This window comes from Micromonospora sp. LA-10 (assembly GCF_051853095.1).
Lineage (GTDB): Bacteria > Actinomycetota > Actinomycetes > Mycobacteriales > Micromonosporaceae > Micromonospora > Micromonospora echinospora_A.
Genome location: NZ_CP195710.1, coordinates 3,539,256 through 4,441,736, shown reverse-complemented (window position 1 = coordinate 4,441,736; position 902,481 = coordinate 3,539,256). Strand labels below are relative to the sequence as shown.

The window sequence follows — 902,481 nt, the reverse complement described above, 5'->3', positions numbered from 1 at the left end:
GAAGTTGCGGATGTCGAGAAGGTCGGCCTCGGTACGCCCGATGAGCTCACCAACGGAGTTGATGCCCTCGCGCTTGAGGCAGTTGTAGGAGCGGACGGTCAGGTCCAGCTCCTCGATCGGCAGGGCCAGGTCGGCCGCCAGCTGGGCGTCCTGCGGGGACGGCCCGATGTCGATGCCCTCGGCGGTCTCGTCCAGCTCACGGGCGAGCCCGAACAGCTCCACCAGCGTCGAGCCGGCCGAGGCCAGCGCGGTACGCGGGCCCATCGACGGCTTGGTCTCGACGTCGATGATCAGCCGGTCGAAGTCGGTCCGCTGCTCGACACGCGTCGCCTCGACCCGGTACGTCACCTTGAGCACCGGCGAGTAGATCGAGTCGACCGGGATCCGGCCGATCTCGGCGCCCGCCTGCTTGTTCTGCGCCGCGGTGACGTAGCCGCGACCCCGCTCGACGGTCAGCTCCATGTCGAGCCGGCCCTTGCCGTTGAGGGTGGCGAGCTTCAGGTCCGGGTTGTGCACCGAGACACCGGCCGGGGGCTGGATGTCACCGGCGGTCACGTCGCCCGGGCCCTGCTTGCGCAGGTACATGCTGACCGGCTCGTCGTGCTCGGAGCTGACGCACAGCTCCTTGATGTTCATGACGAGCTCGACCACGTCCTCCTTGACCCCGGGGATCGTGGTGAACTCGTGCAGCACACCGTCGATCTTGATCGAGGTGACCGCCGCGCCCGGGATGGAGGACAGCAGCGTACGCCGAAGCGAGTTGCCCAGCGTGTAGCCGAAGCCGGGCTCCAGCGGCTCGATGGTGAACCGGGAGCGGGTCTCGTTGATCGACTCTTCGGAGAGAGACGGTCGCTGGCTGATGAGCATCTTTTCTCTTCTCTTCCGGGGCGCCCGCTATTTGACGCCCACGACACAACTGTTCCGGTGGCCCGCCCCGCAGGACGGGCCACCGCAACGAGCCCTTACTTGGAGTAGAGCTCGACGATCAGCTGCTCCTGGACCTGGGTGTCGATCACCTGACGGGCCGGGAGCGAGTGCACGAGGATCTTCATCTGGCTCGGGATCGCCTCCAGCCACGCCGGAACGGTCCGCGAGCCGGCCTCACCCTGCGCCACGAGGAACGGGGTGAGCTCCTTGCTCTTCGCACGCACCTCGACGATGTCGTGCTCCTTGACGCGGTACGACGGGATGTCGACCTTCTTGCCGTTCACCGTGAAGTGGCCGTGCTTGACCAGCTGACGGGCCATGTCCCGGGACTTGGCGTAGCCGGCCCGGTAGACCACGTTGTCCAGCCGCGACTCGAGGATCTGCAGCAGGACCTCACCGGTCTTGGCTTCCTTGCTCACGGCCTCTTCGTAGTAGCCGCGGAACTGCTTCTCCAGCACGCCGTAGACACGACGGGCCTTCTGCTTCTCACGGAGCTGGAGCAGGTACTCCGTCTCCTTCGTGCGGCCGCGGCCGTGCTGCCCGGGCGGGAACGGCCGGGACTCGAACGGGCACTTCGGGCCATCGCACTTGCTGCCCTTGAGGAACAGCTTCATCTTCTCCCGCCGGCAACGGCGGCAGTCAGCACCGGTGTAACGAGCCATCTCTCTCTAACCTCTCAGACCCGGCGACGCTTCGGCGGACGGCAACCGTTGTGCGGCTGCGGCGTGACGTCGGAGATCTGCCCGACCTCGAGGCCCACTGCCTGCAGCGAACGGATGGCGGTCTCCCGGCCGGAGCCGGGACCCTTGACGAACACGTCGACCTTGCGCATGCCGTGCTCCATCGCGCGGCGCGCGGCGGCCTCGGCGGCGAGCTGCGCGGCGAACGGAGTCGACTTGCGGGAGCCCTTGAAGCCCACCTGGCCGGACGAGGCCCAGGAGATGACCGCACCGGTCGGGTCCGTGATGGACACGATGGTGTTGTTGAAGGTGCTCTTGATGTGCGCCTGCCCGTGGGCGACGTTCTTGCGTTCCTTGCGCCGGACCTTCTTGACGGCGGCTCCGGCACGAGCCTTCGGTGGCATAAGTCTGTGCGCTCCTAGTTACTTCTTGCCGGGCTTCTTCTTGCCGGCCACGGTCCGCTTCGGGCCCTTCCGGGTCCGCGCGTTGGTCTTGGTGCGCTGACCACGCACGGGCAGACCACGGCGGTGCCGGATGCCGGCGTAGCAGCCGATCTCGACCTTGCGGCGGATGTCAGCGGCGACCTCGCGGCGCAGGTCGCCTTCAACCTTGTAGTTGCCCTCGATGTGGTTCCGGAGCTCGACGAGCTCCTCGTCCGTGAGGTCCCGAACGCGCTTGTCCGGCGAGATGCCGGTCGCGGCGAGCGTCTCCAGGGCGCGGGTGCGACCGACCCCGAAGATGTAGGTGAGCGCGATCTCCATCCGCTTCTCGCGGGGGAGATCCACGCCGACTAGACGTGCCATGTGCGGGCGTACTCCTCGTGATGTGTGGCGGAGGTGTGGACCCGTCCCACCCCGCTACCGACCGTCCCTGTCCTTCCGGCGACGAACGCCGGCGACCGGGATGGGTCGCTGCCCGAGCGGGCCCCGGCCTCCGACCGGGGGTCAACCACGAGGGGTACGCGTTGCGCACCGACCGCGGCTGGGACGAGTTGGTGATGTGTGGGGCGTCAGCCCTGGCGCTGCTTGTGGCGCGGGTCGGTGCAGATGACCATGACCCGGCCGTGCCGGCGGATCACCCGGCACTTGTTGCAGATCCTCTTGACGCTCGGCTTGACCTTCACGGTTGCCTTACTTCCCATCTGGCCCGGAGGCGCGACGCAGCGCGACCCGGACGTCGAAGACGGACACGGAAACGTCCCGGCCGCCGTCAGGCTTACTTGTAGCGGTAGACGATGCGCCCGCGGGTCAGGTCGTACGGCGAGAGTTCGACGACGACCCGGTCCTCCGGCAGGATGCGGATGTAGTGCTGCCGCATCTTGCCGCTGATGTGAGCCAGCACCTTGTGACCGTTCGCGAGCTCCACCCGGAACATGGCGTTCGGCAGGGGCTCGATGACCCGACCCTCGATCTCGATGGCTCCGTCTTTTTTCGGCATGTCCTCCGCTGTCCTGACGTCGGTTACTCCGGACGGCCCACAACGTCTTACACGGGAGAACTGACCAAGATCAGGAAACCCGCGCCAGCCGCGGCTCCGACTCCCACCGAAGCGCAGGGTGGGCATGGCGGAGTGGACGCTGTGCGCCGATCTGAAAGTGTACGCCGACCCGCACGCGCTCGCCAAACCGACCGGCGCAACCGTCACCCGCAGGACACGGATATGACGCAGCTCACGTCTCCGGCAGCTCCCGCTTCGCCCGGCGGCGCGCCTCGCGCTCGACCTGCTTGTGCCGCCGGCGCTCGGCGTCCTTCTCCGGCGCCCCGTGAGCCAGCCCCTGGATCGTCTGGTAGAGCACCACGGCGCCCCACGGGCCGAGCACCCAGACCGGCCAGTAGTCGTCGACCTCGAACTCGCCCTCACCCAACTGGGAGACGAACCAGATCGCGGTGAGGATCAGGGCCACCTTCAGCCACGGCCCCCACACCCCCAGCAGCCAGGCGTTGCGCGCGCTCACGGCCGGCCGGTCCCGATCGGCGATCCGGCTCTTCCCGGCCGCGCGCGGAGCCGGCAGCGAGCTCTCCGCCGGCCGGGGACCGGGCAGGTCCGTCAGCAGCTCGTCCAGCTCGCCGTAGGTCTTCGCCCCGTACGCCTGACGTAGCCGATCGTCGTACTCACCCAGGTCGAGCCGACCCTCGGCCAGCGCGGCCCGAAGCCGCTCCGCGGTGGCCTCCCGGTCCGCGTCGGCCGCCCGCATCCGGTTGCGCTCATCCATGGGAACCAGCATGGCACCCGATCGCCAAGGCGGCACGACGTGTGCCGGTCATCCGGACGGGTCGAGGCACCGGCTCAGAGCGCCGGAGAGTCCACAGACGCCTGCCGGGCGGTCACCAGGTCGCCCAGGCGGCCCCGTCCGCCGTCCTCGGCGGTGAGCACCCATACGCCGTCGTCCAGCAGCGCCATCGAGTGCTCCACGTGCACCGCCATCGAGCCGTCCCGGGTCACCACGGTCCAGCCGTCGGCCATCTCGACGGTACGCGGTGAACCCATGGTGATCATCGGCTCGATGGCGAGCGCCAGACCGGGAACCAGCCGCGGGCCCTTGCCGGGGCGACCGTGGTTGAGCACGTGCGGGTCCTGGTGCATCTCGGTGCCGATGCCGTGACCGCCGTAGCCGTCGACGATGCCGTACCGGCCGCCCTTGCGGACCGCGCTCTCGACCGCGTGGGAGATGTCGGTGAGCCGGCCCTTGCCCGAGGCCGCCCCGCGCGCCGCCGCCGCGATCCCGGCCCACATCGCGTCCTCGGCCACCGCAGTCATCCGCAGCAGCGCCGGGTCGACCTCGCCGACCGGCACCGTGACGGCCGCGTCGCCGTGCCAGCCGTCCAGCACCGCGCCACAGTCGATCGAGATCAGGTCGCCCTCGCGCAGCACCTGCTGGGGCGACGGGATGGCGTGCACCACCTGCTGGTTCACCGAGGAGCAGATCGACGCCGGGAAGCCGTGGTAGCCCTTGAAGGACGGCACCGCACCGGCCTCGCGGATCGTCGACTCGGCGATCGCGTCCAGGTCGGCCGTCGACACGCCCGGCGCCACCGCCTCGCGCATCCGGCGCAGGGCACGGGCCACGACCAGACCGGCGGCCCGCATCAGCTCGATCTGCTCGGGGGTCTTCAGCTGGATGTCCAGCTGGGGACGGCGCATGGTGGCGTTACCTTTCGTCGCGCGTACGCGGAGCAGCGGGGCACGTCGCACGTACCCCGCTGTTCGCACTCTATCCGCCGGGTGGCGGGTGGGACCTCAGCCGCCGTACGACCGCAGCGCGTCTATGGCGCGGACGGTGACGTCCTCCACCGGGCCGGTCGCGTCGATGCCGACCAGCTTGCCCTGGGCGCCGTAGTAGTCGACCAGCGGCGCGGTCTTCTCGGCGTACTCGCGCAGCCGGGCGGCGATGGTCTCCGGCTTGTCGTCGTCCCGCTGGAACAGCTCCGCGCCGCAGCGGTCGCAGATGCCCTCCCGACTGGTCGCGTCGAACTCGACGTGCCAGATCTTGCCGCAGCCCCGGCAGGTGCGCCGGCCGGACAGTCGCCGGATCACCTCGTCGTCGTCGACGACCAGCTCCAGGACCAGGTCCAGCGCGGTGCCGAGGTCGGCGAGGAGCTTGTCCAGCGCGGCGGCCTGCGGAGTGGTCCGCGGGAAGCCGTCGAGCAGGAAGCCCTCGCTCGCGTCCGGCTCGGCGAGCCGGTCGCGCACCATGTTGATGGTGACCTCGTCCGGGACCAGCTTGCCGGCGTCCATGTACCGCTTGGCCTCGACTCCCAGGGGCGTGCCCTGGGAGACGTTCGCCCGGAAGATGTCACCGGTCGAGATCTTCGGCACCGAGAGGTGCGCGGCGATGAACTCCGCCTGTGTGCCCTTGCCCGCGCCCGGCGGGCCAACCAGAACGAGTCGCATCTACCGCAGGAACCCTTCGTAGTTCCGCTGCATGAGTTGGCTTTCGATCTGCTTCACGGTCTCCAGACCGACGCCGACCATGATCAGCACAGCGGTGCCGCCGAACGGGAAGTTCTGGAACTGCTGGTTGTCCAGCCAGATGAAGAAGAAGTTCGGCAGGATCGCGACGATGCCCAGGTAGAGCGCGCCCGGCAGGGTGATCCGGCTGAGGATGAAGTCGAGGTACTCGGCGGTCGGCTTGCCGGGGCGGATGCCCGGCACGAAGCCGCCGTACTTCTTCATGTTGTCCGCGACCTCGGTCGGGTTGAACGTGATCGACACGTAGAAGTACGTGAAGAAGATGATCAGCAGGAAGTAGATCGCGATGTGCTCCGGCGCGCTCGCCTTCACGATGTGGTTCTGGATCCACGCCTGGACCTTGCCCGGGTCGTTCTGATCGAAGAACTGGAGCGCGAGCTGCGGCAGGTAGAGCAGCGACGAGGCGAAGATGACCGGGATGACGCCGGCCTGGTTCACCTTGAGCGGGATGTAGGTCGAGGTGCCCCCGTACATCCGCCGGCCGATCATGCGCTTGGCGTACTGCACCGGGATGCGGCGCTGCGCCTGCTCAATGAACGTGACAGCGGTGATGACCACGAGCACCAGGGCGATGACGAGGAGGAACATCCCCCAGCCCTTGGTGGTCTTGATCTTCCAGCCCTCGCTGGGGAGGCGAGCCGCGATCGAGGTGAAGATCAGCACGGACATGCCGTTGCCGACGCCCCGGTCGGTGATCAGCTCACCGAGCCACATCACCACGCCGGTGCCGGCGGTCATGGTCATGACCAGGATGGTCAGCGTCAGCCAGTCCGGGATGCCGGTGCCCTGGGGCACGATCGGGAACTGGTCGCACTGGTTGTTGAACAGCTGCCCGGAGCGGGCCAGCGCCACGAAGGCCGAGGCCTGCAGGACGCCCAGGCCCAGCGTCAGGTAGCGGGTGTACTGCGTGATCTTGGCCTGACCGGCCTGGCCCTCCTTGCGGAGCTGCTCCAGGCGCGGGATCACCACCGTCAGCAGCTGCAGGATGATCGACGCGGTGATGTAGGGCATGATGCCCAGCGCGAAGACCGAGAGCTGGAGCAGCGCGCCACCGGAGAAAAGATCCAGCAGGTTGAGCACGCCGGTGCTGCCACCCTGGATGGTGTCGAGACACTTCTGCACGTTGCCGTACGAGACGCCCGGGCTGGGCAGCGTGGCGCCCAGCCGGTAGACCGCGATGATGCCTACTGTGAACAGCAGCTTCTTGCGCAGGTCAGGCGTACGGAACGCACTGAGAAAGGCGGACAGCAACTTCTTCCTCCTGCGCGACGCGGGCCGCCGGTGACGAATCCTGGCGGGGCGGGGTGGTGTGCCGGGCGGCGTGCCCGGAATCCATGGCTGGGAACGGACTCTAACAGTCCGATCCCGGTCCGGGCAGATGTGCCCGGCTACATAAAACGAATCCGATGTTACCCGGCGCACACGTGGCCGGTAGACCATGGCGCCCGCCCAGTTGCGAACAACTGAGCGGGCGCCATGAACATCGCCTTACAGCTCCGTGACCGAGCCACCGGCGGCGGTGATCTTCTCCTTGGCCGACGCGCTGAACGCGTGCGCCGAGACCTGGAGAGACACGCCACCGAGATCGCCGGTGCCGAGCACCTTGACCGGGTGACCCTTGCGGACCGCGCCGGCCTCGACCAGCTCGACCGGGCCGACCTGGCCGCCGTTGGGGAACAGCTCGGCCAGCCGGTCCAGGTTGACCACCTGGAACACGACCTTGAACTTGTTCTTGAAGCCCTTCATCTTCGGCAGGCGCATGTGGATGGGCATCTGCCCACCCTCGAACGCCGGCGAGATGTTCTTCCGGGCCTTCGAACCCTTGGTACCGCGACCGGCGGTCTTGCCCTTCGAGCCCTCACCGCGACCCACGCGGGTCTTGTCGGTCTTGGCACCAGGAGCCGGACGCAGGTGATGCACCTTGATCGTCATTACTCGACCTCCTCGACCTTCACGAGGTGGTTGACCGTGAAGATCATGCCGCGGATCTCCGGCCGGTCCTCCTTGACCACCACGTCGTTGATCCGCTTGAGACCGAGCGAACGCAGCGAATCACGCTGGTTCTTCTTGGTCCCGATCACGGACCGGAGCTGGGTGACCTTCAGGCGTGCCATCAGGACGCCACCCCCGCCCGCGACGCCAGCATGGCGGCCGGCGCGACGTCCTCGACCGGCAGACCACGACGGGCCGCGACCTGCTCCGGGGACTCGAGTCCCTTCAGGGCAGCCACCGTGGCGTGCACGATGTTGATCGGGTTGGACGAGCCGAGGCTCTTGGAGAGCACGTCGTGGATGCCCGCGCACTCCAGCACGGCACGCACCGGGCCACCGGCGATGACACCCGTACCGGCGGAAGCCGGCTTGAGCAGCACCACACCGGCGGCGTCCTCGCCCGTGACCGGGTGCGGGATCGACTGACCGATCCGCGGCACCTTGAAGAAGTGCTTCTTGGCCTCCTCGACACCCTTGGCGATCGCCGCGGGCACCTCCTTGGCCTTTCCGTAGCCCACACCGACGGTGCCGTCGCCGTCGCCCACGATCACGAGGGCGGTGAAGCTGAAGCGACGACCACCCTTCACGACCTTGGCGACGCGGTTGATCGCGACGACCCGCTCGAGGTGCGGGGTCTTCTCGACGGGCGCGTTTCCGCGGCCGCCCTCACGGCGGTTGTCGCGGCGACCACCCTCGTTGCCACCGGACCCGCCGCCACGGCGCTGTTGACCTGGCATCAGCAGCCTTCCTTCTCTCTCGTGACGGGGTTTCTAGAACTCGAGCCCGGCTTCGCGGGCGGCGTCGGCAAGCGCGGCGACACGCCCCGCGTACCGGTTGCCACCGCGGTCGAAGACGACCTTCGAGACGCCGGCGGCCTTGGCGCGCTCGGCGAGCAGGGCGCCGACCTTGCCGGCCAGGGCGCGCTTGTCGCCCTCGGCGCCGCGCAGCGAGGCGTCCATGGTCGAGGCCGACGCCAGGGTGTGACCCTTGGCGTCGTCCACGACCTGGGCCACCATGTGCCGCAGGGAGCGGGTGACGACGAGGCGGGGACGCTCGGCGGTGCCGCTGATGTTCTTGCGGACCCGGAAGTGCCGACGCGCACGCCCGACGGCACGCTTGGCGGCGACGCCGCGGCGGCGCTTGAGCAGCGTGGCGCTCACTTCTTACCTGCCTTTCCAGCCTTGCGGCGGATGACCTCGCCCTGGTACTTCACGCCCTTGCCCTTGTAGGGCTCCGGCGGGCGGATCTTCCGGATGTTGGCGGCGACCTCGCCGACCTGCTGCTTGTCGATGCCGGCCACGTGGAACAGCGTCGGCTTCTCGACCGTGAAGGTGATGCCGTCCGGCGCCGGCACCAGGACCGGGTGCGAGAACCCGAGCGCGAACTCCAGGTCCTTGCCCTTGGCGGTCACGCGGTAACCGGTACCGGCGATCTCCAGGCTCTTGCGGTAGCCCTCGGTCACACCGACGATCATGTTGGCCACCAGCGTCCGGCTCAGGCCGTGCAGCTCCTTGGCCTTGCGCTCGTCGTTGGGCCGGTTGACGTGCAGCTCGCCGTCCTCGCCCCGCTCCGCCGTGATCGGCTCGGCCAGCACGTGGCTCAGCTCGCCCTTGGGGCCCTTGACCTTGACGGTCCGGCCGTCGATCGTGATGTCGACGCCGGCAGGCACCGGGATCGACTTACGTCCAATACGCGACATTTCTACCTGTCTCCCGTTACCAGACGAAGGCGAGGACTTCCCCGCCAACGCTCCGCTTGCGGGCCTGCCGGTCGGTGAGCAGCCCCTGGGACGTCGAAATGATCGCCACGCCCAGCCCGCCGAGCACCCGCGGGAGCCCGTCCGACTTGGCGTACACCCGGAGACCGGGCTTGGACACGCGCTTGATGCCGGCCAGGCTCCGCTCGCGGTTCTGGCCGTACTTCAGCTCGACGACCAGTCGCTTGCCGACGGCACCCTCTTCGGGCTCCTCGACCGACCAGGTGGCGATGTAACCCTCGGCCTTGAGGACCTCGGCGATGTTCGCCTTGATCTTCGAGTAGGGCATCGTCACCTGGTCGTGGTACGCCTGGTTGGCGTTACGCAGACGCGTGAGCATGTCTGCGATCGGGTCGGTCATCGTCATGAAAACTCGTCAACCTTTCTCGCCGGGGTTCCCCGGGCCAGGCCCGGGGCCTACGGCGAAGAGACAGTTCAGCTGACGCGCCGGAGCGCGCCGGGCTATTACCAGGAAGCCTTGGACACGCCGGGCAGCTCACCGCGGTGGGCCATCTCCCGGATGCACACCCGGCAGAGACCGAACTTGCGGTAGACCGCCTTCGGACGCCCGCACCGCTGGCAGCGGGTGTACGCGCGAACCGAGAACTTCGGCTTCGCGGCCGCCTTGATGATCAGCGCCTTCTTGGCCATCTCAGTTCTCCTTGAACGGGAAGCCCAGGAGCTTGAGCAGCGCCCGGCCCTCGTCGTCGGTCGTGGCGGTCGTGACCACCGTGATGTCCATGCCCCGCTGGCGATCGATCTTGTCCTGATCGATCTCGTGGAACACCGACTGCTCGGTCAGACCGAACGTGTAGTTGCCGTGCCCGTCGAGCTTGCGCCCGTCCAGGCCGCGGAAGTCGCGGATACGCGGCAGCGCGATCGAGAGCAGCCGGTCCAGGAACTCCCACATCCGGTCGCCGCGCAGGGTGACCTTCGCGCCGATCGGCATGCCCTCGCGGAGCTTGAACTGCGCGATGGACTTGGTGGCCCGCCGGACCTGCGGCTTCTGGCCGGTGATGGTGGCCAGGTCGCGGACGGCGCCGTCGATCAGCTTGGCGTCGCGAGCGGCCTCGCCGACACCCATGTTGACGACGATCTTGACCAGCCGCGGCACCTGCATCGGGTTGGCGAACTCGAACTGCTTCTGCAGATCGGCCACCACCTCGTTGCGGTACCGCTCCTTGAGGCGCGGCAGGGTCTTGGTTTCGGTAGCCGTGGTCATCAGAGGTCCTTACCGGTGCTACGCGCGATGCGGACCTTCTGGCCGTTGTCGTCGATCCGGTAGCCGACGCGAGTCGGCTTGCCGTCGGAGTCCAGGACCATCACGTTCGAGACGTGGATCGGGGCCTCCTGGGTGACGATGCCACCGGTCTTGGCGCCACGCTGGGTGGTGCTGATACGGGTGTGCTTCTTGACCCGGTTCACGCCCTCGACCAGGACCTTGTCCTGCCGCGGGTAGGCCGCGATGACCTTGCCCTTGGCACCCTTGTCCTTGCCGGCGATGACGACGACCGTGTCGCCCTTCTTGACCTTCACGGTCACAACACCTCCGGCGCGAGAGAGATGATCTTCATGAACCGCTTGTCCCGCAGCTCCCGGCCCACCGGGCCGAAGATGCGGGTACCGCGCGGGTCCCCGCCGTCCTTGATGATGACGGCGGCGTTCTCGTCGAAGCGGATGTACGACCCGTCCGGCCGCCGCCTCTCCTTGGCGGTCCGAACGACGACAGCCTTGACGACGTCGCCCTTCTTCACACCGGCACCGGGGATCGCGTCCTTGACGGTGGCCACGATGACGTCGCCGATGCTCGCGTAGCGCCGACCGGAGCCGCCGAGCACCCGGATGCACAGGATCTCCCGGGCACCCGTGTTGTCGGCGACGCGCAGTCGCGACTCCTGCTGAATCACGTCTATCTCCTATGTCTGCCGGTTCTCCGGCCGCTCGGGGCGGCCGGAGCCTGGCGGAACCTGCGCCCGACCGAGACCGGCCGAGCTCGAGCCTTCGCTACTTGGCCTTCTCGAGGATCTCCACGAGCCGCCAGCGCTTGGTGGCGGACAGCGGCCGGGTCTCCATGATCACGACCCGGTCGCCGATGCCGGCCGAGTTCTGCTCGTCGTGGACCTTCAGCTTGCGCGTACGGCGCATGATCTTGCCGTACAGCGCGTGCTTGACCCGGTCCTCGACCTCGACCACGACGGTCTTGTCCATCTTGTCGCTGACCACGAGGCCCTCGCGGACCTTGCGGCGGGACCGCGCGGGGGCGGTGGTGTTCTCACTCATGATGCAGTCACCTCAGTCGGCGCGGCCGAGAGACCCAGCTCACGCTCACGCATGATCGTGTAGATCCGGGCGATCTCCCGACGGATGACCTGCAGCCGCCGGTTGTTGTCCAGCTGCCCGGTTGCGGCCTGCACGCGGAGGTTGAACAGCTCCGCCTTGGCCTCCCGCAGCTTCGTGACCAGCTCCTCCTCGGAGAGCTCACGCAGCTCGGTCGCCTTAACGCCCGCTGCCATCAGGATTCACCCACTTCGCGCGTAACAATGCGGCACTTCATCGGGAGCTTGTGGATCGCGCGACGCATCGCCTCTCGCGCGATCTGCTCGTTGGGGAAGGACATCTCGAACAGGACCCGCCCCGGCTTGACGTTCGCGACCCACCACTCGGGCGAACCCTTACCGGAACCCATCCGGGTCTCGGCCGGCTTCTTGGTGAGGGCCTGGTCCGGGAAGATCGTGATCCAGACCTTGCCGCCACGCTTGATGTGACGGGTCATCGCGATACGCGCCGACTCGATCTGGCGGTTGGTCACGTACGCCGGCTCGAGAGCCTGGATCCCGAACTCGCCGAACACCACCCGGTTACCACCCTTGGACGCGCCACTGCGGTCCGGGTGGTGCGGCTTGCGGAAGCCCTTCGGGGGCTTGCGCGGCATCAGCATCTGTCAGCCCTCCTGCTGCGTTTCTGCCGGCTGGTTACCGACCGGAGCCGAGGCGGCCGCGGCGACAGCGCTGCTGTCAACCGGCTCACCGGCCGGCGTCTCCGCCTGCTGCGCGATGGTCGTCGCGGCAGCCCGGCCGGCCTCGGTGCCACCGGCGGTCGTACCGGACGAGCCCGAGCGGCCACGGCGCGGCCGGTCCGGCCGGTCGCCACGGTCGCGGCGCGGACCGCGCGACGGGGCGGCCTCGGCCGGGGCCTCACGGCCCGGGACGGCGTCGCCCTTGTAGATCCAGACCTTCACGCCGATCCGGCCGAAGGTGGTACGGGCCTCGAAGAAGCCGTACTCGATGTTGGCCCGCAGCGTGTGCAGCGGAACCCGGCCCTCGCGGTAGAACTCGGTCCGGCTCATCTCGGCGCCGCCGAGACGGCCCGAGACCTGAACCCGGATGCCCTTGCAGGCGGGGTTCTTCATCGCGGACTGCATCGCCTTGCGCATGGCCCGACGGAAGCTGACCCGGCTGGACAGCTGCTCGGCAACACCCTGGGCGACCAGCTGCGCGTCCGACTCGGGGTTCTTGACCTCGATGATGTTCAGCTGGACCTGCTTGCCGGTGAGCTTCTCCAGCTCGCCGCGGATCCGGTCGGCCTCCGCACCCTTACGGCCGATGACGATGCCCGGCCGGGCGGTGTGGATGTCGACGCGGACCCGGTCGCGGGTGCGCTCGATGTCGACCTTGGAGATGCCGGCGCGCTCGAGGCCCTTGGACATCATGCGGCGGATCTTGACGTCCTCGCCGATGTAGTCCTTGTAGAGCTTGTCCGCGAACCAGCGGGACTTCCAGTCGGTCGAGATGCCGAGCCGGAACCCGGTCGGGTGAACCTTCTGACCCATTACTCGGCACCCTCCGTCGTGCTCTGCTCCTCAGCCGCCGGCTTGGCCGGAGCGGCCTTCTTCGCCGACTTCTTCGGCGTGGCCGCCGCAACCGCCTCGACCGCCACGGTGATGTGGCAGGTGCGCTTGCGGATCCGGTACGCCCGGCCCTGCGCACGCGGCCGGAACCGCTTCATGGTCGGGCCCTCGTCGACGAACGCCTCACTGACGAGCAGCGCGTCGGGGTCCAGCCGCTCGTTGTTCTCCGCGTTGGCGATCGCGCTCGCGAGCACCTTGTACACCTGCTCGCTCGCAGCCTGCGGCGCGAACTGCAGCACCGTGAGCGCCTCCTTCGCGGGCAGGCCGCGGACGAGGTTGACCACCCGGCGCGCCTTCATCGGCGAGATGCGCACGTGCCGCGCAACCGCCCGCGCGCCCGGAAGCACCGGAGCGTCGCCCTTTCCTGGCATCGCTGTAACCCCTTGTTCCTCTATCCGTATGCCCGCGGCGTCAGCGCCGGCGGCTCTTCCGGTCGTCCTTCTCGTGACCCTTGAACGTGCGGGTCAGCGCGAACTCGCCGAGCTTGTGCCCGACCATGGCCTCGGTCACGAAGACCGGGACGTGCTTGCGTCCGTCGTGCACGGCGATCGTGTGACCCAGCATCTCCGGGATGATCGTCGAGCGGCGCGACCAGGTCTTGATCACGTTCTTCGAGCCCTTGTCGTTCTGCGTCTCCACCTTCTTGAGCAGGTGGTCGTCGACGAACGGGCCCTTCTTCAGGCTGCGAGGCATGTCTTATCTCCCTCAGCCGCGCTTACGCGTGGCGTAGCGGCGGCGGACGATCAGCCGGTCGCTCGGCTGGCCCTTACGACGGGTGCGGCCCTCGGGCTTACCCTGCGGGTTGACCGGGTGGCGACCACCGGAGGTCTTACCCTCACCACCACCGTGCGGGTGGTCGACCGGGTTCATCGCGACACCACGGACGGTCGGGCGCTTGCCCTTCCACCGCATACGGCCGGCCTTACCCCAGTTGATGTTCGACTGGTCGGCGTTGCCGATCTCGCCGATGCTGGCGCGGCAGCGCACGTCCACGCGCCGGATCTCACCGGACGGCATGCGGAGGGTCGCGTACGCGCCCTCACGGCCGAGCAGCTGGATGCCGACGCCGGCCGAACGGGCCAGCTTGGCGCCGCCGCCCGGACGCAGCTCCACGTTGTGGATGGTGGTACCGACCGGGATGTTGCGCAGCGGCAGGTTGTTGCCCGGCTTGATGTCGGCGCCCGGACCGGACTCGACGCGGTCGCCCTGCTTCATGTCCTTCGGCGCGAGGATGTAGCGCTTCTCGCCGTCGGCGTAGTGCAGCAGCGCGATGCGCGCGGTGCGGTTCGGGTCGTACTCGATGTGGGCGACCTTCGCCGGCACGCCGTCCTTGTCGACCCGCTTGAAGTCGATCAGACGGTACTGGCGCTTGTGACCGCCACCGTGGTGCCGCGTGGTGATCCGGCCGTGGGCGTTGCGTCCGCCCTTCTTCGGCAGCGGAGCCAGCAGCGACTTCTCGGGCGTCGACCGGGTGATCTCGGCGAAGTCGGCAACGCTCGAGCCACGCCGGCCCGGCGTCGTCGGCTTGTACTTACGGATAGCCATTGTCTACACCCCTCAGCTGACCGGGCCGCCGAAGGCCTCGATACGGTCACCGTCAGCCAGCTTCACCATCGCGCGCTTGGTGTCCTTGCGCTTGCCGAACCCGGTACGGGTCCGCTTGCGCTTGCCCTCGCGGTTGAGCGTGTTGACCGTCAGGACGCGGACGTTGAAGATCTGCTGGATAGCGATCTTGATCTCGGTCTTGTTTGCGTCCGGGTGCACCAGGAAGGTGTACCAGTTGCGGTTCAGCTCGCTGTAGCTCTTCTCCGAGACGACCGGCGCGACGATGACGTCACGCGGATCGGCGATCGTGCTCACTTGCCATCCTCCTCGGTGGTCTCGGCGGGAACGCCCAGGAACTCGTCCAGGGCCTCCTTGGTGAAGACCACGTCGTCGGCCACCAGCACGTCGTAGGTGTTGAGCTGGCCGGCCTCGATCAGGTGCACCCGGCCGTCCTGCGTGTTGCGCAGGTTCCGCAGCGACACCCAGTTCAGCTCGTCGGTGCTGCTCAGCACGACCAGGACCCGACGGGCCTGGGTCAGCTTGGTCAGCGTGGCCAGGGCCGCCTTGGTGGACGGCTTCTCACCCGAGACGAACGCCTCGACGACGTGCACCTGGCCGGCGCGGGCCCGGTCGGAGAGGGCGCCACGCAGAGCGGCGGCCTTCATCTTCTTCGGGGTGCGCTGGCTGTAGTCGCGCGGCACCGGGCCGTGGACCACGCCACCGCCGGCGAACTGCGGCGCGCGGGTCGAGCCCTGGCGGGCACGACCGGTGCCCTTCTGCTTGTACGGCTTCCTGCCTCCACCGGAGACCTCGCCGCGGGTCTTCGTCTTGTGCGTACCCTGGCGGGCCGCCGCAAGCTGGGCCACCACGACCTGGTGCATCAGGGCGATGTTGGCCTGCGCGTCGAAGATGTCGGCCGGCAGCTCGACGGAGCCGCTCTTGGCGCCTTCGACGTTGATTACGTCAACGGTGGTCACTTGGCCGCACCGCCCTTCTTGACCTTCGTCTTGGCCGCGGTGCGGACCAGGACCAGCGCGCCCTTCGGGCCAGGGATGGCGCCGCGGACGAGCAGGAGGTTGTTCTCGGTGTCGACCGCCTGGACGGTCAGGTTCTGGACGGTGTAGCGCACGCCACCCATCCGGCCCGCCATCCGGGTGCCCTTGAAGACGCGACCCGGGGTCGCGCAGGCGCCGATCGAGCCGGGCGAGCGGTGCTTGCGCTCGACACCGTGGCTGGCTCGCAGGCCGTGGAAGCCGTGCCGCTTCATCGGGCCGGCGTAGCCCTTGCCCTTGGTCTTGCCGGTCACGTCGATCACGACGCCGGCCGGGAACTCCTCGACCGTGACCTCCTGGCCCGGCGCGTAGTCCGCGGCGTCGGAGGTGCGCAGCTCGACGATGTGCCGGCGCGGCGCGACGTCCGCCTTGGCGTAGTGCCCGGCGACCGGCTTCTTGACCTTGCGCGGGTCGATGACCCCGTACGCCAGCTGGACCGCGGAGTAGCCGTCCTTGTCGGCGCTACGAACCTGGCTCACGACGCACGGGCCGGCCTGAACCACGGTCACGGGCACAACCTTGTTGTTGTCCCAGACCTGGGTCATGCCGAGCTTGGCGCCCAGGATCCCCTTGACTTGCCTGTCCATTTGTCCGGTCCCTACAGCTTGATCTCGATGTCGACGCCAGCCGGCAGGTCGAGGCGCATGAGCGAGTCGACCGTCTTCGGGGTCGGGTCGATGATGTCGATCAGACGCTTGTGCGTACGCATCTCGAAGTGCTCGCGCGAGTCCTTGTACTTGTGCGGCGAGCGGATGACGCAGAAACGGTTGATCTCCGTGGGCAGCGGCACCGGGCCAGCGACCTGCGCCCCGGTACGCGTCACCGTCTCGACGATCTTCCGAGCCGAGGAGTCGACGACCTCGTGGTCATAGGCCTTGAGCCGGATGCGGATCTTCTGTCCCGCCATGGTGGCTTCTGTTCCTTCTCTCGATGCCGCTGTGTTGCGGGCGCCTGCACCGGCTGGCACAGGCCCACTTCCGCCGACCCCCGCGGTCGGGCGTGTCGCGCCCGTGGGCCAGGCTCCGCCCCGGGACTCCGGAGCGATTCTCTGACCACGCGGTGGGTCATGGCGCCGATCGCGTGAACCGCGACCTGAACGCCGCGCGAGGGTGGTTGACCGCCGATGGCAGCCAACCACCCTACGCGAGACAGTCTGACTCCCGGAGGTCCAGCGTTAACCGGACGCAGGCGACCGACTGTCGTTACGCAACCTGACTAGTATGCCGCACGACCGGCGGCGACGCTAATCGGGGTTACCCAGCTCACTTGATGATCTTGGTGACGCGACCAGCGCCGACCGTACGACCACCCTCGCGGATCGCGAACTTCAGGTTCTCCTCCATGGCGATGGGCTGGATCAGCTTCACCGACATCGAGGTGTTGTCGCCCGGCATGACCATCTCGGTGCCCTCGGGCAGCGTGACGACGCCGGTGACGTCCGTGGTCCGGAAGTAGAACTGCGGGCGGTAGTTCTGGAAGAACGGGGTGTGCCGGCCGCCCTCCTCCTTGGAGAGGATGTAGACCGTCGCCTCGAACTCCGTGTGCGGGGTCGTGGTGCCCGGCTTGATGACCACCATGCCGCGCTCGACGTCCTCGCGCTTGGTGCCACGCAGCAGCAGGCCGACGTTCTCGCCTGCGCGGGCGTCGTCCAGGGTCTTCCGGAACATCTCGATCGCGGTGACCTTGGTCTTGAAGCCCTTCTCGCGGATGCCGACGACCTCGACGTCCTCGTTCGGGAGCAGCACGCCACGCTCGACACGACCGGTGACGACGGTACCACGACCGGTGATCGTGAACACGTCCTCGACGGGCATGAGGAACGGCTTCTCGGTCTCGCGCTCGGGCTGCGGGATCGCGGTGTCGACCGCGCTCATCAGCTCGAGCAGCTTCTCGGTCCACACCGGGTCGCCCTCGAGCGCCTTCAGCGCGGAGACCTGGACGACCGGCAGGTCGTCACCCGGGTACTCCTGCGAGGAGAGCAGCTCGCGCACCTCGAGCTCGACGAGCTCCAGGAGCTCCTCGTCGTCGACCATGTCGCTCTTGTTGAGCGCCACGACGATGTACGGCACACCGACCTGACGGGCCAGCAGCACGTGCTCGCGGGTCTGCGGCATCGGGCCGTCGGTCGCCGCCACCACCAGGATCGCGCCGTCCATCTGCGCGGCACCGGTGATCATGTTCTTGATGTAGTCGGCGTGACCGGGGCAGTCGACGTGCGCGTAGTGACGCGCCTCGGTCTGGTACTCGACGTGCGCGATGGAGATCGTGATGCCGCGGGCCTTCTCCTCCGGCGCCTTGTCGATCTCGTCGAACGGCGTGTACGGGTTCAGGTCCGGGTACTGGTCGTGCAGGACCTTGGTGATGGCCGCCGTCAGCGTCGTCTTACCGTGGTCGATGTGACCAATGGTGCCGATGTTGACGTGCGGCTTAGTCCGCTCGAACTTCGCCTTCGCCACTGGGTCCTCCTGTGGACTTTCTTGGTTCGTTCGCCCCGGCGCGCGGTTCGGCGCTTAGGACTCTGTCGACAGCCTTTCCGGCCGGAAGGCCGGAGAGCTTTTGTGGGTTCTGCGGCGATGAAGCCTACAGGCCCGGTCTCACGCAATCCGATCGAGGTGGCCGCGGGCGGGAGAACCCTCCCGCGACCGCCCCCGTGTCATCGGATCAGCCGAGGGTGAGCGTCACTCACCCGTCGCCTTGGCGATGATCTCCTTGGCCACCGAGTTCGGAACCTCGGCGTAGGAGTCGAACTGCATGCTGTAGCTAGCCCGGCCCTGGGTCTTCGACCGCAGGTCGCCGACGTAGCCGAACATCTCCGACAGCGGCACCAGGGCCCGGACGACGCGAGCGCCGCTGCGCTCCTCCATCGCCTGGATGATGCCACGCCGGGAGTTGAGGTCGCCGATGACGTCACCCATGTTCTCCTCAGGAGTGGTGACTTCAACGGCCATCATCGGCTCGAGGAGAGCGGGGTCGGCCTTGCGGGCCGCCTCCTTCATCGCCATCGAGCCGGCGATCTTGAACGCCATTTCCGACGAGTCGACCTCGTGGTACTGGCCGTCCACCAGGGTGAGCTTGACGCCCACCAGGGGGAAGCCGGCGAGGATGCCGTACTGCATGGCGTCCTGCGCGCCCGCGTCCACCGAGGGGATGAACTCCCGGGGGATGCGGCCACCGGTCACGGCGTTGGCGAACTCGTAGGTCGGCGCGTCGTTGCCCAGCGGCAGCGGCTCCACGCTGATGATCACGCGGGCGTACTGGCCGGAACCACCGGTCTGCTTCTTGTGGGTGTACTCGATCTTCTCCACCTTGCGGCGGATCGTCTCGCGGTACGCCACCTGCGGCTTGCCGATGTTCGCCTCGACGTTGAACTCGCGGCGCATCCGGTCGACCAGGATGTCCAGGTGCAGCTCGCCCATGCCGGAGATGACCGTCTGACCGGTCTGGTCGTCCAGCTTGACGCGGAAGGTCGGGTCCTCCTCGGCCAGCCGCTGGATGGCGGTGCTGAGCTTCTCCTGGTCGGCCTTGGTCTTCGGCTCGATGGCCACCTCGATGACCGGCTCCGGGAAGGTCATCGACTCCAGGATGACCGGGTTCGCCGGGTCGCACAGGGTGTCACCGGTGGTGGTCTGCTTCAGACCCTGCACCGCGATGATGTCGCCGGCCTGGGCGGAGCTGCGCTCCTCCCGCTTGTTGGCGTGCATCTGGTAGATCTTGCCGATCCGCTCCTTGCGGTCCTTGGTGGAGTTGATCACCTGAGAACCGGACTCGAGCGTGCCGGAGTAGATCCGGACGTACGTCAGCTTGCCGAGGTGCTTGTCGGTCTGGATCTTGAAGGCCAGACCGGAGAACGGCTCGGAGACCGCCGGCTTCCGCTGCAGCGGGGTCTCGCCGTCGGTGGCCGTACCCTCGATCGCCGGGATGTCCAGCGGCGAGGGCAGGTACGCGACGACCGCGTCCAGCATCGGCTGGATGCCCTTGTTCTTGAAGGCGGTACCGGTGAGGACCGGGTTGGCCTTGCCGGCGATGGTGGCCCGGCGGATGGCGGCCTTGATCTCGTCGGCCGAGATCTCCTCGCCCTCGAGGTACTTCTCCATCACCGAGTCGTCGACGTCGGCGAGGGTCTCCATCAGCTTCTCGCGCCACTCCGCGGCGGAGTCGGCGAGGTCGGCCGGGATGTCCTCGACCGCGTAGTCCTCACCCTTCTGGGTCTCGCCGCGCCACGTGAGCGCACGCATCTCCACCAGGTCGACCACGCCGATGAAGTCGGACTCGGCGCCGATCGGGATCTGGAGCACCAGCGGGGTGGCGTTGAGCCGGTCGATCATCATCTGCACGCAGCGGAAGAAGTCGGCGCCGGTCCGGTCGAGCTTGTTGACGAAGCACATCCGGGGGACGTTGTACTTGTCCGCCTGCCGCCAGACGTTCTCCGTCTGGGGCTCCACGCCGGCCACGCCGTCGTAGACCGCGACCGCACCGTCCAGGACACGCAGCGACCGCTCGACCTCGACCGTGAAGTCGACGTGGCCGGGCGTGTCGATGATCTGGATCGTGTGGCCCTTCCACTCGCACTTCGTGGCGGCGGAAGTGATGGTGATACCGCGCTCCTGCTCCTGCTCCATCCAGTCCATGACGGCGGCGCCCTCGTGGACCTCACCGATCTTGTACGTGATGCCGGTGTAGAACAGGATTCGCTCGGTGGTAGTGGTCTTACCGGCATCGATGTGGGCCATGATGCCGATGTTGCGTACGTTGGCGAGCGCGTCTGCGGCGGCCACTTCAATCCCTACTTATCGTCGTCTCGACACAACTGGTGGCGGTTCCGGCGCCGGCAGGCGCCGGAACCTCAGGTGTTACCAGCGGTAGTGCGCGAAGGCCTTGTTGGACTCGGCCATCTTGTGCGTGTCCTCACGCCGCTTGACGGCGGCGCCGAGGCCGTTGCTCGCGTCCAGCAGCTCGTTCATCAGCCGCTCGACCATGGTCTTCTCACGCCGGGCCCGGGAGTAGGTCACCAGCCAGCGCAGACCGAGCGTGGTCGCACGGGACGGCCGGACCTCGACCGGAACCTGGTAGGTGGCGCCACCGACACGGCGGCTGCGCACCTCGAGGGTCGGCTTGACGTTGTCCATCGCGCGCTTGAGCGTGACGACCGGGTCGGTGCCGGACTTCTCGCGGCAGCCCTCCAGGGCGGCGTACACGATGCGCTCGGCGAGCTGACGCTTGCCGCGCATCAGGATCTTGTTCACCAGCTGGGTGACCAGGGGCGAGTTGTACACCGGGTCAGCGACCAGCGGCTTCCGCGGAGCGGGTCCCTTACGCGGCATGTCAGCTCTTCTCCTTCTTCGCGCCGTAGCGGCTGCGAGCCTGCTTGCGGTTGCGGACACCCTGGGTGTCCAGCGAACCGCGCACGATCTTGTACCGCACGCCCGGGAGGTCCTTCACACGGCCGCCACGCACGAGCACGATCGAGTGCTCCTGCAGGTTGTGGCCGACGCCCGGGATGTAGGCGGTCACCTCGATCTGGCTGCTGAGCTTGACACGAGCGACCTTGCGCAGCGCCGAGTTCGGCTTCTTCGGGGTGGTGGTGTACACGCGGGTGCACACGCCGCGCCGCTGGGGAGACCCCTTGAGCGCCGGGGTCTTCGTCTTGGTCGTCTTGGCCTGACGGCCCTTTCGGACCAACTGCTGAATGGTGGGCACCGGGTTTCTCCGCTCCCTTCGGCCGCTGCGAGGCGACCGCGCCGTCTGCTCCAGCCGTCCCGGATGGGCGGCTCTCTTACATTCCAACCAGGGCCGCCTGACGGCACCCCAGCACCCGCGGTCGGGCGTGTCGCCCAAGTCACGGTCCCGGTGCCGGCCGCTCGCGCGTCGTACCGGGTCTTTGGTCTTGATGGTGCGACCGCGCCGTTCACCGGCTGACCGGTTCCAGCGCACGCACGCATTGCCCGGGCAAGCCCGGGCACAAGGGGAAAGAGTACCTACCACAGCCGCGCCGGTCAAAACGGATGGGTCGGAAGGACCGCTCTGCGCGGTCCGCCGGCCGATCTGTGGGTTGCCGACGCGCCCATGATGGGCACCTACAGTGACAAGTGTACCGGCTCGTCCGCCGGGCGGCCGGGCGGCCCCGGCACCGCCCACCGTCCGGGCACCCGGACATACCGGTCGCGGCAGGTCACCGGCCGCACCGGCCCCACCGAGGGCCTCACGTGATCTGCACCACCAGGGCCAGCCCGAGCCCGACCAGGCTGAACAGCAGCCCCACGCCGCCGCAGGAGAGCCCGGCCACGGCCAGGCCGGCGCCGGTGAACCGGACCGCCGGCGGCGGCGCAGGCCGGCGGATCTGCCGACGGGCGAGCAGCCCGGCCACCACCGCGCCGACACCGATCAGCGCGCCGAGCACTGTGAACGCGCCGGCCGCCCAGGCGCCACCGTAGTCCGGCCCGGCGATCCCGAAGCAGAAGACCAGAAGAGAAATCAGGATCGCGGCGATCCCGGCGATCAACGACCCGATGGCGAGCCCGGAGGTGACCGGCGGCACGTCGAGGTGGACCACGCCGAACGGCGTACCCGGCACCGCGTCGACCCGCTTCGGCGGCCGCGGCGCCTCGGCCGGCGGCGGCGGGAACGCCGGTCCCCAGCCCCCGTGGCCCGGCGCGCTCGCCGGAGCCGGCCACCCGCCGCCGTGGCCCGGCGGATTCCCCGGGTACGCCCCGTGCGGGTGGTACGCCGGCGCGGACGCGGAACCCGGCGGGTACGGCCCGGGGCGGTTCGGGTCGCCTCCCGGCGCGGCCGGCTCCGTCACGGTTCCTCCTGTCCACACTCGCCCGCCACCCGGCGGACACCGGCCAGGCTACCGTCGCGGGTCACGGCCGGGTGGACGGGCGCGGTCCGCTCCCCCGCCCGGTCAGTCGAAGTTCGGCGCGAAGTCGTGGCCGAAGGAGCCGTCGGCGTACCGCACCACGCCGATCACCACCGCCGCGACCACCGCGGCCGCGGTCAGCACCAGCCCGGTCCGCGCCATCTGCTCGCCGCGCCGCAGCCAGTCGCCGCCGGTGAGATAACCACCCGACGCGTACGCCTCGCGGCGCGCCTGCCGGGCCAGCATGAGCGCGATCGTGGCCGGCACCGCGCCGCCGACGAACAGGCCGGTGAGCGCGCCGATCAGGCCGAGCGCGAAGACGGCCCGGGCCTTCGTGGAGCGGACCGGCTCCGGGTCGTGCGGATGGCGGTGCGCCTGCGGCACGACGGGCGCCGGCCCGGGCACTGTCGTCATGCCTCCATCATGCCCCGAACCGGTTCCCCGGTCCCGGCAAGCCGGCCCGGACGCGACGAGGCCCCCGGCTGCTGCCGGGGGCCTCGTCGTTTCCTACTGCTTAGCGGTACGACCCGAAGTCGAAGTCGTCCAGCGGAACCGCCTGGCCGCTGGCCGGCCCGAAGCCGTAGTCGGTCTCCGGGTAGCCGGTCATCGAGTAGACCTTGGCCTTCGCCTCCTCGGTCGGCTCGACCCGGACGTTGCGGTACTTGCTGATGCCCGTACCGGCCGGGATGAGCTTACCGATGATCACGTTCTCCTTGAGGCCGATCAGCGAGTCGCTGCGGGCGTGGATCGCCGCGTCCGTCAGCACCCGGGTGGTCTCCTGGAAGGAGGCCGCCGACAGCCAGGAGTCAGTGGCCAGCGAGGCCTTGGTGATACCCATCAGCACCGGGCGACCGGCGGCGGGCTCGCCACCCTCGCCGACGAGCCGGCGGTTCTCCGACTCGAACAGCGCCCGGTCGACCAGCACGCCCGGCAGGAACTCGGTCGAGCCGGAGTCGATCACGGTCACCCGCTTGAGCATCTGGCGGATGATGATCTCGATGTGCTTGTCGTGGATGAGCACACCCTGCGAGCGGTAGACCTCCTGGACCTCCTGGGTCAGGTGGACCTGGACCGCGCGCGGGCCGAGGATGCGCAGCAGCTCGTGCGGGTCGATGGTGCCCTCGGTGAGCTTCTCGCCGACCTCGACGTGGTCGCCGTCGTGCGCCCGCAGCCGGACCCGCTTCGAGATCTTGTCGTAGACGATCTCGTCGCTGCCGTCGTCCGGGATGACCACGATCTTGCGGGACCGCTCGCCGTCCTCGATCCGGATGCGACCCGGGGTGTCGGCGATGGGCGCCTTGCCCTTCGGCACCCGGGCCTCGAAGATCTCCTGAACACGGGGCAGACCCTGGGTGATGTCCTCACCCGCGACACCACCGGTGTGGAAGGTACGCATCGTCAGCTGCGTACCCGGCTCACCGATCGACTGGGCGGCGATGATGCCGACCGCCTCGCCGACGTCCACGGTCTTGCCGGTCGGCAGCGAGCGGCCGTAGCACGCACCGCAGACGCCCAGCTTCGACTCGCAGGTGAGCACGCTGCGCACCCGCACCGTCTCCGTGCCGGCCGCGACGATCGCGTCCACCAGGATCGAGTTGATGTCCTGGCCGCGGTGGGCCACCACGGTGCCGTCCGGCCCCTTGATGTCGTCGGCCAGCGTCCGGGCGTGCACGCTGGTCTCGGCGTGCTCGTGCACGACCAGCTTGCCGTCGATGCGCTCGCCGATCTGCATCGGGATGGCGCGGTCGGTGCCGCAGTCCTCCTCGCGGATGATGACGTCCTGCGAGACGTCCACCAGACGCCGGGTCAGGTAACCCGAGTCGGCGGTACGCAGGGCGGTGTCCGCGAGACCCTTGCGGGCGCCGTGCGTGGAGATGAAGTACTCCAGTACGGACAGACCCTCCCGGTAGCTGGCCTTGATCGGCCGCGGGATGATCTCACCCTTCGGGTTGGCCACCAGACCACGGATCGCCGCGATCTGCCGGAGCTGGAGCAGGTTACCGCGGGCGCCCGAGTGGATCATCTTCCACAGCGGGTTCTCCTGCGGCAGCGCGGTGTCCATCTCCTTGGCGACCTCGTTCGTCGCCTTGGTCCAGATCTCGATGAGCTCGCCGCGGCGCTCCTCGGCGGTCATCAGACCACGCTGGTACTGCTTGTCGATCCGGTCGGCTTCCTTCTCGTACCGCTCCAGGATCTCCCGCTTGCGCGGCGGAGCGATGACGTCCTCCATGCCGATGGTGACGCCGGACCAGGTGGCCCAGTGGAAGCCGGCCTCCTTGAGCCCGTCCAGGGTGGCCGCCAGGGCCACCTTCGGGAACCGCTCGGCGAGGTCGTTGACGATCGCGGAGAGCTGGCCCTTGCGGATCTCGTAGTTCACGAAGCGGTAGCCCGGGGGCAGCGTCTCGTTGAACAGGACCCGGCCCAGGGTGGTCTCCACGGTCACCGGCTCGCCCTCGGTCCAGCCCTCGGGGGCGGTCCAGGGCTCGGCGCCGGCGCCGTTGTCCACGCCGACGACGTCGCGCAGCCGGATCCGGACCGGCGTCTGCAGGTGCAGCTCGCCGTTGTCGTACGCCATCCGCGCCTCGGCGTCCGAGCTGAACACCCGGCCCTCGCCCTTGCCCCCCGCAGTGAGGTGGGTGAGGTGGTAGAGACCGATGACCATGTCCTGCGTGGGCATGGTGACCGGCTTGCCGTCGGCCGGCTTGAGGATGTTGTTCGACGACAGCATCAGGATCCGCGCCTCGGCCTGGGCCTCGGCGGACAGCGGCACGTGGACCGCCATCTGGTCACCGTCGAAGTCGGCGTTGAACGCGGTGCAGACCAGCGGGTGGATCTGGATGGCCTTGCCCTCGACCAGCTGCGGCTCGAAGGCCTGGATGCCCAGACGGTGCAGCGTCGGCGCGCGGTTCAGCAGCACCGGGTGCTCGCCGATGACCTCTTCCAGCACGTCCCACACGACCGGCCGCTGCCGCTCGACCATCCGCTTGGCGGACTTGATGTTCTGCGCGTGGTTGAGGTCGACCAGCCGCTTCATCACGAACGGCTTGAACAGCTCCAGCGCCATCTGCTTGGGCAGGCCGCACTGGTGCAGCTTGAGCTTCGGGCCGACCACGATGACCGAACGGCCGGAGTAGTCGACGCGCTTGCCCAGCAGGTTCTGGCGGAACCGGCCCTGCTTGCCCTTGAGCATGTCGGACAGCGACTTCAGCGGCCGGTTACCCGGGCCGGTGACCGGACGACCACGGCGGCCGTTGTCGAACAGCGCGTCGACGGCCTCCTGGAGCATCCGCTTCTCGTTGTTGACGATGATCTCGGGCGCGCCGAGGTCGATCAGCCGCTTGAGGCGGTTGTTCCGGTTGATCACACGCCGGTACAGGTCGTTCAGGTCGGAGGTCGCGAAGCGGCCACCGTCGAGCTGCACCATCGGGCGCAGGTCCGGCGGGATGACCGGGACGCAGTCCAGCACCATGCCGAGCGGCGAGTTCCGGGTGTTCTGGAACGCGGCGACGACCTTGAGGCGCTTGAGCGCGCGGATCTTCCGCTGGCCCTTGCCGGAGCGGATGGTCTCGCGGAGGTTCTCCGCCTCGGCCTCCAGGTCCATGTTCTGGACCAGGGCCTTGATCGCCTCGGCGCCCATGCTGCCGGTGAAGTACTCACCGAAGCGGTCGCGCAGCTCGCGGTAGAGCAGCTCGTCGGTGACCAGCTGCTTCGGCTCCAGCTTGCGGAAGGTGTCGAGGACCTCGTCGAGGCGGTCGATCTCGCGCTGGGCCCGGTCGCGGATCTGGCGCATCTCGCGCTCTCCGCCCTCCTTGACCTTGCGCCGGACGTCCGCCTTCGCGCCCTCGGCCTCCAGCTCGGCCAGGTCGGCCTCCAGCTTGGCGGCCCGCTTCTCGATCTCCGAGTCGCGGCTGTTCTCGGCCTGCCGCTTCTCGGCCAGGATCTCGTTCTCGATGGTCGAGAGGTCGCGGTGACGCGCTTCGGCGTCCACGCTCGTCACGACGTACGAGGCGAAGTAGATGATCTTTTCGAGGTCCTTCGGGGCGAGGTCCAGCAGGTAGCCCAGCCGGCTCGGCACGCCCTTGAAGTACCAGATGTGGGTCACCGGAGCAGCCAGCTCGATGTGACCCATCCGCTCCCGGCGAACCTTGGAGCGGGTCACCTCGACGCCGCAGCGCTCGCAGATGATGCCCTTGAAGCGGACCCGCTTGTACTTACCGCAGTAGCACTCCCAGTCCCGCTGCGGACCGAAGATCTTCTCGCAGAAGAGCCCGTCCTTCTCCGGCTTGAGGGTGCGGTAGTTGATGGTCTCAGGCTTCTTGACCTCGCCGTGGGACCACTGACGGATGTCGTCAGCGGTGGCGAGGCCGATGCGCAGCTCGTCGAAGAAGTTGACGTCGAGCACTATGTCCCCTATGTCGTCGTCTGTACTGCTAGCTAACGAGTGGGATCCGGGGCAGGGTGACCCTGCCCCGGATCACCACCTCAGACCTCTTCGACCGAGCTCGGCTCGCGCCGGGACAGGTCGATGCCCAGCTCCTCCGCCGCCCGGAACACCTCGTCGTCGGTCTCGCGCATCTCCAGGGCCACGCCGTCGCTGGAGAGCACCTCGACGTTGAGGCACAGCGACTGCAGCTCCTTGAGCAGCACCTTGAACGACTCCGGGATGCCCGGCTCGGGGATGTTCTCGCCCTTGACGATCGCCTCGTAGACCTTGACCCGGCCCAGGACGTCGTCGGACTTGATGGTCAGCAGCTCCTGCAGGGCGTAGGCGGCGCCGTACGCCTGCATGGCCCAGCACTCCATCTCACCGAAGCGCTGGCCACCGAACTGCGCCTTACCACCCAGCGGCTGCTGCGTGATCATCGAGTACGGGCCGGTCGACCGAGCGTGGATCTTGTCGTCGACCAGGTGGTTGAGCTTCAGGATGTAGACGTAGCCGACCGCGATCGGGTCGGGCAGCGGCTCGCCGGAGCGACCGTCGAACAGCTGCGCCTTGCCGGTGCGCCCGATCAGCTGCTTGCCGTCCCGGTTGGGCAGGGTCGACGCCAGCAGGCCGGAGATCTCCTCCTCGCGGGCACCGTCGAAGACCGGAGTGGCCACGTTGGTGTCCGGCTCGGACTCGTGCGCCTCGATCGAGCGGAGCTGGCGCTTCCACTCCTCGTCGTCGCCGTCCACGCTCCAGCCGGTCTTGGCCACCCACCCGAGGTGGGTCTCCAGGACCTGGCCGATGTTCATCCGGGACGGCACACCGAGCGGGTTCAGCACGATGTCGACCGGGGTGCCGTCCTCCAGGAACGGCATGTCCTCGATCGGCAGGATCTTGGAGATGACGCCCTTGTTGCCGTGGCGGCCCGCGAGCTTGTCACCGTCCTGGATCTTGCGCTTCTGGGCCACGTAGACCCGCACCAGCTCGTTCACGCCCGGGGGCAGCTCGTCGCCGTCCTCGCGGGAGAAGGTACGCACACCGATGACCGTGCCGGTCTCGCCGTGCGGCACCTTCAGCGAGGTGTCACGGACCTCGCGCGCCTTCTCGCCGAAGATCGCGCGGAGCAGCCGCTCCTCGGGGGTCAGCTCGGTCTCGCCCTTCGGCGTGACCTTGCCGACCAGGATGTCGCCGGGGACGACCTCGGCACCGATCCGGATGATGCCGCGCTCGTCGAGGTCGGCGAGCATTTCCTCGCTGACGTTCGGGATGTCGCGGGTGATCTCCTCCGGGCCGAGCTTGGTGTCCCGGGCGTCGACCTCGTGCTCCTCGATGTGGATCGAGGTGAGCACGTCCTGCTGCACGAGGCGCTGCGACAGGATGATCGCGTCCTCGTAGTTGTGGCCCTCCCAGCACATGAACGCCACCAGCAGGTTGCGTCCGAGCGCCATCTCGCCCTCGTCGGTGCACGGACCGTCGGCGATGACCTGGCCGGCCTCGACGCGGTCGCCCTCGAAGACGACCGGCTTCTGGTTGACGCAGGAGCCGGCGTTGGAGCGGCGGAACTTGTGCAGCAGGTACGTACGACGGTGGCCGTCGTCCTGGTGGACCGTGATGTAGTCCGCGCAGAGGTCCTCGACCACGCCGCCGACCTCGGCGACGACCACGTCACCGGCGTCCACAGCGGCGCGGTACTCCATGCCCGTACCGACGAGCGGGGCCTCGGCCTTGACCAGCGGCACCGCCTGACGCTGCATGTTCGCGCCCATGAGCGCGCGGTTGGCGTCGTCGTGCTCCAGGAACGGGATCATCGCGGTGGCGACCGAGGTCATCTGCCGCGGCGACACGTCCATGTAGTCCACGGAGCCCGGCGGGACGTCCTCGGTCTCGCCGCCCTTACGGCGGACCAGGACGCGGTCCTCGGCGAAGGTGCCGTCCGACTTCAGCGGGGCGTTGGCCTGCGCCTTGACGAACCGGTCCTCCTCGTCCGCGGTCAGGTAGTCGATCTGGTCGGTGACCCGGCCGTCGATGACCTTCCGGTACGGCGTCTCGATGAAGCCGAACGGGTTGACCCGGGCGAACGTGGAGAGCGCGCCGATCAGGCCGATGTTCGGGCCTTCCGGCGTCTCGATCGGGCACATCCGGCCGTAGTGGGACGGGTGCACGTCCCGGACCTCGAAGCCGGCCCGCTCACGGGACAGACCACCCGGGCCGAGCGCGCTCAGCCGGCGCCGGTGGGTCAGGCCCGCCAGCGGGTTGGTCTGGTCCATGAACTGGGACAGCTGCGACGTGCCGAAGAACTCCTTGATCGCCGCCACCACCGGGCGGATGTTGATCAGGGTCTGCGGCGTGATCGCCTCGACGTCCTGGGTGGTCATCCGCTCGCGGACGACCCGCTCCATCCGGGAGAGACCCACCCGGACCTGGTTCTGGATCAGCTCGCCCACGGTACGCAGGCGACGGTTGCCGAAGTGGTCGATGTCGTCGGCCTCGTAGCCCTCCTCACCGGCGTGCAGCCGGCAGAGGTATTCCACGGTGGCGACGATGTCGTCCTCGGTGAGCGTGCCGGTGGTGATCGGCACGCTCAGCTCGAGCTTCTTGTTGAACTTGTAGCGCCCGACCTTGGCGACGTCGTACCGCTTCGGGTTGAAGAAGAGGTTGTCGAGCAGGGTCTGGGCGTTCTCACGGGTCGGCGGCTCGCCAGGGCGGAGCTTCCGGTAGATGTCGAGCAGCGCCTCGTCCTGCCCGGCGATGTGGTCCTTCTCGAGCGTGGTCATCATCAGCTCGGACCAGCCGAACTTCTCGCGGATGCGCTCCGCGGACCACCCGATGGCCTTGAGCAGGACGGTGACGGCCTGCCGGCGCTTGCGGTCGATACGAACGCCGACCGTGTCGCGCTTGTCGATGTCGAACTCCAGCCAGGCACCCCGGCTCGGGATGACCTTGACGCTGGAGAGGTCGCGGTCGGAGGTCTTGTCCGGCTGCTTGTCGAAGTAGACGCCAGGCGAGCGGACGAGCTGGCTGACCACGACGCGCTCGGTGCCGTTGATGATGAAGGTGCCCTTCGGCGTCATCATCGGGAAGTCACCCATGAACACGGTCTGGCTCTTGATCTCGCCAGTGGTGTTGTTGGTGAACTCCGCGGTCACGAACAGCGGCGCGCAGTAGGTGAGGTCCTTCTCCTTGCACTCCTCGATCGAGGCCTTGACCTCGTCGAAGCGCGGAGCCGAGAAGGAGAGAGACATGGTGCCGGAGAAGTCCTCAATGGGACTGATCTCGTCGAGGATCTCCGCGAGACCCGAGCGTGCGTGCGGGTCGTCCGCCGACCGGCCCTGCCAAGCCTCGTTGCCGACGAGCCAGTCGAAGGACTCGTTCTGGATGGCGAGGAGGTTGGGGACCTCGAGGTGTTCGGTGATCCGACCGAAAGAAACTCGGCGGGGCGCGAAAGCGCTCGACGTACGACTGGTCTTCGCAGGGCGGGAAGCTGCCAAGATGCGTCCTTCCGAGGACCGGTGCTGCAGAACGGCTGGTACGCGTGCACTCCAATGACCCCACCAGAAATATCCGTAAACGGACATTTCCGAGCAGGGGTCAAGTCGGAAGGCAGCGCAAACTAGCAGTGTAGCCGAGAGGCTAACCGCTGTCCAGCCCACCCCGCAGGTCGTCGCGGAACAAGCCCTGGGACCTCGGAAAACCGGGTCGTCCGGGCCGCTCGGAACGCGACGCTCCTGCCGGTCCGCTCGGGTGTCGCGGCGGCGGTGCTGCCGTGGCACTTACCCGAGTGGCGGCCGTTGCAAGCGCGGAAAGTCTTGCTGATGTCAGCGTGCCTGGCAGGTCGGTGCCGCGTCAAGGCCCGGTTACCGGTCGGGGTGTCTTTCCCACAGACGGGCTACCGACAGACGTCACTGACCGGCCGGCACACGGGCCGTCGTACGCCCTGCTCACACCGCTGCCGTCCGGGACCACCAACACGGCGGGCGGCGATCCGATTCCGGATCACCGCCCGCCGCGACGCGGTGTGCCCCGGCTCACGTGAGCCGGACGCGCGTCAGGTGGAGCAAGGTCACTTCATGGTGACCTTGGCGCCCTCACCCTCGAGCTTGGCCTTGGCCTTCTCGGCGGTCTCCTTGTTGACCTTCTCCAGGACGGCCTTCGGCGCGGCCTCGACCAGGTCCTTGGCCTCCTTGAGGCCCAGGCCGGTCAGCTCACGCACGACCTTGATGACCTGGATCTTCTTGCCACCGTCGGCGTCGAGGACGACGTCGAACTCGTCCTTCTCCTCCTCGGCCGGGGCGGCAGCGCCGCCGGCGGCCGGGGCACCCGCGGCCACGGCGACCGGAGCGGCGGCGGTGACCTCGAAGGTCTCCTCGAACTGCTTCACGAACTCGGAGAGCTCGATCAGCGTCATCTCCTTGAACGCGTCGAGCAGCTCGTCAGTGCTGAGCTTCGCCATGTCTGGCGTCCTTTCTAAACGTGAAAACTAAGAATGTGGTGCGCCGGGAGGGCCTCAGGCCGCCTCGGCGCCCTCCTGCTCGCGCTTCTTGTCCGCCAGGGCGGCCGCCGCGCGGGCGGCCTTGGAGAGCGGCGCCTGGAACAGGGCCGCGGCCTTGCTCAGGTTGCCCTTCATCGCGCCGGCCAGCTTGGCCAGCAGCACCTCGCGGGACTCCAGGTCGGCGAGCTTCGTGACCTCGGCCGCGGAAATGGCCTTGCCCTCGAAGACACCGCCCTTGATGACGAGCTTCGGGTTGGCCTTCGCGAAGTCGCGAAGCCCCTTCGCCGCCTCGACGACGTCGCCCGAAACGAAAGTCAGCGCGGTAGGACCGGAGAACAGCTCGTCGAGGCCGGAGATGCCCGCATCGGCCGCGGCACGCTTGGCCAGCGTGTTCTTCGCGACCGTGTAGCTGGTCTCCTTGCCGAGCGTGCGCCGCAGCTGGGTGAGCTGCGAAACCGTGAGCCCGCGGTACTCGGTCAGCACGGTCGCTCCCGCGTTGCGGAAGCTCTCGGTCAGCTCGGCGACGGCCGTGGCCTTGTCGGCCCGGATCGGCTTGTCCGCCATGTCCCTCCTCTCTCGTTACTCGGAGCTGGTACCCCGCGACGAGCCGAGGCTCGACGACGGCGGCGGAGGCGTCGCGACAACGAAAAAGCCCCGGCGCAGGGCGCGCGGGGCGAGGGGCCGGGGACACGGGCACAGTCGGCGGACCGTGCGTGAACACCGAATTTCGCTTACCGCCCTGCGCGGGTCGCCCGTCGTCGCGGAACCTTCGACCGTGCCGGAGCACGGTGACCAGCGGTCTCTGGGTGGAACTACCGCACCAGGTTACGCGACCGGGCCCGCAGCGCCAAATCGCCCTCTGTGCTCCCGGTCACCGCGGCTCAGGCCCGGGTGCGGCGGGCCCAGGCGTAGCCGGTGAGCGCCGCCGCCGTCCAGAGCGCCGCCCAGCCGGTGAGCAGCAGACCGGCGCCGGTGGCGACCGGCCCGGTGACCGCCCGCGCAGTCGCCATGACCGGCGGGGCCAACCACGGCGCGACCGAGCCGGAGAGCCCCAGCACCACCACCCCGACCGCGCCGGTGACCAGCACCGCCACGCCGTAGCCGGCGCTGCGGGTCACGGCCCGGCTGGCCAGCGCGCCGAGCGCCACCGCCACGGGCAGAGCGAGCAGGTGCGCCCAGAGCCCGAGCGCCACCCCCACCAGAGCCGGTCGCTCCCCCGGCCCGGCGACCGCGGTCACCCCGCCGAGCGGCCACGGCAGCGCCAGCGCGACCACCACCACGGCGAGCCCGGCCACCAGCGCGGCGAGCAGCCCGGCAACCCGCTCCCGGGCCGGCCCGGCCACCACCCGGGCCAGCCGGCGCTGCACGTCGGGCTCGACGTCCAGCAGGATCTTGGTCTGCCAGGCCAGCACCGGGAACAGGACGACGGCGGAGACGCCGTAGGCCTCGGCCGGCCGGGCCTGGCCGCCGCCGTAGAGGACGCCCAGGACGAGCAGGCCGGCCAGCACCGGCGCCAGCGCCCGTCCGGTACGCAGGAACCCGGCCAGCCGCAGCCGGACCAGCGCGATCACCGGGCCACCTCCGGCGCCGGCCCGGATCGGCCGGAGTCCCCGGCCCCGGCGCTGGCGTCGACGTCGCCCATGGGACCGGACCGGGCCTCCTCGTCCGGGGCGGCGGCCTCGGACCCGGCGTCGGACGGACCCTGCGGCAGGACGCTGCCGGACACGCCGCCCGGGGCCGCCGCGCCGCCCGTCTGGTCGGCGCCGGGCGGGCCGGCGGAGGCCGGTGCCGGGGGCGTGGCCGGGGGCGGGACGGCGTGGTCGCGTACCCGGAGGATCTGGTGGCCGTCGGCGCGCAGGCGGGCGACGGCGGCGGCCAGCCCGGCGGCCGGCACCGCCAGCTCGACCACGGCGACGGCCGCGCCGCCGGACGGCGCCTGCTCGGTCACCGTGCCGTCCGTGACCGACCAGTGCCGGGCGCCGGGCAGCCGGACGGTCTCGCCCCGGTGGTCGCTGACGAGTACGGCGCCACCGCCGGCCAGCACCTCGCCGATGATCTCGGGGACCGACTCGCGGGCGGCGGCGTCCAGCCCCTCCCAGGGTTCGTCGAGCACCAGCAGGCCGGGCGGGCGCAGCAGCGCCTGCGCCAGGCCGACCTTCTGGGCGGTGCCCTTGGACAGCCGGGGCAGCCGGACGTCGTGGAACCGGGTCAGGCCGAGGCGCTCGACCCAGTGGCGCACCGCCCGGTCGGCGGCCGGGGCGCGGAGACCCGCGACGCGGCCCATGGCGGTCAGGTAGGCCCCGACGGTGAACGGCTGGTCGGCGGGGAAGCGCTCCGGCACCCAGCCGACGACCGGCGGCCGGTCGGCGACCCGGCCCCGGGTCGGGCGCAGCACCCCGGCGGCGAGCTGGAGCAACGTGGACTTGCCGGCCCCGTTGCGGCCGAGCACGACGGCGACCTCGCCCGGGTCGATGGCGACGTCGACCTGCCGCAGCACCCATGGGCCGTGCCGGTGATAGCGGAACCACGCGCCGTCGAGCCGCATGGGCCGAGACTGCCACAACGGGCAGACGAACGGGGCCCCGCCACGACCTGGTGGCGGAGCCCCGTTCGGGACGTGCTGGTGCTCAGGCCTCGGTCGAGGCCTCCTGCAGGTTCTTCACGATCTTCGGGTCGACCGGGACGCCCGGGCCCATGGTGGTGGTGAGGACGACCTTCCTGAGGTACGTGCCCTTGGCCGCGGACGGCTTGGCGCGCAGCACCTCGTCCAGCACCGCGGCGTAGTTGTCGACCAGCTGGGCCTCGGAGAAGGAGGCCTTGCCGATGATCAGGTGCAGGTTGGAGTGCTTGTCCACCCGGAAGGTGATCTTGCCGCCCTTGATGTCCGCGACCGCCTTGGTGACGTCCATGGTCACGGTGCCGGTCTTCGGGTTCGGCATCAGGCCGCGCGGGCCCAGGATCCGCGCGATCCGGCCGATCTTGGCCATCTGGTCGGGCGTGGCGATCGCCGCGTCGAAGTCCAGCCAACCGCCCTGGATACGGGCGACCAGCTCGTCGGTGCCCACCTCGTCCGCACCCGCGGCGACGGCCTCCTCGGCCTTCGCGCCGGCGGCGAAGACGATCACGCGGGCGGTCTTACCGGTGCCGTGCGGCAGGTTGACCGTGCCGCGAACCATCTGGTCCGCCTTGCGGGGGTCGACGCCGAGGCGCATCGCGACCTCGACCGTGGCGTCGAACTTGACGTTGGTGGTCTCCTTGGCCAGCTTGACGGCCTCGACCGGGGTGTAGAGCTTCGACCGGTCGATGACGTCCGCGGCCTTGCGGTAGCTCTTGCTGCGCTGCATTTCTGGTGACTCCTGTGGTCTCTGGCGGGCGCGCGGCGATCGCGGCCCTCCCACGAACAGATCGGGTGGAGCGGGTGCCGAGGTCAGTCGGCGACGGTCAGGCCCATCGACCGGGCGGTGCCGGCGATGATCTTCTCGGCCTGGTCGATGTCGTTGGCGTTGAGGTCAGCCATCTTCTTCTCGGCGATCTCACGCAGCTGGGCGCGGGTGACCGAGCCGACCTTCTCCTTGTGCGGGACGCCCGAGCCCTTCTGCACGCCGGCGGCCTTGATCAGCAGCCGGGCGGCGGGCGGGGTCTTCAGCACGAAGGTGAACGAGCGGTCCTCGTAGACGCTGATCTCGGCGGGGACGACGTCGCCCCGCTGAGATTCGGTCTGCGCGTTGTAGGACTTGCAGAACTCCATGATGTTCACGCCGTGCTGGCCGAGCGCGGGGCCGACCGGCGGCGCCGGGGTGGCCTGGCCCGCCGGCAGCTGAAGCGTGAACGTCTTGACGAGCTTCTTCTTCGGAGGCATGTCTCTTCCTGGGGCTTGAAACTGGGATTCTCGCCGGTCCGCGGGCGCGCACGGTCAGCACGGTGCGGACAGCCGACGTTCTAGGGTAGCGCAGCCGTCGGCCACCCTCCACGCCGAGGTCGGCGGGCGGCGAAACGGCGCACCGGCGGCCACCCCGAGAGGGCGGGCCGCCGGTGCCGACGTACGTCAGATCTTGGCGACCTGGTTGAAGTTCAGCTCGACCGGCGTCTCCCGGCCGAAGATCGACACCAGCACCTTGAGCTTCTGCTGATCGGCGTTGATCTCGCTGATCGTCGCCGGCAGCGACGCGAACGCGCCGTCGGTGACGGTGACGGAGTCGCCGACCTCGAAGTCGAGGACCTTGATCTCGGGCTTGGCCTTCTTCTGCTCGGTCTCGACCGCCGGGGCCAGCCACTTGAGCACCTCGTCGAGGCTCAGCGGCGCCGGCCGGTCGGCCCGGTCGGTCGCGCCGACGAAGCCGGTGACCCCCGGGGTGTTCCGGACGCAGGAGTAGGACTCGGCGGTCAGCTCCATCCGGACCAGGATGTAGCCCGGGAAGACCTTCGCCTGCACCTGCGACCGCTTGCCGTTCTTGACCTCGACCTCTTCCCGGGTCGGCACCTCGACCTGGTAGATGAAGTCCTCCATGTCGAGGGAGGTGATCCGGGTCTCGAGGTTGGTCTTGACCTTGTTCTCGTAGCCGGCGTACGAGTGCACCACGTACCAGTCGCCGGGCGCGTAGCGCAGCTTCTGGCGCAGCTCGGCGACCGGGTCGAAGTCCTCGTCCGGGGCCGGCTCGGTGGTCGGGAACTCCGGCTCGCTGGCGGCCTCGACCGACTCGTTGTTGGCCGCCGTCGCCACCGTGGACTGCTCGTCCGGGGTTCCGGCGGTCTCGTCGTACTCAGGCACGCTCGCTCACTTCCGTCAGTATCGCTGTCCGCAGGTCAGCTGGACTCGCCGAAGACCCACAGCACCGCCTTGGCGAAGCCGTAGTCCAGGCCGGCCACGATCGCCAGCATCACCGCGACGAAGGTGACCACCACGGCGGTGTAGGTCAGCAGCTCCTTGCGGGTCGGCCAGATGACCTTACGCAGCTCTGCCACGACCTCGCGGAAGAACCGCGCGATGCGGGCGAACAGCCCGATCCGCTCGGTGTCCTTACGGGTCTTCCGGCCCTCGGCCGGCTCGGCCTGCGCCCGCTTACGGGTCGCGGTACCGCCCCGGGAGACCGGCTCATCCGCGTCGGTGGCGTCGTCGTCGGCCACGCCGTCGACGGTCGCGTCGTCGTTCAGACGCTCGTCGCCGTCGTCCTCGCCGCGGCGCTTGCTCTTGGCCACTTCGCCCTCCGTGCGGGATATGGGGTCGCACGCCGAGCGGCGTGCGCGGCGTGTTGGTCACGCCGGCCGGACCAACCGTCCCGCGACGGGCCGCGGCCGGCGGACCGGCCAGGAGGGCCCGAGCGCCTCGGAACCACCCCACCGGTGCCACCACCACGGGCCGGACGCCGCCGGTGAGGGCGACGCGACCCACGGAACGGTCAGGCCTGAGGCGCAGGGGTGACAGGACTTGAACCTGCAGCCTGCGGTTTTGGAGACCGCTGCTCTGCCAATTGAGCTACACCCCTGTGCGGCAACTCACCTCCACCCGGACACGCTGTGCCGAGCGGGGGTCACTTGCCCCACGGCGGACCAGTGTACGGGTAGTCGTGCGACTTTCCCAACCGGTCTGCCCCTCGCGCGTCGGGCAGACCCTCAGCGCTTCGTGCGGATCAGGGCCCGGGCCTGCGACAGCACCTTCTCACCCTGGCAGGTGGCGGTGATGTCGAGCCTGGTCAGGCCCTCTTCGGTGATCTCCTTGACCACCGCGGACACCTCGATCTCGGTGCCCTCGTCGGTGTCCGGGACGACCACCGGGCGAGTGAACCGGACGCCGAAGTCGACCACCGCGTCCGGCGCGCCGGCCCAGCCGGTCACCGCCCGGCCGACCAGGGCCATGGTGAACATGCCGTGGGCGATGACGCCCGGCAGCCCCACGGCGGTGGCGACGCGGTCGCTCCAGTGGATCCGGTTGAAGTCGCCCGAGGCGCCCGCGTAGCGGACCAGGTCCGCGCGGGTCACCCGGTACGTCTGGGTGGGCAGCTCCATGTCCTCAGGCCTCCCCGCGTACGACGATCTTGGACCAGACGGCGACCACCGGCTCGCCGTCCACAGTGCTCACATCCGTGCGGGTGGTCAGGAAGCCGTGCCCGCCCCGGCTGGTGACCTCCTCGATGGTGCTCACGCACACCAGCTCGTCCCCGGCCACCACCGGCCGGGTGTACGCGAACCGCTGGTCGCCGTGCACCACACGGCTGTAGTCGACGCCGAGCGCCGGGTCCTCGACGATCTGCCGGCTCGCGGCCATCGTGACGACCACCGGGAACGTCGGCGGGGCCACCACGTCGGGGTGGCCGAGCGACCGGGCCGCCTCCGGGTCGTGGTGGGCCGGGTCGGTCGCGCCGATTGCGGTGGCGAACTCGCGGATCTTTTCTCGGCCCACCTGGTAGGGGGCGGTCGGCGGGTACGTCCGGCCGACGAAGGACGGGTCCAGGGACATGCCGCCGAACCTACACGCAAAACACGAACGCCGATCCGCCCGGTCGGGCGGCCCGGAGGCCACCCGTCAGGTGGATCGGCGTTCGAGAAAGCTGGTGCGGACCGGCAGCGCCGGTCGCGGTCAGCGGGTCTCGCGGTGGATGGTGTGCTTGCCGTCCCGGGGGCAGAACTTCTTCAGCTCGATGCGGTCCGGGTCGTTACGGCGGTTCTTGCGCGTGATGTAGTTGCGCTCCTTGCACTCCACACACGCCAAAGTGATCTTCGGCCGAACATCGGTCGCCTTCGCCACGGCGGAGTGCCTTCCTCGCTCACGGAACAACTACGGCGTGCCAGCCTACGCGCTGACGACGCGGACATGCAAAGCGGGCGCCCTGTGGCGCCCGTCCCACCGACCACCGGGGTGTACCCGGAGGACGAGAGTAGCGGTGGCCGGACTTGAACCGGCGACACAGCGATTATGAGCCGCTTGCTCTACCATCTGAGCTACACCGCCGTGGCGGGTCCAGCCGGACCCTCTGAGCCCCCTTACGGAATCGAACCGTAGACCTTCTCCTTACCATGGAGACGCTCTGCCGACTGAGCTAAGGGGGCCTACCCGATCACCCCGGGGGGTGTCGCGCAGAGGAAACAGTACACGACCGCGTCGCCGAGGTGAAATCGGATCCCCCACCTAGGCGTCGGCCCTGCTCAGGGCACCACACGCAGCCGCGGCAGCTCCCCCGCGACCACCGTCTCCGGGTCGACCTGGGCACCGAACCAGGCCTCCAGCCGCTCGTACGGCAGCGGGCGGCTGAACAGGAAGCCCTGGCCGATCTCACAGCCGATGTCCTGGAGCAGTTCCAGCGTCAGCTCGCTCTCCACACCCTCGGCAACCACCGCCAGGCCGAACTGCTGCGAGAGCGTCACCACCGCGTTGACGATCGCCAGGTCGCCCGGGTCGGTCGCCATGCCCTGCACGAACGACCGGTCCACCTTCACCTCGTGCACCGGCAGCCGGCGCAGTTGCGCCAGGGACGAGTTACCGGTGCCGAAGTCGTCCACCGAGAGGCGGACACCGAGGTCACGGAGACTGCGCAGGGTGGGTATGGGACGTTCGGTGCCGTCCAGGACGCCCGCCTCGGTGACCTCCAGGGTCAGCCGCTGCGGCGGTACGCCGTACTCGGCCAGCAGATCGCGTACGAGTGCCGGGAAGTGCTGGTCGGTGAGCGTCCGCGCGGCGAGGTTGACCGCGACGGACAGCGGCTGTTCGCCGTGGCTCCAGTCGCGGCTGCGTCGCAGGCTCTCCCGGAGCACGAACTCGGTGAGCCGGCCGAGCTGGCCGGTGTGTTCGGCCACCGCCACGAAGTCGTCCGGCGCGACAGTGCCGTGCGCCGGGTGCTCCCATCGGGCCAGGCACTCCACGCCCACCAGGCGCCGGTCCCGGAGCGTGACCTTGGGCTGGAAGTAGACCTCCAGCTCGCCCTCGTCCAGCGCCCGTTGCAGGTCGCCGGCGAGGCCGAGCCGACGCAGCGACCGCGACTCCAGCGCCGGGCTGTAGAGCTGCACGCTGCCCGGCACCGACTTGGCCGCGGTGGCGGCCAGATCGACGCGTTGCAGAAGCGCCACCGCGTCGCTGCCGTGGTCGGGATGGATGGCCACCCCGACCACCGTGTCCACGTCCACGGTGAGCGCGTCGAAGACCATCTCGTCGCGGATCTGCTCCCGGAGCTGGGCCGCCAACTCCAGGGCCGCCTCGGTGCTCTCCAGCCGGAGCGTCACCAGGAACTCGTCACCACCGGCCCGGCCGACGAGCGCCGAGGAGGGCGCGCAGGCGCGCAGCCGCTCGGCCACCTCGACGAGCACCTTGTCCCCGGCGGCGTGACCGAGCGACTCGTTGACCTGGCGGAGCCGGTCGACGTCGAACAGGAGCAACGCGACCACCTCGCCCGGCGCGCCGATCTTCACGGCCTCGGCCACCGCGGCGGTCAGCCGTCGCCGGTTGGGCAGCTTGGTGAGCGTGTCGTGGTCGGCGTCGTGCCGCAGCCGGTCGACCAGGCGCGAGTTCTCCAGGGCGACAGCGGCGTGCGCCGCCACCGTCTCCAGGAGCGCGATGTCGGCGGAGGTGAAGTGGTTGCCGTCGCCCAGGCGGTTCGCGACCTCCAGGGTGCCGATCACCACCGGGCCGGACCGCAGCGGCACGACCACCGCGTCCTTGACCCGGCGCTCCCCCAGCTCGGCCCGGAACTCGCCGTCGGTCGTGACACCGTGGCCGACCGCCACCGTACGCCGGCTGTCCCGCACCTTCTCCCGCAGCCGGTTCGGGGTCGGGGCCACATCCAGCAGCCCGGAGTCGTCGACCCGGGCGGTGAGGAGCGTCTCCGGGTGCCGGCCCTGCGCCGGCAGCCACAGCGTGGCGTATTCGGCCTGCATCAACGCACGCGCCCGGCCCAGCAGGGCGTCGGCGAGCGTCCCGCTCTGACCGCTCTCCACCACCGCGCGTGTCAGCTCGTACAGGTCGGTCAAGGTGCGGTGCTGGCGGAAGAACAGCGCGTACGAGCGGTAGACGAACGCCAGCCCCGCGCCGAGCACGGCGAGCAGGAGCAGGGACCACCAGGTGCTGCGGACCAGGATCAGCACGATGAGGCCGACGGACACGTTGATCGCCGCGGTGAGCAGCGCAGTCCGCGCGCTGCGGATCACGCCCCGCCCGGTCTGCCACCCGTGCAGCAGGATGTGCACCGCCATCACGCTCGCGATGCTGACCACCATGACGACGCTGACGGCGGCGAAGATGCTGAGCCAGGTGCGCGGGCCGACGGTGGTCATCGGCGGCATCGCCTGGAGCAGGAGCACCGCGAGCGAGGTGCCGGCGGCGGCCCGGGCGACGTTGAACCAGACCTTCGGCGCCGAGAACCGGTGCCGGATGTGCGTCACGAGCGTGGCGAGCGTGTAGATGAGCACCACGGTCAGCGGCGGCAGGAAGAACAGCGCCAGCACGAGGGGCAGCTCGGTGAGCGTGACGCCGACCGACTGCCGGCGGACGACCAGGCTCAGCAACGGCAGGCCGGCCAGGATCATCAGGACGAGCAGGAGCGCCGCCTGCGGCCACTTGCCTATCGGGTCGTCCGCGATCAGGCCGGTCACCACCGTGCAGGCGACCGCGATCAACGCCACCGGAGCCGTGATGATCCAGGCGTCCTCCGACGAACGCCGCCGGGACGGGTCGCGACCGGTCATCCCGCTCCTCCGGGTAGGGCGCGTCGCCTCGTCACCGAAGCGACCTCTCGGTCAGCCGGCGCGAAGCGCGCCGGCCGACCGAGCCGAATGCGTGCGGGCCGGGAAACCGGGTTACCCCGTCACTGCCACACGAAGTCCGCAGTGCGCACCCCTGTATCGATACCGAAGTCGACACCGCTGGCGCCGCCGACGAGCGCGGCGAGAACGAGAAGCGAGCCAAGCAGCCGGCCCAACCTTCGACCAGACATGATTGCTCCCGTCGAGAGAATTTCAGAGATGCTGGAGGTTCCACGATCGTGCCACACGGCGCGCACGCACAAAAGGCGTGCGCACGGCACCCGGGGGCGCTGAACAGAGGAATCATCCGTTCGTCATCCCGCCCCCGGCCCTCCGGCCCAGTATGAGGTCACGATCAGCCTCGACGCCGCCACGGAAGGCGCGCACAGCGACTTCAGTCGTATACCTCACGTATCGCCTGATTCCCCCATCAGGGCTCGACACCACTCGCGCGCGGCCGCTGCGGCCGACTCGCCCGCCTCGGCCATCTACTCCCGGGACAGCCTCCACCATCATCGATGCCTGAGACAAGGTTTCACGTCGCGAGAACCGAGTCAATCATCAGTCAGGCATCCCCGTGCCCGGCGGACCAGCTTTCGCGCGAGCAGCCGCTCGCCCCATACGTCGATCATCTGCTCGAGGCGACAGCGCAGGAACGGCGCCAGACAACGACAACGGCCCTCGATCAGCATTCCTGCTGGTCAGGGGCCGCATCTGCACCTGGTGGCGGGTAGAGGATTCGAACCTCTGTAGCTTTCGCGACGGATTTACAGGGCATCGGCGATCTCGCCAGGGGCAGCCCTCCTGAGCTGCCTTTTCTCCGCGTCGGCCCACCCTCTCACGCTCGACCGCCCACCATCTGCCCACGCCCACGCGGGCGGGCAGCTCAGTCGTCCGCTGGCATCGGCCAGACGTCCCGCGAGTCGTTGAACGCCTGTCCCTGCGGCCGCTCGACCGTCAGTGACCTCATCCGGTGCGGCAGAGATGTGACCCCACCCCTCAGAGATGCGACCGCGCGTGGCACCGACCACCAGAGCCAAGCCGCCAGGTACCAGACAGCGGCGACCGCCGCCAGGCCCAGCGCCATCAGCACCAAACACGCGAACGCCAGTTTGAAGATCACTCAAGCATTCTCGCCCAGCGTGGCCGGGCAGGCTATCGATGAAAACGCGGTGAATCATCCGAGCGCGCTGCCGATCTTGTCGTTCATAGTGTCGTCGCCGCCGTCGATGCAGTTGGCGTAGACGCGGAGCAGGACGGCGACGCCGTGGCCCAGGCGCCGGGCGACCTCGGTCGGCGGGACGCCGGCATTCAGCCAGAGCGAGGCCGCCGCGTGCCGCAGGTCGTAGGGACGCCGGACCAGCGGCGAGGCGACCTGCGAGTCCGTCAGAGCCTCCTCCCGGGCGAGTTTCCACCACCGGTCGTAGACCGACTCGGACAGCGGACCACCGTGCAGGCCCCGGAAGAACCGACCGTCCGGGCCGACCCCGTGATTCTCGACGTGCGCGCACAGCAGCTCGACGAGCCGGGGCGGGATCGGGACGGTCCGAGTCTCGGCTCTCCCCCGGTGCTTGAGTCCGCGCCGCTCGTGGGAGCCGCCGTCATCGGTCCAGTGCGACCCGGCGCGCGGCGAGGTGCCGGCGAGCACCAGGCGGCCCCAGCGATGTTCGATCTTCTCGTGGTCGCAGGACCGGGAAGGCTTGACCGCCGCCAGGTCGTCGAAGTCGGCCCCGCAGTCGGCACACCGGCCGGCAAGGTCGCAGTCTTCCCGCCGTAGGTCTGCGGCTTCCGAGGGACGCATGCCCGCGTAGTAGAGGCAGCCGAAGAACGCGGTGACCTTGTCGGCCCGTTTGCCGAGAGATTTCACCGCCTCCAGCAGGGTGGCGACCTGCGCCGGGTTTGCCACCACCCGCCGGTCGATGGACTGCGCGACCTCGGGAGCCGTCCACTGCACCCGGTCGACCGGGTTGGAGTCGATCAGCTCCAGCTCGACGGCGTACCCGAGCACGTTGTAGAAGGTGGCCCGCTTCCGCTGGACGGTGGAGGCAGCCGCGGGCTTGCCGTCGAGGCGTACGCAGAGGCTGTCGAGGACTCGGCGGACCATCGCGGGTGAGTCCAGCTCGACGACCGGCAGGGACGCGGTTTCCAGCCAGGCGAGGGCCGCCGCGTGCTCGGTGGGGATCTCATCGGACCAGCGGCGCGGGTTGAGGCCGTAGAGGTACAGCGCCTCGCGGAGCAGGGCGTCAGCCGGTCTGCCCCGCTTGGCCGGGCGGGTCAGGGTCACCGTGATCGAGGTCAGCGCCTCGACGATCGACCGCCGGGTCTTGGCCGCCGCCCGGGGCCACTTCATCTCGACGTACGCGCGGCTGTGCGCGTACCAGGTGGTGGGGTTCTTGGTTCTGGCCTCGGAGACCGGGCGGCCGGTGGCCGGGTCGAAGGGCTCCCCCGCGTTGGCCGCCTGGACCAGCTCGGCGCGGAACGAGTGCGCCAGGGCTTTGGTACGGAACATGTCCTCAAAGCGCTGGCCGCTCACCGCCCAGCGGACCCGCCAGGGCCGAGCCTTCCGGTCGGCGCGCTTGCCGATCTCCCAGATCTGGACCTCGTAGCTCTTCATGCGGCGTCCTGCTCCAGCTCACCGAGCCACCGACCGAGCGCCGACCGGCGGACCCGAAGCTGCCCGTTCGGGAGCTTGATGACCCGTGGCCCCTTGCCGGTCTGCCGCCAGTAGAACCAGGTCGAGCGCGGTACGCGCAGCTCGGCGAGCACTTCCGGCACGGTCAACAACTCCTCGTTCACTGCGTCCCCTCCCCGTCGTGCTGTGCGCTGTGCTGAGTTGCCGAGAGATCTGTGGACCCCTGCGCGGCGCGGTCCTTGGCGGCGAGCAGTTCGGCTCGCCAGCGGGCGCGTTCGCTGATGGAGCGCATGAGCCGGTGGGTCAGCGGGCCCACGTCGGGGTCGTCGGGTCGGGCGAGTTCCCAGGCGTGCCGGATCCGTTCGGCGGTGGCGCCCTGGTCGTCGACGAGCTGCCCGGCTGCGCCGCTGTCGGTGGTGGCACCGAGCAGGGCCCGCACCCAGGCCCGCGCGTCGTGCTTGTGGTCGGCGAGGGTCTTGCCGGACCAGTCGCGGGAGATGAGGATGCGCCGGCCGCCGATGCCGAGGGTGTCGCGCTGGTGGACCTTGCCCTTGCAGCGGCCCGGCTTGAGCTTGGCGTGTGCCTTCTTGGGCTGGACGCCGTAGAGCAGCCAGTTGGCGCATCGCTCGGTGCAGGGTGTGAGCTGAAGTTGCTGCCAGAGCCGGTCGAGGTGCTTGCGTTGCCGGTCGGTGGTCGCCTTGTGGCAGTCGCCGGTGTGCTTGGTGATGTACTTCGTGACGTACCGGATGGTCCGTTCGGCGTCCTCGGTGCCGGGCATGACGCCGCGGGCGTCGACCTGGGCGCCGAAGCGGAGGACGTGCACCGGTTCGGCGTCCGGGTCGTCGTCGATGGCGTCGAGGGCTTCCGTCCAGGTGGTCAGCGGCTCCCGGGTGTCCGGGTCGACCCACGCTGACGTCTGCTCGTCCCAGACGGGAAGCCGGTCGAGGGTGTAGCGCTGGACGTTGACCGTCGGCCACCACACCTGGTGATAGGTGGCCGCCGCGACGGTGCGCAGGACGTCTCGGGGGATGGTGCCCCGGATGGCGAAGTGGGCGTGTGGGGCGAGCCGGCGTTGCGGCTCGACGCAGCCGGCGTACTGGACGTTCCAGCCCTCGCAGCGGCGCAGGTTCTGCCAGAACCGGTCGAGCAGCCGCGGGAAGTGCACGGCGTCCCAGGCTGCTCGGCGGTAGTCGTACCGATCGGGGCTGACCGGGGTGCCGTCGGGGCGGACCGGGCCGTACGAGTCGAGGGTGAGCGTAAGCCACATCGATGGCCGGTAGGTCGAGCCGTCCGGGGCGGTGTAGGTCTTACCAACGGTGCGCCGCTCGACCTTGCGCCGGGGCAGCTCGGGCGCGTCCTGACGCCGCTTGGTGGAGCGCTTACGCCGGCGGCCGGGCTCCTCGTCCTGGTCCTCGTCGACGCTGGCGTGGGGTGGACCGACGCGCCCGCGCAGGCCCTCGGCGGCGATGGCTTCCTCTACCTCGCGGATCGCCTCGTCGAGGTCGGTCACCTGGTCCCACTGTGCGGCGCGCACGGCCTCGTCGCGGGAGAACTCCAGGTGTGCGCGGAAGAGGATCAGGGACTTCTGTGCCTCGGTCGCGGGTTCGGGGCCGGGTAGCGGTTCGTCGTCGCGGTGCCAGCCCTCGCGGATCTGGGCTTGGCGTAGCCGGCGGTTCTTCTTGGCGCAGGGCGCGCACCTGTCTTCCCGGGTCGCGCCGCAGGGCAGGTCGATGACTTCGGTCAGGCCGGTGTCGAGATCCGTGCGGCGCATGGCGAGAGGGCGCACGCAGACGCCGTACTCGGCGGCGATTTCCTTGAGCACGTCGACCGAGCGGGGCAGCGCCATGCGGGCCGCCCGCGACCCCGGCCGAGGAGCAGCAGCCGGGGTCGGGGCGGCGGAAGCGAGGCCGGGCAGGGTGGGAGCGGTCATCGGATGATCCCGACGACCTGGGGTCGGTTGGGCTGGACGACGCCGAGCGGAGGCAGCACCGCGGCCGGTGCCGGGCGGACCGCCGGAGCGGGCGCGGTCGGCTGCTGGGGCTCGGGCTCGGTGACGACTTGCTCGGGAACCTCGTAGGTCCAGTCGACCGGCGGTTGATCCGGTTCGGGTGCCGGGGCGGGTGCGCTGGACAGGACGACCTTGACCAGGGCGAGGAACGCCAGCGACGGCACGGCGGCCACGATCCAGCCCCACACGGACGGTTCGGCTTCCGCGACCTGGGCGGCGAGGGAGAGCAGGGCGAACGCGACCAGGAGCACGCCGACCAGGCCGACCGGGCGACCGGCGCGACGGCGGGCGCGGATCTCCAGGCCGAGGTAGATCGCCATCAGCTCGACGGCTACCGCGTTGGCCCAGCCGATCCAGTCGGGCTGGCCGTGGGCCACGGTCAGGTCGTGGACGTGGGTGAAGGCGGCGGCACCGGCCATGGTCCCGATGGCGATCAGGATCAGCACCCGGACGCCGGACTCGGCTCGATGGCGGATCATTCGAAGTCGCCCTCCGGGATGCGGATGGTGACGGTGATGCGGATGCGCTGCCCGTCGAGGTCGTCCCGACGGCGGACCATGTGCGCCAGGCCGTGCAGCGCGGCGGCGAGCCGGTCCGGGGAGCCGTCCAGGTCGATGTTCAGCGGCTTGATGCGGTGTGTGCCGAGGAAGAAGCGCTTGAGGGACATCGGGACTACCTCCGGTCCGGGGTGACGCGAGTACGGATGTGGTCGGGCGGGTCGCCGAGGGAGGCGACCGCTTCGGAGAGGCAGCGCCACAGCGCCCACGCCTCGTCGGGGGTCAGGTGCATGCGGCGCCGGCCACCGCCGACGGCGAGATAGACCGGGTACGGGTCGGGCCGGTCGGGGTCGACGCGGACGGATACCGCCGTGCTGCTCGCGCCGTCCGGGTTCGGTGCGCGGAGCCGGTAGAAGGTCGGGGCGGTCACCGCGACTCACCCCCGTCGGCGTCGAGGATGTTGCGCAACGCGTCGGGCAGCAGTGGCCCGCGACGCTGCCGGGGCAGGGCCGGCCGGACCGGTTCCGGTGTCGACTCGCGGCCGACCTGGGCGAGGATGTCCGCAGCGTCGGCCGGAGCCGGGTATTCGCGGGCGAGATCGCGGATGTGGTCGTCGGTGACGTACGAGAAGCGGACCCGCATCGGTTCTGGGGTGCCGTCGAGGATCACGTACCCGACGCCCTTGGCCCAGCGGGGCATCTGGTCGGCCAGGGCCCCGCGGTTGCGGGCGCCGTCGCCCAACACGAGGTCGACCTGTGACGCCTCGGTCAGGCCGAGCGCGATGCGAGTCGGGAACAGGTCCCGGAACGGCAGCACCTCCTTGCGGGGGTCCTGCAACGCGGCCACCACCAAGACGCCGACACCGGCACCCTGCGACAGCAGCAGCCCGAGCGAGCCGGCGATGCGCTTACGCAGCTCGACGTCTTGCAGGTACGCGGTCAGCGCAGCCATTTCGTCGATGACGACCACGACCAGGGGGTCAGCCTCGGTCGGGGTATGCACCCGGACCCTGCCAGCGAGCCGGGTCTGTCGCTCCCGCATTACGGCCACGGCCTCGTCGAGGAGATCTGCCATTGCCTCAAAGGACTTGCAGGCGAACCGGGCGAACAGCGGCCGGCCCATTGCGAACTCCATCCCGCCCTTGGGGTCGATCACCCAGAGCCGGACCAGGCCGGAGGTGATGCCGCCGGCCAACGCGCGGACCAGCGACCAGAGCACCGAGCCCTTGCCGGACCGGGTGGCTCCGCCGATGAGGACGTGCGTGGCGAGCAGGTGCAGGGACCAGGTGCCCAGGTCTTCCCGCCGGGCCAGCGGCAGCGCGGTGAAGTCGGGGACGGCCGCGGCGTCGAACGGTGCCACCACCGGTCGCAGAGCGTCGGTGCGGACGAGGACCAGGTAGACCACGGTCGGCCGGTCCCGGAGCCGCACCCGGTCCACCAGCCGCAGCAGCAGCGCCAAGTAGCCGCTACGGGTCGGCGGGTCGTCGGGCCGCTCGGAGTAGACACGGGCGTGCCTCCGGCCGAAGGCGTACGCGAGGTTCGCTGTGACCTGTTGGAAGTCGGCCGGGGTCTGCCCGCGGACCATGCGGATGGTCAGCACATCGAGGGCCTGATCCGAGCGCACGCGCAGCAGCTCGGGCAGGACGGCGCGACGGTCGTACGTCTCGGCCAGGCCGCAGAGGGTCATGGCCTCGTGCCACGCCCGCCGGTAGACGAAAACCTGACGGAACCGGCCGAGCAACGGCCCGCCACACCACCGCCACCAGGACGCCTCATTGCGCCACCGCCACAGAGCCGCGACCGCCGACGCCAGGACCAGCGGCACGACCAGGCCCGCCCAGCCGTAGTCGGCGTAGAGGACGACGGCGAGCACGACCAAGCCGACGGTGACCGGGTGGCGCAGGCACCACCAGCAGCCCCGGGCGAGCCAGCGCAGCACCATGCCGAGCACGACCGCCCACATCGGCAGGACGAACCGCTTCGGCCGGATCACCAGCAGATCCCCGGCGGTCGTCAGCACTACCTCGCCACGCGGCCGGCGCATCATCGCGCACCCCGCAGCGACACGAACCGACCCGACGAATCCCGGACCGAAGGGAACGAAAGAACGAGCTGCCCGACGCAAAGCGGGCAGCGGTCAGCCGCCCCGCCGGAAGGGTCGAACCGGGACTGACACACGCCGCACCGAGGCTGAGCCGGGGCAGGCGAACGCCTACGCTTGGACACGTCACTACCTCTCTCGACAGAGCAGGGGGAAGAGACAGAGGGCGGGGCTGCCGTCCGCCAAGACCTGACAGCCCCGCCCCCACCTGATGCGGCTACGCCGCCGCCTTCTTGGTCACGCCCGCCGGAGCGCGCATGCCGGTCGCGCGCAGCGAGTACGCCATCCGGTTGTTGTTGGTCACGTACGGCGTGACCGTCATGCCGTCGAACTCCACCGCCTCGAACGGGGCACCCGTCGGGGGCACCGGCTGGTAGTCGGCCGAGATCTTGACCGTCGTCTCCCGAGACCGCTTGCCGAGCTCCGGGTCCAGGTCCATCACGCGGACCTGCCACACCCGCTGGCCGGTCAGTTTGTCCTTCGCCGGGCTACGCCGGCCGGTCTTCTCGTCGTAGTCCTCGACCTCACCCAGGGACTCGGGGACCAGGGCGCATCCCGCCGGGAACACGTCCTCACAACGCACGGCGAACCTCGTACCGCCACGCAGAGCCATTGCTCAACCTCCAGGTTGTTGGCATGTCTGCCAAGTTGAGACTCCAAGGTAGACGTCACTTGGCAGACAAGTCAACAACCCCCTCACCCACGCCCGTTTCACGCCAGAAGTGGCCTATGCCCCGCTTGCAATGACGGGCTGAAATTAGGAGATGGACACCAGAGGCGCCGTGGATCTAGGGCTTCGCATTAGCGAGGACCAAGCTCAAGCCCATACCCGCCGCTCCAGAAATTTTCCACTACAAGCAATTGCAGGACTTGCTGCCCTCCTGCTCGGCGGCGCAATAACCCTTTACGCTTGGAATGAATATTCCAGATCCACCAGGAACCCTCCGCCACTACAGGTGAACGGCTTTGCCATTTTTTACGTACCTCGCGATTCGGAAGACGTAAACCTGAAAATTCTACGGAGGGACGACTCTGAAATGGGCGAATTAGTCACCTATCGAGTGAACTTCCGCACCCCCTCCAAGTCTCGCTGCGCTCCATTTCGACTGCTGCTATCAGCGGACGCTCAACTAGACCTGTCTAGCCAAACAGGAATTGATCTCGCCGTCGGCACAGTCCCCCTGCGCCGAACCGTGGCAGGGGTGCGCGAGGCATACTCTTTGCCGGCACAGGCAGTTAGAGGCAATGCATGCAAAGAGGGCAGCCCGGGGGCCCCCGAGGAATTTATGGGACAAGTCTCCGGCCGACCCCTGACCCCATGGGTAACAAGGTCAGACGCCCTTACCACCGTCAAGGCACCCGCCCTATATCCCGCAGAAGCAGACCGCACTAGACGCTCTCTCGGAGATCTTGCCTCCCGCCGACCCAGCCTTGGGCTAAGCATAAAAGGAAGCCTTCAAGAAGTCGAACTTACGCGAATACCACCTGGGTACAGGGTAGACGCAGCCTCAGCCAATTTGTCAACGTCAGAGAACGGTCTCGAATGGCGCTCGTCGTCCGCAAGGGCTCTAGAAGTATGGGCTACGCTCGCATCCTCATCCGAGGATCGAATACGTGAGTCTCGCCTATTCATAGCGGGTGCACTGATAGGCCTAGCCGCCAGTCTAGCATTTTGGGGCATTGACTACCTAATTCCCACTCTCGCCAATTTTCCGACCCGCAGACGACGCCGATTGATGAGGCACGAGCATTCACGGGATTAGCTGATCCACGCCTGGGTACATGCAACTCATGGCAGTGGGTCGAAGGGAAAGCCTTGATAAGGATCATTCACGCCCACCTGGCGTGGACGACAGGACGGTTGAAGCGTTAGGTGAGTTGAGCAAGGCCCTGGAGACGGTCCACCGCGTACGAGGCCACCTGTATTCGGCGCACCAGCTCGTAGGCGGCGCGGACCTCACCCTCGACCGGGTGGTGAAGCTGCTCCGGGAGGCCGGTCACGACGAGACGGCCGACCGGGTCGAGCATGAGCTCTTGGGACGCAACCTGCTACCTGGCCGTTGGACCTTCCAGATCATGGAGGAGTTCGATGATGGCTACTACGCCGCGTTCCAGGAGATCGAGCGGGACGCACGGGAGAAGCTAGCCGACGGTCGGCGGCACATCTACGAAGCGGAAATGAAGGAGCGGCGACGTACCCACGGCATGCCGGGGCACGAGGCTAAGCCAGAGGAGTGAGGGGGAGACCGTTCGGCAGCATCGAGGCCAGGGCGTTGGCTCTGGCCTCGATGATCCTCATTCGAGCCTGATACTCGGCCGGTTCGCGATGCGCGGCCTGGCTGGTCACCTGACCGGGCCATTTGCGGTAGAGCAGGCCGTACTCCCGGGTGAAGTAGCCGGCGCTGACGGCGCTGGCAGCGAGCAGCAGGCCCGTGTCCTCGGAGGCGGGGAGCGCCATCCAGCCGCCCAGGGCGAAGACGAGATCCCGCCGTAGGCACAGAGTCGCCGGGTGCACTGATGCGCGGTAGTCGTTGGCTTGCCAGAACGACAGGACCTCACCGCGGTCGACGACTCCGCCATCTGGGTCCTTGTCCCATCCGGCGGTCGATCCGTCGGGCAGCAGGTCGAGTACCCGCGAGGTGGTCCAGCCGATGTGCGGGTGCGCGTCGAACGCGGCGATGTCTCGGGCGAGCGCGCCGGGTGCCAACTGGTCGTCAGCGTCCAGGACCTTGATGAGGTCACCGGAGACCCGGGAAAGGGCGAGGGTACGGGCGACGCCAGGCCCACCGGGACGGCCGGTCCCGAGACTGATCCGGGGATCGTCGGGCAGCACGTCAACCAGGGCGCCGGTCTGCCCGTCCTCCTGGACGAGCCATTGCCAGGCCCACCCGGCCGGCATTTCCTGCTTGGCCAACGACTCGTAGGCGCCAGCAAGGTGCTCGATGCTGGGCGCGTGGACCGGAGTGATGACCGAGACGAGCTGCGTCAAGTCTTCCACCGCTGGAGCTTGTGGGAGTAGAAAAGCTCCGTCCGGTCACCCGGCATCACCACGTCGGCAACCTCGACGACCCGGCCCGTGGTGTCGACCGAGGTCTTCCGCACGGTGAGCACGGAGACGCCCGGGTCGATGTCCAGAAGTTCGGCCTCATCCGGGGACGGCGGACGCGCCCGGATCTCGTCATCGATCCGGTCCAGCTCGATGCCGAGCGTGTAGAGCTGGTGCTGCGTGCCGCCGGGCCACGGTTCCTTGCTCTCGTCGAGCAGCTCCGGGTTCGCAGCCACCAGGTCGTACGGCAGATAGGAGTACGACACGGTCAGCGGCGCGCTCTCGCGGCGGGAGGACGTCCAGTAGACGCGGCGCAGCAGCGGCGTACCCGGCTCAACCTGCAAGGCCGCCGCCATCTCCGCATCCGCCTCCACCCGCGAGTACTCGGCGTGGAACTTCAGGTCGTCAACGGTCAGGCCGGTGTCGTGCTCGGTGGCGCCGGTCTTCAACCGCTCGGCCTCGTCGAGCAGAACCCGGTCCTTCTCCCACTGATACCGCTCGCTGTTGCGACGGCGTACCCGCTGCCGAGGTGCCCGGACGTAGGTCCCGCGCCCCTGTTCGGCCCGGACAAGGCCCCATTCTCGGAGCTGCCGGATGGCGTTGCGCACGCTGGTACGGGAAAGGCCGGACGACTCGGCCAACTCAGTCTCGCTCGGCATGAGGGTGCCCGGGGCCATCTCTCCGGCCATGATCTTTACCCGCAACTCCTCCGCGAGTTGCAGGTAGCGAGGGCGCCAGTCCCGGCCATGCACACCGGTCACCGTACCCCCTAGACGTTCCAACGTCTGCCAGGTGGTCCCGCCGGCGGGCCGCTCGGGAACCGGTGGGACCGTTACCGCTGCTCGCGGCGGCTGCCCACGACGTGGGCCAGGAGTACGGGGAACGGCCACGCGCCGACGGCTGCCCGGGTTCATCACGCCTCCCCCGTCCAAGGACGCCGGCTGACCGGTGCCCCCATCACCTCACGGGCACCCGTCAACTCGTCGATCAACCGGTCGAGTTGCGCCGCCGAGAGAAGCACGGTCTGCGTCGCGCCGTAGCGGGTCGCGTCCAGCTTGACGGCCAAGTCGCGACGCGCGAACCGGTCGATGAGTAGCTGAAGGCTGACCCAGCCGGTTCGCTCCCGGCCGATGGTGGCGATGAAGCCACGGTGCATCGGATCGTTCGGTCCGCAGCCCCGGCACCATCCCGGACATGTGACCGACGGGACCGACCGCGGGGCGCTCTCGGTCATGGACAGGCCCTCACTCATCGCCAGCTCCCCGGTCGCCGCCGGCTTGCTTCAGGAGACCGCGCAGATGCTCGACCAGTTGGGCCACCTGGGGTAGCGACAACTCCGCCCAGCCGTTCCCCGCCCGGCACGTGGCGTGCACGGCGACCAACGGCGCCAGGGCGTCAGCACCGATGAGGTAAGTGACGACGGCTCCGCTCGACCGGATGTCACCAACCCGGAGCATTGGGCCTCGGTGACGCCGGGCCATGTGTGCCATCAACGGCGGCACCAGATGGCCGCAGCGATCCGGAACGCACCAGCTCGGGTGACTCGTGATCTCGGTCGCCTTGTTCGTCCGCCTCATCGCCACCGCCCACCATTGCCTCGGTAGGACTGCGCCAGCGTCATCAACGGCGCGTAGCGCAACGTAGGCAACTCCCGAGTCGGTACCCCAGCCCACCAGTACGTCGGCGCGGCATTGGTTGGCGTGCGCCGCATTGGCGAGACGTGGCTGTCTGCGACAACAGCCCGCGAACGCCTTGAGGACCACCAGGACGAGAACCAACCGCGCCGACGATGAGAGCCGGACATCGCACCTCCACAGGTAGGCGGGGACCGGTGGCCAGCTACGGGGGAATGCAGCCGGCCACCGGCCCGGATGAAGGCACGGCGCACCGTCCGACACAGACGGGTCGGGTATCGCCGAGCCAACTTGTACGCGCGGCTACCGCAACCGGTCCGACAGGACGCCGCGCATCAGGTGCGACCAGGGCCGGCACGACACCACCCCTGATACGAACCGTCACCCTGGCCGCACACCGGGAAACGTACCTACAAGTGGACGTGTTGTCTATACGTCGAACCGGGTTACTTGGTTGACACTTGGTAAGACAAGTGCCAGGTACCGTGAGCGGGTGCCCACCCCGCACTATGGCCAGCCCCGCTACCGCGTCATCGCCAACGAGCTGAGACGACGCATCGAGAGCGGAGCTATCCCGTCGGGCAGCCTCTTGCCGGCGGAGAGCGCGCTTACCGCCGAGTTTCGGGCAAGTCGCGGAACAATCCGCCAGGCCATCGCCGTCTTGCGGGATGAGCGCATGGTCGCGACCGAACACGGCCGCGGCACATACGCCAACCCATATCGCCCAGAGGACGGACCAGCCAAAGGACCCGAGGTTGAGACACGAGAGCGCCAGGTAGCGGCGGATCCGGAACTTGCGGCGCTTTTCGCTGTCGAGGTAGGTGCGCCCCTGGTCGAACAGCAGAATGTCACTCTGATGAATGGAGCTATCGGAGCCGTCGTCAGGATCTACCGGCTACCAGGAGCGACGCGGTAGGTCCCTCACGAACCGTCGATACCTCTTCAAGGCGGCCCGACAAGCGGGCCGCGCCGCCGCCACGACGCGCGGCCCGGCCCCTTTGCGTTGCGCCAGGGCCCGGACCACGTCAAACGCCCGTCGGCTGGCGCCGAAAGCGGGGAGCCCGACCGGGCCGCAGAAGAACGACAGCCCATTGACGGGTGAGGGTGGGCCGGCAGCCGGCCGGGCCGCGCGGCCACGAGCCCGCGCGGCGCACGGGAGCGCACGCCGGGTCCCGTCGGCGAACTGGCTGCGGTCACGGGGTTTCGGTTAGTGCGCCTCCGGCGGGGGCGCAACGACTACAGGATGACCCACGCACCGTCCACGCGCTGCGGTCCGTGGGTGGTTGCGCAGGCCATCCCGCCAGCCGTCGACCCAGGCGACCACCGCCCGACCCGCCAGCGTCCGCACAAGCCGTCAAGGCCCGCTTGACGTGGCGGGCTGGCGGCCCGCTTCCTAGCCGGGCGGGTCGGCGGCAGACAGCGAGGATGGCGCCTTATCGGTCAAATACCTCATGTGGCGGCGAAGGTCATCTGATCAGAGTGACCATGCCCGCTCGCCGAGTGAGATCGTCCTGGTGGAGTCAAGTACGGCCCCTCGGTGACCCGACGTCCTCGTCCTCGACGACTACGGTGTACAGGTCGACTCGCGGCAGGTCGGCCTAGTGACCGAGGCAGGGGATGCATGAATGAGTAGTAGGTTGGCGCTGACCTGGATGAATCAGGACCAAGCGCTGTTGCCCGATGGCAAGGGCGGTTACGACTGGGTGAAGCGAGACGACCCACGGGTAACTGAGGTGCGACTCCTTGAGGAGACCGCCGCAGTAGGGGACGTCGCGGGAACTCCGGCCGACAACCTATTAATCATCGGCGATGCACACGATGCCCTTCGCGCTCTGAACCGGACGCCCGAATACGCCGCAGAGTACAAGGGCAAGATCAAGCTTGTCTACATTGATCCGCCGTTTAACACGCGACAAGCCTTCGAGCAGTACGACGACAACTTCGAACACAGTGTATGGCTCACGATGTTCCGCGACCGAGTCCGCGAGATCGCTCGGCTAATGGCAGACGATGGGATCATCTGGGTTCATCTCGATGACGCCGAGGTTCACCGCGCCCGTCAAGTGCTGGATGACGAACTAGGCATCGGCTCGTATCTAGGGACTGTCGTTTGGCAGAAGGCCGATGGCCCCCGGAACGATCTGCCCAATTTCTCGACCGACCATGACACTCTGCTCGTGTACGGCAAAACTGCGAAAGCCAAACTGAACCGGAGCGCTCGCGACGAAGCCCTTAACTCAATATATAAGTCTCCGGACGGCGATCCGCAACCATGGTACGACGGCGATCCAACGGCGCCTTCGGCTCACCGTAACCAGACCTGGGTCTATGCCATCCAGTCGCCCATCACTGGCGAGCTTCTGTACCCCACGAACGGCCGATGCTGGGCGACCAAGCAGGAAACGGTGTTCGCCGCGATGTCCGAGTATGCGTCCTACGAGCTGCGGCTACTAGATGACGACGTGAAGCGTGCGAGGATCTGCGGCGTAACAGTGGACGAAGTCAGAAAGGGCGTTCCGGCCCTCATGCTTACTGTCCCGCTGGACGAAGCCCGAAGGAGCGCCGAAAAGCGCAAGGCGTCGGGAATCTGGCCGGAATATATCTTACGCCCCAAGGGCACCCTGGGACGTAAGCGACCTCAGCCAAACACGGGATCTAACACCCGCACAATGTGGTTCAACAATGAGGTGGGCCATAACCGGGAAGCAAAAGCTGAAATCAAGGCACTGTTCCCTGGGGTCAGCCCGTTCGCGACCCCGAAACCCGAGAGGCTGCTGAGGAAGATCATAGAGGTATCGACTCAGCCGGGTGAGATCGTGCTTGATTGCTTCGCTGGTTCCGGTACGACCGCAGCTGTCGCCCACAAGCTTGGTCGCCGCTGGGTAGCAGTCGAGGGCATTGAGTCGACAGTTCGCGATTTCACATTTCCACGGCTCACCAAGGTCATTGACGGTTCAGACCAAGGCGGCATCTCCGTGTCCAAGTCGCGTATCCCCTTGGTCGAGCTACCTACAGACGTAACCGTGGCGGCCCTCGACGACGCGCGGAAGGTAGTACAGAAGCTACTGGATGCGGGCATCATGGATGTGGATCGCGATGCCGTCCTCGAACTTGTGCGGCAGATGCGAACGAAGCCAGTCCGCAACCAGATCTGGGCGGGCGGTGGTGGGTTCCGAGTTCTCAGCGTGGCACCCCCACGCCTATCCGTCGAAGGTGAACTCGTTTTCCTCGCCAGCCTTTCTCCCGAGGAGCTTAGCCGGTATGTGGCCGCCCAGCTCGGCTACACGCTGACTCCAGACCGGAGGGGAGTCGCTGGCGTCAAAGGCCGCGATGCGCTCATCGTTGTGGCCGGGGTGATCGACGAGGAGATCGTGCACTACGCGGTTTCACTGACCAACGCTGACGAGACGGTCACCATCGGAGGCACAGCTCTGCACCCGCGGTCAACTCTGACCCTTGCCGCGCTTCGTCCCGGCTCGCGGGCCTTCAAGGTGCCGGACGGAATCATTAAGCGATCGAAGGTGACCCGATGAGCTGGATTGAGTACGACGTTCAGTTGGTTGAAGCCATCAGTGCACGTCTAGATCTTCGCAGCCCGAACCGTCGTGCATTACACGTGGTGGCTAAAAAGCTGTCACCGGGCGACGGTCAAGAATGGATCTGCGACTTGGCCACAGGGGTCGGCAAAACTTACCTCGCCGCCGGCCTGTTGGAGTACCTGGCTGAAAGCGGAGTGCGCAATGTTGTAATCGTCGTACCGCTGGACGCTATCTATGAAAAGACGATCGCAAACTTCACGCCGGGCGCAAGGAAGCACATCCCTGGCGCGGACTGGGAACCCGCCGTGGTTACGGTCGAGAACTTCAAGAACTCAGCCGAGGTGATGGCTGACCCGAATGTTCTCAAGTTGTACGTGTTCAAGGTTCAGACGCTTTTGAAGCCTACCGAGGATGTAAGGCGCCGGGTGCACGGCGTTAACGAGAATATCGGCGACAGCCTGTACGCCCATCTGCAGTCGCTTGATGACCTGGTCGTGATCGCTGATGAGCATCACGTATATTCCGGTGATGCCGAGAAGTACGGGGCGGCGATCCGCGATCTCGGCGCCCGAGCAGTGATCGGGCTAACCGCGACGCCGAATGGACGGGACGTCACCGCAGGTCGGGTCATCTTTCGTTACTCATTGGCTGAGGCCATCGCTGACCAGCTCGTTAAGATTCCCGTCGTTGTATACCGGGGCGACGGTATAAAGGATGAGCGGTCCCAGCTTGCGGATGCCTGCCACCTCCGAGACGTTAAGGAGACTGCTTGGCGGGCCTATGCCCGTGCCATAGGACGTGGGCCAGTCATTCCCGTCTTGTTTGTAGTGTGCCAGACGGTTGCTGATGCAGAACGCGCTGCAGAGAAGCTCTCCGCTGATTTTCTTCCTGGTGAGGGTCAGGTTCTGCTAATCACTGGTGGTTCCAGTGATGCGGCGCTCCGAGCCTTGAAGGGGGTTGAAGAGCCTGAGTCGCCTGTACGTGCGGTGGTAAGCGTCAACAAGTTGAAGGAAGGCTGGGACGTCAGGAACATCGGTGTGATTGTCGGCCTGAGGGCTCTAGCTTCGGAAACACTCACTGAGCAGGTTCTCGGGCGAGGTCTTCGCCTTCCGTTCGGCACCCGCACGGGCATCGAAGCGGTCGATACGGTCGATATCGTTGCACACGATTCATACCGGGAACTCCTCGCCAATAAAAAGGCGCTACTTCAGCAAGTGTTGGAGGAACGTGCCCAAGCCGCACAGGAATTAGCTGCCGCTCCAACCGTTGAAATTGACAAAAGTGGCGCTCGGTCGGACGAGGCGACGGCTGCTGGTCCACCGAGTACGCAACTCGGGCTGAACTTTGTGTTCGGCGGGGATGGCGACCAGGGCCTGCCAGCCGATCCATCTCTGCTGCTTAAGCTGCAAGAGTACGACCAAGTTGTGGCAGAACACGAGTCGGGCGCGGCTGCGACTGTCAAATACGTCGAACCTGTAGCCGGCGCGCCACGTATACGGTTCCCTCGGCTCGAACGACAGGCGATTCCGCAGAAGTTCAGTCTTCGACTTGTTACCGAGCAGCACGCGAGGAACTTGGGAAGAAAGTACCTAACCGATGAGACGGTTTACATGTCTCGGGTAGCCCTCGACGCCCAACGCGGAATCGATGGTGAGGTCGTGTTGGGCACTCGCTTCCTGGAAGAGGAGAAGGCTTACCTGGAGTACGTCCCCATCAGCGCCGTGAAGTCCCAGCTTGAGGCTCGAATTCTCGGTCTCGGCATGGTCGAGTCGACCATCACTGAATACGCGGCAACCAGGGACGTCATCGGTTGGTTCCTTGAGGGGGCTGGCGTCGCAGGTGATGGGAAGGCGGCTTGGAGCGTCAAGCGGACGGCGTTAGCAACCAAGGCGTTGGAGGCCGCGATCATAAGCGCCTACGATTTGCGTGCCAGCAGCCCCACTTGGCAATTCAACGTGGTCGAGATTCCAGTGCTGCCGCCGACACGCATTCTTCCGTCGCCCATCTATTCCCGATGGCAGGAATTTCTGAAAGGCGCCTGGTACGGCGAATGGGTGCACAGCGTCGAGCCCGTTGCATCCTTCGATGCCAAATCCACTGAGTGGGTCCTAGCGTCTATCCTGGAGCAGGCGTCTCAAATCAAGTGGTGGCTGCGGGTATACACCAATGGCCCTGTGTGGATTGAGCATGAAGGCGGCAAATACTTTGCAGACTTTATCGCCATCGATGTCAGTGGTGATCATTGGCTGATTGAGGGTAAGGCTGACGACGACGCGAGTGACGCAGAAGTCGTTGCTAAGCGTCAGGCCGCCATGGCGTGGGCGCAACAGGTGAATAGCGCCGGAACCTATGGCAAGTGGCATTATCTTTTCGCAACTGAAAGCGATATTCGTGCTGCGAAGGGGCGCTGGCTAGACCTCGCCAAGGGTATCTCGACGTAGAACCACTAGCAGAGGTGGCACGGCGCGGGTCGGGGCATCAGGACTCTTGCCCCGACCCGCAAGGCCGCCTGCTCGTCAACTCTTAGGTGATCTTCGCCCGATCACGGCTCCCACCGCTGCGATGGCCCCCGATGTCGTCGCGCTGATAGCGGCGATGGCAACTGTGGCCACGTTCCCTGCAGCCTCGCGGGTGAGCACGACGATGCCGAAGGTGGCGACAACGGCCAGGACGTTGGCCAGGATCACGCTTGTCAAGGCACCTCGTTCGGCCTCAACTTCGGCGTTTTGCTGGCGTCGCCTCGTTCGTCTGGCTACTCTTTGCACGTTCCTACCTCGTTACAAGTCGTTACGGACGAAGTTGCGGCAGGCGGGAACCTGCGGCGGCCCTAGGGGTGCCACCCTGGGGCCGCCACTTCTGACGGTCTTGCTGCCGTCCGTGACTGTAGTGGCTCTGTCGCGCGTTTGCGGCAAGTCCGTTACACAAGACGGAAGTATTTCTCCGATGAGAGATGAGCCTGGCACGGACCGGGCTGAGGGCCTCTCACCGACCGACAGCAGCGGTGACAGCGACAGGCCCGGACGAGGGCATGCACTGACGCAGGGGTGTGGAGAATCGCCCGAGCTCGCGAACGCGGACAGACGGCCAGAACGATCTGCACAGAGCTTGTAAGCGAGACGTGTCCGTTCCCACATCTCTCAGTTGCCTACCGCCATTCCTCACACTGCTGCCGATTTCTTCTGTTCTGGATCAAGGCGCCGCGCTCCGCGCGGCGCCGGGCGGTAACCCGGCCGGCGGCAAGCCGCCCCGGCCGCCTCCGGCGCCGGGGCGGAGAGCCACCGACTGCGCCGGACCGCCGCCCCGACTCTGCTCATCCGGCCGGCGGCACGACCACGGCCAGGCGGTACGGAAGCCAAACCGGTCGGACTCGTCGCCGGTCAGGGCTTCCGACTGCCGCGCCAGTCCAACCCCGGGACTGGCTTGCCCCCGGTCCCTCTCCCGCAGCCGGCGACACCTCACCGCGGACCCCTCAGCCGATCACCACACGCACGGACTCCGGCAGGCACGGACCGAGACACCAACCGCAGCGTTCACGGTCCCGGAAGAGCCCTCAGCGGGCAAGATCGACCTGCCCACCATCTGCCCACAACCAGTCGTAGACGGCTGGACTCAGCCGGACCAGGCCGGACAGACGACAACGGCCCCCGATCAGCATTCCTGCTGGTCAGGGGCCGCATCTGCACCTGGTGGCGGGTAGAGGATTCGAACCTCTGTAGCTTTCGCGACGGATTTACAGTCCGCTCCCATTGGCCGCTCGGGCAACCCGCCAGGGCACACCACCGCGTCGCAACGCGGCGGCGGAAGCAAGGATAGCGGTTGCCCCCGGCACTACCGCAACCGGGTACCGTCAGGAGGTCCCACGCTGGTCAGTGCGGGACGGACCAGGACAGACCGCCGGACAGCAGGAGCATGAGCATGGCAGCGAACCCGTCGTTCGACATCGTGAGCAAGGTCGACCGGCAGGAGGTCGACAACGCCGTCCGCCAGTCGGAGAAGGAGCTTTCGACGCGGTTCGACTTCCGCGGCACCGGCGCCGAGATCTCCTGGTCGGGCGAGGAGGCGATCAGCCTCCAGGCGGAGACCGAGGAGCGGGTACGGGCCGCGCTGGAGGTCTTCAAGGAGAAGCTGATCAAGCGGAACATCTCGCTGAAGTCGCTCGACGCCGGCGAGCCCCGGCCGTCGGGCAAGATCTTCAAGATCGACGCCAAGGTGGTTCAGGGCATCGACTCGGACAAGGCCAAGGCGATCAGCAAGAAGATCCGCGACGAGGGCCCGAAGGGCGTGCAGGCGCAGATCCAGGGCGACCAACTCCGGGTCACCGGCAAGAAGAAGGACGACCTCCAGGCCGTCATCACGCTGCTCAAGGGCGAGGACTTCGGGCTGGCGCTCCAGTTCACCAACTACCGGTAGTACCGGCCGCCGGCCGTCCACGCGGCGGCCGGCGTTCTGCCGTCAGGCAACTTCCTTGGGGTACGGGCCAGGCATGAGGTCGGGTGGGGGTCATGTCCCCCGCGATACTCCTCCCCTACCGGCCGGTGCTCGGTCATCCGGTGCTGCGCCGGCTGCTGCCCGGCCTCGCGACCTCCGCCCTCGGTGACGGGCTCGCCCTGGTCGCGGTGACGTGGCTGGCGCTGCAACTCGCCCCGGACGGGCAGCGCGGCACCTGGACGGCGTTCGCGGTGGCGGCGTACACGCTGCCGGGGGCGGCCGGCGCGGCGCTGCTCGGCCGGTGGCTGGGTGGGCGTAGCGGGGCGCAGCTCGCGGGCTGGGACGCCGGCGTGCGGGCGGCGGCACTGGGCGCGATTCCGGTCGCGCACCTCGCCGGGGTGCTGGACGTCGGCCTGTACATCGCTCTGCTCGCGGTGTCCTCGCTGCTGCACCCGTGGGGGTCGGCCGGTCGCTTCACGCTTGTGGCAGAGCTTCTGCCGCAGCGGCACCACCTGGCCGCGAACGCGCTGCTCGGGGTTTTCGGCCAGGCGGCGACCATCGTCGGCCCGCCGCTGGCCGGTCTCCTCATCGCCTGGGTCGGCCCGGTGTGGGTGATCGCGATCGACGCCGTCAGCTTCGCCGTGCTGGCCGTCAGCTACCGCCTCGTCGGCCCGGCCGCCCGCCACGCAGACAAAGGCCGCCACGCACTCAAAGACCGCCACGCGGGCGAAGACCGCCACGAAGACGAACCGACGTCTGGGTTCCGGATCATCGCGCGGGACCGGTCGCTGCTCGGACTCCTGTCGCTGTCCTTCGCGTTCTTCTTCCTCTTCGGCCCGTTCTACGTGGCCATGCCGGTGCACGTCACCGACGACATGCACGCCTCAGCCGGGACGCTCGCCGCCTACTACACCGCGTTCGGCGTCGGCTCGCTGCTGGGCGGCCTGCTCACCGGTCACCTGCGCGGCTGGCGGCTGCGGACCGCGCTTGCCGGCATCGTCACCCTGTTCGGCGCCGCGCTGCTGCCGCTCGGCCTGGGCGCGCCGGTGCTGCTGTCGCTACCTGCGTTCGCGCTCGCCGGCCTGGTCTGGGCGCCCTACCAGCCGACCGCGACGGCGCTGTTCCAGCGCCGGGCCGGCACCGCCGACCTGCCTCGCGTACTCGCGGCGAACGGGGCGTTCGCCGTGCTGGCGGTGCCCCTGGGCACCATGCTCGGCGGTCCGGCGACCGCGCTGCTCGGTGCGCGGCCGACGCTGCTGGGGTGTGCGGTAGCGATCCTCGCGCTGGGCCTGCTCGCGGCCGGGCTCACCGTACGCTCGGGCCGGGGAGCCGCCGGAAGGAGGCGGGACCGCCGTCCGAAGCCACCCGACGCCACAGGTAAGCCCCCGGACCCCGCAGGTCAGCCCTCGGACGCCACCGGTCAGGCGGCCAGTGACTGCTCGGCGCGTACCGCTGTGGCCTCCGCCCGGGCGATCGGGCCGGCGGGCAGCGCGGCGACCGCGGCCCCGACGGCGACCGCCACCCCGGCGAAGATGAACGCCCAGGACACGCCGCCGGCGTGGTCGATGATCAGGCCGGCGATCGAGCCGCCCGCGGCGCTCGCCGCGACCGACATGGTCACCACCCAGGTGTACGCCTCGTTCAGCATGCCGGCCGGGGCGATCCGCCCGACGAGTGTGTTCTCCAGGGTGAGCGCGGGGGCGATGGCCGCGCCGCCGAGCACCAGCGCGACGCCGAGCGCGGCCGGGCCGGGCATCACCGCGAAGACGGCGAAGCTGGATGCCACGGCGCCGAGCAGCCAGGCGAACTGGCGGGTCATGTTGGCAGCGGGCTTGCGTACGCCGAACCAGAAACCACCGATGGCGCTGCCGATGCCCCAGACGGCGAGCAGCACACCGGCCAGGCTCTCCGGGTCGTCGGCGCCGGAGTTCCCGGCGAAGGCCGGGACGATGACGCCGGAGGCGCCGAACGCGATGCCGAGGCTGGCCACGCAGAGCAGCAGCGCGGGGAAGCCGCCGATCCGCAGCGGGCCGAGGCCCCGGGCGTGATGCTCGCGCGAGTGCGGGCGCCAGCCGCGCATGACCTGGCCGAACGCGACGGCGCCGGTGCCGACCAGGGTGACCACGGCGGCGCCGACGAGCGCGGCGGAGGCGTCGGCGAACAGCACGAACCCGGCCACCAGCAGCGGGCCGATCACGAAGACGACTTCGAAGAGGGTGGTCTCGGCGGCGAGCGCGGTGTTGCGCAGGTGCGCCCGGCCGGTGGCGGGGGCGGTGAGGTCGTTCCAGGCGCCCCGGATCGCGGCGGTGAGCGGCGGGTACGTGGCACCGGCCAGGCCCGCCGTCAGGTAGATCAGCGCGAGGTTGCCGGTGCCGGCGCGGGTGGCGACGAGCAGCCCGATCAGGGCGAACGGGTGGGCCAGCGCGGTGGCCAGCAGGACGGGTCTGGGCCCGACCCGGTCGGCGATCCGGCCGGCGATCGGGCTGAGCGCGGCGCCGGAGAGCGCGTAGATGCCGCCGGCCACTGCGGCGAGGGAGTACCGGCCGGTGACCTGCTCGACGACGAGCAGCAGCGCCAGCGGGGTCATGCCGATCCCGAGCCGCCCGATGATGCCGAGGACCAGCAGCATCGGTGCGCCGGGGATCCGCCAGACGCCCTGGTACTGGCGCAGTGCGGCCACTGTCGGACCTCCAGAGGGTAATGAGTGGGAGACGTTTCGACCCTAACGGCGTGAGATGACCGGGGGAAACGCATTGTGCCCGGACACACCACCGCGCCCGCGTCCTGGGGACGCGGGCGCGGTGGGACGTACGGCGGGTCAGCGCTGGAACTGCACCGGCCCGGAGTTGCGGGCCATCTGCTCCAGGCGGGCCACCCGCTGCTCCATCGGCGGGTGGGTGGCGAACATCGCGGCGATGCCGCCGCCCCGCTTGAACGGGTTGTCGATCATCAGGTGCGCGGTGCTGGCGAGCTGGCCCTGCGGTGCCAGCGGGCGCGCCTGCGTACCCATGTGGATCTTGCGGAGCGCGCTGGCCAGTGCGAGCGGGTCGCGGCTCAGCTCGGCGCCGGACTTGTCGGCCTGGAACTCGCGGCTCCGGCTGATCGCGAGCTGGATCACCGTGGCGGCGATCGGACCGAGGATCAGCGTGAGGAGCAGCACTGCCGGGTTCGGGCCGTCCTCGTCGTCGGACGAGCCCAGCGGGATGAACCAGGCCAGGTTCGCCAGCATGGTGATGATGCCGGCCAGGCCGGCCGCCACGCTGGAGATCAGGATGTCCCGGTTGTAGACGTGCGACAGCTCGTGGCCGATCACGCCACGCAGCTCCCGGTAGTCCAGGACCTCCACGATGCCCTGGGTGACGCAGACCGCCGCGTTCTGCGGGTTACGGCCGGTGGCGAACGCGTTGGGCTGCGAGGTCGGGCTCACGTAGAGCCGGGGCATCGGCTTGCCGGCGAGCGTGGAGAGCTCCCGCACCATCTGGTACAGCTCGGGGAACTGTGCCTCGCTGACCGGTTGCGCCTTCATCGAGCGCAGTGCGAGCTTGTCGGAGAAGAAGTAGGTGACGCCGTTCATCAGCAACGACACGACGACGGCGATGACGAGACCGCTGCTACCGCCGAACCAGTAGCCGAACGCGAGGATCAGCGAGGTCAACAGGCCGAGCAGCGCTGCGGTCTTGAGACGGTTGTGATGCACGATCTCTCCTTCGGTGCACGGGCCCTTGCGGGAGGCCCGCTGACCGGTTCAACACACCGGTACCCGTCAACCATCCGGCTCATGGCTGAAAGTTGGCTGGATGTTGCTGTGCACACGCTGAAGCGGTCGCCCACCAGGGCACGAACCGGTCAGCGTGCCGCCACGTCCAGCACCAGCTGCGGTGCGAAACCGATCACCACCGCCGCCACGGTGGCCACGCCGAGCGCCAGCGCCACGGTCCGCGCCGGGCGGACCGTCGCCGCGCCGGTCGACGGCGCGTAGAGCGAGGCGGTGACCCGCAGGTAGTACGCCAGGCCGATCACCGCGTTCAGCGCCACCACGAGCGCCAGCCATCCCGCGTGCCCGGCCAGCAGCGCGCGTACCACTGTCACCTTGGCGAACAGCCCGGCCAGACCCGGGGGCAGCCCGGCCAGCCCGATCAGCGCCAGCGCGAACGCGCCGCCCACCCACGGGTGCCGCCGCGCCGCGCCGCGCAGGTCGGCGAGCGTGCCGCCGTCACCGTCCGCCGGACGCAACGCCACCACCGCGGCGAACGCGGCCAGCTCCAGCAGCACGAAGAAGATCGTGTACGCGACGGCGGCCGCGTACGCGGCCGCCCGCGCGTCGCCGGTGCGGCCCGCGGCCAGCGCCAACGCGCCCAGCGGAGCGAGAATGTACCCCGCCTGGGCCACCGACGACCAGGCCAGCAACCGCACGGTACGCCGCTGACGCAGCGCCACCAGGTTGCCGACTGTCATGGTCAGCACCGCCAGCGCCGCCAGCACCGGGCCGGTCATGTCCCCCGGCAGCGCGCGCTGCACCACCGCCAGCAGCGCCACCACGCCACCGAGCTTCGAGGCGGTCGACAGGTACGCGGCCACCGGCAGCGGCGCGCCGTCGTACGTGGCGGGGGCCCAGGCGTGGAACGGCACGGCGGCGACCTTGAACGCCAGCCCGGCCACCACCAGCGCCACCGCGACGCCGGTCAACGGCAGGCCGGTCAGGTCGTCGCGGACGGCCAGTGTGGCGCCGAGCCGGTCCAGGTGCAGCGTGCCGGTGACCGCGTAGAGCAGCGCCGCGCCGAGCAGCGTCACAGTGGTGGCGACCACGCTCACCACGAAGAACGTCACCGCCGCCTCGGCGCCGGCGAGGCTGCCCCGGCGCAGGCCGACGAGCACGTACAGCGGCAGCGTCAGCGTCTCCAGCGCCACGATCAGCGTGATCAGGTCACCGGCCGCGCCGAGCACCACGCCGCCGGTCATCGCGCAGGCGAGCAGGAAGCAGTACTCGCCGACCGGGGTACGCCCGGCGCGCAGCAGCGGGCCGGACAGCGCCAGCACACCCAGCGTGAGCAGGGCGATGACCGCCCCCACCAGGGCGGCCCGGCCGTTCCACACCCAGGAGCAGTCGTCACCGACGCAGAACGTGCGCCGGGTGCCGGATGCGCCGACGAGCGCCGCGCCGACAGCCGTACCGGTCGCGCCGAGCGCCGCCACGGCGACCGTGACGGCGGGCCGCGCCACCAGCAGGTCGACCAGCAGCACCAGCACGGCCGTGCCGGCGGCCAGGTACGCAGGCAGCATCGCCAGGTTGTCGACAGGCTGCACCAGGCTCATGGGACGACCCCCAGCAGCGCCTCCACCGGGCCGGAGGCGTACGACAGGACCAGCGCCGGGGCCAGGCCGACCGCGAGCGCGAGCAGCACCAGCGGCGCCCACGCTGTCAGTTCCGCCCCGGCCAGGCCGGGTGCGAGACCGGCGACCGCCGGGCTGGGCCGCCCGTGCGAAACCCGGCGCAGCAGCCGCAGGAAGTACGCGGCTGTGAGCGCCCCGCCCAGCGCGGCCAGCACGGCGAGCGTCAGCCAGAGCGGGCCGCCCCGCTGCACGGCGGCGACCACGGCGAACGCCTCACCCCAGAACCCGGCCAGGCCGGGCAGCCCCAGCGAGGCGACAGCCGCGAAGCCGAGCAGCCCGGCCAGCCGGGGCGCGGTCTCCCGCAGCCCGGACAGGTCGGTCAGCGAGCCGGTGTGCGCACGGTCCTTGACCGCGCCGGCCAGGAAGAACAGCAGGGCGGTGATGACGCCGTGGGCGATGTTGCCGATCAGCGCGGCCTGGAGCCCGGTGGCGGTGAGCGTGGCGATCCCGAGCAGGACGAAGCCCATGTGGCCGACGCTGGAGTACGCGATCAGCCGCTTCAGGTCGTCCTGCGCCAGGCAGACCAGGCCGCCGATCAGGATGGCGGCGACGGCGAGCACGCCGAGCACCGGCGCGGCCCAGCGGGCGCCCTCGGGGGCCACCCCGACGGCGACCCGGATCATGCCGTACGTGCCCATCTTGAGCAGCACCCCGGCAAGGATCACGCTGCCGACGGTGGGCGCCTGGGTGTGCGCGTCGGGCAGCCACGAGTGCAGCGGCCAGAGCGGGCTCTTCACCGCGAACGCGAGCGCCAGCAGCGTGAACGCGGCCAACTGGGTGCCCCGGGACAGCCCGGCGCCGCCGGTCAGCGCGACGAGGTCGGCGGTGCCCGCGGCGGCCACCACCACGTAGACGCCGACCAGCAGCAGCACCGAGCCGAACAGCGTGTAGAGCGCGAACTTGCGGGCCGCCCGGCGACGGTCCGCGCCGCCCCAGCCGGCGATCACCGCGTACATCGGCAGCAGGACGACCTCGAAGAACAGGAAGAACAACACCAGGTCGAGCGCGAGGAACGTGCCGAGGATGCCGACCTCGACCACCAGCAGCAACGCCACCAGCGCCCGCCCGCTGCCGCCGCCGGGCGGCACCCGCCACAGCGTGTACGCGCAGCACAGCAGCGTGAGCAGCGCGGTCAGCACCACGAGCGGCCAGGAGATGCCGTCCACCCCGAGGTGGAAGCGCAGGTCGAGCCCGGGCACCCACGGCAGGTCGACCTGATGCCAGGGCTGCACCGCCGGGCGGGGACCGTACCCGAACCAGCCGTGGTCGCCGCCGACCAGCGGCAGCGTCGCCAGCAGCGTCAGCGCGGCGGCCACGGTGCCGACCACCCGGCCGGCCCGGTCGCCCGGCACGACCGCTGTGGCCAGCGCGCCGAGCGTCGGGACCGCCACCACGGCGACCAGCAGGACCTGCCCGAACGTCATGACGTGACTCCGATCAGGGCGACCGCGAGGCCGATCAGCAGCGCGCCGGCGAGCACCCCGGCCGCCGCGCGTGGCAGCGCCGCCCGGTGCAGCGCGGCCAGGCCGCCGCCGACCTCGACCGCCGCCCGGCCGCTGCCCTCGACCAGGCCGTCCACGCCCAGCTCGTCACCGGTACGCACGACCCGTGCGAGCGCGCCCGCCGGGCGTACGACGAGGGTGTGCTGGACGTCGTCGAGCCGGAACGCGCGGGCGAACACCGGCCGCAGCGGACCCAGGAAGCGGGCCGGGTCGGCGGCCGGGTCGCGGCGCCAGCCCGCCCACGCGACGCCCGCGCCGACGAGCAGCAGCAGGAACGGCAGGATCAGGTTCGGCGCGAGGTGCACCAGCTCGACCGCCTCGCCGGTGTCGTCGCCGGGCACGCGCAGGCGGTCGGCGAACCAGGGCGCGAACGCGGCCAGGCCCAGCAGCGCGGCTGGGACCGTGAGCAGCAGCACCGGCCAGCGCAGCAGGCCCGGCGGGTCGTGCGGCCGCAGCAGCGGCGTGCGGGTGGCGCCGAGGAACGTGCGCAGCAGCAGGCGGGTCGCGTACCAGGCGGTCACCGCCACGCCGACCAACCCGGCCAGCCAGACCAGCCAGCCCACCCAGGCCGCCGTCGGCCCGGCGCCGTCGAGCGCGGCCGCCTCGGCGGCGGCGAGCACGCCGTCCTTGCTCCAGAAACCCGAGAGCGGGGGTACGCCTGCGAGCGCCCCGAGGCCGACCACAGTGCACCAGAACGTCACCGGCATGGCGGTACGCAGGCCGCCCATCCGGGACATCAGCGTGGTGCCGACCGCGTGGATCACCGCACCGGCGGCGAGGAACAGCAGCGCCTTGAACGCGGCGTGGGTGAGCAGGTGGAACAGCGCCGCAGCGGGTGCGCCGACCGCCAGCGCGCCGGTCATGTAACCGATCTGGGAGACCGTGGACCAGGCGAGCACCCGCTTGATGTCGTCCTGGGCGGTGGCGGCGAACGCGCCGAGCAGCATGGTGATCGCGGCCATCACGCCCAGCACGGCGAGCGCGGCAGGGGCGCGTTCGAACAGCGGGAACAGCCGGGCCACCGCGTACACGCCGGCGGCGACCATGGTGGCGGCGTGGATCAGCGCGGACACCGGCGTGGGACCGGCCATGGCGTCGGGCAGCCAGGTGTGCAGCGGGAACTGGGCGCTCTTGCCGGCCACCCCGGCGAGCAGCAGCAGGCAGGCGGCGGTGAGCGTGCCGGCGCCGTAGTCGTGGGCGAGCACGTCGGTGATCCGGAAGCTGCCCGCGCCCACGCCGAGCAGCGCGATGCCGAGCAGGAAGCCGACGTCACCCACCCGGGTGACCAGGAACGCCTTCACCGCCGCGCCCGGTGCCTCGGGCAGTCGCCGGTCGTGGGCGATGAGCAGGTACGAGCAGACGCCCATCACCTCCCAGCCGACCAGCAACATGATCAGGTCACCGGACACCACCACGGTGAGCATGGCGGCGGTGAAGAGGCTCAACTGGGCCGCGTACGGCGGGTAGCGGTGGTCGACGTCCACGTCGTCGTGCGGGCCCCGGCGCAGGTAGCCGATCGAGTAGACCTGCACGGCCAGCGCCACCGCCGCGACAGCCGTCGCGACGAGCACCGCCACGCCGTCCAGCCGCAGGCCCAGCGTCACCCGCAGCCCGCCCAGGTCGACCCAGGTGGTGGACGCCTCGACCGGGGCGTCCACGCGGACCAGCAGCGCCAGCGCCGCAAGCAGCGACACGGCCGCCCCGGCCACGCCCAGCGCGACCGCCAGCCGCCGGGCCGACGCCCGGTCCTGGCGCGGGGCGGGCGGCAGCAGCAGACCGAGCAGCCCGGCGACGAGCGGGGCGGCCGGCAGCACCGCCGCGAGCCACAGCGTCGGCGTGCTCACCGGGTCGCTCCTTCCGCGTCCAACGGCCCGCCCGGGGTCACCGCGACCGCGGGCGCCGGCTCGGCCAGCGGCACGTCGTCGACTGTGACGCTGGCGCGCAGCCGGTAGAGCTGGAGCACGATGGCCAGCCCGACACCGATCTCGGCGGCGGCGAGCACGATCACGAACAGCGCGAACACCTGCCCGGAGTGCGGCAGCACGGCCTTGACTGTGGTGTCGGCGGTGACCAGCACCAGGTTCACCGCGTTCAGCATCAGCTCCACAGCCATCAGCACCAGGACGGCGTTGCGGCGGCGCAGCACGCCGTACACGCCGAGGCCGAACAGCAGCGCGGCGGTGACGTACGGGATGACCGGCCTCACGGGCGCCCGCCCTCGTCGGCGGGCTGCACGGCGCCGGTGTCGGCGGGCCGGCGGCCGATGTCGGGACGGGAGAGCACGATCGCGCCGACCAGCGCGGCCAGCAGCAGCACCGACAGCACCTCGAACGGCAGCACCCAGGAGCGGAACACCTGCTCGCCGATGCGTTCGGCGGTGCCGGCGGCGGGCAGGTCCACCCGGGACCAGCGGAACGCGTCGATCAGCAGCACCGCCAGGCCGAGTCCGCTGCCGCCGCCGACGAGCGCGGCGGCCCAGCCGGGCCGGTCCAGGTCGTCCGACGGGCCGATCGGCGCGCGGGTCAGCATCACCGCGAACAACAGCAGCACCACCACCGCGCCGACGTAGATGAGCACCTGCACCCAGGCCACCATCTCGGCCGTGAGCACCAGGTAGTCACCCGCGAGCGCACCCAGGCAGACCACCAGCCACAACCCGGCCCGGACCAGGTGCCGGGTCGCGACCACCAGCGCGCCGGCGCCCACCGCCACCGCGCCCAGCGCGAGCAGCAGCACGTCCGCACCGGTCATGAGGCAGCGCCTCCGCCCGGATCGGTGGCGGCGTCGGGGCGTACCCGGGAAGGAGCCGGCCGGGCCGACGGACCCGCCGCCTTCCGGGCGGCGGTGGTCTCCTCCTTGGAGGGGTCGCCGAGCGGGTCGTGGGCCGGCGGCGGCGGCACGGTGGCCATCCACTCGCCCAGGTGGTCCTTGTCGTGCAGCAGGTTCTTGATGTCGTACTCGGCGTACTCGAACTCGGGCGACCAGTAGAGCGCGTCGAACGGGCAGACCTCGACGCAGATGCCGCAGTACATGCAGAGCGAGAAGTCGATGTCGAACTTGTCGAGCACGTTGCGCTGCCGGGGACGGGCGGCGCCGGGCACCGCCACCTCCTCCTTGTGCGAGTCGATGTAGATGCACCAGTCCGGGCATTCGCGCGCGCAGAGCATGCAGACCGTGCAGTTCTCCTCCAGCAGCGCGATCACGCCGCGGGAGCGGGGCGGCAGCTCGGGCGCCACATCCGGGTACTGCTGGGTGGTCGAGCGGCGGGTCATCGTCTTCAACGTGACCGCCAGGCCCTTCACCAGACCGCCGCCGGGCACTCCACCGTGCTCGCTCATGCCGCCCATCCTGCCCTGTGGCCCGGGCGCGCGCGACCACCACCCGGCGCTTTGGCCCGGGCGTGCGGCCGGATCACGCCTCGCCGGGTGTGAGCGGAGGCAGCATCTCCACGCCGAGCTGCTGGAGCACCTGGAACAGCTCGTTGACGCTCCACACGTCCACGATCCGCCCGTCGGCGTCGAAGCGCAGGAACGTCGCGCCCGAGTAGCTGACCACCCGGCCCGTCGGCGGCACCGGGCCGAACTGGCCCGCCTGGGTGCCGGCGGCCCGCCAGCGCACCGCCACCCGCGTACCGGTCGCCACCACCTCGACGATCTTGTAGCGCAGGTCGGGGAACGACGCCCGCCGGTCCCGGTGCCAGGCCAGCATCGCCGCCGGACCGGTGCCGCCCAGGCCCGGGCAGTCCGCCGCCACCAGCTCGTACGCGCTCTCCTCGCGCCCGGCGTTCCACACGTCGGCGACGAAGCGCCGGGCCGCCGTCTCCACATCGGTCACGGCCGGCAGCCTATGCCCCTTTGTGACGCGCTCGACCTGCCGGGAGTCGCCGGAGCGACCATGATGGGAACGAAAAGCGAACTCGGAGGTAGAGCGTGGGCGGCAGCGACGACGAGGTCCTGGACCGAACCGGCGGCAAGTACGTGGAACCGGGTGGCGAATTCACCCGGGACCAGCGCTACATCGCCACCCGGATCACCGCCGACGGGCGGGACGGCTGGCCGGTGGAGCCGGGCCGCTACCGGCTCGCGGTCAGCCGGGCCTGCCCCTGGGCGAACCGGCTGATCATCGTCCGGCGGCTGCTCGGACTGGAGGACGCCATCTCGATGGCAGTGGCCGGGCCCACCCACGACAAGCGCAGCTGGACGTTCGACCTGGACCCGGACGGCAAGGACCCGGTACTCGGCATCGAGCGGCTGGCCGACGCGTACTTCGCCCGCTTCCCCGGCTACGAGCGCGGCATCACCGTCCCGGCACTCGTCGACGTGCCCACCGGACAGGTGGTGACGAACGACTACGCGCAGATGAGCCTGGACCTCACGACCGAGTGGACGGAACACCACCGGCCGGGCGCGCCGGACCTCTACCCCGAACCGCTGCGTGCCGAGATCGACGAGGTGAACGGCGTCGTCTTCGCCGACGTCAACAACGGCGTCTACCGGTGCGGCTTCGCCGGCAGCCAGGAGGCGTACGACAAGGCGTACCACCGGCTCTTCGACCGGCTGGACTGGCTGAGCGAGCGGCTCGCCGGGCAGCGCTACCTGGTCGGCGACACGATCACCGAGGCGGACGTACGGCTGTTCACCACGCTCGTCCGCTTCGACCCGGTCTACCACGGGCACTTCAAGTGCAACCGGCAGAAGCTCAGCGAGATGCCGGTGCTGTGGGCGTACGCGCGTGACCTGTTCACCACGCCCGGGTTCGGTGACACCATCGACTTCGACCACATCAAGCGGCACTACTACGAGGTCCACCTGGACATCAACCCGACGGGCATCGTGCCGCTCGGCCCCGACCTGAGCAACTGGCTCACCCCGCACGGCCGGGAGGAGCTGGGCGGCCGCCCCTTCGGCGACGGCACCCCACCCCCGCCCCCACCCCCGTCCGAGCGAGTAGACCCGTCCCACACCCCCTTGCGCTGACGCGCTCCCTCCCTTCCCGCCCTCGCCGCGCCCCCTCGCCGCGTCGATCTTGCAGTTCGCGCCCCGGACCTGCGCGCTATGCCCCTTTCGCCGGGGCAGAAAGTGCAAGATCGACGAGGGCGGGGCGGGGCGGGAGGCGGCTCGGGGGGCTACAGGGCCAGGCGGACTGCGGCGGTCAGGACGAGCTGGGCCAGGGCCAGGGGGACCAGGACCAGCCAGCAGAGGCGCTGGAGCTGGTCCTCGCGCAGCCTCGGGTAGCTCACCCGCAGCCAGATGATCACGAAGGCGACGGCGAACACCTTCAGCAGCGTCCACAGCCAGCCGAGCTGGGCGTCGGCGAACGGGCCCTGCCAGCCGCCGAGGAACAGCACAGTGGTCAGCGCCGCGATCACCACGATGCCGACGTACTCGGCGAGCAGAAAGAACGCGAACCGCAGACCGGTGTACTCGGTCATGTAGCCGAAGACCAGCTCGGAGTCGGCCACCGGCATGTCGAACGGGGGACGGCGGATCTCCGCCAGGCCCGCCACGAAGAAGATCACCATGGCCGGCGCCTGCCACAGCAGCCACCAGGGCTGCCACGCCTCGACGATGCCGGACAGGCTGAGCGTGCCCGCCGCCATCGCCACCGAAGCGGCGGCCAGCACCAGCGGCAGCTCGTAGCCGAGCAGCTGGGCCGCGCCGCGCAGCCCGCCGAGCAGGCTGTACTTGTTGGCCGACGCCCACGCGGACATGAGCACGGCGAGCACCCCGACGCCCACCACTGCGAGCACGAAGAACAGGCCGATGTCCAGCGGCTGGGCGACCAGGTCACCCGGCCCGAGCGGGATGACGAGCAGCACCAGCAGGTACGGCACCAGCGCCACAGCGGGCGCCAGCCGGAACACCTGCCGGTCCGCGTCGCGCGGGGTGACGTCCTCCTTCTGCACGAACTTGATGCCGTCGGCCACCAGTTGTGCCCAACCGTGGAAGCCGCCCGCGTACATCGGGCCCAGCCGGCCCTGCATGTGGGCCATCACCTTGTGTTCGGCCTGACCGACGATCAGCGGCAGCGTGAGGAACGCGACGAGCACCCCTGCCACGCGCAGGACCAGCTCCAACCAGTCCGGCATCAGCTCTCCCCCGCCGCGTCGGGGTCCGGCTGCTGACGGGGCGGACCGGTCGGCCGCTCCCCTGGCAGCGGCCGCCCGAGCGGACCCGCCTCGTCGGCCGTCGGAGCAGCAGCGGACCCGGGCCCGGCCTCCCCGCCGACGGGCGTCTCCGGGGCCTCCCCGGAAACCGGCCCGGCCGCCCCCTCCCCGGCAGCCGGCCGAGCCGGGCGCTCGCCGGAAGCGGAACCCGCCGGGCTCTCACCGGCCGAAGGACGGGCAGCACGTGCCGGACGCTCCCCCGGAGCGGGTTGCGCCGGACGTTCCCGGGCCGGACGCGCCGGCGTACCCCCGCGTGGGCCCTCACCGGCACCAGCCGCACCCGCCGGCGTGGGTGTCGTGCCCCACTCACCCGGCGCGGGCACGCCCGGCGGCCGGACCGGCCGGCGGCCGCCGCCGGCCTCCGACTCGCCCGGCTCCTTGGCGCCGGGCCACGGCTTGGCGACGCGGGAGGCGAGGACGAACTCCTTGCGCAGCGGGTGCCCCTCGAACTCCGGCGGCAGCAGCAGCGGCCGCAACTCGCCGTGGCCGGCGAAGTCGATGCCGAACATCTCGTGGGTCTCCCGCTCGTGCCAGGCCGCGCCGGGGAACAGGTCGACCACCGAGGCGACGACGGGCGTGTCGCGGGGTACCCGGGTGCGCAGCAGCAGCCCGTGCCGGTGCGCGACCGACCAGAGGTGCAGCACCACGTCGAAGCCGTCGGCCAGCTCGTCCACCGCGGAGAGCCAGTCGAGGAAGTCGAAACCCAGCTCGGCGTCGTCGCGCGCCGCACGCACCGCGTCCGCCCAGCTCGCCGGGGGTACGTCGACGGTGGCGCGGGCGTACCCCTGACCGCCGGAGACCGACGCGGTGGCCTCCACGGGCGCGAGCAGCTCGACCACCCGCCGGCCGACCTCTTCCGGAGTCATGCGCTGATCCTATGGCCGACGGCTGCGGACCGGGTCGGGCCGCCCGTGCGGGATCGTCGCTTTGCCGGACGGGCGGCGGGAACGCGCGGAAAGATGAGGTACGTGCGCGCTGTGACTGTGTCCCCCGGTGTCCCGGACTCGCTGCGGCTGGTCGAGGACTGGCCCGAGCCGGCGCCCGAGGAGGGCGCGATCCTGGTGGAGGCGCTGGCGGTGGGCGTCTGCGGCACCGACCACGAGATCGTCGCGGGCGAGTACGGCGAGGCGCCGCCGGGCCAGGAGCGGCTGGTGCTCGGGCACGAGTCGCTGGGCCGCGTGCTGGAGGACCCGACCGGCACGCTGCGGGCCGGCGACCTGGTCGCGGGCGTGGTCCGCCATCCCGATCCGGTGCCCTGCGCGAACTGCGCGGTGGACGAGTGGGACATGTGCCGCAACGGGCGGTACACCGAGCACGGCATCAAGGGCCTGCCCGGTTTCGCCCGGGAACGCTGGCGGCTGCAGCCCAAGTTCGCTGTCGGCCTGGACCCGGCCCTCGCGTCGGTGGGCATGCTGCTGGAGCCGGCCAGCGTGGTGGCGAAGGCGTGGGACCACATCGAGCGGATCGGGCTTCGCGCCGAGTGGAAGCCGAAGAGCGTGCTGATCACCGGCGCCGGGCCGATCGGCCTGCTCGCGGCGCTGCTCGGCAGCCAGCGTGAGCTGTCGGTGCACGTGCTGGACCGCAACACCACGGGCCCGAAGCCGGACCTGGTCCGGGCGCTGGGCGCCACGTACCACACGTCGTCGGTGACCGAGCTGGACCTGAGCCCGGACGTGGTGATCGAGTGCACCGGCGCGCCCACGGTGGTGCTGGACGCCATGTGCAAGGCCGCACCCACCGGGATCGTCTGCCTGACCGGCGTGTCCAGCGGCGGCCGGACCATCAACTTCGACGCCGGGGCGCTCAACCGGGAGCTGGTGCTGGAGAACAACGTGGTGTTCGGTTCGGTGAACGCCGGCCGGCGGCACTGGGACCTGGCCGCCGAGGCGCTCGCCCAGGCCGACCAGTCCTGGCTGACGTCACTGATCACCCGCCGCGTACCGGTCTCGAACTACCGGGAGGCGTACGCCCGCACCGGCGACGACATCAAGGCGGTGCTGAACTTCACGCAGTGAGGCGGGGCGCCGCAGCCGGCGCCCCGCGCCCTCAGATGCCGGGGAGCCGGCCGTTGCGGAACAGGTCCACGAAGAGCTGGTGGTCCTCGCGCGCCCGGATCCCGTACCGGTGCGCGAAGTCGACCAGGTAGCCGACGAACCCGTCCGGGTCGGCGTCGACGGCAGCGACGATCGCCTCCTCGGTGGAGTAGTCGACCAGGTCGTGGCTGGACTCGTCGTCGGCCACCGAGTGCATCCGGGCCACCGCGCGGCCCAGGTCGGCGAGCACGCCGGCGAGTTCCTCCGGCTCGTTCACGTCGGCCCAGTCGAGGTCCGCCGCGTACGGGGACACCTCGGCGACGAGCTGGCCGACGCCGTCCAGCTCGGTGAAGCCCAGCCACGGGTCGGCGTGCGCCTGCAACGCGCGCTGCGACTCGGCGGTGCGGTGCCCCTGGTGCCGGAAGTACGAGCGGACCCGCTCGTCGTCGACGTACCGCGCCACGGCCGGCACCTGCGCCTGCTTCATGTAGATGACGACGTCGTTCTCCAGCGCCTGGGTGTGCCCCTCCAGCAGCAGGTTGTACGACGGCAGGCCGGCCGAGCCGATGCCGACGCCCTTGCGCAGCACCACGTCCTTGATGCCGGTGGCCACCGGGCGCATCCGGGTGGTCGAGTCCGGCAGCGTGTGCAGGTAGTCGGCGAACGCGGCGCACACCTTCTCCCGGGTCGCGTCGTCGATCTCGTACACGCCGTCGCCGAGGGAGAACCGGCGCTCGTAGTTGTCGACGGTGGTCTGCCCGGCGAGCAGGTCCACCCGGGTGTTCAGCCGCGCCTGCTGGAGCACCCGGCGCAGCACGCCGTCGGCGTTGTCCAGCGTGATCGAGCCGATCGCGTCGTCCCCGCCGGCCGCGATGGCCCGCAGCTCGGCCAGGTACGACCGGGCGAAGCCGGTCACCAGTTCGCCGATCACCCGGTCGGAGAGGGCCTTGGCGTAGCCGATCAGCGCCACGCTCGCCGCGAGGCGCTTCAGGTCCCAGGTGAACGGCCCGACGTACGCCTCGTCGAAGTCGTTGACGTTGAACACGAGCTGCCCGGAGGCGTTCATGTAGGTGCCGAAGTTCTCGGCGTGCAGGTCGCCGTGGATCCACACCCGGCTGGTCCGCTCGTCGAGGAACCGGTCGCTGCCGAAGTCGCCGCGCTGGTCGGCGTAGAACAGCGCCGCGCTGCCCCGGTAGAACGCGAACGGTGAGGCCGCCATCTTGCGGAACTTGCGGCGGAACGCCGCCGGGTCGATCGCCATGGACGCGCCGAACTCCTCGGTCAGCACGCCGATGATGAATGCGGAGCGCTTCTCCGCGAAGTCGGTCATGAGCCGCAGGCTAGCCCCGTGGCGCCACCTGGCGGTTCAGCCGAGCGGCGGACGTACCGGTGGCGCGGTCAGCGCCTCGACCGGCCGGGGGGTGACGTCCGCCGGGGAGGCGAGCGCGTCGGGGCGGGGCACGCCGCCGGGGCCCGACTGCTCGGCGGCGATCTTCTCCTGGAGGCGCAGGATGCCGTGCAGCAGCGCCTCCGGGCGGGGCGGGCAGCCGGGCACGTAGACGTCGACCGGGATGAGCTGGTCGACGCCCTTCGTCACCGAGTAGGAGTCCCAGTACGGGCCGCCGCAGTTGGAGCAGGCGCCGAACGAGATCACGTACTTCGGTTCGGGCATCTGGTCGTAGAGCCGCTTGATGGCCGGGGCCATCTTGTCGGTGACGGTGCCGCTGACCACCATCAGGTCGGCCTGCCGGGGTCCGTGGGCGAACGGGATCACGCCGAGGCGCATGAAGTCGTGCCGGCCCATGCTGGTCGCGATGAACTCGATGGCGCAGCAGGCCAGGCCGAAGTTGAACACCCAGAGCGAGTAGCGGCGGCCCCAGTTCAGCACGAACCGGATCGGCTCGCCGAGCACGCCCGGCAGCTGCATCTCCGACCTCCCGCTGTCCGTCAACCCCGAGCAGACAGTCAACCACAGCGTGCCGGTGTCGTACCCACGACAGGGAACGCACGCAACGGTCCCCGACCCCGGCGAACCGGGGCGGGCCGCGCCCGCGTCACCAGGCCGGGCGCTGGAGCAACCCGACGAACTCGGCGAGCAGCCGCTCCCGCAACCGGGCCGGCGCGGCGTCGAGCAGCGTGTTGACCACCGCCATCCGGTCCGGCACACCGGTGCCGCCGGCCAGGCCGAGCCCGCCCGCCAGCCCGGCCACCAGATCCGGGGTGAGCGCCTCCGGGGTGAGGGTGCCGGCCAGCGCCAGCAGCTCCGGCGGCAGCACGACCGGTCCGGCGGCACGCGCCGCCGCGACCGCCTCGGCCAGCGCCGGGCCGAACTCGGCCACCCGGGGCGCCACCGCCGCGGTCACCGTGAGGTGCACGCTGGCCGGCAGACCGGCGTACGTGAGCTGGGGCTGGGTGTGCCAGCCACGCGCGGTCAGCTCGTCGACCAGCACGAACAGGTCGAGCCCCGGGTCGTCGCTGGTGAAGCAGACGACGGTGGTCTCCGGCTCGGCCATCAGCCGCAGCCCGCCGGTGGCCCGGATCGCGTCGGCGAGCCCGGCGACCGCGTCCCGCGTCGCGGCGGCCAGCCGCAGGTAGCCGTCCTCGCCGAGGTGGCGCAGCGTGGCGTACGCGGCGGCGATCGGCCCGCCGGAGCGGGTGGACGCGATCACCGGGTTGACCATCGTGTACCCGGGCCAGTCCGCGTACGCGAAGAACTGCGGGGCGCGCAGCGCCGGATCGCGGTGCAGCAGCACCGAGACGCCCTTCGGCGCGTACGCGTACTTGTGCAGGTCCACCGAGATCGAGGTGACCCCCGGCACGGCGAAGTCGAACGGCGGTACCGGCGCGCCGAGCCGCCGCAGCCAGGGCAGCGCCCAGCCGCCGAAGCAGGCGTCCACGTGGCACCGCACCCCGGCCGCCTCGGCGACGGCGGCGATCTCCGCGACCGGGTCGACCACCCCGTGCGCGTACGACGGGGCGGACGCCACCACCAGCACGGTCTCCGGGCGGATCGCGGCGGCCACCGCTGCGACGTCCGGCCGCAGCGTCACCGGGTCGAGCGGCACCGTGTCGAGCGCGACCCGCAGGTAGTGCGCCGCCTTGGCGAACGCGGCGTGCGCGCTGGCCGGCGCCACGATCCGTGGCTCGGTCAGGTCGGGGCGGGCGTCCCGGGCCGCCTTGACGGCGAGCAGCAGCGACTCGGTGCCGCCGCCGGTGACGCTGCCGACCACGTCCGGTGCGCCGGTGCCGGGGCCACCGCCGAGCAGCCGGGCGGCGGCGCCGACGAGCGCGTTCTCCATCGCCAGCAGCGACGGGAACGCGGTCGGGTCGAGGCCGTTGACGTGAGCGCTCTGCGCGTACGCGGCCTGCGCCAGCTCGTCCAGACCGGCCACGCCCGGGTCGTAGACGTACGCGAACAGCCGCCCGCCGTGCGTGGGCCGGTCGGCGTCCCGCAGCGCGCGGATCTCGTCGAGTACGTCCGCCGCGGGTATCCCCTGGGCGGGCAGCGCGCCGGCGCCTGCCGTGTCGGTCATCGGGTGGTTCCTCTCCTGGACGGGCGGGGCGGACGGTGCGGTGCTCACGCCCGCGCGGCCGGGGCGGCACCGTCGGCCCCGGCCGCGGTGGCCTCGGGCGCGGCGGAGTCCGGTGTGGTGGCGTCGGGCGCGGCGGAGTCCGGCGTGCTGCCTGCGGGCGCGGCGACCAGCTGGGCCGGGGTCAGTGTGTAGCCGCGCAGCAGCACCAGCGGCGCCGCGACCAGCAGCGCGGGCAGCACGGTGAAGCCGAGCAGCACGCCGAGACGTGCCGTGTCGGACTGGGCGGCGGCGGTACCGGTGGACGAGGAGACGTAGCCGGAAAGCTGGAGCACAAGCCCGTAGATGCCCGGCCCCAGTGCCAGCCCGAACGTCTCCCCGGCGGTCCACAGCCCGGTGAACACCCCGGCCTGCCGCCGCCCGGTCCGCACCGTGTCGTACGCGATGCAGTCCGGCAGCATGGCCAGCGCGAACACCTGCTGGCCCGCGTACCCGACGCCGATCACCGCGACCACCGCGTAGGCCGCGGCGGCGGGCAGCGCGGGCGCGGCGACCAGCGTGAGCGCGCCCACCGCGAAGATCAGCGACGCGGCGACGAGCGATGCCCGCTTGCCCAGGCGGGCGCCGGCCCGCGACCACAGCGGCATGACCAGCAGCGCGGGCGCGACGAAGCAGGCGAACAGCAGCGTGGGGCCGCTGTCCGGCTCGCGCAGCACCTGACCGGCGAAGTACTTCACCCCGGCCAGCACGGTGGCCACCCCGGCGGACTGGATCACGAAGCAGATCAGCAGCACCCGGAACGGCCGGTTGCGGGTGGCGACAACGAGCTGGGCGCGCAGGCTCGGCTCGCTCTCCCCCACCGTCCCCGACGGCGCGGACCGGGTGCCGAGGAAGACGCCGACAGTGCCGGCGACGATGAGCGCGGCGACGAACAGGCCCATCCACCGGTGACCGGGCACGCCGTCGCCACCGGCGGTCACCACCGCCGGGGCCACCGCGCCGGAGACCAGGATGGCCAGCGCCAGCACCGCGATCCGCCAGGTCATCAGCCGGGTACGCTCCGCCGGGTCGGCGGTCAGCTCGGCCGGCATGGCCACGTACGGCACCTGGAAGAACGCGAACGCGGTGGCGGTGGCCAGGAACGCCAGCGCCACGTACGCGGCCGCGCCCGGACCGCTGCCGAACGGCGCGGCGAAGATCGACGCGAACAGCACGGCGAGCGCCAGTCCGCCGACGAGCAGGTACGGGCGGCGCGCGCCCCAGCGGGAGCGGGTCCGGTCGGAGATCCGCCCGGCGACCGGGTTGACCAGCACGTCCCACGCCTTCGGCAGGAGCACCAGCAGCGCGGCCAGCCCGGCGGCGACGCCGAGCGTGTCGGTGAGGTACGGCAGCAGGAGCAGCCCGGGCACGGTGCCGAACGCGCCGGTGACCAGGGAACCCAGCGCGTAACCGAGGTGCACCCGGCGGGGCAGGCCCGAAGCTGTCATGGAGCCGAATGCTACTCACGTTATGGCCCGCGTCACATCCCCTACTCCGGGCGACGATATCGGCGGCCGACGCTCCCGAACCATGCCCGTCCGTCGATCAGGTGCTTGATCAATCGACCCTATGCTGATGACGTGAGTCACCCTCGCCGATACGCTGCCGCCGGCCTCGTCGTGCTCGTGGGCGCGGGCCTGATCCTGACGACGATCGGCTGGCGATGGGGCCACCTCGCGTACGGAATCGGTGTCGCCGCCGTGGTGGGCGGTGTCGTCTGGGTCGTCACGCTGATGGCGCGCGGCACCGTGACGAGGCTCGCGCTGAGTGCGGGGGCGGCCGTCGTCCTCGTCGCCGGTGCTGTCGTGCCCGTCACCGGGCTGCCCCAGTCGCCGCCGCAGTGGAAGATCCCCGCTGCCGCGCAGAGGCCGAACGGCGAGTCGGCCAGGACAGGCGACCTGATCATCATCGGCGGCACCGCCCGACACGCCAGGACCGGGGCTGTCGCCTGGGCACATGAAGGACCCGATGCGAAGCCGCTACTCGTCGAGGACAGCCTGGTCGTCATCGGCACGGAGGACGGCTCAATCGGCGTCGACCCGCCCACGGGTCGTGAGATCTGGCGGTCGACGGTGACGGGCCGTGGCATCGCGCACGACAGGAAGGTCCTGGTCGTCGCGGCCAGGGACGGCACCGGGGCGACGGCCCTCGACCTCACCACCGGAGCGACGCTCTGGCGGCAGAGCGGCCGGCCGGTGATGGAGTGCGACCTCGGCCCCGTCGACCGCTTCTCACCGGCACGCGAGCAGTCGCATGTGCTTCTCGTCCGCGACGAGGGGCGCAAGGGGAACGCCGAGCTGATCGACCTGGCCGGAGGGCGTACGACCATCGCCGACGTGGACTGCTCGGTGGCGGCCCGGCTCGTGGGTGAGGTGCTGCTGCAAGCGGACGGCAAGAAGCTCGCCGGGCGCTCGCCGGCCGACGGTCGGCCCCTCTGGTCGACGCCGGTGGAGCAGCCCTGGCACGTCGACGGCAGCGGCTCGACGGTCTTCACTCCCACTGATCGCGCCGAGGTCGTCGGAATCGACGTCACGACGGGGCGCAGCCGCCGCATCGCACCTCCACCGGGCACCCGCACGGTACGGCTGGTCAGCGGGGAGCAACGGACGCCCGACGTGTGGGCCCTGCTCGACGTCGACTCCGGAGCCGCTCTGTGGAACCCCGGAACCGGCCGGACCGTCAAGGTCCCCGATGCCGTTGCGATCCGTGTCGGAAACGTCGACGTGTCCTCCGGCTGGATAGGCCTCTCGGGTACGACCCGCGACTTCACCGGAGCGACGACCAGGACGTGCTGGGCGTTCTCCCCGGACGGACGGCTGTCCGCCCCGTTCCCCGGCGCGGTCTGCCTCGTCGAGGACGGGCTCCTGGAGACCAGCGGAGACGTCTACCCCATCCGCTAGCTTCCGACCGTTGCGGCCGGCTGCCTCCGACGCGTTCGGGTCACCCCTCGTCCGGCGACCACGAGGCCGCCGCCAGGTCCACCCGGTCCCCGCGCAGCGGGCACCCCTCGGCGAGCAGCCGCTCCCGGGCCTTGCGCTCGTGCCCCGGCGGCATCCGGCCGGCCGAGTTCACCACCCGGTGCCAGGGCACGCCGCCTCCGTGCCGCGCCATGATCGAGCCGACCAGCCGCGGCGACGCCCGCCCTGAGCGGTCGGCGAGCGCGTCGGCCACCGCCCCGTACGACATCACCCGCCCCGGCGGGATCCGCTCGACAAGTGCCAGCACCGCCTCGACGTACTCGTCAGGTGTCACGAGCTGCCACGATATGGGAACGCGCCGCGGCGTCACAGACCGCAGCGCGCAGAATGGTCGGGTGCGTGAAGCAGTCACCTCGGCCCGCCGGATCGTCGTCAAGATCGGTTCGTCCTCGCTGACCACCGCGACCGGCGGCCTGGACGACGCCCGTGTCGACGCGCTCGTCGACACGCTCGGCGAGCTGGCCGCCGCCGGACGCGAGGTGGTGCTGGTCTCCTCCGGCGCGATCGCCGCCGGGCTCGCCCCGCTGCGGCTGCCCCGGCGCCCGCGCGACCTGGCCACCCAGCAGGCCGCCGCCAGCGTCGGTCAGGGCCTGCTCATCGGGCGGTACGCGGCCGCGTTCGCCCGGCACGGCCGCACCGTCGGACAGGTGCTGCTCACCGTCGACGACGTGACCCGGCGCGCGCACTACCGCAACGCGTACCGGACGCTGCGCAAACTGCTCGACCTGCGGGCCGTGCCGATCGTCAACGAGAACGACACGGTGGCGACCGAGGAGATCCGGTTCGGTGACAACGACCGCCTGGCCGCGCTCGTCGCCGCGCTCGTCGACGCCGACCTGCTGGTGCTGCTCTCCGACGTCGACGCGCTCTGGACCGGCAACCCGGCCCGTCCCGGCAGCACCCGCATCGCCGAGGTGCACGGCGAGGGCGACCTCGCGGGCGTCGACATCGGCGGGGCCGGCCGGGCCGGGGTGGGCACCGGCGGCATGGTGACGAAGGTCGAGGCGGCCCGGATCGCCACCGGCTTCGGCATCCCGGTGGTGCTCACCGCCGCGCCGCTCGCCGCATCGGCGCTGGCCGGGGAGCCGGTCGGCACGTACTTCCACCCGAGCAGCCGCCGACCCGCCGCGCGCCTGTTCTGGCTCGCGCACGCCACCGCGCCCCGGGGCCGCCTGCACCTCGACCCGGGCGCGGTGCAGGCTGTGGTCGGCCGCCGCAAGTCGCTACTGCCCGCCGGCATCACCGCCGTCGACGGCGCGTTCACCGCCGGGGACCCGGTCGACCTGGTCGACACCGCGGGCGCCCCGGTGGCCCGCGGTCTGGTCAACTACGACGCGGTGGAGCTGCCCGGCCTGCTCGGCCGTTCCACCTCCGAACTCGCCGCGGCGCTCGGCCCGGCGTACGAACGTGAGGTCGTCCACCGCGACGACCTGGTCCTGCTGTAAGCAAGGGCCCCTTATTAACACCCGTCTGTTAATAAGGGGCCCCTCCTTAAAACACCTCCGAAGGAGTACGCACGATGAGCGTCGTCGAGCAGGCCCGGCGAGCCCGGGACGCGGCGGAAGCACTGGCCACCGCCACCCGTACCGTCAAGGACGCCGCGCTGCACGCGATGGCCGACGCGCTCGTGGCGCGTACCCCGGAGATCCTGACCGCGAACGCGGCGGACCTGGCGGCCGGGCGCGACGCTGGACTGTCCGCGGCCGTGCTGGACCGGCTCGCGCTCGACGAAGGGCGCGTCGCCGCCATCGCCGACGCGCTGCGCCAGATGGCCGCGCTGCCCGACCCGGTCGGCGAGGTGGTACGCGGCTCGACGCTGCCCAACGGCCTGGAGCTGCGCCAGATCCGGGTGCCGTTCGGGGTCGTCGGCATCGTCTACGAGGGCCGGCCCAACGTGACAGTCGACGCCGCCGGGATCTGCCTGAAGTCCGGCAACGCGGCGCTGCTGCGCGGCTCCTCGTCGGCCGCGCACTCCAACGCGGCGCTGGTCGCGGTGCTGCGCGACGCGGTCGCCGGCGCCGGCCTGCCCGCGGACGCGGTGCAGCTGCTCGACTCCAGCACGCGCGACTCGGTCAAGGAGCTGATGCGCGCCCGCGGCCTGGTCGACGTGCTGATCCCCCGCGGCGGTGCGTCGCTGATCCGCGCCGTGGTCGAGGAGTCGACGGTGCCGGTGATCGAGACCGGCGTGGGCAACTGCCACGTGTACGTCGACGCCGCCGCCGACCTCGGCAAGGCCCTCGCGGTCACGCTGAACGCCAAGACCCAGCGCCTGTCCACCTGCAACACCGCCGAGTCGCTGCTGGTCCACCGCGACGTCGCGGACGCCTTCCTGCCGGCGGTGCTCGCCGCGTTCGCAGACGCCGGGGTGACAGTCCACGGCACGCCCGAGGTCGCCGCCCACTCCGACGCCGTGGTCCCGGCCACCGAGGAGGACTTCGGCACCGAATACCTCTCCGCCGACATCTCGGTCGCCGTGGTCGACTCGCTGGACGCGGCGGTCGCGCACATCCGCCGGTACGGCACCGGGCACACCGAGGCGATCGTCACCGACTCACAGCGCGCGGCCCGGGAGTTCGTGGCCCGGGTGGACTCGGCCGCGGTCATGGTCAACGCGTCCACCCGGTTCACCGACGGCGGCGAGTTCGGGTTCGGCGCGGAGATCGGCATCTCCACGCAGAAGCTGCACGCGCGCGGCCCGATGGGCCTGCCGGAGTTGACCAGCACCAAGTACGTGGTGACCGGGGACGGTCACGTGCGCTGATCAGCTGGCTTCTGATGCCACGATCTCGCGGTACTGGTGGGGGCGCTGCCGGTTCGGGGAGGTGGTGGCATCCCAGGGCCTCTGATACCGCCACCTCGGCGTACTGGTCGAGCGGCCGCCAGCTCGGCGGAGTGGCGGCATCCCGGTGCTTCCGGTGCCGCCACTTCGCCGTACTGGTCGGGGCCGCCGCCAGGTCGGGGAAGTGGTGCCATCCCAGCACCTCTGATGCCACCACCTCCCCGTACTGGTCGAGCGGCCGCCAGCTCGGCGAAGTGGCGGCGTCCCGGCGCCTCCGATAGCGCCACCTCGCCGTACTGGTCAAGCCGCCGCCAGCACGGCGAAGTGGCGGTATCCCGGGGGCTCTGATGCCGCCACCTCCCCGAACTGGTGTTGATCATCGGCTGGCCGGGCTACGCGAGCTGGAGTGGATCACCGTCTGTCGGTGCGGCGGGGTCTACCGGCGGGGTGGTGCCGGGCTGCGGCGGTACCGCGGTCGCCGGGGCCGAGGGCTCCGGTGGCGGCATGACGAGCGGAGGCAGCCCTGGGGACACCGGGGCGGCCGGTGGCACCGCAACCGCCGGAGGCAGGCCGGGCAGCACCGGGTCGGGCGGCACGTCCGGCACCGGCTGCGCAGCAGGCCCCGTGCCCTCGTCGGGGAGCAGATCGGGCGTGACGATCCAGGCGGACCACGGAGCCGGCCCCTTGTCCGGGCCGGCCGACACCACGAAGCCGGCCGACGGATCAGGCTCTGCCCCCGAACCGGACGCGGCATCCGACTCGACGTCCGGGCGGAGCCACGTGTCAGGACCGAGACCCGTAAACGAGTCCGGCGCGCCGTCCAGACCGACCGACAGCGCGGACGCGTCCCCTGGTCCGGCCGACGGGTCATTGCCGAGACCGGGCAACAGGTCAGGGCCGAAGCCCGCCGAAGATTCGGGGCCGCGGCCGGACGAAGGCTCCGGGTCTCGGCGGGACGACGGGCCGGAATCGGGACTCGCCGATGCAGCCGATGACCCAGCCGGGCCCGTCAGCGGGTGAGCCGGGGCGGGCAGCGGAGGCACGGGCGGCGCAGGCGTGGGAGCGGGCGCGGACGGCGCAGGCATGGAGGCGAACGGAGGAAACCCGGGCGCGGCTGGCGGAGGCATGGAGGCGGACAGCGGAGGCACGGGCGCGGGCGGCGTAGGCGTGAGGGCGGGCACGGCCGACGGAGGCGCGGCGGCGAACGGCGGAGACGCGGACGCGGGCGGCAGAGGCATGGAGGTGGACAGCGGAGACGCGGCCGGCGGAGGCACGGCGGCGGGCGGCGCAGGTGAGGACGCCGGCGGCGGAGGCGCTGACGCGGGGAGCCGGCGCGGGCGCGGGGCCGGCACTGCGGGCGGCGGGGGCAGCTCGGCGGGCCGCGGCGCCACGAACGGCGCGCCGGACACCGGGGCCTCGGGCGCGTTGGGGCGGCACGCCCGGATCGCCCGCAGCGTGGTGTGCACGTCGAACTGGTGGCCGTCGTCGCTGTCCCAGCCGCCGTCGCTGCGCTGGGTCTCGGCGAGCCGCCTGCGCGCGGAGACCAGCAGCCACTGTTCCTCGCCCACGTCGACGCGCCGCAGCGTGGCGGCGAGCCAGGCCACGTCGGCCGGGGACATCTGCGGGATCCGGTCGGCCAGCACCGCCTGGATGCGCGCCGACTCGTAGTACATCTGCTGGCGGTGCAGCACCGCGGCGGCGAGCCAGCCGGCGGGCAGGAAGGACGGCCAGCTCCCGTCCGGCGCGAGCTGGGCGGCGAGCGCCTGGGCGGCCGCCTGCACCACACCGGCGTACGCGCCGCCGACCCGGTGGTCCAGCGGCCCGGCGGCCCGGGCGTCCAGCCCGGCCACTGTGAGCCAGAATCCGGCGTTCGCGGTCTGGTAGAGCCGGGCCTCCGGATCGCCCGGGGTGGCCCATTCGGGGGCGAGCCCGGCCAGTGACGGGTCCTCGTCCCAGCCGCCGTCGGGCAGTTGCCGGGCAGCCAGCCAGTCCAGCGCGTGCCGGGCCGCCGGCCGGCCGAGCGCGCCGAGGTCGTCCAGTTCGGCCAGGCGGAAGCAGGTCGCGTCGATCGAGGCGACTTCGCCGTCGAGCACTGCGGGCCAGCCGCCGCCCGGCGCCTGCCCGGACTCGGCGGCGTCGAGCAGGTCGGGCGGCACCGGAGCGCCGGTGCGCAGCCGGGAGAGACGGGCGCGGTCCACCGCGTCTCCGTGAGCGACGACGAATCCGATCGCCGCGTCCAAGTCCACCACGGCCCTGACGGTACTGGCGCGGCCGAGGTTACGCCTCGGTAGCTCGGTCAGGGCCGGTACCGCCCACCGGTCGCCGAGGACATCCACCTGCGGGTCGGGCTACCAGGCATTTGTCCACGCCACGGGGCACGGAAAGCACGATGGGCCCGCCCGGGGAACCGGGCGGGCCCATCGACGTGACTCAGTACGACGGCAGGGCCGGGTCGATCTGCTTGACCCAGGAGAGCACACCGCCCTGGACGTGCACGGCGTCGGTGAAGCCGGCCGCCTTCAGCGCGGCGAGCGCCTCGGCCGAGCGGACGCCGGACTTGCAGTGCAGCACGATCTGCCGGTCCTGCGGGAACTTCGCCAGCGCCTCGCCGGAGAGGATCTCGCCCTTGGGGATGAGCGTCGAGCCGGGGATGCGGACGATCTCGTACTCGGCGGGCTCGCGGACGTCGACGAGGAAGATGTCCTTGCCGGAGTCCTGCCAGTCCTTCAGCTCCAGCGCGGTGATGGTCGAGTCGACCACCGCTTCCTGCGCCTCGTCGGAGACGGCGCCGCAGAAGTCCTCGTAGTCCTCCATGAGGTCGGTGAGGGTCGCGTTCTCGCCGCAGAGCACGCAGTTCGGGTCCTTGCGGACCTTGATCTTGCGGTAGCTCATCTCCAGGGCGTCGTAGACCATCAGCCGGCCGACCAGCGGCTCACCGATGCCGGCGAGCAGCTTGATCGCCTCGTTGACCTGGATCGACCCGATGGACGCGCAGAGCACGCCGAGCACGCCGCCCTCGGCGCAGGAGGGGACCATGCCGGGCGGCGGGGGCTCCGGGTAGAGGCAGCGGTAGCAGGGGCCGTGCTCGGCCCAGAACACCGACGCCTGGCCGTCGAAGCGGTAGATCGAACCCCAGACGTACGGCTTGCCGAGCAGCACCGCGGCGTCGTTGACCATGTACCGGGTGGCGAAGTTGTCGGTGCCGTCGACGATCAGGTCGTACCGGGAGAAGATGTCCCGGACGTTCTCCCGGTCCAGCGCGGTGTTGTGGATCTCCACGTTGACCAGCGGGTTGATCTCGCGGATCGACGCGGCGGCGGACTCGGCCTTGGAGCGGCCCACGTCGGAGACGCCGTGGATGACCTGGCGCTGGAGGTTCGACTCGTCGACGGTGTCGAAGTCGATGATGCCGAGCGTGCCGACACCGGCCGCGGCGAGGTAGAGCAGGGCCGGCGAGCCGAGGCCGCCGGCGCCGACACAGAGCACCCGGGCGTTCTTCAGCCGCTTCTGCCCCTCCACCCCGACGTCCGGGATGATCAGGTGGCGCGAGTAGCGGCGGATCTCGTCAACGGTCAGCTCGGCGGCGGGTTCGACGAGCGGGGGCAACGACACGGTGGACTCCCCGGGATCGGCGGTGTGACCGCGCCATTGTCGCTCGCCGGGACGGGGATCGGCCATGATGAGGGACACTCGGCCCGAACTGCGGGACCGGGAATAACTCAGACGCCTTCGGTGGGCTCGCCGGAGTAGCGGGTTCCGTCGACGTACGGCCAGGCGTTCGGCAGGCAGCCGTCCAGCCCATACGTCTGCTGCTGCATCACCGGCGCGGGCGCGCCGGGCGCGGGGCACGCCTGGTGCAGCTCACCGAATTCGTGCCCGACCTCGTGGTTGATCACGTACGTCCGGTAGACGTCCAGCGGGGCGCCGTAGTCGGGTACCGCCGTCATCCAGCGGGCCAGGTTGAGCACGACCCGGCCGGGCAGGCGGCAGGAGGTGTACCGGTCGGTGCGCAGGCCGCCTTCGGCGCACATCCGCTCGGAGGTGACCGGGGTGGCGAGGTACATGGTGAAGTCGGCGGCGGCCGCCTCGGGCACCCGCTGCACCCGCAGTTCTCCCGACGCGATCCAGCTGCGCGGGTCGCCGAGCACCGCGTCCACGGTGCCGGCGAACCGGTCGGCGTCCTGCCCCGTACCGTGCTCGACCTCGACCCGGTAGCGGCGCAGCGGACCCTCCTGTCCGCGTACCGGGGATCGGCCCTGGGCCACGGCGAACGTGCCAGGGCCGGCGGTGGGGTAGCCGGTCGGCGGCGCGGCCGGGACGTCGGCCTCGGCGGCGCCGCGGGCGAGCGACGGCTCGGCCGCGAGTGACGTCCCGCCGGGCCCGGGTGCGTTCAGCCGGGTGACGCCTACCGCTCCGCTGCCGGCGGCCAGCAGCATCGCCAGCAGCAGCACCGAGCGGCGGCGGCGACGTCGCATGCGGCGCAGGGTGGGACGCTCGGACGGGTGACCGGGCGGCGGCCGGCGGCGCGGCTCGGCAGGCATGTCGTAAGGGGACGACGACGTCATGACACCAGCGTGCCATGACGTTCGGGCATTTAGCTGCTTTTGCCGCCTATGCCGCGAATCTTCTTCACAAACGGCGCGTCACAGGCTCGGCCCGGCGTACCGCTTCCCGCCCACGTAGGGCCAGGGGTTCGGGCGGCAGCCGTTGAGGAAGAGCGTCTGCTGCTGCATCACCGGCGCGGCCCGCCCCGCCCTCGGACACCCCTCGTGCCGGTGCCCGAGCTGGTGGCCCACCTCGTGATTGATCACGTAGAGCCGGTAGTCGTCGAGCGTCATCCCGGCGGCGACCAGATGCGGCGCGGAGGTCCGCCACCGGTCCAGGTTGATCACCACCTTGCCCGGAACCCGGCAGGAGGTGTACGGCACGCCGCCCACGCGGATGTCGATCCCGCCCGCGCCGCACAACCGCCGCGCGGTCTCCCGGGTGGCCAGGTAGATCGTGAAGTCGTACCCGCTGCCCGACCCCACCTGCCGCAACCGCAGCCGGCCCCCGTCCACCCAGCTCCCCGGGCCGGCCAGGGCCCGCCGCACCGCCTCGCCGAAGTCGACGGCCTGCTCCCCCGAGCCGTTCTCGGCCGCCACCCGGTACCGCTGCACCGGCCCGGAGCGGCCCAGCACGCCGCCGGTCCGGTCGTCGTAGCCGAAGCTGCCCCGCCCCTTCGCCGGCCCCGGGTCGGACAGCGTCAGCACCGGCGGAGCCGGGGAACTGGGCGTCACCGGGGGCGGCGGGGCGACGCTCGGCGCCGACGACGACGGCACCCTTGTCGGCGCCGGAGGCTGGGCGACGAACCCGTCGGTGACCCGCGTCCCCGCCCCCGCCGACGGCAGTTGCAGCGCCGCGCCGACGCCCACAGCGGCGACGGCGAGGAAGGCGCACACCACGAGGGCCGAGCGCCAGGCAGGACGAGCGGCAGCCCGGGACCGGGCGGTACGGGGAGGGCGTGAGCTGGGCATCCGGCTCAGCCTGCCATGTCGCGCCCCGTTCCGCTCTCCCCCGCACCGGCGTCCGGCGACGACGGTGTCTCGCCGAGCAGTCCCAGCACCGCCCGCGCCACCGTCCGCGGGACCTCCAGCTGCGCCACGTGCCCGACGCCGTCGAGCATCAGCAGCCGGCTGTCCGGGATCACGCGGGCCGCCTGCGGCGCCACCCGGACGTCGACCAGGCGGTCCTGCCGTCCGCCCACCACCAGCGTCGGCGCCCGCACCGCCGCCGCCTGCCGCCAGAGCGCGCCCTCCCCCGGCAGGTACGAGCGCAGGAAACTGCCGACCAGACCCCGGAAGGTACGCACGTACGCGGCGGCGTAGTGCGCGGCCTCGTACCGGACCCGGATCTCGTCGATCGCCTCCTGCCGGCGCTGCTCGCTGATCCGGGTCAGGTCCGCCACGCACGCCTCCATCACCTGCTGCGCCGTCACCTCGGGGGTGAACTGGGCCAGCCGCCAGGCGGCCAGCCGCTCGCCCCGGGGGATCGCCAGCAGCGGAAGCATCCGCCCCTGCAACGAGCGCCGGAAGTCCAGGAACGGCAGGGCTGGCGAGATCAGCGTGAGCGTGCGGACCAGGTCCGGGCGCAGCGCCGCCACCCGGACCGAGATCGCGCCGCCGAGCGAGTTGCCGAACAGGTGCACCGGCCCCCGGTCGGTGTGCTCGATCCAGCGGATCACCCGGTCGGCGAAGGCCGGGATGGTGTAGCGCGGGCCGGGCTCGCTGCGCCCGAAGCCGGGCAGGTCGATCGCCTGGCCGTCGAGGCGGCCGGCGAGCAGGCCGGCCAGGTCGGTCCAGTTCTGCGCGGACCCGCCGAGGCCGTGCACGTACAGCGCCGGCTCCGCGCCGGGGCCGGTGGCCGGGGTTTCCCGGACGTGCACGAGCGTGCCGTCGATCCGGACGTGCCGGCCGGGCCAGGGCGGCGGGAGTTCGTGCGCGGGAAGGCTGTGCTCCGGCCAGAGTGCGGCGCGTTTCATGTCTCCAGTTTTCCCCGCCCGCGCCGTATCGCACACCGTTCAGGCGAGCAGCGCCTCCAGCCGCCGGTTCACCGCCGCCAGCGTGGCCCGCACGACCGCCTGCCGGGGATCCCCGGCGACCAGGGCCGAACCGGCCAGTTGCTCCACCCAGCCGTCGCAGACCAGCAACACGACCACCGTCGCCACCTCGCAGTTGCCGAACGGCACCACGGCGGCGTGCTCCACGAAGCACCGGCCGTGCTCGCCGGCCGGGACGGCCCGGCCGAGCAGCTCGTCCACCGCGGCGGCCGCGGCCACGGCGCACAGCCGCAGCACGTACCCGTCGACAGCAGGCCCGGTCGCGTGGCCCTCGGCCGTCCGGTCGCCCGCGAGCAGGCGGACCTCCGTGGTGGCGTCCAGGCCGAACGTGCTCACCAGGACGTGCTCGATCACCACCCGGGGGCCCGGCGCGCCGCCGGTGTCGAGCGGTCGCGACGGCGCGGTCTCCGTCGTGGTCATCTGCCCGCCGGAGTACGAGGTGCCGAGCGTCACCGGGCTGCCGGTGGACATGCCGGTCGGCGCGGCGGCCAGCGACGTCTCGTCGACAGCGGCCCGGCCCCGGTGGGTGGCCTGCCGGCGGCGGCGCGGCGGCTCGTCGCCCTCGGCCGGGGCGTCGGCCGGACGCGCGGCGCGGTCCGTCCCGCCGAACCGTCCCTCACCGGAGCGGTTCGCGGCCGGGCGCACCACACCGGTACGCGTCGGCGTCTCGTCCCCGGCCGGTCCGGGCTCGTCACCGTTGCGCGGCGCGGGCACCGCCGTCCGCGTCTCGTCCGGCAGGGCGCGGGCATGAATCGACCCGGGCAACCGGCCCTCGCCCGCGCGTGCCTCACCGGCGCGGTCCAGCCGGGCCGATCGGCGGCGCAGCGGGGCCGGCGACGGCCCGACGGGCGCTCCGGGCAGGTTCTGCGGGGCCGCGGCCAGGCCCATCCGTTCCTGGAGCAGCCGGGCCACCAGGCGGCTGACCTCGGCCGGGTCCGCGCCGTCGGCCAGGTCGAGCCGGAGGCTGTGCGCGCCGGCCGGGGTACGGCGCAGCGCGGCGTCCCGTACGCCGGCCACCTCGCGGACCGCGTCCAGGATCGCGTTGACGTCGAAGCCCTCCGGACGCTCACGCAGCGGCGCGGGCTCGTCGTCGCGGCGCAGGTGGGTGGCGATGCGGGCGAGTTCGGGGGTCTCGGCGGACGGTTCCACTGCCGGCGGCTCCGGCACGACTGGCACGTCCGGCTCGGCGGGGACGCGCTGCGGCAGCACCACGGGGGCCGGCTCCTCCGGTCGGGGCTCGGCGGCCGCGTCGGCGGCCGGTACCGGTTCCGGCGCGGACCGGCGGGCGGCGTAGGGAGGCGCGCTCGCCGGCTGGGGCGCGGACGTGGGGTCGGCGTGCGCCGCGCCGCTCACGGCGGGGACGCTGGACGTCGGCCGGGCGGGCACGCTGGAGATCGGCCGAGCCGGTGCACCGGACGTCGGCTGGGCCGGCACGCCCGAGGTCGGCTGCGCCGGCACGCCGGACGTCGGCCGGGCCGGGACGCCCGAGGTCGGCTGCGCCGGGACGCCCGAGGCCGGCTGCGCCGGGACGCCGGAGATCGGCCGGGCGGGGGCGGCCGGTGGCTGCCGGGGACCGTCGGCGGGCTCGCCGGTGGCCCGGGGCGCGGGGTTGGCGACGGGGGCGGCGGTGGGCGGCGGCCCGGCCGGTGCGGTGGGGTACCCGGGGAACGTCGGGGTGTACCCGCCGGCCGGCGTGGGTGGGGCGCCCGCCGGCTCGGGACCGGTGCCCGGGTTCACCGGCGGGACCGGCACCGGCGGTCCCGCCCAGGAGGGCCGCTCGTATCCGTGCGGCGGCTCGGCGTCACCCCGGGCCAGCCGGAACGGCCGGGTCGCCTCACGCGCCTGCTCCGGACCGGCGTCCGGCTCGGGCTCGTACGGGCGCGCCGGCTCCGGCTCGTACGGCCGGGTCGGTTCCGGTCCGGCGGCCGGCTCGGCGCGCAGCGGCTCGTACGGCCGTACCGGCTCGGGCCGGGGCGGTTCGTAGCCGGACGGCGGCTCGACGCGGGCCGGCATGTACGGCCGCACCGGCTCTGGCGCCCACTCGGCGGCGCGCTCGTCGCGGGCCGCACGGTCGTCCCAGCCCGCCCGGTCGTCCCAGCTCGCGTGGCCGTCATGGCCCGCCCGGTCGTCGTGGCCAGCCCGCTCATCGTGGCCAGCCCGGTCGTCGCGGGCGGCGCGGCGGCCGGTGCCGTCGTCCTCCCGCTCGTGCCGGTCGGCGGGCTCCGCGGCCCGGCGGGCCGGCGGCTCGTCGGTGCGGGCCCACGGGGGGGCCCAGCCGTCGCCCCAGCTCGGACGGTTCCAGGACGGTCCGGACCAGTCCGGTTCACCGGCGCCGGGATCGTCCGCGACCGGCTCCCGGGAGTCGGCGGCGGCGCGGGGCTCGGCGGGGTTCGGCGGCCCGTCCGGTGGGCGGACGTCGCCCACCTGCTGCGTGCGGCCGGCCGTGTCGGTGGACGGCTCGGCCGGTGGCCGGTCGGCCCAGCCACGGGAGAGCGACGGGGTGGACTCGGTGTTCGGCGCGTGGAAACCCGGCGGCACCTCGAAGCCGGAGGCGGCGGCGCCGACCGGCGGCACCTGCAGGGCCGGGGGCGCGGAGGCGGGACGACCGCTCTCGGCCCAGCGCGGCGTGGCGGCCTGGTCGTCGGCGGCGTGCCGGGACCCGGCGGCGTCGGCCGGGCTGACCTGCTGCTCGACCGCGGGCGCCGGTCGCGGGGCCGGCACGGCCAGCCGCTCGCCGTCGCTCTGCCGGGGCGGCTCGTCCGCCGGCGGGGCACTGACCGGCGACTGGCGGGTCACGCGCGACTCCTCCCCGGCGTGATGCACGCCGTTGACGTGGCGGCCGTTCACCGGGCTCGGCTCCGGTTGGCCGGGTAGCGGAGCCGGAAGGTCACCGTGCCGGGGCGAGGAGGCGGCCCAGCCGCCGAGATCGCCGTAGGGCCAGCCGCCGGGCGCCGGAGCGCCACGGGACCAGCCGTTCGGCGGGGGCGCCCAACCGCCGCCGGTACGGGCTGGTTCGTCCTGCTGGCCCGTCCCGTCGCCGTGCTCTCCCGGGGTGGCGGCTCCGGGTTGCCCTGTTTCACTCACCGCGCGCTCCTTGGTCGCCCCCGCTGAGGCTACCGTGTGGTGACAGTGGCGATAAGTTACAGCGGCGGGCCAATTCCGCGACGGGTTCACGAACCCGCACCGGTTCGGGTGATACGTGCCGGCTCGTACGCAGATACTCGGAGGATCCCATGACCGCAGTGGGGAACGGTGCACAGACCGCCGGTCGGCCCACCCGCCTGCCCCGCTCGGCACGCCGTAAGCAGCTGCTCGCCGCTGCTCAGGAGGTGTTCGTCGCGCAGGGCTACCACGCCGCCGCGATGGACGACATCGCTGAGCGGGCCGGGGTTTCCAAGCCGGTGCTCTACCAACACTTCCCCGGGAAGATGGAGCTGTACCTGGCGCTGTTGGACACGCACTGTGACGCGATAGTGGCCAAGGTGCAGGACGCGATGAGCGGCACGAACGACAACAAGGAGCGGGTGAGCGCCGCGGTCCGCGCGTACTTCGACTTCGTCGACCACGAGAGCGAGGCGTTCCGGCTGGTCTTCGAGTCCGACCTGCGCAACGACCCGGCGGTGCGGCAGCGGGTGGAGCGGGTCGAGCAGGGCTGCATCGCGGCCATCACCGACACGATCATCTCGGACACCGGGGTCAGCCGGTCGCACGCCGAACTGCTCGCCTCGGGCCTGGTCGGCGCCGCCGAGACGGCCGCCCAGTTCTGGCTCGCCGGCGGCCGGCAGGTGCCCAAGGCGGAGGCCGAGGCACTGGTCGCGGCCCTGTCCTGGCGTGGCATCGCCAGCTTCCCGCTGCAAGGTGAGTCAGCCTGAACATCGGGCCACCGGATCGGATAGCCTTCCCACGGTGGCTTTTTCGCCCCAGTTGAGGAGGCACAGTGGAGGTCAAGATCGGCGTGCAGTACGCGCCGCGGGAGCTGGTCCTGGAGAGCGCGCAGTCGCCGGCCGAGATCGAGCAGATCGTGACCGACGCCTTCGCCAGGAGCGAGGGCACGCTCTCACTGACCGACGAGAAGGGCCGGCGGGTCATCGTGCCGGTCGGCAAGGTCGCCTACGTCGAGATCGCCGAGGCCTCGCCTCGCGCGGTCGGGTTCACCGTTCGCTGATCTCCCGCGGCACCGGCCGCCGTGGCGGGCCTCCCGCCACGGCGGCTCAGTTGTTCAGCCCGACCGCCGTCATCCGCGCGGTGTGCGCCTCGGTCAGCCGGCGCAGCAGCCCCGGCACGTCCCCGCCGGTCCGGCCGATCAACGCGCCGAGCGCGCCCCGATCGGCGGCGGCGACCCGTCCGGCCTGGGAGAGCGCCTCCCCCAGCAGCCGCCGGGCCCACATGGAGAGCCGGCCTGCGGCCCGTGGATCGGCCTCGATCGCGGCCCGGATCTCGCCGGCGGCGAACTCGGCGTACCGGGAGTCGTGCAGCACGTCGAGCAGCAGCGCGCGCTCCGGCCCGGCCAGGCCGTCGGCGATTCCGCGCAGGAAGTCGTCGGTGATCGCGTCACCCACGTACGCCTTCGTCACCGCCTCCGCCCAGTCCCGCGGCTCGGTCGAGTCGTGGTACGCCCGCAGCGCCTCGACGTAGGGGGCCATCGCCTCCTCCGGGGTGACGCCCCACACGGCGAGGCGGTCGGTCAGCCAGCGGTAGTGCGCGATCTCCGCGGCGGCCATCTCGCTGAGCGCGGCGCGGCGGCCCAGGTCGGGCGCGAGGCGGGCGTCGGCGGCGAGGCGGTCGAAGGCGAGCAGTTCGCCGTACGCGACGAGCCCGAACAGGTCGGTCGCGGCGGGATCGGGGGCGGTGGGGTCGGCGGCGGCGGAGCCGGTCGCGGCGGGGTCGGGGGCGGCCACGAGCGCAGGCTACCGGCGCCAGGGCTGTGACTCAAGTCACAGCAAGCCGCCCCGCGCGCACGGCCACCACCTGGGAATCGGGACGACTCAGGGGCCGTTCAGGTAGGATGAGACAGTTGCCGTGGGCACCGATTCGGTCAGCTTCGCTGATCAAGGCCGGTCCCCGACGCGCGTGCGGCCCGGTCCGGCTCGGCGAAACGCCCCCGACCGCGTGGCCCGCGCCACACCGATCGCGCCCTGAGGATCTGAGGGGCGCACCACGAGAGGGCACCCCCAAATCCATATGAGCGAGCAGATTTCCGGCCAGCCACTGGCCCCCACCGCTCCGGTCCCCCCGGAGGCACCCACGTTCGCCGCGCTCGGCGCGCGGCAGGAGACCGTCGAGGCGCTGGCCGCCGCCGGCATCACCCGCGCCTTCGCCATCCAGGAGTACGCGCTGCCGATCGCGCTGCGCGGCGTCGACCTGATCGGGCAGGCCCCGACCGGCACCGGCAAGACGCTCGGCTTCGGCATCCCGCTGCTGGAGCGGGTGTTCGCCCCGTCCGAGGGCAGCGACGGCGTCCCGCAGGCGCTCGTCGTCGTACCTACCCGCGAGCTGGGCATCCAGGTCGCCAAGGACCTCGACGCCGCCGGCCGTACCCGGGGTGTCCGGGTGCTGCCGATCTACGGCGGCGTGGCGTACGAGCCGCAGATCGAGGCGCTGCGCAAGGGCGTCGAGATCCTGGTCGGCACTCCCGGCCGCCTGATGGACCTGCAGAAGCAGAAGCACCTGCGGCTCGACCGGGTCCGCGCGCTGGTCCTCGACGAGGCCGACCGCATGCTCGACCTGGGCTTCCTCGACGACGTCGAGAAGATCCTGGCGATGCTGCCGGAGGACCGGCAGACCATGCTGTTCTCGGCCACCATGCCGGACCCGATCGTCGCGCTGTCGCGGCGGTTCCTGCGCCGGCCGGTGACGATCCACGCCGGGCACACCGCCGAGACCGGCCCGTCCCCGCAGACCACGCAGCTCGCGTACCGCACGCACTCGCTGAACAAGGTCGAGATCGTGGCGCGCATCCTCCAGGCGGAGGGCCGCGGCCTGACCATGATCTTCACCCGCACCAAGCGGGCCGCCGACCGGGTCGCCGAGGATCTCGACTTCCGTGGCTTCGCCGTGGCCGCCGTGCACGGCGACCTGGGCCAGGGCGCGCGGGAGCGGGCGCTGCGGGCGTTCCGCGCGGGCAAGATCGACACGTTGGTCGCCACCGACGTGGCGGCCCGGGGCATCGACGTCACCGGCGTCACGCACGTGATCAACTACGACTGCCCCGAGGACCAGGACACCTACACCCACCGCATCGGCCGTACCGGCCGGGCCGGGGCCACCGGTGTCGCTGTGACGTTCGTCGACTGGGACGACATGCCCCGCTGGCGGATCGTCGACAAGACGCTCGGGCTGGACATGCCCGAGCCGCCGGAGACGTACCACACCTCCGCGCACCTCTACACCGATCTGGACATCCCGACGGACGTCAGCGGCACGCTGCCGACCGCCGAGCGCACCCGCGCCGGTCTGTCCGCCGAGGTCGAGGAGGACCTGGGTGGCGGCGGCCGGTTGCGCCGGGGCGCGCGGCGCGGCGACAGCCGGGGCCGCGAGCGGGGTGACCGTGACCGTGGCGACCGCGGTGACCGTGGTGACCGCGGTCGGGGCCGCGCGAGCGAGGGCGGGGACGCGCCCGCCGGGCAGGCCGAGGCCGGAGACGGCGAGGCGACCCGTACGCCGCGTCGGCGGCGTCGTCGCCGGGCCGGCGAGCCGGTGGCCGGTGAGCCGACCGCGGTGATCGGCACCGAGGGCGCGGCCGAGACCGCCGCCGCACCGGCGACCGGGGAAGGCGAGGCGTCCACCAAGCCGCGTCGCCGTCGTCGCCGCCGTGGCGGCAGCGCCGGCGCGCCCGCCGAGGCCAGCAACGCCGACTGACCCACACCGACGGAAACGGCCTCCCGGACCACGGTCCCGGAGGCCGTCCCCGTCCCACGACCGCCGAACCCACGCGGTGATCATGAAGTTGACGGCGCGACACGCCGTGCTCGCGTACGGCCAACCTCATGATCAACCAGGTCGGTGAGGTGGGAGAACTGGAGAGGTAGGTAGGGATGCCGGAGCCGTTGGACTCGGCGCTGTCGGAGGTACGGGCGCTGCTGCTCGCACCGGGACTGACCCGTGCGGTGGCCGCCGGGCGGCGTCGTGGGCAGCGTCCCTCGGTGGTACGCGCGGAACTGCGCCCGGTCGCGCTCAAGGGCGGCCCCCGGTTGCAGATCGCCACCTCCGACGGGTCCCGGCCGCACACCCGCAACGTGGCGCCGGGAACCGAGGCCGACGCCGCAGTGGACGAACTGCTCGCCGAGCCGTTCGGCAACTGGCACGTCGAGACCACCGACGCCACGCTCCAGCTGCGGGTGACGAAGTCCGGTGAGGCGCAGGTGCACCGTGCCGCGGCCAGCCGTACCGGTGGCGAGCCGGAGCGGCACGACCGGGCCAAGGAGTGGCTGCTCGACCCGGGTGATCCCCTCTTCCGGGAGATCGGCGGCTCGGCGGCCAAGCGCCGGCAGGTCGACGCGTTCCTGCGCACGCTGGCCGCGACACTGCCCGACGACCTCACCGGCCCGCTGCGGGTGGTGGACCTGGGCTGCGGCAACGCGTACCTGACCTTCGCCGCCTACCGCTACCTGGTCCGGCGCGGGCTGGACGTGACGCTCGTCGGGGTGGACGTACGCGAGGACCAGCGCCGCCGCAACACCGAGCTGGCCGAGCGGCTGGGCTGGGCCGACCGGGTCAGCTTCGTGGCCGGCACCATCGCCGAGGCGTCCGTCGAACCGGCGCCGGACCTGGTGCTCGCGCTGCACGCCTGCGACACCGCCACCGACGAGGCGCTGGCCCGCGCGGTGCGCTGGGACGCCCGCTGGGTGCTCGCCGCGCCCTGCTGCCACCACGACCTGGCCGCCCAGCTCCGGGCGCGCCCGGCCCCGGGGCCGTACGAGCTGCTGACCCGGCAGGGCATCCTGCGGGAGCGGTTCGCCGACGTGCTGACCGACGCGCTGCGGGCCGGGCTGCTGCGCCTGCACGGGTACCGCGCCGAGGTGGTGGAGTTCGTCGACTCCCAGCACACGCCGCGCAACCTGCTCATCCGGGCACGCCGGACGGCCGGCGCGCCGACCGACGACCAGCGTTCCGAGTATCGCGAGCTGGTCGGCCAGTGGGGCGTGACGCCCCGGCTGGAGACGCTGCTGGCCGAGCGGGCCTGAGGGCCGCGCTACCGCCCCCGGTCACCCCGGTTGCGGTCGCCCCGGTCCAGCACCGACACGCGCTCACCCGGGCCGCGGTTGGCGGGCCGCTCGCCCTCCTCCGCCGCGGCCGGGAACGGCACCACCTTTCCGCCGGGCTGGCCGGCGTTGCCGGCGGCGGCGAAGGCGTTCCAGGAGATGTCGACGAGCAGCCGCTTCAGCTCGGCGTGCCGGGCGGCGGCGTTGCGCTGCAGCGCCATCCGCGCGCCGAGGACCACCCCGGCGAGCGTGGTGCAGACCGCGCCGGTCGCGGCGATCAGGTGCACGCCTGTCGCCTCGCTTCCCCGTACCGCCAGGACCAGCAGCCAGATCCAGAAGCCCAGCGCGAACACGCCGGCCTTCGCTACGAAGAAGAGGCTCACCGCACCGGGGCGGTGCGGGACGGGACGATCCGGCTGGGCCATGCTGCTCCTCCGACGACTCTCAGGATTCACGCAGCTTAATTGACTTTCGGCAACTTTCTGTAGTCGGCCGGTCTCGCCAGCGGGACCTTCCGACCGATCAGTCAGTTACTTCTGCGGCCCGGCGTACTAGGCTCGATCGGCAGAGCCGGGCCACCGGCGGAAGGGGACAGATCCGGAGGGATGGGTTCGGCAGACGTTTCGCCGCAGATGGCCTTCGCACGCTTCGTACGCCGGGCCATCGACGACGCGCGCGAGGAACGTGGCTGGACGGTCACCGATCTGGCCACCCACACCGGAGTCGGCCGCTCGACTGTGTTCCGCTGGCTGGCCGGCGACTGGCAGGACTACCCCGAACTCGCCAAGGTGCGCGGCTTCTGTGCCGCTCTCGACCTGCCCGTGGCGGCCGCGTTCCGCGCGCTTGGCCTGCCCGACGCCGGGCCGGTGCCGCGCCGCCGGGGCGCCGAGGACGGCCCGGTGGAGGCCGACGTGCGGGTGATCCTGGACCGGCTGGCCGACCCGAGCGTGCCCGCCGAGGAGAAGCACCACATCCGCGACCTGCTCCGCTACCTGGCCCGCCGCCCGGTCCGCCGCGCCGGCTAGGCCACCGTCAGCGTGAACTCGGCGGTCCGCACCACGCCGCCCACCTGGAAGTCCAGGAACATCCGGTAGTTTCCCGGCCCCGGCGCGGTCAGCCAGAACGTCACCTCGTCGCCGTCACGCACCGGCTCCGGGTGTACGTGCAGGTAGCCGAGGTCACCTTCGCGCAGCGCGACCAGGTGCCCGTACGCGCCGAGGTACGGCTCCAGCGGCGCTGTCGCGCCGTCCGCGCCGGTGACCCGGAACCGCAGCGGCACCGAGCGTCCCACCTCCGGCGTGCCCGTGTACGCGGCGGTGAACCCGTCGACTGTGGCCGACGTGGCGGCGGCGGGCAACGGCCGGGGCCGGTACGCGCCGGGCGCGGCCAGGTCGGCGCCGAGCACCACAGCGACCTGTCCGCCGTCGTCGGCGACAGCGGTGAAGTCCGCGTACATCCGCCAGGAGCCCGGGTCGAGCGGCCCGAGCGGCACCGACCAGGTGCCGTCGGCGGCCATCGTGGGGTGCAGGTGCAGGTAACCGCTCAGGTCACGGCGCACCACGATCACGTGCATCGGCTTGTCGTGCACCACGGCGAACCGGGTGACCGCGCGGCGCTTGTCGTCGCGGATCTGGAAGCGCAGCTCGCCGGCGCGACCGGCGGTCAGCTCGGCGTTCGACGGGACCAGCGTGTAGCCGGCCGAGGTGACGGACAGCCCGGCCGCGCCGTCGCCGCCACCCTGGGTGACAGAGGCGCCGTCGTGGGTGTGCGCGCCGGTGCCGGGCGCGTGGGCGTGCATGCCGCCGTCGCCCGCGGTGGCCCCGCTCGCCGTGGCGGCGGGCCGCGCCGGGTCGGCGGGCGCGTTGATCCGGCCGAGCCCGAACCCGAGCAGCACGGCGAGCACGAGGCCGCCCACCACCAGGGCCAGCCGCAGCGTCTCCCGATCCACAGCGACCGGGCCGCCCGCAGCCGCCCCGGCACTGTCACCCGCTCCGGACCGCGCCGCGCCCCCGGAAGGCGCCGCGCCCCCGGACCGCGCCTCGTCCCCGTCCCGCGCCGCGCCTTCGGACCGCGCCGCATCCCCAGGCCGCGCGGCATCCCCGGACCGGGCACCGTCGCCGGAACTCGCGGCATCCCCGGGCGGTGTCGCGCCGGCCACGGAGTCGTCGGGGACGACGCCGGTGCCGGACGTGCCGGACGACAACTCAGGCACCGCCGCCGACCAGCTCGTAACCCGCCTCGTCCACGGCGGCGCGGACCGACTCGACCGGCAGCGGGGCGTCACTGGTGACGGTGGCGGTGCCACCGGCCAGATCGATCCGGACCTCCTCGACGCCGGGCAGCGCGGACAGCTCCTCGGTCACCGCCCGGACGCAGTGTTCGCAGGTCATCCCGGTCACGGTGTACGTCTGGACGACGGGTAGCTGCTCGGTCATGACCCCACGGTACCGCCGGTCACGGGCCGCTCCGCCGACGGTCCGCCGACGGTGGCGACGCTCGCATTCCGGCCGCGCCGGGAACTATCCGACGACCGGGACTGCCCGCGACGCGACCGGCCGGAACAAGCCGCGCCACGACCGCCGAGACTTGTCCAGCGACGCGACGGCCGGAACTGTCCGCGCCGCGACCGCCGGGACTTGTCCGCGACACGTCCGCCCGGACCTGCCGCGCGGACGCGACGGGTCAGCCGGCCACCGCGAGCGCCAGCGGCAGCACGTCCGGCGCACCCGCCCGGCGCAGCAGCCGCGCCACCATGGCCATGGTCCAGCCCGAGTCGACCAGGTCGTCCACCAGCAGCACCGGACCGTCCAGCCCCGGCAGCGCGTCGGCCAGCTCGTCCGGCAGGCGGAAGGCGTCGTGCAGCGTGCGTACCCGCTGGGCGCTGTTGCCGCGCGGACCACCACCGCCGGACGGACCGGCCGGGACGACGTGGCCGAGCAGCGGCAGCCGGCCCACGGCGGCGATCCGCTCGGCCAGCGAGCCGACCAGCAGCGGTCGCATCCGGGAGCCGACGGCGACCACGCCCACCGGCCGCCGGGGCCACGGGTCGTCGCCGTGCGCCCACGCCTTCAGCACCTCGACCACGGCCGCCACCACGTCGTCGGGCACCGGGCCGTCGGGCGCCTCCGGCCCGACCAGCCCGCGCAACCGCCCGCCCCACCCCAGGTCGGAGAGGCGTCCCACGGCCCGGCCCGGCAGCGCCTGCTCCGCCGGGGGGATGCGGCCTTTCAGGGGTACGCCCACCGCCTCCAACCCGGTGGGCCAGAGCTTCTTGGGCGGGATCGGCACGCCGGGGCGCCCGAGGAACGTCTGCGCGGCGGTCAGCGCCTGCTCGGAGACGGCGGCGTCGAACAGCGGGCCGGCGCAGTTGTCGCACCGCCCGCAGTCGGCCGCCCCGCTGTCGTCCAGCCCTTCCCGCAGGTAGCGCATGCGACAGCCGGACGTCGAGGCGTACTCCCGCATGGCCCGCTGCTCGGCGGCGCGCGCGTCGGCGACGCGCCGCAACCGGGCCTCGTCGTAGACCCAGGGCTCGCCGGTGGCGAGCCAGCCGCCGCGCACCCGGCGGACCGCGCCGTCCACGTCGAGCACCTTGAGCATCAGTTCCAGCCGGGCCCGGCGCAGGTCGACCACCGGTTCCAGGGCCTGGGTGGAGATCGGCCGTTCGGTGTCCAGCGCGGCGAGCACGGCGCGGACCTGTTCCTCGGGCGGGAAGGCGAGCGAGGCGAAGTACCGCCAGATGGCCGCGTCCTCCACGCCGGGCAGGAGCAGCACCTCGGCGTGCTCGACGGCCCGGCCCGCGCGGCCGACCTGCTGGTAGTAGGCGATCGGCGAGGGCGGCGCGCCCAGGTGCACGACGAAGCCGAGGTCGGGTTTGTCGAAGCCCATGCCGAGCGCGCTGGTGGCGACCAGTGCCTTGATCTTGTTGTCGAGCAGGTCCTGTTCGGCGGCCCGCCGGTCGGCGTCCTCGGCCTGCCCGGTGTAGGAGGCGACCGACCAGCCCCGGCCGCGCAGGAAGTCGGCCGTCTCGGTGGCCGCCGCGACGGTGAGCGTGTAAATGATCCCCGAGCCGGGCAGCCGGTCCAGGTGGTCGGCCAGCCAGGCCAGGCGGTGGGCCGGGCTCGGCAGATCGAGTACGCCGAGGCGCAGCGACTCCCGGTCGAGCGTGCCGCGCAGCACCAGCGCGTCGCCCAGTTGCTCGGCCACGTCCTGCGTCACCCGGGCGTTGGCGGTGGCGGTGGTGGCCAGCACCGGCGTGCGCTCGGGCAGGTTCGCCAGGAACATGCGCAGCCGCCGGTAGTCGGGCCGGAAGTCGTGCCCCCAGTCGGAGACGCAGTGTGCCTCGTCCACCACCAGCAGCCCGGTGGTGGCGGCGAGCTTCGGCAGTACGCCGTCGCGGAAGTCCGGGTTGTTGAGCCGCTCCGGGCTGATCAGCAGCACGTCGACGGCCCCGGCGTGGATCTCGGCGGTGATCTCGTCCCACTCGTCCAGGTTCGCCGAGTTGATGGTGCGCGCCCGGATGCCGGCCCGGGCGGCCGACTCGACCTGGTTGCGCATCAGCGCCAGCAGCGGCGAGACGATCACCGTCGGCCCGTGCTGGTTGCCCTCGCGCAGCAGCGCTGTGGCCACGAAGTAGACGGCCGACTTGCCCCAACCGGTGCGCTGCACGCAGAGCACCCGCCGCCGGTCGACCACGAGCGCCTCGATGGCCCGCCACTGGTCCTCGCGCAGCCGGGCGTGGTCACCCGCCAGCCGTCGCAGTACCGCTTCGGCGCGTTCCCGTACGGCCGTCCGATCCTCGCTCATCCGGCATTTCTACCAGGGGCGGCGGACACCAGGAGCGGACCGGGCGGCGGGTGGCCTCTCGTCAGCGGCCGAGGACGGAACCGCCGTTGACGCCGAGCACCTGCCCGGTGACGTACCCGGCGGACGGGCCCACCAGGTAGCTGACCGCAGCCGCGATGTCGTCCGGCACGCCGGCCCGGCCGACGAGCGTGGCGGCGACCCGCTTGGCGTGCCCCTCGGGCGTCATCCGGTCGCCGAAGAACTCGGTCTCGGCCACGTAGCCGGGGCTGACCACGTTCACGGTGATCTGATCGGGGCCGAGCTGGGCGGCCAGGTCGTACGCCCAGCCGTGCAGCGCGGCCTTCGCGGCCGAGTACGGGCCGCCACCACCGCGCTGCGCGGCGATCGAGCTGAGCAGGACCACACGGCCGCCGGGTCGGCGCAGGGCGGGCAGCAGCGCCTCGGTGAGCAGTACTGCGGTGAGCACGTTGGCGTCCAGGTTGGCCCGCCACCAGTCCGCCACCCCGGCGAGCGAGTCGGTCGACCCGCCCAGGTAGCCACCGGCGTTGTTCACGACCGCGTCCACGGCGCGCTCGCCCACGGCGTCCACCACCGCGCCGACCTGCCCCGGATCGGTCAGGTCGGCAACGACAGGCGTGACCGCCCCGTCCCGCCCGCTCTCGGCACAGATCCGCCGAGCGGCGGCTTCGAGCACGTCACCCCGCCGCCCCACCACGATCACGTCGAACCCGTCGTCCACGAGCCCCCGTGCCACGGCCGCCCCGATCCCGGTCCCACCCCCACTGACCACAGCCAGCCGTCGCTGCTCCCCCATGCCCACTCCCCTTCCGCGTCCTGCCCGGTGCCGGCGATTCCGGCCCGGCGCGATTCCGGCCCGGCGATCATGAAGTTAGCGTGGCCGGACACGGCGTGTCGTGCCGTTAACTTCATGATCGCCGAGGCGTGGGGCGGGGGCAGGGGTCAGCGGGGGCGGCGGAGGGCCGCCAGGACGGGAGCCAGGCGGGAGCGCAGGCTGGCCAGGCCGCCGGGGAAGAAGTAGACGGCCAGGATGAACACGGTGCCCAGGACGAACAGGGGCTGACTCAGCGGGTGGCTGAGGAACGCGGGCAGGCTGTTCACCGCCTCGCTGCTGCCGAACGCGGTGAGCCGGTGGTCCAGGTACATGTAGAGGACGCCGCCCAGCACCGGCCCCCACCGCGTACCGGGGCCGCCGAGCACCACCATGACCAGCAGCGACAGCGTCAGCTCCGACGAGGTGATGTGCGGGCTCGCGCCGCCGACGATCAGCACGTAGACCACCCCGCCGGCCGACGCGAGACCACCGGCCAGCGTGAACGCGACCAGCTTGAACCGGTACGGGTCGAGCCCCAGCACCCCGATGCGCCGCTCGTCGTCGCGCAGCCCGGCGAGCACCCGCCCGGTCGGCGAGGCGCTGACCCGGTGCACGACCAGGACCACTATGGCCAGGTACGCCAGCGCCAGCCAGTACAGGTTCACCGTGTTCGTGACGCCCACCAGCGCTGACGGCAGCCCGGACACGTCCAGCGGCAGCCCCTCCTCACCGCCGGTGAGGCCACCGAAGTCGCGGGCCACCAGGATCGCCCCGACCTGCGCGAACGCCAGCGTCACCATGGCGAACGCGATGCCCACCGTACGCAGCGCCACCGCGCCGAGCAGCGCGGCGAGCGTCGTACCGCCGATCACCGTCAGCACGGCGGCCTGCCACAGCGGCAACCCGGCCTTGGTGACCAGGATGTCGGTGCCGTACACGCCGGCGGCGAAGTAGAGGGCGTGGCCGAAGGAGAGCATTCCGGTACGCCCGAACAGCAGGTCGTAGCCGGCCGCGAGCCCGCCGAACACCAGGCAGATGGCGAGCAGTTGCAGCGTGCCCGGCGAGTTCAGCGGCCCCTCGAAGATCCCGGGCAGGTGCAGTGTGGAGTACGGCAGGACCGCCGCCACCACCAGCGCCACCAGCGGCAGGTACGGGCGCAGTCCGTGCCAGCGGGCGCGGCCGGGGGTCAGCTCGTCCGGCACCTGCGCCGGAGGCGCGTCGACCACCGAGTTGGTCATGCGTGAGCCACCTTTCCGGCCAGGCCCTGCGGACGCAGCAGCAGCACCACGGCGAGCAGACCGACCACGCACAGGTCGCCCAGCCCGGACGTGCCGTAGTAGTTGACGAACTGTTGCAGCAGCCCCACCGCGACCGCCGCGTACGCGGACCCGACCACCGAGCCCATCCCGCCGATCACCACCACGATGAAGGCGAAGATCAGCAGCGAGCCGCCCTGCCCCGGCGAGACGGTGCCGAAGTAGACGCCGCCGAGCGCGCCGGCCAACGCGGCGGCGGCCCCGCCGATCGCGAAGACCAGCGTGAACGCCTTGCGTACGTCGATGCCGAGCGCCGTCACCATCTCCCGGTTCTCCACCCCGGCCCGGATGATCAGGCCGTACCGGGTCCAGCGCAGGAACGCCAGCAGCGCGCCGAGCACCACAGCGGCGGCGACGATCAGCAGCAGCCCGGCGTTCGGCACCTGAGCGCCGAGCACCGAGGTCACGTTCCGGCTCCAGTCCGGGCGCGGGAACGGCCGCGGGTCGGCGCCCCAGGTGGCCTGGAGCAGCGCCACCCCGGCGAGCGACAGGCCGACGGTGACGAGCACCTGCTCGATGGTGCGGGAGTAGAGCGGCCGGATCAGCACCAGCTCCACGAGCACCGCGACGAGCGAACCGGCCAGCACGCCGAAGACGACTGCCAGCACGAAGCCGAACCCGTCCGGTCCGGCGCCGGGCAGGTTGCCCGACGCCCACCAGGTCGCGTACGCGCCGACGCCGAGGAACAGCCCGTGCGCGAAGTTGAGCACGTCGGCGAGGCCGAAGACGAGGGACAGGCCGGAGGCGACGAGGAAGTACAGCGCCGCCAGGCCCAGCCCGGTCAGCGTCAGCAGGACCACTGTGTTCATGAGTGCACCTCCGCCGAACCCACGCCGAGCAGCGACTTGGTCAGCGCGGTCTCCAGCAGCAACTCCTGGGCGTCGCCGGTCCACGCGACCTTCCCGGCGGAGAGCACCACCGCGTCGGTCGCCAGCCGCCGTACCACCGCCAGGTTCTGCTCGACCAGCAGCACCGGCACGGATTCCGCGACCCGTTCCAGCACCTCGGCCACCTCGGTCACCACCTTCGGCGCCAGCCCTTTCGTCGGCTCGTCGACCAGCAGCAGCCGGTTGTCGTTCAGCAGCACCCGGCCGATCGAGAGCATCTGCTGCTGCCCGCCGGACAGCGAGCCGGCCCGTTGCCGTCCGCGCCGCTCCAGCTCTGGGAAAAGTGCGAAGACCTTGTCGTACGCGGGCGCGACGCCGCGTCGTTCGGCGAGCCGCAGGTTCTCCGCGACGGTGAGCCCGGCGAAGACGCAGCGGTCCTCCGGCACGTAGCCGAGGCCGTCGCGGACCAGCCGGTGGGTGGGGCGGGCGAGCAGGCTGCGTGCCCCCATGCGTACGCTGCCGCGCACCTCGCCGCCGCGCGGCGTCAGCCCGACGATCGCGCGCAGCGTGGTGGTCTTGCCGACGCCGTTGCGCCCGAGCAGCACCGTCACGCCGGTCGGCGCGACCTCGAACGACACACCCTGGAGGATGTGCAGTCCGGCGATCCGCACGGACAGGTCCGCCACGGACAGGACAGGTTCGGTCATTTAGAGCGCCTCCCCCAGGTACGCCTCCTGCACGGTGGCGTTCGCCATCACGGTCTCCGGGGTGTCGCACGCCAGCAGCGCGCCGTGGTGCATCACGGCGATCCGGTCGGCCAGCTCCAGGATCACGTCCATGTGGTGTTCCACCATGAGCACCGCCCGGTCGCTGTCGCCGGTCAACGACTTGATCACGCTGACCAGTTCGGGCACGTCCTCGGCGCTCACCCCGGCCATCGGCTCGTCCAGCAGCATCACGCGGGGTTCCCCGGCGAGCAGCAGCGCGATCTCCAGCTTGCGCTTCTCGCCGTGGGCCAGGGTGCCGGCGAGCGCCGTACCCCTGTGGTGCAGGCCGACCCGGTCGAGCGCCGCGTCGGCGGCGGCGGCCACCTCCCGGTCGGCCGCCGCCCGCCGCCACAGCTTCATCGAGCCACCCCGGTGAGCCTGTACGGCCAGCCGGACGTTCTCCCGCACGGTCAGCGAGCCGAAGACCGAGGACGCCTGGAAGGTACGCCCCAGTCCGAGCCGGGCACGCCGGTGCGGCGGAAGCGCGGTGATGTCCGCGCCGTCCAGCAGGACCGTGCCCTCGGTGGGCCGGCGCAGGCCGGTGATCAGGTTGAACAGGGAGGTCTTGCCGGCGCCGTTGGGCCCGATCACGCCGAGGAACTCCCCCGGCGCCAGATCGAGGTAGACGGAGTCGACGATGGCGACCTCACCGATCCGCCAGGTCAGACCGCGGGTGGCGAGCACGGGTCAGCCCTTCATCTGCGCGACCGGCGGCGCGCTCTCGTCACCGGTGAGCGACTTCTGCGCGGTCGCCGTGAAGGTGGTGCCGCTGCCGGAGAGCTTCGCCTGGTACATCGGCTGGAGCAGGGCGTGGTCCTCGGCGCGGATCTTCATGGTGCCCTTGACGCCTTCGAACTCCCAGCCCTCCAGCGCGGTGACCATCTTCTCCACGTCGTCGCCGCCCTCCTGCACGGCACGGACGACCATCTGCGCGGCGGCGAACCCGTCCGGGTGGAACAGGTCGAGCGTGCCGCCCGGCACCTTCGCCTTCGCGGCCTTCGCGGCCTCGGTGTCGCTGGCGCCGTCGAAGTAGTGCGACAGGAACGAGATCTTGCTGCCGGCCGCGCCGAACGTCGGCCAGGAGGCGCGGATGTCCAGCCCGGTGACAACGGTGGTGGAGGCGAGGACGCCCTGCTGGTCGAGCGTCTGCCACATGGCGCCGGCGGTGGTGCCGGCCCAGGCGACGAAGAGCAGGTCCGGCTTGGCGGCCTTGATCTGGCTGGCGAACGGCGTGAACTCGGTGGCGCTGGCCGGAGCCCGGACGCTGCTCACGTTCGCGCCGGCGCCCCCGATGACGGCCTTGACGGCGGCCTCGTTGGCGTCGCCGAACGCGCCGTCCTGCGCGAACACGACGACCTTCTTGCCGCCCGCGTCGCCGATGAACGACCGGGCGGTCACCACGTCCTGCCAGGACTGCCGGCCGGAGCGGAACGTGTACTTGTTCGCGCCGGTCACCGCGTCGGTGGCGGCCGGGCCGGAGATGAACAGCACCTTGTTCTGCGCGGCGATCGGCGCGACCTGGAGCGCCACCCCGGAGGAGGTGGACCCGGCGATGATCTTCGTACCCTTGCCGATCAGGTCCTTCGCGGCGGACACGGCCTTGGCCGGGTCGCCCGCTTCGTCGGCCTCGGTGACCTCGATCGTGCGGTCACCGACCTTGCCGGTGCCCTTGGTGGCGAAGTCGAGGCCCGCCTTGAAGCCCTCGATGTACTGCTTGCCGTAGCTGGCGAGCGGGCCGGACTGGGAGTAGACCAGACCGACCTTGACCGGGGCGGCGTCGTCGCCGCCGCCGCCGGATGCGGTGTCCTGCGGGCTGCCACAGGCCGTGGCGGCCAGAGCGACCGCCACCGAGGTGGCGGCGGTAAGGAACACCCGTCGCGTGTGCCGGATCGTCATTGCGACTCCAGGTGAGGACAGGGGGAATGTCAGTTGTCGGCTCACGCTAGAAGTGACGTCACCCACGGGCTATGTGGTCGGCGCACACAAGTGCCCGGGACGGGGTGGCCACTCGTTACAACGCCGGACATCGACACGTAACCGCGCCGACCCCGGATGGCCGCACCCACCACGCGCACGTCACCGGGAATGTCGGCCCGCGCCATCGCGCGCCGGTCACCGCCCGCCGCAGTCCCCGTCGTGGTCGGCCGCTCGTGCGCATCGCCGGCCACCGTCGCGCGACCGGTCGCACCAGACCCAGTGGCGTACGGACTGCTCGTCCTCCCGTGACACGGTGGTCCCGGCGCGCTCCACGTCGGCCAGGAACCCGAGCGCCCGGCAGATCGCCCGCGCGAACCCCCGCGCGGCGTCGAGGTCGGCCGCGAGCACCGGCAGGTGTACGACGAACCGCTCCCGGCTCACCGCTGCGCACCTGGCGTGAACCGGGACTGCCAGCTCTTGAGCGCCGCCTTGATGCGCGTGTTCTCCTCGGCGTACCGGGACGCGTCGCGCCGGGCCAGCGCCAGGTCACCGGCCACCCGGTAGAGGAAGGCGTGCACCTCCGTCGGGTCGAGCCCGTGCCGCACGGTGCGGAACCTCCGCTCGCGGATCTGCCCGACGCTCAGCGGCCGGCACGAGTCCGAGCGGTACCAGCCCTGGTTGGGCGACCCGCCCTTGCCACGTCGCCGGGTTGGCTGGAACAGGTTGAGCACGTTACGCACGCCGATCCTCCTCACCGAGCCGTGGAGGCGGCCCGCCCGCAGACAGGGGACGCGGGCGGGCCGCCGACCCCGAGACCGCAGCCCGTTCGGCAGTACGACCCCGGAGCCCAATCCAGGTCCGACTCCCGAGGTTTGCCGAACCAACCGGAGCCGGACGCGACTCAACCTACACCAGTATCTGGTTATGCACGAGCCTCCACTCTCGACGTGCTGGGCAACTTGTTGCAGTTACTTGTGCAGGTAGGGCAGGATCGGATTCGCCGAACCAACCGGAGTCCCCACCATGCCCACAGCAGAAGCACCGTTCCGCCGTATCGCCAACGACATCGCCGCGAAGATCAAAAGTGGCGAGCTGAAGCCCGGCGACAGGCTGCCCTCCACCCGCGAGTTGGCCGAGACCTACGGCGTCCACATGAACACGGCCTACCGCGCGATGTCGCTGCTGCACGATCGCGAGCTGATCACCGGCCAGCCCGGCCGAGGCACCTACGTAGCCGAACCCCCGAGCTGATCAACTCCACTACGCCGAAGTGGCGGCATCATCGCGCCCGGAAGCAGCCACTTCCCCGAAGTGGCGCCCGCCCCGCGCGACAACCCCCGCCCACCACCGCCGATCTTGGAGTTGTGGCGCCCAGGATGTCGGAATAAGGACGGTACGTGAGGTGCCACAACTCCAAGATCGCTGAAGTGGGGGAGATCTTGGTACGGAATGGCCCTCGGAGGGGCCGTTTCCTACCAAGATCTCGGGGGCGGCCGAGCGCGACGGACCCGGGGGAAGCGCGGACGGGGTGCCCGCCGCTTGCGGCGGGCACCCCGTCACAGGGAGCGTGCGTCAGCGGCCGGCTCGGGCGGCCACTGCCGTGTCCGGGTGGTCGCTGAACACGCCGTCCAGACCCAGGTCGAAGAACAGCTCGTACTCGGACGTGATGTCACCACGCGCGTTCGGGTCGGCGCCGATGCGGAAGTCCACCGGCAGGAACTGGTTCTCGGCCCGGAACGTCCACGCGTGCACCACCAGCTTCTGCCGGTGCGCGTCCCGGATCACCGAGGTCGGCGCGAGCAGCCGGCCGGCGGAGTCCCGGGGCACGATCAGGTTCTTGTTGAGGCCGACGCCGTCGGCGTACCGGGAGATCCAGGCCAATCCGGCGGGCGTGGCCAGGTCCGCGTAGGTCCGCTTGTCGCCGCCCGCGACGAAGTCGTACGGCGCGCCGCTCGCGTCCATGAGCTGCACCAGCCGCACGTCGATCATCTTGTCGAGCTTGCGCAGGTTGGCGGTCTCGAAGCTCTGGACGAACACCGGGTCGGCGCGGTGGGTGAGCCGGTTGCGGCGCAGCACCGAGACCAGCGGCTCCTCCAGCGGGCGGCCGATCGAGGCGAAGTAGGTGGGGTGCTTGGTCTCCGGGTAAACGCCGATGGTCCGGCCCCGGGCCTTCGACTCGGTCCGCGCCAGGTCGATGACTTCCTGGAACGTCGGGATCTCGAACTTGCCGTCGAACGCGGTGTTCGCGACCCGCTCCTGGGGCAGCCGCTCCTTGGCCCGCAGCGTCTTCAGCTCGGCGAGCGTGAAGTCCTCGGTGAACCAGCCGGTGACGGTGACCCCGTCGATGGTCTTCGTCGCCTTGCGGGCGGCGAACTCGGGGTGGGCGGCCACGTCGGTCGTACCGGAGATCTCGTTCTCGTGCCGCGCGACCAGGACGCCGTCCTTCGTCGAGACCAGGTCCGGCTCGATGAAGTCGGCGCCCTGCCGGATGGCGAGCCGGTAGGCCTCCAGGGTGTGCTCCGGGCGGTAGCCGCTCGCGCCGCGGTGGCCGATCACGATCGGCCGCTGGGGCGCGCGGGCCTGCTCGGCGCGGTGGTCCGGGCCGGCCTGGGCGGCCACGGCCGGCGCCACCACAGCGGCCGCCGCGAGCAGCGCGCCGGCCACGCCGAGGGCGGAAAGGGTACGTCGCAACGCCGTCTCCTGTCGTCGATGGGTACGCACAGCAGACCGGGCGTGGTTGACCGCCAGTTGGTCTGTTCCTGACCTGCCGGTGAATCTCCGGACGGAAGATGACGGGGTGCGCCGTCTGCTCCGGAAGCCCGTACGGCTGGTGCCGTTGGGGTTCCTGGCGGTGATCCTGGTCGGCACCGGTCTGCTGATGCTGCCCTGGGCCACCAGCGAACAGCGGTACACCCCGTTCGTCACCGCGCTGTTCACGTCGACGTCGGCGGTGTCGGTGACCGGGATGGCGATCACTGACACGCCGAACTACTGGAACGGCTTCGGGCTCGTGATGATCACCGTGCTGACGCAGCTCGGCGGTCTGGGCATCCTGACCGGGGCGTCGCTGGTGATCCTGGCGGTCTCCCGCCAGCTGGGCCTGCGTAACCGGCTGCTCGTGCAGGCGGAGACCGCCGAGTTCGGCCTCGGCGACGTACGCCGGCTGCTGTTGCGCATCGCGGCGACCGTCTTCGTCACCGAGGCGCTGATGACGGCGGTGATCGCCGCGCGCCTGTTCCTGGCGTACGACTACCGGCCGGGCCGGGCGCTCTGGTCGGCGGTGTTCCACTCGGTGCAGGCGTTCAACAACGGCGGGTTCGCGCTCTACTCCGACGGCCTGATCGCGTTCTCCCGCGACGGCTGGGTGGCGCTGCCGCTGAGCATCGGCGCGATCATCGGCGGGCTGGGTTTCCCGGCGCTGTTCGAGGCGGTACGCGAGTGGCGGCAGCCGGCGCGCTGGGCGGTCGCCACGAAGCTGACCGTCTGGGGCAGCGTGGTGCTGACCGTCTTCGGCGTCGCCTACCTGCTGATGGCGGAGTGGACCAATCCGTTCACGATCGGGACGTACGACGTGCCGGGCAAGCTGCTGGCGTCGTTCACCCAGATCGCGTTGAGCCGTACCGGCGGCTTCGACGTCGTCAACGTCGGGCGGCTCACCGACGAGAGCTACCCGATGCTGATCGGCCTGATGTTCATCGGCGGCGGCAGCGCCAGCACCGCGGGCGGCATCAAGGTCTCCACGTTCTTCCTGCTCGGCTTCGCCATCTGGGCCGAGCTGCGGGGCGAGCCGGACACCACCGTCGGGCGGCGCCGGGTGGCGGCGGCGAGCCAGCGGCAGGCGCTGACGGTGGCGCTGCTGAGCGTGGCGCTGGTGGCCGGCGGGACGGTCAGCCTGATCGCGATGACCTCGCAGGTGTCGTTCGCCGCCGCGTTGTTCGAGGTCACCTCCGCGTTCAGCACCACCGGCCTGACCGTCGGGGTGTCCGGGCAGCTCTCCCCGCCGGGCCAGTACGTGCTGACCGCGCTCATGTACATCGGCCGGATCGGGCCGCTCACGCTCGGCTCGGCCATCGCGTTGAACACCCGTCGACGGCTGTACCGCTACCCGGAGGAGCAACCCATTGTCGGCTAGACATCCGGAGGAGACCGGCATCGCGGTGATCGGCCTGGGCCGGTTCGGCTCGCGCCTGGCGGAGTCCCTGTCCCGGCTCGGTTACGAGGTGCTGGCGATCGACCACGACCCGAACCGGGTCCAGCACTGGTCGGCCGACCTGGATCGGGTGGTGCAGGCGGACACCACCGAGGAGGTGGTGCTGCGCCAGCTCGGGCTGGCGGACTTCGGCCGGGTGGTGGTCGCGATCGGGGCGTCGCTGGAGGCGAGCGTGCTCACCGTACTGGCCCTGGCCGAGCTGGGGATCGCGCAGATCTGGGCGCGGGCCACCTCGGAGAAGCACGCGAAGATCCTGCACTCGGTCGGCGCGCACCACGTGGTCTTCCCCGAGCAGGAGACCGGCGAGCGGGTGGCGCACCTGATCGTCAGCCGGATGCTCGACTTCATCGAGTTCGACGACGACTTCGCCATCGCCAAGATCAAGGTGCCGGCGCCGCTGGTCGGGCGGGCGCTGCGCGACATCGCGCCGCAGGACCGGTACGGCGTGATGGTGGTGGGCGAGAAGCAGGCCGGGGAACCGTTCCGGTACGTCGGACCGGACACGGTGCTGAAGGCGGACAGCGTGCTCATCGTGGAGGGCGGCATCTCCCAGGTGCAGCGCTTCTCCGCGCTGACGTGACGGCTGTGCTGACGTGACGGCCGTGCTGACCTGACGGCCGCGCCGGCCTGAAACGGTCAGCCCTTCTTCGGGCCCTTGCCCTTGCCGTGCTCACCCCCCTTCGGCCGGTCTACTGCGCTTTTCCCTTGGGACCCTCCTTGCCCTTCGGCTTCGGCGCGGCCTTGGGCTTCGACTTCGGCGGCGCCGGCTTCGCCTTCGCCGGCCCGCTCTTGGCGGTGGACTTGGTGGCCGGCTTGACCGGCGTCTTCACCGGCGGCGCGGTGGCGGGCGCCGAGCCGGCGATGCCGGACACCTGCACGTCGCAGCTCTTGCCGCCGATGGTGAACGCCACCGGCAGCGTGTTGCTCCCGGTGTAGCGCCCGGCCAGGGTGAGCTTCGCCGACGCGCCCGGGGCCAGCGCCGGGGTCGCGGTGGGCGCGGGAATCGACACCGTACGCCCCTCCTGCCGGGCCGGCGGCTGGGCCGTGGTGACCGTCTGCTTGCCGGGGAACGTGAAGCTCATGGTCCAGCCGCGCAGCTCCTGGTCGCTGGTGTTGGTCAGCGTCAGCTCGGCGGAGAAGTCCTTGCCGGTGTCGCGGCGCAGCGAGTAGTCGACAGCGCAGAGCGTCGGCTCGGGCAGGCTCATCCGCGCCTCGGTCGGCTCGACACCGCCGCTGGCCGGGCTCCGCGACGTCAGCCCCCACAGCGTGGCGGTGACCGCGACCAGCCCGACGGCGGCCACCCCGGCCTCCACCTTGCGTCGCCGCGCCACGGCCCGCCGGGTGCGGGTGCGGACCGCCGAGAACGGCAGCGCGTCGGTCTCCGCCGACCAGGGCAGGATCGTGGTGCCCGCGTTCTCGGCGAGCGCCGGGTCCATCCGGCCGAACGCCGGTGACACCGGCACGATGGCCGCGATCCCGGCGGCCTCGGCGAGCGTACGGGCCACCTCGGCGGTCGCCGGGCGGTCCTCGGGACGCTTGGCCATGCACCGCTGCACCAGCGCGGTGACCGGCTCGGGCAGCCCCGGCACCGGCGGCATCGGGTCCGGGTCTCGGTACATGTGGGCGCGCAGCATCTCGGTGGTGGTGCTGGCCTGCCACGGCAGGCGGCCGGTGAGCATCCGGTACAGCAGCAGCCCGACCGCGTACACGTCGGTGGCGGGCGAGACGTGACCGTTGTCCAGCCGTTCCGGCGCCAGGTACGCGGGCGTGCCGAGCAGCGCGCCGTCCGGCCCCTTGTCGCTCTCCCCCACCAGCGCCGAGATGCCGAAGTCGACGACCTTCACGCCGGTCGGGGTGAGCATCACGTTGCCCGGTGTGACGTCCCGGTGCACCACGCCCCGGGCGTGCGCGGCGGCGAGCGCCGAGGCGACCTCCGCGCCGATGGTCATGGCCTCCCGCCAGGGAAGCTGCCCGTCGCGGCCGAGCCGGCCGCTGAGCGGACCGCCGTCGACCAGCTCCATGACCACGTACGGCACTGTCAGCCCGACCTGGACCGACTCGCCGTAGTCGTACACGTTGGTGATGTTGGGGTGGCACAGCCGCGCGGCGGCCTGCGCCTCCACCCGGATCCGGTGCCGGAACGCCTTGTCGCTGGCCAGCCGCGAGGCCAGCACCTTGACCGCCACCTGCCGGCCCAGCACCTCGTCGTATCCGCGCCAGACGACCGACATGCCGCCCGCACCCAACTGCTCGACGAGCCGATATCGCTCGCCGAGCAGTTGCACGCCGTTCCTGACCGGTCCACCCATGGTCGGTCCTGTTGCCCGAAGTGGGCCCCGGTACACCTCAGCGGTCGGAATCGGTCAGGAAAGTCACCCGTTCAGGCGGTCGCGAGGAGTTGGTCCACCGGCGCGTAGTCGTCGGTGAGCACCATCGCGTCGCCGACCCATTCGGTCACCTGCGCCTCGTTCATCAGCTCGGCCCGCTCCGGCAGCAGCTTCAGCCCGGGCGGGATCGCGTCCAGCGGCAGCGGCGCGTCCGAGGCGACGATCACGAAGTTGGCGCCCTGCTCCCCGTCGATCGCGCCGGGCGGCGCGATCAGCGCGACGTGCGCGAACTCGGCCTTCACAGTGGCCAGCTCGGCCCGGATGAACCGGCCCGGCGGGTAGTCGATGACGTTCTGCACGTAGATCCCGTCCGGGCGCAGCACCCGCCGGATGTCGGCGGCCATCTCCCGGGTGGCCAGGTGCCACGGCACCACCAGGTGCCCGAACGCGTCGCCGACGATGAAGTCGCGGCTGTCGGTCGGCTCGTCACGCAGCAGCACCCGCGCGTCGCCCACCTCGGCGCGCATCCGCGGGCCGGTGCGCAGGCCCAGCTCCCGCCGGTCCAGCTCGACCAGCCCGCCGTCCAGCTCGAACACCAGGTTGTCGGTGCCGGGCCGGGTCGCGGCCAGGTAGTTCGGCACGGTGAAGCCACCGCCGCCCAGGTGCAGCGCGTCCATCGGCTGCTTCGCCGGCCGCGCCACGTCCGCGACCAGGCCGATCCACTGCGTGTATGCATACTTCAGGTGGTTCGGCTCGTTCAGGTCGACGTAGGAGTGCTCGGCCGAGTTGAGGTAGAGCGTGCGCCCCTGCGGCCACGACGGGTCCACCTCGACCCGGGCGCAGTGGTACGCGGTCTCCACGTCGCACGGGTTCGGGGCCGCCGCGGTGAGCCCGGCCGCGGCGAGACCGAGCAACGCCAGCGCGGCCTTGACCCGGCCGGGCGTGGACGGCCCGCCGGCGCCGGCCTGCCGTCGCAGCCAGACGCCGAGCGCCAGCCCGGTCACCCCGAGCGCGGCGGCGAGCCCCAGCACGATGACGGAGCTGGACAGCGCGGCCACCAGCACGAAGCCGGTGCCGAGCGTGGCGGTGATGCCGCCGAGCGTGCCGATGCTGGACAGCTTGCCCACCACCTGGCCGGTGCGGCGCAGGTCGGCGAGCTGAAGCTTCACCACGAGCGGGGTGATGCCGGCCAGCAGCGCCGCCGGCAGGACCACAGTCAGCGCGGTCAGCAGGAGCACCGCGCTCGCGGCGCCGCCGCGCAGAATCTCACCGGCGTACCTGACGATCGGCAGGGTGACGGCGGTGGCGATGCCCGCCAGCACCAGCGCCGGGGCGAGAAGGGTGCGCGGGTCACGCCGGTCGGCGAGCCACCCGCCGAACCACGCCCCGTACGCGATGGCGGCCAGCGCCATGCCGATGACCGAGCTGGTCACCTGGAGCGTCACCCCGACGTACGGGCCGACCAGGCGCAACGAGACGGTCTCCAGCACCAGCACGGCGCCGCTGGAGAAGAAGACGAGGAACGCGGCGAGCCCGTTGGGCAGGGCCCGCGGCGGAACCGGGGCGTCGGCCGCCGGTTCCGCCATGACGTCGGATGTGCTGCTCACCGTGGCGATGGTACGCAGCGCCGACGGCGGGCCGCGTCAATACATCGAGATGTGAACATGGTTTGTGTGGTCCGCGGCCGGGCTGCCGCCGCCGCTGTACGCCCGCCAGCCGGTGTTCGGCATCCAGATCTGCCGATACCAGATGACGTACATGATGCCGAGCCGGTTCGCGTTGTTCTTCGCCCAGGCGGCGAGGCTGTCGCCGTACGCCTTGTCGCCGCCGGTGGCGGTCTTGTCCTCGAACCCGCCGCTGGCGGCGGAGAAGTCGCAGGCCCGGCCCTTGGGGTGCTCGCCGCCGCCACCGCTGCGGTGACACGAGGCGTAGCGCTTGTAACCGGCCGCCTTGGCCTGCTGGAGCATGTGCAGCGTGCGCGGCGTGATGCAGCCGGACGCGGGCGTCGGGTCGTCCACCGAGCACGACTCCGACGGCCACGAGCCGTCCGAGTTGCGCGGCGCGGGCTTCGCCGACGAGGAGGTGCCGTTGAACCCGGACCCGGCGCCGGAGCTGACCTTCGCCAGCGCCACCTCGGCGTCCTTCTTCTTGCGGGCCTGCACCGCGACCTGCTTGGCCTGCTCCCGCACCTCGGCGTCGATGGCGAGCTTCGCCTCGGCCGCCTCGGCCTTCGCGTCGGCCAGCTCACGCAGTCGCTTGCTGTCCCGCTGGGCCATCACGTCCAGCTCGGCGGCCCGCTTGAGGAAGTCGTTCGGGTCGGCGCTGGCCAGCAGCATCGACGTCGCGGTCAGCCGGCCCATCCGGTACGACTGCGCGGCCACCTCGCCGGCCTGCGCGGTGAGCCCGACGAGGCGTACCTCGATGTCCTTGAGCTGGGTGTCGAGCGCCTTCTGCCGGCGCTTGGAGTTCTCCAGCTTGTTCTGGGCCTCGATGTGGCCCTTCGCCGCCGCTTCCAGCGCAGCCCGCAACTGCTTGCTGCCGCCCTCGTTCGGGGCGTTCGGGCTGGGTACGGCGGCGGCCGGTCCGGCGGCCACGCCGGAGCCGAGAAGCACGGCCAGCGCGGCGAACGCGGCGAGCAGCGACCGCCGGGCGCGCCGGCCGGTAGGGCTGGTCCTGGGCACGTGTTGGTCCTTCCGTCGACCGCCGGCCCCCGCACACCGAGCGGCGTCTCCGCCGGCGCCGGGCGGCGGCCTGCTGGCGGAGACCGCCGGTCACGATACCGGAACACGCGCGACTCGCCAGGCCGGCGACCGCGTACGGCGGCTGACGTCGACGCAGCGTGCCGTGGCCGTCGCGCAGCGCCGCTCAACCGCCCAACAGGGCGGCGCTCACCTCGTCCCAGACCTCCGGGCTGGCCGCCACGAGCAGTCCCTTGCCCTCGTCGGCCGGGTGGTAGTCGGTGCCGTCGAACCGGCGGGCCACGCCGCCGGCCTCGCGCACCAGCAGCGCGCCGGGCGTGTGGTCCCACGGCAGGGTGCGCCAGAACAACACGAACTGCTGCGCGCCGGTGAGGATGTCCAGGTATTCGCGGCCGGCGCAGTGCTGGCCGGGCAGCAGCTCACCGATCCGGCGTCCGCCCTCCTCCACGCGGCGGCGGAAGTCCGGCGGCAGGAACTTCGTCGCCGCGGTGCCCCGCAACGCGCCCACCCGCGGCTCCGCCTGCGGCGACCGCAGCGTCGCCCCGTCCAGCCGGGTGCCCGCGCCGAGCCGGCCCGCCGCCATCGTGCCGTCCAGCGGGTCGTACACCCAGGAGGCCACCGGCACGCCGTCGGTGAGCAGCGCCGCCATCAGCGCGAACGGCCGCCGCCCGGCGGCGAAGTTGGAGGTGCCGTCGACCGGGTCGACGAGCCAGACGTCACCGCTGCCGCGCAGGTGCCGCAGCAGGTCCGGGTCCTCGGCGACGGCTTCCTCGCCGACCACCACCGAGCCGGGAAGCAACTGACGCAGACCTTCGGAGATGAGCGCCTCGGCGTCGCGGTCGGCGACCGTCACCACCTCGCCGGGCGCCTTCTCGGAGATGTCGGATGCGTCGAGCCGGCGGAACAACGGCACGACGACCTTGGCCGCCGCCTCCCGCAGCAGCGTGCCGACGTCGTCCAGCAGCGGGTCAGCCACGCGGAGGCAGCTTGACCACGCTGACGAAGAACTCGTCGATCTGGCGGACCACCGAGATGAAGCGCTCGAAGTCCACCGGCTTGGTCACGTAGGCGTTGGCGTGCAGCTGGTAGCTGCGCAGGATGTCCTCGTCGGCCTGCGAGGTGGTGAGCACCACCACCGGGATGCGGCAGAGCTGCGCGTCCTTCTTGATCTCCTTCAGCACCTCCCGGCCGTCGCGCCGGGGCAGGTTCAGGTCGAGCAGGATCAGGTCGGGCGTCACCGCGTCCGCGTACTGACCCTCGCGGCGCAGGTACGCGAGCGCCTCGGCGCCGTCGGAGACGACGGTGAGGCGGTTGCGGAGCTTGTGCTCCTCGAACGCCTCCTGGGTCATCAGCACGTCGCCCGGATCGTCCTCGACGAGCAGGACCTCGATCGGGCTCTTGCCGTCCGCGGGCGCGGTCATCCCACCGTCTCCTTCATGCCACCGTTTGTACCGGGTCGGTCCGCCTCCGCGGGCGGCTCTTCGCGTGCCTCGCCGTCCGGCTGCCGCCCGACGGCCGCCGGGTCACCCTCGGCGTCCGGCGCCTCGGCCGGCTCCGCGGCGTCCGCCGCGTCCTGCGTGTCCTCGTCCGCCGCCGCCTGCGCCGCCTTGGCGGCCTCGATGTCCGCCTCCAGCGCGGGCAGCGTGAACCGGATCGTGGTGCCCTCGCCGGCCTCGGTGTCCACCCAGACCCGGCCGCCGTGATACTCCACGATCTTCTTGACGATCGCCAGTCCGATGCCGGTGCCCGGGTACGCGTCCTTCGAGTGCAGCCGCTGGAAGATCACAAAGATCTTGTCGGCGAACTCCGGCTCGATCCCGATGCCGTTGTCCCGGCAGCTGATCTCCCACTCGTCATCGACCAGCCGCGCCGACACGTGCACCTTCGGCGGCAGGTCGGGGCGGCGGAACTTCACCGAGTTGCTGACCAGGTTGACCAGCAGGTTGGTCAGCAGCGGCTCCTCGCCGCGGATGGTCGGCATCTCGCCCCAGGTCAGCTCCGCGTCGGCGTACTGCACGGCCGCCTCGGTCTGCCCCGCCACGTCGCCCATCACCTTGTTCAGGTCGACCTCGGTGAAGCCGGTGGTCAGCCGGCCGATCCGGGAGAACGCCAACAGGTCGTTGATCAGCCTCTGCATACGCTGCGCGCCGTCCACCGCGAACGCGATGTACTGGTCGGCGCGCTCGTCGAGCTGCCCGGCGTAGCGCCGCTGGAGGAGCTGGCAGAAGCTGGCCACCTTGCGCAGCGGCTCCTGCAGGTCGTGCGACGCGACGTAGGCGAACTGCTCCAGGTCACGGTTGGAGCGGGTCAGCTCCTCGGCCTGCTTCTGCAGCTGGCTGTTGACCCACTCGATCCGCTCCCGCGCCTCGCGTACCTCGTCCAGCTCGCGGGCGATCTTCATCCGCATCTGGTCGATGTCCTCGGCGAGGCGGCGGAACTCCGGCGGCCCGGACCCCTCGATGTGGTGCCGGTAGTCGCCGTCGGCCACCTCGCGCACCTGGCTGACCAGGGCGGCCAGCGGGCGGATCAGGATCCGGTCCAGCGAGAGCAGCATGACCACGCCGGCCGTCGTCACCACCAGCGCGGCGATGATGAGCAGCACCACGAGCGTGTTGCTGGTCGCGTTGACCCGGTCGGCGGTCTCCTGCCGGACGGTGAGGATCTCGTCCTGGAGCGTGTTCACCGACGAACGGATGCCGTCGAACTGCTGCCGCGTCGCATCAGTGATCAGCGCCTGGCCCGCCTCGGCGCCGTCCCGCTCGACGGTGGCGATCACCGGCTCGGCCACCTGGCTCCGCCACTGGGCGGTCTGCTGCTCCACCACGTCCAGCGTCCGGCGCACGTCCGGGTAGTCGGCGGAGAGTCCCCGGATCGAGGTGACGAGGCTCTGCTCCCGCCGCACACCCTCCTGGTACGGCTCCAGGTCGCTGCGGTCGCCGTTCACCGCGTACCCGCGCACCGAGGTCTCCTGGTCGAGCAGCGCGCTCATCAGCTCCTGCGCCTGCACCCGCAGCGGACCGGTCTTGAGCAGCACCGCGTCGATGTTCTGGCGGTTCTGCGCGGCGACCGCCGCCTCCGCGGCGGCCAGCCCGAGCAGCAGCACCACGACCACGCCGAGCATCGCGCCCACCCGCCGCCGCAGGGTCCACCCCTGCTGGTACGCCTTCACCGGTTCCTCCCCGTTACCCTTCGCGCTCGCACTCACCGGCCGCTGCCCCGCGTGACCAGCAACATCGCCACGTCGTCGGCGAGCGGACCACCGTTTATCTGCTCGGCCCGCCCCACCAGCCAGGCGGGCAGCTCGGACAGCGGCACCGCCCGGTTCGCCGGGTCGGCGAGCAGGTCGGTCAGCCCGGGTACGTCGAGCCGTTCGTCACCGCCGTTCACCCGGCCCTCGATGAGGCCGTCGGTGTACATCAGCAGGGACCAGTCGTCGGTGTCGAACTCCAGGTCGAAGGCGATCGGGCGGCGCGGGCGTACGCCCAGCAGCAGCCCGCCCTTGGCCGGCACCGGCGCGACCTTGCCGCCGCTGAGCAGCAGCGGCGGCGGGTGACCGGCGAGGCGTACGGTGGCCCGCGCCGACGCCAGGTCGAGCCGGGTGGTGGCCACCGTCGCGAAGATCTCCTGGAGGCGGCGCTCGCTCATCAGCACCTGCTCCAGCGCGGGCAGCACCTCGTCGTCCGGCACCCCGGCCAGCACCAGCGCCCGCCAGGCCACGCGCAGCTCGACGCCGAGCGCCGCCTCGTCCACGCCGTGCCCGCAGACGTCGCCGACGATCAGGTCGATCCGGTCCGGCTGGGTCTGCACCACGTCGTAGAAGTCGCCGCCGATGAGCGCGGCGTGCCGGCCGGGCCGGTAGAACGTGTGCACCGCCACCTCGTCGGTGGTCATCAGCGGCTGCGGCAGCAGGCCGCGTTCCAGGCGGGCGGACTCGGCCTGGCGCAGCTCCACCTCGCGCAGCCGGCGGGCGTTCTCGTCGGCCCGCTTGCGCTCGACCGCGTACCGCAGCGCCCGGGTCAGCAGGACCCCGTCGACCTGGCCCTTGACCAGGTAGTCCTGGGCCCCTTCGGCGACCGCGACGATGCCCAGGTGCTCGTCGGAGCGGCCGGTCAGCACGCAGACCGCCGCGCCGCTGGCCATCTCCAGCACCCGGCGCAGCCCGTCCAGGCCCTGCGCGTCGGGCAGGCCCAGGTCGAGCAGGACGCAGTCGACGCCCATCACCCGCTGCCGGGCCTCGCTGAGACTGGTGGCCACCAGCAGATCGATCATCGAGTTGGTCTCGGCGAGCAGTTCGCCGACCAGGAAGGCGTCGCCTTCGTCGTCCTCGACCAGCAGCACCCGTAGCCGCTCACCCGGTGGCACGCCGCCGTGCAGCCCCGCCCCGGCCGACGGCACGTGGACGGCGCCCGACGCGCCGGAACCCCGCTGCGGTCGGGTAACCGCCGCGAGTCGCGGGAGTTCGCTGGTGATGTCGGGCTCCTTCCGAATGCCCTGCTGATCCTGACTCAGACAACAGTCGCACACAACGCGGCCGACACCGGCGCGGCGGAGCGGACGACCGGTCCACTTCCACAGCGGCGCGGTCGACCCACGATGTTACGCCGGGAGCGCTGTCACGCCCGCAGCGCACCGACCGAGGGCTGCCGCCGCAGCTCTCGGGGGTGCAGGATGATGCCCACCCCATTGATCCACCCCGAGGAGTCCCCGTGGGCGCACCCCCCACCCGCCCCGCCGACCGGGCGCTCGCCCGGCCCCGCCGCCGGCTGACCAGCGCCGTCGCCTCGCTGGTCGTGCTGCTCGCCGTCGGGGCGGGCGTCCTGGTCGGCCTCTCCACCCCCGCGCCGGCACCGGCGGACGCGCCCGAGCGCGAGTTCAGCGCCGCCCGGGCGTACCGGAACGTCGAGGTGATCGCGGCCGAGCCGCACGTAGCAGGCAGCGCCGCCAACGACCGGGTACGCGAGCACCTGGTCGGGACGCTGCGCGGGCTGGGCCTGGAGACCGAGGTGCAGGACGCGGTGGCGCCCGAGGCCGGGCAGCTCAGTGGCGCGGCCGGCGGGGCGACGCTGGCCCGGGTCCGCAACGTGGTGGCCCGCCTGCCCGGCACCGACCCGACCGGAAAGGTGTTCCTGGTCTCCCACTACGACTCGGTGCAGACCGGGCCGGGCGGCAACGACGACGCGGCCGGCACCGCCGCGATCCTGGAGGTGGCCCGGGCGCTCACCACCGGCCCGCGTCCCCGAAACGACATCGTCTTCGTGCTCACCGACGCGGAGGAGGCGTGCCTGTGCGGGGCCGCCGGATTCGCCGCCGACCACCCGCTCGCCCGCGACGGCGGCGTGGTGCTCAACCTGGAGGCGCGCGGCTCCACCGGCCCGGTGATCATGTTCGAGACGTCCCGGAACAACGCGAAGCTGGTGGAGGTGTTCGGCAAGGCCGCGCCGCACCCGGTGGGCACCTCGTTCGCGGTGGAGATCTACCGCGCGCTGCCGAACGACACCGACTTCACCGCGTTCCTGGACCGCAAATTCGTGGGCCTGAACTCGGCGTACATCGACGGCGGCGCGATCTACCACACCCCGCTGGACGTGCCGGCCCGGGTGGACCGGGGCAGCCTCCAGATGCACGGCGACAACGCGCTCGGCCTGGCCCGCGAGTTCGGCCGCACCGACCTGGGTGACCTGCGCGCAGGCCACGACGACACCTACTTCCCGGTGCTCGGCGGCCTGGTGAGCTACCCCGGCTGGCTGACACTGCCGCTCGCAGTGGCCGCGCTGCTCGCCGTCGGCGCGCTCGGCTGGCTCCTGCGCCGCCGGGGCCGGGCCACCGCCGGCACGCTCGCCGCCGGCTTCGGCCTGACCCTGGTGCCGGTCGTCGTGGCGCCGCTCGGCGCGTGGCTGCTCTGGGCCGCGATCACCACGATCCGCCCCGGGTACGCCGAGCTGCTCGACCCGTACCGCCCGGTCTGGTACCGGCTCGCCGTGGTGGCGCTCTCCGCCGCGGTGCTGTTCTGCTGGTACGCGCTGCTGCGCCGCCGGGTCGGCCCGGCCGCGCTGGCGTTCGGCGGGCTGGCCTGGCTCGCCGTGTTCGGGGTGCTGCTCGCCGTGGCGGTGCCCGGCGGGGCGTACCTGACGACACTGCCCGCCCTGGCCGGCGCGCTCGCCGGTTTCGCGGCGCTCGCCACCCGGCGCGACGGACCCTGGCCGGTGGTCGCGGTGACGCTCGCCGCCGCGGTGGCGGTGGTGATCCTGCTGCCGCCGGTGGTGCTGCTGTTCCCCGCGCTCGGCATGGGCATGGGCGCTGTTGCCGCGCTCGTCGCGGTGCTGCTCGGCCTCGCCGTACTCCCGGTGGTGGACCTGCTGCACCCCCGGGCCGGCGGCCAGCGCGGCCTGCTCGCGCTGCGCGCACGCCGGCTGGGCGCGCTGCCCGCCGCGGCCGCCGCGCTGGCGGCGGTGGTGCTCGCCGGGGTCGGCCTCGCGGTGGACCGCTTCGACGCCGCGCACCCCGTGCCGACCCACCTGATGTACGCGCTGGACGCGGGCACCGGCAAGGCGACCTGGCTCACCCGTGAGGAGAAGCCGCAGCCCTGGACCGACGGCTACGTCGACGGCACGATCTCGGTGGCCGACGACTTCCCCGGGCTGGGCGCCACCGAACTGCGCGGCGGACCGGCCACCGCCGCGCCGCTGCCCGCGCCGAAGGTGGATGTGCTCTCCGACACCCGCACCGGTGACCAGCGTGTGCTGCGACTCCGGGTGGTGCCGCAGCGGCAGGTACGCCTGCTCACGCTGCACGTCGACACCAGCACCGCGACAGTGCGGTCCGCCTCGGTGGCCGGGCGGGACGTGCTGGTCGAGCCGGGCGACGGCAAGTGGGGCTTCGGGATCGTGTTCCACGCCCCGCCGCCGGAGGGCGTCGAAGTGACGCTGACGCTCGTTCCCGGCTCCGGGGCCGTGTCGGTGCGGGCCATGGACGCCAGTGACGGGCTGTCCGGAGTGCCCGGGTTCCGGCCCCGGCCGCCGGGTGTGGGCGTGGTCGGCTCGCACAGCTCGGAGATGCTGGCGGTGGCGCGCACGTACCCAATCTGAGCGGTCTGCTTGATCGACACCACCGCTTGATCGACACCACCTCGCCGAAGTGGCGGTATCCGCACGCCGGGATACCGCCACTTCGGCGTACCGGATGTGGGTCAGCGCCGCCCCAGGACCTCGGCGACCCGCAGGAACCCGTCTGCGCCATGGCCCAGTCCGACGGCGCGACGGGCCATGCCCTCGGCCGCTCGCATCACCCCGGCGTCGATGCCGTGCGCCTCGGACGTGTGGACGATGTGGGCCATGGATGACACGGCGGACGTGATCGGATTGCCGTCGCCGGGGAAGTTTCCCGTGTCCATCTCCGCCGCGCCCTCCTCGAAGATGGGCGGCAGGATCGCCGCGATGCCGGTGGCGAACGGCGCCAGCTCCCGGGCCGTGATGGCCTCCGCCTTCGCCACGGCCAGCGCGTGCGCGTAACCCGCCATCGCGGTCCAGAAGATGTCGAGCAGCGCGATGTCGTACGCCGCCACGCGCCCGATGTCCTCGCCGAGGTGGGTGTGGGTGCCGCCCAGCGCGTCGAGCACCGGCTGGTGCTCCTGGTAGAGGCTCGCCGGACCGCTGTAGATGAGCACCGCGTCCGCGGTGCCGATGGTGGTGGTCGGCGTCATGATCGCGCCGTCCAGATATCGGATGCCGTGTCCGGCCGCCCAACCTGCGGTGTCCCGGGCCCGGTCCGGGGTGTCGGCCGTCAGGCTGACGACGGTGCGCCCGTGGAGCGCGGCGGCGACCGCGTCGCGGCGCAGGATCGCATCCGAGGCGTCGTAGTTCACCACGCAGACCACCGTCAGCGCGCTCGCGGCGACCGCCTCCTCGGCGGTCGGTGCGCTCGTCGCGCCCCGCTCGACCAACTCGCGATCCCTGCCGGGCGTGCGATTCCAGACCGTCGTGGGCACTCCGGCGTCCAGGAAGGCGCCGGCCAGCGCGCGACCCATCGGGCCCAGGCCGAGCACCGTGACAGACTTGTCGGGATTCGTGTTCACGCAGACTCCTCTTGTCGAATGGGACGCAGATGACGCGCAGTCGGGCCCAGGATCTGAACGTCTGTGGAGTGACGGCCGCGATCGCCGTGATCGACGGCAAGTGGAAGACAGCCCTGCTCTGGCTGCTGGAATCCGGCCCGCGCCGCCCCGGTGAGCTGCGCCGGGAGCTTCCCGGCCTCACCGAGAAGGTGCTGACTCAGGCGTTACGCGAGATGGAGAGCGACGGGCTGGTGCACCGGGAGGCGTACGAGGTGCTGCCGTTGAAGACCGAGTACTCGCTTACTACGTTCGGCCGCGAACTCGCCGAGGCGCTGGCCCCCCTCTCCGACTGGGGTCACCGCCGCCTGGACAAACTCGCCGCGACCCGCACCGCCTCCTGACGCCGCCTCCACCCACAACCAGGTTCGTCGCGGTCGCGCACGGCGACAAGTACCCACAAAAAAGTGGCTACGTCTGTTGATCGACCGCGAGACTCGGGTCATGGAATTCCTCTGCTACCACCGCGATCGGCTCGGTTCGGCAACTCTGCGTCAGGAGCTGATCGAGGAGCACTGGTCCTACATGGACCGGTATGCGGAGCAGATGATCGCGCGCGGCCCGACGCTCGCCGCCGACGGTTCACCGACCGGCAGCGTGCACATCCTGAGCCTGCCCGATCCCGCCGCCGCCCGGGCGTTCGCCTTCGACGAGCCGAACTACCAGGCCGGCGCGTACCGGGACGTGATGCTGCGCCGGTGGCGGAACATGCTGGGGCGCACCATGTGGGAGTTCCCCGGCGGCCGGACCGGCGGCAACCGCTACCTGGTGCTCGGCCTCGGTCCGGAGCAGGGCGACGGCCCGGTGCTGCCGCAGCGGCAGGACGAGTTGGTCGCGTACGGGCCGCTGCTGTCCGACGACGGCGCGACGTGGCTCGGTACGGCGGCGCTGGTGCGGGCGACCGGGCCGGACGAGGCACGCGCCGTTCTGGCCGCCGACCGGTACGCCGAGGTGGAGGTGCACAACTGGGTGTTCGGCGGGCGCCCGGCGTAACCGGCTACTCGTGGTCTGCCAACCGCAGCAGCCACTCGTCACCCAGAGATGCGACGAGCAGGCTGCAATGATCGAACCGCAGCAGGAGACCTTCGGGCTGCGTCGTGCCGCCGTGGATGGGCGCGGCGTTCAGCAGCCGATGCCCCGGCAGCAGCGCCAGCAGATCAGGACGCTGCGCCGGTCCGACGCGCGTCTCACCAAATTCCCCCATGTCGTAGGCGGCGTACGGCTCGGCGAACTGAAGACGCAGCAACTCGCCGGATCCATGGGCCATGAGGACTGGCACGCCCTGAAAATGCAGCCAGAAGTGCAACAGGCTCTCCGCGTCGCCACTACGCCGGCCGCCGGACCAGTGGCGGGCCTCGGTGACCGCGACGAGGTTCCGGCCGATGACCTGACGCAGCACCGCTTCGGTGGCCTGAAGCGAATCACGCACGGCCACCTCCAGCGGTATCGATGCGGCGGGAGCGGGTCGCCGGCTGGGACACCCCGACAAGTATCCACAGGTGGCTAGGCTGGCGACATGCCCATCGATGTGGAGCGTGCGCGGCAGGCGCTGGCGCTCTGGGACGACTTCCCCGTCCACCGCGAGCCGCGCCCGATCGTGCTGACGGAGATGGGCGTCGCAGCACTCGATCGGCTGAACGCGGACACCGAGTGGCGAGCGTTGTTCGATGGCCCGGGCGTCTCAGAGGCTGACCTGCCGCCGGAGATCGCGCCAGACGCCATCAACTACTGCCGGGACGTGCAGAGCGGGGCGCAGCGACCGTTGGCGCGCATCATCCGGGCGCACGGACCGTTCGCCACCGACCGGGGCGTACGCGAACTCCCGGCGTGGATGATGTACCCGGACGACCGGCGATGGCCGTTCATCGCCATGGACCCGGACGTGAAGCGTCGGATGACATGGCGGCCATCCGGCCTGGCAGCCGTTCATCACGAGGAAGCCGTGCTCGCAGACGACGGGCGCACGCTGACCTACCGGTTCACCGGGACGCCCAGGCAGTACGCCGACTACCCCCACGCCGAGGTGTTCGAGACGGACACGGCGGTGCTCGTCACGCCGGTAGAGGTCGATCTGGACGGGGACGGCATCCGGCTGGACTACGCCGAGGAGCGTGAGGTGGTGGTGCGCCTGGCCGCTCCGCTCGGCAACCGGGTCCTGATCCACACCGGCCACGGTCCCGGAACACCCACCTTCGGCTCCCCCATAACGGTGCTGACCCCGACTGACCGGGGAGCATGAGCGAGCCGGGCTACTTCCAGCGGAAGTGCACGAACAGCCGGCCGAAGTTCTTCGAGTCCTTCTCGACCCGGTGGTAGAGCTGCTTCACGTCCTTCTGGTCGAGGAAGCGCAGCACCTTCTTCTTCAGCGCGCCCGACCCCTTGCCCGGGATGATCTCCACGAGCGTGGCCTTCTTCGCCACCGCCTCGTCCATGATCCCGCGCAGCGCACGATCGATGTCGTGGCCCTTGTTGTAGATGTCGTGGAGGTCGAGCTTGAGCTTCACGGTCCCATCCTAGATACGCCGAAGGGCAGCCCAGGCGGGCTGCCCTTCCGCGTGATCCGTCAACGAGAGACCTTGCCCTCCACCCGGCGCAGGGCGGTGGCGTAGTCGGTGTTCGTCGAGTACATCGCTGCAGCGATGCGCAGGTGCCGCAGCGCGTCCACGTGCCGGTTCATCCGCTCCAGCGTGCGACCGAGCACGTGGTGCGCGTAGTGATCGCTCGGGTCCCGGTCGACCAGCGCGCGCAACTGCTCCTCGGCCCGGTTGAGCTGGGCCGACTGGAAGTAGGCGCGGGCCAGCAGCTGCCGGACCGAGGAGTTGTCCGGCTCGGCCTCGATGATCGGTTCGAGCAGCCGGGCCGCTCCGGTCGGGTCACCCGCTTCGAAGAACATGGTCGCCCGCCGGTACTCCGCCAGAAGATCCACTCGACCCACCTCCTCGTGTCGCGCCAGACCTTGGTCCGACGCTGACACAACACCGGCGCGAGCGCGAGTGTTCCTGCAACGCGAAGATCAGGTGGTCGGGTCGTACCGGCCGCCGACCAGGTCCCAGGCCCGGACACCGCCGACGATTCCGGCAGTGTTCGGGACGATCACCACGTCGTCGCCCATCCGGGCCACCTGCTCGGGCCGGATCAGCCGGGAGTTGCCGCCGCCGAGATACAGCCGGTCCCAGCGGAACACCGGCCGCAGGCCGTCCACCACCTGCCGGATCCGCCGGGACCAGAACGCGTCGCCGAGGCGCCGCCGTTCCGGCTCCCCCACGTACGTGTCGTAGGTGGTGTTCCACCGCACCGGCGCGTGCGACAGCTCCAGGTGCGGCGCGAGCACCCCGCCGTCGAACAGCGCGCTGCCCAGCCCGGTGCCGAGCGTCAGCACCAGCTCGCAGCCGGCCCCGGCGACCACGCCCGCGCCGTGCACCTCGGCGTCGTTGAGCACCAGCGCCGGTACGCCGAACGCCTCGGACAGCGCGGTGCGCGCGTCGTACCCGGACCACTCAGCCAGCAACTCGGGGTCGACGCGGCTGCGCGGCCCGGAGCGCGTCACGTAGTGCGGCGTGGCCACCACGACGCCGTGCCGGATCATGCCGGGCATGCCGACGGTGAGCCGGTCCGCCGTGGGCAGGCGGGCGCCGAGATCCAGCAGCGTCTTGACGAACAGGCCGGGCGGCAGCGGGTACGGCGTGGGCACGCGCAGCGGCCGGGCGCGCATGGTCCCGGCGGCGTCCAGCACGGAGGCCTTGATCCCGCCGCCACCGCAGTCGATCGCCAGTGTGGTCACCACGGCTGTGAGTCTCCCTCAGATCGGTGCCGCCGCACGCGCGGGTCACGGTAATCCGGATGCGCGCGCCGGTAGGCTCGGTGCCCTGATGAGCGCCACGTTGATCGCCAAGGACCTCACCGCCGGCCACGGTGACCGCCTCCTCTTCGAAGACCTCGACCTGGTCGTCGCGCCCGGCGACGTGGTGGGTCTGGTCGGGGTCAACGGCGCGGGCAAGTCCACGCTGCTGCGTACCCTCGCCGGCCTGGCCCCACGCGAGCAGGGCACGGTGGCGTTGAGCCCGCCCACGGCGACCGTCGGCTACCTGCCGCAGGAGCCGGAGCGCCGGCCCGGCGAGACGGTCCGCGAGTTCCTGGCCCGGCGCACCGGGGTGAGCGCCGCGCAGGCCGCGCTGGACGCCGCCACCGAGGCGCTCACCGCCGGGGCGGCGGGCGCCGACGACGCGTACGCGAACGCTTTGGAACGCTGGCTCGACCTCGGCGGCGCGGACCTGGACGAGCGGGCCGCGCAGGTCGCCGCGGAACTGGGTCTCGACGTCGGCCTGGACCACCCGATGACCGGCCTGTCCGGCGGGCAGGCCGCCCGCGCCGGGCTCGCGTCGCTGCTGCTCAGCCGGTACGACATCTTCCTGCTCGACGAGCCCACGAACGACCTGGACCTGGCCGGGCTGGACCGGCTGGAACGTTTCGTCACCGGCCTGCGCGCCGGGACCGTGCTGGTCAGCCACGACCGGGAGTTCCTCACCCGCACCGTGAACCGAATCGTGGAGCTGGATCTGCACCAGCGGCAGGTCAAGCACTACGGCGGTGGCTACGCGGCCTACCTGGAGGAGCGGGAGGTGGCGCGCCGGCACGCCCGCGAGGAGTACGAGGAGTTCGCCGACACGAAGGCCGACCTGGAGGCGCGCGCCCGCACCCAGCGGGCGTGGATGGAGAAGGGCGTCAAGAACGCCCGCCGCAAGGCCACCGACAACGACAAGGTCGGGCGCAAGTTCCGCGCCGAGTCGACCGAGAAGCAGGCCGCGAAGGCCAAGCAGACCGCCCGGCTGATCGAGCGCCTGGAGGTGGTCGAGGAGCCGCGCAAGGAGTGGGAGCTGCGCATGGAGATCGCCGCCGCGCCCCGCGCCGGCGCCGTCGTGGCCTCGCTCCGAGGAGCAGTGGTACGCCGTGGCGGCTTCACGCTCGGCCCGGTGGACCTGCAGATCGACTGGGCCGACCGGGTGGCGATCACCGGGGCGAACGGCTCCGGCAAGAGCACCCTGCTCGCGGCGCTGCTCGGCCGGCTGCCACTGGACGAGGGGCACGCCGCGCTCGGCCCCGGCGTGGTGGTCGGCGAGGTCGACCAGGCCCGGGGACTGTTCCTCGGCGACCAGCCGCTGCTCGACGCGTTCGGCGCCGCCGTACCCGATCTCGCCCCGGCGGACGTGCGGACGCTGCTCGCCAAGTTCGGGCTGCGCGCCGAGCATGTGCTGCGGCCGGCGGCGACGCTGTCCCCCGGCGAGCGGACCCGGGCCGCGCTGGCCCTGCTCCAGGGCCGCGGCGTGAACCTGCTGGTGCTCGACGAGCCGACCAACCACCTCGACCTCGCAGCCATCGAACAGCTCGAATCGGCCCTGGCCAGCTACCCCGGCACGCTGCTGCTGGTCACCCACGACCGGCGGATGCTCGACGCGGTGAGCGTGAACCGGCGGCTGGGTGTCGCGGACGGAAGGATCGCCGAACACTGATCCGTGCCGAGTCGCCCGCGCGGGTCCACAATGAGCGCATGCTCAAGTGGGAGTACGCGCTGCTGGTCCGCCGCCGCCAGGCCGCCACCACCGACGCCGGGTGGGAGGTCGTCTTCATCTGGTACGGCCCGGACGGCTCCATGATCGACGTCACGCCGTACGGCGACACCGCGCTGGCCCACCTGAACCGGGCCGGTGACCAGGGCTGGGAACTGGTCGCGATGAGCGAGGACCCGTCGCTGCCTGGCAACAACGAGCTGCACCGCTACCACCTCAAGCGCCCGAAGACGGCCGCCACCCAGCCGCGCCAGCGAATGCGCACCTCCCGCACCGTCCGCCGAACCCTCTCCGGCTGACCCCACCCGCGCTTACCCACGCCCCGCCCGCCCCGGCGCGTCGATCTTGCAGTTGAGGCCCTCCGCCCGCCCCTTTTCCGAGCTTTGTCCGGGCTGCAACTCCATGATCGCCGGGGCGCACCCGGGCGCCCGGCATCGGTGCAGACCACCCCGGCCAACACCTCGTTGATCAAGGAGTTTGTGTCAATTCCGCCCTCGGAACAGGACACAAACTCCTTGATCAACGGGGTGGGCGCGGGGGCTCCAAGCCCTCGCCTGGCGATCAAGGAGTTTGTGTCGGCGGGCGGCGGTTGGCGTGACACGAACTCCTTGATCAACGCCGCGTAGGGGACGGGGCGCGGGCGGGCGGGACGGGCAGGGCGCTCCGCCCCGCGCCCCAACCCACCCAGCCCGGTCCGCCCTCATCCCGTCCCGGCGCGCATATTGGGGCGAAATGGGGGTAACGGGCCGCCGGAGGTGGCGCATGGTGGCGATGGGGCAGACCGCGCTCTCGGGTGAGCGACTCCGGCAGACCGACGACTTCCTCGCCGAGGCGTGGGCCGATCTGGTCCGGCACGACGAGCGGCTGCGCGGGACGACCGTCGAGGTGCGCTTCGACCGGGGGGTGGCGCACCTGACCGGCGCGGTCGCCGACCCGGCGCAGTTGCGGCTGGTACGGGAGTTGATCGGCCGGCTGTCGGGCGTACTCGGGGTCTGGTGCCGGGTCGCCGTGGCCGGGCGAGCGCCGGTGGTGGTCGACCTGGGCTGCGGCGCGACCAAGCAGTGGCCGGGCAACCTGGGGCTGGACATCTATCCGGCGCCGGGGGTGAACGCGGTCGCCAACCTCGCCGGCTCGCTGCCGCTGCGCGACGACTCGGTGGACGTGTTCTTCGCGGTGCACATCGTGGAGCACCTGATCGACTTCCTGCCGCTGTTCGACGAGTGCCACCGGGTGCTGCGGCCGGGCGGGGTGCTCCACGTGATGAGTCCCTGGTGGCGGCACGTCAACGCGGTGGCCGACCCGACCCACGTACGCCTGCTGGACGTGCAGACGTTCAAGGGCATCTGCGGTCAGCGCCCACCGGGTACGCCGCGCTGGTATCCGCTGCACGTCGGCTGCGACGGCGCGTCGATCTTCGCCGACCTCACTCCCCTGCCGCCGGACGCGCCGCCCCCGCCCGCGTCCCACCTGGCCCGCTTCTTCGACTGACCACCCGAACCCCGCGCCCAAGGAAACCCCTCGGCCACCCCGCTGATCATGAAGTTGACGGCACTTTTGGAGATCGACTTCGCCGTCAACTTCATGATCAACGCGGTCAAGGAAAGGGGCGCGAGGCAAGCGCGGTCAGCGGGGTGGGGCGGACTCTCTCAGGGCCACGTGGTGGGGGGCCACCAGCTCTCGGGGTGGGGAGTCGCGGTCGGGGCCGAGGCGGCCGGCCAGCAACTCGACCGCCAGTCGGGCGATGCGCTCCTTGTCGGGGGCGACTGTGGTCAGTGTCGGGATTGAGAAGCGGCCGTCCTCGATGTCGTCGAAGCCGGCCACCGCGACGTCCTCGGGCACGCGCAGGCCCACCTCGTGCAGGGCGCGCAGCGCGCCGAGCGCGAGCGTGTCGTTGAAGCAGAAGACGGCGTCGGGGCGTACCCCGGTGGTGAGCAGGTTGCGCATGGCGGCGGCGCCGTCCGCGCGGTGCCAGGCCGGCGCGGGCGCCACCAGGCGGTCGTCGTACGCGATGCCGGCCTCGCTCAGCGCGGCGGTGTAGCCGGCCAGGCGGAGCCGCGCGCTGGCGCCCTCGGGGGTCCGCTGGGAACCGATCGCGGCGATCCGGCGGCGGCCGAGCCCGATCAGGTGGGCGGTGATCTCCCGGGCGGCGGCCACATTGTCGATCATCACGTGGTCGGCGGGGCCGTGGTCGACGCGTTCGCCGAGCAGCACCATGGGCAGGCCGTGCAGGGCGGCGAGGTCGTCGGAGGTGAGCGCGAGCGGGCTCAGGATCAGGCCGTCGATCATGTGGTCGCCGATGCCGCTGGCGGCCTTGCGCTCCTGCTCGGAGCCGCCGCCGGTCTGGTCGATGAGCACCGTCCAGTCGTGGTCGGCGGCGGCGGTGACGACATGCCGGGCCAACTCGGCGAAGTAGGGGATGTCGAGCTCGGGCACGGCCAGGGCGATCACCCCGGTACGCCCTTTGCGCAGGTTGCGGGCCGACAGGTTGGGCCGGTAGTTGAGCGCGGCGATGGCCTCCTCGACCCGGGCCCGGGTGTCGGCGCGTACGTGTTGGTAGCCGTTGACGACGTTGGAGACGGTCTTCACCGACACTCCGGCCCGCTCCGCGACGTCCTTGAGCCTGTGCCGCACTGAACTGTCCTCCCGGTGAACGCTGGCCGCACTGTACCGCGTCACGACGATGTAACGACCTCTTTACACGAGCACTTACAACGTTGTAGAAACCACTGACAGGGGGGTGACCGCGGTCACCGGCAACACCAGTGAGAAAGAGGTTGGCATCGTGCCGAACGCGCAGCTCACGATCGATCCGGCGTTCCGGGTCGCGCCAGCGGACCGCCGGATCTTCGGTTCCTTCGTCGAGCACATGGGGCGCTGCGTCTACGGCGGGGTGTACGAACCGGGGCACCCCAACGCCGACCGGCGGGGTCTGCGGCGCGACGTGCTGGACCTGACCCGTGAGCTGGGCGTCTCGGTCGTCCGGTACCCGGGCGGCAACTTCGTCTCCAGCTACCGCTGGGAGGACGGCATCGGCCCGGTCGGCGACCGCCCGCGCCGGCTCGACCTGGCCTGGAAGACGATCGAGACCAACGAGTTCGGCCTGGACGAATTCATGACCTGGGCCGCCGAGGCCGGGGTCGAGCCGATGATGGCCGTCAACCTCGGCACCCGCGGCGTGACCGAGGCGCTCGACCTGCTGGAGTACACCAACCACCCGGGCGGCACCCAACTGTCCGACCTGCGCCGCAAGCACGGCGCCGAGCAGCCGTACGGGGTGCGGCTGTGGTGCCTCGGCAACGAGATGGACGGGCCGTGGCAGGTCGGGCACAAGACCGCCGACGAGTACGGCCGCCTCGCCGCCGAGACCGCGCGCGCCATGAAGATGATCGACCCGTCGATCAGCCTGGTCGCCTGCGGAAGCTCCAACCGGGGCATGCCCACGTTCGCCGCGTGGGAGGCCACCGTGCTGGAGCACACCTACGAGCACGTCGACTACATCTCCGCCCACACCTACTACGACCCCTCCGACGGCGACCGGGCCAGCGTGCTCGCCTCCGCCGTCGACATGGACGCCTTCATCACCGAGGTCGTCGCCACCGCCGACCACGTGGGCGCCAAGCTGCGGCAGAAGCGCAAGCTGAAGGTCTCCTTCGACGAGTGGAACGTCTGGTACCAGTCCCGCCTCCAGGCCGACCTGGACCGGCGCGGCTGGGTCGAGGCGCCCGCGCTGATCGAGGACGACTACACGGCCGTCGACGCGGTGGTCGTCGGCGACCTGCTGATCACGCTGCTCCGGCACGCCGACCGCGTCGGCGTGGCCTGCCAGGCGCAGCTCGCCAACGTGATCGCCCCGATCCGTACCCGCAACGGCGGCCCGGCCTGGCGGCAGAGCATCTTCCACCCGTTCGCCCTGACCGCCCGGTACGCACGCGGCACCGTGCTGCGGACCGAGCCCACCGGCCCCACCTACGAGACCCGCCGGTACGGCGACGTGCCGGCGCTGGACACCGTCGCCGTGCACGACGAGGAGACCGGCGAGCTGGCCGTCTTCGCCGTCAACCGCAGCCCGCAGGACCTTCCGCTCGACCTGGACCTGCGCGGCCTGCCCGGCCTGCGGGCCGAGGCGCACACCACGGTGGCGGCCGGAACCGAACCGGACGCCACGAACACCGAAGCGGACCCGGAGCGGGTCACGCCCCGGGACCTCACCACTCCCACGATCGACGGCGGCCGTGCCTCCGTACTGCTGCCGGCCACTTCCTGGAACCTGCTGCGCTTCGTGCCAGCGCCGTGACCAGTCAATACTTCATCCCGTCCCCCAAGGAGCACCCATGATCCAGAACGAGATGAGCCGACGGCGGCTGCTCGGGCTCGGCCTCGGACTCGGCGCGGCGGCCACGCTGACGCTCAGCGGCTGCGGCGGCGGCAGCAGCTCCGACAGCTCCGGCGCGGCCGGCAACGGCGGCAAGGACTACACCGGCCCGAAGGTGGACCTGAAGCTGTGGAACGGCTTCACCGGCGGCGACGGCGACATCTTCAAGACGCTGGTCCAGCAGTTCAACAGCGAGCACGAGAACATCGCGGTCAGCGTGATCACGTACCAGTGGGAGGACTACTACAGCAAGCTCCCCGGCGCGGTCTCCAGCGGCAACGGCCCGGACATCGCTGTCATGCACATGGACCAGCTCGCCACGTTCGCCGCCCGCGGCGTGATCAACGAGCTGGACGACGTGGCCAAGGCCCTGGAGCTGAGCGAGGGCGACTTCGCCCCGACCGTCTGGAAGGGCGGCCTCTACAACGACAAGCGGTACGGCATCCCGCTGGACATGCACCCGCTGGGCTTCTACTACAACAAGACGGTCATGCAGAAGGCCGGCCTGGACCCGGAGAAGCCCCCGGCCACCCGGGACGAGTACACCGCCGCGCTCACCGAGCTGAAGAAGTCGGGCGTGCAGGGGTTCTGGGTCAGCCCGTTCCAGTTCACCGGCGGAATGACCTTCTACAGCCTGCTGCACCAGTGGGGCGGCACCGTCTTCGACGCCGAGGTGGCGAAGGCGACGTTCAACGCCGACCCGGCGGTCGAGGCGTGCACCTGGCTGGTCGACCTGATCAAGCAGGGCCACTCCCCCGCCAACGTCGGCCAGGACGCCGACTACCTGGCGTTCAAGAGCGGCAAGAACGCGTTCAACTGGAACGGCATCTGGCAGATCAACGACCTGAAGAAGAGCTCGAACGTGCAGTGGGGCGTCGCGCCGCTGCCGCAGATCGGCAGCCAGAAGGCCGCCTGGGCGAACTCGCACAACTTCACCATCGTCAAGCAGCGGTCGGCGAACGCCAACAAGACCGCCGGCGCGAAGGTGTTCATCAACTGGCTGAGCCAGCACTCGCTGGACTGGGCCAAGGGCGGCCAGGTGCCGGCCCGCAAGGCGGTCCGCGAGAGCAGCGAGTTCACCGCGCTCACCGAGGTCAACGCGCTCGCACCGGAGCTGGAGTACGCCGCGTTCCCGCCCGCCGCGCCCGGCCTGGGCGAGGTCATCCTGACCTTCTACAGCGCGTTCAACGAGGCGGCGCTGGGCAAGAAGTCGCCGAAGCAGGCGCTCGACGACGGCGTGGCGAAGGCGAACAAGCAGCTCGAGGACAACCGCAAGAAGTACGGGAGCTGATCCGCGGTGGCGGACGTGATCGAGGCCGGGGCGGCGCGTGACGGCGCGCCGCCCGCGGCGGCGCGCACCCGCCGCCGGGGCGCGACGGAACGCGGCAACCGGACGACGCCGTACCTCTTCCTCGCGCCGTACCTGATCCTGTTCGGCGTCTTCGGCCTGGCGCCGATCCTGTTCGGCGTCTGGATCAGCCTGCACCAGTGGGACCTGCAACTGCCCAACCGGCCCTTCGTCGGGCTCGGCAACTACCGGGACCTGTTCTCCAGCGACTCGGCGATCTTCGGTGACTGGTGGTCCAGCGTCCGGGCCACCGGGATCTTCACGCTGTTCTCCGTACCGTTGCTGGTGGTCGTCCCGCTCGGGCTGGCGCTGCTGCTCAACCGCTCGTTCCCCGGCCGGACGTTCTTCCGGGCCGCCTTCTTCGCGCCGTACGTGCTGGGCGTGGCGGTGATCGGCCTGCTCTGGCGGTTCCTGCTGGACGCCAACCTGGGCCTGGTCAACGCGCTGCTCGGCGTGCTCGGGCTGCCCTCGGACACGCCGTGGGTCACAGATGTGCCGTGGGCGTGGGTGTCGCTGGTCGGCGTGACCGTGTGGTGGACCTGCGGCTTCAACGCGGTGATCTACCTGGCCGGCCTCCAGGACATCCCGGCCGAGCTGTACGAAGCGGCCAAGGTGGACGGCGCGGGCGCCTGGGCCAGGTTCCGCCACGTCACGATCCCCGGGCTGCGCCCGGTAATGCTGTTCGTCTTCACCACCACGATCCTCGCCTCGGCGAACGTGTTCGGGCAGGCGTTCCTGATCACCCAGGGCGCGCCCGGCGAGCAGACCCGGACCGTGGTCTGGCGGATCGTCGACGAGGGACTGCGGGACTACGACGCCGGGCGGGCCGCCGCGATGAGCGTGTTCTTCGCGCTGATGCTGGCCGTGGTGAGCGTCGCCAACTTCCGGCTGTTCCGCTACCGGGAAGACTGAGGGGACGACCATGAGGAACGTACGCGCGGTGGCGCGCTACGGCGTGCTGCTCCTGATCACCGCGATCTTCGTGACCCCCCTGGTGTGGATGCTGCTGACGTCGGTGAAGACGTACGACGACGCGCAGCAGGTGCCGCCGGGCTGGCTGCCGAACCCGTTCTCCAGCTACGGCTACGAGCAGATCATCGACAACACGGCGAACCCGGTGCTGCGCTGGTTCGTCAACAGCATGCTCGCGGCCACCCTGCACACGCTGCTGGTGCTGGTGACCGCGTCGATGGCCGCGTACGCGCTGGCCCGGATGCGGTTCCGCGGCCGCAAGCTGCTGTTCGCGCTGATCGTGGGCACCCTGTTCCTGCCGCCCACCTCGCTGATCATCCCGAACTTCATCATCGCCGAGCGGCTGAGCTGGATCGACACGCTCACAGTGGTGATCGTGCCGGGCGCGGCCAGCGCGTTCGGGGTGTTCTTCCTGCGCCAGTTCTTCCTCTCCATCCCGGCTGAGCTGGAGGAGGCGGCGGTGCTGGACGGGGCGAACCACTGGCAGATCTTCCGTCAGGTGCTGCTGCCGCTGTCGAAACCGGCACTGGCCACGCTCGCGGTGCTGTCGTTCCTGACCAACTGGAACGACTTCCTCTGGCCCGTGTACGTGCTGTTCAGCCCGGAACGGCTGACGCTGCCGGCGGGCCTGGGCCTGCTCCAGGGCGCGTACGTGACCGACTACCCCGTCATCATGGCCGGCGCGGTACTGGCCAGCGTGCCGGTGCTGATCCTGTTCGTGCTCGCCCAGCGGCACGTCATCCAGGGCGTGTCCCGCAGCGGCCTCAAGGGATGAGCATCGGACGGACGAGGCGACGCGGCGCGGCGGCACTTGCCGCCGCGCTGCTCGTCGCCGGTTGCGGCAGCACACCAACGTCGAGTACGCCGGAGGACGCGCGCGTGTTCACCAACCCGGTCGTCCGCAGTGACGCCCCCGACCCGCAGGCGATCCGGGTCGGCGACACCTGGTACCTGTTCCACACCAACGCCGGCGGGCGGAACGTGCCGGTTCTCACCTCACCCGACCTGGTCGACTGGACGCCGGCCGGCGACGCGCTGCCGACGCTGCCCGACTGGGCGGACGCCGGGAAGACGTGGGCGCCCGAGGTGATCCAACTGGCCCCGGACCGGTTCGTCCTCTACTACACGGTGGCCGACCGGGCCTCCGGCCGGCAGTGCCTGAGCCGGGCGGTCGCGAGCACCCCGCTCGGCCCGTACGCGGACGACTCGGACCGGCCGCTGGTCTGCCAGGCGGACCTGGGCGGCTCGATCGACGCCAGCCCGTTCCGGGACACCGACGGCAGCCTGTGGCTGCTGTGGAAGAACGACGGCAACGCGATCGGGGTGGACACCTGGCTCTGGTCGCAGCGACTGTCCCCGGACGGGCTGCGGCTGACCGGCCCGGCGGCGAGGCTGCTGCGGCAGACCGAGCCGTGGGAGGGCACGCTGATCGAAGGGCCGTTCCTGCACCGGCACGACGGGAAGCTGTTCCTGTTCTTCGCCGCGAACGCGTACGACAAGGACACCTACGCCGAGGGGTACGCGGTCTGCGAGAGCCCGGCCGGGCCGTGCGTGAAGGCGCCGGAGAATCCGATCCTGCGCGGCAACGACGTGGCCTCCGGGCCGGGGCACGCCTCGATCGTCGAGCACGACGGGCGCACCTGGCTGCTTTACCACGCCTGGCCGCCGGGTCTGGAGGGCGCGACCGACCCGGGCCGGCAGGTGTGGCTGGACGAGATCGTCTGGGAGAACGGCAAGCCGGTGGTGAAGGGTCCGACGGGGTCCGCGCAGCCCCGCCCGTAAGGAAGGGCCCGCCTCAGGGGGTGGGGGCGGGCTCGGGGGTGTCCGAGTGCTCGCGCCGGGCGAGCCGGTTCTTGCGGTGGCCGTACCCGAAGTAGATGACCGCGCCGATCAGCATCCAGGCGAGGAACCGCAGCCACGTCTCGACCGACAGGTTCAAGCTCAAATAGAGGCACGCCACGGCCGTGACGATCGGCAGCACCGGCGAGAACGGCACCTTGAACGGCCGCTCCAGGTCGGGACGGCGCTTGCGCAGGATCGGCACCGCGATCGCGACCAGCGTGAACGCGCAGAGCGCGCCGATGCTGACCAGGTCGGCCAGCGCGGACAGCGGCAGGAAACCGGCGAGCAGCGCCACCGCGACGGTCATGATCCCGGCGATCCGGTACGGGGTGCCCCAGCGCGGGTGCACCTTGGCGATGGCCGGCGGGATGAGCCCGTCGCGGGCGATGGCGAAGCCGATCCGGCCCATGGCCACCAGGTCGACCAGGATCACGCTGGTGAGCCCGGCGACGGCGGCGATGGAGACGAGCACCGCGGCCCAGCCGGCGCCGACCGCCCGGAACGCGGACGCGATCGGCGCGCCCTCGTCGATCTCGGTGTACTTGACCATGCCGACCACGACGAGCGAGACGCCGATGTAGAGCACCGTGGAGATGAGCAGCGTGCCGAGCAGGCCCAGCGGCAGGTCCCGCTTGGGCTTGCGGGTCTCCTCACCCAGGTTCGCCACGGCCTCGAAACCGGTGTACGCGAAGAACACCACTGCGGCGGCGGTGAGCACCCCGACGAAGCCGAAGACTGAGGGTTCCAGCCCGAGGACGGCCTGGGTGACCGGTTGCTTGATGCCGTCGTCCCCGGAGCCGGCCGGCTCGGCGGACGGGATGAACGGGCTGAGGTTGGCGGCCTTGACGAAGAACAGCCCGGCGATGATGACGAAGGCGCAGATCGCCACCTTGACCAGCACCAGCACGTTGGTGACCCGGGCGGACTCGCGGATGCCGACGATGGCGACCACGCCGAGGACCAGCACGATCCCGATCGCGCCGAGGTTGACGACGCTGCCCTCCTCGGCGAACCAGGCGCTGGGCAGGCCGAACAGGTCGGCGAGGTAGCCGGACCAGCCGCGGGCCACCACCGCCGCACCGAGCGCGAACTCCAGCAGCAGGTCCCAGCCGATGATCCAGGCGACGATCTCGCCCATCGTCGCGTACGCGTAGGTGTAGGCGCTGCCGGCGGTCGGCACGCTGCTGGCCAGTTCGGCGTAGCAGAGCGCGGCGAGCAGCGCGACCAGGCCGGCGATGCCGAACGAGATCACCACGCCCGGCCCGGCGCTGTTGCGCGCCTCGACACCGGTGAGCGTGAAGATGCCGGTGCCGATCACGATGCCGATGCCGAAGCCCATCAGGTCGACCGCGCCGAGCCGCCGCCGCAGGCCCGGTTTGCCGTCCTCGCCGTCGGCGTCGCCCTGGGCGAGCACGTCCCCGATCGGCTTGGTACGCAGGACCGACATCTGATCACCTCCCCGCCGTGCGGCCGCCACGGTGGCGGTCTGCGACCGGCTAGCTACCCAGCCGTTTTCCGCTCCAATCCCACACCGCAGGTCTCGGAATCGTCACGATCCGGCCGAGTCGGACGGCGCGGGACATCGATCACCGGCCAAGGTCTTGCGCCGGACACTGATAGATGAAAGTTTCCTACCGGAGGCATGGACAGTGCGGCGAATCTTGCCGCACCCCGCCGCCGATCGTCCCCCCGGACCCGACGAAGGGACCGCACCGCATGAAGGCAACTCGGCTCGGAGCAGCCGCGCTGGCCGCGGCGCTGCTCAGCGCGCTGGTCGCCGGCACGCCGGCGCAGGCCGCACCCGACGACACCAGCACCGCCACTTCCCCCTCCACCGACTGCGTCACCGACCCGGCCACCCCCAAGCGCCAGTTCCGGGCCATGTGGATCGCCTCGGTGACGAACATCGACTGGCCCACAAAGGACTCCTGGACCGCGCCGGACCAGGTGGCCAAGCAGAAGGCCGAATACCTGGCCTGGCTCGACCTGGCCCAGAAGCTCAACCACAACGCCGTCGTGGTCCAGGTCCGCCCGACCGCCGACGCGTTCTGGCCCTCGCCGTACGAGCCGTGGTCGGAGTACCTGACCGGCGTACGCGGCAAGAACCCCGGCTGGGACCCGCTGGCCTTCCTGGTCGCCGAATCGCACAAGCGCAACCTGGAGTTCCACGCCTGGTTCAACCCGTACCGCGTCTCCATGCCCGCGCCCGGCGGCGCCGGCGCCGACCTGTCACAACTGGCCCCGGACAGCCCGGCCCGCCAGCACCCCGACTGGGTCTTCGCCTACCCGCCCGCCGGCGTCGCCGGCAGCCGGCTCTACTACAACCCCGGCATCCCCGAGGTCCGCGAGTTCGTCCAGACCGCGATGATGGACGCGGTCAACCGGTACGACATCGACGGCGTGCACTTCGACGACTACTTCTACCCGTACCCGAGCGGCACCCACCAGGTGCCCGACGACGCCACGTTCGCGGCGTACAACAGGGGCTTCACCGACAAGGCCGACTGGCGGCGGGACAACATCAACCTGCTGATCCAGGAGATGAACGCCAAGATCAAGGCGGTGAAGCCGTATGTGAAGTTCGGCGTCAGCCCGTTCGGCATCTGGCGCAACGCGTCGGCCGACCCGAACGGCTCGGACACCACCGGCTCGCAGTCGTACGACATCATCTCCGCCGACTCCCGCAAGTGGGTCAAGGAGGAGTGGATCGACTACATCGTGCCGCAGCTCTACTGGTACATCGGCCAGTACCCGGCCGCCGACTACGCCCGGCTGGTGCCGTGGTGGGCCGAGCAGGTGCGCGGCACGCGGGTCCAGCTCTACATCGGCCAGGCCGACTACAAGAGCGGTGACCCGGCATACGGGTCGTTCTGGATGAACCCGCAGGAGCTGTCGAACCACCTGACGCTCAACCGGTCGTACCCGGAGGTGCTCGGCAACGTGCACTTCTCCGCGGTGCAGGTCCGGGCGAACCGGCTCGGCGCCACCGACATCTACGCCGCCGAGCACTACTCCCGCCCGGCGCTGGTGCCCACCATGACGCACCTGCCGCGCAAGCCGCTGCTGTTCCCGGTGGTCACCAAGGCCCAGCGGGAGGCGGACGGGGTACGCCTGAGCTGGCGGCAGCCGGCCGACGGCAAGGGTCCGCTCGGCACCGCCGCGTCGTACGCGATCTACCGGTTCGACGGGCACGGCCTGGCCGGGCGCTGCGACTTCGCGGACGCCTCGCACCTGGTCGGCACCGTACGGGCCACCGACGGCGCGGTGCAGTCCTGGGTGGACACCACCGCGGCCGACGGCGCCCGGTACACCTACTACGTGACGGCGCTGGACCGGCTGGCGAACGAGAGCCCGGCAAGCCCGCCGCGCTTCGTACGCTGATTCACCCCGAATGCCCCCGGGCCGCCTCGCCGGTCCGGGGGCATTCGTCTGTTTGGGCGGATGTCAGCGAGCGGTCACCCGCAGCATCGCCCCAGCTCACCCCCTTGATCGACACTTGTCGACATCCGGAGATCCCGGCCACCACCCCCGCGGAGGTTCCCGTGTCCCGTCGCCTCGCCACCACCCTCGCCGCCGGAACACTCGCCCTGCTCACACTGCTCGGCCTGGCCACACCGGCCACCGCCGCGGTGAGCACCCAGCAGAAGCTGTCCGTCCTGACCAGCTGGACGCAGACCAGCGCGTCCAGCTACAACGCCTGGAACAGCGCCCGGCAGAACCGGGCCCCCTGGACCGAGTACGGCTTCGACTGGTCCACCGACTACTGCTCGTCCAGCCCGGACAACCCGATCGGCTTCAACTTCAAGCTCTCCTGCTACCGGCACGACTTCGGCTACCGCAACCACAAGGCGATGGGCGTCTTCTCCGCCAGCAAGTCCCGGCTGGACAACGCGTTCTACGCCGACCTGAAGCGGGTCTGCGCCACGTACAACGCGGTGGTCCGGCCCGCCTGCTACAGCCTCGCCTGGACGTACTACCAGGCGGTGAGCGTCTTCGGTTCGGTCGCCGCCGTGTCCCAGGCCGACCTCGACCGCGCCGCCCGGATGAAGGCCGACGCGGAACGCCGCGCCGCCGCACGCGCCTGACGCGCCACGCGGGGAGTCCGCCGCACGGCGGGCTCCCCGCCGCCCTCGGGGAGGCCGGCGGGCTCGCCCGCCTCAGCCCGCCGTGCTGCGCGGCTGGAACGCCGGCCAGGAGCCCTGCGCGGTGAAGCCGAACCGGGGTGAGTCGGCGGCCAGGTCCGGGTGCTCGACGTGCAGCGCCAGCGCCGCCACCTCGTCCAGCCGCAGCCCCGCCCCGGCGCCATAGGCGGCGTCGAACGCCTCGTCGCCGAGCACGCGGCGCAGCTCCGTCTGCCGGGCTGCCCAGTACGGGCCGTATATCCCCGGCGTGGCCCGCAGGTTCGACCGGGTGGCCTGCGCCGCGCCGAACAGCCGGGCCGCGGAGAGCGCGTCCCCGGCCAGCGCGCAGCGCACCGCTATCGCGTTGATCGTGTCGCAGGCCCGGCCCAGGTAGCCGTGGCTCATCCGCGACCGCAACGCCACCAGCAGGTGCTCGTGCGCCGCGACCAGATCACCCCGGGCCAGCGCCACCATCCCGAGCAGCATGTCCACCGAACGACCGCCCCGCTCCGCCGGCCGGGACGCCTCGACCGGGCGGGCCGCGGCGAGCACGTCGGCGGCCTCGTCCAGCGCGCCCCGGCGCCAGAGCAGCTCGGCCAGGTTGTAGACGGCGAGCAGCGCGTCCCCGACCACGTCCTGCGCGTACGCCCAGTCGATCACCTCACGGCAGATCCGCTCCGCCTCGGCGAACTGGCCCATGTCGACAAGCGGCGCGGCGCGCCCGGCCAGCACCCGGGCCAGCAGGCCCCGGTCGCCGGACTGCCGGGCCGCCGCCTCGGCCCGCTGCGAGTACCGCAACTCCTCGCCGAACTCACCGTCCGCGCCGGCGTGCAGCGAATGCATGTGGTACGCGGCGGCCAGCTCGGCCTCCGGCATCACCTCACCGGTCTCGGCGAGCCGGCCGTAGAGCCGGAACAGCCAGAGCCGCCCCTCCCGGGCCAGCCCGCGCTCCCGCCACCACTGGTCCAGGTCCCCGGCCAGGCGCAGCCCCGCCCGGGCGCTGCCGCCGGTGGCGCACCAGCGCAGCGCGGCCCGCAACTCGCCGGCCAGCGGGTCCAGCGCGTACAGGGAGAGCGTCACCGGGCGGCCGTCGGGCCCGAGGCATGCCCGGTCCAGCGCGTGCCGGCACCAGTCCACGTGCCGGTGCCGGGCGCTCTGCTCCTCGCCCGCCTCGACCAGCCGCCGGGCCGCGTACGCCCGGATCGGGTCGAGCATCCGGTACGTGCTGCCCGAGGCGTGCGGCTCGGCCAGCACCATCGACTTGTCCACGAGCACCGAGAGCGGGTCGAGCGGGTCCTCGCCGAGCAGCCACTGCACGGTGGGCAGGTCCACCGGCCCGGCGAACACCGCCATCCAGCGCAGCAGCCGGGCCGACCGCGCGCCGAGCGTCCGGTACGACCAGGTGACGGTGGCCTGGATGGTCAGGTGCCGCTCGCTGGCCGAGCGCTGCACCGCGCGGCTCGCCGGGGTGGGCGGCGCGGCGCCGGTGGCCGCGGCCACCAGGTCCACAGTGTCCTGCTGGTTGCCGCTCCAGCCCGCCTCCACCGGTGGCGGCTCCGCCGTCTCCCGTCCCGCGTCGAGCGTGCCCAGCATGTCGTCCAGCCGCTCCGCCAACTGCCCGGCGGAGAGCACCCGCAGCCGGGCCGCGGCCAGCTCTATGGCCAGCGGCAGCCCATCCAGGCGGCGCACCACCCGGTGCAGGTCGGCCTGCTCGGCCGCCTCCGGCGCCCGCCCGCCCCGCGCCACGGCCGTGCGGTCCAGCAGCAACGCCACCGCGTCGCTGCCGCCGTCGGGACCCTCGTCCACGGACAGCGGCGGGATCCGCCACACCACCTCACCGGGTACGCCGAACGACTCCCGGCTGGTCGCCAGCACCCGTACCCCCCGGCCCCCGGCCAGCAGACGGCTGATCACCTCGGCCGACGCCGCGGTCTGGGCGTCGCAGGTGTCCAGCAGCACGAGCATCCGGCGCGGCGCCGCGTACTCGACGAGGGTGTCGAGCATCGGCCGGCCGGGCTCCGGGCGGAGGCCGAGCACGGCGGCGATCTCGAACGCCACGAGCCCTGGGTCGGTCACCGCGGCGATGTCGACGAACCAGACCCCGTCCGGGTAGTCCTCGACGATCCTGGAGGCCAGCTCCACGGCCAGCCGGGTCTTGCCGGCGCCGCCCGCGCCGAGCACCGTCACCAGGCGGTACGCCTCGACCAGCCGGCCCAGCTCGGCGCGCTCGGCCTGCCGGCCGACGAACGAGGTCACCTGGGTGGGCAGGTTGTGGGCCGTCGCGTCGGCGGTACGCGGACGCGGGAAGCGCCGCTCCAGCCCGGGCGCGACGAGCTGGAACAGCCGCTCCCGGTCGTCGAAGCCGCGCAGCCGGTGCAGGCCGAGGTCCAGCAGGGACACGCCGTCCGGCAGTGGCTCGGCGTGCCGGGCGGTGGCGGCCGAGCAGAGCACCTGCCCGCCGTGCGCGGCGGCGGCCACCCGGGCGGCCCGGTGCACCTCGGGGCTGGCGTACTCGCCGTCGCGCGGTTCGGCGTAGCCGGTGTGCAGTCCCATCCGGACCCGGGGCGTGGCGTCCGGGTTGGGCCACTCGTGACCGGCGAGCGCGCGCTGCGCGGTCAGGCAGGCGTGGACCGCGGTGGCGGCGTCCGGGAACGCCAGGAAGAACGAGTCGCCCTCGGTCAGCAGCTCCGCCCCGTCGGTGCCGGCGAGGGTGTCCCGCAGCAGCCGGCGATGCTCGTGCAGCACCGGCCGGTAGACCGGACCCAGCATCCGGGCCAGCCGGGTCGAACCTTCGATGTCGGTGAACACGAAGGTCACCCACCCGCTGGGGAGGTGGTGTCCTGGCGACATACGTCGAACCTCCGCCCGCTGACGTCGGGTCCATGCTGCCCTATGATCGCGCCGTCACGCATCGTGAGAACGGTTGGGCGGATTCCGACCCAAGGTGCCAAAAGATCACACGGGCGGCAAGAGCCGGTTCGACCCGCGGGACGAGCGGCGGAAACTCAGCAGCCGCAGGACCCGCCGCAGCAACCTCCACCGCTGGGAATCCCACCGGTCGGACCGGATCCACCACGCCCCGTGACGGCGACAGCGGACAGCAGCTTCACCGTGTCGGCGTGACCCTGCGGGCAGGTGGCCGGCTCTGCGGCCTCGGCCATCGGACGGTTGACCTCGAAGGTGTCGCCGCAGGCGCGGCAACGGAACTCGTACCGGGGCATGGCATCAGCGTACGGCCGGGCCTGACGTCGTCACACGGATGGGTGATACTCGACGGGTGGTGGACGGCGAACGGCGAGCGACGGCCCGGCCCCTGCGACCCGCCGCGCCGCCCGACGGCGACGCCCGGCCCGTCCCGCGTCCCCGTCGCGACCCCCTCCCTCCGGAGCGCCCCGCCGACTCGGACGCCACAGCCGGCAAGCCGAGCACGGACGCAGGCGCGTACCCGAAGCCCGGAGCCGACGCGGGCGCGAAGCCCGGGGCCGACGCGAAGCCGGACGCAGACTCCAAGCCCGACGCGGCCACAGGCGCGAAGCTCACCGCGGGCGCAGACGCCAAGCCGGACGCGGACTCCAAGCCCGACGCGGGCGCCAAGTCGCAGCCTGAGCAGGACGCGAAGTCGGAGCGCGCGCCGGATGCCGGAGCCGACGCGGGTGCCCCGTCCGGTGAGAAGGCCGAACCGAAGGCGAAGGCCGAGGCGGCAGGCGACGCGCAGGCGGGCGGCGGGCGGCGTCGGCGCGTGCCGTTCGCGCACGCCGTCCGCACCCGGCCGCGGCAGCTCGCCGTCGGCGCGGCCAGCGCCACCCGCGCCTGGTCCCGCCGCCCCGCCGGGCGGACCGCGCTGCCGGCGCTGTTCCTGCTCGCCCTGGTCGGCGTCGCCACGACGGCCGGCGCGGTGATCGTGCCGGCCGCCGTCGGCAGGCCGGCGTCGGTCGACGAGGCCCTGCCGGAGCCGAGCGTGGCGCGGACCGCCGCGCCCGCCGCGACGCCCCTGTTCCCGGACCCGTCCGGACTGCCCGGCACCGCCGCGCCGACCGGAACGCCGCTGCCCGGCGGCGCGACCGTCGCCCCGCCCACCGGTCGCCCCGCCGACGCGCTGGCCGACTGGGCGAGGCGGGTCAGCGCGGTCACCGCCATCCCGGTGGTGGCGCTCCAGGCATACGCCTACGCCGAGTTGGTGCTCGCCCAGACCAACCGCGCCTGCCAGCTGAGCTGGACCACGCTCGCCGCCATCGGGCACGTCGAGTCCGGGCACGGCTCGGCCAACGGCGCCACGCTCGGTCCCGACGGCCGGGCGCTGCCGGAGATCAAGGGGCAGCCGCTCGACGGGCAGGGCGGCCGGTCCCGGATCCTCGACACCGACCAGGGGCAGCTCGACGGCGACCGCGTCTACGACCGGGCGCTCGGCCCGATGCAGTTCATCCCGACGACCTGGCAGGAGATCGGCGCCGATGCGGACAACGACGGCGTGAAGAACCCGCACGACATCGACGACGCGGCGCTGGCCGCAGGCCAGTACCTGTGCAAGGGCGGCCGGAACATGACCATCCCGGGCGACTGGTGGGGGGCCATCCTCTCGTACAACGATGTGCGCCGCTATGCCCAGGCCGTCTTCGACAAGGCCGACGAGTACGGCAGGCTCAGCCGCAACGTGAGGTGACCGCTCGCGTACATTCGCGGACTGAACCCTTCCCCCCGGCAGCCGTTGACGGCAAGCTAGACGGGTGATGGTGCGCGAGTGGAACCCTCGGACCGCCTCGTCCGCCGAGATCGCGTCCCTGCTGGACACGCTGAACGCGGTCCTGGCGGCCGACCTGCCGCAGGACCCGCCCTGGCGGGAGAGCTCCATGCGGGAGTACCTGTCCGAGGTGATGCCCGGCGAGCGGCGGATCTCCTGGGTGGCGCAGGAGGACGACGCTCCGGACGGCACGCCCGGAGCGATCGTCGGGCACGTGCACGTGCTGCTGCTGGGCGGCATCGGCGTACTGGAGGTTCTGGTGCACCCGGCGCTCCGGCGCACCGGGCTCGGCCGTGACCTGGTCCGGGTGGCCGCCCGGCGGGTGTGGGACGAGGGCTTCCAGTCGATCGGCGTGGAGGTGGTCGGCGACACCCCGGCCGTGGCGTTCTACGAGTCGCTGGGCTTCACCCGCGACTATGTGGAGACGCGCAGCGTGCTCGACCTGCGTACGGTGGACTGGCCGGCGCTGACCGAGATGGCCGCCGAGGTGGGCGCGGGCTACCGCGTGGAGTTCTGGCCGGGCGGGCCGCCGGACGAGTTGATCGAGGCGTACGCGCGGGCCAAGGCCGAGGTGCGCGACTCCGACGACGTGGAACTGCGGCCCAGCTCCTACGACCCGGACCGGCTACGCGACAGTCTCGCGACGTTGCACCGGCGCGGCATGAAGCCGTACATCGTGCTGGCGCTGCACGAGCAGACCGGGGACGTGGCCGGGCTGACCGAGGTGGTGGTGCCGGCGCAGCACCCGACCCGGGCGGACCAGTACGACACGATCGTCGTCCACGACCACCGTGGTTACGGCATCGACCGGGCCATCAAGGCGCGGATGCTGCTGGAGCTGCGCTCGGCCGAGCCGGAGGTGGTCGAGGTGCAGACCTGGAACGCGCAGGACAACGAGTCGATGCTGAAGGTCAACGCCGAGCTGGGCTACCGCCCCGACCGTGACTGGTGCGAGTACGGAGTGGACGTCGCCGAGCTGGTGCACCGGCTGGACAGTCACCGCTGACCGTTCACCGGACGGCCATCGAAGGGGCTGGACGGTGGACCCACGAGACCCTTAACGTTCGTTAGTTCCTGTCCACCCACCGTGGAGGCCCCATGCGCCCGCGCCGCACCCTCGCCGCGCTCGCGACCACCGCCGCCGTCACCCTCACGGCGATCGCTGTCGCACCCCCCGCGGCCAGCGCCGCGCCAACCGACCTGCTCATCTCCGAGTACGTCGAGGGGTCGTCCAACAACAAGGCCGTCGAGCTGTACAACGGCACCGGCGCCCCGATCGACCTGACCGCCGGCGGCTACCAGCTCCGGCTCTACTTCAACGGCTCCAGCACGTCGACGAACGTGGCGCTGACCGGCACCGTCGCCGCCGGGGACGTGTTCGTCTTCGCCGCCGCGTCGGCCGCGCCCGCGATCCTCGCGCAGGCCGACCAGACGTTCGGCGGGTCGTTGTTCAACGGCGACGACGCGATCGTGCTGCACAAGGGTGACACGGTGGTCGACTCCATCGGCCAGGTCGGCGTCGACCCGGGCACCGAGTGGGGCAGCGGGCTCACCAGCACCGCCGACAACACGTTGCGCCGGCTGCCCTCGGTGACCGCCGGCGACACCGACCCGACGGACCCGTTCGACCCGGCCGCACAGTGGGCCGGATTCGCCACCGACACGTTCGACGGGCTGGGCAGCCACACCGTCGGCGGAGGCGGCCCGGTCGACCAGCCGCCGACGCTCGCCTGCGGCGGCGCGCTGACGCTGTCGGCGGGCGCCACCGCGACCCGCGAGGTGACCGCCACCGACGCCGACGACACGATCACCGACCTCGCGGTCACCGCCGTCGCGCCGGCGCCGACGAGCGGCTCGATCAGCCGTACCGCGTTCACCCCGGCCGCCGCGGACGGCGGCACGGCCACCGCCACGCTGACCGCCACCGGCCTGCCGGCCGGCAGCTACGCGGTCACGGTGACCGCCACCGACGACGACGGCGACACCGCCACCTGCACGCTCAGCGTGCAGGCCACCAGCGTGCTGTCGATCGGCGAGGTGCAGGGCCGCACCGGCGACGACGAGGACGGCCGCGCCGACCGGTCGCCGCTCGCCCCGGCCAGCGGCAACGGCACCAGCTCCACGTTGTACGACGTGCGCGGCGTCATCACCGGCATGTCGCTGACCCGCAGCTCGGCCGGCGCCGACCAGTGGGGCTTCTACCTGCAGAGCCGGCTCGGCACCGAGGACGGCGACCCGCTCACCTCCGACGGTCTCTTCGTCTTCATGGGCTCGTTCACCACGCTGATCGGCGGGTACGCCCCCACCGTCGGCGACGAGGTCGTGCTGCGCGGCCGGGTCTCCGAGTACTTCAACCAGACCCAGCTCTCCAGCGCCTCGCTGGTCCGCAAGCTCGACTCCGGCCTCGACGTGGACACGGTGGTCCGGGTCGACGACGCGATCCCGCCGGCCGAGGCGGCCGCCGCCGACCTGTTCTGGGAGCGGCACGAGGGCGAGCGGATGCGGGTACGCGCCGGTAGCGGCGTCTCCGCGCCCCGGCACATCTACTCCTCCACCGCCGACTCCGAGATCTACGTGCTGGACCGGGAGGACCCGGTCATGAAGCGGTCCGACCCGTACGCCCGGCGGGTGTTCCGGGACGCGCACCCGCTCGACGACATCCCTGGCACGCTCTTCGACAACGGCAACAACCAGCGCATCCTGCTGGGCGCCGGCGGCGTGAAGGCGACCGCCGGTGACTCCCACGCGCTGCTGCCCGAGGCGCGGACGTTCGACACGCTGACCGAGGACGCGTACGGCTCCGTGTCGTACGCGTTCAGCAAGTACAGCGTGCAGCCCGAGCAGCTCACCCTGACCGGTGGCGCGGACCCGGCCGCGAACCACCCGCCGCAGCCGGCCGACCGCGGCAGCGAGGTCGCGATCGCCACCTACAACGTGGAGAACCTGTACGACTACCGGGACGACCCGTTCGACGGCTGCGACTTCGCCGGCAACACCGGATGCACGGGGGTCAGCCCGCCGTTCGACTACGTGCCGGCGAGCCAGGAGGCGTACGCCGCCAAGCTGGCCGCGCAGGCCCGGCAGATCGTCAACTCGCTGCACAGCCCGGACCTGATCCTGGTGCAGGAGGCCGAGGACCAGGACATCTGCTCGGTGGTCGACGGCGCTCTGGCGTGCGGTGACACGAACAACGCCGACGGCGCTCCGGACACCGTGCAGGAGCTGGCGCTGGCCATCGCGGCCAGCGGCGGCCCCGCCTACGCCGCCGCGTACGACCGCACGGGCGCGGACGCCCGGGGCATCGCCTCGGCGTTCCTCTACCGCACCGACCGGCTCACGCTGGCCGAGGCGACTGCCACGGACCCGCTGCTGGGATCCGCGCCGACCGTCCAGTACCGCTCGGCGGCGCTTGCGTCCAACACGGACGTGCAGAACCCGAAGGCGTTCAACGCGGTGCTGCCCGCCGACGTGGACCGGTCGACCGGCGTGGACGGCAGCAACGTCTACACCCGCGCCGCCCAGCTGGCCCGGTTCACCGTCAAGGCGGCGCCCGGCTCGACCGAGCGGTTCACGCTCTGGGCGGTCGCCAACCACTTCTCGTCCGGGCCGGACAGCCGGGTCGGGCAGCGCCGCGAGCAGGCCGCGTACGGTGCCGCGATCGTCCAGGCCGTCGAGGCGAGCGACCCGAACGCCCGGGTGGTCTACGGCGGCGACCTGAACGTCTTCCCCCGCCCGGACGACCCGATCGCCACCGCCCAGCACCCGACCCCGTCGGACCAGCTCGCCCCGCTGTACGAGGCCGGGCTGCACAACCTCTGGGACGACCTGGTGGCGGACGCGCCGGCGTCGGCGTACTCGTACACCTTCAGCGGCCAGGCACAGACGCTGGACAACCTGTTCGTGAACGCCCCGATGCACGACGACCTGGTGCAGGTACGGACGGCACACATCAACGCCGACTACCCGACCGACGCGCCGGAGCTGGGTGACCGGGGCGCCAGCGACCACGATCCGCAGGTGGCGAGGTTCCGGTCGCGCGCCTCGCTGCGCGTGGCCGACACCTCGGTGGCCGAGGGCGACAAGGGCACCCGCGCGATGACCTTCACGGTCACCGTGTCCCGCCCGCTCTCCGAGCCGGCCCTGATCTGCGCGACCACCTACGGCACGACCGCCCAGGCCGGGTCGGACTACGACCCGTACGTGGGCTGCAAGCTGCTCCCCGCGGGCCAGACGTCGCTGACGTTCCCGGTCACCGTGCGCGGCGACCGCAAGCGCGAGGCGGACGAGAAGCTCACGCTGTACGTGGCGGGTGTGCCGGGCCTGCGGCTGGCCGACCCGTCCGGCGTCGGGACGATCCTGAACGACGACTGACAGGTGTTGCGCGGGGCGGCCCGTCGATTCGCTCACGGGCGGATCGGCGGGCCGCCGCGGTATCCGCACCGCTGCGGATCCGGCGGGGACGGCACGTTCCGGTACTTGGCCACCCGCACCTCCCACTGGCTGCGGCGGCGCAGCGCGTCCCTGACCGCCCGGTCGCGGTAGAAGGTCTCCGGCGGACGGGCCAGCCCGTACCGGTCGGCCCACCACTCCCCCGGTTCCGGGTCGGTGACAACGTCGAGGTGGGACGGGTACCGCCGCTCCGCGCCGTCACGCAGGTCAGCCCGGTCCCGCATCGGTTTGAGCACCATGCCGGCCTCGTCGACGACCACGAGCCGGAAACCGGCTGTGCCGATGATGCGCGACAGCATGGCCAGGCTCGGGGTCAGACTGCCCGCCTCGATGCGACCGATCGTGCTCGGATGCACGTTGGCGAACCGGGCCAGCTCACGTTGGCTGGCGTCGGCCCGACGACGCACCGCCCGGACGATCCCCGCCGCCGGGAACGGGACGTCGAACGGCTCGGTGAGCAGCGCCGGCCCGCCCTCCTCTCCGTCGACGGAAGTTGCTTCCGGCGCGGCGCGGGCGCGGGCACCTGTGTCGGCGGCCGCCTCCGGCCCGGTGTCGGCGATGTCTGTCACGCCGCCCACGGTCCCGCCCGGCGCATCGGCCCGGCAACCCCGCTCCCCGCCCTTGTGGAAAACCCGGCATCCGGCGTCCAACCAAGCTGCGCCGCACGCCGACCGCGCCACCCAAGGCACACGGAGCGTGACATCACTGCGCGTTAACGGACACCGCCGAAGCAAGATGGAACAAAGGGCACCGGACCCGACATAAACATCCAGGAAAGCATGACCAAGGAGGACCACCTCGGCGGACTTTGCTCTGCAGCCATCGAGGCAACACTCACGCTTCGTGACAGTTGCGCCCATGGCTGCAGAGCAAAGTCGACCGGAGGCAATGTCGCGGTCCACCCCAAGAACTACCGAGAGTCACCGTGCCCCGCTGTGGACGACGCGGGGCACCGCAGCCACCAGCGGCGAACCACGCATCTCGCCGACGCACGGCGCGGGGCCGTTCAGGCCCGACGACAGGCCGGGCGAGGGTCAGTAGCGTTCGCGCAGCAACTGGGCCGCCTCGACCGCCCAGTAGGTGAGGATGATCTGCGCGCCGGCCCGGCGGATCGAGGTGAGCGTCTCCAGCATCACCCGCTCCCGGTCGATCCAGCCGTTCGCGGCGGCCGCCTCGACCATCGCGTACTCGCCGGAGACCTGGTAGGCGGCGACCGGGACGTCCACCGCGGCCCGGACCGCCGACACCACGTCGAGGTAGGGCAGCGCGGGCTTGACCATCACCATGTCGGCGCCCTCGGCCACGTCCAGCTCGACCTCGCGCAGCGACTCGCGCAGGTTCGCCGGGTCCTGCTGGTAGGTACGCCGGTCGCCCTCCAGCGCCGACTCCACGGCGTCGCGGAACGGGCCGTAGAAGGCGGAGGCGTACTTGACCGCGTACGCGAGCACCGAGACGTCCCGGTGCCCGGCGGCGTCGAGCGCCTTGCGGACCACGCCGACCTGGCCGTCCATCATCCCGGACGGGCCGACCACGTGGACCCCGGCGGCGGCCTGGGCGACCGCCATGTCGGCGTACGCGGCGAGCGTGGCGTCGTTGTCCACCCCGCCGTCCGGGGTGAGCAGGCCGCAGTGCCCGTGCGAGGTGAACTCGTCCAGGCAGAGGTCGCTCATCACCACAGTCGCGTCACCGACCTCGGCGATCACGTCCCGGATCGCCACGTTCAGGATGCCCGCCGGGTCGACACCGCCGGAGCCGGTCTCGTCGCGCGTCGCCGGCACCCCGAACAGCATGATCCCGCCGACCCCGGCCTGGACCGCTTCGACGGCGGCCTTGCGCAGCGAGTCCCGGGAGTGCTGGAGCACTCCCGGGAGCGACGCGATCGCCCTCGGCTCGGTCAGCCCCTCCTTGACGAACATCGGCACGACCAGCTCGGCCGGGTCGACGCGGGTCTCGGAGACCAGCCGCCGCACGGCCGCGTTGCGGCGCAGCCGGCGGGGCCGGATCTCGGGGTACGGCATGGGAGCCTCCTGTCAGCGGAACCTCAGGGCGGTCGGGCCCTGCACCTTGGAGCCGCGGCGCTGCTTCGCCGGCATGGCGGCGAGCTTCTCCCGCAGCTCGACGGCGTAGGCGGCGAGCGCCTCCACCAGGTCGGGCACCGAGGCGTGCGGCGGCTGCACGTCGACCCGCAGGCCGAACTCGGTGGCGGTCTCCGCGGTCTTGGGCCCGATCACTGCAACAACCGTGCGGGCGTGCGGCTTCCCGGCGATACCGACGAGGTTCCGCACCGTGGACGACGACGTGAACAGCACCGCGTCGAACCCGCCGGACTTGATCGCGTCGCGGATCTCGGCCGGCGGCGGCGCCGCGCGCACCGTCCGGTACGCGGTCACGTCGTCGACCTCCCAGCCCCGCTCGGTGAGCCCGGCGGCGAGGGTCTCGGTCGCGATGTCGGCGCGCGGCAGCAGCACCCGGCCGACCGGGTCGAGGACCTCGTCGTGCGGCGAGAACTCGGCCAGCAGGCCCTCGGAGGACTGCTCCCCGGAGGGGATCAGCTCCGGCTGGATGCCGAACGCGCGGACCGCCTCGGCGGTGGCGTCCCCGATACAGGCGATCTTGACGCCGCCGAAGTGGCGGGCGTCGAGACCGTGCTCGGCGAACTTCTCCCACACCGCCCGGACCGCGTTGACCGAGGTGAAGATGACCCAGGCGTACCGGCCGTCGACCAGGCCCTTTACCGCCCGCTCCATCTGCGCCGGGGTACGCGGCGGCTCGACCGCGATGGTCGGCACCTCGCACGGGATCGCCCCGTACGCGCGCAGCCGCGCGCTCATCACGCCGGCCTGCTCCTTGGTGCGGGGCACCAGCACCTTCCAGCCGTACAGCGGGCGGTTCTCCCACCAGCTCAGCTTGTCGCGGTCGGTGACGGCCGCGCCGACGGTGAGCACCACCCGGCCGGTGAAGCCGAGCGCCGCCGCGACGAAGGAGTCGACTGTCGACGTGGTGGTGTACTGCGTCTCGCCGGTGCCGTCGCCGGTCACCCCGACCGCTGTGGTGCCGTCGACCCCGGCGGCCAGCAGACCGTCCCGGACGGCGGCCAGGTCACCGGCGTCCACGGCGAGCGCCAGCGAACCCCGGCGCACTGCGGTGGCGAGCGCGTCGAAGTCGAGCGCGGTGACGTCCTCGACGTCGGCGGCGGTGCGTACGCCCGGCAGCGGGACGCCCGCGTAGGTGGCGACGCCCTCGGCCTGGCCGACGCCCGGCACCACCTCGAAGTGCGCGGCGGTACGCGCGACCGCCTGCACCTCCTTGACGACCGAGTCGTGGCCGAACGGGTCACCGGAGACGAGGTGCACGGCGTTCTGCCCGGCCCGGGCCGCGGAGATCAGCACCTTCGCCACGTCCCCCGGTACGCCCTCGGCGGGGCTGAACTCGGCGTCGGGCCGGGCCTGGACGCGGACGTGCGCCAGGAGCGACTCGGGTACGCCCCGGTCGTAGACCACCTGGTCGGCCTCGACCAGGGCGTCCAGCGCCCGGCGGGTCAGCAGGCCGGGGTCGCCGGGACCGGCCCCGACGAAAGCGATCTGGCCTACGGGCTTACGGGTGCGGGTCATTCTGTGCTCCCAAGTTGCTGGGTCCCCGGGCCGGCCTGTACGTCCTGGCCGAGGATCGAGTCGGCGCCGAGTTCGAGGAGTTCGGCGGCGAGTGCCTTGCCGATCTCCGCCGCGTCGGCGGGCGTTCCGGTGCGGGACAGTCGGAGGTCACGGGTACCGTCCGGGCTGATCACCGCACCGCGCAGGTAGATCTCGTGAATCACGTCGCCCTCGTCGGTGGGCTCGCCTTCGGCGAGGACGGCGTACGCGGCCACGGGTGCGCTGCATCCGGCCTCCAGGGTGGCCAGCAGCGCCCGTTCCGCGGTGATCGCGGCGCGGGACGGCTCGTGGTCGAGCAGCGCGAGCATCTCGATCACGTCCTGGTCGTCGGCCCGGCACTCGACGGCCAGCGCGCCCTGAGCGGGCGCGGGCAGCATGAGCATCGGGTCGAGCGTCTCGGTGATGGCGTCGGCGCGTCCGATCCGGTTGAGCCCGGCGCGGGCCAGCACGACGGCGTCGAGGTCGGCGTCCGGGCCGAGCACCCGGCTGAGCCGGGTGTCGATGTTGCCCCGGATCGGGGTGACCTCCAACTGCATGCCCAGCGCGTGCAGCTGGGCGATCCGGCGCAGCGCGCCGGTGCCGACGCGGGCGCCGGGCGGCAGCTCCGCGAGGGTACGACCGTCCGTCGCGACCAGCGCGTCGCGCGGGTCCTGCCGGGGCGGGACGGCCGCGACGTGCAGGCCGGGCGCCGTCGCGGTGGGCAGGTCCTTGTACGAGTGCACGGCGAAGTCGATCTCACCGGCGGTCAGCGCGTCGCGCAGCGCGGACACGAACACGCCGACGCCGAGTCGCTGCACCGGGGCGGTGGACTTGTCGCCTGCGGTCACCACCTCGACCAGCTCGACCGGGCGGCCGGTGGCCGCGGTGAGGGCTTCGGCCACGTGGCCGGACTGGGCCATCGCCAGGGCGCTGCCCCGGGTGCCGAGGCGCAGTGGGGCGGTCATCGCGCACCTCCGGTGGGCGGGATGTCGGCGGCGTCGAACGACGGCCGCCCGTCGAGATCGGTGGCGACCACGTCGGGAACGGTGTCGACCGGGGACGTCTGCGGGACGTCCAGGTCGAACAGCTCGCGCAGCAGCGCCGCGTACTGGTCGCCGCCGGGCTCGGCGGCGAGCTGGCGGACCCGTACGGTCGGCTGGTGCAGCAGCCGCTGCACGACCCGGTGCACGGTGCGGGCCACCTCGGCCCGCTGGTCGTCGCTGAGGTCGGGTCGGCGCTGGCCCAGCCGGCGCAGCTCGGTGGTGACGACGTCGTCGGCCCGGCCGCGCAGGGCGGCCACTGTCGGCGCGACGTCGGCGCCGCGCAGCCAGCTCAGGAACGACTCGACCTCACCGGCCACGATCCGGGCCACCTCGGCGGCGTCGGCGGCGGCGGGCCCGTCGGCGAGCACGGTGGCCATCCGGTCGATGTCGATCACCTCGACGCCGGGCAGCTCGGCGACGCCCGCCTCGACGTCGCGCGGGACGGCCAGGTCGAGCAGGACAAGCGGGCCCCGGTCGGCGTCGCGGCGGGCCAGCGCCCGGGTCACCACGTCGCGGGTGAGCACCGGCTCGGTGGCGGCGGTGGCGGCTACCACGACGTCGACGTCGGCGAGCGCGGTGATCAGCTCGGCCATCGGGACGGCGGACGCGCCGTACGACTCGGCGAGCCGGACGGCGCGGGCGGCGCCCCGGTTGGTGACGGTGAGCGGGCCGGCGCCCAGCCGGGACAGCGTGGCCACGCCCAGCGAGCCCATCGCGCCGGCGCCGACGATCATCGCGGGCCGCCCGGCCAGATCGCCGTCGAGCAGGTCGGCGGCGAGGTCGAGGGCGGCGGTGACGACGCTCTGCCCGGCCCGGTCGATGTTGGTCTCGGCGTGCGCGCGCTTGCCGACCCGCAGCGCCTGCTGCATCAGCTCGTGCAGCAGGCGGCCGGCCGAGTCGGCGCCACCGGCGGAGTGGTAGGCGTCGCGGAGCTGGCCGAGGATCTGCGCCTCGCCCACCACCATCGAGTCGAGCCCGGCGGCGACCCGGAAGACGTGGTCCACGGCGGCGGCGTCGTAGTGCACGTAGAGGTGCGGGGCGAGCGCCGCCGGCTGGCAGCCGGCCTGGTCGGCCAGGACCGCGCAGATGTCGCCGAGTCCGCCGTGGAACCCGGAGACGGCCGCGTAGACCTCCACCCGGTTGCAGGTGGAGACCAGGACGGCCTCGGCGACGTACGGCTGGGCGATCAGGCGGTCCAGCGTCCGGGTGAGGTCTGCGGGCGGGACGGCGAGCTGTTCCAGGGTGGCGACCGGTGCGGTGCGGTAGGACGCGCCGACGACGAGCAGTTTCACGTGCCGATCGCCTCCTGGGTGTCGGTGGCCGCGAGCCCGCCGGGCAGAGCGGTGAGGGCGGACCCGCCGGTGGCGGGAAGCGCGGTCAGCGATGCCTTGCGGTGCTCGTGGAAGGACAGGATCTGCAGCTCGATGGCGAGGTCGACCTTGCGCACGTCGACCCCGTCCGGGACCGAGAGTACGCAGGGAGCGAAGTTGAGGATGCTCGTCACGCCGACGGCGACCAGCTGATCGGCGACCGCCTGGGCGGCCGGCGCGGGCGTGGCGATGACGCCGATCGAGATCGACTCCTCGGCGACCACCTGGGACAGCTCGTCGATGTGCTGGACGACGAGCCCGTTGATCAGCTCGCCGACCCGGGACCGGTCGGCGTCGAGGAGAGCGGCGATGCGGAAGCCGCGGTTGGCGAAGCCGTCGTAGCCGGCCAGCGCGTGACCGAGGTTACCGACGCCGACGAGCGCGACGGCCCGGCACTGGGTGAGGCCGAGCACCGAGGAGATCTGGTCGACCAGCAGCGCCACGTCGTATCCGACGCCGCGGGTGCCGTACGAGCCGAGGTGGGACAGGTCCTTGCGGAGCTTCGCGGAGTTGACGCCGACGGCGTTCGCGAGCCCTTCGCTGGACACCGTCTCGTGGCCGGAGTCGGCCAGCGCGTGCAGCGCACGCAGGTATTCCGGGAGCCGTGACACGGTCGCCTCGGGCAGGTCCGGAAGCGCCGGTACGGCACCGGTGCGACCGGGCGCGCCTGGTTGACGGTGCTGACTCATGAGACTCCGTGCGGTGCGATCCTCGACCAGCGACGAGGGCCGGTCGTTTCGGGACTCCCGCTGGCGACCGATGTTGCCGGCTGTGCTAGCAGGGCGCGTCGGAACTACAGAGTAGGCGCTTGTGAAGAGGTGCACAAATCGCGATCTTGAAAGCTCGCGACGCGCCTTCACCTGCCCCTCCATTCTCGCAAGATCGATCGACCGCATCCCTTGGCGGCGCGTGGCGATTATTGCTCAATCCCGACTTCCCTGACCAATCGCGCGCGGTCCGTAGCGCTCCGTCACCGGTGCGGCGAGGCGAGGCTCACGTTTTGCAGTAGGGAGAACCCCACCGCCAAGAGGCCAGCGTGCGGGATGGGTCGGCAGGTCGTACGCCCATAGCCTCGAACCATGACCGCCGCGCCACTGGCCACCGCGCCCGCCCCGATGTCACCCGTTCTCGGCCTCCTGCGCCGCCTCGGACGGGACTCCGCCTACGTGATCCTCGGCCTTCCGCTGGCGATCGTCGGCTTCGTCCTCGCCGTGGTCGGGATCTCACTGAGCGCCGGGCTGCTGGTGACCACGCTCGGCCTGCCGATCCTCGCCGGCTTCCTGTACGCCACCCGCGGGCTTGCCGACATCGAGCGGCTCCGGCTCGCCGGGGTGCTGGACCGGCCCCGGGTACGCCCGGTCTACCGCAGGCCGGAGCCGGGCGCCGGGTTCTGGCGGCGGGTGTTCACCCCGATCCGGGACGCGCAGTCGTGGCTCGACCTGCTGCACGCGTTCGTCCGGCTGCTCGTGGCGGTGCCCACGTTCGTGCTGCTGGTGGTCTGGTGGGTGCTGGCCCTGGGCGGCACGCTCTACGTCGTCTACGACTGGGCCATCCCACGCGGCGTCGACGACCAGGACCTGAGCCAGCTCCTCGGGATGGGTGACGGCGCGGGCGCGCGGATCGCCCTGAACACCGCTATCGGGCTGTTCGCCCTGTTCACCCTCCCGCTGATGGCGCGCGGCTGCGCCCGGCTCCAGGCCGGGCTGGCGTACTCGCTGCTCACCGGCGTGGCCGAGATGCGACAGCGGATCATCACGCTGGAGGAGCAGAAGCGGGCCGCCGCCTCGGCCGAGGCGGTCGCCCTGCGCCGGCTGGAGCGCGACATCCACGACGGCCCGCAGCAGCGGCTGGTCCGGCTCGCCATGGACCTCGGCCGGGCCCGCCACCAGCTCGCCACCGACCCGGAGGCGGCCCGGCAGACGCTCGACGAGGCCGTGGCCCAGACCCGGGAGACGCTGGACGAGCTGCGCGCCCTGTCCCGCGGCATCGCGCCGCCGATCCTGGTCGACCGGGGCCTGCCCAGCGCGCTCGCCGCGCTCGCCGCCCGCGCGCTGGTGCCGACCGAACTGGTGGTGGACGACGATCTGGGCACCGCCGCCGGCCGGCTCGACCCCGGGATGGAGAGCACCGCGTACTTCGTGGTGGCCGAGGCGCTGACGAACGTGTCGAAGCACAGCCGGGCCGGCGCCTGCCGGGTCGAGGTGACCCGGAAGGTGGGCCGGCTGGAGATCACTGTCACCGACGACGGCGTCGGCGGCGCCCACCTGGCGAAGGGACACGGGCTCAGCGGCATCGCCGACCGGGTCCGGGCGGCCGGCGGCACGCTGGACGTGACCAGCCCGGAGGGCGGGCCGACCCGGATCCACGCGGAACTGCCGAGGTGATCGCGGTCCCGGGCCGCCGCGCGGTGACGCGGCGCGCCCGGAATGCGGGCCGCCGGGCGGGACCCGGGTCCGGGCGTGATAGACACCGGACCCATGCGTGTGGTGATCGCGGACGACGCCGTACTGCTCCGGGAGGGGCTGATCCGGCTGCTGACGGAGTACGGGCACGAGGTGGTGGCCGCCGTCGGTGACGGTCCGGCCCTGGTCGAGGCGGTGGTGGCACACCGCCCGGACGTCTCGGTGGTGGACGTGCGGATGCCGCCGTCACACACCGACGAGGGACTGCGTGCCGCGGTGGAGGCCCGCCGCCGGGTGCCGGGCACTCCGATCCTGGTGCTGTCCCAGTACGTCGAGGTGTCGTACGCCGACGACCTGCTGGACACCGCGGGCGGGGCCGGCGGCGGGATCGGCTACCTGCTCAAGGACCGGGTGGCGGCGATCGACGAGTTCCTGGACGGCCTGGCCCGGGTGGCCGCCGGCGGCACCGTGCTCGACCCGGAGGTGATCAGCCAGTTGCTGGTCCGGCGGCGGCGCGACGACCCGCTGGGCTCGCTGACCCCGCGCGAGCGCGAGGTGCTGGCGCTGATGGCCGAGGGCCGCTCGAACACCGCGATCGCCCGCGCGCTGGTGGTGAGCGACGGGGCGGTCGAGAAGCACGTCCGCAACATCTTCACCAAGCTCGACCTGCCGCCGGACGCCACCACCCACCACCGGCGGGTCCTGGCCGTCCTGGCCCACCTGCGCGCCTGACCCCGGTCAGGGCAGCGTGCGGGCCACTGTCACGGCGTCGGTGAGCGTGTCGGCGGCCGGGTGGCCGCTGGCGCGCAGCTGGTCCGGGTCGGAGAGGCCCCCGGTGTAGAGGACGCAGCGGGCGCCGACCGAGGCGGCCGCGTCGGCGTCGTCGAGCGAGTCGCCGATCAGCACCACCTCGTGCCCGCCCAGCCCCAGCTCCGCCAGGTGCTTCTCCAGCCACTCGGCCTTGCGCCCGCCGCCGACGGTGGCGCGCAGCCCGTCGACCCGGCGGAAGTGCGGGGTCAGCCCGTACGTGTGCACCGTCGGCACCAGCTCGTCGTGGAACCACATGGACAGCAGCGACTGGCTGCCGTGCCAGGACTCGATCGCGGTGGTGGCGTCGGCGGCCAGCGCGCAGGTGGTCAGCCCGGCCCGGTACGCGTCGTGGAAGACGCGGTCGAGCGTGCCGAACGCGTCGGCATCCACGGCCCGGCCGAGCATCTCGGCGTAGTAGTCGGCGATCGGCCGCCGGAACCGCACCCGGTGCTCGGCGGCGGTGACCGCCGGCCCGCCGGCGCTGGCGAAGGCGACGTTCGTGGCCTGGACCACCAGGTCGAGGTCGTCGAGGAGCGTTCCGTTCCAGTCCCACACGAGGTGGCGTCGCATACCCGTCACCCGAGCACTCTAAGGCTAGAGCTGCGGCGTGGTCAGATCGCGCAGCAGCCGGTCCTCCTCGACCCGCCAGTACCCGTGTTCCTTGCCGTCGAGCAGCACCACCGGCAGCCGGTCGCCGTAGTCGCGCTCCATCTCCAGGTCGCCGGTGACGTCCCGCTCCACCCAGCGGTCACCGGTGACCGCCACCACCCGGTCGAGCGCGGCCTTCGCGTCGTCGCACAGGTGGCAGCCGGCCCGGGTGATCAGGATGAGCCTCGGGTCACTGGACATCGGAAACCTCCGTGCGGGTCTCGGTCGGCGGCGACGGCGACGGCACCGCGGGCGCCGGGCGCAGCTCGGTCTTGCGTACCTTCCCGATCGCCGAGTACGGCAGGCTGTCGACGAACTCGACGGCGGTCGGGCACTTGAACCGGGCCAGGTTACGCGCGCAGTGGGCGAGCAGATCGTCCGCCGTCACCGGCGGGCCGGCCGCCCGCACCACGTACGCCCGCACAGTCTCGCCGGTCCGCGGATGCGGCACGCCGAGGACCGCCGACTCGGCCACCCCGGGGTGCGCCTGGAGCACCAGCTCCACCTCGTGCGGGTAGACGTTGAAGCCGTTGACGAGGATCAGCTCGCCGAGCCGGTCGACCAGGAACAGGTCGCCGTCGCCGTCGGCGTACGCGACGTCGCCGGTGGCCCACCAGCCGTCCGGGTCCGGCCCGCCCCGCCCGTCCGGCCAGTAACCGGCGAACAGGTTCGGACCGCGTACCACGATCTGCCCGGGGTCGGTGCCGGCCAGCTCGTCGGAGAGGTCCATCTCGTCGTCGTCGGGCTCGTCGGCGGGGACCCCGTCGCGCCACAGCTCGGCGCCGTCGGCGCCGGTCAGGCGCAGCTCGACGCCGGGCAGCGGGCGGCCGATCGAGCCGGGCTTCGGCTCACCGCCGACGAGCGTCGAGGTGAGCACGGGCGCGGTCTCGGTGAGCCCGTAGCCGACGTGCACCGGGTGCCCGGTCAGCTCGGTGAAACGCGCGCCGACGGCCGGCGGCAGCGGCGCCGCGCCGCACACCGCGACGCGCACCGAGGTCAGCGCCGCGGCCGGGTCACGCTCCGCCTCGGCCCAGGTCAGGAACATCGACGGTACGCCGACGAGCACCGTGACGCGGTGCCGCGCGATCTCGTCCAGCGTCCCCGCGGCGGGCTCGTCGACGAGTACCCCGGTCGCGCCGTGCCGCACCACGGCGCCGAGCGCGGTGTTGAGCCCGTACGCGTGGAACAGCGGGAGCGCGAGCAGCACGACGTCGTCGGGGCCGACCACCGGCGGCTCGATCCGGTCGGTCTGGTCGTGGTTGGCGGCGAGCGCGCGGTGCGACAGCATCGCGCCCTTGGGCCGCCCCTCGGTGCCGGAGGTGTAGAGCAGGACGGCGAGGTCGTCGCCGGAGCGGGCCGGGAACCGGACCGGCCCGGCGTCGCCGCCCACCGGCGGCGCGGTGTGCACGGCGCGCAGCGCGGGCAGTTCGGCGCGGTCCACCCGGCCGGTCACCTCGGGCGCACCGACCAGCACCGCGGCGCCGGAGTCGGCGAGCACGTGCCGCAGCTCGCGGGCGGTGAGCGCGGGGTTGACCGGTACGGCGACCAGGCCGGCCCGCAGCGCGGCGAGGTAGGTGACCACGAAGTCCGGGGTGTTACCGAACGCGACAGCCACCCGGGGTGGATGCCCCGGTCCGGCGGCCGGCGCGTCGGCGAGCAGCGCGCGGGCGGTGTCGGTGACCGCGTCGTCCAGCTCGGACCAGGTGAGCGTCCGCTCGCGCCAGTGCAGCGCGGCCCGGTCGCCCCGTTCGGTGGCGGCCCGGCGGACCCGGTCGGCGAGGTTCGGCGCGGAGCTTTCGGCGGCGTCCTGCACGGTGGCTGAGTCTGGCACAGCCGCGTCCGCCGGACCATGCCCGGACACGGCGCCGGGTCCGCCACACGGGACTGGGAATGCAGTACGGTGGGATTCCCCAGCACGGGATAACGATCTCCAACGGCGTGCGCCGCGCAGCCCGGGGCGACCCGCGCGAGCCACTTTCGCGACACGCCGAGCGGAAAGAAAATCTGCTCCGACCAGGACTTTCCACTGCGGACCACGATCCGGTGCGAAAGTCAACCACACGCGACGGACAACGGGTCCGCCATCCGTGCGATCCGGCGGGAAATACTTCCGCTCTGTGTAACGGACTTGCCACGCGTGGGTGACGTTGGCCCTATCATCACTCGGGTCGGCTCACCCCATTTGCCGTGAGTCGACACCCCTCAGCCCGAGGAGGCCCCCGTGCCCGTCAGCGCATTGGACCAGCACCTCAAGGGGATCTGCCGCCCGTCGGCACGTCCCGACCCGGCCACGCCCGGCCGGGTTCCACCCGGTCCCCCGGCGCCACAGTGGCGCCCGGCGCAGTCGCTCCCGACTCGGACCGGGGAGGCGCGGTGACCACCTTCGGTTACGCCGAACGGCCGGCCGGCGTCACCGGCCCGACCCAGCGCAACCCGCTCAACGAGCGCGCCGACCCACCTCCCCGCGGCACCGACGGCCAGATCGCGGTACGCGGCGAGGGGCGGCGCGTACGCAGCCGCGCGCACCACACGAACGAGGCGCCGGCACGCCCCGCGACGCCCGGCGGCAACGCGAAGCCCGCGGCCAACCGGCTCGGCAGCCCGGCCCGCCCCACCATGCCGGCCCAGGCACGGCGCGGCGACGCGGCGACCGGCGCAGAGCCCTCCGCCGCGGAGACCGCGGTCCTGCCGGCGGTGACCACCGGCGACACCGCAGTCCTGCCCGCCGTGCCGGCCGCCACGACCGCCACCGGTTTCCCCAGCCGCCCCGACCCGTCCGACCCGGCCACCGAGGTGTGGACGCTCGTCGAACGCGCGCAGGCAGGCGAGTCCGAGGCGTTCGGGCTGATCTACGACAGGTACGTCGACACGGTGTTCCGGTTCGTCTACTTCCGGGTCGGCAACCGCCAGCTCGCCGAGGACCTCACCTCCGACACGTTCCTGCGCGCGCTCAAGCGGATCGGCAGCTTCACCTGGCAGGGGCGCGACCTCGGCGCCTGGCTGGTCACCATCGCCCGCAACCTGGTCGCCGACCACTTCAAGTCGGGGCGCTACCGGCTGGAGGTGACCACCGGCGACGTCCTCGACGCCGACCGGGAGGACCGCGGGCCGGAGGGCAGCCCGGAGGCCGCGGTGGTGGAGCACATCACCAACGTCGCCCTGCTCAGCGCCGTCAAGCAGCTCAACCCGGAGCAGCAGGAGTGCATCGTGCTGCGGTTCCTGCAGGGCTTCTCGGTGGCCGAGACGGCCCGGGCCATGGGCAAGAACGAGGGCGCCATCAAGGCCCTCCAGTACCGGGCGGTGCGGGCCCTGGCCCGGCTACTGCCCGACGGCTTCCACTCCTGAGCGACAGCCCCACATCCGTCCCCTCACCGGCGCTGTCGCCGGGCGCTGTCGCGTGCCCGACGCGCCACGCAGGCCGATCACTCTTGGTGATTTCGCCGCCGCCCCAGCCGTAACCGTCCACCGGCGCGGTCCGTTTCTCCGGGTGCGACCAGTGGTTGTCCCGGCGTCCCCCGGGCCACCCGGTCCGGCGGGTCAGGTCGGCCGTCCCGGTCGGCTCTGCGCCACACGCTGCCACCGGTCGCTGGTGACGACGACGGCCGCCCGGCCGTGACCAGCGAGAGGGGGTGCCGCCGTGGACAGCGACCTCTTCTCCCGTCGGCGGGCCGAGCGCTTCGCGCAACTCCTCGACGAGGCCAACGGCGGACGCCGGCACCACGTCCGGTCCAAGGCGGACGGTGAACTCACCGCGCTCGTCGAGGTGAGCCGCCGGCTCACCGCCGAAGGGCCCGACGCCGAGCCGCGCGCCGAGTTCCGCACCGGACTGCGGGCGATGCTCGTGGCCACCGCCGAACGCGAGGGCATCGGCGCTCCGGCCAAGCCCGCCCCCACCGGGGTACGCGGCACGCTGCTGCCCGCGATCACCGGGCGCCGGGCGCGGGCCCGGGGCGCGATCCTGGTCGGCGTGGCCGCCGGCGCGATCGCCCTCTCCGGGATCTCCGCAGCCAGCGAGAACGCGCTGCCCGGTGACGCCCTGTACGGGATGAAGCGCTCCACCGAGCGCGCCCAGCTCGCGCTCGCCAGCTCGGACATCAGCCGCGGCCAGCTCTTCCTCGACTTCGCCCGCACCCGGCTCGACGAAGCCGCCTCGGTGCGCGACGACCGGCTCGGCTTCAGCGCCGTCCTCGACGACATGGACGCGGACACCCGCCAGGGCGTACGCCTGCTGACCACCGTCGCCGCGCAGCGCTCCGACCCGGCGGCGCTGGACGCGGTGGACACGTTCCTCGCCGGCCAGCGCCGGGTGGTCAGCGGCCTGCTGGACCGTCCCGACCACGCCGACCGGGAGCGCACCCGGCGCTCGCTGGCGCTGCTCGACGCGGCCGGCAAACGCGCCGACGCGCTGCGCGAGGCGATCGCCTGCGGGCTGCCCGCGCCGCAGGCCAGCGACGCGCTCGGGCCCGCCCCGGCCGCCTGCCCGGCCGACCGCTGAGCGCGGACGCCGACCGCACCACACTTCTCCCGGCGGACACGCACCCGTCACACCCTGCCGGATACGCTCGACGCGGAGGGCGTACGCGGTCGTCGAGGCAGGGAGGTCACCGTGGCCGGCACCCGGAAGGTGACCGTCAGCACCGACGCGCACGGGCACACCGCGGGCTGGTCCGAGACCTCGTCGGCGCCCGCGACCACGGTTCCGCCCGACCCGACGGCTGCCGCCTTCTTCGACGTGGACAACACGATGATGCAGGGCGCCTCGATCTACTGGTTCGCCCGTGGGCTGGCCGCCCGGAAGTACTTCACCACCGGAGACCTGGCCCGCTTCGCCTGGCAGCAGGCCCGGTTCCGGCTGCTCGCCACCGAGCACGCGGGTGACATGTCCCAGGCCAAGGAGGCCGCGCTCGCCTTCGTCCAGGGCTGGCGGGTGGACGACATCGAGCGCCTCGCCGACGAGATCTTCGACGAGCTGATGGCCCCGCGCATCTGGGCCGGCACCCGCCGCCTAGCCCAGCGTCACCTCGACGCGGGTGAGCGGGTCTGGCTGGTCAGCGCCGCCCCGGTCGAGATCGGCCGGGTGATCGCCGCCCGGCTCGGCCTGACCGGCGCGATCGGCACGGTGGCCGAGGTGGTCGACGGCGCGTACACCGGACGGCTGGTCGGCGACCTGATGCACGGTCCGGCGAAGGCCGAGGCGGTGACCCAGCTCGCCGCCGTCGAAGGGCTGGACCTCGACCGGTGCGCCGCCTACAGCGACTCGGCAAACGACCTGCCGATGCTCTCTGCCGTCGGCCGCGCGGTGGCGGTGAACCCCGATCCGGCGCTGCTGCGGCAGGCCCGCGAGCAGGGCTGGGACGTGCGCGACTTCCGCACCGGGCGGCGGGCCGTACGCATCGCTGTGCCCTCCACCGCCGCCGCCGGGCTGCTCGCCGGCGCGGTCACGGCCGGCCTGGCGCTGCACCGGCGCCGGCACCGCGAGGTCTGAGCCCGCACCGACCGCTCAGGGCCCGAACGGGTCGGGGCGGCGTTCGAGCAGCTTGTGCAGCGTCTGCTGGATCGTCTCCCGCACCTGGTCGGCGAGGTTGAACACCACCAGCGGGTCGTCCGCGGAGTCACGCAGGTGCGCGGTCGGGATCGGCGGGCAGAACTCGATCAGCCACTTGCTCGGCAGCGGCACCATGCCCAGCGGCCCGAGCCAGGGGAACGTCGGCGTGACCGGGAAGTACGGCAGTTTGAGCAGCCGGGCCAGCGGCTTGATGTCGGCGAGCATCGGATAGATCTCCTCGCCGCCGACGATCGCCACCGGCACGATCGGCTTACCGGTGCGCAGCGCGGCGGAGACGAACCCGCCCCGGCCGAAGCGCTGGAGCTTGTAACGGTCGGAGTAGAGCTTGCCGACCCCCTTGAAGCCCTCCGGGAACACGCCCACCAGTTCCCCGTTGCCGAGCAGCCGCTCCGCGTCCGGGCTGCACGCCACGGTGCCGCCGGTCTTGCGGGCTATCTCGGACACGACGGGCATCCGGAACACCAGGTCGGCGCCGAGCAGCCGCAGGTAGCGGCGCGCCGGGTGCTGGTCGTGCAGCGCGGTGGAGAGGATCAGCGCGTCGAGCGCCACGGTGCCGGAGTGGTTGCCCACGACCAGGCCCGCGCCCTCGGCCGGTACGTGCTCGATGCCGCTGACCTCGGTGCGGAACCAGTCCCGGTAGAGCAGCCGCACGAGCGGGTGGACGACCGCGTCGGTCAGGTCGGGGTCGAAGCCGAACTCGTCGACCTCGTAGTCACCGGCGAGCCGCCGCCGCAGGAACGCCAGGCCCTGGGCCACCTTGCGGTCCCAGTGGTCGCCCGGCCGGTCGGCCACCGCCGGTGCGGGCGGCGTGTCACCGGCCGGCTCGTCACTCACCGGGGCCGGCTTCGCGACGGCCTTCTTCGCCACGGCCTTCTTGGCCACCGTCTTCTTCGCCACGGCCTTCTTCGCGACCGTCTTCTTGGCCACGGTCTTCTCGGCCGCCGGGCGGTGCGCCGCCGGGCCCGGGGCGACCGTCCCGGCGCCGGGCTCGTCGGCGGAGGTGTCCGGCTCGTCGGCCGGGTCCACCGGCGCGGCCGGGCGGGCGGACGGCGCGGTCACCCGGCGGTGTCCGTTGCGCCGCGCCGGCTCCGCGCCCGGTCCGGGCACGTCCAGCGGTACGTCGTAGCGCGCGTCGCGCCGCTCCTCCGGGCTGCTCACGAACGCTCCCGTACGGTCGAGCGGACCTGCCGGATGCTCTCCAGCACCAACTGCTCGGCCGCGGCCAACTGGTCCCGGGTCACCACGACGCCGCCGTGGTGGGCGCGGATGAAGTCGTCGAAAGCGGCGGCGGTCGAGCGGGGCGTGAAGCCGAACTCCCGCTCCAGCCGGCTGGTGTCCACCACCCGGCCGTGCACGAACAGGTCCACCTGGTCCAGGCCGTACCGGCCAAAGCCCAGGCTGCGGGCGATCGCGGCGACCCCGGCCAGGCCCGGCTCCAGCACCGGCACCGCCACCCGGCCGGCCCGGCGGATCGCCTGCGACAGCGACAGCACGCCCGGCCCGGCGACGTTGTACGTGCCCGGGTGGTCCTCGGCGACCGACCGGTGCAGCACCTCCAGCGCGTCGTCGAAGTGCACGAACTGCAGGCGCGGGTCACGGCCGAAGACGGTGGGCACCACCGGCTGGGAGAAGTATCGGGTGAGCGTGGTGTCGGCGGCGTACCCGATGAACGGCGCGAAGCGCAGCACTGTCGCGGTGACGTCGGGCCGGCGGCGGCGGAACCCGCGCACGTACCCCTCGATGTCGAGTATGTCGCGGCCGAAACCGCCGCGCGGCACCTCGCGGGGCTCGGTCTCCTCGGTGAAGACGGCCGGATCGCGGAACGACACCCCGTACGCGGCGGTGGACGAGCGGACCACGAGCTTCCGCAGCCGGGGCGCGCGCTGCGCGGCGGCGAGCATCTGCATCGTGCCGATGACGTTCTGTTCCTTCATCCCCGACCGGCCGCCCTGCTGCGGGTCGGGGGAGGTGACGAGCGCGAGGTGCACCACGGCGTCGACGTCGAGGTCGGCCAGGAGGCCGCCGAGCGAGTCCAGGTCGAGACGGACCCGTTCCACGTCGGTGAGCAGGTCGGCCAGCTCGGGGTTGGGCGGGGTCGGATCGACCCCGATGACCCGCTCGATCCGCGGGTCGGCGGCGAGCCGTGCGGCGACGTGCGCGCCGAGCCAGCGACCGACTCCGGTGACGACGACGACCCCCGGGGCACCGGAGGTGTCACCGGGGGTCATGTCGTGCGCCTTGCGCGGCAGGCAGGATCGAGCCGGGACGTCCGCGGCCTGATCACCTGAGCCTCCGAGGGTCGACAGTTGGCAAGTGGTGCCGGGAGCCGGGCCAGTGCCCGGCCCCGGTCACTTGCCGAGACGGCGACGCTGGACGCGGGTCTTGCGCAGCAGCTTGCGGTGCTTCTTCTTAGCCATGCGCTTGCGGCGCTTCTTGACCACCGAGCCCATACGACAGCCTTTCGATGCAACGTTCGGGGCGGACCGGAAGACACCACCGCCGGTGGCGCCTTGACCGCTTGCGGACAACGGACCGGACCAGCGTGGTGGGCAGGGCACACCAGAGGGCGATCACGGTCGTGGTCCAGCCTAACCGGAGTGCGTCAGCAGGACCAACGCGCCCCCGTCGATGCCCCTTTTCGTCGCACTCGGCGGACCGGCCCGCTGAGTGGTCAGGCGGACTCCTGGAAGGCGCCCCGGAGGTATTCGTGCACGGCGTGCTCGGGCACCCGGAACGAGCGGCCGACCCGCACCGCGGTCAGCTCACCGCTGTGCACGAGACGGTAGACCGTCATCTTGGAGACCCGCATGACCGTCGCCACCTCGGCGACGGTCAGGAACCTGACATCCGACAGCCGTGCGTCGGACTGCGACCCGGCCATGGCTCACCGACCCATTCCCGTGCCCGGCGCGTGTCACCGGGCAGGTGCTCCCGCCTCGACGAGCGACGCGCGTGTAACCAGTACGGTAGCGGGACGGCTGTGACCTGCGCGATCCCTTCCACCCTTTGATCATGGCGAGGCGGCCGTTCACCCGATGTCCACCAGGGGTTTTTCGCCCGGACGGGTGTCTCGTCCGATCCGGGGTGACCCGGCTACTCGGCGCGCAGCGCCACCACCGGGTCGAGCCGGCCCGCCCGCTGCGCCGGCACCACGCCGAAGACGATGCCGACCGCCGCGGAGACGCCGAACGCCAGCGCCAGCGACCACCAGGTGATCGCCGCCGGGATCGGGGAGACCGCGTCCACGAGCAGGGCGGTGCCCACGCCCAGCGCCATCCCGGTCAGGCCGCCGACCGAGGTGAGCAGCACCGCCTCCAGCAGGAACTGCACCCCGATGTCCCGGGGGCGGGCGCCGACCGCCTTGCGCAGGCCGATCTCGCGGGTCCGTTCGCGTACCGAGACCAGCATGATGTTGGAGACGCCGACGCCGCCCACCAGCAGCGAGATGCCCGCGATGGCTGCCAGTACGCCGGTGAGCACACCCAGGATGTCGCCGAGCACGCCGAGGATCTGCCGCTGCGTGACGGCGCTGAACTCGGTGTCCGGGTGCCGGCGGGACAACTCCGCGACGATCCGCTCGCCGAGTTCGTCGATCCGCTCCCGGTCCGGCGCCTTGACCGCGATGCCGTCGATGCGCTGGGTGCCCCAGAGCCGTTGCGCCGCCGTCACCGGCACGTGCACCTCGTCGTCCCGGTCCACGCCGAGGCTCTGCCCGAGCGGCGCGAAGACGCCGATCACCCGGAACCGCACCCCGGCCAGCGTGACCTGCTGACCGAGCGGGTCGCGGTCGGGAAAGAGCGCCCGGGCCACCGAGTCGCCGAGCACCGCCACCCGGCGGCTGGTGTCCACGTCCGCCCCGGTCAGGTAGCGGCCCCGCGACAGCGACCTGGTGAACACCGACGGGGTGGTCTCCAGCACGCCCTGCACGGTGGTGAAGTCGGACCGGTTGCCGGCCCGCGCGGTCGCCCCGGAGGCCACGGTCACCGCCACCCGCCCGGGGTCGCCGACCACCCGGGAGACGGCGTCTGCGTCGCTGAGGTCCAGCGGCGAGACCACCGGCGCGTTGCCCACCTCGATCCGGCCCGGCACCACCAGCAGCAGGTTCGAGCCGAGCCCTTCGACCTGCTGCTCGACCTGCTGTTTGGTGCCGGTGCCGATGGCCACCAGGATCACCACCGAGGCCACCCCGATGATCACCCCGAGCATGGTCAGCACGCTGCGCAGCCGGTTGGCCCGCAGCGCGTCCCACGCCACCCGCCACGCCTCGGCCAGCCTCATCCGGCGTCTCCCCGCGGAAGGCGCCCGGTGGCACCGGCGGCGCCACCGGAGCCACCGGGCGGGTGCCCCGGACCGTTTCCGGACACGGACCGGGGCTCCGCGCTGGGAGCGGGGTCCAGTGTCGCAGGTGCGCCGGAACCCTCCGACGGCGGTCGATCATGAGCGCTGTCCGAGCGGATCAGTCCGTCCCGCACCGCGATCCGCCGGCGCGCCCGGGCGGCCACCTCCTGGTCGTGGGTCACCATCACCAGCGCCACCCCGGACTCGGCGTTCAACTGTTCCAGCAACTCCAGCACCGCCTCGCCGGTGGCACTGTCCAGATTGCCGGTCGGCTCGTCGGCGAGCAGCACCGCCGGTTCGGTGACCAGCGCCCGGGCGATCGCCACCCGCTGCTGCTCGCCGCCGGAGAGCTGGTTGGGCCGGTGGTGCAGCCGGTGGCCGAGCCCCACCCGGCCCAGCATCGCCGCCGCCCGCTCCCGCCGCTGCCGCGCCCCGACACCCCGGTAGACCAGCGGCAACGCCACGTTGTCCACAGCCGACGTACGGGCCAGCAGGTGGAACGCCTGGAACACGAAACCGATCGTCTCGTTGCGCAGCGTCGCCAGTTCCGGGGCGGTGAGCGTGGTGACGTCCCGGCCACCGATCACCAGCCGGCCGCCGCTGGGCCGGTCCAGCCCGCCGAGCAGGTGCATGAGCGTCGACTTGCCCGAGCCGGACGGGCCGATCACCGCCACGTACTCGCCCTGGTCGATGGTGAGCGACACCCCGCGCAGCGCGGACACCGAGACGCCGTCCAACTCGTACGTGCGCCAGACGTCGACAGCCTCGATCGCCGGGCCCGTCACCGCAGTTCCTGGCCGTCGCGCACCTGGTCGGCGCCGCGTACCACCACCCGGTCGCCGGCCCGTACGCCGTCGACGATCTGCACCAGATCCTGCCCCTGCACGCCGACGGTCACCGGCACCCGGTCGGCCCGGCCGTCCCGCAGCACCCAGACCGCGTCCCGCCCGTCGGCGGAGAAGACCGCCGAGGCCGGCACCGCCACCGCGTCGGCGGCCTCCCGCACCCGCAGCCGCACCACCGCGTTCATGCCGGGACGGGGCGCCGGGGCGGCCTCGGTCTCACCGAGGCGGCCGGCGCCCAGGTCGAGCCGGACCCGGTAGGTGACGCCGCCGCGCGCCGAACTGCTCGGCAGCACGTCGACCGACCGCACAGTGGCGTCGTACGTCGCGCCGGTCACCGCGTCCAGCTCGACCGACGCGGGCACGCCCGCCCGGACCAGCAGCACGTCGGTCTCGTCCACCTCGGCGAGCAGGCCGAGCCGGCCGGTGTCCACCACTGTGAGCACCGGTGTGCCGGCGGTGACCCGGCCACCGGCCGGAATCGCGTCGTCCACCCCGGGCGGCGGGCCGCCCTGCCCGCCCGCACCAAGCGCCGACGGGTCGAGACCGGGCACCGCCGTGCCACCGGCCGCCCCGAGCAGCCCGGCCAGATCGGCCGACGCCGCCGCCCGGGTGCCGCCCGGCTGCACCACACCGGAGATCGGCGCGCGCAGCGTCAACGCGTCCACTGTCGCCTTCGCCAGGTCGTACGCCTGCTGGGCCTGGAGTCGCTGCGCGGCCGACAGCGCGCCGACGGCGCTGTTCAGGCCGGCCACGCCGCGCTGCACCTGGGCGACCGCCCGGTCGGCGGCGCGGGCGGCCGACTCGTACTGCCGCTGCGCCGATTGGACCTGGAGCAGCAGCGCGGCGCGTACCTGCGGGTCGCCGACCTTGCCCGCGGCGGCGCGGGCGGCGGCGAACGCCTCGCCGGCGGCCCGGTCGGTACCGCGCCGGCTGCCGCCCAGGTCGCCGGTCCCGGCGCCGCGGCCGGCCCGCTTCGCCGCGCGCAGCGCCTCCCGTGCCTGCGCCAGGCGCTCCCGGGCGGACGGCGAGTCGATCACCGCGAGGACCTGCCCGCGGCTGACCCGCGCTCCGGGCTGGACCCGCAGGCCGGCGAGCGTGCCGTCGGCGGGTGCGGTGAGGGTGGCGGCGGCCCGTGCGGTCACAGTGGCCGGCGCGTCGATCACCTCGCTGACCGGCGCGCGGCCCACCTCGGCGACGGTGACCGCCGGGGCCTCGTCGCCGCAGGAGGCGGCGGTGGCGCCGGTGAGGGCGAGGACGGCGAGCAGCGCGGTGACGAGACGGGGGCGGCGGGCCGCGGGCAGCCGCGGCGAGGGAGTGCGGGCCACCCGGCCCATGCTACGACCCCGTCGACAGCCGTCGACGTGTCAGCCGGCCACGGCCCGCACGTAGGCGACGCACTCGTCGTGCAGCATCGACCACGGGTCACCGAGCACCTCGTCGGCGGCCTGCGCCGGTGGCTTCCGCTCGTGCACCACGGCCCGGTAGAAGTCGAGCATCCGCTGCTCGCCGTAGCGGTCGACCAGGTGCCGCACGGCCAGGTAGCCGACGCCGTACGCGCCGCCGACCCGGCTGTCGCTCGCGTCCGCCTCCGGCGCCACCGCCTCCAGCCGCCCGGACCAGCCGCCGCGCAGCAGCTCCCGCACCTCGGCCAGGCCCTCGTAGCGGTGGACCGGCTGGCCGTCGGCGCCGGCGTACTCGGCCAGCCCTTCCACCAGCCACCAGTCCGCGCGGTCGGCGTACCCCCGGTCGGGCAGCGAGGCGGCGTGGGTGAGTTCGTGCCGCAGCAGGTCGTCTACGCCGTCCGGGGTGACGGTCTGGGCGTTGAGCACGACGTCGTGGCGTCCACCGCCGACGCCGACCGCGTACCCGGCCGTCCACTTCGGCCGGCCGCCGCCGTACCAGCGCTGCCACTCGGTCTTCCCGGCGTAGTAGACGAGATACCGGTCCGGCCGCGCGTCGCCGACCGCGTACCGGTCCGCCGTCCGGGCGGCCGTCTCGGCCTGGGCGAGCAGGCCGGGCAGCTTGCCCCGCTGGGCGGGCGTGGTGGCCACCACCACCCGCTTCCCGACCGTCACGGCCAGGTCGTTCGCCTGCCACGGCCGCACGCCGGCCGGGTCCGCGCCGGACGGTTCCAGCGCGGTCAGCCGGGGCTCCTCCCCCACCAGCCGCCAGCGTGCGTCCAGCTCCACTGTGCTCGGCGCGCAGTCCGGCACCACGAAGCAGTAGCCCACTGTGATCGTCTGCCGCCACTCCCCGGGCCGCCCGTCGGCCGCCGCCGGAACCTCGTCGGCCGTCGGCCGCCACACAGTGACCCGCAGCGCCCGCAGCGCCGCGTACCGCCGGGTCAGGGCCGGCCGTGCCGCCGGGTCGGCGATCGCGAGGAAGCCGGCCCGGTCGGCGCCGACGAGCGCGGCGGCCTGCCGGTCCAGCAGCGCGAGCATCCGCTCGCCGAGCCGCCGCTGCGCCGCCGTGCCCGGGTCGCCCTTCGCGACCGACCGTCCGGCCGCGTCCGGCGCGGGCCCCCGCAGGAGTACGCCGGGCACCGCGCCCGCCACCAGGCCCAGCGCGAGCCCGAGCGCGGTCCAGAGCGGCCACCGCCGCCGTTGCCGCACCGCCCGCGTCGCCACCGGACCCATGGGCACGGGGTACGGCGCCGGAACGGTGACGGGGTGCGGCGACGACGCCCCGTCCGGCGCCGGTGCCAGCGCAGGTGCCGGTGCCGGTGCCGGTGCCGGTGCCGGTGCGGGTGCCGGTGCCGGTGCCGGTGCGGGGACGTCGACGGCCGCGTATTCGTCGGCCGGGGTGGCGGCGTTTTCGTCGGCGGTGGCGGCGGCGCGGGTGTCGTCGGCGTCGGCGCTGAGGTTGGCGGCGGTCGCGTCGGCGGCTCGGTCGGCGTCAGCGCTGGTTTCGGCGGCGCTGGCGTGGACGGTGCTCGCCTTGTCGGCGGTGCTCGCCTTGTCGGCGGTGCTCGCCTTGTCGGCGGTGCTCGCCTTGTCGGCGCCGGCGCCGGCGTCGGCGGCGCCGACGGTGGGACGAGGCTCGTCGCCGTCCGTCGTCCGGCCGGAAGGCTGCTCGTCGGCGTCGGTCACCGGCGAAGGGTACGACCAATCGGGCGTTCCGGGAAAGAGTCCCGCCGCCGTTCCGCCGCGCTTCGAGATCTTGGAAGGAAAGTGCCCCCAGAGGGGCCGAATCCTTCCAAGATCTCTCAGATTGGGGTACCGGTCAGCGTCAGCGCGGCCTTGTCGGCCGCCCAGAGGGCCACCAGGGCCACTCCGGGGGCCGCGTGGCCGGCCAAGGTCAGCAGCACGCCGCCGGTGAGGAAGCAGGCGGCCTGGACGGCGAGCTTCGCCGGGTCGGGCAGCGTCACGGCGGCGCGAGGTGAGCAGAACAGTCCCCACACCACGGCGATCACCAGGGGCGCGCCGAGCCCGGCGAGCAGGCGCAGCGGCCAGCCGGCGTCGAGCGTGAAGCCCCAGTACCCGGCCGAGCCCAGCAGGGCCACCTCCAGCAGGAAGATCACGCCCAGCAGCAGCGCGGTCATCGGTCCCCCCAGGAACGGTATGCGCGGTCCAGACCCGCGATCAGCTGGTCGAAGGAGCGGTCGGTGTCGCGGGGCAACCCGAATCCGCCGGCCGCCTCCAGGGCGACGAAGCCGTGCACGGCGGCCCGGAACATCCGGATGGCGTCGATCGCGTCGTCGCCGTCGAGGCCGTACCCGAGCAGGATCGCCCGGATCGCGCCGACCGCGCGCTCACCGGCGGCCAGGTGTTCGGCGTCGGCGGGGTCGGGCGCCCGCTGGGCGGCCGGGTAGCGGCCGGGGTGCTGCCGCGCGTACGCCCGGTAGGCGGCGGCGACGGCGCGCAACGCGTCGCTGCCGGCCCGGCCCGCGGCGGCGCTGGTGAGCACGTCGGCGATCTCGGCGGTGGTGAGCACGGCGAGCTGCTGGTGCAGCGCGTCCACGCCCCGCACGTGCTTGTAGAGGCTGGGCAGCGCGACGCCGAGCCGGGCGGCGAGGGCGGCCAGGGTCAGCTTCTCGTAGCCGACCTCGTCGGCGAGCACGGCGGCCTCCCGCACGACTGTGGCCGGGGTCAGGCCGGCCCTAGGCACGCGCGGTCACCGCGAGGAACTCGACCAGGTCGGCAGCGGTGGCGTCGGGCTGGTCGGCGTGCGGGTAGTGACCGGAGTCGGCGATCATGCGCGCCTCGGCGACGGCGAACTGCCGGCGCGCGGCCCGCGCCTCGGCGCCCGGGTCGGGAAAGTCCGGGTCCTTCGTGCCCATCAGCACCAGCACCGGGCGGTTCACGTCGCGGGCCCGCGCGGTCCAGTGCGGGTCGGCCGGCGCGACCACGCCGCGCACGGCGGGCATCCGGCCGCGCAGCTTGGCGACCAGTTCCTTGCGGTACGCGGCGTCGTCCGCTGGCCGCCCGCAGGGGAACAGCGTGCGGTGGAACAGCCCGAACAGCCGAGGGCTGCGCAGCACGACGGCCTGCGCGGCCCGCATCAGCGGGTTCGGCTTCGGCGTGCCGACGAACGGGCCGACCTGCACGATGCCGCTGACCAGCTCCGGCGCCTCGGCGGCGGCGAAGACCACTGCGGCGCCACTGGACGAGCTGCCGACGAGCGTGGCGGGCTCACCGCCGAGCGCCCGCACCACGGCGAGCAGGTCGCCGCCGACCTGTTCGGGGGCGTACGTGGGCCAGTGCGGGCTGGAGTCGCCGTGCCCGCGTACGTCAACGGCCGCCACCCGGTAGCCGGACGCGACCAGCCGGGGCGTCAGGTGCCGGAAGGCGGCCCGGTTCTCCCCCATGCCGTGCGCGAGGACGACGAGCGGGCCCGAGCCGTGCACCTCGTACGCGATCGTGCCGCCGTCCCGCACCACCTGGCTAACTATCATAGCCAATAAGCTAATGCAGTTAGCTTTGTCCGTCAAGGCTTGACCTCAACACGAGGTGAGGTCGCACGATCACCCGCATGCCGATCACCGCCGACACCCACGTACGCCTCGCCCGCCCGAGCCGCGACCTGCCCGCCGCCGAACGCTTCTGGGCGCAGGGGTTGGGCCTCGACGTGCTCTACCGGAGTGAGACCGGCCGCCCGGGCGAACACGACCTGGTGATGCTCGGCCTGCCCGGGGCCGGCTGGCACCTGGAACTGGTCGGCGGCCCGGCGCTGGCCGGCGGGCCGAGACCCGCCGAGGAGGACCTGTTCGTGCTCTACCTCGACGGGCCCGCCGACGACGAGCTGGTCACGAGACTGGAACGGGCCGGCGGGACCAGGGTCTCCGCCGGCCCGTACTGGGACAGGTGGGGCATCGCGTTCGCCGACCCGGACGGCTACCGCCTCGTGCTGTGCACCCGGGCCTGGTCGAACGACTGACTCACTTCTTCGACAGCACCGCCCGGCCGAAGAACGCCAGGTTCGCCGGGCGCTCCGCCAGCCGGCGCATCAGATAGCCGTACCACTGGTCGCCGTAGGGCACGTAGGTACGCACCGTGTAGCCCTCGCCCACCAGGCGCTGCTGCTCCTCCGGCCGGATGCCGTAGAGCATCTGGAACTCGAACCGGCCCGGATCGCGGTCGAACCAGCGGGCCCGGTCCTCCCCGATCGCGATCAGCCGCGGGTCGTGGGTGGCGAGCATCGGGTAGCCGTCGCCGGACATCAGCACGTTCATGCAGCGCACGTACGACTTGTCGACCTCGCGGGCCGACTGGTACGCCACCGACTCCGGCTCCTTGTACGCGCCCTTGCACAGCCGCACCCGCGACCCGGCGGAGGCCAGCTCCCGGCAGTCCGACTCGGTCCGCCGCAGGTACGCCTGGAGCACCGCCCCGGTCGACGGGTGGTCCTTGCGCAGCTTCGCCAGGATGTCCAGCGTCGAGTCGGTGGTGGTGTGGTCCTCCATGTCCAGCGTGACAGTGGTGCCCGCCGCGTCGGCCGCCGCGCAGATCGACCGCGCGTTGTCGTACGCGAGCTGCTCGTCGAACATCTGGCCCAGCGCGGACAGCTTCACGCTGACCTCGGCGGGCGGGGTGAGCCCGGCGGCGGCGAGCCGGCTCAGCAGCGTGAGGTACTCGTCCCGGGTGGCGTTCGCCTGCTCCGGGGTGGTGGTGTCCTCGCCCAGATAGTCGAGGGTGACCGCCTGGCCGTCGGCGACCAGCTCGCGGGTGGCGCGCAGCGCGTCGTCGGTGGCGGCGCCGGCGACGAACCGGCGGACGACGTCCCGGGTGAACGGGGCCGTCGCGACGAGCCGCTCCACCTGGGTGGACCGGGAGGCGGCAAGGATGACGGAACGGAGCATGAGCCGAGCGTAACGCTCAACACCGGGCCCCCGCCGGGTGCGTCCGAGGCCCGTCCCCGCCCGCGCTCCGGCCTGGGCCGGGCTCCCCCGGCTGGCGGAGATCGGCTACAACGTTCACGTGGATCGACGACACCCCCGACGCCGGCTCCGCTCGGCCTCCGTGCAGCTCGGCGCGCTGACCGCGCTGGCCCTCGCGCTCTCCGGCTGCAACAACGGTTACGACGACGACGATGACGACTGCGCGCTCGGACCGGCCGGCGGAGGCGGCGACACCGTCGCGGTGGCCCTGCGCGTGCCCGCGCCGGCCACCGCCGCGCGCGGCGAGACGGCCCCGACCGCCGCGCTGCCCGAACGCGGCGGCTTCGGCACCCACCTCGCCTCCTGCGGCGGCTGACGTGCGCCGCGAGGCGAGCACGCCGCGCCCCGGCTGGGACGACACCATCCGGGCCCAGGGCCTGGTGTACGTCGACACCGAGCTGCCCGACGGCGAGATCATGTCGTACTGGGACGAGACGGCGGCGTACTCGTTCACGCTCGACGAGGTGCTCCGGCTGGAGGAGGCCACCGAGGAGCTGCACCGGATGTCGGTGGCCGCCGCCGAGCACGTGGTGGCCCGCCGCCGGTACGCCGAGTTCGGCATCCCCGAGTGGGCCGCCGAAGCGGTCGCCCGCTCGCTGCGGGAAAGCCCGCCGACGCTGTACGGCCGGTTCGACCTCTGGTACGACGGCAGCGGCCCGCCGAAGATGCTGGAGTACAACGCCGACACCCCGACCGCGCTGGTCGAGGCGAGCATCGTGCAGTGGTACTGGCTGGAGCACACCCGGCCCGACGCGGACCAGTGGAACAGCCTGCACGAACGGCTGGTCGGCGCGTGGGCCAAGATCGGCGCCGGCCTGCACGAGCGCCGCACGCACGTGCTCTGGTCCGACGAGGAGGAGTCGGGCGAGGACCAGATCACCGCCGGCTACCTGGCCGAGACAGCCCGCCAGGCCGGGCTGGACGTGACGCTCATGCCGATCCAGCAGGTCGGCTGGGACGGGCGGCGCTTCGTCGACGCCGACGACCGCCCGATCACCACCTGCTTCAAGCTCTACCCCTGGGAGTGGATGCTCGCCGAGCCGTACGGGCGGCCCGCGCTCGACCCCGGCACGCCAACCACCTGGATCGAGCCGGCCTGGAAGCTGCTGCTGTCGAACAAGGCGCTGCTCGCCGTGCTCTGGGAGCTGTACCCGGGGCACGACTACCTGCTGCCCGCGTACCTGGACTCGCCGCGCGGCATGACCGAGTACGTGGCCAAGCCGCTGCTCGGCCGCGAAGGCGGATCCGTACGCATCGTGACCGGGGACACGGAGATCACCAACCCGGGGATCTACGGCGACGAGGGCTTCTGCTTCCAGGAGTTCCGCGCGTTGCCCGAGTTCGAGGGCAACCGGACGGTGCTCGGGAGCTGGATCGTGGACGGCGAGTCGGCCGGCGCGGGCGTGCGCGAGAGCGAGAGCCTCATCACTGACGGTTACGCGCGGTTCCTGCCCCACTACATCGACGCACCGCGTCTGCCCTGAGTCGTCTACCGTTGGTGTCGTGAACTTCGACGCGTACGCCCGGATCGGGGTCGAGCTCGTCAACGCCCGGCTGGACGACCTGGACGGCCTGCGGGCCGTCTTCACGGACGAGCAGGGCTGGATGCGCGACGAAGTCGCGGAACGGGACCTGGCGATCTTCCGGAGAGCGCAGAAGCGCCTCCGGGACGTCTTCGAGTACGGCACCTCGGGCCGGGACAACGAAGCGGTGGCGGAGTTGAACGCGCTGCTGGAGGCGTTCCCGGTGCAGCCGCGCATCTCCGGCCACGACTCCTCGGACTGGCACATGCACGTGACCAGCCGGGGCGCCTCCGTCTCCTCCGAATACCTCGCCGGCGCGGTCTGGGGCCTGTCGGTGTGGCTCTGCGAGTACGGCAGCGCCCGCTTCGGCGTCTGCGCCGACGACCGCTGCGGCAACGTCTACCTGGACACCTCGTCCAACTGCTGCCGCCGGTTCTGCTCCGAGCGCTGCGCCACCCGCTCCCACGTGGCGGCGCATCGGGCCCGCAAGCGCGCCGCGGTCGGCGAGCAGGCCGTCCCGGCGCAGCCGCTCTCCCCGGTGAGCTGACCCGCCCGGCCGGGGTGGCGAGCCCTGGTCAGGCGTCGACCGGGGACGGCGCGGTCAGGTGGGCCCGGGCGAACTCCAGCGACTCGCGCAGGTCCGCCTCGCGGACCGCCCGGCTCTTCGCGCCCCGGGTGGTCACCTCCACCGCCACAGTGCCGCTGAAGCCCCGGCCGGCGAGCGAACGGAGCATCTCCGCGCACGGCTGCCCGCCGCGGCCGGGCACCAGGTGCTCGTCGCGGCCCTCGCCGGTGCCGTCGCCCAGGTGCACGTGCGCCAGGCCGGAGCCCATCCGGTCGGCCATCGCCATCGCGTCGGTGTGCGAGGCGGCGCAGTGCGACAGGTCGAGCGTGTAGGACGCGTACCCGATCTCCGTCGGGTCCCAGCCCGGCGCGTACGGAACGAACTGCCGCCCCGCCATCCGCACCGGATACATGTTCTCCACCCCGAAGTGCAGGCCCCCGAACTGCCCGGCGATGGTGTCGAGCCCGTCGGCGAAGTTACGCGCGTAGTCACGCTGCCAGGTGAACGGCGGGTGCACCACGACCGTGGGCGCCTCCAGCGTGTCCGCCAGCTCGGCGGCCTTGCGCAGCCGCTCCCACGGGTCGGGGCTCCACACCCGCTGGGTGACCAGCAGGCAGGGGGCGTGCACCGACAGCACCGGCACGCCGTAGTGCTCGGCGAGGCCCCGCAGCGCGCCCGCGTCCTGGCTGACCGGGTCGGTCCAGACCATCACCTCGATGCCGTCGTAGCCGAGTTCGGCGGCGAGCTGGAACGCCGCCGCGGTCCGTTCGGGGAAGACGGAGGACGTGGACAGGAGTACCGGAACGCGGTAGGTCACGTCTCCGAGGGTAGCTCCAACCGCCAGCGAGCATCGGGACGAGCAACCGCAAAGCAACCCAGAGCGCTCGGCCGGTCACATCGGCGCGAGCTGATCCAGCCGACGCAGGATGACTCCCTCGCGCAGCGCCCACGGGCAGATGTCCACGCGGTCCACGCCGAGCCGGCGCATCACCGCCTCCGCCACCACCGCGCCCGCCAGGAGCTGGTGCGCGCGCTGCGCACTGACCCCCTCCAGCTCGGGCAACTGGGCCGGCGGGATGTGCCGGATGAACCCGAGCACCTGCCGCAGACCGGTGCGGGTCAGGCTGCGCCGCGCCCACAGGCCCGCGCCCGAGGGAGCGGCCCCGGCCAGCCGGGCCAGCATGCGGAACGTCTTCGACGTGGCGACCGGGCGTTCCCAGCCCACCGCCGTCAACTGCTCCACCACCGGGTCGAGCTGCGCGTCCACGTACGCCCGCAGTTCCTCCACGGTCTCGGCCGACGGCGGCGCCGTGCCGTCCGGGTCGACCGCCAGCCGCTCCCGGCTCAGCCGTCCCGCGCCCAGCGGCAGCGAGACCGCCACGTCCGGATGCTCGTCGATGCCGGCGGCCAACTCCAGGGACCCGCCGCCGATGTCCATCGCCAGCAGCCGCCCGGCGGACCAGCCGAACCACCGCCGCACCGCGAGGAACGTCATCCGCGCCTCGTCCGCGCCGGAGAGCACCTCCAGGCGTACGCCAGTCTCGTCGCGGACGCGGGCCAGCACGTCGGCGGCGTTGGTGGCGTCGCGAACCGCGCTCGTGGCGAACGCCAGCAGATCCTCGGCTCCCAGCCCGTCCGCCGCCGCCCGGGCCATGCCGACCGCCTTGACCAGGCCGTCCGCGCCCCCGACCGTGAGCGCGCCGTCCGGGCCAATCTGCTCGGCCAGCCGCAGCACCACCTTCTCCGAGTGCGCCGGCCACGGGTGCGCGCCGTGATGGGCGTCGACCACCAGCAGATGCACCGTGTTGGAACCGACGTCCAGGACACCCAGTCGCATGGGAAAGACCCTAGGGCCAACACGTTTCGTCGGCTCGTCGGCCAGGCGGGGTCACCGCGCGTACGCTGGTCCGAGTGACAGGGCAGATCGAGCTTCACGTGCTGGTGGACGACCCGGAGGACCCGCGCAGCCGCGAGGTCGGGCTGGACTTCCCCCGGGAGTGGATCGAGTTCGTCGACCCGGCCGACCCGAAGCACGTCGTCCGCGCCGACCTCACCTGGCTGCTCTCCCGCTGGACGTGCATCTTCGGGCAGGGCTGCCACGGCATCATCGCCGGGCGGGCCGCCGACGGGTGCTGCTCGCACGGCGCGTTCTTCACCGACTCCGACGACGAGAAGCGGGTCCGCGCGGCGGTCAAGCGGCTGACGCCGGAGACCTGGCAGCACTTCCGGCGCGGGTTCAAGAACTGGACCGAGAACGACACCGTCGACGGCAAGACGCCGGCCCGGCGTACCGCCACCCGCGCGGTGGACGCCCCGTGCGTGTTCCTCAACGACGCCGACTTCCCCGGCGGAGGCGGCTGCGCGCTGCACGCCCAGGCGCTGCGCGACGGGGTGCACCCGCTGGAGTACAAGCCGGATGTCTGCTGGCAGCTGCCGGTACGCCGCGACCAGGAGTGGCACAAGCGGCCGGACAACACGAAGGTGCTGATCTCCACGCTGGCCGAGTTCGACAGGCGCGGCTGGGGCGCGGGCGGGCACGACCTCGACTGGTGGTGCACCAGCTCGACCGACGCGCACGTCGGCGCGGACCCGATGTACGTCTCGTACGGACCGGAGCTGACCGCGCTCATCGGTGCGGCCGCGTACGCGAAACTGGCCGAACTCTGCGCCGCCCGGCTGCGCCAGGGGCAGGTCGCCCCGCACCCCGCAAGCGAGTGAAGGCCGGCACCCCGTTGGTTCGGGGTGCCGGCCTTTCACGTGTTTCGTCTTACTTGTTCCAGTGTTCGGCGACGAGGTCGGCGGCCTGCTGCTCCCACTGCGCGTAGTGGTCCGGGTAGGCGGAGACCTGGACGGTCTGGGCGGCCTTGGTCAGCGGCATGTCCTGCCAGCCGTCGACCTGCTTCAGACCCTTCAGGAACGCGGTCGTGGAGTACTCGGGGTCGGTGATCTGCTCCACCGTGCCCCAACCGCTGGACGGGCGCTGCTGGAACAGGCCCTGGGAGTCGTGGTCGTTGCGGTCACCCAGGTGACCGAGGTTCTCCAGCTTCGACTCCTGCAACGCGGTGGCGATCGAGACGACGGCGGCGCGTTCGTCCATGCCGGCCTTCTTCGTCGCCGCGATGATCGCCTTCACGTTGGCGGTCTGCTCGTCGTTGAGGTCGATACGCGACTGCTTGCCCTGCACGCCGTGCGGGATCAGCTTGTCGCCCTGCTGCACCGTCGCGGTGACCGGCTTGGCGCCGGCGGTGGTGTCCGCGGCGTGGGCGGCGACCGGGCCGGCGAACACGCCACCGGTGAAGGCCAGACCAGCAATACCCAGGATGCTCTTCCGCAGGATCGTGTTCATTGGGGGGCTCCATTCGGGGGATCGACGCCCACACCGACAGGGGGTTTCGGTGCGGGTGCGAGCACCGTCAGGCGCTCAAGAAGTCTTGGGGGTTCGGCTGCTCGCGGGGCGGGGGCCTCTACGCGGGTGCCGGAAGCATGTCCAACGACCCGCCACCCGGCATCATTCCCGGGCGCCTCACGCCATCGGGGAGCGGCGCGGGGGTTCACGTCGTCGGAACCATGCTCAACGACCGGCCGGGCGGGATGATTCCCTGCGGCTCACGCCGTCGGAACCGAACTCAACGAGCGCTGGCCCCGGACTGTTTCCCACAGCCGACGCCGCTCCGCTCAGGGGCGCGGCCTTGCTCGGCGGGGGTGCGGCCTTGCTCGGTCGGTCACCTGGTTACAACGCCACCGACCCGCCACCGATTCCGCCCTCAGAGTGCCGCCGACCACCCCCGAACCGGACACCGCACCCACAAAAGCCCCATCGCACCGGAGCCCTAACCGAGTCCAGCGGGGCACCTCGCTCCGCGCCCCGGTGATCAAGGAGTTTGCGGCACCTTCCAGCCCCGCCGAGGACACAAACTCCTTGATCAACCCCGAAGAAGCCCTTCCCGGGCACCCGCTGCGGCGTCGATCATGAGGTTAGCGGTGCCTGGTGTCCGCTTTGTCGCCGCTAACCTCATGATCGACGCACCCAGGCGCGCCCGCAGCCCTGGAAGGGCGAGGCCGCCTCCCGGGCTGACCCCTCGTCGGCGCGATCTTGCAGTTCGGGCCCGCGAGATGCCCGATTGGCGAGGTTCGCGGGGCACCAAAGTGCAAGATCGCCGAGGGCAGCGGGGATGTCAGGCAGGGATCGTTCGCCAGCTCACGCGAACTGCCCAAGATCCCCTGGTCGCTCGGCGATCTTGGAGTTGTGGCACCTCACAAACCTCGCGAAGTAGGTGAACCTGGGTGCCACAACTCCAAGATCGGCGAGCAGCACCGCCCGCCGCACCCGTTGACGCGGCGACGCGGCTACGCGGCGACGGGCAGCACTGACGATCGGCGCGGGAGGCAGCGCAGCTGCACCGGCTCGCGCCTCGGTCACGGCTCGAACTTGTAGCCCAGGCCGCGGACCGTGACGATGTAGCGCGGCGCGGACGGCTCCGGCTCGATCTTGGAGCGCAGCCGCTTCACGTGCACGTCCAGTGTCTTGGTGTCGCCCACGTAGTCGGCGCCCCAGACGCGGTCGATCAACTGCCCGCGGGTGAGCACCCGGCCGGCGTTGCGCAGCAGCAGTTCCAGCAGCTCGAACTCCTTGAGCGGGAGCTGCACCCCGGCACCGCCGACTGTCACCACGTGCCGTTCGATGTCCATCCGGACCGGGCCGGCGGCGAGCGTCGGCGCACCCGTCTCGTTCGCCTCGGCGCTCTGCCGGCGCAGCACCGCCCGGATGCGGGCGACCAGTTCACGCGGCGAGTACGGCTTCGTCACGTAGTCGTCGGCGCCGATCTCCAGGCCGACCACCTTGTCGATCTCGCTGTCCCGCGCGGTGACCATGATGATCGGCACGTGCGAGCGCTGGCGGAGCTGCCGGCACACCTCGGTGCCCGACATCTCCGGCAGCATCAGGTCGAGCAGCACGATGTCGGCGCCGGTCCGGTCGAACTCGGTGAGGGCGTCGGTGCCCGTCGCGGCGACGGAGACCTCGAAACCCTCCTTGCGGAGCATGTAGGACAGCGCGTCGGAGAACGACTCCTCGTCCTCGACCACCAGTACGCGGCTCAACGGGTGTTTCCTTTCCTGTGGTCAGGCCTGCCGGAGCTCGGCCGGGCCGGCCTCGATCCCAGCGGAGGCGAGTGTCGTCTCCAGGTCGTCCGGGGGGCGGGCGGGCAACCGGAGCGTGAACGTCGACCCCCCACCAAGGGTGCTCGACACGTCCACCCGGCCGCCATGGTTGCTGGCGATGTGCTTGACGATGGCCAGTCCCAGGCCGGTGCCGCCGGTCGAGCGGGAGCGGGCCTGGTCGGCGCGGTAGAAGCGCTCGAAGATCCGGTCGACCTCGTTCGGGGCGATGCCGATGCCCTGGTCGGCCACGGCGATCTCGACGTGTTCGTCGGTGCTGGTCACCGTGACCCGGACCGTGGTGTCCTCGGCGGAGTAGTTGATCGCGTTCTCCACCAGGTTCGCCACCGCGGTGGCGAGTTGGCTGTCGCTGCCGTACACGGTCAGGCCCCGCCGCCCGCCGACGGCGATCTCCACCCGGCGGGCGGTGGCCGCGGTGCGGGTCCGGTCGACGACCTCGGCGAGCACCCAGTCCACCGAGACCGGCTCGGGGGCGGGTTGCGGCTCGGCGCCCTGCAGCCGGGTGAGTTCCAGCAGCTCCTGCACGAGCCGGCCGAGCCTCGTCGACTCGTGCTGGATCCGCTCGGCGAACCGCCGCGCGGCGACCAGGTCCTCGGACAGGTCGGGCGCGCCGCCGGCGGCCGGTTCGGTGGCGTCGACGAGCGCCTCGGCGAGCAGTTGCAGCGCGCCGATGGGTGTCTTCAACTCGTGGCTGACGTTCGCCACGAAGTCCCGGCGTACCCGGGCGAGACGGTGCGACTCGGTGACGTCGACCGCCTCGATCGAGACGTAGCCGGAGCCCAGTCCCATCGCCCGCAGGTGCACGCCGAGCGGGTTGTCGCCACCGCCGTCGCGGCCCCGGGGCAGGTCGAGCTCGATCTCGCGCCGCACGCCCGTGCGGCGGACCTGCCCGGCGAGGGTACGGATCAACGGGTGCGCCGCGATCGATCCGGGTGTCGCCCCGGTACGGAGAAGGCCCATCGCCCGGGCCGCCGGGTTGACGAGGACCGGCACGTCGTCCGGGCCGAGCACCACCACGCCGGCGCGCAGCGAGTCGATCGTCTTGCGCCCGAGCCCGGATAGGCCCCCCTGCTGGTCGTCCGGAATCGTCGGCCTCCCTGCGTCACGACGGGTGGTCCCGCCGCCCTGCGACGCCCGCCGGCGCCGCCATTGTTCAACCGGTCCGGACAGCGTCGCCCCGGCGACCAGCCCGGTCACCAGCGCCACGGCCACCGCGATGGCCACCGCCCATTCCACCCGGCGATCGTAGGGTCATTGTTAACCCAGGGATCGGGCACAAAGGGACGAACCACTCTCGCTTTCGGCAAAGTTCACCTTCGGGCCCCGCGTCGTTCACCCACGTTCATCCTGGTGCCGACCGTTCGGCCTAGCGTGGGGCGCGCACCTGCTCCGGCCGTACCCCTCGGGGGCGCGGCCACCGACCTCAGGAAGTGACGATGCGCGACGAGTTCCGGGCCGACCTGCAGATTGTCAGCCAGTTGCTGGTGGACATGGCCGAGGCGGTACGCGCGGCCATGCGGCAGGCCACGAAGGGTCTGCTGACCGCCGACCGGACGGCCGCCGAGACGGTGATCGCGCGGGACGCCGAGATCGACGAGCTGTACCGGCACGTGGAGGAGCGGGTCTGCGACCTGCTGGCCCGGCAGGCGCCCGTCGCCTCCGACCTGCGTGCCATGATCACCGCGCTGCACGTGGCCGCCGACCTGGAGCGGATGGGCGACCTCGCCGACCACGTGGCCAAGACGGCGCTGCGGCGGCACCCCTCTCCGGCCGTACCGGCGGAGTTGCGGCCGGTCTTCACCGACATGGCCGGGATCGCCGACCGGATGGCGGAGAAGATCGGGTCCGTGCTGGCCAAGCCCGACGCCGCCGTGGCCGCCGAGCTGGACAGCGACGACGACGCGATGGACGACCTGCACAAGAGCCTGTTCGGCGTGCTGCTCGGCGACGACTGGCCGTACGGGGTGGAGACGGCCATCGACGCGACGCTGCTGGGGCGCTTCTACGAGCGCTTCGCCGACCACGCGGTGAACGCGGGCGAGCACGTGGTCTACCTGATCACCGGTTCCACGTCCGCCTGACCCCGCCCCTCGCGGAAGGAAGGGCCCCTTGTTAACACCGAGCGTTAACAGGGGGCCCTTCCTCTACCGCAGGCGTTAATAGGGGGCCCTTCCTTACACCTCAGCGGCCCTGGTTGGCCACTGCGGCGGCGGCAACCTTCGCCGCGTCCGGGTCCAGGTACGTGCCGCCGAGCACGTGCGGGCGCAGGTCGGCGTCCAGGTCGTAGCGCAGCGGAATGCCCGTGGGGATGTTCAGCTTGGCGATCGCCTCGTCGGAGATCTGGTCGAGGTGCTTGACCAGGGCGCGCAGCGAGTTGCCGTGCGCGGCCACCAGCACCGTCCGGCCGGCCAGGATGTCCGGCACGATCGAGTCGTACCAGTAGGGCAGCATCCGTTCGACGACGTCCTTCAGGCACTCGGTGCGCGGCATCAGCTCGGTCGGCAGCAGCGCGTACCGGGGGTCGCCGACCTGCGACCACTCGTCGGCGTCGTCGATCGGCGGCGGCGGCGTGTCGTACGAGCGGCGCCAGAGCATGAACTGCTCCTCGCCGTACTCGTCGAGGGTCTGCTTCTTGTCCTTGCCCTGCAGGGCGCCGTAGTGACGCTCGTTGAGCCGCCACGACCGGCGTACCGCGATCCAGTGCCGGTCGGCGGCGTTCAGCGCCAGCTCGGCGGTGCGGATGGCCCGGCGCATCAGGCTCGTGTGCACCACGTCCGGCAGCAGGTCGTGCTCGCGCAGCAGCTCGCCGCCGCGCCGCGCCTCGGTCTCCCCCTTGGTGGTCAGGTCGACGTCGACCCAGCCGGTGAAGAGGTTCTTCGCGTTCCAGTCGCTCTCGCCGTGCCGCAGCAGGACCAGCGTCCCGACGGTGGGCCCCTCGCTCGCAGTCATGCCGATCATCCTGCCGTACCGGGGCGACGGGCACGCGCCGACCGGTCGTGACGACCACCACGTGGAAAACCTGATGACCATGCCTCCGGCCCGGCACTAGGTTGTAAGGCGTTCTAAACAGGTCGGTCATTACCACACGGGGGCGTCGGGATGCGGACGGTACGAGGCTGGTTCCAGGACACGGCAGGTGGCCTGCCACGGACGTTCTGGTACCTCTGGGCCGGCACGCTGATCAACCGGCTCGGCTCGTTCGTCCTGATCTTCCTCGCCATCTACCTGACCCAGGAACGCGGCTTCTCGGCCTCCCAGGCCGGACTGGTGATCGGCCTCTGGGGCGCCGGCGGCGCGGTCGGCACCACCATCGGCGGCACCCTGACCGACCGCTGGGGACGGCGACCCACGCTGCTCACCGCGCACATCGGCGCGGCCGGCATGATGATCGCGCTGGGCTTCGCCCGCCCGCTCTGGGCGGTCGCCGTGGGCGCGCTGCTGCTCGGCACGTTTGCCGAGGCGGCCCGCCCGGCCTTCGGCGCGATGATGGTCGACGTGGTGCCGGACAAGGACCGGCTGCGCGCCTTCTCGCTGAACTACTGGGCCATCAACCTCGGCTTCGCCTGCGCCGCGGTGCTCGCCGGCTTCGCCGCCCAGGGCAGCTATCTGCTGTTGTTCCTGGTGAACGCGACCACCACGCTGGTGACCGCGCTGATCATCTTCGCCAAGGTCGGCGAGACCCGCGGCCCGGTCACAGTGCTCCCGGTCAAGGGAATGCCGGCGCCGGCCGGCGCGCTGCGCACCATCCTCGCCGACCGGGTGTTCCTCGGCTTCGTCGCGCTCAACCTGCTCGCCGCGCTGGTGTTCCTCCAGCACATCTCGATGCTGCCGATCGCCATGGGCGACTCCGGGCTCAGCCCCGCCACGTACGGCTCGGTGATCGCGCTCAACGGCGTGCTCATCGTGGTCGGCCAGCTCTTCGTACCCCGGCTCATCAAGGGCCGCAGCCGCTCGCACGTGCTGGCGCTCGCGGCGCTGGTGATGGGCGCCGGCTTTGGGCTCACCGCGTTCGCCGACACGGTCTGGCTCTACGGCATGACCGTGCTGATCTGGACCGTCGGCGAGATGCTCAACTCGCCGTCCAACGCCACCCTGATCGCGGAGCTGTCGCCGGCCGCGCTGCGCGGCCGCTACCAGGGCGTCTTCTCGCTGTCCTGGCAGCTCGCCGGCGCCGCCGCGCCGATCCTCGGCGGCCTGGTCCGCGAGCACGCCGGCAACAGCACGCTCTGGCTGGGCTGCGCGGGCATCGGCGTCGTCGCGGCGGTCGCCCACCTGATCTCCGGCCCGGCCCGGGAGCGCCGCGCGGTCGCGCTGCGCGCCGTGGGCACGCCGGTCGCGCCGGTCACCGTCACCACCACCCCGGCGCCCGAGGCGGCCGAGGCCGCGGCCACCTCACCCGCCGACTCGGTCCGGGCCGGTTCCTGAGTACGCCCCGACGCGACCGCCCCGAGGCGGGTGGATACGGTACGGGAAGGAATCGGTAAGGAAACTTTCCTGGAGGACGGGTGCGCGGCCTGCGGCGCTGGTGGGACGACACGGCCGGCGGACTACCAGCCACGTTCTGGTACCTCTGGTCCGGCCTGCTGATCAACCGGGCCGGTGCGTTCGCGCTGCTGTTCCTGTCGCTCTACCTGACCGCCGCGCGGGGCGCCCCGCCGTCGCTGGCCGGGCTGGTGGTCGGCGCGTACGGGATCGGTGGCGCGGCCGGCACGCTGCTCGGCGGCGTACTGGCCGACCGGTGGGGACGGCGGGCCACGCTGATCGCCGCCCACCTCGCCGCCGCGGGCCTGATGGCGGCGCTGGCGTTCAGCACGCACCTGGCGATGATCGCCGTGCTGGCCACGCTGGTCGGGGTGGCGCACTCGATGCCCAGCCCGGCGTTCGTGGCGGCCATCGTGGACGTGGTGCCCGAGGCGCGCCGCTCCCGCGCGTTCAACCTCCAGTTCTGGGCGTTCAACCTGGGCATGGCGGTGGCCTCGCTGCTGGCCGGCGTACTCGCCGAGGCCAGCTTCACCGCGCTGTTCCTGGTCGACGCCGGAGCCACGCTGGCGGCGGCGGTGGTGATCGCGCTGAAGGTGCCGGAGACGCTCACCCGGCGTCCGGCGCTCACGCCACGGGCGGTGGTGGGACGCCGTCCCGGTCTGCACACCGCGCTCACCGACCGCACGTTCCTGGCGTTCGTCGGGCTGACGTTCCTGCTCGCCGTGCTGACCATGCAGACCTCCACGATCATGCCGCTGGCGATGCGCGCGGACGGTCTGCGCCCGTCGGCGTACGGGCTGGTGGTGGCGCTCGGCGGGGCGCTCATCGTGGCCGGGCAGCTGTTCGTGCCCCGGCTCATCGAGCCGTACGGCAAGTCGACGGTGCTGTCCGTCTCCACCGCCCTGATGGCGCTCGGGTTCGGCACCCTGACAGTCGCCGACGGGCTGCCGCTCTACCTCGGCGCGGCAGTCGTCTGGACGGCCGGGCAGATGCTCGCCGCGCCGCCGAACGCGCAGATCAACGCCGACCTCGCCCCGCCCGAACTGCGGGCCCGCTACCAGTCGGTGTTCTACCTGACGTTCCCGGCCGCGTCGTTCGTGGCGCCCGCGCTCGGCGGGCTCAGCCTGGAGCACCTGGGTGAACGGCACTGGCTTGTGGTCGGCGCGCTCGGGCTGCTGGCCGCGGCCGGGCACCTGCTCGCCGGGCCGCCCCGGGAGCGCCGGGTCGCCGCGCTGCGGGCGGCGGCCGCGGAACCCGTCAGGTCCGCCCGCTGAGGGGCCTGGAACAACGGCAGAGCGCCCATCCCGACCCCCGTCGAGATGGGCGCTCGTACCGTACGCCCGGCGGCGGCGGGCGACACTCACCCCCGTAAGCGTCGCCCGCTCGCGCCGCCGGTTCCACGGGCGGCGCCGTCCCCCAACGGCGTGATCCACCCGATCTTCGCGTCTCACTTGCGCGGATCTGATCGATCCACCGCTCCCCCGAACGGAAACAAGCGTGACGCGGTGCAATAAAGTTAGTTCGCCCGGATTCCGGATTCAACCCAGATCGCTGTCTTGCCCGTCACAGCGTTCGTGTCGGGAATCCGGCTGCCCGTGCTGTAGTCCCTGGGATGGCAAACATCGGGTTCCCAGGGTCCATTCCCGTAAACCTCAGCCGTCCTCGCGATTCGGGTTCTCGGTCCGGAAGAAGTTGCTCTGCCGCCCGTCCCGCATCTGCTCCTGGTAGATCAGGTTCAGCCGCCGCAGGTCGAACGTCCGGAACCAGTCGTCCCAGGTGATCTCCCGGATCCGGCTGCTCTCCCGGTACCCGGGGATGTTGAACGTCAGCACCCCGGCCCGGCCCTCGCGCTCGGTACCGGCGATGGTGGCCGGCTTCGCGCCCCGCGCCCGCGCCCACCGCTGGATCACCTCGTGGTTGCGGGTGACCAGGCTGCGGCCCGGACGCTCCGGCCGGTCCGCGAGCGACGTGATGAGCTGCGAGGACCCGATCGACCGGCTGGACGCCGGACCACGGGTCGGCGCGCTCTGCGCCCGAGCCGACGTCGCCTTGCGGGTAGTGGTCGCCTTCGCTGGGGCCGCCTTCGCCCGAGCCGGTGCCGCCTTGGCCCGCGACGGGGCCGCCTTCGCCCGGGCGGTCGTCGCCCGCGAGGAGGTGGCCTTGGCGCGAGCCGGAGCCGCCTTCGCACGCGCCGTCGTCGCCCGTGACGAAGTCGCCTTCGCCCGTGCCGGCGCCGCCTTGGCGCGTGCCGCCGGTCGCGACGCCGCCTTCGCGCGGGACGGCGCCGCCTTCGCGCGCGTCGCGGTCGCCCGTGACGAAGTCGCCTTCGCCCGAGCCGGCGCCGCCTTCGCGCGCGCCGTCGTCGCCCGTGACGAGGTGGCCTTGGCTCGGGCGGGTGCCGCCTTGCGCGTACCCGTCGCCTTGGCCCTGGCCCCGGTGGCGCGCGCGGCCGGCGCCGACTTGGCCGGCGTCGCGCGGCGGGCGGTGGTCTTCTTCGCGGCGGTGCTCTTGCGGGTGGCGGAGGGCCGGCCGGCCGGGCCGGAGCTGCGCCGCGCGGCGCCACCGCCCCCCTCGGAGCGCATGCTGCGCGCCAGGGTCTTCACCAGTTCCGGCTTCCGCAGCGCGGAGATCCCGGAGACCCCGCGCCGCCGGAGCTGGCTGCGGATGTCGTCGACCTTCATCCGGGAAATCGCCGACTCCGACACCCTCGGGGTGTTCGGCGTCTGGTTGCCGCTTTGCCGCTTGGTACGGGTCGCAGTCGTGCCGCGACCTGAGCTGTTGCGCTGAGCCATGGGACACGCTCCTCGACAGTCCGTCCTCGGCCCGCGGTGGGTCCCAATGCTCCGCACCGCGCGGGGCGGCATACCCGTCAGGAGGGCTCCGAACCTCCGGCGGGCGATCCGGCCGTGGCGGAAGGCTCGAAGAGGTGCGCGAACGCGGCCAGGTTGGCCGTCGACTCGCCGCGCTTCACCCGCCACTCCCACTCCCGGCGGATGGCAGTGCCGAAGCCGATCTCCAGCATGCTGTCGAACGACTCGTCCGCGTACGTCAGCACGGAGCCGAGCAGGCGGTCCAGCTCGTCGGCGTCGACCCCGGCCAGGTTGACCCGCCCGGTCAGGTAGACGTCGCCGACCGCGTCGATGGAGAACGAGACGCCGTACATGCGGGCGTTGCGCTGCAGCAGCCAGGCCCACAGCTCCTCGCGGCGCTCGTCCGGCTGACGCATCACGAACGCCTCGACCCGCAGCGCGTGCTCGCCCACGATCAGGTTGCAGATCGTCTTGAGCTTGTGCGTGCCGGGCAGAGTCACCGCGTACGACGCCTCGCCCGTCGACTCCCACTCCAGCTCACGCTCGGCGCAGACGGACTCGATCAGCGCGGCGACCTCACTCCTGCGGCTCATCGCACCCACTCTACGACCGGCGTACCGGGGCCGCCCGGTGGCCGGTGGTGATCACCAGGAGCACAGCGCGGCCGGTTCGCCGAGCCGCCGCGCCAGCCGGGCCCGGTGCTCGGTGATCGCCTCCCCGTAGACGGCGAGCAGGCCGGAGGCGGTGCGGTGCCAGGAGAACTCCCGGGCGTGCCGCTCGGCGCCCCGGCCCAGCGCGGCACGGCGTACCCGGTCGGGCAGCAGGCGCGCCAGCGCCCGGGCCCAGTCCGCCGGGTCGTGGCCGTCGATGAGCATGCCGCTGACGCCGTCGCGTACCGCGGTGACCAGGCCGCCCACGGCGGCGGCCAGCACCGGCGTGCCGCACGCCTGGGCCTCCAGCGCGACCAGGCCGAACGACTCGTTGTGCGACGGCACCGCGACCAGGTCGGCGGCGCGGTACAGGGCGGGCAGGTCCGCGCCGGTCTGCGGCGGCAGGAAACGCACCCGGTCGGCCACGTCGAGCGCGTGCGCCAGCTCGATCAGCGCGGTCGGCCGGTCCAGGCCGCTGCCGCTGGGCCCGCCGCAGATCACCACGGTCAGCTCGTCGGCCAGCGCCGGGTCCCGCTCGCGCAGCGCGGCGACGGCGCGGACCAGCACGTCCGGCGCCTTGAGCGGCTGGATGCGGCCGACGAACGCGACCACGTACCCGTCGGTCGGCAGCCCGAGGCGGCGACGCGCGGCCCGGGTCGCCGCGTCCCGGTCACCGGATGCGGGACGGAACCGGTCCAGGTCGACGCCGGGCTCCACCACCGCCACCCGGTCCGGCTCGGCCGCGTACCGGTCGAGCAGGTCGCGGGCCTCCACCCGGGTGTTGGCGACCAGCCGGTCGGCCTCGGTGACCACCTGCTCCTCGCCGATCACCCGGGCCTTCGGCTCCGGGCGGTCCCCGGCGGCGAGCCGGGCGTTCTTCACCTTGGCGAGCGTGTGCGCGGTGTGCACCAGCGGTACGCCCCAGCGCTCCTTGGCCAGCCAGCCGACCTGCCCGGAGAGCCAGTAGTGCGAGTGGATCAGGTCGTAGTGGCCCGGCGGGCGGGCCGCCTCGGCGCGCAGCACGCCCGCGGTGAAGGCGCAGAGCTGGCCCGGCAGCTCCTCCTTGGTCAGCCCTTCCAGCGGCCCGGCGGTGACGTGCCGGACGGACACGCCGGGCGCCACCTCGACCACCGGGGGCAGGTCACCGGCGGTGGCCCGGGTGAAGATCTCCACCTCGACGTCGGCCTCGGCCAGCCGCCGGGCCACCTCGAGGATGTAGACGTTCATGCCGCCCGCGTCACCGGTGCCGGGCTGGTGCAGCGGCGACGTGTGCACCGAGAGAGTGGCGATCCGGCGGGGCCGCGGCCACGGCAGGGCACCTCGCTGACGACCGACACCGGTGTGCATATCCGCCACGTCCGCTCCCTCTGTCACGGTTGATGCCGTCGCGCACGACCGGCGCTTCTCGGTCAACCCGTGTGCCGGATCTCATCTTCCCCATCGGGGTACGGAAATGCCCTTCGCCGGGTCCCCGGCGTGACGGACCTCATCACCGCGCGGGGCCGGGCGGCGGGAGACAATGGCCGGATGACTTCCGTCGCCATCGTCACCGGGGCGTCCAGCGGGATCGGCGCGGCCACCGCCCGCCGGCTGGCCGCCGAGGGCTTCCACGTGCTGGCCGCTGCCCGGCGTACCGACCGGCTGGCCGCGCTCGTCGCCGAGATCGAGGCGGCCGGTGGCGCGGCGACAGCGGTGGCGTGCGACGTGACATCGGACGAGTCGGTCGCCGGCCTGGCCGCCGCCGCCGAGGCCGCCCCCGGGCCGGTCACGCTGCTGGTGAACAACGCCGGCGGCGCGCGCGGCCTGGACCCGGTCGAGACCGCCGACGTGGGCGACTGGCAATGGATGTACGACGTCAACGTGCTCGGCACGCTGCGCGTCACCAAGGCGCTGCTCCCGGCGCTGGAACGCTCCGGGGCCGGCACCGTCGTGATCGTCAGCTCCACCGCCGGGCACGTCGTCTACGAGGGCGGCGGCGGCTACACGGCCGCCAAGCACGCGCAGACCGCGATCGCCGGGACGCTCCGGCTGGAGCTGTGCGGCCGTCCGGTCCGGGTGATCGAGATCGACCCCGGCATGGTGAAGACCGAGGAGTTCGGCCTGGTCCGCTTCGGCGGTGACGCCGACCGGGCCGAGGCGGTCTACGCCGGGGTCGCCGAGCCGCTGGTGGCCGACGACGTCGCCGACTGCGTGGCGTGGTGCGCGACCCGCCCGCCCCACGTCAACATCGACCAGCTCGTGGTCCGCCCACTGGCCCAGGCCGCGCAGCACAAGGTGCACCGGACGTCCTGAAGCGCGAGGAGTGAGCCGGTGTTGCGAGCCCCGCAGTCGCGAACAGGAATGCTGGGAAGCGCGAGGAGTGAGCCGGTGTTGCGAGCCCCGCAGTCGCTGACCGGGAGGCGCTGATGGAGCGTCCGCTCGGCGTGGCCACCCGGGGCACGACGAACCCCAACCGGCTCCGGCGGGTGGACAACTGGATCGTCGAGACCTGCGGCGACGCGCTGCGCGCCGCCGCCGACCCGCTCGTGGTGGACCTGGGCTACGGCGCCACCCCGGTCACCCCGGTCGAGCTGCGGGCCCGGCTGGCCGCCGGGGTCCGCGCCGACGTGCGGGTGGTCGGCCTGGAGATCGATCCGGTACGCGTCGCCGCCGCCCTGCCCGCCGCCGACCCGCCCGGGCTGACGTTCGCCCGGGGCGGCTTCGAGCTGGCCGGACTGCGTCCCGCGCTCGTCCGGGCGTTCAACGTGCTCCGCCAGTACGACGAGAGCGAGGTGGCCGACGCCTGGCACACCGTCACCGGGCGGCTCGCGCCGGGCGGGCTGCTGGTCGAGGGCACCTGCGACGAGCTGGGGCGGCTCGGCTCCTGGGTGCTGCTGGACGCCACCGGCCCGCGCACGCTCACCCTGTCGGCGAAGCTGACCACGCTGGAGAGCCCGGCCACGCTCGCCGAACGGCTGCCGAAGGCGCTGATCCATCGCAACGTGCCTGGTGAACGCATCCACGACCTGCTCGGCGCGCTGGAGCACGCCTGGCGCGCGGCCGCCGGCTACGCCCCCTTCGGCCCCCGCCAGCGCTGGCTGCACACGGTCGAGGCGGCGAAGGAGGCCGGCTGGCCGATCCAGAACAGCCCTCGCACGTGGCGCCACGGCTACGTCACGCTCCCCTGGCCCGCCATAGCCCCCCGCTGACCCACCGCCCCCGCCCCGCGCCCGCCACCCGCCGATCTTGGAGTTGTGGCGCCTCGGATGTCCGGTAAGCGCAGTTCGCGAGGCACCACAACTCCAAGATCGACGAGAGCAGGGCCCTGCGGGAGGGCGGGTGTCGTCGGCAAGCCCCGCCCAGCCCTCCCGGCGCGTTGATCTTGCACTTGCTGCCCCGGCAGAACCGGCTAAAACGCCCACGTCGAGGGCCGGAAGTGCAAGATCGCGGGGGCGAGGTGAGGTGAGGTGAGGTGAGGCGACGCGCGCGGGTGGGGCGGGTGGGTTAGATGGTGCAGTTGATCAGGACTGGTTCGGGGTGCAGGGGTACGCCGAAGCGGGACTGGACGCCGTCGCGGATCTCGCGGGCCAGCGCCACCAACGCGGCCGTACTGGCGGAGCCGGAGTGGTTCGTGAGCGCGAGCGTGTGCTTGCTGGAGATGGCGACGCCCTCCGGGCCCGCGTACCCCTTACCGAACCCGGCCTTGTCGATCAGCCAGGCGGCGCTGACTTTCACCATGCCGTCGGCGCCCGGCCAGTGCGGCGGCTCCCCCACGTCGGCGGCGCGTTCCCGCATCTGCTCGTACGCCTCGCCGGTCAGCACCGGGTTGGTGAAGAACGAGCCGACCGACCAGGTGTCCGGGTCGGCCGGGTCGAGCACCATGCCCTTGCCGGCGCGCAGCCGGCGCACTGTGGACCGGGCTTCGGCCAGCGGCACCCGGTCGCCGACCTCGACGCCGAGCGCCCGGGCCAGTTCGGCGTAGCGGACCGGCCCGGACCGCGGGGACCGGGTGAGCCGGAAGTCGACCGAGAGCACCACCCAGCGGTCGCTGTACTTGAAGATGCTGCCCCGGTAGACGAACCCGCAGTCGGCCGCCGCGATCCGCACCACCCGGCGTTCCGTCCGGTCGTACGCCTCGACGGCGACGATCGTCTCGGCCACCTCCTGGCCGTACGCTCCGACGTTCTGGATCGGCGTCGCGCCGGCCGAGCCGGGGATGCCGGAGAGGCACTCCAGCCCGGACCAGCCGCGCTCGACGGTGGCGGCGACGAAGTCGTCCCACGGCTCGCCGGCCTGCACACGTACGGTGACGGTGTCGCCGTCCTCGGCGACGGCCTGGAACCCCCGGGAGCGGACGAGCACGACGGTGCCCGGGAAGCCCTGGTCGCCGATGACCACGTTGCTGCCGCCGGCCAGGACCAGCACGGCCTGCTCGCGGGCTTCCGCTTCCTGCACCTTCAGTACGATCTGGGCGGCGTCCTCGGCGATCTCCAGCCGCCCGGCGGGTCCGCCGAGCCGGAGCGTGGTGTAGCGCGCCAGGGTGGCCGGATCGGTCGGTTCACCGGCAGTAGCCGGTTCGGCGTAGACGTCTGACACGCCTTTCACCCTAGGCTGAGGGGTAGCCGGCGCACCCACTGGTGGCCCGGTCACCCCCGGGAGGATGGCGATGAGCAGACTGCACCACACGAAGGACTTCTGGATCGGCGCGCTGCGCACGGAGGGTCCCGCCTTCGCCGCGGCGGTTTCGGAGGCGCCGCCCGAGACACCCGTGCTGTCCTGTCCCGGCTGGACGGTCACCGATCTCGCCCATCACCTGACCCGCGCTTACGTCTGGGCGGGCACCGTGCTGACCGCCGGTGGCACCTCCCGCCCCGAGCGGCACGACCCGGAGCCGCCGGCAGACCTCACGCCGACCCAGTGGTACGTGCGGGAGTACGAGCGGATCAGCGCACTGCTGGAGGCGACGGACCCGGAGTCGCCGGCGTGGAACTTCGCGCCCCAGCCGAAGAAGGCGGCGTTCTGGCCGCGCCGGCTGGCCCACGAGACGGCTGTGCACCGCTGGGACGCCCAGCTCGCGATCGGTGCGGGTGATCCGATCGAGGCGAAGCTCGCGGCCGACGGGGTGAGCGAGGTGCTGGACACCTGGCTGCCGGCGGGCCGGCGGACGCAGCCCGGGCAGTGGCACGGCGTGGTGCAGCTGAACGCGACGGATGCCGCGCAGGAGTGGTACCTGCGGCTGCGGGGCGAGGGGGTCGCGCTGCTGGACACCGCGACGATCCTCGACCACGACGACCACCGCGCGCGGGCGCAGGTGGCCGGCACGGCGAGCGATCTGCTGCTGGCGCTGATGGGCCGGATCAGCTTCGACGCGTTGGACGTGGCGGGCGAGCGCGGCCTGCTGGACGGTCTGCGGGTCGGCTGAGGCCGGCGCGGGTTCGGGCCGGCGGCGCGCGTCGACGGGCGACTCGGCGAGCGGCGATTACGGGCGGAGAGGGGCGGTAACGGCCCCTCTCCTCCTTTTTCGGTTGCCTGAGAGCGCTCTCTTGACAAGGTCCGGACCCTCCACCACGCTGTCCGTGAGAGCGCTCTCTTAGTTCCGGAACCGTCTTCCACCACCCGTTTCGACGACCCCGAGAGGTCAGGACAGCATGCTCACCTTCACGCGCCGTCGCCTGGCGGCGGTGGCCCTGGTCGCCGCCACCGCGCTGCTCGGCACCACCGCCTGCGGAGGCGGCGACGACGAGGCCGCCTCCGACGGGCCGATAACGCTCACCGTCGACGTCTTCGGCCAGTTCGGCTACGCGGATCTCTATCAGGAGTACATGGCCAGCCACCCCGGCGTGAAGATCGTCGAGCGGGGCACCGGCGGCAACCTCGACGAGTACTCCCCGAAGCTCACCCAGTGGCTCGCCGCTGGCAAGGGCGCCGGCGACGTGGTCGCCATCGAGGAGGGCCTGCTCGTCGAGTACAAGGCCAACCCGCAGAACTTCGTCAACCTGCTCGACCACGGCGCGGCCGACCTGAAGGGCAACTTCCTCGACTGGAAGTGGAACCAGGGCCTCACCGCCGACGGCAAGCAGCTCATCGGCCTCGGCACTGACGTCGGCGGCATGGCCATGTGCTACCGCACCGACCTGTTCGCCAAGGCCGGCCTGCCCACCGACCGGGAGGCGGTGTCCAAGCTCTGGCCCACCTGGCAGGACTACATCAAGGTCGGCGAGCAGTTCACCGCGAAGAAGACCGGCGCCTCGTTCCTGGACGCCGCCACGAACACGTTCAACACGATCCTGCTCCAGACCGCCGGCAACTCCAACGGCTACAGCTACTACGACACCGACAACAAGCTGGTCGTGGGCAGCAACCCGGCGGTGAAGCAGGCGTACGACACCACGATGGACATCATCGACTCGGGCCTGTCCGGCAAGTACGGCTCGTGGTCCGAGGAGTGGGTGTCGGCGTTCAAGCAGTCGAAGTTCGCCACCATCGCCTGCCCGGCCTGGATGACCGGCGTGATCGAGGGCAACGCCGGCGCGGGCGCCAAGGGCAAGTGGGACATCGCCCAGATCCCCGGCAATGGCGGCAACTGGGGCGGCTCGTTCCTGGCCGTGCCGAAGCAGAGCAAGCACCAGGCCGAGGCGATCGAGCTGGCCAAGTTCCTGACCAGCGCCAAGGGTCAGATCGGCGCGTTCAAGGCGAAGGGTCCCCTGCCCTCTTCGCCGCAGGCGCTGGAGGACGCGGCGATCCTGGACTCGAAGAACGCCTACTTCTCCGAGGCGCCGGTCGGGAAGATCTTCGCCGAGGGCGCCAAGAGCCTGAAGCCGGTCTACATGGGCCCGAAGAACCAGGCCGTCCGCACCGAGGTCGAGAACGCCGTCCGCAGCGTGGAGCTGGGTAAGCGCTCGCCGGAACAGGGCTGGACCGACGCGGTCGCCAACGCCGAGAAGGCCGCCGCCAAGTAACCCGAGCAGCGCGTGCGGGCGGTCCCGGCAACGGGTGCCGCCCGCACGGCGGAAAGGAGTCCCGGGTCATGGCCGTCCAGCTCGACGCCCGCCCGCCGGTCGCACCGGCACCCCGCCCCACCCGTCCCGGCCTGGGCAACCGGCTTAGCCGGTTCGACACCAAGTACTCGCCGTACCTGTTCATCGCCCCGTTCTTCCTGCTCTTCGGCGTCTTCGGGGCGTACCCGCTGGCGTACACGTTCTGGGTCTCGCTGCACGACTGGGACCTGCTCGGCGCCGAGCACCCGTTCATCGGCTTCGACAACTACACCCAGCTGCTCGCCGACTCGGACTTCTGGCACTCGGTGGTCAACACGCTGGGCATCTTCGTGATCTCCACGGTGCCCCAGCTGCTCGCCGCGCTCTGGCTGGCCAACCTGCTCAACCGGCAGCTCCGCGCCCGTACCACCTGGCGGATGGCGGTGCTGATCCCGAACGTCACGTCGACGGCCGCGGTGGCGATCGTGTTCGCGGTCCTGTTCGGCCGCGAGTTCGGCATGATCAACTGGCTGCTCGACCAGGTCGGCGTCAGCGCGATCGACTGGAAGGCGAACCGGTTCGCCGCCTGGGTCGCCATCTCCAGCATGGTCGACTGGCGCTGGACCGGCTACAACGCGCTGATCTTCCTGGCCGCCATGCAGGCCATCCCCCGCGACCTGTACGAGTCGGCGGCCATCGACGGCGCCGGCCGCGCCCGGCAGTTCTGGTCCATCACCGTGCCCCTGCTCAAGCCGACGATCATCTTCGCGGTCATCATCTCCACCATCGGCGGTCTCCAGCTCTTCACCGAGCCCCGGATGTTCAACTCCGGCACCAACGCGATCCGCGGCGGGCCGCTGCGGGAGTCGCAGACCGTGACCATGTACATGTTCGAGAACGCGTTCGCGCCGCACTACAACTTCGGCTACGGCTCGGCGGTGGCCTGGCTGCTGTTCGCGCTCATCGCTGTGGTCGCGGCGATAAACGTCCTGCTCCTGCGCCGGCTCGGCGGCGGCTCCCGCAAGGAGGTCTCCCGATGACCCGCCTCTGGTCGGCAAGCCGGCTCACCTATCTGGCGCTGACGCTCTCGGCCGTCCTGTCGATCTTCCCGATCTACTGGATGTTCGTGGTCGCCAGCCGGACCAGCGACACGATGGGCCAGGTGCCGCCGCCGCTCACCCCCGGCGGCAACCTCGGCGCCAACATCGCCCGGCTGTTCGACAACACCGACGCGTACTTCCTGACCGGCCTGATCAACTCGGCGATCGTGGCCACCACCGTCACGATCTCGGTGGTGTTCTTCTCCACGCTGGCCGGGTTCGCGTTCGCCAAGCTGCGCTTCCGCGGGCGCAACGCGCTGCTGCTGGTCATCGTCGCCACCATGATGGTCCCCACCCAGCTCGGCGTGATCCCGCTCTACCTGCTGATGACGAAGCTGAACTGGAACGACCGGCTGCCCGCCGTGATCGTGCCGGCGCTGGTCACCGGCTTCGGCGTGTTCATGATGCGCCAGTACGCGGGTCAGGCGGTCAGCACCGAACTGATCGAGGCGGCCCGGATGGACGGCTGCAACACCGCCCGGATCTACTGGAACGTGGTGCTGCCCGCGCTGCGTCCGGCCGCCGCCGTGCTCGGCCTGCTCACGTTCATGACCACCTGGAACGACTTCCTGTGGCCGTACGCGGTGCTGAACGACCCGGAGAACCCGACGGTGCAGCTGTCGCTGCGGGCCCTCTCCGACGGGTACTACCAGGACATGTCGCAGGTGTTCACCGGCACGGCCATCGCCACGCTGCCGCTGCTGCTGGTGTTCATCGTCTTCGGCCGCCAGATCATCGGCGGCATCATGGAAGGTGCGGTCAAGGCATGAGCAACGTCCGATTCCCGGAGGGCTTCGTCTGGGGCGGGGCCACCGCCGCGTACCAGATCGAGGGCGCCGCCCGCGAGGACGGTCGCGGCCCGTCGATCTGGGACACCTTCAGCCGTACGCCGGGCGCCGTGTTCGCCGGCCACACCGGCGACGTGGCCTGCGACCACTACCACCGGTACGCCGAGGACGTCGCGCTGATGGCCGAGCTGGGGCTGCGGGCGTACCGGTTCTCGGTGTCCTGGCCCCGGATCCGGCCCGACGGCACCGGCCCGGTCGAGCCGCGCGGTCTGGACTTCTACGACCGGCTGACCGACACGCTGCTGGCCGCCGGCCTCGACCCGATCGTCACGCTCTACCACTGGGATCTGCCGCAGGCGCTGGAGGACCGCGGCGGCTGGACCGTCCGGGAGACCGCCGAGCACTTCGCCGAGTACGCGCTCGCCGTGCACGGCCGCCTCGGCGACCGGGTCCGCACCTGGACCACGCTCAACGAGCCGTGGTGCTCGGCCTACCTCGGGTACGGCTCCGGGGTGCACGCGCCGGGGCGGCGGGACGCCGGTGACGCGTTCCGGGCCGTACACCATCTGCTGCTCGGCCACGGCCTGGCGGCGCGGGCGCTGCGCGCGGCGGGCGTGGAGACGCTGGGGATCACGCTCAACCTGGCCGACGTGCAGCCGGCGGACGCCACGAGCGCCGCCGACGCCGAGGCGGTCAAGCTCGTCGACGGCCTGCACAACCGGATCTTCCTGGACCCGCTCACCGGCGCCGGCTACCCGGCGGACGTGCTGGCCCACGTCAGCCGGATGGTCGCGCCGGACTTCGTGCGGGACGGGGACGAGAAGCTGATCGCCGCGCCGCTCGACCTGCTCGGCCTGAACTACTACGCGCCCACCTACGTGGCCGGGCGGGCGGGCGGCGCGGGCGGTGACGCGTGGCCGGGCACCGCCGGAACCGTCGAGTTCCTGCCGCCGGCCGGGCCGCTCACCGACATGGGCTGGTCGATCGAGCCGGCCGGGCTCACCCGGCTGCTGGAACGGGTGGCCGCCGACTACCCCGGGCTGCCCCTGGTGATCACCGAGAACGGCGGGGCGTTTCCGGACACCGACGTCGACGAGCAGGGCGGCGTGGCCGACGCCGACCGGGTCGCCTACCTCGACGGGCACCTGCGCGCCGCGCACGAAGCGATCGCCCGCGGCGTGGACCTGCGCGGTTATCTCGTATGGTCGGTGCTGGACAACTTCGAATGGGCCGAGGGTTACCGGAAGCGGTTCGGGATCGTCCACGTCGACTACCTGACCCAGCGGCGCACACCCAAGCGCAGTGCCCGCTGGTACCAGGAGGTGATCGCCCGGAACGGGCTGTGACGAGGTGGTGGTTACGGGGATGACGACGGCGCAGCGACCGACCCTGGAGGCGGTGGCCCGGCTGGCCGGCGTGTCCCGGGCCACCGTCTCCCGGGTGGTGAACGGCTCGACCACAGTCGCCGAGCCGATCCGGCAGGCGGTGCGACGGGCGGTCGAGGAACTCGGGTACGTCCCGAACCTCGCCGCCCGCAGCCTGGTCACCCAGCGGACCGACTCGGTCGCGCTGGTGCTGCCCGAGGCGGCCACCCGGGTCTTCTCCGACGACCAGGTGTTCCCGGGCATCATCCGCGGCGCGGCGCAGGAGCTGGAGGCGGCGGACAAGCAGCTCGTGCTGATGCTCGCCGGCTCACCGGCCGGGCACGAACGCGTCGAGCGCTACACCACCGGCCGGCACGTCGACGGGGTGCTGTTCGCCTCGCTGCACGGCGAGGACCCGCTGCCCGGCCGGCTGGCCCGCCTCGGCATCCCGGTGGTGTGCAGCGGACGCCCGCTCGACGGCGCCGACGTCCCGTACGTGGACGTCGACCACACCGGCGGCGTCAGCACGGCGGTCCAGCACCTGATCGCCGGCGGGCGGCGCCGGATCGCCACCATCGCCGGGCCGCAGGACATGGTCGCCGGCATCGAACGGCTGATCGGCTACCGCAACGCGATCAGCGAGGCCGGGCTGCCGGAGCTGGTCGCGTACGGCGACTTCACCCGGGAGTCCGGCACCGCCGCGATGCGCGAACTGCTCGCCGCCGACCCGGAACTGGACGCCGTGTTCGCCGCCTCCGACCTGATGGCGCACGCCGCCCTGCGGACGCTGCGGGAGGCCGGGCGGCGGGTGCCCGAGGACGTGGCGGTGATCGGGTTCGACGACATCGAGACGGCCGCGTACACCGAGCCGCCGCTGACCACGGTGCGGCAGCCGATAGTGGAGCTGGGCCGGTCGATGACCCGGCAGCTGCTGCGCATCGCGGCGGGCGAGCAGGTCGAGCAGGCGCTGATGCTGCCCACGGAACTGGTGCTGCGCGAGTCCGCATAAGGAAGGGCCCCCTCTTAACGCCTCAGGTAGAGAAGGGGGCCCTTCTTAACAGCCCGCCCGGTGACAACCCGCCGCGCGTTAACCGGTCGCGGCGCGGGCGGCGGCGGGTCTAGGGTCCGCCGGGTGAGTGGAGCCGAGATCCGTCCCGCCCGTGCCGACGACGCGCCCGCAGTGGTGGCGTTACGCGCGCTCGTCTATCCGTACCTGGTGCGGGGCGTCGAGTCGACCCGCCGCATGATCACCGAACCACCACCCGGCGAGGACTGGGCCGGCTGGGTCGCCGAGGCGGACGGGCAGATCGTCGGCTGGGTGTCGGCGTACCGCAACACGCAGACCTCGACACCGGGCGTGGGCGAGATGGCCCTGCTGCACGTGCATCCGGAGCACCGCCGCCGGGGCACCGGCACCGCGTTGTTCGACACCGCGCTCGGTCACCTGCGGACGCTCGGGACCACAAGGGTGCTCACCCACGCGCGTACCGAGTCGCTGCCGTTCGCGCAGCGGCACGGCTTCACAGCCAGCCGGGAGCTGCGCTACTCGGCGCTCGACCTGACCACCGCCCCGCCGATGCCGCAGGCGCCGCCGGGCGTACGGCTGGTGTCCGCCGCCGGGCTCGACCCGCGCCTCGTGCACCGGGTCGACGCGGAGGCGTCCCGGGACGAGCCGGGCGACGTGCCGACGGACTCGCTGGACTTCGAGCTGTGGCTGCACGAGTGCTGGGACAACCCGGGGCTGGACCGGGAGGCCAGCACGCTCGCCGAGGTGGACGGCGAACTCGTAGCGCTGAGCCTGGTGAAGCGGGACGGCGACCGGATGTGGTCGGACTTCACCGGCACGCTGCCCGCGTACCGGGGGCGCGGGCTGGCCCGGCTGACCAAGCAGGCCGCGCTGCACGCCGCCGCCGCGCGCGGCGTACGCACCGCGTACACCTCGAACGACGAGGCGAACGCGCCGATGCTGGCGGTCAACGAGCGGCTCGGCTACCGGCCGGTGGACAGCCAGTGGTCGTGCCGGCGCACGCTCAGCTGAGCCCGGCGGCCACCCGCACCGCTGTGGCGTACGTGTCGGCGCCGAACAGCACCAGCCGGGCCTCGGTGACGTGCTCCGGGGTGGCCGCGTGCAGCACTGTCAGCGCCTGCGCCACCGCGTCGTCGATCGGCCAGCCGTAGATCCCGGCGGAGATCAGCGGGAACGCGATCCGGGTCGCGCCCAGCCCGTCGGCGACCCGCAGGCTGTTGGCGTAGCAGTCGCGCAGCAGCGCCGACCGGTCCTCGCCCGGCGAGAAGACCGGCCCGACCGTGTGCACCACCCAGCGCGCGGGCAGGTTGCCGGCGGTGGTGGCGACCGCCTGGCCGGTGGGCAGCCCGCGCCCGTACCGGGAGGCGCGCAACGCCCGGCACTCCTCCAGGATCGCCGGGCCGCCGCGCCGGTGGATCGCGCCGTCCACGCCCCCGCCGCCGAGCAGCGACGAGTTGGCGGCGTTGACTATCGCGTCGACCTGCTGCGCGGTGATGTCGCCCTCGATCAGGACGGTGTCCATCTCAGCTCTCCTCGATGGGCTGGCCCAGCGACCGGCGGGCCAGCAGCGCGGCGCCGGCGACGGCGGCCGGCATGACCAGCACCGCGCCGAGCGGAATCAGGAAGCACAGGAAGACCGCCACCCCGAAGCCGAGCGCCGTCGGCCGGTCGGCCCGCAGCCGCACCCGCCGGTCCGGCAGCCGCATCCCGCGCCGGTAGAACGGCGCGCCGACCAGCTCCAACGCCAGGAACCAGCCACCCACCAGGGCGCCGACCACCGGGACCACCGTCTGTCCCACCACCGGGATGAAACCGGCGGCGAACAGGGGTACGCCGATCAGCGCGGACAGCGCCACCAGGCGCAGCGAGTCGGCGAGGCTACGTCGCAGCGAGGACCAGAACGGCACGTCGACGGCGCCCGGGGTGCCGCCGAGCCGGTTCTCGACCCGCTCCGAGATCGCCTCGTAGAACGGGTCACCGATGACCAGCGTGACGGCGGTGAACGTGAGCACCCCGACGAGCCCGGCGACCCCGACCACCGCCAGTCCGGCGGCGACCCGCAGCAGCCCGCGCCACGGCGACGACCAGTCGTCGGCGAACGGGGTGAGCCAGCCCGCCAGGTCGTCCACGAAGTAGAGCAGCGTGGCGAACAGCGCCACGTAGAGCACACCGGTGATCAGCGCCGGGATCACGCCGAGCAGCATCAGCTTCGGGCTGCGGACGTACATGCCGAAGCCGCGCAGCAGCAGCCCGGCGCCGCCGAGGAAGCGGGTGGCCGCGCCGGTGACGGGCGCGACGGTACGGGAGGCGTTCACGACGGCACAGCCTAATCTGCCGGTGCACCACAATGGGCCTGTGCGTGCGTCCCGGCTGATCTCGCTTGTGCTGCTGCTCCAGTCCCGGGAGACGATGACCGCCGCCGAGCTGGCCCGCGAGCTGGAGGTGTCCGAGCGGACCGTCTACCGGGACGTGCTGGCGCTGTCCGCGGCCGGTGTCCCGGTGTACGCGGACCGGGGCCGGGCCGGCGGCTACCGGCTGCTCGGCGGCTACCGGACCCGGCTGACCGGGTTGAGCCGGGACGAGGCCGAGGCGCTGTTCCTGGCCGGGCTGCCCGGACCGGCCGGGGACATGGGACTGGCCGACTCGGTGGCCGCCGCCGAGCTGAAGGTGCTGGCCGCGTTGCCGCCGAGCCTGCGGGACGCGCCCGCGCGTACCGGGCAGCGGTTCCACCTGGACGTGCCCGGCTGGTTCCGGGAGACCCCCGCGCCGCCGACACTCGCCGAGCTGGCCCGGGCGGTATGGCGGGATCTGATGGTCGAGCTGCGCTACCGGCGCGGGGACCGGGAGGTGACCCGCACGCTGGCGCCGTACGGGCTGGTGCTGAAGAACGGGGTCTGGTACCTGGTCGGCCGGGTCGGCGACGCCTGGCGGACGTACCGGGTGGACCGGGTGGTGGCGGTCGAGGTGAGCGCCGACGGCTTCGACCGGGACGAGGGTTTCGACCTCGGGGCGTACTGGCGGGAGCAGGCCGGCGCGTTCCTGCGGGAGCTGCTGCGGGAACGGGTGACGGTGCGGCTCGGCCCGACCGGGCTGCGGGCGCTGCGGCGCCTGGTGGACGCGCCGTTCGTCTACACCGAGGCGGTCGACGCGGCCGGGCCGCCGGACGAGCAGGGCCGGCTGGTGTTGCGGCTGCCTGTCGAGTCGGTGGACGTCGCGTACAGCCAGCTGCTGGCGCTCGGCCCGGAGGTGGAGGTGCTGGCGCCGCCGCGGCTGCGGGCACGCTTCGCCGAGGCGACCCGCCGCGCGGCGGCGCTCTACACCGATCCGCCGTCGGGTCAGCGGTAGCCGTCGGGGTCGGCCGGCTTGCCCGGCTTGACCACCTCCTCGTAGTAGCGGGCCCAGTGCGGGCGGCTGCCGTCGACGTCGGTGAAGCCGTACACCTGGGCCAGGCCGCCGCTGTCGAGGGACTGCCCGTTCCAGCGGGCCCGGTCCGGGTCGGCGGCCAGGGCTGCCACCGCGCGCCCGACGAGCGCCGGCGTCTCCGACATGACGAAGTGCGGCTCGGTCTCGGCGGCGTCGCGCCAGGTGGCCTCGGTGACGCCGTAGTGTTCGAGCATCGCCTCCGAGCGCAGCCAGCCAGGGGTGAGCGAGACGGCGGTGCAGCCGTGCGGGGCCAGCTCGTGCGCCTGGCTGAAGCCGAGCCGGTTCACCGAGACCTTGGCCAGGTCGTAGAAGACCGACAGGCGGTACTCCCGGTCGTTGTGCTCCTTGGTGCCGTCGCCGACCTCGACCACCAGGCCGCCGGGCTTGCGGATCAGCAGCGGCAACGCGAAGTGGCTGGTGATGATGTGCGTGTCGACGGCCAGCCGCAGCGTGCGGAAACCGGCGTCGAGCGGCTGCTCCCAGACCGGCTTCTCCCAGGTGATCAGCGGGTCCGCACCCCAGACGTCGTTCACCAGCACGTCGAGGCGGCCCTGCTCGGCGTCGATCCGCTCGACCAGGCCGCGTACCTGCTCGGGGTCGAGGTGGTCGACGGCGACGGCGATCCCGGTGCCCCCGGCGGCGGTGACCAGCTCGGCGGTCTCCTCGATGGTCTCCGGCCGGTCCATCTCGGAGCGGCGCTCGCGGGTGGTGCGGCCGGTGGCGTAGACGGTGGCCCCGGCGGCGCCGAGCTGCACGGCGATCTGCCGGCCGGCGCCCCGGGTCGCGCCCGCGACGAGCGCGACAGTTCCGGTCAGTGGTGAGTTCATGGGATCACCGTGTCACCGATACCTGACAGCGGAAGTCCGGTTTCCTGAGAGAACCGGATGGGCGATCATCACCGGTATGCACCTGCTGCTGTCCGGGATCGTCGGCTCGGTCGCGTACGGGCTGGCCGGACCCGGCTCGGACACCGACCGGATCGGCGTGTTCGCCGCGCCCACAGTCGCGTTCCACGGCCTGCGCCCGCCCCGCGAGTCGGTCGTGACCACCGAGCCGGACGTCACGCTGCACGAGGCGCGCAAGTACGCGCTGCTGGCGCTGAGCGGCAACCCGACCGCCACCGAGCTGATGTGGCTGCCCGACGACTGCTACGAGACCCGGACCGGGTTCGGCGAGGAGCTGATCGCCGTCCGGTCGGCGTTCCTCAGCGCGCCGCGGGTCCGCGACGCCTACCTCGGGTACGCCGCGCAGCAGTTCCGCAAGCTCGCCAGCCGGACCGCCGACGCCGGTGGGCTGCGGCGCTCGGCGAAGCACGCCCGGCACCTGGCCCGGCTGCTGCACCAGGGCCGGACGCTGTACGCCGCGGGCGTCCTGGAGATCCGCCTCGCCGACCCGGACTGGTTCCGCGCGTTCGGCGAACGGGTCGCCGGAGGCGCGCTGGACGAGGCGCAGGCCCTGGTGGCCGACGCCGAGGCCGAGTTCGACCGGATCCGCTCGCCGCTTCCGGAGCGCCCGGACGAGGAGACGGTGGAACGCTGGCTGCTCGGCGTCCGGGCGGCTCACCTGCCGCGCTGACCGGACGCGTCAGTCAGTCCGCCAGGCGCACGCGTACCCGGCGGTTGGCCCGCCCCTTGCTCTCCACCTTGACCACCTGGACCTTGCCGATCTGCGCGGTGGAGGCGACGTGCGTGCCGCCGTCGGCCTGCACGTCCAGCCCCACGATGTCGACGATCCGCACCTCCTGCTCCTCCGGCGGGATCAGGTTCGACTGGGTACGGATGATGTCCGGCAGCGCGAGCGCCTCGGCGCGCGGCAGCACCCGCACCGCCACCGACCGGTCGGCGGCCACCTCGGCGTTCACCAGCTCCTCGATGCGGGCCTTGAAGTCCGGCGGCACCTCGGGCAGGTTGAAGTCCATCCGGGCCTCGCCCGGCTCCATGTTGCCGCCGGTCACGAGCGCGCCGAAGTCACGGAACACCACGCCGCAGAGCACGTGCAGCCCGGAGTGGGTACGCATCAGCATGGTCCGGCGGGCGTCCTCCACCGCGCCGGCGACCTCGGTGCCGACCGGCGGCACCGGGTCCCCCTCGGCCGGGATCAGCCACAGGTCGTCGCCCTTGCGGGTGCCGACGATGCGGGTCTGTGCGCCCTGCCAGAGCAGCACCCCGTGATCCGGCGGCTGCCCGCCGCCACCCGGGTAGAACGCGGACCGGTCCAGCACGATGCCCTGCTCGGGATCGGCCGCCAGCACCCGGCACGTCCACTCGCGCAGGGTCGGGTCGGCGAGGTCGAGCCGGTGCGTACGGCCGTGGTGTGTGACGCCCATGGACGGCGACGTTACCCGTTCAGGAACTCCGAGACGCGCCCCCGCAGGTCGGCGCGTTCGGTCCAGAGCACGCCGGGCCGGTCGTACACGTGCAGTGTGGCGTTCGGCAGCGCGGCGGCGAGCCGTTCGGCGACGGCGACCGGGTGCAGGTCGTCGTCGGCGGCGGCGATGACCAGTGCCGGCGCGGTGACCGCGGCGAGCGACCCGGCGTCGTCGAGCGGGGCCTGCCCGGGCAGGTCGGCCAGCCCCGGCGCGAGCCCGTCGCGCAGCAACTGGTCGAGCCGCTGCCGCAGATAGGCCCAGCCGGCCGGCGTGTTGCGCACCGACGGCGGCAGCTCCAGCGACACCACGTCGGCCAGCGCCGAGGCGTCGCCCTCGGCCACCGCGTCGAGCAGGCCGGTGAGCCGGGCCCGCGCCACCTCGCCACGCGGCGTGTCCAGCACGGCGGGCAGGAAGAAGACGAGCCGTTCGAAGCGGCCCGGGCTCTCCGCGAGCAGCCGGCAGAGCGCGCCCGCGCCGAGGCTGGCGCCGAACGCCCTGGTCGCGCCGCCCAGGTCCGCGATCGCGCGCAGGTCACGGGCGAGATCCAGATAGCTCCACGGGCCGGGCGGGGAATCGGAGCGGCCGTGCCCACGGAACTGGAAGAAGATGCGCCGGCCGGCGACGCCGCTGCCGAACGGGCGGGTGGTGGCGATGCCGTTGCCCAGCCCGTGCGCGAACACTGTCACCGGCTCACCGGTGCCGGTGACCAGGCGCTCCAGGCTCACGCCGTGCGGCGTGGCGACCAGCTCCGTCTCCGGCTCGGGCAGCGCAGGCCGCCCGGTCCGGGGCGCGCCGGGACCCGGCCCCCAGGTGCGGGGACCGCCGTCCGGCGGCGGAGGCCAGCGGAAACCTCTCACCAGGACCCTCGGCCGCCGTGCAGGTCCCGCAGGCCGGGCCGCACGTCGAGCAGGTAGATGAGACCGGCCGCGATGCCGATCAGTCCGAAGAGGCTGATCGGGCCGAAGCCGAGCAGGGTCAACAGCAGGCAGACCGCCAGGATGGCGACCCAGCCGCCCTTGGGCAGCGTGCCGATCGCGGCGAATCCGTCGCCGCGCTGGGTGACCGCGTGCACCAGCGCCACGCCCTGAACGACCAGGGCGAAGACGAGCAGGATCAGCTGGATCACGTCTTGGATTGCGAACGCGAAGATCGGCGCGGCGATGGCCATGGGGGCAAGCTTATGCCGAGACCCCGGAAACGTCCGACAGGACGTTGTCCGGGGTCCCGGTGGTGCAACGGATCACTCGGCGGCCGGGCGGGTCCGCTTCGTGGTCTTCGGCAGCTTCGCCGACGGGGTGACCGGCTTGGCGGCCTTGGTCGCGGTCGTCTTGGCGACGGCCTTGGTCGCGGTCGCCTTGGTGGCCCGGGTCCGCTTCACAGCGGCCGGCTTGGCGGCCACCGCCTCGGCCACCTCGGCCGGGCTGGGCACCTCGGTCGTCGCGGCGGCGGTCTCCGGCTTCGGGGTGATCTCGGCCTTCGGGGTTACCTCGGTGCCGGTCGCCTCGGTGGCCTCGATGTCGGCGTTCACCGTGTCGGCGGCCTCTAGCACACCGGCGCCGACGACCCGCTCGCCACGGGCGACCAGCTCCGCGTACGCGGCCAGGGCGCGCTCCTGCGCGGCGTGCGCACCGGCCACCACGACGGCGGCGTTGCGGGTGGCGGCCTCACGCAGCTTGTCCAGGTTCGCGGCCTCGCGGAGCTTCTCCAGGTTGGCGGCCTCGCGCAGCTGGTCGAGCTCGGCGGCGACGGCCCGCTCGCGCAACCCGGTGGCGGTCTGGTTGGCGGTCTTCAGCGTCTCGGTGGCCTTCTGGCGCAGCTCGAAACCGGTCACGACGGCCTTGCCGCCGAGGTCGGCGACGACCCGGGTGCCGAGGCCGCTGACCACGGTGGGCAGCTTGCGCAGCTGCTCCAGGGCCAGCTCACCGGCGCCGGCGGCGGCGTAGAGGGGTGCGGGGATGCGGTTGGTCTTCGGCTGGGTGGTCATGACTGCTCCTCCTCGGCCGCACCGGCGGCCTTCCGTGCCGCCCGGCGGGCGGTCGTGTGCTCAGGGGCGGCGGTGGTCGGCGCGGGCGCGGCGCCCGCTTCGGTGACGGCTACCGATTCGAGGACCGCCTCGGTCGGTGTGCCCTCCGGCGTGACGGGACCGGTGGCGGCCGCGGCGACTGTCGCCGGAGCCTCGGGCGCGGTGGCCGGCTCCGCCGGGACGGCCGGCTCGGCCGTTTCCGTCGTCGCGGCTGCCTCGGTCGTCGCGGCTGCCTCGGTCGCCTCGGCTGCCTCGGTCGCCTCGGCCAGGCGCGCGTTCTCGCGCCGGAACGTCTCGTAGATCTGGGTGAGCGACTGCTTCTGGGCCATGGTCAGCTCGGGATCGACAGCGATCGCCGCGAGCACGCCCTGGCCCTCCTTGTCGTCCAGCAGCCCGGCCCGCAGGTACATCGCCGGGGTGGAGACGCGCAGCGCGCTCGCGAGCTGCTGAAGCACCTCGGCGCTCGGCTTGCGCAGCCCTCGCTCGATCTGGCTCAGGTAGGGATTGCTGACACCCGCCTGCTCGGCGAGCTGGCGCAGTGAGATCTTCGCGTTGCGCCGCAGGTCGCGAATGAACCCGCCGACATCGGGAAGGTCCTTGCTGGTGGCCATGACTCAACGCTAGCTCGGGCTGCTAGCTCCTGCAAGCAAAACGCTAACCAGAGTTAGCAGGGTCACCAATGGCGGTTGCGGAGCCCATGTCCGGTCCGTACCGTTCTTCCCCGTGACCAAGATCGAGATCAACGGCGCGCGGCTCGCGTACGACGAGAGCGGCACCGGAACCCCGGTGGTACTGCTGCACGCCGGCATCGCCGACCGGCGGATGTGGCGCGGGCAGATCCCCGCACTCGCCCAACGGCACCGGGTCATCGCCCTGGACCTGCGCGGCTACGGCGATTCGGAACTGCCGCCCACGCCGTTCACCCACCACGACGACGTGATCGGGCTGCTCGACGCGCTGGACATCGAGCGGGCCGCGCTCGTCGGCTGCTCGTTCGGCGGCCGCGTCGCGGTGGACGCCGCGCTCGCCCGCCCGGAGCGGATCTCGGCGCTGGCGCTCTTCGGCGCGCCGGTCTCCGGCAACGAGTGGTCCGAGGAGACCGAGCAGCTCTGGGAGGAACTGATCGGCGACGTGGACCCGGAGGACTTCGCCGCCACCGCCGCCGGCGAGGTGCGGTTCTGGGTGGTCGGCCCGACCCGCCGCCCGGAGGACGTCGACCCGGAGCTGATCCGGTTCGCCGAGGAGATGGACCGCCGGGCGCTCGCAGCCGAGCAGGCGCTGAGCGCGATCGACGTCGGCGAGCTGGACCCGCCGGCGATCGACCGGCTGGGCGAGCTGCGCGTACCGGTGCTGGTCGGCACCGGCGCCGACGACCTGGCCGACATCCGCCGCCTGGCCGACCGCATCGCCGACGAGGCCCCCCACGGCGTACGCATGCCCGACGTCCCCGACGCGGCCCACCTGCTCCCCCTGGAGCGCCCCACCGAGACCAACACCGCCCTCCTGCCCTTCCTCCCCTGACCCCCACCCCGCCCTCCCTCGCCCGAGCCCTCGCCCTCACCCTCACCCGCCCGAGGCCCCGCCGATCTTGCACCCTCCGCCCCGACAAACAGGGCATTACGGGCACACCTGGGGCCGAAGCTGCAAGATCGCCGAGGCGAGGCGGGCGCGGGATGGCGCGGTGCGGGTGGGGCGGGCGCGAGGCCCTCGCCGATCTTGCACTTGCTGCCCGGGCAAACGGGGCATTACCGGCGCACCCGGGGCCGAAAGTGCAAGATCGCCGAGGCGAGACGGCGCGGGGTGGGTAAGGGGGTTACCAGAGGGGGCGGGTTGCGCCTACGGGGAGGCCGCCGCCCAGCACGGGGGTTTCGGCGTACTCGGTGAGGATCGGCGCGCGGACGTCCAGGCGGGACAGCGCCGAGGCGAGGACGGGCATGCGGGCCCTGGCCGCGCCGTCGTCGATCTTCAGTGCGACCGCGCCGACCCCCGGGACCGCCGCCGCGATCACGCCCTCCGCGCCGATCTTGGCGAGCAGACCTGGTACGCCGCGCATCAGCCGCGTGTCGTCGGCCTGGGTCCCGCCGACCATCTCCGGGTACGTCCGCATCGCGTCCGCCACGGTCCGCTCGACGGTGCCCGGCTCGGCGTCGACCAGCCGCTGGAATGCGCGCGCCAGCCCGGTGAGCGAGACGGCAAGCACCGGCGCGCCGCACCCGTCCACCCCGACAGCCGCTGCCCGCTCGCCGGTGAACTCCTCGATCGTGGCGGTCAGCCGCTGCTGGAGCGGGTGCTCGGGCCGCCAGTAGCCGTCCAGCGGCCAGCCGGCGGCCAGGCAGGTGCGCAGCATGCCGGCGTGCTTGCCGGAGCAGTTCATCAGCACCCGGGACGGACCGCCGCCGGCACGCAGCACCGCCTCCCGGGCGGCCTCGCCGACCGGCAGGTCGGGCGGGCAGTGCAGCGCGTCCCCGGTCAGCCCGGCGTCGCGCAGCAGCGTGGTGACCCGCTCGACGTGGAACTCCTCACCGGCGTGACTGGCCGCGACGAGCGCCACGTCGGCCGGGTCGGTGAGCGGCAGACCGGCCCGCAGCATCCCGATCGCCTGCATCGGCTTGTTTGACGAGCGGGGAAAGATCGGCGAGGTGACGTCTCCGGCTCCGGCGACAGGCGCTCCGGTGTCGAGCACCACCACGGAACCCCGGTGGACGCCTTCCACGAAGCCGGACCGGACCACCTCGGCGAGCGGCACGCCGCCCTCGTACGTCTTTCCCACGTTATGGACCGTACCGATGGGGTGGGCCCGGCCGGCGGCGGGGTGACCTGCGGCGTCGTCCGGGGCCGTACATGGCCGCCGGCCGGTGCGCCGCTTACCGGGCGGCGGCCGGGAGACCGAGCAGCGTACGGGCCTCGGCGGTGCTCAGCGGGGGCCGCTGGGCGAGCTGGGCGAAGCCGACGGCCCGCGCGACGAGCTGCATGTTGGACTCCACCGGGCGGCCCTTGGCGTACGTGACCGTGTCCTCCATGCCGACGCGCAGGTGACCGCCGGTCGACAGCGAGGCCATCATCACCGGGATGGTGCTGCGCCCGATGCCGGTGGCCGAGAACGTGGTGCCCTCGGGCAGGTCGCGCAGCATCTGCTGGGCCGCCACCAGGGTCGCCGTGGTGCCCGGCATGCCGCCCGGCACACCCATCACGAAGTCGACGTGCACGTGCCCGCCGTGCGGCAGGCCGTACTTGCCGAGCAGCCGCTGCAACGCGGTGAGGTGGCCCAGGTCGAAGATCTCGTACTCGGGTACGACGCCCCGCTCCTGCATCCGGGTGTGCAGGTCGACGATGAACTCCCACCGGTTGAGGAACACGTCGTCGCCGAAGTTGACGGTGCCCATGGTGCAGGAGGCCATGTCCGGCCCGGCGTCGAGCACGGCGAGCCGGGCGGACTCCGGGTCGGTCACCGCGCCGCCGGAGGAGAGCTGCACGATCAGGTCGGTGTTCTCCCGCAGCGCCGCCACGGTGTCCCGCAGCCGCCCCTGGTCGAGGGTGGGCCGCGCGTCGTCGTCGCGGATGTGGACGTGGATCACGGCGGCGCCGAGCGCCTCGCACTCCTTGGCGGTCAGCAGCAGCTCGTCCAGCGTGACCGGCAGCGCCGGCACCTCCGCCTTCGCCGACTCCGCGCCGGTGGGGGCAACCGTGATCAACGTCCCTGTCGTCATGCCCCGGATCCTAGACCGGCGCCCGACACCGGGTCGACCGGAGGATTTCCGGCGTGAGCGGTGTTAAGAAGGGACCCTTCCTCTACCGGAGGCGTTAATAGGGGGCCCTTCCTTACACGTCAACCGCGGCGGCGGTCTCGCCCACCAGCAGGCGGGCGTCGTCGGGCGTGTTGCGCTTCACCACCGCCAGCGCGACCTGGCCCAGCTCGTAATGCTGCACGGCGCTGCCCACGAAGCCGACCGTCCGACCGTCGAGCGTCACCGGCGTACCGGCCACCGGCGGCTGGTCGCTGGTCACGCCGTCCAGGTGCAGCAGGACGAGCTTGCGCGGCGGCTTGCCCAGGTTGTGCACCCGGGCCACCGTCTCCTGCCCCCGGTAGCAGCCCTTGTCCAGGTGCACGGCCGGGGCGATCAGGTCCACCTCGGCGGGGATCGTGCGGTGGTCGGTGTCCACCCCGGCCCGCACCTGCCTGGCGGCCACCCGGATCGCCTCGTACGCCCACAGCCCGGCGACCGGCACCCCGGCGCCGCGCAGTTCGGCGACCACCCCGTCCATGGCCGTGCGGGGCACCAGCAGGTCGACGCCGAGCGCCACCCGGCGGGCCCAGCCGCCGATCGGCAGCGGCTTGACGTCGTACACCATTGAGGGCCGCGCGGGCATCTCGCCGGAACGGAACTTCGGACCCGGCACCGCTACTACGTCGGGGGCGGCCAGCCCGGTCACGCCGAGCGTGTCGAGCGCGCCGGGCGCGTCCGGCCCGACCAGCGACAGCAGCGCGTGGTCGGCGGTGGCGTCGCGCGGGTCGACCTTGCTGAAGAACCGCATCTTCTCCAGGTACGACAGCAGGCCGCCGGTCATGCCCGGCTCGGTGTCCAGCCAGGTGGTCTCGCCGTCGTCGGCGACCATCGCGTGCTGTTCGACGTGCCCGTGCGGCGAGAGCACCAGCAGCTCGGTGCCCTGCCACGGCGCCAGCGCGGACAGGTGCTGGCTGGTCAGCGTGTGCAGCCAGCTGATCCGTTCCTCGCCCGGCACGGCGACGACGCCCCGGTGCGAGCGGTCCACCAGCCCCACGCCGGTGGCCAGGAGCCGCTGCTCGCGCATCGGGTCGCCGTAGTGCGCGGCCACCGGGCCGACCCCGGCGGCGCGGTGGGCCGGCTCGGGCTGGTCCCGGGTCTTGTCGTCGATGGCGTCGGTGGTCACCGCTCCAGCGATGTCGATCATGTGCGTTCCCCGTCCTGTGCGCAGCGGCCGCAGACTCCGAAGAGCGCGACGTGCCCGATGTCGACCTGGAACCCGCGCTGGTCGGCCAGCTGGTCGGCGAGCGGGCGGAGCATCTCGGGTGAGATCTCGTCGATCGCTCCGCACTCCCGGCACACCAGGTGCACGTGCTGGTGCTCGCCGGCCGCGTGGTAGGTCGGCGAACCGTGCGACAGGTGCGTGTGCGTGACCAGACCGAGCCGCTCCAGCAGCTCCAGGGTGCGGTAGATGGTGGTGATGTTGACGCCGGCCGCTACCTCACGGACCGCCGTGTGCACCTGCTCCGGGGTGGCGTGCCCGAGGTCGAGGACGGCCTGGAGCACCAGCTGCCGCTGCGCCGTCAGCCGCAGCCCGCGCGCGCGGAGCATTTCCGCCAGGGAGGATTCGGACACCCTTCGATCATAGTTCGGCCGCCGCGCCGGTCCGTCCGCCGCCGGGGTACGCCACTACGCTGCGGCCGTGGAGGCGACGCGGGTGGCGGTGCTCGGCCGGGGGCTCGTACCGGCCGGTGAGCCGGTGCTGCGCGGCGACGACCGGGGCGTGCTGCACGGCGACGGCCTGTTCGAGACGCTGCACCTGCGCGACGGGGTCCCCTGGCTGCTGATGCCGCACCTGGCCCGGCTGCGGGCCGGCGCGGCGGCGATCGACCTGCCGCTGCCCCCGGACGGCGCGCTCGTCGAGCTGCTGGACGCGGTCCGCGCGGGCTGGCCGCCGGGGACCGAGGGCGCGTTGCGGCTGGTCTGCACCCGGGGGCCGGAGGGCGGCGGGCCGGCCACGGTGTACGCCACGCTGGGCGAGGTGCCGGCGTCCGCCCGGCTGGCCCGGCGGACCGGGGTGACTGTGGCCACGCTGCCGCTCGGGGTGGCCGCCCGGGCCCGCCCGGAGCTGGGGTGGCTGCCCAGCGGCGTGAAGTCCACCTCGTACGCGCTCAGCACCGCCGCCCGGCGGTGGGCGCAGCGTTCCGGGGTGGACGACGTGCTCTGGGTCTCGACGGACGGCTACGTGCTGGAGGGACCCACCGCCAACGTGGTGTGGCTGCGCGACGGGACGCTATGCACGGTGCCGGCGGCACAGACCGGCATCCTGCCCGGCGTGACCGCCCGCCACCTGCTGGAACGCGCCGGAGAGCTGGGCCTGACCCGGGCCGAGCACCTGCCTGCCGTCGCCGACCTGCACGAGGCGGAGGCGATCTGGTTGACCAGCTCCCTACGCGGCCCGGTCGAGATCATCACCCTGGACGGCACTCGCCGCCCGAGTTCCCCCCTGACCTCGCGCATCCAGGCCCTCCTGAATTTCCCCCCACCCCGCTGAGGCGGGCGGGGGGGTCAGCCGGCCACCCGGGTCAGGCGGGCGGAGAGGTGCGGGCTCAGCGGCTGGCCCACGGCGGCCATCTCCTGCGCGTACAGCAGGGCGCCCTCGACGATGCCGAAGAGCCGGGCGCCGGCGGTGACCTCCTTCGCCGTGGCGGTACGCACGACCGCGTCGGTGGCGAACTCGATCTGGGTGCCCTTGCGCTTGCCGATGTGCAGCTCCATTACGCCGGTCGGCGTGGTCATCAGCGCCTCCAGTTCGTCGGTGACCAGCTCACCGTCGAACACCGGACGCCACCAGCCCACCTCGCGGCCGGCCGGACGGACCGGGCGGCTCTCCTCGTCGAGCAGCCAGGCCCGCGACTCGTAGAACAGGAACGGCCGGCCGTCGTGGCTGATCCGGATCTCCTGCGCGTAGTCGAAGTCCTCGATCGTCGGGTACCCACCCCGGCCCCGGCCGCGCCACACCCCGATGTACGGCAGCAGGCCGTCCAGGCTCGGGTGCAGCTTCGGGCCGACGCGCAGGTCGTGGCTCTCCTCGTACGGGTACTCCTCGACCGGCGGCGCGTTCAACCACGGCGGCTGAAGCGGATTCTCACTATTCACAGCGCCACCTTCGTTCGCGACTGCGGGGCTCGCAAAACCGGCTCTCTCCTCGCGCTCACCATTTACCTCTAGCTATGCGGACCGCGACGTACACCAGGCCACCGGCGAGCGCGCCCAGGCCCGCGACCAGCAGGCTGACGAACCCGATCTCGGTAACCATCCGGACCATCCTATGCTGGGCGGCATGGCGCGCTCTCTCGTCGTCAAGGCCACCGCCGGCGCGGACTCACCGGAACGCTGTGCCCAGGCGTTCACCGTCGCCGCGACCGCTGCCGCAGCCGGGGTGGACGTCTCGCTTTGGCTCACCGGCGAATCGACCTGGTTCGCGCTCCCCGGGCGGGCCGGGTCGTTCGAGCTGCCGCACTCCGCGCCGCTGGGCGAGCTGCTGCACGTCGTCCTGGCCACCGGCCGGGTGACCGCCTGCACCCAGTGCGCGGCCCGGCGGGACATCGGTCCGGACGACGTCATCCCCGGCGTACGCATCGCGGGCGCCGCCGTGTTCGTCGAGGAAGCGATGGCCGAGGGCGCACAGGCGTTGGTCTACTGACAACCGGTCCGGTTTGTCCATTCTGCCCAGTGCGCCGATCCTGACCCGGCATGTCCGGATGCCGCCTACCATGCGAATGTGAGTCAGGCGATCCAGGAGTTCTTCGCGTCCATGCCGGCGCGGGCCGCAGCCGTCCTGAACAGCCCGGTCGGGGGGACGCTCCAGATAGACCTGGCCGACGGCAACCGCACCGAGCACTGGTACGTGACGCTGGCCCCCGGATCGGCGCAGGTGAGCCGGGAGGAGCTACGGCAGGCGGACGGCGTGCTGACGCTGTCCACCGAGCTGTTCGAGAGGCTCGTCACCGGACGGGCGGCCGGCATGGCGGCGGTGCTGCGCAACGAGGCCACGTTCAGCGGTCACGTCGTGCTGTTCCTGGCGTTCCGCCGGTTCCTGCCGCAACGGCCCGACGTGCGGGATCCCCGGGACGCCGCCCGCGAGCACGTCCGGCGGCTGGTGTGAAGGACCGGGTCAGCATCCTCGACGGCAACACGTTCCTGGTCAGCGACGATCGCGGCAACATCGAGCCGTCGTACGACTTCCCCACCGGGCTGTTCGCCTTCGACACCCGGTTCCTCTCCACCTGGTTCCTCACCATCGACGGGCAACGCCTGCACGCGCTCTCCATCGACGACTCGCTGTCGTACAAGACCCGGTTCTTCCTGGTCCCCGGCGAGCCGACGCACTATCTGGACGCCAACGTCTCGGTGATCCGCAGCCGCGCGATCGGCGCCAGCCTCGACGAGGAACTGACAGTGCTCAACCACTCCGAACAGGAGCAGGAGTTCCACCTACGGCTGGACATCGGCTCCGACTTCGCCGACCTCCTGGAGATCAAGAACCGGCGTGACAAGAAGGGACGCACCACGCCGACGGTGGAGAGCAACGGCCTGCGACTGACCTACCACCGGGAGGCGTTCCGCCGCGAGACGCTGGTGACCAGCAGCGCGCCGACCGAGGTCGACGCGGACGGGATGACCTTCCGGGTCCGGATCGGCCCGCACGGCGAATGGACCACCCGGCTGCACGTCAGCACCATCATCTACGGCGCGCGTGGTGAGGACATCCGGGCCGTCCTGCCGCTGGGCGGCCAGCGCACCGCTGCCGAGATCGAGGCCGAGCAGAGTGCCCTGATCAGCCGCGCGCCGAAGCTGGGCTGCGACTGCGAACCGCTGGCCGGGGCGTACCGGCGCAGCCTCAACGACCTGGCCGCGCTCCGGTACGAATCGATCACGCTCGGGGTCCGGCTGCTCGCCGCCGGCCTGCCCTGGTTCATGACGCTGTTCGGCCGGGACAGCATCTTCACCTCGCTCCAGGTGCTGCCGTTCCTCCCTGACCTGGTCAAACCGACGATCGTCATGCTGGCCGGTCTGCAGGGCAGCCGGGTCGACGACTTCCGGGACGAGGAGCCGGGCAAGATCCTGCACGAGCTGCGCTACGGCGAGAGCGCCGGCTTCGAGGAGCAGCCGCACTCGCCGTACTACGGCGCGGCCGACACCACGGCGCTGTTCGTGATCCTGCTCGACGAGTACGAGCGGTGGACCGGCGACGCCGACCTGGTGCGCAACCTGGAGAACGAGACCAGGGCGGCGCTGACCTGGCTCGACACGTACGGCGACCTGCTCGGCACCGGCTACGTCTGGTACATGTCCCGCAACCCGGAGACCGGGCTGCCGAACCAGTGCTGGAAGGACTCACCGGAAGCCATCTCCTACGCAGACGGGCGGATGCCGGAGTTCCCCCGGGCCACCTGCGAACTGCAGGGGTACACGTACGACGCGAAGATGCGCGCCGCCCGCATGGCCCGCACCCACTGGCAGGACCCGACGTACGCCGACCGGCTGGAACAGGAGGCGGCGGCGCTGAAGGAACGGTTCAACCGCGACTTCTGGATCGCCGACCGCGAGTACTACGCGCTGGCGCTCGACCCGCGCGGCCAGCAGGTGGACGCGCTCTCCTCGAACATCGGCCACCTGCTGTGGAGCGGCATCGTGGACGAGTCCCGGGCCCCGGCGATCGCCGCGCATCTGCTCGGGCCGCGCCTGTTCTCCGGCTGGGGGGTACGCACGCTCGCCGACGACCAGGGCCGGTACAACCCGGTCGGCTACCACGTCGGCACGGTGTGGCCGTTCGACAACTCGATCATCGCCTGGGGCCTGTGGCGGTACGGCTTCCGGCGGGAGGCCGGCCTGATCTGCGATGCCCTGTTGAGCGCGTCCCGCTACTTCGACGGCCGGCTGCCCGAGGTGTTCGCCGGCTACGAACGGGGCCTCACCGACTACCCGGTGGAGTACCCCACGGCGTGCAGCCCGCAGGCGTGGTCGGCCGGGACTCCGCTACTGCTGCTACGGGTGATGCTCGGGCTGGAGCCGCAGGGCGAGCACCTGATCATCGACCCGGCCGTGCCGCCGGGGATGGGCCGGGTGGAACTGCTCGACATCCCGGGCCGCTGGGGGCGGGTGGACGCGCTGGGCCGCAGCCGGGAACCGCACGAGGAACCGGCGCCGCCGCCGCTCGCGCTGCCCGGCGAGTGAGTCACGCCGGACAGGGCGTGGTCACCGCCACGCGTACCCGCTCGTCGACCCGCTCGGCCAGCACGGCCGGCTCGCCCGGGCGCGCGTACCGGTCGGCGGAGTCCACCACCGGCGCGACGCCGCCACCGAACGCGGCGGCGAGCGGCTGATCCGCCGGCGCGGCGGCCTCGCCCCGGGCGGTGCGGGCGGCGCCCCCACCGGGGCAGGGCGCGGCCAGGACCTGGACCGCGCCGGTCGCGCCGCCCCACCGGCCCAGCGCCGACGCGAGCGCGCCGGCTTCGGCCGCGGCGTCGGCGATCGGCGCGCGGTAGCCGGAACCCAGCGGCCGGCAGCCGGTCGCGGCGGTCAGCAGCACCCGGCCCGGACCGTCGGAGCGGCCCTCGACCGCGACGAAGTCGCCCGCGTCGGCGCGCAGCAGCGGCTCGCCGTCGAACGCCGACACGCCCGCCCGCCACGCCTGCGGCAGCCGGTCGGCGATGCGCTGCAGCACCGCGCGTACGTCGTCGCCGCCGATCGCCACCTCGACGCCGCGCTCAAGCGTCGCGCCGGAGTCCATCGGCGTGATCCGGCAGCCGCGTTCCAGCCGGTCCGGCACGAGCGCCGGTACGCCGTCGGACCCGACCGCGCCGGTCAGCTCACCGATCGCCCGGTCCACCACCGGACCGGCCGCGTCCAGCGAGCGCTGCTCCTTGACCGTCGGCGGGTCGGTGCGCACCGACCACCAGGTCAGCCCGGCCAGCAGCACGGCCCACGCCACGGTGGCGACCGTCAGCCAGCGCAGCCGACGCCGGCCAGCGCCCGGCTGCTCTCCAGGGGTGGGCGGGACGTAGCCCGTCTCGACGGCAGTCACCCGGCAATGGTGTCACGTGCCGGCGAGGCGCCCGGCCGCGCCTCGGCACTCCCGGTCAGGCCGGGACGGACCGGCGGGATAGCAGCCACAGCAGGTAGAAAGGGCGCTGCCGCAGCTCGCCACGACGGTCGGCGTACTGGTCGGCGGCGAGCACCGCGGAGAAGAACCCGCCCGCGCCCAGCATGCCGAGCACCGGCGCCAGGTGGGTGCCCTCGACCGCCACCAGCGTCGCGGCGACAGTCGCCACCGCGGCGCCCGCGGCCTGCACGGCCGAGCGCCGGGCGACCCGGGCGACCTCGGAGCGAGCCGCCCGTACCCCCTCCTGGATCTCCGCGTCGAGCTTCGCGAGCTGCACCAGCGCCCTGTCCGGATCCGTGTCGACCTCCAGCATCCGGCCCCGCAGGTACGCCTGGGTCGCGGCGAGCGCGTCGCTCTCCTGGGTCAGGATGGCGCAGTAGTCCCGCAGCGAGGTGCCCTCCAGCATCGGCAGGTCGAGCTGGAGCAGTGGGGTCACCAGCCGCGCCTTCACCGGATCCCCGCTCGGCACGTCGACGACGCGGTGCCCCTTGACGATCAGGTCGAGCGTGCGGTCCGGGTTGTCGCCCAGCTCGATCTGACCCGCGCTGTCGAACAACGAGGAGGTGGACTGCGCGTCCGGCGCGCGCGACTCCAGGTGGCTGCGGCGGAAGGTCTGCGGGAAGTAGACGAGCTGCCCCAGCTCCAGCAGCGGCGCGCAGTCCCGCAGGTACGCGCCGAGGCGGCCCAGGTCGTCGCACTCGGCGAAGAGCTGGTCGATCCGGATGTCCTCGTACCGGCAGTCCGGGCCGCAGTGCTCCGGGTCCTTGCCGCACCACTTGCAGGTTTCCCGGTTGGTCAGATAGCGGTGCTCGCCGCCGGGCTGGGAGAGGACCAGCTTGCCGGTGACGAGCGTGGCCCGCTTGGTGAGGAACGACAGGTCCGTGTCGAGGCTGGCGACCGAGACGTCGAACGGGCGCGCGCGGCCGGACCCGTCGGCGCGCTGGAGTTCGCGGACGATCGTCTCGCCCCGGTTGCCGTCGATGAAGTCGACCAGATAGCGGATCGCGTGGGCAGCGGCGTCGTCGGGCACCTGGTCCCCCTCCGGCGCGTCCGGGGCGCGCCGCCGTCCAGCCTGCCAGCCACGGCCGGGACGTACCCTCGCCGGAACGGCTCGTGGCCCGCCACCCGGGTGGGTGGCGGGCCACGATCAGAGCGTGGGTCAGGCGGAGACCGAGACGGTCACCTCGTTTATCCCGCGAGCCGCGGCCACGGCGGTGTCACCGTTGCCGTGGCGGGACAGCGCCCGCAGCGTCCACGAGCCCGGCGCGGCGAAGAACCGGAACTGCCCGGCCGGCGACGTCACCACCTCGGCGGTGAACTCACCGGTGGAGTCGAGCAGCCGCACGTACGCGCCCGGCACGACCTCGCCGGACTCGGACAGCACGCGGCCGGTGATGACGGTTTCCTTCTCCAGGTCCAGGCTGGCCGGGAGGGGGGCGGCCTGGTCCGGCGCCGCGCAGCCGGCGGCAGCCGTCGAAGCGGCGGAGGCGGCGGTCATCAGGCCTCCCCGGGCTCGTCGCCGAGCGCCACCGGCACGCCGACCAGCGAGCCGTACTCGGTCCAGGAACCGTCGTAGTTCTTCACGTTGCGGTGCCCGAGCAGCTCCTGGAGCACGAACCAGCTGTGCGAGGAGCGCTCGCCGATCCGGCAGTACGCGATCGTCTCCTTGCCGTCGTCCAGCCCGGCGTCGGCGTAGATCTTGCGCAGCTCGTCGTCGGACTTGAACGTGCCGTCCTCGTTCGCCGCCTTGGACCACGGGACGCTGATCGCGGTCGGGATGTGACCGGCCCGCTGCGCCTGCTCCTGCGGCAGGTGGGCGGGGGCGAGCAGACGGCCCGCGAACTCGTCGGGGCTGCGCACGTCGACCAGGTTCTTGGTGCCGATCGCGGCGACCACCTCGTCGCGGAACGCGCGGATCGAGGTGTCCGGCTCCTGCGCGACGTACTGCGTCTTCGGCCGCTCCACCACGTCGGTGACGAGCGGACGCGCGTCCAGCTCCCACTTCTTGCGGCCGCCGTCGAGCAGCTTGACGTCGCCATGGCCGTAGAGCTTGAAGTACCAGTACGCGTACGCGGCGAACCAGTTGTTGTTGCCGCCGTACAGGATCACGGTGTCGTCGTTGGCGATGCCCCGGTCGGACAGCAGCGCCTCGAACTGGGACTTGTTGACGAAGTCCCGGCGGATCTGGTCCTGGAGGTCGGTACGCCAGTCGAGCTTGACGGCACCGGCGATGTGCCCGGTGTCGTAGGCCGAGGTGTCCTCGTCGACCTCGACGAAGACGACGCCCGGGGCGTCGAGGTTCTTCTCGGCCCACTCGGCCGAAACGAGTGCGGTGTCGCGACTCATCAGATCACTCCCTGGTGAGGATGGTTGGTGAGCCTGCGCGCGGAGATCGATGTCGATTGTTGTCGCACCACGCGCGGGACCCAGAGCTAGGAACGGATCACGGGTACGTGCGACGGCGCCGCTGCCGGGCGTTGAGGGGAACCGGAAGAGGTTCGTGGACCCTGGGTGGCCGCCGTTCAGGCGGCCGGAGACAGCCCCGCCGTCAGATGACGGGGCGACACAGGCAGGTGGCCACGCGGCACAGGTCGACCGCGCGCCGTTTGGTGAGGTGGGTCCCCATGGGCAGGGAGATTACCAGCCCACGCCCACAGCGCCACCAGGCCGACCAGCATCCGGGACAGCTGTCCGGCTGGTCAGCCGGCGGAGTTGATGGCAGGCCGGCTCGTCAGCCGGCGGAGTTGATGGGCACGTTCGCCGCGTCCGCCGTGACCACCAGGCCCTCCGGCTTCGGCTCCACCTTGCGCAGGTTGAGCTGGAACGGCAGCTCCGGCAGCGGCACGTCGATCGAGATGCCCTGCGCGTACCGGGTCAGCGCGGCCCGGGCCAGCGGCACGTTCGGCAGGCCGTCGGCGGTGAGGTCGTTGAAGCGCAGCGCCACCTTGCCACCGGCCACCGTGACATCGGCGGTGCCGTTGACGGTGAGCTTGACGCCGAGGATGTCCACCGGAGCGGTGACGGCGAGCTTGCCGTTCCGCTCGCCGAGCGTCAGCCCGGGGCGGTCCAGCAGCTTGGCCAGGCTCTCGTAGGTGACGGTGCCCCGCCCGTCCACGCTCTCGGCCACCACGTCGCCCCGGCCGGAGCGCAGCGTGTCCAGCGACGCGGTCACGTTGCGCGCGTCCACGTCCAGCTTCGGCACCTCCACGGCGTCACCCTGGACGGCGCCACGCACGTCGGTGAGCTGGATCGAGATGCGCTCGTAGCGGCCGTCGAGCACCTGGGTGAGGAACGGGAAGCCACCCACCTCGACCTGCGGCGCGGCGGACTGCGCGTCCTGCTTGGCGATCTCCTGCCGCACCTGGTCGGCGATCGCCCGCTCGGCGACCCCGGCGGCGACCCGGTCGGCGACGACGAGCAGCCCGGCCAGCACCAGCAGCAGGACGACGAAGCCGATCAGCACCTTCCGGCCGCGTCGCCGCGGTCGGCCCTCCGCCGGATACGCCTCTGCCACGCCGCCTCCCGTCCTCGCCGCCGTCACCGCGTCTCGCGGCGCAACCGTACTTACCCGAGGCGAATCTTCCCCAACCGTGTCAGAGGAACAGTACGCACATCGCGTACGCGGCCGGCGCGGCCAGCGCGAACCCGCCCAGCGGCCCCTGCATGTGCCGGGCCACCCACATCGTCGGCGGCTCACCGGCCATCAGGCGGCCCGCCTCGGCGTACCCGACGGCGAGGTCGGCCAGGACGGCGGTGGCCGCGCTGACCACGCCGACCAGGGCGGCGCTGGTCGGCGTGAAACCGACCAGGTAGCTGCCGAGCACGGCGCTGGTGAGCGTGCCGAGCATCGCGCCCGCGACGACGCCGGCCGCGCCGCGCGGCACCTGCGGGGCGAGCCGCGGCCACGGCGCGACCGCGTCGGTGAGCCGCGCCACCAGCAGCGCCACCCCGGCGGCGGTGAGGCAGACCGTGATCGCCTGCGTGCCCTTCGGAATCCGGCTGAGCACGATGAGCGTGCCGAAGGCGACCACGCCCACGACGATGAGCAGGGTGCCGCCGAGCGAGTCGGTCACCCGGACCCGGTCCACCCTCCGGACGAGCTGCCCCAGCACGGCGAGCAGGAGCCCGGCGGCCGCGGCGTAGCCGAGCGGCGCCAGGCCGGCGATGTCCGACTGCACGGCCGCCACGTCGGCGATCACGGCCGCGCCGACGCTGACCAGCGCGACGACCAGCAGCGCGGGCGGGCGCATGGCCATCGTCCAGGCGAGCACGAAGAGCATCTGGACGCCGAAGATGATGACCGCGAACGGCAGCCGGTGCCCGGGACCGGAGGTCTGCGCGCCGAGCACCAGGCCGAGGCCGAGCAGCGCGGCGAAGCCGGCGACGGTGAGCGCCAGCGGACGGCGGACCGGAACCGGTGGCAGTTCCTCCTCGGGCACCTCGTCGGGCTCGTCGTCGGCTCGCCGGCCGGGGCCACCCTTGCGCAGCCGGCGCGGACCCTTCCGCTCCTGCGGCTCCCCCTCCTCGTCGGCGGGGCCGGTACGCGGGGCGGGCGGGTAGCCACGGGCGGGGCCGGACGGCCCGGCGGGCGGGCCGTCGGCCCACGGTTCGCGACCGGTGTCGCGCGAGGCGGAGGGAAACACGCCCCGATCGTGCCAGACCCGGGCGGCTCGGCGGAGGTCCCGGTTTCGGCGACGTTAAAACCTGCGCCGCGATCAAGGGCAGAAAGGGCAAACGGGAAAGTGCCCTGGAGGTGACGGCCGGTCCATCAGTTACGCTCAGGCCGTTACCCGCCCGTCAGCGACGCCGGGACCCACGCAAGTTCACAGCGCCGCCCTCACCCGGGCGTGTCTGCTGGTCGCGCGCGGCCGAAGGGCCGCCGGGACGGAGGTGATCGTGGAGCTCCTGCTGCTCGTGACCGCACGGGCCGGTGAGCCGTCGGCGGTGTTGCCGGCACTCGACCTGCTGCCGCACTCGGTCCGCACCGCACCCCGCGACGTCCGCACGCTGGTGTCCGGCCCCACGCCGGACGCCGTGCTGGTGGACGCCCGCTCCGAACTGAGCGAGGCGCGTGCCACGTGCCGGATGCTGCACGCCACCGGGCTCGGCGTGCCGCTGGTCGCTGTGGTCACCGAGGCGGGCCTGATCGCGCTCAACGCGGACTGGGGCGTCGACGACGTGATCCTGGCCGGCGCCGGGCCGGCCGAGGTGGAGGCCCGGCTGCGGCTCGCGGTCGGCCGGCTGAGCAACGCCACAGCCGGCGCCGGCGGCTCGATCCGGGCCGGCGAGCTGAACATCGACCCGGACACCTACGCCGCGAAGCTCAAGGGCCGCCCGCTCGACCTCACGTATAAGGAGTTCGAGCTGTTGAAGTTCCTGGCCCAGCACCCGGGGCGGGTGTTCACCCGGGACCAGTTGCTGCGTGAGGTCTGGGGCTACGACTACTTCGGCGGCACACGCACGGTCGACGTGCACGTGCGGCGCCTGCGCGCCAAGCTCGGCTCGGAGTACGAGTCGATGATCGGCACGGTGCGCCAGGTGGGCTACAAGTTCGTCGTCCCGCCGTCGCGCTCGCTGCCGGAGTCGGAGCCCGCCCCGCTGCCGGTCTGACCGTTCACGCTCCACCCCGGTAGGTGGCATTTCTTCTGAATGCCCTTTTTGCCCGATAGGGCGGCCATATCCTGGCTGCCGGATTTATCGGGCAAAGGGGGCGACGGTGCGCGCGGTTGACACGGGGGCCACGAACGGCCGGTTCCGCTGATGCGGGGCTCGACGCTGCGCGCCGCCGGGCTCGTGGTCGTGGTCCTCGCGGGCCTGCTCGGCTCGGCGTTCGCGCTGGGCCGCAGCCTGGTGCCGGAACACCCGCCGTCGAACGCGGGGGCCACCACGGCGCTCGCCGGGCCGCACTACGCCGACCAGCCGCCCAGCACGGGCTTTCCCGGCGGGCGGGCCACGGCCGGTCCGAGCCCCGACGCCGCGCCGGACGCCGCCCCGGTCGAGCCGGGCGGCGACGGCCCGTACGGCACCCTGATCGCCACCGGCTCGTCCCGGGTCGCGCTGACCTTCGACGACGGCCCCGACCCGCGCTGGACTCCGCAGGTGCTCGCGCTGCTGGCCCAGTACGGCGTGAAGGCGACGTTCTGCGTCGTCGGCGAGAACGCCGAGGCCTACCCGGATCTGATCCGGTCGATAGTGGCCGAGGGCCACACGCTGTGCAACCACTCCTGGGAGCACGACGTCAACCTGGGCAAGCGGTCCGCGGCGACGATCCGGGCCGACATCCTGCGCACCAACGACGCGATCCTGGCCGCCGTGCCGAACGCGCGGATCGCGTACTACCGCCAGCCGGGCGGGGCCTGGACCCACCCGGTGGTATCGGCCTGCGCCGATCTGGGACTCACCCCGCTGCACTGGAGCGTCGACCCGTCGGACTGGAAGGCGCCCGGCGCGCTCGCCATCGAGACGCTGGTCCGCACGCAGCTGGCCCCGGGGTCGATCGTGCTCATGCACGACGCGGGCGGGGACCGCTCCGGCACGGTCGCGGCCCTGCAGCAACTCCTGCCCGAGATACTGGTCCGGTTCGAGCTGGAGTCGCTGCCCGTCGGCCCCCAGTGACGAGCGCCACCGACCGCCGCCCTCGTCCGGCGCGAACCGCCGCCGGACGGCCGCTACCGTGACTCAGATGAGCCCCGAGCCGACGAGTGGCCCCGCAACCGACCGGATCACCCGGACGGACCGGCTGACGCCGGCCGAGGTCGCGGAGGTGCTGGCGCTGGCCCGCGCCGCCGGGGACGCCGACGGCGCCGACCCGCTCGACGAGCACGTGCTGCTGCGGCTGCGCGACCCCGAGGCGCCCGCGGTGCACCTCACCGCCCGGACGGGCGACGGCACCCTCACCGGGTACGCCCACCTCGACACCACCGCGCCCGCCGAGGGCGTCGGCGCGGAACTGGTCGTGCATCCCGCGTACCGGCGGCGGGGTTCCGGCCGGGCGCTGGCCCGGGGCGTGGTGGACGCCGCGCCCGGTCCGCTGCGCGCCTGGGCGCACGGCGACCACCCGTCGGCCGCCGCGCTCGCTGTCGACCTTGGCTTCGCCCGGGCGCGGGTGCTCTGGCAGATGCGCCGCCCGCTGACCGCCGAGTTGCCGCCGCCGGTGGCGCCGGACGGCGTGACGCTGCGCGCGTTCCGTCCGGGCGAGGACGACGAGGCGTGGCTCGCGGTGAACAACGCGGCCTTCGCCCAGCACCCCGAGCAGGGCAAGTGGACGCTCGACGACCTGCGCGTACGCATCGCCGAGCCGTGGTTCGACCCGGCCGGCTTCCTGCTCGCCGTCGACTCCGCGACCGGCCGGCTGCTCGGCTTCCACTGGACCAAGGTGCACGAGCGGCCGGGCTCGGCCCGCATCGGCGAGGTCTACGTGCTCGGCGTCTCGCCGTCCGCGCACCGGGGCGGCCTGGGCCGGGTGCTCACCGCGGCCGGCCTCACCCACCTGCGCGACGAGCGCGGGCTGGACCGGGTGATGCTCTACGTGGACGAGAGCAACACCGCCGCCGTCGCGCTCTACGAGCGGCTCGGCTTCGCCATGTGGTCCGCGCACGTCAACTACCAGCTCGGCTGAACGTTCGCCGGTCCTGGAAGTCGCCACAAAGGCGATAGCAGGCTGCTAGTTCACGAAATGGACAACCCTTCCTCAGCGTACGGCCATCTCGCCGGCTGAACGTGTTCACCGCGCGTTCACTTGCGTCCGGCGAACCGTCCACCTGGCCCTTTTACCTTTCGTGTCAGCCGGTCAGCGCCGGCCCCCGGCACTCCGGGCGACCTGACCAAAGACGTGAAGGGAAACCCCTGAAGTGAAGCTCCAGCGGCACGGCGCCATCGCCTGTCTCGCTCTTACCGCGGTTCTCGGTCTCAGCGCCTGCGGCTCGGACAACAACGAGCCCGCCAGCGCCTCCGGTTCCACCGCCGCGGTGGACTGCGCGACGGGCACGCTGAACGCGCAGGGCTCCTCGGCCCAGAAGAACGCCATGGCCGAGTGGATCAAGGCGTACCAGCAGAAGTGCGCCGGCACCACGATCAACTACGAGCCGAGCGGCTCGGGCGCCGGCATCCAGGCCTTCATCGCCGGCACCGCCGACTTCGCCGGTTCGGACTCCCCCCTCAAGCCGGAGGAGCAGCCGCAGGCCGACGCCAAGTGCACCGGCGGCCAGGCGCTCAACCTGCCGATGGTCATCGGCCCGGTCGCCGTGGTCTACAACGTCAGCGGCGCGGACAACCTCCAGTTCAGCCCGGCCACCCTGGCGAAGATCTTCGCCGGCAAGGTGACCAAGTGGGACGACGCGGCCATCAAGGCCGACAACCCGGACGCCAAGCTGCCGTCGACCGCGATCCAGGCGGTGCACCGCTCCGACGAGTCGGGCACCACCGACAACTTCACCAAGTACCTCTCCAAGACCGCCGAGGCGGACTGGACGCTCGGCAACTCCAAGGCGTGGAAGGCCCCGGGCGGCGTCGGCGCGGCCAAGTCCGACGGTGTGGCCAGCAAGGTCAAGAGCACCGACGGCACCATCAGCTACGTCGAGTGGTCGTACGCCGAGAACTCCGACCTGAAGATGGCGAAGGTCAAGAACGGTAACGGCGAGTTCGTCGAGCTGACCGGTGACTCGGCCGGCAAGACCATCGCCGGCGCCAAGTTCGAGGGTCAGGGCAACGACCTGAAGATGTCGATCGACTACAACACCAAGGAGGCCGGGGCGTACCCGATCGTCCTGGCGACCTACGAGATCGTCTGCAGCAAGGGCCTCGCCGCCGACAAGCTGCCGCTGGTCAAGGGCCTGCTCGGCCACGCCGCCAGCGCCGAGGGGCAGAAGGAGCTGGTCGAGCTCGGCTACGCCCCGCTGCCCGAGACCGTCCGCACCAAGGTCGAGGCCGCGGTCAAGAGCCTCTCCTGACGCTCCGACCGACACCTCCTCAACGCGAAGCGAGCGAGCAGATGGGTGACACCCCTCACCGCTCGGCCAACGCCGGCACCGGCGGGACTCCCGTGGCCACGAGCCACGAGCGACCCGCCGGTGCCTCGGCGCGTGTGGCCGAGCGCTCCGGCAACCCGGGCCTCCCCGACGGCGGCCTCGGCGGCGGCGGTGGCCTCCCCCGGGCCCGCGCCTTCGGCGCGGAACGGGCCTTCCGCGGCCTGACCCTGGCCGCCGGCACCACAGTCCTGGTGGTCATCGCGGCGATCGCGATCTTCCTGGTCGCCAGGGCCGTCCCGGCGCTGCGGGCGAACACCGAGTCGTTCTGGACGTTCGAGGGCTGGTTCCCGAACGACAACCCGCCGCAGTTCGGCATCGGCGCGCTCGCCTTCGGCACCGTCCTGAGCTCGCTGCTGGCGCTGCTCATGGCGGTGCCGGTCGCGCTGGGCATCGCCCTCTACCTGTCGCACTACGCGCCCCGGCGGCTCGGCAACGCCCTGGGCTTCCTGATCGACCTGCTGGCCGCCGTGCCGAGCGTCGTCTTCGGCCTCTGGGGGCGCGACTACTTCGCGCAGCCGATCGCCGACCTGTCCGCCTGGCTGAACAGGTACTTCGGCTGGATCCCCATCTTCGGCAACGGCCCGTACGGCAACTCGATCCTGCTCGGCTCCGTGGTGCTGGCGATCATGGTGCTGCCGATCATCACCTCGCTGTCCCGCGAGGTGTTCCGGCAGACCCCGACCGCGAACGAGGAAGCCGCGCTCGCGCTCGGCGCCACCCGCTGGGAGATGATCCGCACCGCCGTCCTGCCCTACGGGCGGCCCGGCGTCATCGCCGCGGTGATGCTCGGCCTGGGCCGGGCGCTCGGCGAGACCATCGCGCTGGCGCTCACGCTCGGCTCGACGTACGCGATCTCGTTCAACATCCTGCAGAGCGGCGGCAACTCGATCGCCGCGAACATCGCCAACCGGTTCGCCGAGGCGAACGACACCGGCCGAGGCGCGCTCATCGCCTCCGGCCTGGTGCTGTTCGCGATCACGTTGATCGTCAACATCACCGCCCGGGCGATCATCTACCGGCGGCGCGAGTTCACGGAGTCGGCCGCATGACAACCACCCTCACTCCCCGCCGCCCGCGCCCGCCGGCCCAGCCGGCCACGCTGCGGGCGAAGCGGCTTCCCGCGTACGCCGCTCCGGCCATCGCCGCCGCGGCGCTGCTGCTCGCGGCGGGCATCGTGTACGGCGCCGGCATCGGCGGCCCGGTCCTGGTCGTGGTGGTCGGCGCGCTGCTCTACCTGGCCGGTCTCTTCGCCGCGGCGAACGCCGTGGAGGGCCGCCGGTCGGCCCGCAACCGGACCTGGAGCGCGCTGATCCACTCCGCGTTCGTGCTGGCGGTGCTGCCGCTGGCGTCTGTGGTCTGGACGCTCGTCAGCAAGGGCTCCGAGCGGCTGGACGCGAACTTCTTCGGCACCTCGATGAACAACATCGGGTCGCGCGACGCCAACGGCGGCGCCTACCACGCGATCGTCGGCACGTTGCAGCAGGTCGGCATCGCCACCCTGATCACGGTGCCGCTCGGCGTGCTCTGCGCGATCTACATCGTCGAGTACGGCCGGGGCCGGTTCGCGTTCACCATCCGCTTCTTCGTGGACGTGATGACCGGCATCCCGTCGATCGTCACCGGCCTGTTCGTGCTGGCCTTCTGGGTGCTGATCGTCTCGCCGTGGTTCAACGACGGGCGGCCCGGCTTCTCCGGCTTCGCCGCCGCGCTGGCGCTGAGCGTGCTGATGCTGCCCACAGTGGTCCGCTCGACCGAGGAGATGCTCCGCCTGGTGCCCGCGCCGCTGCGCGAGGGCGCGTACGCCCTGGGCGTACCGAAGTGGAAGACGATCCTGCGCGTCGTGCTGCCGACCGCGCTGCCCGGCATCGTCACCGGCATCATGCTCGCCATTGCGCGGGCCGCCGGTGAGACCGCGCCGGTGCTGCTCGTCGCCGGCGGCGGCGCGGCGATCAACTTCAACCCGTTCGAGAACAACCAGTCGTCGCTGGCTCTCTTCGTCTACCAGCAGGCCGGCGAGGCGTCGAGGTACTCGCCGGCACGGGCGTGGACCGCGGCGCTGACCCTGGTCGTCCTCGTCCTCGTCCTCACCGTGGCGGCGAAGCTGCTGTCCCGCCGCAACCGGCTCGGCCGATGAACCCCGGAGGTACCGCCACCATGGCCAAGCGCATCGAAGCCACGAACGTGACCGCCTACTACGGCGGCTTCAAGGCGATCGAGAACATCAACCTGACAGTCGAGCCGAAGACGGTCACCGCCCTGATCGGCCCGTCCGGCTGCGGCAAGTCCACCTTCCTGCGGTCGATCAACCGGATGCACGAGGTACTGCCCGGCGCCCGGGTCGAGGGCAGCCTCACCATCGACGACCAGGACATCTACGACCGCGACGTGGACGTCACGGCGGTCCGCCGGATGATCGGCATGGTCTTCCAGCGGCCGAACCCGTTCCCCACCATGAGCATCTTCGAGAACGTGGTGGCCGGCCTGCGGCTCAACGGCGTACGACGCAAGTCGATCCTGGAGGAGGCGGCCGAGCGGGCGCTCCGCTCGGCGAACCTGTGGGACGAGGTGAAGGACCGCCTGGCCAAGCCCGGCGCGGGCCTGTCCGGCGGTCAGCAGCAGCGGCTCTGCATCGCCCGCACCATCGCTGTCGAGCCGCAGGTCGTGCTGATGGACGAGCCCTGCTCGGCGCTGGACCCGATCTCCACGCTGGCCATCGAGGACCTGATGTTCCAGCTCAAGGACAAGTTCACGATCATCATCGTCACGCACAACATGCAGCAGGCCGCGCGGGTGTCGGACCGGACCGCCTTCTTCTCCATCGAGAAGACCGGCGACCCGGGCCGCCTGATCGAGTACGACAACACGCAGAAGATCTTCAGCAACCCGAGCCAGAAGAAGACCGAGGACTACATCACCGGCCGCTTCGGCTGAGCCGTAAGGAGGGGCCCCCTGTTAACGCCTCCGGTAGAGGAAGGGGCCCCTCTTAACACCAGTCAGCGCACACGGAAGCGGGGCTCGGCGCCGTCCAGTCCCTCGATGTACGGCAGGATCGGCGTACCCGGGTCGCGCTCTGCCGCATCCCGCGCCACTCCGGCGAGGTCGCCCGCGGCGGTGACCTCGGCGAGCGTGACCATGGTCGGCGGCAGCATGGTCAGCTCGCCGGCCCGCGCGCGGGTCAGGGCGTCCGCCGGGCGCAGCCACAGCGTGTGGTCGGCCTCGCCGGAGACGTCCCGGGTCCGCTGCCCCTCGGGCAGCAGAGCGACGAAGAAGTACGTGTCGAAGCGGCGCGGCTCGAACTCCGGCGTGATCCACCGGCTCCACGGCAGCAGCAGGTCGGAGCGGAGCGTGAGGCCCTTCCCGGCCAGCAGCTCCGCGAAGCCGACCCGCCGTCCCTCCAGGTCCTGCCGGGCCGCCTCCCAGTCGTCGCCGCTCACGTCGCCGACCACCGTGTCCGGGTCCGGCCCGGCGAGCAGCACGCCCGCCTCCTCGAAGACCTCACGGGCGGCGGCGCACACCACCGCCTGCGCGGCCGCCGCATCGAGCCCGAGCCGCTCCCCCCATGCCGCCGGATCCGGGCCGGCCCAGCCCAGGTGCGCCTCCGAGTCGGAGCGGTCCACCCCGCCGCCGGGGAAGGCGTACATGCCGCCGAACGTCATCGCGGCCACCCGGCGGATCATGTAGACCTCGAACCCGTCGCCGGCCGGGCGGAGCAGCAGGACCGTGGCGGCGACCCGGGGCACGGCCGGTACGGCGCCCTCGGCCTGGAACCGGCGGGCGTGCTCCACCAGGGCGGGGGGTGCGGCGAAGCCGTCGAACGTCATGCGCCCGAGCCTAGTTCCCGCCCGGGCGGCCCGGCCGAGGGCGGCCCGGCCGAGGGCGGCCGGGCGCGGGCACACGGCGCCTCACCTCATCCGCACTCCCCGACCAGATCACCTGGTCACAATGCGTAGTTTTCAGCCCCGAGCAGCAGACACCCTCTGCCGACTTTGCTCTGCAGCCAGATCCGCATCGGCAACCTTCCGTGAGCGGTGCGCATGGGGCTGCAGAGCAAAGTCGGCGAGAGGCAGTCAGCCCGGCCCGCGTAAGTGCTGTCTTATGTCCGGTTGGTTGCCTTTGAACGCCCGCATTCGGCGAAAGGGCATGCGGCAGCCATCACGCTGAGCGATCTTCACGCTGCGTGCCCCGTCTCGTCAGTCGCGCGAAGAACGAGCAACCCGGCGCGCAATTCACGGTTCTCACCGATCCTCCGCAGCTCGACGAGCAAGAGGACAGCATCGACCTGGTGCTGCTGTTCGCGGTGTTGACGTGTACACCCGGCGACGCCGGGCAGCGGGAACTGGTGACGGAGCTGCGTAGGGTCCTACGGCCGGGCGGGCTGCTCTATGTCAGTGACCTGTGCCTGCAAGAGGATCACCGCAACCGTTCCCGGTACGAACGGTTCGCAGCGAAGTACGGCACCTACGGAATCTTCGAGACCGGCGACGGGGTGGTGTGTCGACACCACACCACCGACTGGCTGGACCAACTCTTCGGCGACTTCGACCTCGTCGCCGGCCGCGAGGTCGCAGTGGAGACGATGAACGGCCGTCCGGCCCGGGCGAGCCAGCGGCTGATGGCCGTGCCGCAGCCCGGACCGTCCCGGGCATGACGCGGTGGGCAGTCCGGTCGTGCTCGCCAGCGCACGCAAGACCCGCGCTCCACAAGCGCGAATGCGATCACACTGTGTAGCTTCTCGCCTGGCCAGGGGAAATTCCTCCACCGCCTTTGCTCTGCAGCCGAAACGACATTCACCGAGCCAAGAACAGGGCGGGTTTATATCCGATAGGCCCCTCATGGACAGCGGCCGTCGGCACGGGGCTACGGCGGCTGGCCGCGCCTGGCAGGGTCGTGACCCGTGATCGACGATTTCGCGAAGGAATACCTGCACGAGGATCTGCGCCAGATCCGCGAGGCCATGCTGTGGAAGCTCGACGGGCTGTCCGAGTACGACGTACGCCGCCCCCTGACCGCGTCCGGCACCAACCTGCTCGGCCTGGTCAAGCACCTGACGGTCGGGGAGGCCCGATACTTCGGCGAGGTGTTCGGCAGGCCGTTCCCGGAGCCGCTGCCCCGGTGGGACGACCCGGATCCGGACGGCGCCGACATGTGGGCGACCGAGCACGAGAGCCGCGAGGAGGTGATCGGCCGTTACCGGCGGGCGTGGGAGCACGCGGACGCGACCATCGACGCCCTCGCGATCGACGCGCCCGGCCATGTGCCGTGGTGGCCCCGCCCCGACGTCAAGCTGTTCAACGTCATGGTCCACGTGCTGACCGAGACCAGCCGGCACGCCGGGCACGCCGACATCCTGCGCGAGCAGCTCGACGGCTCGACCGGGGCATGGGCCGGGTACGCCTACCTGGAACCTGACCGGCCGACGCTGACGGCGCGGCGGGCGATGATCGAACTGGCCGCCCGGGCCGCCGCCGACACCCCTCGCTGAGTCGTCCCGACCGGTGGATCGCCCTCCCGGCCCCGGAGCGGGAAGGGATAGCGTGCCGGCATGACGCGTTGGGGAATCCTGGCCACCGGAAACATCGCCGCCTCTTTCGCCGCCGATCTGCGGCTGGTGCCGGACGCCGAACTGGTGGCTGTCGGCTCGCGTACCCGGGAGAGCGCCGAGCTGTTCGCGCGCCGGCACGACGTGCCGCGGGCGTACGCCTCATGGGCGGAACTGGCCGCGGACCCGGACGTGGACGCGATCTACGTGGCCACCCCGCACGCGGCGCACCACGAGGCGGCGCTGGCGTGCCTGGCCGGCGGCAAGGCCGTGCTGGTGGAGAAGCCGTGCACGCTGGACCTGCCGACCACCACCGAGCTGGTGGAGACGGCCCGCGCCCGGGGTCTGTTCCTCATGGAGGCCATGTGGATGCGGACCAACCCGCTGATCCTGCGGGTGCTGGAGCTGATCCGGGACGGCGCGATCGGCGAGGTCACGCACGTACGGGCCGACTTCGGCGTGGCCGGACCGTTCCCGCCGGAGCACCGGATGCGGGCCCGGACGCTCGGCGGCGGCGCGCTGCTCGACCTCGGCGTCTATCCGCTGAGCCTGGCCCACCTGGTGCTCGGCGTGCCGCAGCACGTGCAGGCGTGGGCGAAGCTGAGCCCGGAGGCGGTGGACGAGAACACCGGCATGGTGCTCGGCTGGGACTCCGGCGCGGTGGCCACGCTCAGCTGCGGCATGGTCGGCGCGACGGCGATCACCGCGTCGATCACGGGCACCACCGGCCGGATCGACCTGCCCGAGCTGTTCTTCCGGCCCGCGCACGCGGTGCTGCACCGGGCCGGCGCCGAGCCGGAGACGATCCCGGCGGACCTGACCGGCGGCGGATACCAGTACGAGGCGATCGAGGTGCAGCGCTGCCTCGCGGCCGGGCTGACCGAGAGCCCGCTGGTGCCGCACGCCGCCACGCTCGAGGTGATGGGCCTGCTCGACGACATCAAGGCCCGGATCGGCGTCTCCTACGCGTGAGGGGTCCCCGCCACGGCGGGAACCCCTCGACGTTCGCGCGGGAGAGCGGGGGATCAGAACAAGGGGCGGACCAGCAGGTACGCGAGGCAGGCGATCGCGGCGGCGGCCGGGAACGTGATGATCCAGGCGATCACGATGTTTCCGGCCACGTTCCAGCGCACCGCGGAGAGCCGTTTCGTCGAGCCCACACCCATGATCGCCGAGGTGATCGTGTGCGTGGTGGAGATCGGCGCCTTGAGCACGAGCGCGTTGAAGTAGAGCACCGCGCTGGCCACGGTCTCCGCCGCGAAGCCCTCCGCCGGGCCGAGGTCGATGATCTTCCGGCCGAGCGTCCGGATGATCCGCCAGCCGCCCGCGTAAGTGCCGGCGGCCAGCATCGCGGCGGAGGTCCAGAAGACCCAGCCCGGGATGTGGGTCTTGCTCTCCTGGAAGCCACCGGTGTAGAGCGCCAGCACGATGATGCCCATGGTCTTGGCGGCGTCCTGCATGCCGTGGCCGACCGACATGGCGGCGGCGGACACGGTCTGCGCCCAGCGGAAGCCGCGGCTGAGCTTGCCCGGCTGCCCCTTCCGGAACAGCCACATGATCGCCAGCATCACCAGGAAGCCGAGCACCAGGCCGACCACCGGCGACAGCACCATCGGGATGAGGACCTTCTCGATGATGGTGCCCCACTGGACGATGCCGTCGGCGGCGAACAGGGTGGCGCCGACCAGGCCGCCGAAGAGGGCGTGCGAAGAGGACGAGGGCAGGCCGAAGTACCAGGTGATCAGGTTCCAGATGATCGCGCCGAGTACACCGGCGAAGACCACGCCGAGGCTCTCCACCCCGGTCGGCAACGTCACCAGCCCGTCGCCGACCGTCTTGGCGACACCGGCGCCGAAGTGCGCGCCGACGAAGTTGCCGACTGCCGCCAGCGCCAGGGCGATCCGGGGGGTCAGCGCCCGGGTCGAGATGCTGGTGGCGATCGCGTTTGCCGCGTCGTGGAAGCCGTTCGTGTAGTCGAACGCCATGGCGACCGCGATCACCGCCAGCACGGCGATGAGTTCGGGACTCACTGGCTCAGGACTCCTTGACCGCGATGGTCTCGACGGTGTTGGCGACGTGCTCGAAGGCGTCGCAGGCGGCCTCCAGCTCGTCGGCCACCTCCTTCATCTTCAGCACCGTGAGCGCGTCGTACTCACCGGAGAAGAGGCGTACCAGCAGCATCCGGTACGCCTGGTCGCCGTCGTTCTCGAGCCGGTTGCACTCGATCCAGTAGTCCTCGAGATCCTTCATCGACTTCAGCCGCGGCATCGCCTCGGCGGTGAGCTTGGCCTGCAGGTCGAGCACGTTCACCAGCTCGTGCAGCTCGCGCGGAAGCGACGGGAGCTTGGTCAGGCCGTACAGGTAGAGCAGGTTGCCGACCGCCTCCAGGTGGTCCATCACGTCGTCGAGCAGCGAGCCCAGCCGGTAGATGTCCTCCCGGTCGAACGGGGTGATGAACGTGGAGTTGATCTTCTTGTACAGCTCGTGCGTGATCTGGTCGCTGTCGTGCTCGATGTCGGTCAGCCGCTCGCTGATCGACTGCACGTCGGCGCCGGGCAGACCCAGCTCGTTGAGCAGGTCGGTCCCCTTGACCAGGTTCTGCGCGGCCCTGGTGAAGAGCTCGTAGAAAGCGCCCTCGGTGGGACGGAAGGAAAACTTCACAGCACGGACCTCGTCGTGTCGGTGGAAGGGTGGCCGTCGCCGCCCGGGCGTCTGCATTGCGCATGCTAGGGATCGCGTCCAGGCGGCTTTCGATCGGCCCACCCCTGGTCAAGCCCGATTCACCGCTCGTTCACCTTCCGTTCACCTGATCACCCGCCGAGTTGGTTCCGTAACCGGTCACGCTCCCGATCAACGTCGAAATCGGCAGCCGGATACCCCAGATGCAACCCCTCGAACGTCTCGCGCAGCAGGTGGGCCACCGCCCAGTCCCGGTACCACTTGCGGTCCGCCGGGACCACGAACCAGGGCGCGTCGTCGCCGCCGCACCGCTCGATCGCCTCGGCGTACGCCGCCTGATAGTCGTCCCAACGTGCCCGGGTGTCCAGGTCACTGGGGTTGTACTTCCAGAACTTCGTCGGGTCGGTCAGCCGCTCCATCAGCCGCTCGCCCTGCTCGGCGTACGAGATGTGCAGCATGACTTTGATCACCGTCACCGCCTGCTCGGCCAGTTCTCGCTCGAAGTCGTTGATGATCGCGTACCGGGACTGCCAGGTCGCCTCGTCGACCAGCCCCTCGACCCGGGCGATCAGCACGTCCTCATAGTGCGAGCGGTTGAACACGCCCACGTACCCGGGCGGCGGCAGCGCCCGCCGCACCCGCCACAGGAAGTCGTGCCGCAACTCCTCCTCGGTCGGCGGCCCGAACGAGCGGATGTGCAGCCCCAACGGGTTCATCGCGCCGGCCACCCGCTTCACGGCGCCGTCCTTGCCGCCGCAGTCCATCGCCTGGAGCACCAGCAGCAGTCGGCGCGGCCGGCCCTCGCCCAGCCCTGCGCCCGCCTGGGCCGGCGCGCTCGTGGCGCTGCCCGGACCGGCGGCGCCCTGCGCCGAGGCGTACAGCATCTCCTGCTGCCGCCCCAGCTCCGCGCCGACCATCTCGACCTGGGCCCGCGCCCACTCCTTGCGCGCGGGTCCGCGCCCGGCCGCCGCCGGCAGCCCGGGCGTCGACCGGGGGTCGATCGCCGCCAGGTCCACCGGCCCCGGCCCCACCCGCAGCAGTTCCCGCATCGGCCCGCCCTCGGGCCCCACCACCTCACTCATCCCCCGATCCTCACCCCCAAAAGCAATCCCCGGGTACGCCGCGCCCCCTAAAACCCCCTTTGTCCCCCGCCGTCCACCACCCCCACCCCGTCGATCTTGCAGTTGCGGCCCGTGACGTGCCCGTAAAGCGGCGTTTGCCGGGGCAGCAAGTGCAAGATCAGCGAGGCGTGGGTGGGGTGGGGCGGGCGGTGGCGGGGCGCCGGGGTGGGCGGGGGCGCGGGAGAATGGGTGGGTGGATGAACTTACGGGGGAGTTCGAAGCGGAACGGGGGCATCTGCTGGCGGTCGCGCGGCGGATGCTCGGCAGCCGCAGCGAGGCCGAGGACGCCGTGCAGGAGACCTGGCTGCGCTTCTCCAGCGCGTTGAGCGACCCCGATGAGCGCGCCCGCGTACGGGACCTGCGGGGCTGGCTCACCACCACCTGCTCCCGCATCTGCCTGGACGTGCTCCGCTCCGCGCGGGTGCGCCGGGAGGCGTACCCGGGTCAGTGGCTGCCGGAGCCGGTGGTGACCGGCCTGCCGGCGTCCGACGGGTTCGCGCCCGACCCGGCCGAGCGGGCGGTACGGGCCGACCAGCTCGGCACCGCGCTGCTGGTGGTACTGGAACGGCTGACGCCGGAGCAGCGGGTGGCGTTCGTGCTGCACGACGTGTTCGCGGTGCCGTTCGCCGACGTGGCGGACGTCCTCGCGGTCACGCCGGAGGCGGCGCGTCAGCTCGCGTCGCGGGCCCGCCGGGCGGTGCACCGGCCGGACGCGCCGCAGCACAGCGCCGACCTCGCCGAGCAGCGGCGGGTGCTCGACGCGTTCGCCGCGGCGGTGGAGTCCGGCGAGCTGGAGCAGCTGGTCCGCGTACTCGCCCCTGACGTGGTGTCGATCGGCGACGCGGGCGGTCACTTCCCGGCCGGGCGGCGGCCGGTGGTCGGCGTCGAGTCGGTCGGCCGTCTGCTGCTCGGCCTCTACGGCCAGGCCCAGCGGCGCGGCGGCCTGCGCGGACGGCCGGTGCTGGTGGACGGGACGCTGGGGTGGCAGTCGGAGTTCTTCCACCGGGACGGGCGACCCGTCCGGATGGTCACCTCGTTCGCCGTCCACGAGGGGCGGATCACCGCCGTGTTCAACCAGCTCAACCCGGCCAAGGTCGGCGAGCTGCCGCCGCTGGGCCCGGACGCCGCCTGGCCGCCGCGCTGGTGAGCCGGCTCAGACCACCAGTGCGAGCCACTTCCGGTACGACGTGGCGAACGGCTCGGTGCCGTCGCCGAGCGCGCCGAGCAGCCAGCGGGCGGCCGCCTCGGCCTCGGTGACCACGTCGTCCGGGTAGCCCCAGCGGGCCCGGTGCTCGGCGAACTCGTCCTCGTCGCGCAGCTCGACCAGAGCGGTCTCGCGGCGGCGCACCACGTCCAGGTCGAGGTCGATCAGGTGGACGGTCTCCTCGCCCTCCCAGCGGGCCGGGGTGGCGATGTCGCAGTAGACCTCGCTGGTGCGCGGCGGCGGGTTGAACATGCCGGTCCACCAGGCGTGGTGGGGCACCAGCAGGACGAACGGGATCTGCTCGACCGAGGGGCGGCCGTGGTAGACGGATTCGGTGCCGGCGGGCACGCCGAGCCAGACGCCGAGATCGTCCTCGGCGAGCCGACGGGCCGGGTAGTCGCGGTGCGCGCCGCCGTCGTACTTGCGGTAGATCACGCGGACCACGTCGCTCGGCATGCCTGGCACCCTAACCGATTCCGGCCACGCCACGCGATCGGGAGGTAACCGGACGCGACCCGCCGATCCGCCACGCCGCCGGAGCGGCACGAGCCCCGTCGGTGCCGGCGGGTACGGTCGCACGGTGACCCCGTCCCGCACCGCCACCGGCCCGGCCGTCCCGAAGAAGCGCCGCAGTGGCCGCGCCGGCGCCGGCGAGCTGTTGACCGCCGCGGTGGGCGCGGTTCCGGGCGGCTCGGCCCGGCCGGGTCAGCAGCAGATGGCCGAGGCGATCGAGCGCAGCATCGCCTCCGGCGAGCACCTGCTGGTGCAGGCCGGCACCGGCACCGGCAAGTCCCTGGCGTACCTGGCCCCGGCGTTGACGGTGGACGGCCCGGTGGTGGTTTCCACCGCCACGCTGGCGTTGCAGTCCCAGCTCGTCGAGCACGACCTGCCGAGGCTGGCCGACGCGGTCGAGCCGGTGCTGGGCCGCCGCCCCACCTTCGCCGTGCTGAAGGGGCGTCACCACTATCTGTGCCTTGCCCGGCTGGACAGCTCGGTGGAGGACGAGCCGGACGACACGCTCTTCGACACGCCACGACCCGGCAGCGGCGGCACCAAGTGGCTCGGCGAGGCGGGCCGCCTGGGCAAGCAGGTGCAGCGGCTGCGTGACTGGGCCGAGGAGACCCCCACCGGCGACCGGGACGAGCTGGACCCGGGCGTGGACGACCAGGTGTGGCGCACCGTGTCCATGCCGGCCCGCGAGTGCGTGGGAGCGAGCCGCTGCCCGTTCGGCCAGGAGTGCTTCGCCGAGGCGTCCCGGGCCCGCGCCCGCGAGGCCGACATCGTGGTGACGAACCACAGCCTGCTCGCCGTCGACATGCTCGCCGGTCGGCACATCGTGCCGCCGCACAAGCTGCTGGTGGTCGACGAGGCGCACGAACTGGCCGACCGGGTCTCCTCGGCGGCCCAGGCCGAGCTGGTGCCGGAGCTGATCGACAGGTCCACCCGCCGGGCCCGGCCGCTGCTGCGTCCGGACCTGGCCGAGCGGCTCACCGAGGCCGGCGACGCGCTGGCGGTAGGGCTGGCCGAGGCGCCCGCCGGGCGGCTCACCGCCGGCCTGCCGCCCGCGCTGCGGGAGGCGTGCACGCTGCTGGACTCGGCGACCCGGGCCGCGCTGGAAGCGATCGGCGACGTGAAGTCCGACGACCCCGACCCGGTACGCAAGCAGCAGGCCAAGGCGGTGCTGGACGAGCTGTCCACCACCGCCCAGCGGCTGCTGGAGGAAGCCGACCACGACGTGGCCTGGGTCGAGAAGCCGGACAACGGCAGCCGCCGGGCGCTGGTGGTGGCGCCGCTGTCGGTGGCGGGCACACTCGCCACCCACCTGTACGACGAGCGCACGGTGGTCGCCACCTCGGCGACGCTGGCGCTGGGCGGTCGCTTCGACACGGTGGCCCGGGCGCTGGGGCTGGACGCGCCGCCGCCCGCCCCGCCGTCCCCGGCCGCCGCCGCGATCGCCACCGCCGCCGCGGCGGGCCGCCCCTCGGTCACGCCGCCGGTGGCCGCCGCCGAGGGCAGCCGGGCATCGATCGGCACCGTTCCGGCGACCGAGGGGCCGGGCTGGAGCTCGCTGGACGTCGGCTCACCGTTCGACTACGCCCGGCAGGGCATCCTGTACGTCGCGGCGCATCTTCCCCGCCCCAGCGTCTCCGGGCTGCCCGGCCCGGCCGGTGAGGAGCTGCTGGCGCTGGTCGAGGCGCTCGGTGGTCGTACCCTCGGGCTCTTCTCGTCGCGACGAGCCGCGCAGCAGGCGGCGGAGCTGGTCCGCGCGCGGACCGACCTGCCCGTGCTGCTCCAGGGCGAGGAGGCGCTGCCGCTGCTGGTACGCCGGTTCCGCGAGGTGCGGGAGAGCTGCCTGTTCGGGGTGATGTCGCTCTGGCAGGGGGTGGACGTGCCCGGTGACGCCTGCCAGCTCGTGGTGATCGACAGGTTGCCGTTCCCCCGGCCGGACGAGCCGCTCGCCGCGGCGCGCGCGGCGGCGGTGGACGCCGGTGGCGGGTCCGGTTTCGCGGCGGTGAGCGTGCCGATCGCGGCGGTCCGGCTGGCCCAGGGCGTCGGCCGGCTGATCCGGGCCACCGGCGACCGGGGTGTGGTGGCGGTGCTTGACTCGCGGCTGGAGACGGCGCGCGGGTACGGCCCGTTCCTGCGCCGCTCACTGCCGCCGTTCTGGTACACCACCCGGCCCGAGGTGGCCCGGGGCGCGCTGGAACGGCTCGCCAAGAGCTGACGCCCGCGCCTCCCCGGGCGGGGCGACGCGGGCGTCAAGGGGTCGTGCGGGTCAGGGCGCCTGGGAGGCGACCACCACCGCGTCCGGTGGGGTGTCCGGCACGGTACGCGCGGCGAGCCGCCGGACCGCGGTGTTGAGCACGGCGATCAGCGGCACCGCGACGAGCGCGCCGGCGATGCCGGCGAGCACCACACCGGCGGCGATGCCGATGATCACGGCGAGCGGATGGATGGCCACCGCCCGGCCCATGATCAGCGGCTGGAGCACGTGGCCCTCGACCTGCTGCACACCGACCACCGCGCCGAGGATGATCAGCGCGGTCACCGGGCCGCTGTCGACGAGCGCCACCAGCACGGCCACCACGCCGGACAGGAACGCGCCGACGATCGGGATGAACGCGCCCAGGAAGACCAGCGCGGCCAGCGGGAACGCGAACGGGATGTCGAACAGCACCAGGAAGATGCCGATGCCGACCGCGTCGATGAAGGCGACCAGGACGGTGGCCCGCACGTAGGCGCCGAGCGTCGCCCAGGACGCGCGCCCGGCGTCGTCGACCTTCCACCGCGCCGCGACCGGCAGCAGCCGGACCAGGAACCGCCAGATGTTGTTGCCGTCGCGCAGGAAGAAGAACGTGGCGAAGAGCACGAGCACGGCGCCGGTGAGCACCTCGGCCAGCGTGGCGGCGGTGCTGAGCGCGCCACTGGTGAACCGCTCGGTGTTGCCGTTGATCCAGTTCTGCGCCTCGTCGATGTAGCGGTCGAGCTGGCTGTCGGACAGGTGCAACGGCCCGGTCTTGAACCAGTCCTGGATCTGCCGGACGCCCTCGGAGGACTTCTCGCTGAGCTTCGGCACGCCCTTGATGAACTCGTTCACCACGAGCGTCAGCGTGCCGACCACCGCGGCCAGGCCGCCGACGAGCACCACGGCGGTAGCCAGCGAGCGGGGCAGGCGGGCCCGGAGCAGCCAGCCGACCGCCGGGGCGAGCAGCGCGGAGAGCAGCAGCGCCACGGTCAGCGGGATGATCACGATGCTGATCGTCCCGACGATCTTGAGCAGGGCCCAGGTGACGATGCCGATCACGATCAGCCGCCAGCACCACGCGGCGGCGATGCGCAGCGCGTGCGGCACCTCGGTGTCGTCCCGGCTCACGGTCGAGGAGTGCATCGCGGCCGGCGGCTCGACGCCCACCACTGCCGCCTCCGGCGACGCCGACGGTCCCGGTGAGGCGGGCGAGGCCACACCTGCCTCCCCCGGCGCCGCTTCCGGGTCGGTCCGGCGGGTCCGGGCGGTCTCCCGGCCCGACTCGTACGCGCGGCGGAGCCGTCCGCGCATCCGCTCGAAGCGGCTCAAGCGCACCTCCGGCAAAGTTGGCCCCACCATGGCGCAGGGGGGCACAGGATACGTCTGCTCGCCCCACCCTAGGGCGACTCGGCCACACATTGCCCGCCCGGCGCTCCCGCCAACCACGGCGGGATCGACCGGCGGGCACGCGGTAGCGTCTTCGCGTGACCGCCGACCAGAGTCTCGACGCCGGGCTGCCGATCCGCCTGCTGCACGACCGCGTGCTGGTACGCACCGAGGGCGCCGAGGGCGAACGCCGCTCCACCGCCGGCATCGTGATCCCCGCGACCGCCGCCGTGGGCAAGCGGCTGGCCTGGGCCACAGCGGTCGGCGTCGGGCCGCACGTCCGCTCGATCGTGTCCGGCGACCGGGTGCTCTTCGACCCGGACGACCGTTCCGAGGTCGAGCTGCACGGGCGGGCGTACGTGCTCCTGCGCGAGCGCGACGTGCACGCCGTGGCTGCCGAGCGCGTGGAGACCACCGCTGCCGGCTCCACCGGTCTTTACCTCTAGCTCTTCACCGGCGCCGTTTGCGGCGCTGCCCGGCGGGAAGCCCAGGCACCTGAGCGCCCTGGGGAGGGACACCATGCCGGTAGTGATCAAGAAGATCCTCGCCTGGGGATTCCTCGCGTTCCTGATCTACTTCATGGCGTTCCGTCCGGACGGGGCCGCGCAGGTGTTCAAGGGGATCGGGGCAGCGCTCATGGCCATCGCCCAGGGGCTCGGCGACTTCCTGACCGGCCTGATGAGCTGACGTTCAGCGCCCGGGGTGCCAGGGCGCGCCCGGGTCGTGCCAGCCGCCCGGACCGTGGCCAGGGCCCGGACCGTGGCCGGCGCCCGGACCGTGCCAGCCGGCCGGGCCGGGACCGCCCGGGCCGTAGCCGCCCGGGCCGTGACCGGCCGGACCGTAGCCGGCCGGCGGGAACGCGGGCGGCGCGGTGAGCACCACCGGGATCGGCACCACCGGATCGTCCGGCGCCTCCACCGGGCGCTGCGAACCGTCCGGGAACCGCAGGTGGTAGCGCTGCCCGTCCCAGACCCCGACCGGCGCCTGCGGGTCACGACCGACGAAGAACGACCGGTACGCGGAGATCGCGTCCAGCAGTTCCCGTTCCTCCCTCGCTGTCCGTTCCCGCTCGGCGGGCTTGCGGTCCAGTCCCCGGCGCATGCCGTCGCGCAGCAGCGCGAGCCGCGTCGCCGCGAACTGGTAGCCGCGCATCGCCTTCAGCCCGCCGTCACCGGCGACCCGCCGGGCCCAGGTACGCGCCGCGTGCCGGCGGCCCAGGCTGCCCAGCGCGGCCACCTCCGGCGGGGTGAGCCAGCCCGCCCGGACGTAGTCCGGCAGCGTGCGCTCGGTGAGCCGGCCCTCCCAGGCGCGCAGCCAGATCGCCAGCCCCACCATGGCGAAGAAGATCGGCACCATCACGCCGATGTACCCGTAGAGCACGATCACCGTCTGCCCGGTGGCCTGTGCCAGCGAGGGCAGCAGGTTCCAGGTGCCGTGCAGGATCATCGCCAGCAGCAGGCCGGCGAGCGGGGCGAGCACCCGCACCCGCCGGTCGGCGGTACGCGCCGCGACGCCCAGCCCGACGCCGGTCATCGAGGTGAACAGCGGGTGGGCGAAGCCGAACAGCAGGATCCGGACGATGAAGATCGCGATCACCTGCTGCGCGCCGGTGGCCGGGCCGTACTGCTCCACGCCGGTGCGGTAGCCGTACCCGCCCAGGTAGAGGATGTTCTCGACCATGGCGAAGCCGACCGCGGAGAGCCCGCAGTAGACCAGGCCGTCGGTGATCCCGGAGAACTCCCGGCGCCGGAAGATCAGCACCAGGAGCGGGCCGGCCGCCTTGGTCAGCTCCTCGATGAACGGGGCGACGAGCACCGCGGTCAGCGCGGCCGGCAGCCCCCAGTCGTCGAACAGCCGCGCGCCGGTCTCGTTGACCAGCAGCGAGATCGCGGTGGAGACGAAGGCGCCCCACGCGAAGCAGAAGATCAGATACAGCAGCGGCTCCGGCTCGTAGCGGTCGAGCCACAGGAAGCAGTAGACCAGCACCGGCACCGGCAGGATCGCCGCGATCAACCCCACCAGCAGCGCCTCGGCGCCGAGGCTCTCGCCCAGCGTGAAGACCATGAACAACGCGCCGGCCGCGATCAGCAGCACCACACCGGCCAGGGCGAGGAAACGCCGCCAGCCGAGCCGGCGCAGCGGCATCCGGGGCGTCGGCGCCCCCGGCGGCGGGGCGGCGGGCGCGGGCGGCGGCGGCAGTGCTCCGCCGGGCGGGGTGTCGGCCATGCGGTCAGCGTAGTCACCCACGACCCACTGGTCCGGGTTCATCGCTGCGGCTATGCTCCCGGACAGGTCACGAGCGCCAGCGTCAAGCCCCGGCTTGCTGGCCGGCAACCCTCGTCGAGGTTCGCGGTGGGGTGCCCCGGGTGATGACCGGGCCCAGCGCCGCTCCGCGTGCTGGGCAAGCGCGGACCCCGTCCCGGCACCACCCGGGGTCCCCCTGTGACCCGGGAGGCTCCGGCATGACCATCACTCTCGTACCCCCGTCGCCAGTGCTGCCCGCGCCGGTCCGGCCCGACCCGCTCGGCGTGCTCGGCGTACCGGGGGAGATCAACCTGGACCACGCCGCCAGCGCGCCGTGCGCGCGGGCCGCGGCCGACGCGGTGGCCGGGCTTCTTCCGTGGTACGCAAGCGTGCATCGCGGCGCGGGCGCGCTGTCCCGGCGCTGCACGCTCGCCTACGAGCGGGCCCGGCAGACCGTCGGCGACTTCCTCGGCGCCCGCCCCGACGACCACGTGATCTTCACGCGGAACACCACCGACGCGCTGAACCTGCTGGCCCGGGCGCTGCCAGCGGGCACCACGGTGATCACGTTCGGCGGCGAGCACCACGCCAACCTGCTGCCCTGGCCGCGCGGCTCGGTACGGCTGCCGGTGCCGGACAGCCCGGCCGGCGCGATCCGGTCCCTCGCGGCGGCGCTCGGCGAGCTGGCCCGCGACGCCCGCCCCGGCCTGCCCGTGCTGGTCGCGGTCACCGGCGCCGGCAACGTCACCGGCGAGTGCTGGCCGGTCGCCGAGCTGGCCCGCGTCGCCCACCGGCACGGCGCCCGCATCCTTGTCGACGCCGCGCAACTCGCCCCGCACGCCCCGGTGGACCTGGCCGCGCTGGACGTGGACTACGTGGCGCTGTCCGGCCACAAGCTGTACGCCCCGTTCGGCGCGGGCGTGCTCGCCGGGCGGGCCGACTGGCTGGACGCGGCCCCGCCGTACCTGGCCGGAGGCGGCGCCACCAGCCACGTCGGCGCCGCCACCCACGAGGTGCGCTGGACGACTGGCCCGGCCCGGCACGAGGCCGGCACCCCGAACCTGCTCGGCGCGGTGGCGCTGGCCGCGGTCTGCAAGGCGCTCGACGAGGCCGACCGGCAGGCGCTGCACGTACGGGAACAGGCGCTGCTGACCCGGCTGCGCCGCGGCCTGGCCACGCTGCCCGACGTGGTCGAGTTGCGCACGTTCGGCCCGGACGCGCCCCGGGTGGGCATCGTCAGCTTCGTGGTCGCCGGCCGGGACTCGGCCGAGGTGGCCGCGCACCTGGCGAGCCGGCACCGGATCGGGGTACGGGACGGCCTGTTCTGCGCCCACCCGCTGACCCGTCGCCTGCTGGCCGAGGCCGCCGCCCGTACCGGCCGGACCGACCTGCCGCCGACCGCCCTGCGCGCCAGCCTGGGCCTGGGCACCACCGACGCACACGTGGACGCCCTCGTAACAGCCCTGACCCACCTCCCCTGACCCCGCCCCTTCCACCGGACGATCATGAAGTTAGCGGTCGCGGAAAGCGCTCTCCCGACAGCTAACTTCATGATCAACCCGCTCCCCTGGCGGCGATCAAGGAGTTTGTGTCCGAGTTGATCTCTGCGGGGGACGTTAACTCCTTGATCAACGCGGCGGGGGCGGGACGGGTGAGCGGCGGGGCGGGGCGGGGTCAGCCGATTGGGGGGGCCGTCGGGGGGTGGGCGGCGGGGTTGCGGTCGGTGGGGCCGCCGGTGCGGTGCTCCTTCTCGCCGAACGCCTGCCGGACCAGCCGGTTCGCCTCCTCCTGCTCGATCCCGGAGGCCACCAACAGGTCACTCGCGGTGGTCCGCACCTGGGCGATCACCACGCTGCCGGAGAAGCCCACCCCCTCCGCGTACGCCCGGCCGGCCTCGCTCACCGCGCGCAGCGACCGTTCGCGGGCCTCCTCCGGCTCCTGCCCGGCGGCGAACTCCTGACGGAGCAGGCGTACCGACTCGGCCAGGTGTCCGACCGCGTCCGGCATCGGCTCGGGGATGGGCTCCTCGTCCTCGATCATGGTGACCGCGCGGCGGATCAGCGTGCCGCTGTTGCGCATGGCCCGGTCGATCGGGTCGGCCGCCTCGGCGTAGTGCGTCAGCTCGCCGCGCCGGTGCCAGCGGGCCGGGGAGAGTGTGCTCGTCTCCTTGGCGCCCTCGATCGCCTCGGAGAGCGCAGCCAGTTCCTCCTTGTTCTCGCGCAGCCGCAGCAGCGCCCGCTGGGCCGCGTCCCGGTCGCGACTGCGCAGCGCGTCGGCACCGGCGTCGAGCTGGTCGGAGAGCAGGTCCAGCGCCGGCCGGGCGGCTCGGTTGATCACCCGCAGCGGGTTGAGCGGCAGCAGGATGGCGGTGACGAGCAGCGCGATGCCGCCGCCGAGGAGCGCGTCGACGAAGCGGGGGAACTCCAGGTTCTCGGTGGACGGGCTGAGCGTCACGATCAGCACCGCGGTGGCCGCCGCCTGGATCACGATCGCCACGCTCGCACCGGCGAAGATGCTCAGCAGGATCGCCGAGGTCACCACGAGCGCGAGCTGCCAGGCGCCGGTGCCGACGACGTAGATGAGCGCGTCGCCGACGAGCACGCCGACGGCCACGCCGGCGATCAGCTCGATCGTGCGGCGGAACCGTTGCCCCACCGAGGCGGCGAGTGTGCCCACCGCGGAGATCGGGGCGAAGACCGGCTGGGGGTTCTTCAGCAGCCGGTGCGAGATCAGGTACGCGAGGCCGGCGGCGAGCCCCGCCTGCACCGCCAGGCCGAAGGCGGTCCGGACCCGGTGCAGCCGGTCGTGCAGCGTCGCCTTGCTCCGGTGCCGCAGCTCCTCCATCGCGGAGGCGATCCGCTGCCCGTCGCGGTCGACCCGACCGTCACGCAGCTTTCCACGACGCAAGAACTGCAGACGTTCGTCCCGGCCCATGGCCGGTACTACCCGTACCGCCCCGGCTGAATCCCTCTGCCCGGGCCGGAGTGGGGCAGACTGCACCCGGTGGACGACCTGACGGCACGGTGGCGGGACACGGCGCGGGCGGCGGGCGCGACCGATCCGGCGGCAGTCGACCGGGCCGGCGCCCGGCTGCTGGCGGGCTGGCGGGAGCCGCACCGGCGCTACCACGACGAGGCGCACCTGCGGGCGGTGCTCGACGTCGTCGACGCGTACGCCGGGCTGGCCCGCCACCCGGACCTGGTCCGGCTGGCGGCGTGGTGCCACGACGCGGTCTACGACCCGCGCGCGGCGGGCGACGCCAACGAGCGGGCCAGCGCCGACCTCGGCGGCGAGCTGCTGGCCGCCGCCGGGCTCCCGGCCGCGACGGTGACCGGGGTACGCCGCCTGGTGCTGCTCACGGCCGGTCACGCGGTCGGGCCGGACGACCCGGACGGCGCGCTGCTCTGCGACGCCGACCTGGCGGTGCTGGCGGCCCCGCCGGAGCGCTACGACAGCTACGCCGCCGCGATCCGCGCCGAGTACGCGCACGTGCCCGACCCGGACTTCCGTGCCGGCCGGGCCGCGGTGCTGCGGCACCTGCTCGCCCTGCCGGCGCTGTACCGGCTACCCGAGCCGCACGCCCGCTGGGAGTCCCGGGCCCGGGCCAACCTGTCCCGGGAGCTGACCGGCCTCTCCTGAGGCGCGGACGACGTGCTTCGGCCGGCGCAGGCCGGTGTCGCGCAGCAGCCGGACGATCTCCCGCGAGGGCACGACAGTGGCGCCGAGCCAGACCGCCGCCCGGAACCGCTCGGCGGGCAGGTCGTAGTGGTCGCGGTCGAAGCCGCGCCGGGGCGCGCCGAGCATCTCGGCGAACACGTGCAGCTCGGCGTACGAGACGTCGCTGATCAGGTGCGACCAGAGCCGGCCGCGCCAGGGCACGGTGGGCGGGTCCAGGTAGAGCACGGCCACAGACGGTACGCCGGTAGCCTTCCCGGCATGGCCGCCCATCCCCTCCTCGACGACCTGCGGGCCGCGCTCGGCGACGCCGCCGTGCTGACCGATCCCGACCTGCTGGCCGGGCACGCGCGCGACGAGGCCGACCTGTGCGACTCGGGCATCCCGCTGGTGGTGGTCCGGCCCGGGGACACCGAGGACGTGGTGGCGGTGGTCCGGGCGGCCGGGCGGCACGGCGTACCCGTGGTGCCGCAGGGGGCGCGGACCGGGCTGGCCGGCGCGGCGAACGCGGTGGACGGCGCGGTGGTGGTGAGCACCGTGGCGATGGACCGGGTCCGGGAGATCGACCCGGTCGGCCGGATCGCCGTGGTGCAGCCCGGCGTGGTCAACGCGGCGCTCGCCCGCGCGGTGCGGGAGCACGGCCTGTGGTACCCGCCGGACCCCGGCTCCTGGGAGTCGTCCACTGTCGGCGGCAACGTGGCCACGAACGCCGGTGGCATGTGCTGCGTGAAGTACGGCGTGACCGGCGAGTACGTGCTGGGCCTGGAGGTGGTGCTCGCCTCCGGTGAGGTGCTGCGCACCGGGCGGCGTACCGCGAAGGGCGTCGCCGGGTACGACCTGACCCGGCTCTTCGTCGGCTCGGAGGGCACGCTCGGCGTGATCACCGAGGTGACTGTGGCGTTGCGACCGGCCCCGGAGGAGTCACTGACCCTGGTCGCGGTCTTCCCCACGGTGGCCACCGCCGGTGGCGCGGTCGCCGGGATCGCCGAGCGGGGGCTCACGCCGAGCCTGCTGGAACTGCTGGACCGCACGCATCTGCGGGCGATCGAGGCGTACCGGCCGATGGGTCTGCGCACCGACGCCGAGGCGCTGCTGCTGGCCGCGGTGGACACCGGCACCCGGGCCGCCGACGACCTGGCCCGACTCGCGGAGGTGTGCACCGCCGCGGGCGCCGACGAGGTCTACGCGGCCAGTGACGCGACCGAGGCGGCGGCGCTGCTCCAGGCCCGGCGGCTGGCCCACCCGGCGATGGAGCGGTTCGCGGCGCAGACCTACCCCGGCGGCAACGGGGGCCTGGTCATCGACGACGTGGCGGTGCCGCGCGGCCGGCTGGCGGAACTGCTGGACGGGGTGGCCCGGATCGCCGAGGCGTGCCAGGTGCCGATCGGGGTGGTCGGTCACGCGGGCGACGGCAACATGCACCCGAACATCGTGGTCGACCGGGCCGACCCGGCCGCCCTGGCCCGGGGGCGGCGCGCCTTCGACGAGATCATGGCGCTCGGGCTGGAGCTGGGCGGCACCTGCACCGGGGAACACGGCGTGGGGCTGCTCAAGCGGGACTGGCTGGCCCGGGAGATCGGCCCGGTGGGCGTACGGGTGCATCAGGCGATCAAGGCGGCGCTGGACCCGGCGGGGTTGCTCAACCCCGGCAAGGTGATCTGACTCAGCCCTTGTCCTCGGCCGGCGTGGCCTGGGTGACGAGCAGCAGCACGTCGTAGGCCACCTTCGGCTTCGGCTCGCCCGGGCAGTCCTGGATGGTGACGGTCAGGTCCGGCGGCACGAGCAGCGTCGACGTCAGCACCCCGATGCAGCCCTGCTTGTAGTTGCGGGCGTGGTCGGTCTCCTTCGCGATCGCCGGATCCGCGAGCATCCGCTGGAGCCGCCGGTTCTGCTCCGGGCTCAGCGTGCCGGTGGCGTCCACGCCGTCACCGGCGCAGTCGCGGCACTGCCAGCGGCCCGACGGGTCCACCTCCAGGTTGCGGACCGGGCCCTCGTCGCCGAGCTTCTGCACCAGGGAAACGCGCTTGCCGGCCGGGGTCGGGCTGGCCGTTCCGGCCGCTCCGGGCGCGGTGGCGCCTTCGGCCCGGCCGAAGGCGCAGCCGGTCAGAGCGGTCGCCAGCAGGACGGCAGCGGACAGAGCGGGGACGCGCGACGACCATGATGGGCGAACCACGCGGGGAAACCTACACTTCCGTAGGTAGCGCGCACTACCGTCCGAGTGGACCGGGGTGGGGATCCCCTACCTGGGGGAGGCCGGAAGTTCAACGCCCGGGCCGTCGGTCCCTCGGTCTGCTGCGAATCCACGCACATCGGGCGCCCCGAGGCGGGCCGCGTCGGCCGCGATGTCGTCCGTCATGAGCTGCGACTCCCGCTCGGCCAGCACCCGCGCCCGGTAGTGGGCCACCTCCCGGTCCCGGGTCGCCTCGTCCCAGCCGAGCACCGCGCCCATCAGCTCCGCGGCGTGCTCCGCCGACTCCAGGCCGCGGTGGCTGGTCTCGATCGAGATCCGGGTACGCCGGGTGAGCACGTCCTCCAGGTGCAGCGCGCCCTCGGCGCGGGCGGCGTACGTCACCTCGGCGGCGAGGTATTCCGGCGCGCCGGCCAGCGGCGACCCGAGCAGCGGATCGGCGTCGACCAGGGCGAGCAGGTCCAGGGTGAGGTTGCCGTAGCGCTCCAGCAGGTGCTCGACAACACCGACCGCGACCCCGTGCCGGCGGGCCAGGTCGGCCCGGTCCCGCCACAGGGCCGCGTACCCGTCCGCGCCGAGCAGCGGCAGGTCGGCGGTACGCGAGGGGCGGACCCGGCCGAGCCGGTGCATCGCGCGGTCGACCACGTCCGAGGCCATCACCCGGTAGGTGGTGTACTTGCCGCCGGCCACCAGCAGCAGGCCGAGCATCGGCTCCACCACGGCGTGCTCGCGGGAGAGCTTGGAGGTGGAGTCCGCCTCACCGGCCAGCAGCGGGCGCAGCCCGGCGTAGACGCCCTCGATGTCGGCGGTGGTCAGCGGCCGGTCCAGCACCGCGTTCACCTGCGACAGCAGGTATTCGATGTCGCTGGCGGTCGCGGCCGGGTGGGACCGGTCGAGCTGCCAGTCCGTGTCGGTGGTGCCGATGATCCAGTGCCCGCCCCAGGGGATCACGAAGAGCACGCTCGTGGCGGTACGCAGGATCAGGCCGGTCTCGCCGACGATCGCCGACCGGGGCACCACCAGGTGCACCCCCTTGGAGGCCCGGACCCGCAGCTTGGGGCGGAGCCCGACGTCGTTGAGCATCCGCGACATGTCGTCGCTCCACACGCCGGTGGCGGCGATCACGGTGCGGGCGCGTACCTCGAACTCGGCGTCCGGCGAGCCGGCCGGCGCCTCCAGGTCGCGGACCCGCACGCCGGTGACCTCGCGGGCCTGGCGGGTCAGGCCGACCGCGCGGGCGCTGGTCACCACTGTCGCGCCGAGGCTCGCCGCGGTGCGGGCCAGCGTCACCACGAGGCGGGCGTCGTCGACCTGACCGTCGTAGTAGCGGATCGCGCCGGCCAGCTTGTCCGGACGCAGGCTCGGGAAGACCCGGCGCGTGCCCTCGCGACTCAGGTGCCGGTGCAGCGGCATCCCCCGCCCGCCGCCGAACACCCCGGCGAACGCGTCGTACGCGGCCACGCCGAGGCCGTAGTAGGAGCGGCGGAAGAACCGCCGGGGCAGGTCCCGCGCGCCGCCCTCGGCGGGGAGCGGCACCAGGATCGGCACCGGGCGGACCAGGTGCGGGGCGAGCCGGGTGGCGAGCAGTCCGCGTTCGGTCAGCGCCTCGTGGACCAGGTGGAACTCCAGCTGCTCCAGGTAGCGCAGGCCGCCGTGGATGAGTTTGCTGGACCGGCTGGAGGTGCCGGCGGCGTAGTCGCGCGCCTCCACCAGGGCGACCTTCAGGCCGCGGGACGCGGCGTCGAGCGCGGCGCCCGCCCCGGTCACCCCGCCGCCGATGACCAGGACGTCGAACCGCTCGGCGCGGAGCCGGCGCAGGTCGTCGGCGCGGCGCTCGGCGGAGAGCTGGCCGGCCACGGATCGGGACACATTGGGGTCGCGCACCCGTCCACGGTAACCGTCCCGGGCGCGCGATGGCATGCGCCGCCCGTACGGTGATGACCATGCTGACCGGCCCGCCGTTCGTGCCCGTACCGCCGCCGCCACCGCGCGAGACCGGGCCGTGGCCGGTCGTCGCGGCGGTGCTCACCGGGTTCTGGGTCGTGCTGGTGACCGTTCCGGGTCAGGTCGGCGGCTGGCTCGTCGAGCAGGTCCTGCTGGTCATGGGCCTGGACCGGGCGGTAGCGGTGTGGCCGGTGGTGGCGGTGGCCACCGTGCTGCTGGCCGGCGCGCCGTCGCTGGCGCTCGCGCTGGCGCCCCGCTCCCCCGCGCTGCGGGTGACCGGCCGTGCCTGGACCGCCGCCGTGGTCGCGCTCGGCGCGGCGACGCTGCTGCGGACGGTGCCGCCGGTGCACCACGAGGCGTACCTGGCCGCGCTGGCGGTGACCGTCGCGGTGCTCGCGTTCGTCGCCGCCCGGCTCGCCCGCGTGCGCCCGCCCGTCGTCGTGGACGCGGTCCCGGAGGGCCGCTTCGGGACGGTGTCGTTGCTGGCGATCGCGGCCGGGCTGGCGTCGCTGCTGCCCTGGGCCTGGGTGGGCGCGCTGGGCGGGGCGCTGGAGACGGTGCTCGCCGGGCTGGCCGCCGCCGCGCTCGGCGCGCTCGCCGGGGCGCTGCTCGGCGCCCGGTTCTGGGTCGCGTTCGGGCCCGGTCCGGCCCGGTTGGTGCTGGTCGGCGGCCTGGTCGCGGGTGTCGCGCTGACGCCGCTCGCGGCCGCCGCCGGGCAGTCCGGCGTGCAGCTGCCGGCGCTGTTCCTGCTGCCGCCGCTCGGTTTCGTGCTGGCCGCGCTGGAGGCGGCGGCCCGGCACGCGGGCCGGCCGGCCGGGCCCGCGCCGGTGCGCTGGCTGGTCGGGCTGGCGCTGCTGGGGCCGCTGGCGTTCACCGATCCGGACGAGATCACCCTTCTGCTCGCCACCACCCGCGACACGCCGTTCTGGGTCGCCGTGGGCACCGGCGTCGCGTTCGCCGTCGCGGTCCTGCTCGCCCTCGGGTACGGCGTGCTGCTCGCCCGGTCCCGCGCCCGCGCGCCCCGCCGCGGTCCGGCCGCGCTCGCCGCCGCCGCGCTGCTCGTCGCCGTCGCCGTGGTGTACGTGGTCCCCGGCCAGCCGGGCCTGCACGGCGAGCGGCTGCTCGTGGTGCTGCGCGAGCAGGCCGACCTGACCGGGTTGCCGGCCGGGACGCCGGGGCGGGCCGGGCGGGACGCGCGGGCGACGGAGGTCTACCGGCGGCTCGTCGCCACCGCCGACCGCACCCAGGGCGACCTGCGCCGCACGCTGGCCGACATGCGGCTGAACCCGACGCCGTACTACCTGGTCAACGCGATCGAGACGGACGGCGGGCCGGCGGTGCGCGCCTGGTTGTCCGGCCGGCCCGAGGTGGCCCGGGTGCTGGTCAGCCAGCGGCTGCGTCCGCTGCCCGCGCTCGCCCCGACGGCGCGCGGCGACGCCCCGGCGCCGACCGGACCGGCCTGGAACATCTCGCTGATCGGGGCGGACCGGGTCTGGTCGGAGCTGGGCGTCACCGGCTCCGGCGTGGTGGTGGGCAGTTCCGACTCCGGAGTGGACGGCCGGCACCCGGCGCTCGCCGGTGGCTTCCGGGGCGGCGACGACTCCTGGTTCGACCCGTGGGAGGACCGCCGCGCCCCGGCCGACCGGGGTGGTCACGGCACCCACACGCTCGGCAGCGCGGTGGGCCGGGACGGTATCGGCGTGGCGCCGGGAGCGAGCTGGGTCGGCTGCGTCAACCTGGACCGCAACCTGGGCAGCCCGGCCCGCTACCTCGACTGCCTCCAGTTCATGCTGGCGCCGTTCCCGGCGGGCGGGAACCCGCTCACCGACGGCCGTCCCTCCCGCGCCCCGGACGTGCTCACCAACTCGTGGGGCTGCCCCCCGCTGGAGGGCTGCGATCCGGGGGCGCTGCGACCGGCGACCGCCGCGCTGACCGCGGCCGGCATCCTGGTGGTGGCCGCCGCCGGCAACACCGGCCCGTCCTGCGGGTCGATCGCGGACCCGCCCGCGCCGTACCCGGACGTGCTGACCGTCGGCGCGGTGGACCGGCAGCGCCGCGTCACCGAGTTCTCCAGCCGGGGCCCGGCGCCGGACGGCGTGGCCAAGCCGGACCTGGTCGCTCCGGGCGCGGCTGTGCTCTCCGCGATGCCCGGCGGCGGGTACGCCACTCTGGACGGCACCTCGATGGCCACGCCGCAGGTGGCGGGCGTGGTGGCGCTGATGTGGTCGGCGAACCCGGCGCTGGTCGGTGACCTGGAACGGACCCGGGCCATCCTGCGCGACACCGCGCAGCCGGTCACGTCGCCCGCCGAGGCCTGCGGCGGACCGCAGGACGTCTCCGGCGCGGGGCTGGTCGACGCGTACGCGGCGGTGCGCGCGGCCCGGTCCGCCACCACCGGTTAACAACCCTGTCCATTGGCCTGCCGATGCCCTACTGTCGGCGTCCATGGACGTGGAGATCATCGAGCTGGGCCGGGACCGGCTGCCCGAGATGGTCGAGCTGTGCCGCGAGTCGCTCGACCTGCCGGAGGACGCGGTCGAGGCGTCCGCTGTGGTGGTCACCGTGGCGGAGCGCGCCGAGGCCGGCCGTGCCGTGCTGCGACTCGGCGCGGTACGCGACGGCGCGCTGATCGGGGTGCTCGTCGGGTCGCTGTCGGCAGCCGATCCGCGGCTCGGCCACGTCGACCTGATCGCGGTGGCCCCGCGGGAGCGCCGCCAGGGCATCGGCGGGGCGTTGCTGGCCGAGGCGGAGAGCCGGCTCGGCGCGCTCGGCGCGGCCGAGGTGCTGCTCGCCGGCAACCCGCCGCACTACGCCTGGCCCGGCATCGACGTGCGCTACACCCCGGCGATCTGCGCCGCCCAGCGGCTCGGCTACCGGCAGGACCGTACCGCCTGGAACATGACCGCCGACCTGTCCGAGGGATCGGCGGCGCTGCGCCCCACCGGGGCCGCCGAGCAGCGGCTGGCCGGGCGGGGCGTGACGGTACGCCGGGCCACCCCGGACGACCTGCCGGCGCTCACCGCGTTCGCCAGGTCCACGTTCGGCGGCGCCTGGGACGGTGAGCTGGCCGGTTCGGTCGGTCGGCCGGAGGCGGGCGCGCACCTCGCCGAGCGGGACGGCGAGATCCTCGGTTTCGCCGCGTACGGGTCGGCCCGGCCGAGCTGGTTCGGTCCGATGGGCACCGCGCCGGCGGCGGAGGGCTCCGGGATCGGCGGTGTGCTGTTGCGGCGCTGCCTGCGTGACCAGGCGGCGGCCGGGATCACCGCGGCGCAGATCGGCTGGGTGGGGCCGGTGCCGTTCTACTCGAACGCGGCGGCGGCCCGGATCGAGCGGGTGTTCTTTCTCTATCGGAAAGCCGTCAAAGGGGCATAGACGCCAATAGCGCCATTCGGCCTCCTTCGTCATCGACCGGGCTCTACGGTCGGGGCAGAGGAGGCGGCGCATGACCACGAATGACGAACGGGCCGAGGAACCGGCCGACGAGCTTCCCGGCCAGCTCCCGTTCGACCGGCTCGACATCGGCGACGCCGAGCAGCTCGCCGAGCTGACCGGCGCGGACCGGCCACCGGTGGAGGAGCCACGGCAGCCGGTGGACGAGCCGCGGCGGCTGCCGCCGTACGACCGGACGCACAAGCGGCGCAACCAGCGCCCGCTGCCCACCTGACACGCACACGGAAAGGGGGCGGACCGCTGACGCGGCCCGCCCCCCTCGGCGTACTGGATGGAGCTGGACTCAGAAGTCCATCTCCCCGCCACCCGGACCGGCCGGGGCGGCCGGGGTCTTCTCCGGCTTGTCCGCCACGACGGCCTCGGTGGTGAGGAACAGCGCGGCGATCGACGCGGCGTTCTGCAGCGCGGAACGCGTCACCTTGGCCGGGTCGATGATGCCCGCGGCCAGCAGGTCCACGTACTCGCCGGTCGCGGCGTTGAGGCCGTGACCCGGGTCGAGGTTGCGAACCCGCTCGACGACGACGCCGCCCTCCATGCCGGCGTTGACGGCGATCTGCCGCAGCGGGGCGTCCAGCGCGACCTTGACGATCTGCGCGCCGGTCGCCTCGTCACCGGCGAGGTCCAGCTTGTCGAAGGCGGTCTTGCCGGCCTGCACCAGCGCGACGCCACCACCCGGGACGATGCCCTCCTCGACGGCGGCCTTCGCGTTGCGGACGGCGTCCTCGATGCGGTGCTTGCGCTCCTTCAGCTCGACCTCGGTGGCCGCGCCGACCTTGATCACCGCAACACCGCCGGCCAGCTTGGCCAGACGCTCCTGCAGCTTCTCCCGGTCGTAGTCGGAGTCGCTCTTGTCGATCTCGGCCCGGATCTGGTTCACCCGGCCCTGGATCTGCTCGGCGTCGCCGGCACCGTCGACGATGGTGGTCTCGTCCTTGGTCACCACGACCTTGCGGGCGCGGCCCAGCATCTCGAGGCCGGTCGCGTCCAGCTTGAGGCCGACCTCCTCGCTGATGACCTGACCACCGGTGAGGATGGCGATGTCGGTCAGCATGGCCTTGCGGCGGTCACCGAAGCCCGGCGCCTTGACGGCGACCGACTTGAAGGTGCCACGGACCTTGTTGACCACCAGGGTGGCCAGGGCCTCGCCCTCCAGGTCCTCGGCGATGATCAGCAGCGGCTTGCCCGACTGCATGACCTTCTCCAGGATCGGGAGCAGGTCCTTCACCGACGAGATCTTGCTGTTGACGATCAGGATGTACGGGTCGTCGAAGACGGCCTCCATACGCTCCGGGTCGGTCATGAAGTAGGCGGAGATGTAGCCCTTGTCGAAGCGCATGCCCTCGGTGAGCTCAAGCTCCAGGCCGAAGGTGTTGCTCTCCTCGACGGTGATGACACCTTCCTTGCCCACCTTGTCCATCGCCTCGGCGATGATCTCGCCGACGCTGGGGTCGGCGGCGGAGATGGAGGCGGTGGAGGCGATCTGCTCCTTGGTCTCCACGTCCTTGGCGAGCTTGAGCAGCTCCTCCGAGACGCTGGCCACGGCGGCCTCGATGCCCCGCTTCAGGGCCATCGGGTTGGCGCCGGCGGCCACGTTGCGCAGACCCTCACGGACCAGGGCCTGGGCCAGGACGGTCGCCGTCGTCGTGCCGTCACCGGCGACGTCGTCGGTCTTCTTCGCGACCTCCTTGACCAGCTCGGCGCCGATCTTCTCGTACGGGTCCTCGAGCTCGATCTCCTTGGCGATGCTCACACCATCGTTGGTGATGGTGGGGGCACCCCACTTCTTCTCGAGCACGACGTTGCGGCCCTTGGGGCCGAGCGTCACCTTCACGGCGTCGGCGAGCTGGTTCATGCCCCGCTCGAGGCCGCGGCGCGCCTCTTCGTCGAACGCGATCATCTTGGCCATACGGCGTTGTCCTCCTGGACACTCACGGGCCACCCGGGATGCCCGGATGGGCCGTCTGGTGTACGCACCTTGGGGACGTCGCCACCTGGCGACGACGACGTCTCCTCGGTCGGGCCGGACAGCCCGCGACGACCGGCCCCGTACCGCTCCGGCGCCACCTGGGACACCGATGCGGCCGTGGCCCTACCGCCCCGACCTTCTGGCACTCACCGTATGCGAGTGCCAATGACTTGTTTAGCACTCTCCCTAGCCGAGTGCAAGCACGACCGCCCCGCTCAGCCGAGTTCCGCCGCCAGTTGAGCCGCTGTCACCGGGCCCTCCTGGGCCCGCTGCTCGGCGTACGTGACGACCAGCCCCACCTGCTGCACCAGGTAGGTCGGAGTCGCCACCAGGGCGCTGAGAACGGTGACCGTCACCGCCCCGATCGCGGTACCCACGGCACCCATCGGCTCGACCCCGAACAGCGACACGTTGATCCCGCCCAGCACGACGTCCAGCAGCGTCGCCGCGGCCAGCGCCGCCACCACCAGCGCGACCCGGCCCAGCACCATGCCGAACCGGCCGTGGAACATCTGCCACGACCGCCCGACCGGATCCCGCCGCTCGAAGAGGTGGACCGGACCGAACAGGGCGAGCGCGAGCGCGACGTAGAGGCCGGGCAGCAGGCAGAAGCAGGCGCCGAGCGTGACCAGCAGCGACACCACGATCGTCCAGCCCCAGAGGCCGAGGGCACGGCTCAGCCCGTACCGGAAGGCGTCGCCGAGCCCGGCCGGCTGACCGGCCGCCTGCCGGGCGATCACCCAGGTGCCCGCCGCCCACCCCATCGCCTGGAGCGCGCCGAAGATCAGCCCGGCGAACAGGATCGCGCCGTAGAAGCCGAGCGTCTGCGCCCAGAAGCCGTCCGGCAGCGCCGGCGCGCCGTCCGGCGTGGTCGTCATCTGCCCGTCGGGGCTGACGACGAGCGTGAGGACGCCGATCACCGTCGCCGGGAGGACCTGGGTGAGCAGCACGATCGGCAGGAGCTCCCGCCAGCCGCGCCGCAGCGCCGCCCAGCAACGGGCGAACCAGGGACCGATGCCCGCGTGCGGCGGGTTGACGAGCGGGTCCTGCGGGTCGATACCGGAGGGCCAGCCGGCGTACGCCCCGTACCCCGCGGCCATCGGGTAGGCGGCGCCGGGCATCGGATAAGCCGGGTACCCGGGCCCGGTCCAGCCCGCCTGCGGAGCGCCCGTCGGGTAGCCCGGCGGCGTGGGGTAGCCGGGCATCGCGGGGTAGCCGGGGGGCGGGGTGGCGCCGGGCGCGGTCCAGCCGGACTGGCCGCCCGCGCCCGGAGCCGGGGTGCCGCCCGGCGCGCTCCAGCCCGAGGGCGGGGTGCCGTGCGGTGCGCTCTGGCCCGGCGGGTTCGAGTCGGGCGCGTTCCGGCCGGCCGGGTCGCCTCCACCGGGCGGGGTGGCCGGGTCGGACGGGTTCGGGTGGGCGGGCTGCTCGCCGTACCCGGATTGGTGCGGAATGGTCGGGCCGTGACCGGTCTGATCGGCCCACGGATCGGCGGGCGCCGAGCCGGGAGCGGGCACCGACGGCCCGGCGCTCCCCGCTGAGACCGGATCGGTGGCCGCAGGCGGGGGCGCGGTCGGGTCGGCCGGAGGGCCGGACGGCGTCGGCGGCACCGGTTCGGAACCCGGCGGAGGCAGATCGGACATGAGCCCTCCTCAGCGGCTACGGCTGGAACGGCTCTCGATCTTCCACTGTGCGCGCTCGCGCCGCAGCCCTCCGATCGGCGGACCCGGCTGCGGAACCGCCCGGCAGGCGGAGGTCAGGCGATGACGCGGACCCGCTCGGCCTGCGGACCCTTCTGCCCCTGCGCGATCTCGAACTCGACCCGCTGGCCGTCGTCCAGCGCCTTGTAACCGTCCATCTCGATCGCGGAGAAGTGGACGAAGACGTCCTGCCCGCCGTCGACGGCGATGAAGCCGTAGCCCTTTTCGGCGTTGAACCACTTCACGGTGCCCTGTGCCACGGTGCACTTCCTCACTCTGCGCGGCGTTCCAACACCCGGAAACCGGCGGACCGGCACCGGTAGCACACCGGCTCATCGATCGGCGACGACCACTGAATACGGTGACCGAAATCGCACGCTACACGAGGCGTGACGACGGCGCACGACCACAAATCGGGCATATTCCGAGCGGTCCCCGGCCCCGGTCACACGCCTGCGCCGGCCCGTCCGGTATGCATGCGGCATGACCAGCGCGCCCACCACGACCATCGTTCGCCGGGTCCGGCCGACCGACGCCGCCCGGATGCGGGCGCTGCGGCTGGAGATGCTGGCCGACTCCCCACTGGCCTTCCTGGAGACGGTCGCCGAGGCCGCCGCCCGGCCGCACGCGGAGTTCGCGGCCCGGATCGCGGGCGTCTCCCGGGGCGACCACACCGCCCAGTTCGTGGCCGATCCGGGCGGCCGGCTGGTCGGCCACGCCGGTGGCACCGCCGCGCCGGACGAGCCGGGCCTGACGCTCGTCTACGCCGTCTACGTGACGCCGGCCCGGCGGGGCAGCGGCCTGCTCGCCGCGCTCGTCGACGAGGTGGCCGCCTGGTCGCGCGCCTGCGGGCGGCCCGAGCTGATGATGGAGGTGGTGGTCGGCAACGACCGGGCCTACCGGGCCTACCAGAAGCTGGGCTTCCTGGACACCGGGGTACGGGTGCCGCACCCCCGCGTCACCGGCCTGTACGAACTCCAGATGCGCCGCCCCGCGTGAGGCCGACCGGGCGCAGTTGTTAAAAGGGGGCCCCTCCTCTACCGGAGGCGTTAAGAAGGGGCCCCTCCTTTCAGGAGTGGCGGCGGCTCTGGACGATGCGGAACCGGTTGGCCACGTACGCGCCGTCGGTCAGCGCCGAGTTGGCCGCCGCGTTCGCGCCGGAGCCGTGGAAGTCGGAGAACGCCGCCGACTGGTTGACGAACACCCCGCCGGTGAGGTTGCAGGACAGGTGCACCCCGGCGTCGATGGCCGCCTTCTCGGCCTCGTCCAGCACGGCCTCGTCGGTGGAGTAGACGCCCGCGGTCAGCGCGCCCTTCTCGCCCACCGTCTCGCGCAGGATGCGCAGGCTGTGCTCGGTCGAGTCGGTCGCGATGGCGAACGAGATCGGCCCGAACCACTCCCGCGAGTAGGTGGCGGTGTCGGCCGCGTCCAGCTTCACCACAGTCGGCGTACGCACCACCGCGCCGGGGAAGGACGGGTGCTCGACGACGCGCGACTCCAGCACCGGCTCGCCGACCTTGGTGACCTCGTCCAGCCGCTCCAGCACGCCGTCGTTGACGATCGCGCCGGTCAGCTCGACGCCCCGGGCCGGGTCGGCGGTGAGCTTGGCGACCGCGCCCGCGATCCCGGCGGCCACCTCGTCGAAGCTCTTGTGCCCCTGGTCGGTCTCGATTCCGTCGCGCGGGATCAGCAGGTTCTGCGAGGTGGTGCACATCTGGCCGCTGTAGAGCGTGAGCGTGAAGCCCAGGTTGCGGCAGAGCCCGGCGAAGTCGTCGGTGGAGTCGATCACCACCGTGTTCAGGCCGGCCTTCTCGGTGTAGACGGCCGCCTGCCGGGCGTTCGCCTCCAGCCAGTCGCCGTACTCGGTGGAGCCGGTGAAGTCGACGATCTTCACGGCCGGGTCCAGGGCCAGCGTCGTGGCGAGCTTCTCGCCGGGCGCCTCGGGCGCGAGCTGCACCAGGTTCGGGTCGAACCCGGCCTCGGCGAGCACCTCGCGGGCGTACTTGACGGTGACCGCCAGCGGCAGCACCGCGCGCGGGTGCGGCTTCACCACCACCGGGTTGCCGGTGGCCAGCGAGGCGAACAGACCGGGGTACGAGTTCCAGGTCGGGAACGTGTTGCAGCCGATGACCAGCGCGACCCCGCGCGGCACCACGTGGAACGTCTTGGTCATCCGCAGCGGGTCGCCCTTGCCGGCGGCCTTCTCCCACCCGGCGGTCCCCGGGTGGCGGGTCATCTCGGCGTACGCGTAGGCGACCGCCTCCAGGGCCCGGTCCAGCGCGTGCGCGCCACCGGCCTGGAACGCCATCACGAACGCCTGGCCGCTGGTGAACTGCACCGCGTTCGCCAGCTCGAACACGTTGCGGTGCAGCCGGGCGAGGATCTCCAGGCAGACGCCCACCCGGGCCTGCGGGCCGGCGTCGCGCCAGGCGGGCAGCGCGGCGCTCGCGGCGGACACCAGCTGGTCGGCGCTCGCGTGCGGGTAGCGCACGTCCAGCGCCACGCCGAACGGGCTGACCTCGGTCGCCACGGTGGTGCCGTCACCGGCCTGGTCCAGCGGGAAGTCGCCACCCAGGTACGCCTCGAAGGCGGCCTTGCCGTCGGCGGCGGCGGTCTCGCCGTACACCCGAGGGCTGGGTGACTCGGGGTAGGCCGACCAGTACCCGCGCTCCGCGATGGCGGTCAGCGCCCGGTCGAGGGTCTCGCGGTGCCTGTCGTACAGGGGGTGCGGGGTCTCCGTCATGCCCGCCATCATGCAACAGTCAGGCACCAGATCAGTAGGGGCGTGTCACAACTCAGATCGTCAACTGCCAGTCGACGGACCCGGCGGCCGGGCGGTACCCGAGCTGGTCGTTGATCGCGACCATGTGCCGGTTCGCCACCGCGTTCCAGGTGTCGACGGCCCGCAGCGCCGGTTCGTGCGCCAGCGCGTACTCCAGGTTCCCGGCCTTGCAGAGCAGGCCGAGCCGGTGGCCGCGGTGGTCGGGGTCGACGAGGGTGATCTGCTGCCAGGCATGGTCGGTGCTGCTCGCGTCCATGCTGAGCTGGGTCCAACCGACCAGGCGGCCGGTCGCCTCGTGCACCACGCCGGTGTTGTAGCGGCGTACGCCCCGGGCGTCCAGCGCCCGCTCCGCGTCGCGTACCCGGGCCGCGTCCACCTGCTCCGGCTCCCAGTCCAGCTCGCCCATCGGGGCGTCGAGCAGCAGCCGGCCGTCCAGGTAGGCGACGTCCGCGACGTACTCCTCGGGGGTGTGGTCGCGCCACCGCACCGGCCGGTAACCGGTCGCCGCGGCGCGGGCCCCGGCCAGCAGCGCGGCCAGCCGGTCGCGGTCGAGCCCGGCCACGTCGAGGCGGCGGCGGACGTCGGCCAGCGCCGGTTTCGCGCCCACGGCGGCGGCGAACGCGGCGCCGGGGAAGCCCTGGTCCTCCTCGCCGGGCAGCGCGGCGACGGTGGCGCCGACCAGTCGTTTGCCGCCGTGCTCCCGGAGCAGCCGGACGCCGTGTTCGTGCAGCGTGCGCCCGATGCCACGCCGCCGGTACGCCGGGTCCACAGTCAGTTCGACGCTGGCGTTCTCGGTGTTGTCGATCGTGTGCAGGTAGAGCTGCAGCCAGCCGACGGGCGTCCCGTCGAGGCGGGCCACCAGCCAGCGCGATTCGATGCCGGGCATCGGGTACGACAGCGGCGCCTCGAACCGCCGCCGGCAGGGGACGGGCAGGTCCGGCTCGTCGGCGGCCTGGGCGGCGCACGCGATCCGGTACACCGCGTCGAGCGTCTGCCGGTCGGCGGGATCCAGCGGTGCCACGGTCAGCGTCATGCCACCGAGGGTGCGCCGGAGACAGCGAAGAGGCCAGCGGTTTTCCGCTGGCCTCTTCGAACGTTGGTCGGGAGGGACGTCCGCACAACGCCTCCGGCGTTGGGTCGCAAGAACTTGAAAAGTCTCCGGCGGATGCCCTCCCGCACGAAGCATCTTGCGCCGTCCGGTTACTGCCGTCAAGTCCTTGACGGTGGTTTTCTGGCACTCACCGCACATCACCGGTTACCCACCGGTCTCACCCGATCCCCCACCCGGGCGAGCCCCACCTCCCCCGCCCGGCCGAGGAGCCGGCTGCGGAGTCAGGACAGGAGGCCGGCGTCCCGGGCGGCGCGCAGGGACGGCTTGATGCGGTGGGTGGGCCCGACCTGGGCGGCAACCGCGTCGAGCGTCTTGAGGCCCTCGCCGGTGTTGAACACGACGGTCTCGGCGGACGGGTCGAGCCGGCCCGACTCGACCAGCTTGCGCAGCACCGCGACCGTCACGCCGCCCGCCGTCTCGGCGAACACCCCGGTGGTACGGGCGAGCAGCCGGATGCCGTCACGGATCTCGTCGTCGTCGGCGTAGTCCATCCAGCCGCCGGTGCGCCGCACCGCCTCCAGCGCGTACAGCCCGGCGGCCGGGTCGCCGATGTTCAGCGACTTGGCGATGCCGGTCGGCTTGACCGGCGTGATCGTGTCGGTGTCGCCGTGCAGCGCGGTGGCGATCGGGTTGCAGCCGGCCGACTGCGCGCCGAACACCTTCCAGCCGCCGGCCGGGGCCTCGACCAGCCCGATCTCCACCAGCTCGGAGAACGCCTTGTCGATCTTCGTGAGCAGCTCGCCACTGGCCATCGGGATGACCACCTGGGCCGGGATCCGCCAGCCGAGCTGCTCGGCCACCTCGTAGCCGAGCGTCTTGGAGCCCTCCGCGTAGTAGGGCCGGACGTTCACGTTGACGAACGCGGTGTCCTCGAACTCGTCGGTCTCCACCAGCTCGCCGCAGAGCCGGTTCACGTCGTCGTACGAGCCGTCGATGGCGACCAGGTCGCCGCCGTAGACAGCGGTGGTGACGACCTTGCCCTGCTCCAGGTCGCCGGGGATGAAGACGATCGACGGCACGCCGGCCCGGGCCGCGTGCGCGGCGACGGAGTTGGCGAGGTTGCCGGTGGACGCGCAGGCGTACCGGGTGAAGCCGAGCTGCCGGGCCGCGGTGAGCGCCACCGAGACGACCCGGTCCTTGAACGAGTGGGTGGGGTTCGCGCTGTCGTCCTTCACCCAGAGCGGGGCGCTGAGCCCCAGCTCGGCGGCGAGGTGCGGGGCGGCGACGAGCGGGGTCAGCCCCGGGTCGAGCGTGACCCGGGTGGCCGGGTCCTGACCGGCCGGCAGCAGTGCGGCGTACCGCCAGATGTTGGCCGGGCCGGCCTCGATCTGCTCACGGGTGACGGTGGCCAGCGCGGCGGTGTCGTAGTCGACCTCCAGCGGCCCGAAACACTCGTAGCAGGCGTGCTGGGCGGCCAGCGGGTAGCGCGCCGAACAGGCGCGGCAGACCAGGGCGCGGGCCGGGCTGAGGGTGGTGTCGATGCCGGTGTCGGCGGGAAGCGTCGACGTCATGTCGAGGATTTCCTCTCATCTTTCCCCGCATCGCCGGGTGCGGCGGGGACGGAATTGGCACCTGCCCGCTGTCGCTCGTCGTCGAGCGTGCGGGTGGTTGCCGGGGCGTCGTCGGGCCGTATCCCTCAGCCCCTCTGGATGAGGTATTCAGTTGTGCCGCCGAGTCTATGCGCTGCTCAGGAGCGCGCCACCTCGGGATCCCACGCTGTGGGCCGGCTCAACGTCCGACCACCGCGGCCGGCTCCACCACAGCGGGCCGGTCCACCACCGCGAGCGGCGCCGGCGCCGTCGTGGTCACCGCTGCCGACCGGGTACGGGTGACGAGGTTCGCGGCCACCAGGGCGGCGATGGTCAGCCCGGCCCCCGCCAGCTCGACCGGCACCGGCCGGTACCCGCGCAGGATCTGCACCGCGAACGTGACCACCGGCACCAGGTTCATGAACAGCGCGGCGTCGGCCGGGCCGAGCCGCCGTACGCCGGTGTTCCAGGCCAGCACCGCGAGAACGGCGGCGATCAGCACCGCGTAGGTCAGTTGAGGGGCGACGGCGACGAGGTCGGCGGCGGCCGGCGCGTGCTGGAGCCCGGTGAGGTCGGCGACGGCGCTGGCGGCGAGCATGGCGAGCATGCCCGCGACGGCGGTCAGTGTGGTGTAGCGCAGCGCGGACCACTCGGGGAACCGGCTCGCGCCGTGCGTGTAGAAGGCCCAGCCGATCACCGCGCCCAGCATGAGCAGCCCGCCGACGCCGAACTGCCCGAGCCCGTCCAGCCGGCCGCGGGTGATCACCAGACCGACACCGACCAGGGCGACCAGGGCCAGACCGAGCAGCGCCGGGCGGGGCCGTACGCCGTCGCGCGCCCAGCGGACCAGCTGGGTGATCAGCGGCACCGTGGCGCCGAACAGCGCGATCTGCTGCGGGGTGGCGTGGCCGAGGGCGAGGTTGGTCAGCGCGTTGAAGCCGGCGAAGCCGAGGGCGCCGAGCAGCCACACCTCGACCGCGCGCCCGCCGGTGGCGAGCGCGGCCACCCCCTCGCGGGCCAGCAGCAGGGCGACCAGGACGGCGGTGGCGAGGACGTACCGGGCGGTGGTCAGGTTGAGGGCGTCCACCCGGGTCAGCGCGCTCGCCAGCACGGGGAACATGACGCCCCAGCTGAGCACCGCGAAGATCGGGAAGGCGGCGGAACGGAAACGCATCCCAGCTCCTATGTTCGAGTACCATCGAACCAACGGCACGACTCTAGGAGCTTGTTCGACGATTGTCGAACATGGGTTATCGTAGTCACATGGAGCTGCACGAACCCGAGCTGCGCGAGGTCCCGGTCACCGCCGTGCTGGCGGCGCTGGCCGACGACGTCCGGCTGCAGATCGTGCGCGCGCTCGCCCCCGGCGGGGAGCACGCCTGCGGCTCGTTCGAGTTCGGCGTCTCCAAGGCCACCCGCAGCCACCACCTCAAGGTGCTGCGCGAGGCGGGCCTGACCCGTACCCGCATCGCCGGCACCACCCGGTACGTGCGACTGCGCCGCGACGAGGTGGACCGCCTCTACCCGGGCCTGCTCGACGCCGTCCTCACCGCGCCCGCCCGGCCGGAATGATCAGCGCCCCCACCGGCCCTCGGCCGGGTGACATGATCGCCTGATGCGGAAGGCGGCGGCCCGGATCGGGCTCCTCACCGGCGCGACACTGCTCGCCGGCTGCACCACGGCACCGGCCGATCGGCCGCTGCCGGCCCCGGTCGACGGACTGCCGTCGGCGCCGCCCGCCACCGTCGCCTGCTCCCCGGAGGGCATCCGGATCACCGGGCTCGGGGTGAGCGCGGCGATGGGGCTGCGCGCGATGGGCCTGGACCTGGTCAACTGCGGCGACCGCCCGTACGAGCTGCGCGGCTATCCGGCGGTCGTGCTCCGGGACGCCGACGGGGACACGATCCCGGTGCGGATCATCCCGGGCGCCGCGCCGATCACCTCCGGCTTCGACGACCCGCCCACCCGGATCGTGCTGGCGCCCGGCGAACGGGCCGGCGCGGCGCTGATCTGGCGCAACCTCGTCACCGACGCGACTGTGGTGGCCACCGCGGGCACGGAACTCGACGTCGCCCCGTCGACCGGCCGGCCGGCGTACCCGGTCGCGCTGGACGGGCCGATCGACCTCGGGAACACCGGCCGGCTCGGCGTCAGCGCCTGGAAGCGCCGCGACGGCGCCCCGGCGACGCAGGTGCCCCCGCGGTCCGATCCACCGGCCCCCTCGACCTCGCCGGTCAACCCGCTCTGAGGCCGATCGCGGCACGGGACGGCCTCCGCGGGCCGTGCCCGTACCACGACCTCGCCGCGTGGCTCAGGCCGGAACCGAGGCGGGCGACGCGGGGGCGGGCTCGGCCGGGGCGGCGCGGCGACGGGCGAGCAGCGCGTCCAGCGCCCAGCTTCCCGGGCCGAGCACGGCGACCAGCAGGAACGACCAGCAGAAGAGCGCCGCCATTTCGCCGCCGTTCTCCAGCGGCAGCAGGTTCTGCGGCTGGTGCACCACGAAGTACGCGTACGCCATCGAGCCGGAGGCGAGCAGCGCGGCCGGACGGGTGAGCAGGCCGACGAGCACGAGCACGCCGCAGACGAGCTGGATCAGCGCCGCCCACCAGCCGGGCCAGGTGGCGAACGGGATGGGCTCGCCGGAGCCCCGGTTGCCGCCGAAGACGCCGAATATCGACGCCACGCCGTGGCATAGGAACAGCAACCCCACAACCACGCGGTACAGGGACAGGACAGGGCCGCTGAGCTGGGTCGGAATCATGTGTGACCTCCTGGGGCGGTGTTTGACGGCTCCAGGATGGCGATCACACGTATCGATGTTAATCGATATCTTTGCAGGCGGGACAATTGCTTGGGAACGCTCCCATGATATGGGCGGACACGCCAATGCGGATACCCCGCCGCTCACCTCAGCTGGTGATGTCCTTGCGGGTGAAGCGCCAGAAGGCCAGGCTCCAGAACAACGTGGCGTAGACGATTGCCGAGAACGCGCCCTTGACGACGTCGTCGGTCTGCATCGGCGAGGACAGCAAGCCCAGCCAGGCGCTGCTGTAGTGGGTCGGCAGCAGGTTGCGCAGCCCGCCCAGCGCGGTGATCTGGTCCAGGATGCTGGACAGGATCCACAGCAGCACCGCACCGCCGACCGCGCCCAGCGCGGCATCGGTGGTCACCGACAGCAGGAACGCCAGCCCGGCCACCACCAGCAGCACGACCGCCAGATAGCCGAGCACCCCGAGCAGCCGCAGCAACCCGTCGGCCGGGGCCAGCTCGGCCGAGACCTGGCTGCTCAGCGGCTTCCAGCCGTACCGCAGCGTGCCGGCCAGCAGCGCGGTGCCGGCGAGCAACAGCAGTGCCAGCCCGGAGTACGCGAGCGCGACGACCAGCTTCACCGCGAGCAGCCGGGCCCGGGGCACCGGCACGGCCAGCAGGTAGCGCAGGCTGCCCCAGCTCGCCTCGCTGGCCACCGTGTCGCCGCAGAACAACGCCACCACCACGACCAGCAGGAACGACGCGGAGACCAGGATCGAGAACAGGGTGAAGTTGAGCCCGCCCGAGGTGGCCAGGTCGGCCAGGCTGGAGAACTCGCCCCGCCCGCCGCGGTCGTCGTCCCCGGAGTCGAACTGGAACGCCACCAGGATGATCAGCGGCAGCAGCACCATGAACCCCAGCGCGAGCTGGGTACGCCGGCGCGACGCCTGCCGCCGGAACTCCGCGGCGAACGGAAGCGTCGCCGAGGGCCGGTAACCGGTGGCCGCACCGCCAGCGCCGGGCCCGGACGTGCCGCCACCAGGCGACGATGCCACAGACGAACCCGCCATCACCGGTCCCCGCTTCCCCGAGAGTTCTCGCCGACCAGGGCGAGGAACGCGTCCTCCAGGCGGCGCCGGGGCACCACCCGGTCCACTCCGATACCGGCCCGGACCAGCTCGGCCACCACCTCGCTGCGGGCGGTGCCGTTGGTGTCGACCACGAGCCCGCCGTCGCCGTCGGGCAGCACCCGTACGCCGCCGAGCCGGTCGAGCACCGTACGCGCCGCGTCCGGGTCGCTCACGTCGAACAGCACGCTCGGCGACTCGCCGACGATCTCCTCCACCGGACCGGACGCCACGATCCGCCCCTTGTTGACCACCACCGCGTGCGTGCAGGTCTGCTCCACCTCGGCCAGCAGGTGGCTGGAGACCAGCACCGCCCGGCCGTCGGTGGCGTAGCGCTGGAGCACCCGGCGCATCTCGGCGATCTGCGGCGGGTCCAGCCCGTCCGTCGGCTCGTCCAGCACCAGCAGCTCGGGCAGGCCGAGCATGGCCTGGGCGATGGCCAGCCGCTGCCGCATGCCGTGGCTGTACTTCTTCGTCCGCCGGTGCACCGAGTCACCCAGGCCGGCGATCTCCAGCGCCTGGTCGAAGTGCGCGTCCTCCCACGGCCGGCCGGTCGCCCGCCAGTACGCCTTGAGGTTGTCCAGGCCGGACAGGTGGGGCAGGAAGCCCGGCCCCTCGACCAGCGCGCCGATCCGGGAGAGCACCGGCGAGCCGGGCACCAGCCGGTGACCGAAGACGTAGATCTCCCCGGCGGTGGGCTGGGTCAGCCCCATCAGCACCCGCAGCGTCGTGGTCTTGCCCGCGCCGTTGGGCCCGAGCAGGCCGACCACCTGGCCGGGGTGCACCTCGAAGTCGACGTCGGAGACCGCGACGAAACCGTCCGCGTACTCCTTGCGCAGGTTGCGCACGGCGAGCGGGACGCCCGCGTACTCCGGGTGCACCGAGCTGTCCTGGCGACGGTGCCGGCGGCGGGTGAGCAGCACGACCACGACGAGCCCGAGCACGATCGCGGCGAGCAGACCGGCAAGCGCCCAGCGCCACACCGCCGCCGTGGTGGGGATGGGCGTGGCGTCGACGGTGGGCAGCGTCAGCGGCCCGTCGGCCAGCGCCACCGTGTGCACGGCCGGCTCGGCCGGCGAGGCGTACGCCTGGTCCGACGTCGCCACCACGAGCCGCAGCCGGTGCCCGGCCTCGACCCGCCGGACGATCCCCGGCAGCGTGACGGTGACCGGCGTGGCCGCGTCGACGGTGGCCGGCAGGCCGGTCAGGCGCACCGGCGCCACCAGGCCCGACGGCAGCGTCGCAGCGCCCTGCGGGTCGACGTCGTAGAGCTTCACGAAGAGCACCGCCTCGCCGGTCGGGGAGGCGGCCCTGATCCGCACCGTGGGCGCGCCCACCACGTCGACCGCGTCGTCCAGCGGCGCCGACTCGAAGCGGGCGTGCTGGCCGGGGATGTCCCCCGCCACGCCGTCCAGCAGCGAGCCGAGCGCGCCCGCGAACGGCACCGAGGAGATCGCCGCCGGGTTGCCGTTCGGCGGTACGGCGACCGGCTGGGGCGGGCCGGCGAGCGTCACCTCGCGGCGGTCCTGCCCGGTCAGCCCCGGATAGTCGGCGGTACGGAAGCCGGTGGCCACCAGACCCCGGTCGAGCGCGTCGAACCCGGCGATCCGGGAGAACGTGAACGTGTCGCCGGGGGCAGCTCCGTCGCCCTTGACGTAGTGGTCGAGCCACTGCGCGGTCAGGAACTTCACCCGGTCGGAATCGGAGGTGGGTCCGGAGCCGCCGTCGTGGCCGCCGGTGAACCAGGCGACCCGCACCGGCGTACCGGCGGCGGCGATGCCCCGGGCGTTGGCGTCCGCCTCGGCCAGCGGGAAGAGCGTGTCCGCCTCGCCCTGCACCAGCAGCGTCGGCGACTTGATCCGGTCCAGCACGCCGGCCGGCGACGACCGGCGCAGCAGCTCGACCGCCGCCGCGTCGGCCCGGCCGGTGGTGGCGATGCGCAGGTACGCGGCGCAGACGTCGGCGGCGAAGCGGCCGCAGGACGGGTCTGCGGCGCCGGCCGGGACGCGACCGGGACCGGTGCCCGGTCCACCGCCCGGCTGCGGGCTCGGCGGGCCGGCGGACTCGGGCGCGCCCTCCGGCGCGGCGGCGGTAGCCCCGGAGAGCCCGGCCGGCCCGGAGCCGGTGTTCCCGCCGCCGCCGAAGAAGATGCCGGCCCAGCCCTTCTTGAACACACCGTCGGCAGGCTGCCCGCCGGTGCTCTCCGGCAGGAACGCCCGGGACAGGTCGTTCCAGGTGATCATCGGGACGATCGCGTCGACCCGCTGGTCCTGCGCGGCCAGCAGCAGGGCCAGGCCGCCGCCGTACGAGCCGCCGACCACACCGACCCGGGGGTCGCCGGCCGCGTCGAGGCGGATGTCCGGACGCTCCGCCAGCCGGTCGAGCAGGCGCTGCGCGTCCCGCACCTCGTAGTCGGGGCTGTCCAGGTGGATCTGGCCGCCGCTGCGCCCGAAGCCGCGGGCGGTCCAGGTGAGCACCGCGTACCCCCGGGCGGCCAGGTCCTCGGCGTCGGAACGGACCGAGTCCTTGGTGCCGCCGAAGCCGTGCGCCAGCAGCACCGCCGGTACGCGGTTCGCCGCCGACGCGCGGTCCGGCAGGTAGAGCGTGGTGTCCAGGTCGACCGGCTCGGCGCCGGAGGGCCCGGAGCGGACCGTCACCAGCGCCGCCTCGGTGCGGAAGTCCGGGCTCTGCGGCCGGGCCACCCAGACGAGCCCGGCGGCGACGAGGACGATCACCGCCACGACGGCGACGATCCGGCGTGGGCGTCCGGCCAGGGCGCGCCGGATCCGCGCGACTGGTGATCTCATGCGGCACACGGTACGGGCCGATCGCTGTGCATTCGCTGAGATCCGCCGTACGTCTGTCCGGTTGCACCGTTCGTCGCCCGCATACCGTCGTCCGCCAAAGGTCCAGAGCATCCCAGCGGCGCATGTTCGGATCATGTGAATTCACATCTACACGCGCAAACCACCGTCGATGTCACTTCTCGGCAACATGATCGGACGCAGAGTGACGCCGAGGCTCACTCAGCGTCGCCCAGAATGGACTGACGTGAAGCCGACTCATTGACCGAGGTTGCACCGACGTCCGGTTCGGCTACTTTTCCGGTCCGGTGCACGGGACTGCGTACGGCGACCTCCCGGGGCACCGACCGCCCCGCCGTCGCCGGAGGAGACACACCATGACAGTCCCCGCGCCGCGGGTCCGTCGGCGGCCCGCCGTACCGGGCCGTACGCTTCCCCTGCTGCTGGTGCTGGCGCTGCTCGTACCGCTCGGGTTCATCTTCGCCCAGGCCGAGAACAGCGCCGCCGACGACCACGAGCTGGCGAGCCGGGAACGGCTCGGCGTCCGCTACCTGCGTGCCCTCGGCCCGATCACCGACGCGCTGGTGGAGGCGCAGGCGATCGCTGTGGCCGAGGGGGCCGTCTCCCGGACCGCGCTCACCGCCGCGATCGAGGGCGTCGCCGAGGTGGACAACGCCGTCGGCGACGAGTTGCGCACCCACGAGCGCTGGGCCGGGCTGCGGGCGAAGCTGGAGGCGCTGCCGGACCGCGGGCTCGGCGACCCCGAGGCCGCCTTCCGGGCCTACGGCGAGGCGTCCGACCTGCTGCTGGCCCTCTACCGCAAGGTGCGGGAGAGCTCCGGGCTGATCCGCGACCCGCGCTCCGACTCGTTCTTCCTCCAGGACGGCATCGGCGGTGACCTGCCCACCGCGACGGTGCTGGCCGGGCGGCTCGTCGACCTGGCCCGGCTGGCCGCCAAGCGTCCCGCCGCCGAGCGCGCGCGGACCGGCGCGGAACTGGCCGAGCTGCGCGTCGCCGCGCTCGGCCCGGCCACCGACCTCGTCGCCGACCTGCGCTCGGCGGTCGACAGCTCGGAGAGCACCGACCTGGGCGCCAACGTGCTCACCCCGCTGGACACCTACCAGCGCTCGCTGGAGACGTTCTCGGCCTACTCGGCACCCGGCGGCGGCCGGTCCGCGCCGGGCACCGACCAGCTCACCCAGGCCGGGATCACCGCGCAGAACGCCGCCAAGCAGCTCCGGACGGTCATCCTCGACCAGCTCGACACGCTGCTGAAGGAACGGCTGGACGCGATCGACCGAGACCGGCTGCTGGGCCGGATCGCCGCCGGCACGGCAGTCGCGCTGCTCGCCGGGCTCGCCGCGCTGCACCTCGCCGCGGCGCGACGGGAGCGGTCGTCCGGCCCCCCTCCCGCGCGCCGGACGCCGACCGAGGCAGGACCGCCACCGGCGGTACACGAGGACCCGCCGATCGCCGCGTCCGAGGGTGACCGCCAGCCGGTCGCCGTCGGCCGGGGCGGCGACGCCGACCGGTGGAGGCCGTTCGATGCTGCTCGCTAGGTTACGGATCCGGGGCAAGCTCGCCCTGCTGGTGATCATCCCGCTGCTCAGCATGGTCGGGCTGGCCGTTCCGGTCGTCATCGACCGGGTCGCCGCCGCCCAGCGGGCCGCCGACACCGCCGAGACGGTCCGCATCGCCAGCCGGGTCGGCAGCCTGGTCCAGGATCTCCAGCAGGAACGCCTGCTCTCGATCGGGCTGCTGCTCGGGCGGGTGGCCCGCACCGAGCTGATCCAGAAGTCGGCCACCGTCGACGACCGGGTCGCCGACCTGCGCGCCGAGACGCTGCCCGCGCCGGTCCGCGAGAGCCTCGACGGGGTACGCAAGCTGGACGACGTCCGCACCGCGACGCTCGCGGGCCGGGCCAAGCCGGACCAGATCCTGACCGCGTTCGCCGAGGTCGACACCGCCCTGATCGACGCGCTGCGGCTGCCGTACCAGGTGGACACCGACACCGCGGCCGGCCGGCAGGTGCTCGCCCTGGACGCGCTGCTGCGCGTCGACGAGGCACTCAGCTCCTGCACCACCCAGATCGTGCTGGTCAAGGCGACTGGCGACCCGCGGATGTCGCGGTCGTTCGTGGCGTGCATGGCGGCGCTCAACGTCGACAACCGGCGCTTCCGCCGGCTGATCACGCCGGAGCAGCTCAAGGTGGCCGAGCTGGACGACGCGGCGGTGGCCGCCCGGACCAGCCCGACGTTCCTGGTGGACAGCCTCCGCGACCCCGACGCGGCGATCGCGCCGGTCTCGCTGGACGTGCTCTTCCCCGCGTCCCGGTCCATGATCACGCTGGGCCAGTTCGTGGAGAAGAAGGTCGTCGCGGACGTCATCGCGGAGACCCGCGCCCGGGAACGGGAGGCCCTGACCGCGGCCTGGCTGGTCACCGCGGCAGCCGGCATCATCCTGCTGGTCGTGGTGCTGCTGAGCATGACTGTGGCCCGTACCGTCGCCCGCCCGCTGAGCCGGCTCACCCGCTCCGCCGAGCGCGTCGCCCGGGTCGCCGAGGCGGAACTGACCCGGGTCGCCGACGACGAGTCCGAGAGCGTGCCCCCGGTACGCCTCGACCCGGTGGAGGTCAGCGCCCGGGACGAGATCGGCGAGCTGGCCCGCGCGTTCGACCGGGTGCAGCGCACCGCCGCCCGTCTGGTCGAGCGGCAGGTGGCCGGGCGCCGCAACGTGGCGCAGATGTTCGGCCACGTCGGGCGGCGTACGCAGAACCTGGTCGGCCGTCAGATCGCGCTCATCGACCGGCTGGAGCGGCAGGAGACGGACCCGGGCCGGCTGGAGCACCTGTACCGGCTGGACCACATCTCCAGCCGTCTGCGCCGTAACGCGGGCAGCCTGGTGGTGCTCTCCGGCGCCACCGGCTCGGACGGCCACGTGGCGCCGGTCCCGCTGGCCGACGTGGTCCGGCTCGCGCTCGGCGAGATCGAGGACTACACCCGCGTCGACGTGGAGGTGCCGCCCGGTGTCGCGGCGGCGCCCGCGATCGTCGGCGACCTGGTGCTGACGCTGGCCGAGCTGATGGAGAACGCCACCTCCTTCTCGGCGCCGCACACCCGCGTGGTGGTGACCGGCGAGCTGACCGACGGCGGCGCCCGGCTCGTCGTGGTCGACCACGGCATCGGCCTGACCGAGGAGCGGATGACCGAGGAGAACGCCCGGTTCACCCGCCGGGAACGGCTCGACCTCGCCCCGACCGAGGTGCTCGGCCTCTTCGTCGTCGGCCGGCTGGCCCGGCGGCACGGCTGGCACGTCCGGCTGACCCCGACCGTCGGCGGCGGCGTCACCGCCACCCTGGAGGTCCCGGCCGCCTCGCTCGTGGTCCGCCGCGCCGAGCCGGTCTTCGCCACCGCCGCGCGGGCCGCCGTACCGCCCGGTGGGCACGAGCGCGGTCCGGGGACCGTCGAACCGGCCACCGGCTTCGACGCGGAGCTGCTGAGCCGGGCCACCCGGAGCATGTCCAGCGGCAACCCGTGGAACGCCTTCGGCAACCGGGACGGCGCTGCGGAGCCGGCCGAGGATCTGAGCTTCCCCACCGCCGGTGCGCCGCCCGCCTGGCCGCCGGCCGCGGGTTCGCCCGCCACCCTGCCGGCCGGACCGGCGACGCGCCCCGGCCGTACCTCCCCGCCGACACCGGTCGTCGGCTCGGTCCCGGTCGCTCCCCCGGCCGCCGGGCCGACGACCGGCCCGACCCTCACGCCGCCCGGCCCGACCCTCACGCCGCCCGGTCCGGGCCTGACGCCGCCGACGGGTCCGGCTCGCACGCCGGCCGACCCGGCCCTGACCCCGCCCGCCGGTCCGGCCCTCGCGCCGACCGCCGGGGCCGGCCTGGCCGTCGGGCCGTCGTCGCCACCGGCCGCCCGGCCGGCACGCACGCCCAGCGTCGGGTCCGCGCCCGTACCGACCGCCGGACCGGCGTCGGCCCCACCGGCCGGACCGGCCCGCACGGCGCCGCCCGCCGCTGGCCGCCCGGCGGTCCCGGCCGGACCGGAGCCGGTCGGCCCGCCCGCCGGACGGCCCGGCGCCCGGTCGCCGATCCGGCAGCGGGTGCCCGGCGCGAACCTCCCAGCCGCCGCGCCCGCCGCCCCGGCCGGCCCGGCGACCGGCGGGCCGCTGATCGGCGTCCCGGCCGACCCGGCCCACGTCCGGGCCCTGGTCGAGGCGTTCCAGGACGGCGTACGCCGGGCCGAGGGTCACAGCACCGTCGCCCCGCCCAGCGCGGAGCGGCCCCGGCTTAGCCGCCGGGTGCCGGGCGCGAACCTGGCCGCCACCGCGACCCAGTCCACGCCCCCGACCAGTTCCGACCCCGGCGACCCCGTCGAGGTCCGCAATCTCGTCAACGAGTTCGAGGCGGGCGTCGCCCGTGCTCTGCGCGAAGTCAGCCCAGACCGCCATTACGAAGAGGACCCATCACGGTGACCAGCCCGTTCCTGCACGACAACATCGAACAGAGCGCCACCGGCGACCTCAGCCCCGAGGCGCGCACCTTCAACTGGCTGCTCGACTCGTTCACCTCCAGCACCGCCGGGGTGATGGAGGCGATCGCGGTCTCCTCGGACGGACTGCTGATGGCCATGTCCGCCATCAAGGACCGGTCCAACGCGGAACGGCTCGCCGCCGTGGTCTCCGGCATGACCAGCCTCGCCGGGGGTGCCGCGAGCTGGTACGCGCTGGGCGCGCTCAACCGGGTGATCGTCGACATGGCCGAGGGATACCTGCTGATCAGCGCGATCAGCAGTGGCTCGGTCCTCGGCGTGGTCGCCGACCGTACGGCGAATCTGGGCACCGTGGCGTACGAGATGACGCTCTTCGCCGGCCGGGCCGGCGGCGCCCTGAGTCCCCGCCTGATCGCCGAGCTGAAGAACGCCGTCCAGCAATGATCCCGGGGGCGGCCGGCGCGGACCCGGAGCCGGAACCCGGCATCCGGATCCGCCCCTTCCTGCACGCGTCCGCTCCGAGTCCGGAGCCGGACGCGGGCGACGGGGAGCCGACCGGACCGCGCCCGTTCGTGCTGACCGCCGGACGGGTGGACGGCGACCCGGCGATCGGTCTGGAGACCCAGGTCACCGCTCGTCCGGGCAGCACCTCGTGGGCGGTGACCGCCCGGCTCGCCCCGGAACTGGCGGCGATAGTCGCGATCTGCGCCGAACCCGTCTCGGTGGCAGAGATCTCCGCCCGGACCCGGATGCACTTCGGTGTGACCCGGGTGCTCGTCGGCGACCTTCGTGCCGCCGGTCATCTCGACGTGCACGTCGCGGACGGCGACGACGCCCTCGATCCCGACATCATCCTGCGAGTGATTGATGGACTTCGTGCGATCTCCTGAATGGCCGGCGGCGGCCCTGGGCGGGCCGTCGGCGAACAGCGCCCCGAGCCGCTACGGCGGACCGGCCCCGCTGATCGGCCGCGCCACGCCGCCACCGCCCACCCCGCCGCTGCCGTACCTGCCGCCCGGGGTGCCGCCGCAGGAACCGGCGCCGATCGTCAGCCGGGTGCCGGCGCCCCGCCCGCCGATCCCGGTCAAGATCCTGATCGCCGGCGGGTTCGGGGTCGGCAAGACCACCACGGTGGGGGCGATCTCGGAGATCGCGCCGCTGACCACCGAGGCCGAGATGACCACCGTCGGAATCGGCATCGACGATCCGGGCGGCGTCGCCGGGAAGACCACCACGACCGTCGCCATGGACTTCGGCTGCGTGACCATCGACCGCAGCCTCAAGCTCTACCTCTTCGGTACGCCCGGTCAGGCGCGGTTCGGCTTCATGTGGGACGACCTGGCCCGGGGGGCGCTCGGCGCGCTCGTGGTGGTGGACAGCGCCCGCCTCGACGACTGCTACCCGGCCATCGACTTCTTCGAGCGCTCCGGGCTGCCGTTCGCCGTCGGCGTCAACGCCTTCGACGGGCGGCTGGCCCTCGACCTGCCGTCGATCCGGTGGGCGCTGGCGATCGCGGAGCACGTGCCGCTCGTGCAGTTCGACGCCCGGGACCGGCTCTCGGTGCGGGACGCCCTGCTGGTCGTCCTGGACCGGGCGCTGGACCGGGCGACCCGGTCGGGCCGGCGCGGCGACGGGCCGCCTCCGCAGCCACGGGCGGGCTGAACACCGACAGTCGTTTCGATCCGTTGTCTGGCGAAGGGGTGGACGCCATGAGAGGTGATCTGGACGAGACACTGGCCCGGATGGCGCGGCGCGAGGAGGCGATGCGCCGCCGGGCGCCCGGCGAGCCGGCCGGGAGGGCCGACGAGGACGTGCCCCTGGAGGAGCTGCCGGCCGAGCCGGGCAACGGGCGGGCGGGGCACGGCGCGTACCGGCTGCGGGGTGGCGCGGCGCCGGCGCGGCGTGACCCGGTCGAGGAGGTCGCCGAGGCGGTCCGGCGGGTTGTGGCCGACCACCCCGGGGTCGCCGTCGCGCTCCGGGTGGAGCTGGGCGACCAGGCGTACCCGCTGCGGGTCTCCTGGGCGGGCTCCGCGGTCACTGTGGGTCCGCCCACGGCGCCGACGCCCCCGCCGGCGTGGCCCATGTCGGTGAAGACGGTGCCCGCCCCCGGCCAGGACTCGCTGGAGTCGGACCCGGCGGCCCGGCTGGCGGAGATGATCCGGCGGGATCCCTCGTTGCTGGACGGCCCGGACCCGGGCTGAGGCGGCACCGGCGTGGTCACGGCGGCTACTGTCGGCGGGTGGCGGAACCCGACCTGACCCTGACCGCGACGCTGCGGCCGGCCGCGCTCGACGCCCGCCGCGGCGTGGTACGCCTGCATCCCGAGGTGCTCACCGCGCTGGCGCTGCGCCCGGGCGACCCGGTGCGGCTGACCGGCCGCCGGACGACAGCCGGCATCGCGGCCGCCGCCGACCCGAACACCAGCGATGTCCTGCTGCACGCCGACGACCTGCTGCTCGGCAACCTCGGGCTGCGGGCCGGCGGCCAGGTGACGGTGAGCCCGCTGCCGGCCGCCCCGGCGCGCCGGCTCACGCTGGCCGGCCCGGCCGCGGTGGTCGCCGCGGTCCCGCCGGAGATGCTGCGGCTCGCGCTGCTGGGCAAGGTCGTCACCGCCGGCGACGACGTCTCGCTGCTGCCGCAGGACGTGCTTCCGGACGCCGCCGTGCGCGGCCTGATCGAGGCCGCGCGGCGCAGTCTCGCCAGTTCCGTCGGGTACGCCTGGACGAGCACGCTGCTCAACGTCGTGTCCGCCGAGCCGGCGACCGGCGCGCTCGTCACCATGGACACGGTGGTGGGCTGGGAGCACGGCCCGGCCACCCGGGGCTCCGGGCCGGTGTCACCCACCTCGGGCGCGCCCGCCTTCGCCCCCTCGGCCACATCGGCCGGGACGGAACGGGCCGAGGGCCTGCTCGGCCCGGAGGACGCCCCGGACGTCGACGAGCTGCCCGGCCTGCGTGCCCAGGCCGAGGAGCTGACCGAGCTGCTGGACCTGGGCTTCCACCACCGCGAGGTGCTGGGCCGGCTCGGCACCACCGTCTCGCTCGGCGTACTCGTGGAAGGGCCGGCGGGCTCGGGCAAGTCCGCGCTCGTGCGCGCCGTGGCCGCCCGGGTCGGCGCGGGTCTGCGCCCGCTCTGGGCGCCGGAGCTGGCCGCGCTCACGAACGACGCCGCGGCCCGCAAACTGCGCGAGGCGGCGTCGGCGGTACGCGCCGGCGGACCGGCCGTGCTGCTGGTCACCGACGTGGAGGCGATCGCCCCGGCCGACGAGCCGGGTCCGCTGGCCACCGTGTTCCGCCAGGTGGTCGCCGAGACGCTGCTGGCCGGCGTGGCGGTGGTCTGCACCAGCGGGCGGCCGGAGGCGGTGGATCCGGCACTGCGCGGCCCGGATCTGCTGGCGCTGCGGATCACCGTGCCGCTGCCGGACGCGGCGCTGCGCCGGGAACAGCTGACAGTGCTCACCCGGCAGGTGCCGCTGGCCGATGACGTCCGGCTGGACGAGGTGGCCGGCCGTACCCCCGGGTTCGTCGCGGCGGACCTGGCGGCGCTCGTCCGCGAGGCCGGGGTACGCGCGGCGCTGCGGCAGAAGACGGCGGAGACGCCGACGGTGGCGATGACGGACTTCACCGAGGCGCTGGAGGTGGTCCGGCCGACCACCATGTCCGCGTCCACGCTGGAGCTGGCGTCGGTGACGCTCGACGACGTCGGCGGGCTGCACGAGGTCAAGCAGACGCTCACCGAGTCGGTGCTCTGGCCGCTCACCTACCCGGACACGTTCGCCCGGCTGGGTGTGACGCCGCCGCGCGGGGTGCTGCTCTACGGCCCGCCCGGCTGCGGCAAGACCTATCTGGTCACCGCGCTGGCCGGCTCCGGGCGGGCGAACGTGCTGTCGGTGAAGGGCGCCGAGCTGCTCTCCAAGTGGGTGGGTGAGAGCGAGCGGGCGGTCCGGGAGCTGTTCCGCCGGGCCCGCCAGGCCGCGCCCACGCTGGTGTTCCTGGACGAGGTGGACGCGCTGGCCCCGGTACGCGGGCAGGCCAGCGACGGCGGCACCACCGACCGGGTGGTGGCGGCGCTGCTCACCGAACTGGACGGGGTGGAGGCGCTGCGCAACGTGGTGGTGGTCGGCGCGACGAACCGGCCGGAGCTGGTCGACCCGGCGCTGCTGCGGCCCGGCCGGCTGGAGCGTCTGGTCTACGTGCCGCCGCCGGACGGCCCGGCCCGCGCGGAGATCCTCCGCGCCGCCGCCCGGGGCGTACCGCTCGCACCGGACGTCGACCTCGACGCGCTCGGCGCCGAGCTGGACGGCTTCTCCGCCGCCGACTGCACCGCGCTGGTACGGGAGGCGGCGCTCGCCGCCATGCGGGAGTCGCTCAACGCGAGCACTGTGACGGCCGCGCACGTCGGGGCGGCCCGTGACCGGGTCCGGCCGTCGCTGGACCCGGTGCAGCTCGCGCACCTGGAGTCGTACGCCGCCGGCCGGTCCTGAGCGGTCAGCTCTGGTCGCGGCGGCGGACGGCCGGGCGGCGTGGCCGCTCCGGGGCACGGCTGCGGCGGTCGGCGCGCGGCTCCCGCTGCTCGCGTACCGGCCGGCGGCGGGCGCGTTCCGGCTCGGTCAGGACCGGCTCGCCGGCGTACTCGTCGTCGTCGAAGTCGTTGCCCTCGTCGTAGGCGGCGTACTCGTCGCCGGCCGGCCCGGCCTCTCCTCGCTCCTCCCGGAGCGCGGTCTCGTGGTCCTTCACGACCTGGGAGTCCTCGATCTCGCCGCGCCAGCCCTCGACCGCGTCCGGGTCGAGCACCGTCCGGGTCATCACGTGCCGGACGAAGTGCTTCAGCTCCAGCCGGACCCGGCGGCCCTGGGCCCGCCACAGGTTGCCGGTGTGCTCGAAGAAGCCCTGCGGGTGGTACTCCAGCACGACCAGGATCCGGGTCAGCTCCGGGGCGACCTCGTGGAAGCTGACGGTGCCGTCGACCGAGCCCTTCTCGCCGGTGGACCGCCAGTGGATGAGCCGGTCCGGGATCTGCCGCACGATCGTCGACTCCCAGGTCCGGTGCGACCAGAGCACCTGCGCCTTCCAGGTCATCTTCTCGTCGTCGTCGCAGTCGGCCTGCTCGACCTTCTTCATGAAGCTCGGGAAGTCGCCGAACGTCGTCCACTGGTTGTAGGCGACCCGGACCGGCACGCCGACCTCGATGGTCTCGACGATGTTGGTGACCTTGAGCTTCCGGCCGCCGTCGCCGCCGCCCTTGCGGCCGAACGCCGCCATCAGCTTCTCCTTACCGCCGGCCACGCCGGCATGGAACATGGCCTTCACCGGGGAGCTGCCCTCGGCGAGCTTCCGCGCGCCGGTGGCGGCGGCGACCAGGCCGGGATCGCCGCCCTGCTTCGCGTACTCGGTGAGTCGTCCGGTCGCGTCGGTGACCCGGTCGCTGATCGCCTGCACGGCCCGTTCGCCGAGCGCCGAGGCGAGGTTGCGCAGCTCGCCGCCGATCTCGTCGCGTACCCGGTCGGTCAGATTGGTCGTCGCCATCGTCACCGCCCCCGCTGCTGTCGATCCGGCGCGTCGGGCTGCTCGTCCAGTTCCGGCTCCTCGTCCGGCGCGGAACGCTCGCCGGCCGGCCGGGCCGGGCCGCTCCGGCGGCGCAGCGCGTCGGCGCCGCCGCGCAGCCGTCCGCCGATCGCGTCGATGCCGCTGCCGGCGGCGGCGGTCGCCGCGGCCCGCCCGGCCGCCACGAGCGGGGGCCCGAGCCCGCCGAGGTTGCGCAACTGGGGACTGGCGCCCATCAGGTCCGCGCCGAGCTGCTTGATGCCGCCCGGGCGCTGGCTGGCCCGCCCGGCGGCGACCGCCGCGGCGAGCGTCAGCGCGGTACGCATCTTCTTCCGGCGACCCAGCAGGTAGCCGAAGCCCACCGCCATCGCCACCCGTGCTCCGCTTTTCATCCGCTCTCCTCCGCACTCCCCCGGGACGCGAAAGTCGCGATCCCGGAGAGGCGGGCAGTACCCGTCACCCCATTGGCAAAACATTTACTCAGGGAACGGAAAAGGTGGGCGAAACCTCGCAGCGAGCGCTAGTGAGCAGGAAAAACGCGATCTGATACGGGCGTCAGCGGATCGGCAGCGCCGAATCGAGGCACATTCGGGCGTGCACTTTTCCGCCCTCCTCGCGCAATTCCGCACCGCATTTCCGCAACACCGACAGCGCGCCCGCGTTGTCCGGTGTGGTGTCCGCGACCACCGTGTGCATCCCGGCCGCCGCGGCGGTGTACAGCAGCTGCCGCAGCGCGGCGGCGCCCAGACCCCGGCCCCGGGCGGAGCGGCCCAGCCACATGCCCGTCTCCACGGTGCCGGGCTCGTCCCGGCGGGTCATCCGGACCATGCCGACCACCTCGCCGCCGGAGACGATCGCGTACATGGCGGTGCCTGTCGGGCCGTTGAGTCCGCCGAGGCTCGCCCGGTGGAATTCGCGGAACGCGTCCCGGCGGGCGAGCGACCAGCCCGCGGGTGCCTGCACCGGAGGCATCACGTCCTCCGGTTCCGCCTCAGCCGCCGCTGCGGAGAGCAACGGTTCCAGGTTCCGCTCGTCCACCGGCTCCAGCCGTACCGCACCCGTCACGAGGCGCAGTCTGCCGCTCCCCGTCCGGGCCGTCCACCCCTTTGGGCCCGGATTGCCGCTATGGCCGACCGCCTCGGCCGGTCGTACCCCCGGGGTGTTCCGCCTCACGCTGCGTTGTCATCCGACCGGGTTGTTCGGGCGTGAGCGTGCTCACGTCGACGGCGCGAACTCGCACAGCACCACCGAGGCGTCGTCGGTGCGCTTGCGCCGCCGCAGTCGCTCCGGGTGGTCCCGCTCGGCCGCCCGGACCCGGTCGATCAGTCCCTCGGGTCCCTCCACTGTCGCCACCTCCAGCAGCCCGGCCCAGTCGAAGAGACCGAACTGCTCGACGGCGCAGGACGCGCCGTCACTGAGCAGCGCGGCCCGGCGCAGCGCACCCGGCCCGCTCAGCGGGACCGTTCCGGTCACCGCGTGGTACGCCGCGTCCGGGTCGCTCGCCGCCGCCCAGTAGCCGTGGGTGCGGTTCATCCGGGTCCGCTGCACAGTCGTCGCCCGCCGGAACCGGGTCGCCGGGTCGGTCTCGCCGTCGGGCAGCGCGGCGGCGCTTCGACGCAGGTCCGCCACTGCGGTCTCCAGCCGGTCGTCGGTGATCACCTCGATCCCGCCTCCGGTGTCGAGCACCAGCGGGCTGTCGCAGAGCACCAGGTAGTCGGCCCGGTCGCCGCTTTCGCGCAGCAGGCAGACGGTGGACGACGGGGTACCCGGATGGTCGAGGTCGCAGGTCCCGCCATGGTCGGCCCGGACCGCGAGGATCGCCGCCGCCAGGCTGCTCATCAGCGTGGCCGCGGGCCGGGCCGCGATCGCCAGGCCGATCCGGGCGGCCAGGTGCCGGACGTACCAGGCGGGACCGTGCACGCATCCGGTGTCGAAGCCCTCCGGCACTGTGGCCCCGTCGAGGACGCCGACGAGCGGGCCGAACCGGAAGACCACGTCCTCGTTCTCCAGGCGTCCCGGCGCCGGGTCGGAGGCGGAACGCACACGCATCGCCGGCGCCTCCCCGGCCGGGCGGGCCGGTCGGCTGCCGATCGCGTACCGGCGGTCTGGTGCCCCCATCGTGTCCTCCGTTCGTCGCCGTCGGCCGCCTACCCGCGCGACGCCGGACCATCCGCCGCGCGACCCCGATCGTGGTAACCGCCCGTCACCTTCTCCGGACTTTCGGTAGCGTCGGACACGACCGGGTCGGTCCCGGCGACAGGGGGTTGGAGATGTTGGAACGGTTGCACGAGGGGGGCATCCGGGCGGAGCACGCGTACGTCGCCGGATTCCTCAGCATCGGCCTCTCGGTCACCAGCTGGTTCCTCTCCAAGCACATGGAGCGCGCCGGAGTGGCGCGGGCGGACCGCTGGGGCATCTTCATCGGCGAGTGGGCGCCGACGTTCTTCGCCATCGGCAACGGGCTGCGCACGTACGAGAAGTGACGCGGGCTCAGCGGCGCCGGTTGCGGGCCCGGGACGAGCGGAGCCGGCGCAGCCGGCCGACGAGGACCGGCTCGGCGGCGAGCGCGGCCGGATGGTCGAGCAGCGCGTTGAGCAGCTGGTAGTAGCGGGTCGCGGAAAGCCCGAACGTGTCCCGGATGGCCTGTTCCTTGGCCCCGGCGTGCTTCCACCACTGCGCCTCGAAGGCGAGGATGCGCTGCTCCCGCTCGGTGAGAGCGGCCTGCGTGGCGGCTTCCGGAGCGGCCTGCTCGACCGGCGCGACGGACTCCGGCTCGGCCGGTGACTCGGCTTCCGGCGGCGGGGTGGACTCGACGGGCGGAGCGGTACGGGGTGGCGGAACGGTTCCGCCCGCGTGGCGCGTACCCGCTGTCGGCCCCGACGGGCCCGGCCGGTCGACGGCGGCCCGGTGCGAGGCGTCGGCGGACATGGCGCTCCTCTCCGGCGGCGGGTGACCGGCAGGCGGAGACGCGCGCCGGCCGGGGGGACCCCAGCGTAACCAGGGCCGCCCCCGGCCGCATCGGACGCGGGGTCCGCGCCGCCGGCCGGGGCCGGCGGCGCGGACGAGGTCAGGTGATGTCGCGCCGGCGCACGGTCCAGAACGCGGCGACCACGGCTGCCACCAGAGCCACCCCGAACACCACAGCCGACTGTTCCCACGTGACCACGTACTTGGCCGGTTCGCAGGCGCCCTGGGTGAACTGGCAGGTGTCGTAGTCGTACAGCTCCGCCTGCTTCAGGAACCACGACTGGGCGTACGTGGAGAGCACGTACCGGTCCCCGAACTGGATCCCCAGTATCGACACCGCGATCCGGATGCCGATCTCGCTCACCGCGAAGATTCCCACCGCCGCGCCGAGCGCCATAGCGGTGTGCCGGCCCAGCGAGGCCAGCGCGAAGGCGACCGCCGCCACGACGAGGACCAGCCCCAGCGCCCGCAGCCCGTCCAGCCCGATCGACTGCCAGGCGCCGGTGGTCATCTTCTCGGTCGTGCCCCGCTGGGTGCCGATCAGCCAGAACGCCGCCGTCCAGAGCGCGCCGAGCACCACTGTCAGGCCGAACACGGTGGTGAGCAGGGCGGCCAGCTTCGTGCTCAGCACGGCGAGCCGTTTCGGTCGCCAGAGCAGCAGGTTCATCATTCCGCCGGTGTTCCACTCGGCGCCCACGAAGGAGGCGCCGACGATGAAGGCGAACAGCGCCACGGAGGCGGCGAACACGGCGATGAACATGGGGAACTCGGCCCGGAAGTCGAACTGGTAGGGCAGGTTCCACTTCGGGTCGAACATGTCCGGCTGCGGCTGGTAGTCCTTGCCGCAGTTCGGGCCGTACCGATCCTCGGTCTGCTCACCGCGGGCCTGCGCGGCCTCACACTCGGCGATCGAACGCTTCCACCTCTCCGTCTCCCGCTGGAACTGGGCTTGGGAGTCGGCCTCCGCCGCCGCCACCACTGTCGGCGAGAGCTTCTGGCTGGAGAAGCTGAACGCGGTGGCCACCGTGGCCAGACCGACGACCAGCAGGACGAGCATGAGCCGGGTCAGCCGGCGCTTGCCGAGCCGGCGCAGCTCGGTGACGAACAGGCTCATGCGCCCCAACCTCCTGCGGTGCCGGTCTGGTCGACCTTGGCGGACTGATCGACCTGACGGTGCTGGCCGGGAACCGGCGCGGTGGCGGTCAGTTCCAGGAACACGCTCTCCAGGTCGACGGCGACCGGGGTGAGCTCGCTGACGTACAGGCCCTGCTCGGCGAGGAGCCGGCTCACAGTGGCGGGCTTGTCCACCCCGGACAGCATCAGGTGGTCCGGCTCGGCGGCCACGCGGACCCCGGCGCGGGTGAGCGCGTCGGCGGCTTGGGGCAGGTCGCTGACCGCCTCCAGGCGTACCCGCACGGTGCCCTGGGAGTGGGCGGCGAGCACCTGCTCGACCGGCCCGAACGCGACCCGGCGGCCGAGCGAGATGATGGTGACCGAGTCACAGATGAGCTGGATCTCGCCCAGGATGTGGCTGGAGAGCACCACGGTCATGCCGGCCTCGGACAGGTCCCGCATCAGGCCGCGCATCTCCCGGATGCCGCCCGGGTCGAGGCCGTTGGCCGGCTCGTCGAGGATCAGCAGCTTGGGGTTCTTGAGCAGCGCGGAGGCGACCGCCAGGCGCTGCTTCATGCCGAGCGAGTAGGTCTTGACCCGCTCGCCGGCGCGGTCACGCAGCCCGACCAGCTCCAGCACCTCGTCGACGCGCTGCCTGGGCAGCTCGCCGGCCTGGGCGAGCAGGTCCAGGGTGTCCCGCGCGGAGAAGTGCGGGAAGAACTGCGGACTCTCCACGATGGCGCCGACCTGGCCGGCGACCACCGGCAGGGCGTGCGGCAGCTCCTGGCCGAGAATGGCCATCCGGCCGCCGTTGGGCCGGATCAGGCCGAGCAGCGTACGCAGCGTGGTGGTCTTGCCCGACCCGTTCGGGCCGAGGAAGCCGTGCACCTGGCCGGCTTCCACTCGCATGTCGAAGCCGTCGAGCGCGTGGCGAACCCCGCGTTTCCGGCTCCGGTACGTCTTGCGGAGACCTTCGATCTCCAGGACAGCCGACACAGCTGACCTCCCCCGATAAGTAGGCGTCAGCGACACCATACGCGGTATGCACGGGAAGGCAATACCCGGTATGCAGTGTCGGCGTGTCGCCCTCGGGGGTCAGGCGCAGACGACGTGCACGCCCGCCTCGCGAAACGCCGCCACCACGTCCGGGGCCGCGCCGGAGTCGGTGACCAGCGTTTCCACGCGGTCCACCGGGCAGATCCTGGCGAACGCGTGCCCGCCCAGCTTCGAGGAATCCGCTATCACCACCACCCGCTTGGCGCGGGCGACCATGAGACTGTTCATGGCCGCCTCCCCCTCGTGGTGTGCGGCGGCGCCGAGCTGCGGGTCGATCGCGTCCACGCCGAGCAGCGCGACATCCAGCGTGACCTCGCGCAGCAGCGCCCCACCCAGCGGGCCGACCAGCTCGAACGACTTGGGCCGGACCACGCCGCCGGCCACCACCACCTTCATCCGCGAGCGCACCAGCAGCTCGTTGGCGATGTTCAGCGCGTTGGTGACCACTGTGAGCTGGGCGCCCTCCGCGCTGGTGTTGAGATCCGGGCGTACGGCCAGCGCCCGGGCCACCTCGGTGCTCGTGGTGCCGCCGTTGAGGCCGACCACGGTGCCCGGGGAGACGAGCGCGGCGGCCGCCGTGCCGATCCGCTGCTTCTCGGCCGAATGCTTCGCGGTCTTGTAGCGCAGCGGCAGGTCGTAGGAGACGCCGTTGGCGACCGCGCCACCCCGGGTCCGGGTGATCATCTGCTGCTGGGCGAGCTGGTCGAAGTCACGCCGGATGGTGGCCTGGGAGACGTCCAGCCGGTCGGCTGCCTCCTCGACGGTGACCCGGCCGCTGTCGGTCAGCATCTCCAGCAGCGCGTTCCAGCGCGCGTAGCGGTCCACCGCGGGGGCCTCCCCTGACTATGCGTGAACGGTGATCGGTTGCGTGCACACTAGTGCGCGAAACTCAGTCCGCGCAAAAGCCTTCGCTGCGCGAATCTGGAGACAGTTGCCACAACCACGGCGCTTCGCGCAGAATGACGCGCGAAAGACGGCAGTATCGCGCCGTATTGCGCAAGGGTTTCCCCGGCGAGGAGTTGTCATGGCGTACGTGCACGCGGAGATCGCGAGCCAGCCCGACTGCTGGCGGGAGGCGGCGCGACTCGCCCCGACCATCGCCGAGCGCCTGCCGCGCCCCGGCGAGCGGGTAGCGGTGGTCGGTTGCGGCACGTCGTGGTTCATGGCCATGGCGTACGCCGGGCTGCGCGAGGCCGCCGGCCACGGCGAGACCGACGCCTTCCAGGCCAGCGAGTTCCCCACCGGCCGCCACTACGACCGGCTCATCGCGATCACCCGCTCCGGCACCACCACCGAGGTGCTCGACCTGCTCGCCGCGCTGCGCGGGCGGATCCCCACCACGGTCCTGGTCGGCGACCCGGACTCGGCCGCCGTCGCGGCGGCCGACGCCACCGTCGCGCTGCCCTTCGCCGACGAGCGGTCGGTGGTGCAGACCCGCTTCGCCACCACCGCGCTCGCGCTGCTGCGCGCCCACCTCGGCGAGGACCTCAGCCGGTTGGCCGCCGACGCGGAGGTGGCCGTCCGGGCCCCGCTGCCGATCGACCCGGCCGGCATCGAGCAGGTCACCTTCCTCGGCCGCGGCTGGACCGTCGGGCTGGCCCAGGAGGCCGCGCTGAAGTGCCGCGAGGCGGCCACGTTCTGGGCCGAGGCGTACCCGGCCATGGACTACCGGCACGGCCCGATCTCGGTCGCCGCCCCCGGCCGGCTGGTGTGGGCGCTCGGCGAGATCCCGGACGGCCTGCCGGAGGACGTGGCCGCCACCGGCGCCGCCTTCGTGCACAGCCGCACGCACGGCTGGCGCACGGTGCTGACGAGCTGGGCGGCCGGCCGCAACCCGGTCGACCCGATGGCCGACCTGATCCTGGCGCAGCGTTTCGCTGTCGCGCTCGCCACCACCCGTGGCCTCGACCCCGACGCGCCGCGCCACCTGACCCGGTCCGTGGTCCTGGCATGAGCGAACGCACCGAGCGCAGCGAGGGCCGTGAGCGCATGCCCCACTGGCGCAGCATGAGCGAACGCACCGAGCGCAGCGAGGGCCGTGAGCGCATGCCCGACTGGCAGACGGCGTGAGCTCAGGCGACGAGGTCGTCGTCGCGCTGGACGTGGGCGGCACCGGGATGAAGTGCGCCCTGGTCCGGCCGGACGGCACGACGGTGCACAGCGAACGGCACGACACCGCCGCCCAGCGCGGCCCGGAGGCGGTGGTCGGCACGATCCTCGACGTCGCCGAAGGACTGGCCGGCAAGGCCCGCGCCGCCGGGCACACGCCGGCGGCCTGCGGCATCGCCGTACCCGGAGTGGTCGACGAGGCGCGCGGCGTGGCGGTCTGGTCGGCGAACGTGGGCTTCCGGGACGTACCCCTGCGGGAGCTGGCCCGCACGCGGCTGGGACTGCCCACGGCGCTCGGCCACGACGTGCGGGCGGGCGGCCTGGCCGAGGCCCGGCTCGGCGCCGGGCGGGACGGCGGCCACGTGCTCTTCGTCGCTATCGGCACCGGCATCGCCGCCGCCCACGTGGTCGACGGGTCGGCCGCCACCGGCGCGCACGGCGCCGCCGGGGAGATCGGCCACATCCTGGTACGCCCCGGCGGCCCGCGTTGCGGCTGCGGGCGGACCGGCTGCCTGGAGGCGGTGTCGTCGGCCTCGGCGATTGGTCGCCGGTACGCGGAGCTGTCCGGCGCGCCCACCACCGCCGCCCAGGTGGCCGACCGGGCCGCCGCGGGTGAGCCGCTCGCCGCCGAGGTGTGGCAGGAAGCGGTCGAGGCGCTCGCCGACGGACTCGCCACCGGGCAGGCGCTCTACGATGTGTCGACAGTGGTGCTCGGCGGCGGGCTCGCCCAGGCCGGTCCCCGGCTGTTCGACCCGTTGCGGGCGGCGCTGCGCGAGCGGCTGACGTTCCACCGCGAACCGCGCCTGGTCGCGGCCGACCTCGGCGACGAGGCCGGCTGCCTCGGCGCCGCCCTGCTGGCCCTGGACACCCTGGCGAAGGAGAGTCGATGACCCGGCGCGTGACCGGCAAGGTGGTGACCCCGACCGGCGTCATCCGGCAGGGTTGCGTGGAGATCGCGGACGGGCGGATCACCGCCGTGGCCGAGTATCCGTCGGTGCGCGACGGGCACTGGATCGTGCCGGGCTTCGTGGACATGCACACCCACGGCGGCGGCGGGCACACGTTCACCACCGGTGACCCGGAGGCGGCGCGGCAGGCCGCCGCGTTCCACCTCGGGCACGGCACCACCACGCTGCTTGCCAGCCTGGTCAGTTCCCCGTTCGAGCTGATGCGCGACGCCACCGCCGCCTACCGCCCGCTGGTTGAGTCCGGCGTGCTCGCCGGCGTCCACTTCGAGGGTCCGTACCTGTCGGCCGACCGCTGCGGCGCGCAGAACCCGGAGTTCCTGCGTGACCCGTCCACCGCCGAGCTGACCGAGCTGATCGAGCTGGGCGGCGGCGCGGTGCGCATGGTCACGCTCGCCCCGGAGCGCGACGGCGCCACCAAGGCGATCGAACTGCTGGTCGCGCAGGGCGTGGTGGCGGCGGTCGGGCACACCGACGCCACCTGGGAGCAGACCCGGGCCGCGGTGGCGGCCGGCGCCACCGTCGGCACCCACCTGTTCAACGGGATGCGCCCGGTGCACCACCGCGAGCCCGGCCCGGTGGTGGCGCTGCTGGAGGCCCCGAACGTGGTGTGCGAGCTGGTCGCCGACGGGGTGCACCTGCACGACGGCATGCTCGGCTTCGCCACCTCGGTGGCCGGTCCGGAGCGGGCCGCGCTGATCACCGACGCGATGGCCGCCGCCGGCATGCCCGACGGCGAGTACGAGCTGGGCGGCCAGGCGGTCACCGTCGCAGGCGGCGTGGCCCGGCTCGCCCACAACGGCGCGATCGCCGGCAGCACGCTCACCATGGACGCCGCGCTGCGGCACGCGGTCGGCGCGGGCGTGGCCCTGCCGGACGCCTGCCGCATGGTCGCCACCACCCCGGCCCGCGCGATCGGGCTGGGTGACCGGGTCGGCGCGCTGCGCACCGGTCTGCGCGCGGACCTGGTGGTGCTGGACGACGACCTGAACGTGACGCGGGTGATGCGCGGCGGCGACTGGGTGGAGTGAGCCCGGCCCGCCCGATCGTCAGGCGGTGGGCACCTCGACGCCGAGCACGGCCTGCTCGTCCGGGCGGTGCACCAGGACGTCCGCCAGGTACGACTGCACCGCCCGACGCATCCCGACGTCCCGCCCGGCCTGCTCGGACAGCAGCCACTTGTGCTCGATGATCTGGGCGAACAGCTCCTGCGGCTCCAGCTTGCGGCGCAGGTGCGCGGGCACCGCCCGGACCACCGGCTCGAAGACCTCGGTCAGCCAGCGGTGCGCCGACTGCTGCTCGTCGGTCAGGTCGCTCTCCACCCGGTAGGCGTCCAGGTCGTTGAGGAGCTTGCGGGCCTGGTTCTCCTCCGCGTCCAGGCCGGTGAGGCGCAGCAGCCGCCGGGTGTGGTAGCCGACGTCGACCACCTTCGGCCGCACCAGGTAGCGCCCGTTGTCGACTGTGGACATCGCCACCTCGGCCACGTCGAAGCCCAGCTCGTTGAGGCGGCGGATACGGCGCTCGATGTCGTGCCGGGCGGTGCGCTCGACCTGCTGCTCGTAGGTGATCTCGTGCCAGAGCTGCTCGTAGCGCCGCACGACCTCCTCGCAGACCACCTCCGGGTCGATCGACTCGTGCAGCAGGCCGGCGGCCTGGAGGTCGAGCGCCTCGCCGAAGATGTTGACCCGGGCGATCTCCAGGTCCTCGCCGCGCTGCCCGTTGGACAGCGACGGGTGCAGCGCGCCGGTCTCCGCGTCCACCAGGTAGGCGGCGAAGGCGCCCGCATCCCGCCGGAACAGCGTGTTGGACAGCGAGCAGTCGCCCCAGAAGAACCCGGTCAGGTGCATCCGCACGATCAGCGCGGCCAGCGCGTCCAGCAGCCGGTTCATCGTCTCCGGGCGCAGCGTGTTGGAGAACAGCGCCCGGTAGGGCAGGGAGAACTGGAGGTGCCGGGTGATCAGCACCGGGTCCAGCGGCTCGCCGTCGTCGCTCTGCCGGTCGGCCACGATCGCGACGGCCTCGACCGACGGGAAGTCGATCCGTTCCAGCGCCCGCAGCAGGTCGTACTCGCGCTCGGCGACCCGCTCGCCGGTCTCCTTCACCGCGTAGACGTACCCGCCGAGCCGGACGAACCGCACGATGTGCCGGGAGATGCCCTGCGGCAGCGCCACCAGGTGTTCGGCAGGCCACTGCTCCAGCGGGGTCGACCAGGGGAGGTCGAGCAGCGCCGGGTCGACGAGAGCCGAGGTGATCCGCACGGCAACCAGTGTGACCGCTGACCCCCGCGCCGCGCTTCCCTTCGTGGCTCGGCACACAGCCGCCGATGCCCGCGCCGCCGGAGCGCGGTCGGCGGCCGGTAGCGTGGTCGCGTGCGTCAGACCTCGGGGGTACGCGGTGACCTGCGGCTGCGGCCGGTCCGGCCGGCCGGGTGGTGGTTCGACGGGCTGCTGCTCGCAGCAGTGGTGGCGATCACCGTGGCGCTCGCCTCCGGGCACCTGTTCGGGCTCGACCGGGCGGTCGCCGACTGGTCGGACGAGCACCGCCCGACCGCCGCCCGCTGGGTGGCGATGACGCTGAACCTGCTCGGCCAGGGCACTCCGCTGACGCTGCTCGCGGCCGGGCTGGGCGTGCTGCTGGCGTGGCGGCTGCGCTCGGTGCGGCCGATCCTGCCGCCCGTGGTCGCGTTCGTGCTGACGTTCTTCACGATCGGCCCGCTGAAGGTGTGGACGGCCCGGCCGGCGCCGAGCGCCTCGGTCAAGGAGCCGTTCCTGTCGCCCGAGCAGACGCTGCCGCTGTTCCAGCACGACCTGCCGGTGCGTTTCGCCCAGTCGTACCCGTCCGGGCACGTCGCCAACGCGATCGTCTGGTACGGCGTGCTGGCCCTGCTGGCCCCGCTCGTGCGCACGGTCGGCCGGACCGTGCCGCCCCGGCTGGTCACCGCGATCCGGGTGGTGCCCCCGGCCGTGGTCTTCTGCACCACCGTCTACCTGGGCTGGCACTGGCTGACCGACTCGGTCGCCGGCCTGCTGCTCGGCCTGCTGCTGGACCGGCTGCTGCGCCGGGTGCCCTGGGACGGCCTGCCGCTGCCGCGTCGGCTCGGCGGCTGGCGGCGGCCGGTCGGCTGGGAGTCGCCGCCCGCCACCGCCGCGACGCGGTGACGGGCGGGCGCGGCGCTCAGCTCACCGGCCGGATCTCCACGATGCTGATCCGGGTACGGGTGCTGTAGGTCAGCCTGCGGCGGTGGTCGTCGTCCTCCGGGCGCACCGCCACCTGGATGCGGATCTGGGTGCCCTTCGGCAGCTCGACGCGCTCGTCCGGCGTGCTCACCACGAACACCCCGCCGGTGGTCTCCGGGTCGATCGACACCCGCTCCTGCCGCAGCAACGGGGTGTCGTTCTCCGCGTCGCCCGGCCGGGTGTACTCGGCGCGTATCCGGACCAGGTCGTCGCGCCGCAACCCGCGCAGGTCGACTGTCGCCTGGATGCTCACCAGCCCGGTCTCCGGCACCGTCCAGTGGTACAGGCCGGTGGCCCAGCGGATCGCGTGGAAGCGGTCGGTGGTGTCGAGCGTGTCGTCCGCGTGCGCGGTGCTGTGGAAGGTGGCGATCACGTCCCGTTTCGTGGTTGTGGACGTCTTCTCGCCGATCATCTTCGCGAAGTCGCCGGCAGTGCCACGGAACGCGTCCGCGTCGCAGGTGTGCTGGCGGCCGATGATCGCCGAATCGGTGAACTGCCAGATCCGCGGCGTCGCCTCCGGCTTGCCGTAGCGGGTCCATCCCGGCCCGGAGTCCCCGCCGGCCCGCGCGTACGCGGCCTTGAAATCCTCCGCCACCCGGTACGGGTAGTCGGCGTTCCAGCGCGGGAAGTCACCCAGGTCGTCGTCGCCGTACTGGCCGCGCGAGGCGTACATCACCGCCACCTTGCCGGTGCGTTCCTCCAGTTCCCGGCCGACGTCGACGCCGATGTGCGGGGGCACGTCGTCGGTCGGCCAGCGCTCCAGGTCGATCTGCCAGAAGAACCCGTCGTACTCGCGCCACCAGGGGGTGTGCTTGTCGGCGTAGTCGACGGCAGTGGCCGCCTGGTCGGCGGTGGAGACGTCGGAGTGCACCACCACGTACATGCCCAGGAACGGGATGCCCGCGTCCTTGGCCGCGGTGAGCATCACCCCGTAGTACTGGCTGTGGAACGTGCCGTCCCGGGACTGTTCCGTGCCCTTGTAGGTCATGAAGTCGATGCCCGCGGCGCGGGCGTCCCGGATCCGGTCGGCGGTCAACCCCCGGTCGACGTCGTAGTCGCTTGCGTCCCAGCCGAAAAGCGTCATGTGCGGCACCTCCCGCGTTCGCGGAGAAGACGTTCCGGAAATTGCCGGGGCCGATTCGCGGGCAACCTTGCCCGATCGACGCACAAAAAACCTGATCATCGCATTGGGCGATCGGCACGGAAAGAATTTGTGAACCGTGCTCGCGGAATGGTCGAGCCGCTGCTCCTACCTGCGTAAACGACTCTACCGAGCGGGTCCGGAATTGGCCACCCGAGAATTGCGGACAATTACGTAAGTCGTTCTCGTCAATTCCGGGCACCCGCCGTTCACCCGAGCGCCCTAGGCTGCCGGTGTGGAACAGCTGGCACGGCGACTCGGCGTACCCGACGCGGTCGTCATCGGTCTCGGCTCGATGCTCGGCGCGGGCGTCTTCGTGGTCTTCGCGCCCGCCGCGGCGGCGGCCGGCGGCGTCGGCCTGCTCGTCGCGCTGGCGGTGGCCGGCTTCATCGCCTACTGCAACGCCACCAGCTCGGCGCGGCTCGCCGCCCGCTACCCCGAGTCCGGCGGCACCTACGTGTACGGCCGGGAACGGCTGCACCCGTTCGCCGGTTTCCTGGCCGGCTGGGGCTTCGTGGTCGGCAAGACCGCGAGCTGCGCGGCCATGGCGCTGACCATCGGGGCGTACCTGTGGCCGGGGCGGGCGCGGCTCGTCGCCGTCCTCGCGGTGGTGACCGTGACGGTGGTGAACCTGCGCGGCATCGGCAAGACCGCCGCCGCCACCCGGGTGCTCGTCGCGGTCGTGCTCACAGTGCTCGCCGTGGTGGCGGTGACCGGCGCGCCGCAGGTCGCCGCCGACCGGCTCACCGCCCCCGCCGACCTCGGGGTGGGTGGCGTGCTGACCGCCGCCGGGCTGCTGTTCTTCGCGTTCGCCGGGTACGCGCGCATCGCCACGCTCGGCGAGGAGGTACGCGACCCGGAGCGCACCATTCCCCGGGCGGTGCCGCTGGCGCTCGGCGCGGTGCTGGCGATCTACCTGACGCTGGCGGTGGTCGCGCTCGGCGTGCTGGGCGCCGACCGGCTGGCGTCCACCGACGCGCCGCTGGTCGAGGTGGTGTCCGCCGCCGGGTACCCGGGGCTGGCCTGGCTGGTCCGGGCCGGCGCGGCAGTGGCCGTGACCGGGGTGCTGCTGTCCCTGCTCGCCGGCGTCGGCCGCACCTCACTCGCGATGGCCCGCCGCCGGGATCTGCCGGGCGCGCTGGCGGCGGTGCACCCGCGCCACCGGGTGCCGCACCGCGCCGAGCTGGCCGTGGCCGCCGTGGTGATCGCCGTCGTCGCGGTGGGCGACGTCCGCGGAGCGATCGGCTTCTCCAGCTGCACGGTGCTGGTCTACTACGCGATCACCAACGCGTCGGCGCTGACGCTCGGCCCGGACCCGGACCGGCGCGTCCCGGCCCGGCTGGTCGCCGCGCTGGGGCTGGTCGGCTGCCTGGTGCTGGCGGTCAGCCTGCCGCTGCCGAGCGTGCTCGCCGGGTTCGGCGTGCTCGCCCTCGGCGCGCTCGGCTACGCGGTCCGCCGCCGTCGCTCGGGCTGACCCGGCCCGGCCACCCGTGACGCATCCGGCGGGCCGTCACTCCGGTGGGCGGCGCGCGGCAGGTGGACCGGCGGGCGCCGGTGGCGGCGCGGGCGTGGTCTCCCGCAGCAGCGCGGTCAGCCCGGCCCGCCGGGCCACCACAGTCAACCGGTCACCCGCCTGGATCACCATGCGCGGGTCGGCCGTCCAGTCGGCCTTCTGGTTCGGCCGGGTGTAGGCGAGCAGACGTACCTCGCCGGGCCGGGCCACAGCGCTCAGCGGACGCCCGTCCAGCGGCGAACCCGCCACCACCGGCACCTCGGTGACCAGCAGCGCGTGCCGGTCGACCGGGATGGTGGCGACGACCGCGCGGTCCAGCAGCGCCGCCGCGAACGACGGCGCGGCCAGATAGGACACGCTGCGCGAGATGCCGATGCCGAACGCCTGCTGGATCCGTTCGGCGAAGTCGCCGTCGAACAACCGCAGCACCACCCGCAGGTCCGGGTCCAGCGACCGGGCGATCAGCGCGGCACGCAGGTTCGTCCCGTCGTCGGTGGAGACCACCACCAGCGCCTGGCAGGTGTCGACCGAGGCGGACCGCAGCGTCTCCTCCCGGCCCGCGTCGCCGACGATCAGCGGCACGCCCAGCCGGTGCGCCAGCGCGGCGCCCCGCGCGTCGGCGTTCCGGTCGATCGCCACCACCTCGACGCCGAAGTCGTGCAGCTGGGCCATCACCCGGGTGCCGATGTTGCCCAGCCCGACCAGCACCACGTGCCCGGAACGGTCCGGCTGGACCCGCCCCGCGTGCAGGGCCAGCCGGGCGTTGACGACGCCGTCGACCACTGCCGCCGTGATCAGCGGGATCAGCGCCAGCCCGGCCAGGTTGAGCACCACCTGCATGACCTGGGCGGCGACCGGCTTGTTGACGTCCGGGTCCTGGCCGGTGAGCGTGGTGACCAGCGTCAGGTAGACCGCCTCGCTCCAGCTGACGTCGGCGGCCCGGGCGTTGAGCCAGCCCAGCACCGCGATCACCCCGAGCAGCACCAGCACCGCGATACCGATCTTGCGGGTGGCGAAGTGGCGGACCGCGCGCAGCAGCACCGCCCCCGGCTGCCGTCGCCGCCGCGCCCGTACCAGCCGCCGCGCGGCCACCTCGGTGCCCGCCGGCCGCCCGGTTGCCTCCGCCAGCACCACGTCCGCCGCCGCCTCGTCGGCGGGCAGCACCCGCACCAGGTCCGGGTCGGTGGTGACGGCCAGGCCGCAGACCACGTCCTGCGGGCGTACGTCGTCGCGGCGCGCCACGTAGAGCGTGCGCCCGGCGTGCCGGAAGTGGGTGGGCGCCACCTCGCCCAGCGCGGCGGCGACGAACGCGGGCGCCGCCATCGAGGCGTCGGAGAGCACCGCGGAGTCGGGGAAGAGCTGCCGCAGCCCGTCCGCCAGGTTGGTGTTGAACATGCGCACCACCAGGCGCAGCCGGGACTCGACCTCCTGGGCACAGAGCGCGGCGTGCATGTTGCCCACGTCGTCCTGGTTCAACAGCGCCAGCCCGGCCGCGCCGGCCAGCCCGGCCCGGCGGAACGCCGCCTCGTCGAGCCGTTCGGCGGTGACGACCCGTACCCCCGGCACGTCCCGCCCGTCCGGGCCCTCGGACCGGCGGCGGGCCGGCACCACGAGCGTGACCCGCACCCGCCCCTCGGCGCTGTCGGTGGCGAGCAGCGACCGGACCACCCAGTAGGCGAGCGGATCGGACCCGCAGACCACGAAGTGGGGGCGTTCGTCACCGTTCATCCGGAGCCGCCAGCCGGTCGCGCGGCGCGCGCGGTCACGCAGTGGCTCGGCCATGTCCGGATCGTAGTCAGCCGCTCGCGATGTGCGCAGCCCCGGCGATCATGAACGCATGGTGGGGCCGGGTACGGGTAGAGCGCCGGCATGCAGACGTTCCTGCCGTATCCGGACTTCCTGGCCAGCGCCCGGACGCTGGACCAGAAGCGGCTGGGCAAGCAGCGCGTGGAGACGATCCAGGTGCTGCGCGGCCTGACCCGGCCGGACTACGGCTGGCGCAACCACCCGGCGGTGAAGATGTGGGCCGGGTACGAGGAGGCGCTGACCCGGTACGGGCTGGACATGTGCGCGGTGTGGTGCGAGCCCGGCCGGGCCGACACCTGCGCCGGCACGCTCGCCACCGACCTCGCCACCGCCTGCGGGATCGCGGTGATCCGCACCCAGGACGAGCTGGCCAAAGTCGGTGAGCTGCCGCCCTGGCTGGGCCGCGACGACCTGCACCGCAGCCACCGTTCCTCGCTGCTGCGCAAGGACCCCGTCCACTACGCACAGGTGTTCACCGACGTCTCCCCCGACCTGGAGTACGTCTGGCCCCCGTCCGACCGCCCCCGCCGCTGCCTCGGGTGAAAGGAAGGGCCCCTTCTTAACGCCTCCGGTAGAGGAAGGGCCCCTTGTTAACACCCTCCCCCCATGCCCGCGCGGCGCCCGCAGCGCGGGGACCGCCGGCGCGTTAAGAAGGGCCCCCGCACATCCCTATGCGTTAAAAAGGGCCCCTTCCTTTCACCTCGGGCAGACTGGGGGGACCACCGACTGGAGGAAGCCCCGTGGGTCTGTCGCAAGTGGTAGGTCGCCTGATCGGCGTACGCGAGCACGTGGTGGACCCGGGCGGCGGTGGCGCCCCCCGCGTGCCGCGACCGGTCCCGGCGCTGGTGGTCGGTGGCGGCATCGCCGGCATGTCGGCGGCCGTGGTGCTGGCCGAGCGCGGGGTGGCGGTGACCGTGCTGGAGGCCGCGCCGCACCTCGGCGGCCGGCTCGGCGCGTGGCCGGAGGAGCTGCCCGACGGCGCCCAGCGCAACGAGCACGGCTTTCACGCGTTCTTCCGGCAGTACTGGAACTGGCGGTCGATCCTGCGCCGCGTCGACCCGGCGCTGGGCTTCCTGAAGCCGATCCCGGGCTACCCGATCCTGTCCGAGCAGTGGCCGACCGAGGAGTTCGGCAAACTGCCGCCCGCGCCGCCCGCGAACCTGCTGGCGCTGCTGCTGCGCAGTCCCAGCCTGCGCCTGGCGGACCTGCGGTCGATGGACCGGGACGCCGCGTTGCCGCTGCTCACCTACGACCCGGTGCGCACCTACGAGGAGTTCGACGAGCGCACGGCTGACGAGCTGCTCACTTCGCTGCGGCTGCCGGACCGGGCGCGGGCCATGCTCTTCGAGGTCTTCTCGCACTCGTTCTTCAACCACGAGGCGGAGATGTCGGCCGCCGAGATGATCGCCCAGTTCCACTTCTATCTGCTGGGCAACCCCGAGGGGCTGGCGTTCGACTGCCCGGACCGGGACTACGCGACGGCGATCTGGGAGCCGCTGACCCGCCACGTGGAGAAGCACGGCGGCCGGGTGCTGACCGGCGCTCCGGCCACCCGGCTGGACCGTACCCCGCTCGGCTGGCGCGTCACCGGCGCGGACGGCGACGTCTGGGAGGCGCCGCACGTGGTGCTCGCGGTGGACCCGCCGGCGCTCGCCGCGCTGGTCGCCGCCTCGCCCGGCCTGGTCGCGGCGGCGCCCGAGCTGGTGGCGCGGATGCCCGCGTTCGGCAAACCCGGGCCGCCGTACGCGGTGGCGCGCTACTGGATGGACGGGGACGTCCGCCCGGACCGGGCGGTGTTCAGCGGCGTCTCCCGGCAGCCGACGCTGGACTCGGTGACGCTCTACCACCGGCTGGAGGACGAGCCCCGCCGCTGGGCCGGGCGGACCGGCGGTTCGGTGGTGGAGTTGCACGCGTACGCCTGCGAGCCGGACGTGCCGGCCGACGAGCTGGCGGCGCGGATGCTGCGGGAGCTGACAGTGCTCTGGCCGGAGGTGGGCGATCTGCGGGTACGCGAGTTGCGGGCCCGGGTCGAGGCGCAGGCCCCGGCGTTCACTCCGGGTAGCCACGCCGGGCGTCCCGGGGTGGAGACCGACGCATCCGGCCTCTACCTGGCCGGGGACGGCATCCGTACCGAGTTCCCGAGCGCGCTGATGGAACGTTCGGCTGCTACCGGGATCATCGCCGCCAATCACATCCTGCGGGCCGAGGGCGCGGCGGCCGAGCCGGTGCGCTCGATCCGGCCGCGCGGCCTGCTGGCCGGTCGCACCCCTTCAAAACACCCTTAAGCGGACAAAAACGCCTCTACGCTCGACTGATCCGGTGACACGGGAGGTCGGGCGGTGAGCACCGCGACGCGCGAGCGGCGCGACGAGGAGCACGGGACACCACGGGACGAGCGGACCGCGGTGGTCACCGCGCTGCGACTCGGCTGGTCGATGGCGGACGCCTATAACCACGCGCAGACCGCCGACCTGACCGACGACGGGAACCGGCCGGTGGCCGCGCCGCCGAAACTGTCGAACCTGACCGAGCTGGCCGGGTGGCACCGGCTCGGCATGTACCTGGACGGCGTGGATGTGTCGCTGGCCCAGATCGCGCCGCTCACCCCGGCCGGTCGTACCTTGCCGTCCACGGCCGCCGCCCGCCGCGTCACCGGCCCCGACCGGGAGCCGCTGCTGCTCGCGCTCGACGACCTCAACATCGACGTGCTGCGGTGGACGATGGCGACGAACCACCGGGTGGGTGTGGCGTACCGGCTGGGGCGCTCGCTCGCCGACACGGTGCGGCGCGGAGACGCCGACCGGCTGCCCGGCCGGTTCGGTGGCCGGCACCTCCAGATCAGCAGGTGGCTCGACGAGCTGGCGAGCGTGCTGCCGCCGTACTCGGCAGCTGTGGTGCGCCGCTCGCTCGCCGCCTGGGCCACCGCTGTCGGCCGCGCCACCGTGGGCGACCCGGGCGAGGCCGGGCTCGCCGACCTCGCCCGCGAGCTGCGCAACCAGGGCGACCTGTGGCAGGACGTGCTCACCGGCGGCCTGCACCCGCGCGACCTGCTGGACGAGGAGAACTGGGCGGTGATCGCCCGCAACGTCGTCATCCGGGACCGGAAGCTGGTGGCGCAGGCGGCCCGGGGCATCTTCTGGCCGGTGCTGGCGCCACTGCTGGTGGTGCTGCTGGCGGTGGTGGGCGTCAGCGCCGCCGCCGCGGCCGGCTCCCCCACCACCCGGGCGGCGGTGGCGCTCGTCGGCCTCGGCGCCGGGCTCACCGCGATCTGGCGGTCGATCTCCACGCCGACGCTGTCGGTGGCCGCCGAGGTGAACCGCCCGCTGCTGGACAGCGAACTGGTGGTGCAGATGACCGCCCGGATCGACCGGCCGCTCGCCGCCGCCCGGAGCGCCGGACGGGCCGGACGGCAGCGGAGACCCGCCGAGGACGGATCGAAATACGTTGCCCACGATTCCCGAATCGATCTACCGTGACCACGCAAGGTCAACCACCGCTACGGGAGCCGTCCATGTCGCTGCGACACGCCACCACGATGACGTCGTGGCTGCTCGGCGACGGCTGCCGGGAACACGGTCCCTGGCCCGGAGGGCACGACTGACGCGCCTCGCGTGTCCCCGTCGTCGCCGCCCGGTCCCGTGGACCGGGCGGCTTTTTCGTCGCCGTACCGCCGATCGTGAAGGGAGAGCCCGGTGGACGCCGTCCTCGTTGTCAACGCCGACCTCGGCCCGCTGCACCGGGTCACCGTCAAGCACGCCATCCGGATGCTCTGCCGCCGGGTCGCCGAGATCCACGAGGCCGAGCCGGACCGGGTGATCGGCGTCTTCCCGCTGCCGCGCGTGGTGCGCCTCGTCCGGTACGTGGTGACCCGCTGGCGGTTCAGCGCCGGCCCGGCCTGGTCGCGGGCCGGGGTGCTGGCGCGCGACCGGCGGCGCTGCGCCTACTGCGACGGCGCGGCCGGCACCATCGACCACATCCTGCCCCGCTCGCGCGGTGGCCGGAACACCTGGGGGAACACCACCGCCGCCTGCTACGCGTGCAACCAGCGCAAGGGTGACCGGACCCCGGCCGAGGCGGGCATGCCGCTGCGGCGGGCGCCGGTGACGCCGAGCTGGGCCGCGCTGGCGCGGTGACGGACGGCCGGCGGGCACAGGGGGCGGTGTCGGGGGTACGCCCCGGCGCGGCGCCCGCCGGCCCCGTCCGCCCGGGTGGTCAGCGGGTTTCCGGCGGGGTCCAGCCGAAGTGCGGCGGCCGGCGCTCGTTCATGGCCGCCACGCCCTCGCGGGCCTCGCCGCTGTCCCGCACCTGGCCGTGCCACCACGCGAGCCGGTCGGCGTCGGCGCGCCCGTCGACGATCTCCTTGGCGGCGGCCACCGTCAGGCGGGAGCGCTCGGCGATGGTGGCGGTCAGCGCCGCCACCCGCCCGGCCAGCTCCCCGGCCGGCAGCACCTCGTCCACCAGGCCGATCCGCAGCGCCCGCTCGGCGTCGATCAGCTCGCTGCTGAACAGCAGGTGCTTGGCGGCGGACGGGCCGACGAGCGCGGCCAGCCGGCGGGTGGTCGGCGCCGGGTAGACCAGGCCGAGCCGGGCCGGGGGTACGCCGAACCGGGCATCCGCGGCGGCCAGGCGCAGGTCGCAGGCGACGGCGAGCTGGCAGCCGCCGCCCACGCAGGCGCCCTCGATCGCGGCGACAGTGGGACGGCCGAACGCGGCGAGGCGTTCCTCGGCGGCCACCGCGATGCTGCCGTCACCGGCGGCCAGCAGCTCGTCCAGGTCGCCGAGGTCGGCCCCGGCGCAGAACGTGCCGGCGGCGCCGGTGAGCACCAGCGCCCGTACCGCCGGGTCGGCCTCCAGGCCGTCGAGCAGCACCGGAAGCTGCCGCCACATGGCCGGGGTCATGGCGTTGCGCCGGGCCGGGTTGTGGATGACCACCGTTGCCACCGGGCCGTCCACCCTGACCGTGAGTTCCGCGTCGGACATGGTGCGACCGTAACGGGCGCGGCCCGGCGACCACCCGCGTGGGGTGGCCGCCGGGCCCCGGGGTCGGGCGGTCAGGTCAGGAGACGTTGACCGCGGTGTCGTCGAGCACGAACGAGGTCTGCAGCGAGCTGTCCTCGGTGCCGGTGAACTTCAGCGTGACGGTCTGCCCGGCGTACGACGCCAGGGAGAACGACTTCTGGCTGTAGCCACTGGCCTTGTTCAGGTTCGAGTAGGTCGCCAGCGTGGCCAGCACCGAACCGGAGGAGCTGAGCACCTGCACGTTCAGCTTGTCGTACTGGACGCTGCTGGTGGTCTCGGCCGAGTCGATGTGCAGCCAGAACGAGAAGGTGTACGCGGAGCAGCCGCTCGGCAGGCTCACCGACTGCGACAGCGAGTCGGTGCGGGTGCTGCCGTAGCCGTTCAGCCAGGCGTTCCACGTACCGGTGCGGGTCGGCTGGCCCTGCGAGCCGTACTGGCCGATCACGCCGGAGGTGGAGGTCCAGACGGTGTTGCCGGACTCGAAGCCGGGGTTGCCGAGCTTCTGGCCCGCGCCGGTGCAGCCGCCGCCGGTGCCGTTCACCGTCAGCGAGTACGTGGCGGTCTTCGCGCCGGACGCCGCGCTGCCGTTGACGGTCACCGAGTAGGTGCCGGTCGGCGTGCTGGAGCTGGTGGAGATGGTGAGCGTGGACGAGCCGCCGGAGGTCACCGAGGAGGGGCTGAACGACGCGGTGGCGCCGGTCGGCAGGCCGGACGCGGAGAACGTCACGGTCTGCGCGGTGCCGCTGGTGGTGGACGTGGCGACGGTGGCGGTGACGGAACCGCCAGCGGTCACCGACCCGGCGGTCGGCGAGAGCGAGACGGAGAAGTCGTTGCCGGTGGAGCTGCACGGCGCGTCGTTGCCGGCGACGTTCACCGCGGTCCAGGCGGCCTGGACGGTCTTGTACTCGGTGGAGCAGTTGCCGTACAGGTCGGTCGCGGCCCGCAGGGTGTACGCGCGGGCGGTGTTGGCCGGGTTGCTGGTGTTGACGTACGAGGTGTTCGAGGTGAAGTACACGTCGAGCGCCCGGTACCAGATCTTCTCCGCCTTGGTGCGGCCGATGCCGGTGACCGCCGGGGCCGAGCCGCAGACCGGCGAGGTGCCGTACGCGGTGGCGCCGGTGCCCTCGGCGAGGTTGAAGAAGAAGTGGTTGCCGACGCCGGAGGAGTAGTGCACGTCCTTGTTCTTCGTGCTGGTGGACCAGCAGGAGTCGGACGAGCCGTCCAGCGACGGGTTGTACATGTAGCGCAGCGGCGTACCGTTGCCGTTGATGTTGATCTTCTCACCGACCTGGTAGTCACCCGGGTCGCTCGGCGCGGCGGCGTAGAACTCCACCATGTTGCCGAAGATGTCGCTGGTGGACTCGTTGAGGCCACCGGACTCGCCGGAGTAGACCAGCCCGGCCAGCGCCTCGGTGACGCCGTGGCTCATCTCGTGGCCGGCGACGTCCAGCGAGACCAGCGGGCGGGAGTTGCCCGAGCCGTCGCCGTAGGTCATCTGGGACCCGTCCCAGAACGCGTTGACGTAGTTGTTGCCGTAGTGCACCCGGCTCGGCACGCCCTGGCCGTTGCCGAAGATGCCGTTGCGGCCGTGGATGTTCTTGAAGTAGTCGAACGTCTTGGCGGCGCCGAAGTGCGCGTCCACGGCGGCCGACTGCCGGTTCGAGGTGGCGCCGTTGCCCCACGCGTTGTCCGCGTCGGTGAACGTGGTGCAGGTGGAGGTCCCGTTGTTCATGTCGCAGGTACGGCCGTTGCCGCGCACCGGGTCGATCATCTGGTACGTGCTGCCGGAGAGCGTGGTGTCGATGGTGACCGAGCCGGTGTAGATGCCCTGGCCGGTGCCGGCCACCGTCTCGATCTCGTCGTACGAGCCGATCACCTTGCCGGTGGTGGCGTCGGTGACGACGTGCAGCTTCGACGGGGTCTGCTTGTCCGCCTTCCAGCCCGTCGCGACGGTCTCCCAGGCGAGGCGGCCCTTGCCGCTGCTGGCGTCGACGAACAGCTCCGGCGCGCCGAGGGAGGTGAGCGAGCCGGAGAACGTCTTGCGGGCGCTGGCCTTGGCCGCCTCCGCGCCGACCTTCGCGGTGGTGCTCAGGGTCAGCGGGGCGTCGAGGCTGACCGACGCGCTGGTCATGGTGCCGTTCGGGGCGGTGTGGATGACGAAGTCACCGCCGTACACCCGGAGACCCTGGTAGGTCCGGCTGTACCGGGTGTGCGCCGCCCCGGAGGGGTCGACCTTGGTGCGGACGGCCTGATAGGCCTCACCGCTGGCGCCCTTGACGACGCCGGGGTTGGCGCGCAGCAGGCTCGCGGCCTGGGCTACGGCCGACGTCTCGGGGCTGGGGGCGCTGGGCGCGGCCGCTTGCGCCGAGGTGGTGACGCAGGCCAGCACGCTGCTGGTGAGCAGCGCTGCGCTGACGGCGGCGACGGATCTTTTCACGGGCCCTCCTGGAAGGCGAAGTTGTGACGGGGGTAGTCACTGATGTAGATATAGCGATACATCGAAGAACGTGAAAGAGGCTGGCGAGAACCCGCCGGAGACACTGACCGAACGGATGAGGAGGACCGGTGGGCCGGAACCGGGTGGTCCCGTCGCGCGTCCGAACCGGTATGAGAGCTGCCCCCGCCGTGGCGGCCGTCGCCGCCCTTCTCGTCCCGCTCGCCGGCTGCGCCCGCACCGACGCGCCACCGGCGACGCTGCCGCAGGTCACCGCGCTGCCCGCCGTCGAGGTCGTGCTCGTGAAGTCGGGCGGCATCGCCGGACTGACCGACACCGTCCGGGTCGGGCCGGACGGCCACTGGACCCGCACCGACCGCGCCGGCGGCTCCCGCGAGGGGGAACTCGCCGCGGAGGAACTCACCCGGCTGCGGCAGCTCGCGGCCGACCCACGGCTGGCCGCCGAGGCCGCCGTCACCGTGCCGCCGACCATGTGCGCCGACGCGTTCAGCTACCGGCTCACCGTCGGGCCCAACCAGGTCAGCTACGTGGACTGCCCGCCGCAGGCCAAGCCGCCGGCCGTCACCGCGCAGGTGGTGGACCTGCTCAACGGCGCCACCGGCTGACCGGCGCCGATTTCAAACCCGATCCGGCTGTGACATCGGCCTATGGCCGGCGGACCGGCGACAGGGCCAGCATGGAAGGCATGACTCGTGCACTCATCGCCCTGACCAGTCACTCCGAGCTGGGCGGCACCGGCCGCTCCACCGGCTACTACGTCGGCGAGGCCGCCGAGCCGTGGGAGGTGTTCCGGGCCGCCGGGTACGACGTCGACCTGGTCTCCGTGGCCGGCGGCGAGCCGCCGGTCGACGGCCGGGACGAGAACGACAGCACCCAGAACGACTTCCTCGCCACCGCCGGCGTCACGGACACCCCGAAGGCCGCCGACGTCGACCCGGCCGGGTACGACGTGATCCTCTTCGCCGGGGGACACGGCACCATGTGGGACTTCCCCGACGACCCCGACCTGGCCCGGATCGCCCGCTCGGTCTACGAGCGCGGCGGCGTGGTGGCCGCCGTCTGCCACGGCCCGTCGGCGCTGGTGAACCTCACGCTCACCGACGGCTCGCGCCTGATCGCCGGCAAGCGGGTGGCCGGCTTCACCAACAGCGAGGAGGCGGCCGTCGGCCTCACCGACGAGGTGCCGTTCCTGCTCGCCGACAAGCTCACCGAGGCCGGTGCGCAGCACGTGGCGGCGCCCGACTTCACCGAGCACGTGGTGGTCGACGACCGCCTGGTGACCGGCCAGAACCCGCAGTCCGCCCGCGCCGTGGCCGACGCCGTGGTGAAACTGGTTGCCTGAGCGCCGGGTCAGAACCGGTAGTCGTCGGGCAGGCCGGTGGCACGCAGCTCGGGTGGCAGGTGGGCGACGTCGTTCAGCGCGACGAGCGTCGGCGGGCCACCCGAGCTGTAGCGGATCACCGTGAGCCCGCAGTTCTGGTGGTTGAGCCCGATCCAGCGGCGCTCCGGCGCCTCCAGCGCGTCCCGCACCAGCCAGGCGACCAGGAAGTTGTGGGTGACGACCAACTCGCGTACGTCACCCTCCGCGGGGGCGGTGGCGAACCGCGCCACCGCCTCCGCCGTCACACGCGGCCCGTCACGCCGCTCCCGCTCGGTGAACCCGGCCAGAAACGCCGCATACCGCTCGGGCAGGCCGGCCGGGTCGGTGTCGTGCGGCATGTGGTCGCCGGCCCGGTCGTCCTCGCGTACCGGAACATCCGGCAGCGACGCCGCGACCAGCGCGGCCGTCTCCGCGGCCCGGCGGGCCGGCCCATGGTGTACGGCGGCGAAGCGCGTGCCGCGCAGCCGCTCCCCCAGCAGCGTCGCCTGCCTGCGGCCGCGCTCCGACAGGCCGGTGTCCGCCTCCTCCTCCGGCCGGTCCTGCTCGCCGTGGCGGACCAGGTAGAGCAGGCGGCTGGGCATCGGCACCTCCACGGTCGGGGACCGCGAGACTAGCCCGCCGCCGCGCCGTTCACCGGCCCTGGTGCATCTGCCCGATCCGGATCCGGTTGCCGAACGGGTCACGGATGCCGAAGTCGATCCCGTACGGCCGGTCGGTCGGCTCGTCGGTCACCTCCACGCCCTTGGCGACCAGATCCGCGTACGTCTTGTGCGCGTCGTCCGTGGTGAAGAAGAGGAAGCCGCCCGCGGCGCCCTTGGTCAGCAACTCCCGGACCTGCTCGGCGGTCTTCGGGTCCAGGGCTGGCGGTCCCGGCTTCTCCAGCAGGATCTCCCGGCCCGGGTCGCCCGGCACGTTCACGGTGAGCCAGCGCATGAAGCCGAGGTCCTGGTCGGTGCTGACCTCCAGGCCCAGCTTCCCGACGTAGAAGTCGAGCGCCTCGTCCTGGTCGAGCACGTAGATCTGCGAGCGGGAAGTCGAAGTCATCGTCATGCCGATGACGCTAGAGCAGCGGCCTGACCTGCTGCTTATCCAAAACTGCTCGGTCTGGTCCAGGACTTGGCGAAGCAGCTCGGCACGTCCGGCGGCGCGGTCCGGCGACGCCTGAAGGCCGATGGCGACTCACCGACGATGCCGTGGAACGTCCGGCTGAACGTGCCGAGGCTGTTGAAGCCGACGGCGAGGCAGATGTCGGTGACGTCCCGGTCGGTCTCCAGCAGCAGGGCCATGGCCCGCTCCACCCGGCGGCGCTGCAGGTAGCGGTGCGGCGTCTCGCCGAAGGTGGCCCGGAAGGTACGGATGAAGTGCGCCTCGGACACGTGGGCGATCCGGGCCAGCGCGGCGATGTCCAGCGGCTGCGCGTATGCCCGGTCCATCGCGTCCCGGGCCCGCAGCATGGCCCGGTTGGACTCCTCGACGGCACGGCTCATCGCCGGCCAGCCTACCGAAACGGCGCCCGATGCTCTGATCACCGCTGATGACCTGCGCTTACGTGCCAGTCGCCGCGCGGTTGCACCAAAGCCGTGTCGGTTACCCGATGTCATAGCGGGACCACGCATACCGACGGCAGATGCGAGCATCGATTCGTTCGCGGGGGATCGCCCGCCGCGGACCGAAGAACGGGGGTTCTTGATGCACATCAGACGACTCACCGCCCTGGCCGGACTGGTCGGTCTGGTCGCGGCGCTGCCCGTCGCGACGGCACCTGCCTCGGCGGCCGCGCGGCCGTCGATGGCCTCGGTGGCCGACCGGCTCGTGCTGGAGCCGACCGAGCGCGGCTACCGCGGCTCGCTCAAGGTCGACCTGACCTACCGTGGCGCCGAGCCCGGCCGGGCCAGTTACGTGATCACCGAGCCGATCCCCGGCTCGTACGAGAACGTCGAGTGGGGCATCAGCTGCAACAGCAGCGGAGACGTCCTCCCCGACGGGCGGACCCAGGTCGAGTGCAACGTGCCCGGAGGCGAGCTGAACCCGGGTGAACGGCGCAGCTTCACCATCGACTTCGCGGTCCTGACCCCGACGCGCCCCTACGCGATGAAGGCCGGGGCGGGCCGCCTCGCCGTCAACGTCGACGGCACCACAGTGACCGACGAGACCTTCTCGACCCGCTTCCGCTCGACCACCGGCTCACTCGCCGACCCCCGGCCCTACGTGCGTGACAGGCAGCCGGACCTGCGGGTGACCGCCCCCGACGCCGTCACCCTGGTGCGGCAGCCCGACGGCATGTTCGAGGGCCGGTTGCCGGTCACCCTGCGGTACGCCGGCGACGCACCGCACGACTCCGTCTGGTACGCCGTGGAGCGCGTGCCGGACGGCGTCTGGGAGCCGTGGACCGAGAGCTGCGGGATCAACTGCGTCGAGGGCGGCGCGTTCATGACCGGCGAGGAGCGCTCGCTCACCCTGGTCGTCAACGCACCCGCCGACACTCCGGTCGGCGAGCTGGGCCCGGTCGACATCCAGTTCCACCTGTCCCGGGCGATCGCTCCGGACGTCGACCCGGCGGACAACCGCATCACGTTCACAGTCAGCACGGTCGAGGCGCCCTGACCCGGACCACCCGTTGTCGGCCGCCCCGCCCGGTGGGAAACCACCGGGCGGGGCGGCCCCCGGTGTGCGCGTTGCTGTCATCCGGCCCGAGCGGCGGCTCCTGCGGTCAGGAGGCGCAGGTGTTGAGCATGCTCTGCAGCGCGGACTTCTCGGAGGACTGGAGCGTCAGGCCCCAGTTGTACTTCACGGTGATCCACATCTTGCTGTAGGTGCAGCGGTACGACGTCAGGGGCGGCTGCCACGTGGACGGGTCCTGGTCGCCCTTGGCCTGGTTGACGTTGTCGGTGACCGCAATCAGTTGCGGGCGGGTCAGGTCGTTGGCGAAGCTCTGCCGGCGGCTCGTGGTCCAGGAGTTGGCTCCGGACCGCCACGCCTCCGCCAGCGGCACGACGTGGTCGATGTCGACGTCGGAGGCGGCGTACCAGGTCGCACCGTCGTAGGGGCTGTACCAGCGGCCGGAGGTAGCGGCGCAGGAGCTGTTTACCACGACGGACGTGCCGTCACGCTTGAGGACCTGCTCGCGGGTGTTGCAGGCGCCGGTGATGGTGATCCAGTGCGGAAACAGGTCCCGCGAGTAGCCGGCCATCGAGCCCTGCGCTGCCACTGTCAGGGCGTTGAGCTGCGACTGCGCCGTTGCCTGGGAGGGGATGCCGGGAGGGGTGGCCGAGGCCGGCTGTCCGTTCACGACGGCGAGGACGGCGGCCGCGAGGGCGGCGACAGTGAGCGCGGCGGCACGGCGCCTGGCACGTGTGGTGGGGGTGGCGGACGTGATCGGCATGGCGGCGGCCTTTCGTCGAGGAGGGGACAGCAACCTTCCCTGACGACCATGTCCATCGATCACCGTCCCTGTAAAGAACAGCTGTCCGGTTGTCGAGCATCGCGGCGAACTCGTCGCCGATTCGCCGACTCGGATCGGCGTGACTCACATCTGGATGCCGTTCATCGGGCAGGCCGCCCCCGCGGTACGCCGTGTCGATCCTCGGCGGTGCGTTGGCGCGGCCACCTACTTCGTGCGGGAGCCGCGACCGAGGATGTAGGTGCTCGCGGTCGCCGTGGTCCTGGGCGTGACCGGCATGTTCCTCGCGGACCAGGGCGGCAGAGGAAATCGGCGTGCCGCCGCTCGCTGTCGGCGTTGCTGTCAGCCGGGGATCACGACGGCTACCCGCCGGGATCGCCCTGTGGAATTGGAGCCCCCGGCCGGGATCGAACCGGCGACATCTCGCTTACAAGGCGAGTGCTCTGGCCAGCTGAGCTACAGGGGCGCGTGCGTCGGGCTCAGCATAGCGACTGAGCCCCGGAAATCCCGCCTCGCAGGGCTCCCGAGCACGGAAAACGTCGGTATCCCGACCGGGGTGGCCGATGGATCATCACCCGGGCGCGCTCCCAGCGGGGAGATTGATGCCTCCCAGTGCCCTGCTGACCGTTATGCGTATGCCGTCCATCCCATCCGGAGCGCCACGTCTTGGCACGATCGCGAAAGCCGTTTACCGTGCAGTGACACGGACGACACTCCGGCGGGCTTCGGCTGCCTGAGCGACGACCCCGTTGGCCGGTGCCTTGGGCGCCGGTCGCTCCTTCACTCGGATCGTCCGGCACGTTCCTGCCGGTGAAAGGAAGCGCTCCATCATGGCTACGGTCACCTACTCGAAGGCGTCCCGGATCTATCCGGGCACCGAGCGCCCCGCCGTCAACCAGCTCGACCTCCAGATCGGTGACGGGGAGTTCCTCGTCCTGGTCGGCCCGTCCGGCTGCGGCAAGTCCACCAGCCTGCGGATGCTCGCCGGCCTGGAGGACGTCGACGACGGCGCGATCTACATCGACGACCGCGACGTCACGCACCTCCCGCCGAAGGCCCGCGACATCGCGATGGTCTTCCAGAACTACGCCCTCTACCCGCACATGACGGTGTACGAGAACATGGCGTTCGCGCTCAAGCTGCGCAAGACCTCGAAGTCGGAGATCGACCGGCGGGTCAAGGAGGCTGCCGGGCTGCTCCAGTTGGAGGAGTTCCTCGGCCGTAAGCCCAAGGCGCTCTCCGGTGGTCAGCGTCAGCGTGTCGCCATGGGCCGCGCGATCGTCCGCGAGCCGCAGGTCTTCCTCATGGACGAGCCGCTGTCGAACCTCGACGCCAAGCTGCGTGTCCAGACCCGTACCCAGATCGCCTCGCTGCAGGCGAAGCTGGGCGTCACCACCGTGTACGTCACCCACGACCAGGTCGAGGCCATGACCATGGGTCACCGGGTGGCGGTCATGCTGGACGGCGTGCTCCAGCAGGTGGACACCCCGCGGGCGCTCTACGACACCCCGTCCAACGTCTTCGTCGCCGGCTTCATGGGCTCCCCGGCCATGAACATCAAGACGGTGAAGCTGACCGACCAGGGCGGCGCGTTCGCCGAGATGATCGTGCCGCTGACCCGCGAGCAGGTCCAGGCGGCCAGCGCCGAGGGCGGCGACGGCAAGGTCACCGTCGGCTTCCGGCCGGAGGACTGCGACCTGGTCAGCCCGTCCGAGGGCGGCATGCCGGTCGTGGTCGAGCTGGTCGAGGACCTTGGCTCCGACGCCAACGTCTACGGCCACGCCGCGCTGGAGGGCCACAACGAGCGCTTCGTGGTCCGTACCGACCGGCGCAGCATGCCGAACATGGGCGACACCGTGTTCGTCAAGCCGCGTACCGGCCGCAGCCACGTCTTCCACGCCACCACCGGCCAGCGGATCTGACGTACGTACGCGAAAAGGGGCGGCCCGCCACGGCGGACCGCCCCTTCTTCGTACTCTCGATCAGACCTCGACGGACCGGCGGCGCGCGACCTCGGCCAGCGTGACCGCGGCGGCGACGCTCGCGTTGAGCGACTCCACGGCGGAGACCATCGGGATGCTGACGGTCAGGTCGCAGGTCTCGCCGACCAGGCGGGACAGGCCGCGCCCCTCCGAGCCGACCACCACGACCAGCGGGCCGACGGCGGCCTCCAGGTCGTACAGGTCGGTCTGCCCGTCGGCGTCCAGGCCGACCACGACGAAGCCGGCGTCCTTGCACGCCTTGAGCGACCGGGTCAGGTTGGTGACCTGCGCGACGGGCACACGCGCGGCCGCGCCGGCGCTGGTCCGCCAGGCGGTCGCGGTGATCCCGGCGGCACGCCGTTCGGGTACGAAGACACCCTGCGCGCCGAACGCGGCGGCCGACCGGATGACGGCGCCGAGGTTACGCGGATCGGTGACCCCGTCCAGCGCGACCAGCAGCGGGGCGGCCTGCTCCAGCGCCGCGGCCACCAGGTCGTCGAACGGCTCGTAGGCGAACGGCGGCACCTGGAGGCCGACACCCTGGTGCAGCACCCCGCCGGTCATCCGGTCCAGCTCGGCGCGGCTGACCTCCAGGATCGCGATGCCCCGGTCGGCTGCGGTACGGACGATCTCCTTGACCCGGTCGTCGACGTCGATGCCCAGCGCCGTGTAAAGCGCGGTCGCCGGCACCTGGGTGCGCAGCGACTCCAGCACCGGGTTGCGCCCGACCAGCAGCTCAGGGCTGTCCTTCGCCGGGTTGGCCTTGCGGCCCGGCGCGACCCGCGGACCGCCCCGGCCGGCTGGCTTTCCGCCCCGGCCCTTCGTCGTGGGCGTGCCTCGGCCACCGCCCTTGCCCCAGGTGGTGTCCTTGGTGCCGGGCTGGCCGATCTTGGGCGCGCGGCCCTCCTCGGCGGCTGCGCGGCGCTCCTTGTCCTGCTTCCAGGCGGTGCGCTGGGGCAGCTTCTCGGTGCCCGAGTACGCCTTGTGCCACGGCCGCTCGTCGGCGGGAAGCGTGCGACCCCGCCCGGCGAGCGAGTCCTTGTTCTTGCCTCCGGTGCCCTTGGGGGCGCCCGCCTTCGGCGTCAGTCGCCGGCCACGGCGCTGCGAGTTGCCGGCCATCAGTCCTGCTCTCCAATAGTCCAACGCGGGCCCTGGGGGGTGTCCTCGACGACCACGCCGGCCTGCTTGAGCTGGTCGCGTACGGCGTCGGCGGCGGCCCAGTCCTTGCGGCCCCGGGCCTGCGCGCGCTGCTCCAGGGCCAGCGCGATCAGGGAATCCACCACGCCGCGCAGATCGTCCGTGCGGCCGCCGCCGGTCCAGGCCGGGTCCAGGGGGTCGACGCCGAGGATATCCAGCATCGCCCGGGTGGCGGCGAGCGTCGTGCGGACGGTCACATCGTCACCGGCGGTCAGCGCAGTGTTGCCGTCGCGGACCACCTCGTGCAGCGCCGCCAGCGCCGCCGAGGTGTTCAGGTCGTCGTCCATCGCGGCGACGAACGCAGCCGGCAGGTCGCCGGGCCGGCCGCCGCCGACCCGCTCGGCCGCCCGCTGCACGAAGCCCTCGACCCGCCGGTACGCGACGGCGGCCTCACGCAGCGCGTCCTCGGAGTAGTCGATGCGGGACCGGTAGTGCGCAGCGACGTAGTAGTAGCGCAGCTCGACCGGGCGCACCCCGAGCGAGGCCACGTAGTCGAGGTCGAGCGTGTTACCCAGCGACTTGCCCATCTTGGTGCCGCCGATGCCGAGCAGGCCGTGGTGCACCCAGTAACGCGCGAACGGCAGGTCGGCCGCCTGCGACTGGGCGATCTCGTTCTCGTGGTGCGGGAACGTCAGATCGAGCCCGCCGCCGTGGATGTCGAACTCGGGGCCCAGGTAGCGCCAGCACATGGCCGAGCACTCGATGTGCCAGCCAGGGCGGCCACGACCCCAGGGCGACGGCCACGAGGCGTCGGCCGGCTCGCCCGGCTTGACACCCTTCCAGAGCGCGAAGTCGCGCGGATCCCGCTTGCCCCGGTCAGGGGCGTCACCGGCCGGCTGCATGTCCGCCGGGGACTGGCCCGACAGCGAGCCGTACGCGGGCCACGAGGCCACGTCGAAGTAGACGTCGCCGGAGCCGTCGGTGGCCGGGTAGGCGTGACCGGTCTCGATCAACCGGGCGATCAGCTCGTGCATCTCCGGGACGTGCCCGGTGGCCCGCGGCTCGTACGTCGGCGGGAGCACGTTGAGCGCCCGGTAGGAGGCGGCGAGGATCTGCTCGTTGGTGTACGCGATCGACCAGAACGGCCGACCCTGCTCCATCGCCTTGGCCAGCACCTTGTCGTCGATGTCGGTCAGGTTGCGGATGAACGTGACCTCGAAGCCCTTGTCGAGCAGCCAGCGGCGCAGCACGTCGTAGTTGACGCCGGAACGAAGGTGGCCGATGTGCGGCGGGGCCTGGAGCGTGAGACCACACAGGTAGACCCCCACCTTGCCGGCTTCCCGCGGGACGAAGTCCCGCACCGATCGGGTGGCGGTGTCATACAGGCGTAGCGTCACCTCACAAGGGTAGCCGTCCGCACATTTCGAGGTTGGCCGGAGCCGGGTCGTACGCTGCGTGCTGTGGACACGGCGGCGCGCCCCGGAGAGACCGCACAGACCCTGGACCGGGGTCTGCGCCTGCTGCACCTCGTTGCGGACGCGCCGGGCGGCCTGACCGTCACCGAGGCCGCCCACCGGCTGGGCATCGGCCGGGCCGCCGTCTACCGGCTGGTCGGCGCGCTGACCGGCCACGGCATGCTCCGGCGCGACGGCGAGGGCCGCCTGCGCATCGGCGTGGGCGTGCTGCACCTGGCCCGCCGCGCCCAGCCGCTGCTCGCCGAGGGAGCGCTGCCCGCGCTGCGCCGGCTCGCCGAGGGCACCGGCGCGACCGCCCACCTGACAGTGGTCGAGGGCGGTGAGGGGGTGGCGCTGGCGGTGGTCGAGCCGAGCTGGACGTCGTTCCACGTGGCGTACCGGACCGGCACCCGGCACCCGCTGGAGCGGGGCGCCGCCGGCCGTGCGGTGCTGGCCGGGCGGGCCGGCGATCCGGGTCCGGTGAGCACCAGCGGTGAGCTCCAGTCCGGGGCGTACGGGGTGGCCGCGCCGGTGCTCGGTGTGCCCGGCCTGGAGGGCAGTGTCGGGGTGGTGTCGCTGACCCCGCTCGACGTGGCGGACGTCGGTGCCCAGGTGACAGCCGCCGCCGAGGCGGTCGCCGCCGCGCTCTCCTGACCCACGTAGGTCCTCGCGCCAGCTCGGGGAGGTGGCTGCGTCCAGGCGGCCCGGATACCGCCACTTCCCCGAGGTGGAGTCGATCAATCCGGCTCAAGACACCCGCGCGGCCCCACGGCCCAGCCCATCCCAGAGCCCTCACGCCACTACGCCGAAGTGGCTGCGTCAGCGCGGGTCGAACCGTCCATCCACACACCCTCACGCCAGCTCGCGGAAATGGCTGCATCAACACGGCCCCGATGCCGCCACCTCCCCGAAGTGGAGTCGATCAAGGCAGCTCAGAACGCCGGGCGGCCACACGGCCCAACCCACCCCAGGGCCCTCACGCCACTACGCCGAGGTGGTTGCATCCGCGCACCCGAGCCAACCCCTCCGGACACCCTTGCGCCATCAGGCCGAGGTGGTTACATCAGCACCTCGAACCCGCCTCCCCTACACCCTCACGCCAGTTCGGCGAAGTGGCTGCATCAAGGCGGCCCGGATACCGCCACTTCCCCGAAGTGGAGTGGATCATGGACAGATCGCGGGCCATAGCACACGGACAGGGCCGGTCGGGGGTTGTCCACAGGGCGCGGCGGGCGGCACGGCTGCGGCTGTCCACAGGGGTATCGATCTCGACCCGTGCGCCGCCACGCTCGTCACATGCCACCTCATCCTCATCGGCCACCGGAGCTGGCCTGGCAGGTCTTCCGGGGCTCGGAAGCGATCCGGCGCGGGCTGCTGTCCCGGCACCACCTGCGGGGCGCGTCCTGGATCCGGCTCCGACAGGACGTCTACGCCGACGCGCGGCTCGACCGCGACCACGCGCTGGCCTGCCGCGCCGCGCTGCTACGCATGCCACCCGGCGCGGCGATCGCCGGCCCGTCGGCGGCCTACCTGCACGGAGTCGAGCACGCCGCCGACTTCACCGACGACGTGCACGTCCTGCTGCCGGCCACGGTCCGGGCCGACTCCCAGCCGGGTGTCCGGGTGCACCACGCCCCGATGTCGAGCACCCGCAGCGGCCTCCTGGTCCCCGTCGGCGCCACCGCACCCGCGCGAACGAGCCCACCCGCCGACACGAGCCCACCCGCCAGCTCGAACTCGCCCGCAGGTATGAACCCACATACAGGCACGAGGTCGCCCGTCGTGGCACCGTCGGCGGCGAACCACCCACCGGGCGCACCGGGCCGGACCAGATCGCCGGACCCGGCCGACCTCCGCACTCGGCCCGGACCGCCCGGTCCGGCCACCTCACCCTCAAGCGCGGCATCGAACCCGTTCGCACCGTCGTCCCTCGGCGCGGCGATGATCCTGGCCGGACCGCCGCCGCGTACCGAGCCGGTGGCCTGTGCCTGGGAGACCGCGGTCTGGGCCGATCCGGTGAAGGCGGTCAGCATCATCGACGGGCTGCTGCGTACCGGTTCGGTGAACCGCTCAGCGCTGGCGAGCGAGGCGGCCCGGAACGCCTGTCGTCCCGGTGGGCGGCGTGCGGCGTGGGTGTTCGGTCTGACCGACGGGCTGGCCCAGTCCCCGCCCGAGTCCCACCTGCGGGTACGCCTCGTCTTCGCCGGCCTGCCGCGTCCGGTGGCCCAGCATCCGGTGCGCGTGTCGACCGGTCTGCTCCTGCACCCAGATCTGGCCTGGCCGGAATTCCGGGTCGCGGTCGAGTACGACGGTCAGTGGCACTCCGACGCGGACCGGATGCACCTCGACCGGCGGCGGCTCAACCAGCTCGTCGAGGCCGGCTGGCTGGTGTTGCACGTGACCGGCCGCCGTCTGCACAAGGAGTTCCCCGCCCTGGTCCGGGAGATCCGCGCCGCCCTGGTGGCCCGGGGGTGGCGCCCGTGACGTCGCCCGCCGCCGCACCGGCCGCAAGCCCGCCAGCCCTCGTGACACCCGCCGCCGTGACGCACCCCGGAACGCCGAGGTGGCGGCGTCCGGGTGATCCGGACGCCGCCACCTCGGGGAAACGGTTGTTACGGTCGCACGTTGGGCTTGACCGGGGTCTTCACCGCGGCGTAAGCGTCGACGATGCCGTAGCCGTAGAAGCCGTTGAAGTTCAGCGAGCCCGCGCAGTACGCGTCGAACTCGGCGTCCCGGCCCTCGTTGGTGTAGGTCTGCAGCCGCGGCTCCGGGCAGGCGTGCTCGGCCGCCGTCCGGTAGAGGTGCTGCTCGACCAGGCTCGGCGCCATGCCGAAGCCGTCCCGGCCCTGCTTCTTGCCGTGCTTGCTGACGATCAGCGCCGCCACGCCGGAGACGTGCGGGGACGCCATCGAGGTGCCCTGCAGGTAGGTGTAGTAGCCACACTCACCCTTGGTGGTGCACTGCTTGAACACCGAGTTCTCGAAGCCGGCGACGATGTTGCCGTTCTCGTCGACCGAGCCCTCCTCCTGGAGCACCTTCTTCGGGTACGTGGAGAGGATCATGTTGGCGTCGGTGCGGAAGGTGTCGGTGCCGAAGCCGTCGCGGAACCAGCCACCCGGCGCCGCCACCGAGATCTGCTCGGTGCCGTAGTTCGAGTAGTCGGCCTTCTTGCCGGACGGGCCGACCGACGACACGCCGATCACGTGCGGGCCCTCGACCGGCAGGTCCCAGCAGGTCGCGTTGTCGATCGGGCGCGGGTACGGGTCGGCGCCGTAGTCCGGGCTGCTCACGTCGGTGCGCGGCGCGCCCAGGTCCTCGTGGTTGTTGCCGAGCGAGCCGACGAGCGTGACGCCCTTGTGGTGCGCGAAGTTGAGCGCCCGCTTCATGGCCTCGATGACGGTGCGCTGCTCGGCCTGCGCCTCCGGCGAGTCGGCCGGGTTGGCGGTGCAGTTGTAGAGCCACGGGTCGACGTAGAAGGACATGTTCACCACGTCCAGCCCGGAGCGGCCCGCGTGCACCAGGGCGTTCACCACGGGGTTGAGGAAGAAGTAGCCGCTGTCCTGGCCACCCTTCAGCTCGACGAGCGAGATCTTCGGCGCCACGCCGGAGAGGCCGAAGCCGTTGGCGGCGGCGCCGATGGTGCCGGCCACGTGCGTGCCGTGCCCGCCGTCGTCGGTGCCGACCGGGTCGACGCAGCTCGCCACCTCGCACGGGCCGTCGACCTCGGGGATGTCCGGGGCGAAGTTGCGCGACAGCGCCCAGTTGAAGTTCGGCGCCAGGTCGGGGTGGCTGGCGTCGACGCCGGTGTCCAGCACGCCGACGGTGACCCGGCGGTCACCCGGCTCGATCTTGCGGGCCTCGTCGGCCCGGATCATGTCCAGACCCCAGAGCTTGTCGTCGAGCGGGTCCATCTTCTTGGCTTTGCCCTTGGCGACCTTGCCCTTGGTCGCCGCGGCGGCCAGCAGGTTCTCCTGCTCGACCCGGTCCAGCTTCGGCTTGCGGCCGATCGCCTTCTCCTCGGCCGCGCCGACCAGGGCGCCGGCGGCGGTGGCCCGGCTGGCGAAGTCCGCCCGGTCGCTTCTGACCTGGAAGAGGCCGACGTCGTCGGTGCGGGCGACGACCTTGCCGCCGGCGGCGGTGATCGCGGCGATCGCGGTGTCGGTGGACACGCCGCTCTCGGCCAGCACGGTGAAGGTCCGGGTGTCCGACGGCGCGGCGTTCGCCGGGATCCCCAGGCCGGTCACCGTGAGTGCCAGCGAGGCCGCAGCCGCGACCGCGCCGATGGTGAAGCGCTTGCTCACCACATCAGATCCTCTCGTTGAGGGACGTGGTGTCATCCCACATCACGGGAGCGGGTTCCGCCAGATCGACGTCCGTTATCGGCCGCAACTAGGCATTCGCGCTTGTCAAGGTGTTGAGCACGGTGGACAGTCCGGCAAGTGTGGACACCTCGGCGTCGGGTTCGAGGCCCCGAGGCCGGGGAAGCCCGCCCCGGTTGAGCCAGACGGCACGCAGTCCGGCCCGCTGGACGGCGATAACGTCGTGCTCCGGCGAGTCGCCCACGTGGACGATGCGCGCGGCGGGCAGTCCGGCGGCCGCCGTCACCGCCGCGAAGAACTCCGGCGACGGTTTCTTGGGCAGGCCGCCCTCGTGCGCGTACACCTCGAAGGCGAACTGCCCGGCGAGGCCGCAGCGTTCGGTGCGGCTGTTGCCGTTCGTGGCGAAGCCCAGCACGTGGTGCGGGCGCAGCGCCGCCAGCGCGGGCAGCACGTCGGGGAAGGGCCGGCTCAGCGCGTACCGGCGGGCGAAGAACAATTCCGCGAACTCGTCCAGGTCCGCCTCCAGCCCGGCCCGGGCCAGCGAGCGGGCCAGGGCGGCCCGCCGGATCTCCTGCACCGGGGCGGCGCTGAGCGCGCCGAACACCGCACCCCAGTCCCCCTCGAGGTCCGCGAGCGACACTCCGGCCGCCGCCGGGGTCCGCCGCCGCATCTCCTCGAGTACGGCGACGAGCGCGCCGGTGACCGCCGGGCGCAGGTCGACGAGGGTCTCGTCGGCGTCGAAGACGACGGCGCCGCGCGGCCCGCTCATCGTTCGCCGGTCAGCGCCGGCTCGGTCGGCGCCGTCACCGATGCCGATGGTGTGCCCCGCAGTTCGTCCGCCCGGACCAGGGCGACACCGCCGAGGATGAGCACGCCACCGGCCAGCTGGATGAGGCTGGGCAGTTCGTCGAGCACCAGCCAGGCGATCAGCACCGCGAACATCACCTCGGTCAGCCCCACGAAGGAGGACAGCCGTGCGCCGAGCAGCCGGGTTCCCGCGACACCGGCCAGGTACGCGACCACCGCGGCGATCAGCGACAGCCCGGCGATCGGGACCAGCCAGCTCACCTGGTGCCCGGCGAAGGTGACGTCGGCGGTGCCGGCGGTGAGTGGCAGCGCCCCGAGGCCGCCGAGCAGGAGCAGCGCCAGTGCGCCGACCGCCATGCCACCGCTGGCCATCACGACCGAGGGCAGTTCGGCGTCGAGTCGCCCGGCGATGACGAAGTAGCCGGCCAGGCCGACACCGGCGCCGAGACCCCACAGCACGCCCACCGGGTCAAGGCGGCCGGCGCCGGTGAGGTCGAGGACCAGCGCCAGCCCGCACAGGGCGGTGATCGAGCCGGCCACCGTCAGCGCTCGCGGGCGCTGCCCGTGGACGAGCCACATCCAGCCGACGACCAGCACGATGCCGAGGTATTCCAGCAGCAGCGCCACGCCGACCGGTAGGTAGCGGACCGCGTTGAAGAAGCACGCCTGCGCCGTGGCGACGCCGAGCAGCCCGAACAGCAGCACTGTGACGCCGTTGCGGCGCAGCACCGACCACTTGCCGCGCAGGGCCAGCACGGCGGGCACGGCGAGGACCAGCGCGGCGATGCCGACCCGGGCGATCACCACCGCCACCGCCGACCACTCGCCGGTGATCAGCGGACGGGCGAACGTGCCCGAGGTCGCGAACGTGACCGCGGAGAGCAGTGCCAGGCCGAGCCCGACGCTGGACCGTTCACGCATCGACAACTCCTGGTCATGAGTGAAGGAAGGTTATGCTGATGACGCTAGGCGGAGCCCCTGACAGGAGTCAAGTTGCTTTTTGCTCATGACACCGAATGCGCGCTGGTCGGCGCCGCCGCACTGGTGAACACCGCCGACGGCGACCGGGAAGGGCTGCCCGACGTGGACGCTCTCGACGACTTCTTCACCACCTACGGGTGGAGCGGCCGGCACGAGCGCACCGACGCCGAACTGCGCCAGGTCCGCGCGCTGCGGCCCCGGCTGCGCCGCATCTGGTACGCCGACACCGACGAGGTGGTGGCGATCGTCAACGGACTGCTGCGCGAGTCGCACGCGCTGCCGCAACTCGTCCGGCACGACGACGAGCCGTACCACCTGCACGCGGTGCCGCGGGACGCGCCGCTGGCGACCCGGATGGCGGTCGAGGCCGCGATGGCGATGGCCGACCTGGTCCGGATGGGCGAGCTGAGCCGGCTGCGGCAATGCGACCACCCCGACTGCGACAACGTGCTCGTCGACCTGTCCCGGAACCGGTCCCGCCGGTTCTGCGACGCCGGCTGCGGCAACCGGGCCGCGGTGAGCGCCTACCGGGCCCGCAAGGCCGCCGCGTCCCAGTCCTGACGAGTCGCGGGCCAGGCGTCGCGGCGCAGCTCGTACTCCACTTCGCCGTGCTCCGTACCCGGGATCGGGTCGTCGAAGGCGAGGTGGAACGTCCGGACGTAGCGCAACCCGGCGCGGGCCATCACCGCGCGGGAACGGTCGTTGACCGCCATCGTCTGCGCCCACACGCGGCGGACGCCGACCGTGTCGAACGCGTGCCGCACGAGCGCCCGCGCGCCCTCGGTGGCCAGCCCGTGTCCCCAGGTCGCGCGGCGCAGCCGGTAGCCCAGCTCCGCCTCGGCGCCGTCGTCGGACGGGTCGAGCGAGTGCCAGCCGAGGAACTCGCCGGTGAACCGGTCGAGCGTCGCCCAGCGGCCGAGCCCGGGAAACCTGCCGTACCGCTCCAGCAGCCGGGGCAGCACGTCGTCCCGGAACGTCGCGGCCGATGTCGGCACACCGCCGGTCAGGAAGCGCATGACCTCCGGGTCAGCGTCCAGCGCCACCAGCCGGTCCACGTCGTCCATCGTGAACCGGCGCAGCGTCAGCCGCGCGGTCTCCAGCAGCACTCCGCCGTCGTCACGCACTGTCGGATCATGCCGCGCCCACTGTGACGGGTCGAGGCAATTACGGGTGGGTCATCCGGAGCAGGTCCAGCGCCTCGTCCAGCTGGGTCTCGCTGAGCTTGCCCGAGTCGACGTGACCGCGGGAGATCACCACCTCGCGGATGGAGACCTGCTTCGCCAGCGCCTCCTTCGCGATCGAGGCGGCCTCGTCGTACCCGAGGTGGCGGTTGAGCGGGGTGACGATCGACGGCGAGCCCTCCGCGTACGCCAGGCAGACCTCGGCGTCCGCGACCAGGCCGGCCACCAGCCGCTCGGCGAACAGCCGGCTGGACGCGGCGATCAGCTTGATCGACTCCAGCAGGTTGCGGCCCATCACCGGGAGCATCACGTTCAGCTCGAAGTCGCCCTGCGACCCGGCGAACGCCACCGCCGCGTCGTTGCCGATCACCTGGGCGCAGACCTGACGCATCGCCTCGGCCACCACCGGGTTCACCTTGCCCGGCATGATCGACGACCCCGGCTGGAGGTCGGGGATGCGCAGCTCACGCAGGCCCGCGCGCGGGCCGGAACCCATCCAGCGCACGTCGTTGGCGATCTTGTAGAGACCGACCGCGACGGTACGGAGCTGGCCCGATGTCTCCACCAGCGCGTCCCGGGCGCCCTGCGCCTCGAAGTGGTTGCGCGCCTCGGTCAACGGCAGGCCGGTCGACTCCCGCAGCTTCCCGATCACCCGGTCGGCGAAGCCGAGCGGGGTGTTGATGCCGGTGCCGACGGCGGTGCCGCCCAGCGGCAGCTCGGCCAGCCGGGGCAGCGCCGACTCCAGCCGCTCGACGCCGTAGCGGACCTGCGCGGCGTAGCCGCCGAACTCCTGCCCGAGCGTGACCGGCGTGGCGTCCATCAGGTGGGTACGCCCGGCCTTGACCACCGTCTCGAACTCGGCCGCCTTCTCCTCCAGCGCGCCCGCGAGCTGCTTCAGCGACGGGATCAGGTCCTCCACCACGAACTGCGTGGCGGCCAGGTGGATCGAGGTGGGGAACACGTCATTGCTGGACTGCGACGCGTTGACGTGGTCGTTCGGGTGCACGTCCCGGCCCAGCTCGCGGCTGGCCAGCGTGGCGATCACCTCGTTGGTGTTCATGTTGGACGACGTGCCGGAGCCGGTCTGGAACACGTCCACCGGGAACTGGTCGTCGTAGCCGCCCTCGGCGACGTGCGCGGCGGCGGTGGCGATCGCCTGCGCCACGTCAGCGTCGATCACCCCCAGCTCACCGTTCACCAGTGCCGCCGCCCCCTTGATCTGCGCCAGGGCCTTGATCTGGGCCGGTTCCAGCCCGCGCCCGGAGATCGGGAAGTTCTGCACCGCGCGCTGGGTCTGCGCCCGCCACAACGCGTCGGCGGGCACCTCCACCTCGCCCATCGAGTCCCGTTCGATCCGGTAGCCGGTCGCCTCTGGAGTCGTCACGCCTACCATCCTGCCGCGCCGCCGGGCGGAGTGCAGGGAAAGTGGCGGCCCCCTCAGCCCAGCTCGGCCAGCAGCTTCTCGGTGTCCCGCTGGTCCGGCGTCTCGACCTGACGGAACAGCGCCAGCGCGCGCACGGCGTACCGGCGGGCCTGGCCTGGGTCGTCGTGGCGCAGGCATCGCGCGAGACCGTCCAGGGCGCGGGCCTGCTCGTAGCGCAGGCCCAGCCGCTCGGCGTCGGCGAGCACCCGGCGGTGCAGGTCCAGCGCGCTGGCCACGTCACCCTGGTCGAAGATCGCCCGGGCCAGCAGGTTCCGCGAGGCGCACTGCCCGACCAGGTCCCCGGCGTCGATCATTGCCACGAGGGCCTCCCGGTGCAGCGAGGCGGCCAGCTCCGGCCGGCCCTCCTCGCGCTCCATCATGCCCAGCTCGTTGAGCAGCTCGCCCTCGCCGTAACGGTTGCCCACCCGGCGCTTGAGCCCCAGGCCGGCACGCAGGAGCCGGCGCGCGGGCCCGCGCTCGCCGCGCCGGCGCCGCGCCATGCTGAGGTGCCCGATCGAGTTGCCGAGCTGCCGCATGTCGCCGGCCTGCCGCGAGACGATCATCTGGTTGCGGCACATCCGCACGGCCTCGTCGTACCGGCCGCGCAGGATCAGCGCGTACGACAGGTTGTTCAGCATCCTGGAGAGCCACAACGAATCGTCCCGCAGGCGGGCGATCGCCGCGGACTCGGTGAGGAGTTCGACGCCCCGCTGGTGCTGCCCGTCGACCGCATACGCCGTGCCGAGGTTGCCCAGCACCTTGCGCAGATCGCCCGGCCGGTCGAGCCTGCGGAGGATGCCCACCACCGCCTCCAGCCGCCGGATGGCCTCGGCGAACCGCGCCCGGCGGTAGTCCGCCGAGGCGAGATAGTTGAGCATCGTCGCCACGGCCTCCTCGTCGCCCAGACGCTCGGCGGCCCGCAGGCCGATCTGATGCGTCTCGATCAGGTCGTCGAGGTGACCGCCGTAGAAGTTGCTGATCCACGCGACCCGGGCGAGCTGCCAGCTCTGCCGGAGAAAACCCTCGTTCTCCGCCAGCCGGACGAGAGCGGTCAGGGTCGAGCGGTTCTCCTCCAACCACGCTCGGCCGAGGCCCGCTGTGGCTGCCACCAGGTCGGGACGCAGCGGCTCCGGCAGGTCGAACAGGGACGGCTCGGCGCCCGCCTCCAGCGACCGGCCGATGGACGCGGTGACCTGGAGATGGAAGTCGATGAGACGGCTCACCGCCGTCCGCCGCTCGTCGGCGGTCTCGCGTCCCGCGCTGAGCGTGCGCGCGTACTCCCGGATCAGGTCGTGCAACTGGTAGCGGCCGGGTTCCACCTCCTCGACGAGGTGCGCGTCGACCAGTTCGTCGAGTGCGTCCTGCGCCTCCGGCAGCAGCAGGTCGGCGAGCGCGGCCGGCACCCGGTTGTCGACACCCTGACCCGGGTACAGGCCCAGCAGACGGAAGACCCGCTGCGCGACCGGCGACACCTGCTCGTACGACAGCGCGAAGGCGCGAGCCACCGACCGCTCTCCGGCGACCAGCTCGGCCAGCGGGTCGGACGCGCCGGCCAGCCGCTCCGCCAGGTCGGCCACCCGCCAGCGCGGCCGGTGCGCGAGCCGGGCCCCGGCCAGCCGCAGGGCCAGCGGAAGGTGTCCGCAGCGGCGGGCCACCTCCACCGCCGCCTCGGGCTCGGCGGCGACCCGCTGCGCGCCGGCCACCCGGGCCAGCAGTGCGACCGCCTCGTCGGCGTCGAGTACCGGCAGCGAGGACGGGCGGCCCGAGTCCAGGCCGATCAGGCGACGACGGCTGGTGATCAGCACCAGGCAGTCCGGGCCGTTGGGCAGCAGCGGCGCCACCTGGCCGGCGTCGGCCGCGTTGTCGAGCACCACCACGGCCCGCCGCCCGGCCAGCTCGGACCGCCATGTCGCCAGCCGGTCCGCCGGGTCGGCCGCCACACGTTCGGGCGGCACTCCGAGCTGCCGGAGCAGGGTGGCGGCGGCCACTGCCGTGCTCAGCGGGCTGCGGTCACTGTGCCCGTGCAGGTCGATGAAGAGCTGCGCGTCGGGGAACTGGCCGGCCACCGCGGTGGCCACCTGCACGGCGAGTGTGGTCTTGCCGCTGCCCGCCATGCCGTCGACGAGCTGGACCCGGCTTCCCTCCTCGACCTCCCGCACCAGCCGGGCCACCGTCTGCTGCCGCCCGGTGAAGTCGCTGATCGCGCGCGGCAGCGCCCGCACCGGCGCGGCCGCCCGGTTCTCCGGTCCGTTCAGCGCCAGGTCACCGGCGAGTATCCGCTGGTGCAGTTCCTGCAACGCCGTACCGGGCTCGATGCCCAGTTCCTCGTCGTAGATCCGCCGGCCTTCCCGGTAGACGGCCAGCGCGTCCGCGTGGCGGCCGACCGCCGAGAGGGCCAGCATCAACTGCCCCCGCAGCCGTTCCCGCAACGGCTCGCGCTCGACCGCCTCGGTGAGCTCGTCGACCAGCTCGGGCGCCCGGCGCAGCCGCAACTCGATGTCGACGCAGTCCTCCAGCACGGCGAGCCGCTGCTCGTCGAGCGCCTGCGCCCGCCGTCGCACGCTGCGGGCGGGGATGCCCGCCAGCGCCGGGCCACGCCACAGCGCCAGCGCGTCCCGGTAGTGCTGACGCGCCTCGGCCAGCCGGCCCGCCCCGGCGTTCCTGCGGGCCGTCTCCACACTGTTCGCGAACACCTCGGCGTCGAGGTCGCCCGGCTCGATCCGGATGCCGTAGCCGGCCGGGTCGGTGACGATGGTCACAGCGGGCAGACCGAGCGCCGCGAACCGCTGCCGCAGTCGCGACACGCAGATCTGAAGCTGGGTCCGCGCGGTCGCCGGGGGACGTTCCTCCCACACGGCGTCGATCAGGTCCTCGGTAGGCACCACCAGGCCCGGACGCAGCAGAAACATGGCGAGCACGGTCCGATCTCGACCCGCGGTGACGGTGGCTTCACCGCCGCCGACCCGCAGGGGCCCCAAGATTCCGAACCGCACCGCGCTCCCCCGACCGCCGCATCTACCTAGCAGCAGCGTAGCCCGACGGTCACCGAGCGCCGCGCCGAGGCGATAGCGATCCGATAGCGGCGGCGCACAGACTCGTTGCGGGTTGCCGCTGACGGCATCCGACGGGGGCGGTGCGCCTGTACGGTCGTCCGACCGGGCAGGCGCACCGATGTCTGTGCACGACTGACACGCCGAGGGCGCCGGGCATCACTCCCGGGCGCCCATCGCGTACGTCTGAACTCAGCGCCGGCCGACGGTGAGCACCGGCTTGGTGACCTCGGCGAAGAAGTCGTTGCCCTTGTCGTCGACGACGATGAAGGCGGGGAAGTCCTCCACCTCGATCTTCCAGACCGCCTCCATGCCCAGCTCGGCGTATTCGAGCACCTCGACGTGCTTGATGCAGTCCTGGGCGAGGCGGGCGGCGGGGCCGCCGATCGAGCCGAGGTAGAAGCCGCCGTGGGCCTGGCAGGAGCGGGTGACCTGGGCGGACCGGTTGCCCTTCGCGAGCATCACCATCGAGCCGCCGGCCGCCTGGAACTTCTCCACGTACGCGTCCATGCGACCGGCCGTGGTGGGACCGAAGGAGCCGGAGGCGTAGCCCTCGGGCGTCTTGGCCGGGCCGGCGTAGTAGACCGCGTGGTTGCGCAGGTACTGCGGCATCGGCTCGCCCGCGTCCAGCCGCTCGGCGATCTTCGCGTGCGCGATGTCCCGCGCGACGACGAGCGGGCCGGTCAGGGACAGCCGCGTCTTCACCGGGTACTTCGACAGCTCGGCGCGGATCTCGTCCATCGGCCGGTTCAGGTCGACGCGGACGACCTCCTCGGTGTCCAGCGTCTCGTCGGTCACGTCGGGCAGGAACCGCGCCGGGTCGGTCTCCAGGCGCTCCAGCCAGACGCCCGACGGGGTGATCTTCGCCACCGCCTGCCGGTCCGCGGAGCAGGACACCGCGATCGCCACCGGGCAGGAGGCGCCGTGCCGGGGCAGCCGGACCACCCGTACGTCATGGCAGAAGTAACGCCCGCCGAACTGCGCGCCGATGCCGAAGTTGCGGGTCAACTCCAGCACCTCGGCCTCCAGCTCCAGGTCGCGGAAGCCGTGCGCGCTCATCGACCCCTGGGTGGGCAGCGCGTCGAGGTACTTCGCGGAGGCGTACTTCGCGGTCTTCAGCGCGTACTCGGCGGAGGTGCCGCCGATGACGATGGCCAGGTGGTACGGCGGGCAGGCCGCGGTGCCGATGAGCCGGAGCTTCTCCTCCAGGAACTGCATCATCCGCGTCGGGTTCAGCAGGGCCTTGGTCTCCTGGTAGAGGTAGGACTTGTTGGCCGAGCCGCCGCCCTTGGCCATGAAGAGGAACTTGTACGCGTCGGCGTGGCCGTCCGGGTCCTCGGCGTACAGCTCCACCTGGGCGGGCAGGTTGCTGCCGGTGTTCCGCTCGTCCCACATGGTCAGCGGGGCGAGCTGGGAGTAGCGCAGGTTGAGCCGGGTGTACGCCTGGTAGACGCCGCGCGAGATCGCCTCCGCGTCGGTGCCGTCGGTGAGCACGTGCCGCCCGCGCTTGCCCATGACGATCGCGGTGCCGGTGTCCTGGCACATCGGCAGCACGCCGCCCGCCGCGATGTTGGCGTTGCGCAGCAGGTCCAGCGCGACGAACCGGTCGTTCGGCGAGGCCGCCGGGTCGTCGATGATCGACCGGAGCTGGGCCAGGTGGGCCGGGCGCAGGAAGTGGGCGATGTCGTGCATCGCCTCCGCCGTCAGCGCGGTCAGCGCGCCCGGATCCACGGTGAGGAACCGGCGGCCACCGGGGCCGTTGACGACGTCCACCCCCTCGTCGGTGACCAGGCGGTATTCCGTCAGGTCGGGGCCGGTCGGCAGGAGGGGTGCGTACGAGAAGGCGGCGGCACTGCTCATGACCGAAAAGCCTAGGGCAGAGCCGTCGATCGGTGACACCCGCAGGTGGGGTCGTGGGACAACCGCTCACCCACTGTCACTTGCCGTCCACGCAGAGTTCCCGCTTCGGGCCGCAGCTGCCCTCGTCGCTGGGTGGTCGCCAACTGCCCCCGGGGTCCGGCGACACCGGCGCGCCGTCGCGGCCCGGCCCGGGCACACCGGCCGTGCCGGCGCCCCAGCGGACGTACCCGATCTCCCGGCCCTCCCCGATGATCATGCCGTTGGGGCCGACCGCAAGCGCGTTCGCCGACGTCCGCAGCTCGACCAGGACGCGGCCCTCGCGCGGCTCGACCGCGATCAGCCGGGACGGCTTCTCCTCGCTGATCACCGCCGCGTACGGGGTGAGCGCGGCGCCGCTCTTGCCGCCCGCCGGCCGGGTCCACCGCGTCCGGTCCACCGACAGCTCCCGCCCCAGCAGCGACTCCTTGTCGGCGCTGCGGACCACGGCGTAGCGGTCGTCCACGGCGAGGAGCTTCTCGCCGTCCGCGCCGACCTGGAGCAGGCGGCCGTCGTACCCGTCGAGCACCGCCTCCCGTCCGTCCGGGGCGACCCCGATGAGGACGTTGCGCGCGCCCTGCGGGTCCTCCCGCTGCACGCAGCCGGCGTAGTCGGCCGTACGCAGGTTGATCCCGGTCCGCCGCCACACCTGCTGACCGGTCGCCGGGTCCACCGCGGTGACCGTGTAGTAGCAGCTCCCGTCGCGGGAGGTGGCCGCGATCCGGAGCAGCCGGCCACCGACCACCGCCAGCCGCTCCTCCCGGCCCGGCTCGACGTTCTGCAGCACCCGGCCGGTCGCGGTGTCCACCACGTGCACCCGGCCGTCGACCGGGAAGCCGAGCAGCGGCGGCACCCCCTCCGGCCCGGCCACCCCGCCGTCGATGCGGGTGGCGCCCAGCCGCCGCGTACCGAGCAGCTCCGGGTTGTCGGCGAGCACGCCACTGTGCACGCCGGGCAGGAACGCGCTCCACAGCGGGGCGGTGCCGCGCGGCTCCCAGGCCCGCAACGTGCAGTCCGTGGCCCGCACGCAGTACGCGTCCAGCAGCAGGTTCCGGTACGTCCAGACGGCGATCGCCCGATCGTCGCGGCGCCGCGTCACGCCGCTGGCCGGGTCGAGCACCTCGTACCCCTTGTCCAGCAGCTTGCCCACGGCGACGACCGGGTCCCGGTCGCCGCCCGCGACCGCCGACCAGTCGGCCTTGCGCTCCCAGAGCTGGCTGCCGTCGGCGAGGCTGCGCGCCTCGACGCGGGTGCGCTGCTCGACGATCACGGTGTCGCCGGCGATGGTGACGCTGCGCGGCGTGCCGCCGACGCGCTGCTGCCAGACCACGTCCGGCTCGGAGATCGGCTTGCTGCGGTCGACCCAGTCCCACAGCGCCGGGAACGGGTTCCAGACGCCTGTCGCGGCGAGTACGACCACGGTGACGAGCCCGAGCAGCAACCAGCCGCGTACCCCTAGGCCCTTCACACCGCACACGGTAGCGACGATCACCGGTCCCCCGGGTCGCGCGCGGGGCGTGTCGCAGCGCTTCTTGCCCGGGTCAGGTGTTAATAGGGGGCCCTTCCACCTCCGAATGCGTTAACAGGGGGCCCTTCCTTACCCGCGGGCGGCGGAGCGGACCAGCGGCAGCGTGCGGTACGGGATCTGCTCGGCCAGCGCGATGATCGTGGAGGCGCGCCGGATGCCCTCGGAGGCGACGATCTGGTCGATCACCCGCTGGAGGTCGGTGTTCGACCGGGCGACGATCCGGCAGAGCAGGTCGCTGGAGCCGGTGATGGTGTGCGCCTCAAGCACCTCGGGGATCGCGGCCAGGTGCGCGGTGACCTGGTCGTGGCCGTGCCGCTGGCTGATCTCCAGCGTGACGAAGCTGGTCACCCCGAAGCCGATGGCGGCGGGCGTGATGTCCGGCCCGAACCCGGTCACCACGCCGCGGCCGACCAGCTTGTCGAGCCGGGCCTGGACCGTGCCCCGGGCCACGCCGAGCCGCCGGGAGCACTCCAGCACCCCGATTCGCGGCTCCTCCGCCAGCAGTTCGATCAAGCGGGCGTCCAGCTCGTCCAGCTGTACATCCTGACCAGTGTTCATGGTGTCGGACGGTACCGAATGCACAAGCTGACCAGGAATATCGCCAACTGTTGCCCAACTCACTGTGCGCCGTAGATCCTCCCCGGAAGAGCACATCCACGGCGGCCCACGAGGCCGGCCGGTACGCGAGGGAGGCCACCATGACCCAGGCGATCGACCGACCCCAGTCGACCGAGGAGGTCGACGTCGACGCTCTCGTCGGCGCCGTCGACCACGACATCAGCCGCGACCCGTTCCCGGTCAAGGGCATGGACCACGTCCACTTCCTGGTCGGCAACGCCAAGCAGGCCGCGCACTACTACTCGACCGCGTTCGGCATGACCTGCGTGGCGTACCGGGGGCCGGAGCAGGGCTACCGGGACCACGCGCAGTACGTCCTGACCAGCGGCTCGGCGCGCTTCGTGCTGACCGGCGCGGTCCGCCCGGACGCCGACGGCGCCGAGCACGTGGCGAAGCACAGCGACGGCGTCTCCGACATCGCGCTGGAGGTGCCGGACGTGGACGCCGCGTACGCGCACGCCGTCGCGCAGGGCGCCACCGGCCTGGTCGAGCCGCACGACGTCAGCGACGAGCACGGCACCGTGCGGATGGCGTCCATCGCCGCGTACGGCGACACCCGGCACAGCCTGATCGACAGGTCCCGCTACACCGGGCCGTTCCTGCCCGGCTTCGTGGCCCGCGGCCCGATCGTGGACCGCCAGCCGATGATCGACGCCGGCCTCCAGCCGAAGCGGTTCTTCCAGGCGGTCGACCACGTGGTCGGCAACGTGGAGCTGGGCCGGATGGACGAGTGGGTCGAGTTCTACAAGCGGGTCATGGGCTTCTCGAACATGGCCGAGTTCATCGGCGACGACATCGCCACCGACTACTCGGCGCTGATGAGCAAGGTCGTCGCCAACGGCACCCGCAAGGTGAAGTTCCCGCTCAACGAGCCGGCCGTGGCCCGCAAGAAGTCGCAGATCGACGAGTACCTGGAGTTCTACCAGGGCCCCGGCGCCCAGCACATCGCGGTGGCCACCAACGACATCCTGGCCAGCGTGGACGCCATGCGCGCGGCGGGCGTGGACTTCCTGGACACCCCGGACTCCTACTACGAGGACCCGGAGCTGCGCGCCCGCATCGGCAACGTCCGGGTGCCGATCGAGGAGCTTCAGTCCCGCAAGATCCTGGTGGACCGGGACGAGGACGGCTACCTGCTCCAGATCTTCACCAAGCCGGTGCAGGACCGTCCCACCGTCTTCTTCGAGCTGATCGAGCGGCACGGCTCGCTCGGCTTCGGCAAGGGCAACTTCAAGGCCCTGTTCGAGGCGATCGAGCGCGAGCAGGAGAAGCGCGGGAACCTGTAACACTGTCGGCGTGACCCAGCCTCCCCCGAACCCGACGCCGCCGCCTGCCGGGCCTCCACCCGCGGGCGGCGGCTTCGTGCCGCCCGCCGGGCCCGCGGTGCCCGCGCAGCACGTTCCTCAGGGATACGCCGGCCCGCCCGGCTACCCGCCGCCCGGTTACCCCCCACCGGGGTACGCCCCGGCGCCCCTCCCGCCCCCGGTCGCGCCGAACGGGCAGCCGCTGGCGGGCTTCGGTGACCGGCTGATCGCCTACCTGATCGACACCGCCGTCGCGATGGCGGTGACGATGGTGCTGCTCCTGCCGGTCTTCCTTCTCTTCTTCTTCCGGATGATCGACGAGATCGAGCAGGCGGGCCCGAACGGCCCCGACCCGGCCGAACTCTGGACCGGCGTGCTCCTACCACTGTTCGCCGCCGAGCTCGGGGTCCTGCTGCTGATGCTCGCCTTCTACTGGATCTACCACGTCGAGTACGCCCGCCGGACCGGGCAGACGCTGGGCAAGAAGGTGATGAAGCTGCGGATCGTGCCGGTGCAGCCGGACGCCGCGCTGAGCCGGGGCATGCTCGGCAAGCGCTGGGCCGTCGAGTTCGCCGGCGGGATGTTCGTGCCGTTCCTCAGCTACCTCGACGGTTTCTGGCAACTCTGGGACAAGCCCTGGCAGCAGTGCCTCCACGACAAGTTCGCCGGAACGGTCGTCGTTAAGGTTGGCCCGTGAGCGCGAGGAGCGAGCCGGGCCTGCGAGCCCCGCAGTCGCGAACTGAGGGGAGCACCGTGAGCGCGAGGAGTGAGCCGGGCCTGCGAGCCCCGCAGTCGGGAACAAGGACGGCACTGTGAGCTTGGAACCTGGATGGTACGTCGACCCCGCCGAACCGGAGACCCGCCGCTGGTGGGACGGCGAGGGCTGGATCGGCGCGCCGATCCCGGTCGACGTCACCCCGCCCGAAGGTCCACCGCCCGCCGAACCCGAGCCGGCCGCCGCCGCGGCGCCGGGCGCCGGGACGGGTGGCCGGTCGGAGACCGCCCCGTCGTCCGGCGCGCCCGCCCAGCCGGGCGGGCCGTGGCCGGGCCAGCCGGGCCAACCGGGCCAGGCCGGCCCGTGGCCTGGTCAGCCGGGACAGCCGGGACAGCCGGGACAGCCGGGACAACCCGGTCCCTGGCCGGGACAGCCGGGGCAGGGCGGACAGCCCGGCCAGCCGGGCCAGGGCGGCCCGTGGCCGGGGCAGCCCGGTCAGGCCGGGCCGGCACCGCAGGGACCGCCGCCGGGCTGGCCGTACCCGCACTGGCCGGGCGCGCAGCCGATTCCGCGCCCGCACGGGCTGCCGCTCGCCTCGTACGGCGCGCGGCTGGTCGCCCGCCTGATCGACTTCGGTGTGGTGTTCCTGCTCAACGCGGTGGTGAACGGCTGGTTCGTCTGGCGCTACTTCGAGGCCGTCGCGCCGTACCTGCGCGAGTCGGTGCGCCGCGCGATGAACGGTGACACCTCCACCGAAGGGCTGCCGCAGATCGACGATCAGGCCGGCGGCCTCCAGATCGCCATCCTGGTGATCGCCACCGCGCTCTGGTACGCGTACGAGGTGCCGTCGATGGCGGCGCGCGGGCAGACGTTCGGCAAGCGGTTGATGGGTGTACGCGCGCTGCCGGTCGAGGCGGACCAGCCGCTCGGCTTCGGCCGGGCCACCCGGCGCTGGAGCACGCTCGGCCTGCCCACGCTGCTCTGGTACTGCTGCGGGCTCGGCCTGCTGCTGCAACTCATCGACGCGGTCTCGCCCCTGTTCGACCAGCCGCTGCGTCAGGCCCTGCACGACAAGCGGGCGCAGACGGTGGTGGTCCAGCTTCCCCGTAAGCGGCCCGACCCCCGTACCACCCCGCGCGACCGCGCCGACACCCCGGGAGACACCCCATGACCGAGACCGGACGCCACCAGCCTCCGCTGCGGCTCACCCGCGCCGACCTCGACGCGCTGCCCAACTACGTGCCCGGCCGCAGCCCGGCCGACCTGGCTCGGGAGCTGGGCCTGCCCGAGGCGATCAAGCTGGCCAGCAACGAGGTGCCCTACGGCCCGCTGCCCGGCGTGGTGGAGGCGGTCGCCGAGGCGGTGGCGGGTTCGCACCGCTACCCGGACATGGGCGTGGTGGCGCTGCGTCAGGCGCTCGCCGAGCGGTACGGCGTGGACGCCGACCGGATCGCCACCGGCTGCGGCTCGGTGGCGCTGGCCGAGCACCTGGTCCGCGCCACCTGCCTGCCCGGTGACGAGCTGCTCTACTCGTGGCGCTCCTTCGAGGCGTACCCGATCATCGCGGCGACCAGCGGCGCGACGAGCGTGCGGGTGCCGAACGACGCCGGCCACGGTCACGACCTGGACGCGATGGCGGCGGCGGTGACCGACCGGACCCGGATGATCCTGGTCTGCAACCCGAACAACCCGACCGGTACGGCGGTGCGCCGGGCGGAGCTGGAGCGTTTCCTCGACTCGGTGCCGGACGACGTGCTGGTGGTGATCGACGAGGCGTACCGGGAGTTCGTCACCGACGCGGAGGTGCCGGACGGCCTGACCTACCTGGACCGGCCGAACGTGGCGGTGCTGCGCACGCTGTCCAAGGCGTGGGGCCTGGCCGGCCTGCGGATCGGCTGGCTGGTGGCGGCGCCGGAGGTGGCTGCCGCCGTGCGTAAGGTGGTCACGCCGTTCTCCACCAGCATGGCCGCCCAGGCGGGCGCGCTGGCCGCGCTGGCGCAGGCCGCCGAGGTGGAGCGGCGCTGCGCGCTGGTCGTGGCCGAACGGGACCGGGTCACCGAGGCGCTGCGCAAGTTCGTCCCCGACGTGCCGGAGAGCCAGGCCAACTTCGTCTGGCTGCCGCTGGGCGAGCGGGCTGTGGAGTTCGGCCGGGCGTGCGAGGCGCGCGGCGTGATCGTCCGCCCGTTCCCGGGCGACGGCGTGCGGGTCACCATCGGCACCCCGGCCGAGAACGACACGTTCCTGGCGGTGGCCGAGTCCGCCCTGGCCTGACCGGGGCGCGTCCGGGCCGGTCCGTCAACCCCCTACGGACCGGCCCGGGCGTCTCGTCCGACAGCAGAGCGAGTAAGAGAATTATAGGGCGTTTTGTCCGTTTCCTGGGTCGAATCGCCGGTCAGGTGACGGCGAGCAGCACCGGCTCGGCCATCAGGAAGTAGCCCTGGTCGTCGTCCTCCGGCGTGGCGCTCTCCCGCAGCCGTTCCACAGCGACGTAGCCGTCCACCGCGTACGCCCGGCCCGGCCGCCAGCCGATCCCGTCCCGCCCGACGTCCAGCACGAAGCTGGACCGGGTCGCGCCGGTGAGCGGGTCCACGGTGACCAGCTCCCGCCGGTCGGTCAGCAGGTGCACCCGCCCCGGCTCGGTCGCGAGTACCCGGGCCGGATGGATGTCCGCCCGGCGCCACAGCTCCGCGCCGGTACGCGCCGAGCGCCCGGTCACCACGCCGCCCGACGTGTCCACCACCCGCTCGCCGTCAAGCACCGTGTCCACGGCGTCCAGGCCCGGCGCGGCGCTCGGCTCGCCCGGGTCGGTCACCAGCCAGCCCTTGCCGCCCGCGCCGCCCGGCCCGGCGGTACGCAACCCGCGACAGCCGGAGTGCCCGTGCGGGCAGCCGACCGGCGTGACCACGAGCTGTTCCGGCGCGTCCGGGGGACGCCAGCGGGTTCGCACCGTACCGGTCGCCGCGTCCCGCAGCTCGACGGTGGGCGGCCCCTCGCAGCTGTCCACCCCGACCACCTCACCGCTGGCGGTGGTGCCCACGTCGGTCCGGCAGTCCCGCGCCACGTCGGCGCGCCAGAGCCGGCGGCCGTCCGCGAGGTCGTACCCGCCGACCGCGCCGGGACCGGCCGAGACCAGCACGGTCCGGCCGCCGGCACGCGCAACGTGCAGCCCGGCCGGGTCCCAGACCGTGGCGGCGTAGGTCCGCCTCGGCTTCGGTACCGGCCCCGGCTCCGGGCCGTCGGCCCGCCAGGCCACCCGTCCGGTACGCGCGTCCAGCGCCACCAGCTTCCCGTCGGACCAGCGGCTGACCACAGTGGTGTCCTGGGCGAGCACCCCGGTCAGCGTGGCCGGCCAGCGACGGTACGACCAGAACGGGGTGACCCGGTGCCGCCCGGTGGCCGGCTGGTCCGCGTACACCTGACGGGCGCCCGCGAAGACGCGCACCCGGCCGTCGACGACGAGCGGCGCCACCGGCAACCGCCCGATCACCCCGGCGGTCGGCGCGGGCGCCGCCGGGTACGGCTCCCGGGCGACGGTCTCGACCTCGGCCGGCGCCAGCACCCGGACCACCACGGCGACCGACGCCGCGACGGCGAGTACCGCCACCAGCGCCACCACGGCCCGCCGCCTCGCGGCCTTCGCCATCCGTCACCTCCGCCCCGGCACCCTACCGGCCAGGTGCGGGCCGGGGCGCGGCGAGCGGCCAGGTCGGCTCAGGCGGCTTCGGAGGACCGGGCCGGGCCGGCGGCCAGCGCCAGGTCGGCCAGGTCGCGCCGCAGCGCGCCCTCCACCGCGCGGGCGGCCAGGCCGCCGAGGATCAGGGCCAGCACCCGGCCGTACGGGCGGGTCGGCGCCGCCTCGTGCTCGACCGTGACCTCGGTGCAGCCGCGGCGTCGCCGCTCGACGGTGCGCAGCGTCCAGGTGATGCGGTAGTCGGCGCCGGTGCCGCGCGAGCCGAGCACCAGGCGGCTCGGGGCGACCGCCTCGATCACCTCGAACTCCTCCGGTTCGGCGCCGCCGTCCGGCCGGACGCGGGTCTCCCGCCAGGTCGAGCCGGGCCCGAACGCGCCGGTGCCGAGCACCTCGACCGCGCCCACCGCCGAGAGCCAGTCGGCGCGGGCCGGGAGGTCGGTCAGCACGCGCCACAGGTCGGCGTCCTGCGCTTCGATGAATGCGGATACCGTGACCGTCGACATGGCACCTCCCGTGTCGTACACGGTACGGGCCGTGACGGAAAACGGGGAGCCTCGCTGTGACATTTCCACCGCCGGTGCCCCGATCCGGGGCACCGGGGTGTGGCGCGGACGGTCAGCCGCGGAACGAGCCGCCCCGCAGTGCGGTGACGAACGCTGCCCAGCCCGGTGGGCTCACCGCGAGCGCCGGGCCGTCCGGGTCCTTGGAGTCGCGTACGCCCACCACGCCGTGCGCCGCGACCACGTTCGTCGCCACCTCGACGCAGAGACCCTGATCGTTCGAGCGGCTGCTGGTGCGCCAGACGGCGCCGGTCAACTCGGTCATGCTCGTCCTTCCTGTTCGGCTACCCGGGTACGCCCCCCGACCCGGCACCATCGGCGGCTCCGGCTCGACCGGGAGCCGCCGTCCGGGGCGTACGTGATCCGGAGCGATCAACGCGGAAGGAAACGGCCCCGGTCGCACATCGGGTGCGACCGGGGCCGTTCGGGAAGGCGGAACTCAGCGGGCCGGGAGGATCGTCCCGGTGACCTCGCCCAACGCGACTGTGGTGCCGTCCGGGCCGGGCGCGGTGGCGGTGATCGTCACCGTGTCGCCGTCCTCCAGGAACGTCCGCTCGCTGCCGTCGGCGAACTTGACCGGCTCGGACCCGCCCCAGGTCAGCTCCAGGAACGACCCGACCTGGCCGCGTTCCGGCCCGGAGACGGTGCCGGAGGCGTAGAGGTCGCCGGTACGCAGCGACGCGCCGTTGACGGTGAGGTGGGCGAGCTGCTGGGCCGGGGTCCAGTACATGCCGGCGAACGGCGGCTCGGCGACCCGCTCGCCGTTCCACTCGACCGACAACGTCAGGTCCAGCCCGACGTGCGGGGTGGCGCGCAGGTACTCCTGCACCGGCGGGTCCTGGTCGGGCGCGGGCACGAACGCGTCGGCGAGCGCCTCCAGCGGCGTCACCCAGGCCGAGACGGACGTGGCGAACGACTTGCCGAGGAACGGCCCGAGCGGCTGGTACTCCCACGCCTGGATGTCCCGGGCCGACCAGTCGTTGACGAGCACCACGCCGAAGACGTGGTCGGCGAAGTCGGCCACCGGCACCCGCTCGCCGAGCCGGCTCGGCACGCCCACCACGAAGCCCACCTCGGCCTCGATGTCCAGCCGGACCGACGCGCCCGTGGTCGGGCCCTGCGCGCTGGCGCGCTGCCCGGTGGGGCGTACCACCGGGGTGCCGGAGACGACGATCGTGCCGGCCCGGCCGTGGTAGCCGATCGGCACGTGCTTCCAGTTCGGCAGCAGCGGCGGCTGGCCGGGCCGGAAGATCTGCCCGACGTTCGAGGCGTGGTGCTCCGAGGAGTAGAAGTCGACGTAGTCGGCCACCTCGAACGGCAGCAGCATCTCGACCTCACGCAGCGGCACCAGCAGCGGCTCGGCAGCCGCCCGGTGCTCCGCGTCGGTGAGCAGCTCGACGAGCCGCTGCCGGACCGCCGTCCACTGCGGGCGGCCGAGCGCCAGGAAGGCGTTCAGCGTGGGCCGGCCCAGCGCGCCGCCGGCCAGCACCAGACCGGCCGCCTCCGCGCCGGCCAGGTCCAGCGCGAAGTCACCGATGCGGACGCCGATACGCGGCTCGCCCTCGCCGTGCCGGAACACGCCGTACGGCAGGTTCGTCACCCCATACGGCGACCCCGCCACACCCGGAACCCAGCTCATGCCGTGCCGGCCGGGCATGCCCTCACGGCCCTCGCTCCGCTCGGTGCGTTCGCTCATGCCGTGCTGGCCGGGCATGCCCTCACGGCCCTCGCTCCGCTCGGTGCGTTCGCTCATGCCTCGTAGCCTCCGTTCACCAGCCCCAGCCGGATCAGATCGGTAAGTGGTTCGGAGATGCTGCACGAGCCGTACCCGACCCAGAGCGGGCGCTCGGCGTCGCGGTGCGCCCGGGCCGGCTCGACCACGCGTACCGGGTCGGTGGCGGCGAGCAGTTCGGCCACGCCGTCCACCTCCGTGCCCCCGACGGCGGCGAGCGTGGCGCCCAGCACGTTGACGAAACCGTGGTGGTTGAAGCCGGTCTCCGGGTCGCGGTGCCGGATCGCGTGGTGCAGCCCGGCGGTGAGCTTGAACGGCAGCTTCCGGTCCCGGCAGGCGCAGATCACCGCGGCCAGCTCGACCGGGGTGGGGAACAGCTCGGCGGCGAGCCCGCCGGTACGGAACTTGGCCGCCACCGGCAGCCCACCGGCGCGTGCCTCGGCGAGCGTGTCGAGCGCGCCCATCAGGCCGAAGGTCAGCGGGATCTCCGCGTACACGGCGGTGCCGTAGAGCCGGTCGGCGAGCGTCACCAGCTCGGACAGACCGGGTTGCGGGTCCTCGCCGCGCTTGGCGACCGGCGCCTCGATCTGCCGGGCGGTCACCCCGTCGGGCGCGAGCGCGTCCAGGGCCAGGGGGAGCTGGTCCAGGCCGGTGTCGCCGATCAAACCGATGACCAGGCCCTCGGCCGGGTCCACCAGGCCGCTCAGCGACCCGCGCTGGATCTCCGAGGCGGGCAGCAGCAGCGGGCCGACCATCTCGGCGTACCAGGCGGCGCGGTGGGCGCGGTGCGCGGTCACCGCGTCGGGCAGCGGGGCGTTGCCGGGCGGAAAGACCGCGGCGTCGTCCACCAGGCCGGAGAGGAGGCGGGGCACCTGCGTTGACACGAGACAAGAATGTACGGGACGCTACGAGGAACGGACAACAGCGTCCGATTATCGGACGCCACCGGCCGGAGAACGGGACATATCGGGAGGCGAGATGCCGTACTACCGCAGCGTCGGCGACGTGCCGCGCAAGCGCCACACCCAGTTCCGCCAGCCCGACGGCACCCTCTACGCGGAAGAGCTGGTCGGCCAGGAGGGCTTCTCCTCCGACTCGTCGCTGCTCTACCACCGGCACGCGCCGACCGCGATCCTCGCCGCCGAGGAGTACGCCCCACCCACCGTCACCCGCGTGCCGAACCTGCCGCTCAAGCCGCGCCACCTGCGCACACACAAGCTCGACGGCGCCGGCGCGGACCCGGTGCTCGGCCGGCAGTACCTGCTCGCCAACGACGACGTACGCATCGCGTACGTGCTGGCCGACCGCCCGTCACCGCTGTTCCGCGACGCCACCGGCGACCACTGCCTCTACCTGGAGGCCGGATCGCTGCGCGTCGAGTCGCCGTTCGGCGTGCTCGACGCGGTCGCCGGCGACTACGTCGTCATCCCCACCTCGACCATCCACCGCCTGGTGCCCACCGGCGACGAGCCGACCCGGCTGCTCGCCGTCGAGGCGTCCGGCCACATCGGGCCGCCCAAGCGCTACCTCTCCGTACGCGGGCAGTTCCTGGAGCACGCGCCCTACTGCGAGCGCGACGTCCGGGGGCCGGACACCCCGCTGCTGGTCGACGGCGAAGAGGTGGAGGTGCTGGTCAAGCACCGGCGCGGCTGGACGAAGTACGTCTACGCCAACCACCCGTTCGACGTGGTCGGCTGGGACGGGCACATGTACCCGTGGGCGTTCTCCATCCACGACTTCGAGCCGATCACCGGGCGGATCCACCAGCCGCCACCCGTGCACCAGACGTTCCAGGGCCCGAACTTCGTGATCTGCTCGTTCGTGCCGCGCAAGGTGGACTACCACCCGGCCGCCATCCCGGTGCCGTACAACCACCACAACGTCGACTCCGACGAGATGCTGTTCTACACCGGCGGCAACTACGAGGCCCGGCGCGGCTCCGGCATCGAGCAGGGCTCGATCTCGCTGCACCCGTCCGGCTTCACCCACGGCCCCCAGCCGGGCGCGGCCGAGCGGTCGATCGGTGCGGAGTTCTTCGACGAGCTGGCGGTCATGGTGGACACGTTCCGCCCGCTGGACCTCTGCGACGCGGCCGCCGCCTGCGAGGACGACGGCTACGCCTGGACCTGGGCGCGCAAGTCCTGACGTACGCGAAAAGGGGCCGCGCCCGGCACGGACGCGGCCCCTTCGCACGCGGTCGTCAGAACGTGGACGCGTCGATGACGAAGCGGTAGCGCACGTCGGAGGCGAGCACCCGCTCGTACGCCTCGTTGATCTTCTCGGCCGGAATGACCTCGATCTCGGCGCCCAGCCCGTGCTCGGCGCAGAAGTCGAGCATCTCCTGGGTCTCCGCGATGCCGCCGATGTTCGACCCGGCGAACGAGCGACGGGCCGGGATCAGCGAGAACGCGTGCACCGACAGCGAATCCTCCGGCGCGCCCACGTTGACCAGCGTCCCGTCGACCGCCAGCAGCCGCAGGTACGCGTCCATGTCGAGGGTCGCGCTGACCGTGTTGATGATCAGGTCGAACGAGCCGGCCAGCTCGCGGAACGTCTCCTCGTCGGAGGTGGCGTAGTAGTGGTCGGCGCCGAGCCGCAGCCCGTCCTCCCGCTTCTTCAGCGACTGGGACAGCACAGTCACCTCGGCGCCCATGGCGTGGGCCAGCTTCACGGCCATGTGGCCGAGGCCGCCCATGCCGATCACCGCCACCCGGCTGCCCGGCCTGGCGTTCCAGTGCCGCAACGGCGAGTACGTGGTGATGCCGGCGCAGAGCAGCGGCGCGGCGGCGTCCAGCTCGATGCCGTCCGGGATGCGCAGCACGAAGTCCTCGGTGACCACGATGGCCTGCGAGTAGCCGCCCTGGGTCGGCTGGCCGTCCCGGCCCACCCCGCCGTACGTGCCGGTGCTGCCCTTCAGGCAGTACTGCTCCAGCCCCTTACGGCAGTTGTCGCACTCCCGGCAGGAGTCGACCAGGCAGCCGACACCCACCCGGTCGCCGACGGCGAACTTCGTGACCGCGGAGCCGACCTCCCGCACCACGCCGGCGATCTCGTGGCCGACCACGATCGGGTAGCGGGTCGGGCCCCACTCGCTGCGCGCGGTGTGGATGTCGGAGTGGCAGATGCCGGAGAACTTGATGTCGATGAGAACGTCGTCCGGGCCGAGGTCCCGCCGCTCGATGGTGGTCGGGGCGAGCGGTTCGGTCGCGGACGTCGCCGCGTAGGCATTGACGGTGAGCACGGGTCCCCGCATTCCTTGAGCCGGTGTTTCCGGTCCTCCTACCCTCTCACCGGCGAGCGAACGCGGTGAGTCCGGCCACCACCGACGCGGTGACCGCCCCGGCCAGCGGCCACGGGCCGCCGACCAGCGCGTACGCGAGCAGCAGCACCACCGCGGCGGCGGCCGCGTAGACCGGCACGGCGAGGCCGCGCGACATCGCCTCCCGCAGCCCGGGCCGCCACGTCGCCGGACGCCGCAGCAGCACCGCCACGCCGGCCACCGCGAGCACCGCGAACAGTCGGGACGCGCCGGACGAGGCCGGAGCCAGGACGCCGGCCAGCAGGCTCGCGAGCAGCGACCAGCCGGCCACCGACAGCAGGAGCCGCCGGATGCCGTCGTCCACGGTCCGGACCGGGTCGGGGCGGGCCACCGGCAGGTCCGCCAGCGCGGTCAGCTGCTCCAGCGTCTCGGCGTAGCGGCGTCGTTCCAGCCGGGCCACGCCCACGTCCTGCCCCGCCTCGCCCAGTTCCGGGTCCAGTCGCAGCGCCTCCCGGTAGGCCCGCTCCGCCAGGTCGAACAGTTGCAGTCGCACCGCGACCAGGCCGAGCACCAGGTGCGCCTCCGCCTCCTCCGGGGCCAGCTCGACACCCCGCCACGCCGCGTCCAGCGCCGCCTGCCCGTTGCGCGACGCGGAGAGGATGGCGGCGGCGCTGCGCTGCGCGTACGCGTCGCCCGGGCCGCGCGCCAGGATCTCGTCGGCGGTGGCCGCGGCGGGCTTCCACCGCCCCAGGTCGAGCAGCGCGAGCCCGCGTGCCACGAGCACCGGCAGGACGACCGCGGCCGTGTCGGCGGCGCGTGTCCCGGCGCCGGACAGCTCAGCGCCGGATCGCGCGGCGGCCTGCTCTGCGCCGGTCACGTCGGCACCCGGCGGGGCGGTGCTCGACGCCTCGGCGGGAGGCGCTCCGGCGCCCGGCGTCTCGGGAGGCGGCGGCGCGGCGCCAGCGGCTGCGGGCGGAGGTGCCGTCGGCGCTGTGGCATCGGTGGCGGCCGGGGAGGCCGTGCCGTCGACAGCGGGCGGCTCGGCGCTCCTCGGGACCGCGCCGTCGGCGGACGTCCCCACCGCCGACGACATACCGGGGGCGGCGGCGACGGCCGTCTCGGCGACGGCCAGCGCTTCCGCTGGGCGGTCGGCGGCCAGGTGCATCCGGGCCAGCATGGTCAACGCGGGCAGGTGCCCCGGCTCGTCCGCGAGCAGCGCGGTGAGTTCGCCGATGCCCTCGTCGTAGCGACCCAGCTCGGCGAGGAGGTGGGCGCGTTGCAGGTAGCCGTCGGCGGCGGACTGGTCGGGAACGGCGTCACTCGGCATCCCGGCGAGCGTATCCGCCCCGGCCCACCGGCTGCCGACAGCACCCGTCGTCAGGCACTCCGGCAGGCGAGGCCCGCCCGGCCGCCGCACGTCCCGAGACTGCACCACCGGCGCAGCCCGCTCTCGTCCAGGAACAACCATCCGCAGCGCCGGTCCGGGCAGACCCGCACCGTGAACCGTGCCGGATCGGCGAGCAGCTGCGCGCCGCTGAACGCGGCGGCGTGCACCGGCACCCGAAGGCCGGCCGCGAGGTCCGGCCACCAGCGTCCGCGTCCGTCGGCCGCGCGCCGGAAGACGAGCGTACGGGCGGCGGCCTCGGCGGCCCGGGCGACCGCTTCGAAGGCCGGGCCGTCGTCCGGGTCGACCAGGCCGGCGTAGAGCGCGGCGCGGAGCGTACGGGCCTCGTCGAGCACTGCCTCCGCCGTGCCGGGGTCGCGCCGCGCGAGGTGCAGCAGACGGTTCATCGACATCTCGTCCACCAGCCCGACGTGGCCGGCCCAGACGGCAAGGGTGCGATAGCCGCGCAGCCACTCGGCGCCGGGCAACGGGGACTCGCACCCCCAACCGGCGAGGGTGTTGCAGAAGTCCAGGGCCGGGTGGCCGCCCACGCTCCACGGCAGGCTCTCGCCGTTCACCCGGATCTCGTGCATCGGCCGGCCGACCCGGTCCAGGCGGTCGTCGCCCGCGAGCACCCGCCGCTGCACCTCGCGCAGCCGGGGCCCCGGCTCGACACCGAAGTCGGCCACGAGCAGGTCCCGGGTGGCGCGGTAGAGGCGCAGCGCGTCGGCCCGCCGGGCACCCCGGTACAGGGCGGTCATCAGGACCGCCACGAGGTGTTCCCGCGTCGGGTGCTCGGCGGCCAGCGGCATCAGTTCGGCGATCGCCCGCGCGTGCTGGCCCAGCGCGAGCTGCGCCTCGGCCCGCAGCTCCACAGCAACCAGGCGCAGCTCCTCGACGGTGCCGTGCAGCCGGTGCCGCAGCTCGTCGTCCGCCGCGTCGGCGAGCAACGGCCCGCGCCAGAGGGCCAGCGCCCGGTCGAGCGACCGCACCCGCTCGGCGGGATCTGCGGCTCTCCCGGCACCCCGGACCAGTTCGGCGAACTCGTCGACGTCGACCCGGTGCCCGTCCTCCTCGACCACGTAGCCCTCGCCCCGGGTGCTGATCCGCACCCCGTACGCGTTGAGCGAGCCCCGCAGCCGCCCGACGTACGTCTGCACCACGCCCCGGGCGGTGACCGGCGGCCGGCCGTTCCAGAGCAGGTCGATGAGGCGGTCGGTCGGCACCACGCGGCCCACGTCGAGCAGCAGCACCCCGAGCAGGCATCGCTCCTGGCGTCGGCTGCCGACCTCGACCGGCCGGCCGTCGTGGCGGGCCTCGAACGGCCCGAGCAGGCGGAACTCCATACCGAACAGGACCGGTCGAGCCGGGCCGGAGGTTGCCGTGCGGCGGTGATCGCATGGTCAGCCGTCCGGCCGTCCGGCCCGCCCGCTCGGAGCATCCCGCGCGTCGCGGTCAGCCCGTGGTGAGCCGGCCCGGCGATCCTGGCCGCCCTGACCACCGACGAGATGGAGAGCGGACATGCGTTTCAGGATGAGCGTCGCGGTGGCGGCGATAGTGGCAGTGGTTGTCGCGGGGCTACCCGGCTCGGCGTCCGCCGCGCCGGACCGGCACCACGGCGTCGGCGCCTGGGAGCCGGCCCCGCAGCCGCCGTTCGAGATGCCCGCCGGCGCGCGATGCGAGTTCGCGGTGCGGGTGGAACCGATCGTGGACGAGGTACGGAAGCTGACGATCGAGACCTACCCGGACGGCGCGCCGAAGCGGGAGTTGTTCACCGGCGCCCTGATCAACCGGGTGACGAACCTGGAGACCGGTGCCACGTCCACCGCGGACGCGAGCGGCACCTCGCTCGTCGTCTACCGCACCGACGGCTCGATGACCTGGTACGTGACAGGGCCGGTGCTGCTCGGCTTCCGGGAGAACGCCGGCACGCTGCCGAAGGGGCTGTGGATCGTCGACGGCCAGTTCCGGGTGGAGTTCTCCCCCACCTACGACAAGACCATCACGATGCTCCACGGCACAACGCACAACGTCTGCACCGACGTCGACTGAGCGCCGGACGCGGTGACCGGCGTCCGGCGGTCACCGCGTCAGTCGGCCGGGGCTTCGTAGACCAGGGCCACCGCGATGCCGGCAAGTCCCTCGCCACGCCCGGTGAAGCCCAGTCCGTCGGTGGTGGCGGCGGAGACGGTCACCGGCGCGCCGACCGCCTCGGAGAGCACCCGCTGCGCCTCCTCCCGGCGCGGCCCGATCTTGGGGCGGTTGCCGACGACCTGCACCGACACGTTGCCGATCCGGAACCCCGCCGCGCGTACCCGGCGTGCGCTCTCGGTCAGCAGCGCCACCCCGGAGGCCCCGGCCCACTCCGGCTGGTCCACCCCGAAGTTCGCGCCCAGGTCACCGAGGCCGGCGGCGGAGAGCAGGGCGTTGCAGGCGGCGTGCGCCGCCACGTCGGCGTCGGAGTGACCGGCCAGGCCGTCCTGGTCCGGCCAGTGCAGACCCGCCACCCAGCAGGGCCGGCCGGCCGCGAACGCGTGCACGTCGGTGCCGACGGCCACCCGAGGAACGATCATGACCAGAGGGTACGCGGACACCCCCGCGCGCCACTCGGGCACCGCGAGAGAGTTCTTGGTCAGGCGCCGGTGGAGAGAAGGTGTTCGGCCAGGGACAGGTCGAACGGGCGGGTGACCTTCAGAGCCAGCTCGGAGCCGGGCACGCAGGTGACAGCGATCCCCTGCTTCTCGACCAGGCCGGCGTCGTCGGTGAGCGCGTCACCCGCCGACCGGTGGGCCGCGAGCAGCACCGAGCGGCGGAAGCCCTGCGGCGTCTGCACCGCCCGCAACGCGGACCGGTCGACGGTTCCGAGCACCCGCTCGGCCGCGTCGACCTCCTTGACGGTGTCGACCACCGGTAGCACCGGGATCACCGCGTCGTGCCCGCCGCGGACCGCCGCCGCCACCGACTCGACCAGGTCCGGCGGGGTGAGCGCGCGGGCCGCGTCGTGCACCAGGACGATCTCCGGGCCGGCGGGTACCGCTGCGAGGGCCGCCGCCACCGACGCCTGACGCTCGGCGCCGCCGGGCACCACTGTCACCGGTGCCACGGGCGCCAGCATCGCGCGTACCGCCTCGACGTCGGTGGCCGGCGCGGCCACCACGATCGTGTGCACCGAGGGCGCGGCGGCGACCCGGCGTACGGCGTGCACCAGCAGTGGTTCACCGGCGAGCAGCCGGAGTGCCTTGGGGGCGCCGGGTCCGAGGCGTACCCCGGCACCTGCCGCAGGAACGAGGACCGCGACGTCACCGCGCGGATTGAGCTGCGCGGTCACGTCGCGGTCCTCGGATTCGTTCGCTGCGGGGTGGGTAGAGGCAGAGGTGTGGATCAGGCCTCGGTCAGCACCTTGTCGAGCAGCGTCTCGGCCTCGTCCTTCGTGCTCTTCTCCGCCAGCGCGACCTCGCCGACGAGGATGTCACGGGCCTTGGCGAGCATCCGCTTCTCGCCCGCCGACAGGCCCCGCTCCCGCTCCCGGCGCCACAGGTCGCGGACGACCTCGGCCACCTTCAGCGGGTTACCGGAGGCCAGCTTCTCCAGATTCGCCTTGTAACGCCGCGACCAGTTGGTCGGCTCCTCGGTGTGCGGTGCGCGGAGCACGTCGAAGACCTTGCCCAGGCCCTCTTCGCCAACCACTTCGCGCACACCCACGATCTCGGCGTTCTCGGCGGGCACCCGGACCGTCAGGTCACCCTGCGCGACCCTCAGGACGAGGTATTCCCTGGGCTCGCCCTTGATGACCCGAGTCTCGATTGCCTCGATGAGTGCGGCCCCGTGGTGGGGGTAAACAACGGTCTCGCCGACACTGAAAACCATAGGTTCGAAACCCCTTTCGCTGTGTCTAGGGTAACACGCTCAGGCACCGATGTCTCACCGCTGTCCTGACCGTTGGCGCAGCTCAGGGGCCCTGTGAGAGGTCTTTCTTCAGCTTGACAGGCGGTCAAACCGATGCTTTCGACACGCTCCGTGAGGAACACGTGACAACCCGGTAACGGGTGACGGGAGCGTCCAGATCTAGGGCAATGCGCTCCTTCCATGGTAGCTCCGCAAGTCCGTCCGCGCCCAGGTGTGGCGTTACGGCGACCGGTACGGGACGCTGGGAAGGGACGCGACGTCCGCTCGCCGAGACGTTCCTGGGGGTCCGATGGGCGTGCCTGACGCTGACGGCCAGGGGCCGCCGGACGGACTCCCCGGCCTGCCTCCGGAGTGGGGTCGCGTGGTCGTACCGGACGACGCCTCGGCGCTCGCCGACGAGGCCCGGCAGGTCCGCCGCGAGCTTCGACGCGCACGAGCGGCCACCGGCCGGCGCACCGGCCCGCTCCGCCTCGGACTGCCGGCGCTGGTCCTGCTCGTATCGGTGCTGATCACACTCGCCGGCCTGGCGGCGGTGACCTGGCCACGCGCCACCCGGTCCGGCGCACCGACCGTGCTACCCCACGGCGGCGGCGCAGCGCCGCAACCGGTCGGCCCGCTACCCGCGCTGGACCTGGTCGGCGCCGACGACACCCCGGTACCGCTGCGCAGCCTGCTGCCCGCCATGATCATCCTGACCGACGCCTGCGCCTGCGCCGAGCAGGTCACAACGGCGGCCCGAGCCGCCCCGCCGGGCGTCACCGTGGTCACCGTGACCGCGGGCCGGCGCGCCGGGGCGACGAGCGTCCCGGGGGTACGCCCACTCGGCGACCCGGCCGGCGGGCTGCGCTCCTACCTGCACCTGTCCGCCCAACCCGGCATCGCCCCGGCGCTGCTGGTCGACCGGCAGGGCGCGCTGGTGCGGGTGGTGCCGGAACTGGGCCCGCTGTCGGACTACGGGGCCGACCTGGCCCGTCTCGCCGGCTGACCGACGCTCAGTAGAGCGCCTCGAGCCGGGCGTCCAGGTCGGCCCGGCCCCGTATCGCGACGAACCGCATCTGCACCAGCTCGCCCCTGCCGCCGACCACCGGCACCTCCAGCTGCCCGCCGCAGCGCAGCACCCGCTGGAGATCGTCGTCGCCGAGGCCGGAGACGAATACGGCGACCACGCCGTCACCGGCACAGCTCACCGAGAGCCGGTAGTGGTCGCCCCGCGTGGGCCGCACCTGCCGGACGACAGGCGGCGCGCCCGGCGTCAACCGGGACCTCTCCCGCCACACGACGTGTGACGCCTGGAGCACGCGCGTCGTGCCGTCGTCCTCCACCCGTATCACCACCGAGCGGTCCGGCTCGGCACGCGGCCCGCGGCGTGGGCCGAGCGACGCCCCCGGGTCACGCACGGCGCGTGGCACCGGTCGCGCTTCGCCCGTCGACGGGTCGACCCGCCAGTTGCGAGGGGTCAGATCGACACTCGCGGACGCGGCCGACGTGGCCGGACCAGGCTCCGGAGCCGCCGACCGCCACCAGGCCGAGCCGAGCAACAGCGCCAGGACGGTCAGGCCGGCCAGCAACGCCCGCCCGTCCCGCTCCTCGGAGGCCATGCCGGCAGCGTATCGGCGCGACGCGGCCGGGGCGACCCGTCAGCCCACGCGTTCCAGCAGCGCCGCGTAGAGCGTCAGCCCCGGACCGAAGGCCAGCATCACCACCCAGCGCGGCGGCGACGGCTCCGTACGCCACAGCCGGTCCAGGATCAGCAGCACCGTCGGGGACGAACAGTTGCCGTGTTCGGCGAGCGTCCCCCGGGACGCGGCGAGCCCGTCCGGCGGCAGGGCCAGCTCACGCTCCACCACGTTGAGGATCCGTGGCCCGCCCGGGTGCACCGCCCAGCCGTCCACGTCGGACCGGTCGCACCCGTGCCGGGCCAGCAACTCGTCGACCAGGTCCCGGACGTGCCGGGAGAGGACCTGCGGCACCTTCGGCGACAGCCCCATCCGGAAGCCGGTGTCGGTGACGTCCCACGTCATGTGGTCGGCAGTGGAGGTGTCGGTGACCGAGGTGACCTCGCGCAGCGCGTACCCCCGGCCGCCGGGGACGACCACGGCGGCGACCGCCGCGTCCGAGAACAGCGCGTGGGAGACGATCTGCTGGGTGTCCACCCGAGCGCCCGGCGGCTGGATGTGCAGGCTGGTCAGCTCCGCGCAGAGCAGCAGCGCGGGACGCCCCCGGGCGGTGACGAAGTCGCTCGCCGCGCCCAGCCCGGGCAGGGCCGCGTAGCAGCCCATGTGCCCGACGAACATGCGCTGGGTGCTCGGCGACATGCCGAGGTCCCGGGCGAGCAGGATGTCCAGCCCCGGGGTGGCGTACCCGGTGCAGGAGCAGACCACGAACATGCCGATGTCGGCGGCGTCCAGGCCGGCGGCGGTGAGCGCCCGGCTGACCGCCTCCTTGCCCAGCGGCAGCGCCTCGACCTGGTAGCGGCGCATCCGGCGCTCGGTCGGCCACTCCGAGACGTCCTCCAGCAGCGGGTTGACCGCCGCCTGCCGCCGGGTGACGCCCGAGTTCGCGAAGATCCGCTGCGCCAGCGCCCGGGTGTTCCCCTGGAAGTGCCCCGCGAAGAAACCAGTCCACAGCTCGTCCTGGTCCGCGCCCGGCGGTTGTGCCGTACCCAGACCCGCGATCACCGGTATGCCCACGCCCTCGCCCTCCCTCACCTCTCGCACCGCCTCCTGGTCACCGTGCCGCCTTTCGTTCGCGACTGCGGGGCTCGCAAGACCGGCTCACTCCTCGCGCTCACCAACGAGGGAGCGCACTGTCCCGGTCTGGGTCCCCGCCGAGCGCGGCGATGCCGAGCCAGTCGGCGCAGACGTCGGACGTGGCCGGATGCAGCGAACCGCAGCGGGCGTCCCGGTAGAGCCGCTCCAGCGGATGCCCGCGCCGGGTCGCCGAGGTGCCGGCCGCCTCCAGCATGGAGGCCGCCACCTCGGCCGCGGTGGTGCCGGCCAGCAGCTTGGCGCGCCACACCCAGCGGTTCGTCTCGGCGTCGCCGGGGGCCTCGTCGACCCGGCGGGCCGCCTCGGCGACCACCAGTTCGGCGGCGGCGGTGGCGGCGTCGGCCCGGCCCAGGCGGGCCCGGACCGCCGGCAGGCCGGCGAGGTTGCGGGCGTTGAGGTGCTCGGCGGCCGCGTCGATGGCGGCGCGGGCCACACCCACGTACACCGCGGCGTAGCTCGCCACCAGCCAGTGCGGCATGAGCTGGGCGACCACCAGGGCCAGCCCTTCGACGCCGCCGAGCAGCCGGTCGGCCGGGACCGTCACGTCCAGGTGCACGTCGTGCGACGACGTGGCCCGCATGCCGAGCGAGTCCCAGGTCGGCTCGACGGTGATCCCCTCCCCGGCCGGGACCAGGAACTGGGACACCACCGACTGGTCGGCGGCGCTGCGGGCGGCAACCAGGTAGCCGTCCGGGTGGCCGGCGCCGGAGCAGAACGTCTTGCTGCCCTTGATGTGCCAGCCGCCCTCGACCGGCTCGTAGACGGTGCTGAGCTGGGACAGCCGGGCGCCGGCGCCGCGTTCGCTCATCGCCACCGCGTACCAGGCGCCGTCCGCCGCCGCGCGCAGCAGCCGGTCCCGCGCGGCGAGCGCCTCCTCCGGTACGCCGAGCGCCTCGGCCAGTTCCTCGGTGACCGCGCCCAGCGCGCCGGTGACCGAGGCGTGCATGTTGAACACCAGCGCGGTCGCGCCGTTGCCCCGGGCCAGTTCGGTGGCGACCGCGGCGTACTCGGCGAAGCTCGCGCCGGTGCCGCCCAGCTCGGGCGGCACCATCAGGCCGAACAACCCGGCTGCCCGCAGGTCCGCGAAGTCGTCAACGGGGAAAGAGCCGTCGCGGTCGTGCTCGGCCGCGCGGGCGGCCAGTCGCGGCGCCAACCGGCGGGCCGCCTCCAGCGCGTGCACAGTCATGTCGCCCCCTTCTCGGCGTCCCTTTACCCCGGGCGGCCCCGGCTACCCGCTCCGGCGCCCCCAGCCCTGGTACAGCACAGCTGCCGACCGGGTCGGCACCATGCGCGGCTCGGTCCTGCCCGGACGGTCGCCGCGCCCGCGCATGCGGCGCAGCAACCAGGCAAGCGTGCCGCCCACCTGGGGGCGGACCCCGCGTACCTCGAGCGACACGCCGTGCCGGGCGCACTCGGCGACGAGCGCGCGGGCGTCGACGAACAACCGGGGGTCGTGGATGCCGCGCGGCACGGTGGGCAGCCGTTCGCCCAGCTCCACCGCGACCAGCCGGGCCAGCAGCGTGTCGTTCAGCGTGTCCAGCACCAGCAGGCCGCCCGGCCGCAGCAGCCGGCACGCCTCGGCGACCGCGCGCCGCCAGTCCGGCACGTGCTCCAGCACCTCTCCGGCGGAGACCACCGCCGCGCAGCCGTCGGTCAGCGGCACCGCCGTCGCGTCGCCCTGGACCACGGTGACCCCGTGGTCGGCGGCCTGGTCCAGCGCGGAGCGGGTCAGGTCCACCCCGACGTGGTGGTAGCCCTTGCCGGCCAGGTGCGGCGCCAGCAGCCCGGCGCCGCAGCCCAGGTCGACGAGCACATCGTCCGGCGTGGACGCCGGCGGCACCAGTGCCGCGCGCGCCCGCGCCAGCCAGTGCAGCATCGCGAACGCGCCGTCCGGCCGCCACCACTCGTCGGCCAGATCGTCGTACTGCCGGGGGTCGTTCGGCGGCAGCACCCGGTGCGGAGTGGACACCTCGGACACGTCAGGCATGCGTCGAGCGTGGCACGACTGCCCGGTAACGACCAGACTTCCCTTATGTCGACACGGGTGTTAGGGCTGGTCAGGGCGAGCCATCCGGAGCCGGCGGCGGCGGTCACAGTGGTCGCCGCGCTGCTCGCCGCCGGCGCCGGGCACTCCCCGGCCGGCGTCGCGGCCGTGGCGCTGACGGTGCTGGCCAGTCAGCTCGCGGTCGGCTGGAGCAACGACCTGATCGACGCCGAGCGGGACGCCGCGGTGGGGCGTACCGACAAACCGGTGACCACCGGCGCGGTCAGCCGGCCGGCGCTGGCCCGGGCCGTCGTGGTGGCCGCCGTCGCCACCCCGCTGCTGGCGCTGGCCGGCGGCGCGGCCGCGGCGGCCTGCGCCACACTGGGCCTGGTCTCCGCGCTGCTCTACAACCGGCCGCTGAAGTCGACGCCGGTGTCGGTGCTGCCCTACGCCGTCTCGTTCGGCGCGCTGCCCGCGTTCGTGGTGCTGGCGCTGCCCGGCTCGCCCGCGCCGCCGGCCTGGCTGGTGGCCGCCGCCGCGCTGCTGGGCGCCGGCGCGCACTTCGCCAACGTGCTGCCCGACCTGGCCGACGACGCCCGGACCGGGGTGCGCGGCCTGCCGCACCGGCTGGGCTCCGCCGGCAGCCGGCTCGCCGCCGCCGGACTGCTCCTGGCGGCCACCGTCGCGCTGGTCTTCGGCCCGCCGGGGCCGCCGTCGTGGGCCGGGCTGTCGGCCGTCGCCGCCGCCGTCGCCGTGCCGGCCCTCGGCTGGTACGCGGGACGCGCCGCCGCCGGACGCTCGGCGAGCGCCTTCCGGGCGGTGCTGGTGGTGGCGCTCATCGATGTGGTGCTGCTGGTGACGAGCGGCCGGGTGGTCTGAAGGTTCCCCTCCGAAGGTGGCATTGCCGGGTCCGCGTGCGGGCCTCGATCAGCTCCAACTACCCTGGAGCGCGGTCTGCGCGGGTATGGCCACCCCGTGCCCGGTGGTCGACCGGGCGGGGATCGTGACGAGGAGGACCGACGTGACGCGCTCGATCAGGGGTTCCCGGGGGCCGGCCCTGCTGCTGGCCGGCACGGCGGCGGCGAGCCTGCTGCTGTCCGGGTGCGGCACCGGGCAGATTTCCGAGACCGCCAACAAGATCCCGTCGGTACAGGGCGTCAACGTCCAGACCTCCGACAACCTCTACAAGGTGCGCGGGCTCTACGTGCAGACCCCGGGGCCGAAGGGCTACGAGGCGGGGTCGAACGCGCCGGTCAACGTGGTGATCTACAACGACAGCGAGAAGCCGGTGACCGTCACGGTCACCACTGACAGCGCCCGGGAGATCGTGCTCGCCGGCGGCACCGGCCCCGACGTCGGGGCCGATCCGAGCGGATCGCCGACCGAGCCGGCCACCGCCTCGCCCACCGCCACCGACCCGAGCGCGTCGCCGAGCCAGTCGCTGGAGGCGCCCGAGTCGCCGAGCGCGTCCGCCAGCCCGTCGCCGAGCGAGTCGGCGCCCGCCGGGCAGCCGGCCCGGATCGAGATCCCGGCGCTCGGGTACGCCCAGCTCAACGCCGACAACCCGCGGTTCCTCCAGCTCGTCGGCCTGAACCAGAAGCTGCTCGTCGGCCAGCAGGTCAACCTGACCTTCGACTTCGGCGACGGCAAGGTCATCACGACCCCGGCGCCGATCGGCATCCCGCTGACCGCGGAGCCCACCCCGTCCAAGATCGTCAACCCGCGTGAGCACGGGGCCGAGGACGGTGGCGTCGAGGGCGGCCACTGACCTCCGTCCTCCTTCCGTCGGCACCGCCGCCGTGGCCAGCGCCACGCCGGCGGTGTCGCCGTTTCCGGTGGGCTTTCGTCGTACGGGCCGGTTAGCGTCCTGTGGTGACCACGCCCCGATCGACCCCCTCCCGCGCCGGCGCCGGCCGCGGTCGCGCCGCTCGCGAGCCCCGTCCGGCCTACGAGTGCGACGCCTGCGGTCATCAGCCCCCGAAGTGGGTGGGCAGGTGCCCCGAGTGCGGCGAGTGGGGCTCGGTGGTCGAGTCCACGATCACCGGCCCGCTGGTCTCCGGCCGGGTGGTCAGCTCGCGGATGCCGGCCGAGCCGGCCCGTCCGATCGCCACGATCAGCGCCGCGCCCGCCCGCGCGCGCCCCACCGGCGTCAGCGAGCTCGACCGGGTGCTCGGCGGCGGCCTCGTTCCCGGCGCGGTGGTGCTGCTCGCCGGTGAGCCCGGCGTGGGCAAGTCGACGCTGCTGCTCGACGTGGCCCAGCAGTGGGCCGCCGGCGCCGGCAGCCCGTCGCTGGTGGTCAGCGGCGAGGAGTCGGTCAGCCAGGTGCGGCTGCGCGCCGAGCGGATGGGCACCCTGCACGACCAGCTCTACCTGGCCGCCGAGAGCGACCTGTCGGCGGTGCTCGGCCACCTCGACGCGGTCAAGCCCGGCCTGCTGGTGCTCGACTCGGTGCAGACCATCTCCACCACCGGCACCGAGGGCGTGCCCGGCGGCGTCACCCAGGTCCGCGCGGTCACCGCCGCCCTGGTCGCGGTCGCCAAGGAGCGCGGCGTCGCCACCGTGCTGGTCGGCCACGTCACCAAGGACGGCCAGGTCGCCGGCCCCCGGGTGCTGGAGCACCTGGTCGACGTGGTGCTGCACTTCGAGGGCGACAAGCACTCGTCGCTGCGCATGGTGCGCGGCGTGAAGAACCGGTTCGGCGCGGCCGACGAGGTGGGCTGCTTCGAGATGCACGAGGGCGGCATCAGCAGCCTCGCCGACCCGTCCGGCCTGTTCCTGACCCGCTACTCCGAGCCGGTGCCGGGCACCTGCGTGACTGTCGCGATGGAGGGGCGCCGGGCACTGGTGACCGAGGTGCAGGCGCTGATCGGGGCCACTGTCGCCGGTTCGCCCCGGCGTACCGTCTCCGGCCTCGACAGCGCCCGGCTCGCCATGGTCCTCGCGGTGCTCCAGCGCCGGACCGAGCGGCTCACGCTGCACGACCGGGAGGTCTTCGCCGCCACCGTCGGCGGCATCCGGGTGGTCGAGCCGGCGGCCGACCTGGCGGTGGCGCTCGCGGTCGCCTCCGGCGGGCTCAACCTGGCGCTCAACCCGCACCTGGTGGCCATCGGCGAGGTGGGGCTCACCGGCGAGGTACGCCGGGTCGGCGCGGTGCCCCGCCGGCTGTCCGAGGCGGCCCGGCTGGGCTTCCGGCTGGCTCTCGTGCCGCCCGGGTGCGGGCCGGAGAGCAGCGGCGCCGGGCCGGAGAACATGCGCGTGATCGAGGTCACTGACGTGCGGGCCGCCCTCCAGGCCGCCGCCCGCGCATCGGCGGAGTGACGGCGCGTGAGCGTGGCGGCGGGAGCCGCCGGACGATTCCGGACAGCACACGCATCCGGCCGACGACCGCCGGAGCCGGGCATCGTGACACATCACAGTAACCACGAGAGCACCCACCGCACGGCAGTCCGTAGACTGTGCCCGTGCCGATCGACCGCGATGCCACCAAGCCCGCAACGGCGACGCCGCACGCCCGTACCGGCGCCGTGAGCGGCAACCCCGCTCGTGCCATCAGCGTGAGCGTCAACGGAAGCGTCGGCGGCGGGGCCGGCGATCCGCTGCGCGCCAACCTCGCCCTGATGGCTCCGGGCACCGCCCTGCGGGACGGCCTGGAGCGGATCCTGCGCGGCCGCACCGGCGCGCTGATCGTGCTCGGCTACGACAAGGTGGTCGAGCAGATCTGCACCGGCGGCTTCCCGATGGACGTGGAGTTCTCCGCCACCCGGGTCCGGGAGCTGTGCAAGATGGACGGCGCTGTCGTCCTGTCCAGCGACGGCACCCGGATCGTGCAGGCCGGCGTGCACCTGATGCCCGACCCGTCGATCCCGACGGAGGAGTCCGGCACCCGGCACCGCACCGCCGAGCGGGTGGCCCGGCAGACCGGCTACCCGGTCATCTCGGTCAGCCAGTCGATGCGGATCATCAGCCTCTACGTCAACGGCCAGCGGCACGTGCTGGACGACTCGGCAGCGATCCTGTCCCGCGCCAACCAGGCGCTGGCCACGCTGGAGCGCTACAAGCTGCGGCTGGACGAGGTCTCCGGCACGCTCTCCGCGCTGGAGATCGAAGACCTGGTCACCGTCCGCGACGCGGTGGCGGTGGTGCAGCGGCTGGAGATGGTCCGCCGCATCGCCGACGAGATCGCCGGCTACGTGGTGGAGCTGGGCACCGACGGCCGCCTGCTGGCTCTTCAGCTCGACGAGCTGATGGCCGGCGTGGACGCCGACCGCACCCTGGTCATCCGCGACTACCTGCCGGTCGGCCGCAAGTCGCGCACCCTGGACGAGGCACTCGTCGAGCTCGACCTGCTCAGCGCCACCGAGCTGATCGACCTCGTGGCGGTCGCCAAGGCGATCGGCTACCCGTCCGCCTCCGACGCGCTCGACGCGGCGGTCAGTCCGCGCGGGTTCCGCCTGCTCGCCAAGGTGCCCCGGCTGCCGGTCGCCGTCGTCGACCGGCTGGTGGTGCACTTCGGCAGCCTCCAGCGGCTGCTCGGCGCGACGGTGGAGGACCTCCAGGCCGTCGAGGGCGTGGGCGACGCCCGCGCCCGCGGCGTCCGCGAGGGCCTGTCCCGGCTCGCCGAGGCGTCCATCCTCGAACGGTACGTCTGAGCGTCGCCGCTCAGCCGGTGATCGTCAGCTTCACCGGCTCGCTGATCTTGGTGCCGACGCGGGCGAACACCTGGTACGCGCCGATCGCGGCGAACTCGCCGCTGGCGACCCCGTTGGCGCACCGGTTGTCCCGCCGGCCGTTCCAGACCAGCTCGTAGGAGCGCTCGAAGTTCGGCGTGAACGACTGCGGGTCCGAGCCCTTGCCGGTGCCGCAGGTGTCCGACGACCAGATCTTGTCGGCGCCCGCCTTGAGGTACAGCTCCTGGAGATCGGCGCCCACGTCCCGGCTGCACGTCCGGTTCGACACGTTCTTGACCTTGAGGCGCAGCGTGACCACAGTGCCCCGCTGGGCGGTGGCCGGCACCGCGACCGGCGTCACCAGCAGCTCCGAGTCGGTGCAGTTGCCGTCGTCCGAGACCGGCTGCCCGTTCGCGCCGCCGTTACCGGTGCCGCCGCCGTTGTTCCCGCCGGTGTTGCCGCCACCGGTGTTCGCGCCGCCGTCACCCGTACCGCCGCCACCGGTGTTGGCCCCGCCGCCGCCCACCTCACCGGGTGACGGCGACGGACTGCCCGACTGCGGAGTCAGCACCGAGCCGGACGGGCCCGGCTCGGCCCCGGCCGAGCCGGACGGCGACGGATCCGTACCGGGCGCGCCGGTGTTGCGGTCCGTACCGGTGCACGAGTAGAGCAGGACAATCAGGAAAAGCAGGCCCGCGCCGAGCACGACGGCACGACGCCGCCAGTACACAGCAGGGGGCAGGGGGCCGACCGTCAGACGCATGATGCGCCTACCGTAGCCGCGCGGCGCACGGCTCGCCGGTCCGACGCGCCGGGAACCCGCCGCCGTACGGCCATCACCGTCCACACCGGATAACTGCCGCCACCGTCAGAGGTAGACCTTGCGCTGGTAGATCGCGTGCGCGCCGGCCACCCGGTCGAGGAAGAGCAGCCCCGCACAGTGGTCGATCTCGTGCTGGAGCGCACGCGCCTCGAAACCGTCGGTCACCAGCCGGACCGGCTCCCCGGTGCCCGGCAGCACGCCTTCGACCACCAGCCGGCTGGCCCGCTTCACGTCGCCGGTCAGGTCCGGCACCGACATGCAGCCCTCCCGGCCCGCCTTCCACCGGCTCGCCTCCACCACCCGCGCGTTGCACAGCACGAACGTGCCGTGCACGGTGACCGCCTTCGGGTGCCCGGTGACGTCCACCGCGAACACCTGCGCGCTCACCCCCACCTGCGGCGCCGCCAGGCCCACACAGCCGGGCGAGACCCGCATCGTGGCCACCAGGTCGGCGGCGAGCCGCACCACCTCGGCAGACGTCGGATCGACCTCCGGGCCGGGTTGACTCAGCACCGGCTCCGGCGCGACCACCACCGGGAGTACCGCACCGGCGACACCGAGCTTCTCCGGCGTCCAGCCGCCCAGGCCCGCGTACTCCGGCCCGGTCACAGCAGGTCCGAGTCCGCCGGGCGGAGGCTGACCCCGACACCCAGCTCCGCCGCGACGCGCGTGAGCCGGCCGGCCACCTCGTCGGAGACGCCCGGCGGCAGCTCGACCTCGGCGACCACCACGTAGAGCGAACCGGTCAGCCGCGTGCTCAGGTCGGTCACGTTCCCGCCCGCGTCGGTGAGCACCCGGGTCATCGCCGCCACGATGCCCATCCGGTCGGCGCCGTGCACCGCCAGCACGTACGGCTCACCGGCGGGCGCGCTGCCGCCGTCCGGCGTGACCGCGCGTACGGTGGCCAGCAGGTGCCCGTCGGCGGCGAGCGGGGCCAGCGCCGCCTCGACGTCGGCGGCGGCCGGTCCCACGCAGATCAGGGTCATCGCGAAGTGTCCACGCAGCCGGGTCATCGTCGAGTCGGTGAGGTTCGCGCCGAGCCGGGCGAGGACCTCCGCGACGTCGGCGACGATGCCCGGCCGGTCCCGGCCGATGACGGTGATCGCGAGCTCGTTCATTCGGACATTCTGCCCCGTCGCCCATGATCGATCGCGCCCGGCCACCCGCCCCGCCCAACCTGCGGGAAAGACAGCCGTGACATGATCGGCGACGCGATGTCCGAGCCCACATTCGCCACCCAGGTCAGCCGGTGGTACGAGCGCAACGCCCGTGATCTGCCCTGGCGCAAGCCGGGCATCAGCGCCTGGGCGATCCTGGTCAGCGAGGTCATGCTCCAGCAGACCCCGGTGGTCCGGGTGGTGCCCGCCTGGGAGGCCTGGCTCGCCCGCTGGCCGGAGCCGCGCGCGCTCGCCGAGGACACCCCGGCCGAGGCGATCCGGATGTGGGGACGGCTCGGCTACCCCCGCCGGGCGGTACGCCTGCGCGAATGCGCGGTGGCCGTCGTGGAGCGGCACGGCGGCGTGGTGCCCGACCGGCTCGACCACCTGCTGGCGCTGCCCGGCGTCGGCACGTACACGGCCCGCGCGGTCGCCGCCTTCGCGTACGGGCAGCGGCATCCCGTGGTGGACACCAACGTCCGGCGAGTGGTGTGCCGGGCGATCGCCGGTGAACCCGACGCCGGTCCGACGACCCGCCCGGCCGACCTGGTCGCCACCGAGGAACTACTGCCGATCGAGCCGGCCGCAGCCGCCCTGGCCAGCGCCGCGTTCATGGAACTCGGGGCCGTCGTCTGCACCGCCCGCGCCCCGCGCTGCGCGATCTGCCCGGTCGAGTCGAGCTGTGCCTGGCGGGCCTCCGGCCAGGCCGCCCCCACCGGGCCGACGCGCCGCCCGCAGCGCTACGCCGGCACCGACCGTCAGGTACGCGGACTGCTGCTCGCCGTACTGCGGGAGACCACCGGCCCGGTGCCGCACCAGCGGCTGGACCAGGTCTGGCACGACGACGTCCAGCGGGCACGGGCGCTGGCCGGCCTGGTCACGGACGGGCTGGTGGAGCCGGTCGGCGAGGAGTCGTTCCGGCTGGCCGGCGACGGCCCAGCCGTCCCCCTCCCCTGACGGCACCCGCCCCCTGCCCTGCCCTGCCCTGCCATGCCCTGCCCTGCCCTGCCCCGGTGATCATGAAGTTAGCGGTGACAAATCGGGCACCAAGTGCCGTCAACTTCATGATCAACGGGGCAGTGCGGGAGGGAGAGAGCGGGGCGGGAGGGCACCCGGCGGGTGGGGTGCTGTGGGCAGGGAAAGGCGACGGCCCCGGTGGCTTTCGCCTACCGGGGCCGTCGCCCTCGAACTGTTCGGACTTACGCGGCGTCGTCCGCGCCGGTGGCGGCGGTGCCGCCGAGGTCCGCCGGGACCGCGTCCGGCACGGCGTCCGGCCGGTCCGCGCCCCGGAAGACGAGCTTGGACTTGTCGATGTTCTCCGGGTCGCCCTCGCAGTCCACGACGACGATCTGGCCGGGGGTCAGTTCGTTGAACAGGATCCGCTCGGACAGGTTGTCCTCGATGTCGCGCTGGATCGTGCGACGCAGCGGCCGCGCGCCGAGCACCGGGTCGAAGCCCTTCTTCGCGAGGTACTTCTTGGCGTTGTCGGTCAGTTCGAGGCCCATGTCCTTGTTGCGCAGCTGGCCTTCGATGCGCTGGATCATGATGTCGACGATGGAGAGGATCTCGGACTCGCGCAGCTGGTGGAAGACGATGGTGTCGTCGATGCGGTTGAGGAACTCGGGCCGGAAGTGCTGCTTGAGTTCGTCGTTGACTTTCTGCTTCATCCGGTCGTAGTTCGACTCGGAGTCCTCCGAGGCCTGGAACCCGAGGGAGACGGCCTTGGCGACGTCGCGGGTGCCGAGGTTGGTGGTCAGGATGATGACGGTGTTCTTGAAGTCCACGATCCGGCCTTGACCGTCGGTGAGACGGCCGTCTTCCAGGATCTGCAGGAGCGTGTTGAACACGTCCGGGTGGGCCTTCTCGATCTCGTCGAACAGCACCACGGAGAACGGCCGGCGACGCACCTTCTCCGTCAGCTGCCCACCCTCGTCATACCCGACGTAGCCGGGAGGCGCACCGACGAGCCGGGACACGGTGTACCGGTCGTGGAACTCCGACATGTCGAGCTGGATCAGCGCGTCCTCGGAGCCGAAGAGGAACTCGGCGAGGGCCTTGGACAGCTCGGTCTTACCGACACCGGACGGGCCGGCGAAGATGAACGAACCCGACGGCCGCTTCGGGTCCTTCAACCCTGCCCGGGTACGCCGGATCGCCTTGGAGACCGCCTTGACGGCGTCTTCCTGGCCGATGACGCGCTTGTGCAGCTCGTCTTCCATGCGCAGCAGCCGCGAGGTCTCCTCCTCGGTCAGCTTGTAGACCGGGATACCGGTCCAGTTACCGAGGACCTCGGCGATCTGCTCGTCGTCAACCTCACTGACGACGTCCAGGTCGCCGGCCTTCCACTCCTTCTCCCGCTGCGCCTTCTGCCCCAGCAGCTGCTTCTCGGTGTCGCGCAGCTGCGCGGCCCGCTCGAAGTCCTGCGCGTCGATCGCGGACTCCTTGTCCCGACGCACCTGAGCGATGCGCTCGTCGAAGTCCCGCAGGTCCGGCGGCGCGGTCATCCGACGGATCCGCATCCGCGCGCCGGCCTCGTCGATCAGGTCGATCGCCTTGTCCGGCAGGAACCGATCCGAGATGTACCGATCCGCCAAGGTGGCGGCGGCGACCAGCGCGGCGTCGGTGATCGACACCCGGTGGTGCGCCTCGTAGCGGTCCCGCAGACCCTTCAAAATCTCAATCGTGTGGGCCAGGGACGGCTCACCGACCTGGATCGGCTGGAAACGACGCTCCAACGCGGCGTCCTTCTCCAAATGCTTGCGGTACTCATCCAGCGTGGTGGCGCCGATGGTCTGCAGCTCACCACGGGCCAGCATCGGCTTCAAAATGCTCGCCGCGTCGATCGCGCCCTCGGCCGCGCCCGCGCCGACGAGGGTGTGGATCTCGTCGATGAACAAGATGATGTCGCCGCGGGTGCGGATCTCCTTGAGGACCTTCTTCAGACGCTCCTCGAAGTCACCCCGATACCGCGAACCGGCGACCAGGGCGCCGAGGTCGAGCGTGTAGAGCTGCTTGTCCTTCAGCGTCTCCGGCACCTCACCCTTGATGATCTTCTGCGACAGCCCTTCCACGACGGCGGTCTTGCCGACGCCGGGCTCACCGATCAGCACCGGGTTGTTCTTCGTGCGGCGGGACAGCACCTGCATGACCCGCTCGATCTCCTTCTCCCGCCCGATCACCGGGTCGAGCTTGCCCTCCCGGGCGGCCTGGGTCAGGTTACGGCCGAACTGGTCCAGCACCAGGCTGGTCGACGGCGCGGCCTCACCCGGGGCGGCACCCGCCGCCGCCGGCTCCTTGCCCTGATAGCCCGACAGCAGCTGAATCACCTGCTGACGCACCCGGTTCAGGTCCGCGCCCAGCTTCACCAACACCTGCGCGGCGACGCCCTCACCCTCGCGGATCAGACCCAGCAGGATGTGCTCGGTGCCGATGTAGTTGTGCCCCAGCTGCAACGCCTCACGCAGCGACAGCTCCAGCACCTTCTTCGCCCGCGGCGTGAACGGAATATGCCCGCTCGGCGCCTGCTGGCCCTGGCCGATGATCTCCTCGACCTGCTGACGCACACCCTCCAGGGAGATGCCCAGGCTCTCCAGAGCCTTCGCCGCGACACCCTCACCCTCATGGATCAGGCCCAACAGGATGTGTTCCGTACCGATGTAGTTGTGGTTGAGCATCCGGGCCTCTTCCTGGGCCAGGACGACAACCCGTCGCGCTCGGTCGGTGAACCGCTCGAACATGCCCTCGTGCTCCTCACGTGCCGTGCGCCTTGATGGTCAGATCTCGGCGGGGCCGGTGCGCGGACGTCCGGGATGGGCGTCCGTGCCTCCTTACTCTATCGCCGCGGGCCGCCTCCGCTGAGGTCGTGTGGCCCCGCGAATGGTCGTTCCGACGTCGTTTCTGACAACCGTCCACGCTCAGGAGGTGTTCCGGGACCCCTGCCTGTACGCGCAGAGCGAAATTCGACCGGCACCCGAGCGGCCGGTCCAGCGGACCCGATGCGGCGGCAGTGCGCCCACCGACGTCGTCCACAGCCTGTGGATGGAATCTCCACCGCCTGTGGACAACCGCTCCCGGCGGGGATTTCTTCCCGCCCCGCCGCCGTGGACGAGCCGGGCCGAACGGGTGGGACGACCGGACATCCGGCATTACCAGGGACGGCCGGGCGGAACCGTCAAACCGGTCCGGAAACGGCGACGCCGGCCCGGAGTGGCACTCCGGTCCGGCGTCGTGTCGCGCGTGGCGAGGCTGGGATCAGTGCCCCGCCTTCGCGTGGTACTCGTCCACGATCTCCTGCGGGATACGACCCCGGTCGGAGATGTCCTTGCCGGCCTTCTTGGCCCACTCGCGGATGGCCCGGTTCTGCTCGCGGTCGGCGGTCGCGCCGCCTCGGCCCCGAGCGGCCCGGCCGCCCACGACCACACCCCCGCGACCGACCTTCGATCCGTTCGCGATGTACGGCGCGAATACGTCACGCAATTTCTCCGCGTTGGATGCGGAGAGGTCGATCTCGTACTGCACGCCGTCGAGCGCGAACTTGACGGTCTCGTCAGCGTCCCCGCCGTCCAGGTCATCGACCAGCTTGTGAATGATCTGCTTGGCCACGTCCCACATTCCTTTCGAGCAGGGTGCTGCTCCTGCAATACTCCGAGAGCACAATAACCCGTCCGGCGCTTGTTCCGTCAATAGGACGGGGTAACGAGCCGGAGAAGCTTTGCGGGAGCGCCTACTCCGGCCGGACCAACGGGAACAGGATCGTTTCCCGAATTCCCAGCCCGGTCAGCGCCATCAGCAGGCGGTCGATTCCCATTCCCATGCCACCGGACGGCGGCATTCCATACTCCATCGCTCGGAGAAAATCCTCGTCCAGCCGCATCGCCTCGTCGTCGCCGCGCGCCGCGAGCTGCGCCTGGGCCATCAGCCGATCCCGCTGCACGACCGGGTCGACCAGCTCCGAGTACGCGGTGCCCAGCTCGAATCCGAGCACGTAGAGGTCCCACTTCTCGGCCAGGCCCGGCTCGCTGCGGTGGGCCCGGGTCAGCGGGCTGGTCTCCTCCGGGTAGTCGCGGACGAACGTGGGCGCCTGAAGAGACGGCACCACGAGTTCCTCGAACAACTCCTCGGCCAGCTTGCCCGGTCCCCACTTCGGGTCGACGGAGAGACCGACCTTGTCCGCGTACTCGACCAGGCGTGCCCTTTCGGTGCGGACGGTGACCTCCTCACCGAGCGCTTCGGAAAGAACACCGAACAGCGTCACCGAGCGCCACTCGCCGCCCAGATCGAACTCATGCCCGTCCGCGTGGGTCACCACGGTCGATCCGGCGACCGCGATCGCGGCCTGCTGTACGAGATTTCGGGTCAGCTCGGCCATCGTGTCGTAGTCGCCGTACGCCTGGTACGCCTCCAGCATCGCGAACTCCGGCGAGTGCGAAGAGTCGATGCCCTCATTACGGAAGTTGCGGTTGATCTCGAAGACGCGGTCGACGCCGCCGACCACCGCGCGCTTGAGAAATAGTTCCGGCGCGATTCGCAGATACAGATCCGTGTCGAGCGCATTGCTGTGGGTCACGAATGGGCGGGCCGCCGCGCCGCCGTGCAGCAGTTGCAGCATCGGGGTCTCGACCTCGATGAAGTCCTGCCCGTGCAGCGTGTCCCGCAGGCTGCGGACGGCGGTGGCCCGGGTGCGGACCATCTGCCGGGCCTGCGGGCGGACCACCAGGTCCACGTAGCGCTGGCGGACCCGGGACTCCTCGCTCAGCGGCTTGTGCGCCACCGGCAGCGGGCGCAGCGCTTTGGCGGTGACCGCCCACTCGTCGGCGAGCACGGACAGCTCGCCGCGCCGGCTGGTGATCACCTCGCCGGTCACCCCGACGTGGTCACCGAGGTCGACCAGGCGCTTCCAGTCCGCCAGCCGCTCCGGCCCGACCCGGTCCAGCGAGAGCATCGCCTGGAGTTCGGTGCCGTCACCGTCGCGAAGCGTCGCGAAGCAGAGCTTGCCGGTGTTGCGAATGAAGATCACCCGGCCGGTGACCGAGGCCCGGTCGCCGGTGGCGGTGTCGGTGGGCAGGTCGGCGTAGCGCTCGCGCAGCCGCGCCAGCGTCGTGGTGCGCGGGAAACCCACCGGGTACGGCTCGGTGCCCTCGGCGAGCATCCGGTCCCGCTTCTCCCGGCGGACCTTCATCTGCTCGGGAAGGTCGTCGGCGGGGTCTGCTGGCAGGGCGTTCTGCTCGGTCACGGCACGCTTCCTCAGGCCTTGGGAACATCGGCGGGGTCAGCACATGAGCGTACTCAAGCGGCCTGGCGGCCGTTACGGGATAACCTGCCCGTCATGACCGACCCCACTGGGGCGCTCTCGTTCGGCGCCGCCGCGGCCGAGTACGACCGGTTCCGTCCCCGTTATCCCCCGGCCGCGCTGCGCTGGGCGCTGGACGGGCTGTCCGGAGTCCGGGTGGTGGACCTCGGCGCCGGCACCGGCATCCTCACCCGGGGGCTGCTGGAGCTCACCGCCGACGGGACGGTGGCTCAGGTCGTACCCGTGGAACCTGATCCGGGGATGCGGGCGCAACTGGCCGCCGCCACGCCGGGCGCGACGGCGCTCGCGGGCAGCGCCGAGGCGGTGCCGCTGCCGGACGGGTCGGCGGACGCGGTGCTGGTCGGGCAGGCCTACCACTGGTTCGACAGGGAGCGGGCGCACGCGGAGGTCGCGCGCGTGCTCCGCGTGGGCGGCGCGTTCGCGCCGATCTGGAACATCCGGGACGAGCGGGTCGGCTGGGTCGCGGAGCTGACCCGGATCGCCCACCTCGGGGACAACGCGGGCGACGTGACGCAGCGGTACGCGGACTTCGGCGCCGCCTTCACCGAGGTCGAGGTGGGCGAGTTCGGGCACGCGACCACGCTCACGCCGGACGAGGTGGTGGGCATGCTGCACACCCGCTCGTTCTGGCTGACCGCCGACGCGGACGAGCGGCGACGGGTGGACGCGGAGCTGGCGGAGCTGTTCGCCACCCACCCCGACCTGGCCGGCCGGGAGGCCGTGGAGCTGCCGTACCGCACGATGGTGCTTCGGGCGCGCCTGTGTTGAAGCGGCAGCCTTGAAGCGGCGGCGTTAAGAAGGGGCCCTTCCTCTACCGGAGGCGTTAACAGGGGGCCCTTCCTTACACCTCAGTTGTTGCGGTCGTAGACCATCCGCAGGCCGATCAGTGTGATCATCGGCTCGTGGTGGGTGATGGTGTGGCACTCACCGAGCACCAGCGACGCCAGGCCACCGGTGGCGATGACCGCCTTGACCCCGCCCAGCTCCTCGGACATCCGCTCGACGATCCGGTCCACCTGACCGGCGAACCCGAAGTAGAGCCCGGCCTGGAGACACTCGACGGTGTTCTTGCCGATCACCGAGCGCGGGCGGGTCGCCTCCACCTTGCGCAACTGCGCGGCGCGGGCGGCCAGCGCGTCGAAGGAGATCTCGATGCCGGGCGCGAACGCCCCGCCGAGGAACTCCCCCCGGCTGCTGATCACGTCGAAGTTGGTGGTGGTGCCGAAGTCCACCACGATCGACGGCCCGCCGTAGAGCGTGTACGCGGCAAGCGTGTTCACCACGCGGTCCGCGCCCACCTCCTTCGGGTTGTCGATGGCGAGCTGGACGCCGGTGCGGACGCCCGGCTCGACGATCACGCTGGGCAGGTCCGCGTAGTACCTGTCGAGCATGGTGCGCAGCGAACGCAGCGCCGCCGGCACTGTCGAGCAGGCGGCCACCCCGGTGATCTCCACGGCGTCACCGGCGAGCAGTCCGCGGAACATCAGGCCCAGTTCGTCCGCGGTGGAGCGGGCGTCGGTCTTGATGCGCCACGAATGCACCAGCTTGTCGCCGTCGAAGGTCGCCAGCACGGTGTTCGTGTTTCCGATGTCGATGCAGAGCAGCACAGCGGCAGCCTAGACGTCGCGCAGGTCGAGGGCGATGTCCAGGATCGGCGAGGAGTGGGTGAGCGCGCCGACGGAGAGGAAGTCGACGCCCGTGGCGCCGTACTCGGCGGCCATCGACAGCGTCAGCCCACCGGTGGCCTCCAGCTCCGCCCGGTCGCCCACCAACGCCACCACCTCGCGCAGCTGCGCCGGGGTCATGTTGTCCAGCAGCAGGAACCGGGCGCCCGCCTCGACCGCCTCCACCGCCTCGGCCGGCGTGTCCACCTCGACCTGCACCGCGACGTCGGGGAACGCCTCCCGGACCCGGCGGAACGCGGCACTGATCCCGCCCGCCGCGACTTTGTGGTTGTCCTTGATCATGGCGACGTCGTACAGGCCCATCCGCTTGTTGGTGCCGCCACCGGCCCGGACCGCGTACTTCTCCAGCGCCCGCAGGCCCGGCGTGGTCTTGCGGGTGTCCAGCACCGTCGCCTTCGTGCCGGCGAGCTCGTCGGCCCAGGCCCGGGTGTGCGTCGCGACGCCGGACATGCGGGACAGCAGGTTCAGCGCCGTCCGCTCGCCGGTCAGCAGCAGCCGGGTCGGCCCGGTCACTGTGGCCAGCACGTCGCCGCGCGCCACCCGCTGTCCGTCGTGAGCCACGAGCCCGACCTCGACGGTACGTCCCGCGCCGGTCACGTCGGCCACCAGCTCGAACACGGCGGCGGCGACCGGCAGCCCGGCCACCACGCCGTCGGCGCGCGCCACCAGATCGGCCGTGTCCTGCTGCTCGGCCGGGATGGTGGCCACGCTCGTTACGTCGAGGAAGTCGGGTCCGAGGTCCTCGTGCAGCGTGTCGAGGATGATCCGCCGGACCCGCTCCGGGTCCAGGCCACCGTCGCGCAGCGCCTGCTCCGTCGACTCCCTCATGAGTTGTTCTCCTCCCAGCGCTCGGCCACCCGGCCGTCCGTACCCACCTCGGCCACCAGGTGGCCCAGCCACCGCTCGTCGGCGGTCGGGAAGTCCTCCCGCCAGTGGCAGCCCCGCGTCTCCTGCCGGGCGTACGCGGCGGCGACCAGCGTCGCCGCCACTGTGAGCAGGTTCGTCGCCTCCCAGTCGGCGGTACGCGGCACGCCCCGCCCCGCGCCCAGCGCGGTGAGCGTGGCGGCGGTGGCTTCCAGCGTCTGCGCCGACCGGAGCACGCCCGCGCCCCGCGTCATCGCCCGTTGCAGTTCCGCCGTGCCGGTCGCCGGCAGCAGCGCGCCGGGACCGCCCACCCAGGCGCCGGTCTCCGCGGGGCGGGCCTGCTCGGGCAGCCCGGCGGCGATGTCCTCGGCGATCCGGCGGGAGAAGACCAGCCCCTCCAGCAGGGAGTTGCTGGCCAGCCGGTTCGCGCCGTGCACACCGGTGCAGGCGACCTCGCCGCAGGCGTACAGGCCGGGAATGGAGGTGCGCCCGTGCAGGTCGGTCCGGACGCCGCCGGAGGCGTAGTGGGCGGCCGGCGCGACCGGGATCAGGTCGGTCGCCGGGTCCACGCCGATGGCCAGGCAGGACGCCACGATGGTGGGGAACCGCCGGGCCAGGAAGTCGCCGCCCAGGTGCCGGGCGTCCAGGAAGACGTGGTCGGCCCCGCTGGCGAGCAACACCCGGTGTATGCCCTTCGCGACCACGTCCCGGGGCGCCAGCTCGGCCAGTTCGTGCTGACCGACCATGAACCGCTTGCCGTCGCCGTCGACCAGGTGCGCGCCCTCGCCGCGCAGCGCCTCGGAGACCAGCGGCTGCTGGGCCAGCCCCGCGCCCGGCCCGCCGGGCGGCACGATCAGCGCGGTCGGGTGGAACTGCACGAACTCCACGTCGGTGACCGCCGCCCCGGCACGCAGCGCCAGCGCCACCCCGTCGCCGGTGGAGACCGCCGGGTTCGTGGTGGCGGCGAAGACCTGCCCCATGCCACCGGTGGCCAGCACCACCGCGCGGCCGAGGATCGCGCCGACGCCGTCCTCACTGCCCTCGCCGAGCACGTGCAGCGTGATGCCGCACGCCGGGCCGAGCCCGCCCGGCCCATCGCCAGGGGCGCGCAGCAGGTCCAGCACCAGGGCGTGCTCGACCAGCCGGATCCACGGGTCGCGACGTACCGCGTCGTGCAGCGCCCGCTGCACCTCCGCGCCCGTGGCGTCGCCGCCGGCGTGCACGATCCGGTCGGCGCGGTGGCCGCCCTCCCGGGTCAGCATCAGCGACCCGTCCGGGTTGCGGTCGAACTCCGCCCCGATCCGCATCAGCTCACGCAGCCGGGTGGGGCCCTCGGCCACTAGCGCGCGGACCGCCGCCGGGTCGCAGAGGCCGACGCCGGCCACCTCGGTGTCGTACGCGTGCGCGGCCGGCGTGTCCGCCGGGTCCAGCACGGCGGCGATCCCGCCCTGCGCCCAGCGCGTCGAACCCTCGTCCATGTCGACCTTGGTGACCACCGTGACGTGCAGTCCCGCCTCGCGCAGGTGCAGCGCCGCGGTCAACCCGGCCACGCCGGAGCCGACCACGATCACGTCTGTCGTCTCCACCCAGCCGGGGGCGGGCGCGGCGAGCAGCCGGGGCAGCGTCGGCAGGTCGACGGCGGGTAGGTCCATGAGCACAGTCAACCCGAAGCGAACTCGGCTCGGGCGCGGGGGGCGTGACGAGTGCGGTCCGCTACCTCGTACGGCGCGGCAGGGCGGCCGGTCCGGCGCCCTTCAGTGAGCCGGTCACCGTACGGTCGCTGAGCCACAGGTAACAGCGCACGCCCCGGTCGCCGATCGCCCAGCGACCGGCGGCGGGCGGGCGGACCACCACGTCGCTGCGGTAGCGCAGGAACGCGTCGGCGGGCACCCCGGTGTAGCGGGCGATCACGCCGAAGCAGCCGTCGTAGAGCGGAACCCAGTCCTCCGGCTTCTTCGGGTACGGGCGGTCCGGCGCGGCCCACACGCCGACGAACTCCGCGTCGTGCGCGACAGCGCAGTCGGCCGGGGTGAGCCGCTGCACCCGGCCCACGTCCCGCGTGGTGCGCTGGCAGCCCAGCCGCAGCGGGGAGGGCGTCTTGAGCGCGTCGCGCAGGCTGCCGGTACGGGTGACCACGGTGGCCGCCGCCTCGACGGTGTTCAGCTCGGTCAGGTCGCACCGGTACCAGCGGGAGCCGGCTGTCCAGCCGAGGGCGGTCGGCAGCGCCACCGCCAGCCGGAGGCGTCCGGCGCGCCAGTCGTCACCGACGTATCCGCCGGCCCGCTTGTCGCAGTCGGCGAACGCGGTGCGCATCTCCGGTGAGCCGAGCGCCGGCGGGGTGGCCCGGTCGGCGGTGAACGCCCCGACGTGCACGGTCTCCACGCGGTGCGGCAGGTCGCAGCCGACCGGCGCGTACGCGGCCAGCCCGACGCTCGCCGTGAAGTCGGCGACCTGGCAGACCCCGGCCGCCGGGGTGAACGGGCCGGGGGCGGCCATCGCGGCCCACTCGTCGGTGAGGTCGCCGTCCAGCCCGCCGGCGCCGGCGCAGCCGCTCAGGGCGGCGCTCGCGACCATCGCGGCGACCAGGAAGCTCATCGCACGGCGCATCGCGGCCTCCCCCAGCCGACGACCGTCGATCCCCGACGGTCCGCCCAGGGTAGCCGAAAATGACCTTCCGGTGACAGACCGCGCTCCCCGCCCTTCCGCCCCGTCGATCTTGCACTAACCGCCCCGGCAAACCGGGCAAACGAGACCGCATCAGGGCCACAACCGCAAGATCAACGGCGAGGGACGGGAGGGCGTGGGAGGGGAGCGGTCAGCGGGCAGCGGCCAGGGGGTTGGGGATGGGGGTGCCGGCGGTGCCGGGGGCCGCTGTGGTCGGGTCGGTCGAGAGGTCCACGACCCTGTTGTCGGCGTCCACGTGGACCACGCGGGGGCGGTACGTGCGCGCCTCGGCGTCGTCCATCTGCCCGTACGAGATCAGGATGACCAGGTCACCGGGGTGCACCAGGTGCGCGGCAGCGCCGTTGATGCCGATCACGCCGCTGCCCCGCCGTCCCGGGATCACGTACGTCTCCAGCCGGGCGCCGTTCGTGATGTCCACGATCGCGACCTGCTCGCCGGGCAGCAGGTCCGCCGCGTCGAGCAGATCCTCGTCCACTGTCACCGAGCCGACGTAGTGCAGGTCGGCCTGGGTGACGGTGGCGCGGTGGATCTTCGACTTGAGCATGGTCCGGAACATCGGGGTGCCTTTCCGCATTCGTGGTGGGTCAGGGACGCGGCGCGAGGTGGACGGCCGTGTTGTCGATCAGGCGGGTGGCGCCGACCCAGGCCGCGATCAGCAGCCGGGCCGGGCCGGTGACCGGGCCGGGCTCCAGCTCGGTGTCGGTGAGCACCAGGTAGTCGAGACGGGCTTCCGGATCGTCGAAGGCCCGGTGGGCGGCGGCGAGCACCGCGCCCGCGTCCTCGCCCCGCTCGGCGGCCGCCGCCCCGGCGCGCAGCGCGACGGACAGGCTCAGCGCGGCCTCCCGCTCCGCCGCCGAGAGGTAACGGTTGCGGCTGGAAAGGGCCAGGCCGTCCGGCTCCCGTACGGTCGGCACGCCGACGATCTCGGTCGGCACGTCGAGGTCGCGGACCATCCGGCGGACCAGGGTGAGCTGCTGGTAGTCCTTCTCGCCGAAAAAGGCCAGGTCGGGCCGGGTGAGCTGGAGCAGCTTCATGACCACCGTGAGCACGCCGTGGAAGAAGCCGGGACGGCTCAGGCCCTCCAGGTCCTCGCCGAGCGGCCCCGGGTTCAGCCGTACCGTCGGCTGCCCCTCCGGGTACATCTCGGCCACCGGCGGCGCGAACACTACGTCCACCCCGACCCGGCGGCAGATCTCCAGGTCCGTGTCGAGCGTGCGCGGGTAGCGGTCGAAGTCCTCGTTCGGGCCGAACTGCAGCGGGTTCACGAAGATCGTCACGACGACGTGGTCGGCTCGCTCGCGGGCGGCCCGCAGCAGCATCTCGTGACCGGCGTGCAGCGCGCCCATGGTCATCACCACGCCGACCGTGCCGGTCATCGCCTCGCGGGCCGCCGCCAGTTCCTTGCGCGTGTGCAGCACCTCGGCCATCAGGCCGCCACCTCGATTCCGTCGAGCACGTCCCGGAGCGCGGCCGCGTCCGCCGGGCGCAGGCGGCCGACCGCGACGGCGCGGTCCGCCGTCCGTCGTGCCAACGCCAGATACGCGGGTACGGATTCCGGCGCGGTCCGCGCCAGCCGGTCCAGATGCCGGCGTACGGTGCCCGCGTCGCCCCGCGACACCGGGCCGGTCAGCGCGTCGTCGCCCAGCCGCAGCGCGTTCTCCAGCGCGGCCCGCAGCAGCGGGGCGAGCACCTTCTCCGGCCGCTCCACCCCGGCGTCACGCAGCCGGTCGGACGCCTCGTTGACGAGCGTCACCAGGTGGTTCGCGCCGTGCGCGAGCGCCGCGTGGTAGAGCGGCCGGTCGTTCTCACCGACCCACTCCGGTACGCCGCCCAGGTCGGCCACCAGCCGGGCCGCGAACGCGCGCAACTCGGCCGGGGCGGTCACCCCGTAGGAGATGCCGGGCAGGCGGGACAGGTCGTCCGGCGTACCGGTGAAGGTCATCGCCGGGTGCAGCGCGAGCGGCCGGGCGCCGGCCTCGACGGCCGGGGCGAGCACGGCGAGCCCGTGCGCGCCGGAGGTGTGCGCCACCACCTGGCCGGGGCGCAGCGCGCCGCTCGCGGCCAGGTCGGCGACCACGCCCGCCAGCGCGTCGTCCGGAACGGCGACGATCAGCAGGTCGGTGGCGGCACGCGCCACCTCGGATGCGGCGCGGTGCGGGGTCTCGGGCAGCAGCAGCGCGACCCGGGCCCGGGTCGCGCCGGAGGCGCCGGACGCGGCGACCACGCGATGACCGGCGGCGGCGAGGGCCGCGCCCAGCGTGGCGCCGACCCGGCCGGCGCCGAGCACGCCGACGGCGAGGGTACGCGGGAAGACGAGCGGGGCAGCGGTGGCCCGGTGGCGCAGCGGTGCGCTCATGGCAGCGATCCAGTCCTCGAAGGGGGTACCGGTCGATGGCAAGTATGCGCCCGGGTGACAGACCGGAAACAAGAAGGTGTGAAAACCTTCACCGGCCGCCCGAAGGGGCCGCCGCGGTGGCGGGCAAACCGCCCTTTCGGGTACGTCCCGTAGGGTCGGCGGGTGACCACCCCGCTGCGCTGGCGCGACGCGATGGAGCAGGCGCTGTACGGGCCGGAGGGGTTCTTCGTCTCCGGCGCCGGTCCCGCCGCGCACTTCCGCACCAGCGTGCACGCCTCACCCGTCTTCGCCGCCTGCATGCTGCGGCAGCTCGAAGCTGTGGACGCGGCGCTGGGCCACCCGGACCGGCTGGACGTGGTGGACGTGGGCGCGGGCCGGGGCGAGCTGCTCCGGGCGCTGCTGGCCCAGGCCGCGCCGGACCTGGCCGCCCGGCTCCACCCGGTCGCCGTGGAACTGTCCCCCCGCCCGGCCGACCTGCCGCCGGAGATCGACTGGCAGGCCGACATCCCCGACGGAATAACCGGCCTGCTCCTGGCCACCGAATGGCTGGACAACGTCCCCCTCGACGTGGCGGTCCACACCCAGACAGGCTGGCGCCTGCTCCTGGTGAACCCGAAAACCGGCGAGGAGACGGTGGGCCCACCCCCGTCCCCCACCGACACCACCTGGCTCACCAACTGGTGGCCCCCGGCTCCCACCCCGTTGATCAAGGAGTTTGTGGCCGTGGAGGGCCCGGATCAGGACACAAACTCCTTGATCAACGGGGTAAGTGACGACGGGGGGCGGGCGGAGATCGGGGTGGGGCGGGATCTGGCCTGGGCCGGGGCCGTCGGGCGAGTTGCGCGTGGGCTGGCGGTTGCCGTGGACTACGGGCATCTGCGGGGGTCGCGTCCCCTGGACGGGACGCTGACCGGGTATCGGGGTGGGCGGCAGGTGCCGCCGGTGCCGGACGGGTCGTGCGACGTGACGGCGCACGTCGCCATGGACTCGGTCGCCTCCGCCGGTGAGCGGGTCGCGCGGTGCGCGTACTCCCTGGTCTCCCAGCGGGAGGCGCTGCGGGCGCTCGGGGCCGACGGCGGGCGACCGCCGCTGAGCCTGGCCTCCCGCGACCCGGCCGGCTACCTGCGGGCGCTCGCCGCGGCGTCGGCGGCGGCCGAGCTGACCGACCCGGCCGGGCTCGGCGGGCACCTGTGGCTGCGGCAGCCGGTCGGCGTCGCGCTCGACGCGGTCGTGGCACGATGACGGGCATGACCACGGACGCCGCCGACCTCCGCGAGCTCACAGTCGGCACCGGCGCGGGCGGTGAGCAGCTCGGCACCGACATGGTGCTCAACATCGGGCCGCAGCACCCGTCGACGCACGGCGTGCTCCGGTTGCGCCTGGTGCTCGACGGGGAACGGGTGGTCGCCGCCGAACCGATCGTCGGCTACATGCACCGGGGGGCGGAGAAGCTCTTCGAGGTACGCGACTACCGGCAGATCATCGTGCTGGCGAACCGGCACGACTGGCTGTCGGCGTTCTCCAACGAGCTGGGCGTGGTGCTCGCCGTCGAGCGGCTGATGGGCATGGAGGTGCCGGAGCGCGCCACCTGGCTGCGGATGGCGCTGGCCGAGCTGAACCGGGTGCTCAACCACCTGATGTTCCTCGGCTCGTACCCGCTGGAGATCGGCGCGATCACGCCGATGTTCTACGCGTTCCGGGAACGGGAGACCATCCAGGCGGTGATGGAGGAGGTCTCCGGCGGCCGGATCCACTACATGTTCAACCGGGTCGGCGGCCTGAAGGAGGAGGTGCCGTCCGGCTGGACCGGTCGCGCCCGCGCCGCCATCGCCGAGGTACGCCGCCGGATGCCCGACCTGGACAACCTGATCCGGCGCAACGACATCTTCCTGGCCCGTACCGTCGGGGTCGGCGTGCTGTCCGCCGCCGACGCCGCCGCGTTCGGCGCGTCCGGGCCGGTCGCTCGGGCCTCCGGGCTCGACCTCGACCTGCGCCGCGACGAGCCCTACCTGGCCTACGACCAGCTCGACGTGCCGGTGGTGACGAAGACCGCCGGTGACTGCCACGCCCGCTTCGAGGTGCTGCTCGACCAGGTGTACGTCTCGCTCGACCTCGCCGAGCAGTGCCTGGACCGGGTGGACCGGATCAGCGGCCCGGTGAACACGCGGCTGCCGAAGGTACTGAAGGCGCCCGAGGGGCACACGTACGCCTGGACCGAGAACCCGCTCGGCATCAACGGCTACTACCTGGTGTCCCGGGGCGAGAAGACGCCGTGGCGGATGAAGCTGCGCACCGCCTCGTACGCGAACGTGCAGGCGCTGTCGTCGCTGCTGCCCGGCTGCCTGGTGCCCGACCTGATCGCCATCCTCGGCTCGATGTTCTTCGTGGTCGGCGACATCGACAAGTGACAGCCGTCCCGGCCGGCGCTCAGCGCCAGCGGTCCGCGGCGTCCCACTGCGGCCGGCCGCGCTCCGGGCCGCGCCACTCCGGTTCCGGCTGACGCCACTCCGGCTCGGCCGGACGCCACTGGGACTCGCCCTGGCGCCACTCCGGCTCGGGTTGACGCCACTCCGGCTCGGGCTGACGCCAGTCCGGCTCGGGCTCGCGGCGCTGCGACTCGGCCGGACGCCACTCCGGCTCCGGCTGACGCCACTGCGGTTCCGGCTGGCGCCACTGCGGCTCGGGCTCGCGGCGCTCCGGTTCGGACTGACGCCACTCCGGGGGCGGCTGGCGCCACTCCGGCTGGCCGCTGCGCTGGGTCGGTGGCCGCCACTCGTCCGGCACCGGCACCCCGCCGGCCGGCAACGCCGGGTGGCTCTCCCCCGCCCGGCGGCCGTCACCCGGCCCGCCCGCGTCCGCCCTGCCGCCGCGCACCGACGCCCACCGGTCCTCGACCCGGTACTCAGTGCCTGCGCTGTCGGCGTGCACCGCGGCCCGCCGCTCGCCGAGGCGGATCTCCCGGCCCGCGTCGTCGTCGCGGACCGCCGCCCAGCGGTTGCCCGCACGCAGCTCGGACCAGTGGTCGCCGTCCGCCGGGTCCCGGCCGGCCGGCCCGTCCAGGCCCCCGGGTGCGGCCGGCTCACCGTGCCGCGCGGCCGGTGACCAGGCCGGGGCGTCGGTCGCGCCGCCCGGCACCCAGCCGGCCCGGTCGTCGCCCGACCCCGACCACTGTCGCTGCTCCTCCGCCGCAGCCCGGCCCTGCTCGTTCGACAAACGGCCGCCCGCGGACCAGCCCTGCTCCCCGCCGACACCCGCCCACGGATGCTCGGCGCCCGCACGTCCGGCGTCGGTCCACGGGTGCCCGTCGCGCGGCCGGAAGCCGTCGTCCCGCGCACCCCCGTCCCGGCGGCCGTGCCCGGAGCGCTCGCCGCCGGCCGGAGCGCCCCAGCCGCTCTCGTCAGTGCCGGTCCACCCGGCTTCGGCCCGGTCCTCGCGGCCCCGCTCGCGATGCGCCGCACCCCGCTGATCGGCCGGATCGCCGCCCCGGGACCGGTCGTCGTCCGACCAGCCGCCAGGGAATCCGCCGTACCGGGCCCCGGTCGGCTCGGCGCCACCGCCGACGATGGTGTGCCGGGTGGTGACGTGCACGGTCTCGGTGTGGTGGACCACGCCCACCGGGCGGGACTCCGGCCGGGCGGCCGGTTCGGACACGCGCGCCGACCCGTACACGCCGCTCGCGGGACGGTCCGGCGGACGTACCGCTGCCCGCGCCGGCTCGGCGTCGTGGCGGCCCGCGCGCGGCGGCTCGCCGTCGTGCTCGCCTGCGTAACGGCCACCGGAGTACGCCGGACGCGCCGGTTCGTCCTCGTCACGGCCGGCCGGGTGGCCCCGATCCGCCTCGTACGCCCCGGCGGCCGGCACCCGGGCCGCGCCGCTCGGGCGCTCCTGGGCGGGCGCGGAGGCCAGTCCGGCGGCAGGCGCGGAGGCCAGTCCGGCGGCGGCCGCGTCGAGCCGGTGCCGCACCGCCCCGGCGACCTCCTCCGCCCGACGTGCCTGGTCCAGCGCCTGGTTGCCGCGTTGAGCGGCGGCCACGATCTCGGCCCGCAGTTCCCGCCGGAGCTGCTCCAGCTCCTCGCGCAACTCCTCGGCCGCCGCGCCACCCGAACCGCCCTCCGGCCGCAGCGCGACGGAGAGGCCGATGAGCACGACGGCCAGGATCGCCAGGACGGCGCCGAACCGGAGCGAACCGTTGCCGTCGGCGATCAGCAGGATGAGCGCGGCCAGCGGCGCGAGCCCCACACCGACCCAGAACAGGACTGTCAGCGGGGTGGGGTTGCGCTTGTCGGCGGGAGCGACCGAGGCGGGCATGGCTGAGCACAGTACCGAGAGTTCCACCTGAGGGGAACGGGTCGGCGTGACTCGATGTGCGGCCCTGCTGAGCAGGCAACCGCTCGGGGTGCGCCACCGGCCGGCGCGCGTGGCGCCGGCCGGTGGCGGCGCGTCAGCTCGTGGCCAGCGCGGCGTCGGAGGAGAAGACCAGGCCGACGCTCGCGGCGCCGGTCTTCAGCGCGTTCTTGGTCTGCGGGCCGCCCGCGTCCAACGAGCTGAACGAGCCCGCCTTGAAGTCGTAGACCTCGACCAGACCGGCCTGGCACTTCGGGCGCTGGGGGCACTCCGGCGGCCCGGCCAGCACGGTGGCCTGCCCGGAGCACTTCGCGGCCAGCTCCGAGAGCGTGGACACGCCGTACTTGTCGGCGAACGCCTTGGTCACCGCGAACGCGTTCTGGTCCTGCGCCTGGGACGGCTGGCCGAAGACCAGGCCGGCCTTGTCCCCCTCGGTCTTCAGCGCCGCGACCGTCTTGTCCAGCTCCGGGGAGGAGACGGGCTGGGCGTCCTTGCCGTTGGCCTTGGTGTTGAGGAACTCCGCCATGGTGGCGGCGTACTCCGGCACGACCTGGATCTGCCCCTTCTCCAGGGCCGGCCCGTAGAGCTCCCGGTTGCCGATGGTCTGCACCTTGACCTGGTAGCCGGCCGCTTCCAGCGCGATCTTGTAGAGCTCGGCGATGGTCTGGCTCTCGCTGAAGTTGCCGGCGCCGACGGTGATCTGGCCGCCCGGCCCCTTCGCGATCCCGTCGGTCACGCCGTTGGCGGACGCGAACTCCTTCGCCGCCGCCTGGGGCGTCTTGCGGTCGACGTCGACCGCCCGGTTGAGCTGGATCAGCTTGGGGGTGTCGAGCTTCGCGGAGACGTTGTCCAGCGCGGCGACGAGCTGCGGGGTGGCCGCCTTCGCGTTGATCGCCGGGATGACGTTGTCGGTGTTCTGGAGCTTCTTGTCGTCGGTCAGGACGACCAGCTGGTCGCCCGCCACCGGAGCACAGCCGGCCCCCGAGGCGCCCTGTTCGGGCGCGTCGGTGCCGGACGAGCCGGCGTCGCCGCAGCCGGTGAGGAGAGCGGCCGCGGTGAGTGCGCCGAACGCCCCCGCGACCAGTCGTGTACGCGCGCGCATCAGTGCCCGCCTTCCGTGTCCCGGCGCGACCCGCTCGGGCCGGCCGCGTGTCCGACGGGCGAACCGGACGGCCACCCGCGACTCCAGCCAATATCTTCCAGAGACGACCGACAAACCCGGAGCGGTTTTCGTCACCCGATCGTCACCGGCGGCTCAACTTCCGGTCGTCGCCGCCGTCGCGCGACGGTTCGCCCGGCGGCGGGCCGGGCGCAGCGGGCGCGGCGTGGCCAGCCGCTCCACGATCGCGAGCAGCCCTTCGACCAGCAGCGCCAGCCCGGCCACCAGCACCCCGCCGGCGATGATCTGGCCGCCGCCGGCGGCGATGTCCAGCCCGAAGCCGGCCCGGATGATCTGGCCCAGCCCGCCGCCGTTGACGAACGACGCGAGCGCGGCGGTGGCCACCACCTGCACGGCCGCGGTGCGGAATCCGGCCGCCAGATAGGGCACCGCGAGCGGCAGCTCCACCCGGCGCAGCACCTGGCCGCCGGACAGCCCCATCCCGTGCGCCGCGTCCCGCGCCTCCGGGTCGGCCTGCCGCACCCCGGTGTACGCGTTCGCCAGCAGCGGCGGCACCGCGAAGACCGCGAGCGCCACCACCACCGCCGGCCGGCCGAAGCCGAGGAACGTCAGCGGGAGGATGGTCAGCAGGGCCAGGGTCGGGATCGCCAGCGTGACGTTGGAGACCAGCAGCACCAGCCCGCCGCCCCGGCCGCTGTGCCCGAGCCAGAGGCCGATCGGCCAGGCCACCAGGCATCCGAGCAGCACCGCCAGTGCGGACATGCTCAGGTGCTCGCCGAGGCGGTCCAGCACGCCGCCGGGATTGGTCCAGTTCAGCGGGTCGTTCAGCCAGACGACCGCCTGCTCGACGGGGTTCACCGGGCGGACCTCCCACGCAGCCACGGGGTCAGCAGGCGGCCCGCGCCGGCCAGCACCAGGTCGAGCATCAGCGCCAGCAGCACGCACAGCACCGTGCCGGTCATGATCTGTGCCTTGTAGAAGTTGTTCTGGAAGCCGGCGAAGATGAGCTGGCCGAGCCCGCCCCGGCCGACCACCACACCGACAGTGACCAGCGCGACCGTCGACACGGTCGCCAGCCGTACGCCGGTGAGGATGCCGGGCAGCGCCAGCGGCAGCTCGATCCGGAACAGCCGCCCCCACCGGCCGTACCCCATGCCCTCGGCGGCCTCCCGCACCTCTGGCGGCACCTGGTTCAGCCCGGCCAGCGCGTTGCGCACGATGACCAGCAGCGCGTACAGCGCCACCACGGTGAGCACGGTGATCGCGCCGATGCCCAGGTAGGGCGCGAGAAAGGCGAACAGCGCCAGCGACGGGACGGTGTAGAGCACCCCGGTCAGCGCCAGGATGGAGGCCGACAACGACCGGAACCAGTACGCCAGCACGGCGAGCGGCAACGCCACCAGCGCGGCGATCACCACGGCCCGGGCGGTCAGCCAGGTGTGCTCCCGCAGCGCGGCGAGGATCGTGTCAGAGTTGTCCCGCACGTACTGCCAGGAGAACCACGGATTACCCGGGTCGGCCCGGTAGCTCAGGTGGAGGAACACACGTGGACGGTACCCCGGGGAGCACCGCCGGAGGCGGCGCGGCGTCGATCACCCTGGAGCGCATCCGCAAGCGCTACCCGGACGGCACCGAGGCGGTACGCGAGCTGAGCCTGCAGGTCGGCGCCGGTGAGCTGGTGGTCCTGATCGGCCCGTCCGGCTGCGGCAAGTCGACGGTGCTGCGGATGATCAACCGGCTGATCGAACCGACCGGCGGGCGGATCCTGCTCGGCGACGACGACGTCACCCGGGTCGACCCGGTGGCGCTGCGCCGCCGCATCGGGTACGTCATCCAGAACGTCGGCCTCTTCCCGCACCAGACCGTCTCGGCGAACGTGGCGACGGTGCCGGGGCTGCTGGGCTGGCCGAAGCAGCGGACCCGCGCCCGGGTCGGCGAGCTGCTGGAACTGGTCGGCCTCGACCCGGCCCAGTTCGGCCGGCGATACCCGCACGAACTCTCCGGCGGGCAGCGGCAGCGCGTCGGCGTGGCCCGGGCGCTCGCCGCCGACCCGGTGGTGCTGCTGATGGACGAGCCGTTCTCGGCAGTGGACCCGATCGTCCGCACCCGCCTGCAGGAGGAGTTCCTGCGGTTGCAGGCCGAGGTACGCAAGACCATCGTGCTCGTCACGCACGACCTCGACGAGGCGGTCCGGCTGGGCGACCGGATCGCGGTGCTTTCCGAGGGCGGCCGGCTGGAGCAGTACGACACGCCCGCCGCGCTGCTCGGCTCACCCGCCTCGGACTTCGTCCGCGAGTTCGTCGGCGCCGACCGGGGCATCCGGCGGCTCGCCGTCACCCCGGTGACCCGGGCGGTGCTCGACCCGCTCCCGGCCGACGGGGGCGCCGGTCTGCCCACTGTCGCGCTCGGCGACTCCGCGTACGACGCGCTCGGCGCGCTGCTCACCTCCGGCGCGGAGCACGCCGTGGTGACCGAGGAGGGCCGGGCGGTGGGCCTGCTCGCCCGTACTCGGGTGCTGACGCTGGGCGCTGTGGACTGAGCGGGGTCAGGCCCGGCCGCCCAGGCTGGCCAGCCCGACGATCCAGCCCGCGAAGAAGCCGTACGTGACGCCCGTGCTGGCGGACTGGAACGCGGCGAACAGCGAGCCGTGCGGTCCGAGGAGCGTGGCGAGCAGGGCGCTGAGCCCGGCGGCGAGCACGTACGCGCCCCAGCCGGAGAGGAACTGGCTGCCCGAGGACGCCACCCGGTCTACCTGCGGGCCGGGCAGCAGGTAGAGCAGCGCCGCGGCCAGCACGATCAGCAGGATCGCGCGCAGGTTGGTGGCGAACACGCCCTCCTCGGCCTGCCACCGCCAGGACGGCCAGGCGAGCAGCCGCAGGAACCAGCCGCCGGCCCCGGTCGGGTCGGTGGCGCGCTGCGCCCAGTCCACGTACATCGGACTGCCACCGACGGCGACCAGCAGGAACGCGGCGAGGGCGCCGGTGCCGGCGGCCGTGCCGTACCGGGAGACGGCGCGGGGGCGGTTGCTCAGAGCCATGCGGCGGTCAGTTCCCGGCCGGTCGCGCCGGGCAAACCTGCGCAACCGCCCGGCCGTCGCCGGCCGGCGGGCCGTCATCGACGTCAGTGCTTCATCAGGTAGTCGATGAAGGCGGCGCGCAGAAGCGGCGCGGACTCGTCGTAGCCGTGCCCGGTCAGCTCACGCCAGAGCGCGTTCGCCTCGTCGATGGTCGGGCCGATCGAGTTCGGCGCGCCGTCCAGCGCGGCGGCCTCGTCGGCGTTGGGCAGGTGCCGCAGGACCGACCAGAAGAAGCCCACGTCGCGACGCTCGCGGGCCAGGTTGAACGCCTGCTCGCGCAACTCCTCGGTGGAGAGCTTGTCGAGCTCGTCGAAGGTGCGGCCGCCGGGGGCAGGAGTCTCGCTCATGCCGCCGAGCCTAACCGGCGAGATCAGCTCCGGCGCGCCGGACGCACGGCCGGTACGGCGCGCCGGACGCGCTGCCGCAGTCGGGTCAGCGCTCGTCGGCGTCCCAGCGCCGGGGCTCGCTCTCCCAGCGCGGGGCCTCCCACGCCTCCACCGGAGTGTCGTTCTGGCGTACCGGCAGCACCGACGGCCAGGTGTCGGCCGGCTCGGGCGCCGGGGTCATCCCCCACCCGCCGCTCGTCGCGCCGTCCCGCAGCGGGCGGGGCGGAACCGGCGCCACGGCCGCCGGCGGCGCCGGGCGGGGCCGGCCGAACGTCTCCACCAGCCGGGTGACGAGCAGCCCGGCGCCGAGCGTGGCGCCGCCCAGCGCCCACCGGCTGATCGACCAGCCCTGCGGCACCGTCCAGGCCAGGAACATCACCACCAGGCAGACCGCGAGCATGGTGCCGAAGATGCCGCCGCGGCGCCCGTACGCGCTGGTGCCGCCGAGCATCACCGTGCCGACCGCCAGCACGGTCCAGTCCAGGCCGGTGCCGGGGGCGACAGCGCCGTCCCCGTTCGCGGCGATCAGCACCCCGCCGAGCGTCGCCAGCACCGTGGACCCGACGAGCGCCAGCGCGGTCACCGTGGCGGCCACCGCGCCGCGGCGGCGGGCCGGGTCGGCGACCGGCCGGAACCGGCCGATCAGCCGGCGCACCGGCATCATCGCGGCGAACAGACCACCGAGGACGGCCACCGCGGCGAAGCCGACGAAGAGGTACAGCGCGTTGCGGCGGGGGTCGTAGTCACTCTGGACCGCGACCGGCACGCTGCGGCGCTCCAGGTAGACGATCACGCCGGCCGCCCCGGCCAGGCTCGCCGCCCAGCCGGGCACGTGCAGCACCACCACGGCCAGGGCGAGCGCCAGCCCGGCCGCCGCCGCGATCGCGACCGCCGGCAGCAGCGCCTCCCGCATGCCCCGGTCGCCCTGCTCGGCGAAGTGCAGCGCGGCGGCCAGCGCGACCGGACCGACCGCCAGGTTCACCGCGCCGGCCCGCAGGCTCAGGCCGGCGGCCAGGGTGAGCAGGCCGAGCGCGGCCACGTCGACGAGCAGCGTCTTCAGGGAGCCGCCGCGCAGCGCGTCCGCGTCCTCCCGCCAGAGCAGCCAGGTCACCGCCACCAGCGCGGCGAGCAGCACGAACTCCCAGAGCACGTGCACCGCGATGCGGTCCCGGCCGGGCTCGCCGTGCGCCGGGTCGTCGAAGACGTGCTCCAGTACGGCGGCGGGCACGCCGGACGATGTCTCCGGCGGCGCTGTCCGACCCGCGTCGTCGTACGCCATAGACCCGCGCCTCCCAGGTGGCCGCGTCCGGCCCACGGGCGGGCGGACCGTGGCGGCCGTCGCTCTCCGGTCGCCAGGGACGGTACCGCCGGGCCGGGGTGGGGGGAACCCCGGATCAGAGACGCCCGCGCGGCGTCTCGCGGTCGCCCGGTTCGCGGTCCTCGTCGTCCTCCTGCTCCGGCACCCGGCAGGAGCGTTCCAGCCAGAGCGCGGCGGCGACGAGCGCGAGCGACGCGATCGCCCCTCCGAGCGCGGCGGGGCGATCGCCCTCCGCGGCGTTCGTCCGCTCCACGAAGAGCCAGCCGGTCAGGCCGGCGTAGAAGCCGGCGAAGATGGCCCCGGCCAGCGCGGACGCCTTGGCCAGCACCACGAAGCGGGCGACCAGCAGCGGGTTCACCGGCTCCCGGCCGGGCCGCCGCTCGATGCGGCTGCGGGTGTTTACTGCCGCGTAGCCCTCCAGCACGGCCAGGCCGGCCAGCGTGATCACCGGAAGCCAGGGCAGGTCGGGCGCGAAGTCGTAGTAGAAGCCGCTGATCAGCAGCCAGGCCACCGCGGCGGCGGCCAGGCCGGCCACCACGAGCGTGGAGGCCCGGGTCGGGCCCATCCGGAAGCGGTCGGGCCCCTGCGGGGAGCGGTCGGTGCTCACCGCACCTCCTCAGCTCGCCACTGCCTGGCCACGCTCCTGCGGGTCATGTGTCCGACTCTAGCGTCAGATCGGGGCGCGGGCTCAGTTCCAGGGCGTCACCGGCGAGCGGCTCGGCGTTGAGCAGATCGGTCAGCCAGCCGTGCCCGGGGAGCCGGCCGTGCGGCTCGATGTCGATCCACGGGCGCAGCACGAACGCGCGCAGGTGGGCCCGGGGGTGCGGCACCGTCAGCTCGGGGTCGTCGCGGAGCACCGGCTGCCCGGCGTCGTCCCAGACCGCGATCACGTCGACATCGAGCGTGCGCGGCCCGTACCGCCGCCCCGGGTCGCGGGCGCGCCCGGCCGCCGCCTCCGCGGCCCGGGCGCGGGCCAGCCAGTCCTCCGGCGCCGCCGCCGGGTCCGCGACCATCACCACCGCGTTCAGGTACGCGGGCTGGTCAGCGTCCCCCCACGGTGGAGTCTCGTAGACGCCGGAGACCAGCAGCACCCGGTCGCCGAGCGCGGCCACCGCGCCGCGCAGGTGGCCGAGGCGGTCGCCCAGGTTGCTGCCGATCGACAGCACGGCCCGGGTCACCGGGTACGCCGCATGGTGACCGCGACGTCCCGGAAGGCGTGCGGGATCGGGGCCTCCGGCTTGTGCACGGTCACCGTCGCGGCGGCCACCAGCGGCTCGGCCAGGCAGACCGCGAGCAGCCGGTCGGCGAGCGTCTCGATGAGGTTCACCGGCTCGCCGGTGATCACCGCGACCAGCCGTTCGGCCAGCTCGCCGTAGTGCACGGTGTCGGTCACCTCGTCGGAGCGGGCGGCCGGTCCCAGGTCCAGTTCGAGCACCGCGTCGACCACGAACTCCTGCCCCTGGGCGCGCTCGAAGTCGTAGACGCCGTGCCGGCCGTGCGCGCGCAGGCCGGTCAGTTCGATCCGGTCGGTCATCGGTCGCCTCCGCTCGTGCCGGTGGCCGGTTCCGCCGCCCGGGTGCCCCCGGTCGCCGGTTCCGTCTCCTGCCTTCCGGTGGCCGCTGCCGTCGGCGACGCGGTCGCGCGCCGTGGGCCGGTCGCGGTGGCGAGCCGCGGGCTGCCGGTGGCCCGCCAGACGGCTAGCGCGTCGGCGGTGCCGCGGACGTCGTGCACGCGTACCCCCCAGGCGCCGGCCGCGACGGCGAGCACGCTCGTCGCGACGGTGGCGGCCTCCCGCCCGGCGGTCGGCCGGGGCTCGCCCGCCGCGTCGGTGAGCAGCCGGCCCAGGTAGGACTTGCGGCTGGCCCCGAAGAGCACCGGAAAGCCCAGGTCGACCAGCTCGGGCAGGCGGGCGCTGAGCGCCCAGTTGTGCGCGGCGGTCTTCGCGAAGCCCAGACCCGGGTCGACGATGATCCGGTCGGCGGCCACCCCGGCGGCGAGCGCGGCGTCGACCCGCCGGCTCAGCTCGTCCCGGACCTCGGCCACCACGTCGGTGTACGTGGCCAGGTCGCGCATCTCCCGGGAGTGCCCCCGCCAGTGCATGAGCACCCAGGGGCAGCCGGCGTCGCGGACCACGCGGGCCATGTCCGGGTCGGCCAGGCCGCCGGAGACGTCGTTCACCAGGTACGCGCCGGCGGCGAGGACCGCCTCGGCGACCCGGGCCCGGCTGGTGTCGATGCTGACCCGGATGCCGGCGGCGCTCAGCTCACGGACCACCGGCAGCACCCGGGCGGTCTCGGTGGCCGCGTCGACCCGGTCGGCACCGGGCCGGGTGGACTCGCCGCCGACGTCGATCAGGTCGGCCCCGTCTGCGCGCAGTCGCACCCCGTGTGCGACGGCCGCCTCCAGATCGGCGTATCTGCCGCCGTCGGAGAAGGAGTCGGGCGTGACGTTGAGGACGCCCATCACCACCGGGGTCTCCGCCCGTACCAGATCGGTCACGGAGCCGACAGTACCGTTCGCCGGCAGGGCTTCCGGCGACCGGGCGAGCCGCCGGCACAGCAGGCCTGACATGCGGATTGGAACAGGTGTACGATCGGTCTTCCGGTCGATTCACGGTCGACTCTTCGCGGCTTGTCGCAAAGGTGGCCGGGCCGTACGCTTTGGAATTGCCCAGCATGGAGATGGCGAAGCCTGGAGGGAGGGCCGAAGCGGGAAGAATCCGCCCATAACTCACCACCCAGCGTGGTGGGTCACGGACACAGCGTTGACTGCCGCGGTGTCCGCAGAGCACCATCCCGCCAGGCTTGCCTACTTGCACCAACGCGGCGCCGCCGGCCGCGACCTTGGGGAGGTTTCCAGTGATCGCCATCGAGCTCATGGCAACGGCGTCGAGCGCCGTGGACCACGCGCTCCACACCCTGGCGGCGACACCACTCGCCGAGCCGGCTCCGAAGGGCATCGACACCGACAACGTCGTCACCTTCTTCGCCAGCAAGATCGCGCCGATCCTGCTCGCCGTCCTCGGGGTGATCTTCATCGGCCGGGCCAGCCGGGGTGAGATCTCCAAGGTGCTGACCAGCTCGGCCATCGCCATCATCGGCCTGGCCTTCATCGCCGGTGCCGCCACGCTCTTCTTCGTCGGCGACTACCTGATCAACCTGATCTTCGAGTAGGACGTTGGGCGACGATGCGGCTGCGCACCGACGACGACATCTACCGGGCACGCCTCGTCTACCTGGGGCCGCCCGGGTACACCCTTCCCGTTCACCTGCCGTACGCCCAGTACGGCCTGTTCATGCTGCTCGTACCCCTCTACATGTTCATCCACTGGCTGTTCACGCTCCAGGTCGAGCTCTTCCCCGCCTGGGAGATCTCGCTGGCGATCGTGACCACCTCGTTCATCTTCCGGTACGTCGACCCGGACCGGCCCGCGCGCATGGTCATCCGGACCGCGCTGACCGACTGGCGACGCACCCGGGAACCGGCCACCGAGCAGCGGGATCCGCGGCTCGTCGCGAGCCGGATCAGGATCCGGGAGGAACTGGCATGACCGGGCGTACGACAACCATGCAGACGAACGACGCGGGTGAGGCGGTCGCATGAGTCGCTCTTCCACGCCGGGTTCCCCGGCCGGGCGTCCGGCCGGGCCGAACGGTAACCGTCAGCGATCGTTCGACTACCCACCGGACGAGGATCTGGACGAGGTCGTCCTGGACGGTGCGCTCGTCACCAGCCCGGGACACGGCCGGGTCGGGGTCTTCCAACCGCCGCGACCGATCACCCCCCGCGAGCCGGTACGCCCCGACGGCGACATCGACTCGCCCTTCCTCGACCTCTTCGGCGGCGCGCAGCCCCGGGCCCGGCGACCCGCCGCCACCACGCCGCCCCCGCCGGTCGAGCCGGTGGTGGCGCCGCCCCGCCGTGGCGTCGGCCGTGAGCCCCTGCCGATCCCGCATCAGCACGCCGCGCCGGTCGAGCCAGCGCCGCGGGCCGAGCCGGAGCCGCCGGTCCGGGAGCAGGCCCCCGGCGTACGCGCGATCGGCCGTCCCCGGCCCGAGCCCGCACGCGCCGTGCCCCTGCCGGTCGAGCCGGCCCTGCCCGACCCGCCCGCCGCGCTCGCCCCACCGCCGCCGTCCCGCAGCCGGGTGCCGCAGCAGGCCGGTGACCGGCTGCCCGCGCTGCGGCCCCCGGCCGAGCCGGAGCCGGCGCTCCCGCCGCCCCCGCAGATCGCCGCGCCCGCACCTGCACCCGCCGAGTACCGGGAACCGGACCTCGCGCCGGCGGAACCCCTCGTCACCGGCGCCGCGCCGTCGCGGGAGGTCGGCCGTCCGGCGCACCGCGAGATCGCGCCGCCCCGGCAGCGCACGCCGGAACGCCGGAACCGGCCGGCAAAGCCGGTCCGGGTCCGTGCCCCGAAGATCAAGTTCGGTGACCGGGACCCGTCGGTCGAGCTGGCCATCACCGAGATCGCCGGCCACCTCACCTTCACCCCCAACACCGTCACCGCCTGGTACTGGCTGCCCGAGGTGCGGTGGGCGTTCCGGCCCGACGCCGAACGCGAGGCGCTGCTCTCGGCGATCTCCGAGCAGTACGCCGGACTCGCCGGCTTCCGGCTGCACCTGCGCCGCACCACCCGGCCCTTCCCGGCCGACGAGTGGGCCCGCACCATCGACGCGCACACCGCCGCCCCGCTGCCCGACGTGCCGGGCACCACCGGCTGGGCCGACCACCTGGTCGCCGCCCAGCGGCACCTGATGGCGGTCAACCACGCCGAGGGCCAGACCTACCTGGGCGTCACGTTCGCCCGCCGGTCGCTCGGCGACTCGCTCACCGAACGCCTGCTCCGCACGTTCGGCCGGGGCACCGCCGACGGCGAACGGCGCCGGCTGAGCCGTACCGTCGAGCAGTTCGACGAGGTCCTCGGCGCGTTCGGCATGCGCGGACGGCGGGTCACCGCGCCCGAACTGGAATGGCTGCTCTACCGCTCGGTGGCGCTGTGCATGGCGCCGCCCGGCGTCCTGTCCCCGATCACCAACGGCCGGTGGGAACGCGGCGACCTGCTGGCCCTCACCGAGCAGGTCGAGCGCTACCGCACCCCGTACGGCTCCACCGTGAAGCTGGTCAACCGGATGACCGGCGAGGAACGGCACGTCGCGGTGCTCGCGGTCGGCCGGATGGAGCCGCTGGAGATCCCCGAGCGGCACGAGCCCTGGCTGCACTTCCACGAGCGGCTGCCCTGGCCGATGGAGCTGTCCACCCGGGTCGACATCCTCGGCCCCAACGACTCCTTCCGGAACCTCGAACACCGCCTCCGGATGATCCGATCCCAGCAGCTCGACTACGCCGAGCACGGCATCGACGCCCCGCCCGAGCTGGAACGCCTGGCCAAGCGCGCGCTGGTGATCGGCGACGAGATGACCACCGGCCTGCCCGTCGACTCGGCCCGGGCACACGGCTGGCACCGCATCGCGGTCGGCGGCCGGACCCGGGAGGAATGCCTGGAGCGGGCCCGGCGGCTCATCCAGCTCTACTCCCGTGAGCTGCGCATCTCGCTCCAGCACCCGAAGAACCAGGACTGGCTGGCCCGCGAGTTCATCCCTGGCGAGCCGATCGCCAACACCGGCTACGTCCGGCGGATGCCGGTCAACCTGCTCGCCGCCGCGCTGCCGCAGGCGGCGTCCACAGTCGGCGACCGGCGCGGCGACCTGATCGGCCGGACCGCCGGCACCTGCCGCCGGCCGGTCTTCCTCGACCTGCACTTCCCGATGGAGGTACGCGAGCGCTCCGGCCTCGCCGTCTTCGTCGCTGAACCCGGCGGTGGCAAGTCGACGCTGCTCGGCGCGCTCGGCTACCTGTCGGCGCGACGTGGCGTGCAGGTGACGCTGCTCGACCCGTCCGGCCCGCTGGCCCGGCTCTGCGCCATGCCCGAACTCGCCCCGTACTCCCGGGTGCTCAACCTGACCGGCTCGGAGCAGGGCACGCTCGCGCCGTACGCGCTGATCCCGACGCCGCTGCGCACCGAGTTCGGCGCCGGGGCCGCAGGCGACCGCGAGTTCGAGATCGCCGTGTCGAACGCCCGCGCCGAGCGCCGGATGCTGGTGCAGGACATCTGCATGATGCTGGTGCCGCCGCAGGTGGCCCGGGAGGCGTCCACCGCCACGCTGTTCCGGCACGCGGTACGCCAGGTACCCGCCGAGGAGACCTCCACGCTCGACGACGTGGTGACCTGCCTGCAGGGGCTCGACGACGACGCCGGGCGCGAACTGGCCCACCTGCTGCTCGACACCGCCGAGATGCCGCTGGCGATGCTCTTCTTCGGCCGGCCGCCGGAGGGGCTGCTCGGCGCCGACGCCGCGCTCACCGTCATCACCATGGCCGGCCTGCGGCTCCCCGACCTCAAGATCGAGCGCGAGTACTGGTCGGCCGAGGAGGCGCTCGCGCTGCCGATGCTGCACACCGCGCACCGGCTCGCCGTACGCCGCTGCTACGGCGGGTCGATGTCCTCCCGGAAGCTGGTCGGCCTCGACGAGGCGCACTTCATGGAGGGCTGGCGCTCCGGCCGGTCCTTCCTGGTCCGGCTCGCCCGCGACTCCCGCAAGTGGAACCTCGCCGCGCTCGTCGCCTCGCAGAACCCGAAGGACATCCTCGGCCTCGACGTGCAGAACCTCGTCTCCTCCGTCTTCGTCGGCCGGATCGCCGAGGACAGCGAGATCGCCTCCGAGGCGCTGCGCCTGCTGCGGGTGCCGGTGGACGACGGGTACGAAGCCACACTCGCCTCGCTCTCCCAGGCCGACAGCGGGTCGGCCAACCGGCTTGGCTTCCGCGAGTTCGTCATGCGCGACGTCGACGGGCGCGTGCAGAAGGTCCGGGTCGACGTGTCGTACGTCGACGGGCTGCTGGAGCACCTGGACACCACCCCCGCCGCGGCCGCCCAGGCCGCCGGGATACTGCCGACTGTCCTGGCTGATCTGGAGGCGTGACATGGCGAGGGCCCGGGCACGGATCGCGGCGCTCCTCCTCGCGCTCGGCGTACTCGCCGGGGCCACGATCTCCTGGCCGGTGATCGGGGCGGCCACACCCGCGTACGCCGCCGCGCCGGTCACCCAGGCGCGCGCCGAGCTGTGCAGCACCAAGGAGTGGCAGGCCGACTTCCGCGCCTGCGTCGGCCGCCTCAAGGCGGTGAGCGAGGACCAGGTCGAGTGCCGCAACGCACCGGTGCCCGCCGCGCCGGACTCGGGCCTGGCCGGCTGGTTCGCGTCCCGGCCCGACTCGGCGAAGGAACCCGGCCCGAAGGGCCTCTACAGCGACTACGGGTACGCCGGGTACAGCTACAACACGTACGACGTGGACGGCGGCTGCGCCTCCTCCGTGCTCCATCCGGACTACCGCTTCACCACGATGGTCGCCAACGGCGAGTTCATGTTCGCCAACGCGGTGATCGGCGCGTCGAACGCGCTGCGCGAGCGCGCCTGGGATCCGCAGACGATGTGGAGTTGGGCGGACCCGCTGGTGGAGCAGGCCACGAAGGCCGTCTACCAGAAGGTGTTCAGCGTCTTCGGCATCATCACCGTCTGCGTGGTGGGTCTCTACCTGCTCTGGCGGTCCCGCCAGTCGGACATGAGCAACGCCATGACCACTGCGGGCTGGGCGCTGCTGGTAATGGTGGCGGTGACCGCGCTGGCCGCGTGGCCGGTCAAGTCCGCCAACATCGCCGACAGCACGCTGATCACCACACTGGGCGTGGTGCACGACGCGGTTGGCCCGTCCTCCAAGACCGTTCCGCCGGACAAGTGCGCGCTGCCGAACCCGAGCGCCTGTGTCGACAAGAGACCACCCGCCGTGCGTGCCAGCGACACGGCGACCGAGACGATGCTCTACCGGAACTGGCTGCGTGGTGTGCTCGGCTCGGCGGACAGCGAAACCGCGAAGAAGTACGGCCCGGCGCTGTACGACGCCAAGTCCCTGACCTGGGGCGAGGCGGAGGCTATCCGGTCCAAGCCCGCCACCCGTGACGTCGTCATCAAGGCGAAGCAGCAGCAGTGGGCCAAGGTCGCCGAGCAGATCAAGACCGAGGACCCGGAGGCGTACGAGTACCTCCAGGGCACGCGGGACATGGACCGGATCGGAGCCGGGTTCATCGCGGTGCTGGCCTCGGTGCTGTTCGCGATGTTCGACCTCACCGCGTCGCTGCTGGTGCTGCTCGGCTTCCTGATCTTCCGGTGGGCAGTGATCGCCGCGCCGATCCTCGGCACTGTGGGCCTGATGCGCCCGGCCAGCGCCGGCCTTCGGCGTCTGGCGAACGCGGTGGTCGCCGCGGTCTTCAACATCGCCATCTTCGGCACCGGCGCGGCCATCTACCTCTTCGCCGTCGACCTGATCATGAACACCGCCACACTGCCCGGCTGGCTCCAGGTGGTCCTGGTCTGGCTCTGCGGGGTGGTCGGCTGGTTGCTGCTGCGGCCGTACCGCCGGATCACCCAGCTCGGCGGCAAGGATAGCAGCGAGGCCGTCAGCTCGGCCGGCTCCTGGCACCGCCGGTTCTTCCGGGACATGCGGATCGCCGCCCGGCTGGACGTGGCCGAGCCCGGCGGGACCAACGAGCCGACGATCGGCAAGCGCCGCACCGTCACGGCCGACCAGCGCAGCCTGCGGCCGGAGGCGCGGCACGAGGATCCGGCGCACAGCGCCACACCCGCCGGACGGGAGCGACCGGACGGGCGGGAACGGCCGCAGGAGGCGCCCGCGACCGGACGCCCGGGCGGGAGTCCCGCTGCCACCCCCCGGCCCCGGCGCGCGCCGTCGACCTGGACCGAGCCGGACGTGCCGGAGGAGGCGCCCTCCTACGCCGTCTACCGGCCCGATTCGGCCAGCCGTGGCACATCCCCCGCCCGGCCGGCGCCGCGCATCCGCTCCGAGGCCCGGTGAGTCCGGTGCGGCGCGCCCTGGAGTTCCTCTTCACCCGGGTCCTCCGGTCGAGGATCGGGATCGCCCTGGTGATCGCCATGCTGGTCTTCGGGGTGATCGGCGCGGCCCGCCTGGTCGCCGGCCCCGGCGACTCGGGTCTCGGCCTGACCAACCGCCCCAGCCAGCCGATCAGCACCGCGGACCCGGAGGCCGGTGACGACGGCGTGCTGGCCAGCCCGCCGACCGCGGTCGCGCCGAAGACGCGGCCGGGCGAAGCCACGCCGGAGCAGATCGCCGGACGCTTCACCACCGCGTGGCTGAGCGGCCCGGGCAGCGCCGGCGACGCCTGGCAGGCCCGGCTCCGACCGCTCTCCACGCCCGCGCTGGCGGAGAAGATGACAGACGCCGACCCGGAGACAGTGCCCGCGCGGAAGACGACAGGCGCACCCACGCTCCGGCCCCGCACCGAGTCCTTCGTGGAGGCGCTCGTCCCCCTGGACAACGGCACACTCCGGCTCGAACTCGTCGCGCCGGACGGGCCCTGGCTGGTCGACGCCGTCGACTGGGAGCGGTCGTGACCGCCGGCCCGGCCGTCGCCGGACAGGTCCGCCGGAAGCTGCGGGTCGGTGTCGTCGCCACCGCGGCCACGGCGGCGCTCGCCCTGCTCTGCTGCGTCGGCGGCGCCGGCGCCTTCTTCCTCACCGAACTGGGCGGCGACGCGGACGACCCGAAACTCACCGCCCTGAACTGCGACCCGGCCTACCAGGTGAACCTGACCGGGGACATGCCACGCTTCGCCGAGTACGGCGAGGGTCAGCTGCGCAACGCCGCCGTCATCATCAAGGTCGGCCAGGACATGAAGGTCCCCGCCCGCGGCTGGGTGATCGCGCTGGCCACCGCCATGCAGGAATCAGCGCTGCGCAACCTGGCGAACAGCACCGTCCCGGCGTCGCTCGCGCTGCCGCACGAGGGAGTCGGCGCCGACCACGACTCGCTCGGCCTGTTCCAGCAGCGGCCCGGGTGGGGCAGCGTCGAGCAGCGGATGACGCCCTCGTACACGGCCCGGAAGTTCTATCAGAAGATGGTGCAGGTGCCGAACTGGCAGCAGCGTCCGCTCACCGTCGTGGCCCAGCGGGTCCAGGTGAGCGCCTACCCCGACGCCTACGCCAAGCACGAGGAACTGGCCGGACGCATCGTCGACGCGCTCGCCGGCGGTGCCGCCCGGACCGTGGAGATCGCCGGCAAGGCGGTGTGCGACGCCGCAGCCGGAGACCGGATCGCCGCCTCCGGCTGGACCGCGCCGCTGCCCGGCGGTGTGGTCTCCGGCTTCCGTACCACCGCCCGGCCCAGCCACCACGGCGTGGACCTGGCCGCCTCGAAGGGCACGCCGATCCACGCCGCCTCGGCGGGGCGGGTGCTGGTGGCCCGCTGCGACCCCGACCGCGCCGGGCGGAAGGACTGCGACCGGGACGGCTGGCCGAACAAGGGTGGCTGCGGATGGTTCGTGGACATCCTGCACGCCGGCGGGTTCATCACCCGTTACTGCCACATGGTGGAACGACCTCGCGTGGTACCGGGACAGACGGTCGCGGCGGGCGAGGTCATCGGGCTCTCCGGCAGCAGCGGTAACTCGTCCGGTCCCCACCTGCACTTCGAGGTGCACAAGAACGGCGACCGGTCCAGCAACGGCGCGGACAACCCGGTGCCCTTCATGCGTAAGCGGGGCGCGCCCCTCGGCGAGAACGGGTGAGGCCGGGCGCATGAGCAATCCCCTGCCCGACCCGTTCGCCGACCGGCCGGACTGGGCACCGCTGCCACCCCGGCCGGTCGAGACCGTGCCCGCCACCGGCGGGGCCGAGCTGCGCGGCCGCCGCGTACTCGTCGGCCTGCCCGGTCTCGGCTGGCGCGGCGACCTGCGGGCCGACGAGCGCGTGGTGCAGGGCAGCCGCACCTACGTGCCGGTCATCCCCGAGCACGAGTGGTACCGGGCCGAGTCCGAGCAGGTGGAGGTTTTCGCCCCACTGGTCCCTGTGGAACGGGTCTGGGTGGAGACCATCGGCGAGCGACCCCTGCCGACCGCGCCGGCCGCCTCGGGAATCCGGCTGGTGTCGCTGGACGCCCCGAACCGCCGACCGCCCACCCCTGTGTTCGAGGCCGACGCGGTGACCGGCCGGCGCGTGGTGCATGTGGACAACGGCGTGGAACGGCGTGACCTGCGTGCCGTCACCGAGACCTACTCCGGCGCGGACGGCGACATCTGCGTGCGGGTGACGCCGGAGCTGGAGTGGTATCGGTGGGCCTGGCGTGGTCAGGCACCGACCACGTTGGAGGTGCCCGTCCACCTGCTCTGGCTGGAGTAGCCCCGTCAAGCGGCGCGTTGCGCCGTGCACACGCCCCAGCCTCCCTGACGCCTTGTCTCAAAAACCCAGGTCTGGCGATCACTCTGGCGGATCTCATCCACAACCGCTGAGATCACCAGATCCACCCGCACCCGAGCCTTGTCCCCCGCCTGATCGACGCTGAGGTTCTCCCAGCTCACAGAGATCGTCGTATTGAACCGTTGCTCCCGTGCGACGAGGTCATCGCGAAGTGATCGCAGATCGTCAAGGTCGACGTCGTTGCGGCACTCGAACTCCGCCGCCTTCACGTCATTGCGTTGGTCGACCAGGTACTGGATGTAACTCGCGACGACAACCTCAGGGGAGCCTTGGTCCGGGGCTGTCGCGCGGTCGTACAGCACGAACCCGACCACCGCGCCACCCGTGCACAGCAGCGCCAGCACCCCCGCCACGACGGCGATCACGGTACGCAGCGAACGCTTGGGGCGTACCGGTGCGGGAGCGGGCGCGAGGGGCGGCGCCGACTGCTCCGGCGGGGTCCGCTGCGCCGGTACTCGGGACACCTGGGAACCGGCGGGGGGCTGCACTGATTCCACCTCCTGAGGCTATCGGCTGCGCGTCGCGTACCCAATGCCCAGAACCGGCGGATCGTGGCGAACCGCCGGGCGGACGCCGCCCGGCGGCGTGGTGAGGCTGCTCACCGCCGACCAGCTCACCGCGCCGACCGACATCCCGGTGGACGGCCCCCGGCTGGGTTACCGTCACACCTCGGGGAGGAGATGTCGGCCTCGGGAAGAGAGGTGGACGCGGTGGCGACTCCGAAGGCGCGCGCCGGCCGGGCCGCCGCGCTGCACCGACGGGCCGAGGCCGCCGCGACGGCGGCGGCGGGCATCCTCGACGAGATCCGGCCCGCGCCGGCCGACCATCACCGGCAGTACGAGCTGGCCGAGCGCCTGCGCGCGGCGGCCGAACTGGCGGCACCGGGCTGGGCCGGCGGTCCGCTGGAGACGCTGACCGCGGCGACGCCACCCGGTGACGGCCCGCCGCCACTGGTCCGGGTGGGCTCCGCCGCGCCGCTCGACGACGCCCGCTTCCCCGCGCTCGCGCCCCTGTTCGGCAGCGGTCACGTGAGCCTCGACGCCGACGCCTCGGACTCTCGGGTGGCCGGGCTGCTCCGGGCGCTGCTGCTGCGCCTGTTCGCGGCGTCGCCGGCGGGGGCGCTGCTGGCCCGCGCGGTCGACGGGTCCGGTGCGACCTTCGCCGGGTACGCGCCGCTCGCCGACGCGGGTCTGCTGCCTCCGCCCGCCACCGACCTCGCGGCGATGCGCGCGGTGCTGGCCGAGGCGGAGCAGTGGGTGGCCGCCGGCACGGCCCGGCAGCGGGCGCACGACCGGACGTTGCTGCTCGTGGTGGCCGCGCTGCCGGAGGGTACGACCACTGCCGACCTGGACCGGCTCGCCGGCCTGGCCGAGGGCGGGCCACGGGCCGGGCTGCATCTGGTGGTGGCGGGCTGGCCGGACGGCGGTCCGTTGCCGCGCGCCACGGCGATCACGGTCCGTACCGCGTACGCGCTTGTCGGCGACCCGCCCCAGGCCGGGTTCAGCAGTCCCGGCGCCGAGCCGCCGGGCGGGCTGAACTCGCCGGTGTTCCTGGACGAGGATCCGCCCGCCGAGCTGGTCGCCGCGGTGTGCGCGCGGCTGGTCCGGCAGATCGAGGACGGCTCCCGCCTCGCCCTGGGTGACCTGCTCCCGGCGGACGGGTTCTGGACGGACGGCTCGGCGGACGGGCTGAGCACCACCGTGGGTGACGCCGCGGGGCGCCCGGTCAGCCTCGGTTTCACCGAGCTGACCCCGCACTGGCTGGTCAGTGGCCGGGGCCAGGCGGGCCGGTCGGCGTTCCTGACCGACGCGCTGTTCGGGCTGGCCGCCCGGTACGGCCCGGACGAGCTGGCGCTCTACCTGGCCGATCTGGCCGACGGCGAGTCCTTCGTGGAGTTCCTTCAGACCGAGCGGGACCGCTCCTGGGTGCCGCAGGTGCGCGCCGCCGGGATGGCGGCCGACCGGGAGTACGTGGCCGACCTGTTCGGCGAGCTGGAGGCGGAGCTGCGCCGCCGCGAGGAGGCGTCGCGCCGGGCCGGCGGGCAGCGCTATGCCGAGCTGCGGCAGCACCAGCCGCTGCCCCGGATCGTCTGCGTGATCGACAACTTCCCGCTGGTGCTGCGCGAGCGGGACCGGCTCGCCACCGACCTGCTGGCCCGGCTGGACGCGCTGGCCCGCGCCGGCCGGTCGTACGGCATCCACCTGGTGCTCGCGGGCGAGGGTGACCTGGGCATCGGTGGTCCGCGTGACCCGCTGCTCGGCCAGTTCCCGGTCCGGGTGGCGCTGCCCGGCGGCTCGGCGGTGCTGGAGCCGGCCAACGACTCGGCGGCCGGGCTGCCGGTGGGGAGCGCCGTGGTGAACACGGCGGGTGGTCTGGGCGGCCCGCGCGGCGCGACCCGGGGACATGAGCGGATGATCCGCTTCCCTGATCCGTACGAGGACCCGGATTTCCTGGCCGGCCTGCGGCGACGTCTCTGGGAGGCGCGGGGCGAATCGGCCACGCCGCCGGTGGTGTTCGCCGGTTACGCCCGCCCGCTGCTCGCCAACGACCCACGGCACCGGGCCGCGCTGGCCGGGCGGGCCCACGCGCCGGCCGCGTTGCTGGGCCGCGCGGTGGACGTGCGGCGGTCCACTGTGACGGTGCCGCTGGGGGCGGGCGCGGGGCGCAACCTGGCCGTCCTGGGCCGGGACGAGGAGGCCGAGCGCCTGCTGGTGACGGCGGTACGCAGCGCGGCGGTGGCGCATCCGGGCCCGGCCCGGTTCGTGCTGGCGCCGCTGGCGAACGGGTCGGCCGAGCCGGCCGGGGTGCTCGCCGCCGAACTGGCCGGGCGGCACCGGGTGGAGACCGTCGACGCGGCCGGGCTGCGGACCGCGATGGCGTCGGACGAGCCCGGCTACCTGGTGGTGTTCGGGCTGGACGTGCCGGACGCCGACGAGCTGCCGCCGGAGCTGCTGCGGTCGCTGCTGCTGGAGGGACCGCCGGCCGGGCGGCACCTGCTGGGCTGGTGGCGTGCGCCGGCGCCGCTGGCCGGGCTGCTCGGCCCGGAGGGCGAGGTGGACAAGCTCACCGCCGTGGCGGTCACCGACGTGCCGGGCGGACGGCTGGAGCAGCTCTTCGACCGTCCGGTCTGGTGGCGGCCCCGGCCGGGCCGCGCGATGCTCTGGGACGGCCCGGACGAGCAGGGCACCGTGTTCGTGCCCTTCGGCGCCGGGGAGGGCTCGGCATGAGCGAGACCGGCACGACCGTGCCCGGGCCCCGCAGCGGTGAACCGACAACTGCGGCGGACCCCACCGAGTCGGCCTGGGCGGAGTACGTCGCGGCCGCGCGGGCGCTCGACGGCGTACGCCGGGCGGCAGCCACTGCCGCCGGGGAGCAGGCGCGGTCGGTGGCCGCGGCCCGCGAGGAACTGACCGCGGTACGCGAACGGCTGGCGCCGCAGCAGTCGCGGCTGCGTGAGCTGGGCGTACCGGCGTTGTCGCTGGTCCCGACGCCGCCGGAGGTGACCGAGGCGGCCCGGTCGATGGCAGGTGGGCCGTCGGCGGTGCTGGCGGCGTTGCGCGCGGCCGGGGACTGGGTGGACGCGGCGGACGACACGCTCGCCGCGCGGGGCCTGCCCCGGCTGGCGCGGTGGCCGTCCCGGCCACGCAACCTGCTGGTGTACGGGCCGCTGGCGCTCGTGGTGCCGCTGCTCCAGCTGGCGCTCTACGCGGTCGCCGGGCCGGGGGCGGTGACGGTGCTGGCGCTGCTGGTGGGGCTACCGCTGCCAGCTGTCGCGTTCATGCTGGGCTGGCTGGCGGTGGGGCGGATCTTCCGTCCGCGTCCGACCGACCGGGTGGACCGCACGCCCCGGTTCGGCGCGCTGGTCTGTCTGATCCCGGCGGTGCTCACCGCCGCCGGCCTGCTGCTGGCCATGCTGCCGAGCTGACGACGGCCGCGCCTCCCGGGTGGGAGTACGCGGCCGTCGGTGGATTGCCGGGTCAGCGGGCCATGATCAGTGCCATCGCCTCGGCCCGGGACTTGGCGTCGTTCTGGAGGCCGCCGCGCACCGCCGAGGTGATCGTCTTCGCGCCGGACTTCTGGATGCCGCGCATCGCCATGCACATGTGCTCGCACTCCAGCACCACGATGACGCCGCGCGGGGCGAGGCTGGACATCAGCAGGTCGGCGATCTGCGAGGTGAGCCGCTCCTGCACCTGCGGTCGCCGGGCGAACACCTCGACCAGCCGGGCCAGCTTGGACAGGCCGGTGATCCGGCCGTCCGGGCCGGGGATGTAGCCGATGTGCGCGCTGCCCCGGAACGGCAGCAGGTGGTGCTCGCAGAGGCTCATCACGTCGATGTCCCGGACGAGCACCAGTTCCTCGTGGTTGGCCTCGAAGGTGGTACGCAGCACCTGCGCCGGGTCGACACGCAGGCCGGCGAAGAGCTCGGCGTACGCGCGGGCGACCCGGGCCGGGGTCTGCTGGAGGCCGTCGCGGTCCGGGTCCTCGCCGACCGCGATGAGGATCTCGCGGACAGCCTTCTCGATCCGGGCGAGGTCGACGCTCTCCTCCACCGGACCACCTGTCAGCTTGCCGCTGATCAGGCGCGCGGCCACGTAGTCGAGCGCGTCGTCGCCGTCGGGCTCGGTCGCGGAGACGGCCGACTCCCTGTGCGGGGAGCCGGCCGTCGTCGGATCGCTGTTCAGTGCATACCGTCCGAGTTGTTGCTGGCCCCGCCGACGGAGGCGCCGTCGGCCTGGGCCTGCGCCTTCAGCGCCTCCTTCTCGGCCGGCGTGAGCACGGGCGGCTCGGTGGAGGGCTGACGCTTGCCGAAGCCGTGGTACGGGGCCATCGGCGGGCGCTTGACGACCCGCGCGCAGATGCGGGCCATGTCGGCGGTGGAGAGCGTCTCCTTCTCCATCAGCTCCAGGACCATGTTGTCCAGGACGTCCCGGTATTCCACCAGGATCTCCCAGGCCTCGTCGTGGGCCAGCTCGATCAGCGCGCGCATCTCGCCGTCGATCTCGGCGGCCACCGAGTCGGAGTAGTCCCGCTCGTGGCCCATGTTGCGGCCGAGGAACGGCTCGTCGCCGCTGGTGCCGTACTTGATCGCACCGAGCTTGGAGCTCATGCCGTACTGCGTGATCATCGCGCGGGCCAGCTGGGTGGCCTTCTCGATGTCGTTGCCGGCGCCGGTGGTCGGCTCGTGGAAGACCAGCTCCTCGGCCGCCCGGCCACCCAGCGCGTACGCCAGGGTGTCGATCATCTCGGCCCGGGTCTGGGTGTACTTGTCCTCGGTCGGGAGGACGAGCGTGTGACCCAGCGAGCGACCCCGGGACAGGATGGTCACCTTGTGCACCGGCGCGGCGTGCGGCAGCGCCCAGGCGACCAGCGCGTGCCCACCCTCGTGGTACGCGGTGATCTTCTTCTCCTGGTCGCTCATCACCCGGGTCCGGCGCTGCGGACCGGCGATCACCCGGTCGATCGACTCCTCCAGGGAGTCGTTGGAGATCGCCCGCTGCTCCTTACGAGCGGTGAGCAGCGCGGCCTCGTTGATCACGTTGGCCAGGTCGGCGCCGCTGAAGCCCGGGGTACGCCGGGCGACCGCGTCGAGGTCGACGTCGGGCGTGAACGGCTTGCCCTTGGCGTGCACCCGCAGGATCGCCTTGCGGCCCTCCATGTCGGGGGCGTCGACCGGGATCTGCCTGTCGAACCGGCCCGGGCGCAGCAGCGCCGGGTCGAGGATGTCCGGCCGGTTGGTGGCGGCGATCAGGATGACGCCGCCCTTGGTGTCGAAGCCGTCCATCTCGACCAGCAGCTGGTTGAGCGTCTGCTCCCGCTCGTCGTGACCGCCGCCCATGCCGGCGCCACGGTGGCGGCCGACCGCGTCGATCTCGTCGACGAAGACGATCGCCGGGGCGTTCGACTTGGCCTGCTCGAACAGGTCGCGGACGCGGCTGGCGCCGACACCGACGAACATCTCGACGAAGTCGGAGCCGGAGATGGAGTAGAAGGGCACCCCGGCCTCGCCGGCCACCGCGCGGGCGAGCAGCGTCTTACCGGTTCCGGGCGGGCCGAACAGCAGCACGCCCTTCGGGATCTTGGCGCCGAGCGCCTGGTACTTCGCCGGGTTCTGCAGGAAGTCCTTGATCTCGTGCAGTTCCTCGACGGCCTCCTCGGCCCCGGCCACGTCGGCGAAGGTGGTCTTCGGCGTGTCCTTGGTGATCATCTTCGCCTTGGACTTGCCGAAGTTGAGCACCCGCGAGCCGCCACCCTGCATCTGCGACATGAAGAACAGCAGCAGGAGCACGAGAAGCGCGATAGGAAGCAGGTTGACCAGCAGGCTGACCCAGATGCTGTCCGACGACACCTTGGTGTCGACCGGGCCGGTGATCCGGTCCGCCGCCTCGGCCTCGCGGACCTGGTTCCAGACCTGGCCGCCGACCTCGTACGGGAACTGCGCCTCGATCTTGTCGGTGGTGGTGTCGTCGCCGAACTTGGCCTTGTCCTTCAGGTCGAGCTGGAGCGTCTGCTCCTTGTCCTGGAAGACGACCTTCTCGATGCCGCCCTTGTTGAGCTGGTCGAGCGCGACGGAAGTATCCACCCGGTGGTAGCTGGGACCAGCGGTGAACAGTTGACTGAGCACGACGGCGCCGAGGATGACCAGGATGATCCAGACCACCGGTCGGCGGAAGAAACGCGTACGTTCCATGCTGTTGTCGGGTGCCGAGGCGCCCGCATCCTCCTGATCGACGTCCTGACCGTCTGAATGGTGTCGCCGCCTTGAGCGGCGGCCGGGGCCGCCGTGCGGGCCGGCCCGACCCCCGGGGCACGCAAACTGCCGCACCACGGTCATTCGACGGTACACCGTACGCGCGACGAGTGAGCTTGCGAGCCCGGCACTTACGCGTAGGGCGAACCCGGGTTTGGGGCCGGCGTGGCGGGGAGCTCCGCACCCGGCCCACCCACACCGCACGGTCAGCGGTTCGAGGGGTCGGGCGTGGAGGGTGCCTCCACGTCACCGGCCCCTACCGTAGACCGAAAGGCTGAGAGCCCGCTGAATGTCCGCTGACGAAGGGCTCGGCGGGGCTCACGCCCGGGCGTACACCTCGGGCTTGAGCACCCCGACGTAGGGCACCTCGCGGTAGCGCTCGCCGAAGTCGAGGCCGTAGCCCACCACGAACTCGGTCGGGATGTCGAATCCGACGTACTTGACCGGAACCTGCACCTTGACCGCGTCCGGCTTGCGGAACAGCGCGACCACCTCGACGCTGGCCGCGGAGCGCGACTCCAGGTAACGCAGCAGCCAGGAGAGGGTCAGGCCGGAGTCGACGATGTCCTCGACCACCACGACGTGCCGGCCGGCGATGTCCCGGTCCAGGTCCTTGAGGATGCGGACCACGCCGGACGAGGTGGTGCCCTGGCCGTAGGAGGAGACGGCCATGAACTCCAGCTCGGCGGGCGGGCCCTGGCGGCCCAGCGCGCGGGCGAAGTCGGCCATGAACATGACCGCGCCCTTCAGCACACAGACGAGCAGGAGGCCGTCCTCGACGTGCGCGTAGTCCGCCGAGACCTGCTTGGCCAGCTCCGCGGTCTTGTCGCGGATCTGGGCCTCCGAGATGATCACGTGGTCGATGTCGGCGTCGTACCAGGAGCCGTCAGCCATGCTCCTAGCCTGCCGTACGCCCCACGGCCGCCGTCGGCGGGGCCGCCCCTTTTGGCGCGGTCCCGCCGGGGATTTTCGGCGCGATCTGAACAAATCACCTCAGCAGGTACGGGAGCGCCAGCGCTGCCCGTCCTCGCTCGGCTTCCAGTCGGCCGAGTCGCGGGTGTCGGCGGTGAGCCCCAAGGCGCTGGCACCGACGAGGAGGAGCAGGAAGAGCAGGAACAACAGAACGGTCATGGCGGCGCTCGCTTTCGCATGGTTGAGACCTTTTTCGCCGCCGGTGCGCACCGGACACCATTGATTCTGCGAGCCATCGACCGATGGGGACAGTGGCAGGAATGTCATTGGGCATCGATTTCCTGCCACCTGTCGGGTTACCCTCGTCACATGCTCCGCTCGGTTGCCGTCATCGTCATGGACGAGGTCGCCGCGTTCGAGCTCGGCGTGCTCGCCGAGGTCTTCGGCACCGACCGCACCGCCGACGGCTTCCCCAGCTACCGGTTCGACGTCTGCACCGCCGACGGCAGCCCCGCCCGCAGCCGCTCCGGTTTCCTGCTCACCCCCACCGCCGACCTCACAGTGGTCGACGACGCCGACCTGGTGGCGGTGCCCGCACACGCCGACGGCACACCGATACCCGAACCGGTCCTCGCCGCGCTGCGCCGCGCCGCCGACCGGGGCGCCTGGCTGCTCAGCGTCTGCGCCGGCGCGTTCGTCCTCGGCGAGGCCGGCGTGCTCGACGGACGCGACTGCACCACCCACTGGCGGTACACCGACGAGCTCCAGCGGCGCTTCCCGGCCGCCAAGGTGCAGTGCGACTCGCTCTACGTGCAGGACGGCCGACTGCTCACCAGCGCCGGCACCGCCGCCGGCATCGACGCCTGCCTGCACCTCGTACGCCAAGAGCACGGCTCGGCAGTGGCGACCCGGCTGGCCCGCCGGATGGTCGTCCCGCCGCACCGCGACGGCGGCCAGTCACAGTACGTCGAGGCGCCGATCCCCAAGGCGCCCGAGGCGCCCACCCTGGAACCCGTGCTCGAGTGGCTGATGGGGCACCTCCGCCGCCCGGTGACAGTGGACGAGCTGGCCGCGCGCGCCGGAATGGCCCCGCGCACGTTCGCCCGGCGGTTCCGCGCCGAGACCGGCACCACCCCGCACGACTGGGTGACCAACCAGCGGGTGCTGCTGGCGCGACACCTGCTGGAGGACACCACGCTGAGCGTGGAGGGCGTCGCCGAGCAGGCCGGTTTCGGCGACGCGGCGGCGCTGCGGCACCACTTCACCCGCCGGGTCGGCACCACCCCGCTCGCCTACCGCACCACCTTCCGCGAACGCACAACCGCCTGACTCTCCCCGCTCCCCCGCCTCGCCAGGACCGCCCACTCCGCCCTGGTCACCCCAGCCCACCCCAGCCCAGCCCGGCCCGGCCCAGCCCGGCCGTGACGATCATGAGGTTGACCGTGAATTCCGTCCCTTTCCTCCCGGCCAACCTCATGATCACCGCCCCGGCAAGCCCACTCGCCCGCCCTCGCAACCGTGATCAAGGAGTTTGCGGGCTGCCGGAGGCGTGAGGTGGACACAAAGTCCTTGATCACCACCAGGCGCGCGGGGCGAGGCGGGAGGAGCGAGACGGGGCGCGGCGCCACATCGCCGGAGTGGCGGTATCAGGGCGTGGTTGATGCCGCCACCTCGCCGAAGTGGCGGCGCGAACCAGCCAAATCACCGCTCAGGTGGCTGGCGCGGCGCGCGCGAACCGGCTGGATCAGCGGTCAGGGCAGGAGGTGACCGGCGTGGCGGCGTACCTGGTGGCCGCCGGGGAGGTGCACCGGGCCCTGTCCCCGCCAGGCCGTGACCAGGGCATCCAGCGCTGCCACGTGATTGTGGGACAGCGCGGCCGGCGCCGCGCCCAGCTCGCGGGCCCAGGTGTGCAACACCCGCGTACGCACGGCGGCCGGCAACTCGGCGAGCCCGGCTACGGACAGCCCGCCACCGTCGGTCCGAACGTCGGCGAGCGCGGTGTCGGCGAGCGCGTCGAGGGCGGCGTTGTCGGCCGCGAGCAGTCCGGCGGTACGGGCCAGGTTCGCCACCACCCCCGGCCCGAGCGCGTCGACGAGTGCCGGCAGCGCGTCGGACCGGACCCGGGCCCGGGCGTACGCGGGATCGGCGTTGTGCGGGTCCGCCCACGGGTCGAGCCCGAGCGCGGCACAGGCGGCCCGGGTGTCGGCACGTGGGATGTCGAGCAGTGGGCGCAACAGGGGTACCCCGTCGACGTCGCGCCGCTCCGGCATGCCGGACAGCCCTCGCGGTCCGGCGCCCCGGGCCAGCGCCAGCAGGACGGTCTCGGCCTGGTCGTCGCGCGTGTGCCCGAGCAGCACCCCGGCCGCGTGGTGCCGGTGGGCCGCCGCGACCAGCGCCTCGTACCGGGCCTCGCGGGCGGCCGCCTCGGGGCCGCCGGGCCGGCCGTCCACGCGTACCGGAAGCACCTCGACCGGGTCGAGCCCGGCCGCGCGGGCCCAGGCGGCGACCGCCTCGGCCTGCTCGGTGGACCCGGGTTGCAGACCGTGGTCGACGGTCACCAGGCCCGCCGGGCGGCCGAGGCGGGGGGCCACGAACGCGGTGGCGGCGGCGAGCGCGAGCGAGTCCGCGCCGCCGGAACAGGCCACCAGCACCGGGCTGGCGCCGGGCAGGCCGGTCAGCATCCGGCGTACGGCGAGCCGCACAGCCGCGACGGCGGGAGCGGGCGACGGAGAGCGGCGCGATCGAGCGCCGGAATCAGCCCCGCCAGGGCGACCCACCAAGCCGACCGGATCAGCCGAGCCCAGCGGATCAACCGAACCGGCGGGACCGCCCGGCACGACCGAGCCGACCGAGCCGACCGAGCCGACCGAGCTGACCGAGCTGAGCGAACCAGCCGAGGCCGGACCAGCCGAGCTGAGCGAACCAGCCGAGGCCGGACCAGCCGAGGCGACCGAACCAGCCGAACCGGGCGGGTCAGCCGACGGGCGGGGTGGCACCGGCGGGCCCGTGTACGCGGTTCACCCAGGCGTCCGGGTCGCCCAGCTCGTCCAGGCGCGGCAGCGTCAGCGGGGACGAGAAGATCTTGTTGAAGCCCGGCATCCCCACCCGGTCGACCACACCGTGCACGAACTTGCGGCCCTCCGCGTACTGGCGCATCTTGACCTCGATGCCGAGCAGCCGCCGGATCGCCTTCTCCAGCGGGTTGCCGGTTTCGCGGCGGCGGTTGAACGCCGCCCGGATCGAATCGACGCTGGGGATGACCTGCGGGCCCACGCCGTCCATCACGAACTCGGCGTGCCCCTCCAGCAGCGTCATCAGCGCGGTCAGCCGGTCCAGCACGGCGCGCTGGGCCGGGGTCTGCACGATGTCCAGCACGCTGGCCCGGCTCTCCGGGTCCTTGATCGCGTCGGACAGCGTCGCCACACCGCGGCGCAGTCGCTCCAGCAGGTGCTCGCCGCCCTGGGAGGCGTCCACGAACGCCTGCACCTCGCCGAGGAAGTACGCGCGCATCCACGGCACGGCGGTGAACTGGGTGCGGTGGGTGACCTCGTGCAGGCACACCCAGAGCCGGAAGTCGCGGGAGTTCGCGCCGAGTTTCCGCTCGACCTCGAGGATGTTCGGGGCCACCAGCAGCAGCTGGCCGGGGTCACCGGCGAAGACTTCGTACTGGCCGAGCACGCGGCCGCTCAGGTACGCCAGCACGGTGCCGGCCTGCACACCCGTCACGCGGGAGCCGATCGCCTCGGTGAGCGCGCCCGGCCGCTTGTCGCCAGAGAGGCGCTCGACGAGCGGGGACACCACCTCACGCAGCCCGGCGATGTTCGCCGCGGCCCAGTCGCGGCGGTCGACCACGCGTACCGGCGGGTGGGCGACCTGCGCGCGCAGGCCGGTGTAGTCGGCGACATGCCCGGCCGCCTCGTCGGTCAGCCGACGCAGGTCGCCGACGACGTCGGTGGCCTCGGCGTACGACACCCGAGGGCCCGACTTGCTCAGCGCCCCCGCTGTCGCGGCGGCCAGATCCCAGTCCACGAACTGCGCCATGAACCCACCGTACCCGCGCCGGAACACCCCTACCCGGGCTCGCGCCCGCCGATCGACGCCCGTCGGTCAGCGGCAGCCGCACCCGGCCAGCGCGGAGGTGATCCGGTCCAGGGCGGCCCGGGTCTCGTCCAGCGAGCCCTGGGTCCGGTCGGTGAGCACGGCGAACGTGAGGAGTCGGCCGTCGGCGGTGGTGACCGTGCCGGCGATGGCGTTGACCCCGCTGAGCGTGCCGGTCTTGGCCCGCACCACGCCCGCGCCGGCGCTTGTCGCCGCCGCCCGGTAGCGCTCGTCGAGCGTGCCGGACCAGCCGCCGACCGGCAGGCCGCCGAAGATCGCGGCGAGTTCGGGGTGGCTGCCGTTGCCGGCGAGTGTGATCAGGTCGGTGAGCAGCGAGGGGCTGATCCGGTTGGTGCGGGACAGGCCACTGCCGTCGGCCAGGCTGATCTCGCCGGCCGGCAGGCCCAGTTCGCCGAGCACCTGGCCGGTGGCCGCGGCGCCGCCGACGAACGAGCCGGGCTTGCCCTTGGCGAGCGCCACCTGGCGGGCCATCGCCTCGGCGATCACGTTGTCGCTGTCGCTGATCATGATGTCGACCAGCCGGATCATCGGCAGCGACTCGACGGTGCCCAGTTCGGCGCCGGGGGCCGTACCGGTGGCGCCGGACGCGGCCGGCGCGGCGCCCCGGGTCACCTGGGCGGCGCCGCCGGTGAGCCCGAGCAGCTTGGCGAACTGCCGGCCGGCGGTCAGGTCGGGCTGGGGCACCCGTTCGGCGGCGTGGTTGGTCTGCTCGGCGGTGCGCCGCGCCTCCGCCGGGTTCTTCCGGGCCCCGTCGGTCATCAGCGCGGTGATCGCCGCGCCGAACCCGCCGGTGGGGATGTCCGAGTCCCAGCCGGGCTCGAAGACCGGGCCGGTGAACAGCGACGAGTCGACGATCACCTTGGTCGGCGCGGTGCCGCCGAGCGCGTTGCGCACCTGGGCGGCGAGGTCGTCCAGCCGGGCCGCGCCCGGGTAGAAGCCGTCCTTGTCCACGGCGAGCGTGGGGTCACCGCCGCCGACCAGGACCACCTCGCCCGGGTTCGCGCCGGCCACCGCCTTCGTCGGGATCCGGTAGGCCGGGCCGCGCGCCGCGAGCACCGCCACGCCGGTCGCCAGCTTGGTCACCGAGGCGGGCACTGTGGGGGTGTCCTGGCCGCTGCCGTAGAGCGCCTGGCCGGTGCTCACGTCGGCCACCGACAGGTGCACCCGGTCGCCGAGCGGAGCGGCGCGTACCAGCGGATCCAGTGCGGCGCGGATCCCGGCCTCGGTGGGCAGCGGGGCGTTGCCGTCCGGCCCGGCCAGCACGGCCGGCGGGGTCGGTTCGGGCGGTGCGGCGACCGCCGTACCCGAAGAATTGTCGTCGCCCAGCCAGCCCGCGACCGGACCGGGCCGGAACACGGCCAGCCCGGCGACCGCCAGGGCCAGCACGAGTACGCACGCGAGCGCCGCGACCAGCCGGGAGCGGCGGCGCGGTGCGGCCGGGGGCGGGGAGAGCGGGGGCGGCGCGGCGCCGGCCGGCGGGACCGGCGGGCTCACCGGGATCGGACCCGGCGCGCCGGGCCAGCTCACCGGCGCCGCGGGATCGTGCGCCCGGCCGACGCGGGCCGACCCGGCGGCGGGGCCGTCGTGCGGCTGCCCGAAGCGCGAGGCGTCGTGCGGCGGACCGAAACGACCCTGGCCGGGCCCGTCGTGCGGGCGGCCTACGGAGGCGGAGCCGGTGGCCGGAGCCGGACGGTGGGGGACGTTCGCGCCCGGGACGGACACCCGGCCGGTGGCGCCACCGGAACCGGGACCCCCGGAACCGGACCCGTCAACCCTCTCGGGGCGGTAGTGTGAATCTTCCCTCCCCACGGCCCCCTCCTCCCCGCTCGAAATCGCCTTGGGCGACACTACTTCGGTCCGAACACTATGCGGCGGCCGAGGCCGACGGGGGGCGTTCCCCCCGCGCCGGGGGTGAGCCGCTGGTTTCCGTTAGCCAGCGTGGGCAAACGAGGGAGCGTGGAAGATGGATTTCGACGTCACGGTTGAGATCCCCAAGGGTCACCGCAACAAGTACGAGGTAGACCACGCGACCGGCCGTATCCGGCTGGACCGTACCCTCTTCACCTCCACGCAGTACCCGGCCGACTACGGCTTCATCGAGGGCACCCTCGGCGAGGACGGCGACCCGCTGGACGCGCTGGTGCTGGTGCCCGAGCCGACCTTCCCCGGCTGCCTGATCCGCTGCCGCACCATCGGCATGTTCCGGATGACTGACGAGAAGGGCGGCGACGACAAGGTCCTCTGCGTGCCCTACGAGGACCCGCGCCAGGAGCACCTGCGCGACATCCACCACCTGGGCGAGTTCGACCGGCTGGAGATCCAGCACTTCTTCGAGGTCTACAAGGACCTGGAGCCGGGCAAGTCGGTCGAGGGCGCGACCTGGGTCGGCCGGGTCGAGGCCGAGGCGGAGATCGCCAACTCGTACCGGCGGGCCAAGGAGGCCGAGGAGCGCGGCGAGACGCTGCACTGACACCCACACTTTCGCCGGAGGCCCGGGTCGCTACGCGCGACCCGGGCCTCCGCGTGCCTCAGGCGAGCAGGTCGCGGGCCCGGTCGTAGAGGCCCAGCACCGCGCAGGCCACCGGCACGACCGCGACCACCAGCGCGGTGTCGGTCAGGTCGGCCAGCCGCCCGAGGTACGGGGAGACCGGTCGCCGGGCGTACGTGGCGCCCGCGCTGACCGCCGCCAGGGCCAGCGCCAGCCCGCCCACGGCCAGCGCGAACCGGCCGCCCGGACCGGCGCGTTCGGCCAGCACCGCCCCGAGCAGGGCGTACCCGGCCAGCCCGGCGACGATCGCGGGCACCCGGTGGCGTACCGCCACGAAGAGCCGGGAGCGCAGCAGCAGCACCCCGGCTGCGACGGCGGCCAGCAGCAACCCGGCGGTCCGGCCGGCGGCGACGAGCACCGCCACGGCGGCGACGGCGAGCAGCGCGTGGCCGAGCAGCATTCCGGTCAGCACCTCCTCGGCGCGGGCTACCGCGGCGTGCACCCGGCCCCGGTCCGGCAGGTCCCGGGCGCCGGCCGGGCTGGGCAGGGTGAGCGGCGGCAGCGGCAACTTCCCGACCCGGATGGCCAGCAACGGCAGCCCGCCGAGCGCGAACACCAGCACGGCGAGCAGGACGGCGGCGGCCCCGGCCGGGTCGAGCAGCAGTCCGCCGAGCGCGGACGCCACGCCGGTCACGCTCACTGTCACACCGGCCACGAAGACCCGGGACCGGCTGGCCACGCCGAGCAGCCCGAGCACCGCCACCAGCAGCAGCGCCACCGAGCCGACGAGCAGTTCTGGGGCGCCCACCCAGCGCAGGCCGGGGATCGGGCCGACCGGATCGCCGGAGGCGACGGCGAGCGCGCCGGCCGTCGCCGCCCAGGGCAGCGCGTACCCGCCGAGGGTGGTGCCGACGGCGCCGTCCCCGTACGCCCGGGAGGCCGCGGTGGCGGTGAGCACCAGGATCAGGGCGACCGCGGCGGCGACCGGCCAGCCGCGCTCGCCCGGACCGGCCGCGACCACGGCGACCAGCCCGACGGCCAGGGGTACGGCGGCGCCGCCCAGCGCGGCGGCCCGGGTGGCGCGGGCCGACCAGGCGGCGCCCCGGCGCCGGGCCCCGTCGACGATCGCCTCGACCACGTCGTCGTACTCCAGCTCCGGCCACTCGGCACGGGCCGGTACCAGGTGCAGCACCTCGCCGTCGCGGACGCCCTGCGGCAGCAGCGCCTGCGCGGTGGCGAGCACCCCGCCGTCGGTCCGGCGCAGCACCCACCCGCCGTGCCGTTCACCGTCGTCGGCCAGCCCTTCCCCGGCGTGCCGGAGCACCTCGGGCAGCAGCTCGGCCAGGGGGACCTGCTCCGGCAGGGCCACGTCGACCCGCCGCCGGGGCGCGCTGATGGTGACCCGGGCGAGCCCGCTTGTCATCGAGGCATCTCCATATCGAGCGGGAACAGTGGGCTGACGGACGAGAGGACTTTACCTACGATGAGCCAGGCTCGGGTTACCCAGAGCCACTTTGGGGAGGGTGAGTGTCCACTGTCGTCATCAAGCGGCCGCCACGCCGCCCGGCGCCGGAGATCCCGGTCGGCGAACTGCCGGTCGAGGCGCCGCCGGAGATCCCGGTGGCGACCGGCGGGCGCTGGCAGCAGGCGCTGATGGTGCTGCCGATGCTCGGCGGGACGGTGGCCATGGCGATGATGTTCGGCCGGGGCGGCGGGGCCTACTCGTACGTGGTGGGCGGCATGTTCGGCCTCTCCTCGCTGGCGATGCTGGTGACCACCTGGGGCAGCGCCGGGCCGAAGAAGTCCGAGCTGATGGCCGCCCGCCGGGAGTACCTGCGGCACCTGGCCACGCTGCGCCGCCGGGTGCGGGAGACCGCGGGCGCGCAGCGGGCCGGGCTGTCCTACCGCCACCCCGACCCGGGGCGGCTCTGGTCCACCGTCGACAGCCACCGGGTCTGGGAGCGGCGGCCCGGCGACGCGGACTTCGCCGTGGTCCGGGTCGGTGTCGGGCCGCAGACGCTCGCCACCCCGTTGGTCCCGCCGGTCACCCGCCCGCTGGAGGAGCTGGAGCCGATGACGGCCGGGGCGCTGCGGCGCTTCCTGGACGCGTACTCGGTCGTGCCGGACCTGCCGGTGGCGCTGTCGCTGCGCAGCTTCGCCCGGGTCTTCGTGCGTGGCCCGGCCGGCCCGGTACGCGGCGCCGGATCGCCCGCCGCGCAGGCGCTGGCCCGCGCGGTGCTCACCCAGCTCGCGGTCTTTCACGCCCCGGACGAGCTGCTGATCGCGGTCTGCTCCGGGCCGGAACGCCGGGCCGCGTGGGAGTGGGTCAAGTGGCTGCCGCACGCCCACCACCCGAGTCGTACCGACGCGCTCGGCCCGGTGCGGCTGGTCACCAGCTCCGCCGCCGACCTGGAGCGGCTGCTCCACGACGTACTCGGCGCCCGGTCCCGGTTCAGTCCGCACGGCGTGGCCACGGACGGGCCGCACGTCGTGGTGGTGCTCGACGGCGGCGACCTGACCGGGGCCACCGACCTGGCCGGCGACGGCGGCATCGACGCGGTCACCGTGCTCGACCTGGACACGCCGCCGCCCCGGCTGCTCGACCGGTACGCGCTCCTGCTCGACCTGGTCGACGGCCGGTTGCACTCGCACTCCGCCGAGGGGCACGCCGAGGTGGGCGCCGCCGACGCGCTGGCCGCCGCCGACGCCGAGGCGGTGGCCCGCCGGCTCGCGCCGCTGCGGCTCGCCGGCACGGTACGCGGACCGGACGCGCCGCCGGGCGCCGAACCCGGGCTGCCGGAGCTGCTCGGGCTCGGCGACCCGGACGGCTTCACCGCCGAGCAGGGCTGGGCGCCCCGGGCCGCGCGGGACCGGCTGCGGGTGCCGATCGGGGTGGGCGCCGACGGCGGGGCGATCGACCTCGACCTGAAGGAGTCGGCGCAGGACGGCATGGGCCCGCACGGCCTGCTGATCGGCGCGACCGGCTCGGGCAAGTCGGAGCTGCTGCGCACGCTCGTACTCGGCCTGGCCGCCACGCACAGCTCGGAGCAGCTCAACTTCGTGCTCGTCGACTTCAAGGGTGGCGCCACGTTCGCGCCGTTCGAGCGGCTGCCGCACACCGCCGCCGTGATCACCAACCTGGCCGACGCGCTGCCGCTGGTGGACCGGATGGTGGACGCGATAAACGGTGAGCTGATGCGCCGGCAGGAGCTGCTGCGCCGGGCGGGCAACTTCGCGAGCGTGCGCGACTACGAGCGGGCCCGGGCGGCCGGCTCCCCGCTGGCCCCGCTGCCGTCACTGCTGCTGATCTGCGACGAGTTCTCCGAGCTGCTGTCGGCCAAGCCCGACTTCATCGACCTGTTCGTGCAGATCGGCCGCCTGGGCCGGTCGCTCGGGGTGCACCTGCTGCTGGCCAGCCAGCGGCTGGAGGAGGGACGGTTGCGCGGGCTGGACACGCACCTGTCGTACCGGATCGGGTTGCGCACGTTCTCAGCGCTGGAGTCCCGGACGGTGCTCGGCGTGCCGGACGCGCACGAGCTGCCGCGCAGCCCGGGGCACGGCTACCTGCGTTCCGGCACCGACCCGCTGGTGCGGTTCAAGGCCGCCTACGTCTCCGGCACGGTCCGCCGCCGCGGCGGGCCGGCGGGCGCGTCCGGCGCCGGTGAGGCACGGGTGCTGGCCTTCTCCACCCATCTGGTGCCGGTGCCCGAGCCGGCCACGCCCGCCGCCCTGCCCGCCGAGGACGACAGCGGCGAGACGCTGCTCGACCTGCTGGTGGACCGGCTGGCCGGGCAGGGCCCGCCGGCGCACCAGGTGTGGCTGCCCCCGCTGGACGCCTCGCCCGCCCTGGACGAACTGCTCGGTCCGGTCGGCGTCGACCCGGTACGCGGGCTCACCGTTGCCAACCCGGAGCTGCACGGGGCGCTCCAGGTGCCGGTGGCGGTGGTGGACAAGCCGTTCGAGCAGCGGCGCGACCTGCTCTGGCTGGCGCTGGACGGCGCGGCCGGGCACGTCGCGGTGGTCGGCACCACCCGCAGCGGCAGGTCCGGCCTGCTGCGCACGCTGGTCTGCGCGCTCGCGCTCACCCACACTCCGGCCGAGGTGCAGGTCTACTGTCTCGACTTCGGCAGCGGGACGCTCGGCGCGCTGCGCGACCTGCCCCACGTGGGCGGTGTCAGCGGGCGCTCCGACGGCACCTCGGTGCGCCGTACGGTCGGCGAGGTCGCCGGCCTGCTCGCCGAGCGGGAGCGGCGCTTCGCCGAGGCGGGCGTGGAGTCGATGGCCGCGTGGCGACGGCGCCGGGCGGCGGGCGCCACCGACGCCTTCGGCGACGTGTTCCTGGTCGTGGACGGCTGGAACACGTTGCGGGGTGAGTACGAGGATCTGGAACCGCTCGTCACCGAGCTCGCCACCCGGGGCCTGGCGTACGGGGTGCACGTGGTGGCGAGCGCGCTGCGCTGGTCGGACTTCCGCCCGGCGATCCGCGACCTGTTCGGCTCCCGGCTGGAGTTGCGCCTGGGCGACCCGGCCGACTCGGTGGTGGTCAAGCGCGCGCTGGCGGCGACAGTGCCGGAGGAGCGGCCGGGGCGGGGCATCACCGCCGGCGGGTTGCACTTCCTCACCGCCGTGCCCCAAGTGGACGCGCTGGGCGGCGAGACAGCCGATCTGGTGAAGGCGGTCGCCGGGGCGTGGACCGGTCCGGTGGCGCCCCGGATACGCCTGCTGCCGCCGGTGCTGCCCTACGCCGAGCTGGACCAGAGCGCGACGACCGGGCTGGCGTTCCCGATCGGCGTGGCGGAGGCGGACCTCGCCCCGGTGGTGCTGGACTTCGCGACCGAGCCGAACTTCGTGGTCTTCGGCGACGCCGAGTGCGGCAAGTCGTCGTTCCTGCGCGCGCTCGCCACGTCGATCGTGCGCCGGTTCAGCCCGGAGCAGGCCCGGGTGATCCTGGTGGACTACCGGCGCAGTCTGATGGGCACGATCGAGTCCGCGCACCTGATCGGATACGGCACGGCGGCGCCGCACACCGCCGAGCTGATCGAGTCGGCCGCCGGCTACCTGGCAGGGCGCCAGCCCGGGCCGGAGGTGACCCCGGCCCAACTGCGCAGCCGGTCCTGGTGGAAGGGACCGGAGCTGTTCGTGCTGGTGGACGACTACGACCTGGTGGCCGGTGGGCCGACCAACCCGCTGCGCGCGCTGGAGGAGCACCTGCCGCACGCCCGGGACGTCGGGCTGCACCTGGTGCTGGCACGGCGGACCGGCGGGGCGGGACGGACCGCGTACGAGCCGATCGTGCAGCGGTTGCGGGAGTTGTCCACGGCCGGGCTGGTGATGTCGGGCGGCCCGGAGGAGGGCGCGCTCGTCGGTCAGGTCAAGGCCGGTCCGCTGCCGCCGGGCCGGGCCCGTCTCGTCACCCGTCGTGAGGGGGTGCGCCTGGTGCAGTTGGCGCATCTCCCGCCCGGGTGATCCGAGGCGCGGAGTTGGCCCGTGACGGCCGGGACAACCGGTAATCTCCGAGCAGCATGTGTCTGACGCGACGGAACGGCTGGGAAATGTGACAAGGGATCGGCAGGGCCTGCCCGGTGGGCCGCCCCGGCGTCTCGCCGGACGCGCGTTGCTCGCGGTCGCGTCGGCGCTGGTCGTCGTCGCCGGTCCGCTGACGCTGCCGGCACAGGCCGCGCCGTCCGTCCCGGTCGCCGCCCAGCAGCAGCAGGCGTCTCCCGACCGTGCGCTCCGCGGCGACCACGTCCGCGACGAGCAGTGGCAGCTGGAGAAGCTGCGGGCGAAGACCGCCTGGCGCACCTCGACCGGGCGTGGCGTGGTGGTCGCGGTGATCGATTCCGGTGTGGACGCGTCGCATCCCGACCTGGCCCGTCAGGTGCTGCCCGGTCTCGACCTGGTGGAACCCGACGGTTCGGACGGGCCCGATCCGGTGGGGCACGGCACCACTGTGGCCGGACTGATCGCCGGGCGGGCCGACGACGACCGGGGCGTGGTGGGGCTGGCGCCGGACGCCAAGATCCTCCCGGTCCGGGTGCTCGACGCCGAGAACCGCTACGACGACGCGCTCATCATCGCCAAGGCGGTGCGCTGGGCGGTGGACAACGGCGCCCAGGTGGTCAACCTGTCGCTCGGTGGCAGCAGCGACAGCGCGGCGCTGGCCGCGGCGCTCGACTACGCCTTCGCCCGGGACGTGGTGGTGGTCGCCTGCACCGGCAACCTGGCCACCTCGACGACCACCAAGGTCTGGTACCCGGCCCGGGAGCCCGGCGTGCTGGCGGTCGCCGGGCTGGAACGCTCCGGCGAGAACCTCTGGTCCGGCTCGATCACCGGCCACGAGACGGTCCTCAGCGCACCGGCCACCGCGCTGTACGGCGCGCGGCCGGAGGGCGGCTACTGGCGGGTGCAGGGGACGAGCTTCGCCGCGCCGCTCGTGGCCGCCACTGCCGCCCTGGTCCGCTCGCGGTACCCGAAGATGTCCGCCGGCGACGTGGTCAACCGGCTGATCAGCACGGCCCGGGACCTGGGCCCGACCGGACGCGACGACCGGTTCGGCTACGGCCTGGTGGACCCGGTGGCGGCGCTCACCGCCGACGTACCGTCGGTGGGTCACAACCCGCTGGACGACAACGACTCCCCCGGCGTGGTGGGCTTCGGGCCGGCTCCGGGCGACGGGCGGGACACCCGGGCCGCGGCGGCCGGCCGCGGCGGCGACCCTCTGGGGCGTGCGCCGGAGGGCTGGTCGGCGCTGCCGGCGGGGCAGACAGTCGTCGGCGCCCCGGAGCGGCTCTGGAGCGGCCTGGCCCTGTTCGTCGCCCTGATCACCGGCAGCGCGCTGATGGTGCGCCGGTTCCGGCAGGTCCGTCGCTGACGAACATGACGGTCTGACCGGGCCCTTCCCTGGGTAGGGAAGCCCCATGGACACCACCGGGGCGACTGTCACGCGGCGCCGGTCGTGGCGGGGCCGCCGCCTCGACCCGGAGCACTCACTGGGTCTGCGGCTCTCCGTGGCGACCGCCGCCGCGTTCCTGGTGCTGATCCCGTTCGCCCTGCTCGCGCTGCTGGTGCTCGGCGCCTGGCCGCCGCTGCTGCGGCTGGACGCCTCGATCACCGACGCGTTCCACGGGTACGCGCAGGACCACCCCGCCTGGGTCGGCGTGATGACGGTCTGGACGCACCTGTTCGGGCCCGGCCCGCTGCGGGTGGCCGCCGCGGTGGTGGCGGTGTGGCTGTTCCGGCGCGGCGCGTCCCGGCTCGCGGCCTGGGTGGTGGTCACCATGATCGCCGGTGGGCTGCTCGGCGCGTTGCTCAAGCTCCTGGTCGGGCGGGACCGGCCGGATCTGCTCGAACCGGTGGCCCGGGCGGCCGGTTACTCCTTCCCGTCCGGTCACGCGCTCAACGCGGCGCTGGCGGCCGGGGTGCTGTTGCTGGTGTTCCTGCCGTACGCCCGGGACAGCCGCGCCGGCCGGATCACGCTGTGGGCCGCCGCGCTGCTGGTCACTGTGGTGACCGGGCTCAGCCGGATCGCGCTGGGCGTGCACTGGACCAGCGACGTCGTGGGTGGCTGGGTGCTCGGGACGGCCGTGGTGGCCGCCACCTCGGCCGGGTTCGTCACCTGGCGTACCGGGACCGGGCGGCCGTCCACCCGTCCGCTGCGGGAGGGAGCCGAGCCGGACCTGGCCGAGCCGGGCGCACCGGACGGCCGGGCGTAACCGGACCGGCGCCGGGGTACAGGCGAGCCCATGTCCGATGTCGTGATCCGAGTCACCCGGCGTGTCCTGCTGCCGCTGGTCCTGCTCTTCGCGCTGATGGTGGGCCTGGGTCTGCTGGTCACCCGGGTGCTGGCCCGCACCTGGCCGTTCACCGTGGAGGACACGGTCAACCGCGAGCTGGCCGGCGATCGCACGCCGGGCTGGAACGACGTCTCGCTCGTCTTCAGCACGCTCGCCAGCACCCAGATGATCGTCGTGGTCACCGTGCTGGCGGCGCTGGTGCTGCGGCTGGTGCTGCACCGCTGGCGGGAGCCGCTGTTCCTCTGCGCGGCGGTGACCGCGCAGGCGCTGATCTTCCTGTTCACCACGATGGTGATCGACCGGAACCGCCCGGCCGTCGAGCACATGGACGCCTCCCCGCCGACGTCCAGCTTCCCGTCCGGGCACACCTCGGCAGCCACCGCGCTCTACGTGGGTCTCGCGGTGCTGCTGGCGCTGCGGGCGCGCAGCACCCCCGTGAAGGTGGGCTGGTGGGCGCTGCTGGTGCTGGTGCCGGTGGGCGTGGCGCTCACCCGGATGTACCGGGGCATGCATCACCCGAGCGACGTGGTCGCCTCGTTCCTCAACGGCGGCGCCTGCGTGGCGATCATGGCGCGGACGGTGCTCGACCGCACGCTCACCTGGGGTCGCGCCCGGCTGCCGCTGTCCCGCTCCGGCGACGACGTGACAACGGCGGGAGCACCGGCGGGCGGCTGAGCGCCGCCGGCCGGGCTCAGGTGCACTCGCCGGTGGCGACTCCCCGGGTACGCTCCGCGCCCGCCAGCGCGACCGGTCGCGCCTCGGCCGCGGTCACCGCGAAGCCGGTGTTCGGGTCGTCGGCCGCCGCCGCGAAGATCACGCCGAGTACCAGCCCGTTCGAGGAGACGAGCGGGCCGCCGGAGTTGCCGCTGCGGACCAGCGCCCGGATCGTGTAGATCTCCCGGGTGACGTCCCCGGCCGAGTAGATGTCCGGACCGGTGATCCGGTCGACGTCCCGGATCCGGGCCGGCCGCGCGTCGTACGGGCCGTCGAGCGGGAAGCCGAGCACGATCGCGTCCGCCCCGGTGGCGGCCTGGCCGGCGGCGAAGCGCAGCGACGGGCCGGGCAGCCCGGGTACGTAGAGCACGGCGAGGTCCCGGTCCGGGTCGTAGACCACCACCTCGCCGTCGTACCGCTCGCCGCGCAGCTCCACCGCCACCGAGCGGGTGCCGGCGACCACGTGCGCGTTCGTCATCACCCGGTCGTCGGCGTACACGAAGCCGGAGCCCTCGATGCGGCGTGAGCAGCTCGGCGCGGAGCCGAGCACCTTCACCACCGACCGCCTGCTGTTCTGCACCACCTGCGAGTTGGCCAGCGCCGGGTCGGGCGGGGCGACCTGCCGGGCCCGGGTCGGCGCGAGGTCGCCGAACACGTCCGGGAAGCCGTTGGTGTCGACGGTGTCGCGCAGCGCGGTGGACAGATCCTGCGCCTTGTCCGGCAGCACCTGGTCGACGACGGTGAGCAGCGCGCTGTTGCGGACCGAGGAGGCCAGCCACGGCACCGAGGAGGAGCCGAGCGGCACGGCGACCAGCCAGGCCACCAGCATGACCGCGATGACCGAGATGAACGCGCCGCCGACGTCGTCGATCTTCCGCCCGGCCGGCCCGGTGATGGCCGCCCGCAGGTTGGAGCCGAGCCAGCCGGCCAGCGCCTGCCCGAGCACGGCGAGCCCGAAGATCGCCACCAGGGAGACCAGCACGCGTGTGCCACTCGCCGTGAACTGCTGGGCGATCAGCGGCCCGACCTGGAGGCCGAGCAGCGCGCCCAGGAAGAAGCCGGAGAACGACAGGGCCCCGATGACGAAACCCTGACGGTATCCGCTGATCGCGAACACGAGCATGAGCAGGAGAAGGACGAGATCCACGGCGGACACGCCCCAAGGGTACGGGCACGGGGCCCGTGCTCGGTTCAGCGCTCGCGGAACGTGACCCGAGGATGCGTACCGGTGATCAACGCACCGGAGTCTCGTCGGCCGGTTCGGTGCCCGCCGACGGCGCGGGTGTGGCGTCGACCGGCGGCAGCTCCACCACGCGCGAGCGCGGCCACGGCCGGGACCAGCCGCCCATCTCCAGCAACCGGTCGATCACGCCGGCGGTGAAGCCCCAGACCAACATGCCGCGTACGGAGAACGCCGGGCCGATCCAGCCGCTCGGATGGCGGACCCGCATCCGGTTGGCCGGGTCGACCAGCTCGGTGACCGGGAGCCGGGCCACGTGCGCGACCTCGGCCGGCTCGCGCGGGTGCACCGGGTGCGGGTCGTGCCACCAGGCGAGCACCGGGGTGACCACGAAGTCGCTGACCGGGATCCAGAGCCGGGGCAGCTCGGCCAGCACCGTGACGCTGCCGGGGTCGAGGCCGACCTCCTCGTTCGCCTCGCGCAACGCGGTGGCGCGGGCGTCGGCGTCCTCCGGGTCGGCGGCGCCGCCGGGAAACGCCGGCTGACCGGCGTGGTTGCGCAGCGTCGCGGCGCGCTGGAGGACCAGCACGTCCGGCCCGGCGTCCGGCTGCTCGCCGAGCAGCACCAGCACGGCGCTCTCCCGGCCGCCGTGCTCCGGCGTGACGATGCGGGTGAAGTCCTCCGCCCGTGCGGTGCCGAGCCGGCCCAGCAGCGGGTCGAACCACCCCGGCGGCCGTCGGGTCATACCTTCACCCCGAGGTGGCGCTCAAGCAGCGCGGCGAGGCGGGCGTCGTCGAGCGCGCCGGTGGCGTCGGTGTGCCGGATCCGTCCGTCGGCGTCGACGAGCACTGTGAGCGGGAACGCGTTGCGTTCCAGGGCGCGCTGGAACGCCTCGCCCTGGTCGAGCAGCATCGGGAAGCCGACGCCGTAGTCCTCGCCGATCGACTGCGCGCCGCCGCGGCTGTCCCGGCTGTTCACGCCGATCACCTGGAACCGGCCGTCGGCCCGCTCGCTGAGCCGCTGGAACGCGGGCAGCTCCTTGCGGCACGGCGGGCACCAGGACGCCCACACGTTGATCACGGCCGGGCCCTTGACGTCGCGCAGCTTCACCGGCGCGCCGCCGGTGAAGCAGTTGAGCGTCAGGTCGGGCAGCTGAGCGCCGGCCTTACCGGCGGGCGCCGGGGACGCCGAGGTGGGCGCGACGGTCAACGGGGCGCAGTCGGCGAACGGCGAGGGACGCTCGGCCCGGGCGGCCGGCGCCGGACGTTCCGGTTCTTCGGCCGTTGCGGTGCAGCCCGCCGCCGCGAGCAGCAGCGGAACGAGCAGGTACGCGAGGCGACGCGTCATGGCACGTCCGCCGCGGCGGCCTGCTGCGGCACGAGGTCGGGGTCGAGGCCGACTGCTACCGCCAGGTCACGGGCCCGGGGGCCCTTGAGCAGCTTGGCCGCGGCGGCCGGCTCGGTCGGCCCGGTGCCGTACGCGGGGCAGAGCTTCGCCAGCGTGCACGCGCCGCAGGCGGGCTTGCGGGCGTGACAGACCCGGCGGCCGTGGAAGATGACCCGGTGCGACAGCATCGTCCAGTCGCGCTTCGGGTAGAGCGCGCCGATCGCGTGCTCGATCTTCACCGGGTCGGTCTCGGTGGTGAGCGCCCACCGCTGCACCAGCCGCTGGAAGTGCGTGTCGACGGTGATGCCGGGGACGCCGAACGCGTTGCCGAGGATGACGTTGGCGGTCTTGCGGCCGATCCCGGGCAGGGTCACCAGGTCGTCGAGCCGGCCGGGCACCTCGCCGTCGTACCGCTCGCAGAGCGCCCGGCCGAGGTTGATCAGGGAGCTGGTCTTGTTGCGGTAGAACCCGGTGGGCCGGATCAGCTCCTCCAGCTCGGCGCGGTCCGCCCCGGCGTAGTCGGCGGCGCTGCGGTAGCGGGCGAACAGCTTCGGCGTGACCTCGTTGACCTTCTTGTCGGTGCACTGGGCGGACAGGATCGTCGCGACCGCCAGCTCCAACGCGTTGGAGTGGTCGAGTTCACAGTGCGCGTCGGGGTGCGTCTCGGTCAGCACTCGGCCGATGCGCCGGGCGCGGCGCGTACGACCGAGGTCGGTCTCGGGGGAGCGCGTGGTCACGTGGGCCAGCCTACGTCGCGGGGCCGACGCTCCGGCCGCGCGGCGCGGTGGTCGTGCGCTCAGCCACCCGCCGGTACGGTGATCCTGCCGGTCGCGTCGAGCTTCGCGCCGGTGTCCGGGAAGTCGGCCCGGTTCAGCTCGCGGATCAGCCCGAGGCCGCGGTTCTGCCGGTCGACCGACGGACGTCCCACGCCGTTCATCACCGTCGAGGTGAACGTGCCGCCGACGAACTTCCCCTCGGCGGTGAGCGACACCTTGAGCACGCCGCCCCAGCCGAGCCGCCCGGAGCTGTTCAGCGACTTCCCGCCGCCAGCGAAGTTGCCCAGGCTGTACGCGATCAGCCGCCCCTTGTAGAACTCCATCCCGCGCAGCACGTGCGGGCCGTGGCCGATGACCAGGTCGGCGCCGGCGTCGATGACGGTGCGGGAGAAGCGGATCGGGTCGCCCCGGTTCTCGCCGAAGAACATCTCGGTGCCCGGCTTCACCCGGGTCTTGTCCGACCCCTCGGCGCCCATGTGCACCTGCACCACGACGATCTGGGCCGCCTCCTTGGCCATCTCGATCACCTGCTTGGCGGCGCCGAGGTCGACCAGGCTGTTCGACCAGGGGTACGACGAGAAGCCCACCACGGCGACCTTGACGCCCTTGACGTCCACCACGGTGATCTCGCCGGGCGCGCCGGTGTGCTTGAGGCCGTGCGCCTCCAGCGCCGACTGGGTGTTCTCGTAGCCCTGCCGCCCGTAGTCGTAGCCGTGGTTGTTGGCCTGGTTGAGCAGCTGGAAACCGGCCGAGCGCAGGTGCGCGGCGTAGCCGGGGGGCGCCCGGAACTGGTAGCAGTTCTTCGGCTGCGGGCCACACTTGCCGGCGCCGGTGTCGTCGGTGAGCGGCTCCTCCAGGTTGCCCATCACCAGATCGCCCTTGAGCGCCGACTTCACGTCGTCGAAGAAGCCCTTGCCGCCGTTTGGCGGCAGCCGGTCCGGGGCGTTGCCCATGATCACGTCGCCGGTCGCGGTCAGCGAGATCGACGGCTCATCGGCGGCGTCCGGCGCCGCGGGCTGGTCACCGGTTGCCGGTCCGGCCGCGCCGGTCGACCCGCCGCCCTGCCCGGCCTGCCACCGCGCGTCGGCGCCGGTTCCACCGCCGTCACCGGCGCAGCCGGCGACGAACAGGACTGCGGCGAGCGCGGCGAGCGCGACCAGGCGCCGCCCGACCGCGCCACGACGTGGTCCGGGGAGGGCGGTGTGCGGCGCGGGGGCGGTGTGCGGCGCGGCGACGGCGGCGCGGCGGGCACGGGGCACAGAACGGGCGGGAGCGTACATCGTCGGCGACGCTACCGTCCCCGGGACGCGGCGACGAGGGCCGATCGGTCGGAAAACCGGGCTCGCCGGAGATGCGTCCGCACGTCAGCCCCCGACCCGGTCGGACCAGGGCACGACGGTTCCGGCGCCGCCGGAGCGGACGGCGGCGTGCACGGCCCGGGCCAGCGGCGCGCCCCAGGCCGACCGGGGACCGCCGTACGGGGCCGGTTCGCCGTCGGCCGGGCAGAGCACAGTCACCGCGTCGGTGGGGGTGCCGGTGGCCGGCAGTCCCAGCTCCCAGATCGCCTGCGCCTTCGCCTCGGTGGCGGTGGCCACGGCGTTGACCAGGGCGGCGTCGCCGAGCCGCTGCGGCACGTACACGACGATGTTGACCGTGCCGACGCGCTGCGCGGGCGGCGCGGGCTCGGGCGCGGCGGGCGGGGCCGGCTCGGGCGCGGCGGCCCAGACCGGCGTGCCCAGGCCGACAGTCGCCCAGACCCGGACGCCGCCGTCGGCGCGGCTGACCACCTCGGTCACGTCCACGCCGGTCAGCAGCCCGACGCCAGGTCCGCCCAGGCCGAGGCCGTCCGCCAGCTCGGCCAGGTGCGCGGCGGGGTCGTCCCGGTGGTACGACATCGGCACTGTCGCGTTCAGCACCCACCCGCGGACGCCGATGCCGCCGCCCAGCGGGGCGGAGCCGACCGCCAGCAGGGGTCTCTCGGCCTGCCAGACCAGCAGGGGGATATCCCACCCGGCTTCGGACCGGGTGGTCAGGAACGGCTCACACAGCACGCCGGTCACCCTACGATCACAGGTGGGAACGGGTGGCGCCGGCCCGGACCGGAAGCGGGATCTTAGCTGCTCACCGGGTCCGGCAGGTTACGCCCAACGATCAAGATTCCAGGGGTGCACCTCTGATTCCTACTCATGTGCGCCTAGACTGGCGGCGCGCGAGGGATCAGCGGACGGCGGACCCGGCCGACGGACGGCACGCGCAGGCGGAGGTGCGCGATGGACGAGGTACTGGCCCGCAGCGGGATCTTCCAGGGTGTCGACCCGGAGGCTGCCGAGGCGCTCGCCAAGGAGATGGAGACGATCGAGGTCCGCAAGGGCGAAATCGTCTTCAACGAGGGCGAACCCGGCGACAGTCTCTACATCCTCCTGTCCGGCAAGATCAAGGTGGGTCGCCGCGCGGCGGACGGCCGACAGAACCTGATCGCCGTGATGGGCCCGTCGGACATGGTCGGCGAGCTGTCGCTCTTCGACCCCGGTCCGCGTACGGCGACCGCCACCGCGGTCACCGACACCCGGCTCGTACGCCTGCGTAAGCAGGCGCTGCGGCCGTGGCTGAACAACCGGCCCGAGATCGCCGAGCAGCTGCTGCGGGTGCTGGCCCGCCGGCTGCGCCGGACCAACGACTCGCTCGCCGACCTGATCTTCACGGACGTGCCGGGCCGGGTCGCCAAGAACCTGCTCCAGATGGCCGGCCGCTTCGGCACCCGCGACGGCGGCGTGCTGCGCGTGACGCACGACCTCACCCAGGAGGAGATCGCCCAGCTCGTCGGCGCCTCCCGGGAGACCGTCAACAAGGCGCTCGCCGACTTCGCCTCGCGCGGCTGGCTGCGACTGGACGGCAAGAGCATCATCATCCTCGACCCGGAGCGCCTGGCCCGCCGCGCGCGGGTCTGACCTCCGTACCGGCTTCCCCGGCCCGGCCCGCCACCGCGCGGAGCCGGGCCGAAGCCGTCTTCTGCGCGGGCGCGGTCTCTGCCCGCCGCAGAATCGCTTGGTCCAGCCGGGTCGGCGTCGGCAGGCTGGGGCGATGCCCGATCGTGTCGCCGTTCTCTCCGACATCCACGGCGTGCTGCCCGCACTGGAAGCAGTTCTGGCCGAGCCGGACGTGGCCGCCGCCGACCTGATCGTCCTCACCGGTGACCTGGCGGCCGGCCCGCAGCCGGTCGAGGTGCTGGACCGGCTGGCCGCGCTCGGTGACCGGGCCTGCTGGGTCGGCGGGAACGCCGACCGGGAGCTGGTGCAGGCGCGGGCCGGCCAGCCGTCGGCCATTGCCGTCTCGAACTGGGCCGCCGGGCAGCTCCGCGACGACCAGGTGGCCCGGCTGGCCGCGCTGCCGCCGTACGTCACGCTGCCGGTCACCGGGCTGGGCGAGGTGCTGTTCTGCCATGCGACCCCGCGCGACGACGAGGAGGTCGTGCTCGTCGACTCGCGGCTCGACCGCTGGGCCGAGGTCTTCGCCGGCCTGCCCGCCGAGGTCGGCACGGTGGTCTGCGGGCACACGCACATGCCGTTCACCCGGCTGGTCGACCGTCGACTGGTGGTGAACCCGGGCAGCGTCGGCATGCCGTACGGCGGCACGGGCGCCTGGTGGGCACTGCTCGGTCCGGGCCTGCAACTGCGCCGTACGCGCTTCGACGTGGACGCCGCGTGCGCCCGGGTCGCCGCCGAGTCCGCCTTCCCGGATGCGGCGGCCTGGGCCGACGAGTACGTCCGCTCCCGCCACTCCGACGCCGACGCGCTCACGGTCTTCGCCCCGCGCGACGGTCGGTGAGGCGTTAACAAGGGGCCCTTCCTCTACCGGAGGCGTCAACAAGGGACCCCTCCTTTCAAAAAAGTCAGGCTTGACTGTTTGTTTTGTGGGCGGCAGGCTGTTGGCGTGTCCACCGCACCGAGCCGCGTCCCGCAGCAGGAGCGCAGCCGCGCCACCCAGGCCCGGCTGCTGGAGGCGACCGTCGACTGCCTGGTGGAGCACGGCTGGTCCGGCACCACCACGACGGTCGTCGCGGCCCGCGCCGGCGTCTCCCGGGGCGCCCAGCTGCACCACTACCCCACCAAGACCGCCCTGGTCACTGCCGCCGTCACCCACCTGACCGAGCGCCGGGCTGCCGAGCTGCGCGCCGAGGCGGCGGCCCTGCCCTCCGGGCCGCAGCGGCTCGACGGGGTGGTCGACCTGCTCGCGGCCTCGTTCACCGGCCCGCTCTTCGTCGCCGCGCTGGAGCTGTGGGTGGCCGCGCGTACCGACGCCGAGCTGCGGGCCGCGCTGGTGCCGCTGGAGGCGCGGATCGGCCGCGAGATGCACCGGCTCACCGTCGAACTGCTCGGCGTGGACGAGCGCAAGCCGGGCGTACGCGAGTCGGTGCAGGCCACGCTCGACCTGCTCCGCGGCCTCGGTGTCGCCAACCTGCTCAGCGACGACTCGCCCCGCCGCGCCGCCCTGCTGCAGACCTGGAAACGCCAGCTCGCCGTGTTGCTCACCCCCGAGAGCGAGCGGCACTGACCCCCTGACCCACCCGCACGGAGGCACAATGGTCGACCTGACAGCCCTGCTCGCGGATCTGGCCGCCGAGTCCGAACAGATCGACGCGCTCGTCGCGGACCTTCCGCCGGATGAGTGGGAACGGCCGACACCGGCCCCGGGCTGGACCGTCGCACACCAGATCGCGCACCTGGCCTGGACCGACCACGTCGCCTACCTGGCGGCCACCGACGAGGCCGCGTTCTTCGCCTCGGTGATGGCCGCGCCGGACCCGTCGCGCCTGGTCGAGGACGGCGCCGAGTCCTTCCTCGCGCCCCCGCCCGCGCTGCTGGCCCGCTGGCGCGCGGGCCGCTCCGCGCTCGCCGGGGCGGTCGCCGCCGTCCCGGCCGGGCAGAAGATCCCCTGGTACGGCACCAGCATGTCGCCCACCTCGATGGTGACCGCCCGGCTGATGGAGACGTGGGCGCACGGCGAGGACGTGGCCGAAGCGCTCGGCGTTAGCCGTCCCCCGTCCGAGCGCCTGCGGCACATCGCGCACCTCGGCGTCCGTACCCTCGGGCACGGCTTCGCGGCCCACGGCCGTGCGGTGCCCACGACGCCGGTGCGGGTCGAGCTGACCGCACCCACGGGCGGTGACGTGTGGGAGTTCGGGCCGGCCGACGCGGCCGACCGGGTGACCGGCCCGGCGCTCGACTTCTGCCTGCTCGTCACCCAGCGCCGGCACCGCGCCGACCTGGCCCTGACCGCCACCGGGCCGGTGGCCGACGAGTGGCTGGACGTGGCCCAGGCGTTCGCCGGCCCGCCCGGCGACAAGCGGGAGCCGGCGGGCGGAGTCGCCCCATGAGCGTGCTGCGGATCGGAAACGCGTCGGGCTTCTACGGCGACCGCTTCGCCGCCTGGCGGGAGATGCTCGACGGCGGCGAGCTGGACGTGCTGACCGGTGACTACCTGGCCGAGCTGACCATGCTCATCCTCGGCCGGGACCGGATGCGCGACCCGTCGCTGGGCTACGCGAAGACGTTCCTGCGCCAACTGGAGGGCGTGCTCGGCACCGCGCTGGAGCGCGGCGTCACGCTGGTCACCAACGCGGGGGGCCTCAACCCGGCCGGGCTGGCTGACGCGATCCGGTCGCTCGGCGACCGGCTCGGCGTCCAGGTGCGGGTCGGGTACGTCGAGGGCGACGCGATCCAGCGGCCGGACGCGCTGACCGCCAACGCGTACCTGGGCGCGTTCGGGATCGCGGCCTGCCTCGACGCGGGCGCGGACGTGGTGGTCACCGGGCGGGTCACCGACGCCTCGCTGGCTGTCGGCCCGGCGATCGCCCGCTTCGGCTGGACCCGCGACGACCTCGACGCGCTGGCCGGGGCCACGGTGGCCGGGCACCTGATCGAGTGCGGGGCGCAGGTCACCGGCGGCAACTTCAGCTTCTTCACCGAGCTGCCGGACGGCGGGCGCCGCCCCGGTTTCCCGATCGCCGAGCTGCACGCGGACGGCTCGTCGGTGCTCACCAAGCACCCCGGCACCGGCGGCGCCGTCACCGTCGAGACGGTCACCGCCCAGCTGCTGTACGAGGTGGGCGGGCCGGACTACCTCGGGCCGGACGTGGTGACCCGGCTGGACACGGTACGGCTGGAGCAGGAGGGCCCGGACCGGGTACGCGTGTCCGGGGTACGCGGCACGCCTCCGCCGGAGACGCTCAAGGTGGGCGTCAACAACCTGGGCGGCTTCCGCAACTCGATGACGTTCGTGCTGTGCGGGCTGGACATCCCGGCCAAGGCGGCGCTGGTCCGCGCCCAGGTCGAGGAGTCGGTCGGCACGGAAGGGCTGGAGTTCACGCTGGCCCGTACCGACCACCCGGACACCGGCGACACCGAGGCGGCGAGCGCGCTGCTGCACGTACACATGCGCGACGGCGACAAGTCGCGGGCCGGACGGGCGTTCTCGGCGGCGGCGGTGGAGCTGGCGCTGGCCTCCTACCCGGGCTGCACGCTGACCACGCTGCCCGGTGACGCGACGCCGTACGGGGTGTTCACCGCCGACGCGATCGCGCAGGACGCGGTCGAGCACGTCGCGGTGCTGCCCTCCGGTGAGCGGGTGCCGATCCCGCCGCCGACGGTGACGAACGGTTTGCAGGGGGCCCCTGTACAACACGAGGCGTTAACCGGGGGCCCTTCCTTGCATGCAACGCGGCGGGGGCCGCTCGGTGAGCTGGTCGGCGCGCGGTCCGGCGACAAGGGTGGCGACGCCAACCTCGGCGTCTGGGCCCGCACCGACGCCACCTGGCCCTGGCTGCGCGACTGGCTGACTGTGGACCGGCTGGCGGAACTGCTGCCGGAGACGGCGGCGCTGAAAGTCGAGCGGTACGAGCTGCCGAACCTGCGCGCCGTCAACTTCGTGATCCGGGGGCTGCTCGGGCAGGGCGTGGCGGCGTCCACCCGGTTCGACCCCCAGGCCAAGGCGCTCGGCGAGCTGCTGCGCTCGCGAGTGGTCGATCTTCCGACGGAGGTTCCGGCATGACCATCGTGGACACGCCGGAACGCCGGCAGCTGCGCGAGCTGACCCGCTCGTTCGTGACCCGGGAGGTGCTGCCGCACCTGTCCGACTGGGAGCGGGCCGGCGAGCTGCCCCGGTCGTTGCACGAGAGCGCCGCGAAGGTCGGCCTCCTGGGCATCGGCTTCCCGGAGTCGGTCGGGGGCAGCGGCGGCGACCTGCTCGACTCGATGGTGGTCACCGAGGAGATCATCCGCTCGGGTGGTTCGTCGGGGCTGATCGCCGCGTTGTTCACGCACGGGATCGCGCTGCCGCACATCGTCGCGGCCCAGGACGAGGCGCTCATCGAGCGGTACGTCCGTCCCGCGCTCGCCGGGACGATGATCGGCGCGCTGGCGATCACCGAGCCGGACGGCGGCTCGGACGTGGCGGGCATCCGCACCTGCGCGGTACGCGACGGCGACCACTACGTGGTCAACGGCGCCAAGACGTACATCACCAGTGGGGTCCGGGCTGACTTCGTCACCACGGCGGTCTGCACCGACTTCCCCGGGTCGGGCTCGCTCAGCCTGCTCGTGATCGACAAGGGCACGCCCGGGTTCACAGTGGGCCGGCGGCTGGAGAAGCTGGGCTGGCACTGCTCGGACACCGCCGAACTGTCCTTCGCCGACGTCCGGGTGCCGGTGAGCAACCGGGTCGGCCCGGAGGACACCGGGTTCCTCGCCATCATGCAGCAGTTCGCCGCCGAGCGGATCTCGCTCGCCACGCAGGCGTACGCCACCGCGCAGCGCTGCGTGGACCTGGCCGTGCGGTGGTCCCGGGACCGCCAGACGTTCGGCCGGCCGCTCGTGGCGCGGCAGGTCGTCCGGCACCGGCTGGCCGAGATGCACTCCCGCACCGAGGCGGCCCGGGCGTACGTGCACGAGGTCGCCGAGCGGGTCGCCGCCGGGCAGCCGGTGGTGACCGAGGTGGCGATCGCGAAGAACGTGGCGGTGTCCGCGTGCGACTTCGTCGTCGACGCCGCGCTGCAACTGCACGGCGGTTTCGGCTACATGCGGGACGCCGAGGTGGAGCGGCACTACCGCGACGCCCGGCTGCTCGGCATCGGCGGCGGCGCCACCGAGATCATGAACGAGATCATCGCGAAGGGCATGGGCCTGTGAGCACGACAGTTCTGCAGAGCACGATCGACCCGTCCGCGCCCGCCTTCACCGCCAACCGGGAGGCGCTGCTGGAACGCCTCGCCGAACTGGAGGAGGCGCTCGACCAGGCCCGGGGCGGTGGTGGCGAGAAGTACGTGACCCGCCACCACGGTCGCGGCAAGCTGCTCCCCCGCGAGCGGATCGAGCTACTGCTCGACCCGGACAGCCCGTTCCTGGAGCTGTCGTCGGTGGCCGCGTTCGGCACCGACTTCCCGGTCGGCGCCAGCACCGTGACGGGCATCGGCGTGGTCGAGGGCGTGGAGTGCCTGATCGTGGCGAACGACCCGACGGTACGCGGCGGCGCGATCAACCCGTGGTCGCTGGCGAAGACCCGGCGGGCGGGTGAGATCGCGGCGGCGAACCGGCTGCCGATGGTGAACCTGGTCGAGTCGGCCGGCGCGGACCTGCCCACCCAGGCGGAGATCTTCATTCCGGGCGGCCGGGTGTTCCGGGACCTGACCCGGCTGTCGGCGCAGCGGATCCCGACAGTGAGCGTGGTCTTCGGCAACGCCACGGCCGGCGGCGCGTACGTACCAGGCATGTCGGACTTCACCATCATGATCCGGGACCGTTCGCAGGTCTACCTGGCCGGGCCGCCGCTGGTGAAGATGGCCACCGGCGAGGTCACCGACGACGAGTCGCTCGGTGGCGCGGCGATGCACGCCACCACGTCCGGCCTGGCCGACTTCCTCGCCGAGGACGAGCGCGACGGGATCCGGCTGGCCCGGCAGTGCGTCCGCCGGCTCAACTGGCGCAAGCACGGCCCGCCGCCGCGCAACCCCCACCCGCTGCCTCCCCGGTACGACCCGGAGGAGCTGCTCGGCATCGCCAGCGCCGACATGAAGGTGCCGTTCGACCCGCGCGAGGTGCTGGCCCGGGTGCTCGACGACAGCGCGTTCGACGAGTTCAAGCCCGGCTACGGCACCGCGCTCGTCACGGGCTGGGGTGAGCTGCACGGCTACCCGGTCGGTGTGCTGGCGAACGCCCGGGGCGTGCTGTTCAGCGAGGAGGCGCAGAAGGCGGCGCAGTTCATCCAGCTCGCCAACGTGGCGGACACACCGCTGGTGTTCCTCCAGAACACCACCGGCTACATGGTCGGCACCGAGTACGAGCAGCGCGGCATCATCAAGCACGGCGCCATGATGATCAACGCGGTGTCGAACTCGAAGGTGCCGCACCTGACCGTCAACCTGGGCGCCTCCTACGGCGCCGGCAACTACGGCATGTGCGGCCGGGCGTACGAGCCGCGGTTCCTGTTCACCTGGCCGAACGCGAAGTCGGCGGTGATGGGCCCGGCGCAGCTCGCCGGGGTGCTGTCCATCGTGGCCCGGCAGGCGGCCGCCGCCCGGGGACGCGAGTACGACGAGGACACCGACGCCGCCATGCGGATGATGGTCGAGCAGCAGATCGAGTCGCAGTCCGGCGCGCTGTTCCTGTCCGGGCGGCTCTACGACGACGGGGTGATCGACCCGCGGGACACCCGTACCGTCCTCGGGCTCTGCCTGTCGGCGATCCACAACGGACCGGTGAAGGGCGCCGACGGTTTCGGCGTCTTCCGGATGTAGGGGGCGTGCTCACAATGATCACCAAGCTTCTGGTCGCGAACCGGGGCGAGATCGCCCGCCGGGTCTTCGCCACCTGCCGCGCCCTCGGTGTGGCCACAGTCGCCGTGCACTCGGACGCGGACGCCGACGCGCCGTTCGTGGCCGACGCCGACCAGGCGGTACGGCTGCCGGGGAACACGCCGGCCGAGACGTACCTGCGCATCGACGCCACCCTGGACGCGGCCCGCCGGTCCGGCGCCGACGCCGTCCACCCCGGTTACGGTTTCCTGGCCGAGAACGCCGAGTTCGCGGCGGCGGTCACCGACGCGGGCCTGACCTGGGTGGGCCCGTGCGCGAAGGCGATCGCGGCGATGGGCGACAAGATGGCCGCCAAGGCGCTGCTCGCCGACGCGGGCGTGCCGATGCTGCCCACCTGGACCGACCCGGCCGAGGTGACCGCCTTCCCGGTGCTGGTCAAGGCCGCGGCGGGCGGCGGCGGCCGGGGCATGCGGATCGTCCGCGACGCGGCCGGGCTGGCCGAGGCCGTCGCGGGCGCGCGCCGCGAGGCGGCGGCGGCGTTCGGCGACGGCACCGTCTTCATCGAGCGGTACGTGGAACGCGGCCGGCACGTCGAGGTGCAGATCTTCGGCGACACCCACGGCGCCGTCGTGGCGCTCGGGGTGCGTGACTGCTCCATCCAGCGCCGCCACCAGAAGATCGTCGAGGAGGCGCCCGGCGTGCTGCCCGACGACGTGCGCGCGGAGCTGCACGAGGCGGCGGTGGCGGCCGGGCGGGCTGTCGACTACGTCGGCGCGGGGACCGTGGAGTTCCTGCTCGCGCCGGACGGGCAGGTGCACTTCCTGGAGATGAACACCCGCCTCCAGGTGGAGCACCCGGTCACCGAGCTGACCACCGGGCTGGACCTGGTCCGGCTGCAACTGCTCGTCGCCGAGGGCGAGCCGCTGCCGGTCACCGCGACACCACCGGCCGACGGCCACGCCATCGAGGTACGGCTGTGTGCCGAGGAGCCGGCCCAGGGCTTCCGCCCGGCCACCGGCACGCTGCACCGGTTCGCGATCCCCGGGGTGGCCGCCGAGTTCGGCCCGGCCCGTGGGCTGCGGCTGGACTCCGGTGTGGTGGACGGCTCGACGGTGAGCGTGCACTACGACTCGATGCTGGCGAAGCTCGTCGCCTGGGCACCCACCCGCGCCGAGGCGGCCCGCGCGCTCGCCGGCGCGCTGGCCCGCGCCGAACTGCACGGCGTGGCCACCAACCGGGACCTGCTGGTACGCGTGCTGCGCAGCCCGGAGTTCGCCGCCGTGGACGTGGACACCGGTTTCCTGGACCGGCACCCGGAGGTGTTCGAGCCGCTGCTGCCGGCCGAGCAGCTTCCGGTGGCGGCGCTGGCGGCGGCGCTGGCCGGGGCCGCCGCGCGCCGGGCTGCTGCCCCGGTGCTGGCCGGGCTGCCGTCGGGCTGGCGCAACGTGCCGTCCTTACCGCAGGTCACCAGCTTCACCGTCGGCGACGGCGAGGAGATCGAGGTCCGCTACCGCCTGGACCGCACCGGCGGCCTCGCCGAGTGGGGAAGCAAGGGCCCCCTCTTAACGGATCCGGTAGAGGAAGGGTCCCCTGTTAACACCGAGCTCCCGCAGGTCGAGCTGGTGACGGCCGCCCCGGACCGGGTGGTGCTCGACGTCGACGGGGTACGGCGGGCTTTCCGCGTACACCGGGTTGGGTCGTCGGTCTTCGTGGACGGCCCGGACGGGGCGGCGAGCCTCACCGAACTGCCCCGCCTGCCCCTGCCCACCGCGGAGCTGGCGGCCGGGTCGCTGCTCGCGCCGCTGCCCGGAGCGGTGACCCGGGTGCACGTCGAAGTCGGTCAGCGGGTCGCCGCCGGTGACCTGCTGCTGACGCTGGAAGCGATGAAGCTCGAACATCCCGTGCTCGCCCCCGCCGACGGCGTGGTGACGGAACTGCCGGTGCCCGCCGGCGGTCAGGTCGAGACGGGCGCCGTACTGGCCGTGGTGGACCCCGAGGAGGACCCGCAGTGAACTTCGACCTCACCCCCGAACAGGATCAGCTCCGCGACGCGGTACGGGAGCTGGGCCGCAAGTACGGCCATTCCTACTTCGTGTCGAAAGCCAAGTCCGGCGAGCACACCGCCGAGCTGTGGCACGAGGCCGGCCGGCTGGGCTACCTGGGCGTCAACATTCCCACCGAGTACGGCGGCGGGGGCGGCGGCATCACCGACCTGACGCTCGTCTGCGAGGAACTGGCGGCGGCGGGCTGCCCGCTGCTGCTGCTCGTGGTCTCCCCCGCCATCGCCGCCACGATCATCGGCAAGCACGGTACGGAGGAGCAGCGCAAGAAGCACCTTCCCGGCCTCGCCGACGGCTCCGAGAAGATCGTCTTCGCGATCACCGAGCCGGACGCCGGCTCGAACTTCCACCGCCTCTCCACAGTGGCCCGCCGCGACGGCGACGACTGGCTGCTCACCGGCCGGAAGATCTACATCTCCGGCGTCGACGAGGCCGGGCACGTGCTCGTGGTGGCCCGCACCGAGGACGCGTCCACCGGAAAGCTCAAGCCCGCGCTGTTCATCGTGCCGACCGACGCGCCCGGCCTGGAGAAGTCCAAGCTGGACATGGAGATCCTGTCGCCGGAGAACCAGTTCCTGCTCTTCCTGGACGACGTCCGGCTCCCCGCCGACGCGCTCGTCGGCGAGTCGCTCGACGCCGGGCTGCCGGCGCTGTTCGCCGGGCTAAACCCGGAGCGCATCACTGTGGCCGCGATGGGTGCCGGCACCGGCCGGTACGCGATCGACAGGGCGAGCGACTACACCGCCACCCGCAAGGTGTGGGGCGGGAACTCGATCGGCTCGCACCAGGGCGTGGCGCACCCGCTCGCGCACGCGGCCGTGCAGGTCGAGCTGGCCCGGCTGATGATCTACAAGGCGGCGACGCTCTACGACGCGGGTCGCGACCTGGAAGCGGGCATCTCCGGCAACATGGCCAAGTACGCGGCCGGCGAGGCCGCCGCGCTCGCCGTCGACACCGCCGTCCAGGCGCTCGGCGGGGCCGGCATGGCCACCGAGTACGGCGTGTCGACGCTGCTCGGCGCGGTACGCGCGGGCCGGATCGCCCCGGTCAGCCGCGAGATGATCCTCAACTTCGTCGCCCAGCACGTGCTGGGCCAGGACAAGTCCTACTGACCGCTTTGTTCGCGCGTGCCCGCCGTGGCGGGACCACGTGGCGAGCGGCGGCCCGGGGTACGGCGGGTGCCCGATCACCCGCCGTACCTCGGGGGTCCGTCTGTGGGCGGTGTGGTCGAGGAGACCTCGGCCTCGCCACTCCCAGGATCGACGCTCACGGTAGCGGCTCCCCGACGCGGAGCGATACGGCAGACAGCCAAAGGATGTAACGATTTTTGCTCGATCAGCGCTTTTGGCACTCCGAAGTGGAGCGTCACTGACGGGAAACCGTCTCAGCTCGCAGGTTGACAGGTCGCCGCGCTGGGCCATGCTTGTCGGGTGAGATCGTTCCCGAAGCCCGATGCGCGGGCGAAGGCCGTCGTCGCGTCCATGGCGACGGTGGCGGCGGTGGTGGCTCTCGCGGTATGGCGCCCGCCCGGCATCCTGTCGGTCGTGCTGGCCCTGGTCTGCGTCGTGCTGGGCATGATCGCCGGGGTGACGATCACCGCGGCCCGCCAGCCCGACAGCGGTGGCGGGCACCCCCCGTCGCCCGAGCACTGGCTCCCCGAGGCCGGGTACGGAGTGGACGCCGACACGCTCGAGGCGATCGACCCCCGGGCCGTGCGGAACCTGCGCACCCCGGGCGGCCACCCGGTCGACGCGGACACGCTGGAGGCCCTGGACCCGCGGGCGGTACGCGGCCTGCGGACGCAGACCGCGGTGGACGCGGACACGCTGGAGACGCTCGACCCGCGGGCGGTGCGGCAGGGCCGAGGCGTCAGCGACCGGTGAGCGTGGGCCCGGCGAGCGCGTTCACGCCCCGGCCGGCCAGGCACCGGTAGGTGCGGTCGGCGTCGGTCTCCGGCGGCAGCACCTCCAGGTTCCAGCCGTTCGCCGCGTCGGCGCCACTGACCACCCGGAACGTGTCGGGGTTGCACACCTTGCCGACGACCGGGTCGGCGGCGACCGCGCCGTGCTTGGCGCCGGCGAGACCGGCCGGCAGGTCACCCGCCGCATAGGTCTCCCACGTGTGCTGGCCGTCGCAGGGCACCCGGCTCGCCTCGGCCCGGTCGCGGCGCAGCCGTACCGGACCGAAGCACTCCAGCTCGGAGGCGCACCGCACGCCGGCCGGGAGCCGCACGTCGGCGGACGCGCACCCGGGCGACGGCGCACCGACCACGCCACTCGCCACCGGGGTCGGCGGAGCCGCGGGCGCGTGACCGGCGGCCAGCCAGCCGCCACCCGCCGACGCCGCCAGCGCGAGCACCCCGGCGCCGCCGAGGAACCAGCGCTTGGGCCAGCGCCGGGCCCGCGACGGCACGGTCGGGTGGTCGTCGTCGGCGGGCGGGCGCGGGTTCGGGCCCGCGCTCCGGTATCGCTCGCCGCTGTCGTAGAGCACGCCGCCGGCCGGGGCGCCGTCCAGCGGCAGCCCGGCGAGCAGGCCGCGCAGCTCGACCGCGGAGGGACGCTCACCCGGGTCGTTGGACATCCCCAACCGGAGTACGTCGATCAGCTCGCCGGGCACCCCGGGCAGCCCGGGAATGGGCTGCTGGAACATCTCCAGCACGGTGACCAGGCTCGGGTTGCGTTCCGAGTGCCAGCGCGGCGGCCGGCCGTACATCACCGCGTAGAGGGTGGCGCACAGCGAGTAGACGTCGACGGCCGGGCTGGGCGGGCTGTGGTTGAACGTCTCCGGCGGCGCGTACGCCGGGGTGAGCGCCTCCAGCATGACCGAGGAGTCACGGAACTCGGCGAGTACCGCCAGGCCGAAGTCGGCGAGCACCGCCGAGTTGAACTCGGAGTGCAGGATGTTGGCCGGCTTGACGTCCCGGTGCAGGACGCCCGCCGCGTGCGAGTGGGCCAGCGCGTCGGCGATCTTCACGCCGAGGTCGCGGGTCTCCTCCGGGCCCAGCGGCGAGGTACGCATCCGCTCCGCGTACGAGCCGTCGCACAGCTCCATGATGAGGTAGGGGTGCTGGTCGACGGTGACTCCGACGTCGAAGAGGTCCACCACGTGGGGGTGTGACGACATCCGGCCGGCGGCGCGGGCCTCGCGCAGGAAGCGGGCCTGGTCGCGTTCGCTGTCCAGCGTCCGGTTCTCGATTTTGACCGCCACCTCGCGCCCCACCGAGATCTGGGTGGCCCGGTAGATGGTGGCGTAGCCGCCCCGGGCGAACACCTGCAGATCGGTCAGACCGGGCACGATTGGCAGCCGCACGGCGCCGGACGGGGTCTCGGTCACGGTTCGAAAATACCCAACTGGTCCGGCCGGTCAGCGGGCCGCGTCAGTGGCCGGCACCGGATCCGGCGCGGAGTCGCCCGGCCCGGCCGTGCCGGCAGCCGCCCGGCGCGCGTCCCACCACAGGCCGACGGCTGTCGCGACCGCGCCCAGCCCTTCCCACGCGGCGACCGCGAAGAACCGGTCCGGCGCGACGTCGGACAGCACCGCGATGGTGAAGACGGTGAACGTGACCAGGCGGAACCAGACAGTGAACCGGTAGAACGGCCGCCACTCGGTGGCGACGGCGAGCAGGTAGTAGACCCCCATGTTGAACGAGGCCATCGACGACGCGGTGAGGAACGTGCCGGTGTAGTCGCCCGGGGCGCGTTCGGCCGGCACCTCGAAGCCGAGCAGGCGAAGCTGTGTCTCCGGCCAGATCAGCCCGAGCGCGCCGAGCAGCAGCGCGAGGAGCCCGAAGACCGCGATCGTCCAGCCGGCGCCCGAGCGCGGCAGCCTCATCGTCCCTCCCCAGCATGGTCTGCCGGTGACGCGCGCGCGTACCGGTGTGCGACAGTCGATCCACGACGGACGCCGCCCCACGCTAACCGGCCCCACCGACGAGCACATCCCCGGAACCGGTAGAACAACGACCGATCAGCCGCCGGAGAGCCGGACCCGCAACGCGTCGGCGACCATCCGCTCGCTGCGCTGCTCGGTGGCGTACGCGAGACGTACCGCCTCCTCCGCGCTGGCCAGCGCGTCGGCCCGGCGGCCGCAGGCGTCGAGCGCCTCGGCCAGCACCAGCCGCGCCACCACCTGGCTGCGCACGTCCTCGGCCGGTGCGGTGATCGACCGCTGCGCCCAGTCGAGCGCCTGCTCGCGCTGGCCGTGGGCGAGCAGCGCGGCGGCGTACCGGGCCATCGTCTGCCGACGGGAGAACAGCAGCGAGGGCGCGTTCGCCGCGCCGGTGGCGACCGGGGCGAGCAGCCCCACGGCGGTGCCCGGGTCACCGGCCGCGAGCCGGGCCATGGCGAGCAGCACCCGCGGCGCGACCTGGGCCGGCGCCTGTGGGTTGTGCGGTTCCACCTGGGTCAGCACCGACCGCGCCTCCCGCTCGGCGGTCTCGTGGTCGCCCATGTCCAGCGCGACGAAGCCGCGCAGCGTGCCGGCCATGCCGGTGAGCAGCGGGTGGGTGGTCCGGGCGGCGTATTCGAGCGCGTCGGTGAACAGGTCGGCCGCGTGCTCCGGCTCGCCCAGCCCGCGCGCCACCACCCCGCGCACAACGAGCGCGAAGCCCTGCCCCCAGTCGTCGCCCACCTCGGCGAAGTCCCGGTACGCGCGCCGCGCCGCCCGGTCCGCCTCGGCCAGGTCGCCCAGCTCGGCGGTGGCGTACGCCTCGACCGCGCGCAGCGTGCCGACCGCCCACGCCTCGCCGACCCGCTCCCCGAACGGCAGGAACACCCGCGCCATCCGGCACGCCTCCCGCAGCCTTCCGGCGAGCAGCCGGGCGAACGCGGTGGTGCCGCGCAGCCAGGCCCGCCCGTACGGGTCCTTCAGTTCGGCGAAGAGCCGGGCGGCCCGGCCGAGCACCGCGTCGGTGCCGGCGAAGTCGCCCCGGGTGGTGGTCACCCAGGCCAGGTTCTGCAACGACCAGGCCTGTCCGCGCGGATCCCGCGCCGCCAGGCTGACCTGATAGGACGCGGCCAGCCGGCTGCTCGCCTGCCCGAGCCGGCCGGCGATGAAGTCGGCCATGCCGAGCCGCCGCATCGCCGACGCCCGCATGGTGGGCAGGTCGGCGTCGGTGGCCACCTGCAACGCCTCCTGCCAGCTGCGCTCGGCCCGCTCGGCGTCACCCAGCGTCTGGTGGGCCTGCCCGGCCAGCAGCAGCGCGGCGGTCCGGGTGGCCGGGTCGCCGGTGTTCGCGGCGATCTTCTCGGCGAACGCGAGCGCGTCGGCGGGGCGGCCGATCTGGAGCAGCGCCCGGGCGTGCGTCACCCGGTCGGCCGGCGGCACGCCGTCGCGGGCCAGCTCGGCCGCGCGCTCGGCGTACTCGACCGCGAGAGCCGGCTCCCCCGACCGCAGTGACCGGCGGGCGGCCCGGCCGAGCGCGGCCACGCCCAGCGGGATGACCGCCCGGGCCGGCGCGTCCGGGCGCAGCTTGACCGCGTCGGCGAGCGCTGTGGCCCGCTCGACGTGCTCGGCGACGAAGTCGTCCCGGGCGGCCTCGCTGAAGGCGCCCGCCGGGGCGCCGCTCGTGTCGGCCACGCTCTCCGGCGCGGCCCAGCGGGCCAGGGCCGCGTGCCGTTCGGCCAGCTCGGCCTTGCTCACCCCGGCGTACGCGGCCTCCCGCATCAGCGGGGTGGCGAAGGCGAACCCGGTGCGGGTGCGGTGCAGCATGCGGCGTTGCAGCAGCTCCTCCACGGCCCGGTCCAGCTCGACGGCGGCCACCGCGGCGGGCCGGCCGTCCTGCCCGATCCGCTGCTCCCGCAGCGCCTCCAGCGCACCGGCGGGCACGGTGTCGCCCACCACCGCGGCGTCGCGCAGCGCCGAGCGGGCATCCCGCGGCAGCGCGTCGATACGCGCGGCGAGCACCGCGGCCAGGTCCCGGGAGAGCAGCCGGCTGCCGAGCGAGCCGGGGGCGAGACGCCAGCCGACGTCCGTGCCCCGGCCCGGTCCGGCGGTCAGCGCGCCGCGCTCCATCAGCAGCGTCACGAGTTCGGCCAGGTAGAACGGGTTGCCCTGAGCGGTGGCGAGCAGCCGGTCCGCGTCGGGCTGGGGCATGCGGCCACCGGCGAGATAGCTGGTGAGCAGCCGGGAGGCGTCCGCGCCGCGCAGCGGCGGCAGCGCGTGCACCTCGGCGTCCGCGACCCGGGTGAGCGCGCCGGCGGTGCGGACCAGCTCGGGCCGGCCGAGCAGCAGCACGAGCACCGGTCCGCTGAGCCGGTTGAGGGTCAGCGCCAGCGCCTTGAGCGTCTCGGCCGTGGCGTCGTGCAGGTCGTCCACCACGATCACCAGCGGCGCCTCCACGGCGAGCGCGGTGAGCAGGTCGGCGACAGCGATCGGCACGGCTTCGTCGTCCGGTGGCGGCCCGGCCGCGTTCCACTCGCCGTTCTCCGTGGCGGGCGGCAGTTCGGCGTACCCGAGCAGGGCCAGGAGCTGGTCCACGGCGATCGGCGGCGGGTCGCCGGGGAGCCGGGACAGACGCTGGCCGAGCCGGCGCAGCCGCTCCTCGACGGCCGGGCGGGTGACAGCGGTGGCGGCGTCGCCGGGCAGGCCGACGGCGGCGCGGACCAGGTCGGCGAGCGGGGCCAGGCGGCGGCGCTCGCCGAACGCGGCGCAGCGCACCGAGAGCACCCGGGCGCCGGTGTGCGCGGCGTACCGGCCGGCGCCGACGTCGTATCCGGCGGCCAGGCGTTCCACCTCAGCCGCGAACCGGGACTTGCCGATCCCCGCCTCGGCGGTCATCAGGAGCACCCGGGGCTCGCCCCGGTCGATCACCTCGGCGAGCCGGCCGGCGACGCGGCCGATCTCCGTCTCCCGGCCGACGAACGGCGCCTCGTCGCCGAGACCGGACCGGGTGCCGGGCGCGTCCAGCAGGCCCAGCAGCTCGTACGCCTCGACCGGCTCCCGCTTGCCTTTGAGCCGCAGCGGGCGCAGCGCCCGCCAGGAGGCGACGTGCCGGGTGGCCGCCGACGTCCGGGCGCCGGCGTAGACCGCGCCGACCGCTGCGGCGTCGGCCAGGCGCGCGGCGGTGTTCACCGTGTCGCCGATGACCGTGTACTCGATCGCGGCCTGGATGCCGGCGATCACGTCGCCGGTGTTGAGGCCGACGCGCAGGCCCAGCGGCGCGCCGCCGCCGCGCTCGTCGTCGAGCACCCGCCGGACGGCCCGCTGCATGGACAGCGCCGCGCGTACCGCGCGCTCGGCGTCGTCCTCGTGCGCGACCGGCGCGCCGAAGACCGCCATGATCCCGTCGCCGGTGAGCTTGTCGACGTGCCCGCCGAACGTCTTGACCGCGCCCGCGAGGGCGGCGAGCACCCGGTCGGTGACCGCGCCGACCCGTTCCGGGTCCAGGTCCTCCGACCAGGAGGTGAAGTCGGACAGGTCGCCGAAGAGCACCGTCACCACGCGGCGCTCGGCGGCGGGCAGCGTGGCGGCGGCCGGCAGCGCCGCGCCGCAGTTGTGACAGAACCGCGCCCCGGGTACCGCTACCGTCCCGCACACCGGGCAGGTCACGGCTGCTCCACCCCGAGGTGTTCGAGCTGGGCGCGGACGGACCACTCGGCGGCCCACCACAGCGACCTGTCGACGTCGGCGTAGACCACGGCGACGACCTCGGGAGCGGTGGTGGCGCCCGCGGCGACGGCGGCGCGCACCTGGTCCAGCCGGGCCCGCCGGTGGGCCAGGTAGAAATCGGCCGCGACGCCGCAGTCGGCGAGCGCCGGGCCGTGGCCCGGCAGCACCGGGACCTCCCGGTACGTGGAGAGCAGCTCCAGGCTCGACAGGTAGTCCCCGAGGTGTCCGTCGGGGTGGGCGACCACTGTGGTGCCCCGGCCGAGGATCGTGTCGCCGGTCAGCACCACCCGATCGCCGTCGTGCTCGGCCAGGAGGCAGACCGAGTCGGCGGTGTGCCCGGGGGTGGGCAGCAGCCGCAGGCCGAGTCCCATGTCGAGGCGTGTGTCGGCGGTGAGCGGGGCGCCCCCGGCGGTGTGTGCCGGGTCGGCGGCGAGAACCGGCACGTCGCCGAGCAGCTCACGCAGCCGGGGTGCGCCGTCGGTGTGGTCGGGGTGCCCGTGCGTGATCAGCACGCACCCGATGCCGCCCTGGGCCGCGATCGCGGCCAGGTGGCCCTCGTCGGCCGGTCCCGGGTCGACCACCAGGGCCGGCGCGTCCGGCCCGGCCCGCAGCACCCACGTGTTGGTGCCGTCGAGCGTCATCGGCCCCGGGTTCGGCGCGCGCAACAGCGTCACCCACCCCGGCAGCCCTTCCGCAAGCGCCCCAGCGGCCCCGGCCATACGCCCACCCATGGCAGCGATCGTACGACTCCCCCGGCCACTCCCCGCGATCTTGCAGTTCCCGCCGCTGCTTTGTCCCCGTCTGAGGCTTCTGTCAGGGCGGCAACCGCAAGATCGCGGGCTCGTCGCCGGGTTAGGCGACCTCGACGATCAGCTCCACCTCGACCGGGGCGTCGAGGGGGAGCTCGGCCACGCCCACCGCGCTGCGGGCGTGGCGGCCGGCCTCGCCGAACACGGCGCCGAACAGGTCCGAGGCCCCGTTGATCACGCCGGGCTGGCCGGTGAAGCCGGGCGCGCTGGCCACGAAGCCGGTCAGCTTCACGACCTTCACCACGTTCTCCAGCCCGACCAGCGCGTCGATCGCGGCGAGCGCGTTCAGCGCGCACCGCTGCGCCAGGTCCTTCGCCTGCTCGGCGGAGACGCCGTTGCCGACCTTGCCGGTGGCGAGCAGCTTGCCCTCGGCCATCGGAAGCTGGCCGGAGACGTAGACGTGCTGCCCGGACTGGACGGCCGGCACGTAGCTGGCCACCGGCGGCACCACCTCGGGCAGTTCGAGGCCGAGCTCGGCGAGCTTCGCGTGGGGTCCGTTGCTCATACGGCTCAGCCCTTCGGGCGCTTCAGGTACGCGACGAGCTGCTCCGGGTTCGGGCCGGGCACCACCGAGACCAGTTCCCAGCCGTCCTCGCCCCAGTTGTCGAGGATCTGCTTGGTCGCGTGGACCAGCAGCGGCACCGTGGCGTATTCCCACTTCTGCATCGGAGGAGGGCTCCCTTGCCTGACTTGGACTTCGGTCAGGCACAGCCTACGGTCCGCCGTCGTCAGCGGGACGCGGGACGCGGCTCCGGCGCGGACGGCGGCTCGCCGCACGGGCCCTCGTGCTCGAAGCGCTGCGGACACCGGCTGCGGTCGGGCAGCAGCAGGTCGCAGAAGACCCGGTGCCTGTTGTTCTGGTCGTCCGCGGTGGAGACGGTGGTCTCGCCCGCGTCCAGCTCCACCAGGAAGCCCAGCGAGGTGGCCACGGTGCCGGCGAGCGCGGTGGCCGCCGCGAGGTCGGGCACCCGGACCGGCAGGTGGATGACGTAGCCGGGCTCGTCCTCCTCCCGCCCCTTCGCGCCGGGGCGGGACAGCGTCCGGACCACCTCGACCGGAAGGCGGTACGACCGCTCGTTGAACGAGGCGGGCACGTCGGCCTCGTCGGGCCGGCCGGACCGGTCGCCGGGGAACTGGGCTCGGGGGGTGTTCTCCGCGTCGCGCATGCGTCGCCTCCGGGCGTCGTACCTGCTCACTGACACCGCCATCCGCCTCGGCACCGTCCGGCGGGTCCGGCTCTCCGTGTCGGGACGAACGTAGGACCTCCGACCAGTCCCGGCAACGGGACGCGCACGCTTCGTCACGCCCAGTCACATATGCGACACAAGCCTGGTCCGGAACGCGACCGCGAACTCACCTCCGACGGGTGTGCACACGGGGCTGGCAAGCGCCCCGCCGACCGCTACCCTTCCGGACTGGGCACGCGCGGACGCGCGCCCGACCACCTCGACCCGTGCCCGTCGCCTGGGGCGGCGACGGGAGCCGCAACCCGGGGGAGACAGATGACCCAACCGCCCGCCGGTGGCGACACCGGCATGCCCGGCGACCCACATCCACAGTCACCGCCCGACGGCGGCACACCGTCGGGCTCCCTTCCCGCCGCCGGGCCACCGGGCCATCCGCCCGGTCCACCGGGCGGCCAGCCACGCAAGCGACCGGCCCTGCTGATCGCCTCCCTGGTGCTGGCCGCCGCGGTCCTGCTCTGCGGCGGTGGGGGCACTGCCGCGTTCCTTGTCCTGCGCGACGCCGAGGACGGCCAGGGAGCCAAGGAGCCGCAGGTCGCGGTGGACGGCTTCCTCAAGGCCGTCTACCAGGAGCGGGACCCCGAGAAGGCGGCCGCGTTCGTCTGCTCGGCGGCACGCGACGACGAAAAGATCACCGCCAAGGTCGCCGAGGTCCAGAAGTACGCCGAGCAGTACCAGAACCCCCGGTTCCGCTGGAGCAACCCGACCGTCGACAACCAGACCGGGGACCGGGCCACGGTCTCCGCCCGGGTGACCATGACCACCGCCGACGAGAAGGTCGCCGAGCAGTCCCTGCGCTTCACGGTGGTGCGGAAGACGGGATGGTGGGTCTGCGAGGTCGGCTGATCCGCCCGGCTGGTTAGGCTCGACGGGTGGCAGCGAGTGAGCAGCCGGCCGAGTCCGCCGGCAGATGGCCGGCCCGCCTGCATGTGGTGACCGGCAAGGGCGGCACAGGCAAGACGAGCGTGGCCGCCGCGCTGGCCCTCGGCCTGGCCGCCGGGGGCCGGCGCACCCTGCTGGTCGAGGTGGAGGGCCGGCAGGGCATCGCTCAGCTCTTCGGCACCGACCCGCTGCCCTACGAGGAGCGGCACCTCGCCGACGCGCCCGGCGGCGGTGAGGTGCGGGCGCTGGCGGTCGACGCCGAGGCGGCGCTCCTCGAATACCTGGACATGTTCTACAAGCTCGGCGCGGCCGGCCGGGCGCTGCGCAAGCTCGGCGCGATCGACTTCGCCACCACGATCGCGCCGGGCCTGCGCGACGTGCTGCTCACCGGCAAGGTCAAGGAGGCGACCACCCGCACCAGCGGCTCGCGCCGGACCTACGACGCGGTGGTGCTGGACGCGCCGCCGACCGGACGCATCGGCCGCTTCCTGAACGTGACCGCGGAGACCGCCCGGCTGGCCAAGGTCGGCCCGATCAAGACCCAGAGCGAGGGCGTCTCCGTGCTGCTCCGGTCGCCGATGACCGCCGTGCACGTGGTCACGCTGCTGGAGGAGATGCCGGTCCAGGAGACGCTCGACGCAGTCGCCGAGCTGACCCAGCTCGGCTTCCCGGTCGGCCGGGTGATCGTGAACGGCGTCCGCCCGCCGGTGCCGGCCGGCCGGGCCGTGACCGCGGCCGAGCTGAAGCGCGGGCTGGCCGCCGCCGGCCTGCCGACCGACGGCCCGACCGTGGCCGGGCTCGTCGAGGAGGCCCACGACCAGCGGGTACGCCGAGAGCTGGAGGACTCGCTCCGGGGCGACCTGGTGGAGCTGGGCCTGCCCATGATCGAGCTGCCGCTGCTGCCCGGAGGAGTCGACCGGGCCGGGTTGGAGACGCTCACCGAGACCCTCGTCCGGGCGGATTGACTCACACCTGCGACCGGCACGGAGCAGAGTGCCCCTCGGGACCGATACGCTCGATTGGTGCCTTCCGAAGACGCGGCGCCTCCGCTTGACGTCGACCAGATCCTCGCCGACGACGGCGTACGGATCGTGGTCTGCTGCGGGGCGGGCGGCGTGGGCAAGACGACCACCGCCGCGGCGCTGGCGCTGCGCGCGGCCGAGCGGCACGGCCGCCGGACCGTGGTGCTCACCATCGACCCGGCCCGCCGGCTGGCGCAGTCGCTCGGCCTGACCGAGCTGGACAACACGCCCCGCCAGGTCAAGGGCATCGACGTCGAGGCCAGCGGCGGCGAGCTGCACGCCATGATGCTGGACATGAAGCGCACGTTCGACGACGTGGTGCTCCAGCACACCGACCCGGCGAAGGCGGCGGAGATCTTCGCCAACCCGTTCTACCAGGCCATGAGTTCCACCTTCGCCGGCACGCAGGAGTACATGGCGATGGAGAAGCTGGGCCAGTTGCACGCCCGGGGCGAGTGGGATCTGATCGTGGTGGACACGCCTCCGTCGCGGTCGGCGCTCGACTTCCTCGACGCTCCGGCCCGCCTGTCCCGGTTCCTCGACGGCCGCATGTTGCGGCTGCTGCTGGCCCCGGCGCGTACCGGTGGGCGCAGCATGTTCAACCTGGTGACGGCGAGCTTCGGGATGTTCTCCAAGGTGGTGCAGAAGGTGCTCGGCGCCCAGCTGCTCACCGACCTGTCCGGCTTCGTCGCGGCCCTCGACTCGATGTTCGGCGGGTTCCGGCAGCGGGCCGAGCAGACGTACCGGATCCTGCAGGCCCGGGAGACGGCGTTCCTGCTGGTCGCGGCGCCGGAGCCGGACGCGGTCCGGGAGGCCGCCTACTTCGCCGGTCGCCTGCGGGAGGAGCAGATGCCGCTGGCCGGGCTGGTGCTCAACCGGGTGCACCGGCCGGCGGCGGACCTGTCCGCGGCGGAGAGCCTGGCCGCCGCGGAGCGGCTGGCCGCGGAGGGTGGGCACGAGGGCACCGTCGAGGTGCTGCGCGCGCACGCCGCGCTGGCCCAGCAGGCGGAACGCGAGGAGCAGGTGGCGGCGCGGTTCACCGAGGCGTTCCCGGCGGTGCCGGCGGTGTCGGTGGCCGCGCAGCCCGCCGACGTGCACGACGTCGACGGGCTGCGGACGATCGGCGAGGCGATCAGCCGGCGCTGACCAGCAGGTCAGGTGGCAGTGGTCACCAGGACCTTGTCCTTGCCGGTCTTCTCCTTGGCGTTCTTCTTCATGGCCGCCTCGAACATCTTGCGCCAGCTGGTCACCTGCGGGTGACGGCGCAGCAACGCACGGCGCTCGCGTTCGGTCATGCCACCCCACACACCGAACTCGATCCGGTTGTCGAGCGCGTCGGCCAGGCACTCGTACCGAACTGGGCAGCTCCGGCAGATCCTCTTCGCCACGTTCTGTTCGGCGCCCTGTACGAACAACGCGTCCGGGTCTCCGTTCTGACATGCCGCCAGTGACGGCCAGTCAGTGATCATGCCCATCTGTACACGTCCCCCCTTGCAGTACCTACCGACTTCGTGCGAGCAGCCCTCGAACTCCCCCCGGTCGTTCGCGCCGGCCTCCCCAGGGCGGCACGAACGACGCATGGCTGCCTTCGCCGCCACCCATCATGCTGTGTAGTCGCCCGATTACGCAACGTTGTCGGCGAAATCCATCATTCCGGACACTCCCGGCTTCCCGGGCTTTCGCCCGCGTCTACCCCGCCCGGGTACGTGAAAACGCTGCGCCGCTCCCGGACTTCGCCAGAGACTTCCGCCGGATCTCACGCAACCCAGGACCAGGGCTCGTGCGTTTAGCACAACGAGGCCGGCGCATGCAGGAAATGGGGAAAGTTCCCCGCGCGCCCGCCGATCCCTGCTCGCGTACCCTGTCGAGGTGACCTGGATGCGGAAACGTGACCACAACGTGCTGACCAACGCCGCATCGCTGCTGATCTGCGGCCTGTTGGCCGGAGTGGTGGTCGCTGCGGCGGCCTTCCCCGCGGTGGCGATGACCGGACTGGCCGCGAAGGCCGGCTCGGAGACATTCGGCGCGCTGCCCAAGGAGCTGACCGTCGCGCGGTCCCCGCAGATCACCAGACTGCTCGCGGCCGACGGCAAGACCGTGCTGGCCACGATGTACGACGAGAACCGCAAGGACGTCAAGCTCAAGGACATCTCGCCGCACATGCAGAAGGCCATCATCGCGGCCGAGGACCACGACTTCTACAAGCACAACGGCGTGGACCTCAACGGTGTGGCACGGGCGTTCGTCAACAACCAGTCCTCCGGCTCCTCCCGGCAGGGCGCGTCGACGCTGACCATGCAGTACGTCCGGCTGGCCATCTCCTACTCGGCCACCCACCCGGCCGACGTGGTCGCCGCCACCGAGGACACCAGCGCCCGCAAGCTGCGCGAGATGAGCCTGGCGCTGCAGATCGACAAGGAGCTCTCCAAGGACGAGATCCTGGAGCGCTACCTGAACATCGCCGCGTTCGGCAACGGCGCGTACGGCATCTGGGCGGCCAGCCAGGTCTACTTCAACAAGCCGCCGAGCAAGCTGGACATCCAGGAGTCGGCGATGCTCGCCGGCATGGTGAAGGCGCCCACCGCGTTCGACCCGACCACCCCCGCGGGCTACCCGGAGGCGGTCGGCCGGCGCGACTACGTCATCGGCAACATGGTGCAGATCGGCGCGATCACCCAGCAGGAGGCGGACGCCGCCAAGAAGATCAAGCTCGAGGTCAAGGGCAAGCGCACCCCGAACGGCTGCACCCAGACCACGACCCGCTCGTGGGGCTTCTTCTGCGACTACCTCTACCGCTGGTGGCTGCAGCAGGAGACGTTCGGCGCCACCTCGTACGACCGTGAGCGGCGGCTCAAGAGCGGCGGCTACACCATCGTCTCCACGCTCGACGTGCAGGCGCAGAAGGCCGCCGACAAGGCCGTCCGCAAGAACCTGGGCGAGAGCAGCAAGGCGGCCCGGATGGTGGCCGCCGTCGAGCCCGGCACCGGCCGGGTCCGCGCCGTCGCGGTGAACCGCAACTTCAAGCTCGACGACCCGGACGACCCGCAGAACAAGATCTCCAGCGACCCGAAGAAGGCCAAGAAGAAGATCCGGGGCAACTACCCCAACACGGTGAACCCGCTGATCACCGGTGGCCCCGGCATCGCCGGCTACCAGGCGGGCTCGACCTTCAAGATCTTCACGCTCGTGGCCGCGCTGGAGAAGGGCTACCCGCTCAGCTACCCCATCAACGCGCAGCCGGTGTTCAAGTCGGACTACCCGGTCGAGTTCAACTCGCCGGCCGCCTGCCCGGGCACCAACAAGTACTGCCCGAAGAACGCCAACGCCTCGATGGCCGGCATGCACAACATGTGGAGCGGCTTCGGCTTCTCGGTGAACACGTTCTTCATCGAGCTGCAGCAGCGGGTCGGCGCAGAGAACGTGGTGAAGGCGGCACAGAAGCTCGGCATCTCGTTCCGCTCGTCGAGCGACGCACAGCTCGCCGCCAACCCGCACCAGTGGGGCGCGTTCAGCCTCGGCGTCTCGCAGACCACCCCGCTGGAACTGGCGAACGCGTACGCGACGCTCGGCGCCGACGGCAAGTACTGCGAGCCGATCCCGGTGCAGGAGATCCGCGGCCCGGAGGGCGAGAAGCTCGACGTCGCGAACCCGCGCTGCGAGCAGCGGATCAGCACCGAGGTGGCCCGGGCCGCCGTGGACGCCGCCCGCTGCCCGGTTGGTGACCGCTCCTCGACCACGAAGTGCGGCACCGCCACCGCCGGCAACGTCCGCAACATCGTCAAGGCGCCGGTGGCCGGCAAGTCCGGCACCACCGACTCGGAGAAGACCTCCTCGCTGGTCGCGATGACCAAGCAGTACGCGGTGGCCGGCATCATGGCCGACCCGGACTGGCCGCAGACCACTCAGAAGATGGGTCACGACACCCCCACCGGCATCAACCCGGCGGTCTACGAGACGCTGCGGGGCGCCATGGAGGGCAAGGACCGGAAGAACTTCACCCCGCCCAGCGGCAAGATCGTCCTGGGTGACCAGCGGTCCATCCCGGATGTGAAGTGCGCGTCCATCGAGAGCGCGAAGTCCCGGCTCAAGGGCGCCGGCTTCGAGCCGGTGGTCTCCAGCAACAAGGTGGCTTCGGACTGCCCGGCGGGCACCGCGGCCGGCACCAGCCCGAACGGACGCACCATCAAGGGCGGCGTCGTCATGATCGAGGTCAGCTCCGGCAAGGGCGACGCGGACCAGGGCGACGCGGCGACGCCCGGCCGGCCCGGCGGACCGGGTAACGGCGGCCGTCCCGGACGACCACCGAACTGATCCCGCCACCTGACGAACGAGCGGCGGCCATCTCCTTCCCGGAGATGGCCGCCGCTTTTTGGTCGACGGGCGCTGTCAGAGACCGAGCTGGCGGCGTACCTCGGCGGCCACCCGACCCCCCTCGGCGCGGCCGGCCACCGCGGCCTGAGCGGCCTTCATGGCCGGGCCCATCTGCGCCTTGCCGGCGAAGCCGCCCGCGGCGAGCGCCCCCGAGACCAGCTCGGCCAGCTCCTCGTCGGAGAGCTGCCTGGGCAGGTAGCGCTCCAGCACCTCACCCTCGGCGGTCTCCTTGCCGGCCTGCTCGGCGCGCCCGGCGTCGGCGAACGCCACGGCCGCCTCGCGGCGCTTCTTCGCCTCCTTGGTCAGCACCGCGAGCACCTCGTCGTCGCTGAGCTCGCGCTTTTCCCGGCCGGCGACCTCGGCATTGCCCACGGCTGCGAGGGCCATGCGAAGCGTGGAGGTGGTCAGCTCGTCGCGCGCCTTGAGAGCGGCGCGCATGTCGGCGGTGAGACGGTCCTTCAGCGTGCTCATGGACGGTGAAACTACCCTGAACGCCATGCGAAAGCGCACACTATTCCGTCTCGCGGCCGGAACCGTCGCCGCCGGGGCGGCCACCCTCGCGTACGCGTCGCTCATCGAGCGCAACATGTTCACCCTGCGCCGGTACGACGTGCCGGTGCTCCCGACCGATGCCGAACCGCTGCGGGTGCTGCACCTTTCGGACCTGCACATGATGCCCGGACAGCAACGCAAGCAGGACTGGGTGGCCTCGTTGGCCGCGCTCGACCCGGACCTGGTGGTGGTCACCGGCGACAACATGGCCCACCCGGAGTCGGTGGCCGGCGTGCTGCGCGCGCTGCAACCGCTGCTCGACCTGCCCGGCGCGTTCGTCTTCGGCTCCAACGACTACACCGGCCCGGTCCTCAAGAACCCCTTCACCTACTTCCTGCCCGACCGGGAGTACACCGAGGGCGTGCCCCTGCCGTACGAGGAGCTGCGCGACATCCTCACCGGCGCCGGCTGGGTGGACATGAACAACGCGCGCACCTCGCTCAAGGCCGGCGGGCGGGAGATCGAACTGGTCGGCGTGGACGACCCGCACATCGAACGCGACAACTACGACGCCGTGGCCGGGCCGGTCAACCGCGACGCGGCGCTGTCGATCGCGCTGTCCCACTCCCCCGAGCCCGCGGTGCTGGACCGGATGGCGGCCGACGGCTTCGGCCTCCTGCTCGCCGGGCACACCCACGGCGGCCAGGTGTGCGTGCCCGGGTACGGCGCGCTGGTGACCAACTGCGGGCTGCCCCGCTCGATGGCGCGCGGACTGCACCGCTGGCCCGGCTCGGACTCCTGGCTGCACGTCTCCGCCGGCCTCGGCACCCACCCCACCGCCCCCATCCGCTTCGCCTGCCCGCCCGAGGCCAGCATCCTGACGCTGATCTCCCGCTGACCGCGCCGCCCGGGCGGCCGGCTCGGCCGGCTCGGCAGATCTTGGTACGTGGCCGCCCCTCGGGGGGCCGTTCCGTACCAAGATCTGCCGGGTGCGCGGGGCGGGGGGTACCGAGTTTGACCGTGCGGGCGGGTGGGCTACTATTTGTCGGCACGCCTCGGGGTGTGGCGCAGCTTGGTAGCGCGCTTCGTTCGGGACGAAGAGGTCGTCGGTTCGAATCCGGCCACCCCGACCAGGTAAGAGGGCACATTCCATCGACGGATGTGCCCTCTAGTGCATCCTGGGTGACCAACTGAGTGACTACGCCTCAGCCGTCGGCGCGAAGATGCGATCCATGACCGCCGCGCCTTGGAGCAATACCGGCCGGAGCTGATGCCGGTAGACGAGTTCCGTGACGGTCGTGCCGGAGTGGCCGCACAGGTCGGCAATGTCTTCCAGGCTCACCCCGCTGTCGGACAGCAGCGACACGAAGCTGTGCCGGAGTTCACGAGGGGTCCAGGCGGCCGGATCGAGACCAGCCAGGGTGACGACGCGGCGGAAGGCCCGGCGGACGTTGGCCGCGTCAAGGGCGGTGCCGACAGTCGAGGCGAAGACCAGTCCGAGCGGTTGCCAGTCCTTGCCGGCACTCTGGCGCTCCTGGTCCTGACGCTGGCGATGACGGGTGAGCGCGGCAACGCACCGCGCGGGTAGGGCGAGAGTGCGCCGAGACTTGCGGGTCTTGGTATCGCCGCCGTCCCGGTCAGAGCGCCACACCTGCATAGACGGCGGAACCGGCGGCACGGCGTCCGACTGCCCGTCGAGGTCGACATGGTCCCAGCGCAGCGCGCGCAGTTCTTCGGTGCGCGCACCGGTCAGCAAGGAGAGCACGACGTAGGCGTGCAAACGGGTTCCCTCAGAGGCGTCGAGGACAGCCTTTGCCTGATCCAGCGTCAGGGACTTGGAGGGCCGTCCCTCCTGGCCGCGCGGGACGGTGCACAGCGCGACGACGTTGCGCTTCACCTTGTCCCGGGCCATCGCCCGATTCACCGAGCGGTTGAGGCACCCGTAGAGGTCACGAAGTGTGCGGGTGCTGAGGGTGGTGGCCTTGTCGGCTAGCCACCGGTCGACGTCCTGGGCGCGAAGCTCGCGGAGCTTCCGAGCGCCGAGCGCGGGGATGATGTGGGTGCGGCACAGGATCTCGCACTTGGTCTTGGTGCGGTCTGATCGGCCGTTGAGTCCGTAGGCGAGCCAGTCGGTAATAGCTTCGGCGACGGTGTAGTGGTGCTCGGCGATGGCGAGCCCGTCTTCGTAGTCACGGATCTTCTCCCGCAATTTGGTGCGGGCTTCGGTCTTGGTCTTGCCGCTGCCTTTGCGCACGATGCGCTTGCCCGCCGGGGTGTAGCCGACGGTGACGGTGGCGATCCAGCGTTGCCGGGACTCGTCCCAGTGCAGGCCGCCTTCTCCTCGGGCGCGGCGGGTGGTCATCGGGTGCCTCCTTTCTGGGCTTCTTGTTCGAGTAGGTCGACGTAGGCGGTGATCGCGGCAGCGGGAATGAGGCGGGTGCGGCCTTGCCGGACGGTGCGTAGCCGACCGGAGCGGATCTGTTCGTAGATCACGGACCGGGAGAGGCTGAGTAGGCGCATCGCCTCCGGGATGCGGTAGAGCGCCTTGGCGGGTGTGTGGAGGGCGGGTGCGGTCAAACGGTGCTCCTTCCATCGGGGACAGGTTGACCGTCAAGGCTGTCTTGACGGTGGATCGGTGGCCGGTTAGGCGGCGGCGAGTAGGGCGTCTCGGGCTGCTTCGTGTCGCTCTCTGGCCATGGCGGCGGCGGTGTTGGCTAGGAGGGCGTCTCCGGTGGTGCGCCAGCCGGAACCGGCGTAGGTGAGCAGGCCGACGATCAGCGTCGTCTCTTGGTCGTCGGGTTGGTCGGCGTGTTCGTGGCCGCCCTCGGTGCGTCGCCAGATGGTGCGGGCGTCGCGCAGGATGCGGAAGGTGACGGAGTAGCGGCGGCTTTTGGTGAGGAAGTGGCCGCCGAAGCCGAGCATGTGCGCCCAGCGTCGGAGTTGTTGCCAGTCGCGGTGGCTGCCGAGGGTCCAGCAGGCGTCGATGAGCCGTTCCGGATGGGTGCCATGCTCATTCGCGTAGAGGTCGATGACCTCGCCGTCGAGACGGCGGGAGACGTGCCCGGTGGCCTCGGTCGACTTGGTGGCGTACTTGGCGAGGTAACCCGCGACCTTGCCGTCGGTGATCTCACCGTCGGCGGTGATCGCGCGCACGTCGATGCCTTTGCCGGGGTCGCCCCAGGTGATGTGCCAGCCTTCGGGCCGGTTGGGGTGGGGGCGGGTGGTGAAGGCGACGGTGGCGGCAGCGTGTTCGATCGCGGCGACCAGGTCGTCAACGCCGAGGCCGACCGGGGCGACGATGGTGTCCGGGTCGCCGGTGACGCCGTCGAGGCGGACGATGGCGTGGTAGTGCACGACCGCGCGGCGCTGCATCTCCGCGACCTTCCCGAACGACGGCTTCACCGGCGGCACCCGGCGGACCTTCCCGCTGGCGGTGACCTGAACGACCGGCGGGAGGCCGAGCTGGCGGGCGCGGCCGTTGAGGTGGCGGGTGACGGCGATGGTCGTGCGGCGCCACAACTCCGGCGCGGCATGGTTCCACACCACTTGGGCGTCGTAGTCGTAGCAGTCCAGACACAACGGCTGTCCCAGCCGGGCATCGTTTGCCTCGTGTCTGGCCCAGCACACCGTCTGCTGCCCGTGTTCGCAGGGCCGGGCGGTGGGGTCGGTGGCGCGGCGGGGGTGGCAGGGGTCGGCGCGGCAGTCGCAGCGGCGGCGGCCGGCGCAGGTGTGGCGCTTCACGACCCGGGTGTGCACGGTGCCGAACGACGGCGCGGTGAACGTCGAAAACACCGCCGGATGTCCGGCGACTGTTGCCGGGATGCCTTTGCCGCCCGAGAGCCCGGCGCGGAGGAGTTGGTAGGCGTCGCGTTGGTAGATGCGGGCGCAGGACGGGCAGACCGCGTGGCGGCGATTCCCGCACGGCTTGTAGATCTCCCCATCCGGCAGGTCGGCCGTGGCGGTGGTGGCGAGGAGTTGGCCGGTGGCCCGGTCGATGGTGGCGACCTCACCGGCCAGGCGGATGGGGTGGGAGCAGCCCGCGGCGGCTTTCACGTGGTCGAGCCAGCCGAAGTAGTCGGGGGTGGTGGCCCGGTGGAAGGCGGACTCGTCGCGGCCGGTGAACGAGCCCGCCGAGCCGACGGCGGGGGTGGGCCGGAGCCCCGGACCAAGACGAGCCTGGTCCGGGACGACGGCGATCAGGTCAGCGGCCACGGGTGCGGGCCGCCTTCATCGGGAGGTGGGTGATGTGGCCGGTGGCGAACGGGTTGGGTCCGTCGAAGATCCGGCCGAGCAGGGACGCCACAGCAGCGGGCAGGTCGGCCCGGTGGTGTTCCCACAGGTAGATGTCGCGGACGAGTTGGTAGGTCTTCGGCAGCTCGATCCCGTCACGGGCGGCGAGGATCTTCATGCGGCCGATGAGCTGGACAGGTTCCCAACCCCGGGCAAGCCGGGGTTGACGCCAGCGATACGAGACCGGGGTGGTGGTCATGCCGTCACCTCGCCTCGGCGGATGGCCGCCAGGAGTCGGCAGGCCAGGTTCACCGCCGTCTGTTCGTTTCGGTCGGAGCCCCAGATCCGGCGGGTGGTGGCGAGTTCGGCGCGGACGTCGGCCGAACGGTCGTAGCGGGTCTTGTCGCAGTAGGCGACGTTGGCCGCCCGCGATTCGGCGTCGAGCCGGTACACACCGGCCAGGCCGAGCCGGGCGATACCGGCAACCGCGAGAGCCTTGAGCTGATCAGCGGTCAGAGCGTGTGCCTTGGCCGGGATACCGGCGGCGTGGATAGCCACGGCGAGTTCACCGTTGGTCAAGCCGTCCAAACGGACGACAGCAGCCGACGCTCGGCGAGGCTGCGGGGACATGAGCGGACGGACCGGCGTGATGGTCATCGCGGCCTCACCACAACTCTGCGGTGTAGTCCGCCTCGACCACGGCCCAACCGGGCAGGCCGAACAGCCGGCCCAGCAGCTCCTCGTAGAACGCAGACGCCGTAACGGTGCCGCTCTCCCAGCGGCACAGATTGCGCTTGAAGGTGGGCCACTCCGGCAGCCGCACGCCCTCGCTGGCGGCGACCCTGCACAGACGGCGGAACACCTCCTGCTGCGACCAGCCCCGAGACTGACGCAGCTTCTTCCACGGCCAGGTGAACTGACGGGTAGCAGAAGCAGGAGTGGTGGCGTTCGTGGTGAGCACGGACAAGGCATCCAGCAACGCAGTGCGATCAAGCACCGCAGGCAGGTTCAGCGCCTCCCCAGGGGCCAGCGCGTCCCGAAGCGTCGCCAACGCAGACAGCAAGCGAGCATCAGACAACGCCGAAGAATGACCCGAGGCGCAGACAGCAGGGTGAACGGTAGGCTGGACAGGCATCGTGTTGGTCCTTTCGCAGAGGGAACCGATGCACCTGGCCTCAGCGGGTAGCCGCCCGCTGGGGCCTCTTGTTGTCAGGTTGTACCAACAACAACGCCTGTCTATCAGTCCGATGGTGCACGGGTCAAGGGGTTGTTAGCGTGTAGGTACAACTCCCGTTAGGAAGTGCCATGACCCTCAACCCGGCCGACTCTCGGCCGCTCTATCAGCAACTCGCATCGATGCTCAGGCAGCAGATCCAGAGCGGCGAGCTTGCACCGGGTGACCGGTTCCCCACCGAAGGCGAGCTTTCCGACCACTACGGCATCAGCCGAAACACCGTGCGTCTCGCCTTGGACGTCCTCCGCAATGAAGGGCTGATCGTGTCCCGACGCGGACGCGGCAGCTTCGTGCGCTCCGAGCCGCCCATGCGCTACTACGCCTCACTCACTGGCTCCCGTCGCAAGCGGCTGGAGGCCGACCGGCGACGAGACACCTTCAGCCAGCAGATCGAAGCCCAGGGCAAGACGCCTCGACAGGTCAGCACCGTCGAGGTTGTGCCCGCGAGCGACGAGATTGCCTCACACTTGCGACTCCGGCCCGGCGATCCCGTGGGTGTGCGGCGAAGGGTCATGTACGCCGACGATCAGCCGCTACAACTCGGCGACAGCTACTACCCGCTGAACATCGTGCGAGACAGCAAGATCATGAACCCGGCCGACATCGTCGAAGGCACGGATCAAGTGCTCGAAGACTTGGGCCACATCCCGACGCGCTATGAGGACGAGATCACCTGGCGGATGCCGAGCGCGGACGAGGCCACGAAGCTTCACCTCGGTCCGGCAACGCCAGTCGGCCGACTCTTGCGAACCAGCTTCGACCAGGAGGACCGGCCGATCGAGGTGTACCAAGTGATCCTGCCCGGAGACCGTCACGTCCTGCTCTACGAGGTCGACGCCGAATGAAGCCAACACCCGTGACATTGACGGGCCGCCTGATCCGACTCGAACCGCTCGGACCGCAGCACGCCGCCGATCTGCTGGCAGCCGCAGCGCACGACGAAATCTGGACGCACCTCGACGAGCCCACACCTCGCACCAGCGAGGCGATCAACGCCTTCATCAGCGACGCCCTACGGGATCAAGAACGCGGGCAACGACTCCCATTCGCCGTGGTGGACCTGCACAGCGGGAAGGCGATCGGAAGCACGAGCTACATCGACATCCGCCCGAACGATCGCACGCTAGAGATCGGCTGGACCTGGCTCACACCCAGCTCCTGGGGAACCGGTGCCAACACCGAAGCCAAGTTCCTCCTGATGCAGCACGCCTTCGAGGTGCTCGGCGTCGGACGAGTAGCGATCAAGACCGACCTACGCAACACGAGATCACAGCGCGCCATCGAACGGCTCGGAGCACACCGGGAAGGCGTGTGGCGCAACCACCGTCTACTCAGCACCGGCCGATACCGCGACAGCGTCTACTACAGCGTCATCGACTCCGAATGGCCCACCGTCCGCGACAAACTGGCACCAGCAGTCCAGTAGCCCAAAACGACCAGGCCAGCGGCCGACTGCCGACCAGGCGGTGAGAACTTTCTGTACGTCTTCAAGGCGGCCCTGAACGGGCCGCACGCGCCGCCGCCTGGGCGCGCGTCCGTCGCTGCGCTGGCGCTCCGACTCCGGCCACGCAACACGCCCGGCGGCTGGCGCGGAAGCGGGGAGCCCAAGGGGCCGCCGCAGAACGACAGGGGCGTTGACCGGTGAGGGTTGGGCCGGCAGCCGGCCGGGCCGCGCGGCCACGAGCCCGCGCGGCGTAGGGGAGCGGACGCCGGCCGCGTCGGCGAGCTGGTGGGGGTAGCGGGGTTGCGGTTACTGCGCCTCCGGCGGGGGCGCTCGGGCTCCGAGATGGTTGCAACCCCGTCGGCGGGTTGCGGTCCGTGGGTGGTTGCGCGAGCCATCCCGCCAGCCGACGACCCGGGCGAGCCGAGCAGACCACCGCCCGACCCGCCAGCGTCCGACCGTGCGTCAAGGCCGTCTTGACGTGGCGGGCCGGGCGGCGGCCCGCTCCCACGGAGGGCGGGTCGACGGCAGACGGGATGAATGATGGGCGGTGCCTGCTGGCAGCGAGGCCTCGGGGCCTGCATCCTGGTTGAGAAGAGCAGGAGGATGTCAATGCTGGCTGGTTCCGCAGACGATCGGGTGACAGCAATCTGGGCTGAGATCCGAACGAAGTTGGCAAGGTGGTTCTTTTTCGGCGTTGCTATCGCCGTGATGCCGATATTCGCAAACGCCTTGAGTGCATTGTCTCGATCTACAGATACCTCCTACGAAAACTTAGTCGGCAGGGGTGAGCTTTTGCTCGTTTCCGCTGGAATTGCCGCTGCTGGGGTTGGCGAACTGTTCGCCAGGCAGGAAACGAAGCTGAAGACTCCTCGGCTGATACTGGTAGGCGCTGGCCTCTTGCTGGTTTGCCTTACCTCTTATTGGTTCGCGGATATTGCGTCCGCAATCCAGCTCAAGCAGAGTCTTGACAATAATGCGATTGCCGCAGGATCGACGGTTCTCTTCGGCTGCACGCTCGGCACTTCTGGATGCTCAATTATTGTGTCGGAAATCAAGTGAGGGGCGGAGAGATGGCAACTGTCGTCTCGGCGATAGGCATCCTCACTTTCCTTATTGCGCTCGGGTCGACGCTCGTTGGAGTGATGAGGTGGCTTAGAGATGAGCGCGGTAAGGGCGAGGCTAGAAACTCGAATGACCCTGACGTATCCACGCAGTTTCGCAGGACCAAAGGGCCACGAGTCTTGGCGCTCGCTGCTGTACTTCTCTTTTTCTTTGCCGTGGTCGCTCCCGCGATTTGGATGAGAACAGGTGGCGGACCCCTTGCCGGTCCGCCAACCGCTTCCCCAATGCCTGCTAGCCCGTCAGCAGCCCCCACCTCCAACCCGAGCCTGCCCACTAGCGCTTGGTCTCCTATCGCAGACGAGGGATCAGGCGGGTTCGGTAGCTGGTTACTCATCCTCCTCGGAGGGCTCTTTGTCGCGGTTGGTGTCGGTACTATTGTACTGCTATATTCCCGCCGAAGAAGTGAATCAGAGAAAGAGCCGAACGCGACTCCGGACACGGATGGTGGGCGAGAAATGAATGCCACAAACTCATCCTCAATCCTTGCCAGAGGCCGCAAGGCGACGCAGTCTGCTGATAATCAAGACCCCGGCCTAGAGCGCGCCGAGGAGCATCTCCAGGCGGGTCGGATGAATGAGGCAATCTACGAGTTGGAAATCTTGAGCGAGACTAGAAGGAAGGCTCTGGGAGTAGATCACCCTGGTACGCTCACCGCCCTCCACAGCCTCGCCTTTGCATATAAAGAAGCTGGACGGCTCGAAGAAGCGATCGCGCTCTTGCAGGAACTGGCCAACTACACAAACCCTATCCTGAATAGCGCAATATCGCTGAGAGGGCGGACACCTTGGAGCGCGAACGACCCGGACAGAAGCGTATGACAACTTTCGTGCAGGTCGGGCCATAGGCTCACCTCGACAGCGCTCTGGTTTCAAGACCAGCGTCAAACGTCTACCCCCCGAGCCGGGTGACCAACTGGGTGACGATGGGCACGAGCAACCCCGGACGTCCACGGACCTCAGTGGACCGTTTAGGCACTTCAGCCCCGCCCCTGGCTCTGCTCGTAGACGACTGGCGGTTCCTTCGGGACGAAGAGGTCGTCGGTTCGAATCCGGCCACCCCGACCAGAGGTAAGTAAAGGTCAAGGCCCCTCCGCGGAGGGGCCTTGATTCGTTTCCGCCGATCATTGCTCCGTCAGAGGCAGCGAGAAGGCAGCAAACGACGCGAGCACCCTGCGATCCCGGTCCCGAGTCGAGTGCGTGTACCGGTCCAGAGTCGTGGACGTCTGCTCATGCCCCATCACCTTGGCTACATCGTTGATCGGTACCCCGTCGGAGACGAGCCAGGTCGCGTACGAGTGCCGCAGATCGTGGAACCGAAGCCCGAGGGGCAGGCCCGCGCGTTGCAGGGACGGCTTCCAGATCCGCGCCCGAAACGTTCCCCGCTTCAGCGGCTCGCCAGTCCGGGCGACGAAGATCAACCCGTCAGCGCCCGTCTCGAAGGACTGCCGATGGTCGGTCAGCGCCTGAACGACGAACGGGGGCAGCGGCACGGTCCGCCGGCCAGCTCGTGACTTCGGGTAGGGCTTGAGCGTCACATGACCGGACACCTCCTCCGCGACCCGCACCACCCGGAGGACGCTCGCGGCCAGGTCGACGGCGTCCCAGCGCAGCCCGGCGCACTCGCCCCAGCGCAAGCCAGTGCCGGCCGCGACCGCAACCAAGGCGCGATACCGATCCGGGACGACGGGGAGGAGTTGGTCGAACAGGTCCACGCGAGAGATGACCAGCTCGTCAGTCCATGCGCCGCCGAGGTGGGAGCCGAACGGCCCTCGCAGGGAGCGAACCCGATGAGCCGGTCCCGGGGCCCGCTCCACGGTGTGTGGGTCGGCGTCAGACAGTGAGGATGGTGAGGTGGTTCGCCGGATTGGTCTGACTCACCGGCAGACTGACGCTTGCTGTCCTCATCCCGACTCGTCGGCTGGCCTGGTGGCCCCGCGATCTGCATATCACCGGCCAGGCGTCGTGACCTGATAGGAGCCTGTGCGAGAGGCGCTCACCGATCCGTGCCCTACGAGTGGCCCGCCAAGGTGCAGCCAAGGCCCGCACCGCAGCGATCAATCAGATGCGCGGCTGGTCGCCGCCGCCCCAAACCCCTGCGTTCCCCGTTAACCAAGCTCAGCACCGCCGTCCTGGTCCCGGTGCGCCGCGCACACCATGAACCCGTCCGGCCACATGATCCGGAACGGGCCACCGCCGCCGCCCTGGTTGGGCTCGGCCGGCGAGCCACCGTCCTGACCGAGGAGATCACCACCCTCGACCGGCATCTGGCACCGCTGGTCCGCCAGGCTGCACCCCGCACCAGCGCCCTGTTCGGCGTCGGCACCGACGTTGCAGCCCAACTGCTCACCACCGCCGGCGACAACCCCGACCGCCTGCGATCCGAAGCCGCCCTGGCCCACCTCTGCGGCGCAGCACCCATCCCCGCCAGCTCCGGACGGGTGCGCCGCCACCGCCTCCATCGAGGAGGCGACCGCGGTGCCAACCCCGCCCTGCACACCATCGCCCTCTGCCGCCTGCGCTACGACCCACGCACCCGCGCCTACCAGCAACGACGCATCACCGAAGGCCTCAACAAACAAGAGATCCTCCGCTGCCTCAAGCGCTACATCGTCCGCGACGTCTACACCGCCCTACGCGCCGACTTCACCGCCCTCACCCCCTGACCTCCAAAGGAGCATCGGGATGGCATCAGTAGGAAGCGGCGCTCTTGCGGCGGGTTATTGAACAGCCCTTAGTCGAGGACGATCAGTAGAGGGCGGCGCTATTGATGGAGATAAAGCAGCTACACCTGCAATGACGGGGGTCACGGTGAGACCCATGAAAGCCTCACCAAAATCCCGCTTCGGAATCCCTAGCTCCTTAGAGATCCGTTCTGCGCCCCAGCCATCTTCGCGGGCCAACGCCAAGACTTGACGCAGCAACGCTGATTGCTCCTTCGGGATGCCGTTCGGTTCGCTGCTCCTAAATCCCTGCTCGCTGAGGTCAATCATCCAGCTACGATATTGCCAATCACTGATCCTCTTTAGTTGATGCAACCGCCGCACCATTGCCGTCGCGGACACACGCCAATGCGCCTTCAAGTGCATGACATCCTGCAAGGAAGGACTTCCCACGAGCTGAGGAGCCAACCCATCCGCAGGCATTAAGAAAGTGCTGGCGAAGGTGTTGGCATCTAGCTCATACTTGCGATTCCTGTTAGTTCGAGTATCTCGATGCATGCATAGGTGGCCGAGTTCGTGTGCAAGGTCGAACCGCAGCCTCTCAGCGCTCTTGGCAGTGTTGATAAAGACAAACGGGCGATCCTCGTGCCAGAAGGAGAAAGCATCAACTTCTCTATCCTCCGACGGCAGCCCCAGAACCCGAACACCCCGGCTTTCTAGGACAGCAAGCATGTCGACCACCGGGCGCGTGCCAAGACTCCACATTCGCCGTAGCGACAGAGCCGCATCGACAGGGCAAGGCTCTGCCTCTTGAATCGAGGCTGTTAGCTCCTCAAAGGAGGGCACGTCTGGATCCGGCGTTGCGTACCTGATATCAATCCAGGAAGAAAAAGCTCGCAGCATCGAAGCATGAGAAAGCACACGCCCGACCTGACGTGACGTCATGTTCGAGAACGCGCGGAAGCTCACCGCCTCTACTGGAACCTCTTCCAGGTCCTCTCCGAAGAAGAAAGACTGTGGAAACTCTAACGATTCTGCAATTCTTGCAACGGGAGGGCTTTCGACCTTTCCTGATTCCCAGTCAGTAACCGCCCTACGAGTAACACCACACAACTTCGCCAGAGCCTCCTTGGTGAGGCCCCGCCTTTCCCGTGCTAACCGGAGCCTATTGCGGTTGAACTCCGGCCGACCCTCACTTGCGGCCAACATTGACGCGCGGTGGCTCGATCTCGTCGGGCTCCATCGGCGTAACGACGGCACCCTGCAGCGAGATGTAGGGGATCAGGATTCGCTCTTTCCACAACCCAAACTTGCCATCCGCCCCAAGGGAGGTAGCCAGAGAGAGTTCAAGGTACATCCGACTCTCTCTGGCGTTCAGCATCAGGAACCATGTGTCGCACAGTTCATCACCCTGCGGAGGTTCCTTGAATTCGGGGAGGTCGAATGCCTGTTGGCCAAGGAGATTCTTCCTGATCCTCTTCGCGGTAACAGGTCCACGTCTTCTCGCAGCCTTTGGAGGACTGAATCCGCGCTCCCCGCAGTTAGCGTCACCACCTACGACCGCAATCGCAACGCTACGTTGTGCATGAAATGAAGTCTCGTAGTTGTTGGTGTAGCCCACGTCCCAACCCTGGTTGAGGGCGAGAAGTTGGGTCCGAAGCTCCGCGACGGTCTCCGCCCACATCACCTGCCCCTTGTAAGTCCTGGGATGAACCGCAGTGACCTGAGAGGAGCGATCGTGCCCCCTCCTAACGGCAGCCTCGAAGTACGTAGCCCGCAAGCCCATGCTGGCGAGCCTCGCAACAGCGGCATCACCCTCATGGATGATGCACTCCTCGTATACCGGCTCAGGCTGAACCACGGGCGTCCTCCTCGGGCCAAACTTCCTCAGAACCTACCACAGATGAGGAGCCGGAAGAGGAAGGTCAACTTGGTGCGGGTCGCAGTGCATCCTGGGCGGCCTAAGTGATCTGATCCCGCACCGTCAGTGCTTCCAGAGGTCCTCCGTGCGGAAGTACCTGGCGGTGAACTCCTCTTCCAGGGAGGCAGTGTCCGTCTCATCCGTCCACCAACCTGGCCAGACGTCGACACCGGAGGGCGTACTGATGGCCGTCAGGACGGCGGAGCACCGGTGGCAGCGCCGAGGAGCCGAGTCCCGGAACCGCCCGCCGCAGTCGCACCGTCGTAGTCGCGCTTCAAGTGCGCCCATCAGCGTGGAACGGGTGTCGTCTCGGTCAGGAAGCGCATCCGCGATGGCGATACAGGTGCTGTCGTAGTAACTGACATCCACCCGCATCGGGCAGCCGTCGCAATAGAGGAAGTAGCAGTCCAGCAGCGGTGAGTGATCGAGACGGTAAAGGCGTTCCTGGCACGCCGAACAGGTGATTTCCTCGCCGTTGAGCCAGTTGTCGTCGAGTTCGTCAGCGTGACCCACGTCATGATGATCCCACGGTCGAGGCACTGCGTACGGTCGCGCGACTCCCCAGCCCTGGTCACCGTCGCAGTAGGATCCCGGCATGCCACGGCCGGTGGTCTTCGACCTCTTCCACACCCTGGTCCACGGCGCCGACGACGAGCGGGACCGGGTGGTCGGCGAGATGGCGCTCCTTGTCGGGGTGGCTCCGGCGGCGCTCGTGGCCGCGTACCACGAGACCTGGCGGGACCGCCTCGTCCGGTGGAGCGCGGAGGAGACCGTCCGCACCCTCGCCGGACGCCTCGGCGGCACGCCGACGGACGAGCAGGTGACGCTGGCCGCCGCGCATCGGCGTGATCTCGCCCGCCGCGTGCTGAACCGCGTCCCGGCCGGCACCCTGGACGTGCTCGACACCCTGCGTGAGCGCGGGCACCGGCTGGCTCTGATCAGCAATGCCACCTCCGAGACCGCCGAGGCGTGGCCGGCCGGCCCACTTGCCCGGCGCTTCGACGTCGCGGTCTTCTCCAGCGCGGTCGGGCTGGCCAAGCCGGATCCGGCGATCTACCGCACCGCAGCGGAGCGGTTGGGCGTCGCGCCGGCGGAATGCGTCTACGTGGGTGACGGCGCGGACGGCGAGCTGGCCGGCGCGGCGGCGGTGGGCATGACGGTGCTGCGGACCACTGAACACCAGGACACCGATCCGGGCTGGGACGGTCCTGTCATCACCGGCCTCCGCGACCTGCCCGACCGCCTGGCGGAACCGACGGCCGAATAGATCGACAGGACTGCCCGAAGTCACCCCGCCACGCGGCGTTGACCCTGCTTCCTGGCAAAGTTATGCGCATGCCGCCGATGATCCGATCCCGCCTGACCGATTGGACCACCGTCGCGCCCCTGGTCGCCGTGCTCGTGCTCGTGATGACCTGGGGACGGGAGCTGCCCGGCCCGCTCATTTTCGTGGTGGCGGCCCTGCTCGCGGCGGCTGTGCTGGCGGCCGTGCACCACGCCGAGGTGGTGGCCCACAAGGTCGGTGAGCCGTACGGGTCACTCGTACTGGCGGTAGCGGTCACCGTGATCGAAGTCGGTCTGATCGTCACGCTGATGATCAGCGGTGGGGAGAAGACGCAGGCGCTGGCGCGGGACACCGTCTTCGCCGCCGTCATGATCACCTGCAACGGCATCCTCGGCCTGTCGCTGCTGCTCGGCGCGCTACGGCGGCAGGTGGCGGTGTTCAACCCGGAGGGCACCGGCGGGGCGCTGGCGACAGTGGCGACGCTCGCCACGCTCAGCATGGTGGTGCCGACGTTCACCACGAGCCGGCCGGGTCCGGAGTTCTCCCCCGCCCAGCTCGCTTTCGCGGCGGTCGCCTCGCTGGCCCTCTACCTGCTGTTCGTCATGGTGCAGACCGGCCGGCACCGCGACTACTTCCTCCCGGTCACCCAGGAGGGCAGCATCCTCGCCGAGGACAAGACCGGTGACGGGCACGCCGAGCCGCCGTCCACGCGTACCGCACTGGCCAGCCTGGCCCTGCTGGTGGTGGCGTTGGTCGCGGTGGTCGGCGACGCGAAGACGATCTCCCCGGCGATCGAGAGCGCGGTCAGCGCCGCCAACCTGCCGCAGGCGTTCGTCGGCGTGGTCATCGCGCTGCTGGTGCTGCTGCCGGAGACGCTGGCGGCGGCCCGGGCGGCTCGGCGGGACCGCGTGCAGATCAGCCTCAATCTCGCGCTCGGCTCGGCCATGGCCAGCATCGGCCTGACCATCCCGGCCATCGCGATCGCCTCGATCTGGCTGGACGGGCCGCTGCTGCTGGGTCTGGGCGGCACCCAGATGACGCTGCTGGCGCTGACCGCGGTGACGGCGGTGCTCACAGTGGTGCCGGGTCGGGCCACAGTGCTCCAGGGCGGCGTACACCTGGTGCTGCTCGCCGCGTTCGTCTTCCTGGCCGCCAGCCCGTAAGCGAGCACGCCCGCCGCCAGCCCGTAAGCAGGCACGCCCGCCGCCAGCCCGTAAGCCGCCGGGACAACAAAGCCCGTCAGTCGTGCGTCTCCGTGCGCGCCACCTCGGCGAACGCGGCGCTCAGGTACTCGGCGAACGGTCGTCCGGTGACCGCCAGCAGGTCGGCCACGAGCAGCGGCGCGTGCCGGGCGATCGCCGCCGGGTCGGGTGGGTTCTCGTCGTCACCCGGCTCGTAGACGCCGAGCGCGCCGGCCAGCAGCACCAGCAGCACGTGCGGGTCGACCTCGGGCCACCAGGACGCCGCCGACCGGACGCAGCGTTCCAGCACCTGGCGTACGTCGTCGCCGTCCAGCCCGTCCGGGTGTCCCTCCTCCAGCAGCAGCCGGACCACGCCGCCGAGCACCAGCCCGGACCGGTCGGCGGCGGCCAACCGCTCGACGGCCGGGGCGTACGCCTCGGCGTCGCGGGCCTGCGCGGCGGCCACCGCATCCGTTGCCGTCGCGGCGATCTCGCGGGCCGGTGCGGGCAGGTGCCGCCAGGTCGTCGTCACCGGGTCAGCATGGCAGAGCCCGTGTGCTCGCTCACCTTCCGGCTCGGCGCCCGCGCCGGTAAGGGGTAAACGGGTCGCGGTCGTCGTACCCGCCGAACAGAATCCCTGCCATGCTGCGCCGCGCCCTGCCCGCCCGTCCCGAAGCCCGCCGGATCCTCCTCGGCACGCTGTTCTCCGCCGTCGGGCGCGGCCTCACGCTGCCGTTCCTGTTCATCTACCTCACTGACGTACGCGGTCTGACCGACACCCGGGCCGGGCTGGTGATCGGCTGGTTCGGCGCGGTCACGCTGGCCCTCTCGCCGCTGGCCGGCACGTTCATCGACCGCTTCGGCGCGCGCCGGGTCGTGTTGCCGTGCCTGGTGATCGAGGCGATCGGCACCGGCTCGCTGGCGCTCGTCGACTCGACCGCCTCGGCGTTCGGCGTGATGACGCTGGTCGCCGTGGGCAGCTCGGCGATCTGGGCGGGGCAGAACACGATCCTCGCCTCGCTCACCGGTGACGGCGAGCGGCAGCGCGTCTTCGGGCTCAACTTCGCGCTGCTCAACCTGGGTATCGGCACCGGCGGCCTGATCTCCGGCGCGGTGGTCGACGTGGCCCGTCCGATCACCTTCGAGGTGATCTACCTGCTGGACGCGGTGAGCTACCTGACGCCGGCGCTGATCCTGCTGACGCTGCCGCACGTCGGGCGCCGGCCGGTCGCGGCCACGGGAGCGACGGCCGCCGACCGGAGGACCGGCGGCTATCTCACGGTGCTGCGGGACCGGCCGTTCCGCCGCCTCGTCATCTTCGGCCTGGTGCTCACCACCTGCGGGTACGCGCAGATCGAGGTGGGCTTCGCCGCGTACTCGGTGCGGGTGGTCGAGGTGACGCCCCGGGTGGTGGCGTGGGCACTGGCGGCGAACACCGTGATGATCGTGCTCTCCCAGCTGCTGGTGATCCGGCGGCTGGAGGGACGCAGCCGGACCGGCGCGCTGGCCGCGGTCGGCGCGGTCTTCGCCGGCGCGTGGCTGGTGCTCGGCGCGGCGGGCGTGGTGGGCAGCGGCAACGCGCTGCTCGCGGCGCTCGGCGTGGTGGCCTGCTCGGCGATCTTCGGGTTCGGCGAGACGATGCTGTCGCCGGTCATGCCCGCCCTGACGAACGCGCTGGCCACCGACGAGCTGCGCGGCCGGTACAACGCGATGAGTTCGATGATCTTCGGAATCAGCGGCGTGGTCGGCCCGGTGACCGCCGGTCCGCTGATCGGCGCGGCGCACGGTCGGGTGTGGGTGGCCGTGGTGGTGGGCGGCTGCCTGGCCGCCTCGGTGCTCGCGCTGTCGCTGCGTCCGCTGCTCACCGCCGCCCAGGACGGCCGCCTGGCGGTCGCCACGCCCTCTGAGCCAGCCCGGGTGGCCTGACCACGCGAACGGCCCCGGAGCATCGCTCCGGGGCCCGTCGTCGGTGCGGTCGGCCGTCAGCCGGCGGCCACCTCGGTGGTGGTGCGGATCCGGTCCAGCGCCGGCGGGGACACCGGCGACTTCTCGGTCAGGTACGCGGTGAAGGCGTCCAGGTCGATCTGGCCGGTCACCGCGTTGGTGCCGCCGGTCAGGACGCTGAAGCCGTCGCCGCCACCGGCGAGGAAGTTGTTCACGGTGACCCGGTAGGTGGCGGTGTCAGTCACCGGGGCGCCGTTGATGGTGAGGCTGCCCCGGACCACGCGGGTGCCGGCGCACGGCGTGCCGGCCGGCGCGGTGGTGCCGTTGACGTCCACGACGTAGTTGACTGTCGAGGACGCGTAAAGCACGCGCGCCACAGTGAACTGCTGCTCCAGCATGCAGTAGAGCTGCGCGCCGGTCAGGTCGAGCGTCACCAGGTTGTTGGCGAACGGCTGCACGGTGAACGCCTCGGCGTAGGTGACCGGGCCGGCGTCGAGGTCGGCGCGTACGCCACCGGGGTTCATGAACGCGGCGACCGCGTTCTGCTCGGTGTCGGTGGCGGCGAGCTGGGCGTCGGCGATCAGGTTGCCCAGCGGCGACTCACCGGTCTGGTACGTCGGCCTGCCGTTGGCGTCGACCCCGGTCTGGTACAGGTTCTCCTGGGTCTTGGTGATCGCGGCGGTGGTCTCGCCGACCACCCGGTCGGCCACCGGGCCGAGCGCGGTCTTGTACCGGTTGATCAGCTCGGTCGAGGCCGGGTCCTTCTCGACGTCCCGGGTGACGACCACGTTGTTCGCGGACGCGGTGACCACGTCGCGGGTACGCGGGTCGATCTTCAGGTCGATCTGGGTGACCAGGCGGCCGAACGAGCTGGCGCTGGTGACCAGCTTGCCGTTGATGTTGCAGTTGTACGCGGCGTGGGTGTGCCCGCTGACGATCACGTCGATGGACGGGTCCATCCGGTTGGCGATGTCGACGATCGGGCCGCTGAACCCGGTGCAGTCGTTGATGCCGCCGCCGTTCTGCACGCCACCCTCGTGCAGCAGCACGACGATGCTCTTGACGCCGAGCAGGCGCAGGATCTTGGCGTACTTGTTGGCGGTGTCGGCCTCGTCGGTGAACCGCAGGCCGGCGACGCCCTGCTGGCTGACGATGTTCGGGGTGCCCTCCAGGGTCATGCCGATGAAGCCGATCGGCACGCCCTTGACGATCTTGATGCCGAACGGCTGCATCAGCGGCAGGCCCGTGGAGGTCTTGAACGCGTTCGCCGAGAGGTACTTGAACTTGGCGCCACCGAACGGGGTGCCGTCGGCGCAGCCGTCCACCGGGTGGCAGCCGCCGCGCTGCATGCGCAGCAGCTCGGCCGCGCCCTCGTCGAACTCGTGGTTGCCGACGCTCGCGAACTCCAGCCCGGCGAGGTTCATCTCCTCGATGGTCGGCTCGTCGTGGAACGCGGCGGAGAGCAGCGGGGACGCGCCGATCAGGTCACCGGCGGCCACGGTGACGGTGCCCTTGCCCTGCTTCGTGGCGGCGGCGCGCATCGCCTTCAGGTGGCTGGCCAGGTATTCCGCGCCACCGGCCGGCTGGCCGTCGATGGTGCCGCTGGACCCGCTCGGCGGCTCCAGGTTGCCGTGGAAGTCGTTGATCGCGAGCAGCTGGACGTCGACCGGCTTCGGGCGCGCCTCGGCCTGGTCGGGGGTGACGGCGACAGCGGTGAACGCGGTCGCGGCGAGTGCGGCCAGGCCGACTACGGCCCGGCGTCGCATCCCGGTGACGGACATGGAACTCCTCGTGAGATACCGATGCTGGTGTCCGGGCGATGGTTCGCCCGGTGACCCTGGTCCGTGCCATGACAGGGGTCGATCGTGGGAGGCGGCAGTCGGGGGCGCCACCCCGCTCCGGGGTAGCTTCTCATCCACCGGCCCTCAGGTCGACCGGGGCGGCATTCGGAATCGTCGACGTCGTGAGCGAGCCGTACCGGTCCGCCGGACGAGTCGGACATGACGGTCTGGTGAATTTCCGCGCGACGCACGCTGTCGATGCCCGGCGTCGTGAAGGGCGCCGGCTCCCAGGGACAGGGAACCGGCGCCGACGCTCATGTCACGCGGAATTCCTTGCGCTGGCAACCGTCCTCACCGGATTCCGCACCTGGCGGACACCCATCGTGAGCCGAACGGTCGTTCACGTCCGACGGATCGACATCCGCAGCGGACTGTCCGAATTCGACCGGAGCCCCGGAGGACCGGTTCGACGGCCCGGTGAGCGTGGCGCCGACGAGCCCGCGCAGCGCCCGACGGCTCCACCGCCCGGCGACTCCCGGACGGCCCGCGAGATAGCCGACGATCCGCGTCGTGTCCCAGCCGTGCGCCTCCCGCAGACCCCGCGCCAGCATCCCGAGATAGAGCGGGGCGGGCCGGGTCCACGGCACCTCCACCGCCCGGTGCGGCGCGGTGAACGTGAGCATCGGCAGCCCGTCGCGGACACCGACCCGCAGCAGCGTCTCGTAGCGGCCCGGCCCGAGCCTCGCCCGCCCGCTCTCGGCCGCCGCGCGGATCCCGGCCAGGTCGGCGCCGAGCGGCCGGTACATCTCCTGCGCGGCGATGTCGGCGAACTGCTCGACGGTCACCAGGTAGCCGCGCGCCGCCACCCGGCCGGGCAGTTGCGGGTCGTAGAACGCCATGCCGCCGGTCCAGGCCCGCGACTCGCCCGCGAAGTAGACCCCGCCGGGGATCAGCGCGGGGACCGTCCGGCGCGGTGGCCGGCAGTCCCGGCAGCCGGGGTACGTGCGCAGTCCGCCGGGTGGGCGTCCGCCACGCAGGTACCAGTCGAGCCGGGCGGCGTGCAGGTTCGAGCCGTACGCGACGTACCAGAGCATCGGCGTCGGCGTCAGAACCAGGAGGTGCGCCCGGCGGCGTGGCTGACCTGGACGGTGTGTGTCACGCAGCCGCCGTCGGCGACCAGGTGCAGCAGGAAGGCGGTCGGCTCGGCGACGAACCCCAGCTCCTCCTCGTCGGTCAGGGCGAGGCTCACCTGGATCCAGGTGCTCGGCGCGACGGTCAGCACCGTACCGGCGAACGCGCTCGTCACCGGCCGGTGGAAATGCCCCGCGGCGACGCGTACGACATGGGGGTGCCGGCCGATCACGGCCGCGAGCCCTTCGGCGTCGGCGAGCCCGACGGCGTCCATGCCGGGCGCGCCCACCGCGACCGGCGGATGGTGCAGGCACACGACGGCGGGCGCGTCGTTACGCCCGGCGAGCACCCCGTCGAGCCAGGCGAGCTGCTCGTCGCCGAGCCGCCCGCCGGTGCTGCCCGGGGTGAGCGAGTCGAGCACCACGAGTGTCGCGTCCGGCAGGTCGACGTGGTAGTGCGCCGAGAAACCGCCGGCCAGGTAGGGGGTGCCGCCGAACGTGTCGAGCAGCGACTCGCGGTCGTCGTGGTTGCCGGTGGCCAGGTGCACCGGCAGCGGGAACGCGCCGACGATCTCGCGCAGCGCGAGGTATTCGTCCGGCCGGCCGTTGGCGGTCAGATCGCCGGTGATCACCACGCAGTCGGGCCGGGGACGCAGCGCGAGCACCGCGCCGAGCGCCCGGTGCAGTCCCGACGCGGGGGCGGCCGCGAGCGGGCCGGTGGTCACGTGCGGGTCGCTGAGCTGGGCGATGAGCATCGGCGGCCTCCTCGGGTGCCCGGGCCCTCACGCTATCGCCACGCGCCCGCCCCGCGCAGGCCCGCTTCGCCCACAGGCTGCGTCCACAGCCTGTGGATAGCACATGTGTACGAAGGTCGGTGGGGCGTCGCGCTGAGTACGCTTGATCGCGACCTACCCCCTCCGAGCAGGAACTACGTGGATCACGAGCGAGTCCTCCGCGACATCACGGTGCGCCTGCCCACGGCGTCCTCCGTTCCGGAGGCGTGCCAGTGGACCGTCGCCGCGCTCGCCCGGCACACCCCGGCGACCGCCGCCGTCCTGCTCCGGGTCCATGACCGTCTGCGCTGCGTCGCCGCCACCGGCGCGTGGCAGGTCTTCTCGCACGTCCCGGCGACCGCCGACGTCGCCCCGCCCACCCGCCACCGCCCCGAACCCTCGGTGGTGCGGCGGGTCTACGCCTCCGGCGTGACAGCCGTCGTGCCCGACGTGAGCGCCGACCCCGACTACCTGCCGGTCCGACCGGACGTCACAGCGGAACTCTGCGTGCCGGTACGCGACCCGGCCGGCCGGCCAATCGGCGTGCTCGACCTGCAGTGGAGCGAGCCCGTCCCGCTCGCGGCGTGGCGGGAGACCGCCGAACTGGTGGCCGACCGCCTCGGCGGGCGGATCGCCGCGCTCGGCGGGTCACCGGCCGAGAGCCGCAGCGAGAAGCTGCTCCGGCACGCCGCCGCGTTCACCGCCGCCCCGACCGACTGGGACCTGATGACCGCCGCGCTCGCCGCGGCCCGGGACGTGTCCGAACTCCCCGCCGCCGTGCTGGTCCTCACCGGCCGGAGCGGCCCGCGCCTCGGCGCGCCCACCGACACCCCCGGCGAGCTGGAGACACGCATCCGCGCCGAGCTGGCCGCAGCCGGCCCGGCCGCGCTGGACCGCGTGATCGACCGGGCCCACCGGTACGGCTCGGCGTACACGCTGGGCGAGGCGGGGCACCCGCCGACCGAGGAGTACCTGCCGCTGACCCGGGCGGGCGCGCGCACCCTGGTGGCGGTGCCGGTCGGCACGCCGGCCGCCGGTGGCGTGCTGCTCGTCGCCGACGAGCGGCTGCTGCGCCCCGACCCGACCACTGTCAACCTGATCGAACTGCTCGCCGGGCAGGCGTGGACCTGCCTGGACCGGCTGCGTACGCTCGCCCGGCTGCGCGAGCAGGCCAGCTCCGACCCGCTCACCGGGCTGCGGCACACCGGCCCGTTCGGGAAGCGGATCGCCACCGCCACGCCGGGGCGTACCGCGCTGCTGGCGATCGACGTGGACGGCTTCAAGGACGTCAACGACACGTACGGCCACCAGGCCGGCGACCGGCTGCTGGTGGGGCTGGCCCGGGCGCTGGAGGGCGCGCTGCGCCAGGGCGACGAGCTGTACCGGACCGGCGGGGACGAGTTCGTGGCGGTGATCGAGGTGAGCCGCCCGGAGGAGGCGGTCCGGATCGCCGAGCGGCTCACCGAGGCGGCCCGCCGTACCGGCCGGACGATCAGCGTCGGCATCGCGCTGCCGAGGCCCGGCGAGTCCCCCGAGCGCACCCTGCACCGAGCCGACCAGGCCCTCTACGCGGTCAAGCGCCACGGCCGGGACGGAGTCCACCTCTCCGCCGCCTGACCCCCGCTCCACTGCGCCGATCTTGCACTTGCGGCCCGGAGCGCGGGGCATTCACCCCTTACGCCGGGGCGCGGAGTGCAAGATCGACGGGGCTAGACGGTGAGTTCCTTGGCGAGGAGTTCGGCGATCTGGGCCGTGTTCAGGGCGGCGCCCTTGCGCAGGTTGTCGCCTGTGACGAAGAGGTCCAGGGCGCGGGGGTCGTCGACCGCGCGGCGGATGCGGCCCACCCAGGACGGGTCGGTGCCGACCGCGTCGATCGGCATCGGGAACTCCCCGGACGCCGGGTCGTCGACCAGGATCACGCCCGGCGCGTTGCGCAGCACCTCACGGGCGCTCTCGGCGTCCACCTCGGTGGCGAAGACCGCGTGCACGGCAACCGAGTGGCCGGTCACCACCGGCACCCGTACGCAGGTGGCGGAGACCTTGAGGTCGGGCAGCCCGAGGATCTTGCGGGACTCGTTGCGGAGCTTCATCTCCTCGGTGGACCAGCCGTCGTCGGCCAGCGAGCCCGCCCACGGTACGACGTTGAGCGCCAGCGGCGCCGGGAACGGGCCCAGCTCGTCACCGACGGCCTGACGCACGTCACCGGCGCGGGAGCCGAGCACCCGGTCCCCGGCGATCTTGCCGAGCTGCAGGTGCAGCGCGTCCACGCCGGCCTGCCCCGCCCCGGACACCGCCTGGTACGACGCGAGCACCAGTTCGCGCAGGCCGTACTCGCGGTGCAGCGGGGCGATCGCCAGGATCATCGCCATCGTCGTACAGTTGGCGTTGGCGACGATGCCCCGGGGCCGGTTGCGTACCTGGTCGGGGTTGATCTCGGGGACGACGAGCGGCACGTCGCGGTCCATCCGGAACGCGCCGGAGTTGTCCACCACGATCGCCCCGCGCGCGACGGCGACCGGGGCCCACTGCGCCGAAACGTCGTCCGGCACGTCGAACATGGCCACGTCGACGCCGTCGAGGGCATCGGCCGTGAGGGCCTGGACGGTCAACTCCTCGCCCCGGCACTGCACGCGCCGGCCGGCCGAGCGCTCGGAGGCGAGCAGCCGGATCTCGCCCCACACGTTGCGCCGGGAGGAGAGGATCTGGCACATCACCGTGCCGACGGCACCTGTCGCCCCGACCACGGCGAGGGTGGGCAGCGACGCCACGGCGCGTTACCGCCCGGTGCCGGCGTAGACGACGGCTTCGGTGTCACCACCCAGCTCGAAGGCGTCGTGGATGGCGCGGACCGCCTTGTCCAGGTCGGTGTCCCGGCAGACCACGGAGACCCGGATCTCCGAGGTGGAGATCATTTCGATGTTCACGCCGGCCGCGCCGAGGGCGGCGAAGAAACCGGCGGCCACGCCCGGGTGCGAGCGCATGCCCGCGCCGATCAGGCTGACCTTGCCGACGTGGTCGTCGTAGAGCAGGCCCTTGAACTTGACCGTCTCCTGGATCTTGCTGAGCGCGGTCATCGCGGTCGGGCCGTCCGCCTTGGGCAGCGTGAACGAGATGTCGGTGCGGCCGGTGCCCTCGGTGGACACGTTCTGCACGATCATGTCGATGTTGATCTCAGCGCCGGCGACCGTGTCGAAGATGCGCGCGGCGGCGCCCGGCTCGTCGGGCACGCCGACGATCGTGATCTTCGCTTCGCTGCGGTCGTGGGCGACCCCGGTGATCAGTGCCTGTTCCACAGGAAGGTCCTCCATCGATCCGGTGACCATCGTGCCGGTGTTGGTCGAGTATGACGAACGGACGTGGATCGGCAAGCCCGCGCGCCGCGCGTACTCGACGCTGCGCAGATGCAGCACCTTCGCGCCGCAGGCGGCCAGCTCCAGCATCTCCTCGTAGGTGATCCGGGTGATGTGCCGGGCGTTCGGCACGATGCGCGGATCGGCGGTGAAGATGCCGTCCACGTCGGTGTAGATCTCGCAGACGTCCGCCTCCAGCGCGGCGGCGAGCGCCACGGCGGTGGTGTCCGAGCCGCCCCGCCCGAGCGTGGTGACGTCCTTGGTGTCCTGCGAGACGCCCTGGAAGCCGGCGACGATGACCACCGCGCCCTCGTCCAGCGCGCCCTTGAGCCGCCCCGGGGTCACGTCGATGATCCGGGCCCGGCCGTGCACCGAGGTGGTGATCACGCCCGCCTGGGAACCGGTGAACGAGCGGGCCTCGTACCCCAGGTTGTGGATGGCCATGGCGAGCAGCGCCATGGAGATCCGCTCCCCGGCGGTGAGCAGCATGTCCAGCTCGCGGCCGGGCGGCAGCGGGCTCACCTGGTTGGCCAGGTCGAGCAGCTCGTCGGTGGTGTCGCCCATGGCGGACACCACCACCACCACGTCGTCGCCGGCCTTGCGCGCGGCGACGATGCGCTCGGCCACCCGCTTGATCCGCTCGGCGTTGGCGACGGAGGACCCGCCGTACTTCTGCACCACGAGTGCCACGACGGTGCACTCCCTCCCAGCGACGACCCTGAGCGTGCCGACGCCGCCGGGTTTCTCGGTCCGGCGGCGCATGTCAGACGCCTCAGCCTATCGGGCGGGTCAGGACGCCGGGCCGGGTGATCCCACCATCCGGCCCCGGCGTGGGGCGGCTCACCAGCCCGGAAGTACGCGACACGCCAAGCGGTACAGCCGTACGGTGGGCTGTCCGCGACCGTCCGGACGACGCAGAATGAGCCGGTGCACGCTCATCGTCGCGCGGCCCGCCGGGTGACCGGCGCGCTCGCGCTCATCCTGCCGACGCTGCTGGCCGCCTGTGTGAACGACCGTCCCGAGGCGGCGCCCACCGGCTCCGCCGATCCGGTGCCGGTGCAGGTGGACGCCGCCCGTGACGAGCTGGCCGGGCTGGCCGCCGCCGCGCAGGACCGGCACCACACCGCCGCGTACTCCTTCACCCCGGCCGAAGGCGCCCCCCGCACGGTGGCGGTGACCAGCGCCAACGACGGCAGCTGGCGGGTCGACGTGCCCGGCTGGGGGCGGGGCGGCACGGTGGACGTCTCGCTCGCCGCCACCTCCGACGGGCTGTTCCAGTGCGCGTTGCCCTCGGCCGGCTGGACGCAGGCGGCCAGCTGTGTCCGGCTCGGCGACGCCGACGACGCGGTACCCCGCCGGCTCGACCCCCGCGTGCAGCACCCGTTCACCGACTGGCTGGAGGTGCTGACCGACAGGCGCGCGCCGCTCGCGGTCTCCCCCGCCGCGCCGCTGCCCGGCGTCACCGGCCGGTGCTACTCCGTCGACACGACCTCCGCCTCGCTGAACGCGCCGCTGGACGTGGGCATCTACTGCTTCCGGGACGACGGCACACCCGCCGCGGTCCGGGCCGGCTTCGGCACGCTGACGCTGAACGGCGAGCCCGGCGCGGCGCCGGGCACCGTCGAACTCGCGGGCGCTGTCACCGAGGGCGAACCGGTGGGGAAGGACGCGCCGGCGACGTCGTGACGCGGCGCGCTCAGCCGCCCCGTGCCGCGCGCAGCAGCGCGGCGCCGACCTCGGTGTTGCGGTAGAGCACGTGCCGCCCGACCCGGGAGCGGGTGACGAGACCGGCGGCGTGCAGCGCGGACAGGTGCTGGGACACGGCCCCGGCGGACAGCCCGGTGAGTCGGGCGAGGTCGGTGGTGGTGCACGCCGCGTCGAGCAGGCGCAGCAACGCGGCCCGGCCGCCGCCGACCACCCGGGCCAGCGCGTCGCCGGCCGGTTCGGGTCCGCGTTCCCACAGCGTCCCGACCGCCCGGACCGGGTACGCCCCGACGGGCGGCGAGTCCTCCAGCAGGTTCCACAGCACCCGCCGGTCGCTGAACACGCTCGGGTTCAGCGCCAGTCCCCGCCCCCGCAGGTCGAAGTCCCGCTCGAACGGGTCGTCGCTGACCACCCGGTCACCGAGCCACCGCAGGCTGGGGTGGAGCCGCTCGAACAGCTGCCCCGCGCCGCCCTCGGCGAGCTGGGCCGCCCGGTACGCCACGTCGGCGTCGAGCAGCGCCCGCATGCGCGGCCAGTCGGGCGCGATCGCCTCGTCGTACCAGACCCGCACCGCCTCGACGAGCTGCGGCAGCAGCCCGGCCGGGTCGGCGAGCAGCGCCTGCCCGTACCGGCCCAGCGGCCGGCGCGGGACGGTCGCCAGCAGGTCCTCGACCACCACGGCGGGCGGTGTCGCCGCGATCCGGTCGAGCTGGCCGTCCATCTCCACGCCGGGCCGGGCGGCGGGGGTGAGGAAGTCCGGCAACCAGCGGCGCGGCCAGGCCAGCTCCACGAGCGGGCGCACCCGCTCGATCACCTCCGGGCGGCGCAGCGTCGTCCGGGCCCGGTCGATCCACGGCAGGTGCACCGGATAGCGGGCCGGGTCGGCGAGCGCCCACATGCTCATGACCGTCTCGTTGGCCGGCGAGACACCGAACCGCACGCCCGCGACGTCGGCCGGCGTGAACCGCAACTCGGACATCGCACCCCCCGGGATTCGGCTCAGACTAAAAGGTTCGACCGGCGCGCGGGGACACGATGTGCTCACCGGTCATGGGGGCCAGAGAGAGCATCCGCACCGCCGTCCGTCACGTCGTACCGCCGGCCGGTCTGACCCGCGCCCTGGCCGTGCAGGCCATGGTGTTCGCCGTCGGCCACGGCATCTTCCTGGCCGGCAGCACCGTCTTCTTCACCCGGGCGCTCGGGCTGAGTCCGGCCCAGGTGGGGCTCGGCCTCTCCCTCGCCGCCGGGGCGTCCCTGCTCGGCACCGTGCCGCTGGGCGGGCTCACCGACCGGTACGGGCCACAACCGGTGTGGGTCGTCTGCCTGCTGCTCGACGCCGGGCTGTTCGCGGCGTACCCGTTCGCCGGCGGCTTCGCCGGGTTCCTCGCGGTGGTGATGGCGCTGGCCGTGACGGGCGCGGCGACCGGCGTGGCCCGCCAGGTCTACTCGATCAACGTGCTGCGGCCGGAGGAACGGGTCACCGCGATGGCCTACCAGCGCTCCTCGAAGAACGTCGGCTTCGGGATCGGCGCGCTGATCAGCGGCCTGGTGCTGGCCGTCGACACGATCTGGGCGTACCGCGGGATGGTCTGGTTCATCGCCGTGGTCCTGCTGGTGACCGCCGTCTTCGTGCACCGGCTGCCGCGGCTGCCGGAGGTGACCCGCACGACCGAGCCGACGAGCCGGCTCGCGGTGCTGCGGGACCGGCCGTTCATGACCGTCGCGCTGCTGTCCGGGCTGCTCAGCGCGCACCAGACGCTCTACGTGACGGTGCTGCCGCTGTGGATCCTCACCCGTACCGACGCGCCGAAGACGATCATCGCCGCGCTGGTGCTGCTCAACACCGTACTGATCGTGCTGTTCCAGGTGCAGGCCAGCCGGGGCGCGGACACCGCGCCGGGCGCGGCCCGGGCCTCCCGCCGGGGAGCGGTGCTGATCGCCGCGTTCTGCCTGGTCCTGCCGGTCTCCGGCGCTACCCGGGGAACGCTCACCGTGGTGGTGCTGGTGGCCGCCGCGACGGTGCTCATCCTGGCCGAGATGATCGAGTCGGCGGGCACCTGGGGACTCACCGCCACGCTGCCGCCCGCCGCCCGGCGCGGCGCGTACGTCGGCGCGTTCGGACTCGGCGCCCAGGTGCAGCTCCTGGTCGCGCCGGCCGGGCTGACCGCGCTCGGCGTGAGCACCGGCGGCTGGGGCTGGTACCCGGCCGCGGCGATCTTCACCCTGGTCGGAGTGGCGATCGTGCCCGCTGTGGCCCGGGTGGAACGGACACCCCGGCTACCGCACGTGTCGGCGTCCACCAGCTCAGTGACACTGGTCCCATAGTCCGGACCAGCCTTCCCACCGCCCGTCCCACCACGTAGGGTGACCTTGTCATGTGGCGCGCGTTTCTTCTCCTTGGCTGCCGCGACGAGGCCTGACCGGCCGGCACCTCGTCGCGGAGTCGCTACGCGCCGTCCAGCACATCCGATCTTCTTCTCGGCACCGCCGCGCACCGTCGCCCGGCATCTGGCCGACACCTTTCCGATCTGCTGACGCCACATGTTCCAGGGAGCACTCCGAGATGGCTCAACCTGTCACCGAGACCGATCCGTTCGCCCGCCAGCGCCCCAGCCGGATGCCGGTCCACCGCTACGTCCCGTACGACCGGCAGTTCGGCATCGACCTGCCGGACCGCTCCTGGCCGACCCGCCGCGTCGAGGCCGCGCCCCGCTGGTGCGCCGTCGACCTCCGCGACGGCAACCAGGCGCTGATCGACCCGATGTCGCCCGAGCGCAAGCGGCGGATGTTCCAGCTCCTGGTGCAGATGGGCTACAAGGAGATCGAGGTCGGCTTCCCGTCGGCGAGCCAGACCGACTACGACTTCGTACGGCAGCTGATCGAGCAGGACCTGATCCCCTCCGACGTCACCATCCAGGTGCTGACCCAGTGCCGGGAGCACCTGATCGAGCGGACCTTCGAGTCGCTGCGCGGCGCCCGCCGGGCCATCGTGCACTTCTACAACTCCACCTCGACGCTGCAGCGCCGGGTGGTCTTCGGCCTGGACCGCGACGGCATCACCGACATCGCCACCCAGGGCGCGCGGCTGTGCCAGAAGTACGCGGAGATCCACACCCCGGACACCGACATCCACTACGAGTACTCGCCGGAGTCGTACACGGGCACCGAACTGGAGTACGCGCTGGAGGTCTGCTCGGCGGTGATCGACGTGATCGACCCGACGCCGGACCGCAAGCTGATCATCAACCTGCCGGCAACCGTCGAGATGGCGATGCCGAACGTCTACGCCGACTCGATCGAGTGGATGCACCGGCGCCTGCCCCGGCGCGATAGCCTGGTGCTGAGCCTGCACCCGCACAACGACCGGGGCACCGGTGTGGCCGCCGCCGAGCTGGGCCTGCTGGCCGGCGCCGACCGGATCGAGGGCTGCCTGTTCGGCAACGGTGAGCGCACCGGCAACGTCGACCTGGTGACGCTGGGCCTGAACATGTTCTCCCAGGGCATCGACCCGATGATCGACTTCTCGAACATCGACGAGATCAAGCGCGCCGTCGAGTACTGCAACCAGCTGCCGGTGCACGAGCGCCACCCGTACGCGGGCGACCTGGTCTACACCGCGTTCTCCGGCTCCCACCAGGACGCGATCAACAAGGGCTTCGCCGCGCTGAACGCCGACGCGACGGCGGCCGGGGTGCCGGTCGACGACTTCACCTGGGCCGTGCCCTACCTGCCGATCGACCCGAAGGACCTGGGCCGCACCTACGAGGCGGTCATCCGGGTCAACTCGCAGTCCGGCAAGGGCGGCGTCGCGTACATCATGAAGACCGAGCACCAGTTCGACCTGCCGCGCCGCCTCCAGATCGAGTTCTCCGGCGTGGTGCAGCAGGTCACCGACCACGACGGCGGCGAGGTCGAGCCGGGCGCGATGTGGGAGATCTTCGCCCGCAACTACCTGGTCGACCACCAGGTGGACCCGGCCGTGAAGCTGGCCGAGTACACGATCGGCACCGTCGACGGCAAGGTCGAGATCGACGCCCGCGTCGGCTTCGGCGGCGAGACCCGCGCGCTCACCGCCGTCGGCAACGGCCCGATCGACGCGTACGTCAACGCGTTGCAGTCCCTGGGCGTGGCGGTACGGGTGCTCGACTACCACGAGCACGCGCTGTCCTCCGGTGGGGATGCGCAGGCCGCCGCGTACGTGGAGTGCGAGGTGGACGGCCGTACGGTGTGGGGCGTCGGAGTGGACGCGAACATCGTGACCGCCTCGATCAAGGCGGTCACGAGCGCGGTGAACCGCACCCGCGCCTGAGGTGCTTGAGGTGTAAGGAAGGGCCCCCTCTTAACGCATTCTGCATAGGAGGGGGCCCTTCTTAACGCCCGCGCCCGAATGGCCCGAGTGTTAACAAGGGGCCCTTCCTCTACCGGCGGCGTTAAGAAGGGGCCCTTCCTTCCCCCCGGAGGGGGCGGTGGATGAGCACGGCGGCGAGCACGGCCCCGGCCAGCAGCAGCCCCGCGCACCAAGCCAACGCCCCCCGGTACGCGTCTGCCAGCGCGCCCTTCTGCTCGTACCCGGTGCCCGACAGCCCGACCAGCAGCGGCAGCGCGGCCACCGCGAGCAGCCCACCGGCCCGGGACGCGGCGTTGTTGAAACCGCTCGCCACCCCGGCGAACCGGTCGGAGACCGCGCCGAGCACCGACGTGGTCAGCGGCGCCACCACGAGCGTGAGCCCGGCGCCGAACAGCGCCACGCCCGGCAGCACGTCCACCCAGTACGACGCGCCCGGCCCGACCCGGCGCAACAGCAGCAGACCCGCGGCGGCGATCACCGGGCCGACGGTGAGCGGCAGGCGGGGGCCGATGCGGGCCGACAGCGCGCCGGCGCGCGGCGAGCCGACCAGCAGCAGCACCGTCATCGGCACGGTGGCCAGGCCGGTGAGTAGCGCCGACCAGCCGACCACGTTCTGCAGGTAGACGGCGAGGAAGAAGGTGAACCCGCCGAGCGCGGCGTACACCACCACCGTGAAGACGTTCAGCACGGAGAACAGCCGGCTGGAGAACAGCCCGGTGGGCAGCATCGCGGTGTCGCCACGCCGCCGCTCGACGAGCACGAAGGCCACCACGGCGACCACCCCGAGCACGGCCGCGACCAGCACCGCCGGGGAGGCGCCCTGCGCCGGGGCGTCGATCAGCGCGTACGTGACTCCGCCGAGCGCGAGCGCGCCGAGCAGCGCCCCTGTCACGTCGAACCGCCGACCGCCTCCGGTACGGGAGGCCTCCTCGTCGCGGCTCTCCGGCACCCATCGCAGCGCGGCGAGCACCACGCCGACCGCCAGCGGCAGGTTGACGAAGAAGATCCACCGCCAGGAGAGCGTGTCGATGAGCCAGCCGCCGAGCAGCGGGCCGAGCGCGGTGGACACACCGGACAGCCCGGACCAGGTGCCGATGGCCCGGCCCCGGTCGTCCGGGTGGAAGCTGGCCTGGAGCACCGACAGCGAGCCGGGGGTGAGCAGCGCGCCGCCCGCGCCCTGGAGGAACCGGGCGGCGACGAGCCAGCCGGTGTCCTGGGCCAGCCCGCACAGCACCGACGCCACCGCGAACCAGACCACGCCGAGCAGGAAGATGCGCCGCCGGCCGAACCGGTCTCCGAGCGCGCCGCCGAGCAGTACGAACGCGGCCAGCATGAGCAGGTAGCCGTTCACGGTCCACTGGAGACCGGCGACTGTGGCGTCCAGCTCGGCGCCGAGGCGCGGCAGCGCGACGTTGACGACGGTGCTGTCCAGGAACACCATGCCGGAGGCGAGGATCGCGGCGAGCAGCGTGCCCCGCCCGGCGGCGGAGCCGGTACGCAGCGCGGGAGCGGGTGCGGTCACGACTCACCACTCTGCCCGCCGCCCACCGTCGACGCCACGAATCGCGGAAACCGACTCCGGGTACTGTGCGGACTCGCCCGGAGCACGCAAGCTGGAGAGGTGTCGTCTGTGCGTACGAGATCAGGAGCCCGAGCCGGGCTGGCGGCCGCGCTGAGCGCGGTGCTCGCCCTCGGCGTGGCCGGCTGCGAGGTGTCGGTCACCGAGCCGGAGGCGACGCCGAGCGCCTCCGGGAACGTCAACAAGCAGCTCGGTGAGCTGACCGTGGCAACCGCCGGGTCGATGAAGGGCTACAGCCGTTCGCGCTTCCCGCACTGGCGGGGCACCGGCAAGAACTGCGACGTGCGCGACAGCGTGCTGCAGCGCGACGGCGAGGGCATCAAGCTGTCCGGCTGCAACGTGGTGGGTGGCCGGTGGGAGAGCGTCTACGACGGGGTGGTGCTGACCGACCCGTCGGGCGTGGACATCGACCACACGGTGCCGCTGGCTGCGGCGTGGCGTTCCGGTGCGGACGAGTGGGACGACTCGAAGCGTGGTGACTTCGCCAACGACCTGACCCGGCCGCAGCTCATCGCGGTTTCGGCGCGGTCCAACCGGGCAAAGGGTGACCAGGATCCGTCCCAGTGGAAGCCACCGAACCGGTCGTCCTGGTGTCAGTACGCGGCGGACTGGGTGACGGTCAAGCACTACTGGCGGCTGACTGTGACAAGTGCCGAGAAGGCCGCTCTCACCGACATGCTGGAGGGCTGCACATGGGCGAGCAAACCGTGACCGGGCCAGAGGCGACACCGACACCGGAGACGGCACCGGCACCGGAGACGGCACCGGAGGCCGGCGCCACGCCGGCCGCGGAGACGGCGACCGGTCCGGCTTCGGCCGGGATGACGGCGGACGGGCGGCAGCCGGAACCCGCCGATGTCGCCGGGGCGGGCATGACCGCCGACGCGGTGCCGGGAGCGCCGGCCGGGGGCGCGCCGGCCGGACCGGCGGATCGGACCACCGACATCGTTCCCGGTCCGGGCGGGGTCATGACCGACGAGGTGGGCGTGGTGACCGGCGAGCTGACGCTGCGCACCGAGCACGCCGACGGCCGGGTGACGCTGCGGGTGCAGTACAAGGACGCCGACGAGTGGTACGCGGTCACCGGCGGTTCCGCGCCGCTGGCCGACCCGGCCGCGCTGGACGCGGTGCACACGATCGCGGTGGGCCTGCTCAACCGCCCCGAGGGCTGAGACGACGGAAAAGCGCGTCCCCACCCGGGAATGGGTGGGGACGCGCTTTGTCGTGTCAGACGTACGAGCCGGGCTCGCTGGGCGCGGAGACGACGCCGGGCTCTTCGCCCTCGCCCTCCGGCCGGGTGATCTTCGCGGTGACCTCGTGCGGGCGCAGCTCACCGGCGGCGATCTGCTCGGCCCAGTGGCAGGCCACCCGGCTGGCGCCGATCTGGCGCAGCTCCGGCCGCTCGTCGGCGCAGCGGGTCGGCTGCGCCCAGGGGCAGCGGGTGTGGAACCGGCAGCCCGACGGCGGGTTCGCCGGCGACGGCAGGTCCCCGGCGAGCAGGATCCGCTCGCGCCGGTCCTCCACGTCCGGGTCCGGCACCGGGACCGCCGACATCAGCGCCCGGGTGTACGGGTGCAGCGGCTCGGTGTAGAGCCGGTCGCTCGGTGCCTCCTCGACGAGCGCGCCCAGGTACATCACGCCGACCATGTCGGCGATGTGCCGCACCACAGCCAGGTCGTGCGCGATGACCAGGTAGGTCAGGCCGAGGCTCTCCTGGAGTTCGTCCAGCAGGTTCACCACCTGCGCCTGGATCGACACGTCGAGCGCGGAGACCGGCTCGTCGGCGACGATCAGCTCCGGGCCGAGGACCAGCGCGCGGGCGATGCCGATGCGCTGGCGCTGGCCGCCGGAGAACTCGTGCGGATAGCGGGACAGCGCCCACTTCGGCAGGCCCACGGCGTCCAGCGTCTCGCCGATGATCCGCCGCCGGTCGTTGCGGTCGGTGCCGATGCCGTGGGTCTGGAGGCCCTCGGTGAGGATCGACTCGACGTTCTGCCGGGGGTCCAGGCTGGACATCGGATCCTGGAAGATCATCTGCATGCGGCGGCGCATCGTGCGCAGCTTGCCGGCCGGCAGCGTGGTCAGCTCGACGCCGTCGAACTTCACCTCGCCGCCGGTCGGCGGGGTGAGCTGCAGCAGCGCCCGGCCGAGCGTGGACTTGCCGCAGCCCGACTCGCCCACCAGCCCGTACGTCTTGCCGCGCGGGATGCTCAGGTCGACCCCGTCGACGGCCTTGACGTGCCCGACGGTCCGGTCGAAGAACACGCCCCGCCGGATCGGGAAGTGCACCTTCAGGTCGCGGACCTCGACGAGGATGTCGTTGTCGCTCATGGGGTCTCCTCCTCGCGCGGAGCCGGTCCGAAACCGGGCACCGCGGGCGGGTCGGCCGGCTCGGCCTGGGCCGGCACCGTACCCGGTTCGGCGGTCGTCGGCGCGGTGGCCCGGACGTCCGCCTCCGGCGTCAGGCCGGGGATCGGCACCGGGTTGACGCAGCGGTAGCTGCGCGCGTCGTGGGTGAGCACCAGCTCCGGCGGCTCGCCCACACACTCGTCGACGCGGCGGGCGCAGCGCGGGGCGAACGCGCAGCCGTCCGGCCAGGGCAGCACGTCGCGTACCGAGCCGGGGATGGGGTTGAGCCGTTCGCCGCGGCCGGCGTCCAGGCGGGGCACCGAACCGAGCAGACCTTCGGTGTACGGGTGCCGCGGCTGGCGGAACAGCGGACGGCGGTTGGCCGTCTCCACCACCCGGCCGGCGTAGAGCACGTTGACGGTGTCGCACATGCCGGCCACCACGCCGAGGTCGTGGGTGATCATCACGAGCGCGGTGCCGGAGTCGCGGACCAGGCCCTTCAGCAGCTCCAGGATCTGCGCCTGGATGGTGACGTCGAGCGCGGTGGTCGGCTCGTCGGCGATCAGCAGCCGGGGCTGGCAGGCGACCGCCATGGCGATCAGCGCCCGCTGCCGCATGCCGCCGGAGAGCTGGTGCGGGTACTCCTTGAGCCGCCGGCGCGGGTCCGGGATGCCCACCCGGTCGAGCAGGGCGGCGGCCTCCTTGGTGGCCGCCTCGCCCTTCATTCCCCGGTGGCGGGCCAGCACCTCGGTCACCTGGAGCCCGATCGGGATGACCGGGTTCAGCGACGAGAGCGGGTCCTGGAAGATCATCGCCACGTCCCGGCCGCGGATGTCGCGGCGGGACCTGTCGTCGAGCTGGAGCAGGTCGGTGCCGTCGAAGACCGCCTTGCCGCCGACACGCAGGCCCGGCTGCTTGGGCAGCAGGCCCATGATCGCCAGCGACGTGACGCTCTTGCCGCAGCCGGACTCGCCGACCAGGCCGACCACCTCGCCGGCGTCGACCGAGAAGGACACCCCGTCCACCGCGTGCACGGTGCGCTGCCCGCGCCGGGCGAACGTGACGGAGAGGTCGTTGACTTCAAGCAGCGCCATGCTGTGCCGGCCTTTCGTTCGCGACTGCGGGGCTCGCAAGCTCACTCCTCGCGCTCACGGGTACCTACTTCCGCAGCTTCGGGTCGAGGGCCTCGCGCATCGCCTCGCCGAGCAGCGTGAAGCCGAGCGCGGTGATGATGATGCCGAGCGCCGGGTAGATCGCCAGGCCCGGCCGGATGCCCAGGTACGGCTGCGCGTCGGCGAGCATGACGCCCCACTCCGGGATGGCCGAGTCGGGGTTGCCGAGGCCGAGGAAGGAGAGCGCGGCGGCCTCGATGATCGCGGTCGCCAGCGTCAGCGTGGCCTGCACGATGACCGGGGCGATCGAGTTCGGCACCACGTGGGTGAGGGCGATCTTCGACCGCTTCACGCCGAGCGCCGTCGCCGCCAGCACGTAGTCGCTGTTGGACTGGGCGATCATCGAGCCGCGCAGCAGCCGGGCGAAGATCGGCACGGACACCACACCCACGGCGATCATCACTGTGGTGAGGCTGGCGCCGAGCAGCGCCGCGATGCTCACCGCGAGCAGCAGGCTCGGCATGGCCAGCAGCATGTCGATGAAGCGCATCAGGGTGGTGTCGATCCAGCGGCCCCAGCGTCCGCCCAGCCCGGCCGCCGCGCCGGCGACGCCGCCGATCAGCGCGCCGACCGCGAGACCGATCAGGGTGGAGACCACGCCGACGAGCAGCGTCTGCCGGGCGCCGACGATCAGCCGGCTGAACTCGTCCCGGCCCTGGTGGTCGAAGCCCAGCCAGTGGTCGGCGGAGGCGCCCGGGATGATGCCCTGGCCGGACTTGACCAGCCCTTCCCGGATGCCGATGGAGTCCGTCGGGCTGTACGGGACGAAGAACGGCCCGATCACCGCGACCAGGACGAAGATCGCCAGGATGACCACGCCGATGACGGCCGCCGGGTTGCGCCGCAGGCGGCGGAACGCCTCCTTCCAGAGGCTCACCCCCTGCTCGTCCTCGCGGGCGGCCAGCTCGGCGAGCCGGTCGATCTTCTCGCGCTTCTTTCCTCCGGTGATGGTCATCGCACCCTCACCCTCGGGTCGATCACGCTGTAGGAGAGGTCGACCAGGAGATTCACCAGCACGTACACCACCGCAATGATCATGATGAAGCCCATCAGCACCGGGTAGTCGCGCTGACTGATCGACTCGGCGACGAACGCGCCGATGCCGCTGAAGGCGAACACGGTCTCGGTGAGCACCGCGCCGGAGAGCAGGAGACCGGTCTGCAGACCGATCGAGGTGGCCACCGGCAGCATGGCGTTACGCAGCACGTGCCGGCGACGGACGGTCCGCTCGGTCAGGCCCTTGGCCTCGGCGGTCCGGACGAAGTCCTCGTTGAGCACTTCCAGGACGCTGGCCCGGGTGATCCGGACGATGATCGCGAGCGGAATGCTCGCCAGCGCGATGCCCGGCAGCACGAGGTGCCAGAGCGCGTCGGCGGCGGCGTCCCACTCGCGGGTCATGATCCCGTCGATGACGAAGAAGTTGGTGACCCGGGTCGCCCCGATGGTCGGGTCCTGCCGGCCGCTGGAGGGGAACCAGCCCAGGTTCTCCGCGAAGATCGCCTTGAGCACGTACGCCAGGAAGAAGACCGGGATGCAGATGCCGATGAGCGATCCGCCGACCGAGGCGTGGTCGAGGAACCGGCCGCGGCGGCGGGCGGCGAGGTAGCCGAGCGGGATCCCGAGGCCGATCGCCAGCACCATGGCCATGACGGTCAGTTCGACGGTGCCGGGGAACCGTTCCACGAACTCCGTGGTGACCGCCCGCTTCGTACCGGTCGAGGTGCCCAGGTCGAGCCGGATCATCCGCCGCAGGAAGCGGGCGTACTGGACCAGGATCGGCTCGTCGAGGCCGAGGTTGCGCCGGATGGCGGCGCGCGTCTCGGGCGTGCCCCGTTCACCGAGAATCGCGGTCTCGGGCCCGCCGGGAAGTCGGTGGAGCCAGATGAACAGCAGGACGGAGAGCCCGAACAGCGTGGGTATCAGCTGTAGCAGGCGTCTGACGATGAACCGGAACACGGGCGCCTCGGAGGGTGTGCGGAGGGGTGCGGGCGGGCGCTGTGGTCACAGCGCCCGCCCGCGTACGGTGCCTTCAGATCACTTGAACTCTGCGCTCGAGTACCGCTCGTCGGTGAGCGGGCTCGCCTTGATCCCGGTCACGTCCTTGCCGAACACGATCGCCGGCGGGGAGTGCGAGATCGGCACGCCCGGCAGGAAGTCCATGATCGTCTTGTTCAGCGCCTTGTACTTCTCCGTCCGGGCCGCCGCGTCGGCCGTGGTGTCGGCGTCCTTGAACTGCGTGAAGAGCGCGGGGTTGTTGAAGCCCCACTCGTCCTTCTGGCGGTCGAAGAAGGTGCCGATGAAGTTGTACGCGTCGCCGTAGTCACCGGTCCAGCCGAGGAAGTGCAGGTCGTGCTTGTTGCCGGAGGTGGTGGCGTTCAGGTAGTCCGGGCTCCACTTGAGCGGGATGGCCTGGACGTTGATGCCGACCGCCTTGAGGTCCGCCGAGAGCAGCTCGAAGATGTCCTTCGGGTTCGGCATGTACGGCCGGGTGACCTCGGTCGGGTAGTGGAACCGCAGCGTCAGGTTCGACGCGCCGGCCTCGGCCAGCAGGGCCTTCGCCTTGGCCGGGTCGTAGTCGTACTTGGTGACGTCGCCGTTCCAGCCCTCGACGGTGTCCGGGAAGAAGTTCATCGCGACCTTGGCGCCCGGGGGCAGCTTCGAGTCGACGAGCGCCTGCCGGTTCAGGGCGTGCGCGATGGCCTGCCGGACCTTGAGGTCGGCCAGCTTCGGGTTCCCCTTCTGGTTGATCGCCAGGTAGAGGATGTTGAAGGCGGGCCGGGTGAGGACGTTGAAGCCCTCCTTCTTCAGCGGCTCCACGTCCGCCGGGCCGACCAGGTCGTAGCCCTGGATGTCACCCGAGCGGAGCGCCTGCTTGCGGGCGTTCTCGTCCGAGATCGTCTTGAAGATGATGGTCTTCAGCTTGGCCTTGTCGCCGTGGTAGTCCTCGTTGCGCTCGATGGTGAGCGTCTTGTTGGCGATGTCCCAGGCCTTGAACTTGAACGGGCCGGTGCCGGTCGGGTGCTCCATCGCGTACGCCGGGTACTTGATGTCCTCGGCGGTGCCGGTCACGTTGCTGGCGTCGTACTGCTCCATCGCCTTGGGGCTCTGGATCGAGAACGACGGCAGCATCAGCGCGGCCGGGATCTTGCTGGAGACCCGGGTGAACGCCAGGTCCACAGTGGTGGCGTCCTTGGCGGCGCAGGACTTGAAGAGGCTCGGCGGCAGGTCCGGGTTCTCGTTCTTGGCGAACCCGCCCATGACGTCCTGCCAGTACGCGGTCACGTCCGGGCTCTGCATGAGGCCCTTGGCGTTGTACCAGCGGTCGAAGTTGGCGCAGACGGCCTCGGCGTTGAAGTCGGTGCCGTCGTGGAACTTCACGCCCGAGCGGAGCTTGAAGGTCCAGGTGGTGCCTGCCGCGTCCGGCGTCCAGGACTCCGCGAGGCCCGGCGTCACCTTGGTGCCGCCCTCCTCCGGACGGACCAGCGTCTCGAAGACCTGGCGCGCCACGCGCAGCGACTCACCGTCGCTGGCGAAGCTGGGGTCGAGCACCTTCGGGTCTCCGGCGACGCCGAAGACGAGGGTGTCCTTCTTGCTATCTCCTCCGGAGCCACTCTCACGGTCGCTCTCGGCGCAGCCTGCAACCGCGAGGGCCGCGACCGCGATGGCCGCGATTGCGACCTTCGGCCTGGATGCACGCATGGTGCTTCACCTCGTCCTTGGGGGTACGGACAACGTGGTGACAGGGTCACCGATGTGCGCAGACCTTAGCCCTCGGTTGGACGGCGCGGAAACGGGCGGGGGGCGGGTTGGTATCGAATCGTGTCTGTTCTGGAACGAGGCAATCGATTCGAAGGAGAACGCTGTATCAAGCCGAACTTTCGTCGGTTTGAAGGCCGAATTTGTGACGTCGCTCCGGTCCCGGACGCACGTTCGTGTCAGATCGACGGGCAACCCGGGTCCGGTGTGGAAACGGGTCCGGCGGGCACCCCGCAGGGCACCCGCCGGACGCGACGCGGCACAACTCAGACGGCTCGGCGCCCCTCGAAGGCCCGGCCCAGCGTGATCTCGTCGGCGTACTCCAGATCGCCGCCGACCGGCAACCCACTCGCCAGCCGGGTCACCGCGATCCCCATCGGCTTGACCATCAGCGCCAGATAGGTGGCGGTCGCCTCGCCCTCGGTGTTCGGGTCGGTGGCGAGGATCAACTCACGCACCGAACCGCTGCCGAGGCGCGTCATCAGCTCACGGATCCGCAGGTTGTCCGGGCCGATGCCCTCCAGCGGATTGATCGCGCCACCGAGCACGTGGTAGCGCCCGCGGAACTCGCCGGTCCGCTCGATCGCCACCACGTCCTTGGGCTCCTCGACCACGCAGAGCACCTCGTCGGTGCGCCGGGCATCACGGCAGATCCGGCACTGCTCCGACTCGGCTACGTTGTAGCAGGTCGTGCAGAACCGGACCAGGTCCTTGACCTTGCGCAGCGCGCCGGCCAGCCGGTTCACGTCGGCCGGATCCGCCGACAGGACGTGGAACGCGATCCGCTGGGCGCTCTTCGGTCCCACGCCCGGCAGGCGGCCCAGCTCGTCGATCAGGTCCTGGATGGCACCCTCGTACATCTGCCGGCTCAGAACCCGGGCAGGCCGAGGCCGCCCATGCCGCCCGCGACCGGGCCCATCTTCTTCTCGGTCAGCTCGCGGGCCGCCTCGGCGGCGTTGTGCATGGCCGCGACCACCAGGTCCTCGAGCGTCTCGACGTCCTCCGGGTCGACCGCCTTCGGGTCGATCTTGATCGCCTTCAGCTCACCGGTGCCGGCGACGGTCGCGGTGACCAGGCCACCGCCGGCGGTGCCGGTCAGCTCCGCCTCGGCCAGCTCGGCCTGGGCCTTGGCGATCTGCTGCTGCATCTTCTGCGCCTGCTTCAGCATCTGCTGCATGTTCGGCTGTCCACCTGGGCGCACGGACCGCTCCTTCTTCCACTCGTCTGCTCGGCCGCGCCCAGCCTAGTCGGGCCGGGGCGCAGCTCCTTCTCGGTCGGCGCGCGCTCAGCGCGCGTCCACCTCGTCGATCTTCTCGGCCCCGAACGTCTCGCGCAGCAGCTGAACCGCCTGCTCCTCGCTCGACTGCCGGGCCGTCCGCTCGTCGATCACGTCGTCAAGCGGCTCGTCACCCGGGTCGAACCCCTCGTAGGCCGGCGCCGCGGCAGGCGCCCGCCCGCCCCGCACCGGGCCGTCGAAGTCCGGGTCGTAGGGCGGCTCGCCCGCCCACTCGGCGTCGGCCGTCTTCCGCGCCGGCTGCGCCGCGCGCGACCCCTTGCCGGGACCGCCGCCCGCAGCGGCCGCCGCCGCTGCGGCACGCGCCGCCGCGATCGCGCTGTTCTTCGGCCCGCCGCCCGCCGGCCTCGCCCCACCGGCCGGCGCCGTCGCGGGTGCAGCAGGCTTGGGTACGGCGACAGGGGCGGTAGCGGTCGCCGTGCCCCCGCCCGGACGCGCCGCAGCCGGCCAGTCCTCCCCGTCCACAGCTGGCGCCGCCGAAGCGGCACTGGTGGCCGCGCCACCGGGCCGGACCGGCTCCGGCCAGTCGTCCTCGTCGGCCTGCCCGGCCGTGGCACCCGCCGAGCTGGACACCGGCTGTCCCGGAGCGTCGCCGGGACCGGCGGATGCCGGACGACCGGCAGCACCGGAGTCCGGACGGCCCGGTCCGGCGTCGGCCGAGCCAGGACGGCTCGAACCGGCGTCGGATGCGGCCGATTGGGAGAAGTCAGGTGCACCACCGGAGTCGGGTCGCGCGTGAGCGTTGCCAGTCGCACCGGGGCCCTGACGTCCGTTACCGGCGTCAACCGCGCCCGCGTCCGGGCGGCCCTGAGCGTTGGCCGCTGCTCCGGGGTCCGGGCGACCGGGCGAGGTGTCGGACGCCGGGCGGGCCGGGGCACGGTCGGGTGCGGCGTCGCTCTGCCGTCCCGCGCCGGACGGGCGGGACGGGCCACCGAGCGAGGCCGCGCCGCGCTCGCCCGCCACCTCGCAGCGGATCTGCCAGCGACCGCCGAACTCCTCGTAGAGCGCGTCGGTCAGCACGGCCGCGTGGTCGGCCATCATCTTCGCCAGCACCGTCGACTTCACGGTCAGCACGAGCGTGTCGCCGTCCAGGTCACGCACCACCGCATCACGCATCAGCGCGGCGATCCGCTTGTTGCTCCGGTTCACCTTGCCGACCACCTCGGGCCAGACCCGGCGTACCGCCACCGCGTCCAGCGCCCCCGGATTCGCCGCGCCGGGGCGGGGCGGCTCGGGCGTGGCCGGGTCCGGCATCACCGCGGACGGCGGTACCGGGCGTCGGGCGGGTACGGGATCGTCCGAGGGAGGGGGGTCGTTGACCGTGGCCCGCTCGGGCGCGGGCGGTGCCGGGGAATCCACCGGCTCCGTCACGGCGGGGGCCGGACGGTAACCGGGTGCCACGCTGCGGGAACCGACCGCAGCGGCGGCAGCGGCGCGAGCGGCGGCGGCACCGGTCGGGGCACCGGCAGCCGCCGGCGTGCCGGCGGAATCTGGGTGGACCGCGGCGGCAGCCGCGCCCGGGGCGGGAGCCGCCGGGCGTACCTCAGGGGTCTGGGTGGGGTGCGCGGAGTCGGCGGCGGCCGGCGGCAGCTCGGCGCCGCCCAGCGTCAGCCGGCGTTCCATCCGCTCCAGGCGCTGGAGCAGGCCGCCGGACGAGTCGTCCGCGCCGGGCAGCAGCATCCGGGCGCAGATCAGCTCCAGCAGCAGCCGGGGCGCCGTGGTGCCGCGCATCTCGACCAGGCCGTTGTGCACGATGTCGGCACAGCGGGACAGCGTGGCCGGGCCGAGGCGCTGGGCCTGGGCGGCCATCCGCTCGATCTGGTCGGCCGGGCCGTCGATGAGGCCCTTGGCGGCGGCATCAGGCACCTGCTGCAGGACGATCAGGTCGCGGAGGCGTTCCAGCAGGTCGGAGGCGAAGCGGCGCGAGTCGTGCCCGGCCTCGGCGACCCGGTCGACTGTCGCGTACGCGGCGGCGCCGTCACCGGCGGCGAGCGCGTCGCACATCTCGTCGATCAGCGCGGCGTCGGTGACCCCGAGCAGCGCGGCGGCCCGGGCGTAGTCGACACCCTCCGGGCCGGCGCCCGCGATGAGCTGGTCGAGCACGGAGAGGCTGTCGCGCATGCTGCCCCCGCCGGCGCGCACCACCAGCGGGAAGACCGCCGGCTCGACCTTGACGCCCTCCGCCTCGCAGAGCTGTTCGAGGTAGGGGCGGACCACCTTCGGCGGGAACAGCCGGAACGGGTAGTGGTGGGTCCGCGACTTGATCGTGCCGAGGACCTTCTCCGGTTCGGTGGTGGCGAAGATGAACTTGACGTACTCCGGGGGCTCCTCGACCAGCTTGAGCAGCGCGTTGAAGCCGGCCGACGAGACCATGTGCGCCTCGTCGATGATGTAGATCTTGAAGCGGCTGCGAGCCGGGGCGAAGAACGCCTTCTCGCGCAGCTCACGGGCGTCGTCGACACCACCGTGGCTGGCCGCGTCGATCTCGATGACGTCGATCGAGCCGCCGCCGTCGGGAGCCAGCCCGCGGCACGAGTCACACTGCCCGCACGGCTCGGGGGTGGGGCCCTGCTCGCAGTTGAGGGAGCGGGCCAGGATCCGGGCGCTGGAGGTCTTGCCGCAGCCCCGCGGACCGGAAAAGAGGTAGGCGTGGTTGAGCCGCCCGCTGCGCAGCGCCTGCGACAGCGGCTCGGTGACCTGCTCCTGGCCGATCATCTCGGCGAACGTGCGCGGCCGGTACTTGCGGTAAAGGGCCAGTGCCACCCGTCCCGCCTCCTCTCGACCGAGCCATTCTGCGCCGGTCGGCCCCGGGTGACCACCCACCACCCCGTGACCCGACCCGCAGCGACGTTACCCGGCCCGGGAGACAGAAAGGCCTCCCGTGCACCCGGCAGAGCTCGCTTATCCTTGCTGCCTTCCGGCCCTGGGGAGGTTCACGAGGTACCGCCGCACGGGAGGTGACACCAAGCCTACCCGAAGGGTTGTGGATCTTCCGGGAGGGTGGGGTGGCCCGCCGACGCGGGACCTGTATCCTGGCTCGCGGAGGATTCGCCTAGAGGCCTAGGGCGCACGCTTGGAAAGCGTGTTGGGTTTACACCCTCACGAGTTCGAATCTCGTATCCTCCGCTCGCTTGAGCAGGGAAAACGACAGGGCCGGCCCCACAGGGACCGGCCCTGAATCGTCTCTACGGCCACTCTCGTCTCAGTTGCCCTCTTCCTGCCCTCGTCATCGTCGCCGGGCTCCCCGGCGGGTGACCCCAGAGCAGTCCGCCGAGCTGGGCGGCGTCGCGCCGCACCTGGTCGGCCATGTGCCGGTACCGGACGGTCATCCCCGGAGGGACCAGCACGTCAGGCCGCCGCACCGACCAGCGTCACCATGATCATCCGCTTGCTGGATGGCACGGTCACGAGGCCGGATACGAAGCTACGACGATGGTCACTTTGATACGTACCTGCGACGGGATCGAGCTGGCCTGTTCCGAACCGATCCCTGCCGGGCGGCGGCGCCGATCGGCAGCACGGACGCGGGTCCGCTCGGACCCATCGTCACGAAGGTCAGTGACCTCCAGACCGGCATCTCCGGCCGGACAGAGAACGCGCTGGGCGAGCTGACCCGTGTCTGCCATGTTTCGTCTGACGGGCAAGCCCGTCGCAGACATCCTGCTGATCTTCCTGTGGTGGCCGATCGCGGCATCGGTTCTCCTCGTGGTTGGGCTGTTTCACCTGATCTCCGCGGCGAATCGACGCGTGGATGAGGCTGACCGCCGGGCCGGGAGACGGCCGCGCTTCCCGATGGATGAGGGCGCCGAGGCCGCCCGCGCACAAGCAGCTCATGAGTACACCGGTCGGCTTCCGGCCACTGATTCTGACCGGGAAGTCGCGGTTGAGGTCGTATCCCGGCCCCTGTCCGAGAACGGAATCACGAACGACGAGCTGAATCAGCTTGCCGACCTGAGGCTTGCGCTGGGCGCGGCGACGACGCGAGGCGAGCTTGCCGCCATCGCCGACGTGCCACTGGAGACCTTCGGTCCCGTGAAGGCTGCCCCGGAGCCGGTCCTTCTTCGGTTGAAGCGCCATGGCGCACTCATTGCCGCAATGCTCGGCGCCTTGCTGATCGTCCTCGGCGGCGTGGTTCAGGAGTACGGCATCGCGTTCCTCGGCTGCCTGGCGATCACCGCGGCCGTCGCGGCTTGGACATGGTCACGGGCGCACGGTTCAAGGGTATGGAAGACGGTGGGCCTGGCGTTCCTCGCCTGGACTGTTGCCATCTCCATCGCTGCGGTCGTTGCGCCGCCGCCGGAAACCGGGCCGAAGTCCGTCGGCCAGGGGAGGCCGGCGCCCCTGTACGGAAGAACAACAGAGCCCGCCACGCCGAGCACCGCCCCGGTTGTGCCGACCGTTCCAGACGTAGTGGGCTTGGACCTCCCCAGTGCCCGCAGCTCGGTCGCCGCCTTCAACCTCCGTTCGAGGCCGTCAGACGCCACGCCTCTCTGCAGGACGGCCTGGGATGCCAGCTGGACTGTCATCGCGACAAGCCCACCTCCGGGCAGAGTCGTTCCGCCCGACGAAACCATTTCACTGCACGTACTCAAGGCAGAAGAAGCGGCATGGTTCGCTGCCCACCCGACGATGCCCCGGCTCCCGAACGGCATCCAGGCGGGGAGTACGACCAAGAACGACGGACCGCTCGCCGGTCTGCAGCAGGTGGTCCTTTTCCGCTACGCCAAGGGCATGGCACACAAGGGTGCGCTTACCGCCGTCGACCGGCCCTGCTCCCGGTACAGCAACGAGCCGCCAGAGGAGATGGCGGCACGGGCCGGGCTGAAGGTTTCCTATTCAGAATCCTCGATCGTGGTGGGGAGCATTCCGGCGGCAGGGCAACCGGTTCGACCGGGGCAGCTCATCGTCCTGCTGGTGCGCGATCAGGAGCAGCGGCCGGTGCCGAAGAGCTCCAGCAGTGGACGTCCGCCGCTCCCACCACGTCCCGGCAACGACGATGACAACTTCAACATCCCCGGGTGGCTCTGCCCCACCCGATTCTGCTGAACGGCGGTAACGCCCGCATCAGTGACAGACCTCGAACCGTGGCACCGCTCACCGGCCGCCCAACTGGTCCCGCCGCCGCCTCAGGTACGCCGTCTCCGCGCTGTTCCCCGCCAACTCGATCGCCCGGTCGTACGCCGCCCGCGCCTCCCCGCCCCGCCCCATCCGCCGCAACAACTCGGCCCGCGTCGCGTGGTACGCGTGGTAGCCGTCCAGCGGCAACCCGTCCACCTCGGCGAGCGCGACCTGCGGCCCGTCCAGTTCGGCGACCGCCACCGCCCGGTTGAGTCGCACGATCGGCGACGGGTCGACGCGTACCAAATGGTCGTAGAGCGCGGCGACCTGCGACCAGTCGGTGTCCCGCGCGTCGCGGGCGTCGGTGTGGACGGCGTTGATCGCGGCGAGGATCTGGTAGCGGCCCGGCGGCCGGCCGGCGGCGATGCACGCCCGGACCAGGGCGTGCCCTTCGGCGATGAGATCGCGGTCCCAGGCGCTGCGGTCCTGCTCGGCGAGGACGACGAGTTCGCCGGTCGCGGACACCCGGGCGGGCCGGCGGGCCTCGGTGAGCAGCATCAGCGCCAGGAGCCCCGTGACCTCGTGGTCGTCGGGCAGCAGCGTGCGGACCAGCCGGGTGAGCCGGATCGCCTCGCCGGTCAGGTCGGCGCGGACCGCCTCCTTGCCCGGGTCGGAGGCGAGGTATCCCTCGTTGAAGACCAGGTAGAGGACGGCGAGCACGCCGGTTACGCGTGACGGCAGGTCCTCGCGGGACGGCACCCGGTACGGGATCCCGGCCGCCTTGATCTTCGTCTTGGCCCGGGTGATCCGCCGGCTCATTGCGGCTTCCTGGACCAGGTACGCCCGGGCGATCTCCGGCACGGTGAGCCCGCCGACAAGGCGCAGCGTCAACGCCACCCGCGCCTCCATGGCCAGCGCCGGGTGGCAGCAGGTGAAGATCAGGCGGAGCCGGTCGTCGTCGATGACACCGAGTGGTTCCGGGGCGTCGGCCAGCATCAGCGCCTCCCGGTGCTTCTCCTCCCGCCGGCTCTCGCGCCGGATCCGGTCGACCGCCCTGCGGTACGCGGTGGTGGTGAGCCACGCGCCGGGGTTCGGCGGTACGCCGTCGACTTGCCACCGCTCGACGGCGCTTGCGAACGCCTCGGCGGTCACCTCCTCGGCGACGTCGAGATCCCTGATGCGCCGGGCGAGCGTGGCGACCACCCGGGCCCACTCCTCGCGGTGGACCCGGGTGAGCGCCTCGCCGACGTCGGTCACGCGGTCAGGAACGGCCGCAGCTCGACCCGCCTGTTGCATCGCTGCGACGCCAGCGCGGCAAGCGGGAGCGCCACGTCGAAGTCCGGCGCCTCGATGATCCAGAACCCGCCGACGTACTCCTTCGTCTCCACGTAGGGCCCGTCGGTGAGCACCGGGTTCCCGTCCCGCGCGTCCACGACTGTGGCGGTCTCCGGTGCCGCGAGACCACCGGCGAAGACCCAGTGGCCGCCGGCGCGCAACTGCTCGTTGAACTCACCGATCGCGGCCATCTCCGCCTCGGTGGCCGAGCCGGTCGTGTCGTCGAGTACGGAGATCAGGTACTGCGCCATCGGTTCCTCCTTCGTCTTCCCCGGCCCACTGTCACCTCGGCTACGAACACCGCAGCCCCGATCCGACACCGGTGCAGAGTGAGTATCGGGCTCGATGCTGCGCGAACGCTGCTTCGCCCGTACGTTGGGCATCGGTCGCGTCACGCCGGGACACCCGACCACCGTCGTACACATGTTCCATCCACAGCCTGTGGACGCCGAGAGGACCGGATGAGTTACCAGCTCAGCGCCGTGGTCGCCGACGTCGAGCTGCTTCGCGAGCAGACCGCCGACCTGGACCACGCGGTACTCGCCGCGCTCCGCCAGGACTTCGCGCTGCTGCCGATCACCCCGCAACTGGTGCAGGAGCTGACCGGCGGGCTGCCGGACTTCGCCACCGACGAGCCGCGCGCCGAGCGCCCGTTCCGGCTGGTGCTCTCGCCGCCGCTGGCGGAGGTGCTGGCCCGCTGGTCGAGGAGCGGCCCGGTCGCGTACCTGGAGGCGGAGTTCGCGGGCGGGCTGGGCCACCAGTCGGCGGTGGTGTGGCTCGGCGGCGAGGTGAGCTGGGGGCCGCGCTACGACGCCGCGCTGGACCGGCCGCGCACCGAGTGGCCGATCAACACGGCGCTGGCCCGGCTGGGCGCGGAGCCGGGCGCGTGGATCGACCCGTTCGCCGAACTGGGCCTGCACCTGGAGCGCGACACCGACGGCTGGCTGATGCACGGCCGGCGCGGGCTGTCCGCCGACTACTGGGACGAGCTGGCCGAAGAGTGGGAACTTCGCCAATCCGGCCAGCACCAGCAACCTCATCGCCCCGGTCCCGTTGGTGACTGGGGGATTTCATGAAATTACGACAATTCGGCTTTATCGCCGCACTGCTTGCTGCCGCGTCCGTGGCGGGCAGCGGCGTCCATCCACAGTGGCCGGCCCGGCCCGTCGGGGCCACCCAGGTGGTCAGCCTGGAGGGCCTGCGCGACGCGGAGTTCGGCGCCACCGAGGCGGACCTGACCCGCCGCGGCGTGCTGCGCGCCGACGAGGAGGCATGCGGACACGCGCTCGTCGGGCACGGGGCGGTCAGCCCGATCTTCGTCGACGACCGGCTCGTCCTGCTCTGGCTGGACGACCCGATGAGCACACCCGAGGGCATCAGCGCCGGCACGCCGATCGGCGAGGTCCGCACCGCGTACCCCGGGGCCACCGACCTGCCGGCGCCGCCCGGCAGTCACCGCTTCGCCGGGCTGCTCGCCCGCGACGGCGACCGCGCGTACCTGTTCCTGCACGACGGCCTCACCGTCCGCGAGATCATCGCCGGGTACGCGGACTGGGCCCGCCGCCTCTTCGACGAGGGCTACGGCCCCTGCTGACATTCGGCTCGACCCATCTGTTGTAACCGGTGGCCCCCTGGCGGTGTGTATCTCTGTGACGGCCAGGGAGAGGGACGGGGCGAATGGGCACGAGCGACGACTTCGACGCCTTCTACGCGGCCACCTCGGCCCGGGTCCTGCGCCAGGTCTACGCGGTCTGCGGCGATCTCGGCGAGGCGCAGGACGTCGTACAGGAGGCGTACGCCCGCGCCTGGGCACGCTGGTCGTCGCTGTCCGGCTACGACTCGCCCGAAGCCTGGGTACGAACGGTCGCGTGGCGGCTCGCCGCCAATCGATGGCGCAGCGTCCGACGCTGGCTCGCCGCGCGGGCGAGACTCGGCCCGCCCACGGAAACGCCCGAGCCGTCGCCGGACCGGGTCGCGGTGCTGGCGGCGCTCCGGCGGCTGCCGGAGTCGCAGCGACGGGTGGTGGTCCTGCACTACCTCAGCGACCTGCCGATCAACGAGATCGCCGAGACCACCGGGATGCCCGCCGGCACCGTCAAGGTCTACCTGTCCCGTGCGCGGACGGCGCTCGCCCCGCTGCTCGACGCCGATGACGAGCGGAAGGATTCCGATGTCAGCACGCATCCGTGAGGCCATCGCGGCGCTGGAGGAGGACACCGCCGCCCTGAGCCTGGCGCCGCCCGAGCGGGTCCGCGCCCGCGGCGAGCGCCTGCGCCGACGACGGACGGCAGGTGGCGTGGCGCTCGTCGCGGTCCTGACCGTCGTGGGAGTGTCCGCCGCCGTGGCCGCGACGAACGGCGGCGGTACGAAGACCCCGCCCTCCGCCGGCGGGGGAACCACGGCGATGGCGGACTGCGGTGACCACGTCCTCGGGCTCTCGGGTGGCCTACCGGAATCCGCGATCACCTGCTTCCTCGACGCGGTCGAGGCGCACCGCCCCGCCCGCCTCGCCGTGACCTCGCCCACGACGGAAGGCGACCCGATCCCGAGGCTCTACGTCGTCGGCGGGGACGGCACGGTGGAGATGACAACCGACTCCCGCCAGGACAGATTCGGCGGCGGGCAGGGTCTCGTGCGGCAGAGGTGCACCGGTCCCGAGATCACCAGCGGGAGGATCATGTTCCGGCAGTGCTCGTCGCCGGTACCGGGCTGACAGCGGTCAGTACTTCCGCGACGGCTCGGCCGGCCCGGCGCCCGGCATGCTCGCGGGCGGTGCCGGTTGCAGGGCCTCCAGCGTCCGGCTGACGCCCAGGCCGACGAGGACCGCCAGCGCGAAGACGACAGTCGACAGCCAACGGGGGCCGTTCGCGAGGAGGATGGTCATCTGCACCAGGCTCAGCAGGGCGACCCCCAGCACGGTGCCCGCGAAGCCGCCCCGCCCGCCGGCCACGCTCACGCCACCGAGCAGGACGGCGCCGGCCACGAACGCCAGCTGGCCGATGTCGACCGACAGGGTCGTGGCGCCGATCCCGCCGACCAGGAGGACTCCCGCCGCGCCCGCGATCAGGCTGGAACCGCCCAGCCCGATGACCGCGCCCAGCAGCCGTGCGCCGAGAGGCGACGGCGGCTCCCCGGCGACGACCCGGTTGCCGCTCAGCGCCCGCCGCACCGCCGGGATCGACCACACCACCGCGCCGCCGATCGACAGCAGGAGAAACAGCACCAGCCACCCGGCCGCGGCACCGTCGGACCGGATCCAACCTTCCCTCGCGAGCCGCTGCGGACCGCCGCTGCCGATGGCGGCGAGCAGAATGCCCTGCGTCAGCGCCAGCCCGCCCAGCGACACCGCCCACCCGGGCGCCCGCAGCAGCCCGGCGACCAGGCCCATCCCGAGACCGACGAGCGCCGCGGCGGCGATCGCGGCGACCGCCGCGACGAAGACCGGGGCGCCGCCGTCGAGCACCTTCGCGTACGTCAGGCCGGCGAGGGCCGCGACGCCGACGACCGCGAGGTTGGGCGTGGCCGTGCGCAGCGACAGCGCGAAAGCGGTGGCCAACAGGCCGGCGGAGGCGATGTTGAACACCAGCGGCGACAGCCGCGACCCGTCTTGGGAGTACCACACCACCGCAGCGACGACGGTCAGCGCCAGCAGCACCGCCTCCCAGATCAGGTGCGGCCGGAAGGAATTATCAAAACGGGACGTGACCGGTCCGGCGGGTGCCGACGATTGTGCAGGCGTGAAAACCACAGCGGTTCCTCCCTGGTGTGGACGTCGACACTAACCCGCAGATCACCGGAGATACACGAGCACGGATACCTAGGGCGGGCCGGGGTCGAGTACTCAGCTCCGCCCGGACGCTCGCCGCAGCAGCCAGGCGCTGGGGCCTGCCCGAGCAGGGATGCGCCCTTCGACCTGCAACTCCTGAAGAGCAAGAGCGCACGACCAGAAGCGGAACGCCCGGTCGATCCTCACGGATCGACCGGGCGTTCTCGCTGTTCATGAGCGGTGGCGGCGGGATTTGAACCCGCGGAGGCGTAAACCCTCACACGCTTTCGAGGTTTGCGACGAATGTCCGCGACCCGTCGCCACCGCCCGCGGTCTGCTCTCACAGAGACCCGTCACCGGGGCAAGGTACTGCCGAACAGTGGTGAACGACCACAACTGAGACCATCGGCGCCATCCTGGCCCGGCGCTCCGACGCAGGACGGTCTCCGTATGCCTGCGGTCACCTACGCGGACCGGCGCAGCTGCCGCGGCACCCGGCGCCCACTCGCACGCACGGCGGCTCGGCGTCCCGGGCATAGCACACGATTGCAGATTGACCTAGGCTGGACGCGCCACGCAGATACCGAGCATAGGACGGACTCAGGGTGACCAGTCTTCAGGAAGAGATCGAGGACGGACGTTCTATTGTCAAGGCAGATGCCCTCTCGATGTCAATCGGCGAACTGGTGAATCTTTACAAGAGTCGCGAGCTAGTAATCCGTCCGGAATACCAAAGGCTTTTTCGATGGCCTCTTGAGAAAAAGTCAAGGCTAATAGAAAGCATCTTGCTGGGCATACCGCTGCCATCGATCTTCGTAATGCAACGCCACGATGGGATTTGGGAGGTCATCGACGGGTTGCAGCGGATATCGACCATCCTGGAGTTTATGGGGGAGCTGGTTGACGAAGCCACGGGCGAGCCAGTCCCTGCGAGCTCACTGACCGCGACGAAATACCTTCAGTCACTGGCCGGCATGACTTTCGAATCCGATGAGGCCCCTACATTAACGCCGGGGCAGAGAATCGGTCTAAAGAGAAGCAAAATTGATGTAAAGATCCTGCTACCTGAGAGTGACGACAAGGCGAAGTACGAACTTTTCGATCGGCTGAACTCCGGTGGAGAGACCGCCTCGGACCAAGAGGTTCGGAACGTTCAGCTTTTGATGGCTGACCGCTCCTTCTTCCAGTGGCTCACGGAGCTGCGAGATAACGAAGACTTCAAGGATTGCACGCTCGTCACCAGCCGACAGGGCGAACAGCAATACGACCTCGAACTGGTTTGCCGCTTCCTTGCCTTGCTAGGCAGTTCTGACGACGAACTGAAAGGCATGCTGGATGTCGACAGCTACCTGACAGAAAGAATGCTAGCGTCTGCAACCGATCCGTCTTACGACCGAAGTTCTGTAGCGGACATCTTCTCCGGCACATTCGCTCTGTTGAACGATGCACTCGGCGCCGAGTGTTTCCGACGTTACGATCCGCCGAAGGAACGTTTCGTTGGAGGATTGCTCGTATCGGCATTCGAAGCCGTAACCACCGGAGTCGCCTCCAACCTCGGAGCTTGGCGCGCAAACACCGCACGGAAGGCGGAGTTGCGCAAGAAGGTCGTGGAGCTGTGGGATCTGGCGGCGTTCCGAGCTCAATCACGTGGGGGCGTGAGAGGTACCACTCGAATAGCAGCCATTGTGCCCGCGGCGAGGGCTCATTTCAGACCATGAAGATTCGCACGCTCGCCGAACTGGACGGCGCGATATCAACAGACCTGGCATGGCGAAAGAAAGAGCTATCGGTATTCAGAAATCAGGTTCATGGAGCGGAGAGTGCGGTCCAACGCGCCCTTCTCCGCGGGGCGGTGGCACTGCTCTACGCCCATTGGGAGGGATTCGTAAAGAACGCCGCCCATGCGTACTTGGCCTACCTCTCCCGGCAAAACCTCACCTGGGGTGACCTGCGCCCAGAACTTGCCGGTCTCGCGATGCGCGCAGACCTGACTGAGTTCGGGCAGACCCACCGCTCGCGCTTTCACGCAGAGGTAGTCCGTCAGATCAGGGAGGGAGCATCCGAGCTTGCACGTATTCCTAATACTAGGGAAGCGGTCAGGACGATGGCCAATCTGAACTATGACCGCCTGGAAGACATCCTCGTGTCTATTGGCTGCAGATGCGACGGCTATGAGAAATATCGAGACATGATCGACGATCAGCTTCTCGCGTCACGAAATCGGATTGCACACGGCGAGCAGGATTTTATCGCTCTAACAGACTGGGTAGATCTCCGCACCGAGATCCTAGGCGTTATGGACGATATTTACAGACAGATTTCAAATGCTGCCGCCCTCAAGGAGTACCGTATCTAGACGTAGGACGGGCCCGTGCCTGTCCGTAGTTCGTAGGCCCAGGGTCCCAGCCTGCGGCCAGGCGCACTCAGCGCGCCACCTTTCTGCCCCTCTGTCGCTGGAGCGCTTTACCGCCGGATGCATGAGACGGGCAGCACCCGGCGGCGACCGCCCACCAGGCGCACCGCACCATCCGGACCGCGCTCAACGAGGCCGTACGCCGGGGGCACCTCGCCAAGAACCCTGCCACCCTCGCCAAGGCACCACGTCTGCCGGAAAGCGAGATCGAGCCGTACACGGTCGCCGAGGTGCAGCGCCTCATGGCCGCCACCCATGGCCGACGCAACAGCGCACGGTGGGCGGTCGCGCTCGCCCTCGGCCTGCGCCAGGGGGAAGCGCTCGGCCTGCGCTGGTCGGACGTCGACCTCGACGCCGGGACCCTGACCGTCCGGCGCGGCCGGCAACGGCCGAGGTGGGAGCACGGGTGCCGCCCGCCGTGCGGCCGGAAGCACGGCGGGCACTGCCCCGACCGCCGCCAGGTACGGGCCGATACCGCCGAAACCAAGTCACGGGCCGGCCAGCGCAGCATCGGACTCCCTGTCGAGCTGGTCGCGCTGCTCCGTAAGCACCGCGACGAGCAAGACCAGGAGCGCGCCACCGCCGCCCAACTCTGGGAGGACGGTGATTGGCTGTTCGCTACACCGACCGGCGACCCGGTGAACCCGCGCACGGACTACGACGAGTGGAAGCGCGCTGCTTCGGCTCGCCGGACTCCGCGACGGCCGGTTACACGACGCCCGGCACACCGCCGCCACGGCGTTACTGATGATCCTCGGGGTGGCCGAACGGGCGGTGATGGGAATCATGGGCTGGTCGAACTCGACAATGGCGGCTCGGTACCAACACCTCACCGCTCAGGTGCGCCGGGACATCGCCCAGCGCGTCGGAGGGCTGCTGTGGGACACCCCGACAGAGGACTCGAAATCGACCTCTTGAGCAGCAACTGAGACCGAGACTGAGACCACAAGCGGAACGCCCGGCCGATCCTTACGGATCGACCGGGCGTTCTCGCTGTTCACGAGCGGTGGCGGAGGGATTTGAACCCTCGGAGGGCGTAAACCCTCACACGCTTTCGAGGCGTGCTCCTTAGGCCGCTCGGACACGCCACCGCCGACGAGGGTACAGGACCGCCGGCTTGGACGCCGAACCGGTATCCCTCGGCCCGGCCTGGCAGGATCTTTGGCATGAGTACGCACATCGGCGCTGAGCCGGGAGAGATCGCCGAGCGGGTCCTGATGCCGGGCGACCCGCTGCGGGCCAAGTGGATCGCGGAGACCTACCTGGAGGGGGCCCGCTGCTACACGACGGTGCGCGGCATGCTGGGCTTCACCGGCCGGTGGAACGGCGTCGACGTGTCCGTCCAGGGCTCCGGCATGGGTATGCCGTCCGCCTCGATCTACGCCCACGAGCTGGTAAACGAGTACGGCGTGAAGTCGCTGATCCGGGTCGGCTCCTGCGGTGCCCTGACCGAGGATCTGCAGCTGCGGGACGTGGTGGCGGCGATCGGCTCGTCCACGGACTCGAACATGAACCGGATGCGCTTCGACGGGCTGATCGACTACGCCCCGGTGGCCGATTTCGGGCTGCTGCGTACCTCGGTCGAGGTGGCCGAGCGGCGCGGCATCAGCATGCGGGTGGGGCCGATCCTGGCGGCGGACGCCTTCTACACGGACCGGCCGGACCTGTACGACAGGCTTGCCGACTACGGCGTGCTGGCGGTGGAGATGGAGTCGGCGGCGCTCTACACGATCGCGGCCCGCTTCAAGGCCCGCGCGCTGACCATCCTGACCGTCAGCGACCACATCAAGACCGGCGAGAAGACCACGTCGCAGGAGCGTGAGCAGACGTTCGGCCAGATGGTCGAGATCGCGCTGGACACCATCATCGCCTGACCCTGTTCGACCCGGACCGCCCCGTCGCCGCAAGGTGGCGGGGCGGTCCGCGTTATGCGTGTCACAAAAATAAATACGACCGGTCGTGCTTGTTTCCCGTTACGCTGCCCGCATGACCTCCGACGGCCGCGTCGCCCGCGGCGACCGCACCCGCACCGCGGTGCTGGACACCGCCGTGGCGCTTGCGACCGAGGTCGGCCTGCACGGCCTGTCCCTGGCGCAGCTCGCCGACCGGCTGGAGGTGAGCAAGTCCGGCCTCTTCGCGCATTGGCGCTCCAAGGAGGCGCTGCAACTCGCCACCGTCGACCGAGCGGTGGCGCAGTGGCAGGAGCGCATCCTCGCCCCCGCCCTGGGCGCGCCTCGGGGCGTGCGCCGGCTGCGCGCACTGCACGATGCCCGGATCGACTTCTACGCCGCCCGGGTGCTGCCCGGCGGCTGCTTCTTCGCCAACACCGAGTTCGAGTACAACGCCCGCCCCGGACCGGTCCGGGACCGGCTCGCCGAGGCGTTCGCCAGCTGGACCGCGCTGCTGGAGCGCCTCGTCCAGGAGGCGGTCGACCTCGGCGAACTCCCCGCCGACCTGGACGTGCCGCTGCTCGCGTACGAGATCGACGCGCTGGGGATCAGCGCGGTGATGCGGTCCCGCCTCCTCGACCCGGACGCCACCTACCGGCATGCCCGCCAGGGCCTGCTGAACCGGCTGCGGGCGCTCTGCCCGGATCCGACCCTGCTACTGGAAGGCCAGTCATGAGCCACGCCACTGTCGACCGGCAGGCCGCCGAGTTCGGGCACGTCGCGCACGTGCCGGTGCACTTCGACGACCTCGACGCGATGGGCCTGCTGCACAACGCCCGCTACGCGGTGCTCCTGGAACGCGCGTTGACGCCCTACTGGGCCGAGCGCGGCGTCGCCTACCGCGGCGACGTGCACGCCGCCCCCGACGTGTTCCACGCGGTACGCGAGTTCACCATCAGCTTCCGGGCGCCGGTGACCGGCGTCGGCACGGTGGCTGTGCACTTCTGGCTGGAGCACTTCGGCACCAGCAGCGCCCGCTACGCGTTCGAGTTCCGCTCGACCGACGGCGCCACCGTCCACGCCACCGGCACCCGATCCATCGTCCGGCTCGACCCGGCGACGCTGCGCCCGACCGCCTGGACCGAGGTCGCCCAGGGGGTGGCCGCGACGCTGCTGCGCCCGGCGCCGACGACCGCCTGAGCCAGGAACTCGTCAGCGGAAGAACGCCCGCAGCAGCGCCGCGCTCTCGCGTTCCAGCACACCGCCGTACACCTCGGGGCGGTGCGTGACGCGGCGGTCGCGCAGCACGTCCCAGAGCGACCCGACCGCGCCGGTCTTCGGTTCCCAGGCGCCGAACACCACTGTCGAGACGCGGGCCAGCGCGATCGCCCCGGCGCACATGGTGCACGGCTCCAGCGTCACCACGAGCGTGCAGTCGTCGAGCCGCCACCGGCCCAGCCGGTGCGCGGCGCGGCGCAGCGCCAGCACCTCGGCGTGCGCGGTCGGGTCGCCGGTCAGCTCCCGCTCGTTGCGCCCGACTGCCAGTTCGGCGCCGTCGGGGCCGTAGAGCACCGCGCCGACCGGCACGTCGTCGGCGTTCCGGTCCGGGGCCGGGCCGTCCGGGCCGGTCGCCGCGACCTCCAGGGCTCGGCGCATCCAGAGTTCGTGCCGCTGCCTGCGGCCCACCGCGCCCGGGTCGGCGAGCGCCTCGTCCGCGCCGGGGCCGACGCGCGCGGCCCGGCCGGGAGTGGGCTGCCCCGGGCGTACGGTCTCCAGCGCCGGATCGGTCGCGTCGGCGGGTTCGGCGGCGCCGGGCGTCCGGGACTCCCCGGGCTCAGACCTCACGCAGCTCCTCGACCTCGTCCACGCATCCGAGCACCTGACAGACCTCGGCGGTGACATCGGCCGGCATCGAGCCCTCGTGCGCGCAGAGCGCGAGCAGCTTCTGCGCCGGGATGCCCAGGTCGGCCAGCAGGTCGGCGTCGCCCACCGGATCGGCCTCCGGGTCCACAGCGGGCTGCTCGGTCTCCTCGTCCCCTCCGGACTCGCGGGGCTCGTCGACCTCCTCCAGCCCGGTCACCGACGTCTTCAGGTCGCCGACCAGCAGCGCGCCCAGGCGGGACTCCTCCGCGTACGCCGAGTCGGAGCCGAAGATCCGCAGGTCCTCCCCCTCGTCCAGGCGGAGGACGACCAGGTACGTGTCGTCCGCCTCGACGAAGAGCAGCGACAGGTCGGCGTCCGGCTCGACGTCGCGCAGCCGGTCCGCCACCTCCTCGATGTCGGTGACGCCCCGCAGGCTCACCTCGCCTGCGGTCCAGTCGCCGTCGACGCGCGCCACGGCAGCAGCGAAGTACGACACGGTCCCCCCAAATTGGCCTCGGCAGCACGCCGACAGGTCACGCGATGCACGTTAACCGGTCGGGTCGGCGGGCGACCGGTCAACGCCCCGTAAGGGCCGGCCGTTCTGGAAGAGAAAGCCGGTCAGCCGACGACGCGCCGACGGGTGGCGATCAGTTGGCGCAGCCGCTCGGTACGCGCGCGCTGTGGTCGCTGGCGCTGCTGCACCGCACGGGCACCGGCCAACTCGGCGAGGAGTTGCAGGCGTCGGCGGCTCCGCTCGGGGTCGAGCCGCGGCGGTGTGGTCCAGGCCATACCGCCGAGCGTGGACCGTCACCGCGCGTACGTCAAGGTGGCCTTCGCTACGCAGCGAAACCGGCACCCATGGTCACCAGAGCGGCCAGTCGCCGGTCTGCGCCCACCGCATCGCGACGATCGCGGCGGCGATGCTCCAACCACCGGCGGTGACGATCGCGACGCCGGTGGCGACTCCCCGGTCACCGTGGCGGACCAGCACCGCCGCCGTCGCCCAGGCCAGGCCGCCGGCCAGCAGCGTCCACCAGGCGTAACCTGCGACGTTGCGGCCGAGCAGCCCGAACAGCAGCAACCAGGCGAACGCGACGAGCGCGCCGACCGCGACCCCGGAGCCGGTGATCGGGTACGGCTCGCGGTAGCTGGGCCGGATCGGCGCGTGGGACGGGAAGAGTCCCGAGGGGGTACGCGGCGGAGGCGGGAACGCCCCCGGACCGGTCCTCTCGGGTCCGCCCTGCCACCCGTACGTCACCGCCGCCCCCTTCCCCCGAACCATCCACGTCGGCGTCACGCACCGTGACCGGCGGGTGTGACGCGGTCGCGGCGTTCGTCCCTACGGTAGTGGTCTGTCAGGATGAGCGGATGCGCTCGCCATCGATCGGACGCCGGACGCGGCAGGCGTACCCGGTCCTGCTGCTCGTCGGGGCGCTCGCGGCCGGTTGCGGCGCCCCCGCCGGGCGGCCCGACAGGTGGCAGGAACCCAGCCCGGTGGTGAGCGCCGCGCAGCCCGCCGACCCGACCCCGCCGGCCGCCTCCTCGTCCGCCGCGCCGTCGCCGGCCCGCACGGACGTGAAGCGCGTCTTCCCGGTACGGGCCGGAAACGTCGACTACCACCCGACGCACGGCGGCTACCCGGGCACCGACGTGTTCGCCGACTGCGGTGAGCCGGTGGTGGCGGTCACCGACGGCGTGGTGCTGGAGGTGAGCCGGGTCGACCGGTTCGACAAGCGCGGGCCGCTGGGCCCGAACAACGGCGGGCTGTCCGTCTCGCTGCTCGGCGACGACGGGGTGCGCTACTACGGCTCGCACCTGAGCGCGATAGCGGCCGGCATCGACCCGGGCGTACGCGTCCGGGCCGGGCAGCAGCTCGGCAAGGTCGGCCGTACCGGCAACGCCAACAACGTCTGTCACCTGCACTTCGGACTCTCCCCGAAGTGCTCGGGCGAGGACGACTGGTGGATCCGCCGGGGCGTGGTGTGGCCGGCGCCCTACCTGAACTCGTGGCGCAAGGGCGGCAACCGCTCGCCGGTCGCCGAGGTCACCGCCTGGCAGCGCAAGCACGGCTGCCCGGCGTCGCCGGGCCGGTCCACCGGGAGCGGCTGAGCCGACTCGCGGTGGCGGGGCCACCCGGCGGGCGACGCGAGCGCGTAGGTTCCAGGACATGAGTGCCCGGGATCCCATCGCCGACCTGCGCCGGATCGCGTTCCTGCTGGAACGGGCGAACGAGGCCACCTACCGGGTCCGGGCGTTCCGGTCGGCCGCGAAGACCCTCGGCGCGTTGCCCGCCGCCGAGGTGGCCGACCGGGCCCGCACCGGCAAGCTGACCGAGCTGTCCGGCGTCGGTGACGTCACCGCCCGCTGCGTGGCCGAGTCGCTGGCCGGCGAGGAGCCGGTCTACCTGCGCCGGCTCCTGGCCACCGAGGGCACCGACCTGGACGAGGCGGCGGCGAAGCTGCGGGACGCGCTGCGCGGCGACTGCCACACCCACTCGGACTGGTCCGACGGCGGCTCGCCGATCGAGGAGATGGCGCTGGCGGCGGTCGAGCTGGGCCACGAGTACCTGGTGCTCACCGACCACTCGCCCCGGCTGACTGTGGCTCGGGGCCTGACCGCGGAGCGGCTGCGCAAGCAGCTCGACCACGTCGCCGCCGTGAACGAGGCGCTGCCGAAGGGCTTCCGCATCCTCACCGGCATCGAGGTGGACATCCTCGCCGACGGCTCGCTGGACCAGGACGAGGACCTGCTGGCCCGCCTCGACGTGGTGGTCGGCTCGGTGCACAGCGGCCTGAACGACGACCGGGCGAAGATGACCCGCCGGATGCTGGCGGCGATCGCCAATCCGCACCTGGACATCCTCGGGCACTGCACCGGCCGGATGGTGTCCTCCCGGCCCGCCGGCGTGACCGGGCCGGGCGACCGGGGGCATCGCGCGCGTACCCGCAAGGAGAGCGACTTCGACGCGGACGCCGTCTTCGCCGCGTGCGCCGAGCACGACGTGGCCGTCGAGATCAACTCCCGGCCGGAGCGGCAGGACCCGCCGAAGCGGCTGATCCGGCTCGCGCTGGAGGCCGGGTGCCGGTTCGCCATCGACACCGACGCGCACGCCCCCGGCCAGCTCGACTGGCAACGCTTCGGCTGCGAGCGGGCCGCGCTGTGCGGGGTGCCGGCGAAGCGGGTGGTGAACACCTGGACGGCCGACCGCCTGGTGAAGTGGACGGCCGGCCGTAGCTGAGGGTCAGCCCTGGGCGGCCGGTTCGACGGTGCGGGCGGTGGGCGCCACCGCCGCCGGACGGCTGCGGCGCCGCCCGAACAGGCCCTGCGCGACCGCGACGCCGGCCAGCACCACGAGCGCGCCCACCGGCTGGTGCCAGTTCATCCGCTCACCGAGCACCACCGCGCCGACGAGCACCGCGAACACCGGGATCAGGTACGTCACGGTGGACGCCGTGCTCGCCCCGGCCAGCCGGATGTTGCGCATGTTGATGACGAAGGCGAGCCCGGTGCCGAGCGCGCCGAGCGCCAGCACGCTCGCGATCACGCGCGGGGAGAGGCCGGTCGGCGACGGCGGCATGCCGACGAACGGCGCGACCAGCGCGAGCTGCGCGGTCGCCACCAGCAGCTGGGCCGCCGACAGCGACAGCCCGGAGTACGCGCTGCCCGCGACGAACTTCTTCTGGTACGGAATGGCGAGCCCGTAGCAGGCCGCCGCGCCGAAGCACATGAGCTGGCCGACGAAGTGCGCACCGCCGACGCCCTCCCAGACGCCGAGCACCACGAGCACGCCGACGAAGCCCAGCCCCAGCCCGACCGCCCGCCGCACGGTCAGCCGCTCGGTGCGGAACACCAGCACCGCCAGCGGCAGCACGATCAGCGGCGTGGTGGCGTTCCAGATGCCGGCGAGCATCGACTCGACCCGCTGCTCGCCGTAGCCGAACAGCGTGAACGGCACCGCGACGCCGAACGCGGCCACCACGAGCATGTGCCCCCAGACGCGGGGGTCGCGGGGCAGCCGGTCGCGCAGCACTGCGAGCACCACGAGCAGCGTGACCGCGCCGGTGGCCACCCGGTAGAGAGTGAGGTGCACGGGGTGCAGCTCGGCCACGCCGACCTTGATGAACAGGAAGCTCGAACCCCAGATGGCGGCAAGCGCGACGAACCCCGGCAGCCAGCTCCGCAGCGGCGCACGGTCAGGAGTGAAATCGACTGTCACCCCTGACACTCTGCCCGAGGGGTACGACGATGTCGTGCGGAATTCGGCTGCGCGGTCACGTAGGGTCCCCCTCGTGGGACGAATCGATGACCTCGCCAACCGGTACGTGGCCGAGTGGGCTCCGCTGAGCCCGACCGGGGCCACCTATGTCGGCATCGCCGGCTACGACGACCAGCTCGACGACCTGTCGCCCGACGGCTACGCGGCCCGCGCCGAACTGGCCCGGCGCACGCTCGGCGAACTCGACGTGACCGAGCCGGAGACCGAGGCGGAGCGGACCGCCAAGGAGGCCATGCAGGAGCGCCTCGGCCTGGAGCTGGCCCGGTACGAGGCCGGCGAGACCGGCAGCGAGGTCAACGTCATCGCCAGCGGGCTGCACGAGATCCGGATGGTCTTCGACCTCATGCCGACCGACGGCGAGGAGGCGAAGGCCAACGTGGCCGCCCGGCTCAACCGCTTCGCGTCGGCGCTGGACGGCTACAAGCGCACGCTGCGCGAGGCCGCCGCCGCGGGACGGGTCAGCTCGCAGGTGCAGCTCGTCGAGGTCGCCAAGCAGTGCGACGTCTGGGTCGACCCGGAGGGCGACAACTTCTTCCACGGGATGGTCGAGCGGCTCGACGCCGACGGCACGCTCGGCGCGGAGCTGCGCAAGGGCGCGGCCGCCGCGACCGCCGCCACCGCCGAGTTCGGGCAGTTCCTGCGCAACGAGCTGGCGCCGGCCGGGCGGGAGAAGCAGGCCGCCGGGCGGGAGCGCTACGAACTGGCCTCGCAGTACTTCCTCGGCGCGAAGGTCGATCTGGACGAGACGTACGCCTGGGGTTTCGCGGAGCTGGCCCGGCTGGAGGCCGACATGCGGACGGTGTCCGCGCGCATCGCCGGTCCCGGCGCGACGATCGACGACGCGGTACGCGCGCTCGACGCCGACCCGGCGCGGACGGTACGCGGCAAGGAGGCGTTCCGGGACTGGATGCAGGCGCTCGCCGACCAGGCGGTCAGCGACCTGAACGGCACCCACTTCGACATCCCCGAGCAGGCACGCCGGATCGAGTGCTGCCTCGCGCCGACGAGCGACGGCGCCATCTACTACACCGGCCCGAGCGAGGACTTCTCCCGGCCGGGGCGGATGTGGTGGGCGGTGCCGCAGGGCATCACCGACTTCTCCACCTGGCGCGAGGTGACCACCGTCTACCACGAGGGCGTGCCGGGTCACCACCTCCAGGTCGCCCAGACCGCCGTCCGGGCCGACCTGCTCAACCGCTGGCAGCGGCTGCTCTGCTGGGTCTCCGGGCACGGCGAGGGCTGGGCGCTCTACTCCGAGCGGCTGATGGACGAGCTGGGCTACCTCGCCGACCCCGGTGACCGGCTCGGCATGCTCGACGGGCAGGCGCTGCGCGCGGCGCGGGTCGTCGTGGACATCGGCATGCACCTGGAGCTGGAGATCCCGAAGGACAACCCGTTCGGCTTCCACCCGGGCGAGCGGTGGACGCCGGAGCTGGGCTGGGAGTTCATGCGGGCGCACTGCCGGGTGCCGGACGAGAACCTGCGCTTCGAGCTGAACCGCTACCTGGGCTGGCCCGGGCAGGCCCCGTCGTACAAGGTGGGCGAGCGGATCTGGTTGCAGGCCCGGGAGGACGCGAAGGCGCGCAAGGGCGCCGACTTCGACCTCAAGGAGTTCCACCGCCAGGCGCTCGACCTGGGCTCGCTGGGGCTCGACCCGCTGCGTAAGGCGCTGGCCCGGCTCTGAGTCGGTGTCCGGGTGCCGGCGGTCGCTCCGCCGGCACCCGTCGCGTCAGGCGCCGAGCGTCAGCCGCAGCGTCGGCCGGCCGGTGAGCGTGTTGCTGGTGACGTACGCCAGGTCGATGACCGGGTCGGTGAACGTCACCGGGATGGGCAGCGTGACCGGCAGGCCGTCCGGGAACGGCAGGTCCGGGGTCAGCGTCAGCTTGATGCCGGCGAGCTTGCCGACGAACCGGGTGCAGTAGAACGCGACGTCGTCGCGGACGGTGAGGCGGTCGGTCGCGTACCGCTGGGTGCGGCCGCGCGGGCCGTCGGCGACCAGCAGGAAGTCGTCGGTCACGGCTTCCTTCATGCTGAACTTCAGCACCTTGAGCACACCCTGCTCGGTCCGCAGGTCGGTGATCCCCTCGAACCGCAGCCCGGTCATCGTCACCTTGGTGCCGGTGAGCTTCGACGGTGTCTGGGCCACCTTCGGCAGGCTCGGGTCGGCGGCGATACGCGGCAGCGGCTTGCCCGGTTCCACTTTGCCGGGCTTCGCCGGGTCCACCTTGCCAGGCTTGTCCGGCGCCGGGCAGTCGGCCGATCCGGGCCGGGTCGCCGGCTTGCTCGGAGCCGCCGATCCGCTCGCGGTCGGTGTGGGCGACGGCGTCTCGCTCTTCTTGCTGCCGCCCTTGAAAAGGTCGCCGATCCCCTCGAAGAAGTCGGTGATGATGTTCCCCTCCCGCGTCGGGCTCGCGCTCGGCGACGGGGTGGGCTTCGCCGTGGGTGCGCCGGGCGACGCCGTGGCGGGCTTCGACGGGCAGGCGCTCGCGGCGGGCCTGCTCGGGGCGGCCTGCACCGCCCTCGGCTGTACGGCCAGGCCGGCGGCGGCCAGACCGAGCACCACCAGGACGATGCCGAAGGCGCGCGGGTCCGCCGAACGGCCCGCCCACTCCGGCGGTCCGCCGTCGGATCCGGCCGGCTGCCCGTTCACCGACTGCCGAGGGACCGGCCGCTCCCCGCCCGGCCGCTCGGCAGTCGGCTGCTCGACGGCCGGCCGCACGGAGGTCGGCACCTCGACTGTCGGCCGTTCCCCGGCCGGCTGCTCGTCGGCGGGTTCCGTGCCGGCCGGCCGGCCGGTGAGCAACTGGTCGACGCCGACCTGCTCGCCGCCGACCGGGCCGTCGGCATCGCGCCGGTCCGCGTCGGCGTCCCGCGCGTCCACTGTGGTGTCGCGCTCGTCGTCCGCCTGGGCGTCGTGCCCGTCAGCGGCGGGACCGGCCGGACGGGTCGGCACCCAGGCGAACGCGAGCGCGCTGCCCACGATGCCCAGCAGCAGGCCGAGGAAGAAGCCGCCGAGGTTGAGCCCGATCAGCGAGTAGACGGTCGTGACCGCCGCGACGATCGCGTAGAAAAGCCGCTGCGCCGGACTGAGCCAGAGCAGCACGCCGCAGGTCACGAGGATGGCCGGGATCAGCAGCGAGAGCAGGCCGGTGGCGCCGCTGCTGAAGCTCAGGCCGTTGAGGGTCAGCCGGGTGGAGGCGAGCATCTCCACCCCGGCCAGGACGATGAACAGGCCACCCCAGAACGGCCGGCTCCGCTGCCAGCGGCGGAAGGTCCGCCACGTCCGGGCCGCGGTGCCGAGCCGGGCGTGGGACGGTTCGACGGTTGTCACGTACTCCTCCTGGCGGAGCGGGGGCGGGGACGGTGGGGCGGGCCCGCGGTGGTCGGTCACCGCTGGCCGTGCTCAGCTCAGAAGCACTCCTTGCCCTTGGCGTCGTCGCCCACGTTGACCTTGAGCCGCAGCCCGACCAGGTTGAACGTCGAGGACGTGGTGTAGCGGGACACCTGCTTCAGGTCGCGGATGGTGACCTTGTCGGAGTTCTGCCCGAACGAGCCCCGCTGGGCCGTCGGGTTCAGGTCGCTGGCGTCGCGGCCGATCTGGATGTTGGTGAACGTCGCGTTGCCTTCGAGCGAGTCCATCGCGATCACGAGGTCCTTGGCGCGGGCCGGGTCCTTGCCCTCGCCGGCGTTGATGGTGAGCACCACCGGCAGGCCGGGCAGGTCGGCGCGGACGGACTGGCAGAGGTTGTACAGGTCGGCGCTGCTGATCTCGGCCATGGCGACCGGGCGCGTCGCGCCGGCCTTGCCGTTCTCGCCCTTCTCGCGGACGATGCCGCCGTACTGCTTGAAGCCGTCGCCCTCCAGGCGGTCCGCGCCGATCTTGAAGGTCTGCCCGGACACGGTGATGTCGGAGGCGATGGCGCCGGTCGACATGCCGAACAGGATGGCACCGGCGGCGGCCGTGGTGGGCACGATCATGGCGGCGAAGCGCCGCCACCGGGTACGACCCTGGTTGTCGAGCCGATTCTGCACGGGTTCCTCCTCGAGCGACTGTGCGCGGCGGCCGGTTGTCGAACCGGCCGCCCGCGCCGGGCCCCGCCCTCTGTTACCGACGGGTAACGATCGAGCCTGATCGTGCACCCGATGCGGCGCAGCTCACAACCCCCTCGTGTACCCGGCGGTAACACGAGTGGGCTACGAAGCCGGCTCATCATCACCAGGCGTCGATCGTCCGTGGCAAGGAAAGGCCGCGAAAATGGGCAAAAGCGCCGCCGACGCACACCTGATCAACGCACAGTGACGACATATCGAGGGATTACAATCGAGTAACAAATGTACAGTGCGTCGAGCGCGATGGGCCGTTCGGGGCAGCGTCGTCGGCCGAACATCCGAGCCGGAAACTGACCGGGTCGATCCAGCCGGACCCCCGGATGTCCTAGGGTTTCGGCGTGAATCTCGACGACGTACGGCGCGACTGGACCAAGCTGGGCGCCGAAGATCCGCTGTGGGCCGTCCTCGTCCAGCCGGGTAAGCGCGGCGGGCAGTGGGACGTAGAGGAGTTCCTGGCCACCGGCCGCGCCGACGTCGAGGAGACGACCGGGTGGCTGAGCGGGCTCGGCCTGCCCACGCGATGGGAACGCGCGCTGGACTTCGGATGCGGGGCCGGGCGGCTGTCGCAGGCGCTCGCGCCGCACGCCGACGAGGTCGTCGCCGTCGACATCGCCCCGTCGATGCTGGAGACCGCCCGGCGCCTGGACCGCAGCGCCGGGAACATCCGCTTCGTCCTCAACGACGCACCGGACCTGAGCCAGTTCCCCGACGGCCACTTCGACCTGGTCTACAGCGCGCTCGTGTTGCAGCACCTGCCGCGCCCGGCGATCGACAGCTACCTCGCCGAGTTCCTGCGCGTCCTGCGCCCCGGCGGGGTCGCCGTCGTGGGCCTGCCGACCGAACCGGCCCGTACGGCCAAGGGCGTCATCTGGAAGCTCGCGCCGTTCCGCCTGATCAGCTGGGCGCAGCGCCGGCTGCTCAACTACCCGGCGCCGATGAAGATGACAGCGGTGCCGGACGCCGACATGGCCCGGCTGGTAGCCGCGAACGGTGGGGAGATCGTCGGGCAGCGACCCGACCTGCCGTACACCGAGGACTGGGTCTGCACCCGGTACGCGGTGCGGCGCCTCTGACCCACCGCCTGCGGCGGACACGAGCAGGCCGGCCGACCCTGGTGGGTCGGCCGGCCTGCTCGTGTGGTGGTGTGACGGTCGGTGGTCAGGACTCCGCGCGCTCCGCGGCGTGACGTCCGCCGGCCGGCACGGTCGGGTCGTCGACCGGCTCCCCCGACCGCTGCGACGGCACGTCGTCCACCGGTCCGTCGCCGGCTTCCACCGGCCTCGCGTCGGGCCGGCGGCGAGTAGCGCGGACGATGATGAACAGGCCGAGCAGGAGCAGGAGCAGACCCACGAGGCCGAGGACGATCGGCAGCACCGTGGTCAGCAGGTTGATCTGCTGACGCGCATCCTTGGCAGCCTTGGCCTGCTGCTCCTGGGTGTCCTCGGTGAAGACGAGCGTGGCGTCGATGATCTTGATCTTGTCCGCGCCGGTCTCGTCACGCAGGGTCTGGAGCTGCTTCTCCTGCCCCTTGACGATGACGCCGCTGTCCGGCTCCACCCAGAGGGTACGGGTGTTGGCGTAGAAGCGGCCGGCGGTCACAGTGGGCTGCGCCGAGCCGACCAGGTTGCCCGGCACGTCGATCTCGCTGATCTTGATCGGTTCGGCCGTCATCTCGAACTTGTAGACGGTCAGCCCCTGCAGCTTCTCGGTGCCCACGTACTCGGCGGGGTACGCCTTCCGAGCGGTGTTGTCGAAGTACTGGTACGTCTTCTTCTCCGTACCGAACGGGAAGGTGTAGGTGAGCCCCTCGTGCTTGAAGGGCGCACCGTTGACCGCCTCGGCGCAGCAGGCGACCGACTCCGCGGTACGCCGGTCGAGGGCGACCCGGTCCGTGCTGACCGTGATCTCCTTGCCGGCGTCGTCGATCACCCGGACACCGACGTTGAAGACCGTCCGGTCGGCGTTGCCGGCGCCGACGTCGCCCCGCACGGCGCGGTGGGCGGTCAGGTTGACGCCGCTGCGCTCGGCCAGCGTGCTGAAGTCAAGAACGGTCGCGTTCTTCGCCTCTGAAACCGTTACCGAACTCTGGTCAAGGGGCACCTTGACCAGAGCGGGCGCGACGGCCAGCGGCGTCGCCACTGCCCCGACGATCAGGAACGCGCCTGCCGCCACCAAGATGGCACCCGACGTGGGTCGCATGAAACTCCTCCCCTTGTAAAGACTCGACTAGTCGGCTGACAGTACATGACGAGGCCGATTTCGGATATGGTCCGATGCGACCTCCCGAGACGTACTGACTCCGGGGGTACGCAGCCCACCGGGCTGCGAGATCAAATGGATGTTGAGGGAACTGTGAGCCGACCCGACAGACCGGACTCAAGCAACGGACAGGTTGCCCTGTCCGCACCTAATACCGGCCGTTCGGACGGCTGGTTGCCCGCTTTGGAAGGACTGCGGGCCGTAGCGGTGATCGGCGTGGTCGTCCACCATGTCGCCTTTCTCAGCGGACTGACCAACTCCTTCGCTCACCTGGCAAGTCTGCTGGCCAGGCTGGATGTGGGGGTCGCGATATTCTTTGCGCTGTCCGGTTTCCTCCTCTATCGGCCATTCGCAGTCGCTGCCATTAACGGACGATCAGGTCCGCCCGTTCGGCGCTACCTGTGGCACCGCGCGCTGCGCATTCTGCCCGGGTACTGGGTAATGGCGATCGTCGCACTGGCATGGCTCAACATCGACTACCTGAAGTCCGTCTGGGACTGGGCGATCCCCCTTCTTCTGGCACAGATTTATGAGCCATTGCGACTTCCGGTCGGCATGGAGCAGACCTGGAGCCTGGCTACGGAGGCGACTTTCTACCTTGCACTGCCACTGATAGCGGTACTCGGCCGCCGAATGGGCGGTCGTACCCCGCTCGGGCGAGCCCGGCGCCAACTGGCACTCGGAGCCGTACTCGTCCTTGCCGGCCTCATCTGGAATGCGTACGCACACGGTCCCGACGCGCCTCTACCGGGACTCGCGGTGCTCTGGCTGCCCGCCTTTCTCGACTGGTTCGGCATCGGCATCATGCTGGCCGTGCTCGCCTCTTGGCCCGCCGGCACAACCTCGACCCCGTTCCTCACCGGACTGACCGGTGACGGGTCTGGGCGGGGCGACGAGGACCTGTGGTCCGCCACGCCGCGCGGCCTGCGCGTGTTCACCTTCGCCCCGGGGACGTCCTGGCTCATCGCCGGCGCGCTGCTCTGGATCGCGAGCACGCCCATCGCCGGCCCGCGCGGCGTCGAGCCCGCCAAGCCGGTCGAGTCGGTCACCGAGCACGTGCTGTTCCTGCTCGTCGCCTGGTGCCTGATCGCCCCCCTCGTCGGGCCGGGGTCGGGCGGGGTGCCCCGCGCTCTCCTCGGCCACCGGGCGGTCATGTTCCTCGGCCGGATCTCCTACGGCATCTTCCTCTGGCACCTCCTCGCGCTCGAACTCTGTTTCCGCCTGCTCGGATTCACCCGGATGAACAGCTCGTTCTGGGTGCTCCTCGCGATCACCCTGGCTCTCACCGTCCCGGTCGCGACGGCCAGCTACTACCTCATCGAGCGGCCCGCTCGCCGGCTGCGGCGGCTCGGTGGCCGCCGCCGGACCGTGGTCGCCGAGCCCGACCTCCCGCTCCGGGTCGCGACGCCGACGCCAGCGCTGCAGGGCGCCGGCCCGGTCGGCCTCGGAACCGGCCTCGTACCGGCCGCGGACCCGGCGGAAACGGAGCACGAGAGCGGCGACCGCGACGAGGAGCAGCCCGGTCGGCAGCAGGACCAGTAGCTCCGCCACCCGCTCCGCGCCGACCCGGGGCAACCACAGACGCTCGGTCCCGTAGACCGCGAGACCCAGCGCGGCCGGCACCCAGATCCACGCCGGGCTGGGCGTCCGACGCCGGTGCAGCGCCACGACCACGGCGGCGCAGGCGAGCCCGAACGGACCCCCGAGCAGCGCCGGCACCGCCACCGCGAGCAGCGGCGCGGTCGGCATCGACGTCGGCACCACGGGGTACGCGGGACGATGGCGACGCGCGGGAATCAGCGCCCCGACCATCAGCAGCGCCAACAGGCCCCCGGCGACGAACAGGACGATCCTGTAGTGCTCACCGGGGGTGAAGACGAGCTCGACGCGGCCGGCGGGACCGGCCGGCACGAACCAGCCCTGCTTCCACCCGTCCAGGCGGGCCGCGATCAGCTCCTGCCCGTCGAGCGTCGCCCGCCAGCCGGCGTTGGCGTTCTCCGGAACCATCAGGTAGCTGCCGCCACCCGCACCGAGATCAAGCGACCGGCGCTGGTCGTCCCAGTCGACAACGGCCACCGCCCGGCGCGGCGACGCGGCCACGACAGGGCGCTCCGCCGGCGTACCGCTGAGGATCACGCTGTCCACGACGAACCGGTCCGCCGGGGCGGAGACCTCGTTGCCGCCGGCCCGCAGCGTGACCTGGTCCGCGCCCGCCTTCGCGGCCCGGCCGGACGACGTGGCCGGCGGGCACGCGCGGTAGCGCATCGGCCGCAGGTCGCGCAGTTCGCGCAGCGTCCCGGTGGCCGTCGTCCGCACCTTCACCCCGTTGACCACGATGGTGGGCCCCGCGCCGCAGGGGAGCGTCACCTCACGGTCGAGGCCACGCGGCTGGTTCAGCTCCGGCACGCCCTGCACGTCGATGCCGCTGAGGCCGACCGGCAGCGGCTGCGGCTCGAACAGCGCCGTCGACCGGCTGACCCTCGGCACCGTCGAGGTCACGGCCACTGTGAGCCCACGGGTACGCAGAGCCGGGAAGCGGGCCACACCGTCCGGGTCGACAGCCACCTCCCGGATGCCGTCGTCGCCGGTGATCCGGACCGTCCTGGGCGGCGCCGCGACGAGGTTCTCCGCGAACCGCAGCCGCACCCAGCTCACCTTGCGCACCGTGCCCCAGCGCGTCTTCACAGTGGGCTGCGGATCGCTCGGGTCCGCCCACCACGCCGTGCCGTCGTCCCCGTCCCCCAGCGACCGCGACGAGGCGACCGGATCGGCGAACCACGAACTCGACGTCGTGAACGTCTCGCCGCCCGTCATCTCGTCGTACGTCGCGAGCGCCGTGGCGGGCGTGGCCCGGGCCAGGCCGGTGAGCTGGGTGGGGATCGCGGCCGGCAGGTCGAAGCGCCGGGGCACCAGACCGGTCTCCTCGCCCTGCCGGATCAGGTCGGGGGCGCACAGGTAGTGGTCACCGGAGACCGCGCAGGCGGACCGGTCGGTGGCCTTGCGGGCCAGCGCGACTACCTCGGGCGCGGCGGCGTCGGCCGGCACCTTCGGCAGCCGCAGGTAGCGCTCGGGCGTCACCCCGGCGACACTCAGCTCCCGGATGCCCGCCCGGCGGCCCGGAACGTCGGCGTCAGCGACCCCCTCGACGGTCACCCGCAGCCAACTGGTCCGGCCGGCGGGCAGCGGCAGCCGCGCCGTCGACCGGCCCGCGTCGGTCACCGGGTGCACCTGGGAACCGCCCTCGGTGCTGACGCGTACCGAGGTGACCGGCGCGCCGATCACCTCGTCGCCCATCACCTGCACCTCCACCGAGTCGGCCTCGATCGCGTCGGCGAACCGCAGCTCGACCCACTGGCCCACCGGTTTGCGCGCGCCGTCGGACAACCACGCGGTGCCGGCGTCGCCGTCCACCGCGGCGAAGGGCGTGGCCGACGGGTCGCGCAGCCCGGCCGGGCCGGTGACGTCCGCCGCGCTGGAGGACGCCCGGACATCGGCCACCCCGGCGTACGCCGACGAGGTGATCGACGACCGCCACGCCGGGTCGAGGATGTCGTGTTCCAGGCGCTCCAACTGGGTCGGGTCCTGCTCGGTCAGTGTGCGTGAGGTGTTGCCCCGGACCAGACCGAAATCGACCTCCCGGTCCCGGAGGCTGTCGGCGAGCACGGTGCCCCCGTCGCTGACCAGCGGGGGATCACCGTCGAGGATCACCGGCCGGTTGCCCAGCACCCCGGCGTCGCTGAGGTCCAGCAACGTCTCCGGCGCGCCGACCAGATTGAGCGGCAGCGCGGCGTCGGTCAGCGTGGCCCGCGGCGTCGGCCGGTCCACCTCGTAGATCTCCACCGCCGGATACGGCTCGTGCAGTCCGTAGTCCCACGCGCCGCCCAGGTCGGGCTCCACCCCGACGGCCGGGCCGAACGCGGCGACCCGGAACAGGCCCGGAGCGCTGTCCAGCGTGCGGTGCACGAGGACCGGCCAGGCGATGCCGCCGACCGGCTGGCGGAGATCGTTGCGGACGAGCAGGTACCGCACGCCGAGCCGGCTGAGCACGTCGGCCAGTCCGGGCGAGGCGGTGCCCGAGGCGAGCCGCTCGTCGATCGCGGAGAGCAGCCGGGAGTTGCCCGCCGATCCGCCGGGCACCAGCGCCCGCACCGCCCACGGCGAGTCCAGCAGGGGCTGCGCCGGTTCGTCCAGCGGACGTCCCCAGTTGTACTCGGCGAAGTTGGAGCCGGGGACCAGCAGGGTGGTGCCCGTGCCGGCATGCCGGTCGAGCCACCCGGTCGCCTGCCGCCAGTGCTCGGGCACCGCGTGGAAGCCGCCGCCCGGCGCGAGCCCCGCCATCCCGGCGCCGCTGGTCACCGCCACGAGCGCGGCGGCGGTCGCGCCCAGCGCCACCCGCCGGGGCGCCATGTTCGTGGGGCGCGTGAAGCGGCGGATCAGCGCGATCCGGCCGACGGTGTCCAGCATGTGCGCGGCGGCCAGCGCCAGCGGCAGGCGGATCACGACGTCGAACTTGTGCAGGTTGCGGAGGGCGGCGAGCGGACCGTCGAGGACCTCACGAACCGGCGCCGCGAACACGGCGCCCCCGGTCGACAGGTTGCCCGCGGTCAGGGCCAGCAGGCCGACCAGGGAGCCGACGAGCAGGAACCGCCGCTCGGGCAGGTCACGGCGGGCCAGCCCGGCCAGCCCGACGCAGGCGATCAGACCGGTGAGCACGACCATCCACGGCGTCGTGACCAGCGCCCATCCCGAGCGCCACCACGGCACGCCGTCGACAGCCAGGTAACCAACCCAGTGAGTGCTGCCGCGTACCGCCGAGGGAAGCGACGTCACGCTGGTCGTGACCGCCGCGCTCTCGGTGTACGGGAGGAACGGGAAACCGTAGCGTTGCAGCAACAGCAGCGGCACCAGCCACCAGAAGGTGGCCGCGACCATCGCCGCCGTCCACCAGGCCAGCAGACGGATCCGCCGCCGGCCGGCCGCCCGGGTCACCACGTAGAGGAACGCCGGCAGGACGGCGCACGCGACCGCAGCGCCGTTCGCGCCGCCCATGCAGACCACCGCGAGCCCGCTGAGCGCCGCGGCCCGCCGCAACGAGCCGCCGGCGGCCCCCTTGACCAGGGGCAGCAGGACCCACGGGGCGACGCAGTACGGCAGCAGTTCCAGCGAGACCGTGCCGACCAGGGACAGCGCCCGGGGGGAGAGCGCGAAGATCGCGCCGGCCACCAGACGCGATCCCGGACCGCCCAGGTCGAGGGCGCGAGCCAGCCGCACCACGCCGGTGAGGGCGACGCAGAGCAGCGTCGCCATCCAGAGCCGCTGGACCAGCCAGGCCGGCAGGCCCACCGCCTCACCGAGCAGGAAGAACGGGCCCATCGGGAAGAAGTAGCCGACCGCCTGGTTCTGGAGCGTGCCGAACTGCCAGTCCCCGGTCCACAGGTTGGCCGCGCGGGCGAGGAAGCCGCCCGGGTCCAGCGCCATGTCCAGCTTCGTCTCGGGCACGATGAGCCCGGGCTCCTGGGTGACGCAGAGACCGATCAGCGCGAGACAGACCAGCAGCTCGCGCAGGCGCCACACCGCCAGGGACACCGTGGCGCTCGGAATTCCGGGGGTACGGCGAGCGGTCGACCAGGCGGTCAGCACTGCCGTACCGGAACGCCGGTGAGCAGTTCGTCCGCTCCGGCGTTCCGCTCGTTGATGTCGTCGGCTCCGGCCCCCGCCCGGAGCAGCGCCTGCCGGACGGCGGCCGGCTCGGCGGCCGGCACCACGATCAGCAGGTCCTGCCCGTCGATCGCGACGTGCCGGGTGCGCGGCAGGAGTGGCGCCACCCGTGCCAGGAGGCTCTCCGGCTGGTCGGTCCGGACCACCACCGACGTGTTGCCGGCGGCCCAGGGCACCGGGCGTGGCGTCAGCAGATCCCCGAGGACCGCACGCACCCGCCGGCCGGTGTCGGTCCAGCGGAACGAGCCGCTCCACCGCCGGCACTCCGCGGCCGTCCGGTCCCGCTCGCCGGGCGTCGCCAGACAGTCCAGCGCGCGGTCGAGCCCGGCGGCCAGGTTCTGTGCCGGATCCTCGCCCTCGTCGACCAGCCATCCGGTACGGCCCGGCCGGACCGCGTCGCGCAGCCCGTCCACGTCGAAGGCGACTGTGGGCAGCCCGGCGGCGGCCGCCTCCACCACCACGAGACCCCAGCCCTCACCCCACGAGGCGGAGACGTGCAGCCAGGCCGAGGCCAGCAGCGCGTCCCGCTCGGCGGCGGGCAGGTGCCCGTGGACGGTGACCGTGTCGTTCAGTCCACGCTCGTCGACCAGCCGGCGGACGCTCTCCACGTCCGGCCCGCCACCGACGATGTCCAGACGCAGGTCGGGTCGTTCCGCCCGGAGCCGGGCCACGGCGTCGATCACCAGGTCCACCCGCTTGTGCCGGGTCACCCGGCCGACGCAGACCACCCGGGGCCGGTCCGCACGGGCCACGCCCGCGACGGCTGGCGGGGACGCGTCCGCGCCGTTGGGCACCACGACCACCGGGCCGGTCCAGCGCAGCCGCTCCCGGATCGCCACGGCCGTCGAGGGGGAGACCGCGAGCGTCACCGCCCGGCGGTAGACCCGCCGCGCGACCGGTCCCTCCAGCCACGCGCCGAAGCGACCGACGACCGGGCCGAAGTACAGCCGGAACTGCCGGTCGTGCACGTGGTGGATCACGCAGATCACCGGCACGGCCGCCGGCAGCACCGCCGGACTGAAGAACGGGATGCCGTTCTGGCAGTCCACCACCGCGTCGAACTGCCGGCGGTGGCGCGCCAGCCAGGCCAGCACCCGGGGGTAGACGGTCCACCGGCCGCCGGCCCGGACGATCCGGATGCCGTCGCGGACCTCGTCACCGGGTTGCCCCTTCGGGCGCGCGGTGACGAAGGTGACCTCCGCGCCGGCTGTCACCAGGTCTCGGGCGACCTGCCAGGCGTAGACCTCGGCGCCCCCGGCGTCGGGATGCCAGGGGTCCTTCCAGTTGAGCACCACGACCCGGCGGCCCACCACCGTGGCATCGGTGGTGGGTGCCGCGTCGGTAGAGGGTGTTCCGACACTCACGGCCGCATTCCAACGGCGGCCGTGCCGCCGGTGACGTCCGGCGTGACCGGAAGCGTGACGAGCGGCATCACCGGGGTGACGTCGGCGCCACGGAGCCACCAGTTGATCTTCGCGACGTCCACGAAGCTCTGCCAGCCGTGCCGGACCGGTGAGAAACGCGAGCCGGGCACGTCCACCCAGCTGACCGGAATCTCCACCAGGCGGGCGCCGGCCCGCTCGGCGCGGCCCAGCACCTCGACGTCGAACGCGAACCCACCGCACCGCATGGGCGCGAAGACCCGCCGGGCGACGTCGTTGCGGAAGAACTTGAACCCGCACTGCGTCTCACTGACGCCACGCACCACCTGCCGGACGGCGCCCCGGAACGCCACCGCGCCCCAGCGTCGCAGCACGCTGTGCCGCTCCTCGACGACCGACTCGGGGTGGGCACGCGACCCGACCACCGCGTCCGCGCCCTCGTACAGGAGCTGGAGCACCTGCGCGAGAGCGGCCGGCGCGGTGGCCAGATCGGCGTCGCAGAAGCCGACGTAACGGGCGTCGCTGGCCAGCACACCCCGACGCACCGCGAAGCCCTTGCCCGGTTCGCCGCACCAGAGAAGACGGACCGGAACCGGGCCGGGCGGCGCGTTCACCACCACGGCACTGGTCCCGTCGTCGCTGGCGTTGTCCACCACGGTGACCCGGCAGGGCACACCGAGCTCGGCCAACGCCGCCCGGAGCAGGACCAATGTGTCGGGCAGCCGGAGTGCCTCGTTGTACGCGGGCACCACGACGTCGAGTACGACCAGATCTGACGAGACGTCAGGAGGGGGGACCTCCATGCCGCACCGTCAGCGCTCGCCGTACACGATGATGGGCTGCTCCACGCTCGCTGGCTTGCTGTTGCTGTTGCCGAGGGTGGACGCCCCGATCGAGACGGCCAGAATTCCCAGCACGGCACCCACCGCCGCGGCGACGACCGCGGTCAGGAGGGGATTGAAGGATGCCTTCATCGATGATCCCTTCGGAGAAAGGTACCGAAGAGTAACATGCGTCACTGGCGCTTGACCCGGTGCGAAAGGGCGATCACCAGGGTGGCCCCCAGTACCGAATACCCCATCAGGGGAATTATGCCGATGCGACCGGACGAGCCGGAGAAATCGGAATCCGGCAGACGCAACAGCGTCAATGCCCCGTCCCGCCGGACCAGCTCGGCGCTGACGAAACGGCCCTCCACCTGCGCGGCGTCCGGTTGGTCCGTCTGCACGAGCACATACCGCACCCCGAGCCCGCGCAGCGCCGGTCCCGGATCGCCCGGGACTGCCAACGCCGCCGCCACCCGGTCCGCCTCCCGGCTCTCCCCACGGATCCGCTCCCGGCCGACCAGTACGTCCTGGTCCCCGACCACCGGCCGCCGGAACGCCCGCGAGGCCGGATCGAGCACCGGCACGTTCCCCGCCCACGGGTAGGCCCGGAACGACGACCAGGGCAGCGACACCAGACTGCCCCCGGCCGGATCCCGGTTCACCTCGGCGCGCACCGCCGACCACTCCGCGGGGTACCGCACCGTGTCGAGCTGACCACTGAGACCCCACGCCAGACCGGGCATGAGCAGCACCGGCGCGACCGCCAGCAGCGGAGCCAGCGCCCGGACCCCGGCCGTCACGAGCGACTCCACGAGCATCCCGAGACCCACCGCCTGCACCAGCGCCAGCGGGGCGAGCAGCCGAGTGCCGTCCCGGACCGCGCCGGCCAGCGGAACATGCTCGACCAGCGCGACCATCCACTGCGCGCCCAGCGACCACGCCGGCGCCACGGCGACCACGATGCCCAGGACCGCGCCCGCGAGCAGACCCCACCAGGCCGCCGACGGCCAGCGGCGACGGGTCAGCACGTACCCCCACAGCGCCGCGCCGGCCAGCGCCAGCGCCAGCAGGGCGACCGGCCACTGGTCCCGACCGACCGGCACGGCGTGCCGGCTCCAGACGCCACCGAGAGAGGCGACGCTGCCGAGCACCCCGAGCGGCGTGTCCGCGCGAACCGCGAAGGCGGCGACCCCCCGCTCGTCGAGGTCGACGGCGCCGCCACGGCTCACCAGCGCGAGCCACCACGGCGCGGTCAGGCCGGCCAACGTGACCGCCCCCGCCGCCAGCGCCCGCCACCGGCGCGCCAGAGCCAACGCCGGAGCACAGGAGAACACCGCCGCCAGCACCATCGCCGGGCCGCCCAGCACCACCGCGAGCCCTCCGGCCACGGCGGAACGCCGCCCCGGGCCGGTGCCCTCGGGCGGCGGCCGGAGCACCCCCAGCACCCAGGCGAACGCCCACGGCAACGCCGCGTACCCCGCCAGCACCGCCCACTGCCCGAGGTGCAGCCGCCCGTACACCCAGGGGTTCCAGACGTACGCGAGCCCGGCAGCGACCCTCGCCAGCGGATGACCGACGGGCGCCAGCCGCGCGGCGCCCACCGCCGCCAGGGCGAGACAGCCGACCAGGAGCGCCTTCTGGGCCACGTCGGCGGGGACGAGCTGCGACAGCCCGACCGCGAGCAGCTCGCTGGGCACCGCACGCGGCAGCTCGGAGCCGCTGCCCCAGACCACCGCGCCGAACGGCGGGTCCGGCACGAACACCAGGTCGTACCGGAGGACGAAACCGCGGCGCAGCACCGGGCCGAGGATCGCGACGACCACGCCGACACCGAGCGCCGTCTCCGGCCACCAACGGCGGAGCGCGGCGACGGCCCACCACAGCGCCGCACCGAACCTCGGTGACGCTCGACGCACACGGACCCCCATGAACCTGGACGGAAGCAGGCCCGACGTCGCACCCGGGGCTCCGGACAGCACTCTAGGCACAGGGGAACTGCGGACGGTAGCTTGCCTCACGACGTCGACGAACGAGTCGCGACGACGACGCGAAGTCCGGGGCGAACCGTTCCCACCGGCGACACCGACATGAGGCGCGATGACAGAGACCACGGCGGGGCCCGGCGCGAGCCGCATGGGGACAGCCGGCGCGGCCGTCGCGGGCGCCGCGATGGTGACGAACGGGCTCGCCTACCTGCTGCCCATGCTCGGCGCCCGCTACCTGCCGGTCGAGGAGCTGAGCGTCCTGGCCACGACGCTGGCCCTCGTCGCGATCGCCGGCGTCGCGGGCGTGGGGCTGCAGATGGCTGTCGCGGTGCACCGGGCCCGCCACCCCGGCGCGCCCACGCACCGGGTCAGCCTCGTCACCACGGCGGTCGCCGGTGGCGCCGTCGTCGTGGCCGCGCCGCTGGTGATGACCGCCCTGCGGCTGTCGTCGACGGTAGTGGCGCTGGTCGCCGGCACCACTGTGGCTGTCGTCCTGGCCGCCCGGTGGCTCGGCGAACTGCAGGGTGAGCAGCGCTTCGTCCGCCTCGCCTGGGCGATGGGGGTGGTGGCGCTCGGGCGGTACGGCGGCATGATCGTCGCGCTGGTCCTCGGCGCCGACGTCGTGGTCACCCTGCTCGCCGGCATGCTGACCGCCTGGCTGGTGCTGCCGGTGCTGGCCTGGATCGCCCGGCCCGACCGGCCCGCCGGGGACAACACCGTCGCCACCATGCGGATCCGGCAGGTGGCGAGCGCCGGCACCGCCGCGCTGGCGATGCTCGCGGTGTCGTACGCCGACCTGATCTTCGCCCGCCAGCTGCTCTCGCCCGCAGACTCCGGGGCGTACGCGGTCGGAACCGTGCTCACCAAGGGCGCGCTCTGGGCGCCCCAGGTGATCGTGGTGCTGGCGCTGCCCCGGCTTGCCGTCGGCGACAACCGGGTCCGTACCGTCGTGCTCGCCATCGTCGCCGCCTGCGGCGTCGTGCTCGTCGCCGCCTCGGCCCTGGCCGGCGGGTTCGCGTTCCGGCTGGTGGGCGGCGAGGACTACACGTCCCTGGGGCGGTACGCCCCGTTCTTCGCCGCGACCGGCGCGCTCTACGCGCTGATCTTCGCGGCCGTCAACGCGAAGATCGCGGCGGGCGCGCGCTGGCCCTCCGCGCCGCTCTGGGTCGCCGCGGCCGTCCTGGCCGTGCTGACCACGACCGTCGCGCCACGGACGTTCCAGGGCATCATGTGGTGTGCGCTCGCCACCGCCGCGGGAACCGCGCTGGTGATGGTGTTCAGTCCTCCGCGAGCCAGTCGCCCAGCAGCCGGTGATCGATCGAGTCCACCCGGCCCAGCGGCCGCCCTGCCGCGATCCGCGCCCGCAGCTCCGCCCGGCTGAACCAGCGCGCCTCCAGCAGCTCCACCCCGTCGACCCGGACCTCCTCGGACACGGCGACGGCCCGGAAACCCGCCATCAGCCCGGCGGGAAACGGCCACGCCTGCGACCCCTGGTAGACCACGTCGGTGACGCTGACGCCCGCCTCCTCGGCCAGCTCCCGGCGGACCGCGTCCTCCAGGCTCTCGCCGACCTCGACGAAGCCGGCCAGCGTCGAGTAGCCGCCCACGGCCGCGCCCGCGTGCCGGGCCAGCAGGCAACGCCCATCGCGGCCGGGCGCCTCGACCAGCACGATCACGGCCGGCTCGATCCGGGGGAACAGCAGCCGCCCGCACTCCCCGCCGCCACAGGTCCGCATGTGCCCGCCGCCGCCGGCCATGGCCCGGGCGCCGCACGCGCCGCAGTACCGCTGCTGCCGGTGCCAGAGCAGCAACCCCCGGGCGTACGCCTGCACGGCCGCCCCGGCCGGGTCGAGCCGGCCCACGAGCGCCCGGACGTCGGCCGTCCCCGTCGCGGCGGCCAGGTCGACGGCGGCCCGCTCGCCCAGCGCGGAGAGATCGGCCGCGAACACCGCGACGTCGCCGTCGAGCCCCAGGAAGACGGTCTCCTCGGCCGCCGCCCGGACGCGGGACGCGTGGTCGCCGGTGAGCCGGACCGGACCGGCCGCGTCGACCAGGCAACGATCCCGCCACAGCGGCAGCACCACGCTCACCGGATCGGCCAGCCGCCCGGCCAGCCACTCCGCGTCACCGCGCAGCGCCGCCGCCCGGTCGAGCCATCCACCGCCGTACGCCAGCACCCGCTCACCGTGCCACGATCCGCACCCGGGCGCGGCCCCGAATCGGGTGATCGGTACGACACCGCCGAACGCCCGACACGACCACCGGGCCGGAGACTCCCGGCGCGCCCTGGCGTTGGTTAACGTAGGTGTCTCCCGCGGGGTAAGCGGTCCCCGCCGGTACTTCCGATCGAGGTTGCAGTGACGATGTACGGCGAGAAGGTGCCGGCTGCCGACGACCGGCCCACCATCAAGGTGGCGGCGGTGAGCTGGCCCGGCGTCGAAATGGAGCCGGTCGCCACACCGCCCGGAGGCGAGTCGGGCAGGCCGGGGCGGTCACGACGGGCCCGGCTGCTGCTGGCCGGGGGGATCGTCGCGGCCGTGCTCGCCGGCGGCGTCGGCCTGGGCGCCTACGCGTACGCCGGTGACGTGCCCCGCGGCACCACCGTGCTCGGCACCGAGCTGGGCGGGCGCAGTCGCGCGGAGGCGGCCCAGGCGCTCCGCGCCGAGCTGGAGCGCCGCGCCGACACGTTGAACGCGCCACTGGCCGTCACAGTCGGTGAGAAGAAGGCCGAGCTGAACCCGTCCGAGGTGGGGCTCGCCATCGACGTGGACGCCACGGTGGCAGCGGCCGCCGAGGCCGACGCGCACGCGGTGAGCCGGCTCGTCGGCTCCCGTACGGTCGAGCCGGTGGTCACCGTCGACCAGCCCAAGCTGGAGGCCGCCCTGCGCAAGGTGATGGGCTCGCAGGGACGCGAGATGACCATGCCGGCGATCATCTGGACCGGCACCACCCCGAAGCCGGTCTACCCGAAGCCGGCGCTGACCGTCGACACCGACGGCGCCACCGCCGTGGTGAAGGCCGGCTGGCTGGCCGCCGAGCCGGTCACCGTGCCGCTCGTCGAGAAGTGGCCCGCCACCACCCGTGAGGAGGTGGACCGCTTCGTCGCCGAACTGGCCCGGCCCGCTGTCGCCGCGCCGGTGACGCTCACCACCGACGGCGGTTCGGTCACCATCCCGCCCGCCGCCATCGCCCGGTCGCTGCGCTTCTCCGCCGACGACGCCGGCACGCTCACCCCGAAGGTCGACGTCAAGCGGCTCCGCGCCGCGCTCGGCGACCGGCTGACGAAGCTGGAGGTCGAGCCGCAGGACGCCGGGCTGACCATCAGCGGCGGCAAGCCGAAGGTGGTGCCCAGCAAGGCCGGCCGCCAGGTCGACGCCGCCGCGCTCGGCCCGGCCCTGCTCGCGGTGCTGCCCAAGTCCGAGGGCCGCACGGTGACCGCCGAACTCAAGCCGGCCGCGCCCGAACTGACCGAGGCGGAGCTGGCGAAGCTGGGCATCAAGGAGCGGGTGTCGAGCTTCACCACCCACTTCACCGGCGGCCTGTCCTCCCCGCGCAGCCAGAACATCGTCCGCGCGGCCAAGGACGTGGACGGCACGCTCGTGAAGCCGGGTGAGACGTTCTCGCTGAACGGGCACACCGGCGAGCGCGGCTACGACCAGGGGTACAAGGACGCGCCGACGATCGTGAACGGCAAGCTGGTGCCGGGCGTCGGCGGCGGCGTCTCCCAGTTCACCACCACGCTGTTCAACGCCACCTACTACGCCGGGCTGGAGGACGTGGAGCACAAGCCGCACTCGTTCTACTTCAGCCGCTACCCGGCCGTGATCGAGTCGACCATCTACTGGCCGCAGCTCGACTTCAAGTTCCGCAACAACACGCCTCACGGCGTACTCATCGACACCTCGTACACGTCCAGCTCGATCACCGTCTCGATCTGGAGCACCAAGATCTACGACAGCGTCAAGACCGAGTACGGCCCCCGCCGCAACATCACCCAGCCGAAGACCGTGTACCTGACGCCGGGACCGTCCTGCATCCCCGCCGCCGGCGCCATCGGGTTCGCCCAGGACGCCTTCCGGGTCATCAAGAAGGACGGCAAGGTCGTCAAGCGGGAGAAGTTCAGCTGGCGCTACGACGCAGAGCCGCGCTTCATCTGCGCCCCGAAGCCGGGCGGCAACTGATCCACGACACGCGAAAAGGCCCCGCCGGACGCATCCGGCGGGGCCTTTCCCATGCTTCTCACGGCCGCGCCGCGGCCAGCCCTTCGCGTACGCCGTCGGCGTCCAGGTCGGTGCCGTACACGGGCGTGTCCGGCTGCTGACGCCAGCTCTCGTCCAGGGTGCCCGCGTCGACCGGGTCGAAGCCCAACTCGTCCACGAGGCCCATCACGATCCGCTTGGCGTCCGCGTCGTCGGCGGCCACCGGCAGCGCGATCCGGCCCGCCGTACCCGCGGGCTTGCCCTCGTCCATCAGGTGCGCCGCCTGGATGTTGTTGAAGACCTTCACCACCCGGGCGCCCTTGAGGTGGTCAGCGGTCCAGCGGCTGGAGCTGAGGCTCCGGTCCAGCAGCTCGGCGATGTCGCCGTCCCGCTGGGAGTAGTAGTTGTTGGCGTCGACCACCAGCTTGCCGTCGAAGAGGCTCGCCGGAAGCTGCGGCACCGCGTTCAGCGGGATCGCGATGACCACCAGCTCAGCGCCCTGCACGGCGTCCTCCACCGACACCGCCCGTGCGCCGGTCTCGGCGGTCAGGTCGGCGAGGCTCTGCGGCCCGCGGGAGTTGGCCACCGCGACGTCGTGGCCGAGTGAACGCAGACGACGGGTGAGGGTGCCCCCGATGTGCCCCGACCCGATGATTCCGATCTCCATGCCCACTCCTGTACCCCGTGCGCACCGCCCCGACCACGGCCCGGGGGTACGCCATGTCACGTTTCGGGCCGCTGAGCCGGCGTGCGTCGGCGGTCCCGGCTCGACGGTACGAGACTGACGCGGCCGTCGTGGTGATTCCCGTCGGCCAGCCCGAATCCGGGCCGGTGTGGTGGGCGGCCGCCGAACCCGCCAGTTCGGGGAGGTGGCTGGATCCCAGGCACTCTGATGCCACCACTTAGGGGAACTGGCGACTGGTTCGCCGGCTCGGCGAAGTGGCTGAATCCGCGGCACTCCGATGCCACCACTTAGGGGAACTGGCGACTGGCTCGCCAGCTCGGGAGGTGGCTGAATCCGCGGCACTCCGATGCCGCCACTTCGGGGAACTGGTGACTGGCTCGCCAGCTCGGCGAAGTGGCTAGGACCGGGGCACTCCGATGCCGCCACTTCGGCGAACTGGCGACTGGCTCGCCAGCTCGGCGAAGTGGCTAGGACCGGGGCACTCCGATGCCGCCACTTCGGCGAACTGGTGCCCGGCTCGCCAGCTCGGGGAGGTGGCTAGGTCCGGGGCGCTCCGTTGCCGCTACTCCAAGGGGGTGGCGGCCCGGTCCGGCAGTTCGGCGAAGTGGCGGTGGACTGGTGCATGCCGTTGCCGCCACTTCGCCGTGGTGTTGGCCCCGCTCGCCAGTTCGGGGTAGTGGCTAGGTCCGGGGCACTCCATTGCCACCATTTCGGGGAAGTGGCTGGGTTGGCTGCACTTCGTTGCATCCACTTCGGCGTAGTGGCGGTCCGACCCGCCAGTTCGGGGAGGTGGTTGCATCCGGGGCACTTCGTTGCCGCCAGTTCGGGGAAGTGGTGGCCCGGTTCGCCAGTCCGGCGAAGCGGCGGGATCCGCAGCACTCCGTTGCCACCGCTTCGGGGAAGTGGCGACCGGTCCACCAGTTCGGGGAAGTGGCCGGGTTGGAAGCATTCCGTTGCCACCAGTTCGGGGAACTGGTGGCCGGTCTGCCAGTTCGGGTAGCGGCTGGGTCCGGGGCACTCTGATGCCGCCGCGTCGGGGATCTGGTGGCCGGTGGTGCCGGCGTTTCGGCGCGGGCTGGTTGGCCGGCCTTGGGGGGAATGCGTTTCAGGGCCACCCCGACGTGGGGTGGCCCTGAAACGAACGATTGTCCGGCGGTGTCCTACTCTCCCACACCCTCCCGAGTGCAGTACCATCGGCGCTGGAGGGCTTAGCTTCCGGGTTCGGAATGTTACCGGGCGTTTCCCCTCCGCCATGACCGCCGTAACTCTATGAACATGTCAACCAACCCAACAACATGGGTGGTGTTTGTTCAGAGTTGCACAGTGGACGCGTAGCAGCTTAGTAGTCAAGTCCTCGGCCTATTAGTACCGGTCAACTGAACCCGTTACCGGGCTTACATTTCCGGCCTATCAACCCAGTCGTCTAGCTGGGGGCCTTACCCCACAAATGTGGGTGGGATACCTCATCTTGAAGCGAGCTTCCCGCTTAGATGCTTTCAGCGGTTATCCCTTCCGAACGTAGCTAACCAGCCGTGCCCCTGGCGGGACAACTGGCACACCAGAGGTTCGTCCGTCCCGGTCCTCTCGTACTAGGGACAGCCCTTCTCAAGTATCCTACGCGCACGGCGGATAGGGACCGAACTGTCTCACGACGTTCTAAACCCAGCTCGCGTACCGCTTTAATGGGCGAACAGCCCAACCCTTGGGACCTGCTACAGCCCCAGGATGCGACGAGCCGACATCGAGGTGCCAAACCATCCCGTCGATATGGACTCTTGGGGAAGATCAGCCTGTTATCCCCGGGGTACCTTTTATCCGTTGAGCGACACCGCTTCCACATGCCAGTGCCGGATCACTAGTCCCGACTTTCGTCCCTGCTCGACCTGTCAGTCTCACAGTCAAGCTCCCTTGTGCACTTGCACTCAACACCTGATTGCCAACCAGGCTGAGGGAACCTTTGGGCGCCTCCGTTACCCTTTAGGAGGCAACCGCCCCAGTTAAACTACCCACCAGACACTGTCCCTGAACCGGATAACGGTCCGAAGTTAGATACCCAAATCAACCAGAGTGGTATTTCAAGATTGCCTCCACCCATACTGGCGTATGGACTTCACCGGCTCCCACCTATCCTACACAAGCTAATTCAGATACCAATGTCAAGCTATAGTAAAGGTCCCGGGGTCTTTCCGTCCTGCCGCGCGTAACGAGCATCTTTACTCGTAATGCAATTTCGCCGGGCCTGTGGTTGAGACAGTGGGGAAGTCGTTACGCCATTCGTGCAGGTCGGAACTTACCCGACAAGGAATTTCGCTACCTTAGGATGGTTATAGTTACCACCGCCGTTTACTGGCGCTTAAGTTCTCCGCTTCGCCCCGAAGAGCTAACAGGTCCCCTTAACGTTCCAGCACCGGGCAGGCGTCAGTCCATATACATCGAATTACTTCTTCGCATGGACCTGTGTTTTTAGTAAACAGTCGCTTCCCCCTGCTCTCTGCGGCCATACAACGCTCCACCCGCGTGGGGCTTCACGTCTCCGGCCCCCCTTCTCCCTAAGTTACGGGGGCAATTTGCCGAGTTCCTTAACCACAGTTCGCCCGATCGCCTCGGTATTCTCTACCTGACCACCTGTGTCGGTTTGGGGTACGGGCCGCTAAGAACTCGCTAGAGGCTTTTCTCGGCAGCATAGGATCACTGACTTCACCTGAATCGGCTCGGCATCACGTCTCAGCCTCCATGTGTCGCGGATTTGCCTACGACACGGCCTACACGCTTACCCCGGCACAACCACCGGCCGGGCTCAGCTACCTTCCTGCGTCACCCCATCGCTTGACTACTACCCGCCAGGTTCCCACGCTCCCCACCATTGGTCCGAAGACCGCCGGCAGTTCGGGTGGTTAGCACAACGAGGTTCGTCAGGGTCGCTCTTTCGCGGGTACGGGAATATCAACCCGTTGTCCATCGACTACGCCTCTCGGCCTCGCCTTAGGTCCCGACTCACCCAGGGCGGATTAGCCTGGCCCTGGAACCCTTGGTCATCCGGCGGAAGGGTTTCTCACCCTTCTTTCGCTACTCATGCCTGCATTCTCACTCGTGCCGCGTCCACAACTGGGTCACCCCGCTGCTTCACCCCCGGCACGACGCTCCCCTACCCATCCACACACCTGCATACCCCATCAAGGAGGCACGAAGTTAAAATGTGAATGCCACAGCTTCGGCGGTGTGCTTGAGCCCCGCTACATTGTCGGCGCGGAACCACTTGACCAGTGAGCTATTACGCACTCTTTAAAGGGTGGCTGCTTCTAAGCCAACCTCCTGGTTGTCTATGCGACCCCACATCCTTTTCCACTTAGCACACGCTTAGGGGCCTTAGCTGGTGATCTGGGCTGTTTCCCTCTCGACTACGAAGCTTATCCCCCGCAGTCTCACTGCCGCGCTCTCACTTACCGGCATTCGGAGTTTGGCTGATTTCGGTAAGCTTGTGGGCCCCCTAGACCATCCAGTGCTCTACCTCCGGCAAGAAACACGCGACGCTGCACCTAAATGCATTTCGGGGAGAACCAGCTATCACGGAGTTTGATTGGCCTTTCACCCCTAACCACAGGTCATCCCCCAACTTTTCAACGTTGGTGGGTTCGGCCCTCCACGCGGTCTTACCCGCGCTTCAGCCTGCCCATGGCTAGATCACTCCGCTTCGGGTCTAGAGCATGCGACTAAAAACGCCCTATTCAGACTCGCTTTCGCTACGGCTCCCCCACACGGGTTAACCTCGCCACATGCCACTAACTCGCAGGCTCATTCTTCAAAAGGCACGCCGTCACCCCGCAAGGCTCCGACGGATTGTAGGCGAACGGTTTCAGGTACTATTTCACTCCCCTCCCGGGGTACTTTTCACCATTCCCTCACGGTACTTGTCCGCTATCGGTCACCAGGAAGTATTTAGGCTTACCAGGTGGTCCTGGCAGATTCACGGCAGATTTCAGGAGTCCGCCGCTACTCGGGAACACCCACAGAAGACCAGCAGCTTTCACCTACCGGACTATCACCGTCTACGGTCAGCCATTCCAGACTGTTCGACTAGCCACTAGCTTTGTAACTCCTCGAATGCGTGTCAGCACACTCAGCAGGGTCCCACAACCCCGACCACGCAACCCCTGACAGGTATCACACGCAGCCGGTTTAGCCTCAATCCGCTTTCGCTCGCCACTACTCACGGAATCACTATTTGTTTTCTCTTCCTACGGGTACTGAGATGTTTCACTTCCCCGCGTTCCCCCCACACACCCTATGTGTTCAGGTGCGGGTGACATCACATGACTGATGCCGGGTTTCCCCATTCGGACACCCTGGGATCACAGCTTGGTTGACAGCTCCCCCAGGCCTATCGCGGCCTCCCACGTCCTTCATCGGCTCCTGGTGCCAAGGCATCCACCGTTCGCCCTTGACAACTTGACCACAAAGATGCTCGCGTCCACTGTGCAATTCTCAACAAACAACCAACCCACAACCCACAGCCCCACACCTACAACCACCACGTGGTCACGGTTTGCGAGACCAGGCCATGCCTGGCGCCTCCGCCCCCGGGACCATCGTCCACCAGGGGCATCTCAAGGCTCTGAAACAACAACCACTCGGGTTGTTCCTTCAGGACCCAACAGGGTGCTTACATCCTTCACCAGCCGCACCAGGAGTTCGTTCCCACCACCGAAGTGGCTGTACTAGAGGTCTCCTGGCCGTTGCCGGCGCCGAACTTGCCAGTGTCTCCGCCATTGAGCACCCCACCACCACATTCGGGCGGTGCGGGCTCCATACCACCTTTCGGTGGATGGTGCTCCTTAGAAAGGAGGTGATCCAGCCGCACCTTCCGGTACGGCTACCTTGTTACGACTTCGTCCCAATCGCCAGCCCCACCTTCGACGGCTCCCTCCACAAGGGTTGGGCCACCGGCTTCGGGTGTTGCCGACTTTCGTGACGTGACGGGCGGTGTGTACAAGGCCCGGGAACGTATTCACCGCAGCGTTGCTGATCTGCGATTACTAGCGACTCCGACTTCACGGGGTCGAGTTGCAGACCCCGATCCGAACTGAGACCGGCTTTTTGGGATTCGCTCCACCTCACGGTATCGCAGCCCATTGTACCGGCCATTGTAGCATGCGTGAAGCCCTGGACATAAGGGGCATGATGACTTGACGTCATCCCCACCTTCCTCCGAGTTGACCCCGGCAGTCTTCGATGAGTCCCCGCCATAACGCGCTGGCAACATCGAACGAGGGTTGCGCTCGTTGCGGGACTTAACCCAACATCTCACGACACGAGCTGACGACAGCCATGCACCACCTGTGACCGCCCCCGAAGGACCTGCCATCTCTGACAGTTTTGCGGCCATGTCAAACCCAGGTAAGGTTCTTCGCGTTGCATCGAATTAATCCGCATGCTCCGCCGCTTGTGCGGGCCCCCGTCAATTCCTTTGAGTTTTAGCCTTGCGGCCGTACTCCCCAGGCGGGGCGCTTAATGCGTTAGCTGCGGCACAGGGAACCGGAGAGGCCCCCCACACCTAGCGCCCAACGTTTACAGCGTGGACTACCAGGGTATCTAATCCTGTTCGCTCCCCACGCTTTCGCTCCTCAGCGTCAGTATCGGCCCAGAGACCCGCCTTCGCCACCGGTGTTCCTCCTGATATCTGCGCATTTCACCGCTACACCAGGAATTCCAGTCTCCCCTACCGAACTCTAGCCTGCCCGTATCGACCGCAGGCTTGGGGTTGAGCCCCAAGTTTTCACGGTCGACGCGACAAGCCGCCTACGAGCTCTTTACGCCCAATAAATCCGGACAACGCTCGCGCCCTACGTCTTACCGCGGCTGCTGGCACGTAGTTGGCCGGCGCTTCTTCTGCAGGTACCGTCACTTACGCTTCGTCCCTGCTGAAAGAGGTTTACAACCCGAAGGCCGTCATCCCTCACGCGGCGTCGCTGCATCAGGCTTCCGCCCATTGTGCAATATTCCCCACTGCTGCCTCCCGTAGGAGTCTGGGCCGTGTCTCAGTCCCAGTGTGGCCGGTCGCCCTCTCAGGCCGGCTACCCGTCGTCGCCTTGGTAGGCCATCACCCCACCAACAAGCTGATAGGCCGCGAGCCCATCCCAAGCCGAAAAACTTTCCACCAAACACCATGCGGTGCAAGGTCATATTCGGTATTAGCCCCGGTTTCCCGGGGTTATCCCAAAGCCTGGGGCAGGTTGCTCACGTGTTACTCACCCGTTCGCCGCTCGAGTACCCCGAAGGGCCTTTCCGCTCGACTTGCATGTGTTAAGCACGCCGCCAGCGTTCGTCCTGAGCCAGGATCAAACTCTCCAACAAAAACTTGTCGAACAGCAATCAACCTGGCAACAAAAAGTGTTGCCAAAGGAATCCCAACCAGCAACCATCCTCAAAAAGAACAGCCACCAGTCCGGGGTATAAACAAATTGGCACTGGCTTTACAAGCACCCTGTTGAGTTCTCAAAGAACAACCACACACCAACCAGAAACCCCACAACCGCGGAGCCCCCAACCGGGGTATCTCGTTCAACTGCCCGCCGCTCTCGCGCCGGGCACTTTTACTACGTTACCTCACCGTCTCCGCCGTGTCAAACCGTGTGTCCCGGTCTGTCATGCTTCGTACGGGTCGGCACCGCTGAACCCACGCAGCAGTCACCCGCTGCGCCTGATCATCGGATTTGGCAGGCCGGCCGCTGCGGTTTCCCGCTAGCTCGCCCGGTTCCCTGCCGGTCGACAACCTTACCCGGTCGGTTTCGCTCCGCCAAATCCACCCTGCGGCGTATCGGCGAGCCTCGCCCGGACCAGGTCCTGCGAGGCGAGAACCTCGTTCGGACCCGGTACCAGCTCCGGTTCGGACCTCCAGGACTTTCGCCCTGTTTGCCCGTTCCGCGCTGGCAGAGAGAAAGTTACGCGTCCTCAGGTTTGATCGTCAAATCGATGGGTAGCGGCGCGCGTCACACCCGCCCGAGGCCCTCATCGGGGCAGCACTGACGCGTCAGCGGGACGAGCCTGGGGACGGGCGGGAAAGACGTCGGCGGGAAGCGCGCCAGGCACGGATGCCCAGGACTCCGACAGTCGTGCCGATGGCCAGGGACGCGGCGATGAGCAGCGCGTGCACCCAGAGGAAACCCGTCGGGCTGCCCTCGGCGACCACACCGGAAGACCAGGCGCGCTCGTCGTTCCAGATGGCGATCGCGAACCTCGGCCAGATCGCCCAGGTCCACACCCCGACGGCGACCAGGAACAGCGACCAACCACGCGACAACACCATGGTCGGCCAGTATGCCAGCGCGCCGTCGCCGCAGGTCAGGGCACCGGGGACGGCGGAACGTGTTTCCGTCGTGGCCGCCGGGGCACTGTGAACTGCATCGAGCCGATGCGCGGGAGGTGCCACCTATGCAGCCGTTCAACCCCTGGGCCTGGCGGGACCCGTCCGCCCTGGCGGGTGGGTACGACCAGACCCGGCCTGGAGACGTACCGCGGCAGCGCGCCGCGGACACCGACGACCAGCTGGACGCCCCCGGTCCCGGCACGCCGCTCGACCTCACTGGCTACCGGGTGGAGGCGACGGACGGCCGGATCGGGTCGATCGACGAGGCGAACGAGGACGCCGACGCGCGCTACCTGGTGGTGGACACCGGGCCGTGGATCTTCGGCAAGAAGGTGCTGCTGCCGGCCGGCACTGTGGCCCGGGTCGACCACCTGGACCGCGTGGTGCACGTGGACCGCACGCGGGACCAGGTGAAGGAGTCGCCGGCCTTCGACGCGGACCACTTCGCGCACCCCGAGTACCGGGAGCAGGTCGGCAGCTACTACTCCGAGAGCTATCGACAGCAGTGAGCGCGGCAGGAGGCAGCGGCGCAGGCCGGTGAGCGGCTACGGTGTCAGGCATGGTCCGGCCGCGCAGCTACCTCCCGGAGACCCGTGCCGGTCTCCCGCGCCACGCTGCCGACGGCCGGGAGCAGATTCTCGACGTACTCCGTGCCGGCGGACTTCGGTTCCGCGCCGGCGGGCGATGGCGGCGCTCGTTCTGACGAGCCCGCTCCACCGACCCGGGTGACACCCGGGTCGCGTCTCCCCGCCAGCGAACGGCACGAAAGGCGTACGACCATGTCTTCTGCACGCATGCTCACCGGCGACCGTCCGACCGGGCGGCTGCACCTCGGCCACTACGTGGGCAGCATCGCCAACCGGGTGCGGCTGCACCAGCGGTACGAGAGCTTCTTCATCATCGCCGACCTGCACATGCTCACCACGCGCAACACCCGCGCGGACATCGAGCAGGTGGCCCACAACGCCCGTGAGATGGTCACCGACATCCTGGCCGCCGGGGTGGAGCCCGAGCGGGCGACGTTCTACCTCCAGTCGGCGATTCCCGAGGTCGGCGACCTGAACACGCTGTTCCAGAACCTCATCACGGTGCCCCGGCTGGAACGGGTGCCGTCACTCAAGGAGATGACCCGGGACGCCGGCAAGGACGAGATGCCGTACGGCCTGCTCGGCTACCCCGTCCTCCAGGCCGCCGACATCCTCTGCGTCAAGGGACAGGTCGTGCCGGTCGGGAAGGACAACGCCGCGCACGTCGAGGTGACCCGGGAGATCGCCCGGCGGTTCAACCACCTCTACGGCGACGTCTTCCCGGTGCCCGACATGCTCATGTCGGCCACGCCCACGCTGGTCGGCACCGACGGCGCCGGGAAGATGAGCAAGAGCAAGGGGAACGCCATCGCGCTCTCCGACGACGCGACGACGGTGCGCCGCAAGGTGATGGGGATGTACACCGACCCGAACCGGGTCCGCGCCGACGTGCCGGGCACTGTCGAGGGGAACCCGGTCTTCGAGTTCCACGACGTCTTCAACCCGGACCGGGCGCAGGTGGCGGAGTTCAAGGACCGCTACCGGGCCGGGCGGGTCGGTGACGTCGAGGTCAAGGAGGCGCTGGTGACGGCGCTCAACCGGTTCCTCGATCCGATCCGGGAGCGCCGGGCCCGCTTCGAGGCGCAGCCCGGCCTGGTCGACGAGCTGATCGTCACCGGCACCGAGCGGACCCGCGTCGAGGTGCGCCGCACGCTCGTCGAGGTCCGCCGGGCGATGGGCCTGAGCAGCGCATACACCCAGGTGCGGCGTCGGGCCGAGCGCTACCGCAAGGCCGTCGCCGCCTCGGCCTGACAACGGACCGGCCCGGGGTACGCGCTTGCGCCGACCCCGGGCCGGCCGGTTACGCTGCCGACATGGCCAGTTCGCACGCGTACCCGATGACGTCCTCCGACGTCCGGCTCGGCGCGCTGCGACGCCGGCGGTCCCGCGACCGCCTGCGCTGAGCTTTCCCCTCTCGCGACCGGCGGATCGAGCCGCCGGTCGTCATCGATCGTCCTCGCTCCGTCGTCGCGTTCCCGTCAGGTGATCCGCGCGGCGGATCCACAGCGAGATCGGCGTACTCATGGATCTTGAAAAGCTGCTTGCCGACCGGCTGGCGCCCGCGTTCGCGACGGTGGCCGGCGTACCGGTGGACCCGGCCGTGCGGCGCTCGCAGCACGCGGACTTCCAGTCCGACGCGGCGTTGGCGCTGGCCCGGCGGCTCGGCCGCCCACCGCGGGAGATCGCCGCGGAGGTACGGGAGCGCGCGGCGCTCGCCGACCTCTGCGCGGCGGTCGAGGTGTCCGGTCCGGGCTTCCTGAACCTCACCGTGGCCGGGCACGCGCTGGGCGGGCTGGTCTCCGCGATGGCCGCCGACCCGCGGCTCGGCGTGCCCGTCGTGGCCGAGCCGGAGACGGTGGTGGTCGACTACTCGGGGCCGAACGTGGCGAAGGAGATGCACGTCGGGCACCTGCGCTCGACGGTGATCGGGGACGCGGCGGCGCGGACGCTGGAGTGGCTGGGGCATCGGGTGCTGCGCGCCAACCACCTCGGCGACTGGGGCACGCCGTTCGGCATGCTGATCGAGCACCTGCTGGACCTGGGCGAGGCCGGGGCGGCGCAGGAGCTGTCGATGGGTGACCTGGACGGGTTCTACAAGGCGGCGCGGGCGAAGTTCGACGACGACGCGACGTTCCGGGAGCGGTCGCGGCTGCGGGTGGTGGCGTTGCAGGGCGGCGACCCGGCGACGCTGCGGCTGTGGCGGCTGCTGGTGACTCAGTCGGAGAGTTCCTTCCTGGCCGTGTACGACCTGCTCGACGTGACACTGACCGGCGACGACTTCCGGGGCGAGAGCAGCTACCACGACCAGCTCGCGCCGACGGTCGAGGAACTGGACCGGCTCGGGCTGCTGCGGCGCAGCGACGGCGCGGACTGCGTGTTCCCGCCCGGTTCGGTGGGGCGTGACGGCGAGCCGTTGCCGCTGATCGTGCGCAAGTCCGACGGCGGGTACGGCTACCCGGCCACCGACCTGGCCGCGCTGCGGCACCGGACCGGCACGCTCGGCGCGACCCGGCTGCTCTACGTGGTCGGGCTGCCGCAGCGGCGGCACTTCGAGATGGTGTTCGCGGTCGGCGCGCAGGCCGGCTGGCTGGCCGCGCCGGTACGGGCCGAGCACGTCGGGTTCGGCTCGATCCTCGGCCCGGACGGTCGGATGCTGCGCAGCCGGGCCGGCGGGTCGGTGAAGCTGGTCGGGCTGCTCACCGAGGCGGTCCAGCGGGCCACCGCGCTGGCTCGGGAACGCAACCCCGAGCTGAGCGAGGCGGAGGCGGCCGAGGCGGGGCACGCGGTGGGCATCGGCGCGATCAAGTACGCCGACCTGTCCGGGGACCGGCACAAGGACTACGTGCTGGACTGGGAGCGGATGCTGTCGCTGGACGGCAACACCGCGCCCTACCTCCAGTACGCGTACTCCCGGGTCCGGTCGATCTTCCGGCGGGCCGGCGCGGCGGCGCGGCCGGACGCGGTGGTCTCGCTCGCGGAGCCGGCCGAGCGGGCGCTCGCGATGGAGCTGGTCGGCTTCGCCGCGGTGGTCGAGGACGTGGCGGACGGTCTGGAGTTCCACCGCATGACCGCGTACCTGCACCGGCTGGCGGTCGCGTTCAGCGCGTTCTACGAGCGCTGCCCGGTGCTGCGGGCCGACGGGTCGGTACGGGAGAGCCGGCTGGTGTTGTGCGACCTGACCGGCCGGGTGCTGCGGCAGGGCCTGGACCTGCTCGGCATCCGTACCCCGGAACGGTTGTGAGGCCGAGGGGCCAGCGCACCCCCCTGGGCATAGCCCTTTGGGCAGCTTGTGGGCCTGATTCGCGCGTATCTATGGTCGGTGCGTCTCCGCGAGCCCGACATGGGGGTGGGTCATGCCCGAACGTCCGACTACCGGCGCGGCGACGGTGGAGCCGTCGTGAGCACCACCGAAGCACCGACCACTGTCGCCTGGGACGGCACGGCCCGGATCCGCCGCCTCGCCGCCACGATCGCGCTCGGTGAGACTGCCGGCGTCCTGGTGCCGGTGGTGGTGATCGCGCTGATGGCCCGGATCAGCGTCGAGGCGATGTACGTACGCTCCCTCTACGTACCGTTGGCGCTGCTCTTCGCCGCGCTCCAGGTGGGTTTCGACGTGAGCAACCAGGTCGCCGCGTCGGTGAGCCGCGGCGCCGGCCGGGCACGGGACGTCCTCCCGGTCGCCGCCAGCATGGCCCGCGTCGGCACGGCCGTCTGGGGCACCGTCAGCCTCGTACTGATCCTGGCGGCGCCCTGGCTGGCCACGCTGCTGAACGTCCCGGACGCATCAGTGGGGGAATTCGTCGCCTTCACCCGCTGGGCCTGCCTGGCCAACCTGATCTTCTTCCCGACCGTGCTGCTCTCGTCGAGCCTGCGCGGCTACGGCCGGCCGGGCTCCGCGGCGGCCGTGGTGCTGACCGGCGCGACCCTGGAGGTCGGCGGCGTCGCGGTCCTGGGCTTCGGCACCGACCTCGGGGTGTACGCGCTTCCGGTCGCGATCGCGGTCGGCGGCGTCGCCGCACTGACCGTCGGCATGGTGCAGGTGTACCGCTGCGGACTCTGGACGGCGAGTGGGCCGCTGACCTGGCGGCCGGAGGCGATCGGGCGGCTGACCGGCACCGGGCTGCCGGTCACCGCGTCGTTCGTGGTGATGGCGGTGGCGAACGCGGGCCTGCTGTGGGCGCTCAGCCCGTTCGGGCCGGACGTGGTGTCCGGGTACTCGGCGGCCGGCGCGCTGCAGAATCTGCTCATCGTGCCCGCCTCGGCGCTCGGTTCGGCGACCGCGATCGTGCTGAACCAGCTGCGGGGCGCGGGGCGGCCCGGGGAATGGCTGACGGCATTCGGTTCCGGACTGCGCCTGACCGCCGCGGTGTACGCGGTGCTGGCCGCCGCGATCTGGTTGTGCCGGGAACCCCTGGCCGCGCTGCTGGCCGGTGACCCGACCGTCGCGTCGGAGACCGGACGCTTCCTGGCGATCGTCGGCCTGACCTACATCGGTCTGGGCTTGAACGTGATGACGCTGCTCCTTCTCGAACAGGTCGGCGGGGGCCTGGTCGCGCTGTTGCTGAACGTGCCCTACTTCGGGGGCATGGTGGTTGTCGGCAGCGCGCTGGCCCGGACCCAGCAGGATCCGTCGGCCCTGTACTGGACGATCGCGGCGCTCAACGTCGGCGGCATGCTGCTCGTCCCGCTGCTGACGTGGCGGCACGTCCGCCGGACCAGCCGGGCGGAGGCCCGGTGAGCCGCCCCGAGTGGCGGGCGCGGGACGTCCGGCTCAGCGTCACGATCATGCACCATCCGGCTCGCGACGTCGCCCTGGACACGCTCGTCGAGGCATGCCGCCCGCTGACCGCGCGCATCGTGCACGACCCGGCCCCCGACGCCGCGCGCAGCCCGTTGCGAACCGCCAAGGTCGCCTGGGCCTCGATCGCCGAGGGCGCCACGCATCACCTGGTGCTCCAGGACGACGCCCGGGTCTGCGACGACTTCGCCACACACGTGGTCGCCGCGATCGCGCGCCGCCCGGCACACGGCATCGCCCTGTACACCGACTGGAGCAGCCCGCAGAACAGCTTCCTGTGCCGGCTGGCCGCGGTCGCCGGATCACCGTGGGCGGCGCTGTCCCCGATGGAGTGGATCCCGGCGCTGGCGTTCCTGCTGCCGGCCGGCGTGGCCGCGGACCTGGCCGCCTATCTGGCGCCGATCCCGGACGAGGTCACCGACGACGACCAGATGATCGCCCGGTACTGCCGGGAACGTGGGGTGCCGCTGCTGGCCACGGTGCCGCACCTGGTCGACAACCGCGGGCTGCCGACCCTGATCGCCGGGCACGGCGGACGGCACCATGCCACCGTGTGGGCGCCGCCGGTGCCGTCCGACACGCACTGGGAACTCGACCCCCGGGTCGACGTGACCCTGGCGTCGCGGTCCCGCTACCAGTCCCACGACGAGTACGTCGTGCGGGTCAAGGACTCGCGCTGCCTGATCCGGCTGCTCCGGCCGCACACCGGTGAGCCCGGAGGCAACGAGTTCTGCTGGTACTGGGCGGACTGGTGCGACCTGATCGGGGTCGACGCGGAGGAGGTGACGACCGCGCTGGCCGCGTACCTGGACAACCGTCCGGGGCCGCGGCCGCCGGCACGGGCCGCCCTGGAGATCTGGGCCGCCGGATACCTGCTCGGGCGGGAGGCCGCGGCGGTCCGCCGTGACCTGCCCGTCCCACTCGTCCCCGCCCACCCCGCCCGGATCCGTGCGGCCGTGTCGACCTGGGTGGACTCCGGCCTGACCGCCCCGGACGGTACGGCCCTCGGCAACGCCGGCCGGGCCGCGCTCATCGACCTCGGCGTGGCCGCGGTCGCCCTCGGCCTGCACCGCCGGAGCCCTGGCACCTTCGTCACGGCCGGCGTTCCGGCCGACGCCCGTGGAGAGGACATCCGACATGACCACGCTTGCCACGACTCCTGACCCGGCCCTGGGCACCGTGGTCGAACGGATGGCGCGCCGCGAGGCGGCGGCCCACTTCCTCATACCGGCCGATCAACCGCCGGGGGTGATCCGTCCGCCCGCACCCCCGATGGCGGTCCGGATCATGTCCTGCCCGGACTGCGGCGCCGACGCGGTCACCTTCCGGGCCGCGGGCGTCGCGTTGCCCTTCGCGGAGTGGCGGATCGTCGCCGCGGACGACGTCGACACCGGCGGGCTGCCCACGCTGACCGTGCTCGGCTGCGAGTGGTTCGCGCCACGCGCGATGCTGCCGGTGGCGATCGCGATCGAACGGTTCGGCCCGGTGTCGGCGACCGGCTTCCGCAGCCGCGCGGTCGCGGTCACCGAGTTGCGTGGTCTGCCGTTCGACGCCGTACTGGCCACCCTCGACGAGCAGGAGAGCTGGGCCGACGCCGTATGCGCCGGCAGCGGCCTGCCGACGCGGCCGGCGCGGACCGTACCGGCCGCCAGCCGGCTGGTCAGCCCGGCGGCCACCTGGGCCGCCTACCGCGCCTCGGTCGCCGCCCGATTCCTCGGCCCGCACGCGTCCGACGCCGGGCTGGGCCGGTGGAACGAGCTCTACCTGGAGAACCGCCGGGACGCGGCGGTCCGCACGCTGGACGGCTACGCATCGTGCCCGGCCTGACCGCGGACGTGCGCTGGCAGCCGGCCTACTTCACCGGCTCCCGGGCGATCGTCGAACAGCTGACGTGGGGGCAGGTGCTTGTGGAACGCGACATCCGGCGCATGCCGTCGGGCACCGCCTACAACGTCACGGTGCCCGTACTGATCCCCGAGGGAGTGGACCTGGCCATGGTGTGCGCCGCGGTGGGCACGCTGGCCAGTCGTTTCGAGGCACTGCGCACGCGATTCCCGCGACGGGACGGCCGGCTGGTCCAGGAGGTACTCGACAGCGGCAGCATCCCGGTCGGGGTCTTCTCCGGCGCCGGTCCGGCCGAGCAGTTCGCAGCGGCCGCCCGGGAACTGGACGAGCAGTTCCAGGCGGCACCGTTCGACCACGATCGGGACCTGCCGATGCGCGTCCTGGTCTACGTGCACCGGCGTGTGCCCCGCGCTCTGGTGCTCTGCATCGCTCACCTGGCGGCCGACCTGCAGAGCAGCCGTCTGGCGGCACGGGTGCTGGCCGAGATGCTGGCCTGCCGGGCGGCAGGGCACCCGGACCCGGCGACTCCGGAACTGGTTCATCCCGCCGACCTCGCCGCCTTCGAGCGTTCCCCCCGGGGTCGTACGGTCAGCGCCGCCGCCGTCGCCCACCTGCGCCGGCAACTGAACGCGGTCCCGCTCGACAACTTCGCCGCGGTCCGGCCGGTGGCGCCGGCCGAACCCCGGTTCTGGCGCGCTGTCCTGGACTCGCCGATCTCGGCGCCGGTGCTGGGGTTACTCGCCGACCGGTACCGCACCAGCACCGCCACGGTCGCGCTCGCGGTGACCGCGGCCCTGCTGGGCGTGGTCGCCGAGACCGACCGGTGCGGGTTGCTCCTGGTCGCCGGCAACCGCACCACGGCACCACAGCGGGCCTCGATCGGCACGCTGACCCAGCACATGCCGGCCGTCGTCGACCTGACCGGGCCGGCCTTCTCCGACCTGGTCCGGCACTGTTGGGGCACGGCCGTGCGGGCCTTCCGGCACGGCCGCTTCGATCCGGTGGACGGGTGGGCGGCGCTGGCCGAGGTGAGCCGGGAACGCGGCGCCGAGCCGGAGATCCGCTGCTTCTTCAACGACATGCGCGGCGCGCCGGAGACGCCGCCCGTCACCGCGCCGCTCGACCGTGACGCGGTGCAGCGGGTCCTGACCGAGCCGAGCTTCCGGTGGACCGAGCGCCGGGCGGCCGGCCCCTCGTTCTTCATGGAGGTCGGCGACGTGCTCGACACCCCCGGGCAGCTGCGCTGGACGCTGCTCGGGGACACCACCCTGCTGCCCCCTGAGCTCATCCGCGCGGTCCTGACCGGAGTGGACCGCCTGCTGGTGCGACTGCTCGACACGGATCTGCTCCTCTCCGAGGTGGGCGAGGCCGCCGGTCTGCGCGGCGTGGTGGCCCAGCACTGAACGATCCGATCGACCGGGGCGGGGCGGCGTGGGCGCCCCGCCCCGGTCTTTCAGCCCTGGACGGTGGCCGTCAGCTCCGGCCGCGCGTCACCGGTCTCCGGAGCGGAGGGGACCTGCGGACGGCCACCCAGGAAGCGAGGCGCCCACCACGCGGCGCGCCCGAGAATCGCCATCGTCGCCGGCACCAGCAGCATCCGGACGATCACCGCGTCGATCAGGACGGCCAGCACCAGACCCAGGCCGACCTCCTTGATCGGTGCGAAGCCCCCGGTCATGAAGCCGGCGAAGGTGACCGCGAGCAGCAGGGCGGCCGCGGTGACGATGCCACCGCTTCGCTGCAGGCCCTCCCGTACCGCCTGGTCCGGGGTCGCGCCGGCGAAGCGGCGCTCACGGATCCGGGAGAGGACGAAGACCTCGTAGTCGGTGGAGAGACCGAACGCGATCGCCGCGACGACCACCGGCACGGTCAGGTCGATGCCGTCGAGCCGCTCACCGCCGAGCAGGCCGACCAGGTGCCCCTCCTGGAACACCCAGACCACCACACCGAGTGCGGCGAACAGGCTCAGCAGGTTGGTGAGCACGGCCTTCAGCGGGATCAGCACCGACCGGGTGAATGCCAGCAGCAGGACGAAGGTGGCCAGCAGCACGATGCCGCCGGCGATCGGGAGGCGGTCACGCAACTCCTGCTGGTAGTCGACCAGACGGGCCGCGTCCCCGGTGACCTGCACCGTGAAGGGGGCGTCCAGGTCGCGGATGTCGCGTACCGCCTGGGCCGTGTCCGGATCGCTCGTCGGGTTCTTCGGGGTGGCCTGAAGAACGGCCAGCTCGCCACCGCTGCGCCCCGGGTTCACCACGGAGACGCCGGGCACCGCCGCGACCCGCTGCCGGAACTCGGCCAGGTCGGGGTCGTCGGCCGAGGTCCGGGCGACGATCGTGATCGCGCTCGGGCCGGCAAGTGCCGGGAAGTGCTCGCGCAGCTCCTCGGTGAGCTGGCGGGTGGCACTGTCGGCCGGCAGCGACCTGGGGTTGCTGGTGTCCAGCCGCAGGTCGGTCGCCCACAACCCGGCCACGATCAGGCCGACGAGCACCACCAGCAGGGTGAGGACCGGCATCTTCTGCACCCCACGGGCGACCGCGGCGAACGACCGGCCACGTTCCTTCCGCGCCCGGCCCGGCTTGATCCTGTTACGCAGCAGCTGGAGCAGCGCGGGAAGCAGTGTGATCGCGGCAAGCATGTCGATCAGCACCACGGCGGCGCCGGCCACGCCGATCGACCGCAGGAACGGATCGGCGAAGACCACCAGGCTGGCCAGGCTGACCGCGATGGTCAGGCCGGAGAAGACGATGGTCCGGCCGGCGCGTTCGGAGGCCCGCACGAGCGCCTCCTCCGCGTCCTCGGTCAGCGCCCGTTCCTCCCGGAACCGGCTGACCATGAGCAGCGCGTAGTCGACGCCGAGGCCGATGGCGAGCATCGTGGTGACCTGAATCGAATAGATCGACACATCGGTGAAGAAGCTCATCACCAGCAGCGTGGAGAAGGTTCCGCCGACACCGACCAGCGCGATCAGCAGCGGTAGCCCGGCGGCGATCAGCGACATGAAGACCAGCAGCAACAGGAGCAACAGCAACGGCGCGGACACGATCTCGGCCCGCCGGGTGTCCGAGGTGGCCTGGTCGTTGAACTCGCGGTCGGTGAGCGGGCCGCCGGAGACCACCGCTGTCGCGCCGTCGATCCCGGTCAACTGCGTCCGTACCTTGTCGGCCAGCACGTCGCCCTGGTGCGCCAGTTCCACGTTCACCAGGACCGCCGCGCCGTCGGTGGCGACCGGGGCCTGGGGACCGAACGGGTCGGTCACCGCCAGCACGCCGTCGATGGCGCGCAGCTCGGTGAGCGCGGCGGAGACCTTTGTACGAAAGGCGGGGTCGGTGGCCGGGCCGCCGGAGATGACCGCGTTGATCACAGGTGGCGCCAGCTTGGCGTCACCGAGCGCCTGGGCGCCCTGCTGCGACTCGCTGCCGGCGATGGCGCCGACGCTGGTCGTCATCCGGGCGAAGACGCCGTTTCCGACAGTGAAGCCGGCCGCTGCGATCACCAGCCAGATGACGAGCACGACGGCAGGACGCCGGCGAGCGAAACGCGTAACGGCACGGATCATCACACAGCTCCTCAGGACGGAAAGATCGATGTGATCTCATCCTGGTGAAGCGGGCCTCCCTGCGGATCGCCGACGAGAGCGAAATCCGTTCTCACCCGAGCGAGGGAGAGCGCTCAGTCGAGATCCTCACCGGGACTGATCAGCCCGGCCTCGTAGGAGAAGACCACCGCCTGCACCCGGTCCCGCAGGCCCAGCTTGGCCAGCACGTTGCTGACATGGGTCTTGACGGTGTGATCGCTCACCGTCAGCCGGGCGGCGATCTCGGCGTTGGAGAGCCCGCGGGCGACCAGGCAGAGGATCTCCCGCTCCCGGCCGGTCAGATCGTCCAGCAGAGCCGGCGGGCGGATCGCGCCCTGGGGCCGCCGCAGCAGGTCGGCGATCACCCGCCGGGTCACCGTCGGCGCGAGCAGCGCCTCACCCTTGGCGATCACCCGTACCGCCTCGACCAACTCGGCCCGGCGCATGGTCTTGAGCAGGAAACCGTTCGCGCCGGCGCGCAACGCGTCGTGCACGTGCTCGTCGACGTCGAACGTGGTGAGGATGAGCACCTGCGCGTCCGTGGTGGCGCAGATCCGGCGGGTGGCCTCGATGCCGTCGATCGGGCCCTCCATCCGGATGTCCATGACCACCACGTCCGGCTTCTTCTCGGCCACCACCCGCAGGGCCTCCAGGCCGTCCGCCGCCTCGCCCACCACGGTCAGGTCCGGCTCCGCGTCGAGGATCATGGCGAAGCCGCCCCGAACCAGATCCTGGTCGTCGACGACCACGATGCGCACCATGGGGCGCCACCCCTCGATTCGTAGCAGCTCACTCGGTAGGCAGGACGGCGCTCACAGTGAAGCCGCCGCCATCGGGACCCGCTCCGACGCACAGCTCACCACCACAGGCGGTGACCCGCTCCCGCATGCCCATCATCCCGTATCCGCCGCCGACATCCACCGCACCGATGCCGTCGTCGGTCACCGTGACCCGGATTTCGCGCGGGCCGAACTCGATCAGCACGTCCACCATCGACGCCCGCGCGTGCCGGATGGTGTTGGTCAGCGCCTCCTGCACCACGCGGAAGACCGTGGCGTCCACGTCGGCGGGCAGTGGTCGCTGCTGCCCGCGCCAACGCAACGCCGCCTCCAGGCCGCCCCGACGCGCCTCGCCGAGCAGTTGCGGTACGTCACCCACCCCGGGCGCCGGGGCCGGCCGCTCCTCACCCTCCGCCGAGCGCAGCGCGGCCAACGACCGCCGGAGCTGGGCGATGGCGGACCGGCCGCTCTCGGCTATCACCTCGAAGGTCTTCTCGACCCGAGCCGGGTCGGTGCGGGCCACCACCGGCCCGGCCTCCGCCTGGACCACCATGATCGCGACCGTGTGCGCCACGATGTCGTGCACCTCGCGGGCGATCCGGTTGCGGTCGCGTGCGGCTGCGGCGGCTCGCTCCTCCTCCTGGCGGGCAGCCCGTTCCTCGAGCACCGCGATCCGGTCGCCGCGTCCTCGGGAGGCGATCCCCATGCTGTACGCCGCCACGTACGCCATCCCGACGTACCCGAAGGTGGCGGCACTCTCGCCCGGGACCACGAGTGAGACGACCACCCCCACCGCCTGCACCCCGATCGCGACCTGCCGCCACGGGGACGGGCTCAGCGACGCGAACGTGTACGTCGCCACGAGCGGCCCGAAGGGCAGCGGCGGCATCTGGTGCGAGAGCCCGAGGACGCTGATCGCCAGGCCCACGGTCACCGTGGTGAGCAGCGGAGCACGTCGGCGCCAGATCAGCGGTAGCGACGCGCCGGCGGCCACCAGGATGTGCCAGACCTTTCCGTCCTCGGAGAACGCCACCGGCAGGGCGGTGCCGACGAACACGGCCACCGCGATCAGCCCGTCCAGCCAGAGCGTGGCGTTGCGGGGCAGCCGCGCGGGTCGCGCCTGCGCCCGGACGGTGGCCGGAAGAGGCATGGACAACGGCACGATCGGCTCCTCAACGCGCGGCGGTCCCCAGTATGCGGCTCCGGAGGGCCGTCCGGCCGGTACGCACGCGCCCGGACCGCCGTCGATGTCCTGTTCAGGACATCGAGGTGGAGACCGGGACGAGCGGATCGGTTGAATCGAGTTCTGTCGCAGAGAGAAGGAGGCACCACGTGGGCGCAGTCCGCGTCGCCATAGCCGGGGTCGGCAACTGTGCCGCGTCGCTGGTGCAAGGCGTCGAGTACTACCGGGACGCGAGGACGACCGACACCGTTCCCGGCCTCATGCACGTCGCCTTCGGCGACTACCACGTCGGCGACATCGAGTTCGTCGCCGCTTTCGACGTGGACGCGAAGAAGGTGGGCCGGGACCTGTCCGAGGCCATCGTCGCGAGTGGCAACAACACCATCAAGATCTGCGATGTGCCCCCGTCCGGGGTCGTCGTGCGGCGTGGCCCGACGCTCGACGGTCTCGGCGAGTACTACCGGGAGATGATCGAGGAGTCCGACGAGCAGGCCGTCGACGTGGTTCGCGCACTGCGCGACTCCGGGACCGACGTCCTCGTGTCGTACCTGCCGGTGGGCTCGGAGGAGGCCGACCGGTTCTACGCCCGGTGCGCGCTGGAGGCGGGCGTGGGGTTCGTCAACGCGCTGCCGGTGTTCATCGCCTCGGACCCGGTGTGGGCGGCCCGGTTCACCGAGGCCGGCGTGCCGATCATCGGCGACGACATCAAGTCGCAGGTGGGCGCCACCATCACCCACCGGGTGCTGGCGAAGCTCTTCGAGGACCGCGGGGTCCGGCTGGAGCGCACCTACCAGCTCAACTTCGGCGGCAACATGGACTTCATGAACATGCTGGAGCGTCGCCGGCTGGCGTCGAAGAAGCTGTCCAAGACCCGGGCCGTCACCTCGCAGGTGCCCCACGAGATGGCGTCCGGCGACGTGCACATCGGTCCCAGCGACTACGTGCCGTTCCTGGAGGACCGCAAGTACGCGCTGGTGCGCCTGGAGGGGCGGGCGTTCGGCGACGTGCCTCTGCAACTGGAGTACAAGCTCGAACTCTGGGACTCCCCCAACTCGGCCGGCGTGATCATCGACGCGGTCCGGGCGACCCGGATCGCCATGGATCGGGGGATCGGCGGGCCCATCCTCTCCGCCTCCTCGTACTTCATGAAGTCGCCGCCCGAGCAGTACGACGACGCCGCCGCCCGGGACGCCGTCGAGCGCTTCATCCGCGGCGAGGTCGAACGCTGACCGGCAGGTGACGGGGGAGCCGGAGTCCGGCTCCCCCGTTGTCGTCCGTCACGGTTTCCGCCTCAGATCGCGAGGAACTCGTGATGGTGACAGACGGCGGGATCCGCTCCGGCCAGCGCCACGGCACCACGGAAGGCGTCGTGGTCGGGCAGGTCCCGCAGGAAGTAGGCGCCGGGCAGCCGGCCGGACGGATCACGGACCACAGCCCCGCTCGCCACGCCGGGGACCGGCAGCCGCAGCCCGAGCGCCAGGCGCGCGCCGGCGGCCTTGACACACGCCTCCTTGCGGGTCCACAGCCGCAGGTAAACGGCGTAGGCCCCGGTGCCCGCGGCCGCCACCCGGGCGGCCTCCGCGGGGGTGAAGAAGCGCGCGGCCATCCGCCGCGGATCCAGCCCGGACCGGGGATGGTCCAGGTCCACGCCGACCTCCCGGCCGGCGACCGCGATCACCGCCCGCTCCCCGGCGTGCGCCAGGCTGAAGTGCAGTGAACTGCCCGGCACGTACGGCCGCCCGCACGGCTCGCGGCGCAGCGGCAGCGCGGTGGGCCGCAGGTCCAGCCGCGCGGCGAGGATCCCGTTCAGGGCGGCGTGCGCCACGACGAAGCGCCGGCGCCCGTCCGGGTCGCCGATGGCGGCAGCGCGCCGCAGTTCGGCCTCGCCGAGCCAGCGCGCGGCGTCGACGTCGCGGTCCAGGTGGACGGTCCAGACGTCGACGCCGTCCGGCTCAGTCACGGTCGAGTTTGCCCTGGACGAGGCCCTGGAAGGTGTTGAGTCGCTGGATGTTGCCGGTGCCTTCCATGAATTCGACGCCCCGGGCGTCGCGGATCAGCTTGTCCAGCATCGGCTGCGTCAGCCGTGCGCCGGGGCCGAAGTACTCCAGCGCCTCCAGCGTCACCTCCTCGGCCAGCCGGGCCGCCCGGGCCTTCGCCGCCGAGGCCAGGTGGCCGTTGGCGGGCTGGGCGTCCACGATCGCGGCGGCCTGCCAGATGAGCTGCCGTACGCCGTCGATCCGTCGGCCGGTCCGTTCCCAGCGCAGCCGGTCGGCCTTGGACAGCGAGCCGCGTTGCTCGGTGACGTAGTCGTGCGCGGACCGGGCAATGCCCAGTGCGATCGCCGCCACACCGGGCCGGAGGCGGTTGAACATCTGCACGCCGCTCCACACCCCGCGCCGGGTGGGACTGAGGTGGCGGCCGAGCACCCGGCCCTCCGGAACCGGCACGCCGTCCAGGGTGATCGCGCTGAGCTGGGCGCCGCGCAGGCCGATCGTCGGGATCGGCTCGGCCTTGAAACCGGGCGCGCCGGTCTCGACCAGCACCGCGGTGGCGCCGAGCGGACCGGGCCGGTCCCGGGCGAAGACGACGCCGACCTGGGCCCGGGCACCGTTGCCGATGTAGCGCTTGGCGCCGCGCAGAAGCAGACCTCCCTCGCCGTCGGGGTCCAACCTCGTACCCATCGCGGCCGCGTCCGAGCCGTGGTCGGGCTCGGTCAGCGCGAAGAAGGTCCACGTCGGCGCGGCCAGTAGCCGACCGTAGAACCACTCCTTCTGCTCCCTGTCGGCGAGCAGGTCGACGAGCACCCCGGACAGCGAGGCGCCGGGGGACGCGAGCATCATGCCGGCGTCCCCGGCGGCGATCTCCTCGGCGAACACCACCCGTTCCATTGCTGTCATGCCGTCGAACCGGTACCTGCCGATGAGCGTCCGGTCGGGCAACCAGGGCGCCGGGACGAGCATTGTGGACAGGTGCCGTACGGCGGGATTGTCCAGGCACCGGTACACGGTGTCCGGGTCACGGTCCAGCTCCAGCGCCGTCGAGCGCAGGTCGCGCGCCCAGTCCCGGGCGTGCGCCCGGGCGGCGCCGAGCCGATCGTCCAGTTCGATCACGGCGCCCACTCCTCTCCACCGATCCAGGCGTCGGCCAGCAACTCCGACGCGTTGACCACCGCGCCCGGTCCGTCCGCGGTGAACCCGCTGGCCCCGAGCAGGCGCAGCAGCATCCGGTCAGCAGTGGTGATCTGCCGGTGCAGCCAGGCCAGGGATCCGGCTGGCGGCGGCGTACCGGTCAGCCGGACCTTGATCTCGATCTGCTCGGTGACGGCGTCCGCCAGAGCGCCCTTGATCATCTGTTGCAGCACCAGCGGGGTGTCGCCGACGCGGCGGTCACCGAGGTGAGCGACAGTGACATCGAGCAGGGCCTCGGAGAGCCCGAGCCGGAGCCCGGCCAGCGCGGCCAGCCAGTCCGGCCAGGGCGCCGGCGCACCGGCCGGACCGGGGACGCCCCGATAGCGGACGGCCGCCAGCGGGCCGTCCGGTGTCTCGACCGTGCCGATCCGCTCCACGGCGAGCGGGTCCAGTGCGGTGATCGTGTCCCCGGTCCAGACCCGGCCGGCGTCGTGCAGCGCCGGCTCGGGCAGCACGCAGCACCCGGTCGGGCCGCACGGCAGGGCACGGTCCGCCAGCGTGGCGTGCATCGCGGTGAGCGTGGCGGTGAGCCCGCCGGCCCGGGCGCTGCGGCGGGCCTCGTCGGCGATCACGACCGCGTCTCCGGGTCGGAGCCGGCGAAGACAGCCACACAGAGGGTGCCCGAGACCGGATCGTGGTCCGCCACCGCGATCGGCCCGGCGGTGCCCGCCCGATGCCGGGCGAACTCGGCCCAGACACCGGCCGCACCCAGCCCCGGCGCCGGAACCGCCGGGCGGCCGGCGGTCAGGCCGGGCCCGGCGATCAGGACGGCATCCGCCGGCACCAGCTCGTCGAGCAACGTCCCGCCCGCCGCCGGCGAGACGTCCGGGCGCTGGTGCACTGTGGTCCCGTCCGAGTCGGCCGGCTCGAGCAGCACAGCCACCCCGACGTCGTGGCCGGGTACCGGATAGCGGGGCCCGACCAGCTCGTACGACATCGTCGTCTGTTCCAGGATCAGCAGCAACGCCCGGCAGCCCGGGAAGTCGCCGGAGTAGGTGCCGAGCAGCCGCAGGGCGGTGAACGCCGCCGCCGGTCCCTGGTCGGAAACCGCGAAGGCGAGGGGATCGCCCTGCACCAGCTCGTTGAGGTAGCAGGCGGTGACCCGGCGCGGGTCGCCGTCCGGAGTGGAGTGCGCGATGGCGATCAGGTCCACCGGCGCCGCGAGGTCGAGATCGCGCACCAGGCGGTCCGCCATCCCGGTGAACGAGTTACGGGCGGCCGCCGCGTGCCGATCCCGGTCGAAGCGACGACCGTACAGCTCGGTCATGTCCGAGAGGTATTCCTCGAGCAGCGGATCGCCCTGGTACGGCTCCGGATCGGGGTCGAACCGGCGGGCGATCACCTGAGTCGGCCTGAGCCGGCCCGTACGGACCGATGAAGCCGGGGCGATGGACAGGAACATCGGCGTCAGGCCAGGCCCTGGCCGATGACGTAGTCGGCGAGGGTGCCGACCGACTCGAAGTGGTGCTGCTCCAGCGTGTCCGAGTCGATCACCACGTTCAGCCGGTCCTCGATGTGCATGAGCAGTTCGAGGACGTTCGTGGAGTCCAGCCCGAGCTCGTCCATCAGCCGGGTCTGCTCGGTCACCTGGACGGAGTCGCGGTTCAGCACCGCGACGACGGCGTCGATCATGTGGTCGACGACCGCGGCGCGGTCGACGGTGGCTTCCGAAGCCATGGTCATGGCGGGCCTCCTGTGTGCCGGTCGGGGTTGGGTTGTCAGTCGAGGATCTGCGGGCCGAGCAGGTCCTCGACGGTGTCGCGGCGACGGACCAGGCGGGCCCGTCCGCCGTCCACCAGCACCTCGGCCGGGTGGCCGTGGCTGAGGAAGAGCACCGGCGAGGCGCTCGGGCCGTACGCGCCGGAGCGCAGCACGCCGACCAGGTCGCCCGGCCGCAGCTCGGGCAGATCCACGTTGCGGCCGACGGTGTCGTTCGGCGTGCACAGCGGGCCGGTGACGTTCCACGGGCCGGCGTCCGTGCCGGCCCGGTTGAGCAGCCGCATTGGGAAGTTGCGTTTGACGTAGGAGCCGATGCCGACGGCCGCCATGTGGTGGTTCGTGCCGCCGTCGGTGACCGCGAAACGCTCCCCCATCGAACTCTTCACGTACCGCACGCGGGTGACGTAGGTGCCGCACGGCGCGGTCAGGTACCGGCCGAGCTCCAACAGCAGCCGGGCCCCGGGGTGCGCGGCGTGGAACGCCTCGACCACCGGGTTGAGCAGGTCGGCGACCACGGCCGGGTCGAGGTCCGGTTCGCCGGGGAAGTAGGCCACCCCGAGGCCGCCGCCCACGTCGACCGCTTCCAGGACGAAGTCCAGCCGCTCGGCGAGCCGCTCGGCCAGGTCGATGATCCGGCGGGCGTTCTCGGCGATCACCTCGGGATCGAGGATGCGGGTGCCCAGGTAGGCGTGTACGCCCAGGACGCGTACCCCGGGATGGTTCTTGACCAGGTCGGCCTCGTCGAAGAGCTGCTGCTCGTCGATCCCGAACTGGCGCGGTTTGCCGCCCATGGTGAGGCCGGAGCCCTTGACCGCGAAGCTCGGGTTGACCCGCAGCATCACCGGGGCGATGACGCCCCGCTCCCGGGCCAGCTCGTCGATCACCGCCAGTTCCCCGAACGACTCGCAGACCAGCGCGAAGACGCCCTCGGACAGGCACGCCTCGAGTTCGGCGCGGCTCTTGCCGGGGCCGAGGAAGATGATGTCGCGCGTGGCCGCCCCGGCGGCGAGCGCGGTACGCAGCTCCACCATCGACGACACCTCCGCCCTGGCGCCCTGCGAACCGAGCAGGGCGCAGACGGCCACGTTCGGGTTGGCCTTCAGCGAGTAGAAGATCTCCATCGCCGGATGCAGCCGCTCGCGCAGCCCCAGGTACTGCCCGCGCAGGCTGTCCCCGTCGTACACGTAGAGGGGCGTGCCGAACCGCTCGGCCAGTTCGGACATCGCCACGCCCTGGATCGTCATTTCTCCGGTCACTGTCGTGTTCCTTCCGCCACGGCCGCCAGGCGGCCCGCGATCTCGCCGTCCATCGCCGCCAGCTCGTCGGCCGTCGGCGCGGTCAGCAGGCCGTACAGCCGGCCGTCCGCAGCTCCCGCGCCTTCTCGCACCAGGGCGTTCACCGTCGAGAAGTTCTGCACCACCATCCCGGCCTCACCGGCGGCGCTCAGCAGCCACCGCCCGAGCCCGTCCCGAACCTCACCGAAGCGCAGCGGCCGCGCCAGGCGCAGCGGATACTGCCGGGCCAGCGCGTACCAGCCCGCCGGCACCAGGTGTTCCTGGAGACCGACCTGGTACGTCGACATGTTGTGCCGCGCGTTGATCTCCACGACCGGATAGACGCCGCCCTCGGGATCGAGCATCGCGTCCACCCCGACCACGCCGTGGTAGCCGTCCCGGGCGAGGCGGGCGCCGAGCACCGCGGCGCTGTGCGTCACGATCGCGAGCTGGCCCTCGGTCAGCCCGGCCGGCATCCGGTGCCCCTTGTGTACGCCGTTGGCGGTGACCGCCTCCTTGACGAAGTCGAAGTGCACCCCGCCGTCGCGGAACACAATGAACTGGTAGTTGAGGTCGACGGTCTTGGCGACCCACTCCTCGACCAGCAGCGCCAGCCGCTGATCGCCGGAGCGGTCGGCCCGGCGACGCAGCGTCCGGTGGATCTGGTCCAGGCGCGCCGCGTCCCTGATCAGCAGCAGGCCCTTGCCGGACACCCCGTACGAGTCCTTGAGCACCACCGGCCGCCCGGCCGCGAGCAGGCCCCGGGCGTGTTCCACCGCCTCGTCCAGGTCCTCGACGGTCTCGCAGATCCAGCCCGCGGACTGGCGCAGCCCCAGCTCGGAGGCGATCCGCCGGCTGTAGATCTTGCCGTTGACGGCCTTGCAGACGGCCGCCGGCGACCCGGCCAGCGCGACCCCGGTCAGCGTGGCGAGCGCCTCCTCGTCCCCGGAGACCCCGTGCGGAACGATCGCGGCCGCCCCGGCCAGGGCGGACAACCGGGCCAGCAGGGCCGGGCTGTCCAGCGCGTCCTGCGTCACCGTGCGGTGCGGGTCCTGGCGGTCGGTGATCAGCAGATGCGGCAGGGCCGTCCCGAGCGCCTCCAGATGGGCCAGGTGCTCCGGGTCCGGCCGGTCCTTGAGCACCACGTAGTCGTCCGGGCCGGCCAGCAGCAGGGCGAACTCGTCCATCCGGTTGACCATCGCGTCGCCCGCGGTGAGCGCGACGCGGGGCAGGCCCGGCTCGTCACCGCCCCACCGCTGCTCGACCTCGAAGTTGCCGAGGAACACCAGCGGGGTCCGGTCGGTGCCCAGCAACGCCGTCCGCAGCCGTCTGACGAAAGGTTCCTGTGTCGTCGTCATAGCGTCCTGTCAGTGCTCGAAGACCGCAGCGGCGAAGGTCGAACCCAGCCCGACCGCGGCCATCAGGTAGCGGTCGCCGGGCCGTAACCGGCCCAGTTCGCGGGCCGCGACGTAGTTGAGGAAGGAATCGGCGCAGAAGCAGTGGCCGGTGACCGGCATGTTGTCCAGGAACAGGCGCTCCACCGGGATCCCGACCTTGCGCGCCACCCGCACCCAGGACACCCGGTTCACGTTGTGCGGCAACACCAGGTCCAGGTCGGCGACGGTGATCCCGGCACGCGCCACCGCCGCGAGGATCACCTCGGCGAGCGCGTCCGGATAGCGCTGCTGGAACTCCAGGGACATCTGCGCGGTCAGGGACAGCCCGGCGTTGAACTCGCCGTGCGTGGCCGAGGCGTACGACAGCAGCCGGTCGCGCCGGCCCGTGCCGACCAGGACGGCCGCGCAGCCCTCCCCCATCAGCGCGGTGCCCGGGATCATCCGGGCCGACGGGGTGAACGCCTTCTCACCGACGAAGACCAGGGCCAGCGCGCCGGGCTCGCCGTCCTCGGCGAGCAGCCGGCCGGCCATCTCGACGGCCAGCAGCCCGGAGGCGCAGGCGTGCTGGGTGACCGCGAACGCTCGCGCGTGCCGTAGGCCGAGGGCCCGCACCACGTCGTGCAGCGGATCCTCGGGGTACGGCGCGATCGCCTGCAGGGTCCGGGCCTGCACCACGTACCGGACCTGGGATTCGCGGCCGCGCAGCTCGGACAGTTTCGCCGCGGCGTTGAGCATCAGGTCGGTGATCGTGCCGGTCGGTTCCCGCAGCACCTCGGCCAGTCCGTAGTACCGGCGGAACATCCGGACCTGCGTGTCGGTCAGTCCCAGCTCCCCGGCCAGCGAGCCGATCGGCACCCGTTCCGGCGGCAGGTAGGCGGAGACCGCTTCGAGGGCGGTCACGTGCCGGCGTCCAGCGGCAGGCCGGACAGGTACTCGGTGAGCGCGTCGATGCTCGGGTGGTCCCACACGATCGTCGGTTCCAGTGGCACCCCGAGGTGGTCCTCGATGTCACCGCACAGCGCGAGCGCGTACACCGAGTCGAGGCCCAGGTCGGCCAGGGGCGTGGCGGTGTCGATGGTGGCCGGGTCCCGGTTGGTGAAGTCGGCGACGCGGTCCCGCAGCCACGGACGGAGCTGTCCGGCGGCCCGGTGGTTCGGCAAGATGGTCAATTCCGGCTCCTAGGAAGGTCGGGCAGCACGCTGTCGGACAGGTCGAAGGCCCGGCCGGCGGCGTACCGGCGGGCGAGCTCCGCGTGGATCGGGCCGGCCAGCGCGGCCGGCAGCGACCGGGACGTGCCGTCCAGCTCGTCGGCCAGCCGCAGCAGGGCCGCCGTCACCCAGGCCGGGTCGGCCAGGAAGGTTCCGGGGCGGCGCTGCTCGGCCAGCCAGAGGTTCAGGCAGGTGGCGGCGGTCAGCACCGTGGTGTAGCGGGCGGTCAGGTCGAGCGCCGCCGGGTCACCGCCGATCGCCAGGTCCGCCGGACGGAGGCCGAGCGCCGCCGAACGCAGCCGGGCCAGCTCGCCGGTGAAGCGCCGGACCAGCCCGCGCAGCCGGTCGTCGCCGGCCGGCATCGCCTCGGCGGCGGCGAGCAGCTGCGCCGCGAGGGGGTCGGCCGTCGAGGCGATCCGGAGCCGGTCGAACGGCAGGGCCGGAAGATCGGCGTCCAGGTCGTACAGGCCGGGCGGTGGCTCCTGGCCGGTCGCCCAGGAGCGCCGGGCCAGCCGGGGGAGCTGAGGGAGGACGGTGGCCAGGCAGGCGACCCGGGCGGCGTGCCCGAATCCCGCCGGCGCCAGGTCGCGCTGCAACTTCTGGAAGATGCCGTACTCGCCGGTCCGCAGGTAGCTCTGCGCGCCGAGCAGCTCACCGAGCCGGGCCATGGCGCGGATGGACCGGCCGGACACGACGTACTTGACGGCCGAGGCGTACGCGTTGGTGTCCTCGGGCAGCAGGTGCACGGCGCGGGCGACGGTGGTGGACAGGCAGTCGGCGATCAGCAGGTCCGTGAACGCCTCGGCCAGCGCGCTACGGACCACCGGCATGGCGCCCACCGGGCGTCCGCGCAGCCGCCGGTCCTCGCCGAACCGCAGCACCGCGCGCAGGCCGGTGTCCAGCACGCCCAGCGTCATCGCCGGCAGCCCGGTCCGGGTGAGCTGGAACGAGCGCAGCGCGACCTCCATGGCCGAGCCGAGCGGTCCGAGTGCCACGCCCGCGTCGACCGGGCACCGGTCCAGCTCGATCCCGCCGAGCTGCACCCCGCGCATTCCGCTGCTGGGGAACCGCGGCAGGTACCGCAGCGCGCACGGCGGCAGCGTGTCCTTCTCCACGAACAGCTGGGTGTGGCTGCGGCCACCGGCCGCGTCCGAGGTACGACTGAAGATCACCATCGCGCTGCACCGCTGCGCGTTGGTGACGACCTCCTTGCGGCCGCTGAGCAGCAGCTCGCCCGGCCGCCCCGGGTCGGCCCGGAAGTCCACCCGCGCGAAGTCGTTGCCGTGTGCCAGCTCGTGGTAGACGGACGCCACCCGCCGGCCGGAGAGCAGCAGCTCCGCCAGCCGTCGCTGCTGGGCATCGTCGCCGCCGGCCCACACGTTGACCGAGGCGATGAACGAGCTGGCGCCGTAACCGAGGCCCAGGCAGGGGTCCCGCCGGAACACCGAACGCATCGTCCGGATCAGCCGGTCCAGGCCGGCCATCCGGCCGCCCCGGGCGACCGGTACGAACTCGGCGTTGAGTCCGAAGTCGTCGAGCATCCGCTCACCGTCGGCGAACATCTCCTGCCGCTCGTCGGCCGCCAGCACGGCCCGGTTCCCGAGAGGGTTCGCCGGGTCCCACGGATCACCGAAGCGGCTCTCCAGATCCCGCACGGTGCTCATCACGCCTCCTCGGCGCCGTCGACGTCGAGCACCGAAGGGCGGCGACCCGGGACGAGGGACGCGTACACCCGGTCGTAGCTCCCGGGATGGTCCGGCGCGACGCCGAGGCGGTGCAGCACCCAGGTCAGCGCCGCGTCGAGCCACAGCCCGTCCGCCCACAGCGGGTCGGCGCCGGCGTGCTCGTGGTTGTGCAGCCACAGGTGCACCGCGCTCGCGCCGGCCACACACAGCTCGTACCGGTGGGCCAGGTCGTAGGCGGCGGGTTCCACGTCGTGCGGCCGTGGGCGGTACCCGGCGAGCTCGGTGTGCAGCAGCTCGGTCGCGGCCAGGAGCGCCTCGGCCCGGGCCGACGGGCCGCCCGCCGCGTGGACGGCCGGCACCGCCGCGGCCAGCCCGCGCAGCGGCAGGCACCCGCGTCCGGCGGCCAGCGAGATCCGGTCCGGGTCCAGCTCGGGCACCGGCACCCGCAGGTCGGCCAGCGACCGTAGCCGGGCCGTGTCCACCGGGTCGCCGGGCCAGCCCCGCGCCAGTTGCGGGAACTGGTTGATCAGCGCGTTGCGGTTGACCGGGGTGCTGCCGTCGAAGATTCCGACGATCCGGTGGTCCCGCTCCACCTTCTGGAAGCGTCCGTAGTCCGGGATGCCGGTCAGGAAGGCACGGGCGCCGAGCTGCTCGCCGCACCCTCCGATCAGTTCGTCGGTGAGTGCCGGCACGAAGGCCTTGAGCACCGGGGCGAGCACGCCCAGTTCCTCGGTCTCCGCCGTCGCCGCCCGGGTGACCAGGGCGGTCACCGCTTCGGCCAGGAACAGCATGGCGTGCAGCCGGCCCACCCCGCGCCGCAGGTACGGCACGTCGGCCAGCCGCCGGCCGTACAGCCGACGGTCGGTCAGGTACCGCCGGACCAGCGCCAGCGCGTGGTCGGCCGCACCGAGCGACAACGCGGCGCAGGTGGTACGCGTCAACTGCAGGGCGCGCAGCACCGTCTCCAGGCCGGTGCCGCGCGCACCGACCAGGGCCGTCTCCGGCACCCAGGCGTCGTCGAAGACGATTCCGCTGATGTCGGCGCCCCGGATGCCGTGGGTCGGCTCCCTGGGCAGGCACCGGTACGAGTGCGCGGGGAGTTCCCGCTTGTCGGCGAGCAGCACCGTGAAGCCACGTGGCCCGCCGTCCGGATCGGTCCGCGCCAGCAGGCACACCACACCGGCCCGGGTGGCGTTGTTGATCAGCCATTTCGTCCCGGTCACCCGGTACCCGTCGTCGTGCGGGACCGCCGACACCTCACCGCCGAGCAGGTCGCTGCCGTGGCCCGGTTCGGTGAGCGCCCAGCAGACGGGCACCCCGGCCAGGATCGTGCCGGCGAGCGACCGGGCCTGCGCCCGGTCCGACTCGTCCCGCGGCGACCGGGCCCAGACCGAGGCCGCGCCGAGGAACGTCTTGCCGTGTCCGATGGCCGTCGTCAGGTCCCGGCGCGCGATCACCCGCAGGACCTGGACCAGGGTGTCGAAGCCGCGCAGTTCACCGCCGTACGCGGCCGGGACGTAGTGCGCCGGCAGGCCGAGCCGGTCCAGGTGCGCGCAGATCTCCGCCGGGAACGCCTCGCTCTCGTCCGCGGCAGCGACCCGGGCGTGGTTGAAGACGACGTCGGCGTCGTCAGGATCGCCCAGCCACTCGTCGAGGTGGCGGGCCACTGCAGCGGCCAAGGGCAGGGTGGGCGCGGCCATCTCAGGCCCGCACCCGGTCGTCGGCCCGGCGCGCGGCCCGCACGCCGTCGGTGAGTTCTTCGTGCTCGGCACCGAGGGCACCGGTCAGGAAGAGCATCCGGGCCAGGCCGCGCTGGATCTTGCCACTGGTCGTGCGGGGCACCGTGCCGGGGCGGACCAGCACCACGCTGACCGCGCCGGTCCCGAACTCCCGGGACAGCACGTGGCGGACGGCGGTGACCACGGCGGCGCGGGCCGCCGGGTCGAGGGACCGGGCGCGGCACTCCTGCACCACCACCAGTTCCTCGTGCGGCACCTCGACGGTGAAGGCGGCACCGACACCTCGGGACAGGCTCTCGTCCACCGCGCGCACCGTCACCTCGATGTCGTGCGGGTACAGGTTGCGGCCGTTGACGATCAGCAGTTCCTTGATCCGGCCGGTCACGTAGAGCTGGCCGTCGCGCAGCAGGCCCAGGTCCCCGGTACGCAGGAAGCCGCCCTCGCCGTCGGCCAGCTCGTTGTCGAACACCTCCCGGGTGGCCTCCGGGTTGGCCCAGTAGCCGCGCGCCACGCTGGCGCCACGCAGCCAGATCTCGCCGATCCGGTCGGGCGGTCGCGGCAGCCGGGTGGCCGGATCGACGATCCTGATGTCGAACTCCGGAGTGGACTCGCCGCTGCTGACCAGCTCGCGCACCGGCTCCGGGTGGTCGGCTCCGACCGGTGTCACGATGTTCCGTTCCAGCTCTTCGGCGTCGACAGTGAGCACCACGGGCGGGCGGCCGATGGTGGCGCCGCTGACGCTGAGCGTGATCTCGGCCAGGCCGTACCCGGGGCAGACGGCCTCCGGCCGCAGCCCGGCGGCGGCGAATCGGCTGCCGAACGCGGCGAGGGTGGCCGCCTGCACCGGTTCCGAGCCGTTGACCGCGCGCCTCCACCGGGACAGGTCGACGCCGGCGATCTGCTCGTCGGTGATCCGCCGGGTGCACAGGTCGTACGCGAAGTTCGGCGCCGGAGAGATCTCGATGTCGTGCCGGTCGATCAGCCGGAGCCAGGTGACGGGACGTTTGAGGAACGTCGTGGCCGACATCCCGACGCTGCACCCACCCCGCGAGAGCGGGGCCAGCAACTGCCCGATCAGGCCGAAGTCGTGGTACATGGGCAGCCATCCGCCGACGCGTACGCCTTCGCCGCCGCCGAGGATCTCATTGAACGCCCGCAGGTTGGGCAGCAGGTTCGCGTGGTCCACGACGACACCCTTGGGGTCGCTGGTGGAGCCGGAGGTGTACTGCAGGAAGGCGATGGCGGACCCGTCGACGGCCGGCCGCCGCCATGCCGCCGCCCGCTCCAGGGGGATGTCGTCGAAGGCCAGGCACGGTACGTCGGACAGCCCGGACTCGCCGGCCCAGTCGCGGACCGCGTCGAGGGCCGCTGCGTCGGTGACCACCGCGGCCACCTGGGCGTTGTGCGCGATGCCGGCCAGCCGCTCTCGTTGCCGGCGATATCCGTCCGGCAGCGGGGCCGGGACCGGGATCGCACCGGCGTGCTGGACGCCGAGGAAGTTCTCGGCGAAGGCGGTGCCGGGCTCGTTCAGCACGAGCACCCGGTCCCCGGGGCGGACGGTGTCGGCGAGCAGCACCGCGATCTGCCGGGCCCGGGCGGCCAGGTCGGCCCACGACACCGTACGCACCCCGGCGTCGCCCGGTCCGGGGTCGGCGTCGAAGATCAACGCCGGTCGTTCCGGGTGGAGGGCGGCACGCTCCTGCAGCAGGTCGACGAACGTTTCGTGGTCGGGCATCAGGCGCTCCCCGCGGGTCGGTGACGTGCCGGACCCAGCGTCGCGCCGGATCCTGCGTGTGCAGAAGGCTCGATCGAGCGGGCGGTTGGGGTAGCCGAACAGGTATGCCAGGCGGTCACGGCGCCTCCTGCCAGCCGCCGAGCCAGCCCTGCGACACTCCGGCCAGGCCGACGGCGACCAGCGCCGCCCGTCGTTCGACGGTCAGACCGGTGGCGTCCGGCTCCGCCAGGCCGGAGGTGATCCAACTGGTCATCGCGGCCTGGGCCAGCCCGGCCCCGACGGCTGCCGGGGGCCAGACCCCGTCCGCCTCGCCGCGGCGGACCGTCACCGCGTCCGCGCCGAGCAGGTAGCCGGCCGCCCACACCTCCAGGGCGAGTCGCCAGGGCAGGCCCGAGGGCAGGCCGGTGACCCCGAGCAGGCGGTCGAACCCGTCCACCACCTGGTTCACGGTCAGCCCGACCAGGCCGCAGTGATCAGCCCAGTACCAGCCGAAACCGTGTTCGACCGGTTCCCCGCTGCCGGGCCGAAGCGGCCGCAACAGGCACCGGCTGCGATGCAGCTGCACGGTGTAGGGCAGCTTTTCGTCGGAGCGACACCGCCGTGCCAGGGCCTCCTCGGCGGTCGTGCTGAACTGCCAGTACGTCGGCGACAGGGCCGGAGCCGGCAGGAAGACGGTGGCGTGGAACCGGCCCGGATGCCCGACGATCGTCGGATCGAACCGGTGATCGACCAGGTGCGGCACGGTCCCGACGACCGGGATGCCGGCCTCCCGGCAGAACATCACCACCATCTCGTCGTCGTCCTTGACGTCGTCCGGAATGCCCGCCAGGTAGTCGGCCAGCTCCTGGGCCTCCCGGACCGGCAGGACGAACCCCTGGGTGGGGGTCCACTCGAACAGCGACAGCGGCGCGAACGGCCAACCGGCGATCACCGCGCGACGGACCAGGTACGAGTTCTGCGGGCTGTCCCAGTGCGAGTAGAGCGAGATGCCGTGTTCCGGACGGGCCGCGATCGCGCGGTGGACCTGGGTGGCGAAGCTCCGGATCAGCCGGATGTCGTCCTGCAGCACCAGGTGGTGGGTGGCACCGTCGGCGACGGCGCGCCAGGCCACCTTGGCGGTACGCAACGGGCTGGGCATCCCGTCCGGGTCCGGATCGGTGACCACCCGGGCGGCCAGCGGGGCGCAGTCGCGCACGAGCGGTGGGATGCGCTCCCGCCGACGCGGGTGGTGCATGATCGCCACGCTGAGCCGGATCTCGGTGGCCGTCACCGCGCTTCCGCGGCCGAGAGGCCGGCCGGCGCGACCGGCTCCCCACCACTGGTCGCCGACCGGTAGGCCGCCTCGATCAGCGCCGTCGTGGTGACGACCTCCCGCATCGGCCGGTCCCAGCCGGTGCCCGCGGCTACCAGGCCGGCGAAGTCGGCGAACATGCCCGGGAACCACTCCTGGTGGGTCTGGTCCCGGTTCGGTGGGGCCAGGTCGGTGCGCTCCAGCCCGTCCGCGGTACGCACCTCGGCCATCCCGTCGTGCACGTCGGCGGCGCCGTCCGGGCCACTGACCAGATAGCGGTTCGACCGGGTATCACTGACCCAGCTCAGGTCGATCTCGCAGGTCCCGCCGTCGCCGAACTCCAGGTCCAGCCGGGCGGCCACGTCCATCCCGCCGGTGGCGTCGCCGTCCGCCCACTGCGCGACGCAGGAGACCGTCCGGGGCGCCTCGCCGAAGAGCTGGGTGGCCATGTACGCGCAGTGCGTCCCGTGGTCGAGCATGATCCCGCCCCGTGCCACCGAGATGTCCCGACGCCAGTCCGGTTGCCAACCCGGCACCCCGCGGGCGTGCGAGTCACGGGCGATCCGGAACCGGGCCCGCAACGGACCGCCGAGCCGCCCGCCGGCGACCGCGCCGGTGAGCACCTGCATCATCGGCGAGAAGCCGTAGTTGTGCGCGGGGTAGAGCAGCAGGCCCCGGTCCCGAGCCAGGTCGATGAGGTCGAGCGCCTCGTCGGTGCGCACCGCGACCGGCTTTTCGCAGATCACGTGCAGGCCGGCGGCGAGCGCCTCGCGTTCCAGCTCGACGTGATGGTTCGGTGGGGTGCAGATGTCGACCGCGTCCACCGGTTGGGCGGCGAGCAGCTCGGCCAGTGTCGGGTAGGTGGCCAGGCCGGGGTCGAGCTGCCGGGCCCGTGCCCGCCGCTCCGGCGACGGGTCGAGCACCGCGACGACCCGGCCGGCGGTGACCGTACGGTATGCGTGCAGTCGCCCTTCCCCCGCGGTGCCGAAACCGATGACGGCGATCCTCATGCCGGTACCTCCTCGAGGTGCTGGGGTGCCGCGCCGTCGATCAGGACGCGGCGGATGATCTCGACGGCCTGCTCGGCCAGCTCCGCGTCCACGTTCAGCGGTGGGTAGAGGCGCAGCGTGGTGCCTCCGGTCATCACCAGCACCCCGGCGTCGACCAGTGCCAGGAACGTCTCTCGGAAGGTGCCCTTGTCCAGCGGCCGGCGGGACTGCTTGTCGGCGACCAGCTCGATGCCGATGGCGAATCCGGCGCCCCGGACGTCGCCGACGAGCGGGGACTCGTCGACAAGCGGCTCGAGCGCGGCCAGCATCTCGGCGCCGAGCTTGCTCACGCGGCTGGGCAGGTCCTCGTCGACCAGCACGTCGGTGGTGGTGGCGACCGCCCGGCAGGCCAGCGGGAACGCACCGAAGCTGGACGAACTCGCGCTCGGGTCGGAGAACGGACTGGCGGCCATCAGCTCCGCGGTGGAGATCACCCCGGTGACGGGATATCCGGCGCCCATCCCCTTGCCGACCGTGACGATGTCCGGCGCCACCTCGTCACGCATGAAGGCGAACGACTCGCCGGTACGGCCGAAACCGGTCATCATCTCGTCGACGATCAGCAACGCGTCGAACTCGTCGGCGACCGAGGCCAGTGCGGCCAGGTAGCCCGGTGGCGGCACCACGTTGCCCGACCGGCCCTGCACCGGCTCGACGACGAGGGCCGCCAGTGCGCCGGTCGAGTTCTCCTTGATGGTCTCCCGCACGGTCTCCACGCAGGCGTAGCCGCAGCTCGGGAAGGTCATCTTCAGCGGGCAGTGGTAGCAGTTGGCGTACGGTGCGCTGAAATAGCCGGAGGGCAGCGGCCCGAGACCGGACCGCGCGCCCGCGGTGAGCGCCAGGCTGCCCAGCGTCTTGCCGTGGAAGCCGCCCCAGAACGACAGGAACTCGTGCTTGCCGGTGACCGACTTGGCCAGCCGCAGTGCCGCTTCCACCGCCTCGGTGCCGCCGCTGTAGAGCTGGATCCGGTCCAGCGGCGGCGGCAGGAACTCGCGCAGCGACTCGGCCATCGCCCGGCGGCCGGCCGACCCGAACGCACCGGCCGGCGCGGTGGCGAGCTCGGCGGTGAGGGCGGCGATCAGACGTGGGTTGGCATGGCCGATCGAGTTGACCCCGCCGGCTCCCTGGAAGTCGATGATCTCGTTGCCGTCCACGTCGACCAGGACCGCGCCGGCGGCGGACTCGACGCACAACTGCGCCCAGAGCATGACGGCCTGCAGGCCGGGTCCGATCACTTCCTGCTCAGCGGCCCAGTGCTGAGCACCACGTGGCCGGTCGGGCGTACGCCCAAAACGCCGGCCGTCGCCTGAACTCTCTGCCATCGCTCCGCCTCTCGGGTGCGGCCGATCCACCGGTCACGCCGACCGCGGACCGCCTTCCGCCCATGCTCGGGATCCGGCGGCGGGCCCGGGAGCCTCCATCGGCCACGACGAATGGGCATGCCCGGACGGCTGACACGTCCGGGCAGCGCGGCACCGAGGCGGACGCGGTTAGCGTGGCGCCGTGACCAGCACCGTGCAGGACCTCATCGACGTGGCGGCGCGGTCCGCCGTGGACGCCGGCCGCCTGGTCCGGCAGCGATTCGGCGACCCGGTCGAGGCCTCCCCGAAGCAGGCGGCCCACGATGTCGTGACCGGGACCGACCTGGCCGCCGAGGCATTGATCCGCGCCGCGTTGGGTGACGCCGCCGCGCGCTCGACAGTGGTGGGCGAGGAAGGTGGCCGGCAGGACGGCGCCCAGGCCGGTCCGGACGATCCGGTGTGGCTCGTCGATCCGATCGACGGCACCTACAACTTCGTCCGGGGCATCCCTTTCTTCTGCGTGTCGATCGGCCTGCGGATCGGCGGTCGTACCGTGGGCGGCTGCGTCTACGACCCGCTGCGCGAGGAGTTGTTCACCGCGGCGGACGGCCGCGCGTGGCTGAACGGCGCTCAGCTACCGACGCGAACCTCCGCGTCGCCGGCGGCGCCGCTCGTGCTGTGCGACATCCCGAACGCCGGAGGACCGCCGTCCACCGCCGAGACCGATCTGCTCGCCGCGCTGCTCACCGCCGCCGCGGACGTGCGACGGCTCGGTTCGTCCGCGCTGGCGCTGGCGTACGTCGCGGCGGGCCGCGCCGACGTGGCCGCCAACGCGGACGTCTACGACTGGGACACCGCGGCCGGGCGGGCTCTGGTCACCGCCACGGGCGGCGGTTACCTGAGCCACCCCGATCCGCTGCCGACCCGGCGGCGGGGCAGCTTCGTCGCATGGGCCCCCGCGTACGCGGCCCTCGGCCGCGCGGTCGGCGAGGCCCTGCGCCCCGACAGCTTCGCGGAGGTCGTGTGACACGCCGGCGCTTTCTGATCATGGGCGGCATGCACCGCAGCGGCACCACCCTGCTGGCCGCGCTGGTAGGCACGAATCCGCAGGTGGCCGGGTTCCGGCAGACCGGTGCGCCGATGGACGAGGGCCAGTACCTGCAGACCGTCTGTCCCTACGACGAGCAGCACGGCGGTCCGGGGCGGTTCGCGTACGCGCCCGGGGCACACATGACCGAACACCACGAGCTGGCCAACCCGGCTACCGCCCGGCTGCTGCGCGAGCAGTGGGGCCGCTACCTGGATCCCGGCCGCCCGGTCGTGCTGGAGAAGTCGCCGCCCAACCTGTTGCGCTTCCGGTTCTTCCAGCGGCTCTTCCCGGGCTCCCGGTTCGTGCTGGTCGAGCGGCATCCGGTGGCAGTGGCGATGAGCACCCGGAAGTGGACGCCGGCGCTGACCGTGCGGCAGCTCGTCGAACACTGGCTGCACGCCCACGATCTGGCCCGGGCCGACGCCACACACCTCGGCGCGATGCTGACCCTCCGCTACGAGGACCTGATGGAAGACCCGGACCGCACATTGGCGGGCATCGCGGCCTTCGCCGGCCTTCCACCCGTCTTCGACGTCGGCGACCTGGACCGGGACACGAACAGCCGCTACCTGCAGGCCTGGCGGCAGGGCCCCGGGGCCGACGACAACCTCGCCGACCTCGCCGACCGGGTCGCACGGTACGGCTACCGGCTGCCCACGCCCGCCTGAACCGGCTCCGCCTGAAAGGTAGACCCAATGTCCCGGCTGCTCATCGTGCACGGCACCGGCGGACCGCGGCGCTCCGACGACTCGGTCCGCCGGGAGTGGATCGGCTCCGTCGAGGACGGACTGGCGCTGGCCGGCTATCCCGCGGCGGCCCCGGATGCCGCCCTGGTCAACCTCGACGCCCCGGACCGCGTGCCGGCCGTCAGCGACAGCGATCCGGCCGCCGAGACCGCGCTGTTGCGGCGCTGCTGGCAGGCCGCCACCTTCGACACCGAGGCCGGTGCGGAGCCGGTCGGCGTGGACGAGTTGGCCACCCGGCTGGCCTGGTCCCGTTACTTCTGCGGGCTGACCGCCGAGGAGCTGACCGGAACCCTGCGTCAGGTGCGGGCGTTCGCCGCCGGCGCGACGGCCGGGCACCCCGCGATCGACGCCGTACGCGCCGCGCTCACCGCGGACACCGAGATCGTGATCGGCCACTGCCTGGGCGGGGTGGCCGCCGCGCTGGCCCTCGCCGACGCCGGTGCCGCCGCCCCTGCGTTGATCACCCTGGGTGCACCGCATCCCCCGGCCGTGGGACCGCCCGCCTCCGGACCCGCCGTCTGGGTGGATGTCACCGACGTGCAGGACACGCTGCTCCTGGCCGCCGGAACCGGTCCGGCCGGCGTCACCGGGAGGGTGTCACTCGACTGCGACCCCCGACTGCGCGGCGCTCGCAACTATCTGGCCTCACCGGAGTTCGGCAAGGTGCTCGGCAGCCTGCTGGAGACGTGCGACGGCGGCTGACCTCCGGAGCATGTCCGGAACGAGACATGGTCCTGGAAGGGGCGTGCCGCCGTCCGTTTCGATGATTCGTGTGACTCCGAGTGAGAGGAGCGCGGTCATGACCGCGACGATCGTCGAACACCATCCGCACCGCGAGTCGGCAAGCCTGCGCATCGCACTCGTAATGATCAACGACATCCTGCGGGACGGCCTCCGCGTGGCACTCCGCGGCCTGGCCCTGACCACTTCCGTCCGTTCGTACCGCTCGATGCCGGAACTGCTGACCGAGGCCGTCGACAAGCGACCGGAAGTGCTCGTCGTCAACGCGGCCGACGGCGTCGCGGGCATCGCGGCCGCCGCGCTGATCGCCCCGGAGAGCAAGATCGTCATGCTGATCCACGACGCCCATGCCGCCGAGGCGGTACTGGCCGACGGCGTCGTGGTGGACGGCTTCCTGCTTCAGCAGGACCTGTCCGGTCGTACCTTGGAGAACGCGCTACGGGCGATCATGACCGGTGAGGTGCCGATGCCCGCGGTTCTGGCGCAGCAACTGCTGGCCCGGGCCGGTATTCGCCGTACGCCCTCCTCGATGGCGCCCATCAAGCTGACGCCGCGCGAGCACGAGACGTTGTTGCTGCTGGTCGAAGGGTTGAGCAACAAGCAGATCGCGCGACGCCTCAAGATTTCCGACCACGGCGCGAAACGACTGGTGGCAGGGGTGCTGCTCAAGCTCGGCTGCACCAATCGGACGTCGGCGGTGGTCACCGCCATCCGCTCCGGCCTGGTGGAGTGCGCGTAGGGCGGGCGGCGACATGCAGGTGGCGGCACCGGAGTGGTGCCGCCACCTGCATGTCTCTCAGACCGCCGATCGTAACGGGGGCCGCTCGTAGAGGCCGTGCACGGCCAGTTTGATGCCGAGTTCGAGCCGACTCCGGGCACCAACCATCTGCATGATCTGCGTGACCTGCCGCTGGACGGTACGGGTGGACACGGCCAGCGCCCGCGCGACCACGTCGTCGGTGGCCCCGCCGGCCAACCGCCGCAGCACGTCACGCTGCAACGGGTTGAGCCTGCCGTGGAGGTCACTGACATCCACCCGCGCCTCGGACCAGTGGTGGTGGAAGATCGTCGTCAGCGCCTGCACTGCGGTCGGCGAGCGAACGGCCAGCGGCGACGTGGCCCCGCCCCGCGACACGATCGCCAGGTTGCGGTCCAGCACGACCATCAGCGTCGGCGAGTGCTTTCCACTCCGCACGTCAGCCCGGACACCCAGCAGGGCCCGCAGCCGGGCACCCCGGTCCAGCAGGGTTTCCCCGGCCACCACCACGCGCACCCGGGCGGCGCCGGACCATCCGGCCAGAGGCGGCCAGGTCCGGCCCGGCTCCTGATCGGACAGCAGCGCACAGTTGGCCGGAATCAGGGCGAGCACCTCGTCTCGCGCGGCTCTGATCACCCGCGCCGCCAGACGCCAGCCCGCCGCCTCGGCCTCGATGACCTTCGGCTCCGGCTCCACGGCTTCGTTCTGCATCAACTCTCCCCGAGTTGCCGTCGCAGGCACGTGGTCATGCGACAAGCGGACAGTGATTGAAACGTAGCGATGGGCGAGCGTCGCGGGTACCGGGGAATCCCTGCCTCGCCGAGCCGGATTTCACCGGCTCACCGGGCGGACCTAGGGTCCCCATCCGGCAGAGGTGTTCGACCGGAGGTACAACAGCACCGCCCGCACCCGCCGGTGCACACCCTCCGCCGCGTCGATCTGCAGCCGCTCCAGAATGCTCGTCACATACGACTCGATGGTCTTGCTGCTCAGCCGCAGACGGTCGGCTATCGCCCGGTTGGTCAACCCCTGCGCCATCAGTGCCAGCACCTCCTGCTCCCGGACGGTCAGGCGGTCGATCCGGCCGCCCGTCCGGCGCCGGGCCATCAACTCCTCGACCAGGGCCGGATCGATGACCGCGCCACCGTTCGCCAGCTCGCGCAACGCGGTGACCACCTGCTCGACGTCGAGGATGCGCTCCTTGAGCAGGTATCCGACGCCGCCCTCACCCGAGTTGACGATCGCCAGCGCGTACTCCGTCTCGATGTGCATGGAGAGCACCAGCACCGCGATGCCAGAGTAGTCCCGCCGGATCCGCTCGGCGACGGCCAGCCCTTCGGTGGTGTAGGTCGGCGGCATCCGGATGTCGACGATCACCGCGTCCGGACGGTGCCCGGCCACCGCGTCCAGCAGTTCGTGCGCGTCCTTGACCGCCGCGAGCACGGTCATCCCGGCCTGCCGCAGGAGGGCCGACAAGCCCTCCCGGATCAGCACCGCGTCGTCTGCGATGACGATGCGCACGGGATCACCGTCCGCAGCGTCGTGCCGACGCCGGGTCGGCTCTCCAACTCCAGCCGGCCGCCGAGTGCTTCGGCCCGCCGGCCGAGGTGGCTCAGACAGTCTTCGTCGTCAAGGGTCCGAATCGAGCCGGAGCCGTCGTCGCACACCTCCAGGTACAGGCAGTTCTGCTCCATCCGCATCCGGATCACCACCGTCGAGGCGCCCCCGTGCCGGACCGCGTTGGTCAACGCCTCCGCCACGACGAAGTAGGCGGCTTCCGCCACCTCACGCGGAACCAGGCGGGGCCGGCCCTCGATCCGCACCGTCACCGGCGTGTTCGAGGTCAGGGCGGCCAGCGCCTCGTGCAGCTCACGCCGATCCAGTGCGGGCGGACGCATCCCTCGGCTCAACAACCGCAACTCGGTGAGTGCCATGGCCAACTCGGTGACCGCCGCATCCAGGTGAGCATCCGCCTCGGCGGTGTCCCGCTTCGTCCGGCGCGCCATCTGCACCAGCAGGGTCGCGTTGACCAGCCGCAGCTGCGCGCCGTCGTGCAGGTCCCGTTCGATCTCGCTGCGCGCCCGGTGCCGGCCGTTCCGCGCCTCCTGCTCGTATCGGCGTTCCCAGAGCGCGGCGTCGGCCCGCCAGCCGCGTGCGTTGGCGAGCAGCACCGACGGCGGTATCAGGATCTGCAGAACCACGCCTGCCGCATTACCCACCAGCCAGGCCAGGTGGGGCGGGGTGGTCAACAGGGGCACCATCGCTGCGGCGCTCACCTGAAGGCAGAGGAGGATGCCCGGAAGCGCGACGATCCGCTGCGCGCGCTGCCATCGCCTGATCAGGTGGACGGTGAGCCAGATCGCCACCATCGCAAGCACCAGCCGCGCGGCCACCGGCTCGTACGGCTCGGTGGCCCAGCCCGGCTCGGGAAGGCAGGCCAGGCACGGATCGATCGGGCTGGCCGGCGCGGCATAGCTGTCGACGACCAGCAGCGGCAGCCCGCCGAGCACGGCGGCCAGCAGGACGCGGTCCGCCCGGGTACGCGCGCGGCCGTGCGGCTGGGTGACCAGGATGGCCACCAGGAGAGTCCAGATCAGCGGGTGCGCGACGGCCGCCACTCCGGTGCCCGTCTCACCGTGCAGCGGCCCGGTGCTCCGGGCCAGCCACACCATCGCCACGGTGAAGAACAGGGTGCCGGTCACCGGGTTGGCGGCCGACCCGATCAGGATCATCCCGGCGGTGCCGTAGGAACAGACCAGGGCCAGAGCCGTCGCGACGAAGAACGTGGTCTCCGCGTCACCGGACTGGATCGCTCGAACCGCGGCGACCACGCTCCCGCCCAACATCACACACACCAGCATCGCGACAGCCGTGCCCCGCAACGCTGGCCCCGCGTCGACTCGGCTGACCCTGCCGGGCATCGGAAGCCGGACCAATCGTCCCTCCGCGGTCGGTAGCCGATGGAGCCGACCAGTGGACGGTGGTGAACCGATGAACGGTCGCTCGACGGTCGCGACGCGATCCCTGAAGATGGTCAGGCCGCCCGAATCGATCTCCTCGATCGGCGTCAATACTATCGCATCGGCGATTAATTGGGGGCAGGTAAATCGCATAAGAGTTTCCGCAAAAGCGGTCATTACTCACCCACAGCCGCCGTAGCGACCCCAAGCGCTCGAACCGGACAGTCCGATGAGCGCACCCCGATATCGCCTATGATTCTGAGGGTATTTGCCTTCCATTCGTAGCAGCAGGTCGACGCCCTCCCTATCCCTCCCGACCCGGCCGCACGGCATCGAATTCCACCCTGCGGGCAGGCTCCGACGACGGAGCAGTTCGGCAGCCAGGTCGACGCGCCATCCGGCTTCCCGGCCGGCCGGGAAGCCGGCATGCATTCCGGCAATCAGGATAATTGTCGTCCGCTCCCAGGAAACAGGCCCGCGCATACCGTCGGCAGCCAGATGCCGGGGCACCGACACAATAGAGGTAGTCCGAGGTGACCCCGGCAAGGCGTGATCGGCATCCGTCCGAAACCCGACCCGACCGCAATTCGCCTGGCCGTGCGGCGCACACGACCGAACTGCGCGTCCGAAAGGTGACCTCGTCGCGAGCGCAACTCGCCACTGCGGCTGTCCCGGAACGGCGGACAACATCGTTCGCCGCGAGGCACTAGCGTGACGCATCGATCGAACGAGAGGCAGGCGACCATGGCGGATCGACGCGCGGTACTCGTTCCGGGGCGGGGCTACGACACCCGGGGGCCGCTCTTCGTCTACATCGGGGAGGCGTTGCGCCGGCTCGGCTTCGACGTGCACGAGGTGACCTGGCGGTCGCTGGGCGATCTGCGCCTCGACAGCGCGCCGGAGTGGGTCGCCGAGCAGTTGGACCCGGTCCTCGACGCCGGTGTGGATCTGCTCGTGGGCAAGTCGCTCGGCAGTTTCGCCGCCCCGCTCGCCGCCGACCGGGGCATCCCGGCGATCTGGCTGACGCCGCTGCTGACCGACGCCGCGGTACGGGAGCCGCTGGGCCGGGCAACCGCGCCGTTCCTGCTGGCCGGCGGCACCGCCGACCGGGTCTGGGACGGTGCGGTCGCGCGCCGGCTCACCCCGTACGTGGTGGAGGTCGCCGACGCCGACCACTCGATGATGGTGCCGGGCCCGTTGGCGGCCTCGGCCGAGGCACTGGGACGGGTCTGCACTGCGGTGGAGGAGTTCGTCAGGTCCGGCGCTGTCGACGGCTGACGGTCAGCGGCGGTCACGCGATCGGCGCCGAGCCCACACCCCGGCCACCACCGCCGCGACGAGCGGCACGAGGCAGCAGAGCGCCAGGACGGACAGGTGCCACGGCTTGATCGCTCCCATGGGCCGAACGATAGGCGTCGCTGTCCACAGCCGCTACGCGGAGGCTCGGGCGGCCTTGCCGTCCAGCCACAGCGTGTCGCTGTCGTCGCGGTGCGAACCCGTGGAACCGACGTGCTTGGCGCTGATCGTCGGCCCGTTCCTGATCACGTGGACCAGAGCCATCGCGTGTCCCCGGCCGAGGCCGTACTCGTCCTTGAGCCAGCCCACGATCACGCCGGCCTTGACGTCGGCCGCGTCGTAGCCACGCTCTCTGGCCTGGTCGACCAGGACTCGCGGGGTCTTGCCGGTCTTGTCCTCGATCGCGTCGAGGTACGCCTGGAAGGACATCCGCTCAACCCTTCGTCCGGGAGGTGGTGACAACCTCCACCCTCCCGGGGCGGGGCGGTGCCGATCAACGACGGACCGGGCCACCGTCGTTGCCTCCAGGACAACGATCGCCGCCGGGCGAGACGCCGGAGAGCCCGGCCCGCGTGGTCGCGGGCCGGGCTCTCCGGATCTTCGGGTACGCGCTCAGCGCTGCAGCGTGAGCAGCCCGGGACGGTACGGCAGGAGGCCGTAGTCGCCGCCGGAGTTGGGGGAACGACCCTGGTAGAGCAGTTGGAGGTTGCAGGGGTCGACGGTGAAGGTCTGGTCCGCGGTGGTACGGATCAGTTCGCCGTGGCTGATGTCGTTGGTCCAGGTCGCGCCGCTGTTGGCCTTACCCGCGAACGGGTTGGACTCGGTGGCCGCCTGCGGCGTCCACGAACCGTTCAGGCTGGTGGCGGTGAAGGACCGGAAGTAGCGGCCCTGCGAGCCGATGGCCTCGACGATCATCAGGTAGCGGGTCTGACCCTGCAGCTTGTAGACCTGCACGGCCTCGAACAGGTTGTTCGTCGTGTCGCTCATGATGGTGGTGTAGTTCGAGCCGAAGCTGCCCGGGAAGTTGCCCAGAGGCATGCTGGAGCGGTAGATCTTGCCGTTGTCACCGGCGAAGAACAGGTACATGTTCTGGTCGTCGGCGATCAGCGTCTGGTCGATCGGGCCGGTGCCGGAGCCGGAGATGCTGCCGGTGAACAGCGGCTGCGCCGACGACCACCCGTTCGGGTTCGTCGGATTCGTCGAGGTCCGGTACGAGAACGCGGTCGGCCCCCACTGGTAGGCCAGCACCCAGATGTTGCGCGGCGCGAAGTAGAACAACGTCGGCGCCACAGTCCCCGACGACATCGCGTTCTGCGACGCCGAAGCCATCTGCGACCAGTTGGAGAACAGGCCGAAGTTCATCGACCCCCACGACGACCCGGTGTCGTGCGTGGTGGCGTAGACCAGGTGCTGCCCGTTGTAGGGCACGACTGTGAAGTCCTTCAGCGACACCCAGCCCGAGCGCGGCTGCGCCAGCGCGCCGGTCGAGGACCAGCGGTATGTCGACGGCAGGTTGCACGTGCCACCCGGGGGCGGAGTGGTGGGCGGCGCCGTGGTGGGGTTGCCACCGCCGCCGTCGACGCGGACGAGCTGCCACTGCTGGTTGGCGCCGTTCCAGTCGTCGTACTGGACGATGTTTCCGCCGTCGGCGGTCGAGGCGCCCTGCACCTCCACCACCTTGTTGCTGTTGCGGTTGATCAGGCGGATGTACCCGCTGTCGGAGTCGGCCAGCCGGAACTGCTGGTTGGTCCCGTTGGTGTCGGACCACTGCACGATGCTGCCGCCGTTTGCGGTCGACCAGTTGTAGACGTCGAGCACCTTGCCGGACAGCCGGGACTTCAGCCGGTAGTAGCCGCCGCCGGAGTCGACGAACTGCCACTGCTGCTGGTTGCCGTTGTTGCGCGACCACTGCACGATTCGCGCGCCGTCGTTCGTGGCCAGGTTGTAGACGTCGAGCGCCTTGCCGCTGTTGCGGTTGACCAGGACGTACCAGGCACTCGTGTCGACGCTCGCGGCGGCGGCGGGCGCGGACACGATCGCCACGGCGCCGGCGCCGACGAGGAGCGCCGCGGCGCCTGTCGCGACGACTCGCGGCAGCCATCCGCGCCGTCGTGGCGGCGACACCGTCGATGGGGATCTACCAAAAGCAAACATGTTCCTCCCTCAGATCACATTTGTGAGCGCTAACAATTAGCGCTGGCGCACTGACCCCACACCCGGCCTGCCACCCGGCCACCCGCGCCCGCTCGGCGACCCGTCGCTCCCGCCGCGCTGTGCCATCGACTGTGAGCGATAACACGCCGTTCGTCAAGTCGTAACAGTCGATGGATGGCGGGCCCGAGGTCCACCGAGGCCATGTCGGCTTGGCGACCCAGCACTACCGACGCCCGCATCGCGGTCCGACAGTGCACACGGCTGGAGGGTGGTGGGGGAGTTGGGGCAGCCGGCGAACGAATCCGTCATGATCCGGGACTGGTTCAGCGTGCCGCGGGTGTCCGCCGAGGACCGGGCCGCGGTCTTCGGCGCACGCACCCAGGACCCGCGGGTGGAGTTCGTCGCGCTGACCGTCAAGTACTGGATGGACGCCCACGCCACCCGGTCGATGACCCGCGACCGGGTCCTGACCGCGATGAGCGGCCGCATCACCGCCGACAACGTCTGGGACCTGGTCGCGATGCTCGCGAAACTGCGGCTGGCCGAGGCGTTCTTCGACCTGGCCGCCTCGGACGTCGACACCGACGGCGCGTTCCGCCGCCACCTGCTCGGCCTCGACCCCGCGCTGCTCGACGCGATGCGGCACTACGCGGCCTGGAACGGGATCAACCCGAAGCTGTTCCTCGACGGGTTCGCGGTAGGCGTCGGGGAATCAGTCGCGACAGTGGTGGTCGACCTCGGCAAGCTCGTGCAGTTGATCGGCCGTCTCCAGCAGGAACAGTTCACCACGCTCATCGTGCTGACAGTCGACCCCCGCGCCGGTGTGCAGCGCATCGCCGACCAGGCCACAGTCGTACGCCAGGCGCTGGCCGGCATCGTGGCCGCGCTGGACCCGGCAACCGTCCCAGAGCGGCTGCTGGCGCTGTGGCGCGGCTGGGCGGCCGAGTTCGCCCGGCACCTGGAGAACCTCGACCCGTTCGCCGCCGGCCGGCTGCTCGGGCGCGTCGCCGGCGACCTGTATCAGGTGCTCACCGGTCTGGTGCACCTCGCCCGGCTGCTCGGCGGCGTCGCGGTGCGCGCCGCCGTCCGGTACGTGCCGCTGCTGCTCGCGGGCGCCCGGGAGGCGCGCCTGCTGACCGCTCAGATGGCCGCGCTGCTGGTGGCGATCGGCCGGGCCGCGATTGCCGCCACGCCCCGGGTGGGGCTGGCCGTCCTGCGCACGCTCTTCCCGCCGAAGGTGCTCGACGCGCTGTTCCGGCAGGGCCGGTTGCTGCTCGCCGACGCCGAACTGACGCTGACCGTGTTCAACCAGGCGGCGCACGCCGAGGCGTTCGCGGGCGCCGGGGCGGGCACCCGGCTCGGCGCGCTGGTCAGCCTCGACGGCCGGCCCGTGCTGATGGCGAGCATGTCCGAGACGGTGTCCTCGGCCGGCCGGGCGGCGACCCGCGCCGAACTGAACGAGGCGCTGGACGAGATCATCAAGCGGATCGATGACCTGCGCGAGCTGAAAGCGCCGAAGACACCCCGGGACATCCAGGCCGCCGTCGTGCGCGCGGCCATCGCCCGGCAATTGGAGCAGCGGCTGACCACCGCGTTCAACCGGGCGCTCCAGACCGCCGCGTACGAGGAGTTCCGCGCGCTGCGCAAAGCCGGGCAGGCGCAGCCGTGGCGGCTCGGCCAGCAGGTGCACCGGCGGATGGCCGCCGAGGTCGCCCAGCTCGTCGGCCGGTCACCGGGACTGGAGGCGTTCGCGGAGAAGTCGCTGGCGACGGTGGTCGAGGCAGTCCGCGCGGCCCACCCCGAGCTGGCGCCCGCGCTGCGCGGCTCCGAGGCGGTGCTGCGCCAGACGATCGCCCAGATGCTGCTCGGCCACCCGGACCGGGACCTGCTGCTGCGCCTCGTCGGGTTCACCGGCAACCCGGCCGCGGCCGGGGCGGAGAAGGCCCTCGCCGGCCACCTCGCCGAGCGGTTCCGGTGGAAGGCGTCCACCACCGTCGGGGACCTCCGCTCCGACCTGCTGCTCGTCGACCCCGAGGCGGCCCGCGTCACGAACGTCGACTGGACCTCCTCGACGAAGCTGGAGCGCTTCGAGAAGACCTGGGGAACGGTCGCCGACGACCTCGGCGAGACGTTCGACGGTCGCTGGGAGGCGATCGCGGAGGCGTACCAGCGGGCCGCCAAGGGTGGGGTGCCGGCGGAGGTCGTCGCCGGTCTCGAAGAGCTGACCGCGCACGCCGTACGCGAGACGGTCGTCCGGCAGGCCGCCCTCAGCCAGCTGTTCCCCGGGTTCTTCGTCACCTCGCACGAGATGACGTACCAGGGGCTGCACTCCCTGTTCAAAATGCCGCTGTAGAGGAGCACCGATGGGCAGAGTCGTCGTCGCCGACGCCGATCCGGCGACGCTTGGTTTCAGCACCGCGCATTCCGACCGGTACGTCTACTCCAACTACTTCGTACCGGTCCGGCTCACGTTCGGCGGTGGCGAGACGCCCATCCTGCCGTTCTACGTCAAGCAGGCGCTGATCGAGGCGATCCGCTACGGCGGGCTGGACGGCGACCGGCTGCCCCACCTGCTCAAGCAACTCGGCATATACGACCTGTGGAAGGCGAACGAGATGGACGCCGCCACCGAGGCGCTGCCCGGCACCGACTCGGGCATGTCGTACCGGGAGCCGCCGGCGCGACGCCAGACGCTCCTCGGCGACCAGCAGGCGGAGTTCCTCGCCGGGCTGCTCCAGTCCGACGTGGGCATCGCGTTCCTCGACCGCACCCGGATCCGGCCGGTGGGCTTCGCGCTCGGCGAGCACGTCTACGCGCTGGCGCTCGCCCCGGGTGAGGAGGCGGTGCTGGAGCAGCGCACCTACACCAAGCGCGAGCTGACCCTGGAGGAGCAGAACGAGTCAGAACAGCAGACCGACGTCGAGCTGACCAGCGCGCTCACCACGGAACTCCAGGAGGGCTTCGAGCGGCAGAAGTCGCTCACCGACACCTGGGGGCTCAACGCGAGCCACACCGGCCAGTACACCAGCCCGACCGGCATCTGGGGCACCTTCAACGCCAGCCACACGATCGGCTTCGCCAGCAGCGTCACCGCGGCGAGCCAGGAGACGAGCCGACGCGCGGTCAAGGACAGCCGGACCGCCACCTCGAAGGTCGCCGCCCGCTACCGCACCCAGCACAAGACCGACTTCAAGCTCGTCACCGAGACGGGTACGGAGTCGTCCTCGAAGCGCACCGTCCGCAACCCGAACCGGGCCACGCCGATCACGCTGCACTACTTCAAGGTGCTGCAACGGCTGGAGCTGGCCCACGAGCGGTACGGCGCACGGGTCTGCTGGGCCCCCACTGTCAAGGACCCGGCGCTCGCCTTCGCCCAGAAGATCACCGGCGGGCGGCAGCGGATCCGCGACAAGGCGGTCGCCGCGCTGCCCCCGATGCCGGTGAAGCCGGAGCGCCCGCCGCGTGGCGCGCCCGCCGCCGTGGAGACGCGCGTCGTGTACTCCGCCGTTGTCACGCTCGACAAGTGGGGATTCACCGGCGACATGAGCGCCGACTACGACATCGACGTCGCCCTCGACGCCGGCTGGGAGTGGGACGGCAACGTCGACACGATCCGGCAGAACCTCAACCTGATCACCCGCCGCCCGCCGACCGCCATCGCGGCCCAGGTCGTCGGGGTGCCGGTGGTGACGGAGGCGGACGGCCGACCGGTCCTGCGCGTCCGCATCCACGTGGGCGCGGCCAGCTGGCTGGGCGGTCCCGGCGCGCAGGCGCAGATCGCGGCCGGGTTCCGGCGTACCCCGACAGTGGTGGACCAGACCACCGACGACGCCGCGTACAACGCGCTGGTCGCCGGCTACCTGACCGATCTTCAGGAGTGGCAGGACCGGCGCGACGCGGCGCTGGCGGCGGCGGAGACGGCCGGGGACGAGTTCGAGGCGCGGCTGCGGGCCGGCTTCTCGCCGGTCAACGAGATGGTCTCGCAGATCGTGGAGGCGCACTTCCCGGCCAGCGTGCGGGACGAGGCGTGGGAGATCGACTTCTGGCACCGGGTCTTCGACTGGGAGCGCGCGTCGTTCGTGTCGTACCCCGGGTGGTGGTCCGGCGGTGACGCCCGCGCCCCTGAGCGCGACCCCGGCGACTTCGTCAACGCGAGCTGGGCGAAGCTCTACCTGCCGGTGCGGGCCGGCATGGAGCTGACCGCACTGCGGTGGATCTTCGGCAAGGTGGTGGCGACCGGCCTCGCGCCGCAGGTGGAGCACGAGCTGAAGACGTTCGTGGACGAGCTGACGGCATACCGGACCGACCGGCTCGGCACCGGCGACGAGATGCCGGAGCTGACCACCGAGTGCCAGGACGTGCCGGAGCGGGTGTACTGCCTGGCGAAGTGGACCGAGCTGATGCCCACCGACGGCACCCACCTGGAGGTGGTGCAGGGCACCACCACGGCGGCCGACGCGGTGACCGCCAAGGAGATCAGCGACGCTGAGGCGCTACGGGCGGCGCTGCTCGACGGCGAGGTGCAGACCAACCGGCTGCGGACCAGGGCGTACGACCAGATGACCGAGCCGGCCGACGTCGACATCCGCCTCGGTACGCCGTCCGGGAGCGGCTTAGCCGTCTGAGGCAGGGTTCGTCCACCCGAACCCGCGGCTGACCAGGGAGCGGGTGGACGATTTCTGCAAAAATCTGGACTTTAGATTCATGCCGGATGGGCAAAAAGGGGCATAAGATTGGTACCCCACGGTTGCTCCCCCGACGACGACGCCGGTCGGGGAACCGTCCAAAAAGAACCGTCTTCCCACCGGCGGGTCGATTCCGCCGGACCTGAAGAACCTCTATTTTGAGCCGTCGCTTGCTGTGTCCGCCGCGCGCGAACACGAAAACCTAAGGATACTCATGACAACGGCGCAGGTCTTCTCCTCGTACATCAGCCGGTCAGACATGCCTCAAGATGAGCCACCGGTGTCGCTGGGCAGGATTCGCACGGAGCCGCTCGACCGGCTCTCCGCCGCGGACATCTCCCCCATCGTGCGCCGGGTGATGACGGCACACCTCGATCAGAGCAAGGTTCCGGCGGCCAAGTTCGCGTCGTTCATCTGATCCGCGATGGCCCCCGGGCCCGCCCGCGCGGCGCTCACCGAGTTCGTCCTCAAGGTGCACGCCAGGTGTGACCTGGCGTGCGACCACTGCTACGTCTACGAACACGCCGACCAGAGCTGGCGCCGCCGCCCGGTACGGATGACGCCGGACGTGCTCCGGGCCGCGGCCGGACGGATCGCCGAGCACGCGGCGGCCCACGGGCTGCCGGACGTCACTGTCGTCCTGCACGGCGGGGAACCGCTGCTGCTCGGCGTCGAGCGGCTGGGCGAGGTGCTCGCCGAGCTGCGGCGCGTCATCGGCCCGGTCACCAGGCTCCGGCTCGGCATGCAGACCAACGGGGTGCTGCTCTCCGAGCGCTTCTGCGACCTGCTCGCCGAACACGACGTCGCGGTCGGTGTCTCGCTCGACGGCGACCGGGCCGCGAACGACCTCCACCGGCGCTTCCGCTCCGGCGCCAGCAGCTACGACCAGGTGCTGCGTGCGCTCGCCCTGCTGCGCCGCCCGGCGTACCGGCGAATCTGGTCCGGCCTGCTCTGCACCGTGGACGTGCGCAGCGACCCGGTCGCCGTGTACGAGGCGCTGCTCGCCCAGGAACCGCCCCGGATCGACTTCCTGCTCCCGCACGCCACCTGGGACAACCCGCCGTGGCGGCCGGCCGCCGGGGACACCGCGTACGCCCGCTGGCTGCGCGCCGTCCACGACCGCTGGCGCGCGGACGGCCGCCCGGTCCCGGTGCGCCTGTTCGACTCGCTCCTGTCCATCGCCCGCGGCGGACCCAGCGGCACCGAGTGGCTGGGCCTCGACCCGGTCGACCTGGCCGTGATCGAGACGGACGGCGAATGGGAGCAGGCGGACTCGCTCAAGACCGCGTACGACGGCGCGCCGGCTACCGGCATGACCGTCTTCACGCACGCGGCCGACGACGTGGCGGCCAATCCGCTGCTGGCCCGCCGCCGCTCCGGCCGGGCCGGTCTCAGCGACGAGTGCCGGCGGTGCCCGGTGGTCGACCAGTGCGGCGGCGGACTCTTCGCCCACCGGTACGGCGCCGGGCACTTCGACCATCCGAGTGTCTACTGCGCCGATCTGAAAGAGCTGATCGTGCATGTGAACGAGAACCCACCGGAACCCGTCCGGCTCGATGCCGGCCTGCCCGACGACTTCATCGACCGCCTCGCGGCGCTGACCGGCGACCGGGTCGCCATCGGCCGGCTCGTGGAGGCACAGATCGCCATCGTCCGCGCGCTGCTCGCCGAGGTGGCCGACCGCCTGCCGGCTGGCGGCGCCGGAGCCGACGGCTGGGCCGCGCTGACCGCGCTCGACCGGAGCGCGCCGGAATCAGTGGCCCGGATCGCGGCGCACCCGTACGTGCGGGCGTGGGCTGTCGACTGCCTCGCCGGCACCGGCACCGGCGCCCGCCAGGGGCCGGACTACCTGAGCGCGATCGCCGCCGCCGCCGCGCTCGACGCCGGCGCCCCGGTACGCCTCGCCGTGCCGGTCCGAGGCGGCCGCCTGCACCTGCCGACGGTGGGCACCGTCCTGCTGCCCGAGGTGGCCGACGGCACCGCGCGGGTGGAGACCGGCCCGGACTCGCTGCGGGTGACCGCCAGCGACGTGACGGTGGCGGTGACTCCGGGCGCGGCGGGCGGACCCCGCTGGTGGCCGACCCGCCGTCTCGTCGCGCCGGACGTGTCGGTGCTGCTGGAGGACGGCGACCCGCACCGCGACTGCCACCGGCTACCCGCCGGTGACCGGGTCGACGACGCGGGCGCCGCGCGCTGGGCCGCCACGTTCGCGGCCGCGTGGCAGGTGATCCGGGACGAGGTGCCGGGCCACGCCGAGGAACTGCGTACCGGGCTGCGGGCCGTGGTGCCGTTGCGGCGCAGCGGCGACGGCGTCAGCGAGGCGTCCACCGCCCGGCAGGCGTTCGGCGGTGTCGCTGCCACGGAGACCGACGCCGGGTCGCTGGCGGTGCTGCTCGTGCACGAGTTCCAGCACAGCAAGATGAACGCGCTGCTGGACGTCTGCGACCTGGTCGACGGCACCCGGCCGACCGACATCACTGTGGGCTGGCGGCCCGACCCGCGTCCGGCGGAGGCCGTCCTGCACGGCATCTACGCGCACGCGGCGGTGGCCGACATCTGGCGCGTCCGGGCGGACCGCCAGGTCGACGGCGCGCAGGCGGTCTACCGGCAGTACCGGGACTGGACGGCTGAGGCGATCGGCGCGTTGCAACGGGCGGACGCGCTCACCCCGGCCGGCTCACGGCTGGTCCGGCAGGTGGCCCGCTCGATGTCCGGGTGGCCGTCGTGACCACCGCTGTCCCGCCCGCGCACCAGGTCGGCACGCTCGCCGCCGACCTGCGGGCGCTCGGGCTCGGCCCCGGTGACGTGGTGCTCGTGCACTGCTCCCTTCGTGCCCTCGGACCGGTGGCCGGTGGGCCGGCCACGCTGGCCGACGCGCTGCGGGCCGCCGTCGGGCCGGCGGGCACCGTCGTGGTTCCGGCGCAGACCCCCGACAACTCGGTGAGCAGCCCCGCGTACCAGGCCGCGACCGCCGGGATGACTGCTGACGAACGCCGGGCGTACGAGGACACGATGCCCGGCTTCGATCCGGCCGTCACGCCGTCGTTCGGCGTGGGCGCGTTCGCCGAGCACGTGCGCCGCCTGCCCGGGGCGGTACGCAGCCCGCACCCGCAGACGTCGTTCAGCGCCTGGGGGCCGCGCGCGGAGGAGCTGATGCGCGTCCACGACCTGGACTCGCATCTCGGCGAGCGCTCCCCCCTGGCCGCGCTGGAGGCCGCCGGGGCCTGGACCCTGCTGCTCGGTGTCGGCTATTCGACATGCACCGCGTTGCACCTCGCCGAGTACCGGCTGCGCCGCCCGCCACGGCGTCGTCCGTACCGCTGTTTCGTGGTGCGGGACGGCCGGCGGGAACGGCTCGACTTCGAGGCGCCGCACCTCGACGCGAGCCCGTTCGCCGAGGTCGGAGTGGAACTCGACCGGGAACCGTCCACCCGGCGCGGCACGGTCGGGAACGCCCCGGCCCGGCTGCTGCCGATAGCCGCGGCGGTACGCGCCACAGTCGCGTGGATGGACGCCCACATCGGACGGTGAGGGCCTGGCAACCCGAGCGCAACCTCTCTACCCTGATCGATACCCACCTCATCGTGTCGACTGAGGAGCAGCGCGTGATCATTGCCGGTTGGGGGTCGAACGCACTTTCCGGCGAACGGTCGTGCCGTCGTGACCCCTGAGCGGCCCGCGCTGCCGGGCCCGCCCTACTTCTTCCTCAGCTACGTCCCCCCACCGACGCACAACGACCGCACCCCGGGCGACCACTGGGTCCGCCGCTTCTACCACGATCTCAACCTGGCGATCGACGGCCGGCCCGGCGACCGGGTCCGCCGGCAGGGTTTCGCCGACTTCATGGTGCGGCCGCCGGACGACCGGACGGAACGAAAACGCACCGCGCTCGCCGAGGCCGAGGTGTTCGTGCCGTTGTACTCACCGGACTACCTCAACCGGGACGACGCGCGCCGGGAACGGGAGTGGTTCCGGCAACGGCTGATCCGGGCCGGCCGCCCCCCGGACGGCGACAACATCCTCCCGGTCCTGTGGATCCCGTCGCCCGCCGCCGTGCACGCGCCGGACCAGGCCCGGGCCGTGGCGATGGCCGCCGACGTGGACGCGTACGCCGCGAACGGCATGAGCGCGCTCTGCCGGCTGCAGAAGTTCCAGCACGCCTACAAGGAGGTGCTGGGCCGGCTCGCCCAGCACATCGTGGACACCGCCGAGCAGGCGCCGCTGCAACCGGCCGAGCCGCCGACCGGCCCGACCGACCTGCCGTCGTTCCCGACCAGCGAGGTGCCGTTCCGGGCGGTGGTGATCGCGCCCGAGCAGCCGGCCGACCCGGGTCGGCTCAACGGGCGGTCCGACACGCACGCCGGGCGGTGGCGCCCGTTCCGCGACCGGCCGCCGGTGGTCGACGACGTGACCGACGCGGTGCAGCGGCTACGGATGCCGATCGACGTCCGCGACTTCGTACCGGAGGCCGGGCTGTTCCGGGGCTGCCCGGGCATCCTCATGATCGATCCTCGGGTGGTCGAGACGCCGGACGGTGCGGAGGCCGTCCGCGCGGCCGTCGCCTCGCTGCACCGCTGGGTGGGCGTCGTGGTGATCATCGAGGACCCGCCGCCCGGTCGCCGCTCCCACACGGCGGTGCTGCTCGACCGGGCCATCGAGATCTTCCCCACCACCGCGAGCCCACTCGCGATCACCACGTACGACGACTGGCGGGCCGGGATCCACGGCCTGGTCGACCGGATGCGGCGCCGCTACCTGGAGGCGAGACCGGCCTATTCGCCGCCCGGACGGCCGATCAGCAAACCCCGGCTCTGGGACAACCAGCCCCCCGACGATGGAGTGGACACATGACCCGACGTGAGGGACAGGTCGTCACCTTCTACTCCTACAAGGGCGGCACCGGCCGGACGATGGCGCTGGCGAACGTCGCCTGGATCCTCGCCGCCAACGGCAAGCGGGTGCTCGCCGTCGACTGGGACCTGGAGTCCCCCGGCCTGTCGCGCTTCTTCGCGCCGTTCATCGACCGGGACGCGCTGGAGAGCACCGGCGGGGTGATCGACCTGATCCGCGAGTACGAGTGGGCGACCACCACCAAGCAGGACAAGGGCGACGACCGCTGGCACGAGCAGTACGCCCGCGTGCACAAGTACTCGTTCTCGCTGAACTGGTCCAACTTCCCCGGTGACGGCACGCTCGACTTCCTCGGCGCCGGCCAGCAGAACAACGACTACGCGGGTGCGCTCGCCGGGATGAACTGGGACGAGTTCTACGAGCGGCAGGGCGGCGGCTACTTCTTCGACGCGCTGCGCGCCGACATGAAACGCAACTACGACTACGTGCTCATCGACAGCCGCACCGGGTTCTCCGACGTCGCCGACATCTGCACCATCCAGCTGCCGGACGTGCTCGTCACCTGCTTCACCCTCAGCGAGCAGGGCATCACCGGCGCCGCAAAGGTGGCCCGGCTGGTCGAGCACCGGTACGGGTCGCGGCGGATCCGGGTGCTGCCGGTGCCGATGCGGATCGACCCGGCGGAGAAGGTCAAGGCGGACACCGGGCGGGCGGTGGCGCGGCAGCGCTTCAGCGGACTGCCCAGCGGCATGAGCGAGGCCGACCGGGACCGGTACTGGGCCCGGATGCAGGTGCCCTACCAGGCGTTCTACGCGTACGAGGAACTGCTCGCCACGTTCGCCGACCAGCCAGGCGTCAACGGGTCGCTGCTGTCCGCGTACGAGGCGCTGGCCCGGGAGATCACCCGGGGCGAGGTGGAGTCGCTGCCGCCGATGAGCAGCGCGGTACGCGAGCGGGTCAACGCCCGGTTCACCCGTACCTCCACATCGGTGGAGAGCGAGATCGTGCTCCGGCACGCCCCGTACGACCGGGTGTGGGCGGAGTGGATCGGGCACCTGCTCGTCTCGGCCGACGTCCGGGTGGCCGACCCGTGGTTCGCCGACGACGAGGCGCCCCGGACGGCCCGGGAACTGATTATCGTCTCCGAGGCCAACGCCACCGAGGAGGCGGTGCTCGCCGCGCCGGACCGCTCGCCCGACCAGGTACCGCTCGTCGTCTACGTGGCCGACGTGCGGCGCCTGGCGAACGTGCCGGCCGCGCACACCGTCTCGGTGGCCGGGCTGGAGGCCCGGACCGCCGCCGCGCGGATCCTGCGCCTGGTCGGCCGGGAGGGGGTGCCCGCCGATCTGGAACTGCCGACCGGTCCCCGGTTCCCCGGCCGGGACAACACGGTCTTCGAGGTACCGGGCCGCAACAAGCGCTTCACCGGCCGCGAGGCGGACCTGCGCGAGCTGCGGACGCTGCTGCGCAGCAGCCCGAAGGTGGTGCTCTCCGGCACCGGCCCGGTGGCGTTGCAGGGCATGGGCGGCATCGGCAAGAGCCAGCTCGCGCTGGAGTACGCCCACCGCTACCGCGCCGCGTACGACATGGTGTGGTGGATCGACGCCGACCAGGTGCCGTTCATCGAGTCGGCCATCGGCGACCTCGCGCCCTACCTGGGCGTGCCGTCGTCGGAGTCGAACCGGGAGAACGCCCGGCTGGTGCTCCAGGCGCTGCGCCGCACCGACCTCCGGTGGCTGATGATCATGGACAATGCGGACGAGATCGATGGCGTCCTGCCGTACGTGCCGGACGGCAAGGGCCACGTCCTGATCACGTCCCGGAACCTGCAGTGGGTCGAGCGGGCCACCACGGTCCAGGTCGACGTGTTCAAGCGCGCGGAGAGCATCCAGCACCTCACCGAGCGGGTGCCGAACATGCGCGTCGACCAGGCCGACCGGATCGCCGCGCTGCTCGGCGACCTGCCGATCGCTGTCACCGCCGCCGCGGCATGGCTGGCCGACACCGGCCACTCGGTCGACAGCTACCTCACCGAGATCGCCAAGTTCGGGCCGGGCGCGGTGATGGAGCCGAACAGCAACGTCTCGGTGGAGGCCACCTGGGAGCTGTCGCTCAACCACCTGCGGACCCGCAACCCGGCGGCCTACCGGGTGCTGCAACTCTGCTCGGTGTTCGCGCCGGAGATCTCCGCCGACCTGGTCTACAGCGACGAGTTCGCCGAGGCGCTCGTGCCGTTCCACCCGCAGGCCAAGGAACGGCTGGTCCGCCAGCAACTGGTGCAGCAGGCCAACCGGCTCGCGCTGGTCCGGGTCGACCTGCGGGCCGAGAGCCCGTCCGGCGGGGACCGGGGCCGCGGTGGGCTGGTGCTCATGCACCGCCTGCTCCAGCACGCCGTCCGGTCCCGGATGACCGAGGAGGAACTCGACGAGGCGCGCCGACAGGTCCACCTGGTGCTCGCCGCCGCCCGGCCCCAGGGCGAGGTGGACGACCCCGAGGGCTGGCCCCGGTTCCGGGTCATCTGGCCACACCTGGAGGCGTCGAAGGCGCCGCTGAGCCGCCGGGTCGAGGTACGGGCCCTGATGATCGACCGGGTTCGCTACCTCCAGTTGCGCGGCGACCTGGAGACCGGCCGGCGGCTCGGTGAGGAGGTCGCGCAGACCTGGGAGCAGATGCTCGCCGAGGAGACCGACGCGCGGGCGCGCGACGACCTGCGCCGGCAGTTGCTGCACCTGCAGTTCAACCTCGCAAACATCCTGTCCTACCTCGGGCAGTTCCAGAAGTCCCGAGCGCTGGACGAGGAGGTCCTCGCGGCGCAGCGGGAACTGCTCGGCGAGGACCACCCGCACACGTTGATGACGGCCGGCGGGCTGGCCCGCGACCTGCGAGGCATGGGCAAGTACAACGAGGCGCTGCGCCTGGACGAGATCACGTTCAACGCGTGGAAGCGCAACTTCACCGAGGAGCACCCGCGTACCCTGGCCGCGCTGAACAACCTCGCCACCACCCAGCGCCTGATGGGCGACTTCCGGGAGGCGCGCAAGAACGACGAGATGGTGCTGGCCGGGCGCCGCGCGATCCTCGGCGAGAACCACCCGGACGCGCTCGCCTCGTCCGCGTACATCGGCATCGACATGCGCGACGCGGGCGACTTCGAGCAGTCGGTCACCCGCCTGCGCAGCGTCCACCGGGATCTGCTGCACACGGCCGGTCCCGAACACCTCATCACGCTGCGGACGCAGACGAACCTGGCGGTGTCGCTGCGCGCGGCCGGGCACGCGGTCGAGGCGGGCAAGCTCCTCGAAGCCGCGTACGAGCTGCTGAACGAGCGGTTCGGGCCGGACAACCCGGAGACGCTGACCTGCCGGCTGAGCCTGTCGATCAACCTGCTCACCGTGGACCTGTTCCAGCGCGCCAGCCGCGAACTCACCGAGGTGCACCGCGTCTACCAGCGCAACCTCGGCCCGGCGCACCCGCTGACGCTGGTCTGCATGGTCAACCTCGCCATGGTGGCCCGCCGCGCCGGAGACTTCGCCGAGGCGCGGCAGCTCGCCGCCCGGTCCGCCGACGCGCTCGCCGGCGTGCTGGGCAGCGAACACCCGTACCCGCTCTCCGGCTGGATGAACCAGGGCATCTGCATCGCCGAACAGCCCGACCCGCCGGAAGGCCGGGAGGCCGCGGACCGGGAGGCGCTGAGTCTGCTGCGGCGCGCTCACGACGGCCTGGTCCGGACCCTCGGCCGCGAGCACACGAACACGCTGCGCTGCCGGGCGAATCTAGTGGTGATGCAGGAGCGAATGGAGAGCGGCCGGCGCGCGGAGCTGGAGGCGGTTACCCGCGAACTGACCTACCGGCTGGGCGAGAACCACCCGGCGGTCGAGGCCGTCCGGGAGAGCCGGTTGCAGCGGCGCATCATCGACCCGCATCCGATCTGACACCGGCCCGCTCCACCGGGTCGGCCAGCCAGGCGAGGATCTCCGGCAGCACCTCGACCGCGCCGAAGTGCGCGCTGCGCGGCTGGACGTGCAACTGCGCGCCGGGGATCTGCTCGGCCAGCCACCGGGTGTGGCTGGCCGGGGCGAAGTTGTCGTCGGCGCCGTGCCAGAGTCGGACCGGCATCCGGATGTCCGCGAGCGTGACGCCCCAGTCGGCGCGCAGCGCCAGCACGTCGTCGATCCAGCCGTCCGGGCCCTGGCGCAGCGCCTCGGCGTAGGCGTCGGTGAGCTGCCGGCGGATCGGCACCCCGGCCACCACCCGCCGGTCGGCCGCGGTCATCTGCTCGACCAGCAGCGCGAGCAGCGAGCCCGGGTCGTCCATCGTGCGCTCGGCCCGCAGCCGCAACTGCTCGGCGAGCACCGGCACAGCGCGCTCGGCGGCGCCGTAGTCCCGCACGTTGGCATCGGTCATGCCGCCGAACCAGTCCAGCCCGGCCGCGCCCGCCGGGGCGAGGCCGACCAGGACGGCGGTGCGCCGTACCCGCTCGGGCAGCAGCGCGGCGCAGGCCAGGGCGTGCGGGCCGCCGCCGGACCGGCCGACCACCGAGAACCCGTCCAGGCCCAGGTCGTCGGCGATGGCCGCGACGTCGGCGGCGGCGTCGGCGATGCGGCGGCCGGGCAGGCGGCTGGAGCCGCCGTAGCCCGGCCGGTCGTAGGAGATCAGGCGTACGCCGAGGCGGTGCAGCACGATCGAGCGGGGTCGTGGACCGTTGCGGCTGCCCGGCGTGCCGTGCATCAGGAACACCGGCCAGCCGCGTTCCGCCCCGGCGATGTCTACCGCCAGGCTTCTCCTTCCCGTTCGGACGATGTGCTCGCGATGCGAGGGCGAATGTGCCAATCGGGGCCTCCGAACGGGTGGTGGCGGTACGGGTGGCGCGGTCAGACCGCCTCGGCGGCCGGGATCTGGTCGGTCGGGTCGGTCGCTGCGAGGACGCGCAGCGTGTCGAGGGCGGACGCCAACGAGACCTCGGCCGGCGCCCGGTCGTGCGCCCGCAGGTAGTCCACGAGCAGCCGGCACAGGCTCGCCTCGTCGAGGAACTCGTCCGGCAGCCGGTGGGCGAGCAGCTCGGCCATCGTCCGGGGCGGAATCTTCCGCCAGGCCAGATCGCCGTACTCGGTCAACGCCATGAGCAGCCACAACGCGGTGCGGTTGTCGACCCGCGCGGCGGCGAACTGCTCGGCCATCTCGGCCGACACCACGCCGTCCTCCAGCGGCAGCTCCGCGAGCCGCCCCTCGATGTCGGCGAGCACCGCCCGCACCCGGGGCGCGTACCGCTGGGGCAGCCGGTCGAGCCCGTGCCGCAGGATGAGCGCGTGCAGCACCGCGTGGTCGTCGGTCGTGCCGAGCGAGTCGACCAGTTCCGGGAACTCGTCGATCAGGTACGGGCACGAGATGATCAGCTCCGGTGGCGCGGTCGGTGAGCTGGGCAACCGGCTCAGCGCCACCCGGGTCAGCCCGCACACCACCTCGCGGGGCAACTGCGCGCCGTCCTCGGCGAGGCACTCCAGCAGGACCGTCGCGCTGGTGCTGGACACCGCTTCGGGGAACTCGACGGCACGCGCCCACAGCCTCCGGTAGCTGCGCTCGTCGTACAGGATCAGCTGGTGCAGTGAGGGCACCGGCCAGCGGCGGGTGGCCAGCTCCACCAGGTCGGCGTGGAACCGGCCCGCCTCGAAGCTGGTCGGCGCCTGGCCGCGCCACGTCCGCGCGCCGGCCTGCAACTGGCTGTAGGTGGTGACGTCCCCGAGCAGCCGGGCCTCCTCGGCCGCCACGTTCACCTTCTCCCCCCGGCTCTCACGCTGCCGCTCGGCGACGATCCGGCCGTCGGCGTCGCGGCGCAGCCAGCTGATCATCGCGAGCTGGCCCTTCTCGTCCAGGCCCGCCCGCCACAGCCGCACCGTGGACACCCAGGTCTCCTCGTCCATCAGGTCGGTGTGGCGCACCCCGTCCGGTGACACGAGCGCGGCCAGCGCGACCAGGTTCGCGGTGTACGCGGCGAGCAGCCGCACCGGGTCGTACGGGGCGGGCCGGTAGCCGTCCACCCCGGCCAGGTTGGTCCGCTGCCGCGCCTCGGCCAGCAGGCCGGCGACGGTCTCCACGATCGCGTCCCGCTCCCGCGGGTGTCGGGAGGCGAGTTCCCGCGCGAAGCCGACCACCGCCTCCCGCTTGACCAGCGGCTGGTGCGAGAGCAGCGCCCGGAACTGGCCGGTGTCGAGCTGGTAGCCGAACCCGGCCGGGCTGCGGGTGTGCCGCCGCAGCTCGGCCAGGCTCCGCAGCGCACCGATGACGTACTCGGCGATCAGGAAGTCGCCGATTGTGGTGTGCAGGAACTCGTACGTGCGCCGGGCGTCCTCGCCCTGCACGTCGTCCGGGCCGTACACGACGAAGAAGGCGGCGGTGACCAGTTGCTCCGGGCCGAGCACGTCGCCGAGTTCGAACCGGGAGCCGTCGCCGGCCCCGGGCCCGAAACAGCCGAGGTCGGCGCGGAGCGCGGCCCGGTTCACGAGTTCCCGGTTGCGGTTGAACATGGCGAACGCGGTGATCGCCAGGTCACGCCGCAGCTGGTGCTCGCGGGCCTCCCGTTCGTGGGGCGGGAGGGCGGTCGGCGACTTCTCGCTCACCTGCCGCCTGATGAACGCGGTGAGCAGGCCGGTGAACAGGTCGGACGGGGAGATGGCGGCGCCGGGACGGCGGTCGGCCCAGTGCTCGTTGTAGTAGATCGCGAGCAGCGTGAGCAGCAGCGGCTGGCGGGCCAGCTCACCGTGCGACAGCAGCTCGCGGGCGGCGAGCCGCCGGTAGCCGGGCCGGTCCTCGTTGGCCGCGTTGACGGCGGCCAACCACGCCGTCACCTGGGCGTCGGTCAGGTCTTCCAGCCGCACCAGCACGGTGCCCTGGGGCACGCTGGCGCGGTCCATCACCAGGATCCGGGACGTGATGATCGGGATGACGGAGTAGCCCAGGTCCCACTGGGCCTCCTGGAACTCGGCCACCCGGTCGATGTACTGGGAGTGGGCGGTGCCGGTGACCTGGACGAGTTCGTCGAACCCGTCGAAGATCACCACGACCGTGGTGTTCTCGGTGGCCCGGCGCAGGTCCGCCCAGCGGATGCGCTCGTCCATCACCTGCTCGATCGCGGCCTCGATCTGTTCCGTCGGCGACGTGTCCCCGGACATCCGGCGCAGCGGCACCACGATCGCGGTGAACCGGCTCGCCGGCAGCCGGGCCGCGATGACCCGGGTCAGCAACGTCTTGCCGGCACCCGGCTGGCCGAGGAGCAGCAGCGGACGGTGCAGGCTCGCCGGATCGGTCAGGTACTCGGAGAGGAAACCGACCAGGTCACCCCGGCGCGGCTGGTCGTCCCACCAGCGCTCCCGCTCCGGCGACGTGTGCTTGCCGTATTCGGCGGCCCGGAAGTCCGGGCTGATGAATCCTTCCTCCACGGTGGGCAGACGCAGGTGGAAGTCGACGTCCTTGATCCGTAGCAGCGGCTGCCGGAACACCGCGGCCAGCGAGCCGGTGAGCCGGTCGAGGGACTCGCGGAGCAGGTCGGGGCGGTCGGCCGGAACCGGGCCGGACAGCTCGGCGAGATTGCGGTACAGCTGCGCCAGCGCGTCCAGCCGGGCCGAGACCTCGGTGCTCAGGTTCCGGTTGTCGATCAGGTTGTGCTCGATCGCCTGCCGGAGCATCCGGAACCCGAACTCGGGGAGGTCCGCGGCGAGGCGGTCGAAACGGTCCTCGTAGTGCCACATGGCGCGGCCCACCACCCGGGACCGCAGCGACGTGAGGTCGAGCCCGCGCCGCACCGACGGCCAGGCGGCGAGGCCCTCGCAGAACGCGATGGTGGCGTCGTGGAGCTTGACGTAGGCGGCCTCGACGTCGCGGCGGGCGTCGTCCATGCCGTGGACCGAGGACGGCAGCGGGAAGTGTCCGCCGTCGATCTCCTTCGGCAGCGTGTGCTGGCGACGGTCGGCCGCCGCCAAGCCCACCTTCTCCGCGTCGGTCAGCTCCAGCCGGTCGAAACCCGGCCCGACCTCGTCCCGGAAACCGTCGAAGAACGCGGAGAGCGCCAGCACGGTATGGCTGGCCTCCAGCAGCTTGTAATACGATTTCCCGCCGGTTGTGCGGATGCGGCCGGCCTGGTTTCCGGTGGCGTCGCGGACGAGTTGCATGAGCGCGTTCTTCGGGCCGAGCAGAGCGAGCGCCGCGCCCTGGGTGAGCGCCCCGGCACCGAGGATCCCCGCGCTGACGACCTTGTCGGTCTCGGTGATGCGCGTGCTGCCCGGGGCCAGCAGCCGTAACGCATCTCGATAGCTGAGGCTCGAACGGCGCGGCATGCCGCCCCTTCCGCTGCTGGCGATCGGGATTCTTCAAGGATAGAAACTTCAGTGACGGAAAGCTATCGATTCCTCACCGGGCGGCTGCTTTGCGACGACTTTTCCATTCATTCATCTCATTCATCTGCTAAATGCGGCCAAGGCCTCCGACCCCTATAGTCGGCGGGTGGACGACACACGGGTGCGGCAGGCGTACGGGGCGGTCGCGGAGCTCTACATCGAACTGTTCGGCAGCACCGCCCATGTGCACCCGGACGACCTCGCCCTCATCGGGCGGCACCTGGGCGGCCGGACCGGCCCGGTGCTCGACCTGGGGTGCGGACCGGGTCACCTCACCGACCACCTGCGGTCGCTGGGCGTCGACGCCACCGGGATCGACATGGTTCCCGAGTTCGTCGCGCACGCGCGGGCGACCCACCCGGACGGCGCGTACCGGCTCGGGTCGCTGGACGACCTCGCCGTCCCCGACCACTCCGTCGACGGCATCCTCGCCTGGTACTCGCTGATCCACCTCCCGCCCTCGGATCTCGACGGCGTGCTGGCGGGGTTCCGGCGCGCGATAGTGCCGGACGGACCGCTCGTGGTCGGCATCTTCATCGGCGACGAGGTGAGCGCCTTCGACCACAAGGTCGCGACCGCGTACCGCTGGCCGGTGGACGAGTTCTCCGCGCGCCTGCGGCGGGCCGGGTTCGCCGAGGTCGAGCGCCTGCCGCGCCTCGAGGACACTCACCGCCCGCACGCCGCCGTCGCGGCCGTCGCATCCGGCGCCTGAGCGCGCGCCGTCGTCAGCGCCGGAAAATGGGCGCGAAGGTCTGCCGTCCGCCGTGCCAGGATCGGCGTTCGGAGTTCGACGGCCGGAAGGACACCATGCCCGCGTACGTGATCGCCCATCTCCAGGACGCCGCCCCGCACCCGGACATCGCCGAGTACATCGAACGTCTCCCCGGCACCCTCGCCCCGTACGGCGGACGGTTCCTCGTGCACGCCACGCCGCACGAGGTGAAGGAGGGCACCTGGCCCGGCGCGGTCGTGATGCTCGGCTTCCCGGGCATCGCCGAGGCGCGCGCGTGGTGGGACTCGCCCGCCTACCAGGAGATCGCGCCGCTGCGCTCGCGGCACATCGAGGGCGACATCATCCTGGTCGAGGGTGTCCCCGAGGACTACTCGCCGACCGGCATCGTGCAGGCGATCCGGGCGGCGCTGCCCTGAGCCGGGCCGACCGGCGCGCCCGGGACCTCGGGATCGTCGTCGGAGCGCTACCCACCGGACGCCACAACGCGATCACCGACGTCCCTGGCGTCCTGGTCGGTCACACCACTGTGGATGACGGCGGCGACCTGCACACCGGCGTCACAGCTGTCGTGCCGAGCGGGCTCGGCCCCGGGCGGTGGACGCTGCCGGCGGCGGTGTTCTCCGGCAACGGGCACGGGAAGCTCGTCGGCTCGACGCAGGTGGACGAACTCGGCGTACTGGAATCCCCTGTGGTCCTGACCGCGACGCTGTCGGTGTTCCGGGCGGCGGACGCGCTGCTCAGCTGGTCGATGGAGCGCCGGCCGGACGGGGTGTCGTTCAACCCCCTGGTCGGCGAGACGAACGACGGGCACCTGTCGGACATCCGCCGCCGCCCGATCACCGAGGCCCACGTCCTGGCCGCCGTCGATCAGGCATCCGGCGGGCCGCCCGCCGAGGGCTGCGTCGGCGCCGGCGCGGGCACCACCGCACTTGGCTTCAAGGCCGGCATCGGTACGTCGTCCCGGACCGTGCGGACCGCCGGCCGTACGGGGACTGTCGGCGCCCTGGTCCAGTCGAACTTCGGCGGCCTCCTCACAGTGCTCGGCGTGCCGATGCCGGCAGGCGAACTGGTCCCCGCCGCCGACCGGACCGAGCCCCCCGGCAACTCGTGCATGATCGTGGTGGCCACCGACGTACCCCTGGACGCCCGGCAGCTCGGGCGGCTCGCCCGCCGGGCGGTCTTCGCCATGGCCCGGGTCGGCGCGTCCTTCAGCAGCACCAGCGGTGACTACGCGATCGCGTTCAGCACTTCCGACCAGCCGCCGATTCCGGACGGGGAGATCGATCCGGTGTTCGCCGCAGTCTTGGACGCGGTCGAGGAGGCGCTGCTGAACTCGCTGTTCACTGCGGTCACCACCACCGGCGTGGGCGGCCGTACCAGTCACGCGGTCCCGCACCGGGCGGTGATCGAGCGGCTGACGGCGGCCGGGCGGCTGATTCCGGAATCGCCGTCGGAAACGCGCTGATTGCTCGCAGCTCGGCCCGGCCCGTCCAGCCGCGGCGGCTACGGTTGACGCTGCCGGAGGGTCCGGCCGAGGAGGCGTCGAACTGGCCGTGGACGGCTATGGCGTGCAGGTCACGCTCGTGTTCGTGTTGGTGTTGGTGAACGCGGTGTTCGCGGGCAGCGAGATGGCGTTGGTGTCTCTGCGGGAGAGCCAACTGCAGCGCCTGGAACGGACCTCCCGGGGCGGCCGGGTGCTGGCGAAGCTGGCGCGGGACCCGAACCGGTTCCTGGCCACCATTCAGATCGGCATCACGCTGGCCGGCTTCCTCGCCTCGGCCGCCGCAGCGGTGTCCCTCGCGGTGCCGCTGGTGGGCCCGCTGGGATTCCTCGGGTCGGCAGCCGAGCCGGTCTCGGTCGTCGTCGTCACGATCATCCTGACCTTCGTCACGCTGGTGCTCGGTGAGCTGGCGCCGAAGCGGATCGCGATGCAGCGCGCCGAGGGCTGGGCGCTGCTGGTGGCCCGCCCGATCGACGCGCTGTCGACGTTCTCCCGCCCTGCGGTGTGGCTCCTGAGCAGGTCGAGCGACGCCGTCGTACGCCTGGCCGGCGGCGACTCCCGGGCCCGCCGGGAGGAGGTCACCACCGAGGAGCTGCGGGACATGGTCGCCACGCAGCGCAACCTCACCCCCGAACACCGGATGATCATCTCGGGGGCGTTCGAGGTGGCCGAGCGGATCCTGCGGGAGATCCTCGTCCCGCGCCGCGACGTCGTCACCCTGTCGGCGGAGCTGTCCGCGCCGCAGGCGCTGCGCGAGCTGGGCAAGTCGGGACAGACACGCGCTCCGGTCGTGGGCCGCGGCGGCCTGGACGACACCGTCGGCGTGGTGCACATGCGGGACCTGCTCGACCGGGAAGGGCCGGTCGCCGACCACGCCAGCCCGCCGGTGTACCTGCCGGAGACGCTGAAGGTGACCGAGGCGATCCGGGAGCTGCGCGCCCAACGGCAGCAGTTCGCGCTCGTTGTCGACGAGACCGACCGGGACGTGCAGGCTGTCGTACGGGAGGCGGACGGCGCGCTGCTGATGCCCGGCGGGTTCCCGCTGCACGACCTGGTCGACGTGGGCATCGACTTGGACGAGGCCACGCTGGAGGCCGGGGACTACACCACGGTGGCCGGCCTGGTTCTGGCGCATCTCGGCCACATCCCGAAGGCCCCCGGCGAGACGATCGAGCTGCCCGGCCTGACCGCCGAGGTGGCGGAGGTCACGGGCCGGGCCATCACCCGTGTACGCCTGCGAACGACGCCGAAGCGCGACGAGCCGGGCTCCTGAGTCCGGCCGTACTCGTCAGCCCGGCTCGGTGTCGAAGGTCCGGCGGGCCTGCTCGATCTGGGGCAGGTGCGCGTCGGCCCAGTCGAGCAGGACGTCGATCGGGGCACGCAGGGTCTTGCCCAGCCGGGTGATCCGGTACTCGACCGCGACCGGACGGGTCGCCAACACGTGGCGTTCGACGATGCCGTTGCGTTCGAGCCGCCGCAGCGTCGCCGTGAGCGACTTCTGCGTCACCGCCGGGATCGCGCGGCGCAGCTCGTTGAAGCGGCACGGCCGCTCGCACAGCTCGTTGAGGACGCTCAGCGACCACTTGTCGAGCACCTGATCGAGCAGCTCGCGGTGGGGCGCGTCGATGCGCAGCTCGTCGGCGCGAGCGCCTGCGGTATCGCCCATGAAACCAGGTCTCCTTGAAGTGTCCTCCGTCAACTAGGTATCAATGGTAAACCACCTAGGTTTCGATGGAGGAGAAACGATGTCCGTCACCCGCTTCAGCCCCGCCGGCCTTCAGCCGCACACGCCGTACCACCACGTGGCGGTGGGCACCGGCACCCGCCACATCCACGTCAGCGGTCAGGTCGCTCGATCCGGCGACGGCACCCCCGTCGCACCCGGGGACCTGGCCGGGCAGGTCGCGCAGGTGCTGCGCAACACCGGGCGCGCCCTCTCGGGCGCCGACGCCTCGTTCCAGGACGTGGTCCGGCTGACCTTCTACGTCACCGACTGGACGCCGGACAAGATCGGGCCGTTCATGGCCGGAGTCGAGTCGGTCGCCGAGGAGCTCGGACTGCCGCAGCCGCTTCCGCCGGCGTCGCTGATCGGCGTCGAGTCCCTCTTCGAGCCCGACGTGCTCGTGGAGCTGGAGGCGACCGCGATCGCACAGTGAACGCCGTCGCGCTCGACGCAGTCCGACCGTGCTGGTCTAGGGCTCGAGCGTGGCGGGCATGTTGAAGGCGGCGATGTGACGGGCACCGATGAAGGCGTTGCTCTCCACGATCTTCCCGTTCTCGATCCGGAGTACGTCGACGACCAACGCCTCGTAGTGCGGGCTGCCGGGCCGGCGGAGATAGTTGATCAGTGCCGGGCGCCCGTTGGCCGAGGTGGGGAACGTACGCCAGTCGAGCGGTCGGCCGAGGAACTCCGCGGCCGCGTCGATCCCGACGACCGGCGGCTCGGGTGGCATCGTGATCCGTACGTCGTCGGCGAGCAGTGCCCGGAACGTCTCCGGGTCCTTCGCGTTGGCGTAGCGGCGCAGGATCTCTTCGTCCTCACTGGTGAGCTGCGGGCGGCGCCAGTCCTTCGGGTCCGACGGAACGCGCCGCCGCAGGGTGTGGCGGGCCCGCTGGAGGAGGCTGTTGACGGCCGCTACGGCGGTGTCGAGCGCGGCGGCGATCTCCTGCGGCGTCCAGCCGTAGACGTCGCGCAGCACGAAGGCCGCCCGCTGCCGCGGCGGCAGGTACATGAGCGCTGCGATCACTGCCAGCTCGACGGTCTCCCGGGCGGCGAGACCGGTCTGCGGATCGTCGGCTAGCAGGGCGTCGGGATAGGGCCCGAGCTCGGTGGACCACTCCAGCGGATCGCCGTACGGCACCGTCCGGTGACCTGCCGCCTTGCGGCTGTCGAGGAAGACGTTCGTGGCGATCCGGTACAACCAGGTCCGCGCCGACGCCCGGCCCTCGAAGCGGTCGCGAGCCCGCCAGGCACGCAGGTAGGTCTCCTGCACCAGGTCGTCCGCGTCGGTGACGTTCCCGGCGAGGCGGTAGCAGTGGACGTGTAGCTCACGCCGGTGCTCGTCGAAGGCGCGCTGCAGCCAGACCGCCTGCTCATCGGGCGAGTCGGACATGTGATTTCCCCGGGGCTGTCTGGTCTTCACAACCGTACTGACGAACGCGGACCCCATCCGTCATCGGTCACCGATGACGATCGCCGACTCGGTCGTCTGTACCTGTGACCGATCCCCACTCCACGAAGGAGACAGCCATGACGGCAACCCCCGCGTCCAGCGCCGCCGCGCCCCCGGTCGTCGACCGGGAGACCTGGCTGCGCGAGCGCGACGAACTGCTGGTCCGGGAGAAGGCCCATACCCGCGAGGGAGACGTGATCGCAGCCGCTCGTCGTCAGCTGCCGATGACCTTGATGCCGGCGGTGACGGTGCGGGGCCCTGGCGGGGACACCCCGCTGGTGGAGGTGTTCGAGGGCCGCCGGATGCTCATCGCCTACTTCCACATGTGGCACGACGGCAGACCGCACGAGCATCAGTGTGAGGGGTGCACCTTCTCGACCTGTCACATGCAGACGCTGGACTACCTGCACGCCCGGGACGTCACCTACGCCGTGTTCTGCGAGGGTCCCTACGACGAAAGTGCGCCGTTCGCGGAGTTCATGGGCTACAGGTTCCCCTGGTATTCGGCGAAAGACTCCGACCCGGCTCTGGCCGACGGTCGCGGCTTCGGGTTCATCGCGTGCTACCTGCGCGACGGCGACAAGGTCTACGAGACCTACTGGACCACCGGGCGGGGCGTGGAGGCGTTGACGACCACCTACCACGCCCTCGACCTCACGGTGTACGGCCGGCAGGAGAACTGGGAAAACTCGCCTGAAGGCTGGCCGCGGGTCACCGGGCACCCGTGGCGTCTCGACGGCCGCCCCACCGCGCAATGGTCACGCCCCGGCGTCGCACCGCGATGACGTCCTGATGATCGAGGGAGTACCAGGCCGGGATGCCCCTACGGTCCAGGGTCAGTTGGAGTTGACCGTAGGGGCACCGGGATCAGCCTGCGGTGCAGGAACGGATCTGGGGTCTGGCGCCGCTGTTGCCGTTCATCATCGTGGTGAAGCCGAAGGTGTTGCCGCTGCCGTTGGACCGCATCGTCATCACGTAACCGGTGCTGTCCCAACTGGGGGAGCCGTTCCAGGTGGTGGAGACCCGCTGCGGCGGGGTCAGAGCCACGACCACCGTCCAGTTGCTGGCCCCCTGAACCGTCACCGAGGTGTTGTACCGGTCACCCCAGACGTTGGGAGTCGTCGCCGTCGCTGTGCACCCGCCGCTGGGAGGCGGAGTGGTGGGCGGCGGAGTCGTCGGCGTGCCGGTCGGCGGCGGAGTGGTCGGCGGCGGAGTTCCGTCCGGGGCCACCGCTCGGCCGGTGCTCGGCGAGATCATTCCCGGACAGAGGTTACGGCTGCTCAGGTTGGCCATGATCTGCGGAATCGCGTCGCGGGTGTTCTGAATGCCGTCGTGCATCAGGATCACCTGGCCGTCCTGAAGGCGGCTGGCGTTGGAGACGATCTGACTGACGCTGGCGCCGTTCCAGTCCTGGGAGTCGACGTCCCAGATCACCTGGCGCAGGCCGAGCGACGAGGCGACCGACTGGAGGGTCGAGTTGGTCTCCCCGTAGGGCGGCCGGAACAGCTGCGGCCGGACGCCTGTCGCCGACTGGATAGCCGAGTTGGTCTGGGCGAGGTCCGACTGCATCTGGCTCTGGCTCATCGAGGTCATGTGCGCGTGGTTCCAACTGTGGTTGGCCACCCACATGCCCGCGTCGACCTGGGCGCGCGCGGCGGACTGGTTGCTCTGCACGTTCTGCCCGACGTTGAACATGGTCGCCCGTACGTTGTTCGCGCGCAGCACGGACAACAGTGCGCTGGTGCTGCCGGTCGGCCCGTCGTCGAAGGTGAGGCCGACGTACCCGTTGCAGGTGGCGGCGCTGGACGGAGTGGCGGCGACCGCGAGACCGGCGGCGCTCAGCGCCACAGTGGAGGCGAGCACTGCCAACCGGACGGTGAGACGCGATGTTCGGGGGGCGGACGGGCGGCGGGAGCCGCTGATGCTGGCGTACATGCGCAGGTCCTCCTTGGGACGGGTGACACCTGACGACGCATGGCTTCAATCGACACAGGCTGATGTCGCCGTGTTCGGAGTATTGCAACGGCGTTTCGAACGCGTCAATGATTTTCCGGAAGTTTTCCGGAAGCGCCAGGGCGTGCGGGTTCGAGGCCCGCACGCCCTGGCGGTCAGGGGATGGCGTCAGTGTTCCCCGGCGTCAGCGCAGGAACTTGAGGAGCATCGTGGTGAGCTCCTGCGGTCGTTCCTCGGTGAGCCAGTGACCGGTGTCAGTCATGACCTGAGTCTCGACATTGGCGGCATAGCCCTGCCACTGAGTGCCCACGGCGCTGCTGAGGGCTTCTTCGCCTCCGACGGCCAGGATGGGCATCTGGAGCAGCCCCGCCTTGCGGAACTTCTCGTTCTGGGCAATGTCCGTGTGGAGGCTTGGTACATGTTCATCCACGCCTTGAACCGGCCGGGCTCGCGGAGGTACTGGGCGTAGAACTCGTAGTCGCGGTCGTCAAAAGCCCCGTCCACCGCCAGGTACTGCTCGACGAACCCCTTGACCAGGTCGCGCTCGTGTCCACGGACCAGGTCCTGAGCGAAGTCCTTCTGGAAGAACCCGAGGTGCCACGTCGACAGGTCACCCTCCGCGGGGAAGGCCGGGAAGGTGTAGAGGGACCGGTCGGGGATGGACCCTTCCATCACCACCATTCGACTGACCTCGTTGGGCCACATTGCGGCGTACGGGTAGGCGATCCATGCGCCGATGTCGTGGGTGACGATCTGGACGCCCCTGTTGAGCTTGAGCCGGGTGAGCAGCTTGTGCACGTCGTCGGCCAACTGGGCCGTGTCGTAGCCCTGCTCCGGGACGGAGGAGTCACCGGTCCCGCGCAGGTCGACCGCGATCACGGTGTGGTCCTTGGCGAGTGCCTTGAGCTGCGGCTCCCACTCGGCGGAGGTTTGCGGGAAGCCGTGCAGCAGCACCACCGGTGAGCCGCTGCCACCGCGGAGGTAGTGCATCCGGAAGTCGTTCACCTGCGCGTACTCCGACCGGAAGCCGTCCGGCAGCCGGTAGGGCAAATTAGCGGTGGCGCCTTGCGCGACTGCCGACTCCGGCCGCAGGTCCACGTCCGCGTTCGTGGAGACCAGTCCGGGCCCGGTCAGAATGGGCTAGTGGCTCGTGCGGCTCAGCGAGGTGAGCAGGAGGCCGCCGGCGAAGACTGCGGTGGCGCCCGCGATCAAGGGAGCGGTGGCCGACTGCCGGTCCACGAGAACTCCGCCGGCGGCCGCCCCCGTGGCGATGGCGCGATTACATACGGACACGATGACGCCGCTGACCTGCTCGATCCGGTCACACTGACGGCCTGCCCCGCCGCGCCGGTGGAAACGTTCAGGCCGTCGGCGATATCCGGAAGCAGGCTTGCGGGCAGGAATTCGGCGATGATGAACGCGAAGATGCCGAGGCTGAGAGAGCCGACGCATCGTTCGATGCCATGTGACGGGTGGTCGTGTGATGCCCTTCAAGGCTGTGCGCCGCCCTTTGGGGACGACTGGGAGTGGCCGACCGGCTCAGTGGTTGAGGGCGGCCATGTTGGCTTGGTCGTAGCGGTCGCCGCTGGCCGGTGTCAGGTTCTGCAGTCGGGTGATCTGGTTGTCGGTGAGGGTGATGCGGTCGGCGGCGGCGTTTTCCTCGAGCCGGTCGATGCGTGTGGTGCCCGGGATGGGGGCGATGTCGTCGCCCTGGGCGAGCAGCCAGGCGAGGGCGACCTGCGCGGGCGTGGCCTCGGCCTCGGCGGCGACGGCGCGGACCTCGTCGACGATGCGCATGTTGCGTTCGAGGTTGCCGCCGGCGAAGCGGGGGTTGGTACGACGCCAGTCGTCGGCGTCGAGGTCGTCCAGGGTGCGGATGCCGCCGGTGAGGAACCCGCGGCCCAGCGGGGCGTACGGGACGAAACCCACGCCCAGCTCGCGCAGGACCGGCAGCACCTCGGCCTCGGGGTCGCGGACCCACAGCGAGTACTCGGACTGCACCGCGGCGATCGGGTGAACGGCATGCGCCCGCCGGATCGTCGCGGGGCCGGCCTCCGACAGTCCGATGTGACGGATCTTGCCCTCGGCCACCAGCTCCGCCAGCGCGGCGACGGTCTCCTCGATCGGCGTGACCCCATCGCCCCGGTGCTGGTAACAGAGGTCCAGGTGGTCGGTGCCGAGGCGGCGCAGCGATCCCTCCACTGCGAGCCGGACGTTGGCCGGGGTGCTGTCGTTGCCCGGGCGGCCGGTGTGCGAGAGGTGACCGAATTTGGTCGCGAGCACCACCTCGTCCCGGCGTCCCTTGATGGCGCGGCCGACCAGTTCCTCGTTGACGTAAGGGCCGTACGCCTCGGCGGTGTCGATGTGCGTCACGCCGAGGTCCAGGGCCCGCTGGATGGTGCGGATGGACTGGTCGTCGCGCTGGCCGGCGCCGGTGTAGAAGGCCGACATGCCCATGGCGCCCAGACCGATGCGGGAGGTTTCCAGTCCGCCGAGAGAAGTGGTTCTCATCGTGGTGTTCCTCTTCCGATAGTAGGTCCGACCGATTTAAGTTCCGATCGGTACAGAACGCTAGCACATCTGGACCGACCGGGAGTAAAGTCGGCTGTGGGGAGCGAAACAGTGGGCCAACGGCGGCCCGCCGGCCCTGCCGACCCCGAAGCGAGGAGGATGCCGTCATGAGTGGATCCCAGAGCACCGCGTTCGGCCGCCCCCGGGAGTTCGACATCGACGAGGCACTGGAGCGGGCCATGCAGGTGTTCTGGGCGCGGGGGTACGACGGCACCAGCCTCACGGACCTGACCAGCGCGATGGGGATCACCAAGTCGAGCATGTACGCCGCCTTCGGCAACAAGGAGCAGCTCTTCCGCAAGGCCGTACAGCGCTACGCCGAAGGGCCGGCCTCCTACGTGACCCGCGCCCTGCGGGAGCCCACCGCCCGCGCGGTGGCCGAGACATTCCTGCGGGGAGCCGTCCGCACGACGACGTCGCCCGGCCGCCCCACGGGATGCCTGTCCGTGCAGGGTGCGCTGGCGCTGAGCGAACAGAGCCGCCCCGCGCACGACGTACTGGTCAGCTGGCGCGTCGACGCCGGCGAGCAGCTCGAGGCGCGCTTCCGGCGCGCCGTCGAGGAGGGCGACCTCCCGCGCCACGCCGACCCGGGACGCCTCGCCCGATACGTCATGACGACGGGATTCGGCATCGCCGTCCAGGCCGCGAACGGCCTCGGGCCCGACACGCTCGACGAGATCGTCGACACGGCACTGCTCGCCTGGCCGACGTGACCACCCCGCGACTCGCTTGACGGCTGCGATCGCGAGCGTTCATCGAGCCACGCCGAACTTCTGTACCGATCAGACCACAGTTGGCTCGCTGCCGACTCGGCGCAAGCACGCGAAAGGGCGACGAAACATGATGGGGAAACCCGGGAGACGCCCGCTCGGCGTCGGGATCGTCGGGCTCAGCACGTCGGGCGGATGGGCGGCCGGGGCCCACCTGCCCGCGTTGTCGGCAGTCGACGGCATGGAGCTCACCGCCCTGGCGACGAGTTCCCCCGCGTCGGCCGCTGCTGCCGGCGCCGCGTTCGGGGTTCCCGGCTACGCCTCGGTCGACCAACTCGTGAAGGACGAGAACGTCGACGTTGTGGTCGTCGCGGTCAAGGTGCCCCACCACCGCGAGCTGGTGTTGCCCGCGCTACGGGCGGGAGTGCCGGTCCTCAGCGAATGGCCCTTCGCCATCGACCTGGCCGAAGCCGAGGAGATGGAAGGCGCCGCCCGCGACACGCGTACCTTCATCGGGCTTCATGGGCGCTCCTCGCCCACCTTCCGCTGGCTGGCCGGCCTCGTCGCCGACGGGTACGTCGGGAACGTGCTGTCCGCGACGGTGCTGGCCTCATCGGTCGAGTGGGGCAACCCGGTCTCCGAGCGCATGCGGTACACCCTCGATCGCACGCTCGGCGCCACGATGCTCACCATTGCGTTCGGAAATGCCATCGACACAGTGTCGATGATCGTCGGCGAGTTGCAGGACGTGGTCGCCTCGACCGCGACCCGGCGCCCGACCGTTGCGCTCGGCCGCACCGGACGGACGGTCCCGATGACCGCCGAGGACCAGATCGCCGTCTCCGGCCGGCTGTCCGACGGAGCGATCCTCTCCGTCCATCATCGTGGAGCGACTCTGTCCGGACCCTGGTTCTCCCTGCTCATCGACGGTACCGAGGGAACTCTCGAAATCACCTCCGCGAGCGGATATCCCCACCTCGGGCCCGTTACGGTGCGCGGCGCACGAGGCCGCGCCCCACTGTCGCCGTTGACACTGCCCGATGGCCACGACGAATACCCCCACCTGGCCGGAACACCGATCCACAACCTGGCGCACACATACGCGGCGATCCGGAGCGATCTCATCAACGGCACTACGACCACCCCGAACTTCTCCCACGCCGTCACACGTCACCGGCTGCTGGACGCGATCATTCGATCGTCCGCCGAGGGACGACGCGTGCAACTCGCGGAACTCTGACAGCGGAAGTTCTGGGCGGGGCGAGGTCTTCGCTCGTAGGCGTCACAGGCATGGCTGGACAGAAAGAAGCCCCCTAGCGGCCGTGGGCCTGCTAGGGGGCTGTCTGTGCGCCCGAAGGGACTCGAACCCCTAACCTTCTGATCCGTAGTCAGATGCTCTATCCGTTGAGCTACGGGCGCTTGTGCTCGGCCAGTCTACACAACCGGCTTTCGCGCGGAGACTCCGGGATTCGAACCCGGGAGGGGCTTTAAGACCCCAACCGCATTAGCAGTGCGGCGCCATAGACCAGACTAGGCGAAGTCTCCCTGGTGGCCCTGAGGTCACCGCGCCCGAGGATACAGGCCCGGACCCGCCCGGGGCAAAGCGACTATCGGTACGGCCCCTGCGACGGTGTTTTCGCCGTGTGCCAGATCACGCCCACGGCTACGCTCCCTCGATATGCAGGAGCAGCCGCCGAGCGATCCGCCCCGTCGCGAGCCCGCCGCGAAGGCCCGGCGGACCCGCTCCCCCCGACCCACGTTCAGCCCGCCGCCCACGCCGGAGCCTCCCGCCGGGAGCGCGACGAGCGACACACCGCCGCCCCGGCGTCCGCGCCGGGCCGCGCCGACCGTCGTCTTCCAGCCGCCGACGGCGGCCGACGTCGCAGCGCCGGCACCGCGACCACGCCCGGCCGCCGAGGCTCCGACACACGATCCGGGTACGCCTGCCGCCGCGCAGCCCGACCCCGTGCCCGCCGAGGCCGGCGCAAGCACGCCTCCGGACAAGCCGGCCGCGCGAGCACGCCGTCCGGCCGAGGAGCCGGCGCCCCCCGAGCCGCCGAGCGCGGACGAGACGCCGAAGCGGACCCGCCGTGCACCCGCCGCCAAGAAGGCGACCCCGAAGAAGGCCGCCCCAATTGGGGCCGCTCCCGCGGCCAAGAAGGCCGCCCGGAAGGCGACCCTTCCGAAGCAGGTGACCCCCGAGGCACCGGCCGAGCCGGAAGCCGTCGCGTCGGGGCAGGAGCCCGGCGGGACCGAGGCGGTCACGGCGCAGAAGGCCGGACCGACGCCAGCGGGAAGAACTCGCCGAACCACCAAGAGCGCCAAGACCCCCACCGCCACGACAGCCGTGGCGGCCGCGCCCGAAGCGGCCAGCCCGGCCCCGGCCACCACCGCCACCCCGGCACCAGAGCCGGCGGCATCAGCAGCCGAGCCCGCAGCCGCAGCCGCAGCCGCAGCCGCAGCCGCAGCCGACGATCAGGCCCTGACCGTCGAACAAACCGCAGCCGGCGAGAGCCGGGAGACCGAACCGCCCGCCCTGGACACGCCGGACGAAGCGCAGCCGCACGACAACACCGAGACCCGCCCGGCCACCGTCGACGTCCAGCACGCTGCGCGTACCCAGGTGGAGAGCTGGCGCACGGTGGGGCCGAAGCTGCGCGACCACCCCGGGTTCGCGCCGGAGCTGCTGGCTCTCGCGGCGGTGGACGCGCTCGGGCCGCGCGCCCGGGACTGGGTGGCGCAGGTCCGGCGGGCCTGCCCGGAGGCGGACGCCGACGGGGTCGCCCGGCTGGCGACGCGGCGGTTCGTCCGGATGGCCGGTACGGGTGGGGCGCTGGCGGCCGGGGCCGGAATGTTCGCGCCGGTCGCGGAGCTGGCCGCAGTGCTCTGGACGCAGGCGAACCTGGTGCTGCACCTGGCTGCGGCGTACGGTCGGGATCCGGCGCATCCGGATCGGGCGGCCGAGCTGCTGGTGCTGACGTTGGTGCACCCGGACGACGGGACCGCGCGGGCGGCGCTGGCGGCGGCCGGCGCGGCCGACGTGCCGGCGGACGGGCCGTGGGGGCGGGTGGCGGAGGCGGCCTGGCGGCTGGCCACGCCGGTGGCGGCGCAGGCCGGCGGGTGGCTCGGGCTGCGGCTGGCCGCCCGGTTCCTGCCGGGCGCGGCGGCGTTGGCGGCCGCGACCGGCGGTACGGCGGCGGCCGAGCGGGTGGCCGCGCGGGCGATCGCCCGGTATCGGCCCGGCCGCACCTGATCGACGCGCGTTCGGCGAGGTGGCGGGGTCCGTCGGGCCGCGACACCGCCACCTCGCCGACCCGGCGCAAGCCGACGACCGTGCCGAGCCCAGCGAAGCCACCAGGCCGGCAGGCCGGCAGCCGGGATCAGAGCCAGTCGAACCAGGATTTCGGCAGCATCGCGTAGCCGACGAACGCGAAGATGTCGAGCAGCGTGTGCGCGACGATCAGCGGGGCCACCCGGCGGGTGCGCAGGTAGAACAGCCCGAAGATCACGCCCATGACGGCGTTGCCGACGAACGCGCCGAAGCCCTGGTAGAGGTGATAGGAGCCGCGCAGCAGCGCGCTCGTCGCGAGCACCGCGCCGATGCGCCAGTTGAGCTGCCGCAGCCGGGTGATCAGGTAGCCGACCACGATCACCTCCTCCAGCACGGCGTTCTGCACGGCGGCGAGGATCAGCACCGGCACCGTCCACCAGAGGTCCGGCAGCGCGGCGGGGACGAGCGTGGCGTTGAGGCCGAGCTGCGCCGCCGCCCAGAACAGCGCCAGCCCGGGCAGGCCGATGAGCGCGGTCAGGCCCGCGCCCCGGGCCAGGTCCGAGCCGGGCCGCCGGAAGTCGATGCCGAGCGTCCGTGCCGGGTCGCCGGGGTCGCGCGCCAGCAGGTGTACGGCGAGCAGCACCGGCAGCAGCGCGAAGACGATCCCGAGCAGCTGGTACGTCAGGTCGAGGTAGGGCCGGGCCGACGCGGAGGTGTTCAGCGCGGCGGTCTGCTTGGACAGCCCACCGGTCGCGGTGAGCTTCGCGATCAGCGACACCAGCGCGTACACGGCCGACTGGCCGAGGGACAGACCGAGCACGAGCAGCGTCTCGGTGCCCAGCATCCGGCGGGAGACCGGGCGGGCCAGCTCGTCAACCGTCACCGGACCATGAAAGCACTTCGGCGTCCGGACCTGGCGATCGCACAGTCTGTGCGACCGACGTACACGCTCCGTGGAGATTCTATCGGGGCCGATCCGCCCGTACGGAGAAGGAGCGTGCCCCTGTGGAGAACTTCGCGCGGCTGCTGAAGGAGAGCTGGGCCCTGGTCGAGGAGGACCGGGAGCGGCTCAGCGGTCACTTCTACGCCCGGCTGTTCCTCCTCGACCCGGAGCTGCGCAAGCTCTTCCCGGTGCAGATGAACGGGCAGGGCGACCGGATCCTGGAGGCGATCGTCACCGCGACCCAGACGGTGGGCGACCCGGAGAGCTTCGACGAGTACCTGCGGGCGCTGGGCCGGGACCACCGCAAGTACCACGTGGCGGCCGAGCACTACGCGACGATGGGCGTCGCACTGCTGGACGCGCTGCGCAGCACCGCCGGGGACGGCTGGAACCTGGAGTACGACCAGGCGTGGCGGGAGGCGTACGCGAGCATCAGCGCGCGGATGCTGGCCGGCGCGGAGGCCGACGGCAACCCGCCGTACTGGCACGCCGAGGTGCTGACGCACGAGCGCCACGGCCCGGACACGGCGGTGCTGACCGTACGCGCGCTCCAGCACCCGCTGCCCTGGCAGGCGGGGCAGTACGTCAGCGTGGAGGTGCCTCGCTACCACCCACGGGTGTGGCGGACTTACTCGGTGGCGAACGCGCCGAACGAGGAGAACGTGCTGGAGTTCCACGTGCGTACGCCGCCCGGCGCGGCCGGTTGGGTGTCCGGCGCGCTGGTCCGCCGCACGAAGCCGGGTGACCTGCTGCGGGTGGCCGCGCCGATGGGCTCGATGACGCTGGACCCGGAGTCCACCCGGGACGTCCTCTGCGTGGCCGGCGGCGTCGGGCTGGCGCCGATCAAGGCGCTTGTGGAGGAGCTGACCCGGGTCAACCGCACCCGCTGGGTGCACGTCTTCTACGGCGCCCGCCGCCCCGACGAGCTGTACGGGCTGCCCGGGCTGGAGGAGCTGGTGGCCACCCACCCGTGGTTGTCGGTGACGCCGGCGTGCAGCGAGGACCCGGACTTCGGCGGGGAACTCGGCGACGTGTCCGAGGTGGTCACCCGGTACGGGCCGTGGACCACGCACGACTGTTACGTCTCCGGCTCGGCCGCGATGGTCCGGGCCACCCTGCGAGCGCTCGCCGCCGACGACGTCCCGCCTGATCACATCCGGTACGACACGTTCGGCAACCTCTGATCCTTGCTCCCCCCGAGCCGGGTCGCGTGCCCCTGCCCCCTGGGGCACGCGACCCGGCCCCCTGTTTCAGTAGCGCCAGGGGGTGCCGGTCTCGCGGTACTCCTCCACCGGCACGAGTGGCACGCCGGGCGCCATTCGGTCGACGTAGAGCCGCCCGTCCAGGTGGTCGATCTCGTGCGCGACCAGCCGCGCCATCGCGTACTCGAACGAGGTGATCACCCGGCTGCCGTCCCAGAGCGCGTGTTCCACGTCGATCCGCAGCGGCCGGGGCACCAGACCCCTGTGGTCGAAGAAGGAGAGGCACCCCTCGTACTGCTCGTCGGTCTCGGCGGCGGTGTCCACGACGCGCGGGTTGAGCAGCACCACCGGTTCGGCGGCGCGGTCGGCGGGCCGGACCAGCGCGGCGGACCAGCCGATGCCGAGCTGGGGCGCGGCGAGGCCGACGCCCTTGCTGAACGGGTGCAGCTCGTCCAGCCGGGCCAGCATCGCGGCGAGCCGGTCGATGACCTGCCGGGCGTGCCGCTCCTCGGCCGGCAGGTCGAACTGGCGGGCAGGCTGCCGCAGCAGGTCGTCGCCGCGCTGCACGATGCCGACGGCACGCATCCGGTCGCTGGCGCGCACGCGGGCGCCACCGGTAGGTGCGCTGTCCGGCTCGGCGTCCGGCTGCGGGCTGCGGAACCGCCACTGCATCCGGTAGCGGGCGTTGAGCGGCGGGTCGTCGGTCCCCCAGTCGAAGATCATCCGGTCGCCGTCGGCGGCACGCTGGATCGGGGTACGCAGTGGTCCTTCCTCGGCCGACAGCGAGGTCTCCGCGCCCCACACCTTGGGGTCGAGGTCCGCGGGCAGGTCGAGCCGCACCGCCAGGTGCCGGGTGGGCAGGCGTACGGCCCGCTGGAACCAGGGGCCCCACTTGTCCTGGCCGACGCGGTACCCGTACTCGATGGTGACCCGGTCGCCCGGGTAGAGCGGGAAGCGCCCTTCGTCGTTCTCGAAGAGCAGCCAGATCTCCTTGAACGCGTCCCGGTCGTGCTTGGCCCGCCAGTGCATCGGCTCGCGTCCGCTGCCGTCGTCCCGGTACGCGGTGAGTTGCAGCTCGGCGAAGGTCAGCGGGTGTTCCCGGTGGTGCCGGTTGGAGCGGCCCGGGTCGTTCGGGTAGCGGTCGACGGCGACCCGGACCAGGTAGCGGCTGACGGGTTCGGTGCCCGCGTTGTAGAGCTCCCGCCGGATCGCGCAGTGGTAGCCGGCGCCGATGTGGGTGAGCGTGGCCACCTCGCGCTCGACCACGAGGCCGGTGCCGGGCGGCAGCCACTGCCCGGGGACCGGCGGGTCGCGGTGCGCTCCGCCGGCGCGGCCGTGCCGCAGCTCGTCGTACTCCCGGAAGCGCTGCCAGATCGCGCCGCTGGCCTCCAGGACGGCCTCGGCGCGGCGGGCGAAGTCCTCGGTGGGCCGGTGCCGGCGCCCTTCGACGTGGCTGACGTAGGACGGGTCGAAGCCCATCAGCGTCGCCAACTGCTTCTTGGACAGCCCTCGGCCGGTCCGGTGCCGGGCAAGTTCCGCCGCGAACGAGTCCGCGGCACGCTCGATCGGTGAGGTCGTCATCAGCTTCCTCGTGGCGGGAAGCCCATTTTCACGTTGAGTGGCCGAACGTGTACGGAAACTGCCTCGTATTCGACATACACCTTGACATCTCAACGGAGCGCGTCGATCCTTACACCGTGCGTCGCCGTTTCCGGCGGCGTTTTTCGTCTCCCGGGCCGGGTAGTACGCGACCGGCGCCGGAGTGACCGGGACCTCCCCGCGATACCGCGACGTCACTTCCCCTCCCGCCGCGGGAGTGGTTAGGCTAGCCTTAGCTTCGGTCGACGGCACGCGCCGGCCGACAGGGCGACCAGACAGGGGACGGCCAGGTGACTGCGGTGATGCCGGGGCGCGACGCCGCCACCCCGTTCGCCCCGGTGACCGCGACCCTGCGCGCCATGTTCGGCACCGACGACCTGCCCGGGCTCGCACCCGGCCTGCTGGTCCGCGACGAGCTGGACCGCTGGTCCCCGGCCGCCCGGCTGATCGACGGCACGCTGCTTCCCGAGTTCCTGACCGCCGCCGGCCGCCGCTGGGGCGGCACCCCGCACGCCTGCGCCGCACTCGCGTGGAAGTCCTACAGCTACTGGACGGCGCTGCCCGCGGTGCTCGGCTGGGCGTCGGCCCGGCGGGTGCCGCTGCTCGACCCGGCCGACGTCCTCGTGCACTTCGAGGACCACCACCAGCTGCTCACGCTGGGGCTGCGCGCGTCGACCACGGTGGCGGTGCTGCCCGGCGACCCGCTGGCGCTGGCCGGCGCGCCCGGCGTACGGGTGGTGCCGGACGAGGCCGCGCTGCTCAGCGCGCTGCGCGCCTCACTGCTCGACGCGCACTTCGCCCCGCTGATCACCGCCATCCAGGGCGAGGTCCGGATCGGCACCCGTACGCTGCTCGGCTCGGTGGCCTCCGGCATCGCGCACGGCATCCTGCGCGCGGCGGACGCGCTGCCCGGCTCGTCGGTGGCGACCGTCGGCACGCTGCTCGGCGCGCTCGACCTGAGCGACCTGATCGAGCTGGTGCCCGGTCCGGGCGGCGAGCCGACAGTGCAGCGGCGCACCTGCTGCCTGGCGTTCACGCTGCCCCGGCCCAAGGTGTGCCAGGGCTGCTGCGTCCGCCAGAGCTGACCGCTCAGTCGGCCAGCGGCCGGACGTCCCACAACCAGACCCCGCCGGTACGGGTGGGCGTGATCCCGCTCAGCTCCGTCATCGCCCGGCGCAGCGCGTCGGCCTGCGGCAGCCGGGGGTCGAGGATCACCGCGCCGGCCCGCCAGAAGCGCAGGTCGTCGACGGCGGCCACCCGGTCCTGCGGAGTGATGGGCGGGACCGCGTCGGTGCGCCGTACCGTCTCGAAGAACGTGCTGGTGGGACGCGGCGGCGCCGTGAACAGGGCGATCCGGTCCCCGCCGGGCCGGGTGTCCGGATAGAGGAAGTAGCCGCGCGCCAGCGGCATGTCCAACCCGGTCTCGGCGGACCAGCGCAGCGGGACCGCGTAGTTGGTGTCGGGCAGCGGAAGCGTGACGACGCTGCGCCCGTCGGCGACGTAGGGGCGCCAGGCGCCGGAGGTGACGAACGCCGGGGTCGGGTCGAGGCGCTTGGCGGGCAGCGGGGTGGGCAGGATCGGCAGCAGCGCCATCGCGAGCACGGTGACGGTGGCGAACCGGATCTGCCCACGTGCGTCCGGGTGCCGCGCGGCGAGCCGGCGGACCCGCTCCGCGCCGAACGCGAGCAGCACGCCGATGATCGGGGTCAGCGCGAGCGACCAGCGGGTGGGCACCACCGAGTGCAGGACCGGCAGGTTCTCCAGCGCGGCCCAGGGGCCGGGGATGCCGGTGTCCCGCCCGTCGTAGCGGATCTCCCGGCCGAGCGAGAAGAGCGCGAACACGAGGCCGACCGCTGCGAGCCCGAGCACGACCGCGTTGCGGCGCATCCACCAGACCAGCGCGGCCGCCAGGATCACCAGCGGCCAGCCGAAGAACGCGTTCTCCTCGGTGGCGTTCTTGACCAGCGGTTCGCTGCCCCGGGCGTCACCGGCCACCGACTCCCGCGACCAGGCGACGTACGCGGCGAGGTCGGTGGAGTAGCCCCGGATCAGCGTGGAGAGCCCGCTGTACGCGCCGGGGCCGAAGAACTGAACCCAGAGCGGGTACGCGAGCAGCGCCCCGGAGACCACCGCGGCCACAGCGAGTCCGGCGGCGAACGGGCGGGCCGCCGAGCGCAGCGCGGGACGGCCGAGCGCGAGCGCGAGCACCACCACGCCGAGGCCGATGGCGGTCATCAGCAGGATCTCCAGGTTGAGGAACGCCTGCCAGACGATCACCAGGGCGAGCAGGACGCCGTTGCGCAGCCACCGGCCGGGCTCGGCCAGGCGCAGTGTCCGCCAGATGATCAGCGGCACCACGAACTGGCTGACGATGTTGGGGTGCGAGTTGGCGTGCGAGATCATCGCCGGCGCGAACGCGCAGAAGGCGGCGCCCAGCCAGGCCGGACCGCGAGAGCGCACGACAACTCGGGAGAGAAGGAGATACCAGGACACGCCGGTGGCGGCGAGCCCGAGAGTGAGGAAAATCAGGAATGACCAGCGCGGACCCGCCCAGAGCGTTATCGGGGTCAGCGGCAATGAAACGGATAATACGGACGTATTGGCCATGAGATTGACCACATCCGGCACATTCATCCGGTCCGAGGTGAATGGATAGGCGAAATCCGTGACGACGCGCGCACCATGCGCCATCATCCATTCAAATTGCGCCTGATCCGTCCGATTGTCCCGGATGCCATTGCGGGGATCGACCCACAACCGGGCGGTGACCCAGAGCGCGAGCAGCACGAAGCTGAGCACGGCGAGCGCATCGATCCGCCTGCCCTGCCCCGTTTTCGGCGGGTCCGCCGCTGATTCCGGAGTAGTCACGACATTTCAGAGCGTAGTCAGTGTATGACCGGCAGGTGCAATGTTCCGCAGACTCACGTACTATGTGCCGAGTTCGCCGATCGCCGATCCGGCACCCCTCCATCACAATTCGGCCCCCCTCCGTCTCCCGATTTCCCCCTCAGCCATCCAGATGGTTGACTCTGACGGTCCAGGCGCGGGTCAGTCATATCGTGAGGAATCGACGCATGGCAGAAATCACTGGGGATCAGCGCGTCCAGTCCGAGGTGCTCGAAGGCCTCGCGACCGCGGTCAACCACCGGCAGTGGTTCGTCGAGCTGGCGGTGCCCTACCTCGGTGACAACCCGATCGAGATCGGCAGCGGCCTGGGCGACTACGCCTCCGCATGGGCCGAGCAGGTACCCCGGATCACCGCCACCGAGGCGGACCCGGATCGGCTGGTCCAGCTCAAGGAGCGACTGTCCGACCTCCCGGGCGTCGAGGTCCGGCAGATGCTGCTCCCGCACCACGAACGCGGCGACTACAGCGCGGCCGTCTCGTACAACGTGCTGGAGCACATCGACGACCACGTGGGCGCGCTGCGCAGCATGCGCGACCTGGTCCGTCCGGGCGGCGCGGTGGTCATCATCGTGCCGGCGTTCCAGTTCGCCATGAGCCCCGCCGACATCGCCACCGGCCACGTCCGCCGCTACACGAAGAAGACGCTCGCCGCCGCGATGACCGAGGCGGGCCTCACCGTGGAGCGGATCCACTACGCCAACGCGCTCGGCCTGATCGGCTACTTCATGGCCACCAAGGTCTTCCGGCTGATGCCGAAGGAGGGCCCGATGGTGAAGGTGTACGACACGCTCGTGCTCCCCGTCACCAAGGCCGCCGAGCAGCGCGTCCGGCCGCCGTTCGGCCAGTCCGTCTTCGCGGTGGCCCGCGTGTAAGGAAGGGCCCCTTGTTAACAGACGTCTGTTAACAAGGGGCCCTTCCTTACACCTCACTCCTTGATCTGGTACGTGGGGCGGATGACCGCCCGGGCCAGGGTGTGGAACGCCAGGTTGAAGCCGACGAAGGCCGGGCTCGCCCCGGCGGGGATGTCGAGGCGGTCCACGTCCACCGCGTGCACCGCGAACACGTACCGGTGCGGGCGGTCACCGGCGGGCGGCGCGGCGCCGCCGTATCCGGTCTCGCCGTAGTCGTTGCGGACGCTGAACGCGCCGTCCAGGTCGTCCTCGCGCACACCGCTCGGCAGCTCGGTGACTGATGCGGGCACGTTCACCAGCACCCAGTGCCAGAAGCCGCTGCCGGTCGGGGCGTCCGGGTCGAAGCAGGTGACCACGAAGCTCCTGGTCTCGGCCGGGAAACCCGACCAGGACAGCTGCGGGGAGACGTTCTCGCCGCCGGTGCTGCCGTGGGCGTACCGCGCGTCCATCGGCTCGCCGTTGTGCACGTCCTCGCTCGTCAGGTCGAACGACGGCACCGTCGGCAACAGCTCGTACGGGTCCGGGGCGATCGGTCGTTCCAGGGTCATCGAAACGGTCCTTCCGGGTACGCGAATGTCCTGCGCCCCTTCATACCCCGTTGTCCGGGCCGCCGTGCTGTCGGCGCACCATCTCGTTGATCCAGACCGGCGCGTACGGCGACGTGCAGCCCGGTGGCGTCGGATAGTCCTTGAGCACCCCGAGCCGCTCGCCGATCCCGATCGCGCGCTCCCGGTACGCGGCGTGCTCGATCCCGATCTGCGCCAGGCAGTGGTTCATCGCCCACTGGAGGCGCTCCGGCGCGCCGGCCATCTCCGCCTCGATCACGTCGAGCAGGCCGGCCAGGTCCAGCCCGTCCGGGTTCCGCGCCACCCGCTCGGTGGTCAGTGCCCACCCGGCGCTCGCCACCACCGGATCCGGGTCGGCCGACCAGGCCAGGCGCAGCGGCTCCGCGTGCGGGCCCTTCTTCACCACGTAGTTCACCAGCCAGTCGTGCACCTTCGGCGTACGCGCCTCGCGCAGCATCGCGTCCAGCTCGTCCCGCCCGTACGCCTTCGGCCGGCAGATCAGCAGCGCCAGCAGCCGCGCCGCGCTGTCCCCGGTCGCCCACAGCTCGCGCGCGAGGTCCTGCTGCGTCTTCAGCCGCTTCGCGATCGCCCGCAGCTTGCCCAGGTTGACCCCGTGGTCGTCGCCGTGCCGCTCGTTCACCACGCGGATCTTCGGGTCGTCGAGCGCGGCCAGCTCGGCCGTCACCTCAGCCACCGTCGTCGTCTCCGCCACCAGAGCCTCCCGCCGTCGCCGCGTCACGCAGACTAATGCCAGGTGAGGGCGAGGTAGGGTGGCGGAGGGTGTGGGATTCGAACCCACGAAGACATCGCTGCCTTACCGGTTTTCAAGACCGACCACCGCAAGCCCTTGAGCTGGCAGAACTTGCGACCGCGGGCGTTCCTTGCCGGGCAATTACCGCCGCTCACGATCCGGCGCGCCACGGGATCCCTTACCGCCGTGCACCCGCATCGACGCGGATTTACAGAGCGCCACACTCAAAGCCCTGACCTGGTCAGATGGGCTGTCTCGCCCTGCTGGCGGACACAGATACGACACGACCTCACTCAGTAGGCAGGTGTAGCCCTTCCGGCAGGCGCCCGTCCGGCCATTGGTCGAACGCCGGCGGCACGTCCAACTGCGCCCTGTCGAAGGACACCCGCGCGCCGCTGAACGTCGCCCGGAGGAAGGGCACCCGCCCGCCGCTGAACGTCGCCCCGTCGAAGGACACCCGCCCGCCGCTGAACGTCGCCCCGAGGAAGGACACCAACCCGCTGCTGAACGTCGCCCCATCGAAGGACACCTCCCCGCTGCTGAACGTCGCCCTGTCGAAGGACACCCGCCCGTCGCTGAACGTCGCCCCGTCGAAGGACACCAACCCGCTGCTGAACGTCGCCCCATCGAAGGACACCCGCCCGCCGTTGAACATCGCCCTTAGCAAGGGCACCTCCCCGCCGCTGAACGTCGCCCTGTCGAAGGACACCAACCCGCTGCTGAACGTCGCCCTGAGGAAGGACACCCCTCCGCCGCTGAACGTCGCCCTGTCGAAGGACACCAACCCGCCGCTGAACGTCGCCCTGCGGAAGGACACCCCTCCGCCGCTGAACGTCGCCCTGTCGAAGGACACCCGCGCGCCGCTGAACGCCGCCCCGTCGAAGGACACCAACCCGCCGCTGAACGTCGCCCTGCGGAAGGGCACCTCCCCGCCGCTGAACGTCGCCCCGTTGAAGGACACCCGCCCGCCGCTGAACGTCGCCCCGTCGAAGGACACCCGCCCGCCGCTGAACGTCGCCCCGTCGAAGAACACCCGCCCGCCGCTGAACGTCGCGGTCGAGAGGTCACCACCGTCGAGAACTGCGCCGGTGAAGTCGAAGTCGAAGCCGCGCCACGACGTCGCGTCCTCCTCGGGAAGACGTAAGTGCCTGCCAATGAGTCGAATGACCGTATGCCGTACCTCCCGCTCCTCGTGGGCGATCCGAGCCGTCTCCGCGGTCGCCATCGGCGCTTGGTTGTCGGCCTGCGTCGGTGCTTCTTCTGAAGCCTCTGGGGGTGGGGTGTAGGGCATGCGGAGATAGGCGCAGAGGACGTCGATGCAGGTCTGCCGACCATCTCGCCAGTCGTCTGCGAGCCCGGCCATGGCGTAGACCCCGGCCAACCGCACTGCCGCTTTGTCCGAGCCGAGCTGTTCGGACGCCTTGGCGAATCGCTCGTTGAACAGTCGGGTGCCGTTGCGGTCGGTTTCGATCTTGGCTCGGCCCTCGGCCGCCTCCGCGCGGAGGTCAGCGGCGTGCGCCAACCCGTGGGCAAACTCGGCCAGCTCGTTTGCGTGCTCGACGACCCGCTGCCGTCGGTACGCCACCACTAGAGCCGCGACGCCCCCGACACCCGCCACCACAGAGAAGACCAGCTTCAGAAGGTCGAACAGCGTGGCCGCCGTGACGGTGCTGTCGCGGTGGACGCTCGGCCAACCGGCGTACCAGAACGCTCCAGCAACCAGGGCTCCGACCACCAGCACCGCAGCCGCGATGACCAGCCCCATCGACCGGCGGATGCTCCAGAGCCGGAGCGCCGGCACGGGACTATCCGCCGGTGAGACTGGTGGCACCCCAACGCTGGTCCTCGCCAGTTGCAGAGGTCGAACTTCGCGCTCCACAGCCACCCTTCCTAGCGGATCCAGACAACTAGGTTCAGCTCCAGCACGTCGACCGCGCCCCCGAGACCGCTACAGCGACAACCACGATTGTCAGCCGACGGCCGAGCTGACACAGCCCGAGGCGAACCCGCGTACTAGGCGGTGGGAGCAGCCGAGGTTGTAGCGGCAGTCAGAAGGCTGCGGGCGCCGACAGGAGTACGGCCGTACCACTCGGCGCCCTGCCGCCAGACGGCTTCGATACCCAAGGACACGATGAGGTCTACCAACGCTGGGCCCACGGGCTCGAAGAACAGCGCCACCAGGGACGGGTCGGTGCGTCCGTTCTCCCGGTAGCAGAAGTGCCGGTAGGAGAAGAGTTGCCCAATCGCGTCTCGGACTGCGTGCTCCGCGTTCGCGCCTACCGTCTTCACCTCGACTAGCCAGCGGTTGCCCTGACCGGTGACTGTGAGGTCGCAGGGGTGAGCGTTGTTAGCCGGAACGAGCCCGGCGGCCTAGGCCGGCGTGACGGCCGGACTGCGCACCGCCGAGGCATACCGCACCGTCCGATCCGGCCTCGCCGCCGGCGCCCACCGCCCCCGGCAGGTAGCCGCATGAACCGGCCCGCCGACAACCGCAGTTGTCACCCGGCGCCCCTGCTCGACGCGGCAACCGGCCACGTCGGCGAACACATGGCCGCGCTGGCTAATGCGCAGACGCCCTCGGAGGCGCTCACCGCGCTCGCCGCTTTAGAGGCGGCGTGCCGGGAAGCGCGCAAGTGGATCGCGGTCGACCTCGTGCTCATCGACGGATGGTCCTACGCCGACGCAGGCAGGGCGTCAGGCATCACCCGGCAGGCAGCCAGCAAGGCATACGCCGACGCGGTCAACGCGCGGATGCGACGCACCATCACCGGCCGAGACGACGCCGTGGTGATCGTGGCACGTGTGCCGTACCACCTACGGCACGCTGCCGTGTCGCTCTGGCTGAATGCCGGCGTGCCGGCCACCCAGGTCGCCGAGTGGGCTGGCCATAGCGTGCACGTCCTGTTGAAGGTCTACGCGTCATGCATCGACGGCCAAGACGAGGCGGCACGCAAGCGCATCGAGGCCGCGCTTGGCGCTCCTGATTCCGCCGAGAACGCCTGACTGTCTAGGGCGGCCTGCGAGAGCGGGTCGCCCTAGCTTTCGTTGCGTTCTTGCACCCCGCGCCGCAGCCCGGCACCGTAGGGCAGTGACCAGAACAGTGACCTGGGACAGAGCCGAGAATGTTCTACTTACACCGAAAGGCAGGATAAAGCCGAGAAGCGGGATGAATCACAAGTTCAACTGCAATCTCGAAGACGCTCGCCATATCGTATGGCGCGACCTCGCCGAGACCTTTCGTGAGATTAACGAGACGCTCTCGTATACCCTAGAAGGCCCCATCAGCCTAACCGTTAAAGCGGACTACGATCGCCGGAACGCGTGGCGTCCTTTCTTATACCGTTCTGACACTTTCTCCTACTGGGAAGAGTGGGGGCTAGTTCTTGACTCCGATTACGGCCACCCAGCCCGGGAAGACGAGTCGGGGGCTGTTGCAGCAATCGGGCCGCTACTTCAAGCAAACGAGGGAGAGCTACTAGAAATTAACTGGAATGTGAACGGCTTCGATGGACCGTATATAGATCTCAAGGCCCGCTTCCCGCGAGACCGCACCATCGGGCAGATCGTCGCTCTGAGTTTCATATTCGACAGCTTAATCGCCTACGGATCTGTGACCCCCGGCTCTCCCGATGGAGCCTTTGCGCTCGTAACTGCAGGTATGCCAGACGCGTTGCTTGGCCAACCCGAGTCACAGTGGCTTGAGGTGAAGCAGAAAGGTTACGGGCTTCAAAACGACCGACAAAAACATGAGTTGGCCCTCGACCTAGCAGCATTTGCCAACTGCGACGACGGAGGACTGATCGTTATTGGCTTAGCGACAAGCAAGGACCCCGGAGGACAGGACACCATTTCCGCCGCAAACGGCTGCGCTCCCGGCTCGCTGAATGTCGATTCCTACGCCGAGGTGGTCAAGAACCGAGTAGTGCCAGCTATCGAAGGCTTGAATATACGAGTCGTGGCCCACAAGGGGCGACATTTCCTCGCGGCACTCGTACCACCTCAGCCGCAGCAATTCAAGCCGTTCTTGGTTCGAGGTGGGCTAGTCAGCGCAGACAGAGTTAGCGGGGCGGCATTTACGATTCCACAGCGGGTGGGAAGCGAAAAATGGAACATGTCGGCTGAGGCGGTGCACTCCCAGCTCGTCGCAGCGCGCCTCGCCCTAAGGAAGACGGATGGATGAGCCTTCACAGCCCTCTGCGCCGTTCCCTGCCCTGCCGGGGTCGACAGATCGCTACCTCAGCCCCTCGGCCCCTCGGCGCAGGTGCCTGACTGGACCGCCACAACTTTGCCGCCGATTTGCCGCGACGAGTGAGACGCAGCGACTCTCGGCGGGACGAAGCGAGACCCACTCGCTACCCGTTGATACGCCACCTGACCGGCGTTTCCGCTGGTCAGGCGACATTTTTGCTGTCCACGTGAGCGGAGGGTGTGGGATTCGAACCCACGAAGACATCGCTGCCTTACCGGTTTTCAAGACCAGCGCCATCGGCCACTAGGCGAACCCTCCCGGCACGCCCCCGAGGGGTGCGCGACCGGGGACCAGTCTGCCACGAACCCTCCACCGGGCAAGCCGGCGTCCCACCTCCGCTGCGAGAATGTGTGCGTGTGGGAGAGCCCAGCAGTGGTGCTGATCAGCGGAATCATGGCCGCCGGCAAGTCCACAGTGGCCGAAGGGCTGGCCCGGCGGCTGCCCCGGTCGGTGCACCTGCGCGGTGACGTGTTCCGCCGCGTGATCGTGAACGGGCGGGCCGACATGACCGCCGAGCCGACCGACGAGGCACTGCGGCAGCTCCGGCTCCGCTACGACCTGGCCGCCTCGACCGCCGACCGGTACGCCGCGGCGGGCTTCACAGTCGTACTCCAGGACGTGGTGCTCGGCCCGGACCTGCCGGCCATGATCGGCCGGATCCGGCACCGGCCGCTCGCCGTGGTGGTGCTCGCGCCTCGCGCCGAGGTGGTCGCCGCCCGCGAGCGCGACCGGCCGAAGAACGGGTACGGCGACTGGCCGGTCGCGGACCTGGACTCCGGCTTCCGGGCCGACACGCCGCGGATCGGGCTCTGGCTGGACACCTCCGATCAGACGCCGGAGGAGACGGTGGCGGAGATCCTCGCCCGCGCGTGGACCGACGGGCAGATCGGGTAAGACTGAGTCATGCGCGCGATCACGATCACGGAACCCGGCGGACCCGAGGCGCTCGTCTGGGCTCACGTGCCCGACCCCGAGCCCGGCCCCGGTGAGGTGATCGTGGAGGTGCGTGCCAGCGCGGTGAACCGGGCCGACCTGTTGCAGCGGCAGGGGCACTACCCGCCGCCGCCGGGCGCGTCCGCGTACCCCGGTCTGGAGTGTTCGGGGACGGTGCGCGCGCTCGGTCCCGGCGTGACCGGCTGGTCGGTGGGTCAGGAGGTCTGCGCGCTGCTCGCCGGCGGCGGCTACGCCGAGCAGGTCGCGGTGCCGGCCGGGCAGTTGCTGCCGGTGCCGGCCGGGGTGGACCTGGTCGACGCGGCGGCGCTGCCGGAGGTGGCCTGCACTGTCTGGTCGAACGTGGTGGACCTGGCCCGGCTGGCCGAGGGCGACACGCTGCTGGTGCACGGCGGTGGCAGCGGGATCGGCACGTTCGCGATCCAGCTCGGCGTGGCGCTCGGCGCGACGGTGGTGGTGACCGCCCGTTCGGCGAAGCACGACCGGCTGCGGGAGCTGGGCGCCGCGCACACGATCGACTACCGCGAGCAGGACTTCGTGGACGAGGTACGCCGGGTCACCGACGGCCGGGGCGCGGACGTGATCCTGGACATCATGGGCGCGTCCTACCTGCCCCGGAACGTGGCGGCGCTGGCCACCGGCGGGCGGCTCGTGGTGATCGGCATGCAGGGCGGCCGCAAGGGCGAACTGGACCTGGGGATGCTGCTGGCGAAGCGGGCGGCGGTGCACGCCACGGCGTTGCGGTCCCGTCCGGTCGAGCAGAAGGCGGCGATCGTCCGGGGCGTACGCGAGCAGGTGTGGCCCCTGGTGGAGGCGGGCCGGGTCCGGCCGGTGGTACACGCCCGGGTGGACATGGCCGACGCCGCCGCCGCGCACCGCCTGGTGGAGACAAACGACCACCTGGGCAAGGTGCTGCTGGTCCGGTGAGGGTCAGCCCTGGCCGGGGCGCGGGAGCATGAGGCGCGGGCCGGGGCCCTCGTCGGCGAGCGAGTCGCCGGGGTTGTAGAGCGTGCAGCGCTGCAACGACAGGCAGCCGCAGCCGATGCAGCCGTCCAGGTCGTCGCGGAGCTTGCCGAGCAGCCGGATGCGCTCGTCCAGCCGGTCCCGCCAGGCGCGGGACAGCGCGGCCCAGTCGTCGGGCGTGGGGGTACGCCCCGACGGCAGCGAGTCAAGCGCGGCCCGGATCTCCTCCAGCGACACACCGACCTGCTGGGAGATCCGGATGAACGCGACCCGGCGCAGCTCGGTGCGGGCGTAGCGGCGCTGGTTGCCGCCGGTGCGGGCGGCGTGAATCAGGCCGAGCCGCTCGTAGTAGCGCAGCGCCGAGGGGGCCACGCCGCTGCGGTCGGCGAGCTGCCCGATGGTCAGTGTTGCTTCGTGCATCACACGGCCTTGAGTTGAAGTTCGGTTCAAGTCCGAGGCTATCGGTATGACGACGACCACCGCCACCGAGCTGGGCGCGCTGCTGGACCGGGTGCGCGCCGGCCGCGAGTTCGGCGCCAACGTGTACTCGACGCTGGACGTGCTCCAGGTGCTCTACGACCGGGTGCTCCGGATCACCCCGGCCACCGTGGACGACCCCGACCGGGACCGCTTCCTGCTCTCCAAGGGGCACGCGGTCGCCGGCTACTACGCGCTGCTCGCCGCGCGCGGCTTCGTACCGCCCGAGTGGCTGGACGACCAGGGCGGCCCGGCCAGCCGCCTCGGCGACCACCCGGACCGCACGCTCGTGCCGGGAGTGGAGATCGGTTCCGGTTCGCTTGGCCACGGCCTCGGCCTGGGCGTGGGCACCGCGCTCGGGCTGCGGGCCCAGGGCCGCACCGGCCCCCGGGTGTACGTGCTGCTCGGCGACGCCGAACTCGACGAGGGCTCCAACCACGAGGCGATCGCGTACGCGGGCGCGACCGGACTGGGCAACCTGACCGCGATCGTGCTGGACAACCGCTCGGCCACGTACGGCTGGCCGGGCGGCGCGGCGAGCCGGTTCGCGGTGAACGGGTGGAGCGCCGCCACAGTCGACGGGCGCGACCACGACGCCCTGCACGCCGCCCTCACCGGGCACGACGATCACCGGCCGCACGTCGTCGTCGCGGTCGTCACGGACGGGGAATGACAATGACCAGCACCATGCGGGACGCGTTCGTGACCAGCACCGAAGAGGTGCTCGCCGATCCGCGGACGACAGTCGTGCTCGCCGACATCTCCGCCGCCGCGTTCGAGCCGGCCGCCGCCCGGTACCCGGACCGGGTCGTCAACGTCGGTATCCGGGAACAGTTGATGATCGGGGTGGCCGGTGGGCTGGCGCTGACCGGGCAGCGGCCGATCGTGCACAGCTACGCCCCGTTCCTGGTCGAGCGGGCGTACGAGCAGATCAAGCTGGACCTCGACCACCAGGGCGTCGGCGCGGTGCTCGTCGGCATCGGCGGCTCGTACGACCGGGCGGCGGCGGGGCGCACCCACCTCGGCCCGGCCGACGTGGCGCTGATCGACACGCTCCACGGCTGGACAGTGCACGTGCCGGGGCACCCGGACGAGGTCCGGCCGCTGCTGCGCGACGTCGTGTGCGGGCAGGACTCGGCGTACCTGCGGCTGTCCATCCGGACCAACGCGCAGGCGTACCCGGAAGCGGGTGACCTGCGGGTGGTGCGCGACGCCGGGCCGGGGGCGCCGCTGCTGGTGGCGGTCGGGCCGGTGCTGGACGCGGCGCTGGCCGCGACCGCGGACCGGGCGGTCACCGTCGCCTACACCCACCGGCCGCGCCCGTTCGACACGGCCGGGCTGCGGACCCTGGCCGGGACCGAGGTGATCCTGGTCGAGCCGTACCTGGCGGGCACCTCGACGCGGGTGGTGTCCGAGGCGCTGGCCGACCGGCCGCACCGGCTGCTCGCGCTCGGGGTGGGCCGCGAGGATCTGCGCCGCTACGGCAGCGCCGAGGACCACGAGCGCTGGCACGGCCTGGACGCCGCCGGGCTGCGCCGCTCGGTGGACATGTTCCTCAGCTGAGCGTCCCGGACACGACGAACCCCGCGGCCTCGGCTCGTGCCGGGCTCGCGGGGTTGCGTCGGTTCGGGCTCAGTGCGCGGCGGCGGGAGAGGCCGGGCGGCGGCGGGCGCGCTCGCGGGCCAGAATCCAGATCGCCTCGACGCCGTCCTTCCAGGTGATCTTCTTGCCCTCCTCGCGACCCCGCGCGCGGTAGCTGATCGGCACCTCGTAGGGGCGGATGCGCTGGCGGAGCAGCTTGCCGGTGACCTCGGCCTCCATGCCGAAGCCCCGGGAGCGCACCTGCAGCGAGCGGTACAGCTCCAGCGGCATCAGCTTGAAGCAGGTCTCCAGGTCGCCGATGTAGGAGTTGTAGAGCACGTTCGCGGCGAGCGTGACGCCCTTGTTGCCCATCACGTACCAGAAGCTGTACGAGCTGTGGCTGCCGAAGGTCCGATTGCCGTAGACGACTGTCGCCCGACCGTCGAGCACCGGCTCCAGCAGGCGCGGGATGTCCTGCGGGTCGTACTCGAGGTCGGCGTCGAGGATGACCATGTACTCGCCCTCGGCGCTGTCGACGGCGGTCTTGATGGCCGCGCCCTTGCCCGCGTTGCGCTGATGGGTGATCACCCGGAGGCGCGCGTCGTCGACCCGGCCCAGAATCTCGCCGGTGCCGTCCCGGCTGCCGTCGTCCACGACGACAAGCTCGATCTCGCACGGGTAGTCGACCGCCAATGCCTGCTTCAGGGCATCCGCGATACGTTCTTCCTCGTTGTAGACCGGCATGAGGATCGAGAGCTTCACGGATTCTCCACTGAGGCGATGTCGGGTCGGGCCATAGCGTAGCCTGGCACATTGCTTCCGTCACGACAGCCCAGGCACCTATTCCTGGCGAATCGGAACCACCACCAGCCGGGCCACCCTCTTGTCGCCGTCCTTCGCCCCGGCCACCGCGACCGTCGTACCGATCTTGATGTCGTTCGATCGGATCGCGGTCCGGCGTTCGACCACCCGCAGTTTCTCCCCGAACGTCCAGGTCACTGTGAAACCGTCGGTGGACTTCACGGTCATCGACCTGTCGTCGATCGCCGTCACCTCGCCGCGCTGGACCACCACGGTCTTCGTGCCGCCGTCCCTGGTCCGCACCACTGCCTCGCCGTGCAGCGTGTTGCGCCGCAGCAGCACCCGGGCCCGGTGGCGCCTGTTCCCGTCCTTCGCCCGTTCGCCCTTGCCGTCCGGCCCGGCCTGCGGCGTGCCGGCGGGCGCCGGCGCGGCGACGGGGTCCACGTCCAGGTCGTCGGTGTCGACGCCGAGCGCGGCGAGCGCCTGACCCTCCGCGCCAAGGGCCGCGCTCACCTCGACCGCCTGGTCGGGTTCCGCGCCGGGCCGGGCGGCGCCGCACCCGGCGAGTCCGAGCGCCGCGGCGGCGAGCAGCGCGGTGGCGCCGGTGACGATTCGCTGACGTGCCATGTGTGGTCCTTCCCTCGCGGTGACGACCCGAGCGTTCCGTACCGACACGAGGGGACGGTCAAGCCGATGTTCGAGCCCGGTAAGGATCCGCCGGCACCACGACGGTGAAGGCGGCCCCGCCCTCCGGGGCGTGCCCCGCGCTGATGTCCCCGCCGAGCCGGCGGACCAGCCCGGCGGCCAGCGCCAGGCCCAGCCCGCTGCCCACCTTGCGCACCCCCCGGTACCGCTCGTGCAACGCGCCCCGCTCGAACGCCACGTTCAGGTCGTCGTCGGTGAGGCCGGGTCCGCCGTCCCGGACCTCCAGCGTCCCGCCGCCCGCCGGGCCGGCGGCCCGGACCGCGAGCACCACAGGCGCCCCCGGAGGTACGACCCGCAGCGCGTTCTCCAGCAGCCCGTCCACGACCTGCCGGATCCGGCCCGGATCGGTGTACGCCGGCACCGGCGCGTCCGGCGTCTCCAGCCGGAACGGCACCCCGAGCGCCGCGTAGCGGCCGGACCAGGCGCGCTCCGCGTCGGCGGCGAGCCGGGTCAGGTCGACCGGCACCGGTTCCAGCGGGAAGTCGACCGCCTCCAACCGGGCCAGTGCCAGCAGGTCGCGGACCAGCCGGTCCAGGTGTTCGGCCTCGGCGAGCACGGTCCGGCCGGTGGCCGGCACCGCGTCGGCCTCGATCACGCCGTCGGACAGCGCCTCGGCGTAGCCGCGGATCGCGGTCAGCGGGGTACGCAACTCGTGCGAGACGGAGAGCAGGAACTCACGCTGCCGTCCCTCGCTCGTGGCCAGCGCGGCGGCCAAGCCGTTGAGCGCGTGCGCCAGGTCGGCCACCTCGTCGGGCGGCTCGACCGGCACCCGGACCGCCCGGTCCCCGGCGCGCAGCCGCGCGGCGGCGGTGGCGGCGGTACGGATCGGCCGGGCCAGCCGGCGGGCGAGCAGCAGTCCGGCGGCCGCCCCGGCGGCGAGTCCGGCGAGCAGGGGCAGCCAGAGTCCGCGCAGCACCTGCCGCCACGGCGCGGCGCTGCGGGCACGGGTCAGCACCACCCCGTCCCCGCCGGGCAGCGCCCGCGCCTCGACTAGCCGGCGTTTCCCGTCGACCAGCCGCCGGCCGGAGACGTTGTCGCCGCCGGCCACCCGGGTCACGAGCGGCCTGGGCAGGCCCGGCCGGTCGGCCTGCCCGCCCCGGATCAGGTACACCTCGATCTGCTGCTGACTCAGTTGGCGGATGAGCCGGTCCCCGGCGCCGTCGCGCTGGCGTACCGCCCGCACCCGGAGGACGTCGGCGGCGAGCCGGGCCTGGGCGGCCAGCGCCTCCTGGTCCCGGCGCTCCGCGCCGCGTACCGCCAGGGGCACCGCCACCAGCGCGGTGACGAGCACCGACACCAGCGCCACCGCGCAGGTGGCCAGCACGGCGCGGGCGGTCAGCGTCCGACCGGGTCGCAGCCGGGGGCGGGCCGGGCCGGGGTGCGGCACGGGGACGGTGGGGTGCTCAGGCATCGGCGGCGTACCCGACGCCCCGATGGGTGCGGATCACGCTGTCCGGGCCGAGTTTGGCCCGGACCTGCGCCACGTGCACGTCGACGGTCCGGGTGCCGGCGTGCGCCGCGTACCCCCACACGCCGGCCAGCAGCTCCTCCCGGGTGAACACCCGGCCCGGGCGGGCCATGAGGTGGGCGAGCAGGTCGAACTCGGTGGAGGTGAGCTGAACCGGCGTACCGGCGGCGGTCACCGTGCGGCGGGCCGGGTCGAGTGTGACGGCGCCGAGCGTGCGGGGCTGTTCGGCGGGCACGCCGGAGGTGCGGCGCAGCACCGCCCGCAGCCGGGCGAGCAGTTCGCGGGGACTGAACGGCTTCGTGACGTAGTCGTCGGCGCCCAGCTCCAGCCCGACGACGCGGTCCACCTCGTCGTCGCGGGCGGTGAGGAAGATGACCGGCGTCCAGTCGCCGGCCGCGCGCAGCCGGCGGCAGATCTCGGTGCCGGCCAGGCCGGGCAGCGCGATGTCGAGCACGCAGGCCACCGGGCGCAGGCGCCGCGCGGCGGCCAGCCCAGCCTCGCCGTCACGTTCCAGGTGTACGCCGAACCCGTCCCGGGTCAGGTAGAGCCGCACCAGGTCGGCGATGGCCGGCTCGTCCTCCACCACGAGGACGAGCCCGGGCGGGGCGGCGGTGGTCACCGGCCCATGATGACCGACCGGTGACCGACCGGCCGGTCAGGAAATGTTCGGATCCGGTAAGGAGAGCGTCAGCGAGCCGGCGCCGGTCGGAGCACTGTGGGCCGGGCGCCCGCCGGCGGCTCGCCGATCGTGGCGACGACCCGCTCGGCCGGGGTCCGCAGCCGGGTACGGAAGGCGTGGTTGAGCAGCGTGTCGAGCTGCCACACCTGCTTCGGGTGGTGGGTACGGATGACGAAACGCTCACGCGCCCCGTCGATGGCTGTCGCCGCCAGCTCCACGCTGTGCGCCCGGGGATCGGGGCTCCACGTCACGTTGCTCAGCTCGCGCAGCTCGGTGTTGAGGTGCAGGCGCAGCCGGTGCAGTACCCGGGTCTGCCGGGTGACCACCAGGCGGCGGTGGGTGAGCAGCATCAGGTAGTCGCCGCCGACCGGGTCGTCCGGGCGGCTGCACCGGGTGACCAGGATGGTGGCGTCGCCGGAACCGACGCACCGGCGGAACACCGGCATGTGCCGGGTGACGGTCTGGGTCGCCAGGCCGGTCTCGGCGGCGGCCGGAAGGAACGTTCGCGAGAACACGTCCATGCCTGGTCCAACGACGCGATGACCAGGGGTGATATGGGTCACTCCCGATTTCTGGAACTTCCACACGTGCAAGTCGCACCTGCGGTGCGACACCGGCCGCCGGTCGGCTAGAGCAGCTCGACGATCGTGGCGTTGGCCATGCCGCCGCCCTCGCACATGGTCTGCAGGCCGTAGCGGATGCCGTTGTCCCGCATGTGCTGGAGCATCGTGGTCATGATCCGCGCGCCGGACCCGCCGAGCGGGTGACCGAGCGCGATCGCCCCGCCCCGGGGGTTGAGCCGCTCCGGGTCAGCCTCGGTCTCGGCCAGCCAGGCCAGCGGCACCGGGGCGAACGCCTCGTTCACCTCGTACACGCCGATCTCCTCGATGCCCAGCCCCGCGCGGCGCAGCGCCTTCGCGGTGGCCGGGATGGGCGCGGTCAGCATGGTGACCGGGTCGTCGGCGGCGACCACCGCGGTGTGCACCCGGGCCAGCGGGCGCAGGCCGTGCCGGCTGGCCCACTCGGCGGTGGTCACCGCGAGCGCGGCGGCGCCGTCGGAGATCTGCGAGGCGGAACCGGCGGTGACCACGCCGTCGGCGCGGAACGGGGTGGCCAGCTCGCCCAGCTTGGCCAGCGAGGTGTCGCGGCGGATGCCCTCGTCGGCGGAGAACTTGCCGCCGTCGGCGAGCGCCACCGGCGCCAGCTCGGCCTCGAACGCGCCGGCGTCCTGCGCGGCGGCCGCCTTCTCGTGGCTGGCCAGCGCGAACTCGTCCAGCTGGGTACGCGAGAAGCGCCACCGCTGGGCGATCAGCTCGGCGCCGACGCCCTGGTTGAACGGCAGCGGCGAGTCCGCCGCGACGCCCTCGACGCCGCGGTAGCGCTCCAGGATCGCTGGGCTGAACGGCATCCCGCCGGCGACGCTGGAGCCCATCGGCACCCGGGTCATCGACTCGACGCCACCGGCCACCACCAGGTCGGCCTGGCCGGAGAGAACAGTCGCGGCGGCGAAGTGCAGCGCCTGCTGGCTCGACCCGCACTGGCGGTCGAGCGTGGTGCCCGGGACGGACTCCGGCCAGCCGGCGGCCAGCACCGCGTTGCGGGCCACGTTCCAGGACTGCTCGCCGACCTGCGACACACAGCCCCACATCACGTCGTCGACCAGGCCGGGATCGATGCCGGTGCGCTCGGCGAGCGCGCGCAGCACGTGCGCCGAGAGGTCGACCGGGTGGACTCCGGCGAGGCTGCCCTTGCGCCGCCCGACCGGGGTCCGTACCGCGCCGACGATGACCGCGTCACTCATGTCTACTCCCGGGTAACCTCGCTTGCCCCGATAGTACGTGCCGACCGGACGGCCGTCCTAGTCCGGCGAGCGGACGGTGCGGCTGGCATGCTGAGCGGATGGATCCACAGTCGCCACCGGTCCGCCAGTGGCGGGTGCCGCGGGAGGTGCCGGCACTCAAGGCGCTCGGCGCGCTCGCGCTCCTCGCCCTGGGGCTGTTGTTCGCCGGCGGTGACCCGGTCCGCCCGGCGCTGGCCGGGCTGGCCGCCGCCGGGCTGCTCGCCTGGGCGCTGCGCGACGTGGTCGCACCGGTCCGCCTCGCCGCCGACCCGGACGGGTTGACCGTGTTGCGGGGGTTCGCCGGGCGACGCCGGCTGCCGTGGAACGCCGTGGAGGCGATCCGCCTGGACCGGCGCGCCCGGCGCGGGATCACCGCCGAGACGCTGGAGATCGACGCCGGGGATTCGCTGCACCTGTTCGGCCGCCGTGACCTGGACGCGCCGCTGGACGAGGTGGCGGCGGCGCTGGACGAGGCCCGCCCCTCCGCGGGCTGAGGCTCAGCCCAGCAGAGCGGCGGTACGGACCAGGGTCAGGCCGATCATCGCGACGAGCACGATCACGCAGCCCGCCACCTGGAACGCGGTCCGCCGTGACCGCGGGGCGTACGCCAGGATCAGCGACACCGCCGCGCCGGCCACCAGACCGCCGAGGTGCCCGGCCACCGAGATGCTCGGCACGGTGAACGTGAAGATCAGGTTGATCACCAGGATCGGGACGATCGCCGACGTGTCCCGGCCCAGCCGTCGCATGACCACGAAGATGGCGGCGAACAGGCCGAAGACCGCCGTCGAGGCGCCGGCCGTGAACCGGTTCGGCTCGGTGAAGACGTACGCCGCGACGTTGCCGCCCAGCCCGGCGAGCAGGTAGAGCGCCAGGAAGCGCAGCGGCCCGAGCACCGCCTCCAGCGTCCGGCCGAGCACCCAGAGCGCCCACATGTTGAGCAGCAGGTGCAGCACGCCGTAGTGCAGGAACATGGCGGTGACCAGCCGGTACCACTCGCCGTCGGCCACCCCGCCGATGTGCCCGTCGGGGAAGCGCGCCAGGCCGAGCACCGAACCCCATTCGGTGAGCGGGGTCCCGCTGCCCATCAGGCCGCCGAGGCCACCACCGGCCACCGCGGTGCCGCTGCGGGCCGAGGCGATGGAGAGCAGCATCATCAGCACGTTCAGCGCGATCAGCGCCTTCGTGACGTTGCCCTGACGGCCGGCGGCACCGCCACCGAAGGCGGTACGCGCCGGCCGCACGCTGCGGCGTCCCTCGGCGACACACTCCGGGCACTGGTGCCCGACGGAGGCGTCCCGCATGCACTCGGTGCAGATCGGCCGGTCGCACCGGGAGCAGCGGATGTACGTCTCGCGGCCGGGGTGCCGGTAGCAGACCGGAGTGGTCGGCACCGGGTCCCCGGTGGTGTCGCCTGGCTGGCCGGAGCGCTCAGTCATGCGAGCAAAGGTACCCGCGTGTCGCTCAGGCCTGCTTGTGCTCGATCTCGACCCGCTCGATCACCACGTCCTGCAGCGGCCGGTCGCTCGGGCCGGTCGGAGTGTTGGCGATGGAGTCGACCACCTTCGCGGACTGCTCGTCGGCGACCTGGCCGAAGATGGTGTGCCGGTTGTTCAGGTGTGGCGTGGGCGACACCGTGATGAAGAACTGCGAGCCGTTGGTGCCCGGCCCGGCGTTCGCCATGGCCAGCAGGTACGGCCGGTCGAAGCGCAGCTCGGGGTGGAACTCGTCGCCGAACTTGTAGCCCGGGCCACCGCGTCCGGTGCCGGTCGGGTCGCCCATCTGAACCATGAAACCGCTGATCACGCGGTGCGAGACGGTGCCGTCGTAGTACGGCCCGCTGCCCGGCTGACCGGTACGCGGGTCGATGTACTCCCGGGTGCCCTCGGCCAGCTCCACGAAGTTGCGGACGGTCTTCGGCGCGTGGTTCGGGAAGAGCTCCAGCCGGATCGGGCCGGCGTTGGTGTGCAAGGTGGCGTAGACAGCCTCGGCCACGGGTACTCCTCACTCGTTGGTCAGTTCCTTGCGGATCCTCCCATGTGCCCGATCTGGCCATGCGGAGGCATCCGAAGGTGGAGGATGACGAAGGAACAACTCCCAGGAGGTGGGACCGTGTTTGGAATCGGGCGGCGAAAGACCCAGGGCCAGCTCGCCAAGGTGGAGCTGAACCAGGGCATCGGTCACCTGAGGCAAGCCGCGACGCACGCGGCGAAGGGTGCCGGCGCCACTGTCGGCCCGCGGGTCCAGGCAGCCCGGGGTGCCGTAGCGCCGACCGCGGTCATGGTCCGGGACCGGGCGTCGACCGGGTTCGCGTCGACCGCCGCGGCGCTCGCGCCGGTGCTGCTGGCCGTGCGCAACGCCCGGGTCGAGGCCGCCGGTAAGGCGACGGGCGGCCGCAAGGCGATGGCCGCGAAGCAGTCCGCGATGACGAAGAAGGCGAAGAGCATGAAGGCCGGAAAGAAGAAGCAGCGCAGGTCGCGGGGCATGACCGCGGGCCTGCTGGTGGCCGGGACCGTTGCCGGCCTGGCCGGGGCGATGGCCATGCGGCGTCGCCGTGAGCAGCAGGAGTGGGCCGAGTACGACCCGACCGGCACGCTCGGCACGACGGGCACGCTCGGCACGACGGGTCGCGACAAGCTGGAGCCGATGCGGGAGGACGTGGACACGATCGTGGTGGAGACCCCGGACGCGAGCGCGAAGGTGACGCAGGCCGGCCCGACCGGCGCCGGCTCCTCGGCGGTGGCGAAGGGCAGCAGCGCGTCGACCGCCACCTCCGGCAGCCAGCCGGTGATCCACCCGAACGACCAGGTCCCCTCCGTCGCCGAGGGCGCCCGCGACGTCTCGGGTCGCCCGGCCGACGACATCACCAAGGCCGTGCAGGCCGGCAAGAACGCCGCGAAGGCCGGCGGTCGTCGCTGACCTCGTAACCGTCGGACCGGCGCCGGCACGCGGGACACCCCGCGTGGCCGGCGCCTCCGCGTGTCAGGCGTCCGGGCGCGGCGCGGCGGCTACAGCCAGCCGTTGCGGCGGAACAGGCGGTAGAGCGTGAAGGACGCGGCGAGCATCAGCGCCCACACGCCCGGATAGCCGTACGTCCACCTCAGCTCGGGCATGTTGTCGAAGTTCATGCCGTAGATGCCGGCGATCGCCGTCCACACCGCACCGATCGCGGCCCAGGCGGCGATCTTGCGCATGTCGTTGTTCTGGTCGACGGTGACCTGGGCCAGCCGGGCCTGGAGGATCGAGTTGAGCAGGTCGTCGTAGGAGTTCACCTGCTCGACGGTGCGGCTGAGGTGGTCCTGCACGTCGCGGAAGTAACGCCGGACCTCCTGCGGCACCCACCGGTTGACCTCGGAGGTGAGCGTCATCAGCGGCCGTTGCAGCGGCACCACCGCCCGCTTGAACTCGACCAGTTCCCGCTTCATCTGGTAGATCCGCTGGATCCGGCCGCTGCTCTGCCGGTCGAAGACGTCCGCCTCCAGCACGTCGAGGTCGTCCTCAAGCCGGTCGGCGACCTCCAGGTAGAGGTCGACCACGCGGTCGGTGATCGCGTACGCGACGGCCCATGGGCCGTGCCGCAGCAGGTCCCGCTTCGCCTCCAGGTCGGCGCGGACCGGCGCCAGCCGGCAGGCGTCACCGTGTCGCACGCTGATCACGAAGTGCGGGCCGATGAAGAGCATCACCTGGCCGGTCTCCACCACCTCGGAGTTCTCGGTCAGCTCCGCGTGCTCGCAGTAGCGGGCGGTCCGCAGCGCCAGGAAGACGATCTCGCCGAAGTGCTCCAGCTTCGGGCGCTGCTGGGCCTTGACCGCGTCCTCCACGGCCAGCTCGTGCAGGCCGAAGGTGGCGGCGATCTCGGTCATCTCGGTCAGGTCCGGCTCGTGCAGGCCGAGCCAGACGAAACCGTCCCGCTCCTGCCGGGCGGCGGCCAGGGCCTCGGCGTACTGGGGACGGCCGGGGCGGCGCTCGCCGTCGACGTACAGCCCGCAGTCGACGATCCCGCTGCGCTCCGGGTCGGCCGGCTGGGCGGTACGGGGAGAGCCGTCGGCGTTGAGGATGCGGGACATCGCGCGTACCGGGGCCGCCCAGGCCCGGGGTCGCAGTGCCCGGCCGCCGTCGGGTCCGGCCGTTCGGTCGCGTGCCACCCGGTCCGTCATCTCTCGCCTCCTCTCCCTAGCTGCGGCTTGCAGGTTACGCCGACCGGCGAGAGGCGCAGCGCGGGAGCGGGACGGGCGGTGCGACGGGTGTCACGCGCCGGCGCCGGGCGGGCCGGGCCGCGTCAGGGGGGTGAGGGGCGACACGGCCCACCCGGCACCCCTTGGGGGGCGGGAGTGATGCTGGCGTGCCGTCGGCCCGGCCGGAGTGGCCCGGCGTACGGGCCGGTCACCGGTAAAAGGTGAACGACACTCGCAGCATTGTGGGCTGCCGGCCGGTCCAGCGGGAGTGCCGAACCGGCCAGCGGGGCCTATTTGTCAGAAACCCGACAGAAAATCAGCCGCGAACGGCGGCCATCGCCTCCGCGAGGCGACGAACACCCTCGTCGATCCGGTCCGCGGTGACAGCCGAGTACGCCAGCCGCAGCGCGTGCCGGCCGCCGTCGACCATGAAGTCGCTGCCCTTCACCACCGCCACGCCACGCTCGGCGGCGGCCGGCGCGAGCCGGTCCACCTCGACGTCCTCCGGCAGCTCGACCCAGAGGAAGTAGCCGCCGTCCGGCTCCACGAACCGGGCCTCCGGGATGTGCCGGCGCAGCGACTCGGCCAGCACCGCCGACCGCTCGCCGAGCGCCGTACGGACCGTCCGGATCGACTCCTCGATCGCGCCGGAGACGCAGAACTGGTGCACGATCGCCTGGGCCACCATGCCGGGCGAGATGTAGAGGTTGGTGGCGCGCTTCGCGATCGTCGCGATCAGCTCGGCCGGGCCGACCAGGTAGCCGACGCGCACGCCCGGGCAGACCGTCTTGGTGAAGCTGGACGCGTGCACCACCACGCCCCGGGTGTCCATCGACAGCATCGACGGCAGCGGCTCGCCCCGGAACCGGATGTCCGCGTACGGGTCGTCCTCGAAGATCGTGAACCCGTACTCGGCGGCCAGGTCGAGCAGCTCACGACGCTTCTCCAGGGAGAGGGTCACGCCGGCCGGGTTCTGGTAGTTGGGGATCACGTGCGCCAGGCGCGGCCGTACCCCGGACTCCAGCAGCTTGCGCAGCTCGGCGGTGTCCAGGCCGTCCGGCTGGATCGTCACGCCGTGCACCTCGCCGCCCATCTGCTGGAGGTTCAGCAGCGTGCGGTCGTACGTCGGGCGCTCGACCACCACCGCGTCACCCCGGCGGACCAGGTGGTCGAAGAGGAACGCGTCGGCCTGCAGCGAGCCGTTGGTGATCAGCACCTGATCGGCCTCGACCCCGTGCTTCTCGGCGATCCACTTCCGCAGGGGCGGGTAGCCGACGGAGGTGCCGTACGCGGTGACCCCGGCGGGGTCGGCGTCGAAGGCGCGGACAGCGGCGGCCTTGAGCCCTTCGACATCGACGATGTCCAGCGAAGGCGCGCCACGGGCGAACGAGATCAGCTGCTCGGCGGTCATGCGCAGAGCCTAGGGCCTGGCCCGGCGGGTCCGACCGCGATACACGCGAAGTTCAACATGCGGGCGGCCGGGCGGGGCAGCGGGTGCGTCCGGGGGATCCGAGAGCACCTCGTGACTGTCTACGATCCGACGGACGCTGGCGCCGGTCCGACCGGACGCCGAAGGATGACGGGTCGCGGCAGACCCGGGAGAACAAGGGATGAGGCTCGTGACCGAGGACGAGGCGGGACGGCTCGACGACCAGCGGTTCGCGCAGTGGCTGGCGACCGAGGCCGGCAAGGCGCTCACCGCGCTGCGGGACCGGCAGGGCTTCGCCGACCCGAAGGCGCTCAAGGACGCCGGCGACCGCGCGTCGCACGAGCTGATGACGGCGGCGCTGACCCGGCTGCGGCCCACCGACGCGGTGCTCTCCGAGGAGGAGGCCGACGCCCGCCGCGCGTGGGCTGACGGCGAGCGCGCGCCCCGGCACGAGGCGGACCGGGTCTGGATCATCGACCCGCTGGACGGCACCCGCGAGTTCTCCGAGGAGGGCCGGGACGACTGGGCGGTGCACGTGGCGCTCTGGCAGCGTTCCGCCGCGCCCGACGGCGCCCTGATCGCCGGGGCGGTCGGCATGCCGGCCCGGACCACCGTGGACGGTACGCCGCTCGTGCTCGGCACCACCTGCCCGCCACCGAAGCCGTCCGACGGGCCGATCCGGATCGCGGTGAGCCGCAGCCGCCCGCCCGCGTTCGTGGGCGAGCTGGTCGAGATGCTCGGCGCGACCGCCGTACCGATGGGCTCGGCCGGTGTGAAGGTCTGCGCGGTGGTGACCGGCGAGGTCGACGCGTACGTCCACGCGGGCGGCCAGTACGAATGGGACAGTGCCGCCCCGGTCGCCGTGGCGCTCGGCGCGGGCATGCACGCGTCCCGGATCGACGGCTCGCCGCTGCGCTACAACCGCGCCGACCCGCGCCTGCCCGATCTGCTTGTCTGCCGGCCGGAACTGGCCGACCAGTTGCTCGACGCGATCGCCCGGACCGGGGTCGAGATGCCCGCTTCGGCCGTCACCGACACCCATGGTCAGGCGTTCGGCTGAGTGTCACGGTACATACGGCCAGGTGAATGAGGGTTATCGTCGGGCAGGTATGCGTGGCGATCTGAGCCCGGACACGGGCCGCCGACAGCCAGGGAGGGTCATGCCGGCCGATCGAGAGCCGCACAACGCCTTCGGGCAGCCGACCGGCCTGTGGCCGGGTCAGGACATTCCACGCCAGGCACGCGGACCGTCGCTGCCCTGGCCGGAGGCCGAGGTCACCTCGTCTCCGCCACCACCGGCCCAAACCGGCGGTGACCTGCCCTGGCCGGAGCGCGACGCGCCGGCCGGGCACCAGGACGCCGCCTGGGCGCAGGACGAGCCGACCGTCCACGGTGGCGCCGACTGGGCGCCGCAGGCCGGACCGGCGGCGCACGACGACGCCCACTGGGCGCCGCAGGCGGACGGCCACCACGACTGGGCGCCGCAGGCCGGACCGGCGGGGGACGGTCACGCCGACTGGGCGCCGCACGACGAGCCCGGCCGCCCCGGGCCCGGCACGGCCGCGGGCGGCGAGGCGGGCTGGGGTGCGGGCGCGGGCGGGGCGGCGACCGCCACCCTGACCGGACCTCCCCCGGTGGACGCCCCGCACGGGCCGGCCTCCGGTGGGCCCGGCCGGCCACCCGCTCCGCCGCTCGCCCCGGGGACGACTCCGTCGCCCGGCGGCGCGCGGCGACGCTGGCGCGTGGCGGTCGCGGCGGCGCTGGCGCTGGCAGTGGCCGGCGGCGGGGTCGCGGTGGCCGCGCTGCGGCCCGACTCCGCGAACCCGCAGGCCGGCGAGGCGCCCGGCTCACTCGGCCCGGCCACGTCGATGGGCCCGGGCGCGCCCGGGACGCCCGGCGCGTCTCCGAGCGCCGACCAGGGCCTCGGCGGCAAGCCCTCGGCACGTCCGTCGGCCTCCGAGAACGCCGGCCCGGCCTTCGGCGGTACGCGGCTGACGCTGCCCGGCGCGTCCATCGGCGTGCAGAACGGGGAGACGTTCGGCCAGGCGCTGGCCCGTTCCGACCGGACGTTCGGCAAGCTGCGGATGGCCCGGATCTTCTTCCCCGGCCTGCCGCCGGCCTGGTCCGGCAGCCGGGCGGACGTGGTGGACCGGACCGTTGTGGTGTCTTTCAAGGCGGCGCCGCAGGAGATCAACACCGGCAAGTTCGACTCCCGCCTGACCTCCTGGTTCGCCTCGATCCCGCGCGAGCACAACGTCTACTGGTCGTACTTCCACGAGCCGGAGGACGACGTCGAGCGCGGCGCCTTCACCACCGAGGCGTACCGGACCGCGTGGAAGCGGGTGGCCGGCCTGGCCGGCCGGGCGAACAACCCGAAGCTGATCAACACGTTGATCCTGATGTGCTGGACGCTCGACCCGAAGTCCGGGCGCAGCTTCGACGCGTTCTACCCCGGCTCCGACGTGATCGAGGCGCTCGGCTGGGACTGCTACAACTGGGGCAAGAAGTGGAAGCGGTACGCCTCGCCGCAGGAGATCTACGGCCCCATGATCAGCAAGTCGAAGGCGCTGGGCAAGCCGTGGGGCGTCGCGGAGACCGGCAGTGACCTGGTGCCGGGTGACGCGGGTGCCGGCCGGGCGGCCTGGATCCGGTCGATGACGAACTTCCTCAACGGCCAGCGGCCGGAGTTCGTGGCGTACTACAACCAGACCGTCAGCCAGGGCGACTTCCGGCTGCTCGACCAGCCGAGCATCCAGGCGTGGAAGTCCTTCTGCACGGCCTGACCGGATGACCGGACGAGAACGGGCGGGCGACCGAGGTCGCCCGCCCGTTTCGTGTACGCGTCAGATGCCCCGGCCGCGCTTGTGCAGCGTGCGCAGCACCCGGTCGGCCTGCACCGCCCGGCTCGCCACCGCCAGCGCCAGGTAGGCGCGTGGCTCCTTCGGGTTGCGGGCCAGCGTGCGCCGCGCCCAGCGGACCGCGTCCCGCCGGTTGCCCATGGCCGCCTGCGCGAACGCGATCTGACCGGCCACCCGTGCCTCGCCGTGCGGCACCGTGGCGAACTCCGGGTAGCGGCGCAGCAGCCACTGCAACGCGGTCGAGATGGTCTCCCAGCGCTGCGCGAAGTAGGACCGCTTGTGCCAGCGGACCAGCACGTACGGGCTCTCCACGTTCACCAGCGGGGCGTACCGGGCGGCGCGGAGCAGGAACTCGTAGTCCTCCGCGTAGCTGCCCGGGATCTGCTCGTCGACCAGGCCGATCGCGTCGAGCAGCGCGGCCCGGCGGATCAGGAACGTGGACGGGTGCAGCTCGGTGAGCCGGTCGCGCAGCAGCGCCTCCAGCGAGATCCGGGCGCGGTCCAGCGAGCGGTCCACCGTACGGTCGTCGTAGCTGACCCGGATGCCGCAGCTCACCAGCGCGCCGTCCGGGTGCGCGTCGAGCGCCCCGAACTGGGCGGCGAGCTTGCCGGGCAGCCACTCGTCGTCGTCGTCGCAGAACGCCACCCAGTCGCCGACGGCCGCCTCGATGCCGGTGTTGCGCGCGCCGGCCAGCCCGGCGGTACGGGTATTGGTGATCACCCGGATCCGGCGGTCACCCCGATCGGTCTCCAGCGACCGGTCCGGCTCGGACTGGTCGTACACCACGATCGCCTCGATCAGGCCCGGGTGCGCCTGGCTGAGGATCGCGTCGAGCGCCGCACGCAGCAACTCCGGACGGTCCCGCGTCGGTACGACCACCGAGATGCTCGGCCCACTCATGCTCTCTCCACGGACTCGTCGGATCCCCGCTGGCCCAGATAGCCGTAGCGGACCCGCAGGGGAAGCGTGGCCAGGCTGACCACGGCACGGCTGCGTCGCGGCAGGCGGTCCCGCCATGCCTCGTCGCGGCGCACTGTCAACGGCCCGCCGCTGAACCGCAACGGGTTGCCGGCGACGCTGTGGGCGCGGAACGGCGGGGCCGGCTCGCTCGCCACGTCGGCGGCGTCCGCCGAGAGGATGCGCAGCGCGGCCGGGTCGTCCGGCAGGCCGGCGAAGTCCCGCACCCGGCGTACGGTGCCGGCCGGGTCGGCGGTGAAGTCCTCGTACCGCAGCCGCAGCACCTTCGCCCGGGAGGCGAGCAGGTGGAACGCCGCGTTCTGCGCGGTCCACAGCTTGCTCACCTCGAACGGCGAGAAGGTCGGCATGAAGTCCTCGCCGTCGACCACCTCGGGACGGCGCACCTGCTTGCCCCACGAGTACGCCACCGCCCGGCTGTCCCGGACCAGGTGCAGCACCCGCAGGTCGAGCCCTTCGGCCCAGCGCAGCGCGAACGCGAGCGAGGCGTGCTTGCTGGAGTCGACCACCACGCGGGCGCCGGTCACCGCGAGCGCGGCCCGGTAGATCCGGGTGTACAGGTCGGCGTAGCGGCGCACGTCGGCGAGCTGCTCGGGCGGGAGCGCCTCCTTGGCGAGCCGGGGGATGTGCCGGGTGCGGTCCACCCGGTCCTTGAGCGCCAGGACGTCGTCCCGGTCGACGGCGGCCCAGCCGCCGAACGCCAGGTCGCCGACCTGCCGCCAGAACGGGCAGCCGGTGAACCGCTCGCCGCAGCCGCACCGCTCGTCGGCACCGAGCGCCCGCTCCCACAGGTGCACGACCTCACCGACGGCACACACGTCGGCACTCTGCGCCAGCAGCAGCTCCAGCAGCGTGGAGCCGCTGCGGCCGAGGCCGCCGACGAAGAGGACCCGCGGCGGCGCCGGGTCCGGGCCGCTCATCCGCGCCGCCCGACGGCCCGCTGCCGTACCCGGCTGGCGACCAGGTCGTCGATCACCGCGCCGACCCGGGCGACCGCCTCGGCGCGCGGGTCCGGGCGGCCCGGGTCAGCGGCCAGGACGAACCGGCCCGGGTCGGCCAGCCCTTCGTCCAGCGCGGCGACGAGTTCGGCCTCGGACTCGCACAGCCGCACCATGCCGGCCGCGCCGAGGCGCCGGGAGAACAGCTGCTGGTGGTTGTCGACGTGCTCGTCGTGCGCCGGGTCGCGGGGCACCACGATCGGCAGGTGGCCGGTGCGCCGGGCCTCGGTGATGGTGGCCGGGCCGCCGTGGCTGACCACGAGCGTGGACTCCGCCATCGCCCGCTGGAGCTCCTCGTGGCCGAGGAACGGGGTGGCCTCGGGCAGGGCCGGGGTGCGGCTGTGGCCGTACTGGAGGACCAGCCGGACCTCGGGCCGGGCGGCGTGCCAGCGTTCCAGCCAGCCGACCAGCCGGTCGAAGCGGTGCACGTCGGTACCGACCACGACCAGCACGAACGGCCTGGACCGCCGGTCCCTCTGCTGCGGAATGTGCGCCATCAGAGGAGGTTCCCCACGACAGTCGCCTCCGGGTACATCCGGCGCTGCTCCTCCCACTGCACGAGCATCGCGGAGAGGAAGGGCCGGCAGAGCCGGGCGGTGAGCGTCGCGCTGTCGATCCGGTCGTACACCTCGATGTACACCGTCGGGATCTTGCGCATGCGGGCCGCCACCACGAACGGCAGGGCGACCCCGGCGCCGGTGGTGACGACCGCGTCGACCTGGCGCCGGCGGATCACCTTCAGCGCGAGGAACGCGTTGCGTACCAGGTTCTTGACGTTGCGTGTGGTGGGGTGGTGCGCCCAGACCACGTCCTCGCCGGCGAGCAGCGAGCGCGCGTCCGGGGTGTCGAAGGTTACCCATGCGCGGCGCCGATCCCGGTACCACGGTTCCAGGGCCAGGAGCTGGGCCAGGTGCCCGCCACTGGACCCCACCAGCAGGACCTGCCCCGAGTCCTCGGTTGACCCGCTCACCACAAACGTCCTCCCGTACGCGGATGACGCGTCCGGATTTTTTGTGAATGCCCCTCGGACGCGTCCTGACAACCTACTGGCGCGCCCGTGGGCAACTGAAGGGGCCATTGGACGGATCCTGGCTCGCCGGTCGGCTCACCTCGCGATTCCCGTCAACGGGATGCGCGTCGACCGGCCATCGGGCAGGTCAGCCCGGCCGCACCCGGACGACGGGCCGGGGCGCCCGAACGAAGTGAGATGTGTCAGGATTCCGTCACCGCTCCGCACGAGAGCCGACGGCGACGTCGGTCTACCGGGGGCAAGTCGGGCCCGACACCGGGAAACCCGCCGAATGGTCAGCGCCGATCGGCCATTTCTACGCGGGCTGCCCACACCCGGGCAGGCTTACCGGAACGTGAGCAGACTTTCCCTCGTCGTTCGGATCGGGGACACTCAAGGCCACGGTCAGGTCCAGCTGTGCCGTGGACTGCCCGGCTCGGTCGAAAGGGAGCGACAGACTCTGATGCCCTCACCCCATTTGGCCGAGAGCGACGCCGACGGTCTTGCCCTGATGGCCTACCTGGGCTGGCTGCGCCGCCGTTGGTGGATCCTGCTGCTCGCCGCGGTCCTCGGTCTGGGCGGAGGGCTGGCGCTGAGCCAGATCCAGGAGGCGCGCTACACCTCGACCACCTCGCTGCTGGTGCGCCCGCTCGGCTCGGGCGCGGAGAACAACCCCAACGCCAAGGTCAACCTGGACACCGAGGCACAGGTGGTCCGCTCGCTCGTGGTGGCCGAACGGGCCAAGGCCCTGATGAAGGTCGACACCGGGGCCGACCAGCTCGTCAAGTCGGTGACCGTCAAGGTCCCGCCGAACAGCCAGATCCTCCAGGTGGCGTACGAGGCGAACAGCCCCGAGGGCGCCCAGTCGGGCTCGCACGCGTTCGCCCAGGCGTACCTGGACCTGCGCAAGGCCACCGCGCAGAAGACGCTGGAGAACGAGACCAACGCGCTCAAGCAGCAGATCGCCGACCTCCAGAAGCAGCTGAGCGCGGTCGCCGGGCGGATCTCGGCGGCGCCGTCGAACTCGCCCGAGCGGGAGCGGGCCGAGGCCGAGCGCAACGTCATCACCAACCAGATCACCGGCCTGTACAACCGGCTCAACCCGCTGGCCTCGGCCGGCTCCGACCCCGGCGAGATCATCTCCGACGCCCGGCTGCCGGAGCGGCCCAGCTCGCCGAACCGCACGCTCAACCTCGCCAGCGGCATGGGCGCGGGCCTGCTGCTCGGCATCGTGCTGGCGCTGGTGCTGGACCGGCTCGACACCCGGATCCGCCGCGGACGCGACATCTCCGACCGGGTCGGCCTGCCGCTGCTCGTGGAACTGCCGTCGCGCGCGCCGTCGCTCGCCGTCCTGCCGGCCACCCACCGGGCCTCCCGCGAGCTGGGCCGGCTGCGCAACGTGCTGCTCTCCGCGGTGCCCGAAGCGGCACAGGGCGGCCGCGGACGCCAACTGCTGCTCTGCGACGCCTCGGCCGGCACCGCCGCCGGGTTCGTCGCCGCCAACCTCGCCGCCTCGTACGCCCGTACCGGCCAGCAGGTCGCGCTGATCACCACGAAGCCCGACTCGGCGGTGGGCACCATCACCGGCGTCGCCGAGGGGCGGCACAGCCTCGCCTCGGTGCTGCGCCGCGACGTGCCCCCGCTCAAGGCGCTCGCGCCGGTGCCGGGGCTCGGCCAGCTCCGGGTGCTGGTGCCGGGCGACCTGGACGCCGATGTCGAGCTGCCGGTCGCCGGTCTGCTGGAGATCCTGCACGAGCTGTCCGCGCGCTTCGACCACGTGATCATCGAGACCGCGCAGCCCACGTTCGCCGTGGAGGCCCAGGCCCTGGGCCGGTACGTCGACGCGGTGATCATGGTGGCCGAGGCGGGCAAGACCCGCAGCGGTGAGATCACCGCCGCGCTCCAGCAGTTCGAGCAGGTGAACGCGCCGGTGATCGGCGCCGTGCTGGCTCCGCGCCTGCCCGACCCGCCCGCCGGCGCCACCCGCCCGGCGACGTCCGGCGGGTCGAACACGCCGAGCGCGCCGGCTGCCCCGGCCAACCGGCCCAAGCCCCGGCCCAGCCCCGGCCCGTCCGCCGAGTCGACAATGGTGCTGCCGCGCATGCAGTCGTCCCGCCCCGCCCCGGCGAAGCCGGCCGCTCCGGCGCCGCAGATGCCCGGCAAGGCCACCCCGCCCGCCGCTGGAGGCAAGCCGGTGCCGCTCAACGGCACCGGCGGCACCTACCGCTCCCGGGGTGACGGCGACGGCCGCAGCTACGCCCTCGACTCCGGCGAGGACCTGGGGTGAACCGTCGGCAGATGCTCCGCGCCGCCATCGCCCCCGCCGTCGTCCTCGGCGTCGGGACCGGGTGCAGCGAACCCGAGCCCAAGCCGGGCAAGGTCCAGGTGGTGGACCCGGGCGACGTCACCGCCTCGCCGTCCGCGGCCAGCGCCTCGCCGACCCTGCCCAACGGCCCGCTGACCGGCGCTCCGGTCAGCACCCCGGCCGCGGCGACCCGCCAGGCCGTAGCGGTGCCGCTGCGGGTGAGCCCCGCGACCACACCGGCCGGCCTGGACGCCGCCGACCTGGTCTACGCCGAGTTCGCCGAGTCGGACACGCTGCACCTGACCGCGGTGTTCCACTCCAAGGACGCCACCAAGATCGGCCCGGTCACCGAGATCCGGCCGGTCGACATCCGGTCGCTCACGGTGCTGCGCCCGTTCGTCGGCTACGACGGCGGCCCCACCGGCTTCCTCACCCAGTTCGAGAACTCCGACCTCGACGGCGTCACGCCCGACGACGACAGCAAGGTGTTCTCCGGCGACTACACGTCGACGGCCGCGCTGCTCAAGGCCGCCCCGAAGGGGGGCCAGCCGCCCCCTCAGCCGATCGACCACGCCACCGACGGCGAGGCGCTCGCCACCCGCGACCTGGCACCCGCAACCGAACTCACAGTCACCGTCTCCGGCGGCCCGCCGATGGTCTGGCGGTACGACCAGGCGAAGTCCGTCTGGGCCGCCAAGATCGGCAAGGTCACCGTGACCGCCGCCTCCGTCATCGTGCTGACGATGGAGTACCGAACGCTCGACGTACGCAACCCGTCCCCGCGCTCGCTGCCCTCGGCGAACGTCTTCGGTGAGGGCGCGGTGCTCGCCGTGTCCGGGCCGAACAGCGCCAAGGGCCGGTGGCGCAAGCCCGGCCTGCCCCTGGTCTGCACACTTGCCGACACCGGCGGCGACCTCCTGCGCCCGCAGCCCGGCAACGCCTGGGTCATCTACGCGCCGACCACCGCCAAGGTCTCCGTGAAATGAGCACCGCCACCCCGCCCCGTACCGCGCGCGGGTCGGTGCCGCTCGCCGCGGTGTCGCCGCCCGGCGGGAACCGGCTCCGCCCGGTGCGGGTACGGCCGCAGGGCTGGTCGTGGCGGCTGCCGACGGCGTGGCCGCTGATCGCGGTCTTCCTGCTGTACCCGCTGTGGTGGGTGCTCGGCGTGTCGAGCTTCGTGTTCGTCATCTTCGCGGTGCCGATGGTGGCGCAGATGCGCAAACGCGGCCCGGTCCGGGTGCCGCCCGGCTTCGGGATCTGGATGATCCTGCTGCTCTGGGTGTTCCTGTCCGTGCTCACCCTCGACCTCACCGCGCCGAACACGCTGCCGCACGGCGGCAGCGGCAAGTACATCGGCTGGGGCATCCGGCTCGCCAACTACGTCGCGATGACCGTGACCATGCTCTACGTCTACAACCTGCGCGAGCGGGAGCTGTCCCAGCGCCGGATGGTGCGGCTGTTCGGGTTCATGGGCGTGGTCGTGGTGCTGGGCGGCTGGATCGGCTCGCTCTTCCCGAACCTCAAGTTCGTCGCGCCGCTGCGGTTCATCCTGCCGCAGTCGATCGCCGGTCACCCGTACGTCACCTCGCTCATGGAGATCAAGTTCGCCCAGGTGCAGCAGGTGATCGAGGGGGAGGCCAGTTCGCCCCGCCCGTCCGCGCCGTTCACCTACACGAACTCGTGGGGCCAGAACACCGCCATCCTGCTGGTGTGGCTGATCGTCGGCTGGGTGGTGCTGGGCAGGCCGCTGCGCCGTACCGCCGGCGTGGCCATCGCGCTGGCGGCGATCTTCCCGATCGTCTACTCCCTCAACCGCGGCCTCTGGATCGGCCTCGGCATCGCCGCCGCGTACGTGGCGCTGCGGCTCGCGCTGCGCGGCCGGATGGTGGTGCTCGGCGGGCTCGCCCTGGCGGTCGGACTGATCGGCGTGCTGATCGTCGCCACCCCGCTCGGCCGCACCTTCGACGAACGCCTGCAGAACGGGCACAGCGACGACATCCGCACCACCCTGTCGCAGGGCGCGGTCCGGGCGGCCAACCAGTCGCCGATCCTCGGCTACGGCGGCAACCGGGCGCTGATCGGCAGCAACCGGTCGATCGCCATCGGCAAGTCCGAGGACTGCAAGCAGTGCGGTAACCGGGAGCTGGGCAGCAACGGCCAGGTCTGGGCGCTGCTCGTCGGGCAGGGCTGGATCGGCGCGATCTGCTACAACGCGTTCTTCATCTACTGCATCTGGCGCTACCGGCGCGACCACAGCGCCATCGGGATCGCCGGCACGCTCGTGCTCATCCTCATGCTCTTCTTCCAGTTCACCTACGGTGCGATGGAAGCAACACTCGCCTACGCCCTGATCACTGTCGCCCTGCTGGCCCGCAACGACCGGATCCGCCGGTCGCTCGCGCCCGCGCCACCGCAGGGCACGATCGCCGGGCTCCGGGCCCGAATGGAAACGACCGGTGACCGCTGATGGTGTTCCGCGTACCCCCGGACGGCGACGGCCGTGCCGCGTACCTCGGTGAACTGGCCGGGCTGATCTGGCCCGCGCCGGCCGAGCCCAGCCTGCGCCGCGGCGGCGCAGGCTGGGTGGTGGTGCCCTCGGCGGCCCGCCCCCGGCTGCTCGTGCCCACCGGCTCCGGCCGGGCGGCGGCGAGCGCGGTCCGGCACTCCACCGAGGCCGTCGGCCGCAAGGCCAAGCTGGTCCGGCAGGGCCTGGCCACCGCGTTCCGGCTCGGTCTCGGGCCGGTGGTCTTCCGTGACCGGCTGGTCGTCGACGGCGGCGGGCTGGACGCGCACCTGGCCGAGGTGCTGGGTGAGCCGGCGCTGGTCAGCCTGCACATCGGGCCGGCCCGGGCGAACCGAAAGCCGGTGCTGCAACTGCTCGCCCCGGACGGCCGGGCCCTCGGGTACGCGAAGCTCGGCGTCGACCCGCTGACCCGCGCGCTCGTCCACGCGGAGGCCGACGCGCTGCGCCGCCTCGCCGAGGTGCCGCTCGGCCCGGTGGTCCTGGCCGGGGTACGCCACCACGGCGACTGGCACGGGCACGCGCTGCTCGTGCAGGAGGCGCTGCCGGTGCGGCTGCCCCGGGCCGCCCCGGCCGCCGCGCAGGCGGCCGAGCGCGCGGCCATGGTGGCGGTCGCCGGCTGCCTCGGCGTACGCCGGCAGCCGTGGGCAGCCAGCGGGCACGCGACCCGGCTCACCGCCGCGGTGGACGCGCTCGGTCCCCGGCCGGAGGCCGGGCGGCTGCGCGCGGTGCTGAAGTCCGTCGCGGACGCCGACCCGGTCGTCGCCTTCGGCGCGTGGCACGGGGACTGGAACGGCGGCAACAGCGCGGTGCTCGCCGACGGCCGGGTGCTGGTCTGGGACTGGGAACGGTTCGAGGCGGACGTGCCGGCCGGGTACGACGCGCTGCACCTGGCGGTGCAGGGCGCGATGAGCCACGACGGGGTGGAACCGGTCGAGGCCGCTCGCGCGCTGATCGCCGGCGCCGGGGCAACCCTGGCGCCGTTCGACCAGACCGGTGGGGGCGCCGATCTGGTCGCTGTGCTCTACCTGGTGGAGCTGGCTGCGCGCTACCTGCGCGACAGGCAGGCGGAGGCAGGTGCGCGACTGGGGCACGTCGACACCTGGCTGCTGCCCGCCGTGGAGGAACACCTGGCCCGCCGGGCCCGGTGAGAGTGAGGAGTGGGGACGTGACGGTGGCCAGGGAGCAGGCGCTCCGCGCGGTGAAGTCGGTGAGCCGGACGGTCGGTCGATTGACCGCCGGCTCACGGATGGTGCCGGGATTCCTGATCGTGGGGGCGCAGCGCTGCGGCACCACCTCGCTGTTCAAGACGCTCTCGCAGCACCCGGGCGTGCTGCCGCCCGCGTACCACAAGGGCGTGCACTACTTCGACATGGACTACCACCGGGGGATGAACTGGTACCTCGGGCACTTCCCCACCACGGCCAAGGCCGAAGCGGTGAAGGCCCAGATCGGGGTACGCGGGATCACCGGCGAGTCCAGCCCGTACTACATGTTCCACCCGCTGGCCGGGCAGCGGATCGCCAAGGACCTGCCCTCGGTGAAGCTGCTGGTGCTGCTGCGTGACCCGGTGGAGCGGGCGTATTCGGCGCACTCGCACGAGCTGGCCCGGGGCTACGAGAGCGAGTCGGACTTCGAGCGGGCGCTGGCCCTGGAGGAGCAGCGGACCGCGGGTGAGCGGGAGCGGATGATCCGCTCGGCCGCGTACGCGAGCGAGCACCTGCAGCACAACGCGTACCTGGCCCGGGGCCGCTACATCGAGCAGCTGGAGCGGCTGGAGGCGCTCGTCGGCCGGGAGCGGATGCACGTCATCGACAGCGACGACTTCTTCGCCGACCCGCGCCCGTCCTTCGACGCGGTCTGCGACTTCCTCGGGCTGCCCCGCTGGGCGGACATCGCGTTCGGCAAGCACAACTCGCGGTCCCGTTCGCCCATGTCGGCGGAGCTGCGGGCCCGGCTGGAGGACCACTTCGCCCCGTACGACGAGCGGCTGGCGGCGTGGTGGGGACGCGTGCCGTCGTGGCGGCGGTGACCCGGCCGGACGCCGGCGGCACCCCGACGCTCACCGCACCGCCGCCCGGACCGGGCGCGGGGCTCGGCGGCGCGGCCCGGCAGGGCTTCGCGAACCTGGTCGGTGTCGGCCTGGCCGCGGTAGCGGGCTTCGGGCTCAACATCGTCATCGCCCGGGGCTGGTCGGTCCGCGAGGCCGGCATGTTCTTCGCGGCCACCAGCGCGTTCATGATCGCCGCGTCGGCGGCCCGGCTCGGCACCGACGTCGGCACCGTCTACTTCGTCAGCCGCCAGCGCACGCTGGACCGCCGCGACCAGATCCGCGGCACGATCCTGGTCGGACTGCTGCCGGTGCTCGCGGTCGGCGCGCTGCTCGGCCTCGCCGGCTGGGCGGCCGCACCGGCGCTGGCCCGGGCCACCATGCCGGAGGCCGGCCCGGAGGCGGTGACCGCGCTGCGCATCCTGCTGGCGTTCGTGCCGCTGGCCGCGCTCAACGACTACGCGCTCGCCGCCTGCCGGGGCTTCGGCCAGATGCGCCCGCTGCTCACAGTGGAGCGGCTCGGCCGCACGCTCGTGCAGTTCCTGGCCGTGGCGGTGGCCGCCTGGCTCGGACTGTCCGCCACCGTGGCGCTGCCGCTGGCCTGGGTGGTGCCGTACCTGCTCGCCGCCGTGGTCGCGCTGATCTGGTTGAGCCGGCTCGTCGGCCGGGCCGGTCGCCAGGTGACCCGGCCGGTGCCGGCGCGTGAGCTGGCCGGGCCGTTCTGGCGTTTCACCGGGCCCCGCGCGGTCAGCAGCCTGGCCGCGATCGTGGTGCAGCGACTGGACATCGTGCTGCTCAGCGCGCTGCGGGGGCCGGCCGAGGCGGCCATCTACACGGCGGCGACCCGGTTCCTGGCGCTGGGCCAGCTCTCCAGCGTCGCGCTCTCCAGCTCGGTGCAGCACCGGCTGGCCGCCGCGTTCGCCCGCAACGACCGGGCCGAGGCGGGTCAGCTCTACCAGGTCGCCACCGGCTGGCTGGTGATCCTCTCCTGGCCCGCGTACCTGATCTTCGCGGCCTTCGCCACGCCGATGCTGGCGCTGTTCGGAGGCGACTACGCCGACGGCCGCAAGGTCGTGGTGCTGCTGGCGCTGACCATGCTGCTGGCCACCGGCTGCGGCATGGTCGACATGGTGCTCAACATGGCCGGGCGCACCGCATGGACGTTCTACAACGCGATGACCGGCACCGTGCTCAACGTGGTCGGCAACCTGCTGCTCATCCCCCGGTTCGGCATCCTCGGCGCAGCCCTGGCCTGGATCGTCTCGATCCTGGTCACCAACCTGGTGCCGCTGACCCAGCTCTGGTGGTCGATGCGGCTGCACCCGTTCGGCGCCGGCACCCGTACCGCGATGGCGCTCGCCGTCGTCTCGCTGGGACTGCCGCTCGGCGCGGCGAGCCTGCTCGACGCCACGACGCCGGTGCTCGCGCTGGTGACCGTCGTCGGCCTGGCCGCGTACGTGGCGGGTGTCTGGCGCTGGCGGCGCACCCTGAACCTCGACGCGCTGCGGTCCCTGCGCCGCGGCCGCAACCGCGCCGGGTCGGACCCGGCCGCCCAGTCCTGACCGATCCTGCGCACCGATGGGACCTTCGATGACCAGCGACTCCCCCCTCGCCCCGCACTCCGGCCTGTCCACCGTGAAGGCCGCGAAGCTCGCCGCGGTCGGCCTGCTGGCGGACCGCAAGGAACGCCGCGAGCTGGAACGGCCGGTGGAGGCGGGCAGTCGCCGCCTCACGCTGAAGGTGGAGCGGCCGATCTTCATCCTGGGCGCCCCGCGTTCCGGCACCACGTTCCTGGGCAGTTGCGTCGGCGCGCTGCCGGACGTGTCGTACCACTTCGAACCGCGCCTGACCAAGGCGGTCGCCCGCTGTGTCTACGAGGGAAGCTGGACGCCGCAGCGGGCCGCCCGCTACTTCCGCGGCTACTACGGCGCGCTGCTCGCCGCGTCCGGGCACGGCGGGTTGCGCTTCGCCGAGAAGGACCCGGAGAACTGCTTCATCGTGCCGTTCCTGACCGAGGTCTTCCCGGACGCGGTCTTCCTGCACGTCTACCGGGACGGCCGGGACGTGGCGGTGTCGCACGCCGAGCAGCCCTGGCTGAACGCCGCGTCCACGGGCACCGGTCGCAGCGGCCGGGGCGGTACGCCGTGGGGCGCCGCGCCCCGGTTCTGGGTGGAGCCGGAGCGGCGCGACGAGTTCACGCAGGTCTCCGACCTGGGCCGGTCGGCCTGGATGTGGCGGCGCTTCACCGGCAGCGCGCTGTCCCAGCTCGCCGAGCTGCCCGCGGACCGGGTCCGGCACCTGCGCTACGAGGACGTCGTCACCCGGCCGGCGGAGGCCGCCGAGGTGGTCGCCGACTTCCTGGAGGTACGCGACCAGGCCGGCCGGGCGGCGTTGCACGCCCGTTTCGCCAAGGCCCGGCCGGGCTCGGTGGGGCGCTGGCGGCAGCGACTGACCGAAAAGGATCTGGCCGACGTGCTGGACCAGGCCGGCCCGCTGCTGACCGAGCTCGGTTACCCCGCTTGAGCGCGCCTCCCCGGGTAGAGTGCCAGGGGTCGCCCGCCCGGCCCGGCGTGCCTCTCCGCTGACGCGGATCCGTCAGGGCCACACCGTGCCGGCGACCGTCCTGGGGAGAGGTTGCGGTGGTACGACGGTTACGACTGACGATGGCTGCCGTGCTGGGCCTGGCCCTGCTGGCGCCGGCGGTGACGGCCTGTGAGATCGGCTCCGAGCGGTCCGACGAGGGGACCACAGCGGCGCCGCCCCCACCGACCGTGACGCCGCGGACCGCGCCGGTGCGCACCACGGGGCGGGGGCCGGAGCCGCCGGAGCAGGGGGCCTGGCTCGGCACCTGGGTCAAGCCGCAGTACCACACCGCCACCGGGCGGGCCGCCGCCTTCGACGAGTTCAACCGGGCCGCCGGTGGCACGCTCGCCATCGCGCACATGTTCCACGAGTGGAACGAGCCGTTCCCCGGCGCCAGCGAGCGGGCATTCCAGGCCCGGGGCAAGCTCCAGATGATCTCCTGGCAGGGCACCGACACCCGTTCGACGGTCAGCGGCGTCTACGACACGCTGATCCGGGAACGCGCGCGGGACGTCAAGGAGTTCGGCGTTCCGGTGCTGCTGCGCTACCGGTGGGAGATGGACCGGCCGAACCTGGCCGCGAGCATGCACTCGCCGGAGGACTACGTCGCCGCCTGGAAGCACGTCCGCGGCATCTTCACGGAGATGGGCGTCACCAACGCGGCCTGGGTGTGGTGCCCGCACGCGGACGGCTTCGCCGAGCCGCAGCGCCGGGCCGCCGCCTACTACCCCGGTGACGACCAGGTCGACTGGCTCTGCGCCGACGTCTACCCCAGCCCGGAGTGGAACAGCTTCTCCAACCGCATGGACCACTTCATGGCGTTCGCCAAGAAGCACCCCCGGCCGGTCATCATCGGCGAGTACGGCCTGACCCAGGACGGGCGTCCGGGCCAGCGGGCCGACTGGATGCGCGAGGTCGGGCCGTACCTGAAGAAGCACCCGCAGATCAAGGGGGCGGTCTACTTCGCGGCGAAGCAGACGCAGAAGCCGATTTACGACAGCACGTTCGGCGACGACCCGGAGAGCGAGAAGGTGTTCCGGGAAATGGCGACGGATCCGTACTTCCAGCCGCCGATGCCCGACCTGAGTGTCTCCTCAGGGCAACCCTCCGTGTCCGGCGAGTGATCGTCGCTCGTCTTTTCGTGTGACCCGGGCCGTTTCCTCGGCCAAAAAGGCCGATCCCGGGTGGACGCGCGACCGGCGAATGCGAGAAGGTATTGCTCTCACGTCTGCGGTCGGTCGAGTGACGCCCCGCCTCAAGTCGGCACCGGCCACGATCGCAGCGCCTCCGACGTATTCACCCCGGAGTAGCCTGTGGCTTCCTCGATCCTGAGACACCGCTCGGTGTCCGCCTTCGGCGCTGCCGTACTCGGCATCGCCACCCTGTTCACACCGGTGCCGGCGCTCGCCGCGCCGGCCACCGCGCCCGCGCCCGACCACAGCACGATGGTCGGCGAGGTGCCCTCGGACAAGACGCCGAACATCAACGACGGCAACGTGGTGGCCATCCACGACGCCGGCAGCAAGGTGATCGTCGGCGGCTCGTTCACCAACGCGCAGAACCGGGGTTCCTCACCCACCCCGGTCGACCGCCGCGGGCTGCTCGCCTTCGACAAGGCCACCGGCAAGATCGACAATGCGTTCGCGCCGGTGCTGGACAACGACGTCACCGCCATCATCGCCGGCCCGACCCCCGGGACGGTCTACGTCGCCGGCAAGTTCAACAAGGTCGGCGACAAGAACTTCCGCAAGCTGGCGCTGCTGAACGTCGCCGACGGCACCCCCGTCGAGGGGTTCAAGGGCCCGGCGTTCAACGGCACCGTCAACGACATCGCGCTCGTCGACGGCCACCTGCTCGTCGGCGGCATCTTCACCACGGTGACCGCGACGACCACCCGCAACGGGCTGGCGTCGCTGAACCCGACCACCGGCGCGGTGGACGACTACCTCACCGTGGCGCTGACCGAGAACCACAACTGGACCCCGACCAACAACGGGGCCTCGGCCGGTGTCGGCGTGGAGAAGTTCACCGTCTCGCCGAACGGCAAGCACCTCGTGGTCATCGGCAACTTCAAGAAGGCCGACGGCGTCGTGCACGACCAGATCGTGCGGATCAACCTCGGTGAGAACTCCGCGACCATCGCCGACTGGAACACCGACGGCTACTCCGCGGCCTGCAAGTACACCGCGTTCGACTCGTGGGTGCGCGACGTCCAGTTCTCCCCGGACAGCAAGTACTTCGTGGTGGTCACCACCGGCGCGTCCTACCCCGGCACGCTCTGCGACTCCGCGGCCCGCTGGGAGACGGACGCCACCGGCGCCGGCCAGAAGCCGACCTGGACGAACTTCAGCGGCGGCGACACCTTCCTCTCCGTCGGCATCAGCGAGAAGGCCATCTACGTCGGTGGCCACTTCCGCTGGTCGAACAACCCGCTCGCCCGGGACAAGGCCGGACCGGGCGCGGTGCCGCGTGCCAGCATCGCCGCCCTCGACCCGGTCAGCGGCCTGCCGCTGTCCTGGAACCCGGGCCGCCACCCGCGCGGCTACGGCGTCACCGAGATGCTGGTGACCCAGGAAGGGCTCTGGCTGGGCAGCGACCAGGAGTACATCGGCGACTTCGACTACCAGCGCAAGCGGCTCGCCTTCTTCCCGCTGGCCGGCGGCAACGCCCCGCACTCGACCAGCACCAAGGGCCTGCCGGGCAACGTCTACCAGGCCGGTCGCGCGGCGCAGACCGAGGTGCTCTACCGGGTCAACGCCGGTGGTCCGGCCATCCCGGCCACCGACGGCGGGCCGGACTGGGCCGCCGACAGCGAGGCCTCGCCGAGCCCGTACCACAACACCGGCAACAGCGTGACCACGTACCCGACGAACGCGACGTTCGACGCCACCGTGCCGGCGAGCACGCCGGCCACGCTGTTCAACTCGGAGCGGTGGGACGAGTCGACCGCGCCGGACATGCAGTGGGACATCCCGGTCGCGGCCGGCACCCGGATCGACGTCCGGATCTACATGGCCAACCGCTGGTCCGGCACGAGCAAGCCGGGCAACCGCAAGTTCGACGTCAGCGTTGACGGCGTGCTCAAGCTGAACGACTTCGACCCGGTCGTCGCCGCCGGTGGCACCGACCGCGGCACCATGCAGTCGATCTCCCTGGTCAGCGACGGCGTGGTCGACATCGACTTCGCCCGGGTGGTCCAGAACCCGCTGGTCCACGGCATCGAGATCGTCAAGACCGCGCCCACGCCGGACGCCTCGGACGTGCTCTACCGGGTCAACGCCGGTGGCGACCAGCTGGCCGCGCCGAGTGGCCCGGCCTGGGCCGCGGACACCGCAGCCGCGCCGAGCACCTACCACAACACCGGCAGCCAGGTGACCAGCTACCCCACCAACGCCGCGCTCGACGCCACCGTGCCGTCCGGCACGCCGGTCGAGCTGTTCAACGCGGAGCGGTGGGACGAGTCGACCGCGCCGGACATGCAGTGGGACTTCCCGGTTCCGGCCGGCACGCCGGTGCAGGTGCGGCTCTACCTGGCCAACCGCTACGCCGGCACCGCCACCGCCGGCAAGCGCAAGTTCAACGTCAGCATCGACGGCGTCGTCAAGCTGAGCAACTTCGACCCGATCACGGCGATCGGCGCCACCAACCGGGGCACCATGCGGGCGTTCCCGGTCACCAGTGACGGCAACATCGACATCGACTTCGGTCGCGTCCTGGAGAACCCGCTGGTGCAGGCCATCGAGATCGTCAAGCTGCCGCCGGTGCCGCCGTCCACCACCGTGGACAGCATCACCGTGCGGACGTACGACGGCGCGTCCTCGGTCGGCAACGCGATGTCGGTGCCGAACGGCGACAACACGGGCTGGTCGACCGTCAAGGGCGCGTTCTGGGTCGGCGGTGACCTGTTCTACGGCGTCGGCGGCGACCTCTACAAGCGCTCGTTCGACGGCACCGAGTTCGGCACCCCGAAGAAGCTCGACCCGTACCACGACGCCAAGTGGGACCTGGTCGTCACCGGCTCCGCGCCGGAGGGCTCCACCTACGCCGGCATGACGGGCAACTTCTCCGCCGAACTGCCGAACGTGACGGCGATGTTCTACAAGAGCGGCCGGATCTACTACTCGCTGGCCGGTCAGAGCACGCTGTTCTGGCGCGGGTTCGCGCCGGACACCGGCACCGTCGGCGCCGAGCGCAACACGGTCACCGGCACCACCGGCTTCGCCGACGCGGGCGGCCTGTTCCTGGACGGCGACACGCTCTACGTCGTCTCCCGGAGCACCGGCAACCTCGCCTCGATGGCGTGGTCCGACGGCGTGCCGACCGGTACCGCCACGGTGCGCAGCGGCCCGAGCGTCGACGACGTCGACTGGCGCGGCACCTCGGTCTTCGTCGGCCCCTGACGGGCGGGCACGACCGAAACGGAACACATACGACGATGGCCCGGCCGGTATCGGCCGGGCCATCGCCTGTTCCGGCGCCCGTCGCGCCGGCCTGGTTCAGCTCCGGGTCGGCGCCTGCTGCCCCGCCCAGACCCGCATCAGGTCCCGTACCGAGATCACTCCAGCCACCTCACGCCCGTCGAGCACGACCAGGTGCCGGAATCCGCCCCGGGCCATCGCCGCGCCGGCCTCCTCGATCGTCCAGTCCGGGCCGGCGTAGACGACGTCCCAGGTCAGGTGCGCGCCGGTGCGCTCGACATCCGGGTCGAGCCCGGCGCCGATCGCCTTCAGCACGTCGCGTTCGGTCATGATCCCGACCCCCTCGGAGTCCGGGTCGATCACGACCGCCGACCCGACACCGCGGGCCGACATCATCCGGGCCGCCTGCCGGAGCGTGTGCTCCGGTCCGACCACGAGTACCTCGCTGGACATCGCTTCCCGTACCTGCATCACACATCACTCCTGTGGGACGGCGACTGAGTACGGACATGGTGGGCCCTCGATACGCACCGGGACAAGGACGGGCATCGCCGGGAACGGCGCGGATGGCTACTGTCGGAGGGTGCCCAGAGAGCCCCTGCGCTGCGCCGGCGCGCTGATCGTCGACGACGACGGCCGCATCTTCATCCAACGCCGATCCCCCGACCGCCGCCTCTTCCCGAACTGCTGGGACATCGTCGGCGGCCACCTCGAACCGGGTGAGGAGATCGACGACGCGCTGCGCCGGGAGGTCACCGAGGAGACCGGCTGGTCCGTGTCGCACGTGCTCGGCCTGGTCGGCGAATACCGCTACACCGCCGACGACGGGCTGGCCCGGGTGGAGACCGACTTCCTGGTCCGGGTGGACGGCGACCTGAGCCGGCCCCGCCTGGAGCCGGGCAAGCACACCGAGTACCGCTGGCTCGCCGAGCGGGACGTCGACCTGCTCGACGAGCACCGGGACGTCAACGACGGGCTCATCCGGCGGATCGCCGAGGACGGGTTCGCGGCGCTGCGCTCGATCGGGCTGACGGGCTGAACCACTGCCGGTCGGCGCCCGACGATATCCTCGCCGGGTGGAATCCGGTCGAGAAGAGGAGCGTGTCGGCATGATCGGGATGGTGCTCGCCGCCGGTGCGGGGCGCCGGCTGCGGCCGTACACCGACACCCTGCCCAAGGCCCTGGTGCCGGTCGACGGGGAGACCACCATCCTCGACATCGCGCTGCGCAACCTCGCCGAGGTGGGGCTGAACGAGGTCGTGATCGTGGTCGGCTACGCGGCCGACGCGGTGCGGCAGCGCCAGGCCGCCCTGGAGGAGAAGTACGGCGTCACGCTCACCCTGGTGCACAACGACAAGGCCGAGGAGTGGAACAACGCGTACTCGCTCTGGCTGGCGCGTGAGCACTTCTCCCGGGGCGTGCTGCTCGTCAACGGCGACACCGTGCACCCGGTGAGCGTGGAGAAGACGCTGCTGGCCGAGCGTGGTCCGGGCATCCTGCTCGCGGTGGACACGCTCAAGCCGCTGGCCGAGGAGGAGATGAAGACCACCTTCGACGCCGCCGGCCAGCTCACCCGCATCACCAAGCTGATGGACCCGGGCGAGGCGTACGGCGAGTACATCGGCGCGACGCTGATCGAGCCGCAGGTGGCCGAGCCGCTCGCGGACGCGCTGGAGGCGACCTGGCGGCGCGACCCGAACCTCTACTACGAGGACGGCTACCAGGAGTTCGCCGAGCGCGGCGGCGAGGTGCGGGCGGCCCCGATCGGTGACGTCTCCTGGGTCGAGGTCGACAACCACGCCGATCTGGCCCGGGCGCGGGAGATCGCGTGCCGCTACTAGCCCGCAGCGTCCTCACCCCGCTGCACATCGACGTGCGGCGGGGCGCGGTCGCCGACCTGGCGTCGATCCTGTCCGACGGGCGGATCTCGGCCGGTGGCGACGTCGCCGTGGTGGTCGGGCCGGGGCAGGGCGAGCGGATCGCCGAACTGCTCCGGCCGTCGCTGCGCTCGGCGGACGTGTTCACCGTCGCCGGGGGCACGCTGGACGCCGCCGACGACCTGGGGGCGAAGCTGCGCAGCCGGTCGTACGACGCGGTGGTCGGCATCGGCGGCGGCAAGACCATCGACGTGGCCAAGTACGCCGCGACCCGCCGTGGCCTGCCGATGGTCTCGGTGGCGACGAGCCTCGCCAACGACGGCATCGCCTCCCCGGTGGCCAGCCTCATCACCGAGGGCCTGAAGGGCTCCTACGGCGTGCACATCCCGATCGCGGTGATCGTCGACCTGGACTTCGTGGAGGCCGGGCCGGAGCGGCACAACCGGGCCGGCATCGGCGACGTGATCAGCAACATCAGCGCCCTGGCGGACTGGGAACTGGCCCGGCGGGTACGCGGCGAGCCGGTCGACGGGCTGGCCGCCTCGCTGTCGCGCGCCGGTGCCGAGGCGGTACTCAACCACCCGGGCGACATGAGCGACGACGGCTTCGTCACGGTGCTCGCCGACGCGCTGATCTCCAGTGGCCTGGCGATGGCTATCGAGGGCACCAGCCGGCCGTGCAGCGGCGGCTGCCACGAGATCATGCACGCGATCGACGCGCTGTTCCCCGGCACCGCCTCGCACGGCGAGCTGGCCGGGCTCGGCGCGCTGTTCTGCACGTTCCTGCGCGGCGACGAGCGCCGGTTCGCCGAGATGGCGGCCTGCCTGACCCGCCACGGGCTGCCCCGGCTGCCCGCCGAGGTCGAGCTGACCGACGACCAGTTCGTCGAGGCGGTGCAGTTCGCTCCGGCCACCCGGCCGGACCGCTACACCATCCTCGAACACCTCGCGATGTCCGCTACCGAGACGCGGGAGCGGCTGGCAGACTACGCCGGTGCCCTCCGCGACCACATTGGCTGAGCCCCGTCCCACCGTCGCCGACTTCCACCGGGTCAACCGGGGAGGCGGCCTGTTCAGCGAGTCGATCAGCCAGTGGATCGGGGCGGCGTTCGCGCTGGCCGCCGAGCGTCTGGGGCTGCGCCCGACCGCGCTGACGCTGGCCAACCTGGTGCTGGGACTGGCCGCCTCGGTCACAGTGGTGGCGCTCGCCGACGACGTGGCCGCGGGCACCGTACCGGCCTGGGCGGTCGGACTGTTCGCGCTGGTCGCGTGGCAGGTCGCGTACGCGCTGGACTGCGCTGACGGGCAGCTCGCCCGGGTCACCGGTCAGGGCAGCGCGGCCGGCGCCCGGATCGACGTGCTCTGCGACGTGGCCGCCCAGATCGCGCTGGTCGCCGCCATCGGCGCCACAGCGGTGGCGCAGCGCCCGTCCACGCCCGTGTGGCTGGTGGCGGTGTTCGCGGGCACCTGGATGGTCAACCTGGTGACCTCGGTGATGCAGTCCGGGCCGAACGCGGCCAGCATGGTCACCTCGACCTCGCTGCCGGTACGCCTGGTCAAGCTGGTCCGCGACTACGGCGCGGTGATCTTCGTGGCCGGTCTGGTGCTGGCCTTCGCGCCCGCGCTGGCGTTCTGGGTGATGGTCGCGTTCACGATCGTCAACGGCGGTTTCCTGCTGGCGAGCATCGCGTTCTCCGCCCGCGCCTCCCTGCGGTAAGGAAGGGCCCCTTATTAACGCCTCGTGCATAAAAAGGGGCCCTTCCTAACACCTCAGCGCGCGGGGCGGTCTCCGGCCAGGCCGGCGTACACGTCGATCAGGCGCTTGGTGATCACGTCGGGGTGGAACGTGCGCTCGTAGCGGCTGCGGGCCGCCGGGGCCAGCGCGGTCGCCTCGGCGGCGGCCAGTGGCAGTGCCGCCGCCAGCGCGTCGGCCTCCGGCGCCACCACCCAGCCGGCCTCGCCGCGCTGCACCCCGACCGGCAGCGGAACCCGCCCGTCGCCCGGTACCGCGGTGGCCACCTCGGCCGGTCCGGTGCCCGCGGGCTCGCGCGGGCTGTCCGCGCCCACCAGGTACGGGATGCCACCCAGCGCGGTGCCCAGCACCGGCCGGCCGGCCGCCAGCGCCTCGATGATCACGGTGGGCAGCACGTCGTGCCAGGTGGAGGTGGCCAGCACCACGGAGCTGTCGGCCAGCGCCGCGCGTACCCCGGAGCGGTCGAGCTGGCCCAGGTAGAGCACGTCGGGCCGCTCGGCGGCGGCCGCCTCGGCGAGCGGGCGCAGCTCGCCGTCACCGGCGATGCGCAGCGGGCCGAGCGCGCCCACCGGATGCCGCCGCCACGCGGCGAGCAGCAGGTCCAGGCCCTTCTCCGGGCTGAGCCGCCCCATGAAGAGGAAGCCGTTCCCGACCGGCGCCGGGGCGCCCGGATCGGGCACCGCGTTGGGCTTGACCACGATCCGGTCGTCCGGGATGCCGTAGTCGCGCAGGTGGTCGGCGACCGCCGTGGTGAGCGCGATGTACCGGTCCACCGACTTCCAGGTCGGCCGGTGCACCGCGAGCGTGGTGGCCATCAACGCGCTCTGCGCCCGCGAGTTGCGGTAGCAGCGGTGCACGATCGCCGGCACGCCCAGCGCCCGGCCCCGGCAGTCCTGGCAGATCACGCCGTCACGGAAGTACAGCCCGGAGGAACAGACCTGCCGGTAGTTGTGCACTGTCTGCACCACCGGCACCCCGCGCTTGTGCGCGGTCCGCACCACCCAGGGCGAGAGCAGGGGGTACGGGTTGTGCAGGTGCAGCACGTCCGGCCGGTGCTCGGTGAGCAGGCGGTCCAGGTCGTGCTGCGCCTTCGGGGCCCAGATCGGCGAGATCGGCAGCAGCGCCTTGGCCGGCTTGGACATCGACGGGATCTCGTCCGAGCTGCGCAGGAACGGCAGCACCTCCACGCCGGCGGCGGTGAGCTGGGCGATCTCCGCGTCGACGATGGTGTTCTCGCCGGAGGGCTGGGCTTCCCGGTACCGGTTGTGCGCCACCACGATTCTCACGGGAAAGAAGGCTACCGTTGTACCGTGCCCGAACTTCCGGAGGTGGAAGCGCTCGCCGGTTACCTGCGCGAGCGTGCGGTGGGCCGCCGCGTCGAGCGGTTCGAGGTCGCCGCGATCAGCGCGCTGAAGACGTACGACCCGCCGCCGAGCACAGTCGCCGGCCGCACGGTCACCGGCGCGGGCCGGTACGGCAAGTTCCTCGATGTCCGGTTCGACGAGGGACTGCACCTGGTGGTGCACCTGGCCCGGGCGGGCTGGCTGCACTACCGGGAGGCGTTCCCGTCCGCGGCCCCGCTGCGGCCCGGCAAGGGCCCGATCGCGGTGCGGGTCCGCCTCGGCGACGGCTCCGGCTTCGACCTGACCGAGGCGGGCACCCAGAAGAAGCTGGCCGCCTACCTGGTCACCGACCCGGCGCTGGTGCCGGGCGTGGCGAAGCTGGGGCCGGACGCGCTGGAGGCGGACCTGCCGACGTTCGCCGAGCGGCTGCGCAGTCGCCGGGGCCAGGTCAAGGGCGTGCTGACCGACCAGTCGGTGCTGGCCGGGGTGGGCAACGCGTACTCCGACGAGATCCTGCACGCGGCGCGGCTGTCGCCGTTCGCGATCACCGACCGGCTCACCGACGACCAGCTGGCCGGTCTGCACGCGGCAACCCGGACCGTTCTCGGGGACGCGGTACGCCGGTCGATGGGGCAGCGGGCGGCGGAGCTGAAGGGCGAGAAGCGCTCGGGCCTCAAAGTGCACGCCCGTAAGGGCCTGCCGTGTCCGGTGTGTGGCGACACGGTGCGCGAGGTCTCGTTCGCCGATTCGAGCCTGCAGTACTGCCCCACCTGTCAGACCGGCGGGAAGCCGCTGGCTGACCGAAGGTTGTCTCGTCTCGTACGGTGAGTGACGGCAGCCGGTGATTACTGAGCGGAATCGGCCCGGGATCGCCGAAGGTCCCGGTCCGCCCCTCTACCCGAGTGGTCATCCATCGGTATAGTGGCTCGGTCCCCGGCTTCACAACTGATTCGGAGCCGGCCAGATCTCACCGAGCACCAGCGGCACGGCTTCTTCGCGGGGGCCGGTCCGGGTCGGGCCCGCGTGGGAGACTGGGACGGTGAGCGACCCGGGTCCTTACGGCGAGTGAGGGTGCGGGTCATGCGGGAGGACATGGGTTGAGGTGACGACAAGCCTCCAGCGCCCGGTAACCGACAGAGGCCGGAGCAAGAGCGTGCGGCACGTCGACAGCTTTGAGATCCAGCCGCCGACTCCGCCGTCGCACAACGGCGTACCCCGGTCGGCGTGGGCCCGCGCCCGGCGCCGGGTCTCCCGGTGGCACCGGCCCTACATCCTGTTCCTGCTGCTGCTCGACCTCGGCGCGGCGGCTCTGGCCAGCTTCCTGGCCGTGCAGATCTTCGAGCAGGCGGCCTCCGGTTTCCGGGACGCGCCCGAAGCGTGGTTCTACACGGTCGCGTTCCTGCTGCTGCCGCTCGGCTGGGTCCTCATCCTCTGGGGCAACCGGGCGTATGACCGGCGCTACCTCGGCCTCGGCCCGGACGAGTTCAAGCGGGTGATCCGCTCGGGCGTGGCGGTCGCCGCGACCGTCTCGTTCCTCGCCTTCGCGACGAAGACCACCCTGTCCCGGTGGACCGTGGGCTTCGCGCTGCTCGGCGCGCTGCTGCTGATCCTGCTCGGCCGCATGATCGCCCGGGCCGCGCTGCACGGGCTGCGCCGCCGGTTCGGGCACGCCGGGCACCGGATGGTGCTCGTCGGCACGCTGCCGGAGTGCCTGGAGGTCTACACCACAGTCACCCGGCACCCGTCCGTCGGCCTGGTGCCGGTGGCCATCCACCTCACCGACGGGTACGCCGCCGCCCGCGGCCTGGAGACCCCGGTGCCGGTGTACGCGGGCCGCGACGTGCTGGCCCTGGTGCGTGAGGTCGGCGGCGACACCATCGCGGTCTGCGGCTCGGCCAGCGCCGAGCCGGGCGAGCTGCGCCGCCTGGCCTGGCAGTTGGAGGGCTCCGGCGTCGACCTGGTGGTCGCGCCCCAGCTCACCGACATCGCCGGCCCCCGGGTGCACATCCGCCCGATCGAGGGCCTGCCGCTGCTGCACGTCGAGGAGCCGACCCTGTCCGGGCCGGCGCTGCTGGTCAAGAACCTGATGGACCGGGTCGCCGCCGGGCTGGGCCTGCTGCTGCTGGTCCCGCTCTTCGCCGCGGTCGCGATCGCCATCCGGATCTCCGACCCCGGGCCGGTCTTCTTCCGCCAGCCCCGCGTCGGGCACGAGGGGCGGACGTTCCGGGTCTGGAAGTTCCGGACCATGTACGTGGACGCGGAGGAGCGGCTGGCCGGGCTGGTCGACCGGAACGAGACCGACGGCATGTTGTTCAAGATGAAGCAGGACCCGCGGGTCTTCCCGGTGGGCCGCTTCCTGCGGGCCTCGTCGCTGGACGAGCTGCCTCAGTTGATCAACGTGTTGTGGGGCGAGATGTCGCTCGTCGGCCCGCGCCCGCTGCCCGCCGACGACGGCGACTTCCTGGGCGACGTCCGGCGCCGGCTGCTGGTGCGGCCGGGCATGACCGGGCTGTGGCAGGTCTCCGGCCGCTCCGACCTCTCCTGGGACGAGGCGGTCCGGCTCGACCTCTACTACGTCGACAACTGGTCGCTGGCGTACGACCTGAGCATCCTGTGGCGGACCGTCGGCGTGGTGCTGGCCCGCAAGGGCGCGTACTAGCGCTACCGGGCCGGCGCCCGGCAGGATCGCTGCGTGGGTGGCAACCTCTCCGCCGTCTTCGCCGTGGTCTCGCTCGTCACCGCGTTGGCCGCAGCGCTCTGGGCAGTGCTGCGGCTGCGCGCCCGACAGGGCATCGCCACGGCGACACAGCGCGCCACGTACGAGGTGCTGCACACCGCCGGGCTGGCCGCCGAGCCGCTGCGCGCCGGCCTGACCGCTGCGGACGCGGCGAAGGCCGTACGCCATCTGCGGGCCCTGGTGGGCGCGGCCGGGCTGGCGCTGACGGACCGGGACACGCTGCTCGCCGTCGACGGGCAGGGCGCGCACCACGGCGACCAGCTGGCCGCGGCGGCCCGGCGCACTGTCGGAAGCGGGCGTTCCACCGTGCTGGGCGAGTCGGAGCTGCGCTGCGACCTGGTCGACTGCCCGGTACGCGGCGCGGTGGTGGCGCCGCTGCGCGCGGACGGGCGGGTGGTCGGCGCGCTGGTGGCGGTGGCCGGCGAGCGCCCGGCCCCGGGTCTGGTGCAGGCCACGCTGGAGACCGCGCACTGGGCGGGTGACCAGCTCGCCCTGGCCGAGCTGGAGTCGTCGCGGGAACGGCTCGCCCGGGCCGAGGTGCGCGCGTTGCGCGCCCAGATCAGCCCGCACTTCATCTACAACGCGCTCACCGCCATCGGTTCGTTCGTGCGGACCGACCCGGAGCGGGCGCGGGAGTTGATCCTGGAGTTCGCCGAGTTCACCCGCTACTCGTTCCGGGCGCACGGCGAGTTCACCACGCTCGCCGAGGAGCTGCGCTCGATCGACCGCTACCTCACCATCGAGCGGGCGCGTTTCGGCGAGCGGCTACAGGTGCGCCTCCAGATCGCCCCCGAGGTGCTGCCGGTGACGCTGCCGTTTCTCTGCCTCCAGCCGCTCGTGGAGAACGCGGTCCGCCACGGGTTGTCCCGCAAGCCGGGCACCGGCATGGTGAGCATCGAGGCCCGGGACGCGGGCGCGGAGTGTCACATCACGGTGGAGGACGACGGGGTGGGGATGGATCCGACGACGCTGACCGCCGGGATCGCCGAGGTGTCCGGCGCGGGCAGCGACCCGGCTGACGACCCGGGGCAGCACGTCGGCCTCTCGAACGTCGACGAACGGCTCCGGTCGGTCTTCGGGGACGGGTTCGGCCTGGTCGTCGAGACCGGCCTGGGCTCGGGTACGAAGGTGAGCATGCGGGTGCCGAAATTCCACCCCGGCGTACGGGTTTCCTCGTGACCACGCCCGGCACCGGGTTCCTCCGGGTGCTGGCGGTCGACGATGAGCCGCCCGCGCTGGACGAGCTGGCGTACCACCTGCGCGCCGATCCCCGGGTGGCCCGGCTGCACACGGCGGGGGACGCGACCGAGGCGCTGCGGGTGCTCCGCGACGACGACGTGGACGTGGTGTTCCTCGACATCCGGATGCCGGGGCTGGACGGCATGGAGCTGGCCCGGGTGCTGCGCCGGTTCGCCCGGCCCCCGGCGATCGTGTTCGTCACCGCGTACGACGACGGCGCGGTGGACGCGTTCGACCTGGGCGCCACCGACTACGTCCGCAAGCCGGTACGCGCCGAGCGGCTGGCCGAGTCGCTGCGCCGGGTGATCGGCGCCCGGGTGGTGCCGTCGCACCCGGCCGCGCTGGCGCGGGCGGAGGAGGATCCGACGATCCCGATCGAGCTGGCCGGCACCACCCGGATGCTGCCCCGCTCGGCGGTGCGGTGGGTGGAGGCACAGGGCGACTACGCGCGCCTGCACACGGCGGAGGGTTCACACCTGGTCCGGGTCTCGCTGGCCACGCTCGCCGAGCGCTGGGCCGATGCCGGGTTCGTCCGCATCCACCGCTCGTACCTGGTGCAGTTGCGGCTCATCGCGGAGCTGCGGCTGGTGAACTCCGGCTACGTGGTGGTGATCGACGGCTCCGAGCTGCCGGTCAGCCGGCGGCACACCCGGGAACTGAAGGACAAGCTGGTACGCGCGGCGAAGCAGGACTGGAGTCGCTGAGGGGCGGGCCGCCCGGCGGCACTGACGTACAATGTACGGCAGACCGTACGACAGGGTGGAGGACCGCATGTCCGACGACCGCTACGACGCCGCCACAGAATTCGACAGCCAACTCGACCGCCTTGTCCTGCTCGGCTATCCGGCGCTCGCCGGGCAGACCGAGGAGGCGTTCCGCACCCAGCTCACCCCGCTGCGCGACGCCGCGGTCGCCGGGACGGCCGGGCTGAGCGGCCCCACCGAGGGACGGGTGCCGTTCCTGCTGGTGACCACACGGGAACTGGTGCCGGTGCCGGAACGGATCGCGCTCACCACGCTCGCCGGCAGGCGCAAGCCCGGCGTCCTCGACCGGAACTTCCCCGCCGACGACCTGCCCGCGTTCCACCCGATCAAGGAGCTGGAGGTGCCGCCCGGCCCGGCGTACCTGCTCTTCGACGTGGACCGGGGCGAGGAGTACCGCAACGTGGCGCCGTCGGCCGCGCTGGAGGACATGACCGCGAAGGACCGGCTGCCGATCACCATCGACGAGGGCCTGGCGTTCGTCACGCTGTACCCGGCGGCGCTGGCGAGCAACAGGTGCTTCTCGCTCGTGGGCTCGCGCTGCGGCGACCGGCGGGTGCCCGCGCTGTGGATCAGTCAGGGCGCGCCGAAGCTCGGGTGGTGCTGGTTCGGCAACCCGCACACCTGGCTGGGCTCGGCGACAGCAAACCCGGTACGGGTGGGACTCGACTGACGTTGTCCACAACGACTCCGCGCCGTCCACCGGGTTTTCCACAGGCGTGAAGCGTTATCCACAGGTTGTGCACAGGGCGCATCGGCGCGCTCTTGACAATTCGGCTCAGCGGGCGAGACTGCCGGGGGTGACCGGAGCCGAGGAACAGCATCCACCGGGGCGGCCCGTCGAGGCCGTCCCGGTTCCCGGTCCGCGCGCGTCGCCGCCCGCCCCCCGGCAGCCGGACAGCCCGCAGCCGGCCGCCACGCCGAAGCGGACCCGGATCGTGCTGGCCGAGATCTCCCGGGCCGGCAGTCCGGCCGACCGCTCCCGCTCCGAACTCACCCAGCAGACCCCGGTCGGCGAGACGCTGGTGCGGGGACTGATGCGGGCGCAGCTCTCGCTCGCGCTGCGGCTCAGCCTGCTGGTGATGATCGGGCTCGGCGGCCTGCCGTGGCTGTTCGCCATCGCGCCCTCGGTCGGCCGGGTCACGGTGCTCGGGGTCAACCTGCCGTGGCTGCTGCTCGGGGTGGTCTCCTTCCCGTTCCTGATCGTGGTCGGCTGGGCGTACGTGCGGCTGGCCGAACGCAACGAGCAGGACTTCGTCGACCTGATCCGACGGCCGGAACGCTGATGTCCAACGGGTACGTGGTCCCGGCGATCGTCGCCGTCACCCTGGTCACCGTCGGCATCGGCTTCTACGGGCTGCGGCTGGCCCGGACCACCTCGGACTTCCTGGTCGCGTCCCGGTCGGTGAGCCCGACCTGGAACGCCGCCGCGATCGGCGGCGAGTACCTGTCGGCGGCGAGCTTCCTGGGCGTCGCCGGGCTGATCCTCAAGTACGGCGTGGACGTGCTCTGGTACCCGGTCGGCTTCGCCGCCGGATATCTCGCGCTGCTGCTGTTCGTGGCCGCGCCGCTGCGCCGCTCCGGCGCGTTCACGCTGCCCGACTTCTGCGAGGTGCGGCTCGGCTCGCGGCGGCTGCGGACGCTCGCCACCGTCTTCGTGATCTTCATCGGCTGGCTCTACCTGGTGCCGCAGTTGCAGGGCGCCGGGCTGACGCTGGCCACGCTGACCGGCTCGCCGTACCCGCTCGGCGCGCTGCTGGTCGCCGTGGTGGTGACCGCGAACGTGGCGCTGGGCGGCATGCGGGCGATCACGTTCGTGCAGGCGTTCCAGTACTGGCTGAAGCTCACCGCGCTCGCCGTACCCGCGATCTTCCTGGCGTTGCAGTGGCAGGCCGACGCCCGTCCGGCGGTGACCCCGCCCGACGGGCCGACGTTCCGGACCGCGACCACCGTCGTGGTCGAGCACCGCGCGACGCTCACCCTGCCCGACGGCGACATCCGGGAGGTACGCCCCGGCGACCGCCTGGAGTTCGCCGCCGGTGACCCGGTGCCGGAGGTGTCCGGCGCGGCGACCGGCCCCACCGAGTGGCTGCTGCCGGACACCGCGGGCGAGAACGACAGAGGGCTGTTCGCCACGTACTCGCTGATCCTGGCCACGTTCCTCGGCACGATGGGCCTGCCGCACGTGCTGGTCCGCTTCTACACCAACCCCGACGGGGCCGCCGCCCGCCGCACCACGCTGGTGGTGCTGGCGCTCGTCGGCGTCTTCTACCTGCTGCCCACCGTGTACGGCGTGCTGGGCCGCATCTACACGCCACAACTGCTGGTCAGCGGTCAGACCGACGCGGTGGTGGTGCTGCTGCCCGGGGCGGCGCTCGGCGACGGCACGACCGGTCGGCTGCTCGCCGCGCTGGTCGCGGCCGGCGCGTTCGCGGCGTTCCTGTCCACCTCGTCCGGCCTGCTCACCAGCGTGGCCGGGGTGATCTCCACGGACGTCCTGGGTCGCGGCTCGGTACGCGGCTTCCGGCTCGCCACGGTGATCGCCGGCGTGGTGCCGGCGGTGCTCTCCCTGAACGTCTCCGGGCTCGACGTGTCGCAGGTGGTGGGGCTGGCGTTCGCGGTGGCCGCGTCCAGTTTCTGCCCGCTGCTGGTGCTCGGCATCTGGTGGCGCGGCCTGACCGACCTGGGCGCCGCCGCCGGGGTGCTGGTCGGCGGCGGCGCGGCGGTCGGCGCGGTCCTGCTCACCGTGCTGGGCCCGCCGCTGACCGGCTGGCCGGCGACGCTCACCACACAGCCGGCCGCGTGGACGGTGCCGCTGGCGTTCGCGGTGATGGTGCTCGTCTCCATGGCCAGCCGGCGGCGCCTCCCGCGTGACGTCGGCGCCACCATGCTCCGCCTGCACACCCCGGAGTCGCTGCGGTTGTAAGGCGGGGCCCCGCTCGCGCCGGCCCCGCCTCACATCCGCGCACCAGTCAGCAGGTGTCGGTGCCGGCGCACAGCCGGTTCGCGACCGCCCGGGCCAGCCGACGTGCCTCGGTGGGCGTGGTCTGGCGATCGACGAACAGCTGCGTCACCAGGTCACCCTGCCGGACGACCAGCCACCGGGCGGGCGTGCCCTCACTCTCGCTGCCCACCAGCAGGCCGTCGTCCCCGCCGAGCGAGTCGGCCAGGATCGACACCGAGTCACCCGGCCGGTTCGGCTCGCAGTCGGTCGCCAGTCGCCGGACGCGCCGCATGACCTCGGCGGCGGAGGTGCCGGAGTGCCGGGTGATCCGCTGGACGACCGAGCCGCCGGACGCGTGGAACGCCACCTCCCGGATCGCCACCTGGTTCACGTCCAGGTCCGGTGCCGGGTTCGCGCAGAGCATGCTCACCGTCTGCAGGGACCAGTCGCCGTCGGTGTCCGTCGACATCCTGAAGCCGGCGGGCAGGTCGGCGAGCTGGAGCGTCGCCGCCGCCGGAATCGTCCGGCTCGGCTGACGGCTGGTCGAGCCGCCGCCGATGGTGTCGGACGGCCGTCCGGTGGTGCGAGTCGGCGTCGGCGTCCCGCTCTCGGACGGCTCGGCCGACGGCGTGGAACTCGGCGTGGGCGCCGGCGTCGGCGTGATCGGTTCGACCGTCGCCGGAGGTACCGGTGGCGGGGCGGCGTCCGGACGGGCCAGCACCACCCCGGTCGCCACGACCGCGACGGCGACAGCGGCGGCCAGGCCGGCCGCGAGCTGGGTACGCCGGGCGCGCTGCCGGCCCCGGCGGCGCACCTGCTCGGTGGGCGCCCAGATCAGGTCCTCGGTGTCCTGATAGAGGTCGGAGAAGATCGGGTCAGGCATTGCGGACCTCCTCCGGAAGGGTCACGTCGAGCAGGGCGGCGAGGGCCTTACGCCCCCGGGCGAGACGGGCCTTGACGGTGCCGCTCGGCACGCCGATCTGCGCCGCGATCTCCGCGACCGACAGGTCGGCCAGGTGGTAGAGGACGATCGCCTGCCGCTGGTCGGCCGACAACTGTCGCAACGCGGTGACCAGCGCGACCGTGTTCTCGGAAGGTGGTTTGACGGGAGGTGGCGGCCCGTGCCGCCGGTAGGCGACGACGCTGTTGCGGACCTTCCGCCACCGGTTGACCAGCAGACGGTGCCCGACGGTGCGCACCCACGCCTCCGGGTCGTCGTACGTGCCGACCTGGGACCAGCGCTGCCAGGCCCGCGCGTACGCCTCCTGCGCGGCGTCCTGGGCTTCGCTCCGGTCGCCGCCGAGCGCGTACAGCACCGTCACCACGCGTTGTCTGCTGTTCCGGTAGAACTCCTCGAACCCACTGTCCGGATCCATCTCTCTCCCCGCTGCCGTTCGTACGCCTGACACCCCCCGCCGTGGTCGCCGGTTGCACGCCGTCGGCGATCCGACTCGTACCTCTCAGGGATGAGGCGGGATCATCCTGCCGTCCGAGCAGCCGTTGGGCGGGGACCGATACGGTCGGACCATGACCGACCAGCACCCGGCGCTCTCCCTTCGTGGCTTGGCCAAGCGCTTCGACACCAAGGTCGCGGTGGCGGGCGTCGACCTCGTCGTGCCGACCGGCTCGTTCTACGGCCTGCTCGGACCGAACGGGGCCGGCAAGACCACCACGCTCTCCATGGCCGTCGGCCTGTTGCGGCCCGACGCTGGTGAGGCGCGGGTGCTCGGGTACGACGTCTGGGCCGACCCGGTACGCGCCAAGAGCCTGCTCGGCGTGATGCCGGACGGCGTACGCCTCTTCGACCGGCTGAGCGGGGCGGAGCTGCTGGCGTACCACGGTCTGCTGCGCGGCATGGACCCGGCGGTGGTCGACCAGCGGGCGGCGGAGCTGCTCGACGTGCTGGCGCTCTCCGACGCCGGGCGCACGCTCGTCGTCGACTACTCGGCCGGCATGAAGAAGAAGATCGGCCTGGCCTGCGCGCTGCTGCACGGCCCGCGCCTGCTGGTGCTGGACGAGCCGTTCGAGGCGGTAGACCCGGTCTCGGCCGCGCTGATCCGGGACATCCTGCACCGGTACGTCAGCGGCGGCGGCACGGTGATCTTCTCCAGCCACGTGATGGAGGTGGTCGAGCGGCTCTGCTCGCACGTGGCGATCCTGGCCGACGGCCGGATCACGCGGGTCGGCACGCTCGCCGAGGTGCGCGGCGACCGGTCGCTGGAGGACGTGTTCGTGGAGGTCGTGGGCGGCCGGACCGCCACCGGCGAGGAGCTGTCGTGGCTGTCCCGGTGACCGTCCCCGAGCGGCCGGCCCGGCGCGTGTCGTCCCGGCACTTCGTCCGGCTCAAGCTGCGGGTGCTCGGCAACAACTTCCGGGGCCAGAAGTGGCGGATCGCGCTGTTCGTGCTGGGCCTGCTGCTCGGGCTCTGGTTCGCCGCCGTCGGCTTCTTCCTGCTGGCCACGCCGGGCCTGGCCGACGAGCCCCGGTACGCCCTGATGGTGGCCGCCTTCGGCGGTGGCCTGCTCACGCTCGGCTGGCTGCTCCTGCCGCTCGTGTTCTTCGGCGTGGACGAGACGCTCGACCCGGCCCGCTTCGCGCTGCTGCCGCTGTCCCGCCGCACCCTGGTCACCGGCCTGCTCGCCGCCGCCCTGGTCAGCGTGCCCGCGCTGGCGACGGCGCTCACCGCGGCCGGTCTGGTGGTCACCGCCGGTCTGCTGGGCGGCTGGTCCGCCGCCCTGGTCGGCGCGCTCGGCGTGGTCGCCGGGCTGCTGGTCTGCCTGGCCGGGGCCCGCGCGCTGACCAGCGCGTTCGCCACGATGCTGCGGTCCCGCCGGGTACGCGACCTGGCGGCCGTGCTGCTCGCCGTACTGGCCGCCCTGCTCGGGCCGTTGCAGCTGCTCGTGTTCGCCGCGGTGCGGCAGACCGACTGGGACCGGCTGGACGGCGTGGCCCGGGTGGTCGGCTGGACGCCGTTCGGCGCGCCGTGGACGGCCGGCATCGACGTGGCCGAGGGCCGGGCCGGCGCGGCGGTGGCGAAGCTGCTGATCGCGGTCGCGACGCTCGGCGTACTCCTGCTCTGGTGGTCGCGGTCGCTGGAGTCGGCGATGGTGGGCACCGCGAGCAGCGGCCCCGCGCGGACGCCGCGCGGCGTGGCCGGCGGCGCGGTGGCGCAGTTGTTCCCCCGCGCGATGGGCTGGGCGCGGCGGGACCGGTTCGGGGCGCTCGTCGCCCGCGAGTGCCGCTACTGGTGGCGGGACGCCCGCCGCCGGGCCAACCTGATCACCGTGGCCGTGGTCGGTGTGTTCGTGCCGCTGATGGTCAACCTCGGCGGGCCCGCGTTCCTGTCCGAGGGTGGCGCCGCGGTCGAGCAGGCCACCGCCGACTCGTCGCCGGCGCTGGTGAGCCTCACCATGATCTTCGTCGGGGCGCTCGCCTCGCTGACGCTCGCCAACCAGTTCGGCTTCGACGGCAGCTCGTACGCCGCGAACCTGGTCGCCGGTGTGCCCGGGCGGGTGGAGCTGCGGGCCCGGATGGCCGCGTTCTCGATCTACGTGGTGCCGATGCTCGTCGTGATCGCTGTGGCGCTGGCGCTCGTGCTGGGGCGTCCCGCATGGCTCGGCGTGATGGGCGGCGCGTTGTTCGCCGCGTACGGCTGCGGGCTGGCAATCAACGGGTTCGTGTCGGTGCTCGGCGCGTACTCGCTGCCCGAGTCGAGCAACCCGTTCGCCATGAACAGCGGCGCGGGGTTCACCAAGGGCCTGCTCACGCTGGTCTCCATGGTCGCCTCCGCGATGACGGCGGTGCCGTTCGTGGTGGCCGCCGCGCTGCTCGGCGACGTGTGGCTGTGGCTGGCGCTGCCGATCGGGCTGGCGTACGGGGTGGGCGCGGCGCTGCTCGGCGCGTATCTTGCCGGGGACACATTGGATCGCCGGCAGCCGGAGCTGCTGGCCACCGTCACCCCGAGGCGCTGATGCCGGTCGTCGAGGCGGTCACCACGGTCCCGGTCCCCCCGGAGCTGGCGTTCGCGGTCTCCCAGACCACCGCGCCGGTGCGGTACCGCTGGGATCCGTTCGTCCGCGAGCAGCACTTCGTCGACGGCGCGACGCGGCCCGGCCGGGGCGTGCAGACGTACACCCGTTCCCGGCACGGCCTGGTCATGGTCAGCGAGTACGTCTCCTGGTCACCGCCGACGAACGTCGGCATGAAGATGGTGCGCGGGCCGTGGTTCTTCGAGCGGTTCGGCGGCGGATGGCGCTTCGCGCCCGGACCGGAGCCCGGCACCACGATCGCGACGTGGCGGTACAACTTCCGCTGTCGGCCGGCGTTCCTGCGCCCGGTGGCCGAGCGGATCGGGGTGTGGCTTCTCGGGCGCGACATCCGGCGCCGGATCGCCGGGTACGCGGACGGCTGCGCCGACCCGGAGGTGCTGGCCGCCGCCCGCCGGTTGCTCGCCGACGACTGATCCGCGCGTCTCGGGCCGCCGTCAGGCGGTACGGCGCATCGCCGCGTAGACGTTATGGCCGTCGCCGACGCTGGTCATGGCGACCAGCTCCCAGCCGTAGTTGGACAGGTGCTCGACCGCCTCCATCAGCGGCTGGTACGCCCGGCGACCCCAGGTGTTGTTCGCCCGGACCAGCAGGTGCCGGTGTGGATAGGCACGCAGGTCGACCTGGCCGCCGAGGACGGCATCGGCGGCGACGACCCGTTCCTGGGCGAGCTGCTGCGGGGGGATGAGATTCATGCCGGCAGGGTAGGGCGTTCCGTCGAACCCCGCCCGCTGGCGGACGGCACAATGTTTCACGTGAATCCAGAGCCGGGCGCCCAGATCCATTCCACCGATCCGTTCGCGGCGCCGGCCGGGCAACGCTCGCCGGTACGGCGGCTGCGCGGCCGGCTGGCCGCCCCGGTGACGCTCTGGACCGCGCCCGGGCCGGCCGGGCTGACCGTCTCGTCCACGCTCGTCGCCGAGGGGGAGCCGGACCGGCTGCTCGGGCTGATCGATCCGGAGTCGGACCTGTGGGCCGCGGTCGAGGAGGCCGGGCGGTTCGCGGTCGCCCCGCTGGGCCCGCCTCACCGGCAGCTCGCCGACCGCTTCGCCGGCCTGTTCCCGTCGCCCGGCGGCCTGTTCGCCCTCGACGCCTGGACCGAGACGCCGTACGGCCCGGTGCCGGCGGACGCCGGCGGCTGGGCGGGGTGCCGGCTCGACACCGCCCGCGAGTACGGCTGGGGCCTGCTGGTCGAGGCCACCATCGAGTCGGTCGACCTCCCCGCGGACACCCTCCCCTTGCTGCACTACCGCGGCCGCTACCGCGAACTGACCGACTGACCCGCCCCGCCCGGCCCCCGCCCGGCCTCGGCCCGGTCCAGCCCGTCGATCATGAAGTTGACCGCGTTCGGCGTCCGATTTGTCGCCGTCAACTTCATGATCGTCGCTGAGGGCGCGCGGGCGCGGGCACTTTCCGTTCGGAAAGAGCGCGGGGGTGACCGGTTAGCGGAGTGACGTGGGTCACTCGGCGCAGCCGGGGCACCGTTCGGCGCAGCCGCTCGCCGCCGGGCGGCGGAGCCTTCCCGGGCGGGGAGCGCGCTCTTTACCGTGCGCGAAACTCCCCCACGCCTGCGAAGGTGGTGATCCACAGATGTCCACGGACACACCCGCGTCCGCGCCCGCCGAGTCGGCGGCGGAACGGTACCTCGCCGTCCAGCGGTCCGACGAGTTCGCCGGGTTGCGGCGCGCGCTGCGCGGCTTCATCTTCCCGATGACCGTCGCGTTCTTCCTGTGGTACGCGCTCTACGTCATCCTCTCCGCGTACGCGCGGGGATTCATGGGCACGAAGCTGATCGGCAACATCAACGTCGCCCTGATCTTCGGCCTGCTCCAGTTCGTCTCCACGTTCCTCATCGCCTGGCTCTACTCGCGGTTCGCCAACCGCCGGATCGACCCGGTCGCCGACCGGATCCGCGACGAGATCGGGGAGGTGACCCATGAACACGGTCCTCGCGGCTGAGGCGGGCAGCACCACCGCCCGGAACCTCACCATCACGCTGTTCCTGGTCTTCGTCGCGATCACGCTGGCGATCACCGTCTGGGCCAGCCGGCAGACCAAGACCGCCACCGACTTCTACGCCGGCGGCCGGTCCTTCTCCGGCTTCCAGAACGGCATGGCGATCGGCGGCGACTACATGTCGGCGGCGTCCTTCCTGGGCATCGCCGGCATCATCGCGCTCTACGGCTACGACGGCTTCCTCTACTCGATCGGCTTCCTGGTCGCCTGGCTCGTGGCGCTGCTGCTCGTGGCCGAACTGCTGCGCAACTCCGGCCGGTACACGATGGCCGACGTACTGGCGTTCCGGATGCGGCAGCGGCCGGTCCGGACCGCGGCGGCGGTCTCCACCATCACCGTCTCGATCTTCTACCTGCTGGCCCAGATGGTCGGCGCCGGCGCGCTCGTCGCGCTGCTGCTCGGCATCAAGCCGGGCACCACCTTCCTCGGCATGGACGCCGACACCGCCAAGGTCGCCACGATCATCATGGTCGGCGCCCTGATGATCATCTACGTGACGGTCGGCGGCATGAAGGGCACCACCTACGTGCAGATCGTCAAGGCGTTCCTGCTGATGGGCGGCGCGCTGGTGATGACGCTGCTGGTGCTCGCCAAGTACAAGTTCAACCTGTCGTCGCTGCTCGGCGACGCGGCCGACGCCTCGGGCAAGGGAGCGGCGTTCCTCGAACCCGGGCTGCGCTACGGCGTGGAGACACCCGGCGACGCGCTGAAGACGTTCTACAGCAAGATGGACCTGCTCTCGCTGGGCATCGCGCTGGTCCTCGGCACGGCCGGCCTGCCGCACATCCTGATCCGCTTCTACACCGTGCCGACCGCGCGGGCGGCCCGCAAGAGCGTGCTCTGGGCGATCGGCATCATCGGCTCGTTCTACCTGCTCACCCTGGCCCTCGGCTTCGGCGCGGCGGCGATCGTCGGCGGGCAGGCGATCACCGAGCAGGACAAGGCCGGCAACACGGCCGCGCCACAGCTGGCCGAGGCGCTGGGCGTGGACTTCCTCGGCGGGAACCTGGGCGGCGCGACACTGCTGGCGATCATCGCGGCGGTCGCGTTCGCCACGATCCTCGCCGTGGTCGCCGGGTTGACGTTGGCGTCGTCGTCCAGCCTTGCGCACGACTTCTACGCCAACGTGATGAAGAAGGGTGAGGCGTCGGAGCGGCAGGAGGTGAACGTCGCCCGGATCTCCGCGCTGGGGATCGGCGCGGTCTCGATCGTCCTGTCGATCTTCGCGCAGAACCTGAACGTGGCGTTCCTGGTCGCGCTGGCGTTCGCGGTCGCCGCCTCGGGCAACCTGCCGGCGATCCTCTACAGCCTGTTCTGGAAGCGGTTCAACACGTCGGGCGCGGTCTGGGCGATCTACGGCGGCCTGCTCTCCGCCGTGCTGCTGGTCTTCTTCTCGCCGGTCGTGTCCGGCGCGCCGACGGCGATGTTCCCCGACCACGACTGGCACTGGTTCCCGCTGTCGAACCCGGGCATCATCTCGATCCCGTTCGGCTTCCTGTGCGGCTGGCTCGGCACGATCCTGTCCAAGGAGAGCGACGAGGAGAAGTACGCGGAGCTGGAGGTGCGCTCGCTCACCGGAGCCGGCGCGCACTGATCAGCACGTCGAGCGGGGCCCCTGCCGTACGCGGGGGCCCCGCCTCGCGTGTATAGGCTGATCGCCATGAAGGTCGCTCCCCGCTTCGGTAGCGGACACCGCATCCTGGTCACCGGCGGCGCCGGTTTCGTCCCGTCCCACCTGGTCGACCGGCTCGTCGAGCGCGGCTGCACGGTCGTGGTGCTGGACAACTTCGTCACCGGGTCCAAGGAGAACGTGGCCCACCTGCTGGACAAGCCGACCTTCACGCTGGTCGAGGCGGACATCTCCGACGGCCTGCCGCAGCACCCGGCGATGACGGAGCGGTTCGACGCGATCCTGCACATGGCGTCCCCGGCCAGCCCCACCGACTTCGAGAAGCTGCCGGTGGAGATCCTCCGGGTGGGCTCGGTGGCCACGCTGGCGCTGCTGGAGCGGGCCACCGACGACGGCGCGCGGTTCCTGATGGCCTCCACCTCCGAGGCGTACGGCGACCCGAAGGAGCACCCGCAGCGGGAGACGTACTGGGGCAACGTCAACCCGATCGGCATCCGGAGCGTCTACGACGAGGCGAAGCGCTTCTCCGAGGCGGCCACCATGGCCTACCACCGCAGCCGGGGCACCGACACCGCGATCGTGCGGATCTTCAACACGTACGGCCCGCGGATGCGCCCGGACGACGGCCGGGCCATCCCGACCTTCATCTCCCAGGCGCTGCGCGGCGAGCCGATCACCGTGCACGGCACCGGCAACCAGACCCGCTCGATCTGTTACGTCGACGATCTGGTGCGCGGCATCCTGCTGCTGCTCGACTCGACGCAGACCGGGCCGATCAACTGCGGCACCGAGCACGAGATGTCGATGCGGCAACTGGCCGAGACGATCGTGTCACTCACCGGAAGCACGTCCGAGGTGAGCTACATCACTCGCGCCTCGGACGACCCGGAGATGCGCCGTCCGGACCTGACTCTCGCCCGCGAACTGCTGGGATATGAGCCGAGCGTCACTCCCGAAGACGGACTCGGGCGCACGATCGAGTACTTCCGCGGGCGGCTCGGGTACTGAACCCGCCCGGCACGCGGCTGACATCGGCGCGCGTACGAGGGCGTCGGTGGCCCGGCCGACCTACCCTCGGTTACATGTCAGCGACCTCGTCTGCCGGCGCTCCGTTCCCGCACCACCTCAACCGGGACGCGGGCCGCGCTTCGGTTCCCGGCTCCGGCCGGGGCGCCACCGGGCGCGCCCGCACCTCGGATGCCCGCTGGTACCCCCCGCACGACGAGGCGCCCCGCTCGGGCCGTACCGGCGGTCCCGTGGGGCCGACCGGACCCGGCGGTCCGGGCGACGGCGGCCCGGGTGGCCCGGGCCGGCGCGGCCCGCGGCCCCGCTGGGGACGCATCGGCCTGGTGGCCGGTGTCGTGGTGCTGGTGCTGGCGCTGCTCGGCGGCCTCGGGGCCTGGTTCTACGCCCGCAACCTCGACGACGACCTGGCCCGTACGGACCCGTTCGCCGGGATCACCGGCGGGCGCCCGGCCAAGCAGGTCGACGGCGCGTTCAACATCCTGCTCGTGGGCAGCGACTCGCGGGACCCGGACGCCCCGGTCGACGGCTCCGGCAAGTGGCGCGCGGACACCGTGATCGTCATGCACATCCCGGCCGACCACAAGCGCGCCTACCTGGTCTCGGTGCCGCGTGACCTGTACGTGCCGATCCCGGAGAGCGCCGGCGCGTCCTGCGACTCGGGTTCCCGCAACAAGATCAACGCCGCGTTCGCGTTCGGCGGCCTGCCGCTCGCGGTGAAGACCGTCGAGTGCTTCACCGACGTACGGATCGACCACGTCATGGCCATCGACTTCGGCGGCTTCAAGGAGGTCACCGACGCCCTGGGCGGGGTCGACCTCAAGGTGGAGCGGACCATCACCTCGATCCACAAGCCGTACCGGACGTTCACCAAGGGCGTGAACCACATGAACGGCGCCGAGGCGCTGGACTGGGTCCGGCAGCGCAAGCAGTTCCCGGACGGCGACTTCGCCCGGATGCGGCACCAGCAGGAGTTCCTGAAGGCGCTGATGGACAAGGCGGCGAGCACCGGGACGCTCACCAACCCGAAGAAGCTGAACGACTTCCTCAAGGCGGTGACCGCCGCCGTCACGGTCGACCAGGGATTCTCGTTGACCGACATGGCAGTGCAGTTCCGCAGTCTGCGAGGCGAGAACCTCACGTTCGTCACCAGCCCGCACCTGGGCGGCCAGACCATCGACGGCCAGTCGGTGGTGGTCTCCGACCGGGAGAAGGCGCTGGCGATGTACAAGGCGATCGCCGCGGACCGGATGGCCGAGTGGATGCAGGCCAACCAGAAGGGTTCGGGCGACAACGCGGGCGGCTGACGCCGGCACGGCATGACCGGTAACGAGCGATAGGGCCTCGCCCCACGGAGGCCAACAGCCGACCGGCTCCTTACCCCTGCCCGTTCGGCCACAACCCGAGAACGTGGGCCGGTATTGATGGGAATTGCCGCCCTACGAGGTCGCGAGAACGGGAACAGATACGTAAAGTGGTCCCGCCCCCGATCACCGAGCTGGAGCACGCATGTCGGTCCAGACCAGCCGTCGCCCGCAGTCACCGGCACCCGGATCATCCGGGCGGGTCCCTCCGGTCATCCCCACACAGCCCGGTTCCGGCGGTCGCGGTCCCGGTGGTGGCAAGAAGAAGCGCACCAAGCGCAAGGACCCGCTCTGGGCGAAGCTCACGCTGGTGCTCGGCGCCGTGCTGATGGTTACCAGTGGTGTCGCGATCGTCGGCAGCAAGGCGGTCATCGGCCAGGCCACCGACAACATCGCGCAGCGCAACCTGCTCGGCGGGGCGGGCAAGAGCGAGGCCGAGGGCGGCAACAGCCTTGAGGGCCCGATCGACATGCTGCTGCTCGGTGTGGACGCCCGCGAGCGCTGGGCCGCCGACGACGTCCGGTCGGACACGATCATCATCCTGCACATCCCGGCCAGCCACGACCAGGCGTACCTGATCTCGATCCCCCGGGACACCGAGGCGCGTATCCCGGCGTTCGAGAAGAGCGGCTACAAGGGCGGCACCGACAAGATCAACGCGGCCTTCTTCCACGGCGCCCAGAACGGCGGCGGCTGGGAGGGCGGCGCCCAGTTGATGGCCAAGACGATCAAGTCGATGACCGGGATCGGCTTCGACGGCGCCGCGATCATCAACTTCGGCGGCTTCAAAAGCGTGATCGACGCGCTCGGCTCGGTACGCATCTGCGTGAGCCACGAGGTCAAGTCGCACCACATGTCGTACGTCGACGGCAAGGCGATGTGGAACGCGGACGCGAAGAAGACCGGTAAGCCGTACAAGGCAGTGGTGCACAAGAAGGGCTGCCGGGAGATGGAGGGCTGGGAGGCGCTCGACTACTCCCGCCAGCGCTACGGACTGCCGAACAGCGACTACGACCGGCAGCAGAACCAGCAGCAGCTGATCAAGGCGATGGCCAAGAAGGCCACCCAGGGTGGCATGCTGACCAACCCGATCAAGCTGAACTCGCTGATGAAGGCGGCCGGCAAGGCGTTCGTCCTGGACACCGGCGGCGTACCGATCGCGGACTTCATCTTCACGCTGAAGAACCTCAACGGGAACGACCTGGTCACCCTGCGGACCAACGGAGGGACGTTCGCCGGCAACAACAACGGCCGGGAGACGTTCAACGAGACGACCATGGACATGTTCCAGGCGGTCAAGAACGACAAGCTGGCCGACTTCGTGATCTCCAACCCGGACGTCCTCTCCACCCGTAAATGACCTGCTGACCTGCGCGAAAGCGCCATCCGGTCGGCCGATCCCCCCGTAGCCTGACGTGAGCGGGTCTCATGTCGCGGCTACGGGGGGATCGTCACGTCCAGGCCAGCACGGAACCGACGCGGGCGGGGTGCACCCGCCCGCTGGGCACGGTTCCTGCTCGGCGCCGGACTCGTCCTGGTCCTGCTCGCCGCGCTCGGCGTGGCCGGGCTGAACTGGCTCACCCACCGCTACGACCGCACCGTCGCCAAGGAGCAACTGCTCGACCCGGACGCCCGGAAGAAGCGGACAGACCTGGACGGCGCACTCAACTACCTCCTGATCGGCTCCGACCACCGGCCCGGCGCGAACCCCGAGGACCAGCGCTCGGACAGCATCCTGATCGTGCACGTGCCGGCCGGCATGCGGCAGGCGTACCTGATCTCCGTACCCCGCGACCTGCTGGTGGCGCTCCCAGCGGTGCCCGGCTTCCCCGGCGGGCAGGACAAGGTCAACGCCGCGTACGAGCACGGCGGCGGGGGCGAGGGCGGCGCCCGGCTGCTCAGCGCTACCCTGAGCCGGCTCACCGGCATCCGCTTCGACGGGGCCGCGCTCGTCGACTTCTCCGGCTTCAAGCAGGTGATCGACCAGCTCGGCGGCATCCGGATGTGCGTGGACACGCCGGTGCGCTCGATCCACACCCGGCACCAGTTCGACGCGGGCTGCCAGCAGATGGACGGGGCCCGGACGCTCGACTACGTGCGGCAGCGCTACGACCTGCCCGGCGGCGACTTCGACCGGCAACGGCACCAGCAGCAGATGCTCCGGGCGGTGCTCGACCGGGCCGGCGAGACGCGCCTGCGCACCGACCCGGTCAAGCTGGACCGGGTGCTGCGCGCGGCCGGCGGGGCGCTGACCGTGGACACCAACGGCGTACCCCTGGACGAGCTGCTCTTCGCGCTGCGCGGGCTGCCCGCGGACGCCCTGCGCGGGGTTCAGATCCCCTCCTACCCGCAGACCATCGACGGGATCTCGTACGTGGTGCTGGACAACGGGAGCGGCGGGCTCTTCGCCGCGCTGCGCGACACGCACGTACCGGAATGGGCCGGCGCGAACCCGCGCTGGGTCAACCGGCTGTGAGCGGTTCGGGCGACTAGGCTTGGTGACCGTGTTCGGAGCCCCGCTACCCAGCGTCCCCGCGTCGGCCGTGCCCGACGACATCTACCTGCTCGACGTCCGCGAGGACGACGAGTGGGCCGCCGGTCACGCGCCGGCCGCCCATCACCTGCCGATGACCGAGCTGCCCGCTCGCATCGCCGAGATCCCGCAGGACCGCGACGTGGCGGTGATCTGCCGCTCGGGTGGCCGCTCCGCCCAGGTCGTCGGCTACCTCATGCGCAACGGCTGGGACCAGGTGCGCAACGTCGAGGGCGGGATGGGCGACTGGGCCGTCGCCGGCCGCCCGGTGGTCACCGACGACGGACAGCCGGGCCGGGTCGCCTGAGGCGGTCATGACCGTCCCTCTGGTCTTCGCCCACCGCGGCGCCTCGTACGACCTGCCGGAACACACGCTCGCCGCCTACCTGCGCGCCATCGAGGAGGGCGCGGACGGGCTGGAGTGCGACGTCCGGCTGACCCGTGACGGGCACCTGGTCTGCGTGCACGACCGCCGGCTGGACCGGACCAGCAACGGCAGCGGGCTGGTCAGCGCGCGGACGCTCGCCGAACTCGACGCGCTCGACTTCGGCTCCTGGCACCGGGCCGCGACGCCCGCCGAGGACGACGCGCCGCTGGACGAGTCGCACACCCGGCTGCTCACGCTGGAGCGGCTGCTCGACGCGGTGCTCGACGCCGGGCGGCCGGTCCGGCTGCTGATCGAGACCAAGCACCCCTCGCGTTACCGGGGCGAGGTCGAGCGCCGCCTGGTCGCGCTGCTGCGCCGGTACGGGCTGGACGAGCCCCGCCCGGGGCATCGCGTCCAGGTGACTGTGATGTCGTTCTCGCCGCTGGCCGTACGCCGGGTCCGGGAACTCGCCCCGGCGCTGCCCACGGTGCTGCTGCTGGAGGTGCTGCCGCGCCTGCTGCCGCTGGGCCGGCTGCCGTTCGGCAGTCGGATCGCCGGTCCCGGAGTGAGTCTGGTCCGGGCCCGGCCGCGGCTGGTCCCGGCGCTGCGCGCGGCCGGCAACGCGGTGTACGTCTGGACGGTCAACGAGCCGGAGGATCTGGAACTCGTGCTGGAAGCCGGCGTGGACGGGGTGATCACGGACCGGCCGGCCCACGCGCTGGCCCGGTTGGGCCGATGAGTCCGGTCGATCGGTATCGGGCACGGTCGACCGGCCGGGGGTGTCCGGGAGGGCTGCCGCGCGGCACACTCGGGACATGCCGGAGCGAACCGACTACCCCGCCCTCATCGCCGGCCACACGACCGTGATCAACATGATCAACTCGGGAGAGTCCGGCCCCGCCGTGCTCAACCGCCTGCTCCACGAGATCGCACCGGCGGTGGGCGCGGCCGGCCTGGTCTTCGTGGAGTTCACCCCGGCCGGCGGACGGGTCATCGCGGCGACCGGCCGCGCCGAGTTCGTGCTCGGCCGGCCGCTGCCCGCCACCGACCCGGCCACCGTCTGCCTGCTCGCCGGGCCGCCGGTGCGGGAGGTCCGGGTCGACGCGATCCCGGGCGCGCTGGCCGACGAGGTGGCCGGCCGGGGCCTCTGCCGGATGATCGTGGCGCGTGCCGAGATCGGCGGGCTCACCGTCGGCAGCCTGCACGCGCTCTACCCGCTGGGCGAGCCGCTGGAGCCCGCGCAACGCGCCGTGATCGGCTACGTGGCCGCGTGCGTCGCGCACATGTACGGCGACCAGACCGGTCTGCCGGTGCACGGGGACGGCCCGGTCGTGGCGGCGCTCGCCGACGGGCTGGCCGTGGTGGACCGCGACGGGCGGATCCGGCTCTGGAACCCGGCGGCGGCCGAGGTGACCGGCCGCCCGACGGAGGAGGCGCTGAGCCGCCCGCTGCCGTTCCCGCTGCCGCCGCCGGGTCAGGTGCTCGACCACCGGATGCCCGACGGCCGCTGGCTGCGGATCACCTCCGGCGAGCTGCCCGGCCCGAACGCGCTGCGCGTGGTCACCTTCCGCGACATCACCGACCAGCAGCGGCGCGACCACGACCGCGACCTCTTCGTGGCGGTGACCAGCCACGAGCTGCGCACCCCGGTGACCGTGATCAAGGGGTACGCGGACACCCTCACCGACCACTGGGACTCGCTGAGCGACGACGACCGGCGGCAGGCCGCGCGGATCATCGGCCAGCGCGCGAACGAGCTGGCCCGCCTGGTCGACAGGCTGCTGACCGCCGCCACCGAGAACCGCCCCGGCGGCGAGCCGGCCGCGCCGTTCGACCTGGTCGACGCGCTGCGCGCCGCGGTGACCCACCTGCCGGCCGACATCCGGCACCGGGTCGTGCTCGACCTGCCCGCCGACCTGCCCAAGGCGCTCGGCGACCGGCACAGCCTCGCCACAGTGCTCACCGAGCTGGGCACCAACGCCGGGAAGTACTCACTCCCGGACACCCCGATCGAGGTCACCGCGGAGGCGAACGAACGGACCGTCTCGTTCCGGGTCGCCGACCGGGGCATCGGCATCCGCCCGGAACACGTGGAGCGGGCCTTCGACCGGTTCTGGCAGGGCGAGTCCGGTGACCGCCGGCGGTATCCGGGCGCGGGGCTCGGTCTCTATCTCGTCCGCCAGATCGTTGAACAGCAGAATGGATGGGTATCCCTCCGGCCAAGAGCCGGTGGCGGTACGGTCGCAGAGGTGCGGCTGCCGCGGGGTTGACCCGGCGCTCGCAGACGGGGAAGGAACGACGTGTCGACTGGTCCGCCCGAGCGGTCGTGGTGCGTGGTGGTGCCTCACGACCCGACCGGCGCGCGCCTGGCCCGGCACCGGCTCGCCGACGAGCTGACCGGCGTCGTACCCCCGGTTCTGCTGGCCGACCTGGTCGCGGTCCTCGCCGAGCTGGTCGGCAACGCGGTCCGGCACGCCGAGGCGTTGCCCGGCGGCGTGGTCCGGGTCGCCTGGCGACTGCGGGTCACCGAGCAGGGGCCGAGCGTCCAACTCCGGGTCACCGACGGCGGTTCCGGCGCCGGCCCGTGCATGCGGGCCGCCTCGCCGGACGCGGCCGACGGGCGCGGGCTGCACATCGTCGCCGGGCTCGCCAGTGGCTGGGGCGTGGAGCGGGACGGCCTGGGCCAGAGTGTCTGGGCGCGGTTCGACCCGGTCCCGGCGCACCGGACGGATCTGGTCGCGGCTGGCTGAACGCACGGGCAGGCGGGTCCTGCCCCCGCCCGCGCGGCCCGGCATCTAGGCTGTCTCGCCATGAGCAAGCGTCGGAAGAACCAGCGGGTCGGCGAGAGCACGCCCAAGCGGGAGAAGGTGCGCGACGTCTTCGTGCCCCGGCCGTTCGAGGGCCTGGTCGACGAGCCGGAGTGGATCGCCCTGCGCGAGCTGGTCCCGGCCGCGTCCGCGCCGCTGCGGCTCACCCCGGAACTGATCGAGGAGTACGGCGACCGGCCGGTCACGCTGGCCACCGTGCTGCCGATGGCCGCCCCGGCGATGACCAAGCCGGACGGGCGCGTCTTCATCGGTCTGCAGCGGCACCAGCAGTCCGGTGACGTCTCCCGGGACCTGGCCGACGCGCTGATCTCCGCGCTGCGTACCGAGCCGGGCGGTCAGGTGAGCGTGGCGCCGCTGCCCGGCCCGGGTCCCCGTCTCCAGGACATCCTGGTGGACGGCCCGCTGGAGATCAGCATGCACGACGGGTTCGACTTCTGGCTCGACCCGGGCGCCGCCGACGACCCGAACGTGCAGGCGTCCCTGGAGCGGGCCAACTCGGCGATCTACCCGACCGTGAAGCTGGCCGCCGCGCGGGCCGCGTACTGGTGCCAGGTGACGGAGAAGGCCCACGTGCGGATGGTCCTGCCGGAGGACGAGGACGCCGCGCTGGACGCCCTGTCCCGGCTCGGCGCGGCCGGCACGCTGACGCTCGGCGACGACACGAAGTTCGCGGGCATGTTCCGGGCGCACGGGCGCCTCGCGCCGGTCTGGGACCTGCCGGAGGACACCCCGGCCGCCGAGTGGGAGGCGCCGCTGGCGGAGTTCGCCAAGCGTTACGCCGAGGCGGTCGCGGAGCAGGCGCCGCTGGACGCGGCGGGCCGCCGGTCCCGGCAGGGTCTGCTCGGCCGCCAGCTGACGCTGCGCTGACGGTTCCGGGAGTCAGGCGGGGTCCGGAACCCCGCCTTTCTCCCGCACCAGCGGGCAGGACATGCACCGCGGGCCGCCCCGGCCGGAGCCCAGCTCCGAGCCGGCGATGGCGATCACCTCGATGCCGGCGCGCTCCAGTTGCGCGTTGGTCTCCACGTTGCGCTCGTACCCGACGCAGAGCCGGGGCGCGAGCGCGAGCGTGTTGTTGCCGTCGTCCCACTGCTCGCGTTCGGCGGTGACCGGGTCGAGGCCGGTGTCGATGACCCGGAGCTGGTCGAGGTCCATCGCGTCGGCGGCGGCCCGCAGGAACGGCGCCGGGCCGTCGACCCGCAGGTCGTCGCCGTCCGCGCCGGCGATCACCGTGTACGCGGACAGTTCGTTGGCGATGTTCGGGTACATCAGCACGGCGTCGGTGTCGACCATCGTGCAGACCGTGTCCAGGTGCATGGTGGCGCGTTCCTGCGCGATCGGGACCACCAGGATGGTGTGTGCCAGGCCGGCGGCGAACACCTGCCGGGCCAGCCGTTCCGCGCCGGCCGGGGTGGTGCGTTCGCCGACGCCGACGGCGAGCACGCCCGGGGCGAGCAGCAGCACGTCGCCGCCCTCCAGATGCTCCAGCCGGGGGTGGTAGACGAACTCGGTGCCGACGAAGCGGGGATGGTAGCGGTAGATCGCGTCGGTGAGCGTGGTCTCCCGCCGCCGCGCCGGCATGGCCAGGCTGGTCACCCCGACCCGGTCCCCGATCCACACCGACGAGTCTCGGGTGAACAGCAGGTTGGGCAGCGGGTCGATGACGAAGTCGTGCCGGTCCATGAGGGTCCACACCAGACCGCCGGGACGGTCGCCGCCGATCCGCAGCTCCTCGTGGGCGAGCCCGGCGGTCAGCACGTCGGCCAGCCCGGCCGGGTCGAGGTACGTCAGGTGGTCGGCGACCCGGCGTCGCAGGGTGTGGCCGAGCCGGCGGGACCGCAGCACCTGCTCGGTCAGTTCGGCCCGGGCGTCCGGCACGGCGAGTGTCTCGGCGAGCAGGTCGGCCAGGTAGAGCACCTCGACTCCGCGGGACCGCAGCGCCGCCGCGAACGCGTCGTGCTCCTCCTGCGCCCGTCCCACCCATGGGATAGCGTCGAACAGCAACGAGTCGTTGTTGCGTGGGGTGAGGCGGGCGAGTTCGGGCCCCGGGCGGTGCAGCAACACCGTCCCGAGCCGGGCGACTTCGCTGTCCACATAGTGGGTCACCCCCGCAGCCTAGGGCAGGCATACGCACCATCCGGAAAAGAAGGGTGGATGAATATGGCATTCATCCGCACTCACTCCGGCGCCCCGGCTTGCCGAGCCCCCGGGTGCGCAACGTAGGGTAGTGGAGACATAACTTCGAGAGACCTTTTGCCGGAGGTCGCGATGACTGTCTTTCCCGCTCGTCGAGCCGTACCGAGCAGGGCACTGCCGCCCCGCTCGGTGCCGCACACCCGGGTCGAGCCCACCTCGGTGCTCGAACCGGCCCGACCGACTCCACTGGAGTGGGCCCGGCGTCGCCGGGCGGAGCGGGGGGCCCGCCGGTTGGAAGCCGCCGGGGCCCGCGCCCTCGGCCAGCTCGACCATCTCGGGCCCGCCTGGCACGTCATCGAGTGGCCCCGGACGGACCCGGCCGACATGCTGTTCGACCGCGTCCGCGACGACCGGGCCGGGTTCCTGGCGATCGGCCCGAGCGGCCTGTTCGCTGTCACCATCGCCGACCACGGCCGCGCGCGGGTGCTCGTCGCCGGTGACGTCGTGCAGATCAACGGCAAGCGCCCGCCCTACGTGGCGGAGGCGCGCCGGGACGCCAAGCGGGCCAGCAAGGCCCTCTCCGACGCGGTCGGCCTGCCGATCCCGGTCACCCCGGTGCTGACGTTCGTCGGCTCCGGGGTGATCAGCGTCTACGGGCTGCCGAAGGACTGCCTCATGGCCACCCACCGGGAGCTGGACCGCCTGCTCGTGGCCGGTGGAAACCGGATCAGCCCGGCCACCGCCGAGAAGCTCTCCCGCGTCGCCCAGGCGCCGTCGACGTGGTTCAACGGCACGTACCGTCCAACCGCCGACTACCGGTGGTACGACGAGGGCCGAACGGCCGCTGACAAGCGGGCCGCCCGCCGGTAACGTCTCCGGCGACGCCACGCGGCCCCCGGCTCCGCCCCCGACTGGTTCCGTCGGTCCGCGTCGTCGCCGGCCGCCCGGCAGCCGATGCTCCCGCCGCACCGACCGGCTAGCGTGGACAGACCGTCGGTGTACATAGGAGGCGCGGTGGCCCACGTCGAACTCTCACTCTCGGACGTGTTCGCGCCCCCGGCGAGCTCCACCGAGCAGGAGTCCGACAACTTCGGGCAGTGGTCCGGCATGGTCTCCCGGGCCGCCGAGCCGTGCCTGCTGATCGACGCCGGCACCACAGTCGTGGCGATCTCCTCGTCCGGCTGCGCGCTGCTCTGCCTGGGCGCCCCGGAGGACGTGATCGGCCTGCCGCTGCTGGAGGGCGGCCTGCGCCTGGTGGACTTCACGGCCAGCCCGAGCGAGCTGACCGAGCAGGAGACCGACAAGATCCCGCCGCTGCTCGCGCTGCACTCCGGGCGACTCGCCCGGGGTCTGCTCCGCGTGCAGGGGCCCAACTCCGACGCCGGTCGCACCGTCGACGCGATCTCCACCCCGGTGCTCACCGACGGCGTGGTGGCCGGCTCGCTCACCTTCCTCTCCGCGGTCTGACCGGCACGCTTCCACCCGGGCCCGGCCTCCTCCTACGATGGGCTCGACCCCCGTACGACGACATCCCTCGATGCCCGAGGACACCCATCGTGCTCCGCACCCCACGCCCCCGTCGCCGGCACCGCCCACTGGCGCTGCTGACAGTGCTCGCCCTCGCCGCCTGCGGCACACCGCCCGAGCTGCGTACGCCGCCCGCCGTCGCCACCCCCGTGCCGGTCCCGTCGGCGTCCGCCACGCCCACCGCGAGCCCTGCACCGGCCGCGTCGGTCACGCCGTCCGCCCCAGCGCTCTCCCCGTCCACGCCGGCGGCGGCGACGCCGTGCCGGGGCCGGCCGTCCGGCGACCGGATCGTCGCGCTGCTGCGCGGGTCCGCCGGAGTGCTGCCCCGCGACGTCCGGGTCACAGTGGCCACCGGTCCGCTCTGCGCCGAGGGCTGGCAGTACACCGTGCTGGCGGTCACCGGACACGAGGAGCTGCAGGTCGTGACCCGGGGCGAGACCGGCACGCCGAAGCTGGTGACGGCCGGGACGGACGTGTGCGGCGTCGAGGTGTGGACCCTCGCGCCGCCCGGCATCCGTACCCTGGCCTGCGACGGCAGGCCGGGTGCGTAGGCTGGTCGGCATGCCGGGAACACCGCCGACCCGCTTCGTCTACCTGGGCCCCGAGGGCACCTTCGCCGAGCAGGCCCTGCGTACAGTGCCCGCCGCCGAACGCGGGGAGCGCACGCCGGCCCGCAGCGTCGGCGAGGCGCTCGACGCGGTACGCGCCGGCGAGGCGGACGCGGCTCTGGTGCCGCTGGAGAACTCCATCGGCGGCGCGGTCGGAGTGACGCTCGACGAGCTGGCCGAGGGCGACCCGTTGGTGATCACCCGGGAGGTCGTCCTGCCGGTGGAGTTCGTGCTCGCCGCCCGGGCGGGCACCACGCTCGCCGACGTGCGCGGCGTGGCCGCCCACCCGCAGGCGTCCACCCAGTGCCGGGGCTGGCTGCGCGAGCACCTGCCCGACGCCACAGTCGTCGACGTGCTCTCCAACGGCGCCGCCGCGGCCGGCGCGGCGAGCGGCGAGTACGACGCCGCCATCTGCGCCCCGATCGGCGCGACCCGGCACCGGCTCGCCGTCCTCGCCGACAAGATCGCCGACCACCCGGACGCGGTGACCCGTTTCGCGCTGGTGTCCCGCCCGGGGCCGCCTCCGCCGCCGACCGGTGACGACCTCACCTCGCTGGCCGTCTACATCGCCCACGACCGGGTCGGCGCGCTGCTGGCGGTGCTCATGGAGCTGGCGGTGCGGGGCGTGAACATGACCCGTATCGAGTCCCGCCCCACCGGTGAGGCGCTCGGCCGGTACGTGTTCTTCCTGGACTGTGCCGGGCACGTCGCCGACGTACGCTTGGGCGAGGCGTTGCAGGGGCTGCGCCGGGTCTGCGCCGACGTGCGGTTCCTGGGGTCGTACCCCCGGCACCGCTGGAACGCGGCGGCGGGTGACCGGCCCGCGCCGGCGCCGAACGGGCCCTCCGACCTCGACTACGCCGACGCGGCGGCCTGGGTGGCCCGGCTGCGGGCCGGCGAGCTGAGCTGACCGGCCCGGGGCGACCCCGAGGGGCGCCCCGGGCACCGGGCCGTCACTGCAGCAGGCCGCCGAGCACGCCGCCCTGCTGCTGGGAGCCGCTGCCGGCCACCGGAGGCTCCTCCGAGGGCTGGACCACGACGAAGCCCTGACCGGCGAAGCTCATCGTGAACGCCTCACCGGTGCTGCGGCCGAGCAGCGTGCCGAGCCCGAGCTGCTCGGCGCGGTGGTAGCCGACCTGGAGGTTCGCCGACCAGCAGACCGCCGCCTGCGGGTCCACGTACGTCGGCGCGTCCACGTTGAGCACCACAGGGGTGCCCTTGGTGGTGATGGCGATCCGGCCGTGCCCGGTGAAGACGCAGTTGAACAGGCCGGAGGAGGAGGCGAAACCGGCGCCGCCGACCATCTTGATGTCGTACTGCAGGGTCGAGTCGAAGGCCAGCACGCTGGAGCCGTTGATGGACAGCGCGTCGCCCGGCTCCAGGTCGATGATGTGCACGTCCTTGGCGAAGTCGGCGAGGAACACGTCGCCGCGCCCGGACACCTTCATCAGCGGCACGCCCTCACCGGTGAGGCGCTGCTTGATGAACTTGCCGATGCCGCCGGAGCCGAGGGCCTGGAACTGCACCTGGCCCTGGTACGCGACCATCGAGCCGACGCGGGCCATCGCCTCGCCGTTCAGCTCGATCTTCAGCATCTTGGCGTTCTGCAACCGCATGCCCGGCTGCTGGGACTCCTTCTCGAGGTTCTCCGCGGAGAACAGCGCGCTGCGCATCGGTTTTCCTCCTGGGTCAGGGTGTGCCTGACCACGGAGATTAGGGGACCGGCGCAACCGTCGGGATCAGCCGGGCGGAGGCACGCCGCGACCGGTCAGCCCCAGCCGAGGGCGTGCAGACGCTCGTCGTCGATGCCGAAGTGGTGGGCGATCTCGTGCACCACTGTCACCGCGACCTCGTCGACGACGTCGTCGTCCGTGTCGCAGATCGCCAGGATCGGATTGCGGTAGATCAGGATGCGGTCGGGCAGCACGCCGGAGTAGTCCCAGCCGCGATCGGTGAGCGCGTGCCCCTCGTACAGGCCGAGCAGGTCCTCGCCCGGCGGCGGGTCGTCCTCGACCAGGATGACCACGTTGCTCATGAGCCCGAGCAGTTCCTCGGGCACCTCGTCGAGCGCCTCGCCGACCAGTTCCTCGAACCGGTCCCGGCTCATCTCCACGGCCACGCGGCGCGGTCACTCCCCCAGAGTCGGCACGTCGCACGGCGAGGGCGGCCCGCAGGACACCCTCGCCGTGCCGTACGTGATGGTCAGGCCAGGCGGGCGTTCAGCGTGATCTGCGCGCCCGGCGACAGCAGCCGGGAGATCGGGCAGTTCTCCTTGGCCGCCTCGGCCAGCTTGGTGAACTCGGCCTGGTCGATGCCCGGAACCTGGCCGACGGTCTCCAGGTCGATGCGGGTCACGGTCATGCCGGCGTCGGTCTTGTCGAAGTGCACCTTGGCGGTGGTCTCCACCGCCGTCTCCTGGGCGCCGGCGTCGGCGAGCTGCTTGGAGAGCGCCATCGAGAAGCAGCCGGCGTGCGCGGCGCCGATCAGCTCCTCGGGGTTGGTGCCCTCGCCCTCCTCGAAGCGCGACTTGAAGGAGTAGTTGCCGGACAGGCCGCCCTTGCCGGTGCGGACGGTGCCGGACCCCTCGGTGAGGTTGCCCTGCCAGCGAGCGGATGCGGTACGGATAGGCATGGCACGACGCTAACCGAAAGCGGGCCGCGTCGCACCGCACCTCCGGACGACGATCCGGGCCGGCGGGTGTGTGCTGTGCCATGATTCGACGCAGGCCCGCGTACGGGAAGGGTGGCCATGTCACAGGATCTCCCGGTCCCCCGGCAGGAGAAGCGGATCCCCTTGCGGGACGACCGGTCCGAGGACACCACTGTCGTCGAGTGGGGTGACGCCGAGCCGGAGTCCCCCGGCCGGGCCGGACGCACACTCGCCGCGCTGGGCCGGGATCGCCGTCTGCCGACGGTGCTCGCCGGACTCGCCACGGTGGCCGCGATCGCGTCGCTGATCGGCGAGTGGCTGATCATCACGGTGCCGGCCGAGGCCCGGGACGACGACGCGCCCACCCGGCTGACCAGTGGCATCTCCGAGATCGGCGGGTTCGGGGTGGCGTACCTGGTGGGCCTGCTCGGGCTGTCCGTGGCGCTGGCTCTGGCGCTGCGCGGCGCCCCGGCGGTCCGTCGGCACGCCGCGCTCGCAGGGCTGGGCCTCTCGGCGGGCGTGCTCGGCGTGCTGGTCGCGACCGCCGCGTCCCTCCAGCAGCTGGCCCGGCGCATCCTGTTCTTCGTCGGGGACCAGCGCCTCGACGTGGAGCACGGGCGCGGCCTGGCCACCGCGTTCCTCGCCGTCGCGCTGCTGGCCGCCGCGCTGCACCTGGCCGGCCGACCGGCCGGGGACGCGCCCGTGGAGGACGAGGAGTCGGACGACGACCGGCCCGACGACCGACCCGCCCGGCGGAGCCGGGCCGGCGCGGACGACCTGCCTCCGGCGCCCGCGGACCTGACGGTGCAGCCCACGGTGCCGTTCGCGGACCCCGACCGGTCCCGCTGACGCAGCGCCGGAACCGCCTCCGCCGGCCACCGCGGGGCCGTCGCGGCTTCGTCTCCGATTCGCCGGAAAGCCGTGGTTGCCGCCCGTTCCGCGAGATACGGTTGCTGCCCGCCGTCCCATGGTCGCGGCACCGAGGACCTGGTCGGCCGGCGTGACGGCGGCGGGCGAAGGAGGAACCATGACCCGCCCGGGACTGCCCAAGCTGATCGCCACCGACCTCGACGGCACGCTCGTCCGCAGCGACGAGACCGTCTCGGCGTACACCCATCGGGTGCTGGACCGGGTGCGGTCCGCCGGGATTCCGGTGGTCGGCGCGACCGGCCGCGGACCGCGCCTGACCGAACTCACCCGCAACGACATTCGGGCCGCCGACTTCCTGGTGATGGCCGGCGGCGGCCGGGTGGTGGATCAGAGCGACCCGGAAGGGCCGCTGGTGCTGCGCGACGAGCGGCTGCCCGGCGAGGTGCTGGCCCGGATCCTCACCGACCTGGAGGCGGTGGTCGGTCCGCTGACGGTGATGGTGGAGGCGTCGGACGAGCACGACGCGCCGCTGTGGGGCGACTACCACCCGAGCTGGCCCTACCCGGACCGGTTCGAGGCGCGCAGCCGGATGGAGTGCCTGTCCTGCGACGTGATCAAGGCGTTCGCCCGGACCGCCGACCACCACGTCGACGAGCTGCTGGCGGCGGCGCGGGCGGTCGTGCCGCCGGAGGTGGCCACGCTCACCCAGGCCGGGCTCGGCTTCGTCGAGATCTGCCCGCCCCGCACCGACAAGGCCAGCGGCCTGAGCGTGATCGCCGAACGGCTCGGCGTCGACCCGGCCGACGTGCTGGTCTTCGGCGACCAGCCGAACGACCTGCCGATGTTCGACTGGGCCGGATGGGCGCGGGTGGCGGTGGCGAACGCCCACCCGGAGGTACGCGCCGCGGCGGACGAGATCACCTTGCGCAACGACGACGACGGGGTGGCCGTCTACCTGGACCGACTACTGTCCCGGTGATGCAGGAAACCCCTCGCCTCGTCGCCAGCGACATCGACGGCACGTTGCTGCGCGACGACCGGACGCTCAGCCCGCGTACCGCCGACGTGCTGGCCCGCATCTCGGCCGCCGGCACGCCGGTGGTCCTGGTCACCGGCCGTCCGATCCGCTGGCTCGCCATGGTGTACGAGCAGCTCGCCGAGCCGCTTCCGGCGATCTGCGCGAACGGCGCGGTGGTCTACGACCCGGTAACCGACGAGGTGCTGCGGGCCGACCCGCTCGCCCCGGAGCTGCTGGCCGAGGTGGCCCGGCGGCTGCGCGCCGAGGTGCCCGGGGTGAGCCTGGCGGTGGAGATCGTGGACAGCCGTCAGATGCGGCACGAGGCGCACTACCCGCTGCGCTGGGACGCCGACCTCGACGCGATCCGGGCGATCGAGTCGCCCGAGGAGCTGCTTGCCGTGCCCGCGGTGAAGCTGCTGGCGCGGGCGGGTGAGCAGGACCCGGACGTGTTCGTGCAGGTGGTGGCGGGCGCGCTGGAGGGGCTGGCCGAGGCGACCCACTCGTCGTACAGCGGGCTGATCGAGATCTCGGCCGCAGGCGTGACGAAGGCGGCCGGGCTGGCCTGGTACGCGGAGCGGCTGGGCGTCGACGAGCGGGACGTGCTGGCGTTCGGCGACATGCCCAACGACGTGCCGATGCTGGCCTGGGCCGGACGCGCGGTGGCGGTCGCCAACGCCCACCCGGCGGTGCGGGAGATCGCGCACGAGGTCACCGGGCCGAACACCGAGGACGGCGTGGCGGCGTACCTGGAGAAGGTCTTCGGGGTGGACTGAGCGGCCGGGGCGCGTGCGGCGCGCCCCGGCCGGCAGGTCACAGGTACTGGCCGGGCGCGTGGCCCTCGCCGCCGGCGCCGGGCATGCCGGGCATGCCCGGAATCACGCCGCCGGGGCCGCTGGGCAGCGCCTGACGGCCCGAGCGCATCTGCTCCAGCTGGACGCGGGCGGCCATCTGCTGGGCCACCAGCGCGGCCTGGATGCCGTGGAACAGGCCCTCCAGCCAGCCCACCAGCTGGGCGTGCGCGATCCGCAGCTCGCCCTCGCTCGGCGTCTGCTGCTCGGTGAACGGCAGCGAGATCCGCTCCAGCTCTTCGCGCAGCTCGGGCGCGAGGCCCTCCTTCAGCTCCACGATCGAGCGCTCGTGGATCTCCCGCATCCGGTTCCGGCTGGCGTCGTCGAGCGGCGCCGCCTTCACCTCCTCCAGCAGCTGCTTGATCATGCTGCCGATCCGCATCACCTTGGCCGGCTGCTCGACCAGGCGGGTCGGGTCCTCGCCCGCGCCCTCCTCGGTCTGCACCGTGCCGACCGGGCGGCCGTCCGGCCCGACCACCACCACGGTGCCGGGGATGCCATCGTTGCCCTGCTCGTCGTCCCGTCCGGAATGCGCTTCGGTCATGGCACCCATCTTTACCCACGCCGACCATGTGCACGCGGCCGGACCGGGGGGCGCTACCGTCGCCGCATGCTCTCCGACCCGCGTGAGGTGCTGACCCGCCCGTCCCCGCCGCCGGACGCGACAGTCGCCTACGGCGACCACCCGGACCAGCTCGCCGACCTGCGCCGGCCCGCCGGCGACGGGCCGCCCCGGCCGCTCGTCGTCGTGGTGCACGGCGGTTTCTGGCGAGCCGAGTACGACAGGGCCCACACCGGCCCGATGGCGGCGGCGCTGGCCGCGCTCGGCTACCCGGTCGCGCAGATCGAGTACCGCCGGACCGGCCGACCGGGCGGCGGCTGGCCGCACACGCTGACCGACGTCCGCTCCGGGGTCGCCGCGCTGCCCGGCCTGGCCGCCGCGGCGCTGCCCGGCCGGGTGGCGTCCGTACCGCCGATCCTGATCGGCCATTCCGCGGGCGGACACCTGGCCCTGTACGTGGCCGCGCACGCCCCGCAGACGGTCGCCGGGGTGCTCGCGCTGGCGCCGGTGGCCGACCTCGCCGAGGCGTACCGGCTGGACCTGGACGGCGGGGCGGTGGCCGCGCTGCTCGGCGGCTCTCCGGAGGACGTGCCGGACCGGTACGCGGACGCGGATCCGTCGAAATTCGTACCCGCATCAACACGTACCGTAGTTATTCACGGCGAACTGGATGCGCAGGTTCCCGTTTCGATCAGCCGATCCTGGGTGGCCGCCGACCGGGCCGCCGGGGGCACTTCCACGCTGATTGAGCTGCCCGAATGCGAGCATTTCGGGCTGATCGACCCGGACTCCACCGCCTGGCCCCGGGTGACGCAGGCGTTGCGGTCGTTTCACGATGATCTTCAAGGCATTGACGCAGCGTCGCCGACCAGGTAGAACGCCGAAGGGGTGTGCACCATAGCCACCCCGTCGGGAAGGAAATCGGTGGCACAGATGAACCGCAGGCGGGCCCTGCAACTGCTGGCCGCGCTGGGTACCACCGGACTGGCGGCGGGTTGCGGCTCCGCGGAGGACGACACCGGGGAGCAGTCCGGGTCCGGCAGCCCGATCAAAGTCGGGCTGATCGTGCCCGGCAGCGGGGCGAACAAGGCCATCGGCGACGAGATCACCAACGGCTTCCAGCTCTACCTCCGCCTGCGCGGCCAGCAGATCGCCGGCCACCCGGTCACGCTGGTGCCCGCCGAGGAGGGCACCACCGCCGCATCCGGCAAGGCCGCCGTGGAGCGGCTGCTCAAGGAGGGCGTGCTCGCGCTCACCGGCGTGGTCAGCCCGGCCGTCATGACCGGCATCAAGGACTCGGTCGAGCAGGCCCGGGTGCCGTTGATCGGCTCCAACGCGTCGCCCTCGACGCTCCAGGGCGTCGTCTACATCTGGCGCACGTCATACGTGCTGACCGAGCCCGGCGAGGCGCTCGGGGAGTACCTGCGCCAGAAGCTGGACGCGTCCAGCCGCATCGCCATCTTCGGCACCCGCGGCCAGGGCAGCGAGGACGTCTTCGAAGGGCTGCGGCGCGCGTACGAGCGCGGTCGCCGGCTCACCGAGGAGCCGATCTTCACCGACGACTCCGACAACCCCACGCGAGAGCTGTACGCCGGGCCGATCCGCAAGGCGCTGGGGCGGAAGCCGGACGCGATCTTCTGCCACTACTCGGGCACCCAGGCCGTCCAGTTCGTCAAGCAGCTCTACGCCCAGGGCTACCGGGGGCCGATCTACGCCCCCGGGTTCCTCACCGAGGGCACCGCGCTGGACCAGCTCGACGACGGCGAGAAGGGCCGCGACCGCAAGCTGATCGAGGCGAACGGCCTCGAAACCGCGCTCAACTACTCGGCCGACCTGAACAACACCGCGAACCGGATCTTCGCCTCGGCGTACCGGAAGACGTTCAACTCCGCGCCGACCACGTACGCGATGGCCTCCTACGACGCCGCGCTGGTGCTGGACAAGGCGATCCGGCTGGCCGGGGCGAACCCGTCCCCGCAGCAGGTCAACCTGGCGCTGGGCAAGATCGGCCAGGTGGACAGCCCGCGCGGAACCTGGCAGTTCAACCAGACCCGCACCCCGCAGCAGAAGTGGTACCTGCGCCGGGTGCAGACCGACGGCCGGCTGCTGTCCAACATCGTGATCAACGAGCTGGCCACGCTGGGCTGACCGGCTCCCGCACGCGCCGAAGGGCGGTCTCCCCACCGGGAGGCCGCCCTTCGCGCCGAGGCGTGGCTCAGTGCCGCAGTTCGGCGATGCAGCACTTCACGCTGCCACCGCCCTTCTTCAGCTCGGCCAGCTCCACCGGGACCGGGTGGTAGCCGGCCGCCTTCAACTTGCCGGCCAGCCGCGTCGCCTCGTTGTTCAGCACCACGTTGAGCCCGTCGCTGACCAGGTTGAGCCCGAACGCCAGCGCGTCCTCGTCGTCGGCGACGATCGCGTCCGGGAACAACTGGGCCAGCACCCTCTGGCTGGCGTGGGAGAAGGCGCCCGGGTAGTAGACGATGTTCTCGTCGTCGATCGAGGCGAGCGCCACGTCCAGGTGGTAGAAGCGCGGGTCGACCAGGTGCAGCGAGACCACCGGTCGCCCGAGCGCCTCCTGCGCCTCGGCGTGCGCCGCCGGTTCGGTCCGGAAGCCGTACCCGGCGAGGACCAGGCCACCGTGGGCCTCCGGCAGGTACGCGAAGTCGCCCTCGCCCTCGTTGGTCTCGTTCGGGGCGATGAACCGCCAGCCCTGCTCCTCGTAGAACGCCCGGTGCGCGGCGGCCTCGGCGGTCCGCTGCTCGTGCTTGAACCGGGCGCCGTAGACCGTGCCGTCGACCACGAACGCGCCGTTCGCGGCGTAGACCATGTCCGGCAGCCCCGCCTCGGGGGTGAGCAGGTGCACGTCGTGGCCGAGCCCGACGAGCGTCTCGCGCAGCCGGTCCCACTGCTTGACCGCCAGGTCGGCGTCGACCGCCGTGGTCACGTCCATCCACGGATTGATCGCGTACTCGACCGTGAAGTGCTCGGGCGAGCACATGAGATATGTCCGCTTTCGCGAGACTCGCTGCTGGTTCACGGTCACCAAGAGTAGGTACGGTACAACTTTGGTAACAGCCACAAGCATTGCTTCCCGGGAGCAGAACGTTGCAGATAGACGCGGTAGACCAGCGAATCATTGCGTTGCTCGTGGCAGATGCCCGCGCCTCGTACGCGGACATCGGCACCCGGGTGTCACTCTCCGCCCCCGCCGTCAAGCGACGGGTCGACCGACTCCGATCCGCCGGGGTGATCCGGGGGTTCACCGCCGTCGTCGACCCGGCCGCGGTCGGCTGGACCACCGAGGCGTTCGTCGAGCTGTTCTGCGCCGGCCGGACCACCCCGGCACAGATCGGCGCCGCCGCCCGGCGGCACCCCGAGGTGGTCGGCGCGTACACCGTCTCCGGCGAGGCGGACGCGCTCGTGCACCTGCGCGCCGCGGACATCTCGCACCTGGAGGAAGCGCTCGAACGGCTGCGCGCCGAATCGTTCGTCACCTCGTCCCGCAGCACCATCGTGCTCTCCCGGCTGGTCGAGTCCCCCGGCGTCGGGCCGTCCACGCCTTGACCTCAACCTCGCTTCATGTCGTGCACTGACACGGTGACCGGCGAGACGCGAGGGGGCGGTATGCGTGCGGTGTGGCTACGGGAGTTCGGCGGACCTGAGGTGCTCGTGCCCGGCACGGCACCCGACCCGGCGCCCGGACCGGGCCAGGTGCTCGTCGACGTGGCACACGCGAACATCACGTTCGTCGAGACGATGTTCCGGGCCACCGGCTTCGGGCCGTTCGGCGCCGAACTGCCACTGATCCCCGGCAACGGCGTCGGCGGCACGATCACCGAACTGGGAGCGGGCGTCGATCAGGCGCTCGCCGGGCGCGTCGTGGTCACCGCCACCGGCGGCACCGGCGGGTACGCCGAGCGCGTCGTGGTCGACCAGGGCGCTCCTGTCCCCGTACCCCCGGGGTTGGCGCTGGACGCGGCGGTGGCGCTGATGGCTGACGGCCGGACCGCCCTCATGCTCGCCCGTGCGGCCGGGCTGCGGCAGGGCGACCGCGTCCTGGTCGAGGCGGCCGCCGGCGGCGTCGGATCGCTGCTCACGCAGCTGGCGGCGGCGTCCGGGGCGACGGTGGTGGCCGCCGCCGGTGGCCCGGCGAAGGTCGCCACGCTCGTTGCCGCCCGGCACGACGTGGTGGTCGACTACCGGCAGCCCGGCTGGACCGACCGGGTCCGGGACGCCGTCGGCGCCGTCGACGTGGTGTTCGACGGCGTGGGCGGACCGCTCGCCCGGGAGGCGTTCGACCTGCTCGACCCGGGCGGGCGGATGCTCAGCTTCGGCCTGGCCAGCGGCGCCTGGGCGGACATCCCGGCCGAGTCGGCCGCCGCACGCGGCGTGACGCTGCTTCGGCCCCGGCCCGGCCCGGACGAACTGCGCGCCCTCACCGAGGCCGCGCTCGCCGAGGGCGCGGCCGGACGGCTGCGCCCACTGATCGGCCGGCGCTTCCCGCTGGAACGGGCCGCCGAGGCGCACGCCGCGATCGAGGCCCGGGAAACGATGGGCAAGACCCTGCTCGACGTGCGCTGACCCGGACGGCTCAGAGGTACATGCCGGTGCGGTGCTCCTCGCTGCGGGCCGGCTTGTCGCCCTCGCCGAAGAAACGCTTACCGCCGAACTCGCCGTGCAGCCGGTCGTCCAACTCGTCGGCCAGCCCGGTCATCACCTGCACCGCCAGCATCAGGTGGGTGGCCTGGAAGTTGCGGCCGAAGACCGGGATCGACGCCCACACCGTGTCGTCGGCGCAGTAGAGCCGCCCGATCGGCATCCGGTTGGTCAGCTCGGAAAGCTTCACGTAGAGGCGCTCCGTCGGCTCCACCTCGGTCAGCACCGGCGAGAAGACGTCCACGAGCGGCGGGTTGTCGCGGACCCGGACGAACACCATCGCCGAGCCGGCCCGGATGTTGATGTCACCGTCCGAGTCGACCTGGAGCTGATCGGAGGTCGACTTCAGCATCGTCGACACGACCGTGCGCACCCGCTCCGCGAGCGCCAGCACGTCGTTCTCGTCCGCCTGGGCGGTCGCCGCCGCAGCCAGCGCCTCGTCCAGGTCGGCCTCGACGTCCCGGTCCGGGCCGAACTCGCTGCGGGCGGTGCCGAGCGGTTCCACCGGCAGCGGCTCACCCTCGACGTCGTGCACCAGGTAGACGAGGAAGGCAGGGTGCGGGGCGCCGTAGACGTCACGCAGGGTCCGGGAGAGCACGGCGGCCAGCCGGGTGGACTCGTCGGCACCGCAGTCCAGGCCGAACTGCTCGCCCGAGCCCGGCACCACGCCCGGGGGCGACCAGCCGAGCGCGACCATGTCGGCCACCGCCGCCCGGTCCAGCCGGTAGCCCTGCGGCAGCGTGGCGTTGCCGACCGCCCGCGCCGAGAGGCGACCCTCCTCGCCCGCGTCCACGCTGACCGAGTAGACGGCGTCCCCGGTGCCGGAGGCGGTCGGATCGAGTGTCACCTCCAGGTGACCACCGGCGGGCAGGACGCGTAACCGCTCGGCGAGCGCCCGGGCGAACTCACGCCAGGCCTCGGTGACCTTCGCGCGCAGGTCAGCCGTGGTCGGTTCGTCGAGCAGAATCGACTCATGATGCTCCGGCGCGCCGCCGGTGGCGTGGTGCGCCGACGTGGCGCCGGTGGCGTGATGCTCCGGCGCGGCGCCGGCAGGCTTGTCGACCGGCGCCGAGGGGTGGTCTGCCGTCATGATCGCCTCCGTCCGTTCCCGCCACCCTACCCACGCGCGGCGGCCGCCGAATCAAGCCCGAGGCGCTATTCCGCGGGCGTGGACCCACCCAGATCCACCGGCCAGGAGCCGGCCAGCGCGCTGAGCCGCTCGGCCGCCGCCGCCGGGTCCGCGCCGCGCCCCACCGCCAACCCCAGCAGGTACGCGGTGACCGGCGCACCCGGCCGGACCACCTGATGCGCCACGTCCCGGGCCACGTCCAGCACCATCGGCACCGGCACCCCGGCCGGGTCCAGGTCCAACTCGGCGCAGACCGCCGTGACCCAGTCGTCCAGGACCGTCATCTCGACCACTCCTCCGCCCGGCGTACGTCCTCGTCAGTGTCGCAGTCGAACCAGGGCGGCGGACCCGAGCCGGACCAGGACACCTCGCGTACGGCGACACCGGTCAGCAACCCGCGTACCGGCGCCCCGTCGAGCGTGCCGCCCCGCGTCGCGGCGAGCCGGTCGAGGGCGGTCCGCAGGGCCGGCAGCCGCCACACCGCGCAGAGCTGCTGGCGGCGGCCGTCGCCGTCCACGTAACAGGCGAGCGCGGCGGTCGGTTCGTCCGGGGTAAGCGCTGGTTCCCGCTCGGTGGTCGGGTGGTGTTCCCGGTCGGCGGCCGGGTCGTGTTCCCGCTCGATGGCTGAGGCGTGCGACATCGTGTGGGCTGGAGCGTCGAGCGCGCGCTGCAGCTCGGTCACGGCGAAGATCGGCTCGCCGAGCGCGGGTGTCTGCTCGGCAGCCGGGTCGTGCGACTGCTGGGTGGCCGGGTCGTGCGACTGCTCGGCGGCTGGGGCGTGCGGCCGCTCGGTGGCTGGGGCGTGCGACTGCCCGGCAGATGGGGCGTGCGGCTGCTCGGTGGCTGGGGCGTCGAGCGCGCGCCGCAGCTCGGTCACCGCGGCGGCGGTGAGCAGCGGGAGATCGGCGGCAAGCAGGGCGACTGTCGTCGTACCCGGGTCGAGCAGCGCCAGCCCGGCCGCTGTGGCAGCCACCGGCCCGCCCCCGGGCGGATCCTCATGTGTGGTCCGAACCCCGTCGGGCAGCGGACCGGACGGGCCGACCACGATCCGCTGGTCCGCATCGGCCACCGCGGCCAGTACCCGGTGCAGCATCGACCGGCCGCCGACCGGGCGAGCGGGCTTGTCCACGCCGCCCATCCGCCGGGCCGCGCCACCGGCGAGGACCACCGCCGCGTACCCCGTCACCGCCTCACCCTATCCACGGCCACGATCGCCGCATCCCGGCTCGGACCGAGGACTCGGGCATGTGCCCGGCTGTTCTGGCGGTTTTCCGACGTTGATCAACTCCTTTTCGGCGAAGTGGTGGCATCCAGGGCCCTCCGATACCGCCACTTCGGCGATCTGGTGTCGATCATCACGGTCCAGGTCGGGCCAGGTCGGGCCAGGTCGGGCCAGGCCAGGTGAAGGCCAGGCCAGGAGCGGGGGTGAGGTGCGGGCGGCGGAGGGCCCGGGGAGGATGGCGGCATGGGACGGGCGACAGACCGGCGAAGCGTGCTGCGGATCGACCTCGACGCGACAGGCGACGGCCGGGGCCGGGGCCGGGTCCGTCGCCAGGACACCCTGGCGGCGGAGGAGCCGTTGGAGATCCGCGTGGGCGCGGCCGGGCCGGGTCGGCGTCGGCCGCTCGCGGTGACGATGCGCACCCCGGGCGACGATCTGGACCTGGCGATCGGCTTCCTGCTCACCGAAGGGCTGATCCGCTCGGCAGAGGACGTGCACACCGCTCAGCTCTGTGCCGGTACGGAGACCCCGAACACCTACAACGTGGTCGACGTGGTGCTCACTCCCGGTGTTCCCGAGCCGGTCACCGATCCGTCGCGCAACTTCTACACCACCAGTTCGTGCGGCGTGTGCGGCAAGGCCAGCATCGAGTCGGTGCGTACCCGCTCGCGGTTCGCCGTCCAGGACGACCCGCTGACGGTCACCGCCGAACTGCTGGCCGCGCTGCCGGATCGGCTGCGGGCCGCACAGCGCACCTTCGACCGCACCGGCGGCCTGCACGCGGCCGGCCTCTTCACCGCAGACGGGGAGATGGTGGTGCTCCGGGAGGACGTCGGCCGGCACAACGCGGTGGACAAGGTGATTGGCTGGGCCACCCGGGAGGGGCGGTTGCCGCTGGCCGGGCACGTGCTGCTGGTCTCCGGGCGGGCCAGTTTCGAACTCACCCAGAAGGCGTGGATGGCGGGTGTTCCGCTGCTCGCCGCGGTGTCCGCGCCCAGCACGCTCGCCGTCGAACTGGCCGAGGAGGCCGGGATGACGCTTGTCGGCTTCCTGCGCGGGCCGACAATGAACGTCTACACCGGGGCGGCGCGGATCGGCGGCTGACGGCTCAGCGTCGTGGGCGGCGACGGCGACGGCGCAGCACCGAGCCGCCGTCGGAGCCGGACCACCCGTCCAGCTCGGACGGGGCCACCCCACGCCGAAGCGCCTCGTCGAGCAGCACCGCCAGCGAATAGCCGGGGTGGGCGGACAGCACCCGTTCCAGGGCTACCGCGGCCAGCGCCCCGTGCCCGCAGCGCCACGCGGAGAAGGCGAGCAGGCAGCCCGGCGCGGCGATCAGGTCCGGCTCGGCGCGCCGCGTCACGTCGGTCCAGAGGCTGATGTCCGCGTCCCGGCCGTCGGTCCGGGACCAGGCGTGATCACGTACCGGAATGTGGGTGAGCAGCACGGTCAGCCAGGCCACCTCGTCGTCGTTCAGCCGCTCGCCACGCCGATGCCGGCGGAACGCGGCCCGCACCGCCGCCGTGCCCGCAGTGCGCACCGCACGTGGGAAATTCCCCGGACCGGAACCGTCGGCCAGCCCATCGCCGTCCCCCGGACCGGAACCGTCGGCCCGCCCCTCACCGTCCCCCGGCACGGAACTGCCACCCACCGCACCGCCACCCGACCCGAAGCCGACCGCCGGACCGCCAGCCGACCCGAAGCCGACCGCCGGACCGTCAGCCGACCCGAAACGGTCCACCGGACCCCCACCCGGCCCGAAGCCGACCACCGGACCCTCACCCGGCCCGAAGCCGACCACCGGAGCCGCACTCGGCCCGAAGCGGTCCGCCGATCCGTTGCCGGCCGGTGCGGGGCCGTCAACCGGCTCCGGGCCGTCGTGTCCCGGGCTGCCGCCGGACTGCGAGGACGTCCCGCCGGTGAGCGCGGCCAGGCGCAGGCGGGCCCTGCTGGTGGCCCGGCGCATGGCGAGGCGTACCGGCCCGTCGACCGGGGACACCTGCGCGGCCAGCGCGGCCCGGTCGGGCAGGGCGACCTGACCGGCGAACACGGCCGCGGCGCTGACCTGGCTGGCGGCGGGGTCGTACGGGGTCCCCTCGTGCGGGCAGCAGGACGGCTCGGCGCAGAGGTAGGACCACCAGCGGCCGTCGGTGACCCGCAGGGCGTCGAGCACGATCAGCCCGGCAGCGGTCAGCGCGTCGCCGATCGCGTCCACGACGCCGGTCACCCGGGCGGCCGGACCGTAGCCGACGACAGTGGCGGCGTCGGCGTCCTGCCGGGCCACCACCTGTGCGAGGTGCCGGGCCGCCGGGCCGGGGTCGGCGCCGGGCGCGGGCAGGTCTCCCCGGGCGGCGAAGACGACGCGCCGGCCGCGTACCGCGACCACCACGACGCTGTCGGCCGGGTGGAAGCCGAGCAGGTAGGGCACGGCCGCGACCATGTCGGCCGGGGAGCGGACTGAGAGGCGGGGTTGCTCGGTGGAGTTCATGCCGGGAGCGTGGGCGTTCGCAGGTGCCACTGTCCGCCCCTGTGGACGACACGCGCTCCGTCCACAGATACGGAGCGTATCGGTCCAGGTCAGCGGCGATCCGTGGCGTCACTCGCCCCACGGTTGTCCGGGGTACCCGCTACCTTGCGCTCATGGACCTGGCGTACCTGCGGGCACACCCGGAGCACCTGCCGACCTTCTTGACCCACCAGCGGATCCGGGAGACCCCGGTCTCCGGCGGCGAAATCTGCGCCGCCTCCCGGCTCACGCTGGACGACGGGCACTCCGTGTTCGCCAAGACGTGGCCGGAGCGTGCGGCGCGTCCGCTGCCGGAGGGCTTCTTCGCCACCGAGGCGGCCGGGCTGCGCTGGCTGCGCGAGGCGGGTTCGGTGCCGGTGCCGGATGTGCTCGTCGCGCTGCCCGACCTGCTGGCGCTCGACTGGGTGGAGCCGGGCGAGCCGACGCCGGAGGCAGCGGAGGCGTTCGGGCGTGACCTGGCCGGGCTGCACCGGGCCGGTGCGCCGGCGTTCGGCGCGGACTGGCCCGGGTTCATCGGCGCGCTGCCGCAGGACAACACACCCGACCCCGGTCCCTGGCCGGACTGGTTCGCCCGGCGCCGCCTCCTGCCTTACCTACGCATGTCGGTCGACAACGGCGCGCTCGACGGGTCCGGGGCGGCGCTGGTCGAGCAGGTCGTGGCCCGGATCGGCGAGTTCGGCGGCGACGAGCCGCCGGCCCGGCTGCACGGCGATCTCTGGCCCGGCAATCTGCTCTGGGGCGCCGACGGCCGGGTCTGGCTGGTCGACCCGGCCGCGCACGGCGGCCACCGCGAGACCGACCTGGCGCACCTCGCCCTTTTCGGCGGCCCACCGCATCTGGACCGCGTGATGGCCGCCTACCGGGAGGCGTGGCCGCCGGCCGACGGCTGGCGGGAACGGGTGCCCCTGCATCAGCTGCACCTGCTGCTCGTGCACACCGCGATCTTCGGCGCGGCGTACGCGAACGCGGTGGCCGCCGCGGCTCGGGACACCCTCCGGGGCGTCGAGCGCGCTACGGTCGACGGATGAGCGCCCCCCGGACGACGGCCGACGGCGTCCTCGCCGACCGGTACGGCCGCGTTGCCCGGGACCTGCGGGTCTCGCTGACCGACAAGTGCAACCTGCGCTGCACCTACTGCATGCCGGCCGAGGGCCTGCCCTGGCTGTCCGGTCCGCAACTGCTCAGCGACGACGAGATCGTCCGGCTGGTGGGTGTCGCGGTGACCCGGCTCGGCATCACCGAGGTGCGCTTCACCGGCGGTGAGCCGCTCATCCGGCCGGGTCTGCCCGGCATCGTGGCGGCGGTGGCCGCGCTCACGCCCCGGCCGCGCATCTCGCTCACCACGAACGGCATCGGCCTGGCCCGCATGGCGTCGGCGCTGCGCGAGGCCGGGCTGGACCGCGTCAACGTCTCCCTCGACACGCTGGACCGGGACCGCTTCACCGCGCTGACCCGGCGCGACCGGCTCGCCGACGTGCTCGCCGGGCTGGCCGCGGCGGCGGACGCCGGGCTGACCCCAGTAAAGATCAACTCGGTGCTCATGCGGGGCACGAACGACGACGAGGCGCCGGAGCTGCTGCGCTTCGCGCTCGAGCACGGCTACGAACTGCGGTTCATCGAGCAGATGCCGCTCGACGCGCAGCACGGCTGGGACCGCTCGACGATGGTCACCGCCGACGAGATCCTGGCCTCCCTGCACGCCGCGTTCGCGCTGACGCCGGACCCGTCCGAGCGGGGCGCCGCCCCGGCCGAGACGTGGCTGGTGGACGGCGGGCCGGCCCGGGTCGGGGTGATCGCCAGCGTGACCCGGCCGTTCTGCGGCGACTGCGACCGCACCCGGCTCACCGCCGACGGCCAGGTCCGCAACTGCCTCTTCGCCACCGAGGAGTCGGATCTGCGCGGCGCGTTGCGCGACGGCGCCGACGACGAGGAGCTGGCCCGCCGCTGGCGCGCCGCCATGTGGGCCAAGCGGGCCGGTCACGGCATCGACGACCCGACTTTCCTCCAGCCCGCGCGCTCGATGTCGGCGATCGGAGGCTGAGGATGGAGCTGACGGTCCGCTATTTCGCCGGTGCCCGCGCGGCGGCCGGACGATCCGAGGAAACCGCATCCGCGGGCCGGTCTCTGGACGAACTCCTCGATGACCTGACCGCCCGCCACGGCGAACGCCTCGCCGTGGTGCTGAAGGCGGCGAGTTTCCTGGTCGACGGCGTCGCCTGTCATGATCGACGGACACCGTTGCCGGCCGGGGTGACGGTGGACGTGCTGCCGCCCTTCGCGGGCGGCTGAGGGGGGCACACGTGCTGGCCATGGCAACATTCCTGGGCTTCGTCGTGCTCGTGATCGCCCTGATCCACTTCTACCTGTGGAAGCGGCTGGTCCGGGACACCACGCGCCCGGGCCGGTGGCGGCGGGCCGGCGGGGTGGCGATAGTGGCGCTGGCGGTGCTCGTGCCGGTGACCCTGGCCGGCACCCGCAACGGCTGGTACTGGCTGGCCTGGCCCGGTTACCTCTGGGTCGCGCTCATGTTCTACCTGCTGGTGATCCTGCTGGTGCTCGAAGTGCCCACCGCTGTGGTCCGGCTGGTGCTGCGCCGCCGCGCCCGCTCGGCGGTCGCCGCCGGCCCCGAACCCGAGCCGGCGCTCGTCGGCGCGGCAACCGCGGAAGGCGGGACGCCGCCGCCGGTCGACACCACCGACGCGCCGGCCGCCGGCACCGACGCGCCGGACCACGATCCCTCGCGGCGGCTGCTGCTCGCGCGCGGTGCGGCGATCTTCGCCGGGCTGACCGCCGCCGGCGTCACCGGGTACGGCGTCCGCACCGCCATCGGTCCTCCGCAGCTCGACCGGGTGCAGATCCCGCTGGCCAAGCTGCCCCGCAGCATGGACGGGCTGCGCATCGCCACCGTCTCCGACATCCACCTCGGGCCGCTGCGCGGGCGGGCGCACACCGAGCGGATCGTCGCGATGATCAACCGGATGGACGCCGACCTGGTCGCCGTGGTCGGTGACCTGGTCGACGGCACGGTTGCCGAGCTGGGCGAGGCCGCCGAGCCGCTGCGCGACCTGCGGTCCCGGTACGGCAGCTTCTTCGTCACCGGTAACCACGAGTACTACTCGGGCGTGGAGGAGTGGGTCCGCGAGGTGGACCGGCTCGGCCTGCGGGTGCTGCAGAACGAGCGGCAGGAGATCCAGGCCCGGGGCGGCGTGCTGGACCTGGCCGGGGTGAACGACGTGAGCGCAGCCGGCACCGGGGTGGCCGCCCCCGCGGACTACGCCGCCGCGCTCGGCGACCGCGACCCGAGCCGGCCGGTGGTGCTGCTCGCCCATCAGCCGGTGGCCGCGCAGGAGGCCGCGAAGTTCGGCGTCGACCTCCAGCTCTCGGGGCACACGCACGGCGGCCAGATGGTGCCGTTCAACCTGGCGGTCAAGCTCGAACAGCCGGTGGTCTCCGGTCTCGGCGAGGTGGACGGCACGAAGGTCTACGTCACGAACGGCGCCGGTTTCTGGGGCCCGCCGGTCCGGGTGGGCGCGCCGCCTCAGGTGACGCTCGTGGAGTTGCGCGCCTCATAGCGCGCACGGGCCTCCGAGTCCAGCACCGCATTGCTCAGGTCACCCGTACGCGTGGCGACGGGCGGGCGGGGGACCGGACGTGACAGGATGCGGCGTGCCTCCGTTCAGCGCCGCACCCCCCGGTGGCGTACCGCCGTACGTCGCGGATCTGCACATCCACTCGAAGTACTCCCGCGCGTGCAGCCGCGACCTGACCCTGCCGAACCTGGCCTGGTGGGCCCGGCGCAAGGGCATCGGAGTGCTCGGCACCGGTGACTTCACGCATCCCGCCTGGTACGACCACCTGCGCGAGACGCTGCACCCGGCCGAGCCCGGCCTGTACCGGCTCGCGCCCGAGGCGGAGCGGGACGTCGCCCGGCGGCTGCCGCCCCGGCTGGCGAGCGAGGCGGAGGCGGACCCGGTCCGGTACATGCTCAGCGTGGAGATCTCCACGATCTACAAGCGGGACGACCGCACGCGCAAGGTGCACCACCTGATCTACCTGCCGGACCTGGACGCGGTGGGGCGGTTCAACACCGCGCTGGGCCGGATCGGCAACCTCGGCTCGGACGGGCGGCCGATCCTCGGGCTGGACTCCCGCGACCTGCTGGAGATCACGCTGGAGGCGAGCCCGGACGGCTATCTGGTGCCGGCGCACATCTGGACGCCCTGGTTCTCCGCGCTGGGCTCGAAGTCGGGCTTCGACGCGATCGCCGACTGCTACGCGGACCTGGCCGAGCACATCTTCGCGGTGGAGACCGGCCTGTCGTCCGACCCGGCGATGAACTGGCGGGTCGGCAGCCTGGACCGCTACCAGCTGGTGTCCAACTCGGACGCGCACTCGCCGCCGGCCCTGGCCCGGGAGGCCACGGTCCTGACCGCCGCCCGTGACTATTTCGCCATCCGTGAGGCGCTGCGCACCGGGGACGGGCTCGCCGGGACCGTCGAGTTCTTCCCGGAGGAGGGCAAGTACCACGCCGACGGGCACCGGCTGTGCGGCGTGAACTGGTCGCCGCAGCGGACCCGGGAGGCGGGCGGACGCTGCCCGGAGTGCGGCAAGCCACTGACGGTGGGCGTGCTCAGCCGGGTCGAGGAGCTGGCGGACCGGCCGGAGGGGCACCGTCCGGCGCACGCGCGCGAGGTGACCCACCTGGTGCCGCTGGCGGAGATCCTGGGCGAGCTGAACCGGGTGGGCGCGCGGTCGAAGAAGGTCGAGGGCAAGCTCAACGAGCTGATCGCCGCGCTCGGCCCGGAGCTGGAGATCCTCACGCGTACCCCGGTCGAGGAGATCGGCCGCGTCGGTGGCGAGCTGCTCGCGGAGGGCATCGGCCGGCTGCGTCGCGGCGACGTGCGCCGCGTGCCGGGCTACGACGGGGAGTACGGCGTGATCACGCTGTTCGACCCGGCGGAGCTGGGCGGTCCGGGTGCCGGGGCGGGGCAGGAGACGCTGTTCGACGTACCCGTGCCCGCGCAGCGGCGGCCCGCGGAGCCGGCGCCGAAGCCGAAGGCCAAGCGCCCGGCGGCGGCCCGGCCGGAGCCGAAGCGGACGCCGCCGCCCGCGCCTCCGATCGCGCCGCCGCCGTCCCCGCACGAGCCGTTCGAGCCGATGCTCGCCGGGATGGAGGAGGTCGGCACCGGTCTGCTGGACCGGCTGGACGCGATGCAGCGGGTGGCCGCGTCCGCGCCCGGTGGCCCGCTGCTCATCGTGGCCGGTCCGGGCACCGGGAAGACCCGCACGCTCACGCACCGGATCGCGTATCTGTGCGCGGAGCTGAACGTCTTCCCGGACCAGTGCCTGGCGATCACGTTCACCCGCCGGGCGGCCGAGGAGCTGCGGCACCGGCTGGACGGGCTACTCGGGCCGGTCGCCGAGGACGTCACTGTGGGTACGTTCCACTCGCTGGGCCTGACCGTGCTGCGGGAGAACGCGGCGGCGGCCGGGCTGCCGGCGGACTTCCGGATCGCCGACGACGCGGACCGGTCGGCGGCGCGTGCCGAGGCCGGTGACGACGACGAGCGGTACACGGCGTTGCTGCGCAAGCGGGACCTGGTCGACCTGGACGAGTTGCTGACGCTGCCGGTGGCGCTGCTCAAGGGGGACCGGAAGCTGGTCCGGGAGTACCGCGAGCGGTGGAAGTGGATCTTCGTCGACGAGTACCAGGACGTCGACGCGGTGCAGTACGACCTGCTGCGGCTGCTCAGCCCGCCGGACGGCAACCTGTGCGCGATCGGCGACCCGGACCAGGCGATCTACTCGTTCCGGGGCGCGGACGTGGGGTATTTCCTGCGCTTCTCGCAGGACTTCACCGACGCCCGGCTGGTGCGGCTGAACCGCAACTACCGCTCCTCGGCGCCGATCCTGGCCGCCGCCGTGCAGGCCATCGCGCCGTCGTCGCTGGTGCGGGGCCGTCGCCTCGACCCGGCCCGGCTCGATCCGGAGGCGCCGCTGGTCGGCCGGTACGCGGCGAGTTCCGCCTACGACGAGGCCGACTTCGTGGTCCGCACCGTGGACGAGCTGGTCGGTGGCCTGTCCCACCGTTCGCTGGACTCGGGGCGGATCGACGGGCGGACCACGTCGCTGTCCTTCTCCGACATCGCGGTGCTGTACCGCACGGACGCGCAGGCCGCGCCGATCGTGGACGCGCTGGCCCGGGCGAACATCCCGGTGCAGAAGCGCTCGCACGACCGGCTGCGTGACCGTCCCGGCGTGCCGGCCATCGCCCGCGAGCTGCGTCACGCCGGTCTGGACGGTTCGCTCGCCGCCCGGGTACGTCAGGCCGGGCAGATCCTGGCCGAGCGCTTCGCCGTGCCGACGCTCGACGGCTCCGGCGCGGTACGCCCCGAGGACGTCCGCACGGCGGTGGACCTGCTCGCCCCGCTGGCCCGGCGTTGCGACGACGACCTGGAGCTGTTCCTCAATCAGCTCGCCACCGGCGCGGAGGTGGACGCGCTGGACCCGCGCGCCGAGGCGGTCACGCTGCTGACGCTGCACGCCGCGAAGGGCCTGGAGTTCCCGGTGGTGTTCCTGGTCGGCGCCGAGGACGGGCTGCTGCCGCTGCGCTGGCCCGGGAGCGAGCCGGACGACGACGCGGTGGCCGAGGAGCGGCGGTTGTTCTTCGTCGGGCTGACCCGGGCGCAGGACCGGCTGTACGTCAGCCACTCGGGCCGGCGGGCCCGGCACGGCGCGGAACGCGACACCCGACCGTCACCGTTCCTCGACGTGATCGACCCGGCGTTGTTCGAGCGCCTGGACGCGACCGAGCCCCGCCGTCCGAAGGACCACCAGCTCCGGCTGATCTGACCGGCGCGCGTCAGGTGAGGACGGCGGCGAGCCACGCGCCGCCGAGGATCGCCGGGCCGAACGGCACCGGCGTGTCCCGGCGTACCCGGCCGGCGGCGAGCAGGACGAGCACCGCGACTCCGGCGAGCACGTGCGGCAGGAGCAGTCCGAGGCGCAGGGCCGGCCAGCCGAGCCAGCCCAGCGGCAACCCGAGCGCGGCGGCGAGTTTCACGTCGCCGAACCCGAGCCGGGCCCGGGGCAGCAGCGCCAGCAGCGCGTACCCGATGAAGGAGAGCGCGGCCCCGGCTGCCGCGACGGCGAGGCGGCGCGGTTCGCCGGTCGCCGCCGTGGCTGCGGTGAGGCCGAGTCCGCCGCCGAGCGCGGCCACGCCGACGAGCGGGTCGGGCAGGCGCAGCGCTGTCAGGTCGGTGACCGCGAGGACCAGCCCGACGGAGGCGACCAGCAGCAGCGTGGGGAGCGCCGGGTCGTCGCCCCGGGCGGCGGCGAGCCCGCCGAACGCCACGGCGCCGACCGAGGCGAGGACAGCTCGCCGCGGAGCGCGCCGCCCGGCGGCCCGATCCGCGCAGAACAACCGGCCGACCGGTACGGCCACCCACCCGGCCGGCGCGCCCAGCAGCGCGATCCCCGTCACCAGCAGCGCCGACACGGGCCGGGACGCTACCGCCCGGCGGGTTCCCCGACGGTCCCGTCGACGGGTTGTGGCGGGGACCGGCGGGGTCGCTCGGTGCTCACCACCACCGCCACGCCGACCACGATGACCGCGCCGCCCAGCAGCACCTGCGAGGTGATCGGCTCGGCGACGAACAGCGCGCCGAGCGCCACCGCGACCACCGGGTTCACGTACGCGTACGTGGAGACCAGGGAGATCGGCGCGTGCGCGAGCAGCCAGACGTACGCGGTGAAGGCGACGAGCGAACCGGCCACCATCAGGTAGGCAAGCGCCGCCCAGGACCGCCCGGTCACCTCGGCGAAACTGAAGCCGCGCAGCTCGCCACGGGCGACGCCGACCAGCGCGAGCACCACCGCGCCGGCCGTCATCTCGTAGACGGTGGCCACGAACGGGTCGGCGGGCATCCGGATCCGCCCGGACAGGTACGAGCCGACCGACCAGCTCGCGGCGGCCGCGACCACTGTCAGCGCGCCGGCCACCGGCACGCCGTCCACGCCGTCGCGGGGCAGCACCAGCACGACGAGGCCGGCGAACCCGAGCGTCACCCCGGCGAACGTCCACGGCCGGGGCCGGTCCCCGCCCATGGTCCGCAGCAGCACCACCAGCAGCGGCACGGTGGCCACCAGCAGCGCGGCCACGCCCGAGGGCACCGCGGTTCCGGCCGGACCCGACTCGGCGAGCACCACCAGTCCGTTTCCGCCGGCGAGCAGCAGCACGCCGATCAGCGCGGCGGAGCCGACGCGGCGCGCGGGCACCCGAAGCGCGCCGGGTCCGCGTCGCAGGCGCAGCACCACGGCGAGCACCACGGCGGCGGCGGCGAACCGCATCGCGGCGGAGATCAGCGGCGGCAGCGACTCGACGGCGACCCGGATACCCAGGTACGTCGAGCCCCAGAGCAGGTAGACCAGCACGAGTGCGGTCCAGATCAGGGCGGTACGGGTCGGCGGCGTCGCGGAATCGACAGCGTTCGTCGCACTCGTGGGGCGTGAGCTCATCGAGGGACCACGCTACGGTGGCCACGGCGTCGGCGTCCCCAGTTGGTGGCCGGCCTCTCAGCACTGGCGTACGCAGGAGGCGTTCATGTCGAACTTCGGTCCACCGGGCGGCGGCTCCCCCGACCCCTGGGGACGGCCCGACGACGGCTACGCCCCGCAGCCCGATCCGCGCTACGCGCCGCAGGGCGCGCGGCCGTACGGCCCGCCCGAAGATCAGTACGGGCCGCCGACCCACCAGTACGGGCCCGCCGACCGGTACGGCCCGCCGGCTGATCAGTACGGCCCGCCGACGCAGCGCTACGAGCCGGGTCCGGCCTGGTCCCCCGGCCCGCCGCAGCAGGGTCACCCGGCCGGCCCCTACGCCGGCCCGCAGTACGGCGGCGGGGAGCCCCCGTACGCCGAGCCGACGCCGCCGAAGCGGGGCAAGGGGCCGCTGCTGGTGGTCGTGGTCGTGCTGGCGGTGCTGCTGCTCGGTGGCGCCGGGGCGTACTGGATGCTCGGCCGGGACGACGAGAGCCCGACCGCGGGGACGACGGCGGCCACCGCGCCGGCCGCGGATCCGACCGAAGCGGCGCCGAGCGATCCGGCGGAGGAGTCGCCCACGGCGCCGGCGCCGGCCTCGTCGACCGATCCGCGTTTCGTGAAGGCGGGCCAGTGCGTCGCCAACGAGGGCGGCGGTGGGCAGCCGAAGCTGGTGATCGCCGACTGCGCCCCGAAGACGTACGAGGTGCTGCGGCGCGTCGACGGCGCGACGAGCGGCAAGAAGGACGCGGAGGCGAAGTGCGGGAAGGTCGACGGGTACACCGACTGGTACTTCTTCGACAGTGAGCTGGACACGCTCGACTTCGTGCTCTGCCTGAAGCGCCGCTGAGGACCCCGGCCGGTCCGTACCCAAAACTAGGGCTGTCTAGCATCCACGCTAGACAGCCCTAGTTTTATGTCGAGGCCGACACGCGGTAGCCGCCTCTACGCACGTCTAGCCTGGTCGCTAGAGAACCCGATACTGTGCGATTCGTGGATCCGGTCCGCAACCCGTACGCGCCGGGCGCCGGCCAGCGCCCGCCCGAACTCGCCGGGCGGGGGCGGGAACTCGACGTGTTCGACGTGGTGCTGGAACGCATCGCGCGCGGCCGCCCCGAACGCAGCCTGATGCTCACCGGCCTGCGCGGCGTCGGCAAGACGGTCCTGCTCAACACGCTGCGGTCCGAGGCGATCAACCACCTCTGGGGCACCGGCAAGATCGAGGCGCGGCCGGACCAGTCGCTGCGCCGGCCGATCGCCGCCGCGCTGCACATGGCGGTCCGTGAACTGGCGCCCCGGCACCGCGCCCCGGACCGGATCGACGCCTTCCTCGGCGTACTCAAGGCGTTCGCGCAACGCTCCGCGCCCACCGGACGCGGTGGCGCGGCGCCCAAGCTGCGCGACCGCTGGCAGCCCGGCATCGACGTGCCCGCGAGCAGCGGGCGCGCCGACTCCGGCGACATCGAGATCGACCTGGTCGAGCTGCTCAGCGACGCGGCGGCGGTCGCCACCGACGTCGGCACCGGCATCGCGATCTTCATCGACGAGATGCAGGACGTCGGCGCCGAGGACGTCTCCGCGCTCTGCGCCGCCTGCCACGAGCTGTCCCAGCTCGGCGCGCCGCTGATCGTGGTGGGCGCGGGCCTGCCGCACCTGCCGGCGGTGCTCAGCGCCGCCAAGTCCTACTCGGAGCGGCTCTACCGCTACCAGCGCATCGACCGGCTCGACCGGATCGCCGCCGACCAGGCGCTCTGCGCGCCGGCCGAGCGGGAGGAGGTCGAGTACGAGCAGAAAGCCCTCGACCTGCTCTACGAGAAGTCCGGTGGCTACCCCTACTTCGTCCAGGCGTACGGCAAGGCCACCTGGGACCACGCCCCCCGCTCGCCGATCACCGCGGCGGACGTCCGGGTCGCCGCGCCCGAGGCGGAGGCGGAGCTGGCGGTGGGGTTCTTCGGCTCCCGGTTCGAGCGGGCCACCCCGGCCGAACGCGAATACATGCGCGCCATGGCCACGCTGGCGCTGGTGGACGGCGAGGAGGGCGGCCGCGACGACATGGACGCTGCGGTGCCCACCGCCGAGATCGCCCGCGCGCTCGGCCGCAAGCCGGCCAGCCTCTCCCCGGCCCGTGACGCGCTCATCAAGAAGGGGCTGATCTACTCCGGGGAGCGCGGGACGGTGGCGTTCACGGTGCCGCACTTCGGCCGCTACCTGCGCACCCAGCCGACCTGACGGCTCCGACCGCTCACACCTGAACCGCTCAGACCCGCGACCACGGCGGCGGGAAGACCACCTCGCCGGACGGGGGCGGCGGCTCCTCGCTCACCGACGGCGGCAGCACCAGCGCCTGCCACGGCTCGCCCAGCCCGGACCAGGGGCTGGTCAGGCCCAGCCGGTCCGCCCGGCCGAACCCGAACCGCCGGTAGTACGCCGGATCGCCCAACACCACCACCAGCCGCTCGCCCAGCTCGGTGGCCGCGTCCAGCGCCGCCTGCACCGCCGCCGTGCCGTGACCGAGCCGCTGCCGGTGCCGCGCCACAGCCACCGGGCCCAAGGCCAGCGCCGGCCACACGCGGCCGGCGTCGGTGCGTACGCCCACGCGCGTGAGCAGCGCGTACGCCACCACCTCGCCGCCGTACTCGGCGACCATGGCCAGCTCGGGAATCCACGCCGGGCTGTGCCGCAGCTCCTCGACCAGGCCGACCTCCGGCGGGGTGGCCACGTCGGGCCGGGCGAAGGCGGCGGCCAGCACCCGGGCCACCGCCGGCTCGTCGGCCGGGCCCTCCGGGCGTAGTCGCAGCGTCGTCACCCGCGCGACCTTACCGAACGCGACCGGTCCATCCGCGACGGTCGCTGAAATCGATACCGTCCGGACGTCCACGTCGGCCGATACCTTTCGTGTGTTGCGGGGATGACGACGCCCGCGACGGGGTAAGACTGAGCCATGAAGCCCGTGCGCTCCCTCGCCCGAGTCATGTTGAGCGGCATCTTCGTGGTCAGCGGCGCCCGCAACCTGCAGAACCCGGAACGGCTGGTGCAGGCTGCGGAACCGGTCACCGGGAAGTTCGCCCCGCTGATCCGCAACGTCCACCCGCGCATCCCCACCGATACGTTGACGCTCATCCGGGCCAACGCCGCCACCCAGCTCGTCGGCGGCCTGATGCTGGCCACCGGCCGGTTCACCCGCCCGGCCGCGCTGGTGCTCGCCGGCTCCCTGATCCCGACCACGGCCGCCGGTCACGCCTTCTGGAAGAACGACGACCCGGCGGCACGCAACAACAACCAGGTCCACTTCCTGAAGAACCTCGGCCTGCTCGGTGGCCTTCTCCTCGCCGCCGCCGACACCGAGGGCAAGCCGGGGCTGCGCTGGCGCGCCAGCCACCGGATCGACCACTCGCGCCGGTCGGTCAAGCGCGCGGTCCGCACCGCACGCCGCGATGCGAAGATCGCCGTACGCTCCGCGGCGACCGCCCGCAGAATGCCTGGCTGACAGCCCTTTCGTACGGCCACCACCCCCGCAAGGCCACCAATCACCTGAACCGTCCGAGACCCGTTAACGCGGCGGAAATGTCGCAAACACGTGTGGGATCGGACACGGTCGCGTAACGCGGGAGGCAGCAACGTGAGGCGCCGTTCTAGGCTCCGTTCTGGACCTGGACGGGTACGACGACCTTGGTACGGGGGTGGCCACGCCATGCCGACGGCAGTCGGTAGACGGACCAACCGCCTCGCCCCGACCTCCCGCGTCGACCGCCGGTCCGTCGTGCGCCTCGGCGTCGTGGCCGCCGTCTCGTACGCCGCGTGGCTGGCCATCGGCGCCTTCGGACGGCCATACAACTTCTTCGACATGAAGATCTACCACGGCGCTGTGGTGTGGTGGGCCAGCGGCAACGAGCTGTACGACTTCGTCGCGCCGTCGACCACACTGGGCTTCACCTACCCGCCGTTCGCCGGCCTGGTCATGCTGCCGATGTCCTGGCTGCCGGTCGACGGCGCCGGTTTCGTCAACGCGCTGGCCAGCATCGGCGCGCTCGCGGTCGTCCTGGCGGCGCTGCTGCGCCCCATCGTGGACCGGCTCGGCTGGCCGCTCTGGTTCACCGTCGGCATCGCCACCCCGCTCGCGGTAGCCATCGAGCCGTCCCGGGAGACGCTCGGCTACGGCCAGGTCAACCTGCTGCTGTTCGCGCTGATCATGGCCGACATGGTGGGCCTGCGCTGGCGCGCCAAGCGGGGCACCCACCACGAGACCGCCGACTCGCCGCTGGCCCGGTTCGTCTACAGCGGCGCCTGGGCGGGCGTCGGCATCGGCCTCGCGACCGCCGTCAAGCTCACCCCGGCGCTGTTCGTCGCCTACCTGATGCTCACCCGGCAGTGGCGGACCGCGCTCACCGCTGTCGGCACCACCATCGGCGTGACCATCGCGTCGTTCGGTGTGGTCGGCGAGGAGTCCCGCGCCTACTTCACGAGCGTGCTGTGGCAGACCGAGCGGGTCGGTGCGGCGGACATGACCGCCAACCAGTCGCTCGCCGGGCTGCTGGCGCGGCTCTACGACTCGATCGAGACGCCCGGTCTGCTCTGGCTCGCCTTCTCGGTGCTGCTCCTGGCGCTGGGCCTGTCCCGGGCGATCAGCGCCCGCGCCGACGGCGACGAACTGACCGCGTTCACACTCGTCGGGCTCACCGCCAACGTGATCAGCCCGATCTCCTGGTCGCACCACCTGATCTGGGTCATCCCGGCGATCATCGTGCTGGCCGACGCCGCGGTACGCCGCCGCGACGCGAGCCGTGGCGTGCCCCTGCGCGGCAGCGGGCCCTCGGCCAACGGGGTGCCCGCGCTGCGCCCGCCCATCTGGTACCCGACGCTCACCGGGCTCCGCCACGGCGCCGGCGCGCTCGGGCTCTACCTGCTGTTCCTGATCTCACCGATCTGGCCGTACGAGCACCAGCTCCCCGAGGTGTCCCACTACCAGGACGGCCTGTTCGGCGCGCTCATGGAGAACTCCCTGGCCATCGCGCTGATCGTGCTGGTCGCGGCGCTGCCGTGGCGTCCGGGCGCCGAGCCGGCGTTCTACCACGACCGGTTGAGCCGAGCCGGCACGCTCGCCGCCCGGCGCTGAGCGTTCAGGGGCAGTTCACCCATTCCTCGGTGCCGTCGTCGAACACCTGCCGCTTCCAGATCGGCAGCCGCGCCTTGACCTCGTCGACCAGCCGCGCGCACGCGGCGAACGCCGCCGCCCGGTGCGCCGTGCTGACCGCTGCCACCAGCGCCACGTCGCCGATCTCCAGCGGGCCGATCCGGTGCGACACCGCTACCGCGTACACCGCCGGGTCGGCGGCGATCTCGGCCGCCACCTCGCGCAGCACCGCCTCGGCGGTGGGGTGGCCCTCGTACTCCAGCCGGGTGACTCCCCGCCCGTGGTCGTGGTCGCGGACCACGCCCTGGAAGGACACCACCGCGCCGGCCCGGCGGTCGGCGACCGCCGCCTCGTGCTCGGCCAGGTCGAGCGGCCGGTCGGTCACCGCGCCGAGCACCACGCCTGCCTCCACTGTCACGACGTCTCCCGTCGGCTCGTTCGTCGCGCTCACCCGGCACGCTCCCCGGGGGTCAGCGGCAGCGGCACGAGCGGCACCCGGTCGCCGGCCGCGCCACTGGTGCCGGGCCGGATCACGGCGAAACCGTCCGCGCCCGCGAGACCGCGCAGCATGGCCGAGCCGACGTGCCGCACCGGGTACGCGGTGCCGGCGATCCGGTCCCAGCGGGCCAGCGCCAGATGCGTGTAGTCGCCGCGCCCGGGAATCGGCTCGGCCAGCGTCACGTGCGGCAGCACCGGCATCGGCCGGCCGGTGAGACCGGCGAGCAGCGGCGCGACGAGCGACACGAGCGCCACCACCGCGGACTGCGGGTTGCCGGGCAGGCCGGCCACGAACCGCACCCGCCCGTCGTCGTCCACCAGCCGGGCGAGCAGCATCGGGAAGCCCGGGCGCACCGCCACCGTGTTGACAACGTAGTCGGCGCCGAGCGCCTCCAGCGTCGGGTGCAGGTGGTCGACCGGCCCGTGCATGGTGCCGCCGGTGGTGCAGACCAGGTCGGCGTTGGCGAGCGCGCCACGCAGCGCCGCCACGTGCGCGGGCAGCGTGTCGGCGACCGGGCCGACCACGTCGGCCATACGCACCTGGCAGCCGTAGCGGCGCAGCCACGCGGGCACCGACGGGCCGAGCGCGTCGCGGACCCGGCCCGCGCCGGGCGGACCCGAGGTGAGCAGCTCGTCGCCGAAGACCAGCAGCGCGGCCCGGGGTGGGCGGCGGACCCGCAGCGTGTCGTGCCCGCAGGAGGCGGCCAGGCCGATCACCGCCGGATCCACCGGCGTGCCGGCGGGCAGCAGCTCCTCCCCGAGGTACGCCTCCTCGCCCGGCTCCCGCCACTCCGGCTGCGTACGGGGAGTGCCGGTCACCAGGCCGTCCGCCGTGCGGGCCGACTCCTCGATCCGCAGGATCGCTGTCGTGCCCTCGGGAACCATCGCGCCGGTGGCGATCTCGACAGTGCTGCCGTCGGCCTCCAACGGCGCCGCGGTGTGTCCGGCGAGCACCCGGCCGACCACCTGCCACGGGCCCGGGCCACGCACCGCCCAGCCGTCCACGCTGGAGGTGGGGAACGCCGGCAGGTCGGTACGCGTCGTCAGCGGCTCGGCCAGCGTGTGCCCGTCGGCCTCGGCCAGCGGACGGGCGACGGCGGGGAGCGCGGCGGACAGGCCCACCGCGTACACCCGGGAGCGGGCCTCCTCCCAACCGGCCGGGGGTGGCGTGGCCGCCTCGGCCGCGGCGGCTTCGGTTTCCGTGCTCATCCGGCGAGCCTAGCGCCGGGGCACGCGGCCCGCGGGCTCAGTGGTCGCCGCCGCGAAGCTGGTCGACGGCGTGCCGCAGGATCGGCCCGAGCACCGCCAGGCCGTCGCGGGCGCCGCCCCGCGAACCGGGCAGGTTGACCACGAGCGTCCGGCCGGTCACTCCGGCCAGCCCGCGGGACAGCGCCGCGGTCGGCACGGTGTCGCGGCTGTACGCGCGGATCGCCTCGGCGATGCCGGGGATCTCGTAGTCGAGCAGCGCGCGGGTCACCTCGGGCGTGCGGTCGGTCGGGGTGATGCCGGTGCCGCCGCTGGTCAGCACCACGTCGACGCGCTCCTCGCGGGCGGCGAGCAGCGCCTGACCGACCGGGTCGCCGTCCGGCACCACCACCGGCGGGTCGACCTCGCAGCCCAGCTCACGCAGGCCGGTCACGAGCAGCGGGCCGCTGGTGTCCTCGTACACCCCGGCGGCGGCCCGGTTGGAGGCCACGATCACCCGGGCCCGGATCACGGCCGGTCCTCCGGCCGGACCCACTCGCCGGTCTTGCCGCCCTCCTTGCGGAGCACCCGGACGGCCTCCACCGAGGCGGCCGGGTCGACGGCCTTGACCATGTCGACCAGGGCGAGGCCGGCGACCGCCACCGCGGTCAGCGCCTCCATCTCGACGCCCGTGCGGTCGGCGGTCTTCGCGGTGGCGGTGATCTCCACCGTGTCGGCGGTGAGGTCGAGGTCGACCGTGACGCCGTGCAGCGCGATCGGGTGGCAGAGCGGGATCAGGTCGGGCGTGCGCTTGGCGCCCATGATGCCGGCGAGCCGGCCGACGGCGAGCGCGTCGCCCTTGGGCAGGCCGTCGCGGCGCAGCAGCTCGACCACCTCGGCGGTGGTGCGGAGACGGCCGGCGGCGACCGCGAGCCGGCCCGAGACCGGCTTGGCGGAGACGTCGACCATCCGGGCTGCGCCGGCCGGGTCGACGTGGGTGAGCTGCGCGGGTTCGGTCACGGCCCGACCCTATCCGCCGGGTACGACGACGCGCGTGCTCCGGCCGTCGGCGGGGAGGAGCGCCACGGCGGATGCCGATGCACAGCGGCGCCCCTCCCTCGCCTGCCCACCGCCGATTTGCTGGGGGGAAATTGACGGTGGGGGCCTCGTTCGGCCTGGTCCACACGACCGGTGAACCCTCCCCGTGGCCGACGACGGGACGCTAACGGAGCCCGCGATAAGAAATCGATAAGCCGGATCAGGCCGGTGGTGAGGGCGTCCCGGCGAGCTGTCGGCCCAGCTCGTGACGCTCGGGGGCGCCCATCCGTTCGAAGATCGCCGGGGCGCGCTGCCGGTATCGCCGCGCCTCGGCCGGCTGCTCGGCCGCCAGGTGTTCGGCCAGGCCGCTGAGGGCGCGGGCCTGCTCGTACGGGTGGGCGATCCGGGTGGCGATGGCCAGGGCTTCCTCGAACACGGCGGCAGCCTCCCCGCCTCGGCCCATGGCTCGCAGGGTGACGGCCAGCTCGTTGCGCGCCTCGGCCTGGACGTGCCGCTCACCGGAGGCGGCGGCGGCCTCGATGGCGGCCTCGTGGTGCCGCAACGCCTCGTCGTAGCGGCCGAGCTGGCGGTAGGTCCCGGCGAGGTCGCTGATCGTCTCGGCGCGTCCGAAGCCGTTGCCGGTGCGGTCCCGGAGTGCCAGCGAAGCGCGCAGCAGCCGCTCGGCCTGCGTGTTCTGCCCGAGCCGGTACCTGACGCCACCCAGGTGCCCCAGCGCGTTCGACATGTGGAACAGGTCCTGCCGGGTACGCGCGACGAAGAGGTGGAGCCGGTGAACCGCCGTCGACTCGTCATTACGGCCCAGGTAGCGAAGCGTGAGGCCGAGGTTGGGCAGGACGGGCAGGGTGTCCAGCACGGTGCTGCGCAGCGTCAGGCGGTTGATCTCCAGCGACTGCTGGAGTCGCCCGGTGAGCCAGTGCACCGCGCCGAGGTTGAACCGCGCCCGCTGCGCGCCCGCCTCGTCACCGAGCCCGATGAGGATCGAGACGACCTCGTGCAGATGCGTGGAGGCGTCCTGGAAGGCGCCGGTACGCACGCAGGCCGACGCGAGGTAGTTGTGCATGAGCGCCACGGCGTGCCGGTCTCCGCAGCGCTGGGCCGCCGCCAGACCCGCCGCATGGGTGGCGTAGATGTCGTCGAAGTAGCCGCGTGTGTAGAAAAAGCGCCAGTCGGCACGCGCGAGCTGCCATGCGAACTGGTCGTGACCCTCCTCCGCCGCTTGGCGGACGAAGGCGACCAGGTTCAGGCGCTGCTCCTCCAGCCAGTCGAGGTCGCCGTGACCGCGCCCGACGAGCAGGTCCGCCCGGCGTGGCTCCCCGAGCCGGAGGTGCTTCGCGAGTACGCCGTCGTCCTCGAGCCGCGCCGAGGCCCGCACCACCGAGTGCAGCAGATGATCCAGCAGGTTCCGGACCGCCGCGTGCCGGGACGGGGACTCGTCCTCCTGACGGGCCAACTCGGAGGCGTACCGCCTCATCAGATCGTGCAGGCGATACCGGCCCGCCGCTGTCTCCTGCACGAGGTTGCGGTCCACCAGTTCGTCGAGGATGTCCGCTGCCTCCCGCCACGGCAGATCGTTGAGGGCGGCGACCATGGCGGTGTCGAGGTGGCTGCCGGCGACCAGCCCGAAGGACCGGAAGGTCCGCTTGCACGCCTCGTCGAGCGGCTCGTACGACTCGGCGAACGCCTCGATCACGCTCCGCGCCTCGGTACGGAGACCGGGCAGGAGCATCGACCTGTGGTTCAACCTCTCGACGAGGTCGGAGATGCGCCAGTCGGGCCGGTGGGCGAGGCGGGTGCCGGCCAGCCGGACCGCGAGTGGCAGGCATCCGCAGATGCCGACCAATTGCCGCGCGGCCTCCGGGTCGGCCGCCACCCGCCCGTCTCCGACAAGCGTGGTGAGCAGTTGCAGCGCCTCGGGCTCGGAGAGAACGGCGATGGACACCGGCGGCCGTTCGGTGAGCGCCAGCAGGCGGCGCCGGCTGGTGACGAGCACCACCGCCGGTCCGGAGGTGGGCAGCAGCGGTTCGACCTGCGGGCTGTCCGCGGCGTTGTCGAGCACCACAATCACGGATCTCATGGCCACTTCCCGTCGCCACATCTCCAATCGATCGGGCAGTTCCATCGGTATCCGGTCGGCCGGCACACCCATTTGGCGAAGAAGGATGTCAAGCACCGCGGCAGGCGTCATCCACGTGTCCTCGGTGTGCCCGCGCAGGTCGACGAAGAGCTGCCCGTCGGGGAAGCGTTCGGCCAGCCGCGAGGCCACGTGCAGGGCAAGAGTCGTCTTGCCGCAGCCCGCCATGCCGTCGATCAGACGGATCGTCGGGCCGCTACCGGATTGCTCGCTCACGTCGTGCAATAAGCGATCGACAATTTCCTTCCGGCCGACGAAGTCCGGCACTGTGCGCGGCAGCCAGTTGCGCTTGTGAGCGCCTTTCTGAATTGTGTCCGCTTCGTGGACGGAGTCGGGAAGCCGTCGACGGGCGAGGGCGGCGGCGACCCGTAGGTGCTCCATCTCCTCGCTGGGTGGCACACCCAGTTCGTCGGTGAGGGCCTCGCGCGCGGCGCGATAGACGGCCAGCGCGCCACCCGCGTCGCCGGCCGCGATGAGGGCACGCATCAGGAGACACTGCGCTCGTTCCCACAAGGGCTGCCGGGAGACCTCTTCACGCAGTAGCGACACCGCCGATTCCGGATGCCCCAGGATGAGATGCGCCTCCGCCAGCGACTCCAGCGCTGCTCGGCGTTCCTGGCTCGTGGCCTCTCGCCGGGCCGTCAGCACCGGCCCCAGCGTCAGCCCCGCGAGCAGCGGCGCCGTCGTCTCGCCCACATCCTTCAGCAACGGGACCGCCTGCGCCGGCTCTCCCGCTCGCATCAGCTCCCGGGCATGGCGCCACCGCGCGGTCAGCCGGTGCAGGTCGATCAGCCTCTCGTCGGCGAAGAGCCGGTAGCCACCCGGCTCACGGACGATCCTGAGCCTGTCGTCCCCGTACGCGTCAAGGCTGCGCCGTAGGTTGCCGGCGTACGTCCGGACGTTGGCGATCGCGGAGCGGGGCGGATCGTCGGGCCACAGCTCGTCCACCAGGTCGTGCATCGGGACCAACTGATTGGCCCGCACGACCAGCAGCGCCAGGACCACCTGCTGTTTGGGGGTTCCAAGCGAGAGGTCCGCGGCACCGAGCCGCACCGCCAGACCACCGACAACTTGGATTTCCATGCTGCTGTTCCAGCCTCAGTCGGCTCTTGTCCACGCCAGGCCGCAGCGTAATCGATTTGCCACAAAGCCGTTGCCCCTTGCCAAGGGCCCGCCGCACCACTGCCGATCCTCACCCGACCCGACCACAGAAGCCGCCCAAAGCACGGTTGTAATGTTCCGCCGCCGCGACGACGCTACAGGCGACGTAAGCCTCCTCTGCCTATCTGATGGCGCTGAGCGACTGCGCGGGTACGTGAAGGAGACGATCGGCTCCGCTCCGCACACCGCGCGTGGACAGAACGTCATTTAATCGGTGATACTTACTTATATTGCGCATACCGACATTAATTCTTTCGAACCACTCGGATATCCCCTAATCTGCCTTCAGGCAGCAGGGCGCACATAGGCGCCAAGAAGGCACAGCACGGCCGGCGGGCAATTCGCGAATCAGACCGGAGCAACGACTTCGGCCCACCGCGATTCCGCCCCGTAGCGATATCCGAAGGAGGCAGCACAATGCGCAGCACCGAATGGGGATGAGTTTCCCGGCCACGGGCGAAGCGGTAGGCTGCCGCTCATCGCATACCGACGGTGAGCGGCGGGTGACTCCGGTTGAGCCGAGCGACGGAAAGCCGAACGGCTGTCGACTCGCGCCTGCGCGGGATCGTCTACACGCTGGTCGCGGGGGCGACGATCGTCGCCCTCACCGCGATCTTCTCCGCCCGCACGCAACACCCTGACTCCGCACGTGACTTCGTCACCGTCACGGCCCTCGTGCTGACGGTGACGCTGGCCACCGTCATCAAGACACGTCTCCGGATCCGCTCGACCACCTTCTACTTCGCCTGGGTCGAGACCGCGATCGTCATCGGCCTCGCCGTCGCTCCGCCCTCGTGGGTCATCCTGGCCACCGGGATCGGCGTGGCATGCGGATCGGTGACCCGCCTCGCCCCCATCAAGGTGGCGTTCGCCATCGCGAAGCACACACTGGTGGCCGGCGGAGCCACGCTCGCCGCACTGGCCCTGGGCAGTGCATGGCCACCCCACGAACCTCTCGGCATCGTCGTGCTGCTGGGGTTCGTCTACCTGGTGGCCGCGGTCCTCGACGACGTCCTCGCGATCCCGGTCATCGCGCTCGCCTCCGGCACGCCCGTCCTCCGGCAGTTCCGCGACGACCTCGACCTCCGCATCGCCGGCTTCGGCCTGCGGTTCCTGGTGGCCGCCTGCACCGTACTCATCCTGCGGGTCGACCCCCGGCTGCTGCCGGCCGTACCGGCACTGGTCCTCAGCCTCCACCTGGCCTACTCCAGCCGGATCCGCACCCGCACCGAACAGCAGGCGTGGCAACGACTCGCCCGCGCCACCGACGCGCTCAACGTGGTCGACCTCGACCAGGTGCTGACCACCGCCGTCACCGAAGCCAGCGAACTCTTCTCCGCCGACGAGATCGAGATCGAACTGCGCGAGGGCGGACGCACCGTGCGCGGGAACGCCTCCGGCATCGCGTACGACGGAACGTCGCCCCGGCCCAGCGACATCGACGGCCGGGTCATGCCGGTCCCGCTGGAAGGCCACAACCGCACCGACGACCTCGGCGTGCTGCGCCTGCGGTTCGCCGGTCCGGTCGAGCTCTCCGAGCGGGAGCAGTACACCCTGCGTACCTTCGCCTCCGCCCTCTGCACCGCGGTCCGCAACGCCCAGGCGTACGCCGAACTCGCCCGCATCGCCCAGGACAACGCCTACGCCGCCACCCACGACGCCCTCACCGGCCTGTCCAACCGGCGTCACCTGCTGGACGAGGGCAGCGCCCAGCTCACCACCCGGCACGCCGGCGGCGTCACCGCGCTGGTGCTGATCGACCTCAACCACTTCAAGGAAGTGAACGACACCCTCGGCCACGGCGCCGGTGACCGGGTGCTGATCCAGGTCGCCGAGCGGCTGCGCCGCGCGGCCCGCCCCGACGACCTCGTCGCCCGGCTCGGCGGGGACGAGTTCGCCGTGCTGCTGCGCGGCCTGCCCGCCCCGGCCGTCGCCTCGCACCGCGCCGAGGCCCTGCTCAACGCCCTGCACGATCCGCTCGACGTGGACGGCATGCGGATCAGCGTGGAGGCCAGCGGCGGCATCGCCGTCGCCCCCGCCACCGGCGGGATGCCCGAGTTGCTGCGCCGCGCCGACGTGGCCATGTACCAGGCCAAACGCGCCGGCCAACGCCTCGCCACCTACGCGCCCGCCCGCGACACCGCCGACCTGAGCCGGCTCACCCTCGGCGGTGAACTGCCCCGCGCAGTCGCCGACCACGAATTCACAGTCAACTTCCAGCCCATCGTCGACCTCGGCAGCGGCCAGGTGATCGGCGCGGAAGCCCTCGCCCGCTGGCACCACCCCACCCACGGGCTCATCGACCCGCTGCGCTTCCTCGAAGCCGTCGAACGCTCCGGCCTGCTGCCCGCGTTCGCCGAGGCGATCCTCGACCAGGCTCTCATCGCCGCCGGCTCCTGGCGCAACGCCGGCTTCGACCTGCCCGTCTCGGTCAACGTGTCCCCCCGCAGCCTGCTCGACGCCCGCTTCCCCGGCGCGGTGCTCGCCCGGCTGCGCGCCCACGACCTCCCGCCGGACCGGCTCGTGCTGGAACTGACCGAGACGCTCACGCTCAGCCAACTCGACGTGGTCGACCGCGTCCTCAGCCGCCTGCGCGACTCCGGCGTCCGCCTGGCGCTCGACGACTTCGGCACCGGATACTCGTCGCTCTCCCTGCTCTCCCGCATCCCCGTGCACGAACTGAAGATCGACCGCAGCTTCGTCACCGCCATGGAGACCGCGCCCGAAGCCGCCGCCGTCATCCGCTCCACCCTCGACCTCGGCCGCAGCCTCAACCTCACAGTCGTCGCCGAGGGCGTCGAGAGCGAACCCCAGCGCCGCGCCCTCTGGGAACTCGGCTGCGCCGCCGGCCAGGGCCACCTCTTCGCCCGGCCACTGCCCGCCGCCGCGCTGCTCGCCAGCCTCCAACGCGGCCACGGCGGCCGGACCGGCGCGCTCGCACCCGCCCTGCACGACGCGGGCGCCGTGATCCGCCTCCCCGGACGCCGCGCCGGCGGTGCCCGCACCCGCCCGAACACGTCTGCCGCCGGCGACTCCCGGCAACCCTGACCCCGCCGGACCACCGCGCCGGTCTGCCAGACTGGCCCGCGTGACCGCCCACGCCGACCCCGCGACCCCCGTCTCCCGCCGCTGGTCGGCACTCGACACCGCAGCCGGTGGCCTCGCCCTCGACCTGGGCCTCTACGCCACCGCCACCGTCTTCGCCGCGATCACCGCCGCCACCTCCACGCTGCCGCCGCACCGCGCCTGGGGCACCGTCGCCACCATCGGGTACGCGCTCGCCACCCTCGCGGCCACCGCGCAACTGCTCGCCCGCCGCCGCGCCGCCGGCACACCCCTGGCCGGGCTGCCCGCACGCTGGACGGTCACCGGAATCACCTGGGCCACCACCGCGCTGCTGCCGATCGTCACGCAAAGCCTCGAACGGGCCGGCGGACGCACCGACCGCGCCCAGGAGGAGGTGATCGTCGTCGAACACGCCGGCACCCGCCTCACCGAGCACGGCACCCCCTACCTCGGCCCCGACGCCATCGCCGCGCTGCCCCCCGGCGAACAACTCCTCGGCTACACCCCCTACCAGCCCGGCATGGCACTGTTCGGGCTGCCCCGGGCCGCGGTGGACGCCTGGTGGACCGACGCCCGCATCTGGTTCGCCGTGGTCACCGCGCTCACCCTGATCGCCCTCGTCGCCACACTGCGCGCCGCCGGCGGCCCGACCGCGCCCCGCCGCGACGCCGCCGTACTGCGCGCCGTCCAGGCCGCCACCGTCCTGCCCATCTGCGCGCTCACCCTGGCCACCGGCGGCGACGACCTGCCCGTACTCGCGCTCTGTCTGCTCGCCCTCGCGCTCGCCGCCGCCGGACGACCCGGCCGCGCCGGACTCGCGATCGGCGCCGCCGGCGCGCTGAAACTCTTCGCCTGGCCGATCGCCCTCGTCCTGCTCTTCTGGGCCGCCACCCGCCGCGCCACCCTGCGCACCGCCCTCGGCGCCCTCGGCCTGCCAGTCCTCGCGCTGGTCCCGGTGCTGCTCGTCGACCGCGACGCCCTCGTCGAGAACGTCCTGCGCTTCCCCCTCGGCCACGGCATGGTGACCAGTCCCGCCCAGTCGCCCTTCCCCGGGCACCTGATCGCCGAGACGCTCCCGGCCGGCCGGGTGATCGCCGCCGCGCTGCTCGTCGCCGCCGGACTCGCGATCGCCGTCCGGCTGCTGCGCCGCCCGCCACGCACCGCCGCGACCACCACGATCATCTGCGGGTACGGGCTGCTCGCCGCGATCCTGCTCATGCCCTCCACCCGCTTCGGCTACCTGCTCTACCCGGCCGCGCTGCTCGTGCTCGCCCCGGCGCTGGCGCTCACCCGACCAGCGGACCCGACGGCATTCCCGGCAACCGCCCCGCGCGATCCGGTCGGAAGGCGTACACCTGAGGGATGACCACCTACCGCGACCGGGCCGAGGCGGGACGGGAACTCGCCGAGCGCCTGACCGACCTCGCCGGCCGACCCGACGTCATCGTGCTCGGCCTGGTCCGCGGCGGCGTACCCGTCGCCCGGGTGATCGCCGACCGGCTCGGCGCACCCCTCGACGTGCTCGTCGTCCGCAAGCTCGGCGTGCCCTGGGCGCCCGAGGTCGCGTACGGCGCGCTCGGCCCCGGCGGCGTGCAGGTCCTCAACGAGATGGTCGCCGGCCGGATCAGCGAGAACGACCGCGCCCAGGTCCGCCGCCGCGAACAGGCCGAACTGGACCGCCGTGAGCAGCGCTACCGCGGCGGCCGCCCGCCACTGGACCTCACCGGACGCACCGCCGTCGTCGTGGACGACGGACTCGCCACCGGCGCCACCGCACGCGCCGCCGTCCAGGTCGCCCGCCACCTCGGCGCCGCCCGCGTCCTCGTCGCCGTCCCGGTCGGATCCGAGCAGGCGTACGAGATGCTCGACGCCGACGCCGACACGGTCGTGAGCTGCCAGCTCCCGCACGACTTCGCCGCCGTCGGCGCGTACTACGAGGACTTCCACGAGGTCTCCGACGACGAGGTCACGCAGGCGCTGACCGCCACTGCGTGAAAACACCCGGTACCGTCGTTGTCATGCAGATGACCTGTCCCAAGTGCCGCGGAGAAATGCGCCAGTACGAGCGCAGCGGAGTAGTCATCGACCAGTGCGGCGAATGCCGGGGCATCTTCCTCGACCGCGGCGAGCTGGAAAAGCTGTTCGATGCCGAGGCCAACTGGAACCAGCAGCACGGCGGCGCCCGGCAGGCCGCGCCCTCCGGTGCCGGCTACCCACCGCCCCCGCCGCCCCCGCCCGCCGCCGCGCCGCACCAGCCCGGCTACGGCGCCGTCCCCCCGCCCCCTCCTCCGCCGCCGCCCGGCCACGGCTACGCGCAGCCCGCGTACGGCCACGGTCAGCAGCAGCACTACGGCTACCACGGCCACTACCGGCGCAAGAAGAAGCACGGCTTCCTCGGCGAGCTGTTCGACTGACCGTCGACAACGCGCACGCCGGGCCGGTGCACCGCATCGACCCGGCGTGCCCGACGTCCTGCTTCCCGCAGTGCGTCTCGTCGTGCCGGGTGTGCCGCGCCGTGGCAGGCTGCACGGCATGAGCCCGATCCGGCAGCACGAGGCGCTGGCCCAGGCGTACGACGGCATCACCGCAGTGGTCACCCCGCTCGACGACGCCGGACTGCAACGGCCCACCCGGTGCCGCGGCTGGCTCGTCGCCGACCTGCTCTTCCACGTGCTCTGCGACGCCCAGCGCGCGCTCGTCGCCCTCGCCAGCCCCACACCCGGACCGGCCGACGTGGACGACGTCAGCTACTGGCGCGCGTTCACCCCCGGCGACGACGACGCGAGCGCCCGGCACGCCTGGTGGGCGCGCCGCTCCGCCGTCGCCTTCGACCGGCCCGCCGGCGTGGTCCAGCTCTGGTCCGACACCGCGCCCGCCGCCGTCCGCGCGGCCACCGCGGCCGACCCCGACGGATACGTGACCACCCAGGGTCACGTGCTGCGCGTACCCCATCTGCTCGCCACCCTGACCACCGAGGCGGTCATCCATCACCTCGACCTGGTGGTGGACCTGCCGCAGGCGCCGCTGCCGGCGGCGGACCCGACGCGGGTCGCGGTGACCACGATGGACGGGCTGCTCAGCGACGAGGCGGTGCGGCCGACCGGCTGGGACGACCACGAATACCTGCTGAAGGCCGCCGGCCGGGTGCCGCTGACCGACCGGGACCGGCTGGAGCTGGGCGAGGCCGCCGGCTGGTTCCCGCTGCTCGGCTGACGCCGCTCAGACGATGGCCATGTCCACGAAGCGCGACAGGTGCAGCTGGGCGGCAACCGTCACCGTGTCGGTCGGCCCATTCCTGTGCTTGGCGATAATGAAGTCCGCCTCGCCCGCGCGCGGCGACTCCTTGTCGTAGTAGTCGTCGCGGTGCAAAAGGATGACAACGTCCGCATCCTGCTCAATTGATCCCGATTCACGCAAATCGGACAGCTGCGGCCGCTTGTCCGTACGCTGCTCCGGGCCACGGTTCAGCTGACTCACCGCGATCACCGGGCACTCCACTTCCTTGGCCAGCAGCTTCAGGCCACGGGACAGGTCCGCGACCTCCTGCTGCCGGCTCTCGGTGCGCTTCGGTGAGGTCATCAGCTGGAGATAGTCGACCACGATCAGCTTCAGGTCGTGCTTCTGCTTGAGCCGCCGCGCCTTCGCCCGGATCTCCATGAGGTTCATGCTCGGTGTGTCGTCGACGAAGAGCGGCGCCTCGCTGATCTCGCCCATGCAGCGGGCCAGCTTGGTCCAGTCGTCGTCGGAGAGCTGGCCGCTGCGCAGCACGTGCAGCGGTACGCGCGCCTCGGCCGAGAGCAGTCGCATGACAATCTCGACCTTGCTCATTTCCAGCGAGAAGATCGCCGCCGCCTGATTGGCGCGAATGGCTGCATTTCGGGCAAAGTCCATTGAAGCGGTCGATTTTCCAAGTCCAGGCCGGCCGGCCACGATAATCAATTGACCGGCGTGCAGCCCGTTGAGCAGGCGGTCCAGATCGGTGAACCCGGTCGGCACACCGGTCATCATCCCGCCCTGGGCGCCGACCGCCTCGATCTCGTCGAGCGTCGGCTGCAGCATGTCGGCCAGGACCGCGAAGTCCTCGCTGACGCGCTTCTCGGTGATCTCGTAGACGGCCTGCTGGGCCAGGTCGACGATGTCGTCCACGTCGCGGCTGCCGCTCGGGCCGGTGCCGTAGCCGAGCTGCACGATCCGGGTGCCGGCCTCGACCAGGCGCCGGAGCACCGCCCGTTCGCCGACGATGCGGGCGTAGTACGCCGCGTTCGCGGCGGTGGGCACGCTGGCGATGAGCGTGTGCAGGTAGGGCGCGCCGCCGATGCGGGCGAGGTCGCCGGAGTCGGCGAGCGCGGCGGCCACCGTGATCGGGTCGGCGGGTTCGCCGCGTCCGTAGATGTCGAGGATCGCGTCGAAGATGGTGGCGTGGACCGGGCGGTAGAAGTCGTTGGTCTTCAGGATCTCCACGACGTCCGCGATGGCGTCCTTGGAGAGCAGCATGCCGCCGAGTACGCACTGCTCGGCGGCCACGTCCTGCGGCGGTGTCTTCTCGAACGGCGCGTCGCGCGGCGGCGGCTCGGACGACGGTTGCCCCCCGGTCCGTTCCGCACGCGTCTCGTCGGTGACCGACACGGGTGCCCCCCTTGCTGCGTCGGATCGAGTCCAGCTGTATCGCTGGGGTGTGACAACTTCCGCCGACCCCTCCGGTCGATCGGGGGTCATCGCCCGGCGGTCGGGGGGACCACGATACGGAACCCGAGGTCAGCGACTCAACAAGGCCGGTGGATGAGCCTCGGGACAACCTGTGGACGCCTGGGGACCGGCATGTGCGCAGGGTGTGCACAGGGTGTGGAAAAGTGATGGGGAATTCCGGGCGTATCGCCTCTGACCTGGCCTTTTCCTGTCCCCACCCTGTGGACGGAAGATTTCCGGCCGAGCTTTGTCGTCGTTCGTCCCGTACTATCGCTGCGAACGGCGACACCTGGGACAGCGGGTTTACTTTCGGGTTGAGAGAGGTCACGCTCCGGCCGTGAGACACCGGGACTGGGTAAGCGGGGAGGACAGCCCGCGCGAGCGACGGCCGAGCGGTTCCTGGGACGAGCCCGCCGGGCCGCGCCGGGTCGACTCGTACCCGCCGGAGAGCTACCGCACGCCGAGTCGGCGGCGGGCGATCGAGCGCGGCCAGGACGAGCCCGTGGACACCTACCTTCCCCGCTGGGCGCTGGAGTCCGGGGTGAGTCGCGCGGACGGTGGCGGGCGGCACGCGGCGCCCGACGACGACGAGGTCGAGGTCGAGACGCCGTCCTCCGGAAGTGGCTGGCGCACGGAGGCCAGCCGCCGGCGTGAGCAGCGGGCGATCGGTGCGGGTCCGTTGTCGGACCACACTGCCGAGTGGACGATGGACGCCCCCCAGGAGCGGGGGTACGTGGGGAACAGGCGTGCCGACTCGGACGACGAGCCGGTGTCGGGAGTGTCGCCCCGTAGTCGTCCCCGCCGCGCGGCGACCCGACGTCCGCAGGTGACCTGGTCCGGGCTGCCGGAGTCGGCCGGTCCGGGCGACGAGGAAGCGGCGCGGGACAGCGAGCGGGCGGGCCGGCGGCGTCGATCGACGTCGGGTTCTTCCTGGCCGCCGCCGGTGGCGTCGGACTCCGCCTGGTCGCGGTCGGCGGGGTCGGGCTCGGACCGGTCCCGGCCGGCGACGTCGGATGCCGACTGGCCGGCGGCGGAATCGCGGCGGCCGGCGTCGGCGGCGCCGGAGTCGGGCTGGTCGTCGTCGGCGTCATCGGGCCGGTCACCGTCTTCGGCTTCGGAGTCGACCTGGTCGCGGTCGGTGGCCCCGTCGGGTCCGGACCGGTCCCGGCCGGCGGCGGATCCCTGGCAGCGGCGTCGGGCAGCCGATCGCGAGCCGCCGGAGCCGCCACCTGCGGTCGACCCGTGGGACGCGTCGGGCGTGCACGCCTGGGACCGGTCAGCGCCCGGTGGCGGCTGGCGGCAGGCGGAGAGCCGGTGGGACCGCACGGGCGAGTGGGACCGGTTCACCGACACCGGCTATCTGGAGCCGGTCCGCGACGAGGTCGACCCGTGGGACCGTACTGCCCCGCCGGTGCGGGAGGGCTGGGCGTCACCGGAGCGGGCCGAGGCGTTCTGGTCGGGTACCCGGCTGGCCGGTGACGATCCGCGGTGGATGGAGACGCCGACGTCCGCGCCGAGGTCGCCGGCGGTGGCGTACGCGGCTCCGCGTCCGCGTGCCGTGCCCCGCAGCCGGCCGGTGGCGCCGGCCGGGTCGACGCTGCGGCGGCGGGTCGAGACGATCGGTGGCGGCTCGTGGGGCCGGCGGCTGGAAGACGACCTGCTGGACCCGGATCCGGGTGGACCGCTGCGGCCGCTCGTCTACACGGTGGCGTGCTACCTGGTTCCGGCCGTGCTGCTCGTCGTCGGCCTGCTGTTCCTGAGCGGTCAGCCTCCGGCGGGTTGCGTCACCGACATCACCGGTGGCGGTTGCGACTCGCCGCGTACGCATGCCCTGGATTCTCTGGTGTCGGCGGCGCCGCGGTTCGGTTTGGCGCTGGTGAGCAGCCTGGTGGTGGCGGTGCTGCTACGGCAGGTCGGGACGACCTGGCGGTCGGCGACGGTGGCGCTGGCGGCGGCAGTGGTGGGCGGTGGCCTGTCCACGGTGGTGATCAGCGCGGTGACGGGTAACCCGCTCGGCTGAGGCCCGGCGAGACCGGGGCTGCGGCCCGGGTCGTGGTGACGGGAGATGCGGAAGGGCCCGCACCGGAAACCGGTGCGGGCCCTTCGCGTCGTGCTACGGGTGTCAGCCCTTGACCACGTTCAGGTCGAACTTGGCGGTCACCTCGGGGTGCAGCCGGATGCTGACCGGGTACGAGCCGAGCGCCTTGATGTGGCCGGGCATCTCCAGCCGGCGGCGGTCCAGCGTCGGACCGCCGGCGGCCTTGACGGCGTCGACGATCTCGGCCGGGGTGACCGAGCCGAAGAGCCGCCCGCCGTCGCCGGCGCGGGCCTTCAGGTTGACCTTCAGGCCCTCGATCTGGGTCTTGACCTCGGTGGCGTGGCCGAGGTCGCGGATCTCGCGGGCCGAGCGGGCCCGCTTGATGACCGTGACCTGCTTCTCCGCACCCTTGGTCCAGGCGATCGCGAAGCCCTGCGGCAGCAGGTAGTTACGGCCGAAGCCGTCCTTCACCTCGACGATGTCGCCCGGAGAGCCGAGGCCGGACACCTCCTGAGTGAGGATGATCTTCATGTCCGTGCCTCCTCTCAGCGGGCCGTGGCCGTGTACGGCAGGAGCGCCATCTCGCGGGCGTTCTTGACCGCACGGGCGATCTGCCGCTGCTGCTGCGAGGTCACGCCGGTCACCCGTCGAGCGCGGATCTTGCCGCGGTCGGAGATGAACTTGCGCAGCAGCGCGGTGTCCTTGTAATCGATATAGGTGATCCCGTCCTTGTCGAGCGGGTTCACCTTCTTCTTCGGCTTGCGCAGTGCCGCAGCCTTCGCCATTGCTCTTGCTCCTGGTTTGCGATCGCGGGCGCTCGGCGCCATCAGAACGGGGGCTCCTCGTCGAAGTTTCCGCCGCCCGAACCACCGCGGGAGGAGGGGGCGGGGGCAGCAGAGGCCCAGGGGTCGTCGAAGTTGCCTCCGCCGCCACCCTGGCCGCCACCACCACCGAAGCCGCCGCCACCGCCACCGGAGCGGGACATCTTCTGCACCTTCGCCGTGGCGTAGCGCAGGGACGGGCCGATCTCGTCGACCTCCAGCTCGATGACGGTGCGCTTCTCACCCTCACGGGTCTCGTACGACCGCTGACGCAGCCGGCCGGACACGATCACCCGAGCGCCACGCTGCAGCGACTCGGCGACGTTCTCGGCGGCCTGGCGCCAGACCGTGCACGAGAGGAACAGCGGCTCGCCGTCCTTCCACTCGCCGGAGGCCTTGTCCATGAAGCGGGGCGTCGAAGCGACCCGGAACTTGGCGACCGCCGCGCCGGAGGGGGTGAACCGCAACTCGGGGTCATCGGTCAGGTTGCCGATGACCGTGATGGTGGTGTCTCCTGCCATGACCATCTCCTCGCGCACTCATCTTTGTGTCGTACAGGCTCTCAGAGCCGTACGACAGCGTGGATGAGGCTTGATCCGGACGTGTGGGGACTAGATGCTCAGCGCATCTCCGGGCGAATGACCTTGGTGCGCAGCACCGACTCGTTGAGTCGGAGCTGACGGTCCAGCTCACCAACGGCCTCCGGCGTCGCCTGGAGGTCGATGACGGCGTAGATGCCCTCGGCCTTCTTGTTGATCTCGTACGCGAGGCGCCGGCGGCCCCACACGTCGGTCTTCTCCACCGAGCCACCCGCGGTCCGAATCACGTTCAGGTACGTGTCGAGCGACGGGGCGACGGTGCGCTCCTCGAGGCTGGGGTCGAGGATCACCATGACTTCGTAATGACGCAAGACGTGCTCACCTCCTGTGGGCTAAGCGGCCACGGTCCTTCCGTGGCAGGAGGTCGTGCGTCGTTGCCGTGACCGTTCCGGGGGAACCCGGCTGGACACGGGCAACCGGACCAGAATAGCCGGTGCGGACGATCATGGCCGGACCGGCCGACCCATACGCTCCGGACGCGGTGACAGGGGCCCACCTGCGGCCTCGCGAGCCGGCAGGCGGACCCCTGTCCACGGGGCCGCGGGGCGTCCCGTCCGCATTCCTTGGGTGGGACCTGGGGAGGAACGACCACACCGATGAGGTTGGATCGAAGACGCCCCGCGGAGCTTTATCGTGTTGTCACCTGCGCTGACCATACAATGGCTCTCGTCACCACTTGGGGTAAATGGAGGATTTAGTCCGGACTTCCGATCGGCAGTGCCGGATGACGAGTGGATCCCGCCCCGTCGTGCCGGGCCGCACGCCGGGGCGTCCCGTTACCGGGCGTCGACCCCTTCGCCGTACGTGCTGTGGACCACGTGCGGGCGGAGCGTCGACCATCGATCCCACCTCGGACAACGACCGCCGGCCCGGGTGGTGACGCCTCCGACCCGCCGGGCGCCTCCGGCGAGCGCGGCGACCGTCGCAGGCGCGACGTAGGCTGCCCTGCATGCGAATCGGAGCCCACGTCGATCCGACCGACCCGCTGGCCGAGGCGGCCGCCCGGCAGGCCGAGGCGGTGCAGTTCTTCCTGGCCGACCCGCAGGGCTGGAAGGCCCCGAAGCCGCGTGAGGACGCCGAGCGCCTGCGCGCCGCCGACGTCGACCTCTACGTGCACGCGCCGTACGTGATCAATGTGGCCACGCTCAACAACCGGATCCGCATTCCCAGCCGCAAGCTGCTACTCGCCCACGCCACGGCCGCGGCGGCCGTCGGCGCCAAGGGGCTGATCGTGCACGGCGGCCACGTCAACGCCGGCCAGGACGTCGCCGTCGGCTTCGACAACTGGCGCAAGACCTTCGCGTACGCGGCGGAGTCCGGCGGGTTCCCGCTGCCGGTGCTGATCGAGAACACCGCCGGCGGTGACAACGCCTGTGCCCGGCACCTCGACGCGCTGGCCCGGCTCTGGGACGCGCTCGGTGACCACGAGGTCGGCTTCTGCCTCGACACCTGCCACGCGCACGCGGGCGGCGAGGAGCTGCTGGGCCTGGTCGACCGGGTGAAGGCGATCACCGGCCGGATCGACCTGATCCACGCGAACAACTCGAAGGGTGCCTTCAACTCCGGTCAGGATCGGCACGACAACCTCACCGGCGGCACCATCGACCCGGAGCTGCTGGTGGCCGTGATTCGCGCGGCAGGCGCGCCGGTGATCGTGGAGACCCCCGGCGGCGTCGAGGGTCAGGCCGCCGACATCGCGTTCCTGCGCGGGCAGTTGGGCGCGGCGGAGTGACCACCGAGAAGTCCGGCACGACCGGCCGCCGGTCCGGCGCCGAGACCCGGGCGGACGGGACCGGCGCGGAGAAGCGGCCGGACGACGCGGCCGGGGTCTCGCCCGGCAACGGCTCGTCCGGCCCGGGCGCGGGCTCGTCCGGCGCGGGCTCGTCCGGCGCGGGCTCGTCCGGCGCGGGCTCGTCCGGCGCGGGCTCGTCCGGCGCGGGCTCGTCCGGCGCGGGCTCGTCCGGCGCGGGCGGCTCCGGTAAGGACGACACCGCCGGCACGGCGACGAGGGCCGGCAGGGCGAAGCGGACCGGCAAGGCGGGCCGCACCGGCAGGACAAAGGCGGCAGGCGCGGCGAGCGCCGCCGACAGCACAAGCACCGCCGACGAGCCGAGCGCCGCCGAGAAGGCCAGATCCGCCGACATGACGAGCGCCGCCGACAAGGCCGGGCCCGTCGACAAGCCGAGCGCCGTAGACGAGGCAGGTGCCCTCGACAAGGCAGGGGCCAGCGCCGAAGCCGGCGCCGCGAACCAGGCCGAGGCCCGGGACGTGACCAGGAGGAACGGCGACGCCGAGGAAGACCGCGTCACCGTGGCGAAGGCCGGAGCCCGGGACAAGGCGGACGCCGCGAAGGGCGACACCGAGAAGCAGGACAACGCCGCAAAGAACGGCGACCCCGCGAGGAAGGACGGCGTCGAGAAGAAGGACGAAGCCAGCAAGAACGGCGACGCCAGCAAGAGCGACGACGCTGGCAAGAACGGCGACGTCGGCAAGAGCGGCGACGCCGGCAAGAGCGACGACGCCGGCAGCGCCGGGAAGAAGGACGGTACGGACGGCGACAAGCCGGCCGACCCGTGGTCCGCGTTCGGTCCCGCACCGGAGCCGGTGCTCGGCCGCCCCCGCCGGGCTGTCCGCGCGGTGGGCCGGTTCCTGGTGCACGAGTGGACGCTCGCCGTCGTCGCCGCGCTGGCGCTGGCGGCGGCGATGACCTGGCCCACGCTGCGCTATCCGCGGCACACGCTGCCGCAGGACTACTGGGACCCGAGCCTGCAGGCGTGGCAGATGGCCTGGTCCGGGCACATCCTGCGGACGAACCCCGCGCAGCTGTGGCACTCGAACACGTTCTATCCGGAGAACTGGAGCTTCGCGTTCTCCGACACGCTGCTCGGGTACGCCCCGGCCGGCCTGATCGGGGTCGGCCCGGAGCACGCCGTGCTGCGCTACAACATCATGTTCGTGCTGGCGCACGCGCTCGCCGCGTTCGGGGCGTACGCGCTGGCCCGGCAGCTCGGCGCGGGCCGGATCGGCGGCGCGGTGGCCGGGGCGAGCTTCGCCTACGCGCCGTGGCTGCTGGCCCAGGCCGGCCACCTGCACATCATCTCCAACGGCGGCATCCCGTTGGCGCTGGCGATGCTGGCCCGGGGTCACGGCTGGTCATTGCGGTACGGGTACCGGCCGCGCCGCCGGCACGCGGGCTGGGCGTTCGCCGGGTGGCTGGTGGCCGCGTGGCAGCTCAGCCTCGGCTTCGGCATCGGGCTGCCGTTCGCGTACATGCTGGCGGGGACCGGCCTGGTCTCGGTGGTGCTGTGGTTCGTGCGACGGCGCAAGGTGAAGCGCCCGTTCGGCTGGCGGCTGTTCCTGGCCGACGTGCTGGGCGGGCTCGCTTTCGCGGCGGTGGGCGCGGCGCTGGCGGGACCCTATTTCAAGGTCGCCGAGCTGCACCCGAACGCGGAGCGCACGATCGGCGACATCGGCCTCTACTCGCCGCCGGCGAGCGGGTTCTTCACCGCGCCGGCCGAGTCCCGCGTCTGGGGTGGTCTGCACGAGGGCGCCCGGGCCGTGCTGCCCTGGCATCCGGAGATGACGCTGCTGCCGGGCTTCGTGCTGTACGCGCTCGCCGCCGGGGGCCTGTTCTTCTCGGTGTGGCGGGTCCGGCACCGGATCTTCCTGCTCGCCGGGGTGCTGGTGACGATGGCGCTGGCGATGGGCACCCGGTTCTTCGGCGGCCGGTTCACCTACGTGCCGCTCTTCGACTACCTGCCGGGCTGGAGCGGGCTGCGCACGCCGGGCCGGATGATGCTCTGGACCACCCTGTTGCTGGGCCTGCTCGCGGCCGGCGCGGTCACCGCGTTCTGCATGCGGGTACGCGAGCTGGCCGCCGAGCGGGTGCCGCCGTGGCCGGGTCCGTGGCTGCGGCTGGCGACGCTGCTGCCGTTGGCGCTGGTGCTGGTGGAGGGGCTGAACGCCACGCCGCAGCCGGTGGTGCCGCGGCAGCCGGCGGCGCTGCGAACGGTGGACGGGCCGATGCTGGTGCTGCCGAGCAGCCAGAACCTGGATCAGCCGGTGATGCTCTGGTCCACCGACCGGTTCCAGCCGATGGTCAACGGCGGCAGCGGCTTCACGCCACGGTCGCAGGCCCAGATCCGCGAGGCCACTGTCAGCTTCCCCGACTACGCGAGCGTCGACTATCTGCGGAAGATCGGCGTGAAGAACGTGGTGGTGCTGCGCGACGAGCTGGAGGGCACCCCGTGGGAGGGGATGCTGGACCGGCCGGTCGACGCGCTGGGCGTGGCCCGGGAGCAGGTCGGCGAGGCGGTCGTGTTCCGGCTCTAGGCCGACCTGCTCCGGTCGCTCAGACGGGTACGGGTTCGGCGGGTTGTTCGGCGGCGCGCGCCCGCCAGCGTTGATGCCAGGGCGCGTCGGGCGCGCCGTCGAGCACCCCGCCGTCGGGGTCATCGGCGTAGGTCTGCCGGACCGCGTCGAGTTCGGGCCGCATGATGTCCCGGATGATGAATCCGCAGAGCACCGCCACGGTGATCAGACGCAGGCTCGACGCCAGCACGAAGACGCCCTCGGGGAAGACGGGCCGGGACATGGCCGTGCCGAGTAGTTCGCCGTAGAACGCGGCGAAGTAGCCGACCTCGGCGATCTGCCAGGCCAGGAACGCGCCCCAGCGCGGCCGGGCGAGCACCGCGAGCGGCAGCAGCCAGAGCACGAACTGCTGGGACCACACCTTGCTGAAGATGAGGAACGCGGCGACGACCAGGAAGGCGAGCTGGGCCAGCCGGGGCCGGCGCGGCGCGAGCAGCGCCAGTCCGGCCACGCCGAGGCAGGCCAGCCCGAAGAGCAGGTACGACACCCAGTTGAGGGTGGGGATGTTGGCGTTGAGCCATTCGAACGGCCCGAGTTCGCCGGGTGCGGACGGGCTGATCCGGCCGTCCAGGTAGCGGCCGATGTACCAGAGCGTGCCCCAGTCGATGGGTCGTGTGGTGTTCAGGTCGAAGAAGCGTTCCCAGTTCTCCCGGTAGGGGATCGCCACCGGCAGGTTGACCGCCACAAGGGACACCAGCGCGGTGGCGGTGGCGACGAGCCCGGCCGCCAGTTTGCCGGCCCGCAACGTGAGCATCAGGATCGGGCCGAGGAGGAACAGCGGCCACATCTTGGCCGCGCCGCCGAGTCCGATCAGCACGCCCGCCACTGCGGGCAGCAGCATCGCGTACCGGTCGGGGCGGGCACGCGCCCAGGCGAGCAGGCCGAACGCGGCCAGGCCGATGGCGAGCAGGTCCCAGTTGACGGTGGCGGTGAGCACCAGGGCCGGGGAGAGCGCGAACAACGCGGCGTCCCAGGGTCGTCGTCGGCGCAGGCTGAGGATCACCGCGACGGTGGCGACGGCGAGCGCGCCGAGCACCAGCGCGTTGAGGTTGTAGAACCACTGCCCCTGGTTGATGGCGGGGTTGTCGACGCCGAGGGCGTGCACCGGCAGGCCGAGTGCGCCCATGAAGTAGCCGGTCAGCACGGGGTACTCCACCGGGTGGTCGGCGTAGGGCACCTTGCCCTCGTTGAGCCCTTCGGCGTAGTAGAGCGCCAGCACGTCGGTGTAACACATGCGGGTGTACTGGATGTTGTTCTGCCAGGCGCCGTCCTGGCAGGGGGATTTCTGCACCCAGTGCAGGGCCAGCGTCAGGCAGACGAGCGCCAGCACGATCCGGCCGGCGGTCCAGAACCGGCTCTCGCGGCCGGCCGGCCGGTCCAGGGCGGCGGCGTGGTCGCCGAGCGGCCCGCCGATCAGACCGGAGGCGCCGCGGACGAACCAGTCCGAGCGGGACGGGTGGTCGATCGTCTCTGTCGATCGTGGCGCCGCCTCGGACGCGCCGGGCTCATCGATGCCTGCGGGCGACTGGGTGCTCATGGAGAGGCATCCTGCCGTACACAGGGGGTCGCCGTCCCGTCGCGCGCGGAGAAATTCCGGTACGCGAAACGCCGGCGGCGGCCGGACCGCTCGGGTCCGGCCGCCGCCGTCAGGTCGTGCGCGTCAGTTCTGTCGTGTCGGTGGTGTGCTCGGTAGCAGCCCGCCACCGCCGCCACCACCGCCGGGGCGTCCGCCGCCACCGGGTAGCCCGCCTCCGCCGGGGGTGCCGCCCTGGTCGCCGCCGCCGGGGTTGCCCCCGCCGGGCGTGCCTCCGGGGCAGAACAGGCCCAGCGGGTCGCAGCCCGGCCCGCCCGGCTGGCCGGGTTCGTTCGCCGGCGGCGGGATCTCGCCGTTGCCGGCGTCGTCCTCGCCGACGTTCGCCGCGGGCGGGAACTCTTCCTTGTCCTTGCCCTTGAGCGCGCTGTCCATGAAGCGCTTGAAGATGTCACCCGGCATCCTGGCGCCGCTGATGTCCCGGCCGTCCTTGTACTGGATCGGCTTGCGGTCCTTGACGTTGCCGACCCAGACGGCGGTGGCGAGCTGCGGCGTGTAGCCGATCATCCAGGCGTCGCCGTTGCGGCTGGTCTTGTCGCCGAGTTCCCAGGTGCCGGTCTTCTCGGCGACCTGACGGCCGTCGTCGAGCCGCTTGTTGATCTGGCCCGGGTACTGCTTCAGCACGGAGGTCACGTCGGCGACGATGTCCTTGTCGATCCGCTGCTGCCCCTTGAGCTTCTCCGCGCCGACCAGGTCCCACTTGCCGGTGTCCGGGTTCTGCTTCTCGACCTTCCGGATGAAGTGCGCCTTGTGGTACATGCCCTGGTTGGCGAAGGTGGCGACACCGTTGGCGTGGTCGAGCACGGTGATCGGGTACTGCCCGTATCCGATGACGTGGAAGAACGGCGACGGCGCCAGGTCCTTCGGGTCGGCCTTGGTCAGGTCGTGCGCCTTGGCCGGGTTGGTGTCGGTCTGCCACATGGTGGTGACGCCGGCCTGCTTGGCCATGTCGAGCACCTTGTCCGGGCCGATCTTCTCGGTGATGTAGTAGAACGGCACGTTCAGCGACTTGAGCGTCGACAGTTCGAGCGTGCAGGAGTCACCACAGGAGACCTTGTCCGCGCCGGCGTTGCTGACCTTGAACTTGGTGCCCTTCGGTGTGAACGCCGAGCCCTTCCACCGGGACTTGAGCGAGATGCCTTCCTTCAGCGCCGCCGCGAGCGTGTAGATCTTGAAGCTCGAACCCGGCGAGTGGCCACCGCTGACGACGCCGTTGTCCATGTTCTTTCCGGCGTAGTCGGTGCCGGTGCCGTTGTCCCCGCCGTAGTAGGCGAGCACGCGGCCGGTCTTCGGGTCGATCGCCACCACGGCGGCCATCAGGTTCGGCGGCTGGCCGGCGAGTTCGGAGCTCTTCTTGGCCCGCTGGGCCGCGGCGAGCGCCGCCTCCTGCATCTTCTTGTTGATCGTGGTGGTGATCTTGTAACCGCCGCGGCTGAGCGCCTTGGCGCAGAGCGGCTTCTTCTCCGTCACCTCGGCCTCGTTGTCGGTGCAGAGCTTCATCTCGCGCAGTTCCTGCGAGACGTAGTTGACGACGTTGCCGTACGGGGTGTCGATGCCGAAGCCGCCGCCGCTGTTCTTCGTCGGCTTCTGGATGTTCTTCGGGTACTCGGTGGGGTGCTGCGGCGTGTTCGGCGCGTCGAGCCACTTCTCGGTGATCATGCCGTTGATCACGTAGTTCCACCGGTCGACAGCGGCCTGGGCGTTGACCGCCGGGTCGTAGCCCTTGTGCGTTGCGCTCGGCTCCGGCTGCTTGATCAGGGCGGCCAGCACGGCGGCCTCCGCCACGTTCAGGTCCTTGACGTTCTTCTTGAAGTACGTCTGCGCCGCCGCCTGGATGCCGTACGCGCCCCGGCCGAAGTAGATGACGTTCAGGTAGTGCTGCATGATCACGCGCTTGTCGTACTTGTCGTTCAGCTTGGAGGCGAGGATCGCCTCCTTAACCTTGCGGCCGTACGTGTCCTGGTTCAGGTTGTCGAACGCGTTGCGCGCGTACTGCTGGGTGATCGTCGAGGCGCCCTGCTTGTCGCCGCCGGTGAGGTTGTTCCACGCGGCCCGGGTGATGCCCTTGTAGTCCACACCGGAGTGCTTGTAGAAGTTCCGGTCCTCTGCCGCGGCCACCGCGTGCTGGACGTGCTCCGGAATCTGGTCGATCGTGACGAGCTGGCGGTTCTGGTCACCGATCCGCGCGATGGCCGTGCCGCTCGAGTCGTAGATCGTGGTGGACAGCGGCGGGATCGTGTCCTCCGGGAGCACCACCTTGGTGGAGTACCAGGTGAAGCTCACCACGCCCATCCCGGCGAGCATGATGAACACGGCGAAGCCGGCGATCAGCATGTTGATCCGGCGGCGCTTCTTCGCGCGCGCCGGGTCCTCGCCGCGGCCACCCCGGCCGGGGCCGAGCGGGCCGCCGGGACCACCGGGGCCGCCGCCGGCGGAGCCGGGCACCCGGGCGCGGCCGCCTACCGCTGCCGCGCCGACGCTCGCCCGTGCGCCGACGCTCGCGCGCCCGCCCACGCTCGCCGCACCGACGCTCGCCGCTCCGACCGCGGCGCGCCCGGCCGGAGCGGCCGGGGAGACCGGAACCGACGCCCGCCCGGCGCCCGCGCGCCCGGTGGCGCCGGGCGCCGGCGAGACCGGCACCGAGGCGCGGCCGCCCGAGCCGGCCCGGCCCACCGAGGCCGAGCCCGATGCCGGGCGCGGAGCCGGAGCGGCGCCACCGACCGAGGCCCGGCCGCCCGAGCCGTACGGTGTCGCGGAGGCGCGCGCCGAGGCGCCGCCGTCCGGGGAGCCGGACCAACCGTTCCCGCCGCGGCTCCAGTCGGAACCGGGGTCGCCGTTCGGGCCCGGGATCTGGGCCCGCCCACGCGAAGAACTGGGATCGCCGTAGTTCATTCCTCACACCCTGCCGGTCGCGGTGGGGCGCGGGGGCGCCGCCACCGGGTTGCCGTGAGCTGGAACACGGGACGTTACCCGCCGGCCGTGCCCGCGGTTGCCCGTCAAATCCGATCTATTCGGACTAATTACGCCTAAGGGCTGTCGATCCTGCCACCCGGGGAATGGGCCGGCAGAGATCAGGACAGCCGCGTTCACCGTTGCGCCTCTCGCCTTCGCCGAGGGGTGGAGCCGTTGGCCGCGACGGAATCCTCCGCGCCCTCCGCCTCGCCCGTGAGACCGTCCCGGCCGAGCAGGAACTGCTCGACGAGATGGTTCCAGTCACAGCCGGGGCAGACCTCCACCACGAACACCTGGAACTCACGCAGCGTCATGGCCAGGACGGGCAACTCGGCCCGGGTACGCGCCTGGCCGGCCGACTGCTTGAGTTCGTCACCGTAAATGTAGTGGACGTGGATCAGGTTCTCACTGCGGCAGATCGGGCAGCGGTGATCGGTCGGCTCGCCGTGGAAGCGAGCAGCGTTCTTCAGGTACGGCGAGGCGTCGCAGACGTCGTACGTGCCGATCCGCCCGGCGAGCAGTTCACGCAGCACCGCCCGCTTCTGGAGCGAGTAGTCGACGACCTGGCGCTGCGTACGCATGCGGCAAAGGGTACGCGCTCCGACGAACCCAGGCGACCATGGTCACGATGCGTGATGATCGCGTCGCGAAAGCAGGGGTTTGCCCCGTACATCGGTCTCCGCTAACGTGCGATGTATCGGTCCGATACATCGCGGTGGTTAGTGCTCCGCGCAGGGGGAAAGAATGGGGTGGCCCGTGCTCGAGCTCGCCATCCTCGGCCTCCTGCAGGAGGCGCCGATGCACGGCTACGAACTGCGCAAGGAGCTGACCGCCAAACTCGGCGCCATCCGGGCGGCGATCAGCTACGGCTCGCTCTACCCGACCCTGCGCCGGCTGCAGGCGGCGGGATGGATCACCGAAGCCGCTGAGACACCCGCGACCGCCGAGGAGGTTCCCGCGCTGACCAGCCGACGCGGTCGGGTGGTCTACACCATTACCGCGGAGGGCAAGGAACGCTTCGCCCAGCTGATAGCGCAGGCTGGACCCGAGACGTACGACGACACGGGCTTCGGCGTGCACTTCGCGTTCTTCGCCCGGACCGACCAGGCCACCCGGCTCCGGATCCTGGAAGGTCGTCGTCGCAAGATCGAGGAACGTCGCGAAGGTCTTCGTGACGTGCTCGGCCGGGCAGCCGAGCGACTCGACGCGTACACCCTGGAACTGCAACGCCACGGGCTCGACGCCTGTGAGCGCGAAGTTCGCTGGCTGGAGGAGCTCATCGCCAACGAGCGCTCCGGCCGGGCCCCGGCCGACCCGCGAACCGGGTCGGCCGACGGCCGACGAGACAACGACAGCCCGCCCACGCCTGGAACGTCCAGGACAGAGCGGCCGTGATGAAGAAGAAGGAGGCAGACGCTATGGGCTCCGTCCGCGTCGCCATCGTCGGTGTGGGTAACTGCGCCTCGTCCCTGGTCCAGGGCGTGGAGTACTACCGGAACGCCGACCCGAACGACCGCGTCCCGGGTCTCATGCACGTCACCTTCGGCGACTACCACGTCTCGGACGTGAAGTTCGTCGCGGCGTTCGACGTGGACGCCAAGAAGGTGGGCATGGACCTCGCGGAGGCGATCGTCGCCAGCGAGAACAACACGATCAAGCTGTGCGACGTGCCGCCGACCGGCGTCACCGTGCAGCGCGGCCCGACCTTCGACGGTCTCGGCCAGTACTACCGCGAGATCGTCGAGGAGTCGGACGCCAAGCCGGTCGACGTGGCGCAGGCGCTGCGCGACGCCCAGGTCGACGTGGTCGTCTCCTACCTCCCGGTGGGCTCCGAGGAGGCCGACAAGTTCTACGCCCAGGCCGCGATCGACGCCGGCTGCGCGTTCGTGAACGCCCTGCCGGTCTTCATCGCCTCCGACCCGGAGTGGGCGAAGAAGTTCACCGACGCCGGCCTGCCGATCGTCGGCGACGACATCAAGAGCCAGGTCGGCGCCACGATCGTGCACCGCGCCCTCGCGAAGCTCTTCGAGGACCGCGGGGTCGAGCTGCTGCGCACGTACCAGCTCAACTTCGGCGGCAACATGGACTTCATGAACATGCTGGAGCGCAACCGCCTGGTCTCGAAGAAGATCTCGAAGACCCAGTCGGTGACCTCCCAGATCCCGCACGAGATGAGCAAGAGCGACGTGCACATCGGCCCGTCCGACCACGTGCCGTGGCTGGACGACCGCAAGTGGGCGTACATCCGCCTGGAGGGCCGTTCCTTCGGCGACACCCCGCTCAACGCGGAGCTGAAGCTCGAGGTGTGGGACTCGCCGAACTCGGCCGGTGTCATCATCGACGCCGTCCGGGCCGCGAAGATCGCGCTGGACCGGAAGATCGGTGGCCCGATCCTCTCCGCCTCCTCGTACTTCATGAAGTCCCCGCCGGAGCAGTACGCCGACCACGACGCGCACGCCGCCGTCGAGGCGTTCATCGCCGGCGAGATCGAGCGCTGACGCGCTGACATGTAAGAAGGAAGGCCGGGTCCGCGCGGACCCGGCCTTCCTTCTTCGCGTACGTCAGGACCAGGCGCGCCGCAGCGCCACGGCCGCCTCCAGCTCCAGCAGCGTCACCTTGCGCGGCAGGCCGCCGCCGAAGCCGACCAGTTTGCCGCCCGCGCCGACGATCCGGTGACAGGGCACGATCACCGGCACCGGATTGCGGTTGCAGGCCACCCCGACCGCCCGCGCGCCGCCCGGGTCGCCGACCGCCTTCGCCACGTCGCCGTAGGTCTTCGTCTCCCCGTACGGAATGCGGGTCATCTCCCGCCAGACCGCGCGTTCGAACTCCGAGCCGCGCGGCGCCGACACCGGCACTGTGAACTCGGTCAGCTCACCGGCGAAGTACGCCCGCAGCTCCGCCGCCGCCAGCCGCGCCACCGCGTCGCCGGGCTCGTCGGCCGCGCCCGCCACCCGGCCGAAATGCGCGCCGCGCACCGCGTCGTCGTCGGTCCCGACGGAGAACTCCCCGATCGGCGAGTCGAGCACAGTCCAGCGCATGCCACCCATTGTCGCGCGCCCGCCGACATTCTCTCTCTGAGGGCGGACTGGACGACCGCTGAGCGAAGTGGATGTTGCACGGCGTCGATACCGTGCAGGTCATGGCCACCGGGACGCTCATCTTCCTGATCATCGGCGGGATCGGTGTCGGCGTGCTGACCCTCGCCCTGCTCGGCTCGGGAGTGCTCCACCTCGGCCAGCCGGACGTCGACGGGCCGGTGTCGCTGGAGGCGGCAGCCGGGTTCACCGGGGCGTTCGGCTTCGGCGGCGCGATCGTCAACGAACTGCTCGGAGGGCGTACCCCCGGAATGATCGCGGCGGCGGTCGCCGGCGGCGCGCTCGCCGCCGTGCCCACCGGCTGGCTCGCGGCCCGGCTGAGCCGCGCGGCCCGCAACATGCGCACCGACGCCACCCCCACCCGCGACCACCTGGCCGGCGCGATCGGCCTGGTGGTGACGCCGATCCCCAGCGGCGGCTACGGCGAGGTGCGGGTGCGCCTCGCGGGTCAGCCGGTGAAGCTCAACGCCCGCGCCGACGGGCCGCTCCCGGTCGGCACCCGGATTTTCGTGGTCGAAGCACTGAGCGAGACCAGCGTGCACGTCGAGACCTACTGACACCTACAGACGGGAATGCCCATGCCCCTGCTCGTCGCCATCGGCGGCGCGGTTCTCCTCGCCGTCGTCCTCGTCCTGTTCGTACTGTCCCGGATCAAGGTGGCCGGGCCGAACCAGGCGTTCATCGTCACCGGCCGCAAGGGCCGCACCACCCAGACCGCCGACGGCGGCCGGGCCACCGACATGTCCGGGCAGAAGGTCGTGCTCGGCGCCTCGGTGTTCGTCCTGCCGGTGGTGCAGAAGCTCCAGTCGCTCGACCTGTCCAGCCGCCGGATCGACGTCAGCATCCGGGGCGCGGTGAGCAAGCAGGGCATCCGCACCGAGCTGCACGGCGTCGCGATCGTCAAGGTCGGCGGCACCGAGGACGCGATCCGCGCCGCCGCCCAGCGCTTCCTGAACCAGCAGGAAGAGATCGACAACTTCACCCGTGAGGTGCTGGCCGGCGCGCTGCGCTCGATCGTCGGGCGGCTCACCGTCGAGGAGATCATCCGGGACCGGGCGGCGTTCGCCAGCGCAGTCGCCGAGGAGGCCGAGCACTCGATGACCAACCAGGGGCTGGTGCTCGACACGTTCCAGCTCCAGGACATCCTGGCCGAGGGCTCCTACCTGCAGGACCTGGGGCGGCCGGAGGCGGCCCGGGTGCTCAAGGACGCAGCCATCGCCGAGGCGCGGGCCCGCCAGCAGGCCGAGCAGGAGCGGCTGCTCGCCGAGGAGGCGATCGCCGAGGCGAACCGGAACCTGTCGCTCAAGCAGGCCGGCATCCAGGCCGAGATCGACGCGGCCAAGGCGAGGTCGGCGGCGGCCGGGCCGCTCGCCCAGGCCGAGCGGGACCAGGCGATCCTCTCCGAGCAGCAGAAGGTGGCCGAGCGCAACGCCGAGCTGAAGCAGCGCCAGCTCGACACCGAGGTCCGCAAGCCGGCCGACGCGGCCCGGTACAAGGTCGAGCAGGAGGCCGAGGCGGCCCGCAACGCGGCGGTACTCAACGCCGACGCGCAGCGGCAGGCGACCATCGCCGCCGCGCAGGCCTCCGCCGAGCAGGCCCGCCTCACGGGTGAGGGCGAGCGGGCCCGCCGGGCCGCGCTGGCCGAGGCGAACGCGATCGAGGGCGCCAAGGAGGGCGAGGCGGAGCAGCGCCGGCGTTCCGCGATCGCCGAGGCGGTCGAGCGGGAGGGCCAGGCCGAGGCCGCGGCCATCCTGGCGAAGGGTCAGGCCGAGGCCGACGCGATGGCCCGCAAGGCCGAGGCGTTCGCCGCGTACGGCGAGGCGGCCGTCCTGGACCTGCTGGTCAAGGTGCTGCCCGAGGTGGTCGGCGCGGCCAGCGCCCCGATCGGCGCGATCGACAAGATGACGGTGATCTCCACCGACGGCGCGTCGTCGCTGACCAAGTCGGTGGCCGGGAACGTCGCCCAGGGTCTCCAGCTCGGCAGCGACCTCACCGGCATCGACCTGGCCGGGCTGCTGGCGCGGCTGGGCAGCAACGCGCAGCACAACGGCAAGAACACGGTGGACGGCAGCACCGTCAGCTCGTGACGAACGACGGCGCCCGCCGGATCTCCCCTCGGGGAGCCGGCGGGCGCCGTTTCGGTGTGGCGGGTCAGAGCGCGGTGAAGACGAACTTCTCGCCGGTGCTCAGGCCCAGGGTCTCGCTGTCCCAGTCGATAACGCGGCTCGCGATGAGCTGGCTGCCCCCGGTGGCGCCGGCGGTGACGGCCTTGCCGTTGGCGTTCGCCCGCAGGTAGACCGAGCCGTCAGTGTTGTAGTCGAGGAAGTCGAATACCTCCCAGGCGTCGATCACGGTGGCCTTGGCGATCAGTGCCCGGTTGCCGCCGGCATCGGCCGTGACGAACTGGTTGTTGGCCAGCGCGCGCAGGGCGAAGAATCCGTCGCCCACGCTGACGACCTCGTACTTCTCCCAGGCCCCGACGGTCGCGGACCGGGCGATCAGGGGCCGGGTGCCGCCGCTCTCGGTGGTCACGTAGTTGCCGTTGGCCACCGCCTTGATGCCGACCACCGGGGCCGCCGCGTCGAAGTCGAACTTCTCCGCCGCACCGATTGTGGTCTTGCTGGCGATCAACGGGTTGGTGGTGTTCGAGGCGGTGACGTACTTGCCGTTGGTGACGGCCTTCAGGCTGACCGAGCCGTCGGCGTTCGTGACGATCTGGAACTTCTCCCAGTCGCCGATCGCGGCGGACCGGGCGATCAGCGGCCGGTTGCCGCCGCTCTCGGCGGTGACGAACAGGTTGTTCGTCAGGGCACGCAGGCCGTAGTAGCCGTCGCCGGCGTCCACCACGTCGTACCGCTCCCAGGCGCCGACCTCGGTGCCGCGGGCGATCAGCGGCCGGTTGCCGCCGCTCTCCGCCGTCACGTACAGGCCGTTGCCGCGGGCCTTGAGGCCGTACGACTCGCGCGCCACCACCGCGTCGCCGACGTGCAGCAGCCGGTCGGGCGAGCCCATGGTGTCGTGCACCGCGCCGCTGACGCTCGTGCCCACGATCGAGTCGCGCACCTGCTGCGGGGTCCAGCCCGGGTGCGTTTCCAGCACCAGCGCCGCGGCGCCCGCGACGTGCGGGGAGGCCATCGACGTGCCGTTCATCGTCTCCGTACCGGTGGGGGTGCCGGCCTTGGCCGAGACGATGCCGGTGCCGGGCGCGAAGGTGTCCAGGCAGGTGCCGTAGTTGGAGAACCAGGCCCGGAAGTCGATCTGGTCGGTGGCGCCGACGGTGATGGCCGCGGGCACCTGCGCCGGTGAGTCGCCGCAGGCGTCCTGCATGCTGTTGCCGGCCGCGACGGCGTAGGTGATGCCGGAGGCGATGGAGCGGGCGACCGCGTCGTTCACCGCCTGGTCGATGCCCCCGAAGCCGAGGCTCATGTTGGCCACGGACGGCCCGGTGGCGTGCGAGGTGACCCAGTCGATGCCGGCGAGCACCTGCTCGCTGCTGCCGCCGCCGTCGCAGTCGAGCACCCGCACGGCGACGAGCGCGACCTCCTTGGCGACCCCGTACTTCGTGCCGCCGATCGTGCCGGCCACGTGCGTGCCGTGCCCGTCGCAGTCCTGCGCCACGTCGTCGGACTCCACCGCGTCGTAGCCGTTGCTGGCCCGGCCGCCGAAGTCCTCGTGGTCGATGTCGATGCCGGTGTCGATGACGTAGGCGGTCACTCCGGCGCCGGTCGCCGGGTAGGTGTACTTCCCGTCGGTCTTCGGCCGGGCCTGGTCGATCCGGTCCAGCCCCCACGGCGGGGTGGTCTGGGTGCCGGTGGCCTGGTAGCGCTGGACCTGCTGCACGTAGGCGACGTCCGGGTCAGCGGCGACGCGCTCCGCCTGCCGGCGGTCCATGCCGGCGGAGTAGCCGGACAGCGCCTTGCCGAACACCCGCCGCACCGAGCCGCCGTGCTCGGCGGCGAGGGCCGACGCGGTGGACTTCACCTTGGCGGGGCCGGCCTTGCCGTCCTTGAGGACGACGATGTAGCGACCGGGTACCGCCTGGGCGGTGTCGGCGCCCCGGACCGGGGCGCGCTTCGGGCCGGCCGGGTCGGCCGAGGCGGGGCCGCCTGCGGCGGCGACGATGATGGAGGTGGCGGAGGTGAGGGCTAACCCCACCAGCGCGGAGCGGCGCAGCGCGCCATGGCGTGACACTGAATGGTCTCCCCGTGTCCAGCGGCCGTCCCTTGGGGACGGGCGGATGTGATCAGGACAGCCGCGCCCGTCGATCCGGGCGGCTGATGATGATGACCATCATCATGCGCGAGACATCGACCGACACGCGTCAACCTTTCGGTCGACACGCCGGCGTATCGTCGTTGAGCGTCCCGGCGGGGATCAGCCGGTGATGCCCTCGTCGCGGGCCCAGCGCAGCAGCTCCGCCTCCGCCTCGTCGCGGTCCAGCGGCCCGCGCTCCAGGCGCAGTTCCTTGAGGTGCTGCCAGGCACGGCCGACCACCGGCCCCGGCGGTACGCCGAGCAACTCCATGATCGCGTTGCCGTCCAGGTCGGGCCGCACCCGGGCCAGGTCCTCCTCGGCGGCGATCCGGGCGATCCGCTCCTCCAGCGCGTCGTAGTCGGCCGCGAGCTGCGCCGCCTTGCGCCGGTTGCGGGTGGTGCAGTCGGAACGGGTCAGCTTGTGCAGGCGGGACAGCAGGTCACCGGCGTCGGTGACGTACCGGCGTACCGCCGAGTCGGTCCACTCGCCCCGGCCGTACCCGTAGAAGCGCAGGTGCAGGCCGACCAGCTTGACCACCTGAGAGGTGATCTCCTTGGAGTAGCGCATCGCCTTCATCCGGGCCTTGGTCAGCCGGGCCCCGACCACCTCGTGGTGGTGGAAGCTGACCCGGCCGTCCGCGCCGACCGCCTTGGTGGCCGGCTTGCCGATGTCGTGCATGAGCGCGGCCATCCGCAGCACGAAGTCGCAGCCGTCGGACTCCAGCGACATGGCGTTGCTGACCACCGTGAGCGTGTGCTCGTAGACGTCCTTGTGCTGGGCGTGCTCGTCGATGGTGAGCTTCAGGCCGGTCAGCTCCGGCAGGAAGCGCTCGGCCAGGCCGGTGTCGACGAGCAGCCGCAGCCCGGTGATCGGGTCGGCGCCGCAGAGCAGCTTGGTGAACTCGTCCCGGATCCGCTCGGCGGTGATCCGGTCCAGGTCGCCGGCCATCGCGGTCATCGCCTCGCGGACGTCCGGGTGGACGGCGAAGCGGAGCTGGGCGGCGAACCGGGCCGCGCGCAGCATCCGCAGGGGGTCGTCGCGGAACGACTCCTGCGGCGTGCCGGGAGTACGAATGATCTTGGCGGCCAGGTCGGCCAGCCCGCCGTACGGGTCGGTGAACCGGTGGTCGGGCAGGCTGACCGCCATCGCGTTGACTGTGAAGTCACGGCGCTTCAGGTCTTCGGTCAGGCTGGTGCCGTACTGCACCACCGGGTTGCGGCTGACCTGGTCGTAGACCTCGGCCCGGAAGGTCGTGATCTCCAGGTTGAGGCCGTCGCGCTGGCAGGCGATGGTGCCGAACTCGCGCCCGGTCTCCCAGATCGACTCCGCCCAGCCACGGATGACCTTGACCGTCTCGTCCGGGTGGGCGTCGGTGCAGAAGTCGAGGTCGTTGCCGAGCCGGCCGAGCAGCGCGTCGCGGACGGATCCGCCCACCAGGTGCAGTTCGTGACCGGCCTGGGCGAAGCGCCGGCCCAACTCGTCGGCGACCGGTGAGACTCGGAGCAGTTCGGCGACGGCGTTGCGCTGCGCGGCGGTCAGTTCGCGGCGGTCGGCGGCGTGGGAGGCGGAGGCTTCGGACATGGGATCGCCAGCCTATCGGGCCGGGGGTGGATCGACCGCGCCGGGCGCGGGTAACGGGCGGAGGTTGACTAAGGTTCCGGTTGGGCGGGGCCGGCCGGACCCGGTTGCGACGTACCCCTTGGAGGCTGGCAGATGAGCGGCGGGCTCTACCGCAGCGCGAACGCGTCCGGCGGCGGCCTGCCGCCGGACGACGGCGCCACCTTCATCTCCGCCGAGCCGCTGAACCAGCCGGCCGCCGAGGCCGTCGCGCCGCCGCAGGAGGTGGTCGCCGAGACCAGCGCCGCGGCGAACAGCGCGGTGATGGCCGTCGGCAGCCTGGTGAGCCGGGGTACGGGCTTCATCCGCAACCTGATGATCGGCGCCGCGCTCGGCACCATGGTCGGCGACGCGTTCACCACCGCCCAGTTCCTGCCCAACCAGGTGTACGAGTTCCTGCTCGGCGGCGTGCTGACGAGCGTCCTGGTGCCGGTGCTGGTGCGCCGTCGCAAGATTGACGCGGACCGGGGCGAGGCGTACGCGCAGCGCCTGCTCACCCTCGCCGTGCTGGCCCTGGCCGCGACCGCGCTGATCGCCGTGGTGCTGGCCCCGGTGCTGACCGCCCTGTACGCGGCCGGCAGCGACGATCCGGCGTACACCACGCTCGTCACCCGGCTGTCCTACCTGATGCTGCCGATGCTGTTCTTCACCGGCATCAGCGCGTTGATCGCCGCGGTGCTGAACACCCGGGGGCACTTCGCCGCCCCGATGTGGGCGCCGATCCTCAACAACATCGTCTCCATCGGCACGTTCGGCCTGTACATCGTCGTCTACAGCGCGAAGGCGCTGCCGCCCGGCGAGGTGGGCTGGGACCGGATCCTGCTGGTCGGCGGCGGCACGCTGCTGGGCGTGGCGGTGCAGGCGATCGGCCTGCTGCCGGCGCTGCGCAAGGTCGGCTTCCGGTGGAAGCCGCGGTTCGACTTCCGGGAGCTGGGGCTGCGCGAGCTGGCCCGGCTCGGCGCCTGGATGTTCTGCTACGTCGCGGTCAACCAGCTCGGCCTGTTCGTGGTGGTCAACCTGCTCAACCGGGCCACCGGCGGCGACGGCGAGAACGCCGGCCTGCTGATCTACAACAACGTATTCCTGCTGCTGATGATGGCGCACGGCATCATCGCGGTCTCGATCATCACCGCGCTGATGCCCCGGATGAGCGCGGCGGCGGCCGAGAACCGGTTCCACGACGTCACCGCCGACCTGTCCCGGGGTACCCGGATGGTCACCGCGGTGCTCGCGCCCATCGCGGTCTGCTACGCGGTGCTGGCCGCCCCGATCTCGGTGGTGGTGTTCCGGTACGGCGCGTTCACCGGCGACAACGCGGTGGCCACCTCGACCGTGCTGCTGGTGGCGGCGATCGGCCTGGTGCCGTTCGCGGTCAGTCAGCTGTTCACCTTCGCGTTCTACGCGCTGCCGGACACCCGTACCCCGGCGCTGATCAACATTCCGGTGGTGGCGCTGCGCGTCCTGCTCCAGGTGGGCCTGTTCCTGATCTTCTCGAACACGTTCGCGGCGGCCGGGATGATGCTCGGCAACGCCGTGTCGTACCTGGCGGCGGCGATCATCTCGGCGATGCTGCTGCGGCCCCGGGTGGGCCGGATCGGGCTGGGCGGGATCATGCGCACGCTCGGCCGGGTGGTCGTGGCGGCGCTCGGCGCCGCGCTGGTCGGCCTGCTGGTGGTGGCGGTGCTCCCCGGCGACCCGGCGGACCTGAGCTGGCTCGCCGCGGCGGTCCAGTTGGTGATCGGTGGCGCGGCGATCGGCGTGACCTACCTCGGGCTCGCCATGGTGCTGCGGATCAGCGAGATCACCGAGGTTGTCGGGATGGTCCGGCGGCGCCTCGGGCGTTGACCCCTCGGTGACCGACGGTGAACGAGGATCACCAGCCTGGGGATACGGCTGTGGATAACTTGGAATTCCCCCGTCCACTGGGCCTCTCGGCCTGTGGACAACCAACCGTACGGACGAGGGAGCGCAGGCCGGAGTGGGGGAAACCATCCGGGCGGCACACCGGTACGCCCCTGTGCCGCCTCCTTGCCGTCAACCTCTAGATTGGCGGTGCGTGTCCGGCTCGCCTGCCGGGTGGGCGGGCGGCCCGGCCGGGGCCCGTGGTTGTCTGGCCTTCCGGCCGGTCACAGCGGGAAGATGACATGTCGGAGAACCGGGCATCCCGGGTAAGGTCGCTCTCGACGGGTACGACCGGGATCGACGCGGGTGTCGAGTCGGCCGGCCGTTCCACCGAAGGCAGAGCGGGAAGCCACATGCCCAGCAGCACGGGTCCATCGATCGACACGATCACCGAGGGAGGACGGGTGACCCAGGTCGGCGAGGGTCAGGAAGCGGAGGAGACCTCTCCTGCGGTCGTGACCTTCGGTGCTCCCACGGTCGGTGAGCTGCTCGCCGAGCGGTACGAGCTGGTCGAGCACATCAACAACGACAGCGCCGGCCGGCTGGTCTGGCGCGGCGTCGACGTCGTGCTCCGCCGTCCCGTCGCGGTGGTCCTCCGCTACCCGGGTGGCGACTCCGCCGCCGAGATGCTTCAGGCCGCGGTCGCCGCGAGCCGCGTCATCCACCCCAACCTGGTCGGCGTCTACGACGCGATCGACGAGGACGACCGTGCCTACGTGGTCCGCGAATGGGTCGACGGGCAGTCGCTGCGCGAGCTGGTCGCCGCCGACGGGCCGCTCGACCCGGCCCGGGCCACGGCGATCGGCAACGCCGCCGCGAGCGCCCTCGCCGCCGTGCACGCCACCGGCATGGTGCACGGCAACGTGCACCCCGGCACCGTGATGATCAGCGACGACGGCCGGGTGGTCCTTGCCGACGCGCGTACCGACGGGGCGGACAGCCAGCAGAACGACCTGCGCGCGGTCGGCGGAGTGCTCTACTTCGCGCTGACCGGGCACTGGCCGCACGGCGAGGCCCCGCTGCACGGCGCCACCGCCGGGCACGGTCGCGCCGCCCTGCCGGACGCGGTCCGGGACGCCGCCGGGGCCATCGCCGCGCCCCGGCAGGTGCGTGCCGGCGTGCCGGCCTACCTCGACGACCTGACCATGGACCTGCTCGACCAGGAGATCGACCCGCCGGCGTCGGACGTGCTCGCCGCCGAGCTGAGCCGGCTCGACATCCCGGCCGACGAGCAGTTCCTGGAGCAGGCCGGGCCGCTGCGTTTCACCGCCGAGCCCGGCGAGGAGCCCTCGCCGCTGGCCGCGGCCGGCGGGCGCAAGGTCGCCATCGGCATCGCCGGCCTGCTGGCTGTCGCTCTGGTCGGGCTGCTCATCGGCATCAACGCGCTCGGCGGCGGTGACGACGGCGACAAGGAGCCGGTCGCCCAGCCGTCGAACAGCGCACCGGCCGCCACCGGTGGTGGCGCCGAGCCCGCCGCGCAGGTCCGCAAGCTCACCATCCAGGACGTCCGGATCATCGACCCGGACGGCGACCGGGCCGAGGTGCGCAACGCCGAGAAGGTCATGGACGGGGACGACGACGAGGGCTGGGAGACCAACACCTACCGGACGAACGCCAAGTTCGGCGGCATCAAGAAGGGCATGGGCGTCTGGATCGACCTGGGCGCCCCGCACACGATCAAGCAGCTGGAGGCGACGCTGTCGGCCACCGGAGCCACTGTCGAGCTGCGTACCGGCGCCCGCGGCGACTTCCCGTCCACCTCCGCCGGCGACAAGCAGCTGGTGAACGCCTACTCCACAGTGATCGGGTCGGCGAACGAGAACGGCGGCACGAAGATGATCTTCGACGCCTTCCAGCCGGACCAGAAGTACCAGTACCTCCTCTTCTGGATCACCAAGCTGCCGGTGAAGGACAACGGCACCACCTGGAAGCTCGGCGTCCAGGAGATCACGGTCCAGGGCTCGTGACCCGTCGGCCGCGCCCGCCGCGCCACCTCCGCCGGATGTGGTGATGGCGGATCGCGGCGGGCGTACCCCGGACGCGGCCACCGGCGTCGGCCCGCAGCCCGGCCGCTCCGACCTGGATCTGCTCCGGGCCCACGTGGCGGGCGACCGGGACGCCTTCACCGAGCTGTTCCAGCGGCACCGCGACCGGCTCTGGGCGGTCGCCCTGCGCACGATCGGCGACCGTGAGGAGGCCGCCGACGCCCTCCAGGACGCCATGCTCTCCGCCCACCGCGCCGCCGCCCGGTTCCGGGGCGACTCGGCGGTCACCACCTGGATGCACCGGATCGTGGTGAACGCCTGCCTGGACCGGATCCGGCGGCGGCAGACCCACGCCACCGTCCCGCTGCCGGACGGGATGCACACCGACGGCGAACCGGGCCGGCACACCGGCGGACGGGAACCGGCCGCGCCGACCCGCGACCACGACACCGCGCTCGTGGTCCGGCAGGCTCTCGCGGCGTTGCCCGCCGAACAGCGGGCCGCGCTGGTCCTGGTGGACGTGCAGGGCTATCCGGTGGCCGAGGTGGCACTGATGCTCGGCGTCGCCGAGGGAACTGTGAAGAGCCGGTGCGCCCGGGGCCGGGCGCGGCTCGCCGTCCTGCTCGGGCACCTGCGGACCGGCTCCGACTCCCCCGCGGCCGACGTGCCGCGGGTCACCTCCGGGAACCGGCGGGGCCCCGAGGGCGTCGGATCCTCGTCGGGAGCGTCCCGTCAGGCCGTCAGCCAGGAGGAGCCGTGACTTCCCGGGAGTTCAGCGAGGTCGACCACGACCTGCTCGCCGACTACCTCGGCGGGGCGCTGGACGGCACCCCCGAGCAGGCGACAGTGGCCCGGCTGGTCGAGCAGGACCCGGCGTGGCGGGTCGCGTACGAGACGCTCGCCGAGGCGGTCGACCTGGTGCACGCCGACCTGGCCGGCTGGACGGCGGCACCCGCGCCGCAGATGCCGGTGGCGGTGACCGACCGGATCACGGCGGCGCTCGCCGGTGCCGGGCCCGCGCCCGGTCCGGCCGCGCCGCGCGACGGTACGCCCGTCGTACCGGCCCAGGCCGGCGGCACGTCCCGCCCGCCCGGCGCCGCGTCGCGTCCCGAACGGCACAGCGGCCCGGGTCGTCGTCCCCGGCGCTGGGCCCGGATCGCCGGCCCGGTGGCCCTGGCCGCGGCCTCGGTCGCGGCGGTCGGGCTCGGTGTCGGCCGGCTGGCCGGCCCGGGCGACGGCGGCACGGCCGACCGGGCGGCGCCGATGGCCGCAGCGCCGTACCGGACCACCGGACCGGCGTTGAGCAGCGGCACCGACTGGACACCGGAACGCCTCGCCGCCGACCGGGTGCCCGCCGGGGCGAAGTCGATGCCGCAGCCGGACATGGCCGGTCCGTCCGGCGCGGGACGGGAGAACGGCCCGGAGACGCCCCTCGCCAGCGACAGGTACCGCGTCGGCGTCGTGCTCGATCTGGAGCGGCTGGCCCGGCCGGAGGCGCTCGCCGCGTGTCTCACCGCGATCGGCGCGGAGCACGGCGACACCCCGCTCACCGTCAGCATGATCGACTACGCCCGGTACCAGGGCGTTCCGGCGCTCGTGGTGACGTTCGCGGATGCGACCGGCGCCCGCTGGGGCTGGGCGAGCGGGCCGGAGTGCGGCGTACCCGGGTCCGGCGCGGACACGCGCTTCCGTACGCGGGTAGGGTGAAAACGCGGTCATCACGCGTGTCCCGCCACGTGACCTGACCCACCGGATGACCGGCTCGGGAATCCCCGCTTCGTACGATGACGTTCTGCAAGTCAGGCGCCGGCGCCGCTGAGCCGTCGGCACTCGGGATCGACATCGGTGCGGCCGGTGACGAACACACACATCGGGAGACGGCAGTGGACGAGGTCCGCAACCTGATCATCATCGGCTCCGGTCCGGCCGGCTACACGGCCGCGGTCTACGCGGCACGCGCCAACCTGAAGCCGCTGGTGATCGAGGGCGTGCAGTCGGGTGGCGCGCTGATGACCACCACCGAGGTGGAGAACTTCCCCGGTTTCGCCGACGGCATCCTCGGCCCCGAGCTGATGGACAACATGCGTAAGCAGGCCGAGCGTTTCGGCGCCGAGTTCCTCACCGACGACGTGACCCGGGTCGAGCTGAAGGACACCGGCGAGATCGGCTCCGACGCGGTGAGCACCGTCTGGGTGGGCGAGACCGAGTACCGCGCCCGCGCCGTCATCCTCTCCACCGGCTCCGCCTGGCGGCCGCTCGGTGTGCCGGGCGAGCAGGAATACCTGGGCCACGGGGTGTCGTCCTGCGCCACCTGTGACGGCTTCTTCTTCCGCAACCAGCACATCGTGGTGGTCGGCGGCGGCGACTCGGCGATGGAGGAGGCCAGCTTCCTCACCCGCTTCGCCGAGTCGGTGACCATCATCCACCGCCGCGACTCCTTCCGCGCCAGCAAGATCATGGCGGACCGGGCGCTGGGCAACGAGAAGATCAAGGTCGAGTGGAACTCCACGGTCGAGGAGATCCTCGGCGACGACGGCAAGGTCAACGGCGTGCGGGTACGCAACGTGCACACCGGCGAGAGCAAGGTGCTCGACGTCACCGGCGTCTTCGTGGCGATCGGTCACGACCCGCGCAGCGAGCTGTTCCGTGGTCAGGTGGGGCTCGACGACGAGGGGTACGTGAAGGTCGAGGCGCCGAGCACCCGTACCAGCGTGCCGGGCGTGTTCGCGGCCGGTGACGTGGTCGACCACACCTACCGCCAGGCCATCACGGCGGCCGGCACCGGCTGTGCCGCCGCGCTGGACGCCGAGCGCTTCATCGCCACCATCCAGGGCTGAGAGTTCGACGAGCAAGGTTCGGAGGAGGAGAGTTCATAGTGGGAGCAACCAAGGCGGTCACTGACGCGAGTTTCGTCAGCGACGTGCTGCAGTCCGACAAGCCGGTTCTGGTCGACTTCTGGGCGGAGTGGTGCGGCCCGTGCCGCAAGGTCTCGCCGCTGCTGGAGGAGATCGCCGGCGAAATGAAGGACCAGGTCACCATCGTCAAGCTCAACATCGACGAGAACCCGGAGACGGCGCGCGCCTACCGGGTGATGTCGGTGCCGACGCTGACGATCTTCAAGAACGGCCAGCCCGTGCAGTCGATCGCCGGCGCCAAGCCGAAGGGCGAGTTGCTCAAGCTCATCGAGTCGGCGCTCTGAGTCGTACCGACAGCGCCAGAACCCCCGTCATCCCGCCCGGGTGACGGGGGTTCCGCCTTTCCTGACCTGCATGAACACGAACCCGTTGGGTACCGGTCACGGTACGCTCCGTAAGCATCTCGTCGGAGTTCCGGTCCTGCCAACGTCCGTGCATAGGGGGTCGTCGTGCATCCGATCCGACCCGGTGACCAGGGACCGGCGGTGGCCGAGATCCGTACCGTCCTCGTCGGCCTGGAGCTTCTTCCCGCCGACAGCGCGGGCGACGACTACGACACCGAGACCGAACGCGCGGTCCGGGCGTTCCAGCAGTCCCGCGGCCTCAGCGTCGACGGGCGCGTCGGCGCCGAGACCTGGCGGGCGCTGGACGCGGCCCGCTGGCGGTTCGGGGCCCGCGCGCTGTTCCACGCCGTCCCCGAGCCGATCACCGGCGAGGACGTCCGCTCGCTCCAGGAACGCCTGCTGGAGATGGGGTACGACGTGGGACGCGCCGACGCCATCTACGGCATCCGCACCTCCCGCGCGGTCGCCCAGTTCCAGCGGGAGATGGGGCTGAAACCGGACGGGTCGTGCGGGCCGCACACCGTCAACGCGCTGCGCCGCCTCGGCCGCAAGGTGGTCGGCGGGCGCCCGCAGTGGCTGCGCGAGTCCGACGCCATCCGGCAGGCCGGACCGGAACTCGTCGGACGGACCGTGGTGATCGACCCGGGGCACGGGGGCACCGACCCGGGCGTGGTGGTGCCCGACGGCACGCTGCGCTGGACCGAGGCGGACCTCGTACACGACCTCGCCAGCCGGCTGGAGGGGCGGCTCGCCGCAGCCGGCGTACGCGTGCAGCTGACCCGGGGCCCCTCGCCCACGAGCTGCCTGCCCGACGCGGACCGGGCCCAGCTCGCCAACTCCCTCGGCGCCGACGTGTTCATCTCGCTGCACACCGACCACCACGCCAACCCGGCCGCCGAAGGGGTGGCCACCTACCACTACGGCACCGACAACGGCGTCACGTCGGCGACCGGCGAGCGCCTGGCCGGGCTGGTGCAGCGGGAGATCGTGGCCCGCACCGGGCTACGCGACTGCCACACCCACGCCAAGGCGTGGGAACTGCTCCGGCTCACCCGGATGCCCGCGGTACGCGTCGAGGTCGGCTACCTGACCTCACCGGAGGACCGGGCCCGGCTGGTCGACCCCCGGTTCCGGGACCGGGTCGCCGAGGCCATCGTCGCCGCGGTGCAGCGGATGTACCTGCCGATCGAGCGGGACGTGCCGACCGGCTCGATCGACGTGACCGAACTGCGGGCGGTACTCGCCGCCGGCACCGTCATCGACTGAGCCGCTCAGATGGCCGGCTGAGCCCGCTCAGCTGGTCGAGCGGGTGGCCGGCGCCGGGCGGACCGGCCGCAGCAGCGTCTCCGGGCTCATCGAGCCGAGCAGCTTCTCCAGCGCGTACTCCACGTCCGACTTCCAGCTCAGCGCCGTACGCAGCTCCAGCCGCAGGCGCGGGTAGCGCGGGTGCGGCCGGACCGTCTTGAAGCCCACCGAGAGGAAGAAGTCGGCCGGCGCCACGCAGGCGCGGGCCGGGTCGTCCGCGTCGTCGCCGAACTTGGCGTCCCCGAACGCCTCGATCGCCTTGATGCCGCGCTTCGTCAGGTCGCGGGCCACGCCCTGGACCAGCATCCGGCCCAGACCGCCGTCGGCGAACGCGGGCACCACGTGCGCCGTCATCAGCAGCGCCGCATCCGCCGAGACCGGCGACGTGGGAAACGCCATCGAGCGCGGGACGTACGCCGGCGGCGCGTACATGACGAACCCGGCCGGCATCCCGTCGACGTAGACGAGCTTGCCGCAGGAGCCCCACTCCAGCAGCGTCTGGGAGACCCACGCCTCCTTCTCCAGACCCGGGTCACCGGCCGCGCAGGCCCGCTCCGCGGAGACCGGATCCAGCTCCCAGTAGACGCAGCGCCGGCACGATCGAGGCAGGTCCTCCAGCGTGTCCAGGGTCAGGCTGACCAGACGTCGCGACATGAGCGCACCCCACCAATAGGCTCGGAGCGCCGGTGTGCCCCGCGCCCTCCTGCTCCCGACGAGCGATCGTACGCTTCCGCCCGGCGCTACGGGAGTGGACGCGCGAACCCCTGCCCGGAAGACGGACGGCCGGTCCGGGATGTGGACGTGTCCACACGGCGGGTACCGCTACCGTCACCACGGACTACGATCGACCAACCGGCCCTCGCCGCCAATGTCTGTCGGCATCGCGGGTACCACACCGGGCGGCAGCCCCGCCGACACCCGATCGAGGTGATGTCATGACCGGCACGACGCTCGACGACTACACCGACAGGTACGCCCGGCGCGTCCGCGGTATGACCGCCTCGGAGATCCGGGCGCTCTTCGCGGTGGCCAGCCGGCCGGAGGTCGTCTCGCTCGCCGGTGGGGCGCCCTACATCGCGGCGCTGCCGCTGGACGCGGTCGGCGAGATGCTCGGCCGGCTCGGCGCCGAACACGGGGCCACCACCCTCCAGTACGGCATCGGCCAGGGCACCCCGGAGCTGCGCGAGCGGATCTGCGAGGTGATGTCCCTCTCCGGCATCGACGCCTCCTGCGGCGCCTCCCCGGAGGACGTGGTGGTCACCGTCGGCGGCCAGCAGGCCCTCGACCTGGTGGCCCGGCTCTTCCTGGACCCGGGTGACGTGGTGCTCGCCGAGGGCCCGACGTACGTCGGCGCGCTCGGGGTGTTCCAGGCCGCCCAGGCCCAGGTCGCCCACGTGCCGATGGACGACGAGGGGCTCATCCCGGAGGCGCTGGAGGTGGCCATCGCCGACCTGGCCCGGGCCGGCCGGCGGGTGAAGTTCCTCTACACCATCCCCACCTACCAGAACCCCGCCGGCGTGACGCTGAGCGAGGAGCGGCGCGAGCGGGTGCTCGACATCTGCGAGCGCGCCGGGCTGCTGGTGGTGGAGGACGACCCGTACGGTCAGCTCGGTTTCTCCGGTGAGGCGCCCCGGCCGCTGCGGGCCCGGCGGCGCGACGGCGTCTTCTACCTGAGCACGTTCTCCAAGACCTTCGCGCCGGGACTGCGGGTGGGCTGGATCCTCGCCCCGCACGCGGTCCGCGACAAGCTGGTCATCGCCAGCGAGGCGCAGATCCTCTGCCCGAGCGCCTACGCGCAGTCGGCCGTCTCGACGTACCTCGGCACCATGCCGTGGCGGCAGCAGCTCAAGGTCTACCGCGAGGTCTACCGCGAGCGCCGGGACGCGCTGCTCGACGCGATGGCCGACCTGATGCCCGAGGGCACCACCTGGACCACACCGCGTGGTGGGCTGTTCGTCTGGGCGACGCTGCCCGACGGCCTCGACTCCAAGGCGATGATGCCGCGTGCGGTGGCCGCCCGCGTCGCCTACGTGCCGGGGACCGGCTTCTACGCCGACGGCACCGGCGCCGGGAACATGCGGCTCAACTTCTCCTTCCCGTCGCCGGAGCGGATCCGCGAGGGCGTCCGCCGGCTGGCCGGGGTGATGGAGCAGGAGATCGCCATGCGCAAGGTCTTCGGCGCGGTCGGCGGTGCCGGACCCCGCCGTCGCCAGGGCGGCTCGGACGCGCCCGGTCCCGACTTGGCATGATGCCCGCATGTCCGACAGCCCTGCCGCACCGCCTTCCGTGACCGGATCCGCCGTCGACGAGCTGCACGTGCTCGTGCTCGCCGGTGGCCTCTCCTACGAGCGGGACGTCTCGCTGCGGTCGGGCCGCCGGGTCCTCGACGCGCTGCGCGCGGTCGGCGTACAGGCGGAACTGCGCGACGCCGACGTGGCGTTGCTGCCCGCCCTGACCGCCGACCCGCCGGACGCGGTGGTGATCGCCCTGCACGGCGCCACCGGCGAGGACGGCTCGCTGCGCGGCGTACTCGACCTCTGGGACGTGCCCTACGTCGGCTGTGACGCCCGGTCCTCCCGGCTCGCCTGGGACAAGCCGTCGGCGAAGGCGGTGCTGCGCGAGGCGGGCATCCCCACGCCCGACTGGGTGGCGCTGCCGCACGACCGCTTCTCCGAACTGGGGGCGGTCGCCGTCCTGGACCGGATCGTGGACCGCCTCGGGCTGCCGTTGATGGTCAAGCCGGCGCAGGGCGGTTCCGGACTGGGCGCCGCCGTGGTCCGGGAGGCGGCGTCGCTGCCGGCCGCGATGGTCGGCTGTTTCGCGTACGACCAGACCGCGCTCGTGGAGCGCTACGTACCCGGGATGGACGTGGCAGTCTCCGTGCTCGACCTCGGCAAGGGCCCGCAGGCCCTACCCCCGGTCGAGATCGTGCCGCGCAACGGCGTCTACGACTACGCGGCCCGCTACACCGCCGGCCGCACCACCTGGCACGCGCCCGCCCGTCTCGACGCCGCGACGACCGCCCGGGTGACCGAGGTGGCGCTCGCCGCGCACACCGCGCTCGGCCTGCGCGACGTGTCCCGGGTCGACCTGATCGTCGACGCCGAGGGCCAGCCGCACGTGCTGGAAGTAAACGTCTCCCCGGGCATGACCGAGACGTCGCTGCTGCCGCTGGCGATCCAGGCGGCCGGGCTGGACTTCGGCCGGGTGCTCGGCACGCTCGTGACCCGGGCCGCCGCCCGCCATAGCTGAGGTCAGCCCTCCTGGGTACGCGCCGCCCGCGGCTCGTCGTCGTCCTCGGCCTCGGTCGCGTTAGCGGCGTCTTCAATCTCCTCCCACTCCTCCTGCTCCTCGGCCGCTTCGGGCCCGCCCTCGGGTTCCGGGTCTTCGGCCGACGGGCCCGCGGAGGGGCCTGAGACGTCCTGTGCCGCCTCGGACTCCGGGATCTCGTCCGCAGCCTCGATCACGGATGCGGGCTCGTCCTCGGGCTCCTCAGCGGCGTCCGCGGACTCGACCGGGGAGAAGCTCGACGGGGCCTGCCACTGGATGCGCGGCGGCTCGGCGAGCGGCCGGCCACCGAACTCGGCCAGCCACGCGGCGACCATGGCCAGATTCTCCCGCCACTTGCTCTCGGAGATCGGGGGCAGGATCGAGTCCCACAGCGACAGGAACGTGCCCCGCAACTGCAGTCGCCCGTACGGCCGGGCCAGGAACCACAGGTGCAGATGCGCGGAGCCGTCGCCCCACCGGTTCACGTGGACTCGGGCCACACCGTCGAGCGACCGGATGGCCCGCTCCAGGCGCACGGTCATCACGCCCAGCTCGGCGGCGAGCAGATTCGGCAGGTCGCCCAGATCCAGGTGGGAGCGGGACTCCAGGATCAGGACCATCGGCAGCCCGGTAGGCCGGTCCATGGCGCGGACCCGCCACCGCTCACCGACCCAGATGTACGCCTCGTCGGGCGCATTGCAGGCGGTGCACTCCCGATCCGCCTCACCACGGCGGGGAGGTTCGGACGGTACGGGCTCGTCGAGCTGCTTGACGCGAAGATCGCCCTCGAAGGGAAAGGACGGCCACTGGGTGAAGTCTGGAACTGAGGGAGGGGTGTCCGGCACGACGCTGACCCTAACCGAGTTGGCGACGCCTGTCCCTACCCGTTTCACTGGCCGCGCACAGGTTGTCCACCAGGTTGTCCACAGGGTGCCGAGATCACCAGTACGGTGCGTCATCCACTGCTCAGCAAGGGTTTCCGCGCTTTGTTTCACGTGAAACGAGACGAGCCTGTGGACAACTGCTGTGGATAACCGGAGGGCGTGTGGATCCGTTCTTCCAACGATCCGGGCGCTCGATCCGTACCGGGTTCGAGGGCGCATCTTCGCGGTCGGTTTCACGTGAAACGGCTGGGCGGTCGGGCCGCCCCGGTCAGTCGCACCGCGCCGGTCTTCGGTGATCCTGGTGCCGACGGTCTTCCTGGGGTCGGCTGTGCCGTCGGCGCGCTTGGGTCGCTGACTCGGGCCGGGCACCTAGCGGCTCCGGCGGCTCCGGCGGCTCCGGCGGCTCCGGCGGCTCCGGCGGCTCCGGCGGCTCCGGCGGCTCCGGCGGCTCCGGCGGCTCCGGCGGCTCCGGCGGCTCCGGCGGCTCCGGCGGCTCCGGCGGCTCCGGCGGCTCCGGCGGCTCCGGCGGCTCCGGCGGCTCCGGCGGCTCCGGCGAGCATCCCCGCGTTGGGCTCGCCGTACAAGGGGACGACGCGGCGCTCGTCCTCATCCGGCGCGCGGGGCGGGTGCGGACGTTGGCGACCCGTCGGGTGGGCGGGAGATCCGAGGAAGCGATCTCCTAGGCGGCCTGGCTCTGGTCCAAGCCACCGACACTGGCCATAGGGCGTGAGTGGAACGGCATGGGTGTCTCCGAGGCGTTTTGACACCCATGGTGTTCCACCCGGCTTCAGCACCGCTCCACGGGACGGCCGCGTGGGCGGCGAGCGCACAGCGACGGCGACAGCGACAGCGACAGCGACAGCGACGCATCCAACGATGGCGGTCGGCCCGTCTCCGAGAATTCGGCCACGCGGGCCAGCGCTCGACACGAGGGCGTCACCGCCGGCCGGACCGAGCCTTCCACTGCTCGACGGGCACCCCGTTTCACGTGAAACGCCGCCGCCCTATCGCCGCAAGCCTCGACCGTTCACCCGGCCTTCCAAGACGGGCAGGATTCCCGCAAGCGCAAGCCCCTCCCCGCGTCGCCGCCACTCAGCCGGCATCTTCTGGCGCTCGCTCGCCCCGTGTGGACGCCGTGAAGCCGCCAATCTTGGCCAACTGCCCGGCTGTGTGGCGGCTCCCTCCTTGACGGCGTCCCACGCCGACGTCGTTCAGACCGACCACTCCTCTGCCCGCCGAAGCGCACCGTCAGCACGCGGCGAGCGAGGCATCCAACGACGCTCGATCGTCAAGGACGCCAAACTCGACGGGACACGCAGTCCGACGTCGACGGTGACCAAACAGGTTGGCACGGAGTCATGGACCCCGACCCGCCGTCGGCGGTGAAGTCCCCACGGACACCGGCCACCGAGTCGCGTAGGGCGCGAGCGCGGTCGGCTACCCGGGCACCCCGGAGACCCGACAACAGCCCACCCGTCAATCGCGGCGGCCAGCATCGCGACGGGGGGAGCAGAACGACCGACTCTGAGTTCCGCCCGCCGCCTCAACCCGCCCGGCCACCCGCCGTCCTCGTTTCACGTGAAACGCGGACGGGCAACCGACGGCGGTCCCGGAACCGCCACACCCTCAGCGCGAATCGCGGAAGCCGGATCGCCCCGGACAACGTCCTGGAGAAACGAACCGGCCGCACCCCCTCGCGGGCGGTGCGGCCGGTCGTACAAGCCCTCGCGGCTACGCCTCGGGCCGCTCCTCCTCGCCCACGCCGATGATCCCGACGATCCGCTCCAGGTCGTCAACGGTGGCGAACTCGATCGTGATCTTCCCCTTGCTCCGGCCGATGTCGACCTTCACGCGGGTGTCGAACCGGTCCGAGAGCCGGTCCGCGAGATCGGTGAGCGCCGGGGCGTGCGGCTTCGGCCGGCGCTTCGCGGCAGCCGTCTTCGCCGGTTCCTCGGCGAGCGCCAGGTGCACGAGTTCCTCGGCGCCGCGTACCGAGATGCCTTCGGCGACGATCCGCTTGGCGAGCTGCTCCTGAGCCTCGGCGTCGTCGAGGCTGAGCAGTGCCCGGGCGTGGCCGGCGGAGAGCACCCCGGCGGCGACCCGGCGCTGCACCGCCGCCGGCAGGTTCATCAGCCGGATGGTGTTGGAGATCTGCGGGCGGCTGCGGCCGATCCGCCGGGCCAGCTCTTCGTGCGTGGCGCCGAACTCCTCCAGCAGCTGCTGGTAGGCGGCCGCCTCTTCCAGCGGGTTCAGGTTGGCGCGGTGGATGTTCTCCAGCAGCGCGTCCCGGAGCATCGCGTCGTCCTTGGTGTCCCGGACGATCGCGGGGATGGTTTCCCGGCCGACCGCCTGGGCGGCGCGCCAGCGCCGCTCACCCATGACGAGTTCGTACTTCTCGGTGTCGAGCTGGCGGACCACGATCGGCTGGAGGAAGCCGACCTCCTGGATCGAGGTCTTCAGCTCCTCCAGCGCCTCCTCGTCGAAGACGTGCCGGGGCTGCTTCGGGTTCGGCACGATGGCGTCGACCGGGATCTCGGCGAAGCGGGCGCCGGGCACCGGGCTCAGGTGCGACTCGGGCTCGGCAGCCGGAGGCGGGACGCTCCCCACCGCGCCGGTGATCGCGGCCGTCGCACCGGCTACGGGAGCCGACGTCGGGCCCACCGCCGCCTGCGACTCCGGCTCGGTGGACGCCGGGTCGGCACCCGGTGCCGGTCCGGTGGGGATGAGGGCGCCGAGCCCTCGGCCCAGCCCGCCGCGGGGACGGTTCTTCATGTGACGCCTCCCAGCGACATTTCCGCACTACGCATTCCGGCTCACCGGCTCCTTGACGCCTCGCTCCGCGATTTCCTGGGCGGCCTCGAAGTAACTCGTGGCTCCCCGCGAACCGGGATCGTAGGTCATCACCGACTGGCCGTAGCTCGGTGCCTCGGAGACACGCACGTTGCGCGGGATGACGGCCTGGAGCACCTTGTCGCCGAAGTGGTTCCGGACGTCCTGCTCCACCGCGTCCGCCAGCCGGGTACGCCTGTCGTACATGGTGAGCAGGATGGTGGAGACCTCGAGCTTCGGGTTGAGGTGCTGGCGTACCAGGTTGATGTTGTTGATCAACTGGTTGAGCCCTTCCAGCGCGTAGTACTCGCACTGGATCGGGATCAGCACCTCCTGCGCGGCGACGAGCGCGTTGACTGTGAGCAGGCCGAGGGACGGCGGGCAGTCTATGAAGACGTAGTCGAAGTGCCCCGGGTACGCGGCGATGGCCCGCGCCAGCCGGGACTCCCGGGCCACGACCGAGACCAGCTCGATCTCGGCGCCGGCCAGGTCGATCGTGGCCGGTACGCACCACAGGTTGGGGATGCCCTCGACGGCCTGCGCCACCTCTTCGAGCGGCACGCTGTCGATCAGGCAGTCGTAGACGTCGGGCACGCCGGTGTGGTGCGGGACGTTCAGACCGGTGGAGGCGTTGCCCTGGGGATCAAGGTCGACCACGAGCACCCGGTTGCCGTGCAGCGCGAGCGCCACGGCCAGGTTCACGGTGGTGGTCGTCTTACCCACGCCGCCCTTCTGGTTGGCGACGCACATCACCCGGGTCCGGTCCGGGCGGGGCATGGTGACCTCGCCACTGGGATTCAGGATCTGCACGGCGCGCATCGCCTCCATAGCCAACGGTGGATCATCCTCTTCGCGCGTCGGGGTTTCACGTGAAACGTACGTGCTGGCGTCTACCTCGTCGCCGTACCCGCTCGCCTGTGGCGTGTCGGACGGCGCCACGGTGACCTCGGTAGCGGCCTGGTGCGGCACGGCCGAGACGGGCGGCTGGGGTTCGAAGCGAGCGGGCACCGCGACGTTCGCCCGCACCGTCGGCGGTCGTGGCGTCGGGGCGTTCGCCGGGCCGTCGGCCGGGTCGAGCGGGTCACGAGCGGGCGGGACGTTCGCCGGGGCGGACGACACCGGCCGCACGGCGCCGGCGGGCGGCGTCTCCCGCCGCTGAGGCGGCGGCTCGGCCGGCTGGTACGAGGCGGACGGATCGCGGGCTTCGTTCACCGTCCACTCCCGGAAGTTGGTTTCACGTGAAACGGGGCCGGGGGAGTTCCCTCCGGACCCGGTCAACCGTGGATCGTCGTACCTGCCGTCGTCATGCACCTGTCATCCCTACCCGCTCCGGATGGTCGGTCCGCACCCGTCGAATCGAGTCCGCGCCTCGCCCGGCGTGGTCGGCTCGGCGGGAACCGTCGGGTTCGGGTGCCGCCCGGCACCGCCGTTCCACACTATCGACGCGCGGTCAGCCTACGGCCGACGGGCGTAGTGGGTCCATGTCGGGTTGCGATCGATCACGTCACGCCCACCCGGTCCAACGACCGGGCGGGCGTCCGGACAGCCGTTTCGGTCAGCGGTCGCCACGACGGCGGCCGCCACGCGACCGCTTCGGCTTCTTGGGCCGGCGCGGGTTCACCACGCGCTCCCGGACCACCTCGATCACCGTTGCCGGGGACTCGACAGTCCCCTCGCCGCAACGGTGCAGCTCCGGCGTACCGCCACCGAGGCGTACCACCGCTTCGGTGTGCTCGGCGATCTCCTCGGCCGCCGAGGCGCCCTTGAGCGCCACCAGGCGGCCGCCGGAGACCAGCAGCGGCAGGCACCAGCCGGCGAGCCGGTCCAGCGGCGCCACCGCGCGGGCGGTCACGATGTCGGCGGACAGCGGTTCCCGGTCCCGCGACCCGGCCGCCGCCTCCTCGGCCCGCCCGCGGAAGACGCGGACGTCCCGGGTCAGGCCGAGGCGTTGCACCGCCTCGATCAGGAAGGAGGTGCGCCGCGCGAGCGGCTCCACGAGCGTCACCGTGAGATCGGGACGCGCGATCGCCAGGACCAGGCCGGGCAGCCCGGCGCCGGAGCCGACGTCGATCACGCTCACCCCCTCCGGGATCCGCTCGGCCACCACCGCGCAGTTGAGCAGGTGCCGGTCCCAGAGCCGCGGCGTCTCGCGCGGGCCGATCAGGCCGCGCACCACGCCGTCGGTGGCAAGCAGTTCCGCGTACGCGGCGGCGAGGTCGAGCCGGTCGCCGAAGAGCGCGCGGGCCGCCTCCGCCAGTTCGGGCGGCAGCGTCGCGGACGCCGGGTCGGGGGCGTCCGGCGACTCCGCATCGTCCACAGGGGACGGTGCAACCTCCGCCGGCTCCGCGAACACCGGGTCGGCCGGCGCCGCCGGGCCGCTCGGCGTCACGTCCGCCGGCGGCTCACCGGAGAAGGCGGGCGTCACGTCCGCGGCCGGGGCGGCGGGCTCGATCCCGGCCACCACCGCCGGCTCGGCCGAGAAGGCGGGCTCGCCCGGGTCGGTCGGAGCCGTTCCCGGATACGCCGGGTCGGCCGGCCCGTCGTCGTCGGAGAAGACCGGGTCGACTGTGGGCTCGGCGCGCACAGCCGACGGCCCGGGCGGCGTACCACCCGGGCCGGCCACGGCGCCTGCCGTCGTCTCGTCGGAGATCACGGACCTCAGTCCGTCACCGGACGCACGACGATGCGGCGGTTGGGCTCGACGCCCTCGGACTCGCTCTCCACGCCGCTCATCGCGTTCACCACGTCGTGCACGCACTTGCGCTCGAACGCGGACATCGGCTCCAGACGCACCGCCTCACCGTGCTCCTTGACCTTCTCGACCGCGTTCTTCGCCACGGCGGCCAGTTCCTTGCGGCGGGCGGCCCGGTAGCCGCCGACGTCCAGCAGCAGGCGGCTCGGCGTGCCGGTCTGCCGGAACACGGCCAGCCGGGCCAGCTCCTGGAGCGCCTCCAGGGTCGCGCCGCGCTGGCCGACCAGGTTCTGCAGCCGTCCGCCGACCACCTCGACGACCGGCCGGCCGCCGGAGACCAGCTCGTCGATGTCGCCGTCGTAGTCGAGGATGTCCAGCAGGCCCTCGACGTAGTCGGCGGCGATCTCACTCTGCCGGAACAGGTCGCTGTCGGCCGGGGCCTTCTTCTCCCGGGACTCGCCCGAGGCGTCCTCGGTCTCGGTGGCGGCGGTAACGGGGGTCTCCTCGTCCAGGGACTGGTCGGCGCTGGGGATGCTGGTCTCGGTCACGGGTCTCATCTCCGTACTCGCTCGGCCGGACCGTTCGGGGGTCCGCTGGTCTCCCGGGGCCGGCGGGAGGTTCGCCGTTGCCCTCGGGCACGTCTGTACGGGCCAGTTTCGCCCGCGGCCGCGCTTCGCGCGGCGATTCCGGCCCGGCGCCGACTCCTCGGAGGGCAGCACGTGGCCGGAACGGGCCACCGCCGGTGTCGCGGCGGTGGCCCGGTGAAACTCAGCCCTGTCGCTTGGCGGGCCGGCTGCCGCCCTTCTTCGGGTTGACCGGCTTGGCGCCCGGCTTCGGGCCGGCCACCTTCGGCGCCGCGGCCGGGGCCTTCGCCGCCGGCTGGGCCGCCTTGCGGCCGAACAGGCCACCGGTCTTGGCCGGCTGCACCGGGCTCTTGCCGCCGGTGCTCTTGGCGGCGGTGGCGCTCTTGGCCGTGGGCGGCGGCGGGAACTTCCGCAGCACCCACTGCTGCTGGCCGAGCGTGAAGAGGTTGTTGGTGACCCAGTAGATGATCACACCGATGGGGAAGATCGCGCCCGAGATCAGCAGGGACAGCGGGATGCCGTAGAGCATCAGGCGCTGCACCATTCGCTGCTGCGGGTCCTCGGCCCACCCGGTCTTGAGGATCATCTGACGGCTGGTCAGGTAGGTGGTGGCGATCATGATGATCACCAGGATGCCGGCGACGACCTTGACGGTGCCGGTGCTCGCGCCCAGCCGGCTGAGCTCCTCGGCGGTGGAGCCGAACTTGCCGGAGATCGGCGCGGTGAAGAGCGTCGCGTTCGAGGCGCTGTTGAACTGGTCGACAGTCCAGCCGTACAGGGTCTTGCCCTGGTTGTCCGGGCTGAGGCGGCGCAGCGTGTGGAACAGGCCCAGGAAGACCGGGATCTGGAGGAACATCGGAAGGCAGCCCATGAGCGGGTTGGCCTTTTCCTTCCGGTAGAGCTCCATCATTTCTTTCTGGAGCGTCTCCCGGTCACCCTTGTGCTTCTCCTGGAGCTCCTTCACCTTCGGCTGGAGCGCCTGCATGGCACGCTGCGACTTGATCTGCTTGACGAAGACCGGGAACAGGATCACCCGGACCGTCACCACCAGGAAGATGATGGCGAGGATCCAGGCCCAGTTCGTACCGATCACGGCCCCGACCGGAACTCCGATGGCGTCCCAGGCCGAGTGCCAGGTCAGCAGGATCCACGAGATCGCGTAGTAGATCCAGTCGAGACTAAACACTCAGGCTCCAGTCACGTCGGCACGGCGGCGGTCGCCCGGCTCCGGAACCGGGTCGTGTCCACCTGGGTGGAAGGGATGGCAGCGCGACAGCCGACGGACCGTCAGCCAGGCGCCCCGCAGCGCACCGTACCGGGACACCGCCTCCACGGCGTAGGCACTGCACGACGGGTAGAACCGGCAGCGGGCCGGCAGTGCCGGACTTATCCACCGACGGTACGCGATGATAGGCGCCAGCAGCATGCGGGCACCGGTTGTGGGCGACGAAGTCGCGGTCGGGCCGGTCACCGCGACCGCCGTCCCCTGGGGGACCGCGCGGCGGCGACAGCGGCGTCGAGGTCGGCCCCGAGCCGGGTGTACGTCGCGTCGGCGGCTGCCGGCAGCGCGCGTACCACGAGGGTCGTGCCGGCGGGCAGCTCGGCCAGCCGCTCGCGGACCAGGTGCCGGAGCCGCCGGCGGACCTTGTTCCGGACCACCGCGCCGCCGACGGCCTTGGACACGACGAAGCCGGCGCGGCGTGGTGCGGAGGTCTCCGCACCGCTGGTCCGCGCCGGCTCCGGCGAAGGTGTCGCGGTGGTGCCGATCGGCTCGGGGGTGGTCAGGTGGACCACGACGGCGCCACGGCCGACGCGTCGGCCACCGCGAACCGCTGCGGCGAAGTCGCTACTGCGCCGCAGTCGTTGCGCGGCGGCCAGCACGACTGCCCACGTCCCCGGACCGGACCTGTCGGCCTCAGGCCGACAGGCGGGCGCGGCCCTTGGAACGACGGGTAGCGATGATGGCGCGGCCGGCACGGGTGCGCATGCGCAGCCGGAAGCCGTGGGTCTTCGCGCGCCGGCGGTTGTTCGGCTGGTAGGTGCGCTTGCTCACGTCAGGCTCTCCGTTGTCGTACGCCCCGCGCGGCGGATCGCCCGGGGTCGTGTGCTGGTCCAGGCCACCTTGTCGGTGACCTCCGATCGGCGCTGCCGTGACGCGCTCCCCGGCGATGCGGGGTGACAGCCACGGACAGCAAGCATCAATCACCCTAGCAGAGGGCGAGAGAGCAGCCGCTCCAGCCTACGCAGGGGCGCAATGACCGTCAAACGTCACACTCCCGCGTCCGACCTGCGTCGGAACCCCGACCGAAGGGGCGGTTTTCACTGATGTTGCCAAGGTCGTCAGGGTGTCGCCGGTTGATGGCGTGGGGTCCGCGCTGTTAGCGTGCCCGATTGCGGTCGACGTCGGGGGTCCGGGGTTTGTCGCCGATCGGCAAGACCGGACACGCTGTTGAATCGTTCGGCACGGTGAACCCGCTTCAGCGCCTCCGCGAATCGAGGGGGGCAGGTCCGACCCGCGTCCGGTGGGCGGTCACAATCGGTCGGTACACAGGCTGTGGATAACTTGTGGATGACGACCGGTCAGCCGTCCGGGCGGGCGTGAGGAGCAGGCGAGGGGGTGGCACGACGGTGACCGGAGCGACCGACCTGGCCGCGGTGTGGACGGCGACCACCGACGAACTCGCCGACGAGATCATCTCCGCGCAGCAACGGGCGTACCTCCGGCTCACCCGGCTGCGGGCGATCGTCGAGGACACCGCGTTGCTCTCGGTGCCGGACGCCTTCACCCGGGACGTGATCGAGTCGCGGCTGCGCCCGGCCATCACCGAGGCGCTGAGCCGCCGGCTCGGACGGCCGATACAGGTGGCCGTCACCGTACGGGTCGCCGAGGACCCCGGAGCACGCCCGGCCGGCACCGTCTACCGCAGCAGCCCGGAACCGCTCCCCGAGCACGACGGCGCGGCCCCGCTGCCCGGCTTCGACCAGCCCGCTGCCGCCCCGTCCTACCCGTCGCCCCGCCCGGAGCTCGGCTACGCCGACTCACGCCCCGAGCCCGGCTACGCCGAGTCCGGATACGCCGATCCCCGCACGGAACAGCAGCCGGACGAGCCGGCGCCGCGGCAGCGGACCGCGGACGGCGGCCGTCCCCATCTGATCCCGTCCGGGCGGGACGCGCAGGACACCCTCTTCAGCGCCGCGTTCGCCGAGCCGCTGCGCGCCGCGCCCGAGCGCCGCGCCTTCGACGAGCGCCGAGGCGAGCCCTCCGCCCCCGACTCCGGGGGGTACGAGCCCCGCTACCGGGAGAGCCTGGGCCCGGCCGATCCCGCGCCGATGCGCGGCCTGCCCCGCGACGGCGCCACGGACAGCGGCCCCGGTCGTGGTGGCCCCGGCCGCGGCGGCGCCGACCACCACCGTCCGGGTGGCGGCGGCCAGGCCGACCGCAGGCTCCCCGGCGGTACGGAGAGCGGCGGCAACCGGCTCAACCCGAAGTACATGTTCGAGACGTTCGTCATCGGCTCGTCCAACCGGTTCGCGCACGCGGCGAGCGTGGCGGTGGCCGAGTCGCCGGCCAAGGCGTACAACCCGCTGTTCATCTACGGCAGCTCGGGGCTGGGCAAGACCCACCTGCTGCACGCCATCGGGCACTACGCGACGACGCTCGGCAACGCGCGCTCGGTCCGGTACGTCTCGACCGAGGAGTTCACGAACGACTTCATCAACTCGCTGCGCGACGACAAGACGAGCGCGTTCCAGCGCCGCTACCGGGACGTGGACATCCTCCTGATCGACGACATCCAGTTCCTGGAGAACCGGGAACGGACGCAGGAGGAGTTCTTCCACACCTTCAACACGCTGCACAACGCCAACAAGCAGATCGTCATCACGTCCGACCGCTCGCCGAAGCAGCTCGCGACGCTGGAGGACCGGCTGCGTACGCGCTTCGAGTGGGGCCTGCTCGCCGACATCCAGCCGCCGGACCTGGAGACGCGGATCGCGATCCTGCAGAAGAAGGCCGCCCAGGAGCGGCTCTTCGCGCCGCCGGACGTGCTGGAGTTCATCGCCTCGCGGGTGTCGAACTCGATCCGCGAACTGGAGGGGGCGCTGATCCGGGTCACCGCCTTCGCCAGCCTCACCCGTTCCTCGGTCGAGCTGTCACTGGCCGAGGAGGTGCTGCGGGACTTCATCCCGGACGGTGCCGGACCGGAGATCACCGCGGACCAGATCATGGTGTCCACGGCCGACTACTTCGGGGTGAGCCTGGAGGACCTGCGCGGCCACTCCCGGTCCCGGGTGCTCGTCAACGCCCGCCAGGTGGCCATGTACCTGTGCCGGGAGCTGACCGACCTGTCGCTGCCCCGCATCGGCCAGGCGTTCGGCGGACGGGACCACACCACTGTGATGCACGCGGACCGCAAGATCCGCCAGCAGATGGCGGAACGGCGTTCGCTCTACAACCAGATCGCCGAGCTGACCAACCGCATCAAACAGAACACCTGACCCCCGCTCCCGCGCTGCCCCTTCCGCCTCCTCCCCGCCGCTCCGACGGCTCCGGGCGGTGATCAAGGAGTTTGTGTCGGGGAGACGCGTCATTCCTGCCCCAAACTCCTTGGTCAACAAAGAGGGTGGCGGCCGCGGACGTCGCCGGCTCGGCCTGGGTGGTGTCCCGCTGGAGCGCCTCTCCACGATCGACGCCCTGTCGCCGTGTGCGCTCGGTCGCTTCGCCCGCCTTCTGCGCGGGAGTCGGCCGACCCGATCGCATCGCACCGCCGCGCCCTTCGGCCAGCCTCTGCGAGCGGACTCCCCGCAGATATTGGAAGCTTGGCGCCCCCATAGGGGCCCTTTCCCACCAAGATCTCGTCGGAGCTGAGTGTCGAATCCCACCCTGGCCTGTATCACGGCCACGGCCGGCACTCCCTAAGGACCGGCAGCAGCCGCAACCCTCCCCGTCGATCATGAGGTTAGCGGCGGCAAAACGGACACCAACTGCCGCCAACTTCATGGTCAACACGAGCGGAGCGGGAGCCGGACGGGACAGGAGACGGGTGGGCGGGCCGGCAGCAGGGGGAAGGCGGCGTGATCTCGGCGACCGCTAAGACGGCCGGCGGACCGGAGGCGGCGGGTGGTAACTAGCCGACAGCGGCGAACGTTGACCCTCGACCCGGTGGAGGGCCCATGATCGGTGCTGTGTTCGTCCACAACTCGTACCCGTTGTCCACAGCCCCTGTGTCACAGGCGGTGGACAAACACCGTCTGCACCCGGCCGGTTACCCACAGACTGTGGACAACTCCTGGGGACGACGCTGTGGACGCCTGGGGATGACGATCACGTTGTCCCCAGAAAGCGGCCGGCCTGTGGGCGGGCTGTTGAAGGTTCTGGGGATGACGGCGTGCGACTCCGTCGGCGCTGTCCACAGCACTGGGGAGAAAACCGGTGGATTAGCGGTGGACAACCGGTGGACAGCGGTGGAAAACCCGGCGGCCGGCGAGGGCTGTGGACCGGGACACGAGTTGTACCCCTGGTTCTCCACAGCGAAACCACCGGTGGATAACGTGTCTGACCTGCGCCTACGCGAGTTCTCCACAGTTTGCACAGGTGCGATGAAGACGATGAGTTATCTCTTCTAAACAACAAAAACCAATCATCACCGTTGGACTTCCTGTGGATCGGGCCGGAGCGCTGCCGTCGGCAGTCACCCCGGCACCTGGATCCACGGGGTCGGGCGCACAGCCGATGCCCTCGCGCCCTAAGGTGCGATGGGTACCCGCACGGTCGGGCGGGACGGGTGGCAGCGGTCGGCATGAGAGAGTTGTCGCTGACGTCGACGCGGAGGCATTGATGAAGTTCCGAGTGGAGCGCGACGCGCTCGCCGAGGCGGTCGCGTGGACCGCCAAGAGCCTGCCCAACCGGCCCTCCGTACCGGTGCTGGCCGGGGTAATGCTCCGGGTGACCGACGGCAACCTGCAGGTCTCCGGCTTCGACTACGAGGTCTCCAGCCAGGTGACCGTCGAGGTGCAGGGCGACGCGGACGGCGCCGCCCTGGTCTCCGGCCGCCTGCTCGCCGAAATCACCAAGGCCCTGCCGGCCAAGCCGGTCGACATCGCCGCCGTCGGCGCCCACCTCGAACTGGTCTGCGGCAGCGCCCGCTTCACGCTGCCCACCATGCCGGTGGAGGACTACCCGACGCTGCCGGAGATGCCGGAGAGCGCGGGCACCGTCGACGCCGCCGCCTTCGCCGCCGCAGTGGCCCAGGTGGCGGTGGCCGCCGGGCGCGACGAGACGCTGCCGATGATGACCGGTGTACGCCTCGAGCTGACCGGCAGCACGATGGCCATGCTGGCGACCGACCGCTACCGCCTCGCGCTGCGCGAGATGGAGTGGAACCCGGACGACCCGGAGATCAGCCTCAACGCGCTGGTGCCGGCCCGTACGCTGCACGACACCGCCAAGGCGCTCGGCCCGCTCGGCGGCCACGTCACCATGGCGCTCTCCTCCGGCGGCGCCGGCGAGGGCATGATCGGCTTCTCCGGCGGCACCCGCCGGACCACCAGCCGCCTGCTCGACGGCGCCAACTACCCGCCGGTGCGCTCGCTGTTCCCGGCCGACCACAACGCCGAGGCCCGCGTTGCCGTCGCCACGCTCATCGAGGTGGTCAAGCGCGTCGCTCTCGTCGCCGAGCGCACCACCCCCGTCCTGCTCAGCTTCAGCGCCGACGGCCTCGTGGTGGAGGCGGGCGGCACCGAGGAGGCCCGGGCCAGCGAGGCCATGGAGGCCACCTTCACCGGTGAGCCGCTCACGATCGGTTTCAACCCGCAGTACCTCATCGACGGCCTGGCAAACCTGGGCGCCCAGCACGCCCTGCTCCGGTTCGTCGACGCGTTCAAGCCCGCGGTCATTTCCCCGGCCGGCGAGGATGGCGAGGTCATCCCGGGGTACCGGTACCTCATCATGCCGATCCGCGTGTCCCGCTGATCGCAGGCAGCACGACCCTGACGTACGGAGGTAGGAGCAGATGCAGCTCGGGCTGGTAGGACTCGGCCGGATGGGCGGCAACATGCGGGAGCGGCTGCGCGCTGCCGGGCACGAGGTGGTCGGCTTCGACCACAACCCGGGGATCAGCGACGTCGCGAGCCTTGCCGAGCTGGCCGAGAAGCTCCAGTCGCCCCGTGCGGTGTGGGTCATGGTTCCCGCCGGCGTCACCGACGCCACCATCGACGAGCTCGCCGGTGTGCTCGGCGAGGGCGACATCATCATCGACGGCGGCAACTCCCGGTTCAGCGACGACGCCCCGCGCGCCGAGCGGCTCAACGAGCAGGGCATCGGCTACATCGACGTCGGCGTCTCCGGCGGCGTCTGGGGCCGGCAGAACGGGTACGGGCTGATGGTCGGCGGCGCGCAGGAGCACGTCGAGCGCCTGATGCCGATCTTCGAGGCGCTCAAGCCCGAGGGCGACTTCGGTTTCGTGCACGCCGGCCCGGTCGGCGCCGGCCACTACGCCAAGATGGTGCACAACGGCATCGAGTACGGCCTGATGCACGCCTACGCCGAGGGCTACGAGCTGCTGACCGCCTCCGAGCTGGTCACCAACGTCCCCGGCGTGTTCAAGTCGTGGCGCGAGGGCACGGTGGTCCGGTCCTGGCTGCTCGACCTGCTGGACCGGGCGCTGGACGAGGACCCGGAGCTGGCCGAGCTGAGCGGCTACACCGAGGACACCGGCGAGGGCCGCTGGACCGTCGACGAGGCGGTCCGGCTCGCCGTGCCGCTCAACGTCATCACGGCGTCGCTGTTCGCCCGGTTCGCCTCCCGGCAGGACGACTCGCCCGCCATGAAGGCCGTCGCCGCGCTGCGCCAGCAGTTCGGCGGCCACGCCGTCCACAAGCGCTGACCGGTATCCACAGCCTGTGTACGTCCGCCGGCTCGAACTGGTCGACTTCCGCTCGTACGAGCGCGTCGGCGTCGACCTGGAGCCGGGTGCGAACGTGCTCGTCGGCGCCAACGGCGTCGGCAAGACGAACCTGGTCGAGGCGCTCGGCTACGTGGCGACCCTGGACTCGCACCGGGTCGCCACCGACGCCCCGCTGGTCCGGATGGGCGCCACCTCGGCGGTGATTCGCTGCGCCGTGGTGCACGAGGGCCGGGAACTGCTCGTCGAGCTGGAGATCGTCCCGGGCAAGGCCAACCGGGCCCGTCTCGGCCGGTCCCCGGCCCGGCGCGCCCGGGACGTCCTCGGCGCGCTGCGGCTGGTGCTGTTCGCGCCGGAGGACCTGGAACTGGTCCGCGGCGACCCGTCGGAGCGTCGCCGCTACCTGGATGACCTGCTGGTCACCCGCCAGCCCCGCTACGCCGGCGTACGCGCCGACTACGAGCGGGTGGTGAAGCAACGCAACGCGCTGCTGCGTACCTCGTACCTGGCTCGCAAGACCGGTGGTTCGCGCGGCGGCGACCTGTCGACGCTGGCCGTGTGGGACGCGCATCTGGCCCAGCACGGGGCGGACCTGCTCGCCGGGCGCCTGGAGCTGGTCGCCGCGCTCACCCCGCACGTGGCGAAGGCGTACGACGCGGTGGCCGCCGGTCGCGGCGCCGCGGGCATCGCATACCGGCCCTCGGTCGAGCTGCCCGAGCCCGGCGCCGACCGGACGGCGCTGGCGGAGGCGCTGGCGGCCGCCCTGACCGCGAGCCGCGCCGCCGAGATCGAGCGTGGCACGACGCTCGTCGGCCCGCACCGCGACGACCTGGCGCTGACGCTCGGCCCGCTGCCCGCCAAGGGGTACGCGAGCCACGGCGAGTCGTGGTCCTACGCGCTGGCGTTGCGGCTGGCCGGGTACGACCTGTTGCGCGCTGACGGGATCGAGCCGGTGCTGGTGCTCGACGACGTCTTCGCCGAGCTGGACACCGGCCGGCGGGAACGGCTGGCCGAGCTGGTGGGCGGGGCGAGCCAGCTGCTCGTCACCTGCGCTGTGGACGACGACGTGCCGGCGACTCTGCGCGGCACCCGGTACGTGGTGGGCGACGGGACGGTGCGGCGTGTCGGATGACGAGGTGCAGCTCCCGCCCGCGCGGCTCGGGCCGGGACGCGACGCGCGTACCCCGGGAAAGCCGGCGGACGGTGAGCCGGCCGCGAACCTGCCGGAGGGCACGGCCGGGCCGGAACTGGCCCGGGCGGTGCTGGACGCGGCGAAGGCCCGGCGTCAGGCGGCGGCTCCCCGGCGGCGCGGCGCGGTACGCGGCGACGGCGAGAAGCGGCTGCGCGGCTACTCCGGCCCGGGGCCGGATCCGCGCGACCCGCAGCCGCTCGGCGCGGTGCTGGACAAGCTGGTCAAGGCGCGCGGCTGGCAGCAGCCGGCGGCCGAGGCGACGGTGTTCGGCGCGTGGGAGAAGGTGGTCGGCGCGGAGGTCGCCCAGCACAGCCGCCCGGTGAAGCTGGAGGACGGCGAGCTGACCGTGGAGGCCCGCTCGACGGCGTGGGCGACGCAGTTGCGCCTGCTGGCGGGCTCGCTGTTGAAGCAGATCGCCCACGAGGTCGGTCACAACGTGGTGCGCAAGCTGCACATCCACGGCCCGGCGGCGCCGTCGTGGTCGCGCGGCCCCCGGCGGGTACGCGGGCGCGGGCCCCGCGACACCTACGGCTGACCGTCGCCGCCCGAGCGCTGGGCCTCCCGCCGGGCGCGCTTGAGCTCGCGCTGTTCGCGGCTCCACTGCTTGCGGCGTTCCAGGTCCTGCTTCCACGCCTCGCGGGCCAGCCGGGAGCCGCCCTGCACCGCGCCCTGGACCTGGGAGGGGCCGGCGAGGTTGCGGAACACCCAGCCCAACAGGCGGCCGCCCTTGCCGGAGGCGTCGCCCACCTGCTCGTCGTCGCTCATCCGCCGCCCTCTCCCTGCTTGGTGTACAAACAATTGGTACACCAATCGTTGCTACGCTCGCAACGACGACGAGGAGGACGAGGGTGAGCGACCCGTTCGAGGAGGACCCGCTGGCGCTGGAGCAGCAGGTCTGCTTCGCGCTCTCCGTCGCCGCCCGCGGCGTGGTCGCCGTCTACCGCCCGCTGCTGGAACCGATGGGGCTCACACACCCGCAGTACCTGGTCATGCTGGCGCTCTGGCAGCACGCACCGCTGTCGGTCCGGGACCTGAGCCGGCTGCTCCAGCTCGACCCGGGCACGCTGTCGCCGCTGCTCAAGCGCCTGGAGGCGGCCGGCTACGTACGGCGGGAACGGGACGCCGCCGACGAGCGCAGCCTGGCCGTGACGCTCACCGCCGCCGGGCAGGCGCTCCGGGCGCAGGCCGAGCGGATCCCGCCGGCCATCGTGCAGCGGCTCGGCCTGCCCCTGGCCGACCTGCGGCACCTGCACACGGCGCTGACCGAGGTGATCGCGGCCGCCAACCGGGCCGCCACGGCCGACGCGGCACCCGGTCAGGCGCCGGGGCCCGGTCAGGCGTCGGCGTAGACCGCGAAGCCGCGCTCCGCGCAGCGCCGGTAGAAGGCCGCCAGCACGCTCAGCTCGGCGCAGGTGAAGTTCCACTGCGGCGGTTCGCCGCTCTCGTCCCGCAGCCGGTCCAGCCGGCTGTCCAGCCAGCGGAGCTGCTGCTCGGCGAGCCGCCCGTCGCCCAGCAGCGCGCGCAGCACCTCGCTCACCGACTCGAACGTGACCGCCTCGCCGTACGGCCGGTGCCGGGCGACGAACTTCTCCACGCCCTCGGCGATCCAGGAGCAGCCGTCCGGGTCGATCACCGGGTCCTCGTCCTCGGCCGAGTTCTCCGTGGCGTAGAGCACATTTTCCAGCCCGAGGATCAGGTCGACCAGTTCGGTGTACGCGGTCGCCCGTACCGTGCCGGTCTTGGCGATCAGCTCGGCGAGCGCGGCGGTCGGCGCGGAGATCCGGGGCACGTCCACGATCTCGCCGAAGTCCACGAACTCGGCCGGCGCGACCGGGTCGTAGAAGCGGCCGGTCCGCGGCCAGTGCACCGCGACGTTGTCCAGCCCCATCGGGCGTCACCTCTCACCAAGCGTTTTCGGACCATCTCCGACGATCGTCCCGGTTCCGGGTGCAAAAGATCAAGACCGCAACGGCGGCGCCGCAAAAGCTACGGCACGCCGGGCCCGGCCGCGACCCCCGGTCGGGGCACCCGCCGATCACCGGTCGGACGACCCGCACGGCTCGCGGTGGCCGATGGCGCGGCGGTGCCCCGTTGGCGTGTAGGGGGAGTCGCGGGAGGCGCGGTTCGTCCGGCTACGGCATTCTCAGCCGCCTCGGAGAGGGTGCCGAGTGGCGGTTTGGTCGGCTCCGCACAGTAAGATTGGGAGCGAGACGAAAGACCCGAGACGGAGCGACGGGCAGGGGCCTCCGGGCCCTCGATCATAGTCCCGCCTCGGGTCCGAGCCGATCGCGATCCGCGGGCAACCGCGGCGCCCGGCGTACACGATCCGTGCCTGGTGATCCCAGGGGCGGTCCGTGCGCGCCGACGTCGCGTCCTGTCCGCCGAACCCGCGCCCCGCGCCCATGCGCGGCCGGTGCGAGAAAGTGGCCGAGCGTGGCAGCGGAGGACAACAAGAAGTACGGTGCCGAGTCCATCACCGTTCTCGAGGGCCTGGAAGCGGTCCGGAAGCGGCCCGGTATGTACATCGGGTCCACCGGCGAGCGCGGTCTGCACCACCTGGTGTGGGAGGTCGTCGACAACGCGGTGGACGAGGCGCTGGCCGGGTACTGCGACACCATCGACGTGGTGCTGCTGGCCGACGGCGGCGTCCGGGTGACCGACAACGGCCGTGGCTTCCCGGTCGACCTGCACCCCAAGCTGAAGAAGCCGGGTGTCGAGGTCGCCCTGACCGTGCTGCACGCGGGCGGCAAGTTCGACGGCAAGGCGTACGCGGTCTCCGGCGGTCTGCACGGCGTGGGTGTCTCCGTGGTGAACGCGCTCTCCACCAGGATGGCCGTGGAGATCCACAAGGACGGCTTCGTCTGGCGGCAGCGCTACGACCACTCCAAGCCGAGCACGCTGGAGAAGGGTGAGACGACCGACCGGACCGGTTCCGCGGTCTCCTTCTGGCCCGACCCCGACGTGTTCGAGACCGTCGACTTCGACTTCCAGACCATCTACCGCCGCCTCCAGGAGATGGCCTTCCTCACCCGGGGACTCACCATCCACCTGCTCGACGAGCGGGTGCCGGAGGACGAGGACGGCAAGACCCGAGAGGTCACCTTCCACTACGACGGCGGCATCGCCGACTTCGTTCGGCACCTCAACGCCTCGAAGAACCCGATCCACAAGACGGTGGTCGAGTTCGGCGCCGAGGAGACCGGCATGTCGGTCGAGATCGCCATGCAGTGGAACGAGTCGTACGGCGAGTCGGTCTACACGTTCGCCAACAACATCAACACCCACGAGGGCGGCACCCACGAGGAGGGCTTCCGGGCCGCGTTGACGAGCGTCGTCAACCGCTACGGCGCGGAGAAGAAGCTACTCAAGGGCGACGAGCGGCTCTCCGGCGAGGACATCCGCGAGGGTCTGGCCGCGATCATCTCGGTCAAGCTCACCGACCCGCAGTTCGAGGGCCAGACGAAGACCAAGCTGGGCAACACCCCGGTCAAGGGCTTCGTGCAGCGCGTCTGCAACGAGTCGCTGGTCGACTGGTTCGACCGCAACCCGGCCGAGGCGAAGATCATCATCCAGAAGGCCTCCCAGGCGGCCCGGGCCCGCATCGCCGCCCAGCAGGCGCGCAAGCTCGCCCGGCGCAAGTCGCTGCTGGAGTCCGGCTCGATGCCCGGCAAGCTGGCCGACTGCCAGTCCACCGACCCGCGCGAGTCCGAGGTCTTCATCGTCGAGGGCGACTCGGCCGGCGGCTCGGCCAAGCAGGGCCGCGACCCGCGTACGCAGGCGATCCTGCCGATCCGCGGCAAGATCCTCAACGTGGAGAAGGCCCGCATCGACCGGGTGCTGAAGAACAACGAGGTGCAGGCGCTGATCACCGCGCTCGGCACCGGCATTCACGACGACTTCGACATCGAGAAGCTGCGCTATCACAAGATCGTGCTGATGGCCGACGCCGACGTCGACGGCCAGCACATCCAGACGCTGCTGCTCACGCTGCTGTTCCGGTTCATGCGGCCGCTGGTCGAGTTGGGGCACGTCTACCTGGCCGCCCCGCCGCTCTACAAGATCAAGTGGAACAAGAAGGGCGACGACGCCCAGTACGCGTACTCGGACCGGGAGCGCGACGGGCTGATCGCCCTGCGCCAGCAGAAGAAGCCCAACGCCCGCCCGGACGACATCCAGCGGTTCAAGGGTCTCGGTGAGATGAACTACCCGGAGCTGTGGGAGACCACGATGAACCCGGGGACGCGTACGTTGCGGCGGGTCACGCTCGACGACGCCGCAACCGCGGACGAGCTGTTCAGCGTCCTGATGGGTGAGGACGTCGAGGCACGCCGGTCGTTCATCCAGCGCAACGCCAAGGACGTGCGGTTCCTGGACATCTGACGGACGCCGGGCCGGCCGGAGATCCACCGGTCGGCCCGGTGGTCCACAGAGTTATCCACAGCCTGAACGCTTTCCACAGCCGTTATCCACAGCGAGACCACGACTGAAGAGTCTGATAAGGGTTAACAGTGACCGATACTCCCGAGTCCATCCCGAACGAGCCGGAGACCCCGGAGACACTGGCGGCGGTCGTCCAGCACGACCGGATCGAGCCGGTCGGCCTCGAGGTCGAGATGCAGCGCTCGTACCTCGACTACGCGATGAGCGTCATCGTCGGGCGGGCCCTGCCGGACGTCCGGGACGGGCTCAAGCCGGTCCACCGCAAGATCCTCTACGCCATGTTCGACTCCGGCTACCGGCCGGACCGCGGGTACGTGAAGTGCTCCCGCGTCGTCGGTGACGTGATGGGCCAGTTCCACCCGCACGGCGACTCGGCCATCTACGACGCGCTGGTCCGGATGGCGCAGCCGTGGTCGCTGCGCTACCCGCTGGTCGACGGCAACGGCAACTTCGGCTCGCCCGGTAACGACCCGGCCGCCGCCATGCGCTACACGGAATGCAAGCTCGACCCGCTGGCGATGGAGATGCTGCGGGACATCGACGAGGACACCGTCGACCTGCAGGACAACTACGACGGCCGGGCCAAGGAGCCCACCATCCTGCCGTCGCGGATCCCGAACCTGCTCGTCAACGGCTCCGAGGGCATCGCGGTCGGCATGGCCACCAAGATCCCGCCGCACAACCTGCGGGAGATCGGCGCCGCGGTCCAGTGGTGCCTGGAGAACCCGGAGGCCGACGAGGCGACCACGCTGGAAGCCCTGCTGGAGATCGTCAAGGGCCCGGACTTCCCGACCCACGGCCTGATCGTCGGCCACGCGGCCATCCAGGACGCGTACCGGACCGGGCGCGGCTCGATCCGCATGCGCGCCGTGGTCGAGGTCGAGGAGGACAAGCGCGGCCGGCCGGCGCTCGTGGTCAGCGAGTTGCCGTACCAGGTCAACCCGGACAACCTCGCCGAGCGCATCGCCGAGCTGATCAAGGAGGGCAAGCTCGCCGGCATCGCCGACATCCGCGACGAGTCCTCCGGGCGTACCGGCATGCGGATCGTGCTCGTGCTCAAGCGCGACGCGGTCGCCAAGGTGGTGCTGAACAACCTCTACAAGCACACCCAGCTCCAGGAGACGTTCGGCGCCAACATGCTGGCGCTCGTCGACGGTGTGCCGCGTACGCTCAACCTGGCCCAGTTCATCCGCTACTACGTCGAGCACCAGATCGAGGTGATCCGGCGGCGGACCGCGTTCCGGCTGCGCAAGGCCGAGGAGCGGGCGCACATCCTGCGCGGCCTGTCCAAGGCGCTGGACGCGCTGGACGAGGTCATCGCCCTGATCCGGCGTTCGCCCACGGTGGAGGATGCCCGGCAGGGCCTGATCCGGCTGCTGGACATCGACGAGGTCCAGGCGACCGCGATCCTGGACATGCAGCTGCGCCGGCTGGCCGCCCTGGAGCGGCAGCGCATCCTGGACGACCTGGCGAAGCTCGAACTGGAGATCGCCGACCTCAAGGACATCCTGGCCAAGCCGGAGCGGCAGCGGCGGATCGTCTCGGAGGAGCTGGGCGAGATCGTCGCGAAGTGGGGCGACGAACGGCGTACGAAGATCGTCCCGTTCGACGGCGAGGTCTCGATGGAGGACCTCATCGCCCGCGAGGACGTGGTCGTGACGATCACCCGTACCGGGTACGCGAAGCGGACGAAGGTCGACCTCTACCGGTCGCAGCGGCGCGGCGGCAAGGGCGTCAGCGGCGCGACGCTCCGCCAGGACGACATTGTCAGCCACTTCTTCGTATGCTCTACCCACGACTGGATCCTGTTCTTCACGAACAAGGGTCGGGTCTACCGGGCGAAGGCGTACGAGCTTCCCGAGGCCAGTAGGGTGGCCAAGGGCCAGCACGTGGCCAACCTGCTCGCGTTCCAGCCCGACGAGCAGATCGCGCAGATCATTGAAATCCCGAACTACCAGGTGGCGCCCTACCTGGTACTGGCCACGAAGAACGGCCTGGTGAAGAAGACGCGGCTCGAGGAGTTCGACTCCAACCGTTCCGGCGGCATCATCGCGGTCAACCTGCGCGATGAGGACGAGCTGGTCGGTGCGGTTCTGGTCGCGCCAGAGGACGATCTGCTGCTGGTGTCGAAGAACGCCCAGGCCATCCGTTTCAACGCCACCGACGAGGCGCTGCGTCCGATGGGCCGGGCCACGTCCGGTGTGATCGGCATGCGCTTCACCGGCGAGGACGAGTTGCTCGCCGTCGAGGTGGTGCGAGAGGGTCTGGACGTCCTGGTGGCGACGAACGGGGGTTACGCGAAACGTACCCCGATCGAGGAATACCCGGTCCAGGGCCGGGGAGGTAAGGGCGTGCTGACCGCGAAGATCACCGAGCGACGCGGTGGCCTGGTCGGCGCGGTCGTGATCGACCCGGAGGACGAGCTGTTCGCCATCACGAGCAACGGCGGCGTCATCCGGACTCCGGTGAAGCCTGTACGCCGTACGCGTGACCGGAACACAATGGGGGTCAAGCTGATGGACCTCCCGGACGGCGTGACTATCGTGGCGATTGCTCGCAATGCCGACGAGCCTGACGAACAGGACTAGTTGATGACGGAGACACAGGCGAAGTCGGGGAACAAGGGGACCTCGGCCACTCCGGCCGAGGAGGAGGCCGCACAGGGCGGTACACCAGCTACCGGCCGCGCGGCTGTGGGCCGGGCCACGGTTCCCGCCGACGCGCCTGCCCCGAAGTTCACCCGGGCCCCCGGCATGACGCCGCCTCCGGACAAGCCGGCCGAGGACTCGGGTGTCCGGGACTCGGGCGAGACCAAGGTCGACGCGCCGACGTCGGCCAACGGTCTGGCCGGTCCGGCCGCCAAGCCCGTGAACGCCACGAGCGCACAGCCGATCAAACCGCCTGCGGCCGCCGGCCGGGCCTCCACCGGGACGACCGGCACGCAGCCGCGAATCGGCGGCGGCCTGGGCACAGCGCCGAAGGCGTCGCCCGACGGCGCCCGCCCCACCACCGGTGCTGCCGGCCAGTCCCGGCCCGCGAACGGCGGGGGCCTGCCGCCGGGCGTCAGCGGTGCGGCGGCTGTCGGCGCCGCGCGCGTGGGTGAGGCGGTTCGCGCCGCGCGTACCTCGGTCAGTTCGGCAGCGTCCCGCGGGCCGCGCCGGGCCCGGCTGAACCTGAAGCGGATCGACCCCTGGTCCGTGATGAAGTTCGCGTTCGCGGTGTCGGTGGTGCTCTTCATCGTGGTCGTCGTGGCGACCTCGGTGCTCTACCTCGCGCTGGACGCGATGGGCGTGTTCAAGAGCGTCAACGACAGCCTGACCGACCTGGTGAACGCCGGCGGCGGCCAGGGCGGCGGCGGCTTCCGGATCACCGCCAAGGGCGTGATCCTGACGTCGGCGCTGATCGGCCTGGTCAATGTCGTGCTGTTCACCGCGCTGGCCACGCTCAGCGCGTTCGTCTACAACGTCTGCGCCGACCTGGTCGGCGGGATCGAGCTGACACTCGCCGAGCGGGACTGATCCACTCGACGCCGGGGCGCCGCGTAAAGCGGTCGCCCCGGCGTCGTGCGTCCGGGTAGGTTCGAGGTGGCACGGGTGCTTCCGCCACGGACCCCCGATTTGGGGGCCGTGGAGGCGATGGGTTAACCTTGCTCGTCGCCACGCGGGGCTATAGCTCAGTCGGTTAGAGCGCAGAGCTGATAACTCTGAGGTCGCTGGTTCGATTCCAGCTAGCCCCACCGCACATCGTCCGACGGCAGTCGAGCACGAGGGGTCAAGCACATGTTCAAGAAGCTCCTGATCCTGGCCGGCATCGTCGGTGTGGCCGCCGTCGTGGCCAAGAAGGTCAAGGCCTCGAACGACGAGCGCGCCCTGTGGCACGAGGCGACCACCGCGCCCGACCTGCGCTGAGCGCCGACACGGGGCCCTAGCTCAACTGGCAGAGCACTGCCTTTGCAAGGCAGGGGTTAGGGGTTCGAGTCCCCTGGGCTCCACCAGCACTTTCCCGTTGATCCGCCCTCGGGTACAGCCACCCCAACTGCGAACCCGCCTCATGCCGGGAACGGACGGTTGACGCGTGCGTCGGTGAGGACGGCGGTCCACCACGCCAGTTCGGCCAGCGCACTGGACAGCGCCTTGTTCGTTCCGTCGGCGGGTGAGAAGCGGTTGCCGTCGTCCAGGGCTTCCCACGGGGCGGCCAGTCCGAGGCAGCGTCGCGTGGTGACCATGTTCAGTTCGGCCAGGACGCCGCGCAGGTGCTCGATCGCCGCGTACCCGCCCTGGACTCCGTAGGCGACGACGGTGGCGGGCTTGAGCATCCAGGCGGTGTAGTGCCAGTCGATCAGCCGCTTCAGCGATGCAGGGTAGGAGTGGTTGTACTCCGGGGTGACGAACACGAACGCCTCGGCGGCCTCGATCCGGTCGGCGACCTCCGTCCTCGGGCCGCCGCCGGGGGAGAGCTGGGCGTCGTCGGGCAGGGTGATCTCGGCGAGGTCGATCAGGTCGACGTGTACGCCGCTGCTCTGCTGGAGCGCGGCGACGACCCATTGGGCGATGGTCGGGCTCATCCGGCCGTCGCGGACGCTGGAGGCGATCACCGCGACTCGCCTCTTGGCCGGCGCGGCGGCGGTGGAGAGGTGACTCGGGTGTGCTGTCGGAGCGGTCATGTCCACCACGCTGTGGGTTGAACATATGTTGAAGTCAAGCCGGACCGCGCGCACCGTCGAGGGAGGCTCGCGGGCGTACGGTGAGGGCATGACGCTCATGAGCCCGCGCCTGGCGTACGCGACCGTCAGCGAGGTCGCCGCCGACAGTGGAGTCGCACCCTCGGCGGTGCGGTTCTACGAGAAGCACGGCGTGATCAACGCGGTGCGCACCTCGGGCAACCAGCGCCGGTTCGACGAGTCCGCTGCCTGCCGAATCCATGTCGCCAAGCTCGCCCAGCGGGTCGGGTTGACGGTGCGCGAGATCGCCGAGCTGTTCTCCGCGCTTCCCGCCGACCCGGGGCCCGAGGATTGGGGTCGGGTCGCCGAGCGCATCGTCACCGAGGCCGAGCAACGCGTGGCCGACCTGAAGTCCCGGCTAGAAATGCTCGGTTCGGGCGCCAGGCTCTGCGATCTGGGAGCGGCGTTGGACTCCTGACGCCGGCGGTCGGCGGGCACCGCCCTTGACTTCAACATATGTTCAAGGTCGAGGCTGCCGGTATGAATACTCGACCAGCCGCCGCACCAGACCCCTCCCTCGCCGAGTGGCTCGACACAACTCCGGCCGGCTTGCGGCCGGACCTGATCGCCGACGTCGCCGCCGAGGCGACGATCGTGGGTCTCGGCGTGAGCACCCGCGAGGCGCACGAGGTGCTCGACTTCGTCACCGGTGCCACCTGGCTCCTGGTCGAGCGCGGGTTCACGACCGTCGCGGTGCTGGACAACCAGCGCGTCGCCGATCTCTACGACCGGTACGTGTCCGGCCAGGACGTCGACATCGACCACGCGCTCGCCCAGGCGTGGGGGCCGTGGCAGGTCGGCGAGATGCGGGACGCGCTGGTCTGGTTGCGTGCGCACAACCGGACCCGGGCCGAAGCACCGGTCCGGATCATCGGCGTCGCCGGCGCACGTGTCCTGTCCGCGGACTACCCCCGCATCGTCGACCTGCTCGCGGCCGTCGACGAGGGCACGGCTGCGAGAGTCGAAGCGCTCCTCGACGTCATCCGCGTCGCCCACAGCAGCGGCGAACACGTGCTGCGCGCCCGTGGCACCCACCCGGGCACCCCGTTCGTGGAACTGGCGCGCGCCGCCCGGGCCGACGCGGCGGAACTGCCGCCCGGCGACGAGCGGAACGCCGCGCTGGAACTCCTCGACGCCGTGGTTGATTTCCACGCACGCGCGATCGGCGTCGGACACGACATGGCCCAGGAGGAACGCGCCGCCGCTGGTCGCCTCCTGGACCACCACCGCCGTACCGGGGAACGGATCGTGCTGTGGGAGGGCAGCACCCACGTTGCCGCGCATCCCGGTGTCATGCTCGGCGCCCACCTGCGGACCGAGCTGGGAGATCGGTACGTCGCCGTGCACATCGCCTTCGGCAACGGGCAGATCGCGAGGGCCACGATCCCCGAACCACGGCCGGACTCCATCGAGGCCCAACTCGCCGGCGCCCACGCCGAGCGCACCCTCCACCTGCGTACGCCGTCGTCGGCCGTGACCGCAGGAGAGCTGGACCGTTCCTGGCCCACGCGGATCATCTCCGGCCTGTACGACCCCGCCGAGGACGCCGAGCACTACGTCGAGCTGCCGTCGCTCCGCCAGAGCTTCGACGCGCTGGTCTACATCCCGACCGTCACACCCGCCCGGCCGGTGTGACGTGCTCAGCGCCTCGTCGCGTACCTGCTCAGGGTCACGCCGCCGGGAAACGTCCGCGTCTCCACCAGGTCGAGCTTCGACCAGCCGTCCAGCGCGCCGAAGAACGGTTTGCCGCCGCCCACGAGGACCGGGTGGGTGACGATCTCGTACTCGTCGATCAGCCCGGCCCGCATGGCCGCCCTCGCGAGCGACGCGCCACCGACTCTCATCGGCCCGCCGTCCCCGGCCTTGAGGCGGGTGATCTCGGCGATCGCGTCGCCGGTGAACAGGCGGGCGTTCCAGTCGACCTTGTCGATGGTGGAGGAGAACACCACCTTCGGCGTGTCCCGCCAGTTCCGGGCGAACTCGATCTGCGCCGGGGTGGCGCCCGGCTGCTGGTCGCCGGTCGGCCAGTAGGAGCTCATGTTCTCCCACAGGCGGCGCCCGTACAGGAACAGGCTGATCGCCCGCTCCTGATCGAGCCACCACTGGAACAGTTCGTCGCTCGATTCGCCCCAGCCGATGTCGTCGCCGGGCGCGGACACGTAGCCGTCCACTGTCAGGTTCATGCCGTAGATCAGTTTCCGCACAGCGCATGCCTCCGTCGGTCGGTTCCGGAACACCAGACCAGCCGGGCGACGGGAACTGATCGGTGCAACCGCAGGTCAGTCGTGGCGGTGACGCACGATGTAGTCGATGTGGTGGATCGTGTCCTGCCGGTCGTGCTCGCTGATCGAGTTCCACAGGTCCGCCAGCCAGTAGAGCGATACGGACAGCATCCACGCCCACCCGCGTACCCAGGTCGCCTCGTCGAACCCGAGCGCCTCCCGGTAGGCGGCCCGCCCGCGGGCGTCGAACAGGCTCCAGCCGGGTCGCACCTCGACGGCCGGGTCGCCGCGGCCGAGACCACCGAAGTCGATCACCCCGGTGAGCCGGTCCCGGTCGACCAGCAGGTTGCCTCCCAGGAGATCACCGTGCAGCCACACCGGAGGTCCGGGCCACTCGTCCGCCGCCATCGCCTCGTCCCACGCGGCGGTCACCGCCCGACCGTCGATCCGGTCGCCGAGCGCCGCGATCGACCGGCGGGTCAGTTGGTCGCGCTGCGCCAGGGGTACGCCGCGCTGGATCCCCTCCTTGACCGGCCCGTCCATCGGGTCGATCGCGATCATCGCCCGTACGAAGCCGGCGAGGTCGACGGCGAGGTCGACGTGGTCCTGCCCGGCTTGCGGGTTGTGCCCGTCGAGCCACGGGACGACGGTCCACGGCCACTGGTAGTCCCCGCCCGGTTTGCCGACCGCGACCGGCACCGGCACGGGTACCGGGAGGTGGGGCGCGAGCCGCGGCAGCCAGGTCGCGTCGGTCGCCACCTGGTCGACCGCCCACGGGGCCCGTGGCAGTCGTGCCGTCAGGGAGCCGCCCAGCCGGAACAGCGCGTTGTCGGTGCCGGTCAGCGGTTGCGGCACGATCGGCAGGTCCGACCATTCGGGGAACTGCTCGCCGATCAGGGCGCGTACCTGCTCGACAGTGACGACGATCTCTCCGGGACGCATCGGCGCGAACGTAAGGGCCGCCGGATCACCCCGTCAATCGAATTGGGACCGTGTCGCGTCGTCGGCCGGCGGTCGTCCGGACGTGACCCTGATCATGAACCGATCGGTACAGAACCCTGCTACGGTGGGTTCAGAACCGAGCGGTACAAAATTGAAGGTGGATCCGACCGACCGTGAACGCGGTACGGCACCAGCAGACGGGAACGAATGATCATGAGCGCCACCACTACCACCGAAGCAGGCATGTCCACGCAGGAGCTGCGCGACTTCTACCTGCGGTACGTCGACCTGGCGAACAAGCGGGAGTTCGACCGCATGGCCGACTTCGCCCACGAAGAGGTGGTCATGAACGGCACGCCGGTCAAGATGGCAGACATGGTGGCCGAGTTCTACAAGCACGTCGAGGCGGTGCCGGATCTCCATTGGGAGATCCAGGATGTCGTCGTCGAGGGCGACCGGATCGCCGCCCGCCTCGTCGACACCGGCACGCCCGTCAAGGAGTGGAACGGCCTGGCCCCGACCGGCGCCTCGGTCTCGTTCGTCGAGACCGCCTTCTACCGGCTTCAGGACGGCAAGTTCAAGTACATGTCGTACCTGATGGACACCGACTCGGTGCGGCGGCAGCTCGCCGGCTGACGGAGGATCCCGGAACGCGGCGCGCCCAGCCCGATGGAGCATCGAGGTGGGCGCGCCCAGGGAACTATGCGACGAAGCGGGAACGACGTCGGCGTCCGATGACGTAGCTGGCACCGCCGAGGAGCAGCAGCGCCCCGCCGACGCCGGCCACGGTCGCGGTGTCGGCGCCGGTCACCGGTAGCCCGCCGCCCTCGCCACCACCGTCGCCGCCGGGCGCGCCCACACTGGCGGAGGGAGTGACGGGCGGTACGGCGGTCGACGTGGCGCTGGGCGTCGCGGTCGGCGTGCTCGTGGGCTGAGACGGCGTCGGAGTCGGCGTCGGCTGGGACGCGCAGTCGAGCGCACGAGCCTCGTACAGGCCGTCGTTCAGGTAGGCGAGGTAGGCCTCGACGGACGGGCTGTCGAGCACCTTCTGCGCGGCGGCCCGCACGTTGGGACCGGCGCCCGTCATCGTCTGGCCGATCGAGACGCGCAGAGCGATCGCCCAGCGATCCTGCACGTTCTTGAGGTATGCGCGAAGGTCGTCCGAGGTGCCCTTCAGCCGCTCCTCGATCTCGCCCGGCAGAACGGGCAACGATTCGGCCTGCGCCTCGGCCAGCAGCCGGTACGCCAGCAACCGCAGTTCGGAAACGGTGGCGGTGTCCAGGTCGATGGTGACCAGTTCGCGGAAATCCTTGTACACCTTGCGTTCGACCGTCTGGCAGGCCGCGTCCAGCCCGGGTACTGCGGTCTGCGCCGCCGCCGGCGCCGCCGGAATCACAAAGGCCAGCGCCACCAGGGCACCGGCCGGAATCTTCCATCGCATATGGACTTTCCTCCCCGTGTAGATCAAAACATGGAGATGTTACCGGCATCCCACTGAAGCGCAAGGGCATTGATGTGCTCGGACATGCGCGGAATTGCGCTAACGACGCAGTCGATCGAATATCGCCGCCACCCTTGTCGCCAGCGGGCCGGCCGGCACGTCGGCGAGGTCGAATCCGGCCTCGCGGTAGGTCAGCTCGTGGATCCGCTCGAAGACGAGCGATTCCTCGAAGGTGATCCGGCGAGCGGCGGTCGCCTCGACGAAGCCCTGATTCCGTACGAAGAAGACGGTCCGCTCGTAGCGGCGTTGCGCCGTCATGCCCTCTATCTCGTCGAGCAGCGCGGGCGGTGCGGCCAGGCCCAGATAGCGGCACAGCGCCAGCGTGCAGACGGGCGAGCGGTCGTGGAAGACGACCTCGCCGGCGTTCGTGGCGGCCCGGCGGCGTCGCTTCCGCTGGAGATCCAGCACCCGATCGGCGAAGCCCGGCTCACGCCACGGCTCCGGTTGTCCGAGCGCCTGGTGCAGCGCGATCACGTCGGTTGCGGCCTCCTCCACGACGGGATGTCCGTCGATCTCCAGGTGCCGGAGGATCGCTGTCTTACCGGAGCCGGGAGCGCCGGTGAGGATGTATCCGGGCATGACGTCCTCTCCAGTGGCGGCAATCCGCTTGATAGGCAAGCCACCACTTGCATATGGTGGGTGACGTGGGCGATCTGTACCAGGCGCTGGCCGATCCCACCCGCCGCCTGATCCTCGACGAGCTGACCGAGCGCGACGGTCAGACGCTGTTCGAGATCTGCGGGCGGCTGGCCACGAAGCACCAGGTCACGTCGTCCCGGCAGGCGATCTCCCAGCACCTCGACGTCCTGGAGGCCGCCGGCCTGATCGTCACGCGGCGGCAGGGTCGCTACAAGTTTCACCACCTCGACACCCGGCCGCTGCGGGCCGTCACCGAGCGATGGCTCAGGTCCGCCGCACCCACCCAGGAGAACCCATGAGAATCAACCTCACCAGCGTGTACGTCGACGACCAGGACAAGGCCCTGCGCTTCTACACCGAGGTGCTCGGATTCGTGCCGAAGACCGACGTGCCGACCGGGGAGTACCGCTGGCTGACGGTGGTCTCGCCCGACGCCCCGGACGGCGTGGAACTGCTGCTGGAACCCGACGCGCACCCGGCCGCCAAGGCGTTCAAGGAGGCGCTCGCGGCCGACGGCATCCCGCTGACGCAGTTCGCTGTGGACGACGTGGCCGCCGAGCACGAGCGGCTGCGCAGCCTCGGCGTGCTGTTCACCCAGGAGCCGGTCGACATGGGCCCGGTGACCACAGCGGTGTTCGACGACACCTGCGGCAACCTGATCCAGATCGCACAGTACCGGTAGCGGGTCGACGGTGGCCGGACCGTGGCGTAGCCCGGAGCTGGCGGCCGCAATGACGCGTCTGGAGGGCGAGGTCCGGGACGCCTGGGCGCGGCTGCGCGATGAGCTGGACGTGACGCCGGGCTCGCCCGAGGAGGCCGAGCTGGCCTGGCTCGTCGTGGACGACCCCGGGCGTACGACTGGCGAACAGTGGACGGGGCGGTGGACCGGCTCACCTGCCCCGACTGCGGGACACCGCTGACCGCCGGGCCGGTGGCGTGTGCGACGTGCGAGTTCCGCCACCGGATGCGGTTCGGCGCCCGGGAGCGGGACCGCCCGCACGTGCCGCCCGGCAACGAGCACGCGCTGCGGGTCGCCACCGCGGTGACCCGCAGCCGGCACCGCTACTCGTCCCGGGCGCGGGTCGGCTACGAGCTGGTCCTGCCGGATCTGCTGGCCGGCGCCCTGCCCACCACTCCCCAGGCCCAGGCCGCCAAGGCACTCATCAACAGGTTGACCGACGACGAGTGCGACCGGGTCGCGAGCCTCGCCGAGGTGGAGGAGCTGGCGAGAGGGCGTTGACTCCGCGCGGAACCGCTGGACACGATCGGTCACCCTGGCGGCATGACGGTGTGGCGGCGTCTGTACTCGCTGGACCTGACCACCTTCGGCGCGATCTCCGGGGTGGTGGGGACGGTCGGCTACCTGGGGTTCTTCGTGTTCGCGGCCGTCAGCGGCATGATGTCGGGACCGGAAGCGGCGTTCTTCGGAGTATGGTTCGTCCCCGGCCTCGTCGTCGCGGCCCGCCGCGCGATGCTCGGCGTCTGGGTGAGCCCCGTCGGCATACGTTCGCGCTCGCTGCTCCGCACGACCACAGTGCCGTGGGCGTCGGTCGTGGATATCCACAGCGGTGCGAGTTCGATAATGGGTCTGGACATGGGACGCGACGCGATCGTCATCGAGCGGACCGACGGCGAGCCGGTGCAGACGCCAATCCAGTCCGGCGCCATCGTCCGGCCGTTCCGCCTGGAACTGTTCCGGCTGGTCACCTGGCCGGAGCACTACGACGAGATCCTCGCGAACCTGCGGGAGTGCCACCGCGAAGCCCGGCCCCCGGAGCAGCGCGCGGCGGTGAGCCCGGCGCCGGATCCGGTCCGCGTCGACCGTCGGGACCGGACCCGGCCGCCTGCGTCGAGCGCCGGGCGGCGGCGCGATATCCACGCGCTGACCCGGCAGTACGAGCGCGGGGTGCTGACCGAGGTCGAGTACGCCGCCGAGTTGGCGCGGCTGCGGGGTGACGAGTAGTCGTCAGCCGAGCCGGTCGAGCAGTTCGCGGCTGCGGCTCACCACCAGCGCGGTCGCCTCGGCGTCGTACGAGGGCAGCGAACTGTCGGTGAACAGGTGCCGGTCGCCGGGGTAGACGTACAGCTCGCCGCGTTCGGGGCCGACGATCGACACCAGTTCGCGGGCGGCGTCCACGTCGCCTTCCAGCCCGAAGAACGGATCCTGCTCCATGCCGTGCACCTGCACTGCGACCCCGTCGGGCCAGGGGCCGATCGCCCACTCGCCGGTGACCGGCAGGCAGGCCTCGTAGAGCAGCGCGGCCCGGGCCCCGGCCCGGGTCTGGGCGAGCCGCTGGGCGGTCGCGGCACCAAAGGACACGCCCGCGTAGACGAGTCCGGCGGGCAGGTCGGCGACGAATGCGTCGGCGCGCTGGTCGAGGACGTCGCCGCCGATCCGCTTGGTCAGCGCGGCGCCGTCTTCGATGGTGGCCGGCCGCTCGCCGTCGAATAAGTCCGGGGTGTGCACGGTGTGCCCACCGGCGCCCAGGGAGTCGGCGAGGGCGCGTACGCCGTCGGTGAGCCCTTGAATGTGGTGGAAGAGCACGATCTCGGCCATCACTACACTCCTGAGTTGTCAGACCAGAGTTATCGAACGAACCAGAATCTTAGAACGGTCGAGAAATGTCGGTCAATCAGCGGTTCCCGGACTACGACCTCGACGACCTGCTCGTGGTCACCGCCCCGGAGCAGTTGCGCGCGCTCGCCGACCCGCTGCGGAGCACGCTCCTGGAGCTGCTTCTGGAACGCGCCGCCACTGTGAACGAGCTGGCCCGCGCCGTCGACCGGCCGAAGAGCAGCGTCGCGTACCACGTGAACCAACTGGTGGACGCCGGCCTGCTGCGCGTGGTGCGGACCCGCCGGGTACGCGCCATCGAGGAACGGTTCTACGGGCGTGTCGCCCGCACCTACTACGTCGGTGCGCTCACCCGGGCAGAGGACAAGCAGGTGGTGTCCCGGATCAACGGGCTCGCCGAAGCAGCCGCCGAAGCGGCAGCCGCACACGCCGCCGACGAACTGCGGTGCACGCTCGTGCACGCGCGCATCCCGATCGAGGACGTCCGCGAGTTCTGGGCGGAGGTGCAGGCGCTGGCCCGGCGGTTCGCGCAGATCCCCCGCGCCGGGGACCAGGTGTACGGCTTCGCCGCCGGCCTCTACCCCACCGACGCGCCCACGCTCCCCGACACGGAACCCACCACCGACACACGCGACTGACCGCCCCACCACCCCGGGACGGCAGGGTCTTGCCGGGGCGGCGAAGCGGGCAGGCTAGCGTCGGAAGCGTGAGCACCGGATCCCCGCGCGTCCTGCCGGCCGAGCGCGGCATCGACGAGGCCGCCGCCGTTCTGCGCGCGGGCGGGCTGGTCGCCTTCCCCACCGAAACCGTCTACGGCCTGGGCGCGAACGCGCTGGACGCCCGGGCCGCCGCGCGGATCTTCGAGGCCAAGGCGCGGCCCAGCTTCGACCCGCTGATCAGCCACCTGGCCGACGCCGCCGACCTGGCCGCCCTGGTGGGCGAGGTGCCCGCGGCGGTGGCCGAGCTGGCGAAGCGCTTCTGGCCCGGCCCGCTCACCCTGATCGTGGACCGGCCGCAGATCATCCCGCCGATCGTCACCTCCGGCCTGGACACCATGGCGGTACGCGTACCGGACGAGCCGTCGGCGCGCGCCCTGATCGCGGCGGCCGGCGTGCCGGTGGCCGCGCCCAGCGCCAACCGGTTCGGCCAGCTCAGCCCCACCCGGGCCGAGCACGTGGTGGCCGGGCTGGGCGCGGCGGTGGACGTGGTGCTCGACGGCGGGCCCACCCGGTGCGGGATCGAGTCGACGATCGTGGACGCCCGAGGTGACCGGCCGGTGGTGCTGCGGCTGGGCGCGCTGCCCGTCGAGGCGCTGGTCGAGGCGGTCGGCCCGGTCGAGGTGCGCCAGGGCAGCTCCGGTCAGCCGGTCGCGCCCGGGACGCTTGCCGCGCACTACGCCCCGCGTACCCCGTTGCGGTTGGGCGCGGCGGCCGACCCCGGCGGCGGCCGACGGGGGTTCCTGGCCTTCCGGGAGCCACCGGCGGACGGCGACTGGGCAGCCGTGGAGGTGCTGTCGCCCGACGGCGACGTCACCGCGGCGGCGGCGCGCCTGTTCGACGCGCTGCACCGGCTCGACGCGGCCGGGGTGAGCGAGATCGTCGCCGAGCCGGTGCCGGACACCGGCGTGGGCCGGGCGATAAACGACCGGCTGCGCCGTGCCGCCGCCACCTGGCACTAGGAACCGTCAGGGCGTCAGCGGCACCGTCTCGCCCCGGAGGACGGTACGGACCTGGCCGGCGAAGCCGCGTCGCCGGGCCTCCTCGACGAAGTGCCGCAGCGGGGCGCGGAACACCGGGTAGTCGTCGTAGTGGATCGGCACGGTGAGCCGCGGCCGGATCAGCTCGACCACGTCGGCGCCCTGCTTGGCGTCCATGGTGAGCAGGATGCCGGCGATCCGGGTGCCGCCGAGGTGGATCAGCATGGCGTCGATGCCCGGAAAGCGGGCGGGGATCTCGGCGAGCTGCGGGCGACGCAGCGTGTCCCCGGTGACGTAGAGGCGGAACCGCCGTTCACCGCCCTCTTCCAGGTCGATCAGGCTGCCCATCACGTCCGGGAGCGCGCGGTCCAGCAGGCCCGGCCCGTGCTGCCCGGGCAGCGCGGTCAGCCGCAGCGTCTCGTCGCCCCGGCGCAGCTCGTACGCGCGCCACGTGGGCAGCCCTTCCGCCGCGCCGAAGCCCCAGCGGCGCAGTTTCCGTTCCGCCTGCGGCGTGGTGAGGATCGGCAGCGACCGGTCCAGGCCACGCCGGGCGACCCGGTCGAAGTGGTCGCCGTGCAGGTGCGACAGGACCACCGCGTCCAGCGCGGGCAGTTCGGGGATGGTCAGCGCCGGGTCGGTGCTCCGCTTCGACCACAGGCCCCGACCCAGGTAGGCCCGCTGCCCCCGGTGCAGGAAGTTCGGGTCGGTAAGCAGCGTGAAGCCGCCGATCCGCAGCACAGTGGTGGCCGTACCGACGAACGTGACCTCAGGCGTCATGTCCTTCGCCGTACCCCTGATCGGGACGCCCATGCGAGCCGGGCTGCGGCATGCGGTCCACCAGCTTGGTGAGCGTGCCGTTGGCGAACGTCGCGCCGAGCGCCGAGCCGGTGGCGATGGCCCAGCCCACGGGTCCCATCGGGGTGCAGCCGAAGAACTGGCTGACGCCCGGCGTCTGCACCACCACGACCAGCGCGCCCACCGACGCGGCGGTGGCGGCGAGCACGCTGGGGCTGGTGCCGCCGGCCAGCACGGTCTGGCCGAGCTGCGTGCCGATCAGGGACGCCAGCGCGACGGTGTCGGCCCGCCGCCGGGTGCCGGTCCACCTGGCGATCGTCCAGCCGGCCGTCGCGCCGAGCGTGGTCGACGCCGCGCGCAACCCGATCTCCCGGGTCATGGTGACGCCGAGCGACGAGTCCGGCCCCTCCCGCAGCAGATGGTCGGCGCTGTCGTCGGCCGGCGGGCGTACCGCGATGGCGAGCGCCGGCGCGAGATCGGTGAGCAGGTTGACCAGCAGCAGTTGCCGGCCGTTCAGCGCGGAACGGCCGGTCGCGGCGGCGCTGAGCACGCTGAACGCGATCTCGCCGAGGTTGCCGCCGACCAGGATGCTCAGCGCGTGCCGCACGGACGACCACATGGCCCGTCCCTCGACCAGCGTGGCGATGATCGTCTCCAGCCGGTCGTCGGTGACCACCAGGTCGGCGGCGGCGCGGGCCGCGGGCGTGCCCCGTTGACCGAGCGCGATACCGACGTCGGCGAGCCGGATCGCCGGGGCGTCGTTGGCGCCGTCACCCGTCATCGCGACGGTCCGGCCCTGGCGCTGCACCGCCTGGATGATCCGTACCTTGTGGGCGGGCGTGCACCGCGCCACCACGTCGGTGGCCATCAGGCGTTCGGCGAGCGCGGCGTCGTCGAGCCGGTCCAGGTCGGTGGCGGTGACGACACGCTGGCGGCCGTCGTCCGGGCTGATCGTGGCGGCGATCGCCTCGGCCGTGGCCGGATGGTCACCGGTGATCATGACGGTGTGCACGCCGGCGGCCCGGATCCGCTCCACCGCCGGCCGGGCGCTCTCCCGCACCCCGTCGGCCAGGGTCAGGAAACCCACGAAGATCAGGCCCTCGACCTGCTCGTCGCCGACCGACTCGTCGGACACCGGGCACTCGGCCACGGCGAGGATGCGGTGCCCGGCGCCGGCCCGCCCGGCCAGCATGGCCTGCACCTCCTCGCGCCCGGCGGCGTCAAGCGGGCGGTCGCCCTCGGCGGTGCGCCGGGACGAGCAGCGCGGCAGCACCGACTCGGGCGCGCCCTTGACGCTGAGCAGCAGCCCGTCGGCGGTGCGCCCGACAGTGGCGCTGTAGCCGCGGGACGGCTCGAACGGCAGCCCACCGGTAGCGGTCCAGTCCTCCGCCCCGGTTCGCTCGACCACCCCGGCGGCGTTCGCGCCGCGACGTACCGCCCGGTCGGTCTGCTGCGGCAACTCGTCCGGGTCGGCCGCGGCCGGGGTGGCCCGCAACGCGGCGGCGAGCGTCAACCGCAGGGCGTCGTCGAGCTGGTCCACCGGGGCGTACCTGTCGTCGCCCGCGCCCACCCCGGCCAGCAGCAACTTCCCCTCGGTCAGCGTGCCGGTCTTGTCGAAGCAGAGCACGTCGACGCGGCCCAGCGCCTCGATCGTCCGCGGGTTGCGGACCAGGGCGCCGTGCTCGGCCAGCCGCCGCGCCGCCGCCAGCTGCGCGGCGCTGACCAGGAACGGCAACCCCTCCGGCACCGACGCGACGGCCAGGTTCGCGGCGGTCGCCGCCGTCTCGGCCAGGGGTACGCCCCGAAGCAGCCCCGCACCTGCGACCGCGATCGCCGAGGCGGCCGCCAGCGGTACGGCGCTGCTCGTCAACTTGCCCAGCCGCGCCTCCACCCCACTGGCGGGCGGGGCCTGCCGGGCCATGGCGAGGCTCCGCCCGGCCTCGGTCTCCGCGCCGGTCGCGACCACCACAGCGGTGCCGTGGCCGGCGGCGACAGTGGTGCCCTCGAACAGCATCGAGTGCCGTTCGGCGATGGCCGCCGCGACCACCGGGTCCGGGTTCTTCGCCACCGGCAGCGACTCACCGGTCAGTGACGACTCGTCCGCCTCCAGCCCGTCGCTCGTCAGCACCCGGCAGTCGGCCGGTACGGCGTCCCCCGAGCTGACCGTGATCACGTCGCCGCGTACCAGCTCCTCGGCGGGCACGACCCGTTCCGCGCCGTCACGCAGCACCCGGGCGGTGACCGCCGAGCGGGACAGCAACTCGGCCAGCGACCGTTCGGTGTTGCGCTGGTGCACCGCGCCGACCAGCGCGGAACCGCCCACCACGCCGCCGACCAGCGCGGCGTCGACAAGCGAACCGAACGCGGCGGAGAGCACCGCCCCGGCGGCCAGCACCGGGGTGAGCGGGTTGGACAGCTCCTCGACGAACGAGCGGAGCAACCCGGCCGGACCGTGGTCGTCGCCGACCTCGACGCGCCGCCGACGGGTCGCCTCGCCCTCGGTCAGCCCGGACGGATCGGTGTCGAGCTGGTCGAGGACGGTCTCCACCGGCATGAGATGCCAGGCGCTGAGCGCGGGCGCCGGCGTGCCGGCGCGGTCCGGCAGCCGGTGCGCCCGGAACACGCCGTGTGCGAACGCGAGCGCCGCCGCGCCGTTCACCGCGGCGAGCGTCGGTCGGGGCAGCCGCCGGCGGTCGGCGGTGAACGCGCCGAGCGCGCCGAGCCCGGCGCCGGCCATGGCGATCCGGACGTTCTGCTCGGTCATCCGGCGGGCCACCCCGGCGGCGTCGACGAGCAGCGCCGGCACCCGCAGGTCGTCGCCGACCAGCAGGTGCGCGCCCCACGGGGGCAGGTCGTCCGGGCCGTACACGCCGAGGCCGCAGTCGGACGCGGCGAGCGCCGACCGCTCGCCGGAGACCACCATCACCACCGCGCCCTCGCGTTGCAGGTCGTGCACCGCGTCGGCGAGCCGGGCACCACCCGGGACGAGCAGGTCGGCGAAGTCGTACCGGCCGTCGTCGTCGCCCGCGACCACGAGCCGCAGGCCCGCCTGACGGGCGGCCGACGCGAGCGCGTCCACCCCCGGCGCGGGTTCCGGCTCGACCCGCAGTACGGCGGCGAGCCGGCCGTCAGCGGCCAGCCCGAGCAGGTGCCCGCCGTCGGCGCGCAGCCGCTCGCTGTCCGGGGTGTCGCCGGGATCCTCGGCGCCGAGACGGTCCAGCGGGCCGATCCGCCAGCCGTCGGCGGCGCGTACCGCGTCCGGCTCGGCCGGGTCGAACAGCGCGAACGCCCGCCCGGCGACCTGACCGGTGTCGGCACCGGCCAGCGGCGCCAGGTCGGCCAGCACGCCCCGGTCCGAGCCGAGCACCGCCGCGTCCAGCACCACCGTGTCGATCCGGTCCAGCTCACGCAGCACGCTGCGGTCCATGGCGATCACACCGCGCCGGGCGAGCATCCGGCCCAGCTGTGCGCCGTACCCTTCGCGGCCGGAGCCGGGCGCCTTGGGCAGCGAGGAGAGCGCCAGCGCGGCGGCCCGCTTGGGTCCCAGCACCGGCAGCGCCGCCGCCCCGGCGACCGCGCCGGCGGGAAGCACCCGCTTGGCGTAGCGCTCCGGCTGCCCGTCCGGCACCGGGCACGGCCGCTCGCCGTTCGGCACCCGGGCCACAGCCCGTTCCGGGTCACCGGTCAGGTGCGGCTCGGCCCGCCGCCACGCGGTCAGTTGCGCGGCGCCCTCACCCCACTGGACCACGCGCTGCGCGCCGTCGAGCACGATCCCGGCCCAGCCGCCGGTCAGGCCCTGCACCACCGCCTCGGCCAGCGGGAACAGCACCTCGGCGCGCGGGTCGGCGCGGATGCCCAACCCGGCCAGGGCGTGCAGCTTCGGATGCAGGTCGATGGCACCCAGCAGACCGGCCACCTCGGCGGGAACGGGAGTGAGCGGCAGCACCCGGGTGGCGGCGGAGATGCCCAGCCCGAGCACGTCGGACAGCAGCGCGCCGAAGGTACGGGCGGTGCGCGGGCCGTCCTCGGGCGGCTGCGGCGGTTCGATCTCCGGGTCCGGCTCGTACGGGCAGGTCCGCTCGACGCGGGCCACCGTGGCGATCAGGTCGCGCAGTTTCGGCGCCGGTTCCCCGGTCGCCACCACCACCCGGCCGGACGGCGCGTTCACCCGCGCCCAGTCCACCCCCGGCATCGACTCCAGCGCCGCCTCGACCTGACGGGCCAGCCGGTCGCCGCCGTCCTGGCAGACGCCGTGCACCTCGATGTGGTGGCGGCCGTCCTGGGACCACACCCGTCGGCTGGTCAGACCGGTGAGCCGGGCCAGCCGGGCGGCCGCCGTACCGACGCTTCCCGCGACCTCGGTGACCTTGGCGGGCACGGCGTCGGCGGGCAGGGCCGACCCGACGGTACGCGCGACGCGCGCGGCGGCTTCCGGCACGGCCGTCGGCGCCAGCAGGAGGCCGGCGAAGCGTCCCAGCGAGGTCATCGAGTCGTACGGCCGGTCAGTCGGTTGAAGGTGTCACAGCCGTACGCCATCTCGCCTCCCGGTCTCGTCCCGGCGGCCCGACTTCCCGGCGCGGCGTCCGTTATGCCACCCGGACGGCAGAAGTTCGCGCTCCCGCCGAACGAGACGGGGGCCACAGTTGACCTCAACCCGGGGTGAGGTCCGAGGCTGTGACCCATGACCAGCACCACCGCCGTCCCGGCTGATCCCCCCGTCGACCTGTGGTCGCCGCGCCTGCGGGCGATGACGGTGGGCAGCGTCGCCCTGGTGTCCCTGCTCGCGTTCGAGGCGCTCGCGGTGGGCACCGCCATGCCGACGGTGGCCCGCAGCCTGGACGGGCTGGGCCTGTACGCGCTGGCGTTCGGCGGCCCGTTCGCCTCCGGCGTGGTGGCGATGGTCGCCTCCGGCATCTGGTGCGACGCGCGCGGACCACGGCCGGCGATGTGGCACGGCGTCGCCTGGTTCGTCGCCGGACTGGTGGTGGCCGGCTCCGCCACCACCATGGAGGTGCTGGTCGTCGGGCGGGTGGTGCAGGGCTTCGGTTCCGGGCTGGTCTCGGTGGCGCTCTACGTGGTCGTCGGTCAGGCGTACCCGGAGCAGTTGCGGCGGCGGATCTTCGCCGCGTTCGCCGCGGCCTGGGTGGTGCCGTCGCTGGTCGGCCCGGCCCTGGCCGGCCTGATCGTGGAACACCTGGGCTGGCGATGGGTGTTCCTCGCGGTACCGGCGGTGGCGATTCCGGCGGCGCTGCTGATCCAGCCGGGGTTGAAGGCGCTGGCCGGCACCGTGCCGACCCGGCCGCCCGCGGGCGCGCTGGCCCGCATCGGCTGGGCCTGCGGGGCGGGGGCGAGCGCCGCACTGCTGCACTACGGGGGGCAGCAGCGCGGCGTGCTCGCCGCCGCCCTGATCGGGACGGCGCTGGCCGGGTTGTTCGCCTGCGTGCCGCGTCTGCTGCCGTCCGGGTCCCTGCGCGCGGCGCGTGGCCTGCCGACGGTGATCGGCCTGCGCGCGCTGGCCTCGGCGGCGTTCGTCGCGGCCGAGGTGGTGATCCCGCTGATGCTGTCGCGGGAGCGCGGCTTCTCGCCCACCGGCGCCGGGCTGGTGCTGACGGTCGGTGCGGTGTCCTGGTCGGCGGGCTCGTGGATTCAGGGCCGGATCGGCTCACCCCGCTCGGCCGCCAGCCTGCCCCGGGCCGGCCTGGCCTGCATCGCGCTCGGCACGGCGGGCGTCGCGTCGGCGCTGCTGCCCGGGCTGCCGGTGCTGCCGGCGGTGTTCTCCTGGGCCGTGGCCGGGCTCGGCATGGGCCTGCTCTATCCGTCGCTGTCGGTACTCACCCTGGAGCAGTCCGCCCCGGCCGAGCAGGGCCGCAACAGCTCGGCGCTGCAACTGGGCGACTCGATCGCCGCCGCCACCGTGCTGGCGTTGACCGGCGCGGTCCTGGCCGCCGGTTCGTCACCCGGCCCGGCCAGCTACGCGACCACACTGGCCGTCGCGGCCGCCTGCGGCCTGCTCGGCCTGGCGCTGGCCGGCCGCGTGTCACCCCGCCCCACCCCCTGACCACCGCCCTCGCCCCTCACCGCCTCTGCTCGTTGATCAAGGAGTTTGTGTCAGGCGACGGGCCGCCGTACGACACGAACTCCTTGGTCGACATCTGCAGGCTGGGGTGGAGCGATCCGGGTCGGGAGGGCCGTCGGGTGGCGCAGGATCGGGTGGGGTGCCGTCGAGCGGGTTGCTGTCACGATCCGGGTCGGCGTCCCGTCCCACCGTGGAGCCGCGGTGTGGCGGCTGCGCGTGGGTGGGAGGAGTGGCGATGCGGGTGCTGGTGACCGGGGCGACCGGGCGGCTCGGGCGGGTGGCGGTGCCCCGGCTGCGGGACGAGGGCTTCACGCTCCGGGCGGTCAGCCGCCGGCCCCGCACCGGCGACGGGGTCGAGTGGGTGGCCGCCGACCTGGCCACCGGCGCCGGGCTGGCGGAGGCGGTCGCCGGGGTGGACGCGGTGCTGCACCTGGCGTCGTCGCCGCAGCGGCGTACCCATGAGGTCGACGTGCTCGGCACCCGCCGGCTGACGGTGGCCGCCGCCCACGCCGGGGTCCGTCACCTGGTGTACGTCTCGATCGTCGGCGTCGACCGGGTGCCGATCGCCTACTACCGGCACAAGCTCGCGGCCGAAGAGGTGGTGGCCGCCGGGTCGGTGCCGTGGAGCGTGCTGCGCGCGACCCAGTTCCCGGAGTTCCTGGCGGGCCTGCTGAAAGGCGCGAGCCGCCTCGGCCCGGTGATCGGGGACCGGGCGGTACTCGCCCAGCCGGTCGACCCGGTCGACGTGGCGGACCGGCTGGCGGTGATGTTGCTCGCCGGGCCGTCGCATCGGGTCGAGGACTTCGGCGGGCCGGAGGTGCTGCGCTACGACGAGGCGGTCCGCACCTGGCTCGCGGCGCGCCGGAAGCGCCGGCCGCTGCTGCCGGTCCGGATTCCCGGCCGGCTCGGGCGGGAGTTGCGCGGGGGTGGACTCACCACGAGCGCCACGCCGACCGGCACCCGGACCTGGGCCGACTACCTCGCGGACACGTACGGGGGAACCGGCGGAAGATGAGAAACGGTCGGGTCCGCACCGGCCTACGGTGACCGCATGCTGGTCTTCGTCGCCACAGTGCTCCTCTACGTCTTCGGTTTCGTCTTCCTCTACGGCGTGATCCGGGTCGGGGTCCGGCACGGCATCGAGGACGCCGAGGCGAACCGTCCCGAGGTGCTGCGCCGCCGGCAGCTCACCACCGCCGAGAACCGCGACTTCGCGCAGGAGAACGCGTTCCTCAGCAATCCCAACTGAGGGGCGGGGGCGGGGGCGGGGTCCGGAGGGTCGATCCGCGGGGCGGGTGCGAGGATCGCGACATGATGGGGACGCTGAAGACGGAGCCGGCCCGGGCACGGCTCGACCTGCTCGCCCCGCCGGTCGCCGCGGCGCTGCAGGAGTGGCCCGCCGGGGCTCCGGTGGACGTGGACGACGTACTCGTCGCCCCGATCGACGCCGACCTGGCCGACACCGCCGCGTTCTGCGAGGCGTACCAGGTGGGGCTGGAGGAGTCGGCCAACTGCGTGGTGGTCGCCGGCAAGCGCGGCGGCGAGACCCGGTACGCGGCCTGCGTCGTGCTCGCCACCACCCGCGCCGACGTGAACGGCGTGGTCCGCAAGCTGCTCGACGTGCGCAAGGCGAGCTTCGCGCCGATGGCCGAGGCGGTCGAGTTGAGCGGCATGGAGTACGGCGGCATCACGCCGATCGGTCTGCCGGCGGACTGGCCGATCCTCGTCGACTCCCGGGTGATCGCCACGCCGCACGTGATCATCGGTTCGGGCGTACGGCACAGCAAGATCGCCCTGCCCGGGCCGGCGCTCGGCGCCCTGCCCGGGGCGAGGGTGGTGGAGGACCTGGCCAGGCCGGCCTAGGTCCTCATCCGCATCGATCTTGTTCCACGTGAAACATCAGGCTGCCGCTTCGCGCTGCGCCACCTCGCGCAACGCGGCGAGCAGCGTCTCCGGCTCCTGGGCGCCGGTGACCGCGTACTTCCCGGCCAGCACGAACGTCGGCACGCTGGAGACGCCGAGCTGGTGCGCGGCGCTCAGGTCGGCGGCGACCTCCCGGCGGCCGAGATTCGACTCCAGGTACTGCCGCGCCTCGGTCTCGTCCAGACCGGCCTCGCCGGCCAGCGTGACGAGCGCGTCGATCGAACCGACGTCGACGCCGTCGTGGAAGTGGGCCCGGTACAGCCGCTCGACCATCTCGGCGGAGCGGCCCTGCTCGGTGGCGAAACGCACCAGCCGGTGCGCGTCGAACGTGTTCGCCGCCACCGCCCGGTCGAACCGCAGGTCCAGACCCGCGCCCGCGGCGACGCCGGTGACGTGCGCGGCCATGCCCTCGGCCTTGTCCCGCCCGCCGAACTTGTCGCCCAGCGCCTCCAGCAGCGGCTTCGGTTCGGTGACCGGCGTCGGGTCCAGCTGGAACGGCCGGAACCGCACCGTCACGTCGCCGTCGTACGCCTCCAGGGCCTGTTCGAGTCGGCGCTTGCCGATCCAGCACCAGGGGCAGACCACGTCGGCGTAGATCTCGATGTCCATGACCAGCGACAACCCGCCGGTCAGGCGATCTGTTCCCGGACCTGGCGCTTGAGCCGGGCCAGGATGGCGGTGCCGCCGCGTACCCGCAGCGGGCTGATCGCCTGGGCCAGGCCCATGCGCTGGTAGAGATCGTCCGGCACGGCCAGCACCTCCTCGGCGCTCGCCCCGGCCAGCCCTTCGGCGAGGATGCCGGCGAACGCGCGGGTGGTGGGCGCCTCCGGCGGGCAGTCGAAGACGGTGCTCACCGTCTTGTCCGCGTTCACCTCGGCACGCAGGAAGAACGCGGTCTGGCACTCGGGGACCTGCTCCAGCTCGGCCCGGTTCACACCCTCGGGCAGGGGCGGGATCACGTCGGCGAACTCCAGCAGCATCTCCAGCACGACGTCGCGCGGTGCGGCGGCGAACTCGTCCACGATCTCGGCCAGCTTGGTCGGCATCTCGGGCATGAGTCGAGGCTATCCGCCGCTGCGCACCGTCACGCGACGGTGGTGGCGGTGCCCCGCGTCACGTCAGCGGGGCCCCCGCCCTCACGCGTTCGGCGCGGCCTCACTGATGTCGCTGAGCGCCGACTGGGGGTCGAGCTGCATGGCGAGGTCACCGAGGGAGACGATGCCGACGAGCTTGCGGTCGTTGTCGCAGACCAGCACGCGCCGGATGTTGCGCTCGCGCATCAGCGCCGCCGCCTCGTTCGCCGTGCAGTGCTGCTCGATCATGACCACCTCACGGGTGATGATCGAGCCGATCGTGGTGGTGCCCGGGTCGGCGCGTTCGGCCACCGCCCGCACCACGATGTCGCGGTCGGTCAGCATGCCGGCGAGGGTGGCGCCGTCGGTCACCACCACGTCGCCGATGTCCGACTCCTTCATCACCCGGGCCGCCTCGTCCAGCGGGGTCTCCGCCGGGAGGTAGATCACCTGCCTGGTCATCACATCACTGACGCGGTACATGAGAGCCTCCGAACACTTCGGTCGATCCGTCTGCGGTACCCGGTGCCGCGTTCGCTACACCCCGTCGTGGCGCGTCGCGCGTACCTCGTCGCGCAGACGCTCCACGATGTCCTCCACCGGCACCTCGGTCCGTTCGCCGCTGGCCCGGTCGCGCAGCTCCACGTACCCGTCGGCCAGGCGGCGGCCGACCACGACGGCGCGCGGGACGCCGATCAGCTCGGCGTCGGTGAACTTCACCCCGGCGGAGACGTGGGTGCGGTCGTCGACGAGCACGCGCAGGCCGGCGGCGGCGAGGCGCCCGCCGAGGTCGAGTGCCGCGTCGAGCTGCGGCCCCTTCCCGGCGGCAACCAGATGTACGTCGCACGGTGCGACCGCCGCGGGCCAGACCAGCCCCCGGTCGTCGTGGTGCTGCTCGGCCACCGCCGCGACCGCCCGGGACACGCCGATGCCGTAGCAGCCCATCGTGGGCCGGACCGGCTTGCCCTCCGGGCCGAGCACGTCGACCGCGAACGCGTCGGTGTACCGGCGTCCGAGCTGGAAGATGTGCCCGACCTCGATGCCCCGCCGGATGGTCAGCTCGCCGCCGTCGCAGGCCGGGCAGGGGTCGCCGGGGCGCACCTCGGCGGCTTCGATCGTGCCGTCCGGTACGAAGTCGCGCCCGCACACCACGTCGGTGGCGTGCCGGCCCGGCTCGTTCGCGCCGGTCAGCCAGGCGGTGCCGGGCACCACGCGCGGGTCGACCAGGTAGCGGATGCCGTGCTTGGCCATAATCTGCGGCCCGATGTAGCCGCGGACCAGCTCCGGGTGGGCGTCCCAGTCCTCGAAGACCGCCACGGTGGCCGGGGCCAGCACCGCCTCGACCCGCTTGAGGTCGACCTCGCGGTCGCCGGGCAGGCCGATCACCAGCGGTTCGGCCCGCTCGGCGCCGGGCCGGCGGACGCTGAGGACCACGTTCTTCAACGTGTCGGCGGCGGTCCAGCCGGTGCGCCCGCCCAGCTTCCGGGCCTCGGCCAGCTCGACCAGGGCCGCGATGGTGGGCGTCTCCGGGGTGTCGTGCGCCTCGGCGGGCGGGTGCGCGTCGGGGTCACCGGCGGCCGGGGCGCGGGTCACCACCGCCTCGGTGTTCGCCGCGTAGTCGCAGGCGGTGCAGCCGACGAACGTGTCCTCACCGACCGGCGTGGCGGCCAGGAACTCCTCCGACGCGGACCCACCCATCGCGCCCGACATCGCGTGGACAGTGGTGAAGTCCAGCCCGAGCTGGGTGAACACGCGCTCGTAGGCGGCTCGGTGCCGGTCGTACGCCGCCTGGAGCCCGGCGTCGTCCAGGTCGAACGAGTAGGCGTCCTTCATCAGGAATTCGCGCCCGCGCAGCAGACCGGCCCGGGGACGGGCCTCGTCGCGGAACTTCGTCTGGATCTGGAACAGCGTCACCGGGAAGTCCCGGTACGAGGTGAACAAGTCCTTCACCAGCAGCGCGGCCAACTCCTCGTGGGTCGGCGCGAGCAGGTGGTCGGCACCCTTGCGGTCGGCGAGCGTGAAGATGTCGTCCCCGTACTCGGTCCACCGCCCGCTGGTCCGGTACGGCTCGGCCGGGAGCAGCGCCGGGAAGTGCACCTCCTGGTCGCCGATCGCGGTCATCTCGTCCCGCACGATCGCGGTGATCCGCTCCAGCACGAGCGTGCCCAGCGGCAGCCAGGTGTAGCCGCCCGGCGCGGCCCGGCGGACGTAACCGGCGCGCAGCAGCAGCCGATGGCTCGGGACCTCCGCGTCGGCCGGATCCTCGCGCAGGGTCCGGAGCAGCAGGGTCGACATGCGCAGCAGCATTGCCGCAGCCTATGGCGCGAGCGGACGACCGGGCGACCCCTTTCGGTGTCCGGGAGGACCGATCGTCGCCAGCTCGGCGAGGTGGCGGCATGCGACTGGTGTCGATACCGCCACCCCGCCGAGATGGCGTGGACGGTCCGGTAAATGTCGCGGGGGCCGGGTAGGAATGCGGCATGAGTGAGCGACCGGTGATGAAGCTGACGACCACGGTGCTGGACGCGCCGTCCGCAGAGGACCTGGCCGCGTTCTACGAGCGACTGCTCGGCTGGACCCGGCGCGAGGAGGAACCCGAGTGGGTCGTCCTCGCCCCGCCGGAGGGCGGCCACTGGCTGGCGTTCCAGGACGAGTCGGCCTACGTGCGGCCCGTGTGGCCGGCCGGTCCCGGTGACCAGCAGATGTCGGTCCACCTGGACATCAAGGTCGACGACCTGGAGGCGGCCGTGGCGTACGCGGTGTCGGTGGGCGCGACGCTGCCCGACTTCCAGCCGCAGGACGACGTCCGGGTGCTCCTCGACCCGGACGGTCACCCGTTCTGCTTCTACCTTTCGTGACCGGCGGCGCCACGCCGTCGGCCCGTGCGGCCGGCCAGTACGCGACGACGACGGGCAACCTGACCGCTCGCATGGCGTTGCACTCGTACGGCACGAACCCGCAGAGCTGGTTCGCCTGGCTCGGCGAGCCCACCTGCCGATCCGGCCGCTCTGGCTCTGCCGTGCCTGCGGCGCGCCGTGGCCCTGTGCGCAGGCGCGCCTGCTGCTCAAGGCCGAGTACGCGGACCACCCCGTCGACCTGGCCGTCTACCTGTCCGGGCTCTACCACGAGGCCACCCACGACCTGTTCCGCCTCAACCCGCACGACGGGCCGACGCCGCGCGAGCTGTTCGAGAGGTTCGTCGGCTGGGGCCCGTACCGGCGGGGCGTCACCGATACGATGCCCGCGACATGACAGCGCCTGGGGACTTCGACCTGACGATGGACGAGTTGCGCGAGGTGGCGCGGTACGCGGTCCGGCACGCGGAGGACGTCCTCCCGGTCTACGAGCGGACGGTTCCGGACGATCCGCGTCCCCGCGCGGCGATCGACGCCGCCTGGACGTTCGCGCGCGGTGCCGCCCGCACGAAACTCCAGCGGGTCACGTCCCTCGACGCGCACCGGGCCGCCCGGTCCGCGCCCACCGAGTCCGCACGCCTGGCTGCCCGGGCTGCCGGTGACGCCGCCGCGGCCGCGTACCTGCACCCCATCGCGAAAGCCACCCAGGTCGGCCACATCCTGCGGGCCGCCGCGAACGCCGCGCGCGTCGCCGAACTGGAATCCGGCGGCGACGAGACCGTCGGCATGGCAGTGCTGGACCGGTATCGGCAGCTCGCCACGCCCGTGCTGGTCGACGTGCTGCGCCGCTATCCGCCGCTGACCGGCGGCGGCAGCCGGGTGGCCCGGCTGATGAGCACACTGGACCACGACCTGCGCCACGGCGAGGCAGCGTCGTGATCCTGCCGAAGGTCCGCGATCTCCGGTTCACCACGATCCGCCGGGGCGGGACGCTCACCGACGAGCACCACCATCTGCTGGCGCTCTGGGCCGCCACCTGCGCCGAGCACGTCCTCGGCCTGTTCGAGGCGGTCCGGCCGGACGACAGTCGTCCGCGCGAGGCGATCGAGCACGCCCGGGCCTGGGTGCGGGGCGAGGTCAGGATGATGCAGGCGCGTGCGGCCGGGGGGCACGCCATGGGCGCGGCCCGGGACCTGCGCGGGGCGGCCCGCAACGCCGCGTACGCCGCCGGTCAGGCCGCCGTCGTGGCGCACGTCGCCGCGCACGAACTCGGCGCGGCCGCGTACGCGATCAAGGCGGTACGCGCGGCGGCGCCCACCGACCTTCGCGAGGCGGCCGGGCGGGCCGAGTGCCGGTGGCAGCGCGATCAGCTCCCGGCCGAGATCCGTGAGCTGGTCCTGGACGACCAGCGGCTGCGCAACGACATCTGCTGGTCGGTCTTCGACTGCTGACGCCGGCCGGGCCCTGTCGGGAAAGTGCCACGGGCGGCGGCAACCATGGCGTGGGCGGGTGGCGTCTCGGAAGGCGTCACGCTGATGCACCACCTGACCCCAAGGACCGGCTCGTGTGGATCTTCTCCTGACTGAGTTCGACCTGTTCGTCCGAACTCGCACGCCCGCGCTGCTGCGCTCCGCCTACCTGCTGACCGGCGACCAGCATCTGGCCGAGGATCTCGTCCAGTCCGCCCTGGCCCGTACGCACCGTGCCTGGAACCGGTTGCACGAGACCGGCAACGCGGAGGCGTACACCCGGAAGGTGATGTACCACCTGCAGGTCTCCTGGTGGCGACGCCGCCGGGTGGCCGAGTCGATGCCGGGCGACATGCCCGAGCCGCGCGGAGGCGACTCGGCCCCCGACCACGCCCAGCAGACCACGCTCCGGCTGACCCTCCGGGCCGCGCTGACCCGGCTCTCTCCCAAACAGCGGGCCGTGCTGGTCCTGCGGTTCTTCGAGGACCGCACCGAGACCGAGGCCGCCGACCTGCTCGGCGTGACGGTCGGCACCGTCAAGAGCCAGACCTCGAAGGCGCTGGCGAAGCTGCGCAGCGTGGCACCGGAGCTCGCCGAGCTGTACGTCACGGAAGGAACCGCCCGATGAACCAGGACCGACTGCGTTTCGACCTGGCCGACCTGGCCGAGGAGGTCACCCCGGTCGACCTGCGGGACCGGGCACTGCGTACCTCGCGGCGGCTCGGCATCCAGCGGGCCGCCGCCACGTCTGCCGCCGTGCTGGTGGTGCTGGCCGCCGCGACCGGAACGGCACTGGCGATCCGGCCGAACAGCCAGGCGCCGGTGCCGGCCGGGCCGTCGGTGACGGTCACCGCCCCGCCGGTCGAGACCACTCCGACCCCGTCCGCCGAGCCGTCGAGCACGCCGTCGACCAGTCCCAGCGAAACCACCGGCGGGGGGCCGGGCGGCGACGTGACCTTCGGGCGGCTCGTCTACGGCCCGGCCGACCTGGCGAACGCCCCGTCCCTGACGAGCACCGTCCGGCTTCAGTCCTGGCGACCGGGCGACGCCCCGGTCCGCCTGCTCGGTCTGCCGTACGGGCCGGCGCAGGTCAACGTCTCGGTGTCACCGGACGGAAAGAGGGTGGCCTGGGTCGAGACGACAGGCGCGGTGTGGGTGTCGGCCCTCGACGGTTCGGGGCGGCGCAAGCTCCGTGACGGCGTCGACGACCTGTGCTGGTCACCCGTCTGGCTGCCGAACTCGGAACAGCTCGTCGTGCGTCTGACCGCCGCCGGCGGCGGCGACCCGGACACCGGCGTGCTCGACACCTCGTCCGGGAAGTTTACGACGGTGACGGGCCTCGACGGCTGTCACGCCGTGTTCGCCGCGGACGGGACGCTGGCGTTCGCCGACGGCTCCGACGGCACGATCGTCCTCACCGACCGGAACGGCAAGACGCGACGGACGGTGCCGGGCCTGGGCGCCAAGGGCAGCCGGTACGTCTCCTTCGACCTGTCCAGTCTCTCCCCGGACGGCCGGCGGGTCGCGCTCCTGCGGATCGACCGGAACGGCACGTACGGGGACGCGGCACGAGAGCTTCTCGTCAACGCCGTGCTCGACACCGGGACCGGCAAGGAGGTGTCGCTGCCGCTGGAGGGACGTCAACTGCGGCAGGTCTTCTTCCAGCCGGACGGGTCGATGGTGATCCGGGTCCGCAGCGGTGACCGCTACGTGGTGGTACTGGTGGACGCGACCGGCAGGAAGATCACGGAGCGGGCGGAGCCGTCGGCGCTGCGGGACATGCAGATCGTCAGCGCAGGACCGTGATCGCCGCGTCCGCGGTGACGTGCTTCCACGGCACCAGCACCACGGTGCCGTCGCGCTCCAGGACTTTCGCGTCGCTGCCCTCGGTGCCGGCCGACAGCGGCGCCTCGGCCACCACGCTCACCTTCCCGGTGGCCGGATCGATCCGGACCAGCCGCGGGGCGAGATCCCGCCGGTCGCCCACCTCCCAGGCCAGCAGGCCCTGCTCGTCGAGACGGACGAGTTCCACCTCGCTGCCGGTGTGCCCGGCCGACACCCAGCGCCGCTTCCCGGTGGCCAGGTCGATCGCCACCACCTGGTTGGCCTGGCGCATCTTGTCGCTCACCGGAGAGGACTCGGTCGGCAGGTAGAGCGTGTCCGCGTCGGCCAGGTACGGCCGGATCTGCGGCCCGCTCACCGTGTTGGAACGGTTGACCGGCAGGTCGCTGAACCGCGTACCGTCGACGGGGTTGCCGAACGTGGCCCGCGCCTTGCCGGTGGCGTCGCGCGCGACGAACGTCTCGGTGCTCAGGCCGGGCCGGCTGACCAGCGGGTCGACGCTGAGCACCCCGTCGCTCTGCTGCGCGGCGGGCAGGTCCTGCTTCCAGCGCGGCTTGCCGGTGGCCGGGTCCAGGCCGAGCAGCGCCCCCCGGTCGCCGTCGCAGAGCGTGGTGATGACGGCCTGGTCCCCGGCGGCCTGCGCGTCGGTCAGGCGGCAGTCGCGGCCGGGCAGCAGCCGGTCGGCGTCGGTCTGCCACAGCCGCTTGCCGTCGGCCAGCGAGTAGCCGAGGACGCTCTCGCCGCTGCGGACGACCACCTGCCCGGCGGTCACCGACAGGTCGGGGGCGACGGTCTCGGATCGGCCCGTCCGGCGTTCGACAGGGAACGTCACCCGCCACGTCTGCGTGCCACCGGCCGCGTCGAACCCGACGAGCGTGTCGCACGAGTCGGCCGAACCGAGCGCCACCACACCCCGCCCTTCGGCGAGGGTCTGCGCGGCCGCGCACAGCGAGGCGGCCTGCGGCGCGGGCACGCCCCACGCCTGGCCGCCGTCGCCGAGCCGGTAGGCGATGATCCCGTCCGGCTGCGCCCGGACCACCGCGTCGCCGACCAGCCAGGCGCCGAACATGTCCTGCCCGTCGTACGTCTTCAGCCCGTTGCGTTGCAGCTCCGGGAAGTCGAGCACCCAGGCGGTACGCAGCTTCTTCCCGTCGTCGTCACCGCCGCCGACCAGCCGGGACACGCCGTAGGCGGTGCCGGCCGCGACCGCGAGCACGGCCACCAGCCCGCCGGCCACCAGCAACGCGACGCGCCCGCGCCGCTTCGGCGCCGCCGGCGGCGCACCGACCGGACCCGGCGGGCCCGCCGGTGGGTACGCGGGCGGCGGGTACTGCTGGTGCTGATACGTCATCGGTCGTCTCCCGTTTCCGTCAGCCGTCCAGGTCGCGGACGTAGTCGGCCCAGCCGGCCTGGAACTCGTCGAGCGACACGCCGAGCACGTCCCGGGCGGCGCGGTCGGTCGGGGTGCCGGCGTAGACCGCCTCGACGAAGCGGAACAGCTTCGGCTCACCGTGCTTATCGGCGATGTGGATCATCGCGGTGTGCCCGAGCCAGTAGTGGAAGGTCAGCAGGCCGCTCTTCTGCCAGTCGCCGTTGCTGGGCAGCGTGCCGTTCCAGCCGTTGCGGATCAACTGGCGGGCCGGCGCGGTGCGCTCGCTGGCGGCCAGCGGGCGGCCGTGGAAGGCGATGTACTCGGCGAAGCCCTCCACCACCCACTCGTCGAGCTTGCTGAACTCGTCCACGGCAGCCGGGTCGGTGCGGGGCGTCATCAGCGAGTGCGCGATCTCGTGCTGCAACACCATGTGGGCGTCGTTGTCGCCGCCGGAACGGGTGAAGTAACGATCTCTGGTGTCCACCACGATGCGGGTGCCGCCGATCGTGGCCTTGCCGTCCTTGCGCTCGGCGGCGACCATGCCCACCGAGTAGCCCGCCTCGGTGGCCTTCTCGGTGCCGATCCGGTAGAGCGAGGTCATCTCGTCCTTGCCGGCGGCGAGCGTGACGACGAACTTGTCCGACACCGGCTCGGGCGGCGCGTTGGCCCGCCACACGGCCAGGTTGCCCGTCACCGCCTTGTCGACGGCCGGGGCGTACCGCCTCGCCACGTCGGCCCGGGCCGCATCGGTGATGATCAGGGCGAACGGGGTCTGCTCGACATGGATCTCCCGCCACTTGTCCCACGGCCCGGGGTAGTAGACGGTTGTCGAATCGCCGTTGCCGCCGGCCGGCGCGCCGGTGACGGCGGTGACCTGGATCGGCGCGTCCTTGCCGGCGCGGACGATCGTCCACCGGTACCACTCGGCGACCGGCGCTATGTCGAAGCCGTCGAGCTGGTGCACGAAGGAGACGTCGAGCTGGAACGTGACGCCCTGCCCGAAGGCGTCGCTGACGCGGCCCTGCTTCTCGATCGTCTCGTAGCGGGCCACCGACAGCGGCAACTTGCCCAGGTTGCGGAACAGCTGGGTCTGCCCGGCGATCAGCTCCTTGCGGGCCGGGTCGAACGCGGCCAGGTAGCCGTCCAGGTCCTTCGCCGCCAGCGCCTGGCTGTGCCGGTCGAGCAGGGCGTTCAGCTCGGCATCGGTGACGGTGACGCCGTTCGCGCCGGCTGCCGCCTTCGGGGCCGATCCGTCCTCGTCGTCGCCGCGCAGGCTCAGCCCGACGCCGACCGCCGTGCCGGCGCAGACCGCCAGCGCGAGCGCGCCGGCAGCGAGCCCGATCCAGAGCCCTCGGCGGGACTTCGGCGCCGGGGGCGGCGGCCCCCACGGCGCCGGCTGCGCGGGCGGCGGTGGTGCGCCGTACCGGGGGTCGGCGTTGCCGGGCGGTGGCCAACCTGCCGCCGGTGGGTGCGTCATGTGGTTCCTCACTCGTGCCGGGTGCGGGACCAGCCGGACGGTTCCGCCCGGCGGGATGACGGCAAACATCATCCCCGGTCTGTACGACGGATTCTGCCCCGCCCTGTCTTGTCGGGGCTTTTGTCCCGGGGGTGGCTGTAGCGAACAGGACGTCGAGACATCCGCCACGTCCGGCCGCCAGGGCCAGCGGGAGCGGCCCGCGCGGTGACAGACTGTGCGACGCACTTCTGCCGGGACGTCTGAGGGAGGCGCCGTGCGCTGGCGCAGCTACGTGGCGGTGGGCGACAGCTTCACCGAGGGCATGGACGACGCGTATCCGGACGGCAGCTACCGCGGCTGGGCCGATCTGGTCGCCACCCGCCTGGCTGTCGAGGCCGGGCCCGACTTCGGGTACGCCAACCTGGCCATCCGGGGGCGGCTGTTCCCGAACGTGGTGGCCGAGCAGGTGCCGTCCGCGCTGGCCATGAAGCCCGACCTGATCAGCTTCGCGGCCGGCGGCAACGACGTGCTGCGCCGCAGCTTCGACCCGGACGCGTTCGTCCCCCGCTTCGACGCGGTCGTGCAGCGGCTGCGATCCGGCGGCAGCGACGTGGTGCTGTTCCGGTTCGCCGACGTGATGTCCCGGCTGCCCGGCCAGCGGATGATGGCCCCGCGCGTGGCACTGCTCAACCGGGTGGTCGGCGAGGTGGCCGAACGGCACGGCGCGATCCTGGTCGACCTGTTCGCCGACGACACCTACCTCAACCCGCTGCTCTGGAGCACCGACCGGATTCACCTGTCCGCGGAGGGCCACCGCCGGGTCGCCGCGCAGGTGCTCACCGCGCTCGGTGTCGGCTGCGACGAGGAGTGGCTGCTGGTGCCGCCGCACCCGGCGCCCAGCCCGTGGCTCGCGGCGCGCGCCGCCGACCTGCGCTGGGCCGGCAAGCACCTGGCGCCGTGGATCAGGCGCCGGCTGACCGGGCGCTCCTCCGGCGACTTCATTACCGCGAAGCGTCCGGTGCTCAGGCCGGTCGACTTCGACTGAGCGTGCGGACTGTCCACGCCGCCGACCTGCTGCGGCTGACACTCGACGACCCACCCCGCGCCGGGCTGGCGGTGGTGGTCGCCGGTGACCGGGTCGAGGCGATCGTGCCGGCCGCCGAGCTGTCCGGCGCGTACCCCCGGGTGCGGGTGCGGCGGTGGGCCGGCACGCTCGGGCCGGCGCTCGTGCACGACGGCCCGCTGCCCCCGGCGCCCACGCCGCGCGAGCGGGTGCACGCGCTGTTTCGGCTCGGCGTCGCCGCTGTGGTCGAGGAGCACGTGGCCGATCCGGCGCTGCGGGCCGCCGCCGCCCGCAACGACGTGGCGGTGCTGCCAACCGCCCGGCCGCCCGCGCTGGTCGCCGGCGGGCGGGCCGACCTCGCCGTGTTCGGCCCGGACGGCGCCTGCCTGGCCACGGTGGTCGCCGGGCGCCTGGTGCACCGCCGCGCCTGACCCCGCCGGACGGCTGGACCTCACCGCCGATCGTCCGATGTGTCCGGTCGGCCGCTTATCGGGATCGCCCGATGTCCGCCCGACTGGATAGCATCCGCTACCCCCGTCGATCGAGCACGGGGCAAAATCGGGGAAAGGTGGATGAGGGATGACCCTCATGCCTGACAGAAATCCAGGTCGAACCGGTCGGCGAGGCATGCTCGCCGCCGCGCTGTCGATCTTGGTCGCGGCCGGAACGGTGGCCGCCACCGCGGCGCCGGCAGCCGCGTACGACATCCGCTACGAGACGAACACCTCGTGGGCCTGGACCGACTCGCACTCGCCCACCACGATCAACGTCGACCGGCCCGGCGACATGCCGGTCGGCACCTGGAAGGACGCGAAGGGCCGCCCGCACACGTCGCGCGCCTACTTCACGTTCGACATCTCCCGCTACCGGGGAGCGGACATCCAGTCGGCCGTCCTCGACGTGAAGGAGACGGCAGGCGGCGACTGCACCAGGCGTCCCGTGGTCGAGCTGCGGCGTACCGCCGCCTACACCGCCCAGTCGAACTGGCGGAACCCCCCGGCCGACCTGGGACTGGTCGACAGCCGCCAGCTCACCGACCAGACCGTCTGCCCGGCGCCCCGGGTGGAGTTCGACGCGGTCGAAGGGCTGCGCCAGGCGCTCGCCGAGGGCCGGTCGACGCTGACCCTCTCGCTGCGGCTGCCCGCCGACGCCGAGCGGGACCCGGCGCTGGCCCGAAAGTACGCCACCAAGGTCGGCATCTCGATCGACTACAACTTCCGCCCCGGCGTGCCGACCGACCTGCGGAGCGAGACCGGCACGGCGTGCACCACCGCCGAGCCGTACCAGGTGATCCGCTACCCCGTCCCGTCCGGGGTGGTGCACGACCGGGACCGCAACGACAGCGGCGGCACGGACCAGCTCACCGTCTCCTTCGCGGCCTGGCCGGTCGACGAGCCGGAGGCGCGGATCGAGCAGACGGACTACGCGCGCGACGGCGAGCGGGCCGTCGGCCGCTACGACAACATCTATCCGTCGCCGTTCGAGCACGATCGGACGTACGCCTGGCAGATGCGGGCGGCGGACAGCCGGGCCACCGGCGAGTGGAGCCCGGTCTGCTACTTCCGCCTCGACGTCCGCGGGCCGGCCACGCCGCCCGTCGTGACGTCGACCGACTTCCCCGACAACGACGAGTGGCACCCGGCTCTGCCCGGCGAGTTCACCTTCACCGCAAACGGCGCGGCCGACGTGGTGCGGTACGGCTACTCGTTGGACTCCGGCGTCGAGAAGACGGTCGACGCGGACCGGACGGGCGGTTCGGCCACCGTCACGCTCACCCCGGACAGCGGCCCGAACACCCTGCGGGTGTGGAGCCTGGACGCGCTCGGCAACCGCTCGGCGACCACCGAGTACACGTTCCGCGCCACGGACGTGGCGCCGATCGTCGAGGGACGGCTGAGCGAGATCGGGGTGCCTGCCACGTTCCAGCTGCGTCCGCAGATGGACGGCGTGGTGCGCTACCGCTACGCCCTCGACGGCGAACCCGAGCAGACGGTGGACGCCGCGGCGGACGGCTCCGCCGCGATCACCGTCACCGCGACCCGGGGCGGCTCCCGCACCCTCACCGTCACCAGCGTCACGGCCGACGGCGTGGAGGCCACCAGCAGCCGGCAGTTCACCCTGCCGACCGCGCCGAAGATCTCGGCCACCGTCTACCTGCCCGTCCCCAGCGGAGGGCAGGGTGTTCCGGGCGTCTTCACCTTCACCCCCCGCCTGCCCGACACGGTCAGCTACCGCTACCAGTTCACCGGCGAGGACCAGCAGGTGGTGGCCGCCAAGCCCGACGGCACCGCGTCGGTCACCTGGGCGCCGACCGAGGCGGGCGCGATCAACCTGGTCGTGCGGAGCGTGAGCGGGGACGGCACCGTGTCCGAGCCGGCGACCTTGTCCTTCCGGGTGCGGGACCTGCGTCCCGCCGTCTCCGCCGACCCGTACCGGACGGACGTGCCCATGGGTGGTCCGGGCCAGCCGGGCGAGTTCCGGTTCACGTCGCAACTCACCACGACGGTGGCCTTCCTCTACCGGTTCGACGACGGCGCCGAGCAGCGCGTCGAGACCGGCAACCGGGCGACGGTGAGCTGGACGCCCACCGAGGGCGGGACGCACACGCTTACTGTCGTCGGGGTCACCGCGGACGGCACCCGCTCGCCCGAGCAGGTCTGGACGTTCCTTGTGAACGACGCACCGTAGGTCCAGTCGGCGAAGTAGCCGCACAGCAGCAGCGGCCTGACCGCACCGGCCCCACCACCTTTCCGAGGCGGTGGGGCCGGTGTCACATCCGCGGCCCGAGATCCGGCGTACCTTGGGGATCATGCCTGTGCCGAGCGATCCGCATCCTGATTTCCAGTCGTACGCCGACCCGCAGCGCCTGGTCACCACCGAATGGCTGGCCGAGCACCTGGGCGACGAAGGGCTCGTGGTCGTCGAGTCCGACGAGGACGTGCTCCTCTACGACACCGGTCACATCCCCGGCGCCGTCAAGGTCGACTGGCACACCGAACTGAACGACCAGGTCACCCGCGACTACCTGGACGCCGCGAGCTTCGCCGAGATGTGCGCGGCCAAGGGCATCGGTCGGGACGACACTGTCGTCTTCTACGGCGACAACTTCAACTGGTGGGCCGCGTACGCCCTCTGGGTCTTCTCGCTCTTCGGTCACCAGGACGTACGGCTGCTCGACGGCGGCCGGCAGAAGTGGGTCGCCGAGGGACGGGAGCTGACCCGGGACAAGGTGAGCCGGCCCCGCGCCACGTACCCGGTGCCGGAGCGCAACGACGCGCCGATCCGCGCGTACCGGGAGCAGGTCATGGCGCACGTGGAGGCGGGGCGGCCGCTGGTGGACGTGCGTTCGCCCGGTGAGTACACCGGCGAGATGCTGCACATGCCGGACTACCCGCAGGAGGGCGCGCTGCGCGGCGGGCACATCCCGGGCGCGGTGAGCAAGCCGTGGAAGTCCGCCGCGAACGACGACGGCACGTTCAAGTCCGCCGACGAGCTGCGTGCCATCTACGCCGACCAGCTGGGGCTGAGCCCGTCCGACGACGTGGTGGCGTACTGCCGGATCGGCGAGCGGTCCAGCCACACCTGGTTCGTGCTGCACCACCTGCTCGGCTTCCCGCAGGTGCGCAACTACGACGGCTCGTGGACCGAGTGGGGCAACCTGGTGCGGGCCCCCGTCGTCAAGGGCGACCAGCCCGGCGGCCTGACCCGCTGACCGTCCCGGCCGGTCCCGCCGTCGTCACGGTGGGGCCGGCCGGTTCCGTTCGTCCGCGCCGGCCCGGGCCGGTCAGCGGGCGGCGATCGACAGGCTGCCGGGCACGTTGCCCGCGACCAGGTCGACAGCGCCGGTCTCCGGTCGCCACCGGGCCAGCCCGGCGTCGTAGCGGAACAGCAGTTCGCCGTCGGCGGTCCAGCCGTACACCTCGCAGCACCCCTTGGCCCGGTCCTCCCGGCCCAGGTCGAGCAGTCGGGTCACCGCGCCGGTGCGGGCGTCCAGCACCGCCACGCCCTCGGCGCCACTCATCGTGCCGGCGGGGCCCACGGTGGTGGTCCATCCGGCCTGGCCGATCCGGTCGCCGCGCTGCCAGCCCCGCCCGTAGACCTCGTCCAGGCGGTAGCCGGGGGGAAGCTCCCCGGTGGTCACCGGCCGCCGGTCCGGCGCGCCGCCGGAGGCGGGGAACCGGCGTACGGCCAGGCCGCCGTCCCCGGACCAGCCGCCCACTGTGAGCAGGTCGCCGGACCGGTCCGGCTCGGGTACGACGAGCGTCCAGGGGTCGACAGTCAGCTTCCGCGTCGCTCCGGTGCGCCGGTCCAGCTCGTACGCGGTGTCGTTGTCCCCGACGATCAGCCGGTCACCGGCCCAGAGCACGTGCTCCAGGTAGCCGGCGAGCGGGTAGCGGCGGACCCCGACGTCGGTCAGGTCGACCACCACCACTTCACCGGTCTGTGCGAACGCGGCGGTCCGGCCGTCCGGTGACAGGCTGCCCGGCTTGAGGGCCGTCGCCTCGTTGCCTCCGGCGTCGCGGGTGGGCGCGAGCGTGACCACGTCGAGTTCCCGGACGATGCCGTCGTCACCCAGCACCCGGACCGTGCCCGCCTCGCCGGTCGCCGGGTCGACCGGCTGGTACAGCGCCAGCGCCCGGCTCACCGGGCGGGCGGAGAGGGCGGCGCCGACCCGGTCGCCGAGCCGGCCGAGCGGGTCGCCCGCCTCGCCGAGCCGGTCCGGGGGCCGCTGCACGACCGGCGCGTTCGGGGCCGAGGTCACCGCCGGGCGGGGCGGTGCGGCAGGGGGCGGACCGGACCGGTGCAGGAGCGCTGTCGTACCGCCGCCGACCAGGACCACAGCGACGGCTGCGGCCGCGGCGGCCCGGCGGGCACGACGGACCCGGCCGGCCCGTTCCCATCCGGCGGCGGCCGGCCGGGTCGGGCGGATCTCCTCGGTGGCCCGGGTCAGCAGGCGTGCCAGCTCCGTCTCGTTCACTGGTTCACCTCCCTTCCGGCGGCCAGGCCGTCGCCGGATCCGCCGAGGGCGGGCACCACGTCTCGAAGCCGGCGCAGCGCGTCGTGGCATTGGCTCTTGACGGTGCCGACTGTGATGCCGAGCGCCTCGGCGGTGGCCGCCTCGGTCAGGTCCTCGAAGTAGCGCAGCACGACGACGGCCCGCTGGCGTGGTGGCAGCCGGTCCAGCGCGGCGCGCACGGTGAGCCGCAACGCGGGGTCGGCGTCCGCACCCGGCCGGTCCGGCGGGTACGCGCTGAGCCACTCCCGCCGCCGGCGCCGCCACCAGGAGACGGCGTCGCGGTAGAGGATGGCGCGCACGTACGCGGCCGGGTCGCCGTCGCGCACCGACGGCCAGCGCAGCGCCAGCTTGAGCAGCGCGTCCTGGAGCAGGTCCTCGGCCTGGTGCCGGTTTCCGCAGATCAGGTACGCGGCGCGCAGCAGCCGGTGCTGGTGCGACTCGACGAAGGCGAGGTAGTCGGCCCGCCCGTCGTCCGCGTCACGCCCCATCCGGCTCCTCCTCCGTCACCGGCCAGACGCGCGGGACGGGGGTAAAGGTTGGGTCAGGTAGCGCTGAATCGTCGGGCCGACCCAGTCGGCCAGCTCTTCCGGGTCGAGGTCCACCACGGGTGGCAGCCGGACGACGTACCGGGTGAGCGCGAGTCCGAGGATCTGGCTGGCCACCAGTCCGGCCCGGCGTTCGGCGGTGGCCGGGTCGGCGCCGGACCGGGCCACGGCGGTGGCGAGCTGGCCGGCGAAGATGCCGCGCATCCGGTCGGCCGCGCCGGGGTTGGTGGCGGCGGCCCGGAGCAGGGCGACGAGTGTCCCGTCGGCCTCCCAGCGGCGCACGAAGTGCCGGGTCAGTGTCTCGCCGAGCCGGTCCGGTGGCACCTCGGCCAGGTCGGGCAGGCGCAGGTCGAATTCGGCCGCCGCGGCGAACAGGCCCTCCTTGCTGCCGTAGTAGCGCATCACCATCGACGGGTCGATGTGGGCGTCGGCGGCGATGGCCCGGATGGTGGCCCGGTCGTAGCCGTCGGCGGCGAAGCGTTCCCGGGCGGCGCGCAGGATGGCGGCCCGGGTGGCGTCCGAGCGGCGGGTACGGGTGGCGGGTCCGGTCACGTCCACGACTGTAGGCCAACACGCGTTGACATCGCCTCTACAGTGGAGTCAACAGTTGTTGGCAAACAGTTGTTGGCCTGAGCCCGGAGGTGGAAGCGATGCTGCCCGAACGCACCGACGTCCTCGTGGTGGGAGCCGGTCCGACCGGTCTGGCCGTGGCGGTGACGCTGGCCGGGCACGGGATCACCGCGACAGTTGTCGACCGGCTCGCCGAACCGCCCGTCACGTCGCGCGCCGCCGTCGTGCACGCGGGCACCCTGGAAGTGCTCGACCGGATCGGGGTCGCCGCGCCGCTGGCCGCCCGAGGGCTGCGCTCGGCCCGGTTCAGCGTCCGCGACCGGGACCGGGTGCTGATCACCGTCCCCTTCGACCGGTTGCCGTCGCGCTACCCGTACGCGCTGCTCGTCTCGCAGGCCGAGACCGAGGCGGTGCTCGCCGACCGGCTCGCCGCGCTCGGCGGGCGCGTGCTGCGGCCGTACGAGATGACCGGGCTGGACCTCGACGGCGACGGCGCCGTCGCGCGCTTCGACGGCGGCCGCGCGGTCCGGGCGCGCTGGGTCGTCGGCGCGGACGGGATGCACAGCCGGGTCCGCGACCTGGCCGGCATCGGCTTCGGCGGCCCGGCCGATCCCGGGGAGTCGTTCCTGCTCGCCGACGTGCGCGTGGACAGCGCGCTCCCGCGCGACCAGGTGAGCCTCTTCCTGTCCCGGCAGGGCCCGCTGGTCTGGGCACCGCTGCCCGACGGCACGGTCCGGCTGGTCGCCACGGTGGCCGACGCGCCGCGCGAGCCGCAGGCGCACCACTTCCAGGCGCTGCTCGACGAGCGCGGCCCGGCGCGGCGGCCGGATCGGATCACCGGCATGGCGTGGTCGTCGCGGTTCCGGATCCACCACCGGATCGCGAGCGCCTACCGCCGCGGCCCGGTGCTGCTCGCCGGGGACGCGGCGCACGTGCACAGCCCGGCCGGCGGGCAGGGGATGAATCTCGGCCTGCGGGACGCGGTCGCCCTCGGCGACGCGCTCGCCGCCGGTCCGCGGGCCCTCGACGGGTACGCCGCCGACCGCCGCCCCCGCGCCGAGGAGGTGCTCGGCTTCGCCGCCACCCTGACCCGCCTGGCCGCCGCCCCGCCACCCCTCCGCCCCCTAAGAAACCTCCTGCTCCGCGGGCTCTCCACCCTCCCCGGAGCCAGGAACCGAATCGCCACTCGCCTCGCCGGCTTCGAACCCCCACCCCGCTGATCTTGCAGTTGCGGCCCTTGGCGGGTCCTTTTTGGGCGTGTTCGCCCGGGCGGAAAGTGCAAGATCGGCGGGGAGGTGGGCGGGCTTGGGAGGGATGAAACGGGACGGACACTGTCGGCGCTGACCGGTACGGTGAGCGCCGAAATCCGAACCGGGAGCGCGATTGGACCGCACCTTCCAGGTGGACCTCCGTGGCGTGGTCGACCTGCTCAGTCACCACCTCTACGGCAGCCCGCGCGTCTACGTGCGCGAACTGCTCCAGAACGCCGTCGACGCGATCACCGCGCGCCGGTCCACCGAGCCGAACGCCCCGGCCCGGGTACGCATCGAGCCGCCGGAGCTGACCGGCGACGGCACCCTGCGCGTGCACGACACCGGCGTCGGTCTCACCGAGGCGCAGGTGCACGAGCTGCTCGCCACCATCGGCCGCAGCTCCAAGCGCGACGAGCTGGGCTTCTCCCGGCACGAGTTCCTCGGCCAGTTCGGCATCGGGCTGCTCTCCTGCTTCCTGGTCGCGGACGAGATCCGCGTGGTCACCCGGCACGCCGACGAGCCCACAGTGCTCTGGACGGGCTGGTCCGACGGGCGGTACGCGGTGCGGCTCGCCGAGCCGGAGCAGGCACGCGACGAGCCCGGCACCACAGTGACGCTGGTGCCCCGGCGCGACGCCGACCAGTGGCTCGGCGTACCCACTGTCACCGAGCTGGCCCGCCTCTACGGCAGCCTGCTGCCGGTCGACGTCCGGGTCGGTGACACGCCGACCACCGCCGGGCCGCCGCCGTGGCCCACCACGCCCGGAGCGCCCGTCGACCGCGCCGCGCTCCAGCGGTACGCCCAGGAGCTGCTCGGGTTCGTCCCGTTCGACGTGGTGCCGCTTTCGGTGCCCGAGGCCGGCCTCACCGGAGTGGCGTTCATCCTGCCGACCGCGGTGAACCCGGCCGCCCGCGCCGGGCACCGGGTCTACCTCAAGCGGATGCTGCTCAGCGAGCACGCCGACGGGCTGCTGCCCGAGTGGGCCTTCTTCGCCCACTGCGTGGTCGACGCCAGTGAGCTGCGCCCCACCGCCAGCCGCGAGGCGCTCTACGAGGACACGCTGCTCACCACGGTCCGGGACGCGCTCGGCGACCAGATCCGGGGCTGGCTGGTGCGGCTGGCCAAGCACGACCCGCGCCGGCTCGGCGAGTTCCTCCAGGTGCACCACCTCGGCGTCAAGGCGCTCGCGATGCACGACGACGAGATGCTGCGGCTGGTCGACCAGTGGTGGCCGATGGACACGAACGTGGGCACGATGACGCTCGCCGAGTTCCGGCAGCGGCACGGCGTGCTCCGGTATGCCGCCAGCCTGGACGAGTTCCGTCAGCTCGCCGCCGTGGCCGCCGCGCAGGACATGGCAGTCGTCAACGGCGGCTACACGTACGACACCGAACTGATCGAGCGGCTGCCCAGAGTGGATCGGTCGGTGCTCATCGAACGGCTGGAGCCCAGCGACCTCACCACCCGGTTCGAGACCCTCGACCCGGCGACCGAGCTGGCACTGCGGCCGTTCCTCACCGGGGCGCAGCGGGCGCTGGAACGGCTCGGCTGCGAGGTCGTGATCCGGGCGTACGACCCGGTCTCGCTGCCCGCGCTCTACCTGGTGTCCCGCTCGGCCGCGTTCCACGACCAGCTCGCCGCCAGCCGGGACAAGGCCGACGACCTGTGGGGTGGGGTGCTCGACGCGCTCGCCGCCTCCGCCCCGCCGGACCGCCCGCAACTCGTGCTCAACCACCGCAACCCGCTGGTCCGCCGGGTGACCACGCTCGCCGACCCGGAGCTGGTCGGCCTGGCCGTCGAGGCGCTTTACGGGCAGGCCCTGCTGCTCGGGCACCACCCGATCCGGGCGGCCGACGCCGCGCTGCTGAACAGTTCCTTCCTCGGCCTGCTCGGCCGGGCCGTACCGGGAGTGACCCGTGACTGACGACGACCTCTGGCGCATGCACCACGAGATCGAAAACATGCCGTACGGCCCGGGGCAGATCGCCGCGCTGGAGCAGTTGCTGCGCCGCGCCGACGCGGGCGACGACCGGCACCTCGCCTTCGCCGCCCGGGTCACCGGCACCACCGCGTACGTCTACGGCGGCGAACCGGCGAAGTCCTTCGTCACGTTCTCCTGGTGCCTGTCGGAATACGACAGGGACCCGCAGCCCTACCACCAGGGCTACACGCACCAGCTGCTCTGGGCCTTCAAGTACATGGTCAACGCCATGGTGAAGTTCCCGGAGCTGCCGCTGGACCGGACGTACGCGGTGCTCGACGACATGGAGCGGCGCTACCGCGACGCCGGGCACTCGTTGCAGGCGGTCCACAAGCACCGCTACCTGGTGGCCGCGCACCTGGGCGACGAGGACGCGGCGGAGCAGTGGTACCGCAAGTGGATGACCACGCCCCGCGACGCGCTCTCCGACTGCGCCGGCTGCGACCCGACCACGCAGGTCGCGCACCTGGTCCGGCTCGGCCGGCACGAGGAGGCGGTGGCGCTCGCCGAGCCGGTGCTCGCCGGCCGGCTGACCTGTAACGAGCAGCCGCAGGGGATCCTCACCGCGCTGCTCACCCCCTACCGGGAGACCGGCCGGGGCGACGCCGCGCGGGACGCGCACCGGGAGGCGTACCGGCGGCTGCGCGGGCACCTGGCCAACCTGTGGGACGTCGCCGAGCACATCGAGTTCTGCATCGCGACCGGCAACGAGGCCCGCGCGCTGGAGCTGGTCGAGCGGCACCTGGACTGGCTGGACCGGGCGCCCACCCCGGCCGCCGCGATGCACTTCGCGGCCGCCGCGTCGGCGGCGCTGCGTCAGGTGCCGGCCGAGCTGACAGTGCACCGTCGCGCCTCCGGTGACCGGCCGGCCGCCGACGTGCCGGTGGGCGCGCTCGCCGACGAGCTGGCCGGTACGGCCATCGGGCTGGCCGAGCGCTTCGACGCGCGTAACGGCACCACGCACCAGTCCGCGTTGATCGCCCGGAAGCTGGTGGCCGGGCCGGAGGGTGAGCATCTGCCGCTCTCCGCCAGCATGCGTCGGCCGGCGGTGCCCGCGCCGCGTACCGCGCCGGACGCTCAGACGACTACCGCGCCGCCGGTCGCAGTGCCCGCCGAGGCCGGCGCCGACGAGCTGCTGGCGCTGGCCGAGGAGTGCTGGCGCACCAACCGCCGGGACGGCCTGGGCACCGTGCTGCGCGCGTACGACGAGCGGTACGGCGACGCCGACCTGCCGGCGGCCACCCGGGCCTGGCGGCTGGAGCTGCGGGCGGGCGAGCTGTCCCAGGACGACGACGGCGTGGCGGTGGCGACGGAGGTCAACCGGGAGGCGCTCGCCGCGTGGCGGGAGGTGCCGGACCCGCTGCGGGCACAGGTGGTGGCCGGGCGGCTCGGTGTGCTGCTGAGCATGGCCGAGGAGAGCGCGGAGGAAGGGCTGACGCTGGCGCAGGAGTCGGCCGTGTACCTGGCCGAGCACGGCGAACCGCGGGATCGGGCCGCCGGCTGGGACCGGCTCGCGCTGGCCCACGTACACGGGGAGCGCTGGGCGGAGGCGCTGGACGCGCTCGACCGGGCCGGGGCGGACGCCGACGCCGACGCGTGGCTGGCCGGGCGGGTCGCGCTGCACCGGGCGCACGTGCTGGAGCAGTTGGAGCGGGCCGAGGAGTTCCGGGACGCGGCGGCGCAGGCCCGCCGGCTGGCCGGCGAGCTGGGCGACGCGGAGATGCTGACCGGCGCCTGCCTGGCGTGCGCGCGTGCCGCTGACGACCCGGCCGAGGCGGTGGCGGTCTGTGACGAGGCGCTGTCGGTCGCTCCGGCCGGCGCTCACCTGCCGCTGCGGGTGACGCGCGGGCGGGCGCTGCTGGCCGCCGACCGGGCCGGCGAGGCGGTGGAGGACCTGGCCGAGGCGGTCACGCTCTGCGTCGAGCAGGGGCTGCCGGGCGACGCGCTGCTGCGCTGGGAGCTGGCCGAGGCGTACCGGATGGCCGGCCGGCTGGCCGAGGCCGCCGAGGTGGCCGAGGAGGCGGTGCTGGGGCTGGACCGCTCCGGCGCGCAGGCCGAGGCGGACCGGTGCCGGCACATGCTGTCCGGGATCTACGCGGGTCTCGGCGAGACGGATCTGGCGCTCTCGGTGCTCGGCCAGCTGGCCGGGAACCTGGACGGGCCGGACAATCTTCCCCGCCGGGCGCAGGTGCTGGAGGAGTCCGGCGGCCTGCTCTACGACGCCGACCGGGACGCCCTGGCCGCGCAGCGGTTCGCGTCGGCGGCCTCCGCCTGGCGGCTGGCCGGGTATCCGGTGGACGAGCTGCGGGCCCGGCGGCGGGAGCTGCTCGCCCTGCACTGGTCCGGTGACCTGCCGGCGGCGGTGGCCGCGATCGAGCGGGTCGACCAGGCGGCGGGCGCGCTCGCCGGTCAGGCCGACGAGCCGCCCGTGGTCACGTACGAGCGGGCGATGGCCGCCGACGCGGTCGCCCGGGTGCTGATCGGCGAGGACCGGCTCACCGCCGCGCTGGACCGGCTGGAGGGTGTGCCGGGGCGGCTCCGGTCGATCGAGGCGTTCGGCGAGGCGGCGCAGGTCGAGGTGCTGACCGGCGAGCTGTTGCTGCGTGACGGCCGGCCCGAGCAGGCAGAGGGGCTGCTGCGTCCGGTCCTCGGCGGGCTGCCCACCGGCTCCCGGCCCGCCGCGCAGGCCGCCTGGCTGCTGGCTCGGGCGCTCGACGACCAGGGCCGGCCGGCCGAGGCGGCTTCGGTCCGCGCCGAGCACGGCATTGAGGAGGACTGAGGCAACCGCCGGGTAACCGCGGCTGCTCTAGATCGACGCTGAGGTCTAGGCTTGCCCGGTGGCGGTGGAACAGCAGGCACGGGGGGCGGCGGGCACGGCCCGGCGCCGGTCCCGGCGGGACGAGATCCTGGAGATCGCGGTCGGCCTCTTCGCGGCGCGCGGCTACCACGGTGTGTCGATGGACGACATCGGCGCGGCGGCCGGCGTCACCGGGCCGGCGCTCTACCACCACTTCGCCGGCAAGGAGGCGATGCTCGTCGCCGCACTGGTGCCGGTCAGTGAGGGGCTGCTCGCCGGCGGGCGGGAGCGGGCCGCCGGTCACCCGGACGACCCGCGTGGCGCGCTGGAGTCGCTGATCGACTTCCACGTCGAGTTCGCGCTGGCCAACCCGGCGGTGATCGCCCTGCACCTGCACGAGCTGGACCGCATGCCGGACGAGCCGCGCCGGCGCATCCGCCGGCTTCAGCGGATGTACGTCGAGGAGTGGGTGACGGTGCTGACGGCGCTGCACCCCGGCCTGCCGGACGGCGCGGCCCGGGTGCTCGCACACGCGGCGTTCGGCCTGATGAACTCGACGCCGTTCCTCGGTGGCGAGGTCGATCGCCGGCGCCGGGCGGAGCTGCTGCGCGGCGCGACGCTCGCGGCCCTGCTCGCGCCCACCGACCCGACCTGACACGCCGCCCGGACCTTAACGCATGTTAAGAAGAGACCCCGGCTTTGCGTCGAGAAGGGGTCACGTCCGTGCAGAAGATGATCGAATCGTTGTTGGTCGCGAACCGGGGGGAGATCGCGCGGCGGATCATCCGTACCGGCAGGCGCCTCGGGATCCGGACGATCGCTGTGCACTCGGAGGCCGACGGCGCGCTGCCGTTCGTGACCGAGGCCGATGAGGCGGTCTGCGTCGGCCCGGCGAACCCGGCGCAGAGCTACCGGAACGTGGAGGCGATCCTCGACGCCGCCCGCAGCACCGGCGCGCAGGCGATCCACCCCGGCTACGGCTTCCTGTCGGAGAACGCGGACTTCGCCCGTACCGTCGAGGGGTCGGGTCTGATCTGGGTCGGCCCCGGCGCGGACGCGATCACCGCGATGGGCGACAAGATCAACGCCCGGAACCTGATGGCGGCGGCAGGGGTGCCGGTCGCGCCCGGCACCACCGAGCCGGCGGCCGACCTGGACGCGGCGGTCGCCGCCGCCGCGGAGATCGGCTACCCGGTGATGGTCAAGGCCGCCGCGGGTGGCGGCGGCATGGGCATGGGCGTCGCAGCCGACGAGGCGGCGCTGCGCACCGAGTACGACAAGGTCCGCGCGTTCGCGGAGCGGATGTTCGGCGACGGCTCGGTGCTGATCGAGCGGTACTTCCCCCGGGTACGCCACGTCGAGGTGCAGATCCTCGGCCTGGCCGACGGCCGGGTGGTGGCGCTCGGCGAGCGGGAGTGCTCGGTGCAGCGGCGCAACCAGAAGCTGGTCGAGGAGTCGCCGTCCCCGGCGGTCTCGCCGGAGCTGCGCGAGCGCTTCCTGGCCGCCGCGGTGCGCGCGGGCGAGGCGGTGGGCTACCGCAACGCCGGGACCGTCGAGTGCCTGCTCGACCCCTCGACGCAGGAGTTCTTCTTCCTGGAGATGAACACGCGGCTGCAGGTCGAGCACCCGGTCACCGAGTACGTCTACGGCGTCGACCTGGTCGAGGAGCAGCTTCGGGTGGCGGCCGGTCTGGCGCCGACGTTCGACCCGGACGCGCTCACGCCGCGCGGCCACGCCATCGAGCTGCGGATCAACGCCGAGGACCCGAAGCGCTTCCTGCCCGGCCCTGGCGCGATCAGCACCTGGAACGAGCCGTCCGGCACCGGAGTTCGGGTGGACTCCGGCTACGTCGCCGGCAACACCGTCACGCCGTTCTACGACAGCCTGATGGCCAAGCTGATCGTCAGCGGGGACACCCGCGAGGAGGCGGTCGAGCGGGCGCGGGCGGCTGTCGCCCAGTTCGAGATCGCCGGCCCGAAGTGCAACCTGCCGTTCTTCGCCGAGCTGCTGGAGAACCCGGAGTTCCTCTCCGGCGACTACGACACCGGCATCGTCTCCCGGATGCGCTGATCTTCGACCCAGTGAGGTGAACCTGATGGCGGAACTCCCAGACTCCGTGAGCATCCGTGAGGTCGGTCCCCGCGACGGCCTCCAGAACGAGGAGCCCATCCCCACCGACGCCAAGGTGCGGCTGCTCGACGCGCTGTCCCGAACCGGGGTGCGGCGCATCGAGGCCGTCTCCTTCGTGCACCCCAGGGCGATTCCGCAGATGGCCGACGCCGACGAGGTGTGGCAGCGGGCGGAGAAGGCCGACGGGGTGCGCTACTCCGCGCTGGTGCCGAACAGCCGTGGCGCGCAGCGGGCGCTGGCGGCCGGTTTCACCGAGATCGAGGTGGTGGTCTCGGCCAGCGACACGCACAACCGCCGCAACGTCAACCGGTCCACGGACGAGTCGCTGGACGACATCGCCGAGCTGATCGACCTGCTGCACGGCGCGGGCGCCACCGCCGAGGTGATCGTGGCGACCAGCTTCGGCTGCCCCTACGAGGGCGACGTGGACCCCCGCCGGGTCGCGGCGATCGTGGACCGCGTCGCCCGCGACGGCGCGGACCGCGTCGCCTTCGGCGACACCACCGGCATGGGTACGCCCCGGCGCGTGCGCGAGCTGGTGACCGCGGTACGCGACCGGAACGCCCACCTGCCGGTGCTGCTGCACTTCCACAACACCCGGGGTACCGCCCTGGCGAACATGCTCACCGCGATGGAGCTGGGTGTCACCGAGTTCGACGCGAGCGTCGGCGGTCTCGGCGGCTGCCCGTACGCGCCGGGCGCCAGCGGCAACCTGGCCACCGAGGAGGCGGTGCACATGCTGCACGACATGGGCATCGACACCGGTATCGACCTGGACGCCCTGATCGAGGCCGCCGAGCTGGCCGAGGCTCTGGTGGGCAAGAAGCTCCCCTCGGGCGTCCTGCGAGCCGGCCCCCGCACCCGCCTGACCCCGATCCCGTCCTGACCTTGATCACGACGGTGGATGGGGTGCGGGGGCGTGGCGGGGTGCCGAGGGCGGCGCGGGTGGGGTAGCCTAACGATCGTTCAGGTCGGTGGCGCCCTGCGCGGGCGGTGGCAACGGGAGTCGGCGTGACGCTCGACGGTGAGGCACTGGAGCAGCTGCGCAAGCGCGCCCGCGCCGGTGGTGCGGACAAGTACCACGCGGCGAACGCCGCGAAGGGCAAGCTGTTCGCCCGGGAGCGCGTGGCGTACCTGGTCGACGAGGGCTCCTTCGTCGAGGACGGGCTCTACGCCAACGCGATGGCCGACGGGCTCCCCGCCGACGGCGTGGTCACCGGCACCGCGACGATCGACGGCCGCCAGGTCTGCCTGATGGCGAACGACTCCACCGTCAAGGCCGGCAGCTGGGGCGCGCGTACCGTCGAGAAGATCATCCGGATCATCGAGCGGGCGTACGCGACGGGCGTCCCGATGGTCTACCTGGTCGACTCGGCCGGCGCCCGGATCACCGACCAGGTCGACCTGTTCCCGGGCCGGCGCGGCGCCGGGAAGATCTTCTGGAACCAGGTCCGCGCCTCCGGCTCGATCCCGCAGGTCTGCGCGCTGTTCGGGCCGAGCGCGGCGGGCGGCGCGTACATCCCGGCGTTCTGCGACGTGGTCGCCATGGTGGACGGCAACGCCAGCATGTACCTCGGCTCCGACCGGATGGTCGAGATGGTCACCGGCGAGAAGACCACGCTGGAGGCGATGGGCGGCGCGAAGGTGCACTGCGCCGAGTCCGGCGTCGGCCACTTCCTCTGCAAGACCGAGAACGACGCGCTGGACGTGGTGCGGACCTACCTGTCGTACCTGCCGTCGAACTGGAAGCAGGACCCGCCGGCCGCCGAGGCCGTGGCCGCGCCGGAGAAGGCCGACCTGGCCGCGCTGGTCCCGGCCAGCGAGCGGCAGGCGTTCGACATGCGCCGGTACGTCAAGGGTCTGCTGGACTCCGGCAGCTTCTTCGAGATCCAGGCGCTGTGGGCCAAGGAGCTGACCATCGGGTTCGGCCGGCTCAACGGCGAGGTCGTCGGCGTGGTCGGCAACAACTCGATGTTCAAGGGCGGCGTGCTCTTCGTCGACTCGGCCGACAAGGCGACCCGGTTCGTGCAGCTCTGCGACGCGTTCAACGTGCCGCTGCTGTTCCTCAGCGACGTGCCCGGCTTCATGGTCGGCAGCGCGGTTGAGAAGCAGGGCATCATCCGGCACGGCGCCAAGATGATCACGGCGATCTCCGAGGCGACCGTACCCAAGATCTGTGTGGTGGTCCGCAAGGCGTACGGCGCTGGTCTGTACGCGATGGCCGGGCCCGGCTTCGAGCCGGACGCCACGATCGCGCTGCCCACCGCGAAGATCGCGGTGATGGGCGCGGAGGCAGCAGTCAACGCGGTCTACGCCAACAAGATCGCCGCCATCTCCGACGAGGCCGAGCGGGCCGCGTTCGTCGCCGCGAAGCGCGAGGAGTACGAGCGCGACATCGACGTGGTCCGCCTCGCCAGCGAGCTGGTGGTGGACGCGATCGTCGAGCCGCACGAGCTGCGCGCCGAGCTGGTACGCCGGTTCGTCGCCGCACGCGGCAAGGAGCGGCACTTCTCCCGGCGCCGCCACGGCGTCACCCCGGTCTGACCGACACACGCCCCGGCGTCACGAGCGCCCGGCCCGTCCGTACCGCCGTCCCACCAGGAGGATCAGATGGACTTCCGGCTCAGCGACGAACAGGAGGCGCTGCGCTCAAGCGTGCGGGAGTTCGCCCGCGAGGTGGTCGCACCCACCATCGCCGAGCACTACGAGCAGCACACCTTCCCGTACGAGATCGTCCGTCAGATGGGCAAGATGGGCCTGTTCGGGCTGCCCTTCGCGGAGGAGCACGGTGGCATGGGCGGCGACTACTTCGCGCTCTGCCTCGCGCTGGAGGAGCTGGCCCGGGTGGACTCCAGCGTGGCCATCACGCTGGAGGCGGCGGTGTCGCTCGGCGCGATGCCGATCTACCGGTTCGGCACCGAGGAGCAGAAGGCGCAGTGGCTGCCGAGGCTGCTCAGCGGTGAGGCGCTGGCCGGGTTCGGGCTCACCGAGCCGGGCACCGGCTCGGACGCGGCCGGCACCCGTACGCGCGCGGTGCTGGACGGCGACGAGTGGGTGATCAACGGTTCGAAGGCGTTCATCACCAACTCCGGCACCGACATCACCGCGCTGGTCACCGTCACCGCCGTCACCGGTACGCGGCCGGACGGCGGCAAGGAGCTGTCCACGATCATCGTGCCGTCCGGTACGCCCGGCTTCACCGTCGCGCCCGGCTACTCGAAGGTCGGCTGGACCGCGTCGGACACGCACGAGTTGACGTTCGACGACTGCCGGGTGCCGGCGGCCAACCTGCTCGGCGAGCGCGGCCGGGGCTTCGCCCAGTTCCTGCGCATCCTGGACGAGGGCCGGATCGCCATCGCGGCGCTCGCCGTCGGCCTGGCCCAGGGCTGCGTGGACGAGTCGATCAAGTACGCCAAGGAGCGCCAGGCGTTCGGCCAGCCGATCGGCAACTATCAGGCCATCCAGTTCAAGATCGCGGACATGGAGATGAAGGCCCACACGGCCCGGCTGGCCTACTACGACGCGGCCGCCCGGATGCTCGCCGGCGAGCCGTTCAAGCGCCAGGCGGCCATCGCCAAGCTGCACGCCTCCACCGTGGCGGTGGACAACGCCCGCGAGGCGACGCAGATCCACGGCGGCTACGGCTTCATGAACGAGTACCCGGTGGCCCGCTTCTGGCGGGACTCGAAGATCCTGGAGATCGGCGAGGGCACCAGCGAGGTGCAGCGCATGATCATCGCCCGCGACCTCGGCATGTGAGAGGCGCCCTCGGCCGCGCCCTGTCGGATAACGGCGAGGGACGGTCGGGTGGTTGACGATGGGCTGTGGAGCGTCGGAGTCCATCCGTACTCTTCGTGCCCATGACTCCGGATCATGACGGTGCGCGGGACCCAGGTGGTCGCACCGGTCTGTCCGATCTGTTGCGCGGGCACCGGCTCGCCGCCGGCCTGACCCAGGCCGAGCTGGCGGGCCGGGCCGGCGTGGGCGTGCGTACGGTCCGCGATCTGGAACGGGGCCGGGCCACCCGCCCGCAACGCACCACAGTGGACCTGCTGGCCGACGCGCTCGGCCTGGCCGGTGACGACCGGCGGGAGTTCGTCGCCACCGCCCGGCCCACGCCGGCCCGGCCCGGGCCGCGCCACACCGACACCGACACCGACGCCGGACCGCCGGTCACGCTGCCCCAGCCCGTACCGCTGCTGGGCCGCGACCGGGACGTGGCCGAGGTGGCCGGCCTGCTCGACGCGTACCCGGTGGTGAGCCTGGTCGGGCTCGCGGGCGTCGGCAAGACCGCGCTCGCCATCGCTGTCGCGCACGCGGTGGCGGCCCGGCACCCGGGCGGGGTGACCGGGGTGCTGGTCGGGGAGGGCTCGGACGTCGCCGACGTGCTCGCCGCGTCGGCGTCGGTGTTCGGCGTGACCCGGCTGGCCGACCTCGCCTGCCGGCTCGACGGACGGCCGGCGTTGCTGCTCGTCGACGCGGTCGACCGGGCGCCCGAGCCGGTGGCCGGGGCGCTTCGTGCCCTGACCGGGGCCGTGCCGGACCTGCGGGTGCTGGTGACCGGCCGCCGCCCGGTCGGGCTGCCCGGTGAGCTGGTCCGCCCAGTAGCGCCGCTCGACGTGCCACCCGTGGACGCCGCGCTCGCCGACCGGTTCGACCTGGACCGCTGGCCGGCGGCGGCACTGTTCGCCGCCCGCCTCGCCCAGGCCCGCCGCGAACCGCCCACGGCGGCCGAGCTGCCGGCGCTCGCCGCGCTGGTACGCCGCCTCGGCGGGCTGCCGCTGGCGATCGAGCTGATGGCGGCGCGGGGACGCATCCTCGACGTCACCGAACTGCTCGACCGCTACGGCGACCGTGTCCTGGACCTGACCGGCGCGCATCCGGGCTGGGAGTCCGCCGACGGGCCGGCCGGCACGGTGACGCTGCGCGAGGCGGTGGCGAGCAGCTACCGTCTGCTCGCGCCCGCCGACCGGGCCGCGCTGCGACGGCTCTCCGCGTTCCGCAACCGCTGGTCGGTCGAGCTGGCCGAGGATCTGCTCGCCGGTGGCGGCAGGCGGTGGGACGCGGCACCGTTGCTGGACCGGCTGCGCGAGCTGGGCCTGCTCAGTGTCCGGGGTGCCGGCCCGTTCCGGTTCCGGCTGCTGGACGCGGTCCGGGACTTCGCGGCCGAGCAGGCCGACGTCGAGGGCGAGACCGCCGGGATCCGGCTCCGGCACGCCTCGGTGATCGCCGGGCTCGTCCACCGCACCGCACCCGGGCTGGTGGGCACACAGTTGTCCGGCGTGGCACGCCTGCTCGACGAGGCGACCGGCGACATCACCGCCGCCCTCGCGTACGCCGCCGAGCACGCGCCGGAGACGGCGCTGCTGCTGGCCGCCTCGCTTACCCGCTGGTGGCGGCTGCGCGGCCGGGACGTCTCCGGCCGGCGCCGGCTGCGGCGGCTGCTGGCCGATCCGCGAACCGCCGGCACCCGGCCCACGCTGCGGGCCTGGGCGATGCTCGGCGCGGCCCGGCTGGCCGTCGAGCACGGCGCGGGCGCGGAGGAGTTGCCGGCCGCCAGGGCCGCGCTCGTCATCTTCGCCGAGGCGGGCGACGTGGTCGGCGAGCTGTCGGCCCGGTCCGTGCTCTGCACGCTGCTGCGCGGGCTCGGCGCGCACGACGAGGCCCGCGAGCAGGCCGAGGCCGCGCTGGCGACGGCCACCCGGCACGGCCGGATACGCGAGATGGCCGTCGCCCAGGCGCACCTCACCTGGCATGACGTACGCGCGGCGCGGCTGGCCGACGCACGGCGGCGCCTGGCCACTGTGGACCGCCTGGCAGCTCAGTGCGGCGATCGTCGCCTGCGTCTGCTGGCGCGGGCCGACCAGGCCGAGCTGACCCGCCTGGAGGGCCGGTACGCGGAGGCGGTCGAGCAGGGTCGCCGGGTCGCGACAGCGCTCGCGGAGCTGGGCGATCCCGGTCGGCGGCGGCGGACGGTCGGCAAGGTCGCGCTGGCGCTCGCCGGCCAGGGCCGGGTCGACGAGGCGCTTGCAGCGGCCGCCGAGCTGTGGCCCTCTGGCGCGGTGCCGGGTCAGCGTCGGCCGCCCGTCGTGGAGAGCCTGAATCCGCCCGGCGTGGTCGCGGACGCTCGCGCCGAGGACGCGCTACGGGGGCTGATCGAGGGCCACGTGGCGTTGCACCGGGGGGATCGGGAACTGGCGGTGGAGTGGTTCGCCGCGGCGGCCGACGCGGCGGAGGGCGGCGCGGGGCGGCGTGACCTGGTCGAGGCGCTCGTGGGGCTGGCGGTCAGCAGCGGGGATCCGGCTGTGCTGGACCGCTTGGACGACGCGCGGCGGGTCACCGGCGTCAGCCTGCTGCCGCGGGAGGAGGAGTTGCTCTTCTCCCTGGCGGCGCGGCGTCAGAAGGCGCGCTGAGCGGCGGCGCGTCCGGCGGGCCGGGGAGGGCGTGGGGCGCGGGGGTGGCGCGAACGAAGTAGCCCCCTGGTGCTGCCCCTCGCTCGACGCTCGCGCCTGCACCCCCCGGTGCCCCCCGCTGCGGGAAGACTACCGAGGCACGGCCAGAGATATGGGGAGATATGTACCGGTTGCCCGGCTGCCTGAGCGGTTCTGCCGGTCATTCTGCCGGTGACCCGCTGGTATCGACCAGCGGGCCGCCGGGCGGTGAACCGTCGGCAGTGGACCGTCAGGCGGCGTCCTCGGCCGGTTCGGTGCTGCCGGCCGTGGCGCCCGGGTGGACCGCGTCCCGGACCCGGCGCAGCCCGTCCAGCAGCCCGTCGAGCTGGTCCGGGTCGAGCTGGCCGGTGAACCACTGCTCGATGATCCGCAGGTGCCCGGGAAGGATGGCGTCCAGCCGGCTCAGGCCCGCGGCGGTGACCACCGCGAAGGAACTGCGGCGGTCGGACGGGCAGGCGCGCCGACGGATCAGCCCGTCCCGCTCCATCCGGTCCACGACGCGGGTCACGCCGCTGGTGGAGAGTGAGGTCTGCGCCGCCAGGTCGGTCATCCGCAGCTGGTTGTTGGGTGAGCGGGCGAGTCGGGTGAGCACCTCGAACTCGACCGGGGAGAGGCCGTGCTCGTCGAACTGGGCGGCGAACCGGGCGGAGAGCCCGGCGTGCGCCTCGACGAGGAGGCCGACGGCGGTGATCCGGGGATCGTCGAACACGTTCTGGTCCACGCCACCATCCTAGCAACACTTGACACAGGGAATATTGCTATAGCTATAGTTGCTCAGTCAGTCGTTGGGATACTAAACCGTTTTCCCCGGAGGAGAGCACCATGACCAGCAGCACCGAGGCGACTACCCGCGACTGGGAGGGTCTCACCATCCCCACCCCCGGCACCTATGTTCTGGACGCCGCGCACAAGCGTGTCGGATTCGTCGCACGGCACATGATGGTCAGCAAGGTACGCGGTGAGTTCGCCGACGCGACCGCCACCATCACCGTCGCCGACGACCCGATGCAGTCCACGGTCACCGCCAGCATCCAGGCCGCCAGCATCAACACCGCCCAGGCGGACCGGGACGCGCACCTGCGCAGCCCCGAGTTCCTCGACGTCGAGCAGTACCCGACGCTGGAGTTCCGCAGCACCGAGGTGAAGTCCCGCGACGGCAACGAGTTCGTGCTCGTCGGCGAGCTGACCATCAAGGGCGTGACCCGTCAGGTCGAGCTGGAGGTCGAGTTCGAGGGCGTCGGCCGCAGCCCCTTCGGGCAGGACATCTTCGGCTTCTCCGCCTCCACCGAGATCGACCGCGAGGACTTCGGCCTGACCTGGAACGTGGCGCTGGAGACCGGCGGCGTCCTGGTCGGCCGCAAGGTCAAGATCGAGATCGAGGGCGAGGCCATCCGCCAGGGCTGAGCCCGGCCAGGTCCGCAGGGCCCGCACCGTCCGCCGACGGTGCGGGCCCTTCCCGTGTACGCGCAGCGGTGCGAATCGTCACGCGATGTTCTCCGGCCGACGGCGCTGGTGAGGGCCCCGACGGGGTACAGGTGCAGATCTGTCGCCCGTCCAGCGGGTGGCGGACGGGGCGCACTTACGCCCACCACGCGAATGGTTCACAATGCGTTGCGGAACGGTACGGTTCCGTCGCACCGGCGTCGGGAGGACACATGGGCAGAGACGTCGACCAGGGCGCCTTCTCCCGCGAGGATCGGGTCCACTACCGGCAGAAGGTCCGGCGCTGCCTGGACGTCTTCGCACTGATGCTCGACGACTTCGGCTTCGACGCCGACCGGCCGATGACCGGGCTGGAGATCGAGCTGAACCTGATCGACGCCGCCGCGGAACCGGCCATGCGCAACGACCAGATCCTGGCCGACATCGCCGACCCGCTGTTCCAGACCGAGCTGGGGCAGTTCAACCTCGAACTGAACGCCTCGCCCCGGCTGATCGAGGGCAGCGGCTTCGCCGACTACGAGCAGGACCTGCGCAGCAGCCTCAGCCGCGCCGACGAGCGGGCCGCCAAGTCCGACGCGACGATCATGATGGTCGGCATCCTGCCCACGCTCACCGAACGCCACCTGGTCGCGGACAACCTCTCCACGAACGAGCGGTACCGCGTACTCAACGACCAGATCGTGGGCGCCCGCGGCGAGGACATCGAGCTGGACATCAACGGCGTCGAGCGGCTGCGTACGCACACCGACTCGATCGCGCCGGAGGCCGCCTGCACCAGCCTCCAGTTCCACCTCCAGGTCGCGCCGGACAGCTTCGCCGACTACTGGAACGCCTCCCAGGCCATCGCCGGAGTGCAGGTCGCCGTCGGGGCGAACTCGCCGTTCCTCTACGGCCGGCAGCTCTGGGCGGAGACCCGGATCGCCCTGTTCCAACAGGCCACCGACACCCGTCCCGACGAGCTGAAGGCCCAGGGCGTACGCCCCCGGGTGTGGTTCGGGGAGCGCTGGATCACCTCGATCTTCGACCTGTTCGAGGAGAACGTCCGCTACTTCCCGCCGCTGCTGCCGATCTGCGAGGACGAGGACCCGGTCGAGGTGCTGCACGCCGGTGGCGTACCCCAGCTCGGCGAGCTGCGGCTGCACAACGGCACCGTCTACCGCTGGAACCGGCCGGTCTACGACATCATGAACGACCGCCCGCACCTGCGGGTCGAGAACCGGGTGCTGCCCGCCGGCCCGACAGTGGTGGACATGCTCGCCAACGCGGCGTTCTACTTCGGGCTGGCCCGCGGACTCGCCGAGGCGGACCGTCCCATCTGGAGCCAGCTGACGTTCAGCTCGGCGGAGGAGAACTTCCACGCCGCAGCCCGGCGCGGCATCGAGGCCGTCCTGCACTGGCCGCGCCTCGGCGACGTGCCGGTGACCAAGCTCGTCCTCGAGACGCTGCTCCCGGTGGCCGAGGAAGGGCTGGACCGGTTCGGCGTCGCCCCGGCCGAGCGCGATCGCCTGCTGGGCGTGATCGAGGGCCGCTGCCGTACCGGCCGCAACGGCGCGGTCTGGCAGACGGAGACGGTGTGGGCGGCCGAGCGGCACCGCGGCCTGGACCGGGAAGCCGCGCTGCACCACATGGTCAAGCGGTACGCCGAACTCCAGCGCAGCAACGAGCCGGTACACACCTGGCCCGTCGACTGACCCCTGCCGCCCTCCCCGCCCCCGCCCTCCTGCCCTGCCCGCCCTCGCCTCGCGGATCTTGGAATTGTGGCGCCTCGGATGTCCTTGTTAGGCGGTTTGCGAGGCGCCACAACTCCAAGATCGATGGGAGCGGGCGGGATTCCGGGCGACCGGCGAGGCACCTCGGTCTACGACGAGGGCTTGCCTGAGCGCGACGAGGAGTCGTCCTGGCTGGTCTGCGTGTTCGGCTGGTCGAGGGCTTCGGGTTGCCGCTGCGGCGGAACGGCCCGACCGCGTCGGCCGGTGGCCGACCGGGTGGCACGGCCCTTCTCCGTTCCGGTCCGGCCGACGGCTACGCCGTCCTCCGCTGGGGCCGTCGCCTCACGCGCGTCGGCCGAGGTGTCCGGTGCCTTGTCCGTCCCGGCCGCCCAATCCGCTGACCGCTCCGACACGCCCGACGCCGACCGGTCCGCCGCTGACGGGCGAGCCGTTGACGGGACCGACGGATCTGACGCGGACCGGCCAGCCGTTGACGCTCTTGACCGACCAGCCGCTGACGATCCTGACCGATCTGACGCCGACGGGCCAGCCGTTGACGCTCCCGACCGGTCTGATGCGGACGGGCCAGCCGCTGACGGGCCTGACGAATCGGCCGCTGACGGATCGGAGGCCGACGGGCCGGCCTTCCGCCTGCCGAACAATCCGCCCGAGCGCTTGCCGGACACAGCCGACGGGCGCGCCCCCGAGCCGCTCGACGGCGACGCGGCGGACGAGTCCGACACGGCTCCGGCCGGCTCCGACGGCCCGTCCGGCCTGTCCGGCCTGTCCGGCCTGTCCGGCCTGTCCGGCCTGTCCGGCCCGTCCGGCCCGTCCGGCCTGTCCGGACCGTGCGGCCCGGTCGGGTCGCCGGTCGTCGGGTCGGTATCGCCGCTGATCGGGTCCGGCTCGCCGGTGCGCTGACGAGGGATGATCACCCGCTCGGCGCTGCGGCGCTCGGCGCGCTGGGCGAGCGCGGCCATCAGCATCGAGCCGCCGACACCGGCGATCACCGCGTACGGGGCGATCAGGTGGGCCGACAACTGCTCGGCGGCGATCCCGGCGAGCCGCGGTACGGCGAGCAGGTACGCCAGCGCCACGAGCAGCGGTCCGGCCGCCCCGGAGGCCGCCGCGCCGACCCGTACCTCCGGAGCGCGGGCCGCTCGCCGGGCTGCCAGCACGCCGATAACCAGCGCGGAGAGCACCGACAGCAGCGCGCCTGGCCAGTAGAAGTAGTCGCGGATCCAGAACGCGCCACGGTCCGCGCTGATCTGCCAGATGCCGAGCTGGGCGGTGGTCAGGCCACGGCCGGCGACCACCCCGTCGACCACCGACACGACGGCGAGCAGCCAGAGCCAGCCCGAGGTGGCGATGAGGTTGGTGGCGGCGGCGCGGGTGTGCAGCGCCCAGGTGGCCAGCAGCATCCCCAGCAGCAGCCCCGCTGCGGCGTAGGCGGCGGCGACGGTCTGCGGCGCGGACACGTCCGGCACCTGGGCCGCCCGTGCCGGCACCGCCACCAGCAGTACGGTGACGAGCGCGCCGACAGCCGCGGCGAGCACCAGCGCGAGTCGGGGCGGCTTGCCCTGCGACTCGTCGTCCCGGCCTCGTAGGCGTTGGGCGCAGACCGCGCCGGCGATGACCGAGGTGGCCGCGATCCAGGTCGCCCAGGCGAGGCTCGCCACCCAGGCCGCCTCGACGCGTACCGCGCCGGTCGGCGCCCAGTTGATGATGCCCAGCCCGTACCCGAAACCGAGCTGCGCGGCGCCCGCGCCGGCAGCGACGCCGAGCGCGGCGGCGGTCGATCCTCCCCAGCCCCGACTGACCATGCCGGGGAGCGTAACGTCCCGAGGTCGGCTCGGCGAGTCGTGGCGACACGCCGTGACCGTTTGGCAGCTGTGGATACGGTCGTCGATGAGCGGGGGCGGGGAAGCATGACGGACGAGCGGCGACCGGACGGCGACGGCACCGGCCCGGGGCGGGCCAGGCTGCTCCTCGGTGGTGGTCTGGCGGTGGTCCTGCTGGCGGTGATCGGGGCCAGCGTCGGCTGGATCCTGGCGGGTGACCCGGGCCACCCGGCCGCGCCCGGCGAGGCCGCGCCGGCTGTCACCGCCTCGACGTCCGCGCCGGCCACCACGCCACCAGCGACCACGGCCGCCGCCCCGACCGGTACGCGGACGAGCGCGCCCGCCGCCCTGACCGTGCCGGAGGTGGTCGGCGTCGACTTCGAACAGGCCCGCCGGGAGTTGCGTGACCGCCGGCTCGGCTGGCGACTGGTCTTCGGCACCGGCAGCGGACGCTCGGTGGAGCGCGCCTCGCCGGCGCCGGGCACGCCGGTGAAGCGCGGTGTCACCGTCTCCCTGTTCGTGACCGGACCGGCCCCGGCCGTCACCGTGCCCGACGTCGGCACGCTGTCCTGTTCCGACGCCGCCGACGATCTGGTGGACGCCGGTCTCTATCCCCGGTACGGCACCGGCCGCCTAGGCCCGGTCACCGCGCAGGAGCCGGTCGCGGGCAGCCCGGCGCGGTGGAACGACCAGGTCGTGCTGACCTGCGGCGGCACCGGGTCCGCGTCGCCGAGCGCCACTCCGTCGCCGATTGGCTGACCGGCGCGGGCGCGCTGATCCCGGCCGACGTGGCCGTGGCCCGTTACGGTGGACGATCGAGGGCCGTGCGCCCCGTCCCGGTGGGGAAAGGACGTGCCATGAGCGACGACCGTCAGGAACCACCGGCCGGTGACGCGGACGAGACCCGCGCGATGCCGCGAAACCCGGCCGGGGAGGACGCGGACGCCACCCGCGCGATGCCACGGAACCCGGCCGGGGAGGACGCCGACGCCACCCGCGCGCTCCCCCGAAACGCTGCCGGGGGCCCCGACGCCACTGCCGCGATGCCGCGCGACGCGGGCGGGGAGGACGTCGACGCGACCCGCGCCATGCCGCGTGGCGCCGCCGGGAGCGACGCGACCCGCGCCATGCCGCCGGACGCGGGCGACGCCACCCGTCCGCTGCCCGGTGGGCCCGGTGGGCCGTCGCGCCGTCCGCTCGACGCGACCACTCCGCAGGAGCCGGTGGGCGCCTGGTCCGGCCGGGCCGGGGTGCCCCCGCCGCGACCGGCCGGCTACCCCGAGCCGGGGGGCGAGTGGTACGGCGACGAGCAGGCCGGACGCCGCTGGTGGATGCCGATCCTGCTGGGCATCCTGGCGCTGCTCCTGCTGGGGTTGATCGGGGTGGGAGTGTGGCTGGCGCTGCGCGCCGCCGACCAGGACTCCGATCCGGGGACGGTGCCGTCGGCGGTGCCGAGCACTTCGGCGCAGACCAGTGCCGCCCCGACGAGCGCCGCGCCGAGCAGTTCCCCGCCGAGCACGCCACCCACGACCGAGGCGGTCGAGGTGCCGATGCCACCGTTGGTGGGGCTGCCGGAGGCCGCCGCCCGGGCGGCGCTCGACCGGCTGGACGTGGACTACCGGGTGCAGCGGCGGGCGTCGGACCGGCCGGCCGGCACGGTTATCTCTACCGACCCGGAGGCCGGCTACCCGGTGGGTGAGGACGACCGGGTCACCATCGTGGTGGCTGTGCCCGCGCCGCCGACGGAGGGTCCGAGCACGCCGGGTTCCGCCCCGGCGACCACCACCACGCCCTGACGGTCAGCATCGGCGTCGGGGCGTTCACCACTGGCGTCGGCGGGTGCCGACCAGGCCGAGGCCGGCGAGCGAGATGGCGAGCCCGAGCAGACCGGAGTAGAACAGCGACCGGCTGAGGTTGCTCGTGGTGTCACCGGGTCGTTCGGCGAGCGCCTCGCCGCCCCCGGTGCCCGCGGGCGGCGTGTCGGCCTCCGGATCGTCCTCGTCCTGCGACGGGTCGATGGGAGACCAGCCGTCGTCCTCGTCGTTCTCGCCGGCCGCCGCCCGGGCGTCCTCGCCGGCTGGGGCACGGCCGTCCTCACCGGCCACGGTGATCTCCGGGGCCGGTACGGGCTCGGCGAGCTGCTGGGTGGCGGAGAAGGCGGGGTGCCGCACCACGAGCGCGAGCGCGGTGGCGACGACGAGGAAGACGAACAGCCCGAGGGCATAGCCGACACGGGACCGGTGGTGCCGCCGCGCGGCGGGCAGATTGACCATGACCATCCCAGGTTCAGGGTCCATGGCGCGCGGGGTGGAACGTGCCGGGGTGGGCGTACCGATTCTATGGCGACGGCACGCCCTCCCGACCGGGAATCGTGAGGTCAGCCCACCCGGACCGGAGTCCGGACCACCGGGCGGCGGGCCGTCCGGACGGTGTGCTGCCGGGGCACCGGCGCAGCGTGGACCTGCTGCAACCCCTCTTCGAGTACGAAGATCGACCGTCGGTTGACCGCGTCCCCCGCCGCGTTCAACTCGTAGCCTTCGAGCCAGAGCCAACCGTCGTAGGTCGGCCAGTCGAGCACCCGGATCACCCGGAACATGATCGGTCGGAAGAACTGGACACTCGCCGCGCGCGTCACGTGCAGTACGTCACCGGAGCGGGGAAGCACATGGGCTCCTGGGGAGGGTCGGCCGGTCGGGACCGGCGAGGCGGAACGGGGTCGGTGCGGTCCGGTGACGGGGGTCTGCCTCGCGGACCGGCGGTCGTTGGTCGGTGCTGGTCGGGCCGTACCCATGGTGGCGGACCGCCACCCGACCATCACCCGGCTGCTCCCGGTTACCGCTCCCGCCGCCGCAGCCGAGCTGGCGTGCAGCGACGGGGTCTTCATTCCGGGGCAGGTCGCACGGCGCGGGACGGCTCCCCTCCGGCCGTCCCACGGACCGCGGCATCACCACGCCCGGAGATCGTTCGAAGACGGTGAGTAACCCGTGCCATACGGACAGAGTGCTACAGCGACGTGCGACATGCAAGTTGCACGTAGTGTTTTGCGGATAGGTGAGCAGGACACGTGAACAGGAAACTTGAAGCGTCAGGTATCGGGGCGTCACACTGGACGCCGGTTTCGCCCGTCGCGGCCGGTCGATGACCGGCACCACCCCTGCCGCGAACGCTCGCCCACCGCCCGCCGGTCGCGCCCGCGGTGGGTGCCCAACCGGGGCGCGACCGACCGGAGGTAGCGGGTGACGGTGACGCAGTCGCGAGCCGAGGAGACGCCGTGACCGAACGGCGCAGTCCCACCATCCGGCGGCGCCGGCTGGGGGCGGAACTCCGCCGGCAGCGCGAGGCCGCGGGCATCACCATAGAAGCGGTCGCCGAGCAGCTGGAGTGCTCGGCGTCGAAGGTCTCCCGGATCGAGACCGGCCACACCTCCGCCACGCCACGCGACGTACGCGACATGCTCCGCATCTACGGAGTCGTCGGCGCGGAGAGCGACGAGCTGGTGCAGATCGCCCGGGAGGCCCGGCAGAAGGGCTGGTGGCATCCGTACAGCACGGTGCTGGTCGGGGCGTACGTCGGCCTGGAGGCCGCGGCCAGCTCCATCCGGGCGTACGAGCAGCAGGTCGTGCCGGGGCTGCTGGAGACCGAGGAGTACGCCGGTGCGATGATCCGTGCGGCGCGGCCGGACTTCACCGCCGAACAGGTCGACCAACGAGTGCGTGTCCGATTGGGCCGTCAGTCGTTGTTGACGCAGGACGATCCGGTCGATCTGTGGGTGGTGCTCGATGAGGCGGTGCTGAGCAGGCCGGTTGGCGGCGACGCGGTGATGCGTGGTCAGCTCAAGCGGCTGGTGGAGGTGGCTGAACTGCCGAACGTGACGGTGCAGGTCCTGCCCTTCGATGTGGGCGCGCACGCGGGCATGGACGGCACCTTCACGATCCTCAGCTTCCCCGAACCGAGTGATCCCGATGTCGTGTACGCGGAGAACGCCACGGGTGGGCTCTTCCTGGAGAAGAGCGACGAACTGCAGAAGTACAGCTTCATCTTCGATCACATTCGAGCAGCGGCCATACGCCCGGAGGAATCCATCGCTCACATCGCGAAACTGGCAGAGGAGCCACTGTGGAAATGGCGACCAAGGAGTTCCCCGTGGACCTGACGCAGGCGACGTGGTTCAAGAGCTCGAAGAGCGGGCCGAACTGCGACAACTGCGTCGAGGTCGCGTACGTGACCGGGGCGGTCGGGGTCCGGGACTCGAAGGACAAGACAGGCCCGGCCCTGGTCTTCGCTCCGGACGACTGGCAGGCCTTCGTCGCCCGCGCCCGGGGCGGCGCGTTCGGCCGGAGCTGACCGGCACTGCAGCGTGGTCCCGCCCGGCAACGCCGCCGGGCGGGACCATTCGCGTCCGGGCGCCGCACCCGTCGCCAGTTTCGATCCGCCTCGTTGAACCGCACAGATCGGCAACCGAACGAGGCAGGCGAGACGGATGACGACGATCGGTTCAGAGAACCTCACCAGCGGCCCGGGCAAGCCCGAGCGGTTCGGTGGCAAGTACCGGGGTGCCCGCCGGGACACCGTCCTCACCGAGGTGGTCTCCGGTGACGGCGAGGAGACCCGCGAGGGCGGCGTGCCCGAGCAGGCCGCGACACCGCTGTCCCTGCCGTCGCTGGACCCCAACCCGCTCACCGAGCCGTCCTTCCCACCGAGCGGCTGGCCGATCGAGCAGCAGGAGTCCCTGGTGGACCACCCGCTGCTGCGCGGCCTGCTGATGGAGCTGCCGCCGAAGGGCAGCGTCCCCCCGCCCGGCTGGCTGGACCGCTGGTTCGAGGCGACCCGCGCGATCCTGGAGCTGCTATACGTGCAGGGCGCGAGCCGGTCGCGCTGACACCACCTCGGCGGCCGGCATCGCCCGCTCGGCGAGCCGGTTGTGCCGCAGCGCGTGGCGTACCCCGATCGCGCACACACCGAGCACCGCGACGGTGATCACCGGGCCGGCCACTCCCGGCGCGGCGAACAGATCGACGCCGACCGCCGGCAGCACCGCCACCAGCACCGCGAGCGCGGTCGCCTGGAGCGGCAGCGCGATCAGCGGGTGCGCCGCTGCCGCGCGCAGCCCGTGCGGGGCGGGCGTGCCCGGCGCCGCCGCGAACGCGCCCGCGCCGGACCGCAGCCGCCGGACCCGTCGTACCGTGCAGAACGCCACCACGGCCGCCGGAACGGCCGCGACGCCGAGCGCGGCGGCGGCCCGGTCCACAGTGGTGTCACCGGCGCTCTGCAGGCCCGCGGCGAGGACCACCGCGGTGAGCGCGAGGCCGGTCAGCACCAGGGCGGACAACCATCCGGTACGCCGGCGCAGCGCCCGGGCGCGGTCCAGCCCGGGCAGGCCCTCCGCGACCAGGCCGGCGGCCAGCCAGACGGCGGCGACGGGAAGCAGCACGGCGAGACGGTCATCCATGCCCCCTAGCCTTGCCCGTTTCGACGTTCGCCGAATCCGGGACGGCACCCCGGTTCGTCCCGTATCCGGGCCCGTAGGGGTCGTCGGGGCCGGTCAGACGTCGAAGGTGGCCGGTCGGGTGGTGGCCGGCGCCGGCGGGGTGGCCTTCCACAGCCCGGTCTTCTGGGCCGCGAGCCGGGCCAGGTAGGCCGGGTTGAGGATGACGTAGCGGCGCCACAGGCGCTTGGGCTCCAGGCCGAGCCGCCAGAACCACTCCAGCCCGGCGCGCTGCATCCACGGTGGCGGATTGCGCAGCAGCCCGGCGTGGTAGTCGAACGCCGCGCCGACCGCCATCAGCGGCATGTCCAGCAGCGGGCGCATGGCGTACGCGAAGACCTCCTGGCGCGGGCAGCCCAGCCCGACCAGGACGAGGCGGGCGCCGCTGGCCCGGATCCGGTCGGCGATCTCGGCGTCCTCGCCCGGCGTGGCGGCGCGGAACTTGGACGGCTCGACCCCGGCGATCTTCAGCGCGGGGAACTTGTGCTCCAGCGCCGGGACGAGCCGGGACAGCGTCTCCTCGGTGGAGCCGTAGAGGTAGACCGGCAGTCCCTCCTCGGCGAACCGGGCGAGCACCCGCAGGGTCAGTTCCGGGCCGTAGACGCGGTCGGTGAGCCCGGCACCGTGCAGCAGGTTGAGCGCCCAGCGCACCGGCTGCCCGTCGGGGGTGACCACGTCGAACGAGTTGAGCCGGGCGTTGTGCGCCGGGTCGAGCACGCCGGTCATCACGCCGTGCACGGCGAGCGCGGTGAGCGCCAGCGGGCGGCGCTCGTGCGCGGCCGCCACCACGGCCTCGGTGGCCCGGGCGTAGTCGGTGGCGTCGACCCCGACACCGAGCACGTTGCGCTTGGTCCCGGCGCTCATGCCTTCGGCACCCACTTGTCGACGTTGGCCTCGTGGATCTCGCGGAGGATCATCGGCACGTCGTACGTGATCTTCCAGGACGGGTAGTGCTCCTCGAAGCGGGCCATGCTGCTGACGTACCACTGGTGGTCGCCGGTGCGGGCCTGCTCGACGTAGTTGATCCGGGCCTCACGGCCGGTGATCTCCTGGGCGATCCGGAACGCCTCGATGTGCGAGGTGTTCGAGTGCCGGCCGCCGCCGAGGTTGTAGACCTGGGCGGAGCGCGGCTCGCGGAAGAACGCCTCGAACGCGGTGAGCACGTCGTGGGAGTGGATCGCGTCCCGGACCATCTTCCCCTTGTAGCCGAAGAGGTTGTACGTCCGGCCCTCCATCACGCAGCGCATCAGGTACGCCAGGAAGCCGTGCAGCTCGGCGGCGGAGTGCGCCGGGCCGGTCAGCGTGCCGCCGCGGAAGCAGGCGGTCTTCATGTCGAAGTAGCGGCCGTACTCCTGGACCATCACGTCCGAGGCGACCTTCGAGGCGCCGAAGATCGAGTGCAGCGACTCGTCGATCGACATGTCCTCGGTGATGCCGTCGTACCAGCGGTGGTCCTCGGGCAGCTCGTAGCGGGTCTCCAGCTCGATCAGCGGGAGCGAGTTCGGCCGGTCGCCGTACACCTTGTTCGTGGAACAGTGGATGAACGGCGCGTCGATCGCGTGCCGCCGGGTGTTTTCCAGCACGTTGAGCGTGCCGCCGGCGTTCACGTCGAAGTCGGTGAACGGCTCCTTGGCGGCCCAGTCGTGGCTCGGCTGGGCGGCGCTGTGGATCACCACGGCGATGTCGCTGCCGTACCGCTTGAAGACCTGCTCCAGCCCGTCGCGGTCGCGGATGTCGACGGCGTGGTGGGTGTACGCGGAGCCGAGGTCGGCGGCGAGCCGGTCCAGGCTCCAGGCTGTGGAGCCGTCCTCGCCGAAGAAGTACCGCCGCATGTCGTTGTCGATGCCGACCACGTCGAGACCGAGTCCGGCGAAGTGCCGGGCCGCCTCGGAGCCGATCAGACCGCCGGAACCGGTCACCAACGCGACAGTCACACGCCACTCCTGGTCCATGGGAGGCAGGGAAACCATCGGAGCATAGCGTGACGTCCGGAACGCCCCGATACGAAGTAAGGGCCCCGCGATGTGCGGAGCCCTTGCTCTGGTGGGGATGGGGGGAGTTGAACCCCCACGTCCTTTCGGACACACGGACCTGAACCGTGCGCGTCTGCCATTCCGCCACATCCCCGTGGCACGACCCGGAACACCATATCGCATCCCGCGCCCGCCATCTGCGGCGGGTGCCGGGACATACTACGCTGTCCACTGGCCACGCCACGAACGATCACCGCTCGTGGCGGGCGAAACTTTAGCACGTCCGCGGGCCTGGTCACGAACGGGCCGACGGCAGCCGGCCGAGCGGCGTGTGAGCTGCGGAGGCGGTGTCCGGATACCATCATTGCCTCGGGACCCGAGGAGGAGCCGGTGAGCGTGCTGCAACGCTTCGAGAAGCGTCTGGAAGGCCTGGTCGAGGGGGCCTTCGCCAAGGTCTTCAAAGGGGTGGTCCACCCCGTGGAGATCCTCAACGCCATGCAGCGGGAGGCCGAGGCGCACAAGGCGATCCTGGCCGGTGGGCGCACCCTTGTGCCCAACCGCTACGTGATCGATCTCTCGCCCTACGACCACAGTCGGCTGGCGCCGTACGCTGCGGCGCTGGCCCAGGAGCTGGCGCAGTCGCAGGCCGAGTTCATCGGCGAGCAGGCCTGGACGGTCTACGGCGACGTGATCGTCGAGGTCGAGCGCGGTGAGGGCCTGGACACCGGCATGTTCCGGGTCACCGCCGAGGTCTACACCGGCGGGGACGTCGCCCCGGTCTCCGCGCCCGGCGGCTACGACGCCGGCCCGGCGTACCCGGCGTACGACCAGGGCGGCGGCTACGGCCCTCCGCCCGGTCACGGCGGGGGCCGCAACGTCCGCCTGGTCTCCGGCGACGGCCGCACCTACCCCCTCCAGATGGGCTCGACCGTGATCGGCCGCGGCGACCAGGCCAACCTGCGCCTGCCCGACGTCGGCATCTCGCGGCGCCACGCCCGACTGGACTTCGACGGCGGGCAGGTCGTGCTGACCGATCTGGGCTCCACGAACGGCACGATGGTCAACGGCCAGCGCGTCTCGGCGGTCGCCCTCAACCCCGGCGACATGATCCAGCTCGGCACCACGACGCTGACCTTCCGCGTGGACGGCTGATCCCCGTTGCCGGAGCTCGTCATCACCGTCGCCCGGTTCGGGTTCCTCATCCTGCTGTGGATCTTCGTGTTCACGGTCGTCGGTGTGATCCGCCGGGACCTCTTCGCGGGCGCCCGGTCGGGCCGCCTGGTGGCCGCGCCGCGGGGGATCGGCGCGTCGACCGGGCAGGCGGGGAAGCCGGCCAAGGCCAAGCGCGGCCGGGCCGCCCACCAGCTCGTGGTCACCGCCGGTCAGCTGGCCGGCACCCGGATCACGCTCGGGGAGGCCCAGATCACCATCGGCCGGGCAGAGGACTCGACACTGGTGATCACCGACGACTACGCCTCGGCGCGACACGCCCGGCTGGTGCCCCGTGACGGGCAGTGGTACGTCGAGGACCTCGGATCGACTAACGGCACCTATCTCGATCGCGCTAAGGTCACCGGACCAACCCCCGTCCCCCTCGGCGTGCCGATCCGGATCGGCCGCACTTCCCTCGAATTACGGCCATGACTCTGACCCTGCGCTACGCGGCCCACAGCGACCGCGGTCTGATCCGAGACGGTAATCAGGATTCCGTCTACGCCGGACCGCGGCTGCTCGCCGTGGCCGACGGCATGGGCGGCATGGCCGCCGGTGACGTCGCCAGCAACATCGTCATCGGTGCCATGGCGCCACTCGACGAGGACGTCCCTGGTGACGCCCTGGTCGACGCGCTCCGCTCCGCCGTGGGCACCGCCAACCAGCAGCTCCGCGACACCGTGGACGCCAACCCGCAGCTGGAGGGGATGGGCACCACGCTCACCGCGACCCTCTTCTCCGGCAGCAAGCTCGGGATGGTCCACATCGGTGACTCGCGGGCCTATCTCCTGCGCAACGGCGAGTTCGCGCAGATCACCAAGGACGACACGTACGTCCAGATGCTCGTCGACGAGGGCCGGATCAGTGCGGAGGAGGCGAGCAGCCACCCCCAGCGCTCGCTGCTCACCCGCGCGCTCGACGGCCGCGACATCGACCCGGAGTACAGCGTCCGGCAGGTGCTGCCCGGCGACCGCTACCTGATCTGCTCCGACGGGCTCTCCGGCGTGGTCAGCGCGGACACCATCGCCGACACCATGCGGGAGTACCCCGACCCGCAGCGGTGCGTGGAGCGCCTGGTGCAGCTTGCGCTGCGCGGCGGCGGCCCGGACAACATCACCGTGATCATCGCCGACGCCACCGACCAGGACATCGTCGAGGCGTCACCGATCGTGGGCGGCGCCGCCGCCCGGGACCGGGGCATGGCGACCTCGGCCGACGACTCCACCCCGGCGGCCCGCGCCTCGGCGCTGTCCGCGCCCCGGCCTCCCGTTCCCGAGGAGCCGGCGGACAGCCGCGACGACGAGCCCGAGGGGCGTCGCCGCCGGCCGCTGCGCACCGTAGCGATGGTGGTGGCGCTCGCGGTCATCGTCGGTGGCGGCATGTTCGGCGGCTGGACGTACACCCAGCGGCAGTACTACGTCGGCGCCACCGACGACGGCCAGCTCGCGGTCTTCCGCGGGGTGCCCGGCCAGATCGCCGGGCTGGACCTGTCGAACGTGCACGAGCGCAGCGGCGCCCGGCTGGACGACCTGACGCTGGCCGCCCAGGAGCGGGTGAAGCAGGGCATCCAGGCCCGCAACGAGCCGGACGCCGAGCGCCGGCTGGCGGAGCTGACCAGCGACGACCCGGGCAACCCGAACCTCAAGCCGCTCTGCCCGCCCGACCCGTCGCCCGGCGTGACCAGCCCGACCCCGGTGGCCACGACCGACCCGCTGTCCCCGCCTCCCGGCGGCAGCCCTGTCCCGTCCACGTCGCCCGCGGGCGCGTCGACGCCCACCCCCGGCGCGTCGACGCCGACGTTCACCACCACGCCCGACGCCGTTCCCTCCGACACCGTTCCGCCGGCCGACCCGGCGGGTTGCCGGTCGCCGGAGTGAGTGTCGGCTCGATCCCGAGGACGTATCCGTGACCGCAGCCGCCGTACCGGCCGCCTCGCCCGCTTCGACGGGCGAGCAGTCCGGCGTACGCCTGGCCCGGTCCCGGCGTAACGCCGAGCTGTCCCTGCTTCTGCTCGCCATGGTGCTCGTGGCGGCGTACGCGGCGATGGTCGAGGCGAAGGCGCTGGACACGATCACGTCCGACTTCTGGATCCCGGCCGCCGCGCTGGGGGTGGTCTTCCTCGGCCTGCACCTGGTGATCCGCTGGCTGGCGCCGTACGCCGATCCGGCGCTGCTGCCGGCGGTGGCCCTGCTCAACGGCATCGGCGTGGGCTTCCTGCGCCGGTACGACCTGGCCAAGGCCGCGCCCGCGGAGCGGGAGGACCTGGCCATCTTCGCCGGCACCGGTGGCCGGCAGCTCGCCTGGACGCTGGCCGCCGTGGTGCTGGCGGCCGGGCTGCTGGCGATCCTGCGCGACCACCGTTCGCTGTCCCGGTACGCGTACACGCTGGGCCTGGCCGGCATCGTGCTGGTGATGATCCCGGCGGTGCTGCCCAGCCGGTTCTCCGAGATCAACGGCGCCAAGCTGTGGATCAAGTTCGGCGGGTTCTCCATCCAGCCGGGTGAGTTCGCCAAGCTGGCCCTGCTCACGTTCTTCGCGTACTACCTGGTGCGCAAGCGCGAGGTGCTCTCGCTCGCCAGCCGGCGGGTGCTCGGCATCGACTTCCCGCGCGGGCGCGACCTCGGCCCGGTGCTGGTGGTCTGGCTGGTCAGCCTCCTGGTCCTGATCTTCGAGAAGGACCTGGGCACCTCGCTGCTCTACTTCGGCATGTTCGTGGTGACGCTCTACATCGCCACCGAGCGGGTCAGCTGGCTGCTCATCGGCCTGATCCTGTTCTTCGGCGGCGCCTACCTGGCGTACCTGCTGGGCAGCACCGTGGGCGGCCCGTTCGCCAACTTCTACGACCGGGCGGAGATCTGGCTCGACCCGTTCGCCGAGCCGTACGACCGGGGCTATCAGTTGGTGCAGGGCCTGCTCACGCTCGGCACCGGCGGCCTGTTCGGGGCCGGCCCGGGCGGCGGGCAGCCGACGCTGCTGCCCGAGGTGCAGACCGACTTCATCTTCGCCGGCATCGGTGAGGAGATCGGCCTGTTCGGTCTCTCCGCGCTGCTGGTGATCTACCTGTTGATCGTGGAGCGGGGTCTGCGTGCCGCGCTGGCGGTGCGGGACTCGTTCGGCAAGCTGCTCGCCGGTGGCCTGGCGTTCACGCTGGGCCTCCAGGTGTTCGTCATCGTCGGCGGCATCAGCAAGCTCATCCCGCTGACCGGCCAGACCACCCCGTTCCTGTCCGCCGGTGGCTCCTCGCTGATGGCGAACTGGCTGCTGATCGCGGTGCTGCTGCGGGTCTCCGACGGCGCGCGCCGCCCGGTGACCGGTGGTGGCGGTTCGGCGGCCCGGCCCTCCGGTGGTCCGCCCGAGCAGTTGCACGGCGCCCCGACGGAGGTGATCCGACCTTGAACGCCCCCCTGCGCCGCGTCGGCGTGGTCGTGATGGTCCTGTTCGGGCTCCTCTTCGCGAACCTGAACTGGATCCAGGCCTACAAGGCGGATGAATACCGCAACAGCGACTACAACGGCCGGGTCCAGGTCGCCGAGTACGACCGCAAGCGCGGCAACATCGAGGTCGGCGGCACCGCGTACGCGCTGAGCAAGGAGACCGGCGGTGAGCTGAAGTACCAGCGCACCTACCCGGGTGGGCAGATGTACGCGCACGTGCTCGGCTGGAAGCCGGTCAACGGCAGCGCGAGCGGTATCGAGCGGGTGGAGAACGACTTCCTCGCCGGCACCAGTGACGCGCTCATCGCCAACCGGATCAAGGACATGTTCACCGGTGACGAGACCGGTGGCGGCAACGTGGTGCTGACGCTGTCGAAGCGGGCCCAGGAGACGGCGTTCAAGCAGTTGAACGACAACCAGGTGGGCGCGACGAAGGGCGCGGCGATCGCGATCGACCCGCGTACCGGCGCGGTGCAGGCGCTGGTCTCCATGCCGAGCTTCGACCCGAACCCGCTGGCCAGCCACAACAGCACCGAGGCGGACCGGGCGTACAACGCGCTGGAGAAGGACAAGGACCGGCCGCTGGCGAACCGGGCGCTGTCCGAGACGCTGCCGCCCGGCTCCACCTTCAAGATCATCATGGCGGCGGCAGCGCTGGAGAACGGCGTCGGCCAGCAGACCCGCATCCCGGCCGGATCCAGCTACACCGCGCCCGGCGCCGGGCAGCCGATCCGCAACGCCGCGTCGTCGATCTGCCCGGAGTCGCAGGTGACGCTGCGCGAGGCGGTCACCGAGTCCTGCAACACCGGCTTCGCCCAGCTCGGCGTGCGGCTCGGCGCGGACAAGGTGAAGGAGAAGGCCAAGCAGTTCGGCTTCGAGCAGGACGACCTCACCGTCGGCCAGCTCGGCGAGGGTGGCCTGCCGGTGGCGGCCAGCCGCACCGGCGACATGCAGAACCCGGACGGCAGCACCGACCCGGCCGCGCTCGCCCAGTCGTCGATCGGCCAGAACAACGTGCGGATGACGCCGTTGCAGGGCGCGATGATCGCCGCCGCGGTGGCGAACAAGGACGGCAAGCAGATGCGTCCGTACCTGGTCAAGCAGTTGCTCGGGCCGGACCGCACCACCGTCTACGACCCCGCCCAGCCGCGCGAGCTGCGCCGCCCGATCAGCGGCCAGGTCGCCGCCGACCTGCGCGACATGATGCAGAACGTGGTGAAGGAGGGCACCGGCCGCCGGGCCGCCATCGACGGCTTCCTGGTGGGCGGCAAGACCGGTACCGCGCAGTCCGGCCCGAACACCCCGGACCACGGCTGGTTCATCGGCTTCGCCCTGGACAAGGACGGCACGCCGCTGTCCGCCGTCTGCGTCGAGCTGGAGCAGGCGGGCAACGGCGGCAGCGCCGAGGCGGCCCGGATCGCCGGCCGGATCATGGCGGCGGCCATCGCGGACTCCGGGAGGCGCTGACGTGCTGAGCCCGGGGGTGAAGCTCGGCAACCGCTACTGCCTCGACGAGCGGATCGCCAGCGGTGGCATGGGCGACGTGTGGCGCGGCACCGACCAGGTGCTGGGCCGTACCGTCGCGGTCAAGAGCCTGCTCCCCGCGCTGCTGGACGAGCCGGGCTTCGCCGAGCGGTTCCGGGGCGAGGCGCGGACCATGGCGACCATCAACCACCCGGGCGTTGTCGACGTCTACGACTTCGGCAGTGACCAGCACATCGCGTTCCTGGTGATGGAGTACGTCGAGGGCGACGCGCTCTCGGCCACGCTCAGCCGGGTCGGCCGGCTGACCCCGGCGCGGACCATGGCGCTGCTGGCCCAGGCCGCCGACGCGTTGCACGCGGCGCACGAGAAGGGCATCGTGCACCGCGACGTGAAGCCCGGCAACCTGCTGGTCCGGCCGAACGGCACGCTCGTGCTCACCGACTTCGGCATCGCCCGCTCCGAGCTGGTCGGCCAGCTCACCGCCGCCGGCTCGGTGCTCGGCACCGCCTCGTACATCTCGCCGGAGCAGGCCACCGGCGCGGTGGCCACGCCCGCCTCCGACGTCTACGCGCTCGGCGTGGTCGCGTACCAGTGCCTCGCGGGCCGGCGCCCCTTCGAGGGGGACAACCCGCTCGAAATCGCCATGAAGCACGTACGGGAGACGCCCCGGGCGCTTCCGGCCGACATCCCGCCTCAGGTCCGCGCCATCGTGGAGCGGGCCATGGCGAAGGACCCGTCCGCCCGCTGGCCCAGCGCTGCGGCGCTGGCGAGCATCTCCCGGCAGGCCAAGCTCGCGCTCTCCCAGGCGGCCCGCGCCGGGCGGCCCATCTCGGCCGCACCCGCCTCGCCGGCCGCGCCAGTCGCACGCGCGCAGGTGCCGACCGCCGCGCCCCGGCCGCAGCCGCCCGCCGCGCATCCGCAGCCCCGGCCGCCGGTGTCCCCGGCCCGTCCGCCCGTCTCGCCGGCCCGCCCGCCGGTGACGCCGCGCCCGGCCGTGATCGCCCACCCGGCCCCGATGCCCCGTCCGCCGGTGGCGCCGCGTGGCGCCGCACCCGTACCGCCGCGGCCCGTGCCCCAGCACAACGCGATGCCGTACGCCCGTCCGGCCGCCCCGCCGCCGCCCCGGCGCTCCCGGTCCGGGCTCTGGACGACGGCGATCGTGGTGGCCGTACTGGTCATCCTCTGCTCGGGCGTGATTTCGTTCCTGTACCGGAAATACGGTGCTACCGCATCCGCTCCGGCGAGTGTGAGCGTGACCTCCGGCGCGGTGCGGCCGCACGGAGGCGACTATCCGGTCCGCACGTCGTACCGTCGTGAGGTACGCCTCCTGCCGGCCGGCGGCGGTACGACGACGAGCGAAGGACGAGAGACGCGATGACAGCGCAGGCCCGCCTGCTCGGTGGCAGGTATCAGGTCGGCGAGCTGCTGGGCTACGGCGGCATGGCCGAGGTGCACCGCGGCCGTGACCTCCGGCTCGGGCGGGATGTCGCGATCAAGATGCTCCGTGCCGATCTGGCCCGGGATGCGACCTTCCAGATGCGGTTCCGCCGCGAGGCGCAGAACGCCGCCTCGCTCAACCACCCGGCCATCGTCGCCGTCTACGACACCGGTGAGGAGACCGCCCCGACGGGCGAGACCCTGCCGTTCATCGTGATGGAGTTCGTCAACGGCCGCACGCTCAAGGAGGTCCTCGGCGTCGAGGGGCGGCTCCAGCCGCGCCGCGCGCTGGAGATCTGCGCCGACATGTGCGCGGCGCTGGAGTTCAGCCACCGGCACGGGATCATCCACCGGGACATCAAGCCCGGAAACGTGATGCTCACCCAGACCGGCCAGGTCAAGGTGATGGACTTCGGCATCGCCCGGGCGCTGGCCAGCGGCGCCACCACGATGACGCAGACCAGCGCGGTCATCGGCACCGCACAGTACCTGTCTCCCGAGCAGGCGCGCGGCGAGGCGGTCGACGCCCGCTCCGACGTCTACGCGGCCGGCTGCGTGCTGTTCGAGCTGCTCTGCGGCCACCCGCCGTTCGTCGGGGACAGCCCGGTCAGCGTCGCGTACCAGCACGTGCGGGAGCAGCCGCCGACGCCGAGCACGATCAACCCGGACGTCAACCCGGCGGTCGACGCCATCGTGCTCAAGGCGCTGTCGAAGAACCCGCTCAACCGCTACCAGAGCGCCGGTGAGATGCGGGCGGACCTGCTCCGCGCCGCCGCCGGCCGGCCGGTGCTCGCCACCCCGGTGATGCCGGCCGAGGAGACCATGCCGATGGGTGCCGCCGCGGGCGGCTACCAGCAGGCGCAGCAGACCCAGATGATGGGCCCGCAGACCCGCGCGCAGCCGGTGGCGCGGGTCGGCGACCCGGGCAAGCGCAAGAGCTCGTCCTGGGTCATCGCGGCGTTCGCCGCGCTCGGCGTGCTCGCGGTGATCGCGCTCGGTACCGCGCTCTGGCTCAACCAGGCCGGCAACGAGAAGGTGTCGGTGCCGCAGCTGGTGGGCCGTTCGCAGGCCGACGCGCAGGCGGCGCTCACCCAGGCCGGGCTGCGGTTCGTGCCCGGCGATCCGGTGCAGAGCACCACCTGCGAGAAGGGCTCGGTGGTCGAGCAGCGCCCGACGTTCGGCCAGCGGGTGGACAAGGACACCGAGGTCACCGTCAAGGTCTGCACCGGCCCCGGCCAGGTCACCATCCCCACCGGCCTGAAGGGCAGCGTCTACGACGCCGCCAAGGCCCGCCTGGACGAGAAGAACCTGGTTGCCGTGCGCGAGCTCGTCAACGACAGCGCGCCGGAGGGTCAGGTTGTCTCCGTCTCGCCCACCGAGGGCAGCACGGTCGCCGAGGGCAGCAAGGTGACGCTCAAGGTCTCCAGGGGCAACGTCGGCGAGGTGCCGACCGTCATCGGCTACACCGAGGAGCAGGCGACACAACAGCTCAAGGAGGCCGGCTACACGGTCCGGGTCCGGGAGGGCAACGAGGTCGACCCGTCCCAGGCGGGCAAGGTCAGCAAACAGTCGCCGGCGGGCAAGACGAAGCTGGCAAAGGGCGAGCGGGTGACCATCGAGGTCGACGTGCCGCGGGAGGACGACGAGCCGACGACCCCGACGCCGAGCGGCACCCCCAGTACGACGCCGAGCACGCCGGGCGGTGGCGGCGGCAACGGCGGCGGCAGTGGCTTCCCGTTCCCGACGATCGCCCCGACCCGCCCCGAGCGCTGAGCATCACCTGACCGACGACGCGGCGGCGTCCCCGATCCCGGGGCCGCCGCCGCGCCCGTCTCCGCACCCGCCCATTTCCCCGTCGATCATGAACTTGACGGCGACAAATCGGACGGCGGATGCCGTCAACCTCATGATCGACGGGGCGAGTCGGGGTGTGGCCCGGACCCGGGCCCGGACGTGTGGGTCAGGCTGCGGCGAAGGCGGCCCGGCGGCGGGCGTCGACCTCGGCGGCCAGCTCCGGGGCGCGTTCCAACGCCGCCGGGAAGCCGCAGGCGGCCAGCCAGTTCGCCAGCATCAGGTGACCGCCCTCGGTCAGCACCGACTCCGGGTGGAACTGCACGCCCTCGATCGGCAGCGTACGGTGCCGCATCGCCATCACCACGCCGGAGCCGGTCCGGCCGGTGACCTCCAGCTCGTCTGGCAGCGTCTCGGGCAGTACGGCGAGCGAGTGGTAGCGGGTGGCGGTGAACGGGTCGGGCAGGCCGGCGAGCACGCCCACGCCGTCGTGGCGTACCTCGGAGGTCTTGCCGTGCAGCAGTTCCGGCGCACGCGCCACGGTGGCGCCGAACGCCTCGCCGATCGCCTGGTGACCGAGGCAGACGCCGAAGATCGGGAGCTTGCCGGCGTACTCCCGGATGACGTCCAGGCAGATGCCGGCGCGGTCCGGGCTGCCCGGACCGGGCGACAGCAGGATGCCGCCGACGCCGACGCGTCCCACCTCGGCGACGTCGATCTCGTCGTTGCGCCGTACGTCGCAGTCGGCCCCGAGCTGGCCGAGGTACTGCACGAGGTTGAAGACGAACGAGTCGTAGTTGTCGATCACCAGGACACGCATCGGGGTCACCTGTTCGGGGTGGGGGGCGGGGCGTTGTTCGTCTCGGTGCTGTACGGCAGCTCCTCGTCGCCGGGCAGCCCGGTCGGCTCGGTGAGCCCGCCGTCGCCCGGTACGCCGGAGTCCTGGGTGACCTGCACGTCGTCGAAGGGCAGCAGCGGCTCGGCCCACGGGAAGACCACGAACCAGAGCAGCGCGACGGTGGCGGTGGCCAGCAGCAGCGAGCCGATCAGCTTTCCGGGCAGCCCGAAGGGAAGTTTGCGCCAGATCCAGGAGTACACGGCTCACGTCTCCAGCTCGGCCGGGCGGCCCGCCGACTTGGCCTGGACGGTGTCCAGCCGGGCGTGGATGATCAGCCGCTGGTAGTTGTCGAACTTCGGGTTGCAGGTGGTGAGCGTGAGCAGCTTCTCGGTGGGCTTCTGGCCCGGCTTGCCCGGCACCGGCGCGACCACCTCCACCTGGGACGGCTTGACGATGCGCTGCTCGTAGACGCGGTAGACGAGCCAGTCGGTGCGGGTCTCGACCACTATGGCGTCGCCGGTCTTCAGTTCGTCCAGCCGCCAGAACGTGGAGCGGATTCGGTGGCCCGCCACGGAGAAGTTGCCCACCTCGCCGGGCATGGCGCTGTCCGGGTAGCGGCCCGGGGCGTACCGGATGTCGTTCGGGGTGACCCCCTCGACCACCACCCAGTGCTTGTCGAACTTGGGGATGTAGAGGCCGGCGACCGGCTTCCCGTTGGCCGGCGGCTTCGGCTTCACCGTCGGCCCGGTGGTCGGGGCGACAGTCGGGTCCGCGCCCCACTCCTGGGCGAGTTGGCTGTTCAGGTCGCTCTGGTGGGCGTCGACGATGACCGCCTTGCCCCAGATCTCGTAGCCGGCGAAGAGGAGCACCACCAGGCCGAAGGTGATCAGCAGTTCGCCGGCGCCGCGTACGACGGTGCGCAGCCGGGAGCCGGCGGTGGGGCGGGTCAACTCGGAGTAGACGCTCCGGTAGCCCTCGCCGGTCTGCTCGGGCCGCAACTGCACCACCCGCTCACCGCGCCGGGGGCGGGGTGGCTCGCCCGAGGACTCGTCGCCGCCGTCCGCCCCGTCCGGCGCCGGAGGCACCGCCCCCATCAGCCCGGTGGCGTCCATCCGGGGGTCCGCGGGCGGGCGCGTGACGGGGGGCAGCACCGCCGTCGCGCCCGGGTCGACCGGCGGTGTCCGGTCCGCGTCGGCCGGGCCACCGAACCGGGGTACGCCGGGCGGACCGGCTGCCTGCCGTCCCTCGCCCCCCGGCGGCCGCCCGGTGGTCTCCGGTGGCCGGCCGGCGCTCTCCCACGGCTGCGCGCCGGTCTGCGGCGGCTGTCCTCCGCGCCCACCGCGCTCCGGCGGAAGTGCGCCGCCGGCCTGGCGGGCAGGGTGCTGGTGCGCCGCCGCTCCGTACGCGCCCGGCCGCATCGGGCGCTCGCCCGTCCCGGGCGGGACATCGCCGGGACGCATCCCGGGGGCACGCTGGGGCGCCGCCGCGTGGTGCGGTGGGCCGCCCGGCAGGCCGGTGCCAGGTCCGGCCGGTCCGGCGAAGCGCGCCGGACCCGACCCGCCCGCGCCCGGACGGCCGGGTGAACGGGGCGCGGACTCGGGAACCCCGCCACCGGAGGGGCGGAACCGCGGGTCGGCCTCGGCGTGATGCGGGCCGGCCGGCGGCTGGGCCTGGTTGCCCGGCCAGGGCGGCGGCGGTGCGGTCCGTGGCGGGGCGGTCGGCGGCGGAGCGGACCGTGGCGGGGCGGGCGTCGGTGGGAACGGGCCCCGTCGCGCCGGGGCGGCGTGCGACGGTCCGGCGTCGGGCCAGGGCAGGTCGAGCGGGGGCGGCGACGCCGGGGCCGGGCGCTCGACCTTGGGGAGGAACGCGGTCGGCTCCTCCTGGCGGTCGTGGCCGCGGCGGTCCCGGGGGTCGCCGCCGCTCACCGGGGCACCGTCGCCGACTGCAAGGCGGTGGAGTCCTCGAACGCCGGCACGGTGACTGTGGAGACGCGCTCGACGTAGCCGAGTTGGTAGTGGTCGGCCACTTCCTTGAACACCCGCACTCCCTCCGAGGCGGCGAGCGCCCGCTGGAGTTCCGCGGGGTCGCCGATTGCCACGATCTTGAAAGGAGGGGAGTACACCCGGCCGTGCAGCAGCAGGGTGTTACCGACGCAGCGTACCGCGCTGGTGCTGAGCACGCGCACGTTCATGATTGACATGGCCTCCGCGCCGCCGGCCCAGAGCGCGTTGACCACCGCCTGGACGTCGCCCTGGTGCACGACCAGGTCGTCGTTGCTGGCGCCCTTGGGCAGCGGCTGGTCGGGCCGGCGGTCGGCGTCGTTCAGCTCGACCGTCACGCCGCTGCCGGTGAGCGCGGTGAACCCGGCGGCCTGCCGGCTCGCGGCGGCCCGGTCCCGCTCGGTCTTGATCGGCCCGTCGGCGCCGGCCAGCGCGGCGGTCTGTTCCTCCACCTCGGTGCGGAGCCGGGCGGCCTTCGCCTCGCTGGCCGCGACCTCCTCCCGGCGGTCCTCGATCAGCTGGGTGAGCTGGGGGCGACGGTCCTCACGCAGCGAGGTGCCGCCCGCGGTGGTGGCCGTGGTGGTGAAGAGCAGCCCGGCCGCGGCGGCGATCAGGGGTACGCCGATCGACCAGCCGGTACGGCGCTGGCGGGCGCGCCGGGGCAGCAGGGCGGCTGCCGCGCGGCGGAGGACCTTCTGCCAGGAGGCGGCGCCGGACGTGTACTCCACCGGGCGTTCCCTTTCCCGTCGTCTCGTTCCGGCTCGCGCCGATGCGAACCGACCTGATCGACCCGGAAAGTCCGCTCTTTCCGGTTACTGAGTGCACCGGCCTGGCCCCATTCGTGGCTTGGACGGTCCGTCGGGACTACGCTAGCTGTCGAACATTATTGGCCATGGACCGTCGCCCTCGCGCCCGGTTGTCAGGCCGGACGAGGTCGTACCCCCCTCTGGAGAGCGTCGTGCCCAAGTCTCAGGTCCGCAAGAAGAAGGTGTACACCCCGCCCACGGACGTTCGTCCGACGGCGACGGCGTCGACGCGTAAGCCTAGCCCGGTCTGGCTGCCGGTCACGGCGGTCGCGCTGATCGTGGTGGGCATCGGCTGGCTGGTGCTCTACTACCTGTCCGAGCAGGCGTACCCGGTCGCCAGCTGGGGCTACTGGAACCTCGCGGTCGGCTTCGGCGCGATGGTCTCCTCGCTGATCCTGCTCTCCCGCTGGCGCTGAGCCGGCCGCCCGTAGAACGGGCGTAGGTCACGCCACGCCGCCCCTGCCAGGCGCTTCGTCGCCGCTACACCTAAGGTGTGCGCAGGGCGGCGTGGCCTGGTGCGAGAAGACTCACGTTACTGCTGGGTAACCTTGCGCGTAGGCTGCACGGACAAAGCAGCAGACCGGGAGGCCAACTCGATGGGCAGCGTCCAGATCGTCACCACGATCCTCGCGGCCGCCATCACCGCTGTCGCGGTGTGGCTTGCGGTGCGCGCGGTCATGAAGATGACCGCCGTCATCCGGCTCGGTCAGCCCGCGCCGGAGCGCTTCGGCGACAAGGGCGCGCGTACGACGAAGATGCTGGTGGAGACCGCCGGTCACACCCGCATGCTGAAGTGGAGCGTGGTCGGCGCCGCCCACTGGTTCGTGATGGTCGGCTTCATCGTGCTGTCGCTGCTGGTGCTGGAGGCCTACTTCGAGGTGGTCTCGACCGGCGGCGGGCTGCCGATCATCGGGCACTGGACGATCTTCGGTCTGGTCACCGAGTGGATCGGCATCCTCGGCCTGGCCGGCATCCTGGTGCTGATGGCGATCCGCCTGCGCAACCGTCCCGGCCGCGCGGAGAACCGGTCCCGGTTCACCGGTTCGAGCATGTGGCAGGGCTACTTCGTCGAGTGGGTCGTCCTGCTGGTCCTGATCTTCGGGTTCGTGATCCGGGGCTTCAAGGTCGCCACCGACCACTTCGAGTACCCGGTCTGGGCCGCCCCGCTCAGCCACGCGATCGGCTCGGTGCTCCCCAACTGGGAGGCCGGCGTCAGCGTGGCCGCCCTCATCAAGATCTGCATCTCGATGACCTGGCTCATCGTGATCTCGCTGAACGTCACGATGGGCGTGGCCTGGCACCGCTTCCTGGCCTTCCCGAACATCTTCTTCAAGCGCGACCCGGAGAAGGCGGCCGGCTCCGGTCTCGGCCCGCTGCGCCCGATGACCAGCGAGGGCAAGCCGCTCGACTTCGAAGAGGCCGACCCGGAGAAGGACCAGTTCGGTGTCGCCCAGGTCGAGCAGTTCAGCTGGAAGGGCCTGCTCGACTTCAGCACCTGCACCGAGTGCGGCCGCTGCCAGTCCCAGTGCCCCGCCTGGAACACCGGCAAGCCGCTGTCGCCGAAGCTGCTGGTGCTGAGCCTGCGCGACCACGCGTACGCCAAGGCGCCTTACCTCCTGGCCGGTGGCGGCAAGGACCTCACCGGCGAGGAGAAGGCGACGCAGGAGCAGCTGGCCGGCGTCGACGTGCTCGCCATGGCCGAGGCCGACCGGCCGCTGATCGGCACCGCCGAGGACGGCGGCGTCATCGACCCGGACGTGCTCTGGTCCTGCACCACCTGCGGCGCGTGTGTCGAGCAGTGCCCGGTGGACATCGAGCACGTGGACCACATCGTCGACATGCGCCGCTACCAGGTGCTGATCGAGTCGAGCTTCCCGTCCGAGGCCGGCGTCATGCTGCGCAACCTGGAGAACAAGGGCAACCCGTGGGGCGCCCCGCAGAACACCCGCGAGGACTGGACCAAGGGCCTCGGGTTCGAGGTGCCGCGGGTCGGCGAGGTCGACGACTTCGAGTACCTGTTCTGGGTCGGCTGCGCCGGCGCGTTCGAGGACCGGGCCAAGAAGACCACCCGCGCGGTCGCCACGCTGCTCAACGAGGCCGGCGTCTCCTTCGCCATCCTCGGCGAGGGTGAGACCTGCTCCGGTGACCCGGCCCGCCGCATCGGCAACGAGTTCGTCTACCAGATGCTCGCCCAGCAGAACGTCGAGACGCTGAACGAGGCGTTCGAGGGCCGGGAGAAGAGCAAGCGGAAGATCGTCGCCACCTGCCCGCACTGCTTCAACACGCTCGGCAACGAGTACGGCCAGCTCGGCGGCGAGTTCGAGGTCGTGCACCACACCCAGTTGCTGGCCCACCTGGTCAGCGCCGGCAAGCTCACCCCGGTGCAGCCGGTGGACGGCGGCGTCACCTACCACGACCCGTGCTACCTGGGCCGCCACAACCGGATCTTCGCCGCCCCGCGTGAGGTGCTCGGCGACTCGATCCAGGGCGAGCTGACCGAGATGCCGCGTAACAGCGAGCGCTCCTTCTGCTGCGGCGCCGGCGGCGCCCGGATGTGGATGGAGGAGAAGATCGGCAAGCGGATCAACGTGGACCGGGTCGAGGAGGCCATGTCCACCGGGGCGAAGACCATCGCGGTCGGCTGCCCGTTCTGCTCGACGATGCTGAACGACGGCGTGAACGGCAAGGGCGCGGGCGAGCAGGTCGAGGTGGTCGACGTGGCCAGCGTGCTGCTGCGCTCGGTCAAGCCGGAGGCCCCGGCCGGTGAGCCGGAGGTCGCGCCGAGCGTCGGCTGAGGCGTACCCCGGCAGGAGCCGGACCACGACGGCGGCGGCACCCCTGCGGTGCCGCCGCCGTCGCGTTCAGCTGGTCGTGGTGGTCATGATGGCGGCGCTCGTCCCGGCCGTCATCGCGACCAGCAGCGCCGCCTGCATCTCCTCGATCGCCTTCTTGACGGCGGCCGACGCCCAGTCGCCCGCCGCGATCTCGTCCATCCGGGCCTTGACCCGCTCCTTCGGCAGCTCGCGGAAGACCTTGCGGTCCAGGCCGACCGCGCGGGTCAGCGTGAGCAGCGCGGCGGTCCGGGCGTCGACCGGGCCGTCGCCGGTGAGCGCCGCAGCCATCCGCTGCCGGGCTGCCGTCTCCACCGCCGGCTCCGCGCCGGTCGGCGAGGGATAGCGGGTACGCGGGAAGACCAGCAGCACCCGGTCGGACTCGCGGCGCAGCACCCCGGCGGCCACCAGCCCGTCGAGCACCCGCTCCGGCAGGCCCCTGGCGAGTTTGCCGATCCAGTCCTTCGGCTTGCGCGGGCGGCCGGAGCCGACAGTTGCCAGCGCCTCGTCCAGCAGCGGCACGCCGGTCGGCGCGGGATCGGTCACCACGAGCCGCTTGTCCGCCACCTCGACGCGCCGGGCGAGCGCCAGCTCCAGCAGCACCGCCCCGGCGAGGCCGTAGCCGAGGTGCGGACTGCCGAGGCGGTTCGTGCCGCTGTCGTCGTACGCGAGCAGGACCAGTTCGTCGGTGAGCAGCAGACCGTCCATGCACGCCACGCTACGGGGGGCCCGCCATCGACGCTCGCCGTGCCACAATCACGCCCATCGACGGCCTTCTCCTTCTGACGCTGTTGCCACTGGTCGGTTTCGTGCTGCTGACCGCCGGCAACGCCTTCTTCGTCGCGGCCGAGTTCGCCCTCGTCACAGTCGACCGGGCGGAGATCGACAGGCGCGCCGGCGAGGGGGACGGCCGGGCCGCCACGGTACGCCGCGCGCTGCGCGAACTGTCCTTCCAGCTCTCCGGCGCGCAACTGGGCATCACCCTCACCGCGCTGCTCACCGGCTACCTCGCCGAGCCCGCGCTGGCCCGGATCTTCGCCCCGCTGCTGCATCCGCTCGGCGGCGCGGAACGCTTCTCCGGCCTGCTCGCGCTGGCCCTGGCCACGCTCATCTCGATGCTCTTCGGCGAGCTGGTGCCGAAAAACCTTGCGCTGGCCCGGCCGATGCCGGCGGCGCTCGCCACCGCCGCGCCGATGCGCGCGTTCTCCCGCACGTTCGGCTGGCTGATCCGGCTGCTGAACGAATCCGCCAACCGGCTGGTACGCCGCCTCGGCGTGGAGCCGCAGGAGGAACTGGCCAGCGCCCGCTCCCCGGAGGAACTGGGCCTGCTCGCCGCCATCTCGGCGCGGGCCGGCGCGCTGCCGCCGGACACCGCGATGCTGCTGCGGCGCACGATCCGCTTCGGCGACAAGCGGGCCGCCGAGGCGATGACGCCCCGGGTGGACGTCACGGCGCTGCGCGCCACCGCGTCCGTCGCCGACCTGCTGGACCTGTCCCGGCAGACCGGGCGGACCCGGTTCCCGGTCTACGAGGAGACGCTCGACCTGGTCACCGGCGTCGCCGGGGTGCCCGACGCGCTGGGGGTCCCGCTGGCCCGCCGGGCCGCCACCTCGGTGGCCGCGGTCGCCCGGGAACCGGTGTACGTGCCGGAGAGCCTCAACCTGAACGGGGTGCTGGCCGCGCTGAAGGCCGCCGGGGCGGACCTGGCGATCGTGGTGGACGAGTACGGCGGCACCGACGGCGTGGTGACGGTGGAGGACCTGGTCGAGGAACTCGTCGGGGAGATCGCCGACGAGTTCGACCCGGACGCGGTCGACGACGCCGGGCCGGTGGAGCTGACAGTGCCGGGCGGCGAGCGGACCGTCCTGGCCGACGGTGTGCTGCGCGCCGACGAACTGGTCGAGCAGACCGGGTTCCGGCTGCCCGACGGGCCGTACGAGACGCTGGGCGGCTTCCTGATGGCGCGCCTGGGCCACATCCCGGTGCCGGGCGAGACGCTCGACGAGGCCGGGTACGAGTTCACGGTGGTGGAGGTCGACCGGCACCGGATCGAGCAGGTGCGGGTGGTGCGCCCCGAGGAGCCCGACGACGGTGCCTGAGCTACTTGTCGCGGTGGTGCTGCTGCTCGGCAACGCGTTCTTCGTGGGCAGCGAGTTCGCGCTGATCGCCTCCCGGCGTACGGTGATCGAACCGCTGGCGGCGACGTCGAAGCGGGCCCGGTGGGCGCTGGCCGCGATGAACCAGATCCCGCTGATGATCGCCGGGGCGCAGCTCGGCATCACTGTCTGTTCCCTCGGCCTCGGCGCGATCGCCGAGCCGGCGCTGGCCCACCTGCTGGAGACGCCGCTCGCCGCGGTCGGGCTGCCCGCCTCGGCGGTGCACCCGGTGACCTTCGTCATCGCGCTGGCAGTGGTCGTGTTCCTGCACACGGTGGTCGGCGAGATGGTGCCGAAGAACATCACGCTGGCCGGCCCGGAGCCCTCGGCGCTCTGGCTCGGCCCGGCGATGCTGGCGTTCTGCCTGGTCACCAAGCCGCTGCTGCTGGCGATGAAGTGGGCGTCGCGGCAGGTGCTGCGGTGGTGGCGGGTGGAGGCGACCGACGCGGTGAAGACCGTGTTCACCGCCGAGGAACTGGCCGGGCTGGTCTCGCAGGCGCGTACCGAGGGGTTGCTGGACGCCGAGGAGCACGCCCGGATCACCGGCGCGCTGGCCCTGCACAGCCGTACGGCGGCGGACGCGCTGCAACCCTGGTCCACTGTCACCACGGTGGCCGAGGACGTCTCACCGGCGTCGCTGGAGGTGCTGGCGACCCGTACCGGCCGGTCCCGCTTCCCGGTGGTGCAGCGGACCACCCGCCGGGTGCTCGGTTTCGTGCACGTGAAGGACGTGCTCGGATACGCCGGCGCGAGCCGCCGGGCCCCGGTGCCAGCCGATGTCTACCGGCCGCTGGCGGTGGTGCCGCCGGACCGTACGCTCGCCGATCTGCTGCTCGCGATGCGCCGCGAACGCCGCCACATGGTGCTGGTCAGCGACGGACGGCGGCCGATGGGTGTGGTCACGCTCGACGACGTATTGACAGCCATCGTCGGGAGATGAAATGAATACCCTTGGTGTGCAACCGATTGCGGATACGTGATTGAACAAACGGTCGCCTTGATTCCACCGGACGCCTTCCCTAATGTGGGGCACCGACCGCTGTGGGTCGTCTGCCTCGAATCTTCCCTCTCGCGAGGCGCCCGGCGGTCGGTTGCAAAGGAGTCCGTGCCGGTGGCAACCACGCCCCCTCAACGTCACGCCCCGAGCGCTCCACCCGGCCGGCGGGCCGGGTTCCAACGGATGGCACGCCGTCTGGTCACCCTGGTCGCGGCCGCCGCGGTCGGCGCCGGGATGCTGACGGCTCCGGCGCACGCGGCGCCGTCGGTGGACGAGATCGACGCGCAGATCGACAAGCAGTGGGAGCAGCTAGAACCCACCATCGAGCAGTTCAACAAGGTCCGCTCGCAGCTTCGCGCCAACCAGAAGAAGTCCAAGGCGCTGAAGGACAAGATGGTGCCGCTGGAGCTGGCCTCCACGCTCGCCATGAACAAGGTCGGCGACATCGCGGCCCGCTACTACATCCAGGGCCCGTCGCAGGAGCTGGGCGCGCTGTTGGTGAGCACCAAGCCGGGCACGCTGGCCGAGCAGCTGGTCATGCTGGACCGGATCGCCGACGACCAGCGCCGCCAGATCGCCGGTGTGCTCAAGGTGCGGGACGAGTACAACAAGCAGAAGGAGAAGCTCGACGCGCTGATCGAGCTGGAGACCAAGCAGCAGAACGATCTCGCGGCGAAGAAGAAGCAGATCGACTCGGAGATCAAGCGGCTGACCGCCATGCTGCCGGTGACCTCGATCCGCCCAGCCGGCTGCCCGAAGATCGACGGCGTGGTGAGCAGCGCCGCGCGTACCGCGATCGCGACGGCGTGCGCACAGGTCGGCGACCCGTACGTGTGGGGCGCCACCGGCCCGAACTCGTTCGACTGCTCCGGCCTCACGCAGTACGCGTACAAGGCGGCGGGCATCTCGCTCACCCACTTCACCGGCGCGCAGTGGAACGAGGGCCGCAAGGTGTCCCGCTCCGAGGCACGCCCGGGTGACCTGGTGTTCTTCGGTTCCGATCTGCATCACGTCGGGCTCTATCTCGGCAACGGGGTGATGGTGCACGCGCCCCGGACAGGCAAGCCGGTCCAGGTGTCGAGCATCAACACCCAGCCGCTCGCCGGCTTCGTCCGGGTCACCTGACCTCGGTCACACCGAAAGGCCCCCGGTCCGCAGGGACCGGGGGCCTTCGCGTTCTCGTGGAAAGGTCAGCGCGGCGCGCCGACCGGGGACGGCAGGATCAGCACGTCGTCCAGGTTCACGAACATGATCCGGTGGCCGAACTGGACCTGCACGTACCGGTTCTTCCCGCGTACCACGGTCCGGTCACCCGGGGCGGAACCGTCGAACGAGACCGCCCGGTAGTACTCGCCGGGCAGCACCCCGCCGACCGCGTACCGCTGGCCGGCGGCGAACGTGTACTGCAGCGGCGAGATGGTCTGGTACGGGATGGTGTCCGGGTAGGCGGCCTGCTCCGGGTAGGCGCGGCCGTACACCGGGATGGTGGCCTTCCCGGGCCTTGGGGTCACCACGAAGCCGGTCGCCCACTTGGCGGTGGGCGCGGAGGCCGGGTTGAGGAACCACGCCTTCTGGCCGAGGTACCAGATCGCCGTCCAGTCGCCCTGCCGGCCGGCGAGCGCGTACGTCTGGCCGGCGGAGGCGCGGGCGCCGTGGTCGGAGATGTACATGGTGTCCGGCGTGCCGTCCGGGCGCAGCCCGAGGTCGTTGACGAGCGGGGCGTCCGGGCTCGGCGCGGTCCGCAGGATCACCGCGGAGGAACCGCGCGACGGGCACGGCTCGGCCGGCGGCCGGGGCGTCGGGACGCCGGGCGGCTGCTGGTTGCAGCCGGTGAACGCGGGCCGGTTGGTGGCGAAGTCCGGGTCGATGGTGACCAGGCCGGTGCGCGCCGTGCCGGTGCCGCGGAACGGTGCCTTCATCAGGTCGAAGTAGTGCGACCAGTCCCAGTACGGTCCCGGGTCCCAGTGCATGCCGCCCACGTTGGCGGCGGTGATGCCGGGCACGTTGTCGTGGCCGATGATGTGCTGCCGGTCCATCGGGATGCCCAACTTCAGCGCCAGGTGGCGGACCAGCTTGGCGGAGGTGCGGTACATCGCCTCGGTGTACCAGGTGCCCTGGCCGGCGAAGCCCTCGTGCTCCAGGCCGATGGACTTGGCGTTGACGTACCAGTTGCCGGCGTGCCAGCCGACGTCCTTGGTCTTGATGTGCTGGGCGATGTAGCCGTCCACCGAGCGCAGCGTGTAGTGCCAGCCCAGGTAGTCGGCCCGCTTCACCAGGTCGACGCTCGGGCCGAAGTAGCCCTCGGTGTCGTGGATGACGATGTACTCGATCTTCTGCTGCTTCGGCCGGTCGCCCAGGTCGTGGTTGCCGTAGTCGCCCGGGTCGTCGCTGAGCTGCTCGTAGGGCGCGGGGATCCACTCGCAGGCCAGCCGCACCGGGCACTCCAGCCCGTCCGGTCGCTCGGCGTTGCGCAGGCCGAGGCGGGCCAGCCGGGAGCGGTCGGGCTTCGCGGCGGTGGCGGCGAGCGTGACCCGCTGGCCGTCGTCGGTGGTCCGGGTGGCGCCCTGGCCGAGCTGGTCGTAGACCTCGTCGGCGAAGGCCGCCGCCCCGTCGGCGGTGTCCGCGCCGGAGTAGCGGGCCACCGCGGCGTACCAGGCCGCCGGGTCGGTGCCGGCGCCGACCGGCCCGCCCAGAGCCTTCTGGTACGACGCCAGCAGCGCCGCGCCACCGCGGATGTTCGCCGCCGGGTCGGTCCGCAGCGTGCCCGCGTCGAGCCCGGTGAGCGCGGCGGCGGCGTCGAGCGTCTGGAGCGAGGCGCTCGGCAGCGGGGTCTCCCGCTTCGGGGCCGCAGCGGTGGCCGGGTCGAGCTTCAGCGGGCGGGAGTCGTCGCCGCGCGGGTCCTCGTCCTCGTCGACGTGGGCGCTGCCCGGTGTGGCGAGGATGTGCGCGGCGTCGGTCAGGTGCATCGGGCCGTAGCCGCCGCTGGTGCTGGGCTGCCCGGTGTGGGTGTCCCAGCGGGACTCCAGATAGGAGACACCGAGCAGTACATTCTGCGGCACGCCGTACTCGGCCGCGGCGGCGGCGTACTGTTGTTGGCGGTCGCCGGCGGGCGCTGTCGCGTCCGGCGCGGCGACCACCGGGCCGGTGGTCGCCAGCGCGGTGGCCGTGGCCACGGCGGCGGCGAGCAGTATTCGTCTGCCCGACGGCGGGGCGGAGAGGTGCATCGAACCTCCTGGACAGGGATGGGGGTCACTGCGTTCCCACCCTCACTCCGCGCACCCGCGAGGGTCAATACCTTTCCGCCAGGTAATCAAGATTGAAAGAAAATTTCGCCTCCGTGCGGGAGTGCGCCCGTCATTGCGTACGGAGTGTCACGCCGCTGGAAGTTGCGGATCGATAACGGTGGTCCCTACTCTGGTCAATCGTCGGCTGCATGTCTCACCGTCCAACCCGGTCGGTGACGGACCGACACCGCCGAGTCGCCCACGGGCGAGCCGGGGAACCAGGTACCTGGGGTGAATCCGCAGCGCTGCTGCGGTAGGGCGGCTCCCTTCCCGCCCGAATCCGTCAGCTAACCCGGTAGGCGGTACTGAAGAAGGAGTACGGACGCCCGGTGGCACTCCATGCCCCGCGGCCGTCGTCGAGCCGGTCCACCGACCGGTCCAGCGCCGCGCCGCGTTCCCGCAGGTCCCGCTTCACCACCGCCCTCGCCGCGCTGGTCGGCACCGCCGTCGTTCTGACCGGCGGCGCCACCGCGGCACACGCCGAACCCTCGGTCACCGAGATCGAGGCCCAGATCGACCGCGACTGGAACAAGCTCGAACCGGTCATCGAGCAGGTGAACGCCGTACGCGAGCAGCTCGCCGCGCGGCGCAAGCAGGCCGACGCGCTCGGCCGCCAGATCGCACCCCTCCAGGCCCGGGTGGACGCCGCGCTCGGCCAGGTCGGCGGCCTCGCCGCCGACGCCTACAAGGGCGACAACCTCTCCACTGTCAACGTGCTGCTCGGCAGCCGCTCGCCCGGTGAGCTGGTCAACGGCCTGGAGCTGCTCGACCGCTTCGCGCACCGGCAGCACGAGCAGGTGCGCTCCGTCGCCGCGCTGCGCGACGAGCTGGCGGCGAAGAAGAAGCCGCTGGACGAGATGATCGCCGGCCTGGCGCGCACCGAGGCCCAGCTCGCGGCGAAGAAGAAGCAGATCGACGCCGAGATCGCCAAGCTGCAGAAGCTGCGGCTCAAGGTGTACGGCAAGGGCGGCGGCGGCCCGCTGCGCCCGGCGCCCTGCCCGGCCGGCTATCCCGGCGGCCCGGCCGGGGCGGCGGTGAAGTTCGCCTGCGCCCAGATCGGCAAGATCTACGTCTGGGGCGCCGCCGGCCCGGACCACTTCGACTGCTCGGGTCTGACCCTGGCGGCCTGGGCCAAGGGCGGGGTGTCGCTGCCGCACAACGCGCGCCAGCAGCATGCCGTGACGAAACGGATCAGCCGCGCCGACCTGCGCGCCGGTGACCTCGTCTTCTACTACAGCGACCTGCACCACGTGGCGATGTACGTGGGTGACGGCTGGGTGGTGCACGCCTCCCAGTCCGGCAAGCCCATCACCATGAAGCGGGTCGACGACGGCGACATCAACAGCTACGGCCGGCCCGGCTGAGGTGTAAGGAAGGGCCCCCTCTTAACGCCTCCGGTAGAGGAGGGGGCCCTTCTTAACAACTGCGGACGCCGTCAGCGCGTCGGCCAGGTGCGCCAGCTCTGCCAGGAGCGGCTCGGCGTCGGGCCGCGCTGCCCCTGGTAACGCGACCCGTAGACGGCCGAGCCGTACGGGTGCTCGGCCGGCGAGGAGAGCCGGAAGATGCAGAGCTGGCCGATCTTCATGCCGGGCCAGAGCGTGATCGGCAGGTTCGCCACGTTCGACAGCTCCAGCGTGACGTGACCGGAGAAGCCCGGGTCGATGAAGCCGGCGGTCGAGTGGGTCAGCAGACCCAGCCGACCCAGGCTCGACTTGCCCTCCAGTCGGCCGGCGAGCTGGTCGCCCAGCGAGATCACCTCGAGCGTGGAGGCGAGCACGAACTCGCCCGGGTGCAGCACGAACGGCTGCCCCTCCGGCACCTCCACCATCGAGGTCAGGTCGTCCTGCTGGATTGACGGGTCGATGTGTGTGTAGAGGTGGTTGTTGAAGACCCGGAACAGCCGGTCCAGGCGTACGTCGATGCTCGACGGCTGCACCAGCGTGGGCTCGAAGGGCTCCAGCGCAAGCGTGCCGGCCTTGATCTCGGAGACCAGGTCGCGGTCGGAGAGCAGCATCGGAACACCATAGCGACCGGTATGGGTGACCTGCGTGTCGCACTACATCTTCGTACACGTGTTCGATAGGATGTCCGCATGGCTTCCTGGTCCGAATTCGCCGCCGACGAGCCCCGCCTCGCCGACGAGATCCGCCTCCTGATGCAGCAGTACGGGCCGGGCTTCGGCTACCTCGCCACGGTCCGCGCCGACGGCGGCCCCCGCGTCCACCCGGTCTCCCCGGTGATCACCGACGACGGCCTCTGGTGCTTCGTCATCGACTCGCCCAAGCGCCGCGACCTCGAACGCGACGGCCGCTACGCGCTGCACTCGTTCCCGCCGGAGGAGAGCGACGACGAGGCGTACATCGCGGGGCGCGCGCGGCCGGTGACCGACCCGGCCACAGTGACCCGTCTGGCCCGGATCGCCCGGGCGTCGCCGCATGGCGACTGGCGGCTGTTCGAGTTCACAGTCGAGGCGGCGATGCTGACCCGGCGCGACCCGGTGGCCCAGCCCGGCGCCGCCCCGCCGCAGGTGCGGGTGTGGCTCGACCCGCTCGGAGCCGAACCGGCCCGGCGTGAGCCGGTGACCGCGGAGGGCCGGCGCGGTCGGCACGGCTTCGACACCCGCCGCCCGGCCGCCTGACCACAAACCCGAAACGAACGGTGCCGGCCCCGTCCGAGGACAGGGCCGGCACCGGTACGTGGTGCGAGGCGGTCAGGCCGCGCGGTAGGCGTTCCACGCGGTGAGCATGCGGCTCGCCTGGCCGGCGGTGAACTGGTACATGCAGGAGTCGTACGTGTAGTCCATGAAGTTGGTGATCGGGTCCTTGCCGGCGGTCGAGCAGGTGTCGCGGCCGGTCGGGCACTGGTACGCCGGGGACGCCTCGGCCGGGGTGTCGGAGACGCTGTCGCCCGAGCCGGAGCAGCCGCCCTGGAAGGTGTGGTAGAGGTTCAGCCAGTGGCCGACCTCGTGCGTGCCGGTGTCGCCCTGGTTGTAGTTGGTCGACGTGCCGCCGGGCAGCGACTCGCTGAGCACGACCACGCCGTCCATCTTGTCCAGCGTCCGCTTCGGGAACGTGGCCCAGCCCAGCAGGCTGTCGCTCAGTTCGCCGAGGTAGATGTTCAGCGTGTTCTTGCCGCCCTCACGCAGCGAGGTCTTCATCGAGCGCTCGGCGGAGGAGCCCTGCACGATCGGGTACCACGACGGGTTCGTCACCCGGTTGATCTTCGTGAGCTGGAACCCGAAGGCGGTGGCGGCGCCGCCGGTCGAGCCCGCGTACGACTGGTTCAGCACGGTGATCTGCTGGTTGATCATCGAGTCCGGGATGTTGCCGCCGGCCCGGGTGCTGTTCTCCTGGATGACGTGCACGACGACCGGGATCGTCACGGTGGCCAGCGGGGTGACGGCGCCGGCCCGGAAGCTGGCCCGCTCGCGCTGCGCCGCGGCGAGGTCGGCCTCCCGGTCCTGGACCTGCTTGGCGGTCAGGTGGTTGGGGTCGAGCTTGGCGTTGCCGCCCTTCGCGACGCGGGCGTTCGCGTGCTCGTCGGCGTGGGCGTCAGCAGGCTCGGCGCAGACGCCGGCCGGGGCGGCCGAGAAGGCCGAAGCAGCGGGGACGACGCCGACGGCGGCGGTGCTGAGCAGCAGCGCGAGGGTCGACGTCGCGACACCGGCGGTACGCCGGGTCAGCAGGTTGGGACGGAGTCCCATGGGCCCACCTCTTTCTGACGGCGTGGCAGGGGGTGTGTCACGCCGGTGCGGAAACGTGGGGCAGACGTTACAACCCATCGACGCATTTGAGAATGGCCATACGTTTCCGACGTGCAACTTCGTGCCTGCCGGCTCCGGTGGGTGCTTGATCCACTCCAGCTCGGGGAGGTGGCGGGGTCAACCGGCCGCCGATGCCGCCACCTCGCCGAGGTGGCGCGCGGGCACCTGGATACACGGGGGTGGGGGCCTTCAGGTAGAGTGGTGCCGCCTGCGGGTGTAGTTCAATGGCAGAACATCAGCTTCCCAAGCTGACAGTGCGGGTTCGATTCCCGTCACCCGCTCCACGCGAGAGGCCCTGGTCAGGATGTGTCCTAGCCAGGGCCTTCGGCGTTCCGTACTGTCCGGACGACCGTTTACTCAGTCCGAGCGGGGATCATGGCGAATCCGCCTTCGAGGACTCCGGAGGCATGCCTGCCGAAGAGAATGATCTTACAGTGGGGACGCGGCGGGGGCGTGCAGCAGATCAACGAGCGTCTGGCGGAGGTGGCCGATTGGCTTCGCCGACGACAGACCGGCTTGCCGTCCTGCTCGACTGGGACGCGTCGACGGAGATGGAGATCGACTGGCCAGCCCTCACGGAGGCGGCCGGCCATCCCTTTCCGGAGGACTACCGACGCTTCGTCGAGCGCTTCCCGCACGGCCTCATCGGCGTCCTGAAGGTGCTTCATCCTTCCTGCTGGGGCGTACCGGACTTCCTCCAGTACGCGCGGAACTGGCACGACGTGATGAACGAGAAGACGGACGAAGGAGGCTTCCCCTACCACTTCGGCACCTCCCCGGGAGACCTCCGGGTGTGGGGAACCGTGAACCTCGACTACCTGCTCTGCTGGCATCTCGACGACGTCCGGCCCGACCGGTGGCCGACGGTGGTCTGCGATACCGCCCTGACAGACCCGCTCGAGCGCTACGCCGGCACCGCCACCGAGTTGCTTGTCGACCTCGCTGAACTGAGGAACCCGGTGCCGCTGATCGGCTACGTGACGGAGATCGAGGGGGCACCCTTCAGGTTCTCCCGGGACGAGTAGGCAGGCCTGGTGGCGGCGATGAGTTGCGGGTCGTTGACGGGTCTGAGGGGGGAAGAGCGGAAAACGGAGGAGCAGACCCATGGGTACCTTGATCGTGAACGAGTTCCTGACCCTCGACGGCGTGGCGCAGGCGCCCGGCGAGCCCGACGAGGACCGTGAGGGCGGCTTCAGCCACGGCGGCTGGCAGATGCCGCTGCTGGACGACGAGTCCGGCGCGGTGATGTTCCAGCAGGCGAGCAGCATGGACGCGCTGCTGCTGGGCCGCAAGACGTACGACATCTTCGCCGGCTACTGGCCGAAGGCGCCCGAGGAGATCCCCTTCACCGGCCTGCTGAACGGTGTGCCCAAGTACGTGGCCAGCCGAACTCTCACCGAACCGCTGGCCTGGGCGAACTCGACGCTGGTGAGCGGCGACCTGGCCGAGCGGGTGACCGAGATGAAGGCCCGCCACGAGAAGGTGCACGTGATCGGCAGCCTCGACCTTGTGCAGTCGCTGCTGCGCGCCGGCCTCGTGGACCGGCTCAACCTGTGGGTGTACCCGGTGCTGCTCGGCACCGGCAAGCGGCTGTTCGGCGCGGGGACGGTGCCGAGCGCGCTGCGGCTCACCGAGTCGGTCACCCACGCCCACGGCACGCTCCAGCTGACATACGAGCCGGCCGGCGCGCCCGCCTACGGGAACGCGGCCGCGTAGGGCGCTTCGAGGTCGAGCACGTGCCGCAGGCCGGGCTCCCCGGCCAGCACCACCGGACCGTCGGGTACGAATCCGGCACGCTTGAGCACCGCCAGGGAGGCCGGGTTCGCCAGCGCCGCCGAGGCGACCAGCCGGCGCAGCCCGTACTCGGTGCGGGCCAGTGCGCAGACGCGCCGTACGCCGTCCCGGGCGAGCCCGCGCCCGGCGGCGCGTTCGGCCACCCGGTAGCCCAGCTCGGCGCTGCCGTCGGTCACGTCGACCAGGTTGAACCGTCCGAGCACGGCGCCGTGGTCGCCGACCAGCACGTGGAAGTGGCAGGTGCCGCGGTCCTGTTCGTCCAGCAGGGCCGCGTGCCGGGCGGCGTACCGGGTGAAGAAGTCGTCGCCCCGGTCGGGTACGTGCCGGGCGAAGTACGCCCGGTTCTCCCGCTCGAACCGCAGCACGGCGGGTGCGTGGTGAGCGGCGAGTCGTTCCAGCTCCGGCATCGGGCCAGGTTAGGCGTCGGCCGGGTAGGAGCGCAGTTCGATTGTGTTGCCGTCCGGGTCGCGGACGTAGATCGAGGTGCCGGTGCCGCGCGCGCCGAAGCGCGGTACCGGGCCGGTCAGAACCGTGAACACCCCGGAGTCGATGACCCGCTGCCAGTCGACCGGCTCGACCACCAGGCAGAAGTGGTCCACGTTGGACCCGTCCGGGTCGCCCTCGACCAGGTCGATGATGGTGCCGGCGTCGACCCGTACGGACGGGAAGGGTGCCTCGCCGGCCCGCCACCTGTCGACCCGCACCGGGGCCAGCCCGAGCGTGCCGCAGTAGAAGCCGAGGGAGCGCTCGACGTCGCTCACCGAGAGCACGAGATGGTCGAATCCGGTCACCATCACGAGATCGTTGCGCATGTCGTCAACCCTGGCCCGGCGCGGCGGCGGGACCAACCCCCGATCGCACTACGATCGTTTACTCACGGGCAACGACGGAGGCGCCTTGTGCTGGAGCGGTACGAGATCGAGACGTTCCTGACGCTGGCCGGGGAACTGCACTTCGGGCGGACCGCCGAGCGGCTGCGGGTGAGCACCGGACGGGTCAGTCACGTGGTGCGCAAGCTGGAACGCCGCATCGGCGCGCCGCTGTTCGAGCGCACGAGCCGGGTCGTCCGGCTCACCCCGATCGGCGCCCGCCTGGCCGAGGAGATGCGCCCGCTGGTGGCCGGCATCGAGGAGGCGGTGCAGCGGGCCGTTGATGCCGGGCGTGGGCTCACCGGCGAGCTGCGGGTGGCGTACGTCGGCGAGTCGACAGCGCCGGTGCTGCTGCGCGCGGTGGCCCTGTTCACCGAGCGTCACCCGGACTGTGAGGTGCACGTGCACGAGGCGCCGCTGGCCAGCAGCCGGTCGAGCCTGCTGGACGGCACTATCGACGTGCTGATCGCCTCGTACCCCTTCGACGGCATGGCGAACGGCCCGGTGCTGATGCGCGAGGGCCGGGTGCTCGCGGTGGCCGCGGGCCATCCGCTGGCGGCGGAGGAGTCGGTGTCGCTGGAGGTGCTCGGCGACCATCCGGTGGTGCAGTACCCGGCGGTGACGTCGGCGGCGTTCAAGCAGGACCGCACGCCGGACCGCACCCCGTCCGGCCGTCCGGTGCCGAAGGGCCCGGTGGGCGGCAGTTTCTCCGAGATGCTGGCGCTCGTCGCGCTGGGGCGCGGGGTGCTGCCGGTGGGCGAGCAGAGCTGCCGGTTCTACGCCCGCCCGGACGTGGCCTACGTGCCGATCCACGACGCGCCGTCGATCTGTCGCGGTCCGGTGTGGCCGGCCGGGAACACCACTTCCCGGGTACGCGAGTTCGTCCGCGCGGCGGCCGACGCCAACCCGCTGCCGCCGGACTGACGTCGTACCCGGCTGGCAGCATCGGCGGGATGCGGGACGAGATCCGGGCAATGGTCGAGGAGTTGACACCGGGGGACGAGCAGGAGGCGCGGCACCGGGCGGCGGCACTGACCTGGCTGGCCGGCACGGAGGACATCTTCCGCCGGGCCAAGCCGCGTACGCCGTCGCCGCATCTGGTCGCGTACTTCCTGCTCCGCGACCCGGCCGACGGCGCGGTGCTGCTTGTCGACCACCGCCTCGCCGGGATGTGGCTGCCCAGCGGCGGGCACGTCGAGCCGGGCGAGCACCCGGCCGACACGGTGTGCCGCGAACTGCGGGAGGAGTTGGGCGTGGCGGCGGTCTTCGCGCCGCCGTACGGCGAGCGCCCGGCGTTCCTCACCGTCACCGGGACGGTCGGCCCGCCCGAGCACCGGCACACCGACGTGAGCCTCTGGTACGTGCTGTCCGCCCGCCGTGACCAGCGGTTCACGCCCGATCCGGTGGAGTTCGCCGGCATCCGCTGGTGGACGCCGGCCGAGGTGAACGAGGCGCCGACCGGCACGATCGAGCCGCATCTGGGCCGGATGCTGACCAAACTGGCGGCAGCGACGCCTTGACCCGTCCCCTGCGGCAAAGCCCAGCGTGGTCGGTGCCGGTCGCGGTGACCGGCACGAGGAGCGCGAGGGAGGGCACGTGCGACTGCTGACCATCGGCGCGTTCGCCCGCGCGACCGGCCTGAGCGCCAAGGCGCTGCGCATCTACGACGACTGCGGGCTGCTGCCCCCGGCCGCTGTGGACCCGCACTCGGGCTACCGCTACTACGCGCCGGAGCAGGCGGACCGGGCGCGGCTGATCGCCGGGCTGCGCCGGGCCGGGATGCCGCTGGCCGAGATCCGTACCGTCTGCGGCCTGCCGCCCGTTGCCGCCGCCGAGGCGCTCGACGCCTGGTGGCGGCGGGTCAGCGCGGACACCGCGGCGCGCGGCCGGGCCGTCGCGCTCCTCGTCGACAGACTCAGCGAGAGGGGCACCACCATGTCCGAGACGACCTTCCGGTACGCGACGCGCTGCGAGACCGGCACGGTCCGCGACTCCAACGAGGACACCGCGTACGCGAGCGCCACGCTGCTCGCGGTCGCCGACGGCGTACGCGGTCCGGCCGGGTCCACTGCCAGCGCGGAGGCGGTGGACGCGCTGCGGCCGCTGGAGCGGACGGACGAGTCGCAGCCCGATCTGCTCGGCGCGCTGACGGACGCGGTGACCCGGGCCGACCGGGCGGTACGCGCGCACGCCACCGACGCCGATCAGCCCGCCACCACGCTGACCGCGATCGTGCGGCGCGGCAACCGGCTCGCGCTCGTGCACGTCGGGGACAGCCGGGCGTACCTGCTGCGCGGCGGCGAGCTGTCCCGGCTCACCCAGGACCACACGTACGTGCAGACGCTCGTGGACCAGGGGCGGCTCACCCCGGCCGAGGCGGGGGCGCATCCGCAGCGGGCGCTGCTGGCCCGGGCGCTCGGCGCGGGCGTCGAGGTGGAGGCGGATCTGGCGTTGCGTACCGCGCTACCCGGCGACCGCTACCTGCTCTGCTCCGACGGGCTCTCCGCCGTGGTGGAGCCGGGCGCGCTGCACGCCGCGCTGACCGAGGCGGACGATCCGGAGACCGCCGTCGAGCGCCTGGTCGAGCTGGCGTACGCGGCGGGCGCGCCGGACAACATCGCCTGCGTGGTCGCCGACCTGGCGGCGTGATCCCCGCGACCCGGGTCGGACTGTCCGGCCCGGGTCGTACCCTGGCGATCATGCGAATCGGCATCGTGATCCTGCCCGACCAGCGCTGGTCGGAAGCGCGTCGGCGGTGGGCCCAGGTGGACGAGTGGGGCTTCGACCACGCCTGGACCTACGACCACCTGGGCTGGCGTGACCTGGTCGACGGCCCGTGGTTCGACTCGTGGACGACGCTGACCGCGGCGGCCGGCGTGACGTCCCGGGTCAAGCTCGGGACGCTCGTGGCGTCGCCGAACTTCCGGCATCCGGCGGCGTTCGCCCGGCAGGTCACCGCGCTCGACGACGTCTCCGACGGCCGGGTGCTGCTCGGCCTGGGCGCGGGCGGCATCGGCTTCGACTCGGCGGTGCTCGGCGGCGAGACGCTGCCGCCCCGGCAGCGCGTCGACCGGTTCGCCGAGTTCACCGAGCTGCTCGACGCGATCCTGCGGGAGGACGGCACGACCTGGCGCGGGGAGTGGTTCACCGCCGTGGACGCCCGCAACAACCCGGGGTGCGTCCAGCAGCCCCGGGTGCCGTTCGTGGTGGCCGCGAACGGGCCCCGCTCGATGCGGCTGGTCGCCCGGTTCGGGCAGGGCTGGGTCACCACCGGGCTCGGCGGCGACGACATCGAGGCGTGGTGGGGCACGGTGGCGGAGCTGTCCGACCGGATGACGCGGACGCTGGAGCAGGCCGGCCGTGACCCGGCGACGCTCGACCGCTACCTGTCGCTGGACTCGGCGCCGGTGTTCTCGCTGGGCAGCGCCGACTTCCTCGCCGAGCAGGTGGCCCGGGCGGCCCGGCTGGGCTTCACCGACGTGGTGACGCACTGGCCCCGGGCCAGCAGCTGGTACGCCGGTGACGAGGCGGTGCTGGTGGAGGCGGCGGCGCTGCTGCCGGAGCTGCGCCGGGCCGGCTAGGTGCCGACGCTGCCTTCGGTGGAGACCACCCGGAACCGGAGGCAGACGACGGCTGTGTCGTCGGTGACCGGGGTGCCCTGCCGGGCCCAGTAGGCGGCGTGGCCCTCGCGCCACTCCTCGATCGACCGGTCGCCTTCGCCCTCGGCGCGGGCGAACTCCCACGGCACGTCGGCGAAGCGCACCACCTCGACGCCGGTGACCTCGATCACGGCGACGAAGGCGTCGTTGTCGTCGACGAGCACCAGCCGCTCGCCGACGTGCTCCAGTTCCTCGCCCTCCTCGTCGTACTCCTGGACCAGACCGGCGGTGGCGGTCTTCACGCCGGAGAGCACGAGGGTGTTGAGTCGGGTGCGCAGCTCACCGGGCGTGCCGAGGGCGAGCGCGCGCAGTCCACCGATGCGGGGCCACATGCCGCCGACGCTACGGCACGGCACTGCCGTCGCTCACCCGGATTGCCGGCGTCTCACGGCAGCTGGTCGCCGGTGAGCAGGGCGCGCAGCCTCAGCCGCTCGCGTACCTCGGGCGGGCAGGTCGCGACCAGCGCGGCGGCGCCGATCAGGTCGGCTCCGGCGTCCCGCACGACCCGGCACAGCGCGTCCAGTTGCGCGCCGGTGTCAACCCAGTCGTCCACCAGCAGCACCCGGTCACCGGGGCCGAGCCGCCGGCCGTCCACGCCGACCCGCAGCCGTCGTCCCCGGTAGTCGGGGGGTGTGTCGGCCCAGCGCGTCGGCCCGGCCCGGCGTCGCTCGCCACCGTCCTTGTACGCGGGCAGGAACCCGGCGCCGGCGGCGACCGCGACGAGCGGGCCGAGCAGCAGCCCGGTCACCTCGGGCGCGATGACGACGGTCGGGCGGGCGGCCGGATGGAGCCCGGCGAGCGCGGGGCCGACCTGGGCGAGCACCTCGGGGTCACGCCACCAGCCGGAGATGTCGCTGACCAGGTGGGTGCTGCCCGGCCCGGGGTCGATCCACCGGAACAGCTCGACCAGGCGACGGTTCAGCACGGTTTCCATCCTCGCGGATCGGTGGGCCGTTCGGCCGATCGACTGTGGCGTGAACGGCTACACGTACCGGGGTAAATGCGGGCATAGCACCATGATCACGTTGACTTCGGAAGTGCTTCTCTCGTTACGGTCCGGGCCGGTTTGTTCAGTTGACGAAAGGACCGGGCCGGTGGCTGCTAGGCACCTTCGTACCCGCAAGTTCTCCTCGCCCGCCGCCATCGCCGCGACCGCGGCGGTCGGCGTGGCGCTCGCGGTCGGCGGTACCGTCGGCGCCGTGCGGCTCACCTCCGCCGAGCCGCCCGCCGAGCCGGCCGTGGTCGAGACGCTGCCCAGCACGCCCGCCCCCACCTCGGCCGCCCCCTCGCCGAGCGCGTCGCCCTCGCCGACCGCGAGCGTCAGCCCGTCGCCGAAGGCCACCGCGAGCCCGAAGTCGAGCCGCACCCAGGCGGCCTCCCGGAGCAAGGCCCGGACCGCCTCCCCGTCGCCGACGGCGAAGAAGACGAGCAGCCCGAAGGTCGTGGACAGCGGCTCGTGCGGCGCGTCCTTCTACGCCGAGGGCCAGATGACCGCGAACGGCGAGTCGTTCAACCCGAACGCGCTGACCGCCGCGCACAAGACGCTGCCGTTCAACACCAAGGTCCGGGTCACCAACCCGGACAACGGCAAGTCGGTCGTGGTGCGGATCAACGACCGTGGCCCGTTCATCGAGGGCCGCTGCCTGGACCTGTCCCGAGCCGCGTTCGCGTCCATCGCCGCCACCGGTCTCGGTCACATCCAGGTCCGGTACGAGGTCCTCGGCTGACCGTCCACTCGGCCAGAACTTCCACGGCCGACGGGCCAGGTTCATTCTCCCGTTCACGTCCATCAGGCATGCTGTCCGATGTACGCACGCAACCCTTCCAGTCGGGCCCCCGCCCGCTGAGCCCCGGATCCCGCGCCGGCCTCGGCGCGGCCCTCGGGCTGCTCGCGATCGTGGTCGCGGCGGAACTGGCCGACGGGCGTCCGGCGCACTATCTGGCCCTGATGGTCGTCGCGCCGTTCCTCGCGGCGGCGCTGGCGTCCTGGCGGGTGGTGCTCGCGGTGGGTGGCCTGGCCACCGCCGTCGGCGTCGCCTTCGCGCTCGTCGAGCGGGGCACCCCGCTGGTGACCGCCGTCAACGTGACGGCCATCGCGGTGGCGACGGCCGTGGCCGCGGCCACCGCGGCGGTACGCCAGCGGCAGGTGGACCGGATCGCGGAGCTGTCCCGGCTCGCCTCGGTCGCCCAGCAGGCGGTGCTGCGCCCGCTCGGTCCGCAGGTCGGCACGCTCGCGGTGGCCGCCCGGTACATCTCCTCCACCGCGACCGCAGAGATCGGCGGCGACCTGTACGAGGCGATGGACACCCCGTACGGCGTCCGCATGATCATCGGTGACGTCCGGGGCAAGGGGCTGGACGCGGTCCGCCTGGCCAGCATCGTGCTCGGCTCCTACCGGCACGTCGCGTACGAGCGGGCCGACCTGCGCGCGGTGGTCACCGACCTGGACCGGGCGGTGGCCCGCAACGTCGGCGACGAGGACTTCGTCACCGCGGCGCTGGTCGAGGAGCGCGGAGGCACGCTCACCATCGTCAACTGCGGGCACCCGCCGCCGCTGCTGCTGCGCCGGGGCGCGGTGATCCCGCTGGAGCCGCCCGCGCCCGCTCCGCCGCTCGGCTTCATGCCGGTGGTCCGGCCCCGCGTGGAGCGGCTGGAGCCGGGCGACCGGCTGCTGCTGTTCACCGACGGGCTGGGCGAGGCGCGGCGGGACGGCGAGTTCTTCCCCACCGCCGACCGGGCCTGGCGGCTGCTCGGCCACGGCACCGTCGCCGACGGGCTGGCCTCGCTGGAGACCGCCCTGGTCGAGTGGGTGCACGGCCGGCTCGACGACGACATCGCGCTGGTCCTGATGGAGTACGCCGGCCCGTACAGCGCCACCGCGACGCCGGTGCCGAGCTGGGAGGTCGGCGCCGCCGACGGATGAACGGGAAGTGTGTAATCGCTGTCACTTCCGAGATCCGCTTGTCGTTGCCTACCGGTGAGTAATACAGTCTGGAGTTACTGATCGGTAACACCTGTCCGGAAGCGGGGCCAGCGAGCATGACCCACTACAAGAGCAACGTGCGGGACCTCGAGTTCAACCTGTTCGAGGTATTCGGGGCGGACCGGACGCTCGGCCAGGCTCCGTTCACGGACCTGGACGTCGACACCGCCCGCAGCTTCCTCGGCGAGGTCGACCGTCTCGCCCGCGAGGACCTGGCTGCCAGCTACACGGACAGCGACCGCAACCCGCCGGTCTTCGACCCGGCGACGTTCACCGCGCCGCTGCCGGAGTCGTTCAAGAAGTCGTACAAGGCGTTCATGGACTCCGAGTTCTGGCGCCTCGACCTGCCGGAGGTCCTGGGCGGCACCAACGCCCCGCGCGCCCTCTGGTGGTCGCTCGCCGAGCTGGTGCTCGGCGCCAACGCCCCGATCTGGATGTACGCCTCCGGCCCGTCCTTCGCCCACGTGCTGCACGTCGAGGGCACCGAGGAGCAGAAGAAGTGGGCCCGGCTCTTCATCGACAAGCAGTGGGGCTCGACCATGGTCCTCACCGAGCCGGACGCCGGCTCGGACGTGGGCGCCGGCCGCACCCGGGCGATCCAGCAGCCGGACGGCTCGTGGCACATCGAGGGCGTGAAGCGCTTCATCACCTCCGGTGAGCACGACCTGAGCGACAACATCGTCCACTACGTGCTGGCCCGTCCGGTCGGCGTCGAGGGCGTCGGCGGCCCGGGCACCAAGGGCCTGTCGCTGTTCGTCGTGCCGAAGTACCACTTCGACGCCGAGACCGGCGAGCTGGGCGAGCGCAACGGCGTCTACGCCACCAACGTCGAGCACAAGATGGGCCTGAAGGTCTCGAACACCTGCGAGGTGACCTTCGGCGAGCACGGCGTACCGGCCAAGGGCTGGCTGCTGGGCGAGAAGCACGACGGCATCCGCCAGATGTTCATGATCATCGAGTACGCCCGGATGCTTGTCGGCACCAAGGCGATCGCCACGCTCTCCACCGGCTACCTGAACGCCCTGGAGTACGCCAAGAACCGGGTGCAGGGCGCCGACCTCACCCAGATGGCCGACAAGACCGCGCCTCGGGTGACCATCACCAACCACCCGGACGTGCGCCGCTCGCTGCTGCTGCAGAAGTCGTACGCCGAGGGCCTGCGCGCGCTCGTCTGCTACACCGCGACCTGGCAGGACAAGGTCACGATCGCCGAGGCGGCCGGTGACGAGAAGGCCACCAAGCTGGCCAAGCGCGTCAACGACCTGCTTCTGCCGCTGGTCAAGGGCGTCGGTTCGGAGCGGGCGTACGAGATGCTCGGCCACGAGTCGCTCCAGACGTACGGCGGCTCCGGCTTCCTCCAGGACTACCCGCTGGAGCAGTACGTCCGGGACGCCAAGATCGACACCCTGTACGAGGGCACTACCGCGATCCAGAGCCTCGACCTGATCTTCCGGAAGATCGTCCGGGACAACGGCAAGGCCCTGATGGCGGTCGCCGCCGAGATCCAGGAGCACATCGCCTCCGAGGCCGGCAACGGCCAGCTCAAGGAGGAGCGTCAGGCGCTCGGCAAGGCGCTCGCCGAGATCCAGAACATCCTCGGCGTGATGACCGGCTGGCTGGGCGAGGCCCAGGGCGGCGACACCCGCGCGCTCTACAAGGTCGGCCTGAGCAGCCGCCGGTTCCTGCTGGCGATCGGCGACCTGGTGGTCGGCTGGCTGCTCCAGAAGCAGGCGGACGTGGCCCTCAAGGCGCTGGCCGGCGAGGTTTCCGCGGCCGACAAGTCCTTCTACACCGGCAAGGTCGCCGCCGCCCGGTTCTTCGCCCGCGAGGTGCTGCCCCGCATCGGCGCCGACCGGCGGATCATCGAGGGCACCGACCTGGAGATCATGGACCTCCCGGAGGAGGCTTTCTGAGCCCTTCCGGGGGTTTCCTCCCCTGAAGCGTCACTCTCCCCCTCATGACGACGGCCGGCGGGCACCAGCCCGCCGGCCGTCGTCGTGCGTGCGCCCCGGGTGGATAGGCGGGCCGGTGGCGGGTAACCGTCGCGGACCACGACCGGAGTACGCCCAAGGCCATCGCACGGGGGAGTGCAGCGCACATGGGCATTGGTAGCGCCATCTTTCTCATCGCGCTCGGCGCGATCATGACCTTCGCCATCCGGGCCAACGTCTGGTGGATCGACCTGCGCGCGGTCGGCTGGGTCTTCATCCTGGCCGGACTGGGCGTCCTGCTGACCACGCTGTGGTTCTGGCAGGACCGCCGCAAGCGGGCCCGCACGCTCATCGTGGAGGAGAACCGGCTCTCGCATCCGACAGCGATGATGCCGCCGCCGCCCGACCCGCCGCCGCCGACGGCCCCGCCGTCCTGACGCTGCGTCTCAGCGGCCGATCCGGTCCAGCTCGGCGAGGTCGTCGCCGGAGAGGGCCAGCCCGGCGCCGGCGATGTTCTCGCGCAGATGCGCGACGGACTTGGTGCCGGGGATCAGCAGGATGTTCGGGGAGCGCCGCAGCAGCCAGGCCAGGGCGACGCCCATCGGCGTCGCCCCGAGGCGCCCGGCCACTGCCGACAGCGCCGAGGACTGCAACGGGGTGAACCCGCCGAGCGGGAAGTACGGCACGTAGGCGACGCCCTGCCGGGCCAGTTCGTCGATGAGGTCGTCGTCGTCCCGGTGGGCCAGGTTGTACCGGTTCTGCACGCAGACGATCGGCGTGATGGTCTGTGCCTCGGTGACCTGTTCCCGCGTCACGTTGCTCAGGCCGAGGTGGCGGATCAGCCCCTCCTGCTGGAGCGCGACGAGCGTCTCCAGCGGCTCGGCGAGCGAGCCGGGCTGCGGCCCGGTGGCGTCGCCGAGCCGCAGGTTGACCAGGCCCAGCGAGTCCAGGCCGAGCGTCTCCAGGTTCTCCCGGACCTGCCGGCGCAGGCTCTCCGGGTCGCGTGCGGTGGGCCAGCCGCCCTGCTCGTCCCGGTCCGCGCCGACCTTGGTGACGACGTGCAGCGACTCCGGGTACGGGTGCAGCGCCTCCCGGATCAGCCGGTTGGTCACGTACGGCCCGTACGCCGCGCTGGTGTCGATGTGGGTGACGCCGAGCGCGACCGCCTCGCGCAGCACCGCGACGGCGCCCTCGTGATCCGCCGGTGGTCCCATGACCCACTGGCCGGCGAGCTGCATCGCGCCGTAGCCGAACCGGGTCACGGTCAGGTCGCCCAGCGTCCAGGTGCCGCCGGGAAGGGTGGTGGGGGCCATTCGTGTACCTCTGGCTCTCGTCCGTTCGTGCTCCGCAGGGTCGCGGTGCCGGTTTCCACTATCGGCGTGTAACTTTCGGACGGGAAGTAGGCACCTGAAAGTGCGTAGCTCACCAGGCGGCAGGAGCACAGATGAGCAAGGCGGAGTACGACGCGTTCCTGGCCCAGTGCCCCAGCCGGCAACTGCTCGACCGGATCACCGACAAGTGGGTCACGCTGGTGCTGGCCGCGTTGCGCAGCGACGGCTCGCACCGGTTCGGGGCGGACTGCGCGGGCGAGCCGCGCCCCAGGCGATACTCCGAGCTGTTCCGCACGCTCCCCGGCGTCAGCCAGAAGATGCTCACCCAGACGCTGCGCGCCCTGGAACGCGACGGCATGGTCACCCGCACCGTGGAGCCGACAGTGCCGGTGACAGTCACCTACGAGCTGACCGACCTCGGGTTCTCCCTGCACGAGACGTGAAGTCCTGGGCGGAGGCGCACATGGACGACGTGCTCGCCCACCGGGCCGCGTACGACACCCGCGTCGGCTGAGCCTCAGGCGCGGGCGGTGTGGCGGCCGGTGATCGGCGCGGTCCCCGGCGCCAGGTCGGCCCAGCGGGTCGTCGGGCGGTGCACCACCAGGTCGGTGGTCCGCAGCCCGTCCGGGTCGGCCCGCTGCGGGTCGAGCAGCGCCGACAGCAGGGAGATCCCCGGGTTGTGGGCGACCAGCAGCACCGTGCCGGCGGTCGGCTCGACGGTCCACAGCAGCTCCAGCAGCTGATCCGGAAGCGCGTCGTACGCGGTCGGCTCGTACCGCACC

The 902,481-nt window shown here is 72.3% G+C and carries 838 protein-coding genes, 17 tRNA genes, 3 rRNA genes, 1 other RNA gene, 9 pseudogenes and 3 riboswitches (2 of these 871 running past the window's edge); of the genes and pseudogenes, 391 read left to right on the top strand and 477 right to left on the bottom strand.

Going from position 1 to position 902,481, the window contains the following annotated elements; genetic code table 11:
- The 63 genes from ACSDG8_RS21070 to ACSDG8_RS20760 form a co-directional block, all read right to left on the bottom strand.
- On the bottom strand, positions 1-867 hold the 5' portion of the coding sequence (locus ACSDG8_RS21070) for a DNA-directed RNA polymerase subunit alpha (RefSeq protein ID WP_007073009.1). 156 nt of this gene lie to the left of the window's left edge; the window shows 867 of its 1,023 coding nt (coding positions 1-867); its start codon is at positions 865-867; the stop codon falls past the left edge of the window.
- Positions 868-962: 95 nt separating this feature from the next.
- Positions 963-1,589 carry a 30S ribosomal protein S4 gene (rpsD, locus tag ACSDG8_RS21065; RefSeq protein WP_073828936.1) on the bottom strand — a complete coding sequence of 209 codons (627 nt, stop codon included), beginning with the start codon at positions 1,587-1,589 and terminating at the stop codon, positions 963-965.
- A gap of 14 nt (positions 1,590-1,603) precedes the next feature.
- On the bottom strand, positions 1,604-2,011 hold the full coding sequence (gene rpsK / locus ACSDG8_RS21060; protein ID WP_013288613.1) for a 30S ribosomal protein S11: 408 nt from the start codon (positions 2,009-2,011) through the stop codon (positions 1,604-1,606).
- Positions 2,012-2,029: 18 nt separating this feature from the next.
- Entirely contained in the window at positions 2,030-2,410 is a 381-nt protein-coding gene (gene rpsM / locus ACSDG8_RS21055; protein WP_013288614.1) for a 30S ribosomal protein S13, read from the bottom strand.
- 206 nt (positions 2,411-2,616) lie between these two features.
- Entirely contained in the window at positions 2,617-2,730 is a 114-nt protein-coding gene (rpmJ, locus tag ACSDG8_RS21050) for a 50S ribosomal protein L36 (protein ID WP_012184307.1), read from the bottom strand.
- Positions 2,731-2,822: 92 nt separating this feature from the next.
- Positions 2,823-3,044, bottom strand: a complete 222-nt coding sequence (gene infA / locus ACSDG8_RS21045) for a translation initiation factor IF-1 (RefSeq protein WP_007073013.1) — start codon at positions 3,042-3,044, stop codon at positions 2,823-2,825.
- Positions 3,045-3,276: 232 nt separating this feature from the next.
- On the bottom strand, positions 3,277-3,801 hold the full coding sequence (locus tag ACSDG8_RS21040) for a DUF1707 SHOCT-like domain-containing protein (RefSeq protein WP_210899248.1): 525 nt from the start codon (positions 3,799-3,801) through the stop codon (positions 3,277-3,279).
- 92 nt (positions 3,802-3,893) lie between these two features.
- A complete protein-coding gene (gene map / locus ACSDG8_RS21035) occupies positions 3,894-4,748 on the bottom strand; it encodes a type I methionyl aminopeptidase (protein WP_210942528.1) in 855 nt (284 codons plus the stop codon).
- A 96-nt stretch (positions 4,749-4,844) separates the two neighbouring features.
- Positions 4,845-5,498 (bottom strand): adenylate kinase, encoded by a 654-nt coding sequence (locus tag ACSDG8_RS21030; RefSeq protein WP_030501603.1) that lies wholly within the window; start codon positions 5,496-5,498, stop codon positions 4,845-4,847.
- The gene (gene secY / locus ACSDG8_RS21025) at positions 5,499-6,827 is read right to left on the bottom strand and encodes a preprotein translocase subunit SecY (RefSeq protein WP_073828939.1); all 1,329 of its coding nucleotides are present in this window, start codon (positions 6,825-6,827) and stop codon (positions 5,499-5,501) included.
- A gap of 237 nt (positions 6,828-7,064) precedes the next feature.
- The gene (rplO, locus tag ACSDG8_RS21020) at positions 7,065-7,508 is read right to left on the bottom strand and encodes a 50S ribosomal protein L15 (protein WP_018784561.1); all 444 of its coding nucleotides are present in this window, start codon (positions 7,506-7,508) and stop codon (positions 7,065-7,067) included.
- Positions 7,508-7,690: a 50S ribosomal protein L30 gene (gene rpmD / locus ACSDG8_RS21015; protein ID WP_073828940.1), complete on the bottom strand. Its 183-nt coding sequence runs from the start codon at positions 7,688-7,690 to the stop codon at positions 7,508-7,510. Before rpmD ends, rplO begins: the two co-directional genes overlap by 1 nt.
- The gene (gene rpsE, locus ACSDG8_RS21010; RefSeq protein ID WP_013288621.1) at positions 7,690-8,304 is read right to left on the bottom strand and encodes a 30S ribosomal protein S5; all 615 of its coding nucleotides are present in this window, start codon (positions 8,302-8,304) and stop codon (positions 7,690-7,692) included. Before rpsE ends, rpmD begins: the two co-directional genes overlap by 1 nt.
- A 33-nt stretch (positions 8,305-8,337) precedes the next feature.
- On the bottom strand, positions 8,338-8,727 hold the full coding sequence (gene rplR, locus ACSDG8_RS21005; RefSeq protein WP_210899174.1) for a 50S ribosomal protein L18: 390 nt from the start codon (positions 8,725-8,727) through the stop codon (positions 8,338-8,340).
- Positions 8,724-9,266 carry a 50S ribosomal protein L6 gene (rplF, locus tag ACSDG8_RS21000; RefSeq protein ID WP_018784558.1) on the bottom strand — a complete coding sequence of 181 codons (543 nt, stop codon included), beginning with the start codon at positions 9,264-9,266 and terminating at the stop codon, positions 8,724-8,726. The genes rplR and rplF overlap by 4 nt, the downstream gene beginning before the upstream one ends.
- A gap of 16 nt (positions 9,267-9,282) precedes the next feature.
- Positions 9,283-9,690 carry a 30S ribosomal protein S8 gene (rpsH, locus tag ACSDG8_RS20995; RefSeq protein WP_073828943.1) on the bottom strand — a complete coding sequence of 136 codons (408 nt, stop codon included), beginning with the start codon at positions 9,688-9,690 and terminating at the stop codon, positions 9,283-9,285.
- Positions 9,691-9,788: 98 nt separating this feature from the next.
- A complete protein-coding gene (locus ACSDG8_RS20990) occupies positions 9,789-9,974 on the bottom strand; it encodes a type Z 30S ribosomal protein S14 (RefSeq protein ID WP_007465272.1) in 186 nt (61 codons plus the stop codon).
- A 1-nt stretch (position 9,975) separates the two neighbouring features.
- Positions 9,976-10,545, bottom strand: a complete 570-nt coding sequence (gene rplE / locus ACSDG8_RS20985; protein WP_091426389.1) for a 50S ribosomal protein L5 — start codon at positions 10,543-10,545, stop codon at positions 9,976-9,978.
- Complete coding sequence (gene rplX, locus ACSDG8_RS20980) at positions 10,545-10,865, bottom strand: 50S ribosomal protein L24 (protein ID WP_013288626.1); 321 nt, start codon at positions 10,863-10,865, stop codon at positions 10,545-10,547. The genes rplE and rplX overlap by 1 nt, the downstream gene beginning before the upstream one ends.
- Positions 10,862-11,230 carry a 50S ribosomal protein L14 gene (rplN, locus tag ACSDG8_RS20975; RefSeq protein ID WP_007465279.1) on the bottom strand — a complete coding sequence of 123 codons (369 nt, stop codon included), beginning with the start codon at positions 11,228-11,230 and terminating at the stop codon, positions 10,862-10,864. The genes rplX and rplN overlap by 4 nt, the downstream gene beginning before the upstream one ends.
- Positions 11,231-11,327: 97 nt before the next feature.
- The gene (gene rpsQ / locus ACSDG8_RS20970; RefSeq protein WP_210899177.1) at positions 11,328-11,603 is read right to left on the bottom strand and encodes a 30S ribosomal protein S17; all 276 of its coding nucleotides are present in this window, start codon (positions 11,601-11,603) and stop codon (positions 11,328-11,330) included.
- The gene (gene rpmC / locus ACSDG8_RS20965) at positions 11,600-11,836 is read right to left on the bottom strand and encodes a 50S ribosomal protein L29 (RefSeq protein ID WP_007465283.1); all 237 of its coding nucleotides are present in this window, start codon (positions 11,834-11,836) and stop codon (positions 11,600-11,602) included. The genes rpsQ and rpmC overlap by 4 nt, the downstream gene beginning before the upstream one ends.
- Complete coding sequence (gene rplP / locus ACSDG8_RS20960; RefSeq protein ID WP_007465292.1) at positions 11,836-12,261, bottom strand: 50S ribosomal protein L16; 426 nt, start codon at positions 12,259-12,261, stop codon at positions 11,836-11,838. The genes rpmC and rplP overlap by 1 nt, the downstream gene beginning before the upstream one ends.
- Before the next feature lie 3 nt (positions 12,262-12,264).
- On the bottom strand, positions 12,265-13,152 hold the full coding sequence (gene rpsC, locus ACSDG8_RS20955) for a 30S ribosomal protein S3 (protein WP_013473694.1): 888 nt from the start codon (positions 13,150-13,152) through the stop codon (positions 12,265-12,267).
- Positions 13,152-13,601, bottom strand: coding sequence for a 50S ribosomal protein L22 (gene rplV, locus ACSDG8_RS20950; protein ID WP_013288630.1), 450 nt, complete (start codon positions 13,599-13,601; stop codon positions 13,152-13,154). The genes rpsC and rplV overlap by 1 nt, the downstream gene beginning before the upstream one ends.
- A 40-nt stretch (positions 13,602-13,641) precedes the next feature.
- Complete coding sequence (gene rpsS, locus ACSDG8_RS20945; protein ID WP_007073032.1) at positions 13,642-13,923, bottom strand: 30S ribosomal protein S19; 282 nt, start codon at positions 13,921-13,923, stop codon at positions 13,642-13,644.
- 12 nt (positions 13,924-13,935) lie between these two features.
- The gene (rplB, locus tag ACSDG8_RS20940; protein ID WP_030489588.1) at positions 13,936-14,775 is read right to left on the bottom strand and encodes a 50S ribosomal protein L2; all 840 of its coding nucleotides are present in this window, start codon (positions 14,773-14,775) and stop codon (positions 13,936-13,938) included.
- 12 nt (positions 14,776-14,787) lie between these two features.
- Entirely contained in the window at positions 14,788-15,090 is a 303-nt protein-coding gene (rplW, locus tag ACSDG8_RS20935; RefSeq protein ID WP_013288632.1) for a 50S ribosomal protein L23, read from the bottom strand.
- A complete protein-coding gene (gene rplD / locus ACSDG8_RS20930) occupies positions 15,087-15,752 on the bottom strand; it encodes a 50S ribosomal protein L4 (RefSeq protein WP_210899179.1) in 666 nt (221 codons plus the stop codon). Before rplD ends, rplW begins: the two co-directional genes overlap by 4 nt.
- Complete coding sequence (gene rplC / locus ACSDG8_RS20925) at positions 15,749-16,414, bottom strand: 50S ribosomal protein L3 (protein WP_210899180.1); 666 nt, start codon at positions 16,412-16,414, stop codon at positions 15,749-15,751. Before rplC ends, rplD begins: the two co-directional genes overlap by 4 nt.
- Before the next feature lie 11 nt (positions 16,415-16,425).
- Entirely contained in the window at positions 16,426-16,734 is a 309-nt protein-coding gene (gene rpsJ / locus ACSDG8_RS20920) for a 30S ribosomal protein S10 (RefSeq protein WP_007073037.1), read from the bottom strand.
- Between the two features lie 355 nt (positions 16,735-17,089).
- Positions 17,090-18,283, bottom strand: coding sequence for an elongation factor Tu (gene tuf, locus ACSDG8_RS20915; RefSeq protein WP_073828948.1), 1,194 nt, complete (start codon positions 18,281-18,283; stop codon positions 17,090-17,092).
- A gap of 222 nt (positions 18,284-18,505) precedes the next feature.
- Positions 18,506-20,602 (bottom strand): elongation factor G, encoded by a 2,097-nt coding sequence (gene fusA, locus ACSDG8_RS20910; RefSeq protein ID WP_210899182.1) that lies wholly within the window; start codon positions 20,600-20,602, stop codon positions 18,506-18,508.
- A 75-nt stretch (positions 20,603-20,677) separates the two neighbouring features.
- Positions 20,678-21,148, bottom strand: a complete 471-nt coding sequence (rpsG, locus tag ACSDG8_RS20905) for a 30S ribosomal protein S7 (protein WP_073828950.1) — start codon at positions 21,146-21,148, stop codon at positions 20,678-20,680.
- 1 nt (position 21,149) lies between these two features.
- Complete coding sequence (gene rpsL / locus ACSDG8_RS20900) at positions 21,150-21,524, bottom strand: 30S ribosomal protein S12 (RefSeq protein ID WP_007465318.1); 375 nt, start codon at positions 21,522-21,524, stop codon at positions 21,150-21,152.
- Positions 21,525-22,026: 502 nt separating this feature from the next.
- On the bottom strand, positions 22,027-22,398 hold the full coding sequence (locus ACSDG8_RS20895; protein WP_210899249.1) for a hypothetical protein: 372 nt from the start codon (positions 22,396-22,398) through the stop codon (positions 22,027-22,029).
- A 330-nt stretch (positions 22,399-22,728) separates the two neighbouring features.
- Positions 22,729-23,097: a hypothetical protein gene (locus ACSDG8_RS20890; protein ID WP_210899184.1), complete on the bottom strand. Its 369-nt coding sequence runs from the start codon at positions 23,095-23,097 to the stop codon at positions 22,729-22,731.
- Between the two features lie 100 nt (positions 23,098-23,197).
- Positions 23,198-27,085: a DNA-directed RNA polymerase subunit beta' gene (locus tag ACSDG8_RS20885; RefSeq protein WP_210899186.1), complete on the bottom strand. Its 3,888-nt coding sequence runs from the start codon at positions 27,083-27,085 to the stop codon at positions 23,198-23,200.
- A gap of 80 nt (positions 27,086-27,165) precedes the next feature.
- Entirely contained in the window at positions 27,166-30,597 is a 3,432-nt protein-coding gene (gene rpoB, locus ACSDG8_RS20880) for a DNA-directed RNA polymerase subunit beta (RefSeq protein WP_210899188.1), read from the bottom strand.
- Between the two features lie 572 nt (positions 30,598-31,169).
- Entirely contained in the window at positions 31,170-31,559 is a 390-nt protein-coding gene (gene rplL, locus ACSDG8_RS20875; RefSeq protein ID WP_184688643.1) for a 50S ribosomal protein L7/L12, read from the bottom strand.
- Between the two features lie 54 nt (positions 31,560-31,613).
- Complete coding sequence (rplJ, locus tag ACSDG8_RS20870; protein WP_210899190.1) at positions 31,614-32,162, bottom strand: 50S ribosomal protein L10; 549 nt, start codon at positions 32,160-32,162, stop codon at positions 31,614-31,616.
- A 317-nt stretch (positions 32,163-32,479) separates the two neighbouring features.
- The gene (locus tag ACSDG8_RS20865) at positions 32,480-33,169 is read right to left on the bottom strand and encodes a hypothetical protein (protein WP_210899192.1); all 690 of its coding nucleotides are present in this window, start codon (positions 33,167-33,169) and stop codon (positions 32,480-32,482) included.
- The gene (locus tag ACSDG8_RS20860; RefSeq protein WP_210899193.1) at positions 33,166-34,143 is read right to left on the bottom strand and encodes an ATP-binding cassette domain-containing protein; all 978 of its coding nucleotides are present in this window, start codon (positions 34,141-34,143) and stop codon (positions 33,166-33,168) included. The genes ACSDG8_RS20865 and ACSDG8_RS20860 overlap by 4 nt, the downstream gene beginning before the upstream one ends.
- A gap of 82 nt (positions 34,144-34,225) precedes the next feature.
- A complete protein-coding gene (gene rplA / locus ACSDG8_RS20855) occupies positions 34,226-34,942 on the bottom strand; it encodes a 50S ribosomal protein L1 (protein ID WP_210899195.1) in 717 nt (238 codons plus the stop codon).
- A gap of 83 nt (positions 34,943-35,025) precedes the next feature.
- A complete protein-coding gene (gene rplK / locus ACSDG8_RS20850; RefSeq protein ID WP_210899196.1) occupies positions 35,026-35,457 on the bottom strand; it encodes a 50S ribosomal protein L11 in 432 nt (143 codons plus the stop codon).
- Positions 35,458-35,643: 186 nt separating this feature from the next.
- Complete coding sequence (gene nusG / locus ACSDG8_RS20845; RefSeq protein ID WP_013288648.1) at positions 35,644-36,366, bottom strand: transcription termination/antitermination protein NusG; 723 nt, start codon at positions 36,364-36,366, stop codon at positions 35,644-35,646.
- Positions 36,367-36,401: 35 nt separating this feature from the next.
- Positions 36,402-36,794: a preprotein translocase subunit SecE gene (gene secE / locus ACSDG8_RS20840; protein ID WP_439427168.1), complete on the bottom strand. Its 393-nt coding sequence runs from the start codon at positions 36,792-36,794 to the stop codon at positions 36,402-36,404.
- A gap of 214 nt (positions 36,795-37,008) precedes the next feature.
- Positions 37,009-37,081, bottom strand: a tRNA-Trp gene (locus ACSDG8_RS20835).
- A 127-nt stretch (positions 37,082-37,208) separates the two neighbouring features.
- Positions 37,209-37,601, bottom strand: a complete 393-nt coding sequence (locus ACSDG8_RS20830) for a MaoC family dehydratase (protein WP_210899201.1) — start codon at positions 37,599-37,601, stop codon at positions 37,209-37,211.
- A gap of 4 nt (positions 37,602-37,605) precedes the next feature.
- Positions 37,606-38,052 (bottom strand): MaoC family dehydratase N-terminal domain-containing protein, encoded by a 447-nt coding sequence (locus ACSDG8_RS20825; RefSeq protein WP_073828964.1) that lies wholly within the window; start codon positions 38,050-38,052, stop codon positions 37,606-37,608.
- A 120-nt stretch (positions 38,053-38,172) separates the two neighbouring features.
- Positions 38,173-38,340 carry a 50S ribosomal protein L33 gene (rpmG, locus tag ACSDG8_RS20820; protein WP_067301359.1) on the bottom strand — a complete coding sequence of 56 codons (168 nt, stop codon included), beginning with the start codon at positions 38,338-38,340 and terminating at the stop codon, positions 38,173-38,175.
- A 131-nt stretch (positions 38,341-38,471) separates the two neighbouring features.
- Positions 38,472-38,544 (bottom strand) — tRNA-Met (locus tag ACSDG8_RS20815).
- Between the two features lie 25 nt (positions 38,545-38,569).
- Positions 38,570-38,642, bottom strand: a tRNA-Thr gene (locus ACSDG8_RS20810).
- A gap of 96 nt (positions 38,643-38,738) precedes the next feature.
- Positions 38,739-41,267: a putative bifunctional diguanylate cyclase/phosphodiesterase gene (locus ACSDG8_RS20805; RefSeq protein WP_210899205.1), complete on the bottom strand. Its 2,529-nt coding sequence runs from the start codon at positions 41,265-41,267 to the stop codon at positions 38,739-38,741.
- 943 nt (positions 41,268-42,210) lie between these two features.
- Positions 42,211-42,447 carry a hypothetical protein gene (locus ACSDG8_RS20800; protein WP_439427167.1) on the bottom strand — a complete coding sequence of 79 codons (237 nt, stop codon included), beginning with the start codon at positions 42,445-42,447 and terminating at the stop codon, positions 42,211-42,213.
- Positions 42,448-42,501: 54 nt separating this feature from the next.
- The gene (locus ACSDG8_RS20795) at positions 42,502-43,938 is read right to left on the bottom strand and encodes a tyrosine-type recombinase/integrase (protein WP_439427166.1); all 1,437 of its coding nucleotides are present in this window, start codon (positions 43,936-43,938) and stop codon (positions 42,502-42,504) included.
- Positions 43,935-44,099, bottom strand: coding sequence for a helix-turn-helix transcriptional regulator (locus tag ACSDG8_RS20790; protein ID WP_425736882.1), 165 nt, complete (start codon positions 44,097-44,099; stop codon positions 43,935-43,937). Before ACSDG8_RS20790 ends, ACSDG8_RS20795 begins: the two co-directional genes overlap by 4 nt.
- Positions 44,100-44,116: 17 nt before the next feature.
- Complete coding sequence (locus ACSDG8_RS20785; RefSeq protein WP_439427165.1) at positions 44,117-45,886, bottom strand: replication initiator; 1,770 nt, start codon at positions 45,884-45,886, stop codon at positions 44,117-44,119.
- Positions 45,883-46,443 (bottom strand): DUF2637 domain-containing protein, encoded by a 561-nt coding sequence (locus ACSDG8_RS20780; RefSeq protein ID WP_439427164.1) that lies wholly within the window; start codon positions 46,441-46,443, stop codon positions 45,883-45,885. Before ACSDG8_RS20780 ends, ACSDG8_RS20785 begins: the two co-directional genes overlap by 4 nt.
- Positions 46,440-46,631, bottom strand: a complete 192-nt coding sequence (locus ACSDG8_RS20775; RefSeq protein ID WP_013473706.1) for a hypothetical protein — start codon at positions 46,629-46,631, stop codon at positions 46,440-46,442. The genes ACSDG8_RS20780 and ACSDG8_RS20775 overlap by 4 nt, the downstream gene beginning before the upstream one ends.
- Positions 46,632-46,636: 5 nt before the next feature.
- Positions 46,637-46,891 carry a hypothetical protein gene (locus ACSDG8_RS20770; protein WP_091426450.1) on the bottom strand — a complete coding sequence of 85 codons (255 nt, stop codon included), beginning with the start codon at positions 46,889-46,891 and terminating at the stop codon, positions 46,637-46,639.
- Complete coding sequence (locus ACSDG8_RS20765) at positions 46,888-48,504, bottom strand: FtsK/SpoIIIE domain-containing protein (protein WP_439427163.1); 1,617 nt, start codon at positions 48,502-48,504, stop codon at positions 46,888-46,890. The genes ACSDG8_RS20770 and ACSDG8_RS20765 overlap by 4 nt, the downstream gene beginning before the upstream one ends.
- 274 nt (positions 48,505-48,778) lie before the next feature.
- Positions 48,779-49,174: a transcriptional regulator gene (locus tag ACSDG8_RS20760; RefSeq protein ID WP_151015314.1), complete on the bottom strand. Its 396-nt coding sequence runs from the start codon at positions 49,172-49,174 to the stop codon at positions 48,779-48,781.
- Between the two features lie 1,169 nt (positions 49,175-50,343).
- Here ACSDG8_RS20760 and ACSDG8_RS20755 point away from each other — a divergent pair.
- On the top strand, positions 50,344-50,799 hold the full coding sequence (locus ACSDG8_RS20755; RefSeq protein WP_439427162.1) for a hypothetical protein: 456 nt from the start codon (positions 50,344-50,346) through the stop codon (positions 50,797-50,799).
- On the opposite strand, the gene ACSDG8_RS20750 is transcribed toward ACSDG8_RS20755, so the two are convergent.
- From ACSDG8_RS20750 to ACSDG8_RS20740, 3 genes are all read right to left on the bottom strand, one after another.
- On the bottom strand, positions 50,783-51,559 hold the full coding sequence (locus ACSDG8_RS20750; RefSeq protein WP_439427161.1) for a glycosyltransferase family 2 protein: 777 nt from the start codon (positions 51,557-51,559) through the stop codon (positions 50,783-50,785). The two genes, ACSDG8_RS20755 and ACSDG8_RS20750, sit on opposite strands and share 17 nt — an antisense overlap.
- Positions 51,547-52,368 carry a GntR family transcriptional regulator gene (locus ACSDG8_RS20745; RefSeq protein ID WP_439427160.1) on the bottom strand — a complete coding sequence of 274 codons (822 nt, stop codon included), beginning with the start codon at positions 52,366-52,368 and terminating at the stop codon, positions 51,547-51,549. Before ACSDG8_RS20745 ends, ACSDG8_RS20750 begins: the two co-directional genes overlap by 13 nt.
- 152 nt (positions 52,369-52,520) lie before the next feature.
- The gene (locus tag ACSDG8_RS20740; protein ID WP_439427159.1) at positions 52,521-52,859 is read right to left on the bottom strand and encodes a precorrin-4 C11-methyltransferase; all 339 of its coding nucleotides are present in this window, start codon (positions 52,857-52,859) and stop codon (positions 52,521-52,523) included.
- An 875-nt stretch (positions 52,860-53,734) separates the two neighbouring features.
- On the opposite strand from ACSDG8_RS20740, the gene ACSDG8_RS20735 reads away from it, so the two are divergent.
- From ACSDG8_RS20735 to ACSDG8_RS20725, 3 genes are all read left to right on the top strand, one after another.
- Positions 53,735-54,157 carry a GntR family transcriptional regulator gene (locus ACSDG8_RS20735; RefSeq protein ID WP_439427158.1) on the top strand — a complete coding sequence of 141 codons (423 nt, stop codon included), beginning with the start codon at positions 53,735-53,737 and terminating at the stop codon, positions 54,155-54,157.
- Positions 54,158-54,878: 721 nt separating this feature from the next.
- Positions 54,879-56,774: a site-specific DNA-methyltransferase gene (locus ACSDG8_RS20730; RefSeq protein ID WP_439427157.1), complete on the top strand. Its 1,896-nt coding sequence runs from the start codon at positions 54,879-54,881 to the stop codon at positions 56,772-56,774.
- Complete coding sequence (locus ACSDG8_RS20725; RefSeq protein WP_439427156.1) at positions 56,771-59,221, top strand: DEAD/DEAH box helicase; 2,451 nt, start codon at positions 56,771-56,773, stop codon at positions 59,219-59,221. The genes ACSDG8_RS20730 and ACSDG8_RS20725 overlap by 4 nt, the downstream gene beginning before the upstream one ends.
- Before the next feature lie 75 nt (positions 59,222-59,296).
- On the opposite strand, the gene ACSDG8_RS20720 is transcribed toward ACSDG8_RS20725, so the two are convergent.
- Both ACSDG8_RS20720 and ACSDG8_RS20715 read right to left on the bottom strand, forming a co-directional pair.
- Entirely contained in the window at positions 59,297-59,467 is a 171-nt protein-coding gene (locus tag ACSDG8_RS20720) for a hypothetical protein (protein WP_439427155.1), read from the bottom strand.
- A gap of 997 nt (positions 59,468-60,464) precedes the next feature.
- Positions 60,465-60,548 (bottom strand) — tRNA-Tyr (locus ACSDG8_RS20715).
- A 147-nt stretch (positions 60,549-60,695) separates the two neighbouring features.
- Between ACSDG8_RS20715 and ACSDG8_RS20710 the strand changes: the two genes are divergently transcribed.
- Positions 60,696-61,190 carry a YajQ family cyclic di-GMP-binding protein gene (locus ACSDG8_RS20710; RefSeq protein WP_210899208.1) on the top strand — a complete coding sequence of 165 codons (495 nt, stop codon included), beginning with the start codon at positions 60,696-60,698 and terminating at the stop codon, positions 61,188-61,190.
- 92 nt (positions 61,191-61,282) lie between these two features.
- Positions 61,283-62,521, top strand: a pseudogene (locus ACSDG8_RS20705) (MFS transporter); the annotation flags it as partial.
- Between the two features lie 107 nt (positions 62,522-62,628).
- Here ACSDG8_RS20705 and ACSDG8_RS20700 read toward each other — a convergent pair.
- The 9 genes from ACSDG8_RS20700 to ACSDG8_RS20660 all read right to left on the bottom strand — a co-directional run bounded on the left by ACSDG8_RS20700 (position 62,629) and on the right by ACSDG8_RS20660 (position 71,935).
- Positions 62,629-63,888, bottom strand: coding sequence for an MFS transporter (locus tag ACSDG8_RS20700; protein ID WP_210899210.1), 1,260 nt, complete (start codon positions 63,886-63,888; stop codon positions 62,629-62,631).
- 138 nt (positions 63,889-64,026) lie between these two features.
- Positions 64,027-64,905 carry a zinc metalloprotease HtpX gene (gene htpX / locus ACSDG8_RS20695; RefSeq protein WP_210899212.1) on the bottom strand — a complete coding sequence of 293 codons (879 nt, stop codon included), beginning with the start codon at positions 64,903-64,905 and terminating at the stop codon, positions 64,027-64,029.
- A gap of 149 nt (positions 64,906-65,054) precedes the next feature.
- Complete coding sequence (locus ACSDG8_RS20690) at positions 65,055-66,521, bottom strand: NADH-quinone oxidoreductase subunit N (protein ID WP_210942529.1); 1,467 nt, start codon at positions 66,519-66,521, stop codon at positions 65,055-65,057.
- Entirely contained in the window at positions 66,518-68,023 is a 1,506-nt protein-coding gene (locus tag ACSDG8_RS20685) for a complex I subunit 4 family protein (protein ID WP_210899216.1), read from the bottom strand. Before ACSDG8_RS20685 ends, ACSDG8_RS20690 begins: the two co-directional genes overlap by 4 nt.
- Positions 68,020-69,945, bottom strand: a complete 1,926-nt coding sequence (locus ACSDG8_RS20680) for an NADH-quinone oxidoreductase subunit 5 family protein (RefSeq protein ID WP_210899218.1) — start codon at positions 69,943-69,945, stop codon at positions 68,020-68,022. Before ACSDG8_RS20680 ends, ACSDG8_RS20685 begins: the two co-directional genes overlap by 4 nt.
- A complete protein-coding gene (nuoK, locus tag ACSDG8_RS20675) occupies positions 69,942-70,307 on the bottom strand; it encodes an NADH-quinone oxidoreductase subunit NuoK (protein WP_210899220.1) in 366 nt (121 codons plus the stop codon). Before nuoK ends, ACSDG8_RS20680 begins: the two co-directional genes overlap by 4 nt.
- The gene (locus tag ACSDG8_RS20670) at positions 70,304-70,852 is read right to left on the bottom strand and encodes an NADH-quinone oxidoreductase subunit J family protein (RefSeq protein WP_210899221.1); all 549 of its coding nucleotides are present in this window, start codon (positions 70,850-70,852) and stop codon (positions 70,304-70,306) included. Before ACSDG8_RS20670 ends, nuoK begins: the two co-directional genes overlap by 4 nt.
- Positions 70,849-71,439 carry a NuoI/complex I 23 kDa subunit family protein gene (locus tag ACSDG8_RS20665; protein WP_210899223.1) on the bottom strand — a complete coding sequence of 197 codons (591 nt, stop codon included), beginning with the start codon at positions 71,437-71,439 and terminating at the stop codon, positions 70,849-70,851. The genes ACSDG8_RS20670 and ACSDG8_RS20665 overlap by 4 nt, the downstream gene beginning before the upstream one ends.
- A gap of 73 nt (positions 71,440-71,512) precedes the next feature.
- The gene (locus ACSDG8_RS20660) at positions 71,513-71,935 is read right to left on the bottom strand and encodes an ester cyclase (protein WP_210899225.1); all 423 of its coding nucleotides are present in this window, start codon (positions 71,933-71,935) and stop codon (positions 71,513-71,515) included.
- A 95-nt stretch (positions 71,936-72,030) separates the two neighbouring features.
- Between ACSDG8_RS20660 and ACSDG8_RS20655 the strand changes: the two genes are divergently transcribed.
- Positions 72,031-73,077, top strand: a complete 1,047-nt coding sequence (locus tag ACSDG8_RS20655; protein WP_210899227.1) for a glutathione S-transferase family protein — start codon at positions 72,031-72,033, stop codon at positions 73,075-73,077.
- Positions 73,078-73,226: 149 nt separating this feature from the next.
- Here ACSDG8_RS20655 and nuoH read toward each other — a convergent pair whose 3' ends face one another.
- Positions 73,227-74,189, bottom strand: a complete 963-nt coding sequence (nuoH, locus tag ACSDG8_RS20650; RefSeq protein ID WP_064446633.1) for an NADH-quinone oxidoreductase subunit NuoH — start codon at positions 74,187-74,189, stop codon at positions 73,227-73,229.
- A gap of 344 nt (positions 74,190-74,533) precedes the next feature.
- Positions 74,534-75,133: pseudogene (locus tag ACSDG8_RS20645) on the bottom strand (NADH-quinone oxidoreductase subunit C); the annotation flags it as partial.
- Between the two features lie 102 nt (positions 75,134-75,235).
- On the opposite strand from ACSDG8_RS20645, the gene ACSDG8_RS20640 reads away from it, so the two are divergent.
- Positions 75,236-76,282 carry a glucose 1-dehydrogenase gene (locus ACSDG8_RS20640; protein ID WP_210942531.1) on the top strand — a complete coding sequence of 349 codons (1,047 nt, stop codon included), beginning with the start codon at positions 75,236-75,238 and terminating at the stop codon, positions 76,280-76,282.
- 31 nt (positions 76,283-76,313) lie between these two features.
- On the opposite strand, the gene ACSDG8_RS20635 is transcribed toward ACSDG8_RS20640, so the two are convergent.
- From ACSDG8_RS20635 to ACSDG8_RS20620, 4 genes are all read right to left on the bottom strand, one after another.
- Positions 76,314-77,630 (bottom strand): DUF2252 domain-containing protein, encoded by a 1,317-nt coding sequence (locus ACSDG8_RS20635; protein WP_210899233.1) that lies wholly within the window; start codon positions 77,628-77,630, stop codon positions 76,314-76,316.
- A gap of 36 nt (positions 77,631-77,666) precedes the next feature.
- Complete coding sequence (locus tag ACSDG8_RS20630) at positions 77,667-78,227, bottom strand: NADH-quinone oxidoreductase subunit B (RefSeq protein WP_210899235.1); 561 nt, start codon at positions 78,225-78,227, stop codon at positions 77,667-77,669.
- 127 nt (positions 78,228-78,354) lie between these two features.
- Complete coding sequence (locus ACSDG8_RS20625; RefSeq protein ID WP_210942532.1) at positions 78,355-79,833, bottom strand: pyridoxal phosphate-dependent decarboxylase family protein; 1,479 nt, start codon at positions 79,831-79,833, stop codon at positions 78,355-78,357.
- Positions 79,834-79,877: 44 nt separating this feature from the next.
- A complete protein-coding gene (locus ACSDG8_RS20620) occupies positions 79,878-81,317 on the bottom strand; it encodes an MFS transporter (protein ID WP_247679557.1) in 1,440 nt (479 codons plus the stop codon).
- Between the two features lie 105 nt (positions 81,318-81,422).
- On the opposite strand from ACSDG8_RS20620, the gene ACSDG8_RS20615 reads away from it, so the two are divergent.
- Positions 81,423-82,769 (top strand): outer membrane protein assembly factor BamB family protein, encoded by a 1,347-nt coding sequence (locus tag ACSDG8_RS20615; protein WP_439427154.1) that lies wholly within the window; start codon positions 81,423-81,425, stop codon positions 82,767-82,769.
- 40 nt (positions 82,770-82,809) lie between these two features.
- On the opposite strand, the gene ACSDG8_RS20610 is transcribed toward ACSDG8_RS20615, so the two are convergent.
- Entirely contained in the window at positions 82,810-83,121 is a 312-nt protein-coding gene (locus ACSDG8_RS20610; RefSeq protein ID WP_210899242.1) for an MGMT family protein, read from the bottom strand.
- A gap of 13 nt (positions 83,122-83,134) precedes the next feature.
- Here ACSDG8_RS20610 and proB point away from each other — a divergent pair, with 13 nt between their 5' ends.
- Both proB and ACSDG8_RS20600 read left to right on the top strand, forming a co-directional pair.
- Positions 83,135-84,292, top strand: coding sequence for a glutamate 5-kinase (proB, locus tag ACSDG8_RS20605; RefSeq protein ID WP_210899244.1), 1,158 nt, complete (start codon positions 83,135-83,137; stop codon positions 84,290-84,292).
- Positions 84,293-84,366: 74 nt separating this feature from the next.
- Complete coding sequence (locus ACSDG8_RS20600) at positions 84,367-85,608, top strand: glutamate-5-semialdehyde dehydrogenase (protein ID WP_210899246.1); 1,242 nt, start codon at positions 84,367-84,369, stop codon at positions 85,606-85,608.
- A 1,448-nt stretch (positions 85,609-87,056) separates the two neighbouring features.
- Here ACSDG8_RS20600 and ACSDG8_RS20595 read toward each other — a convergent pair.
- The 6 genes and pseudogenes from ACSDG8_RS20595 to ACSDG8_RS20570 form a co-directional block, all read right to left on the bottom strand.
- Positions 87,057-87,926, bottom strand: a pseudogene (locus ACSDG8_RS20595) (hypothetical protein); the annotation flags it as partial.
- 130 nt (positions 87,927-88,056) lie between these two features.
- Entirely contained in the window at positions 88,057-89,304 is a 1,248-nt protein-coding gene (gene moeZ, locus ACSDG8_RS20590) for an adenylyltransferase/sulfurtransferase MoeZ (RefSeq protein WP_210896746.1), read from the bottom strand.
- A gap of 41 nt (positions 89,305-89,345) precedes the next feature.
- The gene (locus ACSDG8_RS20585; RefSeq protein ID WP_210942535.1) at positions 89,346-90,191 is read right to left on the bottom strand and encodes a DUF3152 domain-containing protein; all 846 of its coding nucleotides are present in this window, start codon (positions 90,189-90,191) and stop codon (positions 89,346-89,348) included.
- 78 nt (positions 90,192-90,269) lie between these two features.
- On the bottom strand, positions 90,270-91,142 hold the full coding sequence (locus ACSDG8_RS20580) for a DUF3152 domain-containing protein (RefSeq protein WP_210896750.1): 873 nt from the start codon (positions 91,140-91,142) through the stop codon (positions 90,270-90,272).
- Positions 91,143-91,147: 5 nt separating this feature from the next.
- Positions 91,148-92,146, bottom strand: coding sequence for an alpha/beta fold hydrolase (locus ACSDG8_RS20575; RefSeq protein WP_210896752.1), 999 nt, complete (start codon positions 92,144-92,146; stop codon positions 91,148-91,150).
- A 39-nt stretch (positions 92,147-92,185) separates the two neighbouring features.
- Positions 92,186-95,308: a hypothetical protein gene (locus ACSDG8_RS20570; RefSeq protein ID WP_210942536.1), complete on the bottom strand. Its 3,123-nt coding sequence runs from the start codon at positions 95,306-95,308 to the stop codon at positions 92,186-92,188.
- Between the two features lie 149 nt (positions 95,309-95,457).
- Here ACSDG8_RS20570 and ACSDG8_RS20565 point away from each other — a divergent pair, with 149 nt between their 5' ends.
- Positions 95,458-96,096: a TetR/AcrR family transcriptional regulator gene (locus ACSDG8_RS20565; RefSeq protein ID WP_073828993.1), complete on the top strand. Its 639-nt coding sequence runs from the start codon at positions 95,458-95,460 to the stop codon at positions 96,094-96,096.
- A 65-nt stretch (positions 96,097-96,161) separates the two neighbouring features.
- Entirely contained in the window at positions 96,162-96,389 is a 228-nt protein-coding gene (locus tag ACSDG8_RS20560; RefSeq protein ID WP_030502928.1) for a DUF3107 domain-containing protein, read from the top strand.
- A gap of 46 nt (positions 96,390-96,435) precedes the next feature.
- Here ACSDG8_RS20560 and ACSDG8_RS20555 read toward each other — a convergent pair whose 3' ends face one another.
- Positions 96,436-97,122, bottom strand: coding sequence for a ferritin-like fold-containing protein (locus ACSDG8_RS20555; protein ID WP_210896755.1), 687 nt, complete (start codon positions 97,120-97,122; stop codon positions 96,436-96,438).
- A 283-nt stretch (positions 97,123-97,405) separates the two neighbouring features.
- Here ACSDG8_RS20555 and ACSDG8_RS20550 point away from each other — a divergent pair, with 283 nt between their 5' ends.
- Both ACSDG8_RS20550 and ACSDG8_RS20545 read left to right on the top strand, forming a co-directional pair.
- The gene (locus tag ACSDG8_RS20550) at positions 97,406-99,082 is read left to right on the top strand and encodes a DEAD/DEAH box helicase (RefSeq protein WP_210896757.1); all 1,677 of its coding nucleotides are present in this window, start codon (positions 97,406-97,408) and stop codon (positions 99,080-99,082) included.
- A 176-nt stretch (positions 99,083-99,258) separates the two neighbouring features.
- Positions 99,259-100,407, top strand: a complete 1,149-nt coding sequence (locus ACSDG8_RS20545; protein WP_210896759.1) for a class I SAM-dependent methyltransferase — start codon at positions 99,259-99,261, stop codon at positions 100,405-100,407.
- Between the two features lie 8 nt (positions 100,408-100,415).
- Here ACSDG8_RS20545 and ACSDG8_RS20540 read toward each other — a convergent pair whose 3' ends face one another.
- A complete protein-coding gene (locus ACSDG8_RS20540) occupies positions 100,416-100,850 on the bottom strand; it encodes a hypothetical protein (RefSeq protein WP_210896762.1) in 435 nt (144 codons plus the stop codon).
- 180 nt (positions 100,851-101,030) lie between these two features.
- Between ACSDG8_RS20540 and ACSDG8_RS20535 the strand changes: the two genes are divergently transcribed.
- Positions 101,031-101,450, top strand: coding sequence for a helix-turn-helix domain-containing protein (locus ACSDG8_RS20535; protein WP_030502923.1), 420 nt, complete (start codon positions 101,031-101,033; stop codon positions 101,448-101,450).
- Here the strand turns inward: ACSDG8_RS20535 and ACSDG8_RS20530 are convergent.
- The 11 genes from ACSDG8_RS20530 to ACSDG8_RS20480 form a co-directional block, all read right to left on the bottom strand.
- A complete protein-coding gene (locus ACSDG8_RS20530; protein WP_210896764.1) occupies positions 101,447-102,637 on the bottom strand; it encodes a hypothetical protein in 1,191 nt (396 codons plus the stop codon). The two genes, ACSDG8_RS20535 and ACSDG8_RS20530, sit on opposite strands and share 4 nt — an antisense overlap.
- Positions 102,630-102,860, bottom strand: coding sequence for a heavy-metal-associated domain-containing protein (locus ACSDG8_RS20525; RefSeq protein ID WP_030502921.1), 231 nt, complete (start codon positions 102,858-102,860; stop codon positions 102,630-102,632). The genes ACSDG8_RS20530 and ACSDG8_RS20525 overlap by 8 nt, the downstream gene beginning before the upstream one ends.
- 247 nt (positions 102,861-103,107) lie before the next feature.
- Complete coding sequence (locus ACSDG8_RS20520) at positions 103,108-105,228, bottom strand: RecQ family ATP-dependent DNA helicase (RefSeq protein WP_210942537.1); 2,121 nt, start codon at positions 105,226-105,228, stop codon at positions 103,108-103,110.
- A 61-nt stretch (positions 105,229-105,289) separates the two neighbouring features.
- Complete coding sequence (locus ACSDG8_RS20515) at positions 105,290-106,042, bottom strand: SDR family NAD(P)-dependent oxidoreductase (protein ID WP_210896766.1); 753 nt, start codon at positions 106,040-106,042, stop codon at positions 105,290-105,292.
- Positions 106,043-106,188: 146 nt separating this feature from the next.
- Positions 106,189-107,298, bottom strand: a complete 1,110-nt coding sequence (locus ACSDG8_RS20510; RefSeq protein ID WP_210896768.1) for a branched-chain amino acid ABC transporter permease — start codon at positions 107,296-107,298, stop codon at positions 106,189-106,191.
- Positions 107,295-108,185 carry a branched-chain amino acid ABC transporter permease gene (locus tag ACSDG8_RS20505; RefSeq protein ID WP_210896770.1) on the bottom strand — a complete coding sequence of 297 codons (891 nt, stop codon included), beginning with the start codon at positions 108,183-108,185 and terminating at the stop codon, positions 107,295-107,297. The genes ACSDG8_RS20510 and ACSDG8_RS20505 overlap by 4 nt, the downstream gene beginning before the upstream one ends.
- Entirely contained in the window at positions 108,182-108,910 is a 729-nt protein-coding gene (locus ACSDG8_RS20500) for an ABC transporter ATP-binding protein (RefSeq protein ID WP_210896772.1), read from the bottom strand. Before ACSDG8_RS20500 ends, ACSDG8_RS20505 begins: the two co-directional genes overlap by 4 nt.
- Positions 108,911-109,654, bottom strand: coding sequence for an ABC transporter ATP-binding protein (locus ACSDG8_RS20495; RefSeq protein ID WP_210942538.1), 744 nt, complete (start codon positions 109,652-109,654; stop codon positions 108,911-108,913).
- 3 nt (positions 109,655-109,657) lie between these two features.
- On the bottom strand, positions 109,658-110,866 hold the full coding sequence (locus ACSDG8_RS20490; RefSeq protein ID WP_210896774.1) for a substrate-binding domain-containing protein: 1,209 nt from the start codon (positions 110,864-110,866) through the stop codon (positions 109,658-109,660).
- 216 nt (positions 110,867-111,082) lie between these two features.
- Positions 111,083-111,328: a hypothetical protein gene (locus ACSDG8_RS20485; RefSeq protein ID WP_210896776.1), complete on the bottom strand. Its 246-nt coding sequence runs from the start codon at positions 111,326-111,328 to the stop codon at positions 111,083-111,085.
- A complete protein-coding gene (locus ACSDG8_RS20480; protein WP_210896778.1) occupies positions 111,325-111,627 on the bottom strand; it encodes a DivIVA domain-containing protein in 303 nt (100 codons plus the stop codon). The genes ACSDG8_RS20485 and ACSDG8_RS20480 overlap by 4 nt, the downstream gene beginning before the upstream one ends.
- Positions 111,628-111,910: 283 nt before the next feature.
- Here ACSDG8_RS20480 and ACSDG8_RS20475 point away from each other — a divergent pair, with 283 nt between their 5' ends.
- Positions 111,911-112,138 (top strand): GntR family transcriptional regulator, encoded by a 228-nt coding sequence (locus ACSDG8_RS20475; protein ID WP_013288708.1) that lies wholly within the window; start codon positions 111,911-111,913, stop codon positions 112,136-112,138.
- A gap of 321 nt (positions 112,139-112,459) precedes the next feature.
- Here ACSDG8_RS20475 and ACSDG8_RS20470 read toward each other — a convergent pair whose 3' ends face one another.
- On the bottom strand, positions 112,460-113,578 hold the full coding sequence (locus tag ACSDG8_RS20470) for a glycerophosphodiester phosphodiesterase (RefSeq protein WP_210896780.1): 1,119 nt from the start codon (positions 113,576-113,578) through the stop codon (positions 112,460-112,462).
- A gap of 106 nt (positions 113,579-113,684) precedes the next feature.
- On the opposite strand from ACSDG8_RS20470, the gene ACSDG8_RS20465 reads away from it, so the two are divergent.
- Both ACSDG8_RS20465 and ACSDG8_RS20460 read left to right on the top strand, forming a co-directional pair.
- Positions 113,685-115,019 carry a TrkH family potassium uptake protein gene (locus ACSDG8_RS20465; protein WP_210896782.1) on the top strand — a complete coding sequence of 445 codons (1,335 nt, stop codon included), beginning with the start codon at positions 113,685-113,687 and terminating at the stop codon, positions 115,017-115,019.
- Complete coding sequence (locus ACSDG8_RS20460) at positions 115,009-115,677, top strand: potassium channel family protein (RefSeq protein WP_116508798.1); 669 nt, start codon at positions 115,009-115,011, stop codon at positions 115,675-115,677. Before ACSDG8_RS20465 ends, ACSDG8_RS20460 begins: the two co-directional genes overlap by 11 nt.
- A gap of 109 nt (positions 115,678-115,786) precedes the next feature.
- Here ACSDG8_RS20460 and ACSDG8_RS20455 read toward each other — a convergent pair whose 3' ends face one another.
- From ACSDG8_RS20455 to ACSDG8_RS20425, 7 genes are all read right to left on the bottom strand, one after another.
- Positions 115,787-117,406 (bottom strand): serine/threonine-protein kinase, encoded by a 1,620-nt coding sequence (locus ACSDG8_RS20455; protein ID WP_210896784.1) that lies wholly within the window; start codon positions 117,404-117,406, stop codon positions 115,787-115,789.
- A gap of 71 nt (positions 117,407-117,477) precedes the next feature.
- Positions 117,478-119,010: a fused MFS/spermidine synthase gene (locus tag ACSDG8_RS20450; RefSeq protein ID WP_210897005.1), complete on the bottom strand. Its 1,533-nt coding sequence runs from the start codon at positions 119,008-119,010 to the stop codon at positions 117,478-117,480.
- A gap of 57 nt (positions 119,011-119,067) precedes the next feature.
- On the bottom strand, positions 119,068-120,105 hold the full coding sequence (locus ACSDG8_RS20445; RefSeq protein WP_210896786.1) for a coiled-coil domain-containing protein: 1,038 nt from the start codon (positions 120,103-120,105) through the stop codon (positions 119,068-119,070).
- 184 nt (positions 120,106-120,289) lie between these two features.
- A complete protein-coding gene (locus tag ACSDG8_RS20440; RefSeq protein WP_210896788.1) occupies positions 120,290-121,099 on the bottom strand; it encodes an inositol monophosphatase family protein in 810 nt (269 codons plus the stop codon).
- Positions 121,092-121,544 carry a response regulator gene (locus tag ACSDG8_RS20435; RefSeq protein WP_210896790.1) on the bottom strand — a complete coding sequence of 151 codons (453 nt, stop codon included), beginning with the start codon at positions 121,542-121,544 and terminating at the stop codon, positions 121,092-121,094. The genes ACSDG8_RS20440 and ACSDG8_RS20435 overlap by 8 nt, the downstream gene beginning before the upstream one ends.
- A complete protein-coding gene (locus ACSDG8_RS20430) occupies positions 121,541-123,292 on the bottom strand; it encodes a sensor histidine kinase (protein WP_210896792.1) in 1,752 nt (583 codons plus the stop codon). Before ACSDG8_RS20430 ends, ACSDG8_RS20435 begins: the two co-directional genes overlap by 4 nt.
- Positions 123,293-123,324: 32 nt before the next feature.
- Positions 123,325-124,518 carry a PP2C family protein-serine/threonine phosphatase gene (locus ACSDG8_RS20425; protein WP_210896794.1) on the bottom strand — a complete coding sequence of 398 codons (1,194 nt, stop codon included), beginning with the start codon at positions 124,516-124,518 and terminating at the stop codon, positions 123,325-123,327.
- 311 nt (positions 124,519-124,829) lie between these two features.
- On the opposite strand from ACSDG8_RS20425, the gene ACSDG8_RS20420 reads away from it, so the two are divergent.
- Positions 124,830-127,208, top strand: a complete 2,379-nt coding sequence (locus tag ACSDG8_RS20420; RefSeq protein WP_210896796.1) for a M28 family peptidase — start codon at positions 124,830-124,832, stop codon at positions 127,206-127,208.
- A gap of 101 nt (positions 127,209-127,309) precedes the next feature.
- Here ACSDG8_RS20420 and ACSDG8_RS20415 read toward each other — a convergent pair whose 3' ends face one another.
- Positions 127,310-128,194, bottom strand: coding sequence for an NAD(P)-dependent oxidoreductase (locus ACSDG8_RS20415; RefSeq protein ID WP_210896798.1), 885 nt, complete (start codon positions 128,192-128,194; stop codon positions 127,310-127,312).
- A 29-nt stretch (positions 128,195-128,223) separates the two neighbouring features.
- Between ACSDG8_RS20415 and ACSDG8_RS20410 the strand changes: the two genes are divergently transcribed.
- Together ACSDG8_RS20410 and ACSDG8_RS20405 are read left to right on the top strand one after the other, a co-directional pair.
- On the top strand, positions 128,224-128,574 hold the full coding sequence (locus ACSDG8_RS20410; RefSeq protein ID WP_210896800.1) for a winged helix-turn-helix transcriptional regulator: 351 nt from the start codon (positions 128,224-128,226) through the stop codon (positions 128,572-128,574).
- 100 nt (positions 128,575-128,674) lie between these two features.
- Positions 128,675-129,223: a YciI family protein gene (locus ACSDG8_RS20405; protein WP_210896802.1), complete on the top strand. Its 549-nt coding sequence runs from the start codon at positions 128,675-128,677 to the stop codon at positions 129,221-129,223.
- Positions 129,224-129,227: 4 nt separating this feature from the next.
- Here the strand turns inward: ACSDG8_RS20405 and ACSDG8_RS20400 are convergent, their stop codons facing one another.
- A complete protein-coding gene (locus ACSDG8_RS20400) occupies positions 129,228-129,659 on the bottom strand; it encodes a hypothetical protein (RefSeq protein ID WP_307856120.1) in 432 nt (143 codons plus the stop codon).
- 87 nt (positions 129,660-129,746) lie between these two features.
- On the opposite strand from ACSDG8_RS20400, the gene ACSDG8_RS20395 reads away from it, so the two are divergent.
- Positions 129,747-130,469, top strand: a complete 723-nt coding sequence (locus tag ACSDG8_RS20395; RefSeq protein ID WP_210896804.1) for a hypothetical protein — start codon at positions 129,747-129,749, stop codon at positions 130,467-130,469.
- A gap of 10 nt (positions 130,470-130,479) precedes the next feature.
- Here ACSDG8_RS20395 and ACSDG8_RS20390 read toward each other — a convergent pair whose 3' ends face one another.
- From ACSDG8_RS20390 to ACSDG8_RS20380, 3 genes are all read right to left on the bottom strand, one after another.
- Positions 130,480-130,734 carry a Smr/MutS family protein gene (locus ACSDG8_RS20390; protein ID WP_013288724.1) on the bottom strand — a complete coding sequence of 85 codons (255 nt, stop codon included), beginning with the start codon at positions 130,732-130,734 and terminating at the stop codon, positions 130,480-130,482.
- A 59-nt stretch (positions 130,735-130,793) separates the two neighbouring features.
- The gene (locus ACSDG8_RS20385) at positions 130,794-131,156 is read right to left on the bottom strand and encodes a tetratricopeptide repeat protein (protein ID WP_210896806.1); all 363 of its coding nucleotides are present in this window, start codon (positions 131,154-131,156) and stop codon (positions 130,794-130,796) included.
- An 87-nt stretch (positions 131,157-131,243) separates the two neighbouring features.
- On the bottom strand, positions 131,244-132,014 hold the full coding sequence (locus ACSDG8_RS20380) for an ROK family protein (protein WP_210896808.1): 771 nt from the start codon (positions 132,012-132,014) through the stop codon (positions 131,244-131,246).
- A gap of 85 nt (positions 132,015-132,099) precedes the next feature.
- Between ACSDG8_RS20380 and ACSDG8_RS20375 the strand changes: the two genes are divergently transcribed.
- The 3 genes from ACSDG8_RS20375 to ACSDG8_RS20365 all read left to right on the top strand — a co-directional run bounded on the left by ACSDG8_RS20375 (position 132,100) and on the right by ACSDG8_RS20365 (position 135,282).
- Positions 132,100-133,737: an ABC-F family ATP-binding cassette domain-containing protein gene (locus tag ACSDG8_RS20375; protein ID WP_210896810.1), complete on the top strand. Its 1,638-nt coding sequence runs from the start codon at positions 132,100-132,102 to the stop codon at positions 133,735-133,737.
- A gap of 38 nt (positions 133,738-133,775) precedes the next feature.
- The gene (locus ACSDG8_RS20370; RefSeq protein WP_210896812.1) at positions 133,776-134,093 is read left to right on the top strand and encodes a hypothetical protein; all 318 of its coding nucleotides are present in this window, start codon (positions 133,776-133,778) and stop codon (positions 134,091-134,093) included.
- Positions 134,094-134,556: 463 nt separating this feature from the next.
- Complete coding sequence (locus tag ACSDG8_RS20365; protein ID WP_210896814.1) at positions 134,557-135,282, top strand: methyltransferase domain-containing protein; 726 nt, start codon at positions 134,557-134,559, stop codon at positions 135,280-135,282.
- Positions 135,283-135,417: 135 nt separating this feature from the next.
- On the opposite strand, the gene ACSDG8_RS20360 is transcribed toward ACSDG8_RS20365, so the two are convergent.
- Complete coding sequence (locus ACSDG8_RS20360; protein WP_210896816.1) at positions 135,418-136,425, bottom strand: LacI family DNA-binding transcriptional regulator; 1,008 nt, start codon at positions 136,423-136,425, stop codon at positions 135,418-135,420.
- A gap of 151 nt (positions 136,426-136,576) precedes the next feature.
- On the opposite strand from ACSDG8_RS20360, the gene arfA reads away from it, so the two are divergent.
- Genes arfA through ACSDG8_RS20335 form a run of 5 tightly spaced genes read left to right on the top strand, consistent with a single transcriptional unit; the run spans position 136,577 to position 142,268 of the window.
- On the top strand, positions 136,577-138,088 hold the full coding sequence (gene arfA / locus ACSDG8_RS20355) for an arabinosylfuranosidase ArfA (RefSeq protein ID WP_210896818.1): 1,512 nt from the start codon (positions 136,577-136,579) through the stop codon (positions 138,086-138,088).
- Positions 138,089-138,125: 37 nt separating this feature from the next.
- Positions 138,126-139,457, top strand: coding sequence for an ABC transporter substrate-binding protein (locus ACSDG8_RS20350; protein WP_210896820.1), 1,332 nt, complete (start codon positions 138,126-138,128; stop codon positions 139,455-139,457).
- Between the two features lie 6 nt (positions 139,458-139,463).
- On the top strand, positions 139,464-140,426 hold the full coding sequence (locus tag ACSDG8_RS20345) for a carbohydrate ABC transporter permease (RefSeq protein WP_210896822.1): 963 nt from the start codon (positions 139,464-139,466) through the stop codon (positions 140,424-140,426).
- 10 nt (positions 140,427-140,436) lie between these two features.
- Positions 140,437-141,261 carry a carbohydrate ABC transporter permease gene (locus ACSDG8_RS20340; protein ID WP_210896823.1) on the top strand — a complete coding sequence of 275 codons (825 nt, stop codon included), beginning with the start codon at positions 140,437-140,439 and terminating at the stop codon, positions 141,259-141,261.
- Positions 141,258-142,268, top strand: coding sequence for a glycoside hydrolase family 43 protein (locus ACSDG8_RS20335; RefSeq protein WP_210896825.1), 1,011 nt, complete (start codon positions 141,258-141,260; stop codon positions 142,266-142,268). Before ACSDG8_RS20340 ends, ACSDG8_RS20335 begins: the two co-directional genes overlap by 4 nt.
- A 13-nt stretch (positions 142,269-142,281) precedes the next feature.
- Here ACSDG8_RS20335 and ACSDG8_RS20330 read toward each other — a convergent pair whose 3' ends face one another.
- Entirely contained in the window at positions 142,282-143,775 is a 1,494-nt protein-coding gene (locus tag ACSDG8_RS20330; protein ID WP_210896827.1) for an amino acid permease, read from the bottom strand.
- A 269-nt stretch (positions 143,776-144,044) separates the two neighbouring features.
- On the opposite strand from ACSDG8_RS20330, the gene ACSDG8_RS20325 reads away from it, so the two are divergent.
- Together ACSDG8_RS20325 and ACSDG8_RS20320 are read left to right on the top strand one after the other, a co-directional pair.
- Entirely contained in the window at positions 144,045-145,709 is a 1,665-nt protein-coding gene (locus tag ACSDG8_RS20325) for a glycoside hydrolase family 10 protein (RefSeq protein ID WP_210896829.1), read from the top strand.
- Positions 145,710-145,870: 161 nt separating this feature from the next.
- Complete coding sequence (locus ACSDG8_RS20320; protein WP_210896831.1) at positions 145,871-146,413, top strand: phospholipase; 543 nt, start codon at positions 145,871-145,873, stop codon at positions 146,411-146,413.
- Positions 146,414-146,485: 72 nt separating this feature from the next.
- Here ACSDG8_RS20320 and ACSDG8_RS20315 read toward each other — a convergent pair whose 3' ends face one another.
- Both ACSDG8_RS20315 and ACSDG8_RS20310 read right to left on the bottom strand, forming a co-directional pair.
- The gene (locus ACSDG8_RS20315; RefSeq protein WP_210896833.1) at positions 146,486-149,299 is read right to left on the bottom strand and encodes an ATP-binding protein; all 2,814 of its coding nucleotides are present in this window, start codon (positions 149,297-149,299) and stop codon (positions 146,486-146,488) included.
- Positions 149,300-149,454: 155 nt separating this feature from the next.
- Positions 149,455-149,670, bottom strand: a complete 216-nt coding sequence (locus tag ACSDG8_RS20310) for an FmdB family zinc ribbon protein (protein ID WP_073829034.1) — start codon at positions 149,668-149,670, stop codon at positions 149,455-149,457.
- A gap of 38 nt (positions 149,671-149,708) precedes the next feature.
- Between ACSDG8_RS20310 and ACSDG8_RS20305 the strand changes: the two genes are divergently transcribed.
- The 3 genes from ACSDG8_RS20305 (at position 149,709) to ACSDG8_RS20295 (ending at position 155,558) form a co-directional block, all read left to right on the top strand.
- On the top strand, positions 149,709-151,109 hold the full coding sequence (locus ACSDG8_RS20305; protein WP_247688062.1) for a lytic transglycosylase domain-containing protein: 1,401 nt from the start codon (positions 149,709-149,711) through the stop codon (positions 151,107-151,109).
- Positions 151,110-151,176: 67 nt separating this feature from the next.
- The gene (locus ACSDG8_RS20300) at positions 151,177-152,193 is read left to right on the top strand and encodes a GNAT family N-acetyltransferase (RefSeq protein ID WP_210897011.1); all 1,017 of its coding nucleotides are present in this window, start codon (positions 151,177-151,179) and stop codon (positions 152,191-152,193) included.
- 92 nt (positions 152,194-152,285) lie between these two features.
- Positions 152,286-155,558, top strand: a complete 3,273-nt coding sequence (locus tag ACSDG8_RS20295; protein ID WP_210896835.1) for a lamin tail domain-containing protein — start codon at positions 152,286-152,288, stop codon at positions 155,556-155,558.
- Positions 155,559-155,590: 32 nt separating this feature from the next.
- On the opposite strand, the gene ACSDG8_RS20290 is transcribed toward ACSDG8_RS20295, so the two are convergent.
- From ACSDG8_RS20290 to ACSDG8_RS20265, 6 genes are all read right to left on the bottom strand, one after another.
- On the bottom strand, positions 155,591-156,205 hold the full coding sequence (locus tag ACSDG8_RS20290; RefSeq protein WP_307856121.1) for a helix-turn-helix domain-containing protein: 615 nt from the start codon (positions 156,203-156,205) through the stop codon (positions 155,591-155,593).
- 465 nt (positions 156,206-156,670) lie between these two features.
- Positions 156,671-157,654, bottom strand: coding sequence for a porphobilinogen synthase (gene hemB, locus ACSDG8_RS20285; RefSeq protein WP_030502884.1), 984 nt, complete (start codon positions 157,652-157,654; stop codon positions 156,671-156,673).
- Positions 157,655-157,666: 12 nt separating this feature from the next.
- A complete protein-coding gene (locus ACSDG8_RS20280; RefSeq protein ID WP_210896839.1) occupies positions 157,667-159,247 on the bottom strand; it encodes a uroporphyrinogen-III synthase in 1,581 nt (526 codons plus the stop codon).
- Positions 159,244-160,230 carry a hydroxymethylbilane synthase gene (hemC, locus tag ACSDG8_RS20275; protein WP_210896841.1) on the bottom strand — a complete coding sequence of 329 codons (987 nt, stop codon included), beginning with the start codon at positions 160,228-160,230 and terminating at the stop codon, positions 159,244-159,246. Before hemC ends, ACSDG8_RS20280 begins: the two co-directional genes overlap by 4 nt.
- Positions 160,227-161,600, bottom strand: a complete 1,374-nt coding sequence (locus ACSDG8_RS20270) for a glutamyl-tRNA reductase (protein WP_210896843.1) — start codon at positions 161,598-161,600, stop codon at positions 160,227-160,229. Before ACSDG8_RS20270 ends, hemC begins: the two co-directional genes overlap by 4 nt.
- Complete coding sequence (locus ACSDG8_RS20265; RefSeq protein ID WP_210896846.1) at positions 161,597-162,367, bottom strand: redox-sensing transcriptional repressor Rex; 771 nt, start codon at positions 162,365-162,367, stop codon at positions 161,597-161,599. Before ACSDG8_RS20265 ends, ACSDG8_RS20270 begins: the two co-directional genes overlap by 4 nt.
- A gap of 390 nt (positions 162,368-162,757) precedes the next feature.
- Here ACSDG8_RS20265 and ACSDG8_RS20260 point away from each other — a divergent pair, with 390 nt between their 5' ends.
- Positions 162,758-164,062, top strand: coding sequence for a sensor histidine kinase (locus tag ACSDG8_RS20260; protein WP_210896848.1), 1,305 nt, complete (start codon positions 162,758-162,760; stop codon positions 164,060-164,062).
- A 93-nt stretch (positions 164,063-164,155) separates the two neighbouring features.
- The gene (locus tag ACSDG8_RS20255) at positions 164,156-164,812 is read left to right on the top strand and encodes a LuxR C-terminal-related transcriptional regulator (protein ID WP_210896850.1); all 657 of its coding nucleotides are present in this window, start codon (positions 164,156-164,158) and stop codon (positions 164,810-164,812) included.
- 6 nt (positions 164,813-164,818) lie between these two features.
- Here the strand turns inward: ACSDG8_RS20255 and ACSDG8_RS20250 are convergent, their stop codons facing one another.
- From ACSDG8_RS20250 to ACSDG8_RS20240, 3 genes are read right to left on the bottom strand one after another with little or no spacing between them, the layout of a single operon-like run.
- Positions 164,819-165,460 carry an HAD family hydrolase gene (locus tag ACSDG8_RS20250; protein WP_210897013.1) on the bottom strand — a complete coding sequence of 214 codons (642 nt, stop codon included), beginning with the start codon at positions 165,458-165,460 and terminating at the stop codon, positions 164,819-164,821.
- A gap of 24 nt (positions 165,461-165,484) precedes the next feature.
- Entirely contained in the window at positions 165,485-165,739 is a 255-nt protein-coding gene (locus tag ACSDG8_RS20245; RefSeq protein WP_210896852.1) for a glutaredoxin family protein, read from the bottom strand.
- Positions 165,729-167,399 (bottom strand): AMP-binding protein, encoded by a 1,671-nt coding sequence (locus ACSDG8_RS20240; RefSeq protein ID WP_210896854.1) that lies wholly within the window; start codon positions 167,397-167,399, stop codon positions 165,729-165,731. Before ACSDG8_RS20240 ends, ACSDG8_RS20245 begins: the two co-directional genes overlap by 11 nt.
- 512 nt (positions 167,400-167,911) lie before the next feature.
- Between ACSDG8_RS20240 and ACSDG8_RS20235 the strand changes: the two genes are divergently transcribed.
- The 3 genes from ACSDG8_RS20235 to ACSDG8_RS20225 all read left to right on the top strand — a co-directional run bounded on the left by ACSDG8_RS20235 (position 167,912) and on the right by ACSDG8_RS20225 (position 171,023).
- Complete coding sequence (locus tag ACSDG8_RS20235; protein ID WP_210896856.1) at positions 167,912-168,883, top strand: ECF subfamily RNA polymerase sigma factor, BldN family; 972 nt, start codon at positions 167,912-167,914, stop codon at positions 168,881-168,883.
- Positions 168,884-169,175: 292 nt separating this feature from the next.
- A complete protein-coding gene (locus ACSDG8_RS20230; RefSeq protein ID WP_210896858.1) occupies positions 169,176-170,033 on the top strand; it encodes a DUF5667 domain-containing protein in 858 nt (285 codons plus the stop codon).
- Between the two features lie 111 nt (positions 170,034-170,144).
- The gene (locus ACSDG8_RS20225) at positions 170,145-171,023 is read left to right on the top strand and encodes an HAD family hydrolase (protein ID WP_210896860.1); all 879 of its coding nucleotides are present in this window, start codon (positions 170,145-170,147) and stop codon (positions 171,021-171,023) included.
- A gap of 15 nt (positions 171,024-171,038) precedes the next feature.
- Here the strand turns inward: ACSDG8_RS20225 and ACSDG8_RS20220 are convergent, their stop codons facing one another.
- From ACSDG8_RS20220 to ACSDG8_RS20170, 11 genes are all read right to left on the bottom strand, one after another.
- Entirely contained in the window at positions 171,039-171,938 is a 900-nt protein-coding gene (locus ACSDG8_RS20220; protein WP_307856128.1) for a lysophospholipid acyltransferase family protein, read from the bottom strand.
- A 320-nt stretch (positions 171,939-172,258) separates the two neighbouring features.
- Entirely contained in the window at positions 172,259-173,332 is a 1,074-nt protein-coding gene (locus ACSDG8_RS20215; RefSeq protein ID WP_210896862.1) for an NAD-dependent epimerase/dehydratase family protein, read from the bottom strand.
- Positions 173,333-173,452: 120 nt separating this feature from the next.
- Positions 173,453-173,554 carry a 30S ribosomal protein bS22 gene (locus ACSDG8_RS20210; RefSeq protein ID WP_007465623.1) on the bottom strand — a complete coding sequence of 34 codons (102 nt, stop codon included), beginning with the start codon at positions 173,552-173,554 and terminating at the stop codon, positions 173,453-173,455.
- A gap of 221 nt (positions 173,555-173,775) precedes the next feature.
- Positions 173,776-173,985 carry a helix-turn-helix domain-containing protein gene (locus ACSDG8_RS20205; protein WP_013288759.1) on the bottom strand — a complete coding sequence of 70 codons (210 nt, stop codon included), beginning with the start codon at positions 173,983-173,985 and terminating at the stop codon, positions 173,776-173,778.
- Positions 173,986-174,197: 212 nt separating this feature from the next.
- Entirely contained in the window at positions 174,198-175,382 is a 1,185-nt protein-coding gene (locus tag ACSDG8_RS20200; protein WP_210942540.1) for an ABC transporter permease, read from the bottom strand.
- Entirely contained in the window at positions 175,379-176,227 is an 849-nt protein-coding gene (locus ACSDG8_RS20195) for an ABC transporter ATP-binding protein (RefSeq protein WP_210942541.1), read from the bottom strand. Before ACSDG8_RS20195 ends, ACSDG8_RS20200 begins: the two co-directional genes overlap by 4 nt.
- A complete protein-coding gene (locus tag ACSDG8_RS20190; RefSeq protein WP_210896868.1) occupies positions 176,224-177,621 on the bottom strand; it encodes an efflux RND transporter periplasmic adaptor subunit in 1,398 nt (465 codons plus the stop codon). Before ACSDG8_RS20190 ends, ACSDG8_RS20195 begins: the two co-directional genes overlap by 4 nt.
- A gap of 30 nt (positions 177,622-177,651) precedes the next feature.
- Complete coding sequence (locus tag ACSDG8_RS20185; RefSeq protein ID WP_210942542.1) at positions 177,652-179,376, bottom strand: hypothetical protein; 1,725 nt, start codon at positions 179,374-179,376, stop codon at positions 177,652-177,654.
- Between the two features lie 116 nt (positions 179,377-179,492).
- Positions 179,493-179,828 (bottom strand): YrdB family protein, encoded by a 336-nt coding sequence (locus ACSDG8_RS20180; protein ID WP_210942543.1) that lies wholly within the window; start codon positions 179,826-179,828, stop codon positions 179,493-179,495.
- Entirely contained in the window at positions 179,825-180,394 is a 570-nt protein-coding gene (locus ACSDG8_RS20175) for a TetR-like C-terminal domain-containing protein (protein ID WP_210942544.1), read from the bottom strand. The genes ACSDG8_RS20180 and ACSDG8_RS20175 overlap by 4 nt, the downstream gene beginning before the upstream one ends.
- Positions 180,387-181,181: an alpha/beta fold hydrolase gene (locus ACSDG8_RS20170; RefSeq protein ID WP_210942545.1), complete on the bottom strand. Its 795-nt coding sequence runs from the start codon at positions 181,179-181,181 to the stop codon at positions 180,387-180,389. Before ACSDG8_RS20170 ends, ACSDG8_RS20175 begins: the two co-directional genes overlap by 8 nt.
- 77 nt (positions 181,182-181,258) lie before the next feature.
- On the opposite strand from ACSDG8_RS20170, the gene ACSDG8_RS20165 reads away from it, so the two are divergent.
- Positions 181,259-181,663: a VOC family protein gene (locus tag ACSDG8_RS20165; RefSeq protein WP_210896878.1), complete on the top strand. Its 405-nt coding sequence runs from the start codon at positions 181,259-181,261 to the stop codon at positions 181,661-181,663.
- 1 nt (position 181,664) lies between these two features.
- Here ACSDG8_RS20165 and ACSDG8_RS20160 read toward each other — a convergent pair whose 3' ends face one another.
- Positions 181,665-182,585: a proline dehydrogenase family protein gene (locus ACSDG8_RS20160; RefSeq protein WP_439427153.1), complete on the bottom strand. Its 921-nt coding sequence runs from the start codon at positions 182,583-182,585 to the stop codon at positions 181,665-181,667.
- Between the two features lie 118 nt (positions 182,586-182,703).
- On the opposite strand from ACSDG8_RS20160, the gene ACSDG8_RS20155 reads away from it, so the two are divergent.
- From ACSDG8_RS20155 to ACSDG8_RS20145, 3 genes are read left to right on the top strand one after another with little or no spacing between them, the layout of a single operon-like run.
- Positions 182,704-182,979, top strand: coding sequence for a hypothetical protein (locus ACSDG8_RS20155; protein WP_307856122.1), 276 nt, complete (start codon positions 182,704-182,706; stop codon positions 182,977-182,979).
- A 1-nt stretch (position 182,980) separates the two neighbouring features.
- Positions 182,981-184,147: a glutathionylspermidine synthase family protein gene (locus ACSDG8_RS20150; protein ID WP_210896882.1), complete on the top strand. Its 1,167-nt coding sequence runs from the start codon at positions 182,981-182,983 to the stop codon at positions 184,145-184,147.
- Positions 184,148-184,166: 19 nt separating this feature from the next.
- Positions 184,167-184,733: a CGNR zinc finger domain-containing protein gene (locus ACSDG8_RS20145; protein ID WP_210896884.1), complete on the top strand. Its 567-nt coding sequence runs from the start codon at positions 184,167-184,169 to the stop codon at positions 184,731-184,733.
- A gap of 28 nt (positions 184,734-184,761) precedes the next feature.
- Here ACSDG8_RS20145 and ACSDG8_RS20140 read toward each other — a convergent pair whose 3' ends face one another.
- Both ACSDG8_RS20140 and ACSDG8_RS20135 read right to left on the bottom strand, forming a co-directional pair.
- Positions 184,762-185,568 (bottom strand): sugar phosphate isomerase/epimerase family protein, encoded by an 807-nt coding sequence (locus tag ACSDG8_RS20140; protein ID WP_210896886.1) that lies wholly within the window; start codon positions 185,566-185,568, stop codon positions 184,762-184,764.
- Positions 185,569-185,643: 75 nt separating this feature from the next.
- On the bottom strand, positions 185,644-186,588 hold the full coding sequence (locus ACSDG8_RS20135; RefSeq protein ID WP_210896888.1) for a Ppx/GppA phosphatase family protein: 945 nt from the start codon (positions 186,586-186,588) through the stop codon (positions 185,644-185,646).
- 74 nt (positions 186,589-186,662) lie between these two features.
- On the opposite strand from ACSDG8_RS20135, the gene ACSDG8_RS20130 reads away from it, so the two are divergent.
- Positions 186,663-187,469, top strand: a complete 807-nt coding sequence (locus ACSDG8_RS20130; protein WP_210896890.1) for a hypothetical protein — start codon at positions 186,663-186,665, stop codon at positions 187,467-187,469.
- Between the two features lie 49 nt (positions 187,470-187,518).
- Here the strand turns inward: ACSDG8_RS20130 and ACSDG8_RS20125 are convergent, their stop codons facing one another.
- From ACSDG8_RS20125 to ACSDG8_RS20115, 3 genes are all read right to left on the bottom strand, one after another.
- Positions 187,519-188,097 carry a hypothetical protein gene (locus tag ACSDG8_RS20125; protein ID WP_210896892.1) on the bottom strand — a complete coding sequence of 193 codons (579 nt, stop codon included), beginning with the start codon at positions 188,095-188,097 and terminating at the stop codon, positions 187,519-187,521.
- A 1,070-nt stretch (positions 188,098-189,167) separates the two neighbouring features.
- A complete protein-coding gene (locus ACSDG8_RS20120; RefSeq protein WP_210942547.1) occupies positions 189,168-189,851 on the bottom strand; it encodes a response regulator transcription factor in 684 nt (227 codons plus the stop codon).
- A gap of 21 nt (positions 189,852-189,872) precedes the next feature.
- Positions 189,873-191,165 carry a sensor histidine kinase gene (locus ACSDG8_RS20115; protein ID WP_439427152.1) on the bottom strand — a complete coding sequence of 431 codons (1,293 nt, stop codon included), beginning with the start codon at positions 191,163-191,165 and terminating at the stop codon, positions 189,873-189,875.
- 200 nt (positions 191,166-191,365) lie between these two features.
- On the opposite strand from ACSDG8_RS20115, the gene phoU reads away from it, so the two are divergent.
- Positions 191,366-192,010, top strand: coding sequence for a phosphate signaling complex protein PhoU (phoU, locus tag ACSDG8_RS20110; RefSeq protein ID WP_210896896.1), 645 nt, complete (start codon positions 191,366-191,368; stop codon positions 192,008-192,010).
- Between the two features lie 100 nt (positions 192,011-192,110).
- Here phoU and ACSDG8_RS20105 read toward each other — a convergent pair whose 3' ends face one another.
- Positions 192,111-192,878, bottom strand: coding sequence for a phosphoglyceromutase (locus tag ACSDG8_RS20105; protein ID WP_439427151.1), 768 nt, complete (start codon positions 192,876-192,878; stop codon positions 192,111-192,113).
- Between the two features lie 150 nt (positions 192,879-193,028).
- Here ACSDG8_RS20105 and ACSDG8_RS20100 point away from each other — a divergent pair, with 150 nt between their 5' ends.
- Both ACSDG8_RS20100 and ACSDG8_RS20095 read left to right on the top strand, forming a co-directional pair.
- Entirely contained in the window at positions 193,029-194,354 is a 1,326-nt protein-coding gene (locus ACSDG8_RS20100) for an MDR family MFS transporter (RefSeq protein WP_210896900.1), read from the top strand.
- An 80-nt stretch (positions 194,355-194,434) separates the two neighbouring features.
- Complete coding sequence (locus tag ACSDG8_RS20095) at positions 194,435-195,685, top strand: MFS transporter (RefSeq protein WP_210942549.1); 1,251 nt, start codon at positions 194,435-194,437, stop codon at positions 195,683-195,685.
- Positions 195,686-196,063: 378 nt separating this feature from the next.
- Here the strand turns inward: ACSDG8_RS20095 and ACSDG8_RS20090 are convergent.
- Positions 196,064-196,423, bottom strand: a pseudogene (locus ACSDG8_RS20090) (hypothetical protein); the annotation flags it as partial.
- Between ACSDG8_RS20090 and ACSDG8_RS20085 the strand changes: the two are divergent.
- Positions 196,335-197,198, top strand: coding sequence for a hypothetical protein (locus ACSDG8_RS20085; RefSeq protein WP_247679086.1), 864 nt, complete (start codon positions 196,335-196,337; stop codon positions 197,196-197,198). The pseudogene ACSDG8_RS20090 and the gene ACSDG8_RS20085 overlap by 89 nt on opposite strands.
- Before the next feature lie 82 nt (positions 197,199-197,280).
- On the opposite strand, the gene ACSDG8_RS20080 is transcribed toward ACSDG8_RS20085, so the two are convergent.
- Entirely contained in the window at positions 197,281-197,814 is a 534-nt protein-coding gene (locus ACSDG8_RS20080) for a YbjN domain-containing protein (RefSeq protein WP_043328058.1), read from the bottom strand.
- A gap of 51 nt (positions 197,815-197,865) precedes the next feature.
- Complete coding sequence (mshA, locus tag ACSDG8_RS20075) at positions 197,866-199,227, bottom strand: D-inositol-3-phosphate glycosyltransferase (protein ID WP_210896906.1); 1,362 nt, start codon at positions 199,225-199,227, stop codon at positions 197,866-197,868.
- Positions 199,228-199,398: 171 nt separating this feature from the next.
- On the opposite strand from mshA, the gene ACSDG8_RS20070 reads away from it, so the two are divergent.
- Together ACSDG8_RS20070 and ACSDG8_RS20065 are read left to right on the top strand one after the other, a co-directional pair.
- Positions 199,399-200,163 carry an SDR family NAD(P)-dependent oxidoreductase gene (locus tag ACSDG8_RS20070; protein ID WP_210896908.1) on the top strand — a complete coding sequence of 255 codons (765 nt, stop codon included), beginning with the start codon at positions 199,399-199,401 and terminating at the stop codon, positions 200,161-200,163.
- 113 nt (positions 200,164-200,276) lie between these two features.
- Positions 200,277-201,059 (top strand): class I SAM-dependent methyltransferase, encoded by a 783-nt coding sequence (locus ACSDG8_RS20065; protein ID WP_210896910.1) that lies wholly within the window; start codon positions 200,277-200,279, stop codon positions 201,057-201,059.
- A 295-nt stretch (positions 201,060-201,354) separates the two neighbouring features.
- On the opposite strand, the gene ACSDG8_RS20060 is transcribed toward ACSDG8_RS20065, so the two are convergent.
- Complete coding sequence (locus tag ACSDG8_RS20060) at positions 201,355-202,446, bottom strand: UDP-N-acetylmuramate dehydrogenase (RefSeq protein ID WP_210896912.1); 1,092 nt, start codon at positions 202,444-202,446, stop codon at positions 201,355-201,357.
- A 64-nt stretch (positions 202,447-202,510) separates the two neighbouring features.
- Here ACSDG8_RS20060 and ACSDG8_RS20055 point away from each other — a divergent pair, with 64 nt between their 5' ends.
- From ACSDG8_RS20055 to ACSDG8_RS20025, 7 genes are all read left to right on the top strand, one after another.
- Positions 202,511-203,272 carry a maleylpyruvate isomerase family mycothiol-dependent enzyme gene (locus ACSDG8_RS20055; protein ID WP_439427150.1) on the top strand — a complete coding sequence of 254 codons (762 nt, stop codon included), beginning with the start codon at positions 202,511-202,513 and terminating at the stop codon, positions 203,270-203,272.
- A 226-nt stretch (positions 203,273-203,498) separates the two neighbouring features.
- Positions 203,499-204,809 (top strand): ABC transporter substrate-binding protein, encoded by a 1,311-nt coding sequence (locus ACSDG8_RS20050; RefSeq protein ID WP_210896916.1) that lies wholly within the window; start codon positions 203,499-203,501, stop codon positions 204,807-204,809.
- Between the two features lie 68 nt (positions 204,810-204,877).
- Complete coding sequence (locus tag ACSDG8_RS20045; protein ID WP_210896918.1) at positions 204,878-205,867, top strand: carbohydrate ABC transporter permease; 990 nt, start codon at positions 204,878-204,880, stop codon at positions 205,865-205,867.
- Entirely contained in the window at positions 205,864-206,697 is an 834-nt protein-coding gene (locus tag ACSDG8_RS20040) for a carbohydrate ABC transporter permease (protein ID WP_030504579.1), read from the top strand. Before ACSDG8_RS20045 ends, ACSDG8_RS20040 begins: the two co-directional genes overlap by 4 nt.
- Positions 206,694-208,061 carry a GH1 family beta-glucosidase gene (locus tag ACSDG8_RS20035; protein WP_210896920.1) on the top strand — a complete coding sequence of 456 codons (1,368 nt, stop codon included), beginning with the start codon at positions 206,694-206,696 and terminating at the stop codon, positions 208,059-208,061. The genes ACSDG8_RS20040 and ACSDG8_RS20035 overlap by 4 nt, the downstream gene beginning before the upstream one ends.
- Positions 208,062-208,080: 19 nt before the next feature.
- Entirely contained in the window at positions 208,081-209,088 is a 1,008-nt protein-coding gene (locus ACSDG8_RS20030; protein ID WP_210896922.1) for a LacI family DNA-binding transcriptional regulator, read from the top strand.
- A gap of 123 nt (positions 209,089-209,211) precedes the next feature.
- Complete coding sequence (locus ACSDG8_RS20025) at positions 209,212-210,117, top strand: GNAT family N-acetyltransferase (RefSeq protein WP_210896923.1); 906 nt, start codon at positions 209,212-209,214, stop codon at positions 210,115-210,117.
- On the opposite strand, the gene ACSDG8_RS20020 is transcribed toward ACSDG8_RS20025, so the two are convergent.
- Both ACSDG8_RS20020 and ACSDG8_RS20015 read right to left on the bottom strand, forming a co-directional pair.
- Entirely contained in the window at positions 210,110-210,628 is a 519-nt protein-coding gene (locus tag ACSDG8_RS20020) for an O-acetyl-ADP-ribose deacetylase (RefSeq protein ID WP_210896925.1), read from the bottom strand. The genes ACSDG8_RS20025 and ACSDG8_RS20020 overlap by 8 nt on opposite strands.
- Before the next feature lies 1 nt (position 210,629).
- Positions 210,630-211,421 (bottom strand): EI24 domain-containing protein, encoded by a 792-nt coding sequence (locus ACSDG8_RS20015; protein WP_210896927.1) that lies wholly within the window; start codon positions 211,419-211,421, stop codon positions 210,630-210,632.
- Positions 211,422-211,461: 40 nt separating this feature from the next.
- On the opposite strand from ACSDG8_RS20015, the gene ACSDG8_RS20010 reads away from it, so the two are divergent.
- A complete protein-coding gene (locus tag ACSDG8_RS20010) occupies positions 211,462-212,451 on the top strand; it encodes a helix-turn-helix transcriptional regulator (protein WP_210896929.1) in 990 nt (329 codons plus the stop codon).
- Here the strand turns inward: ACSDG8_RS20010 and ACSDG8_RS20005 are convergent.
- A complete protein-coding gene (locus ACSDG8_RS20005; protein WP_210896931.1) occupies positions 212,442-213,356 on the bottom strand; it encodes an SDR family oxidoreductase in 915 nt (304 codons plus the stop codon). The genes ACSDG8_RS20010 and ACSDG8_RS20005 overlap by 10 nt on opposite strands.
- A gap of 76 nt (positions 213,357-213,432) precedes the next feature.
- Between ACSDG8_RS20005 and ACSDG8_RS20000 the strand changes: the two genes are divergently transcribed.
- Complete coding sequence (locus tag ACSDG8_RS20000; protein ID WP_210896933.1) at positions 213,433-214,104, top strand: nucleotidyltransferase domain-containing protein; 672 nt, start codon at positions 213,433-213,435, stop codon at positions 214,102-214,104.
- 13 nt (positions 214,105-214,117) lie between these two features.
- Here the strand turns inward: ACSDG8_RS20000 and ACSDG8_RS19995 are convergent, their stop codons facing one another.
- The 5 genes from ACSDG8_RS19995 to ACSDG8_RS19975 form a co-directional block, all read right to left on the bottom strand.
- Positions 214,118-214,855 carry an alanyl-tRNA editing protein gene (locus tag ACSDG8_RS19995; RefSeq protein WP_210896935.1) on the bottom strand — a complete coding sequence of 246 codons (738 nt, stop codon included), beginning with the start codon at positions 214,853-214,855 and terminating at the stop codon, positions 214,118-214,120.
- 11 nt (positions 214,856-214,866) lie between these two features.
- Positions 214,867-215,754: an alpha/beta fold hydrolase gene (locus ACSDG8_RS19990; protein WP_210896937.1), complete on the bottom strand. Its 888-nt coding sequence runs from the start codon at positions 215,752-215,754 to the stop codon at positions 214,867-214,869.
- Positions 215,751-216,065, bottom strand: coding sequence for a DUF2516 family protein (locus ACSDG8_RS19985; RefSeq protein ID WP_210896939.1), 315 nt, complete (start codon positions 216,063-216,065; stop codon positions 215,751-215,753). Before ACSDG8_RS19985 ends, ACSDG8_RS19990 begins: the two co-directional genes overlap by 4 nt.
- Positions 216,066-216,137: 72 nt before the next feature.
- Positions 216,138-216,881, bottom strand: a complete 744-nt coding sequence (locus ACSDG8_RS19980; RefSeq protein ID WP_210896941.1) for a hypothetical protein — start codon at positions 216,879-216,881, stop codon at positions 216,138-216,140.
- The gene (locus ACSDG8_RS19975) at positions 216,878-217,531 is read right to left on the bottom strand and encodes a helix-turn-helix domain-containing protein (RefSeq protein WP_210896943.1); all 654 of its coding nucleotides are present in this window, start codon (positions 217,529-217,531) and stop codon (positions 216,878-216,880) included. The genes ACSDG8_RS19980 and ACSDG8_RS19975 overlap by 4 nt, the downstream gene beginning before the upstream one ends.
- Positions 217,532-217,643: 112 nt before the next feature.
- Here ACSDG8_RS19975 and ACSDG8_RS19970 point away from each other — a divergent pair, with 112 nt between their 5' ends.
- Positions 217,644-218,441, top strand: coding sequence for an alpha/beta fold hydrolase (locus tag ACSDG8_RS19970; protein WP_439427149.1), 798 nt, complete (start codon positions 217,644-217,646; stop codon positions 218,439-218,441).
- Positions 218,442-218,733: 292 nt separating this feature from the next.
- Here ACSDG8_RS19970 and ACSDG8_RS19965 read toward each other — a convergent pair whose 3' ends face one another.
- From ACSDG8_RS19965 to ACSDG8_RS19950, 4 genes are all read right to left on the bottom strand, one after another.
- The gene (locus ACSDG8_RS19965) at positions 218,734-219,690 is read right to left on the bottom strand and encodes an asparaginase (protein WP_307856123.1); all 957 of its coding nucleotides are present in this window, start codon (positions 219,688-219,690) and stop codon (positions 218,734-218,736) included.
- 94 nt (positions 219,691-219,784) lie between these two features.
- On the bottom strand, positions 219,785-220,627 hold the full coding sequence (locus ACSDG8_RS19960) for a 3-keto-5-aminohexanoate cleavage protein (protein WP_210896946.1): 843 nt from the start codon (positions 220,625-220,627) through the stop codon (positions 219,785-219,787).
- Between the two features lie 112 nt (positions 220,628-220,739).
- A complete protein-coding gene (ygfZ, locus tag ACSDG8_RS19955; RefSeq protein ID WP_210896949.1) occupies positions 220,740-221,849 on the bottom strand; it encodes a CAF17-like 4Fe-4S cluster assembly/insertion protein YgfZ in 1,110 nt (369 codons plus the stop codon).
- Positions 221,846-222,253: a Fur family transcriptional regulator gene (locus ACSDG8_RS19950; RefSeq protein ID WP_073829100.1), complete on the bottom strand. Its 408-nt coding sequence runs from the start codon at positions 222,251-222,253 to the stop codon at positions 221,846-221,848. Before ACSDG8_RS19950 ends, ygfZ begins: the two co-directional genes overlap by 4 nt.
- Before the next feature lie 91 nt (positions 222,254-222,344).
- On the opposite strand from ACSDG8_RS19950, the gene ACSDG8_RS19945 reads away from it, so the two are divergent.
- Positions 222,345-223,196 carry an aminotransferase class IV gene (locus ACSDG8_RS19945; protein WP_210896951.1) on the top strand — a complete coding sequence of 284 codons (852 nt, stop codon included), beginning with the start codon at positions 222,345-222,347 and terminating at the stop codon, positions 223,194-223,196.
- A gap of 14 nt (positions 223,197-223,210) precedes the next feature.
- On the opposite strand, the gene ACSDG8_RS19940 is transcribed toward ACSDG8_RS19945, so the two are convergent.
- On the bottom strand, positions 223,211-223,801 hold the full coding sequence (locus tag ACSDG8_RS19940; protein ID WP_210896953.1) for an FABP family protein: 591 nt from the start codon (positions 223,799-223,801) through the stop codon (positions 223,211-223,213).
- A gap of 55 nt (positions 223,802-223,856) precedes the next feature.
- The gene (gene mtfM / locus ACSDG8_RS19935) at positions 223,857-223,961 is read right to left on the bottom strand and encodes a small membrane protein MtfM (protein ID WP_013288813.1); all 105 of its coding nucleotides are present in this window, start codon (positions 223,959-223,961) and stop codon (positions 223,857-223,859) included.
- A 12-nt stretch (positions 223,962-223,973) separates the two neighbouring features.
- On the opposite strand from mtfM, the gene ACSDG8_RS19930 reads away from it, so the two are divergent.
- The 3 genes from ACSDG8_RS19930 (at position 223,974) to ACSDG8_RS19920 (ending at position 226,882) form a co-directional block, all read left to right on the top strand.
- Complete coding sequence (locus ACSDG8_RS19930; RefSeq protein WP_210896954.1) at positions 223,974-224,348, top strand: DsrE family protein; 375 nt, start codon at positions 223,974-223,976, stop codon at positions 224,346-224,348.
- Positions 224,349-224,459: 111 nt separating this feature from the next.
- Complete coding sequence (locus ACSDG8_RS19925; RefSeq protein ID WP_210897022.1) at positions 224,460-224,810, top strand: SCP2 sterol-binding domain-containing protein; 351 nt, start codon at positions 224,460-224,462, stop codon at positions 224,808-224,810.
- Positions 224,807-226,882 carry an amylo-alpha-1,6-glucosidase gene (locus ACSDG8_RS19920; RefSeq protein ID WP_210896956.1) on the top strand — a complete coding sequence of 692 codons (2,076 nt, stop codon included), beginning with the start codon at positions 224,807-224,809 and terminating at the stop codon, positions 226,880-226,882. The genes ACSDG8_RS19925 and ACSDG8_RS19920 overlap by 4 nt, the downstream gene beginning before the upstream one ends.
- Position 226,883: 1 nt before the next feature.
- Here the strand turns inward: ACSDG8_RS19920 and ACSDG8_RS19915 are convergent, their stop codons facing one another.
- The 7 genes from ACSDG8_RS19915 to ACSDG8_RS19885 all read right to left on the bottom strand — a co-directional run bounded on the left by ACSDG8_RS19915 (position 226,884) and on the right by ACSDG8_RS19885 (position 232,453).
- On the bottom strand, positions 226,884-227,732 hold the full coding sequence (locus ACSDG8_RS19915) for a hypothetical protein (RefSeq protein ID WP_210896958.1): 849 nt from the start codon (positions 227,730-227,732) through the stop codon (positions 226,884-226,886).
- Between the two features lie 55 nt (positions 227,733-227,787).
- A complete protein-coding gene (locus ACSDG8_RS19910) occupies positions 227,788-228,840 on the bottom strand; it encodes a hypothetical protein (protein WP_210896960.1) in 1,053 nt (350 codons plus the stop codon).
- Between the two features lie 129 nt (positions 228,841-228,969).
- On the bottom strand, positions 228,970-229,308 hold the full coding sequence (locus tag ACSDG8_RS19905) for a DUF1416 domain-containing protein (RefSeq protein ID WP_210896962.1): 339 nt from the start codon (positions 229,306-229,308) through the stop codon (positions 228,970-228,972).
- A complete protein-coding gene (locus ACSDG8_RS19900; protein WP_210896964.1) occupies positions 229,308-230,156 on the bottom strand; it encodes a sulfurtransferase in 849 nt (282 codons plus the stop codon). Before ACSDG8_RS19900 ends, ACSDG8_RS19905 begins: the two co-directional genes overlap by 1 nt.
- Positions 230,157-230,358: 202 nt before the next feature.
- Positions 230,359-230,436: an Ms5788A family Cys-rich leader peptide gene (locus ACSDG8_RS19895; protein WP_310503780.1), complete on the bottom strand. Its 78-nt coding sequence runs from the start codon at positions 230,434-230,436 to the stop codon at positions 230,359-230,361.
- Between the two features lie 105 nt (positions 230,437-230,541).
- A complete protein-coding gene (locus ACSDG8_RS19890; RefSeq protein ID WP_210896966.1) occupies positions 230,542-231,324 on the bottom strand; it encodes an LmeA family phospholipid-binding protein in 783 nt (260 codons plus the stop codon).
- A gap of 79 nt (positions 231,325-231,403) precedes the next feature.
- Entirely contained in the window at positions 231,404-232,453 is a 1,050-nt protein-coding gene (locus ACSDG8_RS19885; protein ID WP_210896969.1) for a hypothetical protein, read from the bottom strand.
- A 247-nt stretch (positions 232,454-232,700) separates the two neighbouring features.
- Here ACSDG8_RS19885 and ACSDG8_RS19880 point away from each other — a divergent pair, with 247 nt between their 5' ends.
- The 7 genes from ACSDG8_RS19880 (at position 232,701) to pstB (ending at position 239,767) form a co-directional block, all read left to right on the top strand.
- The gene (locus ACSDG8_RS19880; protein WP_176722767.1) at positions 232,701-233,420 is read left to right on the top strand and encodes a winged helix-turn-helix transcriptional regulator; all 720 of its coding nucleotides are present in this window, start codon (positions 232,701-232,703) and stop codon (positions 233,418-233,420) included.
- Positions 233,421-233,570: 150 nt separating this feature from the next.
- Positions 233,571-234,425: a polysaccharide deacetylase family protein gene (locus tag ACSDG8_RS19875; RefSeq protein WP_439427148.1), complete on the top strand. Its 855-nt coding sequence runs from the start codon at positions 233,571-233,573 to the stop codon at positions 234,423-234,425.
- A 67-nt stretch (positions 234,426-234,492) separates the two neighbouring features.
- The gene (mshD, locus tag ACSDG8_RS19870) at positions 234,493-235,428 is read left to right on the top strand and encodes a mycothiol synthase (protein ID WP_210896973.1); all 936 of its coding nucleotides are present in this window, start codon (positions 234,493-234,495) and stop codon (positions 235,426-235,428) included.
- A gap of 232 nt (positions 235,429-235,660) precedes the next feature.
- Entirely contained in the window at positions 235,661-236,758 is a 1,098-nt protein-coding gene (gene pstS, locus ACSDG8_RS19865) for a phosphate ABC transporter substrate-binding protein PstS (protein WP_210896975.1), read from the top strand.
- Positions 236,759-236,799: 41 nt separating this feature from the next.
- Entirely contained in the window at positions 236,800-237,885 is a 1,086-nt protein-coding gene (gene pstC / locus ACSDG8_RS19860) for a phosphate ABC transporter permease subunit PstC (RefSeq protein ID WP_210896977.1), read from the top strand.
- A complete protein-coding gene (gene pstA, locus ACSDG8_RS19855) occupies positions 237,882-238,970 on the top strand; it encodes a phosphate ABC transporter permease PstA (RefSeq protein WP_439427147.1) in 1,089 nt (362 codons plus the stop codon). Before pstC ends, pstA begins: the two co-directional genes overlap by 4 nt.
- A gap of 20 nt (positions 238,971-238,990) precedes the next feature.
- Positions 238,991-239,767, top strand: coding sequence for a phosphate ABC transporter ATP-binding protein PstB (gene pstB, locus ACSDG8_RS19850; RefSeq protein WP_013288829.1), 777 nt, complete (start codon positions 238,991-238,993; stop codon positions 239,765-239,767).
- 62 nt (positions 239,768-239,829) lie between these two features.
- Here pstB and ACSDG8_RS19845 read toward each other — a convergent pair whose 3' ends face one another.
- Positions 239,830-240,657 (bottom strand): NUDIX hydrolase, encoded by an 828-nt coding sequence (locus ACSDG8_RS19845; protein WP_210896979.1) that lies wholly within the window; start codon positions 240,655-240,657, stop codon positions 239,830-239,832.
- A gap of 356 nt (positions 240,658-241,013) precedes the next feature.
- Between ACSDG8_RS19845 and ACSDG8_RS19840 the strand changes: the two genes are divergently transcribed.
- The 3 genes from ACSDG8_RS19840 to ACSDG8_RS19830 all read left to right on the top strand — a co-directional run bounded on the left by ACSDG8_RS19840 (position 241,014) and on the right by ACSDG8_RS19830 (position 243,347).
- Positions 241,014-241,484: a class I SAM-dependent methyltransferase gene (locus ACSDG8_RS19840; protein WP_210896981.1), complete on the top strand. Its 471-nt coding sequence runs from the start codon at positions 241,014-241,016 to the stop codon at positions 241,482-241,484.
- A gap of 246 nt (positions 241,485-241,730) precedes the next feature.
- On the top strand, positions 241,731-242,318 hold the full coding sequence (locus ACSDG8_RS19835; protein ID WP_210896983.1) for a DinB family protein: 588 nt from the start codon (positions 241,731-241,733) through the stop codon (positions 242,316-242,318).
- A gap of 60 nt (positions 242,319-242,378) precedes the next feature.
- Positions 242,379-243,347 carry a Gfo/Idh/MocA family protein gene (locus ACSDG8_RS19830; protein ID WP_210896985.1) on the top strand — a complete coding sequence of 323 codons (969 nt, stop codon included), beginning with the start codon at positions 242,379-242,381 and terminating at the stop codon, positions 243,345-243,347.
- Positions 243,348-243,400: 53 nt separating this feature from the next.
- Here the strand turns inward: ACSDG8_RS19830 and ACSDG8_RS19825 are convergent, their stop codons facing one another.
- From ACSDG8_RS19825 to ACSDG8_RS19815, 3 genes are all read right to left on the bottom strand, one after another.
- Positions 243,401-244,405: an inorganic phosphate transporter gene (locus tag ACSDG8_RS19825; RefSeq protein WP_210896987.1), complete on the bottom strand. Its 1,005-nt coding sequence runs from the start codon at positions 244,403-244,405 to the stop codon at positions 243,401-243,403.
- 4 nt (positions 244,406-244,409) lie between these two features.
- The gene (locus tag ACSDG8_RS19820) at positions 244,410-245,036 is read right to left on the bottom strand and encodes a DUF47 domain-containing protein (protein WP_030504473.1); all 627 of its coding nucleotides are present in this window, start codon (positions 245,034-245,036) and stop codon (positions 244,410-244,412) included.
- A 149-nt stretch (positions 245,037-245,185) separates the two neighbouring features.
- Complete coding sequence (locus ACSDG8_RS19815) at positions 245,186-246,136, bottom strand: PPK2 family polyphosphate kinase (protein ID WP_210896989.1); 951 nt, start codon at positions 246,134-246,136, stop codon at positions 245,186-245,188.
- A gap of 232 nt (positions 246,137-246,368) precedes the next feature.
- Between ACSDG8_RS19815 and sigJ the strand changes: the two genes are divergently transcribed.
- Positions 246,369-247,322 carry an RNA polymerase sigma factor SigJ gene (sigJ, locus tag ACSDG8_RS19810; RefSeq protein ID WP_210896991.1) on the top strand — a complete coding sequence of 318 codons (954 nt, stop codon included), beginning with the start codon at positions 246,369-246,371 and terminating at the stop codon, positions 247,320-247,322.
- 6 nt (positions 247,323-247,328) lie between these two features.
- Here sigJ and ACSDG8_RS19805 read toward each other — a convergent pair whose 3' ends face one another.
- A complete protein-coding gene (locus ACSDG8_RS19805) occupies positions 247,329-247,835 on the bottom strand; it encodes a DUF402 domain-containing protein (RefSeq protein WP_210896993.1) in 507 nt (168 codons plus the stop codon).
- A gap of 124 nt (positions 247,836-247,959) precedes the next feature.
- On the opposite strand from ACSDG8_RS19805, the gene ACSDG8_RS19800 reads away from it, so the two are divergent.
- Positions 247,960-250,104 (top strand): ATP-dependent DNA helicase, encoded by a 2,145-nt coding sequence (locus ACSDG8_RS19800; RefSeq protein WP_210896995.1) that lies wholly within the window; start codon positions 247,960-247,962, stop codon positions 250,102-250,104.
- A gap of 51 nt (positions 250,105-250,155) precedes the next feature.
- Here the strand turns inward: ACSDG8_RS19800 and ACSDG8_RS19795 are convergent, their stop codons facing one another.
- Positions 250,156-251,454 carry an AI-2E family transporter gene (locus ACSDG8_RS19795; protein WP_374225819.1) on the bottom strand — a complete coding sequence of 433 codons (1,299 nt, stop codon included), beginning with the start codon at positions 251,452-251,454 and terminating at the stop codon, positions 250,156-250,158.
- Between the two features lie 155 nt (positions 251,455-251,609).
- Between ACSDG8_RS19795 and ACSDG8_RS19790 the strand changes: the two genes are divergently transcribed.
- Together ACSDG8_RS19790 and ACSDG8_RS19785 are read left to right on the top strand one after the other, a co-directional pair.
- Complete coding sequence (locus ACSDG8_RS19790) at positions 251,610-251,957, top strand: GroES family chaperonin (protein ID WP_210896999.1); 348 nt, start codon at positions 251,610-251,612, stop codon at positions 251,955-251,957.
- A gap of 73 nt (positions 251,958-252,030) precedes the next feature.
- Positions 252,031-252,198: a hypothetical protein gene (locus tag ACSDG8_RS19785; RefSeq protein ID WP_167796936.1), complete on the top strand. Its 168-nt coding sequence runs from the start codon at positions 252,031-252,033 to the stop codon at positions 252,196-252,198.
- Positions 252,199-252,201: 3 nt separating this feature from the next.
- Here the strand turns inward: ACSDG8_RS19785 and ACSDG8_RS19780 are convergent, their stop codons facing one another.
- Positions 252,202-253,779, bottom strand: a complete 1,578-nt coding sequence (locus ACSDG8_RS19780; protein ID WP_439427146.1) for a PrsW family intramembrane metalloprotease — start codon at positions 253,777-253,779, stop codon at positions 252,202-252,204.
- A 23-nt stretch (positions 253,780-253,802) separates the two neighbouring features.
- A riboswitch (SAM riboswitch) is annotated at positions 253,803-253,925 on the top strand.
- A gap of 48 nt (positions 253,926-253,973) precedes the next feature.
- On the opposite strand from ACSDG8_RS19780, the gene ACSDG8_RS19775 reads away from it, so the two are divergent.
- The gene (locus ACSDG8_RS19775) at positions 253,974-255,236 is read left to right on the top strand and encodes an aminotransferase class V-fold PLP-dependent enzyme (RefSeq protein WP_210897003.1); all 1,263 of its coding nucleotides are present in this window, start codon (positions 253,974-253,976) and stop codon (positions 255,234-255,236) included.
- A gap of 193 nt (positions 255,237-255,429) precedes the next feature.
- Here the strand turns inward: ACSDG8_RS19775 and ACSDG8_RS19770 are convergent, their stop codons facing one another.
- Entirely contained in the window at positions 255,430-256,689 is a 1,260-nt protein-coding gene (locus ACSDG8_RS19770; protein ID WP_439427145.1) for an FUSC family protein, read from the bottom strand.
- Between the two features lie 69 nt (positions 256,690-256,758).
- On the opposite strand from ACSDG8_RS19770, the gene ACSDG8_RS19765 reads away from it, so the two are divergent.
- Complete coding sequence (locus ACSDG8_RS19765) at positions 256,759-257,394, top strand: HD domain-containing protein (RefSeq protein ID WP_210893975.1); 636 nt, start codon at positions 256,759-256,761, stop codon at positions 257,392-257,394.
- On the opposite strand, the gene ACSDG8_RS19760 is transcribed toward ACSDG8_RS19765, so the two are convergent.
- Positions 257,320-257,658: a DUF4031 domain-containing protein gene (locus tag ACSDG8_RS19760; RefSeq protein ID WP_210893977.1), complete on the bottom strand. Its 339-nt coding sequence runs from the start codon at positions 257,656-257,658 to the stop codon at positions 257,320-257,322. The two genes, ACSDG8_RS19765 and ACSDG8_RS19760, sit on opposite strands and share 75 nt — an antisense overlap.
- A gap of 33 nt (positions 257,659-257,691) precedes the next feature.
- Between ACSDG8_RS19760 and ACSDG8_RS19755 the strand changes: the two genes are divergently transcribed.
- Complete coding sequence (locus ACSDG8_RS19755) at positions 257,692-259,092, top strand: FAD-binding oxidoreductase (protein ID WP_210893979.1); 1,401 nt, start codon at positions 257,692-257,694, stop codon at positions 259,090-259,092.
- A 1-nt stretch (position 259,093) separates the two neighbouring features.
- Here the strand turns inward: ACSDG8_RS19755 and ACSDG8_RS19750 are convergent, their stop codons facing one another.
- Together ACSDG8_RS19750 and ACSDG8_RS19745 are read right to left on the bottom strand one after the other, a co-directional pair.
- Positions 259,094-259,603, bottom strand: a complete 510-nt coding sequence (locus tag ACSDG8_RS19750) for a hypothetical protein (protein WP_210893982.1) — start codon at positions 259,601-259,603, stop codon at positions 259,094-259,096.
- A 66-nt stretch (positions 259,604-259,669) separates the two neighbouring features.
- Complete coding sequence (locus ACSDG8_RS19745; protein ID WP_210894413.1) at positions 259,670-261,487, bottom strand: glycerol-3-phosphate dehydrogenase/oxidase; 1,818 nt, start codon at positions 261,485-261,487, stop codon at positions 259,670-259,672.
- Positions 261,488-261,555: 68 nt separating this feature from the next.
- Here ACSDG8_RS19745 and ACSDG8_RS19740 point away from each other — a divergent pair, with 68 nt between their 5' ends.
- The 3 genes from ACSDG8_RS19740 (at position 261,556) to ACSDG8_RS19730 (ending at position 265,226) form a co-directional block, all read left to right on the top strand.
- On the top strand, positions 261,556-263,964 hold the full coding sequence (locus ACSDG8_RS19740) for a S8 family serine peptidase (RefSeq protein WP_210893984.1): 2,409 nt from the start codon (positions 261,556-261,558) through the stop codon (positions 263,962-263,964).
- Between the two features lie 43 nt (positions 263,965-264,007).
- Complete coding sequence (locus ACSDG8_RS19735) at positions 264,008-264,934, top strand: GNAT family N-acetyltransferase (RefSeq protein WP_210893985.1); 927 nt, start codon at positions 264,008-264,010, stop codon at positions 264,932-264,934.
- 70 nt (positions 264,935-265,004) lie between these two features.
- Positions 265,005-265,226, top strand: a complete 222-nt coding sequence (locus ACSDG8_RS19730; protein ID WP_073829133.1) for a hypothetical protein — start codon at positions 265,005-265,007, stop codon at positions 265,224-265,226.
- Positions 265,227-265,295: 69 nt separating this feature from the next.
- On the opposite strand, the gene groL is transcribed toward ACSDG8_RS19730, so the two are convergent.
- From groL to ACSDG8_RS19715, 3 genes are all read right to left on the bottom strand, one after another.
- On the bottom strand, positions 265,296-266,918 hold the full coding sequence (gene groL, locus ACSDG8_RS19725) for a chaperonin GroEL (RefSeq protein WP_030502773.1): 1,623 nt from the start codon (positions 266,916-266,918) through the stop codon (positions 265,296-265,298).
- A gap of 275 nt (positions 266,919-267,193) precedes the next feature.
- Entirely contained in the window at positions 267,194-268,618 is a 1,425-nt protein-coding gene (locus tag ACSDG8_RS19720; RefSeq protein WP_210942566.1) for a hypothetical protein, read from the bottom strand.
- Positions 268,619-268,731: 113 nt separating this feature from the next.
- On the bottom strand, positions 268,732-268,935 hold the full coding sequence (locus tag ACSDG8_RS19715; protein ID WP_013288855.1) for a cold-shock protein: 204 nt from the start codon (positions 268,933-268,935) through the stop codon (positions 268,732-268,734).
- A gap of 223 nt (positions 268,936-269,158) precedes the next feature.
- Here ACSDG8_RS19715 and ACSDG8_RS19710 point away from each other — a divergent pair, with 223 nt between their 5' ends.
- Positions 269,159-269,674 carry a GNAT family N-acetyltransferase gene (locus ACSDG8_RS19710; RefSeq protein WP_210893989.1) on the top strand — a complete coding sequence of 172 codons (516 nt, stop codon included), beginning with the start codon at positions 269,159-269,161 and terminating at the stop codon, positions 269,672-269,674.
- 70 nt (positions 269,675-269,744) lie between these two features.
- On the opposite strand, the gene paaN is transcribed toward ACSDG8_RS19710, so the two are convergent.
- The 4 genes from paaN to ACSDG8_RS19690 form a co-directional block, all read right to left on the bottom strand.
- Positions 269,745-271,418 carry a phenylacetic acid degradation protein PaaN gene (gene paaN, locus ACSDG8_RS19705; protein WP_210893991.1) on the bottom strand — a complete coding sequence of 558 codons (1,674 nt, stop codon included), beginning with the start codon at positions 271,416-271,418 and terminating at the stop codon, positions 269,745-269,747.
- Between the two features lie 52 nt (positions 271,419-271,470).
- Positions 271,471-272,490, bottom strand: coding sequence for a GNAT family N-acetyltransferase (locus ACSDG8_RS19700; RefSeq protein WP_210893994.1), 1,020 nt, complete (start codon positions 272,488-272,490; stop codon positions 271,471-271,473).
- A gap of 299 nt (positions 272,491-272,789) precedes the next feature.
- Entirely contained in the window at positions 272,790-274,079 is a 1,290-nt protein-coding gene (gene thrC, locus ACSDG8_RS19695; protein WP_210893996.1) for a threonine synthase, read from the bottom strand.
- A 12-nt stretch (positions 274,080-274,091) separates the two neighbouring features.
- Positions 274,092-274,224, bottom strand: a riboswitch (SAM riboswitch).
- A 72-nt stretch (positions 274,225-274,296) separates the two neighbouring features.
- Positions 274,297-275,271, bottom strand: coding sequence for a DMT family transporter (locus ACSDG8_RS19690; RefSeq protein ID WP_210893998.1), 975 nt, complete (start codon positions 275,269-275,271; stop codon positions 274,297-274,299).
- An 89-nt stretch (positions 275,272-275,360) separates the two neighbouring features.
- Between ACSDG8_RS19690 and ACSDG8_RS19685 the strand changes: the two genes are divergently transcribed.
- Both ACSDG8_RS19685 and ACSDG8_RS19680 read left to right on the top strand, forming a co-directional pair.
- Positions 275,361-275,669 (top strand): ArsR/SmtB family transcription factor, encoded by a 309-nt coding sequence (locus tag ACSDG8_RS19685; RefSeq protein WP_210894000.1) that lies wholly within the window; start codon positions 275,361-275,363, stop codon positions 275,667-275,669.
- A 43-nt stretch (positions 275,670-275,712) separates the two neighbouring features.
- A complete protein-coding gene (locus ACSDG8_RS19680) occupies positions 275,713-276,345 on the top strand; it encodes a DUF4232 domain-containing protein (RefSeq protein WP_210894002.1) in 633 nt (210 codons plus the stop codon).
- Positions 276,346-276,408: 63 nt separating this feature from the next.
- Here ACSDG8_RS19680 and ACSDG8_RS19675 read toward each other — a convergent pair whose 3' ends face one another.
- From ACSDG8_RS19675 to ACSDG8_RS19665, 3 genes are all read right to left on the bottom strand, one after another.
- A complete protein-coding gene (locus ACSDG8_RS19675) occupies positions 276,409-276,858 on the bottom strand; it encodes a DoxX family protein (RefSeq protein ID WP_210894004.1) in 450 nt (149 codons plus the stop codon).
- A gap of 148 nt (positions 276,859-277,006) precedes the next feature.
- Positions 277,007-277,915 carry an ABC transporter permease gene (locus ACSDG8_RS19670; RefSeq protein WP_210894006.1) on the bottom strand — a complete coding sequence of 303 codons (909 nt, stop codon included), beginning with the start codon at positions 277,913-277,915 and terminating at the stop codon, positions 277,007-277,009.
- The gene (locus ACSDG8_RS19665) at positions 277,915-280,779 is read right to left on the bottom strand and encodes an alpha/beta fold hydrolase (protein ID WP_210894008.1); all 2,865 of its coding nucleotides are present in this window, start codon (positions 280,777-280,779) and stop codon (positions 277,915-277,917) included. The genes ACSDG8_RS19670 and ACSDG8_RS19665 overlap by 1 nt, the downstream gene beginning before the upstream one ends.
- 374 nt (positions 280,780-281,153) lie before the next feature.
- Between ACSDG8_RS19665 and ACSDG8_RS19660 the strand changes: the two genes are divergently transcribed.
- The 7 genes from ACSDG8_RS19660 to ACSDG8_RS19630 are packed head-to-tail and all read left to right on the top strand — an operon-like array spanning position 281,154 to position 289,755.
- On the top strand, positions 281,154-282,335 hold the full coding sequence (locus ACSDG8_RS19660; protein WP_210894010.1) for a hypothetical protein: 1,182 nt from the start codon (positions 281,154-281,156) through the stop codon (positions 282,333-282,335).
- Complete coding sequence (locus tag ACSDG8_RS19655) at positions 282,322-285,255, top strand: nitrate- and nitrite sensing domain-containing protein (RefSeq protein ID WP_439427144.1); 2,934 nt, start codon at positions 282,322-282,324, stop codon at positions 285,253-285,255. The genes ACSDG8_RS19660 and ACSDG8_RS19655 overlap by 14 nt, the downstream gene beginning before the upstream one ends.
- The gene (locus ACSDG8_RS19650; protein ID WP_073829144.1) at positions 285,252-285,716 is read left to right on the top strand and encodes a roadblock/LC7 domain-containing protein; all 465 of its coding nucleotides are present in this window, start codon (positions 285,252-285,254) and stop codon (positions 285,714-285,716) included. The genes ACSDG8_RS19655 and ACSDG8_RS19650 overlap by 4 nt, the downstream gene beginning before the upstream one ends.
- A complete protein-coding gene (locus ACSDG8_RS19645) occupies positions 285,713-286,162 on the top strand; it encodes a DUF742 domain-containing protein (protein WP_210894014.1) in 450 nt (149 codons plus the stop codon). Before ACSDG8_RS19650 ends, ACSDG8_RS19645 begins: the two co-directional genes overlap by 4 nt.
- Positions 286,140-286,934, top strand: coding sequence for a GTP-binding protein (locus ACSDG8_RS19640; RefSeq protein ID WP_210894017.1), 795 nt, complete (start codon positions 286,140-286,142; stop codon positions 286,932-286,934). The genes ACSDG8_RS19645 and ACSDG8_RS19640 overlap by 23 nt, the downstream gene beginning before the upstream one ends.
- A 47-nt stretch (positions 286,935-286,981) precedes the next feature.
- Positions 286,982-287,473 carry a hypothetical protein gene (locus ACSDG8_RS19635; protein ID WP_210894020.1) on the top strand — a complete coding sequence of 164 codons (492 nt, stop codon included), beginning with the start codon at positions 286,982-286,984 and terminating at the stop codon, positions 287,471-287,473.
- A 38-nt stretch (positions 287,474-287,511) separates the two neighbouring features.
- The gene (locus ACSDG8_RS19630; RefSeq protein ID WP_210894022.1) at positions 287,512-289,755 is read left to right on the top strand and encodes an AAA family ATPase; all 2,244 of its coding nucleotides are present in this window, start codon (positions 287,512-287,514) and stop codon (positions 289,753-289,755) included.
- 4 nt (positions 289,756-289,759) lie between these two features.
- On the opposite strand, the gene ACSDG8_RS19625 is transcribed toward ACSDG8_RS19630, so the two are convergent.
- The 4 genes from ACSDG8_RS19625 to ACSDG8_RS19610 all read right to left on the bottom strand — a co-directional run bounded on the left by ACSDG8_RS19625 (position 289,760) and on the right by ACSDG8_RS19610 (position 292,933).
- Positions 289,760-290,797 (bottom strand): SRPBCC family protein, encoded by a 1,038-nt coding sequence (locus ACSDG8_RS19625; protein WP_439427143.1) that lies wholly within the window; start codon positions 290,795-290,797, stop codon positions 289,760-289,762.
- 2 nt (positions 290,798-290,799) lie between these two features.
- A complete protein-coding gene (locus tag ACSDG8_RS19620) occupies positions 290,800-291,207 on the bottom strand; it encodes a hypothetical protein (RefSeq protein WP_210894026.1) in 408 nt (135 codons plus the stop codon).
- Between the two features lie 163 nt (positions 291,208-291,370).
- Positions 291,371-291,880, bottom strand: coding sequence for a GNAT family N-acetyltransferase (locus ACSDG8_RS19615; RefSeq protein ID WP_439427142.1), 510 nt, complete (start codon positions 291,878-291,880; stop codon positions 291,371-291,373).
- A gap of 150 nt (positions 291,881-292,030) precedes the next feature.
- A complete protein-coding gene (locus tag ACSDG8_RS19610) occupies positions 292,031-292,933 on the bottom strand; it encodes a hypothetical protein (RefSeq protein WP_439427141.1) in 903 nt (300 codons plus the stop codon).
- Between the two features lie 152 nt (positions 292,934-293,085).
- Here ACSDG8_RS19610 and ACSDG8_RS19605 point away from each other — a divergent pair, with 152 nt between their 5' ends.
- Positions 293,086-293,298, top strand: coding sequence for a hypothetical protein (locus ACSDG8_RS19605; protein ID WP_210894033.1), 213 nt, complete (start codon positions 293,086-293,088; stop codon positions 293,296-293,298).
- A gap of 7 nt (positions 293,299-293,305) precedes the next feature.
- Here ACSDG8_RS19605 and ACSDG8_RS19600 read toward each other — a convergent pair whose 3' ends face one another.
- The 4 genes from ACSDG8_RS19600 to ACSDG8_RS19585 form a co-directional block, all read right to left on the bottom strand.
- Positions 293,306-293,743: a DUF3263 domain-containing protein gene (locus tag ACSDG8_RS19600; RefSeq protein WP_439427140.1), complete on the bottom strand. Its 438-nt coding sequence runs from the start codon at positions 293,741-293,743 to the stop codon at positions 293,306-293,308.
- A 139-nt stretch (positions 293,744-293,882) separates the two neighbouring features.
- The gene (locus tag ACSDG8_RS19595) at positions 293,883-294,896 is read right to left on the bottom strand and encodes an ABC transporter permease subunit (RefSeq protein WP_439427139.1); all 1,014 of its coding nucleotides are present in this window, start codon (positions 294,894-294,896) and stop codon (positions 293,883-293,885) included.
- Entirely contained in the window at positions 294,893-295,804 is a 912-nt protein-coding gene (locus ACSDG8_RS19590) for an ATP-binding cassette domain-containing protein (RefSeq protein WP_439428068.1), read from the bottom strand. The genes ACSDG8_RS19595 and ACSDG8_RS19590 overlap by 4 nt, the downstream gene beginning before the upstream one ends.
- Before the next feature lie 186 nt (positions 295,805-295,990).
- A complete protein-coding gene (locus ACSDG8_RS19585) occupies positions 295,991-296,776 on the bottom strand; it encodes a DeoR/GlpR family DNA-binding transcription regulator (RefSeq protein ID WP_030502797.1) in 786 nt (261 codons plus the stop codon).
- Positions 296,777-296,975: 199 nt separating this feature from the next.
- On the opposite strand from ACSDG8_RS19585, the gene ACSDG8_RS19580 reads away from it, so the two are divergent.
- From ACSDG8_RS19580 to nagA, 3 genes are all read left to right on the top strand, one after another.
- Positions 296,976-297,905, top strand: a complete 930-nt coding sequence (locus ACSDG8_RS19580) for an SIS domain-containing protein (RefSeq protein ID WP_210894039.1) — start codon at positions 296,976-296,978, stop codon at positions 297,903-297,905.
- A gap of 163 nt (positions 297,906-298,068) precedes the next feature.
- Positions 298,069-298,950 (top strand): ROK family protein, encoded by an 882-nt coding sequence (locus ACSDG8_RS19575; protein WP_247678452.1) that lies wholly within the window; start codon positions 298,069-298,071, stop codon positions 298,948-298,950.
- On the top strand, positions 298,947-300,056 hold the full coding sequence (gene nagA, locus ACSDG8_RS19570; RefSeq protein ID WP_210894043.1) for an N-acetylglucosamine-6-phosphate deacetylase: 1,110 nt from the start codon (positions 298,947-298,949) through the stop codon (positions 300,054-300,056). The genes ACSDG8_RS19575 and nagA overlap by 4 nt, the downstream gene beginning before the upstream one ends.
- Positions 300,057-300,074: 18 nt before the next feature.
- Here the strand turns inward: nagA and ACSDG8_RS19565 are convergent, their stop codons facing one another.
- The gene (locus ACSDG8_RS19565; RefSeq protein WP_210894045.1) at positions 300,075-301,283 is read right to left on the bottom strand and encodes a DUF4032 domain-containing protein; all 1,209 of its coding nucleotides are present in this window, start codon (positions 301,281-301,283) and stop codon (positions 300,075-300,077) included.
- 141 nt (positions 301,284-301,424) lie between these two features.
- Here ACSDG8_RS19565 and ACSDG8_RS19560 point away from each other — a divergent pair, with 141 nt between their 5' ends.
- Positions 301,425-302,183 carry a phosphatase PAP2 family protein gene (locus tag ACSDG8_RS19560; RefSeq protein WP_439428067.1) on the top strand — a complete coding sequence of 253 codons (759 nt, stop codon included), beginning with the start codon at positions 301,425-301,427 and terminating at the stop codon, positions 302,181-302,183.
- A gap of 16 nt (positions 302,184-302,199) precedes the next feature.
- On the opposite strand, the gene ACSDG8_RS19555 is transcribed toward ACSDG8_RS19560, so the two are convergent.
- Entirely contained in the window at positions 302,200-303,345 is a 1,146-nt protein-coding gene (locus ACSDG8_RS19555; RefSeq protein ID WP_210894048.1) for a hypothetical protein, read from the bottom strand.
- A 292-nt stretch (positions 303,346-303,637) separates the two neighbouring features.
- Here ACSDG8_RS19555 and ACSDG8_RS19550 point away from each other — a divergent pair, with 292 nt between their 5' ends.
- Complete coding sequence (locus ACSDG8_RS19550; protein ID WP_210894049.1) at positions 303,638-304,876, top strand: APC family permease; 1,239 nt, start codon at positions 303,638-303,640, stop codon at positions 304,874-304,876.
- A gap of 36 nt (positions 304,877-304,912) precedes the next feature.
- Here the strand turns inward: ACSDG8_RS19550 and ACSDG8_RS19545 are convergent, their stop codons facing one another.
- A complete protein-coding gene (locus ACSDG8_RS19545; RefSeq protein WP_374223495.1) occupies positions 304,913-306,697 on the bottom strand; it encodes a potassium channel family protein in 1,785 nt (594 codons plus the stop codon).
- 87 nt (positions 306,698-306,784) lie between these two features.
- On the opposite strand from ACSDG8_RS19545, the gene ACSDG8_RS19540 reads away from it, so the two are divergent.
- From ACSDG8_RS19540 to ACSDG8_RS19525, 4 genes are all read left to right on the top strand, one after another.
- Positions 306,785-307,264, top strand: a complete 480-nt coding sequence (locus tag ACSDG8_RS19540) for an MSMEG_6728 family protein (RefSeq protein WP_210894051.1) — start codon at positions 306,785-306,787, stop codon at positions 307,262-307,264.
- A 197-nt stretch (positions 307,265-307,461) separates the two neighbouring features.
- Positions 307,462-309,006 (top strand): FAD-dependent oxidoreductase, encoded by a 1,545-nt coding sequence (locus ACSDG8_RS19535; protein ID WP_210894053.1) that lies wholly within the window; start codon positions 307,462-307,464, stop codon positions 309,004-309,006.
- Between the two features lie 54 nt (positions 309,007-309,060).
- Positions 309,061-310,197 (top strand): hypothetical protein, encoded by a 1,137-nt coding sequence (locus tag ACSDG8_RS19530; RefSeq protein ID WP_210894056.1) that lies wholly within the window; start codon positions 309,061-309,063, stop codon positions 310,195-310,197.
- Positions 310,198-310,413: 216 nt separating this feature from the next.
- Positions 310,414-310,854: an HNH endonuclease gene (locus tag ACSDG8_RS19525; protein WP_210894058.1), complete on the top strand. Its 441-nt coding sequence runs from the start codon at positions 310,414-310,416 to the stop codon at positions 310,852-310,854.
- 79 nt (positions 310,855-310,933) lie between these two features.
- Here the strand turns inward: ACSDG8_RS19525 and ACSDG8_RS19520 are convergent, their stop codons facing one another.
- Together ACSDG8_RS19520 and ACSDG8_RS19515 are read right to left on the bottom strand one after the other, a co-directional pair.
- A complete protein-coding gene (locus ACSDG8_RS19520; protein WP_210894061.1) occupies positions 310,934-311,701 on the bottom strand; it encodes an enoyl-CoA hydratase/isomerase family protein in 768 nt (255 codons plus the stop codon).
- A gap of 76 nt (positions 311,702-311,777) precedes the next feature.
- Entirely contained in the window at positions 311,778-314,177 is a 2,400-nt protein-coding gene (locus ACSDG8_RS19515) for a M4 family metallopeptidase (RefSeq protein WP_210894063.1), read from the bottom strand.
- Between the two features lie 170 nt (positions 314,178-314,347).
- Between ACSDG8_RS19515 and ACSDG8_RS19510 the strand changes: the two genes are divergently transcribed.
- Both ACSDG8_RS19510 and ACSDG8_RS19505 read left to right on the top strand, forming a co-directional pair.
- Positions 314,348-314,800, top strand: a complete 453-nt coding sequence (locus ACSDG8_RS19510) for a hypothetical protein (RefSeq protein ID WP_210894065.1) — start codon at positions 314,348-314,350, stop codon at positions 314,798-314,800.
- An 80-nt stretch (positions 314,801-314,880) separates the two neighbouring features.
- The gene (locus ACSDG8_RS19505) at positions 314,881-315,537 is read left to right on the top strand and encodes a type 1 glutamine amidotransferase domain-containing protein (RefSeq protein WP_247678436.1); all 657 of its coding nucleotides are present in this window, start codon (positions 314,881-314,883) and stop codon (positions 315,535-315,537) included.
- Between the two features lie 8 nt (positions 315,538-315,545).
- Here the strand turns inward: ACSDG8_RS19505 and ACSDG8_RS19500 are convergent, their stop codons facing one another.
- The 3 genes from ACSDG8_RS19500 to ACSDG8_RS19490 are packed head-to-tail and all read right to left on the bottom strand — an operon-like array spanning position 315,546 to position 317,063.
- Positions 315,546-316,157 carry a histidine phosphatase family protein gene (locus tag ACSDG8_RS19500; protein WP_210894069.1) on the bottom strand — a complete coding sequence of 204 codons (612 nt, stop codon included), beginning with the start codon at positions 316,155-316,157 and terminating at the stop codon, positions 315,546-315,548.
- Between the two features lie 49 nt (positions 316,158-316,206).
- Positions 316,207-316,626 (bottom strand): VOC family protein, encoded by a 420-nt coding sequence (locus ACSDG8_RS19495; RefSeq protein WP_030502816.1) that lies wholly within the window; start codon positions 316,624-316,626, stop codon positions 316,207-316,209.
- Between the two features lie 35 nt (positions 316,627-316,661).
- On the bottom strand, positions 316,662-317,063 hold the full coding sequence (locus ACSDG8_RS19490) for a helix-turn-helix domain-containing protein (RefSeq protein WP_210894071.1): 402 nt from the start codon (positions 317,061-317,063) through the stop codon (positions 316,662-316,664).
- 202 nt (positions 317,064-317,265) lie between these two features.
- Between ACSDG8_RS19490 and ACSDG8_RS19485 the strand changes: the two genes are divergently transcribed.
- Positions 317,266-318,180 carry a hypothetical protein gene (locus tag ACSDG8_RS19485; protein ID WP_210894073.1) on the top strand — a complete coding sequence of 305 codons (915 nt, stop codon included), beginning with the start codon at positions 317,266-317,268 and terminating at the stop codon, positions 318,178-318,180.
- A gap of 106 nt (positions 318,181-318,286) precedes the next feature.
- On the opposite strand, the gene ACSDG8_RS19480 is transcribed toward ACSDG8_RS19485, so the two are convergent.
- Together ACSDG8_RS19480 and ACSDG8_RS19475 are read right to left on the bottom strand one after the other, a co-directional pair.
- Positions 318,287-318,958, bottom strand: coding sequence for an HNH endonuclease family protein (locus ACSDG8_RS19480; RefSeq protein ID WP_210894075.1), 672 nt, complete (start codon positions 318,956-318,958; stop codon positions 318,287-318,289).
- A gap of 407 nt (positions 318,959-319,365) precedes the next feature.
- A tRNA-Thr gene (locus ACSDG8_RS19475) sits at positions 319,366-319,442 on the bottom strand.
- Positions 319,443-319,806: 364 nt separating this feature from the next.
- On the opposite strand from ACSDG8_RS19475, the gene ACSDG8_RS19470 reads away from it, so the two are divergent.
- Positions 319,807-320,898 (top strand): ABC transporter ATP-binding protein, encoded by a 1,092-nt coding sequence (locus tag ACSDG8_RS19470; protein ID WP_210894109.1) that lies wholly within the window; start codon positions 319,807-319,809, stop codon positions 320,896-320,898.
- 60 nt (positions 320,899-320,958) lie between these two features.
- Here ACSDG8_RS19470 and rlmB read toward each other — a convergent pair whose 3' ends face one another.
- The gene (gene rlmB / locus ACSDG8_RS19465; protein ID WP_210894111.1) at positions 320,959-322,077 is read right to left on the bottom strand and encodes a 23S rRNA (guanosine(2251)-2'-O)-methyltransferase RlmB; all 1,119 of its coding nucleotides are present in this window, start codon (positions 322,075-322,077) and stop codon (positions 320,959-320,961) included.
- Complete coding sequence (cysS, locus tag ACSDG8_RS19460; protein WP_210894113.1) at positions 322,077-323,492, bottom strand: cysteine--tRNA ligase; 1,416 nt, start codon at positions 323,490-323,492, stop codon at positions 322,077-322,079. The genes rlmB and cysS overlap by 1 nt, the downstream gene beginning before the upstream one ends.
- A gap of 63 nt (positions 323,493-323,555) precedes the next feature.
- Here cysS and ACSDG8_RS19455 point away from each other — a divergent pair, with 63 nt between their 5' ends.
- Both ACSDG8_RS19455 and ACSDG8_RS19450 read left to right on the top strand, forming a co-directional pair.
- Positions 323,556-324,203, top strand: coding sequence for an IclR family transcriptional regulator (locus ACSDG8_RS19455; protein WP_030502822.1), 648 nt, complete (start codon positions 323,556-323,558; stop codon positions 324,201-324,203).
- A 642-nt stretch (positions 324,204-324,845) separates the two neighbouring features.
- Entirely contained in the window at positions 324,846-326,033 is a 1,188-nt protein-coding gene (locus tag ACSDG8_RS19450; RefSeq protein WP_439427138.1) for a hypothetical protein, read from the top strand.
- Positions 326,034-326,161: 128 nt separating this feature from the next.
- On the opposite strand, the gene ACSDG8_RS19445 is transcribed toward ACSDG8_RS19450, so the two are convergent.
- From ACSDG8_RS19445 to ACSDG8_RS19435, 3 genes are all read right to left on the bottom strand, one after another.
- Entirely contained in the window at positions 326,162-327,850 is a 1,689-nt protein-coding gene (locus ACSDG8_RS19445) for a S8 family serine peptidase (protein ID WP_439427137.1), read from the bottom strand.
- A gap of 88 nt (positions 327,851-327,938) precedes the next feature.
- Positions 327,939-328,637: an HAD family hydrolase gene (locus ACSDG8_RS19440; RefSeq protein ID WP_439427136.1), complete on the bottom strand. Its 699-nt coding sequence runs from the start codon at positions 328,635-328,637 to the stop codon at positions 327,939-327,941.
- Positions 328,634-329,596: an EamA family transporter gene (locus tag ACSDG8_RS19435; protein ID WP_439427135.1), complete on the bottom strand. Its 963-nt coding sequence runs from the start codon at positions 329,594-329,596 to the stop codon at positions 328,634-328,636. Before ACSDG8_RS19435 ends, ACSDG8_RS19440 begins: the two co-directional genes overlap by 4 nt.
- Before the next feature lie 72 nt (positions 329,597-329,668).
- On the opposite strand from ACSDG8_RS19435, the gene ACSDG8_RS19430 reads away from it, so the two are divergent.
- Positions 329,669-330,217: a CGNR zinc finger domain-containing protein gene (locus tag ACSDG8_RS19430; protein ID WP_210894124.1), complete on the top strand. Its 549-nt coding sequence runs from the start codon at positions 329,669-329,671 to the stop codon at positions 330,215-330,217.
- On the opposite strand, the gene ACSDG8_RS19425 is transcribed toward ACSDG8_RS19430, so the two are convergent.
- The 6 genes from ACSDG8_RS19425 to ACSDG8_RS19400 form a co-directional block, all read right to left on the bottom strand.
- Positions 330,181-330,780 carry a GNAT family N-acetyltransferase gene (locus ACSDG8_RS19425; RefSeq protein ID WP_210942584.1) on the bottom strand — a complete coding sequence of 200 codons (600 nt, stop codon included), beginning with the start codon at positions 330,778-330,780 and terminating at the stop codon, positions 330,181-330,183. The genes ACSDG8_RS19430 and ACSDG8_RS19425 overlap by 37 nt on opposite strands.
- 40 nt (positions 330,781-330,820) lie before the next feature.
- The gene (locus tag ACSDG8_RS19420; protein WP_210894128.1) at positions 330,821-332,230 is read right to left on the bottom strand and encodes a class II fumarate hydratase; all 1,410 of its coding nucleotides are present in this window, start codon (positions 332,228-332,230) and stop codon (positions 330,821-330,823) included.
- 44 nt (positions 332,231-332,274) lie between these two features.
- Entirely contained in the window at positions 332,275-335,253 is a 2,979-nt protein-coding gene (locus ACSDG8_RS19415; RefSeq protein ID WP_210894131.1) for an AfsR/SARP family transcriptional regulator, read from the bottom strand.
- A 249-nt stretch (positions 335,254-335,502) separates the two neighbouring features.
- Complete coding sequence (locus ACSDG8_RS19410; RefSeq protein ID WP_210894133.1) at positions 335,503-337,170, bottom strand: fumarate hydratase; 1,668 nt, start codon at positions 337,168-337,170, stop codon at positions 335,503-335,505.
- Positions 337,171-337,246: 76 nt separating this feature from the next.
- Entirely contained in the window at positions 337,247-338,647 is a 1,401-nt protein-coding gene (locus tag ACSDG8_RS19405; protein WP_247678462.1) for an outer membrane protein assembly factor BamB family protein, read from the bottom strand.
- A 156-nt stretch (positions 338,648-338,803) separates the two neighbouring features.
- Positions 338,804-339,292, bottom strand: a complete 489-nt coding sequence (locus ACSDG8_RS19400; RefSeq protein ID WP_013288920.1) for an Lrp/AsnC family transcriptional regulator — start codon at positions 339,290-339,292, stop codon at positions 338,804-338,806.
- 140 nt (positions 339,293-339,432) lie between these two features.
- Here ACSDG8_RS19400 and hppD point away from each other — a divergent pair, with 140 nt between their 5' ends.
- The 4 genes from hppD to hisC all read left to right on the top strand — a co-directional run bounded on the left by hppD (position 339,433) and on the right by hisC (position 343,642).
- Positions 339,433-340,638 carry a 4-hydroxyphenylpyruvate dioxygenase gene (gene hppD / locus ACSDG8_RS19395; protein ID WP_210894137.1) on the top strand — a complete coding sequence of 402 codons (1,206 nt, stop codon included), beginning with the start codon at positions 339,433-339,435 and terminating at the stop codon, positions 340,636-340,638.
- A gap of 10 nt (positions 340,639-340,648) precedes the next feature.
- Complete coding sequence (locus ACSDG8_RS19390) at positions 340,649-341,353, top strand: RDD family protein (protein ID WP_210894139.1); 705 nt, start codon at positions 340,649-340,651, stop codon at positions 341,351-341,353.
- A 115-nt stretch (positions 341,354-341,468) separates the two neighbouring features.
- Positions 341,469-342,542 (top strand): RDD family protein, encoded by a 1,074-nt coding sequence (locus ACSDG8_RS19385; RefSeq protein ID WP_439427134.1) that lies wholly within the window; start codon positions 341,469-341,471, stop codon positions 342,540-342,542.
- On the top strand, positions 342,539-343,642 hold the full coding sequence (gene hisC, locus ACSDG8_RS19380; protein ID WP_210894144.1) for a histidinol-phosphate transaminase: 1,104 nt from the start codon (positions 342,539-342,541) through the stop codon (positions 343,640-343,642). Before ACSDG8_RS19385 ends, hisC begins: the two co-directional genes overlap by 4 nt.
- 121 nt (positions 343,643-343,763) lie before the next feature.
- Here the strand turns inward: hisC and ACSDG8_RS19375 are convergent, their stop codons facing one another.
- From ACSDG8_RS19375 to ACSDG8_RS19355, 5 genes are all read right to left on the bottom strand, one after another.
- Positions 343,764-345,014, bottom strand: a complete 1,251-nt coding sequence (locus ACSDG8_RS19375; RefSeq protein ID WP_210894146.1) for an outer membrane protein assembly factor BamB family protein — start codon at positions 345,012-345,014, stop codon at positions 343,764-343,766.
- A 68-nt stretch (positions 345,015-345,082) separates the two neighbouring features.
- Positions 345,083-345,565, bottom strand: coding sequence for an SRPBCC family protein (locus ACSDG8_RS19370; protein ID WP_210894148.1), 483 nt, complete (start codon positions 345,563-345,565; stop codon positions 345,083-345,085).
- Between the two features lie 112 nt (positions 345,566-345,677).
- A complete protein-coding gene (locus tag ACSDG8_RS19365) occupies positions 345,678-345,887 on the bottom strand; it encodes a DUF397 domain-containing protein (RefSeq protein WP_043327931.1) in 210 nt (69 codons plus the stop codon).
- A 174-nt stretch (positions 345,888-346,061) separates the two neighbouring features.
- The gene (fahA, locus tag ACSDG8_RS19360; protein WP_210894426.1) at positions 346,062-347,261 is read right to left on the bottom strand and encodes a fumarylacetoacetase; all 1,200 of its coding nucleotides are present in this window, start codon (positions 347,259-347,261) and stop codon (positions 346,062-346,064) included.
- 110 nt (positions 347,262-347,371) lie between these two features.
- Positions 347,372-348,238, bottom strand: a complete 867-nt coding sequence (locus ACSDG8_RS19355; protein ID WP_210894150.1) for a hypothetical protein — start codon at positions 348,236-348,238, stop codon at positions 347,372-347,374.
- Between the two features lie 94 nt (positions 348,239-348,332).
- Here ACSDG8_RS19355 and ACSDG8_RS19350 point away from each other — a divergent pair, with 94 nt between their 5' ends.
- Positions 348,333-349,499 carry a homogentisate 1,2-dioxygenase gene (locus ACSDG8_RS19350; protein WP_210894153.1) on the top strand — a complete coding sequence of 389 codons (1,167 nt, stop codon included), beginning with the start codon at positions 348,333-348,335 and terminating at the stop codon, positions 349,497-349,499.
- 55 nt (positions 349,500-349,554) lie between these two features.
- Here ACSDG8_RS19350 and ACSDG8_RS19345 read toward each other — a convergent pair whose 3' ends face one another.
- Genes ACSDG8_RS19345 through ACSDG8_RS19335 form a run of 3 tightly spaced genes read right to left on the bottom strand, consistent with a single transcriptional unit; the run spans position 349,555 to position 353,343 of the window.
- Positions 349,555-350,595: an NAD(P)-dependent alcohol dehydrogenase gene (locus ACSDG8_RS19345; RefSeq protein WP_307856126.1), complete on the bottom strand. Its 1,041-nt coding sequence runs from the start codon at positions 350,593-350,595 to the stop codon at positions 349,555-349,557.
- Positions 350,596-350,641: 46 nt separating this feature from the next.
- Positions 350,642-351,940, bottom strand: coding sequence for a tetratricopeptide repeat protein (locus tag ACSDG8_RS19340; RefSeq protein ID WP_210894156.1), 1,299 nt, complete (start codon positions 351,938-351,940; stop codon positions 350,642-350,644).
- Positions 351,941-351,990: 50 nt separating this feature from the next.
- Positions 351,991-353,343, bottom strand: a complete 1,353-nt coding sequence (locus tag ACSDG8_RS19335; RefSeq protein WP_210894158.1) for a BTAD domain-containing putative transcriptional regulator — start codon at positions 353,341-353,343, stop codon at positions 351,991-351,993.
- Between the two features lie 175 nt (positions 353,344-353,518).
- On the opposite strand from ACSDG8_RS19335, the gene ACSDG8_RS19330 reads away from it, so the two are divergent.
- A complete protein-coding gene (locus tag ACSDG8_RS19330) occupies positions 353,519-354,049 on the top strand; it encodes a hypothetical protein (RefSeq protein ID WP_210894160.1) in 531 nt (176 codons plus the stop codon).
- Positions 354,050-354,087: 38 nt separating this feature from the next.
- Here ACSDG8_RS19330 and ispF read toward each other — a convergent pair whose 3' ends face one another.
- The 3 genes from ispF to ACSDG8_RS19315 are packed head-to-tail and all read right to left on the bottom strand — an operon-like array spanning position 354,088 to position 355,864.
- On the bottom strand, positions 354,088-354,570 hold the full coding sequence (ispF, locus tag ACSDG8_RS19325; protein ID WP_043327925.1) for a 2-C-methyl-D-erythritol 2,4-cyclodiphosphate synthase: 483 nt from the start codon (positions 354,568-354,570) through the stop codon (positions 354,088-354,090).
- A gap of 59 nt (positions 354,571-354,629) precedes the next feature.
- Positions 354,630-355,325 (bottom strand): 2-C-methyl-D-erythritol 4-phosphate cytidylyltransferase, encoded by a 696-nt coding sequence (gene ispD / locus ACSDG8_RS19320; RefSeq protein ID WP_210894162.1) that lies wholly within the window; start codon positions 355,323-355,325, stop codon positions 354,630-354,632.
- A 53-nt stretch (positions 355,326-355,378) separates the two neighbouring features.
- Positions 355,379-355,864, bottom strand: coding sequence for a CarD family transcriptional regulator (locus ACSDG8_RS19315; protein ID WP_013288937.1), 486 nt, complete (start codon positions 355,862-355,864; stop codon positions 355,379-355,381).
- Between the two features lie 328 nt (positions 355,865-356,192).
- Here ACSDG8_RS19315 and ACSDG8_RS19310 point away from each other — a divergent pair, with 328 nt between their 5' ends.
- Complete coding sequence (locus ACSDG8_RS19310; RefSeq protein WP_210894165.1) at positions 356,193-356,888, top strand: hypothetical protein; 696 nt, start codon at positions 356,193-356,195, stop codon at positions 356,886-356,888.
- A 7-nt stretch (positions 356,889-356,895) separates the two neighbouring features.
- Here ACSDG8_RS19310 and ACSDG8_RS19305 read toward each other — a convergent pair whose 3' ends face one another.
- From ACSDG8_RS19305 to ACSDG8_RS19290, 4 genes are all read right to left on the bottom strand, one after another.
- On the bottom strand, positions 356,896-357,501 hold the full coding sequence (locus ACSDG8_RS19305) for a hypothetical protein (RefSeq protein ID WP_210894166.1): 606 nt from the start codon (positions 357,499-357,501) through the stop codon (positions 356,896-356,898).
- A gap of 39 nt (positions 357,502-357,540) precedes the next feature.
- A complete protein-coding gene (locus ACSDG8_RS19300) occupies positions 357,541-358,593 on the bottom strand; it encodes a type III polyketide synthase (protein ID WP_210894428.1) in 1,053 nt (350 codons plus the stop codon).
- A gap of 97 nt (positions 358,594-358,690) precedes the next feature.
- Positions 358,691-359,857, bottom strand: a complete 1,167-nt coding sequence (locus tag ACSDG8_RS19295) for an acyl-CoA dehydrogenase family protein (protein ID WP_210894168.1) — start codon at positions 359,855-359,857, stop codon at positions 358,691-358,693.
- 42 nt (positions 359,858-359,899) lie between these two features.
- Positions 359,900-360,658: a methyltransferase domain-containing protein gene (locus tag ACSDG8_RS19290; RefSeq protein ID WP_210894169.1), complete on the bottom strand. Its 759-nt coding sequence runs from the start codon at positions 360,656-360,658 to the stop codon at positions 359,900-359,902.
- Positions 360,659-360,703: 45 nt separating this feature from the next.
- Here ACSDG8_RS19290 and ACSDG8_RS19285 point away from each other — a divergent pair, with 45 nt between their 5' ends.
- The 4 genes from ACSDG8_RS19285 (at position 360,704) to disA (ending at position 365,304) form a co-directional block, all read left to right on the top strand.
- A complete protein-coding gene (locus ACSDG8_RS19285) occupies positions 360,704-361,534 on the top strand; it encodes a UbiA family prenyltransferase (RefSeq protein WP_247678440.1) in 831 nt (276 codons plus the stop codon).
- 142 nt (positions 361,535-361,676) lie between these two features.
- Complete coding sequence (locus ACSDG8_RS19280; RefSeq protein WP_210894172.1) at positions 361,677-362,423, top strand: hypothetical protein; 747 nt, start codon at positions 361,677-361,679, stop codon at positions 362,421-362,423.
- A 104-nt stretch (positions 362,424-362,527) separates the two neighbouring features.
- Positions 362,528-363,973: a DNA repair protein RadA gene (gene radA, locus ACSDG8_RS19275; RefSeq protein ID WP_210894173.1), complete on the top strand. Its 1,446-nt coding sequence runs from the start codon at positions 362,528-362,530 to the stop codon at positions 363,971-363,973.
- Between the two features lie 143 nt (positions 363,974-364,116).
- Positions 364,117-365,304 (top strand): DNA integrity scanning diadenylate cyclase DisA, encoded by a 1,188-nt coding sequence (disA, locus tag ACSDG8_RS19270; protein WP_210894174.1) that lies wholly within the window; start codon positions 364,117-364,119, stop codon positions 365,302-365,304.
- A gap of 10 nt (positions 365,305-365,314) precedes the next feature.
- Here the strand turns inward: disA and ACSDG8_RS19265 are convergent, their stop codons facing one another.
- The 3 genes from ACSDG8_RS19265 to ACSDG8_RS19255 form a co-directional block, all read right to left on the bottom strand.
- Positions 365,315-366,085: a hypothetical protein gene (locus ACSDG8_RS19265; RefSeq protein WP_210894175.1), complete on the bottom strand. Its 771-nt coding sequence runs from the start codon at positions 366,083-366,085 to the stop codon at positions 365,315-365,317.
- Positions 366,086-366,190: 105 nt separating this feature from the next.
- Entirely contained in the window at positions 366,191-366,754 is a 564-nt protein-coding gene (locus tag ACSDG8_RS19260; protein ID WP_210942586.1) for a peptide deformylase, read from the bottom strand.
- Positions 366,751-367,263: a glycine cleavage system protein R gene (locus ACSDG8_RS19255; protein ID WP_210894177.1), complete on the bottom strand. Its 513-nt coding sequence runs from the start codon at positions 367,261-367,263 to the stop codon at positions 366,751-366,753. The genes ACSDG8_RS19260 and ACSDG8_RS19255 overlap by 4 nt, the downstream gene beginning before the upstream one ends.
- Before the next feature lie 96 nt (positions 367,264-367,359).
- On the opposite strand from ACSDG8_RS19255, the gene ACSDG8_RS19250 reads away from it, so the two are divergent.
- Positions 367,360-368,259: an A/G-specific adenine glycosylase gene (locus ACSDG8_RS19250; RefSeq protein ID WP_210894178.1), complete on the top strand. Its 900-nt coding sequence runs from the start codon at positions 367,360-367,362 to the stop codon at positions 368,257-368,259.
- A 242-nt stretch (positions 368,260-368,501) separates the two neighbouring features.
- Here ACSDG8_RS19250 and ACSDG8_RS19245 read toward each other — a convergent pair whose 3' ends face one another.
- From ACSDG8_RS19245 to lysS, 3 genes are all read right to left on the bottom strand, one after another.
- Positions 368,502-371,039: an ATP-dependent Clp protease ATP-binding subunit gene (locus ACSDG8_RS19245; protein WP_210894179.1), complete on the bottom strand. Its 2,538-nt coding sequence runs from the start codon at positions 371,037-371,039 to the stop codon at positions 368,502-368,504.
- Positions 371,040-371,553: 514 nt separating this feature from the next.
- The gene (locus ACSDG8_RS19240) at positions 371,554-371,904 is read right to left on the bottom strand and encodes a histone-like nucleoid-structuring protein Lsr2 (RefSeq protein ID WP_210894182.1); all 351 of its coding nucleotides are present in this window, start codon (positions 371,902-371,904) and stop codon (positions 371,554-371,556) included.
- A gap of 121 nt (positions 371,905-372,025) precedes the next feature.
- Positions 372,026-373,534: a lysine--tRNA ligase gene (lysS, locus tag ACSDG8_RS19235; RefSeq protein WP_210894184.1), complete on the bottom strand. Its 1,509-nt coding sequence runs from the start codon at positions 373,532-373,534 to the stop codon at positions 372,026-372,028.
- A gap of 93 nt (positions 373,535-373,627) precedes the next feature.
- On the opposite strand from lysS, the gene ACSDG8_RS19230 reads away from it, so the two are divergent.
- Entirely contained in the window at positions 373,628-374,380 is a 753-nt protein-coding gene (locus tag ACSDG8_RS19230) for a class I SAM-dependent methyltransferase (RefSeq protein ID WP_210943112.1), read from the top strand.
- Between the two features lie 80 nt (positions 374,381-374,460).
- Here ACSDG8_RS19230 and ACSDG8_RS19225 read toward each other — a convergent pair whose 3' ends face one another.
- The 7 genes from ACSDG8_RS19225 to ACSDG8_RS19195 all read right to left on the bottom strand — a co-directional run bounded on the left by ACSDG8_RS19225 (position 374,461) and on the right by ACSDG8_RS19195 (position 381,202).
- Positions 374,461-375,219 (bottom strand): type III pantothenate kinase, encoded by a 759-nt coding sequence (locus tag ACSDG8_RS19225; protein ID WP_210894187.1) that lies wholly within the window; start codon positions 375,217-375,219, stop codon positions 374,461-374,463.
- Between the two features lie 9 nt (positions 375,220-375,228).
- Positions 375,229-376,125, bottom strand: a complete 897-nt coding sequence (nadC, locus tag ACSDG8_RS19220) for a carboxylating nicotinate-nucleotide diphosphorylase (RefSeq protein WP_210943113.1) — start codon at positions 376,123-376,125, stop codon at positions 375,229-375,231.
- Positions 376,122-377,813 carry an L-aspartate oxidase gene (locus tag ACSDG8_RS19215; protein ID WP_210894191.1) on the bottom strand — a complete coding sequence of 564 codons (1,692 nt, stop codon included), beginning with the start codon at positions 377,811-377,813 and terminating at the stop codon, positions 376,122-376,124. The genes nadC and ACSDG8_RS19215 overlap by 4 nt, the downstream gene beginning before the upstream one ends.
- Before the next feature lie 61 nt (positions 377,814-377,874).
- Positions 377,875-378,768 (bottom strand): septum formation family protein, encoded by an 894-nt coding sequence (locus tag ACSDG8_RS19210; protein ID WP_210943114.1) that lies wholly within the window; start codon positions 378,766-378,768, stop codon positions 377,875-377,877.
- 208 nt (positions 378,769-378,976) lie between these two features.
- Positions 378,977-379,402 carry an aspartate 1-decarboxylase gene (gene panD, locus ACSDG8_RS19205; RefSeq protein WP_210943115.1) on the bottom strand — a complete coding sequence of 142 codons (426 nt, stop codon included), beginning with the start codon at positions 379,400-379,402 and terminating at the stop codon, positions 378,977-378,979.
- Positions 379,403-379,430: 28 nt separating this feature from the next.
- Entirely contained in the window at positions 379,431-380,273 is an 843-nt protein-coding gene (panC, locus tag ACSDG8_RS19200) for a pantoate--beta-alanine ligase (RefSeq protein ID WP_210943116.1), read from the bottom strand.
- The gene (locus ACSDG8_RS19195) at positions 380,273-381,202 is read right to left on the bottom strand and encodes a Rossmann-like and DUF2520 domain-containing protein (protein ID WP_210943117.1); all 930 of its coding nucleotides are present in this window, start codon (positions 381,200-381,202) and stop codon (positions 380,273-380,275) included. The genes panC and ACSDG8_RS19195 overlap by 1 nt, the downstream gene beginning before the upstream one ends.
- Before the next feature lie 192 nt (positions 381,203-381,394).
- Between ACSDG8_RS19195 and ACSDG8_RS19190 the strand changes: the two genes are divergently transcribed.
- Together ACSDG8_RS19190 and ACSDG8_RS19185 are read left to right on the top strand one after the other, a co-directional pair.
- Complete coding sequence (locus ACSDG8_RS19190) at positions 381,395-382,444, top strand: SAM-dependent methyltransferase (protein ID WP_210943134.1); 1,050 nt, start codon at positions 381,395-381,397, stop codon at positions 382,442-382,444.
- A complete protein-coding gene (locus ACSDG8_RS19185; protein WP_184679779.1) occupies positions 382,441-383,610 on the top strand; it encodes an NADH-quinone oxidoreductase subunit D in 1,170 nt (389 codons plus the stop codon). Before ACSDG8_RS19190 ends, ACSDG8_RS19185 begins: the two co-directional genes overlap by 4 nt.
- Before the next feature lie 19 nt (positions 383,611-383,629).
- Here ACSDG8_RS19185 and ACSDG8_RS19180 read toward each other — a convergent pair whose 3' ends face one another.
- The 4 genes from ACSDG8_RS19180 to ACSDG8_RS19165 form a co-directional block, all read right to left on the bottom strand.
- A complete protein-coding gene (locus ACSDG8_RS19180; RefSeq protein ID WP_439427133.1) occupies positions 383,630-385,510 on the bottom strand; it encodes a hypothetical protein in 1,881 nt (626 codons plus the stop codon).
- 133 nt (positions 385,511-385,643) lie between these two features.
- A complete protein-coding gene (locus tag ACSDG8_RS19175; RefSeq protein ID WP_210894207.1) occupies positions 385,644-386,648 on the bottom strand; it encodes a glycine betaine ABC transporter substrate-binding protein in 1,005 nt (334 codons plus the stop codon).
- A gap of 153 nt (positions 386,649-386,801) precedes the next feature.
- Positions 386,802-387,524: an ABC transporter permease gene (locus ACSDG8_RS19170; protein ID WP_210943119.1), complete on the bottom strand. Its 723-nt coding sequence runs from the start codon at positions 387,522-387,524 to the stop codon at positions 386,802-386,804.
- Positions 387,521-388,210: an ABC transporter permease gene (locus ACSDG8_RS19165; RefSeq protein ID WP_210943120.1), complete on the bottom strand. Its 690-nt coding sequence runs from the start codon at positions 388,208-388,210 to the stop codon at positions 387,521-387,523. Before ACSDG8_RS19165 ends, ACSDG8_RS19170 begins: the two co-directional genes overlap by 4 nt.
- A gap of 2 nt (positions 388,211-388,212) precedes the next feature.
- Here ACSDG8_RS19165 and ACSDG8_RS19160 point away from each other — a divergent pair, with 2 nt between their 5' ends.
- Entirely contained in the window at positions 388,213-389,205 is a 993-nt protein-coding gene (locus tag ACSDG8_RS19160) for an ABC transporter ATP-binding protein (protein WP_116505320.1), read from the top strand.
- Between the two features lie 6 nt (positions 389,206-389,211).
- Here ACSDG8_RS19160 and ACSDG8_RS19155 read toward each other — a convergent pair whose 3' ends face one another.
- From ACSDG8_RS19155 to folP, 7 genes are all read right to left on the bottom strand, one after another.
- Positions 389,212-389,703 carry a hypothetical protein gene (locus ACSDG8_RS19155; protein WP_210894213.1) on the bottom strand — a complete coding sequence of 164 codons (492 nt, stop codon included), beginning with the start codon at positions 389,701-389,703 and terminating at the stop codon, positions 389,212-389,214.
- A gap of 83 nt (positions 389,704-389,786) precedes the next feature.
- Complete coding sequence (locus tag ACSDG8_RS19150; protein WP_210894216.1) at positions 389,787-390,089, bottom strand: hypothetical protein; 303 nt, start codon at positions 390,087-390,089, stop codon at positions 389,787-389,789.
- A gap of 85 nt (positions 390,090-390,174) precedes the next feature.
- Positions 390,175-391,407, bottom strand: a complete 1,233-nt coding sequence (locus tag ACSDG8_RS19145) for an ABC transporter permease (RefSeq protein ID WP_210943121.1) — start codon at positions 391,405-391,407, stop codon at positions 390,175-390,177.
- A 115-nt stretch (positions 391,408-391,522) separates the two neighbouring features.
- The gene (locus ACSDG8_RS19140; protein ID WP_210894431.1) at positions 391,523-392,011 is read right to left on the bottom strand and encodes a DUF3180 domain-containing protein; all 489 of its coding nucleotides are present in this window, start codon (positions 392,009-392,011) and stop codon (positions 391,523-391,525) included.
- 85 nt (positions 392,012-392,096) lie between these two features.
- Positions 392,097-392,624, bottom strand: a complete 528-nt coding sequence (folK, locus tag ACSDG8_RS19135; protein WP_184679795.1) for a 2-amino-4-hydroxy-6-hydroxymethyldihydropteridine diphosphokinase — start codon at positions 392,622-392,624, stop codon at positions 392,097-392,099.
- Positions 392,621-392,980, bottom strand: coding sequence for a dihydroneopterin aldolase (folB, locus tag ACSDG8_RS19130; protein WP_043327897.1), 360 nt, complete (start codon positions 392,978-392,980; stop codon positions 392,621-392,623). The genes folK and folB overlap by 4 nt, the downstream gene beginning before the upstream one ends.
- The gene (gene folP / locus ACSDG8_RS19125; RefSeq protein ID WP_210943122.1) at positions 392,977-393,945 is read right to left on the bottom strand and encodes a dihydropteroate synthase; all 969 of its coding nucleotides are present in this window, start codon (positions 393,943-393,945) and stop codon (positions 392,977-392,979) included. Before folP ends, folB begins: the two co-directional genes overlap by 4 nt.
- A 359-nt stretch (positions 393,946-394,304) precedes the next feature.
- Here folP and ACSDG8_RS19120 point away from each other — a divergent pair, with 359 nt between their 5' ends.
- The 7 genes from ACSDG8_RS19120 to ACSDG8_RS19090 are packed head-to-tail and all read left to right on the top strand — an operon-like array spanning position 394,305 to position 402,710.
- Positions 394,305-394,619: a hypothetical protein gene (locus tag ACSDG8_RS19120; RefSeq protein WP_210943123.1), complete on the top strand. Its 315-nt coding sequence runs from the start codon at positions 394,305-394,307 to the stop codon at positions 394,617-394,619.
- A gap of 14 nt (positions 394,620-394,633) precedes the next feature.
- Positions 394,634-394,996, top strand: coding sequence for a hypothetical protein (locus ACSDG8_RS19115; RefSeq protein ID WP_013288977.1), 363 nt, complete (start codon positions 394,634-394,636; stop codon positions 394,994-394,996).
- A gap of 49 nt (positions 394,997-395,045) precedes the next feature.
- Positions 395,046-398,426, top strand: coding sequence for an ATP-binding protein (locus tag ACSDG8_RS19110; RefSeq protein ID WP_210894226.1), 3,381 nt, complete (start codon positions 395,046-395,048; stop codon positions 398,424-398,426).
- 1 nt (position 398,427) lies between these two features.
- A complete protein-coding gene (locus tag ACSDG8_RS19105) occupies positions 398,428-400,371 on the top strand; it encodes an MFS transporter (protein WP_210894229.1) in 1,944 nt (647 codons plus the stop codon).
- On the top strand, positions 400,368-400,928 hold the full coding sequence (locus tag ACSDG8_RS19100; protein ID WP_210894231.1) for a hypothetical protein: 561 nt from the start codon (positions 400,368-400,370) through the stop codon (positions 400,926-400,928). Before ACSDG8_RS19105 ends, ACSDG8_RS19100 begins: the two co-directional genes overlap by 4 nt.
- Complete coding sequence (locus tag ACSDG8_RS19095; RefSeq protein ID WP_210894234.1) at positions 400,925-402,100, top strand: M23 family metallopeptidase; 1,176 nt, start codon at positions 400,925-400,927, stop codon at positions 402,098-402,100. Before ACSDG8_RS19100 ends, ACSDG8_RS19095 begins: the two co-directional genes overlap by 4 nt.
- A gap of 10 nt (positions 402,101-402,110) precedes the next feature.
- Positions 402,111-402,710, top strand: coding sequence for a hypothetical protein (locus ACSDG8_RS19090; RefSeq protein ID WP_210894236.1), 600 nt, complete (start codon positions 402,111-402,113; stop codon positions 402,708-402,710).
- Positions 402,711-402,715: 5 nt separating this feature from the next.
- On the opposite strand, the gene ACSDG8_RS19085 is transcribed toward ACSDG8_RS19090, so the two are convergent.
- Positions 402,716-403,276 (bottom strand): hypothetical protein, encoded by a 561-nt coding sequence (locus ACSDG8_RS19085; protein WP_210894433.1) that lies wholly within the window; start codon positions 403,274-403,276, stop codon positions 402,716-402,718.
- Positions 403,277-403,489: 213 nt separating this feature from the next.
- Here ACSDG8_RS19085 and ACSDG8_RS19080 point away from each other — a divergent pair, with 213 nt between their 5' ends.
- Both ACSDG8_RS19080 and ACSDG8_RS19075 read left to right on the top strand, forming a co-directional pair.
- The gene (locus ACSDG8_RS19080) at positions 403,490-406,015 is read left to right on the top strand and encodes an FtsK/SpoIIIE domain-containing protein (protein WP_210894238.1); all 2,526 of its coding nucleotides are present in this window, start codon (positions 403,490-403,492) and stop codon (positions 406,013-406,015) included.
- Complete coding sequence (locus tag ACSDG8_RS19075) at positions 406,012-406,713, top strand: hypothetical protein (protein WP_210894241.1); 702 nt, start codon at positions 406,012-406,014, stop codon at positions 406,711-406,713. Before ACSDG8_RS19080 ends, ACSDG8_RS19075 begins: the two co-directional genes overlap by 4 nt.
- A gap of 52 nt (positions 406,714-406,765) precedes the next feature.
- Here the strand turns inward: ACSDG8_RS19075 and folE are convergent, their stop codons facing one another.
- The 4 genes from folE to ACSDG8_RS19055 all read right to left on the bottom strand — a co-directional run bounded on the left by folE (position 406,766) and on the right by ACSDG8_RS19055 (position 410,670).
- The gene (gene folE / locus ACSDG8_RS19070; RefSeq protein ID WP_259275967.1) at positions 406,766-407,383 is read right to left on the bottom strand and encodes a GTP cyclohydrolase I FolE; all 618 of its coding nucleotides are present in this window, start codon (positions 407,381-407,383) and stop codon (positions 406,766-406,768) included.
- A gap of 86 nt (positions 407,384-407,469) precedes the next feature.
- A complete protein-coding gene (gene ftsH / locus ACSDG8_RS19065; RefSeq protein ID WP_210894242.1) occupies positions 407,470-409,479 on the bottom strand; it encodes an ATP-dependent zinc metalloprotease FtsH in 2,010 nt (669 codons plus the stop codon).
- Between the two features lie 378 nt (positions 409,480-409,857).
- A complete protein-coding gene (gene hpt, locus ACSDG8_RS19060) occupies positions 409,858-410,433 on the bottom strand; it encodes a hypoxanthine phosphoribosyltransferase (protein ID WP_013288988.1) in 576 nt (191 codons plus the stop codon).
- A 99-nt stretch (positions 410,434-410,532) separates the two neighbouring features.
- Positions 410,533-410,670: a hypothetical protein gene (locus ACSDG8_RS19055; protein ID WP_210894244.1), complete on the bottom strand. Its 138-nt coding sequence runs from the start codon at positions 410,668-410,670 to the stop codon at positions 410,533-410,535.
- A gap of 150 nt (positions 410,671-410,820) precedes the next feature.
- Here ACSDG8_RS19055 and ACSDG8_RS19050 point away from each other — a divergent pair, with 150 nt between their 5' ends.
- Complete coding sequence (locus ACSDG8_RS19050; protein WP_210894246.1) at positions 410,821-411,780, top strand: GlxA family transcriptional regulator; 960 nt, start codon at positions 410,821-410,823, stop codon at positions 411,778-411,780.
- A gap of 422 nt (positions 411,781-412,202) precedes the next feature.
- Here ACSDG8_RS19050 and tilS read toward each other — a convergent pair whose 3' ends face one another.
- The 3 genes from tilS to dacB all read right to left on the bottom strand — a co-directional run bounded on the left by tilS (position 412,203) and on the right by dacB (position 416,064).
- The gene (gene tilS, locus ACSDG8_RS19045) at positions 412,203-413,132 is read right to left on the bottom strand and encodes a tRNA lysidine(34) synthetase TilS (RefSeq protein ID WP_439428066.1); all 930 of its coding nucleotides are present in this window, start codon (positions 413,130-413,132) and stop codon (positions 412,203-412,205) included.
- Positions 413,133-413,424: 292 nt separating this feature from the next.
- Positions 413,425-414,492: a zinc-dependent metalloprotease gene (locus tag ACSDG8_RS19040; protein WP_439427132.1), complete on the bottom strand. Its 1,068-nt coding sequence runs from the start codon at positions 414,490-414,492 to the stop codon at positions 413,425-413,427.
- Between the two features lie 66 nt (positions 414,493-414,558).
- Positions 414,559-416,064: a D-alanyl-D-alanine carboxypeptidase/D-alanyl-D-alanine endopeptidase gene (dacB, locus tag ACSDG8_RS19035; RefSeq protein ID WP_439427131.1), complete on the bottom strand. Its 1,506-nt coding sequence runs from the start codon at positions 416,062-416,064 to the stop codon at positions 414,559-414,561.
- Between the two features lie 469 nt (positions 416,065-416,533).
- Here dacB and ACSDG8_RS19030 point away from each other — a divergent pair, with 469 nt between their 5' ends.
- Complete coding sequence (locus ACSDG8_RS19030) at positions 416,534-417,040, top strand: inorganic diphosphatase (RefSeq protein ID WP_181570752.1); 507 nt, start codon at positions 416,534-416,536, stop codon at positions 417,038-417,040.
- 58 nt (positions 417,041-417,098) lie between these two features.
- Here ACSDG8_RS19030 and eccD read toward each other — a convergent pair whose 3' ends face one another.
- A complete protein-coding gene (eccD, locus tag ACSDG8_RS19025; RefSeq protein WP_439427130.1) occupies positions 417,099-418,481 on the bottom strand; it encodes a type VII secretion integral membrane protein EccD in 1,383 nt (460 codons plus the stop codon).
- 104 nt (positions 418,482-418,585) lie between these two features.
- On the opposite strand from eccD, the gene eccCa reads away from it, so the two are divergent.
- The 4 genes from eccCa (at position 418,586) to ACSDG8_RS19005 (ending at position 425,526) form a co-directional block, all read left to right on the top strand.
- A complete protein-coding gene (gene eccCa, locus ACSDG8_RS19020; protein ID WP_439427129.1) occupies positions 418,586-422,524 on the top strand; it encodes a type VII secretion protein EccCa in 3,939 nt (1,312 codons plus the stop codon).
- Between the two features lie 109 nt (positions 422,525-422,633).
- Positions 422,634-423,929, top strand: coding sequence for a type VII secretion-associated serine protease mycosin (mycP, locus tag ACSDG8_RS19015; RefSeq protein ID WP_439428065.1), 1,296 nt, complete (start codon positions 422,634-422,636; stop codon positions 423,927-423,929).
- A 46-nt stretch (positions 423,930-423,975) separates the two neighbouring features.
- A complete protein-coding gene (locus ACSDG8_RS19010) occupies positions 423,976-424,770 on the top strand; it encodes a phosphatase PAP2 family protein (RefSeq protein ID WP_210894257.1) in 795 nt (264 codons plus the stop codon).
- A gap of 30 nt (positions 424,771-424,800) precedes the next feature.
- Entirely contained in the window at positions 424,801-425,526 is a 726-nt protein-coding gene (locus ACSDG8_RS19005) for a phosphatase PAP2 family protein (RefSeq protein WP_210894260.1), read from the top strand.
- A gap of 16 nt (positions 425,527-425,542) precedes the next feature.
- On the opposite strand, the gene ACSDG8_RS19000 is transcribed toward ACSDG8_RS19005, so the two are convergent.
- The 6 genes from ACSDG8_RS19000 to ACSDG8_RS18975 all read right to left on the bottom strand — a co-directional run bounded on the left by ACSDG8_RS19000 (position 425,543) and on the right by ACSDG8_RS18975 (position 430,958).
- Positions 425,543-426,721 (bottom strand): MarP family serine protease, encoded by a 1,179-nt coding sequence (locus ACSDG8_RS19000; RefSeq protein WP_210894262.1) that lies wholly within the window; start codon positions 426,719-426,721, stop codon positions 425,543-425,545.
- Positions 426,722-426,797: 76 nt separating this feature from the next.
- A complete protein-coding gene (locus ACSDG8_RS18995) occupies positions 426,798-427,490 on the bottom strand; it encodes an NUDIX hydrolase (protein ID WP_210894264.1) in 693 nt (230 codons plus the stop codon).
- A complete protein-coding gene (locus tag ACSDG8_RS18990) occupies positions 427,487-428,092 on the bottom strand; it encodes a TlpA family protein disulfide reductase (protein WP_210894266.1) in 606 nt (201 codons plus the stop codon). The genes ACSDG8_RS18995 and ACSDG8_RS18990 overlap by 4 nt, the downstream gene beginning before the upstream one ends.
- Entirely contained in the window at positions 428,089-428,868 is a 780-nt protein-coding gene (gene nth / locus ACSDG8_RS18985; protein ID WP_210894268.1) for an endonuclease III, read from the bottom strand. Before nth ends, ACSDG8_RS18990 begins: the two co-directional genes overlap by 4 nt.
- Before the next feature lie 59 nt (positions 428,869-428,927).
- Positions 428,928-430,166, bottom strand: a complete 1,239-nt coding sequence (locus tag ACSDG8_RS18980; RefSeq protein ID WP_439427128.1) for a CapA family protein — start codon at positions 430,164-430,166, stop codon at positions 428,928-428,930.
- Between the two features lie 105 nt (positions 430,167-430,271).
- Positions 430,272-430,958 carry an adenosylcobinamide amidohydrolase gene (locus tag ACSDG8_RS18975; protein ID WP_210894270.1) on the bottom strand — a complete coding sequence of 229 codons (687 nt, stop codon included), beginning with the start codon at positions 430,956-430,958 and terminating at the stop codon, positions 430,272-430,274.
- A 219-nt stretch (positions 430,959-431,177) separates the two neighbouring features.
- Between ACSDG8_RS18975 and ACSDG8_RS18970 the strand changes: the two genes are divergently transcribed.
- The 10 genes from ACSDG8_RS18970 to ACSDG8_RS18925 all read left to right on the top strand — a co-directional run bounded on the left by ACSDG8_RS18970 (position 431,178) and on the right by ACSDG8_RS18925 (position 442,655).
- Complete coding sequence (locus ACSDG8_RS18970; protein ID WP_007466162.1) at positions 431,178-431,855, top strand: Crp/Fnr family transcriptional regulator; 678 nt, start codon at positions 431,178-431,180, stop codon at positions 431,853-431,855.
- 133 nt (positions 431,856-431,988) lie between these two features.
- Positions 431,989-432,732 carry a metallophosphoesterase family protein gene (locus ACSDG8_RS18965; protein WP_439427127.1) on the top strand — a complete coding sequence of 248 codons (744 nt, stop codon included), beginning with the start codon at positions 431,989-431,991 and terminating at the stop codon, positions 432,730-432,732.
- A 105-nt stretch (positions 432,733-432,837) separates the two neighbouring features.
- The gene (locus ACSDG8_RS18960) at positions 432,838-433,458 is read left to right on the top strand and encodes a TetR/AcrR family transcriptional regulator (protein ID WP_210894274.1); all 621 of its coding nucleotides are present in this window, start codon (positions 432,838-432,840) and stop codon (positions 433,456-433,458) included.
- A gap of 28 nt (positions 433,459-433,486) precedes the next feature.
- Positions 433,487-434,281, top strand: coding sequence for a TIGR03084 family metal-binding protein (locus tag ACSDG8_RS18955; RefSeq protein ID WP_210894276.1), 795 nt, complete (start codon positions 433,487-433,489; stop codon positions 434,279-434,281).
- Complete coding sequence (locus ACSDG8_RS18950) at positions 434,278-435,954, top strand: acyclic terpene utilization AtuA family protein (protein WP_439427126.1); 1,677 nt, start codon at positions 434,278-434,280, stop codon at positions 435,952-435,954. The genes ACSDG8_RS18955 and ACSDG8_RS18950 overlap by 4 nt, the downstream gene beginning before the upstream one ends.
- On the top strand, positions 435,951-437,090 hold the full coding sequence (locus ACSDG8_RS18945) for an acyl-CoA dehydrogenase family protein (RefSeq protein ID WP_439427125.1): 1,140 nt from the start codon (positions 435,951-435,953) through the stop codon (positions 437,088-437,090). Before ACSDG8_RS18950 ends, ACSDG8_RS18945 begins: the two co-directional genes overlap by 4 nt.
- Positions 437,087-438,694, top strand: a complete 1,608-nt coding sequence (locus ACSDG8_RS18940; RefSeq protein ID WP_439427124.1) for an acyl-CoA carboxylase subunit beta — start codon at positions 437,087-437,089, stop codon at positions 438,692-438,694. The genes ACSDG8_RS18945 and ACSDG8_RS18940 overlap by 4 nt, the downstream gene beginning before the upstream one ends.
- Positions 438,695-438,708: 14 nt before the next feature.
- On the top strand, positions 438,709-440,724 hold the full coding sequence (locus ACSDG8_RS18935) for a biotin carboxylase N-terminal domain-containing protein (RefSeq protein WP_439427123.1): 2,016 nt from the start codon (positions 438,709-438,711) through the stop codon (positions 440,722-440,724).
- Positions 440,721-441,884, top strand: coding sequence for an acyl-CoA dehydrogenase family protein (locus ACSDG8_RS18930; protein ID WP_439427122.1), 1,164 nt, complete (start codon positions 440,721-440,723; stop codon positions 441,882-441,884). Before ACSDG8_RS18935 ends, ACSDG8_RS18930 begins: the two co-directional genes overlap by 4 nt.
- Positions 441,885-442,202: 318 nt before the next feature.
- On the top strand, positions 442,203-442,655 hold the full coding sequence (locus ACSDG8_RS18925) for a hypothetical protein (protein ID WP_210894288.1): 453 nt from the start codon (positions 442,203-442,205) through the stop codon (positions 442,653-442,655).
- Here the strand turns inward: ACSDG8_RS18925 and ACSDG8_RS18920 are convergent.
- The 7 genes from ACSDG8_RS18920 to ACSDG8_RS18890 all read right to left on the bottom strand — a co-directional run bounded on the left by ACSDG8_RS18920 (position 442,642) and on the right by ACSDG8_RS18890 (position 450,355).
- Entirely contained in the window at positions 442,642-444,105 is a 1,464-nt protein-coding gene (locus tag ACSDG8_RS18920) for a serine/threonine-protein kinase (protein ID WP_210894290.1), read from the bottom strand. The genes ACSDG8_RS18925 and ACSDG8_RS18920 overlap by 14 nt on opposite strands.
- A gap of 30 nt (positions 444,106-444,135) precedes the next feature.
- Positions 444,136-444,603: a hypothetical protein gene (locus tag ACSDG8_RS18915; protein ID WP_210894292.1), complete on the bottom strand. Its 468-nt coding sequence runs from the start codon at positions 444,601-444,603 to the stop codon at positions 444,136-444,138.
- Positions 444,604-444,738: 135 nt separating this feature from the next.
- The gene (locus ACSDG8_RS18910) at positions 444,739-448,320 is read right to left on the bottom strand and encodes an adenylate/guanylate cyclase domain-containing protein (RefSeq protein WP_439427121.1); all 3,582 of its coding nucleotides are present in this window, start codon (positions 448,318-448,320) and stop codon (positions 444,739-444,741) included.
- On the bottom strand, positions 448,317-449,111 hold the full coding sequence (locus ACSDG8_RS18905) for an MBL fold metallo-hydrolase (RefSeq protein ID WP_439427120.1): 795 nt from the start codon (positions 449,109-449,111) through the stop codon (positions 448,317-448,319). Before ACSDG8_RS18905 ends, ACSDG8_RS18910 begins: the two co-directional genes overlap by 4 nt.
- Before the next feature lie 121 nt (positions 449,112-449,232).
- Positions 449,233-449,694 carry a RidA family protein gene (locus ACSDG8_RS18900; RefSeq protein WP_030502086.1) on the bottom strand — a complete coding sequence of 154 codons (462 nt, stop codon included), beginning with the start codon at positions 449,692-449,694 and terminating at the stop codon, positions 449,233-449,235.
- A 5-nt stretch (positions 449,695-449,699) separates the two neighbouring features.
- Entirely contained in the window at positions 449,700-449,855 is a 156-nt protein-coding gene (locus ACSDG8_RS18895) for a DUF4177 domain-containing protein (RefSeq protein WP_013289021.1), read from the bottom strand.
- Positions 449,856-449,917: 62 nt separating this feature from the next.
- Entirely contained in the window at positions 449,918-450,355 is a 438-nt protein-coding gene (locus tag ACSDG8_RS18890; protein WP_439427119.1) for a hypothetical protein, read from the bottom strand.
- Positions 450,356-450,691: 336 nt separating this feature from the next.
- Here ACSDG8_RS18890 and ACSDG8_RS18885 point away from each other — a divergent pair, with 336 nt between their 5' ends.
- From ACSDG8_RS18885 to ACSDG8_RS18875, 3 genes are read left to right on the top strand one after another with little or no spacing between them, the layout of a single operon-like run.
- Complete coding sequence (locus ACSDG8_RS18885) at positions 450,692-451,279, top strand: Rv0361 family membrane protein (RefSeq protein ID WP_210894298.1); 588 nt, start codon at positions 450,692-450,694, stop codon at positions 451,277-451,279.
- A 26-nt stretch (positions 451,280-451,305) separates the two neighbouring features.
- Positions 451,306-452,280, top strand: a complete 975-nt coding sequence (locus ACSDG8_RS18880) for an ArsA family ATPase (RefSeq protein ID WP_439427118.1) — start codon at positions 451,306-451,308, stop codon at positions 452,278-452,280.
- A gap of 54 nt (positions 452,281-452,334) precedes the next feature.
- Entirely contained in the window at positions 452,335-453,483 is a 1,149-nt protein-coding gene (locus ACSDG8_RS18875; protein WP_210894301.1) for an ArsA family ATPase, read from the top strand.
- Positions 453,484-453,491: 8 nt separating this feature from the next.
- Here ACSDG8_RS18875 and ACSDG8_RS18870 read toward each other — a convergent pair whose 3' ends face one another.
- Complete coding sequence (locus ACSDG8_RS18870) at positions 453,492-453,812, bottom strand: WhiB family transcriptional regulator (RefSeq protein WP_210894303.1); 321 nt, start codon at positions 453,810-453,812, stop codon at positions 453,492-453,494.
- A gap of 403 nt (positions 453,813-454,215) precedes the next feature.
- On the opposite strand from ACSDG8_RS18870, the gene ACSDG8_RS18865 reads away from it, so the two are divergent.
- Positions 454,216-456,648 (top strand): penicillin-binding protein, encoded by a 2,433-nt coding sequence (locus ACSDG8_RS18865; RefSeq protein WP_210894305.1) that lies wholly within the window; start codon positions 454,216-454,218, stop codon positions 456,646-456,648.
- 75 nt (positions 456,649-456,723) lie between these two features.
- On the opposite strand, the gene ACSDG8_RS18860 is transcribed toward ACSDG8_RS18865, so the two are convergent.
- A complete protein-coding gene (locus ACSDG8_RS18860; protein ID WP_210894307.1) occupies positions 456,724-457,179 on the bottom strand; it encodes a GatB/YqeY domain-containing protein in 456 nt (151 codons plus the stop codon).
- Between the two features lie 25 nt (positions 457,180-457,204).
- Between ACSDG8_RS18860 and ACSDG8_RS18855 the strand changes: the two genes are divergently transcribed.
- On the top strand, positions 457,205-458,098 hold the full coding sequence (locus ACSDG8_RS18855) for a metallophosphoesterase (RefSeq protein WP_210894309.1): 894 nt from the start codon (positions 457,205-457,207) through the stop codon (positions 458,096-458,098).
- A 158-nt stretch (positions 458,099-458,256) separates the two neighbouring features.
- Positions 458,257-458,333: transfer RNA gene (locus ACSDG8_RS18850), tRNA-Pro, on the top strand.
- A 65-nt stretch (positions 458,334-458,398) separates the two neighbouring features.
- On the opposite strand, the gene ACSDG8_RS18845 is transcribed toward ACSDG8_RS18850, so the two are convergent.
- From ACSDG8_RS18845 to ACSDG8_RS18820, 6 genes are all read right to left on the bottom strand, one after another.
- Complete coding sequence (locus tag ACSDG8_RS18845; RefSeq protein ID WP_439427117.1) at positions 458,399-459,562, bottom strand: site-specific integrase; 1,164 nt, start codon at positions 459,560-459,562, stop codon at positions 458,399-458,401.
- A complete protein-coding gene (locus ACSDG8_RS18840; protein WP_439428064.1) occupies positions 459,559-459,720 on the bottom strand; it encodes an excisionase family DNA-binding protein in 162 nt (53 codons plus the stop codon). The genes ACSDG8_RS18845 and ACSDG8_RS18840 overlap by 4 nt, the downstream gene beginning before the upstream one ends.
- 123 nt (positions 459,721-459,843) lie before the next feature.
- Positions 459,844-461,412 (bottom strand): replication initiator, encoded by a 1,569-nt coding sequence (locus tag ACSDG8_RS18835; RefSeq protein WP_439427116.1) that lies wholly within the window; start codon positions 461,410-461,412, stop codon positions 459,844-459,846.
- Entirely contained in the window at positions 461,402-461,689 is a 288-nt protein-coding gene (locus tag ACSDG8_RS18830; RefSeq protein ID WP_439427115.1) for a hypothetical protein, read from the bottom strand. The genes ACSDG8_RS18835 and ACSDG8_RS18830 overlap by 11 nt, the downstream gene beginning before the upstream one ends.
- Positions 461,686-462,087: a hypothetical protein gene (locus ACSDG8_RS18825; RefSeq protein ID WP_302905001.1), complete on the bottom strand. Its 402-nt coding sequence runs from the start codon at positions 462,085-462,087 to the stop codon at positions 461,686-461,688. The genes ACSDG8_RS18830 and ACSDG8_RS18825 overlap by 4 nt, the downstream gene beginning before the upstream one ends.
- A 7-nt stretch (positions 462,088-462,094) precedes the next feature.
- Positions 462,095-462,493 (bottom strand): helix-turn-helix domain-containing protein, encoded by a 399-nt coding sequence (locus ACSDG8_RS18820; RefSeq protein WP_439427114.1) that lies wholly within the window; start codon positions 462,491-462,493, stop codon positions 462,095-462,097.
- Positions 462,494-462,735: 242 nt separating this feature from the next.
- Between ACSDG8_RS18820 and ACSDG8_RS18815 the strand changes: the two genes are divergently transcribed.
- From ACSDG8_RS18815 to ACSDG8_RS18800, 4 genes are all read left to right on the top strand, one after another.
- On the top strand, positions 462,736-463,509 hold the full coding sequence (locus tag ACSDG8_RS18815; protein ID WP_439427113.1) for a GntR family transcriptional regulator: 774 nt from the start codon (positions 462,736-462,738) through the stop codon (positions 463,507-463,509).
- Positions 463,506-464,090, top strand: a complete 585-nt coding sequence (locus ACSDG8_RS18810; RefSeq protein ID WP_439427112.1) for a GNAT family N-acetyltransferase — start codon at positions 463,506-463,508, stop codon at positions 464,088-464,090. Before ACSDG8_RS18815 ends, ACSDG8_RS18810 begins: the two co-directional genes overlap by 4 nt.
- 621 nt (positions 464,091-464,711) lie before the next feature.
- A complete protein-coding gene (locus ACSDG8_RS18805; protein ID WP_439427111.1) occupies positions 464,712-465,167 on the top strand; it encodes a hypothetical protein in 456 nt (151 codons plus the stop codon).
- A gap of 11 nt (positions 465,168-465,178) precedes the next feature.
- A complete protein-coding gene (locus ACSDG8_RS18800; protein ID WP_377625135.1) occupies positions 465,179-466,048 on the top strand; it encodes a tetratricopeptide repeat protein in 870 nt (289 codons plus the stop codon).
- A gap of 302 nt (positions 466,049-466,350) precedes the next feature.
- On the opposite strand, the gene ACSDG8_RS18795 is transcribed toward ACSDG8_RS18800, so the two are convergent.
- Entirely contained in the window at positions 466,351-466,941 is a 591-nt protein-coding gene (locus ACSDG8_RS18795) for a tyrosine-type recombinase/integrase (protein WP_439427110.1), read from the bottom strand.
- A 426-nt stretch (positions 466,942-467,367) separates the two neighbouring features.
- Between ACSDG8_RS18795 and ACSDG8_RS18790 the strand changes: the two genes are divergently transcribed.
- A complete protein-coding gene (locus ACSDG8_RS18790; RefSeq protein WP_439427109.1) occupies positions 467,368-467,892 on the top strand; it encodes a transposase in 525 nt (174 codons plus the stop codon).
- Positions 467,893-467,946: 54 nt separating this feature from the next.
- Here ACSDG8_RS18790 and ACSDG8_RS18785 read toward each other — a convergent pair whose 3' ends face one another.
- The 4 genes and pseudogenes from ACSDG8_RS18785 to ACSDG8_RS18770 form a co-directional block, all read right to left on the bottom strand.
- Positions 467,947-468,858, bottom strand: coding sequence for an ImmA/IrrE family metallo-endopeptidase (locus tag ACSDG8_RS18785; protein WP_439428063.1), 912 nt, complete (start codon positions 468,856-468,858; stop codon positions 467,947-467,949).
- Between the two features lie 126 nt (positions 468,859-468,984).
- Positions 468,985-469,098, bottom strand: a pseudogene (locus ACSDG8_RS18780) (hypothetical protein); the annotation flags it as partial.
- Positions 469,082-469,750, bottom strand: a complete 669-nt coding sequence (locus tag ACSDG8_RS18775) for a hypothetical protein (RefSeq protein WP_439427108.1) — start codon at positions 469,748-469,750, stop codon at positions 469,082-469,084. The gene ACSDG8_RS18775 and the pseudogene ACSDG8_RS18780, both read right to left, overlap by 17 nt.
- A 123-nt stretch (positions 469,751-469,873) precedes the next feature.
- Positions 469,874-470,323 carry a hypothetical protein gene (locus tag ACSDG8_RS18770; protein ID WP_439427107.1) on the bottom strand — a complete coding sequence of 150 codons (450 nt, stop codon included), beginning with the start codon at positions 470,321-470,323 and terminating at the stop codon, positions 469,874-469,876.
- An 82-nt stretch (positions 470,324-470,405) separates the two neighbouring features.
- Here ACSDG8_RS18770 and ACSDG8_RS18765 point away from each other — a divergent pair, with 82 nt between their 5' ends.
- Positions 470,406-471,077, top strand: coding sequence for an HAD family hydrolase (locus ACSDG8_RS18765; protein ID WP_439427106.1), 672 nt, complete (start codon positions 470,406-470,408; stop codon positions 471,075-471,077).
- Positions 471,078-471,154: 77 nt separating this feature from the next.
- The gene (locus ACSDG8_RS18760; RefSeq protein WP_210894315.1) at positions 471,155-472,258 is read left to right on the top strand and encodes a calcium:proton antiporter; all 1,104 of its coding nucleotides are present in this window, start codon (positions 471,155-471,157) and stop codon (positions 472,256-472,258) included.
- Positions 472,259-472,334: 76 nt separating this feature from the next.
- Here ACSDG8_RS18760 and ACSDG8_RS18755 read toward each other — a convergent pair whose 3' ends face one another.
- Positions 472,335-472,808, bottom strand: a complete 474-nt coding sequence (locus ACSDG8_RS18755; protein WP_210943125.1) for a hypothetical protein — start codon at positions 472,806-472,808, stop codon at positions 472,335-472,337.
- 110 nt (positions 472,809-472,918) lie between these two features.
- Between ACSDG8_RS18755 and ACSDG8_RS18750 the strand changes: the two genes are divergently transcribed.
- The gene (locus tag ACSDG8_RS18750) at positions 472,919-474,202 is read left to right on the top strand and encodes an MFS transporter (protein WP_210943126.1); all 1,284 of its coding nucleotides are present in this window, start codon (positions 472,919-472,921) and stop codon (positions 474,200-474,202) included.
- 56 nt (positions 474,203-474,258) lie between these two features.
- On the opposite strand, the gene ACSDG8_RS18745 is transcribed toward ACSDG8_RS18750, so the two are convergent.
- The 3 genes from ACSDG8_RS18745 to ACSDG8_RS18735 form a co-directional block, all read right to left on the bottom strand.
- The gene (locus ACSDG8_RS18745) at positions 474,259-476,001 is read right to left on the bottom strand and encodes a bifunctional metallophosphatase/5'-nucleotidase (protein ID WP_210894322.1); all 1,743 of its coding nucleotides are present in this window, start codon (positions 475,999-476,001) and stop codon (positions 474,259-474,261) included.
- 314 nt (positions 476,002-476,315) lie between these two features.
- Positions 476,316-477,095, bottom strand: a complete 780-nt coding sequence (locus ACSDG8_RS18740; RefSeq protein ID WP_247678444.1) for a histone deacetylase — start codon at positions 477,093-477,095, stop codon at positions 476,316-476,318.
- 11 nt (positions 477,096-477,106) lie between these two features.
- Complete coding sequence (locus tag ACSDG8_RS18735; protein ID WP_210894324.1) at positions 477,107-477,886, bottom strand: phosphodiesterase; 780 nt, start codon at positions 477,884-477,886, stop codon at positions 477,107-477,109.
- 177 nt (positions 477,887-478,063) lie between these two features.
- On the opposite strand from ACSDG8_RS18735, the gene ACSDG8_RS18730 reads away from it, so the two are divergent.
- Positions 478,064-479,521, top strand: coding sequence for a GGDEF domain-containing protein (locus ACSDG8_RS18730; RefSeq protein ID WP_210894326.1), 1,458 nt, complete (start codon positions 478,064-478,066; stop codon positions 479,519-479,521).
- Positions 479,522-479,613: 92 nt separating this feature from the next.
- Here ACSDG8_RS18730 and ACSDG8_RS18725 read toward each other — a convergent pair whose 3' ends face one another.
- Together ACSDG8_RS18725 and ACSDG8_RS18720 are read right to left on the bottom strand one after the other, a co-directional pair.
- Positions 479,614-480,672 (bottom strand): aspartate-semialdehyde dehydrogenase, encoded by a 1,059-nt coding sequence (locus tag ACSDG8_RS18725; protein WP_210894327.1) that lies wholly within the window; start codon positions 480,670-480,672, stop codon positions 479,614-479,616.
- Positions 480,673-480,678: 6 nt separating this feature from the next.
- Positions 480,679-481,944 (bottom strand): aspartate kinase, encoded by a 1,266-nt coding sequence (locus ACSDG8_RS18720; protein WP_030502103.1) that lies wholly within the window; start codon positions 481,942-481,944, stop codon positions 480,679-480,681.
- 237 nt (positions 481,945-482,181) lie between these two features.
- Here ACSDG8_RS18720 and ACSDG8_RS18715 point away from each other — a divergent pair, with 237 nt between their 5' ends.
- On the top strand, positions 482,182-482,940 hold the full coding sequence (locus ACSDG8_RS18715; protein WP_307856265.1) for a hypothetical protein: 759 nt from the start codon (positions 482,182-482,184) through the stop codon (positions 482,938-482,940).
- Between the two features lie 10 nt (positions 482,941-482,950).
- Here the strand turns inward: ACSDG8_RS18715 and ACSDG8_RS18710 are convergent, their stop codons facing one another.
- Positions 482,951-483,937: an ArsR/SmtB family transcription factor gene (locus ACSDG8_RS18710; RefSeq protein WP_210894330.1), complete on the bottom strand. Its 987-nt coding sequence runs from the start codon at positions 483,935-483,937 to the stop codon at positions 482,951-482,953.
- Positions 483,938-484,008: 71 nt separating this feature from the next.
- On the opposite strand from ACSDG8_RS18710, the gene ACSDG8_RS18705 reads away from it, so the two are divergent.
- Together ACSDG8_RS18705 and leuA are read left to right on the top strand one after the other, a co-directional pair.
- Positions 484,009-485,283 carry an MFS transporter gene (locus ACSDG8_RS18705; RefSeq protein WP_210894332.1) on the top strand — a complete coding sequence of 425 codons (1,275 nt, stop codon included), beginning with the start codon at positions 484,009-484,011 and terminating at the stop codon, positions 485,281-485,283.
- 238 nt (positions 485,284-485,521) lie between these two features.
- The gene (gene leuA / locus ACSDG8_RS18700) at positions 485,522-487,267 is read left to right on the top strand and encodes a 2-isopropylmalate synthase (protein WP_210894335.1); all 1,746 of its coding nucleotides are present in this window, start codon (positions 485,522-485,524) and stop codon (positions 487,265-487,267) included.
- Between the two features lie 121 nt (positions 487,268-487,388).
- Here leuA and ACSDG8_RS18695 read toward each other — a convergent pair whose 3' ends face one another.
- Positions 487,389-488,828, bottom strand: a complete 1,440-nt coding sequence (locus ACSDG8_RS18695) for an MFS transporter (RefSeq protein ID WP_210894337.1) — start codon at positions 488,826-488,828, stop codon at positions 487,389-487,391.
- A gap of 108 nt (positions 488,829-488,936) precedes the next feature.
- Between ACSDG8_RS18695 and ACSDG8_RS18690 the strand changes: the two genes are divergently transcribed.
- Both ACSDG8_RS18690 and ACSDG8_RS18685 read left to right on the top strand, forming a co-directional pair.
- A complete protein-coding gene (locus tag ACSDG8_RS18690) occupies positions 488,937-489,596 on the top strand; it encodes an HNH endonuclease family protein (protein WP_116505417.1) in 660 nt (219 codons plus the stop codon).
- Positions 489,578-490,057 (top strand): hypothetical protein, encoded by a 480-nt coding sequence (locus tag ACSDG8_RS18685; protein ID WP_210943128.1) that lies wholly within the window; start codon positions 489,578-489,580, stop codon positions 490,055-490,057. Before ACSDG8_RS18690 ends, ACSDG8_RS18685 begins: the two co-directional genes overlap by 19 nt.
- Positions 490,058-490,112: 55 nt before the next feature.
- On the opposite strand, the gene ACSDG8_RS18680 is transcribed toward ACSDG8_RS18685, so the two are convergent.
- The 9 genes from ACSDG8_RS18680 to ffs all read right to left on the bottom strand — a co-directional run bounded on the left by ACSDG8_RS18680 (position 490,113) and on the right by ffs (position 500,416).
- The gene (locus tag ACSDG8_RS18680) at positions 490,113-491,216 is read right to left on the bottom strand and encodes an ABC transporter ATP-binding protein (RefSeq protein WP_210894341.1); all 1,104 of its coding nucleotides are present in this window, start codon (positions 491,214-491,216) and stop codon (positions 490,113-490,115) included.
- On the bottom strand, positions 491,213-492,328 hold the full coding sequence (locus ACSDG8_RS18675; protein WP_210894343.1) for an ABC transporter ATP-binding protein: 1,116 nt from the start codon (positions 492,326-492,328) through the stop codon (positions 491,213-491,215). Before ACSDG8_RS18675 ends, ACSDG8_RS18680 begins: the two co-directional genes overlap by 4 nt.
- A 64-nt stretch (positions 492,329-492,392) precedes the next feature.
- A complete protein-coding gene (locus ACSDG8_RS18670; RefSeq protein ID WP_210894345.1) occupies positions 492,393-493,361 on the bottom strand; it encodes an ABC transporter permease in 969 nt (322 codons plus the stop codon).
- Positions 493,358-494,362 carry an ABC transporter permease gene (locus ACSDG8_RS18665; protein WP_210894348.1) on the bottom strand — a complete coding sequence of 335 codons (1,005 nt, stop codon included), beginning with the start codon at positions 494,360-494,362 and terminating at the stop codon, positions 493,358-493,360. Before ACSDG8_RS18665 ends, ACSDG8_RS18670 begins: the two co-directional genes overlap by 4 nt.
- Before the next feature lie 78 nt (positions 494,363-494,440).
- Entirely contained in the window at positions 494,441-496,105 is a 1,665-nt protein-coding gene (locus tag ACSDG8_RS18660; protein WP_210894350.1) for an ABC transporter substrate-binding protein, read from the bottom strand.
- A 323-nt stretch (positions 496,106-496,428) separates the two neighbouring features.
- Entirely contained in the window at positions 496,429-497,022 is a 594-nt protein-coding gene (recR, locus tag ACSDG8_RS18655) for a recombination mediator RecR (RefSeq protein WP_073829286.1), read from the bottom strand.
- An 8-nt stretch (positions 497,023-497,030) separates the two neighbouring features.
- Positions 497,031-497,339, bottom strand: coding sequence for a YbaB/EbfC family nucleoid-associated protein (locus ACSDG8_RS18650; protein ID WP_247678496.1), 309 nt, complete (start codon positions 497,337-497,339; stop codon positions 497,031-497,033).
- Positions 497,340-497,447: 108 nt separating this feature from the next.
- Positions 497,448-500,219: a DNA polymerase III subunit gamma and tau gene (locus tag ACSDG8_RS18645; RefSeq protein ID WP_210894354.1), complete on the bottom strand. Its 2,772-nt coding sequence runs from the start codon at positions 500,217-500,219 to the stop codon at positions 497,448-497,450.
- Between the two features lie 107 nt (positions 500,220-500,326).
- Positions 500,327-500,416, bottom strand: an RNA gene (gene ffs, locus ACSDG8_RS18640) — signal recognition particle sRNA small type.
- Between the two features lie 81 nt (positions 500,417-500,497).
- Between ffs and ACSDG8_RS18635 the strand changes: the two genes are divergently transcribed.
- Positions 500,498-500,582: transfer RNA gene (locus ACSDG8_RS18635), tRNA-Ser, on the top strand.
- A 498-nt stretch (positions 500,583-501,080) separates the two neighbouring features.
- Complete coding sequence (locus ACSDG8_RS18630) at positions 501,081-502,502, top strand: PASTA domain-containing protein (RefSeq protein ID WP_439427105.1); 1,422 nt, start codon at positions 501,081-501,083, stop codon at positions 502,500-502,502.
- A 48-nt stretch (positions 502,503-502,550) separates the two neighbouring features.
- On the opposite strand, the gene ACSDG8_RS18625 is transcribed toward ACSDG8_RS18630, so the two are convergent.
- The gene (locus tag ACSDG8_RS18625; protein ID WP_210894358.1) at positions 502,551-503,771 is read right to left on the bottom strand and encodes an RNA polymerase sigma factor; all 1,221 of its coding nucleotides are present in this window, start codon (positions 503,769-503,771) and stop codon (positions 502,551-502,553) included.
- On the bottom strand, positions 503,768-504,100 hold the full coding sequence (locus ACSDG8_RS18620; RefSeq protein ID WP_210894360.1) for a YciI family protein: 333 nt from the start codon (positions 504,098-504,100) through the stop codon (positions 503,768-503,770). Before ACSDG8_RS18620 ends, ACSDG8_RS18625 begins: the two co-directional genes overlap by 4 nt.
- A gap of 210 nt (positions 504,101-504,310) precedes the next feature.
- Between ACSDG8_RS18620 and ACSDG8_RS18615 the strand changes: the two genes are divergently transcribed.
- From ACSDG8_RS18615 to ACSDG8_RS18600, 4 genes are all read left to right on the top strand, one after another.
- Positions 504,311-504,925 (top strand): hypothetical protein, encoded by a 615-nt coding sequence (locus ACSDG8_RS18615; protein ID WP_210894362.1) that lies wholly within the window; start codon positions 504,311-504,313, stop codon positions 504,923-504,925.
- The gene (locus tag ACSDG8_RS18610; RefSeq protein WP_210894365.1) at positions 504,922-505,443 is read left to right on the top strand and encodes a hypothetical protein; all 522 of its coding nucleotides are present in this window, start codon (positions 504,922-504,924) and stop codon (positions 505,441-505,443) included. The genes ACSDG8_RS18615 and ACSDG8_RS18610 overlap by 4 nt, the downstream gene beginning before the upstream one ends.
- 83 nt (positions 505,444-505,526) lie before the next feature.
- Complete coding sequence (locus ACSDG8_RS18605) at positions 505,527-506,039, top strand: SigE family RNA polymerase sigma factor (RefSeq protein WP_210894367.1); 513 nt, start codon at positions 505,527-505,529, stop codon at positions 506,037-506,039.
- The gene (locus ACSDG8_RS18600) at positions 506,020-506,562 is read left to right on the top strand and encodes a DUF4362 domain-containing protein (RefSeq protein WP_210894369.1); all 543 of its coding nucleotides are present in this window, start codon (positions 506,020-506,022) and stop codon (positions 506,560-506,562) included. The genes ACSDG8_RS18605 and ACSDG8_RS18600 overlap by 20 nt, the downstream gene beginning before the upstream one ends.
- Positions 506,563-506,568: 6 nt before the next feature.
- Here ACSDG8_RS18600 and ACSDG8_RS18595 read toward each other — a convergent pair whose 3' ends face one another.
- Together ACSDG8_RS18595 and ACSDG8_RS18590 are read right to left on the bottom strand one after the other, a co-directional pair.
- Entirely contained in the window at positions 506,569-507,597 is a 1,029-nt protein-coding gene (locus ACSDG8_RS18595; RefSeq protein ID WP_439427104.1) for a hypothetical protein, read from the bottom strand.
- A gap of 256 nt (positions 507,598-507,853) precedes the next feature.
- Positions 507,854-507,940 (bottom strand) — tRNA-Phe (locus tag ACSDG8_RS18590).
- 280 nt (positions 507,941-508,220) lie between these two features.
- On the opposite strand from ACSDG8_RS18590, the gene ACSDG8_RS18585 reads away from it, so the two are divergent.
- The 4 genes and pseudogenes from ACSDG8_RS18585 (at position 508,221) to ACSDG8_RS18570 (ending at position 510,946) form a co-directional block, all read left to right on the top strand.
- Complete coding sequence (locus ACSDG8_RS18585; RefSeq protein ID WP_439427103.1) at positions 508,221-509,333, top strand: DUF262 domain-containing protein; 1,113 nt, start codon at positions 508,221-508,223, stop codon at positions 509,331-509,333.
- Positions 509,330-509,971, top strand: a complete 642-nt coding sequence (locus ACSDG8_RS18580) for an MAE_28990/MAE_18760 family HEPN-like nuclease (protein ID WP_439427102.1) — start codon at positions 509,330-509,332, stop codon at positions 509,969-509,971. The genes ACSDG8_RS18585 and ACSDG8_RS18580 overlap by 4 nt, the downstream gene beginning before the upstream one ends.
- Before the next feature lie 299 nt (positions 509,972-510,270).
- Positions 510,271-510,357: pseudogene (locus tag ACSDG8_RS18575) on the top strand (site-specific integrase); the annotation flags it as partial.
- A 346-nt stretch (positions 510,358-510,703) separates the two neighbouring features.
- Positions 510,704-510,946 (top strand): tyrosine-type recombinase/integrase, encoded by a 243-nt coding sequence (locus ACSDG8_RS18570; RefSeq protein WP_439428062.1) that lies wholly within the window; start codon positions 510,704-510,706, stop codon positions 510,944-510,946.
- Between the two features lie 86 nt (positions 510,947-511,032).
- Here the strand turns inward: ACSDG8_RS18570 and ACSDG8_RS18565 are convergent.
- Positions 511,033-511,119 (bottom strand) — tRNA-Ser (locus ACSDG8_RS18565).
- A gap of 75 nt (positions 511,120-511,194) precedes the next feature.
- Here ACSDG8_RS18565 and deoD point away from each other — a divergent pair.
- The 3 genes from deoD (at position 511,195) to ACSDG8_RS18550 (ending at position 513,117) form a co-directional block, all read left to right on the top strand.
- Positions 511,195-511,902, top strand: a complete 708-nt coding sequence (deoD, locus tag ACSDG8_RS18560) for a purine-nucleoside phosphorylase (protein WP_013289061.1) — start codon at positions 511,195-511,197, stop codon at positions 511,900-511,902.
- A gap of 112 nt (positions 511,903-512,014) precedes the next feature.
- Entirely contained in the window at positions 512,015-512,653 is a 639-nt protein-coding gene (locus ACSDG8_RS18555; protein WP_210894375.1) for a TetR/AcrR family transcriptional regulator, read from the top strand.
- On the top strand, positions 512,650-513,117 hold the full coding sequence (locus ACSDG8_RS18550; RefSeq protein ID WP_210894377.1) for an acyl-CoA thioesterase: 468 nt from the start codon (positions 512,650-512,652) through the stop codon (positions 513,115-513,117). The genes ACSDG8_RS18555 and ACSDG8_RS18550 overlap by 4 nt, the downstream gene beginning before the upstream one ends.
- Before the next feature lie 12 nt (positions 513,118-513,129).
- On the opposite strand, the gene ACSDG8_RS18545 is transcribed toward ACSDG8_RS18550, so the two are convergent.
- From ACSDG8_RS18545 to ACSDG8_RS18530, 4 genes are all read right to left on the bottom strand, one after another.
- The gene (locus ACSDG8_RS18545) at positions 513,130-513,573 is read right to left on the bottom strand and encodes a nucleoside deaminase (RefSeq protein ID WP_210894444.1); all 444 of its coding nucleotides are present in this window, start codon (positions 513,571-513,573) and stop codon (positions 513,130-513,132) included.
- A 178-nt stretch (positions 513,574-513,751) separates the two neighbouring features.
- The gene (locus tag ACSDG8_RS18540; RefSeq protein ID WP_210894380.1) at positions 513,752-514,276 is read right to left on the bottom strand and encodes a tRNA adenosine deaminase-associated protein; all 525 of its coding nucleotides are present in this window, start codon (positions 514,274-514,276) and stop codon (positions 513,752-513,754) included.
- Between the two features lie 122 nt (positions 514,277-514,398).
- Positions 514,399-514,569: a hypothetical protein gene (locus ACSDG8_RS18535; protein ID WP_166457820.1), complete on the bottom strand. Its 171-nt coding sequence runs from the start codon at positions 514,567-514,569 to the stop codon at positions 514,399-514,401.
- A 73-nt stretch (positions 514,570-514,642) separates the two neighbouring features.
- A complete protein-coding gene (locus ACSDG8_RS18530) occupies positions 514,643-515,038 on the bottom strand; it encodes a hypothetical protein (protein WP_210894382.1) in 396 nt (131 codons plus the stop codon).
- A 110-nt stretch (positions 515,039-515,148) separates the two neighbouring features.
- Here ACSDG8_RS18530 and ACSDG8_RS18525 point away from each other — a divergent pair, with 110 nt between their 5' ends.
- Both ACSDG8_RS18525 and ACSDG8_RS18520 read left to right on the top strand, forming a co-directional pair.
- Entirely contained in the window at positions 515,149-515,889 is a 741-nt protein-coding gene (locus tag ACSDG8_RS18525; protein WP_210943130.1) for a M23 family metallopeptidase, read from the top strand.
- 58 nt (positions 515,890-515,947) lie between these two features.
- Positions 515,948-517,018, top strand: coding sequence for a PHP domain-containing protein (locus ACSDG8_RS18520; RefSeq protein WP_210943131.1), 1,071 nt, complete (start codon positions 515,948-515,950; stop codon positions 517,016-517,018).
- A gap of 3 nt (positions 517,019-517,021) precedes the next feature.
- On the opposite strand, the gene ACSDG8_RS18515 is transcribed toward ACSDG8_RS18520, so the two are convergent.
- The gene (locus ACSDG8_RS18515) at positions 517,022-517,996 is read right to left on the bottom strand and encodes a DMT family transporter (RefSeq protein WP_210943132.1); all 975 of its coding nucleotides are present in this window, start codon (positions 517,994-517,996) and stop codon (positions 517,022-517,024) included.
- A gap of 73 nt (positions 517,997-518,069) precedes the next feature.
- On the opposite strand from ACSDG8_RS18515, the gene ACSDG8_RS18510 reads away from it, so the two are divergent.
- The gene (locus ACSDG8_RS18510; RefSeq protein ID WP_210894391.1) at positions 518,070-519,740 is read left to right on the top strand and encodes a DUF885 domain-containing protein; all 1,671 of its coding nucleotides are present in this window, start codon (positions 518,070-518,072) and stop codon (positions 519,738-519,740) included.
- Between the two features lie 45 nt (positions 519,741-519,785).
- Here ACSDG8_RS18510 and ACSDG8_RS18505 read toward each other — a convergent pair whose 3' ends face one another.
- Positions 519,786-521,387 carry a DUF6114 domain-containing protein gene (locus ACSDG8_RS18505; protein WP_210894393.1) on the bottom strand — a complete coding sequence of 534 codons (1,602 nt, stop codon included), beginning with the start codon at positions 521,385-521,387 and terminating at the stop codon, positions 519,786-519,788.
- Positions 521,388-521,464: 77 nt separating this feature from the next.
- Positions 521,465-522,088 carry a DUF6230 family protein gene (locus tag ACSDG8_RS18500; RefSeq protein WP_210894395.1) on the bottom strand — a complete coding sequence of 208 codons (624 nt, stop codon included), beginning with the start codon at positions 522,086-522,088 and terminating at the stop codon, positions 521,465-521,467.
- 416 nt (positions 522,089-522,504) lie between these two features.
- Here ACSDG8_RS18500 and ACSDG8_RS18495 point away from each other — a divergent pair, with 416 nt between their 5' ends.
- Entirely contained in the window at positions 522,505-523,239 is a 735-nt protein-coding gene (locus ACSDG8_RS18495) for a class I SAM-dependent methyltransferase (protein WP_210894396.1), read from the top strand.
- Positions 523,240-523,324: 85 nt separating this feature from the next.
- On the opposite strand, the gene ACSDG8_RS18490 is transcribed toward ACSDG8_RS18495, so the two are convergent.
- A complete protein-coding gene (locus tag ACSDG8_RS18490) occupies positions 523,325-524,365 on the bottom strand; it encodes a DUF3068 domain-containing protein (protein ID WP_210894399.1) in 1,041 nt (346 codons plus the stop codon).
- A 45-nt stretch (positions 524,366-524,410) separates the two neighbouring features.
- Here ACSDG8_RS18490 and ACSDG8_RS18485 point away from each other — a divergent pair, with 45 nt between their 5' ends.
- Complete coding sequence (locus ACSDG8_RS18485) at positions 524,411-525,967, top strand: acyltransferase family protein (protein ID WP_439428061.1); 1,557 nt, start codon at positions 524,411-524,413, stop codon at positions 525,965-525,967.
- Between the two features lie 924 nt (positions 525,968-526,891).
- Here ACSDG8_RS18485 and ACSDG8_RS18480 read toward each other — a convergent pair.
- The 5 genes and pseudogenes from ACSDG8_RS18480 to ACSDG8_RS18460 form a co-directional block, all read right to left on the bottom strand.
- A pseudogene (locus tag ACSDG8_RS18480) lies at positions 526,892-529,903 on the bottom strand (alpha-(1->3)-arabinofuranosyltransferase domain-containing protein); the annotation flags it as partial.
- Positions 529,904-530,058: 155 nt separating this feature from the next.
- Positions 530,059-531,507: a glycosyltransferase family 4 protein gene (locus ACSDG8_RS18475; RefSeq protein ID WP_210894403.1), complete on the bottom strand. Its 1,449-nt coding sequence runs from the start codon at positions 531,505-531,507 to the stop codon at positions 530,059-530,061.
- Positions 531,504-532,328, bottom strand: coding sequence for a glycosyltransferase (locus tag ACSDG8_RS18470; protein ID WP_210894405.1), 825 nt, complete (start codon positions 532,326-532,328; stop codon positions 531,504-531,506). Before ACSDG8_RS18470 ends, ACSDG8_RS18475 begins: the two co-directional genes overlap by 4 nt.
- Before the next feature lie 9 nt (positions 532,329-532,337).
- On the bottom strand, positions 532,338-532,499 hold the full coding sequence (locus tag ACSDG8_RS18465; RefSeq protein WP_157539048.1) for a hypothetical protein: 162 nt from the start codon (positions 532,497-532,499) through the stop codon (positions 532,338-532,340).
- A 41-nt stretch (positions 532,500-532,540) separates the two neighbouring features.
- Positions 532,541-534,280, bottom strand: coding sequence for a hypothetical protein (locus ACSDG8_RS18460; protein ID WP_439427101.1), 1,740 nt, complete (start codon positions 534,278-534,280; stop codon positions 532,541-532,543).
- Positions 534,281-534,449: 169 nt separating this feature from the next.
- Between ACSDG8_RS18460 and ACSDG8_RS18455 the strand changes: the two genes are divergently transcribed.
- Positions 534,450-535,718 carry a polysaccharide biosynthesis protein gene (locus ACSDG8_RS18455; protein WP_439427100.1) on the top strand — a complete coding sequence of 423 codons (1,269 nt, stop codon included), beginning with the start codon at positions 534,450-534,452 and terminating at the stop codon, positions 535,716-535,718.
- Here the strand turns inward: ACSDG8_RS18455 and nudC are convergent.
- Positions 535,615-536,514, bottom strand: coding sequence for an NAD(+) diphosphatase (gene nudC / locus ACSDG8_RS18450; RefSeq protein WP_439427099.1), 900 nt, complete (start codon positions 536,512-536,514; stop codon positions 535,615-535,617). The two genes, ACSDG8_RS18455 and nudC, sit on opposite strands and share 104 nt — an antisense overlap.
- A 186-nt stretch (positions 536,515-536,700) precedes the next feature.
- Here nudC and ACSDG8_RS18445 point away from each other — a divergent pair, with 186 nt between their 5' ends.
- Positions 536,701-538,518 (top strand): VanW family protein, encoded by a 1,818-nt coding sequence (locus tag ACSDG8_RS18445; RefSeq protein ID WP_439428060.1) that lies wholly within the window; start codon positions 536,701-536,703, stop codon positions 538,516-538,518.
- Positions 538,519-538,576: 58 nt separating this feature from the next.
- Here the strand turns inward: ACSDG8_RS18445 and ACSDG8_RS18440 are convergent, their stop codons facing one another.
- The 5 genes from ACSDG8_RS18440 to ACSDG8_RS18420 form a co-directional block, all read right to left on the bottom strand.
- Positions 538,577-539,203 carry an NADPH-dependent F420 reductase gene (locus ACSDG8_RS18440; RefSeq protein ID WP_439427098.1) on the bottom strand — a complete coding sequence of 209 codons (627 nt, stop codon included), beginning with the start codon at positions 539,201-539,203 and terminating at the stop codon, positions 538,577-538,579.
- Between the two features lie 1,165 nt (positions 539,204-540,368).
- A 5S ribosomal RNA gene (rrf, locus tag ACSDG8_RS18435) occupies positions 540,369-540,485 on the bottom strand.
- 78 nt (positions 540,486-540,563) lie between these two features.
- Positions 540,564-543,673: ribosomal RNA gene (locus ACSDG8_RS18430) — 23S ribosomal RNA — on the bottom strand.
- Positions 543,674-544,057: 384 nt separating this feature from the next.
- Positions 544,058-545,572 (bottom strand): 16S ribosomal RNA (locus tag ACSDG8_RS18425).
- The 16S, 23S and 5S rRNA genes sit together here, the layout of an rRNA operon.
- 676 nt (positions 545,573-546,248) lie before the next feature.
- Complete coding sequence (locus ACSDG8_RS18420) at positions 546,249-546,524, bottom strand: SCO4848 family membrane protein (RefSeq protein WP_374223556.1); 276 nt, start codon at positions 546,522-546,524, stop codon at positions 546,249-546,251.
- A 125-nt stretch (positions 546,525-546,649) separates the two neighbouring features.
- Here ACSDG8_RS18420 and ACSDG8_RS18415 point away from each other — a divergent pair, with 125 nt between their 5' ends.
- The 7 genes from ACSDG8_RS18415 to ACSDG8_RS18385 all read left to right on the top strand — a co-directional run bounded on the left by ACSDG8_RS18415 (position 546,650) and on the right by ACSDG8_RS18385 (position 555,217).
- Positions 546,650-547,093 (top strand): PRC-barrel domain-containing protein, encoded by a 444-nt coding sequence (locus tag ACSDG8_RS18415; RefSeq protein ID WP_210895471.1) that lies wholly within the window; start codon positions 546,650-546,652, stop codon positions 547,091-547,093.
- A gap of 270 nt (positions 547,094-547,363) precedes the next feature.
- A complete protein-coding gene (gene trpS, locus ACSDG8_RS18410; RefSeq protein ID WP_210895470.1) occupies positions 547,364-548,422 on the top strand; it encodes a tryptophan--tRNA ligase in 1,059 nt (352 codons plus the stop codon).
- 271 nt (positions 548,423-548,693) lie between these two features.
- The gene (gene argS / locus ACSDG8_RS18405; RefSeq protein WP_439427097.1) at positions 548,694-550,412 is read left to right on the top strand and encodes an arginine--tRNA ligase; all 1,719 of its coding nucleotides are present in this window, start codon (positions 548,694-548,696) and stop codon (positions 550,410-550,412) included.
- A gap of 156 nt (positions 550,413-550,568) precedes the next feature.
- On the top strand, positions 550,569-551,909 hold the full coding sequence (locus ACSDG8_RS18400) for an MATE family efflux transporter (RefSeq protein ID WP_210895468.1): 1,341 nt from the start codon (positions 550,569-550,571) through the stop codon (positions 551,907-551,909).
- A complete protein-coding gene (locus tag ACSDG8_RS18395; protein WP_210895467.1) occupies positions 551,906-553,132 on the top strand; it encodes a hypothetical protein in 1,227 nt (408 codons plus the stop codon). The genes ACSDG8_RS18400 and ACSDG8_RS18395 overlap by 4 nt, the downstream gene beginning before the upstream one ends.
- Positions 553,107-553,796 (top strand): hypothetical protein, encoded by a 690-nt coding sequence (locus ACSDG8_RS18390; protein ID WP_210895466.1) that lies wholly within the window; start codon positions 553,107-553,109, stop codon positions 553,794-553,796. Before ACSDG8_RS18395 ends, ACSDG8_RS18390 begins: the two co-directional genes overlap by 26 nt.
- Positions 553,784-555,217 carry a condensation domain-containing protein gene (locus ACSDG8_RS18385; protein WP_210895465.1) on the top strand — a complete coding sequence of 478 codons (1,434 nt, stop codon included), beginning with the start codon at positions 553,784-553,786 and terminating at the stop codon, positions 555,215-555,217. Before ACSDG8_RS18390 ends, ACSDG8_RS18385 begins: the two co-directional genes overlap by 13 nt.
- Positions 555,218-555,267: 50 nt before the next feature.
- Here the strand turns inward: ACSDG8_RS18385 and ACSDG8_RS18380 are convergent, their stop codons facing one another.
- The 3 genes from ACSDG8_RS18380 to ACSDG8_RS18370 all read right to left on the bottom strand — a co-directional run bounded on the left by ACSDG8_RS18380 (position 555,268) and on the right by ACSDG8_RS18370 (position 559,332).
- Complete coding sequence (locus ACSDG8_RS18380) at positions 555,268-557,373, bottom strand: MMPL family transporter (protein ID WP_210895464.1); 2,106 nt, start codon at positions 557,371-557,373, stop codon at positions 555,268-555,270.
- A gap of 113 nt (positions 557,374-557,486) precedes the next feature.
- Positions 557,487-558,152, bottom strand: coding sequence for a response regulator (locus tag ACSDG8_RS18375; RefSeq protein ID WP_210895463.1), 666 nt, complete (start codon positions 558,150-558,152; stop codon positions 557,487-557,489).
- Positions 558,153-558,180: 28 nt separating this feature from the next.
- Positions 558,181-559,332 carry a sensor histidine kinase gene (locus tag ACSDG8_RS18370; RefSeq protein WP_210895462.1) on the bottom strand — a complete coding sequence of 384 codons (1,152 nt, stop codon included), beginning with the start codon at positions 559,330-559,332 and terminating at the stop codon, positions 558,181-558,183.
- 170 nt (positions 559,333-559,502) lie between these two features.
- Between ACSDG8_RS18370 and ACSDG8_RS18365 the strand changes: the two genes are divergently transcribed.
- Positions 559,503-560,582, top strand: coding sequence for an inositol-3-phosphate synthase (locus tag ACSDG8_RS18365; RefSeq protein WP_210895461.1), 1,080 nt, complete (start codon positions 559,503-559,505; stop codon positions 560,580-560,582).
- A gap of 62 nt (positions 560,583-560,644) precedes the next feature.
- Here ACSDG8_RS18365 and ACSDG8_RS18360 read toward each other — a convergent pair whose 3' ends face one another.
- From ACSDG8_RS18360 to ACSDG8_RS18290, 15 genes are all read right to left on the bottom strand, one after another.
- On the bottom strand, positions 560,645-561,313 hold the full coding sequence (locus tag ACSDG8_RS18360; RefSeq protein WP_210895460.1) for a 4'-phosphopantetheinyl transferase family protein: 669 nt from the start codon (positions 561,311-561,313) through the stop codon (positions 560,645-560,647).
- A complete protein-coding gene (locus ACSDG8_RS18355) occupies positions 561,306-562,463 on the bottom strand; it encodes an acyl-CoA dehydrogenase family protein (RefSeq protein ID WP_210895459.1) in 1,158 nt (385 codons plus the stop codon). The genes ACSDG8_RS18360 and ACSDG8_RS18355 overlap by 8 nt, the downstream gene beginning before the upstream one ends.
- Complete coding sequence (locus ACSDG8_RS18350; RefSeq protein WP_210895458.1) at positions 562,460-563,113, bottom strand: hypothetical protein; 654 nt, start codon at positions 563,111-563,113, stop codon at positions 562,460-562,462. Before ACSDG8_RS18350 ends, ACSDG8_RS18355 begins: the two co-directional genes overlap by 4 nt.
- Entirely contained in the window at positions 563,110-563,943 is an 834-nt protein-coding gene (locus ACSDG8_RS18345) for a hypothetical protein (protein ID WP_210943055.1), read from the bottom strand. The genes ACSDG8_RS18350 and ACSDG8_RS18345 overlap by 4 nt, the downstream gene beginning before the upstream one ends.
- A gap of 5 nt (positions 563,944-563,948) precedes the next feature.
- Positions 563,949-564,224, bottom strand: coding sequence for an acyl carrier protein (locus ACSDG8_RS18340; protein ID WP_198937718.1), 276 nt, complete (start codon positions 564,222-564,224; stop codon positions 563,949-563,951).
- Positions 564,225-564,259: 35 nt separating this feature from the next.
- Positions 564,260-565,516: a diaminopimelate decarboxylase gene (gene lysA, locus ACSDG8_RS18335; protein ID WP_307856245.1), complete on the bottom strand. Its 1,257-nt coding sequence runs from the start codon at positions 565,514-565,516 to the stop codon at positions 564,260-564,262.
- Complete coding sequence (locus tag ACSDG8_RS18330) at positions 565,513-566,892, bottom strand: ATP-binding protein (protein WP_210895456.1); 1,380 nt, start codon at positions 566,890-566,892, stop codon at positions 565,513-565,515. The genes lysA and ACSDG8_RS18330 overlap by 4 nt, the downstream gene beginning before the upstream one ends.
- A 9-nt stretch (positions 566,893-566,901) precedes the next feature.
- Complete coding sequence (locus tag ACSDG8_RS18325) at positions 566,902-567,831, bottom strand: 3-oxoacyl-[acyl-carrier-protein] synthase III C-terminal domain-containing protein (RefSeq protein WP_210895455.1); 930 nt, start codon at positions 567,829-567,831, stop codon at positions 566,902-566,904.
- Complete coding sequence (locus ACSDG8_RS18320; protein ID WP_210895454.1) at positions 567,828-568,100, bottom strand: acyl carrier protein; 273 nt, start codon at positions 568,098-568,100, stop codon at positions 567,828-567,830. Before ACSDG8_RS18320 ends, ACSDG8_RS18325 begins: the two co-directional genes overlap by 4 nt.
- The gene (locus ACSDG8_RS18315) at positions 568,097-569,803 is read right to left on the bottom strand and encodes an acyl-CoA dehydrogenase family protein (protein ID WP_210895453.1); all 1,707 of its coding nucleotides are present in this window, start codon (positions 569,801-569,803) and stop codon (positions 568,097-568,099) included. Before ACSDG8_RS18315 ends, ACSDG8_RS18320 begins: the two co-directional genes overlap by 4 nt.
- The gene (locus ACSDG8_RS18310) at positions 569,803-571,524 is read right to left on the bottom strand and encodes an acyl-CoA dehydrogenase family protein (RefSeq protein WP_210943054.1); all 1,722 of its coding nucleotides are present in this window, start codon (positions 571,522-571,524) and stop codon (positions 569,803-569,805) included. Before ACSDG8_RS18310 ends, ACSDG8_RS18315 begins: the two co-directional genes overlap by 1 nt.
- Position 571,525: 1 nt before the next feature.
- Positions 571,526-573,298, bottom strand: a complete 1,773-nt coding sequence (locus ACSDG8_RS18305) for a fatty acyl-AMP ligase (protein ID WP_439427096.1) — start codon at positions 573,296-573,298, stop codon at positions 571,526-571,528.
- Between the two features lie 115 nt (positions 573,299-573,413).
- Positions 573,414-574,568 carry a hypothetical protein gene (locus ACSDG8_RS18300; RefSeq protein WP_439427095.1) on the bottom strand — a complete coding sequence of 385 codons (1,155 nt, stop codon included), beginning with the start codon at positions 574,566-574,568 and terminating at the stop codon, positions 573,414-573,416.
- Positions 574,565-575,599: a Gfo/Idh/MocA family protein gene (locus tag ACSDG8_RS18295; RefSeq protein WP_439427094.1), complete on the bottom strand. Its 1,035-nt coding sequence runs from the start codon at positions 575,597-575,599 to the stop codon at positions 574,565-574,567. Before ACSDG8_RS18295 ends, ACSDG8_RS18300 begins: the two co-directional genes overlap by 4 nt.
- Positions 575,596-576,873: an aspartate aminotransferase family protein gene (locus ACSDG8_RS18290; RefSeq protein ID WP_439427093.1), complete on the bottom strand. Its 1,278-nt coding sequence runs from the start codon at positions 576,871-576,873 to the stop codon at positions 575,596-575,598. Before ACSDG8_RS18290 ends, ACSDG8_RS18295 begins: the two co-directional genes overlap by 4 nt.
- A 268-nt stretch (positions 576,874-577,141) precedes the next feature.
- On the opposite strand from ACSDG8_RS18290, the gene ACSDG8_RS18285 reads away from it, so the two are divergent.
- From ACSDG8_RS18285 to ACSDG8_RS18270, 4 genes are all read left to right on the top strand, one after another.
- A complete protein-coding gene (locus ACSDG8_RS18285; protein ID WP_439427092.1) occupies positions 577,142-577,966 on the top strand; it encodes an inositol monophosphatase family protein in 825 nt (274 codons plus the stop codon).
- A complete protein-coding gene (locus ACSDG8_RS18280; protein ID WP_439427091.1) occupies positions 577,963-578,697 on the top strand; it encodes a sulfotransferase family protein in 735 nt (244 codons plus the stop codon). The genes ACSDG8_RS18285 and ACSDG8_RS18280 overlap by 4 nt, the downstream gene beginning before the upstream one ends.
- Positions 578,698-578,724: 27 nt before the next feature.
- Positions 578,725-579,477 (top strand): hypothetical protein, encoded by a 753-nt coding sequence (locus tag ACSDG8_RS18275; protein ID WP_439427090.1) that lies wholly within the window; start codon positions 578,725-578,727, stop codon positions 579,475-579,477.
- 97 nt (positions 579,478-579,574) lie between these two features.
- Positions 579,575-580,255, top strand: coding sequence for a response regulator transcription factor (locus ACSDG8_RS18270; RefSeq protein ID WP_210895444.1), 681 nt, complete (start codon positions 579,575-579,577; stop codon positions 580,253-580,255).
- Between the two features lie 57 nt (positions 580,256-580,312).
- Here the strand turns inward: ACSDG8_RS18270 and ACSDG8_RS18265 are convergent, their stop codons facing one another.
- The 3 genes from ACSDG8_RS18265 to ACSDG8_RS18255 form a co-directional block, all read right to left on the bottom strand.
- Positions 580,313-580,984, bottom strand: coding sequence for a helix-turn-helix transcriptional regulator (locus tag ACSDG8_RS18265; protein ID WP_439427089.1), 672 nt, complete (start codon positions 580,982-580,984; stop codon positions 580,313-580,315).
- A gap of 141 nt (positions 580,985-581,125) precedes the next feature.
- Positions 581,126-581,794: a response regulator transcription factor gene (locus ACSDG8_RS18260; protein WP_210895442.1), complete on the bottom strand. Its 669-nt coding sequence runs from the start codon at positions 581,792-581,794 to the stop codon at positions 581,126-581,128.
- On the bottom strand, positions 581,761-583,410 hold the full coding sequence (locus tag ACSDG8_RS18255; protein ID WP_210895441.1) for a sensor histidine kinase: 1,650 nt from the start codon (positions 583,408-583,410) through the stop codon (positions 581,761-581,763). Before ACSDG8_RS18255 ends, ACSDG8_RS18260 begins: the two co-directional genes overlap by 34 nt.
- Positions 583,411-583,977: 567 nt before the next feature.
- On the opposite strand from ACSDG8_RS18255, the gene ACSDG8_RS18250 reads away from it, so the two are divergent.
- The gene (locus ACSDG8_RS18250; protein WP_210895440.1) at positions 583,978-584,511 is read left to right on the top strand and encodes an alpha/beta hydrolase; all 534 of its coding nucleotides are present in this window, start codon (positions 583,978-583,980) and stop codon (positions 584,509-584,511) included.
- Between the two features lie 153 nt (positions 584,512-584,664).
- Here ACSDG8_RS18250 and ACSDG8_RS18245 read toward each other — a convergent pair whose 3' ends face one another.
- Complete coding sequence (locus tag ACSDG8_RS18245) at positions 584,665-584,958, bottom strand: DUF4287 domain-containing protein (RefSeq protein ID WP_210895439.1); 294 nt, start codon at positions 584,956-584,958, stop codon at positions 584,665-584,667.
- Positions 584,959-585,141: 183 nt separating this feature from the next.
- A complete protein-coding gene (locus ACSDG8_RS18240) occupies positions 585,142-586,683 on the bottom strand; it encodes a non-reducing end alpha-L-arabinofuranosidase family hydrolase (RefSeq protein WP_210895438.1) in 1,542 nt (513 codons plus the stop codon).
- A gap of 307 nt (positions 586,684-586,990) precedes the next feature.
- On the opposite strand from ACSDG8_RS18240, the gene ACSDG8_RS18235 reads away from it, so the two are divergent.
- The 7 genes from ACSDG8_RS18235 to fxsT all read left to right on the top strand — a co-directional run bounded on the left by ACSDG8_RS18235 (position 586,991) and on the right by fxsT (position 600,151).
- Entirely contained in the window at positions 586,991-589,036 is a 2,046-nt protein-coding gene (locus ACSDG8_RS18235) for a hypothetical protein (RefSeq protein ID WP_247678764.1), read from the top strand.
- Between the two features lie 10 nt (positions 589,037-589,046).
- Positions 589,047-591,308 (top strand): hypothetical protein, encoded by a 2,262-nt coding sequence (locus ACSDG8_RS18230; protein WP_439427088.1) that lies wholly within the window; start codon positions 589,047-589,049, stop codon positions 591,306-591,308.
- 274 nt (positions 591,309-591,582) lie between these two features.
- On the top strand, positions 591,583-591,786 hold the full coding sequence (locus tag ACSDG8_RS18225; RefSeq protein ID WP_210895491.1) for a hypothetical protein: 204 nt from the start codon (positions 591,583-591,585) through the stop codon (positions 591,784-591,786).
- A 6-nt stretch (positions 591,787-591,792) separates the two neighbouring features.
- Positions 591,793-594,096: an FxsB family cyclophane-forming radical SAM/SPASM peptide maturase gene (locus tag ACSDG8_RS18220; RefSeq protein ID WP_210895436.1), complete on the top strand. Its 2,304-nt coding sequence runs from the start codon at positions 591,793-591,795 to the stop codon at positions 594,094-594,096.
- Entirely contained in the window at positions 594,093-594,899 is an 807-nt protein-coding gene (locus ACSDG8_RS18215; protein WP_210895435.1) for an aminoglycoside N(3)-acetyltransferase, read from the top strand. Before ACSDG8_RS18220 ends, ACSDG8_RS18215 begins: the two co-directional genes overlap by 4 nt.
- A gap of 129 nt (positions 594,900-595,028) precedes the next feature.
- A complete protein-coding gene (locus ACSDG8_RS18210; protein WP_210895434.1) occupies positions 595,029-596,219 on the top strand; it encodes a TIR-like protein FxsC in 1,191 nt (396 codons plus the stop codon).
- Complete coding sequence (gene fxsT, locus ACSDG8_RS18205; RefSeq protein ID WP_210895433.1) at positions 596,216-600,151, top strand: FxSxx-COOH system tetratricopeptide repeat protein; 3,936 nt, start codon at positions 596,216-596,218, stop codon at positions 600,149-600,151. The genes ACSDG8_RS18210 and fxsT overlap by 4 nt, the downstream gene beginning before the upstream one ends.
- Here fxsT and ACSDG8_RS18200 read toward each other — a convergent pair.
- Entirely contained in the window at positions 600,129-601,049 is a 921-nt protein-coding gene (locus ACSDG8_RS18200) for an alpha/beta fold hydrolase (protein ID WP_210895432.1), read from the bottom strand. The two genes, fxsT and ACSDG8_RS18200, sit on opposite strands and share 23 nt — an antisense overlap.
- Before the next feature lie 41 nt (positions 601,050-601,090).
- Complete coding sequence (locus ACSDG8_RS18195) at positions 601,091-604,546, bottom strand: NACHT domain-containing protein (protein ID WP_439427087.1); 3,456 nt, start codon at positions 604,544-604,546, stop codon at positions 601,091-601,093.
- A gap of 166 nt (positions 604,547-604,712) precedes the next feature.
- Here ACSDG8_RS18195 and ACSDG8_RS18190 point away from each other — a divergent pair, with 166 nt between their 5' ends.
- The 4 genes from ACSDG8_RS18190 to ACSDG8_RS18175 all read left to right on the top strand — a co-directional run bounded on the left by ACSDG8_RS18190 (position 604,713) and on the right by ACSDG8_RS18175 (position 608,113).
- Positions 604,713-605,318, top strand: coding sequence for a class I SAM-dependent DNA methyltransferase (locus tag ACSDG8_RS18190; RefSeq protein WP_439427086.1), 606 nt, complete (start codon positions 604,713-604,715; stop codon positions 605,316-605,318).
- A 95-nt stretch (positions 605,319-605,413) separates the two neighbouring features.
- Positions 605,414-605,755 carry a DUF1330 domain-containing protein gene (locus ACSDG8_RS18185; protein ID WP_439427085.1) on the top strand — a complete coding sequence of 114 codons (342 nt, stop codon included), beginning with the start codon at positions 605,414-605,416 and terminating at the stop codon, positions 605,753-605,755.
- 110 nt (positions 605,756-605,865) lie between these two features.
- The gene (locus ACSDG8_RS18180) at positions 605,866-606,804 is read left to right on the top strand and encodes a P1 family peptidase (RefSeq protein WP_439427084.1); all 939 of its coding nucleotides are present in this window, start codon (positions 605,866-605,868) and stop codon (positions 606,802-606,804) included.
- A gap of 88 nt (positions 606,805-606,892) precedes the next feature.
- On the top strand, positions 606,893-608,113 hold the full coding sequence (locus tag ACSDG8_RS18175) for a hemolysin family protein (RefSeq protein WP_439427083.1): 1,221 nt from the start codon (positions 606,893-606,895) through the stop codon (positions 608,111-608,113).
- A 15-nt stretch (positions 608,114-608,128) separates the two neighbouring features.
- Here ACSDG8_RS18175 and ACSDG8_RS18170 read toward each other — a convergent pair whose 3' ends face one another.
- Positions 608,129-608,506: a winged helix-turn-helix transcriptional regulator gene (locus tag ACSDG8_RS18170; RefSeq protein ID WP_439427082.1), complete on the bottom strand. Its 378-nt coding sequence runs from the start codon at positions 608,504-608,506 to the stop codon at positions 608,129-608,131.
- Positions 608,507-608,585: 79 nt separating this feature from the next.
- Here ACSDG8_RS18170 and ACSDG8_RS18165 point away from each other — a divergent pair, with 79 nt between their 5' ends.
- On the top strand, positions 608,586-608,996 hold the full coding sequence (locus tag ACSDG8_RS18165; RefSeq protein ID WP_439427081.1) for a RidA family protein: 411 nt from the start codon (positions 608,586-608,588) through the stop codon (positions 608,994-608,996).
- A gap of 36 nt (positions 608,997-609,032) precedes the next feature.
- Here the strand turns inward: ACSDG8_RS18165 and ACSDG8_RS18160 are convergent, their stop codons facing one another.
- Positions 609,033-609,953 (bottom strand): RNA polymerase subunit sigma-70, encoded by a 921-nt coding sequence (locus ACSDG8_RS18160; protein ID WP_439427080.1) that lies wholly within the window; start codon positions 609,951-609,953, stop codon positions 609,033-609,035.
- Positions 609,954-610,090: 137 nt separating this feature from the next.
- Here ACSDG8_RS18160 and ACSDG8_RS18155 point away from each other — a divergent pair, with 137 nt between their 5' ends.
- A complete protein-coding gene (locus tag ACSDG8_RS18155; RefSeq protein ID WP_210895425.1) occupies positions 610,091-610,798 on the top strand; it encodes a DUF899 family protein in 708 nt (235 codons plus the stop codon).
- 82 nt (positions 610,799-610,880) lie between these two features.
- On the opposite strand, the gene ACSDG8_RS18150 is transcribed toward ACSDG8_RS18155, so the two are convergent.
- The 3 genes from ACSDG8_RS18150 to ACSDG8_RS18140 form a co-directional block, all read right to left on the bottom strand.
- Positions 610,881-611,948, bottom strand: coding sequence for a polysaccharide deacetylase family protein (locus ACSDG8_RS18150; protein ID WP_439427079.1), 1,068 nt, complete (start codon positions 611,946-611,948; stop codon positions 610,881-610,883).
- 276 nt (positions 611,949-612,224) lie between these two features.
- Positions 612,225-613,064 (bottom strand): alpha/beta fold hydrolase, encoded by an 840-nt coding sequence (locus ACSDG8_RS18145; RefSeq protein ID WP_439427078.1) that lies wholly within the window; start codon positions 613,062-613,064, stop codon positions 612,225-612,227.
- Between the two features lie 441 nt (positions 613,065-613,505).
- The gene (locus ACSDG8_RS18140) at positions 613,506-614,477 is read right to left on the bottom strand and encodes an aldo/keto reductase (RefSeq protein ID WP_439427077.1); all 972 of its coding nucleotides are present in this window, start codon (positions 614,475-614,477) and stop codon (positions 613,506-613,508) included.
- Positions 614,478-614,644: 167 nt separating this feature from the next.
- On the opposite strand from ACSDG8_RS18140, the gene ACSDG8_RS18135 reads away from it, so the two are divergent.
- Complete coding sequence (locus tag ACSDG8_RS18135) at positions 614,645-615,250, top strand: TetR/AcrR family transcriptional regulator (protein WP_116510826.1); 606 nt, start codon at positions 614,645-614,647, stop codon at positions 615,248-615,250.
- Between the two features lie 127 nt (positions 615,251-615,377).
- Positions 615,378-616,487 carry a Gfo/Idh/MocA family protein gene (locus ACSDG8_RS18130; protein ID WP_439428059.1) on the top strand — a complete coding sequence of 370 codons (1,110 nt, stop codon included), beginning with the start codon at positions 615,378-615,380 and terminating at the stop codon, positions 616,485-616,487.
- A 106-nt stretch (positions 616,488-616,593) separates the two neighbouring features.
- Here ACSDG8_RS18130 and ACSDG8_RS18125 read toward each other — a convergent pair.
- Positions 616,594-616,666: transfer RNA gene (locus ACSDG8_RS18125), tRNA-Arg, on the bottom strand.
- 35 nt (positions 616,667-616,701) lie between these two features.
- A tRNA-Ser gene (locus ACSDG8_RS18120) sits at positions 616,702-616,792 on the bottom strand.
- A gap of 646 nt (positions 616,793-617,438) precedes the next feature.
- Between ACSDG8_RS18120 and ACSDG8_RS18115 the strand changes: the two genes are divergently transcribed.
- Complete coding sequence (locus ACSDG8_RS18115; protein WP_439427076.1) at positions 617,439-618,500, top strand: hypothetical protein; 1,062 nt, start codon at positions 617,439-617,441, stop codon at positions 618,498-618,500.
- Positions 618,501-618,627: 127 nt separating this feature from the next.
- Here ACSDG8_RS18115 and ACSDG8_RS18110 read toward each other — a convergent pair whose 3' ends face one another.
- Positions 618,628-619,401: a CPBP family intramembrane glutamic endopeptidase gene (locus ACSDG8_RS18110; RefSeq protein ID WP_439427075.1), complete on the bottom strand. Its 774-nt coding sequence runs from the start codon at positions 619,399-619,401 to the stop codon at positions 618,628-618,630.
- A 122-nt stretch (positions 619,402-619,523) separates the two neighbouring features.
- Between ACSDG8_RS18110 and ACSDG8_RS18105 the strand changes: the two genes are divergently transcribed.
- A complete protein-coding gene (locus ACSDG8_RS18105) occupies positions 619,524-620,645 on the top strand; it encodes a globin domain-containing protein (RefSeq protein WP_210895416.1) in 1,122 nt (373 codons plus the stop codon).
- A 66-nt stretch (positions 620,646-620,711) separates the two neighbouring features.
- Here the strand turns inward: ACSDG8_RS18105 and ACSDG8_RS18100 are convergent, their stop codons facing one another.
- Positions 620,712-622,244, bottom strand: coding sequence for a peptide deformylase (locus tag ACSDG8_RS18100; protein WP_439427074.1), 1,533 nt, complete (start codon positions 622,242-622,244; stop codon positions 620,712-620,714).
- 320 nt (positions 622,245-622,564) lie between these two features.
- Between ACSDG8_RS18100 and ACSDG8_RS18095 the strand changes: the two genes are divergently transcribed.
- Positions 622,565-623,347 carry a hypothetical protein gene (locus ACSDG8_RS18095; RefSeq protein WP_439428058.1) on the top strand — a complete coding sequence of 261 codons (783 nt, stop codon included), beginning with the start codon at positions 622,565-622,567 and terminating at the stop codon, positions 623,345-623,347.
- A 4-nt stretch (positions 623,348-623,351) separates the two neighbouring features.
- On the opposite strand, the gene ACSDG8_RS18090 is transcribed toward ACSDG8_RS18095, so the two are convergent.
- Positions 623,352-625,130 carry a hypothetical protein gene (locus ACSDG8_RS18090; RefSeq protein WP_439427073.1) on the bottom strand — a complete coding sequence of 593 codons (1,779 nt, stop codon included), beginning with the start codon at positions 625,128-625,130 and terminating at the stop codon, positions 623,352-623,354.
- A 206-nt stretch (positions 625,131-625,336) separates the two neighbouring features.
- Between ACSDG8_RS18090 and ACSDG8_RS18085 the strand changes: the two genes are divergently transcribed.
- Entirely contained in the window at positions 625,337-626,041 is a 705-nt protein-coding gene (locus ACSDG8_RS18085) for a class I SAM-dependent methyltransferase (protein ID WP_439427072.1), read from the top strand.
- A gap of 53 nt (positions 626,042-626,094) precedes the next feature.
- On the opposite strand, the gene ACSDG8_RS18080 is transcribed toward ACSDG8_RS18085, so the two are convergent.
- The 4 genes from ACSDG8_RS18080 to ACSDG8_RS18065 all read right to left on the bottom strand — a co-directional run bounded on the left by ACSDG8_RS18080 (position 626,095) and on the right by ACSDG8_RS18065 (position 629,198).
- Positions 626,095-626,628, bottom strand: coding sequence for a YbhB/YbcL family Raf kinase inhibitor-like protein (locus tag ACSDG8_RS18080; protein ID WP_210895412.1), 534 nt, complete (start codon positions 626,626-626,628; stop codon positions 626,095-626,097).
- A gap of 40 nt (positions 626,629-626,668) precedes the next feature.
- Complete coding sequence (locus tag ACSDG8_RS18075) at positions 626,669-627,358, bottom strand: DNA alkylation repair protein (protein ID WP_439427071.1); 690 nt, start codon at positions 627,356-627,358, stop codon at positions 626,669-626,671.
- Between the two features lie 59 nt (positions 627,359-627,417).
- Positions 627,418-627,527: transfer RNA gene (locus ACSDG8_RS18070), tRNA-Ser, on the bottom strand.
- 159 nt (positions 627,528-627,686) lie between these two features.
- The gene (locus ACSDG8_RS18065; protein ID WP_439427070.1) at positions 627,687-629,198 is read right to left on the bottom strand and encodes a pentapeptide repeat-containing protein; all 1,512 of its coding nucleotides are present in this window, start codon (positions 629,196-629,198) and stop codon (positions 627,687-627,689) included.
- Between the two features lie 668 nt (positions 629,199-629,866).
- Here ACSDG8_RS18065 and ACSDG8_RS18060 point away from each other — a divergent pair.
- Both ACSDG8_RS18060 and ACSDG8_RS18055 read left to right on the top strand, forming a co-directional pair.
- Positions 629,867-630,400, top strand: coding sequence for a hypothetical protein (locus ACSDG8_RS18060; protein ID WP_439427069.1), 534 nt, complete (start codon positions 629,867-629,869; stop codon positions 630,398-630,400).
- 85 nt (positions 630,401-630,485) lie between these two features.
- Positions 630,486-631,577 (top strand): AlbA family DNA-binding domain-containing protein, encoded by a 1,092-nt coding sequence (locus tag ACSDG8_RS18055; protein WP_439427068.1) that lies wholly within the window; start codon positions 630,486-630,488, stop codon positions 631,575-631,577.
- A gap of 240 nt (positions 631,578-631,817) precedes the next feature.
- Here ACSDG8_RS18055 and ACSDG8_RS18050 read toward each other — a convergent pair.
- A tRNA-Ser gene (locus ACSDG8_RS18050) sits at positions 631,818-631,904 on the bottom strand.
- Between the two features lie 96 nt (positions 631,905-632,000).
- Between ACSDG8_RS18050 and ACSDG8_RS18045 the strand changes: the two genes are divergently transcribed.
- Positions 632,001-632,540 carry an AAA family ATPase gene (locus tag ACSDG8_RS18045; protein ID WP_439427067.1) on the top strand — a complete coding sequence of 180 codons (540 nt, stop codon included), beginning with the start codon at positions 632,001-632,003 and terminating at the stop codon, positions 632,538-632,540.
- Positions 632,541-632,549: 9 nt separating this feature from the next.
- Positions 632,550-633,524, top strand: coding sequence for an NAD(P)H-quinone oxidoreductase (locus ACSDG8_RS18040; RefSeq protein ID WP_439427066.1), 975 nt, complete (start codon positions 632,550-632,552; stop codon positions 633,522-633,524).
- A gap of 3 nt (positions 633,525-633,527) precedes the next feature.
- Here ACSDG8_RS18040 and soxR read toward each other — a convergent pair whose 3' ends face one another.
- A complete protein-coding gene (gene soxR, locus ACSDG8_RS18035; protein ID WP_030499370.1) occupies positions 633,528-633,980 on the bottom strand; it encodes a redox-sensitive transcriptional activator SoxR in 453 nt (150 codons plus the stop codon).
- A 46-nt stretch (positions 633,981-634,026) separates the two neighbouring features.
- Here soxR and ACSDG8_RS18030 point away from each other — a divergent pair, with 46 nt between their 5' ends.
- Positions 634,027-634,710 carry a transketolase gene (locus ACSDG8_RS18030; RefSeq protein WP_210895408.1) on the top strand — a complete coding sequence of 228 codons (684 nt, stop codon included), beginning with the start codon at positions 634,027-634,029 and terminating at the stop codon, positions 634,708-634,710.
- Positions 634,711-634,724: 14 nt separating this feature from the next.
- On the top strand, positions 634,725-635,600 hold the full coding sequence (locus tag ACSDG8_RS18025) for a transketolase family protein (protein WP_210895482.1): 876 nt from the start codon (positions 634,725-634,727) through the stop codon (positions 635,598-635,600).
- 69 nt (positions 635,601-635,669) lie between these two features.
- On the opposite strand, the gene ACSDG8_RS18020 is transcribed toward ACSDG8_RS18025, so the two are convergent.
- From ACSDG8_RS18020 to ACSDG8_RS17995, 6 genes are all read right to left on the bottom strand, one after another.
- The gene (locus ACSDG8_RS18020) at positions 635,670-636,380 is read right to left on the bottom strand and encodes a glycosyltransferase family 2 protein (RefSeq protein WP_030499373.1); all 711 of its coding nucleotides are present in this window, start codon (positions 636,378-636,380) and stop codon (positions 635,670-635,672) included.
- A 78-nt stretch (positions 636,381-636,458) separates the two neighbouring features.
- Complete coding sequence (locus tag ACSDG8_RS18015; protein WP_210895407.1) at positions 636,459-637,046, bottom strand: hypothetical protein; 588 nt, start codon at positions 637,044-637,046, stop codon at positions 636,459-636,461.
- 58 nt (positions 637,047-637,104) lie between these two features.
- Positions 637,105-638,535: a sensor histidine kinase gene (locus tag ACSDG8_RS18010; RefSeq protein WP_210895406.1), complete on the bottom strand. Its 1,431-nt coding sequence runs from the start codon at positions 638,533-638,535 to the stop codon at positions 637,105-637,107.
- A complete protein-coding gene (locus ACSDG8_RS18005) occupies positions 638,528-639,211 on the bottom strand; it encodes a response regulator transcription factor (protein ID WP_104115619.1) in 684 nt (227 codons plus the stop codon). The genes ACSDG8_RS18010 and ACSDG8_RS18005 overlap by 8 nt, the downstream gene beginning before the upstream one ends.
- A 68-nt stretch (positions 639,212-639,279) precedes the next feature.
- A complete protein-coding gene (locus tag ACSDG8_RS18000; RefSeq protein ID WP_030499377.1) occupies positions 639,280-639,792 on the bottom strand; it encodes a hypothetical protein in 513 nt (170 codons plus the stop codon).
- Positions 639,793-639,899: 107 nt separating this feature from the next.
- Positions 639,900-641,072 carry a thiolase family protein gene (locus tag ACSDG8_RS17995; protein WP_210895405.1) on the bottom strand — a complete coding sequence of 391 codons (1,173 nt, stop codon included), beginning with the start codon at positions 641,070-641,072 and terminating at the stop codon, positions 639,900-639,902.
- A 98-nt stretch (positions 641,073-641,170) separates the two neighbouring features.
- Here ACSDG8_RS17995 and ACSDG8_RS17990 point away from each other — a divergent pair, with 98 nt between their 5' ends.
- Complete coding sequence (locus ACSDG8_RS17990) at positions 641,171-641,605, top strand: PH domain-containing protein (RefSeq protein ID WP_439427065.1); 435 nt, start codon at positions 641,171-641,173, stop codon at positions 641,603-641,605.
- Between the two features lie 3 nt (positions 641,606-641,608).
- Here the strand turns inward: ACSDG8_RS17990 and ACSDG8_RS17985 are convergent, their stop codons facing one another.
- Together ACSDG8_RS17985 and ACSDG8_RS17980 are read right to left on the bottom strand one after the other, a co-directional pair.
- Complete coding sequence (locus ACSDG8_RS17985; protein WP_439427064.1) at positions 641,609-642,550, bottom strand: rhomboid family intramembrane serine protease; 942 nt, start codon at positions 642,548-642,550, stop codon at positions 641,609-641,611.
- A gap of 25 nt (positions 642,551-642,575) precedes the next feature.
- Positions 642,576-643,106, bottom strand: a complete 531-nt coding sequence (locus tag ACSDG8_RS17980; protein WP_210895402.1) for a peptidylprolyl isomerase — start codon at positions 643,104-643,106, stop codon at positions 642,576-642,578.
- An 84-nt stretch (positions 643,107-643,190) separates the two neighbouring features.
- Here ACSDG8_RS17980 and ACSDG8_RS17975 point away from each other — a divergent pair, with 84 nt between their 5' ends.
- Positions 643,191-644,030, top strand: a complete 840-nt coding sequence (locus ACSDG8_RS17975) for a hypothetical protein (protein WP_210895401.1) — start codon at positions 643,191-643,193, stop codon at positions 644,028-644,030.
- An 89-nt stretch (positions 644,031-644,119) separates the two neighbouring features.
- Here ACSDG8_RS17975 and corA read toward each other — a convergent pair whose 3' ends face one another.
- The gene (gene corA, locus ACSDG8_RS17970) at positions 644,120-645,268 is read right to left on the bottom strand and encodes a magnesium/cobalt transporter CorA (RefSeq protein WP_439427063.1); all 1,149 of its coding nucleotides are present in this window, start codon (positions 645,266-645,268) and stop codon (positions 644,120-644,122) included.
- Between the two features lie 334 nt (positions 645,269-645,602).
- A complete protein-coding gene (locus ACSDG8_RS17965) occupies positions 645,603-646,697 on the bottom strand; it encodes a PLP-dependent aminotransferase family protein (protein ID WP_030499384.1) in 1,095 nt (364 codons plus the stop codon).
- Between the two features lie 199 nt (positions 646,698-646,896).
- On the opposite strand from ACSDG8_RS17965, the gene ACSDG8_RS17960 reads away from it, so the two are divergent.
- Positions 646,897-647,775: a 3'(2'),5'-bisphosphate nucleotidase CysQ gene (locus tag ACSDG8_RS17960; RefSeq protein WP_210895399.1), complete on the top strand. Its 879-nt coding sequence runs from the start codon at positions 646,897-646,899 to the stop codon at positions 647,773-647,775.
- A gap of 100 nt (positions 647,776-647,875) precedes the next feature.
- Positions 647,876-649,498, top strand: coding sequence for a hypothetical protein (locus ACSDG8_RS17955; RefSeq protein ID WP_210943052.1), 1,623 nt, complete (start codon positions 647,876-647,878; stop codon positions 649,496-649,498).
- 60 nt (positions 649,499-649,558) lie between these two features.
- Here the strand turns inward: ACSDG8_RS17955 and ACSDG8_RS17950 are convergent, their stop codons facing one another.
- Genes ACSDG8_RS17950 through ACSDG8_RS17935 form a run of 4 tightly spaced genes read right to left on the bottom strand, consistent with a single transcriptional unit; the run spans position 649,559 to position 652,519 of the window.
- Positions 649,559-650,473 carry a glycosyltransferase family 2 protein gene (locus ACSDG8_RS17950; protein ID WP_210943051.1) on the bottom strand — a complete coding sequence of 305 codons (915 nt, stop codon included), beginning with the start codon at positions 650,471-650,473 and terminating at the stop codon, positions 649,559-649,561.
- Positions 650,470-651,468, bottom strand: coding sequence for a sulfotransferase family protein (locus tag ACSDG8_RS17945; protein ID WP_210943050.1), 999 nt, complete (start codon positions 651,466-651,468; stop codon positions 650,470-650,472). Before ACSDG8_RS17945 ends, ACSDG8_RS17950 begins: the two co-directional genes overlap by 4 nt.
- The gene (locus ACSDG8_RS17940) at positions 651,465-652,043 is read right to left on the bottom strand and encodes a glycosyltransferase (protein ID WP_210895396.1); all 579 of its coding nucleotides are present in this window, start codon (positions 652,041-652,043) and stop codon (positions 651,465-651,467) included. The genes ACSDG8_RS17945 and ACSDG8_RS17940 overlap by 4 nt, the downstream gene beginning before the upstream one ends.
- Positions 652,043-652,519, bottom strand: coding sequence for a polysaccharide biosynthesis protein (locus ACSDG8_RS17935; protein ID WP_030499390.1), 477 nt, complete (start codon positions 652,517-652,519; stop codon positions 652,043-652,045). The genes ACSDG8_RS17940 and ACSDG8_RS17935 overlap by 1 nt, the downstream gene beginning before the upstream one ends.
- A gap of 499 nt (positions 652,520-653,018) precedes the next feature.
- On the opposite strand from ACSDG8_RS17935, the gene ACSDG8_RS17930 reads away from it, so the two are divergent.
- From ACSDG8_RS17930 to ACSDG8_RS17890, 9 genes are all read left to right on the top strand, one after another.
- Complete coding sequence (locus ACSDG8_RS17930) at positions 653,019-654,842, top strand: Wzz/FepE/Etk N-terminal domain-containing protein (RefSeq protein ID WP_210895395.1); 1,824 nt, start codon at positions 653,019-653,021, stop codon at positions 654,840-654,842.
- Complete coding sequence (locus ACSDG8_RS17925) at positions 654,839-655,846, top strand: DUF3048 domain-containing protein (protein WP_210895394.1); 1,008 nt, start codon at positions 654,839-654,841, stop codon at positions 655,844-655,846. Before ACSDG8_RS17930 ends, ACSDG8_RS17925 begins: the two co-directional genes overlap by 4 nt.
- Positions 655,843-657,327 carry an O-antigen ligase family protein gene (locus ACSDG8_RS17920; RefSeq protein WP_210895393.1) on the top strand — a complete coding sequence of 495 codons (1,485 nt, stop codon included), beginning with the start codon at positions 655,843-655,845 and terminating at the stop codon, positions 657,325-657,327. Before ACSDG8_RS17925 ends, ACSDG8_RS17920 begins: the two co-directional genes overlap by 4 nt.
- Entirely contained in the window at positions 657,327-658,532 is a 1,206-nt protein-coding gene (locus tag ACSDG8_RS17915) for a hypothetical protein (protein ID WP_210895392.1), read from the top strand. The genes ACSDG8_RS17920 and ACSDG8_RS17915 overlap by 1 nt, the downstream gene beginning before the upstream one ends.
- Positions 658,533-658,549: 17 nt before the next feature.
- Complete coding sequence (locus ACSDG8_RS17910; RefSeq protein ID WP_210895391.1) at positions 658,550-659,413, top strand: sulfotransferase family protein; 864 nt, start codon at positions 658,550-658,552, stop codon at positions 659,411-659,413.
- Positions 659,380-660,993, top strand: coding sequence for an oligosaccharide flippase family protein (locus tag ACSDG8_RS17905; RefSeq protein WP_210895390.1), 1,614 nt, complete (start codon positions 659,380-659,382; stop codon positions 660,991-660,993). Before ACSDG8_RS17910 ends, ACSDG8_RS17905 begins: the two co-directional genes overlap by 34 nt.
- A gap of 28 nt (positions 660,994-661,021) precedes the next feature.
- Positions 661,022-661,954 carry a sulfotransferase family protein gene (locus ACSDG8_RS17900; protein ID WP_210895389.1) on the top strand — a complete coding sequence of 311 codons (933 nt, stop codon included), beginning with the start codon at positions 661,022-661,024 and terminating at the stop codon, positions 661,952-661,954.
- Between the two features lie 140 nt (positions 661,955-662,094).
- Complete coding sequence (locus ACSDG8_RS17895; protein ID WP_210895388.1) at positions 662,095-663,138, top strand: glycoside hydrolase family 26 protein; 1,044 nt, start codon at positions 662,095-662,097, stop codon at positions 663,136-663,138.
- Positions 663,139-663,327: 189 nt separating this feature from the next.
- Positions 663,328-666,414, top strand: coding sequence for a malectin domain-containing carbohydrate-binding protein (locus ACSDG8_RS17890; protein ID WP_210895387.1), 3,087 nt, complete (start codon positions 663,328-663,330; stop codon positions 666,412-666,414).
- 96 nt (positions 666,415-666,510) lie between these two features.
- Here the strand turns inward: ACSDG8_RS17890 and ACSDG8_RS17885 are convergent, their stop codons facing one another.
- Positions 666,511-666,903, bottom strand: coding sequence for a CBS domain-containing protein (locus ACSDG8_RS17885; RefSeq protein WP_210895386.1), 393 nt, complete (start codon positions 666,901-666,903; stop codon positions 666,511-666,513).
- A gap of 112 nt (positions 666,904-667,015) precedes the next feature.
- Here ACSDG8_RS17885 and ACSDG8_RS17880 point away from each other — a divergent pair, with 112 nt between their 5' ends.
- From ACSDG8_RS17880 to ACSDG8_RS17865, 4 genes are all read left to right on the top strand, one after another.
- Positions 667,016-667,471: an NUDIX domain-containing protein gene (locus ACSDG8_RS17880; RefSeq protein ID WP_307856244.1), complete on the top strand. Its 456-nt coding sequence runs from the start codon at positions 667,016-667,018 to the stop codon at positions 667,469-667,471.
- Between the two features lie 70 nt (positions 667,472-667,541).
- Positions 667,542-668,273, top strand: coding sequence for a sugar phosphate nucleotidyltransferase (locus ACSDG8_RS17875; protein WP_210895480.1), 732 nt, complete (start codon positions 667,542-667,544; stop codon positions 668,271-668,273).
- Positions 668,261-669,328, top strand: coding sequence for an iron-containing alcohol dehydrogenase family protein (locus tag ACSDG8_RS17870; RefSeq protein ID WP_210895385.1), 1,068 nt, complete (start codon positions 668,261-668,263; stop codon positions 669,326-669,328). Before ACSDG8_RS17875 ends, ACSDG8_RS17870 begins: the two co-directional genes overlap by 13 nt.
- Positions 669,303-670,025: a CDP-alcohol phosphatidyltransferase family protein gene (locus tag ACSDG8_RS17865; protein WP_210895384.1), complete on the top strand. Its 723-nt coding sequence runs from the start codon at positions 669,303-669,305 to the stop codon at positions 670,023-670,025. The genes ACSDG8_RS17870 and ACSDG8_RS17865 overlap by 26 nt, the downstream gene beginning before the upstream one ends.
- A 53-nt stretch (positions 670,026-670,078) precedes the next feature.
- Here ACSDG8_RS17865 and ACSDG8_RS17860 read toward each other — a convergent pair whose 3' ends face one another.
- Positions 670,079-671,347 (bottom strand): glycosyltransferase, encoded by a 1,269-nt coding sequence (locus ACSDG8_RS17860; RefSeq protein WP_210895383.1) that lies wholly within the window; start codon positions 671,345-671,347, stop codon positions 670,079-670,081.
- 24 nt (positions 671,348-671,371) lie between these two features.
- Here ACSDG8_RS17860 and ACSDG8_RS17855 point away from each other — a divergent pair, with 24 nt between their 5' ends.
- The 7 genes from ACSDG8_RS17855 (at position 671,372) to ACSDG8_RS17825 (ending at position 679,067) form a co-directional block, all read left to right on the top strand.
- Positions 671,372-672,232: an Fpg/Nei family DNA glycosylase gene (locus ACSDG8_RS17855; protein ID WP_210895382.1), complete on the top strand. Its 861-nt coding sequence runs from the start codon at positions 671,372-671,374 to the stop codon at positions 672,230-672,232.
- Positions 672,233-672,557: 325 nt separating this feature from the next.
- The gene (locus tag ACSDG8_RS17850) at positions 672,558-674,063 is read left to right on the top strand and encodes a sugar transferase (RefSeq protein ID WP_210895381.1); all 1,506 of its coding nucleotides are present in this window, start codon (positions 672,558-672,560) and stop codon (positions 674,061-674,063) included.
- Positions 674,064-674,096: 33 nt separating this feature from the next.
- Entirely contained in the window at positions 674,097-675,320 is a 1,224-nt protein-coding gene (locus ACSDG8_RS17845; protein WP_210895380.1) for a histidine kinase, read from the top strand.
- Positions 675,317-676,084, top strand: coding sequence for a LytR/AlgR family response regulator transcription factor (locus ACSDG8_RS17840; protein ID WP_073831082.1), 768 nt, complete (start codon positions 675,317-675,319; stop codon positions 676,082-676,084). Before ACSDG8_RS17845 ends, ACSDG8_RS17840 begins: the two co-directional genes overlap by 4 nt.
- 67 nt (positions 676,085-676,151) lie before the next feature.
- The gene (locus ACSDG8_RS17835; RefSeq protein WP_247678761.1) at positions 676,152-676,814 is read left to right on the top strand and encodes a DUF5701 family protein; all 663 of its coding nucleotides are present in this window, start codon (positions 676,152-676,154) and stop codon (positions 676,812-676,814) included.
- 262 nt (positions 676,815-677,076) lie between these two features.
- On the top strand, positions 677,077-677,427 hold the full coding sequence (locus tag ACSDG8_RS17830; protein WP_210895479.1) for a hypothetical protein: 351 nt from the start codon (positions 677,077-677,079) through the stop codon (positions 677,425-677,427).
- Positions 677,427-679,067, top strand: coding sequence for a sodium/solute symporter (locus ACSDG8_RS17825; protein WP_210895377.1), 1,641 nt, complete (start codon positions 677,427-677,429; stop codon positions 679,065-679,067). Before ACSDG8_RS17830 ends, ACSDG8_RS17825 begins: the two co-directional genes overlap by 1 nt.
- 46 nt (positions 679,068-679,113) lie before the next feature.
- On the opposite strand, the gene ACSDG8_RS17820 is transcribed toward ACSDG8_RS17825, so the two are convergent.
- On the bottom strand, positions 679,114-679,968 hold the full coding sequence (locus tag ACSDG8_RS17820) for a hypothetical protein (RefSeq protein WP_210895376.1): 855 nt from the start codon (positions 679,966-679,968) through the stop codon (positions 679,114-679,116).
- The gene (locus ACSDG8_RS17815) at positions 679,961-680,461 is read right to left on the bottom strand and encodes a SigE family RNA polymerase sigma factor (protein ID WP_210895375.1); all 501 of its coding nucleotides are present in this window, start codon (positions 680,459-680,461) and stop codon (positions 679,961-679,963) included. The genes ACSDG8_RS17820 and ACSDG8_RS17815 overlap by 8 nt, the downstream gene beginning before the upstream one ends.
- 151 nt (positions 680,462-680,612) lie before the next feature.
- On the opposite strand from ACSDG8_RS17815, the gene ACSDG8_RS17810 reads away from it, so the two are divergent.
- The 3 genes from ACSDG8_RS17810 to ACSDG8_RS17800 are packed head-to-tail and all read left to right on the top strand — an operon-like array spanning position 680,613 to position 683,547.
- Positions 680,613-681,377 carry an ABC transporter ATP-binding protein gene (locus tag ACSDG8_RS17810; protein WP_210895374.1) on the top strand — a complete coding sequence of 255 codons (765 nt, stop codon included), beginning with the start codon at positions 680,613-680,615 and terminating at the stop codon, positions 681,375-681,377.
- Complete coding sequence (locus tag ACSDG8_RS17805; protein ID WP_210895373.1) at positions 681,362-683,056, top strand: ABC transporter permease; 1,695 nt, start codon at positions 681,362-681,364, stop codon at positions 683,054-683,056. Before ACSDG8_RS17810 ends, ACSDG8_RS17805 begins: the two co-directional genes overlap by 16 nt.
- Positions 683,056-683,547 carry an SRPBCC family protein gene (locus tag ACSDG8_RS17800; protein ID WP_210895372.1) on the top strand — a complete coding sequence of 164 codons (492 nt, stop codon included), beginning with the start codon at positions 683,056-683,058 and terminating at the stop codon, positions 683,545-683,547. Before ACSDG8_RS17805 ends, ACSDG8_RS17800 begins: the two co-directional genes overlap by 1 nt.
- Positions 683,548-683,568: 21 nt before the next feature.
- On the opposite strand, the gene ACSDG8_RS17795 is transcribed toward ACSDG8_RS17800, so the two are convergent.
- A complete protein-coding gene (locus tag ACSDG8_RS17795; RefSeq protein ID WP_210895371.1) occupies positions 683,569-683,826 on the bottom strand; it encodes a hypothetical protein in 258 nt (85 codons plus the stop codon).
- A 51-nt stretch (positions 683,827-683,877) separates the two neighbouring features.
- Here ACSDG8_RS17795 and ACSDG8_RS17790 point away from each other — a divergent pair, with 51 nt between their 5' ends.
- The 12 genes from ACSDG8_RS17790 (at position 683,878) to ACSDG8_RS17735 (ending at position 695,759) form a co-directional block, all read left to right on the top strand.
- Positions 683,878-684,411, top strand: coding sequence for a flavin reductase family protein (locus ACSDG8_RS17790; RefSeq protein WP_210895370.1), 534 nt, complete (start codon positions 683,878-683,880; stop codon positions 684,409-684,411).
- 310 nt (positions 684,412-684,721) lie between these two features.
- A complete protein-coding gene (locus ACSDG8_RS17785) occupies positions 684,722-685,090 on the top strand; it encodes a DUF485 domain-containing protein (protein ID WP_210895369.1) in 369 nt (122 codons plus the stop codon).
- Positions 685,068-686,741 (top strand): solute symporter family protein, encoded by a 1,674-nt coding sequence (locus ACSDG8_RS17780; RefSeq protein ID WP_210895368.1) that lies wholly within the window; start codon positions 685,068-685,070, stop codon positions 686,739-686,741. Before ACSDG8_RS17785 ends, ACSDG8_RS17780 begins: the two co-directional genes overlap by 23 nt.
- Positions 686,742-686,807: 66 nt before the next feature.
- On the top strand, positions 686,808-687,785 hold the full coding sequence (locus ACSDG8_RS17775) for an NAD-dependent epimerase/dehydratase family protein (protein WP_439427062.1): 978 nt from the start codon (positions 686,808-686,810) through the stop codon (positions 687,783-687,785).
- A 74-nt stretch (positions 687,786-687,859) separates the two neighbouring features.
- Positions 687,860-689,107 carry an LCP family protein gene (locus tag ACSDG8_RS17770; RefSeq protein ID WP_210895366.1) on the top strand — a complete coding sequence of 416 codons (1,248 nt, stop codon included), beginning with the start codon at positions 687,860-687,862 and terminating at the stop codon, positions 689,105-689,107.
- Positions 689,108-689,309: 202 nt separating this feature from the next.
- Positions 689,310-690,524, top strand: a complete 1,215-nt coding sequence (locus ACSDG8_RS17765) for an LCP family protein (protein WP_210895365.1) — start codon at positions 689,310-689,312, stop codon at positions 690,522-690,524.
- A gap of 198 nt (positions 690,525-690,722) precedes the next feature.
- Positions 690,723-691,640, top strand: coding sequence for an LCP family protein (locus ACSDG8_RS17760; protein WP_307856243.1), 918 nt, complete (start codon positions 690,723-690,725; stop codon positions 691,638-691,640).
- 28 nt (positions 691,641-691,668) lie between these two features.
- Positions 691,669-692,004, top strand: coding sequence for a rhodanese-like domain-containing protein (locus tag ACSDG8_RS17755; RefSeq protein WP_210895364.1), 336 nt, complete (start codon positions 691,669-691,671; stop codon positions 692,002-692,004).
- Positions 692,005-692,011: 7 nt separating this feature from the next.
- Positions 692,012-692,803 carry a glycerophosphodiester phosphodiesterase gene (locus tag ACSDG8_RS17750; protein WP_210895363.1) on the top strand — a complete coding sequence of 264 codons (792 nt, stop codon included), beginning with the start codon at positions 692,012-692,014 and terminating at the stop codon, positions 692,801-692,803.
- Between the two features lie 76 nt (positions 692,804-692,879).
- Positions 692,880-694,334, top strand: a complete 1,455-nt coding sequence (locus ACSDG8_RS17745; RefSeq protein WP_210895362.1) for a sensor histidine kinase — start codon at positions 692,880-692,882, stop codon at positions 694,332-694,334.
- Positions 694,335-694,364: 30 nt separating this feature from the next.
- The gene (locus ACSDG8_RS17740; RefSeq protein WP_210895361.1) at positions 694,365-694,814 is read left to right on the top strand and encodes an ATP-binding protein; all 450 of its coding nucleotides are present in this window, start codon (positions 694,365-694,367) and stop codon (positions 694,812-694,814) included.
- Positions 694,815-694,874: 60 nt separating this feature from the next.
- Positions 694,875-695,759: a DUF5926 family protein gene (locus ACSDG8_RS17735; protein WP_210895360.1), complete on the top strand. Its 885-nt coding sequence runs from the start codon at positions 694,875-694,877 to the stop codon at positions 695,757-695,759.
- 12 nt (positions 695,760-695,771) lie between these two features.
- Here ACSDG8_RS17735 and ACSDG8_RS17730 read toward each other — a convergent pair whose 3' ends face one another.
- The gene (locus tag ACSDG8_RS17730) at positions 695,772-696,995 is read right to left on the bottom strand and encodes an arginine deiminase (RefSeq protein WP_210895359.1); all 1,224 of its coding nucleotides are present in this window, start codon (positions 696,993-696,995) and stop codon (positions 695,772-695,774) included.
- 162 nt (positions 696,996-697,157) lie between these two features.
- On the opposite strand from ACSDG8_RS17730, the gene ACSDG8_RS17725 reads away from it, so the two are divergent.
- The 4 genes from ACSDG8_RS17725 to pheA all read left to right on the top strand — a co-directional run bounded on the left by ACSDG8_RS17725 (position 697,158) and on the right by pheA (position 700,070).
- Entirely contained in the window at positions 697,158-697,895 is a 738-nt protein-coding gene (locus ACSDG8_RS17725; RefSeq protein WP_210895358.1) for a hypothetical protein, read from the top strand.
- 144 nt (positions 697,896-698,039) lie between these two features.
- Positions 698,040-698,492, top strand: a complete 453-nt coding sequence (locus tag ACSDG8_RS17720; protein WP_210895357.1) for a hypothetical protein — start codon at positions 698,040-698,042, stop codon at positions 698,490-698,492.
- Positions 698,493-698,581: 89 nt separating this feature from the next.
- Positions 698,582-699,103, top strand: coding sequence for a hypothetical protein (locus ACSDG8_RS17715; RefSeq protein ID WP_307856242.1), 522 nt, complete (start codon positions 698,582-698,584; stop codon positions 699,101-699,103).
- 10 nt (positions 699,104-699,113) lie between these two features.
- The gene (gene pheA / locus ACSDG8_RS17710; RefSeq protein ID WP_210895356.1) at positions 699,114-700,070 is read left to right on the top strand and encodes a prephenate dehydratase; all 957 of its coding nucleotides are present in this window, start codon (positions 699,114-699,116) and stop codon (positions 700,068-700,070) included.
- Between the two features lie 43 nt (positions 700,071-700,113).
- On the opposite strand, the gene ACSDG8_RS17705 is transcribed toward pheA, so the two are convergent.
- From ACSDG8_RS17705 to ACSDG8_RS17695, 3 genes are all read right to left on the bottom strand, one after another.
- Positions 700,114-700,833: an AIM24 family protein gene (locus ACSDG8_RS17705; protein WP_210895355.1), complete on the bottom strand. Its 720-nt coding sequence runs from the start codon at positions 700,831-700,833 to the stop codon at positions 700,114-700,116.
- Between the two features lie 95 nt (positions 700,834-700,928).
- Entirely contained in the window at positions 700,929-701,273 is a 345-nt protein-coding gene (locus ACSDG8_RS17700; protein WP_210895476.1) for a metallopeptidase family protein, read from the bottom strand.
- Positions 701,274-701,362: 89 nt separating this feature from the next.
- Positions 701,363-701,791, bottom strand: coding sequence for an OsmC family protein (locus ACSDG8_RS17695; RefSeq protein ID WP_013289315.1), 429 nt, complete (start codon positions 701,789-701,791; stop codon positions 701,363-701,365).
- 117 nt (positions 701,792-701,908) lie between these two features.
- Here ACSDG8_RS17695 and ACSDG8_RS17690 point away from each other — a divergent pair, with 117 nt between their 5' ends.
- The 3 genes from ACSDG8_RS17690 to ACSDG8_RS17680 all read left to right on the top strand — a co-directional run bounded on the left by ACSDG8_RS17690 (position 701,909) and on the right by ACSDG8_RS17680 (position 704,470).
- Positions 701,909-702,658, top strand: coding sequence for a hypothetical protein (locus tag ACSDG8_RS17690; RefSeq protein WP_439427061.1), 750 nt, complete (start codon positions 701,909-701,911; stop codon positions 702,656-702,658).
- Positions 702,659-702,836: 178 nt separating this feature from the next.
- The gene (locus ACSDG8_RS17685) at positions 702,837-703,658 is read left to right on the top strand and encodes an HAD family hydrolase (RefSeq protein WP_210895353.1); all 822 of its coding nucleotides are present in this window, start codon (positions 702,837-702,839) and stop codon (positions 703,656-703,658) included.
- A complete protein-coding gene (locus ACSDG8_RS17680; RefSeq protein WP_439427060.1) occupies positions 703,658-704,470 on the top strand; it encodes an HAD family hydrolase in 813 nt (270 codons plus the stop codon). Before ACSDG8_RS17685 ends, ACSDG8_RS17680 begins: the two co-directional genes overlap by 1 nt.
- A gap of 37 nt (positions 704,471-704,507) precedes the next feature.
- Here the strand turns inward: ACSDG8_RS17680 and ACSDG8_RS17675 are convergent, their stop codons facing one another.
- On the bottom strand, positions 704,508-705,098 hold the full coding sequence (locus ACSDG8_RS17675; RefSeq protein WP_210895351.1) for a bacterial proteasome activator family protein: 591 nt from the start codon (positions 705,096-705,098) through the stop codon (positions 704,508-704,510).
- 57 nt (positions 705,099-705,155) lie between these two features.
- Between ACSDG8_RS17675 and ACSDG8_RS17670 the strand changes: the two genes are divergently transcribed.
- On the top strand, positions 705,156-705,983 hold the full coding sequence (locus ACSDG8_RS17670; RefSeq protein ID WP_210895350.1) for an alpha/beta hydrolase family protein: 828 nt from the start codon (positions 705,156-705,158) through the stop codon (positions 705,981-705,983).
- A gap of 48 nt (positions 705,984-706,031) precedes the next feature.
- Positions 706,032-707,255, top strand: a complete 1,224-nt coding sequence (locus tag ACSDG8_RS17665; RefSeq protein ID WP_439427059.1) for an ABC transporter substrate-binding protein — start codon at positions 706,032-706,034, stop codon at positions 707,253-707,255.
- A gap of 67 nt (positions 707,256-707,322) precedes the next feature.
- Here the strand turns inward: ACSDG8_RS17665 and ddaH are convergent, their stop codons facing one another.
- Entirely contained in the window at positions 707,323-708,108 is a 786-nt protein-coding gene (gene ddaH / locus ACSDG8_RS17660; RefSeq protein ID WP_439427058.1) for a dimethylargininase, read from the bottom strand.
- Positions 708,109-708,215: 107 nt separating this feature from the next.
- Between ddaH and ACSDG8_RS17655 the strand changes: the two genes are divergently transcribed.
- Both ACSDG8_RS17655 and ACSDG8_RS17650 read left to right on the top strand, forming a co-directional pair.
- A complete protein-coding gene (locus ACSDG8_RS17655; RefSeq protein WP_030499444.1) occupies positions 708,216-708,674 on the top strand; it encodes an Lrp/AsnC family transcriptional regulator in 459 nt (152 codons plus the stop codon).
- Between the two features lie 60 nt (positions 708,675-708,734).
- Positions 708,735-709,691 carry a zinc-binding dehydrogenase gene (locus ACSDG8_RS17650; protein WP_210895347.1) on the top strand — a complete coding sequence of 319 codons (957 nt, stop codon included), beginning with the start codon at positions 708,735-708,737 and terminating at the stop codon, positions 709,689-709,691.
- Positions 709,692-709,701: 10 nt separating this feature from the next.
- Here ACSDG8_RS17650 and ACSDG8_RS17645 read toward each other — a convergent pair whose 3' ends face one another.
- The 3 genes from ACSDG8_RS17645 to ACSDG8_RS17635 all read right to left on the bottom strand — a co-directional run bounded on the left by ACSDG8_RS17645 (position 709,702) and on the right by ACSDG8_RS17635 (position 712,033).
- Positions 709,702-710,856: a T3SS (YopN, CesT) and YbjN peptide-binding chaperone 1 gene (locus ACSDG8_RS17645; protein WP_210895346.1), complete on the bottom strand. Its 1,155-nt coding sequence runs from the start codon at positions 710,854-710,856 to the stop codon at positions 709,702-709,704.
- A gap of 65 nt (positions 710,857-710,921) precedes the next feature.
- The gene (locus ACSDG8_RS17640) at positions 710,922-711,179 is read right to left on the bottom strand and encodes a DUF6457 domain-containing protein (protein ID WP_210895345.1); all 258 of its coding nucleotides are present in this window, start codon (positions 711,177-711,179) and stop codon (positions 710,922-710,924) included.
- Positions 711,176-712,033, bottom strand: coding sequence for an NTP transferase domain-containing protein (locus ACSDG8_RS17635; protein WP_247678774.1), 858 nt, complete (start codon positions 712,031-712,033; stop codon positions 711,176-711,178). The genes ACSDG8_RS17640 and ACSDG8_RS17635 overlap by 4 nt, the downstream gene beginning before the upstream one ends.
- Before the next feature lie 327 nt (positions 712,034-712,360).
- Between ACSDG8_RS17635 and fdhD the strand changes: the two genes are divergently transcribed.
- Positions 712,361-713,221, top strand: coding sequence for a formate dehydrogenase accessory sulfurtransferase FdhD (gene fdhD, locus ACSDG8_RS17630; protein WP_439427057.1), 861 nt, complete (start codon positions 712,361-712,363; stop codon positions 713,219-713,221).
- A 4-nt stretch (positions 713,222-713,225) separates the two neighbouring features.
- Here fdhD and ACSDG8_RS17625 read toward each other — a convergent pair whose 3' ends face one another.
- Positions 713,226-714,605 (bottom strand): DUF4192 domain-containing protein, encoded by a 1,380-nt coding sequence (locus ACSDG8_RS17625; RefSeq protein ID WP_439427056.1) that lies wholly within the window; start codon positions 714,603-714,605, stop codon positions 713,226-713,228.
- A gap of 152 nt (positions 714,606-714,757) precedes the next feature.
- Between ACSDG8_RS17625 and ACSDG8_RS17620 the strand changes: the two genes are divergently transcribed.
- The 5 genes from ACSDG8_RS17620 (at position 714,758) to ACSDG8_RS17600 (ending at position 721,496) form a co-directional block, all read left to right on the top strand.
- The gene (locus ACSDG8_RS17620; RefSeq protein WP_439427055.1) at positions 714,758-715,672 is read left to right on the top strand and encodes a fructosamine kinase family protein; all 915 of its coding nucleotides are present in this window, start codon (positions 714,758-714,760) and stop codon (positions 715,670-715,672) included.
- The gene (gene moaA / locus ACSDG8_RS17615) at positions 715,669-716,685 is read left to right on the top strand and encodes a GTP 3',8-cyclase MoaA (RefSeq protein WP_210895341.1); all 1,017 of its coding nucleotides are present in this window, start codon (positions 715,669-715,671) and stop codon (positions 716,683-716,685) included. The genes ACSDG8_RS17620 and moaA overlap by 4 nt, the downstream gene beginning before the upstream one ends.
- 2 nt (positions 716,686-716,687) lie before the next feature.
- On the top strand, positions 716,688-716,933 hold the full coding sequence (locus tag ACSDG8_RS17610) for a MoaD/ThiS family protein (protein ID WP_439427054.1): 246 nt from the start codon (positions 716,688-716,690) through the stop codon (positions 716,931-716,933).
- Between the two features lie 20 nt (positions 716,934-716,953).
- Complete coding sequence (locus ACSDG8_RS17605; protein WP_439427053.1) at positions 716,954-718,216, top strand: metallophosphoesterase; 1,263 nt, start codon at positions 716,954-716,956, stop codon at positions 718,214-718,216.
- A gap of 94 nt (positions 718,217-718,310) precedes the next feature.
- Positions 718,311-721,496: a UvrD-helicase domain-containing protein gene (locus ACSDG8_RS17600; RefSeq protein ID WP_439427052.1), complete on the top strand. Its 3,186-nt coding sequence runs from the start codon at positions 718,311-718,313 to the stop codon at positions 721,494-721,496.
- Positions 721,497-721,506: 10 nt separating this feature from the next.
- On the opposite strand, the gene ACSDG8_RS17595 is transcribed toward ACSDG8_RS17600, so the two are convergent.
- Positions 721,507-722,142, bottom strand: a complete 636-nt coding sequence (locus ACSDG8_RS17595) for a prepilin peptidase (protein WP_439427051.1) — start codon at positions 722,140-722,142, stop codon at positions 721,507-721,509.
- A gap of 11 nt (positions 722,143-722,153) precedes the next feature.
- A complete protein-coding gene (locus ACSDG8_RS17590; RefSeq protein ID WP_439427050.1) occupies positions 722,154-723,161 on the bottom strand; it encodes an EamA family transporter in 1,008 nt (335 codons plus the stop codon).
- Between the two features lie 85 nt (positions 723,162-723,246).
- Between ACSDG8_RS17590 and ACSDG8_RS17585 the strand changes: the two genes are divergently transcribed.
- Both ACSDG8_RS17585 and ACSDG8_RS17580 read left to right on the top strand, forming a co-directional pair.
- On the top strand, positions 723,247-724,032 hold the full coding sequence (locus ACSDG8_RS17585) for an LppU/SCO3897 family protein (protein WP_210895336.1): 786 nt from the start codon (positions 723,247-723,249) through the stop codon (positions 724,030-724,032).
- A gap of 143 nt (positions 724,033-724,175) precedes the next feature.
- Entirely contained in the window at positions 724,176-725,411 is a 1,236-nt protein-coding gene (locus ACSDG8_RS17580; protein WP_210943045.1) for an ATP-binding protein, read from the top strand.
- Positions 725,412-725,439: 28 nt separating this feature from the next.
- Here the strand turns inward: ACSDG8_RS17580 and ACSDG8_RS17575 are convergent, their stop codons facing one another.
- The gene (locus ACSDG8_RS17575; protein ID WP_210895334.1) at positions 725,440-725,988 is read right to left on the bottom strand and encodes a GNAT family N-acetyltransferase; all 549 of its coding nucleotides are present in this window, start codon (positions 725,986-725,988) and stop codon (positions 725,440-725,442) included.
- 135 nt (positions 725,989-726,123) lie between these two features.
- Here ACSDG8_RS17575 and ACSDG8_RS17570 point away from each other — a divergent pair, with 135 nt between their 5' ends.
- Both ACSDG8_RS17570 and ACSDG8_RS17565 read left to right on the top strand, forming a co-directional pair.
- Positions 726,124-726,669 carry a DoxX family protein gene (locus ACSDG8_RS17570; protein WP_210943044.1) on the top strand — a complete coding sequence of 182 codons (546 nt, stop codon included), beginning with the start codon at positions 726,124-726,126 and terminating at the stop codon, positions 726,667-726,669.
- A 204-nt stretch (positions 726,670-726,873) separates the two neighbouring features.
- Complete coding sequence (locus ACSDG8_RS17565) at positions 726,874-728,295, top strand: glycosyltransferase 87 family protein (RefSeq protein WP_210943043.1); 1,422 nt, start codon at positions 726,874-726,876, stop codon at positions 728,293-728,295.
- Between the two features lie 4 nt (positions 728,296-728,299).
- Here ACSDG8_RS17565 and ACSDG8_RS17560 read toward each other — a convergent pair whose 3' ends face one another.
- From ACSDG8_RS17560 to ACSDG8_RS17540, 5 genes are all read right to left on the bottom strand, one after another.
- The gene (locus ACSDG8_RS17560) at positions 728,300-728,725 is read right to left on the bottom strand and encodes a molybdenum cofactor biosynthesis protein MoaE (RefSeq protein WP_374223557.1); all 426 of its coding nucleotides are present in this window, start codon (positions 728,723-728,725) and stop codon (positions 728,300-728,302) included.
- A 35-nt stretch (positions 728,726-728,760) separates the two neighbouring features.
- Positions 728,761-730,020 (bottom strand): molybdopterin molybdotransferase MoeA, encoded by a 1,260-nt coding sequence (locus tag ACSDG8_RS17555; RefSeq protein ID WP_210895331.1) that lies wholly within the window; start codon positions 730,018-730,020, stop codon positions 728,761-728,763.
- A 37-nt stretch (positions 730,021-730,057) separates the two neighbouring features.
- A complete protein-coding gene (locus tag ACSDG8_RS17550; protein WP_210895330.1) occupies positions 730,058-730,528 on the bottom strand; it encodes a MogA/MoaB family molybdenum cofactor biosynthesis protein in 471 nt (156 codons plus the stop codon).
- Positions 730,525-731,016: a cyclic pyranopterin monophosphate synthase MoaC gene (moaC, locus tag ACSDG8_RS17545; RefSeq protein WP_073831132.1), complete on the bottom strand. Its 492-nt coding sequence runs from the start codon at positions 731,014-731,016 to the stop codon at positions 730,525-730,527. The genes ACSDG8_RS17550 and moaC overlap by 4 nt, the downstream gene beginning before the upstream one ends.
- A 238-nt stretch (positions 731,017-731,254) precedes the next feature.
- Entirely contained in the window at positions 731,255-734,269 is a 3,015-nt protein-coding gene (locus tag ACSDG8_RS17540) for an AfsR/SARP family transcriptional regulator (protein ID WP_439427049.1), read from the bottom strand.
- 591 nt (positions 734,270-734,860) lie between these two features.
- Between ACSDG8_RS17540 and ACSDG8_RS17535 the strand changes: the two genes are divergently transcribed.
- The 5 genes from ACSDG8_RS17535 (at position 734,861) to ACSDG8_RS17515 (ending at position 740,626) form a co-directional block, all read left to right on the top strand.
- Positions 734,861-737,395 (top strand): putative bifunctional diguanylate cyclase/phosphodiesterase, encoded by a 2,535-nt coding sequence (locus ACSDG8_RS17535; protein ID WP_439427048.1) that lies wholly within the window; start codon positions 734,861-734,863, stop codon positions 737,393-737,395.
- Positions 737,396-737,435: 40 nt separating this feature from the next.
- Positions 737,436-738,779 carry a glycosyltransferase 87 family protein gene (locus ACSDG8_RS17530; RefSeq protein WP_210943042.1) on the top strand — a complete coding sequence of 448 codons (1,344 nt, stop codon included), beginning with the start codon at positions 737,436-737,438 and terminating at the stop codon, positions 738,777-738,779.
- The gene (locus tag ACSDG8_RS17525) at positions 738,776-739,408 is read left to right on the top strand and encodes a phosphoribosyltransferase (RefSeq protein ID WP_210943041.1); all 633 of its coding nucleotides are present in this window, start codon (positions 738,776-738,778) and stop codon (positions 739,406-739,408) included. Before ACSDG8_RS17530 ends, ACSDG8_RS17525 begins: the two co-directional genes overlap by 4 nt.
- Before the next feature lie 23 nt (positions 739,409-739,431).
- Positions 739,432-739,827 carry a zf-TFIIB domain-containing protein gene (locus ACSDG8_RS17520; RefSeq protein WP_030499471.1) on the top strand — a complete coding sequence of 132 codons (396 nt, stop codon included), beginning with the start codon at positions 739,432-739,434 and terminating at the stop codon, positions 739,825-739,827.
- A gap of 118 nt (positions 739,828-739,945) precedes the next feature.
- A complete protein-coding gene (locus tag ACSDG8_RS17515; protein ID WP_439427047.1) occupies positions 739,946-740,626 on the top strand; it encodes a maleylpyruvate isomerase N-terminal domain-containing protein in 681 nt (226 codons plus the stop codon).
- Positions 740,627-740,632: 6 nt separating this feature from the next.
- Here the strand turns inward: ACSDG8_RS17515 and dnaB are convergent, their stop codons facing one another.
- Positions 740,633-742,039 carry a replicative DNA helicase gene (dnaB, locus tag ACSDG8_RS17510; RefSeq protein ID WP_210895492.1) on the bottom strand — a complete coding sequence of 469 codons (1,407 nt, stop codon included), beginning with the start codon at positions 742,037-742,039 and terminating at the stop codon, positions 740,633-740,635.
- A 397-nt stretch (positions 742,040-742,436) separates the two neighbouring features.
- Between dnaB and ACSDG8_RS17505 the strand changes: the two genes are divergently transcribed.
- Complete coding sequence (locus ACSDG8_RS17505) at positions 742,437-744,119, top strand: hypothetical protein (RefSeq protein WP_439427046.1); 1,683 nt, start codon at positions 742,437-742,439, stop codon at positions 744,117-744,119.
- A gap of 102 nt (positions 744,120-744,221) precedes the next feature.
- Here the strand turns inward: ACSDG8_RS17505 and rplI are convergent, their stop codons facing one another.
- The 4 genes from rplI to rpsF form a co-directional block, all read right to left on the bottom strand.
- The gene (gene rplI / locus ACSDG8_RS17500) at positions 744,222-744,668 is read right to left on the bottom strand and encodes a 50S ribosomal protein L9 (RefSeq protein WP_210895494.1); all 447 of its coding nucleotides are present in this window, start codon (positions 744,666-744,668) and stop codon (positions 744,222-744,224) included.
- A 14-nt stretch (positions 744,669-744,682) separates the two neighbouring features.
- Positions 744,683-744,922, bottom strand: a complete 240-nt coding sequence (gene rpsR, locus ACSDG8_RS17495; RefSeq protein ID WP_007073789.1) for a 30S ribosomal protein S18 — start codon at positions 744,920-744,922, stop codon at positions 744,683-744,685.
- A 41-nt stretch (positions 744,923-744,963) separates the two neighbouring features.
- Positions 744,964-745,497 (bottom strand): single-stranded DNA-binding protein, encoded by a 534-nt coding sequence (locus tag ACSDG8_RS17490; RefSeq protein WP_210895495.1) that lies wholly within the window; start codon positions 745,495-745,497, stop codon positions 744,964-744,966.
- An 80-nt stretch (positions 745,498-745,577) separates the two neighbouring features.
- Positions 745,578-745,868, bottom strand: a complete 291-nt coding sequence (gene rpsF / locus ACSDG8_RS17485; RefSeq protein WP_013289357.1) for a 30S ribosomal protein S6 — start codon at positions 745,866-745,868, stop codon at positions 745,578-745,580.
- Positions 745,869-746,506: 638 nt separating this feature from the next.
- Here rpsF and ACSDG8_RS17480 point away from each other — a divergent pair.
- Together ACSDG8_RS17480 and ACSDG8_RS17475 are read left to right on the top strand one after the other, a co-directional pair.
- A complete protein-coding gene (locus ACSDG8_RS17480) occupies positions 746,507-747,289 on the top strand; it encodes a deoxyribonuclease IV (RefSeq protein WP_210895496.1) in 783 nt (260 codons plus the stop codon).
- A gap of 410 nt (positions 747,290-747,699) precedes the next feature.
- Positions 747,700-749,889, top strand: a complete 2,190-nt coding sequence (locus ACSDG8_RS17475) for a hypothetical protein (RefSeq protein ID WP_247678831.1) — start codon at positions 747,700-747,702, stop codon at positions 749,887-749,889.
- A 19-nt stretch (positions 749,890-749,908) separates the two neighbouring features.
- Here ACSDG8_RS17475 and ACSDG8_RS17470 read toward each other — a convergent pair whose 3' ends face one another.
- The 3 genes from ACSDG8_RS17470 to ACSDG8_RS17460 form a co-directional block, all read right to left on the bottom strand.
- Positions 749,909-751,465 carry a glycosyltransferase family 87 protein gene (locus tag ACSDG8_RS17470; protein WP_210895497.1) on the bottom strand — a complete coding sequence of 519 codons (1,557 nt, stop codon included), beginning with the start codon at positions 751,463-751,465 and terminating at the stop codon, positions 749,909-749,911.
- Positions 751,466-751,588: 123 nt separating this feature from the next.
- Positions 751,589-754,411, bottom strand: coding sequence for a transglycosylase domain-containing protein (locus tag ACSDG8_RS17465; RefSeq protein WP_210895498.1), 2,823 nt, complete (start codon positions 754,409-754,411; stop codon positions 751,589-751,591).
- Positions 754,412-754,605: 194 nt separating this feature from the next.
- Positions 754,606-755,052 carry a DUF5318 domain-containing protein gene (locus ACSDG8_RS17460; RefSeq protein ID WP_210895499.1) on the bottom strand — a complete coding sequence of 149 codons (447 nt, stop codon included), beginning with the start codon at positions 755,050-755,052 and terminating at the stop codon, positions 754,606-754,608.
- A gap of 175 nt (positions 755,053-755,227) precedes the next feature.
- Between ACSDG8_RS17460 and ACSDG8_RS17455 the strand changes: the two genes are divergently transcribed.
- Together ACSDG8_RS17455 and ACSDG8_RS17450 are read left to right on the top strand one after the other, a co-directional pair.
- Entirely contained in the window at positions 755,228-755,866 is a 639-nt protein-coding gene (locus tag ACSDG8_RS17455) for a PadR family transcriptional regulator (RefSeq protein WP_073831144.1), read from the top strand.
- Between the two features lie 23 nt (positions 755,867-755,889).
- A complete protein-coding gene (locus ACSDG8_RS17450; RefSeq protein ID WP_013289364.1) occupies positions 755,890-756,969 on the top strand; it encodes an inositol-3-phosphate synthase in 1,080 nt (359 codons plus the stop codon).
- A gap of 63 nt (positions 756,970-757,032) precedes the next feature.
- Here the strand turns inward: ACSDG8_RS17450 and ACSDG8_RS17445 are convergent, their stop codons facing one another.
- On the bottom strand, positions 757,033-757,512 hold the full coding sequence (locus ACSDG8_RS17445; protein ID WP_210895500.1) for a methylated-DNA--[protein]-cysteine S-methyltransferase: 480 nt from the start codon (positions 757,510-757,512) through the stop codon (positions 757,033-757,035).
- Positions 757,513-757,583: 71 nt separating this feature from the next.
- On the opposite strand from ACSDG8_RS17445, the gene ACSDG8_RS17440 reads away from it, so the two are divergent.
- Both ACSDG8_RS17440 and ACSDG8_RS17435 read left to right on the top strand, forming a co-directional pair.
- Positions 757,584-758,126 (top strand): NfeD family protein, encoded by a 543-nt coding sequence (locus tag ACSDG8_RS17440; RefSeq protein WP_210895501.1) that lies wholly within the window; start codon positions 757,584-757,586, stop codon positions 758,124-758,126.
- A 21-nt stretch (positions 758,127-758,147) separates the two neighbouring features.
- Positions 758,148-759,656, top strand: a complete 1,509-nt coding sequence (locus tag ACSDG8_RS17435; protein WP_210895502.1) for a flotillin family protein — start codon at positions 758,148-758,150, stop codon at positions 759,654-759,656.
- Between the two features lie 64 nt (positions 759,657-759,720).
- On the opposite strand, the gene ACSDG8_RS17430 is transcribed toward ACSDG8_RS17435, so the two are convergent.
- A complete protein-coding gene (locus tag ACSDG8_RS17430; RefSeq protein ID WP_210895503.1) occupies positions 759,721-761,760 on the bottom strand; it encodes a S8 family serine peptidase in 2,040 nt (679 codons plus the stop codon).
- Between the two features lie 183 nt (positions 761,761-761,943).
- Entirely contained in the window at positions 761,944-763,404 is a 1,461-nt protein-coding gene (locus tag ACSDG8_RS17425) for a CCA tRNA nucleotidyltransferase (protein ID WP_210895504.1), read from the bottom strand.
- Positions 763,405-763,536: 132 nt separating this feature from the next.
- Here ACSDG8_RS17425 and murJ point away from each other — a divergent pair, with 132 nt between their 5' ends.
- The 7 genes from murJ (at position 763,537) to ACSDG8_RS17390 (ending at position 771,852) form a co-directional block, all read left to right on the top strand.
- Positions 763,537-765,285, top strand: coding sequence for a murein biosynthesis integral membrane protein MurJ (murJ, locus tag ACSDG8_RS17420; RefSeq protein ID WP_210895505.1), 1,749 nt, complete (start codon positions 763,537-763,539; stop codon positions 765,283-765,285).
- A gap of 410 nt (positions 765,286-765,695) precedes the next feature.
- Entirely contained in the window at positions 765,696-767,309 is a 1,614-nt protein-coding gene (locus ACSDG8_RS17415; RefSeq protein WP_210895506.1) for a protein kinase family protein, read from the top strand.
- 37 nt (positions 767,310-767,346) lie between these two features.
- Positions 767,347-768,087, top strand: coding sequence for an RNA polymerase sigma factor SigM (gene sigM, locus ACSDG8_RS17410; protein ID WP_374223499.1), 741 nt, complete (start codon positions 767,347-767,349; stop codon positions 768,085-768,087).
- Entirely contained in the window at positions 768,084-769,034 is a 951-nt protein-coding gene (locus ACSDG8_RS17405; RefSeq protein ID WP_210895508.1) for a hypothetical protein, read from the top strand. The genes sigM and ACSDG8_RS17405 overlap by 4 nt, the downstream gene beginning before the upstream one ends.
- 176 nt (positions 769,035-769,210) lie before the next feature.
- Complete coding sequence (gene trxB / locus ACSDG8_RS17400; RefSeq protein WP_210895509.1) at positions 769,211-770,164, top strand: thioredoxin-disulfide reductase; 954 nt, start codon at positions 769,211-769,213, stop codon at positions 770,162-770,164.
- Between the two features lie 38 nt (positions 770,165-770,202).
- Positions 770,203-770,526 (top strand): thioredoxin, encoded by a 324-nt coding sequence (gene trxA / locus ACSDG8_RS17395; protein WP_030499495.1) that lies wholly within the window; start codon positions 770,203-770,205, stop codon positions 770,524-770,526.
- A 165-nt stretch (positions 770,527-770,691) separates the two neighbouring features.
- Complete coding sequence (locus ACSDG8_RS17390; protein WP_210895510.1) at positions 770,692-771,852, top strand: N-acetylmuramoyl-L-alanine amidase; 1,161 nt, start codon at positions 770,692-770,694, stop codon at positions 771,850-771,852.
- Between the two features lie 27 nt (positions 771,853-771,879).
- Here the strand turns inward: ACSDG8_RS17390 and ACSDG8_RS17385 are convergent, their stop codons facing one another.
- Positions 771,880-772,545: a hypothetical protein gene (locus ACSDG8_RS17385; protein WP_043327687.1), complete on the bottom strand. Its 666-nt coding sequence runs from the start codon at positions 772,543-772,545 to the stop codon at positions 771,880-771,882.
- A gap of 281 nt (positions 772,546-772,826) precedes the next feature.
- On the opposite strand from ACSDG8_RS17385, the gene ACSDG8_RS17380 reads away from it, so the two are divergent.
- Both ACSDG8_RS17380 and ACSDG8_RS17375 read left to right on the top strand, forming a co-directional pair.
- Entirely contained in the window at positions 772,827-774,140 is a 1,314-nt protein-coding gene (locus tag ACSDG8_RS17380; protein ID WP_210895511.1) for a PLP-dependent aminotransferase family protein, read from the top strand.
- A 7-nt stretch (positions 774,141-774,147) separates the two neighbouring features.
- Positions 774,148-775,143: a D-alanine--D-alanine ligase family protein gene (locus ACSDG8_RS17375; RefSeq protein WP_210895512.1), complete on the top strand. Its 996-nt coding sequence runs from the start codon at positions 774,148-774,150 to the stop codon at positions 775,141-775,143.
- A gap of 2 nt (positions 775,144-775,145) precedes the next feature.
- Here ACSDG8_RS17375 and ACSDG8_RS17370 read toward each other — a convergent pair whose 3' ends face one another.
- The 9 genes from ACSDG8_RS17370 to rpmH form a co-directional block, all read right to left on the bottom strand.
- The gene (locus tag ACSDG8_RS17370; RefSeq protein WP_210895513.1) at positions 775,146-776,006 is read right to left on the bottom strand and encodes a hypothetical protein; all 861 of its coding nucleotides are present in this window, start codon (positions 776,004-776,006) and stop codon (positions 775,146-775,148) included.
- A 1,770-nt stretch (positions 776,007-777,776) separates the two neighbouring features.
- The gene (locus ACSDG8_RS17365; RefSeq protein WP_210895514.1) at positions 777,777-778,817 is read right to left on the bottom strand and encodes a ParB/RepB/Spo0J family partition protein; all 1,041 of its coding nucleotides are present in this window, start codon (positions 778,815-778,817) and stop codon (positions 777,777-777,779) included.
- A 27-nt stretch (positions 778,818-778,844) separates the two neighbouring features.
- Positions 778,845-780,185, bottom strand: a complete 1,341-nt coding sequence (locus ACSDG8_RS17360) for a ParA family protein (RefSeq protein ID WP_307856143.1) — start codon at positions 780,183-780,185, stop codon at positions 778,845-778,847.
- A 244-nt stretch (positions 780,186-780,429) separates the two neighbouring features.
- Positions 780,430-781,191: a 16S rRNA (guanine(527)-N(7))-methyltransferase RsmG gene (gene rsmG, locus ACSDG8_RS17355; RefSeq protein ID WP_439428057.1), complete on the bottom strand. Its 762-nt coding sequence runs from the start codon at positions 781,189-781,191 to the stop codon at positions 780,430-780,432.
- Between the two features lie 341 nt (positions 781,192-781,532).
- Positions 781,533-782,123, bottom strand: coding sequence for a Jag family protein (locus tag ACSDG8_RS17350; protein ID WP_210895515.1), 591 nt, complete (start codon positions 782,121-782,123; stop codon positions 781,533-781,535).
- 211 nt (positions 782,124-782,334) lie between these two features.
- Positions 782,335-783,336: a membrane protein insertase YidC gene (gene yidC / locus ACSDG8_RS17345; protein ID WP_210895516.1), complete on the bottom strand. Its 1,002-nt coding sequence runs from the start codon at positions 783,334-783,336 to the stop codon at positions 782,335-782,337.
- Entirely contained in the window at positions 783,337-783,576 is a 240-nt protein-coding gene (yidD, locus tag ACSDG8_RS17340) for a membrane protein insertion efficiency factor YidD (RefSeq protein WP_210895517.1), read from the bottom strand.
- A gap of 41 nt (positions 783,577-783,617) precedes the next feature.
- Positions 783,618-784,031, bottom strand: a complete 414-nt coding sequence (rnpA, locus tag ACSDG8_RS17335; RefSeq protein ID WP_210895518.1) for a ribonuclease P protein component — start codon at positions 784,029-784,031, stop codon at positions 783,618-783,620.
- A 34-nt stretch (positions 784,032-784,065) separates the two neighbouring features.
- Entirely contained in the window at positions 784,066-784,203 is a 138-nt protein-coding gene (gene rpmH, locus ACSDG8_RS17330) for a 50S ribosomal protein L34 (protein ID WP_018788530.1), read from the bottom strand.
- Between the two features lie 575 nt (positions 784,204-784,778).
- On the opposite strand from rpmH, the gene dnaA reads away from it, so the two are divergent.
- The 5 genes from dnaA (at position 784,779) to ACSDG8_RS17305 (ending at position 791,778) form a co-directional block, all read left to right on the top strand.
- Positions 784,779-786,647: a chromosomal replication initiator protein DnaA gene (gene dnaA, locus ACSDG8_RS17325; protein ID WP_210895519.1), complete on the top strand. Its 1,869-nt coding sequence runs from the start codon at positions 784,779-784,781 to the stop codon at positions 786,645-786,647.
- Between the two features lie 1,339 nt (positions 786,648-787,986).
- Positions 787,987-789,120 (top strand): DNA polymerase III subunit beta, encoded by a 1,134-nt coding sequence (gene dnaN / locus ACSDG8_RS17320; protein ID WP_210895520.1) that lies wholly within the window; start codon positions 787,987-787,989, stop codon positions 789,118-789,120.
- Between the two features lie 40 nt (positions 789,121-789,160).
- Positions 789,161-790,033, top strand: a complete 873-nt coding sequence (gnd, locus tag ACSDG8_RS17315) for a phosphogluconate dehydrogenase (NAD(+)-dependent, decarboxylating) (protein ID WP_210895521.1) — start codon at positions 789,161-789,163, stop codon at positions 790,031-790,033.
- Positions 790,034-790,049: 16 nt separating this feature from the next.
- Positions 790,050-791,183: a DNA replication/repair protein RecF gene (gene recF / locus ACSDG8_RS17310; protein WP_439427045.1), complete on the top strand. Its 1,134-nt coding sequence runs from the start codon at positions 790,050-790,052 to the stop codon at positions 791,181-791,183.
- Positions 791,173-791,778 carry a DUF721 domain-containing protein gene (locus ACSDG8_RS17305; protein ID WP_210895523.1) on the top strand — a complete coding sequence of 202 codons (606 nt, stop codon included), beginning with the start codon at positions 791,173-791,175 and terminating at the stop codon, positions 791,776-791,778. The genes recF and ACSDG8_RS17305 overlap by 11 nt, the downstream gene beginning before the upstream one ends.
- Here the strand turns inward: ACSDG8_RS17305 and ACSDG8_RS17300 are convergent.
- A complete protein-coding gene (locus ACSDG8_RS17300; RefSeq protein ID WP_210895524.1) occupies positions 791,769-792,008 on the bottom strand; it encodes a hypothetical protein in 240 nt (79 codons plus the stop codon). The genes ACSDG8_RS17305 and ACSDG8_RS17300 overlap by 10 nt on opposite strands.
- An 83-nt stretch (positions 792,009-792,091) precedes the next feature.
- Between ACSDG8_RS17300 and ACSDG8_RS17295 the strand changes: the two genes are divergently transcribed.
- A complete protein-coding gene (locus tag ACSDG8_RS17295; protein WP_210895525.1) occupies positions 792,092-792,592 on the top strand; it encodes a MarR family winged helix-turn-helix transcriptional regulator in 501 nt (166 codons plus the stop codon).
- Here ACSDG8_RS17295 and ACSDG8_RS17290 read toward each other — a convergent pair.
- Positions 792,577-793,131 carry a hypothetical protein gene (locus tag ACSDG8_RS17290; protein WP_210895526.1) on the bottom strand — a complete coding sequence of 185 codons (555 nt, stop codon included), beginning with the start codon at positions 793,129-793,131 and terminating at the stop codon, positions 792,577-792,579. The two genes, ACSDG8_RS17295 and ACSDG8_RS17290, sit on opposite strands and share 16 nt — an antisense overlap.
- A gap of 545 nt (positions 793,132-793,676) precedes the next feature.
- Here ACSDG8_RS17290 and gyrB point away from each other — a divergent pair.
- The 6 genes from gyrB (at position 793,677) to ACSDG8_RS17260 (ending at position 799,677) form a co-directional block, all read left to right on the top strand.
- Positions 793,677-795,623, top strand: a complete 1,947-nt coding sequence (gyrB, locus tag ACSDG8_RS17285) for a DNA topoisomerase (ATP-hydrolyzing) subunit B (protein WP_439427044.1) — start codon at positions 793,677-793,679, stop codon at positions 795,621-795,623.
- A 128-nt stretch (positions 795,624-795,751) separates the two neighbouring features.
- A complete protein-coding gene (gene gyrA, locus ACSDG8_RS17280; protein ID WP_210895528.1) occupies positions 795,752-798,271 on the top strand; it encodes a DNA gyrase subunit A in 2,520 nt (839 codons plus the stop codon).
- 3 nt (positions 798,272-798,274) lie between these two features.
- Positions 798,275-799,201, top strand: a complete 927-nt coding sequence (locus ACSDG8_RS17275; protein WP_439427043.1) for a DUF3566 domain-containing protein — start codon at positions 798,275-798,277, stop codon at positions 799,199-799,201.
- A 144-nt stretch (positions 799,202-799,345) separates the two neighbouring features.
- Positions 799,346-799,419 (top strand) — tRNA-Ile (locus tag ACSDG8_RS17270).
- Positions 799,420-799,462: 43 nt separating this feature from the next.
- Complete coding sequence (locus ACSDG8_RS17265; protein ID WP_013283222.1) at positions 799,463-799,591, top strand: DLW-39 family protein; 129 nt, start codon at positions 799,463-799,465, stop codon at positions 799,589-799,591.
- Positions 799,592-799,601: 10 nt separating this feature from the next.
- Positions 799,602-799,677, top strand: a tRNA-Ala gene (locus ACSDG8_RS17260).
- Positions 799,678-799,731: 54 nt separating this feature from the next.
- On the opposite strand, the gene ACSDG8_RS17255 is transcribed toward ACSDG8_RS17260, so the two are convergent.
- Positions 799,732-800,346 (bottom strand): NADPH-dependent FMN reductase, encoded by a 615-nt coding sequence (locus ACSDG8_RS17255; RefSeq protein WP_210895530.1) that lies wholly within the window; start codon positions 800,344-800,346, stop codon positions 799,732-799,734.
- On the opposite strand from ACSDG8_RS17255, the gene ACSDG8_RS17250 reads away from it, so the two are divergent.
- Together ACSDG8_RS17250 and ACSDG8_RS17245 are read left to right on the top strand one after the other, a co-directional pair.
- A complete protein-coding gene (locus tag ACSDG8_RS17250) occupies positions 800,345-800,821 on the top strand; it encodes a MerR family transcriptional regulator (RefSeq protein ID WP_439427042.1) in 477 nt (158 codons plus the stop codon). The genes ACSDG8_RS17255 and ACSDG8_RS17250 overlap by 2 nt on opposite strands.
- Positions 800,822-800,883: 62 nt before the next feature.
- Positions 800,884-802,038, top strand: coding sequence for an erythromycin esterase family protein (locus ACSDG8_RS17245; RefSeq protein WP_210895531.1), 1,155 nt, complete (start codon positions 800,884-800,886; stop codon positions 802,036-802,038).
- 5 nt (positions 802,039-802,043) lie between these two features.
- Here ACSDG8_RS17245 and ACSDG8_RS17240 read toward each other — a convergent pair whose 3' ends face one another.
- Positions 802,044-802,607 (bottom strand): dihydrofolate reductase family protein, encoded by a 564-nt coding sequence (locus ACSDG8_RS17240; protein ID WP_210895532.1) that lies wholly within the window; start codon positions 802,605-802,607, stop codon positions 802,044-802,046.
- Between the two features lie 75 nt (positions 802,608-802,682).
- Positions 802,683-803,567, bottom strand: a complete 885-nt coding sequence (locus tag ACSDG8_RS17235) for an aminoglycoside phosphotransferase family protein (protein ID WP_210895533.1) — start codon at positions 803,565-803,567, stop codon at positions 802,683-802,685.
- 213 nt (positions 803,568-803,780) lie between these two features.
- Between ACSDG8_RS17235 and ACSDG8_RS17230 the strand changes: the two genes are divergently transcribed.
- Positions 803,781-804,203, top strand: a complete 423-nt coding sequence (locus tag ACSDG8_RS17230) for an ester cyclase (protein ID WP_210895534.1) — start codon at positions 803,781-803,783, stop codon at positions 804,201-804,203.
- A 64-nt stretch (positions 804,204-804,267) separates the two neighbouring features.
- Here ACSDG8_RS17230 and ACSDG8_RS17225 read toward each other — a convergent pair whose 3' ends face one another.
- Together ACSDG8_RS17225 and ACSDG8_RS17220 are read right to left on the bottom strand one after the other, a co-directional pair.
- Positions 804,268-805,008, bottom strand: coding sequence for an LPXTG cell wall anchor domain-containing protein (locus ACSDG8_RS17225; protein ID WP_210895631.1), 741 nt, complete (start codon positions 805,006-805,008; stop codon positions 804,268-804,270).
- A 99-nt stretch (positions 805,009-805,107) separates the two neighbouring features.
- A complete protein-coding gene (locus ACSDG8_RS17220; protein WP_210895535.1) occupies positions 805,108-805,647 on the bottom strand; it encodes an AAA family ATPase in 540 nt (179 codons plus the stop codon).
- A 53-nt stretch (positions 805,648-805,700) separates the two neighbouring features.
- Here ACSDG8_RS17220 and ACSDG8_RS17215 point away from each other — a divergent pair, with 53 nt between their 5' ends.
- From ACSDG8_RS17215 to ACSDG8_RS17195, 5 genes are read left to right on the top strand one after another with little or no spacing between them, the layout of a single operon-like run.
- The gene (locus ACSDG8_RS17215) at positions 805,701-806,006 is read left to right on the top strand and encodes an ArsR/SmtB family transcription factor (protein ID WP_210895536.1); all 306 of its coding nucleotides are present in this window, start codon (positions 805,701-805,703) and stop codon (positions 806,004-806,006) included.
- Positions 806,003-806,389 carry a VOC family protein gene (locus ACSDG8_RS17210; protein WP_116503026.1) on the top strand — a complete coding sequence of 129 codons (387 nt, stop codon included), beginning with the start codon at positions 806,003-806,005 and terminating at the stop codon, positions 806,387-806,389. The genes ACSDG8_RS17215 and ACSDG8_RS17210 overlap by 4 nt, the downstream gene beginning before the upstream one ends.
- A gap of 49 nt (positions 806,390-806,438) precedes the next feature.
- Positions 806,439-806,627 carry a hypothetical protein gene (locus tag ACSDG8_RS17205; RefSeq protein ID WP_247678823.1) on the top strand — a complete coding sequence of 63 codons (189 nt, stop codon included), beginning with the start codon at positions 806,439-806,441 and terminating at the stop codon, positions 806,625-806,627.
- Positions 806,628-806,638: 11 nt separating this feature from the next.
- A complete protein-coding gene (locus tag ACSDG8_RS17200) occupies positions 806,639-806,947 on the top strand; it encodes a hypothetical protein (RefSeq protein WP_247678824.1) in 309 nt (102 codons plus the stop codon).
- Positions 806,948-806,989: 42 nt separating this feature from the next.
- Positions 806,990-807,670 (top strand): PH domain-containing protein, encoded by a 681-nt coding sequence (locus tag ACSDG8_RS17195; RefSeq protein WP_210895537.1) that lies wholly within the window; start codon positions 806,990-806,992, stop codon positions 807,668-807,670.
- A gap of 3 nt (positions 807,671-807,673) precedes the next feature.
- Here ACSDG8_RS17195 and ACSDG8_RS17190 read toward each other — a convergent pair whose 3' ends face one another.
- Positions 807,674-808,264: a dienelactone hydrolase family protein gene (locus ACSDG8_RS17190; RefSeq protein ID WP_210895538.1), complete on the bottom strand. Its 591-nt coding sequence runs from the start codon at positions 808,262-808,264 to the stop codon at positions 807,674-807,676.
- Positions 808,265-808,329: 65 nt separating this feature from the next.
- Here ACSDG8_RS17190 and ACSDG8_RS17185 point away from each other — a divergent pair, with 65 nt between their 5' ends.
- Positions 808,330-808,920: a winged helix-turn-helix domain-containing protein gene (locus tag ACSDG8_RS17185; protein ID WP_210895539.1), complete on the top strand. Its 591-nt coding sequence runs from the start codon at positions 808,330-808,332 to the stop codon at positions 808,918-808,920.
- A 92-nt stretch (positions 808,921-809,012) separates the two neighbouring features.
- Complete coding sequence (locus tag ACSDG8_RS17180) at positions 809,013-809,960, top strand: L-threonylcarbamoyladenylate synthase (RefSeq protein WP_210895632.1); 948 nt, start codon at positions 809,013-809,015, stop codon at positions 809,958-809,960.
- Positions 809,961-809,966: 6 nt separating this feature from the next.
- On the opposite strand, the gene ACSDG8_RS17175 is transcribed toward ACSDG8_RS17180, so the two are convergent.
- Together ACSDG8_RS17175 and ACSDG8_RS17170 are read right to left on the bottom strand one after the other, a co-directional pair.
- Positions 809,967-810,755, bottom strand: coding sequence for an MBL fold metallo-hydrolase (locus tag ACSDG8_RS17175; RefSeq protein WP_210895540.1), 789 nt, complete (start codon positions 810,753-810,755; stop codon positions 809,967-809,969).
- Positions 810,745-815,259, bottom strand: coding sequence for an HAD-IC family P-type ATPase (locus tag ACSDG8_RS17170; protein WP_439427041.1), 4,515 nt, complete (start codon positions 815,257-815,259; stop codon positions 810,745-810,747). The genes ACSDG8_RS17175 and ACSDG8_RS17170 overlap by 11 nt, the downstream gene beginning before the upstream one ends.
- Before the next feature lie 195 nt (positions 815,260-815,454).
- Here ACSDG8_RS17170 and ACSDG8_RS17165 point away from each other — a divergent pair, with 195 nt between their 5' ends.
- From ACSDG8_RS17165 to ACSDG8_RS17150, 4 genes are all read left to right on the top strand, one after another.
- Positions 815,455-816,831 (top strand): MFS transporter, encoded by a 1,377-nt coding sequence (locus ACSDG8_RS17165; RefSeq protein ID WP_210895542.1) that lies wholly within the window; start codon positions 815,455-815,457, stop codon positions 816,829-816,831.
- A gap of 253 nt (positions 816,832-817,084) precedes the next feature.
- Positions 817,085-817,864, top strand: coding sequence for an SDR family oxidoreductase (locus ACSDG8_RS17160; RefSeq protein ID WP_210895543.1), 780 nt, complete (start codon positions 817,085-817,087; stop codon positions 817,862-817,864).
- A gap of 36 nt (positions 817,865-817,900) precedes the next feature.
- Positions 817,901-818,098, top strand: a complete 198-nt coding sequence (locus ACSDG8_RS17155) for a hypothetical protein (RefSeq protein ID WP_043327658.1) — start codon at positions 817,901-817,903, stop codon at positions 818,096-818,098.
- Between the two features lie 65 nt (positions 818,099-818,163).
- Entirely contained in the window at positions 818,164-818,712 is a 549-nt protein-coding gene (locus ACSDG8_RS17150) for a YbaK/EbsC family protein (protein ID WP_174534678.1), read from the top strand.
- Between the two features lie 36 nt (positions 818,713-818,748).
- Here the strand turns inward: ACSDG8_RS17150 and ACSDG8_RS17145 are convergent, their stop codons facing one another.
- The 4 genes from ACSDG8_RS17145 to ACSDG8_RS17130 form a co-directional block, all read right to left on the bottom strand.
- On the bottom strand, positions 818,749-819,381 hold the full coding sequence (locus ACSDG8_RS17145; RefSeq protein WP_210895544.1) for a DsbA family oxidoreductase: 633 nt from the start codon (positions 819,379-819,381) through the stop codon (positions 818,749-818,751).
- Positions 819,382-819,401: 20 nt separating this feature from the next.
- A complete protein-coding gene (locus tag ACSDG8_RS17140) occupies positions 819,402-819,827 on the bottom strand; it encodes a SufE family protein (protein ID WP_210895545.1) in 426 nt (141 codons plus the stop codon).
- An 81-nt stretch (positions 819,828-819,908) separates the two neighbouring features.
- On the bottom strand, positions 819,909-820,328 hold the full coding sequence (locus tag ACSDG8_RS17135) for a CBS domain-containing protein (RefSeq protein ID WP_116503040.1): 420 nt from the start codon (positions 820,326-820,328) through the stop codon (positions 819,909-819,911).
- A gap of 54 nt (positions 820,329-820,382) precedes the next feature.
- The gene (locus ACSDG8_RS17130) at positions 820,383-822,152 is read right to left on the bottom strand and encodes a proline--tRNA ligase (RefSeq protein WP_210895546.1); all 1,770 of its coding nucleotides are present in this window, start codon (positions 822,150-822,152) and stop codon (positions 820,383-820,385) included.
- 173 nt (positions 822,153-822,325) lie between these two features.
- On the opposite strand from ACSDG8_RS17130, the gene ACSDG8_RS17125 reads away from it, so the two are divergent.
- The 6 genes and pseudogenes from ACSDG8_RS17125 (at position 822,326) to ACSDG8_RS17100 (ending at position 825,975) form a co-directional block, all read left to right on the top strand.
- Positions 822,326-822,703: a VOC family protein gene (locus tag ACSDG8_RS17125; protein WP_210895547.1), complete on the top strand. Its 378-nt coding sequence runs from the start codon at positions 822,326-822,328 to the stop codon at positions 822,701-822,703.
- A gap of 130 nt (positions 822,704-822,833) precedes the next feature.
- Positions 822,834-823,097, top strand: a pseudogene (locus ACSDG8_RS17120) (hypothetical protein); the annotation flags it as partial.
- Positions 823,094-823,639, top strand: a complete 546-nt coding sequence (locus tag ACSDG8_RS17115; RefSeq protein WP_210895548.1) for a putative immunity protein — start codon at positions 823,094-823,096, stop codon at positions 823,637-823,639. The pseudogene ACSDG8_RS17120 and the gene ACSDG8_RS17115, both read left to right, overlap by 4 nt.
- The gene (locus ACSDG8_RS17110) at positions 823,636-824,151 is read left to right on the top strand and encodes a putative immunity protein (RefSeq protein ID WP_210895549.1); all 516 of its coding nucleotides are present in this window, start codon (positions 823,636-823,638) and stop codon (positions 824,149-824,151) included. Before ACSDG8_RS17115 ends, ACSDG8_RS17110 begins: the two co-directional genes overlap by 4 nt.
- Positions 824,152-824,266: 115 nt before the next feature.
- Positions 824,267-824,797: a SigE family RNA polymerase sigma factor gene (locus ACSDG8_RS17105; RefSeq protein ID WP_210895550.1), complete on the top strand. Its 531-nt coding sequence runs from the start codon at positions 824,267-824,269 to the stop codon at positions 824,795-824,797.
- Entirely contained in the window at positions 824,794-825,975 is a 1,182-nt protein-coding gene (locus ACSDG8_RS17100; protein WP_439427040.1) for a TolB family protein, read from the top strand. Before ACSDG8_RS17105 ends, ACSDG8_RS17100 begins: the two co-directional genes overlap by 4 nt.
- Here the strand turns inward: ACSDG8_RS17100 and ACSDG8_RS17095 are convergent.
- A complete protein-coding gene (locus tag ACSDG8_RS17095; protein WP_210942630.1) occupies positions 825,959-827,362 on the bottom strand; it encodes a PQQ-like beta-propeller repeat protein in 1,404 nt (467 codons plus the stop codon). The genes ACSDG8_RS17100 and ACSDG8_RS17095 overlap by 17 nt on opposite strands.
- A gap of 19 nt (positions 827,363-827,381) precedes the next feature.
- On the bottom strand, positions 827,382-828,860 hold the full coding sequence (locus tag ACSDG8_RS17090) for a hypothetical protein (protein WP_210895553.1): 1,479 nt from the start codon (positions 828,858-828,860) through the stop codon (positions 827,382-827,384).
- Positions 828,861-829,161: 301 nt separating this feature from the next.
- Between ACSDG8_RS17090 and ACSDG8_RS17085 the strand changes: the two genes are divergently transcribed.
- From ACSDG8_RS17085 to ACSDG8_RS17070, 4 genes are all read left to right on the top strand, one after another.
- On the top strand, positions 829,162-829,884 hold the full coding sequence (locus ACSDG8_RS17085) for an SGNH/GDSL hydrolase family protein (RefSeq protein ID WP_247678849.1): 723 nt from the start codon (positions 829,162-829,164) through the stop codon (positions 829,882-829,884).
- Between the two features lie 2 nt (positions 829,885-829,886).
- On the top strand, positions 829,887-830,333 hold the full coding sequence (locus ACSDG8_RS17080) for a hypothetical protein (protein ID WP_210895555.1): 447 nt from the start codon (positions 829,887-829,889) through the stop codon (positions 830,331-830,333).
- Between the two features lie 157 nt (positions 830,334-830,490).
- The gene (locus ACSDG8_RS17075; protein ID WP_210895556.1) at positions 830,491-832,590 is read left to right on the top strand and encodes a hypothetical protein; all 2,100 of its coding nucleotides are present in this window, start codon (positions 830,491-830,493) and stop codon (positions 832,588-832,590) included.
- Between the two features lie 121 nt (positions 832,591-832,711).
- Positions 832,712-833,614: a sulfurtransferase gene (locus tag ACSDG8_RS17070; protein ID WP_210895557.1), complete on the top strand. Its 903-nt coding sequence runs from the start codon at positions 832,712-832,714 to the stop codon at positions 833,612-833,614.
- 72 nt (positions 833,615-833,686) lie between these two features.
- On the opposite strand, the gene ACSDG8_RS17065 is transcribed toward ACSDG8_RS17070, so the two are convergent.
- From ACSDG8_RS17065 to ACSDG8_RS17055, 3 genes are read right to left on the bottom strand one after another with little or no spacing between them, the layout of a single operon-like run.
- The gene (locus ACSDG8_RS17065; protein ID WP_210895558.1) at positions 833,687-834,880 is read right to left on the bottom strand and encodes a hypothetical protein; all 1,194 of its coding nucleotides are present in this window, start codon (positions 834,878-834,880) and stop codon (positions 833,687-833,689) included.
- Complete coding sequence (locus tag ACSDG8_RS17060; protein WP_210895559.1) at positions 834,877-835,407, bottom strand: SigE family RNA polymerase sigma factor; 531 nt, start codon at positions 835,405-835,407, stop codon at positions 834,877-834,879. The genes ACSDG8_RS17065 and ACSDG8_RS17060 overlap by 4 nt, the downstream gene beginning before the upstream one ends.
- A 15-nt stretch (positions 835,408-835,422) precedes the next feature.
- Positions 835,423-836,022, bottom strand: coding sequence for a TetR/AcrR family transcriptional regulator (locus ACSDG8_RS17055; protein WP_210895560.1), 600 nt, complete (start codon positions 836,020-836,022; stop codon positions 835,423-835,425).
- Between the two features lie 92 nt (positions 836,023-836,114).
- On the opposite strand from ACSDG8_RS17055, the gene ACSDG8_RS17050 reads away from it, so the two are divergent.
- From ACSDG8_RS17050 to ACSDG8_RS17010, 9 genes are all read left to right on the top strand, one after another.
- The gene (locus ACSDG8_RS17050; protein ID WP_210895561.1) at positions 836,115-837,254 is read left to right on the top strand and encodes an FAD-dependent monooxygenase; all 1,140 of its coding nucleotides are present in this window, start codon (positions 836,115-836,117) and stop codon (positions 837,252-837,254) included.
- 163 nt (positions 837,255-837,417) lie between these two features.
- Positions 837,418-839,211 carry an HSP90 family protein gene (locus ACSDG8_RS17045; RefSeq protein WP_210895562.1) on the top strand — a complete coding sequence of 598 codons (1,794 nt, stop codon included), beginning with the start codon at positions 837,418-837,420 and terminating at the stop codon, positions 839,209-839,211.
- The gene (locus ACSDG8_RS17040; RefSeq protein ID WP_210942629.1) at positions 839,204-842,047 is read left to right on the top strand and encodes a hypothetical protein; all 2,844 of its coding nucleotides are present in this window, start codon (positions 839,204-839,206) and stop codon (positions 842,045-842,047) included. Before ACSDG8_RS17045 ends, ACSDG8_RS17040 begins: the two co-directional genes overlap by 8 nt.
- Positions 842,048-842,105: 58 nt before the next feature.
- Positions 842,106-842,720: a TetR/AcrR family transcriptional regulator gene (locus ACSDG8_RS17035; protein WP_210895564.1), complete on the top strand. Its 615-nt coding sequence runs from the start codon at positions 842,106-842,108 to the stop codon at positions 842,718-842,720.
- A 77-nt stretch (positions 842,721-842,797) separates the two neighbouring features.
- Positions 842,798-844,135: an acetyl-CoA carboxylase biotin carboxylase subunit gene (locus ACSDG8_RS17030; protein ID WP_210895633.1), complete on the top strand. Its 1,338-nt coding sequence runs from the start codon at positions 842,798-842,800 to the stop codon at positions 844,133-844,135.
- A 25-nt stretch (positions 844,136-844,160) separates the two neighbouring features.
- On the top strand, positions 844,161-845,081 hold the full coding sequence (locus tag ACSDG8_RS17025; protein WP_210895565.1) for a hydroxymethylglutaryl-CoA lyase: 921 nt from the start codon (positions 844,161-844,163) through the stop codon (positions 845,079-845,081).
- A 125-nt stretch (positions 845,082-845,206) separates the two neighbouring features.
- Positions 845,207-846,739: an acyl-CoA carboxylase subunit beta gene (locus ACSDG8_RS17020; RefSeq protein ID WP_210895566.1), complete on the top strand. Its 1,533-nt coding sequence runs from the start codon at positions 845,207-845,209 to the stop codon at positions 846,737-846,739.
- Between the two features lie 66 nt (positions 846,740-846,805).
- Positions 846,806-847,954 carry an acyl-CoA dehydrogenase family protein gene (locus tag ACSDG8_RS17015; protein WP_210895567.1) on the top strand — a complete coding sequence of 383 codons (1,149 nt, stop codon included), beginning with the start codon at positions 846,806-846,808 and terminating at the stop codon, positions 847,952-847,954.
- A gap of 101 nt (positions 847,955-848,055) precedes the next feature.
- Positions 848,056-850,608 carry an ATP-binding protein gene (locus ACSDG8_RS17010; RefSeq protein WP_210895568.1) on the top strand — a complete coding sequence of 851 codons (2,553 nt, stop codon included), beginning with the start codon at positions 848,056-848,058 and terminating at the stop codon, positions 850,606-850,608.
- A gap of 268 nt (positions 850,609-850,876) precedes the next feature.
- Here the strand turns inward: ACSDG8_RS17010 and ACSDG8_RS17005 are convergent, their stop codons facing one another.
- Positions 850,877-851,368, bottom strand: a complete 492-nt coding sequence (locus tag ACSDG8_RS17005; RefSeq protein ID WP_184680659.1) for a MarR family winged helix-turn-helix transcriptional regulator — start codon at positions 851,366-851,368, stop codon at positions 850,877-850,879.
- 101 nt (positions 851,369-851,469) lie between these two features.
- Here ACSDG8_RS17005 and ACSDG8_RS17000 point away from each other — a divergent pair, with 101 nt between their 5' ends.
- Both ACSDG8_RS17000 and ACSDG8_RS16995 read left to right on the top strand, forming a co-directional pair.
- A complete protein-coding gene (locus tag ACSDG8_RS17000; protein WP_210895569.1) occupies positions 851,470-852,051 on the top strand; it encodes a YceI family protein in 582 nt (193 codons plus the stop codon).
- A gap of 251 nt (positions 852,052-852,302) precedes the next feature.
- On the top strand, positions 852,303-853,781 hold the full coding sequence (locus ACSDG8_RS16995) for a glutamate--cysteine ligase (RefSeq protein ID WP_210895570.1): 1,479 nt from the start codon (positions 852,303-852,305) through the stop codon (positions 853,779-853,781).
- Positions 853,782-853,948: 167 nt separating this feature from the next.
- On the opposite strand, the gene ACSDG8_RS16990 is transcribed toward ACSDG8_RS16995, so the two are convergent.
- Positions 853,949-855,622 carry a hypothetical protein gene (locus ACSDG8_RS16990; protein WP_439427039.1) on the bottom strand — a complete coding sequence of 558 codons (1,674 nt, stop codon included), beginning with the start codon at positions 855,620-855,622 and terminating at the stop codon, positions 853,949-853,951.
- 105 nt (positions 855,623-855,727) lie between these two features.
- Here ACSDG8_RS16990 and ACSDG8_RS16985 point away from each other — a divergent pair, with 105 nt between their 5' ends.
- Both ACSDG8_RS16985 and ACSDG8_RS16980 read left to right on the top strand, forming a co-directional pair.
- Positions 855,728-856,399, top strand: a complete 672-nt coding sequence (locus ACSDG8_RS16985) for a PASTA domain-containing protein (protein WP_210895571.1) — start codon at positions 855,728-855,730, stop codon at positions 856,397-856,399.
- A 98-nt stretch (positions 856,400-856,497) separates the two neighbouring features.
- A complete protein-coding gene (locus tag ACSDG8_RS16980; protein ID WP_210895572.1) occupies positions 856,498-857,436 on the top strand; it encodes a PASTA domain-containing protein in 939 nt (312 codons plus the stop codon).
- Between the two features lie 24 nt (positions 857,437-857,460).
- Here the strand turns inward: ACSDG8_RS16980 and ACSDG8_RS16975 are convergent, their stop codons facing one another.
- Both ACSDG8_RS16975 and ACSDG8_RS16970 read right to left on the bottom strand, forming a co-directional pair.
- Complete coding sequence (locus tag ACSDG8_RS16975) at positions 857,461-857,937, bottom strand: hypothetical protein (RefSeq protein ID WP_247678826.1); 477 nt, start codon at positions 857,935-857,937, stop codon at positions 857,461-857,463.
- Positions 857,938-858,017: 80 nt separating this feature from the next.
- Positions 858,018-858,305, bottom strand: coding sequence for a hypothetical protein (locus ACSDG8_RS16970; RefSeq protein WP_210895573.1), 288 nt, complete (start codon positions 858,303-858,305; stop codon positions 858,018-858,020).
- Between the two features lie 606 nt (positions 858,306-858,911).
- Between ACSDG8_RS16970 and ACSDG8_RS16965 the strand changes: the two genes are divergently transcribed.
- The 3 genes from ACSDG8_RS16965 (at position 858,912) to ACSDG8_RS16955 (ending at position 860,519) form a co-directional block, all read left to right on the top strand.
- Positions 858,912-859,793, top strand: coding sequence for a helix-turn-helix domain-containing protein (locus tag ACSDG8_RS16965; protein ID WP_210895574.1), 882 nt, complete (start codon positions 858,912-858,914; stop codon positions 859,791-859,793).
- Positions 859,763-859,984 (top strand): DUF397 domain-containing protein, encoded by a 222-nt coding sequence (locus ACSDG8_RS16960; protein ID WP_073826919.1) that lies wholly within the window; start codon positions 859,763-859,765, stop codon positions 859,982-859,984. Before ACSDG8_RS16965 ends, ACSDG8_RS16960 begins: the two co-directional genes overlap by 31 nt.
- 136 nt (positions 859,985-860,120) lie before the next feature.
- Complete coding sequence (locus tag ACSDG8_RS16955; RefSeq protein ID WP_174537833.1) at positions 860,121-860,519, top strand: hypothetical protein; 399 nt, start codon at positions 860,121-860,123, stop codon at positions 860,517-860,519.
- On the opposite strand, the gene ACSDG8_RS16950 is transcribed toward ACSDG8_RS16955, so the two are convergent.
- From ACSDG8_RS16950 to ACSDG8_RS16935, 4 genes are all read right to left on the bottom strand, one after another.
- Positions 860,487-861,089, bottom strand: a complete 603-nt coding sequence (locus ACSDG8_RS16950) for a hypothetical protein (protein WP_210895575.1) — start codon at positions 861,087-861,089, stop codon at positions 860,487-860,489. The two genes, ACSDG8_RS16955 and ACSDG8_RS16950, sit on opposite strands and share 33 nt — an antisense overlap.
- A 93-nt stretch (positions 861,090-861,182) precedes the next feature.
- The gene (locus ACSDG8_RS16945; protein ID WP_210895576.1) at positions 861,183-861,989 is read right to left on the bottom strand and encodes a WecB/TagA/CpsF family glycosyltransferase; all 807 of its coding nucleotides are present in this window, start codon (positions 861,987-861,989) and stop codon (positions 861,183-861,185) included.
- Positions 861,986-863,095, bottom strand: coding sequence for an NAD-dependent epimerase/dehydratase family protein (locus tag ACSDG8_RS16940; protein ID WP_210895577.1), 1,110 nt, complete (start codon positions 863,093-863,095; stop codon positions 861,986-861,988). The genes ACSDG8_RS16945 and ACSDG8_RS16940 overlap by 4 nt, the downstream gene beginning before the upstream one ends.
- A gap of 71 nt (positions 863,096-863,166) precedes the next feature.
- A tRNA-Leu gene (locus tag ACSDG8_RS16935) sits at positions 863,167-863,252 on the bottom strand.
- 209 nt (positions 863,253-863,461) lie between these two features.
- On the opposite strand from ACSDG8_RS16935, the gene ACSDG8_RS16930 reads away from it, so the two are divergent.
- From ACSDG8_RS16930 to pknB, 7 genes are read left to right on the top strand one after another with little or no spacing between them, the layout of a single operon-like run.
- Entirely contained in the window at positions 863,462-864,250 is a 789-nt protein-coding gene (locus ACSDG8_RS16930) for an FhaA domain-containing protein (protein WP_026267912.1), read from the top strand.
- Between the two features lie 6 nt (positions 864,251-864,256).
- Positions 864,257-864,742, top strand: coding sequence for an FHA domain-containing protein FhaB/FipA (locus tag ACSDG8_RS16925; protein WP_210895578.1), 486 nt, complete (start codon positions 864,257-864,259; stop codon positions 864,740-864,742).
- Positions 864,739-866,187 carry a PP2C family protein-serine/threonine phosphatase gene (locus ACSDG8_RS16920; protein WP_210895579.1) on the top strand — a complete coding sequence of 483 codons (1,449 nt, stop codon included), beginning with the start codon at positions 864,739-864,741 and terminating at the stop codon, positions 866,185-866,187. The genes ACSDG8_RS16925 and ACSDG8_RS16920 overlap by 4 nt, the downstream gene beginning before the upstream one ends.
- A gap of 28 nt (positions 866,188-866,215) precedes the next feature.
- Positions 866,216-867,706, top strand: coding sequence for an FtsW/RodA/SpoVE family cell cycle protein (locus tag ACSDG8_RS16915; protein ID WP_210895580.1), 1,491 nt, complete (start codon positions 866,216-866,218; stop codon positions 867,704-867,706).
- Entirely contained in the window at positions 867,703-869,211 is a 1,509-nt protein-coding gene (locus tag ACSDG8_RS16910) for a peptidoglycan D,D-transpeptidase FtsI family protein (protein WP_210895581.1), read from the top strand. Before ACSDG8_RS16915 ends, ACSDG8_RS16910 begins: the two co-directional genes overlap by 4 nt.
- A 1-nt stretch (position 869,212) precedes the next feature.
- Positions 869,213-870,607: a serine/threonine-protein kinase gene (locus ACSDG8_RS16905; RefSeq protein WP_210895582.1), complete on the top strand. Its 1,395-nt coding sequence runs from the start codon at positions 869,213-869,215 to the stop codon at positions 870,605-870,607.
- Positions 870,604-872,439, top strand: coding sequence for a Stk1 family PASTA domain-containing Ser/Thr kinase (pknB, locus tag ACSDG8_RS16900; RefSeq protein WP_210895583.1), 1,836 nt, complete (start codon positions 870,604-870,606; stop codon positions 872,437-872,439). The genes ACSDG8_RS16905 and pknB overlap by 4 nt, the downstream gene beginning before the upstream one ends.
- A gap of 187 nt (positions 872,440-872,626) precedes the next feature.
- Here pknB and ACSDG8_RS16895 read toward each other — a convergent pair whose 3' ends face one another.
- The 4 genes from ACSDG8_RS16895 to ACSDG8_RS16880 are packed head-to-tail and all read right to left on the bottom strand — an operon-like array spanning position 872,627 to position 876,023.
- Entirely contained in the window at positions 872,627-873,277 is a 651-nt protein-coding gene (locus ACSDG8_RS16895; protein WP_210895584.1) for an aminodeoxychorismate/anthranilate synthase component II, read from the bottom strand.
- 5 nt (positions 873,278-873,282) lie between these two features.
- Complete coding sequence (locus ACSDG8_RS16890; RefSeq protein WP_030500496.1) at positions 873,283-873,555, bottom strand: hypothetical protein; 273 nt, start codon at positions 873,553-873,555, stop codon at positions 873,283-873,285.
- Positions 873,556-873,558: 3 nt separating this feature from the next.
- Positions 873,559-875,220, bottom strand: a complete 1,662-nt coding sequence (locus ACSDG8_RS16885; protein WP_307856142.1) for a class E sortase — start codon at positions 875,218-875,220, stop codon at positions 873,559-873,561.
- On the bottom strand, positions 875,217-876,023 hold the full coding sequence (locus ACSDG8_RS16880) for a DUF881 domain-containing protein (RefSeq protein WP_210895585.1): 807 nt from the start codon (positions 876,021-876,023) through the stop codon (positions 875,217-875,219). The genes ACSDG8_RS16885 and ACSDG8_RS16880 overlap by 4 nt, the downstream gene beginning before the upstream one ends.
- Before the next feature lie 230 nt (positions 876,024-876,253).
- On the opposite strand from ACSDG8_RS16880, the gene ACSDG8_RS16875 reads away from it, so the two are divergent.
- Entirely contained in the window at positions 876,254-876,517 is a 264-nt protein-coding gene (locus ACSDG8_RS16875) for a cell division protein CrgA (RefSeq protein ID WP_210895586.1), read from the top strand.
- Positions 876,518-876,697: 180 nt separating this feature from the next.
- Positions 876,698-878,896: a (Fe-S)-binding protein gene (locus tag ACSDG8_RS16870; RefSeq protein WP_210895587.1), complete on the top strand. Its 2,199-nt coding sequence runs from the start codon at positions 876,698-876,700 to the stop codon at positions 878,894-878,896.
- Between the two features lie 66 nt (positions 878,897-878,962).
- Here ACSDG8_RS16870 and ACSDG8_RS16865 read toward each other — a convergent pair whose 3' ends face one another.
- Complete coding sequence (locus ACSDG8_RS16865; protein ID WP_210895588.1) at positions 878,963-879,640, bottom strand: GOLPH3/VPS74 family protein; 678 nt, start codon at positions 879,638-879,640, stop codon at positions 878,963-878,965.
- Between the two features lie 83 nt (positions 879,641-879,723).
- On the opposite strand from ACSDG8_RS16865, the gene ACSDG8_RS16860 reads away from it, so the two are divergent.
- The 3 genes from ACSDG8_RS16860 to ACSDG8_RS16850 all read left to right on the top strand — a co-directional run bounded on the left by ACSDG8_RS16860 (position 879,724) and on the right by ACSDG8_RS16850 (position 883,210).
- Positions 879,724-881,031: a hemolysin family protein gene (locus ACSDG8_RS16860; protein WP_210895589.1), complete on the top strand. Its 1,308-nt coding sequence runs from the start codon at positions 879,724-879,726 to the stop codon at positions 881,029-881,031.
- Positions 881,024-882,028: a hemolysin family protein gene (locus ACSDG8_RS16855; protein WP_210895590.1), complete on the top strand. Its 1,005-nt coding sequence runs from the start codon at positions 881,024-881,026 to the stop codon at positions 882,026-882,028. Before ACSDG8_RS16860 ends, ACSDG8_RS16855 begins: the two co-directional genes overlap by 8 nt.
- A gap of 171 nt (positions 882,029-882,199) precedes the next feature.
- A complete protein-coding gene (locus ACSDG8_RS16850; protein ID WP_210895591.1) occupies positions 882,200-883,210 on the top strand; it encodes a C40 family peptidase in 1,011 nt (336 codons plus the stop codon).
- A 65-nt stretch (positions 883,211-883,275) separates the two neighbouring features.
- On the opposite strand, the gene ACSDG8_RS16845 is transcribed toward ACSDG8_RS16850, so the two are convergent.
- Complete coding sequence (locus tag ACSDG8_RS16845; protein WP_210895592.1) at positions 883,276-885,309, bottom strand: N-acetylmuramoyl-L-alanine amidase; 2,034 nt, start codon at positions 885,307-885,309, stop codon at positions 883,276-883,278.
- Positions 885,310-885,547: 238 nt separating this feature from the next.
- A riboswitch (cyclic di-AMP (ydaO/yuaA leader) is annotated at positions 885,548-885,686 on the top strand.
- Positions 885,687-885,698: 12 nt separating this feature from the next.
- Between ACSDG8_RS16845 and ACSDG8_RS16840 the strand changes: the two genes are divergently transcribed.
- Complete coding sequence (locus tag ACSDG8_RS16840) at positions 885,699-886,733, top strand: C40 family peptidase (RefSeq protein ID WP_210895593.1); 1,035 nt, start codon at positions 885,699-885,701, stop codon at positions 886,731-886,733.
- Between the two features lie 71 nt (positions 886,734-886,804).
- Here ACSDG8_RS16840 and dcd read toward each other — a convergent pair whose 3' ends face one another.
- The gene (gene dcd, locus ACSDG8_RS16835) at positions 886,805-887,383 is read right to left on the bottom strand and encodes a dCTP deaminase (protein ID WP_013283324.1); all 579 of its coding nucleotides are present in this window, start codon (positions 887,381-887,383) and stop codon (positions 886,805-886,807) included.
- 78 nt (positions 887,384-887,461) lie between these two features.
- On the opposite strand from dcd, the gene ACSDG8_RS16830 reads away from it, so the two are divergent.
- Complete coding sequence (locus ACSDG8_RS16830; RefSeq protein ID WP_210895594.1) at positions 887,462-888,007, top strand: pyridoxamine 5'-phosphate oxidase family protein; 546 nt, start codon at positions 887,462-887,464, stop codon at positions 888,005-888,007.
- Between the two features lie 72 nt (positions 888,008-888,079).
- Here the strand turns inward: ACSDG8_RS16830 and ACSDG8_RS16825 are convergent, their stop codons facing one another.
- Positions 888,080-889,072 (bottom strand): zinc metalloprotease, encoded by a 993-nt coding sequence (locus ACSDG8_RS16825; protein ID WP_210895595.1) that lies wholly within the window; start codon positions 889,070-889,072, stop codon positions 888,080-888,082.
- A gap of 270 nt (positions 889,073-889,342) precedes the next feature.
- Between ACSDG8_RS16825 and ACSDG8_RS16820 the strand changes: the two genes are divergently transcribed.
- The 3 genes from ACSDG8_RS16820 (at position 889,343) to ACSDG8_RS16810 (ending at position 890,848) form a co-directional block, all read left to right on the top strand.
- Positions 889,343-889,416: transfer RNA gene (locus tag ACSDG8_RS16820), tRNA-Gly, on the top strand.
- Between the two features lie 207 nt (positions 889,417-889,623).
- Complete coding sequence (locus ACSDG8_RS16815; protein ID WP_210895596.1) at positions 889,624-890,157, top strand: hypothetical protein; 534 nt, start codon at positions 889,624-889,626, stop codon at positions 890,155-890,157.
- Positions 890,158-890,236: 79 nt separating this feature from the next.
- Positions 890,237-890,848 (top strand): dihydrofolate reductase family protein, encoded by a 612-nt coding sequence (locus ACSDG8_RS16810; protein ID WP_210895597.1) that lies wholly within the window; start codon positions 890,237-890,239, stop codon positions 890,846-890,848.
- Here ACSDG8_RS16810 and ACSDG8_RS16805 read toward each other — a convergent pair.
- Together ACSDG8_RS16805 and ACSDG8_RS16800 are read right to left on the bottom strand one after the other, a co-directional pair.
- Positions 890,827-891,333 (bottom strand): GNAT family N-acetyltransferase, encoded by a 507-nt coding sequence (locus ACSDG8_RS16805; protein WP_210895598.1) that lies wholly within the window; start codon positions 891,331-891,333, stop codon positions 890,827-890,829. The genes ACSDG8_RS16810 and ACSDG8_RS16805 overlap by 22 nt on opposite strands.
- 9 nt (positions 891,334-891,342) lie before the next feature.
- On the bottom strand, positions 891,343-891,738 hold the full coding sequence (locus ACSDG8_RS16800) for a VOC family protein (protein ID WP_439427038.1): 396 nt from the start codon (positions 891,736-891,738) through the stop codon (positions 891,343-891,345).
- 87 nt (positions 891,739-891,825) lie between these two features.
- Here ACSDG8_RS16800 and ACSDG8_RS16795 point away from each other — a divergent pair, with 87 nt between their 5' ends.
- From ACSDG8_RS16795 to ACSDG8_RS16780, 4 genes are all read left to right on the top strand, one after another.
- Entirely contained in the window at positions 891,826-892,719 is an 894-nt protein-coding gene (locus ACSDG8_RS16795; protein ID WP_210895600.1) for a LysR family transcriptional regulator, read from the top strand.
- Between the two features lie 29 nt (positions 892,720-892,748).
- Entirely contained in the window at positions 892,749-893,315 is a 567-nt protein-coding gene (locus ACSDG8_RS16790; RefSeq protein ID WP_210895601.1) for an NUDIX hydrolase, read from the top strand.
- Between the two features lie 76 nt (positions 893,316-893,391).
- Complete coding sequence (locus ACSDG8_RS16785) at positions 893,392-894,444, top strand: MerR family transcriptional regulator (RefSeq protein WP_210895602.1); 1,053 nt, start codon at positions 893,392-893,394, stop codon at positions 894,442-894,444.
- Between the two features lie 50 nt (positions 894,445-894,494).
- Positions 894,495-895,376: an LLM class flavin-dependent oxidoreductase gene (locus tag ACSDG8_RS16780; protein ID WP_210895603.1), complete on the top strand. Its 882-nt coding sequence runs from the start codon at positions 894,495-894,497 to the stop codon at positions 895,374-895,376.
- Here the strand turns inward: ACSDG8_RS16780 and ACSDG8_RS16775 are convergent.
- Positions 895,373-895,786: an ASCH domain-containing protein gene (locus tag ACSDG8_RS16775; RefSeq protein WP_210895604.1), complete on the bottom strand. Its 414-nt coding sequence runs from the start codon at positions 895,784-895,786 to the stop codon at positions 895,373-895,375. The two genes, ACSDG8_RS16780 and ACSDG8_RS16775, sit on opposite strands and share 4 nt — an antisense overlap.
- Before the next feature lie 53 nt (positions 895,787-895,839).
- Positions 895,840-896,388: a phosphoribosyltransferase family protein gene (locus tag ACSDG8_RS16770; protein ID WP_210895605.1), complete on the bottom strand. Its 549-nt coding sequence runs from the start codon at positions 896,386-896,388 to the stop codon at positions 895,840-895,842.
- Positions 896,389-896,548: 160 nt separating this feature from the next.
- On the opposite strand from ACSDG8_RS16770, the gene ACSDG8_RS16765 reads away from it, so the two are divergent.
- The 4 genes from ACSDG8_RS16765 to ACSDG8_RS16750 all read left to right on the top strand — a co-directional run bounded on the left by ACSDG8_RS16765 (position 896,549) and on the right by ACSDG8_RS16750 (position 900,805).
- Positions 896,549-897,181 (top strand): septal ring lytic transglycosylase RlpA family protein, encoded by a 633-nt coding sequence (locus ACSDG8_RS16765; RefSeq protein WP_210895606.1) that lies wholly within the window; start codon positions 896,549-896,551, stop codon positions 897,179-897,181.
- 68 nt (positions 897,182-897,249) lie between these two features.
- Positions 897,250-898,377: a PP2C family protein-serine/threonine phosphatase gene (locus ACSDG8_RS16760; protein ID WP_210895607.1), complete on the top strand. Its 1,128-nt coding sequence runs from the start codon at positions 897,250-897,252 to the stop codon at positions 898,375-898,377.
- Between the two features lie 116 nt (positions 898,378-898,493).
- The gene (locus ACSDG8_RS16755; protein ID WP_210895608.1) at positions 898,494-900,350 is read left to right on the top strand and encodes an acyl-CoA dehydrogenase; all 1,857 of its coding nucleotides are present in this window, start codon (positions 898,494-898,496) and stop codon (positions 900,348-900,350) included.
- Positions 900,351-900,535: 185 nt separating this feature from the next.
- Complete coding sequence (locus ACSDG8_RS16750; RefSeq protein ID WP_013283345.1) at positions 900,536-900,805, top strand: DUF6458 family protein; 270 nt, start codon at positions 900,536-900,538, stop codon at positions 900,803-900,805.
- Between the two features lie 9 nt (positions 900,806-900,814).
- Here ACSDG8_RS16750 and ACSDG8_RS16745 read toward each other — a convergent pair whose 3' ends face one another.
- A complete protein-coding gene (locus ACSDG8_RS16745; RefSeq protein WP_210895609.1) occupies positions 900,815-901,681 on the bottom strand; it encodes an aldo/keto reductase family oxidoreductase in 867 nt (288 codons plus the stop codon).
- A gap of 131 nt (positions 901,682-901,812) precedes the next feature.
- Here ACSDG8_RS16745 and ACSDG8_RS16740 point away from each other — a divergent pair.
- A pseudogene (locus ACSDG8_RS16740) lies at positions 901,813-902,213 on the top strand (winged helix-turn-helix transcriptional regulator).
- A gap of 3 nt (positions 902,214-902,216) precedes the next feature.
- On the opposite strand, the gene ACSDG8_RS16735 reads toward ACSDG8_RS16740, so the two are convergent.
- On the bottom strand, positions 902,217-902,481 hold the final stretch of the coding sequence (locus ACSDG8_RS16735; protein ID WP_210895611.1) for a SixA phosphatase family protein. The gene runs 272 nt beyond the window's last position; the window shows 265 of its 537 coding nt (coding positions 273-537); its start codon lies beyond the right edge, outside the window; the stop codon is at positions 902,217-902,219.

Excerpts from the sequence above, each read along its gene's own strand:
- ACSDG8_RS19420 (WP_210894128.1), bottom strand. The coding sequence starts at position 332,230 with ATGGTAGGCGTGACGACTCCAGAGGCGACCGGCTACCGGATCGAACGG.
- ACSDG8_RS20370 (WP_210896812.1), top strand. The coding sequence starts at position 133,776 with ATGCTCAAGTGGGAGTACGCGCTGCTGGTCCGCCGCCGCCAGGCCGCC.
- ACSDG8_RS19075 (WP_210894241.1), top strand. The coding sequence starts at position 406,012 with ATGAGCGAGACCGGCACGACCGTGCCCGGGCCCCGCAGCGGTGAACCG.
- ACSDG8_RS18620 (WP_210894360.1), bottom strand. The coding sequence starts at position 504,100 with ATGGCGCAGTACCTGATCTCCGTACTCGACGACACGACCGGCTCGGCC.
- ACSDG8_RS17960 (WP_210895399.1), top strand. The coding sequence starts at position 646,897 with ATGAGGCTCGTGACCGAGGACGAGGCGGGACGGCTCGACGACCAGCGG.
- groL (WP_030502773.1), bottom strand. The coding sequence starts at position 266,918 with ATGGCCAAGATGATCGCGTTCGACGAAGAGGCGCGCCGCGGCCTCGAG.
- ACSDG8_RS18015 (WP_210895407.1), bottom strand. The coding sequence starts at position 637,046 with ATGGCACGTCAGCGAATCGTCACCGGCGCCACCGCGCTGCTCGCCGCC.
- ACSDG8_RS17185 (WP_210895539.1), top strand. The coding sequence starts at position 808,330 with ATGTCGGTCAATCAGCGGTTCCCGGACTACGACCTCGACGACCTGCTC.
- ACSDG8_RS20635 (WP_210899233.1), bottom strand. The coding sequence starts at position 77,630 with ATGACCGACTTCGCGGAGAAGCGCTCCGCATTCATCATCGGCGTGCTG.
- nadC (WP_210943113.1), bottom strand. The coding sequence starts at position 376,125 with ATGAGGGAGTCGACGGAGCAGGCGCTGCGCGACGGTGGCCTGGACCCG.
- ACSDG8_RS17680 (WP_439427060.1), top strand. The coding sequence starts at position 703,658 with ATGCAGGAAACCCCTCGCCTCGTCGCCAGCGACATCGACGGCACGTTG.
- ACSDG8_RS19545 (WP_374223495.1), bottom strand. The coding sequence starts at position 306,697 with ATGGCCGAGCCACTGCGTGACCGCGCGCGCCGCGCGACCGGCTGGCGG.
- ACSDG8_RS19755 (WP_210893979.1), top strand. The coding sequence starts at position 257,692 with ATGGCCGCCCATCCCCTCCTCGACGACCTGCGGGCCGCGCTCGGCGAC.
- rplK (WP_210899196.1), bottom strand. The coding sequence starts at position 35,457 with ATGCCTCCGAAGAAGAAGCTCGTCAAGACGTTCACGCTTCAGCTGCCG.
- ACSDG8_RS18330 (WP_210895456.1), bottom strand. The coding sequence starts at position 566,892 with ATGACGACGACACAGGAACCTTTCGTCAGACGGCTGCGGACGGCGTTG.
- ACSDG8_RS20045 (WP_210896918.1), top strand. The coding sequence starts at position 204,878 with ATGGCCGTCCAGCTCGACGCCCGCCCGCCGGTCGCACCGGCACCCCGC.
- ACSDG8_RS18010 (WP_210895406.1), bottom strand. The coding sequence starts at position 638,535 with ATGCCTGAGCACCCCACCGTCCCCGTGCCGCACCCCGGCCCGGCCCGC.
- ACSDG8_RS17585 (WP_210895336.1), top strand. The coding sequence starts at position 723,247 with ATGTCGAACTTCGGTCCACCGGGCGGCGGCTCCCCCGACCCCTGGGGA.
- ACSDG8_RS19450 (WP_439427138.1), top strand. The coding sequence starts at position 324,846 with ATGCCACCTCATCCTCATCGGCCACCGGAGCTGGCCTGGCAGGTCTTC.
- ACSDG8_RS17540 (WP_439427049.1), bottom strand. The coding sequence starts at position 734,269 with ATGGAAATCCAAGTTGTCGGTGGTCTGGCGGTGCGGCTCGGTGCCGCG.
- ACSDG8_RS17205 (WP_247678823.1), top strand. The coding sequence starts at position 806,439 with ATGACGCGTCTGGAGGGCGAGGTCCGGGACGCCTGGGCGCGGCTGCGC.
- ACSDG8_RS20260 (WP_210896848.1), top strand. The coding sequence starts at position 162,758 with ATGACCGCCGCGCCACTGGCCACCGCGCCCGCCCCGATGTCACCCGTT.
- ACSDG8_RS18225 (WP_210895491.1), top strand. The coding sequence starts at position 591,583 with ATGACAACGGCGCAGGTCTTCTCCTCGTACATCAGCCGGTCAGACATG.
- ftsH (WP_210894242.1), bottom strand. The coding sequence starts at position 409,479 with ATGGAACGTACGCGTTTCTTCCGCCGACCGGTGGTCTGGATCATCCTG.
- ACSDG8_RS18155 (WP_210895425.1), top strand. The coding sequence starts at position 610,091 with ATGACGGCAACCCCCGCGTCCAGCGCCGCCGCGCCCCCGGTCGTCGAC.
- ACSDG8_RS20520 (WP_210942537.1), bottom strand. The coding sequence starts at position 105,228 with ATGAGCGAGGATCGGACGGCCGTACGGGAACGCGCCGAAGCGGTACTG.
- ACSDG8_RS18095 (WP_439428058.1), top strand. The coding sequence starts at position 622,565 with ATGCCGGGGCGCGACGCCGCCACCCCGTTCGCCCCGGTGACCGCGACC.
- ACSDG8_RS19895 (WP_310503780.1), bottom strand. The coding sequence starts at position 230,436 with ATGGGGACCCACCTCACCAAACGGCGCGCGGTCGACCTGTGCCGCGTG.
- ACSDG8_RS18955 (WP_210894276.1), top strand. The coding sequence starts at position 433,487 with ATGGTCGACCTGACAGCCCTGCTCGCGGATCTGGCCGCCGAGTCCGAA.
- ACSDG8_RS18525 (WP_210943130.1), top strand. The coding sequence starts at position 515,149 with ATGCGCTCGCCATCGATCGGACGCCGGACGCGGCAGGCGTACCCGGTC.
- trpS (WP_210895470.1), top strand. The coding sequence starts at position 547,364 with ATGTCTTCTGCACGCATGCTCACCGGCGACCGTCCGACCGGGCGGCTG.
- ACSDG8_RS17350 (WP_210895515.1), bottom strand. The coding sequence starts at position 782,123 with ATGAGACCCGTGACCGAGACCAGCATCCCCAGCGCCGACCAGTCCCTG.
- rpmD (WP_073828940.1), bottom strand. The coding sequence starts at position 7,690 with ATGGCACGCCTGAAGGTCACCCAGCTCCGGTCCGTGATCGGGACCAAG.
- ACSDG8_RS16975 (WP_247678826.1), bottom strand. The coding sequence starts at position 857,937 with ATGGACCCTGAACCTGGGATGGTCATGGTCAATCTGCCCGCCGCGCGG.
- ACSDG8_RS18885 (WP_210894298.1), top strand. The coding sequence starts at position 450,692 with ATGACCCAACCGCCCGCCGGTGGCGACACCGGCATGCCCGGCGACCCA.
- ACSDG8_RS17790 (WP_210895370.1), top strand. The coding sequence starts at position 683,878 with ATGTTTCACGTGAATCCAGAGCCGGGCGCCCAGATCCATTCCACCGAT.
- ACSDG8_RS19665 (WP_210894008.1), bottom strand. The coding sequence starts at position 280,779 with ATGAGATCACCAGTCGCGCGGATCCGGCGCGCCCTGGCCGGACGCCCA.
- ACSDG8_RS20600 (WP_210899246.1), top strand. The coding sequence starts at position 84,367 with ATGAGCGTCGTCGAGCAGGCCCGGCGAGCCCGGGACGCGGCGGAAGCA.
- ACSDG8_RS20265 (WP_210896846.1), bottom strand. The coding sequence starts at position 162,367 with ATGAGTCAGCACCGTCAACCAGGCGCGCCCGGTCGCACCGGTGCCGTA.
- ACSDG8_RS20335 (WP_210896825.1), top strand. The coding sequence starts at position 141,258 with ATGAGCATCGGACGGACGAGGCGACGCGGCGCGGCGGCACTTGCCGCC.
- ACSDG8_RS20725 (WP_439427156.1), top strand. The coding sequence starts at position 56,771 with ATGAGCTGGATTGAGTACGACGTTCAGTTGGTTGAAGCCATCAGTGCA.
- ACSDG8_RS19370 (WP_210894148.1), bottom strand. The coding sequence starts at position 345,565 with ATGTCGACGGTCACGGTATCCGCATTCATCGAAGCGCAGGACGCCGAC.
- ACSDG8_RS18265 (WP_439427089.1), bottom strand. The coding sequence starts at position 580,984 with ATGCAGAACGAAGCCGTGGAGCCGGAGCCGAAGGTCATCGAGGCCGAG.
- ACSDG8_RS16775 (WP_210895604.1), bottom strand. The coding sequence starts at position 895,786 with ATGTGGCCCCGCATCGGTGGACTGCGCGCGCTCGCCCTCGGCACGCCC.
- ACSDG8_RS17235 (WP_210895533.1), bottom strand. The coding sequence starts at position 803,567 with ATGCGTCCCGGAGAGATCGTCGTCACTGTCGAGCAGGTACGCGCCCTG.
- ACSDG8_RS19830 (WP_210896985.1), top strand. The coding sequence starts at position 242,379 with ATGACGCGTTGGGGAATCCTGGCCACCGGAAACATCGCCGCCTCTTTC.
- ACSDG8_RS17060 (WP_210895559.1), bottom strand. The coding sequence starts at position 835,407 with ATGGGGCGTGACGCGGACGACGGGCGGGCCGACTACCTCGCCTTCGTC.
- paaN (WP_210893991.1), bottom strand. The coding sequence starts at position 271,418 with ATGACGGAGACCCCGCACCCCCTGTACGACAGGCACCGCGAGACCCTC.
- ACSDG8_RS20760 (WP_151015314.1), bottom strand. The coding sequence starts at position 49,174 with ATGGCTCTGCGTGGCGGTACGAGGTTCGCCGTGCGTTGTGAGGACGTG.
- ACSDG8_RS19010 (WP_210894257.1), top strand. The coding sequence starts at position 423,976 with ATGGACACCACCGGGGCGACTGTCACGCGGCGCCGGTCGTGGCGGGGC.
- ACSDG8_RS17750 (WP_210895363.1), top strand. The coding sequence starts at position 692,012 with ATGACCGTCCCTCTGGTCTTCGCCCACCGCGGCGCCTCGTACGACCTG.
- ACSDG8_RS18915 (WP_210894292.1), bottom strand. The coding sequence starts at position 444,603 with ATGAGGCTGCCGCGCTCGGGCGCCGGCTGGACGATCGCGGTCTTCGGG.
- ACSDG8_RS20365 (WP_210896814.1), top strand. The coding sequence starts at position 134,557 with ATGGTGGCGATGGGGCAGACCGCGCTCTCGGGTGAGCGACTCCGGCAG.
- ACSDG8_RS16950 (WP_210895575.1), bottom strand. The coding sequence starts at position 861,089 with ATGGATGACCGTCTCGCCGTGCTGCTTCCCGTCGCCGCCGTCTGGCTG.
- ACSDG8_RS17735 (WP_210895360.1), top strand. The coding sequence starts at position 694,875 with ATGAGCAAGCGTCGGAAGAACCAGCGGGTCGGCGAGAGCACGCCCAAG.
- ACSDG8_RS17215 (WP_210895536.1), top strand. The coding sequence starts at position 805,701 with ATGGTGGGTGACGTGGGCGATCTGTACCAGGCGCTGGCCGATCCCACC.
- ACSDG8_RS19595 (WP_439427139.1), bottom strand. The coding sequence starts at position 294,896 with ATGAGCCTGTTCGTCACCGAGCTGCGCCGGCTCGGCAAGCGCCGGCTG.
- ACSDG8_RS18250 (WP_210895440.1), top strand. The coding sequence starts at position 583,978 with ATGGCGGATCGACGCGCGGTACTCGTTCCGGGGCGGGGCTACGACACC.
- ACSDG8_RS17885 (WP_210895386.1), bottom strand. The coding sequence starts at position 666,903 with ATGCAGGTACGGGAAGCGATGTCCAGCGAGGTACTCGTGGTCGGACCG.
- ACSDG8_RS20665 (WP_210899223.1), bottom strand. The coding sequence starts at position 71,439 with ATGAGCGAGCACGGTGGAGTGCCCGGCGGCGGTCTGGTGAAGGGCCTG.
- ACSDG8_RS19500 (WP_210894069.1), bottom strand. The coding sequence starts at position 316,157 with ATGCCCAGCCGCCTGCTCTACCTGGTCCGCCACGGCGAGCAGGACCGG.
- yidD (WP_210895517.1), bottom strand. The coding sequence starts at position 783,576 with ATGCTGCTGGCGCCTATCATCGCGTACCGTCGGTGGATAAGTCCGGCA.
- ACSDG8_RS19645 (WP_210894014.1), top strand. The coding sequence starts at position 285,713 with ATGATCCCGGGGGCGGCCGGCGCGGACCCGGAGCCGGAACCCGGCATC.
- ACSDG8_RS20990 (WP_007465272.1), bottom strand. The coding sequence starts at position 9,974 with ATGGCCAAGAAGGCGCTGATCATCAAGGCGGCCGCGAAGCCGAAGTTC.
- ACSDG8_RS18460 (WP_439427101.1), bottom strand. The coding sequence starts at position 534,280 with ATGGGGGTCCGTGTGCGTCGAGCGTCACCGAGGTTCGGTGCGGCGCTG.
- ACSDG8_RS18270 (WP_210895444.1), top strand. The coding sequence starts at position 579,575 with ATGACCGCGACGATCGTCGAACACCATCCGCACCGCGAGTCGGCAAGC.
- ACSDG8_RS18860 (WP_210894307.1), bottom strand. The coding sequence starts at position 457,179 with ATGAGCACGCTGAAGGACCGTCTCACCGCCGACATGCGCGCCGCTCTC.
- ACSDG8_RS17695 (WP_013289315.1), bottom strand. The coding sequence starts at position 701,791 with ATGCCTATCCGTACCGCATCCGCTCGCTGGCAGGGCAACCTCACCGAG.
- ACSDG8_RS17800 (WP_210895372.1), top strand. The coding sequence starts at position 683,056 with ATGCCGGTCGTCGAGGCGGTCACCACGGTCCCGGTCCCCCCGGAGCTG.
- ACSDG8_RS18235 (WP_247678764.1), top strand. The coding sequence starts at position 586,991 with ATGATCCGGGACTGGTTCAGCGTGCCGCGGGTGTCCGCCGAGGACCGG.
- ACSDG8_RS19775 (WP_210897003.1), top strand. The coding sequence starts at position 253,974 with ATGACCATCACTCTCGTACCCCCGTCGCCAGTGCTGCCCGCGCCGGTC.
- ACSDG8_RS16800 (WP_439427038.1), bottom strand. The coding sequence starts at position 891,738 with ATGCGCAACGATCTCGTGATGGTGACCGGATTCGACCATCTCGTGCTC.
- ACSDG8_RS19980 (WP_210896941.1), bottom strand. The coding sequence starts at position 216,881 with ATGACCACCCAGCCGAAGACCAACCGCATCCCCGCACCCCTCTACGCC.
- ACSDG8_RS20250 (WP_210897013.1), bottom strand. The coding sequence starts at position 165,460 with ATGCGACGCCACCTCGTGTGGGACTGGAACGGAACGCTCCTCGACGAC.
- ACSDG8_RS18990 (WP_210894266.1), bottom strand. The coding sequence starts at position 428,092 with ATGACGCGTCGCCTCGCGTACCTGCTCGTTCCGCTGCTGCTCGCGGCG.
- ACSDG8_RS20550 (WP_210896757.1), top strand. The coding sequence starts at position 97,406 with ATGAGCGAGCAGATTTCCGGCCAGCCACTGGCCCCCACCGCTCCGGTC.
- ACSDG8_RS20170 (WP_210942545.1), bottom strand. The coding sequence starts at position 181,181 with ATGATAGTTAGCCAGGTGGTGCGGGACGGCGGCACGATCGCGTACGAG.
- ACSDG8_RS17130 (WP_210895546.1), bottom strand. The coding sequence starts at position 822,152 with ATGCTGCTGCGCATGTCGACCCTGCTGCTCCGGACCCTGCGCGAGGAT.
- ACSDG8_RS19690 (WP_210893998.1), bottom strand. The coding sequence starts at position 275,271 with ATGCGTTTCCGTTCCGCCGCCTTCCCGATCTTCGCGGTGCTCAGCTGG.
- ACSDG8_RS16870 (WP_210895587.1), top strand. The coding sequence starts at position 876,698 with ATGGGCAGCGTCCAGATCGTCACCACGATCCTCGCGGCCGCCATCACC.
- ACSDG8_RS20755 (WP_439427162.1), top strand. The coding sequence starts at position 50,344 with ATGCAACTCATGGCAGTGGGTCGAAGGGAAAGCCTTGATAAGGATCAT.
- ACSDG8_RS19090 (WP_210894236.1), top strand. The coding sequence starts at position 402,111 with ATGAGCAATCCCCTGCCCGACCCGTTCGCCGACCGGCCGGACTGGGCA.
- ACSDG8_RS19905 (WP_210896962.1), bottom strand. The coding sequence starts at position 229,308 with ATGACCGCCGCCTCCGCCGCTTCGACGGCTGCCGCCGGCTGCGCGGCG.
- ACSDG8_RS20450 (WP_210897005.1), bottom strand. The coding sequence starts at position 119,010 with ATGGCGGAACCGGCGGCCGACGCCCCGGTTCCGCCGCGGGCCCTGCCC.
- ACSDG8_RS18950 (WP_439427126.1), top strand. The coding sequence starts at position 434,278 with ATGAGCGTGCTGCGGATCGGAAACGCGTCGGGCTTCTACGGCGACCGC.
- ACSDG8_RS19265 (WP_210894175.1), bottom strand. The coding sequence starts at position 366,085 with ATGCGTCTGACGGTCGGCCCCCTGCCCCCTGCTGTGTACTGGCGGCGT.
- ACSDG8_RS19210 (WP_210943114.1), bottom strand. The coding sequence starts at position 378,768 with ATGCGCCGTGCGATGAGCTTCCTGGTCGCCGCGATGGTCGCGAGCGCC.
- ACSDG8_RS19785 (WP_167796936.1), top strand. The coding sequence starts at position 252,031 with ATGCCGGTAGTGATCAAGAAGATCCTCGCCTGGGGATTCCTCGCGTTC.
- ACSDG8_RS19985 (WP_210896939.1), bottom strand. The coding sequence starts at position 216,065 with ATGGCCATCGCCGCGCCGATCTTCGCGTTCGCAATCCAAGACGTGATC.
- ACSDG8_RS18890 (WP_439427119.1), bottom strand. The coding sequence starts at position 450,355 with ATGCGCGACGCGGAGAACACCCCCCGAGCCCAGTTCCCCGGCGACCGG.
- rplB (WP_030489588.1), bottom strand. The coding sequence starts at position 14,775 with ATGGCTATCCGTAAGTACAAGCCGACGACGCCGGGCCGGCGTGGCTCG.
- ACSDG8_RS17135 (WP_116503040.1), bottom strand. The coding sequence starts at position 820,328 with ATGTACCGCGTCAGTGATGTGATGACCAGGCAGGTGATCTACCTCCCG.
- ACSDG8_RS17265 (WP_013283222.1), top strand. The coding sequence starts at position 799,463 with ATGTTCAAGAAGCTCCTGATCCTGGCCGGCATCGTCGGTGTGGCCGCC.
- ACSDG8_RS16995 (WP_210895570.1), top strand. The coding sequence starts at position 852,303 with ATGGGCAGAGACGTCGACCAGGGCGCCTTCTCCCGCGAGGATCGGGTC.
- ACSDG8_RS17675 (WP_210895351.1), bottom strand. The coding sequence starts at position 705,098 with ATGGGTGCCATGACCGAAGCGCATTCCGGACGGGACGACGAGCAGGGC.
- ACSDG8_RS20630 (WP_210899235.1), bottom strand. The coding sequence starts at position 78,227 with ATGCAGCTGCCGGGCGTGCTCGGCGAGCCGATCCGGTTCGTGCTGAAC.
- ACSDG8_RS17145 (WP_210895544.1), bottom strand. The coding sequence starts at position 819,381 with ATGGACATCGAGATCTACGCCGACGTGGTCTGCCCCTGGTGCTGGATC.
- ACSDG8_RS17920 (WP_210895393.1), top strand. The coding sequence starts at position 655,843 with ATGAGCACCGCCACCCCGCCCCGTACCGCGCGCGGGTCGGTGCCGCTC.
- ACSDG8_RS16960 (WP_073826919.1), top strand. The coding sequence starts at position 859,763 with ATGGCGACCAAGGAGTTCCCCGTGGACCTGACGCAGGCGACGTGGTTC.
- ACSDG8_RS20375 (WP_210896810.1), top strand. The coding sequence starts at position 132,100 with ATGAGCGCCACGTTGATCGCCAAGGACCTCACCGCCGGCCACGGTGAC.
- ACSDG8_RS20545 (WP_210896759.1), top strand. The coding sequence starts at position 99,259 with ATGCCGGAGCCGTTGGACTCGGCGCTGTCGGAGGTACGGGCGCTGCTG.
- ACSDG8_RS17995 (WP_210895405.1), bottom strand. The coding sequence starts at position 641,072 with ATGAGTGACGCGGTCATCGTCGGCGCGGTACGGACCCCGGTCGGGCGG.
- ACSDG8_RS17895 (WP_210895388.1), top strand. The coding sequence starts at position 662,095 with ATGGCTGCCGTGCTGGGCCTGGCCCTGCTGGCGCCGGCGGTGACGGCC.
- ACSDG8_RS19195 (WP_210943117.1), bottom strand. The coding sequence starts at position 381,202 with ATGAGCGCACCGCTGCGCCACCGGGCCACCGCTGCCCCGCTCGTCTTC.
- ACSDG8_RS19285 (WP_247678440.1), top strand. The coding sequence starts at position 360,704 with ATGTCGACACGGGTGTTAGGGCTGGTCAGGGCGAGCCATCCGGAGCCG.
- ACSDG8_RS18675 (WP_210894343.1), bottom strand. The coding sequence starts at position 492,328 with ATGGCGCTGCTTGAAGTCAACGACCTCTCCGTCACGTTCGCCCGGCGC.
- ACSDG8_RS18030 (WP_210895408.1), top strand. The coding sequence starts at position 634,027 with ATGACGACGACCACCGCCACCGAGCTGGGCGCGCTGCTGGACCGGGTG.
- ACSDG8_RS19340 (WP_210894156.1), bottom strand. The coding sequence starts at position 351,940 with ATGCCGAGTGACGCCGTTCCCGACCAGTCCGCCGCCGACGGCTACCTG.
- ACSDG8_RS20505 (WP_210896770.1), bottom strand. The coding sequence starts at position 108,185 with ATGAACACAGTGGTCCTGCTGACGCTGACCGGGCTGGGCCTGGCGGCG.
- ACSDG8_RS18900 (WP_030502086.1), bottom strand. The coding sequence starts at position 449,694 with ATGAGCAACGGACCCCACGCGAAGCTCGCCGAGCTCGGCCTCGAACTG.
- argS (WP_439427097.1), top strand. The coding sequence starts at position 548,694 with ATGGATCTTGAAAAGCTGCTTGCCGACCGGCTGGCGCCCGCGTTCGCG.
- rpsJ (WP_007073037.1), bottom strand. The coding sequence starts at position 16,734 with ATGGCGGGACAGAAGATCCGCATCCGGCTCAAGGCCTATGACCACGAG.
- ACSDG8_RS20515 (WP_210896766.1), bottom strand. The coding sequence starts at position 106,042 with ATGGGGGAGCAGCGACGGCTGGCTGTGGTCAGTGGGGGTGGGACCGGG.
- ACSDG8_RS17050 (WP_210895561.1), top strand. The coding sequence starts at position 836,115 with ATGCTGCCCGAACGCACCGACGTCCTCGTGGTGGGAGCCGGTCCGACC.
- rplO (WP_018784561.1), bottom strand. The coding sequence starts at position 7,508 with ATGACGATCAAGGTGCATCACCTGCGTCCGGCTCCTGGTGCCAAGACC.
- ACSDG8_RS19660 (WP_210894010.1), top strand. The coding sequence starts at position 281,154 with ATGACAGTCCCCGCGCCGCGGGTCCGTCGGCGGCCCGCCGTACCGGGC.
- ACSDG8_RS17140 (WP_210895545.1), bottom strand. The coding sequence starts at position 819,827 with ATGCCCGAGATGCCGACCAAGCTGGCCGAGATCGTGGACGAGTTCGCC.
- hpt (WP_013288988.1), bottom strand. The coding sequence starts at position 410,433 with ATGGCTGACGGCTCCTGGTACGACGCCGACATCGACCACGTGATCATC.
- ACSDG8_RS18995 (WP_210894264.1), bottom strand. The coding sequence starts at position 427,490 with ATGACCCGACGGCCGCCGGGGTGGTTCGACCCGCTGCTGGGCCGGCTC.
- ACSDG8_RS18670 (WP_210894345.1), bottom strand. The coding sequence starts at position 493,361 with ATGACCATCACCGGAGGAAAGAAGCGCGAGAAGATCGACCGGCTCGCC.
- ACSDG8_RS18650 (WP_247678496.1), bottom strand. The coding sequence starts at position 497,339 with ATGCAGCAGATGCTGAAGCAGGCGCAGAAGATGCAGCAGCAGATCGCC.
- ACSDG8_RS18440 (WP_439427098.1), bottom strand. The coding sequence starts at position 539,203 with ATGGAGATCGGAATCATCGGGTCGGGGCACATCGGGGGCACCCTCACC.
- ACSDG8_RS19335 (WP_210894158.1), bottom strand. The coding sequence starts at position 353,343 with ATGGAGTTCCGCCTGCTCGGGCCGTTCGAGGCCCGCCACGACGGCCGG.
- ACSDG8_RS17570 (WP_210943044.1), top strand. The coding sequence starts at position 726,124 with ATGAAGCCCGTGCGCTCCCTCGCCCGAGTCATGTTGAGCGGCATCTTC.
- ACSDG8_RS18245 (WP_210895439.1), bottom strand. The coding sequence starts at position 584,958 with ATGTCCTTCCAGGCGTACCTCGACGCGATCGAGGACAAGACCGGCAAG.
- panD (WP_210943115.1), bottom strand. The coding sequence starts at position 379,402 with ATGTTCCGGACCATGCTCAAGTCGAAGATCCACCGCGCCACCGTCACC.
- ACSDG8_RS20310 (WP_073829034.1), bottom strand. The coding sequence starts at position 149,670 with ATGCCCCGGTACGAGTTCCGTTGCCGCGCCTGCGGCGACACCTTCGAG.
- ACSDG8_RS19675 (WP_210894004.1), bottom strand. The coding sequence starts at position 276,858 with ATGATTCCGACCCAGCTCAGCGGCCCTGTCCTGTCCCTGTACCGCGTG.
- ACSDG8_RS19485 (WP_210894073.1), top strand. The coding sequence starts at position 317,266 with ATGCACATCAGACGACTCACCGCCCTGGCCGGACTGGTCGGTCTGGTC.
- ACSDG8_RS16780 (WP_210895603.1), top strand. The coding sequence starts at position 894,495 with ATGCGAATCGGCATCGTGATCCTGCCCGACCAGCGCTGGTCGGAAGCG.
- hemC (WP_210896841.1), bottom strand. The coding sequence starts at position 160,230 with ATGACCGCCCCACTGCGCCTCGGCACCCGGGGCAGCGCCCTGGCGATG.
- ACSDG8_RS17990 (WP_439427065.1), top strand. The coding sequence starts at position 641,171 with ATGGATCCACAGTCGCCACCGGTCCGCCAGTGGCGGGTGCCGCGGGAG.
- ACSDG8_RS17255 (WP_210895530.1), bottom strand. The coding sequence starts at position 800,346 with ATGACCGCTCCGACAGCACACCCGAGTCACCTCTCCACCGCCGCCGCG.
- ACSDG8_RS17450 (WP_013289364.1), top strand. The coding sequence starts at position 755,890 with ATGGGCTCCGTCCGCGTCGCCATCGTCGGTGTGGGTAACTGCGCCTCG.
- ACSDG8_RS19510 (WP_210894065.1), top strand. The coding sequence starts at position 314,348 with ATGAGAGCTGCCCCCGCCGTGGCGGCCGTCGCCGCCCTTCTCGTCCCG.
- ACSDG8_RS19610 (WP_439427141.1), bottom strand. The coding sequence starts at position 292,933 with ATGGGGGCACCAGACCGCCGGTACGCGATCGGCAGCCGACCGGCCCGC.
- ACSDG8_RS17515 (WP_439427047.1), top strand. The coding sequence starts at position 739,946 with ATGAGCCCGATCCGGCAGCACGAGGCGCTGGCCCAGGCGTACGACGGC.
- rplP (WP_007465292.1), bottom strand. The coding sequence starts at position 12,261 with ATGCTGATGCCGCGCAAGCCCCCGAAGGGCTTCCGCAAGCCGCACCAC.
- ACSDG8_RS20685 (WP_210899216.1), bottom strand. The coding sequence starts at position 68,023 with ATGACGTTCGGGCAGGTCCTGCTGGTCGCCGTGGTGGCGGTCCCGACG.
- ACSDG8_RS20690 (WP_210942529.1), bottom strand. The coding sequence starts at position 66,521 with ATGAGCCTGGTGCAGCCTGTCGACAACCTGGCGATGCTGCCTGCGTAC.
- ACSDG8_RS18485 (WP_439428061.1), top strand. The coding sequence starts at position 524,411 with ATGACGAGGCCGATTTCGGATATGGTCCGATGCGACCTCCCGAGACGT.
- ACSDG8_RS17225 (WP_210895631.1), bottom strand. The coding sequence starts at position 805,008 with ATGCGATGGAAGATTCCGGCCGGTGCCCTGGTGGCGCTGGCCTTTGTG.
- ACSDG8_RS17950 (WP_210943051.1), bottom strand. The coding sequence starts at position 650,473 with ATGAGTGGGCCGAGCATCTCGGTGGTCGTACCGACGCGGGACCGTCCG.
- ACSDG8_RS18345 (WP_210943055.1), bottom strand. The coding sequence starts at position 563,943 with ATGTTCCTGTCCATCGCCCCGGCTTCATCGGTCCGTACGGGCCGGCTC.
- ACSDG8_RS19600 (WP_439427140.1), bottom strand. The coding sequence starts at position 293,743 with ATGTCCGCCGACGCCTCGCACCGGGCCGCCGTCGACCGGCCGGGCCCG.
- ACSDG8_RS17825 (WP_210895377.1), top strand. The coding sequence starts at position 677,427 with ATGTCCAACGGGTACGTGGTCCCGGCGATCGTCGCCGTCACCCTGGTC.
- ispF (WP_043327925.1), bottom strand. The coding sequence starts at position 354,570 with ATGATCGTTCCTCGGGTGGCCGTCGGCACCGACGTGCACGCGTTCGCG.
- ACSDG8_RS18765 (WP_439427106.1), top strand. The coding sequence starts at position 470,406 with ATGCCACGGCCGGTGGTCTTCGACCTCTTCCACACCCTGGTCCACGGC.
- fxsT (WP_210895433.1), top strand. The coding sequence starts at position 596,216 with ATGACCCGACGTGAGGGACAGGTCGTCACCTTCTACTCCTACAAGGGC.
- ACSDG8_RS16810 (WP_210895597.1), top strand. The coding sequence starts at position 890,237 with ATGGGTACCTTGATCGTGAACGAGTTCCTGACCCTCGACGGCGTGGCG.
- ACSDG8_RS19155 (WP_210894213.1), bottom strand. The coding sequence starts at position 389,703 with ATGGCTCTGAGCAACCGCCCCCGCGCCGTCTCCCGGTACGGCACGGCC.
- ACSDG8_RS18895 (WP_013289021.1), bottom strand. The coding sequence starts at position 449,855 with ATGCAGAAGTGGGAATACGCCACGGTGCCGCTGCTGGTCCACGCGACC.
- ACSDG8_RS19770 (WP_439427145.1), bottom strand. The coding sequence starts at position 256,689 with ATGGGCCGGGACGAACGTCTGCAGTTCTTGCGTCGTGGAAAGCTGCGT.
- ACSDG8_RS19140 (WP_210894431.1), bottom strand. The coding sequence starts at position 392,011 with ATGGGCCCGACCCGGGCCTCCACGCTCGTGGTGGCCGGCCTGGCCGCC.
- ACSDG8_RS19005 (WP_210894260.1), top strand. The coding sequence starts at position 424,801 with ATGTCCGATGTCGTGATCCGAGTCACCCGGCGTGTCCTGCTGCCGCTG.
- ACSDG8_RS16745 (WP_210895609.1), bottom strand. The coding sequence starts at position 901,681 with ATGGCCCCCACCACCCTTCCCGGCGGCACCTGGACGCTGGGCGACCTG.
- ACSDG8_RS18815 (WP_439427113.1), top strand. The coding sequence starts at position 462,736 with ATGACCCTCAACCCGGCCGACTCTCGGCCGCTCTATCAGCAACTCGCA.
- rpsE (WP_013288621.1), bottom strand. The coding sequence starts at position 8,304 with ATGCCAGGTCAACAGCGCCGTGGCGGCGGGTCCGGTGGCAACGAGGGT.
- ACSDG8_RS18160 (WP_439427080.1), bottom strand. The coding sequence starts at position 609,953 with ATGTCCGACTCGCCCGATGAGCAGGCGGTCTGGCTGCAGCGCGCCTTC.
- ACSDG8_RS19230 (WP_210943112.1), top strand. The coding sequence starts at position 373,628 with ATGACCGACCCCACTGGGGCGCTCTCGTTCGGCGCCGCCGCGGCCGAG.
- ACSDG8_RS20500 (WP_210896772.1), bottom strand. The coding sequence starts at position 108,910 with ATGACCGAACCTGTCCTGTCCGTGGCGGACCTGTCCGTGCGGATCGCC.
- ACSDG8_RS17785 (WP_210895369.1), top strand. The coding sequence starts at position 684,722 with ATGTCCACGGACACACCCGCGTCCGCGCCCGCCGAGTCGGCGGCGGAA.
- rpsC (WP_013473694.1), bottom strand. The coding sequence starts at position 13,152 with ATGGGTCAGAAGGTTCACCCGACCGGGTTCCGGCTCGGCATCTCGACC.
- ACSDG8_RS17625 (WP_439427056.1), bottom strand. The coding sequence starts at position 714,605 with ATGAACTCCACCGAGCAACCCCGCCTCTCAGTCCGCTCCCCGGCCGAC.
- ACSDG8_RS20585 (WP_210942535.1), bottom strand. The coding sequence starts at position 90,191 with ATGACGTCGTCGTCCCCTTACGACATGCCTGCCGAGCCGCGCCGCCGG.
- ACSDG8_RS19375 (WP_210894146.1), bottom strand. The coding sequence starts at position 345,014 with ATGGCGAAGGCCGCGAGGCGGCGGGCCGTGGTGGCGCTGGTGGCGGTA.
- ACSDG8_RS20065 (WP_210896910.1), top strand. The coding sequence starts at position 200,277 with ATGGAGCGTCCGCTCGGCGTGGCCACCCGGGGCACGACGAACCCCAAC.
- ACSDG8_RS17085 (WP_247678849.1), top strand. The coding sequence starts at position 829,162 with ATGGACGACGCGTATCCGGACGGCAGCTACCGCGGCTGGGCCGATCTG.
- ACSDG8_RS18415 (WP_210895471.1), top strand. The coding sequence starts at position 546,650 with ATGCAGCCGTTCAACCCCTGGGCCTGGCGGGACCCGTCCGCCCTGGCG.
- ACSDG8_RS18135 (WP_116510826.1), top strand. The coding sequence starts at position 614,645 with ATGAGTGGATCCCAGAGCACCGCGTTCGGCCGCCCCCGGGAGTTCGAC.
- proB (WP_210899244.1), top strand. The coding sequence starts at position 83,135 with ATGGGAACGCGCCGCGGCGTCACAGACCGCAGCGCGCAGAATGGTCGG.
- ACSDG8_RS19305 (WP_210894166.1), bottom strand. The coding sequence starts at position 357,501 with ATGGCCTCCGAGGAGCGGGACGGGCGGGCGTTGCTGGCCGGCCTGACC.
- ACSDG8_RS18935 (WP_439427123.1), top strand. The coding sequence starts at position 438,709 with ATGATCACCAAGCTTCTGGTCGCGAACCGGGGCGAGATCGCCCGCCGG.
- ACSDG8_RS19310 (WP_210894165.1), top strand. The coding sequence starts at position 356,193 with ATGGGCGTGCCTGACGCTGACGGCCAGGGGCCGCCGGACGGACTCCCC.
- ACSDG8_RS17475 (WP_247678831.1), top strand. The coding sequence starts at position 747,700 with ATGACGAGCGCCGCCGACAAGGCCGGGCCCGTCGACAAGCCGAGCGCC.
- ACSDG8_RS18340 (WP_198937718.1), bottom strand. The coding sequence starts at position 564,224 with ATGACCATGGCTTCGGAAGCCACCGTCGACCGCGCCGCGGTCGTCGAC.
- ACSDG8_RS17015 (WP_210895567.1), top strand. The coding sequence starts at position 846,806 with ATGGACTTCCGGCTCAGCGACGAACAGGAGGCGCTGCGCTCAAGCGTG.
- murJ (WP_210895505.1), top strand. The coding sequence starts at position 763,537 with ATGAGCGGCGGGCTCTACCGCAGCGCGAACGCGTCCGGCGGCGGCCTG.
- ACSDG8_RS20890 (WP_210899184.1), bottom strand. The coding sequence starts at position 23,097 with ATGACGACAGTGCCCGGGCCGGCGCCCGTCGTGCCGCAGGCGCACCGC.
- ACSDG8_RS20575 (WP_210896752.1), bottom strand. The coding sequence starts at position 92,146 with ATGAAACGCGCCGCACTCTGGCCGGAGCACAGCCTTCCCGCGCACGAA.
- ACSDG8_RS19520 (WP_210894061.1), bottom strand. The coding sequence starts at position 311,701 with ATGTCCGACGCGGAACTCACGGTCAGGGTGGACGGCCCGGTGGCAACG.
- ACSDG8_RS17170 (WP_439427041.1), bottom strand. The coding sequence starts at position 815,259 with ATGACCTCGCTGGGACGCTTCGCCGGCCTCCTGCTGGCGCCGACGGCC.
- ACSDG8_RS17470 (WP_210895497.1), bottom strand. The coding sequence starts at position 751,465 with ATGAGCACCCAGTCGCCCGCAGGCATCGATGAGCCCGGCGCGTCCGAG.
- ACSDG8_RS19185 (WP_184679779.1), top strand. The coding sequence starts at position 382,441 with ATGACGGGCATGACCACGGACGCCGCCGACCTCCGCGAGCTCACAGTC.
- fahA (WP_210894426.1), bottom strand. The coding sequence starts at position 347,261 with ATGAGCTGGGTTCCGGGTGTGGCGGGGTCGCCGTATGGGGTGACGAAC.
- ACSDG8_RS17955 (WP_210943052.1), top strand. The coding sequence starts at position 647,876 with ATGCCGGCCGATCGAGAGCCGCACAACGCCTTCGGGCAGCCGACCGGC.
- ACSDG8_RS19105 (WP_210894229.1), top strand. The coding sequence starts at position 398,428 with ATGGCGAGGGCCCGGGCACGGATCGCGGCGCTCCTCCTCGCGCTCGGC.
- ACSDG8_RS17835 (WP_247678761.1), top strand. The coding sequence starts at position 676,152 with ATGTCCGACGACCGCTACGACGCCGCCACAGAATTCGACAGCCAACTC.
- ACSDG8_RS19975 (WP_210896943.1), bottom strand. The coding sequence starts at position 217,531 with ATGGCCACCAGCAAGGACCTTCCCGATGTCGGCGGGTTCATTCGCGAC.
- rplA (WP_210899195.1), bottom strand. The coding sequence starts at position 34,942 with ATGCAGCGCAGCAAGAGCTACCGCAAGGCCGCGGACGTCATCGACCGG.
- ACSDG8_RS17030 (WP_210895633.1), top strand. The coding sequence starts at position 842,798 with ATGATCGAATCGTTGTTGGTCGCGAACCGGGGGGAGATCGCGCGGCGG.
- ACSDG8_RS20070 (WP_210896908.1), top strand. The coding sequence starts at position 199,399 with ATGACTTCCGTCGCCATCGTCACCGGGGCGTCCAGCGGGATCGGCGCG.
- ACSDG8_RS18040 (WP_439427066.1), top strand. The coding sequence starts at position 632,550 with ATGCGCGCGATCACGATCACGGAACCCGGCGGACCCGAGGCGCTCGTC.
- ACSDG8_RS18185 (WP_439427085.1), top strand. The coding sequence starts at position 605,414 with ATGCCCGCGTACGTGATCGCCCATCTCCAGGACGCCGCCCCGCACCCG.
- ACSDG8_RS17155 (WP_043327658.1), top strand. The coding sequence starts at position 817,901 with ATGCTGGTCTTCGTCGCCACAGTGCTCCTCTACGTCTTCGGTTTCGTC.
- ACSDG8_RS17685 (WP_210895353.1), top strand. The coding sequence starts at position 702,837 with ATGACCCGCCCGGGACTGCCCAAGCTGATCGCCACCGACCTCGACGGC.
- ACSDG8_RS17565 (WP_210943043.1), top strand. The coding sequence starts at position 726,874 with ATGCCGACGGCAGTCGGTAGACGGACCAACCGCCTCGCCCCGACCTCC.
- ACSDG8_RS18800 (WP_377625135.1), top strand. The coding sequence starts at position 465,179 with ATGGCAACTGTCGTCTCGGCGATAGGCATCCTCACTTTCCTTATTGCG.
- ACSDG8_RS19580 (WP_210894039.1), top strand. The coding sequence starts at position 296,976 with ATGGCGTACGTGCACGCGGAGATCGCGAGCCAGCCCGACTGCTGGCGG.
- ACSDG8_RS16805 (WP_210895598.1), bottom strand. The coding sequence starts at position 891,333 with ATGCCGGAGCTGGAACGACTCGCCGCTCACCACGCACCCGCCGTGCTG.
- ACSDG8_RS17245 (WP_210895531.1), top strand. The coding sequence starts at position 800,884 with ATGAATACTCGACCAGCCGCCGCACCAGACCCCTCCCTCGCCGAGTGG.
- ACSDG8_RS20525 (WP_030502921.1), bottom strand. The coding sequence starts at position 102,860 with ATGACCGAGCAGCTACCCGTCGTCCAGACGTACACCGTGACCGGGATG.
- ACSDG8_RS18600 (WP_210894369.1), top strand. The coding sequence starts at position 506,020 with ATGTCAGCACGCATCCGTGAGGCCATCGCGGCGCTGGAGGAGGACACC.
- ddaH (WP_439427058.1), bottom strand. The coding sequence starts at position 708,108 with ATGTGCTCGCCCGAGCACTTCACGGTCGAGTACGCGATCAATCCGTGG.
- ACSDG8_RS17375 (WP_210895512.1), top strand. The coding sequence starts at position 774,148 with ATGTCCGACAGCCCTGCCGCACCGCCTTCCGTGACCGGATCCGCCGTC.
- ACSDG8_RS19925 (WP_210897022.1), top strand. The coding sequence starts at position 224,460 with ATGCCGGCGCGGGCCGCAGCCGTCCTGAACAGCCCGGTCGGGGGGACG.
- ACSDG8_RS18870 (WP_210894303.1), bottom strand. The coding sequence starts at position 453,812 with ATGGGCATGATCACTGACTGGCCGTCACTGGCGGCATGTCAGAACGGA.
- pstA (WP_439427147.1), top strand. The coding sequence starts at position 237,882 with ATGACAACCACCCTCACTCCCCGCCGCCCGCGCCCGCCGGCCCAGCCG.
- ACSDG8_RS16990 (WP_439427039.1), bottom strand. The coding sequence starts at position 855,622 with ATGGTCAGTCGGGGCTGGGGAGGATCGACCGCCGCCGCGCTCGGCGTC.
- ACSDG8_RS19735 (WP_210893985.1), top strand. The coding sequence starts at position 264,008 with ATGGACGTGGAGATCATCGAGCTGGGCCGGGACCGGCTGCCCGAGATG.
- ACSDG8_RS18195 (WP_439427087.1), bottom strand. The coding sequence starts at position 604,546 with ATGCCGCGCCGTTCGAGCCTCAGCTATCGAGATGCGTTACGGCTGCTG.
- ACSDG8_RS18380 (WP_210895464.1), bottom strand. The coding sequence starts at position 557,373 with ATGATCCGTGCCGTTACGCGTTTCGCTCGCCGGCGTCCTGCCGTCGTG.
- deoD (WP_013289061.1), top strand. The coding sequence starts at position 511,195 with ATGAGTACGCACATCGGCGCTGAGCCGGGAGAGATCGCCGAGCGGGTC.
- ACSDG8_RS18470 (WP_210894405.1), bottom strand. The coding sequence starts at position 532,328 with ATGGAGGTCCCCCCTCCTGACGTCTCGTCAGATCTGGTCGTACTCGAC.
- ACSDG8_RS20305 (WP_247688062.1), top strand. The coding sequence starts at position 149,709 with ATGGGTGATACTCGACGGGTGGTGGACGGCGAACGGCGAGCGACGGCC.
- ACSDG8_RS20005 (WP_210896931.1), bottom strand. The coding sequence starts at position 213,356 with ATGAACTCACCACTGACCGGAACTGTCGCGCTCGTCGCGGGCGCGACC.
- ACSDG8_RS17945 (WP_210943050.1), bottom strand. The coding sequence starts at position 651,468 with ATGAGCGGCCCGGACCCGGCGCCGCCGCGGGTCCTCTTCGTCGGCGGC.
- ACSDG8_RS20670 (WP_210899221.1), bottom strand. The coding sequence starts at position 70,852 with ATGACCGGTGCGGACGTGCTGCTGCTCGCGCTGGGCGCGGTGGCGGTG.
- ACSDG8_RS19030 (WP_181570752.1), top strand. The coding sequence starts at position 416,534 with ATGGATTTCGACGTCACGGTTGAGATCCCCAAGGGTCACCGCAACAAG.
- ACSDG8_RS20050 (WP_210896916.1), top strand. The coding sequence starts at position 203,499 with ATGCTCACCTTCACGCGCCGTCGCCTGGCGGCGGTGGCCCTGGTCGCC.
- panC (WP_210943116.1), bottom strand. The coding sequence starts at position 380,273 with ATGGCCGAGGTGCTGCACACGCGCAAGGAACTGGCGGCGGCCCGCGAG.
- ACSDG8_RS19115 (WP_013288977.1), top strand. The coding sequence starts at position 394,634 with ATGCGGCTGCGCACCGACGACGACATCTACCGGGCACGCCTCGTCTAC.
- hppD (WP_210894137.1), top strand. The coding sequence starts at position 339,433 with ATGACCCAGGCGATCGACCGACCCCAGTCGACCGAGGAGGTCGACGTC.
- pknB (WP_210895583.1), top strand. The coding sequence starts at position 870,604 with ATGACAGCGCAGGCCCGCCTGCTCGGTGGCAGGTATCAGGTCGGCGAG.
- ACSDG8_RS17380 (WP_210895511.1), top strand. The coding sequence starts at position 772,827 with ATGACCGGCACGACGCTCGACGACTACACCGACAGGTACGCCCGGCGC.
- ACSDG8_RS17670 (WP_210895350.1), top strand. The coding sequence starts at position 705,156 with ATGCTCTCCGACCCGCGTGAGGTGCTGACCCGCCCGTCCCCGCCGCCG.
- ACSDG8_RS19815 (WP_210896989.1), bottom strand. The coding sequence starts at position 246,136 with ATGAGTGAGGTGGTGGGGCCCGAGGGCGGGCCGATGCGGGAACTGCTG.
- ACSDG8_RS18865 (WP_210894305.1), top strand. The coding sequence starts at position 454,216 with ATGCGGAAACGTGACCACAACGTGCTGACCAACGCCGCATCGCTGCTG.
- ACSDG8_RS18230 (WP_439427088.1), top strand. The coding sequence starts at position 589,047 with ATGGGCAGAGTCGTCGTCGCCGACGCCGATCCGGCGACGCTTGGTTTC.
- ACSDG8_RS20035 (WP_210896920.1), top strand. The coding sequence starts at position 206,694 with ATGAGCAACGTCCGATTCCCGGAGGGCTTCGTCTGGGGCGGGGCCACC.
- ACSDG8_RS18535 (WP_166457820.1), bottom strand. The coding sequence starts at position 514,569 with ATGGCCTGGACCACACCGCCGCGGCTCGACCCCGAGCGGAGCCGCCGA.
- ACSDG8_RS17010 (WP_210895568.1), top strand. The coding sequence starts at position 848,056 with ATGACTCCGGATCATGACGGTGCGCGGGACCCAGGTGGTCGCACCGGT.
- ACSDG8_RS16845 (WP_210895592.1), bottom strand. The coding sequence starts at position 885,309 with ATGCACCTCTCCGCCCCGCCGTCGGGCAGACGAATACTGCTCGCCGCC.
- ACSDG8_RS20245 (WP_210896852.1), bottom strand. The coding sequence starts at position 165,739 with ATGTCCAGTGACCCGAGGCTCATCCTGATCACCCGGGCCGGCTGCCAC.
- ACSDG8_RS20350 (WP_210896820.1), top strand. The coding sequence starts at position 138,126 with ATGATCCAGAACGAGATGAGCCGACGGCGGCTGCTCGGGCTCGGCCTC.
- ACSDG8_RS18550 (WP_210894377.1), top strand. The coding sequence starts at position 512,650 with ATGAGCCACGCCACTGTCGACCGGCAGGCCGCCGAGTTCGGGCACGTC.
- ACSDG8_RS20490 (WP_210896774.1), bottom strand. The coding sequence starts at position 110,866 with ATGACGATCCGGCACACGCGACGGGTGTTCCTTACCGCCGCCACCTCG.
- ACSDG8_RS20435 (WP_210896790.1), bottom strand. The coding sequence starts at position 121,544 with ATGACCGCGCCCGCGGACGGCAAGAGCCCGATCGAGGTCCTGCTCGTC.
- ACSDG8_RS19930 (WP_210896954.1), top strand. The coding sequence starts at position 223,974 with ATGCTGGGCGGCATGGCGCGCTCTCTCGTCGTCAAGGCCACCGCCGGC.
- ACSDG8_RS18580 (WP_439427102.1), top strand. The coding sequence starts at position 509,330 with ATGAAGATTCGCACGCTCGCCGAACTGGACGGCGCGATATCAACAGAC.
- ACSDG8_RS17520 (WP_030499471.1), top strand. The coding sequence starts at position 739,432 with ATGCAGATGACCTGTCCCAAGTGCCGCGGAGAAATGCGCCAGTACGAG.
- ACSDG8_RS19175 (WP_210894207.1), bottom strand. The coding sequence starts at position 386,648 with ATGCGCGCGCGTACACGACTGGTCGCGGGGGCGTTCGGCGCACTCACC.
- ACSDG8_RS18830 (WP_439427115.1), bottom strand. The coding sequence starts at position 461,689 with ATGACCACCACCCCGGTCTCGTATCGCTGGCGTCAACCCCGGCTTGCC.
- moaA (WP_210895341.1), top strand. The coding sequence starts at position 715,669 with ATGAGCGCCCCCCGGACGACGGCCGACGGCGTCCTCGCCGACCGGTAC.
- pstB (WP_013288829.1), top strand. The coding sequence starts at position 238,991 with ATGGCCAAGCGCATCGAAGCCACGAACGTGACCGCCTACTACGGCGGC.
- hemB (WP_030502884.1), bottom strand. The coding sequence starts at position 157,654 with ATGCCGTACCCCGAGATCCGGCCCCGCCGGCTGCGCCGCAACGCGGCC.
- ACSDG8_RS18685 (WP_210943128.1), top strand. The coding sequence starts at position 489,578 with ATGGGCGAGCAAACCGTGACCGGGCCAGAGGCGACACCGACACCGGAG.
- ACSDG8_RS19435 (WP_439427135.1), bottom strand. The coding sequence starts at position 329,596 with ATGCGTGAACGGTCCAGCGTCGGGCTCGGCCTGGCACTGCTCTCCGCG.
- ACSDG8_RS19605 (WP_210894033.1), top strand. The coding sequence starts at position 293,086 with ATGTTGGAACGGTTGCACGAGGGGGGCATCCGGGCGGAGCACGCGTAC.
- ACSDG8_RS20805 (WP_210899205.1), bottom strand. The coding sequence starts at position 41,267 with ATGACCGGTCGCGACCCGTCCCGGCGGCGTTCGTCGGAGGACGCCTGG.
- ACSDG8_RS18905 (WP_439427120.1), bottom strand. The coding sequence starts at position 449,111 with ATGGGTGGGCGTATGGCCGGGGCCGCTGGGGCGCTTGCGGAAGGGCTG.
- ACSDG8_RS18545 (WP_210894444.1), bottom strand. The coding sequence starts at position 513,573 with ATGCGCCGAGCCCTGGAGGTCGCGGCGACCGGCCCGGACGGCCCGGCC.
- ACSDG8_RS16825 (WP_210895595.1), bottom strand. The coding sequence starts at position 889,072 with ATGGGACTCCGTCCCAACCTGCTGACCCGGCGTACCGCCGGTGTCGCG.
- ACSDG8_RS17815 (WP_210895375.1), bottom strand. The coding sequence starts at position 680,461 with ATGGATCCGGACAGTGGGTTCGAGGAGTTCTACCGGAACAGCAGACAA.
- ACSDG8_RS18760 (WP_210894315.1), top strand. The coding sequence starts at position 471,155 with ATGATCCGATCCCGCCTGACCGATTGGACCACCGTCGCGCCCCTGGTC.
- ACSDG8_RS17300 (WP_210895524.1), bottom strand. The coding sequence starts at position 792,008 with ATGAGCGACGACGAGCAGGTGGGCGACGCCTCCGGCAAGGGCGGCCGC.
- ACSDG8_RS17765 (WP_210895365.1), top strand. The coding sequence starts at position 689,310 with ATGTCGGTCCAGACCAGCCGTCGCCCGCAGTCACCGGCACCCGGATCA.
- ACSDG8_RS20200 (WP_210942540.1), bottom strand. The coding sequence starts at position 175,382 with ATGAGGCTGGCCGAGGCGTGGCGGGTGGCGTGGGACGCGCTGCGGGCC.
- ACSDG8_RS19250 (WP_210894178.1), top strand. The coding sequence starts at position 367,360 with ATGTCCGAGCCCACATTCGCCACCCAGGTCAGCCGGTGGTACGAGCGC.
- ACSDG8_RS19720 (WP_210942566.1), bottom strand. The coding sequence starts at position 268,618 with ATGTCCGATCTGCCTCCGCCGGGTTCCGAACCGGTGCCGCCGACGCCG.
- ACSDG8_RS18060 (WP_439427069.1), top strand. The coding sequence starts at position 629,867 with ATGAACCGGCCCGCCGACAACCGCAGTTGTCACCCGGCGCCCCTGCTC.
- ACSDG8_RS20135 (WP_210896888.1), bottom strand. The coding sequence starts at position 186,588 with ATGCGACTGGGTGTCCTGGACGTCGGTTCCAACACGGTGCATCTGCTG.
- ACSDG8_RS21040 (WP_210899248.1), bottom strand. The coding sequence starts at position 3,801 with ATGCGGGCGGCCGACGCGGACCGGGAGGCCACCGCGGAGCGGCTTCGG.
- ACSDG8_RS17230 (WP_210895534.1), top strand. The coding sequence starts at position 803,781 with ATGAGCGCCACCACTACCACCGAAGCAGGCATGTCCACGCAGGAGCTG.
- ACSDG8_RS16985 (WP_210895571.1), top strand. The coding sequence starts at position 855,728 with ATGACGGACGAGCGGCGACCGGACGGCGACGGCACCGGCCCGGGGCGG.
- ACSDG8_RS17705 (WP_210895355.1), bottom strand. The coding sequence starts at position 700,833 with ATGCGCAGCGCGCTGTTCTCCGCGGAGAACCTCGAGAAGGAGTCCCAG.
- ACSDG8_RS20540 (WP_210896762.1), bottom strand. The coding sequence starts at position 100,850 with ATGGCCCAGCCGGATCGTCCCGTCCCGCACCGCCCCGGTGCGGTGAGC.
- ACSDG8_RS17000 (WP_210895569.1), top strand. The coding sequence starts at position 851,470 with ATGACCAGCAGCACCGAGGCGACTACCCGCGACTGGGAGGGTCTCACC.
- ACSDG8_RS20565 (WP_073828993.1), top strand. The coding sequence starts at position 95,458 with ATGACCGCAGTGGGGAACGGTGCACAGACCGCCGGTCGGCCCACCCGC.
- ACSDG8_RS17900 (WP_210895389.1), top strand. The coding sequence starts at position 661,022 with ATGACCAGCGACTCCCCCCTCGCCCCGCACTCCGGCCTGTCCACCGTG.
- ACSDG8_RS20860 (WP_210899193.1), bottom strand. The coding sequence starts at position 34,143 with ATGCGGCTCGACGGCGCGTGGTTCCGCTATCACCGGCACGGCCCATGG.
- rpmC (WP_007465283.1), bottom strand. The coding sequence starts at position 11,836 with ATGGCAGCGGGCGTTAAGGCGACCGAGCTGCGTGAGCTCTCCGAGGAG.
- ACSDG8_RS19330 (WP_210894160.1), top strand. The coding sequence starts at position 353,519 with ATGCGTTTCAGGATGAGCGTCGCGGTGGCGGCGATAGTGGCAGTGGTT.
- ACSDG8_RS17275 (WP_439427043.1), top strand. The coding sequence starts at position 798,275 with ATGACGGAGACACAGGCGAAGTCGGGGAACAAGGGGACCTCGGCCACT.
- ACSDG8_RS20105 (WP_439427151.1), bottom strand. The coding sequence starts at position 192,878 with ATGACTGCGAGCGAGGGGCCCACCGTCGGGACGCTGGTCCTGCTGCGG.
- ACSDG8_RS17090 (WP_210895553.1), bottom strand. The coding sequence starts at position 828,860 with ATGACGCACCCACCGGCGGCAGGTTGGCCACCGCCCGGCAACGCCGAC.
- ACSDG8_RS16895 (WP_210895584.1), bottom strand. The coding sequence starts at position 873,277 with ATGCGTGTCCTGGTGATCGACAACTACGACTCGTTCGTCTTCAACCTC.
- ACSDG8_RS20405 (WP_210896802.1), top strand. The coding sequence starts at position 128,675 with ATGGAATTCCTCTGCTACCACCGCGATCGGCTCGGTTCGGCAACTCTG.
- ACSDG8_RS17810 (WP_210895374.1), top strand. The coding sequence starts at position 680,613 with ATGACCGACCAGCACCCGGCGCTCTCCCTTCGTGGCTTGGCCAAGCGC.
- ACSDG8_RS17480 (WP_210895496.1), top strand. The coding sequence starts at position 746,507 with ATGCGAATCGGAGCCCACGTCGATCCGACCGACCCGCTGGCCGAGGCG.
- ACSDG8_RS19410 (WP_210894133.1), bottom strand. The coding sequence starts at position 337,170 with ATGAGCAGTGCCGCCGCCTTCTCGTACGCACCCCTCCTGCCGACCGGC.
- nuoH (WP_064446633.1), bottom strand. The coding sequence starts at position 74,189 with ATGCCGGACTGGTTGGAGCTGGTCCTGCGCGTGGCAGGGGTGCTCGTC.
- ACSDG8_RS18080 (WP_210895412.1), bottom strand. The coding sequence starts at position 626,628 with ATGACCCTGGAACGACCGATCGCCCCGGACCCGTACGAGCTGTTGCCG.
- ACSDG8_RS17445 (WP_210895500.1), bottom strand. The coding sequence starts at position 757,512 with ATGCGCTGGACTGTGCTCGACTCGCCGATCGGGGAGTTCTCCGTCGGG.
- ACSDG8_RS17725 (WP_210895358.1), top strand. The coding sequence starts at position 697,158 with ATGACTGTCTTTCCCGCTCGTCGAGCCGTACCGAGCAGGGCACTGCCG.
- ACSDG8_RS16755 (WP_210895608.1), top strand. The coding sequence starts at position 898,494 with ATGACCCACTACAAGAGCAACGTGCGGGACCTCGAGTTCAACCTGTTC.
- ACSDG8_RS20510 (WP_210896768.1), bottom strand. The coding sequence starts at position 107,298 with ATGACCAACTCGGTGGTCGACGCGCCTCCGGCGCAGGTGCCGGACGAG.
- ACSDG8_RS19470 (WP_210894109.1), top strand. The coding sequence starts at position 319,807 with ATGGCTACGGTCACCTACTCGAAGGCGTCCCGGATCTATCCGGGCACC.
- ACSDG8_RS19640 (WP_210894017.1), top strand. The coding sequence starts at position 286,140 with ATGGACTTCGTGCGATCTCCTGAATGGCCGGCGGCGGCCCTGGGCGGG.
- thrC (WP_210893996.1), bottom strand. The coding sequence starts at position 274,079 with ATGACGTCGACGCTTCCCGCCGACACCGGCATCGACACCACCCTCAGC.
- ACSDG8_RS20215 (WP_210896862.1), bottom strand. The coding sequence starts at position 173,332 with ATGACCCCCGGTGACACCTCCGGTGCCCCGGGGGTCGTCGTCGTCACC.
- ACSDG8_RS17915 (WP_210895392.1), top strand. The coding sequence starts at position 657,327 with ATGGTGTTCCGCGTACCCCCGGACGGCGACGGCCGTGCCGCGTACCTC.
- rpsR (WP_007073789.1), bottom strand. The coding sequence starts at position 744,922 with ATGGCGAAGGCTGCGGCACTGCGCAAGCCGAAGAAGAAGGTGAACCCG.
- rplE (WP_091426389.1), bottom strand. The coding sequence starts at position 10,545 with ATGACCACGGCTACCGAAACCAAGACCCTGCCGCGCCTCAAGGAGCGG.
- ACSDG8_RS20125 (WP_210896892.1), bottom strand. The coding sequence starts at position 188,097 with ATGAACACGATCCTGCGGAAGAGCATCCTGGGTATTGCTGGTCTGGCC.
- ACSDG8_RS19365 (WP_043327931.1), bottom strand. The coding sequence starts at position 345,887 with ATGACCGAGTTGACCGGCGCCGTCTGGCGCACCAGCAGCCGCTCGAAC.
- ACSDG8_RS18605 (WP_210894367.1), top strand. The coding sequence starts at position 505,527 with ATGGGCACGAGCGACGACTTCGACGCCTTCTACGCGGCCACCTCGGCC.
- ygfZ (WP_210896949.1), bottom strand. The coding sequence starts at position 221,849 with ATGATCGACATCGCTGGAGCGGTGACCACCGACGCCATCGACGACAAG.
- soxR (WP_030499370.1), bottom strand. The coding sequence starts at position 633,980 with ATGCACGAAGCAACACTGACCATCGGGCAGCTCGCCGACCGCAGCGGC.
- ACSDG8_RS18000 (WP_030499377.1), bottom strand. The coding sequence starts at position 639,792 with ATGGACGTGTTCTCGCGAACGTTCCTTCCGGCCGCCGCCGAGACCGGC.
- mtfM (WP_013288813.1), bottom strand. The coding sequence starts at position 223,961 with ATGGTTACCGAGATCGGGTTCGTCAGCCTGCTGGTCGCGGGCCTGGGC.
- ACSDG8_RS18840 (WP_439428064.1), bottom strand. The coding sequence starts at position 459,720 with ATGCGCCTACTCAGCCTCTCCCGGTCCGTGATCTACGAACAGATCCGC.
- ACSDG8_RS19505 (WP_247678436.1), top strand. The coding sequence starts at position 314,881 with ATGACTCGTGCACTCATCGCCCTGACCAGTCACTCCGAGCTGGGCGGC.
- ACSDG8_RS19350 (WP_210894153.1), top strand. The coding sequence starts at position 348,333 with ATGCCGTACTACCGCAGCGTCGGCGACGTGCCGCGCAAGCGCCACACC.
- ACSDG8_RS18970 (WP_007466162.1), top strand. The coding sequence starts at position 431,178 with ATGGACGAGGTACTGGCCCGCAGCGGGATCTTCCAGGGTGTCGACCCG.
- rpsS (WP_007073032.1), bottom strand. The coding sequence starts at position 13,923 with ATGCCTCGCAGCCTGAAGAAGGGCCCGTTCGTCGACGACCACCTGCTC.
- ACSDG8_RS17125 (WP_210895547.1), top strand. The coding sequence starts at position 822,326 with ATGAGTGAGCGACCGGTGATGAAGCTGACGACCACGGTGCTGGACGCG.
- ACSDG8_RS20410 (WP_210896800.1), top strand. The coding sequence starts at position 128,224 with ATGACGCGCAGTCGGGCCCAGGATCTGAACGTCTGTGGAGTGACGGCC.
- ACSDG8_RS18165 (WP_439427081.1), top strand. The coding sequence starts at position 608,586 with ATGTCCGTCACCCGCTTCAGCCCCGCCGGCCTTCAGCCGCACACGCCG.
- pstC (WP_210896977.1), top strand. The coding sequence starts at position 236,800 with ATGGGTGACACCCCTCACCGCTCGGCCAACGCCGGCACCGGCGGGACT.
- pheA (WP_210895356.1), top strand. The coding sequence starts at position 699,114 with ATGCCGGGAACACCGCCGACCCGCTTCGTCTACCTGGGCCCCGAGGGC.
- ACSDG8_RS18805 (WP_439427111.1), top strand. The coding sequence starts at position 464,712 with ATGTCAATGCTGGCTGGTTCCGCAGACGATCGGGTGACAGCAATCTGG.
- ACSDG8_RS20785 (WP_439427165.1), bottom strand. The coding sequence starts at position 45,886 with ATGACCGCTCCCACCCTGCCCGGCCTCGCTTCCGCCGCCCCGACCCCG.
- ACSDG8_RS20710 (WP_210899208.1), top strand. The coding sequence starts at position 60,696 with ATGGCAGCGAACCCGTCGTTCGACATCGTGAGCAAGGTCGACCGGCAG.
- ACSDG8_RS19845 (WP_210896979.1), bottom strand. The coding sequence starts at position 240,657 with ATGACGTTCGACGGCTTCGCCGCACCCCCCGCCCTGGTGGAGCACGCC.
- corA (WP_439427063.1), bottom strand. The coding sequence starts at position 645,268 with ATGACGGACCGGGTGGCACGCGACCGAACGGCCGGACCCGACGGCGGC.
- ACSDG8_RS20020 (WP_210896925.1), bottom strand. The coding sequence starts at position 210,628 with ATGGACACCGTCCTGATCGAGGGCGACATCACCGCGCAGCAGGTCGAC.
- rpsH (WP_073828943.1), bottom strand. The coding sequence starts at position 9,690 with ATGACGATGACCGACCCGATCGCAGACATGCTCACGCGTCTGCGTAAC.
- moeZ (WP_210896746.1), bottom strand. The coding sequence starts at position 89,304 with ATGGCCGATCCCCGTCCCGGCGAGCGACAATGGCGCGGTCACACCGCC.
- rplV (WP_013288630.1), bottom strand. The coding sequence starts at position 13,601 with ATGCCAGGAAAGGGCGACGCTCCGGTGCTTCCGGGCGCGCGGGCGGTT.
- ACSDG8_RS20055 (WP_439427150.1), top strand. The coding sequence starts at position 202,511 with ATGGCGATGAGCAGACTGCACCACACGAAGGACTTCTGGATCGGCGCG.
- eccD (WP_439427130.1), bottom strand. The coding sequence starts at position 418,481 with ATGACAAGCGGGCTCGCCCGGGTCACCATCAGCGCGCCCCGGCGGCGG.
- ACSDG8_RS16750 (WP_013283345.1), top strand. The coding sequence starts at position 900,536 with ATGGGCATTGGTAGCGCCATCTTTCTCATCGCGCTCGGCGCGATCATG.
- ACSDG8_RS19620 (WP_210894026.1), bottom strand. The coding sequence starts at position 291,207 with ATGAAAAGCGGAGCACGGGTGGCGATGGCGGTGGGCTTCGGCTACCTG.
- ACSDG8_RS20205 (WP_013288759.1), bottom strand. The coding sequence starts at position 173,985 with ATGGCCGGGTCGCAGTCCGACGCACGGCTGTCGGATGTCAGGTTCCTG.
- rpsQ (WP_210899177.1), bottom strand. The coding sequence starts at position 11,603 with ATGAGTGAGAACACCACCGCCCCCGCGCGGTCCCGCCGCAAGGTCCGC.
- ACSDG8_RS17985 (WP_439427064.1), bottom strand. The coding sequence starts at position 642,550 with ATGACTGAGCGCTCCGGCCAGCCAGGCGACACCACCGGGGACCCGGTG.
- ACSDG8_RS19555 (WP_210894048.1), bottom strand. The coding sequence starts at position 303,345 with ATGACGCTTTTCGGCTGGGACGCAAGCGACTACGACGTCGACCGGGGG.
- ACSDG8_RS20100 (WP_210896900.1), top strand. The coding sequence starts at position 193,029 with ATGCGGACGGTACGAGGCTGGTTCCAGGACACGGCAGGTGGCCTGCCA.
- ACSDG8_RS17250 (WP_439427042.1), top strand. The coding sequence starts at position 800,345 with ATGTCCACCACGCTGTGGGTTGAACATATGTTGAAGTCAAGCCGGACC.
- ACSDG8_RS20395 (WP_210896804.1), top strand. The coding sequence starts at position 129,747 with ATGCCCATCGATGTGGAGCGTGCGCGGCAGGCGCTGGCGCTCTGGGAC.
- ACSDG8_RS17095 (WP_210942630.1), bottom strand. The coding sequence starts at position 827,362 with ATGACGTATCAGCACCAGCAGTACCCGCCGCCCGCGTACCCACCGGCG.
- ACSDG8_RS18710 (WP_210894330.1), bottom strand. The coding sequence starts at position 483,937 with ATGTCCGAGTTGCGGTTCACGCCGGCCGACGTCGCGGGCGTGCGGTTC.
- ACSDG8_RS19190 (WP_210943134.1), top strand. The coding sequence starts at position 381,395 with ATGGAGCAGGCGCTGTACGGGCCGGAGGGGTTCTTCGTCTCCGGCGCC.
- ACSDG8_RS19950 (WP_073829100.1), bottom strand. The coding sequence starts at position 222,253 with ATGCTCCGCGCGCGCGGGCTGCGGCTGACGGCGCAGCGGCAGCTGGTG.
- ACSDG8_RS17165 (WP_210895542.1), top strand. The coding sequence starts at position 815,455 with ATGACCAGCACCACCGCCGTCCCGGCTGATCCCCCCGTCGACCTGTGG.
- ACSDG8_RS17525 (WP_210943041.1), top strand. The coding sequence starts at position 738,776 with ATGACCACCTACCGCGACCGGGCCGAGGCGGGACGGGAACTCGCCGAG.
- ACSDG8_RS20180 (WP_210942543.1), bottom strand. The coding sequence starts at position 179,828 with ATGACCGCGCTGCTGCTGGGCGTGATCTTCCTGCTGGAGGTGGCCCTG.
- ACSDG8_RS18965 (WP_439427127.1), top strand. The coding sequence starts at position 431,989 with ATGCCCGATCGTGTCGCCGTTCTCTCCGACATCCACGGCGTGCTGCCC.
- ACSDG8_RS17100 (WP_439427040.1), top strand. The coding sequence starts at position 824,794 with ATGAACCAGGACCGACTGCGTTTCGACCTGGCCGACCTGGCCGAGGAG.
- ACSDG8_RS20780 (WP_439427164.1), bottom strand. The coding sequence starts at position 46,443 with ATGATCCGCCATCGAGCCGAGTCCGGCGTCCGGGTGCTGATCCTGATC.
- ACSDG8_RS19655 (WP_439427144.1), top strand. The coding sequence starts at position 282,322 with ATGCTGCTCGCTAGGTTACGGATCCGGGGCAAGCTCGCCCTGCTGGTG.
- ACSDG8_RS18140 (WP_439427077.1), bottom strand. The coding sequence starts at position 614,477 with ATGAGAACCACTTCTCTCGGCGGACTGGAAACCTCCCGCATCGGTCTG.
- ACSDG8_RS16920 (WP_210895579.1), top strand. The coding sequence starts at position 864,739 with ATGACTCTGACCCTGCGCTACGCGGCCCACAGCGACCGCGGTCTGATC.
- ACSDG8_RS19490 (WP_210894071.1), bottom strand. The coding sequence starts at position 317,063 with ATGAGCCGTGCCGTCGAGGAGTCCAACCGGGCCATGCTGCGGGCCCGG.
- ACSDG8_RS17210 (WP_116503026.1), top strand. The coding sequence starts at position 806,003 with ATGAGAATCAACCTCACCAGCGTGTACGTCGACGACCAGGACAAGGCC.
- ACSDG8_RS17635 (WP_247678774.1), bottom strand. The coding sequence starts at position 712,033 with ATGGGCGGCGTGGACAAGCCCGCTCGCCCGGTCGGCGGCCGGTCGATG.
- ACSDG8_RS19670 (WP_210894006.1), bottom strand. The coding sequence starts at position 277,915 with ATGGCGGGTTCGTCTGTGGCATCGTCGCCTGGTGGCGGCACGTCCGGG.
- ACSDG8_RS18305 (WP_439427096.1), bottom strand. The coding sequence starts at position 573,298 with ATGCCCGACCACGAAACGTTCGTCGACCTGCTGCAGGAGCGTGCCGCC.
- ACSDG8_RS20210 (WP_007465623.1), bottom strand. The coding sequence starts at position 173,554 with ATGGGCTCGGTGGTCAAGAAGCGCCGCAAGCGCATGGCTAAGAAGAAG.
- folB (WP_043327897.1), bottom strand. The coding sequence starts at position 392,980 with ATGACCGACCGGATCGAACTGACCGGCCTGCGCGCGCACGGCCGGCAC.
- ACSDG8_RS17795 (WP_210895371.1), bottom strand. The coding sequence starts at position 683,826 with ATGAATCTCATCCCCCCGCAGCAGCTCGCCCAGGAACGGGTCGTCGCC.
- ACSDG8_RS19290 (WP_210894169.1), bottom strand. The coding sequence starts at position 360,658 with ATGCCTGACGTGTCCGAGGTGTCCACTCCGCACCGGGTGCTGCCGCCG.
- rpsM (WP_013288614.1), bottom strand. The coding sequence starts at position 2,410 with ATGGCACGTCTAGTCGGCGTGGATCTCCCCCGCGAGAAGCGGATGGAG.
- fdhD (WP_439427057.1), top strand. The coding sequence starts at position 712,361 with ATGGGACGGGCGACAGACCGGCGAAGCGTGCTGCGGATCGACCTCGAC.
- ACSDG8_RS18085 (WP_439427072.1), top strand. The coding sequence starts at position 625,337 with ATGGCAGAAATCACTGGGGATCAGCGCGTCCAGTCCGAGGTGCTCGAA.
- ACSDG8_RS18745 (WP_210894322.1), bottom strand. The coding sequence starts at position 476,001 with ATGTCCGTCACCGGGATGCGACGCCGGGCCGTAGTCGGCCTGGCCGCA.
- rplF (WP_018784558.1), bottom strand. The coding sequence starts at position 9,266 with ATGTCGCGTATTGGACGTAAGTCGATCCCGGTGCCTGCCGGCGTCGAC.
- ACSDG8_RS20620 (WP_247679557.1), bottom strand. The coding sequence starts at position 81,317 with ATGACAGCTTCGGGCCTGCCCCGCCGGGTGCACCTCGGTTACGCGCTG.
- ACSDG8_RS20580 (WP_210896750.1), bottom strand. The coding sequence starts at position 91,142 with ATGCCCAGCTCACGCCCTCCCCGTACCGCCCGGTCCCGGGCTGCCGCT.
- ACSDG8_RS18855 (WP_210894309.1), top strand. The coding sequence starts at position 457,205 with ATGCGAAAGCGCACACTATTCCGTCTCGCGGCCGGAACCGTCGCCGCC.
- ACSDG8_RS16945 (WP_210895576.1), bottom strand. The coding sequence starts at position 861,989 with ATGAGCGCCGGGACCAAGCGCAACGTGCTCGGTGTCGGGGTCGACGCC.
- ACSDG8_RS20030 (WP_210896922.1), top strand. The coding sequence starts at position 208,081 with ATGACGACGGCGCAGCGACCGACCCTGGAGGCGGTGGCCCGGCTGGCC.
- ACSDG8_RS20295 (WP_210896835.1), top strand. The coding sequence starts at position 152,286 with ATGCGCCCGCGCCGCACCCTCGCCGCGCTCGCGACCACCGCCGCCGTC.
- ACSDG8_RS19400 (WP_013288920.1), bottom strand. The coding sequence starts at position 339,292 with ATGAACACTGGTCAGGATGTACAGCTGGACGAGCTGGACGCCCGCTTG.
- ACSDG8_RS19440 (WP_439427136.1), bottom strand. The coding sequence starts at position 328,637 with ATGAGCGGGCCGCGCGGCGCCGTCGTCTTCGACGCCGACGAGACCCTC.
- ACSDG8_RS19215 (WP_210894191.1), bottom strand. The coding sequence starts at position 377,813 with ATGGACCTACCCGCCGTCGACCTGCCGACGCTGCCCCGGCTGCTCGCC.
- ACSDG8_RS18660 (WP_210894350.1), bottom strand. The coding sequence starts at position 496,105 with ATGCGTGCATCCAGGCCGAAGGTCGCAATCGCGGCCATCGCGGTCGCG.
- rplC (WP_210899180.1), bottom strand. The coding sequence starts at position 16,414 with ATGGACAGGCAAGTCAAGGGGATCCTGGGCGCCAAGCTCGGCATGACC.
- ACSDG8_RS18945 (WP_439427125.1), top strand. The coding sequence starts at position 435,951 with ATGACCATCGTGGACACGCCGGAACGCCGGCAGCTGCGCGAGCTGACC.
- ACSDG8_RS17745 (WP_210895362.1), top strand. The coding sequence starts at position 692,880 with ATGCCGGAGCGAACCGACTACCCCGCCCTCATCGCCGGCCACACGACC.
- ACSDG8_RS20165 (WP_210896878.1), top strand. The coding sequence starts at position 181,259 with ATGCCGATCACCGCCGACACCCACGTACGCCTCGCCCGCCCGAGCCGC.
- ACSDG8_RS17195 (WP_210895537.1), top strand. The coding sequence starts at position 806,990 with ATGACGGTGTGGCGGCGTCTGTACTCGCTGGACCTGACCACCTTCGGC.
- ACSDG8_RS20535 (WP_030502923.1), top strand. The coding sequence starts at position 101,031 with ATGGGTTCGGCAGACGTTTCGCCGCAGATGGCCTTCGCACGCTTCGTA.
- rplL (WP_184688643.1), bottom strand. The coding sequence starts at position 31,559 with ATGGCGAAGCTCAGCACTGACGAGCTGCTCGACGCGTTCAAGGAGATG.
- ACSDG8_RS17190 (WP_210895538.1), bottom strand. The coding sequence starts at position 808,264 with ATGGCCGAGATCGTGCTCTTCCACCACATTCAAGGGCTCACCGACGGC.
- ACSDG8_RS18150 (WP_439427079.1), bottom strand. The coding sequence starts at position 611,948 with ATGTACGCCAGCATCAGCGGCTCCCGCCGCCCGTCCGCCCCCCGAACA.
- ACSDG8_RS17780 (WP_210895368.1), top strand. The coding sequence starts at position 685,068 with ATGAACACGGTCCTCGCGGCTGAGGCGGGCAGCACCACCGCCCGGAAC.
- rplI (WP_210895494.1), bottom strand. The coding sequence starts at position 744,668 with ATGAAGATCATCCTCACTCAGGAGGTGTCCGGCCTCGGCTCTCCGGGC.
- dnaN (WP_210895520.1), top strand. The coding sequence starts at position 787,987 with ATGAAGTTCCGAGTGGAGCGCGACGCGCTCGCCGAGGCGGTCGCGTGG.
- ACSDG8_RS20340 (WP_210896823.1), top strand. The coding sequence starts at position 140,437 with ATGAGGAACGTACGCGCGGTGGCGCGCTACGGCGTGCTGCTCCTGATC.
- ACSDG8_RS17220 (WP_210895535.1), bottom strand. The coding sequence starts at position 805,647 with ATGCCCGGATACATCCTCACCGGCGCTCCCGGCTCCGGTAAGACAGCG.
- ACSDG8_RS17555 (WP_210895331.1), bottom strand. The coding sequence starts at position 730,020 with ATGAGCACGGAAACCGAAGCCGCCGCGGCCGAGGCGGCCACGCCACCC.
- ACSDG8_RS17075 (WP_210895556.1), top strand. The coding sequence starts at position 830,491 with ATGCCTGACAGAAATCCAGGTCGAACCGGTCGGCGAGGCATGCTCGCC.
- ACSDG8_RS17425 (WP_210895504.1), bottom strand. The coding sequence starts at position 763,404 with ATGTCCGAAGCCTCCGCCTCCCACGCCGCCGACCGCCGCGAACTGACC.
- ACSDG8_RS20160 (WP_439427153.1), bottom strand. The coding sequence starts at position 182,585 with ATGCTCCGTTCCGTCATCCTTGCCGCCTCCCGGTCCACCCAGGTGGAG.
- ACSDG8_RS17070 (WP_210895557.1), top strand. The coding sequence starts at position 832,712 with ATGCCTGTGCCGAGCGATCCGCATCCTGATTTCCAGTCGTACGCCGAC.
- ACSDG8_RS19050 (WP_210894246.1), top strand. The coding sequence starts at position 410,821 with ATGCTCCGCTCGGTTGCCGTCATCGTCATGGACGAGGTCGCCGCGTTC.
- ACSDG8_RS18735 (WP_210894324.1), bottom strand. The coding sequence starts at position 477,886 with ATGCTCATCGCCCAGCTCAGCGACCCGCACGTGACCACCGGCCCGCTC.
- ACSDG8_RS17175 (WP_210895540.1), bottom strand. The coding sequence starts at position 810,755 with ATGACGCCTGAGGTCACGTTCGTCGGTACGGCCACCACTGTGCTGCGG.
- ACSDG8_RS19685 (WP_210894000.1), top strand. The coding sequence starts at position 275,361 with ATGGAGCTGCACGAACCCGAGCTGCGCGAGGTCCCGGTCACCGCCGTG.
- ACSDG8_RS18825 (WP_302905001.1), bottom strand. The coding sequence starts at position 462,087 with ATGACCATCACGCCGGTCCGTCCGCTCATGTCCCCGCAGCCTCGCCGA.
- ACSDG8_RS19680 (WP_210894002.1), top strand. The coding sequence starts at position 275,713 with ATGCGGAAGGCGGCGGCCCGGATCGGGCTCCTCACCGGCGCGACACTG.
- ACSDG8_RS17975 (WP_210895401.1), top strand. The coding sequence starts at position 643,191 with ATGACGAAGGAACAACTCCCAGGAGGTGGGACCGTGTTTGGAATCGGG.
- ACSDG8_RS17650 (WP_210895347.1), top strand. The coding sequence starts at position 708,735 with ATGCGTGCGGTGTGGCTACGGGAGTTCGGCGGACCTGAGGTGCTCGTG.
- ACSDG8_RS20455 (WP_210896784.1), bottom strand. The coding sequence starts at position 117,406 with ATGGGTGGACCGGTCAGGAACGGCGTGCAACTGCTCGGCGAGCGATAT.
- ACSDG8_RS17025 (WP_210895565.1), top strand. The coding sequence starts at position 844,161 with ATGGCGGAACTCCCAGACTCCGTGAGCATCCGTGAGGTCGGTCCCCGC.
- ACSDG8_RS19900 (WP_210896964.1), bottom strand. The coding sequence starts at position 230,156 with ATGAGTCGCGACACCGCACTCGTTTCGGCCGAGTGGGCCGAGAAGAAC.
- ACSDG8_RS19180 (WP_439427133.1), bottom strand. The coding sequence starts at position 385,510 with ATGCCCGCCTCGGTCGCTCCCGCCGACAAGCGCAACCCCACCCCGCTG.
- ACSDG8_RS19480 (WP_210894075.1), bottom strand. The coding sequence starts at position 318,958 with ATGCCGATCACGTCCGCCACCCCCACCACACGTGCCAGGCGCCGTGCC.
- rpsD (WP_073828936.1), bottom strand. The coding sequence starts at position 1,589 with ATGGCTCGTTACACCGGTGCTGACTGCCGCCGTTGCCGGCGGGAGAAG.
- ACSDG8_RS17460 (WP_210895499.1), bottom strand. The coding sequence starts at position 755,052 with ATGCGTACGCAGCGCCAGGTCGTCGACTACTCGCTCCAGAAGCGGGCG.
- ACSDG8_RS16760 (WP_210895607.1), top strand. The coding sequence starts at position 897,250 with ATGCTGTCCGATGTACGCACGCAACCCTTCCAGTCGGGCCCCCGCCCG.
- ACSDG8_RS18375 (WP_210895463.1), bottom strand. The coding sequence starts at position 558,152 with ATGGTGCGCATCGTGGTCGTCGACGACCAGGATCTGGTTCGGGGCGGC.
- ACSDG8_RS19780 (WP_439427146.1), bottom strand. The coding sequence starts at position 253,779 with ATGAACCCGGACCAGTGGGTCGTGGGTGACTACGCTGACCGCATGGCC.
- ACSDG8_RS17465 (WP_210895498.1), bottom strand. The coding sequence starts at position 754,411 with ATGAACTACGGCGATCCCAGTTCTTCGCGTGGGCGGGCCCAGATCCCG.
- ACSDG8_RS18750 (WP_210943126.1), top strand. The coding sequence starts at position 472,919 with ATGCTGCGCCGCGCCCTGCCCGCCCGTCCCGAAGCCCGCCGGATCCTC.
- ACSDG8_RS18390 (WP_210895466.1), top strand. The coding sequence starts at position 553,107 with ATGACCACGCTTGCCACGACTCCTGACCCGGCCCTGGGCACCGTGGTC.
- ACSDG8_RS20040 (WP_030504579.1), top strand. The coding sequence starts at position 205,864 with ATGACCCGCCTCTGGTCGGCAAGCCGGCTCACCTATCTGGCGCTGACG.
- ACSDG8_RS17150 (WP_174534678.1), top strand. The coding sequence starts at position 818,164 with ATGGGGACGCTGAAGACGGAGCCGGCCCGGGCACGGCTCGACCTGCTC.
- rplJ (WP_210899190.1), bottom strand. The coding sequence starts at position 32,162 with ATGGCGGACAAGCCGATCCGGGCCGACAAGGCCACGGCCGTCGCCGAG.
- ACSDG8_RS17440 (WP_210895501.1), top strand. The coding sequence starts at position 757,584 with ATGTTGCACGGCGTCGATACCGTGCAGGTCATGGCCACCGGGACGCTC.
- ACSDG8_RS18555 (WP_210894375.1), top strand. The coding sequence starts at position 512,015 with ATGACCTCCGACGGCCGCGTCGCCCGCGGCGACCGCACCCGCACCGCG.
- ACSDG8_RS18240 (WP_210895438.1), bottom strand. The coding sequence starts at position 586,683 with ATGTTTGCTTTTGGTAGATCCCCATCGACGGTGTCGCCGCCACGACGG.
- ACSDG8_RS19575 (WP_247678452.1), top strand. The coding sequence starts at position 298,069 with ATGAAGTGCGCCCTGGTCCGGCCGGACGGCACGACGGTGCACAGCGAA.
- ACSDG8_RS18315 (WP_210895453.1), bottom strand. The coding sequence starts at position 569,803 with ATGAGCACCGTGCGGGATCTGGAGAGCCGCTTCGGTGATCCGTGGGAC.
- ACSDG8_RS19700 (WP_210893994.1), bottom strand. The coding sequence starts at position 272,490 with ATGACGCTGACCGTGGCACCGCTGGATCCCGCCGACCGGCAGACGCTC.
- ACSDG8_RS18445 (WP_439428060.1), top strand. The coding sequence starts at position 536,701 with ATGTACGGCGAGAAGGTGCCGGCTGCCGACGACCGGCCCACCATCAAG.
- ACSDG8_RS20330 (WP_210896827.1), bottom strand. The coding sequence starts at position 143,775 with ATGTCGGTCCTGCGTACCAAGCCGATCGGGGACGTGCTCGCCCAGGGC.
- ACSDG8_RS20740 (WP_439427159.1), bottom strand. The coding sequence starts at position 52,859 with ATGAGTGAGGGCCTGTCCATGACCGAGAGCGCCCCGCGGTCGGTCCCG.
- rpsG (WP_073828950.1), bottom strand. The coding sequence starts at position 21,148 with ATGCCGCGTAAGGGACCCGCTCCGCGGAAGCCGCTGGTCGCTGACCCG.
- ACSDG8_RS18705 (WP_210894332.1), top strand. The coding sequence starts at position 484,009 with ATGGGGGCCAGAGAGAGCATCCGCACCGCCGTCCGTCACGTCGTACCG.
- ACSDG8_RS16830 (WP_210895594.1), top strand. The coding sequence starts at position 887,462 with ATGGCTTCCTGGTCCGAATTCGCCGCCGACGAGCCCCGCCTCGCCGAC.
- ACSDG8_RS20325 (WP_210896829.1), top strand. The coding sequence starts at position 144,045 with ATGAAGGCAACTCGGCTCGGAGCAGCCGCGCTGGCCGCGGCGCTGCTC.
- ACSDG8_RS19995 (WP_210896935.1), bottom strand. The coding sequence starts at position 214,855 with ATGGGCGTCACACACCACGGCCGTACGCACCGGCTCGACCTCGCCGAC.
- ACSDG8_RS20315 (WP_210896833.1), bottom strand. The coding sequence starts at position 149,299 with ATGTCGCCAGGACACCACCTCCCCAGCGGGTGGGTGACCTTCGTGTTC.
- ACSDG8_RS19255 (WP_210894177.1), bottom strand. The coding sequence starts at position 367,263 with ATGAACGAGCTCGCGATCACCGTCATCGGCCGGGACCGGCCGGGCATC.
- ACSDG8_RS19960 (WP_210896946.1), bottom strand. The coding sequence starts at position 220,627 with ATGACGACAGGGACGTTGATCACGGTTGCCCCCACCGGCGCGGAGTCG.
- ACSDG8_RS17385 (WP_043327687.1), bottom strand. The coding sequence starts at position 772,545 with ATGTCGCGACGTCTGGTCAGCCTGACCCTGGACACGCTGGAGGACCTG.
- rlmB (WP_210894111.1), bottom strand. The coding sequence starts at position 322,077 with ATGGCCGGCAACTCGCAGCGCCGTGGCCGGCGACTGACGCCGAAGGCG.
- ACSDG8_RS18465 (WP_157539048.1), bottom strand. The coding sequence starts at position 532,499 with ATGAAGGCATCCTTCAATCCCCTCCTGACCGCGGTCGTCGCCGCGGCG.
- ACSDG8_RS19295 (WP_210894168.1), bottom strand. The coding sequence starts at position 359,857 with ATGACTGTGCACGCGCTGGAGGCGGCCCGCCGGTTGGCGCCGCGACTG.
- map (WP_210942528.1), bottom strand. The coding sequence starts at position 4,748 with ATGCGCCGTCCCCAGCTGGACATCCAGCTGAAGACCCCCGAGCAGATC.
- ACSDG8_RS18845 (WP_439427117.1), bottom strand. The coding sequence starts at position 459,562 with ATGACCACCCGCCGCGCCCGAGGAGAAGGCGGCCTGCACTGGGACGAG.
- rpsK (WP_013288613.1), bottom strand. The coding sequence starts at position 2,011 with ATGCCACCGAAGGCTCGTGCCGGAGCCGCCGTCAAGAAGGTCCGGCGC.
- ACSDG8_RS20280 (WP_210896839.1), bottom strand. The coding sequence starts at position 159,247 with ATGACCCGCACCCGTAAGCCCGTAGGCCAGATCGCTTTCGTCGGGGCC.
- ACSDG8_RS18615 (WP_210894362.1), top strand. The coding sequence starts at position 504,311 with ATGAGTTACCAGCTCAGCGCCGTGGTCGCCGACGTCGAGCTGCTTCGC.
- ACSDG8_RS18220 (WP_210895436.1), top strand. The coding sequence starts at position 591,793 with ATGGCCCCCGGGCCCGCCCGCGCGGCGCTCACCGAGTTCGTCCTCAAG.
- ACSDG8_RS18455 (WP_439427100.1), top strand. The coding sequence starts at position 534,450 with ATGACAGAGACCACGGCGGGGCCCGGCGCGAGCCGCATGGGGACAGCC.
- ACSDG8_RS19110 (WP_210894226.1), top strand. The coding sequence starts at position 395,046 with ATGAGTCGCTCTTCCACGCCGGGTTCCCCGGCCGGGCGTCCGGCCGGG.
- mshD (WP_210896973.1), top strand. The coding sequence starts at position 234,493 with ATGAGCCCCGAGCCGACGAGTGGCCCCGCAACCGACCGGATCACCCGG.
- ACSDG8_RS17940 (WP_210895396.1), bottom strand. The coding sequence starts at position 652,043 with ATGGCGCACATTCCGCAGCAGAGGGACCGGCGGTCCAGGCCGTTCGTG.
- ACSDG8_RS17290 (WP_210895526.1), bottom strand. The coding sequence starts at position 793,131 with ATGGGGCTGGACAACGTCGCGGTGCACTGGCCGCGGACCGGCCGCTTC.
- ACSDG8_RS18610 (WP_210894365.1), top strand. The coding sequence starts at position 504,922 with ATGAAATTACGACAATTCGGCTTTATCGCCGCACTGCTTGCTGCCGCG.
- ACSDG8_RS17620 (WP_439427055.1), top strand. The coding sequence starts at position 714,758 with ATGGACCTGGCGTACCTGCGGGCACACCCGGAGCACCTGCCGACCTTC.
- ACSDG8_RS18255 (WP_210895441.1), bottom strand. The coding sequence starts at position 583,410 with ATGACCGCTTTTGCGGAAACTCTTATGCGATTTACCTGCCCCCAATTA.
- ACSDG8_RS18310 (WP_210943054.1), bottom strand. The coding sequence starts at position 571,524 with ATGGCCGCGCCCACCCTGCCCTTGGCCGCTGCAGTGGCCCGCCACCTC.
- ACSDG8_RS19635 (WP_210894020.1), top strand. The coding sequence starts at position 286,982 with ATGAGAGGTGATCTGGACGAGACACTGGCCCGGATGGCGCGGCGCGAG.
- ACSDG8_RS18490 (WP_210894399.1), bottom strand. The coding sequence starts at position 524,365 with ATGCGACCCACGTCGGGTGCCATCTTGGTGGCGGCAGGCGCGTTCCTG.
- ACSDG8_RS17875 (WP_210895480.1), top strand. The coding sequence starts at position 667,542 with ATGATCGGGATGGTGCTCGCCGCCGGTGCGGGGCGCCGGCTGCGGCCG.
- ACSDG8_RS19245 (WP_210894179.1), bottom strand. The coding sequence starts at position 371,039 with ATGTTCGAGCGGTTCACCGACCGAGCGCGACGGGTTGTCGTCCTGGCC.
- ACSDG8_RS20625 (WP_210942532.1), bottom strand. The coding sequence starts at position 79,833 with ATGACCGACACGGCAGGCGCCGGCGCGCTGCCCGCCCAGGGGATACCC.
- ACSDG8_RS16980 (WP_210895572.1), top strand. The coding sequence starts at position 856,498 with ATGAGCGACGACCGTCAGGAACCACCGGCCGGTGACGCGGACGAGACC.
- ACSDG8_RS20000 (WP_210896933.1), top strand. The coding sequence starts at position 213,433 with ATGCACCTGCTGCTGTCCGGGATCGTCGGCTCGGTCGCGTACGGGCTG.
- ACSDG8_RS17160 (WP_210895543.1), top strand. The coding sequence starts at position 817,085 with ATGCGGGTGCTGGTGACCGGGGCGACCGGGCGGCTCGGGCGGGTGGCG.
- ACSDG8_RS19710 (WP_210893989.1), top strand. The coding sequence starts at position 269,159 with ATGACCAGCGCGCCCACCACGACCATCGTTCGCCGGGTCCGGCCGACC.
- ACSDG8_RS20080 (WP_043328058.1), bottom strand. The coding sequence starts at position 197,814 with ATGAGCCGCAGGAGTGAGGTCGCCGCGCTGATCGAGTCCGTCTGCGCC.
- ACSDG8_RS19590 (WP_439428068.1), bottom strand. The coding sequence starts at position 295,804 with ATGCGAGTGGAAGCCGGCCAGGTGCACGGCTTCCTCGGCCCGAACGGG.
- ACSDG8_RS17435 (WP_210895502.1), top strand. The coding sequence starts at position 758,148 with ATGCCCCTGCTCGTCGCCATCGGCGGCGCGGTTCTCCTCGCCGTCGTC.
- ACSDG8_RS16865 (WP_210895588.1), bottom strand. The coding sequence starts at position 879,640 with ATGGACGGTCTGCTGCTCACCGACGAACTGGTCCTGCTCGCGTACGAC.
- ACSDG8_RS20795 (WP_439427166.1), bottom strand. The coding sequence starts at position 43,938 with ATGAAGAGCTACGAGGTCCAGATCTGGGAGATCGGCAAGCGCGCCGAC.
- ACSDG8_RS17605 (WP_439427053.1), top strand. The coding sequence starts at position 716,954 with ATGGCAACATTCCTGGGCTTCGTCGTGCTCGTGATCGCCCTGATCCAC.
- ACSDG8_RS18025 (WP_210895482.1), top strand. The coding sequence starts at position 634,725 with ATGCGGGACGCGTTCGTGACCAGCACCGAAGAGGTGCTCGCCGATCCG.
- recR (WP_073829286.1), bottom strand. The coding sequence starts at position 497,022 with ATGTACGAGGGTGCCATCCAGGACCTGATCGACGAGCTGGGCCGCCTG.
- ACSDG8_RS19740 (WP_210893984.1), top strand. The coding sequence starts at position 261,556 with ATGACCATGCTGACCGGCCCGCCGTTCGTGCCCGTACCGCCGCCGCCA.
- ACSDG8_RS18630 (WP_439427105.1), top strand. The coding sequence starts at position 501,081 with ATGTTTCGTCTGACGGGCAAGCCCGTCGCAGACATCCTGCTGATCTTC.
- ACSDG8_RS18520 (WP_210943131.1), top strand. The coding sequence starts at position 515,948 with ATGAGTGCCCGGGATCCCATCGCCGACCTGCGCCGGATCGCGTTCCTG.
- ACSDG8_RS20765 (WP_439427163.1), bottom strand. The coding sequence starts at position 48,504 with ATGCGCCGGCCGCGTGGCGAGGTAGTGCTGACGACCGCCGGGGATCTG.
- ACSDG8_RS19315 (WP_013288937.1), bottom strand. The coding sequence starts at position 355,864 with ATGGTTTTCAGTGTCGGCGAGACCGTTGTTTACCCCCACCACGGGGCC.
- ACSDG8_RS17640 (WP_210895345.1), bottom strand. The coding sequence starts at position 711,179 with ATGACGGTCCTGGACGACTGGGTCACGGCGGTCTGCGCCGAGTTGGAC.
- ACSDG8_RS20475 (WP_013288708.1), top strand. The coding sequence starts at position 111,911 with ATGCCCACAGCAGAAGCACCGTTCCGCCGTATCGCCAACGACATCGCC.
- ACSDG8_RS17690 (WP_439427061.1), top strand. The coding sequence starts at position 701,909 with ATGTCACAGGATCTCCCGGTCCCCCGGCAGGAGAAGCGGATCCCCTTG.
- ACSDG8_RS19805 (WP_210896993.1), bottom strand. The coding sequence starts at position 247,835 with ATGCCGAGCGACGTGGTCCGCGTGATCTACCGCAAGTACGACGGCGGC.
- ACSDG8_RS20830 (WP_210899201.1), bottom strand. The coding sequence starts at position 37,601 with ATGGAGCTGCCCACCCAGACGTACCGGGTGACCCGCGCGGACCTGGTC.
- ACSDG8_RS17775 (WP_439427062.1), top strand. The coding sequence starts at position 686,808 with ATGAAGGTCGCTCCCCGCTTCGGTAGCGGACACCGCATCCTGGTCACC.
- ACSDG8_RS18680 (WP_210894341.1), bottom strand. The coding sequence starts at position 491,216 with ATGAGCGACAACGACATCCTCGTCGAGGTCCGCGACCTGAAGGTGCAC.
- ACSDG8_RS17610 (WP_439427054.1), top strand. The coding sequence starts at position 716,688 with ATGGAGCTGACGGTCCGCTATTTCGCCGGTGCCCGCGCGGCGGCCGGA.
- ACSDG8_RS18275 (WP_439427090.1), top strand. The coding sequence starts at position 578,725 with ATGTCCCGGCTGCTCATCGTGCACGGCACCGGCGGACCGCGGCGCTCC.
- ACSDG8_RS16790 (WP_210895601.1), top strand. The coding sequence starts at position 892,749 with ATGCGGGACGAGATCCGGGCAATGGTCGAGGAGTTGACACCGGGGGAC.
- ACSDG8_RS17930 (WP_210895395.1), top strand. The coding sequence starts at position 653,019 with ATGCCCTCACCCCATTTGGCCGAGAGCGACGCCGACGGTCTTGCCCTG.
- ACSDG8_RS19875 (WP_439427148.1), top strand. The coding sequence starts at position 233,571 with ATGCGGGGCTCGACGCTGCGCGCCGCCGGGCTCGTGGTCGTGGTCCTC.
- ACSDG8_RS17115 (WP_210895548.1), top strand. The coding sequence starts at position 823,094 with ATGACAGCGCCTGGGGACTTCGACCTGACGATGGACGAGTTGCGCGAG.
- tilS (WP_439428066.1), bottom strand. The coding sequence starts at position 413,132 with ATGCTGACCGGCCTGCCCGGCGCCAGCCCGGTGCTGGTGGCCTGTTCC.
- ACSDG8_RS18420 (WP_374223556.1), bottom strand. The coding sequence starts at position 546,524 with ATGGTGTTGTCGCGTGGTTGGTCGCTGTTCCTGGTCGCCGTCGGGGTG.
- ACSDG8_RS17965 (WP_030499384.1), bottom strand. The coding sequence starts at position 646,697 with ATGACCGCCGAGCAGCTGATCTCGTTCGCCCGTGGCGCGCCTTCGCTG.
- ACSDG8_RS16770 (WP_210895605.1), bottom strand. The coding sequence starts at position 896,388 with ATGGAAACCGTGCTGAACCGTCGCCTGGTCGAGCTGTTCCGGTGGATC.
- leuA (WP_210894335.1), top strand. The coding sequence starts at position 485,522 with ATGGCTCAACCTGTCACCGAGACCGATCCGTTCGCCCGCCAGCGCCCC.
- ACSDG8_RS18810 (WP_439427112.1), top strand. The coding sequence starts at position 463,506 with ATGAAGCCAACACCCGTGACATTGACGGGCCGCCTGATCCGACTCGAA.
- gnd (WP_210895521.1), top strand. The coding sequence starts at position 789,161 with ATGCAGCTCGGGCTGGTAGGACTCGGCCGGATGGGCGGCAACATGCGG.
- ACSDG8_RS17645 (WP_210895346.1), bottom strand. The coding sequence starts at position 710,856 with ATGACGGCAGACCACCCCTCGGCGCCGGTCGACAAGCCTGCCGGCGCC.
- ACSDG8_RS20300 (WP_210897011.1), top strand. The coding sequence starts at position 151,177 with ATGGTGCGCGAGTGGAACCCTCGGACCGCCTCGTCCGCCGAGATCGCG.
- ACSDG8_RS19145 (WP_210943121.1), bottom strand. The coding sequence starts at position 391,407 with ATGGCGTACGACGACGCGGGTCGGACAGCGCCGCCGGAGACATCGTCC.
- ACSDG8_RS20825 (WP_073828964.1), bottom strand. The coding sequence starts at position 38,052 with ATGTCCCTGGACCCGTCCTTCGTCGGCCGGACGTACCCGCCGACCGCC.
- dcd (WP_013283324.1), bottom strand. The coding sequence starts at position 887,383 with ATGCTGCTCTCCGACCGCGACCTGGTCTCCGAGATCAAGGCCGGCACG.
- ACSDG8_RS19055 (WP_210894244.1), bottom strand. The coding sequence starts at position 410,670 with ATGACCGTTCTGTTGTTCCTGCTCTTCCTGCTCCTCCTCGTCGGTGCC.
- ACSDG8_RS19150 (WP_210894216.1), bottom strand. The coding sequence starts at position 390,089 with ATGAGCGAGACTCCTGCCCCCGGCGGCCGCACCTTCGACGAGCTCGAC.
- ACSDG8_RS21030 (WP_030501603.1), bottom strand. The coding sequence starts at position 5,498 with ATGCGACTCGTTCTGGTTGGCCCGCCGGGCGCGGGCAAGGGCACACAG.
- ACSDG8_RS20190 (WP_210896868.1), bottom strand. The coding sequence starts at position 177,621 with ATGGGCCGGGTGGCCCGCACTCCCTCGCCGCGGCTGCCCGCGGCCCGC.
- ACSDG8_RS19730 (WP_073829133.1), top strand. The coding sequence starts at position 265,005 with ATGACCACGAATGACGAACGGGCCGAGGAACCGGCCGACGAGCTTCCC.
- hisC (WP_210894144.1), top strand. The coding sequence starts at position 342,539 with ATGACCGAGACCGGACGCCACCAGCCTCCGCTGCGGCTCACCCGCGCC.
- phoU (WP_210896896.1), top strand. The coding sequence starts at position 191,366 with ATGCGCGACGAGTTCCGGGCCGACCTGCAGATTGTCAGCCAGTTGCTG.
- ACSDG8_RS16955 (WP_174537833.1), top strand. The coding sequence starts at position 860,121 with ATGACGACGATCGGTTCAGAGAACCTCACCAGCGGCCCGGGCAAGCCC.
- ACSDG8_RS18295 (WP_439427094.1), bottom strand. The coding sequence starts at position 575,599 with ATGAGGATCGCCGTCATCGGTTTCGGCACCGCGGGGGAAGGGCGACTG.
- ACSDG8_RS18740 (WP_247678444.1), bottom strand. The coding sequence starts at position 477,095 with ATGCTCTGGTACGTCGCGTACGGCTCGAACCTGCACGCCGCCCGGCTC.
- ACSDG8_RS18130 (WP_439428059.1), top strand. The coding sequence starts at position 615,378 with ATGATGGGGAAACCCGGGAGACGCCCGCTCGGCGTCGGGATCGTCGGG.
- ACSDG8_RS19625 (WP_439427143.1), bottom strand. The coding sequence starts at position 290,797 with ATGGCGACGACCAATCTGACCGACCGGGTACGCGACGAGATCGGCGGC.
- ACSDG8_RS20255 (WP_210896850.1), top strand. The coding sequence starts at position 164,156 with ATGCGTGTGGTGATCGCGGACGACGCCGTACTGCTCCGGGAGGGGCTG.
- ACSDG8_RS17770 (WP_210895366.1), top strand. The coding sequence starts at position 687,860 with ATGTCAGCGACCTCGTCTGCCGGCGCTCCGTTCCCGCACCACCTCAAC.
- ACSDG8_RS19495 (WP_030502816.1), bottom strand. The coding sequence starts at position 316,626 with ATGACGATGACTTCGACTTCCCGCTCGCAGATCTACGTGCTCGACCAG.
- ACSDG8_RS19040 (WP_439427132.1), bottom strand. The coding sequence starts at position 414,492 with ATGGCGCAGTTCGTGGACTGGGATCTGGCCGCCGCGACAGCGGGGGCG.
- ACSDG8_RS16940 (WP_210895577.1), bottom strand. The coding sequence starts at position 863,095 with ATGGTTTCCCTGCCTCCCATGGACCAGGAGTGGCGTGTGACTGTCGCG.
- infA (WP_007073013.1), bottom strand. The coding sequence starts at position 3,044 with ATGCCGAAAAAAGACGGAGCCATCGAGATCGAGGGTCGGGTCATCGAG.
- ACSDG8_RS19540 (WP_210894051.1), top strand. The coding sequence starts at position 306,785 with ATGCAGACGTTCCTGCCGTATCCGGACTTCCTGGCCAGCGCCCGGACG.
- ACSDG8_RS20775 (WP_013473706.1), bottom strand. The coding sequence starts at position 46,631 with ATGTCCCTCAAGCGCTTCTTCCTCGGCACACACCGCATCAAGCCGCTG.
- ACSDG8_RS17415 (WP_210895506.1), top strand. The coding sequence starts at position 765,696 with ATGCCCAGCAGCACGGGTCCATCGATCGACACGATCACCGAGGGAGGA.
- nagA (WP_210894043.1), top strand. The coding sequence starts at position 298,947 with ATGACCCGGCGCGTGACCGGCAAGGTGGTGACCCCGACCGGCGTCATC.
- ACSDG8_RS17590 (WP_439427050.1), bottom strand. The coding sequence starts at position 723,161 with ATGAGCTCACGCCCCACGAGTGCGACGAACGCTGTCGATTCCGCGACG.
- ACSDG8_RS18170 (WP_439427082.1), bottom strand. The coding sequence starts at position 608,506 with ATGGGCGATACCGCAGGCGCTCGCGCCGACGAGCTGCGCATCGACGCG.
- ACSDG8_RS17820 (WP_210895376.1), bottom strand. The coding sequence starts at position 679,968 with ATGCCTGACCCGATCTTCTCCGACCTCTATCAGGACACCGAGGACCTG.
- ACSDG8_RS18100 (WP_439427074.1), bottom strand. The coding sequence starts at position 622,244 with ATGACGACCTCACCGATCGAGCGTGCCGCGGACTCGTTCGCGGCGGAA.
- ACSDG8_RS17365 (WP_210895514.1), bottom strand. The coding sequence starts at position 778,817 with ATGAAGAACCGTCCCCGCGGCGGGCTGGGCCGAGGGCTCGGCGCCCTC.